787 protein-coding genes, 11 pseudogenes and 1 riboswitch (1 of these 799 running past the window's edge) are annotated in these 889,562 nt (G+C 51.7%); of the genes and pseudogenes, 178 read left to right on the top strand and 620 right to left on the bottom strand.

What is annotated here, in order from left to right:
- The 5 genes from GQY55_RS04305 to GQY55_RS04285 all read right to left on the bottom strand — a co-directional run.
- The coding region (locus GQY55_RS04305) for a hypothetical protein (protein ID WP_236575395.1) at positions 1-320 on the bottom strand (320 nt) is incomplete at its 3' end.
- Between the two features lie 758 nt (positions 321-1,078).
- Positions 1,079-2,572, bottom strand: coding sequence for a Na+/H+ antiporter NhaC (gene nhaC / locus GQY55_RS04300; protein WP_160038399.1), 1,494 nt, complete (start codon positions 2,570-2,572; stop codon positions 1,079-1,081).
- Positions 2,573-2,604: 32 nt separating this feature from the next.
- Positions 2,605-3,780, bottom strand: a complete 1,176-nt coding sequence (locus GQY55_RS04295; protein WP_160038397.1) for a MalY/PatB family protein — start codon at positions 3,778-3,780, stop codon at positions 2,605-2,607.
- A 34-nt stretch (positions 3,781-3,814) separates the two neighbouring features.
- Complete coding sequence (locus GQY55_RS04290; protein ID WP_160038395.1) at positions 3,815-4,489, bottom strand: helix-turn-helix transcriptional regulator; 675 nt, start codon at positions 4,487-4,489, stop codon at positions 3,815-3,817.
- Positions 4,490-4,689: 200 nt separating this feature from the next.
- Positions 4,690-6,081: an MATE family efflux transporter gene (locus GQY55_RS04285; protein WP_160038393.1), complete on the bottom strand. Its 1,392-nt coding sequence runs from the start codon at positions 6,079-6,081 to the stop codon at positions 4,690-4,692.
- A 274-nt stretch (positions 6,082-6,355) separates the two neighbouring features.
- On the opposite strand from GQY55_RS04285, the gene GQY55_RS04280 reads away from it, so the two are divergent.
- A complete protein-coding gene (locus GQY55_RS04280; protein WP_160038391.1) occupies positions 6,356-6,706 on the top strand; it encodes a VOC family protein in 351 nt (116 codons plus the stop codon).
- Between the two features lie 125 nt (positions 6,707-6,831).
- On the opposite strand, the gene GQY55_RS04275 is transcribed toward GQY55_RS04280, so the two are convergent.
- Complete coding sequence (locus GQY55_RS04275; protein ID WP_160038389.1) at positions 6,832-9,423, bottom strand: beta-N-acetylglucosaminidase domain-containing protein; 2,592 nt, start codon at positions 9,421-9,423, stop codon at positions 6,832-6,834.
- A 278-nt stretch (positions 9,424-9,701) separates the two neighbouring features.
- On the opposite strand from GQY55_RS04275, the gene GQY55_RS04270 reads away from it, so the two are divergent.
- The gene (locus tag GQY55_RS04270; RefSeq protein WP_160038387.1) at positions 9,702-10,772 is read left to right on the top strand and encodes an SPFH domain-containing protein; all 1,071 of its coding nucleotides are present in this window, start codon (positions 9,702-9,704) and stop codon (positions 10,770-10,772) included.
- Positions 10,773-10,784: 12 nt separating this feature from the next.
- Positions 10,785-11,885, top strand: coding sequence for a hypothetical protein (locus GQY55_RS04265; protein ID WP_160038385.1), 1,101 nt, complete (start codon positions 10,785-10,787; stop codon positions 11,883-11,885).
- 56 nt (positions 11,886-11,941) lie between these two features.
- Here GQY55_RS04265 and GQY55_RS04260 read toward each other — a convergent pair whose 3' ends face one another.
- From GQY55_RS04260 to GQY55_RS04225, 8 genes are all read right to left on the bottom strand, one after another.
- A complete protein-coding gene (locus GQY55_RS04260) occupies positions 11,942-12,970 on the bottom strand; it encodes an LLM class flavin-dependent oxidoreductase (RefSeq protein WP_160038383.1) in 1,029 nt (342 codons plus the stop codon).
- A 19-nt stretch (positions 12,971-12,989) separates the two neighbouring features.
- Positions 12,990-13,226 (bottom strand): DUF896 domain-containing protein, encoded by a 237-nt coding sequence (locus GQY55_RS04255; protein WP_160038381.1) that lies wholly within the window; start codon positions 13,224-13,226, stop codon positions 12,990-12,992.
- A 74-nt stretch (positions 13,227-13,300) separates the two neighbouring features.
- Positions 13,301-13,783, bottom strand: a complete 483-nt coding sequence (locus GQY55_RS04250; RefSeq protein WP_160038379.1) for an RrF2 family transcriptional regulator — start codon at positions 13,781-13,783, stop codon at positions 13,301-13,303.
- Between the two features lie 150 nt (positions 13,784-13,933).
- Positions 13,934-14,821, bottom strand: coding sequence for a DUF3298 domain-containing protein (locus tag GQY55_RS04245; RefSeq protein WP_160038377.1), 888 nt, complete (start codon positions 14,819-14,821; stop codon positions 13,934-13,936).
- The gene (locus GQY55_RS04240) at positions 14,811-15,329 is read right to left on the bottom strand and encodes an RNA polymerase sigma factor (protein WP_160038375.1); all 519 of its coding nucleotides are present in this window, start codon (positions 15,327-15,329) and stop codon (positions 14,811-14,813) included. The genes GQY55_RS04245 and GQY55_RS04240 overlap by 11 nt, the downstream gene beginning before the upstream one ends.
- A gap of 117 nt (positions 15,330-15,446) precedes the next feature.
- The gene (locus tag GQY55_RS04235) at positions 15,447-17,393 is read right to left on the bottom strand and encodes an acyltransferase family protein (RefSeq protein WP_160038373.1); all 1,947 of its coding nucleotides are present in this window, start codon (positions 17,391-17,393) and stop codon (positions 15,447-15,449) included.
- A 166-nt stretch (positions 17,394-17,559) separates the two neighbouring features.
- Complete coding sequence (locus tag GQY55_RS04230; protein WP_160038371.1) at positions 17,560-18,648, bottom strand: stalk domain-containing protein; 1,089 nt, start codon at positions 18,646-18,648, stop codon at positions 17,560-17,562.
- Positions 18,649-18,774: 126 nt separating this feature from the next.
- Entirely contained in the window at positions 18,775-21,183 is a 2,409-nt protein-coding gene (locus GQY55_RS04225; protein ID WP_236575394.1) for an Ig-like domain-containing protein, read from the bottom strand.
- Positions 21,184-21,267: 84 nt separating this feature from the next.
- Between GQY55_RS04225 and GQY55_RS04220 the strand changes: the two genes are divergently transcribed.
- Positions 21,268-21,507 (top strand): hypothetical protein, encoded by a 240-nt coding sequence (locus tag GQY55_RS04220; RefSeq protein ID WP_160038369.1) that lies wholly within the window; start codon positions 21,268-21,270, stop codon positions 21,505-21,507.
- Here the strand turns inward: GQY55_RS04220 and GQY55_RS04215 are convergent.
- From GQY55_RS04215 to GQY55_RS04200, 4 genes are all read right to left on the bottom strand, one after another.
- On the bottom strand, positions 21,504-22,331 hold the full coding sequence (locus tag GQY55_RS04215; RefSeq protein WP_160038367.1) for a sugar phosphate isomerase/epimerase family protein: 828 nt from the start codon (positions 22,329-22,331) through the stop codon (positions 21,504-21,506). The genes GQY55_RS04220 and GQY55_RS04215 overlap by 4 nt on opposite strands.
- A gap of 41 nt (positions 22,332-22,372) precedes the next feature.
- The gene (locus GQY55_RS04210) at positions 22,373-23,167 is read right to left on the bottom strand and encodes an arylamine N-acetyltransferase family protein (protein WP_160038365.1); all 795 of its coding nucleotides are present in this window, start codon (positions 23,165-23,167) and stop codon (positions 22,373-22,375) included.
- Between the two features lie 221 nt (positions 23,168-23,388).
- Positions 23,389-24,132 (bottom strand): SDR family NAD(P)-dependent oxidoreductase, encoded by a 744-nt coding sequence (locus tag GQY55_RS04205; RefSeq protein WP_160038363.1) that lies wholly within the window; start codon positions 24,130-24,132, stop codon positions 23,389-23,391.
- A gap of 55 nt (positions 24,133-24,187) precedes the next feature.
- Entirely contained in the window at positions 24,188-24,946 is a 759-nt protein-coding gene (locus tag GQY55_RS04200; RefSeq protein ID WP_160038361.1) for an SDR family NAD(P)-dependent oxidoreductase, read from the bottom strand.
- Positions 24,947-25,166: 220 nt separating this feature from the next.
- Here GQY55_RS04200 and GQY55_RS04195 point away from each other — a divergent pair, with 220 nt between their 5' ends.
- On the top strand, positions 25,167-26,072 hold the full coding sequence (locus GQY55_RS04195; protein WP_160038359.1) for a LysR family transcriptional regulator: 906 nt from the start codon (positions 25,167-25,169) through the stop codon (positions 26,070-26,072).
- A 36-nt stretch (positions 26,073-26,108) separates the two neighbouring features.
- Positions 26,109-27,557, top strand: coding sequence for a cardiolipin synthase (gene cls, locus GQY55_RS04190; RefSeq protein WP_160038357.1), 1,449 nt, complete (start codon positions 26,109-26,111; stop codon positions 27,555-27,557).
- A gap of 45 nt (positions 27,558-27,602) precedes the next feature.
- Here the strand turns inward: cls and GQY55_RS04185 are convergent, their stop codons facing one another.
- From GQY55_RS04185 to GQY55_RS04130, 12 genes are all read right to left on the bottom strand, one after another.
- Positions 27,603-28,850: a stalk domain-containing protein gene (locus tag GQY55_RS04185; protein WP_160038355.1), complete on the bottom strand. Its 1,248-nt coding sequence runs from the start codon at positions 28,848-28,850 to the stop codon at positions 27,603-27,605.
- Between the two features lie 172 nt (positions 28,851-29,022).
- Entirely contained in the window at positions 29,023-30,453 is a 1,431-nt protein-coding gene (locus GQY55_RS04180; protein ID WP_160038584.1) for a DHA2 family efflux MFS transporter permease subunit, read from the bottom strand.
- Between the two features lie 44 nt (positions 30,454-30,497).
- Positions 30,498-31,127, bottom strand: a complete 630-nt coding sequence (locus tag GQY55_RS04175; protein ID WP_160038353.1) for a TetR/AcrR family transcriptional regulator — start codon at positions 31,125-31,127, stop codon at positions 30,498-30,500.
- Positions 31,128-31,349: 222 nt separating this feature from the next.
- On the bottom strand, positions 31,350-31,673 hold the full coding sequence (locus GQY55_RS04170; protein ID WP_160038351.1) for a 2Fe-2S iron-sulfur cluster-binding protein: 324 nt from the start codon (positions 31,671-31,673) through the stop codon (positions 31,350-31,352).
- Between the two features lie 370 nt (positions 31,674-32,043).
- Entirely contained in the window at positions 32,044-33,852 is a 1,809-nt protein-coding gene (locus GQY55_RS04165) for an LTA synthase family protein (protein WP_160038349.1), read from the bottom strand.
- A gap of 208 nt (positions 33,853-34,060) precedes the next feature.
- Entirely contained in the window at positions 34,061-34,747 is a 687-nt protein-coding gene (locus GQY55_RS04160) for a DNA alkylation repair protein (protein WP_160038582.1), read from the bottom strand.
- Positions 34,748-34,761: 14 nt separating this feature from the next.
- Positions 34,762-35,379: a DNA-3-methyladenine glycosylase family protein gene (locus tag GQY55_RS04155; RefSeq protein WP_160038347.1), complete on the bottom strand. Its 618-nt coding sequence runs from the start codon at positions 35,377-35,379 to the stop codon at positions 34,762-34,764.
- Between the two features lie 42 nt (positions 35,380-35,421).
- On the bottom strand, positions 35,422-36,240 hold the full coding sequence (locus tag GQY55_RS04150; protein WP_160038345.1) for an SPL family radical SAM protein: 819 nt from the start codon (positions 36,238-36,240) through the stop codon (positions 35,422-35,424).
- 47 nt (positions 36,241-36,287) lie between these two features.
- Positions 36,288-37,001 (bottom strand): 2OG-Fe(II) oxygenase, encoded by a 714-nt coding sequence (locus GQY55_RS04145; RefSeq protein ID WP_160038343.1) that lies wholly within the window; start codon positions 36,999-37,001, stop codon positions 36,288-36,290.
- The gene (locus tag GQY55_RS04140; RefSeq protein ID WP_160038341.1) at positions 36,994-37,548 is read right to left on the bottom strand and encodes a methylated-DNA--[protein]-cysteine S-methyltransferase; all 555 of its coding nucleotides are present in this window, start codon (positions 37,546-37,548) and stop codon (positions 36,994-36,996) included. The genes GQY55_RS04145 and GQY55_RS04140 overlap by 8 nt, the downstream gene beginning before the upstream one ends.
- Complete coding sequence (locus GQY55_RS04135; protein WP_160038339.1) at positions 37,538-38,143, bottom strand: bifunctional transcriptional activator/DNA repair enzyme AdaA; 606 nt, start codon at positions 38,141-38,143, stop codon at positions 37,538-37,540. The genes GQY55_RS04140 and GQY55_RS04135 overlap by 11 nt, the downstream gene beginning before the upstream one ends.
- A 123-nt stretch (positions 38,144-38,266) precedes the next feature.
- Positions 38,267-38,791, bottom strand: a complete 525-nt coding sequence (locus GQY55_RS04130; RefSeq protein WP_160038337.1) for a cysteine hydrolase family protein — start codon at positions 38,789-38,791, stop codon at positions 38,267-38,269.
- Between the two features lie 173 nt (positions 38,792-38,964).
- Here GQY55_RS04130 and GQY55_RS04125 point away from each other — a divergent pair, with 173 nt between their 5' ends.
- From GQY55_RS04125 to GQY55_RS04115, 3 genes are read left to right on the top strand one after another with little or no spacing between them, the layout of a single operon-like run.
- Positions 38,965-40,452, top strand: coding sequence for a spore germination protein (locus GQY55_RS04125; protein WP_160038335.1), 1,488 nt, complete (start codon positions 38,965-38,967; stop codon positions 40,450-40,452).
- 11 nt (positions 40,453-40,463) lie between these two features.
- Positions 40,464-41,561 (top strand): GerAB/ArcD/ProY family transporter, encoded by a 1,098-nt coding sequence (locus GQY55_RS04120; protein WP_160038333.1) that lies wholly within the window; start codon positions 40,464-40,466, stop codon positions 41,559-41,561.
- Positions 41,551-42,663, top strand: coding sequence for a Ger(x)C family spore germination protein (locus GQY55_RS04115; protein ID WP_160038331.1), 1,113 nt, complete (start codon positions 41,551-41,553; stop codon positions 42,661-42,663). The genes GQY55_RS04120 and GQY55_RS04115 overlap by 11 nt, the downstream gene beginning before the upstream one ends.
- A gap of 121 nt (positions 42,664-42,784) precedes the next feature.
- Here GQY55_RS04115 and GQY55_RS04110 read toward each other — a convergent pair whose 3' ends face one another.
- Both GQY55_RS04110 and GQY55_RS04105 read right to left on the bottom strand, forming a co-directional pair.
- On the bottom strand, positions 42,785-43,675 hold the full coding sequence (locus GQY55_RS04110) for a DMT family transporter (protein ID WP_160038329.1): 891 nt from the start codon (positions 43,673-43,675) through the stop codon (positions 42,785-42,787).
- A 124-nt stretch (positions 43,676-43,799) separates the two neighbouring features.
- Positions 43,800-44,642, bottom strand: a complete 843-nt coding sequence (locus GQY55_RS04105; protein WP_160038327.1) for a metallophosphoesterase family protein — start codon at positions 44,640-44,642, stop codon at positions 43,800-43,802.
- Between the two features lie 227 nt (positions 44,643-44,869).
- On the opposite strand from GQY55_RS04105, the gene GQY55_RS04100 reads away from it, so the two are divergent.
- Genes GQY55_RS04100 through GQY55_RS04090 form a run of 3 tightly spaced genes read left to right on the top strand, consistent with a single transcriptional unit; the run spans position 44,870 to position 47,827 of the window.
- A complete protein-coding gene (locus tag GQY55_RS04100) occupies positions 44,870-45,895 on the top strand; it encodes a CobW family GTP-binding protein (RefSeq protein WP_160038325.1) in 1,026 nt (341 codons plus the stop codon).
- 25 nt (positions 45,896-45,920) lie between these two features.
- Positions 45,921-46,913 carry a permease gene (locus GQY55_RS04095; RefSeq protein ID WP_160038324.1) on the top strand — a complete coding sequence of 331 codons (993 nt, stop codon included), beginning with the start codon at positions 45,921-45,923 and terminating at the stop codon, positions 46,911-46,913.
- Between the two features lie 38 nt (positions 46,914-46,951).
- A complete protein-coding gene (locus GQY55_RS04090; protein WP_160038323.1) occupies positions 46,952-47,827 on the top strand; it encodes a TIGR03943 family putative permease subunit in 876 nt (291 codons plus the stop codon).
- 186 nt (positions 47,828-48,013) lie between these two features.
- On the opposite strand, the gene GQY55_RS04085 is transcribed toward GQY55_RS04090, so the two are convergent.
- From GQY55_RS04085 to GQY55_RS04070, 4 genes are all read right to left on the bottom strand, one after another.
- The gene (locus tag GQY55_RS04085; protein WP_160038322.1) at positions 48,014-49,054 is read right to left on the bottom strand and encodes an acyl-CoA dehydrogenase; all 1,041 of its coding nucleotides are present in this window, start codon (positions 49,052-49,054) and stop codon (positions 48,014-48,016) included.
- Between the two features lie 167 nt (positions 49,055-49,221).
- On the bottom strand, positions 49,222-49,461 hold the full coding sequence (locus GQY55_RS04080) for a glutaredoxin family protein (protein ID WP_160038321.1): 240 nt from the start codon (positions 49,459-49,461) through the stop codon (positions 49,222-49,224).
- A gap of 29 nt (positions 49,462-49,490) precedes the next feature.
- Entirely contained in the window at positions 49,491-50,138 is a 648-nt protein-coding gene (locus GQY55_RS04075) for a nitrite reductase (protein WP_236575393.1), read from the bottom strand.
- A 38-nt stretch (positions 50,139-50,176) separates the two neighbouring features.
- Positions 50,177-50,800, bottom strand: a complete 624-nt coding sequence (locus GQY55_RS04070; RefSeq protein WP_160038320.1) for a hypothetical protein — start codon at positions 50,798-50,800, stop codon at positions 50,177-50,179.
- Between the two features lie 108 nt (positions 50,801-50,908).
- On the opposite strand from GQY55_RS04070, the gene GQY55_RS04065 reads away from it, so the two are divergent.
- Positions 50,909-51,052 (top strand): hypothetical protein, encoded by a 144-nt coding sequence (locus GQY55_RS04065; RefSeq protein WP_236575392.1) that lies wholly within the window; start codon positions 50,909-50,911, stop codon positions 51,050-51,052.
- A 158-nt stretch (positions 51,053-51,210) separates the two neighbouring features.
- On the opposite strand, the gene GQY55_RS04060 is transcribed toward GQY55_RS04065, so the two are convergent.
- From GQY55_RS04060 to GQY55_RS04050, 3 genes are all read right to left on the bottom strand, one after another.
- Positions 51,211-53,643, bottom strand: coding sequence for a heavy metal translocating P-type ATPase (locus GQY55_RS04060; RefSeq protein WP_160038318.1), 2,433 nt, complete (start codon positions 53,641-53,643; stop codon positions 51,211-51,213).
- A 185-nt stretch (positions 53,644-53,828) separates the two neighbouring features.
- Entirely contained in the window at positions 53,829-54,158 is a 330-nt protein-coding gene (locus GQY55_RS04055; protein ID WP_160038578.1) for a metal-sensitive transcriptional regulator, read from the bottom strand.
- Positions 54,159-54,301: 143 nt separating this feature from the next.
- Complete coding sequence (locus tag GQY55_RS04050; RefSeq protein WP_160038317.1) at positions 54,302-55,117, bottom strand: VanW family protein; 816 nt, start codon at positions 55,115-55,117, stop codon at positions 54,302-54,304.
- A gap of 441 nt (positions 55,118-55,558) precedes the next feature.
- Between GQY55_RS04050 and GQY55_RS04045 the strand changes: the two genes are divergently transcribed.
- Complete coding sequence (locus GQY55_RS04045; RefSeq protein ID WP_160038316.1) at positions 55,559-55,975, top strand: VOC family protein; 417 nt, start codon at positions 55,559-55,561, stop codon at positions 55,973-55,975.
- Positions 55,976-56,296: 321 nt separating this feature from the next.
- Here GQY55_RS04045 and GQY55_RS04040 read toward each other — a convergent pair whose 3' ends face one another.
- Both GQY55_RS04040 and GQY55_RS04035 read right to left on the bottom strand, forming a co-directional pair.
- Positions 56,297-56,521, bottom strand: a complete 225-nt coding sequence (locus GQY55_RS04040; RefSeq protein WP_160038314.1) for a hypothetical protein — start codon at positions 56,519-56,521, stop codon at positions 56,297-56,299.
- Positions 56,522-56,785: 264 nt separating this feature from the next.
- Entirely contained in the window at positions 56,786-57,217 is a 432-nt protein-coding gene (locus tag GQY55_RS04035; RefSeq protein WP_160038312.1) for a hypothetical protein, read from the bottom strand.
- A 327-nt stretch (positions 57,218-57,544) separates the two neighbouring features.
- On the opposite strand from GQY55_RS04035, the gene GQY55_RS04030 reads away from it, so the two are divergent.
- The 3 genes from GQY55_RS04030 to GQY55_RS04020 all read left to right on the top strand — a co-directional run bounded on the left by GQY55_RS04030 (position 57,545) and on the right by GQY55_RS04020 (position 59,559).
- Positions 57,545-57,769 carry a GNAT family N-acetyltransferase gene (locus tag GQY55_RS04030; RefSeq protein WP_328803723.1) on the top strand — a complete coding sequence of 75 codons (225 nt, stop codon included), beginning with the start codon at positions 57,545-57,547 and terminating at the stop codon, positions 57,767-57,769.
- Positions 57,770-58,225: 456 nt separating this feature from the next.
- Positions 58,226-59,017, top strand: a complete 792-nt coding sequence (locus GQY55_RS04025; protein WP_160038310.1) for a helix-turn-helix transcriptional regulator — start codon at positions 58,226-58,228, stop codon at positions 59,015-59,017.
- A gap of 68 nt (positions 59,018-59,085) precedes the next feature.
- Positions 59,086-59,559: an SRPBCC family protein gene (locus GQY55_RS04020; protein ID WP_160038308.1), complete on the top strand. Its 474-nt coding sequence runs from the start codon at positions 59,086-59,088 to the stop codon at positions 59,557-59,559.
- Between the two features lie 90 nt (positions 59,560-59,649).
- Here GQY55_RS04020 and GQY55_RS04015 read toward each other — a convergent pair whose 3' ends face one another.
- The 13 genes from GQY55_RS04015 to GQY55_RS03955 form a co-directional block, all read right to left on the bottom strand.
- Entirely contained in the window at positions 59,650-60,501 is an 852-nt protein-coding gene (locus GQY55_RS04015; RefSeq protein WP_160038306.1) for a YitT family protein, read from the bottom strand.
- A gap of 54 nt (positions 60,502-60,555) precedes the next feature.
- Positions 60,556-61,776: a cation:proton antiporter gene (locus GQY55_RS04010; RefSeq protein ID WP_160038304.1), complete on the bottom strand. Its 1,221-nt coding sequence runs from the start codon at positions 61,774-61,776 to the stop codon at positions 60,556-60,558.
- Positions 61,777-61,780: 4 nt separating this feature from the next.
- Entirely contained in the window at positions 61,781-62,275 is a 495-nt protein-coding gene (locus GQY55_RS04005) for a cation:proton antiporter regulatory subunit (protein WP_160038567.1), read from the bottom strand.
- Positions 62,276-62,472: 197 nt separating this feature from the next.
- On the bottom strand, positions 62,473-62,826 hold the full coding sequence (locus tag GQY55_RS04000; RefSeq protein WP_160038302.1) for a hypothetical protein: 354 nt from the start codon (positions 62,824-62,826) through the stop codon (positions 62,473-62,475).
- A gap of 185 nt (positions 62,827-63,011) precedes the next feature.
- Entirely contained in the window at positions 63,012-64,751 is a 1,740-nt protein-coding gene (gene cysI / locus GQY55_RS03995) for an assimilatory sulfite reductase (NADPH) hemoprotein subunit (protein ID WP_160038300.1), read from the bottom strand.
- A gap of 59 nt (positions 64,752-64,810) precedes the next feature.
- On the bottom strand, positions 64,811-66,637 hold the full coding sequence (locus GQY55_RS03990) for an assimilatory sulfite reductase (NADPH) flavoprotein subunit (protein WP_160038298.1): 1,827 nt from the start codon (positions 66,635-66,637) through the stop codon (positions 64,811-64,813).
- Between the two features lie 591 nt (positions 66,638-67,228).
- Complete coding sequence (locus GQY55_RS03985; RefSeq protein ID WP_160038296.1) at positions 67,229-67,768, bottom strand: superoxide dismutase family protein; 540 nt, start codon at positions 67,766-67,768, stop codon at positions 67,229-67,231.
- A gap of 113 nt (positions 67,769-67,881) precedes the next feature.
- Entirely contained in the window at positions 67,882-69,147 is a 1,266-nt protein-coding gene (locus GQY55_RS03980) for an MDR family MFS transporter (protein ID WP_160038294.1), read from the bottom strand.
- 182 nt (positions 69,148-69,329) lie between these two features.
- On the bottom strand, positions 69,330-70,418 hold the full coding sequence (locus GQY55_RS03975) for a Gfo/Idh/MocA family protein (RefSeq protein ID WP_160038292.1): 1,089 nt from the start codon (positions 70,416-70,418) through the stop codon (positions 69,330-69,332).
- 13 nt (positions 70,419-70,431) lie between these two features.
- Positions 70,432-71,382, bottom strand: a complete 951-nt coding sequence (locus tag GQY55_RS03970) for a helix-turn-helix transcriptional regulator (protein ID WP_160038290.1) — start codon at positions 71,380-71,382, stop codon at positions 70,432-70,434.
- 46 nt (positions 71,383-71,428) lie between these two features.
- The gene (locus tag GQY55_RS03965; protein ID WP_160038288.1) at positions 71,429-72,430 is read right to left on the bottom strand and encodes a Gfo/Idh/MocA family protein; all 1,002 of its coding nucleotides are present in this window, start codon (positions 72,428-72,430) and stop codon (positions 71,429-71,431) included.
- A 175-nt stretch (positions 72,431-72,605) separates the two neighbouring features.
- A complete protein-coding gene (locus tag GQY55_RS03960; RefSeq protein ID WP_160038286.1) occupies positions 72,606-73,700 on the bottom strand; it encodes a Gfo/Idh/MocA family protein in 1,095 nt (364 codons plus the stop codon).
- 30 nt (positions 73,701-73,730) lie between these two features.
- Positions 73,731-74,477 carry a sugar phosphate isomerase/epimerase family protein gene (locus GQY55_RS03955; RefSeq protein ID WP_160038284.1) on the bottom strand — a complete coding sequence of 249 codons (747 nt, stop codon included), beginning with the start codon at positions 74,475-74,477 and terminating at the stop codon, positions 73,731-73,733.
- A gap of 97 nt (positions 74,478-74,574) precedes the next feature.
- Here GQY55_RS03955 and GQY55_RS03950 point away from each other — a divergent pair, with 97 nt between their 5' ends.
- Complete coding sequence (locus tag GQY55_RS03950; protein WP_236575391.1) at positions 74,575-75,489, top strand: helix-turn-helix transcriptional regulator; 915 nt, start codon at positions 74,575-74,577, stop codon at positions 75,487-75,489.
- A 46-nt stretch (positions 75,490-75,535) separates the two neighbouring features.
- On the opposite strand, the gene pcp is transcribed toward GQY55_RS03950, so the two are convergent.
- From pcp to GQY55_RS03920, 6 genes are all read right to left on the bottom strand, one after another.
- Positions 75,536-76,168: a pyroglutamyl-peptidase I gene (pcp, locus tag GQY55_RS03945; protein ID WP_160038280.1), complete on the bottom strand. Its 633-nt coding sequence runs from the start codon at positions 76,166-76,168 to the stop codon at positions 75,536-75,538.
- A gap of 27 nt (positions 76,169-76,195) precedes the next feature.
- The gene (locus GQY55_RS03940) at positions 76,196-76,951 is read right to left on the bottom strand and encodes a LamB/YcsF family protein (protein WP_160038278.1); all 756 of its coding nucleotides are present in this window, start codon (positions 76,949-76,951) and stop codon (positions 76,196-76,198) included.
- A complete protein-coding gene (locus GQY55_RS03935) occupies positions 76,933-77,958 on the bottom strand; it encodes a biotin-dependent carboxyltransferase family protein (protein ID WP_160038276.1) in 1,026 nt (341 codons plus the stop codon). Before GQY55_RS03935 ends, GQY55_RS03940 begins: the two co-directional genes overlap by 19 nt.
- The gene (pxpB, locus tag GQY55_RS03930; protein ID WP_160038274.1) at positions 77,955-78,689 is read right to left on the bottom strand and encodes a 5-oxoprolinase subunit PxpB; all 735 of its coding nucleotides are present in this window, start codon (positions 78,687-78,689) and stop codon (positions 77,955-77,957) included. Before pxpB ends, GQY55_RS03935 begins: the two co-directional genes overlap by 4 nt.
- A 104-nt stretch (positions 78,690-78,793) precedes the next feature.
- Positions 78,794-79,630 (bottom strand): YitT family protein, encoded by an 837-nt coding sequence (locus tag GQY55_RS03925; protein ID WP_160038272.1) that lies wholly within the window; start codon positions 79,628-79,630, stop codon positions 78,794-78,796.
- A gap of 230 nt (positions 79,631-79,860) precedes the next feature.
- Positions 79,861-80,712: a L,D-transpeptidase family protein gene (locus GQY55_RS03920; protein WP_160038270.1), complete on the bottom strand. Its 852-nt coding sequence runs from the start codon at positions 80,710-80,712 to the stop codon at positions 79,861-79,863.
- 270 nt (positions 80,713-80,982) lie between these two features.
- Between GQY55_RS03920 and GQY55_RS03915 the strand changes: the two genes are divergently transcribed.
- Complete coding sequence (locus GQY55_RS03915) at positions 80,983-82,029, top strand: permease (protein WP_160038268.1); 1,047 nt, start codon at positions 80,983-80,985, stop codon at positions 82,027-82,029.
- A gap of 91 nt (positions 82,030-82,120) precedes the next feature.
- On the opposite strand, the gene GQY55_RS03910 is transcribed toward GQY55_RS03915, so the two are convergent.
- The 3 genes from GQY55_RS03910 to GQY55_RS03900 all read right to left on the bottom strand — a co-directional run bounded on the left by GQY55_RS03910 (position 82,121) and on the right by GQY55_RS03900 (position 85,426).
- On the bottom strand, positions 82,121-83,686 hold the full coding sequence (locus GQY55_RS03910; protein ID WP_160038266.1) for an MDR family MFS transporter: 1,566 nt from the start codon (positions 83,684-83,686) through the stop codon (positions 82,121-82,123).
- An 83-nt stretch (positions 83,687-83,769) separates the two neighbouring features.
- Positions 83,770-84,693 carry a helix-turn-helix transcriptional regulator gene (locus tag GQY55_RS03905; protein WP_160038264.1) on the bottom strand — a complete coding sequence of 308 codons (924 nt, stop codon included), beginning with the start codon at positions 84,691-84,693 and terminating at the stop codon, positions 83,770-83,772.
- A gap of 295 nt (positions 84,694-84,988) precedes the next feature.
- Positions 84,989-85,426, bottom strand: coding sequence for a MarR family winged helix-turn-helix transcriptional regulator (locus GQY55_RS03900; protein WP_160038262.1), 438 nt, complete (start codon positions 85,424-85,426; stop codon positions 84,989-84,991).
- 218 nt (positions 85,427-85,644) lie between these two features.
- Here GQY55_RS03900 and GQY55_RS03895 point away from each other — a divergent pair, with 218 nt between their 5' ends.
- The 3 genes from GQY55_RS03895 to GQY55_RS03885 are packed head-to-tail and all read left to right on the top strand — an operon-like array spanning position 85,645 to position 87,369.
- The gene (locus GQY55_RS03895) at positions 85,645-86,121 is read left to right on the top strand and encodes a MarR family transcriptional regulator (RefSeq protein ID WP_160038260.1); all 477 of its coding nucleotides are present in this window, start codon (positions 85,645-85,647) and stop codon (positions 86,119-86,121) included.
- 19 nt (positions 86,122-86,140) lie between these two features.
- Positions 86,141-86,530, top strand: a complete 390-nt coding sequence (locus GQY55_RS03890; protein ID WP_236575390.1) for a DUF6220 domain-containing protein — start codon at positions 86,141-86,143, stop codon at positions 86,528-86,530.
- A 23-nt stretch (positions 86,531-86,553) separates the two neighbouring features.
- Entirely contained in the window at positions 86,554-87,369 is an 816-nt protein-coding gene (locus GQY55_RS03885) for an alpha/beta fold hydrolase (protein WP_160038258.1), read from the top strand.
- Positions 87,370-87,526: 157 nt separating this feature from the next.
- Here GQY55_RS03885 and GQY55_RS03880 read toward each other — a convergent pair whose 3' ends face one another.
- From GQY55_RS03880 to GQY55_RS03840, 9 genes are all read right to left on the bottom strand, one after another.
- Positions 87,527-87,727 carry a hypothetical protein gene (locus tag GQY55_RS03880; protein ID WP_160038256.1) on the bottom strand — a complete coding sequence of 67 codons (201 nt, stop codon included), beginning with the start codon at positions 87,725-87,727 and terminating at the stop codon, positions 87,527-87,529.
- A gap of 417 nt (positions 87,728-88,144) precedes the next feature.
- On the bottom strand, positions 88,145-89,578 hold the full coding sequence (locus GQY55_RS03875) for an MFS transporter (protein ID WP_160038254.1): 1,434 nt from the start codon (positions 89,576-89,578) through the stop codon (positions 88,145-88,147).
- A gap of 509 nt (positions 89,579-90,087) precedes the next feature.
- On the bottom strand, positions 90,088-91,041 hold the full coding sequence (locus GQY55_RS03870) for a helix-turn-helix domain-containing protein (RefSeq protein WP_201452081.1): 954 nt from the start codon (positions 91,039-91,041) through the stop codon (positions 90,088-90,090).
- A gap of 188 nt (positions 91,042-91,229) precedes the next feature.
- A complete protein-coding gene (locus GQY55_RS03865; RefSeq protein WP_160038252.1) occupies positions 91,230-93,434 on the bottom strand; it encodes a DEAD/DEAH box helicase in 2,205 nt (734 codons plus the stop codon).
- Positions 93,431-94,756: an ATP-binding protein gene (locus tag GQY55_RS03860; protein ID WP_160038250.1), complete on the bottom strand. Its 1,326-nt coding sequence runs from the start codon at positions 94,754-94,756 to the stop codon at positions 93,431-93,433. The genes GQY55_RS03865 and GQY55_RS03860 overlap by 4 nt, the downstream gene beginning before the upstream one ends.
- 84 nt (positions 94,757-94,840) lie before the next feature.
- The gene (locus tag GQY55_RS03855) at positions 94,841-96,448 is read right to left on the bottom strand and encodes a TerB N-terminal domain-containing protein (RefSeq protein WP_160038248.1); all 1,608 of its coding nucleotides are present in this window, start codon (positions 96,446-96,448) and stop codon (positions 94,841-94,843) included.
- A 303-nt stretch (positions 96,449-96,751) separates the two neighbouring features.
- Positions 96,752-97,108 carry a hypothetical protein gene (locus GQY55_RS03850; protein WP_160038246.1) on the bottom strand — a complete coding sequence of 119 codons (357 nt, stop codon included), beginning with the start codon at positions 97,106-97,108 and terminating at the stop codon, positions 96,752-96,754.
- Between the two features lie 554 nt (positions 97,109-97,662).
- Positions 97,663-98,100, bottom strand: a complete 438-nt coding sequence (locus GQY55_RS03845; RefSeq protein WP_160038244.1) for an Hsp20/alpha crystallin family protein — start codon at positions 98,098-98,100, stop codon at positions 97,663-97,665.
- 160 nt (positions 98,101-98,260) lie between these two features.
- Complete coding sequence (locus tag GQY55_RS03840) at positions 98,261-98,887, bottom strand: DUF2306 domain-containing protein (RefSeq protein ID WP_160038242.1); 627 nt, start codon at positions 98,885-98,887, stop codon at positions 98,261-98,263.
- A gap of 360 nt (positions 98,888-99,247) precedes the next feature.
- On the opposite strand from GQY55_RS03840, the gene GQY55_RS03835 reads away from it, so the two are divergent.
- Positions 99,248-99,532 (top strand): hypothetical protein, encoded by a 285-nt coding sequence (locus GQY55_RS03835; RefSeq protein WP_160038240.1) that lies wholly within the window; start codon positions 99,248-99,250, stop codon positions 99,530-99,532.
- 113 nt (positions 99,533-99,645) lie between these two features.
- On the opposite strand, the gene GQY55_RS03830 is transcribed toward GQY55_RS03835, so the two are convergent.
- The 4 genes from GQY55_RS03830 to GQY55_RS03815 form a co-directional block, all read right to left on the bottom strand.
- On the bottom strand, positions 99,646-100,212 hold the full coding sequence (locus GQY55_RS03830) for a dihydrofolate reductase family protein (protein ID WP_160038238.1): 567 nt from the start codon (positions 100,210-100,212) through the stop codon (positions 99,646-99,648).
- A gap of 290 nt (positions 100,213-100,502) precedes the next feature.
- Positions 100,503-101,210, bottom strand: a complete 708-nt coding sequence (locus GQY55_RS03825) for a GNAT family N-acetyltransferase (protein ID WP_160038236.1) — start codon at positions 101,208-101,210, stop codon at positions 100,503-100,505.
- 286 nt (positions 101,211-101,496) lie between these two features.
- Positions 101,497-102,549 carry an ABC transporter permease gene (locus GQY55_RS03820; protein ID WP_160038234.1) on the bottom strand — a complete coding sequence of 351 codons (1,053 nt, stop codon included), beginning with the start codon at positions 102,547-102,549 and terminating at the stop codon, positions 101,497-101,499.
- The gene (locus tag GQY55_RS03815; RefSeq protein ID WP_160038232.1) at positions 102,546-103,271 is read right to left on the bottom strand and encodes an ABC transporter ATP-binding protein; all 726 of its coding nucleotides are present in this window, start codon (positions 103,269-103,271) and stop codon (positions 102,546-102,548) included. Before GQY55_RS03815 ends, GQY55_RS03820 begins: the two co-directional genes overlap by 4 nt.
- 158 nt (positions 103,272-103,429) lie before the next feature.
- Between GQY55_RS03815 and GQY55_RS03810 the strand changes: the two genes are divergently transcribed.
- From GQY55_RS03810 to GQY55_RS03795, 4 genes are all read left to right on the top strand, one after another.
- Complete coding sequence (locus GQY55_RS03810) at positions 103,430-104,062, top strand: TetR/AcrR family transcriptional regulator (protein WP_160038230.1); 633 nt, start codon at positions 103,430-103,432, stop codon at positions 104,060-104,062.
- Positions 104,063-104,068: 6 nt separating this feature from the next.
- On the top strand, positions 104,069-104,689 hold the full coding sequence (locus GQY55_RS03805; protein ID WP_236575389.1) for a class I SAM-dependent methyltransferase: 621 nt from the start codon (positions 104,069-104,071) through the stop codon (positions 104,687-104,689).
- Positions 104,690-104,735: 46 nt separating this feature from the next.
- Positions 104,736-105,164 (top strand): SRPBCC family protein, encoded by a 429-nt coding sequence (locus GQY55_RS03800; protein WP_160038228.1) that lies wholly within the window; start codon positions 104,736-104,738, stop codon positions 105,162-105,164.
- A gap of 201 nt (positions 105,165-105,365) precedes the next feature.
- The gene (locus tag GQY55_RS03795) at positions 105,366-105,968 is read left to right on the top strand and encodes a nucleotidyltransferase domain-containing protein (protein WP_160038226.1); all 603 of its coding nucleotides are present in this window, start codon (positions 105,366-105,368) and stop codon (positions 105,966-105,968) included.
- Between the two features lie 152 nt (positions 105,969-106,120).
- On the opposite strand, the gene GQY55_RS03790 is transcribed toward GQY55_RS03795, so the two are convergent.
- From GQY55_RS03790 to GQY55_RS03760, 7 genes are all read right to left on the bottom strand, one after another.
- The gene (locus GQY55_RS03790) at positions 106,121-107,011 is read right to left on the bottom strand and encodes a nucleoside hydrolase (RefSeq protein WP_160038224.1); all 891 of its coding nucleotides are present in this window, start codon (positions 107,009-107,011) and stop codon (positions 106,121-106,123) included.
- 201 nt (positions 107,012-107,212) lie between these two features.
- On the bottom strand, positions 107,213-108,130 hold the full coding sequence (gene rbsB, locus GQY55_RS03785; protein WP_160038222.1) for a ribose ABC transporter substrate-binding protein RbsB: 918 nt from the start codon (positions 108,128-108,130) through the stop codon (positions 107,213-107,215).
- Between the two features lie 13 nt (positions 108,131-108,143).
- Positions 108,144-109,112, bottom strand: coding sequence for a ribose ABC transporter permease RbsC (rbsC, locus tag GQY55_RS03780; RefSeq protein ID WP_160038220.1), 969 nt, complete (start codon positions 109,110-109,112; stop codon positions 108,144-108,146).
- Between the two features lies 1 nt (position 109,113).
- Positions 109,114-110,595 carry a sugar ABC transporter ATP-binding protein gene (locus tag GQY55_RS03775; RefSeq protein ID WP_160038218.1) on the bottom strand — a complete coding sequence of 494 codons (1,482 nt, stop codon included), beginning with the start codon at positions 110,593-110,595 and terminating at the stop codon, positions 109,114-109,116.
- Between the two features lie 276 nt (positions 110,596-110,871).
- A complete protein-coding gene (gene rbsD / locus GQY55_RS03770) occupies positions 110,872-111,270 on the bottom strand; it encodes a D-ribose pyranase (RefSeq protein ID WP_160038216.1) in 399 nt (132 codons plus the stop codon).
- Between the two features lies 1 nt (position 111,271).
- Positions 111,272-112,150 (bottom strand): ribokinase, encoded by an 879-nt coding sequence (gene rbsK, locus GQY55_RS03765; protein ID WP_160038214.1) that lies wholly within the window; start codon positions 112,148-112,150, stop codon positions 111,272-111,274.
- Positions 112,143-113,132, bottom strand: coding sequence for a LacI family DNA-binding transcriptional regulator (locus GQY55_RS03760; protein WP_160038212.1), 990 nt, complete (start codon positions 113,130-113,132; stop codon positions 112,143-112,145). Before GQY55_RS03760 ends, rbsK begins: the two co-directional genes overlap by 8 nt.
- Before the next feature lie 298 nt (positions 113,133-113,430).
- On the opposite strand from GQY55_RS03760, the gene GQY55_RS03755 reads away from it, so the two are divergent.
- Together GQY55_RS03755 and GQY55_RS03750 are read left to right on the top strand one after the other, a co-directional pair.
- The gene (locus GQY55_RS03755) at positions 113,431-114,282 is read left to right on the top strand and encodes a hypothetical protein (protein ID WP_160038210.1); all 852 of its coding nucleotides are present in this window, start codon (positions 113,431-113,433) and stop codon (positions 114,280-114,282) included.
- A 205-nt stretch (positions 114,283-114,487) separates the two neighbouring features.
- Entirely contained in the window at positions 114,488-114,700 is a 213-nt protein-coding gene (locus tag GQY55_RS03750; RefSeq protein ID WP_160038208.1) for a DUF6366 family protein, read from the top strand.
- A gap of 187 nt (positions 114,701-114,887) precedes the next feature.
- On the opposite strand, the gene GQY55_RS03745 is transcribed toward GQY55_RS03750, so the two are convergent.
- The 4 genes from GQY55_RS03745 to GQY55_RS03730 all read right to left on the bottom strand — a co-directional run bounded on the left by GQY55_RS03745 (position 114,888) and on the right by GQY55_RS03730 (position 119,418).
- Positions 114,888-115,760: an alpha/beta fold hydrolase gene (locus GQY55_RS03745; protein WP_160038206.1), complete on the bottom strand. Its 873-nt coding sequence runs from the start codon at positions 115,758-115,760 to the stop codon at positions 114,888-114,890.
- Between the two features lie 14 nt (positions 115,761-115,774).
- Positions 115,775-116,332, bottom strand: coding sequence for a PadR family transcriptional regulator (locus GQY55_RS03740; RefSeq protein ID WP_160038204.1), 558 nt, complete (start codon positions 116,330-116,332; stop codon positions 115,775-115,777).
- A 133-nt stretch (positions 116,333-116,465) separates the two neighbouring features.
- Positions 116,466-118,655, bottom strand: coding sequence for a hypothetical protein (locus GQY55_RS03735; protein ID WP_160038202.1), 2,190 nt, complete (start codon positions 118,653-118,655; stop codon positions 116,466-116,468).
- A 250-nt stretch (positions 118,656-118,905) separates the two neighbouring features.
- On the bottom strand, positions 118,906-119,418 hold the full coding sequence (locus GQY55_RS03730; protein ID WP_160038200.1) for a PCYCGC motif-containing (lipo)protein: 513 nt from the start codon (positions 119,416-119,418) through the stop codon (positions 118,906-118,908).
- A gap of 239 nt (positions 119,419-119,657) precedes the next feature.
- Between GQY55_RS03730 and GQY55_RS03725 the strand changes: the two genes are divergently transcribed.
- Positions 119,658-120,029 (top strand): ArsR/SmtB family transcription factor, encoded by a 372-nt coding sequence (locus tag GQY55_RS03725; RefSeq protein WP_160038198.1) that lies wholly within the window; start codon positions 119,658-119,660, stop codon positions 120,027-120,029.
- Positions 120,030-120,240: 211 nt separating this feature from the next.
- On the opposite strand, the gene GQY55_RS03720 is transcribed toward GQY55_RS03725, so the two are convergent.
- Entirely contained in the window at positions 120,241-121,941 is a 1,701-nt protein-coding gene (locus GQY55_RS03720; protein ID WP_201452080.1) for a multicopper oxidase family protein, read from the bottom strand.
- Between the two features lie 268 nt (positions 121,942-122,209).
- Between GQY55_RS03720 and GQY55_RS03715 the strand changes: the two genes are divergently transcribed.
- Complete coding sequence (locus GQY55_RS03715) at positions 122,210-122,800, top strand: GNAT family N-acetyltransferase (protein ID WP_236575388.1); 591 nt, start codon at positions 122,210-122,212, stop codon at positions 122,798-122,800.
- Positions 122,801-122,909: 109 nt separating this feature from the next.
- On the opposite strand, the gene GQY55_RS03710 is transcribed toward GQY55_RS03715, so the two are convergent.
- The 4 genes from GQY55_RS03710 to GQY55_RS03695 all read right to left on the bottom strand — a co-directional run bounded on the left by GQY55_RS03710 (position 122,910) and on the right by GQY55_RS03695 (position 126,957).
- The gene (locus GQY55_RS03710; RefSeq protein ID WP_160038196.1) at positions 122,910-123,503 is read right to left on the bottom strand and encodes a nitroreductase family protein; all 594 of its coding nucleotides are present in this window, start codon (positions 123,501-123,503) and stop codon (positions 122,910-122,912) included.
- A gap of 156 nt (positions 123,504-123,659) precedes the next feature.
- Positions 123,660-124,802: a hypothetical protein gene (locus GQY55_RS03705; RefSeq protein ID WP_160038195.1), complete on the bottom strand. Its 1,143-nt coding sequence runs from the start codon at positions 124,800-124,802 to the stop codon at positions 123,660-123,662.
- A gap of 2 nt (positions 124,803-124,804) precedes the next feature.
- A complete protein-coding gene (locus GQY55_RS03700; protein ID WP_236575387.1) occupies positions 124,805-126,211 on the bottom strand; it encodes a sensor histidine kinase in 1,407 nt (468 codons plus the stop codon).
- A gap of 56 nt (positions 126,212-126,267) precedes the next feature.
- Positions 126,268-126,957, bottom strand: coding sequence for a response regulator transcription factor (locus tag GQY55_RS03695; protein ID WP_160038193.1), 690 nt, complete (start codon positions 126,955-126,957; stop codon positions 126,268-126,270).
- 228 nt (positions 126,958-127,185) lie between these two features.
- Between GQY55_RS03695 and GQY55_RS03690 the strand changes: the two genes are divergently transcribed.
- On the top strand, positions 127,186-128,034 hold the full coding sequence (locus GQY55_RS03690; protein WP_160038192.1) for a M15 family metallopeptidase: 849 nt from the start codon (positions 127,186-127,188) through the stop codon (positions 128,032-128,034).
- A gap of 148 nt (positions 128,035-128,182) precedes the next feature.
- Here the strand turns inward: GQY55_RS03690 and GQY55_RS03685 are convergent, their stop codons facing one another.
- From GQY55_RS03685 to GQY55_RS03620, 14 genes are all read right to left on the bottom strand, one after another.
- Positions 128,183-131,176 (bottom strand): family 78 glycoside hydrolase catalytic domain, encoded by a 2,994-nt coding sequence (locus GQY55_RS03685; RefSeq protein ID WP_160038191.1) that lies wholly within the window; start codon positions 131,174-131,176, stop codon positions 128,183-128,185.
- Between the two features lie 312 nt (positions 131,177-131,488).
- A complete protein-coding gene (locus tag GQY55_RS03680; RefSeq protein ID WP_160038190.1) occupies positions 131,489-133,705 on the bottom strand; it encodes a heavy metal translocating P-type ATPase in 2,217 nt (738 codons plus the stop codon).
- A 169-nt stretch (positions 133,706-133,874) separates the two neighbouring features.
- Positions 133,875-134,576: a hypothetical protein gene (locus GQY55_RS03675; RefSeq protein WP_160038189.1), complete on the bottom strand. Its 702-nt coding sequence runs from the start codon at positions 134,574-134,576 to the stop codon at positions 133,875-133,877.
- 135 nt (positions 134,577-134,711) lie between these two features.
- Entirely contained in the window at positions 134,712-135,101 is a 390-nt protein-coding gene (locus GQY55_RS03670) for a rhodanese-like domain-containing protein (RefSeq protein ID WP_160038188.1), read from the bottom strand.
- A gap of 177 nt (positions 135,102-135,278) precedes the next feature.
- Positions 135,279-137,048: an ABC transporter ATP-binding protein gene (locus GQY55_RS03665; protein WP_160038185.1), complete on the bottom strand. Its 1,770-nt coding sequence runs from the start codon at positions 137,046-137,048 to the stop codon at positions 135,279-135,281.
- 150 nt (positions 137,049-137,198) lie between these two features.
- Positions 137,199-138,191 (bottom strand): hypothetical protein, encoded by a 993-nt coding sequence (locus GQY55_RS03660; RefSeq protein ID WP_160038184.1) that lies wholly within the window; start codon positions 138,189-138,191, stop codon positions 137,199-137,201.
- An 84-nt stretch (positions 138,192-138,275) separates the two neighbouring features.
- Positions 138,276-139,388: a PD40 domain-containing protein gene (locus tag GQY55_RS03655; RefSeq protein ID WP_160038182.1), complete on the bottom strand. Its 1,113-nt coding sequence runs from the start codon at positions 139,386-139,388 to the stop codon at positions 138,276-138,278.
- Positions 139,389-139,527: 139 nt separating this feature from the next.
- Positions 139,528-141,027 carry a sensor histidine kinase gene (locus tag GQY55_RS03650; RefSeq protein WP_160038180.1) on the bottom strand — a complete coding sequence of 500 codons (1,500 nt, stop codon included), beginning with the start codon at positions 141,025-141,027 and terminating at the stop codon, positions 139,528-139,530.
- A gap of 127 nt (positions 141,028-141,154) precedes the next feature.
- Positions 141,155-142,132, bottom strand: coding sequence for a DUF418 domain-containing protein (locus GQY55_RS03645; protein WP_236575386.1), 978 nt, complete (start codon positions 142,130-142,132; stop codon positions 141,155-141,157).
- 19 nt (positions 142,133-142,151) lie between these two features.
- Positions 142,152-144,080: an FtsX-like permease family protein gene (locus GQY55_RS03640; RefSeq protein WP_160038176.1), complete on the bottom strand. Its 1,929-nt coding sequence runs from the start codon at positions 144,078-144,080 to the stop codon at positions 142,152-142,154.
- A complete protein-coding gene (locus GQY55_RS03635; protein ID WP_160038174.1) occupies positions 144,055-144,828 on the bottom strand; it encodes an ABC transporter ATP-binding protein in 774 nt (257 codons plus the stop codon). The genes GQY55_RS03640 and GQY55_RS03635 overlap by 26 nt, the downstream gene beginning before the upstream one ends.
- Before the next feature lie 268 nt (positions 144,829-145,096).
- Entirely contained in the window at positions 145,097-146,083 is a 987-nt protein-coding gene (locus GQY55_RS03630; RefSeq protein ID WP_160038172.1) for a sensor histidine kinase, read from the bottom strand.
- A gap of 2 nt (positions 146,084-146,085) precedes the next feature.
- Positions 146,086-146,829, bottom strand: a complete 744-nt coding sequence (locus GQY55_RS03625; RefSeq protein ID WP_160038170.1) for a response regulator transcription factor — start codon at positions 146,827-146,829, stop codon at positions 146,086-146,088.
- Positions 146,830-146,926: 97 nt separating this feature from the next.
- A complete protein-coding gene (locus tag GQY55_RS03620) occupies positions 146,927-147,847 on the bottom strand; it encodes a LysR family transcriptional regulator (protein ID WP_160038168.1) in 921 nt (306 codons plus the stop codon).
- A gap of 195 nt (positions 147,848-148,042) precedes the next feature.
- On the opposite strand from GQY55_RS03620, the gene GQY55_RS03615 reads away from it, so the two are divergent.
- Positions 148,043-148,945: a DMT family transporter gene (locus GQY55_RS03615; RefSeq protein WP_160038166.1), complete on the top strand. Its 903-nt coding sequence runs from the start codon at positions 148,043-148,045 to the stop codon at positions 148,943-148,945.
- A 152-nt stretch (positions 148,946-149,097) separates the two neighbouring features.
- On the opposite strand, the gene nagZ is transcribed toward GQY55_RS03615, so the two are convergent.
- The 13 genes from nagZ to GQY55_RS03550 form a co-directional block, all read right to left on the bottom strand.
- Positions 149,098-150,420 (bottom strand): beta-N-acetylhexosaminidase, encoded by a 1,323-nt coding sequence (nagZ, locus tag GQY55_RS03610; protein ID WP_160038164.1) that lies wholly within the window; start codon positions 150,418-150,420, stop codon positions 149,098-149,100.
- A 31-nt stretch (positions 150,421-150,451) separates the two neighbouring features.
- Positions 150,452-151,759, bottom strand: a complete 1,308-nt coding sequence (locus GQY55_RS03605) for a voltage-gated chloride channel family protein (RefSeq protein ID WP_160038555.1) — start codon at positions 151,757-151,759, stop codon at positions 150,452-150,454.
- A 161-nt stretch (positions 151,760-151,920) separates the two neighbouring features.
- Positions 151,921-151,982: riboswitch (Fluoride riboswitch) on the bottom strand.
- Positions 151,983-152,086: 104 nt separating this feature from the next.
- Positions 152,087-152,887 carry a sulfite exporter TauE/SafE family protein gene (locus tag GQY55_RS03600; RefSeq protein ID WP_373309106.1) on the bottom strand — a complete coding sequence of 267 codons (801 nt, stop codon included), beginning with the start codon at positions 152,885-152,887 and terminating at the stop codon, positions 152,087-152,089.
- A 351-nt stretch (positions 152,888-153,238) separates the two neighbouring features.
- Positions 153,239-153,466: a sulfurtransferase TusA family protein gene (locus tag GQY55_RS03595; protein WP_160038162.1), complete on the bottom strand. Its 228-nt coding sequence runs from the start codon at positions 153,464-153,466 to the stop codon at positions 153,239-153,241.
- Between the two features lie 15 nt (positions 153,467-153,481).
- Positions 153,482-154,603: an MBL fold metallo-hydrolase gene (locus GQY55_RS03590; protein WP_160038551.1), complete on the bottom strand. Its 1,122-nt coding sequence runs from the start codon at positions 154,601-154,603 to the stop codon at positions 153,482-153,484.
- Between the two features lie 72 nt (positions 154,604-154,675).
- The gene (locus tag GQY55_RS03585; RefSeq protein WP_160038160.1) at positions 154,676-155,071 is read right to left on the bottom strand and encodes a DsrE/DsrF/DrsH-like family protein; all 396 of its coding nucleotides are present in this window, start codon (positions 155,069-155,071) and stop codon (positions 154,676-154,678) included.
- Positions 155,072-155,097: 26 nt separating this feature from the next.
- Positions 155,098-155,424 carry a rhodanese-like domain-containing protein gene (locus tag GQY55_RS03580; protein WP_160038549.1) on the bottom strand — a complete coding sequence of 109 codons (327 nt, stop codon included), beginning with the start codon at positions 155,422-155,424 and terminating at the stop codon, positions 155,098-155,100.
- A 248-nt stretch (positions 155,425-155,672) separates the two neighbouring features.
- Positions 155,673-158,063: a helix-turn-helix domain-containing protein gene (locus tag GQY55_RS03575; RefSeq protein WP_236575385.1), complete on the bottom strand. Its 2,391-nt coding sequence runs from the start codon at positions 158,061-158,063 to the stop codon at positions 155,673-155,675.
- A 97-nt stretch (positions 158,064-158,160) separates the two neighbouring features.
- On the bottom strand, positions 158,161-159,039 hold the full coding sequence (locus tag GQY55_RS03570) for a carbohydrate ABC transporter permease (RefSeq protein ID WP_160038158.1): 879 nt from the start codon (positions 159,037-159,039) through the stop codon (positions 158,161-158,163).
- 12 nt (positions 159,040-159,051) lie between these two features.
- On the bottom strand, positions 159,052-159,996 hold the full coding sequence (locus tag GQY55_RS03565) for an ABC transporter permease (protein ID WP_160038545.1): 945 nt from the start codon (positions 159,994-159,996) through the stop codon (positions 159,052-159,054).
- Positions 159,997-160,160: 164 nt separating this feature from the next.
- Positions 160,161-161,783, bottom strand: a complete 1,623-nt coding sequence (locus GQY55_RS03560) for an ABC transporter substrate-binding protein (RefSeq protein ID WP_160038156.1) — start codon at positions 161,781-161,783, stop codon at positions 160,161-160,163.
- Between the two features lie 243 nt (positions 161,784-162,026).
- On the bottom strand, positions 162,027-163,784 hold the full coding sequence (locus GQY55_RS03555; RefSeq protein ID WP_160038154.1) for an alpha-L-fucosidase: 1,758 nt from the start codon (positions 163,782-163,784) through the stop codon (positions 162,027-162,029).
- 16 nt (positions 163,785-163,800) lie between these two features.
- Positions 163,801-164,988: a glycoside hydrolase family 88 protein gene (locus GQY55_RS03550; RefSeq protein ID WP_160038152.1), complete on the bottom strand. Its 1,188-nt coding sequence runs from the start codon at positions 164,986-164,988 to the stop codon at positions 163,801-163,803.
- Positions 164,989-165,433: 445 nt separating this feature from the next.
- Here GQY55_RS03550 and GQY55_RS03545 point away from each other — a divergent pair, with 445 nt between their 5' ends.
- The gene (locus GQY55_RS03545) at positions 165,434-166,270 is read left to right on the top strand and encodes a sulfurtransferase (RefSeq protein WP_160038150.1); all 837 of its coding nucleotides are present in this window, start codon (positions 165,434-165,436) and stop codon (positions 166,268-166,270) included.
- A gap of 313 nt (positions 166,271-166,583) precedes the next feature.
- Here GQY55_RS03545 and GQY55_RS03540 read toward each other — a convergent pair whose 3' ends face one another.
- From GQY55_RS03540 to GQY55_RS03530, 3 genes are all read right to left on the bottom strand, one after another.
- Positions 166,584-167,024, bottom strand: a complete 441-nt coding sequence (locus GQY55_RS03540) for a VOC family protein (RefSeq protein WP_160038148.1) — start codon at positions 167,022-167,024, stop codon at positions 166,584-166,586.
- A 15-nt stretch (positions 167,025-167,039) separates the two neighbouring features.
- The gene (locus GQY55_RS03535) at positions 167,040-168,044 is read right to left on the bottom strand and encodes a sigma-70 family RNA polymerase sigma factor (RefSeq protein ID WP_160038146.1); all 1,005 of its coding nucleotides are present in this window, start codon (positions 168,042-168,044) and stop codon (positions 167,040-167,042) included.
- A 493-nt stretch (positions 168,045-168,537) separates the two neighbouring features.
- A complete protein-coding gene (locus GQY55_RS03530; RefSeq protein WP_160038144.1) occupies positions 168,538-169,281 on the bottom strand; it encodes a Crp/Fnr family transcriptional regulator in 744 nt (247 codons plus the stop codon).
- A 332-nt stretch (positions 169,282-169,613) separates the two neighbouring features.
- On the opposite strand from GQY55_RS03530, the gene GQY55_RS03525 reads away from it, so the two are divergent.
- Both GQY55_RS03525 and GQY55_RS03520 read left to right on the top strand, forming a co-directional pair.
- The gene (locus tag GQY55_RS03525; RefSeq protein WP_212957604.1) at positions 169,614-170,651 is read left to right on the top strand and encodes a hypothetical protein; all 1,038 of its coding nucleotides are present in this window, start codon (positions 169,614-169,616) and stop codon (positions 170,649-170,651) included.
- Positions 170,652-170,704: 53 nt separating this feature from the next.
- Complete coding sequence (locus GQY55_RS03520; protein ID WP_160038140.1) at positions 170,705-171,457, top strand: NPCBM/NEW2 domain-containing protein; 753 nt, start codon at positions 170,705-170,707, stop codon at positions 171,455-171,457.
- A gap of 216 nt (positions 171,458-171,673) precedes the next feature.
- Here the strand turns inward: GQY55_RS03520 and GQY55_RS03515 are convergent, their stop codons facing one another.
- The 8 genes from GQY55_RS03515 to GQY55_RS03480 are packed head-to-tail and all read right to left on the bottom strand — an operon-like array spanning position 171,674 to position 181,702.
- A complete protein-coding gene (locus GQY55_RS03515) occupies positions 171,674-172,114 on the bottom strand; it encodes a GtrA family protein (protein ID WP_160038138.1) in 441 nt (146 codons plus the stop codon).
- 14 nt (positions 172,115-172,128) lie between these two features.
- Positions 172,129-172,983, bottom strand: coding sequence for a diguanylate cyclase domain-containing protein (locus GQY55_RS03510; RefSeq protein WP_160038135.1), 855 nt, complete (start codon positions 172,981-172,983; stop codon positions 172,129-172,131).
- Positions 172,980-175,067, bottom strand: coding sequence for a cellulose biosynthesis cyclic di-GMP-binding regulatory protein BcsB (locus GQY55_RS03505; RefSeq protein ID WP_160038133.1), 2,088 nt, complete (start codon positions 175,065-175,067; stop codon positions 172,980-172,982). Before GQY55_RS03505 ends, GQY55_RS03510 begins: the two co-directional genes overlap by 4 nt.
- A 16-nt stretch (positions 175,068-175,083) precedes the next feature.
- Positions 175,084-176,334 (bottom strand): glycosyltransferase, encoded by a 1,251-nt coding sequence (locus tag GQY55_RS03500; RefSeq protein ID WP_160038131.1) that lies wholly within the window; start codon positions 176,332-176,334, stop codon positions 175,084-175,086.
- A 35-nt stretch (positions 176,335-176,369) separates the two neighbouring features.
- Positions 176,370-177,923 carry a hypothetical protein gene (locus GQY55_RS03495; RefSeq protein ID WP_160038129.1) on the bottom strand — a complete coding sequence of 518 codons (1,554 nt, stop codon included), beginning with the start codon at positions 177,921-177,923 and terminating at the stop codon, positions 176,370-176,372.
- 23 nt (positions 177,924-177,946) lie between these two features.
- Positions 177,947-179,458, bottom strand: coding sequence for a glycan biosynthesis hexose transferase WsfD (gene wsfD, locus GQY55_RS03490; RefSeq protein ID WP_236575384.1), 1,512 nt, complete (start codon positions 179,456-179,458; stop codon positions 177,947-177,949).
- 37 nt (positions 179,459-179,495) lie between these two features.
- Entirely contained in the window at positions 179,496-180,653 is a 1,158-nt protein-coding gene (locus GQY55_RS03485; protein WP_212957606.1) for a hypothetical protein, read from the bottom strand.
- A 35-nt stretch (positions 180,654-180,688) separates the two neighbouring features.
- Positions 180,689-181,702 (bottom strand): glycosyltransferase family 2 protein, encoded by a 1,014-nt coding sequence (locus tag GQY55_RS03480; RefSeq protein ID WP_160038125.1) that lies wholly within the window; start codon positions 181,700-181,702, stop codon positions 180,689-180,691.
- 274 nt (positions 181,703-181,976) lie between these two features.
- On the opposite strand from GQY55_RS03480, the gene GQY55_RS03475 reads away from it, so the two are divergent.
- The 9 genes from GQY55_RS03475 to GQY55_RS03435 all read left to right on the top strand — a co-directional run bounded on the left by GQY55_RS03475 (position 181,977) and on the right by GQY55_RS03435 (position 189,537).
- Positions 181,977-182,573 (top strand): TetR/AcrR family transcriptional regulator, encoded by a 597-nt coding sequence (locus tag GQY55_RS03475; RefSeq protein ID WP_160038123.1) that lies wholly within the window; start codon positions 181,977-181,979, stop codon positions 182,571-182,573.
- A gap of 22 nt (positions 182,574-182,595) precedes the next feature.
- The gene (locus tag GQY55_RS03470; protein WP_160038121.1) at positions 182,596-183,057 is read left to right on the top strand and encodes a DUF2269 family protein; all 462 of its coding nucleotides are present in this window, start codon (positions 182,596-182,598) and stop codon (positions 183,055-183,057) included.
- An 84-nt stretch (positions 183,058-183,141) separates the two neighbouring features.
- Complete coding sequence (locus GQY55_RS03465) at positions 183,142-183,576, top strand: DoxX family protein (protein ID WP_160038119.1); 435 nt, start codon at positions 183,142-183,144, stop codon at positions 183,574-183,576.
- Positions 183,577-183,672: 96 nt separating this feature from the next.
- The gene (locus GQY55_RS03460; RefSeq protein ID WP_160038117.1) at positions 183,673-184,257 is read left to right on the top strand and encodes a TetR/AcrR family transcriptional regulator; all 585 of its coding nucleotides are present in this window, start codon (positions 183,673-183,675) and stop codon (positions 184,255-184,257) included.
- 68 nt (positions 184,258-184,325) lie between these two features.
- Entirely contained in the window at positions 184,326-185,210 is an 885-nt protein-coding gene (locus GQY55_RS03455; RefSeq protein WP_160038115.1) for an alpha/beta fold hydrolase, read from the top strand.
- Positions 185,211-185,307: 97 nt separating this feature from the next.
- Positions 185,308-186,021 (top strand): hypothetical protein, encoded by a 714-nt coding sequence (locus GQY55_RS03450; RefSeq protein ID WP_160038113.1) that lies wholly within the window; start codon positions 185,308-185,310, stop codon positions 186,019-186,021.
- A 645-nt stretch (positions 186,022-186,666) separates the two neighbouring features.
- On the top strand, positions 186,667-187,365 hold the full coding sequence (locus tag GQY55_RS03445) for a response regulator transcription factor (protein ID WP_160038111.1): 699 nt from the start codon (positions 186,667-186,669) through the stop codon (positions 187,363-187,365).
- The gene (locus tag GQY55_RS03440) at positions 187,362-188,768 is read left to right on the top strand and encodes a HAMP domain-containing sensor histidine kinase (RefSeq protein ID WP_236575383.1); all 1,407 of its coding nucleotides are present in this window, start codon (positions 187,362-187,364) and stop codon (positions 188,766-188,768) included. The genes GQY55_RS03445 and GQY55_RS03440 overlap by 4 nt, the downstream gene beginning before the upstream one ends.
- 43 nt (positions 188,769-188,811) lie before the next feature.
- Entirely contained in the window at positions 188,812-189,537 is a 726-nt protein-coding gene (locus tag GQY55_RS03435) for a hypothetical protein (protein ID WP_160038109.1), read from the top strand.
- Positions 189,538-189,658: 121 nt separating this feature from the next.
- Here GQY55_RS03435 and GQY55_RS03430 read toward each other — a convergent pair whose 3' ends face one another.
- The 13 genes from GQY55_RS03430 to GQY55_RS03370 all read right to left on the bottom strand — a co-directional run bounded on the left by GQY55_RS03430 (position 189,659) and on the right by GQY55_RS03370 (position 207,362).
- Positions 189,659-191,014: an ABC transporter substrate-binding protein gene (locus GQY55_RS03430; RefSeq protein ID WP_160038107.1), complete on the bottom strand. Its 1,356-nt coding sequence runs from the start codon at positions 191,012-191,014 to the stop codon at positions 189,659-189,661.
- 51 nt (positions 191,015-191,065) lie between these two features.
- Entirely contained in the window at positions 191,066-192,397 is a 1,332-nt protein-coding gene (locus tag GQY55_RS03425) for an ABC transporter substrate-binding protein (RefSeq protein ID WP_236575382.1), read from the bottom strand.
- A 204-nt stretch (positions 192,398-192,601) separates the two neighbouring features.
- Positions 192,602-193,579: a carbohydrate ABC transporter permease gene (locus GQY55_RS03420; protein ID WP_160038103.1), complete on the bottom strand. Its 978-nt coding sequence runs from the start codon at positions 193,577-193,579 to the stop codon at positions 192,602-192,604.
- A 30-nt stretch (positions 193,580-193,609) separates the two neighbouring features.
- On the bottom strand, positions 193,610-194,473 hold the full coding sequence (locus GQY55_RS03415) for a carbohydrate ABC transporter permease (RefSeq protein ID WP_160038101.1): 864 nt from the start codon (positions 194,471-194,473) through the stop codon (positions 193,610-193,612).
- A complete protein-coding gene (locus GQY55_RS03410) occupies positions 194,470-196,929 on the bottom strand; it encodes a DUF5696 domain-containing protein (protein WP_160038539.1) in 2,460 nt (819 codons plus the stop codon). Before GQY55_RS03410 ends, GQY55_RS03415 begins: the two co-directional genes overlap by 4 nt.
- Positions 196,929-199,082: a YIP1 family protein gene (locus GQY55_RS03405; protein ID WP_160038099.1), complete on the bottom strand. Its 2,154-nt coding sequence runs from the start codon at positions 199,080-199,082 to the stop codon at positions 196,929-196,931. The genes GQY55_RS03410 and GQY55_RS03405 overlap by 1 nt, the downstream gene beginning before the upstream one ends.
- An 18-nt stretch (positions 199,083-199,100) precedes the next feature.
- Positions 199,101-200,009: a carbohydrate ABC transporter permease gene (locus GQY55_RS03400; protein ID WP_160038097.1), complete on the bottom strand. Its 909-nt coding sequence runs from the start codon at positions 200,007-200,009 to the stop codon at positions 199,101-199,103.
- 1 nt (position 200,010) lies between these two features.
- Positions 200,011-200,922, bottom strand: coding sequence for a carbohydrate ABC transporter permease (locus GQY55_RS03395; protein ID WP_373309160.1), 912 nt, complete (start codon positions 200,920-200,922; stop codon positions 200,011-200,013).
- A 67-nt stretch (positions 200,923-200,989) separates the two neighbouring features.
- Complete coding sequence (locus GQY55_RS03390; RefSeq protein WP_236575381.1) at positions 200,990-203,983, bottom strand: extracellular solute-binding protein; 2,994 nt, start codon at positions 203,981-203,983, stop codon at positions 200,990-200,992.
- Positions 203,984-203,995: 12 nt separating this feature from the next.
- Entirely contained in the window at positions 203,996-205,114 is a 1,119-nt protein-coding gene (locus tag GQY55_RS03385) for an ABC transporter ATP-binding protein (protein WP_160038093.1), read from the bottom strand.
- A 123-nt stretch (positions 205,115-205,237) separates the two neighbouring features.
- Positions 205,238-206,062, bottom strand: a complete 825-nt coding sequence (locus GQY55_RS03380; RefSeq protein WP_160038091.1) for a MerR family transcriptional regulator — start codon at positions 206,060-206,062, stop codon at positions 205,238-205,240.
- A gap of 9 nt (positions 206,063-206,071) precedes the next feature.
- Positions 206,072-206,923, bottom strand: coding sequence for an Hsp33 family molecular chaperone HslO (locus GQY55_RS03375; protein ID WP_201452076.1), 852 nt, complete (start codon positions 206,921-206,923; stop codon positions 206,072-206,074).
- 112 nt (positions 206,924-207,035) lie between these two features.
- Entirely contained in the window at positions 207,036-207,362 is a 327-nt protein-coding gene (locus GQY55_RS03370) for a hypothetical protein (RefSeq protein ID WP_201452075.1), read from the bottom strand.
- A 310-nt stretch (positions 207,363-207,672) separates the two neighbouring features.
- On the opposite strand from GQY55_RS03370, the gene GQY55_RS03365 reads away from it, so the two are divergent.
- On the top strand, positions 207,673-208,404 hold the full coding sequence (locus GQY55_RS03365) for a hypothetical protein (RefSeq protein ID WP_160038087.1): 732 nt from the start codon (positions 207,673-207,675) through the stop codon (positions 208,402-208,404).
- Between the two features lie 143 nt (positions 208,405-208,547).
- On the top strand, positions 208,548-208,898 hold the full coding sequence (locus GQY55_RS03360) for a DUF2512 family protein (protein WP_160038085.1): 351 nt from the start codon (positions 208,548-208,550) through the stop codon (positions 208,896-208,898).
- A 149-nt stretch (positions 208,899-209,047) separates the two neighbouring features.
- On the opposite strand, the gene GQY55_RS03355 is transcribed toward GQY55_RS03360, so the two are convergent.
- The 14 genes from GQY55_RS03355 to GQY55_RS03290 form a co-directional block, all read right to left on the bottom strand.
- Positions 209,048-214,033 carry a DUF4132 domain-containing protein gene (locus GQY55_RS03355; protein WP_160038083.1) on the bottom strand — a complete coding sequence of 1,662 codons (4,986 nt, stop codon included), beginning with the start codon at positions 214,031-214,033 and terminating at the stop codon, positions 209,048-209,050.
- 19 nt (positions 214,034-214,052) lie between these two features.
- A complete protein-coding gene (locus GQY55_RS03350; protein ID WP_160038081.1) occupies positions 214,053-214,469 on the bottom strand; it encodes a hypothetical protein in 417 nt (138 codons plus the stop codon).
- A 32-nt stretch (positions 214,470-214,501) separates the two neighbouring features.
- Positions 214,502-214,810, bottom strand: coding sequence for a hypothetical protein (locus GQY55_RS03345; RefSeq protein WP_236575380.1), 309 nt, complete (start codon positions 214,808-214,810; stop codon positions 214,502-214,504).
- Positions 214,783-215,439, bottom strand: coding sequence for a DUF2625 family protein (locus tag GQY55_RS03340; RefSeq protein WP_160038535.1), 657 nt, complete (start codon positions 215,437-215,439; stop codon positions 214,783-214,785). The genes GQY55_RS03345 and GQY55_RS03340 overlap by 28 nt, the downstream gene beginning before the upstream one ends.
- A 56-nt stretch (positions 215,440-215,495) precedes the next feature.
- Complete coding sequence (locus GQY55_RS03335; RefSeq protein WP_160038079.1) at positions 215,496-216,875, bottom strand: HEAT repeat domain-containing protein; 1,380 nt, start codon at positions 216,873-216,875, stop codon at positions 215,496-215,498.
- Between the two features lie 41 nt (positions 216,876-216,916).
- Complete coding sequence (locus GQY55_RS03330; protein WP_160038077.1) at positions 216,917-217,537, bottom strand: hypothetical protein; 621 nt, start codon at positions 217,535-217,537, stop codon at positions 216,917-216,919.
- Entirely contained in the window at positions 217,482-218,039 is a 558-nt protein-coding gene (locus tag GQY55_RS03325; RefSeq protein WP_160038075.1) for an ankyrin repeat domain-containing protein, read from the bottom strand. The genes GQY55_RS03330 and GQY55_RS03325 overlap by 56 nt, the downstream gene beginning before the upstream one ends.
- 90 nt (positions 218,040-218,129) lie before the next feature.
- Positions 218,130-219,794, bottom strand: coding sequence for a DUF6138 family protein (locus GQY55_RS03320; RefSeq protein ID WP_160038073.1), 1,665 nt, complete (start codon positions 219,792-219,794; stop codon positions 218,130-218,132).
- Positions 219,795-219,970: 176 nt separating this feature from the next.
- Positions 219,971-221,035: a suppressor of fused domain protein gene (locus GQY55_RS03315; protein WP_160038071.1), complete on the bottom strand. Its 1,065-nt coding sequence runs from the start codon at positions 221,033-221,035 to the stop codon at positions 219,971-219,973.
- A 60-nt stretch (positions 221,036-221,095) separates the two neighbouring features.
- Positions 221,096-222,343 carry an MFS transporter gene (locus GQY55_RS03310; RefSeq protein WP_160038069.1) on the bottom strand — a complete coding sequence of 416 codons (1,248 nt, stop codon included), beginning with the start codon at positions 222,341-222,343 and terminating at the stop codon, positions 221,096-221,098.
- Between the two features lie 47 nt (positions 222,344-222,390).
- Entirely contained in the window at positions 222,391-223,188 is a 798-nt protein-coding gene (locus GQY55_RS03305) for a hypothetical protein (protein WP_160038067.1), read from the bottom strand.
- Between the two features lie 529 nt (positions 223,189-223,717).
- Positions 223,718-224,356, bottom strand: a complete 639-nt coding sequence (locus GQY55_RS03300; RefSeq protein WP_160038065.1) for an RNA ligase family protein — start codon at positions 224,354-224,356, stop codon at positions 223,718-223,720.
- A gap of 65 nt (positions 224,357-224,421) precedes the next feature.
- Complete coding sequence (locus GQY55_RS03295; RefSeq protein WP_160038063.1) at positions 224,422-225,381, bottom strand: ATP-binding protein; 960 nt, start codon at positions 225,379-225,381, stop codon at positions 224,422-224,424.
- 198 nt (positions 225,382-225,579) lie between these two features.
- Positions 225,580-228,129 (bottom strand): LamG-like jellyroll fold domain-containing protein, encoded by a 2,550-nt coding sequence (locus GQY55_RS03290; RefSeq protein WP_160038061.1) that lies wholly within the window; start codon positions 228,127-228,129, stop codon positions 225,580-225,582.
- 473 nt (positions 228,130-228,602) lie between these two features.
- Here GQY55_RS03290 and GQY55_RS03285 point away from each other — a divergent pair, with 473 nt between their 5' ends.
- Together GQY55_RS03285 and GQY55_RS03280 are read left to right on the top strand one after the other, a co-directional pair.
- Positions 228,603-228,941 (top strand): PadR family transcriptional regulator, encoded by a 339-nt coding sequence (locus GQY55_RS03285; protein ID WP_373309108.1) that lies wholly within the window; start codon positions 228,603-228,605, stop codon positions 228,939-228,941.
- A gap of 6 nt (positions 228,942-228,947) precedes the next feature.
- Positions 228,948-229,493, top strand: coding sequence for a DUF2812 domain-containing protein (locus GQY55_RS03280; protein WP_160038059.1), 546 nt, complete (start codon positions 228,948-228,950; stop codon positions 229,491-229,493).
- Positions 229,494-229,558: 65 nt separating this feature from the next.
- Here the strand turns inward: GQY55_RS03280 and GQY55_RS03275 are convergent, their stop codons facing one another.
- The 4 genes from GQY55_RS03275 to GQY55_RS03260 form a co-directional block, all read right to left on the bottom strand.
- Entirely contained in the window at positions 229,559-230,173 is a 615-nt protein-coding gene (locus GQY55_RS03275) for a TetR/AcrR family transcriptional regulator (RefSeq protein ID WP_160038057.1), read from the bottom strand.
- Positions 230,174-230,192: 19 nt separating this feature from the next.
- On the bottom strand, positions 230,193-230,810 hold the full coding sequence (locus GQY55_RS03270) for a VC0807 family protein (RefSeq protein WP_160038055.1): 618 nt from the start codon (positions 230,808-230,810) through the stop codon (positions 230,193-230,195).
- Between the two features lie 2 nt (positions 230,811-230,812).
- The gene (locus GQY55_RS03265; RefSeq protein WP_160038053.1) at positions 230,813-231,031 is read right to left on the bottom strand and encodes a carotenoid oxygenase family protein; all 219 of its coding nucleotides are present in this window, start codon (positions 231,029-231,031) and stop codon (positions 230,813-230,815) included.
- Between the two features lie 197 nt (positions 231,032-231,228).
- Positions 231,229-232,797: a catalase gene (locus tag GQY55_RS03260; protein WP_280517160.1), complete on the bottom strand. Its 1,569-nt coding sequence runs from the start codon at positions 232,795-232,797 to the stop codon at positions 231,229-231,231.
- Between the two features lie 299 nt (positions 232,798-233,096).
- Here GQY55_RS03260 and GQY55_RS03255 point away from each other — a divergent pair, with 299 nt between their 5' ends.
- The 4 genes from GQY55_RS03255 (at position 233,097) to GQY55_RS31885 (ending at position 239,876) form a co-directional block, all read left to right on the top strand.
- On the top strand, positions 233,097-233,546 hold the full coding sequence (locus tag GQY55_RS03255; RefSeq protein ID WP_373309109.1) for a MarR family winged helix-turn-helix transcriptional regulator: 450 nt from the start codon (positions 233,097-233,099) through the stop codon (positions 233,544-233,546).
- 64 nt (positions 233,547-233,610) lie between these two features.
- Positions 233,611-234,099 (top strand): VOC family protein, encoded by a 489-nt coding sequence (locus GQY55_RS03250; RefSeq protein ID WP_160038047.1) that lies wholly within the window; start codon positions 233,611-233,613, stop codon positions 234,097-234,099.
- A 1-nt stretch (position 234,100) separates the two neighbouring features.
- On the top strand, positions 234,101-234,487 hold the full coding sequence (locus tag GQY55_RS03245; protein WP_160038045.1) for a VOC family protein: 387 nt from the start codon (positions 234,101-234,103) through the stop codon (positions 234,485-234,487).
- 382 nt (positions 234,488-234,869) lie between these two features.
- Positions 234,870-239,876: a rhamnogalacturonan lyase family protein gene (locus GQY55_RS31885; RefSeq protein WP_160038043.1), complete on the top strand. Its 5,007-nt coding sequence runs from the start codon at positions 234,870-234,872 to the stop codon at positions 239,874-239,876.
- Positions 239,877-239,969: 93 nt separating this feature from the next.
- On the opposite strand, the gene GQY55_RS03235 is transcribed toward GQY55_RS31885, so the two are convergent.
- From GQY55_RS03235 to dapA (GQY55_RS03215), 5 genes are all read right to left on the bottom strand, one after another.
- Entirely contained in the window at positions 239,970-240,440 is a 471-nt protein-coding gene (locus tag GQY55_RS03235; protein ID WP_160038041.1) for a DinB family protein, read from the bottom strand.
- A 268-nt stretch (positions 240,441-240,708) separates the two neighbouring features.
- Positions 240,709-241,533 carry a phosphoenolpyruvate hydrolase family protein gene (locus GQY55_RS03230; protein WP_036714086.1) on the bottom strand — a complete coding sequence of 275 codons (825 nt, stop codon included), beginning with the start codon at positions 241,531-241,533 and terminating at the stop codon, positions 240,709-240,711.
- Between the two features lie 47 nt (positions 241,534-241,580).
- Positions 241,581-242,792, bottom strand: coding sequence for a Tm-1-like ATP-binding domain-containing protein (locus GQY55_RS03225; RefSeq protein ID WP_160038039.1), 1,212 nt, complete (start codon positions 242,790-242,792; stop codon positions 241,581-241,583).
- A gap of 134 nt (positions 242,793-242,926) precedes the next feature.
- Complete coding sequence (locus tag GQY55_RS03220; RefSeq protein WP_236575379.1) at positions 242,927-244,084, bottom strand: phosphoenolpyruvate hydrolase family protein; 1,158 nt, start codon at positions 244,082-244,084, stop codon at positions 242,927-242,929.
- Between the two features lie 118 nt (positions 244,085-244,202).
- The gene (gene dapA / locus GQY55_RS03215; protein WP_160038035.1) at positions 244,203-245,087 is read right to left on the bottom strand and encodes a 4-hydroxy-tetrahydrodipicolinate synthase; all 885 of its coding nucleotides are present in this window, start codon (positions 245,085-245,087) and stop codon (positions 244,203-244,205) included.
- A gap of 111 nt (positions 245,088-245,198) precedes the next feature.
- On the opposite strand from dapA (GQY55_RS03215), the gene GQY55_RS03210 reads away from it, so the two are divergent.
- Positions 245,199-246,077: a LysR family transcriptional regulator gene (locus GQY55_RS03210; RefSeq protein ID WP_160038033.1), complete on the top strand. Its 879-nt coding sequence runs from the start codon at positions 245,199-245,201 to the stop codon at positions 246,075-246,077.
- A 56-nt stretch (positions 246,078-246,133) separates the two neighbouring features.
- Here GQY55_RS03210 and GQY55_RS03205 read toward each other — a convergent pair whose 3' ends face one another.
- From GQY55_RS03205 to GQY55_RS03195, 3 genes are all read right to left on the bottom strand, one after another.
- Positions 246,134-247,312: an MFS transporter gene (locus GQY55_RS03205; protein WP_160038031.1), complete on the bottom strand. Its 1,179-nt coding sequence runs from the start codon at positions 247,310-247,312 to the stop codon at positions 246,134-246,136.
- 239 nt (positions 247,313-247,551) lie between these two features.
- Entirely contained in the window at positions 247,552-248,139 is a 588-nt protein-coding gene (locus GQY55_RS03200; RefSeq protein ID WP_160038029.1) for a TetR/AcrR family transcriptional regulator, read from the bottom strand.
- A 162-nt stretch (positions 248,140-248,301) separates the two neighbouring features.
- Positions 248,302-249,060 carry an SDR family NAD(P)-dependent oxidoreductase gene (locus tag GQY55_RS03195; protein ID WP_160038027.1) on the bottom strand — a complete coding sequence of 253 codons (759 nt, stop codon included), beginning with the start codon at positions 249,058-249,060 and terminating at the stop codon, positions 248,302-248,304.
- A gap of 237 nt (positions 249,061-249,297) precedes the next feature.
- Between GQY55_RS03195 and GQY55_RS03190 the strand changes: the two genes are divergently transcribed.
- A complete protein-coding gene (locus tag GQY55_RS03190) occupies positions 249,298-249,951 on the top strand; it encodes a TetR/AcrR family transcriptional regulator (protein ID WP_201452074.1) in 654 nt (217 codons plus the stop codon).
- Between the two features lie 178 nt (positions 249,952-250,129).
- Here GQY55_RS03190 and GQY55_RS03185 read toward each other — a convergent pair whose 3' ends face one another.
- Complete coding sequence (locus GQY55_RS03185) at positions 250,130-250,345, bottom strand: hypothetical protein (protein WP_160038023.1); 216 nt, start codon at positions 250,343-250,345, stop codon at positions 250,130-250,132.
- Between the two features lie 245 nt (positions 250,346-250,590).
- On the opposite strand from GQY55_RS03185, the gene GQY55_RS03180 reads away from it, so the two are divergent.
- Positions 250,591-250,986, top strand: a complete 396-nt coding sequence (locus GQY55_RS03180; protein ID WP_160038021.1) for a VOC family protein — start codon at positions 250,591-250,593, stop codon at positions 250,984-250,986.
- A gap of 86 nt (positions 250,987-251,072) precedes the next feature.
- Here the strand turns inward: GQY55_RS03180 and GQY55_RS03175 are convergent, their stop codons facing one another.
- Positions 251,073-252,422 (bottom strand): amino acid permease, encoded by a 1,350-nt coding sequence (locus GQY55_RS03175; RefSeq protein WP_160038019.1) that lies wholly within the window; start codon positions 252,420-252,422, stop codon positions 251,073-251,075.
- Between the two features lie 223 nt (positions 252,423-252,645).
- Here GQY55_RS03175 and GQY55_RS03170 point away from each other — a divergent pair, with 223 nt between their 5' ends.
- Positions 252,646-253,761: a VanZ family protein gene (locus tag GQY55_RS03170; RefSeq protein WP_160038017.1), complete on the top strand. Its 1,116-nt coding sequence runs from the start codon at positions 252,646-252,648 to the stop codon at positions 253,759-253,761.
- A 22-nt stretch (positions 253,762-253,783) separates the two neighbouring features.
- Here the strand turns inward: GQY55_RS03170 and GQY55_RS03165 are convergent, their stop codons facing one another.
- From GQY55_RS03165 to GQY55_RS03125, 9 genes are all read right to left on the bottom strand, one after another.
- On the bottom strand, positions 253,784-255,001 hold the full coding sequence (locus GQY55_RS03165) for an ABC transporter permease (RefSeq protein WP_160038015.1): 1,218 nt from the start codon (positions 254,999-255,001) through the stop codon (positions 253,784-253,786).
- Positions 254,998-255,690 carry an ABC transporter ATP-binding protein gene (locus tag GQY55_RS03160; protein ID WP_160038013.1) on the bottom strand — a complete coding sequence of 231 codons (693 nt, stop codon included), beginning with the start codon at positions 255,688-255,690 and terminating at the stop codon, positions 254,998-255,000. Before GQY55_RS03160 ends, GQY55_RS03165 begins: the two co-directional genes overlap by 4 nt.
- Positions 255,687-257,243 (bottom strand): HlyD family efflux transporter periplasmic adaptor subunit, encoded by a 1,557-nt coding sequence (locus GQY55_RS03155; RefSeq protein WP_160038011.1) that lies wholly within the window; start codon positions 257,241-257,243, stop codon positions 255,687-255,689. Before GQY55_RS03155 ends, GQY55_RS03160 begins: the two co-directional genes overlap by 4 nt.
- A gap of 234 nt (positions 257,244-257,477) precedes the next feature.
- Entirely contained in the window at positions 257,478-257,846 is a 369-nt protein-coding gene (locus tag GQY55_RS03150; protein ID WP_160038009.1) for a Rieske (2Fe-2S) protein, read from the bottom strand.
- Positions 257,843-258,937, bottom strand: coding sequence for an amidohydrolase family protein (locus GQY55_RS03145; protein ID WP_160038007.1), 1,095 nt, complete (start codon positions 258,935-258,937; stop codon positions 257,843-257,845). The genes GQY55_RS03150 and GQY55_RS03145 overlap by 4 nt, the downstream gene beginning before the upstream one ends.
- A 33-nt stretch (positions 258,938-258,970) precedes the next feature.
- Positions 258,971-260,533 (bottom strand): extracellular solute-binding protein, encoded by a 1,563-nt coding sequence (locus GQY55_RS03140; protein ID WP_160038005.1) that lies wholly within the window; start codon positions 260,531-260,533, stop codon positions 258,971-258,973.
- Positions 260,534-260,594: 61 nt separating this feature from the next.
- Complete coding sequence (locus tag GQY55_RS03135; RefSeq protein WP_160038003.1) at positions 260,595-261,455, bottom strand: carbohydrate ABC transporter permease; 861 nt, start codon at positions 261,453-261,455, stop codon at positions 260,595-260,597.
- A 13-nt stretch (positions 261,456-261,468) separates the two neighbouring features.
- The gene (locus GQY55_RS03130) at positions 261,469-262,314 is read right to left on the bottom strand and encodes an ABC transporter permease (protein WP_236575378.1); all 846 of its coding nucleotides are present in this window, start codon (positions 262,312-262,314) and stop codon (positions 261,469-261,471) included.
- Between the two features lie 311 nt (positions 262,315-262,625).
- Positions 262,626-264,938: a helix-turn-helix domain-containing protein gene (locus tag GQY55_RS03125; protein ID WP_442953594.1), complete on the bottom strand. Its 2,313-nt coding sequence runs from the start codon at positions 264,936-264,938 to the stop codon at positions 262,626-262,628.
- Between the two features lie 262 nt (positions 264,939-265,200).
- On the opposite strand from GQY55_RS03125, the gene GQY55_RS03120 reads away from it, so the two are divergent.
- Both GQY55_RS03120 and GQY55_RS03115 read left to right on the top strand, forming a co-directional pair.
- A complete protein-coding gene (locus GQY55_RS03120) occupies positions 265,201-266,268 on the top strand; it encodes a YeeE/YedE family protein (protein ID WP_160037999.1) in 1,068 nt (355 codons plus the stop codon).
- A 17-nt stretch (positions 266,269-266,285) separates the two neighbouring features.
- Positions 266,286-266,513, top strand: coding sequence for a sulfurtransferase TusA family protein (locus GQY55_RS03115; protein ID WP_136605211.1), 228 nt, complete (start codon positions 266,286-266,288; stop codon positions 266,511-266,513).
- Between the two features lie 177 nt (positions 266,514-266,690).
- Here the strand turns inward: GQY55_RS03115 and GQY55_RS31200 are convergent, their stop codons facing one another.
- From GQY55_RS31200 to GQY55_RS03090, 6 genes and pseudogenes are all read right to left on the bottom strand, one after another.
- Complete coding sequence (locus GQY55_RS31200; protein ID WP_236575418.1) at positions 266,691-267,011, bottom strand: hypothetical protein; 321 nt, start codon at positions 267,009-267,011, stop codon at positions 266,691-266,693.
- Positions 267,012-267,167: 156 nt separating this feature from the next.
- A pseudogene (locus tag GQY55_RS03110) lies at positions 267,168-267,404 on the bottom strand (CD3324 family protein); the annotation flags it as partial.
- Between the two features lie 11 nt (positions 267,405-267,415).
- Positions 267,416-268,120, bottom strand: a complete 705-nt coding sequence (locus tag GQY55_RS03105; RefSeq protein WP_160037997.1) for a hypothetical protein — start codon at positions 268,118-268,120, stop codon at positions 267,416-267,418.
- A 300-nt stretch (positions 268,121-268,420) separates the two neighbouring features.
- Positions 268,421-269,242: a carbohydrate ABC transporter permease gene (locus GQY55_RS03100; protein ID WP_160037995.1), complete on the bottom strand. Its 822-nt coding sequence runs from the start codon at positions 269,240-269,242 to the stop codon at positions 268,421-268,423.
- Between the two features lie 15 nt (positions 269,243-269,257).
- The gene (locus tag GQY55_RS03095) at positions 269,258-270,163 is read right to left on the bottom strand and encodes a carbohydrate ABC transporter permease (protein WP_236575410.1); all 906 of its coding nucleotides are present in this window, start codon (positions 270,161-270,163) and stop codon (positions 269,258-269,260) included.
- 94 nt (positions 270,164-270,257) lie between these two features.
- The gene (locus GQY55_RS03090; RefSeq protein ID WP_236575377.1) at positions 270,258-271,517 is read right to left on the bottom strand and encodes an ABC transporter substrate-binding protein; all 1,260 of its coding nucleotides are present in this window, start codon (positions 271,515-271,517) and stop codon (positions 270,258-270,260) included.
- Positions 271,518-271,812: 295 nt separating this feature from the next.
- Between GQY55_RS03090 and GQY55_RS03085 the strand changes: the two genes are divergently transcribed.
- A complete protein-coding gene (locus GQY55_RS03085) occupies positions 271,813-272,220 on the top strand; it encodes a winged helix-turn-helix transcriptional regulator (protein ID WP_236575376.1) in 408 nt (135 codons plus the stop codon).
- Positions 272,221-272,309: 89 nt separating this feature from the next.
- On the opposite strand, the gene GQY55_RS03080 is transcribed toward GQY55_RS03085, so the two are convergent.
- Positions 272,310-272,735: a hypothetical protein gene (locus GQY55_RS03080; RefSeq protein WP_160037993.1), complete on the bottom strand. Its 426-nt coding sequence runs from the start codon at positions 272,733-272,735 to the stop codon at positions 272,310-272,312.
- 146 nt (positions 272,736-272,881) lie between these two features.
- Positions 272,882-274,321 carry a serine hydrolase domain-containing protein gene (locus GQY55_RS03075; RefSeq protein WP_160037991.1) on the bottom strand — a complete coding sequence of 480 codons (1,440 nt, stop codon included), beginning with the start codon at positions 274,319-274,321 and terminating at the stop codon, positions 272,882-272,884.
- 186 nt (positions 274,322-274,507) lie between these two features.
- On the opposite strand from GQY55_RS03075, the gene GQY55_RS03070 reads away from it, so the two are divergent.
- A complete protein-coding gene (locus GQY55_RS03070; protein WP_160037989.1) occupies positions 274,508-275,740 on the top strand; it encodes an aminopeptidase in 1,233 nt (410 codons plus the stop codon).
- 314 nt (positions 275,741-276,054) lie between these two features.
- Here GQY55_RS03070 and GQY55_RS03065 read toward each other — a convergent pair whose 3' ends face one another.
- The 7 genes from GQY55_RS03065 to GQY55_RS03035 all read right to left on the bottom strand — a co-directional run bounded on the left by GQY55_RS03065 (position 276,055) and on the right by GQY55_RS03035 (position 284,463).
- A complete protein-coding gene (locus GQY55_RS03065) occupies positions 276,055-277,272 on the bottom strand; it encodes an MFS transporter (protein ID WP_160037987.1) in 1,218 nt (405 codons plus the stop codon).
- On the bottom strand, positions 277,272-278,096 hold the full coding sequence (locus tag GQY55_RS03060; RefSeq protein WP_160037985.1) for a MerR family transcriptional regulator: 825 nt from the start codon (positions 278,094-278,096) through the stop codon (positions 277,272-277,274). The genes GQY55_RS03065 and GQY55_RS03060 overlap by 1 nt, the downstream gene beginning before the upstream one ends.
- A 377-nt stretch (positions 278,097-278,473) precedes the next feature.
- The gene (locus GQY55_RS03055) at positions 278,474-279,760 is read right to left on the bottom strand and encodes an MFS transporter (protein ID WP_201452073.1); all 1,287 of its coding nucleotides are present in this window, start codon (positions 279,758-279,760) and stop codon (positions 278,474-278,476) included.
- A gap of 136 nt (positions 279,761-279,896) precedes the next feature.
- Positions 279,897-280,361, bottom strand: a complete 465-nt coding sequence (locus GQY55_RS03050; protein WP_236575375.1) for a MarR family winged helix-turn-helix transcriptional regulator — start codon at positions 280,359-280,361, stop codon at positions 279,897-279,899.
- Positions 280,362-280,543: 182 nt separating this feature from the next.
- Entirely contained in the window at positions 280,544-281,812 is a 1,269-nt protein-coding gene (locus tag GQY55_RS03045; RefSeq protein WP_160037981.1) for an MFS transporter, read from the bottom strand.
- A gap of 398 nt (positions 281,813-282,210) precedes the next feature.
- Entirely contained in the window at positions 282,211-282,996 is a 786-nt protein-coding gene (locus GQY55_RS03040) for an exodeoxyribonuclease III (RefSeq protein WP_160037979.1), read from the bottom strand.
- 159 nt (positions 282,997-283,155) lie between these two features.
- Positions 283,156-284,463 (bottom strand): sulfatase-like hydrolase/transferase, encoded by a 1,308-nt coding sequence (locus tag GQY55_RS03035; RefSeq protein WP_160037977.1) that lies wholly within the window; start codon positions 284,461-284,463, stop codon positions 283,156-283,158.
- Between the two features lie 309 nt (positions 284,464-284,772).
- Here GQY55_RS03035 and GQY55_RS03030 point away from each other — a divergent pair, with 309 nt between their 5' ends.
- A complete protein-coding gene (locus tag GQY55_RS03030) occupies positions 284,773-285,957 on the top strand; it encodes an MFS transporter (RefSeq protein ID WP_236575374.1) in 1,185 nt (394 codons plus the stop codon).
- Positions 285,958-286,104: 147 nt separating this feature from the next.
- Here the strand turns inward: GQY55_RS03030 and GQY55_RS03025 are convergent, their stop codons facing one another.
- Positions 286,105-286,437 (bottom strand): antibiotic biosynthesis monooxygenase, encoded by a 333-nt coding sequence (locus GQY55_RS03025; RefSeq protein WP_160037975.1) that lies wholly within the window; start codon positions 286,435-286,437, stop codon positions 286,105-286,107.
- Positions 286,438-286,699: 262 nt separating this feature from the next.
- Between GQY55_RS03025 and fabV the strand changes: the two genes are divergently transcribed.
- The 5 genes from fabV (at position 286,700) to GQY55_RS03000 (ending at position 293,860) form a co-directional block, all read left to right on the top strand.
- The gene (gene fabV, locus GQY55_RS03020) at positions 286,700-287,890 is read left to right on the top strand and encodes an enoyl-ACP reductase FabV (protein WP_160037973.1); all 1,191 of its coding nucleotides are present in this window, start codon (positions 286,700-286,702) and stop codon (positions 287,888-287,890) included.
- Between the two features lie 370 nt (positions 287,891-288,260).
- Complete coding sequence (gene aspA / locus GQY55_RS03015; protein WP_160037971.1) at positions 288,261-289,670, top strand: aspartate ammonia-lyase; 1,410 nt, start codon at positions 288,261-288,263, stop codon at positions 289,668-289,670.
- A 472-nt stretch (positions 289,671-290,142) separates the two neighbouring features.
- Positions 290,143-291,234, top strand: coding sequence for a GerAB/ArcD/ProY family transporter (locus GQY55_RS03010; protein WP_160037969.1), 1,092 nt, complete (start codon positions 290,143-290,145; stop codon positions 291,232-291,234).
- Positions 291,231-292,718: a spore germination protein gene (locus tag GQY55_RS03005; protein WP_236575372.1), complete on the top strand. Its 1,488-nt coding sequence runs from the start codon at positions 291,231-291,233 to the stop codon at positions 292,716-292,718. The genes GQY55_RS03010 and GQY55_RS03005 overlap by 4 nt, the downstream gene beginning before the upstream one ends.
- Positions 292,715-293,860 (top strand): Ger(x)C family spore germination protein, encoded by a 1,146-nt coding sequence (locus GQY55_RS03000; protein WP_160037967.1) that lies wholly within the window; start codon positions 292,715-292,717, stop codon positions 293,858-293,860. The genes GQY55_RS03005 and GQY55_RS03000 overlap by 4 nt, the downstream gene beginning before the upstream one ends.
- A 71-nt stretch (positions 293,861-293,931) precedes the next feature.
- Here the strand turns inward: GQY55_RS03000 and map are convergent, their stop codons facing one another.
- From map to GQY55_RS02975, 5 genes are all read right to left on the bottom strand, one after another.
- On the bottom strand, positions 293,932-294,678 hold the full coding sequence (gene map / locus GQY55_RS02995) for a type I methionyl aminopeptidase (RefSeq protein ID WP_160037965.1): 747 nt from the start codon (positions 294,676-294,678) through the stop codon (positions 293,932-293,934).
- A 196-nt stretch (positions 294,679-294,874) separates the two neighbouring features.
- Positions 294,875-297,133 (bottom strand): YhgE/Pip domain-containing protein, encoded by a 2,259-nt coding sequence (locus GQY55_RS02990; protein WP_160037963.1) that lies wholly within the window; start codon positions 297,131-297,133, stop codon positions 294,875-294,877.
- A gap of 190 nt (positions 297,134-297,323) precedes the next feature.
- Positions 297,324-297,905 (bottom strand): TetR/AcrR family transcriptional regulator, encoded by a 582-nt coding sequence (locus GQY55_RS02985; protein ID WP_160038517.1) that lies wholly within the window; start codon positions 297,903-297,905, stop codon positions 297,324-297,326.
- 192 nt (positions 297,906-298,097) lie between these two features.
- Positions 298,098-298,436 carry a hypothetical protein gene (locus GQY55_RS02980; protein WP_160037961.1) on the bottom strand — a complete coding sequence of 113 codons (339 nt, stop codon included), beginning with the start codon at positions 298,434-298,436 and terminating at the stop codon, positions 298,098-298,100.
- Between the two features lie 154 nt (positions 298,437-298,590).
- On the bottom strand, positions 298,591-300,132 hold the full coding sequence (locus tag GQY55_RS02975) for an MDR family MFS transporter (protein WP_160037959.1): 1,542 nt from the start codon (positions 300,130-300,132) through the stop codon (positions 298,591-298,593).
- 174 nt (positions 300,133-300,306) lie between these two features.
- On the opposite strand from GQY55_RS02975, the gene GQY55_RS02970 reads away from it, so the two are divergent.
- Positions 300,307-300,741, top strand: a complete 435-nt coding sequence (locus tag GQY55_RS02970) for a MarR family transcriptional regulator (protein ID WP_201452091.1) — start codon at positions 300,307-300,309, stop codon at positions 300,739-300,741.
- 103 nt (positions 300,742-300,844) lie between these two features.
- Here GQY55_RS02970 and GQY55_RS02965 read toward each other — a convergent pair whose 3' ends face one another.
- From GQY55_RS02965 to GQY55_RS02955, 3 genes are all read right to left on the bottom strand, one after another.
- On the bottom strand, positions 300,845-301,444 hold the full coding sequence (locus tag GQY55_RS02965; RefSeq protein ID WP_160037955.1) for a nitroreductase family protein: 600 nt from the start codon (positions 301,442-301,444) through the stop codon (positions 300,845-300,847).
- A gap of 166 nt (positions 301,445-301,610) precedes the next feature.
- Positions 301,611-302,615, bottom strand: a complete 1,005-nt coding sequence (locus GQY55_RS02960) for a UDP-N-acetylmuramate dehydrogenase (RefSeq protein ID WP_236575371.1) — start codon at positions 302,613-302,615, stop codon at positions 301,611-301,613.
- Positions 302,616-303,168: 553 nt separating this feature from the next.
- Positions 303,169-303,546 (bottom strand): nuclear transport factor 2 family protein, encoded by a 378-nt coding sequence (locus tag GQY55_RS02955; RefSeq protein WP_160037951.1) that lies wholly within the window; start codon positions 303,544-303,546, stop codon positions 303,169-303,171.
- 320 nt (positions 303,547-303,866) lie between these two features.
- Between GQY55_RS02955 and GQY55_RS02950 the strand changes: the two genes are divergently transcribed.
- Both GQY55_RS02950 and GQY55_RS02945 read left to right on the top strand, forming a co-directional pair.
- Complete coding sequence (locus GQY55_RS02950; protein ID WP_160038515.1) at positions 303,867-304,553, top strand: futalosine hydrolase; 687 nt, start codon at positions 303,867-303,869, stop codon at positions 304,551-304,553.
- A complete protein-coding gene (locus tag GQY55_RS02945) occupies positions 304,550-305,401 on the top strand; it encodes a 1,4-dihydroxy-6-naphthoate synthase (RefSeq protein WP_160037949.1) in 852 nt (283 codons plus the stop codon). Before GQY55_RS02950 ends, GQY55_RS02945 begins: the two co-directional genes overlap by 4 nt.
- Before the next feature lie 86 nt (positions 305,402-305,487).
- Here GQY55_RS02945 and GQY55_RS02940 read toward each other — a convergent pair whose 3' ends face one another.
- The 3 genes from GQY55_RS02940 to GQY55_RS02930 form a co-directional block, all read right to left on the bottom strand.
- Positions 305,488-306,891, bottom strand: a complete 1,404-nt coding sequence (locus tag GQY55_RS02940; protein ID WP_160037947.1) for an NAD-dependent malic enzyme — start codon at positions 306,889-306,891, stop codon at positions 305,488-305,490.
- 139 nt (positions 306,892-307,030) lie between these two features.
- Positions 307,031-307,534: a hypothetical protein gene (locus GQY55_RS02935; protein ID WP_160037945.1), complete on the bottom strand. Its 504-nt coding sequence runs from the start codon at positions 307,532-307,534 to the stop codon at positions 307,031-307,033.
- 188 nt (positions 307,535-307,722) lie between these two features.
- On the bottom strand, positions 307,723-308,610 hold the full coding sequence (locus tag GQY55_RS02930) for a GNAT family N-acetyltransferase (protein ID WP_160037943.1): 888 nt from the start codon (positions 308,608-308,610) through the stop codon (positions 307,723-307,725).
- A 441-nt stretch (positions 308,611-309,051) separates the two neighbouring features.
- Here GQY55_RS02930 and GQY55_RS02925 point away from each other — a divergent pair, with 441 nt between their 5' ends.
- Positions 309,052-311,172 (top strand): acyltransferase family protein, encoded by a 2,121-nt coding sequence (locus GQY55_RS02925; protein WP_160037941.1) that lies wholly within the window; start codon positions 309,052-309,054, stop codon positions 311,170-311,172.
- 115 nt (positions 311,173-311,287) lie between these two features.
- On the opposite strand, the gene GQY55_RS02920 is transcribed toward GQY55_RS02925, so the two are convergent.
- The 3 genes from GQY55_RS02920 to GQY55_RS02910 all read right to left on the bottom strand — a co-directional run bounded on the left by GQY55_RS02920 (position 311,288) and on the right by GQY55_RS02910 (position 314,431).
- Positions 311,288-312,238, bottom strand: a complete 951-nt coding sequence (locus GQY55_RS02920) for a D-alanine--D-alanine ligase (RefSeq protein ID WP_160037939.1) — start codon at positions 312,236-312,238, stop codon at positions 311,288-311,290.
- Positions 312,235-313,689, bottom strand: coding sequence for an aminotransferase-like domain-containing protein (locus GQY55_RS02915; RefSeq protein WP_160037937.1), 1,455 nt, complete (start codon positions 313,687-313,689; stop codon positions 312,235-312,237). The genes GQY55_RS02920 and GQY55_RS02915 overlap by 4 nt, the downstream gene beginning before the upstream one ends.
- A 298-nt stretch (positions 313,690-313,987) precedes the next feature.
- A complete protein-coding gene (locus GQY55_RS02910) occupies positions 313,988-314,431 on the bottom strand; it encodes an OsmC family protein (protein ID WP_160037935.1) in 444 nt (147 codons plus the stop codon).
- 200 nt (positions 314,432-314,631) lie between these two features.
- On the opposite strand from GQY55_RS02910, the gene GQY55_RS02905 reads away from it, so the two are divergent.
- Entirely contained in the window at positions 314,632-315,009 is a 378-nt protein-coding gene (locus tag GQY55_RS02905) for a beta/gamma crystallin family protein (protein WP_236575370.1), read from the top strand.
- Between the two features lie 46 nt (positions 315,010-315,055).
- On the opposite strand, the gene GQY55_RS02900 is transcribed toward GQY55_RS02905, so the two are convergent.
- The 3 genes from GQY55_RS02900 to GQY55_RS02890 all read right to left on the bottom strand — a co-directional run bounded on the left by GQY55_RS02900 (position 315,056) and on the right by GQY55_RS02890 (position 317,670).
- Positions 315,056-315,193 (bottom strand): sporulation protein YjcZ, encoded by a 138-nt coding sequence (locus GQY55_RS02900; protein ID WP_160037931.1) that lies wholly within the window; start codon positions 315,191-315,193, stop codon positions 315,056-315,058.
- A 167-nt stretch (positions 315,194-315,360) separates the two neighbouring features.
- Positions 315,361-316,641 carry a glycoside hydrolase family 27 protein gene (locus GQY55_RS02895; protein WP_160037929.1) on the bottom strand — a complete coding sequence of 427 codons (1,281 nt, stop codon included), beginning with the start codon at positions 316,639-316,641 and terminating at the stop codon, positions 315,361-315,363.
- 144 nt (positions 316,642-316,785) lie between these two features.
- Positions 316,786-317,670 carry a helix-turn-helix domain-containing protein gene (locus GQY55_RS02890; RefSeq protein WP_160037927.1) on the bottom strand — a complete coding sequence of 295 codons (885 nt, stop codon included), beginning with the start codon at positions 317,668-317,670 and terminating at the stop codon, positions 316,786-316,788.
- A 323-nt stretch (positions 317,671-317,993) separates the two neighbouring features.
- Here GQY55_RS02890 and ybaK point away from each other — a divergent pair, with 323 nt between their 5' ends.
- Positions 317,994-318,470, top strand: a complete 477-nt coding sequence (ybaK, locus tag GQY55_RS02885) for a Cys-tRNA(Pro) deacylase (protein ID WP_160037925.1) — start codon at positions 317,994-317,996, stop codon at positions 318,468-318,470.
- A gap of 75 nt (positions 318,471-318,545) precedes the next feature.
- Here ybaK and GQY55_RS02880 read toward each other — a convergent pair whose 3' ends face one another.
- Together GQY55_RS02880 and GQY55_RS02875 are read right to left on the bottom strand one after the other, a co-directional pair.
- Positions 318,546-318,731: a DUF2524 domain-containing protein gene (locus tag GQY55_RS02880; RefSeq protein WP_160037923.1), complete on the bottom strand. Its 186-nt coding sequence runs from the start codon at positions 318,729-318,731 to the stop codon at positions 318,546-318,548.
- A 162-nt stretch (positions 318,732-318,893) separates the two neighbouring features.
- Entirely contained in the window at positions 318,894-319,346 is a 453-nt protein-coding gene (locus GQY55_RS02875; protein ID WP_160037921.1) for a MarR family winged helix-turn-helix transcriptional regulator, read from the bottom strand.
- Positions 319,347-319,509: 163 nt separating this feature from the next.
- Between GQY55_RS02875 and GQY55_RS02870 the strand changes: the two genes are divergently transcribed.
- Entirely contained in the window at positions 319,510-319,998 is a 489-nt protein-coding gene (locus GQY55_RS02870; protein WP_160037919.1) for a glutathione peroxidase, read from the top strand.
- Between the two features lie 5 nt (positions 319,999-320,003).
- Here the strand turns inward: GQY55_RS02870 and GQY55_RS31195 are convergent, their stop codons facing one another.
- A complete protein-coding gene (locus GQY55_RS31195; protein WP_236575369.1) occupies positions 320,004-320,234 on the bottom strand; it encodes a hypothetical protein in 231 nt (76 codons plus the stop codon).
- 95 nt (positions 320,235-320,329) lie between these two features.
- On the opposite strand from GQY55_RS31195, the gene GQY55_RS02865 reads away from it, so the two are divergent.
- From GQY55_RS02865 to GQY55_RS02850, 4 genes are all read left to right on the top strand, one after another.
- Entirely contained in the window at positions 320,330-320,806 is a 477-nt protein-coding gene (locus GQY55_RS02865; protein WP_160037917.1) for a DUF2975 domain-containing protein, read from the top strand.
- Between the two features lie 9 nt (positions 320,807-320,815).
- Positions 320,816-321,022, top strand: a complete 207-nt coding sequence (locus GQY55_RS02860) for a helix-turn-helix domain-containing protein (RefSeq protein WP_160037915.1) — start codon at positions 320,816-320,818, stop codon at positions 321,020-321,022.
- A gap of 33 nt (positions 321,023-321,055) precedes the next feature.
- Entirely contained in the window at positions 321,056-321,595 is a 540-nt protein-coding gene (locus GQY55_RS02855) for a hypothetical protein (RefSeq protein WP_160037913.1), read from the top strand.
- Between the two features lie 301 nt (positions 321,596-321,896).
- The gene (locus tag GQY55_RS02850; protein WP_160037911.1) at positions 321,897-322,448 is read left to right on the top strand and encodes a GrpB family protein; all 552 of its coding nucleotides are present in this window, start codon (positions 321,897-321,899) and stop codon (positions 322,446-322,448) included.
- A 199-nt stretch (positions 322,449-322,647) separates the two neighbouring features.
- Here GQY55_RS02850 and GQY55_RS02845 read toward each other — a convergent pair whose 3' ends face one another.
- From GQY55_RS02845 to GQY55_RS02825, 5 genes are all read right to left on the bottom strand, one after another.
- Positions 322,648-323,442, bottom strand: a complete 795-nt coding sequence (locus GQY55_RS02845) for an alpha/beta hydrolase (RefSeq protein ID WP_236575368.1) — start codon at positions 323,440-323,442, stop codon at positions 322,648-322,650.
- 54 nt (positions 323,443-323,496) lie between these two features.
- Positions 323,497-325,236, bottom strand: coding sequence for an SGNH/GDSL hydrolase family protein (locus GQY55_RS02840; protein WP_160037907.1), 1,740 nt, complete (start codon positions 325,234-325,236; stop codon positions 323,497-323,499).
- Between the two features lie 27 nt (positions 325,237-325,263).
- On the bottom strand, positions 325,264-326,286 hold the full coding sequence (locus GQY55_RS02835) for an endo-1,4-beta-xylanase (protein WP_160037905.1): 1,023 nt from the start codon (positions 326,284-326,286) through the stop codon (positions 325,264-325,266).
- Between the two features lie 184 nt (positions 326,287-326,470).
- A complete protein-coding gene (locus tag GQY55_RS02830; protein WP_160037903.1) occupies positions 326,471-328,006 on the bottom strand; it encodes a glycoside hydrolase family 43 protein in 1,536 nt (511 codons plus the stop codon).
- A 17-nt stretch (positions 328,007-328,023) separates the two neighbouring features.
- Positions 328,024-329,748 carry a family 43 glycosylhydrolase gene (locus tag GQY55_RS02825; protein ID WP_160037901.1) on the bottom strand — a complete coding sequence of 575 codons (1,725 nt, stop codon included), beginning with the start codon at positions 329,746-329,748 and terminating at the stop codon, positions 328,024-328,026.
- A gap of 283 nt (positions 329,749-330,031) precedes the next feature.
- Here GQY55_RS02825 and GQY55_RS32020 point away from each other — a divergent pair, with 283 nt between their 5' ends.
- Positions 330,032-330,403 (top strand): hypothetical protein, encoded by a 372-nt coding sequence (locus GQY55_RS32020; protein WP_442953593.1) that lies wholly within the window; start codon positions 330,032-330,034, stop codon positions 330,401-330,403.
- Here the strand turns inward: GQY55_RS32020 and GQY55_RS02810 are convergent.
- The 9 genes from GQY55_RS02810 to GQY55_RS02770 form a co-directional block, all read right to left on the bottom strand.
- Positions 330,361-331,308 (bottom strand): carbohydrate ABC transporter permease, encoded by a 948-nt coding sequence (locus tag GQY55_RS02810; protein WP_160037899.1) that lies wholly within the window; start codon positions 331,306-331,308, stop codon positions 330,361-330,363. The two genes, GQY55_RS32020 and GQY55_RS02810, sit on opposite strands and share 43 nt — an antisense overlap.
- 17 nt (positions 331,309-331,325) lie before the next feature.
- On the bottom strand, positions 331,326-332,234 hold the full coding sequence (locus GQY55_RS02805; RefSeq protein ID WP_160037897.1) for a carbohydrate ABC transporter permease: 909 nt from the start codon (positions 332,232-332,234) through the stop codon (positions 331,326-331,328).
- The gene (locus GQY55_RS02800; RefSeq protein WP_160037895.1) at positions 332,231-334,783 is read right to left on the bottom strand and encodes a DUF5696 domain-containing protein; all 2,553 of its coding nucleotides are present in this window, start codon (positions 334,781-334,783) and stop codon (positions 332,231-332,233) included. The genes GQY55_RS02805 and GQY55_RS02800 overlap by 4 nt, the downstream gene beginning before the upstream one ends.
- Positions 334,784-334,800: 17 nt before the next feature.
- Positions 334,801-335,427, bottom strand: coding sequence for a Yip1 family protein (locus GQY55_RS02795; protein ID WP_160037893.1), 627 nt, complete (start codon positions 335,425-335,427; stop codon positions 334,801-334,803).
- Positions 335,417-336,880 carry a hypothetical protein gene (locus GQY55_RS02790; RefSeq protein WP_160037891.1) on the bottom strand — a complete coding sequence of 488 codons (1,464 nt, stop codon included), beginning with the start codon at positions 336,878-336,880 and terminating at the stop codon, positions 335,417-335,419. The genes GQY55_RS02795 and GQY55_RS02790 overlap by 11 nt, the downstream gene beginning before the upstream one ends.
- A gap of 15 nt (positions 336,881-336,895) precedes the next feature.
- Positions 336,896-337,759 carry a carbohydrate ABC transporter permease gene (locus GQY55_RS02785; protein WP_373309162.1) on the bottom strand — a complete coding sequence of 288 codons (864 nt, stop codon included), beginning with the start codon at positions 337,757-337,759 and terminating at the stop codon, positions 336,896-336,898.
- Between the two features lie 13 nt (positions 337,760-337,772).
- Positions 337,773-338,732: a carbohydrate ABC transporter permease gene (locus GQY55_RS02780; RefSeq protein ID WP_160037889.1), complete on the bottom strand. Its 960-nt coding sequence runs from the start codon at positions 338,730-338,732 to the stop codon at positions 337,773-337,775.
- Positions 338,733-338,744: 12 nt separating this feature from the next.
- Positions 338,745-341,627 (bottom strand): extracellular solute-binding protein, encoded by a 2,883-nt coding sequence (locus tag GQY55_RS02775; RefSeq protein WP_160037887.1) that lies wholly within the window; start codon positions 341,625-341,627, stop codon positions 338,745-338,747.
- A gap of 214 nt (positions 341,628-341,841) precedes the next feature.
- Complete coding sequence (locus GQY55_RS02770) at positions 341,842-343,224, bottom strand: ABC transporter substrate-binding protein (RefSeq protein ID WP_160037885.1); 1,383 nt, start codon at positions 343,222-343,224, stop codon at positions 341,842-341,844.
- 285 nt (positions 343,225-343,509) lie between these two features.
- Between GQY55_RS02770 and GQY55_RS02765 the strand changes: the two genes are divergently transcribed.
- Positions 343,510-344,268, top strand: a complete 759-nt coding sequence (locus GQY55_RS02765) for a helix-turn-helix transcriptional regulator (RefSeq protein WP_160038509.1) — start codon at positions 343,510-343,512, stop codon at positions 344,266-344,268.
- Between the two features lie 218 nt (positions 344,269-344,486).
- Here GQY55_RS02765 and GQY55_RS02760 read toward each other — a convergent pair whose 3' ends face one another.
- The 11 genes from GQY55_RS02760 to GQY55_RS02710 form a co-directional block, all read right to left on the bottom strand.
- Positions 344,487-347,222 (bottom strand): endo-1,4-beta-xylanase, encoded by a 2,736-nt coding sequence (locus tag GQY55_RS02760; protein WP_160037883.1) that lies wholly within the window; start codon positions 347,220-347,222, stop codon positions 344,487-344,489.
- Between the two features lie 227 nt (positions 347,223-347,449).
- The gene (locus tag GQY55_RS02755) at positions 347,450-348,340 is read right to left on the bottom strand and encodes an ABC transporter ATP-binding protein (RefSeq protein ID WP_160037881.1); all 891 of its coding nucleotides are present in this window, start codon (positions 348,338-348,340) and stop codon (positions 347,450-347,452) included.
- Between the two features lie 3 nt (positions 348,341-348,343).
- A complete protein-coding gene (locus GQY55_RS02750) occupies positions 348,344-351,226 on the bottom strand; it encodes an ABC transporter permease (RefSeq protein WP_236575367.1) in 2,883 nt (960 codons plus the stop codon).
- Between the two features lie 42 nt (positions 351,227-351,268).
- Entirely contained in the window at positions 351,269-352,336 is a 1,068-nt protein-coding gene (locus GQY55_RS02745) for an efflux RND transporter periplasmic adaptor subunit (RefSeq protein WP_160037879.1), read from the bottom strand.
- On the bottom strand, positions 352,290-353,021 hold the full coding sequence (locus tag GQY55_RS02740) for an ABC transporter ATP-binding protein (protein ID WP_236575365.1): 732 nt from the start codon (positions 353,019-353,021) through the stop codon (positions 352,290-352,292). Before GQY55_RS02740 ends, GQY55_RS02745 begins: the two co-directional genes overlap by 47 nt.
- Before the next feature lie 347 nt (positions 353,022-353,368).
- The gene (locus GQY55_RS02735) at positions 353,369-354,802 is read right to left on the bottom strand and encodes a glycoside hydrolase family 43 protein (RefSeq protein WP_160037877.1); all 1,434 of its coding nucleotides are present in this window, start codon (positions 354,800-354,802) and stop codon (positions 353,369-353,371) included.
- A gap of 132 nt (positions 354,803-354,934) precedes the next feature.
- The gene (locus GQY55_RS02730) at positions 354,935-356,566 is read right to left on the bottom strand and encodes a response regulator transcription factor (RefSeq protein WP_160037875.1); all 1,632 of its coding nucleotides are present in this window, start codon (positions 356,564-356,566) and stop codon (positions 354,935-354,937) included.
- A complete protein-coding gene (locus tag GQY55_RS02725; RefSeq protein WP_160038503.1) occupies positions 356,544-358,250 on the bottom strand; it encodes a sensor histidine kinase in 1,707 nt (568 codons plus the stop codon). The genes GQY55_RS02730 and GQY55_RS02725 overlap by 23 nt, the downstream gene beginning before the upstream one ends.
- A 75-nt stretch (positions 358,251-358,325) precedes the next feature.
- Entirely contained in the window at positions 358,326-359,945 is a 1,620-nt protein-coding gene (locus GQY55_RS02720; protein ID WP_236575409.1) for an extracellular solute-binding protein, read from the bottom strand.
- A 271-nt stretch (positions 359,946-360,216) separates the two neighbouring features.
- A complete protein-coding gene (locus tag GQY55_RS02715) occupies positions 360,217-361,884 on the bottom strand; it encodes a carbohydrate-binding protein (protein ID WP_160037873.1) in 1,668 nt (555 codons plus the stop codon).
- A 130-nt stretch (positions 361,885-362,014) separates the two neighbouring features.
- Positions 362,015-362,839 (bottom strand): sugar phosphate isomerase/epimerase family protein, encoded by an 825-nt coding sequence (locus tag GQY55_RS02710; protein WP_160037871.1) that lies wholly within the window; start codon positions 362,837-362,839, stop codon positions 362,015-362,017.
- A gap of 96 nt (positions 362,840-362,935) precedes the next feature.
- On the opposite strand from GQY55_RS02710, the gene GQY55_RS02705 reads away from it, so the two are divergent.
- On the top strand, positions 362,936-363,742 hold the full coding sequence (locus tag GQY55_RS02705) for a helix-turn-helix transcriptional regulator (RefSeq protein ID WP_201452070.1): 807 nt from the start codon (positions 362,936-362,938) through the stop codon (positions 363,740-363,742).
- A gap of 50 nt (positions 363,743-363,792) precedes the next feature.
- Here the strand turns inward: GQY55_RS02705 and GQY55_RS02700 are convergent, their stop codons facing one another.
- Positions 363,793-365,166, bottom strand: coding sequence for an ABC transporter substrate-binding protein (locus GQY55_RS02700; RefSeq protein ID WP_160037869.1), 1,374 nt, complete (start codon positions 365,164-365,166; stop codon positions 363,793-363,795).
- A gap of 499 nt (positions 365,167-365,665) precedes the next feature.
- Here GQY55_RS02700 and GQY55_RS02695 point away from each other — a divergent pair, with 499 nt between their 5' ends.
- Positions 365,666-366,430, top strand: coding sequence for a helix-turn-helix transcriptional regulator (locus GQY55_RS02695; protein WP_160037867.1), 765 nt, complete (start codon positions 365,666-365,668; stop codon positions 366,428-366,430).
- A gap of 18 nt (positions 366,431-366,448) precedes the next feature.
- Here GQY55_RS02695 and GQY55_RS02690 read toward each other — a convergent pair whose 3' ends face one another.
- From GQY55_RS02690 to GQY55_RS02675, 4 genes are all read right to left on the bottom strand, one after another.
- Complete coding sequence (locus GQY55_RS02690; protein ID WP_160037865.1) at positions 366,449-367,993, bottom strand: carboxylesterase/lipase family protein; 1,545 nt, start codon at positions 367,991-367,993, stop codon at positions 366,449-366,451.
- Between the two features lie 493 nt (positions 367,994-368,486).
- Entirely contained in the window at positions 368,487-370,820 is a 2,334-nt protein-coding gene (locus GQY55_RS02685; protein ID WP_160037863.1) for a glycoside hydrolase family 95 protein, read from the bottom strand.
- A 326-nt stretch (positions 370,821-371,146) separates the two neighbouring features.
- On the bottom strand, positions 371,147-371,707 hold the full coding sequence (locus tag GQY55_RS02680) for a dihydrofolate reductase family protein (RefSeq protein WP_160037861.1): 561 nt from the start codon (positions 371,705-371,707) through the stop codon (positions 371,147-371,149).
- Between the two features lie 133 nt (positions 371,708-371,840).
- Positions 371,841-372,764, bottom strand: a complete 924-nt coding sequence (locus GQY55_RS02675) for a ketopantoate reductase family protein (protein WP_160037859.1) — start codon at positions 372,762-372,764, stop codon at positions 371,841-371,843.
- A 168-nt stretch (positions 372,765-372,932) separates the two neighbouring features.
- Here GQY55_RS02675 and GQY55_RS02670 point away from each other — a divergent pair, with 168 nt between their 5' ends.
- A complete protein-coding gene (locus GQY55_RS02670; RefSeq protein WP_160037857.1) occupies positions 372,933-373,487 on the top strand; it encodes a TetR/AcrR family transcriptional regulator in 555 nt (184 codons plus the stop codon).
- 85 nt (positions 373,488-373,572) lie between these two features.
- On the opposite strand, the gene GQY55_RS02665 is transcribed toward GQY55_RS02670, so the two are convergent.
- From GQY55_RS02665 to GQY55_RS02630, 8 genes are all read right to left on the bottom strand, one after another.
- Positions 373,573-376,035 carry a family 43 glycosylhydrolase gene (locus tag GQY55_RS02665; RefSeq protein WP_160038499.1) on the bottom strand — a complete coding sequence of 821 codons (2,463 nt, stop codon included), beginning with the start codon at positions 376,033-376,035 and terminating at the stop codon, positions 373,573-373,575.
- Positions 376,036-376,247: 212 nt separating this feature from the next.
- Positions 376,248-378,008 carry a glycoside hydrolase family 2 protein gene (locus GQY55_RS02660; RefSeq protein WP_160037855.1) on the bottom strand — a complete coding sequence of 587 codons (1,761 nt, stop codon included), beginning with the start codon at positions 378,006-378,008 and terminating at the stop codon, positions 376,248-376,250.
- Positions 378,005-380,038: an alpha-L-arabinofuranosidase C-terminal domain-containing protein gene (locus tag GQY55_RS02655; protein WP_160037853.1), complete on the bottom strand. Its 2,034-nt coding sequence runs from the start codon at positions 380,036-380,038 to the stop codon at positions 378,005-378,007. The genes GQY55_RS02660 and GQY55_RS02655 overlap by 4 nt, the downstream gene beginning before the upstream one ends.
- A 65-nt stretch (positions 380,039-380,103) precedes the next feature.
- On the bottom strand, positions 380,104-380,997 hold the full coding sequence (locus GQY55_RS02650) for a carbohydrate ABC transporter permease (protein ID WP_160037851.1): 894 nt from the start codon (positions 380,995-380,997) through the stop codon (positions 380,104-380,106).
- A gap of 15 nt (positions 380,998-381,012) precedes the next feature.
- Positions 381,013-381,981: an ABC transporter permease gene (locus GQY55_RS02645; protein ID WP_373309111.1), complete on the bottom strand. Its 969-nt coding sequence runs from the start codon at positions 381,979-381,981 to the stop codon at positions 381,013-381,015.
- Between the two features lie 37 nt (positions 381,982-382,018).
- Positions 382,019-383,608, bottom strand: coding sequence for an extracellular solute-binding protein (locus GQY55_RS02640; protein WP_160037847.1), 1,590 nt, complete (start codon positions 383,606-383,608; stop codon positions 382,019-382,021).
- Between the two features lie 140 nt (positions 383,609-383,748).
- Complete coding sequence (locus GQY55_RS02635; protein WP_160037845.1) at positions 383,749-385,407, bottom strand: response regulator; 1,659 nt, start codon at positions 385,405-385,407, stop codon at positions 383,749-383,751.
- A gap of 2 nt (positions 385,408-385,409) precedes the next feature.
- Positions 385,410-387,209 (bottom strand): cache domain-containing sensor histidine kinase, encoded by a 1,800-nt coding sequence (locus GQY55_RS02630; protein ID WP_160037843.1) that lies wholly within the window; start codon positions 387,207-387,209, stop codon positions 385,410-385,412.
- 48 nt (positions 387,210-387,257) lie between these two features.
- On the opposite strand from GQY55_RS02630, the gene GQY55_RS31185 reads away from it, so the two are divergent.
- Positions 387,258-387,431 (top strand): hypothetical protein, encoded by a 174-nt coding sequence (locus tag GQY55_RS31185; protein WP_236575364.1) that lies wholly within the window; start codon positions 387,258-387,260, stop codon positions 387,429-387,431.
- 145 nt (positions 387,432-387,576) lie between these two features.
- On the opposite strand, the gene GQY55_RS02625 is transcribed toward GQY55_RS31185, so the two are convergent.
- Positions 387,577-388,452, bottom strand: coding sequence for an AraC family transcriptional regulator (locus tag GQY55_RS02625; protein WP_236575363.1), 876 nt, complete (start codon positions 388,450-388,452; stop codon positions 387,577-387,579).
- 118 nt (positions 388,453-388,570) lie between these two features.
- Between GQY55_RS02625 and GQY55_RS02620 the strand changes: the two genes are divergently transcribed.
- The 4 genes and pseudogenes from GQY55_RS02620 (at position 388,571) to GQY55_RS02605 (ending at position 393,029) form a co-directional block, all read left to right on the top strand.
- Entirely contained in the window at positions 388,571-390,106 is a 1,536-nt protein-coding gene (locus GQY55_RS02620; RefSeq protein WP_160037841.1) for a sulfatase family protein, read from the top strand.
- A 324-nt stretch (positions 390,107-390,430) separates the two neighbouring features.
- The gene (locus tag GQY55_RS02615; RefSeq protein WP_160037839.1) at positions 390,431-391,693 is read left to right on the top strand and encodes an FAD-binding protein; all 1,263 of its coding nucleotides are present in this window, start codon (positions 390,431-390,433) and stop codon (positions 391,691-391,693) included.
- 357 nt (positions 391,694-392,050) lie between these two features.
- Positions 392,051-392,346 (top strand): annotated as a pseudogene (locus GQY55_RS02610) (zinc-binding dehydrogenase); the annotation flags it as partial.
- 71 nt (positions 392,347-392,417) lie between these two features.
- Positions 392,418-393,029 (top strand): hypothetical protein, encoded by a 612-nt coding sequence (locus tag GQY55_RS02605; protein ID WP_236575362.1) that lies wholly within the window; start codon positions 392,418-392,420, stop codon positions 393,027-393,029.
- Positions 393,030-393,243: 214 nt separating this feature from the next.
- On the opposite strand, the gene GQY55_RS02600 is transcribed toward GQY55_RS02605, so the two are convergent.
- Positions 393,244-393,741 carry a DinB family protein gene (locus GQY55_RS02600; RefSeq protein WP_160038495.1) on the bottom strand — a complete coding sequence of 166 codons (498 nt, stop codon included), beginning with the start codon at positions 393,739-393,741 and terminating at the stop codon, positions 393,244-393,246.
- A gap of 427 nt (positions 393,742-394,168) precedes the next feature.
- Between GQY55_RS02600 and GQY55_RS02595 the strand changes: the two genes are divergently transcribed.
- The 3 genes from GQY55_RS02595 (at position 394,169) to GQY55_RS02585 (ending at position 397,149) form a co-directional block, all read left to right on the top strand.
- Positions 394,169-394,654 (top strand): RrF2 family transcriptional regulator, encoded by a 486-nt coding sequence (locus GQY55_RS02595; protein WP_160037835.1) that lies wholly within the window; start codon positions 394,169-394,171, stop codon positions 394,652-394,654.
- Between the two features lie 134 nt (positions 394,655-394,788).
- Positions 394,789-396,222 carry an MDR family MFS transporter gene (locus GQY55_RS02590; protein ID WP_160037833.1) on the top strand — a complete coding sequence of 478 codons (1,434 nt, stop codon included), beginning with the start codon at positions 394,789-394,791 and terminating at the stop codon, positions 396,220-396,222.
- Positions 396,223-396,270: 48 nt separating this feature from the next.
- Complete coding sequence (locus GQY55_RS02585; protein WP_160037831.1) at positions 396,271-397,149, top strand: class I SAM-dependent methyltransferase; 879 nt, start codon at positions 396,271-396,273, stop codon at positions 397,147-397,149.
- Between the two features lie 67 nt (positions 397,150-397,216).
- On the opposite strand, the gene GQY55_RS31765 is transcribed toward GQY55_RS02585, so the two are convergent.
- The 4 genes from GQY55_RS31765 to GQY55_RS02565 all read right to left on the bottom strand — a co-directional run bounded on the left by GQY55_RS31765 (position 397,217) and on the right by GQY55_RS02565 (position 401,297).
- Positions 397,217-397,759 carry a transposase gene (locus GQY55_RS31765; protein WP_268894982.1) on the bottom strand — a complete coding sequence of 181 codons (543 nt, stop codon included), beginning with the start codon at positions 397,757-397,759 and terminating at the stop codon, positions 397,217-397,219.
- A 296-nt stretch (positions 397,760-398,055) separates the two neighbouring features.
- Positions 398,056-399,060 carry a proline racemase family protein gene (locus GQY55_RS02575; RefSeq protein WP_160037827.1) on the bottom strand — a complete coding sequence of 335 codons (1,005 nt, stop codon included), beginning with the start codon at positions 399,058-399,060 and terminating at the stop codon, positions 398,056-398,058.
- Between the two features lie 24 nt (positions 399,061-399,084).
- Positions 399,085-400,110 (bottom strand): proline racemase family protein, encoded by a 1,026-nt coding sequence (locus GQY55_RS02570; protein WP_160037825.1) that lies wholly within the window; start codon positions 400,108-400,110, stop codon positions 399,085-399,087.
- Positions 400,107-401,297, bottom strand: a complete 1,191-nt coding sequence (locus GQY55_RS02565; protein WP_160037823.1) for an NAD(P)/FAD-dependent oxidoreductase — start codon at positions 401,295-401,297, stop codon at positions 400,107-400,109. Before GQY55_RS02565 ends, GQY55_RS02570 begins: the two co-directional genes overlap by 4 nt.
- 175 nt (positions 401,298-401,472) lie before the next feature.
- Here GQY55_RS02565 and GQY55_RS02560 point away from each other — a divergent pair, with 175 nt between their 5' ends.
- Positions 401,473-403,221, top strand: a complete 1,749-nt coding sequence (locus tag GQY55_RS02560; protein ID WP_160037821.1) for a sigma-54 interaction domain-containing protein — start codon at positions 401,473-401,475, stop codon at positions 403,219-403,221.
- 19 nt (positions 403,222-403,240) lie between these two features.
- Here the strand turns inward: GQY55_RS02560 and GQY55_RS02555 are convergent, their stop codons facing one another.
- A complete protein-coding gene (locus GQY55_RS02555) occupies positions 403,241-404,239 on the bottom strand; it encodes an ornithine cyclodeaminase family protein (protein ID WP_160037819.1) in 999 nt (332 codons plus the stop codon).
- A 259-nt stretch (positions 404,240-404,498) separates the two neighbouring features.
- Between GQY55_RS02555 and GQY55_RS02550 the strand changes: the two genes are divergently transcribed.
- Together GQY55_RS02550 and GQY55_RS02545 are read left to right on the top strand one after the other, a co-directional pair.
- Positions 404,499-405,566 carry a M24 family metallopeptidase gene (locus tag GQY55_RS02550; RefSeq protein WP_268894981.1) on the top strand — a complete coding sequence of 356 codons (1,068 nt, stop codon included), beginning with the start codon at positions 404,499-404,501 and terminating at the stop codon, positions 405,564-405,566.
- 304 nt (positions 405,567-405,870) lie between these two features.
- A complete protein-coding gene (locus GQY55_RS02545; protein WP_236575361.1) occupies positions 405,871-407,430 on the top strand; it encodes a peptide ABC transporter substrate-binding protein in 1,560 nt (519 codons plus the stop codon).
- Positions 407,431-407,506: 76 nt separating this feature from the next.
- On the opposite strand, the gene GQY55_RS02540 is transcribed toward GQY55_RS02545, so the two are convergent.
- The 7 genes from GQY55_RS02540 to GQY55_RS31760 form a co-directional block, all read right to left on the bottom strand.
- Positions 407,507-410,608, bottom strand: a complete 3,102-nt coding sequence (locus GQY55_RS02540) for a collagenase (RefSeq protein ID WP_236575360.1) — start codon at positions 410,606-410,608, stop codon at positions 407,507-407,509.
- A 347-nt stretch (positions 410,609-410,955) separates the two neighbouring features.
- A complete protein-coding gene (locus GQY55_RS02535) occupies positions 410,956-411,255 on the bottom strand; it encodes a DUF3899 domain-containing protein (protein ID WP_160037811.1) in 300 nt (99 codons plus the stop codon).
- A gap of 30 nt (positions 411,256-411,285) precedes the next feature.
- Positions 411,286-413,274: an ABC transporter ATP-binding protein gene (locus GQY55_RS31880; protein ID WP_160037809.1), complete on the bottom strand. Its 1,989-nt coding sequence runs from the start codon at positions 413,272-413,274 to the stop codon at positions 411,286-411,288.
- A gap of 12 nt (positions 413,275-413,286) precedes the next feature.
- Complete coding sequence (gene opp3C / locus GQY55_RS02525; RefSeq protein ID WP_160038493.1) at positions 413,287-414,303, bottom strand: oligopeptide ABC transporter permease; 1,017 nt, start codon at positions 414,301-414,303, stop codon at positions 413,287-413,289.
- Positions 414,303-415,229 (bottom strand): oligopeptide ABC transporter permease, encoded by a 927-nt coding sequence (gene opp3b / locus GQY55_RS02520; protein WP_160037807.1) that lies wholly within the window; start codon positions 415,227-415,229, stop codon positions 414,303-414,305. The genes opp3C and opp3b overlap by 1 nt, the downstream gene beginning before the upstream one ends.
- A gap of 75 nt (positions 415,230-415,304) precedes the next feature.
- Entirely contained in the window at positions 415,305-416,411 is a 1,107-nt protein-coding gene (locus GQY55_RS02515; RefSeq protein WP_160037805.1) for a M24 family metallopeptidase, read from the bottom strand.
- 55 nt (positions 416,412-416,466) lie between these two features.
- Positions 416,467-416,589 (bottom strand): hypothetical protein, encoded by a 123-nt coding sequence (locus GQY55_RS31760; RefSeq protein ID WP_268894980.1) that lies wholly within the window; start codon positions 416,587-416,589, stop codon positions 416,467-416,469.
- A 182-nt stretch (positions 416,590-416,771) separates the two neighbouring features.
- Here GQY55_RS31760 and GQY55_RS02510 point away from each other — a divergent pair, with 182 nt between their 5' ends.
- The 3 genes from GQY55_RS02510 to GQY55_RS02500 are packed head-to-tail and all read left to right on the top strand — an operon-like array spanning position 416,772 to position 418,605.
- On the top strand, positions 416,772-417,071 hold the full coding sequence (locus GQY55_RS02510; RefSeq protein WP_328803720.1) for a (2Fe-2S)-binding protein: 300 nt from the start codon (positions 416,772-416,774) through the stop codon (positions 417,069-417,071).
- On the top strand, positions 417,068-417,400 hold the full coding sequence (locus GQY55_RS02505) for a (2Fe-2S)-binding protein (protein ID WP_160037801.1): 333 nt from the start codon (positions 417,068-417,070) through the stop codon (positions 417,398-417,400). The genes GQY55_RS02510 and GQY55_RS02505 overlap by 4 nt, the downstream gene beginning before the upstream one ends.
- Before the next feature lie 2 nt (positions 417,401-417,402).
- Positions 417,403-418,605 carry an NAD(P)/FAD-dependent oxidoreductase gene (locus GQY55_RS02500; RefSeq protein WP_160037799.1) on the top strand — a complete coding sequence of 401 codons (1,203 nt, stop codon included), beginning with the start codon at positions 417,403-417,405 and terminating at the stop codon, positions 418,603-418,605.
- 199 nt (positions 418,606-418,804) lie between these two features.
- Here the strand turns inward: GQY55_RS02500 and GQY55_RS02495 are convergent, their stop codons facing one another.
- From GQY55_RS02495 to GQY55_RS02465, 7 genes are all read right to left on the bottom strand, one after another.
- A complete protein-coding gene (locus tag GQY55_RS02495; protein WP_160037797.1) occupies positions 418,805-420,244 on the bottom strand; it encodes an aldehyde dehydrogenase family protein in 1,440 nt (479 codons plus the stop codon).
- 21 nt (positions 420,245-420,265) lie between these two features.
- A complete protein-coding gene (locus GQY55_RS02490; RefSeq protein WP_160037795.1) occupies positions 420,266-421,159 on the bottom strand; it encodes a dihydrodipicolinate synthase family protein in 894 nt (297 codons plus the stop codon).
- A 92-nt stretch (positions 421,160-421,251) separates the two neighbouring features.
- Complete coding sequence (rpoN, locus tag GQY55_RS02485; RefSeq protein ID WP_160037793.1) at positions 421,252-422,571, bottom strand: RNA polymerase factor sigma-54; 1,320 nt, start codon at positions 422,569-422,571, stop codon at positions 421,252-421,254.
- 342 nt (positions 422,572-422,913) lie between these two features.
- On the bottom strand, positions 422,914-423,345 hold the full coding sequence (locus GQY55_RS02480; RefSeq protein WP_236575359.1) for a hypothetical protein: 432 nt from the start codon (positions 423,343-423,345) through the stop codon (positions 422,914-422,916).
- A gap of 223 nt (positions 423,346-423,568) precedes the next feature.
- On the bottom strand, positions 423,569-426,022 hold the full coding sequence (locus tag GQY55_RS02475) for a glycoside hydrolase (protein WP_160037789.1): 2,454 nt from the start codon (positions 426,020-426,022) through the stop codon (positions 423,569-423,571).
- A 14-nt stretch (positions 426,023-426,036) separates the two neighbouring features.
- Positions 426,037-427,806, bottom strand: a complete 1,770-nt coding sequence (locus GQY55_RS02470) for a glycoside hydrolase family 35 protein (RefSeq protein ID WP_160037787.1) — start codon at positions 427,804-427,806, stop codon at positions 426,037-426,039.
- Positions 427,807-428,081: 275 nt separating this feature from the next.
- Complete coding sequence (locus tag GQY55_RS02465) at positions 428,082-431,429, bottom strand: DUF5107 domain-containing protein (protein ID WP_160037785.1); 3,348 nt, start codon at positions 431,427-431,429, stop codon at positions 428,082-428,084.
- A gap of 662 nt (positions 431,430-432,091) precedes the next feature.
- Here GQY55_RS02465 and GQY55_RS02460 point away from each other — a divergent pair.
- Positions 432,092-432,982 carry an AraC family transcriptional regulator gene (locus GQY55_RS02460; protein ID WP_160037783.1) on the top strand — a complete coding sequence of 297 codons (891 nt, stop codon included), beginning with the start codon at positions 432,092-432,094 and terminating at the stop codon, positions 432,980-432,982.
- A gap of 5 nt (positions 432,983-432,987) precedes the next feature.
- On the opposite strand, the gene GQY55_RS02455 is transcribed toward GQY55_RS02460, so the two are convergent.
- The 8 genes and pseudogenes from GQY55_RS02455 to GQY55_RS02420 all read right to left on the bottom strand — a co-directional run bounded on the left by GQY55_RS02455 (position 432,988) and on the right by GQY55_RS02420 (position 443,547).
- Positions 432,988-433,965, bottom strand: a complete 978-nt coding sequence (locus tag GQY55_RS02455; RefSeq protein ID WP_160037781.1) for a hypothetical protein — start codon at positions 433,963-433,965, stop codon at positions 432,988-432,990.
- Positions 433,966-433,969: 4 nt separating this feature from the next.
- Positions 433,970-436,090, bottom strand: coding sequence for an alpha-galactosidase (locus tag GQY55_RS02450; RefSeq protein ID WP_160037779.1), 2,121 nt, complete (start codon positions 436,088-436,090; stop codon positions 433,970-433,972).
- Between the two features lie 198 nt (positions 436,091-436,288).
- Positions 436,289-436,923, bottom strand: a pseudogene (locus GQY55_RS02445) (Gfo/Idh/MocA family protein); the annotation flags it as partial.
- A 105-nt stretch (positions 436,924-437,028) separates the two neighbouring features.
- Positions 437,029-438,435, bottom strand: coding sequence for a discoidin domain-containing protein (locus GQY55_RS02440; RefSeq protein WP_236575358.1), 1,407 nt, complete (start codon positions 438,433-438,435; stop codon positions 437,029-437,031).
- A 141-nt stretch (positions 438,436-438,576) separates the two neighbouring features.
- Positions 438,577-439,752 (bottom strand): putative Ig domain-containing protein, encoded by a 1,176-nt coding sequence (locus GQY55_RS02435; RefSeq protein WP_236575357.1) that lies wholly within the window; start codon positions 439,750-439,752, stop codon positions 438,577-438,579.
- Positions 439,694-440,113, bottom strand: coding sequence for a hypothetical protein (locus GQY55_RS02430; protein WP_160037771.1), 420 nt, complete (start codon positions 440,111-440,113; stop codon positions 439,694-439,696). Before GQY55_RS02430 ends, GQY55_RS02435 begins: the two co-directional genes overlap by 59 nt.
- A gap of 213 nt (positions 440,114-440,326) precedes the next feature.
- On the bottom strand, positions 440,327-440,890 hold the full coding sequence (locus GQY55_RS02425) for a hypothetical protein (RefSeq protein ID WP_160037769.1): 564 nt from the start codon (positions 440,888-440,890) through the stop codon (positions 440,327-440,329).
- A 554-nt stretch (positions 440,891-441,444) separates the two neighbouring features.
- Positions 441,445-443,547, bottom strand: coding sequence for a DUF5054 domain-containing protein (locus GQY55_RS02420; RefSeq protein WP_160037767.1), 2,103 nt, complete (start codon positions 443,545-443,547; stop codon positions 441,445-441,447).
- Positions 443,548-444,069: 522 nt separating this feature from the next.
- Here GQY55_RS02420 and GQY55_RS02415 point away from each other — a divergent pair.
- Positions 444,070-444,735, top strand: a pseudogene (locus GQY55_RS02415) (ABC transporter permease); the annotation flags it as partial.
- 1 nt (position 444,736) lies between these two features.
- Positions 444,737-445,333 (top strand): annotated as a pseudogene (locus GQY55_RS02410) (ABC transporter ATP-binding protein); the annotation flags it as partial.
- Positions 445,334-445,421: 88 nt separating this feature from the next.
- Here the strand turns inward: GQY55_RS02410 and GQY55_RS02405 are convergent.
- The 5 genes and pseudogenes from GQY55_RS02405 to GQY55_RS02385 form a co-directional block, all read right to left on the bottom strand.
- A complete protein-coding gene (locus GQY55_RS02405) occupies positions 445,422-446,078 on the bottom strand; it encodes an anti-sigma factor (RefSeq protein ID WP_236575356.1) in 657 nt (218 codons plus the stop codon).
- A 59-nt stretch (positions 446,079-446,137) separates the two neighbouring features.
- Positions 446,138-446,683, bottom strand: coding sequence for an RNA polymerase sigma factor (locus GQY55_RS02400; protein WP_160037761.1), 546 nt, complete (start codon positions 446,681-446,683; stop codon positions 446,138-446,140).
- 119 nt (positions 446,684-446,802) lie between these two features.
- A pseudogene (locus tag GQY55_RS31750) lies at positions 446,803-447,604 on the bottom strand (substrate-binding domain-containing protein).
- Between the two features lie 199 nt (positions 447,605-447,803).
- Entirely contained in the window at positions 447,804-451,916 is a 4,113-nt protein-coding gene (locus GQY55_RS02390; RefSeq protein ID WP_160037759.1) for an Ig-like domain-containing protein, read from the bottom strand.
- 421 nt (positions 451,917-452,337) lie between these two features.
- Positions 452,338-454,707: a helix-turn-helix domain-containing protein gene (locus tag GQY55_RS02385; protein WP_160037757.1), complete on the bottom strand. Its 2,370-nt coding sequence runs from the start codon at positions 454,705-454,707 to the stop codon at positions 452,338-452,340.
- Positions 454,708-454,935: 228 nt separating this feature from the next.
- Here GQY55_RS02385 and GQY55_RS02380 point away from each other — a divergent pair, with 228 nt between their 5' ends.
- From GQY55_RS02380 to GQY55_RS02360, 5 genes are all read left to right on the top strand, one after another.
- The gene (locus GQY55_RS02380) at positions 454,936-455,901 is read left to right on the top strand and encodes an ABC transporter permease subunit (RefSeq protein ID WP_160037755.1); all 966 of its coding nucleotides are present in this window, start codon (positions 454,936-454,938) and stop codon (positions 455,899-455,901) included.
- Between the two features lie 284 nt (positions 455,902-456,185).
- On the top strand, positions 456,186-457,073 hold the full coding sequence (locus GQY55_RS02375) for a carbohydrate ABC transporter permease (protein ID WP_160037753.1): 888 nt from the start codon (positions 456,186-456,188) through the stop codon (positions 457,071-457,073).
- A 53-nt stretch (positions 457,074-457,126) separates the two neighbouring features.
- Positions 457,127-458,692, top strand: coding sequence for an ABC transporter substrate-binding protein (locus GQY55_RS02370; protein WP_160037751.1), 1,566 nt, complete (start codon positions 457,127-457,129; stop codon positions 458,690-458,692).
- Between the two features lie 90 nt (positions 458,693-458,782).
- Positions 458,783-461,005, top strand: coding sequence for a hypothetical protein (locus GQY55_RS02365; RefSeq protein ID WP_160037749.1), 2,223 nt, complete (start codon positions 458,783-458,785; stop codon positions 461,003-461,005).
- 15 nt (positions 461,006-461,020) lie between these two features.
- A complete protein-coding gene (locus tag GQY55_RS02360; RefSeq protein ID WP_160037747.1) occupies positions 461,021-462,235 on the top strand; it encodes a Gfo/Idh/MocA family protein in 1,215 nt (404 codons plus the stop codon).
- 272 nt (positions 462,236-462,507) lie between these two features.
- Here the strand turns inward: GQY55_RS02360 and GQY55_RS31170 are convergent.
- From GQY55_RS31170 to GQY55_RS02305, 12 genes and pseudogenes are all read right to left on the bottom strand, one after another.
- A pseudogene (locus GQY55_RS31170) lies at positions 462,508-462,845 on the bottom strand (ASCH domain-containing protein).
- A gap of 218 nt (positions 462,846-463,063) precedes the next feature.
- Positions 463,064-464,065 carry a LacI family DNA-binding transcriptional regulator gene (locus tag GQY55_RS02355; RefSeq protein WP_268894986.1) on the bottom strand — a complete coding sequence of 334 codons (1,002 nt, stop codon included), beginning with the start codon at positions 464,063-464,065 and terminating at the stop codon, positions 463,064-463,066.
- A 320-nt stretch (positions 464,066-464,385) separates the two neighbouring features.
- Positions 464,386-465,441 carry a LacI family DNA-binding transcriptional regulator gene (locus GQY55_RS02350; protein ID WP_268894977.1) on the bottom strand — a complete coding sequence of 352 codons (1,056 nt, stop codon included), beginning with the start codon at positions 465,439-465,441 and terminating at the stop codon, positions 464,386-464,388.
- Positions 465,442-465,455: 14 nt separating this feature from the next.
- Positions 465,456-466,820, bottom strand: a complete 1,365-nt coding sequence (locus GQY55_RS02345; RefSeq protein ID WP_160037745.1) for an alpha-L-rhamnosidase-related protein — start codon at positions 466,818-466,820, stop codon at positions 465,456-465,458.
- The gene (locus GQY55_RS02340) at positions 466,821-468,620 is read right to left on the bottom strand and encodes a glycoside hydrolase family 36 protein (RefSeq protein WP_160037743.1); all 1,800 of its coding nucleotides are present in this window, start codon (positions 468,618-468,620) and stop codon (positions 466,821-466,823) included. It abuts the gene before it with no gap.
- 47 nt (positions 468,621-468,667) lie between these two features.
- Positions 468,668-469,564 carry a carbohydrate ABC transporter permease gene (locus GQY55_RS02335; protein WP_160037741.1) on the bottom strand — a complete coding sequence of 299 codons (897 nt, stop codon included), beginning with the start codon at positions 469,562-469,564 and terminating at the stop codon, positions 468,668-468,670.
- 14 nt (positions 469,565-469,578) lie between these two features.
- Entirely contained in the window at positions 469,579-470,427 is an 849-nt protein-coding gene (locus GQY55_RS02330; RefSeq protein WP_236575353.1) for an ABC transporter permease, read from the bottom strand.
- 180 nt (positions 470,428-470,607) lie between these two features.
- Entirely contained in the window at positions 470,608-472,278 is a 1,671-nt protein-coding gene (locus GQY55_RS02325; RefSeq protein ID WP_160037737.1) for a sugar ABC transporter substrate-binding protein, read from the bottom strand.
- 551 nt (positions 472,279-472,829) lie between these two features.
- Entirely contained in the window at positions 472,830-476,060 is a 3,231-nt protein-coding gene (locus GQY55_RS02320; RefSeq protein WP_160037735.1) for an NPCBM/NEW2 domain-containing protein, read from the bottom strand.
- Between the two features lie 516 nt (positions 476,061-476,576).
- A complete protein-coding gene (locus GQY55_RS02315; RefSeq protein WP_160037733.1) occupies positions 476,577-477,401 on the bottom strand; it encodes a carbohydrate ABC transporter permease in 825 nt (274 codons plus the stop codon).
- A complete protein-coding gene (locus GQY55_RS02310) occupies positions 477,398-478,213 on the bottom strand; it encodes a carbohydrate ABC transporter permease (RefSeq protein WP_236575352.1) in 816 nt (271 codons plus the stop codon). Before GQY55_RS02310 ends, GQY55_RS02315 begins: the two co-directional genes overlap by 4 nt.
- Positions 478,214-478,373: 160 nt before the next feature.
- The gene (locus GQY55_RS02305) at positions 478,374-479,702 is read right to left on the bottom strand and encodes an ABC transporter substrate-binding protein (RefSeq protein ID WP_160037729.1); all 1,329 of its coding nucleotides are present in this window, start codon (positions 479,700-479,702) and stop codon (positions 478,374-478,376) included.
- A 152-nt stretch (positions 479,703-479,854) separates the two neighbouring features.
- On the opposite strand from GQY55_RS02305, the gene GQY55_RS02300 reads away from it, so the two are divergent.
- The 6 genes from GQY55_RS02300 (at position 479,855) to GQY55_RS02275 (ending at position 485,314) form a co-directional block, all read left to right on the top strand.
- Complete coding sequence (locus GQY55_RS02300; protein ID WP_160037727.1) at positions 479,855-481,669, top strand: cache domain-containing sensor histidine kinase; 1,815 nt, start codon at positions 479,855-479,857, stop codon at positions 481,667-481,669.
- Position 481,670: 1 nt separating this feature from the next.
- On the top strand, positions 481,671-483,224 hold the full coding sequence (locus GQY55_RS02295) for a response regulator (RefSeq protein WP_160037725.1): 1,554 nt from the start codon (positions 481,671-481,673) through the stop codon (positions 483,222-483,224).
- A gap of 236 nt (positions 483,225-483,460) precedes the next feature.
- Positions 483,461-483,937 carry a DUF2975 domain-containing protein gene (locus tag GQY55_RS02290; RefSeq protein WP_160037724.1) on the top strand — a complete coding sequence of 159 codons (477 nt, stop codon included), beginning with the start codon at positions 483,461-483,463 and terminating at the stop codon, positions 483,935-483,937.
- Positions 483,938-483,946: 9 nt separating this feature from the next.
- Positions 483,947-484,168, top strand: coding sequence for a helix-turn-helix domain-containing protein (locus tag GQY55_RS02285; protein WP_160037723.1), 222 nt, complete (start codon positions 483,947-483,949; stop codon positions 484,166-484,168).
- Between the two features lie 69 nt (positions 484,169-484,237).
- Complete coding sequence (locus GQY55_RS02280; RefSeq protein ID WP_160037722.1) at positions 484,238-484,459, top strand: DUF3955 domain-containing protein; 222 nt, start codon at positions 484,238-484,240, stop codon at positions 484,457-484,459.
- A gap of 27 nt (positions 484,460-484,486) precedes the next feature.
- Positions 484,487-485,314 (top strand): DUF817 domain-containing protein, encoded by an 828-nt coding sequence (locus tag GQY55_RS02275; RefSeq protein ID WP_160037721.1) that lies wholly within the window; start codon positions 484,487-484,489, stop codon positions 485,312-485,314.
- Positions 485,315-485,659: 345 nt separating this feature from the next.
- On the opposite strand, the gene GQY55_RS02270 is transcribed toward GQY55_RS02275, so the two are convergent.
- The 9 genes from GQY55_RS02270 to GQY55_RS02230 form a co-directional block, all read right to left on the bottom strand.
- Positions 485,660-486,610: a sugar phosphate isomerase/epimerase family protein gene (locus GQY55_RS02270; RefSeq protein WP_160037720.1), complete on the bottom strand. Its 951-nt coding sequence runs from the start codon at positions 486,608-486,610 to the stop codon at positions 485,660-485,662.
- 101 nt (positions 486,611-486,711) lie between these two features.
- Positions 486,712-486,873, bottom strand: coding sequence for a hypothetical protein (locus GQY55_RS31165; RefSeq protein ID WP_236575351.1), 162 nt, complete (start codon positions 486,871-486,873; stop codon positions 486,712-486,714).
- Between the two features lie 167 nt (positions 486,874-487,040).
- Positions 487,041-487,916 (bottom strand): DUF3298 and DUF4163 domain-containing protein, encoded by an 876-nt coding sequence (locus GQY55_RS02265; protein ID WP_160037719.1) that lies wholly within the window; start codon positions 487,914-487,916, stop codon positions 487,041-487,043.
- Between the two features lie 2 nt (positions 487,917-487,918).
- Positions 487,919-488,422: an RNA polymerase sigma factor gene (locus GQY55_RS02260; protein WP_160037718.1), complete on the bottom strand. Its 504-nt coding sequence runs from the start codon at positions 488,420-488,422 to the stop codon at positions 487,919-487,921.
- A 340-nt stretch (positions 488,423-488,762) separates the two neighbouring features.
- Positions 488,763-489,737, bottom strand: a complete 975-nt coding sequence (locus GQY55_RS31160; RefSeq protein ID WP_236575350.1) for a hypothetical protein — start codon at positions 489,735-489,737, stop codon at positions 488,763-488,765.
- A gap of 226 nt (positions 489,738-489,963) precedes the next feature.
- Entirely contained in the window at positions 489,964-490,347 is a 384-nt protein-coding gene (locus tag GQY55_RS02245) for a VOC family protein (RefSeq protein ID WP_160037717.1), read from the bottom strand.
- Positions 490,348-490,447: 100 nt separating this feature from the next.
- On the bottom strand, positions 490,448-490,726 hold the full coding sequence (locus GQY55_RS02240; protein ID WP_160037716.1) for an ArsR/SmtB family transcription factor: 279 nt from the start codon (positions 490,724-490,726) through the stop codon (positions 490,448-490,450).
- A gap of 117 nt (positions 490,727-490,843) precedes the next feature.
- Positions 490,844-492,817: an acyltransferase family protein gene (locus tag GQY55_RS02235; protein ID WP_373309114.1), complete on the bottom strand. Its 1,974-nt coding sequence runs from the start codon at positions 492,815-492,817 to the stop codon at positions 490,844-490,846.
- Between the two features lie 364 nt (positions 492,818-493,181).
- A complete protein-coding gene (locus GQY55_RS02230) occupies positions 493,182-494,102 on the bottom strand; it encodes a radical SAM/SPASM domain-containing protein (protein WP_160037714.1) in 921 nt (306 codons plus the stop codon).
- 211 nt (positions 494,103-494,313) lie between these two features.
- Between GQY55_RS02230 and GQY55_RS02225 the strand changes: the two genes are divergently transcribed.
- From GQY55_RS02225 to GQY55_RS02215, 3 genes are all read left to right on the top strand, one after another.
- The gene (locus GQY55_RS02225) at positions 494,314-495,144 is read left to right on the top strand and encodes a protein-glutamine gamma-glutamyltransferase (RefSeq protein WP_236575349.1); all 831 of its coding nucleotides are present in this window, start codon (positions 494,314-494,316) and stop codon (positions 495,142-495,144) included.
- 190 nt (positions 495,145-495,334) lie between these two features.
- The gene (locus GQY55_RS02220; RefSeq protein WP_160037712.1) at positions 495,335-496,585 is read left to right on the top strand and encodes a methyl-accepting chemotaxis protein; all 1,251 of its coding nucleotides are present in this window, start codon (positions 495,335-495,337) and stop codon (positions 496,583-496,585) included.
- A gap of 144 nt (positions 496,586-496,729) precedes the next feature.
- Positions 496,730-497,380 (top strand): TetR/AcrR family transcriptional regulator, encoded by a 651-nt coding sequence (locus GQY55_RS02215; RefSeq protein ID WP_160037710.1) that lies wholly within the window; start codon positions 496,730-496,732, stop codon positions 497,378-497,380.
- A 37-nt stretch (positions 497,381-497,417) separates the two neighbouring features.
- Here GQY55_RS02215 and GQY55_RS02210 read toward each other — a convergent pair whose 3' ends face one another.
- Both GQY55_RS02210 and GQY55_RS02205 read right to left on the bottom strand, forming a co-directional pair.
- Positions 497,418-498,164 (bottom strand): SDR family NAD(P)-dependent oxidoreductase, encoded by a 747-nt coding sequence (locus GQY55_RS02210; RefSeq protein ID WP_160037708.1) that lies wholly within the window; start codon positions 498,162-498,164, stop codon positions 497,418-497,420.
- 224 nt (positions 498,165-498,388) lie between these two features.
- Positions 498,389-500,155 (bottom strand): ABC transporter substrate-binding protein, encoded by a 1,767-nt coding sequence (locus tag GQY55_RS02205; RefSeq protein WP_160037706.1) that lies wholly within the window; start codon positions 500,153-500,155, stop codon positions 498,389-498,391.
- Between the two features lie 126 nt (positions 500,156-500,281).
- On the opposite strand from GQY55_RS02205, the gene GQY55_RS02200 reads away from it, so the two are divergent.
- On the top strand, positions 500,282-500,464 hold the full coding sequence (locus tag GQY55_RS02200) for a hypothetical protein (RefSeq protein ID WP_160037704.1): 183 nt from the start codon (positions 500,282-500,284) through the stop codon (positions 500,462-500,464).
- Between the two features lie 220 nt (positions 500,465-500,684).
- Here GQY55_RS02200 and GQY55_RS02195 read toward each other — a convergent pair whose 3' ends face one another.
- The 5 genes from GQY55_RS02195 to GQY55_RS02175 are packed head-to-tail and all read right to left on the bottom strand — an operon-like array spanning position 500,685 to position 505,218.
- Positions 500,685-502,166 (bottom strand): HAMP domain-containing sensor histidine kinase, encoded by a 1,482-nt coding sequence (locus tag GQY55_RS02195; RefSeq protein ID WP_160037702.1) that lies wholly within the window; start codon positions 502,164-502,166, stop codon positions 500,685-500,687.
- Positions 502,145-502,840: a response regulator transcription factor gene (locus GQY55_RS02190; protein WP_160037700.1), complete on the bottom strand. Its 696-nt coding sequence runs from the start codon at positions 502,838-502,840 to the stop codon at positions 502,145-502,147. Before GQY55_RS02190 ends, GQY55_RS02195 begins: the two co-directional genes overlap by 22 nt.
- Positions 502,841-502,865: 25 nt before the next feature.
- On the bottom strand, positions 502,866-503,636 hold the full coding sequence (locus GQY55_RS02185) for an ABC transporter permease (RefSeq protein WP_160037698.1): 771 nt from the start codon (positions 503,634-503,636) through the stop codon (positions 502,866-502,868).
- A gap of 14 nt (positions 503,637-503,650) precedes the next feature.
- Entirely contained in the window at positions 503,651-504,493 is an 843-nt protein-coding gene (locus GQY55_RS02180; RefSeq protein WP_160037696.1) for an ABC transporter permease, read from the bottom strand.
- Positions 504,490-505,218 (bottom strand): ABC transporter ATP-binding protein, encoded by a 729-nt coding sequence (locus GQY55_RS02175; RefSeq protein ID WP_160037694.1) that lies wholly within the window; start codon positions 505,216-505,218, stop codon positions 504,490-504,492. Before GQY55_RS02175 ends, GQY55_RS02180 begins: the two co-directional genes overlap by 4 nt.
- 174 nt (positions 505,219-505,392) lie before the next feature.
- Between GQY55_RS02175 and GQY55_RS02170 the strand changes: the two genes are divergently transcribed.
- Positions 505,393-506,166, top strand: a complete 774-nt coding sequence (locus GQY55_RS02170) for a class I SAM-dependent methyltransferase (RefSeq protein WP_160037692.1) — start codon at positions 505,393-505,395, stop codon at positions 506,164-506,166.
- A 197-nt stretch (positions 506,167-506,363) separates the two neighbouring features.
- Here GQY55_RS02170 and GQY55_RS02165 read toward each other — a convergent pair whose 3' ends face one another.
- Positions 506,364-507,500, bottom strand: a complete 1,137-nt coding sequence (locus GQY55_RS02165) for a zinc-dependent alcohol dehydrogenase (RefSeq protein ID WP_160037690.1) — start codon at positions 507,498-507,500, stop codon at positions 506,364-506,366.
- Between the two features lie 558 nt (positions 507,501-508,058).
- On the opposite strand from GQY55_RS02165, the gene GQY55_RS02160 reads away from it, so the two are divergent.
- Positions 508,059-508,586 carry a hypothetical protein gene (locus GQY55_RS02160; protein WP_160037688.1) on the top strand — a complete coding sequence of 176 codons (528 nt, stop codon included), beginning with the start codon at positions 508,059-508,061 and terminating at the stop codon, positions 508,584-508,586.
- A gap of 66 nt (positions 508,587-508,652) precedes the next feature.
- Complete coding sequence (locus tag GQY55_RS02155) at positions 508,653-509,342, top strand: hypothetical protein (RefSeq protein WP_160037686.1); 690 nt, start codon at positions 508,653-508,655, stop codon at positions 509,340-509,342.
- A gap of 251 nt (positions 509,343-509,593) precedes the next feature.
- Here the strand turns inward: GQY55_RS02155 and GQY55_RS02150 are convergent, their stop codons facing one another.
- The 4 genes from GQY55_RS02150 to GQY55_RS02135 are packed head-to-tail and all read right to left on the bottom strand — an operon-like array spanning position 509,594 to position 513,407.
- On the bottom strand, positions 509,594-510,784 hold the full coding sequence (locus tag GQY55_RS02150; RefSeq protein ID WP_160037684.1) for a GTP-binding protein: 1,191 nt from the start codon (positions 510,782-510,784) through the stop codon (positions 509,594-509,596).
- A gap of 22 nt (positions 510,785-510,806) precedes the next feature.
- On the bottom strand, positions 510,807-511,868 hold the full coding sequence (locus GQY55_RS02145) for a metal ABC transporter substrate-binding protein (protein ID WP_160037682.1): 1,062 nt from the start codon (positions 511,866-511,868) through the stop codon (positions 510,807-510,809).
- A gap of 5 nt (positions 511,869-511,873) precedes the next feature.
- Positions 511,874-512,764, bottom strand: coding sequence for a metal ABC transporter permease (locus GQY55_RS02140; RefSeq protein ID WP_160037680.1), 891 nt, complete (start codon positions 512,762-512,764; stop codon positions 511,874-511,876).
- Positions 512,751-513,407, bottom strand: a complete 657-nt coding sequence (locus GQY55_RS02135; protein WP_160037678.1) for a metal ABC transporter ATP-binding protein — start codon at positions 513,405-513,407, stop codon at positions 512,751-512,753. The genes GQY55_RS02140 and GQY55_RS02135 overlap by 14 nt, the downstream gene beginning before the upstream one ends.
- A gap of 267 nt (positions 513,408-513,674) precedes the next feature.
- On the opposite strand from GQY55_RS02135, the gene GQY55_RS02130 reads away from it, so the two are divergent.
- The 7 genes from GQY55_RS02130 (at position 513,675) to GQY55_RS02100 (ending at position 519,217) form a co-directional block, all read left to right on the top strand.
- Positions 513,675-514,256 (top strand): TetR/AcrR family transcriptional regulator, encoded by a 582-nt coding sequence (locus GQY55_RS02130; RefSeq protein WP_160037676.1) that lies wholly within the window; start codon positions 513,675-513,677, stop codon positions 514,254-514,256.
- Between the two features lie 24 nt (positions 514,257-514,280).
- A complete protein-coding gene (locus GQY55_RS02125; protein ID WP_160037674.1) occupies positions 514,281-515,486 on the top strand; it encodes an MFS transporter in 1,206 nt (401 codons plus the stop codon).
- 144 nt (positions 515,487-515,630) lie between these two features.
- Entirely contained in the window at positions 515,631-516,206 is a 576-nt protein-coding gene (locus GQY55_RS02120) for a class I SAM-dependent methyltransferase (RefSeq protein ID WP_160038484.1), read from the top strand.
- Positions 516,199-516,834: a phosphatase PAP2 family protein gene (locus GQY55_RS02115; protein WP_160037672.1), complete on the top strand. Its 636-nt coding sequence runs from the start codon at positions 516,199-516,201 to the stop codon at positions 516,832-516,834. Before GQY55_RS02120 ends, GQY55_RS02115 begins: the two co-directional genes overlap by 8 nt.
- On the top strand, positions 516,824-517,441 hold the full coding sequence (locus GQY55_RS02110) for a DedA family protein (protein WP_160037670.1): 618 nt from the start codon (positions 516,824-516,826) through the stop codon (positions 517,439-517,441). The genes GQY55_RS02115 and GQY55_RS02110 overlap by 11 nt, the downstream gene beginning before the upstream one ends.
- Positions 517,438-518,136, top strand: coding sequence for a response regulator transcription factor (locus tag GQY55_RS02105; RefSeq protein WP_160037668.1), 699 nt, complete (start codon positions 517,438-517,440; stop codon positions 518,134-518,136). Before GQY55_RS02110 ends, GQY55_RS02105 begins: the two co-directional genes overlap by 4 nt.
- Positions 518,129-519,217, top strand: a complete 1,089-nt coding sequence (locus GQY55_RS02100) for a sensor histidine kinase (protein WP_236575348.1) — start codon at positions 518,129-518,131, stop codon at positions 519,215-519,217. Before GQY55_RS02105 ends, GQY55_RS02100 begins: the two co-directional genes overlap by 8 nt.
- 58 nt (positions 519,218-519,275) lie before the next feature.
- On the opposite strand, the gene GQY55_RS02095 is transcribed toward GQY55_RS02100, so the two are convergent.
- Entirely contained in the window at positions 519,276-520,196 is a 921-nt protein-coding gene (locus GQY55_RS02095; RefSeq protein WP_160037666.1) for a DMT family transporter, read from the bottom strand.
- Positions 520,197-520,433: 237 nt separating this feature from the next.
- Here GQY55_RS02095 and GQY55_RS02090 point away from each other — a divergent pair, with 237 nt between their 5' ends.
- Positions 520,434-520,838 carry an RrF2 family transcriptional regulator gene (locus GQY55_RS02090; RefSeq protein WP_160037664.1) on the top strand — a complete coding sequence of 135 codons (405 nt, stop codon included), beginning with the start codon at positions 520,434-520,436 and terminating at the stop codon, positions 520,836-520,838.
- 171 nt (positions 520,839-521,009) lie between these two features.
- The gene (locus GQY55_RS02085) at positions 521,010-521,672 is read left to right on the top strand and encodes a nitroreductase family protein (protein WP_160037663.1); all 663 of its coding nucleotides are present in this window, start codon (positions 521,010-521,012) and stop codon (positions 521,670-521,672) included.
- A gap of 180 nt (positions 521,673-521,852) precedes the next feature.
- Here the strand turns inward: GQY55_RS02085 and GQY55_RS31875 are convergent, their stop codons facing one another.
- The 16 genes from GQY55_RS31875 to GQY55_RS02000 all read right to left on the bottom strand — a co-directional run bounded on the left by GQY55_RS31875 (position 521,853) and on the right by GQY55_RS02000 (position 546,171).
- Positions 521,853-521,960, bottom strand: a complete 108-nt coding sequence (locus GQY55_RS31875) for a hypothetical protein (RefSeq protein ID WP_160037661.1) — start codon at positions 521,958-521,960, stop codon at positions 521,853-521,855.
- 29 nt (positions 521,961-521,989) lie between these two features.
- Positions 521,990-523,888 (bottom strand): substrate-binding domain-containing protein, encoded by a 1,899-nt coding sequence (locus tag GQY55_RS02075; RefSeq protein ID WP_160037659.1) that lies wholly within the window; start codon positions 523,886-523,888, stop codon positions 521,990-521,992.
- A complete protein-coding gene (locus GQY55_RS02070; protein ID WP_160037657.1) occupies positions 523,885-525,084 on the bottom strand; it encodes a response regulator transcription factor in 1,200 nt (399 codons plus the stop codon). The genes GQY55_RS02075 and GQY55_RS02070 overlap by 4 nt, the downstream gene beginning before the upstream one ends.
- Before the next feature lie 15 nt (positions 525,085-525,099).
- Positions 525,100-526,860, bottom strand: coding sequence for a cache domain-containing sensor histidine kinase (locus GQY55_RS02065; RefSeq protein WP_160037655.1), 1,761 nt, complete (start codon positions 526,858-526,860; stop codon positions 525,100-525,102).
- A 144-nt stretch (positions 526,861-527,004) separates the two neighbouring features.
- Positions 527,005-528,051: an ABC transporter substrate-binding protein gene (locus GQY55_RS02060; protein ID WP_160037653.1), complete on the bottom strand. Its 1,047-nt coding sequence runs from the start codon at positions 528,049-528,051 to the stop codon at positions 527,005-527,007.
- A 69-nt stretch (positions 528,052-528,120) separates the two neighbouring features.
- Positions 528,121-529,149, bottom strand: a complete 1,029-nt coding sequence (gene yjfF / locus GQY55_RS02055; RefSeq protein WP_236575347.1) for a galactofuranose ABC transporter, permease protein YjfF — start codon at positions 529,147-529,149, stop codon at positions 528,121-528,123.
- Positions 529,146-530,156 (bottom strand): ABC transporter permease, encoded by a 1,011-nt coding sequence (locus GQY55_RS02050; protein WP_236575346.1) that lies wholly within the window; start codon positions 530,154-530,156, stop codon positions 529,146-529,148. Before GQY55_RS02050 ends, yjfF begins: the two co-directional genes overlap by 4 nt.
- Positions 530,128-531,663, bottom strand: a complete 1,536-nt coding sequence (locus GQY55_RS02045; protein WP_160037651.1) for a sugar ABC transporter ATP-binding protein — start codon at positions 531,661-531,663, stop codon at positions 530,128-530,130. The genes GQY55_RS02050 and GQY55_RS02045 overlap by 29 nt, the downstream gene beginning before the upstream one ends.
- Before the next feature lie 254 nt (positions 531,664-531,917).
- Entirely contained in the window at positions 531,918-534,467 is a 2,550-nt protein-coding gene (locus GQY55_RS02040; RefSeq protein ID WP_160037649.1) for a sugar-binding domain-containing protein, read from the bottom strand.
- Between the two features lie 240 nt (positions 534,468-534,707).
- Complete coding sequence (locus GQY55_RS02035; protein WP_160037647.1) at positions 534,708-536,795, bottom strand: WD40/YVTN/BNR-like repeat-containing protein; 2,088 nt, start codon at positions 536,793-536,795, stop codon at positions 534,708-534,710.
- A gap of 93 nt (positions 536,796-536,888) precedes the next feature.
- Positions 536,889-537,365 carry a hypothetical protein gene (locus GQY55_RS02030; RefSeq protein WP_160037645.1) on the bottom strand — a complete coding sequence of 159 codons (477 nt, stop codon included), beginning with the start codon at positions 537,363-537,365 and terminating at the stop codon, positions 536,889-536,891.
- A 109-nt stretch (positions 537,366-537,474) separates the two neighbouring features.
- Complete coding sequence (locus GQY55_RS02025; RefSeq protein ID WP_160037643.1) at positions 537,475-538,353, bottom strand: MBL fold metallo-hydrolase; 879 nt, start codon at positions 538,351-538,353, stop codon at positions 537,475-537,477.
- Between the two features lie 63 nt (positions 538,354-538,416).
- Positions 538,417-539,634: an MFS transporter gene (locus GQY55_RS02020; RefSeq protein ID WP_160037641.1), complete on the bottom strand. Its 1,218-nt coding sequence runs from the start codon at positions 539,632-539,634 to the stop codon at positions 538,417-538,419.
- Between the two features lie 28 nt (positions 539,635-539,662).
- Positions 539,663-540,709, bottom strand: a complete 1,047-nt coding sequence (locus tag GQY55_RS02015; protein WP_160037639.1) for an ArsR/SmtB family transcription factor — start codon at positions 540,707-540,709, stop codon at positions 539,663-539,665.
- Positions 540,710-541,199: 490 nt separating this feature from the next.
- Entirely contained in the window at positions 541,200-544,139 is a 2,940-nt protein-coding gene (locus tag GQY55_RS31150; RefSeq protein WP_236575345.1) for a DUF4855 domain-containing protein, read from the bottom strand.
- 427 nt (positions 544,140-544,566) lie between these two features.
- Positions 544,567-546,171, bottom strand: coding sequence for an S-layer homology domain-containing protein (locus GQY55_RS02000; protein ID WP_236575344.1), 1,605 nt, complete (start codon positions 546,169-546,171; stop codon positions 544,567-544,569).
- A gap of 327 nt (positions 546,172-546,498) precedes the next feature.
- Here GQY55_RS02000 and GQY55_RS01995 point away from each other — a divergent pair, with 327 nt between their 5' ends.
- A complete protein-coding gene (locus GQY55_RS01995; protein ID WP_160038474.1) occupies positions 546,499-547,065 on the top strand; it encodes a GNAT family N-acetyltransferase in 567 nt (188 codons plus the stop codon).
- Positions 547,066-547,101: 36 nt separating this feature from the next.
- Here GQY55_RS01995 and GQY55_RS01990 read toward each other — a convergent pair whose 3' ends face one another.
- The 5 genes from GQY55_RS01990 to GQY55_RS01970 all read right to left on the bottom strand — a co-directional run bounded on the left by GQY55_RS01990 (position 547,102) and on the right by GQY55_RS01970 (position 553,922).
- On the bottom strand, positions 547,102-547,662 hold the full coding sequence (locus GQY55_RS01990) for a GNAT family N-acetyltransferase (protein WP_160037637.1): 561 nt from the start codon (positions 547,660-547,662) through the stop codon (positions 547,102-547,104).
- Positions 547,663-547,705: 43 nt separating this feature from the next.
- The gene (locus GQY55_RS01985; RefSeq protein ID WP_160037635.1) at positions 547,706-549,430 is read right to left on the bottom strand and encodes a proline--tRNA ligase; all 1,725 of its coding nucleotides are present in this window, start codon (positions 549,428-549,430) and stop codon (positions 547,706-547,708) included.
- A gap of 383 nt (positions 549,431-549,813) precedes the next feature.
- Positions 549,814-550,482: a class II aldolase/adducin family protein gene (locus GQY55_RS01980; protein WP_160037633.1), complete on the bottom strand. Its 669-nt coding sequence runs from the start codon at positions 550,480-550,482 to the stop codon at positions 549,814-549,816.
- 62 nt (positions 550,483-550,544) lie between these two features.
- Entirely contained in the window at positions 550,545-552,044 is a 1,500-nt protein-coding gene (locus GQY55_RS01975) for a rhamnulokinase (protein ID WP_236575343.1), read from the bottom strand.
- Positions 552,045-552,134: 90 nt separating this feature from the next.
- A complete protein-coding gene (locus GQY55_RS01970) occupies positions 552,135-553,922 on the bottom strand; it encodes an L-fucose isomerase (protein WP_160037632.1) in 1,788 nt (595 codons plus the stop codon).
- A 305-nt stretch (positions 553,923-554,227) separates the two neighbouring features.
- Here GQY55_RS01970 and GQY55_RS01965 point away from each other — a divergent pair, with 305 nt between their 5' ends.
- Positions 554,228-555,238 carry a LacI family DNA-binding transcriptional regulator gene (locus GQY55_RS01965; RefSeq protein WP_160037631.1) on the top strand — a complete coding sequence of 337 codons (1,011 nt, stop codon included), beginning with the start codon at positions 554,228-554,230 and terminating at the stop codon, positions 555,236-555,238.
- Positions 555,239-555,341: 103 nt separating this feature from the next.
- Positions 555,342-556,655 (top strand): TrkH family potassium uptake protein, encoded by a 1,314-nt coding sequence (locus GQY55_RS01960; protein ID WP_236575342.1) that lies wholly within the window; start codon positions 555,342-555,344, stop codon positions 556,653-556,655.
- 163 nt (positions 556,656-556,818) lie between these two features.
- Here the strand turns inward: GQY55_RS01960 and GQY55_RS01955 are convergent, their stop codons facing one another.
- Both GQY55_RS01955 and GQY55_RS01950 read right to left on the bottom strand, forming a co-directional pair.
- Positions 556,819-557,496, bottom strand: coding sequence for a response regulator (locus GQY55_RS01955; RefSeq protein WP_160037630.1), 678 nt, complete (start codon positions 557,494-557,496; stop codon positions 556,819-556,821).
- A complete protein-coding gene (locus GQY55_RS01950) occupies positions 557,493-558,329 on the bottom strand; it encodes a sensor histidine kinase (RefSeq protein ID WP_160037629.1) in 837 nt (278 codons plus the stop codon). The genes GQY55_RS01955 and GQY55_RS01950 overlap by 4 nt, the downstream gene beginning before the upstream one ends.
- A 160-nt stretch (positions 558,330-558,489) precedes the next feature.
- Between GQY55_RS01950 and GQY55_RS01945 the strand changes: the two genes are divergently transcribed.
- Positions 558,490-559,233 carry a polysaccharide deacetylase family protein gene (locus GQY55_RS01945; RefSeq protein WP_160037628.1) on the top strand — a complete coding sequence of 248 codons (744 nt, stop codon included), beginning with the start codon at positions 558,490-558,492 and terminating at the stop codon, positions 559,231-559,233.
- A 105-nt stretch (positions 559,234-559,338) separates the two neighbouring features.
- On the opposite strand, the gene GQY55_RS01940 is transcribed toward GQY55_RS01945, so the two are convergent.
- Positions 559,339-560,721 carry a DUF4179 domain-containing protein gene (locus tag GQY55_RS01940; protein WP_160037627.1) on the bottom strand — a complete coding sequence of 461 codons (1,383 nt, stop codon included), beginning with the start codon at positions 560,719-560,721 and terminating at the stop codon, positions 559,339-559,341.
- Positions 560,718-561,254 carry an RNA polymerase sigma factor gene (locus GQY55_RS01935; protein ID WP_160037626.1) on the bottom strand — a complete coding sequence of 179 codons (537 nt, stop codon included), beginning with the start codon at positions 561,252-561,254 and terminating at the stop codon, positions 560,718-560,720. The genes GQY55_RS01940 and GQY55_RS01935 overlap by 4 nt, the downstream gene beginning before the upstream one ends.
- A gap of 205 nt (positions 561,255-561,459) precedes the next feature.
- Here GQY55_RS01935 and GQY55_RS01930 point away from each other — a divergent pair, with 205 nt between their 5' ends.
- Both GQY55_RS01930 and GQY55_RS01925 read left to right on the top strand, forming a co-directional pair.
- Positions 561,460-561,987, top strand: coding sequence for a YfiT family bacillithiol transferase (locus GQY55_RS01930; protein ID WP_160037625.1), 528 nt, complete (start codon positions 561,460-561,462; stop codon positions 561,985-561,987).
- 88 nt (positions 561,988-562,075) lie between these two features.
- Positions 562,076-564,220 carry a YhgE/Pip domain-containing protein gene (locus GQY55_RS01925; protein ID WP_160037624.1) on the top strand — a complete coding sequence of 715 codons (2,145 nt, stop codon included), beginning with the start codon at positions 562,076-562,078 and terminating at the stop codon, positions 564,218-564,220.
- 166 nt (positions 564,221-564,386) lie between these two features.
- Here GQY55_RS01925 and GQY55_RS01920 read toward each other — a convergent pair whose 3' ends face one another.
- The 3 genes from GQY55_RS01920 to GQY55_RS01910 all read right to left on the bottom strand — a co-directional run bounded on the left by GQY55_RS01920 (position 564,387) and on the right by GQY55_RS01910 (position 566,814).
- Positions 564,387-564,908, bottom strand: coding sequence for a PadR family transcriptional regulator (locus GQY55_RS01920; RefSeq protein WP_160037623.1), 522 nt, complete (start codon positions 564,906-564,908; stop codon positions 564,387-564,389).
- 145 nt (positions 564,909-565,053) lie between these two features.
- Positions 565,054-565,818: a class I SAM-dependent methyltransferase gene (locus GQY55_RS01915; protein WP_373309116.1), complete on the bottom strand. Its 765-nt coding sequence runs from the start codon at positions 565,816-565,818 to the stop codon at positions 565,054-565,056.
- Between the two features lie 90 nt (positions 565,819-565,908).
- Entirely contained in the window at positions 565,909-566,814 is a 906-nt protein-coding gene (locus GQY55_RS01910; protein WP_160037622.1) for a LysR family transcriptional regulator, read from the bottom strand.
- Positions 566,815-566,960: 146 nt separating this feature from the next.
- On the opposite strand from GQY55_RS01910, the gene GQY55_RS01905 reads away from it, so the two are divergent.
- The 3 genes from GQY55_RS01905 to GQY55_RS01895 all read left to right on the top strand — a co-directional run bounded on the left by GQY55_RS01905 (position 566,961) and on the right by GQY55_RS01895 (position 569,295).
- The gene (locus GQY55_RS01905; RefSeq protein ID WP_160037621.1) at positions 566,961-567,629 is read left to right on the top strand and encodes a DJ-1/PfpI family protein; all 669 of its coding nucleotides are present in this window, start codon (positions 566,961-566,963) and stop codon (positions 567,627-567,629) included.
- A gap of 146 nt (positions 567,630-567,775) precedes the next feature.
- On the top strand, positions 567,776-568,054 hold the full coding sequence (locus GQY55_RS01900; protein ID WP_160037620.1) for an ArsR/SmtB family transcription factor: 279 nt from the start codon (positions 567,776-567,778) through the stop codon (positions 568,052-568,054).
- 68 nt (positions 568,055-568,122) lie between these two features.
- A complete protein-coding gene (locus GQY55_RS01895) occupies positions 568,123-569,295 on the top strand; it encodes an MFS transporter (protein WP_160037619.1) in 1,173 nt (390 codons plus the stop codon).
- Positions 569,296-569,756: 461 nt separating this feature from the next.
- Here the strand turns inward: GQY55_RS01895 and GQY55_RS01890 are convergent, their stop codons facing one another.
- Positions 569,757-570,377, bottom strand: coding sequence for a TetR/AcrR family transcriptional regulator C-terminal domain-containing protein (locus GQY55_RS01890; protein ID WP_160037618.1), 621 nt, complete (start codon positions 570,375-570,377; stop codon positions 569,757-569,759).
- A 153-nt stretch (positions 570,378-570,530) separates the two neighbouring features.
- On the opposite strand from GQY55_RS01890, the gene GQY55_RS01885 reads away from it, so the two are divergent.
- Both GQY55_RS01885 and GQY55_RS01880 read left to right on the top strand, forming a co-directional pair.
- Complete coding sequence (locus GQY55_RS01885; protein WP_160037617.1) at positions 570,531-572,273, top strand: CocE/NonD family hydrolase; 1,743 nt, start codon at positions 570,531-570,533, stop codon at positions 572,271-572,273.
- The gene (locus tag GQY55_RS01880; protein ID WP_160037616.1) at positions 572,273-573,688 is read left to right on the top strand and encodes a DHA2 family efflux MFS transporter permease subunit; all 1,416 of its coding nucleotides are present in this window, start codon (positions 572,273-572,275) and stop codon (positions 573,686-573,688) included. The genes GQY55_RS01885 and GQY55_RS01880 overlap by 1 nt, the downstream gene beginning before the upstream one ends.
- Positions 573,689-573,964: 276 nt before the next feature.
- On the opposite strand, the gene GQY55_RS01875 is transcribed toward GQY55_RS01880, so the two are convergent.
- Positions 573,965-574,561, bottom strand: a complete 597-nt coding sequence (locus GQY55_RS01875) for a hypothetical protein (RefSeq protein WP_160037615.1) — start codon at positions 574,559-574,561, stop codon at positions 573,965-573,967.
- A 308-nt stretch (positions 574,562-574,869) separates the two neighbouring features.
- A complete protein-coding gene (locus GQY55_RS01870) occupies positions 574,870-575,808 on the bottom strand; it encodes a copper amine oxidase N-terminal domain-containing protein (protein ID WP_236575341.1) in 939 nt (312 codons plus the stop codon).
- Positions 575,809-576,435: 627 nt separating this feature from the next.
- On the opposite strand from GQY55_RS01870, the gene GQY55_RS01865 reads away from it, so the two are divergent.
- Entirely contained in the window at positions 576,436-576,900 is a 465-nt protein-coding gene (locus tag GQY55_RS01865; protein WP_160037613.1) for a GNAT family N-acetyltransferase, read from the top strand.
- A 161-nt stretch (positions 576,901-577,061) separates the two neighbouring features.
- On the opposite strand, the gene GQY55_RS31745 is transcribed toward GQY55_RS01865, so the two are convergent.
- Positions 577,062-577,187, bottom strand: a complete 126-nt coding sequence (locus tag GQY55_RS31745; protein WP_268894975.1) for a hypothetical protein — start codon at positions 577,185-577,187, stop codon at positions 577,062-577,064.
- Between the two features lie 411 nt (positions 577,188-577,598).
- On the opposite strand from GQY55_RS31745, the pseudogene GQY55_RS31145 reads away from it, so the two are divergent.
- Positions 577,599-577,697, top strand: a pseudogene (locus tag GQY55_RS31145) (BlaI/MecI/CopY family transcriptional regulator); the annotation flags it as partial.
- Between the two features lie 253 nt (positions 577,698-577,950).
- Here GQY55_RS31145 and GQY55_RS01855 read toward each other — a convergent pair.
- Positions 577,951-578,103, bottom strand: a complete 153-nt coding sequence (locus tag GQY55_RS01855) for a hypothetical protein (RefSeq protein WP_160037612.1) — start codon at positions 578,101-578,103, stop codon at positions 577,951-577,953.
- A 182-nt stretch (positions 578,104-578,285) separates the two neighbouring features.
- Between GQY55_RS01855 and GQY55_RS01850 the strand changes: the two genes are divergently transcribed.
- On the top strand, positions 578,286-578,741 hold the full coding sequence (locus GQY55_RS01850; RefSeq protein ID WP_160037611.1) for an AraC family transcriptional regulator: 456 nt from the start codon (positions 578,286-578,288) through the stop codon (positions 578,739-578,741).
- 188 nt (positions 578,742-578,929) lie between these two features.
- Here GQY55_RS01850 and GQY55_RS01845 read toward each other — a convergent pair whose 3' ends face one another.
- The 9 genes from GQY55_RS01845 to GQY55_RS01805 form a co-directional block, all read right to left on the bottom strand.
- Entirely contained in the window at positions 578,930-579,724 is a 795-nt protein-coding gene (locus tag GQY55_RS01845) for an ABC transporter ATP-binding protein (RefSeq protein ID WP_160037610.1), read from the bottom strand.
- Positions 579,717-580,643 carry an ABC transporter permease gene (locus GQY55_RS01840; RefSeq protein ID WP_160037609.1) on the bottom strand — a complete coding sequence of 309 codons (927 nt, stop codon included), beginning with the start codon at positions 580,641-580,643 and terminating at the stop codon, positions 579,717-579,719. The genes GQY55_RS01845 and GQY55_RS01840 overlap by 8 nt, the downstream gene beginning before the upstream one ends.
- 133 nt (positions 580,644-580,776) lie before the next feature.
- Positions 580,777-581,817: an ABC transporter substrate-binding protein gene (locus GQY55_RS01835; RefSeq protein WP_160037608.1), complete on the bottom strand. Its 1,041-nt coding sequence runs from the start codon at positions 581,815-581,817 to the stop codon at positions 580,777-580,779.
- Positions 581,818-582,022: 205 nt separating this feature from the next.
- Complete coding sequence (locus tag GQY55_RS01830; protein WP_160037607.1) at positions 582,023-582,706, bottom strand: HAD family hydrolase; 684 nt, start codon at positions 582,704-582,706, stop codon at positions 582,023-582,025.
- A 201-nt stretch (positions 582,707-582,907) separates the two neighbouring features.
- Positions 582,908-583,840 carry a 1-phosphofructokinase gene (pfkB, locus tag GQY55_RS01825; protein ID WP_160037606.1) on the bottom strand — a complete coding sequence of 311 codons (933 nt, stop codon included), beginning with the start codon at positions 583,838-583,840 and terminating at the stop codon, positions 582,908-582,910.
- Between the two features lie 269 nt (positions 583,841-584,109).
- On the bottom strand, positions 584,110-584,694 hold the full coding sequence (locus GQY55_RS01820; RefSeq protein WP_160037605.1) for a histidine phosphatase family protein: 585 nt from the start codon (positions 584,692-584,694) through the stop codon (positions 584,110-584,112).
- Positions 584,691-585,131: a metallothiol transferase FosB gene (gene fosB, locus GQY55_RS01815; protein ID WP_160037604.1), complete on the bottom strand. Its 441-nt coding sequence runs from the start codon at positions 585,129-585,131 to the stop codon at positions 584,691-584,693. Before fosB ends, GQY55_RS01820 begins: the two co-directional genes overlap by 4 nt.
- Before the next feature lie 39 nt (positions 585,132-585,170).
- Complete coding sequence (locus GQY55_RS01810; protein WP_160037603.1) at positions 585,171-585,662, bottom strand: tetratricopeptide repeat protein; 492 nt, start codon at positions 585,660-585,662, stop codon at positions 585,171-585,173.
- A gap of 29 nt (positions 585,663-585,691) precedes the next feature.
- On the bottom strand, positions 585,692-586,723 hold the full coding sequence (locus GQY55_RS01805; protein ID WP_160037602.1) for a LacI family DNA-binding transcriptional regulator: 1,032 nt from the start codon (positions 586,721-586,723) through the stop codon (positions 585,692-585,694).
- Positions 586,724-587,018: 295 nt separating this feature from the next.
- Here GQY55_RS01805 and GQY55_RS01800 point away from each other — a divergent pair, with 295 nt between their 5' ends.
- Both GQY55_RS01800 and GQY55_RS01795 read left to right on the top strand, forming a co-directional pair.
- Positions 587,019-588,068 carry a 2,3-butanediol dehydrogenase gene (locus tag GQY55_RS01800; protein ID WP_160037601.1) on the top strand — a complete coding sequence of 350 codons (1,050 nt, stop codon included), beginning with the start codon at positions 587,019-587,021 and terminating at the stop codon, positions 588,066-588,068.
- Positions 588,069-588,330: 262 nt separating this feature from the next.
- On the top strand, positions 588,331-589,098 hold the full coding sequence (locus GQY55_RS01795; protein ID WP_236575340.1) for an MBL fold metallo-hydrolase: 768 nt from the start codon (positions 588,331-588,333) through the stop codon (positions 589,096-589,098).
- A 22-nt stretch (positions 589,099-589,120) separates the two neighbouring features.
- Here GQY55_RS01795 and murI read toward each other — a convergent pair whose 3' ends face one another.
- The 8 genes from murI to GQY55_RS01755 all read right to left on the bottom strand — a co-directional run bounded on the left by murI (position 589,121) and on the right by GQY55_RS01755 (position 600,535).
- The gene (gene murI, locus GQY55_RS01790; protein ID WP_160037600.1) at positions 589,121-589,924 is read right to left on the bottom strand and encodes a glutamate racemase; all 804 of its coding nucleotides are present in this window, start codon (positions 589,922-589,924) and stop codon (positions 589,121-589,123) included.
- Between the two features lie 166 nt (positions 589,925-590,090).
- Positions 590,091-590,579: a GNAT family N-acetyltransferase gene (locus tag GQY55_RS01785; RefSeq protein WP_160037599.1), complete on the bottom strand. Its 489-nt coding sequence runs from the start codon at positions 590,577-590,579 to the stop codon at positions 590,091-590,093.
- A 24-nt stretch (positions 590,580-590,603) separates the two neighbouring features.
- A complete protein-coding gene (locus GQY55_RS01780) occupies positions 590,604-591,104 on the bottom strand; it encodes a DinB family protein (RefSeq protein WP_160037598.1) in 501 nt (166 codons plus the stop codon).
- Between the two features lie 339 nt (positions 591,105-591,443).
- Positions 591,444-597,542, bottom strand: coding sequence for an S-layer homology domain-containing protein (locus tag GQY55_RS01775; RefSeq protein ID WP_160037597.1), 6,099 nt, complete (start codon positions 597,540-597,542; stop codon positions 591,444-591,446).
- A gap of 124 nt (positions 597,543-597,666) precedes the next feature.
- Positions 597,667-598,296 (bottom strand): pyridoxamine 5'-phosphate oxidase family protein, encoded by a 630-nt coding sequence (locus GQY55_RS01770; protein WP_160037596.1) that lies wholly within the window; start codon positions 598,294-598,296, stop codon positions 597,667-597,669.
- 148 nt (positions 598,297-598,444) lie between these two features.
- On the bottom strand, positions 598,445-599,182 hold the full coding sequence (locus GQY55_RS01765) for a MerR family transcriptional regulator (RefSeq protein WP_160037595.1): 738 nt from the start codon (positions 599,180-599,182) through the stop codon (positions 598,445-598,447).
- A 90-nt stretch (positions 599,183-599,272) separates the two neighbouring features.
- Complete coding sequence (locus tag GQY55_RS01760; RefSeq protein WP_160037594.1) at positions 599,273-600,067, bottom strand: phosphotransferase family protein; 795 nt, start codon at positions 600,065-600,067, stop codon at positions 599,273-599,275.
- A 129-nt stretch (positions 600,068-600,196) separates the two neighbouring features.
- Positions 600,197-600,535, bottom strand: a complete 339-nt coding sequence (locus GQY55_RS01755; protein WP_160037593.1) for a hypothetical protein — start codon at positions 600,533-600,535, stop codon at positions 600,197-600,199.
- A 228-nt stretch (positions 600,536-600,763) separates the two neighbouring features.
- Between GQY55_RS01755 and pepT the strand changes: the two genes are divergently transcribed.
- Both pepT and GQY55_RS01745 read left to right on the top strand, forming a co-directional pair.
- On the top strand, positions 600,764-601,999 hold the full coding sequence (gene pepT / locus GQY55_RS01750; RefSeq protein ID WP_160037592.1) for a peptidase T: 1,236 nt from the start codon (positions 600,764-600,766) through the stop codon (positions 601,997-601,999).
- Entirely contained in the window at positions 601,996-602,835 is an 840-nt protein-coding gene (locus tag GQY55_RS01745) for a class I SAM-dependent methyltransferase (protein WP_160037591.1), read from the top strand. Before pepT ends, GQY55_RS01745 begins: the two co-directional genes overlap by 4 nt.
- A 132-nt stretch (positions 602,836-602,967) precedes the next feature.
- Here the strand turns inward: GQY55_RS01745 and GQY55_RS01740 are convergent, their stop codons facing one another.
- The 15 genes from GQY55_RS01740 to GQY55_RS01665 all read right to left on the bottom strand — a co-directional run bounded on the left by GQY55_RS01740 (position 602,968) and on the right by GQY55_RS01665 (position 618,184).
- A complete protein-coding gene (locus tag GQY55_RS01740) occupies positions 602,968-604,113 on the bottom strand; it encodes a glycerate kinase (RefSeq protein WP_160037590.1) in 1,146 nt (381 codons plus the stop codon).
- Positions 604,114-604,181: 68 nt separating this feature from the next.
- Positions 604,182-604,625 carry a threonine/serine exporter family protein gene (locus tag GQY55_RS01735; RefSeq protein WP_160037589.1) on the bottom strand — a complete coding sequence of 148 codons (444 nt, stop codon included), beginning with the start codon at positions 604,623-604,625 and terminating at the stop codon, positions 604,182-604,184.
- Positions 604,626-604,634: 9 nt separating this feature from the next.
- A complete protein-coding gene (locus tag GQY55_RS01730) occupies positions 604,635-605,393 on the bottom strand; it encodes a threonine/serine exporter family protein (RefSeq protein WP_373309119.1) in 759 nt (252 codons plus the stop codon).
- 237 nt (positions 605,394-605,630) lie between these two features.
- A complete protein-coding gene (locus tag GQY55_RS30965; protein ID WP_201452068.1) occupies positions 605,631-608,540 on the bottom strand; it encodes a glycosyl hydrolase family 18 protein in 2,910 nt (969 codons plus the stop codon).
- Positions 608,541-608,579: 39 nt separating this feature from the next.
- Entirely contained in the window at positions 608,580-610,733 is a 2,154-nt protein-coding gene (locus GQY55_RS01715) for a glycosyl hydrolase family 18 protein (RefSeq protein WP_160037588.1), read from the bottom strand.
- Positions 610,734-611,156: 423 nt separating this feature from the next.
- A complete protein-coding gene (locus tag GQY55_RS01710; RefSeq protein ID WP_160037587.1) occupies positions 611,157-611,681 on the bottom strand; it encodes a GNAT family N-acetyltransferase in 525 nt (174 codons plus the stop codon).
- A gap of 305 nt (positions 611,682-611,986) precedes the next feature.
- A complete protein-coding gene (locus tag GQY55_RS01705; RefSeq protein WP_160037586.1) occupies positions 611,987-612,127 on the bottom strand; it encodes a hypothetical protein in 141 nt (46 codons plus the stop codon).
- Between the two features lie 547 nt (positions 612,128-612,674).
- Positions 612,675-614,027: a sensor histidine kinase gene (locus tag GQY55_RS01700; protein WP_236575339.1), complete on the bottom strand. Its 1,353-nt coding sequence runs from the start codon at positions 614,025-614,027 to the stop codon at positions 612,675-612,677.
- Entirely contained in the window at positions 613,991-614,686 is a 696-nt protein-coding gene (locus GQY55_RS01695; protein WP_160037584.1) for a response regulator transcription factor, read from the bottom strand. Before GQY55_RS01695 ends, GQY55_RS01700 begins: the two co-directional genes overlap by 37 nt.
- Before the next feature lie 150 nt (positions 614,687-614,836).
- Positions 614,837-615,304: a histone H1 protein gene (locus GQY55_RS01690; protein ID WP_160037583.1), complete on the bottom strand. Its 468-nt coding sequence runs from the start codon at positions 615,302-615,304 to the stop codon at positions 614,837-614,839.
- Positions 615,305-615,417: 113 nt separating this feature from the next.
- Positions 615,418-615,909, bottom strand: coding sequence for an 8-oxo-dGTP diphosphatase (locus GQY55_RS01685; protein ID WP_160037582.1), 492 nt, complete (start codon positions 615,907-615,909; stop codon positions 615,418-615,420).
- Between the two features lie 89 nt (positions 615,910-615,998).
- The gene (locus tag GQY55_RS01680) at positions 615,999-616,505 is read right to left on the bottom strand and encodes a hypothetical protein (RefSeq protein WP_160037581.1); all 507 of its coding nucleotides are present in this window, start codon (positions 616,503-616,505) and stop codon (positions 615,999-616,001) included.
- Positions 616,506-616,697: 192 nt separating this feature from the next.
- A complete protein-coding gene (locus GQY55_RS01675) occupies positions 616,698-616,868 on the bottom strand; it encodes a hypothetical protein (protein WP_160037580.1) in 171 nt (56 codons plus the stop codon).
- 64 nt (positions 616,869-616,932) lie between these two features.
- Entirely contained in the window at positions 616,933-617,454 is a 522-nt protein-coding gene (locus GQY55_RS01670) for a DUF4241 domain-containing protein (protein WP_160037579.1), read from the bottom strand.
- 181 nt (positions 617,455-617,635) lie between these two features.
- Positions 617,636-618,184, bottom strand: a complete 549-nt coding sequence (locus GQY55_RS01665) for a putative glycolipid-binding domain-containing protein (protein WP_160037578.1) — start codon at positions 618,182-618,184, stop codon at positions 617,636-617,638.
- A 516-nt stretch (positions 618,185-618,700) separates the two neighbouring features.
- Here GQY55_RS01665 and GQY55_RS01660 point away from each other — a divergent pair.
- Positions 618,701-619,972, top strand: a complete 1,272-nt coding sequence (locus tag GQY55_RS01660) for an MFS transporter (protein WP_160037577.1) — start codon at positions 618,701-618,703, stop codon at positions 619,970-619,972.
- 209 nt (positions 619,973-620,181) lie between these two features.
- Here the strand turns inward: GQY55_RS01660 and GQY55_RS01655 are convergent.
- From GQY55_RS01655 to GQY55_RS01640, 4 genes and pseudogenes are all read right to left on the bottom strand, one after another.
- Positions 620,182-620,391: pseudogene (locus tag GQY55_RS01655) on the bottom strand (hypothetical protein); the annotation flags it as partial.
- Between the two features lie 12 nt (positions 620,392-620,403).
- On the bottom strand, positions 620,404-620,721 hold the full coding sequence (locus GQY55_RS01650) for a hypothetical protein (protein WP_160037575.1): 318 nt from the start codon (positions 620,719-620,721) through the stop codon (positions 620,404-620,406).
- A 44-nt stretch (positions 620,722-620,765) separates the two neighbouring features.
- Complete coding sequence (locus GQY55_RS01645) at positions 620,766-620,912, bottom strand: hypothetical protein (RefSeq protein WP_236575338.1); 147 nt, start codon at positions 620,910-620,912, stop codon at positions 620,766-620,768.
- Between the two features lie 68 nt (positions 620,913-620,980).
- A complete protein-coding gene (locus tag GQY55_RS01640; RefSeq protein WP_268894984.1) occupies positions 620,981-621,940 on the bottom strand; it encodes an oxidoreductase in 960 nt (319 codons plus the stop codon).
- A 307-nt stretch (positions 621,941-622,247) separates the two neighbouring features.
- Here GQY55_RS01640 and GQY55_RS01635 point away from each other — a divergent pair, with 307 nt between their 5' ends.
- A complete protein-coding gene (locus GQY55_RS01635; RefSeq protein ID WP_160037574.1) occupies positions 622,248-622,679 on the top strand; it encodes an Lrp/AsnC family transcriptional regulator in 432 nt (143 codons plus the stop codon).
- An 89-nt stretch (positions 622,680-622,768) separates the two neighbouring features.
- On the opposite strand, the gene GQY55_RS01630 is transcribed toward GQY55_RS01635, so the two are convergent.
- Entirely contained in the window at positions 622,769-623,950 is a 1,182-nt protein-coding gene (locus GQY55_RS01630) for a YhgE/Pip domain-containing protein (RefSeq protein ID WP_160037573.1), read from the bottom strand.
- A 154-nt stretch (positions 623,951-624,104) separates the two neighbouring features.
- Entirely contained in the window at positions 624,105-624,884 is a 780-nt protein-coding gene (locus GQY55_RS01625) for a nuclear transport factor 2 family protein (RefSeq protein WP_160037572.1), read from the bottom strand.
- 280 nt (positions 624,885-625,164) lie between these two features.
- On the opposite strand from GQY55_RS01625, the gene GQY55_RS01620 reads away from it, so the two are divergent.
- Positions 625,165-625,770, top strand: a complete 606-nt coding sequence (locus GQY55_RS01620) for a TetR/AcrR family transcriptional regulator (RefSeq protein WP_160037571.1) — start codon at positions 625,165-625,167, stop codon at positions 625,768-625,770.
- A 97-nt stretch (positions 625,771-625,867) separates the two neighbouring features.
- Here the strand turns inward: GQY55_RS01620 and GQY55_RS01615 are convergent, their stop codons facing one another.
- The 12 genes from GQY55_RS01615 to GQY55_RS01565 form a co-directional block, all read right to left on the bottom strand.
- Positions 625,868-626,740, bottom strand: a complete 873-nt coding sequence (locus GQY55_RS01615) for a sugar phosphate isomerase/epimerase family protein (protein WP_160037570.1) — start codon at positions 626,738-626,740, stop codon at positions 625,868-625,870.
- A 56-nt stretch (positions 626,741-626,796) separates the two neighbouring features.
- Positions 626,797-628,080, bottom strand: coding sequence for an alpha-L-fucosidase (locus GQY55_RS01610; protein WP_160037569.1), 1,284 nt, complete (start codon positions 628,078-628,080; stop codon positions 626,797-626,799).
- Positions 628,081-628,186: 106 nt separating this feature from the next.
- Positions 628,187-629,866 (bottom strand): ABC transporter substrate-binding protein, encoded by a 1,680-nt coding sequence (locus tag GQY55_RS01605; protein ID WP_160037568.1) that lies wholly within the window; start codon positions 629,864-629,866, stop codon positions 628,187-628,189.
- Between the two features lie 36 nt (positions 629,867-629,902).
- A complete protein-coding gene (locus GQY55_RS01600) occupies positions 629,903-630,799 on the bottom strand; it encodes a carbohydrate ABC transporter permease (RefSeq protein WP_160037567.1) in 897 nt (298 codons plus the stop codon).
- Positions 630,800-630,814: 15 nt separating this feature from the next.
- Positions 630,815-631,687 (bottom strand): ABC transporter permease, encoded by an 873-nt coding sequence (locus tag GQY55_RS01595; RefSeq protein WP_160038456.1) that lies wholly within the window; start codon positions 631,685-631,687, stop codon positions 630,815-630,817.
- A gap of 220 nt (positions 631,688-631,907) precedes the next feature.
- Positions 631,908-634,223 carry a helix-turn-helix domain-containing protein gene (locus GQY55_RS01590; protein ID WP_160037566.1) on the bottom strand — a complete coding sequence of 772 codons (2,316 nt, stop codon included), beginning with the start codon at positions 634,221-634,223 and terminating at the stop codon, positions 631,908-631,910.
- A gap of 296 nt (positions 634,224-634,519) precedes the next feature.
- A complete protein-coding gene (locus GQY55_RS30960; protein WP_268894983.1) occupies positions 634,520-635,071 on the bottom strand; it encodes a DUF4269 domain-containing protein in 552 nt (183 codons plus the stop codon).
- Positions 635,072-635,096: 25 nt separating this feature from the next.
- Entirely contained in the window at positions 635,097-635,252 is a 156-nt protein-coding gene (locus GQY55_RS30955) for a hypothetical protein (RefSeq protein ID WP_201452066.1), read from the bottom strand.
- 31 nt (positions 635,253-635,283) lie between these two features.
- The gene (locus GQY55_RS01580) at positions 635,284-635,865 is read right to left on the bottom strand and encodes a histidine phosphatase family protein (RefSeq protein ID WP_236575336.1); all 582 of its coding nucleotides are present in this window, start codon (positions 635,863-635,865) and stop codon (positions 635,284-635,286) included.
- A 13-nt stretch (positions 635,866-635,878) separates the two neighbouring features.
- On the bottom strand, positions 635,879-636,370 hold the full coding sequence (locus GQY55_RS01575) for a GNAT family N-acetyltransferase (RefSeq protein ID WP_236575335.1): 492 nt from the start codon (positions 636,368-636,370) through the stop codon (positions 635,879-635,881).
- A complete protein-coding gene (locus GQY55_RS01570) occupies positions 636,367-637,317 on the bottom strand; it encodes an aminoglycoside phosphotransferase family protein (RefSeq protein ID WP_160037564.1) in 951 nt (316 codons plus the stop codon). The genes GQY55_RS01575 and GQY55_RS01570 overlap by 4 nt, the downstream gene beginning before the upstream one ends.
- Positions 637,318-637,401: 84 nt before the next feature.
- A complete protein-coding gene (locus tag GQY55_RS01565; RefSeq protein WP_160037563.1) occupies positions 637,402-637,860 on the bottom strand; it encodes a RidA family protein in 459 nt (152 codons plus the stop codon).
- A 220-nt stretch (positions 637,861-638,080) separates the two neighbouring features.
- Here GQY55_RS01565 and GQY55_RS01560 point away from each other — a divergent pair, with 220 nt between their 5' ends.
- A complete protein-coding gene (locus GQY55_RS01560) occupies positions 638,081-639,580 on the top strand; it encodes an ATP-binding protein (protein WP_160037562.1) in 1,500 nt (499 codons plus the stop codon).
- Between the two features lie 84 nt (positions 639,581-639,664).
- Here GQY55_RS01560 and lepB (GQY55_RS01555) read toward each other — a convergent pair whose 3' ends face one another.
- The 5 genes from lepB (GQY55_RS01555) to GQY55_RS01535 form a co-directional block, all read right to left on the bottom strand.
- Positions 639,665-640,336: a signal peptidase I gene (gene lepB / locus GQY55_RS01555; protein WP_160037561.1), complete on the bottom strand. Its 672-nt coding sequence runs from the start codon at positions 640,334-640,336 to the stop codon at positions 639,665-639,667.
- A gap of 75 nt (positions 640,337-640,411) precedes the next feature.
- Positions 640,412-640,957 carry an NUDIX hydrolase gene (locus GQY55_RS01550; RefSeq protein WP_160037560.1) on the bottom strand — a complete coding sequence of 182 codons (546 nt, stop codon included), beginning with the start codon at positions 640,955-640,957 and terminating at the stop codon, positions 640,412-640,414.
- Positions 640,954-641,475 carry a GNAT family N-acetyltransferase gene (locus tag GQY55_RS01545; RefSeq protein ID WP_036713623.1) on the bottom strand — a complete coding sequence of 174 codons (522 nt, stop codon included), beginning with the start codon at positions 641,473-641,475 and terminating at the stop codon, positions 640,954-640,956. The genes GQY55_RS01550 and GQY55_RS01545 overlap by 4 nt, the downstream gene beginning before the upstream one ends.
- Before the next feature lie 249 nt (positions 641,476-641,724).
- Positions 641,725-642,234 (bottom strand): nucleotidyltransferase domain-containing protein, encoded by a 510-nt coding sequence (locus GQY55_RS01540; protein WP_160037559.1) that lies wholly within the window; start codon positions 642,232-642,234, stop codon positions 641,725-641,727.
- Positions 642,235-642,545: 311 nt separating this feature from the next.
- Complete coding sequence (locus tag GQY55_RS01535) at positions 642,546-644,246, bottom strand: MFS transporter (RefSeq protein ID WP_160037558.1); 1,701 nt, start codon at positions 644,244-644,246, stop codon at positions 642,546-642,548.
- A gap of 159 nt (positions 644,247-644,405) precedes the next feature.
- Between GQY55_RS01535 and GQY55_RS01530 the strand changes: the two genes are divergently transcribed.
- Entirely contained in the window at positions 644,406-645,032 is a 627-nt protein-coding gene (locus GQY55_RS01530) for a TetR/AcrR family transcriptional regulator (RefSeq protein ID WP_236575334.1), read from the top strand.
- A 61-nt stretch (positions 645,033-645,093) separates the two neighbouring features.
- On the opposite strand, the gene GQY55_RS01525 is transcribed toward GQY55_RS01530, so the two are convergent.
- The 5 genes from GQY55_RS01525 to GQY55_RS01505 all read right to left on the bottom strand — a co-directional run bounded on the left by GQY55_RS01525 (position 645,094) and on the right by GQY55_RS01505 (position 648,566).
- Complete coding sequence (locus GQY55_RS01525) at positions 645,094-645,402, bottom strand: YrdB family protein (protein WP_236575333.1); 309 nt, start codon at positions 645,400-645,402, stop codon at positions 645,094-645,096.
- A 75-nt stretch (positions 645,403-645,477) separates the two neighbouring features.
- Positions 645,478-646,326, bottom strand: coding sequence for a phosphotransferase enzyme family protein (locus tag GQY55_RS01520; RefSeq protein ID WP_236575401.1), 849 nt, complete (start codon positions 646,324-646,326; stop codon positions 645,478-645,480).
- 184 nt (positions 646,327-646,510) lie between these two features.
- Positions 646,511-647,512 carry a serine hydrolase domain-containing protein gene (locus tag GQY55_RS01515; protein ID WP_160037557.1) on the bottom strand — a complete coding sequence of 334 codons (1,002 nt, stop codon included), beginning with the start codon at positions 647,510-647,512 and terminating at the stop codon, positions 646,511-646,513.
- A gap of 14 nt (positions 647,513-647,526) precedes the next feature.
- Positions 647,527-647,991 carry an SRPBCC family protein gene (locus GQY55_RS01510; RefSeq protein ID WP_160038446.1) on the bottom strand — a complete coding sequence of 155 codons (465 nt, stop codon included), beginning with the start codon at positions 647,989-647,991 and terminating at the stop codon, positions 647,527-647,529.
- Between the two features lie 23 nt (positions 647,992-648,014).
- Positions 648,015-648,566: a GNAT family N-acetyltransferase gene (locus tag GQY55_RS01505; protein WP_160037556.1), complete on the bottom strand. Its 552-nt coding sequence runs from the start codon at positions 648,564-648,566 to the stop codon at positions 648,015-648,017.
- A 113-nt stretch (positions 648,567-648,679) separates the two neighbouring features.
- Here GQY55_RS01505 and GQY55_RS01500 point away from each other — a divergent pair, with 113 nt between their 5' ends.
- A complete protein-coding gene (locus GQY55_RS01500) occupies positions 648,680-649,711 on the top strand; it encodes an FUSC family protein (protein ID WP_236575332.1) in 1,032 nt (343 codons plus the stop codon).
- Here GQY55_RS01500 and GQY55_RS01495 read toward each other — a convergent pair.
- From GQY55_RS01495 to GQY55_RS01430, 14 genes are all read right to left on the bottom strand, one after another.
- Complete coding sequence (locus GQY55_RS01495; protein ID WP_160037555.1) at positions 649,669-650,304, bottom strand: nucleotidyltransferase family protein; 636 nt, start codon at positions 650,302-650,304, stop codon at positions 649,669-649,671. The two genes, GQY55_RS01500 and GQY55_RS01495, sit on opposite strands and share 43 nt — an antisense overlap.
- The gene (locus tag GQY55_RS01490; RefSeq protein WP_160037554.1) at positions 650,301-651,338 is read right to left on the bottom strand and encodes an XdhC family protein; all 1,038 of its coding nucleotides are present in this window, start codon (positions 651,336-651,338) and stop codon (positions 650,301-650,303) included. The genes GQY55_RS01495 and GQY55_RS01490 overlap by 4 nt, the downstream gene beginning before the upstream one ends.
- Positions 651,304-651,843: a (2Fe-2S)-binding protein gene (locus GQY55_RS01485; RefSeq protein ID WP_160037553.1), complete on the bottom strand. Its 540-nt coding sequence runs from the start codon at positions 651,841-651,843 to the stop codon at positions 651,304-651,306. Before GQY55_RS01485 ends, GQY55_RS01490 begins: the two co-directional genes overlap by 35 nt.
- 8 nt (positions 651,844-651,851) lie before the next feature.
- The gene (locus GQY55_RS01480; RefSeq protein WP_160037552.1) at positions 651,852-652,685 is read right to left on the bottom strand and encodes an FAD binding domain-containing protein; all 834 of its coding nucleotides are present in this window, start codon (positions 652,683-652,685) and stop codon (positions 651,852-651,854) included.
- Positions 652,672-654,999 (bottom strand): xanthine dehydrogenase family protein molybdopterin-binding subunit, encoded by a 2,328-nt coding sequence (locus GQY55_RS01475; RefSeq protein ID WP_160037551.1) that lies wholly within the window; start codon positions 654,997-654,999, stop codon positions 652,672-652,674. Before GQY55_RS01475 ends, GQY55_RS01480 begins: the two co-directional genes overlap by 14 nt.
- A 252-nt stretch (positions 655,000-655,251) precedes the next feature.
- Positions 655,252-655,686, bottom strand: a complete 435-nt coding sequence (locus GQY55_RS01470; RefSeq protein ID WP_160037550.1) for a GNAT family N-acetyltransferase — start codon at positions 655,684-655,686, stop codon at positions 655,252-655,254.
- Between the two features lie 64 nt (positions 655,687-655,750).
- Positions 655,751-656,017, bottom strand: coding sequence for a hypothetical protein (locus tag GQY55_RS01465; RefSeq protein WP_160037549.1), 267 nt, complete (start codon positions 656,015-656,017; stop codon positions 655,751-655,753).
- 31 nt (positions 656,018-656,048) lie between these two features.
- Positions 656,049-656,450, bottom strand: coding sequence for a DUF6508 domain-containing protein (locus GQY55_RS01460; RefSeq protein ID WP_160037548.1), 402 nt, complete (start codon positions 656,448-656,450; stop codon positions 656,049-656,051).
- Between the two features lie 42 nt (positions 656,451-656,492).
- Positions 656,493-656,846, bottom strand: coding sequence for a hypothetical protein (locus GQY55_RS01455; protein WP_160037547.1), 354 nt, complete (start codon positions 656,844-656,846; stop codon positions 656,493-656,495).
- Between the two features lie 42 nt (positions 656,847-656,888).
- Positions 656,889-657,185, bottom strand: coding sequence for a hypothetical protein (locus tag GQY55_RS01450; RefSeq protein WP_160037546.1), 297 nt, complete (start codon positions 657,183-657,185; stop codon positions 656,889-656,891).
- Positions 657,182-657,766, bottom strand: coding sequence for a GNAT family N-acetyltransferase (locus GQY55_RS01445; RefSeq protein WP_160037545.1), 585 nt, complete (start codon positions 657,764-657,766; stop codon positions 657,182-657,184). The genes GQY55_RS01450 and GQY55_RS01445 overlap by 4 nt, the downstream gene beginning before the upstream one ends.
- Before the next feature lie 13 nt (positions 657,767-657,779).
- Positions 657,780-658,463 carry an HAD family hydrolase gene (locus tag GQY55_RS01440; RefSeq protein ID WP_236575330.1) on the bottom strand — a complete coding sequence of 228 codons (684 nt, stop codon included), beginning with the start codon at positions 658,461-658,463 and terminating at the stop codon, positions 657,780-657,782.
- 56 nt (positions 658,464-658,519) lie between these two features.
- Positions 658,520-658,885: a glyoxalase superfamily protein gene (locus GQY55_RS01435; RefSeq protein WP_236575329.1), complete on the bottom strand. Its 366-nt coding sequence runs from the start codon at positions 658,883-658,885 to the stop codon at positions 658,520-658,522.
- A gap of 191 nt (positions 658,886-659,076) precedes the next feature.
- A complete protein-coding gene (locus GQY55_RS01430; protein WP_236575400.1) occupies positions 659,077-660,216 on the bottom strand; it encodes an MFS transporter in 1,140 nt (379 codons plus the stop codon).
- A 369-nt stretch (positions 660,217-660,585) separates the two neighbouring features.
- Between GQY55_RS01430 and GQY55_RS01425 the strand changes: the two genes are divergently transcribed.
- Complete coding sequence (locus GQY55_RS01425) at positions 660,586-661,167, top strand: TetR/AcrR family transcriptional regulator (RefSeq protein WP_160037543.1); 582 nt, start codon at positions 660,586-660,588, stop codon at positions 661,165-661,167.
- 157 nt (positions 661,168-661,324) lie between these two features.
- The gene (locus tag GQY55_RS01420) at positions 661,325-662,242 is read left to right on the top strand and encodes an aldo/keto reductase (protein ID WP_160037542.1); all 918 of its coding nucleotides are present in this window, start codon (positions 661,325-661,327) and stop codon (positions 662,240-662,242) included.
- Between the two features lie 134 nt (positions 662,243-662,376).
- On the opposite strand, the gene GQY55_RS01415 is transcribed toward GQY55_RS01420, so the two are convergent.
- From GQY55_RS01415 to GQY55_RS01385, 7 genes are all read right to left on the bottom strand, one after another.
- Positions 662,377-664,944 (bottom strand): beta-mannosidase, encoded by a 2,568-nt coding sequence (locus GQY55_RS01415; protein ID WP_160037541.1) that lies wholly within the window; start codon positions 664,942-664,944, stop codon positions 662,377-662,379.
- 147 nt (positions 664,945-665,091) lie between these two features.
- On the bottom strand, positions 665,092-666,792 hold the full coding sequence (locus GQY55_RS01410) for an ABC transporter substrate-binding protein (protein ID WP_160037540.1): 1,701 nt from the start codon (positions 666,790-666,792) through the stop codon (positions 665,092-665,094).
- 84 nt (positions 666,793-666,876) lie between these two features.
- Entirely contained in the window at positions 666,877-667,815 is a 939-nt protein-coding gene (locus GQY55_RS01405; RefSeq protein WP_160037539.1) for a carbohydrate ABC transporter permease, read from the bottom strand.
- 10 nt (positions 667,816-667,825) lie between these two features.
- Positions 667,826-668,791 (bottom strand): ABC transporter permease, encoded by a 966-nt coding sequence (locus GQY55_RS01400; protein WP_160037538.1) that lies wholly within the window; start codon positions 668,789-668,791, stop codon positions 667,826-667,828.
- Between the two features lie 86 nt (positions 668,792-668,877).
- Positions 668,878-670,428 (bottom strand): response regulator transcription factor, encoded by a 1,551-nt coding sequence (locus GQY55_RS01395; RefSeq protein WP_160037537.1) that lies wholly within the window; start codon positions 670,426-670,428, stop codon positions 668,878-668,880.
- Entirely contained in the window at positions 670,422-672,206 is a 1,785-nt protein-coding gene (locus tag GQY55_RS01390; protein ID WP_160037536.1) for a cache domain-containing sensor histidine kinase, read from the bottom strand. Before GQY55_RS01390 ends, GQY55_RS01395 begins: the two co-directional genes overlap by 7 nt.
- 115 nt (positions 672,207-672,321) lie before the next feature.
- The gene (locus tag GQY55_RS01385) at positions 672,322-674,505 is read right to left on the bottom strand and encodes an alpha-galactosidase (protein WP_160037535.1); all 2,184 of its coding nucleotides are present in this window, start codon (positions 674,503-674,505) and stop codon (positions 672,322-672,324) included.
- 288 nt (positions 674,506-674,793) lie between these two features.
- On the opposite strand from GQY55_RS01385, the gene GQY55_RS01380 reads away from it, so the two are divergent.
- The gene (locus GQY55_RS01380; protein WP_160037534.1) at positions 674,794-675,660 is read left to right on the top strand and encodes an AraC family transcriptional regulator; all 867 of its coding nucleotides are present in this window, start codon (positions 674,794-674,796) and stop codon (positions 675,658-675,660) included.
- Between the two features lie 221 nt (positions 675,661-675,881).
- On the opposite strand, the gene GQY55_RS01375 is transcribed toward GQY55_RS01380, so the two are convergent.
- A complete protein-coding gene (locus GQY55_RS01375; RefSeq protein ID WP_160037533.1) occupies positions 675,882-676,400 on the bottom strand; it encodes a GNAT family N-acetyltransferase in 519 nt (172 codons plus the stop codon).
- A gap of 253 nt (positions 676,401-676,653) precedes the next feature.
- Complete coding sequence (locus GQY55_RS01370) at positions 676,654-677,403, bottom strand: SDR family oxidoreductase (RefSeq protein WP_160037532.1); 750 nt, start codon at positions 677,401-677,403, stop codon at positions 676,654-676,656.
- 142 nt (positions 677,404-677,545) lie between these two features.
- Here GQY55_RS01370 and GQY55_RS01365 point away from each other — a divergent pair, with 142 nt between their 5' ends.
- Together GQY55_RS01365 and GQY55_RS01360 are read left to right on the top strand one after the other, a co-directional pair.
- Positions 677,546-678,466 (top strand): helix-turn-helix transcriptional regulator, encoded by a 921-nt coding sequence (locus tag GQY55_RS01365; RefSeq protein ID WP_236575328.1) that lies wholly within the window; start codon positions 677,546-677,548, stop codon positions 678,464-678,466.
- A gap of 486 nt (positions 678,467-678,952) precedes the next feature.
- Positions 678,953-679,522, top strand: a complete 570-nt coding sequence (locus GQY55_RS01360; RefSeq protein ID WP_160037531.1) for a DUF4062 domain-containing protein — start codon at positions 678,953-678,955, stop codon at positions 679,520-679,522.
- A gap of 118 nt (positions 679,523-679,640) precedes the next feature.
- On the opposite strand, the pseudogene GQY55_RS01355 reads toward GQY55_RS01360, so the two are convergent.
- The 5 genes and pseudogenes from GQY55_RS01355 to GQY55_RS01335 form a co-directional block, all read right to left on the bottom strand.
- Positions 679,641-679,835: pseudogene (locus tag GQY55_RS01355) on the bottom strand (phage tail protein); the annotation flags it as partial.
- Positions 679,836-680,066: 231 nt separating this feature from the next.
- Entirely contained in the window at positions 680,067-680,225 is a 159-nt protein-coding gene (locus GQY55_RS01350; RefSeq protein ID WP_236575327.1) for a hypothetical protein, read from the bottom strand.
- A 183-nt stretch (positions 680,226-680,408) separates the two neighbouring features.
- On the bottom strand, positions 680,409-681,701 hold the full coding sequence (locus GQY55_RS01345) for a UDP-glucose dehydrogenase family protein (RefSeq protein ID WP_160037530.1): 1,293 nt from the start codon (positions 681,699-681,701) through the stop codon (positions 680,409-680,411).
- The gene (locus GQY55_RS01340; protein WP_160037529.1) at positions 681,698-682,687 is read right to left on the bottom strand and encodes a sugar phosphate nucleotidyltransferase; all 990 of its coding nucleotides are present in this window, start codon (positions 682,685-682,687) and stop codon (positions 681,698-681,700) included. The genes GQY55_RS01345 and GQY55_RS01340 overlap by 4 nt, the downstream gene beginning before the upstream one ends.
- A gap of 121 nt (positions 682,688-682,808) precedes the next feature.
- Positions 682,809-683,504, bottom strand: a complete 696-nt coding sequence (locus GQY55_RS01335; protein WP_268894973.1) for a glycosyltransferase — start codon at positions 683,502-683,504, stop codon at positions 682,809-682,811.
- Positions 683,505-683,821: 317 nt separating this feature from the next.
- Between GQY55_RS01335 and GQY55_RS01330 the strand changes: the two genes are divergently transcribed.
- Positions 683,822-684,694, top strand: a complete 873-nt coding sequence (locus GQY55_RS01330) for a hypothetical protein (protein WP_160037527.1) — start codon at positions 683,822-683,824, stop codon at positions 684,692-684,694.
- 695 nt (positions 684,695-685,389) lie between these two features.
- Here GQY55_RS01330 and GQY55_RS01325 read toward each other — a convergent pair.
- From GQY55_RS01325 to GQY55_RS01310, 5 genes and pseudogenes are all read right to left on the bottom strand, one after another.
- Entirely contained in the window at positions 685,390-686,133 is a 744-nt protein-coding gene (locus tag GQY55_RS01325; protein WP_236575399.1) for a phosphotransferase enzyme family protein, read from the bottom strand.
- 163 nt (positions 686,134-686,296) lie between these two features.
- On the bottom strand, positions 686,297-686,839 hold the full coding sequence (locus tag GQY55_RS01320; RefSeq protein ID WP_160037525.1) for a GNAT family N-acetyltransferase: 543 nt from the start codon (positions 686,837-686,839) through the stop codon (positions 686,297-686,299).
- A 207-nt stretch (positions 686,840-687,046) separates the two neighbouring features.
- Positions 687,047-687,757, bottom strand: a pseudogene (locus GQY55_RS01315) (AraC family transcriptional regulator); the annotation flags it as partial.
- 52 nt (positions 687,758-687,809) lie between these two features.
- Entirely contained in the window at positions 687,810-688,043 is a 234-nt protein-coding gene (locus tag GQY55_RS32015) for a hypothetical protein (RefSeq protein ID WP_442953590.1), read from the bottom strand.
- A 42-nt stretch (positions 688,044-688,085) separates the two neighbouring features.
- Complete coding sequence (locus GQY55_RS01310) at positions 688,086-689,522, bottom strand: aminotransferase-like domain-containing protein (RefSeq protein ID WP_160037524.1); 1,437 nt, start codon at positions 689,520-689,522, stop codon at positions 688,086-688,088.
- Positions 689,523-689,636: 114 nt separating this feature from the next.
- Here GQY55_RS01310 and GQY55_RS01305 point away from each other — a divergent pair, with 114 nt between their 5' ends.
- Entirely contained in the window at positions 689,637-690,572 is a 936-nt protein-coding gene (locus GQY55_RS01305) for a DMT family transporter (protein WP_160037523.1), read from the top strand.
- A gap of 236 nt (positions 690,573-690,808) precedes the next feature.
- On the opposite strand, the gene GQY55_RS01300 is transcribed toward GQY55_RS01305, so the two are convergent.
- Positions 690,809-691,300, bottom strand: a complete 492-nt coding sequence (locus GQY55_RS01300; protein ID WP_160037522.1) for a GNAT family N-acetyltransferase — start codon at positions 691,298-691,300, stop codon at positions 690,809-690,811.
- A gap of 421 nt (positions 691,301-691,721) precedes the next feature.
- Between GQY55_RS01300 and GQY55_RS01295 the strand changes: the two genes are divergently transcribed.
- Positions 691,722-693,407: an RICIN domain-containing protein gene (locus GQY55_RS01295; protein ID WP_236575398.1), complete on the top strand. Its 1,686-nt coding sequence runs from the start codon at positions 691,722-691,724 to the stop codon at positions 693,405-693,407.
- Between the two features lie 445 nt (positions 693,408-693,852).
- On the opposite strand, the gene GQY55_RS01290 is transcribed toward GQY55_RS01295, so the two are convergent.
- The 8 genes from GQY55_RS01290 to GQY55_RS01260 all read right to left on the bottom strand — a co-directional run bounded on the left by GQY55_RS01290 (position 693,853) and on the right by GQY55_RS01260 (position 697,557).
- Positions 693,853-694,443 carry a hypothetical protein gene (locus tag GQY55_RS01290; protein ID WP_160037520.1) on the bottom strand — a complete coding sequence of 197 codons (591 nt, stop codon included), beginning with the start codon at positions 694,441-694,443 and terminating at the stop codon, positions 693,853-693,855.
- Between the two features lie 17 nt (positions 694,444-694,460).
- Positions 694,461-694,844 (bottom strand): VOC family protein, encoded by a 384-nt coding sequence (locus GQY55_RS01285; protein ID WP_160037519.1) that lies wholly within the window; start codon positions 694,842-694,844, stop codon positions 694,461-694,463.
- A gap of 18 nt (positions 694,845-694,862) precedes the next feature.
- Positions 694,863-695,381 (bottom strand): GrpB family protein, encoded by a 519-nt coding sequence (locus GQY55_RS01280; protein ID WP_160037518.1) that lies wholly within the window; start codon positions 695,379-695,381, stop codon positions 694,863-694,865.
- A gap of 38 nt (positions 695,382-695,419) precedes the next feature.
- Positions 695,420-696,016, bottom strand: coding sequence for a class I SAM-dependent methyltransferase (locus GQY55_RS01275; protein WP_160037517.1), 597 nt, complete (start codon positions 696,014-696,016; stop codon positions 695,420-695,422).
- The gene (locus GQY55_RS01270) at positions 696,013-696,474 is read right to left on the bottom strand and encodes an NUDIX hydrolase (RefSeq protein ID WP_160037516.1); all 462 of its coding nucleotides are present in this window, start codon (positions 696,472-696,474) and stop codon (positions 696,013-696,015) included. Before GQY55_RS01270 ends, GQY55_RS01275 begins: the two co-directional genes overlap by 4 nt.
- Positions 696,475-696,489: 15 nt before the next feature.
- Positions 696,490-697,029 (bottom strand): HAD-IIIA family hydrolase, encoded by a 540-nt coding sequence (locus GQY55_RS01265; RefSeq protein ID WP_160037515.1) that lies wholly within the window; start codon positions 697,027-697,029, stop codon positions 696,490-696,492.
- A 12-nt stretch (positions 697,030-697,041) separates the two neighbouring features.
- Positions 697,042-697,185, bottom strand: a complete 144-nt coding sequence (locus GQY55_RS30950; protein WP_201452065.1) for a hypothetical protein — start codon at positions 697,183-697,185, stop codon at positions 697,042-697,044.
- A 135-nt stretch (positions 697,186-697,320) separates the two neighbouring features.
- Positions 697,321-697,557 carry an HAD family hydrolase gene (locus GQY55_RS01260; RefSeq protein ID WP_160037514.1) on the bottom strand — a complete coding sequence of 79 codons (237 nt, stop codon included), beginning with the start codon at positions 697,555-697,557 and terminating at the stop codon, positions 697,321-697,323.
- A 186-nt stretch (positions 697,558-697,743) separates the two neighbouring features.
- Between GQY55_RS01260 and GQY55_RS01255 the strand changes: the two genes are divergently transcribed.
- On the top strand, positions 697,744-698,178 hold the full coding sequence (locus tag GQY55_RS01255) for a GNAT family N-acetyltransferase (protein WP_160037513.1): 435 nt from the start codon (positions 697,744-697,746) through the stop codon (positions 698,176-698,178).
- A gap of 128 nt (positions 698,179-698,306) precedes the next feature.
- Here GQY55_RS01255 and GQY55_RS01250 read toward each other — a convergent pair whose 3' ends face one another.
- From GQY55_RS01250 to GQY55_RS01240, 3 genes are all read right to left on the bottom strand, one after another.
- Positions 698,307-698,969, bottom strand: coding sequence for a metalloregulator ArsR/SmtB family transcription factor (locus GQY55_RS01250; RefSeq protein WP_160037512.1), 663 nt, complete (start codon positions 698,967-698,969; stop codon positions 698,307-698,309).
- A 93-nt stretch (positions 698,970-699,062) separates the two neighbouring features.
- Positions 699,063-700,400, bottom strand: coding sequence for an MFS transporter (locus tag GQY55_RS01245; RefSeq protein ID WP_160037511.1), 1,338 nt, complete (start codon positions 700,398-700,400; stop codon positions 699,063-699,065).
- A gap of 326 nt (positions 700,401-700,726) precedes the next feature.
- Positions 700,727-701,563, bottom strand: coding sequence for a helix-turn-helix domain-containing protein (locus GQY55_RS01240; RefSeq protein WP_160037510.1), 837 nt, complete (start codon positions 701,561-701,563; stop codon positions 700,727-700,729).
- Between the two features lie 137 nt (positions 701,564-701,700).
- On the opposite strand from GQY55_RS01240, the gene GQY55_RS01235 reads away from it, so the two are divergent.
- Both GQY55_RS01235 and GQY55_RS01230 read left to right on the top strand, forming a co-directional pair.
- Positions 701,701-702,984 (top strand): Gfo/Idh/MocA family protein, encoded by a 1,284-nt coding sequence (locus GQY55_RS01235; RefSeq protein ID WP_160037509.1) that lies wholly within the window; start codon positions 701,701-701,703, stop codon positions 702,982-702,984.
- 310 nt (positions 702,985-703,294) lie between these two features.
- Positions 703,295-704,185 (top strand): AraC family transcriptional regulator, encoded by an 891-nt coding sequence (locus GQY55_RS01230; protein ID WP_160037508.1) that lies wholly within the window; start codon positions 703,295-703,297, stop codon positions 704,183-704,185.
- 126 nt (positions 704,186-704,311) lie between these two features.
- Here the strand turns inward: GQY55_RS01230 and GQY55_RS01225 are convergent, their stop codons facing one another.
- From GQY55_RS01225 to GQY55_RS01160, 14 genes are all read right to left on the bottom strand, one after another.
- Positions 704,312-706,285: a glycoside hydrolase family 127 protein gene (locus GQY55_RS01225; protein WP_160037507.1), complete on the bottom strand. Its 1,974-nt coding sequence runs from the start codon at positions 706,283-706,285 to the stop codon at positions 704,312-704,314.
- Positions 706,286-706,312: 27 nt separating this feature from the next.
- Positions 706,313-710,920 (bottom strand): Ig-like domain-containing protein, encoded by a 4,608-nt coding sequence (locus tag GQY55_RS01220; RefSeq protein ID WP_160037506.1) that lies wholly within the window; start codon positions 710,918-710,920, stop codon positions 706,313-706,315.
- A 17-nt stretch (positions 710,921-710,937) separates the two neighbouring features.
- Complete coding sequence (locus GQY55_RS01215; protein WP_160037505.1) at positions 710,938-711,813, bottom strand: carbohydrate ABC transporter permease; 876 nt, start codon at positions 711,811-711,813, stop codon at positions 710,938-710,940.
- A complete protein-coding gene (locus tag GQY55_RS01210; protein ID WP_160037504.1) occupies positions 711,813-712,793 on the bottom strand; it encodes a carbohydrate ABC transporter permease in 981 nt (326 codons plus the stop codon). Before GQY55_RS01210 ends, GQY55_RS01215 begins: the two co-directional genes overlap by 1 nt.
- Positions 712,794-712,834: 41 nt before the next feature.
- Positions 712,835-714,220 carry an extracellular solute-binding protein gene (locus tag GQY55_RS01205; protein WP_160037503.1) on the bottom strand — a complete coding sequence of 462 codons (1,386 nt, stop codon included), beginning with the start codon at positions 714,218-714,220 and terminating at the stop codon, positions 712,835-712,837.
- Between the two features lie 284 nt (positions 714,221-714,504).
- Positions 714,505-715,287, bottom strand: a complete 783-nt coding sequence (locus GQY55_RS01200) for an alpha/beta hydrolase (protein WP_160037502.1) — start codon at positions 715,285-715,287, stop codon at positions 714,505-714,507.
- Between the two features lie 48 nt (positions 715,288-715,335).
- Positions 715,336-715,932: an HAD hydrolase-like protein gene (locus GQY55_RS01195; protein ID WP_160037501.1), complete on the bottom strand. Its 597-nt coding sequence runs from the start codon at positions 715,930-715,932 to the stop codon at positions 715,336-715,338.
- A 29-nt stretch (positions 715,933-715,961) separates the two neighbouring features.
- Complete coding sequence (locus GQY55_RS01190) at positions 715,962-716,420, bottom strand: GNAT family N-acetyltransferase (protein ID WP_201452064.1); 459 nt, start codon at positions 716,418-716,420, stop codon at positions 715,962-715,964.
- 53 nt (positions 716,421-716,473) lie between these two features.
- Positions 716,474-716,845 carry a hypothetical protein gene (locus GQY55_RS01185; RefSeq protein ID WP_160037500.1) on the bottom strand — a complete coding sequence of 124 codons (372 nt, stop codon included), beginning with the start codon at positions 716,843-716,845 and terminating at the stop codon, positions 716,474-716,476.
- A gap of 195 nt (positions 716,846-717,040) precedes the next feature.
- A complete protein-coding gene (locus GQY55_RS01180) occupies positions 717,041-717,418 on the bottom strand; it encodes a DivIVA domain-containing protein (RefSeq protein WP_036707146.1) in 378 nt (125 codons plus the stop codon).
- Positions 717,419-717,735: 317 nt separating this feature from the next.
- A complete protein-coding gene (locus GQY55_RS01175; RefSeq protein ID WP_036707143.1) occupies positions 717,736-718,095 on the bottom strand; it encodes a helix-turn-helix transcriptional regulator in 360 nt (119 codons plus the stop codon).
- Positions 718,096-718,479: 384 nt separating this feature from the next.
- Positions 718,480-719,679, bottom strand: coding sequence for an acyltransferase (locus tag GQY55_RS01170; protein WP_160037499.1), 1,200 nt, complete (start codon positions 719,677-719,679; stop codon positions 718,480-718,482).
- A 124-nt stretch (positions 719,680-719,803) separates the two neighbouring features.
- Positions 719,804-720,574 (bottom strand): pirin family protein, encoded by a 771-nt coding sequence (locus GQY55_RS01165; RefSeq protein ID WP_160037498.1) that lies wholly within the window; start codon positions 720,572-720,574, stop codon positions 719,804-719,806.
- 43 nt (positions 720,575-720,617) lie between these two features.
- Positions 720,618-721,004, bottom strand: a complete 387-nt coding sequence (locus GQY55_RS01160; RefSeq protein WP_201452086.1) for a DoxX family protein — start codon at positions 721,002-721,004, stop codon at positions 720,618-720,620.
- A gap of 197 nt (positions 721,005-721,201) precedes the next feature.
- On the opposite strand from GQY55_RS01160, the gene GQY55_RS01155 reads away from it, so the two are divergent.
- Together GQY55_RS01155 and GQY55_RS01150 are read left to right on the top strand one after the other, a co-directional pair.
- Positions 721,202-721,447, top strand: a complete 246-nt coding sequence (locus GQY55_RS01155; protein ID WP_236575326.1) for a hypothetical protein — start codon at positions 721,202-721,204, stop codon at positions 721,445-721,447.
- Between the two features lie 87 nt (positions 721,448-721,534).
- Positions 721,535-721,801 (top strand): hypothetical protein, encoded by a 267-nt coding sequence (locus tag GQY55_RS01150; protein WP_160037495.1) that lies wholly within the window; start codon positions 721,535-721,537, stop codon positions 721,799-721,801.
- 163 nt (positions 721,802-721,964) lie between these two features.
- Here GQY55_RS01150 and hrpB read toward each other — a convergent pair whose 3' ends face one another.
- Positions 721,965-724,463 (bottom strand): ATP-dependent helicase HrpB, encoded by a 2,499-nt coding sequence (gene hrpB / locus GQY55_RS01145; protein ID WP_160037494.1) that lies wholly within the window; start codon positions 724,461-724,463, stop codon positions 721,965-721,967.
- Positions 724,464-724,588: 125 nt separating this feature from the next.
- Between hrpB and gluQRS the strand changes: the two genes are divergently transcribed.
- Positions 724,589-725,572, top strand: coding sequence for a tRNA glutamyl-Q(34) synthetase GluQRS (gene gluQRS, locus GQY55_RS01140; RefSeq protein ID WP_236575325.1), 984 nt, complete (start codon positions 724,589-724,591; stop codon positions 725,570-725,572).
- 82 nt (positions 725,573-725,654) lie between these two features.
- On the opposite strand, the gene GQY55_RS01135 is transcribed toward gluQRS, so the two are convergent.
- From GQY55_RS01135 to GQY55_RS01080, 12 genes are all read right to left on the bottom strand, one after another.
- A complete protein-coding gene (locus tag GQY55_RS01135) occupies positions 725,655-726,032 on the bottom strand; it encodes a DnaJ family domain-containing protein (protein ID WP_160037492.1) in 378 nt (125 codons plus the stop codon).
- A gap of 215 nt (positions 726,033-726,247) precedes the next feature.
- A complete protein-coding gene (locus GQY55_RS01130) occupies positions 726,248-727,051 on the bottom strand; it encodes an SDR family oxidoreductase (protein WP_160037491.1) in 804 nt (267 codons plus the stop codon).
- Between the two features lie 193 nt (positions 727,052-727,244).
- Positions 727,245-728,045 carry a protein phosphatase 2C domain-containing protein gene (locus tag GQY55_RS01125; RefSeq protein ID WP_160038439.1) on the bottom strand — a complete coding sequence of 267 codons (801 nt, stop codon included), beginning with the start codon at positions 728,043-728,045 and terminating at the stop codon, positions 727,245-727,247.
- Between the two features lie 20 nt (positions 728,046-728,065).
- Entirely contained in the window at positions 728,066-728,821 is a 756-nt protein-coding gene (locus GQY55_RS01120; RefSeq protein ID WP_160037490.1) for a vWA domain-containing protein, read from the bottom strand.
- Between the two features lie 67 nt (positions 728,822-728,888).
- On the bottom strand, positions 728,889-730,943 hold the full coding sequence (locus GQY55_RS01115; protein WP_160037489.1) for a hypothetical protein: 2,055 nt from the start codon (positions 730,941-730,943) through the stop codon (positions 728,889-728,891).
- A 217-nt stretch (positions 730,944-731,160) separates the two neighbouring features.
- Positions 731,161-731,436 carry a WXG100 family type VII secretion target gene (locus GQY55_RS01110; protein WP_160037488.1) on the bottom strand — a complete coding sequence of 92 codons (276 nt, stop codon included), beginning with the start codon at positions 731,434-731,436 and terminating at the stop codon, positions 731,161-731,163.
- 98 nt (positions 731,437-731,534) lie between these two features.
- Positions 731,535-731,816: a DUF4176 domain-containing protein gene (locus GQY55_RS01105; protein ID WP_160037487.1), complete on the bottom strand. Its 282-nt coding sequence runs from the start codon at positions 731,814-731,816 to the stop codon at positions 731,535-731,537.
- A gap of 38 nt (positions 731,817-731,854) precedes the next feature.
- Positions 731,855-732,523, bottom strand: a complete 669-nt coding sequence (locus GQY55_RS01100) for a hypothetical protein (protein ID WP_160037486.1) — start codon at positions 732,521-732,523, stop codon at positions 731,855-731,857.
- A gap of 63 nt (positions 732,524-732,586) precedes the next feature.
- Positions 732,587-733,777, bottom strand: a complete 1,191-nt coding sequence (locus tag GQY55_RS01095) for a WXG100 family type VII secretion target (RefSeq protein ID WP_160037485.1) — start codon at positions 733,775-733,777, stop codon at positions 732,587-732,589.
- A gap of 6 nt (positions 733,778-733,783) precedes the next feature.
- A complete protein-coding gene (locus GQY55_RS01090; protein WP_160037484.1) occupies positions 733,784-734,611 on the bottom strand; it encodes a hypothetical protein in 828 nt (275 codons plus the stop codon).
- 16 nt (positions 734,612-734,627) lie between these two features.
- The gene (essC, locus tag GQY55_RS01085) at positions 734,628-738,614 is read right to left on the bottom strand and encodes a type VII secretion protein EssC (RefSeq protein WP_160037483.1); all 3,987 of its coding nucleotides are present in this window, start codon (positions 738,612-738,614) and stop codon (positions 734,628-734,630) included.
- Between the two features lie 68 nt (positions 738,615-738,682).
- Positions 738,683-739,015: a hypothetical protein gene (locus GQY55_RS01080; protein WP_160037482.1), complete on the bottom strand. Its 333-nt coding sequence runs from the start codon at positions 739,013-739,015 to the stop codon at positions 738,683-738,685.
- Positions 739,016-739,379: 364 nt separating this feature from the next.
- On the opposite strand from GQY55_RS01080, the gene GQY55_RS01075 reads away from it, so the two are divergent.
- On the top strand, positions 739,380-739,619 hold the full coding sequence (locus GQY55_RS01075; RefSeq protein WP_160037481.1) for a hypothetical protein: 240 nt from the start codon (positions 739,380-739,382) through the stop codon (positions 739,617-739,619).
- Positions 739,620-739,718: 99 nt separating this feature from the next.
- On the opposite strand, the gene GQY55_RS01070 is transcribed toward GQY55_RS01075, so the two are convergent.
- The 3 genes from GQY55_RS01070 to GQY55_RS01060 form a co-directional block, all read right to left on the bottom strand.
- Positions 739,719-740,246, bottom strand: coding sequence for a hypothetical protein (locus GQY55_RS01070; protein WP_160037480.1), 528 nt, complete (start codon positions 740,244-740,246; stop codon positions 739,719-739,721).
- A gap of 125 nt (positions 740,247-740,371) precedes the next feature.
- Positions 740,372-741,463 carry a ribosome small subunit-dependent GTPase A gene (rsgA, locus tag GQY55_RS01065; RefSeq protein WP_160037479.1) on the bottom strand — a complete coding sequence of 364 codons (1,092 nt, stop codon included), beginning with the start codon at positions 741,461-741,463 and terminating at the stop codon, positions 740,372-740,374.
- Positions 741,464-741,948: 485 nt separating this feature from the next.
- The gene (locus GQY55_RS01060) at positions 741,949-742,542 is read right to left on the bottom strand and encodes a DUF2087 domain-containing protein (RefSeq protein ID WP_160037478.1); all 594 of its coding nucleotides are present in this window, start codon (positions 742,540-742,542) and stop codon (positions 741,949-741,951) included.
- A 197-nt stretch (positions 742,543-742,739) separates the two neighbouring features.
- Between GQY55_RS01060 and GQY55_RS01055 the strand changes: the two genes are divergently transcribed.
- Together GQY55_RS01055 and GQY55_RS01050 are read left to right on the top strand one after the other, a co-directional pair.
- Positions 742,740-743,720: a YpdA family putative bacillithiol disulfide reductase gene (locus GQY55_RS01055; protein WP_160037477.1), complete on the top strand. Its 981-nt coding sequence runs from the start codon at positions 742,740-742,742 to the stop codon at positions 743,718-743,720.
- A 283-nt stretch (positions 743,721-744,003) separates the two neighbouring features.
- Positions 744,004-744,447 (top strand): DUF441 domain-containing protein, encoded by a 444-nt coding sequence (locus tag GQY55_RS01050; RefSeq protein ID WP_160037476.1) that lies wholly within the window; start codon positions 744,004-744,006, stop codon positions 744,445-744,447.
- 140 nt (positions 744,448-744,587) lie between these two features.
- On the opposite strand, the gene GQY55_RS01045 is transcribed toward GQY55_RS01050, so the two are convergent.
- On the bottom strand, positions 744,588-746,336 hold the full coding sequence (locus tag GQY55_RS01045; protein WP_160037475.1) for an ABC transporter ATP-binding protein: 1,749 nt from the start codon (positions 746,334-746,336) through the stop codon (positions 744,588-744,590).
- 205 nt (positions 746,337-746,541) lie between these two features.
- Between GQY55_RS01045 and GQY55_RS01040 the strand changes: the two genes are divergently transcribed.
- Entirely contained in the window at positions 746,542-747,057 is a 516-nt protein-coding gene (locus GQY55_RS01040) for an ADP-heptose synthase (RefSeq protein WP_160037474.1), read from the top strand.
- A gap of 96 nt (positions 747,058-747,153) precedes the next feature.
- Here GQY55_RS01040 and GQY55_RS01035 read toward each other — a convergent pair whose 3' ends face one another.
- Positions 747,154-747,594, bottom strand: a complete 441-nt coding sequence (locus GQY55_RS01035) for an NUDIX domain-containing protein (RefSeq protein WP_160037473.1) — start codon at positions 747,592-747,594, stop codon at positions 747,154-747,156.
- Positions 747,595-747,630: 36 nt separating this feature from the next.
- The gene (locus GQY55_RS01030) at positions 747,631-747,951 is read right to left on the bottom strand and encodes a HesB/YadR/YfhF family protein (RefSeq protein ID WP_160037472.1); all 321 of its coding nucleotides are present in this window, start codon (positions 747,949-747,951) and stop codon (positions 747,631-747,633) included.
- Between the two features lie 519 nt (positions 747,952-748,470).
- On the opposite strand from GQY55_RS01030, the gene GQY55_RS01025 reads away from it, so the two are divergent.
- The 3 genes from GQY55_RS01025 to GQY55_RS01015 all read left to right on the top strand — a co-directional run bounded on the left by GQY55_RS01025 (position 748,471) and on the right by GQY55_RS01015 (position 753,270).
- On the top strand, positions 748,471-750,240 hold the full coding sequence (locus GQY55_RS01025) for an ABC transporter ATP-binding protein (protein WP_160037471.1): 1,770 nt from the start codon (positions 748,471-748,473) through the stop codon (positions 750,238-750,240).
- Positions 750,230-752,293, top strand: coding sequence for an ABC transporter ATP-binding protein (locus tag GQY55_RS01020; RefSeq protein ID WP_160037470.1), 2,064 nt, complete (start codon positions 750,230-750,232; stop codon positions 752,291-752,293). Before GQY55_RS01025 ends, GQY55_RS01020 begins: the two co-directional genes overlap by 11 nt.
- A 344-nt stretch (positions 752,294-752,637) precedes the next feature.
- Positions 752,638-753,270, top strand: coding sequence for a polysaccharide deacetylase family protein (locus GQY55_RS01015; RefSeq protein WP_160037469.1), 633 nt, complete (start codon positions 752,638-752,640; stop codon positions 753,268-753,270).
- A gap of 108 nt (positions 753,271-753,378) precedes the next feature.
- Here GQY55_RS01015 and GQY55_RS01010 read toward each other — a convergent pair whose 3' ends face one another.
- Positions 753,379-754,221 carry a helix-turn-helix transcriptional regulator gene (locus tag GQY55_RS01010; protein ID WP_160037468.1) on the bottom strand — a complete coding sequence of 281 codons (843 nt, stop codon included), beginning with the start codon at positions 754,219-754,221 and terminating at the stop codon, positions 753,379-753,381.
- 168 nt (positions 754,222-754,389) lie between these two features.
- Between GQY55_RS01010 and GQY55_RS01005 the strand changes: the two genes are divergently transcribed.
- Complete coding sequence (locus tag GQY55_RS01005; protein WP_160037467.1) at positions 754,390-755,379, top strand: Gfo/Idh/MocA family protein; 990 nt, start codon at positions 754,390-754,392, stop codon at positions 755,377-755,379.
- 90 nt (positions 755,380-755,469) lie between these two features.
- Positions 755,470-756,408: an aldo/keto reductase gene (locus GQY55_RS01000; RefSeq protein ID WP_160037466.1), complete on the top strand. Its 939-nt coding sequence runs from the start codon at positions 755,470-755,472 to the stop codon at positions 756,406-756,408.
- Between the two features lie 117 nt (positions 756,409-756,525).
- Here GQY55_RS01000 and GQY55_RS00995 read toward each other — a convergent pair whose 3' ends face one another.
- The 12 genes from GQY55_RS00995 to GQY55_RS00940 all read right to left on the bottom strand — a co-directional run bounded on the left by GQY55_RS00995 (position 756,526) and on the right by GQY55_RS00940 (position 770,442).
- Positions 756,526-758,310 (bottom strand): cache domain-containing sensor histidine kinase, encoded by a 1,785-nt coding sequence (locus GQY55_RS00995; RefSeq protein ID WP_236575324.1) that lies wholly within the window; start codon positions 758,308-758,310, stop codon positions 756,526-756,528.
- A gap of 50 nt (positions 758,311-758,360) precedes the next feature.
- Positions 758,361-759,923, bottom strand: a complete 1,563-nt coding sequence (locus GQY55_RS00990; protein WP_160037464.1) for a response regulator transcription factor — start codon at positions 759,921-759,923, stop codon at positions 758,361-758,363.
- 194 nt (positions 759,924-760,117) lie between these two features.
- Positions 760,118-761,800 (bottom strand): extracellular solute-binding protein, encoded by a 1,683-nt coding sequence (locus tag GQY55_RS00985; protein ID WP_160037463.1) that lies wholly within the window; start codon positions 761,798-761,800, stop codon positions 760,118-760,120.
- 83 nt (positions 761,801-761,883) lie between these two features.
- A complete protein-coding gene (locus tag GQY55_RS00980; protein WP_160037462.1) occupies positions 761,884-762,780 on the bottom strand; it encodes a carbohydrate ABC transporter permease in 897 nt (298 codons plus the stop codon).
- A gap of 48 nt (positions 762,781-762,828) precedes the next feature.
- Complete coding sequence (locus tag GQY55_RS00975) at positions 762,829-763,692, bottom strand: ABC transporter permease (RefSeq protein WP_373309165.1); 864 nt, start codon at positions 763,690-763,692, stop codon at positions 762,829-762,831.
- A 262-nt stretch (positions 763,693-763,954) separates the two neighbouring features.
- Complete coding sequence (locus tag GQY55_RS00970) at positions 763,955-764,896, bottom strand: S-layer homology domain-containing protein (RefSeq protein WP_160037460.1); 942 nt, start codon at positions 764,894-764,896, stop codon at positions 763,955-763,957.
- A gap of 73 nt (positions 764,897-764,969) precedes the next feature.
- Positions 764,970-765,449 carry a hypothetical protein gene (locus GQY55_RS00965; protein ID WP_160038438.1) on the bottom strand — a complete coding sequence of 160 codons (480 nt, stop codon included), beginning with the start codon at positions 765,447-765,449 and terminating at the stop codon, positions 764,970-764,972.
- Between the two features lie 95 nt (positions 765,450-765,544).
- Complete coding sequence (locus GQY55_RS00960; RefSeq protein WP_160037459.1) at positions 765,545-766,255, bottom strand: hypothetical protein; 711 nt, start codon at positions 766,253-766,255, stop codon at positions 765,545-765,547.
- A 16-nt stretch (positions 766,256-766,271) separates the two neighbouring features.
- Positions 766,272-767,186 (bottom strand): ATP-binding cassette domain-containing protein, encoded by a 915-nt coding sequence (locus GQY55_RS00955; RefSeq protein WP_160037458.1) that lies wholly within the window; start codon positions 767,184-767,186, stop codon positions 766,272-766,274.
- A gap of 38 nt (positions 767,187-767,224) precedes the next feature.
- The gene (argS, locus tag GQY55_RS00950) at positions 767,225-768,925 is read right to left on the bottom strand and encodes an arginine--tRNA ligase (RefSeq protein WP_160037457.1); all 1,701 of its coding nucleotides are present in this window, start codon (positions 768,923-768,925) and stop codon (positions 767,225-767,227) included.
- Between the two features lie 167 nt (positions 768,926-769,092).
- The gene (locus GQY55_RS00945; protein ID WP_160037456.1) at positions 769,093-769,281 is read right to left on the bottom strand and encodes a hypothetical protein; all 189 of its coding nucleotides are present in this window, start codon (positions 769,279-769,281) and stop codon (positions 769,093-769,095) included.
- A 153-nt stretch (positions 769,282-769,434) separates the two neighbouring features.
- Positions 769,435-770,442 carry a CobW family GTP-binding protein gene (locus tag GQY55_RS00940; protein ID WP_160037455.1) on the bottom strand — a complete coding sequence of 336 codons (1,008 nt, stop codon included), beginning with the start codon at positions 770,440-770,442 and terminating at the stop codon, positions 769,435-769,437.
- A 179-nt stretch (positions 770,443-770,621) separates the two neighbouring features.
- Between GQY55_RS00940 and GQY55_RS00935 the strand changes: the two genes are divergently transcribed.
- Positions 770,622-771,137 (top strand): MogA/MoaB family molybdenum cofactor biosynthesis protein, encoded by a 516-nt coding sequence (locus GQY55_RS00935; protein WP_373309127.1) that lies wholly within the window; start codon positions 770,622-770,624, stop codon positions 771,135-771,137.
- 111 nt (positions 771,138-771,248) lie between these two features.
- Here GQY55_RS00935 and GQY55_RS00930 read toward each other — a convergent pair whose 3' ends face one another.
- From GQY55_RS00930 to GQY55_RS00800, 27 genes are all read right to left on the bottom strand, one after another.
- Complete coding sequence (locus tag GQY55_RS00930) at positions 771,249-771,758, bottom strand: hypothetical protein (protein WP_160037454.1); 510 nt, start codon at positions 771,756-771,758, stop codon at positions 771,249-771,251.
- Between the two features lie 134 nt (positions 771,759-771,892).
- On the bottom strand, positions 771,893-772,885 hold the full coding sequence (locus GQY55_RS00925; RefSeq protein WP_160037453.1) for an acrylyl-CoA reductase family protein: 993 nt from the start codon (positions 772,883-772,885) through the stop codon (positions 771,893-771,895).
- 96 nt (positions 772,886-772,981) lie between these two features.
- Positions 772,982-774,433 (bottom strand): nicotinate phosphoribosyltransferase, encoded by a 1,452-nt coding sequence (locus GQY55_RS00920; protein WP_160037452.1) that lies wholly within the window; start codon positions 774,431-774,433, stop codon positions 772,982-772,984.
- Between the two features lie 136 nt (positions 774,434-774,569).
- A complete protein-coding gene (locus GQY55_RS00915; RefSeq protein ID WP_160037451.1) occupies positions 774,570-775,364 on the bottom strand; it encodes an NUDIX hydrolase in 795 nt (264 codons plus the stop codon).
- A gap of 103 nt (positions 775,365-775,467) precedes the next feature.
- Complete coding sequence (locus GQY55_RS00910) at positions 775,468-775,869, bottom strand: PaaI family thioesterase (RefSeq protein WP_160037450.1); 402 nt, start codon at positions 775,867-775,869, stop codon at positions 775,468-775,470.
- Between the two features lie 38 nt (positions 775,870-775,907).
- Positions 775,908-776,366, bottom strand: coding sequence for a GNAT family N-acetyltransferase (locus tag GQY55_RS00905; protein ID WP_160037449.1), 459 nt, complete (start codon positions 776,364-776,366; stop codon positions 775,908-775,910).
- A gap of 161 nt (positions 776,367-776,527) precedes the next feature.
- A complete protein-coding gene (locus tag GQY55_RS00900; RefSeq protein WP_160038436.1) occupies positions 776,528-776,941 on the bottom strand; it encodes a RicAFT regulatory complex protein RicA family protein in 414 nt (137 codons plus the stop codon).
- Between the two features lie 65 nt (positions 776,942-777,006).
- Positions 777,007-778,569, bottom strand: a complete 1,563-nt coding sequence (gene miaB / locus GQY55_RS00895; protein WP_160037448.1) for a tRNA (N6-isopentenyl adenosine(37)-C2)-methylthiotransferase MiaB — start codon at positions 778,567-778,569, stop codon at positions 777,007-777,009.
- A 252-nt stretch (positions 778,570-778,821) separates the two neighbouring features.
- Complete coding sequence (pduL, locus tag GQY55_RS00890; protein WP_160037447.1) at positions 778,822-779,394, bottom strand: phosphate propanoyltransferase; 573 nt, start codon at positions 779,392-779,394, stop codon at positions 778,822-778,824.
- Positions 779,395-779,723: 329 nt separating this feature from the next.
- Entirely contained in the window at positions 779,724-780,752 is a 1,029-nt protein-coding gene (locus GQY55_RS00885; RefSeq protein WP_160038435.1) for a dipeptidase, read from the bottom strand.
- 147 nt (positions 780,753-780,899) lie between these two features.
- Entirely contained in the window at positions 780,900-781,160 is a 261-nt protein-coding gene (locus GQY55_RS00880) for a stage V sporulation protein S (RefSeq protein ID WP_006286829.1), read from the bottom strand.
- A 169-nt stretch (positions 781,161-781,329) separates the two neighbouring features.
- Positions 781,330-782,124: a TIGR00282 family metallophosphoesterase gene (locus GQY55_RS00875; protein WP_201452084.1), complete on the bottom strand. Its 795-nt coding sequence runs from the start codon at positions 782,122-782,124 to the stop codon at positions 781,330-781,332.
- Between the two features lie 86 nt (positions 782,125-782,210).
- A complete protein-coding gene (gene rny, locus GQY55_RS00870; RefSeq protein ID WP_160038431.1) occupies positions 782,211-783,755 on the bottom strand; it encodes a ribonuclease Y in 1,545 nt (514 codons plus the stop codon).
- Between the two features lie 277 nt (positions 783,756-784,032).
- On the bottom strand, positions 784,033-784,740 hold the full coding sequence (locus GQY55_RS00865; protein WP_160038429.1) for a regulatory protein RecX: 708 nt from the start codon (positions 784,738-784,740) through the stop codon (positions 784,033-784,035).
- Between the two features lie 104 nt (positions 784,741-784,844).
- The gene (gene recA, locus GQY55_RS00860; protein ID WP_160037446.1) at positions 784,845-785,906 is read right to left on the bottom strand and encodes a recombinase RecA; all 1,062 of its coding nucleotides are present in this window, start codon (positions 785,904-785,906) and stop codon (positions 784,845-784,847) included.
- Positions 785,907-786,149: 243 nt separating this feature from the next.
- Positions 786,150-787,403: a competence/damage-inducible protein A gene (locus GQY55_RS00855; RefSeq protein WP_160037445.1), complete on the bottom strand. Its 1,254-nt coding sequence runs from the start codon at positions 787,401-787,403 to the stop codon at positions 786,150-786,152.
- 176 nt (positions 787,404-787,579) lie between these two features.
- On the bottom strand, positions 787,580-788,167 hold the full coding sequence (gene pgsA / locus GQY55_RS00850) for a CDP-diacylglycerol--glycerol-3-phosphate 3-phosphatidyltransferase (protein ID WP_160037444.1): 588 nt from the start codon (positions 788,165-788,167) through the stop codon (positions 787,580-787,582).
- A gap of 194 nt (positions 788,168-788,361) precedes the next feature.
- The gene (locus tag GQY55_RS00845; protein ID WP_160037443.1) at positions 788,362-788,853 is read right to left on the bottom strand and encodes a YajQ family cyclic di-GMP-binding protein; all 492 of its coding nucleotides are present in this window, start codon (positions 788,851-788,853) and stop codon (positions 788,362-788,364) included.
- 182 nt (positions 788,854-789,035) lie between these two features.
- Complete coding sequence (locus GQY55_RS00840; protein ID WP_236575322.1) at positions 789,036-789,200, bottom strand: hypothetical protein; 165 nt, start codon at positions 789,198-789,200, stop codon at positions 789,036-789,038.
- Between the two features lie 110 nt (positions 789,201-789,310).
- Positions 789,311-790,411 carry a helix-turn-helix domain-containing protein gene (locus GQY55_RS00835; protein WP_160037441.1) on the bottom strand — a complete coding sequence of 367 codons (1,101 nt, stop codon included), beginning with the start codon at positions 790,409-790,411 and terminating at the stop codon, positions 789,311-789,313.
- Between the two features lie 28 nt (positions 790,412-790,439).
- The gene (locus tag GQY55_RS00830) at positions 790,440-791,186 is read right to left on the bottom strand and encodes a DUF3388 domain-containing protein (RefSeq protein ID WP_236575397.1); all 747 of its coding nucleotides are present in this window, start codon (positions 791,184-791,186) and stop codon (positions 790,440-790,442) included.
- 281 nt (positions 791,187-791,467) lie between these two features.
- Positions 791,468-791,719 (bottom strand): DUF3243 domain-containing protein, encoded by a 252-nt coding sequence (locus tag GQY55_RS00825; protein ID WP_160037439.1) that lies wholly within the window; start codon positions 791,717-791,719, stop codon positions 791,468-791,470.
- Between the two features lie 110 nt (positions 791,720-791,829).
- Entirely contained in the window at positions 791,830-792,603 is a 774-nt protein-coding gene (gene ymfI / locus GQY55_RS00820; RefSeq protein ID WP_160037438.1) for an elongation factor P 5-aminopentanone reductase, read from the bottom strand.
- Entirely contained in the window at positions 792,603-793,883 is a 1,281-nt protein-coding gene (yfmH, locus tag GQY55_RS00815; protein WP_160037437.1) for an EF-P 5-aminopentanol modification-associated protein YfmH, read from the bottom strand. Before yfmH ends, ymfI begins: the two co-directional genes overlap by 1 nt.
- Before the next feature lie 2 nt (positions 793,884-793,885).
- Positions 793,886-795,169, bottom strand: a complete 1,284-nt coding sequence (yfmF, locus tag GQY55_RS00810) for an EF-P 5-aminopentanol modification-associated protein YfmF (protein ID WP_160037436.1) — start codon at positions 795,167-795,169, stop codon at positions 793,886-793,888.
- Positions 795,170-795,303: 134 nt separating this feature from the next.
- The gene (sleB, locus tag GQY55_RS00805) at positions 795,304-796,122 is read right to left on the bottom strand and encodes a spore cortex-lytic enzyme (RefSeq protein WP_160037435.1); all 819 of its coding nucleotides are present in this window, start codon (positions 796,120-796,122) and stop codon (positions 795,304-795,306) included.
- A 231-nt stretch (positions 796,123-796,353) separates the two neighbouring features.
- Complete coding sequence (locus tag GQY55_RS00800; RefSeq protein ID WP_160037434.1) at positions 796,354-796,728, bottom strand: winged helix-turn-helix transcriptional regulator; 375 nt, start codon at positions 796,726-796,728, stop codon at positions 796,354-796,356.
- 134 nt (positions 796,729-796,862) lie between these two features.
- On the opposite strand from GQY55_RS00800, the gene GQY55_RS00795 reads away from it, so the two are divergent.
- Positions 796,863-798,128: an MFS transporter gene (locus tag GQY55_RS00795; protein WP_160037433.1), complete on the top strand. Its 1,266-nt coding sequence runs from the start codon at positions 796,863-796,865 to the stop codon at positions 798,126-798,128.
- Positions 798,091-798,933 carry an aldo/keto reductase gene (locus tag GQY55_RS00790; RefSeq protein ID WP_160038427.1) on the top strand — a complete coding sequence of 281 codons (843 nt, stop codon included), beginning with the start codon at positions 798,091-798,093 and terminating at the stop codon, positions 798,931-798,933. The genes GQY55_RS00795 and GQY55_RS00790 overlap by 38 nt, the downstream gene beginning before the upstream one ends.
- 119 nt (positions 798,934-799,052) lie before the next feature.
- Here the strand turns inward: GQY55_RS00790 and GQY55_RS00785 are convergent, their stop codons facing one another.
- The 87 genes from GQY55_RS00785 to rplS all read right to left on the bottom strand — a co-directional run bounded on the left by GQY55_RS00785 (position 799,053) and on the right by rplS (position 888,614).
- The gene (locus tag GQY55_RS00785) at positions 799,053-801,701 is read right to left on the bottom strand and encodes an FtsK/SpoIIIE family DNA translocase (protein ID WP_160037432.1); all 2,649 of its coding nucleotides are present in this window, start codon (positions 801,699-801,701) and stop codon (positions 799,053-799,055) included.
- Positions 801,702-801,774: 73 nt separating this feature from the next.
- Positions 801,775-801,993: a YlzJ-like family protein gene (locus tag GQY55_RS00780; protein ID WP_160037431.1), complete on the bottom strand. Its 219-nt coding sequence runs from the start codon at positions 801,991-801,993 to the stop codon at positions 801,775-801,777.
- The gene (locus GQY55_RS00775; RefSeq protein ID WP_373309129.1) at positions 801,990-802,745 is read right to left on the bottom strand and encodes a ClpP family protease; all 756 of its coding nucleotides are present in this window, start codon (positions 802,743-802,745) and stop codon (positions 801,990-801,992) included. The genes GQY55_RS00780 and GQY55_RS00775 overlap by 4 nt, the downstream gene beginning before the upstream one ends.
- A gap of 144 nt (positions 802,746-802,889) precedes the next feature.
- Entirely contained in the window at positions 802,890-803,315 is a 426-nt protein-coding gene (locus GQY55_RS00770; RefSeq protein WP_160037430.1) for a CBS domain-containing protein, read from the bottom strand.
- Positions 803,316-803,602: 287 nt separating this feature from the next.
- Complete coding sequence (locus GQY55_RS00765; RefSeq protein ID WP_160037429.1) at positions 803,603-805,282, bottom strand: ribonuclease J; 1,680 nt, start codon at positions 805,280-805,282, stop codon at positions 803,603-803,605.
- 236 nt (positions 805,283-805,518) lie between these two features.
- The gene (dapA, locus tag GQY55_RS00760) at positions 805,519-806,406 is read right to left on the bottom strand and encodes a 4-hydroxy-tetrahydrodipicolinate synthase (RefSeq protein WP_160037428.1); all 888 of its coding nucleotides are present in this window, start codon (positions 806,404-806,406) and stop codon (positions 805,519-805,521) included.
- Positions 806,407-806,536: 130 nt separating this feature from the next.
- Entirely contained in the window at positions 806,537-807,754 is a 1,218-nt protein-coding gene (dapG, locus tag GQY55_RS00755) for an aspartate kinase (RefSeq protein WP_160037427.1), read from the bottom strand.
- Between the two features lie 437 nt (positions 807,755-808,191).
- Positions 808,192-808,788: a dipicolinate synthase subunit B gene (locus GQY55_RS00750; protein ID WP_160037426.1), complete on the bottom strand. Its 597-nt coding sequence runs from the start codon at positions 808,786-808,788 to the stop codon at positions 808,192-808,194.
- Complete coding sequence (dpsA, locus tag GQY55_RS00745) at positions 808,785-809,684, bottom strand: dipicolinate synthase subunit DpsA (RefSeq protein ID WP_160037425.1); 900 nt, start codon at positions 809,682-809,684, stop codon at positions 808,785-808,787. Before dpsA ends, GQY55_RS00750 begins: the two co-directional genes overlap by 4 nt.
- Before the next feature lie 181 nt (positions 809,685-809,865).
- The gene (gene dut / locus GQY55_RS00740) at positions 809,866-810,318 is read right to left on the bottom strand and encodes a dUTP diphosphatase (protein ID WP_201452063.1); all 453 of its coding nucleotides are present in this window, start codon (positions 810,316-810,318) and stop codon (positions 809,866-809,868) included.
- Positions 810,287-811,555 carry a M16 family metallopeptidase gene (locus GQY55_RS00735; RefSeq protein ID WP_160037423.1) on the bottom strand — a complete coding sequence of 423 codons (1,269 nt, stop codon included), beginning with the start codon at positions 811,553-811,555 and terminating at the stop codon, positions 810,287-810,289. The genes dut and GQY55_RS00735 overlap by 32 nt, the downstream gene beginning before the upstream one ends.
- A 77-nt stretch (positions 811,556-811,632) precedes the next feature.
- On the bottom strand, positions 811,633-812,619 hold the full coding sequence (locus GQY55_RS00730) for a polysaccharide deacetylase family protein (RefSeq protein WP_160037422.1): 987 nt from the start codon (positions 812,617-812,619) through the stop codon (positions 811,633-811,635).
- Positions 812,620-812,776: 157 nt separating this feature from the next.
- Entirely contained in the window at positions 812,777-814,882 is a 2,106-nt protein-coding gene (gene pnp, locus GQY55_RS00725; RefSeq protein ID WP_160037421.1) for a polyribonucleotide nucleotidyltransferase, read from the bottom strand.
- A 146-nt stretch (positions 814,883-815,028) separates the two neighbouring features.
- Positions 815,029-815,298 carry a 30S ribosomal protein S15 gene (rpsO, locus tag GQY55_RS00720; protein ID WP_160037420.1) on the bottom strand — a complete coding sequence of 90 codons (270 nt, stop codon included), beginning with the start codon at positions 815,296-815,298 and terminating at the stop codon, positions 815,029-815,031.
- Positions 815,299-815,448: 150 nt separating this feature from the next.
- Positions 815,449-816,396, bottom strand: coding sequence for a bifunctional riboflavin kinase/FAD synthetase (locus GQY55_RS00715; protein WP_160037419.1), 948 nt, complete (start codon positions 816,394-816,396; stop codon positions 815,449-815,451).
- Positions 816,397-816,441: 45 nt separating this feature from the next.
- On the bottom strand, positions 816,442-817,359 hold the full coding sequence (gene truB, locus GQY55_RS00710; protein ID WP_160037418.1) for a tRNA pseudouridine(55) synthase TruB: 918 nt from the start codon (positions 817,357-817,359) through the stop codon (positions 816,442-816,444).
- The gene (locus GQY55_RS00705) at positions 817,356-818,333 is read right to left on the bottom strand and encodes a DHH family phosphoesterase (protein WP_160037417.1); all 978 of its coding nucleotides are present in this window, start codon (positions 818,331-818,333) and stop codon (positions 817,356-817,358) included. Before GQY55_RS00705 ends, truB begins: the two co-directional genes overlap by 4 nt.
- Before the next feature lie 23 nt (positions 818,334-818,356).
- Positions 818,357-818,710, bottom strand: a complete 354-nt coding sequence (gene rbfA / locus GQY55_RS00700; RefSeq protein WP_160037416.1) for a 30S ribosome-binding factor RbfA — start codon at positions 818,708-818,710, stop codon at positions 818,357-818,359.
- An 18-nt stretch (positions 818,711-818,728) separates the two neighbouring features.
- Positions 818,729-821,335: a translation initiation factor IF-2 gene (gene infB, locus GQY55_RS00695; protein WP_160037415.1), complete on the bottom strand. Its 2,607-nt coding sequence runs from the start codon at positions 821,333-821,335 to the stop codon at positions 818,729-818,731.
- Positions 821,328-821,651 carry a YlxQ family RNA-binding protein gene (locus GQY55_RS00690; RefSeq protein ID WP_160037414.1) on the bottom strand — a complete coding sequence of 108 codons (324 nt, stop codon included), beginning with the start codon at positions 821,649-821,651 and terminating at the stop codon, positions 821,328-821,330. The genes infB and GQY55_RS00690 overlap by 8 nt, the downstream gene beginning before the upstream one ends.
- The gene (gene rnpM, locus GQY55_RS00685; protein WP_160038423.1) at positions 821,644-821,952 is read right to left on the bottom strand and encodes an RNase P modulator RnpM; all 309 of its coding nucleotides are present in this window, start codon (positions 821,950-821,952) and stop codon (positions 821,644-821,646) included. The genes GQY55_RS00690 and rnpM overlap by 8 nt, the downstream gene beginning before the upstream one ends.
- A 53-nt stretch (positions 821,953-822,005) precedes the next feature.
- Positions 822,006-823,103, bottom strand: a complete 1,098-nt coding sequence (gene nusA, locus GQY55_RS00680) for a transcription termination factor NusA (RefSeq protein WP_036706975.1) — start codon at positions 823,101-823,103, stop codon at positions 822,006-822,008.
- A gap of 137 nt (positions 823,104-823,240) precedes the next feature.
- The gene (rimP, locus tag GQY55_RS00675) at positions 823,241-823,702 is read right to left on the bottom strand and encodes a ribosome maturation factor RimP (RefSeq protein ID WP_160037413.1); all 462 of its coding nucleotides are present in this window, start codon (positions 823,700-823,702) and stop codon (positions 823,241-823,243) included.
- Between the two features lie 229 nt (positions 823,703-823,931).
- Positions 823,932-828,248 carry a PolC-type DNA polymerase III gene (locus GQY55_RS00670; RefSeq protein WP_201452061.1) on the bottom strand — a complete coding sequence of 1,439 codons (4,317 nt, stop codon included), beginning with the start codon at positions 828,246-828,248 and terminating at the stop codon, positions 823,932-823,934.
- 208 nt (positions 828,249-828,456) lie between these two features.
- Positions 828,457-829,905: a proline--tRNA ligase gene (gene proS / locus GQY55_RS00665; protein WP_160037411.1), complete on the bottom strand. Its 1,449-nt coding sequence runs from the start codon at positions 829,903-829,905 to the stop codon at positions 828,457-828,459.
- A 31-nt stretch (positions 829,906-829,936) separates the two neighbouring features.
- The gene (gene rseP, locus GQY55_RS00660; RefSeq protein ID WP_160037410.1) at positions 829,937-831,208 is read right to left on the bottom strand and encodes an RIP metalloprotease RseP; all 1,272 of its coding nucleotides are present in this window, start codon (positions 831,206-831,208) and stop codon (positions 829,937-829,939) included.
- A gap of 264 nt (positions 831,209-831,472) precedes the next feature.
- The gene (locus tag GQY55_RS00655; RefSeq protein WP_160037409.1) at positions 831,473-832,612 is read right to left on the bottom strand and encodes a 1-deoxy-D-xylulose-5-phosphate reductoisomerase; all 1,140 of its coding nucleotides are present in this window, start codon (positions 832,610-832,612) and stop codon (positions 831,473-831,475) included.
- Between the two features lie 19 nt (positions 832,613-832,631).
- Positions 832,632-833,432, bottom strand: a complete 801-nt coding sequence (locus tag GQY55_RS00650) for a phosphatidate cytidylyltransferase (protein WP_160037408.1) — start codon at positions 833,430-833,432, stop codon at positions 832,632-832,634.
- Between the two features lie 23 nt (positions 833,433-833,455).
- A complete protein-coding gene (locus tag GQY55_RS00645) occupies positions 833,456-834,223 on the bottom strand; it encodes an isoprenyl transferase (RefSeq protein WP_160037407.1) in 768 nt (255 codons plus the stop codon).
- Positions 834,224-834,294: 71 nt separating this feature from the next.
- Entirely contained in the window at positions 834,295-834,849 is a 555-nt protein-coding gene (gene frr / locus GQY55_RS00640) for a ribosome recycling factor (RefSeq protein WP_160037406.1), read from the bottom strand.
- Positions 834,849-835,577: a UMP kinase gene (gene pyrH / locus GQY55_RS00635; protein WP_036706960.1), complete on the bottom strand. Its 729-nt coding sequence runs from the start codon at positions 835,575-835,577 to the stop codon at positions 834,849-834,851. Before pyrH ends, frr begins: the two co-directional genes overlap by 1 nt.
- A gap of 296 nt (positions 835,578-835,873) precedes the next feature.
- Complete coding sequence (gene tsf, locus GQY55_RS00630) at positions 835,874-836,524, bottom strand: translation elongation factor Ts (protein ID WP_036706956.1); 651 nt, start codon at positions 836,522-836,524, stop codon at positions 835,874-835,876.
- A 161-nt stretch (positions 836,525-836,685) separates the two neighbouring features.
- Positions 836,686-837,384: a 30S ribosomal protein S2 gene (gene rpsB, locus GQY55_RS00625; protein WP_160037405.1), complete on the bottom strand. Its 699-nt coding sequence runs from the start codon at positions 837,382-837,384 to the stop codon at positions 836,686-836,688.
- A gap of 310 nt (positions 837,385-837,694) precedes the next feature.
- Positions 837,695-838,312 carry an endolytic transglycosylase MltG gene (locus GQY55_RS00620; RefSeq protein WP_160037404.1) on the bottom strand — a complete coding sequence of 206 codons (618 nt, stop codon included), beginning with the start codon at positions 838,310-838,312 and terminating at the stop codon, positions 837,695-837,697.
- Complete coding sequence (locus GQY55_RS00615; RefSeq protein WP_236575321.1) at positions 838,309-838,890, bottom strand: hypothetical protein; 582 nt, start codon at positions 838,888-838,890, stop codon at positions 838,309-838,311. The genes GQY55_RS00620 and GQY55_RS00615 overlap by 4 nt, the downstream gene beginning before the upstream one ends.
- An 86-nt stretch (positions 838,891-838,976) precedes the next feature.
- A complete protein-coding gene (locus GQY55_RS00610; RefSeq protein ID WP_236575396.1) occupies positions 838,977-839,285 on the bottom strand; it encodes a hypothetical protein in 309 nt (102 codons plus the stop codon).
- 66 nt (positions 839,286-839,351) lie between these two features.
- The gene (locus GQY55_RS00605; protein WP_160037402.1) at positions 839,352-840,761 is read right to left on the bottom strand and encodes a DUF342 domain-containing protein; all 1,410 of its coding nucleotides are present in this window, start codon (positions 840,759-840,761) and stop codon (positions 839,352-839,354) included.
- A gap of 30 nt (positions 840,762-840,791) precedes the next feature.
- Positions 840,792-841,580 (bottom strand): FliA/WhiG family RNA polymerase sigma factor, encoded by a 789-nt coding sequence (locus GQY55_RS00600; RefSeq protein ID WP_160037401.1) that lies wholly within the window; start codon positions 841,578-841,580, stop codon positions 840,792-840,794.
- Positions 841,581-841,594: 14 nt separating this feature from the next.
- Positions 841,595-842,005, bottom strand: coding sequence for a hypothetical protein (locus GQY55_RS00595; protein ID WP_160037400.1), 411 nt, complete (start codon positions 842,003-842,005; stop codon positions 841,595-841,597).
- Between the two features lie 2 nt (positions 842,006-842,007).
- Positions 842,008-842,505 (bottom strand): chemotaxis protein CheD, encoded by a 498-nt coding sequence (locus GQY55_RS00590; RefSeq protein ID WP_160037399.1) that lies wholly within the window; start codon positions 842,503-842,505, stop codon positions 842,008-842,010.
- Positions 842,498-843,091, bottom strand: a complete 594-nt coding sequence (locus GQY55_RS00585) for a chemotaxis protein CheC (RefSeq protein ID WP_373309166.1) — start codon at positions 843,089-843,091, stop codon at positions 842,498-842,500. Before GQY55_RS00585 ends, GQY55_RS00590 begins: the two co-directional genes overlap by 8 nt.
- 37 nt (positions 843,092-843,128) lie before the next feature.
- Positions 843,129-843,590, bottom strand: a complete 462-nt coding sequence (locus tag GQY55_RS00580) for a chemotaxis protein CheW (protein ID WP_160037397.1) — start codon at positions 843,588-843,590, stop codon at positions 843,129-843,131.
- A gap of 30 nt (positions 843,591-843,620) precedes the next feature.
- Positions 843,621-845,699: a chemotaxis protein CheA gene (locus GQY55_RS00575; protein WP_160037396.1), complete on the bottom strand. Its 2,079-nt coding sequence runs from the start codon at positions 845,697-845,699 to the stop codon at positions 843,621-843,623.
- 23 nt (positions 845,700-845,722) lie between these two features.
- The gene (locus GQY55_RS00570) at positions 845,723-847,024 is read right to left on the bottom strand and encodes a protein-glutamate methylesterase/protein-glutamine glutaminase (protein WP_160037395.1); all 1,302 of its coding nucleotides are present in this window, start codon (positions 847,022-847,024) and stop codon (positions 845,723-845,725) included.
- A gap of 34 nt (positions 847,025-847,058) precedes the next feature.
- Positions 847,059-847,958 carry a MinD/ParA family protein gene (locus tag GQY55_RS00565; protein WP_160037394.1) on the bottom strand — a complete coding sequence of 300 codons (900 nt, stop codon included), beginning with the start codon at positions 847,956-847,958 and terminating at the stop codon, positions 847,059-847,061.
- Positions 847,955-849,364 carry a flagellar biosynthesis protein FlhF gene (gene flhF / locus GQY55_RS00560; protein ID WP_160037393.1) on the bottom strand — a complete coding sequence of 470 codons (1,410 nt, stop codon included), beginning with the start codon at positions 849,362-849,364 and terminating at the stop codon, positions 847,955-847,957. Before flhF ends, GQY55_RS00565 begins: the two co-directional genes overlap by 4 nt.
- Positions 849,361-851,394 (bottom strand): flagellar biosynthesis protein FlhA, encoded by a 2,034-nt coding sequence (gene flhA, locus GQY55_RS00555; RefSeq protein ID WP_160037392.1) that lies wholly within the window; start codon positions 851,392-851,394, stop codon positions 849,361-849,363. The genes flhF and flhA overlap by 4 nt, the downstream gene beginning before the upstream one ends.
- A 28-nt stretch (positions 851,395-851,422) precedes the next feature.
- Positions 851,423-852,511 (bottom strand): flagellar biosynthesis protein FlhB, encoded by a 1,089-nt coding sequence (flhB, locus tag GQY55_RS00550; protein WP_160037391.1) that lies wholly within the window; start codon positions 852,509-852,511, stop codon positions 851,423-851,425.
- Between the two features lie 24 nt (positions 852,512-852,535).
- The gene (gene fliR / locus GQY55_RS00545; protein WP_160037390.1) at positions 852,536-853,324 is read right to left on the bottom strand and encodes a flagellar biosynthetic protein FliR; all 789 of its coding nucleotides are present in this window, start codon (positions 853,322-853,324) and stop codon (positions 852,536-852,538) included.
- Between the two features lie 13 nt (positions 853,325-853,337).
- On the bottom strand, positions 853,338-853,607 hold the full coding sequence (fliQ, locus tag GQY55_RS00540; protein WP_160037389.1) for a flagellar biosynthesis protein FliQ: 270 nt from the start codon (positions 853,605-853,607) through the stop codon (positions 853,338-853,340).
- Between the two features lie 28 nt (positions 853,608-853,635).
- Entirely contained in the window at positions 853,636-854,388 is a 753-nt protein-coding gene (gene fliP, locus GQY55_RS00535; RefSeq protein ID WP_160037388.1) for a flagellar type III secretion system pore protein FliP, read from the bottom strand.
- Positions 854,385-854,924: a flagellar biosynthetic protein FliO gene (locus tag GQY55_RS00530; protein WP_160037387.1), complete on the bottom strand. Its 540-nt coding sequence runs from the start codon at positions 854,922-854,924 to the stop codon at positions 854,385-854,387. Before GQY55_RS00530 ends, fliP begins: the two co-directional genes overlap by 4 nt.
- A 5-nt stretch (positions 854,925-854,929) precedes the next feature.
- A complete protein-coding gene (locus GQY55_RS00525) occupies positions 854,930-855,295 on the bottom strand; it encodes a response regulator (protein WP_127607528.1) in 366 nt (121 codons plus the stop codon).
- Between the two features lie 27 nt (positions 855,296-855,322).
- A complete protein-coding gene (gene fliY / locus GQY55_RS00520; protein ID WP_160037386.1) occupies positions 855,323-856,597 on the bottom strand; it encodes a flagellar motor switch phosphatase FliY in 1,275 nt (424 codons plus the stop codon).
- The gene (fliM, locus tag GQY55_RS00515) at positions 856,587-857,585 is read right to left on the bottom strand and encodes a flagellar motor switch protein FliM (RefSeq protein ID WP_160037385.1); all 999 of its coding nucleotides are present in this window, start codon (positions 857,583-857,585) and stop codon (positions 856,587-856,589) included. The genes fliY and fliM overlap by 11 nt, the downstream gene beginning before the upstream one ends.
- A 62-nt stretch (positions 857,586-857,647) precedes the next feature.
- Positions 857,648-858,112: a flagellar basal body-associated FliL family protein gene (locus GQY55_RS00510; RefSeq protein WP_160037384.1), complete on the bottom strand. Its 465-nt coding sequence runs from the start codon at positions 858,110-858,112 to the stop codon at positions 857,648-857,650.
- Entirely contained in the window at positions 858,109-858,333 is a 225-nt protein-coding gene (locus tag GQY55_RS00505; protein WP_160037383.1) for a flagellar FlbD family protein, read from the bottom strand. The genes GQY55_RS00510 and GQY55_RS00505 overlap by 4 nt, the downstream gene beginning before the upstream one ends.
- A 58-nt stretch (positions 858,334-858,391) precedes the next feature.
- The gene (locus tag GQY55_RS00500) at positions 858,392-859,213 is read right to left on the bottom strand and encodes a flagellar hook-basal body complex protein (protein WP_160037382.1); all 822 of its coding nucleotides are present in this window, start codon (positions 859,211-859,213) and stop codon (positions 858,392-858,394) included.
- Between the two features lie 79 nt (positions 859,214-859,292).
- Positions 859,293-859,676: a TIGR02530 family flagellar biosynthesis protein gene (locus tag GQY55_RS00495; protein ID WP_160037381.1), complete on the bottom strand. Its 384-nt coding sequence runs from the start codon at positions 859,674-859,676 to the stop codon at positions 859,293-859,295.
- The gene (locus tag GQY55_RS00490; protein ID WP_160037380.1) at positions 859,673-860,251 is read right to left on the bottom strand and encodes a flagellar hook capping FlgD N-terminal domain-containing protein; all 579 of its coding nucleotides are present in this window, start codon (positions 860,249-860,251) and stop codon (positions 859,673-859,675) included. The genes GQY55_RS00495 and GQY55_RS00490 overlap by 4 nt, the downstream gene beginning before the upstream one ends.
- A gap of 20 nt (positions 860,252-860,271) precedes the next feature.
- Positions 860,272-861,579, bottom strand: a complete 1,308-nt coding sequence (locus tag GQY55_RS00485; RefSeq protein ID WP_160037379.1) for a flagellar hook-length control protein FliK — start codon at positions 861,577-861,579, stop codon at positions 860,272-860,274.
- A 40-nt stretch (positions 861,580-861,619) separates the two neighbouring features.
- Positions 861,620-862,546, bottom strand: a complete 927-nt coding sequence (locus GQY55_RS00480) for a MotE family protein (protein ID WP_236575320.1) — start codon at positions 862,544-862,546, stop codon at positions 861,620-861,622.
- A 46-nt stretch (positions 862,547-862,592) separates the two neighbouring features.
- A complete protein-coding gene (gene fliJ / locus GQY55_RS00475; RefSeq protein ID WP_160037378.1) occupies positions 862,593-863,036 on the bottom strand; it encodes a flagellar export protein FliJ in 444 nt (147 codons plus the stop codon).
- Between the two features lie 9 nt (positions 863,037-863,045).
- Positions 863,046-864,365, bottom strand: a complete 1,320-nt coding sequence (gene fliI / locus GQY55_RS00470; RefSeq protein WP_160037377.1) for a flagellar protein export ATPase FliI — start codon at positions 864,363-864,365, stop codon at positions 863,046-863,048.
- Positions 864,352-865,200, bottom strand: coding sequence for a FliH/SctL family protein (locus GQY55_RS00465; RefSeq protein WP_160037376.1), 849 nt, complete (start codon positions 865,198-865,200; stop codon positions 864,352-864,354). The genes fliI and GQY55_RS00465 overlap by 14 nt, the downstream gene beginning before the upstream one ends.
- Positions 865,193-866,209 (bottom strand): flagellar motor switch protein FliG, encoded by a 1,017-nt coding sequence (fliG, locus tag GQY55_RS00460; protein WP_160037375.1) that lies wholly within the window; start codon positions 866,207-866,209, stop codon positions 865,193-865,195. Before fliG ends, GQY55_RS00465 begins: the two co-directional genes overlap by 8 nt.
- A 15-nt stretch (positions 866,210-866,224) precedes the next feature.
- A complete protein-coding gene (gene fliF, locus GQY55_RS00455) occupies positions 866,225-867,805 on the bottom strand; it encodes a flagellar basal-body MS-ring/collar protein FliF (RefSeq protein ID WP_160037374.1) in 1,581 nt (526 codons plus the stop codon).
- Positions 867,806-867,843: 38 nt separating this feature from the next.
- Positions 867,844-868,155 carry a flagellar hook-basal body complex protein FliE gene (fliE, locus tag GQY55_RS00450; protein WP_160037373.1) on the bottom strand — a complete coding sequence of 104 codons (312 nt, stop codon included), beginning with the start codon at positions 868,153-868,155 and terminating at the stop codon, positions 867,844-867,846.
- A gap of 37 nt (positions 868,156-868,192) precedes the next feature.
- Positions 868,193-868,645, bottom strand: a complete 453-nt coding sequence (gene flgC / locus GQY55_RS00445; RefSeq protein WP_160037372.1) for a flagellar basal body rod protein FlgC — start codon at positions 868,643-868,645, stop codon at positions 868,193-868,195.
- A gap of 6 nt (positions 868,646-868,651) precedes the next feature.
- Positions 868,652-869,059 (bottom strand): flagellar basal body rod protein FlgB, encoded by a 408-nt coding sequence (gene flgB / locus GQY55_RS00440; RefSeq protein ID WP_160037371.1) that lies wholly within the window; start codon positions 869,057-869,059, stop codon positions 868,652-868,654.
- A gap of 467 nt (positions 869,060-869,526) precedes the next feature.
- Positions 869,527-870,930 (bottom strand): ATP-dependent protease ATPase subunit HslU, encoded by a 1,404-nt coding sequence (gene hslU / locus GQY55_RS00435; RefSeq protein ID WP_160037370.1) that lies wholly within the window; start codon positions 870,928-870,930, stop codon positions 869,527-869,529.
- Between the two features lie 16 nt (positions 870,931-870,946).
- Positions 870,947-871,489, bottom strand: a complete 543-nt coding sequence (gene hslV / locus GQY55_RS00430; RefSeq protein WP_160037369.1) for an ATP-dependent protease subunit HslV — start codon at positions 871,487-871,489, stop codon at positions 870,947-870,949.
- A 14-nt stretch (positions 871,490-871,503) separates the two neighbouring features.
- Positions 871,504-872,850 carry an FADH(2)-oxidizing methylenetetrahydrofolate--tRNA-(uracil(54)-C(5))-methyltransferase TrmFO gene (gene trmFO, locus GQY55_RS00425; protein WP_160037368.1) on the bottom strand — a complete coding sequence of 449 codons (1,347 nt, stop codon included), beginning with the start codon at positions 872,848-872,850 and terminating at the stop codon, positions 871,504-871,506.
- 35 nt (positions 872,851-872,885) lie between these two features.
- Entirely contained in the window at positions 872,886-874,982 is a 2,097-nt protein-coding gene (gene topA / locus GQY55_RS00420) for a type I DNA topoisomerase (protein WP_160037367.1), read from the bottom strand.
- 68 nt (positions 874,983-875,050) lie between these two features.
- Entirely contained in the window at positions 875,051-876,178 is a 1,128-nt protein-coding gene (gene dprA, locus GQY55_RS00415; RefSeq protein ID WP_160037366.1) for a DNA-processing protein DprA, read from the bottom strand.
- Between the two features lie 109 nt (positions 876,179-876,287).
- Positions 876,288-877,217 (bottom strand): succinate--CoA ligase subunit alpha, encoded by a 930-nt coding sequence (gene sucD, locus GQY55_RS00410; protein WP_160037365.1) that lies wholly within the window; start codon positions 877,215-877,217, stop codon positions 876,288-876,290.
- Positions 877,218-877,253: 36 nt separating this feature from the next.
- Positions 877,254-878,414, bottom strand: coding sequence for an ADP-forming succinate--CoA ligase subunit beta (sucC, locus tag GQY55_RS00405; RefSeq protein ID WP_160037364.1), 1,161 nt, complete (start codon positions 878,412-878,414; stop codon positions 877,254-877,256).
- 617 nt (positions 878,415-879,031) lie between these two features.
- Entirely contained in the window at positions 879,032-879,580 is a 549-nt protein-coding gene (locus GQY55_RS00400; RefSeq protein ID WP_160037363.1) for a hypothetical protein, read from the bottom strand.
- 203 nt (positions 879,581-879,783) lie between these two features.
- On the bottom strand, positions 879,784-881,370 hold the full coding sequence (locus tag GQY55_RS00395; protein WP_160037362.1) for a YifB family Mg chelatase-like AAA ATPase: 1,587 nt from the start codon (positions 881,368-881,370) through the stop codon (positions 879,784-879,786).
- A 165-nt stretch (positions 881,371-881,535) separates the two neighbouring features.
- Positions 881,536-881,919, bottom strand: a complete 384-nt coding sequence (locus GQY55_RS00390) for a YraN family protein (RefSeq protein WP_236575319.1) — start codon at positions 881,917-881,919, stop codon at positions 881,536-881,538.
- A complete protein-coding gene (locus GQY55_RS00385; RefSeq protein WP_160037361.1) occupies positions 881,904-882,218 on the bottom strand; it encodes an EscU/YscU/HrcU family type III secretion system export apparatus switch protein in 315 nt (104 codons plus the stop codon). Before GQY55_RS00385 ends, GQY55_RS00390 begins: the two co-directional genes overlap by 16 nt.
- Positions 882,215-884,170 (bottom strand): hypothetical protein, encoded by a 1,956-nt coding sequence (locus tag GQY55_RS00380; protein WP_160037360.1) that lies wholly within the window; start codon positions 884,168-884,170, stop codon positions 882,215-882,217. The genes GQY55_RS00385 and GQY55_RS00380 overlap by 4 nt, the downstream gene beginning before the upstream one ends.
- A 195-nt stretch (positions 884,171-884,365) precedes the next feature.
- On the bottom strand, positions 884,366-885,037 hold the full coding sequence (locus GQY55_RS00375; RefSeq protein WP_268894971.1) for a ribonuclease HII: 672 nt from the start codon (positions 885,035-885,037) through the stop codon (positions 884,366-884,368).
- Between the two features lie 57 nt (positions 885,038-885,094).
- The gene (locus tag GQY55_RS00370) at positions 885,095-886,267 is read right to left on the bottom strand and encodes a polysaccharide deacetylase family protein (RefSeq protein ID WP_160037358.1); all 1,173 of its coding nucleotides are present in this window, start codon (positions 886,265-886,267) and stop codon (positions 885,095-885,097) included.
- Positions 886,268-886,579: 312 nt separating this feature from the next.
- Positions 886,580-887,446, bottom strand: a complete 867-nt coding sequence (ylqF, locus tag GQY55_RS00365; protein WP_160037357.1) for a ribosome biogenesis GTPase YlqF — start codon at positions 887,444-887,446, stop codon at positions 886,580-886,582.
- 50 nt (positions 887,447-887,496) lie between these two features.
- Complete coding sequence (gene lepB, locus GQY55_RS00360) at positions 887,497-888,117, bottom strand: signal peptidase I (protein ID WP_160037356.1); 621 nt, start codon at positions 888,115-888,117, stop codon at positions 887,497-887,499.
- 152 nt (positions 888,118-888,269) lie between these two features.
- On the bottom strand, positions 888,270-888,614 hold the full coding sequence (gene rplS, locus GQY55_RS00355) for a 50S ribosomal protein L19 (RefSeq protein WP_127599436.1): 345 nt from the start codon (positions 888,612-888,614) through the stop codon (positions 888,270-888,272).
- Positions 888,615-889,018: 404 nt separating this feature from the next.
- Here rplS and GQY55_RS00350 point away from each other — a divergent pair, with 404 nt between their 5' ends.
- Positions 889,019-889,562, top strand: partial view of an MFS transporter gene (locus GQY55_RS00350; protein ID WP_160037355.1) — the start only. The gene runs 737 nt beyond the window's last position; only the first 544 of its 1,281 coding nucleotides appear in the window; the start codon lies at positions 889,019-889,021; its stop codon lies off the right edge, out of view.

Genomic DNA, 889,562 nt, shown 5'->3' with positions numbered 1-889,562 from the left:
CCTGTCGCTCCCGTTTCACCCGTGGCTCCGGTTGCACCAGTTTCACCAGTCGCTCCTGTTGCTCCCGTTACTCCCGTCGCACCTGTTGCTCCGGTTGCACCTGTTGTACCCGTTGCGCCCGTTTCACCTGTGGCTCCCGTAGCTCCTGTTGCTCCCGTTTCACCTGTCTCTCCCGTGGCGCCAGTTGCTCCCGTTTCACCTGTGGCTCCTGTTGCACCCGTTGCTCCGGTTGCCCCTGTCGCACCTGTTGCTCCCGTCGCACCTGTTGCACCTGTGGCGCCTGTCGCTCCTGTTGCACCTGTTGCACCTGTTGCTCCCATGGCGCCTGTCGCACCTGTGACTCCGGTAGCTCCCGTGTCTCCAGGGTCTCCAGGGTCTCCAGGGTCTCCCGCTGCTCGTGTTGCATCTGTCGCCCCCCGCAGTACAACGGTTCCTCCAAGATAGTTAACACATTGTTCCGCCTGCATCAAATAAAAAATAGAATCAATGATTTCCCTCTCCGCCAGCCTTGTTTCATTTGCCCTCACTAATTTTTTTGCCCGGTTTAATGCGGCAATGGCTTCACGGACATTACGCGCACAGCTTTTTCTCGTATATCTCGGCCTGATCATGGAGATCTTCTCTGCCTTCTGCGTCTTAATTTCGGTGAACTGCCGGCATTAATTAGTTTATATAAGCCGCGTAATATAATCAGTGCGTCGGATATCTCCGCCGATGCCCTCTCCATTTTTCCAAGCATGATAAATCGTTCGGCTTTTCTCAGTCTGAAAATGACGGCATCCAACTTGCTTATGCGTTTCCGGCGGCAACTCATCTTCCTTCCCCCCTCTTTTAATCACATGGCCCGGACCTGCAACCCACAATTTGAATCATTCTTTTTACAATATGGGATAGACGTCTAAGACTCCACGGTTAATGCCCAGCAAGAAGGGATCGGACGGTAAATTTTGATGGAATCGTCCACGATTCCAAAAAGAAAAAAAGCCCGGGTTCGGACTTTTTTCTAAAAAGTGATTTATTCGTTCGTCTACATATTGGACCAGAAAACGACAGAAATAGAATTTTGCAAAATCCTGAATTAAGCGTTACGGGCTTCCGCCGCATCCTTTTCTTCAAATTCTTTCATCATTTCTTTTTGCTGTTCCGGAGAGAGCTTCGCGATGCCAAAGCCGGTGAAACCCCAGATCGTCGCGAAAATAATCCCAGTCCAGCACAACATCGCCCAAGGCAAATAGGAAAGCGTTGCGACGCCCAGCGTGCCGGCCATATAAGCCCCGGCTGCCGTCCACGGGAGGATCGGCTCGATGATCGTGGCGGAGTCTTCCACCGTACGCCCGAGATTTTTCGGATGCAGGCCGCGGCGGATATAGGCTTCGCGCAGCATTTCGCCCGGCATCAGAATCGAAACCTGGCCGTTGCTCGTTACTCCGATCATCGTCAAGCCCGTGACGATCGTCGCCACGATGAGGGAACCTGTAGAATGAACGAATTTCAAAATTTTATCGACGATAAGTTCAAGCGATTTCGTAAGCGAAATGGTGCCTGCGAACGTAATGGCGCTGAAACAGATGAGCAGCGTTCCCATCATGGAGTTCATGCCGCCGCGATTCAGCAATTTCGGGATATCCGGAAGGACTTTTTCCGCGTCGAAGCCTTGAACATGAACCATCGAAATATCGAAACCGTTCAAAACGGAGCTGACGACGTCATGCAGCGAGAAACCTTGGAATATGAGCGCGTTCGCCATCGCAAAAGCGGATGACAACAGCATGACGGGCAGCGTCGGCTTTTTGCGGATCGAACCGTACAAAACGATCAAGACCGGGATGACAAGCCAAAAATTCCAATGGTAAATCGTGCTCAGCGTATCCATGATCGTGCCGACTTTTTCGGGAACGGCAACGCCCGCACCATGCGTATTCAGGCCCGTAACGACATAAACAATGCCTGCGACGATAAACGAGGGCAGCGTCGTATAAAGCAGGTGGCCGATATGCTCATACAGGTTCACCCCGGTAGACAAGGACGCGATGTTCGTCGTATCGGACAGCGGCGAAAGCTTGTCCCCGAAATACGCACCCGCAACGACAGCGCCGGCAACGGCGGCCAGGTTGGCATCCAGACCCGCTCCGACACCCATAAACGCTACGCCGATCGTTCCCGCCGAACCCCAGGACGTGCCTGTACAGATGGAAACGACAGAGGTTACGAGAAACGCGGTAATAAGCAGAAACTGAGGATTTATGATTTTCAAGCCGTAATAAATCATCATCGGAATCGTTCCGCCGGCCATCCATGCGCCGATCATCAAACCGACACAGATCAGGATGAGAATGGCCGGCATCGTTTTCGCGATTTTTTGCGAGATCGATTCCAAAATATCGTTATAGCTGTATCCCAGCTTGATGGCGATGATCCCCGCGACGACCGTCGAAGCGATGATCAGCGGCTCGGGCGGCAGCTCGAACATGACATACCCCAGGCAAAGCAGGACAACCATGGTGATAATCGGCAGCAAGGCTAGAAATAATGTCGGTTTCTTGATGGTTTTTACTTTTTTCGGCTCAGCCATTGTGTATTCCCCCTGGATGTGATGAAATCTGTCTATTGTTTGCGTAAAGGGTACGCTGCCGCCATACGTTCCAGCGCTTCGTCAAGAAGCGGTCTCGGAGCCGCAACGTTGATGCGTATAAAGCCCTCCCCGGCTTGTCCGAAAGATGTTCCGAAACTTACGCTAACCCGGCTTTTTTCTTGAATCCATTCGACTAAATCGCTTTCATGCCGGCTGCACGCCGTACAATCGATCCACAATAAATAGGTCCCTTCAGGCTTGATGACTTTCAGTTCAGGCATACGTTCGGCAAAAAAAGCTTCCGTAAATGAAATGTTATCCGTGATATAATCCCGAAGCTCATTCAACCAATCGTCGCAGGCCGTGTAAGCCGTCTCCAAGGCCGGCACCGCAAAAAACGTCGGGTTATGAACTCCCGCTTGCTGCAGTCCGTCTTTAAACCGTTCCCGCAACCGGTCATTCGGAATGACGATGTTGGCGATTTCAAGGCTTGCCAGATTGAAGGTTTTTCCCGGCGAAGTGCAAATGATCGAACGCTCGGCAATGTCCTCCGACAATTTGGCGATGATCGTATGCTCATGACCCGCGTGAATAAAATCGGCATGAATATCGTCCGATACGATCAGCGCATCATGCTTGACGCACAAAGCGGCTATGCGTTCAAGCTCATCTTTCGTCCACACCCGGCCCGTTGGATTATGCGGCGACACCAGGAGAACGATTTTTACGCCTGCTTGCATTTGCCGTTCCATATCCTCAAAATCGATCTCGTACCGGCCATGAACCAAATGAAGCGGACTTTCCACCAGTTCCCTGCCGTTAATCGCAACCGCTTTCGCAATCGGCTGATAAGCAGGCGAATGGATCAAAATCCGGTCGCCTTCTTTCGTAAACTTCTGAATGATGATCGATACGGCCTGAACGATGCGGGGGCTGAATACGATCCATTCCTGCGGCACCCGCCAGCCGTAAGCTTTGTCCAACCACTGCTGCACCGCTTCAAAGTAAGGCGGAAAAGGATCCGTGTATCCGTAAATCCCGCGGCTCGCCATTTCGACAATCTTTTCGACGACCGTAGGCGGCGCCTGCAAGTCCATATCCGCGACGGAGAGGGCGATCATGTCCTCGCCGTGCGCTTGGACCATCCCGTCCCATTTCGCGCTGTTCGTACCCAATCTGTTGATGATGCGGTCAAAATTGTATTTCATGCTGTCACCTTCCTTAACTTCCGTGAGAACATCCCTACTTCAATTTTTGCAAATACCGGTAAACGGTAGGCTCCGAGATCGATAATGACGCCGCGACTTGCGAAACGCCTCCTTTGAGAAGAAATACGCCCTGCTCGTTGAGTTCCCTGACGATGTCGATTTTCTCTTTTGAAGACAAACGGTCGATCGGAATCGTGATCTTGCTTAACACAGTCGAAATCATGTGCTGCAGCAAATCGTCCGCATTTCCCTGCAAATATTCCTTGGACTGCTGCTTATCCTCTTGCGGAGAACCGATGGACAGCGGGGGAACGAGCGAGCCTCCCTGCAATACGTGCTGAATCCACTCTGCAGCGACCTCCATGTGGGTCACGTCGATGTTTAAGCACATCAGACCGACCAGCGTACCGCCGTCGTTTTTAATGTAGTAAGTGGATGACCTGAAGCTCTGACCCTGCTTGCCCGAGGCTTTGTAATTCGCGATGAATTGCTCTTCGTGATATGCCTCGTCTTTCATCAGCTTCAACACAAGGTCTGTGGATGCATCGCCGACTTTCCGGCCGCTGATGTGCCCGTTCTCGATAAAGATAATGGATCGTTCCAGATCGCTGACGTCATGGATGACGACTTCGCATTTCGGACCGACGATCGCGGCGATAAATGATGCGATGGGGAAAAACTTCTCCAGAAACTGCCGGTTTTCGCTCATGGATCGGTTCCCGCTCCTTCCTGTTAGCATGATGCATGTAGATTGCATTTAAATTATCGCTATAATAATTTATTATCTTGATAAGATTATATTATATTTATAAAACGGTTTCAATCCCAAAAAAACGAAAATAAAAAACTCCGCGCGGTTGGCGGAGTTTTTTCGGCAGGCGGCGCCCGAATTCGAAGCACATATTCCGTTTATGTGGCAGCGCTTTTGGTAGAATCCACTGGTGCCGTGTCCGTGCCAAACGTCCGGATCCACCGGAAACGGTTGACTTTTACCAGGGCAACGAAGCATTTGAGTATTTGATCGCATTTCAGGCAGATAAACGTCATCAGCGGGGAAAGCCCGAAGACAAATGCGCACAGCGCCGAAGCGGGAAGCACGATCAGCCACATGAAAATGAAATCGTTGTACAGCACGAACTTCGTATCTCCCCCGCTCCGGACGATGCCGGTTAGCGCAGGCATTTGATAAGCCGTGCCGACGACCGTGATCGATAATACCGTCATGAATTGAACGGCAAGCGTTTTGGCGTCGCTCGAAATGGCATATAAATCCATCACGTAATCTTTCGCTACGAAAAGCACCAATCCCGTCGCCAGGCCGATGAACAGATATAAAAGCTGGAGCGTTTTGCTGTACGTTTTGATTTTCGATATATGCCCTTCGCCGATCGTCTTTCCGATCACGACCGCGGTCGCGCTGGCCGAAGCGTACGTAATGACGGTCACGAGCTGAAACACGGTGGTGGCTACGCTGTTCGCGGCAATCGAAGCTTCTCCCATATGCCCCAAAATGGCGGACTGGGCGCCCATCGCGCAGGCCCACAGCAAATTCGCCATCAAAATCGGGGAGCCGATCCGCAAATACTGCCTGAAAAGTTGCATATCGATACGGTAAAAATCCTTCAACTTAAGCATCAGCCTGCGATCGAAACGCTTGATGAAAACGATGACGATGAAGGTTTCAATGATTCTGGCGGCAAGCGTTGCCGTTGCCGAACCGCTGACGCCCATGCGCGGAAATCCGAAATGCCCGTAGATCAGCACATAATTGAGGCATACGTTGATGATCAGCGTGGATAACGATACGATGAACCCGATCCGCACGATTTCGACGCTGCGAAGCGACGCGAGCAGCACGTTGGTCACGGCGAAAAACAGGTAGGAAAAACAGATGATCCTTAAATAAGCGGCCCCTTCCTCAATCACGCGATCTTCGTTCGTAAACAGCGACATGCAGCCGTGGGGAAACACAAACACGACGACCCACATGACGAGACTGACCAAAAGCGCGATCCTCATGCCGATGCTGGCCGCTTTTTTAACCGCTTCCAGGTTTTTTGCGCCCCAGCTTCTGGCCGATAAAATGACCAGCCCTTCCGCCGCGCCCATGACCAGCATTTGCAATACGAACTGGATTTGGTTCGCAAGCGCGACGCCGGACAATGCCGCCTGGCTGTAACCTCCCAGCAGCAAATTATCGGATAGGTTCACGCCGAGCGTAATGATGTTTTGCAGCGCGATCAGCAGCGTCAGCCTAAAAAAGTTTTTGTAAAATGAAGACTCCCGAACCCATAAGCCCATAACATTCCTTCTTTTCCCGGTGGATTTGACTTGCCCGACTGTCTAAAAGCATACCATAATCAGGCAGATTCGGTGACCCCAAAACCGGATGAAAATCACAAAAAAATTCGGCAAAACTTACAGTCCATCAGCTCCGATCAAGTTCTAATCGAAAGATTCCGGCAAGATAGTAAACTTCCTCCTCCTGTGCTATAATAAGTCCATACTCAAAAGCTGCAGAGGGTACGACGAGATCAAAAATCGACCGCATCAAATCTGATAGGAGGCAACAATCATGAAGGTAAAACGTGTCGTTGCGAATATTGAAACGCGGGAGACGGCCCAAGCCAAACGTTTTTATCGGGACATACTCGGCCTGGACCTGTTGATGGACCACGGCTGGATAGCAACGTACGGTTCGGAGGAAAACATGTCGGTTCAAATCAGCTTTGCCTCCGAAGGCGGCTCCGGTACCCCTGTACCGGATCTGTCGATTGAGGTCGATGATGTGGAGGAAGCCTATCGCCGCATGCTGGCAGGCGGCTTTCGCATCGAATACGGACCGGCGGACGAACCTTGGGGCGTCCGAAGATTTTATGTTCGCGATCCGTTCGGACGGTTGATCAACATATTGGCGCACCTGTAAATATCCATTATGAACAAAAACGTCTGTCGACGAAAAAGCACTCTCCCGGTCACCCTTCAGGTAGACCGAGAAAGTGCTTTTTAAATGTGAAGGCAAATTAACAGGCGAATGCCTGTGTCCCCAAATTAAGCGAGCCCTTTCGACGTTCTGACGCTCGGCAGGAGAAGTTCCCCGGTCCGCTCTACATAAATGCGGTTTCCGGATTCCTGAAGCGGAATTCCTTCGAATACGACGGTTTCCCCGTCCTGCTCTGCCGGTTTCGATACCGCGATCGGGGATTCGGCCTGCAGCGAAGCATACAGCGAAACGACATCCCCTTTTTTCAAATGCCCGATCATGACCTTCCCAGGCGCTTCGAGCCGGATGTTGGCCGTCGGCACCTTCTCCGACAATTCCGGGTAACGTTGATCAAACAACTCGAACCCGTAAATGCGGGTGTGGCCGCTTCCTTCGATGCTCATCTGCGTCGGTTCAACAATGTGCAGCCGGACATAACGGGCCTGAACCTCCTGCGGCAAAATGCGGTTGATTTCGTCCGCCGCGTTATTTACGACTTCGTCGGCCAGCGTGAAATGCTCTCCGTCCAAGCTAACCGAAATTTGCGCATGTCTGGTGTTCCAATACTTCGATTCTCGCGCTTCCGGATGCCCGCAGTTGATGATGCGGTACTGCCGGATCGTCTTCGGTTCTTTCAGGTCGATCGTCAAATGAGGCCGTACCTCGGTCGAACACCATTTGCCGCTTTGGATGCTGCCGTCGATCGTTTTGGCCGCGTTTTCGTTTTCATTCGCGCTGCTGGATGCGCTTGCGGTCACGCCCAAAGAAGATAAAGCGATGTTGTTGCGGTCATAGCCGAGAATTGGCGCCTGCTGTTCCGTCCCCGCTTTGACGGCCGTCTGCACGATCATCTCCGAAATAAACGGCTTAACGGCAAGCGTGCCCACGTCGACGACAAAATCAAAAGGCTTTTCTTCCTTCAAACGGTTGACCTTGCACTCGTCCATAGCCGCCAGACGCGTATACGCCGCTTCGTTATGCGTTTCCATGCCCGTGAGGTCCCCGCGCCGCATGGCGTTCACCGCGTGAATCGCATGCTGCCCCGCTTCCGCCATCAGCTTGAATGAGCGCAGGAACGGATCCAGCTCTTGTACCAGGCTTCGGTTCAGGCATCGTTCCCGGATCCGGTCCGCCGCGAGCTCCATGCGTTCGAATTGGCTCAACAAAGCCGCTGCCGGACCGGATATATCCTGACCGCTTTCGAATCCTTCCCGAAGCGCAGCGATATTCTCCTTCAAATCCCAGGACTCGTCAAAATAAAAATCGCCGCTCGCGCCGCCGTCGTCTTTTAAAAAGCAGCTGTTCGCCGCAAAAATTTCAAGGTCCTCCGCCACTTCAGGGGCAAGGGCTCTAAAGGATGCGGAAAAGCTTTGTTCCGGATGAAACGCGTCCGTATTCCAGTTATGATCGGCAATGCAAAACAGCGCCTGCTTGGAGGCTTGCGCCTGGTTCATGGGATTTGCGAAAAAGCCGTTGACGTTGTCCAGGTCGGAGCTCAGGTTTTCGATTTTGCCCATCAAAATTTTGGAATCGCAGTAATCGTTCACCGGATAGTTCCACCAAACGGAAAGATTTCGGCTTGACCCGATCTGGCGTTTCGGCGCGTCATACTGCTCTTTTGAAATGTTGGACATCGTTGCGGCCCCTGTCCACATGATTTCCACGTCGTCATGCAGCGTTTCGACAAGGGGCTTGAAATATTCCGTCATCGACGGCCCCCACGCTTCGCAATATCGCGTCCCGACGGTAATCAGCGGCCGCACGTCGCCTTTTCGTTTCACGAATTCTCCGTCGATCCGGTTGATGAACTCCGCCTGCCGTTTGCCGTCCGCAGCGCCCACCAAATCGTCGAACAACACGCCGAATTGGCGCACGCCAAGGCTGTACAGCTGTTCGAGCTTGGCTAGTGCGGCACGGAAGTCATCTTCCGAGGATAAATCGATCGAATCCCCCGGATGGATGGTCCAGACGAAATTCAAATTGTTGGCATGGCCGGCAGCGGCCAGTTCAGCGATCTCGCGCGCTTTCTCTTCCGGATAAAGGTCGCGCCAAAACTTCCGATGGTACGGATCATCCTTCGGCGCGTAAATGTACGTGTTCAGCTTCTGCCGGCCGCCGAATTCCATCAGGTCCATCCGGTCGTCATGGCTCCATGGATAGCCGTAAAAACCTTCAATATATCCGCGGTAGAGAATCTCCGGATAATCTTCGATCCGGCAGGTTCGCAGAACGCCGCCCTCGGACTGCTTCAGCATGTGCAGCAGCGTCACCACGCCGTAATGAATGCCGTCGGGATCGCTGCCGATAATCGCGATTTGCGCGATGCCGCCGTTTTCGGCGACGCGCAGGGCGTAAGCTTCTTTTCGCGCGAAAAGCGCTTCGGAAACCGGGCCTAAACCGGCTATGCGGTCCGCCTGTTCTTTTTCAGCCAAAATGATTTGCGCTTGCCCTTCCTTCAGCTCTTCGGATACCGTATAGGTTATGCCTTGGCCGGTTAACGCGGTTTGCAGTTTGGGCAGCGTCGCTTCTTTCAGCCCGGATAATGCGGCAATATGTACTTCCTTCGTTAAAGCCGCCTCTTCTCCAAAGAAAACCGCCGATTGAGGAACGGGATACAGCTCGTAAGGTTGTTCGGAACCGTTGTTCGTATGATGCGTCATGATGTGCTCCCCTAACTTCATTTATATTTATCATATCTATTATAGCAATCCTTTCCCCGCAGCCGCTACCTCCCATTGATAGATTTCCCGTGAAAATGAGCGCCTTCTGCCTCTTGCTTTGACACCCTTCAGAAGAAAAACGAATACCGGCGTACTTCCATTACTTTCTTATGATTTCAGAAATCGGGACAATCCCCCATATTTCTTGGGACGATTCGCCAAATATCACGTATAATATGGAAGAAGATTGTAGAAGCCTGAAATGGAGGACGTTAGGAATGGGATTGTTTTCATTTATTCGCGGCCAGTTTATTGAAGTTATTGAATGGACCGACAACACCAATGAAATTGTTCATCAATTTCCGGTATACGACAAGGCGATCAAGATGGGGGCGCAGCTTACGGTACGGGAGTCCCAAGCCGCCATTTTCCTGAACGAAGGCCAAATCGCCGACGTGTTCGGACCGGGAAGATACATATTAAGCACGGAAAACATGCCTGTCCTGACGGCATTAAAATCGTGGAAATATGCCTTCAACTCGCCGTTTAAAGCAGACGTCTATTTTGTGAACACCCGCAATTTCACCGATCAAAAATGGGGCACCACCAACCCGATCATGATGCGCGACCCGGAATTCGGCGCCATCCGCATGCGGGGTTTCGGGAGTTATGCGTTCCGCGTGCAGGATCCGGCCTTGTTCCTGAAGGAGATCTTTGGCACCCAGTCCTCTTTTACGGCTGACCAGATCGGCGGGTACCTGAAATCGGTCATCGTTTCCGGATTGACCGACCTGATCGGCGAAGCCAAAATCCCGATTATGGATATCGCCCTTCATTACGACGAGCTAAGCTCGGCCGCCCAAGCGAAACTTGAGCCGATATTTAACGGCATGGGGCTGTCTCTCTCCGGATTTTTCATCGAGAATATTTCCCTGCCGGAAGAAGTTGAGAAAATGATCGACCGCAAGTCGTCCATGAACATCGCCGGCAATTTGGACCAATACATGAAATTCCAGGCGGCGGAATCGATCCGGGAAGCCGCTAACAATCCGGACGGCGGGCTTGCCGGAACCGGTGCCGGGCTTGGGGCGGGCATGGCGATGGGGCAAATGTTCAGCCAAGCGATGAACAGCGCGTCCGCTCCCGCTCCGCAAGCTCCATCGTCGCCCGCCGCGCCTGCAGCCGAAGCTTTGACGCCATGCAGCTCGTGCGGACACGGCCTCAAGCCAAACGAGAAGTTTTGTCCGGAATGCGGTACGCCGAGACCGGAAAAGAAATTTTGCTCCGAATGCGGCGGCGCCCTTGAGCCGGGCATGAAATTCTGCCCAAGCTGCGGGACAAAAGCGTAAAGGAGGACGACTATGACGGTTGAAGCCCCGATTCGCTTCCCTTGCCCCGGTTGCGGGGCGCAAATGGTGTTCGACGCCGAAAGCCAGCAGATGAAATGCACGTATTGCGGCCATTTGGCGCCGATCGACATTCCGGAGGATTATGAGGAGCCGGACGAATACGAGCTGGATTTTTCGGATGAAGACGATGAGTCCTTAATGGATTGGGGGACCGAGCAGCAGGTGATCAAATGCGAAAGCTGCGGCGCCGAGACGCTGATTCCGGCCCAGCAGACCGCGCTCACATGCGCCTTTTGCGGATCGCCCAAGGTGCTGCCGCAAGGAAGCGCTGACAGCATCCGGCCCGAATCCATCATCCCATTTCATATTACGAAAGAAAAAGCAAACGAGCTTTTCCTCAGATGGAAAAAGAAAAAATGGTTCGTGCCGAACGCTTTTAAAAAGCAGCGCACCTACACCAACGTGACGGGCATTTACGTTCCGTTCTGGACGTTTGACGCCCAGACCGAATCCGATTATTCGGCGGAGGTCGGGACCCATCATTACCGGACGGAGACGCGCACGCGGACGGTGGACGGCAAAACGGAAACGTACGAGGAGCAGGTCCGCTATACCGTATGGCACTCCACCAGCGGTTCGTACAGCAAATTTTTCAATGATGTGCTCATCCCGGCCTCCGACCGCCATGACAGCAGAATCATCGAACGGTTCGACGATTTCAGCCTTGATGATCTTCTGCCGTATAAACCCGAATTTCTCAGCGGTTATGTTGCCGAGCGTTACAACGTTTCCTTGCGCGACGGATGGTCGCATGCGAAATACCGGATCGACGAAGATCTGGAAAGCCGGATCAAAAGCAAAATCGGCGGAGATGAAATCCGGAACTTGAATATCGATACGGAATATGACGACCGGACGTACAAACATATTTTGCTTCCGTTATGGAATGCGACTTATACGTTCAAGAACAAAATATACCATTTCATGGTAAACGGCGAAACGGGCAGCGTCAGCGGCAAAGTGCCGCGAAGCGGGTGGAAAATTACGTTTTTCGTGCTGTTCTGTATCATCGTCGTCGCAGCCATCATCGGATATTTTTATGAGCCTAATTAAGTTCTTACAGCAAAAAGACCGGCGCGGGATTTCTCCTGCTGACCGGTCTTTCTTATTTATTTCTTCATGCCCGTGATTTCGGCCACGATTTCGTACGAGCGCAGACGGGCCTGATGATCGTAAATCGCCGAGTTGACGATCATTTCGTCCGCCTGGGTTTCGTCCAGGAACGACTGCAGCTGACGTTTCACTTGTTCGGGGTTGCCGATGATCGCGGTGGAAAGCCGGCTCATGACGATATATTTTTCCTGCTCGGTCCAAAGTCCGTCCATGGACTTGACCGGTGGCGGCAGCTGGCCGGGGGTATTCCGGATCATGCCTAAAAACTGCTGCTGGAACGAAGTGGCGATAAACTCCGCTTCCTCCGTCGTGTCGGCCGCAAACACGTTGACGCCGACCATCGCATGCGGCCGTTCGAGATCTTCCGATGGCTGGAAACGCTCGCGGTATTGCTCCAGTGCCGGGATCGTATATTCGGGCGAAAAATGGCTCGCGAACGAAAACGGCAGCCCCAGCTTCGCGGCGAGCGCCGAACTGAAACCGCTGGAGCCCAGCAGCCAAATCGGCACCTTCTGCCCTTCTCCCGGAAACGCGCGTACGCGTTTGTATCTCGAATTCGGGTCGAAATAAGCCCGCAGCTGCTCCAGCTGCTCGGGGAATTCCGAGCCGTCGGCCCGCACGTCGCGGCGCAGCGCCATGGCCGTCACCTGGTCCGTGCCGGGCGCTCTGCCGAGCCCCAAATCGATGCGTCCGGGATACATCGCCTCAAGCGTCCCGAACTGCTCCGCAATGACAAGCGGCGAATGGTTCGGCAGCATGATGCCGCCGGAGCCGACTCGGATGGTATTCGTTCCGCCCGCTACGTATCCGATGACGACCGAGGTTGCGGAGCTGCCGATCCCCGGCATGTTATGGTGTTCGGCCAGCCAGTAACGGTGATATCCCCAGGCTTCGGCGTGCTGGGCGAGACTCATCGTGTTTTTAAACGCCTCCGACGGCGTGCTGCCCACGGTGACCGGGGCCAAATCCAAAACGGAAAATGTAACGTCTTTCAGTTGTTTACCTGTAACTTGCGCTTTTTCCACGTTACCCACCTCGCCTTTCTTAATGAAGAAGCTTGCGCATTTCTTCGACTTGATGCTGTCTTACTTTTTCAGGCGTCACGTCGTTTCCTTCCGGATCGATGATCGTGAGTCCTTCAAAGGATTTCAGCACCTGGCCGCGGATTTCGCGCAAATAATCTTCGCGCAGCACTTGCTGCTCCACACGCTCAGCGTTCGTTAGGCCGACCTCGCGCTCTTTTTTGGCTAACTCGTTAATGCGTGCCAACATTGGAATCATGTTATTCCCTCTTTCATCACATTCGGATCTTTTAGGACCCGTTTGCGTTGTATTTTGTTCCGGCGAAACGTTAGTTAAACGACCATGGTTTTCTGCACCCATGCCTGCAGCGATTTTAGTTTGCCCGCAAAACGCTCGGCCTGCATCTCCCCGGCCAAATCGGCCACCGTTTTTTGCTTCAATACCGATTTCCAGGCGTTTTCGGCCTCTTCCATCAAATCGGACAAAAAGCAGCAGCGATCTTCTTCCCGCAGTTCAAGCATGTCGCACAAAATTCCGCTGGAAGAATATAACGTCTGCTGTCCCTCAATGGCGAGATACACGTCGTAGACGCGAATCTCTTCGATCCGTTTTTTCAGCTTAAAGCCGCCTTTGATTCCCGGCACGGAAGCAATCAGGTCGGCGCTGACGAGCTTGCGCAGCAATTTTTGAAAATAAGTGGCCGAAACGCCAAGCTGCTGGCTGATTGCCTCGCCGGGCAGAACGGCCTTTTCAGGGAGCATATTCAGCAAAATAATCGCATAGACGGATTGTTCAACGCCCGTTTTCATGTGCATGAAAAAAGTCACCTTGCCTCATCATGTATAAAGCGGATATTTCTTATCCACTTTATACATTATAGCCGATCTGCCGCTCAAATCAAGCCCATGCAGGCGGAAGCGGCAAAAAGACCGGAAAAAGGCATCACCCTTTACCGGTCTTTAACGTTATTTGATGTATTGGCCGCTAACAAGATCGTCAGCGATCGCTTCGGTCGGAATGACGAACTCCACGGACCCCATGTACCCCGGAGCCACTTCGTATTTGTCGAATACGATGACGAGTTTGCCGTCGTTGTTGATATAGAAGTTCTGGTCTTTTTTGATCGTCTTGAATTCATCCGTCGGCAGCACGTCCGCGGCGCCATGCACCCAATAAAATGTATCCGGGTTTTCTTTCATTTGCGTTTTCATCTGTTCTTGAATATTGCCGCTGATCAGCCGGATATATTGATCGTCTTTGAACAGCATCGGCAGGGTGATGAGAATCTGCTTCTTTTTGTCGATTGTATCGAGCTTCAACTCTTCGGATGTCGAAGCCATGCTTTTGTCGACATAACGCTCGATGGAAAGGATGTCGTCGTTGTCGGTTTTGATCTCGTAGCCGGCATCCACGCCCAAGTGGCCGCCGCCTTGTTTTTTTAATGCTTCGATTTCCGCTAGGAATTTGTCGTAAAGCGCTTTGTTCTCCTTCATGTATTTTTCGTTTAGTCCCAGTTCCAACGCCTTGTTGTCGAGATTGGCGACGGCCGGCACTTTGATGTTCGCGCTGTAATTCTGTTCGTTCACCACGTACTCCTTCAGCGTCAGCACTTTGATGATCCGGTCTACGCCGGGGATGGACGATAAAGCGTTGGCAACGGACGGACTGGCATTGATGGTCACCAGAAAGAGCAGCGCCGCGGCGCAAGCGCCGGCAATCCATGTATATTTGACGCGTTTTTGTTTACGGCTGCGCAAAGACGTGTCGATGGCTCTGTCCACGATCCCATCCAGCTCCTCCGGAATCGGTATGTCCTGATATTCTCTTCGCAGCTGTTCGATGTTATTGTTCATTTGATTTGATCTCCTTTGAAGATTCGTCGTCCATTTTCGTTCGCATGACCCGAAGCGCCTGATACAGCCTCGTTTTGACGGTGTTCACGTTTTCCCCCAGCACGGCGGCCACTTCGTCGATTTTCATGTCTTCGAAATACCGCAGCACGATCACGCTTCGGTATTTCTCCGGCAGCTCCTCAAGCGTCCGGTTCAAATCGAAATTCGCGTAATCGTCCTCCGCGCCCGATGCATAAATTTCGATCGTCTCATGGTCCATCGTCCGAACCTTTTTGTTCCTGCGGAGAAAGTCGAGCGCGGTATTGACCACGATCCGGTAAAACCAGCTTTTGACGGCTTCCGGATCCTTCAGTCCTTCGATATGGGTCATCGCTTTATAAATCGAGTCCTGGACGATGTCGAGCGCATCCTCTTTATTTTTTACGTAACTGTACGCGAGCCTGTACACATTTTCCTTATGTTCTTTGATGCATCGCGTCAGCAGCTTTTCCATTTTCCTGTTCAGCATGTCGTATTACCCTTCTCTGTTTAGTCACTGGCGGTTTTTAGGGAGGGCAGCGCCTTCCCCGCTCTCTGGAAGCAAGACGTATGAAGGGGCGCAAAAAGTTTGCGCTGCGAAAAAAAATTATTTTCCTGATGCCGTTACCGCCTTTACGAGCATGGAAGCGTAGTATTCGGCGCCGCTGCGTTTCAAATGGACGCCGTCGCGATAGAAATAATCGTCTTTTCCTTCGCTTGCCGAATACCAGTCTACAACCGCTGCGTTGCCGAATTCACTGGAAACTTCTTCAATGTCCCGATTGACGGTATCCTGCCAGTTTCGCGGAACGCGTGTATTCACGAATATGATCTGCTTGTCCTTTCCGAGCGACTGCAGCAGGGATCTTAATTGCTTTTTGTTAAACGGACCGTTGGTGCCGAGTTCGATGATAATCCGGTCTCCGAGATGTCCTTCGGCCTCCAGGCGCTCGATCACGTCCTCCGCCTGGCGCATCTGCCGTCCGACCTTGCCGTCCACGACGATGCCGGGAAGCATTTGTTCCAGAAATGGCGCGGCGTCCAGCATGACGGAGTCGCCGATGGCGGTAATGCCTTGACCCGAAGGCGGCTTCAAACCGGAAGCGGGCTTGCGGGACGGGGCCGTAGCCATCGCCGTCTCTTTATCATCGTTTGCCCGTAAAGTTGTTTCGGATTGCTTTGGAGGCATGTCCTCCTTGTTGTCCGCCATTTCATTCGTCTTGTCGTGGGAGGTTTCGTGCTCATCCGGGTGCGGTGCTGTGAGCATTCCCTCCGCCTGGACGACTTCCGCTGCCGGTTCCGTTTTTTGAAAAAAGGCATGCCCGCACACGGCCGCAATGAAGACGGCGGGGAACACCGCGCCAAGAAAAATAGGACGCAGGCGTCGTTTTCCGGCAAAAGCCGGCTGGTTTCGTTTCATGAATAATCCTCCTCTGCGCAATGGCTCTTCGATATATTTGTAGGAACATGCCGCCAAAATAATGCTCAAGGACAGCTGAAACAAGATGCGGAGCATGCCGGACCCTTCCGTCCGGACCTCCGGGGCAGTGAATATGATGACGGGGTAATGCCAAAGGTACAGGCTGTACGACCGTACCCCGATCCAGCGCAAAAATTTGCAGCCCATCGCTTTGCCGATCCGGCTGGCCGGATGCGCAAGCGCGGCGATCACGGCCGCGGAAAGCAGCGAAATGAGCAGGAACCCGCCACGATAAAGAAAATCGTCATATTCGTTGACACGGTATACGAGCATGATCAGGACGGCCAGCCCGAGAAATCCGGCGATATCCAAAACGCTGCGGGTTCCCGCCGATACCCTGCCGCCAAGCTTCCGGCTTGGCCAAATGACGGCCAGGGCCGCGCCGATCAGGAGCGCAAACGCCCGTGTGTCCGTCCCGTAATAAACCCTGCTCGGGTCCGTGCCCGGGACGTACAGCACCGCCATGGCCAAGGCCGAAACGGCGGCCAATGCCAGCATCGCGAGCGTCAGCTTGCCGCGCCGGGGAATGATGTGCAGTCCGATCATGAAGAGAAGCGGCCAAATCAAGTAAAACTGCTCCTCGATGGAAAGCGACCAGAGATGCCCGATCGGCGAGGGCGGCCCAAAACTCTCGAAATAGGATACTTTATGATAGATAAGCCACCAATTATTCATATAAAATAATGAAGATAGAAAAGCTCCCTTTAAGTCTTGCAATCTGCCCGGATCGACGCATAAAAGCCATAAGGCGACGAAAACGAGCATGGCCAGCATGGCGGGCAGGAGCCTGCGGGCTCTGCGAATCCAGAAGTCCAGAAGGTTCAGCCTTCTCCGCCTCTGCCATTCCTGAATCATTTGGTCCGTGATGAGGTAACCGGAAATGACGAAAAAAATCCCGACCCCGATCAGTCCTCCTTGCGCCCATTTGGCGTTCATGTGGTACGCAATGACGGCCATGACGGAAAACGCCCGCAGACCGTCGAGTCCCGGCATGTACCGTTTGTCTTCCGGCAATTTTTGGGGCAACAGACGCCGCGAATGCCGATTACTGTAAAGTTTCATGTTGTCGCTCATTTTAGACTCATCCTAACCTTTGATTTGTTGTACATGATCAGGACGAAAATACGTATGTAAAAAGTTGTTGTTATTTACTGGTATAGGCATGTAAAGATAAAAAAGGCATTCCGCTTGAACTACCTTCGGAATGCCTTCATTTTTTTCAAACCGTAAACCGGAAAAATTACCGCTGAACCTCTACCTTCAACACGTCGGAAATGAATCGAACCGGAACATACAGCTTGTTCTGCCGCAGCACAGGCGCGGCGCCTAACGCTCTCGGAGCCGTTTTTGCGTAAGAATACGCATCTTTCCCAACGGTTACGCTCGTCCACTGCGCTCCTTTGCGGACCTCGGCCGTTTTGGAAGATGGATTCCACTTCAGTTCGTATCCAAGTTGAAGTGCGGCGTCACGCAAGGCGACCATTTCGGTACCACGCGCGTTCTTATAGGTTGCCGCTTTTTTCAAGTCCAGCTTCAGGCCGGTTTCTTGGTTCGTCTTGCCGGCGGATTGGCCCTTCAATGCGAAGCGGAACTCGGGCGAACCGACATACCCCGGCGCGATGCTGTATTTCGGGAACACGACCGCCAATTCTCCGTTTTCGATATAAAAGGTTTGCTCTTCGGACGTTCCTTTGTAATCTTCCAGAAAGTATTTCTCCGGATTTTTTTTCATCTGCGCGAGGATGTCCGCATCAAGCTTGGCTTTGTAATCGCCCCCAAGCAGGTCGGACAGCGTAACGCGCTCGGCGGCGGCCGCATTTTTCACGTTGTACGTATCAATCCTCGGCATGCTGGTGCCGCCCGTGCTGCCTTCGGTAACGATCTCGAGCGAGATGATTCCGGCCGGAATGCCGGTTCCGTCGGATTTCAGGCTATAGGTAATGGTTAGTTCATACGCGCGGAACTCTTGATGGGCCTTCTTCGCTTTTGCGGCGGCTTCCGCCGCTTCTTTTTCCCAATTGGCCAAATCCTTTTGCGCATGCGACAGCATGATGTCATTCCATTCATCCTGGTAATGCGTATCCAGCATTCCTGCCAGCTGCGGCACTTTGATATGGGCCGTCAGGTATGGGTTTGTCGATTTGAGAACTTTTTCAGATAGCGTTACGCCCTTCGCTGCAGGCGCTGCCGCTTGCATATTGGCCGATGCGATTGCCGGGGCTTGCGCGGAAGCCATCGCATGGACCGGCAAGCCGGCTGCGCTCATTCCCAAAATGACCGCAGCACCCGCCGCGCTTAATGTAATCCGTTTCATCGTTTTCTTTTTCATATCTTGTTCCTCCGTCTCTCTATAAAAGTAAGTGTCTTTTGGCTGCACTCATGGGCTAGGACGCGGGAGAAGGGACAAAAAGTTTTAGAAAAAGAAAAAAAAAAGAAAAACGCCTTTCGACGTTTTTCAATCCCCCCAGCGTACGGACGACCCATCCTTTATGTCATAGGCCTGCGCCCAATAGTAACCGGGAGCCGTAACCTGTCTTGGGGCAAAGCCGATCATGCCCGACGGGGAGAGTACGTTCTCGGAGCTGGCCGTAAAGGATCCGGCGGCATTAGCCGTACCGTTTACGTATTTTCCGGCCATGTAGGTGAATCTTCCCCCCACTTTGGCAGGGACGGCCTTTCCGGTTTTCAAGTCGGCAACCTGCAGGGTGACGGTGGCTTTTGTCCCGTCATATTTGGTTTCCATTTTCGACACGATCATCGGTTTCAATGAAGTATGCAATGTTTTCGCCTTGATGGGATCGCTTGGAGGTCCTTCATTTCCGGAGGTGTCTACCGCCGCGATCTTATACACATATTTCGTGTCGGGGAGCAGCCCGACGTCCCGGAAGACGAGTCTTGTGGAAACTCCCGCCAAATGCGCTTCATCGAGCGGAAAGTTCGGATTGGTCCCCCGGTATATGCGATATTCCTGAACGGCGGCATTATCCTCGGCAGGACCATAGGCAACGTCGATCCGTTGATGGTCGAACGCGGTCGCCCGGAGTTCTCCCGAAACAGCTGTCGGCGGCTCCGCGTCCGGCGGCGCCTGCCAGTAAACCGCACCGGGTCCCCAGACGGAAGGAAGCCTCCGCAACGAGTCGTAGTGATGAACGGCAATGCCTCCAAAGGCCGCATTGCCCTCAAAAGCGGCGTACACTTTATCCAGCTCCGCCTCCATATACAGCCGTCCTTCTTCATTAAAGCTGATCGTTTCGGGATCTCCGCCGTCCGCGATGTCCTTGGTTTCCACGCCGATCACGACGGATTGCGGTTTTCCGATTTTATTCGCATACTCCATTTCGCCCCGCGCTTGATCGATGATTCCGACGGTGCCGTCCGCCTGATCGCGGTAATCCATGATGGAGATATAATCAAGCATATCCTGCACGTGTTCGGAAAGCGGTTTCAAAGAACCGTTCCAGGAAATATCCGTTGCGTCCGCAGAGGTGTCGAACCAGCGGGGAATCGCCGCCCCGACATGCAGGGATAACCCGGAGGCTGCCTTCCGCTCCATCAAAGCTTTCAGCATATCCAGATATTGCAGCTGGACCGAAGGTTTGTCGCTTTTAAAATCGGGAAGGCTGTACGGCTCGGTATCAATATTTACCCCATCGAACCGTTCGCGTTCGGCGGAGGACAAATTATAATTCAATATCATTTCGAACTCGGCAACCGCCTGCTGCCGATATCTTTCATACGCCCCGAAATACGGAGGCGTCGTGCCGCCGGCTATCAAAGCCTGAACCTGATACCCGCGATCATGCGCCCACGCGATGAATTCCCGCAATTCCGCGCGTTTGTCTTCCAGCATCCGAAGCCCGTTATACTTCCCGACCGCCAAATACCAGGTTCGAATCGGGTCTTGACCGAACGTGCTAGTATCCGAGGACATCGCATCCAACACCGTCCTGGCGCCCGGGTTCAGCACAAGCGGGTAAGATTCGTTTTCCCATATCCATAACGCCCGGTCTTGGCTGTAGACGTCCCGGGTTACTTTTGGGGCTGCTCCTTCACCATTTAATACACCGTTCTTTTCATTTCCGAATTCGTTTGCCGATTCGCCATCTCCTGCCTCTGCAGTCCCGACTTCGGCATCGGGGGCGGCGGAATTACGGTTACCCATCTCAACGGAGACACCGCTTTTGACATACACGGTCCGGCTGTACCCGACATTGCCGTGAACGTCTTCGGCCCTCGCCTCCAGGCTGTTGATCCGTCCCGTAACGGCTTGGGTATCCCAGGATAACGAATAACCTGAGTGGGCTGGATTGGCGTCCTTCCACTCCCCTCCGTTGATCCTGACCTGAACGAGCGCGATGCCGTTTTTGCCGGTAGCCTCGACAACGACCGCCACTTCTCCCTGGGCCGTCTCCTGCTCCGTGGGGCTGGTCACCCGTACCTGCGGCTTATTCGTCTTTGGATTATCCACTTCGATCTGCATAAACGAAGACCAGACCACGTAACGCGTTGCCGCGTCTTTGCCTCTCGCCACGATTTCGACCTGACCGTCGTATGGTGATAAATCGACATCCGCATACCAGCTTCCTGCCTCCTCTCCTTCCATATGGGCGCTTTCAACCGAATCGCCGTTTACCGCAACTTCAATGTCGTACACCCCGCCGTAAGTCCCGGTCAATCGGGTGATCCCCGGTCCCAACGGTCCTCCCGGTCCGGCCTGATCGATCGTAATCTGCCCAGCGGCCGATACCGATGCAGGAGGGATGCAGGGGAACAGCAGAAGCACCACCAAAACCAGGCAAATTCCGAGTTTGCTTGAAACTTTTTTCCGGGTCCGGCTCATCACCTGTCCCTGTTTGGCTGCCATAAGTCTCTTCACTTCCTTTGCCCATAATGTGAATGACCTTGACACAGTCGGTAGAATGAAAGGAGGCGGATGCGAGGTAGGTTTTTGCCGCAAAATAAAGCGCTTACTTTTTCTTATTTTGGCAGGCAGCCGGTTAGAACCTGGATCCGACAAAAAAATGAGGTGCAGGACGCCGAAGTCCGCACCTTTTTCATAAATACGCTAATCTTTTTTGGAGAAATAAAAGTTATCAGGCCTGAATCTATCAGCCGGATCAGCATCCCTTATTCCTTCTTTAAGCAAAAAGGATTCATGCGCTCCATCGTAACGGCAATGAGTTTCTAAAGGTAGGGCTCGACTAATGCCTTGACCCGGTTAATCCCTTCCCACATATCGCCCGGCCCATCATACACCAAAGTCATCGGGCCCTCATAACCGCTGCTTCTGACCAGATCCATGCAGCTCTTGAATTCGTCCTCATTCGGATTGCCCTCGGCGTCGGTCAAGGCCTTCGCATGTATGGATTCGCTTCGCGGGATGGTCATCCCCAATTCGGCAAGCTTGCCTTCCCCGGAGAAATTGCCAAAATCCGTCGTTAACCCAAGCCCTTCACCGCACATGTCCAGCAGGGTTATGCAGTTTGCCGCCGTGGAGGTCAAAGCATGAAAGTTCTCGGTAACGATTCGGACATGCTTATCCGAGGCGTATTGGATCAGCCGCTGCAGCTGCGCCGCTGCCAACCGGACCGCGTCCTCGTCGGCAGGATCCGCATTCCCGGCAATGATACGGATCCGTTCTGCGCCGAGAGCGGAGGCGATATCGATCCAATTTTTCATCCAAACCATATCCGCTTCCCTGCGTTCTTCATCCGGGCTCGTGATATCTCCGTAATCGGCAAGCAGCGCGTACAAACGGATTCCCGATCGGGCGATCGAGTCGCGAAGCTTATGGATGTAAGCCGGACTTGTATCCGGCAGGTTGAAATGGCAGAGCTCCATCGCCTGAAAACCGTTCCTGTGCAGCAAAAAAGGCAGGTCAAGCAGCGGGATGGTTTCGGGCTGATCATCGATCGCCGTGTCTTGCTTTTTCGTCTCTTCATCCCAATACGTCCAGCGGAGCGGACCCAAATTCCTGTGCAAGCTCCAAGTATTTAACGATAAAAACGGCATTCGCTATTCCTCCTTGACGGATGATTACTGCAGCCTTCTTCTCAACCGAGCGCAATTCCAAAATGCTTTTGCAGCGCCTCACGGTATTCTTCGGTCGTTTGCGGTATCCATGAATCGACGCCAGTGGACGTGAAAATCCTGAACTCCTCCCCCGCCACCGTGTTTCTTCCCTCCGGCGTGCGGATAAACACCATCGCGGTTTGCGTAAAAATCGACTCGGGCGCATGCTCGCACCAATACGAAGCCATCGCGTAATCCTGCAGCAGCTGGGGTTCCTCGGTAAACGAATACAGCCGGCACCATTCCCCATGCTTCCACTCGCAAAGCATCCAGCCGAAAAATGGATCCCGCTCCAGTCGGTAACTTTCCGTACCGATCTTCTGCTCAACCCCCTCTTCCAGCACCAGCGAACGGACGGGGACGATGCCGCCGACGCCAACGTCGCACAAATACGAGCGGCCTTCCGCTTCCACCTTTAAAATATGATGCCTGCGCATGGGCGGCGGCTCCGGTTCATCACGCCAAAATCTCGCAAAGTAATGCGTGACCCGGAAGCCGAGCTCTTCCAAAAGCCAACTGAACAGCGCGTTCAGCTCGAAGCAATACCCGCCGCGGCGGCGGGCGACGATTTTGTCGAATAGGTTTTCCAGGCTTAGCGATAAAGGAATGCCATTGATAATGTCCAGGTTTTCATAGGGGACATGATAAATATGGCATTCTTGAAGACGCGCGAGTACGGCCGCGGTAGGTTCAACCGCTCCGTCGTATCCGATGCGTTCCAGATAAGCCGCCGCCCGCGCCGTAATGCCGGATGGGTCGGATAGGTTATTATTCATACCGAAATACTACCTCCAACTTCTTAGGATAACGATGCAAAGTAACTTTTCCATATGTATATGTCCATCTCCTCCCGCAACGACAAAAACCTGCCTCGATAGAATCGATGACGGCGAAAACCAAAAAGCCCAAACCCCCGGATTTCGGGGCGTTTGGACTCACATGCTGCATATTTAGTTCGATCCGGCTCTTATTTAGGCAAACCGAATCGCGTAATAGATTAGACGGCAGTATACCCGCCATCCACCAGAAGACTGGTACCCGTAATAAACGAGGCGTCATCGCTTGCCAGGAACAAGACGGCTTTGGCCACTTCTTCCGGTTTGCCGAGGCGTCCCATCGGATGCAGCCCGACCAGATGCTGGGTGATCGCTTCGGTTCTGCCTTTAATCAAGGGCGTATCGATGTAGCCCGGACACACGGCATTGATCCGAATGCCTTTGGCTGCATAATCCGCGCCCAGCGTTTGGGTCAGCAGCTTGACGCCGCCTTTGGCGGAAGCATACGCGGTAACGCCGGCCTTGCCGACATGGCTGTGAATAGAGCCGCAGTTGACGATCGCGCCGCCATGTCCCTGCGCAAGCATTTGTTTGATGGCGTATTTGTCGCAGAGGAAGACGCCGGTCAAGTTAATGTCGATCGTGCGCTGCCAGCTGTCGGAGGACAGCAGATCGGCCGGGCCGTCCTGCGCGATGCCCGCGTTTGCGAACAGGATGTCTAGCTTGCCGTATTTTGCGATCGTTTGCTCCACCATCTGAATGACATCCTGCTCATTCGTTACGTCGGTTTTTACGAATAATGCATCATAACCCGCTTGATTCATTTCATCGGCTACCGCTTGTCCGCGTTCCGAGAAATCGGCGATCACGACTTTGGCTCCTTCGGCGGCGAACATTCTGACGGAAGCTTCCCCGATGCCGCTTGCTCCGCCCGTTACCACGGCTACTTTATTTTCGAATTTCATTGCTCTCTCTCCCATTCATTATTTTAATTTTCACCGGATACGCCGGCGATCCGCCTTACATTGCCGTCGCGCCGCCGTCGATGACAAACTCGGCGCCCGTACAATAGGAAGACTCGTCGGAAGCAAGGAACACAACCATGTTCGATACTTCTTCGACCGTACCGAACCGTCCCATCGGAGCCATTCGTTTGCCCAGCTCGGCTGCGGACATTTGGTTCACCTGCGTTGCATAATCGCCCATCGCCGTATTGATATAAGCCGGATGGATCGAGTTGACCCGCACATTGGCCGAAGCAAATTCGACCGCCGCGTCCTTCGTCATGATCCGCACAGCGCCTTTGCTGGCGCCATACGCCACATGACCCGATGCGCCTGTCAATCCGGCGATGGAGGAGGCGTTGATGACCGAGCCGCCCTTCGGCTGTTTGGCCATGAACGGCATGACATGCTTCATTCCTAGAAATACGCCGGTTACGTTAATCGAAAGCATCCGGTTCCATTCGTCCAAGCCGATATCGGCAATCGGTTTAATGAAATAAATGCCCGCATTGTTGAACAGAATATCGATAGAACCAAACCGTTGAACCGCCGCGGCCGCAATTCGTTTCCAATCGTCCTCGCTGCTGACGTCCTGTTTGAACGCGGCAGCTGCGCCGCCGGCTTGATTGATTTCCGAAGCGGTTTGATTTACGTTGTCCATATCGATATCGGTTACGATCACTTTCGCGCCTTCCTGCGCAAAACGGAGCGCCGTCGTTTTTCCGATGCCTGCTCCCGCTCCGGTAATCAGCGCGACTTTTCCTTCCAATCTCATGCGATGACTCCCTTTCTCTCATGGCATATACGAAGCTTGACCTGCAACGAAACAAAGATAACGGCCTGATTTATGCTGCAGCACGTGTTTAAGGATGTACCTCAGGCTTTATTTCTATGTTATCATTGATATAAATTAAACAAAATTTAAACATATTTAATTTCATTTAAGATCAGCTTAAATTAGTGTTTAAAATAACTATTAAGGACTGGGCAACCCTATGCATATTGAAAAACTGGAGTATTTGGTCGAAGTCGCGAAAACAGGCTCCATTTCAAAGGCCGCGCAAAACCTGCACGTCACGATCTCCGCGGTAAGCCAATCGATATCCAGCCTTGAAGAAGAATGGGGCGTGACCGTTTTGAAACGGAACCGTACCGGAGCCGTCCCCACCGCCGAAGGGGCCATGATCATCAAAAAGGCGGCGGAGCTGCTGCAAAAATACGACGAATTAAAGGAAGCCGCCCAAGGCTACTCCGAGCTGGTTCAGGGGCGTCTGCGAATCGCCACGATTCCCGGGCCCATGCTGCTGCTTGAACAAGCGGTGCTTGATTTCAAAAAGAAATATCCGCAGGTCAAAATCGAAATCGTTGAACAAGGCTCGCAGGACATAATCGACGACGTGCTGAACGAAAAAACCGATCTCGGCTTCATCATTCTCCACAAAAACCGGTTGATTGAGCATTTGGGGCTGGATCACGAATTGTTGCTGCGGGTTAAAATGGTTGCGGCCACCAGCATTCATTCACCGCTCGCTTTTCAAAAAACAATTACGCCGGAAGAGCTTAAACGACAGACGGTTGTACTGTATAATGATGATTATGTGAAATGGTTTATGGACGATTTTCAGGCCAAGTTCGGACCGGCCGAGATCGTATACACCACCAACAATCGGGCACTGATCAGCCGGGCCTGCCAAAACCATTTGGCGGTCACCGTCGGGCTGAACTATTCGTTCATTTACGAACCGATTTCCGACACCGTAATCCTGGATTTTGACTTCCCGCAGCAAAGTCCCGTTTTTCTGGGCGTCATTCAGCGGAAGGAACATCATTCGACCGCAATTTCCCGGCACTTTCTGAATCGCATCAAACATGATATTTCCGGATTGCAACATCAGTTATAAGTTCGATTGGCATGAAGCAGGAGGATAAACGCCGCAATGAATTTCACTTCCATTATTCTAGGATTGATTTTATTTCTGAATTTTATTTTCGCCATGGTCGTCGTTTTTAAGGAACGCCGCGACCCCGGAGCGACTTGGGCTTGGCTGCTCGTGCTTTCGTTTATTCCGATTGCCGGCTTCCTCTTGTACCTGCTGTTTGCGCAAAATTTCAGGCATGTCCGGTTGTTCCATTGGGATGATTTGAAAAAGATCGGCGTGAAAGAAATCATTTTGGAGCAATTGGAGCGGATCCAGACGGGCAGCTTCCGTTTTTATAACGAATCGGCAAGCAAATACCGCGACATGATTTACATGTATCTGAAAAACAATCATTCAATGTTTACCGAGGAAAACGCGGTGGACATCATTACGGACGGTCAGGAGAAATTCGACAAGCTTTTCAAGGACATTGACGGAGCCAAAGATTATATCCACATCCAGTATTACATTATCCAGAACGACGTTCTCGGCAAAAAACTGATCCATCTCCTTACCCAAAAAGCCAGGCAGGGCGTCAAAGTCAGGGTCCTCTACGACCAGTTGGGCTCAAGAAAGCTGACGAAAAGGTTTTTTCGCGAGTTCCGGGCCGCCGGGGGGCTTGCCGAGGCGTTTTTCCCTTCACGGCTGCGTTTGATCAACTTCCGATTGAACTACCGCAACCACCGGAAGCTGGTCATTATAGACGGCGAAATCGGCTATGTCGGCGGTTTTAACGTTGGGGACGAATATTTGGGCCTGAATTCAAAGTTCGGATATTGGCGTGACACTCACTTGCGGATTATCGGTTCGGCCGTGTACGCGCTGCAAATCCGCTTTATTTTGGACTGGAACCAGGCATCGCACCATCATCCGATTACATATTCGCCAAACCTGTTTCCGGAGGTCGCGCCGTGCGGGCGGGTCGGCATGCAGATCGTTACGAGCGGGCCGGATTCGGAGCTTGAACATATCAAAAACGGATACATAAAAATGATTTCCTCCGCGAAAAAAACGATCCATATCCAGACCCCTTACTTCATTCCGGACGCCAGCGTGCTGGATGCATTGCGGATTGCGGTACTTTCGGGCGTCGAGGTGAAAATCATGATCCCGGACAAACCGGATCATATATTCGTCTATTGGGCGACGTATTCGTATATCGGGGAACTGCTGCGGGTCGGCGCTACCGTATACCTGTACAATAACGGGTTTATCCATTCCAAAACGATCGTCATCGACGAGGAAATCGCTTCGGTCGGCACGGCCAATATCGATTTCCGCAGCTTTAAGTTGAATTTCGAGGTCAATGCGTTTTTGTACGATGACCGGATCTCGAAAAAACTAACGGACATGTTCGAAGAGGATTTGCGTGTTTCCCGGCAGCTGACGCTGCAGGAATACCAGCTCCGGCCGAGATGGATTCGGATCAAGGAAGGCATATCGCGGCTGCTGTCGCCGATCCTGTAAAAAAGAGCTCCCCTAGCGGTAGCGGGCAGCTCTTTTTTGGATGCATTATTTCATCTCGATGGATTCGTTGATTTTCGCCCAGGCAGGCTGACCGATCAGGCCCAAACGCCAGAAGGCGACTCCTTTGAGGTCATAACGCTTGGCAAGTCCGATTTTGTCGTTGACCGTACCTGCGTTTTCACTGCCTAGCGAAATCCCCAGGATCAATTTATCCTTCGTCGTTTCCTTCAGCGCTAGACGGATGGCTTCGTCCACTTGCTTTAGCGGTTCCGGGCCTTTTTCCTGTTCAAACGCATAGGCCATGATCACCAGATCATCCGCCAAGCCGGACAATGTTTTGTAGTCGTAACCTGCATAGGAGCTGTTCAGCGGATGAAGGACAAGCGTCAGCTTAATGCCGGCCGCACGGGCTTTGGCGGAAAGATTTTTCACGAATGCGTTGTAATCGGACTTCGCCTTGCTTTTGTCCCCGGTCAAACCGAGCCCTTCCAAGTCCAGGGCGATGCCTTTAAAACCTTTGCCCGACGCCGCTTCGACGATCTGCGAGACCGTTTTTTCCTGCAGCGCCCGGTCTTCCAGGTTTTTCGTCAACTCGCCGCTGGAATCCACGGAATACACCATCAAATACGGCGATGTTCCCTGACGGTCGGCATCCTGAATGATCGATTCCGGCGTAACATCGCCTGCGGCCTGCGGCCACTTATACTCTTTGCCCTCCATCGTGAATTGTCCTGTTGGATCGATCCGGCTCCAGCCGAAGGCTACCGAATCGAACGACGGCACAAATGCCCGTTCATCGAAGGAAGACAGCGCGTAAAATCCCAGCGTGTACATGTCCTTCTGCGGCGACGTGATCGACACGGTTTGCGTCGGCTGATCCCAGGCCACCCCGGCGCCGAACTGTTGGCTAAAAAAGCTGAGCGGTATCATAGTGCTATTGCGGATCGATTGCGGGGCGATTGCGAGAGACACGTTCTTCCCGTCGACAACGGCATTTTTGCTCCCGATCGTCAGCACGACCTGTTTGGAGGAGCCGTCCCCGTTTTGCTTCATTGCGGTAATTTTTTGTTCCTTCTGGTTCCAAACGACCTGAATGCCCAGCGCCTCGGAAATCGCCCGGAAAGGCACCATCGTCGCCCCTTTCAGGACGGTCGGCTCCACCGGAAAAGATAACGGGTAGCCGTCCAGCGTGATGCTTACTTTACCTGCCGCCTTCGCCGCATCCGCAGGAATGGCGGCAAGCGAACCGGCAAGCAGTGCGGAGCTTAACAAAATTTTCGCAATAACCTTCATCTTCGGTTCTCCTATGATCTGAAATATAGTTTGTTTTACTAGATTGCTAGATTTACTATATCACGATCCGGAATACCATTTCCACCCAGTCAAGGCTAATGCAGGGGGCTCCCCATGGCTATGGTTTTTTTACGTTTCATCCAATCACTTTTATTTTTAGGCCGGATCTGAATTACTCGTGTTTTATCGGAACCCGTTTCATAAACAAGCCGATCACGAAACCGACCAGAGCAATGATCATGCCGAACATAAAGGCATGCGATACGCCAGCCGTCAAAGAGTCGACCACGTTGCCGCCCGGATGGGATTCCGCGTAACGCTCCTGACCTGCGGTCATCATGCTTACGGCTACGGCGGTCCCGATCGCGCCCGCCACCTGCTGAAGGGTGTTCATAATCGCGGTTCCGTCCGGATAAAATTGCCGCGGCAGCTGATTCAGCCCGTTGGTCTGCGCAGGCATCATCACCATCGAAATGCCGATCATCAAACAAGAATGCAGCACGATGATGAGGAACGCGGCGGATGCGGCCGTCACGCCCGAGAAAAACCAAAGCGCTGCGGCAGCCACAAGGAATCCGGGGAAGACAAGCCATTTCGGACCGTATTTGTCAAACAGGCGGCCCATGACTGGCGACATGAGACCGTTAACGATTCCTCCGGGCAGCATGATCAGCCCCGCGTAAAACGCCGACTTGCCGAACCCTCCTTGCAGGAACAGCGGCAGCACCAGCATGGACGATAAAATGATCATCATGCAGATAAAGACCATAATGACGCCGACCGTAAACATCGGATATTTGAAGGCCCGCAGGTTGATCATCGGCTTCTTCATTCGCATTTGACGCCAGCCGAACAAGATCAATGCCGCTGCGCCGATGATCAGGGACGCGATAACTTTCGGGCTCGTCCAGCCTCCGCCTTCGCCGGCGCTGCTGAAGCCGAACACGATGCCGCCGAAGCCGATCGTCGATAAAATAATCGACAACAGATCGATTTTCGGTTTGGTGATGGTCGAGACGTTTTGCATGAACAGGATGCCGCAAACTAACGCCAATACAAGAAACGGCAGCGACAACCAGAAAATCCAGTGCCAGCTGAGGTTCTCGATTAACAGTCCCGCGATCGTCGGTCCCACCGCAGGCGCGAACATAATGACCAGGCCGATGATGCCCATGGCGGCGCCCCGTTTTTCAGCGGGGAAAATAACCAAAATCGTGTTGAACATCAGCGGCAGCATGATGCCCGTCCCAATCGCTTGAACGACGCGGGCGAGCAGCAGCAGTTCAAAATTCGGCGCCAGCGCCGCAATCAAACAACCGGCAATCGAAAAAATAAGCGCGGTGATAAAAAGCTGTCGAGTCGAAAACCATTGCAGCAGCAGGCCCGATACCGGCACCAAAATGCCCAGCGTCAGCAGATATCCGGTCGTCAGCCATTGAGCCGTGGACGGAGCGATGTGCAGCACCTGCATCAGATCGTTTAAGGCGACATTCAGCGCCGTTTCGCTGAACATCCCGATAAATCCGCTAATGAGAAGCGCCGCCATAATAGGGATGATTTTAAATCGTTTATTCGAGCTTGCTGTCGTATGTGTATTCTGCATGGCTGCTTCCACAATACCTAACCTCCATATGTCTGTTTTTATCTCTATTTGTTATTATCCTTCTCTATGATCTCTATCTTATTTGTCGCACCGTCTTGCAGCACACGTTCCACCAATATCCCCATGTACTTGGACGCGATACGAATCGGGCCGGTGTCCCGATTCGTCATGGCAATGATGAGCGAGCCTTCCAGCATGGATAACACGACCGTAGCCGTCTCCTCCGCACGAAGGGGATCGAGCCCTGCCGATTGCAGCCGCCGGGTTACGAGCATCCGCCACTCGTCAATCGCAGCCTGACACGCCTCCCGCAGCGATAAGCTGACGGAAGACGTTTCAACCGCATTCCAAAAGCTGAGCGGAGTAAATCCCTCAAAGTTCGAGTGCTCCGCATCCTCGGCCATCATTTCGATGTGGTGCTGTATCGCTTTTGCCGGACTTGCATATCGGTCGAATGCTTCTTCCCATTTGCCGGAAACCTTCCGTTTGATCTGCTCGATACACTCTCGCGCGAGCTCCTCTTTCCCCTCCGGAAAATAGTAGTAGAGCGAGCCTTTGGGACAATGGCTTTCTTTTATGATTTGATTTAATCCCGTTCCATGATATCCTTGCGTCGAAAACAGCCGGGAAGCCGTTCCGACGATAGATTCACGTGAGTTCGTTTTTCCTGCCATGGTGGCGAGGCCCTCCTTTCCGCTAAATTATAACGAACGGTCTACATATTATAGCTGACAGCAGACCTTCATTGTCAACGATTTTTTCTATGAAATATTTCCTTGCGACCGGCTATACTTGTACGAACCGATGATTCAACGGTCTATTCCAGATAAAAAAAACGGCTGCCCGTCTATAAAATAGACAAGCAGCCGTATGGCATTTTCATAGGAGACCGAACCTCATTCCTCCGGACGTTTTCCGGCATCCATTCCGGAACCCGACACGGTCATTACCGGTTTAACGGTCAGATCGCTATGTACGCGGATTTGGCATGACAGCCGGATATTCGGCTCGGCAATGCCTTTGGCCGCAAGGATGGCTGCTTCGGCTTCACCTATGGCGCCGGCATCCCCTTCGATCACTTCCACGCGGCAGGTTGTGCATCTCGCATTGCCGCCGCAGCGATGCAGAATGTCCACGCCGTTATCCTCTAAAGCTAGTACCAGTTTTTGCCCGTCGGCCGCTTCAATGGCTTTTTTTCCTTCAACATGAATCGTTGGCATTTGGAATCACTTCCTTTTCTCTGCATAGATTTTTAGCATCATTCGGACGGAACGATGCATGAATCTTTATTATTGCGTGATGACGAACAATTTTCAATAGCTGCTTTCAACGGAGTTCATGGCGACGATGGCTCATGATACCGGCTTAGGCAGTTTTCGCAATGGAACCCAAGGTTTACCCGGCAATCCTGGAATTGATACTGATGATTTGCCGTAAATGCGGTTTAAGTTGACGGCAGGAAATTGGAGCGCAAGAGCGATGGGAGGAATGATTCGATTCGTGTCCGTAGCGTCTCTCAACAGCAAAACGAGGCCGCCCTCAAGATCTAAGATCTTTGGGACGGCCTCATGTTTTTCTATCATTTCAAAGTTAAAAAAGAAGATCTTTGGCGTATTGCTCCCCTTCGAGCAAATCGTATTCAACCAATCGGTAATCGTTCAGCAGCGACTGCTGCTCAGGCGTTAATTGCGAAACGACGCCCGAAGCTCCCAACAGAACATGCTTGTTCAACCCCGGAATTTCGGATCTGACTTTCTCCAGCAGTCTGTAATACGGAGGAAGCTGCTGCCCGCTCAATTGGAATAACGTCGGTCCGATAAAAGCAGGACTGATCGTGCCAACCGGCTGCTTGCCGATATCGAAATTCGCCATATAAATGAGTTTCGTTTCGTGCTTTAATCTCGGGTTCGTATCCCAGCCCGCCTGCGTATAAATTCCTGCGGACAAGGCCGGCAGATGGTCTCCCCAAAATACGACGATCGTCGGGCGCTTGATTTTTTTTAGTTCCCCGCTTAAATAAGCAAGGGCTTCGTCCGTCAATTTCGTATCATGCACGTACGTTTCCATTTCGTCCTTATATTCCGGTTTCACGCCCCCGACAGTGATGGTATTGGGGCCGTTCAACCCTTTGGTGAACGGGAAGTGGTTTTGCATGGTAACCAAATGCAGGAACGTCGGTTTATCCGATGTCTGCAGCTCGCGTACCGCTTCTTTTACCGCAGCCATGTCCGAAATGTAACCGTTAGGCGTAAAACGTTCCGCGTTTTCCATATCCTTTTCGCTTGTAAATTGATCGAAGCCAAGAATCGGATATACCCGGTTCCGGTTATAAAACGAATCGTCAAACGGATGAAGGGCTTTGGTTTGATAGCCTTTGTCCTTCAATATGCTGACAATCGACGGCAGCGTTGACATTTTGACGATCCGCTGTTGATAAGGGATGGAACCGTCCTTAAGAAAATACATCGACAACCCGGTCAACGCTTCGAATTCGATGTTGGCTGTATTTCCGCCAAACTCAGGAGATAACATAAATCCGGACGGCGTCGCATGCTCCTGCTGATGGATAAACTTCAACGGATCTTCGCTGAATGTATAGGTCGGCAGCCGGGTAGGGTCAAAAAAGGCTTCGTCCATCATATACATGACGTTCGGCTGTTCCGCCGGCGTTTTTCCATCGGCTTGGTCCGGCATATCCCGATATTTTTGCGCAATGGCTTCAATCGCTTCTTTGCTGTAACCTTCAGGTTTTTCCATCAGTTTCTGGTTCAAGTTGCCGGCAAATGCATACACGAAACCGTTCTGCGAATAATTGACCTTCTGATTCCATGGAATGTTTTGATAGTTCATCGATGTTGCGAGCGCGGTTTGACTTCCGACCATTTGGATAAAACCCGCAATCATCAGCACGGACACGACGATCATGGCAAGCCGCAGCGGCAGTTGAACCTTGAGCTTAGGAAGTTTGAACACGAGATACACGAGGGCGGCCACGACAACGATGGTGATGACAATGGCCGTCGGCGAGATCATCCCATGGGTAATCTTCGTCATTTCCTTGGCGTTTTTGACTTGCATCAAATCCCATGGAAACAGCGGTTCGCCCGTTGTGCCCAACTTTTTATAGTTGGCCACCGCAAGAACGCAGCATACCAGAAACGCAAGCAGCGCGCCGGAATACACATTCGGAACGATGGCGGCAAACACGAGCAGCACAAAAAAGAAAAACAAGCTCCCGGAAATATAAAGCCAATAGTAATTCGAAATCCAGGCGAAAACGCTCCCCAAATCCATACCGAGCGACGCCGCCTGCATGATGAAATTCAACACAAAACCGCCAAAGAAAAGGGTAAGCAGGGTTGCCCCCAAACGCTTTGATGGCTTAAACAATTGATGCACGTATATCCTCTCCCATCTATCTAGGCGGATATTATACAATAATTATCTTAAAAGAACATTAAAAAAGGCTGAGCTTCGAATATCGAAGATCCACCCTTTTAAATGTGCTCTTTATCAGACACTTTGATTCGCTTATTAATTTTAATGATGGAGCCGCTAATATACGTTTCCGCATACCAGGCATCGTTCGTCCGATGTTTCGGAAGAGTCATTTTCGCTTCATCGATCGGATCAGCTGCTTCGTTTCGGAGTTCACACGGGTCGATTCGATTATTTTTTGCAGCGCTTTGTTATAGGTAAAATCGTCAACGGTACTGTTTTGCAGATACACCATGGTTGGTTCCGGCAGATGGACATAACACATGGACAACGCCCAGGCTACCGCCATACGGACATAATAAGCCTCATGCCGGATCCGATCCAAAATTCGAAGCACGCGGTCAATGTACGCCTCATCGATATAATAGTTCAACAGCATGACCACGCCGAACCGGATCTCATACTCGTGTTGGGATTGCAAATAGGGTTGAAGGAAATCCCACACCAGCGTTTGGTTGGACTTGGCGAACTTCAGGCCGGCGCAAAACGTATCGCATACCGACCAATTGTCGATTTTGGGGACAAACGAAGCGATAAGCTCCAGCTTTTCGGCTGGATCGGCTTTCTCGTTTGCAATCAGAATCCCCTGCAGCATCACTTCCTCAAAATACTCGGCTGAAGCATGCCGCAAATAAGCGCGCCTGTCTTCCTCGGCCATACGCTTGGCCAATTTACGAAGCTCAGGGATCCGGACGCCCAACAGGTTGGACACGCCCGGAATTAGCGATGACGCAAACCTCTGATATTCCGGCTCGGCCAGTTCCAACAGTTTTTCGCGTATTGCCGCCGTTTCCATCATTCATCTCCTTCCTATTCGTAAGATATTTCCCAAAGATAGATTGATGCGACGGAACCGTACGGTGAATAAAGCTCCCGGTAACGGTCGAACTCCTTCTTCGTCAAACCGTCCAATCCGTATAACTTCATCATTCCGCGCCGGATCGCGACATCTCCCCAACTGACCACGTCGGGTCGCTCCAAGGCGTGCAGCAGCAGCATTTCAGCCGTCCAAACCCCGATACCGTCAAGGGACGTCAGTCTCCGGACAACCTCGGTGTCGGGAAGAAGGGCCAGCTCGTCGAGGTCAAGCTCGCCGCTTTCCATGCGGCAAGCGGTCCGATAAATGCATGCCGCTTTTTTCATGGTCAAACCGCATGCCCGAAGTTCCTCCGGGGACTGCGCCGTAATCGAGGGAGGATCGATTCGGCCGAACCGGGCAACCATCCGTTCCCAGACGGATTGAGCCGCCTTGACGGAAATGAGCTGGCCGACGACTGCTTGGGCCAATGCCTTAAACAAGTCCGGCGTCGTGGGACGTTTGAGGAATCCGATCCTGTCCATGGCTGCGCCAAGAACGGGATCCGCTCCCCGGAGCGCCGTTATTTCGATCTCTCCATATTGAAAAAACGTCGTGCTTTCGCTTAACATGCGGCGCCCGCCTTCCTTTTCCATCCATTCGCTGGACCGTCGTTAGGGCTCAAACCCCTGTTGGCTGATGAACACCTGTTCCGGGGGAAATGTTTCAAGGAACCGGTCATACACGTACCGGTAAGCTTCCGGACCGTACCACTCCTTCAGTCCCATTTCCCCGTACAGCCGTTCGATGCCCAAACTGCGGGTACGCCGTCCTCCGCTTCCATCACCCATAAAATAATCGTCGATGCAGATCCGTTCGACAAGCGGCCGCAATTTGCGGGGGAAACCGTCCGTGCACGGAAGCACGGGCGCAATCGTTGCCTGCGTTGGAACGCCCGCTTCTTTGAGGAGCTTCAGTGTCCGAAGCCGGGCTTCAATGGCCGGGGTGCCCGGCGTAAATTGCCGCCGAACATCCTCCCTGTCCGTTTCCACGGTCATGCTGACCCTTACGCGATTCCCCAGCCGTACCAGCAGATCGATATCCCGCTTAACAAGGGGACTTCGGGTCTGTACGAGCAAAAAGTCAGGGGGATCGTTTGCCATGGCCTCCAGCAAGGAGCGCGTAATGCCTGCCTTCGCTTCCGCCGGTTGGTACGGGTCCGTGCTCGAGGACATAAAAATCGTAACGGGACCGTTGTTTCGGGCTCTCTTAAGCTCTTTGCGGAATACGTCCGCCGCTCCGTCCTTGGCGTCCACCCACGTCCCCCATGCCTGGTCGCGAAAGGTTGCCACAGGCATGCGCCGGACATAGCAATAGGAGCAGCCAAAAGAACATCCTACATAGGGGTTTAGCGAGTGACTGTATCCGGATAAAAACCCCGTTCCTTTGTTCAGCACCGACTTCGGCGTTTTATGTTCCAGAGTATAGGCCATGGCTTCTCCCCTCTTTTTATGATTCCGTATGGCATCAACGTTTTCGTCTAAGTCGCGTCGTGAAAAATAATCCCCAAGCTGAACCTCGTGCCTTCCGATACGGTTCCAACGCCATGGCGCAGCGAAGCCCGGTAGTAACCCCTCGTTCCTTCAACGGGACGAAAGCTTGTCGGAAAAATGACGCCCGTTCCACGCTTGAGCCTGATGACATGCCCCCTGCTTTGCGCGCGCGGCCGCTGTTCAACGAGCAAAAATTCGCCGCCGGAATAATCTTCATCCCCCTCGTTTAAGACAAGGAGGACCTGGAACGGAAAAAATACTTCCCCGTACAAATCCTGGTGAAGGCAATTGTACCCGCCGGCTTCATATTTCAGAATAAGCGGCGTGGGACGGCGTTGGCCGGCTGCATGACACTCTTCCAGAAAATCCGAAAGCGTGCCGGGATACTTGGGCTCCTTGCCCAGCTGCTCGAGCCAGCGGTTAGCCGCAGCAGCCAGCGGGACGTAGAACGCTTCACGAAGCTGCTGCAGCCGAGCGGGCAACGGGAATTGAAAATACTTGTACTCTCCGACCCCAAACCGGTATCTTTTCATGTCGATCGTTTTTCTGTAAAGCTCCTCTGCTTGGTAGGATTCGATAAAATCTCGGCATTCCTGCGGCGTAAGAATCGGTTGAAACGTGGCGAATCCTTGCCGGTCCAACGCATGGTGAATGCCGTCCCATTCCAAGGCAGCAACCCGTTCCGACATTTCTTTATTCATGACAGGCAGCCTCATGCAACCGGGAAGCCGAGACCTCTTTCTCGATGGACAACAGCCGCGACTTCATCTCCAGTCCGCCGCGGAAGCCGGTTAAGGCTCCGTTTTTGCCGATGACGCGATGGCATGGGACCGACATGAGCACCGGATTGGCGCCAATCGCCGAACCCACGGCCCGAACCGCGGCCGGCTTGCCGATCGATTCCGCGATGTCCGAATAGGAGCGCGTCTCCCCATAGGGAATGGAGCGCAGCGCCTCCCACACCGAGCGCTGGAACGGGGTGCCGACCAAGTCGCAGGGAATCGTGAAGCGTATCAGCTTGCCGTCGATATAATCCATCAATTCGCCGATATATGGCGACAGCGCCTCATCGTTCCTGATCAGCTTCGCCGGTCGCATCTGTTTTCCCAACCATTCTTCCATTTCCTCAAACGGTTTGTTCGCCGAACCAACGTAGCAAAGTCCGCTGGATGTCGCTGCGAGGTGCAGCTTCCAGCCTCCATGTTCCAACACCGACCAATAAACAGGCCCTACAACGTCACTTTTCATCGAATGCGCCTCCTTGGGTCCATATCCCCGTTCCCATAATCCGTTTTCGATACTCGTAAGGGGTTATGCCGAATTTTCGTTTGAAGAGCGAGATAAAATAGGACGGATTCGGAAGTCCGACCCGGCTCCCGATCTCGGCTATGGAGATATTGGTTTGAGCGAGCAGCTCGCGCGCCTTATCCAGTCGGATGCCTTGCAAATAGGCCACCGGCGTTGCATTCATGATCTTTTTGAACGTTCGGTGCAAGTGGTACGGGCTCCCATGGAACATCTCTGCCAGCATATTCAGCGTCATCGCGCAGTCGTAATGCCGCTCCATGTATCGGGCGATCGCGTCGACCCACTCGCGGTCCGGCAAACGTTCGCCCGTCGGCTTGCACCGCTTGCACGGTCGGAATTCCTCCCGGATGGCTTCTTCCGCGGTGCGGAAGATCCGGACGTTGGCCCGGTTGGGGACTTTTGACTTGCAGGAAGGTCTGCAAAAAATCCCCGTCGATTTGACAGCGTAAAAAAACACGAAGTCATATGATGCGTCGTTCCCGACGATCGCCTCCCACTTTTCCTCCGTTAGCGCCTCTTCTTTTGCCGTGTTCATATTCGTCACCCCTTCACCCAAAGTATACCCTCTTTTTCGTCCGGACGAAGGAATATCGGAATAGAAAAGCAAGATTGTGATATTAAAGAATCGTTTCGTTTTCCGGGCGCGACTTGACCTGTTTTAGCAAAATTCGATCTCCGAGGCCTTCTTCACGGCGGCGAACCCGCGAAATTGCCGATTATGCCGTTCAATGATTTCTTGCGCTGTTTGCCCTCCTTGTCCCCATGTGCTGTGGACGTCCTCCGCGACGGTGACCTCATATCCCAGCTCGGCTGCCCTCGTGCTTGTCGCATGAACGCAAAAGTCGGTTTGAAGCCCCGCGATAACCAAGCTGCGAATTCCTTTTTCCGTCAGGACCTGCTGCAGATTTGTTTCATGGAATGAATCCGGCGTGAACTTCTGGATGACGGCTTCTCCCTCCTGGGGCGCGACGGAAGGATGGATCTCCCAATCCGAAGCCCCCGTTTCGAGCTGTTCGCCCGGCCCTTCGTTATGCTGAACGTAGATGACGGGTACGCCGCAGCTTCGCGCTTTGTCCAGCAAACCTTGAAGCTTCAACAACAATGCATCTCCGTTATAAACCGGGTCCTTCTCAGGAAACATGCCCTTCTGTACGTCAATCACCAAAAACGCTAGCGAATTCATTCCTGTTTTCCTCCTATGGGATTCAATATTTTTCGTGCTGCGGTTCTAGGTTTTATATCATTCTAACAAGAACGTACGTTCCTTACAATATAAATCTACTGCGGAAAATTACAGGAAAAGTGCGAATGCATATTTACCCCTTCCATGGGGAAAATACCCACGAGGTGTTGATCATGGGCGTTTTTCAAAATTTAAAGAAATTTTTGTTCACGCAGGGGAATAGCACGGAACAAGTGACCGTCAAACCCGAAAAAAACGAAAAACCTACCTTGAATCATATATTGGATCAGTTTAAGGACTGCATCGACTTTCAACAGCGCACGTATCCCAATTGCCATGTACATATCGTTTATCTCCCTTTCCTCGTGGGCCCGGAGCCGCTAAAGCGGGATATCGTTGATCCCCTTTCCGATGCAACCGAGGATGAAGCAACACAAATCTTTAAACGGTCCCAATATAAGCTGACGGGCGACGCCAAAGAATGCGTCAAAGGGATCTTGGACGGGCAAGCCGCCATATTTTTTCGGGACCTGACCTATCTCGTCGATATTTCCGAGCCTGTAGGCAGAAGCATCTCTCAATCCGAAACGGAAACGGTCATCTCCGGTCCCCACGACGGCTTCGTGGAAAATTTGTCGGAGAATCTGGGCGTACTTCGAAAAAAAATTAAAAGCACGCATTTAAAAACCGTCAAGTTTGAGGTCGGGGAAATCGCTAAAACCGACGTTGTATTGGTATATCTCGACCGGATTGCGGATCAAAACATGGTGGAAGACTTGAAGAAACGGATTCAATCGATCGAATTCGACGCCATTATGGATTCGAACATGCTGGTTCAGCTGATCGACGAAAACCCGAACTCCGTTTTCCCGCAGTTCATGACGACGGAGCGCCCGGACGCCATCGCGTCCAAGCTGATCGGCGGCCGAATCGCCGGTTTTGTGGACGGAAGCCCGTCCGCGTTTGTTTCTCCTACCAATTTTTTTGATTTTTTCTCTTCTCCGGACGATTATTATCAACGCTGGCTGCTTGGGACTGCCTTGAGGGTCTTGCGATTCATCGGTTTTCTCATTACGATCAGCTTTACCGCGTTTTACGTTTCCGTAACCACCTATCACTATGAAATGATCCCGCATACGATGCTTCTGAACTTGACGGAGTCGCGGGCAAAGGTTCCTTTCCCGCCCCTTATCGAAGCGCTGCTTATGGAGACGACGATCGAGCTGCTCCGTGAAGCCGGAGCAAGGCTCCCGACGAAAATCGGCCAAACGATCGGTATCGTAGGCGGTATCGTGATCGGACAGGCCGCGGTTCAGGCCGGGTTCACAAGCAACATTCTCATTATCTCGGTCGCCACGTCCGCCATCGCATCGTTCGTCATTCCAAGCTATATTATGAGCGCGTCCATCCGCCTGATCCGGTTCGGACTGATCATCATGGCCGGCATATTGGGAAATTTGGGGCTGATGATGTGTATCGGTCTTGTGGTAATCCACCTGTCGGGAGTGACCAACCTGGGAACGTCCTATTTAACGCCGCTCGCTCCGATGAACTTTTCCGACTTCCTGGACACGTTCGTTCGCGGACCTTTTTGGGGTCTTAGGAAGCGCCCTTCCATTTCGGATTCCAAAAACAAATCAACCAATAAAATGCGGAAATAAGGGTGAACAAAGTGAAAGAAAAATTAAACGTTTTCCATATCACCCTGCTCATTTACATGACGGAAATGAACATCACGCTGTTCAGCCTCCCCCGCTTGATCGCCGAAAATATCGGCACGAACGGATGGATCGGCTATTTGGCGTTAGCCGTCATCGCTTCATTTAATATATTTTTGTATTGGATCGTATACCGGATGGGAAGGGGGGCATCGGTCTTTCAAATCATGGAGCTCGCGCTGCCCAAGGCGGTCATGTATCCGGTCTATTGGGCGCTGGCCATCTTCTGGATTTTCACGGCTTCCTTCTTGGGAAAAAACTTTTTTCTTATATTCCAGATGCTGTCGTTCCAGACGACCAATCCGATGTTTATTTTCCTGCTCTTTTGTGTGATGGTCTTCGCCCTCTTGATCAAGGATATTTACGGCATTGGCAAAGCAGCGACGGTTTTTTTCTTTATGACGCTTTGGACGGTTGGCCTCACCGTGTATCAGTTCCCTGATTGGCAGCTTGTCCGGTTTACGCCCCACCTGTTTCAGGCTGCGTCCCAAGGCCATTCGTTTCGCAACTGGTTGGAAGTGTACACCACCTATATGGGTTACGAGCTCAGCATGTTTCTATTTCCTCATGTCAATAAAAAGAGCAAATTGTTTCTCGGCGTGTTCCTCGGGCACTGGGTGATCACCATTGCTCAGTTGGTCGTTATACTGACTGCATTCGGCTTTTTCAGCTTCCATCAAATCGAGTCGCTTTTATACCCCGTCATCGATTTGCTGGATTTCATCGAGATGCCGTTCATCAACCGGATCGAAAACCTCGTGTTCTCGATGTTCGTGTTCGCCAATTTAATCGTTACGGTCATGTTCTGTTACGCCGCCCTGTCCGCGATTAAACAAACTTGCCCGAAAATCAAGCCGAACCGGCTCGAGTTCGTGGTCGTGACCATGTTATTTTTTATCGGTTACATCCCTAAACATCTGAGGCAATCGGAAGTGCTGTTAAGGAAAGTGCTGTACACTGAAGCTTTCATTGCTTTCATCATACCGGTCGTGCTGATCCTTGTGCTGCAATATCTCAAACTGAAAGGAAAGGTGCCGAACAATGAAAGTTAAGCTCGTTTGCCTTGTCCTTCTCGTTGTGCTGACCGGTTGCACGGACGAGCATATTTTGGAGAAATCCGGCTTCATCCGAACGATTGCCTATGACAAGGAATCCGGTGAGCAAGGAAATTTAATGCGGGTCACGATCAGCATTCCGAAATCAAACCACCAGGATGCCATCGTATATTCCGTCAAAGCCAAGTCCGACAAAGATGCAAAATCGCATTTTGACCGACAAAACAACCGGAAGTTGGTCACCGGACAGCTTAGGCAGGTGTTATTCGGGGAAAAATTGGCCAGGGAAGGGATTTGGAAGCACCTCGATTCCTTGCGCAGGGACCCCATGATCGGTTCCAGGATGCACGTCATTATCGCGGAAGAGGATCCTTACCACATTTTGCTTCGCAATGACTACCCGCAAGGACCGACGGCGGGCGAATACATCGATACGCTCATCCAGACGGAAACCAAGGCTGGCGATATCCCCGATTCCAGCCTATACACTTTTTCAAGGGATTATTATGACGATGGAATCGATCCGGTGACCACCGTCATCAAGGAACAAAAGGAAAGCTTGATCATCGACGGCGTCGCCCTTTTTAAAGACGACAAATACGTCGGGAAGGTGGAGCCGAGCGACCGGATGTTTTTTGGACTTCTTCACCATAACATTCGTGCCGGCGATTTATATTTGAATTTAAAAGAAGATCACGATGACAGCGAACAAGCTTCCCTGCAATTTCTAAGAAGCCGCCGCAAGATACATGTCGTCTCTGCATCCAACCTGTTACAGGGAAAAAGATTGAAAGTAAACATGGACATTAAGGTCGAAGGTTCGCTGCTGGAGTATATCGGGGACCTGGATATGAAAAAGCAAGCGGAGCAGCACAAGCTGGAAGAAGAAATTCGGAAAGCCATCGAGACGAAATGCCGTTCCTTGATCCGCATGCTGCAGGAAAAAGAAACCGATCCATTGGGGATCGGGCAATATGTGCGCAATTCGATTCCCGTAGGCGAATGGCATCGACTGGATTGGAGGAAAGCGTACGCGGATGCGGATATTTCAGTCCGTGTCCATGTCCGGATCAAGGATTACGGAAAGCTGCAGCATTAGGAAGATACATTTTCGCCAAATGCCCTTTGTTACAAAAAAGCAGAGCCCCGGCTCTGCTTTTTGACAATTTGCGAAAGTATAAGTTTCGAAGCGGTTAACACGGCCCAAGTTGTTGAAACGTTTATGCGGCCGTCGTTTTTTCGGCTTTCCTAAACCGGACGTTCACGAGCAGGATGCTGGCCAAGATCAGAAGCAGCCCAAAAACCAAGTTCAGCGACACATGCTCATTCAGGAACAATACGCTTGCGGCAATGGATACCAACGGAATAAGAAAGGTATAGGAGCCGACCTTGCTCGCCTCGCCCTCATGAATAAGTTTGAAGTAAACGAACCAACCGAGGGCGATAACGAAAACGGCGATGAATACCGTATCCGCGATAAACGGAATATTCCATGTGATATCCGACCAGCTTTCCATCTCCGTTCCCCCTGCAAGCAGGAGAATGCCGCCGATCGTGACCTGCATCGCCGTCAGCCACAGCGAATCGACGCGGTGTCCGATTTTTTTGACGTAGACCGTGCCCAGCGCCCAGGTGAGCGCCGTAACGAGCGCAAGCAAGATGCCAACCGGGGCAATGTTTCCGCTCATCCCGCCGATGCTCATCGTGGCTACGCCGACGAAGCCGATGATCAACCCGATCATTTTTTGGTGCGTCATCCGTTCTCCAAGCCACCACCAAGAAAAAAGGCCGAGCAACACCGGCTGCAAAAACACGATGGCCGAAAACAGCCCCGACGGCGTGTACTGCAGCCCGATCGTTTGAACGCCGTAATAAAGCACGATGCTGAGCAGTGCGGATAATAAGTATACATGCCAGTTTCGGCGAAATTGCAGCTGCTTGTACTTGGGCAGAGCTACAATCACCAGCAGCAGTCCGCCGATCAGCGCGCGAAGCCCCGCAAACAACACCGGCGGCGTATATTGAAGTGCGAATTTGGACAATGGCCAATTGATCCCCCAGACCAAAATGAGAAGCGCCAGAAGAAATATGGTTTTGTTATGCCGTCGCATTCTTTTTTTCACTCCCTGTAAAAACATAAGGCATGGAGTGAATTATACTCCTATATGTCTGATACGTCATGGTTTTTTTCTGAAAGCGCTCTTTTCATAGGTTTCAAGTTGCCCGGCCGGCAATTTATGACAGCTTCGTTCCGCTCAACAAAGAAACCGCCAATTCGCGATCTCCGTCCTTTCCGCGGGCATTCGGATTAGGCGAAAAATGCTTCATATGTTGGTGCAGCAGCGTCGCATGTTCAAATACTTCGGGTTCGGCGACGTCCACCGCCCATATCCGGATCGCTTCATTCCCGATCTCCGCAATCCGGAAGCCCGGTTGATCGAGGCAGGCCGACACCTGGACGAAGGACCAATTATCCCGTTGAACGATCGAATCCATATGCGTATGGCCGTTGAAGTAGATCCCGATTCCTTTTTTGCGGTTCAGGATGCTCCACATGTCGATGCCTGGATGGATCGAGCCTTTTTCCCGCTCCGAGCCTGCGGTAGTCCGGTAAACGGGATGATGACCGAACACGAGCAGCGGTTTTTCCCCGGATGCGGCGACCATGTTTTCCAACCACTCCAGCTGTTCGAATTCGAGCCATCCTCCCCAATCCTCATAATCCATCTCTTTTGCCGTATCGAGGAACACCAGCATGGCTTCTCCCGTATCCAGCGCGTGGTATCGCTTCTGCCCCGTCATTTTCAGCACGTCCGCCCTCGATTGACCGTAAAGGTCATGGTTGCCTAGAACATGGATAAACGTTTTGCCCTGACGGGCCAGGATCGCATATACCTCCTCCAGTTCCGACGTAAGTCCGTAGTTGGTAAGGTCTCCAAGCGAAATGTACAAATCCGCGTCCTGATTTAAAAACTCGTCCAGCACATGCTGGTAGAATGCGTTTCGGGCTTCCACCAGCCCATGAACCGACCGGTCGATCTCGTGATAATGCAAGTCCCCAAGCAACGCCAATCTCATTTTGCCCGCTCCTCTCGCTTATCGATAATGTTTCTCCTGTTTTCCATCATAATAGCAAAGTATTATTTGTCCGTTAAACACATGAGCTTTTTTTGTAAAAGGAACCGTCCTTCGGTCAACCTGTCATTAAATCGTAATTGTTACGTATAAATAAAATCGTAAAATGTTTTCGCATACCAAGCCATGGAACCGTCATAATCATATATTCAAAGGAAGGTGGACACCGCATGCACACACCCGTCATCCTGTTAAGCGGTTTTCTCGGAAGCGGCAAAACGACGCTGCTGCTGTCCCTCATAGAAGAAAGCCAACGAAGGGGGCTTCGCCCGGGGATTTTGATGAATGAGCTGGGGGAACGCGACGTGGACGGTCATATTCTGGAGGAGCATTCTGGCGTGCAGGTGCAGAAGCTGCTGGACGGATGCGTATGCTGCAGCCGCAAAAGCGAGCTTCCCGACAGCCTGTTGCTTCTGTTGAAGCAGCGGCCTGACGCCATCTATATCGAGCTTACCGGCGTCGCCGATCCGGACGAAATTCAATCGGCTTTGCTGGAGCCGGCATTCAAGGATCGACTGAGGCTGCATCATACCATAACGCTCGTGGACGCCGAAAACGCCCTGGAATTTGCGAGCCGGTTTTCTGCGGACAAACAGCTCGTGCGCACACTGCGCAAACAGCTGGAAACGGCCGACCTCATCGCGGTCAATAAAAGCGATCTCGTATCTTCCGACACGCTGTCCAAAATCGAAAAAATGGCGCGAAAGCATAACGAAGCCGCCGCGATCCTGTTTACCACGTTCAGCAAAATCGACTTCCCGGATCTTTTTCGGCGAATCGCGCCCCCGGAACCGATGCCGTCCATTTCCGCCGAATCGCATCCGGGAACCAAGGCGATCCGTACTGATCATCCGGTTCAACCCGTTCATGACCACGCGAAGCATGCATCGACGCAAAGCAACGGCTCGTTTTCAAACGTCAGCACCGTCACGTTAACCTTCCCTCCAAAGGAACATTTCCGTCCCCTTTCCAAAGAACGGCTGGAATCGTTTTTTCAAGGCTGGGGCGACACTTTGATGAGGGCCAAGGGCCATGTCGCTCTGGACTTGGACGGTCCAATCCGGCTCGTTCAATACGCGGGAGGCCGCACCGCATGGGAAGAATCCCGATATCCCGGATCCCCCTATCTGGTATGCATCGGCATGAACCTGGACAAAACGCTGCTCAAAGAAAAATGGAACGCATTATTCCAATAAACGGCAGGAAGGAGCTGTTTTTTCAATGAATGCACTCTCTCCGCTAAAAATCATCCCCATGCTTCTTCCCGTCGCCCTGCTCCTGATTCTGGCCGTCATGTGGCTGCCGGAGTACCAAGCTCTGCTGAACAACGATTCTTTGCAAGCGTTCAAAACGAGCTTCATCGGCATATTGCTGGAAGCACTGCCGTTTATTTTGGCCGGGGCGTTGTTATCTTCCCTGCTTCAAGTTTTCGTTCCCGACCACATCATTTCCCGCTGGATTCCGAAAAAGCCGATCCCGGGCATTTTGTTCGCCTGCGTGCTCGGCATCGTCTTTCCGGTTTGCGAATGCGGAATGATTCCGCTGGTGCGGCGGCTGATTCAAAAGGGCATGCCCGCGTATGTCGCGATCGTGTTTATCCTGTCGGGACCGATTTTGAACCCGGTCGTATACGGAGCGACCTTCATGGCGTTCCGCAGCCACCCTGAATTGGCTTACGCCCGAATGGGACTGGCCTTTGCGACAGCTTTTCTGATCGGGCTGATCGTCTTTTTCACCGTAAAAAAATCACCCATGCGCTGGTCGATACAGCGCGAAATGGGTGATACGGCGCATTCCCACACGGTCCGGGGCGGCAAATTGGCGTCGATTTTCGTGCATACGTCGGAAGAGTTTTTCGAAATGGGCAAATACCTTCTGATCGGCTGTTTGCTGACGGCGGCCATCCAAACCTTTATGGTCAGGGACAGCCTTGCCGCCATCGGCGCCCAGCCGCTTGGTTCTTATCTGTTTATGATGGGACTTGCCTTTGCGCTTTCCCTCTGTTCCACGTCGGACGCTTTCGTGGCCTCCACCTTTTTGCATGCGTTCCCGGCCGGATCGCTTGTGGCATTCATGGTGTTCGGCCCGATGCTGGACTTCAAAAATGCCATGATGCTGATGGCGCTTTTCAAAACCAAATTTGCGCTGTATTTGTTTTTCCTTATTTTCGCCGTCGTATTTGCCGGCTCCGTTGTAATTACGGCGTGGCTTTAGTTCAATCCGGAGGACGATCGACGACCGGGAGGTGCAAGATGAACGATTCGAAAACCATTCGGCTGCATTACCTGTTTCGGGCGGCGGTTCTGCTGGCGTTTGCCTGTTATATTTGGCGCTTGGATGAGCGGGATGCGCTGGCGTTTTACGTCGCTCCGGCGCTTGCACGCTGGATTAAACTCTGTCCGGTTCCGCTCGGGCTGATGGCCTTAAGCTTGATCCTCCAAGCGGTTTTGGGCAAAAGCGCCATGCTTTGCAATTGCGACCACAAGCTGCCCGCATCGCGCCTTAAAAGCACCGCGCTGTATGGGCTGTTCGCATTCCCCCTCTTGCTCGGGTTCACGCTGCCGGACCGGGCGCTCGGGACCGCCGCAGCCGCCAAAAAAGGAATGTCCTTTTCGTATTCCGCCGTCGAGCCCGAAAAAGCCGTCCGGTTCGAAACAAATGATCCTTACGCCAAAGAATTTACGGATCTGGCCAAAATTTTGTACGCTCAGCCCGTCATCCCGGTGTATCCCGCCATTTTTTCCGAAACGTTCGGCGCGATCGAAATGTATAAAAAGGAATTCGAAGGGAAGCAAATCGCCGTATCGGGTTTTGTGTACCGCGACCAGGCAGGGGCCGGGACGGAACCGTTTGCCGTGAGCCGTTTTCTAGTCCAGTGCTGCACGGCCGATGCCACGCCTTTCGGCATTTTGGTCGACCCGGTGCGGCCGCAAAATCTACCCGTGGATACGTGGGTCAAAGTTCAGGGCAAACTCCATGTCATCTTGCACGAAGGAAAAGAAGTGATTCAGATCGAAGCTTCCTCCATCACACCGATCGAGCAGCCGGACACCCCTTACATTTACACCAGCGCCGATTCCGTGGAAGCCTGGCATGAACTTCAAAAAGGAGCCAAGCCAAACAAATGACCCGAAAGCGGCATAAAAAAACCCGCAAAGCGGGGCCTTGGCATCAAAGCCGATTCAGGCACTTTGCGGGGAGAAATATAGAATGAACTAAAGAGATGAAGGTTATAGGGCCGCATCGGGCCCTTTTAACAGGAAGTTCGATGCAAACTTTAGTTCAATCGATATAGAAAAGGATAAAGTATTTTTTCAGCCCCTGAGAAGGGCGTGCTGGCACGCAGTCTGCAAATCGCGCCATACCCGGTTAATTTCGGTATCTTCCATGCAGGCCGATAATCCCAACAGCGGGAACAGCCGCAGGCCGCAGCCTAGCGAGGCTTTCGCAACCGTAATGCATTCGATGGAAATCCGCTGCTCCATTTCGGGCGTCAGCTTCCCTTTTTGCCCCAGCTCTTCCCATGACTTGTCCAATACCCTGTAAAAGGCATCCTTCTGATGGGCAAACTCTTCGATCTGCTCCTCCAGCTCGGCAAGAACGCTTTCATTTCCGCGCGCTTGCAAATAGGCTTCCGCCGCCTCCAGAAAATGATCGGCCAGCCCCATCGCAACGCCCGCAAACGAAGTTTGCGCAAACGGCAGGAACGGATATTTGTACAGCAGCTCGTCCTCATGGGAACGCATCTCCGTGAACGAAAACGTCATTTCGTCCGGAACAAAAGCGTCCGTGACGACGATGCTGTGGCTGCCGGTCGCTTTCAGGCCGAACGGATTCCAATCCTTTTCGATCCGCACCTGATCCGGCCGCATAATGATGGTTACGATTTGCGGTTCCTGGCCGGCATCCGACCGCTGCCGTTCCAACAGCGTGTTGGCCGTGAAGGTGGTGGCAAACATGGAGCCGCTGCAATACTTCCATCTACCATTAACAATATAGCCGCCATCCACTCTGCGCGCGGTCCCCGTAACGGCGCCGCTGCCTGCAATGACGGCATCGGGCCGGGCGAACACGCTGCGTGCGGTTTCGTCCGTCATGAACGGAACGAAGTAACCGCCTCCCGAGCCGATCGTCACCAGCCAGCCAAAGCTGCCGTCAATGCGCGCGCACTCCTGGAAAATGCGGATCGCCTGCGGCAGCGGCGTCATATTTCCCTCCAGATCATCGGCGACAAACAAATGAAACAGCTTTTTGTCGTATATGTACTTTAGCGCTTCCGGCGTCAACTCGCCTTTCCGCTCCATCTGGTACGACTGCTCGCGAATGCGGATAATCTCCTGCTGTGTAAATCCCATGCTTCCACCACTTTCGTATGTTATAAATCTTTTGCTTTTCTATTTTAACACGAACGGTCGATGAGAGACTGTTTCAAAAAAAAATGGCTTAAAAACTAAGACGACCCGCCTCCTCCGTTTCCGAAGCCAAGCGGGCCGCCGCATCTATTAGAACGGCACGAGGGCAGTTATCCCAACAAAGCCGTGATTTCTTTAAAATTGTCGGCGAATCCGACAAACACCTGATCGTCGATCACGATCGTCGGGACCGTCTGCATGCCGGTCAGTCTCAGGACTTCCTCGGCGTATTCCGGATTATCTTCGCAGTTGTATTCGATAAAGTCGATTTGGTGCTCCTTAAAATATCGTTTAGCCTGATGGCAGTCGCTGCATGTGGAAATCGTATAGATTTTAACGGATGGTTTCATTTCGATTCACTCCTTAACGGCAGGTTTCGTTAAACCGCTAGTCCGGCAGCCTCGCGGATCTTTTCCAGCGTCATTCGGCGGATGAATTTGCCGAATTTCTCCTTTCCTTTTGCATTGGCCTTGTAGAAGTCGATCATCTTGAGGACCGCCGGGATGATCTGTCCCTCCTCCAAACCTTCCGCCAGCAGCTCGGCAGCGGCAGCCTTGATCCCTTTGGCTTCCCCGCCGACGTATATGCTGAACGTGTCCTTCATTTTGACGATGCCGATGTCTTTCAGCAGCGGTTCGCTCGTGCCAAGCGCGCATCCGGCATAAGCAACCTTAATCGGAACCGGCGTTGCAATCCCGGCGATCGCTTGATGGATCGCTTGAGCCGTCGCGAGACCGGCATCTTCCGCTCCTTTGCAAAACTGGCAGGCGATCAAACCTTTCACGACGGCCCCGGCGGGAAAAACCTCCAGCCCGGCCTGCTGCAATGCTTCCGTCACCCGTTCTTTTTCATCAACCGGCACTTCGACGTAAATCTGTCTAAACGGCGTAATTTCAATATGCGCATCCCGGCCGGCTGCGGATGCAATCGTTGCAAGCTGCTTAGGGGTAATCACGTTTCCCCCGACTTGAATCGGCGTCGATACGGCAATTTTCGTTTTCCCCGGCGTTTCTATGGCCTCCATCATATGGCTGTTCTCCTTCTCCCTTTTCCGACTGGATTTGATTATTTGGCCTCAACTACGAATGGCACGGTCAGTACGTCCCCCCGATGCTGAAATTGCCCCCAGATTTTATAGATTCCTTTTTCCGGGAAAGATGTGGCAAATGCCGCCGTCGGGCCTTTCGAGCTTTCATCGACGGGATGGACGTGAAGATAATGTTTCGTATCGGCCGACAATACGACGACGTGACCGGCTGCACCCAGGTACTGCTCCAAGTCGACGATTTCTTTTTTGGAATGGGCGTCCCTTACCGTATAGGTCAGTACTGTATCGCTTTGCGCCCGGTCCGTGCTGAGCGAGAGCTCAAATTCCCTGCCGTCGACTTCTTTCACCAACTTGCTCTCGGGTTCAAGCTTATGATGACCTGCGAGCGTGCCGCTTACCTCTACCCATTCGCTCAAATTCGAAGCGACATCGTCTTCCGTAACGAAATCGACGAACAATTTATACTTGCCTCCATCCGGGAAGACCGTTTTGACTTTAAAAACCCCATTGCCCTCATATTCGGGATGAATATGGTTAAAAAACGACAGGTCATGGTTGACGATGATCAGATGGATCAGTTTTTCGTGGGTAACTTTGAAACGGCTCACCGGATTGCCGGCCCGATCGGTCGTTACGATCATGATCTCCGTTTCTTCATTGGCGTTCGGTATGCCCTGTGGAAACTCGAAACGTACCTTATAAAGGCCAGGCATGTTTTGATGATGTCCGTGCCCGCCATGATGATGGCCATGATTCCCATGGGTGTCATGACCGTGAAGGTCATGCTGATGAGTGTCATGCTGTTGATGGACGTGCTGTTGATGGTCATGTTGGTGATGGTCATGCTGGTGATGGTCATGCTGGTGATGCTGGTTGCTTCCATGATTCATTGATTGATGTTCGCTCATATTAAATCGCTCCCTTTTTTCGGATCGTTTTTAAAAGCTGAACCGCTCTCGAATCAATACCGCCGACCGGCTGGTTAAATCTGCCCTCCGGCCCTCCGGTCGGCGTTTTTCAATGCCATCTTCCCTCAGATCATCCATACCAATCAGTGGCGGATTTTTACCCGCTGCAGGCGCAGCGCGTTCAATACGACGGATACCGAGCTGAGCGCCATCGCCGCGCCGGCGATCCAAGGCGCCAGCAACCCAAGTGCCGCTACGGGAATGCCCAGCGTGTTGTATCCCAGCGCCCAAAACAGATTTTGCTTGATGTTGCCCATCGTTTTGCGGCTCATATAGATCGCGTCAGGGATGCTCGACAGGTCCCCGCGCATAAGCGTCACGTCCGCCGCTTCCATCGCGACGTCGGTGCCCGTGCCGATCGCCATGCCGATATCGGCCGTCGCAAGCGCCGGGGCGTCGTTGATGCCATCGCCGACCATCGCCACTTTTTTGCCTTGGGCTTGAAGCTTTTTGACCTCTTCAGCTTTTCCTTCCGGAAGCACCTCGGCGCGGACATGATCGATGCCGACTTCCGCCGCGATGGCTTTGGCGGTACGTTCGTTGTCGCCCGTGATCATGATGACTTCGATGCCCATGTCTTTCAGGCGTTGTACCGCTTCTTTGGAAGTTTCTTTAATGGTATCCGCCACCGCGACCATTCCTGCATACTTGTTGTCGATCGCAGCCAGCATGGCGGTTTTGCCGGATTCCTCCAGGCGGGACATCAATTCATAGGCGTGGGCGGCGTCAACGCCGTGTTTATCCATCAATTTTCGCGTGCCGACCAGCAGTTTCTTGCCTTCGACTTCAGCTTCGATGCCGTAGCCCGGAACGGCCGCAAACATTTGCGTGTCCGGTAACCGGATGCCGCGTTCCTGTACGCCGGCGACGATCGCTTCCGCGAGCGGGTGCTCCGAATTTTTCTCGGCGGCGCCGACCAGTCTAAGGAACTCTTGTTCATCGCCTTCCGCGATGACATCGGTCAATTCCGGTTTGCCTTTTGTAACGGTGCCCGTTTTATCCAAAATGATCGCATCGATTTTATGTGTTTGCTCCAAATGCTCTCCGCCCTTGAACAGGATCCCGAGCTCGGCAGCGCGTCCGGAACCGGCCATGATCGATGTCGGCGTAGCCAAACCAAGCGCGCAAGGGCAAGCGATTACCAGAATGGCGATGGCTTTTTCCAACGCTTCGGAGAAATTGCCCGGCGTCACGAAGAAATACCAGACCAGGAATGCCACGATCGCGATGCCGACCACGATCGGTACGAAGATGCCGGAAATAACGTCGGCGACCCGCTGGATCGGCGCTTTGGAGCCTTGTGCCTCCTCAACGACTTTGATGATTTGCGCCAAAGCCGTCTCCTTGCCGACTTTCGTAGCTTGAACGCGCAGAACGCCGTTTTTGTTCAGGGTGGCGCCGATGACAGCGTCCCCGGCTCTTTTCTCGACCGGCAAGCTTTCGCCTGTCAGCATCGATTCGTCCACCGACGATTCGCCTTCCAGCACGTTGCCGTCCACCGGAATTTTTTCGCCCGGACGAACCATGACGATATCGCCTGCGATGACTTCCTCAACCGGAACCGTCAGCTCCTGCCCGTCGCGGATCACCCGCGCCGTTTTCGCCTGAAGTCCCATCAGCGATTTGATCGCTTCCGACGTGCGGCCTTTGGCCAGCGCTTCAAACAACTTGCCCATAATAACCAACGTAATCAGTATTGCGCTCGTTTCGTAATACATGTTCGGACCGTGATGCATGTTTGCGCCTTTCGCATACCAGTCGATCGTCAGGTACAAACTGTAGAAGTAGGCGGCCGAAGTCCCCAGCGATACCAGCACATCCATGTTTGCACTTCCGTTGCGGAGCGCTTTATATGCCCCGACATAAAACGGCCAACCGATATAAAACTGTACCGGAGTCGCCAGAACCAGCTGGAACCACGGGTTCATGAACAGATCGGGCAAATAAATCCATGATGTGAACGAAAAGTGAGCGACCATCGCCCACAGCAGCGGAAGCGACAGGATCGCCGAAACGATCAGCTTGCGTTTTTGCTTCCGGACCGCCTGGTCCCGGTTGTCTGACTGTTCTTCGCTATCGCTTTGGACGATCGCTTTGTAGCCGAGTTGTTTCACTTTTGACTGCATGTCGGAGACCGAAACTTCCGCGGGTGAATATTCTACCGTAGCGGTCTCCAGCGCGAAATTGACGGCAGCGTTCGATACGCCGGGCAATTTGTTCAACCCTTTTTCGATCCGGTTCGCACATGCGGCGCATGTCATGCCTTCAAGCTTGAAACGCGTCACTTCCTTGACGGTCCCGTAACCAAGCTTTTTGATCGTGGCATCGATCGCTTCTTCGTCCACTTTATCCGAATCGTAGGTTACGGTCGCCCGTTCAAGCGCAAAATTCACGTTTGCCGAATCCACGCCTTCCAGTTTGTTCAACCCTTTTTCAATCCGGTTCGCACACGCGGCGCATGTCATCCCGGTAATTTGCAAGGTTTTCTGTTTTTGTTTTTTAAGCGCTGCTTCCAAAACAATCACTCCTTCATGAGCCTTACGTTTATTGTATCCATTTGAAAATTTTGATCGATGTCGTTGCTTGCCTTCCTTGACTTTAGTATACCCCCTCACCCTATATTTAGTCAACACATTTTTACAATACCCCTCTATCCTATTTTTCAAACATGAAAAAAGCCGCCCCGAGGCGGCTTGCCGTTTTATTTGATCAATTTGTTCATTGTCGTCATGAGCTCCGTGAGCACATCCTGATCGCCTTCCTGAATCCGTTGAACGACGCAGCTTTTCATGTGATGCTCAAGCAGCAGTTTTCCCACGCCGTTCAAAGCGGACTGCACGGAGGCAATTTGGTTCAAAACATCATCGCAGTACGTATCCTTTTCGATCAGTCCCTTGATTCCGCGAACCTGGCCTTCGATGCGGTTCAAGCGACTGACCAGGCTGTTTTTCACCTTATCCGAATGATGGCTTTTCCGCTCGGTATGGTCTCCGCAGCAAGCTTCTTCTTTTTGATCGGCGTTCTGATCCATCATTTCCGGTACCGTATTCATGCAACTCGCCTCCTTTTAACCTGATAATAGTATTATACTCGGGATCGTGCCGGATACAAAACGTTTCATGTCAAATATAAAGTCGGTATCGTTCGGAATGGGCTTAAATGGGCTGCGGCGATCTACGTTCCTGATTCGAGAAAAGGCTGATACATCATCAGAGCCCGGTTTTCCGTGATGAATTCGTCTTGCACAAGCTCGCCTTCGCGATTGAACACTTTGCGGTAAATGCTGTTATGCCGCTCGTAACCACCCCAAAGGTTCTGGGTGATCCGATGCTCTTTTTCATAGATTTCGTAGGTGTGAAGCGTCATTTGAGTCGTCCTCCACTCGCCCGTCAAATCCCCGTCTTCCATGCCAAGCACCAGCTGATAAGGTTCGGCCGTATTATTTTTGATTCGAAGATCCAAGTAGTTATAAGCGCACGTCGCCCCGCTTCCAAACGGCTGGGTCCGGTTTGCGTCCGGGAAAACGTCGTAGCTGTGGCGATGCCTTTCGGTCACTTCAAGCGGTGTATGCAGCGTGATCCAGTACAGCAAATTGGAAAGCTGGCACAATCCCCCGCCAACGCCCGGTTTGAATCCCCCGTAAAATAAAACCATGCCTTCGACGTACCCTTTTCGCCGGGTAGGTTTGCCGATCAATCTCCAATACGAAAAGGTTTCACCGGGCATGACCGTAATTCCATTGATACGCTGGATGGCGATTTTCAGATTGGTCACTTTGTTATGCTGAAGCCACATATCCACGTCTTTCAGCTGTCTGAGCATCGGTGTCCGATGAGCTGCAACGCGGAACGGCAACAGATCCCGTCTTTTGGTCTTGGCAAAATGCGCGGAGCCGAAGCACCATTCCAGGTACCTCCTCCCCCTATAATAGGCGGTTCCCAGCCGAATTCTCCATTTAGACCTGTGAATCGGTTTGTGAATAGATTCCATGCTTCTTGCCTCCCGGTCTTCTCCCTGATCTGGTTGATGGCGTTATCTCTCAAAGTAAAGTCATCTCGCACCTACCTTCATTATACAAATATTGGAGGTATCCTGCCCGGCAATTTAATCAATAGGCATTCATTTTAATCCTTAGTAGCCTCATACTGTTAATATGACAACCAATGCCATCCCCGTATCACTAGTCACTGTTATTTTATGGAGAGACCTGGAAAAATAAGAATCAAGACATATCGTGTATCGCCGCATTTCGAAATGGAATTCGGGAGGAAGCAAAAAATGTTAAAACGCTACTGACATACTGTTGTCAGCAGCGTTTTTTTATACTCGGAGTAAATAATCGTAAAGGAGTAGAAGATAAATGCGAAGTATTTTGATCCAAAATGATATGATACCGAATTGTATCATGAATTATATGAAGGAGGGGATCTCATGAATTTTGCTTCTTTACGCATCATTACCGACGACGTGGATCGTCTCGTCCAGTTTTACGAGAAAGTTATGGGTGTGTCGGCGGAACGCCCCGCGCCCGTCTTTGCCGAATTCGTTGTGCCGTCGTGCACCCTGGCGATCGGCCATTCCCAGACGGTGCAACTGTTTGGCGCCGGTTCCGCGGTAGCGGCCGACAATCACTCTGTCATCATCGAGTTCCACGTCCACGATGTCGATGCCGAATACGAGCGCTTGAAGCCGTTTGTCAACGAGTGGGTAAAGGAACCAACCACGATGCCGTGGGGGAACCGTGCTGCGCTGTTTCGCGATCCCGACGGCAACCTGATTAACCTCTTCACCCCGGTGACCGAGGAAGCGATCAAACGATTCAGCGGTAGGTCGTTGACGAACAGTTGAAGTGAGCGAGGCGAATGTCGTAGTTAGTATATTTACTGACCACTTCATAATTAAAGAGACCAGAGACCATAGCAACGAGCTATGGTCTCTTTATTTTATTTCTAATTCATCGACCTCGATTAGTAGCTTTTCTCCTCGTTGCAACTTCACGGAGTATTGAATAATTTTTTTTAGCAAGTTGTTCATTCCTTGGATCTCTTATCGTTCGTCTCCTTCTATAAAGCCAAGTGGTATACCGAACGGAGGTTGTGTGGCTTAAAGATGTCTACATGACGGGGGCTTCCTTCAGCGACAAGCCTAAATGTTATGGATATTGAGCTCTTAATCCCGGGATGGATCCTCACCCATGACGACGGCTGAATCCAATACACTGTCCTGCGGAACGCTCGTTAGATCCAGCTTTTGCTTCAACTGGTAGTTGATATTCCCATACCAGGCCTCAAAGGAGTCATCCAATTGCTCCTCTCGATTACGATCCTCGTTCACATCCGAATCAACTTCGAGCTTTTTTCCTAATACCCCGTAGTTGTCTTTAGAATCGATCATATTTTACTTCAGCTCCTTCTTATACGGATTGAATTAAAATCCCCCGTAAAACCAATTTTATACATGGCATTGCTTTTCCAGCTTCGGTGAATAAATTACTGGTAAATCGTCATTTTTACTGCCAAACCTGCTTTTGTTGTTACGTTATCCTGCCCGTAAGTTAAAGGCAGCCGACGAAACCCGGCTGCCTTTAAATGTCTTCATCGAGCTATCATTCTCCGTTAGCGTAATGAAATCACTTTATCATCAACAGTATTCTAATTTTCATTCTTTCCATTTTAATTCTGTTGTCCCGATGTCTTTTTCAGCGATCACAGGCCATTTTTTTGCGTCACCTAATTTTTCAATCCGTAACTGAAACGGTTTAAGCATTTCCTTCCAATCGTTTGCAGGCGGAGAATTTGAAGCTGCATGACTGAGATAATCAGCAACGATTTGCTTTAATTGTTCATTATTTATTTGACTCTGGTCGTATTCGATTCCAACCTTAAATATTTTCTCATTTTGGTCAGCAGCGAATCCGGATAATATAATGCCGGGATGTTTATCAATTTCTTTTATGCTGTTTGACAGTTTTTGACCAACCTCAGCAAATGTATCCTTGTTGCTATTTCCCTTGCATCCTGAGATGATTGTAACCGACAGGCACACAATCATAACCATGAATAGATATAAATATAAATTACGGCGTGACATTTTATCCTCCCCTTTCTGCACGGTTTAACTATTCAACTAACATTTTTCAGGTTCAGATCAATTTGCCTTTGCCGCGTTTAATTGCCTGTAAGCGTATTGAAGGTTGCCAATCGAGCTACCCCTTCTAATAACCTAACGCAAGAAAGCTGCAATATGTTACGTTGAATTAGGGTGATTTGATTCCGAGAGCAAAATTGAAGCGATATGAAAAAAATGTAAAATATGGTACGATACAATTGGGATTGAGCAACGATTGTCGAATCATTTGTACGAACATTTCTATTTAGAGGGGGTAGGGATGGATATAAAGATACGTGAAGGCCTCCGATCGGTTATCTACATATTCAAGGGCTTGCGGTTAAAAAGGAATTACAGAATAGTGGGATAGGTACAAAACTACTAAAACACACTGAAAACTATGCCAAAGAAATGGGAATATCAAGTATTATTTTATGTAGCGGATTTAAGCGAACCGACGCCCATGCTTTTTATGTGCATAATGGCTATGACAAAGTTTCATATTGCTTTGACAAGGTAATTAAACTTGACTAACTAATGAAACGAGCAGCCAATTTGCATTAAGCTAGCGGTAAACGTTAGTGTAATAAAAGAGTTCTATTTAAGAAACCACTCCCATTGGATCAGGAGTGGTTTTGTCTTTATATTCTAATGTATATCTTACGGTCAAAATGCACATTGTGCATAGATACATTGCGGTGAGCCGTATCAATTTTTGAACCATGAGTCCTTACATCATCGTTTAATCTAGATCCCTCGGATGGATATTTGGCGCCAGCACTACTATTAAGGAATCTCATAGTTGTCCATTCTGCCGGAGTAGTAGAGCCTTAATGGAACGGACTGGTGGTTTTTTCACATCTTTGCTTGCATAATACCCAAGATATCGATGTAACCAAGTCTGGCAAGATGGTGCTATATTTTGATACGATACCAATAAAAGGAATGTGATGTCGTGCAATTCAATGGCCGGATTGGAGAGTGTTTGCGATGAATGAAGAACAGATCGCGGCGGCGGAAGCGGCTATCGGGTATATGAAGGAGCATTTGGAGGAAGATGTTACGTCCGAACGGCTCGCGGCCATTGTCGGATACAGCCCCTTCCATTTTTCCAGGATATTTAAACAAGCGACCGGGATTTCCCCGCGCCATTACTTGTCGGCCCTGCGGATGGAAGCCGGAAAATCGGCCCTGCTGCGGGATCCTTCCTTGCTTATGAAAATTTTGCTGTCGATCGGATTCCGTAGTCCGGGTTCTTTTCACACGCGCTTCAAGCAAAACGTCGGGATGTCTCCCCGCAAGTTTCGCGCTTTTGCCCAGCCCTTGTCCAGTTACGTCAGGCAATATGAACTGCAGGAGCCGATAGCTGAAAAAGGAAAATCGGGCGATCCTTCTTCTACGCAGCAAATCCGCTGCCGCATCGAAGCGCCGCCTTCTTTTCGCGGCATCGTTTTCGTCGGTTTCTTTCCAAGCCCCATTCCGGACCAGAGGCCCGTGGCCGGAACAGCGATGAACCGCAACCGGAACTGCACTTTCACCGACGTCCCGCCCGGAGTGTATCATGCTTTGGCGGCAGGCATTCCTTGGAGCCTTAATCCGAAAGATTATTTCATACTGAACCATGCGTTGCGCGGAAAATATCCTCACCCGATCCAAGTTACGGAGAACAGCAGCCTGCAACTTACGATTTCGCTTCGGGAGCCGCTTGCGGTCGATCCGCCGATCGTCGTAAATTTGCCCCTGCTTCTGTTCGAGAAAAAAGAAAGAAACAAAGCAAAGTAGAAGACTTTTCTACATACGCTTCCCGCTATAATTTCTGCATAAAAAAATTTAAATCGGGGGCTTAGAACATGGGACTAGCGACCATTAGGCAGGAATTACATATCGAAGCATCAAAGGAGATCGTATGGAAGGCATGGACCGATCCGTCCTGGGTTGAGGTTTGGTTTGCCCCTTCAGCCTTTATCGAACCTTTCGAGGGGGGCAGGTACGAGCTCTATTTTGACCCGGCAAACAAGGAACGAATGAGCACCAAGGAATGCAAAATTTTAACCCTTGAGGAACCCCGCAAGCTTGTTTTCGAATGGAAAGGACCGGACCCGTTTGCAAACATCATGAACATGCCCGGAGCTTTGACGGCGGTCGAGGTTCTGCTGGAACCCGCGGCCCGGGATTCCACCTTGGTCAAGCTGTGCCACTCCGGATGGGGAGAAGAGCCTGAATGGCAGCAGGCAAAAGCATGGCACGTCGAGGCGTGGAAACAGGTGCTGGGCAGCTTAAAAACCGCCGTCGAGTCCGGTCAAGGCGATTTATGCTGTATTTAGGCGGCAGATATTCTTTCTTCAAATGACAAAGAACCCTGAAGCATCTTCAGGGTTCTTTGCCGCAAACGGGAGACGGAACCAAGATGGAATTCACGCCCTCCGCTTCAATTCAAAAGGAAGAAGCCATATCATTTCCGCCCCAGGGTCCGATCGATTCACGGCCGCTTTAAAACGAGGAACGTCCAGAATATGCACGGCGTATCTTAAAAAAATCCGCTTTTCCGCGTCTCCTCCTTCATATTCCGTCAGGAGTTCCCCGTCCAGGTTTATTTTTTTCCTTACCTCAATCCTGACCTCATCCGGGCGCGAAACCGCCACCCATACCGTTCTGCGCATGCCCCATAACATGAAAGCCGATGTTTCATAGGCTGCTATGCAGGCAAGCGCCGAATACAAGGTCCTCTCCCAGCCCATGGCCGTGCCGGCCAAAACCAAAACGGCTGCATGGCACAACACAAGCGCGTGTTTCGGACTCAGCTTGGAAGACATAATGATCCGCGGCCGAATCTGGTCGCCAGGTTCCAAACCGAGCGAATCCAAGAGTCCCCCCGATTTGACCGCGAGCCCGGCTCCGATTCCGAGGCAGAACCCGCCCGCCAGCGCCGCAATGACCGGTTCCCCGCTAACCGCCGGCAGAGGCGCAAACAGAAGGGCGGAGCCCGAAAAGGCAAGCAATCCCGGAAGCACGCTACGAAACGCCGTTTTGCGCCCCAGAAACGAATACAAAAGCAGCAGCGGAAGGTTGAACAACAGCAGCAATAAGCCGAATTGTTTTTCCGTATGAAAAGAAACGAGTGCCGAAATACCCGTCATGCCGCCGGCGATCAGCTCGTGGGGATGCAGGAACAGTTCCAGGCCGGCCGAAGCGACAACGCCGCCGACGACGGATTGCAAAGCCGTTTTCCCGCCGAAACGGGCTTGAACGATACCCTTCGAACGCATCGTCTTCCCTCCTTTAAATATGGAAGCGTCACGACTAGATGTCACCGGGGCCGGTTAAAGCGATTCTTCCTTCGGAACCCGCCTGTCTTTGAATTTGAACCAACGGTTTAAAAACGCGAAAACTTGCGGGGATTGTTTGCTCAAAATCGGACCGAGTATCGCCAAAATCAAGACGTAAATCGCCGAAAACGGCTGCAAAATATCCATCAGCCCTCCATCCTTCCCCAAATTGGCCAGAATGATGGAAAACTCCCCTCTCGACAAAATGGTCAGTCCGATGTTCGCGGAGGCTTTCGGGGACAGATCCGCCGTTCGTCCGGCGAGCATCCCTGCGCTGAAATTCCCTGCAAACGTAATGACGACGGCCGCCAGCGCGAGCCAAATTGCGTTTCCTCCAAGCGACATCGGGTCGATGGATAGTCCGAAGCTGAAGAAAAAGACGGCTCCGAAAAAATCCCGGAACGGCATGATCAAATGCTCGATCCGTTTGGCATGCTCCGTTTCTGCAAGCACCAAACCGACCAGCAGCGCCCCGATCGCTTCCGCGACGTGGATCGTCTCGGAAAATCCGGCAATCAGGAACAACGCCCCGAAAATGACCAGGCCAAACAATTCGTTCGACCGGATTCGTAGCCACCTGTTCAGGAGCGGGACCGCTTTTCTTCCCAGAATAATAATCGCCAGCATAAATCCGAGCGATATAAGCGCGGACAACAGCACGCCCCCGAGCGAGTTGGAATCGCTTAAAACGAAACCCGAAAGGATAGAGATATACACGGCAAGGAAAATGTCTTCAAACATGGTGATGCCAAGGATCATTTCCGTTTCCGGATTGGCCGTTCTTTTCAAATCAACCAATACTTTCGCCACGATGGCGCTGGACGAAATCGTCGTGATCCCCGCGATGACAAGCGCCTCCGCCACAGGAAAACCGCCTAAAAATCCAAGCAGCAGTCCCAGCGTAAAATTGATGCCGATGTAAATCGAACCGCCGACCACGATCGATTTTCCCGATTTGACCAATCGTCCGACGGAAAATTCGAGCCCCAAGTAAAACAGCAGGAACAAAACGCCGATCCTTCCCATAAAGTCGATAAACGGCGCGCTGTCGATAAACCGGAAATCAAAATGCCACAGCTCCGTCGCATGGGGACCTACGGCCATGCCGATCAATATATAAAACGGAATGACGGAGAAGCGCAGCTTCGCCGAAATCAGTCCGCCAAGTGCGATAAGTCCGAGCGCCAAGCCGATTTCAAAGATCAAATGCTCCATCGAATCACCCGCTTCCGTTCATAAGAATTTGTTTGAACCGTTTCTGCTGCTCCCTTTCCCCGACCGCCACGACCGTGGCATCCGCCCTGAGCATCGCGTCGGGACCGGGATTGACCTGGTTTCCTTTGTTCTTGTCGATGAGCGCGATAACCGATGCGCCGGAATTTTGCCGGATATGAAGCTCGCCGATCGTTTTTCCGATGCATCCGAAGTGGGGTTCGATTCTGTACCATTCGATCGTAAGGTCGTCAAAAGCCATTTCCACGCTTTCCAGCTGCTTCGGCTTGTAGACCATCCCTCCGACCAGCGCGGCAAACTGCCGGGCTTCCTGGTCCTCAAGCGTCGCCATCAGCCTGCTTTGATCGTAATCCTCCTGCGAAAAATGGTACAGCTCGCGCCTTCCGTCATCATGGATCACGATCACAATCCGGTCGCCGCTGGCCGTGTCCATCTGATATTTCATCCCGATTCCCGGCAAAATAGATTCACGAATTTCCATCATAAAATGGCCTCCTGAACATTCGATATTTAATTTGAGAAATTATTCACATAATCTAAAACTGAGCAAAAAGTCTTGGATGCGTTCTTTTTTTGCGCCGAAAACCGTTGCCCGGTTACAGCCAAAAGAAACGCGCAAAACGTACATCATAAACGAATTGACGGCATGCGGAAATAAACCGTTCCAAGGAAGGCATTTTAAGCCACGTAACTCGAGGTAAATTTGACGGGTAATAGCAGAAGGTATCTTTTGCGGATTAATATGATCGGACTAAAAGGCAGACGGGGTTTAGGAAAACGCAGCAGCAACAGCAGCGGAATCACGAAAAGGACCGGCAGCGCCGATGCAAGCAGGATCAATCTTTGCAACAAGGAAGGATTTTTGCGGACGGCAGGTTTGGTTTGCGGATCGATTCGGCCATGAACCGTCTCGGTTTCGCCGTTATATGTCGGGGATGCTTCCTCTTCAAAGGAAACGGGAAAGGTGAACATCTGAATGCAGCCAAGCAGAACGATCAACAGCATACGAAGTTTTTTTCCGAGTGCCTGCATCCAATCCCTCCCTCTTGTGAAAATTTCATATATATCGATTTTACCATAAAATCTGACGCGGTTTCAAACAACCGGAACAAAAAAGCGCAACAATTTTCAGGCGGCTTGTCCGGACGGAGACGGCAAAAAACCAATGCCCCCGAACACAAGGTCATTGGTTTGCCGAATGGTTTGTTCATATTCAATTAAATCGTGACGCTATTCTGTTCGTGGAATTCCTGTCCGTCCCGAACCTCCTGCACATAACCCGCACGGATCACGAAATCGCCAAAATGCTCGCCGGGTTCCCGTTCCTCCGCGTAACGGGCCAGGATCGGGCGGAGCGAATCGAGGATTTCCTTTTCCCCGATGTTTTCCTTGTACAGCTTGTTTAACCGGTCGCCGGCAAATCCGCCTCCCAAATACATGTTGTATTTGCCGGGCGCTTTGCCGATAAACGCCAGTTCGGCCAAAGCCGGACGGGCGCATCCATTCGGGCAGCCGGTCATGCGGATGACGATCTCTTCTTCCCCAAGTCCCGTCTCCGAAAGGATCTCCTCGATTTTGCCAAGCAGCGTCGGCAGATAACGCTCGGATTCGGCCATGGCCAGCCCGCATGTCGGAAGGGCTACGCATGCCATGGAATTGCGGCGCAGCGCCGAAAAACGGACGCCGTCCATCAAGCGGTACTGCTCGATCAAGGCTTCGATTTTTTTCTTGCTTTGCGTTTTGACGTTTGCAATGATCAGATTTTGGTTCGGCGTAATCCGAAAATCGCCGCTATGCACCTTGGCGATTTCGCGAAGGCCCGTCATCAGCGGGTAGTCCTCCTCGTCTTTAACGCGCCCGTTTTGAATGAACAGCGTGAAATGCCAGCTGCCGCCGCTTCCTTTCACCCAGCCGTAACGGTCGCCGTTGCTGTCGAAGCGGAACGGTCTGGCCTCCTCCAGCTTCCAGCCAAGGCGTGAAGTCAGTTCGTCCGTAAACCAGCCGATACCCCGGTCATCGATCGTATACTTGAACCGGGCATGCTTCCGGACGGAACGGTCGCCGTAATCGCGTTGGATCGTGACCGTTTTTTCGGCCACCTCGATGACCTGCTCCGGCGTGCAGAAGCCGATGACTTTGGAAATTTGCGGGTAGGTTTTCGGATCGCCATGCGTCATCCCCATGCCGCCGCCGACGGCAACGTTAAAACCTGCCAGGCGACCGTTCTCCACGATGGCGATCAGGCCGAGGTCCTGCGAAAAGACGTCCACGTCATTGGACGGCGGAACGGCGATGCCGATTTTGAATTTCCGCGGCAAATACACGCGCCCGTAAATCGGCTCCTGTTCTTCCTCGCTCTGGCTGGACACGACCTTTTCCCCGTCGAGCCAGATTTCGTGATAGGCCGTCGTTTTCGGGTCGAGGTGGCGGCTGATGCGGCAAGCCCACTCATATACCTCGGCATGAAGGTCCGACTGGTGCGGGTTCGGATTGCACATAACGTTGCGGTTGACGTCGCCGCAGGCGGCCAGCGTCGTGAGCAGCGTTTCGTTGACGTCGCGGATCGTGTTTTTTAAATTCCATTTTAATATCCCGTGAAACTGGATCGATTGCCGCGTCGTTAGACGAATCGACCCGCTGGCATACTGCTGGGCGATCCGGTCCAAAACGAGCCATTGCTCCGGCGTGACCACGCCGCCCGATGCCCGCACCCGCAGCATGAACTGGTATGCAGGTTCGAGCTTTTGCTTCTGGCGTTCGTTGCGCAAATCCCGGTCATCCTGCATATAGCTGCCATGATGCTTCATCAGGCGGTTATCGTCCTCGGGAATCGATCCGGTGATCGGATCCTTTAACGTTTCGGTCAGGCTGCCCCGCAAATAGTTGCTGCGGCGTTTAATATCTTCCACGTCGCTGTGCGGGGCGCTGTTCTTCGACAACAGATTGTTTTCAGACATGTATCTCGCATCTCCTCTCGTCTAGAACGCTCGCTTGCAGGAGCCAATACGGCTCCCTTTTAATAAACGTCCCGCTGATAACGCTTCTCCTGCTGCATCCGAAGCAAATAATCCGCCGCTTCTTCCGCGCTCAGGCCGCCTTCCTGCTCCAGAATGGCCGCCAAGGTGGCGTGGACGTCATGTGCCATTTTCTTTTCGTCGCCGCACACGTATACGTATGCCCCTTCTTGAAGCCATTCGTAAAGCTCCTTGCTTTTTTCGAGCATGCGGTGCTGCACATATACTTTTTGATCGGTGTCCCTCGAAAAAGCAACGTCCATCCGGGTAAGCACGCCGTCCTTCAGCCAGCGCTGCCACTCGATTTGGTAAAGGAAGTCCGTTGCGAAATGCTGATCGCCGTAAAAGAGCCAGGATTTCCCCTCGCTCCCGGTTTCCTCGCGCTCGCTCAAAAACGCGCGGAACGGGGCTACGCCCGTGCCGGGTCCGATCATAATGACAGGCGCGTCCGGATTCGCCGGCAGCTTGAAATTCGGGTTATGTTGAATGTACACCGGCAACGTATCACCGGGCTGAAGCCTGTCGGCAAGCTGCGTCGAGCACACGCCGTACCGGTTGCGCCCATGCGCCTCGTATTGAACGGCCCGAACCGTGATATGCACCTCGTCCGGCGTTGCCTTCGGGCTGCTGGAGATGGAATACAGCCGCGCCGGCAGCTTGCGCAAAACGCTCGTGAAGCTAGCGGCAGGAATGCCCTTCAGCTGAAAATCCTGCACGAGATCAAGCAGATCCCTTTCTTCAATATATTCTTTCAGCTTTTGCTCCTGTCCCGGTTCTACAAGTTCCTTCAGCCCCGGACTGGCAGCGATCTCTGCAAATTGTTTGATCAGCGGTTTTGTCAGCACCGTAATTTCGTAGTGGCGCAGAAGCGCTTTCCGCAATGCCAGCAAATCCCCTTGTTTGTTGATCGTGATCGATTCCTCCGGGTTCCAGTCCATGGCAGCGATGAGGTCATCAACCAGCTGAGGATGGTTTTCCGGATAAATGCCGAGGCTGTCGCCCGGTTCATATTGAAGCCCGGATCCTTCCAGCGAAATTTCCATATGCCGGGTTTCGCGGTCTGATCCGCGTCCGTTGAGATTAAGGTTCTCCAGAATTTCGGCATGGAACGGATTCGTTCTCGAGAATTCCGATTCGGTTTCGTTTGAGGCCGTCCCTCCGATGGATGAAACTGCCGCAGCGGCCTGGGCGTTTCCTTCGCCCAATTTGCGCGTGACGTCTTCGATCCACTCGGCTGCCGGTTCGTCGAAGTCCACGTCGCAGTCGACGCGCGGGACGATTCTGGTCGCGCCAAGCTCTTCCAGGCGTTGATCGAAATCTTTCCCCGTCTGGCAAAAAAATTCATACGACGTGTCGCCGAGCGCAAGCACGGAAAACGAGACGCCGTCCAGTTTCGGAGCGCGCTTGCCAAGCAAAAATTCATGGAAGGAAATCGCGTTGTCCGGCGGCTCTCCTTCACCGTGCGTGCTGACCACGATCAGAAGGTTTTGAACCTTTTTCAGGTTCGCCGGCTTGAAATCGCTCATGGATGAGAGCGTGACAACGGCTCCCTGTTCGGTCAGCTTTTTGGATAACTTTTTCGCTAGTCCGCTGCAATTGCCTGTCTGCGAACCAAAAAGGATGGTCACTTCCCTGGCGGTAGACGACACCGCTGCAGCAGGCGTCCCCGCCTGCGGCTGTGCCGCCGTCGCGATGCCTCCCGTGCTCTGCAGCGCCGTCAAATAACCGCTCAGCCAGCTGGCCTGCGCTCCGGTAAGCGTCGGCAGCAGCCGGTTCAATAGATCTGTCTGCTCCTGATTAAAAGGACTGTTTGATACTTGAAGCTCCAACCCTATCCCACCTCGCGTCATTATGCTGAATAATTCCGAGTAAGTCTATCCACTTAATATCATACTTCCTTGAATCTATCACAGCCCGCGCATGAGGTCAACGAAGAATTTTCTGTTTTTTCCCAAAAATGACGGGATCATGACCCGGCCATTTTGTGACCTGATCCCAAACAAAAAAGACAGCCGCAAGATCGGCTGCCAGGTTGTCGCGAACATTCCATTTCCTAAGAAACGGCTTCTTTTGTTGTACAAATGCAAAGAGAATGCCCTTTTAGCCATTTTCATAGCTATTTGAACACCCTCTTTGGCGCTAATGGCGGGAGATAGCCGCTCCTTAAGCGGTTATAGCGGTATGCGGCGGGTTGTGCACGCTAGTGCCGATGACGACAACCTGTTTTCCCTTGAACTATCCAACGACTTCCGGGATTAACTTGCCTTTCACTAGTCTGCGGGTAGTGATGGACGCATTGTCCTTCGTGGCGATATAGATTGCCCAAAGAGGGTGCCCGGCAGCCATGATACGGCGTTTGGGACACCCTCCTCCAAGCATATGACAGTCCAATGATCGGCTGTCTTCTTATTTCCCGTGAATTAACGAATGACCGAACAGGCGATCCGCGCCCCGGAATTACCGGACGGGTCGGTGACGTAATCATCCGCTTTTTCGTGGATCATGAGCGACGTGCCGCCGGATTTCAAAAGCGAGTTCGGCGCGTCCTTTTTCAGCGTCACCGTTTTGCTCTCCAGGTCGGCAACCACGCTTCCGTCTTCCTTGACATGGATGTTAAGCAGGTCGCCGGCGTGGAATCCTTTCGGATTTTTGAAGCCATGCTGTTTGCCTTGCGGATTGAAATGCGCTCCCGCACTCATGAAGTCCGGCGGATCGCATTTGCCGGTTTCATGGAAGTGGATTCCATGCTCGCCCGGGGGCAAATTTTTTGCTTCGATATGAATGTGAACCGCATCCGCTTTTTGCGTGATCACCGCCGTGCCTACTTCTGCCCCTTTGGAATCGATGATTTTTGTGTTGACTTGCATTTCTTCCGATTTCGCCCATGCGGACGGGCTCATCGGCGCAGCCCCGAATACGAGTGCGCTAAGTACGCTCAGGCAGATCGCTTGTTTTTTCATTGTGCCTATTCTTCCTCCTGTAGATGTGTTTCGGTACCTTTTCACAGGTTGTCCTTTTTACAGGAAAAAGATAACACCGAACCGGCAAAAAATGGCGGCGAACGTTTCCGGGATCACAGCCCCGCATTTTCTGTTTGAGCGGGTTTTGTCTCAGGGAGAATGCGGAACAACACGATATACAACACGACGCTTGCCAGCGTACAGAAAAAGATGAATCCGAATACTCCAAGCGGCGGCAGCCAGGTCGAAAGGAAGATGGTTACCGGAGCGATAAACCGGCCCAAGGAATATTGGAGGTTGGAAGCCCCCATGTACTGACCTCTGGCGTTCGCCGGCGCGTATTTGCTGACGAAGCTTTCCGTGACGGGAGAACGGGAAACCTCGCCGATCGTCATGACCGTAATGAAAACGAGAAGCAGCCATACGTTTGTCGTAAAGCCCATGAGAAACATCCCGAGTCCAAACAGCGCCGAGGACAAAATAAACACGTTCCGGTCGTTCCAATGCTCGAACAGTTTCGTAACCGGGAGCGCGCAGAGCACGAAGAGCAACCCGTTAAGCCCGATCATCCATCCGAAAATCCCCGTGCTGTTCAAGGAAAACGACCAGTTCCCGAAGGAAAGCAGCGGCTGCGCCGGCACGTATTCCTTGACGTAAACCGCGAGATACATATCCAGCTGCATAAAGGCGATGGTCACCATAATTCCCGCAATGATATAAACGGCGAAGGGCGGATCCTTGAAAATAAGGCCGTAATTGCGGAACTGCCGTATGATCAGCGACCCCATGCTTCCCTTCTCCTGAGCGGGGCCCGCCGAGGCCGGCAGCGTTTCGCGGATTTTCCAATAGATCGCCAAAAAGTACAAAAACGTAACGAGCGTGCAGGTCCACAACAATTCCGTCCGGTAGTTGATGAAAAAAATCGAACCCAGCGCCGGTCCGAAAACCGCCCCGAGATTACGGCCGGTCACGAACGTCGCAAACACCATTCTCCGGTCCTTCTCCGGCGTAACGTCCGCGACCATCGCCGAACTTGCCGGCGTGAAAATCGAACTTCCGACGCCTACCCCGATATACGCTATATAATCGAGCCAGCGGGAGGGAGACAAGGCAAAAATGGCGAACATCACGGATTGAAGGATCGAACCCAAAAGCATCGCGGGGCGCCGGCCCAGCCGATCGGCCAAAAAACCACCGAACAGCCCGGCGAACAGCCCGACGAGCGGCGGCACCATCATAAGCATGCTCGCGACGGATTTGCCGAAAGCTCCGCTGAAATAAAGCGTCATGAAAGGGAAATACATCCAAAACAGCATATTGAACAGGGAATCCCCGATCAGCCTGATCTTCAGGTTGAGGTCCCATTTGAACCAAAGCATCGAAATTGTCCTCCTGAATCAACGAATTGGAGTGAGATGTTGGGAAAAAAGGAAGGAGTTTAAATATACCACAAATTCTCAGGATGACAAGAAAATTTCGCGAAAATCCGAACGGGCGCAAAAAAACAGTCCGCCAAGCCTGAGACGGTCAGGCTGCGGACTGCAGCTTCGGACACCGGAAATTATCCGATATCCGGAATATGGATTTCGACTTCCCTTTTCGTTTCCGAGGAACGCAAAATTCCGTCCAAAATCGCCTGATTGCGCAAAATTTGCTCGCCCGGAATCGGAGCCGGCCCTCCTTCGCGGAGCGCGCGGACGAAGTCCTTGATTTTTTCTTCGAAAACGCTTAGTTTATGATCGATCAGCGGGATGATGCTTTCCGTATGATGGCCCTGGATATCGTGGAAAATGGAAACCGCGCCGACGTTGCCGTCCCAAACGCCTCCCCATGGTCCCTTGCTGCCGGGGAGCACTTTCATGCCCGCGTCGGTGCCGAGGAACATCGTCGCCCCGAGCGTGTCCATATGCATCGCCCAGGACGTTTTGAAGTTCAGCACAAGATCGTTTTCGAAGCGGACGATCGCGACGCCGAAGTCCTCCACGTCGAAACGGGCCGCTTCCGGATGATATTTCGGGTTTGTGCCGAAATAATTCGAAGTGTATGCCGAAACCGTCAACGGCTTAGGATACCCCAGCGTATTCAAAGCCAGATCCAGCGAATAGCACCCGATGTCGGCCATCGCCCCCGCTCCGGCGATATCTTGGCGGATAAACGTTCCTCCAGGCATGCCGCGGCGGCGTCCTCCGCCGGTTTCTACATAATATACTTTGCCAAGCTGGCCTTTTTGCACCAGATCCTTGATCAGGCTCATATTCGGGTCATAACGCGGCTGAAAACCGATGTTCAGCATTTTGCCGGTCTGCTTCGAGACTTGCACCATTTCGACGGCCTGCTCGAGCGTCACCGACATCGGCTTTTCCAGCATGACATGTTTGCCGGCGCGCAGCGAATCGATCGTCGTCTGATAATGCGCCACGTTCGGCGTGCAGATGCTGACTCCGTCAAGCTCCATCTCCAGCATTTGCCGGTGGTCGTCAAAACCTTTGGCCTGCTGCAAATCCCAGCGTTTGATAAATTCATCCGCCCGTCCCGGCAAAATGTCGGACACGCCGACGATTTCCACATCCTCGATGCGTTTATAAGCGCGGACATGCTCGCCGGCAATGCCGCCGCTTCCGATAATCCCTATCCGAAAAATCTTTCCCACGAAAGCCATCCTCCTATAATTTTGCGTGTGAGACCCGATATTCCGTCGGTGTCATTCCGAACCTTTTTTTGAACACGGTATGCAAATAGCTGCCGCTTGAAAAACCCTCGAGGCCGGCAATGACGTCGATCGGTTCTTTCGTTTCCGCCAGCCTGCGGCATACGGCCTTCAAACGGATGTCCTCCAAAATTTCGCTGAACGAACGCCCGTCGCCGAGGTCCTTAATAATCCGCTGCAGCTGCCTGCTGCTGACATGCAGCTTGTCGGCCACGTCTTCCAAAACGATCTCTCCCGCCGAATTGGCTTCGATATACTCCATGGCGAGCTGGAAGCGGTAAGCCTTCATATCCCTTGCGGGCAGCAGCGCCTCCATCGGTTCCGTTTCATAGGCTCTGGCCGCCCGCAGCAAAATTTGTATGACGCTGTGTTTAATGGTGGTGTAAAGCCCGGCATATTTCATGTGCGCAGCCTGATAGGCTTCCAGAAAATAAGGCATCGCCCGATGGACGTCCATCACGGGTTTCAGCGGCAATGCTTTCAATTTTTCCATGCAGTCCTGGGCTTCGGCAATTTCCCAAGGGTCGGCGGCATGGCGGATCCGTCTGCCCTGACCTTTTTCTTTTTCGGCAAGGTTGACGATATCGACGTGAAGGCAGAGCTCATCCATCGCCTCGTCGGCATCGGCCTCCTGGTAATGCATCACGCCCGGACCGGTCAAATAAAACATGCCTTCCCGCAGGTGGAACGGCTCCTGTTCCAGGATCACCATTCCTTTGCCGCGCGGGATAAAATGAAACTCGTATTCGGCGTGCTTATGAAAGGATACCATTTTCCCTGCGGGAAACGTAATGAGGTGAAAACGCAACACGCGAATCTCATAGTTTCCCCAGTATACTTTCAGGTCAAGCCGCTCCAGAGCGTCCGGTCGCTCCGTCATCATGTCGTACGGAAAGTTGTTCATCATGCAGTACAATCCTTGATTCCATCTGTATTATTTCGGCACCTGGAAATCAAGCCTGGAGATCGGAAATACGGATGCCGCGATGCTCGCGCGCCGATTGATTCGCCGCTTCCATCAGCTTCGTCAGTTCAATGGCGTACATCAAGTTTTCATCGGCTGTCGTATCGTTTTGGATATGGGAAACCCACTGCTGGAACGCGCTTTCACGCGCCCCCGGCACCGGAAGCTCCACCCAGCCGTTTTGGTACTCTTCCTTCCGGGTGGTGCGGATCAGCAGCTTTTCGTCCGGCGTTCCGTACAGCAGCGTGCCGTCCGTGCCGTGGATTTCGATGCAGAACGGCGAGAAGCTGTTCACGAAGCCCGCTTCCACGATCCCGATCGCGCCCGATGGCGTGGAGAGCGACGCAACGGCATTGTCTTCGACTTCTTTGCCCGTAACGTAGCCGTATTCCGCTTTAACTTCAACCGGCTCCTGCTGCAGGAACAGGCGGGTTAAATACATCGGATGGCAACCCAGGTCAATGAGCGCTCCGCCGAAGGTATCTTCCGGCTTATAAAAATGGTCCGGCAACCAGCCTGCAGTAGCCCCGTTGTGGGACAAGCGAACGCGTACCAAAGTTATTTTTCCGAGCAGCTCCTGATCGAGTATGTCGCGGATCGCGAGCGTATACCCGTCGTTCAATCTTGGCAGCGACACGGTCAGCTTCACGTTATGGCGCTTAACCGCCTCCAAAATCTCGTTTGCTTCATGGAGCGTCGGCGCCAGCACTTTCTCCGTAAAAATATGCTTGCCCGCGGCTGCCGCCTTCAGCATCACCTCGCGGTGCATCCGCGTCGGAGCGTCCACGATCACGCCTTCGATATCGTCTCGTGACAGCATTTCATCAAGCGATTCGTAAAACGCCACGCCTTGCTTGTCTGCGGCTTCCCGGCCGCGCTGCGGATTTTCATCCCATACCGCAACGATTTCCGTATCCGGATGTTCCCCGGCTTGTTTCGTATAATCCCATGCATGTACGTGCCAATAGCTAATTTTACCTATTTTAATCATGTTAAGCCACCCCAATGTTTAATTTAAGGACATCTTGCCATTAATCTATCACAGGAAATATGGATAAAACAGTGTAACATTGCGACAATCAGGTTCAATATTGCGACAGCCGCCAAGCGGCGCGAAGACAAAAAGCCCACTCTCTCTTTGAAAAGGGTGAGCTTTTGCTATAGACCTATTTAAAATATACCGTTTTGCCCGTCCGCGCGGATTCGTAGATCGCTTCCAGCACCTCGGTCACGACAAGCGCCTGTTCCGGTTTCACCATCGGCTCGGTATCGTTCAAAATGCTGTCGATCCACAGTCTGCATTCTCTTGCGGCCTGGCTTTCGGATTTGCCGTCGAAATAGGCGACGCCGCCCGTGTTCAGCTCCGGCAGCTTGGTGTACAGATTGCCCAACTCTTCGCCGTTGATCCGCAGCCCGTCGCGCATGTCCGCGCCCGCTTCGGTTCCGCACAGCGTCGCCTTGGCTTCGCCGACGTCCAGCGTGTTCAGCGCCCAGCTCGATTCCAGGATCACGGTCGCCCCGTTCTCCATCGTGATGAATCCAAACGCCGAATCTTCGACGGTGAACTGCTCCGGATCCCATGGTCCGAACGCATTTGCGGCGTCCTTTTTGCCGCCGAGCTTGTGGTACACGTTGCCGACGACGCTTTTCACCTTATAGTTGTCCATCAGCCACAGCGTCAAATCGAGCGCATGCGTCCCGATATCGATCAATGGCCCGCCGCCCTGCTCTTCTTCGTTCAGGAACACGCCCCATGTCGGCACGGCGCGTCTGCGGATGGCATGCGCCTTCGCGAAATAGACGTCGCCCAGATCGCCGCGTTCGGCGATTTTTTTGAGCAGCAGCGAATCCGGACGATAACGGTTGTCATAGCCGATCGTCAGCTTTTTGCCCGTGCGCTTGGCCGTCTCCAACATCGCTCTCGCTTCCTCGGAAGTTTTCGCCATCGGCTTTTCGCACATGACGTGTTTGCCGGCTTCCAAAGCGTCGATCGTAATGAACGAGTGCGACTTGTTCGGCGTGCACACATGGACCACATCGATGCTTTCGTCCTTTAACAGCTCTTTGTAATCCGTATAGATCGCGATATCTTCCCTGCCGATTTTTTTCGCGGATTCGATCGCCCGTTCTTCGATGATGTCGCAAAACGCGACCAGCTCCACGTTTTCGTTTGCGTTCAAATTCGGGATATGTTTGCCGTTTGCGATGCCGCCGCAGCCGATCACGCCGACGCGCAGCGTTTTTTGTTCTTTAGCCGCCATAACCTGTAATCATCTCCTTGGATACATAATTTATAATATTTGTCGAAGATATTCGAGACTCGCCTTGATGCTGTCCAGCTGCGGAATGTCGAACTCCTCTTGCTCCACTGTGTACCATTGCACGCCGTAACGTTTGCCTGCCTCGGCGATCGCCTTAAAATCCATGATGCCGGAGCCGATTTCCGTATTCCGCTTGTCCTGCCCGCTTTTCATATCTTTGATATGCAAAACCGCGCAGCGCTCTTTCAGCGATTCGATCCAATCGACGGAACGGAACCCTGCATATTCCGCCCAATATGTATCGAGTTCAAAAAACAAGTGCTCGGAATCCGTATGCCGGGCGAGCAGCTCGATGCCGGTCAGTCCGTCAAACTTCTCGAATTCGACCGCATGGTTGTGGTAACCGAAACGAAGTCCGTTTTCCTTGCAGCGCTCCCCGATCCGGTTGAACGATTCCGCCGTTCGTTTATAGCTGTCGGCGCTGTTTCGCATCTCTTCCGGAATGCCGGGGCAAATAATGTAAGGGCTGTCAATCGCAAGCGAATATTCGATCATCCGGTCCAGCTCAAGCTGTAGTTCCGAGATGCCGATATGGCTTCCGGCCGCCCGGAGTCCGTGAGCGTCAAGCGTTTTTTTCAGGTCTGCCGCGGACGTTCCGAAATAACCCGCAAATTCGACGCCGTCGTAGCCAATTTCCGCCACTTTGGCAAGCGTTCCCAAAAAGTCGGTGCTCGTCAATTCTTTAATCGAATACAGTTGAAGTGCCACATTTTCCACCGCAATGCCTCCTCCTGTGTTTCAAGTCAAAGTAAGGATACCAAAATCGTCCGATCCGTAATACAATGAACCTATTCAAAAATATAAAATTTTTGTCATGGTAAAAAAGAGGTGCGTTAAACCGATGACCGAGCCGTATTTCGAATCCAACCGCGCCGCCGCGGGGTCCATCCAATATCCATACGAAAGCATGATCCATTCCGGCAACGGCGGACGCGTCGTCGTGGATCCCCATTGGCATCTTTATATCGAAATTTTATATTTCCTCTCCGGCAGGGCCAAAGTGTTTCTGGGCGGGGAAAGCCATCAGCTTGAAACCGGAGATCTGGTTTTGATTCATTCGCATGAAACCCATTCGATCTATTCCATGGACGAAAGGGTTTCGTACATCGTCGTCAAATTCGACCCGGAAATTTTGTATTCGACGTCCCGCACCTTTCTGGAATCGAAGTACATCCTCCCCTTTACCCTTGCGGATGCGGGAGGTCAGCGGGTGTTTACGGCGGCCGAGATCGACGATACGCCGATCCCCGGCCTGATCAGAGAAATCTACGAAGAATTCAATTCCAAAGGTTTCGGCTTTGAGCTGGCGGTCCGTACCTTGATCTGCCGCGTTTTTCTGTGGTTTCTGCGCCGGACGCATCATCAGCAATGGGGTTGGGAGGTTTCCCGTTCACTGAATGACAGCGATTACCGGATGCTTCAGCAGGTTTTCGAATACATCGACTACAACTATATGAACGACATCAACGCGCAAACGGCGGCCAAGCTCTGCAACATGAGCTACAGCTATTTTTCGAGGCGCTTCAAAGCGATCATGGGCAAAACCTTCACCAATTACCTCAGTTATATCCGGATCACCGAAGCGGAAAAGCTGCTGCTCACGACGGATATGAGCATGACGGACATTGCGCTTGAGGTCGGCTTTTCCAGCTCCAGCTATTTTATTCAGCAGTTCCGGCATTACAAGAACATTTCGCCCCACCAGTTCCGCAAAAAAGGAAAAGCCTGACCCATTAGGGGATCAGGCTTTTCCGCGTTTTTAAGCGAAAACGATGTTAATCGCGAAACGATTCCTTCACAATCGTTTCGATCATGATTTTCAAACCATTCAGCATCGTGTCGTGCGACAGCGAAGGCAAGCCCGGCTTGCTTGCGGCCATCTCCGTCGACGCCGGAAAATGGACGAAACCGCCGATCATGGGCAGCCGATTCGTCCGGATATGATCCAGCAGCGCGTACATCGTATTATTGCAGATAAAGGTTCCCGCCGAATACGAAATGGAAGCCGGGATCCCCTGCTCTTTCATGTTGTCCGTCATCGCGCGCACGGGCAGCAGGCTGAACAAGCCGTCCGGGCCTTCCGGGTTCACGCGTTCGTTATAGGGGCGGTTCCCTTGGTTGTCCGCCACGGAGGATTCTTTCGGCACCTCTTTCAAATTGATCGCGATTTGCTCCGGCGTAATGGAGGTCCGGCCGGAAGCCAGGCCGCAGCAAATAACCGCATCCGGCCGGATCTCTGCCACCGTTTCGAGCAGCTTGTCCGCGCATTCGTCAAAAACGACCGGCAGCAGCCGCGTATGGATTTCGGCTCCCTCGATCGGTTCCTTCCCGATGTCCATCAGCAATCTCTCCGTCGGGTTGATCGCATCGCCGCCAAACGGCTCAAACGCCGTAATCAGTATTTTCATTTTCCGGTTCCCCCTGAACTTCATATTTTATAATGGCGAAACGGCGACCCCTGCCTTTTCCAGCGCGGCCCGCAGCATGCTCGCAAAAGACGGCGCATGTTCGCCGTCGCCGTGGATGCATACCGTTTCCGCCTCGATTGGTGCGGTACGGCCGTCCGCCGTCGTCACGCGGCCCTCTTTCACCATTTGCAGCACCTGATTCACGGCCCGATCCGGATCCGTAATCAGCGCCCCCGGCGCGCTTCTTGGGGTAAGCGTTCCGTCCGCCTGATACGTCCTGTCGGCAAACACCTCCGACGCCGTGCGCAGCCCTCTGGCTTTGCCGGCCGCGATCATTTCGCTGCCGGCCAGCCCGTATAAAATGAGGGAAGCATCCGTATCGTAAACCGCCCGGGCGATCGCCTCGGCCAATCCCTTATCGCTTGCCGCCATATTATATAACGCTCCGTGCGCTTTCACATGCTTTAGCGTACCGCCTTCCTGCTTGACGAAAGCAAGCAGCGCCCCGAGCTGGTAAGTCACCATGTCGTAAACCTCCCCGGCCGAAACCTCCATGCGCCGTCTGCCGAAGCCCGCCAAATCCGGCAGTCCCGGATGGGCCCCCACGGCAACGCCTTGCCGGACGGCCATCCGGACGGTATGACGCATGACGGACGGATCGCCGGCATGAAATCCGCAAGCGATGTTCGCGGAAGTAATGTATTTCATCATGTCCTCATCGGAACCGATGGCATATCGTCCGAAGCTTTCCCCCATGTCGCAATTCAGGTCCACCCGCAGCATTCCACAACCTCCTTCAATTCGTCGCCGATTCGTTTTCGAAGCAGCTGAAGCCCGCGTTCCTGCGCCAGGTAGGCCGCTTCCGCTTCGGCAAGGGATACTTCCCGAAAACGGATGGCGTTTCCGGGAGACAGCTGGGCGATCTTGGGCAAATCCGCAGAAATGACCTGCGCGATTTTCGGATAACCGCCAAGCGTCTGCCGATCGGCCATAAGGATGATCGGCTGCCCGTCGGGCGGCACCTGAACCGTGCCGTCGGTCACGCCTTCGGATAGGTACTCCCGGGCCGTCCGCAGCGTAAGTCTTGGACCTGACAAACGGTACCCCATCCGGTCCGACTCCGGCTTCACCCGATAGGAGCCTTCGAAAAAACCGCATAGGTCTTCTGCCCGAAAATCGCCGTACTGCCTGCCTTTGGTCACCCGGATCAAATGATTCGGGCGAATGTAGCCCTGCCGCGGGGCTGCGGACCAGCGCACGGTCCGAAAAGCTTCGTCTCCCCCATTTCCGGGGAAACGATCGTCGTTACTGCCCGAACGGTCTGAGCGCCTGCTATGTATCATATCGCCGGACTGCAGCGCTCTCCCCTCTACGCCGCCTATCCCTGCCCGCAGATAGGTGCTGCGGCTTCCCAAAACCTCCGGCACGTCCCATCCGCCGGAAGCGGCAAGGTAAGCGCGGCAGCCGGAAACGGGCCGTCTGAACGTCAGCTCGCTCCCTTGGCGGAACCATACCGGCCGCCACATCGGCACGGGTTTGCCGCCGGATTCCGGCGACAAATCGGCGCCCGTTATCGAAACGAGCATGTTTTGATGGAACCGTACCGAAAAGCCGGACCAAGTTACTTCCAGCGCGGCTTCTCCGCCGTCATTGCCGACGAGCCAATTGGCAATCCGAAGCGCCGTTTTGTCCATCGCCCCGGATTTGCCGATGCCGAACTTCCCGAAGCCGGTTCTTCCCAGATCCTGTACGGTGACGAGAAGCCCCCGTTTTATTACCTCGATGCTCATCCCCTTCCACCTGCCAATCGGTTGTATTCGGAAGCATCGATAGGACTAAAGCGGATATACTGCCCGCTTCGCAGCAACACCGGCGGATCCTGCCCGGGCCGAAACAACGCAAGCGGCGTTCTGCCGATAATCTGCCAGCCTCCCGGCGTTTCGAGCGGATAAATGCCGGTCTGGGTCCCGGCAATGCCTACCGACCCCGCGGGAATGGAGAGTCTGGGCGTCGCTTTACGCGGCGCCGATATGCTTGCCGGCATGCCGCCCAAATACGGAAAACCCGGGGCAAAGCCGAGGGCATACACCAAATAGTCTTGGCCCGAATGAATTTTGACGACTTCCGCTTCATCCAGCCCGTTTAATTCGGCTACATAAGCCAAATCGGGGCCGAATTCACCGCCGTAACAGACCGGGATATGAATCACTTCGCGTGCCGGCTGCACGTTTTCCTCCATGGAACGAAGCATCTCCGTCACGAGGGTGCTGACGTATCCATGCGCCGTACCGGAGCCGGATGACCGTTGTAGCCTGATCGGATCATAAAAAACCGTCATCGCCGCAAATGAAGGGATACATTCCACGAACCCGGGAAACGGATCGGCTTCCAAACGGGAAACCGCCGCTTGAACCAGACGGTTGATCCCTTCGTCGATCCGGTCGCCGAATTCGATCAGCAAAGCCGAATCGCCCATCGGCTCGATGCCGAATTTTCGCACGCCTTTCCGCCTCCTTTTCATCTATATCCATGTATCTATTGTAGGGGGAACGGTCTGGAAAGCGCAATCCTTGCCAAAAAAACAAAAAGGGCCGCCATCCGCAGCCCCGGGTTTTGCCTTCCGAATTATTTTGCCAAATCGATAAAACCTTCGCCAAACACGTCCCTGACGTCGTGAATCGTAATAAATGCGTCTTTGTCGACGGATTTGACGATCTTTTTCAGCGTTGGCACCTCTTGTTTGTTGATGACCACGTACAGCACTTCCTTCGGCTGCTTCGTATAGTACCCGTATCCCGGAAACACGGTCACGCCGCGTTCCATTACGGAATTGATCTCCTGCGCGATATGGTCGTACTCCTTGGAAATGATCGTAACCGCCTTCCGCGGGTTCAAACCTTCGATGATAAATTCCATCACCTTCGTGCCGACGAACAGCATGACGATGGTGAGCATCAGGCTTTGCGCGCCGATGATAAAATACGACGAAAAGGCTACGATCAGGTCAAAAAAGAGCAGCGCGTAGCTGATGTTCCAGTCCCAATACTTATGGGCGATCCGCGCCAATATGACGCTCCCCGCCGTGGTTCCGCCCGCGCGTACGATCAGGCCGATACCCACGCCCGCAAATACGCCGCCGAAAATGGCGTTCAGAAGCACTTCGTCCGAATGAAGCGTCCACCCTTCCGTCAAATGCAGGAACAAGGAGTTGCACACAATGGCGATAATCGTGTACACCGTCGTCTGCTTGTCCAAAAATTTATAACCGACGATGAGCAGGATCGCGTTCAAGACCAGATTCACGAGGCCCGGCGACCATTGGAACAAATAATACAGGATGATCGTAATCCCCGTGACGCCGCCTTCGGACAAGTCATGCGGAATGACGAACAGATTGATGTCGAGCGCAAAGATGAATGAACCTGCGATAAGCAAAAAGATGTCTGCGAGTTTTCTTTTCATGCACATGCCTTTCCATGATCGATATTCGAGATTTTAGCGGTATGACTTCGTAATCATATTTGTGATGTTGTTCTTGATGTTCATGCGTTCAAAGACGCAACTCTCATATTTTATAAGGGATGCTCGAAATACGTCAACACGAAAAGCGGTAAAATGAAGGAATATGGTCTGCGGCTTGTCCGTTCCTGCAATAAAAAAAATCCGCGAAATCGCGGATGCCGCATATTTCCTTATTTCGGCGATTGAATGGAAACCGTATTCGTCGCGTCGTCCCATAAGACGGAATATCCCGAGATTTCCGAAAAATTTCGCAACGGCAGCATCAAGGAATCCCCGACGTACCTCGAGGCCGTAATTTTGACTCCTTTTCCGTTGACCGTCGCCTGGTCGGACAGAGCCCGGTGCACGATCGTGCGGCTGCCGATTTTGATCGTTGCCGTTTTGGTCTGGTTGTTCCAAAGCACCTCCCCGCCTAACAATTCGATGCAAGCCCTAAGAGGAATATAAATCCGGGAATCGTACATGATCATCTCGTTGCGTAAGTCCACTTCCTTATTGTCGATCAGCAGCCTCCCCTCGAATTTCTGTTCGCCTACATGATAGCCTGAGTTTCTAGCGATCTCCTCAAACGAAAGCTTAGACGATGTTACGATGGCCATGGTATGCAGCTGTATTTTCGGAAAAAGCCAATGAATGTCGTCGTTATACATGCGGATGCATCCGGCACTGACATATTTTCCGATGGAATTTTTGTTGTTGTTCCCATGGATACCGTATGTCGTCCCTTTCGTTCCGTTGACATCCAGCCCGATCCAGCGGTCGCCGAGCGGATTTCTTGGATCTCCTCCCGGAATTTTTTCTTTGTAATACGGACGGTTTTTGATTTTATTCACGATTTCAAAACGCCCTTCCGGCGTCAGGGCAGGTGTTTTGCCGGTGGCTACGCGAAATTCCCTGACCAGGGAACCGTTTTGGAAAAATGCCAGCTTATTCGTTTTTTTGTTGACGATGATCAGATCGCTGCCCGCGCGTTGTGTGTCCGCATGCACCGGCGCAGGGATGATCCAACCTAAAAAAAGCATGATAAGAATGATTGCTGTGAATGGGCGGTGAAAAGTACGCAGAATTCGCAAACCTCCTTTCATCCGATAATCAATAACCAGTATATGGGAGGGGGAGAGTGTCCTATCACTCTTAGATGCATTTTGATGCGAATATGTTGCAGGGCCGCGTAAAAGCTTGTCTTTGAAAACGCAGGTTGAATCATTCATGAAAATCATTAATTTTTCTTGTCATGATTTCATGGAAGGAATAAAATATATAATTGTCCACTTCAGAATGGAGGAAAATAGATGTCACCGATTCGTTCGATTCCGGGAGGCCCTTCAAACAAAAAAACGGTTTGGATGGTCGTCCTGTTCGTATTCATAGTTGTCGCCGGCCTGCTCTATGTCAAGTGGTGGCCGTATTATCACAAGGCGTTTACCGCCGCCTCAAAGCATTCGATCGGCTCTTCGATCCTAAATATGGAAGCGGGCGGCCCGTCTTGGCACTCCGCTCTGCTGTATGCAGAGGCCTACTTTAAATCGGTATGGAAAGCGGCGGTGCTCGGCATTTTGCTCGGTTCCCTGGTGCAGGTGCTGCTGCCTACCAGCTGGCTTTACCGGAAGCTTGGAAAGGCGGGATTCAAAAGCACGTTGATTGGGGGCGTATCTTCCTTGCCCGGCATGATGTGCACCTGCTGCGCCGCCCCAATCGTAAGCGGTCTTCGCAAACGCAACGTTTCCATCGGAGCCGCGCTGGCTTTTTGGCTTGGAAACCCGCTTCTTAATCCGGCAACGCTCATTTTTATGGCTTTCGTCCTGTCCTGGAAGTTTATGCTGATGCGCATCGTGTTCGGGATTCTGCTTACGTTCGGCGTCAGCTATTTTGCCAACCGGTTTGCGGGAGAAACGAAGATCCCGGAATCCGTGGCGGCTTTGCCGGAAGAAAAAGCAGAGTCCGGTCCGTTTCTCGTCCGCTGGCTTAAAAGCCTTGGCATGATGCTCGTCAGCGTCGTTCCCGCCTATCTGATTGCGGTCCTGCTGCTGGGCGCCTTCCAATCGGCGATGTTTCCGGCATGGGTCGGCGGGGGGATCGCGGCCATTGTCGTTTTTGCGATTGCGGGCACATTGTTCGTCATTCCGACGGCGGCGGAAATTCCGATTATCCAATCCTTCCTGGCGCTGGGCATCGGAACCGGACCTGCGTCGGCCCTGCTCGTTACGCTGCCTGCCGTCAGTCTTCCGTCGATACTGATCGCCTGGAAGGCTTTTCCGAAAAAAGTGCTGGCCTTCGTCTCCGTTTCGGTCGTCGTCGCCGGCATTTTGAGCGGCTTAATCGGTGCATGGATATTGTAATTCCGAAAGAAAGAGCCTTTGGCCTGCGCCAAGGGCTCTTCGCTTGTTCTCGAGACTCACTGAAATATACCCGGGAAAGGGTATTGGAGATTTAGGATACGGTCGAATAACCGTAATCTTTGTTCTCTTCCGAGGGTTCCGATTCGGAATCCGCCTGCGCGCCAGCATCAAGCTTCGCCTTGCCCATCAGCATCGAAGCCGCGCAGGCCAGCAGCACCGGAAGCAGCGCCCAAGCAAAGGTAACCGCAATCGAAGAGGAAAGCGCACCCGTCACTTTCTCCAAAACCGCGCCTGGAATGCCCGAACGTGTCTGCTCCGACAAAAGCACGTGCGGGTCGTTGACGGCAAGAACGCCTGGAGCTTGGTCGCCACCGCTAAACATCTCTCCCATTTTCGCGGAAAACGCATGGTTTTGGATCATCCCGAAAATCGTAATGCCCAATGTCATGCCCAGGGAACGGAGAAAATTAAACGTGGAGCTGGCCGTCCCCCGCTGGCGGTACGACAAACCATGAATGGAGGCGTTGCTCAGCACCGAAAACGAAGCGCCGATGCCAAGGCCTACCAAAATCATGTCAACCGTCACTTGCAGCCGCGACGAATCCGGTCCCAGCGTCGCCAGCAGCGCCACGCCGGCCGTTAACACCGCCAGCGAGGATACCATAATCGAACGGTATGAAAACCGGCTCATCAGGTTGCCGCCCAATGTCGCCGTAATGACCGACGATACCATCATCGGAAGCAGCACCATGCCGGAACTGGTGGCCGAACCGCCCAACACGCCCTGAATGAATATCGGAATGTAGACGGATGCGGCAATAAACGACGCGCCGCTAAAAAATCCGGTCAGAATGCTCGTCGAATAAATTCGGTTTTTGAACAGCCGGAACGTGATGATCGGTTCTTTCGCCTTCGTCTCCAGAAACAGGAACAACACCGACAGCAGCGCGAATCCACCGAACAGGCTCAGCATCTCCGGCGACCCCCATGCCAATTGCTTGCCGCCAAGCTCCAGCGCAAACATCAGGCAGACGACAGCGCCTAGAAAAGTGAACGCGCCTGCCCAATCGATCGGCTGCTTGGAATGTTCATGGGACTCCTTGTAGCACAGTACGATCATCAGCAGCGCCGTCAAACCAAGCGGCAAATTAATGTAAAAATTCCACTGCCATGCGATATATTCGGTAATGTACGCTCCGACCAGTGGGCCAAAAATGCTGGAAATGCCGAAGACCGCGCCGAATAGTCCGCCGAGCTTTCCCCTCTTTTCCAGGGGGACGGCATCATACATAATCGTAAAAGCAATCGGCACAAGCGCCCCGCCGCCAATGCCCTGAACCGCCCGGTACAGCGCCAATTGGGTGATGGACTGAGCCGTGCCGCACAAAGCCGATCCGATCATAAACAGGATGATCCCGAACACAAAAAATCTCTTCCTTCCATACATGTCCGACAGCTTGCCGAATATCGGCATCCCGGCCATCTCCGCCACCATGTACGCCGAGGTAACCCAGACGAACTTGTCCATGCCGCCGATTTCGCCAACGATGCTGCCCATCGCCGTCGCTACGATCGAATTGTCCATGGATGCCATCAAAATGCCCAGCAGCAGTGCAGCGATGACGACCGGCAGCTTGCTTTGTGTTTGTTGCTTCATGATTCAGAACCACTCCTTCATTCATTTACGGTTTCTTTGTTGGCCTGAATTGAGCATACAAAAAGAAGTATGACAACGGTTTGTCATACTTCCCGATATTTTTCGAGCATTTTTTGCAATTGTTCCTTCACTGCTTTTCGGATTTCCGGCGGCTCGATGACTTCGGCACCGTCGCCGAAACTCAACACAACCGGAACGAGCCATCGCATGCTGCCGCGATGCTGGTTCGTCAGGAGGATGTTCAGGCTTCCGTCTTCTTCGAAACGCTTTTCCGCCCCCACGAAAAAATCGAGCGCCCTCGCCATGGCGGGCGGAGCGATTCGGATCACGACATCAAATTCGTCCGCTTCGGCCAGCCCGTTGCTTCGCCACCCGGATTCGACCTTCGGTTCATGCCGATGATGCTGAAAATGCTCTCCCGTTACTTTCAAAGACACGATGCGGGGCAATTTGAATTCCCGATAGTCGCTCCGCAGCCGGCAATAACCGTACAAGTACCATGAATCGTATTTGTACAGCAGGTTGACCGGTTCGACAAACCGCTTCATCCGTTCCCCTTTGGTGCTCACATATTCGAATTTCACCACAAGCTGCCGCTGCAGCGCGTCGTGAATCATCCGAAGCGTTTCATTATATGGACGCCAGCTGCCGATATCGAGCGACATGCTTGGTTTTTTGGCTTCCTGGTGGACGGTTTGGAGTTTATGGATCGTTTCCTCGGCTTTCTCATCCTCAAATACGGTGGACATGCTGCGCAAAAGAGTCACAAGCGAATTCACGTCGTAGGATCCGAGGAGGCTTTTGTCCATTTTATATTCTTCCATGATCCCGTAACCGCCGTTCACGCCTTGATAGGAAACCACCGGAATTCCCGCCGCGCAGATGGTCTCGATGTCGCGGTAGATCGTGCGCTGGGAGACGTTGTATTTTTCCGCCAGTGCCGAAGCCGACAAAATTTCGTGATTAAGCAGCATGTAGATCATGGAAATGAGACGCTCGAGCTTCATGAATGACCACCTTTATCGTTATCGATAAACTATTCTCATCATCAGTCTAGCCTCCAGAACCGTTTTTGTATAGGACAGAAGCAAAAAAAGGAGGTGGCCGACTTAAAGTTTCCCCTTGAAAACGGGCGCTCCGGTCAAGAGAAAGCTATTGCAAAATGAAGGTGATTTTTTTAGGATTTGCCTTTGTTCAATCTAGATCCGCAGAAATGATGAACATGGTGGATATGAACCAGGTACGGGTTGATTTACTTTTATGAATTTTTCATATGTTGATTTTTTATTGTGGTTAGCGCCATCATTCGAAGTCCTTTGCGTTCATGTGGTCGATCAATCGGCTAAGGATGTTCACGGTTGTTTCGTATTCCTCTTTCGTGATCGGCGCAAACATCTGCTCGCCGGCTTCCTTCACCTTGGCTGCCACCTCAGGGAACATGTTTTCACCGGCATCCGTAAACAGAAGCTTCGTTTCGTCAAGCTCCGTTTGCTTCACGATACGCACCCATCCCCGACGAACCAAGGAATCGATAACTTCATTCAGCTCCTCCAAGCCAAGATAATTGCGGGCGTAAAGCTTCTCTTTTACGGCAAAGCCGCTCAAGTTTATCCGGTTCATGATCTGCCAATGAAAGCGGGTAAGACCGATTTGTTGCAAGTTTTGATCCATGTAACGCGTCATGGCTTGATCCGTTTCCTTCAGATACCACCCAAAGCCGTAGGATGTTTCGTTTGCCATATACTCTCCTCCTTCTATCTTCATTTTTTGATTATAAGAGGGTTGGCGGCAAACAAACATGACCTTTTTAGACATAAGTAAATAGACCTGAGTATATAAGCCTTCTCTTTATTGTTCAGTGTTGCCTACTCTTGGCTCTTGTCATAATATTGTTGACTCAGGAAACAAAATGATTTATCATTTTATTGTTTCCTAAGTCAACAATATTGAGGTGAACAATGTCCACGAACGAAGAATTAAGCCGTATTTTCAATCGCGTATCGGAAAGACATAACCTGCTCAAAAAAATGGAAGAGAAAAATTACAAGTTCATGCACGAAAACACGTTTATGGAAGTTCATTGCATCGATTTCATCGAAAAAATGCAGGATCCCAACGTGTCCAAATTGGCGAAAACCTTTCAAGTCACCCGGGGGGCGATAAGCAAGGTGACTAAACGACTGCTCGAGATCGGGGCGATCGAAAGCTACCAAAAGCCTGGCAATAAAAAGGAGATTTACTTCAAGCTTACCGACATCGGCAGAGAAATTTATTTGGAACATGAAAAGATGCATGAAACAAGAATCGAAAAAGACAGCGAATTTTTCAGCCCGTTAAGCGAAGCCGAGAAGGATCAAATGATCCGGATGTTGCACAAAATCTACGGTCAAATCGCCGAGGAGCTAAAAAAAATGGGCTTGGACAATTACATCTGATAAAAGGAGCGTGAAGTTGATGGTGGGAGGCAATCAAACAGAGCCTGCACGGCTAAGAATATGCAGGGCGGCTTTCTCCCTTCTCGCCTTGGCGTTGTTCATTTGTATCATTGTGCAAGTATATCTGGCCGGGATGGCGTTGTTCGGCAATCCGGAAGCATGGAAATGGCACCGTACATTCGTTCATATGTTTGAATACATTTCGGTCGTCCTATTTTTCCTTGGTATCATTGGGAAGCTTTCCTGGAAGATGACCTGGGGGAGTCTTGGTTTATTCCTCCTTTTCAATATTCAGTACTATACGGCGCATGGGATCGCCGGCGCCCTTCATCCCGTTCTGGCGCTTGTCTTGTTTTGGGGAGCTGTTGCATTGGTGCGGAGTTCATTTCCATTTTTGAAACGTAAATGACTTAAATACGGAGGGATTCGTGCATGGTAAGATCGGGATTCGTAAAAACGGAAGGCGACGAACTCTATTACGAAGTGCGGGGAGAAGGAGAGCCGCTTCTCATGATTACGGGCGGGGGTGGTGACGCCGGATTTTACACGTATGTAGCGGATATTCTCGCCGACGAATACCAGGTCATCACATACGACCGCCGCGGCAATTCCCGAAGCACCCGGAACGAGCCGCAAAATTTCGAGGTTAGTCAACAGGCTCGAGATGCGGTTGCCGTGTTGGAAGCGGTCGGCCATCCATCGGCTTATGTTTTTGGAAATAGCGGAGGTGCGGTCTTCGCGCTTGAATTGGCGGCAAGGCATCCGCAAGCGGTCAAAGCGATGGTGGTGCACGAACCGCCGGTCGTTAGGCTGCTACCCGATGCTGCGAAGTGGCAAAGGTTTTTTGCGAACGTTTATCGGACCTCGTTCCGATTCGGTGTTCAAGCAGCCAGCTTCAGATTCAATTTGTCCCTGTCCATTCCGTTCAGCGCTTTTAAGACCATACCGAAAGATTATCAACAGCGGGCAACGGAAGCGAACAATGAATACTTCTTAATTCGGCACGAGATGATCCCTAGCATAAATTATATGCCCGATATCGAGAAGATAAAGCAAAACAGGGTGAACATTGTTGTGGCTGCAGGTAAAATGACGTTGGATAAAAGAAAATATTACGGCCGAACCGTCCCCATCTTGGCCGAAAAGCTCGGCTGCGAAATGGCGACTTTTCCGGGTCATCACATTTCCTTTTTCGATATGCCTCGGGAATGGGCGTCTGTTTTGCGGGATCTCCTTCATCGGATCTAAGAGCAATCGCCTTCTGCTGATGCCTCCGGCATCGTTCGCCCGGCAGAAAAACAGCGAGCAGCTGTACGGCCGTCCTAAACGGGCTGCCTCGGTCGGGATAATGGCATCGAGGTCCGAAACCTTATGGCTCACTGCCTGCTCAAAATTTTCCTTTTTTCTATTTCTTTTCTTTGAAGAAATCGTACTTGATCACAAAATCAAAGAGAGCCTGAATTGCAATTGCTCCAAATGGAATCATTAGGAATGCCCATGACGGAGTTTGTGGAACTTTACCAGGGGGTGCTTCAATTAAAATCCCGTAAAGGACAATACTATATATTATGGCCACTACAATACCTGTTACGTTTCTATTTTTCATGGCTATGTTCCACCTCAAATCCTCGAGAAATTCAAAGAATTGTATTTTTTACCTAAAAAAATTATAACACGGCGCAACAACAAATGGAGGAATTCCCTCCCCATGATTCAAAAAATCCAGCCGCGCTGTTCGTATCCGTTACAGTAAACAAGCAAGAACGAACCGACATTTGCTTCTAATTCGCCGCCGTATTCTCATATTTCGTGCTGAACATGTCCGAAACGCTGTTTTCCATCGTCTATGCTCATCTTTTATTTTAGAGAAAAAAATAATATGAGTAAAAACAAGGACAACCGGCAGACCGGATGTCCTTGTTTTCATGCATGCACGTACCGAAACTTGATCATCATCGGTCGATGCGTAGTCAAAGCGCGAAGGTAAAGGAAAGAACGGATTCGCCTATGCGGACAAATCCAATCATTTCATGCGATCGTTTCGCAACCTCCATGCGGCGATCCAGGCCACGGCCACGACGGCAGTCGTGATAAAAAACGAGTCGGAATAAGCGCCCGCCCCTTGCCCGTACCAAGGAATAAAGGGATGCGCCGCGTCCCGCCGCGCCGATAAAACGGCTCCGATCAGCCCCGCTCCCGTTCCGGCGCCAAGGTAAAGCGAACCTTGGAAGATACCGACTCCTGCGCCGACCTGATCTTTCTCCACAGCGCTTACGGCCGCGCTATTGGCCGGGGAATTCAACAGCGCAAACGCCATACCTGCCCCAAAAACGCCCGCCGAAACAAGGACAGGGGAGTTTCCTGCGGCAAAGGTCGACAAAAAGAATGTTGATACGCCCATCATACTTGCACCGGCAATGATCAACCGTTTCGTCCCTACCCGATCCGACATGCGGCCAATGACCGGAGAAAACGCCGCGACGGCCGCTCCTCCCGGCAGCAGCACCAACCCCGCCTGACCGGGAGAAAGCCCGTTCACCTCCACGACCAGCAGCGGAACGAATACAAGCACGGCAAAATAGGCAAACATCGAGCACATTGAAACGATCAGCGCGCAAACATAAAATCGATTCGTAAATAGAACAGGCGGCACAAACGGGTTTTCGGCAGCGTTGATGCGCCAAATAAAGCAGATCAAAGCGGCAATGGATCCTGCAAAACTTCCCAACGACGACAGTGACGCAAACCCGGCTGCTTCCCCTTGAGTCACGCCAAAAAGCAGAAGACCCGCAGTCAGCCCGAACAGCATGCCGCCAAGAACATCAAACGGCCGCCTTGTTCCTTGTTGAGATTCAGGCAGAAGAGACGGCAGCCCATACATCGTGCCGACGATAACAAGCGCCGAAAGCAGCAGCGTGACCCAGAACAATGCCTGCCATCCCCAGAGTTCACCGACGGCGCCTCCGAAAATCGGTCCGCCTGCCGTTCCGATCCCGATGCTGCCCGCAATGATGCCGAAGGCGCCGCCTCGTTTGCCCGGCGGCAGCACCTTTGAAACGGCGACGACCGAAAGGACGGGAATTGCCGCCATTCCTGCTCCCTGAATCATTCGCCCCGCAACAAGGACGATAAAATTCGGGGCGAGGGCGCAAATCAGGCTTCCGGACGACAGTATGCCGACCGCTATTATAAATAGCTTTTTTAGTCCGAAAAAATCCGACATTCTTCCGTACAAAGGAACCCCGATCGCCAAAACAAGCGCAACGCCGCTGACCACCCAGCTGATTTGCGCTTGCGAAGCTCCCAGTTGTTCGCCGATGAGCGGGAGCACGGGATTGACCATATCCACCGTAATCGCCGCCACAAGAACAGATAAGGCGAATGCCATGACGATGAGTGTTATTTTGCCTTGGCTGAGTCGTGGGATATGTGCTTCATTCGAGTTGTTTCTAACCATTGGATTGCCTCCTAAAAAAGAATTGTGTTTTTTAGGAGGCTGCATCCACTGCTTTCTTCGTCAATCTTTCTCACTCCTTCCCCTTGGTTCATAATGCCCCTGTCGTTTCAAACGAAAACTTTCGAGCCTTCATTTTCACGCCAAAAAAAGGACACCGACGTTTCGGTGCCCATTTTACGTTTCCGCTCATCACTGCACATGAACCAGCCGCAGCTTGAATTCACGCATCAAGTTAACACGAGTGAGGCAAAAAAACGTACAGACACCGTATTCGCAGATTCTATTGCAGCGAAGCTTAAAAATGGGCAGACGTATCCCGTCGAATGCAAATCTCCCGATTTTTTTACGGATAAATCGATCCAAGCCGGTGCGAATACAGATCTCATCGCTTTTTGCCTCCTTTCTTCATCATTAGGGCCATTGTATCCGAAAATGGTGCGGTTCACAACCTTATACAATTCCGTTAGGCTATACTCCATTTCCTAGGTGTTGTTGTACGGTCTCTCCTGCTAAGACGTGAATTCCAGCCCTGCTCTGATCCATTTTTCGATGACGCCTTCTTCCAAAAATGGAGCGATCGGCTTCAGAGCCCCCATGCCTTCTTTTTCAAAAGCTTGGCGAGCGCACGCTTCCAGAACTTCATCGCTTATAAACGGGGCAACGGGCAGGAGTGTGCGGATTCCGTAGGCTTCGAACGCCTTATTCGCGCATTCATCGATCGTCTCACTGCTCATAAACGGGGCGATGGACGTCAACGCCCCGATTCCCCCGGTTTCGAATGCTTTTTTCCCCATTTCATCCAATGCCTCATCGCTCATAAACGGCGCAATGGGCATTAATGCCTCGATGCCATCCATCTCGAACGCCTTTTTCGCGCATTCATCAACCGCCTCATCCGTCATGAACGGCGCGATGAACTTCAACGCTTCGATCCCCTCCGTCTCCAACGCTTTTTTGGCAAATCCTTCAATCGCTTCATCGCTCATAAACGGCGCAAGCTCCTTTATCGCTCCGATTCCTTCCGAAACCGCCGCCTTTCTCGCGCATTCATCGATAAATTCCGAGCTGACGAACGGTGCAATCGCGGACAAATCATGAAGTTTAAACTTATGTTTCATATGGCTGAACACTTCATCGGCTTGTTCCGTTTTCAAGAGGGGCATCACGGCAGAGAAGTCTTCGACGGAAACTTCGTTTTCCCGTAAAAATTCGGACGTGTTGTTCCGGGCAATATTTTGGACGATGTCCGCCCCCTTTTGATTGTCCAAAATTTGATCGATGCTGACCTCGAATATGTCCGCCAGCTCCGGCAGTTTCGAAATATCCGGCATCGTTTCGCCGCGTTCCCAATTGCTGACGGCCTGATAGCTGATCCCCATCCGGTCCGCCATCTCCATTTGCGTCATCCCTTTTTCTTTTCTCAGCCGGGCGATGTTCCTGCCGATTTTGACCATGTTGAACATGCGATCACTCCTTCAAGGTTTTTACAACGTTAGTGTACCTGCGAAAAGCGGCCGGATATATAAAGCAGTACTTGAGTGATAAATCGCGGTTTTCCAGCTTCCTTCCGAACGAAGAAAAAAGAAAAACGGGAAAACCCGGCTTGGCGGACTTTCCCATGGATGCATGACCAGACGCTTCTTTTATTATTTCATCGCTCCAACACTTCACTCAAGCCCTGCTTGAGCCCTTCGACGTCAAGCCCGTCGACCGCAAATGCCATGCGCACCAGCTCCGGCGAAACGAATTCGTCGTATTTTCCCAAATAGGGCGCTTCATCAGGCCCGAGCAGCTGCAACGGATCCGCGCAGGACGCGCATTCCTGAAGAATCTGCTCCAATAACGTCCGGCTGTCCGCTTGTCCCGCAACGACGAAATAATAAGGCTCCATCGGCACGATCGAACGCAGAGACAGCCGCTGCGCAAGATTGTTTTTGAGCAGCCGTTCCAACGTTCTGAATTGCTTGCTGCCGATCCACGGCAAAACGAACATGGAATCGCCGCCGGCCGGAATGACGGCCGATTTCAGCAGCCCGCTTTCTTTGGCCAGCCTGCGCGCCCGCTCCAACCGGTTCACGGCCTGCGGCGACAGATACGAATAGATGGCGGTATCCGCAAGAACCTCGCGCATTTTCCGCACGACAAGCGTGTGTATGTCCCCGCCGCCGCCAAGCCACAACGTATCGACCTTGCCCAGCGCCGCTTTGACATAGACGGCTTTATGCTTCGTATCGACTTCGGTTACCTTCCACAATTTCCCCGCCAACGAAAAACAATACCCCGGCGGCGGCACCGTCGTAATCGACCCGATTTCCTCCGTGCCGTTGTATACCGCGTGCTCCTCGTCATCCTTAAAAACGGCGTAAAAACGGAAATTGTTGACGATTTTTTCGCCGGTTAAGCCTATTATCAAACTTTGCTGTTCCGTCCACTGCACATGGTCGGTTTGCAGCAAATAGTTCAAAAACGTTTTATAAACATCCGGAGCCATTTGTTTAAACGAAGGCAGCGACAGCACGTAGGATGCCAGCTCCGCAGGCGTTGCCTCCCCCATGCTTTTCAGAATGCTCATCGTTTGGTGATATAACAGCCCGATCGGCATTTTCCGGATTTCGAGCGGCTCCACAAAGCGGTCACGGACGTACAATTCGATGACCGCGATCGCCCGCAGCAGCGTCCAAGGCATTCGCGCCGGCAGCATCGCGTCTTCGTCTTCTTCCTCCGGGCAAACGAAAAGCATCTCCGACGGCGCGTCATGCCGGCGCCCGGAACGTCCAAGCCGCTGTACGAAGCTCGATGCGCTGTACGGCGCGCCGAGCTGCACCACGCGCTCCAGTTCGCCCAGATCGATGCCCAGCTCCAGCGTTAGCGTGGCGGCGGCCACGGCCGGGCCGGGACCGTTTTTCAGCGCGGCTTCCGCTTCTTCGCGCAACATCGCCGAAATGCTTCCGTGATGCACGTGGAATACGTCCGGCTGATGGCGCTGGGCAGCGACCCTCCGCAGCTCCAGCGTCGTGAGCTCGGCATCCGAACGGCTGTTGGTGAACACGAGCGCTTTTTTCAAATGCGTGCTGTCGTACACAAAGTTATAGTAGGCTTTGCGCGCGTTTTGCAAATGCTCCGCCTGCTCCTCATCCCGCGCGTCCGGAAACGAAAAATGCTCCACGCGCAGCCGAAGCTTGCGTCCGCCGGGCACCGTTACGGCATCCACCGGATGGCTGCTGCCGGCGCCAAGCCATGCCTTCGCCGCCTCGTAATCGCTTAACGTCGCGGACAAGCCGACGCGTCTCGGCGAACAGCCGGTCATTTTTTCAATCCGGGCGATCTGGCTGAGCACCTGAATCCCCCGGTCCGCACCCATAAAGGCATGAACCTCGTCAATGATGACGTATCTGAGATCATGGAACAAGGCGGGGATCGCGTTCGGGCGGTTCATCAGCAACCCTTCCAGCGATTCGGGCGTTATTTGCAGCACGCCGGACGGGTTTTGCATCAGCTTGGTTTTCTCCGATTGCGATACGTCGCCGTGCCAATGCCATACCGGGATGTTCCCGTCCCTGAGCAGCTCCTTGATCCGTTCAAACTGGTCGTTGATCAGCGCCTTGAGCGGCCCTATGTACAAAATCCCTACCGAAGCGGACGGGCGTTCGTGCAGCTCGGTCAAAGCCGGAAAAAACGCGGCTTCCGTTTTTCCCGACGCCGTTCCTGCGGCGATCAGCATGTGGTGGGAGGAGTTCAGGCAAATGTTCAACGCTTCAACTTGAGCCGGACGCAGCGTCTCCCATCGTTTCCGGTATATGAACTCCTGAATGAACGGTGCCAATCGGTAGAATACGTGGTTTGCTCCCCCGCTCATAACTCAAACTCCGCCAAAAAATCATCCAGGTCGTCTTGCTCCCCGCTTGCGGCCGCGGGCTCGGCCATGCGCTCACCCAGCAGCTGGCCGAACGAAACCTCCGGATTTTGATGCAGCGTATGCAGCAAATCCATGAAGTCGCGCACCACTTCGCGCGGAGTCAGCAGCTCGTCGGCACCCAGCCGCCCGACGGCCATCTCCATAAAGCGGACCAACTCGTTATCGGTCAAGGACGGCGTATAACCGAAATGAAGCCCGTGAATTTGGCGCAGCTTTTGCAGCAGAATGAGGATTTCTTCGTGCGACAGCATCTCAAGCTTCAGGATCGGACCGGTATAATTCCGGTAGCCGTTCCCGGCAAACCGCCCATCGACCAGACGCGACCGCAGCGCCTCGTAGCTGAACAATCCGCGGCGTTCGTCTTCGACGAATTGCGGCGTCCCGCCCAAAAAAATGCCCAAATGCTCGGCTTTGCCCTGCATCGTGTCGTTAAACATCGTCAGCAGCTTCTCATAGTTGCTTGTCCGGGAGACGCTGTTCGATATTTTGTACAAATTGACGCCTTCGTCGACAAACAGCAGCAACCCTTTGTAGCCGATTTTCGCCACAAATTCGGACCACAGCTTGATGTAATCGTACCAGCTGTCGTCATCGATGATGACGGCCACATCGAGCTCTTTTCTCGCCTCGGTCTTGTTCGGGTATTCACCGCGAAGCCAGCGCAGCGCCGCCTGCTTTTTCTCGTCCTCCCCCAGCTTGTATCCGTTCCAATAAGCCGCAAGCACCTTGGCGAAATCAAAACCGTGCACCGAATTTTGCATTTCGGTCGCGACAGCGATAATCCGCTGCTCCACTTCGTGGGTCAGGCCCGGATCGCCTGCGCGGAAATCCCCGCGCTGCATTGCCTCCTGCTGGATCCCCGAAATCCATTTTTGCAAAATCGCTTCCAGCGCGCCTCCGTCCGGCCGCGTCCGCGTCGACAGATGGGTCATCAGCTCCCGGTAGGTTGCAAGCCCCTGCCCTTTGGTACCGACAAGCCTGCGTTCCGGAGACAAATCGGCGTCGGCCGTCACAAAATCGCGGTCGAGCGCGTAGTTGCGAATCGTTTGCAGCAGAAAGCTTTTTCCGCTGCCGTAACGCCCGGTAATCAGCTTCATGGCGGCTCCGCCTTCGGCGATATTGTCCATATCCCGCAAAATCGCCTCCACTTCCGGCTTTCTGCCGACCGCGATATGCTCAAGTCCGATCCGTGGCACGACGCCCGCCGTCAAAGAATTGACCAGCGCCGTCGTCAGCCGCTTCGGAATTTTCAATTCCGTCATGATACCCACCTCTTTTGTTATGAGCTTAATTATTGGTAAAACCCTGAAATATATGATTGACCTTGTGCAAGGTAGCCGCTACGGTTACGGATCGTTCTTCCGATCGCTGTTGTTCCCGGAGTTCGTTTTTCTTAAGCCTTCAAAATAATCGATATAATCATCCGCAATGGCTTCTCCTTCGATTACCAGATCGCCGATCGTCTCCATCGCGGCCGCGTTGATTTCATCCAGCAGCAGCGCAGGCATCGTCCCGTATTTTTCGGCCACTTGATCCAGCCCGCTGCCCAGGGATCGAGACTTTATTGCAAGTAAGGCTTCCAAATGAGCTTGTCCCAATTGCTCCGCAAACGAAGACCATTCTTCGTCCAAAGCGGAAGTGTCCCATGCGACACAACGTTCCCCGCAGGCAGGTTCTTCGGAAACCCTTTCGCCGGAGTTCCTCTGTCCATATTCTTCCAGATCCTCGGCGTATGCAGAATATTCATGTTTCCCATGTTCAGCCTGAGGGACGAGGGCACCTTCTTCCTCATTCCGTCCGTATTCGTATGCCGGCCCTTCCCAATCCTCTATCGTCAACATGCTGCGTACGTCCTCGCTGTCTTTTTGCAGCATGGCCAGCTTTTGCGGATCGATCGAAATGGACGGCACGGCCGATTTTTTGGCGGCAAACTCCCTGTCCAAAAACCTTTGGATCAGCGCTTCCGTTTCGCTTTTTAACGTAACTCCCCGCAGCCTTCCTTTGAAGCCGGTCAGCTCCCGCAGCTTGTTTTCGGTGCACCGCAATAACTGCGTGACGTAATAACGGAACGGAGGACACTTCCGAAGTTCGGGAACGCGCAAAGAAAGGGTCCTTCCATACGTTTCAGCGTCGTATATGCTGCTGCGGAACAAATACCGCTCGATCTTTTTTCCCGTCCCCTTATAAAAGGTGTCCACAAGGCCTTTTCCGGTCGTCTTTTGCAAAAAGGAGTGAACCAGCGCGATGACCTGAGGCGCGTATTCTTCCATCCGTTCGCGTCCACCGTCCGCATAAAACTTGCTCCGCCGCACATCGTAATCCGACAGCGTTAAAATTTGCTCCAGCGTCATGGATGCCGCATCTTCGGCCAGCATTCTTCCAAGCTCCAGATCAAACAGCTCCCCCGACCGTGCCGCACCGGACCTTTCGATCAAGCCGATCAACGGGACGCCCAGCCGGTGAACCAGCACGAAATCGCTCACCCACTCGGCCATGTAGTCGTTCAGTTTGGGATACCGGTTTCCGTAAGCATTCCAAAGGTTCATCATTTGCTCGTACCCCTGCCGCGGAGACTCCCATCCGACGCCATGAATCAACTCGTACAGGCAGACAAAAACATAGGACAAGTCCGTGTAAGGAAAACGTCCGTTTCGGACTTCAGTCCTCCAGTAAAAATACCAGCTCCGCTGCGACTCATTCATATGCTCGTAGGTCGGCCAATAGCTCATGAACGGGACAAAAGCCGTCTGCTCCCCTGTCCGCTCCGCCAGCGCTTTCGCCTGCTCTACAAAACGCTTTTCCTTCGATAAAGCCTGCACGAAAGGGAGCTTCTCCTCTTCCGGTTGCGCCGAACGCTCAGGTATTTTCAATTCACGGAAGGATGAATTCTCTTCATCCGCAGGCGCGCTCAAATCGATTTCCGCAAAATCCAAAGGCTTTTGATTTGAATTCATGAAACCATACATCACCATTTCACAGAATATTTGTTCTCTTTTTTTATTATATATGAAATTGGCTTGAGGTGTAATTTTTTATGCCATTCTACGCACGCAGTGCGGAGCTCGACCTCGGAATGGATACATCCTGCAAGCCGGTTCCCCTCTTTCAGGCAAAAGAAAAGACGCCTGCATCGGCGCCTATTTCTTATCATTATTTTCTATGTTAAATTTCTTGTCTCCATCGTTTATCTGCAGCTTTTCAGTTTTTTTCGCATTCACCGTAGTTCCTTTACAGCAGGGATCAACGGAAATCCATCGTTACTCCTGAATGATTCGATCCGCATACACAATGACACTGCTGCTGCCGTACGATATTTTTAATTTGTAGTAATCCGCGGGCAGATTGGAAGCCAATAACACTCTTTCGGTTTTTGTCTCTCCGGGACGTACGATCACGGTTTTGGAGCCTACCGGCACGTCGCCATCGGAAGTCACCTTAAGCAGAGTGAGTGTAACCGAACCCGGCGCATTAAAATTTTGGTTGTAGTAGGTAGCCTCATACGATACGTTACCGGAAAGATAATAAGGCGGCGAAGTGGCATCTTGGGCCGAGGCGAAGGAGGAGAACGAAAAGAGCATGATCATCAGGATGGCAATTACAGACAATTTTCTCATAATTAGATCACCTTCCATAATAAGGTATATTTCTATTTTTTATTTTATTGGACTCTAGCACAAGGATCAATGATAGATTTCAAATATTTGTATAAGAATGCAACTATTTAAATTATTTAAATGTATAGTCCATTGAAAAAAGCTGCTGTACAACAGCGGCCCTAATCTGTCTCGCCTTTTGCTATATTTTCAGCGCAAGCTTGCTCCAATGTTCTTTTTTAGGACCGTTTCTTGCATGGCGTCCGCGCAATCCTCTTTTTTTGACTATGGACCTGGCAATGTTGTACATTCGAAGCTCCAACCTTTTTATTAACGATACAAAAGCTTCCTTCCCCCTTTTGCGCGCGTAGCACCTCGGATTCGTTCACATCTATGTTCAAAAGGGGCGTCCCCCTTTCAAAATTACATTCCGAAGATTAGATGCGGCTATCGAGCAATGGGTCACAGCATGATTCCGATTTTTGGCGCTTCAACAACAAAAAAAAGGCACAACCCTTGACAGGATTGTACCTTTTAACAAGCTCGGATGTCATGCGCTCGCACGTTGTAAACCATTAGTGAAACTCGACGTCGATCCTTTTCCGGGCATCTCCTAGTTTTTTCATGTGGATTTCCAGGACGCCGTTTTTGTAGGAGGCTTTCACGTCGTCGGAGGAAACGTTGGCCGGCAGCGTCACCATGCGGTGAAAACGGCCGACGTATCGTTCTTGGCGATGCATATGCTCTTCCTTGATTTCGTTCGTCCGGTTGATGGTGCCGCTGATCGACAACATGTTGCGTTCGATGTCGAGTTCCACGTCTTCTTTCTTTGCGAGACCCGGGATATCGCATACCGCAACGACCTCGGTATCGGTTTCGTACACGTCCACGCTCAAATTGCCCAGGTTTTGGCGCATGCCCCGGAAGGCCGGAAGGTCCGTATTAAAAAAATGGTCCATTTCCCGTCTTATTTGATCCAAATGGCGTAAAGGCTCGTATGGCACTAAAGGCATTTGCTGCATCCTCCTTCGTCGTATTCAAGCTTATTTTTTCCGGGCAATGGGAAATTATGCTCGAAATAAACGCCGCGTTTTCATTTAAAGGGAACCTCTCAGGTTGCGGTATATCCGTCATAACACAAGAAGCCACTGCCATAAAACGAAATAAAAAATTTCATCTACTTTGTTTGAGTATCCTCCACTCAATGATGATGAAGTTAACAACGATCCCAACCCATATATTAACGTTTAATACCTCTTCGACCATTCGATTCCTGCCACTAGGAAGAGAAAAACCATTCAAAACATAATAGGATAATAACAATAAAGGCACTACCAGCCTTCCACTAACAGCAATTAACGTTACGCCGAAATTTCTGGTCATCCATTTCCGATGCTCGTGAATATCCCTTTGGATTGCAGCACGCAACCCTTTCCAACAAGTAAAAATCCATAAAAGGGACAATACAAGGAATGACATTGCTTTTGAAAAATTATCCATATAGAAAACATATGCCAAGCCAATTCCACCGCTTACAAAGACGCTGCATACATAGATTCTCCCAACAATCCGATGGACCTGGGGCGAGTTTATTTGCATTCGATCGATGAATTGAAAAAATCCCGATAGAAGCGCTGCACATGCAAACATAATATGTGTAACAAGCAGCAGATATTGTATGGTGGAAGTAGTAGCTACGCGGCTATCCGAGGGATTTAACGTAAAATAGGGGGCTACAAAAGGAATCATTACTCCTAATGAAACGATCGCTAGCAGCCACCATTTTTTATTTCTCCTCATCGTTTTCCGCTCCCCTCATGTTTCCGTTATTCCGGCAATAAATTTGACACCTTTTGCCGTACCATTTTTGTTCAATGTTAATGATATACAACATGTCTAAATGAGCTCTAAATAAATCCTAAAAAAAGTGTAAAAATAAGTTCTTGACGTCGAAATCTCCAGATAAAACAAAAAGCTCTGAATAACAATTTTTTGTTATCAGAGCTTTTATGAATTTATTTTATTTTCGGAATAAGTATAATCCAAAGCCCATGGGATCCCGTCCCCATTGCAAGATGCAACTTGTTTTCTTAATGACTCTGTTTCAACCAACAAATGTGATAAAATGTAATTAACAATAACTGTAAGGGAGCTGATGTTATGAATTTATCCTTCTTAGCTCTTATCTTTGTTGCGATCATCTCCGTCTATGCCATTGCATTTACAATGATAATTACGCTGGTTGGCCGGAAATTTAAAGACAAATCCAATATGTATTTTCTATATGCGTCCATTATTTTGGTTATCCAATCTTATCTTATAATTAAGGATTTTTTAGGAAAACAGCCTTTAAGTTCGGTCAACATTTTATTTTTCCTAATGGGGTTTATGCTGATTTTCCAAGGATTACAACGAAAAAAATCAAATAAACAGCAAGGTAAATAAGCCACATGGTAAGGCACCAGGCGGCTTATCTATGTCATATGCCATTCATCAGTCTTCTACACAAACATTGATCTTTCGTTCCACAGCAAATTGTGATTGCATCTTTTGTTCATTTACCGTTGAGGCCGATAGGTCATTACCGTAACGCCCGAACGGAATGTCCTTGTTTCTACATGTTGCAAAATCTTTTGATCATTGCGGTCATTAAAAAGGCGTTTCCCCTTCCCTACCACGATTGGGAATACCATAAGTCGATACTCATCAATAAGATCATGCTGCATCAACGTGTTTACGAATCGGCAGCTGCCGGCGACTAAAATATCCTTACCGGGCAATTGCTTTAACTTCGCTACTTCCTCTACGATATTTCCCTTAATCAACCGGGAGTTATTCCATGAAACTTCCTGCAAGGTCGTGGAAACAACAAATTTGGGGTAATTGTTCATTCGATCGGCAAAATCATCAGGAATAACAACGCCTTTGGCGACCGCATTCTTCACTTTCGGCCAGGACGATGCAAAGCCTTCATAGGTTACCCGCCCCAGCAGAAGCGTATCACAGGCCTTTAGTTCCTCGTATTTAAATTGATTTTGTTCATCCGTATTGAACCGGAACGTCCAATTCGGTTCCTCCATGACACCGTCTAATGACAAGAATTCAGATACAATAATTTTCCTCACCTATTTTACCTCCCAAGTATATTGGTTTGAAAACCGGTAAAGCGGATGTTCTGCGTTTTGCCCGCTTCTATTGATACAACGAACGGGAAAAGGCCGCATCGACATATCCAACATATTTTTTTTACTTGTACCCTCAGTTCACGAATTGCAATGGAACCGCAAACCGTTAAAGAAGATATTCGCCAAAATCATTTTTGGGAATAAAAATGCTCTCGCATGCTGCGCTAACTTGCCCGGTGAAACAAAATATCCCGGCACTCCTTCACATGGAAGGAACCGGGATATTGTTTCTAGCTGAAATTTAAATCCATACCGTATTGTCTCAGTTTCAACTTTCTTGCGACAGCTTGAGAGGCGAGGTTATTCCATGCGGTGCTGTATAAAGCGATCCGCCCCTGATTTTGGACCTCGGCTGCCCAAGCTGCTGCAACCTCCATACCGAAGGCTCTGCCGCGGAAATCCGGAGCGGTGTGCAGGCTCGCTTCAGCAGCAACCGATGAGCTTCTTGCGCTGCTGCACAAGGACACGACGGCTTGATTTTGAACGACTGCGAAAGCAGGCTGTCCAAGGAGAACATCACTGACAAAATCAGAAAAATACGGTTCTAAAAGTTCGATATTCATCTCCGTAATTTTTACCGCTTGCGTTAAACGACCTCTCACGTCGGGGAATACATAGGCTGGTCCCAGATAGACATGGTCAACGGGTCTGTCTTTGCTTAAAATACGTATAATATCAGCCATGTTAACCCGATTTGGAGCATCCAACCAGGGCGCTTTTTCAACAAACCGTTTCAGTTCGTTTTTAACGTCTTCATCCAGTGTTTCATGGTACCTTACAACAAGACCTTGCTTGGTGATCCCCATGAAAAATCGAGGTGCGCTCTTCGCACTAGGTTCGTTTATTGTGGTCATACGCCCATCCTCATTGTGGTTAAAAAGGACGTTGGCTTGGACTTCCATAAGTTCACGGTCAGACTGCAAGTATAAATGTTTCAACTCGGTACCCCTTTTTTTGAGGGGAAAAACGCTGGTTTTTGGGCTAGTAGGCGCGATCCCCTGCGAAAAGTTTTGCCCAAATCGTTGTGTTATTCATCAGACCACCCCCAAAGAAATGTAAACACATTTAACCTTTGAAAATCCTCCCTACGACATGGACGAGGAATTTCCTCAACAGTATATATTTGAACATGCTTTGAGTCAACCGACGATAACGGTGCCCGAGAGTCGCTGTTCCGGCAAGCAGAAAACCCGTCCGCCGGAGTCGGGGTTGCCGGGCCCATCCTCATTTTCTATATAGGAACGCGAGCCGTCTATGGTTTAATCCGATGAACACCGCTGCAAACAGGAGCAGCACCCCAAGATCCACCGCAATATCGCCAAACCCAAGACCTTTGTACATCACGCTCTTGAGCGCGTCGGCCGCGTAATAAAGAGGCATGATTCTGGCAATGACCTGAATCCAAGCAGCCATATGGTCCAGCGGAAAAATGCCGGCAAAAAAGATCTGCGGGATTATGACGATCGGAATGAACTGCACCATCTGGAATTCCGAGGCGGCGAACGCCGACAGCAAAATGCCGAGCGAAAGCGCCACGAACGCCAGCAGCAAATTAATCAGCAGCACGTACCAAATCGAACCTGCCAGATGGATGCCCAGCACCAGCGTGCTGAACAAAACGACGATGACCGTTTGCAGGAAAGCAAAAATGCCGTACCCCGCCAAATAACCGGCGATCACCTCACCCGGGCGTACCGGGGTCGCCATCAGGCGCTCCAAAGTTCCCGTCGTGCGTTCCCGAAGCAGTCCGATTCCTGCGATGAGAAACACAAAAAAGAAAACGAAAAATCCGATCAAGACGGGACTGAGCGTATCAAAATAATTCGTATCCGCGCCGCCATAAACATAGTCCGTCGTCATGGCTACGCGCGGCGCCGCAGCCTTTCCTTGCGGGGGAGCGGCTTCGGCCAGCATGGAGGCTGCCTGACTGATTTTCATCTGAATCGCTTTGGATACCGATGGATCGGTATTTTTCAAAATCAGGTGGATCGCTCCATTCCCCATCTCAATGACGGCGTCCAGTTTATCTTTTACGAGCGTTTCCTTATCGGCATGGTCATATGGGATAGCTTCCATCCCCTGCTGCTTCATTATTTCGACGATTCGCGGATCGAGGTTGACCGTGCCGATTTTGGCGTCGGATGCGTTCCCCGTATGATGAAACAAATAATGCATTAAAGTCAATACGAGCAATGGAGCCAAAAATAACAGCGCGAGCGTTCTTTTGTCCCGCAGCAGCTGCTGGCAAATTCTGCGAACAAGGGCGCGAATTCTCATAGCCGTCTCCCTCCCGCCTGCAAAAATACGTCATCCAAATTCTCAGCGCCGTACTGCAGCTTCAGCTGTTCCGGCGTGCCGACGGTCAAAATTTTACCTTCCCGCACCATGGCCAGCCTATCGCATTTTTCCGCCTCGTCCATGACATGCGTCGTGACGATGATCGTTTTTTGCTCGGAGGATTTCAAACGCGCCAGTTCCTTCCAGATCGACTGTCTCAGCTCCGGGTCGATGCCAACGGTCGGTTCGTCCAAAATAAGGATCGATGGATTATGAATCAAAGCGATCGCCAGCGATAATCTCCGCTTCATGCCGCCGGAATAGGCCGATACCTTTTTTCCCAGCTCATGCGTCAAATTTACGAGATTCGCCGCGTAGCCGATCCGCTGCTTTTGTTCCGCCCTGCCCATTTTAAACATCGAGGCAAAAAATTTCAGGTTCTCTTCTCCCGTCAGTTCGCCGTACAACGCGTCCGACTGGGCCATATATCCGATGTGCTGGAGCATGGCCAGGCTCGGCATTTTCGTTTGCAATATTTCCACGCGGCCTTCGTCCGGCACGTCCATGCCTACCATCATTTTGACGAGGGTCGTTTTTCCGGCGCCCGAAGGACCGATCAGTCCGTAAATCTGCCCCTTTTCCATATGCAGGTTTACATCGGAGAGAACGGTTTTTTTGCCGAAGTTTTTGCTGACTTGCTGTACATTCACGGTTGTTTCCATGGCGAATGAACCTCCCTAAGATAATGAACATCGCGTTGATTATCTTTCACGCCTTTATTATAATCAGGGCATATCAGACCGACAATAAACAGAACTTCGAAATGTGACGATTAATCGACAGGTTCGCCCAATATGTTCATGAGCAAGGAGGGATTCGTTTGAACGAAACTTTGGACCGCCGGGTCGTCCGCACGAAAACGGTCATTCGCGACGCGCTGACAGAGCTGATCGAGGAAAAAGGATTTGAGGCCTTGACGGTCAAAGACATCACCACGCGAGCCAACATTAACCGCGGAACGTTTTATCTTCATTATCGCGACAAATACGACCTGCTGGAACAAAGCGAACAGGAACTGATTGAAGGCATGGTTGCGATCATTCGTACGATCCGCCCGTTTAACCTGGATGAGCTGATGGCAAGGAATGAGCCGGTTCCGCAAATCGTTGAATTGATCGAATACATGAACGGGCAGGCGGAATTTTTAAAGACGATTTTGGGGCCCAAAGGAGACCCGGCCTTTCATTCGCTCGTCAGATCCATGATGTCGAAGTATCTTTTCGAGCAAAACATCGTCCCGCTAATCAAAAAAGAAAACACCCTCGTGCCGACGGAATACCTCATCGCTTACATCAGCTCCGCCCATTTGGGCATCATCCAGGAATGGCTGATGAACGGCCGAAAAGAAACCCCTTGCGAGCTGGCGCTGATCATGACCAAGCTGTCGATGAAGGGTCCGCTTTATGCCGCAGGCATATTCCATGAAATGAAAAATGTTTTGGACGGCAAATAGGAGGCTTTGTTATGGATAAGCAAAAAATTAATCCGGAAGTTCGACAAGCAATCGGCCATGTATGAAGAAAACACGCGGAAACGGATGTGGGGAGCATGGCGGCGACAACTGCTGCAAAACGTTGAGGGGGATGTGCTGGAGATCGCGGTCGGGGCCGGAGCCAATTTCCCTTATTATAATATGGAACGAATGCGCCTGACCGCCGTCGATTTCAGCCCGATGATGCTGCAGCGCGCGCGTAAAATAGCGGCGGAGCTGCGCGTTCAGGCGGAATTCATCGAGAGCGACATCGAGACCCTCGAGTTTCCCCGTCATGCTTTCGATTGCATCGTTTCCACCCTCTCGTTATGCGGCTATGACGATCCGGTTCAAGTATTGCGCAAGCTGGGCCAATGGTGCAAACCCGGCGGTCGGCTTTACCTCCTGGAGCACGGACTCGGAAAAAATCCCGCACTAAAATCGGCGCAGCGGCTGTTGAACCCGGTTGCCCGCCGCATGTCCGGATGCCATTGGAACCGTAATATCGAACAACTGGTTTTGGACGCCGGCCTGCAGATCGAACGAATGGAACGCCATTGGGGCGGCATGATCCATTTGATATGGGCAAGGGCATCTGTTATGATCTAGTCGAAGTTTTGGCAATCATCCATCTTCTACATGAAGGAGCGAAACCATGTCGACGAATATTTCACGGATTCGAATCGATGCGTCCACCGAAAAAGTATGGGCAGCGTTAACCGACCCGGAACAGGTGAAACAGTGGCAATACGGCAGCATGCTGCTTACGGATTGGCAGGAAGGCGGCGAAATCCGGTTCCGCAATGAATGGGAAGGACAAGTTTTTGAGCAGTGGGGAAAAGTTTTGGATATCGTTCCTCACGAATTGATCCGGTACTCCCTTTTTGCGCCGCGGCCCGGCTTGGAGGACAAACCCGAAAATTATTTCATCATGAGTTACATACTCAGCGAAGAAGGCGGTTCTACGCTGCTGCGGATCGAACAGGAAGACAACAGACCCGGCGCCACCCAAGAAGTTCGGGAATCCGAGGAAGACGATCAGTCGGTGTTGGGCATGCTGAAAAAATTGGCGGAGGCCTCATAAACTGCAGCGTTTTTCACGGGGTTTGACGTAGAGCATCGAGCCTGCTTGCCGCGGGCTCTTTTTATTTTGACATGGTTCAAGCCTGAAGTTTCCGGCCTGATCAAAAGAAAACGCTGTTTTCGTAAAGATGGTTGCTATTTGGTTAATGAGGTAAAATAGTGTTACTGTCTAATACCAGAAAAATATATGGGAGGGTTGGATTTGAGGACGGATATAAGCAATTGGATGCCGCTATCTGTGTCGGAAATAAATAAAGTGTTTTCTGGCATTCCGCTTCGGTGGATGATCGCTGGAGGTTGGGCTTTAGATTTGCATCTATGCAAGCAAACAAGGGAACATAGTGATATAGACATTATTATTACACGTGATGAGCAATTAATCGCCTATCAGTATTTAAAACGTGATTGGGTGTTATACAAGGCGGAGAATGGTAAGCTTGAACTTTGGGAAGATGAAGAGTACTTGAATTCGACAAATGACATATGGGTCAGCAAGAGCAACGAGACGCCTTGGGCTTTTCAGATTATGATCATTGATACCGACGAAAATTTTTGGATTTATAAGAGGGATACATCAGTTAGAAGGCCCATTGATGAAATTTTTTTGAGAACTGATGAAGGCATACCTTATTTGAGACCCGAAATCCAGCTTCTTTATAAAGCAGGTGGTTCGCAAGTACGTGAAAAGGATCATTATGATTTCCAAACAATGCTTCCATCACTTCTGCCACAAGAAAAAGCATGGCTGAAATCTTCTTTAAACCGGCAATTTTCAGAAGGTCATACCTGGCTCAAATTTTTGTGAAAACAATTCCATGCTTGTGGTTGCTCTTATCTAAACGGGCACGAGAGCTCAAAACCAATACGAGAGCAACAATAGAAGCGAAAACAGCCAAAGAAAAAAAGGCCGTCCCTGGTCCGGCGGATCCCATGGGACAGCTCCCTCTCTTCTTTAGTTTAGACCATCCGCGACAATGTCTCCGAAAACCAATTCCGGAATGCTTCCTGATCGATCCCGGTCGCCACCCGGACGTTAGGCTCACCGCTTACTTCCATCGTCATGCCGATCGCGGCTCCTTCCGTAACCACGGTCACACGTTTAGGTTCGACTTTAAAAATTTCAGGATTCGTGACGTACGTTACGGCGCACATGTCATGCATCATTACCCCGTGTTCCATATCGCCGTCCCGGTAGTGACCGAAGGTTGCGGTGAACATCTCAGCCGATTTGTTGCGGTGTTTCGCCAGATCGCTGCTTCCGATCAACGCTTTGAGCGTGACGTCCAGACCGATCATGACCAGCTCCAAGCCGGATTCGAACACGATTTTGGCGGCATGCGGATCGGCCCAGATGTTGAACTCGGCCGCGCTGGTGACGTTCCCGCCGGATAACGAACCTCCCATGAGAACAACGCGTTCGATCTTGGATTTGATCTGAGGATACATAAGAAGCAGCATGGCGATATTGGTCAATGGCCCGATCGATATGATCGTTATCTTTTCGTCCGAGGACTCAAGCAAGGACCGCATCGCCTCGACCGCATGTTCAGGGATGACCGTCTGCCCGCTTTCGGGAAAGTCATATCCGTCCATGCCGGATTCCCCGTGCACGTCGGTGCTGACCGGTGCGATCACAAGCGGTGTTTCCATGCCGCGCGCTACCGGAATCTTTTGACCGAAAAAATCAAGGATTTTCAGCGTATTCGCCGTCGTTTTGCCGATATCTACGTTCCCGTGCAGCGTCGTGATGAGCCGGATGTCCAGTTCGTTTCGATAAAAGGCCACCCCGAGCGCAGCCGCGTCGTCGATGCCCGGATCGGTGCTTATGATAACAGGAATTTTTGCCATGCCTAATTTCCTCCTTCAATTGTACGTTTAACCAGATGTTTATCCAAGGCTTCCATACCCCGTGAATCATGTTTTTCAAGGTTAGCTTATATCAATGGAAACGTCAATGGAATGCGCTTACAACTCCGCATGGCTTCCGTGGATGTTGAAAAAGAAGGAAAAACATCCGGGGATGCTTTTCCTTCTTCGTTTATCTCAAACTTATTCCTTCGTCACCAGTTTGAGCGGCGCAGGGATGGATTTTTCCACCGTTTTGCCATGCAGCACGTCAAATGCGGCTTGAACCGCCATCTGTCCGATCAATTCCGGCTGCTGCGCCACCGTCGCGGTCAGCTTTCCGTCCTTGATCGATTTCAGCGCGTCCTCGTTGCCGTCGAAGCCGACGACCGGAATGTTTTTGCCGGAGCTTTGAATCGCTTCGATTGCCCCAAGCGCCATTTCATCGTTGTGGGCGAATACGGCCTGTACTTCAGGGTGAGCCTGCAGCAGGTTTTCCATGACGTTCAAGCCTTTGGTACGGTCGAAATCGGCCGTTTGTTTGGCGATGACGTTCAAGTCTTTGTCGGCAACCTCATGGAAACCTTTGCCGCGTTCGCGGGTCGCCGATGCGCCGGCCACGCCTTCAAGCTCAATTACCTTCGCGCCTTTGCCTACAACTTTTTCGATAAACTCGGCAGCCATCCGGCCGCCCTTCACGTTGTCCGATGCGACAAGCGCCTTGACATCCCCTTTATCCGAGGAACGGTCCAGGGTAATGACCGGGATGCCGAGGTTGTTCGCGGATTGCACGACCGTCGAGATCGCCGCGGAATCGGTCGGGTTGATGAGCAACACATTGACGCCTTTTTGCATCAGGTCGTCCACGTCGTTGCTTTGTTTCGCCGAGTCGTTTTGCGCGTCGACGACGATCGTTTCCATGCCGTGTTTTTTTGCTTCGGCAACGACGCCGTCTTTCAAGGATACGAAAAACGGGTTGTTGAGCGTGGAGACGGACAAGCCGATTTTAATATGCTTCAGGTCTCCGCCGGTGTTGGGCTTGGCCCATCCGGGAGGTTCCAGGGAACAGCCCGTGGTCAACATCAGCAGGAACGCCGCCAGGATTAACGTTAGCTTTTTCATATGATTCTCTCCCTTATGCCGATTTCTTCCGGTCGATGAGCACGGCGATCACGATGACGATCCCTTTGACTACCATCTGATAGAAGGAAGACACGCCGAGCAGGTTCAGACCGTTGTTCAAAGTTCCGATAATGAGCGCGCCGATGAGCGTGCCCACGATGCGGCCGCGTCCGCCGGAAAGGCTTGTACCGCCCAGAACGACCGCCGCGATTGCGTCCAGTTCGTAGGATGTGCCGGCCGTAGGCTGCGCCGAGTTCAGACGGGAGGTCAGAATCGCGCCCGCCAAGGCCGAAAGCAGGCCTGCCAGAGAGTAAATCATGATTTTGACGCGGGATACTTTAATGCCCGATACGATCGCCGCTTTTTCGTTGCCGCCGATGGCATACGTTTTGCGGCCGAACGCGGTTTTATGCAGAACGATCCACAGCACCGCAAAGGTAATGATCATCGTAATGGCCGGAACCGGGATGCCGAATTGATAACCGCGGCCGAACAGCTGGAACGTCATGCTGTCGCCGAGGCCGGTGATCGGGTTGCCGTCCGTGTACACCAGCGTAAGTCCTCTGAAAATCGTCATCGTGGCCAACGTGGCGATAAACGGCGCCATTTTCCCTTTTGTAATCATAATGCCGTTGATCATCCCCATCACGCCGCCAAGCAAGCAACCGATAATGATCGCCAAAATCGGATCAAACCCGGCAACGAGCATGTTGGCGACAAATGCGCTGGACAACGCCAGGATCGAGCCGACGGACAAGTCGATCCCGCCGGTCAAAATAACGAACGTCATGCCGAACGCGATCAACGCGTTGATGGATACCTGCCGCAGCAGATTGAGTATATTAAGCGGTTCCAAAAAGCTTGGATTCAGAATCGAAACGATTACGATGAGTATGATGAGGCCGAGAAGCGGTCCAAGCTTTTGCGTGATTTGCGAAAACTGAAACCCTTTGGCCGTTTTTGCTTCATTGAGTGTTGTCATTTTACTGTCCCCCTGTAGCCAGCGTCATAATTTTTTCCTGCGTCGCTTCGTCTTTGGTCAGCTCTCCCGTAATGCGGCCCTCGTGAACGACGACGATCCGGTCGCTCATTCCGAGCACCTCCGGAAGTTCGGACGACACCATGATGATGGCGACGCCATGTCCTGTCAGCTCGTTCATCAGTTGGTAGATTTCGCGTTTGGCCCCGACGTCGACGCCGCGGGTCGGTTCATCCAGGATCAAAAGTCTCGGCCCGATGCCTACCCATTTGGCGATGACGACCTTCTGCTGGTTCCCGCCGGACAGATTGCCTGCCGCCGTTTCGCGCGAATGGGTTTTGATTTGCAGACGCTTGATCAACGCATCCACAAAGGCGCTCTCTTTTTGCGAGGAAATCAGCCCTTTGGTCGTAAAACCGCTCAAACTTGGCAGTACCATGTTTTCGCGTACCGAAAAGTCCAAGACCAACCCTTCGTCTTTCCGGTCTTCCGTAATAAAGCCGATCCCAAGCTTCACCGCGTCCACCGGCTTCCGGATCACCGCCTTTTTCCCGAACATGCGGATTTCCCCGCTGTCCAAACGGTCCAGTCCGAACAACGCTCTCATCATTTCCGTGCGTCCCGAACCCATGAGCCCGGAGAAACCGACGATTTCGCCTTCGCGGACCTGGAAGCTGACGTCTTTGAATAGACCTTTGCGCGTTGCGTGTTCCACCTGGAGAACGACCTCTCCGGGATTCGGATTCCGTGCCGGGAAACGTTCGGTCAACTCCCTGCCGACCATTTTTTTGACGACTTCGTCGAAGTTCGTGTCCGGGATGTTTTTCGTATCCACGGTTCGTCCATCCCGCATCACGGTAATTCGGTCACAAATGGTGAATATTTCCTCCATCCGATGCGAAATATAAACGATGGAAACACCATCTTTTTTCAGGGATGCGATTACTTCGAACAGCTTTTGGATTTCCCTTTCCGTTAACGCCGATGTCGGTTCGTCCATGATGATGACTTTCGCGTCGGAAAGCAGCGCTTTGGCGATCTCGATCATTTGCTGCTGGCCGACGGAACATTCGCCCGCTTCAAGGCTTAACGGAATGTCGACGGAAAGCTTTTGAAACTGCTCATTGGCAAGCGCCTTCATTTCCTTGTATTTCAGAAATCCGAGCGAAGACGACATTTCCCTTCCGATGAACAGATTGTCCAGCACCGTCATATCCGGCCAGACGTTGAGTTCCTGGTGGATGAATGCAATCCCCTGACGCTCCGCTTCCTTCGGATTGGCGAAATACGTCTCCTTGCCGTCGATGTGGATCGTCCCTTTATCCCTGGCATGCAATCCGGTAAGAATATTCATCAGGGTGGATTTGCCGGCGCCGTTTTCCCCCATCAGGGCGTGAACCTCGCCTTCGCGCAGGTCAAAATCGACGCCGGACAGCACTTGATTGCTGCCGAAGGCTTTGTGGATTCCCTTCATTTGAATCTGCATAACGGCTCCTCCTTAAAGTTTTGCGAAGGAAAACTTGCTTCGTAAGCATTGGCTAAGTTTTACGAAGCAGTGCTCCTAAAATAATTCTTCGCAGTAAAACTTGCTTCGTAGCATAAGCTTAGTTTTGCGAGCAATACTTACTTGAATGTCTTCGAGCAAAAACTTGCTTCGTAAGCGCAAGCTTAGTTTTTGCGAGCAATACGTCTTGATTGTTCTTTCATGGACGCTTCCGCAAGGTGCAGTTTCACGACAAACCTGTTCGGAAGCCCCAGCGTTTTAACCAAAATTGACGCCTGCCTGCAAAATAACGTTCGCAAACGGCTTCGCCTCGCCGGTCCGGATCACGGCTTTCGCTTTCCGGGTCCGCTCTTTGAATTCTTCATGCGGGCAATGCTCGATGGCGCAGCCGGCGAATTTCTTCTCTATAAAATGAAGCGCATCCGGATTATCGCTTTTGATTTCATCCGCGAGAACGATTTTTTCGATTTCCATGTCGGATGCGATTGCATTGACGGTTTCTTCAAAACTCGGCGAACCGATCGTGAGCGCCAGATCGATTTTGGGGACGCCGTCGGGAACGGGCAGCCCCACGTCGGCGATCACGATCGTATCGGTGTGGCCGAGATCGGCCAATATTTTCGATATATGACTGTTCAAGATGCCTTGCTTTTTCATGTTACAATTGCGCCTCCACTTCTTCGCGATACGGCATGCCGCCCTGCGCGCCGAATTTCGTGACCGACAATGACGCGGCCCGGTTGGCGAAACGTACGCTGTCGTATACCGGCTTGCCTTCCGCCAACGCGACGGCGAAGGCGGCGTTAAACGTATCCCCCGCGCCCGTCGTGTCAACCGCTTCCACTTTGTACGAAGGCACGAGCACTTCGTCATTCCCGTCGAAATACCGGACACCGCGGCTGCCTTCCGTAATAAACAGCTTGTTCGGATATTGGCGCAGCGCTTCGGCGACGTTTAAATCCGGAAACAAAATGGCGGCCTCATGTTCGTTCGGCGTAATATAAGCGGCGTTATCGATAACCTCCTGCGGCAGCGGACGGGCAGGCGCGGGATTCAGCAGCAGCGGGATGCCCCGCTCTTTGCACAGCCGGCCGACATGCATCACCGTTTCCTCCGGAATCTCTTGCTGGATCATGACCATATCGGCATCGTCAAAAGCAGCCAACGATTGGTCGATATAAGCGGGCGTCACCTCATGATTCGCCGCTTTCACGACGACGATGCTGTTGTCCCCTTCGGCCAGCACGATGTGGGCGGTTCCGCTTTCCATATGTGTAACCGGTTCCACATAGTCGATAGAAACATGGTTATTTTTAAAGTTGTTTAAAATAATGTCTGCGTAATGATCGTCTCCTACGCGGCCGACCATCGTCACATTCGCCCCAAGCCGCGCCGCGGCTACGGCCTGGTTGGCTCCTTTGCCGCCTGGGACCGTTTTGAAGCTGTCTCCGAGAACCGTTTCACCGGCTCCCGGGCGCTTGGACGATGTGACGACAAGATCGATCGATGCGCTTCCTACCACAATGATTTTAGCCATACTGCTCCACCTTTCTCGTCGTATCCCGCTCCGTAAACGTCACGGGCATTTGAATCGTTTTATTGTCTACGTTTTCATTTTCGATCAATTGAATCAATAGGGAAGCCGCCGCTTTGCCCATGTCGTACGCGGGCTGCCTGATCGTCGTCAGCGCCGGGGTCAACAGCGTGCTCAGCGGAATGTCGTCAAAACCGACGATTTGCACGTCTTCCGGCACGTTTTTGCCAAGCCTGAGCGCTTCATGGAGGACCGCTGTCGCCACAATGTCGTTGCTCGCGATCACGCCGTCGGTGTCCGGATGTTTCTCGAACAGCTCCCTGGCCCAATTTCCCGCTTCCGTAAAGGAATAAGACGAGGTTGGGATGACGTTGAAAGCAATCCGCTCGCTTTTCAGCACATCGACCGCTCCTTGGTAACGGTCCTGTGCCGGCCGGATATGCTTCGGGCCTCTAATTACCGTCACCTTTTTGCTGCCGCGGGCTACGATTTCCTGGGCGGCCATCCGCCCTCCTTCCCGGCCGTCCGAATAAACGGAGGGTCGGTTGTCCGCCGTCCGGTCGAGGAATACCACCGGAATGTTCAGCTTCCGGTATGTATCGTTATCCGGATGATTCGTGGAAGCGATCACGCCGACCACGTTGTTTTGGACGAACGTTTGAATATAATCTTTTTCCTTTTTCATATTTTCATCGCTGTTGCCAAAGATAATCCGAAAATCGTTCGCCTGCATTTCGTCCTCCACCCCGCGCGCAAGCTCTGGAAAAAAGGGGTTGGTGATGTCAGGCAGCAGCAGGCCGATCAGCCTGGACTTTCGCTTATACAAGGATCTGGCGACTTCGTTTGGCGTATAATGCAGTTCCCGGATCGCGGTTTCAACTTTCTTGCGGGTATCTTCATGCACATAACCGGTTTCATTGATTACGCGCGATACCGTCGCTACCGAAACCCCGGCATGTTTGGCCACATCTCTTATCGTTGCCATCTCTATCTATCACCTCGATATGGAACCGGTTACACATTTAAAATAACACAGCCCGATTTTTTTGGCAAGCATGAATTCGCATACAAAATACGGAAATGGTCTTGCCAAGGGATCATTACTGCGCATGTGGCATGATTCATTGATACGCGTAAAAGCAATACGCTGATACATGGATAAGTCGTTTTTCCTCCGGGATTTGAAGTAGAAAACCAATCGATTAATTTTTATTGACCAGATGTCAAATCTCCTTATATAATATATTTTGTTAATATTTGTTATATTAAGGAGGCGCTTCCTTTTGCGCAGCAGAATATCTGCTCTATCACAAATAAAAATTGACACGTTAGTTAATATGATAAAAATGTCTTATTCTTTTGAAGACTGGAATGAAGCAATATCCTTGTCGGAGAGCCTGCTTGAACTTGCTCATTTGACTAAGGAGCCGGAAAAACGGTTTTCTTGTCTGGATTCAATGGAAAAACCGCCAGTTTACTACTTCGGGTACAGCTATTTAATGAAAGGCTTGGCGTTGCAAAAATTAAGATCTTATTCGGAATCAAAAGAATGCGTCAATCGTTATTCTGATCTAAGTTGGGTGGAAGATTCAAGCGAAGAGAGTCAATATTATATCGACAAATTTAAAGTTTTTGCTAAAGTAAATGCTTTAACATTGGATATATTATCGGGGAACAAAGAGAAACTTCCTGAATATCTTCATGCGCTAATGGACAACGGCGATGAAATCATCCCCGGTTTAATTACGATTATCGAATCCGCATTAGCCCATGATTTTAATGTCGACAGCGAAATCGAACAACTCACTCCCTATATTGCAAAATACAAACATCAAAATAGACCCGTTCGAATCTCTTACTATTTAACCGTCCACTATCTGTTGGCGCTGTATTATTATAAGAACCGGCAATACGCTGATGCAATAACTTATACTTTACATAATATTACATTATCTGATAAACTTAGAAATGATAAGTTTTTCAAAAAGTCTATTACACTTTTTGAATTTCTTAAAACATATGCTAATGATTCCCAAACTGCTGAGTATTCACGCATTCTCAATTCTATTTTCAAAGGAGAGATTGAAAATGAAGAAAGCTTTGATTTCAATTGTATTGCTAGGTGTTCTCAGTAGTCTTTCTGTCTTCAGCTTGGGACCGGTTCAACCGCCAATTGCCCCGCAAGACAATCACGGCGCAGACTTTTAATGATCGGAAAGCGGATTATTTCTTTGAAATAATTCGCTTTTTTAATAAATGAGGTATATTTATTTACTTGGTGCATCATCTTCTTTCGGATCTTTTTGCTTGCAAAAAAGGGAAGTAATCAGGAGGTCAAACATGGATTCCCGCAATGAAACGCCTGAAGAAAAAAGAGAACGTCTACGGCAAGAAGAATTAAAAAGCAACCCTTTTGGGGCGTTTGGCGATGGAGTCAATCGAGCTCAACATGGAAATTTAGCCGATTTAGTCGGCGGATTAGGGTGGAAGGGTACTGTAGTAATCCTCCTGGTCTTAGTCATAGGGTATATCATTTACAAATTATTGTTCTAACGCATCCATCGGGCGATCAAGCCTTTTCCAAAAAGTTAAGACCCCCTAAGCAAGATTTGCTTAGAGGGTTTTCTACGTTCAGCCTTAAAATCTGTTAAATACGGAGCGTTTACAATGTGCGTTTGCCCTGCTTCCAAACCCAAACCGACAATCTTTCCATTTTCGGCTTCAAGGAAAACCTCTCCGTTTATTCCCCCCGCAAATGCGAATCCAACCACGGCAGCAAAACCGGCAGCACATGCTTCGCCTGCATCGCTCCCGTATGATCGAGACCGTCCAAAATCCGGACATCCCACCCCGCTTCCGTCAGCTCATCTTTGTATCGGATCAAAGGAGAAACGATATCTACCGTTACATCCCCCCACTTCTCTCCGTATTCAATGCGGTCTTTGCTCCCTGCAAAACAAAGCCGCGGGCATGTCAGGCGGGAAAGGGCCGTCCGATCGTCAAAATCCCGCAAATGCTCATACAACGTCACAAACTGCCGCGTTTGCAGTTCGCTCATGGACACTTCGACGTTGGCCCAGTCATATTCCCCGGAACGCTCCCCCCATTCGGTCGTTTGCGCCGTTTCGCTTGGGTGGTTACCGGAAGCATTGGCGGTCGACATTTCATGTGTCGCCATCGTTACCTTCAGCATTTCTTCGTACGGACCATCGACCGGAGGATAACCACCCATTACGAGCGCGGAAAGCCGACCGGTGCGGAGCGCAAGCTGCAGCCCGCTGAGGGCAAGCCAGGAATAACCGTAATAAGCGAAGCTTTCTGCACCCGCCGCATCGGCGATCCGGAGAAAATCGGCGGCGATATGCTCAGGCGTCAGCGTGTCCGCTTTTGGCACTTGAAGGACATGCCCTTCATAGTCAAAAGCAATGACGCGGTAAGTCCGGCTCAGCCCTTCGATTAGCGTACGTCCAAGCGCCGGATCGGCTCCCCATTTTCTCATTTCATCGGCTTGCGGCCCTTCGATCGGAACCGGATTGACGGGGAGCAAAATAGCCGGCCCCTCCCCTTCGATCACGACATCGATTCCGCTTCCATCAAGCAGTCGTACGTTCATATCTATCCCACTCCTTACCCGTTTTCTCCCGCAAACTTGTATGTTCCCGATTCAAGCTTGCCGATCAGCTTCAGCGTACCCGACAGTTCATTTTCCACATACTGTTCCCATATTCCGACCAGCTCCGGATGTTTGGAAGGTTCGGACGGCGCTTCCTCCGTTGGCAGCGTGCGCAAAAAGGCTGCGGATTCTTTCAAAGCGGACGCCCGGCGTTCAAGCAGCCCCATAACCTCCCGTCTCGGCAGCATGTCCATAAAGGCGATCCCGACGGCAAACGTCTGGATTTCAAAGCTTTGCAGCGCCGCTCTCAGCAAGGTTTCGAATTCGGTTTTCCCCTGCTCGGTGACGCTGTATTCCGTACGGGAAGGTCCGAGCTTGACCTGCGGATCGGAAGTCTCCGTCCGGGTCAGCCCTTGGGCTTCGAGCTTTTCCAGGGCATGGTAAATCGATCCCGGTTTGACGTTTGTCCACGTTTCGGCACGCCAGGAGGTCAGATCGTTGTACACCCCGTAACCGTGGCTGACGCCTCTTCGTAAAATGGAACCTAATACAAGCAATCGTACCGTTGACATCAAAGCGACTCCCTCCGTTGATTTCATATTGATCTTAACGCAAACGATATCACTAGTCAAATTTGAATAGCTGTTTATCACAAAAAAATACCCCCGAAATCAAAAATAATTTGATCTTCAGGGGCGACACGGGCTATGCCCATTCAATTCGAACGGATTTGCCTTGAGGTGAACCTTCAAATTCCAGAAAAACCGTCTGCGTTTCTGCGTCATAATCAAAGACTACGGCATCCTCATCCACATACGCTTTGAGCGGCTGACGCGGGACCCGCGCCCGGACGCTGACCCGGATTCCTTCCGGAGATTCGGCCATCCAACGAAGTTCCCGATCCGAATAAACTTCTTCCCGGATTCTGGAGGAAGCGGCCAATATCCGCGGCTGAAGGCGGTCTCCCGCATCATAATCCAAATCGTAAAGCAGCATGTTTCCGTTTGGCTTTAGTTCCACGCGTTTGGCCAAAGGCAGTTTGGCATCAAACAACCGAATAAACGAACCTTCCAGCACGACTGATGCGTCAGAACCGGTTTCATCCAAAACATGGAGAATCCGATAAGGGCCGCGCTGGATTTCAAGAACGCGGTTTTCCTTAAACTCTTCCTCCGCACCGAGAAATACAAGCGCTTCTTTTAAACGGAACAGAACCCGATCCGCGCCATCGGAAGTTTCGGCAAAATCGGCCGGATGCTTCCGCTCATAGATGACCGCCCCGCTGCCAACTTGGTGCATTCCTTCTTCCGGGTGGCGCCCGAGTCCCAGCGTTTCGAACAAATGCTCCTCCGGACGTCCGTAAGCGCCGCGCCGCGTTTCCCGTTTCCACCATTCCCGAACGTGATGGTAAGGATCGCTTCCATCCCCTGCGTAGACGAGAACGCCGCCCTCCTGAACCCACTGCGCCAGCACCTGATGAATGCCGGGATGCTCCGGCTTCATGAACTCGTAGCTCAAAAGCAATATTCTGTAGTCGTCGAGATACCCTGGAAAATGCAACAAGTTATCGTATTGCAGCGGCCGGACCGGCACTCCGAATTTGAGCAGCGGGAGCGCAAGCCCGTAAAACGGCGACCAATCGAGCAGCTTCCTTTCTTTTGCGGTTAATGCGTCATCCGCTTCGGTACCGTCGTACCGCGAACCGGAGGCATCCTGTTTTTCTTCGGGAATATCCACGTCTCCCCGTTGGAACATCGCCGAATTGGCCAGGCATAAGCCGATGCCTGCCGCCGAGGGTCCATGCGTATCCGCATCGTATTTATGCATTTCGCCGAGCATGTGTATCACCGTCATCAGCTGCGTTGCGTACCGGCCGGGAATCGCTTCCTTGCCGCTACCGTCCTCTTTCGGATAACTTCCCTCGAAAACGCGGTACGGCCAAGGACAAACCTCATATTGGCTGACGCCCGGATGGAGCAGCGACGCGGTCACGGTCGCCAAGTAATTTTGCTCGTAATCCGCCCAAGTATGGCGCGGGTTATCTTCGATCGGGTCATGCAGAAACCACATCTCGCGTCCCGTTCCACGGGTCAGCTCCTGCATCATGCCGTATTCCAGATAGGCGGTCTCGAACGTCCGCTCCCGGCGCACGCCCCGGTAAACATTCGGCGTTCGGCTTGTACCGGTCCAAATCTGGGCGATAAAGCCGTCGCAGGAAGGCATCGATACAAACTGCGCCTCGGGGCTGACGATCCGCCACTGGGTATAGTTGATCAAACTGTGCGTCGGGATGTAAAAGCGTACGGTCCGGCCGTAGGTTGCGAGCGCGTATTCCTTCATTGCGCTGCAAATCCGGTCCATCGCGCGATAATACATCGCCGCCTTCAGCTTGGAAGCACGGTACTGCGCGTCATGGGAAGCATGCGGCGGGATCCATTCTTCTCCGTAAACGTTCAGCCATTCCCTTTTGAACGCTTCGGCATATCCGGCCGCCGCCCAAAATTCGGGCTCTTCCATATGGATCGCTTCCACGCCGGCATCGATCGCCTTTTTGATATGCGTGGACAGGTAATCGGCAAAAGACACGGTCGGGACCATATAAGGAACGTCCACATTATGAAGCAGATGTTTGCCGGTGCGGACCGCTTGCGCCTCATCCCAATGATTCCGGCCGTCGAACCGGCCGTACAAATAATCCTGGTATTCACCCCAAGCCACGCCCGTCATGAGATGGACGGTATATCCGGCCTTTTTCCAGCCTTCGATCCGATCGGGCAAATCATCCGAAATGCCGTATACCATCACAAAATCGGTGCGCAGATCGTATTTCGGCCCGTAGGGCCGCGCTTCCTGAAACCCCGTCCATTCCGGTGCCGCTTTTGCTGATCGTTTCAACGTTTTCCCTCCTTAGTTCGGTACACCAAGCTCGACGACTTCTTTCCCTTTCAATTCCTCGGTTCACGAATTTCATCGCGTCGTCGTACCGTTTCTTTTGATTTGATTCGCTGAGATCGTACCTGCCGTTTTCCTGCAGAATGTTTACAGACTTTGGAATTATAATATAATATATATTTGCTATATTCAATATATATGTTTACGAAAAAAAGCAGGCTTTCGCCTGCATGCACTGTTTTTTTCGGCTCGGTTATAAGACTTCTGGAGTCGGCGTGGGCGGCGCATATTTGCCCGTGGAATAGGTTTGGTCGATGATCGCGCGGATTTCCTTCAGCGATTTTCCTTGCTTGCTCAGTTCCGACACGGTCATGGCGGTCTCGACGCATATGCCGCAGCGTGTGCCATGGTCGTCCCAAACGACGCTGCCGTCATCCGGATTCATTTCTTTGATAAAACAATTCAAATTGCTTTTATGCCCGGCACTTTCGCCGCAGCCGCAGTAACAAGGAATGGACGACAACATGTCCTTCACGCCGGCGGCCGTGCTATAGGCCGTTTTCAGCATCGGGTCGAGCGGATCCAGAAACGTCGGAAGCTTGTCCGTTCCCGCGGTTTTTTCCTGCAAATCCCCGTTTGCGGCAAACGTCTGATGCGCGTCTGCATGTTTATCCGAAGTCTCGGCTTCCTTGGCTCCGCATCCCGCCAGCAGCATGCCGGAAAGGACGACGCTTAGAACGGTAATACGTGTTTTCTTGCCCAACATCAATCTCTCCTTCAACAAGTGATCCTTTGAAAAACGTTTCAATTTTAACTTTGCCCGGCGTATTCCATGGGATCGTACCGCGCAAATCTTCCAATCTTCACCATCGAAATTTTATGCATGATACCGTTTACCACGCGAGCTTTCTTTTTCTTATCTGTAATCATTTCGTTTAAGCGTTACTTTTGCTATAATTGGGAGCATAAGCGTAATTCGCAAGCCGATAGAAAGGTGATTAATCCATGGAACAGTCCATCAATCCGATTGAAGAATGCGATGCAACCTGCATGGGTTCGGAAGCCGAACTAAATCAAATCAAGGAAGGACTGATCAACGATCAGGCCGCCTCGCAGGTTGCGGACTGGTTTAAGGCTTTTAGCGATCCCACCCGCGTGAAGCTGATTGATGCGCTTCTGCAGCGGGAGCTGTGTGTGCATGACCTCACGGTTCTTCTTGGCATGGGACAATCCGCCGTCTCGCACCAGCTGCGGTATTTGCGCAATTTGCGCATCGTTAAACGCCGCAAGGAAGGGAAAACCGTCTTTTATTCGCTTGACGATACACATATCGAACAAATTTTCGTGCAAACGCTGCAGCACACCCAGCACGGGTGAAGGCAAAAGAAACGGCTCTCCCGATCCAGGGAGGGCTTTTTTCTTCGCTGCGGTTTCTTACCCATTATAAGCCAAAATGGCTATCCGGATGGATGGAAATCATGAACTTTTACCGATAATTTTCCTATTGTTAAAAAGAGAAAAAACAGCCCGATCCGAAGGCAGCGGCTCATCAACCGCCCCTGCTTCGGAAAAACGGCTGTTTTTCCGTTTATTCCGGCTTGTTTCCGGCATTCGGATCCGGTTTGAACGTATTGTTAAAATCCGTATATTTCAGCTCCGTCACCATGCCTGCCGCCGCGTGATGCAAATCATGGCAGTGGAACATCCAATCTCCCGGGTTGTTGGCCTCGAAGGCGACGACGTACTCTTCTCCGGGTTTGACGTTTAACGTGTCTTTATATTCGGCGGCTCCGCCGAGCGGTTTTCCGTTTTTGCTCAACACCTGGAAGGTATGCCCGTGCAAATGCATCGGATGGTCTTCATTCGCCGACGAGTTCACGAAACGAACCTTCACCTTATCGCCCGTCTTCACCTTTACCGGATCGGTATCCGGAAAAACTTTGCCGTTGATGGTATACACCATTTCCCCGTTCCGGTGAGCGGTGCCCAAATCCATCGTATATTCGAGATTGTACCGGTCGGTGAGCGAAAATTTGCCTTTTGCCGGCTTCCCGTATTCCGCCATGTTCACCGTCCCGAGGGTTTGGTCCGGGTCATCTTGCACCTGATTTTTCTGTGAATCCGAAGCATTGTCGTATTGAATCGCGATTCTCATGTTTTTGGCGGCTGGATTATCGTTATGCTCGTCAAGCAGCCACATTCCGGGATGATTCGCTTCGAATTCGATGTCGTAACGCTCCCCGGGCGCAATCGCAAGCAGTTTGTTGTCTGCCCATTCGGGGTTTGCGATCCGGTTGCCGTCCGTCGCGACGATCCGGTAGCGGTGCCCCTGCAAATGCAGGGAGTGGCTCATATAGCCCGCGTTAATCAGCCGCAGGCGCACGATTTCACCTTTCTTCACGTTCAACGGCTGGGATGCCGGATACGTTTTGCCGTTGATCGTGTATACATTATACATGCTCATGTCATGCCCCTTCGATGCCTCGCCTTCCTGACCGGTGCCCATGTCGTGGCCGGCAGACGGTTCGTTTTTATGGCCGGTGTCCATGTCCATGCCCTGCATGTCTTGTCCCATATCCATGCCCTTCATATCCATGACGGACATGTGCATATCGTTTCCATCGCGGCCGGACATCCCCTCCTCCTTGCCGTTGGAGGCTTGGCCGTTTTCCATTTCCATACCGCCGCTCATCCATTCATCCAGCATCAGCGTATAATCCCGATCGACGACGTCCTCATCGCTCTCGACGACAAAAGATCCGTAGAGCCCCATATCGACCTGCTTCACGCTGTCCTGGTGCGAATGATACCAATAGGTTCCCGGAACCGTCGCTTTGAAGGTATACGTAAAGCTTTTGCCCGGAGCGATGGCATCTTGGCTGACGCCAGGAATGCCGTCCATTTCAAAAGGTACCGGATATCCGTGCACATGCAAGGAAACTGGAACCTTTAGCGTATTTTTTAATGTAATTTTCACCGTTTCCCCTTGTTTCACTCTGATCTGCGGACCAGGCACCGAATTGTTGAACGTCCAAACCGGCAGCTTTTTGCCTTGTCCGACGTCCAGCGTACTTTCCTGCGCGGTTAGCGTCACATCCCGCCCATCCACCCGGCTTGGCGGATCGGTTTCAAGTGCCGTCTGCGTCAATCCGCTTCCTGAGGCGGCCTTGTCGGAAGCATGGGAACCATGCATGTCCGCTTGCTTGCCTCCGGCGCAGCCTGCCAGGATCAGCGGCAAGGATATCGTTCCGGCAAAAACCGCTTTTTTGACCGTTGAAAATGTGTTCATGCCGAACACCCCTCCTTTTTTTCATTGCTCCTTCCTATTGTAGCCAACAAATATGTAGAAACATGGCGCCGCAGCTTCACATTTCCTTCACTATTTTCAGAAAACGAACGGATATGGGATGGATTTGAGAAAAGAGCGATTTTACGGGGAGATGAATCTAAAGCCCATAGTAACGGCCCACTTCAGCTATAATCATTTTCTCCAACCCATGGGAGCCGCCGGATTGCTATGATAATCAGGGTATCTTTTTTTCGGAAGGAAACATGGGATGAATACCGATTCCCGCCGCATGGAGGAAAAAAGCTTGTTTTCGATTGAATGCAAAGATGTGTTTTTAAGGGAGTGGATCCCCTCGGATCTGGATCGGTTCCATTCGCTGACCTGGCAGCCCGAGATTTACGAATTTTTGCCCGGGTGGAACGTATCCAAAAAACAACGGCAGGATTGGTTAACCCATTACGAAATTCCGGAGAACAAAAAGTTTCTCGGCGCCGTATCGGAAGGCGGAAACGTCGGGGATCTTCGTTTACGGCTTGGAATCGTATGGAAGGAATCCGGGGAATTGATCGGTTGGTGCTGCACGGGAATGAAAGAGGAACTGCCTGCGCCGAACCGGGAAATCGTATATGCGATCTCGAAAGATCACCGGGGAAAGGGATATGCGGCACAAGCCGTTCAAGGATTGGTCACCTATTTATTCGAAGAAACGGACGTCGATGTCCTGAATGCGCTCGCTCTCTTACGCAACATACCGTCTAACAGGGTCCTTGAAAAATGCGGTTTTCGTTTCCAACGCGACATCACGATCGATGGCGAATGTTACCACTGGTATACACGCGAAAAGGAATCCCGGACTTGATGTCCGTCGGGGGCAATGTTGGTGACGTTCGTTTTCGCAAAATAATGAGCAAAAAACGGTAAAAAATCCGCGCAGCTGCGCGGATTTTCGCTTTTGGCACGAGGCGGTGCTATTTCTTCAGCGGGCCGGCCTCGTCGACCCATACCGTGAACTCCCCGAACGGTTTGCGTTTGCCCTGCGGCGCCTGCCCTTCGGCTGGCACGCCCAAATAGATGAAACCTAACACTTTGTCTTTTTCGCCGAGCCCGAAATGTTCGTTCATCTTGGCGTGATAGGCCGGTGCCCCGGTTCTCCAGATCGCGCCAAGACCAAGCCCGTGGGCTTCGAGCAGCATATTTTGAATCGCCGCAAACACGGCGCCGTATTCTTCCAGCTCAATGACTTTATCATGCTCGGAAGGAGTCACGGCTACGGTAATGACAACCGGCGCGCGGAACGGCTTCATTCTGGCCGCTTCGGCTGCCGCTGCGGCTTCCGGCGAGGATGGGTCGGCAGCGCTTGCGAGCGCGACATCAGCCAAAGCTTCCCCAAGCACCTTCCGTCCTTCGCCTCTCAGCACAAAAAACCGCCACGGTTCGGTCATTTTATGATTTGGCGCCCATGTTCCGGCCTCCAGGATTTGCTCGATGTGCGAAACCGGGATGTCCTCTTCGGTCACTTTCCCGATGCTCCGGCGCGTACGAATGGCTTCCGAAATGTTCATGTTTCGTTCCCTCTCTCCAATTAAGAATCTTTCTCAATGAGTTCATTGTACCAAAAAATCCGGCGAATTGCCTGATTATCCGAGATCGATATGCGCAAAATGATCGGCTAACAACAAACCGCCACCCTTGCAAACAAACGGGCGGTTCGTCTGCTCCTACGGTTTCCTGTTTCCGAAGCGAAATTGGTACACGTACGTCCCGCTTATGTTTTCCGCCATGCAAACCAGAACGGGCTCATCCTTTTTCCACTGCAGCATGCGGACATATCCCGGATCGCTGTACACTGTGGTTTCATCCACAAGCCGATCCCCCTTCACTCTGGCGGCCATAAGCTTGAATTGGCCATCTGCAGTACGCATGGAATAAGCCGCCCCATCCCCATTCGTGTTTGCAGCTACATTTTGGAAGCTGCCCTGTTTGACCAGCCGGAGTCCCTGCTGCCCGTCCCACTTAAAAATACCTTCCTGTCCGTTCATTCGGCCGGAAACGAGAAGCGACCCGCTGCCAAGCGTGGAGAAGTCGTACACCTCCCCTTCTGCAAGCTTGCTGACGTCGCCGGAGGCAGGGACGATCGACAGAAGCACGCCCTGATCCGGCTGACCGATCGAAGGCAGCGAAACGTAGATACGGCTTTGGTCCGGGGAGGCGACCCATTTCACCATGCTCAAATCATTTTTGGGGATGTCCGTGCCGGATGAGCTCAGTCTGGCAACGGTACGGGTTTGGCCCGTGTCCAAATCCCGAAGCAAAATGTCCAAACCCAACAGTTCCAAACTGTGCCGGTCATCCGGCATGGCGATGGGGAGCGGCCAATCCTGCCAGGAGCGGATGATCTTTTTCTGAACGATATCGTAATATACGATATACGGTACATCGCCAACCGAATACGTGATGTACACCGCTTTTGTTCCATCCGCTGATGCGATAGCGTTCTGCACAGGCTCGTTGGGTTGATAGACCTCCGATCCGCCTGTCGCCAAATCAATGAAATGGAGGCCCGTGCCGTCGGCGGACCGGATATCTTTTAACCAGTATAGCAGCGCATTGCTTGTTGGCAGCAGCTGAGCTTGTTTAACCTGCTCCGAAATCTGCTGTTTGACCACGCTTTCCACCCGGAATCCGGCCATTGGGGGTTCGGCGAACAAAGCCGGGTCCATAACGACGGTTTTTTCCTTATTCAGCGAATGGGTATACAGCTCGACCATGCCAAGAAAAGCTGCCGTGACAAACCCCATGAAAGCTGCAAGCCAAACGATGCGGAGAAAGGGATAACGCCGCCTGCTTCCTAGCTTCGACATGCTCATCCCTCCCCCATTTCAATGATGACTTGCGTACCGGCACTCCGTGTGCTGGCAAGCTTAACCGACCCGCCATGTTTTTCGGCGATGGCCTTCACAAGGGCGAGACCGAGCCCGGCGCTGCCCCGCTCCCTTTCCTGAGACTCGCCGGATACCCGATAAAAAGGCTCGAAAACATGCTCAATATGCTCCTCCGCGATCCCCTTGCCTTGATCCGATACGAAAATCGTCACCTTGCCCGTATCCGTCTTCTTCAGGGATACCGTCACCGTCGAATCAACGCCCCCGTACTTGACCGCGTTATCAACGACATTAATCAGCATCTCCCGCAGCTTTTCCCGGTCTCCCCGATAATTAAAATCCGCACCGGTTTCGCATCGGATATCGATCTTGTATTTTCTCGCCTTCACAGTCATATCTGTGCACACCTCCCTGACCAATGCAGGCAGATTTACTTGTTCATACCGGTAATCCGATTGTCTGGAGGCCGCGGTGGACATTTCCAGAATTTGAACCACCTTATCATTCAGCCTGCGGCTTTCATCCATAATGTACTTTATCCCTTTATCGAAAAAAGGCTTGTCATGAAATCCGTTCTCCCTCATCGTCTGCGCATATCCGCTAATGATGGTCAGCGGCGTCTTGAGTTCATGGGTGACGTTGTCAAAAAACGTTTTGCTCATTTTCTGCGTTTTCAAAAGCGTATCCCGCTCCCTTTTGATCACGTCCATCTGCTCTTCTATTTTCTCGGCCATCCGGTGAAAAGCCCGCGCCAAATCACCGATTTCATCCGTTCTGCGATTGAATGGCAGCGGTTCATAACGCCCGTTCGAAAAATCCTTCAAGCTCCCCGACAGTCTGCCGATCGGCCCGGTCAGGCGGCTGGATAAAAACACGGCCGTGATGAAGACCAGGGCAAAAATAGCCGCCGCAATCCATTTCACCGCAAAAAGAAACCGGTTTGTAAAATCATGCAAAGCCGCATTGTCTTTAACGACGCGAACCACCCCGATGACTGCCCCATTCGCCAGGACCGGACTGGATAAGCTGATGGTGGAATCAGCCCCCGACTGGCTGACGACATATGAAATCCCCCCCTGCAGCGCGCCCGAAAAATCCGATGTGTCCGGTATCGGACCATTCAAATCGGACAAGCTTTTTCCCTTCGAATCATAGATCGACACGGTGCTGCCTACAGCTGAGCCGAGTTCTTTGACCAGTCCATCCGCTTCTGTATGGAAAGAGCCTGCGCTCAGAACCATGTTTCGGGTCAGGAAATATTGTTTCAAATAAAGATCTACCGTTTTTTTCGTCTGCACCATGTCCCGGTCGATGAGGCGCGAGACGTTCTGTTCGGTAATTTTGACGGACACCAGCAGGAGGGACAAGAGCCCAATAAATATAACCAATGTGAATGAAAGCAGCATTTTGTACCTTATGGTAAGCCTTATGCGTCCGAATAAGTTCATGGCATCCGGTAGCCGACGCCGAAGACGGTATCGATGATGGCTGCATCCAGCTTTTTGCGGAGCCGCTGCACATGAATGTCCACCGTTCTTGTGTCGCCTGCGAATTCGTAACCCCACACCTTATCGAGCAATTGGGATCTTGTAAACACCATGCCCCTATGCTCCGCCAAAAACATCAGCAAATCGAATTCCCTGTTCTTCAGCACGACTTTTTCTCCTTCCTTTTTCACTTCGCGCTGCCTCTTTCCGATCTCGATTGAATCATAAATACGAATCATGCCTTCGCCCTCTGGATGATCCAATTGTCCCATGACCTGCTCAATCCGCCGGAAAACAGCCTTGATCCGCACGATCACTTCCCGGATATCAAACGGTTTGGTGACGTAATCATCCGCCCCCAGCTCCATCCCCAGCAGCTTGTCCACAATATCGGATTTGGCGGTCAGCATGATGATCGGGATATTCCAATTTTCTGTCGACGCAATCCGGCAAATATCGAAGCCGCTCATATCCGGCAGCATCAGATCCAGCAATATCAAATCCGGACGATTCGCACGGATGAGCTCCGCAGCCTCTTCCCCTTTTCCCGTACTGACAACGGCATACCCTTCTTTCTCCAAATTATATGCAAGCAGCTCCGCAATCGGAGCTTCGTCTTCCACAATGAATATTTTCTGCTTCCCCATGATCCATCCTCCGTCACGCAAATGAAGTTTCCTATCTATCTTAGCACGTGTCCCTGTACGGAAATCAATTGATCTGAAGTGTCCGCCGAGATTTTACATTTTGGATACAAGTCGGCAGTATTCCGGATACATCGACAGAAAGCGCGGAAACATCCGTCCTATACACTTCCGTTATGACCAGCGTGGAATCATGATTCCCCGACTTTCCAACAAAGGAGATAGAACACATTGAAAAAAGCAATATTGATCTTTGCCGTTGCGGCATGCCTTCTGAGTGCCTGCGGCAAACCTGCGGACACGGCTGCCGTGAAACAAGACGTACAGAAGGAAAAGCAAAACAGTGCGGGCAGCAGCGAAGCATCCCTTCAGAACAGCGGGGAAATCACCGCCTCCACCCCCACGGTAAGCGGAAGAAGCAACTCGAGTAACGCGGACAAGGGGACAAGCCCTTCAGGGAAAAATGGAGCCGGTGATATCCAAACCGTCGCCAATCCCACCTCCACAGACGTGCTCGTAAACAAGCAGCATAAGCTGCCGGAGAACTATGCGCCGGACGACCTCGTATATCCGAACGTACGCTTTACGTTTAAAGAGAAGATCGAAAAGCGCATGATGCGGAAAGAGGCTGCGCAGGCTCTCGAAAAATTGTTCAAAGCTGCGGACAAGGACGGTCTGCCGCTCGCAGGAGTATCCGCTTACCGTTCCCACAAGAGACAAAAGGCGATTTTTGAAGCCTACGTCCAAAAGGACGGCGAAGAAAAAGCACGAACTTATAGCGCTTATCCAGGCACCAGCGAGCATGAAACCGGTCTCGCCATCGACGTGACCAAATCGGACGGCAGCTGCGCGGCGACGGGTTGCTTTGCCGGCACGCCGGAAGCGAAATGGCTTGCGGAGCATGCGCATGAATTTGGCTTTATCATTCGATACCCGAAAGGAAAAGAAAATATTACGGGCTACAGTTACGAGCCTTGGCATCTCCGTTATGTGGGTCAGCCCGCGGCCGATGACATGTTCAAAAATGATCTTACATTCGAGGAATATGCGGAACAACTCCGGGTCGCCTCCGGTTCCTAGGCTAATCACTGCCGGTTCATGATTACTAGCCGCAATTGAAGCCAAAAAAACACCATCATCTTCTGTTAAAGAGAGATGATGGTGTTTTAGTCGAGCGCTTGTTGTTTTGTACTCCTAAACTGGCAGTTCTCGCCCAAAAACCGCTTTCTTACCGGAACTCAACCATCAAGTCGAAACCCTCGGGGGCTTCCGTTTCGATTTCGACATGCGGCGGTGCAGCGATGGAAAGCAGGAGCCGCTCCTTCCCTTCGACCCGCCAGGAAACGTCGATTCGCCCGCCATCCGGATGCGGCACGGAACCCGCAGCATGTTCCAGGCCGCATGGCTGCGGAGCCACTCTGACCTTGGACCAACCCGGGCTCGCTCCCTGAACGCCAAGGATATAGGCCCCAAGAAAATAGACAGGACCGGCGGACCAGGCATGGCAGTGGCTACGGGTCAGCATTCTCGGATCCTCGAACAATCCGCTCCATGGATACATTTCCCAACACGCCGTAGCGCCGTTTTCGATCATGATGCCGTAGCTCGCACGCATATCGCTGACTAAAACATCCATCCTTCCCATTTTCGCCAGAGCCTCATAATAAAAGAAAGACATAAACGGGCTTCCGATCTTTACGAAGGACTGCGGCGGCGAAAGGATATGGGCTGTGATCTTCTGTAATCGCTCCCCTTCAGCAATATCGCATAAATAAGCCACGACTTGCGTTTGGGCGCTGAGCGTTTCCGAGAAGCCGCCGTCACGGCGGATGCAGTCGGCGTACGCCTGCCTCGTCCCATCCCAAAGATACGCATTGATCAAGGTTTTCAGCTTCGCGGCTTCTTCACGAAAACGCTCGGAGCCCTCCTGATCGCCGGCTATAGCTCCGATTTCGGACGCATGGCACAACGTTCTGCGCAAAAACATGTTCTGCGGGGCGACCACGCCTGCATGCGGCTGCTCGAACGGAGCCCAGTCCAGTAGATTCCAGCCGTCGAACGAGAACAGTCCCTTTTCGTCGATCAGCTTCAAATATTGTTCCATCGTCCGTTTTACGTGAGGCCAAATCCCGGACAGGAACGAATCGCGGCCGGTATAATGGTAATATTCGAGGCATGCCGTCACCCAAAAAAAGGTCCAGTTCGGAATCACGCTGTTCCAGCCGCTTGGAACCTGATCGGCGTATAACGGCGTTTGGCATTCGGAGCCCGGAACAAGCTTCAGGCAGCGCTCAACGATGTCTTTCGACCCAAATGCATAATAGCCGACCAGCGCCTCGTTTCGAGCATCGCCGACCCAATAGGCCTGCTCGTAAGCCGGACAATCGACGAACGTATCTTCCATGCACAGGCGGGTCGTATCTCGGCTGATTCTCCATATTTCATTCAGCAGCGCGTCGCTGCTTTGGAAACTGCCGATGTTCGCTACCGGGAAGTTGCTTTGAATCATCTTCACCTCATACAGGCGCACGGGACGAGCGGCTTCACGGACGGTGAGCGCCAGATAACGGAGCCCGCGGCGGATATAAGAAGTATAAGACTTCCTGCCTTCGCGGCAGCGGTATCGGAGCGTATTGTCCAACTGGTAAGTATGCTGCCTCCAGCCATCCTTCATAAATTCGAAGCCGTACAAGTCGATGACGGTTCCGGCGGCGGCATCCACTTCGAATGCGAGATATCCCGACAGCTCTCTTCCAAAATCAATGACGATTTCGGTGTCCATATCCTCAAGCACGGGCAGGACGGCGGCATCCGGGCTCGCGACAACGGCCTGCTGCAAAGATGCCGGCATCGGCAGCTTCGTTTCGGCTTTTTTCCATACGCACGCAGCGAACACGTCATTCCGGTTAATGAACGGGGTATCAACAGGACGTATCCAGGCTTCGAACGGCTTCAGGTCGGAAACGGAAGCTGCCTGAAGAATCGATAGATAATCCGGATGTTGGCGGTTCAGTTCTCTCGTCGGCTGATGGTCAACGATCGCCACCGCATCAAACGGACCGATGAGGCTGAACTCCGGCGTATGCGGCTTCACTCCCGATTCTCCAGCCACTGCAGCGCGTTTCTCGGCCTTCACGGCAGCCGATACGCCTCCCTCCAATGCTTCGTCCTCCGGCACACCAACGGCTTGCAGCCGGAACGGCACCTCGGAGTCGAAGCCGATATGGAAACCATGCCCGTGGCTCACGCCGGTTACGTCCATCAGAAGAAGATGTTCTCCGCCTTTCAAAGCGACGGTCAAATAGCGTTCAGGATGTTTCCCGGCATAATCCTTGGATTCGTACAGGTGTCCGTCGATTCGAATAAGCGGGTCGATGCGCCCCGAGTCGGGAATGCCGATGGTGAAATCCCCCGCTTCCGCCAAGGTCACCCGCGCCGCCAAATACGCGCAAAAGGCGGTATTGTTTGCATGATAACCGCTGTTTGGCGACATCATGCCGTACAGGTCGATGACCGCTCCCCAAGCAGAAGGCTGAACGCCGGACATGCTTTCGACCCTTGACGGATAAATCGGCTCCTCCGTCAGGAAGGGGATGTCCCTGGGCACGAGCCCCGTCCACGGCTCCACACCCACTGGCCCGATGACCGAAGCTTGCTCCCAGCCGCTGTCGTCATAAGCCGCCGTAACCCAGCGGTCATCCCACTTTCCGGCATCCACGATTTCGGTAAAAGCCATCTGGCAGGAAATGCGCGAGGAATTTGCGTCATGCCCTTGGTGGACCGCGGTTTTCCACGAGGCGTCCGTCACGAGGCTCCATGCCGCCGCATGTTGGCTGGCAGGACCCGGACCTTCATCTGCATTTTGCATATCCAGCTGCAGCAAAAGTCCGCCGCGTCCCCGTATGTATTGAAACGTGGAGATGCCGTAATGCATGACCAGCACGGCAATGACGCATTCTTTTTCCGCCTTCAGCAGATGGCCGATCTCGTATTCGTCATAAGCCCAGGCGGACGGCCACGAACGGACGGGCCCCCGCCCAATCGGTTTGCCATCGACGTAGAGCACATATCGGGAATCGGCGCTAATGCGCAAGCTGGCCGAGCGAACGGGACTCCCCGGCGTGAAGGTGCGGCGGAAGCAGCGCCATTCGTTTCTGGGGCTCGGTTCGCCGCTCCCCCAAATCCAGGCTGCTTGCCATTCCGGCACTATGGATTGGCTCATGAATAACTCCCCTTCCAATTCCTTTGCAGATCTCCAGATCATTGCTTATGGAATATCACTATTATTCATGAAAGCCTTGTATGAAAGAAGGGGGATTCGAAGCAATAAACGGGGGGATTCCGACATATATTCCAAACTGCCCGGACGGTTGCCCGCGCCCGCCATCCCGCAGCAGTCATTCTATCCGGATAAGGCCTGATTAAAGCGCTGCACGAACATCATTTTTCAATAAAAAAGAACGCCTCTTCCCCCAAGGAGATGATGCGCTCTTCTCGTATTCCGATCATACGTTTTCGAACGTGAATCTTTTTATCACTGTTTTACTTTCAAAACCCGCATTGCGTTTAACACCGCCAAAAGCGTGACGCCTACGTCGGAAAATACAGCCTCCCACATCGTGGCGATCCCGAACGCGCCCAAGAGCAGGAAGATGCCTTTCACGCCCAAAGCGAAAATAATGTTCTGCCATACAATCGCGCGCGTACGTCCTGCAATCCGGATCGCCGTCCCCACCTTGGACGGCTCATCTGTCATGATGACGACATCCGCGGCTTCGATCGCCGCATCCGAACCGAGCCCTCCCATCGCGATGCCGACGTCGGCCCGGGCAAGCACCGGCGTGTCGTTGATGCCGTCGCCGACGAAGACGATTTTTTCTTTCGGGGATTTTTTGGCGTCCAGCTTTTCGATCTCTTCGACCTTATGCTGCGGCAGGAGTTCGGCGTGAATTTCGTCCAGGCCTAGCGAGCGCCCCACCGCTTCTCCGACGGCTTTCGCGTCTCCCGTCAGCATGACGGTCGTTTTTCCCATCTGCTTGAGGTTGCGTACCGCCTCCGCGGCGTCCTCTTTTACTTCATCCGATATCGCGATGTATCCGGCATATTCGCCATGAAGGCCAATATGGACGATGGTACCGGCAGCCTCCGGCTTGATATAGGTTATCGATTCCCGTTCCATGAGCTTCGCGTTTCCGGCCAATACTTCCCGGCCGTCCACTTGGACTTGAACGCCATGACCGGAGATTTCGTTATAACCCTCAACACGCGTCTCATCCAATTCTTTTCCATACGCCGCCCGGATGGACTCCGCAATCGGATGGGTCGAATGGGATTCTGTATAAGCGGCGATTTCCAGCAGTCCCTGTTCGTCTAGTCCTTCGAGAACCGGATGAACTTCCGTCACCTTGAATGCGCCTTTCGTAAGGGTTCCGGTTTTATCGAAAACGACATATTTGACGTCGTTCAGCGCTTCGAGATAGTTGCTTCCTTTGATCAAAATGCCCGATTTGGAAGCGGCGCCGATCCCGCCGAAAAATCCGAGCGGAATCGAAACCACCAGGGCGCAAGGACAAGAAATGACGAGAAAGATCAGTGCCCGGTAGATCCAATCCGAAAATGCCGCTCCCTGAATGACCAAAGGAGGCACCAGCGCCAGCAGCACGGCCACGATCACGACCACCGGCGTGTAATACCTTGCGAATTTGGTGATGAACTTCTCGGTAGGCGCTTTTTTGCTGCTTGCGTTTTGCACGAGGTCCAAAATTTTCGCGACCGTCGATTCGCCGAAATCCTTGGTCACTTCAATCGTCAATACGCCGTTTTTATTGATGAATCCGCTCAAAACCTCCTGGCCCGCCGAAATTCCGCGCGGAACCGATTCTCCGGTTAATGCCGACGTATCCACCATCGAGTTTCCCTCGATGACGATCCCGTCCAGCGGCACCTTCTCTCCCGGCTTCACGACGATGTGATCGCCAACCCGCACTTCTTCGGGAGCCACTCGTTTCGTTTCGCCGCCGGCCTGCAAATTCGCGTAGTCCGGACGCAAATCCATCATCGCGCTGATCGATTTTCGGGAGCGGTTTACGGCAATGCCCTGGAACATCTCGCCCAGTTGATAGAACAGCATGACGGCGACGCCTTCAGGATACTGCCCGACGGCAAAAGCGCCGATCGTCGCCAGCGACATGAGGAAATATTCGTCGAAAACCTGTCCGCGGATGATGTTTTTGACCGCTTGAAAGACGATATCTCCTCCGGCAACGAGATAGGCAACCAGAAAAATGGCCAGCTCTGCGTATGCGTTGACTTGCAAAAACATGCCCGCCGCGGTCAGCGCCGCGCCAATGACCAGCCGCGCAGCCATCGTCTTCGTTCCGCCGCTGCCATGATCGTGGCTGTGCGAATGCCCTTTCTCGCGGGTCTCTCCATGTGCATGATCGTGACCATGGCCGTGCCCGTCATGCGTATGCGCATGGCTGTGGCCGGTGGAGGTCCGGTGCCCTCCCATCGGTTGATCCAGAACGTTGATGTGAGGTTCGAGCTTTTTGATTTTATGTTTAACTTTGGAAATCAGCTCGTCGTCTTCCTTGTCGGTTTCGTAGGTGAGCGTTTGTTTGACGAAATTGACGGAGCAGGAGGTGATGCCCTCCATTTTTTTCACGCCGTCTTCAATTTTCATGGCACAGTTCGCGCAATCCAAGCCTTCCAGCACGAGTTCCCGTCTCACTTTTACGGTTGCCTCAGCCATCGTACATGCCTCCGATCCAAACTGCAAATATAATATGAGCATATGTTCATGTATCAATCTTGTTAAGCACATTATATTCACTCTACCGGGGAGATGTCAATGAAATTGAACCTAAAATACGTATCATTGGCAAAAAAAACCGCGTTTATACGCGGTTTTTGCAGTACCGTCAAATGATTGGCGGTTTCGTGTCATTCGATTTTCGTTTGGCGTCTACCGTTACCTTAACGGAAAATGCCAAAATCATGGCAGCGATTAAACACAGTTGCATACCGGTAAAACCCAGCCACCAAGCTTCATCCGGAGCGCCGCCAAGCAGCGAAGCGGCAAACCATCCGATCGAAAGCCAGAGCACCGATACGACAAAATGATACCCGCTGAACATTCGGTCCGTGCGTCGAAGCTGGAATGTGACGACGGCGGCGGATACAACCGCGGATGCGATACTTGAAGCTCCCCCGCCATCGAAGAAAACGCGAAGCAAGTTCCATATTCCATAACCTGCGGCGAGCCAGGCCAATGCCGCGTTGGCGTAGGCCGCCCACGGCTTGCGGTATTTCAAGCATTTATAAACGGGAATCATAGCCCCGATAATCGCACCCAAAATCAGGCCCTCCGTTCCACCCGTAAAATACAGCAACGATCGCGGCGAACGGATGACGCTATGCGGATCGAACACGATAACGCTGAATTTCCAGACCAATATGCCGATCAAAAGGGCCGTCACCAGGTCATCCATCAACGGCTTTCGACGGTCAGGCTCCAATCGTTTTGTCAGAAAAAAAGGAACCGCATACCCTGCCGCAGCGGCTGCCGCCAGCATAAGCAGCGAAAGTTTCAGCATGAACGGTCCGATCATGACGACTTGCACAGGAAAGCTCCCCCCATTCGTATATTCTATATACGTTGAACCCATGTTTTGTGCGGATGAAGGCAGCCGGGTCAGCTCGCGCCTGATTTTACAAAAAAGACCTGGCGGCAGCGCCAGGTCTGATTTCATCACGTCTTATGAACGGCAGCATACGCCGCAGTTCAATGCAGCTTTTCCGTTGCGGGGCGCATAAATTCGCAAAAAGCCGTACCGTTTCAGCATACGCGCCGCCTTTTTGATCTGGCGGTTATTCTCCGCCAGGATGAGCACAGGTTCCTCGGACGTTAAATGCGAATGATGTACATAAGGCAGTCTTCCGATGGAAATATTGATCGATCCGGGAACATGGTGCTTGATGTAGTCGGCAGCGTCTCGGACATCAAGCATTTGCAGATCCTGCCTGTTCTCCCGTTGAGCGTTCAGCTCTTCGGAACTGATGAAGGTCAATCCATTCACCGGCCGCAGCTCCCTTACCGCCCATAATACAACCACTACGGCAAGCGCGGCGAACAACACCCACAGCATCGATACACGCTCCTCCTTCTAGGGAATGTGAAGCTTTTCATTCATGAAAGGTCGGACGCTTTCCCTGTAGTGGTCCGACTTATCTTCACTGACCGCTTGGCGCGGACAATTTCCATTTTTGTTTTCATACCCTTTGGGGTATAGACCGATTATAGGTTCCATCGGCGCAAAAGTCAATCAGGATGAAACCCCGTCCGCCACGGCGTTTTCCGCAATCCGGAGCTGTTGGGTCGCAAATTCCCTGTACATCGGATGGCTTTCGACCAGCTCCTGATGCGTTCCCACGCCCGTAATATGGCCTTTTTCGATAAAAAGAATTTGATCCGCGTCCACGACCGTCGACAGACGGTGGGCAATGACCAGCGTTGTGCGCCCTTTCATCAGGTTTTGCAGCGCTTTTTGCACGAAAACCTCCGATTGGCTGTCCAGGCTCGACGTCGCTTCGTCCAGCATCAAAATTTGCGGGTCGCGCAAAAGCGCCCGGGCAATGGAAATCCGCTGGCGCTGCCCTCCGGACAGCTTGATGCCGCGTTCCCCGACCTCTGTTGCGTATCCTTCCGGCAGCTCATCGATAAAAATGTCGGCGTAAGCCATATGGGCCGCATGCCGAAGTTCCTCGTCGGTCACCTCGCGATCCATGCCGTAACATATGTTGTCGCGGATCGTTCCGGCGACAATCGGGCTTTCCTGAGGAACATAACCGATTTGCCGGCGCCAAGACTCCAGCGAATACCCGCTGACATCTTCCCCGCCGACGAGGATCACGCCGCTGTCCGGGAGATAAAACCGTTCGATGACGGAAAACAGCGTCGTTTTTCCGCCCCCGCTCGGGCCGACGACGGCGGTCACTTTCCCCGGCTCAAGCGTGAAGCTGATATCGTGAAGGACGGTATCGCCCTTTTCGTACGAAAAATAGACGTGTTCTAACCGGATCGTTTGGACCGGGCCGGCCAACGTCTTGCCTTCTTTGACGTTTTCCTGGCGATCCTCAAGAATGCTGACGATCCGTTCCGTTGCCCCGACCGATTTTTGCAATTGGGTAAAAAACATCGTAATCTGGTTCATCGGCATGACGATCTGTACCAAATACAAAATAAACGCGACCAAATCGCCCGCGGAAAGCGCGCCGCTGGATACCCTCATTCCGCCATAACCGATAATAAGCACCATAAGACCCATCATGACGAAAGAAATGATCGGGCCGATAAACGCCTGGATTTTGCCTTCGCGGATCCCGAGCTTGAGCAGGCCCCGAATGGCGTCGTCCCCCATCGCGTTTTCCCGTTCCTCGGCATTGGACGCTTTGACAAGGCGGATTTCGGACAGCACCTGATTCAGGATCGTCGTAAAACCGGCGGTTTCATCCTGCAGACGGCGGGAAATATGAAGCATGATCCGGCCCAGCGGAACAAGCACGGCCGCGGTAACGGGAATCGCCGCCAGGATGATCAGCGTCATTTTCCAATCGAGAAGAAGCAAAATGACGATCGCCCCGACCATCGAAATGACCCCGTTAAAAAATCCCGTGACATGCTCGGAGACAAGCCCTTTCAGCACGGCCGTATCGTTGGTCATCCGGCTGATCGTGTCGCCAGTCCGGTGATTGTCGTAGTATGGAATCGTCAGCTTCAGCAGCTTTCTCCAAAGGCGTTCGCGAAGTTTGGCTACAACTTCCTGACCGAGGCGGTTCAGCAAATAAATCGAAATCCCGCCCGCGACGGCGGAAGCGACGAAGCTGACGATCAGCATGACGATTTGGGCCGGCTTGATGCTGTCCGACGTGAAGCTGTCGACGAGCCCCTTCGTGAAAAGCGGCACCACGAGACTGACCAAGGTCGATATAACGCTTAAAATGACGGCCACGGAAAGCATCCATGCAGACGGTTTCGTTTCGCGGACCAAACGCACGAACGCCTTCCAGTTCCCTTTTTGATAACCTTCTTTCATTCGATGATTGCCCCTATCCAATTGTATTTTTTTATAAGTTCCCAATTCGATTATACATGTATTGGAAGATGAAGTCATACCGCGGCGGACGGCGTCGAACCGGCGGCTTCCCGGGGGCAGCGCAAAAGGCGCGGACCACGTCCGCGCCTTTCAAGATTCGGGAACAAACAAGCTGTTTACTTTCAAATCAATGGAATCCCAGAAGGACTGAATGTCTTTTTTGAGCGGTCCCTGCATGCCGCCGGTGCCCTTTTCGTAGATGACGTCCTTGTTGCGTTCAATCGCCTCTAGATATTTTTTGACGATGATCGCCGTCTTGGATTCCGGGTGCTCGCCGACGAAGGTTCGATAGCTTTTTTTCACGTCCGGCAATAGCTTCCCGGTCCGGTCGTCGATGGCGTCATAACGGTAATCCGTCAAATAGGTATCCAGATAGGCTTTGTACGCCTGCAGCACTTCCTTAAACCGCAGCCCGTCCGGATGCTCGATCATGTAATATTCGGCTTTCATCATCCGGTCGCCGAGCTCTTCTCTCGAAACGGCAAGCGCCCCGTCTTCAATGTAGTTTTTTTCCGCATCCAGCGCCTTCAAAGCCAGGTAGCTCCGGATGTCGGTTGAGACGTAGCGGTTGTATTTTTGCAGCGCCTTATAGTCCACCTTCCAGAAAAACATGCCTTCCGTATTGCCCAAGGCAAGCCCTCCCGCCATCTGGTCCATGAGCCACTGCTTCAGCGTATCGTCGCCTTTGATGTTGTTCACGTCCATCGGATACCCGATTTCGTTCATATTTTGCGCCGTTTCGGGCTTCGCCAGCATCGTGTCGAAATTGTCGTTCAGGCTCGGCAAATACCGGTCATAAAAATGTTCCAGCTCCAAGATCAGCTGATCGGCCTGCTTTGGCGTTGCTCCGGGCATCTTTTCGTCCAAAAAACGGATCACTTCCGCCGCGTCCTTCGCCTGCGCGGTCAGAAGCTTGAACTGGTCCAGCACGTCTTCTTTCGTTTCGGACGGCTGACCGGCAGGAGGCTGTTGTTCATGCTGCCCCGCAGGCGTTTGGACGGTAACCTTTTGGGGATTGCCGCAACCGCTGACGACGATGACCGCGCTCATCGCCAGCAGCATGAAAATAATTTTCCGTTTCAACCCCTTCGCCCCTTTCCAAATCTCTTATTAGCATTCTTCGCCAGTTCGATGCAGCCGCTATCGGTTACGGAAATTAAAATCTACTCATTTAAACCGGTAGATCTCGGTCATCAGCTTCGTTCTCTCTGTCGTCAGGTTCATCTCCGGGTTTTCCTGACTCATCATCAGCTGATTTCCATCCGGACTCCATATGAGCAGGCTTTGCAGATTCGGATACAAAGATACCAAAGTGGTATGGCCGGTTTTCGTATTCATCACATACAGGCCCGAGCCGCCCCTTTCCAGGTTGAACAACGAATAGGCCAGCTTGGAGCCGTCCGGCGACCATGAGATTTGCCTGATCAAACGTCCCTCGATCAACGTGGTCCCCGTTCCGGTTTCGCCCGTCTTGACAAGCTCCAGCCTGTTGGCATTTTCCCCGGTTTCCTTCGCGACGGCAAGCCGGGTGCCGTCCGGCGAAACCGAAAAATCCGCCGCGTTCGTCTCCAACAGCTCGGGACTCCCCTCGGCTTTTGGAAAACGCGAATCCTCAATAACGATCTTAAGACTGTAAACCTTGCGTTCCTCATCGATAAAATACGCCGTAAACCGTTTGGGATCTTTCGGATCAACAGCCGCTTCGACTTTGACCGGTGCCTGCCCGTCTTTGAACTTCAACACGCTGGCGGCATTCCCGTCCAAATCCGCGACGACGAGCCCGTCGGCCGACGCAAACAGATACGCCTTCTCTTCCAGCCAAGCGCCGCGGACGTTGCCGTTTAAGATGGACCCGTTCCCGTTCGATACGTCCAGCGGTATTTTTTTCAAGTCTTCCATACGGAGAAACGACGCTTTCATCTGGTTGCTGACGAACAAAACCTTTCCTTCCGGCGATGGATTTACCGTTAAAGCCTCTTGAACCCCTAGAGTCTTCTCCGGATCCTTCTCCCTGACGAGCGAATGGACGTACAGCGGCGCTTCCATCCACTTCGGCTTTTTCGTGCTAATGATTTCCGAATCCGACAGCCATGCGAAACCGTACGCATCTTCGAGGCGGATGATCTGCTCGAGCTCGATTTTGCCGGATTCCGCGCGGATCGGGGGAGGTTTGACGGTGACTTGATCGCCGCCGCTGCCGGCGCATCCGCCAAGAAGCGCGGACGCGACGGCCATGGCTGCCGCGCATGTTAATAACATCCGGCCCGTCGTCTTTTTCAAATCGCGCCCCCTCCTTTCCGTTTGCGGCTGCCGGGATCCCCGGTTGTTTTCGATCTGTTTTTCGATCTGTTTCGAGTATAAGGGACAATCGTTTCGAAAATATAATGAATTGTTTCCAACTTGTATCCATTTCGCCTTTTCATTTCTGGGGCAAACGTAGCAGGGGTTCGGAGCCATCCTTTCCCGCAAGCGGAAACGTAAGAATAAACTCCGTGCCTGTACCTGTCTCGGGCGTTTCAATCCTGATTTCGCCTCCGTTTTGGAGCGTCAGCTGTTTGACCAGTGCCAGCCCCAGGCCGCTTCCGCCGGATTTGCGGGCACGGTCGTGATTCACGGTGTAAAACGGCTCGAAGACGAGCTCCCTTTGGTCTTCCGGAATGCCGACTCCCGTATCGCGGATGCGCACCACGGCATGGTCGCCATCCTTTGCGCCCGCAATCGCGACCGAACCCCTGGCCACGTTATATTTGATCGCATTATCCAGCAAATTAAGGAAGATATGCATCAGGTTGCTGCGGTCGCCGACGATGACGACCGGTTCGAGCCGCTGCTCCAGCGTGATGCCGAACTGCTCGGCTTTTCCTTTCATCCTGGAACATACGTCCGTGAGCAGCTCCATCAGCTCGACCTCCTCCGGATGGTGGTCAAACGCGTATTTTTCCGAAGCCGCCAGATGGAGAACCCGCTCCACCAGATCATACAGCCTTCCCGTTTCCTTCGTGATCGATGCATGGGCATCCTGAACCAGCGCCGGGTCGTCCGGGTACATCTGCAGGAGATCGGCGTAGGCCCTTATGGAAGTTAGCGGGGTTTTGAACTCATGGCTGATGTTATGGATAAAATCCTTTTGCCTTTTTTCGAGCTGTTGCAATTTATCGAGCGTTTCCAGCAGTTTTTCCCGCTCCTCGCGCAGCGACCGCACGTTTTCCCTAATTGCCAGGTTCATCTCGAAAATGCCATTGCTGAGCTCTCCCAATTCGTCTTTCCGCCGAAGGCTCGGCTCCGCCAAATAATCCCCGCGCCGAATCCGTTCGGTCGCTTTTTTCAAGGCGTGAATGGCATTGGCCTGTTTGTTCATATAGATTAACCCGAAAATAAAAGAAACGATAAGAACCGCCGCTCCCGCTATTAGGAACAATCTCTGAATGCTGCGGTAAAAGAGATGCCGGTCGGCGACCGAGGTTTGAAAATGAACGACTCCCAGCTGTCCCTGATCGCTTTGCACCGGCGACAAATATTCCAGCGTGTCCCCATGAATCTCGTACGCAATTTTATTTTGCAGCGCAAACGGCAGCGTCCCTCGGACATCCGGCTTATCCGCCATCATCAGCGAATCCCCGGCTTCTTTGCCTGTGGCGTCATACAGAATCACCCGCATCCCGCTGACATTCCCGAGTTCGCGCGCCAGGGCCGGTCCCTGTAAACGCATGAACACGTCCGCATCCACCTGCGTTCCGGTCACGTACAGCTGCCGGATCCGGTCCGCGGCCACCGCCGCCTGCTGCTGCATCGATTGTTCCATTTCCCGCCGCTGATTGCTCGACACTCCCTGCAAAATGAGAAAGCTGAGCAAGCCGATCGCAAACAGAAGCAGCAACGCAAGAAAACCCGTAAATTTCCATTTTAAGCTGAAGCGCATGCCAAATCCTCCGCTTTTCTTCAATCGTCCGTGTCCTGGCCGAGGCCAGGCGAGTTGATCTAAGATTAGCGGAGAACCGGTTTATTTTCAACAAGCTGGAATAAAATGAATGATGCCTTCGGATCAATCAATTGTGCTTGGACCTGTAATGCTCCGGGATTTTCCCGTACGTGCCGATCCGCCACAGCCATTCGAGCGGTCCCATGGCAAAACGGTGCAGCCACATCGTGCTGCAAATCGCCTGGATGACCAAAATTTCGGCGGCGATCATCGCCAATATCAAATAGTAAGCATGGCCGCTCAGGTTCAGCACCGCGTCCATCGCCAAAATCAGGACGGTTTGCATGATGTAATTGGTTAACGCCATCCGTCCGAGCCGGTTTAACGGCATAAGCCACAGCTTCATGAACGGAAACTCCAGCAGGATCGTCAGCGTCGTGACATAAAACACGTCTTCGGCCAATCCCCCGGCCACCATCGCGATGTCGACCAGACCCGTTGCATCAACGATCTCGCGCTCCGCCCATAGTCCGAAGGGGATCAGTACGAGGGAAACGGCCTGGGCGATGATCCACCGCTTTTTATGCCGCTTCACTTGCTCAAAAATGCGGCTTTGCCCTGCCCACAAACCGAGGACGAACATCCCAAGGCTAATCCCGATCGGACCGATCCAGCAGCCCGAAGCCAAAAAAAGCATGCCGGCGGCAAGATTTGCCCCGGGTTTCAACCGATAAAGCGGAAGCAGCAGAAAACCTAAAATCGCGTACATCAGCAGCGCTTCGCCCGGCTGGTACTGATGGTGAACGAAGCCGAACACGAGCAAAATCAGCAGCCTGCGCACAAACAGCACATTCGCTTGATCCCCTCTTTCCCGTGCGCGGGAAATAAACAGATAAAACCCGACGCCGAACAAAAAGCTGAAAATGGTATAAAAACGGCCGTATACCGCGTGATAAACAAACGTTAAAATCCCTTGCTCAAGTCTGCTCCAAAACCCGTATTCCGGCGGAATCCGGACATAAGGAACCATCTGCAAAATATTGATAAAAATGATGCCGACGAGCGCAAAACCGCGCAAATAATCCAGCGTGTCGATTCTTTTCACGAACATAAAGCTCCTTTCCCTACACCATCACCCGTTTCAGCTTTTGGATATAACGGGAGCTGACCAACACGAAATACACGGCCTGAACGATGAGGAAAGCCGCCGAAGCCAGCAGCACGGGCTGATTGACGTCATCCAGATCAAACCCTTCGCGCACCCGATTCAGCACGACCAAGGTTTGAATCGCCGAAACGAAGATCGGCGTAAAAAACAGCACCGCAATTTGCACGGTCGAAGATTTGCCCATTTCGCCGGACTGCAGTCCGATTTTGGACATCGCGGTATACATCTGCTGGTCCTGCCTTAGCTCGGAATGAAGCTTGAAATACAGGAAGCTTGCCGAACATACCGACAGCAGCGAAGCGATAAAGATGCCGATAAAACTCATCATGGCCGTTCCTTGCTCATGCATGGCGTACATTCCCCCGCGGGAAGACAGCAAATCCACCGATTCTCCGCTCACATTCCGTTCATGCGCCCACTGGTCAAGCTCCAATCCCACCTTGTATTCCTGGTCGTTTCTTCCCGGAGGCGTTTCGCCGGACCAAGAGGGAACCATATAAATGTATATAGGGTAGATCCAATAGCTGCGGTCGGCAGGAATCCGTTTTATCAATCCATCATAAAGATCGGGACTCACGACAAGAAGGTTGGTGCCGCTCACCGGCGAAACATCTTTTTTCGTGCGGATTTCCTTGACGACCTCCAGCCGGGAAGACGGATTGTTCAGCTCGATCGCCGTTCCTGCGGACCAGCCCGGGTTGTTCCGCGCTTCTTTTTCGGATTGCACCAGCACGGCTTGTTTCCCTTTGAGGGCATCGATCTTTTCCAACCCAAGCGCATCCGCGATACTCTTGTAGCTTTCCTCCGACATGACGGCAACGCCGCCTTTCCTGCCGGAGGCAGTCGCCATATAGGATTCGGTTTTAAACTTCTCGTATGTTATGCCTTTTTCGTTCAATTTTTGCTCGACGGTTTTCAGACCGCTTTCGCCTTGCGCCGCATCGCCGACATAATACCGGAACGGATACGGGTCCTCGTGGTACATGTTTTGGGTACGGACATTGATGGACATGACAAAAGCCACGGCCATGCAGCAAATGGCGGTAACGACGGTCACCATGAACAAAATGACCGCGTTGTCCTTGATTTTATAGGCCATCTCCGAAATCCAGATCAAATTGGTGCCCCGCCAGGTCAGTCGCCGGCTCTTTTTGAGCATGCGGAAGACGAGGACGGTAATTTGCGTGAAAAAGAAGTACGTTCCCGCGATGCCCGTCGCCGCGGCGACGGCAAGGTTTTTGTCGACCGTGACATACCCGGCGGCGAGCAGCAGAACGCCGAACAGGGAGATCCAAATCGAAACCTTCGGTTCTTTTTTGGGCTTGCTTCCGCCTTTCAGCAGTTCGAGTACGCGGCTTTGGTTAATGAACAGCAGCGTAAAAGCCGAAATGACCAAAAACAACAGCAGGAACGCGCCGACGGTCAATAGCAGCGCTTTTGCCGGAAAATAGAGCCCAAGCTCGTCGATCCCGATCATGCGGGCGCTTAACGTCAGAAACAGCTTGGACAGCAGCAGCCCTGCCAAAATTCCGGCGACGATCGCCAATGCTCCGATGATCATGTTTTCGACAAATACCAGTTTGCTGAGCTGCCCTTGGGTCGCCCCCAACATGGTTAGGATGCCGAATTCCTTGTTCCTGGCTTTCAAAAAGGAGCCGATCGAATACAACACGAACAGAAACGCAAAAGTATAAATCACATATTCCATAATGAGCATGACCATTTTGACGTTGGAGCCAAGCTCGGTTTTATCGATATCCGGATGGAAAATGAACAGCGCATACGTAAAAAACACCATCACCATAAAGCAGCTGCTCAGGAAATAGGCGAAATACGCGCGCGCATTCCGTTTGACGTTGTTAAACGCGAACCGACGAAAGCTCATGCGCCTGACCTCCCAAATACGAAAGCATGTCGATGATTTTTTGGAAAAAGGCTTGCCGGCTTTCGCCCCTGCGGATTTCCCCGGAAATCGTGCCGTCTTTGATGAACACGACGCGGTGGCAGTAGCTGGCCGCCTGCGGGTCATGCGTAACCAGCATCATCGTAACGCCGTCATCCTCGTTAAGCTTCTCGAGCGTCTGCATGACGATCCGCGATGAATTCGAATCCAGCGCTCCCGTCGGTTCATCCGCCAAAAGCAGCGAAGGCTCCGGGATGATGGCGCGGGCGATCGCGGCGCGCTGCCTTTGCCCTCCCGATATTTCGTAAACCCTTTTGTTCAAAATCTCTTTGATGCCGAGCCGATCTGCGATCGCTTCAAGCCGGGCTTCCATCGATTTCAGGCTCTGCTTGTCGAGCGTCAGCGGCAGGACGATGTTTTCCGCAACCGTCAGCGTATCGAGCAGATTAAAGTCCTGAAACACGAATCCGAGCTCACGTCTGCGGAACAAGGCCAGCTCCTTTTTCTTTAACGCATGCGGGTTGTTCCCGTTAATGAGCACAGTGCCGGAGCTTGGCGCGTCGATCGTCGACACCATGTTGAGCAGCGTCGTTTTCCCGCTCCCCGAAGGTCCCATGACGCCGACAAACTCCCCCTTTTGTATGCTTAGGCTGATGTCCGTCAGTGCGCGCGTCGTCACTTTGCCCGGATATACCTTGCTGAGTCCCGAAACTTTTAAAATTTCCGTCATGAAAACTCTCTCCTTCCTGGTTCTCTTCTCTCTATGTATTTCACTTTATAGCATTGCCTCGGCCAAAACTATGGATTCTCCTTACCCGAACCTTAAACATTTGTAAGGTTTTGTTCGAAGCGATGGGGTGAAGCGCAAATCAAAGGACGCCGCTTGATGCGGCGCCCTCGAATGCACTACAATTTAAAATAACCCCGCAAAGCGGGCATTGGCTACGAAACCGATTCAGGTACTTTGCGGGGACTTCCGGGCCGGTAATGATCAATTCCTATAGATTAAACGTAAATCTGACGGTCGTTCCTTCGCCCGGCGCCGAGTCGATCCCGACCTGGTGATCAAGCTTGCGGCACACCTCCCGGACGAGAAACAGGCCCATGCCCGTCGATTCGTGATACTGCCTCCCCTGATTGCCGGTAAAATAAGGGTCGAACACCCGGCCCAAGTCCTCTTTGGCGATGCCGATGCCTTCGTCGCGGATTTCGAGAACGGCACGGGGGCCGAGCTTGTAAGCACGGAACGCAACCTTCTTGCCCGCGCCCGCCGAATAGTTTACGGCATTGACGATGACCTGCCCGAGCATGAACGCCAGCCATTTGGCGTCGCTGATCACGGATAGATCAGGGGGAATATCGATGACCGGGTAAACCTCTTTCCGAATGAACCACTGCCTGTTTTCGGCGACGGCGTTTTCGACGGCCATGAGAAGCGGCACGCCTTCCACCTTGAAATCCTGCTCGAACTTGTCCAGCCTGGCCGTGTACAAAGCCATCTCGAGTCCCTTTTTGAGGCGGTCGATCTCCTCTTGCAGCCCATCCTCGACATCGTCGTCCAGGTCCAAATCCTGCAGCGCAAGCTGTATGACGGAAACGGGCGTTTTCATTTGGTGAATCCAGCGATTGATGAAGGCCGTATGGTGTTCCAGCCGCTGCTGCGTGCCGTAAAGCTCGTTTTTGTACAGCTGGAATTGATTGCGGAGCAAATCGCTGACCGCCTCGGCCATCGGCGCTTCGCCGAGCCCGGCAAGCGATTGGTCCATGTCGGCCAGAGGCGTTTCCAGCTTCGCGTACAGCTTGCGATGCGTATAATAACGGTAAGCCAGATAAAGCGCCAGCACCACGATGCCGAGCAATGCCCCGTAAGCCGCCGTCGCCCAGGAATGGTCCTCGACCGCAAGCCAATACCATAAGCCGACGATCAGCATCTGTCCCGCGTAAAAAATAAGTAACGGCAGCTGCTCCCGAACAAACAGTCTCATCGTCAATCCTTTCCTTCCAGCCTCAGTATGTATCCGGCGCCGCGGACGGTTTCCAGCGGGTCATCAAACCCGAGCTCCTTCAGCTTTTTGCGGATTCTCGTAATATATACGTTCAGCGTGTTATCGTCTATAAAATGCCGGTCTTCCCACATGAGATCCAGCAGCCGCCCGCGGCTGACGACGCGGTCCGCCTTTTTCATCAACGCTTCCGCCAGAACCGATTCCTTTTGCGTAAGCTCCACCGACTGTCCCCCGTAAGTCAACATAAACCGCTCGGGATACAGCACCAGTCCCGACGCTTCCACCGTCCGTTCCTCGGATTTGGCGGAATACGACCCGTAGGCCCTCCGCAAATGGCTGCGGATTTTGGCCACGACCACATCGTAGTGGAAGGGCTTCGTAATATAGTCGTCGGCCCCGTTTTCAAGCGCCATCACCTGGTCCATTTCGCTTTCCCTCGCCGAAATGAACAAGATCGGGCACGTGGACACCGTGCGGATTTGTCGGCACCAATAAAAGCCGTCGAACATCGGCAGGTTGACGTCAATCAGGACCAAATGCGGCTGCACCTCGCGGAATGCATCCATGACGCGCGCGAAATCCTCCACCGCGCTGGCCGCGTAGCCGTATTTTTGAATATGCGATTTCAGCAAAGACGCGATTTTTGCATCGTCTTCGATTATCAGGATGTTGACTTGATCCACCTTTTCATCTCCGTTTCTGGCCGCTCCCGCGGATTCTCGCATCTCTCCCACGCCCTATCAACGATTCATATCATATACAAGGCCGGCCGAAAAATCCAACCTCCGCTCTTTATTCGCAATATACAATGGGGAATCACGATCACTCCGCCGTCTCTCCATGCTTCAAAAGCCCGGTTTGCGGCGAAGGCTGCCAGCCCGTCAGCCATTCCTTGGCGCACCGAATCAGCTTTTTGGCGGCCGGCGCGGTGTTTTTGGCCATGTTCAGGGCAATGCCCAAAGATCTGTAGCTTTGATCCTCAAGTTCGAGCGCCACGATCCGGTTCGTTCTTCCCTGCAGGATCATTTCCGGCAAAATGCTGATGCCAAGCCCGTTCTCGACCATCGCGATGATGGCATAATCGTCCGCCGCCTGAAAAGGGACGGGCGGTTTGATCCTTCCCTTCCGAAGCACGCGGCGGACGTCATAATCGCTGCCCTCCTTCGGCATGATGAAAGGCTCCTCCGCGATTTGACCGTAGCGGACAAACGGCTCGTCCGCAAGCGGGTGCTCCGGCGGCATCACGCACAACATCCGGTCCTGGCGGAGCGGGATGATCCGGAAGGAATCCATCGTCGGGAGCGAAACGAAACCGAAGTCGATCTCCCCTTTCAGCAGCCATTCCTCGATTTCATGATAATCGCCTTCATACAGCTTCACTTCGATATTCGGATGCTCGCTTAAAAATTGCCGGATGATCCCGGGCAGCCACTGGACGGAGATGCTCGTAAAGGTGCCGATCCGGATCGTTCCGGTTTCGAGCCCGTTGATCAACGCCACCTCCTGCTTCAGCTGCTCCTGCACCCGAAGCATGTCCCGTATGTGCTTTAATACGCGTTCTCCGTTGTCCGTCAGCTTCACGCCGGATCGGCTCCGGCTTAACAAAGAAAATCCGAATTCCGTTTCCAGGCTCTGGACTGCATGGCTTACGCCGGATTGCGTCAACCCGAGCACCTCCGCGGCTTTCGTCAAGCTGCCCAGTTCCACGACCTGCTTCAAAATCTCGTATTTGATGAGGCTCATGATTCCCCGTCTCCCGTCACTAAACCGATGTTTCATTTACATGAATTTTTCTCATGTGAATGATGATAAACATTCAATTTTCTTATTTTGTTATACCATTTATACTGATTCAGGCACAAGCGGGAGTCGCACGAAGATTGATCCATGTGCCGATTTCTTCGATCCATTTTTGACGTAAAGGCAGAGACAGGGAACATGAAACAGTACAAAGCGGATTTGCTTATTTTGTTGGTGACGTTTTTTTGGGGAACCTCTTATTTGTTTATGAAAATCGGGCTCGATACGCTGGCGCCGTTCAATTTGATCGCCCTGCGCTTCGGCGTCGCCTTCGTGGCGGCGGGCATCCTGTTTCATAAAAAAATCAGGCATGCCGACCGCAAGGCCGTTCAATACGCGCTGCTGCTCGGCACGCTGCTGTTCGGCGTGTTCGTCTGCATCATTTTCGGGCTGCGAAACACGTCGACTTCAAACGCCGGCTTCCTAATGAGCATGACGGTCATTTTCGTGCCCGTGCTCACAGCGCTGTTCCTGAAAATCAAGCCGGACAAGCGGCTGATCGCGGGGATTGCGGTGGCGGTGGCGGGGATTGGCCTGCTAACGCTGAAGCCGCATGCCGCAGTCCAATCCGGAGATGCGTTATGCATACTCGCCGCATTGTTTTTTGCTATACATATTATCGTTACCGGACGGGCCGGCCAACGGGTCGATCCGATTACCGTCGGCGTTCTTCAACTGGGGTTTGCCGCGCTTTTGGGCATCGTTTCCTCATTTCTTTTCGAGCAGCCCACGCTGCCGCAAAACGCTGCCGGTTGGCTTTCGATCCTGGCGCTCGGCATTTTGTGCAGCGCCGTCGGCTTCGTCCTTCAAGCCATGGCACAGAAATATACGTCGCCGACGCATACCGGGCTCATTTTTGCGATGGAACCCGTCGTCACCGCCTTTTTCGGAATTTGCTTCATGAACGAGACGCTGACCGTGCAGGGGTACATCGGCGCAGGCCTTGTTCTTGCCGGCGTCGCCGTCTGCGAGTTGGATTTCCGGAAGCTGCTTGCGAAACGAAAAAGCGCAGGCAAATCCTCTTACCATCGGGCGGCATAAAGCTGCATGCGTTTTTTGCTCACATCAATTCGCCGAATCGCAAAATATTTCGGTTCCACGCGGTTACATGCAAACAAGCCCTGCAGATGCAACCCGCATCGGTCAGGGCTTGTTCCATATTCCGTTCATTCCTTTTTTATCCGTGATTCCTATTAACGCAAGCCGTATTTTTGGAGCAGTTTCGTCAAATCCCGATTGATGTTTTGCACATCCGGGCCTGCCGCCGGGCGGTCCGTTAGCCCGTATGCCTGCTTCAGCTTCAAAATGGCGTACACCCGGTTATCCAGCACATCCGCCGAAATCGTTCCGTTAGCCACCGCCGTTTTCAGCGCCTCGATCGCGGTTTTTTCTTTGGCGTAATCATGCCCGACCAAAACGATGTTGCCTCCCGCCAAAATAGCGTTGACCGACGCTTTGCCGATCTCGTAATTTTTTTCGATCGCGCCCATCGTCATATCGTCGGATATGACAACCCCTTGATAACCAAGCTCTCCCCTCAGAAGATCCGTGATTACTTTTTTGGAAAACGACGCCGGGTGATCGGGATCGAGCTTCGGCATCAGCAGATGGGCGATCATTACAACCTCAGCTTTGTTTTCAATCGCCGCTTTGAATGGAACGAGCTCCAGCTTCCGAAGACGGGTCAAATCATGGTTAACGACCGGCAGACCGATATGGGAATCGACGGAGGTGTCGCCGTGTCCGGGAAAATGTTTGACGACCGGAACGACCCGCTGCTCCCGGATGCCTTCCATCGTCGCGATGCCAAGCCGGCTGACGACGTCCGCCTTGCTTCCGAACGAGCGGTCGCCGATGACCGGGTTTTTCGGGTTGCTGTTCACGTCCAGCACGGGAGCAAAATCCATGTTAAGCCCGAAGCCGGAAAGCTCGCGCCCGAGAATGGCGCCGATGCCTTCGGCCAGCTCTTCGCTGTCCTTCGAGCCGATCTTTTTGCTTGCCGGCACCTTGACGAATTCATTCGGCATGCGCGTCACGCGCCCGCCTTCTTCGTCGACGCTCATCCAAAGCGGAACCGGGTTCGATCGATTGACCGACTTCAAATCATTAAACAATTGAAGCGCCTGCTTGGTGCTTTCGATGTTGTTTTTGTAGAAAATAAAACCGCCGACATGGTATTTTTCGATGAGTTCGCGGGTTGCGTCGCTGCCGGACGTCCCGTCCATGCCCACCAGCACCAACTGGCCGACTTTTTCGTCCGTGTTCATTTTTCCGAGAAGCTCGAGCGCCGGATCGCTTGGCTCCGGATTGACGCCCCCCGGTTCGTTGCCGCCGTTTTGGCCGCCGCCTGCCGATGTTCCTGGTTTTTCCTGGGCGTTGTTGCCCTGCTGCGTTTGCTGTCCGGTTGTCCCTTCTTCCGGATTCGCCGGTTGAACCTCATTCCGATTTCCGCCGCATCCGGCAAGAAGCATACCGACAAGCAGCAGTGTCACACCTGACTTCCATATCCGTCCCATCGTCCTGGCTCCTTTCAAATGTTCTGCAGATTTATTCGTTTTTATCACCTGACAGAGTTGTTTCATTCTGTTGTTTCGAACCGTTTGGCCGAATCAACATTTTTTTCCTCGTGAACAGCGTCGTTCCCTCCGGAACGACGATCCGATCGCTGCCCGAAACAACGATCCGCTGCGATGTATAAATTCCGCTGTACCCTGCAAACAAATAGCTGATGAGGCATGCAAGAAACATATAGACGGCGCCGCCGGAGCCGAACAGCTCGATTCCCATCAAAAAGCAGGCGATCGGCGTATGCGTCGCTCCGCAAAATACCGCGATAAAACCGAGGGCCGCCAAAAACGGACCGTACAGATGGAAAACCTCCGCCAGCGTGTTCCCGAGCGTGGCGCCGATCGCAAACAAAGGGGTCACCTCTCCGCCCTGGAATCCTGCGCCCAGCGTAACCGACGTAAAGACCAGCTTCCATAAAAAAGCAAACGTCGGCACGTCCTTGTCCAGCGCATCGGAAATGAGCGGCAAACTAAGCCCCAAATACGCGCGCGATCCGACGGCATAAACCAGCCCGATGACGATCAGTCCGCCAACCGCGCTTTTCAGCACCGGATTCCGGAATACGGCCGCAAACAGCCTTTTTAACGCATGGGTCAACTCGCTGAATAAGATGCTGGCGAGCGCAAAAAGAACCGACGCGGCCATAACTTTGAATACCACCTGCAGGCTAAACTCGGGTGCGATCATTTGAGGGTAACTGACATGGTGAACGCCCCAAAGACGCGTGGTCACAAGGTGGCCGACAAAGCTTGCGGTAAAGCACGGGACGAGCGCTTCATAACTCATGATCCCGATTGCGGCAACCTCCAGACCGAACATCGCTCCGGCCAGCGGCGTGCCGAACACGGCGCCGAAGCCCCCGCTTACGCTGCATATGAGCAAAATTTTCCGATCCAACGCCCCGGCCTTGATCCATTTGCCGAAGGTTTCGGCTAAGCTTCCTCCCATTTGGACCGCCGTGCCTTCCCGGCCGGCCGAACCCCCGAACAAATGGGTCACTAACGTACCGAACAGAACGAGCACCGACATGCGGAACGGAACGGCTTCGCTGCCGTCATGAATCCGTTCGATAACGAGATTGTTGCCTTTGGAGCTGCTGCTGCCGAATTTCCAATATAACAAGCTGACAAGCGCTCCTCCCAGCGGCAGCAAAAACAGGAGCCAGGGGTGGCTGTTTCGGGCGTCCGTCGCATATTCGAGACCAAGCAGCAGAATGGCCGACGCCGATCCGGTCAACAGGCCGATCACGCCGCCGCGCCAAACCCATTTGATGAAATTCCGGATCATTTCGCCGTACCATAACGTAAAGTGAAGCTTGTTTTTGCCGCGTTTCGCGTTGTTCATATTTCTGTTATGCCCCTTTTTATAAACGATATGTATAAATTTTCCTTGCCGGCCTGGCAGGAACGGCCCCAAAAAAAACAGACTCCTACCAGTGCGCTCTTTCATCACCGGTAGGAGTCATCAGCCCTTGCGGGCGGTTATGGCGAACTCCATCGCCTTTATTACGGTTTCATGCTAGTTCTATTTTAAACGAGCCATTCCGCATTCGTCAACTGTCGTTAACGATAAATCAATCGTTTTTTGATTGGTCTCGTTCTACGGTGCTACGATCTACGAGGCTGCAATACTCCACCATATTTTGACGGCGGTCGCCGCAATCAGCACGGCCAGTCCTCCCCGCAGCCATTTGACGTTCAGATGGCGGCTGACCCGAGTTCCGATCGGAGCTCCCAAAACGCTGCCGATAACGGTGGCAACCGTCGGCAGAAGCGGAACGCTGCCTGCAATCAGCTTGCCGGATACCCCGCCGATCGCCGAGATGAAAACAATCGCCAGTGATGAAGCGATCGTTACCCGGGTAGGTATCTTCATCACGGTCAGCATGATCGGAATGAGGATAAACGAGCCGCCGGCCCCCACGATGCCGGATACGATCCCGACTAAAAACGCCGCAACGGAAGCCATGGCATGATTATAACCTATCGCTTGAGGCTCGACATCTTCCCTGCTTCCCCGGCTTGGCACCAGCATCATGATCACGGCGATAACCGCAAGCACACCGTACACGATATTGATCGTTTCGCTCGGCAAATATTTGGAACTGACGCTGCCCGCCAAACTGCCGATCAGAATGCTAACCCCCATCGTGCCGCTCAGCCCTTTATGCATCAGCGGCTTCTCGTTCCTGCTTTGCCGTTTATATGCTATAACCCCCGCCAAGGAAGAAAAGAAAACCTGAAACATGCTGATGCCGGAGACTTCTTTGGCGGTGAAGCTTCCGGCATGAAGCCATTCGGGCACATACAGCAGCAGAGGGTAGTTTATAATCGCCCCGCCGATCCCAAGCAATCCGGAAAAAAAGGAGCCGATCAGGCCGATTACAAACATCACGATGTATCCTGTCGCATCCAAGTTCTTGCACCTCCTCCGCTGCCGACATTTCGCATAAACCTCCCGCAGAAACACTATACTAATGAAGAAAAAAGCGTTACAATGAATAAAACCAAGTAATTCAATGGGGATAGGATGATGGATTTGTCATGCTTCGCAAGCTCAAATCGTATTTTCAGGAACGCTGTCCGGAATGCTCCGAAAAGCTGCATGCCACAACGGATTCCCTTCGCTGCATCAAAAGCTGCCCCAACCGGCATTATACCGAGGAAACATACAGCCACTTGAATATCCGCATCATTTACCATAATTAATCGGGAGCACCGCAAACACTCCGTTCTTCGGAGTGTTTGCTTTTAGGTTGGGTTTTATTTATTTTTTCTTAATCCAAAACGTGTAGGTGCCGCCTTCGGCTTTGGTGTCCAACAGCTGATGTCCGGTGGCGTTCGCCCAGGCGGTGAGATCGTTTTTCGAGCCTTTGTCCGTCGTTTGAACCTCGAGGATTTGCCCGGACTGCAGCTCTTCGATCGCTTTTTTCGTTTTGACGATCGGCATCGGGCACGCCAGTCCTTTGGCGTCAATTACTTTATCTGCATTCATCGAATTGTCCTCCTTTTATTTATCATGCACGGCGCAGCGGTTGGGTCCGATTTCCATCTCGCGCCGCTCTTCTTCATCGGGCCGGATTTTTCCCATGTTGGTTTGCCGGATTTCCTGGTACGCATTCGGCTGCGGCGGCAGATGCCGGGTTACCGTTTTTCGGAATTCATCTTCGTCCGTCATGTTTAATCCCGGATTCCGCCTGAACAGATCACCGAGCCTCTCCCAAACTTTCCCCTCCTTATCCATCTCACTCATTCGACCGAAATGGGCTGGCAGCACGATCAGTTGTTCCGGCAAACTTCCGTACCGCTCATACAGGGAATGGCGCAGGTCGTCGACCCAATCCTCGGCTTTGCCGGCCAAATCCGGACGTCCGATGGAAGCCACGAACAAAATGTCGCCCGTCAGCAGATACTGCCCGTCCACGAGAAAAGAAGTGCTTCCGATCGTATGTCCCGGCGTGTACATCGGATGAACGGCCGTTTTGCCGTTTCCGATGCGGATTACTTTATTTTCGACAAGCTGACGATACGGATACATTACTTCTTCCGCATCTTTGGGAGGGAGCCAATAAGCCGCTCCGGCTGCTTGTGCCAGCTCGCGTCCACCCGAAATATGATCCGCATGCAGATGGGTGTCCAGCACATGCCTGATCCGTACCCCGCGCGCCTGCGCAAAGTCAAGATAAGGCCGGATCATGCGAACGGCGTCAATGACCGCGGCTTCCCCTTCGGAAACGATCATGTAAGAAAGACAGCCTTTCCCGATCCGGACAAACTGGTAGATCTCGCCCCCGCTTTGCAGGTCACCGATCTTCACGGATTCGAGATGTTCGCTCCAAAGTTTCATGCCGCCTTCAAGGTAAAATACATTTTCCCGGCCGGCCCCGGCCAACCGTTCACCGATAAAGACGGACGAGCCTTCTTTCGCACATACGACCAGGACGCGCTTGTTGTCCGGGATCCGGGTCAAAACGGGGTCTATGCCGTCTAGGAGTTCAAAATAAGGAATATTGATGCCATCGATGTTCTCGCCTTCGATTTTCCAATCGTTAAACTCCGCTTCGTTGCGTACGTCCAATATGAACAATTCCTCGCGCCCGACGATGATTTGCGCCAACTCGCGGGGGGTCATTTTGGACAACACGGGCTGCTTCGTCTTTTCCGACACGATTTCTCCTCCTCCTGATGTTTCTCTCCCGAATGTTTAAAAAGACAGCGTGATGTTCGCATCCTTGGCGTAGTCGATAAACGTCGCCGCTCCGCCTACTTCGATCCCGTCAATGAAGTCTTCTTCTTTCAGGTTCATCACGTCCATCGTCATTTGGCAGGCAATGATTCTGACGCCCAATTCCTGGGCCATCGCGACCAGCTCCGGAACGGAAGGCACGTTTCCCTGTTGAAAACCTTCGGCAACATGTTCCGTTCCCGCCGGCATCGGCAGCTGATGATGCGCCTGTTTATGAATCAGGTTCAGTCCTTCGAACGTGAAAAAAACGCCTACTTCCGCGTCGCTTGCCGCAGCCGCCGTTGCGATGTTGAACACCTTGTACGCGTCGAACAAACCGCCGTTGGCCGCGATGATTGCCACTTTTGTTGCCATTTCCGCATTCCTCCAATGGGATTGATTTATGATGTCGTCGTCGTTTCTCCTTGCCATTCCAGCATGCCGCCGGCCATGTTGCGGAGCTTGCGGTAGCCATGGGCGGATAAAAATTCGCAGGCCTGACGGCTTCGGTTCCCGCTGCGGCAAATGATGACCGCATCCTTGTCGCGGTTAATCTCGTCAAAACGAACCTCCAGCTGGCTAAGTGGAAGCAGTTTAACTCCCTTAATATGTCCTTCCTTGAATTCGGCCAATTCCCGGACATCGATCAACTGGACGTCCTCGCGTCCGTCCCGGATCAATTGTTCAACTTCTTGCGGTTTGATGTCTTTCCATAATCGCTTGAACATCATGTCGCCTCCTCCTTAATACCCCATGGGGTATTTGATAAGCTATAAAAAAACGCAGGAACCAATCCTCGCAAAAGATACCCCAGCGGGTATAAATTTTACCGAGTTGCCACCTTGATGTCAAGCCGATACGATTTTCCAAATTCCGCTAACGGCTGCAACCGGTCGAGTTATTCTCAATTGCAAAAAAAAGAACCCGCGCATGGCGCGGGTATAGAAAAAGCGGCAATAGCCTGCGCGGTTCACCTTCACCCCGCATCATCGGCATACGACGGAAGCATGTTTTCCCGGTATTTGCCGGGCGTGACGCCCTCAAGCTTCTTAAAGGCCCTGATGAAAACGACGTCGCTCGTATATCCGACCATTTGCGCGATTTGGGCGTTCGTGAGGTCCTTGTCGCACATATGCTGCTTGGCGAGCTCGATCCTTTTTCTGACGATGGCGTCGCTGAGGTTTTTCCCGCTTTGTTTTTTATAGAAGGTCGAGACGTATTGAGGCGTCATGCCAAAACGGTCCGCAACCATGCCAAGCCCCATGTTGGGGTCCGTGAAATGCTCATCGACGAACCGCTCCATCTCCTGCAGCAGCTGCGAACTATGGTCGGTCCGCTCCGTAACGAGGGATTCGGTCAGCAGTTCGTAAAGCTTTTTCGTCCGCTTGTGCATTCCTTCCGCCGTTTCGTACGAGAAAATGTCCTTCACCAGATCGATATCCGGCCCCAAAATGTCATGCTGATCCGTTCCCGTCGCGTTGATGATCTTCAGGAACGTGCTCGTAATGTTAAAAAACAAGCAGCGTCCGATTTCCGGCGTAATGCTGCCCGACTCGAAATTCATCATATAAATCGTGTCCAGCAGCTTAAGGACGTTTTCCGTATCTCCGCTCCGGACGAAATTGATGAGCTGAACCTCGATATCGATCGGATAATAATAATGGGCGTGCACTTTTTGGATGTCCTGGAAATGGATGATCGTGCCGCCCCCGCGAATGATGCGGTATTCGAACGCGGCCACCGCCTCCGCATAGCTTTCGCCGATGCTTTTTGCCCCGGAATGGGGAAGGCCTGCGGCCACCGTAATATCCATCTTAAAGCGCTGCTCGATAATCGTTTTGAGGGACACGCACATTTCCCTGATGACCCGGTCTGCGTCCCCGAACAGCTGCGGATCAAAATTGTTCAAAAAAACCACCCGGTCGCGGTCGAGTTCCACGGCGAAGGACTTATGGGGGATTTCGATCATATCCATTCCGATATTCGAAATGATAAATCTGGCCAAGGCCCATTGTTCCTCGCTTTGTTCCTCGTTAAACCTCGCAATGCCGTCAATATGGACGACGATGACCGAAAAGTAATCGCTTACAAATTCAATGTCCATAAACCGCAACGACTGACCGCCCCGCTCCGATGCATCCACGTCCATCTGTCCGCGAATGAGCCGCGATAAATAGTTGGACCTGATCACGGGCGTCTGTTGGGCCAGGAGGCTCCGCAAATTTTTCTCTTCATGCAGGGAACCTTCGATGGTCTGCATAATGAACTCGTATTCGTTGACGGACGGTTTTCCGCTCCAGTTTTTGCCGCGAAGGATCGCATTGACCGCTCTCCGGAGCGGACTGTAGTTGCGGTATGTAATCATGAAAGCGGCGGACATGCCGACAGCCAGGCACAAGGCGAACAGGATGACGGCCCATTGTTTGATCCGAATGACCTGCTGCATGAACACGCTTCGCGGCGTGACCAGGACGTATTTCCATCCTTCTTTTTTGGAGGCGGTATACGACACCATTTTTTCGTCGCCGTTCAAGGACTGATTGAACAACCCCCCGCTGCCTTTGATCCGTGACAAAAGCTCTGAAGGGAGCGGCTCCCGGTCCGTCGCCATGATCGTTCTGCCGTCGCCGTCCACGACATAGATCGAGCTGTCGTTCGCCGATTCGATCTGCGCGAACATTTCTTTGATCTGGCTTTCGTTGATCAAGACGACAAAACTTCCCTTAATGTCTTTCCGGTCGCGTCCGGGAAGGGATTGGGTAAACGTCACGACGTTCAGCGGATTTTTGTCCAGACTTTCCATCGGATCGTATTCCGCCCGGCGGAGCAGCGTCGCGGTAGGAAGATATGCCATCGTATGGAAACTTCCCAGCATCTCTTCCCGCCACTGCTCATAGGACATGCCCTGATAGCTGTAATACATGTCGTAAAATTTTCGCGAATCCGTCATAAGGCCGGACTTTAGAATGAGGTCGCTTTTATCGAAATAGACGTAATAATCCAAAATGAAATTCGTGATGTTCCCGGGCCGGGACATCGTATTTTGCATGAATTCGATAAACTTGTAGCGGTCCGGACTGTCCGGATCCCCGCTGAGCTTGAGCAGATATTCAAGCTTCGGATCAAAAATGATTTGCTGCGCCAATTTTTCCACTTCGTTCAACTTACCGTCAAGGGACAGTTTCAACTGCTCCAGCATCGCCTTATTGGACCGGTTGGCCCCGTTTTCGAGGCTGGCTTCCACCTTGGTGTACAGAAAGGCGCCCATTGAAACGGGTATAAGCAAAAGAACGAGATTCGAGATCAACATCGTCATCCATACGCTTCTCAGATTGGATATCCCTAGCGGACGAAGCAGCCATTTCAACAAGCATCACCCCTACCTTAATTTGCATTATGCTGCTTACGCAAAAATGAACGATTACGTACATTATAATGCAAGCAGGCAGGGCCGGTCACCCGTTTTATTCTTTGATGGCACCAATCAAAACTCCTTTGACGAAATACTTCTGCAGAAACGGATACAGGCAAATGATCGGCAGCGTCGATACGATGATCGTCGCGTATTTGATCGTTTCGCCGATGGCGTACTTATCGTCTGCAGCCACCCCGGTCGACATCGAATCCGTCGAGTTGGCAATCAAAATTTCCCGCAGGACCAGCTGCAGCGGATACATGGTGCGGTCGCGCAAATAAACCAGCGCCGAAAAATACGAATTCCAATGCCCTACCGCATACCATAAAATCATGACCGCAATCACCGGCATGGACAACGGAATGACGATGCGGAACAGGATGGTCATTTCCCCCGCCCCGTCGATTTTGGCGGATTCCTCCAGGGAGACGGGCACGCCTTGGAACGCGGTTCTCATAATGATCAGGTTAAACGTGGAGATCGCTCCGGGAATCAAAAGAGCCCACGGCGTGTTCATCATCCCCAGCTTATTGACCAAAATATAGTTCGGAATCAAACCGCCGCTGAATACCATCGTGATGACGATGCCGAACATCAGGATATTTTTGAAATACAGGTTGCGCCGGGAAAGGACGTACGCTCCGAGCGCCGTCATGAACAAATTGATCGCCGTTCCCGCCGCGACGTAAAATAGCGTGTTCCTGTAGCCGCTCGTGATCATCGGGTTATCAAATACAGCTTTGTATGCATCCAGATTGAACCCAAGCGGCTTCAGCAGCATGCCCCGGTGTTGAATAAAGGTGGACGCCTCGCTGAGAGAGGCAAACAGAACATACAAAAACGGGTACAACGTGACGAAGCAAAGCAGCAGCATCAGAATCGTATTGACGACGCCGAATATTTTTTCACCGGTTGTTTGTGCGCCCATCGTTTGGCCTCCTTACCACAATTTATTTTCGGATACGCGCTTGCTGATGGCGTTCGCCGAAACGATCAGAATCAAACTGATGACCGAGTTGAACAAGCCGACGGCCGTCGTGAAGCTGTAGCTCGCCTCCAGCACCCCTTTGCGGTACACGTAAGTGGAAATGACGTCGGCGGTTTCATAGGTGAGCGGATTGTAGAGAAGCAGCACCTTTTCGCTGCCGACCGAAAGCAGATGGCCCATGTTCAAAATCAGCATGATGACGATCGTCGGCATGATGCCCGGGATCGTAATATGGAAAATCTGCTTCCACCGGCTCGCGCCGTCGATTTTGGCCGCTTCGTACAGCGTCGGGTCGATGTTGGCGATCGCCGCCAAATAAATGATCGAACCCCAGCCCACGCCCTGCCAAATGCCCGAGGATACGAAAATAAACCGGAACCAGCCCGCTTCTTTCAGGAAATCGATCGGCTCGACGCCGATAAAACCGAGAAGCTGATTGATGAGCCCGTCGCGGCTCAAAAAGTCGAACATCATCCCCGCCACCACGACGATCGAAATGAAATGCGGCAGGTAGGAAATGGTCTGCACGAAGCGCTTGAACATCATTTTGCGGATTTCGTTTAATAACAACGCCAAAATGATGCCGGCCGGAAAGCCGAAAATCAGGTCGTAGACGTTCAGGAGCAGCGTATTCCGAATCAGTCTCCAGAAATACACGCCGTTAAAAAAGCTGTCGAAATGTTTAAAACCGACCCAAGGACTGCCCCAAATGCCGCCGGCCGGCGTATAATCCTTAAATGCGATTTGCAGGCCGTACATCGGACCGTAGTGAAAAATGACGTAATATGCGATGACCGGCAGCGCCATCAAATAAATGACCCAGTTCCGTCGCAGATCCTTTCGGATCGTTTGACCGGTGGAGAGATCGTGTTTAAGCTTGGCGGAACGCTTGTTCATCGGCTTGTTTTTGCTTATCTGCCACATGCTTATCCCTGCCTTTCTGTAGGATTCCGGATGAAATAGGAGCCTGATGATACGTGTGAAACTTATACCTCCCCATATTTCTAGAAAAGCCGGGAGATGAACGTTCATCCCCCGACCCTGAATCGGCGTTCATGCCATTAACGTTTGTTGAACCGGTCAAGGGCTGCCTGTTGGATTTTGATCGCGTCTTCAATGCCCATAGCTTCGATTTTCTTCACGTATTTATCGAAATTGTCGAGCGGTTCGGCGCCCATGATAAATTTCAGGAACATTTCGTCCCGGTACGTGTTGATGTCCGTCATGATCGAAGCGTACTGCGAGCTTTCGTCTTTCGTCGGCGTCACGAGCGGCATTTTGCGTTCGCCGGTAGGCTGGGACCAAATTTCAAGCGCTTCGCGCTGGTTCGGCAGCGCCAGGTACTGCATCTGGAAGTCGTCGCTAAGCACGAACGGCGCGCTCCATGTCGAGCGGTTATGCTTCGCGAACGATTGCTGCAAGCTTACGCCGCTTGGCGGGTTAAGCACTTCCGGCAAAAAGACCGGCTTGCCGTTTTCCATTTTGTAAGCTTCGCCTTCCTTGCCGTAGTTAAACAGCAGGCTTCCTTTTTCGCCGTACGCGTAGTCAAGCCACTTGACGGTTTCGATCGGGTTCGGATTGCTGGTCGAAATCGCCGCCCCGATGCCGTTCGTCGCAAAGTCCTTTTGGCCCCAAATCGCTTTGTCGCCTTTGTTCAGCACCGGATAAGGAGCGGCCACCAAATTGAACGTCGGGTCTTTATCCTTCATCAGGTTGGCGTATTTGCCGATGCCGCCTCCGTTGTAGGTCGGCGCCGCGCCAAGCTGGTTGCCCGTCATTTTGGCATCGAACAGCTTGTCGTTCGGCGCCGCGAAGTCTTTGTCGAGCAAACCTTCCTTGTACCATTTGTTCATCGTCGTCAAAAATTCTTTGTATTCCGGCTGAATCGGGCCGTATTTTACCTGGTTGTCGACTTGATAGAATCCGTAGTTGATCCCCCAGGCGCCCAGGAAAGGCGCGTCGATGCCGACATCGTCTTTGGTGAAATACAGCGGGATTTCGTCCGCTTTGCCGTTGCCGTTCGGGTCTTTTTCTTTGAATGCCTTCAGCACCGTGTACCATTCGTCGATCGTCGTCGGCTTTTGCAGCCCGAGCTTATCCAGCCAGTCCTGCCGGATGGCCGGCCCGTAGAATACCCGGACCTTTTCGCCGCCGCGGAAAAACGGGAACATATATAAGCTTCCGTCATCGGTCGTCACCTGCTTTTTCCAATCCGGATGCTCTTCCAGCAATTTCTTCAAATTCGGCGCATATTGATCGATCAAATCGTTTAATTTGATGATTTTGTTGTCCTGGATCGCTTTTTCCGGCCCGCCCGGATAACCGATCCACGACGTCTCGATGACGTCCGGCAGCTTGTCGGATACCATCATCAGGTTGAACTGCTCCGCTGCCTGCGCTGCGTCCGTCGGCGGATGCTGGAAATCGACTTTGACGCCGGTAATGTTTTCAAGCTCTTTGTACATGCCCATCTCGGCGTACGTTTTCATTTGGGCCGCAGCTGCAGAGTGCATGCTTACCCAATACGTCAGATGCGTAAGCTTTGCCGGTTCGCCCGATTTTCCATCCGCGGAAGTTCCCCCTTTCGCTTGATCCCCTCCGGAACTGCTTCCGCATGCCGCAAGCGATAAAGCCAATGTCGTCGCCAAAAGCGCGGTTCCGATTTTTTTGCTTCTTTTTACCATGTAAGCGCCTCCCTTTTGATCGTTTCTAAACTATCCGGAGCTTGGTTCATTTCGCCCAGCCGGTACCCAAAGTATAGGGAACGCCCCCGCCAGCAAGATACTGGAACTTTTTCATAAAGCTTATATTTTCGTAAGATTGATGACTGACGATTCTTATTTTTTCCAGCCTTTTTTTAATGTTAAAATTGTACAAAAACGCGAAAACCCTTGTCGTGACGGCCTTTTCCGGCATGATGAAAAACGTCAGCCACTCACTCGAACCAACCTCAACGCCCGCAGCTTGACCGCATCGGCATGCCAAATTTCCGTGAATCTCGGCGCCGGGTCCTTCAGCTTGGAAGAGAGTAAAGTTAATGTATGGACACCCGCCTGATCCCAAGTAAATTGCCCCATTCGCGACAGCACGGCCGTATACGGATGCTGGCAGGAAGGCGAATCGGAATCGGCCAGATCTTCCCGAGGATCCACGGCGATCACTTGACCTGCCGATTCCAGCAGAATCGGTTCCGGATACAGTCCGTCCCACTCCTGATCGTGGCGTTTGAAGCTGACCAGCAGCAGCTCGTAGGTTCCCGGTGTCACCAGCTTGAACGTCCATTCCGCGCCCCGGATGTCGGGAATGCCGGCTTCCTTGTCCGCTTTCCGGACCAGGCTGACCTTGGCATGAGGCACCTCCAGTTGGAAAACGCCGTCCGGCATCTGCGTAAGCGTGCGATCGAAGTCGTTTTCTCCTTCAAGTTCCAGAGCGACAACCGATACATATTGATCCGCAGGCTGGCTTGGCAAACGGATCCCGAGCGTATGAAGTTCCAATTGTTCATCGTAAGCCTGCTCGAATTCAAGCCCGGTTTGACGCTGGTCCGCCAGACAGTAAGCACGCAGCACCTTATTCCGGATCCCGTTTAACCGCAGTCCGTTTGCCGGCCATTTGTCGTTGTGGATGTGAAGATAAACCCTTCCCGGCCGGGTGGTCAGCGCCCCCCATTCGAGCTCCACGGGAAATGGGCTTCCATCCGTTCCATAGATGGCCTCCGCATTCCGGCGGGTCCACTCCCCAACCTCAAGCAACCTTTCCGCCGAAAGCTCCGGTATGGTTCCTTGCGGCGTCGGGCCGACGTTCAGCAGCAGGTTTCCGCCTTTTCCGATCACGTTCACAAGCTTTTTGATCAATGAATCCGCCGTTTTCCACACCTGATCTTTGGTGGTATACCCCCAGGACTGGTTCAGCGTCATCGGCGTCTCCCAAGGCCTGGCGTCTTCCCCGCTCATGCCGATTTCATTGTCGCCCTTGGAAACGAAGTCGCCCATCCCCATAAAATGGGACACCCTGGAATTGATAAGACAGTCGGGCTGAAGGCTTTGCACGTGGCGGACGATGTCCTTGCTGTCTTCTTCGGACAACCCTCCGGCGGTGTCGAACCAAAGCAGCCCCACCTTGCCGTATTCCGTCAGCAGCTCCTTCAGCTGGGGTTTCGCTTTGCCTTCGAAATATTCCGGAAAACGTTTCTCCTCCAGCTTGTAATCCCAAGTATTGTTATGCTCTTTATGCAGCGCATGCGGGTGATGCCAGTCGATGACATGCGAATAATAAAAACATAAGACGATTCCCGCTTCTTCGCAGGCTTCGGCCAATTCCTTCAATGGGTCGCGGCCGAACGGCGTGGCGTCGATGATATTAAAAGGATCGGCCTTCGAATAGTACATCGCAAAGCCGTCATGATGTTTGGCGGTGATCACGATGTAGCGCATGCCGGCCTCCTTCGCCAGCGTTACCCACGCTTTCGCGTCAAATTCGGTCGGATTGAACCGCTGCGCCAGCTTTTCGTATTCGCGGACAGGCGTTTTCTGCGCGTACATGATCCACTCGCCCTGCGCGGGAAGCGCGTACAGCCCCCAGTGGATGAACATTCCGAATCGGGCCGCCGTCCACCATGCCGTCCGCGGATCGCGCCGCGCCGTTCCGGCGTGGACATCATGTCCGGTGCTGCCTGCTTTGCCCATGGTTTTCACGCTCCTTTTACCAATAAGGTTTCCAATCTTTCGTCACGCGGACAAGTGCTTCATGCATGTAATAGTCGCCCCAGATGCAGCATTCGTCGACGCCGTTGTTCCCCGGCTTGCTGTATACCGCATGCAGCAAAATCCCGTTCGATTCCGGCACGTCCTTCGTCATGTAGTTTTCGATCAAGGATTCGAGAATCGATAACGCCGCATTTTCATATTTCCGCTTCAACGGTTCGGTCAACGGAAAATGCGCCGCGGCTTCCAGCAATCCGCAGACGGCAATGGACGCGGCGGAGCTGTCTCTTTCTTCCGTCCCTTCGGTGAAGATCAAATCCCAATAGCAGACAAAATCCTCCGGCAGCCGGTTCAGGAAATAATTTGCGATTTTCGTCGTCAATTCGAGCAGTTCCGTTTCCCCCGTGTAACGGTAAGACAGCGGGAAACCGTAGATCCCCCAGGCTTGCCCACGCGACCAGCACGAATCGTCGGAGTAACCTTGGGCCGTCTTGCCGTATTTCGGAGCCCCCGTTTCGGCGTCCATATAATACGTGTGATAGCTGGAAGCATCTTCCCGGATGAGATATTTCGCCGACATATGGACATGGGAATGGGCGGCATCGTAAAATTTCCGGTCGCCGGATACTTCGCTCGCCCAATAAAGCAGCGGCAAATTCATCAAGCAGTCGATGATCATCCGGCCGCGCTGCCTCGGATCGTCCAAATTGCCCCAGGCCTGGATGATGCCCGCTTTGTCCAGATAACGGATGTACAGAAGCTCGGCGGCGTCCAGCGCAATTTGTTTCGCATCCTCATTGCCGGTCAGCTTATAAGCCGATACGCAGGAAAGCGTATACAGAAAACCGAGGTCATGCGTATTCGTATAACGCCGTTCTTCGATCCGCTGCTTGTAGCTGGGGAGCTGCTTTTCCGCCGCTTGCCGGTATTTTTCGTTTCCGGTGGTCTCGTAGGCAAGCCACAGCATTCCCGTCCAAAAGGCCGGGGTCCATTCGGTATTGCCGACCTGCCGATACACGTTGCCGGAACTGGCTTCGGACGGAAAGGTGTCGATGAACGTTTCAAGATTGCGGTCGATTTGATCCAAAATAAAAGACAATGCCTCTTCGCACCGTTCTTTCGTCAACTGGGGCGCATGGTCATACCTGCCGGCGGCCAAAATTCCTTCGTCAATGACTTGCTTCATGCGTGCACTCCTCCCGAAAATTCAATTGGTGTTCGGATCAAATTGTAGCCAGTGCGAGCGAAACGGACAATCTTTATCTTTTCGGATCAACTGCCGTTTTTACTCCATGCGGGGGGCGGTTGAAAAAAAGTCGATGCAGCTTAAATATCGTCGGCACGAAAAAAATCCGCAAAGAACCGCTCCTCAACAAGCGTTTGTCTTTACGGATTTTCTTTTATCCTTCCACCGGCTTATGCCATGTGAATTGTGATTTCCTACCCGGTCCGTGCGTTTTTCGCTCCTTTGAAATTGTTCAAGTCCCGGCTCGCCAATATCCATCCTGTTAAACCGGGAATTTGCACCCGTTTTTTGCTGGTGAAAATGGACGGGAACTATATATAATGGGTATATTCACGGAATTGGAGTATTTAAAACGATCACATTTTATAAGGGCGGTGCAAAATTGATGAGTGCAATCGTAAGCAAACCTTGGGTTCTGGCCCGAATGTATGAACCGGATGTCACGATCGTGGACTGCAGGTTCGAACTCGGAAAACCCGAAGCCGGAAAAGAAGCTTATGAACGAGAACATATCCCCGGGGCTATTTACCTCGATTTGGAAAAGGACCTTTCTTCCCCCGTGCGCGAGCATGGCGGCCGCCATCCCCTACCCGACCCGGAACAGCTCAGCCGCACTTTGGCCAAAAACGGGGTCTCGCCCGAAACGCGCATCATCGCGTACGACGACCAAGGCGGCCTGTACGCTTCGCGGCTGTGGTGGCAGCTGAAATATTTGGGGCATGGGCAGGCTTTTGTCATGAACGAAGGTTTCAGCGCCTGGAAAGCTGCGGGTTATCCGGTGACGGCCGATCAGCCGATCCGGGTTCCTGCAAGTTACGGCTATACACTTCATCCCGAACTGCTTGCTAGCATGGAAGACGTGCGCGACGCGTCCGGCCGGGATGACGTTATCGTCATTGATTCCCGTGATCCCCGCCGCTACCGGGGGTTGGACGAAACGATGGACCCCGTCGCCGGACATATTCCGGGGGCCAAAAACAAGTTTTGGAAGCTGCTTTTGGACGACAGCGGAAAATGGATTGCGGCGGACCGGCTGCAGGAACACTATAAAGAGTTCCCCCGCGACAAAGAAATCATTGTTTATTGCGGTTCCGGCGTATCCGCCTGCCCGAACTTCATTGGACTTAAAGAAGCAGGGTATGAAAATGTAAAGCTGTATTCGGGTAGCTGGAGCGATTGGATTTCGTACAGCGAAAATCCGATTGCGACGGGAGAAGAGTAAAAGCTGAGGGGCCGCGTCTGACGAAACTTTTTAGTGTTTCATACATGGCAAAATAAGACGGTATCAGTTCCACGGAAAAGAGTTAGGTCACCACCAACTCGACACGTGGCTACTGAATATATTTTTACGATGATGCACCGAGCATGTGCGTTCTCGTTAAATAAAGGCTAAAGGCCGAAACTCCACACAAAGGAGATTCGGCCTTTTTAATGAATGCGCAGCAACGGGAATTTTTTTAAAATCACATACAGCGAAATAAATACTTGCCTCTGTCTAGGCTGTTCAACATGAAGTCTCCCCCCCCCCGTTAACTTTATTCTGCATCCTGCCAAACATTGAACTTGTTTCCGTCCGGATCTTTGAATTTAAATTGCAAACCACAGCTTCCTTGGTCGCTGATCGGTTCGACGTAGACACCACTTTCGCGAATCCGTTTATGGACCTCTACGATATTCTCAACCTCGAATGTCAGAGAGAACATTTCATATTGTTCGCCTTCCCATTGATCGGTCATGAAATTTGCCGTTCTCTTCTCCTTCGTTTCCAGCAGGAACAGCCATTGCCCGTTACCGAGCACGAGGATGGCTGGGTCGGCAGATCCGCGGGGTCTTGCTGTAAGTCCTAATGTCTCTTTGTACCACTTGGAGGCAAGTTCAACGTTAGATACGGGTAAGTAGTTGTGAGAGACTCTTTTTAACATCGGTGCTTGTGTTGCTTGTTGCTCTTGTGTTTTGATTAATTCTTTTTTGGCCATGAAAGCCCACCTCTCTTAAAAATTCGTATTTCTATATATAGACGACCTAATTTCATCAAATCCGTCATACTCAAGCTGTGTTTTTTCTTTTTTTTCAACCGCATGATATGCATTACCGTCCGGGTCGTAAAAAACGAAGTGTTTGCCGATAAATTTGTTCGTTTTGATCGACTCCGACTTGACTTCGTCATGTTGCAGCTTATGCCAAAGTCCCTCTATATCGGACACCTCAAAGGCCAATAAGGGGACATCGCTTGGCAGATGGGCATGGCATTCCAGCAAATACAATTCATGCCCAGACTCCATTAAAAGATTGCCATGTCTGCTGATTCCCAGTTGAAAATGACGGACGAACCAGTCTAATACCCGCTCTCGATCAAGTACAGGTATATAGAAATGCCCGGCGCTTCTCAATATTGTTTCCATGACTCTCTGTTCGAATTTCCGATCTAGACGCCGCATGCGGAAATAAGGCTCGAAATCGTCGGTGAGATGACGCTTCAGTATTTCTCTGGCCCGACGAATACGGCTTTCTACAGCGGATAAGGAAATATTCAGGAACTGACCGATTTCTTTCATTGTCCACTCGCTTAAATAGTAAAGCATGATGGCTATTTTACTTGTCTGCTCTAAATTTTGCATGGCATTCCAAATCATTTCTTGCGTCATATGATGATCTAACCATCGATCGACATTATTCATGGAGGGGGCAATTGCATCTTCGTAAGGCAATGTTTGTTTTTTCTTTTTTACGAAATCAAGACTTGTTCGATAAGCAATAGCATATAACCAACTGCCCAATTTCGAAGGATCATCTAAGGTATGTAGTCGACGATAACATTTAATAAAAGCTTCTTGCGTTGCATCCTGCGCTTCATGGAAGTCCCCGATCACGCTGAGGGCAACGGATAACATCGCGTTGGAATATTGAAGCACAATCTGACGAAAAGCATTGAAATCGCCATTTCTGGCTTCGGTTATGAATCGATGAATATCGGCCCCCTGCTTCTCTTCATCCATGCCAATCCCCCTTATTATTGAGACATTCACATATCATGTAGACCGTTTTGTTCGATAATATTATGAATTCGGCGAAATCAGGAAGAAAGGCAGTTACAGCGGACTCCTCTCGGCGGATTGCTGGGAACATCCTAGGAGACAAGAAACCAAAGCAGCTAGAACCCATTTAATAAGAAAACAAAATTGCCTCCCTTGCCCCTAATTTTTCTCAGTTCTCCTAACCTGATCTTAGAATGTGTACTTGCTTGTTTTTGCCCTTCAGTTAGGGAGACATGGTGACAACCCGGGGCTATAGATCGTCCCCAATGAAATCAAGAAATAGACCAAGTTCAAATTTCGCGATAGGCATCGGCTTCTTTTTTGAAATCCAGAACTATTAAACTACAGGGAAAAGTTTGTAACAAGATAATCCTTACAAGGTGAAAAACCGGTATCCGAACAAGTGTTTGTGTTCAAAATCACAAAAATAATGTCTACGCGGCCACAGTAAAATCTAGAGAACTGGATTATCATACTTATGGGTGGAATGCCAACGTCGTTCATTGTCAACTGATGGTTCATGCTTTGCGATCTTCTGAATTATATCCAAATTAATAATGATGAACATTCTGTTTTTAATATGTAATAACCCTTCTGCTTGAAACTCATTAATAACCCGTGATGCGGATTCCCTACCTACACCGATCATGCTGGCGAAGTGGTTCTGTGTTATTTTCCAAGAAATAAGAAGCCCGTCTTTCGTTTCAACGCCGAAATTCGAGTAGAGATCAAGCAGCAGATTGGCCACTCGTACACGTGTATCTAGAAATGCTAAATATTCTAATTTACGGTCTGCTTGGGTTAGACGTTCACTCAAAATGTAGATGGTCTTTCGCATAATATCAGGATACATACGCACTAGCTCATCCAAATCTTGACGCTTAATGGCCCAAAGCATTGTACGCTCTATGGCCGCTACAGAAGCTGTTCTTCGATTGTCGTGATGAAACATCTCCAGTTCTCCGATTGCTTCGCCTGGGAACTGATGCCCAAATATGATTTCGCGGCTGTCATCCTGACGATATATCTTTAAAGCACCAGACTTTATAATGTACATTTCGTGGCCTTCCTCCCCATGTAAGTACAATATCTGGCCTTTGGGATAAGTACGGAGCACAAATTTGGATTCCACCAGTCCCCTGTCTTTATCCTGAATTATGTCTTTAAAAAATGAGGTATCTAAAACAGAATCAAACATAATGCGAAGCTCCTTTGCAGGACTAGCGGTTTTTCTACCAGTCCAAAATGGACCGGATCAGTAGTAGAGCAAACTAGCTAATCCATCTGTTTTCGTGGTGTTAAGCGAATTGGCTCGCCTAAATTTTTATGATATTTGGCACGTACATCACCTTATATAGATGATGTCATTTCAGGATATTATAACATCTAATGTTTTGTTTTTATAAGATCATTAGTAGCTTGTTGATATCACCCACTATATATTTTACATACCTGTACAGAGATATTGTATTGGAACCATTTACTTAATGGAACTACTATAGTCAATTCAAAAACGGAGGAGAACATATGATGTTTAAGAGAATTCTGTGTAGTGCTTTAATTGTTATTTTGGGAGTTATAGGTTGTATGTCTTCCTATTCCTCAGCGGCGATGGGCAGCCCTCCTAAGCAACAAATAGTTTATAAGGTACAGACAGATTTCATAAAGGCAAACAAGCTGGCGAAGTCTGATATTAGACAAACATTAACGTACGACATCAATAATGATGGAAGCAATGAAATTATTATTCTTGGCGGAGACTTGCAACATAGTATTGGATCAAAGGGATACATCGGTGTATATTCCAAGGAAGGCAAACATTTAGCAACCAAAAAATATGACGATTCTTTTTTACCGTTTGATTTGAGAAAAGTAAAAAACGCAACATATAAAAACTGCCTGGGGATAGGTGAGTTACCAGGAGCTAGTGGTGGATCAAGAATTCAAATATTGGCTTTTTCAAAGGGTGAATTTATGTCGTTAGTTGTTACTGATTCCAGTGAAAACGGAATAACAATCAAGGATGTTGACAACGACTCTAATGACGAAATTATTGGTTATGAGTGGTACCTTACGGAGGAAACGCGTCATTTAAGCCATGTAGCAGCCATTTATGATAAGTACGTTTATTCCTGGGATAAGAAAAAAGGAAAGTATATCAAACAAGTCTACGGACAAGACGGTAAGCGGGACGACCTCCGGAAACCAGTTAACACACTTACGAAATCAGAGGCGATCCAGTTGCTAAATAAAGCAAGTAAAACTTTATTTAGCGGTAATCCTCTTCCTCGTTTTACTGAGTTTAAGGAGAAAATGCAATTCTTGCTCACGTACAATTTTATATACCGCTACAACTCAACTAATAGTATCGATGTTTACTCAATCCCGTTAAGCGAATTTGATATGAACAAAGCAACTTTTAAAATGTCACCCGATAAACAAACGGCAACAGTCACTCAAAAAATAGAAATAGTTGATGCAGATACAGAAGAACATTCTTTCATCAAAATTACTGCTGTGTTAATCAAAACAAAATATGGTTGGAAAATAGATAATGTTACATTCTAGATAATTATTTTCCAATGGCTTGTTATATTAATTCAAATAATGGAGGTAGTACAATGAGTTACTTAAGTAAAATAAAGTACGCAATCTGCGGGTTTGTGGCAGGTGCGATGTTTTTTGGAAGCATAGGTTTTGCGGCTTCGACTTCTCAAAGCATTCAAGTCTACATGCAGAAAGTTTTTTTTAGAATAAATGGCGTTGATAAAACTACGGCAGACGGAACATTCAACAATAATGGAACAAATGTCCCTGCCTCGTTTATGTATAAAGGGACAAACTATCTCCCGATGAGAATGGTTGCGGAGATGTTAGGCAAAGAAGTTCAATGGGATGGCAAAAACAGTACTGTTATAGTTGGCGGCGATAAAGGCGATGTCGACGTACTTTCAAAATTATCGCCCACTCGTTTATTTGATACTTCAGACCTTTATGAATACAGAAGTATTAATAAAACAATGAAACTTCAAGGGCAAAGTTATAACACAGGACTACAAGTTTGTTATCTTTCAGAAAAACCAACGACCCAAGAATACGACTTGAATGGCCGATACAAGAAGCTTACGTTTAATTTTGGGGCTGATGATGCTCTCTATGATAGCTGGAACGGAACACATGAAGGTGCTTCAAAACTCACTGTTTTAGGAGATGGAAAAGAATTGTGGTCAGGTATTGCCACTACCGGCGTACCCCAGAAGGATGTTTCAATTGAGGTTTCAGGAGTATTGAAGCTATCCCTTGTTATTCAGAAGTTCGGAGATAAATACCCGGCAGTTGTTGATATTGTCAATCCGATTTTATATTATAAATAAAGATCTTATTTGCAAATACGATCCAATAGAATCAGCCTTCCATAGTGAATATATGAAACAAAGATTTAGCATTCATATATCAAAGATTGAATTTACTTTCATGGATTATCCGTATAATAACGCATGTTTACAAATTATTCGTAATTGCCAAAAGGGTCGTTCTTCTGCAGCATTCACGCTGCAAAGGAACGACCCTTTTTTGAATACATGTATCATTTATAATCCGGCGCGCAAACGGTTTGCGGTTTTTTCACCGGCGAGAGCCTTCGGCCGGAACACCCACCAGCGGCTTCCCGCAAAGTTAAGCACGACCCCCAAAAGTGTCGCCGCCCCTTTGCTTACCCAGAACGGGATTCCCATCTGATCATGCAAAAACGCCATACAGCCCGAAGTGATGCCTAGCGTAACCACATTCAGCAAAAGAAAACGCAGCAGCCCTTTCGTTAACGCCCCTTGCTGTTGAAACGTGAACTTGCGGTTCATGAGGAAGCTGTTCAGCACCCCGCAGCCGTAAGCAACGACCTGGGCGTCCAGCCAGGGCAAGCGCCACCAGGTCAGCAGCGTAAAGGCGGCGACGTCTACGCCGGTGTTCAGAATGCCTACCAGGCCAAAAACGATAAACGAACGAAGGGATTCGCGCGTCGCGATCGACTTCATAAGGAGCTCACCTTCTATACATCATATTCCATCTTCTGGCGTGCATTTGCGATAAAGTCAAGCGGCGTCCGGATCTCTTCGGCATGGTACTGAATCGCTCCGACCGTAAGCTTCAAATCAAGCTTGTATTTGTTGGAAAATTCGATCGTATTGAACGACTCCACTTTTTCCTTTAAGCGCTGCACCACCACTTTTGCCCCGTCCTGATCGGTAAACAGCAGCAAACCCCAGGTCGGATGATCCGCATTGAGCATATAGAGAGAATCATTCATGCGGATGCTTGTCTCGCTCATCCTCGAAATGTCGTAAATCATTTCCGTGACCTGGGATTCGCTGATCATCCGGCTCAGTTCATCCCAATGTTTGACCGTCATCACAAGCAGCGTCAAGGGAATGTCATATCGTTTCGAAAGCGCCATGAATATCGTCGCGTCGCTTTGAAACGAGCGGCTGTTTTTCAAATTCGTGCGTTCGTCCAGCGTCGCCAGCGAAGCGTTGCGCTGCTTCAGGCTTTCCGCTTCCAACTGAAGCCGCCGGTTGGAAGAGGTTAGCAGCGAGATAACCACAGTCAAAACAGGCGTCATGATGAGCCAGTAGTAATGGTAGCCTTGCAGCGGCTCGCCGACAACCACGGTTTGATAAATGGCAAAGGTACCATATCCGAAAATGAACGCGATATTCAGGATCAGGCCAGCGGTTATACTTGTAAAATAGGTGATAACGGCAATGAGAAACGATACATTAAGCAGGATCATATTGACTAAATAATGTTGCGGATCCCCTGCCGTAAACACGATATGAATAAAACAGACGACAAACAGCAGCAAAAAAGCGGCATCCGACAACAGACTGTTCTGGTAGCGTTTCATCCTTTCCCACCTGCTCTCTTTCTGTACTTACGAAGGAGAAGGATCAGCGACACGATGACCAGCACGGCGGTCAGCCCCAAGGCCGCGATAAAACCCAGCACATCTTTCCGCTCGGAGATCTGACCGACCAGGGAGTTTCCTTGCTGCGTCTCCGCTTGTTTCTTGAACCGGAAAGCCTTCGTATTGCCGTCCGGATCCGTCACGACGCCATCTCCATAGACCTTCCACTTGGAGCTGTCCGTCGCCAGCAGATTCGATGCCAAATCGTCGTATTTGGAGGTTGGCCCGGTCACGGCGAGCCAGCCGTATCCCCAATTGTAAGGAGACTCCATCAACTGCAGCGTGCCGATCCGCTTGCCGTAGTTTTCTTCGATGCTCATCTTCTCATTGGACATGATCCTTGTCCCGTCCGGGCTGTACCGGAAGAAAAGCTGGTCGTTGTGTTTTTGGAGCCATGGATTGTCCTGATACGAGCCGATGGAGATAAGATTGTACTGCTGCAGCTTCGATTCGTCCGGAAGCTCCTTGCTTCCATAAAAAACGACCTCGCCCGTGTTGGCCTCCGCATATTTGCCCAGCAAATGGAACAGGTTTCCGACCGTTTGATAATCGTAAGCGTCCATCTTTTCCGGCAGCAGCACCGCGATTTTGTTGAAGCTTGCATCCCTCAAAAACGGGTTGGGATAATTGTTGAACAATAAGTCCGTCCGATCTTTGGTGTTTAGCTGCAGCAAGGAGTCTTTCGTAATGAAAGCCCAAGGCATTTGATCCTGCAGCTCGATGCAGCCTGCGCTTTTCAGCTCCAGGTCGAAGGCGGCCGTGACCGTAAAATTGCCCGAAACCTCGATGTTTTTCGGAATCGTCAGCGTAAGCCGGTCCTGATTCGCCATCTCCTTCGTCAGCTTTTTGCTGCCGATCGGGGTGTCGTTAATCAAAATCGTAACGAGGGAGCGGTCGAAATCAAGATTGTCCGAATAACGAAAATCGAGGCTGATTTTGCTGGAGTCGGCTATGAACCGGTTTGCCGGCAGCGTCACGAAGTAGCTCTTTTCTTGATGCATCATGCCGGTCAGCTTGTCTCCGGTTTCCGTCAGCGTGACGTCCCGGCTCACATTCATTTCCGGCGTATCTACCTCCGTGCTCGCGTCCACCCATTTTTCGGGACCGTCGAGCTGGTCGACCAGCATCTGATTACCGATCAGGCGGCCTGCCTTTTTCAGCATGAGCGGGTCTTCGGACGTCACGATCAGGGCGGAATCCGAGCCTTCGTTCACCACCCGGATCAACGCTTTGGTTTGAACGTCGACTTGTCCCAGTCGTTGTTTCCACTTTTCCGGAAGATTTTTGTATAAGGCGACGATGACCAGCTTGCCGCGTTTTTTGAGCGCCTCGTCGTCCAGCGGAAGCAGCGGAATCGCGGTATCGTCGGTGCGGTTGATCTTGGCGAATCCGGAAAGGGCGTACACTGCGGCTTCAAGCTCCGAAGCATCGCTGCCGTTTGGGACCGCAAGCGCGTTTTGCTCGTCTTTTAACGTATCCAATCCGGCGAACCGCCGATTGAAATCCCGGATGCTTTTGGCCGTGTCTTGTTTCGCATAATTGATTTCGGCATAGGAGGTTTTGTACAACTCAAGCCAATTGTCCCGTTTCTCCGTTGGCACGCAGACGCGTTCCGGCAAATTCGTCAAAATGTAACCTTCGACCGTAAGCGTATTGCTTCCTGAAACAAGCAGTTCTTTCGGAACCGAAACGGTTAGGTATTGCTTCTTGTCCCCCACGGGGCGAAACGAATAAAATTTCGTACCGTTCATTTTCAGTGTAACGCTGGACTCTTCCGTTCTCGCGAGCTGGGTCGCCTGATAAGCCAGATACAGCTTTACCTCGCTAACATTCCAGTAATCTTCCAGCCGGATAAATAATGAACGGGAAGCCGTGACCCCGGATAAAGATATATTCGTCGAGGTTAACCTCTCTGTGAACGTAAATGCGTCTCCGTCTTGTTTGGGCTGGGCGAATGCTTGTCCGCAAGCAATCATAAATAACAGCAAGCAAAGAATACCGGAGATCGTAGATTTGGTTTTCACGTTTCTCCTCCTTGTTTTAATAACGTTCGGTTTTATACCATTTGACTTCCCTTTTGAAAATCAAATCCTTGATATAGTTGTACAACCCGTAGGCGGCCACAACCATCCATAATTGACAGTACGATATGTACATCAGCATGATGATCAGCAGATTCGAAAGCCTCATTTCTCCCTTTTCCGTGATCAGCGTAATAAACGTGCCCGTCACGAATAAAATGACGGCGAGCAGCCACAAAAACGAACTCAACCCGGCAATCGTCGTATGCACAAGTCCAAGCGCATAGAAGACGAGCAGCACGTCGGACATGATCAGCGAAGTCAGGAGCAGGAAATAGATCGATAAAAAGTACAAAAGATCGAAATGAATCCGTTTGGCGGACCGGTCGAAAAGCAGCGGGATATTTTTCACGATGACGTAAATGTTGCCCTTGGCCCATCTTGTCCGCTGTTTAAACCATACCTTCAGCGTTTGGGGCTCCTGCTCCCACGTGACGGACTTGGGCTGGAATTTGATGCGGTAGCCCATCCTATAAATGCGAAAGCTGATTTCCGTATCCTCCGCGATCGCCTTGACGTCCCAGCCTCCGATGGCTTCGATGATCTCGCGCCGCATAATGAAATTGGTGCCGGGAATGGTGCACAATTTAAACAATTTCCATCGTCCGGCTTGAGCCATCCATTGGAAGGACAACGTCTCAATATTGATGAACCGGGTCAGCAGGCTCGCAAACCGGTTGCGGGTTCGGAACTTCCCGATGACCGCGCCAAGCGTGGGATCATGCGTAATTTCCCCGACAAGGTAACGGAGAGCCGTCTTCTCCGGCGTGTTGTCGGCATCGTAGATGGCGATAAATTCCCCCCTGCTTTGCTGAAAACCGATGTTGAGGGCGTTCGATTTCCCTTTTCCGCCGATGACGTTGTCCGTGTTAATTACGATCAAATGGCGTTCTTGATGCTTGGCCTGCAGCTTCGCAAGCAATTCGCTGCTGTTATCGCTCGAATTGTCGTTAATGACGATGATCTCATAGCGGTCATGCGGATAATCGAGCGCAAGCAGCGCCTCCACCGTTTGCGTAATGACCTTGCCTTCGTTGTGGGCGGGAACCATCAGCGTGACAAAAGGGACTTCTTCGGGGAGCGGCGGCACCTCCCGGCTTTCGTTTCCGATGTAGTACAGATAGCCGGAGATGATCAGCACGACATTGACGAGAAGCAACGACCATATACTGATGACGGCAATCATCATCAAGATGTCTGCAGCGGTCATGACTGCCTCCTTTGCATGGATTTGGGCAAAATCCTCTACTTGTAAAATTTCCGCTTGTACATGCGGTATCCGATCATCAGGAAGCCGCAAAATACGATTAAAGTGATGAAAATAATGACGATAAAAATTTTGTTTTGAACCGTAAACCAGGTCTCAAAGCTTTTTTTCCCCTGCTGCTTGTATACATGGTCGGAGCTCGTTTCCACATGACTTGCCTGAATGCCCAAGCTTACCCCGTTAAGCACCAGCGAACCTCGATCCGATGCGAGTTCGTTGGTCCCCGTTTTTACGCTGTGGGCTTCGTTTTTGTAATCTTCGAAAGTGATCCAGCTGCTTTTAAGCCCGTCGACCAGACGATCAAGCTCCGACTCATTCTCCGCAAAGTCAAAGGTTATCGCCGTGTCCATCGGCATCGGTTTGATCAAGCGGTCGTCCGAAAGATAGCGCTGCAGAAACGCCGAATTTACGCTGTAGAGCGAGGACGGGAACGCCGTGGACCGGTTCCGTTTCGCTTTATAGATCGGGCGCGCGTCCGGATAGAGAACGACCGAGTCAAAAAACGCCATCCCTTCCGAAACGTAGTGCTCGTCATAAGACCAGTACATCTCGGTCCCCATCCCAAGCGGAACGACGCCCTCCTTCGCCAGCTCATCGATAAAATGCTCCATTTGGCGCTGCATGCTGCGGTCGAGGTCCTGGATGGTGGAAGCCACGACGGGCGATTCGACCAAAACGGTCCCGTTACGTGACTGAACGTATTTCAGGGTGTTGATATAACGCTTCATGGCGGGATAATCGGTATTGCTGAATACAGGGTGCACGCTAACGATAAACGGAATGCCAGCCTCGAACAGCTCGTCCGACATCCGCTCCAGCAAACTTAAGTCCGAAAAAGGGTATATTTCTTTGAAAACGAGAAAATAATGACCTGTTTGGTGATCTTGAAGCCAATCCTTAAGCACGTAAGCCAACGCAATTTCGCTTAACGTGTCCTTCTCCATGAAAGGAACGTACGCGTTTGCCCCATTCAGCACCCCGTAAGGATAGCTTGCGCCCGACGAATGAATCTTTAAGGTTCCGTACCGCTTTGCTTCGTTTTGCGTCGAATCGAAAAGATACGGGACATCGATGGATTTCTCGACGAACGGCCCGATGGCCAGGTCGGCCGTTCTCCGTGCGGCCTGAACCCGCAGCCCCAGTGACCGGGCCAGCTTGTCGCTAGGCTTTTCCCCGATGTAGAGAAGGCCTCCTTGATACGACTGCAAGTCCGCGAGAAATCCGCTCGGTTCCTCCATCCAATCGGAGCGGTTGCGAACCTCGACAAGTTTGGAATAACCGTTAAGCGACCCGGCGGCATAAGAATCGATCGGCTCGGCCGTCACTTGAACCCGGAACGCGGCAAGCAGCCGCTTTAAAGCCTCGACGTTGCCTTCTTGTTTCGTTCCGACTCCGAGGCTGTCATACAAGATCAGAACCGAAGGAAAGGATGTTTGCTCAGCCGCCTGCACCGGTACCGGCACCGAAAAGACAAGGCTCACAACAAGCAGCGCCAGCAGCATCATATATGAGCGATGGTGGTTTCGTCTCAATGAATCGCCCCCTTTCTCCCGATTTAACTCTGCGCCGTTACGGATTGATCATGCGCCGCAGGCTTGCTTTGCCACAAATTCCGGCATATAGCGTCCGACACCGCGGTGAGCGTAACCAAGTCAAACGCGGCCGTAAATAAAAATTCATGCTTTGACAAATCCGCGTCCCCTGCGCCGATAATCGACACGAAGATTCCTGACAATCCCATGAACATCAGCATGAGAATCAGCGGCAGCCGGATCATGCCCCGTACATCCCTGGCCTTGACGGACGCGGCGAAATGAGCGGCATACATGCCCGTAACGACCAGCATCCATATGATGATGAAGCCGAACGTCTTGGGGGCCAGCGCCTTTTTCAGCTCGCTGTATCCGGAAAAAAACGTCGTTTGCGCCCCAAACGGTTTTCCTACGGACTTTTCATAGTTTCCCATGGCCGGCGGGCGGATCGTGAACGCGTTTTTGGCTGCAAGGTCCATCATTTTGCCTGCTTGTCCCGGATGGGTTACGTAATAAGCAAGGATGGATACGAAGCCGTAATGATTGTAGAAGTTATCCTCCAATATTTTGGAGTTCACGTCCACGGTCGTATATGGCTCGTAATAAATGCTTTCGTTCAGAATGGCATATTGCCGGTTGATGCCGAACGATTTCAGGGTGGCTTCCGGGTCTTCGGATTGCATCAGCACGCCGCGCGTCATCGCATGGTATTGGTTGATGTTGACGAATTCCTTCGGAATGAGCACGTAGGTCGCGATGCCGGCAAGCATAAGGAACGCGAGCGCAGACGCCGTCATGACCCGAAAGGTCCGCTGCTTCCGCACGAAAATAAAAACGATTCCCATCACGGCGACGATGATGCCGACGGGCGCATTTTGCTGCTTGCTTGTCGTAAGCAAAAGGCCGCTGACAAAAAAGACTGCCAGCATCGCATAATCGGAGTATCGTTTGCGGAACAGCAATAAGCCGGAGGCAAACAAATAAATAAGCATAATCCAAACCATGCTTTCGCTGAAAAACGAGTTGAAGAAAGCTGTATAAGCGGTGTCACCAAACAAGAACACAGCCAGAATGGCCACCGCGTAGCCGTATTTCGGTTTCATTTTCCAAGTTAGCGCCTCGACGAAAAGATAAACGGCAACCGTATATAAGACCGTCAACAGCGCCCCTTGCACCCGAATGTCGAACACCTGCCGGTCAAACCATTGATTGATCCAAACGGATAAACGTATAAGAAGAGATTGCGAGGACGTTAAGGTAGCACCGTTTTCGTTGAAGTATTGGAATATCCCGAATTGCTTGTTAAAAAAGCCCAAATACAAACTGTCATAGTCCGGGTTGTTGAAATATAGCCCGTTGCTGTACAATACGCGGAAATAGTCTCCGTTGTCGGCCATCCCGATGTAAGGCGGAACGAACAGCGCGATCGCCGTGATGACGAGGACCAGCGACGCGGCCAGCAGGGGCGGGGAAACATAGCGGCCGAGTACGGTCATGCCGAATCCCAATCGGTCGATTAAGCGAGCCTTAGCCAATGCATACACCTGCCTTTATTCCCGCAAACGCCCGGCACTAATGGGCATAAGCGAGCAATGCCATCAAATTGTCGAAAGAAAAAGCTTGTTTTGCTGCCGGATCGCCGAAGCCGCCGTACAACGGGCTTGCCTTATCGGTCACCCGGTATTTCTCCATCTGCCGGATGCTGTCTTCATACAATTCCTCATCCGCCAGCACGGAGCCGATCATGGCCGTTATCGCATAGATCGCGGTGGATTGAATATCGTTCCGGGGGACGCCGTTCCGATCGTATTGGCCGTATAACGTTCCGTTCTTCACATGTTCCTTTAGATAAACGATGCTTTCGGGACGCTCGAGGCCGGCCTCGGATAACGCCAAAATCGTTAACGCCGATTCGACGGTGTTGATCCCCTCCGAACGGTAGGTGTCCGTGCTGTAATCATAGCTTGTTTCGTAAAAGGGAAACGCGTCCGACAAATATCCGTTTTGGAGGATTGCCGCCATGTTTTGGACCAATGCGGATTGCTGCTTAGCAGGAACGGGCAGACGTTTCAATGTGACCAAATCAATGTAGCACAACGTCACGAAATCGTTTGTAACCTTGTAAGCATCGTCGTAAAAATCGTAAAGCTTATCGTCCTTGACGTTAAACGCATAGAACCGCTTCCCGTAGTCGTCGGCCCACCCGTCGTATTCCGCGGAATGAAACCGATCCCCCGCTTCATACAAAGCCCTGATGATCCGCAGGTCGTCGACGGCGGCATTGACCGAATATTTCTTGTCCTGCTTTGGGCTATACCGGTAGCTGAAACCTGAAGGAAGCTCAAAAACCTGCTTTGCGCGCTCCCATTCGGCTTGAAAAGCGTCCTTCCGGTTCGTAAGCGCGTCATAACGCATCAGGAGGCTTGAAGATTCGCTTAATACTTCGTGGCCCGTGGCAGCCGTGTCCGATTCGCCGCTGTCGGCGTAATTGGTATATACGCCATACGGTCCGTACATTCGGTTCATGACAAAACGCTCCGTGTCCTCACGATGCTGCCGCAGGTTCAACCGATCGCCGAAGCTTGATTCCCGTTTCGCATTGGGATCGGCCGGCTTTGCCTGCTGTACCGGATGTTCCGCCTGTCCGTTCCCGTTCGGAGGGCTGCCGCAGGCAGCGAGGGCGTTAAACAAAAGCATGGTGCCCATCCCGCATATCCAAAAATTTTTCAACATCCTACCTCCTGCATCAAGCTTGCGCCCCGTTTTTATGGAGCGTTATTGGTTGCCATCTCGGCCTGGCGGGATTTCGGTTGATACGTTTCCTGAATATGTAGTTCTTCCTGCGGGTAGTGGATCGTCTCTTTTATAATGTACTGCGGTCTGTTTTTGCTCTCGTCATAGATTCGTGCGATATATTCGCCCATAATGCCGAGCGACAGCATTTGAACGCCGCTGAACAACGTAATGGCCGTCATGATGGACGTCCAGCCCCGCTCGACCTCCGGAAGATGGAGCAGCTTGGCGCTTAAGGAATACACAAGCACGCAAAATGCGATCACGACCGTCAGCAAACCCATTCGGGTGATCAGCTTCAGCGGCTTGGACGAAAACGAAAAAATCCCGTCGGAAGCAAAAGCGATCATTTTGCGCAGCGGGTATTTCGTTTGCCCGGCAGCCCGTTCGTTTCGGTCATATTCCACGTAGGTCTGGTTAAATCCGATCCAGCTGATGATCCCCCGGATGAATTTGTTCCGCTCCGTCAACCGGTTGAATACATGCGCGACCTTATGGTCGATTAAACGGAAATCCCCTGTATCGCGCGGAATGTGGGTATCGGACATGCGCTGCAGAAAGCGGTAAAACAAAGAAGCGGAAGCGAGCTTGAACAGCGTTTCGCCTTTGCGTTTTCTCCGTTTTCCGTATACGACCTCATACCCTTCCTCCCACTTCTCCACCATGTCGTGAATCACTTCGGGCGGATCCTGCAAATCCGCGTCGATGATGACGACGCAGTCGCCCCGCGCTTGATTGATGCCCGCCGTGACCGCCGCCTGATGACCAAAGTTTCTTGCAAAGTTTACGATTCGCACATGTGCATCCTGCCTTGCCAGCTCATCCAAAATGCTTATCGTCCGATCCTTGCTCCCGTCGTTTACAAAGAGAAGCTCGTATGTATAGTTTGTGCACTTCATCACGTCCGTCAATGCTTTGTAGCACTGCCGGATGACTTCTTCCTCATTGTAAGCGGGGACAACGACCGATATGCATTTATCGTCCATTCATCCCACTCCTTATGACCTAATCCCTTTCAATATAACATAAGATAATGCAGCAGCCATCGACAAAATGTAGGGTTTTTTTACCGTTAATCCTTTATTTCGCCCTTACCTTGGCTTTTTTCATAGTTTTTCACGTTTTTTCATAGTTTTCATGTTTTGCAGTCATGCGTCAATCGCACTAAAAATTTCTTTAAACATATTTACAAACCGCTGGTCGGTTTTTATAATGATGATAACACGATAAAAAATCGATTACCATTCCGGAGGGATCCGATTGAAACAAGAACAACGCAGGCAGCAAACAACCAGACTTCTGCTGGATACGGTCAAAGAACTGATTCAGGAAAAAGGATGCCACTCGATGACCATGAAGGATATCATGGATCGATCGGGTTTGTCCAAGGGGGCGATTTTCCATTACGTAAAGAGCAAGGACGAAATTTTTGTTTGGGTGCTTCAGGAGCGGCTTGAAGAAACGAATGCCCAATTTATGAACGAGGTGGAGCAAGGCCGACGTTCGTTCGGTGAACCCATGCAGAAAATTGCGGAAAACATCCTGCAATACGAAAACGCCCGGGATGTGACGAACAAGGTGCTTTTGTATTTGCTTGGCAAGGAGGATCAGCCTGTCATCGCGGAAGCCCTTAAACAGTATTATGAGAGATCGGTATATTTATCCAAGGAGTGGATTGAGACCGGCCAGAGGTACGGAGTCATTCCGGAGTCGGTCGATGCGGACAAAACGGCGGATATGTTCGTCCTTCTTACGCTCGGCTTGCGAGTGCGCTCCTCCATCCCGTTGACGGCGACTTCTTTCAAGGGACAGGATTTCACATCCATGATTTCGGATATGTTACAGTCTCGAAAATAAAAAATCGAAAGGTGGAAGCATCATGAATTTATGGTTGACGCTTCATTTGCTCGGAGTCGTATTATTCGTAGGAAATATCGTGACGGCGGCCTTTTGGAAGGTTCGGGCGGATTTGACGAAAAACCCTGCAGCCATTCATCATGCCGTGCAAAATGTCATGCTTGCCGATTATATCTTTACGATTCCGGGTCTTTTCCTCGTGATCCTTTCCGGCGGCATGATGGCTGCGCGTGCCGGAGTTTCGTTCTCGGGTTTCAATTGGCTTGTGCTTTCCCTCATCTTATTTGCCCTTACCGGCATCATTTGGGCGGCGATCCTCATTCCCCTGCAGCGCAAAATGATCCGGTCCAGCGCCCGCTGCATCGAAACCGGCGTGATTTCCCAAGCCTACCGCAACGCCTCCCGTTCCTGGGCCGTGTTCGGCATCGCCGCCACGCTGCTTCCGGTCGTCATTTTATACCTGATGGTCATGAAAGGATTCTAAGCAGCGCGTAACGGCTGTCACAGCAAGATGTTTGGCTTAGCATTGTCGAGCTTTGATTATGACTTCCAATGGAGGGATATCCGGATGCTGCCTTTTTATGCGCTTGTTGCGGTTTTTCTGTTGTTTAAGATTCTTGGCTTGGCCGGGCTTTCCTATTTCGAAGGCTGGCATACTTCGCTGCAGGCGGCTGTGGCCGCCATGCTGCTCCTAACGGCTTCCGCGCATTGGGGAACCCGCAGGCGGGATCTGATCCGCATGGTTCCGCCGTTTTTTCCCAGACCGGATCGGATCGTGACCGCCACCGGGCTGCTGGAACTTGCCGGAGCCGTCGGCATCATGATTCCTGCCGTTTCCAAGGCCGCTTCGATCGGTTTGGCCATGCTGCTTGTCGCCATGTTTCCCGCCAATGTGCGCGCAGCCAAGGAAAAGTTAACGATCGGCGGGCGCCCTGTACCTAAGCTATTTCCCCGAACCGTGCTGCAATTCGTATTTCTTGCGGCCGTCCTGCTGGCAGGTTAAACGTACGACTTCCCCGACCGTTATTGGCCCTGTTTTCAAGCGCTTGATTGCAGCGGCCAATTCGTTTATACTCTAAAAGCGAATGGAGGTTCATTTATGGTTCAGGTTTTGAAGGAGGAATTGCGGCAGGCGATCGTCCAACATGCCCAAGATGAGTTTGCCCAGCATGGTTTTGCGGATGCCTCGATCAAACGGATTGCGGCGAATGCCGGCATCTCGGTCGGCAACTTGTACCGGTATTTCCCGGGGAAGGAAGCGTTATTCGATTCCATCGTGTCTCCCGTCCTCCGCGAGCTGGAGATGCTGATCGGCAATCACGACAACCATCCGGATGAAACAGGGGATATATTTGAGCTTGTCGTCCACGCATTGGCGGGGATCGTTGAAAAATACCGGAGGCCGCTCCTAATCTTAATCGATGGCTCCAAAGGAACCCGGTTCGAAACCGCCGCTGCGAATTTTCACCGGGTAATGGCGGACAACGTTGCGGAGCATTTGGCGATCTATAACGGCAAACAAGGAAGGACAGTGTTCGAGCGGCAAGCGGCTTGGCCGGTTTCGGTCGCTTTTATGCAAGGCTATTTCGAGATCATCCGCCGCCACCAAGATCCGGAAGATTGCAAACGGATGGTTGGCCAGTACGTTTCTTTTTGGTATCAAGGCCTGCGGGCGTTTCTTTAGTAAAGGGCGCACGCGTTTTTTCAAATCTAATAATGAACCATAATTCGCTTTTAGGAGGCGCAAACGTTATGGAAAGATCCATCCATCAATACGTGACCCAAAACGGCTTCAAGCTGGAATACAGCATCGTCGGATCGGGAGAGCCGGTCCTCATTTTGCACGGAGGCCATTCGAGCTGCCGTGAAGAATTAGGTTATGACCTTCTTACGGCACGTGGTTTCCGGATTATTACGCCTTCCCGTCCGGGTTATGGCAACACGTCAGCGGAGCTGGGCCGATCGCTCATGACTGCATGCGAAGCCTATATCGAACTGCTGGATGAGCTCCAAGTGCCCCAAGCGCATATCCTCGCCATGTCCGCCGGAGGCCCAAGCGGGATTTATCTCGCTTCCCGATACCCGAACCGGGTAAAAAGCCTTGTCCTGCAATCCGCAGTCTCCGATCGCTGGCTGTTTCCGGGCAGCAAGACGCATCAATTGGCACGGATCATGTTCAACCCCTCTACTGAAAAATATGTATGGGCGGCGATACGGTTCATGAACAAATTTGCTCCCCGCTTTCTTTTGAACAGCATGATTCCTTCCTTCAGCACGCTGCCGAAAGAAAAGGTACTGCCGGAAATCAGCCGCGAGGATCGGAGACGATTCAAAAATATGGTCAACCGTCAGCGGTCGGGACGAGGCTTTATGATCGATTTGGAGCAAACAGGACATGACCTGACTCCGGAGCTTGTTTCGATCCAGTGCCCTTCCTTGATTATGCATAGCATTCATGACGCTTCCGTCCCTGTGGAACACGCAAGGCACGCCCATCGGGTCATTCCGAACGCCCGGCTTTGCGAGCTTGATTCATGGGGTCACCTGATTTGGCTGGGAGCCGGCATCGATGTCATGGGCGAACAGCTGTTTTCTTTTTTGGATAACGCCATTCATCTCGAGTGCAGCTTACAATGACCATGTTGGGGTCGAAGAAAACTTTGAGCGAGATTGAGCTTATATATATTTTATTAGGAGCAATTTCTTTTACAATGGTTTAGCAAAGGAGGATATGATGAAAAGATACTTGCCAATCATGTTTTTAATAATCTGTTTATCCGTTTCTTGCCAATCCAAGGGAAATCATATACGTGGGGATGAAGGAGAAAAAACGCATGACGCAAAACCCCAAAATATATCTAAAGATAATGGTATTCAAGCAAATCGGGAAAAAGAGCTGTTGCTTCAAATGAAAATTCCTAACCAAAACCCTCTCAACATCTCCGTCGACAAAATTCCGATTATAAATTCGTACTTAGAACCATTTGAGGACAAAAAGAGTGAATTAAATCGAATGCGGATTAATGATTTGTTCACATACAATCAAAAGGACTACATCCTTTTGAATTACAGTTGCGGGACGAAACTTTGCAATCAACTTCTATTGGAACATAAGGATGGAGAATGGCAGTCATTGCAGATTTCAGAGTCAAGTTTTTTTCAAGTCTCTAAGCAAAATGGTGAAATTGCGGCCTTTCTCTTTGGCAGAAATGAAGGTTCAGAGGTTCTTAGAAATCAAGTCGTGATCGTTAATTTGAAAAAGTTTCAGGAAATTCCACCTCCAGAAAATTTGAACATGTTAAGTTCCTTCGAATATCCAATTTCGATGATCGAGTGGAACGATGACACGTTAATAGCCAGGGTTACAAACATCGATGACACCTCATTTACAAATGTGAAAGAATGGAATAAGAAAACTTTTAAACGGTTAGAATGGAAAGTTTATTAACATAATACACGCCAGCAGGTGATTCAATTCAACCATGTTCTCTTTGTCCGATTCGTTTAGTCTCTACGACCGAATTTATCGATCATTTATTTCCTTCCCATCGTCGAGATTTTGCTGCCACATTTTTCAACCCTGACTCCCGAGTTTTGGATTGTTTAGGCGCCGAAAAACAGATCAGGTATGCTTGCTTTTTGAAGTCCTGGCGTCAACGCGTCAAAAGCATTTTTCAACGCAGGATATGGGAATATTCACCTCAAACCGTCTTTTTCTACTTCAATGGCTTCATATATAGGCTTTCAAAGCGCTTTCCATATCAACGATTACTTGAATATCCGCGAACCGAAGCTGGCGCCCTCCCCTCGTATTCTCTACTCGCGCCCCTTCGCAAGTTAATATAACAAATTGCTACCACTTCGTTTGGTTTTATTGTAAAATATAACCACGCCTTCATGAAAGCGTTTACCTTTACATATAAATCGATGATTAGATATATCTTTTAAGGACATGTATTCATCCAAAAGATCGATCCAAACATAGCCGTATGGCGCCCTCTTCGCGATCCGGGTATACCCTTTGATCCGGGTATACCCTTTTTCGAGTTTGTTTATTCCGTTCAAATGAGAAAGAGTTCTAGGAGGTTACAGGATGAACATCTTGATTGTAGAAGACGAAGCTTCCGTAAGGGACATCTTGCAATCGTACTTTATCAATGAAGGCTGGAACGTGCACATTACGGGCGACGGCAGGGAAGCATTGAAGCGAATTCAGCTATTGAAGCTGGACCTGGTCGTGCTGGATCTGATGATTCAAGGGCTCCCCGGGGAGGAGGTTTGCCGCAGCATCCGGCAGGTATCGAATATTCCGCTGATCATGATTACGTCGAAAGCCCGCGAAACGGATATGATAAACGGCCTGAACCTGGGTGCGGACGACTACATCACGAAGCCGTTTCGGATGAAGGAAGTGATTGCAAGAATCTATGCTTTGCAGCGAAGAATCAATCATTTGAACAAAAGCGGGCCCAATGTGCTCTACTTTAACCGCCGCAGGCTGATGGTCAATTTCGAATTCGAGGACGTTTATATCGACGGCAAACCCGCAAACCTGACCGCAACCGAATTTCGCACGTTAAGCATCCTTGTCAAAAAGCCGGGCAAGGTTTTTAGCAGGCATGATTTGTCCTATGAGGTTCAAGGCTACCGTTTCATTGGCGACGGGCGCGTCATGGACGTCCACATCCGGAATATCCGCAGAAAAATCGAAGAGGATCCCAAAAACCCGCAGTATATCGTGACCAAAATCGGCTCCGGATACAAATTTACTTTTCAACCGGACGAAACATGAAAAAGATGTTTTCATTCTTGACGATCTCCACCCGTACATGGCTGTTTTTGGTGATCCTCTGCCTGACGGTGGTTGCTTCCATCGGTTCCTATGTGGCCCTGACGCAAATTTGGAGCAAACAACTCTCCGTGTTTAAGCAAAAATATGCCGCCGAGCAGAGCCAACATCTGCTCTATTCGCTTCGGGAACGGATGCAGCAAAACGGAACGGACCGCAGCGACAGCATCGGAATATTCGAGGAAGCATCGCGCCATTTTGCGATTCCGATTCAATATGTCGACGCGGATCGCGAAACGGTCATTTTGGATTTGCTGGACCCGGTCTGGCTGAAACGGACCGATCTTTTTACCGTTGAAGCGCCGCTCGTATTAAACGGGAAAATCGATGGTTATCTCACCTCCTATTTTGATACGTCGGACGGTACGTATTCGCCCGCCATCCGGCAATTCGAAGAGCAGATTCAGCGCCGGAGCAGGTTTGCGATCACGATGCTCCTGTGTGCCGCTTTCGCGGTATCCGTATTTGCCTCTTGGCGCTGGAGCCGAAGCCTGTCCACGTCATCCGGCATGGCGGAGTCCATCGTCACGAGCAACCAGCTTTCGCCGATTCCGGTCCGAGGCACGACGGAGACCCGGGTTCTGATCACGACGATCAACCATCTGATCGACCGTTTCGAACGCCATGAATCATGGCGCAATCAGCTGATGCAGGATCTGACCCACGAGCTCAGAACGCCGCTGACCGCCGTGTTGTCGCAGCTGGACGCGATCATTGACGGCATTTATCCGCTAACCGCCGATCAAATCCAGCGCATTCTCGTTGACATCGAACGGCTGTACCGACTCGTGGAAGACATGGAAAAACTGTCGGAAGCCGAAGGGGCCCAATTCGAGCTGAATAAGCAGGAAGTCAATTTGTCCCGGGTCGTTCAAGGCATTTATGAAGGATTTTTATTTCTGACCCGGGAAAAAAACATCCGGTTTGAATATGTGCCGTCCAAAACGCCGTGCTACCTGCAAGCCGATCCGGACCGGGTCGCGCAAATCCTGTCCAACGTCATGTACAATGCCATCAAATATACGCCAAGCGGCGGAAAAATCGAGGTCGGCGTCGTCCATGAAGAGGACTCCATGCTCGTATACTGCAAAGATACGGGGATGGGAATACCGGAAGAAGATCTGGGCCGGATTTTTGACCGTTTTTATCGGGCGGATAAATCCAGATCCAGGGACAGCGGCGGCCTTGGCGTAGGTTTAAGCATTGCCAAAGCGCTGGTGGAGGCCCATCAAGGCAAGATATGGGCTGAAAGCAAGCTTGGCAAGGGCTCCGTCTTTTGGATCCGGCTGCCGGTGCAGCAATCGTTTCAAATGGATTCATCCCGACAAGCCTTATCTGCGGGCTGATTTCCCGAATAACGTATGTTTTTCGAACCTAAAGGAGGTCGCTATGCCGTTCCTTGAAGCTTGCCGGACGTTCAAAAGGCAGCCCTATATTGTCCTGCAGCCCTTCCTGATCGACGCCATTCTGCTGGCTGTTCTTTATGGCTCGCACGGGTGGGCGGTTAAATCCCAGTGGAGCTCGAGGGTCATGTTGGGCATCGGAATTCCGTCCGTTTTTCAGCTGTATTCCCTCCCGTTTACGTGGTTTATGCTGGCCGCCGCCGTGCTGTGGTCATTCGCGCAGGGAGGATATATAAGTACGCTCGCTGCCGCGTGCCGGGGTTCGAAACTTCATGCTTCCCAGATTTTGCGCGCGAACCTGCGTTTCGGCCTCCCCTTTCTGCTGCTGCAGGCCGCGATGGTGCTTGCGACGTCAACGGTATCAACCCTGTTGATCTTATTGTTTGGAGCGATTGGCTCCGGAGCCGCCCTTCTATTTTTTATCGCTTTCCGTATCCTGTTTGTATTTTTGGAGTTTACGGTCGTCACGGACCGCGTTCCTTTTGATGCCGCCTTTCGCCGTGCCTTTCGATCCTTAAAGCAGCACTGGCCCGCCTCCGTCGCAATGGCCGCCGTGATTTTGGTTGTTTCGGGCCTGGCAAGCCTGGCAGCCAACTTGTTCGCCGCTCCGGTTCAGCTTGTGCTGATCCTGATCGTTTACGATACGATGATGTCCGTGCTGCTTTTGGCGCTGATGCTTACCTATCAAGAGGCTAGAAGATATGAAGGATAAGCGTCGTCAGCCAACTTGACGGCGACAAATCGAAGAGCCCGCCTCCGATTCGGATGCGGGCTTTTTTACGGTTACCTGTTTACGGCCGATACTTAAACTTTTAAATATTCATGCGGCTTTATCACTTCCCTTTTGAGGATTTTGCTTCCTGAATCGCTTTTTCCGCTTTTTCCGTCTGCGTTCTCAGAAACTTCTGAATGTCCATGTCCGACTGCAAAAACTCCTTGATCGCGTCGTCCAGCTTCACGTAGGAATCCCATGAGCTGCTTTTGGCCGGCGGCGGCGTGAAAGGATATTGGAAAAACGCGTTAATGTTTTTGCCTTCGTACCTCATATTGTCCTGGGCGAATTGCTCGTTGATCGTTTTGTCCCCCGTGATGACGGACGGCGTTCCCGCCCGGGCAAGCGTTGCCTGATATTCGGGCGAAATGCTTTCAAGGATCCATTGGAATGCCGCTTCCTTGTGCTTGCTGAACGCATTGATCGCGAAAATCTGCGTGTTCGGCGTTGGCGCCGTATTTTCCCGGCCCGGAAAGGTGGGTACGGGAACTATATCCATGTCCTGCTGGAATTCCTTCGCTTCTTCGTCGTTCCCCCCGAACCAGGTTAAATAACCATGCCAATCCACATGCATCGCGACGGTTTTATCGCTGAATCCGCTGATGTTTTCATCGTACATGCCCGGTATGCTATATATTTTTTTCAACAATTCCATATATTGCGTGAATTCCGGATTTTTGGATAACAGCACTTCGCCAGTATCGGGATCGGTTAAAGTGACGGACAGCTGCTTCAGGGGGAACGTATAGCTTCCAAGCTCCAATCCCCTGTAATGCACCCCGTTCCGTTCGGCGGTCATTTTTTTCGCCATCTCGATCGCTTCATCCCATGTCATATGATCCGAAGGATATTCGACCCCGAACAGATCAAATATTTCCTTGTTGTAATGAAGGCCGATGACGCCCATCTCCTGCGGAATGCCAACCAAACGCCCCTCCCGGTCCCGCGACCGCACTTGGGCGAGTATGGCCGGGTCCACTTGGCTCAGATCGACTCCGTATTCTTTCACCATGCCATCCAGCGGATAAACCATCTCCAGTTCTTGAAGCGGTTCTTGGCCCGTAAACGCAAGCACGATATCCGGAACGATCTGCGAAGCGTTAAGCTCCTGCATATTCTCCACGGTACCGTTCCAGTCGACATGCGTCACCTTGATATGAGGCAGCTTTTCCTTCATATAATTGCCAATGCGGGAATTAAAGTAATCCTCGCCCCAAGGCGTGGCTACAAGCAGTTCGACCGGATCTTCCGGAAACGTCTTCACGGGAGTCTGCTCCTCAGGCTTCGCTTGTTCTACTTCCGTCTGTGGCTTCGGCTCAGGAACGGCTTCCTGTTTCGTTTCGCCGGCGCAAGCGGAGATCGTAAGCAACAGCAGCAAACCGATCATCCCATACACCCAAGATTGCTTTTTGCCCACTCGTATTCCCCCTCATCCGTAAGGTTATCATGGAAGGGCTTTAACATCGCATCAATTCTGCTGGTTTCTCTCCTTCACGATGGCGGCGTAGTCCTCATCCATTTTCCGCAGGAAGGTTTGAACGTCGTTGCCTGAAGTCAGGAAAGGCTGGACCTGTGAACCGACGTAGTTGGTTCCGTAGAGCAAAATGTCCGGGCCGTATGGACTGTACAACGCCGGTTTGGCCTGCTGCAGCGAATAGATGCCTTTAATGTTGAATTCCCGTCCGTTCAGCGTATCCCCAGCGAACTGCTCCAAGATGCTTTGATCCGAAGAGACGGAAGGAATGCCCGCACGGGTCATGCGGATTTGCTGTTCATCCGTCAGCAGGAATTCCAGCAGATCCATCGCTTCGTCAATATGTTTGCTGTGTTTGTTGACGGCGATCGTCAGCGGCAGCGTGGACGGCCCGACGCCCGGCAGGTCCGGCCAGCTCGGGAAGCTCACCACGTCATAATCGAGTTCTTCCGGATAATAAGGGATCGTGTTTGCAATCAGTCCCAGGCTCATCGCCACGTCGCCTTTTTTAAAGTCGTATTCGATTCCGGGTTCCCAGTTCCCCGGGATGCTTGCGATCCGTTTCGTTAAGCCCAGAAATTTCGCGAATGCCGGATTTTTCGAAAATTGGGGTTCGCCCGTTTGCGGGTCCGTGCCATTGGCGGATAGCTGCGTCATCGCCTGGGACAAAGAGTTGGTCGCCAATCCCCGGTATTTCACGCCATCCCTTTCCCCGGTCACCTTGCCGGCAAGGTCGATCACCTCGTCCCAGGTCATCCCGTCGACCGGATAATCCACGCCGAACTTGTCAAACACGGCTTTGTTGTAATGCAGCGCCACCGTCACGTCCTCGATCGGAACGCCGAGCAGCCTTCCTTTTCCTTCCGGATCCCGCGCCCGAAGCGCATCCATGATTCCCGGCCTGATGGCGTTGAAATCGAAGTTTCGTTCTTTCAGCATGTCATCCAGCGGCAGCAGCATATCCCTTTCCTTCAAAATGTCGAAGCCATCCGTCGTCAGAATCAAATCCGGCATCACATTTTGGGCGAACAATTCGTCAAAGGACGCCGCATCCGCGAATTTGCCCGTAGGTTCGATATCGACATTGGGGAATTTCTCCTTCGTTCCCGCAAGAATGCGGCTTTCCACCTGTTCTTTGCTCCAAGGCGCCATGAAAATCAGCTTGATCGGCTCATTATTTTCTTTTTTCTCCTCAGGCTTCTGCTCCGCCGGTTGACTGGGGGCTTGCTTTGTATCCGCCGGGGGCTGCTCCTTTGCCGCCGTATCGTTTCCCGAACCTCCGGAGCCGCATCCCGTCAACATAAGCGCAAATGCAACGACTATCAAGAAAATAACATTCATCCGCTTTTTCATGACCGATTCATCCCTTCAACATGTATTCATCTTATACCCTTTGGCATTACATGAACTTATGGAAATCGCTTCGGTGCCTTGCAGCATTTTTTGGCCCGCATCCCCCCTTCTTCTGTCCCTGATCCCTGCAATGCCCAACGTTTCCGTGCCGGCCCGATGGCATTTGCAGCATGCACGTTATTCTACAAGTCCCGTACGCTCGACGCTTTCGACGAAATAACGCTGCGCAAAGAAGAAGATGAGAAGCGGCGGCAACAGCGCAAGGAAGCTGGCAGACATTTTGATGGCTTCCACCAATACGAGGGCGGTTTCTTCGTTCCCGAGCATGCTTGTTATGCTTGCATCCACCCGGGACATCTGGGTCGAAAGCGGCACTAAGGGCGATTGCCCGAGAAACATCCGCGGATAATAGGTGTCGTTCCACGTCCATACGAAGGAGAACAGGGAAACGACGAGAATCGCGGGTTTGGCCAGCGGAAACATCACTTTCCAATAAAATTTGAAGCTGCTCGCGCCGTCGATTTTTCCCGCCTCCTCAAGTTCTTTCGGCTGCGTCGTATAAAACTGCCTGAAGATGATGACAAATAACGCGCCTTTGATCCCGAAACCAAACAGGGAAGGCAGAACCAGCGAAAAAAGATGACCTTGCAGCCCCAGTTTTGTGTACATGATGATCATCGGCAGCACGATCACCTGCGGCGGAATGATAAACGTTACCGCAAGCAGCGCCGTCAGCAGCTTTTTGAAAGGGAACTGCATTCGGGCCAAGGCATAACCCATCAATCCGCAGGCGATCACATGAAACAAGGCCACGACCGCGGAAATGCCGACGCTAACCGATAAGGATTGCACGTAATGAAGCGCCTGCCAGGCCGTTTTCAAATGGCCAAAATAGACTTCATGGGGTACCCAAGTCACCGTCGGGTCGTTCAAGTCCTTCTCGTTCATCACCATTTTCACGAGCATTTTCAAAATGGGATTCAAATAAATGTAAGAGGTGACGATCAGAATCCAGTAAATAAACAGTTTGAACAATAATCCCCGGTTCACTTCCCGGCCGAGGATGACGTAACGAATCGTGTTCAAGCCGTCGCGTGCGACCCTTTTTTTCAGCGAAGACGTTTTGGTCTTTATCGCGTTCATTTTCCCAATCACTTCGGCCCCTCCTCTCTTGCGGGATCTGCATCACCGGTATCGGCGGCTGCGGTTCATTCTCAAAAACAGGAGCATGATCAAGCTCAGGAAGCAGGCGATAACGACGAAATAAATCCAGGCCAAAGCGCTGTTGTAGCCGTAGTTCCCGGTATTGATCAGCTCGATGATCGGGTTGTAAGGGAACGTGAACATATCGACCACCGTATAAATCAGGTTCAGCAAAATGAACGGGGACATGGCCGGCAGCGTAATCTTCCAGAACACCTCCCACGGAGAAGCGCCGTCGATCCGCGCGGACTCGTAACTCGATTTCGAGATCGTCTGCCTTCCCGCAAGGAAAATCAGAATCTGTACCCCGGAGTACCATAACACGAGCACGAACCGGTTCAGCACGTCCATCACGGGTTTCGTCCAGGAGCTGTCCCCCAAAAAATCAAGCAGGTATTCCCCGATCGAAAACCGTTCCAAAAAACCAAGCGTCCCTTCGCCCTGATTCACGAATTCCGTCAGCACGTACCCCGAAGTAAAAATGATCGGCAGGAAGAACACGACCCGAAACAAAATCCGCCCCGGAAAATTCTGATTGAGCATGATGGCGATAAATAACGAAAAGACGATGATGACGGGCACCATGATGACGATTTCCTGAAAAAACGGAATGAGATTATCGTAAAAGGCCGAACTCCCGAACAGAATTTCCTTATAATATTTCAAGCCTTGAAAATCGTATTTGAGGCCCGTCGGCAGCACCGTCACCTTGTGCAAGCTCATATACAAAGAGAAAACAAGCGGAAAAGCCATAAACAACAGGAAGCCGAGGATCCAGGGAGCAACAAACGCCAGCGCTTCCAAATGCCGCGAAGTCCGAGCTTTGAGCTTGAATTTGCCCATCATGATCTCCCCCCATGAACGACGGCAAAGTCCTGGGCTTTGACCTCATACCCGTCCCCGTAATATGGCGATTCGTTGTAGTTCACGACGATCCGTTTCCCGTTGTCGTATGTCGTCTCGTAGACGCCCGCGGCCAGGGAGCGGTGGCCTACGATCATCCGGTCCTGCACGTCCCCGAGCGCTTCGTTGAACCGGCTGTACTGCTTTGCGATTTCTTCCGACCAATCTTTGTAATGCGTGCTGTAGTAGTTATAAAGCGAACGCGTCCCGATCAGATCCTGCGAAGCCGCATAAGTCAGCATGAAACTCGGGATGGAGCCGTACTCCATGTTTTTCAGAAGATAGGTCGCATAGTTATCGGCGGTATTGGCAAAGCCGGACGAATAAGGGATCAGTCCATGCAGCGCTATTTGCATAAACGGCACCGTCCCGTCGACGAACAGATCGAAGGAATTTTCGATCGGCACGCCGTCCAAAGCGTCGACGTATTTCCAAGCATACGCGTTGGCGCTTTCCGCCCTGACGGGGCCCAGCGTTTGAACCGCCTGACCCAACAGCTGCTGCTGGATTCCTTTGGCTTCTTCCCGCGTCGCCTTGTGCCGCTCGTTAAAATCGCTGTTCAACAACGATCCCAAACCGCCCCCTAGCGTCAACCCGTCCGTTCCGAGCTGCTTGAACTTGTCAAAGTCCTTCTCCAGCACCTTTTGCATGAAACGGGGGCTCACGAGCGTCGTTGCGGTCTCGTTTCTTCGTCCATATTTGATGACGACCGATCCCAGGTCCTGCAATCCGTCCCGGCTGGAGCGGAATCCGTCCCGCCCCGTGTTGTTGAACGTGTACGAAGAGGCCTCCAGCGTCACGTCGTGGCCTTTGACATGGGCATATTCGATGAACTGCCGCATTCCGTCATTGCCTCCGATGCCTTTGTCGACCGGAAAATGCCCGCCGAAATCGCTGATGCCTCCCTTTTGCCAGCCGGCGTAGGTGATGGACATTTTCTTGACTCCGGTCGCCGTCAGCTCATTGACGATCTCTTCGGCTTCCGATGTCGTAGTCAGAGCCTCGTAAGAGTCCCACAGGAACCCTTTTTTGGAGTCGGCCCCAAGCAAATAGACCGGCAGACGGATGGAATCGCCATCCGGCGTCACCCGCTTCAAACCGTCTTCCTCCATCAGAACCTGGCGATAACGCGCCGCCATCCCGACGTAATCGGGAGAGCCGCCATTCAGGAAATAATAGCGGATCGAACGGTCGCCTTGCGCGCGATCTTTGTTGAAGGTCTGAAATCCGTTTTGCTTGCGCTTATCGGTAGGCTGAAAAAAACGCTGCCGGTACGTAAACTCGGCCGTCGCCCAGTTATACTGGTTCATCGATTTGGACGGCGCCGCAAGCACGTTGGCGTATTCCGCCCCGTCATGAATGACGGCCAGGAGTGCCTGATCACCGGCCTTGATGCCGAAAACGGGCATGCGAACCGGCTGGCGAATCGAAAGGGACGGGTTGTTGTTGCTGAAGGCGTAATCCTCGCCGTATACCGCTTCGAAATAAAAATTGTTGTTTGGCGGCCGGTCCTTCCGGAACTGAATCAGCGTCCCCGGTCCATCGGGTATCAAGAGGTAACCGTCCTCCCGGTCCGAAGTGTGGGCGCCGAGGAACGGATATAAGCGAAGTGCGGCAATGCGCGCGTTTTTATCCTTTTTTTTCGCGCGTGCCTCATATTCGGCCATCTCCTCGCTGCTTTTTCCGTCCTTAAAACCTTCCTCGATAATTTTCGTTTCCACGTAGTCATCCTTCAGACTCACTTCGATCGGAATGGCGAACCCGATGTCGGGCATGTTAAACGTCAGCCGGAAGCCCGAATCCGTCAGCTCGAACCGCTCGATCGCCGCTTTCTGGTCCAGGACGTTCGTTTCCTTGATTTGGTCTTTTCGCACGTTAAATTCGACGTATTTGATAAATACCGGGGACTGCATATGCTTTTTCCAGGTGTTGGTGTTATCCTTGTCGTTCCAGCCGTAAGCATCCGGAAAAGACCTCCACGCTTGGCCGCTGCGTTTATCCTTTACCAGGAAATGTCCGGTTTTCGGGTCGACATACAGCCCGAGATTGGCATTTTCGCTCGCGAGCCGAAAGGAATCGTCGTCCGGAAACAGGGAACGGTAGCTGTTTTTGGCCGTTTGGACGTTCGCGCCCTTCGCGGTTCTGGCGCCGGTCGTTGAACCCTCCTGTGCGTCCTTCGTTTGTTGGGGAGTTCCGGCTTTCGTCCCTGTTTCGGATTCCCGAACGTTTGCGGCATGGTTTTCCTGCTTCGCCCCCTGCTCCCAATCCGTTTTGGCCGCTTCCGCCTGGCCTGGCTTCTTCGTCTCCGCGGCAATGGTATACGTGACGATGCTTGCGCTTGTTATGGCCGCTAAAAGCGTCAGAACGAAAAGCCGTTTCCATTTCGCCGGCAACTGCATCACATCGACACCTCCTGGTATATGGTATAGAAGAAGTTTTGAAGCTCGGAAGACAGCCCCGCGATGATCGATATCAGCACCCAGGCGATCACCATCGCAAACGCCGTCAGAAGGATATTCCCTACCGTTTCGCCGACGCCGTAATTTTGCAGGGACTGGATTTTCCAGAAAAACAAACATCCGCACCAGATCAGCATGCCGGTCTGGAAAAAGCCGTAAATCGACGATTCGCTGAGCGCCATCATATTGGATACGGCCGCCAGCGGCAGCCCGAGGATCACGATCGGGAACAAGGCGTAGGAGCTGCCTACAAACACATCCTTAAAACGCGCCTCCCCTTGCCGGATGCTGCCGATCAAATAATTGCAGACGACCCAAGTCAGCCAGGTGACCGCTCCGGTCAACAGGAAGCCGCTGCTTCGTTCGTTGCTGGGGACGGGCATGAAGGTAAAACTCGTGTAATATTCCTTCGCCAGAAGCACCAGCGTTACAAACAGTAGAAGAATGAATGCGCTCAGGTAGCCGCCTTTTTGCGCATACCTCAGATCCGCGAACCCGTCGATCGGGTGCCTCAAAATGGTGAACGCATGCCGCAGCTGGGCCAAAAGCTTGTTTTTGCCCAAAAACCCCCGTAATTTTTTGCTCCCCTGCGCGAGAAAACGCATCTTCTTCCTGCTGCGGTAAAATATCCAGATCAGGATGGCCGCGATGAACGCCGTATTGGCCAAAACGGAGAAATGGCGCTGGAACCACTGCAGGCGAAGCTGCCAAAACGAGTCGGAATATCCGCTCACATCCCCCGACAGCTTGAACAGGCGAAGCGCTTCTTTATAATCCTCCTTGTAATAAGCCGCTTCCGCGAGTCCTTGATAAGCCGGGGAATACAACGCGTTTAACCTCAGAACCTCCCGCCAGACGGGCTCGCTTTCGGCATATTTTCCTTCCTGGGACAAGGTGGTCGCTTTATGCAGAAGCGTCCCGAATTCGGTCGGCTTCAGCACGTGGATCAGGTTTTGGGAATCGTCCAAAATGAACAGCTCGTTTTTGGAATTGGTATCCACCGCCACCGGGCTTTGGCTGATGCCAAGCTGCGGAGACCCGATCGTCACCGGTCCCGTCCAGAAAAAAAGCAGCTCCCCGTTCGGGCCGTATTGCGTCACCGCATTGGACACTTTATCGATCGCGACCAGATTTCCGTTGCGGTCCACCGTAATATCGGTCAAGCCGGATTTTTGCACTTCCTGCTTCGAATCGGCCGTCTTCGTTTCCGTCGCCTGGCTCCGGCTCCTGAACCGGGGCTCGATCCCGAACTTTTTGTCCTTCCATTGATTTTCGCCGCGGATATTCAGCTTTTTGACCTGTTCCTTATCCGTCGCGGACACCGTATAGATGAACCCCTGTGCGTCGATGTGGATATTGCGGATGGTCGAAGGCAGCGTGCGAACCTGGCGGCTGAGCTGCTCTTCGGTATAAAACAGCTTGCGTACGATGTCCATGAGGGATACTTCGGTCATATTGGTGCCGTAAAAGCCGTAAAAATTGCCTTCGGGATCCAGCTGGATCACCCCTTGATAACTTCCGTTGCTGATGACGTACATGAATCCCCTGGCGTCCACGACGAGATTCGTCGGTTCATAGTGGAAGGATTCATCGATGAAACGCGACTTCGGACGCCCGTACTCCGCAAGCAGCTCGCCGCTTGGAGAGAGCTTCAGAATCCGTTTGTTTCCCGTATCGGCGACATAAATCATTCCATCCGGGGTCACGAACACGCCTTGCGGCGATTTCATGCCCTTCGCGGTAATTTCCCTCACGAATTCCCCGTCCCGGTTCAGGTGAACGATCCGGTTGTTGTCCGTATCCGCGATATAGATTTCGTCTTTGCCGTCGATAAACAGATCCTGCGGACGTTTCAGCGGCGAGTACTCCAGGCGTTCCGCGCCGTTTTGCGACATCGCTTTATAAATGTTGTCTCCCACGACCGCGGAAGGGTAATAGGCCGCCTGACTGGGAATCCTCCGATCGTAACCGTCCTTGCTGAAAGTCATGTAGGGCGGTTCCGCCGCAGCCAAGCCGGGAAACAAGATCGCGGTCAAGATGCAAAAAACCGTTAACAAAAAGACGAACCGTCGTTTGCCCCTTCTCTTTTCCATGTTTGAACCTCCGTTACCCTACTTGATGCCCGAATGGGCCATCGTCTGAATGACTTTCCGCTGCGACAGCAGGAAGATGATCAGATTCGGCATAAAAATGATCAATGATGCCGCGGCTGCGACTCCTTGGCGCGCTACCGTGTTCGCCAGATTGGATGTAAGCGATTCCACATAAAACGGCAGCGTCTTCATCGCGTCGTCCTGCATAAAAAGCGCGGAGGTTTCCGAATTGCTCCATGCGGTTTGAAACGACAAGATCGTAATCGTCGCCATCGCCGGCGTGACGATCGGCAGAATCATCCGGACGAGCAGCTGCCACTCGGTTGCTCCGTCAAGCTTCGCCGCTTCCAGCAGCTCATCCGGCACTTGATCCATAAACTGCTTCAGCAAAAACACGCCGACGGGCAAAGCAAGGATCGGCAGCACATGCCCCCAATAGGTGTTCATGATCCCCAAGGACTTGACGACGATATAACGCGGAATGCCCATCGTTTCCACGGAGATCATGATCGACAGCAGAATGACGCCGAATACGATCTTCCGACCCGGGAACGGATGTTTTGCCAGCGGATAGGCGCACAAGGCGCCCAGGATGACCATGCCGACCGTTGAAAGCAACGTGACCACAATACTGTTGAAAATAAACCGGGTCACCGGGAGAAACGTGTCCTGCGTCGCGTGAAGCAGGTCGGTAAAGTTCTGCGTCGTCGGCTCGCGCACGAAAAACGTCGGCGGAAACAGGAACAGCTCGTGCAGCGGCTTGAACGCATGGTTGAAAATAAAAACGAGGGGCAGAAGCATAAATACGGCAAGAAGCGTCAGCAGAACAAGCAAAAAGATTTGCGTTTTGTCCATGCTGCGGAAATCGCTCCGGTACAAAGACCATGATCTGGCCATGGATTGCCGCATTTTTTTCAGCAGCGCCATGCTATTCATCCTCCTTCGGCCCGAGCAGCATCCACAGGAATCGGCTGAGCAGGACGGTAAGAATGAGCAGAACGATCGAAATGGCGCTCGCGTAGCCCAGCTCAAGCCTCGTAAAGCCGAAATCCTCGATATGATTCATGAATAGCTGCCCCGAATAATCCGGCGTCGGGTTCATCCCGGACAGCTGCGTTCCGATGCCGCCGGATTTTAACGTCCCGACGATCGCCATGACCGCGGCAAACAACATCTGCGGTTTCATCATCGGAACGGTAATGTACCAAATTTCCTGCAATCGGCTGGAAATGCCGTCAATCCTCCCCGCTTCGTACAGCGTGCGGTCGACGTTCAGAATGCCCGCCAGAATGGCGAGGAATCCCAGCCCCATGCTGGACCAGATCGACACGACGATCATGATGCCCAGCAGGTAGTCCTTATCGATCGTTAACAGCACGGGCTGGTCGATAAAACCCCATTTCAGCAGGAAGCTGTTAATATAACCGGTGCGATCCCCCGTAAACATGACCTGCCAAACGACGACCATCGCGATCCCGCCCGTCAGGGAAGGCGCGTACATCGCAAGCGCGTACCAAACGCGAAGGGTGCCCGGAAGCTGGGCGATCAGCCACGCGAGGACAAAAGCCAGAATATATCCGATCGGCCCTACGAATAAGGCAAACTTGAAGGAATTCGGGATGACGTGCTGCAGGAAAATGACGTCCTGCGAAAATAAATTTTGATAATTCATCCACCCGGCCCACTTCGGGAACTCGATCGAGTTGAAATACGTAAAACTGAGGGCGACTCCCGTAATAACCGGAATGATGATAAATAAACTGAACACGATGAGGAAGGGCGCGATAAAGAGATAGGAAAGCCGGAACTTCCATATTTCTCTCATCTTGTCCTGCAGCATCCGGCCGAGCTGACCCTTCAGCTTCGGGTTTCGCGCCGCCGCCGGCTGCCGTACGACCCGGGTCGCTTCATTCGACAAGCTGATCCACTCCTTCCCATGGTTTATCCATATGCGGAAGATCCAGCGACTTCAGCGCTTCGCCGTTCGGCCCCGCGATCCCGAACTCCTGCTGCTTCCGCGCAAGCTCGCGGTTGATTTCCTTGATCGCCTTTTCGAGCGAAATGCGGGGATTTTCCGCGTCCACGACCGTACGGTTCCAGGCGAACCCGATCTCACGGTCGGTCATATACCCGCCCGGGACTTGAGGAACTTCCTTGGTCCACTTCCACTGCTCCAAAATGACGTTCAAGTCCTGCGGCTTCCACGGCATTTGCGCGAAAGCCCGCACATTGGCCGTATTCCAGCGGAACGTCTCCCCGTAATATTGCTCAAGATTGAGCCCAAACTCCGTTTGGACTTCGGCAGACATATACCACTGGAGGAATTTCCAGGCTTCCTGCTGCTTTTCCGGTACGCTGCTCTTGAACAGCATGGCGTTGGTCGGATTGGCACCCCCTGACCAGCGCACCACGCTGCCGTCTTCCCGCTTCGTCCCCGGAATCGGTGCGATCGCCCAATCGTTGGCGATTTCCGGCGCAGCCACGAGCAGCTGGATGTACATATTAAAATCGGAAATGCCGATCGGAATGTCCCCGCGCCGGAATTGGTTGTAGAAGCTCTGCACGACGCGCTCCAGCCCTTGAACGTTGTAGAAATCCGTCCACATTTTGTACGATTTGAACGCATCCGGCGTATCCAGCCCGGTTTTTAACCCGTTCGCCGTATAAAGATTGACGTTGTTCTGGAACAGAATCGGCGTATAATCCACGGGGTCCACGTAGAAGTTGTAATGGTTTTGCAGCAGCGTCGGCAGGGCCGTGTAAACGTCGTCCCACGTATCCGGCACCTTCAAGCCCAACTGATCCAGAATGTCTTTGCGGTAAAACAAAACTTTGAACCGGACCGTTTCCGGCACCCCGTAATAACCGCCGTCATAATACAGCGGCTGCAGCATGCCCGGATTAAACGAAGAGAAAAACTCATCCGCGCCGGGAAGCTTGCTTAAATCAAGCGCCGCATTGCGCAGCGCCATGTCGAACGGAACGTTGGCCGGAACCCCCAAAGCGACGTCGGGCATCATGCCGGACGCATTGGCAAGCGTGAGCATTTGCGGATTTTGGATCATGTTGATATGTACCTTGATCCCCGTCTCCGGCGTGAACCGGTCATTGACCAGGCGCTGCAGTTCGTCCACGTAGTCCCGTCCCCAGACCATCCAAACTTCGAGCACATTTTCATCCTGGGCTTTCGTCGTCGAACCTTTCCCGAACGAATAAAATAACGATTGGAACATACCGCCCGTTTTTTGCCAAAAATTAGACGTCATGCCCGGCAATTGTTCGTCCAGGGGGGCAAGGAACAACTGGTCCAGCTGCAGCGGGCTATCCATCAGAAGGGATCGGTTCGATTCGAGCGATTCCTGCACCGAAGCGATACGCTCCTTCGCATAAGGAATTTGGTTCGGTTTATTTAAGATGCTTTTCAGATCGGCGGCCCCGTTTTTCAGCATTTGCGCTACGTTATCGGTTTTCGGGTTGATGCCCTTCATTTGGTTTTGCAAGGAAACGAATTGTTCGCGGATCCGCTCCAGCCGTTCGATTAACCCCGGAATATCCTTTTCGACGTTCCAAACCCTGTATTTGTCTTCCCGGTTGCCGGTGGCCATCCGAAGCTCCAGCAAAATGGACCGCAGCTCTTTGGAAATATGGTCCATCTCGATCATCATGGGCATATAAGGCTCGTAATGGGCTTCCATGGACAAGGTGTGTTTGCCCTTGGTTAGGTAAAAAGCAAACGGTTTGCCTTCCGAGTCCGCGAGCGTCATTCCCTTCCAATCCGAATCATAAGGGAATTGAACGTTTTTCATTTCCTGGAAAGGAATGCTGCCGTCGATATATAAACTGCGGAAAACCGCCATGTTTTTCATGCCGTTCTGATTGACCCGCATCGCCAGCTTATAAAGCCCGGTCTCCGGCACGTCGATCGTCCAGGCGACCGACTGGCCGCCCTCCATCCACCTTGAGCCTCCCAACGTGTTGTAGGCGATGGACCCGATCGATTTGGGATGCGACGCGGGATCGCGGTCATACACGTTTTGAATGGATGTCGAGTTTTTCTGGTCGTAATGCTCCGCCTCGATGACGACCGGAGTGCCAACGCGAACCGCATCCGCCGGATATGTCGACTTGACCTCCGCATACGCGGGCAATTCTTCGGCAGGTTTGATCGTCATTTCATGCAGCGCGACGGGCTGCTGCAGCACTTGCAGGCGGATCGTGTTTTTCCCCTGTTTCAAATGCCACTGGAGGGGAAGGGCGTACGCTCCGTTCGATTCCCGGAACGCCGTCCTTTTCCAGCCGGGGACTTCTTCGACCTGGGCGCGCAGCTGATTTCCCGATTCGTCGTACCGTTCTCGCTCAACGTCCCGGTAGTAGCGCTCCAGCACGATGGACCTTGCTTCGTTGAACGGGTATTCGCCGTTGACGAACACGGAAAGCAGCACGGGTTGGCGATTGCCTCCGTCGTTCACGGACAGCGGGTAATAATCGGCCCAAATCTCATACAGCCCTTCCCGGGCCACATCGACTTCGTATTCCACCCATCCGCGCTGGCCCGACCAGACAAGCGATTCGGGTTTCCCTTCGAACGTTTCGACTTTAAGGCCGGCATCGTTGGATTTGGCGGTGAACGCCGCCGCACGCAGCGTTTGCTCGGATGTTCCCTTCGATATGCCCGCTGTTTGCCATGCTTGAAGCCGTTCCAAATAATAGGGTTCGATCGCCCCCTCTTGGCCTGCTTGCTCGACGCCTGATGTTTCCTTTTTTTGCTGAGATCCGGTCGGTTCGGCATATGCGGAAGGCTGATGACCGTAAGGTTGCGGCTTGATGAGGCTGATGGCTGCCGCCAGCAGCAAACCGATGATGATGGAGCGTTTTCTCCACTTATGCATGCTGTGTTTCACGTCTGCACCCCCTTATTTCGTCAGGAGCATTTCGGTATCTTTGTGGAAAAACAAAGCCTTATCCATATTGACCGCCGCGGTAACCAAACTCCCGTCATCGCATCGGATGCCCTCGTTTGCGCGGATGACGAGCCGGCGATCCTGCTTGATATCAATATGGTAATAACGGTCGGAGCCGACGAATTCATTGAACTGCAGGACACCTGTAACCAGGGATTTCGAGGAAGCCTCGATCCTGTGCGGTTCAAAGCTGATGTGCTCGGGGCGTATCCCCAGGATAATCTCCCGGTCCACCAAATGGAGCGACCGCAATGTGCCGGCTTGCGCAGGCGGTACGGTCAAGTCAAAGCGGTTCGTATAAAACTGCAATTCCCCGTCCCGCTCCTGGAGCTTGCCTTTGATGAAATTCATCGGCGGATTCCCGATAAAGTTGGCCACGAACATGTTCACGGGTTTGTTATAGATCACTTCCGGCGAATCGACTTGCTGAATAATCCCCCGGTTCATGACAACCACCCGATCCCCCATCGTCATCGCCTCGATCTGGTCATGGGTAACGTATATCGTCGTCACTTCGATTTTGCGGTGCAAATTGATGATCTCAGAGCGCATCTGCACGCGCAGTTTGGCATCCAAATTCGAAAGCGGCTCATCCATGAGAAACACTTGCGGCGTCCGTACGATGGCCCGGCCTAACGCCACCCGCTGACGCTGTCCGCCGGACAGTTCCCTCGGCTTCCGATTCAAAAAATTTTCGATTTCAAGCACGCGGGCCGCCCGTTTGACGGCAAGGTCGATTTCATGTTTGGGCAGCTTCCGCAAGCGAAGGCCGAAGGCGATGTTTTCATACACGCTCATATTCGGATACAGCGCATAGTTTTGGAAAACCATGGAAATATCCCTGTCCTTTGGGGGAATATCGTTGACCAGCTTGTCGCCGATATAAATCTCGCCGTCGGATACGTCTTCCAAACCCGCCAGCATGCGCAGCGTCGTGGACTTCCCGCAGCCGGACGGACCCACCAGGACGATGAATTCCGTATCCTCCACGGTCAAATTGAAATCGCTTACAGCAATTTCTTTGTATTTTCCATATCGCTTGTAAACCTGATTGAATAGAATGTTGGCCACTGGCGATCCCTCCCGATTTATGCCCATTATAAGGGGGTGGCTGTTAATTTGGTGTTAATAAAGGTTTAAGCGATTTTATTTTGGAACATAAAAAGGGAGCCGGTTTCGGCTCCCCAATTCGGCTTATTCATTTGTTAACTGCTGATCGCCGTCTTCATCGTTAGACATGCCGCGGATCACGTCGGCCCTGCCTTCCCCTTTTTCATTCGCGTCAATTGCTTGCATTGCCCGCTGTAAATATTGAAACAACTCCGGGGTTAGCCCGTATTGAAGAACATTTTGTTTGCTTCCGGCATGATCGGCATGGAACGTATATGCGGCATTAATGATATCCGGATCATTGCCGGTTACGGTTTTCACAAAACGTTGCCAGTAGTCCGCCAGCGCTTTTACTTCGGGATCTTCTACCGGCAGCTTGTTGCTTCGGCATTTCTCCAACCGGGATATGAAGCTCCGCCATCCTTCCCTTAAATCCCGTTCCTCTTCGGGCGGAATCGATCGATAAACTTCTTTGATTTGCGCGATTTGTTCATCCGTCAGATAAAACCTCGTGTTCATCTGCATCATGACGACAATTTCGACAAGATCGCTTACGGACGGGGATTGTTGTGCTCGCAGCATGGTTTGGACTTCTTTCAGCGAATCGCAAAGCTTTTGCTGCCATTGCAGCATTTTCGTCGCCTTTTTCAATTGCAAATCAATCAAAAAAAGCGGGTTCACGGAAACCGAATGCATCAGATCCCGAATCTCTTCGAGACTGAATCCGAAATCTTTTAACGCTATAATGTGGTATAACTTCTTGAGGTCTTCTTCGTCGTATAACCGGTGTCCGCCTTCCGTCATATGGCCGGGAATCAGCAACCCGATCTGATGGTAGTGATGCAGCGTTCGGACCGAAACGCCGACCATTTTAGCCAAATCGCCGATTTTCATGTACTCTTGTTCCATGTGCACATCTTATCCTTTCCCCATGAGAGCAAGCAAGTCCCTGCTGTTATATACGTATGTTTTGCCGCAGGTGCTGCATGCGATCTCGATTTCCTGGTTCTTGTCGATCGCCTGATTCAATTCTTCCATGCCCAATCCGAACAGCAAGCCGATCAAAGCATCTTTGGAACATCCGCAAAAAAGCCGCACGGTGCCAAATTCCATGACATCGGCGTCCGGGAACAACGTGTTTAATGTCTGTGGATCCATTGGCAAGGACGCTGTCCTGAATTTCTCCCGGCTTTCATCCATCCGATTTGCCCACTTTTCGAACAACCCGTTTTCCGCAAACGGCAGCAGTTGAAACAGCATGCCGCGGCTAAAAGCGACGTTTCCGTTTTTGTCCGTGCCATAATCATAACGAAAAAAAGTTTCCACTTGTTCGCTTTGCAAGAAAAAATGGGAGAAATCGTCCGTAATGTTGGCGTGCGGCATATCGACGGCACTGGTATACATCGCCCCCATCCCGATATCTTTCGTGATCCGGATCACGCCTTTGTCCCCGATCAGTTCCGGGATCGTCACGGGTTTTTGCTTGATGAATGTATCGCTGGCGTAACCTCTGACATTGCCCTCCGAATCAACATCGCAATGAATATATGCGGAAGGCACCGACGTGTCGATGCGGATGCTTAACCGCTGACCATCCTTCAGTAAACCACAAACCAGACTCGATAGCGTAAAACTCGCAGCCAACGCTTCCGCGCATACGGGATGTATGGGACGCTCGCCGATCAGCTCGCGCATCATGAACGTGTTGTCCAGATACAAAATTCTGGCTTGTTTGTCCGTAGTCATCATTTTTGCAATTGTCGCTTTCATCTCTGGTGCTCCTTTCTTCTTTCGTACCATCATACAACCTAACGTTACGTCAGATTCAAGAGCATGGAATCAAATCGCTAAAAAAGCCCGAAACTCGGGCGGATCTGCACTTTCAGCTAAAATGCTGTCCGGGCGTGATCCAGTATTTTTTAAGCCGCTGCTCAAACACCGTATGATAATAGAATTTTCGCGGATAACGATCCTCCTGCAACACCCGGTACAGCACGGATTGACCTTCCTCGTAACGCACCGGAAATTCGCATTCGTCATACAACTGCCGCGATAATCGCTGAAGTTCCCTGTGATGTCCCTGCGATCTCCAGCCGAACCGGATCATGTCCAGCAACGCCCCTACTTTACTAAATCCATTCCGTCCGTCAAACACGAAATTGCTAGGCAAAACTCCACCATTTCGCGTTACACTGCAAATATTCTTCATTTATCAGGTACTCCCTGCCGGATTCATCTGGTGTGCGGTTTTAATATTCAACTAGAAAACGGCGAATAAAATCCTTCCGGCGTCGGAGATCGACCGCTATATATAAAAGAAGGCGTTGGGTCGTCTCGGGCTTCTTTTGCATTCGCTGAACTTAGGATAAAAAAATCCCCAGAAGGGGCAACTTCTTCCTGTCGAAAATCGTATATAATGGGGATAGTCGACGGACGGGAAACGTTCCATTCAGCCATCGCGCAAAACGTTCCTAGGTGTCTCGACATACATAAATTTCATACTTGAAAGGATGCTTTACATGAAAAAATGGACGGCTTTATCTCTCTCTTTGGCGCTGTGCGCATCATTGACAACCGCTTCCCTCGCTGCAAGTTCCATCCCGGCGAAAGCCGAGGCAGCCAAAGAATGGGTGAAATTACCGAATCAAGCCTCTTATTTCGGCGAGGTCAAAAACGGAATTCCGAACGGGCGCGGAACCATTCAATGGGGCGAAGGAAAACAATATTCCGGCGAATTCGTCAACGGCAAACGCGAAGGCTCGGGAAAATATATTAACGAGTACGTTCAGGACGGCGAAAACCATAAAGTCGTATACTCCGGTACATGGAAACAAGACAAAATGAGCGGTCAAGGAACGTTGACCCACAAAGTAACCCAGGAAGACGGATCAGTCCGCTGGAACGAAATTCAAACCGGCACCTTCAGTGGCGGCGTACTTCAAACCGGCTACAACGTGATCCATGCGCTGGCGGACCCGGATTACAGCTTCACCTACAAAAGTCCGAATGAAACGTTGAATATCCTTGGGTTCAACAGCAACATGAAAGCATCATTCAAAAAAGGACAGGTGTTCAGCGCCGATTACCGCAGCGGCTCCATTCACCACGCCTATAGCATATTCCCTGTGGATACCAAAGCGGAGCAGCGCAAATACGATGCGGCCCTAAAATATTTCCAAAGCCATACCTCCAAATTCAATCCGATTTTGGACGAATTTGAGCGGTTGTCCAAGCAGCTGCCGCTGAAATAAAAGAGAATATAAACTTCAAGTTATGGGAAAATAAGCCGTGCACACATATGCGCGGCTTTTTTTGTTGAAACGCAAATCACACCATAATACGGGTTATATATGCAACGATTGGATAACCTAACTTTCAGAAGGAGTTGATATGAATGGCAAAGCTTGTTGTCAAGCTGCTGGTTCACGGCGCAATGATTACGGCTTTGGTATATATGCTGTCGAACGCTACGCTGATTTCCGCGTTGCTCGCTGCGCTCGGTATAGGCATTGTTGCTTATTTGCTGGGTGATGTGATGATCCTGCCATTTACCGGAAATACCGTTGCGACCATCGCGGATGCAGGGTTGGTTTTTCTCATGTTATGGATCATTGCCGATGTGACCGGTTGGACGCTGAGCTTCTCCGAAATTTTGCTGATTGCGGTTTTGGCAGGGGTTTTTGAGTACGTGTACCATATCTGGCTTCTCCGGGACGATGCCGGAGTCCGTAGACAACGAGCGTGACGGGCGGCTGAAGGCCTTATGAGACAACATTGTGGTCGGATGAAGGGAAAACTGCGGATAATTCATCCTCAGCAAACTAAAAGCTGTGCCCGATCCAGGGCACAGCTTTATCGTTTATCTTATCGATATTCAAAGTCCGCGTCCCGTTTTTACAGCTGCATCAGGATTTGCGGATCCTTGATTTTATGGTCCTCAGCCAGCAGCACCACTTTGGACAACACCTCGGCCGTTCTCGGGTCCTCATCCAAAAACGGCAGGAACAACCGCCCGCGATGCTGGGAATGCACCGGAATAATGTTTAATGCTCCCTTTCCCTGCTTGAACGCAATGCCGCTGCCCAGATGGACCGCATATTCGCCGAGTTTGCCGGCAATGCGGGCATGGTTGCCGTCCAGCTTCACGTTGTCCAGCTTCAGAAGACGCAGCGACTCTTCCACGATGACTTTCCGCAGCTCGATGGTCGTCAGGCTCGCTTCCGGATCGACCCCTCCCACATGGGCCGTGCTGACAACTAAATCGATGTCGCGCATCGTTTCCGAGAATAAAATCGGCGGGATTCGGTCGACGGCGACGGGTTTATACGTCTTCCGGTCCAAAAACTCGACCGTTTCGAGCGTCGGCGCTTCGCTGTCCGCGGGCGAAAACCAGTCTGCCATTGCATAGACCGTCGCAATGATATTTTCCCGGTAATGCACCTTCTGCAGCCCGGACTCGTAGCTGACCGTCCAGCCGCGTCCGCGCAGCAGCGCCACCGTTTTGCTCGGCTGCACTTGGTATCCCGCATATCGCCGCGATCCGGCATGTTCTTTCCGCTCATCTTCATTCACAAGATACAGCTCACGGAACACTTGCATAAACGGCTGACGGATGCCGCGCGCGAACAAGTCGCGCTGATACACACCCCACTGCCCGCCGGCATACAGATCCACCGGATGGGCGATCGTAAGCTCATCGCTTTCCTCAAGCTTGCAGAACTCGCCGCCGGGCTGCTCCAGACGGGATGCGCCATCCTGCCCCGCAGCAAAATATCCTAGCCGATCCCCTGCCTTGAATACCAGGGTTTCAACCAGCGGCCGGATCACAGGATTGTCCGCTAGCGCCGCCAATTCTCCCGCCCGGAAGCGGCTTTCCTCTTCCATCGAACGCTCCAGTTCCCTTTTTGCCCGGCGGTACTGGTCGGTAAGCTCCGTTTTCGCTTCCTTCAACTGTTCTACATAACCGTGTTTTTTGAATTTTGCGGGCACCGATTTCAGTTTCTTGCCTTTGCTCGTAATTTCAAGCTCGGTTTTCCCTGACTCGTCGATGGCAAGCGACACGTACGTATCGGAATCGAGCGGCTGCGGTTCGAACAGGCTTCCCAACGTTTCGACCTTGCGTGCCTCCATATCCCAAGTCAACCGGATCACGTCGGCGTAACCCGCGCTGCGGGCAAGGTTGCCGAGCGCGATTTGGGCCGCGGTGCCTTCGCTGGCCCGCCGCTGCGCGCCGAAATTCCGGCTTTGCTTGAGGAACAGCTGGATGAAGTCATACCTTTCGCGCAAGTCTCCCTCACGGTCGCAGCCCAGCGGAATGAGGCTGTAAGCCAGCAAATGGTCTTTGTTCCGCTTTTCCTCGACGGAGCGTTTCATGTCCTCCAGCCGCAGCCGCCCGAGCACAGCGTCCGAAAACAGCTGGGAACGACGGTGGTTGGCTCCGCCCGAAATGTATTTGGCGCAGTCGTACAGCAGCCGGAACCTTTCCTCGCCGAGCGTTCGATGCGCCTCTTCGAACCATTTCACGTCAAAAGCCCCGTCGTTGAACTCCTGCGGCGTGATCGGCGAATAATGGGCGACGACCGTTTCTTTTTCGGCCGAAAAGCTCTCGTTGATATGCGCATGGAAATACCAAGCGGCGCTGCGCAGCCCTTCCCAGCCCAAATATTTGGCGACGATTTCGATCCATTGAGGCGCGTACATCGCGGCTTCGAGCAGGAGCTTGTCCGTGATGCCCGTCCCGGCAAGGAGCTGCTTCAGCTTGCCTTCGTCTTCTCCTTCGCGCGGATAACAAACCTTTAGCAGATGGCTGAACGATTCTTTTTTCGTCGGGTCACCATAGCTGTAGATGTACCCGCGGACAAACGTTTCCCCGTCCAGGCTCGTCAAAATCCGGACAAAAGGCTCCATGCCGTAAATCCGCTGGAAGGACATCGTATACGCGCTTGCTTCCGTTTTTAGGTCGCCGCGCCCCAGCTCGATCTCCAGCAGTCGCGAAACGATCCGTTCACGCAGCATGGCCAGCTTCTCGTTTCCGTTTACCATCGCATGCTGCGGCGAGGTTATTTCCCGCATATAACCGCGGACGTTTCGGCCAAGCAGCTCCTTGCAAATCTCGTTTTCTCCGATGAGCCCATCGCGATAGGCCCTCAAAAAGTGGTTTGTATGAAGGATCGAATAATCCCCGTTTCCGTTTTCTTTTCTTGCCAGATCAAATTGATATGCCGTCCGGAAGAAAGCCCGGAACGATTCCATGTCATGCACCCGGCTGCGCATGATCGCATACCAAGGATTCGCGGCAACATACAAAACCGGCCGGTCCTGTTCCGGCAGCCGCCTGAAATCGCTCTCCAGCGTTTTGCGCAAGGCAGATTCGGCAAGCCCGTACGTTTCGCTGCGCTCGCTGTCGCCGAAATAAGCGGCCACCAGCGTCTCCACTTGCTCCCTGTAGCGCAATCCCGCCATGATTTCCTGGATTTTCATGATTTGCTCGAGAGGAATGGTTTGTTCCAGATACTCCTTCCGCCGGCCTTCCAGCAGCAGGGTTTTTCTTAATGGATCGTAGTCGAATGCGCCGGAAAAGTAGCCGTAATACGAATACAGCGTCTTCGTGATATCCTTCAGCAAGATACAGTAATAGAGCTCCATCAGCTCGCTTGATGTTAAGCCGTTTTCCTCGAAATAACGCCGCCACGTTTCCGCCAGCGGATACTGCTCCAACCAGCCTAGTCGCGCAAAATCGTCGGCATCCAGCGGTTCTTGGCGCGGGGCATACGTCAATGGGCTTAACGTGACCCCAATGAGTCTCATATCTCGCTGACCACCGTAATATACAACGTCGTATTCGGTATCGCGGTGCTCATGCACAAGATCGTCCAGGCCGCGAAGAAACGCGCCGGCGCGTTCTTCCGAAAGCGAAAAAAGCTGCCCCAGGCTGAAGGATGACGTGTCCGGCCGCTCCAGAAGCCATGCCTCGGTTTCCTGCGGGTTAAACAGTCCAAAACCTTCTTCCTCCGAATATCCCCGCTGCTGCTGCAGCTTGTCCAAAAGCTGCTTCTCTTTGGGCGTCGGGCTCGCAATCAATCCGGCTAAAGGCTGGAGCGACTCGTATGCTTCCGTTCGTTCCCGATCCTCTTTTAACTCCGTCAGCAGTTCCAGTCCGGCGAGGCGCTGGAGTTCGCCTTTGGCCTTCAGCAGCCGCTCGAGGCTTGAAGCAAGCGATCCGTTCCGTTGTTGCAAAAGAATTGCGATGGCGCTTTGGCGCAGCGACCCCGTCTTCAGCTTCAGCAAACCTTCGACTAGAAGCAGCTCTTCCTCGTTCAGCGTCAGCTTTTTCACCTGGCGGAGCGCATTTTCGCGGTTGGTCATGCTTTTATCGGTCAACGATGAAAATATAAATTCACGCTGCATTGCCGATTCCGGATTTCCCGTAAAATAGTTAATGAGATCGCCCCGCAAATCCGGGCCCATTTGCCCGCTAAAGCCGATCAGCTCGGCGATCCATGTTTCGTCCATATCGTAGGCTGCCAAATACATCATTTTATGCAGAACCAAGTCGCTCGAATAATGGAAACCGGTAAAATCAAGCACGCCGGATGCGCCGGACTTTTCTTTCACCGGGACCCGCTTCAGAATGGCTTTGAACCGCTCGTATTCCATCGTCCGCGTTTCTTTGTCTTCCAGAATCGGCGTGCGGTTGACATTCAATATACGGTTCTCGATTCCGCCGACCTGCCACTCATATGCATAATCGTAAGCGTAGTTCCGCAGCACCCAATACAGCAGCTCCGGATCGGTTTCATCCAGGCATTCCCGGACAATGGCGAACTTGACCTCGTCGTTTTGGCTGTTCGCCAACACGTACTGGGCCACGATTTTTTGATACCGTTCTCCGGTAACCATCAAATGCTTGATTCGTTCCTGCAAATCCTCTTCCTCATGGACGGCGGCCGCCCACAAGCTCAAATAAACCTGGTTGGCATTCGGGGAAGTCAACCATTCATCGCGCTGCTTCTCGTCGGTTAGTGCCCTGTATGCCTGTTCGAGAAGTTGGCCCGCCACGCGCTGATTGGCCGTCTCAAGCCCCATGCCTGTCCAGGTGCCGAGCGCGCGGACGATGGAGCTGTACCGGATGAGTCCCTGGTCCAGTATGACCTTCAGCAGATGCAAATTAGCCTCAAGCGTGCCCGCATCCATCTGCTCGGCAACGGCCTGGCGCAATCCTTCCTGCAAGCGGGCGGCGACCAGAAGCTCGCCGATCATGGCGTAAAGTTCCTTGCGGTGGCTCATCAGGATCCCCTTGATCATCTCGGGTTTCAGAAGCGCGGTCTGGTTTTCGCCGAAAACGATCTCTCTCAGCGCCTCTTCCGCCCATCCGTCGCCTTGATCCAGCTCGTATGCGATCAAATCCGGGATCACGCGGTTGATCCAATAGATGCGGTCAAATTTGTAGTCCGGTTTCGTCAAATAATCCCGCAGCGAAAAACGCAGCGCTTCTGCGGCAAACAAATGGTTTAGCTTGAAGATCAGGGTGCGGAAACGCACTTCAAGATTGCTGGTACGATACGGCCTGCGGTAATATCCGACGGCATAAGGATACTCGGCCGTATGCTCGGCTATGTACCGGACGATATCCGCGGTTTTCCCGCCCGCCAATATCGAAACGGCTTCCGGAATCGGAGCAAAAAAAGATGGGCCTCGGGTATCGTTCAGTTTTTTCAGGTGATGAAGCACCGCCGTGTACTCGCTGCTCTCCATATCGAAATGTGGCTCGCGGCAGAGGCGATAGAGATTTACAGCTAGCTCGTTCCCTTCGTTTCCGGCCTGTTCGGCCCTATTTTCCATTTCCCCCCAGAATATTTCATCTGGATTTTTGTTTGGCATCGTTTCTCCTCCCTCTCTTTTACCACATGCCGCCTGCAAGCATGGTGAACCGCATGAATACGATATGGTCGCCTTCTTCCAGCGTCAGCGGGTTGTCCAAGTCTTCTGCTTCCGTTTCGTTCACGAATACCCGGTAAAGCCCGTCTTCAAAAGCGGCCTGCGCAGCCTCGATCGCCCGCTTGTCATTGGGCAGCCGATCGTCGTACATCGCGCCGAAACCAACCTTGCCAAGCTCGGCCCGCTCCCCGATCTCCGCTTCCGTCAAATAGGGAACGAGGCTTTTACCGGACTGCCGGTCCTTAAACGTCTGCAGGCTGTGTTCCACGACGGCGGCAATCAGCTCCCGGAGGGTATGCGGTACGGCAGAAAGCTCGATTTCCTGCATCATGAGCTCTTTGCGTTTTCCCGGCTTTTTAACCTTTGCATAAATCTTCATTTTTTCCCCGCCCCATCCGTTTTGTTATTATGTCAAGGCTCGAAACCCCATTGGCCGATATATTTCGGCGCGTGCATCATTTTAAGAATGTCCACCGGATCGGTCAGGTTCTCGTATAGATTCACCGTTTTGCGATGCTTCTCTATGTAAGCCTGCCGAGCTTTCCGCTGCTGTTCCTGACGGCAAGGCATGCAGTATTCGCCCGTTTTGGCCGCCGTGAAGGCAATATCGTGGCCCTGCAGCCTTTTGGCATGGAATCCGTTCCGTCGTCGCTTGTCTCCCCGATTCTGCCAAACTCGCCATAACGCCAATGTCATTTGCGGCCCGCCGCAGCCTGCCATGCTTCTTCTACGGGAATCGGCGTCTTGCTGCTCGTTTCCCCGCTTCCTTCCCGCGACCACAGCGGCGGATAATAGGCAAACACCCGGCCGGCCCCAAGTTGCCGAACAGCCTCCTGCCAACCCTCCCAACGGAACGTTTCGTAAAACAGACCTAAATCCCCTTCGGCGAGCCAGCTTAAAAATCCGGAATAAGCCAGCTCCGTTGACTCCCATTCCAGCGTATCCGGCGCAAAATAGCAGACATGACCGGTACGCCCGAACCTCCCGGCATCCAGTGCGAAAAAACCGCCTGCAGCATCGTAAGCCACAAGCAGCACGCCTTCAAGAGACTCCGTTACGGCTTCCTCTTGCAATCCGTTCCAAAAGGTCAAGCTGCCGTGGATTCCGGCTCCGCCCGCCCCGAGCAGCTTGATCCAGCCGTGATCGAACAAGATTCCCCCTGTTCGGTAGGCAACGGTCCCCAAATACGATCTCGTGCTGACCTGAAGCCGATACAGTGCTTCCTCGCCGGCAGCCGTTTCGTTTGGCACGATCGCATAGGGATTCCCGCCCTTTTCAAGCATCCTACTCACTTCGGCCCATGCATCGTTTTCGTCGTCGATCAAATCCTTTACGGATAACGCGCGCATCATTCCCCCCCTTTCTTTATCGCTGCTTGCCATCGTCAATCCCCTTGCCCGGCCGTTCAAGACCGGCGGTAAGGGTCCAATATTTTTCTCAGCATCCCTTTGACCTGCGGCAGGGAAAACGAAAGCTCGCGTTCGACTTGTTCCATCGATGTGAACGGAAAATGTTCCAGCAGTCCCTTCACGTTGGAACGGATATCATCTTTGTTCGTCTTATGCTGCTGCAAAAGCTTTTCAAATGCCGGGAGCAGCCTTCGGTCTGTGACCCCCCGGAGCGCCTGCAATGCCGTATGCTGAACCCGGGGTTCGGCATCTTCCAGCGCCGTCAAAAAGGCTTCGAGGTAGTCCGCTTTGGCATCCGATTGGCCTGCCTGATATAAGGCCTGTATCCGAAACTCCTTGTCCGGGTGAGCAAAAAAAGGCAGCAGCAGCGGCAGCATGTCCGCACCAGAGTCGCTCAAAATCGTGGTTATAAACCGAAACGACCGCTCGTCCGACTCGCTCGGCAGCATGGCGGTCAGCTCTTTGGTAAAGCTTGCGTCCCCTTTAGGCATATACCATTTGATCAACTGCAGCGCATTCAGTCTGCATTCCGCGTCGCCGCTTCCAAGCATCTCCCGCAAAAGCGCCTCGGCGCGGCCGAATTTGAATTTAGCCAGGACATGAAGCGCCCATTTCCGCACTTTCCTCGAAGCCCCGCAATGTTCATCAACCAAAAATCCACCCGTTTCATCCGTGATCGCCCGCAGCTTCAGCATGCCTTCGAGCGCTTCGATTTGAACGGCTTCGGATGACTGCGAGCGGTACAGCTCCGTTAATACCCGTTCGTCTCCGGCACGCCGAAAGCCGAACCATGCGCTTTCATATCCGGCGATGACCTCATCGAGCCAGCGTTCGTACCAATCCAGAAAATGGTCCTCATATGTAAAAAAGGGCCTCGGATGGTCCAAATCCATATATATGACCTTTCCCCGGTATTCCCCCGTAACCACCAGCATCGTTTCATACGAACAGCCTTGCTCGCCGATATTCAGCAGCCCATGATAAAATTCATAACCGCACTCGCCTTCTTCGTCCATCCCCGTCGTTTCTTCGTCGATACCCTCATGAGCACCTTCTTCCGAAGCCTCTTCGCGTGATTGCGGCCGCAGCGGCGATGGGAGCCCGATGCCGTCAAGCTCGATCGACTGCCTGGTACCCAGCGGATGTATGCCGTAATACGGGCCCGCCCCGCCGTTACCGATTTCCGTCAAAAAAGCCGCATATTCTTCCGGCAGCCGAATGCCATGCGTTTTTTCAAACCGTTCCAGTTCTTCTCGTCTTAGCGGCTCATGGAGTCGATACTTATGAACGCGTGCTCCAAATACGGTGTTTTCCGCATCGGCCGCGGCCGCTTCCCTCAGTTTTCTGCGTATGCGTTCAAGTTGTTCAGCGAACATACCATTCTCCCCTCAACGGCCGATCTGACGCAGCTGCATTTTTACAATCCTCTTGCCTTCTTCAAAATGCCATATGCCGCTTTAATAGGGACTTGAAGCTTCTCGGCGATGTCTTTGATGCGCATCCCCTGTTCGTTCATCGCTCTCACTTGCCGGACCAGCTCGTCCTCTTGCTCTTGGCCGTAGCTGTAAGCGGGCTCCAGCAGCGTTTTCCATGTATCGCTATCCGCATATTCGTCGGCGTTCGAAATGGCATGAACAACTCCGTCCAATTCATCGCAGGTAACCTGCAAACCCGATTCCCCGCCCGTTTTCAGAGAAAGGAACCGACTGATGCGGTTAACGCCTTCGATAAATTGTGCGGCCGAGCCCGCTATGTAACTCCCGGCACCCCAGTGACCTAAGCCATGCATGAGAACGGCCACCGGCTGCCCCGGTTCATTCGTTTCGATGATGATCGGATCGCCCGTCGTTGCCATATACCCGATGACGAGCCAGCCGTCTTGCCACGCGCCCTCTTCACCGGTGACCAGGGAATTTCCTTCCGGATCCATGGCGTATCCGATTTGCTCGCGATCCAATTGCTCCGGGTCAAATATTTCAAAATCAATAAACTCGCAAATCTTTTCGCTTGCAGCCTTCAATGTCTTTAGCTGTTCCATTTGTAGAGGACTCATGTTCGTCATCGCACATCTCCCAACAATTCAATATGCGGGCGGGGACGCGACTTTTTCCCGCAGATTCCAAGCACAAAATGCCGTCAACGATTTCCCGTTCTTGTTTATCCAAAGTTAGGCGCACCGCCCCTTTCGTATTCAGAAGCAGGTCCGCCATCGTTTCGTCCAACCTCGCCGCATTCCATGCCGTGCCCAAAATGCCGTGCGGAGAATCTAGCTTAGCCCCGAATTCGAGCAGCAGTTTGACGGTCTCCGTTTGCTTAAACTTCACCGCTTTTTTTAGTGCCGTATCGCCCAGCTTGTCTTCCGCTTCCAGATCCGCGCCCTTTTCCAGCAAAAGCCGAATTCCTTCGGCGGGCATCCGGTTGGTGATGCAAAGCATCAGCGGCGTTCTTCCGCGGGCGTCCCGTTCGTTCGGATCGAGCCGCTCCGCTGCCAAGCGGACAGAATCCACATCCTTGGATTTCCCGACCTCATTCCAGTTCATGGGCTTCTTCCTTTCAGCTTCATACCGTCAAAATGCGCAGCGGGCATGCCGTCATCAATAGGCCGATTCCCGCTGCGAATGTCCTCGGCGTTACCGATACCACGCGAGCAGCCGTTCCAGCTTGTCCTTCAGCGGAGGAGACGCTTTTTTGACCGCCTGCGCGAGTTTGCTTGAGCTGCCGAATATCCGGTACAGTACCGTTTCCCGCCGAGCGTCTTCTTTTGCTTCAAGCTCGGCCAAAAGCGCGTCCGCCAATTCCGGGCGGTCGATCGGGATATTTTTGGCGGGTTTCGCCGACTCGCCGCTGCCCAGCAGGATCGACACCAATACCGGCATCCGTTCGGCCGAGAGCCCATGGGCTTCGATAAAAGCATCCGCATAATCGTCCTGCATCGACTGATGCTCGGAATCGACAAGCTCCATATATTTTTCAACTAAAGGGAAATAGGCATCGCTGTATAATCCAAGCCCAAAAACGGCATAGGTTCCCGGCATGACCGACTTCTCGCCCGGCTCCACGTCACCGTACCAAGCAAATTCCTCCATCGCCAGCTCCGCATATGCCGCGAGCCGCGGGTAAAGCGAAGGATAGCGAAGCGCATTGCCGAAAAATTGATGCTGTTGGGATTTCGCCAGTTTTTTCAGAGGCAGGTAATGCTTCTCTTTGCTCTTGAACGCCAGCTTGTACCCTTTCGGAAACCTTTGCTTCAGCAAGTCGATGATGTAGTCCAGCGCCTCGCCGTAGGCCGCTTCTTCTTCGGAAAGAATGCGGACGTCGATGGTCTGCAAAATATCGTTCGCTTTCCCTTGGAACATGCTGCCCTTGCGCAAGCTTTCGAACCGGCCGCTGCCTTCGTTCAAAAACCTTTCCGCCTTTTCCGAACCGAGCCGTGCGGCCAGCTCAAGATATTGCTGCCGGGTATCCGGTTCTTTGATCCCGATTTCCTGCGCCGCATAAATAAAAAACTCCAGTTCGCCGGATCGCGGCTCTTCTCTCTCTCCCGCTTCCTTCAACGCCCAATCCAGTCCAAAGTTTCCGGTTCGATGAAAATAACGGGGCAAAAAGCGCTCCTCCGCCCAGCCTCTAAACGCTGAAGCGCATTCGGATTCCCACCCTTCGGCCCGTTCGCGGTTTGAGCGCAGCTTCTCGCTGAGACGGCGAATGAGCGGATCGACTTTTTCTTGTTTTTGCTCGAAAACATCCGGATTAATAAGGAGGCGCGCAAAGAAAAATTCATCCTCCCGAGCGGGAAGCACCGGAAGATCGGACATGATTTTGGTTTGAATGAAGGTTTCCAACCGCTGCTTGAGCTCAAGCCGTTTCGCTTCATTCCTTAACACCCGGGAGTGCCGCAGCACGGATTCGCCGCGATCAAACTCGAATACCAGTTCCAAGCGGTAGTCAAAAAATCGGGGAGCATAAGGTCCGTCCATAAAAATCCGATTCATCCGCTCCAACAATGCAGGGAAAAATTCGTTTGCAAGAACCTCGTCCGTCAGCTCTTCGACATAAGGCCCTGCCTCAAATTTGTAAGAATCGTCGCTCCAATCGAACGGCTCGTACACATCGATATGGAATTGTCCGTATCCGCCGCCCAGCTTCGGCTTTCGCCACGCGACCCTCAAGTAGTCTTTGATTCCCGCCTGCAGCTTTCTGCCCTTCGGCAGCTCCCCGATTCTTTCATTTTCTTTCTCGTAAATATCCGTTATTTGTTGCCATACATCCTGCAAAAAGGCTTCGGCAGCCTGGGTCAACGTTCCAACCTCCTTTAAAATAGCAGCGTTTCATGCTCTACCCGATATCGGAAAACTTCACCGCTTCCAATGATAAAAGCGCTACGCAAAAACAGATCCGGCGGATCGCTGCAGCGGCGCGTCGTTCAGGCGTTGTCCCCTGGACCAGGGGGAGTCATGCTTGTTCCTTGCTCCCGCTAACCGATCGTCTCCACCACGTTTCCGTCCTGGTCCTTGATGTGGGTTTTCACGATTTGAACCTCGGTGCCTTTTAATGCCGTAATCTTGAACGTGCTTTCTTTCGGGAGCAAATTTCGGCTAAAATCCGTTACGGCTTCTTCATTCAGCGAAATGCGGGCCTCCCCTTCTTCAAACACGCACGCGGCCTGTTCGCCCGGTTCAAGCACAACCCTGACGTCCGGCCCCACCAAGGTTAAGCTTTTCCCTTTCAAAATCCGCCCGCGAAGCAGCTTTCCGACGATACCGGCTTGCTTCGCTCCCAGGGAAAGCACCGAAGGCGTTTTGCTGAACAGTCCCTTTTTGCCCGGGGTCCAAGCCAATTGATCAACAAACAAAAAGCCGGTGTTCGATCCCTCTTCTTCCATTCCTTTCTCCACGGCTTCCGAGACGGCGGGAATCCGGAGAAGCGACTCCCGTTCCAAATCGGTGATGTATTGCGGGATATACGGAAGTCCCGTGGAGAGCACCCCCAGCGTATTCCAGGTTTGCATGGACTCGAGCTCATCCTTCGTAATTCCGACCATCTGAATAAATTCCAAGTTTCCGTTTGGTGTCTCGATAATGGCTGGAAGCTCCGGATCATGGACAAAAGCGAGCGCCGTGAGCTGCGTGTCGGAACCGAGGCAGATCGGGCCGTTTGCGTCCAAATAATCCCCGGACCTGAACACGTTGCCTGTATTAAACACGTATCGGCCCATGTTTTGCAGCAGGTTCAAAGCCCAGGCCGGCGGTTCCTCCTCTTCCGGGCTCCGGGCGAGGCGAAACGTTAATTCGAACCCGTATCCGCTGGTTTCCGCGTCTTCCGATTCCTTTTCATACAGCTCCGAAAAGCCGTAAGTCACCACATGCCAATGCGGAACGGGCGTCTCGCTTTGATAGGCGCTGATTCCCTGCAGAGGGTCCTGCCCTCCGAGCATATAGGGAAGAATCGTTCCGTAATGCTTGGGTTCCTGCTCCCCGTAAATTTTCGTAAATTGCTGTTCGATGGCATCCCAGCCGGGTGCGTTTGTTTCTTCGCTCATTCGTGACATCCTCCCACGTTCTTTCTTTTTATAGCGTTGCAGCTTTTTCTTCGATCCGCTTCATTGTTTAAGCGCCCGGTCTGTGCGGACCCGCTCCCCATGGCGATGCATCAGCATCAGCAGGACGGAAACGGCAAACGCGGCCGAAACGATCCAAATCGGAATGCGCGGATCCAGTTCGTAAGCCCAGCCTCCGATAATGCCTGCAGGCGAAGTCAGCAGCAGGATCAGCACCGACAGCATGGAAAATACTTTGGCCCGTTTCTCGTCGTCGATCGCATTTTGTACGGCCGCTTCCAAATAAGGAGAGCTGATCATCAATCCGACGGCTGCGAATACGGTGCTTAATCCAATCCATGCCAGGTTGGAAGTCGGCAGAATGACCAGCATGACGTTAGATAAGACGGATAACGCAAAACCCGCCATCATGGCCCGGTTTGTGGCATGTTCCGGGATTTTGGGCATAAGAAGCCACAACGTCAGCAGCATGATGACGGATGACACCGCCGGAAAAAGGGAGATCAACCCGCTGTTGACATGCAAATAATCGGCCAGATACAGCGAGAGATACGTCGATTTCATCGTCGCTTGGAAATTGAACAGAATATAAATGCCAAAAATGATCAGAAGCGGTTTGCTGGCAAAAATATCGCGGACGGCCCCGCCGTAATCGATCAGGCTTTCTTTGAGGCCAAGCTCCCGCGTTTCCCGCATTTTTCGCCGGCCGATTTCCGTCTCGCGCGTCGTCAGATGCCGTCCGACGAACTGAAAGGTCATCATGAGGAACGCAAGCACATACATGATCCTGACGCCGGACACGAGGCCAAAACGCTCTACAAGCAAACCGCCAAGCGGCGCAAACAGCCCGCCGATGACGCTAATAATCTGCAGCAGCGTAAAAACGTAGGTTCGGTCGGAAGGTTTCGTATCCTCCACGACCAAGCAATAAAACGCGACATGCGGCACCCGCTGAAAACCGTTCACAATCGCCGCCGCCACAAAAAACCATGCGTTTTGCGATACGGCCCATAACAACGTCGCCAATGTCCAGCTCAATAGATCGAAATACAAAATCGCCGATTTTCGTCCCATCCGGTCGGTTAGGTACCCGCTGATGAAAGAAGAAAACACTTGGACGACGAGACCGATGGTGGTAATCCATCCGATGTTCGTCTCGGAAACGCCAAGGTTATGCATATAAAGCGTTGCATATGTACCAAACATGCTGTAAGGAATAAGAAAAAAGGGCTCGAACGCAAGGCATCCCCTGCTGTTCCCCTGCAAGCGGCTGAACCGTCGGCGCGACATACATTTCCTCCGAATCTGTGATGGTATCCATTCCTTTGATATGCTGATCAGGGCAATTTTCTTCGGGGCTTCTTCGGCTGCGGCGGTCTCCATGCCACCAGAATGCCCGCTTCTCCCAAAATCCTGTTGATTTCTTCGAGCTGCCCGGCTTCCACTTCCCACATCCACAAATCTTCGCGGACCCGGCTTAATATCCCATGTTTCGGATCAGACTGAATCCAGTCCCCAAGCGCGATTCCGCCGAGTTCGATCTTTAAGTGCTCCATATTCAACAGATTGCACGGGTATGCCATCCGCAGCATTTTGTCGACATAACGCGCCTGTCCATTATACAAACCCGGCGTTTCACGGTTGAAAGCAGAGCCGTTTTCGGTTGCAAACATCGTTGTGAAGTTATATCCCGCCGCATAATAAAAGGCATCCGTCATGTTTTCGGCCGTATACAGAATGCCGTACGGAAAACGGACCCGCTCGGCGGTTTGCCTCATCCAACCCGTCAGCCTCCCGTAAATCCGATCGATCCCGATATTGCAATACGCGGCCATATGCGGGAAACTCCCGAATCCGTCCGTTTGGTATTCAAATGCGGCGTTCCAAGGGACCGTCCCCTGTTGGTTGTGCAGCCAGAAGGCGGTTGCTTTCCCGCTTGCAAGCAGTGCTCTCAACTTTTCCAAGGATACTTCCATGATGTCATGGTCTCCTTCATGATCGCCGTTCTCGAGATATTCATAATAACCCGCACTCGTGATCCGAATGCCCGTCGATTCGAAAAAAGCGCATCCGATCTCAAGGGCTTCCAGCGGACCTATATGGCCCGTGTGATAAAAAGCCGCCCCCGTACACATGAGGCCATCTCCTTTCCAAGAGAGTTGCGATTCTTTGAATTTCCTATGTATGTTGCAGCTTCAATCGAAAGAAACGTTTCGATACTTGGTGCTCTTGGGTAAATGTCGCATTTGTTTGGGTACCCCGTAAGGTTATGAAGCTATGAAACTAAAAAATCAGGAAATCGGAATCCCTATTGCCCATTGGAAGATGAATAGAAGGAAGGGGGTTCCATAGCCTGATTATGTATCAGTATATAACCTTTGCGCTGCGGCATCAATTTTCCGGACGTGAAACGGCTTTAAACAATGCTTTTGAACTAGAATGTTTAGTAGATTTCTCCTAACATTCGATTTTCCCTGTGCATGATGACGATAACCGAATAAACGTCTTTAGGCACGGAATTTTAAGGATTGCTCCCATCGTATGTATAGTACTGCCGGGTTTTTCTTCGACTCGGAAAATCTGTCGGACGAATTACATGATCAACACGCCTTTCTTTTCTTGAATTGTGAACCGCTTATCCCGTTGCTTCACCTAGCTGCGATTTTACGGCGATGGAGCTAACCGATTGGGTTCGACCGGCTTGCTTAACCAATGCTCGTCGGTTTGCACGTGGTTTTTGCGGACGAATTTGGCCGCGCTTTGCTGAAAATCCTCGTATCGGAATGCAGACGCCAGCCTTACGACGTACCCTTCCTGCTCTCCGCCGCAGCGGGACAGCTTCGTGTAACAGGCTTTAGCCGCTTCTTCGCTCCATATCCCTCTGTACAATACCGGAACGGTCGACAGCCCAAGACGCGCCGCCCAGCTTTCCGTTTCGTCCCAGGAAAGGCATACGTTGCGTTCGTTCCATACCGAAAACAGCATGAAATACGAAGGCAATGATACATATTCAATCGAATGCTTGGCGTATACGTTTTCCCCGCATAACCGGTAGCCCTCCGGTATCAAATACCGGATTCCTCCATGCAGCGTCTTGACAAAATGCCGGGACGGATGATCCTTGCCGTCAAGGGATCTGGCATGGATGTCGTCGGGGTACATCGTCGTGTTTTCCCCATCCATTTTTTCGGTAATGGCCACTTCGCGGCCCGCAAAATGATCGGTGTTCCGCAAAATTTTGTCATCGTCGGTATAACTTCTCGACCACGGCAGATGCATCGTGCGCGGATATTTTATTTTCATTTCGTTCACCTCCCGTCAACTCGCCCATAATTGAGCTTGTATGCTCCGAAACAGCCGCCAATTTCTTATTTGGCAAACGTGTCCGCTTCGGCGAAAAAATAAAGCTCCGCCAGCACGTCCTCGCCGAGCAGATGGTAAATCTTTGATGCTCCTGCATCCCCGCCATGCAAAATATCCATATGGAAGCTGACCAGATGGATGACATGAAGGGCGAACCCTTTGTCATATCCGAGCTCCTGCAATACATGGGCTGCGACGCTTGCCGATACATGCTCATGCCCGTAATACGAATAATAGCCGCGGGATGCTTTCCATACTTTGCTGAACGGCTTGCCTATGTCATGGAACAATGCGGCCAGCTGCATGGCGAGCAAATGCTCCCCTTCGTAGCAGGCGTTCAAGTATTCCAGCACGGCATACGTGTGCTCCGACAACGTCTTGGAATGATGCGGATTTTCCTGGTCGAAGCCAAGCATCGTCCGAAAGTGCGGATATGCCGATAAATACGCAAAAAGCGTGTCGTGGTCCGCCCCGCTCGCAAGCAGCTGCTCCAGCGTCTCCCGCTCAAGACCCGTTCCCGAAGGGAAATGAACCAAATGCAGTTCCTGAAAACCTTCACCGGCGACGGGGAATTCGAAGCTTTTGGCGTATTTCGTTAAAATCCTTTCACCGACCCGGCGTTTTCTCGAAAGATTGCGCTCCGCAACCACCTCGTACGGCGTCGTCATGACATGGCATTCCACGGGTGCGTCCTTGAATGTTTTCAAAAACTTCAACCTGCGGTCCCGGCTGACGTTCGTGGCGTCAAAAACGACGTTTCGGCCGGATTCCAGAGCCTTCCCGATCTCCAAATAAGCTTCTTCAAAAACCAGGTACGCGTTTTTTTGAATCGATTCGCTGCCGAACAATCTTTCGCGGATGGCGTCCGTCGCGACCAGTGCGGCGCGCTGACGTTTGCATAATTCTTTGGCGTAATGGCTTTTGCCGCTGCCCGGGAGGCCGACCAGCATATGAATCGTGCTCATCGCGATCACCTCCTTCCAGCACCATGTTTTCGGTGCTTTTAAGTTATACGCGTTCGCCGCCCCTTTTGTTTCAGACGGAATCCCAATATCTCCAATCTCCGCCAAAAAGAAATCGGGGCGAAGCAGGTTATTTCCCTGCTTGCGCCCCGGTTTGAAACGATCTGCACTTTTTTATCTCTTATCGCTCGTTCGTTTTCGCTACGACTTCAAATTCGGCAGCTCGGCAGCCTGTGCAGGCGTCAGCGCCCCGTCATAAATGCGAAGGTCGTCGATCAGCCCTTTGAACGGGGCATCCCACCAATTGACCCCAAGGCTGAACGCTGCATCCCCTCCGCTAAATACGTCAGGGAAGTTTGCCCCTTTAAATTTCTGAACCCCGTTTACATAAACCGTTAACGTGCCGCGGTCCACGGAGAATGCCAGATGAGTCCAATCCCCGGCCGGAACCGTCATTCCCGCCGGACCGTCGTACCAGCTTGCGCTGCCCGACCATACCATCGTATTGTCCTTCACCGGACCGCGCGGCACCAGGCTTACCCAATGCTCGCTGTCTTTGGCGCCGAAAAAGGTCGGAGTATACGTCGTTAACTCCTCCGGTTTGACCCAGAGGGATACGGAATACGTATGGCTCGCGATAAGCCCTTTCGGAAGGCGGATCCCGGATTTGCCGTCAAAGCGGGCCGCTTGGCCGTTTTTGCCATCGGCAAAGGTGATGCTGCCGCCGGTCTTGTCGATCCGGTCCCCGGAAACGGTGCCGACTTCGAATCGTCCGGATTCCTCCGCCAAACTTCCGTCAAACCCGTAACGGGCTTGAAGCTTCGCTTTGACATGCGGAAGGACGGTGATGTCAAAGCGCTTCGTTTGCTTTTCCTTTCCTCTCGTGATCGTTGCCGTAAGCACCGCAGTAACCGCAGATCCTTCTTCCGGACGGCGAATCTCTCCTTTGGCGGATACGACGGTCGGATCCGAGCTTTCCCAGGCAATGGCCGTATGACGCGTTCCTTCTGCCGGCAAAACCAAATCGGAAACGACCTTGGTCGTATCCCCGAGGTTCAGATCTTGATAAACGGCCTGTACGATTTGCTTATCGGTTTGTTCTTCCAGCTTGCTTCCCCATACGGCTTCGCCTTCATGCGAAGACGCCGTAAAGGTCATGACGCGGCGTTCGGACACCGGATCCCATTCGCTGACGAACACGCCGGAATAGACTTTGCCGCCAAGGGTAAGCTCGGCTTCGTTATGTGCCGTCTTTTTCCACGTACCGGTCACGTCTCCGGAAATGGCATTATTTTTGTCCAGCCGGATATACCGCGCCTTTTGAATCGCCGGACTCGTCTCTTTGCCGTAATTAATGAATTTGTATTCCCCGATCAGCTCCTGGCGGTCGACCTTCTGCAAGGTTTCCCCTGTATAGCGGTATGGAGCAACAACCGGCCAGCCTTCCCCGTTCATGAAAATCTGGTGCACCCGCAGCTCATGCGCCTCGCCCATGTTCGGGAAGCGGGTATGGAATACCAAAAAGCGTTTGCCCGTCCTCTCATCGATCAGGACGGAATTATGTCCGGAAGATACGTAACCCACGCCAATCCCGGTTCCCGGATCACCCACATCCCGCTGGAACAAGTAATTGCCCATCAGTTTGTTGCCGTAAGGCGCATTGTCGGTATCGGCCGGAAGCACGGCGTTTTGCCCGCCGGCATCCAGGTAAGGCCCGTCCGGATTTTTCGAGCGGAATACGCGCATGTTGTAGCCGCCGTCGGCGCCAAGCCATCCGTAAGTCACATACAGGTAATAATATCCGGTTTCCTTGTCGTAAATGACGTACGGTCCTTCGCCGGATTTGCCGAATCCGCCGGCGATTTTCGTTCCGAAATACCGGTCGATCAGACGTCCGTCCGCCGTTTTGCCGTCTTTGCCCGGATAGATGACCTTGCCGGTCTTATCATCGACCTGGAGCACAAAGATACCGCCCGACCACGAGCCGTAACTCATCCAGAGCTTGCCGTCCTTATCGCGGAACAGGTTCGGATCGATCGCGTTCGGATAGGTGCCGTTGGCGTAAGAGCCGTCCGGGTTAAACCATCGGTCGTTGGCGCCGGACAATGTGCCGCCTTCGATCAGTTTCCGGATGTTCGTATTCGTCCATTTTTTGTTGACCTGGCTGTCTTTATCCTTCGCATCGTCGCGGGTAAATCCGGAGTATACAAGCGTGCCGACGTCCTTGTAAGGGCCCTCGATGTTTTGAGATACCGCGTAACCGATCGCGGACCGGATATACGTCGAGGACGTGCAATAATAAATCATGTACGCCCCTTTGGTTCCGTCGGCATTGACGTAGTCATTGTTCCAGAACACTTCGGGCGCCCATACCGAAAAACCGCCTTTGCTGTCCGAATCGTTCTCGCCCGCCCAAGCAAAGGACTCCGCAAGATTTTTGGACAAATCCCCGTACAGCGTGTTCCCCGGCGTCGTATATCCGTTCGTAAACCGGGTCCAGTTCTGCAAATCCTTCGACTTCGCCGCCTCGATATGCGAACCGAATACGTAATACGTATCGCCGTCCTTCACGATCGAAGGGTCATGTACGGATACGTTCGCAAACACCGGTTTGGTTCCTCCCTGACTTTCCGTTTTACCCTCATTGCCGCGGCTTGAAGCAGCTCCGGCCGCATCCTGTCCAAACCCTTGCCCCGCAACCGATGCAAACAGCATCAACGCGGCGAGCATGGATACGCTTTTTCTTTTCATTTATGTTTCTCCTCCCTTGTCCTTGCGTAGCGGAACATGTCTTCCTGCATCGTATTTTCCTTTATGTAACCGGCCGCATCTCCTTTCTTTCATTCCCGCGAATAATTAAACGCTTTCAAGCCCATTTAATTTGAAAACAATTAAAATGTTTTAGATTATATTATATTAAATCAATTTGAAATTCAATACTGAAGTTCATAGGTTTTAGGGCGCCTTATCGATCCCAAATAAGTTATTGCACTAAAGAGAGCGAAAAACATAATCATAGTTGGCATTTCATTTGTTCACGTTCGAAACGACGTTCGAATTTTATTTGACATGTAGCTAAAATAAAAAATGGATGATAACGCATTATACGCCCTCACGTTTAATGAAGAAAATATGCGGTTTTTATATTGACATTCGATATAACTGATCTTAATATATCGTTATATGATATATCGATACTCATTATATTTCGGAGGAGAACACCGTTGAAACCACCTGAACAGATGCTGCCGCTGACCGAAGCTTTTTATTATATATTGATCGCCTTGTACAAAGAGCCCGCACACGGCTACGGCATCATGCAGGATACGGAAAAAATGAGCGGCGGCAGAGTAAAAATCGGCGCGGGAACGCTGTACACAGCGCTGAATACGTTGCTGAAAAAAGGACTGATCGATCATTTTCCGATGCCTGAAGGCTCGGACCCAAGGCGTAAAATGTATCAAATTACGCCAGACGGAAAAACCGTTGTCGCTGCGGAAATCGTTCGGCTGAAGGAGCTTCTGGCGGCTGGCGAACAGGCAGTAAATGAAACGAAGGAGTGACGATGCATGGGTGAGCATTTGGAGAAAAGATTCCGCTTCACGACAAGCTGGAATTATGAGAAAGAAGAAGAATGGTTAAACGGATTGTCCGCCCAAGGGCTCCACTTTAAGAAAGCGGGCGCATTCAATAGCTTTTTCACGCGCAATCCTTCGGTACGATACACCTACCGTTTGGATTATCAGCCGGGACTTACGAAAGAACGCCTGGAGGAATATAAGGATTTGTATCAAGACGCCGGATGGGAATATGTGTCTTCTTACAAAGGCGCGTGGCATTATTTCCGCACGGAATGGGAATCGGGCGACCTCCCGAAGCTGTATACGGATACCGAATCTTTGACCGAGCATTACAAAAAGATACAGCGCGTCATCGGAATATTGATGCTTACGAATGTCATCATTTTTTCGACCAATATGGTCAATGTATTGAACCATTACAGCGGCGTATGGGGAATCATCCTTCCTGTCGCCTGCATTTACGTGCTTTTATTTGGTTTGTTGGGATACGGTTATGCGAAAACAGGGAAAAAGATCAAAAAAATAACCTCCTAACGACTAACGGCGCCGCGTTTTTGAAAAATTCTTATATAGCAAAAAAACGAATGAAACACTGGGCTTCATCCGTTTTTAGCATCATCATGCGTGAGCGCGCTCATCAAAAACTTGTATACTTCCGCTTCGTCGATATGGTCGTCCGCGCCGATAATGCGCTGAATCTGCAGTCCATTCTTGAACAACGCCAACATGCGTGAAGCCTTTCTCGCATCGATCGTGGCAGGAATGCCTCCATGCTGCTGCCCGACTTCGATCCATTTCGTGGAAGACTCGATGGAAGCTTCGTAATGCCGTTTCAAAATATCCGCCACGGCGGGTTTATCTTTGTTGCTCAGCAAATACATGAAGATCAGGGTGGTTGCGTTGTCGGCCGCCCCGACCCTCCCGATCCGCTGAGACAGCGCGTTCATCGGGCCTTGAAGCCCTTCGTCGCCGCCCGGGGATTTTTCGACGGATTCATAAAAACGTTGGTTCGTTTTTTCCAATCCCGCCTCCAAAATCATGCCGAAAAGCTCATCTTTGCTTTTGACGTAGTGATAGATCGCTCCTTTGGTCAATCCGGCCCGGTCCGCGATATCCTGCAGCGTCGTCGCCCGGCACCCCTTTTCCAATATCATCTCTTCCGCAGTGTCTAGCAGCAGTTTTAAGCTTTCATTCATTGGTTTGTCTTTGGACATGATATGGTTAACCTCCCTATTACTGTGTCACGCCGGTATTGCGCGCAGCCTGCTTTTTTATTTTTCTGACATAGGCGATATTCCACCAAATCGCCAGCGCGATGATGCCATAAGTGAAAAACGGCGAAATCGCAAGGAAAGCCGGCACCGACAAACTGTAAACAAGCACCACTTTGACGCCTGCCTCCAGCAGCAAGCACACCCCCCATACTCCGGTCATCAAACGGAACCTGCGCCGATATGCCGGAGATTGGTTCCACTTCTGCTCCATGTTCGGATCATGCCCCGTAAATCTGTCGGCAAAATAATAAATGAGCGGCCGGGCAAAACAGAGCGAACCTAAAAACAAGATCCCCATAATCCCGGTCACATAGGATTCGCGCAGCAGGATGAAACGTTCGTCGCCGCCAATGAGAACGGCAATGACCCCAAGAATAAGGCCCAAAAAGATAAAGCTGGAGAATGCATCCACTTTGCGCGACTTGATCAGGCTGTAAACGGAATCGAAAAGCGGAACGACGGAAGCGACGGACAAAGCGACAATGCTGCTAGTATGCGGGATAAGCATGGTGTAAATCAAGTAAGGCAGCACGATATTCATAACCAGAGTAACGATGATGGCTCGACGAGTTTTCATAGTTATACCCCTTCCTCTTCATTAAATAATTCATTCGTGTACAAACCGTGAAACCCATACGGAATATGATGCGGGACGACGGCCCTGCCAAGCTCCTCAAACGTAACCGCATCAAGCGCAAGCAGGTAGGAGCTTCCGCCATCGCCGTCCAATACGACGGACAAAATGACGCCATCGTCTTCGCTCGAAGCTTGGGGCGTGGCCACAAACACGGGATCCACAACATACCTTCGGTAGGTATCTCAAATTTTACATACCTACCGAAGGTATGTCAACGAGTTTTGGAAAATTTTTTTGCAATCCGCATTTGGATCGCTTCAAAAAAACAAGCTAACCGGGCGCAGGGATTCCGGGGGAACGTTTGCGCCGGTTAGCTTCAGTTTTGCTGTCGTTCTATTTTTCGTTCACGTCAAATCGCTTAATAGGAATCACTCTCGTGGCCTTTACGCTCCGCTTCTTTCACCGCCTCGTGCGTGCCGGTCGCGCCAAGCGGGCCATGATCCTTGCTAGCCCCATGCTGCTTGAGTCCTTCGGCAACGCGGCGTCCGTAATCCGGGTCGCATTTCGTCAAATGCTCGATCATCTTGTTCTGAATGACCGGTTTGCAGGAAGCCAAACCGTTCACCAGGTTGCTGATCAGCTCGTCTTTTTCGAAGTCGCTGAACGCCCGGTACGTTTCTCCTGCCTGCTTGTAATCATTCGTCCGGTCGATGCTCTCGCGCACCAGCTTTCCTTCGACGTGAGGCGTATAATCGGCGCTCGTTCGGGATGCCTCCTGCAGCCCGTTCAATGAAGACGGCTCGTAATTGACGTGCGGGTTTTGGCCGGGAGCCAGGTCCACATGGTACGTCATCTGCCCGTCGCGCTGGTTGGTCGCCACGCGCTTTTTCGGCGCGTTGATCGGCAGCTGCAAATAGTTCGCGCCGACGCGGTATCGTTGGGTGTCGGAATAGGACAACGTGCGGCCTTGCAGCATTTTGTCATCGGAAAAATCCAGCCCGTCCACGAGAACGCCGGTTCCGAACGCCGCTTGCTCGACCTCCGCGAAATAGTTCTCCGGATTTTTGTTCAGCACCATCCGCCCGACCGGAAGCCACGGAATTTGCTCTTTCGGCCACAGCTTCGTATCGTCCAGCGGGTCAAAATCCAGTTCCGGGTGTTCGTCGTCGCTCAAAATCTGCACGAACAGCTCCCATTCCGGATAGTCGCCGCGTTCGATCGCCTCGTACAAATCCTGCGTCGCATGGTTGAAATTTTTCGCCTGAATCGCCTCGGCTTCCTTCTGGGTCAAATTTTTGATGCCCTGTTTCGGCTCCCAATGGTATTTGACGAGCACCGCTTCCCCTTTGTCGTTCACCCATTTGTAGGTATTCACCCCGGAGCCCTGCATTTGCCGGTAGTTGGCCGGAATTCCCCATGGGGATTGCACGAACGTCACCATGTGCAGCGTTTCCGGCGAGTTGGAGCAAAAATCGAAAAAGCGTTCGTTGTCCTGAATGTTCGTCACCGGATCGGGTTTGAAGGCATGGATCATATCGGGGAATTTGATGGCATCGCGGATAAAGAAGATTTTCAGGTTGTTGCCCACCAAATCCCAGTTGCCGTCTTCCGTATAGAATTTGACGGCAAATCCTCTCGGGTCGCGCAGCGTTTCCGGGGAATGCCCGCCATGTATAACGCTTGAGAAACGGACAAAAACGGGAGTTCTTTTGCCTTCCCCCTGAAACAGCTTGGCCCGGGTATATTTCGAAACCGGCTCGTCGCCCACCTTCCCGTAGGATTCGAAATAGCCGTGCGCGCCCGCGCCGCGGGCATGCACCACCCGCTCCGGCACGCGTTCCCGGTCGAAATGGGTGATTTTTTCGATGAATTGATAGTTTTCAAGAGTCGCCGGTCCGCGGTTCCCTACCGTCCGAATGCTTTGATTATTGGTTACCGGATGCCCCTGCCTTGTGGTCAACGTCATGTCGTCTTCCCCCGTGCCCATCCGCCGGTCCAGCGCGTCGCCCGAACCCGTGACCGAAATTCCGTGTTCCGATGGCTTTTGTTCGTTCGTCATAGGTTGCTGTCTCCTTAAAAGCAAATTTTTGCCCTGCATATTTTCGTCAAAGGTAGATTTGCCCATTGGATTTCTTTTTATACCGATGGAAAGCCGTATCCCCTTTCTCCTCCAAGCTTATGAAGTCTGTGGGTCTTCGGCCGGCCATTGGAATTTGCCTATTGACAAATGAGGATCTGCATCGCTATGATCTAGTTAGAATTCTAACTAGTTTGGGGTGCATGAACGTGACGGAGCGAAACTCCGAGTGGAAATGGCAGGACGGTCCCATCGGGCGGTTGATGAAGATGGGGTACATTACGCTTCGCAAGGATGTCGAGGAAATGTTGAAGCCCTTGGGGCTGACGCATACGCAGTGGAGCGCGCTGCGCATCATCCGGCAATTCCCGGGCATCACTTCCTCCCAAATCGAGCCGATCCTGATGATCGAACGTCCCAGCGTGACGAGCCTGATGAACGGCCTGGAGAAAAAAGGGCTCATCGTGCGCAAGGATCACCCTGAAGACGGCCGGTTCAAGCTGATCTACCTGACCGACGAAGGCGTGCGGACGGCCGATGAAACGGAGCGGTTTGCCGCGGACGTCGAAAACAAGGTCAAGGCTGGCCTAACGCCCGAGGAGTTCGACTCGTTGAAGAAGCTATTGGTCAAAATGGTCGGAATATTCGAGAAGCGGTAAAATCCGCTTTTTTCGCCCAAGTAGTTAGAATTCTAATTAGTTTGTTGAAAGGAGAGCATTTGAAATGGATGTATTGGATCCACATGGGAAACAACCGCGCTTTCATTGGCTCGGCTTCCATCATATCGCCTTGGTAACCCCGGATTTGGATGCAACGATTCGCTTTTATGAGGATGTTCTCGGCATGAAAGCCGGCAACATTTACCCGGCGATGAAACAGCGCGGCAGGCATTGCTTTATCAAGCCGGGCGACACCGATGCATGGGGGCTCCATTTTTTTGAATACCCCGATGCCGAAATAACCTCAAGCGCCGATGCGATCCGCCGGCTGATGGACGATCCGGGTTCTGCGGACTTGTACCGATTCGTGCCGGGAGCGCTGCAGCATATCGCGTTTGCGTTGGCTTCCGAGCAAGAGGCCATGACACTGCGCCAAACATTGCAGCAGCTAGGCATCGTTATGACGGACATTTACGGGCAAGGCGCCATCCGCAATTTTATTTTCGTCGATCAGAACGGCGTACAAATCGAAGCCGCGTGGGAGGTAGAATAACATGCGTTTGAACCATTTGAATCTATGCGTCGGCGACCTGGCCGAAGCCAAAGAGCTATTTCAAAACCTGTTTGATTTCGAATTGGAGCAGCAAAAAGGAGACGCCATGCTGGTCATGAACGACCGCTGCGGCTTCACGCTCGTCTTAAGCAATCCGAAGGCATTCGGGGGCGAAGCTCCTGTCTACCCGGAAGGTTATCACGTAGGGTTTATCGTGGATACGCCGGAAGAAGTCGACCGGTTTTGCGACCGGCTGACCGACGCCCGCATGCATGACGGAACCCGGCCGCGCAATGTTCGAGGCGGATACTCGCTATATTTTACCGCCTTGGGCGGGATCCTGTTCGAGGTGACTTGCTTTGAGCGAAAGCAGGTTACGGCGAAATAGGCTCCCTTCCCGGATGTTCACCAAGGAATTCCTCCGGGTTCGCCCGGGACGAAAAGACCGCAAACGTCGGCACGCTGGCTGAAATGCGGTCTTTTTTGCGCCTTTCTCACGGAACGATGCCGCAAAAATGTTAAACATTGAAATGTCTGATTTTTAATGAAAGAGGACGGATTTTTGCATGGGCATGACGCTCCGAACATCCTATCATTTGATTGAGCATTCGTTTTTTGCCAATTTTTGCATAAGGGGGGGTTAACTTTTAGAAAAATATCCGGATCGGTTTCCTTGTTGAGGCATCATCGATACGCACCGCTTTGCAAGCGCTTTCTGTCGATTGAACGCACCTGAACAGATTCCATTAGAAAGAGGGTTTGACCGTTATATGCGAACTTTTAAACATTTTAAACGTCCTTTCCTCACGCTGGTCAGCGCAGCCTTGCTCCTTGCCCCCCTTCTTCCATCGGGCATTGTTCGGGCTCAGGCGGAGGAATCCGAGCTGTTGGACGGCCCGGGCGCAACCGTCACCGGCTCCGTTTACGGCACCCCTTCCCCGCTTTCCGGCGACGGGGAGTGGCGTTTTGACTTCGGTCCCGGCGCGGTAGCTGAAGGATATACGGCGGTGCCGGCGTCGACCGCGTACTCGCCGGAGCTGAAGTACGGTTTTGCCGATCCGTCCAACGTCTCCGAGGCCGACAGGGGCATCCCGGATCCGGTCCGGACGGACTTTGTCATGCCGCAGGATACCTCGTTTATGGTCGACCTGCCGAACGGAGATTACACGGTGTCGCTGATCGCCGGGGACGAGGTTGAATCGACGGATATTGCAATCAAGGCCGAACTCATGCAAAAAGTGCAGCAGACCACGAAGCCTGCCGGCCAATATTTGGAAATGGATTTCGATATCGCGCTTGTGGACGGCCGGCTGAATTTGGAGTTTTCGGGAACGGCTCCGAAACTCAACGCCCTCGTCATCCGCAAGTTGCCTGAGCGTCTGCCGGGGGCGCTGCCTACGGCGTACATCGCAAGCGATTCCACCGTGCAGACCTATGATCCCTATTGGGAGCCCCAAGCGGGATGGGGTCAAATGATCGACCGCTATTTTACGGAGGACGTGCGTTTCGACAACCGGGCCATCGGAGGCCGCAGCTCCAAAACGTTTATCACCGAAGGTCGGTTGGACGAAATTTTGCGGAGCATTGCGCCAGGAGATTATTTGCTCATCCAATTCGGGCATAACGATGCGACGATCAGCAGGCCGGACCGTTACGCCTCGCCGGAGGATTACAAAACCTATTTGAAAACCTACGTGCTTGGCGCGAGGGAACGCGGCGCCACGCCGATGCTGATCACGCCGGTCGGCCGCAGGGATTTTAATGCGGATACGGGCAAATTTAACGTCAGTTTTCCGGAATACGTACAGGCCATGAAGGAAGTCGCTGCGGAACTGGACGTCAAACTGGTCGACTTGAGCTCGTTAAGCAGAGCCTATTATGACTCCATCGGCCCCGAAGCCGCCAAATCGGTCTTCCTGTTTGCCGATCCCGGCGTGTATCAGGCGTTCCCGAACGGCGTGGAGGACAATACCCATTTTCAAAAATACGGCGCCATTCAGATCGCGCGGCTCGTGGCGGGCGGCATAAAAGGATTGGGGCTGCCTCTCTCCGGGTACGTCAAGGAGACCGGCGAGCCCGAAACCGTGCCCGCCAAGCCGCAAGGGCTTACGGCGGGCAGCATCAGCAACGCCGGCGCGGCGCTGAAATGGAATCCGGTCGACACGGCGGAAATTTACAAGGTTTACCGCAAACTCGAATCCGAGCCTGAATCGTCCTACGCGATGATCGGCACGACGACGGTTCCGTCGATGACGATCGGCGGCATGGCGGAAGGCGCGGTATACACGGTCCGCGTGACGGCCGTCAACGGCCGCGGGGAATCGCAGCCTTCGGACGAGGTGCGGATCGGGACGAAGTCGGCGGCGTACCGGTTTGATTTCGGCCCCGTCGGTTCCCCGGTCGCCGAAGGATATACCGAAGTCAACCGCAATATACTGTATACGCCAGAGCGCGGGTATGGCCTGGCTTCAAGCGCCGGCATGGCCGACCGCGACCGAGGTAACGTCACGGATGCGCTCCGCCGGGATTTCGTCATTTATTTCGGCGGAAGCTACGAATTCAAAGTCGATCTCCCGAACGGGTCCTACGCCGTCAAAACCTACACCGGCGACTGGATCGGCTCGACGAAAACCAATGTGAACATCGAAGGCAAAGACTACGGTACCGTCTCTTCCGGCAAAGAAAACATCGCTGAAAAAGTATTCAACCAGATCGCGGTGACGGACGGCCAGATGAACCTCGTATTCAGCGGCCAAACCGCGCATTTGAACGGCCTGGAGATTACCCCGATCCTGCTCGCGCCCACGTCGCTGAAGGTCGATGAACTGGATCTTGCGGGCGATCCCGTGGTGGCGAAGCTGTCCTGGCAAGCATCGGAAGACGCGGCGAAATACCGTGTGTACCGGAAAACGGAAGGTTCCGCTTCCCCCGTCTTGATCGGGGAAACGACCGAAACGGCCTTTGCCGACGCGACGGCCGATGTCGGGCAGGTTTACGAATATACGGTCACATCCGTTGACGGCGGAGGCGTCGAATCGGTTCCGTCCGACGGACTTCGAATCGCGATGATCGACCCGAACGTTCCGGTCGCCGCTGCGCCGGACGGTTTGAAGGTCGAGGCGATTCATAAAAACGATATCGCGCTCACTTGGAACCAAGTCGACGGAGCCCGGTTGTACAACGTATACCGTGCCGACAAAGCCGACGGCGAATACGCGTTTGTCGGCCAGACCAAAACGAATTCCTATACGGACGCAACCGTGTTGACCACCATTCCTTATTATTATAAGGTGGCGTCGGTCAACGCGGGCGGCATCTCCCCGATGTCCGAACCGCTAAAAACCGAGGCCGTGACGACGTTGTACCGGGACATGGAATATTTGGACCGCGCCCCTGTCGCAGTGCGCACGGAACAAGGGAACTATATCGGCTGGCGGATGCTTGGCCTCGATCCGGACGACATCGCCTTCAACGTCTATCGGGACGGCGTGAAGCTGAACAAACAGCCGATCAAGGACAGCACGAATATGATGGATACCCGCGGCAAGCCGGACTCTGTCTATAAGCTGACGACGGTGGTGCAGGGCAAGGAAAAAGCGGCCGGCCCCGGGTTTGGCGTATGGCAGCGGCAATATCTTTCGGTTCCGCTGCAAAAGCCGGCGGATGCCTATACGAAAGACGGCCAGCCTTATACGTATGTGGCCGGCGACGCAAGCGTCGGCGATTTGGACGGCGACGGCGCATACGAAATCGTGATGCTTTGGTCCCCGTCCAATGCAAAGGACAATTCGCAAAGCGGTTATACGGGCATCGTTTACATGGACGCCTACAAGCTTGACGGCACGCGGCTTTGGAGAATCAACCTCGGCCCGAACATTCGGGCGGGAGCGCATTATTCCCCGTTCCTCGTTTACGATCTGGACGGCGACGGCAAAGCCGAAGTGGTGCTGAAAACCGCCGACGGCACGGTGGACGGCCAAGGCAACGTGATCGGCGACCCGAAAGCGGACCACCGGAACAGCTCGGGGTACGTGCTGCTCGGCGACGAATTCCTCACGGTGTTCGACGGCCCGACGGGCAAAGAGCTCTCTACGGTTCCGTACGATCCTCCGCGCGGGGACGTTGGGTCTTGGGGCGACACGTACGGCAACCGGGTTGACCGATTTTTGGCTGCCGTCGCCTATTTGGACGGCGAACACCCCAGCGTCATTTTCAGCCGCGGCTATTATACGCGCACCGTTTTGGCCGCTTACAGCTTCCAGGACGGCAAGCTGGCGCAGCAGTGGCGATTCGACACGAACGACAAAGGTTACGAAAGCTACGTCGGTCAAGGCAACCATAATTTGTCCATCGGGGACGTGGACGGAGACGGCAAAGACGAAGTGCTGTTCGGGGCCTTGACCATTGACGATAACGGAAAGCCGCTATACAGCACCCGGCTTGGACATGGCGACGCGATGCACTTCGGCGATCTGGATCCGGAGCGTCCGGGTCTAGAAGTGTTCGGCGTGCATGAACATAAGGACGCGACGTACGGGATGGAAATGCATGATGCTTCGACCGGTGAAATTTTATGGGGTGTGTTTACCGGCATGGACACAGGTCGGGGGTTAACGGCGGATATCGATCCGAATTATCCCGGCGAAGAAGCATGGGCATCGACGATTACGAACGAGCAGCACATCCCGATTACGGGACTTTACAGCGCCAAAGGAGAACTTATCAGCAAAACGATTCCTTCTTCCACGAATTTCGCAATCTGGTGGGACGGCGATCTGCTGCGCGAACTGCTGAACCACGATTGGAAAAGCGAGCTTGGCGCCGGTCCGGGAACGATCGACAAATGGGATTACGAAAACAAAAAAACAGTCAACCTCCTAACGGCGGAGGGCACGCTTTCCAACAATTTCACGAAAGGCAATCCGATGATCCAGGCCGACTTGTTCGGCGATTGGCGGGAAGAAGCCGTTTGGCGCTCCGCGGACAGCACCGAGCTGCGGATTTACACGACGGTCGATCCGACGGAACGCCGTCTGCGCACGCTGATGCACGATCCCGTGTACCGGCTGGGCGTCGCCTGGCAAAATGTCGGCTACAACCAGCCGCCCCATCCAAGCTTTTACCTTGGGGAGGGCATGAAAGAACCGGCCGCGCCGCAGATCCGCTACGTCGGCGGACCGGAAGAGCCCGTGAAAGCCGAAGGGGTGCCCGGAAAGCCCGTGCTCTCCGACAACAACGGACAGGATACCGGCCTGTTGGACGGCGACTACACGATCACCATGAACATGTGGTGGGGAAATAACGGTACGGAATATAAGCTGTACGAAAACGGAAAGCTGATCGACACGCAGAAGCCGACGGACGACTCCCCTGCCGCCCAGACGGCGGCAACGCCGATTTCGGGGCGGGCGGACGGCATCTATCAGTATACCTGCGAGCTCACGAACGCCTTCGGAACGACCGCTTGCGAACCGCATACGGTTACCGTCAGGCACGCCGCTCCCGGCAAACCGGTCCTGTCGGATGACAACTGGGATGGCGACGGGAACTACCAGGTCACGATGAATCTGTGGTGGGGCACCAACGGAAACGTTTATCGGCTATACGAAAACGGCGTTCTCATCGACACGCGGACGCTGACTGCCGCAACGCCGCGGGCGCAAACGGCCGCCACCAAGGTGGAAGGCCGAACCCCGGGCGTGTACGAATACCAGGTTGAGCTGGAGAACGGCAGCGGGGTTACCAAAAGCGACATTCTAAAAGTGGCCGTCAAATAGGAAGGTGAAGCGGTTTTTCATAAAACAAGAGACTTCGATCAAAAAACAGGGCTGCAGCCGGATTTCCGGCTGCAGCCTCTCTTTTAAAATCATTTATTGTTTTTTTGGAGGTTGTTTCATCATAAATGGCAGATTTTCAACTCCAACCATTCTTGCATACGTAAACAATTGGCCTTTATGGTGGATTTCGTGGTCCTTTGCTGAAGCCAACCATAATCTGCCCGTACCTATAAAGCCGTTAAACTCAATTTCTTTTTCCAACTGTTCATCGTTGATCGAATTCAAATTTTCACGTGTCTCCTCCGTCAATTGCCGGACGACATTTCCGATTTCCTCCATCGTTTCGCATGGATTTATTTTTGCCGGAGGTGTAAACATGCCGTTTTTTACCGTTTTTACGAACATATCCGTTGATGTGACGATATGGGTTATTAAAGTTCCCATGGGCATTGCATTCTCCCAAGGTTTAAATCCGATGTGTTCATCGGGAATCAATGCAACCAAGTCCTGCAGCACCAATCGATGCCGGAGCCATTCCTGAATATACTCCTCTACCTTTTTCACGATCCATTCGCCTCCTACATTTTAGTTGTTGCATCATGGTCATTGTATTGATCTTATTCGACGTTACGCTCCCATAATCCTGTCCGTCTGCAATGCGGCGACAAACCAAAATCATGCTCGCAAGATCTTTGTGGGCATTTCTTTTTGACGCAGTGTGAAATAAAAAAAGCCTCGGCCATTCCATGCCTCAAGGATCGATTCCTTTTAGCATGGTAACGGCAAGGCTAAATCTGATGTATTTTTCTGTGAGGGATTCAGTCCGAGCGTTCTATTTCAAAATGTTCTTAAACGCTTCGGTTTGCTGCTTGATGCCCACCTCTGTCGCAAAACGTTCGATGCTGGAAGCTCCGAAAAATCCTTCGACGCCTTTCGTTCTGGACAGCACGTATTCCGCGTCTTCCGGTTCGGCAATCGGGCCGCCATGGCACAGAACCATGATGTCCGGATTGACCGCCTTGCCCGCGTCGCAAATCGCCTGGATTTTTTCTACGCAATCGTCCAAAGTAAGCGCCGTTTTCGCGCCGATGGTTCCTTTGGTCGTCAATCCCATATGCGCAACCAAAATATCCGCCCCGGCTTCGGCCATTTTTTTCGCTTGCTCCTCGTCAAATACATATGGCGTGGTCAGCAGATCCAGTTCATGCGCTTTGCGGATCATGTCGACCTCCAGGTCATACCCCATGCCGGTTTCCTCAAGATTCGCCCGGAACACGCCGTCGATCAGGCCTACCGTCGGGAAGTTTTGCACGCCTGCAAAACCTTGCTCCTTCAGCTGTTTCAAGAAAATATCCATGATCCGGAACGGATCGGTCCCGCAGACGCCTGCAAGCACCGGCGTTTCTTTGACGACCGGCAGCACCTCGTTCCCCATGTCCACGACGATTTGGTTCGCATCCCCGTAAGCCATCAGTCCGGCAAGCGACCCCCGTCCCGCCATCCGGTACCGGCCGGAGTTATAAATGATAATGAGATCCACGCCGCCGGCTTCGGCGCTTTTGGCCGAAATGCCCGTTCCCGCTCCTGCGCCCAGCAGCACGTTGCCTGCAGCAACCTCCGCTTTTAATTTTTTCAAAATTTCAGTTCTGGTTTTCATCGTATGTTTCCTCCTCCATATCGCGTTGGTTTGAGATCGTTCTCCGGTTAGCTTTTTTTCATCAGTTCGATCAATTTTTTCGCCGCCGCCACGGCAAAAGCTTTGTCGTTGATGTCGGAGTCGAGCTCGATCAGTTCCACCGTTTGGCGGTCAATCCGTTGTCTTAACGTGTTGAACAGCATTTCGTCTTCTTGCGTTCCGTGGAACGGCTGGCCTTCCACGTCAAGCATGGACACGCCCTTCAGCGGAAGCATGAGCGCCGTCGGCCCCTGCGCCCGGTTTAGTTTATCCGCGATCACTTCGCCAAGCTTCCGGTTTTCCTCTACGGTCGTCCGCATTAACGTGACCGACGGATTATGTTTGTACAAATTGCGGTTTTTGAACGCAGCCGGCACGGTATCGTAAGGCCCGAAATTGACCATGTCGAGCGCGCCCGTCGATACGACCTGAGGCACCTTGCAGCGGCCTGCCGCCTCAAGGCGATGCGGTCCGGCGGCAAGCACCCCGCCGACAAGCTCGTCGCACCATTCGGTCGTGGTCAGATCCAGGACGCCGTCGACGAAGCCGCCTTCGATCAGGCTTTCCATCGTTTTACCGCCGGTGCCTGTCGCGTGGAATACAAGCACCTCGAAGTCCTGCTGCTCCAAATATTCTCTGGCATAGTTAACGCACGGTGTCGTCACCCCGAACATCGTCGCGGCGACCAGCTGCTTCTTATCCCGCGGCGGAGCCGATTCGAACTGCACCATGCCTGCGATGGCATGCGCCGCGTTTGCAAAGATTTGGGTCGAAAAAGAGTTCAGTCCGGATACGTCCACGATCGACGGGAACATAACGATGTCGCTGGTTCCCACGTACGGCTCGGTATGGCCGGAGGCGACGGTCGAAACCATCAGCTTCGGAACGCCGATCGGCAAACCTCGCATGCCTGCGGTAACGATGGACGTGCCGCCGGTGCCGCCGAATGACAGGATGCCGTCGAATTTCCCTTCCGCGTACAGTTTCGGAACGATCCGTTCCATTCCCCTGGCGAGCGCTTCCGTTCCTGCGGACCGGTCCTTCCTTGCGGCAATTTCCCGGATGTCCGCTCCTGCCGCCTGCGCCACTTCGTCGTTCGACACGTCGGGCGTAAACATGGGCTCGAATACGCCGCAGTGGATCGTAAACGTTTTTAAGCCAAGCTTTTCAATGACCGATTTCACGTACAAAAACTCTTCGCCTTTGGAATCGAACGTTCCGGCAATCGCAATCGTTTTCATGAAAACAACCTCCTTCACTTGAGCTTCGTGCGGCCTCCCGGATCGGGCTGCCGTTCATCCCGTTACAAGTTAAGGATACAGCGCTTTCATCAAAAAAGGATCGTATCCATGTACGATCTTTATGTATATTTGTCTTATGTTTGTCGGCGGTAGGCTTGCGGGGTCATGCCCGTATATTTTTTGAACGTTTTGCTGAAATGGACGTAGTCCGGATAACCGACCGTTTCGGCGATTCGCGAAAGCGGCAGCCTGGTGTGCTTGATCACTTCCTGCGCCTTATGAATGCGGTATTTCGCGATGTATTCGGGAAAACTGCAGCCGACCTCTTTGTTGAACAAAGCGCTCAGATGGGTGCGCGATACGTGAATCCGTTCCGCCAGCTCGGTGAGCGAAATATTGTTCATGTAATGCTCCGCCACGAATTCTTTGACAAAAGCGACATAATCGTACGGTTCGTTCGCATGCGACAGCCGGTCCATCAGCTGCTTGTCCTGCTCCAGATGCCCGGTCAGCTTAAAACGGTGCGTCGTTTCCACGATCGCTTCTTCCGTCGGAATCCGCTCGAAGCTGGACCCGCCGACATACCCCATCGCCGACGTATTGTCGTACATATATTGCACATCAATGGGAGCATGCACGGGACCGCCGTAGACGAGCTTGATCGGCCGCTTGCCCGAAGCGTCGCAAACATCGAAAATTTGCCGGGCGAGCTTCGCCCCTTTTTCCAGGGACAACACTTTTTTCGTGCCCATCCATCCGCCTCCGGTAACGCCCAAATGAGCGCAGATGCAATCGGCGCCCGCGTTCAGCATCCACGAGGCTTGTTCCTCGTTAAAAACGAAAGCCATCGTGAAAAGCCCCAGCTCATGCGCCAGCCTGACGGCTTCCACCTCCTGCAGATACGTCATGCCCTCTTCTTCCAGCGCTTCGCGGAACTTCCCGTCGATCAGCCCCACGGTCGGGTAGTTGATGACGCCCGCAAAGCCGCTTTCCCGAATCCGTTTTAAAAAAGCTTCCGGTTCCATCGTCGGATCCGTCGCGCACAGGCCGAAAATGACCGGCGTTTCCCCCACCACGGACAAAATTTCCCTCGACCCGAATTCCATGACCATGTCATTGCTGTTTGCGAATGGCAAAAAACCGGCGACGGAGCCGAGTCCCATCTGTCTGAATCTTCCGGAATTCAGCGCCAAAATGAGATCCGCTCCGCCTTTGACGGCGTATTTGGCCGAGATGCCGGCACCCGCCGCCACGCCGATGAGATGCTCTTTCGCCTGTATTTGTTTGTTCAACCGTTCCACTATCCGTTCTCTTCGCGCCGCCAATTCACAAATCCCCTTCGTTCGAATCGCCCGCCGGCTTTTATTAGGTCCTGCGGTCTTTATCTATTATTATAAGGGAATGTTCGGGTTATTGGTAATGAAGCCACGGCTTAAGTTCGTTTTTCAGCTGCTCGGAAATCGGCATCAGCGGCAGCCGCAGGCGATCCGAGGCGATTCGGCCCAAGCTTGCCAGCATCCATTTGAGCGGAGCGGGGTTCGGTTCCCGGAAAAGGCCTTGGATCAAGGGAAGCATGTCTTCAAAGATTTGTTTGGCCGCAGAGGAATCTCCTTTTTGAACATGGTTAAATATATCGATAAAACGCTGCGTGTTTACGTTCGCGGAAGCCAATATTCCTCCGCTTGCCCCAAGCGCCAGCTTGGCGAAATAATGCGGATCATCCCCGCAAAGGACCGGCCCGGCGTTATGCCTCGTCAGCTCTCCGATCAGCTCCAGGCTGTCGGAACTGTCCTTGATGCCGATGACTCCGTCCAATTCCATGATGGCTCTTGCCGTATCCATGCTTAAGCGGACTCCCGTGCGGGAAGGAATTTCGTAGGCGATCACCGGTATTCCGACCTGAACGACGCTCCGAAAATGCTCCAAGATCCCTTCCTGCGAAGGTTTGCTGTAATACGGGACGACAACAAGGACCGCGTCCGCCCCCATGTTCGCGGCGCTTTCGGTTCGTTCGACGGTCGAAGCCGTATCGTTGGTTCCGGTTCCGATCACGACGGGCAAGGCCCTTTTTTTATTTTTCACAATCGTCCGCGTCGCTTCCGCCAGCTCCCGCACCTCTTCCCAGCGTACCGTCGGCGCTTCCCCCGTCGTACCGTTCACGACCAGTCCGGCAATCCCATGCTCAACCAACTGCCCCGCATAGTTTTGATACGAAACCAAATCCAGCTCCCCATCTTGCGTAAACGGCGTAACGACAGGCACAAAGACGCCTTGCAAATCTTCTCTTTTCAACATCGGGATGACCTCCTATCGGTTTGTGCCTCCAATTTACCATAGGAATTGCCATCGGCGTTATCTATAATAATCGATGAGCATGATCAATATTATTGATGGAGTTGAACAGGGATGGATTTAACATATCTTCATACGTTTCGCGAGGTCGCCCTTCGCCAAAGCTTTACCCGGGCGGCCGAGGAGCTTGGATACGCGCAGTCCAGCGTCACGACGCAAATTCAAAAACTGGAAAAAGCCTATGACGTCCAGCTTTTCGAGCGCTTCGGCAAAGGGTTGCGCCTCACTTCCGCGGGGGAAGAGCTGCTGCGGTTCGCGGTCCAGATGCTGGATCTCTACCAACAGTCCAAAGAAAGGCTGGGCAACCAAAGCGGGGGCACCCTCTCCATCGGCACCATCGATTCGCTGGCCGCCTATTTCCTCCCCCCTTACCTGCAGGAGCTCCGGGAGCGTTACGAGGGGCTGTCCGTCCGGCTGCAGACCGGCCGTGAGGCGCATATCCTCAAGCAAGTCAAAGATGGCGAACTGGATCTCGGCCTGATCCTGGACGACGAACCTTCCGATCCGACATTGGCATGGCAAACGATCCGCGACGAACCGCTGGTCCTGCTGGCGAGCCCGGGACACCCCCTCTGCCGGAAGAAGAAAATCGCTTTGGAGCATTTGGCCGGCGCCGAATGGATCATGCCCGAAGAAAGCTGCAACTACCGGATCATGCTCGAAAAAGCATTAAAGCAAAGCGGGACGCCTTATGTTATCGGCCTTGAACTCGGCAATCCCGAAGCCATCAAACGATGCGTGATGAGCGGTTCGGGCATATCGCTGCTGCCGCGGATGGCCGCCGCCGCCGAAATCGGCAGAGGGGAACTGGTCAGCCTTCCCTTTGCCCATCCCGGTCTCCGGTTAACCTTGCTGCTCGCCATGCATCTCAAAAAGTGGATCTCTAACCCGCTTCGCGAACTGGTCGATCGGATCAGGCATGCTGCCGATTAAAAAAACAAGGCCACGGCATGAAAGCCGGGCCTGCCGATTTTTATTCCATGGATGCGTTATGCGCAGGTTTGCCCGCTCTTTTGAATCCCGGCTTTCGGTTCGCGCTCCTTCACGAGATACGGCAGCAAGGACAAAAGGCCGAGAATCCCCAAAATCGCCCCTACCCACAGCGGGGATGAAAGACCAAGTCCGTGGTCGATGGCAAGTCCGCCGATCGTCGATCCGACCACGATGCCGAAGTTGACGACGGAAACGTGAACCGTGCTGACCAAGGATCCGCTGTTCGACGTCCGCGAGACCCGCGTCACCATGGCGGGATTCATGGGCACGCCGGCGAGGCCGATGACGATTACGGCAGCGATCGCAATGACCGGATTGCCCGCAAACAGACCGAACAGGATCAGCGCCGAGGCGAGCACCGTAAGCCCGATCGTCAGAATCGGCATCATGAAGCGGTCCGCGAGCCTTCCGGTGATCAGGTTGCCGACAACCGTCGCCGCGCCGTAGATACCGAGAAGAAGCGGGACGATCTTCGCGTCAAAACCGGCCACATCGGTTAAAATCGGCGAAAAATAACTGAATGCGGCAAAGGTCGCGCCGATGATCAGCATGCTTGTCGCGAAGGCCGCCCACAGATGACGGTTTTTAAAAGCCGCCAATTCGCCGCGGATGCTTACCGATCCGACCGAAGGCGATGAAGGGATGAGCCGCAGCGCCATGATTCCGGAAAGCAGCACGAGAATCGCGACCGCCCAGAAGCTGGAGCGCCAGCCGAAATACTGATCGAACAACATCGCGACAGGCAGGCCGATCGCCGTGGCAACCATCAAGCCGCCAAGAACGATCGAAGCTGCGCGCCCGCTGGCTTCCGGCCGGACAAGGGTCAAGGCGATTTCGATGGCAACCCCGAAGCAGGCCGAAGAGGCAATGCCCGTTATTATCCTCGCCGCCATCATCAGCTCATAGTTCGGAGCAAGCGCGCCCAAGATTTGACCGGCCAGAAATACAAAGGACAGCGTCAAAAAGGCGGTTTTTCGGGGCAGCCTGAGCAGCCCGATCGTCAGCAGCGGCCCGCCGACGATCATGCCTGCGGCGTAACCGGAAACCAAATAACCGATCGCCGCGATCGATACCCCGAATTCCGCCGCAAGCGAGGGCATGATGCCCGCAACCATAAATTCCGATGTCGTCATGGAAAAAATCATAAGTCCCAACACATAAATCGCCAACGGCATATAATCACTCCCGGATTCAATATTTTGTATAGATCAGTACAAAATTAACACTAAAAAAGCGCCCCTTCGTTCATAAGGGATGGATCGTCAAACTCATTAGATATTTTTGTACAACCCAGTACAAAATTAATCAAAAAAATAGTTCAGCAGCATATAAACCTCTTACCTGACCCATCGCACTCGCCGGCAGCCGCGGGCAGCATTTGCGCTCTCCAGTCCGGAAAGCGCAAATACCGCTTCTAAAAAATGGATGATAACGTTCCTTGGATGATCCGTTCCGCCAACCCCCGGTTCAGCGTCGCCGGATAAATGACGCGGAGCCCGTAGTAACTGCTCAAAAACATGTCCGCAAGCTCGGAAGCTTCGCGGTTTCGCGGGATTTCGCCCGTCTCCTGCCCTGTTTTGATCGTTTTTTCGATCGCATGCTCCAGCAGGTCGACATGCTGCTTGAAGATGCGCTCCACGGCGGGATCGGTTTTGCTGCGCTCGGATGCCGCGTTAATCAATAGGCACCCCCTGTTTTTCGATTTGGAATCCTCATGGATTTCCCACTCGAGCAGCGCTCGCAAACGGTCCCGAATCGGCCCCTCCTTCTCCAGGATGTCCATCTGTTCCCGGATTCCAAGCTCATGGTACCTTTGGAGGGCTTGCTCATACAGCTCGTGTTTGCTTCCGAACGCGTTGTACAAGCTCCCCCGGCCAAGACCGGTCTTACTGCACAATGCCTCGGTCGAGCAAGCTTCGTAGCCGTTGTCCCAAAAAACCTCCACGGCGGCATCGATCACGGCTGTATCTTTAAACTCGCGCGGTCTTCCGCTTTTGCTCATCTCTCGCATCCTCCTTTCCGGAAAATGTTGGTGGAATCATCATACTTATTTTGTACTGATCTGTCAAATATGGTTTCGGTCGCGATTTTTAGAGCGAATTCTTCCGCATAACGCAAAAAAGGCCCATGCGTCACCCGCACGGGCCGAAAAAGCCTTTCGTTGTTACAGCGTCAACCCGCCATCAACCGGGACGATCGAACCGGTCATGTAGCTGTTTTTCGGCGAAGCCAGGAACGTAACGACTTCCGCCAGCTCCTCCGGATTGGCGTAACGTCCGATTCTCATGTTAGGCAGTTCCTCCGGAACGTATCCGGATTCCTGCATCATGGACGGAACGGCTTGCGTCAACGAGGTATCCACGCCGCCAGGGCAAATCGCATTGACGCGGATTCCTTTTTTCACGTATTCAAGCGCGGCCGATTTGGTCAGCGCTACTACGGCGTGTTTGCTTGCCGAATACGCCGCCAGGCTGTGTTCGCTCCGCAGTCCGGCCGTGGAGGCTGTATTGATGATGACCCCTTCGCCCTGTTTTTCCATCACCTTCAGCATATATTTCATTCCAAGGAAAACGCCTTTGACATTGACGGAGAAAATCCGGTCGAACTCGGAGTCCTCGATATCCGCGAACATAGAGAATTTTTGCAGGACGCCCGCGTTGTTGAAGAAGACGTCGATGCGGCCATAGGCCTCAACGGCTTTGTTCACGTAATTTTGGACGTCGTCGCTGTTTGCAACGTTAGCTTGCACGAAGATGCCTTCTCCGCCTTGCTCCTTCACGAGCTTCAGCGTTTCTTCTCCTGTTTGCTGATTAAAGTCTACCAGCACGACCTTGGCGCCGCCTGCGGCGAATTTCAAACTCGTCGCGCGGCCGATGCCGCTTCCCGCACCCGTAATGACAACAACTTGATCGTTTTCCGACATATGGACCGACTCCTTTAAGATTTAGAATAAAAATCGAGGTATGATAGTTGTTGTATCAATGTGATAGCATAACTATCACCACACCGATTATTATACTCCGCTCGCCGGCGGGTGACAACCCTTCCATCCGGGAGTCGGCGCGCAAGCTTTTCCCGCTTCGTTTGGTTGACAGGCTCCCGCCCATTTGATATGATCACGAAACAAAAAAACGAACCGTTTGGAAGGAATGTGAACCAATTGAATTCAAAAACCAGATGGGATCGGGAACGCGAGGAGGCCAAGCAGCAGCGGGTATCCCTGATGCTCGAAGCGGCCCAAAGGGTCTTCAACCGGAAAGGGCTCGATAAAGCGACCATGCAGGATGTCGCGACGGAGGCCCATATGGGGGTAGCCACGGTGTTCCGTCATTTTCCGAAAAAAGACAAGCTCATCGTCGCCGTTGCAACCAAGATTATCGATTCCCAAACCGAGACGTTCGAAGAAATCCTTCATCGTCCCGGCACTTGTTACGAAAGGCTGGAGCAAATGCTGGACGTATTCATCGGTTTTGTCGGCGACCATCACAGCGAAAACACGAAACTGATCGAAGCGTTCGAGAGCTACGCCGCCCAGTCCCGCGAACCCCTCGAGGATCTTCCGGTTTATAGCGCCGCCGTCGGACGGATTCAATCTTCCTTATCCCAAATTTTAAAAGACGGCGTCAACGACGGTTCTCTGCGCTCCGACTTGCCTCTGGAGGAAACGATCGCGACCGTCACAAACGCGTTTGGCCAGTTTGCCAAAAAATTGTCGCTGCAAAACAGCATTCCGATGCTTCAGCCGAACATCGAGCCCGTAAAGCAGCTTGAAATTTTGAAATCCATGATTCTTAGTTATTTAAAAGCGACATAAGTCGAATGGAGGGGCCGTCCCAAAAGCAAGTCATCTTGCAGCAGAGTGGACGGATCTTTGCAAAAAAAGTAAGCAAAGCGCCAATCCAAGGGGGGATCCTTGGGCTGGCGCTTTGCTATTTTGGTATACTATATGCTTTTTCAGAAGATTATGGGCAAGCGAAAGCACCCGACTTCCGTCATGCTTTACGGATTTCGAAAAATTGGCATTCCTTGCGAGGATGATACGTTACGTCGCTGACATCCGACTGGGTAATGACCGTCGTGTCTGTAAAACGGATGATGGTTGTCTTGGAATCAATCAAATGGTCGTCGCGAAAAACGCGAATCGTCAGCTTTTTTTCCTCGGCCTCCCGAAAATCCGCCTCCGTCAACAGCTCGCGGACTGTCGCCATAATACGGCAGCCTCCTTTGCAATAGGTTTCAGACAGGTTCTTTGAACGCTTACGCTTCGTTCCCGGCTTGAGGCTTCCGTTTGCCGGACGCCGCCGCCTTGTAAGATCTGCCTGCAACGGCCGAAGGCTTGTTCGCCCCGGTTCCGTTCCGGTACAATGTAAATGTAGGGATGCCTGCAATTAACGTATATAACAGCACATCGGCTCGTTAGTGATTTTAACATACTTTAAAGGAGCGAAACATAATGGAATCGAAAGTGGCGCCGTTTTTAATGTTCGAGGGGCAAGCCGAGGAGGCGATGAATTTTTACACCTCGGTGTTTGCTCCCGCGGAAATCGTCAGCATCAAGCGTTACGGACCGAATGAAGCGGGACCGGAAGGATCGGTGCTGCAAGCCGCCTTCTCGATCAAAGGACAAAACATCATGTGCATTGACAGCTTCGTTCAGCACGCATTTACGTTTACGCCGGCGATTTCCTTGTTCGTTCATTGCGATTCGGAAGAGGAATTGACGGAAGCCTTCGGCAAGCTTGCCGAAGGTGGCGCCGTCCTGATGCCGCTGGACAAGTACCCGTTTGCCGAAAAATTCGGCTGGGTACAGGATCGGTTCGGCGTTTCCTGGCAGCTGAGCTGGAACTAAAGTTCCTTTTCGCAAAAAAAAGACCGGCCGTTCCCTTTACATGGAACGACCGGTCTTTCATTTGACAAAAACTCCTCTTGTTTGCGTTATCCCCCTGCCCTTTTCCCGCGGAATTTTGCAAAAGCCCAGATGATAAGCAGCAGCAGAACGGCAAGGCATATCCCGATGCTCAGGCGGTTTTGTTGGTCCACCACAAAAAACGCGGCGATGACCGCCAGGCACAACACGGCAAATCCGGTTACGTACGGGTATCCCCACACTTTAAACGTCGGTTTCGCCGGATATGTTTTCCGCAGCTTTATCTGCGATAACGCGATGCAAATCCAAACCAGCAGCACGACGAAACCCGGCACCGCCATCAACACGCGAAAAAGCTGATCCTGCGCAAAAATGCCGAGCATGGCGCCCGCAAGCAGCAAAACGGCGCATAGCAGCAGCGTGTTGACCGGACTGCCTTTCCGGTTCGTTTTCGCCAGCCCTTTCGGCGCTTCTCCGGCCGCAGCCATGGAATAAAGCATCCGGGATGCGCCGTAGATGCCCGAATTGGCCGCCGACAGCACCGCCGTGATCAGAATAAAGTTCATGATATGCGCCGCGCCCGCAAGCCCCGTCGCCGATAATACCTGCACGAACGGGCTGCTCTCGGACCCGACTTCGTTCCACGGAATCAAACCGCAAATGACGAGAATCGGTAGCGTAAAAAACAAAATGATCCGCAATATGAAGTTGCCGACCACTTTGGGCAAAATCCGTTCGGCATTTTCCGTTTCGGTCAGCGTCAAGCCGATCAGCTCGGAACCGCCGTAAGAAAACATGACGACAAGCATCGCCGAAAACACGGAGGACAAGCCCCCCGGAAAAAATCCTCCGGAAACGGTGAAGTTGCGAAAGTATGGCGTATTGCCGCTCGGGATGATGCCGAAGATAAGACAAGTGCCGAGCACGATAAATAGGATGATCATGGCAATCTTGATGCCGGCCAGCCAAAATTCGAATTCTCCGAGCGTGCCTACGCTAAGCAAATTGATCAGAATGATCAAGGCGGCGCAGGCCAGGCTAAGCACCCATAACGGGACTCCCGGCAGCCAATACTGCAAAAAGCTTCCGGCCGCAATGATTTCGATAACGCATACCGAAAGCCACATAAAACAATACATCCAGCCCAGAATAAAGGAAACCTTCTCGCCGAACGCCTCCCTGACGAAATCCTTCATGTTCCGGCCTTTGTATACCGTGGCCATTTCCGCCATCGCCGCCATCACGACCAAAAGCAGCAGACCGGCAAAAACGTAAGTCACGATAACGCCGGGCCCCGCCAGCCCGATCGTTTCCGCGCTGCCTTTAAAAATGCCGGTTCCGATAACGCCGCCCATGGCCATAAAGCTGATATGTCTAGGCTTTAGTTTTTTTTGTAGCGATCCTTCTGGTTGTCCCATCCATATCCTCCCGGTGTACACTCATTGATGAATGACTATAATTTTTAATAAATGTATAGTTCAGTATAAACTATTTTGTGTTTTTGTGAATAATAATGGCCGAATTTAAAGCTGGCTACAGGAAAATTTAAACTTAATTTAATCGTGTACCACACTCGATTATGTTATGATCAATATCGGCTGTCTTGTTCGGCAGCATTGATTAAACATTGGCGGTGATCGTATGCTTCAATCCTATCTGTTTCCCATTTCTTACGCCTTTATGTCTTTTCCGTTTGCGGCGTTATTGTTTACGCTGCCGTTTTTGATCGTGCAATACCGTAAATACGGTTATATCAATAAAGTTCGGGCTTTCGTGCTGTACCTGTTTTTGCTTTATTTGATGAACGCGTTTTTCCTTGTCATTTTACCGCTGCCGTCATCGCGGCATAACGCCGCGCTTGCGTCGGGAGCCATGCAGCTGATGCCGCTGAACTTCATTTTGGACATTTTAAAAGAAACTTCGGTCGTCGGATCGGATCCGTCCACCTACTGGCATTTGCTGAAGGAACGGGCATTTCTGCAGGTCGTGTTCAATATTCTCCTGACGGTGCCTTTCGGCATGATGCTCCGTTATTATTTCCGCAAGGGCTGGGTACGGTCCATCTTGTTTTCGTTCCTGCTGTCCCTCTTTTTTGAGGTCACCCAGCTGACCGGCATCTACGGCTTGTATGACCATGCTTACCGCGTGTTTGACGTTGACGATTTGATCATGAACACGCTGGGCGGCATTTGCGGATATTTGGCGGCCGAATGGTTGTCGGGGCTGCTGCCGAGAATCGAAAAGCTGGACGAAAACGTGGACCTATCGGCCAAAAGAGTCACCTACACCCGCCGGGCCGTTGCATTTTTGATCGATTCGGTCATTTGGCCGATCTTGATGGCGATCTGTTTCTTTCTCCATATCAGAGCCTCGTTTTGGGTCGCTACGGGCATCTACTTTATATTGATCCCATGGCTGACGCACGGCGTCACTCCCGGAAAATGGATGGTCCGCATCAAGCTGACGAAAATGGGAGAACGCGTTACGCTTTCGTCGCTGCTTTTACGGTACGGGCTGCTGTATTGGGTATTTTTTGGCCTGAATCGCCTGCTTGCCGGATCGATCGATAACGTGCCTGACATCGGGAGGCTTGTGCTCGGCGTGATCGTGTTTGCGATGGATGCCTGGTTTTTTATCCATGTCGTCATCCGTCTGTTTCGAAAGGATTCCCAGCTCTTTTACGAGAAATTCAGCAAAACCAAACACGTCATCCTCTGGAACAAACCGGCGGAAAAACAAGAAAAAGAGCCTGTTTAAGCGGGCTCTTTTTCCATTATCTCTATTCGTATCTCAACGCTTCGATCGGGTCCAGCTTCGCCGCTTTTCTTGCCGGGAACACCCCGAAAATCATGCCGATGCACGCCGAAAACAACGTGGCCAGCAGCACGGAGTTCAGCGATACCGCCGTTTGGATGCTCATGAAATGGCCGACCAGCTTCGAGCCGCCAAAACCAAGCATGACGCCGACGATGCCGCCGAAAATGGCCAGCGTAACGGATTCGACGAGAAATTGGGCCAAAATCGTACCTTCCTTCGCCCCGATCGCTTTCCGGGTGCCGATCTCCCGGGTGCGCTCGGTGACGGACACCAGCATGATGTTCATGATGCCGATTCCGCCGACAAGGAGCGAAATGGCCGCAATGCCGCCGAGGAACAGCGTCAGCGTCTTCGTCACGCTTTGCGCCGAGGACAGGACGTCCTCCTGGCTTTGAACTTTGAAGTCATCCTCGGCGCTGCCAAGCTTGTGGCTTTGCCGCATCGTGTATTCGATCAGCGCGATCGTGCTCTGCATCGCCTCCGGCGAGTCCGCTTCCACCAGAATTTGGCGGAGGCCGTTCCTTGAGCTGCCGGACATGAAGCGGGACTGCACGGTCGTAATCGGCGCGATGGCGGTGTCATCCTGATCCATGGAGCCCGAGGAGCCTTTCGATTTGAGCACCCCGACGACGCGAAACGGGATGTCGTTGATTTTGACGATGCTGCCGATCGCATCAAATCCCGCATTTCCGAACAAGTTTTCGGCCGTGGTGGCGCCGAGGACGACCACCTTGGCTTTATCCGTCACTTCATCCTCGGTAAAAAAGCGGCCGATATCCGTTTCCCATGATTTGATGTCCGCATAATTCGGCGAGGTTCCGATTACGCTGGTTGACGTAACATTTTTTCCGTTTCTGAATTGTCCGCTCGCCTGCGTGACCGGCGCGACGTATTTGACGGTATTGATCTTGGAGAGCGGGTCGGCGTCCGTCAGCTTCAGCATGCCGCTGCCGCTTCCCCCGCCAGCCTGTTGCCCCGACGAAGATGCGGTCACCGTGATCAGGTTGGAGCCGAGGCTTTGGATTTGGCTGGTCACCTGGTTGTTTGTCCCCTGACCGATCGAAATCATGGCGATGACTGTCGCGACGCCGATCATGATGCCCAGCATCGTCAAAAACGAGCGGAGCATATTGCTTTGCAAACTCCGAAACGACAGCTTCAGCAGTTCCATCATATTCATAGCGAAACACGCTCCAGGTTCGGCCGGTCCGATTCGATTTTTCCGTCCCGGAACCAAATGATCCGTTTCGTATGCGCCGCGATTTCCGGCTCGTGCGTCACCAAAACGATCGTATTGCCGCTGTCGTTCAGCTGCTTGAAAATCCCCATGATTTCTTCGGATGAAGCCGTATCGAGGTTGCCTGTCGGCTCGTCCGCCAATATAATCGCAGGTTCGTTCGAGAGCGCCCGGGCAATGGCCACGCGCTGTTGCTGCCCGCCGGACAGCTCGTTCGGTTTATGGTGCATCCGGTCCTTTAAGCCGACCAGCTCCAGGCAATATTCCGCCCGTTCGCGCCGCTCCTTTTTGTTTTTTCCGGCGTACAGAAGCGGCAGCTCCACGTTTTCGATCGCCGAGGTCCGCTTCAGCAGGTTGAAGTTTTGAAATACGAAGCCGATTTTTTGGTTGCGGACCGCCGACAGCTGTTTGGCCGACGCGGAACCGATCCGGATTCCGTCCAGGACGTACGTGCCGGAGGTCGGTTTATCCAGGCAGCCGATCACGTTCATCATGGTGGATTTTCCGGAGCCGGACGGGCCCATGATGGACACAAATTCGCGCGGCTCGATGTGCAGCGATACGCCTTTTAACGCATGGACCCTCATCTCGCCGGAGGCGTATATTTTGTCCACATGCTCAAAAGTAATCATTGGCCGCCACCCCCGGCGGCGCCGTTTCCTTGGCGCATGCCGCCTCCGCTGCGGCCCGACTGCTGGAACTGCTGTCTTCCTCCGCCCATTTCGCCGCCGAATCCGCCAAAACCTCCAAAGCCGCCTTGCATCATCGAAGAAGACGTTCTGGACGAGGACGAAGTTGTCATCGTAATGCTGACCTTGTCACCTTCCGCCAAGCCGGAAACGACCTCCGAGCTTACCCCGTCATCCAGGCCGGTCGCAATTTCTTTTTGTTCCGTTTTGCCGCCCGTTTCCACCATGACGATCTTTCGGCCGCCAAACGATTTGATCGCCGCATCCGGCACGGTCAGCACATCCTTTTTCCCGTCGGTGATGATCGCAATCGTTGCGCTAAGGCCCGGAATGAGTTTATCGGCATTGTCCTGGCCCGGAGTGATTTCTACGGTCACCGGAAACGTGACCAGCCCGCTGCTTTGAACCTCGCCGAGAACCGCCTTGCTTGTGACCTTTCCTTTTAACGTCACGCCCGCCAGCGCGTCGAACGTGACACGGACCTCTTGACCGACCTTGACGTCCGTAATATCGGTATCGTCGATGGAGGCGGAAATTTTATAATTGCCCTCGGTGGAAAACATCGAAACCGCGGCGGCCGTATCCCCGGAAGGGTATTCCCCGGCTTTGACGTTGACCGCCGACACGATTCCGTTAAACGGAGCGTAGATTTTGGCTCCCGCCAGGTTGGCCTTCGCATCGCTTAAGCCCGCCTCCGCCTGCGCCACATTGGCTTTGGCCATGGCAAGGTCGCTTTCCTCCGGTCCCTTTTGCAATTTGTTCAGCTGCTGAACCGCCTGATCATATGCCCGCTTGGCGTTTTGGGCTTTGCTTGCCGCCGTCTTGACCGCGGCGTCGGAGGAATTTGCGCCGTTTTGCTGCGCCGCCGCCTGCTTGTACGCATTTTGGGCGTTTTCCAGCGCCACCTGAGCGAATAAGACTTGGGATTGATCCGTGCCTTGCTTGGCTTGATCCAGCTTTGTCTGCGCATTGACAACGGCGGTTTTCGCTTGATCCAGCTGCTGCTGGACATATGACGGATCCGCCTGCTTTTTGGCTTCCGCCAGATCGCTTTGCGCGCTGTCCCAATCCGCTTTCGCCTGGGATACTGCATACTTCTGGTCCGCTATCGTATCCGCATCCGTTCCTTCCTCGAGGCTCCTCAGCTTGGCGGCCGCACTCTCAACATTCGCTTGAGCGGACAAAAGCGAGTTTTGCAGCGCGGTGGTGTCCATTTCGGCGAGCAGCTGGCCTTTTTGTACCTTATCGCCGGGGCTCACGTGAACTTTGGTCACCTTGGATTTTCCGCTAAAGGAAAGGTTGACGGAATCTGAAGCTTCCACGTTCCCCGAAGAGGTAACGGTTTTTGAAAGATCCCCTTTCTTGACCTCGTATGTAATCGTCGCCGTTTCCGCTTTAGGTTTCGCCGCGCTTTTCTGGACAAAATAAGTCCCCCCCGCTCCGATCACGACGACGCAGCCGCAGATGATTAATACGTTCCTAGCCACCTTGTTCATTCATCTTCATACTCCCTTCCCTTGAATGATTATGATCGTAGCACCGCCAGCTTAAAGAAAACTTAACTGCGGTTGCGGAGAAACCAAACCCTGACCGGCCCCTAAGAAAAAAGAAAAAACGGCTTCAGGATTATACCCTCAGCCGTTTTGTTCAATTTGTGTTCATAGATTCGCCGTAAAAAGCTCCCTTCATCCAAACCGCAGGGCTGGATTGCGCCGGGCGCAGCAGCCGTCCTAGCTTCTTTTTCGGTCGCCCAACACAATATACACCCCGGTGTCGTCGATTTCCACCGGATACCCCCGCAGCTTTGCATCGCTGCCGGCAGCCAGGTGGCGGCCGCTCTTCAGGTCGAACTCCCAGCCGTGCCACGGGCAGCGCAGCACTTGATCGTCCATGCCGTATGAATAATCGTACACGCCGGAAGGGAGCCGGGTCCCTCGAATCACTCCCGCGCATACCGGCGCCGCCGCATGCGGGCAAACGTTAAGCCACGCATAGTATTCGTCTTCGATTCGAAACAAACCGATTTCCATCTCTTTTACTTTTACGATACGTTTGCCGCCGCTGCTGAGCTCATCCGGCTCCGCCGCTTTTACCCTCATACAGGATCCTCCCCCTTATGCTCGGAAGGGATCGGGAAGCCGTACAACTCCGCCGCGTTATACCCTAGAATACGCTCTTTCAATCCCTGCGGAAGACCCCTCAGCACAACTTTCGGATTGTCGAAGTCCCAATGAGGGTAGTCGGACGAAAACATGGCGATCCGTTCGGCATGCATCATCTGAAAGATCTGCAGCAAATGCTCCGGTTTCTGCGGTTCTTCGATCGGCTGCGTTGTCACACGAACATGCTCTACAATATACTCCGACGGCAGCCGCTTGAGCCATGGCGCGGAATCGCGCAGCGCTCTGTAGTTTTTGTCCATGCGCCACATCAAATGGGGCAGCCAGCCTATGCCGCCTTCAATCGCTATAAATTTGAGCTTCGGATATTTTTCGAACACCCCTTCGCACACCAGGCTGTTGATATGGGTCATGAAATTCGCCGGCAAAATATTATGCCATTCCATATACCGGGTCGGGTACCCGGAAGGTGTCGGCGCGCCGGCAATCCCCTTCCCTTCGGTGCCCGGATGAATGGCGACCGGCAGACCATTCCGTTCCGCCGCTTCATAGATCGGGTGGTAGAAGCGGTTGCCGTACGGCATTCGCGCTCCGCTTCCCATCACGATCTGCACCATGCCCGGATGCGCTCCCATCCTGTCGATCTCTTTGACGGCTTCGGCCGGATCGGAATGGTTGATCTGAATCGAACCTTTGAATTTCGGACTGACGCCGAGCCAACGGTCCACCAGCCAATCGTTAAAGGCGGAAGCCAAGGCATTCGCATAGTCCGGATCGGCGTGAAGAGAGAGGCCTTGCTCTCCCCCGCCGGTCAGTATGGCATAATCGATGCCGAACGATTCCATATAATGCCGCAGGACAAAATGCGGATCGCTGCCGGCAGCCCCGCCGTTTTCGGGCCTTGCGTCCTGACGCATCACGCCGACGGGCGAATAATACTGCCCATGCACGCCGACCCCGCTTTCGAGCCATTGCTGATGCCATGCTTTCGGCAAATAGGCCAACAAGTCCTCCGGCTTGCCGATGGAATTATGGACGTCGGCATCAACGATAAACGATGCGGATCGCATTCCATGCCCTCCTTTTGATTTGAATCTTATCGCTTACTTCGAACCGTACGTACGGGTATACGCCGTGTTGTACATATTCAACAATTCATCGGCGCCGAGCTTCTTCAATTGATCCAAAAACTGCTGGTAATTCGCGTCGGTAATCGGCGTTTTGCCTGTAACGAATTCCGTAATTTTCTGCTCCAAAAACTTGGTGAGCGGGGTCAGCTTCGATTTTTCCAGGTCGAGCTCTTCCGTCGTCTTCACGATTGCCTTAGGCGCGGGGATGATGAACTTTTCGTAGCTTTTGTTGATCTCCTTGCTTTTGTCGTCGAGGCCTCTCTCCCACGTTTCGCGCGCAAGCGCATTGTTCAGCGAAATGTTGTCGTACCATGCGCCGAAATCGCGGCGCAGCGGCACATAAGGGCTCGCTCCGAACTCTTTCATGAAGACGGGTTTTCCGTCCTCAAGCGTATACGATTTGCCTTCGATGCCCAGCGATAAATATTTGGTGCCTTCTTCGCTCACCAGATAGTCAAGGAATTTGACGGCCCGCTCCTTGTCCTTCACTTTTGCCGAAATGGCCCGCCCCGACGATCCGACGACCGGACGGGAAAACTGGTAGCTCTGAATGCCGTCCGCGGCAATTTCGGGAAGCGCATCCAGATTGTAATCCGCCGTCCCGGACTGCTTCGCTTTGTCGATCATCGGGTTCACTTCCGCCTTCCAGTAGTACGTTACGGTCGACTTCCCTTTTAAGAAGCGCTCTTCCCACTGCTCCGGGGTCAGCAAATAAAATTCGGGGTCGAGCAGCTGCTCCGTGTACAACTTATTCATAAATATAAGCGCATCTTTGTACCCGCTGTTGTACGGCGAGAACTCGTATTTGTCACCTGTCGGGCTTAGATTGAAAAAGCCGGATATACCCGTAAATATTTTTCCGAAAACGGTATACATTCCGGTATCCCCCGTCACCGGGGTATTGAAGCTGAGCGGGAAGCTGTCAGGCTCTTTCGCCTTCAAATCTTTCAGGAATTGATAAAATTCATTCAAATTCGTCGGCGCCTTCAGGTTGTATTTATCCATCAAATCTTTCCTCGCCATCCAAATATAATTGAAGCCTTTCCCCGCGGGGTCGCCTTCGAGCACAGGAACGTCGTAGAGGCCGCCGTCCGCGCCGGTCGCCACGGCTTTTGCTTCGGGATAATTATCGTAGAACTTTTTAAGGTTGGGCGCGATATCCAAATAGTCTTTCAAGTTCAGGAACACTTTCTCCGGCCCGTTCTCCCTGGCCTCTTGATTCGTCGGCTGACTAAAATCGGTGACCGAGTTGGTGGCGATCATAATCTGCCGTTTCTCCGTCAACCCTTCCTGGCTGACGACCTGCCAATCCACCTTGACGCCCGTCTTTGCTTCGATCTGCTTGAAAATCTCCCAGTCGTCCTTTACCTTTCCTTCCGGGCGGTCGTAGACGAGCCAGGAGAACGTAATCGGTTTTTGCGAGCCTGCGCCCCCTTCACCCGCCCCTTCTTGGGTCCCGCCCTTTCCGCTGCAGCCTGCGGTCAAACCGCCCAGCATCACGGCGACAAGCATGATGGCCATCGTTCTTTTTCCCATTTGTTTATACCCTCCTTTTATTGGCATCGGTTATAGAAATAGATTCCGGTGGAATCTACGGCTACCCCTTGATCCCGCCGATCATGGCGCCCTGGACGAAATATTTTTGAATGAACGGATATACGCATAAAATCGGCACCGTAGCGATCGTGATCATGGCGTATTTCAACGTTTCTATATAATCCGTGTTTCCTTCGCCCTGTACATTGGAGCCGGCGATAATAATGTTTCGCAGCATGATCTGCAATGGGTACATGTTCCGATCGTTCAAATACAGCAGCGCATCGAAAAACGAGTTCCATTGATTGACGGCGGTAAACAAACCGATGGAGACGAGTACCGGCAGAGAAAGCGGCAGCACAATCCGCAGAAACACCTGCATCATGCCGCAGCCGTCCATGGTGGCGGCATCTTCAAGCTCTTCCGGCAATGCTTCGAAAAAGGTGCGCATGATAAACAAATACCAGGTGCTGACTAACGACGGCAGCACGATCGCCCAGATCGTATTGAGCAAGCCCAGTTTCTGCACGACAAGGAAGGTCGGAATCATCCCTCCGCCGAACATCAACGTGAAAGCCGCGAGAAGAAGTATCAACCGGCGGCCTGGTAGCCACCTTTTGGCTAGCGGGTAAGCCATGGCGGATGTGACGGCGAGCGATAAAAAGGTTTGAACGGCGGTATAACGAATCGTGTTCCAATAGCTGATCCATAAATCCGGGTTGCCGACGAGCCGTTTGTAAGCAGCCAGGGTGACCGCCTTTGGCCAGAGGACGACCCGCCCGCTCATGACCATAGCGTTGTCGCTGATGGAAGCGGAAAACACATATACGAGCGGATAGACCATGACGATCACGAGGACGATCATGAGGAAGATATTGACGGCGTCAAACAGCCGGGAGCCGAAGCTTTCCTTGATTTTCATTTCCCCGCCCCCTTCACCATAGACTCGTGTCCGAAAATTTCTTGACGACGCGATTCGCCGCCACGACCAGCACGAAGCCGATCACCGACTGAAACAAACCGACAGCCGTAGCGAAGCTGAAGTCGGCCGACAGGATGCCGCGCCGGTAAATGAACGTATTGAGGACGTCCGCGGTCTCGTAAGTCATCGGATTGTACAACAAAATGATTTTTTGAAAGCCGGTTTCCATAAAGTGACCGAGCGTCAGGACAAACAGGACGATCATAACCGGAATCATGCCGACCAAAGTCACATGGCGCATTTGTTGAAACCGATTGGCGCCGTCGATTTTGGCGGCCTCGTACAAGGTCGGATCGACCCCGGCAATGGCAGCCAAGTACAATATCGTGCCCCAGCCGATCGTTTGCCATATTTCCGAGCCGACGTAAATCGTACGGAACCATTCGGGTTGTCCCAGAAACAGGACCCGCTCGAATCCGAGCCAGCTGAGCATATGATTGATGATTCCGGTCTGCTGCGACAAAAAGGTAACCATAATGCCGGCGATCACCACGGTTGATAAAAAATGAGGCATGTAACTGACGCTCTGCACGAACCATTTGAACTTCCGGCTTCGAATTTCATGAAACAGCAGAGCAAGGATGATCGGCGCCGGAAAACGGAACAACAGGTCGTACACGTTCAGCATGACCGTATTCCGGATCAGCTTCCAGGCATCCGGCGTGTTGACGAAAAAATCGATGAAATGCTGAAGGCCGACAAACTTGCTGCCCATGATGCCGCGGCCGATCGAGAAATTCTGAAACGCGATGATCACCCCGTACATCGGCACGTATTTGAAGAGGATGTAATACAACATGCCGGGCAGCATTAACAAATATAAGGTCCGGTACTTCTTCGGAAAGAATCGGAGAGAAGCCCCCTTTCCCCTACGCGGGGCAGGCATTCGTGCGTTCGCAGCATCGCTTCGTTCCAATGACAACGGTTCCACCCCCTTTGGCAGGCGTTTGCACGCCACCCATACTGAATCTTTGCCCTGACTATACGGGTTTGGCGAGTCACGGGTAAAGCATCATGTTTTCGGGACGTCTCCGTTTTTGCATCCCGCACCGCAGCGCTACTCGCATGACAAGCGGGCGAAAAAAATGAGACTTCCCAAAAAAAGAAGTCTCAGGATTGATGCATCATGCGATATTTAGCCGGGGTAATTCCTTCATACCTGCGAAAATTACGGATGAACGAATTCCTTCCCCAATAGCCGATTTGTTCTGCGATATCGTCGATTTTCAGATCCGTTTCCAGCAAAAATTGCTTCGCTTTCGAAATCCGGTATTTGGCAATGTATTCCACATATTTCTCACCCACTTCTTCCTTGAACATGCGGCTGAAATGCCCGGCGGACATGTTCATTTGCTCCGCGAAATATTCAATGGAAAGCTCTTCATTATAGTGGTTCTGAATATAGGCCAAAATTTCGGCAAACTGCTGTTTCCGATCCGACGGTTCGATCGTCCGGAACAATGCGCCGTGGATGTCGCGGAACGTTTGCCTCATTTCTTCCCAGGTCACGCAGCGGTTGATGGCGGCAAAAAACTCGGAATAGACCGAAATGTCAAAATCGTTGCGCTCGCTCTCGACGGCGCGGGTCCAAGTGTTCAGCACATCGATGGCTAAATTTTTCATCTGGTGTGCGTTTGTGTTGCTTCGCATTCCGGCGTCCAGCAAGTCGAACACGGACTGGAGCAAGCTTTTGCAATCCCCGGCTTTATACCAATTTAAGATCCGGTTTACTTCATGGGCAGACAAAAAACTGTCGCCTGATATTCTTCCCTTCCACTCCCTTTGTTCGCTGCAAATTTCCGCGCCGGGCTGCAGACTCTTATATTTGAGCATCGAAAGCGCATGGTTGTAAGACTGATGGAGGGCGGCGATCGCGTGAACCGTTTTCCCAATTCCAATGGAAGCTTTGTAATCAGGCTGCTGCAGAAGCTGTTTGATGGCATTCGCCGTCTCCCCAGGATCGCAAAGCCGATTCTCTTCATGATGCAGCACGCAGGCCAATAGATCGGAACGCGTCTGACATACCCAAATCATGGCCGGAGACAGTTTGCGGATCTTCTCCTTCAGCTCGGCCAGCTTAAAAGATTTGGACGTCTCGGACAGCTGGTCCGCGAATGGCGAGTAGTATTGGATTTCAATACAAAGCACCGTTGCGGCTGCAACCGGGTTGTAGGGGAAGGAAATTTCTTTCGCGTAATATCCGATCGACAGGCTGTCGCGGTATTCACCGAGCAATACTTTGACGATAAACTGCTCCCGGACGATCGGAAACATGCCGTCCACCGTCTGTGCCAGCTCTTTGTTCCTCGAGATCAGCAAACGGGAAAACCGTTTGATCATATCGAACTCGTTGCCGTTATGCAAACCGGGTGCATCGCCCAGATGCTGCGATTCCAGCCCGGATTTGATTTCGCGGATCGGGTTGTACAGCCTCCGGCTCAACACGTAAGAAACCAGGCCGCCCACGATGATAAACATGCAAAGCAGCGCGACCGTCATCATACGGATCGTATGAGCCGGCTTCAACAGGGTTTGCAGGTCGATCATGCTCACATAGTACCATGAATCATCGAACCGGGATTTCGTATATGTAAGCGCTTTCCCGTCATCGTTTAAAAATAAATCATGTTCCGGCTTCGTGCGGATCATCGACGCGAACGAATCCGGCCGGAACCCGGACGATCCGTTTGCGATCAGGACGGAGCCGTCCGAGTTGACCAGCATCGTATCCGTCACCCATTTCTCCTGAATGCCCAGTCGTTCGCGAAGCTTATCCTGATCTAAATTCACAACCAAATAGACGTCGGGGCTGCTGCTGTTGAACGGATAGCTCATCATTACGGCGATGTTCGAATGGGTCGAGACGATGTCCCGGGTGTATGGCGGCCTTTCATAAACGGTATGGGATTTGGCAAAAACCATCGACTTCTTGCCGGTAAAATTGGCGAAATACGAGGGGACATCCGTGTCTTTGATCGGGTATTGCTCCCGGAAATACTCATCTTTGCCGTTGTACGTTTTGCCGTCGATGACAAGGTCCTCGTTCGCAAAATACAGGAACGATTTGTACACCAGATTACCAGAATCCAGTTTGTTCATCTGCTGCATAAGCGAATGGATCGATTCATAGCGTTGCTGAAGTTCGGCCGGATTGCCGGTCGATCTCAGAAAGCTCTTGACGCTTACAGCCGACAGCATGTTCACCATATCCCGCTCAAGCGTACCGAAGGTGTCGTCAATTTGCTCCGAGAAATGCTGCATGATGGTGTTGTTTAATGTTTCCGCATCACGCTCGATCAACCGGACGACAAAGAAGTGGGTCAGTACGCTGGCTACGATGACTGGAATGAGAATCAGCGCAAAATAGTTGGCGAAAAGCCGACAAAACAACACAGTGCGATACGTTTGCCAGACACGGTTCACCATGATGACCTCCTAAGTAAAATGTCATAAAACAAACTGAATGATGAAATATTATTTCACCCTATTCTAAACTATTTCGCTACGTTTGTGTTTAAACTTCCCTTACAATCATTTTTTTGAGGCGCATACTTCCCTTCATTTGAAACAGCCCCGCTAACATTTTTGACCATTGACATCTCCTTTTGATCTGCTAAAATCGGTAATACCGATAATTCAAAGCGTTTTACTAGTATTTGAATTCATAGAAAAAGGGGGTTCCCATATGATGTTAACGGGCTTGTTATGCGGCGCCTTGCTGGGATTTGTGATGCAACGCGGCCGCTTCTGCCTGACGGGCGGGTTCAGAGACATGTATTTAACCAAAGATAATCGCATGTTCTACGCCCTGCTGATCGCCATCACGATTCAAAGCGTCGGCGTTTTTGCCCTCATTCAGGCTGGTCTGATTGAATTTAGCGCAGGCGCGTTTCCTTGGGTCGCAACGATCCTCGGATCTTTTATATTCGGGATCGGGATAATCCTTGCCGGCGGTTGTGCGACGGGTACATGGTACCGTGCCGGGGAAGGTCTGATCGGCAGCTGGATCGCGCTTTTTGGTTACATGGCGATGAGTGCGACGATGAAAACCGGAGCGCTTGCCCCAATCAACAATGGAATCAAAAAATTTGACGCACCGGTGAATTCGATTCCGGAAATGTTCGGCCTTTCCGTCTGGCCGTTTATTGCTATTCTTGCCGTTATCACTGTAATTTTTGTCATTCGGCAGCTGCGCAAACCGAAGGTGGCCATTCCGACCATGAAAGCGAAACGTTCCGGTCTGAACCACCTGTTGTTCGAAAAGCGGTGGCATCCGTTTTTTACGGCGATTTTGGTAGGGTTGATCGCTCTTCTTGCTTGGCCGCTCAGCGAAGCGACCGGCCGGATGTCCGGTCTGGGCATAACCACGCCTTCCGCGAATATTTTGCAGTATTTGGTTACAGGGGACAGCGATAAATTCGTGAATTGGGGCATGTTCCTCGTTCTCGGCATTCTGATCGGATCTTTTATCGCCGCAAAAGGCAGCCGTGAATTCCGTTTCAGAGCTCCGGATGCCAAAACGGCGGTCTCAAGCTTCATCGGCGGGATTCTGATGGGCTTTGGCGCCAGCTGGGCCGGCGGCTGCTCCATCGGTAACGGTCTGGTGATGACCGCGATGATGACCTGGCAGGGCTGGGTTTCCCTTGCCTTTATGATTCTCGGTACCTGGACGGCGTCTTACTTCGTTTATGTACGCCCGCGGACCAAAACCAAAACGAATCCAAGTGCGGCGCTTCGCACATCAACAACTTAAGGGAGGATGATCTTATCATGAAACAACAAAAGCTGGCCGTCGTCGGAATGGTATGCCCGTTTCCGTTAATTGAAGCCAAGCAGGCGATCGAAACGCTCGACAGCGGAGATGAACTGGTGATCGATTTTGATTGCACGCAAGCGACGGAAGCCATTCCGCGCTGGGCTGCCGAAGCCGGTCACGCCGTCACGAACTTCGAACAGATAGACGATGCTTCCTGGACGATTACGGTTCAGAAGAAATAAGTGGTTTTAGGCGATTTTCCCCGATAAAAGACGGGCGAAGATCGCCTTTTTATATGTTCTGGGGCGGGCAGCGATTGGAGGAATGCTTCCTTCCGCAGCGTCCTAATAACAGACCAAAGAGCCGCCCACTGGTCAAGATGACTTTTGGGACGGCCCCAAATTTGAAAATATGCGTACTCATGTCCGGTCGATAAAAAACAACACATTCCCATAATGCTTCATAAACCTTTTATAATCCGCCGTTTCTTTTAAAACAATGACGGTTGGATATGCGTTTACTTTGCGTCGTTTTAATGCGGCTAACATTTCTTTTTGCTCGATGCAATAAAATTTGCCTTCTTCATATTGAATCAGGAGAGGCGGAAGATCCGCCGCGTGATCACCCGTTTCATCCGGTTCATCCGCTCCAATTGCATTTCCCCACACCTCTATTCCATCTAGCTGGACAAGACGCAAGGGAAACTTTACGACGCCAAAATAGACATGCTTTTCTTCCATGAAATCATATAATACGGGGTCCGTTTTTAGCGTCAGTTGCAGAAAACATTGGATCCATTCTTCGAGCATCCCGATATTCGTATATTCGACGGCCGATCGTACGGTTGGAGCATACGTCATATGTCCGTCATTTCTCTTCGAATAAATGATTTTCTTGATCGAATCCAAGGATAAAAAATATTCGTCCGCGAGCTCCGAAACGGTCATTCCACCGGCATATTTATTGCGAATCATCCTATTCCGCTTCTGCAATCGATCCCGGTAACCGGTTGCTTCACCCCAGCCCTTCTTTTCCTTTCCGATTGGAATATATAACAGTTTCCCGGCCGCGTATTTTTGGATTTCTTTCAATAGCTTCTCGGGTATGACTTCGCCGGCGTTTTCATACTTCATACGATCACCCTTTATAAGGCGTAGATTCTGTCCTTCAGCTGACTGATCGATGTCATGATGGACGTGCAAGATTCCGTGTCATCGATCGACGCATGCCAACGCAAGGTATCGACCCCTTTATAATACGCCATGCATAAAAATCTTTCTTTAAAATAGGGAATGAAAATGTCCCTTTTTTTGCAATACTCGAACAGCAATTCAGGGATGTGCAAGTAAGGCTTATTTAAGTCCATAATGGCAAAATCCAAAAGGAAATCGCATATGCCGGATCGGCTCCAATCCGGGAAACCGACCGTTGTTTTTCCATCCGTGATCATAATCTCAAAAAACGTATTATTATTGACCAAATACCGTTGTCCTTCACAATAATCGATTCTGGCGGCCATTTCCTTCAAATACGTTTCGACAAAGCCGCGGTCCAACATCGTCGTATCGTAAAGTTCCTTCCAATGAAACCAATATCCTTCCTTCTCTTCCGCAAAGGTGTCGATCAGATATTCCCTGCAGGTTGGATACTCTGTTTTGCAATCCTCGTTGAACTCGCCGTAGCCCTCTACTCCAGTGATATCCGACGCACTAATTTCCAGGATCTTGTCAAAAAAAAGCTCATAACAATCCGCAAATTGGGCCGGGCTTAAGTGATCTGCGAGAAATCCGTTTGGCGTCATGCTTACTTGATCCGATAACATCGACTTAATGATACTGTCTTTACTCATATCCATATCCCCTTTTTTATATTGAAGATTTTGCAAAATCCTCATATTAACAATGGTTGCGCGCACCTGATATTGGTAATGATACCATCGGCCTTGATGCGGAGATAGGCAATGAATAAGTTTAGTCAACTTTACACTCCCGGGCATCATGATTTCAAAATCCTGCGTGAATTGTTCTCCTCCGGAAAAGCAAAACCGCCCAGGCTGTCGCCGGGACGGCTTTGCAAAGTTATGGCAGCCTCAAGCCTTCGATCATCTTGAAGCGGCGGTGCAGCCGGGCAGTCCGACAGTCTGGGCATTTCAGCTTTTGATTGCGCCGGCGGCAATGTCCGAAATGAACTGTTTGCTGACGAACAGGAACAAAATGATCAGCGGTACCACCGCAAGCAGCGTACCGGCGATGACCATCGAATAGTCCGTGGTGTAAATGCCGTTCAAGGAAGACAGGGCCACCTGCAGCGTAAACTTGCTTTCGTCGTTCAAAATGATGAGCGGCCACAGGTAATCGTTCCACGCGCCGATAAACGTAAACGCGCCCAGGAAGGAAAGGGCCGGCCGCAAAATCGGCAAGGCCACGTTCCAATAGAGCCGGAAAAAGCCGCAGCCGTCGATCCGTCCCGCGTCGAGCAGTTCGGTAGGCACGGATTCCTCGGCATATTGCCGAATCCAGAATATTCCGAACGCGTTCGCCATGCCCGGGATGATCAGTGCTTTGAAGGTGCCGACCCAGCCGAACTTCGCCATAATGACGAAAGACGGGACAAGCGAAAGCTGCGCCGGAGCCATCATCGTCGCTAAGAGCAGGACGAACAGCCATTTTTTGCCCGGAAATTTGAATTTGGCGAACGTATAACCGGCGAGCGAATCGAAGAACAACACCAGCACGGTGCTGCACCCCGCCACGAACAGCGTGTTCAGGAAAGCGCCGAAGAAATCGATGTTTTGCAGGACCCGCGAAATGTTGTCGATCAGGTGGGTCCCGAACCAAAACTTGGGCGGGAAGCTGTAAATCTCCGCCGTCGTGCGCGTAGACATGACCACAAGCCAATAAAACGGAAAGACGGAAATGATGAGTCCAACGATCAAACCGAAATAGAGCAGGATCGATTTTCGGATAGCCATGCGATGCACCCCCGTTTATTCGTCTTTGGCGCCGCCGCCCTGAACGACCCGCCAGTTGAAGATCGAAAACAGGGCGATCAGGATGAACATTCCCCAGCCGACGGCCGAACCGTAACCGAAATAGTTGTTCACGAAAGCTTCGCGGTACAAATACAGCACGATCGTCAGGCCGCCGCCGCTGACGCCGCCGTCATTGCCGACCAGCACCTGGGATTCGGTGAAAATTTGCATGCCGCCGATCGTCGACGTAATGACCGTAAACAAAATGATCGGCCGCAAATTCGGGATCGTGATGCGAAAAAAAGCCTGAACGCCTGTGGCGCCGTCGATTTTGGCCGCTTCGTACAATACGGTCGGAATGCTTTGCAGGCCGGCAAGATAAATGATCGCGTTATAGCCGACCCAGCGCCAGATGACCATCACGGACACCGCCAGCTGAATGCCCCACGTTTTGTTCAGCCATTCCACGGGCGAGATGCCAAAGAGCGAAAGCAAATAGTTCAGCAGACCGTAGTTGTTGGAAAACAGCGTGCTGAACACGATGGCTACGGCGACGAGCGAAGTGACGTTCGGAAGGAAATAGCCGATCCGGAAAAACGTCCGGAATTTGACGAAGGACGCATTCAGCAGAAACGCCACGATCAGCGCGAAAAACAGCATCGGAATCGTGGAATAGATCCAGATCAGCAGCGTGTTGCCGACCGCCTTCCAAAATTCGGGATCGGTGACCATGAACCGATAGTTGTTCAGCCCGTTAAAGGTCATTTCGCCGATGCCGTCCCATTTTTGGAAAGAAAGATACATCGAAAACAAAATCGGAAACAGTCCGAACACCGCAAACAAAATGTAAAACGGAGAAATCGCCAGGTACTCTTTCCGGTGCTTCCATATTTCGGACGCCAATCCCGTCTTCCGCCCCATAGGCTGCATGGAGCTTCCCGGATCGAAATGAGTTTGCTTCTGTAAAGGTTCACCCATAAGACTCAACCTCCATTGTCGATGATGGTATGATCGTTTACCGCAGCAGCTCCTTTTTGACCCTGGAGAGCGCGTCTTCCCATGCCTGATCCGAATTTTTGCCCTGAATCGCGACCGCCGACAGCTCCCGGCTGACGATGCCGTTCAGGTTGGCGTATTTCGTCCCGAAATAGGCCGGTTTCACATGGCGTGCGGACTCCGAAAAGATTTCGCCGGTCACCTGGCCGCCGAAAAAATCTTCTTTTTGTTTCATGACGTCGGAATCCAGCGCTTTCACGGCGGACGGGAACAGGTTGAGTTCTTTCATGGCGGTTACCTGGTTCTCCGGATTTTCGAGCCATTTGATAACGTCAAAAGCTTCCTGCGGATGTTTGCTCGTTTTCATGATGGCCAGAAAGGATCCGCCGTTGTTGCCGTCCCCTCCCGGTGCCCTTGCAACGCGCCACTTCCCTGAAGTGTCCGGAGCCGCCTGCATCAGAATTTCCTTGCACCAGACCGCGCCGACGAACGACGCTATCTTTCCATTGTTCGCCGCGGCGTTCCATTCGGAGGAGAAGGTGCTCGCATTGGCCAGCAGCCCCATTTGGGATGCTTTGACGGCGAGGTCCCATGCTTTTTTCATGGAAGAAGAAGGATTTTCGCCTATGAAGTTTTCGTTTTTATCAAAATAGATTTTGTCCGACTGGGCATTCACCTGGGTATAAATGTTGCCGATGTTGTCCGTAAACTTGACCTTGCCTCCCAGTGCGTCCTGCAGCTTTTTGCCTGCGGCGAAATAATCGTCCCAGGTTCCCATCAGCTTGTGGACCTCTTCCGGATCGCTCGGAAGCCCGGCCTGTTCGAACAGATCGGCCCGGTAAAATAATGCGGTAGGACCGGTATCCATCGGCAACGCGATCATTTTCCCTTCCGGCGTCACGCCCAGTTTCCATTTCCAATCCAGGTAATCCTGCTCGATGTCTTTGGCGCCGAGTTCGTACAAATCGTAAAAACGGTCGGCGCTTGGGAACAGCTCCGTTACCCAGTCGTTAAAGGCTACGATGTCCGGTCCGCCGGTGCCCGCCGCCAGCGTCGTTTTCAATTTGGATTTGAAATCGCCGCCGATCTTTTGGGCGTTGAGGCGAATACCCGGAAACTGCTTCTGGACCGATTTGATGAGGTTGTCATCGATGCTTCGGTTCCAGTACCACAAAGTAAGCGTTTTCACATTTTCGTTAGATGAAGAACCTCCTGAACACCCGCTAACCATGAGAACGACAAGCAATAGACACGTGAACGACATGCATAATTTTTTCAATCGCTTCGGCCTCCCATCGCTGGCTTATGGTAATGCAGTTTTTACATCATCACTCCTTTGGACAAAGCTTTTATGATTAATATGTATGAAACATTATAAGCATTTAACATCGTTTTTGAAACAGGGTGGAAAAAATTTAATCTTCTAAGCGTCGGTAAGGGATCCTCTTATTCATCTTACAAATTTTTCAAGACTTTCGGGTTGGTAGACATAGATTAATACAGTGGGTACAATGTGAAAAGAAGGCACTTTTCGGTTCGTCGCGAACCCGAAGGTGCGTTAGGAGGTGGAATTGATGGAAAACATGAAAGCAGCGGAACCCGCATTTTCGGTAACGTCCTGCACGGCTCGGCGCGTACTGGAAATCGTTTCGAATAAATGGCCCGTCCTCATCATTTTCGTATTGGAAAAAGGCGCTAAGCCTTACGGTCAGCTGCAGCGCAGCATCGCGGACATTTCCCCAAAAATGCTGACCCAGACGCTCCGCCAGCTGGAGCGGGACGGCCTTGTTGAGCGCGGCGTCCTTCCGGAGGTTCCGCCTGTGGCGGAATACGCTCTGACTCCGCTGGGAGCGAGCCTGATCCCCTACCTGCGCCATCTTAACCATTGGATGAACGAGCATTATCCTCAAATCGAACAAGCTCGGAAAGATTACGATGCGAAAGAAAGATTTCGGGAAGACAAAAGCACGCGGACCGTTTAGGTATGCGTGCTTTTTTGGATGCATGGACGATTTTTCATGCCGCATGATGCCAACCGCCCCGCACGGCGGCCTGCTGACGGTCACGCCGGTTATTGCCCGGAGCCCGCTTTCGAGATTTCGGTCAAAACGAGCTGCTTCAAGGAAGCGTCTCCTTCGATCGCCTTTTCCTCGTATTTAAACTCGACCTGCTGGTCGGGTGCGATCGCTTCTACGGCAGATTTCAGCTTTTCGCCGAATTGAAAAGCCATCGGGCTGCCGTCCACGATAATTTCGACGGTATGCGGATCCGCAAGTCCGGTAAAGCTGCCTTGTCCCTGCTTGACGACCGGGGTCTCCTCTCTCGGCGGTTGCTCAGGGTTCGGGGGAGTCGCCGGCTTTTCCGCTTGCTGCTCCGGCTGCTGGGCAGCTGGCCGATCTTGTCCCTCCGGCTCTGGTTTGTCACCGCATGCCGCGATCGCAAAGATCAGCAACGCGGCCAGCGAAACGAGGCTTAACTTCATTGTTTTGTTGTGCATGCGCAGTGCCACCTCCTTCTTCTTCTGACGGGAAACCGCTTGTCCAGGTTTCATGGTCAAGTTTCATAGGTTTTACCCGATATGGCGCCCATCATAACAAAAAGGCCCGCTCGGCAGCCGTGAAGGCCGCAGGCGGGCGTATCATTTTATCGGGCGGCTTTTCCCACGATCGGACGATCCTCATCCGCTTCGAAGGAAACGTTGAACTTGTGGTCGATCTTTATATCCTCTTCACCGAACCTTACCTCCATCGTGATGCAAAACGGGGTTTCCACGCCCCGGATCGAAAGCAGAAGTTGATCCGGCGCTTTCCATGTGAAGCTGGAGGCGGTACGGGTGTCTCTTCCGCCGAACACGGGCGATTGTCCCATAGCCCAGCTCTGGCGCCCTAACGTGATGATTTCGTCGCCCTCTTCTTTTTCAAAAGTCAGGCAGGCGGAGTCTTCGCCAAAATCGATGCGGAAGCTTTGCAGCGAAAACCGATTTTCCTCCAAATCATAGATTTTGCCGCCGATTCGAGCCTCCATGTCGGATCGCGGTTCAAATCCGGGCATGTCCAGGCGCAGCTTCGCGAGACGTTCCTGCAGTTCGGATAACCTTTCATCTTCCTGGACCGGTTCAGGCAAAAATGCATCCAGCAGATGTTCCCATACGCAATTGAGGACGCCTTGAAGATCCCCGGTTCCGGCCGTGATCGCAACTACCGCGTCCTGCTCCGGCAGCACGATGCAAAATTGCCCGAAAGCGCCGTCTCCGCGGTAAACGCCGTGGCGGCAGCGCCAGAATTGATACCCGTACCCTTGCGCCCAGTCGCTGTCTCCACCGTCTCCGTTCGAAATCTGCTTGCCGGTGGCTTCTTCGATCCAATCCTCTTCAATGAGCCGTTTTCCGTGCCATACCCCTTTTTGCAGGTAAAGCTGCCCGAACTTTGCGATATCTTCGGTGGTTACGCTCAAGCCGTACCCCCCGGTATGTATGCCTCGGGGACAAGTTTCCCATGTCGGACCCAAAATGCCCAGCGGCTCGAACAAGCGGCTCTGCAAATAGTCGAGCAAACGCTGTCCCGAAGCCTTCTGCAGAATGGCTGAAAGCATGTATGTCGCTCCGGTGTTGTACAGAAAATGAGTGCCCGGTTCATGCGGAACCGGCAGCGCAAGAAACGCTTTGGCCCAGTTACCGTCCTCGGCATCATGGAGCGCGTCCGTCGTGTCCTTGTCATGGCCTGTCCCCATCATCAACAGATGGCGGATTTTCATGGCCGCAAGATTCTCCGATACTTCCGAAGGCAAGTCTTCCGGGAAATACGAGACGACCGGATCGTCAAGCGTTAACAGCCCCTCATGAACCGCCATGCCGATCGCCGTTGAAGTAAAGCTTTTGCTTAACGAAAAAAGCATGTGCGGAAGCTCGGGCGCATAAGGGTCCCACCAGCCCTCCACCGCCACGTGTCCGTGCCGGAGAAGCATAAAACCGTGAGCTTCTAGCCCTCGTTCCTGAAGCGCATCGAGGAACCCGATTACCTTTTCCGAGGATATCCCCAACTCTTCCGGGCTTTTTCTTGGCAGCGACGTTTCCGTTTTCTGCATACATCCACTCTCCCTTATATTGAAGTGGCATTGCTTTTGGCATTTCACTTCCATTATACACCAATTGCGCAGCGCTTTTTGGCTTAAAATCGAAAGCGATTATATGGATTTCGGGTTATAATAGGGATTGCCTCTTCGGAGCATCATTCCTGTAAGAGATTTTCAACGAAACCGGAGGATAAAGCCATGAAAAATTTCAATCGCATGCTGGAAAAATACGCCGAGCTGGTTGTCAAGGTCGGAGTAAACATTCAACCGGGGCAGGTGCTGCTTGTGCAGGCGCCGCTCGAAACCGCCGACTTTACCCGTCACGTCGTCGCCAAAGCCTACGATGCGGGCGCAAAATACGTGCAGGTCGATTGGGATGACGAAAAAATAACGCGTATCCGCTACGAAAAAGCTCCGGACGATTCGTTCGGCTTTTATCCGAAGTGGACGGCCGACATGATGGAGCAGCTTGCCGAAGGCGGAGGCGCCGTATTACATATCAAAGTGCCGGATCCGGAGCTGTTCCGCGGCATCGATTCTTCCAAAGTGTCCACCGCCGTGAAAGCCGCCGCGGTCGCCCGCGAAAAATACCAGGCTTACGTGCGCAGCAACAAAGTGACCTGGTCGCTGATCAAGGCGCCGACGAAAGCTTGGGCGGACAAAGTGTTCGCCGACCTTCCGGAGGACGAGCGCGTGCCTGCCATGTGGGAGGCCGTGTTCCAAATGAACCGCGTCACCGAAGACAACGATCCGGTCGCCGCCTGGAAGGAGCATATCCGGACGCTGAAGGAAAAGCAGGAGCACATGAACAACAAACGGTACAAGGCGTTTCATTACCGCGCTCCGGGCACGGATTTGCATGTCGACATGCCTGACGGTTATCTCTGGCTCGGCGGGGGCGACTACAACGAAGCAGGGAATTATTTCGTCGCCAACATGCCGACGGAAGAAATCTATACGATGCCGCACCGGACCGGCGTCAACGGCACCGTAACCAGCACGCTTCCGCTGAACCTGAACGGCCGCCTGGTCGAAGGCATCAAACTGACGTTTAAGGACGGCAAGGTTGTGGAATACGACGCGGATTCCGGCCGCGAGCATTTGGCGTCGCTGTTCGAAACGGACGAAGGCGCGTCGTATCTCGGCGAAATGGCGCTCGTGCCGAACGACTCGCCGATTTCGAAAATGAAGCGGGTATTTTTTAACACCGGCATCGACGAAAACGCCTCCTGCCATTTCGCGCTCGGCAGCTCTTACCCCGTGAACATCGAAGGCGGCACGAAGCTGAGCAAGGAAGAGCTCCTCGCCCGCGGCGCCAATGTCAGCCTGACCCACGTCGATTTTATGGTCGGCTCCGCGGCGCTCGAAATCGACGGCATTTTGCCGGACGGTACGATCGAGCCGGTATTCCGGAACGGCGTATGGGTGTAACCGGGATGAATTGAGCTTTGCGATATGTTCCAATAACAAAACCCCCTCTTCAGCCGGGAGCCGATTAGAGCGCATCCCTTAGAATAGACATTGGAAAAACCCCTTGTTCATCCGATGAATTCTAAGGGGTGTATTTTTATGTTGATTAAAGGTCAGAAGTTTAAATCTTATTCGGAAGAATTGAGAATGGAAGCTGTTCGATTGCATGTGGATGAAAGATGGCCATATAGGCAGATTACGGATCATTCAATAATTTTCATTGTTCTTTCCGATTTCAGGTCTTTAGTCCGTCTCTAAGTCTATACCAGCATCTTTTAGCTAAACGAGCCAGCTTTTCTGTATTCCTGTTGATCCAGCGTTATACTCCATATAGCCAACAAAATCCCAATCATTGCAACGAGCGAGGCAACCCATGGTACAGCAGATAACCCCAACGAGCTATCAATCACCAGTCCACCTATGAACGCGCCAATTGCATTACCCATATTAAAAGCAGAGATATTAAGTGCTGAAGCCAATTCTTGAGCGTCACCAGCCTTCTGAAGTACTAGAATGTTAAGAGGGGCAATAATGCTGTAGGATGCAATCCCCCAAACAAAAACACTGATCACGGTAGCGACTTTGTCATGACTCGCCCAAGTAAAGATTGCCATGGATATCGCAAGCAGCAAAATCCCCCCCAACAAGGTTGGCATAAGCTGCTTATCGGCTAGCCTACCTCCTACGATATTACCAATGAATGAACCCACACCGAAGATAAGTAACACAATAGTAATCCAACCTTCGGAAAATCCCGATATTCCCTCTAAAATGGGCGTAATGTAGGTAAACGCTGCAAAGGTTCCACCAGTTCCGAATATAGTTATCAGAAGAACTAGCAGGAAAGATGGACGGCTTACAATTCGCAGCTGCCTTTTAAGTGAGCCCACTTCTACGCGCGGTAGTGGCGGAATCAGTTTCATTATGCCTAACAAAGCCGCAGTTGAAAGACATGTAATAACAAGAAAGGGAAACCGCCAGCCGAACTGATGCCCAAGCAAGGTTCCGAGTGGAGCACCGAGTATAACGGATACGGTCAGTCCCGAACCAACCAATGCGATACTTCTTCCTTCTTTGCCGGGTTGAGCCAATTCCTTGGCAGTGACGATCATCGTGCCGAATAGCGTTCCGTGTGCGAGTGAACTAATGATTCGTCCTACAAGTAATACCCCAAAAGAAGGAGCAACTGTGCTTACGATGCCACCTATCACGAATATGCACAGAAATAAACTTAATATGATTTTTCGCGGTAATCTCCCAGTGATCGCTGATAATACGGGGCCTCCAAATACGACACCAAGCGCATATCCTGTAACAAGCATGCCAGTAATTGAAATCGATACCCCTGTCTCGTTGGCAATAGGCATCAAGAGCCCCATTGGGAGAAGCTCAGCAGTGCCTATGGCGAATACAGTGAGTGTTAAAAGCAATAACGCAGCCGTTCTCTCTCGATTGGTAAGGCTGTTAGTCAGAAGCTTTTGGGAATCTGCCATCAGTTTAATCCCTCCATTCGGTTTGCGATAATAGGCATCTGGCTTTCGGTGACATATCGAGATTCTCTACCTTCTTGCCTTGATAAATAAAGCTCCCTGCTTGGCATATCCGTGCTTATTTGGTAACCATTCTTTTCTATCCAAGAACCAAGTTCGATACTCACCGGCGTATCCGTATCCGGACGGCTGAAATGCTTGACCGACGCAACCGTCATTTCTGGAAGCAATTTTATCTTAAATCGGTCCGTGTCTGGTAACGGCAGCGTGATCGGACAGGCAATCTCTAAGCTGATACTGCTTTCGCATTCCGGACAACTATGCCATACGACCATATGATAAGAAGGCTTCGTCCCCCAGTTTCGCCTTACATATTCGCCAATCTCTTCGAACAAGTACGGAATACTTGCTCGATTCGTAGTTTCTCTAACCGATACGACCATTAACGGATCGACCTTCTTAACTAAGATCTCATGATGAGGCATTCCGCTGCGTTCAATCTGTTCCAGCCTCGCTTCTATGCGCTTCAGACGCTCGGTTTCCGACTGAATCAACGACTGTAACTCTGCTTGCTTGAGTCGAAACATACCACGCATTTCAGCAGGGGAAACGTCATCATGAATGAGTTGTCTAATTTGATCAAGCGTAAAACCAAGATCTTTAAACACCAAAATCCGATGCAAGAGAAGCAATTGATCGCTAGTGTAGTATCGGTAGCCACTTTGCCGATCCGTATAAGCGGGCTTAAGCAATTCAAGTTGGTCATAAAATCGTAATGTTTTGGCGGGAACTTGACTCAACTTGGAGAATTCGCTGATCTTGAACATAATCATGCTCCTTTCATGTATGTTTCGGAATTATGGTAATATTTTAAACCTTCCACACAAGGGGAAAGTCAAGTGCAATACGAAACCCGTTTCGGAACCAAAAATAGGTAAGTATCTTAAGCTGCAGGGCATAGGCTTTCAAAGTACTTGGACTAAATCCCTGATTACGTTTATCAGCTTCGTGAAAATTGTCCGAAATCTGGCGGAGGCACAAAGGATAATTGAGAGATACATACTAACGATTTTACAACCGAAGACGGCCACAGCGAAAATTAAACAAACTGACGCCGGTAGACTACCAGCGCCAGTTTGCAACCTAAGTGTTTTTTTCAATCTATAAATGAGGTCTTGACCAGGTTAAGGGTGGGTTTTCAGATTTAAGCCGACAAACTTGTACTTCTCGTTTGGTTTTTGCGGATTTGCATCGCCATCACCGAGGCGATAAAACAGAGGAAGCCGGCGACGACAAACGCCTGCGAATAGCTGCCGAGCCAGTCGCGCAAGGCGCCTGCGCCGTAAGCGGCCGCCGAAGCGCCGATTTGGTGGGCGACGACGACCCAGCCGAAAATCATGCCGGATCTCTCCTTGCCGAACGCTTCTCCCGCCAGCTTGGCGGTTGGCGGAACGGTTGCGATCCAGTCCAGGCCGTAAAATACGGAGAAAGCGACAAGCATGTACGGAGAGGCGCTGTTTAGCGCATAAGGCAGGAACAGTAAAGACAACCCGCGAAAACCGTAGTACACAAACAGAAGTTTCCGGCTGTCAAAACGGTCGGACAACCAGCCTGAAATCGTCGTGCCGAACAAATCGAACACCCCCATCATGGCAAGCAGCCCGGCGGCCGCAACCTCCAATATGCCATGGTCGCCGCAGGCGGCGATGAGATGGGTGCCGATCAGCCCGTTCGTGGACAAACCGCAAAAGAAAAACGTGCCTGCGAGCAGCCAAAACGTCGCGCTTCCCAAAGCCATTCGCAAATTTTGCAGCGGAGCGAGAAATATGTTCCCTTTGAAAGGCACCGGTTTCGCCATTTCGGTCGAACCGTACGGTGCGGCGCCCACTTCATACGGGTGGTTGCGCATCCATACGGCTACGGCGGCAAGCACGACGACGATGCTGAAGACCGCGGCGTACACGGCGTATCTCCAACCGAGTTCGGACGTCAGTTTGGCAAACAGCGGCAAAAAAAGCAGCTGGCCGGTGGCGGCGCTGGCCGTCAGCAACCCGACGACAAGCCCTTTGCGTTTCACGAACCACTGATTGCTGACCGTTACACCCAGCACGTTGGCCATCATGCCTGTTGCAAGCCCGGACACGATTCCCCAAAGCAGTTCGTACTGCCAAAATGAACGGATCAAAGGCGTCACGGCCAGACTGAGCCCCAATACGGCTAGCGAAGCAACGATCACTTTGCGGAAACCGAATTTCAGCAGCAGCGCCGCCGAAAACGGCCCCACAAGGCCGTAAAGGAAAATGCCGATCGAGATGACGCTCGAAATGCTGCCGCGGCTCCATCCGAACTCGTTTTGGAACGGAACCAGCAAAACGCTGGGCAGCGAACGAATGCCTGCCGATATAAGCAGCGTGGCGAAGGTAAGCAAAACGATAATCCAACCATAATAAAAACGCGATTTCGGCCTGATTTGAACCTGTTCTTCCGTCATGCTCTTCGTTTGATTCTCCCTTATCATTATATCTTGGTTGTACATACAAAATTAAAAAAGAAAACAACCAAGCGCTTATCGGGTATGTGCCGAAAAGAATTGCGCTTTGGTGCTAAATCTGTGTATGCCGCCTCTGTCAGTTCTCCAAAAGTTCGCTTGACGACTCCTGCATCGAGGTCAGCATATCTGCCAGCTCCTTGCCGAGTTTGGCCACGTAAGCGGCTTTCAGCCTTTTGGATGCTTCGCGAAGCGTTTCCTTCATGGCCGTCCCTTTTTCCGTCGGATACACGAGCACGGTTTTCCCCTGCACATGACGCTCCACGAGCTGTTTTCCTTCCAGCTTGTCGATGAAACGGGTCAGCGTTGAAGGAGTGATGTACAGCTTCTCGGACAGCTCCTTTTGAGTGATGCCCGGATTCGCGATGACGAGCCGAACCAGATAACCGTAAGCCGGCGCAAGCCCCGTCACGGCAAACGCATCGTCGGCGAGGCGCGTAATCGCCCGGCTTAAACGGTTGGTGGTGAAGTACATACAGCTGTGCAAAAACGCTCCGTCTTCTTCAGAGGATGGCTTGGTTGCGTTGTTGATTTCGTTGGTCACGGAAATTCCTCCTTCGTCGGATCGGTGACGCGAGTTTATTTTGTATGTACAACAAAAATATAACGATTGGGTGAAATTGTCAAGAGTATGCGAAAAAATTAGGCGAATGAAATCATTCTTAGGCAGTGAGCCCTATTGTACGGGAAGACGCAAAGCGCCTGAATATGCAGGCGGATGCCGCGTTATCCCTTGACGGCTTCGGCGGCGGGAAGTCCTGCGCTTTCTTTCGTCGTCCCCATGATGACGGAGTCCTTTGGCAGCAACAGCGCCAGCAGTCCCAGGAGAGGCAGAAATGCGCACACCCGCGTCATGATTTCAACCCCATGGGTATCCATAAGCCAACCCATCACGACGGAACCCAGGCCGGCCATGCCGAACGACAGGCCAAAAAACAATCCCGCAACCGTCCCCACGTGGCCCGGAAGCAGTTCCTGCGCATAGACGATAATGACCGAAAACCCCGACATCAGAATCAGTCCGATGCAAACGCATACTATGACGGAGCCTGCCGGTCCCGCATACGGGAGAAGCAATGAAAACGGGGCCGTGCCGAGAATCGAAAACCAGATCATTTTTTGGCGGCCGAACCTGTCGGCCAGAGGTCCTCCGATAAAGGTTCCTACCATGCCGGCAAACTGCAGGGCAAAGATCGATATTTGCGCGTCCTTGAAGGGCAAATGGTATTTGTCCATGAAATAGAAGGAATAGTAACCCGTCATGCTGGCCAAATAAACGAACTTGGAAAACAGCATCAGAATCAAAATGCAAAGAACATACATAATGAAACCTTTGCCGAATCGTTTTTCTCCGGCATTTCCCGCTCGACTAACGGCCCGGCCATGCGGTCGGGTCTTGCGTCCGTACCAGCGGCCGACCCCGATTTGCAGTACGAATCCCGCTCCGGCAAGCAAAATAAACCAAAGGAAACCAAGCTGCCCTTGCGGGCTAATGATGAACGCCGCCATGAGCGGGGCGATCGCCTGCCCGGCGTTGCCGCCGACCTGGAACACGGATTGGGCGAAGCCCTTGCGCTTACTCATCGCCAAGTGGGCCACCCGCGATGACTCCGGATGGAGTACGGATGATCCGATGCCGATCAAAGATGCCGACAGCAGAAGCCACCCTAACGACGGCGATAAAGCCAGCCCCACCATTCCCAGCATCGTGAACAGCATGCCGAGCGGAAGCAGCAGCGGTACCGGCCGGCGGTCCGTAAAATAACCGATCATCGGCTGAAGAATGGAAGCCGTGATGTTCAGCGTGAAAGCGACCCATCCGATCTCGGCGTAGCTAAGCCGCATCTGCTGCTGGAAAAGCGGAAACATCGAAGGTACGACCGACTGCATCGCATCGTTCAGCAGATGGGCCGCGCTGACGGCCAGCAAAACGCCGAACGCCGTATTGCCGGCGGCGGCATAGGGTGGCGATAACGCCGGGTTTGGTTTTGACATTTCTCCCACATCCTCTTTTTTTTCCACCCATTATAGCCGCCGGTACGGCGCCTGTCGCTTGTGATTATTGCGGGAAAAACAAGCACTTTATGCTGTAGACTCGAAGGCGGGGCTGAACCGGTGTTCCGAAGAGGAGCCTGCGTGCCTTGGCCGGGTGCTCTCAGGATGCGCCGAACGCTGCTTGGAACGGGCCGGAAGATGATTAGCCCTCAAATCAACGCACAAGGAGTTAGGGGTGGTAGCACCATTCAAGAAATCCAAAACCAGCGGCGATGGGAGCAACGTCCGTTCTCGGTGCCTTTCGAACACAAACCGAACTCCCAAACAAAAAATGAGGGGCCGTCTTTTGGGACGGCCCCCATTAAACATTCACTTGAAATCAATCATTTTCCGACCGATCAGCTTTCGCTCCCGATTTGCGCTAGCCGGGCCTCGTCCAGCTCCAAAATAACCGGACAGTGGTCGCTGCCCATCACCCCGGCATCGATCCGCGCATCGGTCAGCGCAGGAACAAGCCGCTCCGAGACAAGAAAGTAATCGATCCGCCATCCGATATTCCGTTCCCTTACCTTTGGCATAAACGACCACCACGTAAACGCGTCGTCGCGGTCCGGATAAAAATGCCGGAAAGAGTCCACGAACCCGGCTTCGAGCAGCTCGGTCATTTTGCCGCGCTCCTCATCGGTGAATCCGGAATTGCCCATGTTCGACTTCCAGTTCTTCAGGTCGATCTCCCGGTGAGCGACGTTCATGTCTCCGCATATAATTACGGGTTTCTTGGCATCAAGCGACGTGACGTAGCGGCGGAACCGCTCCTCCCATTCCAGGCGCAGCGGCAGCCGGGACAGGTCTCTTCTGGCATTCGGCGTATACACGTTCACAAGATAAAAATGCTCGAATTCCAGCGTAACGAGCCGTCCTTCCGCCTCCGCGTTTTCCTCCATGCCGTAATAGGCGGACAAAGGTTTCAATTTCGAAAACACCGCAGTCCCGGAGTAGCCTTTTTTCTCGGCATAATTCCAATACTGTCCGTATTCCTCCCCGTAATCGAGGCAAATTTGCCCTTCCTGCAGCTTCGTTTCCTGCACGCAAAACAAATCGGCATCGCTTGCCGCAAAATAATCGTTAAAACCTTTATTGACGCAGGCCCGCAGGCCGTTTACGTTCCATGATACAAGCTTCATCCGCGACTCTCCTTATGGCTATCCATCTCGGGATTTTGCAAAATATGAATCTATCCACATTTGATAGTGTACCATAAAAGGTATACGCCGTGGCGCTTCGCCTTCCTGTCCTGCCTGCGGTTGATACGGCCCGAACAGGACGGAACAGGACGGACAGCCTTACGATCCAGCCTGAGCCTTCAGCTGCTCATACCAGGCACGGATTTCACCCTCGAGACGGCTTGCAAGTTCCGGGAATTGATCTTTTAGATTCACCCGTTCCCCCGGATCGGCTTCCAGGTCCGAGAGGTGCACGTCATCCGGCTGCAAACGGTCAAAATCCAGTTTCCCGCCCAATACCAGCTTCCATTTGCCTTCACGGACGGCAAGCTGGCTGCCGTATTCCCAAAAAATTTGTTGATGCGGCGTTTTTTCGCCTTTCGTGATCATGCCCGCCACGCTGAACCCGTCAATTTCCCCGGGCGAAGGCACAGGCAGGCCGGCAAACTCCATCACGGTCGGGAGGATGTCCGCCATCATGCCGACTTCTTCGCAAACCTGATCCGCCGGAACGGCTGCCGGGTAGACGAGGATGGCCGGCTCCCGGATTCCGCCTTCGAACAGGCTTCCTTTATGCCCGCGAAAAATCCCCGCGCTTCCCCCGTAGTAAACGTCTTCCGTGCCGTCCAAGAAATTGCGGGACTCCGAGGATGGACCGTTGTCGCTGGAGAAAAAGATCAGCGTGTTTTCGTCGATGCCGTTGCGCTTCAAGGCAGCCACGATCTCCCCGACTCCGTCATCCACGGCGGAAATCATCGCCGCCATGAGCTGGCGGTCACGCGGCAGATGCTTGTAACGTTTCATGTATTTTTCCGGCGCATGCATCGGATAATGTGGCGCATTATATGCCGCGTACAGGAAAAACGGTTTGTCCGCCGCCCGGTTCCGTTCAATGAAATCGACCGACTTGTCCGTGATCAGATGGGTTAAATATTCGCCGTCGTGCCAAACCTCCTCCCCATTGCTCCACAGGTCATGCACGGGATTCGTGTGAGGCATCCCCCAATAAAAAATATGGGAATAGTAATCCACGCAGCCGGCTTGAAAACCGAAATATTCGTCGAAGCCGCGCGCGTTCGGTTTCGTGGCTTCCGCCGAACCCAGATGCCATTTTCCGTATAACGCCGTACTGTAGCCGAATTCCTTCAAGCGTTCCGGCAGCGTTCTCGCTTCCGGCTTCAGTCCCGCCGTGCCTCGCTTCCCCTCCAAAATATGGCTCACGCCCGTTTTCGCGGGGTATAACCCCGTCAGAAGGGCGGCCCGGGAAGGTGAACATACAGGGGAGTTGGAATACCAGTTGGTGAACCGGACGCCTTGCCGCGCAAGCGCATCCAAATGAGGGGTGCGAATCGCATCCGATCCGTAACATCCCAAATCGCCGTATCCCAAATCATCACAATAAATGACCACGATATTCGGTTTCGTCATTAGAAGTCACACCTTTTTCTTTTATTTCGGTTCGTTCCAGCGGTCATAAGCATTCTGATCGGTTTTCAGCTTACCCGAAGACCATTTTGCCGAAAATGCAAACGCTGTCAACCGAGCCGTAAAAAAGGAATCCATACATTGCGTTTTTCTTCGATACAATATAGGCGTTAAATGCGGGTTAGTCAATATAGGGGTCGAAAGAACGGGTAAAAACATGGCATGGCTCTTGAATAATTTTATCTGCCTTCGGGCTTTCATTTGTGTTAAAATAGCAGAACTGCTGCTTTATTGAAGGATTTTGCAGTAATCTTGAAAATTGAAGAAGGACAGGACAAAATGAGATCTTCGTTTACGGTTAAATCATTTAATTTTCTTTTCTTTGCGCTGCTGTCGATGTTTATTCCTTTTTTGCCCCTTTATTTCAGCGACCAGGGATTAAACGAGACGCAAATCGGCGTCATCGTCGGGACCGGCGGTTTCATTACGCTCATCGCGCAGCCGCTGTGGGGCATGATCAGCGACCGCACGCGGACCATCCGCAAGGTTCTGCTGATTTTGGTGCTCTGCTCGACGGTAACGGGATTCCTGCTTTACAGTACAAGCCAATATGCTTTGATCGTGCTGTTCGTCATGCTGACCTATTTTTTTCTCATGCCGGTCGATCCTTTGACGGAAAGCCTGAATTTCCGCGTGGCGGAACAAGCTGGAATCAGTTACGGCTCCTTGCGGACGTTCGGTGCCCTCGGTTATGCCGTAATGTCCTTGCTGGCCGGTTATTTGATGACTGAATTCGGCTCCCGCAGTCTGGGATATACGTTCGCGGGACTCGGGATCGTCAGCCTGGTCGTTACTTTCTTCATGCCGGACGCACCCGTGTCCGGGAAACCCGTCACGATGAAAAGCCTGAAAAACTTTTTGAGCAACAAGGAAACGCTGCTGTTTCTCATCCTCGTATTTATCAGCTCGGTTCCGGCGAGAATGAACGACACGTTTCTGGGGTTGTACATCAAGGATTTGGGCGGGAAACCGGATTTGCTCGGGCTCGCGTGGTTTTTGGCGGCGGGCAGCGAGATTCTTGTGTTTTCCTTAAGCTTTTGGTGGCTGCGCAAAAACAAGGAACTGGCCATTATATCGTTTTCCGGAGCGTTCTATTTTTTGCGCTTTTTCATTTCGGCCTGGATTCAGGACCCGAATTGGCTTGCCTACATCCAGCTGCTGCAGCTGTTAACGTTTCCGGTCTTTTATACGGCGGCCATCCAATATCTGTACAACATCGTTCCCGTGGAGTGGAGAGCAACCGGCCAAACCGTGCTGGCGCTGCTGTTTTTCGGGGTATCCGGCATTTTGTCCTCCTTTGCGGGCGGCGCCTTATACCAGGCTTTCGGCGGACGGACCATGTATTTGACGATTTCGGGCATGTCGTTTATCGGCATGCTGTTCGGAATTGCGCTCTACCGCGTGTACGGACGGAGAAAATCGGGGGAAACCTCGTAACCTGCGGACAAGTCTTTGGTACATGGAAAAGGAACTAAATACGGTTCGCCCTAATGCAAGAGCCGCTTCCGGATAAATCCGGGAGCGGCTCTTGTCGCCGACTGTCTTGACCAAAGGCCGGTCTTGCTGCTGCAACAGTCCGATCTGTTATAGGCTTTGCGAAGCTTTTCCTTGGGTTACGCTCTGAACCTCGTACATGTTCACTTTTGTGCCAAGGATATACTCTGGGGGCTCCTGCCCTTTCTTCTCGCGGTGTCCCTGCAGATGCGCGTCGCTTTTCTCCCAGTTTTTCCAGTCTTCGCGCGAACGCCAGCGGATCATGACCACAACTTCCTCTTCTTCCTTGCTGAGTTTGGTCGTCATCACCGTTTTATCGATCAAACCTTCCATGCCGTCGATCGGGCTTTCCTTGCTGAACCGGGCCACGACTTGATCGGCGTTACCCGCTTTGACCGTAATTTTTCGAAGCTGAACAAACATATAAGCCGCCTCCTAAGTTTTTGTAATGGTTGATTTCGGCAAAATGACGTTATGCGTTATGTATCATGCAAAAATCATCTGAACCTCCCTTTTATTTTAAGTGATAATGATTATCATCGTCAATTGCTTTGCGCACGGTTCGTTTTTCATTCCTCATCCAGCTTTCAGGTTGGTCCTTTCCCAAAAAATTGATACAATAGGATGGAGTATGTCCATATCTTCTTATGATGCATTACTATTTGGAAGCGAGGAAAAGTCTAATATGATCATTAAACCGAGAACACGCGGATTTATCTGCACCACTTCACATCCGGCCGGCTGCGCGGCCCAGGTTCAAAAGCAAATCGACTACGTGCAGTCCAAACCCGTGATCGAAGGGCCAAAAAACGTGCTGGTCATCGGCGCATCCACAGGTTACGGACTTGCGGCCCGGATTACGACCGCCTTCGGCGCCAAAGCCAACACGGTAGGCGTCTACCGCCCAAGCAGCGGCTCCGAGAAACGTACCGCCTCGGCCGGGTGGTACAATTCGGCTGCCTTCGAGCAGGCCGCTCAGGAGGCGGGCTTGAAATCTTACAGCGTAACCGGCGATGCTTTCGCGAAGGAAACAAAGGATAAAACCATCCAACTGATAAAGGAAAAGCTCGGCAAGGTCGACCTTGTCGTTTACAGCGTGGCTTCCGCCCGCAAAACGGATCCGGAAACCGGAGAAACCTACAACTCCGTGCTGAAGCCGATCGGCAAGCCTTTTACGAATAAAACGGTCAATTTCCATACGGGCGAAGTGACCGACATCACGCTGGAGCCGGCGACGGAACAAGAAATCCGCGAAACGGTTGCCGTCATGGGCGGCGATGACTGGGAGGCATGGATCGAGGCGCTGCGTGCGGCGGAGGTGCTTAGCGAGGACGTTACGACGATCTCTTTCTCTTACATCGGCTCCGAAATTACGAAAGCGGTGTACCGGGAAGGTTCGATCGGACGGGCAAAAGATCACCTGGAAGCTACCGCTCTGAAATTGAACGACGAGCTCCAATCCACCGGCGGCCGCGCCTATGTCGTGGTGAGCAAAGGACTCGTCACGCAGTCCAGCTCCGCGATCCCGATCGTGCCGCTTTACATCTCCTCCCTGTACAAAACCATGAAGGAAAAAGGCATCCACGAAGGTTGCATCGAACAGACCTATCGCCTGTTCACGGATCGCTTGTATGCCGGGGGAGAACCTCCTGTCGACGAAGCCGGTCGCATCCGCATCGACGACTGGGAGCTGCGCGAGGACGTTCAGGCCGAAGTGGTCAAAATTTGGGATCAAGTCACAAGCGATAATATTTATGATCTGACGGATCTTGAAGGATACCGCAAGGAATTTTTCCAACTGTTCGGGTTTGAAACCGAAGGCGTGGATTACGACGCCGACGTCGATCCGGACGTGAAAGTTCCGAATTCAATCTGATAGATGAACATACAAAAACGTCTATCGACGCACTTCAAGAAGACAGACCGCGTTTAAAGGTAGTTTTTCTCTCGCAATATCAGGAAGCAATGGCTCTGTAGTATATGCTTTCTGATATGAAGACCAAAGCCCGCTTTGCGGGCTTTTTCCTTACTCTCCATCCCTGCCCCTCCCCTTTTTCCCCTTCCCTTTCTCACTCGGAAATACACTTGTACGCTCTTGGCGGACATTTCCACCTTTTTTTCATTCCGTAATGACATAGGACTGGCAGTTCCCACGTTTAAAACGTATAATGATAGCGGGTCCGATAAAATAAAGCGTTCTCATCTGACTCTAATTTCCAGTTCACCAAACTCGGAGGAATGTATTCATGAGACTAGAAAAAGACTTTCTCGGCACCAAAGAAGTACCCGAAGAAGCATATTACGGCATTCAAACGATGCGTGCCGCGGAGAACTTTCCGATCACCGGCCAGCGAATTCATCCGGAACTGATCCGGGCGATGGCCATGGTCAAGAAAGCGGCCGCGATCGCAAACATGGAGATTAAACGGCTGCTCCCGTCCAAAGGCGAAGCCATCGTCAAAGCCGCCGATGAGCTCATTGACGGTAAATGGTTCGATCATTTCATCGTCGATCCGATCCAGGGCGGGGCAGGCACGTCTATTAATATGAACACGAACGAAGTCATCGCAAACCGCGCGCTTGAGCTGATCGGCAAAGGGAAAGGCAGCTACGCCGACATCAGCCCGAACAACCACGTCAATATGGCTCAATCGACGAACGACTCCTTCCCGACGGCAGTTCATTTGGCTACGCTCACCATGATCGAAAAGCTGCTGCAGACGATGAAGGATCTGAAGCAAGCCTTCGAACGCAAAGCCGAAGAATTCGACTCCGTGATCAAAATGGGACGCACCCACTTGCAGGATGCGGTACCGATCCGTCTCGGGCAAGAATTCCAGGCATACGCGCGCGTGCTCGGCCGCGATATCGAACGTCTTAGCGCTACGAAGAAAAACCTGCTGCATATCAATATGGGAGCCACCGCCGTCGGCACGGGCCTTAACGCCGATGTCCGCTATATCGAGCATGTCGCCAAGGTTCTCGCCGAGCTGAGCGGATTTCCGATCGAGCCGGCGGATCATCTGGTCGACGCCACGCAAAACACCGACGCGTACACCGAGGTATCGGCCGCGCTCAAAATTTGCATGATGAACATGTCCAAAGTCGCCAACGATATCCGCTTAATGGCATCGGGACCGAGAGCCGGACTCGGCGAGCTTTCGCTCCCTGCAAGACAACCGGGCTCTTCGATCATGCCGGGCAAGGTGAATCCGGTCATGTGCGAAGTCATCAACCAAATCGCGTTCCAGGTCATCGGCAACGACCATACGATTTGCCTTGCTTCCGAGGCCGGACAGCTGGAACTGAACGTCATGGAGCCGGTGCTGGTCTACAACCTGCTGCAATCTCTTGAAATCATGAACAACGGCTTCCGCGTATTCCGCGAGCATTGCGTCGAAGGCATTCAAGCCAACGTGGAACGCTGCCGCGAATACGTCGAAAACAGCGTCGGCATCATCACCGCGCTTAATCCGCATCTCGGTTACGAGGTCGTATCGCGCATCGCGCGCGAAGCCATCATGACCGGAAAGCCTGTTCGCGAATTGTGCCTTCTCTATAACGTGCTCTCCGAGGAAGAATTGAACATCATTCTGGATCCTTATCAAATGACCAATCCGGGAATCGCCGGGGCGGAACTGCTGAACAAGGAATAATACGGCAACGCGGGCGAATCTGCTTGAAACGGCAGGCGCCCGCGTTTTTTTGTTTCTTATCCATCCTTTTTCACTCCCCCTTCACTCCTCCATTGTCTTTATCCGTTCATAGCCTTTATCTGTTTTCCGAAATCTTGGTACGCGGTCGTTGGCAGGTTTCGTCTATCTGTGCAAAGTTCGGATTGTATATCATTTATTGTGAATTTTTCATATGTTGAATTTATAACATGTAACTCCGTTCAACCCCTAGTTCCGATTTTTTGACCAACATCTCATCACTTTTCTCATCACTTTTCCAATCTAGCATGCCTTTTTCCTTCGTTGATACGGTCGATATCACATCGCCAACGATGTTTTCATTCCTGTTGTCCTAATCGCTATAGGCCATCTTTTCAAGATCTTGGAATAATTGCAGGGGATTTCAGCCAAAATACGTTTGAAAAATGATTTCAAGGAGAGGAACGAACCTCCCATGAATAAAACGGCACCCGTGCATGTTTTACAAATATTCATGATGCTTATGTTAATGAACGGCTTGACAAGCCATGTTGTCATCAACCCGATGGTGCTGGATGCCGCCGGGAGGGATGCATGGATTTCGGTTCTATTCGCGACCGTATTGCTTGTCCCTTGGACGATTATGCTCGCCTTATTTATGCGAAGAAGCGGGCAGCAAAAGCTTCAGCCTTGGCTGGCGGAAAAGACGAGTCCCGTCTTGTCTTGGATTCTTGTTGCACCGTTTATCATCTATTTGTATTTAATTGGCGGTTTTACCTTGTATCATACGTCCAGTTGGACGATCAGCAACTATTTGCCCCTTACGCCGAAAGTCGTATTGGTCTCCACTCTTGCGTTTGTCTGTTTCTATACGGCCAAGCTGGGCATCCGGGCCATCGCCGTCGGTGCCGGAATCCTGCTTCCCTTGGTCGTTAGTCTCGGAATTTTCGTATCGCTCTCCAACGCCTCGGAAAAAAACTTTAATCTGCTGGTTCCCATTTTCGAACACGGCATGATGCCTCCATTGCGCGGGATGCTGTACATTGGCGGAGGGTTTGTGGAGATTCTCGTTATTTTATCGCTGCAGCACCGGATCAAAAACAAGGTCAAACCCTGGCAAATGATCGTCTACGGGCTGATCATTTCCTACATTACACTTGGTCCCATCGTCGGCGGAATCTCCGAGTTCGGCCCCGAGGAGTCCGCCAAACAGATGGAATCGCCCTATGAACAATGGAGGCTTGTGAAAATCGGCGATTATTTTGAGCATGTGGACTTTCTGTCGGTATACCAGTGGATTGCCGGCGCTTTTATGCGTATTTCGCTGGCGCAATACATGCTCGTCGAAATGCTTCCTTTCAAAAGCAGGGTCATGGCCAACCGTTTTACTCTCGCGGTGACCTTCAGTTACATCCTGATTGCCATGTTTCCGATAACTCAAAACGCATTCTATCAAATGAGCTTTAAATATTACTTTCCAATCTCGTTATATGTGAACGTTGCGTTATCCCTCATTTGGACAGGCATATCGTTTCTGCCGAACAAAAGAAAGGAGGAAATCCCTTGACGAAATCAGAATCCAAAAGCGAAAAAACGGTATGGACCATGTCCAAAATCCAAAACCTTTTTGCGAAAAGCTTTGATGTGGTCATCAGGTCTTACCGTTTGGATAAGGAATCCGCCTCTTCGGAAGTCGTACTCGTCTACGCCAGCGGTCTTGCCGATTCGGCCCAGATCAGCCAGGTCGTCCTGCCCGAGCTTCAGGATATGCATCGGGAATCCGGCTTCTTCCTTCAGCAAAACGGCGAAATGTACTCCAAGCTGGCGATGGACGAAATGAAGGAACCCGTCTCCGAGCAGGACATTGAGGACACCCTGTTTCAAGGCGGACTCATCATTTTGATCCCCTTGACCAATAAAATGTACACGTTGGATATTTGCAACGCGCCGAAACGGGCGCCGGAAGAATCAAACGTTGAAATCTCGATCAAAGGGCCGAAGGACGGCTTTACCGAAGATTTTATTACGAACATCGCCTTGATCCGCAAACGGATCCGCAGCAATACCTTGTGCTGTGAAGAACTTATTTTAGGGCGGAGATCGAGAACGAGGGTCGCTTTAATGTACATTGACGACATCATCTCGCCGAATATTTTGGAGGAAGCGAGAAAACGGCTGAAAAAGATCGATATCGACGCCATCTATTCGATCAATCAGCTGGAGGAGTTTTTAGCCGACTCCAAATTTTCGCTTTTTCCGCTGATGGACTTTAGCGGTCGTCCGGATTATGTCATCGCCAGCCTGATCAACGGGCGATTCGTCGTTGTCATCGACGGCGTTCCGATGGCGCTGATCGGACCTGCAACGTTGTCGCTGCAGATGAAGTCGCCGGAAGACGTTCAGTTCAACTATATTTACGTATCCTTTGTGAGGTTCATCCGTCTGTTAAGCCTGATTATCACCATCGGCTTGCCTGCTTTTTGGGTTTCCTTGACGGCCTTTCACCAAGACCAGATTCCATTCCGGCTGATGGCCACCATCGCGACATCAAGAATGGGGCTTCCGCTTTCCGCTCAAATGGAACTGTTTGAGATGCTGATCCTCCTGGAGATTTTTCGCGAAGCGGGAATCCGGCTCCCAAGCGCCATCGGTCAAACGCTTACGGTCATCGGAGGTTTAATCATTGGGGATGCCGCCATTCGGGCCGGACTCGTCTCCCCCTCTTCCGTCGTTGTCGGAGCCATCACGGCGGTCGCAAGCGCAACGCTGGTGAACCAAACGTTAAGCTCGGTCGTCAGCTTCATCCGGTTCCTGCTGTTTTTCGTATCTTGCATTCTCGGTATGTACGGCATGATTCTCGGCGGTATCCTGCTTATTGCCTACGTGTCACGGCTCAGAAGTTTCGGCGTCCCCTATCTGTCCCCGGTCTCGCCTGTCATTCCAAAGGATGTGCTGCTGTCCCTTCTCCGCAGCCCGTGGAAGGCGCTTCGCAAAAAGCCGTCCTCGTTGAGCACCGTCGACTCAGACCATCATGGAGAGAGTCCGGCATGAAGAAAACAGGAAAAATATTGATTTCCGTTTTGATTACGGTTCTCCTTGCGGGCTGCTGGAATTCCAAGGACATTCAAAATATGGCTTATGTTACGACCCTGGGGATTGATTATGAGGATGGAAAGTTTAAAAGTTATGCGCAGGTATTGAACTTTGCCAACGTCGCCAAAGCGGAAGGCATTCAAATTGGCAAAGCCGTTCCCGTCTGGGTCGGAACGGGAGAAGGAAAAACGTTGACCGAATCGATGACGACCTTATATTCGACCTCCCAAATGAGAGTGTTTTGGGGGCACATGAAATCGGTCATTTTGTCGGAAAACGTGATGAAACATGGTTTGCTGGAAATTTACGACATGTTGAACCGCTATCGGGAAATTCGCTACAACATTTGGATATACGGCACAGGGGAGCCTATGTCTGACGTTCTTACGCAAAAATCGATCCTGAATCTTTCACCGCTGGAGACGATTATGGATTCGCCGCTCCAAATCTATTCGGAAAGATCGTTTATTCTGCCCGAATACGGCTTCAAAACGATCGCCCAGATAAAAGAACCCAGCGGTCTCGCCATGATTCCCCGTCTTGAGATCGACCGCACGAGCTGGTTTGAGGACGTGGATAAACGTCCCATGTTTCGGATCAATGGGGCCTATTTTTTTCAAAACAAGGAATACCGCGGCCATTTGAGCGAGGATGATCTGAAGGGAACGCGCTGGATTCAGCGGAAGCTGGTCCGTTCCCCGATGAACATCCCGCATACGGGGCGTCCGGTTGCCACGCTGATTCTTGTAAGACCCCATCTCTACGTCAAACCGGTGATCGAAAACAATAAAGCCCGTTACAATATCCGCGTGTCCCTCAACGCGTATATCGACGAGCTTGCCACGGATACGCCGCCAAAAAAAATGGAGGAGATGGCCAGCGAAGCGATCAAAAACGAAATCAAAGTGAGCTTCAAAAAGGGCCTCGAAAAAAAAGCGGACGTATTTTTGCTTGACGAAAAGCTCTACCGCAAGCATCCGAAAAAATGGCATCAATTCCATCGCAACAGCTCCTTTATTCTTGATGAGGATTCCATTAAATCGATCGAGGTTCGGGTCGCCATCGACAGCTCGGGAAAATACAAGCAAAGAGTGGAATAGTTGGATCGCAAATACGCTTCAATGACAAAAGGAGCCGCTTGGGCTCCTTTTTTGGCGTTCTTCTTATGCGCTTACTGCAGCGTCAAAATTTCCGGGCCGTCCGCCGTAATCGCGATCGTGTGCTCGTATTGGGCGGACAATCCTCCGTCGAGCGTTCTTGCCGTCCAGCCGTCGCTGTCGATTTTGCTGCGGTACGTGCCCGTGTTCAGCATCGGCTCGATCGTGATGACCATGCCTTCTTTCAGGCGCGGCCCGACGTTTGGCGGTCCGTAATGCGGCACCTGCGGCTCCTCGTGCATTTCCTTGCCGATTCCGTGGCCGATAAATTCGCGAACGACCGAAAAGCCTTCCGCTTCGGCGTAGACCTGGATCGCATGCGAGATGTCGCCGATCCGGTTCCCGATGACCGCTTTTTCGATCCCTTTGTACAGCGATTCTTTGGTCACGTCAAGCAAACGCCGGGCCTGTTCGGACACGTTGCCGACCGTATAGGACCATGCCGAATCCGCCAGCCAGCCGTTCAAATTCACGACCATGTCCACGGTCACGATGTCCCCGTCCTTTAAAGCATATTTGCCCGGAAAGCCGTGGCAGATGACGTCGTTGACGGACGTGCAGGTCGCGTATGGAAATCCGTTGTATCCTTTTTGCTCCGGTGTCGCACCGGCCGCCCGGATGAATTTTTCGGCGAAACGGTCGATTTCGATCGTCGTAATTCCGGGAGCGATCAGCTTTTTGATCTCCCGGTGGCAGGCCGCCAAAATGGCGCCGGCTTCTTTCATCTGCTCGATTTGTGATCTCGTTTTAATCGTAATCATGTAATCCCTCATTCCTGTCTGATCTCTATATTATACCCTGAACGGATGAAAAACGTCCATCGACGTACCTTCACAGAAGACGGATCGCGTCGTGTTTAGCATAAATTTTTTCACTTTCTTGTTCCCACAAAAAAAGTCCCGATCCTTTACGGATCAGGACTGCTTTCTTGCAGGACTCGTCTTTGAATCCCTTGGTTTAGGCCGCCGCTTCGGCAGGCTGCTGCTTTTTGCTTCCCTTCCACAGGAAATAGATCAGGCTGAAGATCAGGAAGATCACGGCAACGATGCCAAGCACGCCGGCTTGCTTCCACATTAAGTCATAATCGCCGCTGGATATAATCGCTTTATATCCAAGCACGCTGTGCGACATCGGAAGCCATGGATTGATCGGTTTGAGCCAATCCGGAATCAGCTCGAGCGGGAAGGTGCCCGCGCTGGTCGTCAGCTGCAAAATGAGCAGGATGATAATTAGGAACCGTCCCGGCATATCAAACCAAGTGACGACCGCCTGCACGATGAACATAAACGTCAGGCTCGTAATAAAGGTGAAGAGGAAGAAATACGGCACGCTCTGCACCTTCAGCCCCAATCCGTACAAGATAATGACAGCGGCAACGACGGATTGGAACAGGCCCATGCCCGCAAAGGAAAGCGCGCGGCTCACGAACCGGCTGAATCCGGAAGCGCCCTCTACCGTCGTACCTTTCAGCGAAATGACGAGCGTCGAAATGAGCGCTCCGACGAACAAGCCGAGGGACATGAAATAAGGGGTCAAGCCCGTGCCGTAATTCGGTACCTTACGGCTGTCGATTTCCTCGGAGTCGATCGGCTGGGCAAACATTTTGACCAAATCGTCGGTCTTTTTCAGCTCGGAGGTTTTATCCGCCGCGTCGTTCAGCTTGGTCGCCAATTCCTTCGAGCCGTCGTCCAGCTTCGTAATGCCGTTTTCGAGCTCGCCCGCGCCTTCATGGAGCTGCAGCGAACCGTCGGCCAACGTCACCAAGCCGCCCGACAATTTGTCGACGCCGCCTTTCAGCTTGGACGTGCCGTCCACGAGCTGTTTCGAGCCGGCGACAAGCGCTTTGCTTCCGCTCGCCGCTTCGCCGAGCTTCCCGTTAAACGTCGTCAGTCCCGCCGTCAGCGCCGACTGTCCTTCGTTCAGCTTCGCCGCGCCCTGCTCGAGCTGCTCCTGGCCTTGCACGAGCTGGCTGCTGCCTTCCAACAGCTGCTGCTGCCCGCTATGAAGCGCCGTCGCTCCGCTCAGCAGCTGCTGCTGGGCGTCGTGCAGCGAGTCCGCGCCTTGGGAGAGCTGCTCCTGGCCGGCAGCCACCTTCGCGCTGCCTTCGGCCACCGATTGGCTGGCGGCCAGCAGCTTCTGGAACTGCGGATTTTGGGCCAGCTCCGGACTGGAAGAAGCAAGCTGCTTCAGCCCGTCGGCAACGCCTTTCGCGCCTTCGGAAACTTTGGATGCCCCGTCAAGCGAAGACTTGAGTCCTGCAGCCAAATCCGCGCTGCCTTTCTCGGCGGATTGCAATCCCGCCTCAAGTTTGCCCGCACCCTGTTCGGACCCTTGAATGCCGGCGTTCAGCTTTTTCGCGCCATCCAAGGAGCTTTGCAGCCCGGCATGCAGCTGCGCTCCCCCCTGCTGCGCCTGCTTCGCTCCGTTCAGCAGCTGGCCGCCCGCGGCGTTCAACTGACCCAGCCCGCCGGCAAGTTTGCTTGCGCCCTGGTTCAGCTGACCCGCGCCTTGATGAAGGTCGCTCACGCCTTTGGCGAGCGGCGCCATGCCGTCTTTGGCTTCCAGCGTGCCATCCGCCAATTTTTTCAGGTTGTCCTTCAGCTTGACGGCGCCTGCATCCAGATCGGTGCTGCCGTTATGGATTTTATCCGCGCCTTCGCCCGCTTCCGCAAGTCCGTCGGATACCTCCGTAAAATTATCCAGCAGGCTTTCCGTATACGATTCGGTGACTTTCGCGGACACTTTGGCTTTGATGTCCTTGATCGCCGTATTCCCGATTTGGGAGGCGATAAAGTTGTAGTCCCCGTTCGGTTCATATACGATTTTTGCCGGCTGCGGATGATCGTCCATCAGCGTGGTCGCTTGGCTGGAGAAGTTTTCAGGGATGGTAATTTTCATATAATAGCGGTTTTCCTTGATCCCTTTCTCCGCTTCCTCCGGACTGACGAAATGCCAGTCGAAGTCTTTTCCTTTCTTGAGTTCATCCACCAGGTCCGAGCCGATGTGAAGCTCTTTGCCTTTAAATTCCGCGCCTTTGTCCTGGTTGACGACGGCGACGGGCAGTTGGTCCAGATGGCCGTACGGATCCCAAAAGGCTGCCAGATACACGCCGCTGTACATGATCGGAATGAACATGACGGCGATGATCGGGATCAGCACCTTCGGATTTTTTAAGGCTGCACCTAAATCTTTGAAAAATACGGATAATGCTTTCATGTCTGGCGGTAGCCCCTCCTTTTCCAAAAATGATGTACCAAAACATTCTGACTGAATTTTTCAATTGGTCAATCATACGCATGCGAAAACAAGCTCCGATCCTTCGTAGCCGATTCGCATGACGGGACTTTCTGGGACCCCATGTATGAGCTTGGTTTGGCGGTGCTACGTTCATAGCTTCCGGAATGCATTAAGCGTGCGCGGCGAGCCCGTTCTCCAAAAAAAGCCGGATATGCTCCTTGATCTCTTCCTTCGTCAACGGCTTGTGGTTTTTGTTCCATTCCGAGGTCAGTGCGATATACATCTTCACCATCAGAAAAGAAACGATCTTCGGGTCGCATTCCCGCAATTCCCGCTGGGAAACCGCCCGTTGAACTTCTTTTTCGATATAACCCAAAATGACGTTTTCAACCTGGGCCATCGCTTCCTGGGACTGCGGCGTGCCGACGTCCCGAAGCTCCTGGGACAGTTTGATGAGGAGTTCGTGCTCGCTGCGGAATTCCAGAAACGAATCCAAAACGCGGAACAAATTGTCAAAAAACTTTTTGTCATGGTCCACTTCCCGCAAAATGATCGATTTCATTTCGGAAATGACGCCATTGACGATCTCGTCGAAAAGCTGCTCCTTGGTGTCAAAAAAAGTATAGATCGTGCCTTTCCCCACGTTGGCGATTTTGGCCACCTGATCCATCGTCGTCGCTTTGTAGCCAAACAACGCAAAAGACCGGGAAGCCGCTTCCAGCACCTGCTTTTTACGATCCACCGTTCCTATGATGTTCCCCTCCCGTTTAACGCTCTGTTTCGTATGATTGACCAGAAAACATTTTCAGTCATAAGGTCATTTTTTACTTTACCACGTTTTTATGGATATGACAAATGTTTAATACGGATTTTCTGCAAAAAAATTAAAAAAAGGCCGGCGGTTTTTCATGAAAGCTTCCACCCGCCGAATTAAAAATGAACATCAGGAAATAACGGAAATGTGGTATTTGGCGCGTCCGGTCGTCACGCTCAGCCCGTTTCCGTCGCGGCTGCAATCGAACTTCCCGTCTACGTAAATTTGGTATTGGTCTCTGGGCAGCGGCAGATCGCCGTGTCCGCCTAAAATATTTCCCGGCCCGTGCAAGATCAGCGAGCTTCCTTCCGCATACTCGTCGAAGGTCGGCACCGTTTCGTCATATTCCACGCTTTTCAGCCGCACCCTGGTTTCGTCGATGTCGTCCCGCTCCTCTTTGCGGATCAGCAGCGTTTCCCCGGTATTTTGCTCAAGCCATGCCTTTGCGGCATTCAGTTGGTCACTCATTGCTTTTCCCTTCTTCCTGTGATTTGTCGTTTAACCCTTTTTCCTAATATGAGTCTAACCATTCCAAAGGACGGCAAAACATCGGGTGCGAAGAAAAGCGCCCTAAGTCTTGCGCAAAAGAAAAAAACGCCCGACGCATCGGACGTTTTTCTTATTATTTCGCTTCAGCTTCGCGTGGATGCTGCTGCGGTCCCTGCTTCAGTTCGACCCGCGATTTCCCCATCAGAAAAACAAAAATGACGGCGATAACGATCGGAACGAGGGCTATGAGGAACATATGGGTGATTGAGCTCGACATGGCGTCAACGATTTTGGAGAGGATTTGCTCCGGAATTTTGACGCGTACGCTCGGCGAAAAAATCTGCTTCGGATCGCCGAGGTTGGACATGGCCGCATTGGCCCCGCCGCCCATGCCTTTAAAATTCTCCTTCAGCTGGTTCGTAAACATATTGTTCTGAATCGTGCCGAAGATCGTAATCCCCATCGTCATGCCGAGGGAACGGAGAAACTGGTTGGTCGAGTTCGCCGTGCCGCGGTAGCGCGGTTCCAGATTGTGCTGGGAAGCCGTCGGCAGCAGCGAAAAGGAGAAGCCCATGCCGAACCCGACGACGATCATAAACAGCGTCAGCAAATAACGCGCCGATGCCGGATCCAGCGTGCTGAGCAAATACATTCCGGCAAGATAGAAAACGACCGAAACGGCCATCAGGTTGCGGTAGCTTGTTTTCGTCGAGAAAATGCCGCCGATCGAGCTGCCCGCAACGGATCCGAGCATCATCGGCGTCAGGATGAGCCCCGCGTTGGTTGCCGACCCGCCATAGACGGCCTGTACGAAAATCGGAATGTATACGGTCAAAATGATAAACGTGCCGCCGTACAAAAACGCCAACATTTGCGAGGATGCAAACAACCGGCGCTTAAACAGGAAAAACGGCAAAATCGGTTCCTCGGCCCGCAGCTCCACGAAAAAGAACGCAATGAAAAAGACCGCAAAGCTGGCGAACAGCGCAATAATCGGTGCCGAATTCCAATCATACTGCTTGCCGCCGAGCTCCAGTGCGAACATCAGGCTGATGACGGCAATAACGAGCGTAATCGCCCCCCACCAGTCGATCTTTTGCTTTCGATGGGACGGAGACTCGTTGTAGCTTTTCATGATCAACGCAAACGAAACGATGCCGATCGGGACGTTGATGTAAAATACCCATTCCCATCCCATGAAGTCGGTAATATACGCTCCAAGCAGCGGACCAACGACGCTGGCGGCTCCAAAAACCGCCCCAAGAAGACCGGTCATCTTCCCGCGTTTCTCCGGAGGAAAAATGTCAAAAATGATCGTGAACGCGATCGGCATCAGCGCGCCCCCGCCGATTCCCTGAATCGCGCGGTAAATGCTCAGCTGTTCGATCGTCTGCGCCAGGCCGCACAAGGCCGAGCCGATCAGAAATACCGTTAAGCCGAAGATAAAAAATCTTTTTCTGCCGTACATGTCCGACAGTTTGCCGAAAATCGGCATGCCCGCCATCGTGGTGACCATATATGCGGACGTCACCCACACGAACTTGTCCATCCCGCCGAGCTTGGAAACGATCGTTCCCATGGCCGTGGCGACGATGGTATTATCGATAGCCGACATAAAAATGGCAAGCAATAAGCCTGCCACAACCAGCTTTATGTTGCTTTTGCTAGCTTCCATCCGTAAACCCCTTCCTCTTTACAAAGCATGAATAAGTTCGATAAAATACAAATAATATCTCATTTATCGAATATCTCGTCTATCGAGATATGTAAATATTAAGAGGAGGTTAGTCTTTTGTCAAGCGAACAGCAGGATAAAAATACAGACCCGAAAGAACAGCTCGTGCTGCTGATGCGAGGCTTGGGAACCCGAACCGTATTGTACCAACAGTTTGTCGCCGCCTCCCACGGTTTATACAATAATGACCTGAAATCCGTTGATATCCTGCGCGAAACCGGTCCGATTACGGCCGGCGAGCTGTCCAAATTTACGGGACTCGCGACCGGAACGGTTACCGCCCTGATCGACCGCCTCGAAAAATGCGGCTACGTGCGCAGGGAACAGGACCCGACCGACCGGCGCAGAGTCATCATCGTGCCCGAATACGAGCATAACGCAGAGATCAAAAACACGTACTCCCCGCTTCACTCGGCGATGCTTGAACTGGCCTCGTCCTATAACGACGAAGAGCTGCAGCTCATTACGCAGTTTATCGGCAAAGCCAGCAAAATACTCGAGGGACAAATTCAACACCTCAGCGCTTCCCGCGGCAAATCCTCGTCCTGATTTCAAAAAAAACGAAAGGGACGGCTTCCGGTTCAAACGGAGTGCCGTCCCTTCTTGCATGAGCGGGCGAACGCACGCCCGAACAACCTCATCGCTTTATCGCTTATTTAAATACTTTGACGCGTTCTTCAAGCGGCTGGAATTGCTTCTCGCCGGCAGGAGCCACCACGTTGCCGAAAGGCATTTGAGCGATGAGCTTCCAGCTTGCTGGCAGGTTCCATTCGTATGCGACCTTTTGGTCGATCAGCGGATTGTAGTGCTGCAGGCTTGCGCCCAGTCCTTCGGCTTCAAGCGCGGTCCATACGACCAGCTGAAGCATGCCGGAGGATTGGTTGGACCACACAGGGAAGTTGTCTTTGTAGGCCTCGAATTGAGCTTGAAGGCCTTCGATGACGGTATTGTCTTCGAAGAAAAGCACCGTGCCGTATCCGTTGCGGAATGCGGCCATTTTCTCCGCCGTCGGCGCAAAGTTTTCAGCCGGCACAACGCCTTTGAGCGTTGCTTCCGTCAAGTTCCACAGCTTGTCATGCTGTTCGCCAAGCAAAACGACAACGCGGGCGCTTTGGGAGTTAAAAGAAGAAGGCGTATATTTAACGGCTTCATTCACGATTTCGATAATTTTTTCGTCCGAAACGGTTACATCCTTGCTGATGGCATAAATGGAACGTCTGTTTTTGAGCGAGTTCAGAAAATCTGTCGACATAAGTATAGTTACCTCCAATATCTTATTTACTTACTTTTTTATTATATATCCCCATCATGTTTCTTGCAATACTTTGTTTTCAATGGAGCGGGGATCGAGCCCAACAACAAAAAACCTTTCCGAAAGCGGAAAGGTTTATACGCGGCATGAACTTTATTTTTGATTTTCACTTCACGACGACGACTTCGGGCTCGGGCTGGAAACCAAACGCATTGTCGATGCCTTCGATGATGACATTCATCAAATATTTGACGTCTTCGGCCGTCGCATGCCGGTGGTTGATGATCATGTTCCCGTGGTAAGGGGAGATCATCGCTCCGCCGTGTTCCTTCCCCTTCAAATTCAGCCGGTCGACCAGCGCCCCGACGGGTACGCCGAAATCGTAGTTGTTTTTGAACACGGAACCGCAGGACGGGTATTCGAAATGGCGTTTTCCGTTGCGGTAGTCGGCAATGTCGGTCATCTCGGACGGAATGAGCAGCCCCTGCTTCTTCAGCGCCTCGGCTTCGGCGGACATATACGAATAAAACGAGGCCAGCGTGGACATGCCCTCTTTCCCTTTCCAGCGCGCGAGCAGCTCATTGCCGGCGGCGATCTGTTTTTCGTCCGGAACGGCGAGCATATCCGCCCCGAGCACCAGCCAAGGATTCATCTGGAAGATCGACTGCTTGTAGCCGTATCTGCACTGCGAAACGTCAATGGATTGAACCGCCAGGGAAGGATCGGACAAGTCGACGTAATAAACGGTTTTCACGATGTCGCTGATCTGATGCTGGTTGTATTTGGCGTTCATGTAAATGCCGGCGCCGAGTCCCCCGGGCAGCAAATAGGTAAACTCGTAGCCCGGAATGCCGAACATTCTGCCGCTGATCGCCAGCATCGACATCGGCGTCCCGGAGGATATGAACCATTTGGAAGGCTGAATGTCCCAATAGACGAATTTTTTCAATGAGATGTACAGCGTATCCTCTTGCGGACGGTCGGGAAAAAGCAGGTTCGAGCCCATCCCGCAAATAAAATAGTTCAGGCCATGCGTTTTGCAGCCCCGAAGCAGGGTTAAAAGCTCTTCCACGGTTTCGGGCATGGCAAAAAAGTTCGCCTCGCCGCCGATTTGGTAAGAAGAATGGTTCGCCAGCGGTTCGTTCCGCAGACAAAGGCTTTCAAATGTCATCCGGTTATTTAGCATTAGGTTCCTTCTCGCTTTCAACTTCATTATTAAAGATCAAAATTCATGTTGGATCAGTGCTTTATGTCACGGGAAACGTAGACCTATCTATTCTAATATATCGTCCGCCATAACGCCATGTGTCAATTCATATCCCTTTCCAGGGATTGGATGCAAATTTCTTTTCAAAGAAAACGGCACCCTTGCCGGGCAAAGTATTCGGACATCATTTTGGGTCAAAACTGGACGTATGAGCTGTAAATTTTTCCCGGGGACGGTTCTTTACACGGCGCAAACCAAACCTCCCCGCGGCATGATCAGATGGTTATCATCCATCGGCATCATCAACCATGTTAAGATCTTTTCGCTTCATTTGCAAACGGCCGGGAAGGATTCACGGATTCCGTCATCGATCGGCTGTCCCACTAATGTTTATTACAACCATGGGGTTATTATGTTTTCAGGCGGACCCGGGAACAAAACGCCGAACCTGACTGAAATGCAAAAAGGCGGCTGCTGCCGTCTTTTTACCAGGCACTCGTCCGTTTTCCGTTTTGGATTATCTGGTCTCCATGTCGCCTTTTCCCCAATATGCCGTCATGCTTGCGATCCGACCGTCATCGTTGAAACTCATGATTTCTATGACGTGAATGACGATCGTTGCACCTTCCACCTTGGTTTCGATATGCACCGCCATGGCGCCCGAATTGGCATGAGAGCCCCGGATCGGTTCCTCGCGGCAGATGCGGGTGGTTCCGTTCACGACGTTGCGGTAAAATTCGGCGATGGCCGCCTTGCCTCTCACCGGCTCCGAGCCTGCGGGATCCTCTACGACCGCATCCTCCGCGTACAACGAAAGAATCCCTTCCAAATCGTCCCGATTAAAACAATCGATATAACTTTGCATGGCTGTTTTGATATGCTGCTCTGTAGGCATCTAAGCTTCCTCCTTTTATTGACACGATGTCTAATAAATTGATTATAACCGTTTGGAAAGCGTTTGTAAAAACGACGGCGGGCGAGTCCCCTTCCGAAACCAAACCGTTGCTGCGCATTCGGAAGCCGCGGTTTGCATGAGGCGGGCCACATACCGGATCCTCGCATGAAGACCCCCGATCAGTTCCATACGCTTTACATGGCGCCACGCAAGTTATAAGGTTAATATATTGAGGTCTAATTTCTCGGCTACCCAATAATAGATGCTCAAATTGATTTTGTACTGGAGGATTGTGCATGAAGTCAGACTTGGAGACCGTGATGCATGACGATGAAACTTCCCTGCCTGCGCATGCAGGCGGACGGATCCTGATCATGACGGCCGTCGAAGCGGAACAGCAGGCCGTGCTGCGCGGGATAGGCGACGCGGCGGAGCTGTTCAACGTGCAATTGGCGGGATTCGGTCCGGCCTCGGCGGCGGCGCGAACGGCCGCGGAGCTTGCGAAAGGACGATACGGCCTGGTCATCAGCGCCGGGATTGGCGGCGGATTCGCCGGGCGGGCGGACATCGGCTCGACCGTCATCGCCGATCGGATCGTTGCCGCCGACTTGGGCGCCGAATCCCCTGACGGATTTCTCAGCGTGGACGAGCTTGGTTTCGGCCGCTCCGTCATCATGCCGGATTCGGCGCTTGTGCAAACCGTAACGGATGCCATGATATCCGCCGAAATTCCCGCCGTCCGCGGCGCAATCCTGACGGTGACGACGGGCACGGGGACTGCGGAAACCACCGCGTCCCTCCTCTCGCGACACGGCGATGCCGCGGCCGAAGGGATGGAGGGCTTTGGCGTCGCGACGGCGGCCAAGCTGTGGAATTTGCCCGTGCTCGAAATCCGCACGATATCGAACATCGTCGGCCCGAGAGACCGGTCCGCCTGGCGCTTCGGCGAAGCCTTTGCCGCGCTCGAAGCGGCGGGCAACATCTTAAGGAGGGTATTTACCGAATGAAGATTGCATATTCACCATGTCCAAACGATACCTTTGTATTCCATGCCTGGGCGCATGGCCTTATTCCTGGCGCACCCGCGCTGGAAGTGACCTATGCGGACATCGATATTACAAACCATTTGGCCGCGCAGGAAAACAGCGACTACGATGTGCTCAAAATTTCCTACGCCGCATTGCCTTGGGTTTTGGACCGCTATGCGCTGCTGCCTTGCGGCGGCGCGCTTGGCAGAGGCTGCGGGCCGCTTGTGCTGGCGGCCGGGGGGCCTGACGCCCCAAAAAGCCCCGAAGATTTGTCCGGCCGGCGCGTAGCCGTTCCTAGCGAGCGCTCCACCGCGTATTTGTTGTTCCGTTTATGGGCAGCCCAAAACGTTCCGGGCGGCGTCGGAGAAATCGTCGTCATGCCGTTCGACCAGATCATGCCCGCCGTGCGCGACGGCCGAATCGATGCCGGGCTTGTCATCCACGAGGCTAGATTTACGTATCCCGATTACGGCTTGACGCTGATGACGGATCTCGGAAACTGGTGGGAACAGGATACCGGACTTCCGATCCCGCTTGGCGCCATCATTGCCAAACGGAGCCTGGATCTCAAGGCCATTACCGAGTGGGCGCGCGCTTCGGTGGAATACGCTTGGGCGCATCCCGAGGCTTCCCGGGAATATGTCCTCAGCCATGCGCAGGAGATGGATCCGAAAGTGGCCGATGCGCATATCGAATTGTACGTCAACGGCTTTACCGCGAATCTGGGCGAAGACGGGTATGCCGCGATCGCATCGCTCCTTACCCGGGCCGCCGATGAGGGGCTTGTCCCGCACATCGATCCGAAGGCGCTGCTGCTGCCGGAATGATCCGCATCCGGACGCCAATCGTATGAAACGAATGAAAAAACCCGTGTTTCCGATAAGAGAAACACGGGTTTTTGATATATAACAATTTAGCGGAAATCCTTTGGAATTCTGCGGGCCACGCCGGTCAAAATGGCGGCCTGCACCACGGCTTTGCGCACTTCGGCGACAACCTGATCGTTGAATATGCTCGGAATGATATACAGCTCGTTCAATTCCCCGCCGGAAACGACCGACGCGATGGCGCGCGCGGCCGCCAGCTTCATCGGCTCGTTGATGCAGCGCGCTCGGCAGTCAAGCGCCCCGCGGAACAATCCCGGGAACACGAGCACGTTGTTGATCTGGTTCGGATAGTCGCTCCGCCCCGTCGCGTATACCCGCGCATGGGGAAGCGCTTCCTCGGGCGAAACTTCCGGAACCGGGTTGGCCATCGCGAACACGATCGGATCGGGACCCATTCCCCGGATATCCTCGCCGTTAAGCAAATTCCCGCGGGAAACGCCGATAAACACGTCGGCGCCTTTAATGACTTCCTTCAGCGAACCTTCCGTGGCCTCCACCTGAGGCTGATCCGCGAGCCATTGCCACATCGGATGAGAATAAGATCCGCCCCTGACGATCGCGCCGTCCCGGTCCACGGGCACCAGCCTGGTCACGCCTGCGCTCAGCAGCATTTTGCAGATGGAAACCCCTGCCGCGCCGATGCCGTTGACGACGACCCGGATGTTTTCGATCCGTTTGTTCACGACCTTTAACGCGTTCAGCAGTCCCGCGATGACGACAACCGCCGTGCCATGCTGATCGTCGTGGAAAACGGGAATTTCGAGTTCCTCCGATAATCTTTTTTCGATCTCGAAACACCGCGGGGAACTGATGTCCTCAAGGTTGATGCCGCCGAAAATCGGGCTCATCGCCTTGATGGTCCGGATGATCTCTTCGGTGTCGCGGGTATCCAGGCAGATCGGAAACGCATCGACGCCGGCCAGCTGCTTGAAGAGCATCGCTTTCCCTTCCATGACGGGAGCCGCCGCATACGGACCGACGTCCCCGAGGCCAAGCACCGCCGTTCCGTCGCTGACGACGGCAACCGTGTTGCGTTTGATCGTGAGCGAATAAGCTTTGTCCGGGTTTTCATGGATTGCCGTGCATACCTTGGCCACGCCGGGCGTGTATACCCGGGACAGGTCGTCCCGGTTTTTGATCGGCAGCGTCGGCTGAATTTTGATTTTGCCGCCCAAATGTACGAGGAAGGTCCGGTCCGAAACGTTGATGAGCTTGATTCCGTCGTGTTTTCGAAGCGATTCGACCACGTTGTCTTCTTCGGTATCCACTACTTCTACCGTAATGTCCCTGACGGAAGAATCTTTCCCCGGCCGGATCACGTCGATGGACGTGATATCCCCGCCTGATTTGCTGATTGCGGCAGCGACATCCCCAAAGGTGACTTTATCATGATCAAGTTCAACGCGCAGAATGATGCTTGTGTTAGCCATGATGCTTCCTCCTATATGTAATAGTTCTCATGTAATCGATTTCAGCACGCACATATCATAACAGCCGGCGGGCAACAATACAAGCCTTCCGTCATTCATCCAGTCCAATTTTTCCTTCGAACCGAAAGGCACGCGGACGCTAAGGAATGCTGGTGTGGTGCGCGTTCGCCATCCTTTTGTTCGTTTCGTGCACGCCCATGACTACGGCGATCAGTTCATAGCTTCCCAACCGTCCCGATTCGTTCCGCAGGCAATAGGCGCCGGATTCGAACCAGCCGTTCACTTTTTCGAATTGGGCCACGGCGATCCCACTTTCGTCCGTGATCGAATATTCCTTGAAAAACGCAGGCGAAAAAATTTCGTAAATTCCTCTCCCTTCCGTCTCGTAAATGAACTTCTTCGATAAAAAACTGAGCCGGTGCTTCAGTACGCCCAGCAGGCCGCCGTCCGCGCCCGTAACCTCCCATTTGTTCGACATTAAACGGAATTTCCCGCCGCATGCCAAGTTTCCGTCGGCGTCCAGCACATCGAGGGACGAGCCGAAGGCGCTTTTCAGGTCCAGCATTCCGGCGGGTTCCTGATTGGCGCCTACGATTTCCGTACGGCCGGCATTGAAGAAGTTATCTCTAAAATAGAGTTCCAAAAAGGCACCTTCTTTCGAAAGATGAATTCTTCGTCCATGATACGTAGCAAGAAAGCCATGGACCGAATGATACATCCATGGCTTATATTTCTGTACAACGCTGCATTTTTCGTTTTTAAAGGATCCGATCAAGACAGCATGCAACAATACAATTTTAACCTATTTTTAGAATATTTTCTATAAGTTCATTACGGGGTCAATTCGAGTTTCATATGAACCTGATTGACAGTGGTTTTAAATCCGGCATCCTCCATGATGCGCACGAGCGTCGTTTCGGATAACGGGAGATTGATGGCACGGCGCACTACGTTGTGATCAAGCGGCGCATACACATGCGACAACAGCGCTTTCAACAGCCCGGCTGCCTCTTCCCCCGAAGCCTTTACCGTCCGGCATTGGTACAAGATGATGGACTGGAGTTCGCCGTCAGCGCCCATAACCCGTTTGAACAACGCGTAGCCGGCAACGCCCCCATTCGCGTCTGTCGCGATCACCGATTCGCCGTTCACGATGTTTTCCCAATGCGTCTGCCACGGCATGTCCCCTACCGGAAGCTTGAAGCGCTGAATGTCTTGCGGCAACCCGAGACGGAACCGATAAGCTTCCGCCGCATCGCCGGCAAACACGTCCGTCTGCAAGCCTTCCTTCTGCTCATAAAACCTTAAGTCGCCGATCCATCGGTACCCCATTTTGGCATACAGCTTGATGGCAGGCTCATTTTCACTCAGCGCCTCCAGCAAAGCCGCTTCCGCGCCCTTTTCCCTGTATACGTTCAGCGCCCCTGCGATAAGCTGCTTGCCGATCCCTTTGCCCCTGTATTCCGGGATGATGCCCGTCCCCCCGTTCCAGGCCGTCAATCGTCCATCCACCGTTCGGAAGCCGCTCATCACGAAGCCGACGGGTTTGCCTTGATCGCAGATGGCGACCGAAGCATCCAGCGAAAGCTGATTTTCCGGAATCCGCTTGATAAACGCGTCGACGCCCAACGTCATGTCGAATGCATACCCTTTAAAACCTTCGTTCCATAACCTTGTAAGCTCACTTGCCGTAAATTCGCTGAATTTCACAATTTCCATGATTCACCGCTCTCCCCCGCTTAAGAGATGACATTAAAAACATTCGATATGAGAAAATGCTTTCATTTCAGCATCTTCTTCCGAAGTATGACCCCCGTATTCAAAGCAGTGGTCATGGACACATGATACATCCATGGCTTATGTTCTTGCAAATGCGGCGACATGCCGACCGGAAACCGCATGCACGGTTCAACGGAGCTTCAATGCCCCGGATGAAACCGCATAATGAACAAAATGTGAATGGAAAGCAATCTTTTTGTAACTTAAAACAAAAGCCCTTATGATAAAGTAAGTACTTGTGAACTACTTCATTGACATTCATCATCCCGTACGGAGGCATCAAGAACATGAACGTAAGCAAAATGAAACGGACCGCATACATAACCGCCTTATCCTGTCATTGGACGAATGAATCCTGTGTGGAAAGCAGGGTTTGTCTATATGTCTGATCACCTTTCATTACATAAACGCTACATGCCGGGGCTGGACGGTCTACGGGCGCTGGCGCTGTTTTTTGTCGTTTTATATCATTTGAACGTCGCATGGGCCCCGGGAGGGCTGCTCGGCGTAAGCATCTTTTTCGTATTATCCGGCTATTTGATCACGGACTTGTTGACGGCCGAATGGAGCCGCAGCCGGTCGATCGACCTGAAATCGTTCTGGATCAGGCGGTGCCGCAGGCTGCTTCCGGCCATGTTCGTCATGATGGCGGCGGTTGTCGCCTGGGTTACGCTGTTCGACCGCTCGCTGATGCCCGTCTTGCGCGGCGACGTCGTTTCATCGCTTTTTTACATAAACAACTGGTATTCGATCTTCCATCAGGTTTCGTATTTCGAAAAATTCGGGCCGCAGTCCCCGTTCGGACATATGTGGTCGCTTGCGGTCGAGGAGCAGTTTTATCTGATATGGCCCATCCTGCTTCTTATCGGCATGAAACGGATGAAAAAACGCGGGCCGGTCTTTTTGCTGATTTTGGCATTGACCGCCTTATCCGCCCTTGCGATGCTCGTTTTGTATAACCCGGACACGGACCCGAGCCGCGTCTATTACGGCACCGACACGCGCGCCTTCTCCCTGCTCATCGGGGCTGCCCTCAGCATCGTCTGGCCGAGCCGGAAAATGTCCGCAAAGGCCGGCATCAAAACCAGGCTTGCGCTGAATCTGATCGGCATCGCCGGTCTCGTTTCGGTCTTTGCCATGGTATGGAAAACCAACGAATACGATCCGTTTTTGTATCCGTTCGGCTTCCTGCTTCTATCGCTGCTTACCGCCATGATCATCGCATCCGCCGCGCATCCGGCCAGCTTCGTCGGCAAAGTGCTCGGCATGAAACCGTTGCGGTGGCTCGGGGTGCGGACCTACAGCATTTATTTATGGCATTATCCCGTCATCATGCTGTCGGCGGACCCAAGCGGCGAAACGAGCGTGTGGCGGGCCCTGCTGCAATCGTCGTTAAGCGTGGCGTTGGCCTGCCTTTCCTACAAATTGATTGAAGAGCCGATCCGGGGCGGACTCATCGGCCGTACGTGGAAAAAGCTCCGCAAAGGCAGCGTCAACCTCTCCCTCGTACCGTTTAAAGGCTGGGCGACTTTAACTTCCGTGCTGCTGCTTGTCGTCGTGTCATGTGCGGGATTCGCCATCCGTACGCCGGTAAGCGCATCGACGCTTCATCAAGAAACGGCGGCGGAAGTATGGAGCCCCTCCGAAGAAGACGGCGCTCCGGCAGATCCGGGATCCGGTTCGCAGGCGGCGGCCGGCGAAAAACCGACTGCAAGCCAGGAACTCCCGGGAACCGCGGCGGTAGAGCCCGGGAACGGGACCCTGCCGGATGCTCAACCGGATGACTCCGATCCGGCAGAAGGCTCGGAACCGGCACCGGATCAGATCGCGCCGCCCGTTGACGTTGACGCCAATCCGCAGGACGGGAAGCCGCAGCATTCGGGCCAAACGCAGCGGCAGACGGGCAAATCCGGATCCGTAAAGCCGTCCGACCGGGCGGACTCCGGATCCCAAACGAAAAAACCGAAACCCGGCCGGGATTCGACCGGCGGCAAAACGGGAGATCCGCGCGACACGAAAAACACCAAAGGCGCCGTCCCGGTAACGGCGATCGGCGACTCCGTCATGCTGGACGCGGAGCCTTATTTGCAGCAATTGATTCCCGGCGCGGTGATCGACGGCAAAATCGGACGGCAAATGGCCGAAGCGCCGGAGCTTGTCAGCCGTCTGCGGGCCGATGGCAAGCTCGGCGATCAAGTCGTGATCGAGCTTGGCACGAACGGCCCGTTCAGCACCAAGCAGCTGATGTCGCTGCTCGATTCGCTGAAGGACGTCCGCAAGGTGGTGCTGGTGAACGCCAGAGTGCCGCGCAGCTGGGAAAGCGTCGTTAACGCTTCGATCAAAAAAGCGGCCGCCGCTTATCCGAACGCGACGGTGCTCGATTGGCACGCGGCCAGCAAAGGCCAATCGTATTTCGAACCCGACGGCGTCCATTTGAAGCCGCAAGGCGGAAAAACGCTGGCTGAGCTGATCGCGCAATCCGTCGGATTCGGCAAATCGTAATCGCTTCTGCACTTATCCTTGATCTCGCAATGGCATCGGCCGTATTCAACATGCGAAGCGCTCAAAAAAGGACTTCTTCAATTGAAGAGGTCCTTTTCATTTAACCTTATGGGGGTCATCCGGCCTGCTGCCGATGCCGAGAGCTTGCACCGCCGGGATTCATGTCCGGCCGTGCCGACAGCGAGCCTTCGATGATCGCGTCCAAAAGTTCCGGGAAGGAAATGCCGGCGGCAAGGGCGCTTTGCGGCAGCAGGCTGGTTCGGGTCATGCCCGGCAGCGTGTTGACTTCAAGAATATACGGAATGCCGTCCTTCAGCATCATGTCAACCCTTGCATATACCGTGCACTTCATGGCGCGCCAGCTTTTTTCGGCCGCTTCGCGGATGCGTTCCGCGAGCTCCGGTGCAAACGCCGCAATCCGCTCGTCGCTTTGCCCCGGTTCATATTTGGACGTATAGTCGAAAAATTCGCCGTTTGGTTTGATCGTCAATATCGGCAGATGTTTCCCGTTCAGCATCCCGCAGGTGATCTCCTCGCCGTCAATATAGGCCTCGACAAGCACTTCATCGCCGAAGGAAAGGGCGGTTTGGACCGCTTGCCGCAGGCTGTTTTCGTCCCGGACGAGCGTAACGCCGATGCTGGAGCCCCCCGCATTCGGTTTGACCACAAGCGGATATCCGAGCGCAGCCACCCTCGCGCCGTGAATTTCGTCCACTTCGCGCAGCAGCACCCAATCCGGCGTATGCAGACCCTCATAACGAAGAATTTTTTTGCTCAAATCCTTATCCATGCACAACGCGCTCGAGAGAAGCGAGCATCCCGTATAGGGAATTCCCATCGTTTCAAGGGTGCCTTGAACCGTGCCGTCTTCGCCGAAGCTGCCGTGAAGGGCGAGAAGCGCCACGTCGATCCCGGCCGCCCGGATCAGCAGGTCCTCCTTCTTTTTAATATCGATCGGGATGATTTCGTATTTGTTCCGGTCCAGGTGCGTCATCATTTCCTTGCCCGTCGCCAGCGACACTTCCCGTTCGGAAGAAACGCCCCCCATAATTACGCCGACTTTCATCGCAATGCCTCCATTCTTTTGGTTACTTCCCTGCCGATGATCTCCGTTCCCCGGCGCAGCTCGTCGTCGCTGACCCGCGAAAAGCCGAGCCGCAGCGTATTGGCGCCGCCCCCGTCGGTATAAAACAAATCCCCCGCGGTATAAACCACGCCCTGCTTGTAGCAATCGGCGAGAATTTCCCGGGCGTTTAACGCCTCGGGCAATTCGATGAACAGGTGGAGTCCGCCCGAGCCGGTGACGCGTTTACAAGGGATGAATTCGGTGCAGTACCGGACGGCAAGCTCATGTTTGCGTTTATATTCCGATTTTGCCCTTTTCAAATATTTCTCGAAGTTGCCGTTGTGGAAATATTGGAACAACACCGCCTGGTCCAGCGTCGACGTATGGATGTTCCGCGAACGTTTCACGCTGACAAGCGCATCGATCAGCTCCCGGTCTGCCGCGATCCAGCCGATCCGAATTCCGGGAAACAATATTTTCGAAAAGCTGCCGAGGTAGATGATGCCGTTGCCCTCCCCGCCGAACGCCGCAAGCGGCGCCATGTGGGAGCCCGAATAACGCAGTTCCTCGTTGAAGCCGTCCTCGATCAGCGGAATCCGGCGTTCCGCGAGCAGGCGCAGCACTTCGACCCTTTTTTCGGCCGACATGACGATGCCGGTAGGATTATGATACGAAGGCGTCAAGTACGCAAGCCCGAACTCCCGCTCGTTCAGCGCCCGTTCGAGCAAATCCAGCCTTACGCCGTCCTGTTCCATCGGGATCCCGGTCAAGTCGTAGCCGTGCAGGCGGGATATTTTGATCGCGGTATGATGCGTGGGGTTTTCGGTAAGGATGTGTTTGCACGGCACCTGCAGCGAAGACAAAATGATATCGTACGCTTCGGTAAACCCGTTTGTGATCAAAATGTCCTTCCCTTCCATGTCGACGCCTTTCGTCTCCATATACCCCGTCAAGTATTGAATCAGCGGCTTATAACCTTTGGCATACCCGTAATTGAGCAAAATTTCCCCTTCCAACGCCATCCGGTCGAGAAAAGCGCGCTTGACGTTTGCCAGATCGAACAGCTTTTCGTCCGGCGCGATGCTGGCGAAGTTGATCATGCCTTTTTCGCCGCGCAAATCCCGCTTCATCAGATCGTAGTCGATCGCCTTTTGGGCCGTATCGTTCAGCCGCTGCTGCCAATCCAGCGACCAGGACGGAACCGAGGCGATGCCGACGCGGGAAACGAAGCTCCCTTTGGAATGGACCGTATAAATGAACCCTTCCTCCTCCAGCTCCGAATAGACGGTTACCAGCGTATTGCGGCTGATGCCCAGCATCGTGCTGAGCTCCCGGGTCGACGGCAGCTTCTGGTCCACTCTCCCTTTCCCCTTCGTAATCCACTGCTTCAAATATTCTTTAACCTGCACCGTTAACGGCCGGCCTTCAACAATTTTAAAATCGGTGAACATATGGCAATCCCTCCAGGTACTATCTTGGCATAAAGCAAGGTCGGAAGAAAGGGCCACCGGGGCGCGTTTTGCCGCCGGTCGTGGTACGGCATGGAATACGGCAAAAGGGCGCCGGCCGGATCCGAAGTTTCGGACCGCCTGAACGCCCTTTTTTTCATGCATGTTACCGCAAAACGAAACGACTGCTATCCGATTGCGACCCGGCCAAAAACTTCACGGGTAACCCTCGTGCCTTCCATCTTCCGGTTGGATGCCCGTTCAGCAGCCATGATATTCTACCGGCCGGATGCCCTTTGCTTTAAGCTTTTTCGACGCGCGGAACGGTGGACAGCGCCACGTTTCCGGCCACGGCGCGGGAGATCATGCAGGAGCTTTCCGCTTTTTCGGCCAGTCTGAGGGCATGCTCCACATCTTTTTCTCCGGCTTCGGCCTTTAGCACGATATATGGTTTATGCGTAATGCTGACATACGTAAACACGTTGTTCGTGACGTCCACGATGCCTTCCGATTCCAGCGACAGCCGCTCAACGGGCAAACCGCCTCTCTCCATCATCGCGGCCAGCGTAATCAAGTAGCAGGTCGCCGCAGCGCCTAGAAGCATTTCGTCCGGATTGGTGCCGATTCCCGGGCCGCCCATTTCCTTCGGAATCGAAATCGCCGTTTTCAGCTGCCCCGCTTCGATCGTTCCTTGGCTGTTGCGGCCGCCGTCCCACTCCGCCTTCAAAATAAACGAATGATTCATGATGTTCTACCTCCTGCCCGAATGTGCGATAGGCCATTTTGAATCCCGTCGCGCTTTCACCTTATATTTCATCATGTAATCGTACCATATTCGACGGCAAAATGCGCAAAACGGCGGGCCAAAAATACGAAAGCCGTGTAAAAATACAAACCATTCATAGATTCGTTCATATGCTATCAGCAGGAAAGGAGGACGAAGAAATGCCGAGACTTACTATTTTTGAGGAAAAGGATTTTCGGGGCCGCAGCAGGGTCATCGCGGGAAATTTGGGCATAGAGAATATGGATTCGGTCTTTGGCGGAGCCCAAAGCCTTCGATTCCGTTCAGCCTGTTGGAGCCCCACCCTCGTCTTGTTCAGCAGACCCGGATTTAAAGGCAGGTTCCACATTTACCGCGGCAACATGAATTTTTCCGATCTGCAGAACCTGTTTTTCGGCTGCGACGTCGGTTCGTTAATCTCGAGCGGCAAACGGCTTTCCCGCCGGAAAATACGGCAGTTCCGCAAAACGGGACAACTTCCTTCCCATTACCGTTTGATAACGCTGTCAGAAACGTTTTCCGGATCAGGCAATAAATAAGACCCTGCCAGCATCATGCCGGCAAGGTCTTGAACATGCAGCTTTGTTACCAAATGAAGGCTCTGGAGATGATGACCAGAAGGATGAACAATACGAGTATTGCTCCGATGCCTCCGCCCCACAGTCCGCCGTAGCCGTAGCCGTAACCGTAACCTGCGCCAACACCGCCTACTACTTCACTCATCGTATTACCTCCTTGATTTTTGAGTACATTGTATTTTATGGGTCAAGAAGGCTTTGGTAAGGGCGAATAGGAAAAAAATCAACATCGCTTATCCTGTTCATCTTTCTCGAAAGCGAGCTTTATGGATTAAAAAGCCATCCCCGGCATCCCAAAAGTTTCGCAAAGCTTTATTGCGGTGTTAATTTATACAGGGCCGCTCCATGCGGAGCAATCGTCGATGCCAACGTTCCTCTCCGCGGTCCATGTTCCTCTCCGGTCCACAGGTTTTTCGCGGATGCCTCCCTGGCGATCCCTAACTCGGAAAGCGATACAGAGACTTCCGCAGCCGTCTCGCCGGTATTGAACAATGCCGCGTAACGCTCTCCGTCAGGTCCTTCGGCCGCCCAGACGATGCCGCCGCCTGCGCGGCTGACTTGCCGGGCGCCGAAGCCGTGTTGGTGCATATGCAGCACGTCCCGGTTCGTCAGCAGCGACAACGTCCATTCATCGTTGTCGCGCATCTCTCCCCCGAACATGAGCGGTGAGCGAAAGATCGTCCACAACGTCATCATCGTGAGCTGCTCGTTCCGCGTAAAGTTCGTCATCCGGTCGGGATGGCTTGCCCGAACGCCGATCCGCCCGAGCGGCAGCATGTCGCAATCCGGCCAACAGCCGGGTTTTGGCCGGCCTTGCCACGTTTCGCAGCGGTCGAACATGTCCAAAAGAAGCGGCCAACGATCCCAGAAGTCATCGGTCATCCGCCACATATTCGCATTCGCTTCAAAAAAGTCGGCATGCTCCACGGGTGCCGGTCCCGGCGACAGGCTCAGCACCATCGGACGGCCGGCATGGTCGATCGCCTTGCGGATCAGCTCGATTTCCGCAAGATGCGGCCCGCCGTGCAGCCATGAAGCGGCAATGTCGTCGACCTTGATGTAATCGACGCCCCAGCCGGCGTACAATTCGAACAGCGAATTGTAGTATTCCTGTGCGCCTTCCTTGGAAGCATCGACGCCGTACATGTCGGTGTTCCATCCGCAAAAAGAGCAGGTATGGGCGATGTCCCGGGCGGTCGCATCCGTTCCCTTGATCGGTGTATCGTCATGTACCGCCTGCCGCGGAATGCCGCGCATGATATGGATCCCGAACTTCAAACCAAGGCCGTGCACATACTCCGCCAGCGGTTTGAACCCCCGGCCGCCTGCCGCGGACGGAAAACGGTTGACCGCGGGCATAAGCCGCGAATAACCGTCGGTTTCAAGCCGGACGAACGGCCTGTATATGTCCGAGTCGGCCTCCGGTTCATACCATTGAATGTCGACGACGACGTACTCCCATCCATAATCCTTCAAATGCTGCGCCATGTATTCGGCGTTGCCGCGAACCTCTTCCTCCGTTACGGCGGCGCCGTAACAATCCCAGCTGTTCCATCCCATCGGGGGTGTTGGTGCAAAGGCATGATGCTGCATGTCGTTCCTCCTGATTCATACATGGATTGCGCATCCTTCAACGGATGCCGCTTATCGTTCTACGCCCCTATATTACGGGTTGGAGGAATGGCGTTTCTATAGTAATCTTTCAAAGACAATAGCAAAATATTGCGGTCTGGCGGTCTAATCGAAAAACATCCGGCTGAACGTCAGCTGCCCCTCTTCGGACCGGAAGCTTCCGGGCGTTCGGCCGGTCATGTTGCGGAACACTTTGATGAAGTAGCTGCCGCCGGAAAAACCGACCTGTTCGGCAATCCGTTCGACGCTCAGGTCGGTCTGGCGGAGAAGCCGCATCGCCTGATCGATGCGGACGCGGTTCAAATATTTGCTCGGCGTTTCGCCGACCGCCGCGGCGAATGCCCGCAGCAGATGGTATTTGGATAAACCGAGCCGCTCGGACAGCTGGTCCAGGCTGATCATGCGGCTGTAGTTGGCGTCCATGAATTCGGCCGCCCGCCGCACCTTTTCGGGCCAACGTTGGCGATCGCCCTGCGGCGCCGCCGAAAACCGGCACAGCTCCGACACGAATTGGTATACCCAGGAAGAGGCGGTATACGGATCCGTGATCTTTCCGTCGTTTGCCTGATCCCAAATTTCACGCAAGAGGCGGACGGGCCGGCTTCCGGGCGGCAAATAAGGCGCCTCTCCCAGACGCGATTTCGCTTCCTCCCAATTCGGCAAAATGAGCGTTGGCCGCATCAGGATGAACATAAACGACCAACGGGATCCGTCCTCCGGGAAATAATACCGATGATCCCCCGGAATGTCGGCCATAAACGCCCGTCCCGATTCCATCCGGTAGGTTTCCGCGCCCGATTCGAACATCCCTTCGCCTTCGATGGTATATTGAAACAACAGCAGCGGACCGTCCTTCCGCGCGTGCCCGTCCCACCGGTATGCCGGGCTCAGGACCACGTCCCGCCCGACCGCAAACAGGTTGCACATGGCCAAGCGTTCAGGGGGCGCAAAACGAAAGCCGAAGGTCCCTGTATCGATGCCGGATGCCATGCGTGCCCTCCTTTCAGGTTCTTTTTTATGAAAAAACGCCGTCCCGGGTTCATTCCATGCAATTGCGAAAAACAAACCCTGCCGCTAACGTAACGGCTTCCGAACCGTTGGAAATCTCTACATCAGGTTACGATGAACCGCGTTATGCGTCAACCTGGCGAGGCAGCGGCTGTGTCCCGTTTTTCGAGCAGACGACTTCCGCATAAACGCACCAAACCGCGGGCGTCTGCCGAAAACCGCCGTTAAACCGATTGACCTTCCGCTCTTCTTTCCTTAGTCTAATAAGACAAGCTGCTTTACGGTTTAGGAAGGGAGCAAAAGAAATGTCCAAAGCAAAAACGAATGCGATGAGGATTCTGGACCAACATAAGATTCCGTATGAAGTCATCGTATATGAGACCCAAGACAACAAAATCGACGGGGTTTCCGTCGCCGGGAAGATCGGCAGGGACCCGAAAATGGTGTATAAAACGTTGGTCCTGCATGGGGAGAAAGATCGAATCTATGTCTTTGTCATTCCTGTCGAAGCCGAGCTGGATTTGAAAAAAGCAGCCAAAGCGGCCGGAGAGAAAAAGGTCGAGCTGCTGCCCGTCGGCGACATTCAAAAATGGACGGGTTACATTCGCGGCGGATGCTCGCCGGTGGGCATGAAAAAAAGGTATCCGACGTTGATCGACCGCAGCGCGTCCGAGCTTGAACGATTGGTTGTCAGCGGAGGGAAAATAGGCATGCAAATCGAGCTGGGCGTAGAGGCGTTAAAAGAGATAACGGGAGCCCGCTTTGAAGAGGTCATCCATTAGGCTGCGGATGAAGGCAAAAAAAGAACACCCGTTGGTCCTGCGCCAAAGGAGCGCCGGAGAACGGGTGTTTTCGCTTCATTCGTGGTTGATGTCGCATTTGTTCATAATAAACGCGATTTGATTTTCGAGGCGGTTGATTTGTTCCTGCGTTACTTGATCTTCCCTGCCCTGACCGCGGAGCGAGGCGAGTTCCTGCTTGAGCCGATGCAAGTCATCTCCCGCACGCGCGCAATCGTAGCTGCTTTCGAGGTTGTCCAGCATATGCTTTCCCTCCATTCTGACTTGGGTGTACTTCCCTATTATGGAGAATTTGGCCGAGTTTATTCAGCCGGAAGCATGCCTTGGTTAGCGATATGCAATGCCCCGAGGTTCGATTCAAGGCAGAATATTCCCGGAATCGTCGGGGGATTAAGAAACGTCGATCTATTCCTGTTTTTCGGAAAGCTCGCCGATCTTCTGCAGAAAAGATTGAATATGCTCATGCATGGCGGTTATGTCTTCGAGTTGAACGTTAGTCCCGGCGTAAAGCTTTTTCGGCACTTCGGCGGCCTGCTCCCGAAAGGCCCGTCCCTTGTCGGTCAGCTCGATGATCACGTTGCGTTCATCCACCTTGTCGCGGGTACGCGTAATGAGCTCCATCGTTTCCAGCTTTTTCAGCAGCGGGGTCAAGGTACCCGAATCCAGAAACAGCTTGGAGCCGAGCTCCTTGACGGTGACCCCGTCCCGCTCCCATAGGGAGAGCATCGTAATATACTGCGTGTAGGTCAGCCCGAGCGGGGAAAGCAGCGGGCGGTACAGCTTCATGATCTCGCGGGAGCAGGTATAAAAAGCAAAACAAAGCTGGTTTTCGAGCTTCATATATTCGTTAGGCTGCATATTTCTCACCTGCCATTTAATTGTATGCAATTTATTTATGCGGGTAATTATAACATTAGGGATCGGGTACGTCAAAAATTTAAAGAGAAGCTTGCAATCGTCATTTAAGTTGTATACAATTTAATTGTTCAAAATCATTATAAGCTTGGGAGGAGAGTTACCTATGTCACTTTATAATATGGAAGTTAAAACGATTAAGGGAGAACTGCAAACATTGGAGCCTTATCGCGGTCAAGTGCTGCTGATCGTCAATACGGCCACCAAATGCGGGTTCGCGCCGCAGTTCAAAGGGCTGCAAAAGCTGCACGATACTTACAAGGAGCAGGGATTTAGCGTCCTCGGTTTTCCTTGCGGCCAATTTGCCAACCAGGAGCCGGGGACCGACAAAGAGGTCGCTCAAGCATGCGAGCTGAATTTTGGGGTCAACTTCCCTCTGTTCGCCAAAATAGACGTCAACGGCCAAAACGCGCATCCGCTGTTCCGCCATCTGACCAAAGAAGCGCCGGGCCTGTTGGGTTCCAAGGCGATCAAGTGGAACTTTACGAAGTTTCTGGTCGACCGCAGCGGAAAAGTCGTGAAACGGTTCGCGCCGACGGAAGAGCCGGAAAAAATCGAACGGCATATTATCGAGCTGTTGCGTGCGGAAGGCTAATCCATTCATCCGCCGAATGATCCGCCCGGCAAGAAATCATTGCAATTCATCGGGAACATTTTTTGAATAGAGGCATTGGCATAGGGAGCGCTAATAACGCTCTTTTTTGCTTGCCCGAAAAATCGATCAGCGATCCTCGCCGCTCCCCAGCCCGGCATCCGCCTTCCCATCGCGCCGGCACGAAACATCGGATCATCACTTTCATCTCCTGAATCTCCGGAATCTCCAGAATACAAAACAATAAAAACATCATATAAAATGATAAATATTTATTGTAAAACGATAAACAATCCTTATAATAAAACATAAATGATGAACAACGAGGTGCTTTATGGGACTAAGATCAACGCTCTTTTTAAAGGTGGCTGTTTGGATCATTGGAATCACCGTTTTTGCCATGTGCCTATTTTGGTTTCCAAGCCTGGCCAGAGACGCAGCAAAATTCAATCCGGAATTCGCCTACTTGCGATATCCTGTGCTTATAGGTTTGTATATGACAACCATCCCTTTTTATTTTGCTCTATATCAGGCTTTCACGCTTTTGAATAATATCGAAAAAGGAAATGCATTTTCAAAGTTAGCGGTTACATCGTTAGGACATATCAAAAACTGTGCTCTGATCATCATCGTGTTATATGTCATTGGGATGTTTTTGTTGGCCGTGCAAAACGCTTTGCATCCCGGACTAGCCATCATTGGCGGCGTCATCATTTTTGCGGCCACGGTAATTTCACTTTTTGCCGCGGTGCTTCAGGAACTGTTAAGAAGTGCTCTTGATTTAAAAACTGAAAATGAATTGACAATCTGAGGTGCTAAAATGGCAATCATCGTTAATATTGATGTGATGTTGGCAAAAAGGAAAATGAGCGTAACGGAACTTTCGGAGAGGGTCGGAATCACCATGGCCAATCTTTCCATACTCAAAAACGGCAAGGCAAAAGCCGTTAAGTTTTCCACCCTGGAGGCCATTTGCAAAGCTTTGGACTGCCAACCCGGCGATATTTTGGAATATCGGGATACATGACTTTCATTTTATAAACATAGGCGGGAGGTTAATATGACGTTCATCCTTTTAATCGGTCTTCTTGGAATGTTCCTTGTTATTTTATTTAAACGGCCGATAGCTAATCTGCTTGGAGACGGTAATCCGTTGGTACGTAGGCTTAAAAATGCCATTTGGTTTCAAAATCATTGGAAATCCGGATTGTTTTTATTCGTCATGAATGCCGCTTTATTTTTTACAACCTGTTTCGTGTTGTATGTATTTGTGTATTTCTTCATTCCGTTTGTTCATTTTGCTGTCATGTTTTTGGCAGTCACAGGAAGTATCATTTTATGGCTCATCATCAATAAAGCATGGGAAGGCACGACGAAAAACCGCATGAAGATGGGGGCTCTTGGAAGCAGTTTTTATATGATCATGGCCGCCCTGTTCGTCTGTCGGCTCGTGAGATTAAAGCCTTCTTACCCGGGTGACGATCCTTTTATGGCGGCTGTTGGATTAATGTTCGCAATCATTGTCGTTACCGTTGCGTTTATTACGTGTTTTGTAATAACGGGATTTGCCATGAGGAAAAATCAGACAAACAAAGTTTAAAAACCAGCGATCTATACTCCGGATGCGTTTCAACTCCATCGCGATATGGTCCGAAACTTCCTGGTTCACCTCAATCCCCCCATTCGTTTAACTGTTTAATCTGTTTGACCAATCTAGGATATCACAATAACGTTTTGGAATGGCTATCGGCAAAGCAAATAAAGACCCATATCCCTCCTTTTGGCACAAATGATTCGTATCACCTTCCATATTGACAAAACAAACATGAAATGGTATGTTATTCATCATGTCTTTATTAATTAGTAAATCCTGGTATAGGAAAAAGGGAGAGTGAAAGCGAATGTCCGCTCCACAACATTATGCAGTCAAAGTCGTTCCATACCGTTCCGACTGGTCTACGGAATTCGAGAAAGAGAAAGCTCGATTGCTTGAAATCCTGGCTCCGCACGTCGTTACCATTGAACATACCGGCAGTACTTCCATACCCGATCAGGACGCAAAACCCATCATCGATATTTCCGCTGCGGTTCATACGCTGCTTGATGAACAGATCTATGGGGACTTGCTTAGCCATTCAGGCTATCGTTATATTGATACCGGCATGACCGGGCGACACTTTTTTGTAAAAGAACACGAAGGAGCGCGTACGCATCATTTGCACATCTTCCCCCTTGAAGGATTTTACGAAAGAAATGAGCTGCTGTTTCGCGACTACCTTCGGGCCCATCCTGAATTCGTCAAGGAGTATGGAGAACTAAAACGGACGTTGGCTGAACAATATCATTCAGACCCGGACGGTTATACGCGGGCAAAAACCGCCTTTATCCAGCGTGTTGTGGACTTGGCGCGGACAGAACGGGGACTTCCTCTTCAAAACGTATGGGAAGATTAGTTCGTCTTTTTTACGGAGCCGGTTGATTCCATCTCGGCCTGCTTTATATTATCCATAAAAAGGAAGGACAAATGATTGCATCGTCCTTCAGTCAGTCGAGAAACCCTGTCCTTTTTAGAGGAACAGGGTTTCTTTTGATTCCTGGCGGCTTTCGCCAAGCTTGAAGATTATACACTATTTTCGAATCCGTAATTGCAGTTCATTCGTCCCCATTCAAAACGTCATGGAAAAGGAGCCGGCTAAAATGATGCAGATCGTGTTTCCATACCGGCCAATCGTGACCGCCGCCCTGTTTCATGTACCAAACGTGGGGAACGTCGTGCCGCGCCAAATAGTCATGCGTCCGGGTGCTAATCGATAGGAGTCCGTCCTGGTCACCGCATGAAAGCCATAGCAGTTTAAGGTTCGCCGACGTTTCTTTCGGATTCGGGACAAGCAGTTCAGGTGCCTTCGTGTTGGGGGCAGGGGAAAAAGCTCCGATCCATGCGAAGCGGTCAAGATGATTCAGCCCGATATTCAACGACTGACCCCCGCCCATCGATAATCCGGCAAGCGCCCGGTTCTCGCGATCTGTCAACACCGGGTAATTGGATTCAATAAAAGGAATCACATCGTGGAGCAAATCCGATTCGAATGTCTCGAATGCCTTTACCTTTTCGGCGTCGAAAATATCCCCCGTCGCCCGATCATCCGGCATTGCGCGGCCGTTGGGCAAAACGACGATCATGGGCGCCAGCTTGTTGTCCGCATAAAGGTTATCTAAAATGATCTCCGGATGCCCGTGATTATACCACTCCGCTTCATCCCCTCCTATGCCATGCAGAAGATAAAGCACGTTATACCTGCCGCTTTCGGAAAACCCGGGCGGGGTATAAACCATTGCTTTGCGGTGTTTCCCCACCGTCGAGGAATAATATTCGACTGTATTCATGTCCCCGCGGGTTATGTTTTCCCTGTACTGGTCGTATCCGATTGGAGCCGTTTCTATGATCATGGAATCACCCTTTCCGGTAAGTATTTTCATTTGAAACATTGCTTATTTCAGCCGTTACGGCACATATCCGAATCCCAAGATCGTAAACCGCTTATCCTCATTGCCTTCCGCCATCGCGATCTCTATCGTATGTTCCCTTACATCCTCTTCATCGTACAAAAGCACGGCATGGCAATGCGTCCAATTCACCTGATGCGGATCGGCGGTTCTTTTCAGCTGCCCATCCACCCAAATATTCGCGGTTCCGAAATCATGGCTTCCGGAGTCCTTAAAGACCAGAATAAGGCGCCGGCTTCGGATGGTCATTTTGAAGCTGGGATTTCCGGATTCGGCCGTATGCATCCAGTTATGGGGAAATAGCGGAGTGCCGTATGAATGGTCATCCAGCTCCGCCATTTGCAGCTCGGCATCGGTCTCTTGGAAACCACCCGGATGAATCCGCGCAATGCCGTCGGCATTCATGCGATCGAGAAGACGCGTCCCAACGTATCCGTTCCCGATCAGCGGCGGCTTGTCAGTCGGAAGATCCTCCCCGTCAGCTGCGGATCGGTCCGTAACTTCGAACAGCCAGCCCAGACAATCGGACATGATCTTATGTCCCGCATTGGTCGGATGATAAATATCGTAAAAAAATTGCCGTTTGGAGATGACGTTGCCATCGGCTTTAGATAACCGGAACTGTTCTACTACGGCATCCTTCACGCTGACCATCGGCAATTGATAGTGCCAACCGATGGGAGCCAGCCGGTCCTGAAGATTCCAATCGTTCATAAACACGCTGAACAGCAAGATCACCGCGGGTTTATTCCCGCCGGCAAGAGCCTTGAGCACCAGGCTCTCGTAACAGCTTCCTTTTGTCTCGTCGTCGGCGTCGTTAACGGCAAACTCCACGATCACGATATCCGGCTCCACCGTGCCGTCTCTAAGGACATCCCGCTCATAGCGGACGATGCCCAGCTCCGACGGCGTGCCGCCTACTCCCGCTTTAATGAAACGGACCGAATCCCCGCCGGATGGCACGAACCAACGTTTAAAAAGATCGTACGATCTGTAAGCGTAACAATTCGCAGAAAGCGGAACGGCTCCCGCTCCTTGGGTAATGGAACCCCCGATATAGGCGATCGTTACGGGCTCTCCTCTTTTCGCTTTTTCTATGGCCGTCTTCAATCTCTTGTTATTGCCTTTGTTCAGAAGCGACTTTTCGATCATGCGGCGGTAGGATTCGGAACCGAAATCGACCGGAGGTTCGGGGATGGACTCGGGAACCGGATAACCGTCATGCAGGTAGAAAATGATGTTTGCCGTCGCCAGCACGCCCGCCCGTTCGAATTCGAAAGCAAATTTGCCGGGCACTTCGTCATCCGGGGACCAATCGTAATCCTCCAGTGTCAGAAGCGATTCGGAGCCGTCGGCCGGACAAGGGAATCGGAGCCGGGTACCTGATTCGAATCGGCCCGATTTGCCCCGATTGTGAATCGTAAAAAAGACGGTCGATTTCTCGTTGCCATGAGCATGGACCGAAATTCCGATGCGATGGACCATCCGGCGGAATCCGTCGAAGCTTCTCAGATTCTCAAGAATGGCCTCATCCAAGCCCCCTCCGGCATACCGGGCTTTATCGATAAGCCGTTGTCCGTCCAAATATATCTCTTGCGCAAAAGTGCCGTCGGGCCGAGCCGTTGCTTCAATCGCCGCATCATGTAAAATGTACAGCCCGTTTCGCCCGGACGCCGGGTCCTGCGGAGCCATCGGCGCCCGCGTTGCATCCGCGGCCGATGATCGAGGGTCGGTCATCGAAACGTCATCCTTTCCATGAACAGATTACAAAGACGTTTTCCTTCCGGTATTTCCTATCTTTTCTATCGTCCCTAGCACTTCCCAATAAGACGGTTTGGGCTGATGCTTCGCATCAAATAAGAAAGGCCAATTCTTCCGGCCACGTACGGGAAAATGGTCCAGCCAGGTATAATCATCGGCAGCCCCCCAAAAAGTGACGGAGGTGATATATTCGCTGTATTCCTGAAATAACCGGAAAAATTGTCCGTAACGTTCCGCTTGAAGAGCGAGCATCTCTTCGGTCGGAGCCGTGAGGTCGGTCCGCCGGTCATCGAACGCAAACATGGAGACATCCAGCTCGGTCACATGCAGCTTCACGCCCAAACTGGCGTATCTCTCGATCGCCCGGCGGATATCGTCCAACGACGGATGATACAGGCTCCAATGCGCCTGAAGCCCGATGCCATGGATCGGCACTCCCTGTTCGAGCAATGATTTGACGAGCGAGTAGATTTTTTCGCTTTTCACCGGATCGGCCTCGTTGTAATCGTTATAGAACAGCAGCGCCTCCGGGTCGGCCTCATGGGCGTACTCAAACGCCTTGGCGATGAAATCCTCGCCGATGACGTCGAGCCACTTCGAAGGCCGCAGCCGTTCGCTGCCGCTGTCGGACACCGCTTCGTTCACCACGTCCCAAGCATAGAGTTCTCCCCGGTAACGGGATACGACCGTGTTGATATGGGATTTCATGCGGGCCAGCAGCGTCTCCCTGTCAACCTGGCTGCCGTCTTGATGTTCAAACACCCATTTCGGCGTCTGATTGTGCCAGACCAGCGTATGCCCCCTGACCGCCATGCCGTTGGCTTTGGCCAGAGCCACCATACGGTCTGCTGCCTCAAACGTATACCGGTCTTCCTCGGGATGCACCCTTTCGAACTTCATTTCATTTTCGGCAGTCACGCTGTTGAAATGCTCGATGAGCAAATCACGCTGGGTGTCCAACGTCGCCGGATTCACGGCGGCCCCGATCAGGAAATGCTCTTTAAATGCTTCACGCAACTTTATCATACTCATCCCCTTTTCGACGGAATTTCTCAAGCAACCAAATTACGGCACACACGTTCACCCCAAAGTGTAGCTTTCGCCTCGCCGCGAAACAACCTGCCGTTAACCGTATCATCACCCGGCAAATCACGGATCCTTTACGCCATAACTGACAACCTTCGAAATGAAATTAAACAACAGGGACCGGTTAATTGAGCACACGGTATTGGAAGTCGGAAAACTCCGCCGTTCCCCCGATCTCGCGGGTTGAAAACAAAAACAGACCGATGCGGCAGCCCATAAAATGGTCCAGCTTGTATATCATCTTGTGCGCAATCCCGAGCTGCTTCCAATCCGCCCCATCCCGGTAATAAAACATGCACTCGTCCGCGTTATTCACGAAATGGCCGGCCGCCCTGAGCGTGACGACGTCTCCGGAGACGGGAATACGGGCAAATTCGGTGCCTGGCTTCTCGTCTACCAAATTGCCGAATATGGAATGATCCTGCGGCTCTCTGGCCAGCATAACCAGATAGGATCGGCCGGCTTCCTTGGTCAGGGCGATCAAGCCGTACGTACCGATCAAAAAGCATAGGCCTGCATAATCGCCATCCTTCAGCCCGCTGCCGTCCAACGTGACCGTCGCTTCGCATGCCGGCCCCATGGCGCGCTGCGTCAACGTATTGACCGCAAACGTCAAGTTGGGGCTGATCTTTCCGGATTGGATCCGGTAGGCTCCCGGCTTGTCCGTTACGGACCATAATGCATCGTCAGGCGTATGATTCCACTGCCAAACATCCTTCAGGCGCACCTTGCCGTGCTCGTCCGGCGTGTAATGAAAGTCATCGCTTCCCACCAAAGGCTGGTAGGTATAACCCGGCCTTGTGCTTGGCAGCTCGATCATTGTGGGTGCTTTCTTGGCGAATACCGGAAAACCGTTCTCGAAGCGCAGCGGAACGAGCACCGGAATCCGGCCGACGGCGCCGTGATCCTGAAACAGCACGGCCACCCATTCCCCGTCCGGCGTATCCACGATGCCTCCCTGCGCAACGCCCGAATTAAAATACCCCATGTCGTCGTTAAAGACCTCTCCGCCCGTGAACTCTCCTTCCAGGGAATCCGCCGCGAAGCAAGCCTGCGTTCGGCGACCCGCAGCCTTCGAAATATGGATAAAGAAGGCGTAATACCTGCCGTCGATCTTATAAAAATGGGCGCCCTCGTACCCGAGATGATACGGCTCGCGTTCTTTGACGATGATGCGGTTCAGCCCGCCGGGCTTGGGTCCGGATAGATCCTCCTTCAATTCGGTCAGGTGAATTTCGGCATTGCCGTAAATCAGATACGCCCGGCCGTCATCGTCAAACAGCAGGGAGCAGTCGTGATAAAAGCCCTCGATGTATTGCTTCGTCCATGGTCCGGACACGCTATCTGCCGTGTACAAATATGTTCGGCGGGTATCGTTCGCCACGAAGATCACGTAAAATTTCCCCTTGTGGTAACGCAGGGACGGCGCCCACATGCCCTGCCCGTAAATATGTTTGCCGTCTTCGAGCCGCTGCGCCGGCGTATTGTCCAATACGTCGTACACATAAGAAGCCACTTCCCATTGAATCAGGTCGTATGAGCGCAGGATGACGCAGCCCGGCATCATGTGCATCGTCGTGCTGACCATATAGTAGGTGTCCTCTACCCGGATCACGTCAAGATCCGGAAGGTCGGCCCATATTATCGGATTCGGATACATACACTTTCTGCCCCTTCCTAGTCGCGTTTTACAATGACTTCGATCGACACCCCGGCCAAAGCCGGGTTCAAATCCCGCTCTTCCGTTAAATCAAGCACCGGATATCCGTCCACGCCGAAATGAACGCGGCGGATTCCGGTGCCTCTTGGCCCCTCTACTCCCGGTCTGGCGTGGTAGACGTTCCAAGTGACGCCTTCATCATCGGTCACGTAGGAATTATGGCCGGGGCCGTATTCGCCGGGAACGCTTCTCGACGTCAGCAGCGGATAGTTGCCCTTCGTCCAGCTGTCGGGATTCAGCAAATCCGCATTTACATCGGCGGTCAGCAGGCCTACGCAATACGTCGCGTCGATCGCCGCGCTTGAGAAGGTCAGAAAGATCCTGCCCCCCCGGATCAGGGCAAACGGCCCTTCATCGACAAAGGTATGGTTATTGGCCCAGCCAAAGTCCGGCCTGGTCAGCAGCACCGGATCGCTCGTCAGCCTCCACGGTTCTTTCGGATCCAATTTTGCGATATAAACCCAGGCCCCAAGATCTACGGGCACGAACTGCCGCTCCGACCAAGCCGCATAACATTCCCCGTTCACCTGGATGACCGTCATGTCCAGGGAGATCACCTTGCCCGCCTCGCATAAATCGGCGCCGTCTCTCTTGACGACACGCCGGGGCATCGACCAGTCCGCGGCGCAGGTAGGATCCCCTCCCTCGCGGAGCTTCATCACGTGACACTCTTCATAGAAAAACTCGCCGGTCGTTGCCGCATGAAAAATGTACAGCTCGTCCCCGATGATATGGAGCTCGGGGGCCCACAACAGCCCTTTAATGTGATCATAGGTTTGCGTATCCAGAATTAAGGACTCGCCGGCCTGAATCAGACCGGATATCGTCTCCGCTTCCCTGATATATAAGGTTTGATTGCCGTCGGCGTCATTGGTCGCAATGAAATAATACTTGCCGTTCCACTTCGCGATGCACGGGTCCGCCCGGTTCGCCGCGACCGGAAAGGCATAATGCTCCTGACGAACCGTTCCGTTCACCCGATAAGTCCCGGCCTGATCCCAGCGAACCGCCGCCGTGTCCCAATCCACGGACTTGGGAGCCGTGGTGCCGTCGCTATATACCGCGGTCGCTTTAAGCGTCTTCAAATCCTCGGCCGATGCAGCCGTGATGCAATCCGGAACTTCAATGGCGACATTCTCGGGAACCGTAAGCCGGCCTATGAGACGGTCCGCCGTTTCCCGCGGAACGCGGATCACGTTTCGGTGCTGCATGCCTTCGATGTCGGCCGATACGGCTACCAGCGTAAACGGCTCCGCCTTTTCAGGGGCACCAGCACCGGTAAGATCGAAAAGATCCTCGATCCTATTTCGGTAATGCCCCCCGTTTTCGTCGCTCCAGCGGATGACGTAGGCTCGGCTTGACTCATCATATTCGCAAGCGACATCGCGTACGTAAGCATCGCTCTGCAGATCGATCAGCCCGATTTCTTGGTATTGCAGCAAATCGTCGGAAGCAAAGAACAGCACTGCCCCTCGGCTCTCCTCATCCTGCTGGCCATCCGCCTCCGTCCGTACGGCAACGACGCCGAATGTTCCGTCGGCCATGCGGAAGAGATACGGATTTTTCAAGCTTTTGGCTCGGAGCGTCCCGTTCTCATTTTGGGTTGCCTTGGCGAACAAGACGCCTGAATTATGGTTCAAAGCTTGGAAAGGCTTGCCGTCCTCGCTATAGGCAAGATGCATGCTGAAAGCCAGCCTGGGCGCATAGATCCGATCCTCCTGCGGGATGCGCGTATAGCAATAGCACCTCGATAAATTCGCTTTTCTTTTTTGGTATCATGGCACGGACCTCACCTTGAATTGATCATTTCAAATACAAATACGTAAACAGAAGCTTTCGCCATTTCTTGTTATTCTATTGACTCCTTTAAATTGCGTTTACTATGAAATTATAAGATAGGACACCTCATCAAATGAATGATCTATGCTGACAGAAACTTGATCTATTCTAAGATTGGAGATTGCGATGGCCACATCCATTTACGATGTCGGATATGATGCCGCCCATCCTGGCGACTTTATTTACGACATTTCGGATGGGCACGACTTTTGGCTGCTTATTCTGACGCAAACGCCGGCCGAGTTCTGGGTTCAGGGAGCGAGCTGTGCGGATACAAAAACGTCGAGCATTTCTCCAGACAATTCCGGCGGATCGTGGGCTGCACGCCCCGTGAATACCGCAATCGGCTCATTTGCGGCCTTGAGACGCTGCCGGCATGGCCATAACGAAAACGCCTTTCGGATACCAGCCATTTGCAGCTTCATTCCGAAAGGCGCCCTGAATGTATCCCGCGTTTACCCGACGATGCCGGTACGCTCGATGCTTTCCACAAAGTAACGCTGCACGAACAGATAAATAATGATCAGCGGCAGGATCGCCAGCAGGATGCCGGTATCCTGAACCATGCTCATATAGAAAGGATCCTTGTTGGTCGCAACCCCGCCCTCGAGCATGATGGAGAGGTTGTGCGGCAGCGACGACAGCTGGGTGGACATCACTTTGCCCGACGTTAAATACGTTGTCGTAAAGAAGCTGTCATTCCACTGCCATACGAACGAAAACAGCAGCACGGTGACGATGGCCGGAACGGCATTCGGCAGCATGATGCGCAGGAAGGTTTTGCCTACGCCCGCCCCATCGATGTAAGCCGCTTCCTCCACTTCTTTCGGAATGCCCCGGAAGAACTGCCTGAAAATAAAAATGTAGAGACCCGCCTTCAGCGAGTTTGCGGTGACCGAGGTCAGGATGAAAGGCCAGTACGAATCCAGCAGGTTCACCGACTTCCCGGTCAGCAGCGGGATCAGTCCCATGAGGCTGAAATCCTTCAAATTCATGTAGATCGGGATCAAAATGGTCGTTGGCGGAACCAGAATGGTCAGGATGACGCCTCCAAAAAGCAAATTGCTGCCTTTGAATTTAAGCCGTGCAAAGGCGTATCCCGCAAAAGCGCAGGACACGGCCGTCAGGATCGTCGTCATGGCCGATAAGGTAAACGTATTGAACAACGTATGCCAGTAGTCCATGATCGATATGGCTTTTTTGAAATTGTCGAGAGAATAATGCTCCGGGACAAAGACGACGATCGGCGAATACAAGTCGCTTTTATCCTTGATGGCCGTCGAAATCTTTTGAAGAATGGGGTACAGAATAACAAACGACAGTCCTGCCATCAAGACAAGCCGCACGACGGTCCATAACCAGCGTTTCCAGCTTTCGAGCGACAACAAACGGGCGATGATCAACGCTGCTCACGCTCCTTCTATTCTTGATAGAAAATTCTTTTGGAAATAAAAAACGTAATGATCAACAAAATGACCATGATCGCCAGGAAGTAGATCCAGGCCATCGCCGAGCTGAGGCCGAAGTTGAAATTCGTGAACCCCGTTTCCCGGATCAGCGTCGTCATTTCGCTCCGGGAGAACGAGTCGATGATCGTATAAATCACGTTGACCAGGATGAGCGGGCTGACCATGGGCAGCGTGATTTTCCAGAACGCTTCGTAACCGGTCGCCCCTTCGATTTTGGATGCCTCGTAAAGCTGGGGGGATACCGACTGGATCCCCGCCAGGAAGATCAAAATTTGCACGCCAGACTGGCTGACGATCTGGTAGATGCGATCCACGGCGCTGGTCAGGTACGCGACGACGTTTTCGCTGACGCCGGAATTGAGCATGATCCGCGTCAGCTCGCTGGTCCCCAGGCCGCTCACGGCGCCGCCGGCGTTCTGCTCGTTGATGGCTTGAACCAGGCTGGTCGTCTCCAAATTCGCGATGACCCCGGAAGCCAAAATGACCGGAAGGAAAAAGATCGATCTGGCGATGGCTCTGCCAACAAACTTCTGGTTCAGCAACACAGCCAAAAACAGGCTGAAGATCACGATCAGCGGCACGTTGATGACCATGTTTACGATCGAGGTCGTCAACGTGCGGTTAAAGCTCGTGTTGACCGTAAGGGCTTCCACGTAATTGGAGATGCCGATGAAGCTGATATTCATGCCGTTTGCATTGGCTTCGATGGAGCTGAAGCTGTACCTTAACGAAGAGACCAACGGGATCAGGAAAAAAAGAAGGAATCCAAGCAGCCACGGCAGCACGTAGATAAAGCCCCAGAGTGCCTTCTGTTCGGCGTACGTCCGCCGCTTCATGCCGAATTTCAGTATGGACTTCAAGATTGCACACCACCCGTCAAATAGCTCTCGGCTTTCACCGTTCGGCCGTCCGCCGTCGCATCCGTGCGGTTATAGTTGACAATGACGTAAAAGCCGTTCCCGTACACGGTCTTGTACACGCCTTCGCCAAGCTTCTCGTGGCCGGTGATCGGCTCATTCCGGACGTTCTTCAGCACGTCGTTCACCTCGCGGTACATTGCGGCGGCCTGATCGATCCACTGCTTGTAATGGACGGCATACAGGTCGTTGTATTCCGTATCCTTCACTTTGTCGTTCGGTTCATGGATCCATTCGAAGTACACGCCCGCTCCGTATTCGAGGCATTTCAGGATATACTGCCGCTCATCCGTAAAGGTCGACAGGTTAAACGGACTTCCCGTGTAATCGACGTACCCGCGAATGACCATTTGGTAGAACGGGATTTCTTCGTCCTCGATCTTGAAATGGCTGCCGGACATCGGCGCGTTCGTAATATCCGACAAGAATGGAAGCGCATAAACGTTGCCGCCATCCGCCATGACCTTCGGATTCGCCTGCGAGAAGCTGCCCAGCGCCTGAATCGATAGGCTCTCGGATTCGGTCCGATCCAGCTGATTGTGCTTCCGGTAGTCGCTGTTGAGCTGATCGGCGAGATCCCGTAGCGAAATGCCGCCCGGCTGGTACTCTTTCAAGCCCTTCAGCACCGATTCGGCATAGGATAAGGTCAGCCTTGGGGATACAACGTACGATGGCTCCTTATCCCGGTCCCTTCGGTTGAGCGCCTGATCCAGCGGGTAAAGAGCGGCAGGAACGCCTCTCAACGTTCTGGCGGCATTTGCGTTCTCGTTGAATCCCTTTCCCGTATTTGCGGTCAGGACCGCAACGTCTGGATAGAAGGAAACCTCTTGTTCCCGGGTGAAGGTGATGAAGTTTTGCAAACCTTTGCTGCCGCCGACAGCCTTGTCGACCGAAACATGATCCGGAACCTCATGATCCATCCCGCCATTGAACCAGCCTGAAAATTTCAGTTTAATGTTGGATATGCCCCGGTTTTTCATCTGGTTGATGATGTCCTGCGACTGTTCGAACGTCGTGAGCGGTTCGATCGTCCGGTATGGGATGCCGGCGAAATGCTTTTCTTTGGCGATGCCGCCGACGAGCTGCAGGTAAAACGGCATATTTGCCGCTTCCGCAGCCGGCTTCGGCTTGGGCAATCCGCCGTGCTCTTCAAGATAACGCCGGTAGTACCGCGCCAGTCCATGATATGATGCTTCTTCCTTGTTCAAAAAAGCGTACCGGACCGTAAAATCCGATTTCGTCGGACGTTCCTGGAACCTGGGCAGCGTGCGTTCCTGACCGTTCGCCTGCAGCACCACATCGCCCTTGTTGACGACATTGAAACTTGGATACACATAGTTATAGCTGTTCAGCTTTCCGCTGATATCGGCATGGATCGTCGCAGCCGAGGCGCCTTCCTCGATGATGCCGAGGATCGCGCCGCTTTCGCGGATGATCCCGAACACCGGCAGACGAACCGCTTGCTCGGTCTTGGCATCCTCGATCGTCTTCATCGTCAGATCCTCCCCGTACACCGGTTGCTGGTAAGCGGGATACTGCTTCTTCCCGTTGTTGAAACGGATGAGCGCACCGGAGCCGTCCGGCACGAAGATCGCCCCCTGCTCCTTGGAACCGCCGGCTCCAAAAAAGCTGAGGAAGGATATGTTCCCGATCGGATATGCGCTCGGGTATTGAATGCCGGATGCCGGGATTTTGGCGATTAGGCTGCCGCCGTCCAGGGCGTATTCGATCGATGCCAGGAAAATCCGCGGTTCCGGCTTTTCCTGCGTGAATTGCAGCTCCTCCATGTCTTTCTTCAGGTCCTCTTCGGTATATCCCGCGTCTTCGAATGCCTTGAAGGCACGATCGAGCTGCAGCCCGTTTAATGCGCTGTCGTTCCGGACATACACTTTTTTATCCGGATCCTCTTTGTAGGCGATTTTCAACGCCCGCTGGCCCGTTTTGTCCAGCTTGCCCAGCATCGCCTCGATTCGCTCGCTGCTGAGCATCATCGGCAAATCGGCGGCCGATTTCACGGCCGTTCCGAACTGGTACGTGACCCTTACCCCGTGAGGGATCGGCTCGAATTTGATCTGCTTATGCGAAGCGCTGTCGGTGAACGTGTTGATGGAATTCACCTGGCCGAAATTGTTGTAATAATCGATTTTGAGCTGGGACGAAAGGATGCCTTTATTCACCCCGGACGCAAGCGGATCCTTATCGCGTTCCGGCGGGTTGCTATACCATATCTCGCCGGATTGCTTATTCAGAACGGCGATGACGCCCGTTTTCTCATCCACGAACAACCGCAGCCGTTCATTTTCGGCCACGCCTTTCATACCTGCTGCCCGGGCATCGGTGAAGGCGGCTTTCACTGGCTGGCCCCTGGTGAATTCAACTGCAGCCGGTGCATCGTTGGCACCGGTATGGACCGGGTTCGAATCGTTGCAGCCGGCCACCGCAATCCCCGCGAGCAGGACCGGGAGCCACAAGGCTTTACTGGCTTTGCGCATGGTTTCTCCTCCTCTCTTTAGTTTCTCAGCATGAGTTCCTGGTAGATGACATGAACGAACGAAATCATCTGCTGGATCAGTCCGAAAAACAGCAGGCAGATAAAAGCCATGAATCCCATCGCCACGATCGTCAGCAGGATCGTCCCGATGGTCTTCGACGGCGAATATTGATGCACGGTCATGTTGCCGACGAACAAGAGATACGCCGACCAAAGAACGGCAGCGCTGTTGCAGAAGTAATAAAACGCCGTCTCCTGCAGCGATATGACATTGCTGAGCCAAATCCACGGGAAGTTGATGATCATCATCGGGACGAGGGCAAAACACGTCGACGTAAAAATTTCAACGAACTTCCCTTCTCCGTCCATGAGCGTCGTCAGCGACCAGTTGGCCACGCACCAGAACAAGACCGGGACAACGACGTACACCACTTCCATCAGGCTGTTCATATCGTCCGGGTTGGACAGGCGGACCAGAAATCCGCTGTACTGGTTGCCCAGTACATTCGTGATGATCATCAAAAACAAAATGACAAAAGCAGTGATCAAGGTATGCCGCTTGTTCCGTTCATATTTCAGATCCCAATACGCGTTAAAGGGATGAACAATAAGATGCAGGGGGTATTTCACGAGCTCACGATTCAATCGTAACACCTCCTTGTCTCCTCATCCGCTTACGGAGCTTTTTGAAGAGCAGGAGAACTGCGGCGAGCACGATCAACCCCGTCATGACGGCCGGGAAATATTCTCGCATCACCTGCTTGCGGTAAAGCAAGTAAGCCTTTGAATAATTGGCTTGATCGTAGCTTTCCTTGAAATAATGCATCGCCCCTTTGTAGTCTCCTTTCCGAAGGAGGGCCTTGCCCACGCCGGAATAAGCAAATTCCAGGTTGGCATTCATGTTGATCGCCTGTTGATAGAGATCAAACGCCTTTTCCTCATCGCCTCTGTAGTAGCTCCGGACCGCTTCGTTCAACAGCCGGCCGTACGCCGTCGTCCGAAACACCGTAATCTCGCCGAATGCCTTATCGAGGACAAGAAAATCGTCCCCGACCCGTTCAATCGCCGCGGGCGAGTTGAATTGGCCCAATTGGTTGCCCAGGCCGCCGAATATGTACATCAGATGACCATCCCCGCTGTAAGTGAAGATTCTGCCCCGCTTGGAATCGAGGACCGAATACATCTCGCTGTCGGCGACATCGATATCGATGAGCCGCGAAGGTCCGACATCGGTCGAATACCGGGTATCTCCCACCAGGCTGAGATATCCCGTCCGCCGGAGAATATCGTTGCCTTGAGCGTTCAATTTCTTGATCGGGTTGTTCGAGTAGTCTCCGCTCGTTGCGTAAATGAAGCCTTCGTCATCGATATCCAGGTTCGTGAATTCGGTAGGCGTGAACATGACCATCCGGCTCCGCTGCGCCTTTGTGGACATCTTTTTCCAAAACAGCTCCACCGGATCGACCGTCACCCGGTTGGCGCCGATAAACGAGGTGAACGCTCCGTCGGAATTGAACTCCATAAAGCCGTCAAATACGCCGATCGACATGACGTAGATCCGCTGCGCCTTGTCCACGACCACCCGAACCGGCTGGAAATCGAAATTGGCCTGCAGCAGGTCGGACTTCGGCGCTTCGAGCACTCCCGATAGCCTTAGGTTTGAATCCAGATGAACCACCCTTTTATTGCCCGTATCGGCGATAAAAAGCTCTTTCCGGTCGGTCACGAAGATCCCTTGCGGGTTATTGAACGTATCCTTCTTCCCCCCGTGATCAAAGGAATCTACCACCTTCACCGGCTTGAATTGCTCATCGAGGACGACGATGCGGTTGTTGCCGGAATCGAGCACATAGATCCGCTTGTCAGACGTGACATGGATGTCGCTCGGGTTTTTGAAGGGACCGACGCCAAGCTGAACGCCGTTCAGCAAAGACGCGGCCTCATACGCGGCAGGAGCCGGGGTGGTATCATTCCAGAAGGAATAGTTGTAAGAAGCACTGCCTTCCGCGTGGGCTGTACTTAAGACCATACTCGTACCGATCAGGCAGCAGAGGGCAGCCAGGAAGTACATTTTTACTTTGTTTATGCTCAGTCGCATCGTGCTCGTGTCCCCCTATTCTTTCATTCCGGAGGTCGCCATCGTCTGAAGGACGTTGCTCTGCGAAATGATAAAGAGTGTAATCGGCACGATCATCAGGATCAGCGCGACGGCGGCCCCCACGCCGGCACGGGCGATCCCCCCCGCGGTAATTTGGCCCAAAGCGTAGTGAAGCGTTTTGAGGTTCTCGCTGTAAATGAAATTGCCACCGTCCGAGCCCCACAGCATCGGAAACTGCAAAATCATCAGCGTCAACCAAGCAGGTTTCACGTTGGGCATGACGATCGTCCAATAAATCCGGTATTCGTTCGCCCCGTCGATTTTGGCTGCCTCCAGCAGGGCGTCCGGAATTTGTTCCATGAATTGCTTCATCAGGAACAACCCCAACGAGAATGCGAGCGACGGGACGATAATCGATGCGTGCGTATTGATCCAGCCCAGCCACGACATCACCATATAGTTGGGAATCGCCGTAACGTGCCCGGAAAACATCAAGGACATGACGACGATCGAGAACAGAATCCTGGACCCGGGAAAACGGTATTTCGCCAGCGGATAAGCCGCCGCGGACGACAGCAGGATATGCCCGACGGTCCCGATAATCGTAATGAAGAGCGTATTCACGATGTACCGGGACAGCGGCACCCAGGAATTTCCCATTAACGCCACCAGATCGTAAAAGTTGTCCATCGTGGGATTATTCACGAAAAAACGCGGTGGAAACAGGAAAAGTTCGTTCAGCGGTTTAAAGGCATTATTTACGGCATAAACCAACGGCAGCGCCATGAATGCGCCGAATACGGCCAGGAACGCGAACAGCATAAAGCTGACGGTAAAAGAGCGGTTCAGCCTTCGCGGCATGCGAATGGCGCCCATCATTCTCGTAACCAAGTCACTCCCCTACCTTTCTTAGCAGTCGCTGCGTCAATTTGTTGGCACCCAGCATCATGGCGAACAGCACCGTCGCAATCGCGGACGCATAACCCATTTCAAAACGGATCGTTCCGTAATCCATCAAGTGGGTGACGATCGTATGCCCCGCGTAGTTGACGCTCGGAAATCCGGCAAGCGCCACCGAGATATCGGCCACCGCAAACGAGCTCGTAATCTGCATGACCGCGCCGAACATCAGCTGCGGTCTCATGGACGGCAGCGTAATGAACCACAGCTCCTGCCAGCGGTTGCGGATGCCGTCGATCGCCCCGGCTTCAATCAGGGACTTGTCGATCGTCTGCAATCCCGCGATAAAAGCCAGGAAGCTCGTGCCCAAACTGAGCCACAGCTGGACGATCATGATGATCGGCAAAATATACTTCTCGTTCGTCAGCCATTGAACCGGTTCCAGCATAAAGCCGAATTTAATTAAAAAGCCGTTCAAATAGCCGTACCTGTCGCCTGAAAAAATAATGAGCCAAATAAAGAAAACGTTGCCGGAAATCGACGGCGCGTAGAACACAAGCGTCATCAATGCGCGGACCTTCGGGGACAGCTCATTGATAATCCATGCAAACAGAAAGCAGGCCACATAGCTGATCGGTCCGCAAATGACCGCAAACAGCAGCGTATTTTTCAAAGCGATCATAAAAACATCGTCATTCAAAAACAATCTGGAGTAGTTTTGCCACCCGACAAACCGGGGGAATTCCAGCATATTGAAATAAAAGAAGCTGAGAACGATCGAAAAAACGACCGGAACCACCGTAAAGGCAAAAAAGATCAGCATGTACGGACTCATCAAGATGTAATAATGCTTGTTCTTCTTCAGTTCTCTCCATAAGCTAGCCAGCCGCGATTGCTTTTTCGGCTGCACGAGGTTTGAAACGGCGGCCTTGCTGGTTGTTTCGGCTTGCATCCGATTCCCCCCTTACTGTTCAGGTAAATTGAATTCCTTCCGCTTGACCGCGATTTCGTCATTGATGTACAAGAGGTAATCCGACAAAGCCTCGCGGGGATTCTCGCTGGCGTTGACGACCTTGCGGAATGCGTTGTCCAGATGTCGGCCGGTAAAATAACCGCCCGGAACCTGCGGGATTCCCCGGACCCATTTCCACTGATTCTCCAAATTACGATAGTCTTTGACCGGCCAAGGCAGCTCCTCGAGCGCCTCGACGTTGGCTGTCGGATAACGGGCCGCCTCGCCCATCAGCCCTTCCATCTCGCGGCCGTAAGCGATTTGGGTATCCTTATCCGTCCACCATTTCATAAATTCCCAGGCCGCCTCTTGATCCCGCGCGCCCGCAAGCATCATGACGCCGGTCGTGTGGCTGGCCACCTCGTGATGGATCGTGCCGTTTTTCTCCGTGCCGGGAACCATCGTGAATTCCCACAGCCCCTTGATTTCCGGCGCCAAGACGGTCAGCATGTTGTACGTCGTATAGTCTGCGATGCCGATGGGCATTTCGCCGGTCCGGAACCGGTTCGGGAAATCGGCCAGCAGCGGGAACTTGTAGCTCGTATAGAACTGCGTCCATTTTTTGAAGGCATCCATGGCGATCTCGGAGTCCAGCGCGCTTTTCCTGCCGCCGTCCCGATAGAATTCGCCGCCGCCTTGATACAGCAGCATGGAGAACGTCGGGTTAGGCACCAGGCTCGCGTTGGCAGCCTCGATCGGCAGATAAAATTCCATATTATGCTTCTGCAGAACCGAAATCATGTTGTAAATATCCTGCCAGGTTTGGGGCGGCTCAAGGCCGAGCTCCTTCAAAATGTCCTTGCGGTAAAAGAGCATAGGGAACGACTGCTGCTCCGGCAGTGCGTAGACCCCCCCGTCATATTCGTAAGGCACCAATCCGCTCTCGCGAAAGCGGGCTGCCACAGTGTCATAATCGGCAAACTTCGATAAATCGGCGGCGGCCCCCCTCATGGCATAGTTCACGGGCACGTCTTCGCCAATTTGCATGGCCACGTCCGGCCCTTCCCCGGCGAGCGTCGCGGGAAGAAGAATGTTGGCGGGAACGAGCTTCAGATTGACCGAAATGTTCGATTTCGGAGTAAAGGAATCATCGATCAGGTTTTTCAACACCTGCGCCTGATCCCGCCCCGTCGTAATCCAAACCGTCGTCGATCGCTTCTGCTTGCCGGTATTGCCGATGCTGTCGTAATCCTCGGTATAAGAAGCGGTGAGCGCCCCGGCTTCATGCTTCACCACTTGCAGAAACGTCGCATCCGCTTTCGGCAGCTTATGATCCGGCGAGGAAACGACTAAATAATCCAGCGTAAGCGGCTGTTCCCGGACGGTCAGAATCCAGGTACCCAGGCCGCCAACATTGATTTTGAAGGCCTCCAAACGGTTCGCAACCGTATCCGGCCGTTTGGCCATCTCTTGGAGCTGCTTGACCATCGTGTGCAAAATGGCAACTTTGTCGCTCTGTTCACCTGTCGTTTGTTCCAGGTAATCGGCCACGCTTTGGATCGTTTCGGCTTGTTTGCTGAATACCTCCACCATTTCCGGGATCCGCTTCTCCAATTGATAGTCGCGGTACGGATCGGGCGAATTGGACGTGATCATCAAAATTTTGCGGTACATTTCGTTCAGCTGCAGCACGCTGGACTCGATTGTCTGAATCAAAGGAGCCAGCTCGCCAAGGGAAACCGTCATGCGAATGCGGTGCTTCCCTTCGGTCAAGTGGAACAGATACGGCTCATCCCCTCCCAGCACGTACATGTTCCAGTCCCTGCCGAATTCGAATGGAATCCGCTTCATCTCCTTGAACGGAACCTTTCCGTCAATCGTCAGGCTTCGCGTGGCGAAGACGCCGCGCAGCTGATCCTGCTTCTCTTTTAAGGCGATTTGATACAAGCCGTCCTCCGGCGCTTCGAATTCCCACTCGATCCACTGTCCCGGCAGCTTCCAGTTCAGCCCTCCGATCGTGTTGATCCGGATTTTGGACACATCGTACGGAATCACCGTCGGGCTTGATCTGTCAGAAACCGGATACAAGGTCGGAGAGGATTTATACACCGCATCCTCCGCCTGAATCAGGGTGTATTGGTCTTTGACCGGCTGCAGCCCAGCGGCTGAATAATCGCTTTTGATTTCTTCATACGTCTTTAATGCTTCTTCCTGGTACAGCTCGATATAATCGATGGCCATAGGCTCGCGCAATGCCGTCAAGGTTATGCTTTGAACGCCTTTGTCAAAATAGAACAAATAGGGTTCGTCATAATAACCGTTTCGGTCAGTGATGGATTCAATCTGCCATATCGGCTTCTCCACCTGACTCGGACGCAGATCGTTGCCTCTGTCGTCGCGTTTGATCTTGTCATCCCGGTTGCCCCAGACCCGGTCAAACGTAACAAGGTCGGCTCCCTTAAAGGGAATCTGTTGATTGATCGTAAGCTCGCGCTCAATCGCAGAACTTTTTCCTTCGACGGGCAAATATCGGATTCGAATGTTATAGAAACCCGGTTGTTCGATGGGTACGTTCCAGCTGATGGAACCCGATTCCGGCGTAAGGACTGCGTCTTCCCCTGACGGGTGGACAACCTCGAATCCCGGTCCGTCGGTTTTGGAAAAGCTCTCGCCCTCAATCCGAATGACCTGATCCGGACGTTTCCCAGCTGAATGGGCTTTTAAATACGCATCGTAGCCGCCGTCATCATCGCCCGATCCCGTAACAGCCTTAAAATCAGCCATGGCATGAACTCTTCGGACTTCGGATGAGCCGGAAGGGTAGAAGGCCCAAATGGACACTAATATGGCAAGGACGAGCAGGACAGCGACGTAGCTCTTCTTTCGGTTGTTCACTCTTCTCCCTCCTGAAGCAAAGAGACTTATCAATTCAACAACAGTCCCCATTAGAACATTTCTAATCGGGACTGTTGTTTCAACGCGTGGATTTCAGGATTTTGCAAAATTCGATTCCTGCCGCTCCCGGGTACAATATATAGACGAACTAGATCGTTTCGCATTATATATTGCTGATTGAAAGTCGCTTTTTGGATTTTTGCAAAATCCTCATTTATTTCGATCCGTATACTTCGTCAATGGCTGCTTGGAACGGCGCCTTGTACTTCTCCACGACGGTAGACACCGAAGTTCCGCCGATAATTTCACCGAGGAAATCGTAGAACTTCAGATTCGGGAACGTGCCGTGGTCGAGGACAACCAAATTAGCGGCGACTTCCTTCGCATTTTTAATGTCGTTTTCGTCCGTGAACAGGGTTTCATAGGTGGCCTGATCCGGATAGTCGTACATCGAATCGATGTCGTTGATTTTCTCCCAAATGTAGAGCAGCTTATCCGGGTCCTTGGCCGCCTTAGGGATGAACAAAGATTGATAAAGGCCTTCGAATGAATGGTACGTGCTTGCACTCGGGCCTTTAGGGAACGGAACGAATCCGATATCCACATCAGGCATATCCTTCTTGATGCCGCTAAGCTCATGAAGAGCTCCCGTATACATCAGCGTGTTGCCTTGGCGGAAAAATTGGCCCGGCTCTTTCCAGTCCCCGCCTTCCGTCGGTCTGGCCACTTTTTCGGTCACAATCCGGGAAATGAAATTAAGCGCTTCGATCGTTTTGGGATCTTCCAGGTTCTGCTTGTTGTCCTTCGTTAAACTTGTTTCGTTGGAAGCGAGCGCAAATTCAAGCGGCGACGGGTTAGCGAGTCCCCAGGAATCCAGCTTTCCGTCGTTATTCGTATCCTTGTTGGCTTCTTTGGCCACTTGCAGGAACGTATCCCAATTCCAGCCGTCTTCATTGACATAGTCTTGAAGCGGCTTCAAGCCAAGCTTGTTCATGAGCGTCCGGTTGTAAAAAACACCTTGAACCAGGTTGGCTTGGTTTTCTGTGAATCCGTATCCCCTTCCGTTATATTGCATAAATTGATTGGTCACGTTCTGGTTAAAAGCTACCGGATTCTTCGTATACTCATCGACGGGTGTCAGCAGATCCTGTTTCACAAGCGTTGGAATCGTGTAGTTTTTGCCCAGTCTGACGATGTCGCCGAGCGGCTCGCCGGCCAGCAGGGATGCCGTCACTTTTTGCTGGTATTCGCCGTAGTCGATCGCGACGTATTCCATTTTGAAATTATGCTTCTTCTGCAGCTCCTCCAGGTTTTTTTTGCGCTGGATGTTATCCGGGTTATCCTCCGGAATCGTCATATCCCACCACGATACGACCTTGATCGTTCGGCCGCCCATGTCGAAATCCATGTCCGGCGTTTTGTACGTTTGCTCCGATTCTTTCTCCGCGCCCTTATTTTCCGTGTCGGTTGCCGCAGTCTCGGTTTTCGTCTCCGTCGCGCCGGTTGTGCTTGGCCCACCCTTGGAACCGCCGCTGCTGCAAGCTGAAAGCACGAGTGTCAGCGCGCAAAGCAGTGTCATCGTTTTACCAATACGCATTCCTGTAATCCCCCCGTAAAATGATTTGCATCCCAATTACATTCAAAGTGTAGCGCTTACATCGAAAAACCAACAACCCGTGGTATGTTAGTTGTTCTACCCGTCAAAATATAGATTTCTTGCAACCCCTTACATCATAAATGGCTAATAAGTAAACAACGGTTAGCAATATAAAGAAAAGCACATTGTTTACGAGACGTTTTTTTTTTCATAATGAGAAATAAGCAGCTTCACCCGAGTCAATGGTTGAATGAGAAAGAAGTAGGGGGGAATATCGTGTATAAAATGCTGCTTGTTGATTCCGATCATCATGCGAAGGAATGGATGAAGCGTATGTTGGACAGACACCAAGCGGAGTTTGAACTGGAATCCCATGCCGCTGCAGCTGTCGAGGCGATGTCGATGCTCTCCGCCCAGGATCATCAGCTGGTGCTGATTAACATGAGAGCCTCGGAGGAAGAGGGACTACGGCTTTGCGGTTGCATCCGGGAGAAAAGCCGCGTCCCGATCGTTCTGATCGGCGGGCGCAATGAGTTTCAGTTTGCCCGGAAGGCCTTGTTTTATCAGGTGAACGACTATCTGCCCGACCCTGTATCGCCGGAGGAATTCGTGGCGAGCCTCGAGAACGTAAAGCGGGAGCTGGACGCAGCGCTGTTTTCCAGAAATCAACCGGTCCCATGGGCAAAAAACGTTCAACAAGCTGCTGCCGTCTCTTCGGCCGACATTATCGACAAGGTAAAGGCATATGTGGAGGAGGCCCTGCATGAAAACATCACGCTGAAGGAAATCTCCCATATTTTTCACTTCAATTATTCTTACCTCGGCCAGAAATTCAAGGTTCAAGAAAAGATGACGTTCAAGGAATATCTGCTTCAACAGCGCATGGAAAAGGCCAAATTCCTGCTCGAGAATACCGACATGAAGGTGTATGAAATCGCTAATGAGGTCGGATATACCGAGATGGACTGGTTCTACAAGAAGTTCAAAACGTACACCGGTGTAAGCGCTAACAAATATAGGAAGACCCTTATCATAACGGCATAAAAATAATCTATATCGAAGTAAGTCCATGAAGCCAGACCGCGCTTAGCGGAAGTTATTCTTGCGAGATCAGGATGCTTAACCTCGGAAGGTTATACGTTCTTTTCTCTAAAAATGCCTATGGTCTTTGAAGCCAGACCGCCTGATCTCTAAAATCAAAGGCCGCTTCCCGGTTGTTCATCCAGGAAAGCGGCCTTTATTCGTTCCCCCACTCTCTGGGGTTATTCCAATGTTAACAGTCCAATGTTGGAGAGGTTTTGCCAAGTTCTGTCCGACGTATCGTTCCAGATCGCCACGCTGTCGCGTACCCCGTCGTCATTCTCGTCATTATTGACCTGTACGTCAAACCCGATGGTATTGCCCGCCTTGGGCGGTGTTCCGACCCAATCGATAGCGGCCTCAATGATGTAGCCGGTCGGCGTCCGCTTCGCGGCGGACGTCAAATTGGCGCCAAGCGATCCGGGATTGACCGAAGTTTCGTTATCGAAGTTCACGCGATATTGCCCGTCGTCGCCGTCATAAGAATCGGTTCGTGCATTGTTCTGATCGATGAAGATTTCGACCGAATCCTGCTCCCACGCATTGGCGCTCCGCTTGGTCACCAAAGAGTCGGTCACCTCGGCCAACACGTACAGACGGTGATCATCCCAGAGCGTCCGGACCTTGGCCGTTGAGCCGGAAGATCCGCTGACCCAGCGGTCGGTTACGATCTGCTCCGCCTTGTTCCATATTTCATCGATGTTGCCGTCGATGACGACCGATCCCCTCGCCGCTTTGGCCGTACGGGGCCCTTCCACCAGCGTCAACACGCCATAACCGGACGTATCGGTGTCCTGCCTATGATGAATATCGTTCCAAGATGCCAGCTCTTCCGCCGAACCGGATCGGTCGCGAATGCGAACGTCAAAGCCGATTTCCTTTCCGGTTTGCGCACCGTCGATCGGGATCGAAGCTTCGATCCGGTATCCCCTCTCCGTCTTCACCGCCTTATAATCGGCCGGTTTATGCGGGTTCGCGCCGCTGCGCCGAAACGTATACTTTTTGTCGTCCGCTTCATAAGCATTCGTTTTGCCGTTGTTGCCGTCAATGTACACCTCGACGGAGTCATTGCCGTTCACCGTGGCATCATCGACATCGACCCATACGTACAGATGTCCCGCATCCCATAACGTTTTAAAAGTTGCTGCCGTTTTGCCGCCTTTCTGGATCGGTACCGCCTGCGCCACATTCCACGCCGCTTCCGCCTGACCGTCAATCTTCACACTGGCTTCCGGGGCTTTCGTGCGCTTCGTTTCGACCGGAACCTTTGACGGATCGACGAGCGCCCAGTAAGCGTATTTGGCTTGCAGCCGTTCATCGAACAGCAGCGGCCAATTGTTGCGAACGACCGGGAACGTCCGCAGCCAGGTGTTCAGGTCGTCTTTGCCCCAGAATATGACGGCGCTGATCTGATCCGCATGCTTCCTGAATACGTCGAAGATCTCCCTGTAGCGGTTGGCCTGCTTGATTTGCAGCTCCGTCGGGAACGTCTCATAAGCGTCCGTGTCATTCGTATAGACACTCATGTCCAGCTCGGTGATTTGCTGATCGATGCCTAAGTCCCGGAATGCCTCAATCATATCATCTAACTCCTGCACCCGGGGATACTCGATCCCGATATGCGTCTGGTGGCCGACTCCGTCAACCGGAATCCCTTTGGCCTTCAAACGTTTAATCAGATCATGCAGAAACTGCCGTTTTACGGGATCATTCGTGTTGTAATCGTTGATGAACAGCTTCGCGTCCGGATCGGCCTCATGTGCATAAATGAACGCTTTTTCAATGAATTCCTCGCCCGCAATTTGATACCATAAGCTGTTGCGCAGGCCCCCCGGCTTCTTGTCCCCGGGCTCAATGACCTCGTTCACGACGTCCCAGGCGTAGATTTTTCCCTTGTACCGGCCGACGACGGCATCAATATGCTTTTTCATCCGCGCATATAGAAGCTCCTTGCTGGCGAGGTTGCCGTTGCTGTCGTAAAACACCCATTTCGGCGTCTGGGAATGCCAGACTAGCGTATGACCCCGCATGGCGATCCCGTTATCCATAGCAAAGTTTACAATGTTATCGGCTGCCGTAAAATTGAATTGGCCCTCCGCAGGCTCCGTGGCGTCCCATTTCAGCTCGTTGCCGGCCGTCAGACTGTTGAAATGCTTCCGGACCAGCTCTGCATCAGGGCCGTTCGGATTCTTGATTTCATTGACCAGCAGGGCCGTCCCCAGCTTGAATTGGCCGGCGAACACGTCCTTCAGGCTCGGAATGTCCTTCTGAATCTCGATCGGAACCGGATCCGGAGCGCGCTCGATCACGACATCGTCCACGTAAAAGTCCAGCGTCGGATGATCGAAGGATTCGAAATAAACGGCCAAGCTTTCAATCGGCTGCTGCAACATATATTCGCCGCTGAGCTTGACCCATCCGCTGTCGCCGGCCTGAACCGATTTGACGGCTTCATATGTATTGGAGCCGCCCGTCGTGCGTTGGACCATCATCGATACCGGCGAGCTTGGCGTTCCGGCAGGCAGCTTGACCCAAGCCGACAAATGGTACGTTTTTCCCGTTTCCATGATTGGCGTCACGTCGAGCTGCGGACCGTTCCAGCCCTGGGTTCTACCGGTGACCTGCATGCCGTAAGATCCCGTATGGGCTGCTAACGGGGAAACCGTCAGGATTTCGTTGCCTCCCCGCCCGAACCAGCCTTGGAGCGTCCCATCCTCGAAATCCTTGGAGATCCGTCCCGGGCCGCTTGTTGCCCCATTGCTCGTCTCAGATGTTCCCGCGCGGGCTTCAGAAAGCGGTCCTTGCGATTCCTGCTGTGCACTGGCCGAGTTCAGGCGTGTACCGAGCGATAATGGGGCCAGTACGAGAACAAGCGCAATCATCAGCAGGATGGAACGTTTTATTCGATGCTTCTTCATGAATCCACCTCTCCTTATGTCATCTATTCCATGAAAACGCCTCTTAACGGCGTTCTATGGCCATGTAACGGATCGCAATCTATATAGGATGAACTAAGAAAATTGCATTTCTGACTCGGAAGTTACCCGTGGATCAAGAGATGACAAGAAAAAGACTCCGTTCATTCTATTTTGTTAAATGCTCTGCCGTAGGGTAAAAGGACTAGACCCCAAGCACGCTCACGGATTCAGACCGTCTGTCTTTCGTTCGCCGGGTACAGGACGATACGCCCGTCTTCCAGTTCGACGCGCACTTTGTTGCTTTCCTTGAAGCTCCCCGTGTCGAGATAACCGGCAGGAATCTGTAACCGGCCGGCCTTATCGAGGACCGCATACTCTATATGGCTTTCAGCTTCGCGCCGGGCGCTGTCGGCGTCCATCTGCGTCAATACGTCGGAATAAGACCTGCGGATCATCTCGGCGGACGTCTTGCCGTCGCGGATCTGAACAACCCGGTCCACCTTGCGGGCCAGCTCCGGATCATGGGTCACGATCACAATCGTGATGCCGATCGCCCGATTCAACGTCCGGAACAAATCGAGAACCTGATTGGACGTAGCCGTATCGAGCGATCCCGTCGGCTCATCGGCCAGCAGCAGCCGCGGCTCGTTCGCCAGTGCGATGGCGATAGCCACCCGCTGCTGCTCACCGCCGGACAATTCGCTGAGCTTGTTCTTCACCCTGTGGCTCAGGCCGACCGATTCCAGGAGCTCAAGCGCGCGGGCCCGGCGTCTTCGGCCCCGCAGGAGAATCGGGAGCTCAACATTTTCGATCGCGGTCAAATAGGGAATCAGGTTGCGCGCGTTATTTTGCCAGACGAACCCGACCGACTCCCGCTTATATTTCACGAGGTCGCGCTCGCTGAACGCGAGCAGGTCCTTGCCGTCTACGAACAGCTTGCCGGCCGATGGTTTGTCGAGGCCTCCCAGCATGTTGAGCAGCGTCGATTTGCCGCTGCCGGAATTGCCGATGATCGCCATGAACTCACCGTTCTCCACCTGAAGGTCCAGGCCTTGAAGGGCGACGACTTCCAAATCCGCCGATTTATAGATTTTGACGAGCCCTTCGCATTGAATCATGAACTATTCCTCCCCGAGCTTCAGCGCCTGCGCGATGCGGATTCGTGTCAGCCGGTATCCCAAAATGAGCAGCCCGGTCGCCAGCGTGAACCCGATAATGCCGTACAGCTGCAAATAATCGCTGAGCTGATATGTAATCGTGAATGGAGGGACTTGTTCTTTGGACGCAAACGACATTTCGAACAGCGGCACGAATTTCATGCTCGTGACGTTGCCGATGAACACGCCGATGAGGACCGCGGCCCCCGACGTGAGCAGCTGTTCGCTGACGAGCATGCCGATCATTTGCGGGAAAGAGATGCCCATCGCCCGCAAAACCCCGTATTGAAGCGTTCTGCCGGATAGGGTCAGGACCCAGAACAGCAGGAAACCGATGAAGCTGACCAGCATCGAAATGGCAAAACCGAGCGTCATTACGCCGTTCATCGCCAAACGGAACGGATCGTTCCTGGATTGGACCAGCTCCTGGGTCGCGTCCCGGAGGCCCGTCACCTGCAGCTTCTTCTCCTGCAGCTGCACGTAGATTTGTTCGCTGCTTGTGCCGTCCGCCAGCTTCAGCCATACTTCGTACGGCTCGACAGCCAGCCTGTTCTGAATCGTGCCCAGATGTCCGACAACGAGATGCGGCTGCTCCGGTTTTCCGCTTCCTTGACTGGACGGCAGCGGACTCCAGCTCGGCCAATAATCGATGATGCCGTACACGGTGAACGTCGCCCCATCCAGACCGTCCCAGTATACCCGGATCGGATCGCCGGGCTTCAGCTTGGCATCCTCCGCAAGCGAGCGCGAAATGAGCACGGCCTCCGGATTCGGGGCGATCAGATTCAAGTAGCTGTTGATCGGATGCTGCAGCAGTCCCTCCTTCATCCAAGCCGTATTGCCGAAATCCTTCGTGTCGATGCCAAAAAGAGCCGTTTTGCCCGTTTTTTCATTGCCGCCGGCACTGAACCTGGCCTCCTGCTTCTTGAACACCCGTGCTGTCGCCTGCACGCCGTCCAGCTCCTCAAAGGGCTCGAAGGGCGGCTCCGTATACTGAACCCGTTTCTGCACTGTTGTCGTTGCCGGCTCGGACTGAGGCTGCCCTCCCGCCCCCGGGGATACGGGTGGAGGCGCATCGCTTTCCCATTTCGTCGTCAGCGCAATGTCCGTGCCGACGGCATACCGAACCTTGCTGTCCATGTTGTCGTTGATGGTCCTGGCAGCGTTCGCGCTGAACAGGCCCGTCGCCACCGTCATGATCAAAAACACCTGGATGGTCAAATACTGCCCGGACGAGCGGCTGATCTGAACGAGCGTATGATACAGCGCCGGCGGCCACCCGTTTCGGCCCAGCCAATAAACGAGCCGGACGAACCAAGGGTATACCCGCAGAACAAGCAGGCCGCCTCCAAGCGCAAAGAGAGCCGGCGTCAGGAACAGCAGGGGATCGACCTGCAGGTCGGCAGATCCCAGCGCAAGCCTCCGCAAATCCGCCTGGCGCTGGTTGAAATTGTGCAGCAGATAAACTGCCAGGCTGACAAGCACTAGATCGAGACCGGTCCTATGCCAGATCGACAACCGGGTCAAGCGCGCCGACCGCTGCTTATGGCTGACGATGCTGACCCGCGTTGCGAGGAAGGCCGGGATCAGGATCAAAATGATCGCCCCCGCCACGGCGGCCGCAGCCACCTGGTAGGCGCTGCTCGTCATGCTGACCTTCAGCGCGGAGCGCTGCACGAACTCCAGAAAACCATTGGAAGCGCCGAGCAGTTTCGTAAACCATACGCCGAGAAACGGCCCGGCGGCCAGCGCGCTCAAGCCGAGCAGCAGGCTCTCCAGCAGATAGGCCGCCATGATCTGCAGACGGCTTGCTCCCCGGCTGCGGAGCACGGAGATCTCCGTTTTTTGCCGGTCGATGATCAGATTGGCGGTCATATATAAATAGAACGCCAGCATCAGCATAACGGGGGAATACAACGAAAGCGTCACGGTATCGAGCTTCCCCTGTTTGCCCTGGTACGACGCGATGGTCTGGCTCGCCGGGATTTTGATATCCGCAACCCCAAGCTTTCCTTTGAAATAACGCCGGACCTCCCGGTCCGCCTGGGTGAATGCATCAACCTTATCGAGCGACAGCTGTTCGTAATTGAGTGCGAGCCGCCACTCCATGCCGGAAACCCTGGCTTTGCCGCCCTTCGTAAACTCGCGCTCGAACTGCTCGAAAGGGATCAGGAACCCATCCTCGTTCTCCGTGGTCAGAAAGGGCAAATACCGGTCAGCGTCCGGGTTCGTCTCTACGATGCCGACCGGGATGACCCGAAAGCGGGTACCTCCTTCATCCTGCGATTCTACCGTCAACTCCTCGCCAAGCTTCCGCTTGGCCGCCAGCTGAAATTTTTGCGTGACCAGCGCCTCGACGATCCCGTCCGAACGATCCGCCGGCATCCGACCCTCGATCAGCCGGACCCGTTTCTCCAGATCCGACAGCGACATAAAGCCGCCTAACGTCCTCTGCGATTGCTTCTCTTGAGCCGAAGCATCCGCGCCGTATACCTTCATCTTCTCCGTGAACCGCTGCTGATAGAACGACAGCGCCTCCAACCCCGTACGCTCCGGAATCGTCTTTACGAACCGGTCGGCGCTTTCGACGGCTTCCGTCGTCTTTGCGTCCATGGATGATGCCGAGACCGTGGTGCTTATTCGGAGATAGCCCGGATACACCCCGTTTGCGGTCTGCACGGATTGCAGCTCCTTCAGTAACGTCCGCTGCAGGATGGCCTTCGAGTAGAGCGGCATGGAGCTGAACAGGGCCACGCATACGGTAAGGCCGATCCACAAATTCAGCTGCAGCCACTTGTTGTTGGCCATCTTGCGCAGGATCATCGTCCACAAAGCCAATACATACACCCCATCCCTCATGCCCGGTCGGCCCGGGCTATAGCTCTTCGGTTAATTGTTCAGAATGACCTTCTGGCCTTCCTCAAGTCCTTTGACGATCTCGACTTCCGTCGGCGTCGTCAATCCGATCTCGATGTCAACCTCCTTGCGGCGTTCTCCTTCGGCGATCTGAACATAGGAACGTCCCATATAGGAGCGGATGGCGGAGCGGGGCACAATGATGGCGTTATCCCGCTTCTGAAGCTCGATCGTCAGCTCGGCGCTGTCGCCGACCTTGACGTCGCCCGGGGCGTTGTCCATGCTCATGAAAATCGTTACCCCGTTCTTCTCCGCTTTTGTACTGTCGGCGGCAGCCGGCAAATCCGAAGGGGTTTGAAGAACCCTTCCCTTATAGTCCTTGCCTTTATACTTGAGGCTGACAGGCATGCCGGCTTTGACCGGGTTCAGATCCTTGCTGTCCGCCGCAACGTAGGTCAGCTGTACTTTGTTCGGGTCGGAGACAGTGACGATCGCTTGATAAGCATTCACGTTGTCTCCCGCATTCAGCTTCTCGACGAACGTCACCGTTCCCGATATGGGAGCGTATAAGCGCGCTTGCCCCAGCCTTGCTTTCATCTCCTGAAGCGACATCCGCTCGCGCTCCAGGTCGATTTCCTTGAGCCGCAGGTCGACGGCGCCAGCGCCAGCCTTACGCGCCTGATCGTACAGCAGCTGGGCGCGCTCTACATTCAGCTGCTGCAGGCGAACCTGAAAATCCAGATCGCCCGTCTCCAGCTCAGCCAGCAGATCGCCCGCCTTCACTTCCTGGCCCACCGTCACCGGAATCGATTTCAGCCTTCCGCCCATATTCTTGAAGGAAAGCGCTTCGGATTGGGCCGAGACGAAATAAGCCGTCCCCTTCAGGAAGGTCTGAATCTTCCCGCGGCTGGCCTGCACGACATTAAACTGTTCTTTGGCCGGCTCAACCAGAGGCGGCTGCAGCGTTTCCGGTTCGACCGGCAGGAGCGAACAGCCCGAGAGCAGCATCAGCGCTGTCAGCAGCGCGGCTATTCGGCGCAGGCGCCGGTTTATGTTAGATAAGGGGAGATTCGTTCGTTGTCTGCGATACAATAGTTCCATCCTCCAATGCGATAACGTGATCGACAAGCTCCATCATGCCGGGGTCATGCGTCGTGAGAACAACCGTCATCCCCGATTCTTTCACCAGCTCGCGAAAAATGCGGACGACCCGCAGCCCCATCCTGCTGTCCAGCTCGGCGGTCGGCTCATCCGCAATCAGCAGCTCAGGCTGGTGCACGATTGCGCGGGCAATGGCTACGCGCTGCTGCTCGCCGCCCGACAGCTCGGACGGCCGATGCTTCATCCGCTCCCGCATGCCGACGCGGTCGAGCGCATCCTCCACCGCCTCCCGGTTCCCCTTTAGTCCCGCGATACGCAGCCCGAATTCGACGTTCTCGTAAGCCGACATCAGCGGAATCAAACCATAGGACTGGAACACGAGGCCGATTTCCCTGCGCCGGATCTGGCTGCGTTCGGAGCCGGATAATCCGGTGATTTCCCTCCCCTTGAAATACACCTGTCCCTCCGTCGGGTCGTCCAATGTGCTGAGAATGTTCAATAACGTTGTCTTTCCGGAACCCGAGCGCCCCCTCAGAGCCACAATCGTTCCAGCCGGAATGTTCAGATCGATATTCTCCAAAGCGGCAACGGCCGTATCCCCCCTGCCAAAAATCCGTTTGATCCCGCTTGCCCGCAGAATCGGTCCGCTGCCCGAATCATTCATCTCCGTTTCCTTCGTGTTCATTGCACTCGCCTCCTTCGATATGGCCCGATTCGATAATTTTCAGCGTCAAAGCCGCATCCGGATGGATTGTATGCGAACCAATGCAAAGCGCAGGCGCCATCACAACCCCATTTTAGCGCTTTCATTTCGAACGAAATACCCGTTGATTCCCGTTCGTTTACCTGAGAAAACCTAGAATTATGCTGGTCGCAGGTTTGGCGGCTTCCTATTGCAAGGATCGGATATCGGCTCTTGGTGTTTTTCTTCTGCAACGAGGCAGCGGAGGTTCAATAAAAAAGAATGCAGCCCGCTGGATCGGACGGCATTCTTTGAACGGCACTGCTTGACAAACGTTCAATACGGCTTACTTACCTAAATTGCCATTCACCTAGCCGGAACAACTCGATGTCCGGCTTCCCTTTGAAGATCAGGTACAAATCATGCACGCCCTCGGCACCGCTGACGGGCGTCGTCATTTCGCTCCACTGTCCTCCGGTCGAAGGCACCTGAAGCGAACCGATCCTTTGGCCATCAGGACTGTCCAAGCGGAGCTCGATGACTCCCCCGTCATTCGTACACGATACGGATGCGGCAAACGCTGAGGCCCCGGCGCCGAAATCAACGCCGGACACGGCCGTCCAATCGCCATGATGAATATCCGCCAAGGCCACGAGCGGCTCGCCCTGTCCCACTGTGCCCGGCTGGAATTGCTGCACGTTCACCCCCGCGCACCAAGCCATCGTTTCCGCCCCGACGCGGGCATACGGATTCAGCGGCTTGATCTGCTTAACGCCGACCATGTCCGCTTCGATGGGGAGAATCGCCCCCTCTTCGTCCAAAAACACTTGATTCAGATGAGTGGACCGATATCCCTTCGCCACGCCCATGGCCTTCGATAAGGTCTGCGCGTGATAAGCAATATACCAACTTTCATGAAATTGGAAAATGGCATGGTGGTTATTGCCGCTGACACCGAAAAAATGGCCGGGATTTTTAAGGATCGATCCCTGGTACGTCCATGGTCCCATCGGATGGGTGCTGGTCATATAGGCAATCTCCCCTGCCGGGGGGCTTCCCTCCGGCCGCATGCCATCGTAGAAGTTGGAGCAATAAGAAAAGTAATACCTGCTGCCCTTCTTGTGAATGCCGGCATCCTCGAACATAAACGGTGCCGGGATCGGCTCGGCTTCGCCGACCACGCTGATCATATCGTCACCCAGCCGCATCACCCGGGCGGTCCCCGGATTCTCATGCTGTCCTTCCGGCACGCCGCCGCCGAAGTAAATATATCCCTTGCCGTCTTCGTCCACCAGGACGGCCGGGTCGAAGAGCCATACGACGCCTTGAACGCCCGGCGTGTCCCTTGCGATGAGCGGCCTGCCGATCGGATCGACCCACGGCCCGGTCGGACTGTCGCTCGTCAGCACGCCGATGCCGCTGGCGTTGTTGGCAAAGTACAAGAAGAAACGGTCTTTGCCGTCTATTCTTTTGTGGGCCGCAGCCGGCGCCCAGGATTGCGTCGCCCATTTGGCCGCTCCTTCCGGACCTGCGACTTGAATGACGCCGTGGTCCGTCCAGTTCGCCAGATCATCCGAGGAAATCACCGATATGCGGTTTATGGTGCCATAGCTGTTCTCCTTGACCTCTCCTTGCTCGTCATACTCCAATACGTCGTCCGTATTGTAGAGGTACACGCGCCCATTGAACACAAGCACATAGGGGTCGGCCCCGAATTTATGGGCGACAAGCGGATTTCCGTTTCGCGGCAGTTTGCCGATCGGCGCATGAACGACTTCATTCATCTTTGTGTCAACTCCCGTTATTCAGCATTTTTGGTCTTAAACCCAACTCTCTTAAAAGCGTAAGGCTTGCGCTCAGAGGGAACAACCCGTCTAATCCGTCCGGATTACCCGACAAACTCTAGTTTTCGGCTTTCAGTTCAAAGAAAGGGTATCCCGGTATTCCTGCGGCGTAAGTCCCGTCGCCTTTTTGAAGAAGCGGGTGAACGAATGGGCCGCCTCGTAACCGACGGATAACGCCACCTCGCGCACCTTCAAATCGTTGTCCCGCAGCATCTCCTTGGCTTTCTTCACCCGGCATTTGTCGATAAAATCGGATAAATTGATTCCTTTTTCCTGCTTGAAGAACCGTGACAAATACGAAGGGTTGAAATAGTGGATTTCCGCGAGACGCACCAAAGACAAATCTTCGCTCAAGTGTTCTTCGACGTACTCGCAAATCCGGTCGACGATCAGTGAGGCCCTGTCCCTCTCCTGCGTTTGTTTGCTTAGAAAAATAGATTCCGCGACGCGCTTCAAATAACCGAAGGCGTCCTCGATCGAAGGATGATCATTTAGCCGCATCAATTGCCCGGCATCGTCGATTCGTCCGTGCATTCCCATTCGGCCAATGCAGGAATGAAGCATCAACGCGATCGTATAGTATGTTTCAATCGTTAACTGTACATTTCCCTTCATTTTAAGGGCGTTGCCCATCACCTCTTCAAGCTCCTGAAGAAACTCCTCGTTTCTTCCCGATTCAAGATAAGCTCTCAGCACCTCCGCCTTCTGACTGTCCGCAAAGCTCTCTTTGCCGGCCAATCCATCGAGCGGCTCGAAGCCGTCGCGCACAATGATGGCTCCCCCGCTGCCGATCCTTAGCTGCTGCAGCTCCCGCAGCCTCTCGTACTGCCGCGTCAAGCATCCCCACCTGCATGCTTCGCAGCTCAGCGTCCATCCGATGGTCAATCCATGCGAACCGAGACATGATTCCTGAATCATCTCCAGCGTCCCTTCCACGAAACGGATGAAATGGCTGTCAAGCCTGCCTTCGGCCCGCACAGACGGTTGCAGAAACCAAAAAAGGTCGCCATGCTTATCGATGATCCCCATGCTTCGGGCCCTATCCGAAAAATAGGTATCCCAGGCCATTCTGACGGATGACAGAATTTCGGATCTTTCGGTATACGTCCTGCCCTCCGGATACGAGATGCGGCCAAGGACCAGCACGACCGGCTGGGCAGGATCGAGGCCGATGTCCAGCTTGCCGAATTCGCGGACCATCACGTCCGTATCCCTGCACAAAACACGGCTGTTCTGGAGAAGATGCCTCATATAGTCGCCCTGTGCCATGAATCGGTACGCAAGCAGCTGCTCGCGGGACTGTTCCAGCAGCAGGCTGTCATGATGAGCACGGTCCATTTCGTCCATGACAGCCTGCACGGTGTCGATCACCTTGCCGTACCCTTCCGTCTTCAACACATAACGGACATTCGTCATTTGGATGGCACGGTACGCATATTCGAATTCGCTGTGTCCGGTCAAGAACACCACTCTGCATCTTGGCCAATACTTCTGAATTTCTTCGGATAACTCCAGCCCGTTCATGCCGGGCATGGCAATATCGGTCAAAACGATGTCGATTCTCGTGCGCGACATCCAATCCAGCGCTTCCTTGGCGGAATAGGCTTTGCATACATCGAGCCGCTCCGGTTGATGGCGGTTGAATACTTCATATAGTCCGTCCGTAATGATATCTTCATCGTCAACGATTAGCAGTCTGTACATCCCCGTTCCCCTCTCTGATCTTGATTCGAATGGCTGCCTGAAGCCCGCCCAGGCTGCTTCTGGACAAGAACAGCCCGCTGCCTTCTCCGTAAGTAAGCAGGATCCGCCGATGGATGTTCATGATCCCCGTCATTTCATGGGATTCGGCAGGACCTGATACCCGATGCCGGAGGGCCACGAGCCCGGCATCGTCGATGCTGTTCCCGTTATCCTCGACCTTGATGAGACATTCGGAGCCGGTACGCTCAAACGTGACGCGGAGAAACCCTTCGTCCGGCATGCTCTCCAGACTGTGTTCATAGGCGTTTTCGATCATCGGTTGGACGATCAATCTCGGCACCTTGATGCGCTGCATGTCCACCGGCAATTCGTCGAACTGGACACGAATGCGCCGGGAGAAGCGAAGCTGCTGGATTTCCGTATACATTCTCGCATGCTTGATTTCTTCCGACAGCGTGACATGGTCCTCGCCATTGCGGGCGATGAACCGGTAATATTCGCCGAGCATGATCGTGAACTGCTCGATCCGGTCGGTATCCCCCGTCTTCGCCAGCGAATTCAGGATAAAGAAGCTGTTATACAGGAAATGCGGTTTGATTTGAGACTGCAGCTGTTTCAATTCCGCCTTCTGCATCATCAATTTCTGTTTGAAATCTTGGTCGATCAAGGTTTGCAGCTTGACGAGCATCTGATTAAACCGGTCATACAGGTAGCCGAACTCATCCTTTTGCTCATGGCGGATCGGAATATCAAGGGTCCCGCCCTCCATTCTGCGAAAGCTTTGGACGAGCGAGAGCAGCGGGCGATGAACGTAACGGTAAGTGGAAAAGGCATAAACGACGATGGCAAAAACCGAAGTTACGGCAAATACCCATGCCCAAAGATTGAATTTGATCAGCGGCCTCCTCACCGTTCCTTCCGGCAAATACGATACGAGAGAGAGGCTCAGCTTGTCGGAATGGGCGAGGTTGAAATGGTACTCCCTTCCCCCGATATCGAGCAGCATCGTATTGTCATCCAGGTTCTTGACCGCCTTGATCCATTCATCCGGCAGTCCCGGCGGCGTGCCGGTGCTGGACAAAGTGAACCCCGCTTCCTCCGCGATCAGAATCGACCCGCTTTCGGGATACGCGCCTAGCGGTCCCATAGAATCCTTCAGCTTATCGTTATCCAATTCGATTTGAACGAGATACAGCGGATCCTCGTCATTTTTCCCGCCGTACTTGGAAGCGGTAAGCTGAAGCGAATCGCCCTGCCGGACCAGCCGGCTGCCGCTTCGTTCTCCGATGGAGCGTATTTCTTCATATTTTTGCCGGTCCAGGGCACGAACGGCGTTGCTGGCCGAAATCGTTTTGTCGATCGAATGAATATGGACATAAATATCTTTAATATACGGGCTGCTGTTTTTTATGGAGGTCAGGCGATGGAGCAAATAATTTACGCTGGACCTTTTCTCCGCACTGTCCATCATCTCCCACGTGACGGCAATTTTATGGAGCTCGCTTTCCTGCAAAATATCGAACTGCTGAATTTCCAGCCATTCGATTTCCCGATTCAGCCCCTCGAGATAGGACGACAACTGCGCCAGCGCATTTCTTGATATTTCTTCGCTTGCGTTTTTATAGCTCCAATTGTACAGATAAACGCCGAGCAGAATGATCGGGAGGATCACCACCAGATACATCAGGACGAGCCTGGCCAGAATGGTATGACGCAATGAATTCACGGGAATCCTTATCAAATTAACGCCTCCGATGCACTAATCTTTCTGTTTGTCCAAATACCATTCATTGACTTCGGCCGTCATTTTGTCACCGCCCAGACGATTCCACTCCTGGACGAAACGATCAAATTCCTCAATGGGGCGCCCGAGTATAATGTTGGTGAACGTATCCATCGCCAATGAGTCGAGAATCGATTGTTTCTCGATCATCGTATCGGTTGGAGCACCCACAAAGCTCTCATACAATAACTGGTTGTTCCTTTTATAGCGGTCAAGGATGGAAAAAGCTCCCGACGGGCCATAGGTTCGTTCCCAACCCCAACCGGACGGATCGTTCCGGGTAAGGTAGGCCTCGATGTTTTTTTGAATCGCCTTTGCCTCATCCTTAAGAACGGAAGAGTTCCCGGTTCGGCGAGCTTCTTCGATTTGGTAAAAGGCATTCAAATTTTTCAGCGCCGGGTACGGAGTGACAGGAGAAAGCTGCCACGCCGGATAAGGGGTGCTGTAATAGGTTTCGTACTCGGCCGTCGCCCCCCAGTTCTTTTCCAGATGCAAATTGAGCAGCTTTACGACCGCTTCGGGATAAGCCATCCCCTTGCGGACGGCAAGGAATTGATGGGTTGCGAAGCGGAGCGGAACTTTGGCCGCTTTTCCCGTCGCCGATACGATGGGAAATGCCTGCCACCTCGCTTCCGGGTCCCGCTCATGATTTCCTTGCACGACAAACGAACCCCACTGTTCGCCGTACATCATGCCATATTTTCCCGCGATCATCTGTTCTTTTACCTTGATGCCGTCCTTAAACATAAATTCCTCATCGATTTGGCCGTTCCGATACATGTCCTGCAGGACCTTCAGTGCGGTCTTGACCTCCGGCTGAACGGAGCCGAATACGAGCTTGCCGGATGAATCCCGAATCCACATGTTCGGAAAGGCATCGTAACCGGCCATGAATGCCGACAAGCCCATCACGGGATCCCATAAATATTGGGTCACCGGAAGCCCCCATGTATCGTTTTTTCCGTTTCGGTCGGGGTCTCTTTCTGTAAACGCTTTCGAAATGTCCAACACGTCTTTCATCGTTTGCGGCGGCTGCAAACCAAGGCGCTCCAGCCAATCGGTCCGAATCCAAATATATTGGGCTCCCTCAATCGATGAGCTTGTCTCGGGAATGCCCATCAATTTTCCGTCTACCGTAGCGGCTTCGAACGGCCCGGTCCCCTCCTGGCCCAAAATTTCCTTCGTGAACGGCGCCGCATATTTCTCATAGGCTTGGGACAAATCCTGAATCAGGCCCGCATTGCTCAGCTGACGGAGCTGTTCCGCATTGACTCTCACGACATCCGGCAATTCGCCCGCGGCCAGCGCGACGCCGAGCTTCTGATTATAGAGGGTGCCTTTAGCCGTCCAATCATATTTGATTCGGATGCCCAGAACTTGTCCGTACAAGTGAGTCCACCGGTTATCCTCCAGCGTTTCCCCCGGAAACATTTTGATGAGATTGTCCAAATCATCGCTCGTCTCCCGCACGAAGGTCAGCTCGATCGGCGGGTTGTACTTACTTAATCCTGGCTCTGTATAGGTATATTCTCCGTCACTCTTCAACGGTAAGCCGCTCTGATTCGTCAAGCCGTTTCCGTCGCAAGACGCCAGCATAGACAACGGGAACGCTATCGCTAGAAGAAGTGTGACCATGCTTATTCTGGAAATACGCAAGCGTGCAACCCCATTTCGTCTCATAGTGTTAGAAGCGTATCATTTCTATTATTTATGGATTTCGTCGACAAAACAATCCGCATCTCTTTACCTGCATACCGAATATTTACTTTTTTCGTTTTCCGGCATTTTATAAGGGAAGGCTCCCCGCTACTGCGAATGGGCCTTCCCTTATTAATTTATTAAATACTGATACCCGCTGCCTGCTGCGTTACGAACCTGGCGAAACGGTAATGCTGTCCATATTCGGCCCTTCCGTCCCGGTTGTAACGACTTTTAACGTGTTGATTCCGCTGTCCATGGATACTTGAATCGTTTTATTTCCCCAGGCGGACCAGCTGCCGGTCGCTGTAAACTCGGCATTGCCGATCGCTTTTGTCCCATTGACGTAAACATCCAGTTTTCTTGAACCGGTTTCCAGCGCGTAACGAAAATTCACGTTTTTGGTTCCGGCCACCGCGCAATAAATACCGTTCCACTGAACGGCTGCGCCGGATGAAGCATTAAAGTTAACATATCCTGTACCGTTATATCCGGGATAGACGGTTTCAACGACCGCATCGGTCAATGCCGTGCCCGTCTCTGCCTCGTAAGTTGTACCGTTGCTGCCCAAGTCTACAACGAACGTTGTAACACTTTGGGCTGGGAGCTGTGCCGCAAAAGAACTTCCGGACGTATTGATGGATCCGGGGGCCATATTGCGTCCGGCGTCCGTCACCCATGAAGATACCTTGGATGCCGTTCCGTTTTGCAGTACGAAATGTTGGCTTTTGGCCGAAGTTCCCCTGTTGATCGCCACGACCACAACCTTGTTGTCGCCTTTATACGCGGATGTATATACGTCGGTATCCGGATTCTCCGTTGCATCGATCCTCACGTAACCAGGACGAACAAATTTGGAGAAATGAGCCATATTGTAACCTCGCTTGCTTATCGTCCCATCCTCCTTGATCGGACCGTACTGCCTGCGGATATACCACCATACGTAAGCCTGAAAATCCCCCTTCGCCATCGCCTTGTGAATATGATAGGAAACATTCAGCGCCTCAGGCCAACGATCCGCCGATTGATTATCGCTATTGGGGTAATAAACTTCCGTCATCCAGAGATCTTTCCCCGCTCCTTTTTCTTTGAATAGAGGATAAGAAAAGTTGTCGAACGGAGTTCCGTAAAGATGAGCGCCCAGAATATCCATGTTGGCAAGAGCCTGCGGATCATTCAGAATCGGGTCCGACATGTTTTTCAGGTAAGAAAATGACTCGGGAGCGATCACCCAGCATTGGATGGATCCCGCATTTTCTTTCATAAAGCGAAGCATTTCTGCTGGCGTCCACCACGTCCAGGTATGCGCATAGTCAGGTTCGTTTTGGACCGATATCGCATACAAATCCACGCCGTTATTCTTCATATACATAACAAAATCGTTGAGATACTGCGCATACGCAGCGTATTTATCGTATCTGAGCCGTTTGGCCGACGTGTCTCCATTACGATTGAAGGTCTCGGTCATATCGCTCGGGGGATTCCATGGCGAAGCAAAGACGATGGCTCCGCGCGCGATCGCGCTTTTGGCCGTTTCGACTTCCTTGCTCCACTGCGTTCGATCTTCATCCACATGAATTCTTAAAATGGAAAAGCCCAACTGGTTGTCCCCGTTGCCAAATGCGGTTTCTCGTTGATCTGCCGTCAAATCTCCGATCCATACCGGGTGGTTTATACCTCCAAACCCGCGGATCACTTGTTTCTCGGCCGACAAATTGATCGTTACATCGCTCGCCGCCAAAGCTTGATTAGGTACCGACACCGCAACGCTAAATATAAGTGACAACATCGTAAAGCATGCCAGCAATGCACAAACGGGTTTCTTAAATCGTGACATCTTGTTATCATCTCCTTATATATAGTCCTCTTGCTAAGACGAGCACTGCGATAAACATGATTTCATGGGAAGACTGATGACCAACCCGTCCCTTGACGGATACGTTCGTCTATGATATTCATGCGACGTTTTAGTTCCACTTCATTTCTTGTTCAGCCAGCAGCCGTTTGATGGCTTTGGCAGCTACCACGAACAGTTCGGGTTTGCTAAACCCCGCATATCTTCCGGTTGCCTGCAGATGCGGTTCCAAAGACATGAATCCGGAATATCCCGTCCGCTTCAGTTCTTGGAGAAGCAAATGCATCTGACCGTCTCCCTCGCCGGCAGGAACAACCGTACCATTGTCCATAAGTGCATCCTTGATATGAATATACGAGATATATTCGGCGAGCAGCGGGTAGGCCTCGGACACGGGTTTTACCTTGCATTGCACGAAATTCGCGGGATCGAAGGCGGCTCTCAAGCCGGGCGATGAAACCGCCTCCAAGATGTCCCGGCAGCGCTCCCCCGTATCGCCGTAAATATGGCTTTCATTCTCATGGAGCAGAACGATTCCGGCATCATTCGCCAGCTGAACGAGCCGTTTCAAGCGACTGAATACTTCCTCTCGGAATCTATCATGTTCTCCGTCCGGAATATAAAAGGAAAAGATGCGGACAAACTTGGCTTGAAAAAACGCCGCCAACCGTATGGCATGCTCGGCATCGGAAAAATGGGAATCAAAATCGTCGGTGATTTTTATTTTTCCTAAGGGAGAGCCGATCGAGGAAACGCCGAATCCCCGCCGGGTCAGTCGTTCTTTAATCTTTGCCGTTTCCTCTTCGGTTAAGCTCAATACGTTTTTTCCCCAGACCCCTCGCAGCTCCAGATAACGAATATCTTCCGATTCAAGTACGTCCAGCTGTTCTTCCAAATCCGCGGAAATCTCATCCGCGAATCCAGTTAATGTAATCATGACAAAACCCCTTTCATTGATGAACGGAATGAAGTGCTTTTTTCTCTTGAAATTTCTGGAGCAAAATCTATGATTAGCTTATAGGAGGCGGTGTCCTTGGAAATTGAACATCATCCCCATCTTGTTCCGAATATTTTTCTATTCATTGACCGCAGATGTTTTCCCGAGTGGACGATCCAAAAAGCGAAAATCGATTTTCACGATCTAACGTTTGTTGTGGACGGCAAGGCGGATTACTATATTAATGGAGAGAAATTCACTGCCGAAGCAGGCGACCTTGTTTACGTCCCGGAAGGAAGCGTCAGGGAAGCGCATACGTTCAAGGAGTTTCCCATGCATTCGTATCCGTTCAACTTTTTTTGGGCCGAACCGCATAATCATATTCATCTCCCGTTTAAAGGCGTCACGAAAAAAGTGATCACCAAGGAGATTCTGGGGTATATTCGCGAATTCAACCATGTATGGATGAGCAAGCAACCGTTTTACCATATTCAAGCACGCGCCTTGTTCGAACTCATCCTCCACCGTCTGCTCAGCAACTATTACCGAAAAGCTCCCATGCCGATCGACCCGCGGATCAAGAAATTAACCGAATACATTGCAGAGCATTACTCGGAAAATCTCTCGATCGCCGAATTGGCGGAATGGCTGCAACTGCATCCCGTATATTTGGGCAGGTTATTTAAGCAGAGTACCGGTACGACGATTAAGGAGTATGTCAAACGCATTCGCATCAACAATGCCGACATGATGCTGTCATCCGGCGATTTTACGGTGAAAAACGCGGCGGAGATGTGCGGAATTGACGATATTTATTATTTCAGCAAGTTGTTCAAGGAAATGAAGGGTTATCCCCCATCCGCTGCCAGGAAGCAGGCGGGGCTGAAGCACCTCCTCGAATGAGGAGTCCCCGCCTCAGTTATTTTCTTATGTGGAGACGGTATGCTTAACCGCTACTTTTTCCAAACTTCATCAATCGAAGCCTGGAACGGTTCTTTATATTTCCCAATGACCGTGGAAACGGAATTTCCTTCGAGGATCTCTCCGAGAAACTCATAATAAGGCATGGAAGGATACCCGTCTTTGCCGTCGACGACGTTGATGATTTCCCCTGCCATTTTGGCATTATGGATATCGTCTTCGTTTTTGAACAACGTTTCGAGCGTTGACTGTTTCGGGTAGTCGTAGATGGACTCGATATCGTTGATTTTTTCATAGATGTAAACCAATTGCTCGGGATGTTCGACCGCCTTCGGGATTGTCAAGTAATTGGGTATTGTAAGATGGGAGTGATATTCGGTAGCGCTGGGCCCTTTAGGAAAAGGCAGAAAACCTATATCCAAGTCGGGCATATCCTTTTTAAACCCATCCATCTCATAATCGCTTCCGGCATACATCAACGTGTTCCCTTGACGGAAAAATTGGCCGGGTTCGGTCCAATCGCCCCCTTCCGTTGGCCTGGCGATGTGTTCCGTTGCGAGGCGGGATATGAAGCTTAAGGTTTCTTTTGTTTTGGGATCTTCCAGATTTTGTTTACCCTCCGAAACGATATTTGCGTCGTTGGCCGCCAAAGCCTGGACTAAAATCGAAGCGGAAGCGAGCCCCCATATGTCCAGCTTCCCGTCATTGTTGGTATCTTTGTTCGCCTCTTTGGCAACTTGGATGAACGTCTCCCAATTCCAGTTGTCTTCGTTCACGTATTCCTGCAGCGGCTTGAGGCCGAGTTTCCCCATCAAGGTCCGGTTATAAAAAATACCCGACGAAGCGCCGTTGATGCCAGCCCTGAACCCGTAGCCCCTGCCCTCAAACTGCGAATAATCGTTCGTGTACTGCTGAATAAACACGTTCTGATTTTTCGTGTATTCATCCACCGGGGAAAATAAATCCTGCTTCACGAGCGTCGGAATCATCCAAGGTCTTGCCAACCGGATGATATCGCCGATCGGTTCTCCCGCCAACAGGGATGACGTCACTTTATTCACGTACTCCGCATAGTCGATTATGACGTATTCCATTTTAAAATTATGCTTTTTCATGAGTTCGTCCAGGTTCTGCTTCTTCTTGATACTGTCCGGATTATCTTCCTTGATCGATTCGTCGTACCATGACACCCATTTGATCGTCCGGCCGCCCATATCGAAGTCCATTTCCGTCGTACCACCCGCTTCTTTTTCATCCGGCTTCGCGGGTGCATCCGTGCTTCCCTCGGCGGAATTCCCGCCGCTTGAATCCGGGTTGGTTGCGCCTCGTTCTGAACCGCTGCTGCAAGAGGCCATTAGGATCAAAACCAAACACCAAACCAGCACCATCGTCTTACGCTTCCTCATAAATATCCCCCTTTGGATAACGCTGCACTTCAAAGTACAGCGCTTTCAAAAATGAGCTTGCATGCGCATGAATGATAACCGATAGAATCGGTTCCGAAGCCGGTGGTTCCCGATGAAACAGCAAGCACATGGATCATGTTAAATGGATTTCCGGAAAACAACCATGGATAATCTAAATGGCATTTGTAAGTTTTAAACATCATTTGGGGTATCAAAAATACAATTCTATTTCCGATTCCCGCATTTGCGACCTGCCTGAACTTCGCCGACTTTAACAGGAAAATGCTCAAAAAAACCTATCCAAATAGGAAAGGCTCCCTGATCAGATGTGATTCCATCGAAAGATGGCCTGTAAGAAATGATAGCAACATCTCACTGTCAATCTCCCGGCTGATGCTGTTTTCTGTACACCTGGGGTTTTAGAGCCGCCCGCTTCTCTATCGTTCATGTTTCCCTCGCTATGGTATAGTAGAGACATACTTCCAGGGAGGGATAAGGATTGGCCCGTATTCATTTTGTTGAGTGCAACACGACGCACCCGAGCAATTTTGTTATCGATGTTCCCGTGGGCCATCACTGGCTCCTTGTCGTCACCAAAACTCCGGCGCAATTCTGGGTCAATGGAGATCTTAAGGAATACCCTAAGCATAGCGTTGTCCTCTATCGCCCGAAACAGAAAGTTTATTATCGAGCATGCGCCGATCAATTCGTCAATGACTGGATCCGCTTCGAATCCAATGAACCCTACATTACGGAATCGCCGCTGCCGTTCGGAATCCCGTTTTCCTTGGATGATCCGGACTACTGCCGCAAGCTGTTTGAACTGTTAACCATCGAACACAGCTTTAATCGGGATTACAGGGCTTCTTCCATCGACTGTTTGCTCCGGACGCTGTTCAACAAGCTGTTGGAATCTTATTTTCATGAACGCATTACGCCTCAGTACTATAACTTATTGAAACTTCGAACCGCCATTCAGAACGATCCGGGCGATACCTGGACGGTTTCGAAAATGGCGGATGATCTCGGAATCAGTCCGGGCTATCTGCAAAGCATCTACAAAAAAACCTTTGGAGTCTCCTGCATGGAAGACGTCATCAACAGCCGGATCCGGTTGGCCAAAGAATATTTAATACATAGCACCCAAAGCGTTGCTGAAGTCGCTTTCCGCTGCGGATATCAAAATGTGGAGCATTTTTGCAGGCAGTTCAAACAGATGACAGGTTATACGCCAAGAAAATTCCAAGAGCAAACAAAAGGTTGAGATTCGGATACACCTCATCTAAACTTTCGGTTGCAAGGCGGGCCTGTTTTTCTTGAAATATTGGCGTACCAGAAACTTCATGATCTCGCTCGGCTGTTCTCGGGAAAATTCGGCCCGATCGGCAAAAAGCATTCCATACGGAGCTTCGGGGGTATATGGTTCCCATCGCGGCAGCTTCTCTCCGGTTGAATCCAGCCCGTTCGGGTCTCCGGTACGGATGAAGTTGGCCCAATAATTGCACATCTGGCGGGCCAAATCGTAATGTTTGCCGACAAACGGCCTCCAGCATTTAGCCAGCGTTTCAAAGAAAAACCAGAGATCCACCGAGTGGAAGGTACCCGGATGATCCCAGCCAGGGATCTCGGCATCAAAATTGTAATAATACAAAGGGGTTCCGAAGCCGGTATCGGCATTGGCCTGCGCGGCTATGCGGATGGCATATTCGATGCCGCTCACCGAGGCCTTCTTCTTGATCTCATCCATGTCGGCCGACTGGGCATCACATAGCCCCAGGAACACATCTGCATCTTCACCGAACATGTCAACAGCCAGCTTCTTGAAGGCTTCAGGCGTATCGACGTCCGGAACGCTGAAAAACTCGGAGGACGTGTGGCCAAACATGACCGGCACCTTCCAGCGCTTGTTTTCAAGAAACAATTCGAACGGGTTGCCTACGCTGAACACCTGATCTGCGACGGTGCCCCAGAATCCCTTGTACTGCACAGCCTTGTCGCGGAGAGTCACTGCATCCAGCCGCCGGGCTTCCGCAAGCGAAGATACGCCGAGATATTCAAAAAACTTCACGCCGTCCTGTTCTGCTTCGGCCAAACGACTTCGAAGCGGAGGCATGCGAGTTCCCGGGTAAAGCTTCGTATATATCCCGCTTTGAATAATCGCCTTCTGAAAAAGCCCCTCATTCTGGGGCGAAGTCAGCTGGGTCATCACGCTGCCGCCGCCGGCGGACTGACCGCCGATCGTGATGTTGTCCGGGTCGCCGCCGAAAGCCGCGATATTGCGTTTGACCCATCTTGTGGCCGCCTGCTGATCCAGATTGCCGAAGTTAGCCGGCGCTTCGGGCGCTTCCGCCGTAATTTCGGGATGGCATAAAAATCCGAACACATTGAGGCGGTAGTTGATCGTGACGACCACGATCCCTCTCCTGGCGATGCGTTCGCCGTCGAACTCCATTTCAGCCGTATGGCCGACCTGAAGCCCCCCGCCAAAATACCATACATAGACAGGCAATTTTTCATCGGTGTGTTTGGCCGGCGTCCATACGTTCAGGTAGAGGCAATCCTCGTCCATGGCGATATCCGGTTCCACGGCCCACTCCCGGGTATAGATATTGTTTTCGTCGATCTCCTGCCTCACCTGCATCGAGATCGGCGCGAATTCATACGCCTTAAGCACGCCTTCCCAATCCTTGGCGGGCTGCGGGGCACGCCACCGGTTGTCGCCTACCGGTGGAGCGGCGAACGGGATCCCCTTGAAGCTTGTGATGCGGGGGTCGGCTGCCGGCAGCCCTTGGACCAATCCGTTTTCAACTTCTACGATTCGAAGCATGGTTAACGTCTCCCTTCGTGATGCGGATTCCCGGCATTTCGCTCCGTGAATCCCATGCATTTTCGTTTTGATTCAGTGGAACTCCGAACTTGGACAAATCAAAGCAAGCGTTTTCATAGGGATGCAATGGAACCCTGGGCGATCACCCCCGGATATTCAATGACGAAAGTTCATTTCTTCGTCATTCACGAAATTAAAAAAATTGTAAATGACCATTCTGACTTAAACAATGATATATACGAACATCCAATTGATATATTGTGAGACGGGTATTTTCAGTGCAGTCCCCGTAATCAAAGGAAGCCCATCCTTCAAGAGGATCGGCTTCCTTCTCATTGTGCTACGCCCCGTCACAGATCGGTTTCATACATTATGAACGCCTCGGTAGACAAATCCCTTCGTCGGAAAGTTGTCGGTGGCGCAGCATCGTCCTTTCATCACGCTCGAAGAAGTACGGTTGGATGATCGATCTCGGGAATTTCCCTATACTTTGTTACATTGATGGGAGAAAATTCTCCGTTTCGATCCTATAGGCTGCTCCCGATTCCGTGTAAAAACAGATACAGCCATCATCGGTTTCCTCGTGAGGCATCATTTTTCCATCCTTTTTCACCGCAACGGGCCGCCGTGTACGAAGAATACATGGCCCTCCGGCGGTGGATACAACGGTCGCTTGCGTCAGCTCCCCTTCCTTCCACTCCATGTCGACGGTAAAGCCTCCTCTGGCACGGAGCCCCTTAACGATCCCCTCCGACCATGAGGACGGAAGAGCCGGGAGCAAATCAAGCCGGCCTGCATGGCTCTGCAGCAGCATCTCGGCTACCGCAGCCGTCCCGCCGAAGTTTCCGTCAATCTGGAACGGCGGGTGGTTATCCAGGAAGTTTGGCAGGGTGGAGTGCTTCAAAAGCGCCGCGAGATGATTTTCCGCCGCTTCCGCGTCCCTGAGCCTCGCCCAGAAATTAATGATCCACGCCCGGCTCCACCCCGTATGGCCGCCGCCGTTTGCCAGCCGCCGTTCCAGCGTGTTTCTGGCCGCCATGGCCAGTTCCGGCGTTCCTTCCGGCGTGATTTGGCTGCCGGGATACAGGGCAAACAAATGCGAAATATGGCGGTGGCCCGGCTCGGCTTCCTCAACATCCTCGTACCATTCCTGCAGTTGGCCGTACCTTCCGATCTTTGGCTGCGGCAGTTTGGCCATCACCCGCCGCAGCTCCCCTCCGGCGGCTTCATTCCCGGTAATTCCAAGTATCGCCTCCGTTTCAAGAACGGCTGCAAACAATTCGCGGATGATTTGGGTGTCCATGGAAGGTCCCGCGCATAAAACGCCCGATTCTCCGTTTTGAAGAATGTAGGTATTCTCCGGGGATACCGACGGGCAGGTCACCATCTCGCCCCCTGGAGTTTCAGTCACATAATCAACAAGAAACTGCGCTGCTTCGCGCAGCGTGGGATACGCCTGTTTCAGAAACTCCACGTCCATTGTAAAGCGGTAACGCTCCCATAAATGGAGCGAAAGCCACGCGGCGCCCATCGGCCAGTAAGAAGCGGGAAGGTAGGAATCCTGAGGAGCGGTATCCGCCCAGATGTCCGTATTATGATGAGCCGTAAAGCCTCTGCAGCCGTACATGACGCTCGCCGTGTGACGGCCCGTCTCACGCATCCGTTCCAACAAATCGAACAGCGGCTCATGGCACTCGGAAAGGCCGCATAATTCCGCCGGCCAATAATTCATTTGGGCGTTGATGTTGATCGTATATTTGCTGTCCCACGGCGGGAGGAAATGCTCATTCCAAATCCCCTGAAGATTGGCGGGCAGTGACCCGGGACGGCTGCTCGCAATCAGCAGATACCGTCCGTATTGAAAGTACAGCGCAAACATTCCCAGATCCGCTCCGCCGCGGCGCATGCGTTCCATGCGGTCCGGCAGGCTCATGGATTCAAGTTCAGCGTCGAATGGACCTAGCGAAAGCGATACCCGGCTAAACAATGCGCGATAATCGTCTGTATGACGTTGGAGCAAATTGGCATAACCGGCATGTATGGCGGCTTCCGCCCTTTTTAAGGCGTCACCGATCGGATCGGAGGACCTAAACGTGGTTGCGGCCGCCAATACAAGCGTCACGCTGTCTGCGCTCTCCACAAGGAGATGCTCGCCGATGGCTTTAACCGCTCCGCCTTCCGCTGCCGCCTTCAACACCGTGCCGAACAGGCTGCCGCCTTCGCCGCCGCAGCTTCCGCCCATCCAGATCGCGTCGTCTCCACATCTGCCGGTCCTGTCGGCGTAACGCCATTGGCCTCGTTCCAAGCGTGCACTAAAGCCGACTTTACCCGGCCTGTCGGCTGTCATCCGCACGACGATCACCTGATCGGGGTGGCTGGCGAACAGTTCCCGCTTGAACGCAACGCCACCTTGCGTGAAAGAAACGGCGGCGGTGCCGCTGTTCAAATCCAGCGTGCGAGTATACTTCTCCAGCTTCCCGCTTGGAAGTAGAATGTCAAGCATCAAGCGGCCGAGCGGAAGATAGTGCCGCTGCGTTTCGGGCAGGCCGGACAGGGAAAGCCGGGCAAGCCGCTCTGCTTCCGCTAATTTCCCTTCAAATATAAGCCTGCGGATCTCCGGCAGGTTCTCTTTGGCGTCGGGGTTGTTTCGATCCCGCGGTCCGCCGTACCATACGGAGTCCTCGTTCAGCTGCAGCTGCTCCCGGCCCGGCTGACCGTATACCATTGCACCCAGCCGGCCGTTGCCGATCGGCAACGCTTCATCCCATTTATTCGCCGGCTCCTCGAATAACAGGAGCTGGCTCTTTGTTTTTGGTTGTTCCCCCATCGGGATACACTCCCCGTTAATTAAAATAGTGTTCATTCCCCGTCTTTCGCGTCCCGTTTCGGAAAAGTCCATCGCCTTATTCGTCGTCCATCCGCTTTTCCCTCATTATCAGCCCTCTCTCTTTTCGGTACAATAAGCATTTTTTGATTCTATTGCCCGTTTTCGACTTGAATTCTAACAAAAAAGATTCTTGGGGCGAATGATGCCTCAACAACATGATGAGCCAAAGCAACACGAGGCCTTCCACTTCAAACCTTATGGGAAGATTGTTTATTCCATTAAAAAAGAAGGGCGAATGATTCCATCGTCCTTCTTTTTAGGGTCGATTATTTTTTGTAATGCAACCCAACGACACCGTTCGAATAGGTTTTAGCGTCGGCTAATTGGAGGGGTTGCTGTTGTCCGGCCAATGCGAATAAACGTTCACCCGCGGCTGCGATGACGGGATGGACAAGCAACCATAAATCGTCGTAAAGGTCGTGTTCGATAAAGGATTTCCATGTCCTAACCCCGCTTTCAACCGATATCCGTCCCGCCTCTTTTTTCCGGACTTCAAGTTTTTCAGCGAATGCCTGATTGTCATGGACCAGCCATAACTCCGAGTTTCTCCAGTTTAATTCCACATCGGAACGCGAGATCACGACTTTAGGAATGTCATTCATTTTTTGGGCGATAGCCCGTTCCAACGAATTTTTGGAAGAGTTCTCCGCCTGCTGCCAATAATCGGCGAGAGAAGCATATGTGTTTCTACCGACGATGATCGTATCGACCGTCTTGTAATATTCCAGATAATCTTCGAAAATCTCCTCACTCAAAGTCATCCATTTGTGCTCATCCGAGACAATCCCGTCCAACGACACCTGCATGGTTAGAACAATCTCGCCCATATCAAAATCCACCTCCAAGAGTATGATGAATCCATTATATCAACATTGACTGGGGTTCATTTCTCGCAGATTGCTTAACCTCGACGGCCGGCGAATTCGGACCTGCACACCCGATGTCTATCGGCTGGTCCGATCATCTGCTCCCAAGCAGACGTCTTTCAAGATCGTCCAAGCGGGGCGTCGGAATGCCTGATTTCCGCTTCCATTCGCCAAACGCTTCGAATAAAGAGGCAATTTCGTCATAAGAACCGTCGAAGAATCGGGAAAATGGCAGGAGATGATAGATTTTCAGCATGAGATAGGCTGTGCGTTTATTTTTGCGAAAAAGCCTTGCCTGGCTTGCCGGCGTCATCATGTATCCCAATGCTTCCAGCACATCGAAACCTTCGCCAATGGCCGCAATGATCTGTCTGAGCATTTCTTTATCCCTCGCAAGCTCTCTTAGACTCCCCCCTTTGGCAAACAAGGCTGAAGTTAACGCTATAATCGGCACGATGTGGTTTTTCAGCCAGGCGTCCATATCTTCGTGAAAGATCAGTTTATATTTGACCGTGTCAAATGCCTTCTCCAGCAAAGGCCGAAAAGGAATCGGACCGTCAAGCCCGCCCAGCACCATTTGCCCGCCTCCGCGGATGCAAACGATACGTCCGTTTTCCCGGCGGCCGCCGTTAATCTGGAAACCGAAAGCGACCTGTTTTTCCGTACGGCTCATGTTTTGCAGCTCCATTTGCATCCTGCGGGCATCCGCATTATTGCCCACCAAAACGATATGACGGCTCCGATTGGCGGCCAGAATAGGCAGCACGGACGGAAAATCCGAATAGGTCATCACCACAAAGATGATATCGTAGCCCTCATCCTCTTCCAGCGTCCGAATGACACGAACCTGATCGATGGTCGTTCGGCGCTGTAAATAATGACGGATGACGACCCCGTTCCGCTCCAGCTCCTCCGCTCGCTTTCCTCTAGCCAATACGGTAACGTCATGGCCGCCCCGCACCAGAACATGCGCCAAGTAGCTGCCCCACACGCCCGCCCCATACACCAACACTTTCATATGTTTTCCTCCGATTGCTCATTTTTAAACTTATATTGATTTATCAACGTTTGTTGATTAGACTTAGCATAGCAATGCGTCAGCATCGCTTCAATCGGTAATATCCATGCGTTTGTCGATAAATCAACAAATCAACCCCATATGTTTAAAAAACTGAAAGGAGAAACGATGGACAGACGGATCCCGAAAACGAAGGAAGCGATTCTCAAAGCTTTCGTCGAACTACTGAAGGAGAAAAAAATCGAGCAGATCACGATCAATGAAATTGCCGACCGGGCCAATGTAAACCGCGGAACCATCTATTTGCATTACACGGACAAATACGACTTGCTGGATCAGTGCATCGACACGTATTTGAAGCAGTTGTACGAAAGCTGCATGCCAAAGAAAGAGACATCCCTGCTTGCGTCCGAAGGTCCGCTGCTTCAAACCTTTGAATATTTGGAACAAAACGCGCACATTTATGTAACGCTTTTGACCCGAAAAGGAACCCATGCGTTCCGAAGCCAGATCATGGCATACATCATGAAGGGAGCCGAGGAACAAATCAATCTTTACGGCCTTCCTGCAGGGATGAATCGGGAGATCACCGTGCAATTCCTAGCTTCGGCGATTACCGGCCTGGTGGAATGGTGGATCGTGAATTCCATGCCGTATCCTGCGGAGGAGATGGTCATTCAATTGATGATGCTGCTGAAACAGCATCTGCCGACAGTGTCTTGACTTTAAAAAAATCCAAGAGCGAGTGACACGCTCTTGGATTTTTGGAACCGATATCTCTGAAACTATTCCCCCAGAAACTGACTTGTTAAGGATAAACCTTGAAGTTATCGAAATGCGTATGCTTGCCGGCCGTTCTGAGCCCAACTTTGCCATGCGTGAACGGGTTCAAGCTGTTGTCGGTATAATCGATTTTCGGTTGATCCATATCGTCGACGTAGACTTTAATGTTCGTATCTTTCACGACTACCTTCATATGGTACCAAGTGTCCGTCGCGTACTTCTGCGGCGATCCTTTGATGAAATTCCAACTGTAATTCATCTTGCCCAGATTCACGCCGCTTGTCGTCAAGTAGGCGTAATATCCCTGCAATGCGTCAAAGTTGTTCTGCCCCCGCTCCGTGCCATGGGAAGGATTGGACACCCTGACGAGCACCCCCCCGTCGCCTCCCGAGTCGATCATCTTGACGTCGGCTTCGACCGTATAATCCGTCCAATTCGCGTCTCCGATCGTCGTCTTGGCAGGCCCCGTGCTGCTTCCCGAGCTGTACTCGCCGTTCTCCACGGCCCAGCTGCCTTCAAAGCGTGTCCATCCGTCGTCATTGCCGTCGTTGAAATCATCGCTAATGCTGGTAACGCCTGCGTTTTTATGGAACGTCATCCGCGAAAAATCCGCCTCGCCTTTAACGAACTCAACCCTCAGCTCCCGCTGTCCGGCATTCAAATAAACGCCTTTTTTAGATACGGTACGCCAGTTGTCCCAATCTCCCGTATTCGGAACGTCAATGATCCCGGTTAAGTCCGCCGATCCGTCCCACAAGCGGATTTGAACGCCGCTCATCGTGGTGGCCATACGGAAATCGATGTCGTAATAACCGCTGGACTCCACATTCACTTTATACTTATACCATTCTCCGGTTTGATTCCAGCCCAGATTGAACAAGCCTTCGCCGCCCAGACGAATATCGCCGGCATCGTTGCGGTACGCGCCTCCGATATTATTCGCGGTGGTGTCGTGATAGGCGACCCCTTCGCCTCCTTTCATGTAATGCACCGCTTCAATCTTGCCCGGAACCGGTTTATAAGCATCCCATGCGCTGCTTCCGTTCACATCGTTGCTGAAAGCGACAAATCCGAAATCCGCATGCGTGTCTTCCGTCAGGACACCGATTTTGCCTCCGCCCAAATTGGCTGTGCGCGTCCCTTTCATCATGCCGTCTACATAAAACTTAAACGTGGATCCGGATTTCTCAATGCGGATATGATGCCACTTCGAATAATCGAAACCTGCGGGCAGGTCGAACGTTTGCCACGCCTGGTCCACGCCGTTAATCCGGAAAAACGTGGCGAGGCGGTTATTTTTCGAACTGAGCATCGCTACCCCGAAATTATTCTCGTCCTTATATGAAAAGGTGGCGCCGTATCTCGGGCTTGCGGAAGCGCCCCGCTTCATTTCCTTCATATTAAATTCGGCCGTGTAATCGGATGCGCTCGCCGCCGCCGAAATTTGCTTATGCCAGGTGGTATCGCCGACCGAATCCTGCCACATCAGCTCTTGATTGTAAATTCCCCAATGGCCTCCGTTCACATTGGCCCACCCGCTTCCGATCGACGTTCGGTCGAAATAATCGTAAAAAGCAGGCATTTCCGGATCGGGCTGCGGCGTCGCGGTTGGACCGAGTACGATCATCTTGTCGTTGTTCCAAACGATGCGGTCCATGTTCAAATGGCGCAGCGGGCCAATGACGCCGGGGCCCTCAAAATTGTGATAAATCATGTAATGCGTGTCCAGATTGGGACCGATCACCACGGAATTATGGCCGAGACCTACGGTTGGCCCTTCCGTGCTGATCAAAGCCGGGTTCAGGCTGTCGGCCACATAATCGGATCGCGGCCCCGTTGTGCTAACGGCATAATCAACCCGGTAACCTTTGCTGAACACGTGATTGCCGGTATAAGTCATATAATATTTTCCATTGCGTTTGAAGACGGTCGGCCCTTCGGTCCAGCCCCCCATGCCGATTCCCGTTGGCGAGCTTGTTCCAATGGTGGTGGGACTGCTCATCGGCGCCGCATCGATGCGGCCCTGACCGGCATGAAAAAAGCTGAATGAACCGTCATCGTCGATAAACACATTGCCGTCGATCGTTTTCCCAAGATTGCCGGTTACGACTTCGAACGGTCCGGTTGGACTCGAGCTGCTGAGGACGTAATGGCCTTTTCCGGCGGGAGAAGTGTACATATAGAACCTGCCGTTCCAGTAGATGACCTCAGGGGCATACGCGCCATGCGTAATCGAATCCGTTGCCGCCAAACCGCGGTAGGACCAGTTTACCAAGTCCCGGGAGCTCCACACTTTAACGCCGTCGTCCGTGTCTCTCGTACTCACATACAAATAGTAATACCCGTTGAATTTCATGACATAGGGATCGCCGAGCCCGTACTGCTCCCACTCGCCCGGCAGTGATCGCGGATTTTGATAGGCATGCGTTTCCGTTGGCACCGAAGCGACAAGAGAAAATGTAACCGCTAACAAAAATAACCATCGCATCGTTTTCACTTTATAATTTCCTCCCTTTTCTTCTGAAGATGTACCTTCGGTGATGGCTTGACTCTGGCTTCATTTCAAATTCACCTGGGGCGCAGCTTGGTTCTGTATCGCGTCCTGCGCGGGACCGAATTTATCACCCCCTTCCCGCCATATGACAAGAGCCAAAAGAAAAACAGGTTCTCTTTTGGCTCCGGTTGCTTTGCGTCGTGCGGTTATGCCATATTGATTTTTTTAATTTTATCAAGCGGGAGTTTAGGGCTGCGGTCTTCATACAAGAGACCGTTGATCTCCTGCTGAACGTCGGTAAGCTGGGTATAACAATAGCCGACAATCGCATCGACGCTTTTGATCGCCTTGGTCAATCCCTCGAAACGCGCCATGAATTCTTCTTCGGAAGAGACCTGATGGCCGTAGCCCCAACCTTTGTCCGATTGGAACGCAATGCCGCCGTATTCGCTGATGATAATCGGTTGTCCCCGGTAGGCGTATCCTTCCGCGAAGGCATATTTCCATTGGTTGCAGGTCGTTTCGCAAGAGAGGACCGCCTCCAGATTGGAATACCGTTTCATAAATCCGTCGCCGGTCTCCACGTAATCGTGCAGCGTCAAAATGTCGGATACGGTATGCTCCCAGCCGTCGTTTGTGATGACCGGGCGGTACGGATCGATCGATTTGGTCAAATGATAAATGCCCTCGGTAAATTTCTGCTGTCTCGGGTCGCGAAGGATGGACGCAATCCCCCATGATTCGTTGAACGGAATCCAAGTGATGATGCTGGGGTGGTTATACTGCTGCTGAACGATCTCCACCCATTCCTTCGTAAACGCTTCGACCGCCCGATCATGGAACTCGAAGGTTGCGGCCATTTCGGACCATACGAGCAGGCCTTTGACGTCACACCAATAGAGAAAACGGGCATCTTCGATTTTCATATGCTTGCGTACGCCGTTGTAGCCCATCTCCAGCATTCTGTCGATATCTTCGATGAGCGCTTCCTCGCTTGGCGGCGTCAAATGGCTGTCCGTCCAATACCCTTGGTCCAAAATCAATCTTTGGTAGATCGGAACATTGTTCAGCAGCACCTTGCCTTTTTCAATCGAAATCTTTCTCATCCCGAAATAGGAAAACACTCGGTCCACCACTTGATCGTTCAAGGTCAGGACAAACTCGACATCGTACAGATTCGGGTGCTGGGGAGACCACAGACTTTTTTTCCATGGTCCGTTAGCCTCGTGGATGAGATCAACTTCCACCGTCAGGCAAGGTCTATCGATCACCAAACTTACCCGTTTAACAGGTTTGTCTTTCAAGGTCACGATGGCTTCCAGCTTCAAATCGCCTGCCGCCGGCACCCCGTTCACCTCGTAATCGAAGCGTACGATATTACGGTCGATATCCGGCGTGATTTTAACCGACTCCAGCCGCTGTTCCTCCACGTATTCAAGCCATACGGTCTGCCAAATCCCCGTCGTTTGGACGTAAAAGCATTCGAAGTTGTCCTTCGTCCACCGTTGTTTGCCGCGCGGCTGGGTGCAGCTGTCGCTGTCCTCCGCCTTCACCGTAATTTGATTGTCGGATCCGAAAACGAGATATGGGGTGACATCAAAAGAAAATGCCGCATATCCGCCCTGGTGGCTCCCGGCCATTTTGCCGTTGACCCATACTTTGGCCACGTGATCTACCGCTTGAAAATGCAGGATCACCCGTTGGCCCTCGGCTTCTTTTGGAATATGTACCTGTCTGCTGTACCAAACGTTCGGGTGAAATTCTTCCGCTCCGATGCCGCTCATCTTGGTTTCGTACGTAAAAGGGACGTTGATCTTATGCGTTTCCGTGAACTTCTCCTGCCAATTGTCCTGTTCGCCCGCGTTATGGTCGTCGAACCGGAAGCTCCACTCTCCGTTCAGGTTCGTCCAATCCTTGCGTACGAATTGGGGTCTGGGATAATCCTTGATATACGCTTTGGTCGTCATTTCTTTCCTCCTGATTTCTGCGCTGACTTGATTTCGACTGCATAAACGGATGTTTTCCGTAAAGGATACCCGTCCTTCCAGTCGGAAGCGGGAACGGTGCGGGTCGTACAAACGATTCGATCCGGCTCGAATACGGAATTGATGTCTTCAAAGGAATCCCCCGTGATCTCATGCAGGACGGTGTCCCCGGAAAAGTCGAAGGATTGGAGCGCAAGCTTGGCCTTCACCTCATGCAGGCTGCGGTTCACGATAAACAGGGTGATGACGCTTCCGTCGTCATTCGTACAGGCCACAACGTCCAAATCGGGAAGTTCATCCAGCCCCACCGGTGTCTGTTTCGGCGACTGCACGGAAAAGGTGCCGCACACCGTATCCACGGGCAGGATCCGCCGGATTCCCCGATTGGCGTAAAGCTTTAACACTTCATACGTCGGCGTTCCATACACGGTGAGAGGCAGGCCGCTCCAGCCGGAGACCTTGCCGCTGTTTTGATCGGCGTAGTAGTCGCCCACGCGTATACATCCTCCGAGCCAGCCGTTCACCAGATCGGAGAAGCTGCCGATGTGCACCATGTCGCTTGCGCGAAGCATTTCGTTCAGGTTGGCGGCATTCGCGACAGCGGCGCCCAATGTATGTTCGTCCGGCAAACCTTTCCGGTTCGTGTTCGGATAATGCATCGTGTTGTATTCGGTAATGGCGAGTTTCACATGGCTGGTCTTCGGATTTGCGCGAATAAGCTCCACCGCTTGCCCGATATCTTTGCGGGTCCATTCCGGGAATGTCGCGATGGCTTTGTATCGTTCCTCGGCCGGCGTTTCCCGGTTCATCCCGAAGCGTCCAAAGCCGTGGTATAAATGCATCGTCAAATAGTCGATGTGTTCTCCCGCTATATCGAGCACCGGCTTGTTCCATTCCGGATCGGTATGCCCGCAGGCCAAAATGACGATCGAAGGGTCAACGGCTTTCATCGCTTGCGCGAATGCCTTGCAGCGCTCCGCGAACCGGTCGGCGGAGCAAGTGCCCACCTGCCACTGACCCCATACTTCATTGCCGATTTCCCAATACTGAACGTTATACGGCTCCGGATGACCGTTCGCCGCCCGCAGGGCTCCCATCGGCGTGTCAATGCTTCCGTTGCAATATTCCACCCATTTAGCGGCTTCCTCCGGCGTCCCGGATCCGTCATTGACGCAGATTAGCGGCTCAACCTGCAGCTCCCGGCAAAACCCGATAAACTCGTCCGTCCCGAAGTACTTGCTGGTCCATCCTCCCCAAGCTTCGTTGTACATCACGGGCCGCTCAAGAACTGGCCCTACGCCATGTTCCCAGTGGTAGGCGCTGATGTAATTTCCCGCGAGTCTCATCATTCCCGCATTCAGAGGCCGGGTCATGTCCATCACTTCACGTTTCACCATACCGATGCTGTCTTCAGGAAGCAAAGACACGTGATCGAGCCAAAGCAAGCCTGTTGATACGTGATCGATCCAGCGGGGATGATCTTCCGGAACATAGACGCGAATCTCCGCGTCGGAACAGCTTCGTGAAACTGTCAGGCTCGCTTCGGCTTCCTGCCAATTGTGGCTTTTCAGCTCCATGCGCGCACGCCCGAGAAGTTCCTCCGTCCGCCGATCCACCGCGTCCACGATCAAATAGTGCAGCTCAACGGATGCACGGGCGACGATTTTGACCGTGTAAGCCGTCGGTCCCTTTAGCGCGGCTCTTTGCGCAATGCCCGCATAAGCCTCGTCGTCGCTCAAAATCCGGATGCGCTGTGCGCGGCCCGAATGCCTTTGGGCCGGCGCCTCCAGCGCATATTGCGTATTTTTGCCGTTCGTATAAGGAAGCCAGCTTCCGGAGACGGCGATCTCACCGGTCTTGTCGCTTTCGAAATCCATGTCTCTTAAAGGAAAAGCCAGCATCGCTTCCATATGGTCGCGGATATCTTCGACGAAATGCCCGAAAAGATAGGGATGGATCGTATGCTCTTCGGGCCTGTTGCAATCAATAGTAATCGTCGCATTCGTTTGCACAATATACCTCCATGAGTATGACGTTAAGAAAGAATCGCTGTGGATCAAGGTGTCTGCCAGGGTCTTTACCCTTTGATGGAGCCGATCATGACGCCTTTGACGAAATGCCGCTGCACAAATGGATACATGATCAAAATGGGCAGGCTGGAGATCATGATGACCGCATACTTGATGCTCTCGGCGAGCATCACTTTATTTTCCAGCCCAACGTTAGCGTCGACGGCATCGGACTGGCTGATCAACAATATTTCTCTCAAAACCAGTTGAAGCGGATAACGCGCTTCATTACGGATGTAGATCAAAGCGTTAAAATAAGAGTTCCAATGCCCGACGGCGTAAAACAAAACCATAACGGCCAGGATCGGCTTGGACAAAGGCAGGATAATGTTCAGCAGCAGCCGCCAGTTGGAGCAGCCGTCGATATGGGCGGCTTCCTGCAGTTCCCAAGGTATGCTGGTTTGAAAGTACGTCCGCATCACGATCAGATTATACGTTGCGATCGCGCCCGGAATGATCAAAGCCCACATCGTATCGAGCAGCCCCAAATTTTTGACCAGCAGATACGTTGGAATGAGCCCGCCTCCGAAAAACATCGTAAGCGTAATGATCACCATGAGCAGCTTGCGGCCGGGAAGATCCGGTCTAGACAATGGATACGCCGCTAACACGGTCATGATGATATTAACGACCGTACCAATCACCGTATATATGATCGTGTTGGTGTATCCGGTCCATATTTTCCCGTTGTGCAGAATGTTTGTGTAAGCATCCAAGGATATGTTTTTAGGCAGCAGCCATACTTCCCCGCCCAATACTTTCGCCGGATCGCTGAATGAAGCGCTGACCACGAAAATGAGCGGATATAACACAATCACAATGATAAGTGCAGCAATGGTATATATAACGGCATCGAATATCTTTTCATCCGACGATCGGCTTATGGAAGCTTGATTAGACATGCTCATTTTCCCCCTTTACCATAAGCTGGTCTCCGATACTTTGCGTGCGAACCGGTTGACAAGTATCAGCAGTATTAGATTGATAACCGAATTAAACAATCCGATCGCCGCCGTATAGCTGTATTCGCCTTTCAGAATGCCGGTTGTATACACGAACGTGGATATGACGTCGCTTGATTCAATATTCAAGTTATTTTGCATGAGCAGGATTTTCTCGAAACCGATGTCCATGAAATGCCCGATATCCAGAATAAGCATAATAACGATGACGGGCACGATGCCCGGCAAGGAAATATGCCATACGCGCCGCAGTCTGGAAGCGCCGTCCATCTTGGCCGCTTCATACAGCTGCGGATTCACTCCGCTGAGCGCCGCGATATAGATGATGGATTGCCAGCCCATGTTCTGCCATATGTTCGAGCCGATGAAAATGGTCTTAAACCAACCGGCTTCCTCCAGAAAACGGATCGGCGACCCGCCGAGAGCTTCGATCAGCGAATTGACCGGCCCCGTGGTCGGCGAGAGGAAAACGTTCAGAATGCCGACGATGACGACGACGGAAATAAAATGCGGAATAAACGTAATGTTTTGCAGTACTTTGCTGAACGTCTTGCTGCGAATTTCGTTGACGATCAGTGCAAGCAAGATGGAAATAGGGAATGCGATGAGCAGCGAGAACAGGTTTATCGATAACGTGTTCCACAGCAGCCTCCAAAAATAAAACGAATCAAAAAAGCGTAGAATGTGGTCAAAACCGACCCAACTGCTGCCGAAGATCCCCTTGGCCGGATTGAAATTTTTAAAGGCAATTTGCAGTCCGTACATCGGCCCGTAATGAAAAATCAAATACCAGGCGATGGGCAGCAGCAGCATAAGATACAGGTCCAACCGTTTTGCCATCTGTTTCCATACACGGCCCCGCCGTCCCGGAATTTTCCGGGACGGCGCAGCATTGACGTGGACTTGAGCGCTCTTCATAAGCATCTACTCCTAACGAATGCGGGAAATCGTATGATGTCCATTATTTTGCCATCTTGTCGTAGGCTTGCTGATACAGGTCCTGCAGCTTGTCGATTTTCATCTTTTTAAGCGTGGATTGGAATTCATCCCACTTATCGAAGCTGAGTGCTCCGGCGATAAACTTCGCGCTCTGCTCTTCGTAATATTTGTCGATGTCATTACGCAGGACGTTGACTTCCTGAGCCGTTTTCTCATCGAACATCGGCGATGCGTAACGAACCTTCGGCATGAACGGAGTCAGCTTGTCCTGTGCTTCCTGAACCTGCGGAGGATTGATGAAGGAAGCAACCTTATCGCTGATCAGATGCGGCGCTCCGCCGCCTGCATACGGCGTGATTTTGGCTTGGTTGCCCGTCGCGAGGAAAGCTTCCGTATAATAAGGAATGCCGTCTTTCATTTCGTAGTTCTCGCCTTCCCTGCCGAAACGCAGCATCGTCGAGCCTTCGTCGCTGTAGAAGTAATCGATCCAGCGCATCGTGACTTCCGGGTTCTTGTTCGCGGAGGTGATGGCAAAAGCTCCGAAGTCCCGGGCGACAGGCGCGCCCTGGCTTTGCATCTGATCGCCGTGCGGACCTTTGAACGGCGCGATGCCCGTATATTGATCCTTGATCGGCATGAACACATTGTTCGTCTGGTCAAAGAACAAGCCGGTGTTGCCCGAAGACTGCTTCGCAAGGTAGTCGGCTTCCTTCTGCGAGAACATATCGGGATCGAGCAGCTTTTCCGTATAAAGCTTGTTCAGATACTGGAGCATCTCTTTGTTCCGATCGTTGCCCATCCAGATTTCGACCTTGTCGTTGACGAGATTGATGTTATAGCCCAGCTGTTGATCGAGGCCGAACGAACCGCTCATCATGTTGACGATCGGCAGCCCCTGACCCGGCACCGGCGGACGCGCAGTCATCGGCAGCTCGTCTTTTTTGCCGTTCCCGTTCGGATCCTTGTCGCGGAAGGCGACCAATACGTCGTACAGTTCGTCTGTCGTCTCCGGCACGTCCAGGTTCAGCTTCTTAAGCCACGCCTGGTTGATCCATTTTTTGTCCGTGCGGGCAGCATCAAGGGTAACAATGCCCGGGATCGCATAAATATGGCCCTCCGGCGTCGTGATGCCCGAACGGATCTCCGGATATTTCTCCATCAGACCCTTGAGGTTGGGCGCATATTTGTCGATCAAATCTTCCAACGGAATCAATTGGCCGCCCGTTCCGTAGCGGGTTGCTTCCAGCTGCGTAATTCCCGACCGGTAAAAAGCGTCAGGCAGCTCGTTGGACGCAAACAGGAGATTTTTCTTTTCCTGAAATCCGTCCGTCGGCGCTTCGGTGAATTCGACATGGACGTTGCTCATTTTCTCGTAATCCTGGAAAACAGGCATGTCCTTGAACGGGCCGTTGGCGGGAGCAATCCGGGTAAACATTTTCAGCGTAATAGGATCTTTGGTCAGCGGAAACCCGGATGCGTTGACCGTTGTTTCGGATGAACCCTCCGCGTTTTTGGGTTCGGCTCCCTTTTCGCTATTGGAACCGCATCCCGCGAGTAATAATGCCGAGATGAGCGCTGTGCTCAGCGCGCCTCTTCCCCAGTGTTTGGACATGAATGAATGACCTCCGTTTTATGTAGTTCTGAACCGTTGTTGAAAGCGTTTCCCGTGGTGTCTGTCAGTATTATAGTTCATCCGTCATGACCGCAAATTCTAATAATATGACTATTTACTCCACAATTTTTACGGTTTTATCATATGGTCTCCGGCCGGAGGCTGCTCAAATAGGCATGCGGCGTCATGCCTGTGAATTCTTTGAATACTTTGAAAAAATAGTTGTACGTCGTAAAACCTACTTGGCTGCTGATTTGTTTCACCGAATATTGCCCGCTCTCCAGAAGCTTCTTCCCGGCATCGATTCGGACCCGGTTCACATATTCGGAGAAGGTGTACCCGGTCTCCTCTTTGAATAATCGGCTTAAATAGGAAGGATTGAGCCCGATTGCGCCCGCCGCCATCTCCAGGGTGACGTAACCTTGGTACCGCTCCAAAATGAAATGGATCGCCTGCGACACATGCCGGGAATAGCTGCCTGCAGTACGCTGCTGTTTGAGCAAGTTCAGCAAGGCGGCGAAGTAGGACTGCAGCCATTGCTCCAGTTCAGCCATGCTGCCGATCCGCCCCAAATCACCGCGCGGCGGGAGTCCATCCCGGGCGGTTTCGGGCGCAGACGTGGGGATTGATTTTTTTATAGCTTTATCGCCGGTGTGCAGAAGCTCGCTGACGATCAATTGCACCGCAGGGGAATGGAGCGGCTGACGGCGGACCGAACCGCACACCGAGGCGATGAGGCGGCGCAGCCTCTCTTGGTCCAAACTTTCCATGGCAAGAAGCAGCTGCTTCTGTTCTTCGATGGTGAGGGCAACACGCAGCTGCGGTGCGATCGTTCTGCCCCCTGCGGACGGGTTCGTTCGATCAGCATCTGCGGCCATGGCATCCGGCTCGCCGGCAGGAGAAGCATCAAGCGCCTTCTCGGCCGATCTGTAGCTGGCTCCGAGCTGCGACAGGCTTGTGCAAGGATGCCCAAGAGCATAAGCGGATTTCAGGTTCAGCATCAGCTCAAGCGCATGCTGAACCTTCCCCATCCAGCGGTGTGCCTCGCTCGCGCCGGTATGCTCGCTGCGGTCCTTGAACGCAAACACGACAACCACCCTTCCGTTCTCTACATAAGCGGCCGTCCGTTCATGAATATCTCCAAGGCTTTGCTGCATCACATCGACCGCCTGCTGCACCAGCCGGTTCGTTTGCCTATCGCTGAATGACTCCGTCAGCAGCAGGAAGGGAATGATCTGCAGCGCTGCTGCCGTGTAACTGACGGCGTCGGGATACAAATTTTCCATCCCGGAGGCCGCGTCAAACGTTCCGGCATCCTCCTTCCCCCTGACCAGGTCGGCGATGTAGCTTCTTATGAATACCGGCTTCATCGATTCTTCCATTTTGCGGCTTGCCAGCCTGCCTTCCTGCGCCCTGCTCTCCTGCTGCAGGTCCTGAACGGCCTTGTTCAACACGTTTCGCAGCAGCGGTTCATCCAGCCGGTGCTTGAGCAAATAGTCGACGGCCCCGCTTCGCAAGCATTCGCGCACGTAATCGTAGTCGTCGTAGCTGCTGAGCATGATCGTCTTGATGGCCGGATACCGCTCGCGAATGATCCCGTGAAGTTCCACGCCGTTCATCTCCGGCATATTCACGTCGATGATCGCGATGTGCGGCGGCGACTCTTCGAGCATCGTCAAAGCCGCCGTCCCGCTGTATGCTTCGCCGACGAACTCGAACCCATGCTCCTTCCAGTTGAATAACGTCCTTATCACATTGCCGATCAACGGCTCATCGTCGATCAGGAGCACTTTAAACATGGTTAGACCACCTCTTGTTCAGATTGTTCTGCATGTTGTATTTTCGGAAAGCGGATTTCTACCTTCGTATACAATCCCGGCTCGCTGTATAAGCTCAGACCGTACGTTTCGCCGAACATCCGGACGATCCGCTCGTGCGCGTTGCGTACCCCCATGCCGCTGAAGCGGGACGGGGCGTCCTCTTTTCCCATGTCTCCCAGCAGGGCGTCCATCTGTTCCTGCGTCATGCCCCGGCCGTTGTCCGTAACTTCGATCCGCAGATCATGATGCTCCGCATAAACGCGAATCAGGACATATCCCCCTTCCCCGGAAGGACCGATGCCGTGTATGATCGCATTTTCGACGAGAGGCTGCAGCACCAGTTTCAGCACCCGGCACTCCAGCAAAGCGTCGTCTTCAATTTGCGTGTGCACCTCGATCGGCTCCAAATATTTGTATTTCACGATCGAAATATAACTGTACACATAGTCCAGTTCTTCGCGCAGCGTCAGAAATTCGTTGGAATTCCCCAGCAAGCCGCGCATCAGCTCGATGAGCGAACCGGACACCTCTTCGATATTGGGCACTCCGTTCAGCTTGGCCAAATACTTGATGGTGTTGAGAGAATTATAGAGAAAATGGGGGCGAATTTGCGCCTGCAGGGCGGTGAGCTCGGCCTCGCGTTTCTTTTTCTCGCTCGTTCGGATGCCTTCCATGAGACGTTTCAATTCATCTACCATGCTGATAAAAACGCGATACAACTCGCCGACTTCGTCCTTGGAGTTGATCTCCGTTTTGGGAAAAGACAAATTTCCGTCCTTGACCTGCATCATCATCGATTTCAGCCGGCGGATGTTTAAAGTGCTTCGGGAAGAAACCTGATGCGAAGCGATCAGGATGACGATAAAGACGATGATCGACACCTCGGCCATCAAATTCCGGATTCGCGTGGATTCGCTGAGCAGCGAGTCCAGCGGGATCAGTGCCAGTGTGCTCCAGCCCGTATACTCGGAAAGACGGCTGACGACGATGTAGGATCTTCCGTTGATCTTCTGCTCAACCACTGTGTCATGGCCGGCAATTTCCCGTTTGATCTCGACAATCGTATCCAGAGGAGGCGCGTAGGAGGATGGTGAAGATTCCGATTGATAGACATACCCGTTCTGTTCATCCAGTACATACAGCATGCTGTCCGCGGTCGGCTTTACGCCATAGGTTTTTTTTATGAATTCGTAGTCCAAATCGACCATGACAATGCCGACGGTTTCGCTGTTATAGCGAATTTCGCGCCCGACGGTGATCGCATCCGCCGTTCCTTCCGGCTTAAAGTACGCATGGCGCGATCCGTTGAGCAGCATATAGTTCAGCATCGGGGTTCCCAAGACGCTCCGGTCCATCCAAGGACCGCCGGTGAAAAACACCTTCCCGTTCAGACCCACGACCGCCATCCGGGAAATATAGGGCTTATACTTGGTCAGACCCGACAGAAATTCCGTAATCCGCTTCTGCTCCTGAAACCATTCATAACTAGGCTCCTCGTTTGGGCTCAAAATCGTATCGATCACCGTGCTTTTATTGGTCACGACCACGGTATTCAGCCGGTCGATCTCCTCCAGCATGACGTTGAGGGATTCATCCGCCTGCCGGATGCTGTCCGAGACCGAGGTGACCGCGTTGTCTTTGATGGTTTCGCGCATATTGACGTACACGATGCCGGTGACGGAGACGATGGACAAAAAGGTGACCAGGCCGAAGGCCATGAATATTTTCCCCTGAAAACTCGTTTGCGGCCAAAACCACCTTCGAAGCGTCGTAAGTTTCATAGCATATCTCTCCTCAAAACGATGTATTGAACCTGCCTGATTCCTTCGATGGACGAACAATCCGGCATGCAAACGCTTCCCAAAACCGGCGGCGGAGCTCTCTGTTTTTTATGGATCCGGATGGAACAGGTGGAAGGCTTTTGTATTTTCCGCAACAAAATGACAATCAGCCAAATGCTTGGCTCTATTTTCAAGCCAGGAAAACGTATACATATTATATAAAGGCAAAATTAAACTTGTCGAGATAACCTGACAAATTGACAAATGAATATGAACGGAATCCCCATGCGGGAGCCATGCCGAAAAAGCCGGCCGCCGTTTTCCGGCGCATCCAGCTTGAAAGGCAAATAGTTCTTGTTTAGGCCGATTAATCTTGATTTTGCTTCCGGTACTGCGACGGGGACATCGAACAATAGTTTTTGAAGGCCCGGGTAAAAGCAAACAGTGTCGGATAGCCGAGGGAATAAGCGATCTCCGTCACGGCCGCCGACGTTCCGAGCAGCATTTGCTTGGCCTTGTCCATTTTGACCATGGCAATGTATTCGGCCGGCGTCATGCCCACGGACCTTGTAAACTGCGTGGAAAAATAAGTCCGGTTCAGTCCGGCATATTCGGCCACCTGCTGAACGGTGATGCCCTCGGCCGCGTGCCATTCGATATATTCGGTCCAAAGGGAAGCTTTGCTTTTTGGGGTCGCTGCCGGGCTTGGGTGCGCATCCGTCAATCCGGCGCTTGAGATTAAAAGGGATAACACTTGGTACATCAGCCCCTTCAAACATAGGGAGGCGGCAATCCCATCCGTCTTCCCTTTTCTCCACTCCTCAAAAAGCCGTCCGATCACGTGCTCAAGCGCCGGGGTCCATCGGCCTCTGGAGCATGGATCGTCCGGGTCAAAGCCGGCCAGATGCAGCATCTTTTCCAACGCCGGTCCATCCATGGCCAGCCACGTTAACTGCAGGGACGGTTCGTCTTCCGGTTTGTAATAAATATAAGTCCGGTTCGGATACAGACAAAACGCATCCCCCGTCTGAAGCCTGCGCGATTGCCCCTTATATTCAACCATCAGGCTTCCCGCCCTGACAAAATGAATACTGTAGCATTCAATCCTGCGCGGCCCGATCCGATATCCCGGCTTCGCCGTGTTTTGACCCGCTCTCACGAGCCAAAATGGACTGAGGTTATCGTTTTCGGTCGGCGTGTAATAAAAAAACTCCGCAAATTCATGATCATATTCTTGCAGCATTCGTCCGCACCCTCCGTTTTATTTTTTTCGTCAACTGACAAAATGATAAATATATCATACAATACGCCATTCCGTTCGCGCACCCCGTTTAATATAATTTGGTCAAGGAGGATGACGGATGAAAAAACCTAACATTTTGTTAATCACCAGCGACCAGCAGCATTGGAACACGATTGGCGCGTTTAATCCGGAAATACGCACCCCGAATCTGGACCGGATCGTCCGGGAAGGAACGACATTCGATCGGGCGTATTGCCCCAACCCGACGTGTACGCCAAGCCGCGCCTCGATCATTACCGGGATGTACCCGAGCCAGCACGGCGCGTGGACGCTTGGAACCAAATTGCTGGAAGATCGGCATACGGTGGGCGAAGATTTCAAGCAGGCCGGCTATCGAACCGGATTGATCGGCAAAGCCCATTTTCAGCCTCTGGCCTCCACGGAGGAATTCCCGTCGCTCGAAGCCTATCCCATCCTGCAGGATCTGGAATTTTGGAAAAATTACAAGGATGGATTTTACGGATTCGACGATGTGGAACTGGCCCGGAATCACACGAACGAAGCCCATATCGGGCAGCATTATGCGCTGTGGATGGAGGAGAAAGGCTGCCATAATTGGCGGGACTACTTCCTGCCGCCCACCGGTACCATGGACCGGGATCAAACGTATCGTTGGCCGATTCCCGAAGAATACCATTACAACACCTGGATAGCTGAGCGGACAAATGCTTTGCTGGAGCAGTATCACGAAAATGACGAGAGCTTTTTCCTCTGGTCCAGCTTCTTCGACCCGCATCCCGAATACCTCGTACCCGAGCCGTGGGATACGATGTACAACCCTGATGAGCTTACGATTCCGGAAATGGTGCCGGGCGAGCACGACCGCAATCCGCCGCATTTTGCAAAAACGCAGGAAGAACATCCCGACTTTTCCGATCTGCAGGAAACGGGGTTCGGCATCCACGGTTACCGGTCGCATCATTATTATGAATACGGCAGCAGGCCGCGGCTGACGGGCTTTGACAAGAAAAAGCTGGTCGCCGTCTATTACGGCATGATCAGCATGATGGATAAGTACATCGGGCGTATTCTCGATAAGCTGGACGAACTGGGGATCGCCGACAACACGATTGTCGTCTTTACGACGGATCACGGCCATTTTTTCGGGCAGCACGGTTTGCAGGCCAAGGGCGGTTTTCATTACGAGGACCTGATCAAACTGCCGTTTATCGTCCGGTATCCCGGACAAGTGCCCGCCGGCAAACGCAGCGGCGCCATTCAATCTTTGGTGGATTTGGCTCCAACCTTCTTGTCCCTGTGCGATCTTCCCGTTCCTTATGCCATGACGGGCGTCGACCAGAAAAAGGTATGGCTCGGCGAAGCCGCGCAGGCACGCAGCCACGCCATCTGCGAATTCAGGCATGAACCGACCACCATTCATCAGAAGACCTACGTCGATGAGCGTTATAAAATTACGGTCTATTACAATCAAACCTATGGAGAAATCTTCGATCTGCATGAAGACCCCGGTGAACTGAATAACCTATGGGACGACCCGGCGCACGCAACGCTGAAAACCGAACTTTTGCTTAAATATGCATGGGCTGAGCTTGGAAAGGAACCGATGCCGATGCCGCGAATTTCCGGAGCTTAATATGTTACGGATACCCGCGACGCTTATATCTCAGGTTTTTGCAAAATTCGATTCCGTTCGCTCCCGCGTACAATATATAGACGAATTAAACCGTTTCGCTCTCTATATTGCTCATTGAAAGTCGCTCCTTGGATTTTTGCAAAACACTCGTCTAAAAAAATGATGCGCAGCAATCAAAAGGCCCTTTCACAGGCGTGTGAATCGGCCTTTTGTGATGTATGAAAACCGGCTGTCCGCTGTATTGCATGAAATAGGGTTGAGTCCGTCTCAATCCCCCTGCTATCATGGGGTCATGGATATTGAAATCAAGGGGGAGCGAGCATAATGGATCGAAATCGGAACTGGGCAGGCAATTACGAATACAGCGCTTCAAAACTTTATGTCCCTGAAACCATGGAGCAAGTGAGCGAACTCGCGGCCAAAAGCCGCCGCATTAAGGTGCTGGGCACGCGGCATTCATTTAACGGCATCGCGGACAGTCCGGAAGCCCAGCTTTCGCTGGAAAAACTGAACCGGATCATTGCGCTGGACCGCGAGAATCACCGGGTAACGGTGGAAGGCGGCATCCGCTACGGGGATTTGTGCCGCTTTCTGCACGAACAAGGTTATGCGCTTCACAATCTGGCTTCGCTGCCGCATATTACGGTCGCCGGCGCATGCGCAACCGCAACGCACGGCTCCGGCGTGAACAGCGCCAATCTGTCCTCCGCGGTCCATTCGATGGAGATCGTCGGAGCGGACGGAGCCGTCATGCGATTCTCCCGGGACCAGGACGTGGGGGTGAATGCAGCCGCTGTCGGTTTGGGCGCCTTGGGAATCGTCACCAAAATCACGCTTGATGTCATTCCGGCATTTGAAATGAGCCAGTACGTTTACGAAAATCTGCCTTTGGGGAAGCTGGAAGAACACTTCGGCGAAATCGCCTCCGCCGCTTACAGCGTCAGCCTGTTCACGGATTGGAAGGCATCCTCCTTCAACCAAGTCTGGCTGAAGCATCGTACAACGGACGGCACCGCAGATGGAATGGGGCCCGAGTTTTTCGGGGCGGTCAGAGCCTCGGGGAGTGTGCATCCCGTAGCCGGTTTTCCGGCGGAAAACTGCAGCGAACAAATGGGCGTCCCCGGACCTTGGTTCGAGCGGTTACCCCATTTTCGGATGGAATTCACCCCAAGCGCCGGAGAGGAGCTGCAAAGCGAGTATTTCGTGCCTCGTTCGTTTGCTTACGAAGCTTTATGCGCAATCGATCGGCTGCGGGAGCATATATCCCCTCTCCTCTATATTTCCGAGGTGCGCATGATTGCGAGGGACGAATTGTGGATGAGTCCCTGCTACAAGCAGGATTCGGTCGCGATCCATTTTACCTGGAAGCCGGACTGGCAAGCGGTGCGGCAAGTGCTGCCGCTGATCGAAGAGAACCTTTCCCCCTTTGCCGCCCGTCCGCATTGGGCCAAGCTGTTCACCATGCCGCCGGCCGATGTGCAGGCTCGTTACGAGCGGCTGCCTGATTTCCGGAAGCTTCTTCTGCGCTGCGATCCGGAGGGCAAGTTTAGGAACGACTTTTTGAATACGTATCTTATGGCAGACTGAAAACTTATAAGGTAAAAAAGGAGCATCACGAAATTCGCGAGGCTCCTTTTTCTCTTCGTCCGGCCCTCTATATTTTCTTCAAAAAAATTGGATGTTTCAACACGATGACAGGAACAGCTCCGCGCGGCTGCCCTTCACCCCTTCCAATCGGGTTCTCCTCTGTTTATAAGACGGAAGACAGGACAAAACATAGACAGCAAGCGGGGGCCTGTTGCTCTTGTTATATTTTTATCGATGCATTGTTCGATTGAGCTTCGAGAACATCGTATAATGCCAATTTACAATTTGTTTTATCCATATTATAGTAAAGCACTTTTATTTTCCTCTTAATTTCTTTTTTATGATTGAGCATCATTGCATTGGAATGTCGGATCCGGTAAAAAGGTTGCCATTTTGGGGGTTGGAGGGCTCGGCCATCTGGCAATCCAATAGCGCATGCCCTAGGGCGCCGAAGTTACGGCCTTAAGCCGCTCTAAAGATAAAAAAGCGAAGCGCTGAGCTTTGGAGCAAATCATTACTTTGCAACAGGCGATCCTGAAACATTTACAGCGCTGGCCGGTCATTTTGACATCATCCTAAACACTGTGTCTACCAATCTGAACGTTGATGCGTATTTATCGTTGCTTCGCGTAGACGGTACACTCGTCAATGTCGTGAAATCCGGCCGCTTTATTCGCCGCGACATTTCGGATAACATGTTAACTGATACAGTCTATTCTTCTTCATGAAACGGAGCGTGAAAAAAGTGAGCGAAAATGATTTATTGTGGCTTCAGGATCAATTGCAAACCGAAGCCAATGCGGTAGCGGAAGAGCTGGGCGTGAACGACCTGCTGTCTTTGGCGGGAAATCCTGTCCGGGTCGGCAGCGCAGCGCTCGGGTTAATGGCATGGAGGGATTTGGACATTACCGTCGTAAGCCCTAAACTCGATGCGGATCAGGTGGCCGAAATCGCTTCGAAACTGATGGTCAGGCAAGGCGTCAGGGAGCTTCGCTTCCTGAACGATACCGGTGTCTGGAATACGGATATCAACTATCCTGACGGTTTTTACATCGGAGTAAAATACCGGGCCCAAAGCGGGAAGGATTGGAAATTGGATTTGTGGTTCGTGGATGAACCGGACAAGCAGCCCGATCTTGCGCATATCAAAACGATGCCGGATCGGCTCACCCCCGAGCTGCGGGAATCCATCCTGGCGATCAAACATATGTGGGCCTCCCGCGAAGAATACGGAAACGAAGTGAAAAGCTTCGATATTTACACCGCCGTGCTGGACGATCACGTTAGAACGCCGGATCAGTTCGAGGAATGGCTGAAAAAGAAACCCCGTTCCTAATGAAACCGATGATTCTATGAGGAACATTCCGGGGCTGAAAAACCCGTGTGCCCCATCCTTTCGGCCCCAAAAAAGCCCAATGAACCGGCGGTGTTGATGCCGCTGTTCTATTGGGCTTTCTAGGAGGCGGCTCTAAAGCCACCCAATTATGTTAAGTTCTTCGTCTTATCCCCTAACTACATAACACGACAGCCAAGGTTTTTTCAGGCTGCTTTTAAACCGGCGGTTTGACCCCCATTTGCATCCAACCTTCCTTGGACGGGCCATATACCGCAGGGATATTTAATCCTGCTTGCCGCATAAGCACGGTGACCTGGCCTCGATGATGGACGATATGCTTAATCAATCCCATAAAAATGGACGCATTCGATTCCTGTCTTCCAAAAGCATTTCGGATGATCTTCAAATCGTCGTCCGTCCATTGTTCTTCAATCGCTTTGGCCGCATCGCGGCTTATTTTTTTAAAAGTCTGGGCGATTTCTTTTGCAGAGGGTATTACATCCGAATCAGGCACCCGCTCAGTCGCAAGACCAAATTCATTCAGGTAATCCGGGACATTCGTTACAAAATGCCACGCGATCCTTCCTAACGTGCGGCCTTCAGGATACACTTGCTGACGCAAGGATTCATCGGTCAATGCGTCCAAAATGTTTTGGGTTAATGCAGCTTCCTTGTTCCATTCCGCGATCAAATCCGCAACCGTTACATACATCATGGATTCATCCCTTTCTTGAGTAACTTCCCCCGACTGCTTGATGAAAACAATCGGTCGGTTCATCTCAATCATACTCATTAATAGTGACAGGGATTGTCATAATCATGTTTTTTATTTGTAATTACGGGTGAAGTGCATGCCCCTTATAGTACACTCGGGGAGACTGAAGTTCTAATGAATTATGGAATAACTCCTCTATCTAAGTGTCCGCTGTAACACATCACTTTACGGATCAATTATGGAATGTATGGCGGAAAATTCATGGATAACTCATACTATTTTTCATTTTTTCAACCTAAGGAGATGCAGCCGCCGATAGAAGCGAATTTCGGATCAAGAATTTCATTGCAAATTAGAGTTGAATCATTTATTATGGATATCGAAGATCTATATTAATGATAATTCTGTGAAGGGAGGGGGAAACTTGCAGTTCTCCAAAAGTACAGATTATGCCCTACACGCCTTAATTCATCTGGGAAACTCGGAGCGTTGCAACAACATCGGGATCAAGGAATTATCCGGGACACTCGGCGTATCCGAAAGCTATTTATCCAAAATCATGTCCAAGCTGAGGCAGGATGGAATCGTGCGTGCTGTCCCAGGGGTGAACGGTGGTTACGAGCTCGCACGGCCGGCGGATCAGATTACGTTCCTTGACGTGATTCAAGTGATCGAAGGAAGACAGAAGTTATTCGAATGTTCCAATTCGAGTTCGCGGCAGCATCGGTTGTTAGCGGAAGAGAGGGCTGCACAGCGGGAACTGAAACATCCGGAAAAAAAAGTATGCTTGGTTGAGAAAGTTATGTACGGCGCGGAACAGCATCTGTACCAATATTTGCGGGAACACACGATCCAGTCGGTACTGGATGAAGCTTTCAAGCGTTGTACCCATAGGGAAAACAAGAAGTGATACGCTTCTTGCGCTTTAATTATGGATATTATAGGTCGTTCATGGGGTCGTTTGAAGGATGGAAAAGCAACTTTTGGATGTAACCATTGCGGTCATCCACAATGAGCTGAATACAGGGAGTTGGAGGAGAAAAAATGAGCACGATAACGAATATTAAGCGCGGACCGATCATGTTTGCCCTGATTATCGGCATGTTCGTCGCCGCTTTGAATGAGACGCTAATGGGCAACGCCCTTCCCGAATTGATGAAATCGTTTGGCGTATCTGCGGCAACGGTCCAGTGGCTTTCCACCGCCTACATGCTCGTCGTTGGTGTGCTTGTACCTGTAACTGCAATCCTGCAGCAATGGTTCACGACACGGCAAATATTTCTGTCGGCGATGGGTCTGTTCTTCGCGGGAACGGTCACCTCGGCGGTTTCGCCGGAATTCGGGGTGCTGCTTGTCGGGCGGATTATCCAAGCGATCGGAACCGGCATGCTACTGCCGCTTGTCATGAACGTCATCATGACCATTTATCCGCCGGAAAAGCGTGGAGGCGCAATGGGGATGTTAGGGCTTGTCGTCATGTTCGCACCGGCGATCGGTCCGACTATATCGGGTTTAATCGTTGACGGGCTTTCATGGCGCTGGCTGTTTTACCTTGTCCTGCCGTTTGCGCTGCTCTCCATTATTATAGGAGCCGTTGTCTTGAAAAATGTGTGGGAAGTTACGAAGCCGCGAGTGGACTTCTTATCCATAGTATTGTCGACAATCGGCTTTGGCGGAATCGTCTATGGGTTCAGCAGTGCCGGGGATCACGGCTGGTCGCAGCCGGAAGTCATCTGGACGATCGTAGCGGGCGGTGCGGCGCTGTTGCTGTTCATCTGGAGGCAGCTCATATTGAAGCAGCCTGTCATGGATTTACGCGCATTTCAATATCCGACCTTTGCGCTTGTCGCGGTGCTGCTGCTTGTGCTTATGATGACCTTCTTCTCATCGGCCATCATGCTTCCGATGTTTATGCAAGGCGTACTTCTGGTAACGGCATTCAAGTCCGGTTTGATCCTTCTTCCTGGCGGGATTATCAATGGGTTCATGGCCCCGGTCTCCGGCAAGCTGTTTGACAAGTTTGGGCCGCGCGTTCTGATCATCCCGGGATTGGCCATCTCCGTCATCTCATTATGGCAATTTACCCGCTTCGACGAAACGACGAGCACCGGCTTCCTCGTGGCCGTTCACATTGCGCTGATGATTGGCATCGCGCTAGTCATGATGCCTGCACAGACGGCTGGACTTAACCAGTTGCCAAGCCATCTGCACCCGCATGGGACAGCGATCTTAAATACATTGCAGCAGGTGTCCGGCGCAATCGGCACGGCCCTGTACATCAGTATTATGTCGAGCGGGCAGAAGCAGTATTTGAGCAATTCAAGCGATCCGCAGGCTCCGGCGGAAATCGCCAAAGGGCTTGCAGCCGGCATCAACAACGCATTCTGGTTCGGCGTCATCATCGCGCTCGTCGCGCTCGTGCTCGGTCTCTTTATCCGTAAAGGGAAGTCGTCGGAGCAAGAACAGGCGGCTGGATGAACCAGTTTGGGGAATTCATAAACCATAAGGAAAGCGTGGGGAATACTCATGGACGATTTTTTTAATGCAGCCCTATGGGAAAAAGCGTGGAAAGACGAGTCCGATTTGAAAATCGACAGGATGAAAAGGAATGGAATCGATCCTACCCGATCTTTTGATCATAAGGCCGCGACCTTCAACGAACAATCGTTTAGCGAAGAGGGAAAAAAACGAACCAAACGAATCATGAACTGGCTTGAAGGACAAGGCGTTCAATTCGAAAACAGCTCCATTTTGGATATCGGCGCCGCATCGGGCGTGTTCACGGTTCCGTTCGCGGAGCGAGGGGCCCGCGTAACCGCTGTAGAAACTTCTCCGCCGCTGATCGAATTGCTGGAAGAAAACATCTCGAATTTCGCCGAAGATCAGGTGAAGATCGTACCCGTACCGTTTGAAGATATTGACGTAGCGGCCAAGGGCTGGAACCAGGCCTTCGATCTCGTCTTTGTCTCGATGAGCCCGGTCGTGCACAATTGGGAGAGCGTGGAGAAGGTGCTCCAGTGCGCTCGAAAGTTCTGTTATATCAGCATGCCGGTACTTCATACGGAGCACAGCCTGGTGAAGGAGGTTTGGCCGCTCGTCACCGGTCAACCCTACCAATCCAAACTTACAGAAATGGGATATTTATTGCATCTGCTGTATCTTAAAGGTTATGCATACGAATCGTTGATCACGCGCGAAGGGAAAACGACGGAAGTCTCCAAAGAAGCGGCGTTGCAGGAAGCAATGACTTGGCTTGGCCATCACCGTCTGCCTGTTGACGAGCGGAATCGGAATATCATTGCCGACTATCTAGAGCAAGCCTATCCGTCCGGCAAAATCGTCATTCGGGAGGAAGGACGTTTTGGCAAAGTGCTGATTCGATTGCAGGATCAGAACATGTATTAGAGAGAGATTTGAGTCTGACAAGGCGGGTTACGTATTCATTCCAGAAAAATCGGCTTCCCAGTTCAACTTAGTCTTGTTCCCGCAGTGAAAAAATGATAAGGGTCGTGAGAATGGTATAACCGACGGCAACCGCCGCGCGATCGGCCCCGCTCCGAGCGGCAATCCGATGATACTGTGCGGAAAGGTGCGTGTTTGGGGTTCTCACGACCGATCGTGCTGCCTCGACAAGAGCATAACGCCGTTTTTTGTTGCCTTTTCGTGTTCGGCCGGACTTTCGTTTTCCGGCACATTCATGGTTACCTGGAGACATCCCTGCCCATGAACACAGATGGGAATCGATTCTTCGCGTCGGTGCCGATTTCCGCCAAGATTTGCTCAGCATTTCACGGCCGATACCGGGAATCGTATCCAAGCGCCCTTTATGCTCCAGAATGTGTCCGCTGTAATTAATTTTGTCATCAAAATCAGCATAATAACAACCTTTTAATATGCCTGGGTAAATTTTACACGTTATGGCAACCCCAACACCCCTTCCCTGCCCCAGTGGCCAGCATGTACTCTGGGAGATGAGGCAATCATGATTTTTGACCGCAGCTGTACAGTAAGGCATAATTTTGATAACACGTTGATGGAAACCTTACTGAAAACGAAACCGAGACTGCCTTTCCTGCCAAGTGCTAAGAAAGAAGAGGAAGGTTTTATACTGCATTAATACATCTTATAAATAATAGAAAGAGCGTCTTTGCCGGCAGGCGGAGGCGCTCTTTCTGTTGGTATGTTGTTTCAGTTCCCCGTCCTTGTACCGGTTTAGTCGCAATGTAGAGTAATTCGTTTGAGTACAGGGGGATTATGACCGAAATCTTTTAGGTCTCAATCAAAAATGCCCTGCATCTACTATTATGCTTTTCACCCTAAAAGAAATCCTTCTCCGAGCGGATCAGCAGGATCCACAATAAATTGGTGTGTGCCCGTGATGAAAGCTCTTCCTTTAATTTCGGGAATAACGGCTTCCTTATCGGCCACATACGTCTTCTCTAGGATTCGTCCGGTGAATTGGCTATTCACGATGCTTTCATGGACAAAATCATCGCCGATGTCGAGCTCCCCACGGGCATACAATGCCGCCATTCGTGCGCAGGTACCCGTTCCGCAGGGGGACCGGTCGATTTGTGCATCCGCAAAAATCGTCACATTACGCAAATGCGAACCATCCTTACGTGGCGAATCGGAGACGATGACGCCGTAAATGCCCTGCAGTTCCGGTTCCAATGGATGCCTTACTGTAAGCGTGCTTTCAATGTATGCTTTAATCACAGAGCCCCAATGTTGAAGGTTCGGAAGTTCGGCAATATCGACCGATGTCCCAATGTCTTCCGCTTTGACAATCGCATAGAAGGCGCCTCCAAAGGCAATATCAACCGTAAAGGATTTGCCCGCAATTATAATTGGATAATTCTGAGCGAACACGAAAGAAGGAACGTTTTGGAACGATACCGACTTCACTTCCGTTCCTTCGTGATCTGCATGCGCAATCACTTTGCCGGCAGGGCTGTCGATGACAATTTGAGAGCGTTCTGCGGTTTCCGGGAGAAGCCCCAATTCGAGAGCTGCCGTCACAACGGCAATAATGCCATGGCCGCACATCGTGCTGAAGCCTTCGTTATGCATGAACAATACGCCAAAATCGGCGTCATGACTCACCGGCGGAGTAACGACGCAACCATACATTCCATGATGTCCTCTCGGTTCATACATGAGCACTTTGCGAATGTAATCGTAATGTTCCCGGAAATACGCTCTTCTGGCAAGAATAGTATCGCCTTTTAATGGTGGAATGCCTCCCGTAATAATGCGCAGTGGTTCTCCGCCAGTATGCGCGTCAATCGTTGTATAGTACTGTTTCAGTTCCATTTTCGATGACCTCCTATGATTTGATTACCCATGGTCTTCCGCTGGCGGAATTAATAAAAATCCTTCCGGATGTTCGTCGTCCTCATGCACAAAAAATGTGTGCATTCCCATCAGCCAGGCGGAGCCTTCAATCTTCGTCGTCACTGCAGGAAAAGGGCCGACTTGCGTTGTGCTCACGATACGAGCCCGGAAGAGCGAGCCGACGATGCTTTCATGAACGAACTCTTCATTGATGCCTATTTCCCCGTTCGCAAACAAAACGGCAAGTTTCGCTGAAGTTCCCGTACCGCAGGGAGATCTATCAATGCCGCCAGGCGGGACAATGACGGTATTTTTTACGTCCGCTTCCGGGTGCGACGGGTCTGAATAAAATTCAACATGCGTTACTCCTTTCATGTACTGCGCTTCGGGATGCATGACCTCGATCGATTGATTGATTGCTTTGCGTATGCTCACCGCTTTGGCCACGATAGCGTCCGCATTGGATGGAACCAACTCGATGCCCAATTTTCTGGCATCCGTTATCGCATAAAAATTGCCACCGTAGGCGATATCGCAATCAACGCCCCCTACTCCTTCCACTTCCACATTCAGTCGTTTGTATAAAAAAGCAGGGACATTCTGAAAAGCCACTTTCAGCACTTTTCCATCCTGCACCGAAAGTTCCGCTTCTACCAGTCCGGCTGGGGTGTCGAGTTTCACATACGTTATTGGTTCAGTAACGGTAATCATGCCGGTTTCAACCATCGCCGTGCATACACCAATGGTGTCGTGTCCGCACATCGGCAAATAGCCGCCAGTTTCGATATAGATGACCCCTATATCCGCATCCGGCCGACAAGGCTCCACGAGTACTGCGCCCGACATTACGCCGTGTCCTCTTGGCTCGTACATCAATATTTTTCGAATCCAATCGTGTTCGGTTTTCATATGAAGCATTTTTTCCGACATCGTTGCTCCAGACAGCTTGGGAATGCCGCTGATAATGGTTCTTGTCGGATTTCCTCCGGTATGCGAATCTACGGTCATAAACACTTTCCTGCTTTTCATGCGTGATTCACCTTCTTCCGAAATCTCTCGAATCTTAATGGCTCGGTTGGAATAACCGTATTCGACTGTTCCGTTAAAATTTGGGTCATCAATTTGCCCGTTACCGCAGCTAAACTGATGCCGTCTCCTTCATGACCTGCAGCAATATAAAATCCGGGAACCTCATCGACTGCCGACACGATCGGTAAATGATCCTGCGTCCATGGCCTGAGCCCTGTATAGGTACGGATGATCTGGAAATCGCCGATTTTTGGATAAAAGCGGAGCGCTCTTCTCGCCATCGTACGAATCGCTTCCATATTGACCGTCGTGTCAAAACCGACAAACTCCCTGCTGCTGCCGATCAGGAAATTTTGGCTCTCCGTGGGCTCAAATACGAGAGCTACGCCGTATTTCTCCGTTAATGGATCGACTTTACGCTCACCACCGAACTTAGAGATCAAATAGCCGAACTCCATCACTTTGCGCATACCGACGGGCACTTGGCGGGAAGCTACAATCAAATGTCCTTTACGGGGTACGATCGGGATGTCCAAGCCAACCATTCGGCCGATAACTGGTGCCCACACCCCCGCTGCGTTCACGATTTTTCGGGCCGAAAAATCACCCTGCGTTGTGCAAATCTTGAATTCTGCCGTCAATGGATTTCTCAAGATCGACTTAACCTCGGTATTTAAACAGACACGAACCCCATATTTCTTTTGCGCATCGTCAAATAGGGCAAAGGTAAGCAGGTACGGGTTAACGGTGGAGTCCGTTCCACACTCTAATCCTCCAGGAAGGTCGTCCGCAAGGTACGGCGATTCCTGCCGTATATCCCCACGATCCAGCATCCGGAATGAAAGCCCCAGCGCCTTCTGCCTGTTTACCCATAACTGAGCCGCCTCCATTTCCTCATCCGATTCACAGACGAGGATGCTGCCGGGCAATCTGTACTCGAACGGACTGCTGAGCTCCCGGCTTAGTTCATCGATAATGCGTTGGCTGGTAAGCGACATTTGGCTGTCAAATCCAGGGTCTTTGTCAATAGCGAGTATATTGCCGTCGCATCGCGATGAGGTTCCGCTGGCGAGTTCTCCTTTTTCAAGCACAATGACGTTCACCCCCTCCCTGCCCAAAAAGTATGCAATAGCTGCACCGATAATCCCGCCACCTATGATGACGACCTCGGTATGGTTCACACCCATAGCCACGTTCCTTTCATGTAGGATGATCAACTTCAAACTCATGTTGAAATAGCAATTTTAATGCCAAACCCGAGGCCTGGCCTGATGTTTAAAGAAGGATCGCAAATTTACAAGTTATAGGACGGCGTGTATAATTTAACCAACATGTTAACCCATATAAAGCGAGGTAAGCCCAATGAAGCACAAAACTCCTGCCGTCACCGAACTTATCCGAACCAATTATTGTTTCATTGAAAATAATGACGATACCAGTCAGCATTTGGAGCGATATTTATCTTCCGTGCAATCGGACCGGGACATGATTCTATTTTTTAGGGATGGAAATCAGCTTTATGTTGATCCAGAAAGTGATGGGTCGAACGGAATGGACCTCGATAGCATCCCTTGGCAAACTGCAAGATCGGTGAGCAAAGAAGCGACGATGAATGACATCATTCCGCTCTTTCAAGAAAGCGATTACATCATGGTGACCGAATTGACAGGCCAACCTGTCGGTTATGTTACCGCCGCGGACGCGCTTGCCGCTTGTTATCAGTCACACCAATACTTGGAAGCTTATTTCGAAGCCATGATCGAAACGATGGATGCCTCTGTTTCCATGATCGATGATCAGGAAAATACAGTCGTATGGACACCAGGAGCCGAACGGATTTTTTCAATTAAGGCGAAGGATATCTTAGGTAAACCGATGCCTGAATTTTTCCCCGTCGATATGCTGCAAATCTTAAAGACGCACAAGACCGGAGAAGGCGTCTACCAAAAACTGCACCAGCCGCGGCCAGACATATATGTTCTGATCAATTCGAATCCGATTCGGCTCAATGGGAAAATTATCGGTTCCGTCGTTGCGGAAACCAACATCACCAGCGAGGTCAGATTGAATCAAGAATTGTTTAACGCAACATCCAAGGTTCATCAGCTTCAGCAGCAAATGGCTCACTTGAATCCCTCGTCCGATCCGTTCAGCAGGATCAAAGGAACAAGCAAAGCCATTAAGCGCACAGTCGATATGTGCAAAAAAATCGGATCAACCAAGGCGACCGTGCTTATTCTCGGTGAAAGCGGAGTAGGCAAAGAACTTTTTGCTAAGGCCATTCACGATATTCGGGAAAAACCTGACGCTCCTTTCATAGCCATCAATTGCGGCGCTATTCCGCCATCTCTGTTTGAAAGCGAACTTTTCGGTTATGAAAAGGGAGCATTTTCCGGGGCTGATCTTAATGGCAAAAAGGGAAAAATCCAGCTTGCCGCAGGCGGTACCTTATTTTTGGACGAAATCGGTGAAATGCCTCTGGAGATGCAAGTCAAGCTTCTGCGTGTGCTTCAGGAAAAAAAGTTTTATGCGGTAGGCGGAACCAAGCAATTAGATGCCGACTTCCGGATTATGGCAGCTACCAACCGCGATTTGGAAGAGCAGGTCAAGAAAGGGGTCTTCCGTGAAGACTTGTATTATCGGTTGAATGTGGTTACATTAGTTGTCCCTCCCCTTCGGGAAAGAAGAGAGGACATTATCGAACTGACCCATTTTTTCCTTAACGAGTTTGCCTTAAGCTATAACCGATTGATCCAAGACATTCCGCAGGAAGTTCTCCTGGATTTGCTCCATTATCACTGGCCGGGCAATATCCGCGAGTTGCGGAATACGATTGAGCGATTAGTCGTGTTTTCATCTGATGGCACGATAGAAAGGGGTTATTTACCATTATCGATCCTGTCGAACAGAAACGGCAAGGATCTGCCGCGGGCTGAACCAACTGCGGGTGCGTTTCACTCATTGCAGGAAGAGCTCGTAGCGCATGAAAAGCAACTCATCCTGTATGCACTGAAAATGGAAAACGGAAACAAGCAGGCTGCCGCCAAACGACTTGGCCTTTCGCGGGCAACGCTGTACAACAAAATGAAAAAGCTCGGTATATTCGATTAAGTTCAAACCAAACAAATCCTTATGTCATGGAGATCTGCGTGCCAACGCCAGCCATCAACGCTCGATCATAAATTGCTTTGGCAACGACGATATCCATAGCAGCCAGTCCCACTGATTTAAATACCGTTGTTTCGTCATGCCGCTCGCGGCCAGGCTTCAATCCGCAGACGATCTCCCCTAATTCTGCGTAAATAGAGGCCGGATCAAAGAGTCCCTGCTTTTCGGGGATAATGAAATCGCCCGACTCCTCTAATGCCATTTCCCTGGATTCAACGACGATTTTGTCGGCATGGGCGATCAGATGAGTCGGCAGTTCTTGCATATCCGGACGGAAGGAACCGACCGCATTCACATGGACGCCCGATGGGACCGCTTCTTTGCTAAAAACAGGATGTATGGAGTTCGTAGCGGTGACGATAATATCGGCTTCCCTTATGGCCTGGTCTGCATTACTGGCAACCGTTATCTCCAGCATCCTTTGCTCCGCTTCGGCGGATTCCATCAGTTCGTGTGCCAATTCATAGGCTTTGTGCTCATGCCGATTATACAATCGTATTTCCTCGATGGGACGTACTTCTCTTATTGCTTGAATGATTCCTCTGGATTGCGCCCCGGTTCCAATGACGCTCAGCACTTTCGCATTTTCCTTCGCCATGAGTTTGCTGGCCAGCCCTGATGCGGCACCGGTCCGGATTACCGTCAAATAAGACGCCTCCAGGATGGCTAGCGGCTCCCCCGTTTCTGTGTCTGCAAGTACCATCAAACCGTTAATCGTCTTTTTTCCCATGGCTGTATTGTTCGGAAACACCGAAACGAACTTCACGCCCAAACTGTTTGCCGCTTCAACAAATGACGGCATAAATAACGACGTTCCCTCCGATTTTTTCAAATAGAGTGCTGTTCGGATGGGTGTGATAGCGCGCTGCCCCGAATACTCGGACAAAGCAACGCTGACCGCGTCAATGACTTCCCCCATTTTGATCACTTTGCGTTGATCATGCGAAGATAAAAATAGCATGGACATCTCCTTCCTCTCTGTTTATGAGTAGAGGGCTTTCCCCCCCTTTCCTTTCCTAATGCAAAGTACATTCCAACTCGTTTCGCGCTAATAAACGACATATCATGTCTAATTCTCTATACAAAACACGGCTGTCATTTCAAATTTTAGACACTGACATTCACAAACAATATTGTTTTGCGTTGACATAAAGCTGGCATTTTTTTTGCAAGGAAAATAAATGTAGAAATCAATTTGAAGCAGATTGGGAGGAATTGATGTGCAAACTAGGATTGAAAAGCTTAGGGAGGTTATGGAAACCCTCGAGCTGGACGGCATGCTGATCGAGAGCGCAAGCAATCGCCGTTATATCACCGGATTTACCGGTACCGCAGGCACTGTGCTGATCTCTAAAAATCAAGCGAAGCTGATCACTGATTTTCGTTACGTCGAGCAGGCCGGTGCTCAAGCAGCCGGATTTGAAATCGTTAGGGGGTCTAAAGCTTCGATGATCCAGCAAATTGCCGATGAAGCATCGAAGATGAACATGACCAAGTTGGGCTTCGAAAAAGAACATCTCACTTTTGGTAATTATCAGAAATTTCAAAATGAGATCGCTGCCGAGTTGGTCCCTGTTGCCGGAGTCTTAGAAAACCTGCGTATGGTTAAATCCGAAACTGAAATCGGCTTCCTGCGCACTGCCGCGCAAATCGCTGACACTTCTTTCGCCGAAATTCTTGAATATATCCGCCCCGGACTTACCGAAAAAGAAATAGCCAATACCTTGGAATCAACTTTGCGCAAGCATGGGGCTGACAGCTCCGCATTCAATTTAATCGTCGTTTCCGGCCACCGCTCCGCCCTTCCCCACGGCTTGGCCAGTGAGAAAATCATTGAAAACGGCGATATGCTTACGCTTGACTTCGGCGCATATTACAAAGGCTACCGCTCCGATATAACGAGAACGATCGCCATCGGTGAGCCCGATGCACAATTGCAAGATATTTATCAGATTGTGCTGGAAGCAGAGATGAAGTGTATCGCCCTTCTGAAACCGGGGACATTATGCAGCGAAATAGACATCTTTACGCATCATTACATCGAATCGCTAGGATATGGCGATTACTTTGGTCACGGCACGGGTCATGGAATCGGATTGGATATTCATGAAGAACCATTCTTTTCGACAACTTCAGAAAAAATTCTGGCTCCGGGTATGATCGTAACAGTCGAACCCGGGATTTACATCCCTAACCTCGGAGGCGTCAGAATCGAGGACGATGTATTGATCACCGACTCGGGACATGAAATAATTACAACCGCTTCAAGAGAACTTATTGTTTTGTAAATCAGGATTTTGCAAAATTCGATTCCGGCCGCTCCCGGGTACAATATATAGACGAACTAAACCGTTTCGCTCTATATATTGCTGATTGAAAGTCGCTCCTTGGATTTTCGCAAAAATCCTCAGTCAAAAATTGAAACCGCTGTCATCTTCACGGTCAGGCCCAATATTCATTCACAATGAGAAGGGTGATCGATTCATGAAAATAAAAAAATCATTATTGCTGGCTTTATGCCTTGCGGTCTTAATGACAACAGCGTGTACCTACAAGTCTGCTCCAACGACGGAGTCAAAAACAAATCCGCCAGTGAAAGCAACGGAAGATGCCCAAAAGGAGGGACAGATCCTTAATCTGGCGGCGGGACAAGAAATTACGACGCTCAACAGCCTCGGACTCATCGACAATCCTACGATCGCGATTCAGAACAACCTGTTTGAAGGCCTTTATCGGCTGGATAAGACAAGCAAGCCGACCCCGGGTATGGCCGAATCTTACGAAGTAAGTGAAGACGGGAAAGTGTATACCTTTCATCTGCGCGATGCCAAATGGAGCAACGGAACACCGGTCACGGCCAAAGATTTTGACTACGCCTGGAGAAAAGCCCTCGATCCGGCAAATCTATCCCCCTATGCCTCCTTCTTTGACGATATCGTCAACGGCTTGGATATCCATAACAAAAAGAAGGGAATCGAAGAGCTTGGCGTAAAAGCTATTGACGATCATACGTTTCAAGTCACGCTTTCCAAGAACGTCCCCTATTTTCTGGATTTGATAACAGCTCCTGTTTTCTTGCCGCAAAACAAAGCGTATGTGGAGGGCCAAGGAAAAAACTACGGACAGGAAGCGAATAAAGCGATTTATAACGGACCGTTCGTGCTGGATTCCTGGAAGCACGAAGAAGGCTACGTTCTCAAGAAAAACCCCGACTATTGGGATGCGCAGACGGTGAAATTGGAAACGATCAATTTTAAAATCGTCAAAGACAACAGCACTAGAATGAACCTTTATGAAGCTGGCCAACTGGATATGACCGGCTTAACATCCGAATATACCGAGCAGTACAAAGGGTCTCCCGAATACGTTGCCTATCCTGATCCTGGCATGCGCTTCTTGCGAATGAGCCAAAAAAATAAATATTTGAAAAACATCAATATACGCAAAGCATTGACGATGGGGTGGAACCGACAGGATATGACCGACGTCATCCTGAACAACGGCTCCACTCCGGCCAACTATCTTGTTCCGAAAAGTTTTGTTATGGGACCGGACGGCAAGGACTTCAGGGCCAAACATGAAGAGGGGTTCAACACAGGCGGAATCGATGAAGCGAAGAAATATTGGGAGCAGGGTCTCAAAGAACTTGGCGAAACCAGCATCAAACTTGAATTGTTGAACTATGAGGGAGATGTATCCAAGACCATCGGCCAATACCTGAAAAATCAATGGGAGAAAAACCTTCCCGGTCTTACCGTTACGATCAACCAGCAGCCGCAAAAACAAAAACTCGCACTGGAAAAAAAGGCAGATTATGATGTAAGCTCCTCCGGCTGGGGACCGGATTACCCGGATCCGATGACATTCCTGGAGAACTTTACGTCAAACTCGCCCTATAACGAATCGGAGTACAAAAGCACCAAATACGATCAACTTATCGATGAGGTAAGGAATGCCACAGACCCTGCCGTACGATGGACAACGCTGCAAGAAGCAGAGCGCGTTCTCCTTGAAGAAGATGCGGCAATCATCCCGATGTATCAAGAAGCAATCGCCCGCTTGTCCAAACCTTATGTGAAAGATTATGTAACGCATCCCTTTGGTGTGTACTCCAGCTACAAATGGACCTATATCGAAGGCAAAAATAAATAATACGCCGACAAAAAACAGCCGTTTCCCTAAACTGATATCAATTGGGGAAATGGCTGTTTTAGTTTTATGGGACTATTCAGTTGTTTTGCATCTCAACTGGACTCGCTTCGTCAACGGAAACCTTAATATTATATGCTCCGACATTGCTTGGCGTATTCGAATTTTTGTATACAAGCAGATAATATTTGCCGGCAGGTGCATCGAATGTATTCTCTTGAAGATTTCCATTCCTGCGCGAATCTTGCCAATAGTTTTGAAGATCGCTCTCTTTATACAGAACCCAGGTTAAATCCATGCCGTTCGGTTGGGTGACAACGAGGTGGACCTTTCCAGCGTTCTCCAACTCGAAGTAAAAATAGCTTGCCGTATCGGATTGGTCCATAGTCGCAGGAAAATCGACGTCAAATGGCAGCGGACCGTTTGCCAATTCAATTCTGTTGTTGGGCTTTATTTCCTTGTCAAGCGAATGAATCACAGCTGTCGTTGTTTGCTCTTCCGTTACTCCATTGCTGTCCGTTACTTTCAAGCTAATGTTGTAGGTGCCCATTTTTTTATAGACATGCGTGGGATTAGGCAGCGAGCTTGTTGTGCCATCGCCGAAATTCCATTCGTAATTGGTGATCGTCCCGTTATGCGAAAACGTCCCTTCGCTATTAAATTGTAAAGCGTAACCGGCAGTTCCCTCATAGGGTCCATGGATATCAACCACTGGCGGGAGTGTGGGATTACTTGCGTCATCCGGCAATACACCATGAAATACGACATCGAAAACAAAATGATTATTTTGATCCAATCGGTGGTTTACGAAGTATCCCGTGAAGGTTTTATAGCCGCTCCATGGCAAATGATCAAGCGCTTTCAAAGAATGATCGACGATTTCATCCATGGCTTTTCGATCTTCAATGATTCCCTTGCTTATCCCTCCGGTATAAGTTCCCCGGACCACAAATGTATTAAGCAGTTCCGAAGAATGCTCCTCCGTCCGGATATCGGTTAAGTTCACGGCCTGATGGATATCATTCAAAACGGTTGAACGCGGTCGAACGGGATGGCGCAGTAAATAGTCCTCTGCGACAAGCGGTATCGTTAATTGCCCCGCATCTGCCCTTTGGTGCAAATCGATAGCCGAATCGATATAATTCTTATTTAGCTGTTCATCATGCCCCAAAACGTTCATGTAGGCATCATAACCCGTTCCGTCATTGCCGCGGACCAAGTTTGCAATGTTTTCTAATACATCCGGCCGTTTTTCATAAAGATAATATTGAAGCTGATATGCAAAAGTATAGAATCGAAATCCATTGAATTTTGCGTGCACGATTTCATTCGCATTCATCCATGAAGCGACTGGATCATTTAAATACCCCTGGGACATGGACCTGCGAGGCAGAATACCGTTTTCCCTTGATGAACCGGCTAGCAGTTCCGCACCTCCTTCTTCCATCCATGTAACTCGGTCATTCCGATAAATTTCACTTTCTCCCCAAAAACCCGGAATCAGGTATCGGCTTTGCAGGAAATGGGTAAATTCATGCCGAAACAGTTCCTCTAAAGTGTAAACGCTTTCGGAAGAGGTTCTTTCCCACGTATAAAAAGTGCCCTGGGATTCAATATAAATCCCGCCATTTTGAGTTTCAAGACCGTTCAAGAGCAGATTAATCTTATATTCTTCCATGTTGTTGTAAATATAGATGCTGAGAATATCATCAGGATGGCCTTGCTCTAATGGAACGTCACTGCCGGATATTCGGTAAAACTGCGCTCTAACTTCTTTTGACGCCCAATACAGGCGCTCTATTTTGTCGTCCGTTACGTCTTTCCCAGTGTACATAATCATTTGGCCGTCATCGAAGGTATAACGCTTTGGAAAATAAAAATGTTTTGCTTCGTTCACAAGCTGGTCATAGTGAATCGCGATTCCTTTTGAATTCATACCGTTAAAAATTTGATTGATGGAGCTTGCCGATTGCATATAAGCGTAGCTGTACTGGGGGAAAATCTCCATATCTCGCGTCAAGATTTCATTCACTGAGGAAGGGTTACTGCTGAATTTACTGAACAGTCCGGAGTAATAAATAGCGTTATAGAGAAACCATTGGTGGTTTGGCGAGTAATTTGTGTGAAGGGAGAGTTTGCCGATTGCTTTAATAAAGGGGTCAAATGTACCGATATAATCCGGTTGCTTTGGAACATTTTGTTCGTCCAAAACATTGTTTAGAATAAAATTTATTCCTTTTAAAAGTTCATATACAGCGGAGAATTCTCCTCCGTTTGCATGATTGTAAGCATCAAACTGTTGCTCCGCCTGCAATAAAATTTTCGTGGCACCATTGATCACTTCCGCATTGACAGCGGTATTCCCAATCATTCTGCCAAATGCAGCAATGACGTTATTTTGCTCTGCCGTACCGATTTCGAAATTAGGGTTATCCTCAATGGCGATTAAAGCTGGGATGATCTTCTTCCGGTATTCCCACTCATTGATGTAACCCAAGGTATCCCGATTGTAGTAACCAAGATAATAAGCGGATCGGAGCACTTCCACGAGAGTATCGATTCCTTTGCTGTCGTCTTTCGTATAATCTCTTCCGGCATTTTTCAAAGCGGCGATAAGCGCCTCCATCCGGTTTCTGTCGCCATAAAACTCCGCAGTATCGTTATTATACGCGAATAATTCGGGAACATTGGTCCATCGCAGCTTTGGAAGAAGGGCAGTTAAGTCCGCGTAGCTCATTTTATTTAATTCCGCCATTGTATAATTTCTTATCTCGACGGCCTTTAGCTGACTTTGGTTCCCTTGCACGTCTGTATCACGAAACGGCGCGATTTGGCTTTGATGCGGCGATTGTACTTGTGGCGGAGCTCCTTCAGGAACAATGCTTGCAGTGTCTTTTGGAGAGCGGTCTCCTCCGAGGTCGCAAAGAGGCTCGTCCGTTCCCTTTGGCTCCGTCAATTTACCGGGAGGATTTAAACCCTTTGGTGCATGAATTTCCACCTCCTGATCTCTATTCTGACTTGGCGCCTTACTTGCAGCCTTGCTTTCTGTCCGGTCTGCTTTCAGACTTACTGCCTGCAACGATACATCTGGCGATTGTGCCAGAATTGTCGTTCCCAAACCATTCATTGCCATAGCTGTAATCAAGCTTGTGACAATACAGATTCCAATTTTACGCCCCATGAACCCCATACTGCACACACTTCCTTTCAAAATTGGTAGCAGATCATCTCCAAACGTCTTACAGTCGGATCCTGATCGTTTGAGCGAACTCCAAGCGTTATAGCTCACTTTTTAATTTACATGACGGTTCTCCCTCCTCTTTTTACCGGATACCTTTCCCAACATGCAAAATCCATTCCAAACTTTACACCGGATTAGCGGCTAAAATCTGTCCATTTTTTGAACAAAGCGCACCATGCATCCAACAATTTAGACAGTTCAATGACGCCATATGATCAAAACAATTTGAGAAAAAAACAACAGCCATTCCTTCGCATGCAGCGCAGATAAATGGCCGTGAAATGAATTCAATGCATCAAGATAGAACACACATACGTGAAGATAAACAAAATTCCTCCCGACAGCAATAAAGGATAAGTCAACCTGAACTTGCCCCATTCCTTCCATCGCTTTTCTTCCCGGTGAAAGCGGGACGCATACTCACCCTGCTTGGTCGAATGTTCGAAAAACCGCCTGCAGCTATGCAAAAACCCGTTGAACAACCCGCCTTGCAGCACCAACATACCGGCCCCCGCCATCAGCAGCAGCAAAGAGATAATCGATAAAAGATTGACAAGTTCCATGAACAAAGAACCTTGTGCTTCCATTGCCTCCCTCCTCTAAGTTCGAGCCTTATATTAGACGTGGTGCTGCCGCAGCGCAGGCTCTACACCTTCATCCGTACAAGCAACCCAGTGACCCCGCCCCACTTCCCGGAAGACGCGGCTGGCATCATCTTTGGCGTACATAGCATGATCAAATACGATTCGTTTGCGTTTACGTTCCAGGACAGGATCGGGAACGGGGATAGCCGAAAGTAAAGATCGCGTATAGGGATGCAACGGATTTTCATACAGCTCGGCACTGTCTGCCAATTCCACAATGCGTCCTCGATACATAACGGCTATCCTGTCGCTAATATGCCTCACCATGGACAAGTCGTGCGCGATAAACAAATACGTGAGCCTTTTTTCCTTCTGTAAATGCTTAAGCAGGTTCACGACCTGCGCCTGCACGGATACATCCAGCGCGGAGATGGGCTCGTCAGCGATGATGAATTCCGGACTCACGGCCAATGCGCGGGCGATGCCAATTCGCTGACGCTGGCCACCGCTGAACTCGTGAGGATACCTGTTCGCATGATCGCGGTTCAACCCCACCGCCTCCAGCAACTGATACACAAATTCCCGCCGCTGCCCGGCATCTTTGGCAAACCCGTGAATGTCCACACCTTCGGCAATGATATCCGCTACAGTCATCCGCGGATTTAATGTTGAGTAAGGATCCTGAAAAATCATCTGCATACGGCGGCTCATTTGCTGGCGTTTTTCCAGGGAATTCAGCCCGGGCATGTTTTCGCCTCCATACAGAACTTTGCCTGACGTGGCTTTGTACAAACCGATGAGGGTTCTTCCGGTCGTTGATTTGCCGCATCCGGATTCCCCCACAAGCCCAAGTGTCTCGCCTTTGTAGATATCAAAAGTAAGTCCGTCGACGGCTTTATGAATTTGACCTTTGCCTAGTGGAAAGTATTTCTTCAGATTCTCCACGGCCACCAATTTCTCCCGGGCAGCCTGCAACGTTTTCGCTTTGTCGGGATCATGAAGATGCAGCTCCCGTTGGCTTGGGGACACATGAGGACGGCTAACCTTTGGTGCATACTCATGCAGCAACCAGGTGGCAGCGTAATGCGTGGGGGTGATTTGAAACATTGGCGGTTCTTCCATAAAATCAATCTTGAGCGAATACTTGTTGCGCGGCGCAAAAGCATCCCCTTTCGGCAGCGACATCATATTGGGAGGCGTTCCCGGGATGGAATATAATGTCCCCTCTTCTGCATGGAGTCCCGGCATGGAACCGAGCAGTCCCCAAGTATACGGATGTCTGGGGTCATAAAAAATTTCGTCGACCGTCCCTACCTCCACCGCTTTGCCCGCGTACATGACGATGACACGATCGGCCAGGCCAGCCACGACACCAAGATCATGTGTGATGAAAATGATCGACATGCCAAGTTTGCTCTGCAAATTTTTCAGCAGCTCCAGAATTTGCGCTTGAACCGTCACATCCAGCGCTGTTGTAGGTTCGTCGGCGATTAATATTTTCGGTTTGCACGCAAGGGCGATCGCTATGGACACCCGCTGGCGCATGCCGCCGGAAAATTGATGCGGATACTGCTTGATTCTAAGTTCCGGATTCGGAATCCCGACCATATCCAGCAGCTCTATCGCTTCCCTTTTGGCTTTGCTCCTGCTGACACGCTGATGCTTTCGGATGCACTCCATGATCTGATTGCCGACCGTCATCGTCGGATTTAATGAAGTCATCGGGTCTTGCGTAATGATCGAAATGTATGAGCCTCGAATGCCCTGCATCTGCTTCTCGGTTTTTTGGAGCAGGTCCTCTCCCTCAAACCATACTTCTCCCTGTTTAATGCTGCCGACGGATTTATCGATAAGTCTCATGATGCTTTTCACCATGACAGATTTACCCGATCCAGACTCGCCTACAATAGCGAGCGTTTCCCCTTTTTGCAATTGAAACGAGACGCCCCGAACTGCTTGAACCTCTCCCGCATACGTGTTAAAAGTGACGGCCAAATCTTTTATAACCAAATTTTCCACCATTCAGGCTTCCTCCTATCTGCGCATTTTGGGATCCAGCGCGTCTCTAAGACCGTCACCCAGCAAATTAAAGCTGATCATAATCAAACTAATAATGACGGATGATGAGATCATCATATGCGGATTAATCCGCATCATCTTAAATCCATCATTAACGAGTGTGCCTAGCGATGCGACCGGCGGTTGAAGGCCAAGCCCGATGAAGCTGAGAAAGGCTTCCGTAAAGATGGCGCCGGGAACGGTAAACATGGACGTGACGATGATAGGTCCCAGCGTATTCGGTATAAGATGTTTCCATAAAAGCCGGAAGTCTTTAGCGCCAAGCGTTCTGGCTGCCAGAACATATTCCTGATCCTTCAGCTTGAGAATTTGACCGCGCACGATCCGCGCCATGCCGATCCAGCCGGTTAAAACCATCGCGAGCGTGAGCGTCATAATGCCTGGTTTTAACACCAGAATCAACAGAATAGTGACAATCAGGTTGGGGATTCCCACCAATACTTCGACAATCCGCTGCATTACATTGTCGACCTTTCCGCCGTAAAATGCGGATATGCCGCCGTAGGCCACCCCGATAATCAGATCGATGGCCGCTGCGAGAAGGGCAATATAAAGGGATACCCGGGTGCCTTGCCAAACGCGTGTCCACAAGTCCCTGCCGAGCTCATCCGTGCCGAACCAGAAATAGTCGGTAACGCCTTTTCTGGCATATTGGTCGATTCCGTTCATATCCTTGCCGTTAAAGCCAAGCCAGCTTATATTCTCTAGAACCGGCACTTTAGGGGGCAGCTTGGAGCGTACCAGATCCTGATCATCAAATCCGAATTTGCTCATCGAAGGGCCAATAACCGACATAATAACAAGAATGATAATAATTACTAATCCAATTAAAGCGGCTTTATTTCTAAGAAAACGCTTGCAAGTATCTTGCCAATACGTTAACGTTCGGCCTGCAGCTGCCTCCTGCCCTACCATCGAGTTTTCAGCCGCTTCAAACAAATCCTTTGTATACGTTTTGATTTGAGTGTTCATCATTGCTTTCCTCCCGTCAGGCGAATTCTCGGATCAATGACGCCATACAACAGATCGACGACGAACACGATTCCGATAAACAATGCGGCGTAAAATAAGGTTGTTCCCATGATCATCGGATAGTCGTTTGTCATGATGGATCTGGTAAACTGCTCACCAAGGCCGGGAATGCTGAATATTTGCTCGATAATCAGCGTTCCCGTCATTAAATTAATGGTCATCGGTCCGAGCAAAGTGACGATTGGAATCAGGGCGTTCCTCAGTCCATGCCTGAACAAAACGGCAGTACCGCTTAATCCTCTTGCTTTGGCCATCACGATGTAGTCCTGGCTAAGAATCTCGATCATCTCCGTGCGCATGAACCGGGCCATCGTTGCAATGACGCCGACAGCCATTGAGATCGTCGGCAAAATGCTGCTCGCAAACCCGTCCCAAAACGCGATTGGCAGCCATTGAAGTCTGACGCCGACCCAGTACTGAAGCAGACCGGCAAATACGAAAGAAGGAATAGATACGCCAAGTACGGATATGATCATCGAAGAATAATCCAGAGCGCTGTTTTGCTTTAAGGCGGCGAACATCCCAAGGAGCAGTCCCACTACGGTCCCCAGAATGATAGCCTGACCGCCAAGTACTGCAGATGCCCCGATTCTTTCACTTATGACTTTGGTGACGGGCCGACCTTCAAATTGAAACGATTCTCCCAAGTCTCCCTTCAATATATTTGCCATGTATTTGACGTAGCGAAGGGCAACAGGTTTATCCAGCCCATACTTTTCATACAAGGCTTCCTTTTGGGTCTCGGACAGCTTCTCGTCGTTAAACGGCGATCCTGGCAGCGTTTGCATGAGCAAGAAAGTAAACGTGGCGATTACAAGAAAGGTGATGATCATATATCCAATTCTTCCTGCAATGTATTTCCCCATAAACCTACCTCCATAAGTTTTCCAAACCGGGAACGCAGGCATTTTGCCCATGATGCCGTTTTGGCGAGAATGACCCTATAATCTGCGTAATTGCTTTGGATATGTTGTCAGAATCTCAACCTTGCCGCCCGAATGTACGCAAATATCGTCCTCGATTCGTACTCCGCCAATGGCAGGCAAATAGATGCCCGGTTCAATCGTGAAAACATGGCCCGGCTGCACGACCTGAGTATTTCCCCCGTGAATCGAAGGGATTTCATGGAAGTCCAGACCTAAGCCGTGACCGATCCGGTTGTTGAAATAAGCTCCATACCCCCGCGCAGCGATGACCTCTCTTCCCGCCCGGTCGATATGTCCGTAAGGGGTGCCGATCTTTACTTTTTCAATTGCCGCCAGATTAGACTCAAGCACGATCTCATAAATTTCCTCCTGTTTTTTGGTCCCTTCCCCAATGACAAAGGTGCGGGTGATATCCGAGCAAAATCCGCCCGCATAAACGCCAAAATCAACAAGCAAAAAGTCGTTTTCCATTATCGGATAAGGGCCCGGTTTGCCGTGGGGCAAACATGACCTTTTGCCGGTTAATATGATCGTTTCGAACGCCGGCTTATCGCCGCCGAGTTTCCTGATCCTGTACTCCAGCTCAGCGGTCAGATCGAGCTCCGTCATGCCGACGCGTACCTGCCGTAATGCAGTCTCAAGCGCTTCTTCCGTGATTGCTATCGCGCGGCGGATTTGCACGAGATCATGATCGGACTTGACCAACCGCTCTAAAGCGATGAATTCTTCAATGTCGTTGGTATTGACGCCGGTAAAAAGCTCTTGCAGACGCTCCAGCCTATGAACGCTGAACGTTTTCTTTTCCAAACCGATCGTGCCGATCCGTTTTCTGCCAATTTTGGCATTCAGCAGAATAAACGGATTATCGGTATCCGAGCAAGGAATCATGTCGCGAACGACAGAATGCTGTGCCGCCGCTTCCAAATCCAGACTTGGAACGATCATGAAGGTTTGCTCGCGTTCGGCATCGACGACCAGCGCCATGAACCGTTCATGCGGATCGGAATAGAAGCCGCTAAAGTAATAAATATTCGTTGGATTCGTAATGAGGGCAATGTCAATCTGCTCACGCTTCAAATAATCCCGCAATCTCTTTAATCTTTGTTCATACATAGAGTTCATTTTTTCTTAACCTCCTTTTTAACTGAGGATTTTGCAAAAATCCAAGGAGCGACTTTCAATCGGCAATATAAAGAGCGAAACGGTTTAGTTCGTCTATATATTGTACCCGGGAACGGCTGGAATCGAATTTTGCAAAATCCTGAACGATTTTCTCATCCTGCCATTCAGCAAAAATCATGCCAGTTAAACGGTATGATGCATCTGCAATGAAAAAGGCTTCTGTCCAGCTTTCTTAACACAGCGAATGCTGTATGTGTATAAATTAGAGTTCGAATGACGCAAAAAATCGGACTCTTGTTTATTTTTGACCCGGTTATCGTTGGCGAGATATTTGCTAGAGAAGTATTAAATCTTGACTGAATGAAGAACAGGAAAGGATGGAATCTAATGGAAACGCAATCAGTAATCGTTTGTCGATGTGAAGAAGTGGACTTGAAGCAATTGCTTGAAACGGCCGAACGGTACTCCTGCTCTTCACGCGAATTGAAACTTCGTTCACGGGCAGGCATGGGGTACTGCGGCGGTCGGACCTGTCGTTTGCTTGTCGATTCGATTGTACAGCAGCTTACAGATACGCAGGCATCCAATGAAATACCGCTCAAACATCAGCCGCCTGTTCGACCTGTCACATTTCAAAACTTGGGAGGAGGTCTTTCATGAAAAATGGTCGCGTCACGAATCATCCCGTTTTGGGGACCTTAGACGAACGAGTAACCCTCCGCTTTTTGTTTGATGATCAAGAATTCGAAGCTTTCGAGGGGGAAACCATCGCGGCAGCCTTGCTTGCCAATGGTGTGCGCACACTTCGCCGTCATGAAGAAACCGGCACGCCCCGCGGCATTTATTGCAATATCGGACACTGTTTCGAATGCCGCGTGACAATCGATGGGATAACCGGACAACGAGCTTGCCTTACTGTGCTGAAGGATGGTATGAATATCCGTTCAGGTAAGACGCTCCCTGCCCCGTTAAAGAAAGGAGTCCATTAAGAATGACAGATGTGCTTATCGTCGGCGCTGGTCCTGCTGGCCTATCTGCTGCTATTTCCTGTGCGGAAAGGGGGCTGCAGGTTCAAGTCATCGACGAATTCATGAGACCGGGAGGCAGATTGCTTGGTCAGTTGTATCAGGAACCGGACGGCTCTTGGTGGAACGGGATCGAAGAAGCGGCCAAACTTCAAGATAAGGCTGCATCACTAGGCGTCGAGCTTCAACTTGGCATATCCGTTATCGACTTAAATCATTCGGACGACGGCTGGATGGTTTATACATCGACCGGTATCCTTAAAGCGCCGGCCCTCTTACTTGCGACAGGCGCGGCAGAAACGGCTTGTCCTATTCCGGGTTGGACACTGCCCGGTGTCATGTCCATCGGCGCCGCTCAAGTGATGACGAATGTACACAGAGTCCGCGTAGGTATGCGTGGAGTCATTGTAGGGATCAATGTGCTGTCGATGGCAATTGCGCAAGAACTTGAGCTCGCGGGCATCAAGATCGCCGCCATGGTGCTTCCCGCTAAAAATATGATCAATCATGATGCGGGGGATCCTAGAAAAGTGATGCAGTCCATCGTCCGCCTCGGTCATCTTGCGCCATCTCCCCTACTTCGCCTTGGCAGCGGCTTAATGCGCTATACTCCTCTGCAATCCTTGGGACTTCACTTATATCCCAAAGGAGGTTTTAAGGTTTGGGGGATTCCTGTCCAGCTGCGCAAAGCTGCAGTAGAAATTGAAGGCATTGAGAAAGTGGAGAGCGTACGTGTGGCGAATTTGTCGCCGGACGGCAATATTGTCCCGGGCACTTCTAGAAGCTTGCCGGTCGATTTCGTGTGCATGGCTGGAGGCCTTTATCCTTTAGCCGAACTGGCGGCAGTCGCCGGCTGCCCCTTCCGGTATATCCCTGAATTGGGGGGACATATTCCGCTTCACAATGCTCGAATGCAGACGCCGCTCGCAGGGTTGTTCGTAGCCGGCAATATTACCGGCATTGAAAGCGCCAAGATCGCTGCTGCTCAAGGTACCGTTGCCGGCTTATCGATCGCGGCTTTCCATCAAGTCAGCGGAACTGAAGAAGATCTGCGGGAATCCATTCAAAATCTTCGCATAACTCGCGCGAAGGCTTCGATCCAGTTTCACCCTCAAGTCGCCGAAGGACGGCAGCGCTTGGAGTCGATGTACAGCGAAAACTTCAGTTAAAAATGCGGCCGGGAATAACTCATTCCCGGCCGCATTTTTTTAGATAATTTATGTGTTTCGGGGTCCCCGCAAAGTATTTGGAATAAGCATCGAAGCATAGGCTCCACTTTGTGGGGTATTGTGTTTCGGGGTCCCCACAAAGTATTTGGATTAGGCATCGAAGCATAGGCTCCACTTTGTGGGGTTATTTTGTTATGAACTACGTATAACTTATTCCGCAAGTTTTCACATCGCTATAGAAATCCAGCGCCGCTTGCCCTTGCTCTCGCGAGTGCGAACTTGACATTTTCATTCCGCCAAAAGGCGACTGATATTCCACGCCTGCCGTCTCTTGATTGACTCGAACCATACCGGCTTGCGCATCGTCGAGAAAGCGCAGGCCGTTCGATAAATCCCTTGTAAACACTGATGCGCTTAATCCGAATATCGATTGATTGCATAAATCAACCGCATGTTCGTAATTGTCGGCCTCCAGCATGACGGCAAGTGGACCGAAAATTTCCTCTTGAACAAGTGCATGATTGCTCTCGATGCCCCTAACAAGCAGTGGATAAACGTAATGTCCTTGGCTTTCGGTCACTTTTTGGCGGCATTCGGCGATCACTTGTGCTTCTTCGCGGGCCATTTGCACGTATGACATGACGCTTTGAAATTGTGAAGATGAAGCGACAGGCCCTAGATATGCAGCGGGATCTAGCGCCGGCCTAATGTTTAGCGACTGGACCGCTTTCTGCATCGCTTCGGTAAACGCGGGAGCGATTTCACGTTCCACGATAATGCGGCTGGTTGCCGTACACTTTTGCCCTGCCGAACGGAATGCCCCGCTCAGGATCGCCGGGACCGTTTTGTCCAAATCCGCGTCTTTCAGCACAACGGCTGCATTTTTCCCGCCCATTTCCGTCTGGTATTTGATATTGCGTTTCGCGCACGCGGATGCAACACGCAGACCTGTGCCGGTTGATCCGGTAAAGCTGACGGCATTCAGATCGCATTCCTCCAGCAGCGTGTCGCCAATTCGGCTCCCTTTACCGATGACGAGATTCAACACGCCGTCTGGCAGTCCGGCGAAATGGAATATCTCCGCCATTTTGGTTGCCGTTAGAGACGCATATTCCGCCGGCTTCCATACGACCGTGTTTCCGCAAATCAGGGCGGGGGCTAATTTCCAGATCGGTATTGCCACGGGAAAATTCCATGGCGTAATCAGACCGACAACGCCTAACGGAACACGCTTCGTATATTGCAGAATGTTCGTATCATAGGCCGGAATCACGCTTCCGAACGAACGCACACCTTCCGCTGCATAATACTTTAGCAAATTTACGCCCCGTATGACTTCACCTTTCATCTCCGTAATCGGCTTTCCCATTTCACGGCTGGCCAGGGTAGCCAATTCTTCGAGATTAGCTTCGAGCGCCACCGCAAGCCGTAAAATATGCTCCCCGCGTTTGGGAGCAGGTAGTCCCGCCCAACCTGAAAATGCCATGCGTGCGGCCTGTGCGGCTTGAAGCACATCGGACTTGCCAGAAAGATGAAGAACGCCTACTTGTTCCTGTAGATCTGACGGATTCATGACGATAAGATTTCCTTCCGTCGGTGTATTCCACTCCCCGCCAATCCAGTTTCTGCTTTCTAACATAAAAAGATCTCCCTATCTTATTTATTCTTGAACGATTCTAATGGGACGGTTTACAGCATATTTGTACGCTTCCTGTACTGCAAGCCGGTCTTCTTCCGGAAGCGGCAGTCTAGGAGGACGACTCGGCCCAGCCGGTTGACCGACAAAATCCATTACGTATTTGATCGCCTGGACCAGGCGCGGATTGGCATCAAAATGGAATAAAGGCAATAAATAACGGTAAAGTTCAAGCGCTTCGTCCACACGGCCCGTTCTTGTCATGTTAAAGACCGTGATGCTTTCTCTCGGAAATGCATTTGCGAATCCGGCAATCCAACCGGTAGCCCCTGCCAAGGCACCTTCAAGCGCAAGATCGTCAACGCCGATCATCACTTCCAAATCGGTCTCTCGAAGAATATCGTAAACCCGGCGCACGTCACCGGAAAATTCTTTGACAGCAACGATGTTTTCGAATTTAGACAGCTTCTGAAGGATGCGAGGCGTCAAATCAACCGGGTAATCATAAGGATTGTTATATACGATAACCGGCAATCCCGCATTGGAAACCGCCTCATAGTGGGCCACGACCTCATCTTCAGTAGGTTTATAATTGATCGGCGGCAGCGCCATAACTCCTTCTGCGCCTTTCTCTTTGGAAAACTGGATCAGTTCGACCACTTGTTTGGTGGAAGGTGCTGCTCCGCCGATAACTACCGGCACACGTCCCGCGGCTGCGTCGATGGTTGCCGTGATCACCTGAGCCCTTTCTTCGCTTGTTAGAGTGGCATACTCGCCCAGCGATCCCGTCGGAATAATGCCGTCGACGCCCTTCTGAATCAACCAGTCAACATGCTCCTTCAAACGATTGAAATCAACCTCATATGAAGCTGTAAAAGGTGTTACAGTTGCAACATAAATTCCAGGAAATTTGCTCATTTTTCGTCTTCTCCTCTCAATTTTTATGCTGTTTCTTGCACAAGTCGCAAGTATGATCGAGTAAGCATCCCTCCTTACCGTAATTCAGAGTCTCAACCGTTTGTCTTCCGCAGGGAGGAGCATAAGATATGTTCCTCTTCACGGTATTTGGCAACGGTTCTGCGCGATAAACAGATTCCTTTCTCAATGAGCATATTCGTAATCTCTTGGTCGGACAGCGGTTTTCTCTTGTTTTCCCCGTGAATCATTTCCTTGATCATGCATTTGATATTTTGAGCCGAGATGTCTTCACCTCCGTTGGTTTGAATGGCGATTGAGAAAAAAAACTTCAGCTCAAATATGCCTCTTGGCGTACGAATGTATTTATTTTTAACTGCACGGCTGACAGTGGACTCGTGCAAATCAAGCTTTTGCGCGATGTTTCTCAAAGTCATCGGTCTAATTCCCTGCGCCGTTCCATTTATAAAATCAGCCTGTTCCTCCACAATGGCCGTAATTACTTTTAACAGCGTTTGATTACGTTGGTTCAAGCTGCGCAGCAGCCAATGAGCCTCCTTTATTTTTTCATCATAAAAGCGAGAAACCGCTATATCGTTAAGACCATCAACCATGTGAAGATACTCTTTGTTAACACTGATTTTTACGTGATCTTGATGATTCAGCTCGATGACAAACTGGTTGCTGTTCATGTAGACATGGGCATCGACGATGATGTTCTGCTCCTCATCCGTTACAAAAGCTAGACCAGGACGTGGATTGAGTGTGCGAATGTATGTTAGGATTTTAGACACTTGCAACGGTTCGATGTTTAACTCTTTGGAAATTTTGTCGGTTCTTCCTTTGGAAAGGTCTTGCAAATAACCTGAAACCATCTCCAATGCCCCTTTTATGGCAAACGGATCTCGTTCGATTTGAATCGTTAGACATTCCTGCAAAGTTCTCCCTCCAACACCCGGGGGATCAAATGATTGAAGCGTCCTGAGCGCGGTTTCCATGACATCGCTTGTCAAATTCAGCTCTTGTGCGGCTTCCTCCAGACTTACTGTCAAATAACCGGCCTCGTTCAGGTTACCGGCCAAATAGGAAAACGCCTTAAATTGTTCCAAGGAGTAGCTCGTCATTCGAAATTGGTTCATCATCCAGTTTTCAAGCGTACCCCTTGTTGCAGTTTTCGTACCGTAAGCCTCAACTGCGTTGAAATTAGATTTTTCCATATTTTTGACGCCGGAGCCGGAATAGAATGACTCGGATAACCATTCAATCTCTATAAAAGGATTTTCTATTGCCTGCTCTTGAAGGTACGGAGCAAGATCCGTTCCAGCTAGCTGTAGAATGTGAAGGGACTGCTTCAGTTCAGGGGTAATGAACAGTTTTACGCGCTGTTCCTGATTCAGTCGATATGTCATCTGCATATGGTACATCCCTCCCGTGATCCAGATACTTTTCTTGGTGAATTTAAAGCAAACTTCATGCCATGGTAAAAAAATAAAAAACTCGATGTCCCATAATTATAGGAAATCGAGTTTTTTTAAATTGTATAAATATTGGGGGAATTGTGCTTCGTTCAATGGTATTTCTATTGGGTTTGCATAAATTAACCAGCCTACATGTTAATACACTATTAAATGAGCATAAAACACCTCCGAGGTATTCTCCAGATCATTCGATATGGCCCAATTTCCTTGAAGGTGTTTCATTTTGCCTTACACTATGATATCAGTCCCATTGCAGCTTAAAAGGTAAACTGGCGTTTCCTATTTTTCCATACTTGTGTACGTTGTTCCAAATGGAACTTCTACTGGCTCAGACATTTTGCCACTGAAGTCTTCAAGAACGACTTTAATAACGCCGGAGCCTCCCTCAACTGTAAGTGATGTTAAATCATCAACACCGCGAATGGCAAATTGTCTTCCATTTTTGAATGTAATCTGTTTGCCGTCCTGCCATGCATATAAATGCCACCAATCATTGGATGTTGGCCCAGACAGTTTAACTTTAGATCCATTCAAAGTTGCAGTGCCTTCATAAACATCTGCATGATTATCATTTAGTACGCCTATATGATCTGCATAACTAATTACACTGCCCTTAGCGTCCAATAATAAAATTCTAACGGTATATGTGCTTCCGTCTGTAATAGGAATTTCAATTCTCGCTTTATTTGTCCCTTTAACAGGTTTACCCACTGCAATATTTATTTCGACTAACAGTTCGGGGACGTCCTCGATTCTAGACGCCAGTGCTTTAGTTTCATTTGCGGACATTCCTGGAGCGCATCGGCCGCCGCCATATCTCCTTCCGGCGTGAACAAGCCGATAATGAAGTTGCTTGAGACCCGCTGTTTTATAATCGCCTTAAAAATGAAAGCCGTATGGAGAACACATCTTCTCTCCTCTTCATAGAATGTCCCTATTTGGAAGACGTTCGGAATGCGACTATTCCATTATTCATTTGATGGCAACGGCCAATTGCCGCATTTGCATCTGCCAGATCATTCCCCCACTGTAACAAGTATCTGAATTCGTAAAAACCGCCGACCGTGGCCTGAAAATTAGTCTCCCAGAAATTGTTCAGCACCCATGCATACAAGTGGCCTGGCTCTTTTCCTTTAGCAGATTGTTGATGCAAATGTCTTGCCTGATGCTCGATCGAACCTAATTGAATCAATGGAGCATCCGGAGTTGCAAGCGCTAATCCAGCTTGTGGTGACACAAATGCCAATCCTTCCTGTATACAGTAAAAATCAATACATGTCCCTGGCAGCTGATCTTCCCCCGGACGAATCATGCAACCCGCTTTTTCAAGCCATAATTGTTCATCTTCATCCTCACTTGCACGGAATGGTAATGACACGTACACATTTTCCGGACTCCATACACTATCCTTATGCAGGCGGACGGCAACATCGACACGCGGCATATTGGCATATGCAGTAACAAACACGGAATAATAGGACATTCCGGCGACTTCATATTGCAGTTCAATCGTTCCGTACATCTCGCCTTGCTCACCCGTTTTAATACGAACGAGCCGTCCGACACTGCGCTGGACGTTAAATCCTTTGCGATTTCGGCCCATCCCCCTGCGCACGGACATGATCTCTGCTTCATTCTGCACGGGAGTTACTTCGTAAACCGGCGTGAATGGAGCATGCTCGCTTTCTTGCAGTAAATCTATACCCGTTGTCAGATCAATCCAAGAGGTAATCCCTTCGCCTGCCTTCCAGGAAATATGGACATAAGGGGTGCTAATTTTATGCTCCGAAATACGAATCTTCTCCGGATTGTCTATCGGATGGAAAGGGACAACATCCCGCACGCCATCACTTCCGATTAAATCAGCGTTTATCGTTGTGATATGACTTTCGATGACAGCAGGTCGAAGCATATAGCTTTGTTCTTCTCCTGCATTCAACTTGACCTGAATAATAATCTGCCAACCTCTGCTTATCGCCTTTATTTGATGGGGAACGACAGAGCCTGTCTCGATTTCCACCACTTCCATGCCATGCTTAAAGACAGGACACTCCCAATAATCGATATGCAAAAAAGCCACATCTTCAACAGGTTCTGCGGTTGGATTGATCACTTTATAAGTGAAAGGCCGATCCGGATACAGCTCCGCCTCCCCGCGATGCCTGAGGATCCTATCGAGCGCTACACTAGTAAGACGGCTTGCATTCGCTGCATATGCGTCCTTTCTTACTCTTAACGACTGAACGTGAGGATTCCATGGTTCACTTACGGAATGAGAATGCCCCCACGTATGCTCGGCATATTGTATTAATTGATACTCGATTTCTTCTATCTTATCTGGCGAATTGACTTGGTGCTCGGGGTCCAACTGTTTAACCAGCCGCAATGTGCGTTTCGCTTGCCGAAACACCTGAGTTGATATGGCCGTAGAAGCAACGCCATCCGACCACCAGTCAGGCCAATCCCCCTTATAGACCGGGATCGAATCCGCATGCGGCTTGAATATGGTGAAAAATTCGCTTAACGTCACCATCTTCAGTTCAACAAGATCGCCATGTTTCTCATTCCATTCTTGAAGCAGCGGGATGATCCCGGCATTGGGCGGCGCATTATCTGTCATTAATCCCGAAACCGCTACGGGAACGAAAGAGTATGGGAATTTTTCAGCTTCCAATTGAGACAAGTAGCGGAAAACACGCTTTTCCAGCACCTCCCAATGGTTTTCCCGGTTCGTCTCATTCGGAAATTCATCGAGAATGACATAGCTGTGTGTCGCCTTTGGCGCAAAACCGAAATCATTCCCCAAATTATAATGGTCTCCGTTCCATACGAGGAGGCGGTTGCCTTTCGGAGTCTCCCACCAAAATGGAGTTTGTTTCTTCCAAAGCGGGAACATCCCGTGATGCGGATGGACGCACGATAATAGATGCTCTACTCCCGCATCGGCAAGTTCTTGAGCGAAACCCCAGCTGTAGCCGTTGATGTCGGCGGTCATGGCCGAATCCACCTTGATGTCGTGCGATTCTGCAAAACGAATGGATTTCGCTATCATATTCCGCAATAAGGATCCGTCGATCAATTCCGTCATATTCAAGTAGTTGGCCGAAAGTCCGATCGCTCCGGATTGAACGGCGCGGACAAATTGTTCCCTGGTTTCTTCCGAGGCTTGCTCCCAAAACCGTTCGACGGCCCAGAATGTTTCGCATGTCCACTTAAACCCTGCCCAATCTTTACGTTCGCCGGATTCAATGGATGCAAGGATTGATAAGGCTTGGTGAATAAAATCAATATGAAATTGTTCGATTTTTTCTTGTCGCTCTGTATACCCGATATCGGTATGCGAATGGTGAATCACATAGATCGTCCATTTCCGTTCAGGATATTTCATGAATCTCGCCCTCCTTAGCCCAACTCGGCAAAGTCTTGGAATATGACAACCGGTTCCTGCATTCCGTGCAGTTCAAATACGATCAGCTCATTTTCTCCTTCGCGAAGAAGAGGACCTGGAACGTACAACGCCTTTTGCGGTCCTATATCCCAGTAGCGCCCTAGATTGAAGCCGTTGATGAAGGCGACTCCTTTCGTCCAGCCTTCCAATTTGAGGAAGGTGTCGCCTGCCTCTTCAATGTGGAACACGGCTTTATAAAAAGTAGGCGTATATGCCTCATCCGGTTGCAAATCCTGAAATGAAAGACCGGACAAATCGTCCAGCGGAAGCGTATGAATCGTCCAATCATGCAGGAACATTCGCTCGAAGCGGACGCCTTCGGTAATCCCCTTCGGGTCTTTCATTCCGAAACCGTAATTGATCCGGCCCATATTTTCAACGAGAATGCTCAAGGTCGCACCTTCCGGCGGAATGTCCGCCACGATGTCATTTTCTTTGATCTCCAGCGTTTGATCGTGAGTGTTGCGCTCTACGCACCCCTGATACACACCGTCCAGATAGAGCAGCGCCCGGTCGCGAACTTCCTGAATCGTGATCTTGTTTTTCGCTCTTGGACCGGAAATACGGGTTGTATATAGGATAAAACCATAATTCTGCCCCATATGCTCCATCGTTTCCGGACAAGGCCGCCGCACCGGCTCAGACAACCGATCGAGCGAATCGAACAAACGCGCCTGCTCGGTTAGTCGGACTTTGCCGTAGTTTTTCTTAGGGACAGTTGGCGGCAATTCCACCTCTGGCAGTTCTACATATTTAGAAATGACTTCGCGAATCGCTTCATATTTATCCGTGATATCTCCAGATTCATTCAATGCCGCATGATAGTCGTAGCTGGTCACAGTCGGTTCATACTTACCTAGATAATTGGCGCCGTTGTAAAAACCGAAATTCGTCCCGCCATGGAACATATAAAAGTTGATAGATGCGCCGGATTGTAACATCCTGTCCATTACATCCACCACATCATCATGTTCTCTCACATGATGCTCGTCTCCCCAATGATCAAACCAACCGTTCCAGTATTCCATACACATCTTCGGCCAGTCGGGCTGATATTCTTCAAGCTTAGAAAAGGCTTCCTCCGGTCGCGATCCGAAATTGACGGTAGCCAGCACCCCTGGAAGGAGTCCCCCTTGGAGATTGGAATCGTCGTATCCATCCGATGTGAAGAGAAGTACATCCATTCCGCGCTTAATCATGGCTTGTTTCAGGTACGCTAGATACTGTTTGTCGTTCCCGTAGCTGCCATATTCATTTTCGATTTGCATCGCAATAATCGGTCCGCCGTTCGTACATAAAAGCGGCTTTAACCTGGGCATTAACTCATCGTAATAAGCATCGATTTTGTCCAGATAAGGCTTATAGCAGCTACGTAGACGCATGGAAGGATCGCGCAGCAGCCAAGCCGGCAAGCCGCCAAACTCCCATTCCGCACAAATATACGGGCTTGGCCTGATGATGACATGCAGACCTAGTTCCACCGCCAACCGGATAAAACGCTCCACATCGGCAATACCTTGAAAGTTGAATTGTCCTTCCTGCGGCTCATGCACATTCCACGCCACATACGTTTCAACCGTATTAAAGCCGCAAGCTTTCAATTTCAGCAACCGATCCCGCCAATATTCCGGTACGATGCGGAAATAATGAATGGCGCCGGATAAAATTCGTATGGGCTCACCATTGTACAAAAACTGTTTCCCCTCGACTATAAAAGTTGCCATTCCTGAAGTCTCCTCAATTCTTTAATTTAAGGCTTGAGGAAAACGTAACATGTAACGCTGATTTCAAAAACAATGAAAAATGCTATTACCTTCAAAAAATGCGACTGTCGTTCTCTTCTTTTATTGTAATTCTCAAAATCTTAACATCTCCGTTGCTTTTCTGCGAGATGGATCGTTCGTCACTGGGCCAGACTTTAATGGCCTTCTCATCTCTAATCGACAGCGCGACGCTAATTTTTACGTTTATAACAATGAGCGAGCAATTTACCAATCGGTTATATAGTACTTACGCCTTCACACATTTGCCGGTGAATTCGTGCTCCCTGGTGGTTCGGATCCAATTGAAGGACTCTATCGAATTTCTCTTTAGCCTGCGCCGAATGGCCGAGTCCAAGCAGCCCTAGTCCCATCAAAAAAAAGCAATGAATCGTATTCCGCTTCTTCAAATCGTCTTCAAATAGGAGAAACTCAGGCAAAGAGACGGCAAAATAGTCCATTCTGACATCGTCAAACAGATGTTTTTCGGCAAAATCGATTAATTTGTTAAAACGCCGTTTCGCTTCTTTTTCATTATTCAGCATTAGCCATGCCCTGCCCTGGTAAAATATCATCTCCGGCGGCTGATCGTTGTAATACATCGCGTTCGTTGGTTCAGCTAATCCCAAGGATGCATTCGTGAAGCACTCTAACGCCTCTTTTCCCTTTTTCAAGTTTTGGTATGCGATTCCCATATAGTAATAGATATGGTTTTCCTGTGCTCCGAACAATTTCCCTTCTCCGAGGTTTTCAGGATAAACAAGCGCTTCGTTCAACAGTCGGATCGCTTCTTCGTTCTCATTGTTCTTCAAAGCGCATTTGGCCATCTCGACCCGTGTCAAAACATATTGTCCCGTTACTTTCCCTTCGCCTCCCTCCCAAGGATGGAATGTTCTATTGTCCAATACCTCTGCCGCTTGCTCATAACGGCCTAAAGCGTTAAGCAATGATGCATACTCCAGATAAAGATCGTCCCGTTTGAGGACGAGCGATTTCTTATCCTCGAGTATTGCCAACCGTTTTGCAGGCTCGTAACCCAATTTTTTATAGAATTGATCCAGTTCGAACAACACCCTGGGGTCATTCGGCTGGACCTCAAATGCTTTCTCCAAGGAGACAAGCGCCGCTTGAGGATCCTTCCGTTTGTTGTAATATGCAAGCGCCAGGTTCCGGTGAACGGTTGGATAATCCCCCTGCAATGTACGGGATGCTTCCCAATGGTGTATAGCTTCATCGTACCGCTTTTTATCATACATCCAATTCCCTAAATAATAGTGTGCTTTATCGTCTTCGGGCCGTACCATGACGGCGTTTTCCAGAACAAGGAATTCAAAAAGGCTGTTAGGAAAGCAGTACTCCGGCGGGGCTGCATTCCCTCCCTGAAGATAAAGAAGCGCTTCTGCCGGTTGACCGTTTTTTTGATGTGCATAGCCTAACGTATAATGCAGCATGGGATATGCGTTCGACCTATGGTCTTTGACGATGCGGTTCAATACCTCGATCGCCTCATCGAATAGCCCGCAGGCAGCATAATCGGAGGAGAGTTGCACATAGTTATGCGCATCGCCGCGCATGAGACAGACAAGTTCTTTGAGAACATCATCCGCTTTATCGATTTCTCCTTGAGCGCGAAGCGTCAAGTAGCTTTCGTTATAAGCGCCGAAATCAGCGATATCCAGAGTCAACGTCTCCCGGGTGAAGGTCAATGCTTCGTTGAAACGCCCCAGCTTGCGCAAAAGGGCACCTTTCAAAAGACGTGCTGTATAATGATGACCGTTCCGCACGAGGGAACGATCCACGAGTTCGAGCGCATCCGCATATTCTTTGCGTTCACAGGCGATTTGTGCGAGAGCAAAATAGCCGCTGTCCTGCCAGGCCGCCGACCATACCGCCTTGTAAAAAGCGGCAAAAGCTTCATCCAGACGACCTTGAAACTTCAGCGATAAGCCAAGCTGATAGTAAGCTTCGCAGTCATAAGGATTCGGATTGCGCCAGGTTAGCGATTTCACGGCGGATCGGAAATGCCCTTCGGCCTCCCTGAATAAACCGCGGCGAAGAAGCAGCGTACCGTAAGCAACGTTAATCCGGATGTCTCCCGGGTCCCTTTTCAATCCCTCCAAGTAATACATGTCCGGCTCAAATGTAGCGTGGCGGTATTGCTCAAGGTGCAGACCTGCCAAATACAGCTGCTCATTTGTTTTTAAATCTTCCGGCTCCGGAAGCGGGCTTGCCGCATCCGGAACCTCTTCAATCGAAGTTTCGGCCGGGCGATAAGATACCAGCAGCTTACCGTCTGCGTTTCGAACGGACACGATCAGATCATGCGGTTGATCTTCCTCATCCATAAGAATGGACGACTTAAACGTTGTCTCCGGTGACAGTTCAACTTCTTCCCGTATATAGATGCCCTTACGGCCTTTAAGCTCAACAACAGCACCCTTAAATAAAGAGGTCGCATACGCCATGACGACAGCCTCGCGGCTTCTTTCGTCGATTTCAAGATTGACAGCGGCGTCAATCGAAGCGTTTTTGACCACTCCAATATTTTTATACGGCATAAAATACTGCTTGAATGATTTTTCCTCATAGGGCTGCAGCCATGAAAAGTCCGGCTGGTTATCGGTATACACACCCGTCATCAGTTCAATGTAAGGCCCATCTTCATCCGTCAGGTTCCGATCCCATGCCTGGCCGAATTCCCCGTTACCCCAAGTCCACTGTTTTTTTCCCGGAGAAACGTAATGATTGGCAACATGCAGCAATCCCGCCTGAACACTGTGATCATAACCTCCTACGAAATCATAATCGGACTTGTACGCCATATAAGAGGTTGGTACGGGAATGTTTTTATACCTCGAAATGTCGACGCCATGAGAGTAGTCCATTTTGTAATACGTACCCGTTGCGATCGGAAATCTGGAAACGTCTCGTTTGCCATGATCGAAGACGGCCGTTACGTCAGGCGGAAACACAGATTGCGTATGATCATTAACGGCAACGGCAGGATTCGCCCACCAGAGAAACGTTTGCGGTTCAGGCGTTCGATTGTAGAGCTGCGCCGATATTTCCAGATACGCTTTTCCCGGATACAGCGTGAAACCTGCGGTTGCTTTGGTTCCGTACATTCGGTCGATCTCGCTGACCCAAACCGTAGCGCTGCCATCATCATTTTGAGCAAAACGGTATTCCACGGGGCCATAAGTATTCGGGCGATGGTGCTGTGGCCAATTGAATTCGATCCCCCCCGATATCCAAGGTCCGGCAAGACCGACAAGTGCCGGTTTAATCACTCTGTTATAGTAGACAAAGTCGTAATTGTTCGTCTTGTCCAAGGCGCGGTAAATCCGGCCGCCCAGCTCCGGCATGATCTCGATACGAACATATTCGTTCTCGAGTATGACAATCCGGTAGTTTTTGAGCGTTTTCCGATCATTTATTTTATCGATGACCGGGTAGGGATAGACTCGTCCCGAACTACCTTGGTATACGCGCTTTTCCAAAAACATCGGGTTTTTGTCCGGCTCGCCTGTTTCATAAGTGGGGATTCCCGTAACTTGCTCCCAGACCCTGACATGTTGATTATCCATACGAACTCCTCCTTCATGGGTTATAGAGGTAGTTCAAAAAGTCCGCTTTTGATCACGAAGTGAATCAAGAAGTAACTCGGCATCGAATCTTGAATTCACCCGGGACTTCCGGTGCTCACGTACCTATAACGTACGCTCCGCTCCTCAGTCCCTAGCTTCATTCAACCTTCTCGGTGCTGAAAACCGTCCTTTTTGAACACGCACTTATAGCTATACTGTATCGCCCAAAATGCAATCGGCCAATTGACGAAATACGGATATTGATGGATGATATTCTTATTTTTTTATCACTTTTTTGTTGATATAATCAATATCATAATAGATTCATGAATTATTTTCTTAATGTACATGCTCAATAAGGTCGGTTTTCAGCACCGAGGCTTATGCTTCCGATGTGCGTTTTTTCAAAACGCTTGAGCTGAATGAAGCTAGGGACGTAAGGAGCGGAGCTACACGTTTTCGTAGAAAACGCCTTCGACCGCTTTTTTAGGTACGTGAGCACCTGAAATGTTTCCCTAGGAAACATGCTTCGGAAGCATAGGATTGTCGCGGGTGAATTCAAGATTCGATGCCGTGTTACTTCTTGATTCACTTCGTGATCAAAAGCCGACTTTTTGAACTACCTCTTAATGATCAAAGCTTTTTGCAGGGAGAGGAACTTCATGGATGACTTAAAGAAAATGGACGGCTTTAATGAGCAGAAGTTATATGTTATGCCCGATTACAGGCAAAGAGAGCTGGCCCTGTCCGAATTGGCGCGCCATTTCTATGTCAGTGACATCGGCGTTTTTCCCCACGCAAAGTTTCATTATCGTGAACGGCCCGAGGGCTGCGACGCTCATATCTTGATTTATTGCACCGAAGGGAGCGGATGGATCGAGCTGGAACATCATACGACGATGCAATTGACCGCACGGCATTTCGCCGTCATTCCGGCAGGAATTCCGCACCGCTACGGCGCTTCTGCCCATTCCCCCTGGAGCATCCATTGGTTGCACCTCCATGGCGGGGAAGCAGCCTCCATGGTCAAAATGTACGGGCTGGATGGAGCTCCAATTCATTTGGATACGAATGCGCATTCAATTTTTTCGGAAGGCTTTGATCAATGTTACGCCTTGCTCTCTAGTAAAACCTACTCGCTGCCGGTACAAATTCATGCATTCAACGTGATCCGGAAACTTTTAAGCCATATCGGAACCTACAGCGCAGCCTCTGCTAAGGACCAAAAAAAAGAGAGTTATCTGGAAAACGCCATCCATTACATGAACGGACGATTGGACGATTCCATCAAACTCTCTGAATTAGCGAAACATGCCGGTTTATCCAAGCAGCATCTGATTTACCTATTCAACAAGGAAACCGGGTGCCCTCCTATTGATTTCTTCTTGCGGATGAAGATGCAAAAAGCCGCTCAAATGCTAAGCTTAACCGAGCTTACGATCAAGGAAATCGCTTGCTCGGTTGGTATACTCGATCCCTACTATTTCTCCAGGCTGTTCAAAAAAATCATGGGTATTTCTCCGACGCAATACCGCAACATTCCAAAAGGTTGAACGGCCTATATCACGGAATGCTCCTGTGAAAGGATAGCAGGCAGCGAATCCTCCCAGTTCCCGCGGCCAAGCCAAAGCTTCATTTGCCATGCAAAAGAATCGTTGGGGGGAACATATTGCGCCGTGCCGTTTCTTACTGCGGTTTCAAGCGAATCGTAATAACCGATACCAGGTTCGAGCGCACATGTCACCCGATCGTTAAACATGCCCTCATCAATCCATACGCCTAGAAATGGAACTTCATCAGGGGAAACGGAAAGAATAAGGTAGCAATCGCTAACTTGTCCGTGCAGTCCCGACCATCCGGCAGTAGAATAACCAGGATAATAAAATTTACTTCCCGCCCCTGTCTTTTCAGGGGAGACAAGAGACATCCGCTGCGCGGCATACGACTCCCCCGCTTTGAATTTGTCGAATCCAAAAACGCACAGCATCTTGTCGACCTCGGGAGGCAGCAGAATGCGAGTCGGTTCCGAGACGGCAAATTGCGGATGCGGGACCCACAAAAAGTGAAGCATAAAGGCGCTTAGATTCTGGACGCTATACTCAAGATTAACGCAATCAGGCGCCGAAAAAGAGATTCGTCGTTTCAATCTGTACGGCATGTTCGGGCTGACGACAGAGCATTCGATTGCATTATCCATACATTTAATTGACCACGGCAGCGACCATAACTCACCATGATCGGGAAGCTGAATCCTGTCATTGTCCAGTTCTGCCACGCATGGGTTAATCGTTGGGAAACATTCATCCCATCCGCTCATGTCCCAATCCGTGAAGGCCGATCCGTATACCGGCTGTTTCAATGGCCGATCACCGGAATCGAGCAACCACTCCTTCCCGGATGGCTTGTGAATGAGTGAAACCCATTTACCTCCGAGAGCAGGGACGAGCTCGATTCTTACTATCTCACTTTCTGCGATGACGGATTCCTGCTGCTTATAAACCCCTGAATAACAGCAAAAGCCATTAGATTTTTTCAACGAATTAAACTCCCTTATCTTCACCTTCTACCTGAATCAGCCTGATTATGGCGCTGTCATAGTCTCCCTTTAGCTCCAATTGAATGCCCCGGGACATCCAGCCCTGCCCGCTGTGGACTTCGCCGGTTTCTTCGTTGCAATACCACGTTAACGGATCCAAACCGCGCGGTCTGACAGGTAACGCGGGGTGACCGAATTGCTGCGCATGCCTGAACACGAACACGACCGCTTCCTGCCCGTCTCTCCCTATATACTGCATAGAGGTAAGGTCCGATTGCTCAGGCGGGGACAAACGATAGCAAAGCCCTTCCTGAACCACCGGCCGTATTTGTTTATACTGGGCAATATAACCTGCAGCTTCCTCCATTTCCTGCGGGGTCAAATGATTCAGGTTCATGCCGATCCCCAGCGTTCCCATCATCGCAGAGTGGAAACGGAATTTTAGAGGTATGCGGCGGCCGTTCATGTAGTTGACCGTTTCAGTCACCCAACATACCATTGATTTGCTGTTATAGGCATGCGAGTACCCCCATTGTATGCGTAGACGATCCAACGCGTCGGTATTGTCGCTGGTCCAGAATTGGTCCGCGAACCGCATGATCCCCATATCCACCCGGCCGCCGCCCCCGGCGCATGACTCGAACTGTACTTGAGGATGCTTTTCCTGAAGCCGCCGCCAAATGTCATAGAGCGCGTTCACGTGCCTAACCCATATCTCGCGTTCGCGGCCGGCTTCCGCACCGGGCCAACCCGGCTCACTAAAGTAGCGGTTCATATCCCACTTGATAAATGAAATAGAGTGGGCAGACAGCAACTCATCTACTGCATGATATACAAAGGCCTGAACGTCATCCCTAGCCAAATTCAGAACAAGCTGATTTCTCCCCTCCGAGCGTGGACGGTCCGGGAAATGATAGACCCAGTCCGGATGCTTCCTATATAACTCGCTGTCCGGATTCACCATCTCAGGCTCGACCCAGATACCGAAATCCATGCCAAGAGTTGTTACGTAGTCAATAAGTGGCTTTAGCCCGTTGGGAAACTTGGTCCGGTTTACATACCAATCGCCTAAACCGGCCTTATCGCCATTGCGCTTTCCGAACCAGCCGTCATCCACAACGAAGCGTTCGACGCCAAGTCGCGCGGCTTTTTCCGCAAGCCGCTTCTGGTTTTCTTCGTTTACATCGAAATAGGTCGCTTCCCAGGAGTTGTATAAAATTTTTCTGAGCTGCCCGCCGTTACGCAGCACGTGTTTTTGTTGATAATTGTGCAGCTTCCGGCTCGCATCGCCAAATCCGCGGGCGGTAAATCCGCCCACGCATACGGGCGAAACGAATGTTTCACCCGCTTCAAGCAGCCAGCGAAAATCAAAATCGTGAATGCCCGCCGCTATTTGCAGCGTTTGATACGGCGTCCGCTCGGCGACGATCTTCCAATGTCCGCTAAAGGCAAGCCCTCCGAAGTACACAAGACCGCATTCTTCCGTCGTTTCGCCAAAATCTACGGCAAAGAAAGGATTGTTGTTATGTCCCGTAATGCCTCTGCGGGCTTCAATCACTTTCTTTCCCTCCTGAAGCATTTCCCGGCGAAGCTGCGTTTCCGCCCCCCAATGCCCAGTCAGATAAGTAAGGCGATAAGACGGGTACACGGGAAGATGCCAAATCGCGCTCATTACCTGCTCGATATGCACCGCACCCTCACCTGTGTTTTTTACTTCAAGGGAACGCTCGATCAGATCGAACTCGTCATATAGACGGTAATTAACCGTTACTTGCAGCGATTTCAATACATCCAGCAGCTCTATTCGAAGCGTGTCGTTTTCGATATGCGCCCCCGCAAAATGAAGGACAAGATCCCGCGTCCGGTCCGCGAATTCCACCTTCAACCCCGGTTCCGTGAAGTTTCGTTTGCCCCACGGCATCGTTTCTTCCCTGCTGTTGCCATCTTCCGACTCCCAAATCCAGGCTTGCCGGCAGTCCCCTCCCGGGTAATCGTCAGGCAAGCTTAGCCTCTCGCCCCAATACAAATGCTGCAGCGCACCGCTTTCGTCGACGCCGATGGCGTAATCGGCATGGTGGGTACGCAAAACCCAGGTTTTTCGCTCGGGTATGCTGATGATCGGCATTTTCCTTGTCCTCCCTTTTAAATAGAATCAGCCTTTTGAACACGCACTTATAGCTTTACTGTACCGCACAAAATACGATCGGCCAATTGACGAAATACGGATATTGATGGATGATATTCTTATACTCTAATCACTTTTTTTCTTGATATAATCAAAATCATAATAGGTTCATGAATTATTTTCTTAATGATCAAAGCCTGGAGCAACGACTTCCGCGTAAGTGCACCAATGCCATCCCAAATCGCCGTCCCTTTCTCCCCCGTAATCCGCCAATCCGATTCCCACGAGGTAGACGCACCTTCGGCGCACCAGGAGCCTCGATAGCAGAAGACGGAGCCATCCGACATTTCGTAAATACAGATCGCCGCAGCGTTGCCCTGGTACCAGGACCCCGTGGGATTAAACTCGTGGCAGTATACCGATACCGGATCTGCTCCCAGAATAAATCTTGCCTGATCGAAGGTGTGAATCGCCATATCAACGATTAACGGACTGTCCATAAGTTCCCTGAACCCGCCGAAATGGGGTCCAATAAAGAAATCGGCGTTAACCATCCCAGGCTTGCCAATGGTACCGAATTGGATCATCTCTCGAAGTGCGCGAATATTGGCATCGTAGCGCCGATTCTGCATGACGGATAACGTTCTTCCCGTCGCTTCGGACACTTGGATAATTTCCTTCGCTTGCTCCAGATTAGCCGACATCGGTTTCTCCCCAAATACATTACAGCCATTTCGCATCGAAGTCGTACTAATATCAAAATGACTATCCGGAATCGTCACATCCATCACAAAATTCGCATTCGTGTCCTTAATTGCTGGTTCCAATTCCGTGTTTCTGCAACTGTCACATTACAGGTTGCAGTCTTTCCGGTTTGCTCCCCTTCATCTTCAACAATTTAATAGGTCTTAGAAACACCCGTTCAGCTGTCGGTTTCGTTAATATATTCCGTTTATCGCCACTTCAAGTAAATCCATCGTCGACCCGTTTGAACCGCTATCAAATATGAGTTTTACGTATTGAGCCTCCTTATTTATTGGATATTGGTTATAGAATCCGAAATAAGCATCCCCAGTTGGGCCATTAACTGTGCTCACATCTTTCCATTCCATGCCATCATCACTGGTTTGAATTTTAATCGTTTTCGGCGTATTGATATATTTTTGGTCTAACGAATTAAAGTTAATATTGACATTAGCTATCTGGGATTGCGTCGGCAGCTTAAACTGAACCCATGCCTTTTCATCTGCCGCCAACGACCATTTGGATCGATCAAAATGAATGCCGTCAATCGCTTTGCCATCAACCAGATGATTAACAGCTTCTTGATTATGACTAGCTGTAATTTCAGCAGTCCTTGCAAGATTTTGGTACGGCAGCAGGTCCATGAATACTTTATTGGTTGTAAATGTCTTGCCGTCCAACGTTACATCGGCCCATACAACTCCCCTTGCAGGCTGTTCTACATTCGGCGTTATGATTTCATTTTTTTTGAAAGTAAACGTGTTGACTTCTTTGATCACGACGGGCTTATATTTATCTCCCGCTTTCAGATCGACGATACCGCCATGCCATTTAATCTTCGCTGCGCCAAGCCCGATCGCTCCGCCCTTCGATGATCTGCCTTCGATTTGATACCCAAGCTTTTCTAATGTGCCAAACTCGCCATAAGTTTCTTTTCCGTTAACGAATAAAGTAGCGCCAATCATATTCTCGCCAACATAGATTTTGCCGTCTTTAGCCGTTACTTTCAAAGTATCCTGTTTCGTTACTCCTTCATAACTGCCGCTAACGGTGATGCTTGTTGTTCCGTTTGATTTCGGGGTGACAATTCCGTTGGCATTAACCGCTGCTATTTTAGGATTCGTACTACTATAAGTTAGACCCGAAAGCTTAGCTTTAAGCGCCGGATATGTCATATACCCCTCAGCGTTGATTTTGAGTGATGCAGGCGATAACTGCTCACCCGTTGCTATGACATTCGTAAGCGTATATTTGCGTGCAGCATTGTCTGTTGCAATCTTAATGATCGAATCAATCGGATCCTCCTGAACATTGGCGAGCTTGATGGTCAGACTATCACCATTTTGCACGAACGAGGTTACAGGAATATTCTTGTTTAACCAGGTGACAGACGTCACTTTGTCCTTAATCGGACGAATGGTTAAAGACTTTCCGGCTATGGCGTCAAACCCTTTTTTGCCGTCAGGCCCTTTCATAATATGGAGATAAATATTGTTATCTCTGGACGTTGCATATCCCCATTGTGGGCCTGTCGTACTATTAGGGAAGGCGAACTTTCCATAGTTGCCTTTACCATCGTCTTCGTTGCCGTAGCCCGACAAGAAAAAGGGCGTCGTACCCGTGGTAGACTCATGCTTTTCCGGCATGCCTTCAGGCGCAAACCAGCTCGCAAGCCCTTCGCGAACATCGATAAACTCTTGAATGGATTTGGGCTATCTTGTTGCGACATCTTCCGGAGAATCCTAGTTGGTTCCACGGCTCATCAGCGGCATTTGGTCATTGTTGTCCACATAACCTCTGTTGGCATTCATGATCATTTCTTTGGCAACCTGACGGTAATCATCGCGTTTCGCATAGTATGGCGTGTAGTTGTTCTTGGTGTGAACAGACTTCCATGGTTCCATTGTGGTGCGTTTAACAAGATGATTTGCTCCTGCGTTCGCGTAAATATGACTGGCTTCGGATGTTCTTAAATCCGGGTCACCGTACTCCGCACCCCATGCATTGGAGTTGACGATGATCTCATCACTATGGTTCCGAATGCTGCTGAACATCACATCAAAATTGGCATTAGGCATTGCCTGTGGACCGTCAAAATAGAGGTATGCCGGATCATAACGCATAATGAGATCCTCTACATTTTGCACTAAAACATCTGTAGAAAAATGCTGCAAACCTCCACCCTCGGTTGCGTAGTACAAGCCGAATTTCATACCATAACGTTTGACCGCCTCTTCAAACTGCTTAATACCATCCACAACATTCCCATCTTCACCCTTAGGGTAATACAACTGCCGCTCATGCTTAGGATCGCTAAACTTTGAAGGCCAATAATAATTTTGTTGCAACGATTCAACTGAAACTAGCGAATGTCCCTGACGCTTTGCTCTTTCTGCCCATAAATCAGCAGAGAAATTAGGATCATTAAAATAGCCGTAAGTTACGATCGTATGGCTTAACGCGCCGACCCTGCCCTCCTCAAACCATTTGTTGGGGCGTTCTTTCACTGTAATTGTAAAATTCTTTGAAGCCTTGTTCCCACTGCTGTCCGTTACTTGTACAGTAAAGCTATAGTCTCCCGGCTCACTGTTGTTACTGATGATGCCTTTGCTGCTGTTGAGATCAACTTTTCCATTCACTAATCCGTCTGCAATGGTGCCATCTGCTTTTAATTCCAAGCCGTCAGGCAATTTGCCCTCTATAATTTTCCAGGTATAACCAGGCTCACCTCCGCCAGCCATAAATTGAAAGGCCGATGCTGCGACGCCATATTTATTCGTCGTTATCGATTTATTCCATACATAAGGCCATTCCTTGTAACCAAGGGGCAAATTATTGGCAGGAAGCGGAGATTTAATGTCATCTTCGGTCGATAAATCCTTGCGAGACAATTTTAAGAGTTTCAGTATCGCCTTCAACGGAATGAATAAGCCCGTCGATTTTATTGCCATTTTGATCCGCGACTCTTCCGTAAAACCCTAGGTACGCGACGTTCTGATCCTGAGCGATTGGAACGCCGTTTTCATTCACATCTTCTGTAAACGTATGTTCGATTTGAATCATCATTTTATTCCAACCCTGCTTCAGTTGGATCGCTTGTTTGGTCAAATCCTTTTGCACTTCAACCGGTACGGACGGTGCGGTTACACACTTGTCATTTACGTAAAGTCGATACGAGCCGCTTGCTCCTACATTGAAATAAGCCTGTTGTTCGACCGGACTATATACGTATGTGTGAGCGTATATATATTTGTTTCGCGTATCCGTTCCTTTCTTCACCTGATAGTAACCATACAAATCTTGATAATCATCATAGTTTCTGTTATAGATACGATCATCGAAATATTCCCATTTGCGATTTTCGTCGCCATAGCTTAACGGCTCGCCAATTTTGGGCGTGATCGCAGAAGCGTCAGGATTAGGCTCAACTGCCTGTTTATGATATACCTCGATTTCGGAAATTCCGGTAATCGGTGGATAAGGTGTGCGCTCTTAATCGATTTCCACCTTCATTTCCACTACATTTTTCAACACGGATGTCGTCGAATATACGGTTGGTTCAGAAGGGCTGGAAGAGGTGCTGTTAATTTTACCGGATTCTACTTTGCTGCCGTCTTGAAGCGTAAAGGTAAGATGATACCAATTGTTGACGTGGCGTGAATCACCCCATTGCGCGATTTTGACTTCATTGATGTCAATGGGTTCGTTCCATTTCAAGTTTACCCAAGGACTAGGGTCATTCTCGGTCACCCATTGTTTTATGGTACTTCCATCCACGAGATAGGACACGGGATTTACGGCAAGCGTTGAGGATGATGCCGTGATTTCTGATGCCAATGGCGCGTAATTAACGATTTTCCCCACTTCGCATTCATAAATTTTGTCCACTACAGGCGATTCGAAAGGACCAGAAACTAGCCATGAGTTAATATAAGGGGCATTCCCCGTCGTTTGCTGCGCATAAACATTCGTGCCTGGCATGTCCAATATGAATGATGTAGCGATCATAGCAGTTGCCAATATGGCAGAAGTAATTACCTTGTATATTTTTTTCATTCGTTTCTTTCCTCCTCATTGGAATGATGACGCTTTCAAATTTTGATATTGATATGGGAACGTTCCGAAGGTATTACCAACTCTATCCCCCTCTTTAAGTTTCTATAAAAATTTAGGCAACTAAATAATTTTCAGACTGCGGGACTAGAAAACTCCAAAATTAGTTCTAACGCTAATGGGGTTGCCTCTACCGATTGTTTCTCACTATAGAAAAGCAATCGATTGGAGTAAACAAATAAAAATAAATATTTCTTCAATCAACCGCCGTCATACTCTCCAAAAAATAAACATTTCTTTGAAATTCTACGAATTTCACCTTCTAACGACAAAGGCTTCCTCCCTGGATGGGAAGAAGCCTTTGTCGACTATTGATTTTGAAAGCCGGCCACCTGAAACCAAGGCCTTACAGGTACTCCTCCAAACTGATCATGCGGCACGGTTACGGTTATTGAAGCAAGCGGATTGATTGCCTTATAGGCAAAAGGCCGCCGCGCCCGCATCCTGCGAGTAATAGAAGGCTATAAGTGCAACAATGATTGCGGTTACCGTCTTTGTTAATCCAGGCTGATGACGAATCTGAATATGGCATTTTCTTCGTACCACATCGGAAAGTTCGTCCCCCAAACGTTATTGTATAGAAGAAAGTGCATGCCGCCGTCCAACGAAACGAAGGTATGATCGAATTGCAGAAGTCTCTTCTCGCCTGGCGCTACTAAAGGCGCATCCAGCGTTTCGATCATAGCCTCACCATCGCTGCCACGGTAATTAACTCCTGCATTTACCGCATGCAAGTTCCGGTTGCCGTTCTTGACGACCTCCAACGGAGAGATCCTCATCCCCATCTTATCCATCTTCCATAGATTCGGATTATCCACCTTCAGCGCGAACGTAAACCAACAGGCTTCCGGGAGACGATTCGCCTGCTTATTGAACCAACTGATATCGATATCAATCTTCTGCTGATACCTATGGAACCTGTAATCGATACGTATTTCTCGGGGAGCTCCATGTACCTGAACACATTCCGAAGGCATGGCAAGCCGAACATGCACCAAGTCATATATCTCTCTCGAGCAAGACGTTATGCAGATTAGATTCGGTGAAATCTGTCTGTATTCCGGCCTTGGTTCGGCAAATTCCATGCCGGGCTTGCCGAAGTCGGCGTCCGCCCAATGGTACGTCTTGCTCCACTGCTCCACATAATGCTCGAACCAATGGTGGTAATTTTCGAGACCGAAAGTCTCGTATACAAAGCGGCCCAAGCGGTGAGATTCGTCTGCCCATACTTTCCCGCGCCGGTCGACGAGTTTGCAGATTGATCCGTCCGTATCGAATTCAACCTTAAACAACCCAAGAGAATGGGGCCTTCCCGGGTTCAGGCTGTGGCCATCCTTGCATTCTTCCGGTACAGCCGCCAAAGCCTGAATGGCCGCTGCCGCTTCAAGCCGTTTATCTTCAGACAGGCACTGAATAGCCTGGCGAATGTACCCTCGTTGCTCCTGCCACGAGCTTTCGAAGAGCCGGAAGCTTCTTCTGCCTGACAAGGCAAACAATTCCGAGGAAAGACGGTCATGCTCATTCATGGCGAACGATCCCATATAGCGGTACTTATCAGGAATGGCATCTTTCGATACCGTGTCGGCCTGCCGCGCCGCCTGGAAATCACGTAGAGAATAATGCTTGAAATCGGGTAAAAATTTCTTCTCATCCAATCCCCACGTATGTTCCGGGATGAGTAAGAGTTTGTCGCAAAAGTCGGCGTATTCCTTGCTTGCAGGATCGAACCGTCCCTCCGCCGTCCACCTGTCCCGAAGTTTGAGCATCTCCCGATACTGCTGTAATTTTCCCGGATCTGACGCCGCCCCGTGAATCCAGGTGTCGCCGATCTCTTCCTCCACAACCGGAAAACGGTCTTTCAAGGTGACTAATTTGGAAGCAAAGGCCTCCATCGTGGAGGCTCGAATCAATGCGCCGGGGAACTTTTCGGACAACTGGTCAAACTCTGCCTGGATGTCTTCCTTGGTAGGCGGCCCGCAATTGTCTCCCGTATGAGCGAACACCATAGCCTCGTCGAATCCGTCAATCTGCACCGTATCGCCATAGTTGTTCGCATAATTGACGACTACTTCCGAGCCGTCCGGCGCTCTCCATACGAAGATTTCTGGCACGTTTGGCACTTTGGACGCCGGATTGACGCCAAGGTGTAAGTAGCGAATACCGTATTTCGCCAAGAGAGGAACCATCGCAATCGTATGTCCGGGGACATCGGTCATTTTCGCCGTCATCGTACTTTCGCCATACTGTGCATTCAGTTTCTGAGCGATCGACAAGCCGTATTCGAATAGCGCGGGGTCCATCAGCTCGGTATGAGTGGTAAATGGTAATCCGTGCCAGACGATGCTCCCGGCAGCGATCGCGTTCTCCATGTTTCTTCTCTGCTGTTCGCCGGCTTGTTTCAAATATTCGTGAATCAACCAGGAACCGGTCGTCCATACGAATTGGGCCGGACCGCCTTCAAGCCGCAATTGCTCGGCCAGCCGGATCGCGTTTGGGATATAGGACTTGAAATATTGGTCTATTACGTTCTGCGCCATGTCCGTAAACCCGATGTCGAGATGGGTCTTGAATACGACGTGAACGGTTTGGATGCCGCTCATATACTATACCTCCAGTTCATTTATTCCCCTTTAATAACAAAATCGTTCGCGCAAATCCGGGAGCAAGATGCGGAGAGGACGATTTCTCCTTTCACTCCCTTTGTTTTACCCATGCCGCGATACAACCTACCAAACTGACTTCGTTCGGTCCGATCAGATCCCCATCGCCGGTCACGTGCATTTTAATGATTTTGTTGCAATAAATGGTCGCACATGTTGTTCATGATCTGCTTCTCCTTCATCTTTTTGTGATATCATGACATGATTTATAATTTCACTATCCAAAATATACACAAGCAAATGGAGATTGAGTTCAATAAAAAGTAATACTTTATTCAATAAATCGTTATTTCGCTTACCAAAAAATAAACTTTTCATTGAAATCCGACCTAGATTTCTTCATTCTTAATCACGATTCGCCATAATTGTAATGTTCCGTTCATGTTCCGTTCATGTTCCGTTCATGCTCCGTTCATAGTACAAACATATACTGATGTGTACCCATGAAATGGAGGAAATATCATGAATATGGCATGGAAAGAAATGAAGAAAAGCAAAGCGAAGTTTATTATCTTAGGGTCGATTATTTTTCTGGTTAGTTTTCTAACATTTATCATCTCGGGATTGGCATACGGTTTGTCCCAAGAGAATGCTGCCCTAATCAAAGATTTGCCCAAGGGACATTTTTATATGAATACCGAAGCGAAACAAACGTATAATCTCTCCAAAATAGATCCAAGCTTACAGGATCAAATAATGAAGGAAAACAAGGACGCCGAGGCATTTTCCATTCAGATGGGCTTTGTGAACGATGCGGATGACAAGCAGCATACCGTAGCTTTCGTGACTTCGACGGATTCCCCGTTCTTTGAGAAAGTCGGCCCGGGGGAAATTGTGTTAGACCGTTCCCTAGAGAAAAATGGCATTAAAGTCGGAGATGTATTAACGAATAATCAGTTCAGCGGTGAATTTAAAGTCGTTAAATTCGTGGATCAAAAAAAATACAGCCACGCCCCTGTCGCCTTTATTAACATGGATAACTATAAAGAGTTTTACCGTGCGAAGGGAATGCAACTGATGTTCATCCCGGGAGAAGATAAAGCAACTTCGATTACGGGATTAGAATCCTTTTCAAAGAATGAGTTTCTTAACACCATCTCAAGCTATAAGGCAGAAAACATGTCCCTCAAACCTCTCCCTGCAGGAAGGGGAACTCACAGCCCTCGTGGGTGCATCCGGTTACGGAAAAAGCACGCTGCTTACCATCGCTGCCGGCCTTCAGCGCGCTTCCGGTGGGAAGGTGCAGTTTGACGGGAACAACTTGACGGAGATGACTCAGGAAGAGATTCGCAAGATTCGCGCACGCAGGTTTGGCTTTGTTTTTCAATCCACTCACCTGGTACCGTTCCTTACCGTTGAAGACCAGCTTATGCTCATGCTTGATGTGGCGGAGTCCAAAATGAACAAACGCGAGCAAAAGGAAGAAGTCGCCAAAGTTCTCAAGTTGGTCGAAATGGATCATCGGAAACATGCTTATCCTTCATCGTTATCCGGTGGAGAAAAACAGCGCGTTGCTATCGCCCGCGCCATCATCCACAAACCTAAAATCCTGTTCGCGGATGAACCGACGGCAAGTCTTGACTCGAAGCGTTCCAGAGACGTGATGACACTCATCCGTGATCTGACCAAAACACTGCACATTACAACCCTGATGGTCACCCATGATGAGGAAATGCTTCCTTATGCGGATCGTAGCATTACGATGAAGGATGGATTGATTGTATAGTCCCCTCCAAAGTTATGGAATAATGAGTTCTATCCACCGTACACGAAAAACAGATGAAACAAAATTATCTGTCCTTTTCACTTAATATCTATGACCCCGCTATTTTTTCTCCCCTTGGCTGGCTGCTGTTGGCGTCCGGTTCAACGGTGATGCCGATTTGGTCAAAAGTCTGCCCTTCGGCGAGCTGGTAGGTCAGTATCCCGGATCCGTGTTCGTCGGGCTTGAATATGCCGCCATTTTTCCTCGTGCCGTTTTTCAGCAGCCAAACCTGGTACACCTGTGAACCTACGACGCCTGGCAATTCGTGAACCTGCACCACCAAATTTTTCTTTGATCCCTGCTGGACAATATAGGCGATGCCGTTGGTTCCCGGATGGCTTTGATTGGCTGCTTTTAAGGGAATGGCCGTTAAAATTTCAATGGGTATATCTTCGGCATGGCGATTTATTTCCTGTATATTTGTTATTCCAAGGCCAATAATCGCAAGCAACAAGACGGCCACGATACCGGCTGAAACCGGGGTGAACTGGCTTTTGAGCATCATGGCAAGCTTGCTCATCTTCGCCATGAATGTTTCCGTACCACTTTTCCTTTTGTGAAAAACAAACCCCAGCACCTCGCCTTTTAGCGACTCGGGCACCTCCATTTCGGTATAATCAAACGGCAAAGCATGCCAGACCTGGGACAATTCCTGATATTCTTTCTTGCAATCCGTACAATTCTTTAAATGTTCAACAAAGGCCATGTGTTCGCTCTCCTTGAGCTCATTTGTTATATATGGAATTAAATGATCACAATCTCTTCTCATGTTATATCCTCCAGTTCCAGATGCTTCCTCAATCCTTTAAGAGCCTGGTGAAGCCTGTTTTTAATCGTGCCGAGCGGCTCTTGTTCCAGCTTGGCAATCTCTGAAAGAGAGTACCCTTTCCAATAAAGCATATCGATTAATTTTCTTTGCGCCGTCGGCAATTTGTTTTTCGCCATCGCAATATTATTCATATTTACTCGTTGCTCGATTTCATTGGCAGGGTCGGCGATCTCTTCATGTTCCTCTTGATGGTGCTCAGTATGCTTCTTCTCTTTGCGGATATAGTCAATACAAATATTGCGGGTAATCGTGAGGAGCCAATTGACAAAGCTGCCTTGAGCGGGATCGTATTGGCTGTTTGTTGTCCATAACCTCAAAAAGACCAACTGAATAATCTCTTTCGTCTTATCCTCATTCCCATTGCAAAACTTCATAACAAAGCTGTAAACAAGCTTTATATATCGATCATAAAGCTCCTCTAATGCGTGACGGTGTTTTTCGTTTACCAATCTCATTAATTCCGCATCGTGTTTTTCTTTCATATGGCACTCCCTGCTATTGGATAAAAATATATTGCCATTTTACTATTTTAAAAGAAAGAATAGGAACGACCGCGACTGATCGTTCCCTAGGCAGGCTTATTCAAATTCTGTTTCGCTGCTTACTTCCAGCCCCATTTTTGAAAGATTTGATGAGATTCTTCCGTTCTTAAATAATCAATAAATTGCCGTGCCTCTTTTTTCTGATCGGTGATATTCGTCAGGGCGATCGGCGTTCCACGATAGAGCTTTTCTTCTTCGGGCAGTTTGACCAGGTCGGTCACATGCTGGAGCCGGTAATGCCACGATTCATAGGTAATCCAGGCGTCCAGGCTGGAATTCGATTTCCATCGTTCAATGGCTTCAGCACTCGACTTTACAGAGAGGTTAATATTTTGGGAGGCCTTCGATCAGCCCTTTTCTGCCTGCCAGGTCTTCCCACAGGCCAAGCTGGCCAGCCCCATTCACATCGATTATTTTTACTCCCTTTTTCGTTAAATCCTCCAGGCTTTCAATCTTCTTAGGATTTCCTTTCCTCACCAATATTCCTGCAGCACGCGGGTAAAGCTCCATTCGTGATTTCGTGTCGATCATTCCCGGGTGGTTAAAGATGAAGTCCTGCAGCATGTACTCGGAGCCACCGAAGATAATATCTGCATTTTGCTTTGCCTGGTCGATCCAATTGCCCTCTGGTCCGGCTGTTACTTCCACCTTGATTCCCGTTTTAACTGAAAAATGTTCAGCAGCTTCCTTGATCGGTCCAAGTGGTCCGCCCGGCCCGTACACCCGGATGACATGATCACTTTGGCTGGAATTTGGTGTCGCTTGGGTCGCCGGCTTATTGTCCATTTTTGCATAGGCTGACCATCCGGCAGCCGTAAAGACAAAGAGCAGTAGGGCTGACAGGAACACGGTTTTCTTCATGATTCTTCCTCCATTTCATACATGATTTTTATCGGTACTATTAAAGGAAACGAAAGGAGGCTGTAAACGGTTTGATTTTACAAATAAAAAGAATCCATTTTGAAAAAATGATTGATCAAAATGGATTCTCATTCTCTTGTGTTCCGATCATCACCACAGATACCTAAGCCTTAACCTCAACCTGCCGTTAATATAGGAGCTAGGAACCTTTTTTAGCCCTTACCTCTACGACTTGCAAAATATCTCCATTATATCCTTCGGCAGTACCAACCACTATTATGGTTCCTTTTCGTTCATATAAGGAGGGGTCCAATTCCGCAAAAGTCAGTGGCAGCTCTCTGGTATCATTTAGATACAGCGCTTTAACTGTTGTTGCCAATTTTGGTACGGCACCAGATAAAGTAGTCACACTGCCCAGCTTATCTATGGATCGTATGCCGTCTACGGTTACATTGACGCTAAATGTGCTTAATGCGCCTTTTAGATCGGCAAGCTGACCTTTTACGGAAAATGTACCCGGGTTCTTATACAATGATGGATTTACTGAACCCCAGTTCACTTTAGCAGCCTGAGAACCACCATTCTTAAAAGTAACAGTAACCTTTTGGGGTAAATTTGGAGCATGATCAACAGTAGTTGATAGATTATCTTCTATACCTTCTATGGAAATGATCTCATAATTTTTATCCATATAAACGGTATAATCTTTACTTCCCGCTGAAGTGATTTCGGTCAAGACTAAAATATTCTTTCCATTCACCAATTGATCTGGTGAAATCGATGCAAGATCACCTTCAATTTGAATTTCTTTGCCATTCATCTGCAGTTTAATCTCTGCTCCACCAAGTACGATAATCGGTTTCTTGAATGTAATAGGCTTCCCGGCGTCCGTTATAGAAGCATAATAAGTATAATAATCCGGATTAAATTTACCATTTAACACCGCATTTCCCAGTCCGAGATCATCCCCATAATCTACGTATTTCGGATTGGATATGATCTCAATATCATCCAGGTAAACGTTGGCGTTAATTCCTCCAAAGCCTACCCCGCCTGATTTATACTGACCGTCATCAACAGATATCAATTTTTGTCCATCCAATACGAAACCAATCTTCCCGTCAAAGGTTTGAATCTGCAAATCATGCCATTCATTCGCATTAAATCCATCCGGTACGCCTACTTTACCTAATGATTTATCTGAGCTGGCCGTATGTTTCGATATTTCAAAATACGGAGTACCCGCCGGAAAACCATCGGTTCCATTTTTATTTCTTCGATAAACGACTTGATAGGATAACGGTGCTTTACCAGGGGCTAAACCTTCATTAGATGCCATTACATAAATCGTAAAGTTATCGTATGCACCCCCAAGAACATCCGTTTCACCCCATCCTTCAAGTTTCCATTTCATATTAACCAGATAATTATTCCAAGGGGCATTCATTTCATAGAAATCGCTGCCGTCTCTAATCTCATCCTTTAAAACTTGATTTCCGGCATCATATACAACACTTGTTACAGTTGGCATACCACCTATTTTGTCAAAAGCAGGAACTTCTCCATCTTCAAAATCCAGTTTAAGCTGTTGCTTATTATCTTCTGATCCATCATATACTGGAGGTGCCGGGATATTTGATGGAGGGATTGGCATTGTCGCTGGATCCCCGCCAAACACATAAAGCTCATCATAGAAGGCTTGCCCTCTGCCATGATCAGAACCAAGCGAGATATAATCAAATCCGGAAGCAGGTAAGGTTTTCACGAATTGATTATCAATATAAAGCTTGACATCGGTACCTGATGTATAGTCAAACTTTAGCTCATGCCATCCAAAGGTTCTAACGATGTCGGTAGCTTCCTTTTGATCTCCAATCTGGATAATATATCGATCTGCCGTATCATAATCCAAACCCATACCGACCATATTCTTACCATCATCAACTCGTGCAATGGATGTAACCTTAGCCGAATTCTGATGCCCTGAATCGTACGAAGCCAGATTATTATTTTGTCTGTCAAACATCTTGATCGTAACGACTTTGTTCAGCATTTCAGGAAAATTCTTGAATACTTGAGTTTTATCCAGCAATTCCAGGCTTTGTTTTCCGTTTATAGGTCCTTCAGACATAAATTCTGTTGAAATTTGTGCCTGACCGTTTTGAGTTGACCAAACTGTGTCATCCAGTCCATTTTCAAAGTTTTCTTTAAAATAAATATCTTCCGGTTCTGCAAGGAGGTCTCTGCCTGTTAAATATTCCTTAGGATAATCTGACGATACTCCAATTTTGTCATACTCCATCTTGGAGTCGTCAAATTCCTTAATATGATTCGTATGTGTTCCATAATTAACATTCGTATTATCAAACTTGATTACATCCCCATATTGGGTAATCGTATTCACTTCTATGTTAAAGTTCATTGGATTCGTGGCTTTAACATTGCTTAACTCCATGCCTGAGGCTCCCATATCCAGGTTTATGTCATTCGGACCCAAATCAGCCATGGTAGGATTCGGGCCAGTGTTATCAATAATAGCCTGGTTTAAGTAGTTAGGCTTGTAATTTTGTGATCCCTTGTATAAATAACATGCAAAGAAAGCTCCATCATCTCCACCGTCTTGTTGAGCATCATGCAAATATACATATTCAAACTTATTATGGTGAGTATACATATCCGTCATCATATTGAAATCTTTATCGCCATTGGGGAAAGCAACATTTGGGTTGCGACTATATCCGGCTGTTAAAAAAATTCCTCTTCTTGGTGAATTATAGACCTCTACATGAGATACCGTATTATAGCTTGACTGCTGAATCGTGATCCCTGAAGCCTGACCAATGAGCTCGCCAATATCATGGACAATCGTATTCGCTATCGTATTATTTCTGCTATAGCCATCTCCGTTTTTATCTCCAGCCACACCAGGGTAACCGCCATCGATGGTTATACCTCCATGACCTGTATATTCAATAAGGCTGTCCTTGATCACTGTGTTTTGGTTAGCCAAATAGAGATTAATTCCAAACATGCCTGAATTTTTGATATGTGCTTTGGAAATCGTAATGTTTTTAGTATTCGTTAGCGTTATCACACCGTATTGGAACTCTATTCTTTCGGATTGCTCGGCATAGGATGGTTGCGTGCTTCCTTTTGCTTCCGGAGGATAAAAACCTAAACCGGCTCCTGCATCTCCCCAGTTCCAACCATAGGCGTACCAATCCGTCGTATTGGTGTCCTTGAATTGCAAGCCGCTGAATTCAATATTTGAAACCATATGTTCCCGATCGGAGCCTTCGACACGGATCACTTCTTTGACAGTAGGAATGATAATTTCATTATCCTTTATCTTTCCTTCGGGATAATAATACAAATCTCCAGTCGTTTTATTAAAATAGTATTCACCGGGAACGTCCAAGAAACCTAAATTTCCTTGAACAAAATACCTTGCATTTGTACCTGTTTTATATTTAGGTCTGTACATTTCCGGTTTTCCCGGGACCGTCTTGTATGCAAGTTTACGGCTTGCGGTATCAATCGCCGAAATTGGAATCGTATCCGTCATCCAATCCCAATAACCACCGTCCCACATATATACGGAGGCATCCAAGTCTCCACGTTTTTGGGCGTTTACCATACCGTTTATCGACTCTTGATCAAGGTCACCATCTCTATAGATCAGGTCACCAATTCCGCCTGCCGCACTTTTCATGTATGGAGTTAAAGCTGATGGAAAGCGTTTATACTTATCTAAATTATGAGTACGTGCTAGTGTTGCACGTTTATCGTTTACATAAAGAGTATCAAAAATCACATCTGTGCCAACGTGCGTTTTGTATACCTTACCCTCTGCAACAGCCGGTAAGTCAGCGTCAGCACCTGTTCTTTTAACTATTTTCCATGGTGTGTCAACAACTTTACCGCCGATGATCTCGGCACTAGCCAATCCATCTAAATTTCGATAGATGATATGATAACCATTCGTACCGGAGTCTCTTTCGTCGAAAGTAATCGTTTCATCAAGATAGTATTTACCTTGTGCAATAAATACGTAAATATCACCTGTCATATTCTGATTGATCTTTCGAACCGCGTCTCTTGCGGCTTGCAGAGTTGCAAATGGCTTGTCGTACGAGCCATCGTTTTTATCATTTCCATTCGGTGAAACAAAGATTTCGGCTTGTATTCGATTTTGATTTTGAGAAATTTCTGCTCCTCCTTCTTCTGCCCGAACATTTTGTGTAGAGCCAAATAATGAAGTGCATACCATACACATTACAAGCATGTAACTGAAGAATTTCTTCTTAGCCATGATCATACCTCTTCCTTTCTAGTTGTATTTGTTCTCACTATGTGCCAACTTTACTAAATACGCCTGGTGATTCTTCTACCGAAAGTACAGCGCTTACATTTTTTTCGGGATTGAGTTTTATAAATTCATACCGGCGATGCTGGCTTTAAACCTATTCATAAATCCCCCCCCTAGCTAAGGCTGCATACTTTTGATGAATTCAAGTCCAAGATTTGTAAAAATATGCAGCAAAGTTACCTGCATTGTAGTCGAGGTAATCTCAAATCAGCAATCTCAAAAACTGTAGTTATTCATGTTTTTCTACAATATAAATGAACACTTGAACTCATAATTTTAATAATTTCTCTAATTTCTTCTAGCTAACAAAAAAATAGCCCAGTTCCCATAAGGAAAAAGGCTGTTTTTAATACAACATAACTGGTTAATTGACATCGATTTCTTGTCCAAGCTGCAGCTTATACTCACTGAGGGACATGCCAAAATGCTTTTTAAACCGCGTGTAAAAATAATTGTTCTTTTCAAGACCAACCTTTTCAACGATGGACGACAAAGGCAGTTGGGTGTTGCGCATATATTCGTCCAGCTTTTGCATGCGGCAGTCAAAAATGTATTGCGCAATCGACTGTCCGTGTGCTGCTTTGAACAAATGGCCTACATAATTCGGAGATAGGCGCAACTTTTCGGCAATGGAGCTGAGGCACAGTTCGGTGTTGGAATATTCCTGTTCCACGATTCCGATAATGCGCTGCACCAAAAGATCGTTGCTATTGGATGTGTTTTTGATCCCCGTTACCTTATGGCTGAGCTTTTGTAAAAACGCATTCATTAAAATATCGATATCTGCCCCCACTTCTGCATGTTGTACATCTTGCAAAAACTCCTGCAAAGTCAGATCCTGATTGTCCTTTATGGCTGGCACTTTACTGAATACGCCCGAATAGATTCTGTAAATCAAATGTACAATGCAGAACAAAATCTCATTATAGGTATATTGATACAGCTGTTGACTAATCGATTGATAGATTCTACTAGCTTCTTCACAATCACCTTCCAGCACTTCCTCGATCAGCTGTTCCTCCTTTTTGGCTGAAATATGGAATTCATCGGTATTGATTTCATCCATCATGTAGGGAGTGATGATGCAGCCGTGCCCATAGCGCATTTTCAAAAGAATCGAACCCTTCATATTGTTATACATGCTGGGCAAATGTTCCAGCCCCTGGAACATCGTGCTGTACGCCATAGACAGCGAAATATGAATATACTCTTGCGTATTCCGTTGTATTTCGCTTAATAAACGTTCAACTTTATCCTGTAGCACCTTATATTGCGATACCGTTTCGCAATCCATAAGCATCACGAATTTATCGGAGTCACAGCTGAAAATTTCGCAATTGCCGTAATTCTCAGCAATTTCTGTTGCGATATTTACAATCGCATAGCGCAATGCCCAACGCTCCTTCTGACTATTTACAGCCATAAACTTATTGTAGTTGTCAATTTTAAAAAGGCACATACACAGTTGATTCGAGGCGACATAATCCAGATGCAAGTCATGAAGTTTTCCCCTTACGGTTTTCATTGAATACGTTGTACTTTCGCTTAGCAGAGCATTTAGAAAATCTTGTTTGGCAGCATACCCTGTTTCGCGCATGATTTTATCGAGCTGCAGATTCTGCTCCTTCATGGAGTCAAATACAGACAGAATAACTTGAAACTCTTCCGTTCCAGACACAAGTGAATTACTTTTTTCCGGAGATTCTCCGTTTATAATTTTCGTCATGGCTTGAATAGGATTGTTCAGCCTGCGTGCCAAAAACAGACAAATGACCGCACAAAAAATGAATACGGTTACAACTATACCTGCAGATATGATCGACGCCGTAATTACATCTTTAAAGATTTTTTTAACGGGCGTAACGCCCATGATGTACCAGTTGTTTGCATTACTTTTGCTGCTCGAAACAAGGTAACCGATTCCGCCGATTTTTTGCACCTGATTGCTGCTGCCGTCCAGTACCTGTGCTTTCTGGCTTAATGCCCGCACCTCACTCATGTCATGACCGAACTCCGGTGAAAGTGCCATACTTAAAATAGAACCTTTGGCGTCAACTACTAAAAAAGACGTTTCCGGTACAGGATCACTACTATTAATGGCTTGGATGGAGTCCGTAAGCGCTTTCGTTCGAATATTGACAACGACGGCATTCTTCAAACCGGATGCGGTGGCGCCAGGTTCAAACAGTATATAAGAGCATACATTTGCCGATTGTGTTGCTTCATTTACAGATCCAGCAATGGGGCGACCGCGATACTCAGCTACAAAATTTTTGTCGGTTAACAACTTGGCAATCGCCTGATCTGAAAATGCGGATGCTGATCGACGTTCACCGCTCCGTGAGGAATAGAACAAGTCCAATCCCGCATTGTAAAGATAAACACTGTCAATATCTTTCAGTGTCAGAAAGTGCTTATCAATGACCTTGCTTGCTAATAGCGCTACGCGCTCATCGCTTTCCTTCATATTTAAAAATTGGATAATGTCTTTGTCGCTGTACAGCGCATTGCCTAATTTTTTTGCGGTTTCGTCAAGATAGGTAATGCTATAATTCGACTGTGCAATCAGTTTGTCGTTATAGCGGCTAATCAATGCATTCGTAGTGCGTAAATAAGTAAATGTCAAGAAAGTCGTAAGTAAAACAGTGATGATCATCGTGATCATCAAAAAAGAAAAAAAAGCTTTGCGGAGAAAGCTAGTGCTGCGGTTTTTGGTCTTATATGAGAGCTTCATTGCGACCTCCTAATCATGCGGCTATCTGGTATGATTTCAATTGTTATTATAGTGTCAATTAAATTGCGCCTCAACAATTTATAACACTTTGTAGAAATCGTTGGTTTTTAGAGATGCGATGTGTTGAAAAACAAAAAGATCAACATATTTGTTTGTTGAGCAAGAAATTTCCCCTTACTACAATGATGGCAGATGTACATATTGTTGCAAAGAAAAGGGGTGAAATAAATGAAGACGATTACAAGTCCGTCTCACAAGGGCAAATCCTACAGAGCATTACGGAGCGCGCGCCGTCAGGTACCTTTCTATTTCATGATGGGACCGGGATTAATTTTTATCACAATCTTATTTTATATCCCGATGGCCGGCGTTCTCATTGCCTTCAAAGATTACAAAGCACGTGATGGTATCCTCGGAAGTCCATGGATGGATCCGTTGTTCAAAAACTTTGAGTTTTACTTTAAATCCGACGCAGCGAAAACCGTTACCTTCAATACGCTTTTTTACAATCTCATAGAAGCCGTTGCCGTTACACTTTGCGCATTGGCACTGGCGATTCTATTAAGTGAAGTAAAAAACAAATTTGTTTCTGCTACCTATAAAGGTTCCATTTTGCTGCCTACCTTCCTCTCATGGATTGTCATCCAGTACATTTTTTTCAGCCTGCTCAGTGTTGATCGCGGCATTGTCAACAGCACGATTACCTCGAACGGAGGAGAAGCCATTTACTGGTACAGTGAGCCGTCTTACTGGCGGATCATTATGCCAATCGCCTATCTGTGGAAGAATGTAGGTTATTATTCCGTGCTTTATGTGGCGGCGATTGCCGGGATTAACACCGACTATTACGAAGCTGCGCAGTTGGACGGCGCTTCGAAGTGGCAGCGAATTCGATACATTACACTCCCACTTTTGAGTCCAACCATCATTGTACTTTCACTGCTGTGGGTTGGTAAATTATTCAATGGCGGACTGGGCGATTGGAACGGATTCTACACACTTCCAAATGATGCAGGTGCTCTTTACCCAGCAACAGACGTGATCGACACACTTGTATTCCGCTCGCTGAAAAAGATCAATGATTACGGCATGGCGTCGGCCATTGGTTTATATCAAGCGGTCGTTGGTTTCTTCCTTGTGTTGATCTCTAACTACATTATTAAAAAGAAAGATCCCGACAGCGCACTATTTTAAGAGGTTGTTCAAAAAGTCCGCTTTTGATCACGAAGTGAACCCAAGAAGTAACTCGACATCGAATCTTGAATTCACCCGGGACTTCCGGTGCTCACGTACCTAAAACGTACGCTCCGCTCCTCAGTCCCTAGCTTTATTCAACCTTCTCGGTGCTGAAAACCGGCCTTTTTGAACACGCATTTTAATCGATCCGTAAGGATAGAATTTGTCCTTGCTGACCGTCAGCAGAAACGGATACTGTCTTTGAAAAAAACATAAACCGTTTCTACTTGGGAGGGAAATACATGCTTCTAAGAAAGCTACATTTTTCAAAAATGGTGATTCATCTTATTTTCATTGCAATGAGCCTTGCCTGCATCCTTCCGCTGCTTTTGGTTGTTTCCATATCGCTTACGGGCGAGCAATCGCTGATGCTTGACGGATATCGCTTCTGGCCCAAGGAGTTCAGCACGTCAGCTTACCAGTATGTATTCAACGGAGCAGGCTCTATTTTAAATGCATACGGAGTTACGATTTTTGTGACCGTTGTTGGTACAGTTTTGCATCTGCTGATTACTTCTATGCTGTCGTATTCGCTGACACGACCCGAAGTAACTCATCGTAAAGCTCTCACTTTCTTTGTATATCTTCCGGTTTTGTTTAACGGCGGTCTCGTTCCTCAATACATTTTGCTGACGCAAATTCTGCATCTGAAGGATACCATTTGGGTACTGATCATCGTCTATCTGGTGTCGACGGTTAACGTGCTGATTATGAAAAACTTCTTCCGCACGATTCCGGATTCATTAATTGAGTCAGCGCGTATCGATGGATCGGGTGAAATCCGTACCTTTTTCCGGATTGCGCTTCCGCTTTCCAAACCATCGCTGGCGACCATCGGTTTATTTGTAGCTATTGCATACTGGAATGATTGGATGACCGCCTCATTGTACATCGAATCGCCAAAACTGCGGCCCCTGCAATATCTGCTACAATCTTTAATGAACAATATCGGATATTTGCAGTCGAACGCACAAGCTTCGCAGTCGATGGAGTCAGCTATTGGCATGCTGCCAAGTGAAGGCGCGCGCATGGCAACCTGCGTACTCGCCATCGGTCCGATTATTTTGCTGTATCCGTTATTGCAGAAGTACTTTGAAAAGGGCCTGACCATAGGCGCTGTTAAAGAGTAATTTTACCGGAAAGCAACCCGGAAAATTTCAAATAAATGATAGGGGGAACGACAATGAAAAGATTTTCCGCGATTTTGTTGTCTGTAACAATGCTATTTACTGTGATGCTGGCCGGCTGCGGACAGAAAGACGCAAGCTCTACCGGTGATCCTGCTACGGGTGATGATAAGCTGACCCAGCTCAACTTCTATATGATGAATAGCCCTGTCAATGATTTTGACCGTGTCATGAAGAAAGCTAACGAAATCATTGCCAAAGAAATCCACGCGAAACTGAATCTGATTCTGGTAGACAGCAGTACTTATGCTGACAAAATGAATCTGATGATCAATTCCGGCGACGACTGGGATCTCGCATTCACTGCAAGCTGGGGTGGCATGAACTTCTTTGAAAATGCCGCCAAAGGTGCTTATGCTGATCTGACCGACCTCCTTCCTAAATATGCGCCTAAAACGTATTCCCGAATTCCTGAAAGCCAGTGGGAAGGCGTGAAAGTAAAAGACCGCATCTATGCAGTTGTTAACTACCAGCAGTGGGGCTCCGCGAAGCGAAACGGTTTTGAGTTCCGTAAAGACATTGCGGAAGAAACCGGCTTCGACTGGAAGGCTGTAAAAGGCAAGCCAACCGTTGAAGCGCTCGAAATGATTGGACCTTTCCTTGGTAAAGCGCTCGAAAAGCATCCTGAAATGATCGGTTTTGAAACCAGCTCTACTCACAGCTTGTTTGCAAACGAGCCGCTCTACTGGAATATGGAAGCTGTTGGCGATCTGACCATCCCTGGATGGATTAACCTCGATCATCCGGACAAAGTCATCAATCAGTATGAGACTGAAGATTTTAAAAAGTTTACTGAAATTATGCGTGACTGGTACGTCAAAGGGTATGTTCGCAAGGATGGCGCAACGGTAAAAGATACTTCTCCTGACCGTAAAGCCGGCAAATTTGTCGCTGAAAAAACCTACGGCTTCCCTGACTCCGTTGACGTGCCTGACCAAAACCTTGCCATGTCCATGACTCAAAAGAATGGAAAAACTCCTGCTGTATCCGTATCCACCACTCGTACGATGATTCCTGCAGGAGCCGGTTCCAACGCAGCTATTGCCATCAATGCCGATTCCAAAAAGGTTGAAAAAGCTCTGGAACTGATTGAGCTGCTAAATACAAACGATGATCTGTACAAGCTGATTACGCTCGGTGAAGAAGGCGTTGATTACAAATACGACGAAAAAGGCACGTATACGCCAATTGAAGGCAAATACAATTTCAACTTTAACGAATGGCAAATCGGTCAATCCTACAGCCCAACCTTTAACCGTGCTCAATATGACAAGAACAAAGATGGTGAGACTTCGAAGGAAGTCCAAAAATTTGTCTATGAAACGGACAAAACGGCAGAGATCTCGCCAGTAACTGGCTTCGTATTCGACCCTTCTCCAGTAAAGACTCAGGTTGCAAACTGCGCTGCAGTTACCACGGAGATGATTCCGGCACTAAGTTCCGGTTCCATAGATCCAACTAAAGCATTGCCTGAATTCTTAAAGCGCCTGAAAACTGCCGGCGTGGACGACATCATCAAAGAAAAACAGGCTCAATATGACGCCTGGAAAGCCAAGAAATAGTCTCGCGCTCATTTGTGATAACCGGTGTATTGAATTATATCGTACACCGGATTTCTATTTTAATTAGTTTAATATAGAGAGGAACCCGATATGCGCTATTCTCTTATGTGTAAATCTTTTGCTGGCAGTGAAGTATTGGACTATGAGAAAGTCCCGGTGAATCCGGAAAACAATCAATATACTTTTTCACAGTACCCTTGCAGTGCTTCGATCACAACGCAACTACTTCCGCATGGACAACGATTGGATATTACCTTGTCTTTTCATGAAGATACAACCTATCCGATGAATTTTTCATTTTCGATGGAAACGGAGCAATGGAAAAAAGACAACTATGTGTTGATGCCCGGCGCAGTTTATAACGGCAATCGCTTTACAAGCGTACCTCTACAATATCCGCCTTACTATCAACCTGCGGAAAATTGCTCTTATGCGGATGCCGAAGTCATTACGAGTATTCCCCATCTGGATTTTGAGAAGACGCAATCACAAATTTCTTTACTTTCTGGTGATATGGCATCACCTTTATGCGGATTTTATGATTTTAATGGCCAATCCGGTTCTGTTCTATTGGGCGAACACCAATGCGGCAGTTATTATACAGGTTTTACCGTGGATGAAAATCAAACCGATCGTGAGGCCTTTTTTGTGCTTTCTGCTCCGGGGGTACGTGAAGCCACACAATATTTTTTTGGGGATCAAAACGACGGACAAGGCTTTCGTCCAGATAACTTAGCTCCTTCACAAGATACCGGCGCTTTGTTTAAACAGGGGCAATCACTAACGCTGACTGTCTGTGTCTTTCAATGGCAGCAAATATCTTTGCAAGATTTTTTCAAGCTGGTAAACGGCGCAAAAACCACTTTGGAAAACCCAAACATTTTTTATAACGTGCCGTTCTATAAGGCGTATACAAGCATCAAAGAAAAGTACCAACAGGAGAACTTTACAAAAGAAGGATATTACTCTGTAGGAACCGACTGGAATATCCCTCAACAGTGTTGGCAAGCGGGCTGGATTGGCGGAGGCATTAACTGCTATCCGTTTTTGCTGGAAGATTCGTCGGAAGCACGGCAGCGGGCGCTGTCTACGCTCCGCTTTATTTTTTCGCGCTTGCAGCATCCTAGCGGATGGGTATATGGCATGTATGGAGACGGAAAATTTTATGGTGATGGCGGTAACAGTAACCCTGACACCATTTTGTTGGTTCGAAAAAATGCCGATTTGCTATATTTCGTGGTAAAACAACTATTCTGGCTATCGGATAACGGCCATTCCACGTTAGAGCTTGAGCAGCCTGTAAAGGCTTTTTGCGATGCATTTGTGAGACTTTTCCGAAAATATGGGCAGCTCGGACAGTTTATTGATATGGCTGCAGAAGAAATGGTGATAGGTAATTCTGCCGGAGCATGTATGGCTGTGGGCGCATTGGCACTGGCAAGCGAGTATTTTCAGTGTACGGAATACCGCGATGTTGCAGTACAGCTCGGGGAGTATTATTACATCAACTATGTAAAAAAAGGGATGCTGAACGGCTGTCCCGGCGAAATCTGTCAGGCACCGGACAGCGAGGCGGCGTTCGCGATGCTGGAAAGCTATTTGCAGCTGTTTGAAACGACGAAAGAGAGCATTTGGCTTGCTTATGCGGAAGAAACCTGCGAAATTGCCATGACATGGGTTATGAGCTATGACTTTGTGTTCCCTGCGCACAGTACCGCAGCTAGACGTAGCGTGCACAGCAGCGGCACGGTATTTGCCAACGCACAGAACAAACACTCTGCGCCGGGGATCTGCACGCTTTCAGGCAATAGTCTTCTTAAACTGTACCGCTTTACGGGCAGCGTGAACTATCTCCATCATCTTTACGCCATTGCACATAGTTTGCCGCAGTATGTATCTCTGGCAGAAAATCCGGAATTCACCCTTGAAAAGAAATATTTGCCCTCAGGCTATATGAACGAACGTGTGCAAACAAGCGACTGGGAAGGCAAAGAAACGGTTGGGGAATTCCTATATGGTTCCAACTGGCCTGAAGTATCCATGCTGCTTACCTTTGTGGAAGTACCAGGGGTCTATGTGGATTTTACAAGCCACATATTGCAGGTGTTTGACCATGTCGAATGTTATGTTACAGCGTGGAATTCGGATTCTGTTTTGCTCGAAATGTATAACCCCACGGCATACGCCACAACGGTCACATTGCTTGCTGACGAACGTACAAACACAATGCATGTGATGCGCAATTACTTTGAAAAGATGAAAACCGTTCCACTTTCAGCAGGACAACGGATACAATTTGAACTGAAAAAATAGCAGGAGGATTTTCTTATGTTGAATATTGGTATTATCGGATATGGCGTGCGGATCGACATGCTGATGGATGATTTGTTCGCGCTGCCTTATGAAATCTGCATCAAGGCAGTAGCGGATACCAACCACGAACGTGTGCGGGCTCTGATGAAAAAAGACGGCTCACAAGAAACGATGCATCATATGGAAATCGATAAAATCGACGGACTTATGCGTAGGTGTGAGATGAATCCAGAATCCATTACTTTTTATTCGGACGCTGACGAAATGCTGAACAAAGAAAAACTGGACGGCGTCATCGTAGGTACGAACTGCAGCACGCATACTTACTTCGCCAAAAAGGTGCTTGAACGCAATTTGCCGCTGTTTCTGGAAAAACCGGTGGCTACTTCGATGGAGGATCTAAGAACGCTAGCCGAGTGCGAAGCGAAAGCGGCAGCTCCCACGGTTGTTTCTTTCCCGCTCCGCGTGACACCGCTGGTTCAGGAAGTAAAGCGTATTCTGGATGCCGGCACGATCGGCAAAGTAGACCATGTGCAGGCATTCAACGATGTAACCTATGGTTTTGTATATTTCCATGATTGGTACCGCGATGAGTCTGTTTCGAAGGGACTTTTTCTGCAAAAGGCAACGCATGATATCGACGTCATCAACTATCTATTAGGGGAAGAGCCTGTAAAAGTCTGCGCCATGAAGTCCAAGCAGATTTACAAAGGCGACATGCCGGCCGGCCTGCGCTGCAGCGAATGCGACAAATGGGAAACCTGTATGGACAGCACTTACAATATCATTCATCTACGCAATGACACTCCACGCAGCGATTATTGCGGTTTTGCAGTAGACACCGGAAACGAAGACTCCGGCAGCATGATTGTGAAATACGAAAGCGGCATGCACGTCACGTATTCGCAGAACTTCTTTGCCCGCAAAAAGGCTGGGCGCCGCGGTGCAAGGCTGTACGGCTACAAAGGTACCGTGGAATTCGATTTTTACACGAATGAAATCAAAGTATTTGACCATATGAGTGACAAAGTAACCACCGTGCGTCTAGATGATCAAAGTTCGCGTCATGGCGGCGGTGATATTGTACTCATGCGCAATTTTGTGCAACTGATGCAAGGCAAGACTGCCGAATCTGTAGCCCCGCTGAAGGACGGCATCCGCAGTGCTCTTGTGTGTCTGCAAGCCAAAGCGTCTTCCGAAAGCGATCAATTTTATCCTGTTACTTTATAAAGCTAATGGAAAAAGGAAGATATTTTGAAGTGAATAATATATAAGCTCTAAAGACAATCGAGAACCAATTTCGCTTACTGCGTTTGGTTGATCACCGCGGCCCGGTTGGCTTGTAAGTTCCATGCGACCCGTTAATAGCCGAATATGAATAAAAGCTTGGGTTCCCCCAAGCTTTCGTGTTTTATACTTGCTTTCGACGATCAATTAGCCGACATCGACATCATGTTCGGGAAGTCCTGTATGAATCGCTACAGCCATAACGCTTACTTTATTCAGTTCCCTTCTACTTCGCGGAATTCATGTACCCACACTTTGGCTTGTGGCAACCATGGCATACCTTGATGCAGGGATAGAATATACTTTTTGTACGATTCCAAGTCGGGGAATGCCTCTTTTCTTGCGTCGTCATCCGACATTTCCCCTAACCTCTGCTGATACACGCTATACACTTCTAGTTTTTTTCGCCAAAGTCCATAATTTCCCCAAGATCGGCGTACCGACCGTTTCTACGAGTAGCTGTTTTCGCTCCGCTCAACAACTTTGCGACATCTTCTTTTCGTGTGATTAGACGATCAATGGAACATGTTTTAGGCGGCAATACTTCAGCCATATAAATTGCCCCTTTCAAATCAACATAAAATTCAGGACATGTAAAGACAAAATCCAAAGGGTTATGGCTGCGTTCCTTCACAAACCGCTGTGGCGAACTTCAAACCTTCCAAATCCGCAGCCAGGGCTCGATAATCCCTTTTCGATGATGTTAGAGCATCAATGTGGACGGAACATGAACGGAGTATTACAAGACAGGGAGTACGCCCATTCCGACAATCACGAATTAGCTCCGCAACTTTTGCGAATCACAAGCTTTGTTGGGATGGTTACATGAAGCGCTACTTCCCTGCCGTTTTCAATCCTGTCTGCCAAGAGCCTTACCGCAGTCGTCCCCATCTCTTCAGACAGGACTTTCACTGTCGTTAAAGGAGGATTGACATATTGCGCTATATCTATGTCGTCGATACTCACGATCGCGATATCCTCAGGGACCTTTAAACCGAACTCATCCAAAGCCCGAAGCGCACCGATCGCCATCGGGTCGCTGGCAATCAGAAAAGCCGAAGGAAGATCGCCTTGTTCGATGGCATGTTTCATTAGCTGATATCCCGCGTCCGTCCCCCATCCCCCTGTATGGAGATCCCTTTCCCTAAACAAACCTCTCTCCTTCATCAGAAGAAGATACGTTCGTTGCCGTTCATCGGTATAATACTGCCTATTGTCTTTAGAGAATACGTAGCTTGTACCCCCGATATAGCCAATTTTTTCATGACCCAGTTCAAAAAGATGCTCCATCGCCTGTTTGGCCGCCTTTTCCAAATCAAAAACGACAGCGTCGCATTGATCGGAGCTAATATAATCCACGGAAACCACATGCAGATTCGGGTCCTTGGAACTCGTTATAAACGAAGTGTTTACTTTTCCAATCGCGATAACGCCGTTCAAATCCGATAAATCCATATCCTGACTTGAACCTTCGACCCAGCGAAAAACTTTGTGAATTTCTATTCCGCGTCTTAGACATTCCCGCTCCACGCCAAGGCGGATAGACAAATAATATGGATCGGAATACTCCAACTGCTCCGAACACCAAATAAGAAGGCCCAGTTTAATATCGGACTGCTCTTTAGACTTACGCTTGCGCTCTGTTTTACGGTAATTCAGTTTCTTGGCAACCTCAATAACTTTATTTTTGGTCTCTTCCGGCACATGAAAAGAAAGGTCGTTATTGAGCACTCTGGAAACGGTTGCGCTTGATACCTGCGCTAATTCCGCAATATCTTTAATGGTAGCTATCTAAATCACACGCTTTCTTCACTAAACTCAAGCTGTCCCCCGAAATTATCATTCCAGGGCAAGAATTCCTACATATATATTCAATTATACCCTTTTGATTTCCAAGTTGCGAACGCGAATTTCCTAAATTTTCATATAAGGAAAACGTCTATATGATATGCTTTCTAAGAAACGATGGCCATTTAGCTGTAGTTTCTCTGCGATCATAGGATGCATCCACTCCGTTGAAAAATGTTAGCTTCAAATCTAAAAAACCTGTATAATCTAGTATCTACTAGATCAACAGGTTTTAAACTTGCAGATTAGCAGCGCTCCAATCCATTCACAAAATTTAGATTCCCGCAGCTTTCCCGAATCATCAACTCTGTTGCTACATTCACGTGTATTGCGTAGTCCCTGCCGGTCAGGCGGTCAATGATCAGCTTCACGGCCGAGCATCCCATCTCTTCCGTGTAAACTCTGACCGTTGTAAGTGGTGGATTGACGTATTTGGATACATCAATTCCGTCAATGCTGGTTAACCCTACTTGATCCGGAATTTTAATGTCCGATTCATGCAGTGCCCGCAAAGCGCCGATTGCCATGAGATCACTGGCCACAAAAAAAGCCCTTGGAAGATTGCTTTTTTCTATGGCTTCCTTCATTAACCTGTACCCTTCTTCTGCTCCCCAACTGCCTATGAACATGCTCTGTTCCTTGAACAGCCCGCGTTCTTTCAACATGATTTCATATGTCTTCTGCCGTTCGTCTTGGTAAAACTCAATCCCGTCCGGTGTTCTGATGTAACTTGTTCCCCCAATATACCCGATCTCCGTGTACCCTAACTTCAGCAGATGCTCCATTGCCTTACGAGCTGCCTCGGAAACATCAAACCGAACGGAATCATGCTCTTCGGAGAACTTGTAATCTACGAATACGATCGGAAAATTTAAGCGAAGGCGTTTCGGCTCCAGGCTGATCTCGACTTTTCCGACAACGATCAACCCGTCTATATCCGAAAATTCGATTTCAGGGCTGCTATCATCAACCCAACGGTATATTCGATGGATCGTCACGCCTTGTTTGGTGCATTCCTTTTCGATCCCTTGCCGGATGGACATGTAGAAAGGATCGGAAAATTCAAACTGCTCGGAGCACCAGAATAACAATCCGATTTTCCAGTTCTTTTTTACGTCAAGTTCGTTTTGTTTTTTCCTTGATCTTTGGCGATAGTTTAATGACGTGGCAACCTCGAGGATGTTCCTCCTCGTTTCCTCGGATACGTTGAAGGAATAATCCTTGTTTAACACCCGTGAAACAGTAGAACTCGATACCTTTGCTATTTTGGCAATTTCTTTTATGGTTGCGATATGAATCACACACTTTCCTTGGGTTACTTCACTACCCCTACGACTATTTTCCGGCCCGGTTCCACGCAGAGACGTATTGAACTTACGGTTTCAGAGCCGCAAACTTGGTGAACTTCCGCTTGACATTCCGTGCCGTCCACGGATATTACATCCCATTCCCCTGGAAAACGGGCTTCCCATACGAATTCCTGACCGGATGCGTTTACTAAGATGCTTTCCTGGTTGTTTCTATGCGTCAGGTGAATTTCATTTTCCCATAAAGGAACATTCATCGCCGTCGCCCATTCTACGGGATTTATACGCGGCAAAGTCACCAATACCCGATCAGCTGCATTCGGAACCATGCCCATCATTCCGGTGATTATAGAAGAGATGACGCTGTAGGATACTTCAGGATATGACCGTCTCGACGTATGCGGTGAAGAGAGATCAAGCAGCATGGAATATGCGATTTCATGCAGTCCATAGTTGTAATAGATCTCCGATAAATACGATCGTTCCTCAACGTTATTTCCTCCATGCTTGACTACATCCAGCAGCGCGGAATTCATCCGAACGCCGTGCTCCACCAAACCGAAATATAAAGGCAAATAATGGGCTGAAGCGTAATAGGCCGTAAAAGGCGAACCATCCTGCATAATTGCTCCGTTAAAGCGTCCTGCTTCCTCATTCCACCAATCTTGATTATAAATTTCGCCGATACGTGCAGCCATTTCGGCATATTTATGTGAAAGATCATGATGACCGCGAAGCGCCTGGATTTGAGAATACGCGCGGTATCCGGCATAAAGCGAGGCCACGAGATCGCCGCCCACAAGCGGATGAAGGCCGTCTTCCACGTAAGAAGCAATGCCTCTGCGGCCGTAGTTAGTATAATGTTCAGGCAGCCCGTCGCCATCTTTATCCCAACGTCTAACGTAGTCGGTTACCGAACGGTCATAAAAGTGGAGCATTTCGTTTTTTTCAATATAGTCCTTATCTCCAGTCCACTGATATTGCCGTAAACAACAATCGATCAAATCGAAATTCGCAGGCAAATTATACCAAAAGTCAGCGTCATTTTCATAATCCACAGGTGCAGGCACTCCGTCTTTCGTAATTTCCCAATAGGTGCACCAATCTCTGTCTGCGCTAATATGCCTGGCGAATTGGTACAGCATGTTCTTGTTATGTTCCCACAAACCCAGTAAATGGGCTCCGGTGCTTTGATGGGCTATGTCGCGCATACAAAATGCGTCCCGCCCGGGCAAAGCGGCCTCATACCATGGACCGACCGGATCATCGGCATGAGCATAAAACAGGGCTTGCTTTTTGGCCCATTCAAAGGTTTCATTTAACTTGGAACTGGAGGAATCGAAAGTGATATTACCGATAGGCAGCGTATTCATTCATTTCACCTCTCTTTTGATCAAGGCAAGACCGGCACCCGGAATCTGAAGACTGTGAATGCCTGCGCTGAAGTTCATCTCGTAGGATTCGACCACGTCGCCACGGACGTTGCGAACTTCTACTTGGGCCGCTCCCATATCTTCGGCGATCTCCAGAACCAGCCGCGCATGAAACGTGCCGTTCACGACAATAAGCCTTTCAGGGATTGGATCGCCCACGCGGATAACCATATCATCATATGCGCATATAATCCGTTTCTCCGCCGTTTCCGCACAGACGGTAGCATACAGCGCATCCGGTTTGCCCGGTTTAAAATCGCCTTCGATCAAGGCATCGCGATGCTCGCGCCAGAAAGACAGCCAGAAGGATACCACTTCCAAATGCTCTGTCGGGATTTGGTCCAGCTTTACGGAAATTTGCGGTACGGAAAACAATACGTTGATCAGTTGCAGCGCGGCGCTTTCCAAAGGCTCATCGGGATTCCACATGATCATATCTGAATGGACTGCGGTTTCGCCGCTGAGAAGTCTGACATCAATCGTCCGAATCCGGTTCTCGACCGCATCGTTGGGGCAATCGGTGGCCCGAAGCATATTGCCGTATTTTTTCATCAGTGGTCCGATATAGTTCTGCCTGAATTCAATCAGGATGTCCGGTTTGATTGCCTTTAGTCTTGTAATTACGTCGCTCATCAACCGGTCAACGGCTTCCGGTACGGAAGTAAAGTCCATCTCGGGATCCCTTTTGTCTTTGGTCTCTTCCGTCGCATAAAAGCTGTCCACGAAATCCAGCTTGAATCCATCCAGATCCCAATCGCGAACGGCCTGTTCGTAAAGCCCGATCGTATATTCGCGAACTTCGGGGTATCTTGGATCAAGCACGCCCGCACCAAGATTTTCAAATACGGTCAACAGTTTATGTTCGAATCGATGCCAGGCATCGCTTTTCATTCCAACAAACGGTACGGAGTACCATAACATATATTTCAAGCCGATCGCATGCACGCGTTCGACATGGGCTCGCATATCGGCAATTTTCTCTTCGCATACTAGCCAATCCCCGCAATACGAATACCCTCTGGCGTTATCGGCGGTTTGCCATCCGTCGTCGACAATGACCATCCCGCATCCGAGATCTTGCGCAAGACGGCACTGCCTTTCGATGTCCTCGGGGTTCAGATTTTGATGAAAACTGTACCAAGTGGAGTATACGGGCAGCTTTGCCGCTTCCGGAACAGGAGCCGGTTCAAATCCAGGCAGGGATGCCCACCAGCGCTGCACTTCATTGAGACTCTCATAATAAGGCATATCTCTCGCATCCAGGCGAAGAACGGCTTCATACGTCCGGATCGGAGCCATCGGCTCCGTGAACAGCTTCACCGAACACTTGAAGACCGACGTTTCCTCATGGACGCCTGCTAACATTCCAACCGCGTTTAATGCATCGGAATAGGCGAAAGTCAACCGATTCCGGCCCATCGTATTGAACAGACAGCCCACGGGAGCGGAATAGGTTGCTTTTGAGATCAGCTCCCGCTCCCAATCCACATGCAGGCGCCGATTCCGGTATGCGGCAGGATGCCAATAACCATGAATGTCAACGGCAGGAATATGCCATACAATTTCAACGGGCGACGGCTGCACCGGAGCATCCGCTTCCATCCGAATATGCAGCAGTTCGATACCTTCACTTCCTTTTTGAGATGACAATATAATGCGAAACGGATGATCCTCGCCAAGAACCGAAAATTGATATGTTCCGGTATTTAACCCGCCTTGTTCTATCTTTATTAAATTCACAGTAGTCCCCTCCATTTTTGCTCGTCGTCTTGCTTATTCCATGTTTCCTAGCCTTTCACGGCACCCAGCGTGATACCGCCGACAAAATATTTTTGCATGAATGGATATACGCATACGATCGGCAGCGTAACGACCATGGTTACGGCAGCGCGCAGCGTATTGCTGGATATATTGCGATATTTCGAATAAGCGGCCTGCGCGTCCTGAATCTGCTGCAGCGCCTCAACCTCAAGCAGAAGTTTGCGAAGATACGTTTGCAGAGTATCCCATTTTCCGTTCGAATTGTACAAAATAACGTCAAACCATGAATTCCAGTGGCCTACCGAGCTGAACACGGCAATAGCCGCGAATACAGGCATGGAAATGGGGATCACGACACTGGCATAAATGCGCAGTTCGGAAGCGCCGTCGATACGTGCGGACTCGAACAGCGACTCTGGCAAGCCTTGCATGTATGATGCCATTAGGAGCATGTAATACGCATTGAGAAGCCCTGGTATCCAATATACGTTAAATGTATTGGTCAGTCCGAGCTTGACCATCAGCAAATAGGTAGGAATCAAGCCGCCGCCGAAATACATCGTGATCAGAAACAACATACGCATAAATTTTCTTCCGGAAAAGTTGCGGATCGTTACGACATAAGCTAGAAGTCCGGTCATGAATACACAGGTGACGGTTCCGACAACCACACGTAAGACGGAAACCCATAAGCCTGAAAACAGCTTTTCGTTATTCAGCAAAAACATATAGGAATCCAGCGAAAAAACCCGGGGAATAAAGTAGATACCGCCTCGAGCGGCATCCACTCCGTCATTCAGGGAGATCGCAAGCAAATTTACAAACGGATACAACATCAGAAACATAAACACAATCATAAATACAATGTTAAACGCATCGAAAATACGACTGCCGATGCCGGGCTTTACTGCTGTCGAATTCACGGTTGTCCGCCTCCCTATAAAATCGAAGTATCCAGCGCTTTTTTACTGATCCGGTTCGCAGCGAGCACAAGCACAAGCGAAATGACGCCTTTCAATAATGACATTGCTGCGCCGTACGAATAATTGCCTAACTGAATTCCGTACTTATAGGCATACGTATCGATAACTTCGTGGTATTCTCTCGTTTGCGAGTTGCCGATCAGCAACTGCTGCTCGAAACCCGCATTCAAAATGCCGCCGATCCCAAGAATAAACAACAATACGATGGTCGGACGAATGCTTGGCAATATGATATGCCACACCATACCGAACCTGCCTAGACCGTCCACTTTACCCGCATCAAACAGTTCGGAATCCACACCGGCGATCGCGGATAAATATATAATCGTGGACCAGCCGACATCCTTCCATATATTCGTTGTGGTCAGCACGCCCCAAAAGTATTTACCTTCGCCAAGGAAGGCGATCGGCTTGTCGATCAAACCGAGACGCATCAGCATGTCATTCATGAATCCTTCGTTGCCCAGCGTGGCAAATAAAATGCTGGCTACGACAACCCACGAAATAAAGTGCGGCAAATACGATACGGTCTGAACAAAGCGCTTGAAGATTCTTCCCCGCAGTTCATTGAGCAGCAGGGCCAATACGATGGGCGCCGTAAAGCCGAATACGATGCCGAGCCCGCTGATTGCCAGCGTATTGCGCAGCACATGCCAAAAATCCGGGGAGTGGAAAAATGTTTTAAAATGCAAAAATCCGACCCATTCACTGCCGAGTATCGGCTTGCCGGGAAAGTAGTTCATAAAAGCGATGATGATTCCATACATCGGCAAATAACAAAAGATAACCACCCATGCGATCATGGGGATGCTAATCAACCACAACTGGCGCTCCTTATATATGGTCCGCTTGATCAGATCGAATCGCGATTTTCGTTGTGTTGGTGTATGTACGACTCCGGCGTTCATCCTGGCCACCCTCTTTCTAAAGTCAAAAATTTTCCGAAACGGGAGGAAGGCTTCCTTCCCCCCGGCTCATTTGCGTTATTTCCAGTTCTTCATGCGATCTTTATACACGTCGGATCTGTATTTCTCGATGTCATGCAGTCCAGCGCTATTCAGTTTTTCCTTCATATCATTAAAGTTTTTCGTCATCTCATCCTCCGTTTTGCTCATGACGGCTTTTGCCCACAGCGTTTCTAACTGGTCGTCGATTTGCTGCTTCGTGATGAGAAGCGGATCATTCGCCGGGATCGTAATCGAGCCCATCGAGTTATCGTAGATCGTATCCTTCAAGTTATCGTTCATGATTTTCTTCCACTTGGCTTCATTATTGAAGTTCTGGTCGAACCAGAGGGTACTCTTGCCGTCGTCCTTCATGGTCCCTTGGCCTTCAACCAACATCAAATACACCTGACCCAGCATATCGGTTTTCTCGTAATTCCATGTTGCATTTATAATCGCTTGCTTGGCTTCCTCTACCCAACTCCATTTGCCATTTTCGAACTTCCAGACCGAATCAGGCTGATTCGGGGCACCCCAACCAATCAGGCGAGTCCCCATATCCGTAATCGAAAAGTTCATCCATTTGACGATATCCTCCGGATGTTTCGCCTTGTCCGTAATAATCGTGAACGTGCCGCCGCGTGCATTTTTCGGGGACAAGAAAGCTTTTTCTACACCATCAGCTTTCAAGGCCACCTGCACGTATCGCTGGTCTTCTTTCCAATCCTTATTCGTTTTCTGCCATACTTCATGCCCCGCGTTCCACGACTGCCACCACCATCCGATGTGTCCCATGATACGTTCAGAAGAGAATTTCGCCTTCCATTCATCGAATTTGTTAACGAACGTATCTGGATCAAGCAATCCGTCACGGTAAATTTGATTCATGAATTTCGTAAGCTCGAGGCCTTCCTGCGTATTTACCCAATGAGTCATATCTCCTTCCGGACTGACTTTATAACCGTTCTGAAGTCCCCACATACCGGCAAGCGTCGGTACCATATTCGTTGTAACGGGCGCTATTCCTGAAAGCGCATACGTTTTTTCGCCTTTTGCGTTCTTCGGATGCGCAGCCTGCATTTGCTTCAAAATGTCATAATATTGCTCGGGCGTTTCAAATTTCGGCGATCCCATGGCCGTATACCAATCATTCCGAATATGTGCCGAAAAATCCGGGATCGGCAGCATTCCCCAAAACTTAGGCAGCATGTAAAGCTTGCCGTCTTGACTAAAATACGATTTGAACCATGGCTCCAGCTGAGACTTGATGTTGCCGCCGTACTGGTCCATATATTGTCCGATTTCCACTGCCTTGCCTTGGTTGACCCACTGCTGCGCCTGAGACTCGCTCAAACCCGTAATCACCTCGGGGTAATCGCCGCTTGCAAGCATGAGGTTCAATTTTTCTTTTTGATCCACATCGTATACGATATTGTTCAGTTTTACGTTGAACTTCTCGAGAATGTACTTCTGAAGCCCCGCCTGGTATTTGTTGACTTTATCCGGATTATCCTGTCCGGAATAGAAATTGATCTCGATCGTTTTTTCGGGAACCTCCCAACCGAACTCATTGACTTTTTTTTCAGTCTTCTGGCCCGTGTCGGTCTGCTTGTTTCCATCGGCTTCCTGTTCCGGCTTTGATCCGCCGCATCCGGCAAGCGCTGACAATGAAAAAATAACGGTAAATAACAGCATCAAGGATTTCTTCACAGGTTGACCCCCCTCAATTTGAATCCGCTTACAAAACTATTGTTAGAGTAAATACTGCAACGCAATTCATATGTACTGTGCGGACATCACCCCATCTTACGAATGTATTACACTTCAATAAATTTACTAAACACAAGATAATAAATTCAATATTTTTAGTAAATTTACTTAGGTTATTTTACCATCACCATTTCGCATAATCAATAGGAATTATGGATTAATAAAATAAAATATCGTTGCCTAAACTAGCATTGTTTTCGAATGATGATCGAACATAGCGACAACCTTTCTAGTAAGTTCAGTTTACGCTTATAAATTCCAACAGCTCCACTCCAAATTATTTACTAAATTAATTATTATATTTTACTAAATATTATCACATCAATATTTATTGCAATAGACTTTTATCAGGTACAACGGGTTCTGCTTACGGCCTTTCTCGTTCATTCAAACAAAAAAACCAACAACTCGGAGTTGTTGGTTTTTTTTGCTTGTTTACCTATAAGTGGAACACCATGTCTTTTGAAATATCAAACCCGTCTTTTGCTTCCTTATTGCAGCCTGGCATCGGCCCAATCCGCATGGTCGCTGTTGATGCCGTCGCCTGCGTCGGTTACCGTCAGCACCAGTTCGTTCACACCGTTTACGCTTACGTCTATCGCTTGAGGGCCGCTGGCATTATTCATGATGCCGCTGTCGAATATTTTGCTGCCGTCTGCCCATACCTGAAACACGATGCTTGAATTCGCTCCAACTTCATCGTCCACCCCGACATCCGACCGGAATCTCGTATATTTCCCGTTCAGATTGTACGTTATATTGCTTAAAGCATGCGTTCCGATTCCTTTGGTATATGTTTTTCCCTTTAGGCTAATCGTATTCCCGCCCACGCTTTTATCCTTTTGTACCGTTTCCCAGCCTGTTGTCGCTGACTTCCAGGCAAGGTCGCTCACATAAACGGGTGTCTGCTGCTGCGGGTCGCGGGTAGTGACATTTACCACATTGCTTGGCAATGATACGTTACCGGCTGCATCCTTTGCTTTGACGGTGAAGCTATAGGGTGTAGCTGGGGCCAGCCCTTCAACATGAAAGCTTGTCGTTTCGGAAGTGCCTGCTAAAGTCGTTCCATTGTATATCAGATAATCCGTTATCCCTACATTGTCGTCAGATGCCGACCAATTTAAGTCCACGCTGTTTTCGGTTACATTGCTCGCAGCCAGATTGGCTGGTGCCGTCGGAGCTTGTGTATCGGCGCTGCTCCGTAAAAGCCTGGCATCGGCCCAATCCGCATGGTCGCTGTTGATGCCGTCGCCTGCATCGGTTACGGTCAACATCAATTCGTTCACACCGGCTACGCTGACGTCTATGGATTGGGGAACGCTGGCATTGTTCATGATGCCGCTGTCGAATATTTTGCTGCCGTCCGCCCATACCTGAAACACGACGGTTGAATTCGTACCAACCTCATCGTCCACCCCGACATCCGATTGGAATCTCGCATAACGCCCGTTGAGATTATAGACTATGGTGCTTGCCGCATGCGTTCCAATGCCTTTGGCATAGGTTTTTCCCTTAAGGCTGATCGTATTCTCGCCCACGCTTTTGTCCTTTTGCACCGTTCCCCAACCCGCATTCGCGGATACCCATTTCAGGTCGCTCACATATATTTCCGGCGTGATCGGCGTCGTTACATTCACCGCATTGCTGGCGACGGACTCGTTGCCTGCCACATCCTTGGCTTTAACGGTGAAAGTATAGGTCTCTCCACCTGCAACCAGACCTGTAACGGTGTAACTAGTAGAAGTTGAGCTTCCAATGAGCGTTGACCCATTATAGACATTATAACCGATGACTCCGACGTTATCTTCGGATGCCGTCCAACTTAGCTTGACGGATGTTGCGGTTAAATCGCTTGCCGTTAAGTTGGTTGGGGCTGTCGGAGCGGTATTATCAACGGTTTCGGGACCCGCATTGCATGTTTCTCCGCTGTTTACCTGTACATCGACATAAGAAATGGGCTGGCCGTACAACGTTTTTGTTTTCGGAACGACCGTTTTCCCGTTTACGTTCAGCAACGAATATGTCCCATAAAACTGGGCTTCCCACGTCATCGTGCCTCCTGAATTATTGGTTAGCGTAGAGTTTGTTAGCCCGTTATGTTTTAATTTCAAGTCATTTGACCCGACCTTGATATGATTGATCTCCACCCACGGCACATCATCGGTCAGACGCGATATGGTGGACACTTTGTTTGCAGGGGCATCCGGCTGTACGCCCATCATGCCGATAATCGTATTGCTTAACGCGGTAAAGGAAACCTCAGGATAAGTATCCTTTTCTTTCATGATTTTGCTTAGCCAGTACCAGCCTTCCGAAGACCGGTTATAGTTGTAATACATTTCGGGCAAATAGGTCGTGGCTTCGACATTCAGGTCGCCATCTTTTGCGCTGATGTAATCCAAAAAGGCAGTGGTTCTCGGTCCGAAATCGCCCAGACCTTTCAATGGAACGAACATGCTGGCCTCATGCCCCCAGTCGCTTTTAAAGCCTCCCTTCGCATCGAAACCGCGGATATAATGTCCGGTGGATGGATCATACCAATGCGCCTCATAATAGTCTTTTAAACGCTGCGCCCTGTTTTTCCAAAGTGTGCTGCCTCCCGAATCGCCCTTGGCCTTCAATATTTCAGAATAAGCCAATAAGGATTGGTATTCGAGTGCAAGCGAATCGCCGGCAGACACAAAATTGTCCGTAATGAATTCGTAATACGTAGGCGTATATTCCCCTGGTTTCATTTTGACTACGGGCTGTTCTTGCGACGGATCGGCATCATTCCAAACGACGCCATGATCGGAAAGGAATGGACCTACAGTTGAATCGTAATACGCTGACAAGATTGGATCGTTTATCCATCGGGAATCTCCCGTCCAAAGATATTGCTGATATGACTTGTGCATGACGTCAAAAGGTGAAGGCAATTCCCTAAAACCTGTACCGTCCATATAGTACATAAGTCCATACGAGCTATGTGCCCACAACGGCCAACCATCCTGTCCAGGGCGGGTGGACGATGCGGCGAAAGTTTTCATCATGTTAAAGGTTTCATCATCCAGGCCTAATAGATGTCCCCCGTCGGACTGATGGGATATATCCCGGTTGTAGAAGCTTTCGCGGTTCAAATAGGCACCCCAATATCCGGGAACGATCGAGGCATGCGTGGAATCGGAAAGGCGCCACCACTCCGACTCGTGACCGAGCATCGGGTTGCCTGGGTAGAACGTGAGTCCAAGGGCTCTGTTTTTGGCCCAGTTAAAACCATCGTTCAGCACTGCATTCGGGGAGTCGATTGTCAGAGTACTTGCAGGAGGTCCTTGGTAAGTTTGAACGGTCAAGCGGTCAACACGCGCGATTTCTTTAGTAGAGACGGCCGTTAGCTTCATGACGTCTCCTGGCTTTAGCGTCAACTTACTGGTCGTATGATTATCAATGTCTCTTGGATCCGTATAATCCGTGCCGTTTCTTTGCGAAGAGCCCCATTGATCGGCAGTGATGCCGTTGACGGTGATGGAATAGCTGACTCCATTCTGAACCTGGCCGATGTATCGGGTAAGGATATCATAAGTACCGGGCGTTCCGTTAAATACGAAACTTGCGGTACTTGTTTTGCCCAGAGCACCTTGAATAAATGTCATCTTTTCGATGGGTTGATGATTGACATAATTCATGTAAGTCCAGGTATCAGTCGTGAAGTTTGTTAAGGTCATGTCTTCAGCTTCATACACATACTGTCCTCCTGATGCTTCAGACACTGCCGCATTAAAATTATAGCTTCCAACGATAATCGTCATGATTAACAATAATAATGAAATCCGACGCAAGATCCTCAGCTCCTTTTTAGGTTAAACCGCTAATCACATCAACCATTCCTGCTATTCCTTGGCTCCCCTCCAATCGTCTGAAATCGGAAATCCGCTCCAAACGAAACTTCGCATACCCTCCCTTCGACTTGGGTTTAATCGCGGATAATGCAGCATTTAGACAAGTTTTAAAGCGCTTACAATAGTGATTGTAAGGGAAGCTTTTTTCCAATTAAATGCACAAAATTGACCTTCGAAGGTGGATAATACTGACAGTCGGCCTTAGGCAACCATGCAAATAGACAGGGCCCCTACTAGCCCTGCCTAAAGCCAAAACCTTGGATGAAAGCCCGCCGTAACCGGATTCTTCCGCAGTTTCGCCGAAGTCCACAACGAAAAACGGATTGCTGGTATCACCTGTAATGCACGTGTTCGGGCTTATCAGCCTTTTACGGCTCCTGCCGTCATTCCCGAAATGATATATTTCTGTCCTAGCACATAAACTGCCAGAATCGGCACCAGGTTGATCAACATGGCGGCCGATACCAGATTCCATGAGCTGATGTATTGGCTGAAGTAATTATACATGGTCATGATCATTCCCCATTTGGCCGATGAATTCAAAAAATAGAGGGGAAGCACGAAGTCGTTCCAGCAGTTAAGAAAGTTGATGATCAGCGCCGTAACCGTAACAGGTTTCATCAGCGGGAAGATGATTCTAAAAAACAGCCCTCCTCCCCCGCTGCCGTCCATGACCGCCGATTCATCCAGTTCTTTCGGGATTCCGCTGACAAAACCGTAAAAGAGGAAGACCGTAAAGGGAATAAACGTTGCCGAATACAGCAGGATAATCCCGGTGAACGTATTGATGATATGAAGGATTTGCAGCACTTTCATCGTCGTGATATAGTTCATCGGAACAATAAGACCGATCAGAAACAAATAATATAAATAGCGGTTGATTCTCGTACGGTTTCTGGTCATGACGAAAGCCGCCATCGACGAGGTGACGATGGTAATCAAGGAGGTCAATGTCGATATGAGCAGGCTGTTCCAGAACGAACGCAGTATATTTCCATCCTTGAACACGGTTGCAAAGTTCTCAAAGTGAAACGAGGTCGGCAGTTTTAAACTCATCGCGGCCGATTCGGTCACGTTTTTAACGGAATTCAACAGCAGCATCGCAACTGGAATTAAGATGACCAGGCTTAAAATCCACATGCAGAGTTCTTTGATGGCGTTGCTCATCGCCTGTTTTCTTGTCATCCCTCTTTCACCTCGGAACTCGTGAATATCCTCACCATACCAATCGAAATGAAGATCAAGAACAAAAAGAGTACAACGCTCAGTGCCGTGCCATATCCGTAGGTTCCAAGCCCGAATTGGTTGAATATCGTTAAGTTGACAACCTCTGACGCCCTGCCCGGACCGCCGTTGGTTAATGCAAAAATGACATCGAATACTTTCAATCCGGAGATCACATTCAGCAGCATATTGATGGTTATGGAAGGAAGAAGGAAAGGAATCGTGATCTTGAACAATTTATTCCAATAATTTGCCCCGTCGATCGCTGCCGCTTCATGCATGTCCTTAGGTACCATCTGCAAACCTGCCAGAAAAATGACCATATTAAAGCCGGATGCTTTCCAGATTTCAACGCCCATGCCGGACCAGATCGCAAGTTGCGGATCGGCGATCCATGATTGGCTAAGGAAACCCAAACCGACGGCATGCAAAAATCCATTAAGGATACCCGTGTCGGGGTTATAAATTTGCTGGAAAATAAGCCCCACGATCAAATTGGATATGATGACAGGCATAAAAAAAATGGTTCTTAAATAGTTTTTCGATTTGACGCCCTCATTCAGCATAAGCGCCAACCCTAAGCCGATAACCGCTTTAAAGATCGATGTCACAAGGGCAAACATCAACGTGTTGTATATCGTCGTAAAATTGGACTTATCCGTGAACACTTCTTTAAAATTGTCGAGCCCGATCCATTTCACCTGATCGCTCATGGCATTCCAATTCGTGAGCGAATAGTAGAATCCCATCAGATTCGGGACAAGAAATAACACAAAAAACAATACAAAGGCAGGTAAAACAAACTTCCATGAATAGAGTTTTGAAGCATACACGCTGGATCCCTCCGATACAATTACCTTCCAACCGTACAAGTGGTCGATGCCCGGTTGTTATGGCCGAGCATCGACCACTTTTGTCTTTAGAGATTATCGATTATTTTCCTGTCGCATTAAACAATTTTTCTCTGTCCTTATCGATCGACTCCAGGACCTGCTTTGGCGTCAAACTTCCAAGCATCATATCCTGAATATATTTGCCGACAACCGTATTGTCCCAATAGAGCACACCATATTCCATGTCCATGCCATCTCCGCCCGGCGCATTTTCAACGAGCGATTTGCCGCCTTGCGTCGGTTTCGGTTCCACATCCGTGAAGGATGGCGCCGTTTGGATGTCAGGGCGAGCTTCATAGTACTTCTTCAAATTTTCAGGCCGGGCCAAAAAATCGAAAAATGCCTTTACGCTATCCAGGTTTTTTGAATCCTTATAAGCAACGCGCATATTTCCGCCGGCCGAATGAGAGAATACATTGTTTCCGGCGAGAGGTATAGGGTACATTTTCCAATCATTCGCATTCGAATCCGGGAATTTGCCGGCAACCTCGTTTTGATAAGATGTATATCCCAAGAAGGTAGCCGCTTGCTCTTTTCCCATAGCCTCATATCCGGAATCCCATGTATTCGAGATCGGGTTTTTGCCGAAATATCCTTTGTCATACATCTCTTTGAATTGGCTCAGAAAGGTTTCGAACTCCTTGACATCGGCGAATTTGATCTTGTTCGAGTTCAATTTGTCGTATAAGCCGGGACTGTTTTTTTCGGCGAGAGCCCCCATTTGCGATAACCAAACACCCCAATGCCAAGCTTCCTTCCCCACTTCATATATTGGGGTTATGTTGTTAGCTTTCAAAGTGTCCATAGCTTTGGTGAACTCGTCGTATGTTTTAGGGACCGTCAGATGGTATTTTTCGAACATTTTCGTGTTGTACAGCATCCCCCACCCGTCTACGGACCAGGTCATGAAGCCCATGACTTTGCCGTTTATCGTACTGCCGGCTTTGGCATAGGGCACATAACGGGATACCCACTTCTCGTTCGACAAATCGGCGAAATATTTTTCCGGAAGAAACTTTTGCGCGCCCACGCCTGCGCTGACCATGAAAATATCCGGTGCTTCCCCCGATGCAAGTTTGGTCTTTAAAACATTCGCATACTGGTCATCCGGGATGACCTGCATATCCACCTTGATACCCGTTTCTTGTGTAAAGGCTTCGTTCAGTTCGGAATCGATTTTGGAACCTTTGTTCAGCCAGTTTTGCGAACCCACGAAAGTAATCGTAATATCTTTTTTCTGAACTGCTTGTTCTTTGTTTTCTCCTCCGGTTTGCTCATCCTTTGCCGTAGAGCATCCTGCCAATCCGGAAATGCCAAGGATTGCAATGAGGGCTATGCTTAGTGATTTAAGCGGTTTCAATTGATGCATTTACAAACCTCCCTTTTTTCATTATTGTGTTTTTTGTACGGTGCAACTCTATTATTCATCATGGATCAAACGAAGGAAATGAAGGAAAGTGACTTGATGATGTGGATAATCTTGACCACATGCGAAAGCGCTGCCATTGGAGGATTGGAATAATGAAAAGCTTCAGAACGGTGCAAGCCAAGCTGTTTATGGTGTATGCCTGCCTCATTATGCTTATCATCATTATTTTCGTAACATCTTTTTATCTGTACGTTTCCCGGGCATTGGAACAAAAAGCTTCCGAATCTATTCATCAGCTCTCTCTTAATATTTCCGATAAGTTTGATGCGGAGCTTCGAAACATGGATGCGATTGCGGAGCGGATCATTACGTCGGACAGTTTGCGGACCTATTTTTTTGAGAATGCGGACAACCCGGCAAAAGAGCTGTATAACAGAAGGAATATCTCCAACACCTTGTTTTCCATTACCGGCTATCCGTTTCAGTTCTATCAGATTCACATCTATGGACTAAATGGAAAGTATATTGAATTTGGAAAAAACTTCGATGTATCCCGACTGTCCCCCGATACGATTCAGAACAAAGACTGGATACACGCGACCTTGGTTCAAGACGGACGGCGAACGGTCATTCCTCCCCGCAAGGACGATTGGGATCCGAATACGACCATCCTTTCCGTCGGCCGGGCGTTTACGGAGGTGCTCGGCGAACCAATGGACAATATCGTTGAAATCCAGCAAGATTACAGTGTCTTTGAAAATATCATCAACCGTTCGATTGCCATTCCCGGGGAGAAGTCCCCTTTTTCAACCAAGGTATACGTTTATGATAGGAACGGTAATTTGATCTACCCATTATCGCAAGGGTTGCCGCGGGTCGTGACTCCTTGGAATGAGATTAGCAAGCTAACGAATTCAAGCGGGATCCTAGCGCCTGCTTACCTACCCACGTTTCAAGACGCATCAAAACAACCTGCTGAAATGGCGGCCTACTCTCGCTCCGACTTCAGCGGGCTAACGGTTTTGCTTGTTGAATCTGAGGCAGCTTTGCTGCAACCGGTACAAATATTTCGAAATCAAATTATTTTGGTCGGTGTCGCCGCACTGCTTTTGACGATGATTTTGACCTATTATGTGTCCAAAGGGCTGACGACGCCCCTTAAAGCCATTCGCAAGTCGATTAACGGCTTAAGTTTGCAAACGCTTCATCCGAAGAAAATGATGGATGCTCCCTCGCATTTGAACGAGCTCGAAGAGCTCAAATCGGCTTTTGTCCAAATGTGCGAAAGGCTTGAAGAATCATTGCATGAGACCGTCGAAGCGAGATCCCAGGAAATCAAGGCGCGCATGCTCGCCCTTCAGGCTCAGATGAATCCTCATTTTCTTTATAATACGCTGACCATCATCAGCATTAAGGCAGATAACAACAATCAACAGGAAATCGTCAAAATGTGCTCGGACCTGTCCGGCATGATGAGATATATCGCCGTTGAAGAATCGGCTCCTGTAACGATAGCCCAGGAAATGGATTACACCGGCAAATATCTGGATTTGATGAAATCGCGCCATTCCGATCAATTCACGTGCAGCATCGATATTCCTGTGAACATGAATCATGTGCGCGTCCCCAGGCTCATCATTCAACCTATCGTGGAAAACTGTTTTAAGCATGCTTTCAACCAAAGGCCTCCATGGCACATTCATATTGATGGCAAAATCAACGATAACAAGTGGGAATTGATCATTTCGGATAACGGCATCGGTTTTGATGAAGAGGTACTCGCAAATATTCACGCAAAAATCGATCATCCTGATCGGACCATTGCCGACGATGATCCCCACATCGGGCTGCTAAACATTTTCCACCGATTAAAACTGCTTTATAACGACTTGGCTGTCTTTCAATTATCGAACACGGAGAAGGGCGCAAAGGTGCGAATTGGCGGACCTTGGCCGAAGGAGAATTAGTATGCATAGAGACCATTCTTTCAAAATACTGATCGCAGAAGACGAAAAGATTATTCTGGAGCATATCGTCGAAAAAATAGAACAAACGGCGCCCTTCTTCGAGGTCGTTGCCACGGCAATGAACGGAGAGGACGCACTGGAGCTTGTAAAATGCCATAGGCCCGATGTCCTTTTTACGGACGTAAAAATGCCTTTGATGGATGGGATCGAATTAACGCGCCAAGTCAAAATGCTTTATCCCGATATCCATATCGTGATTTTAAGCGGCTATGACAATTTTGCTTATGCGCAGCAGGCTCTAAGGCTTGGCGTATCCGATTATCTTCTTAAGCCGATGACCCGGGAAAGCCTGCAGGACACGCTTGACGAAATCAGGCTCAAACTGGAACAGCGCAACAGGATTCATGAAAGGAACATTATTACGCAAGATTTGAACGGACTTCAGCCGAGCATTTCTCCGCCTCTTTCCTTGCAGAGCAACAGATTCATGTTGTATCTCATTTGTCTCGGCAATTTGTGCCGTTACGTCATGGATGATATCGACGCCCAAAACACAAACAAAATATGGAGCATGGTCCAATGGGATCAAATGATGGACCGTCTGGAATCCACCGCCAAATGGTGGGTCATCGATGATAAAAACTATAATGTTAAATTTTTGATCATGACAACGAAAGAAAAAGATATGAATTCCCCTAAAAATATTGCGAATGAAATCCAAAGCGAAATCAGATGCTTTATTCAGCAGTCGTGTTCCGTCACTTTGAGTACGCACATGGACTCCGTCTCTTTAAACGATTTATGGGAGACCGCCCAAACACTCAGAAAATCACTGGATAAGGGCCTTATCCCCTGCCAGTCCACGATCATACGACAAGAAGAGAAAAAGCTGAAGCAAGAACACTTCAGCCCTTTGGATCCTGTTACCGCTAGTTCCATTGAGAAATTTGTTAAACAGGGAAAATTTGAACCGCTTACTTCGGAGATTGCTCGCCTTCTCGAAGAATGGTCGCTTGAAAACTATACGCAGCATGAATTGGAGAGATCACTTATTGAACTGGCGCGCCTTCTATTCGATCGCCTGGATGTTTCCAAACCGAATTCGGCCGAAATCGAATCGGGAATTTATCGCATCGTGGCAACTGCCCGTCATGCAGATGATTTGAACCAAAATATGTTAAGTCTGCTCACCAGCTGCTTGCCCGCACCCAAAAAGCCGGATTCGTCTGAAGAGCTCTACATCAAGCTTAAGGAATACATCCGTCTCAATTTTACCAAAGCCATTAACGTGGATCATTTGGCCCATACATTCCAATTTAACGCATCCTATATTATCCGCGTGTTCAAAAAATATCATGGCATGCCGCCACTGCAGTATCTCATTTCGCTGCGGATTCAGGAAGCGAAGCGAATGATCGAAGAAAAGCCCGAAATGGATTTCAAAGACATATCGGAAATCATCGGCTATACGGATCAGCATTATTTCAGTCGCGTATTCCGGAACTGGACGGGAATGAATCCCTCGGAATACAGAGATTTTGTCCATAAAAAATAGGCTGTTACCTGTACTGAAGGATGAGGTTCAGTGCAGAACAGGTAACCCAGAAGTAGGCCCTCAGCAAGAAGAGAACCAGAACCTCTATCATGTGCCCCTATGAGTCCTGAATATAAGGATTTATGGGGGTTATCTGCTCTTTTTCAATATATTTTTCGATAAATACAATAAATATTTATTGAATTACGATAAATTCCGTGATAATCTGTTACCAACATTCAATTGTGAGGTGTTCTATGATACGAAGCAAAACTGCGTTCCTGAAGTTGGCTGTTGTGACTCTTGGCATTATTGCTCTTCTGTCCTGTATATTCTGGTTGCCGGAGTATTCCAGAAATTCAGTAGAGACGAATCCTGATTACACCTATTTGAGATATCCTTTGCTTATTTTCGTGTATATTACAGCGGTACCGTTTTATATGGCTTTATATCAGGCTTTAAAACTATTACATTATATCGAAAGCAAAAATGCTTTCTCTGAATTGGCGGTAGAGTCTTTGAAACACATAAGATACTGTGCCATTGCGATCATCACGCTATATGTAATAGGTTTAATATTCCTGTGGTTCCAGAACGGTTTGCATTCTTCAATCGCAATGATGGGAGCGATCGTCATCTTCGCAACTTCGGCAGTCGCGGTTTTTGCAGCTGTTCTACAGGAACTATTAAAAAATGCACTTGAAATCAAATCAGAAAATGATTTGACGATCTGAGGTGTTTATATGGCGATCATAATCAATATCGATGTCATGTTGGCTAAAAGGAAAATGAGCGTTACGGAGCTTTCGGAGAAAGTGGGACTGACCATGGCGAATATCTCCATACTGAAAAACGGAAAAGCGAAAGCGATTCGCCTGACTACATTGGATAAAATATGCGAAGTGCTGGATTGCCAACCCGGGGATATACTGGAGTATTCAAAAGATTCAACAACAAATGAATAACAAAGTAGAGCCAAAGAATTGAAGGTAAAGAAATATTTTCTAAACACTTATATGGAGGTTGTGATCAATATGAAATTAAAATATCTTCCAGCATTAATGTTATTAATTGTAGGAATCGGTTGTCTAATTGCCCATAGTATTATCGGTGCCAAAGTCGGTTCTGACGGTATTCTTATTGAACCCTTTTATCTTCTCCCGGTAGGATACTTACTTGCGGCTCTCGGTATAATAATCGGACTTACAGTCGGTATTGTGTCGTTTTCCCGTAAGACTAAAAAGACTTTCAAATGATTAAGGACTTTAACTTGGGAGGCGCGAATGCAAATAGAACAACCAAAGAGGATTGGATCAAGCAAGCGGCGCCGAATTCTTTGCGGGGAATCACTATTGCAATTACTTCATTTCGGGTGCCAGCAGGCGATGAGCTGCATATTCCCAGTGGCGATATTCGGAACGTTGGCTATCTCCAAATGGCTTAACGTCCCGTTTATCTACAGGTACGATCTCATATTGCTGGTGCTGATTGCCGTGCAGTACTTGATGTACCGCAGCGGATTGGAGACGCTTGACGAAATCAAGGTCATTTGCGTGTTTCATATCATCGGTCTGGCTCTGGAACTTTATAAAGTGCAAATGGGCTCTTGGTCATACCCTGAACAGGGGTATAGCAAATTGTTCGGGGTTCCTTTATACAGCGGTTTTATGTACGCAAGTGTGGCGAGTTACATGTGCCAAGTGTGGAGGCGGCTCAAGATGGATATGACCGGCTGGCCGGGAATGGTTCCTGCCTCCGCGCTTGGAGCTGCGATATACTTAAACTTTTTCACTCACCATTATATCCCTGATTTTCGCTGGTGGCTATTGGCGCTCGTGGCTATTGTTTTTTGGAAAACTTGGATTCATTACACTGTTCGTACAAAGACTTACCGGATGCCGCTAACGATTGCCTTCTTGCTCGTTGGCTTTTTCATATGGTTGGCAGAAAACATCGCAACATTTTTCGGCGCCTGGAAATATCCCAACCAACAAGAAATATGGCAGCCCGTCGGCTTTGGTAAAATCAGCTCATGGTTCCTGCTCGTCATCATCAGCGTCATTATCGTGGCGCAATTGAAGTTCGTGAAAGCGGGTAAACACAAGACATAGGAATTCGGTTTATGGAACACGAAAACAGTCGTTACGCTTAAAAAACATATGTTACCGAAGCGTACATGAGAGCAGTTATCTGCTACACGTACTGAGCTCGTATGCGCTGGAATATTCGCTTCTTGTAACGATTATCATGGCAATCAAACAAAGTTCCTTAGAAGATTTGAAGTATTGCACTTTAAAACTTGGAACGCACTTAATAGCTTTCTTAGTGTTGGTGGCGGGCACACATGATTTGGAAATCACCACGTGTATCCGCCACCTTTATTACGACAAATGATTCCCCTTGCCAAGAGAAAACATTTGTCGTTTGAACGATGTACGGGTAGCTCTGTGCGAAGGTTACCTACAAAACTTATCTCTTAGAGCCAGCGTATATTTGACAGATTGCTCGACACCCTTTGCCTGATCTTCAATCATCTCCTCCAAAAGCTCCTGCGGCGGATCATAATAATCAAGCGGCTTGATGACAGACAAGTCGTACGGAGGTGATTCGACTTTGAACGCACCTTCGCCAACAGCGAACACGCCGCCGGCTCCTGAGTCCCTTTTGAAGGAAGTCGCATAAGGAAAGCACATTTCTACATTAATACGTGTCAACGTCGATTGCTCAACAAGAATTTGAAAGATTTGCTCCAAGTCGATGTTGCCAGTCCCTACAGGAACGCCGCATACCCGATAATCGTCCCCGTCATGAACGATAATATGGTCTTTGAAATGGGTTGTGAATGCATAAGGCGCCAATCTTTTGACAGCTTCAACCGGGTCTTCCCATGCCATCATGCTGTTTCCGATATCGCAATGCGCACTTACCCAAGGGCTATCGACTTCCTCAATGATACGAATGACCTCGCTCGTCAGCTCTTCCTCATGATTTTCTACAGCAAGTTTTATTCTGTATTTTTGCAGTAAAGGAATAATTCGCCGGATGTTATCGGGAGCTTGCTTCAGTCTTTCTGGATCATATGTGCCAAGGCAAGTATAGGTTCGGATAACATCGGCAACGATTTGGTGGGCAACCTCAATGACTTGCTTCAAATGCGCCGGATCCGTGCCATTCGTGTCAATTTCAGCGAAGAATCCGTATTTCTGAATTTCCGCCTTCACCTTTTCTAAATATTCTGGTTCAAACGATGCAAGCGTACCCCACCCGGGCAAATCCGGCCATTTCACGATATTGATCATGACTCCGTCCAAGCCCAGCTCTGCCGTTTTTTTGATAAATTGAAAAATATCCATTCTACCTGTCATAAACTGCAGATGATAGCTCTCAGTCTCCAAACCAATCTTCATGTTATTCTCTCCTTCAAGAATCCAATGACATATAGTCTGGCTGCCGTCTTAATAGCAAACTCCTGCTCGTACATACGTTCCAACTGTACTTTCACTTTCCGCTAGTCATTTTGCCAGATGAATCGTCCGTCTGCCTGAACGATGTCGGCAACCGTGGGGATCACAAAATCGGCATCCTGCAATTCAGACATGCCGCTCGCGCCTGATAGCACGCCAATCGCAAGACCGGCTGCACTATTTCTGGCAAACCGGATATCCGTCACGGTTTGGAGAACAAGCAAATAAGCTAATTCAATGAAGACTGAGTAGAGGATAGTTGTTGCTTAGGAGACATTAGTTGTCGATCCCGATTCCGAACGCCATTGCCAGAACTGGGGAAATACAAAAAGGATGCAGCACTTCCAGGCTGCATCCTTATATTTCTGAATTTTTATTTTATATACGCATTACTTACTAATGCATCGGCAATCACATGGGTCGGTATGATAAATTCAACTACGCCCATGTACCCTGGAGCGACTTCGTATTTATCAAAGGAAATGACAAGTTTACCTTCATTGTTTATATAAAAGCTTTGATCTTTTTTGATAGGGTCAATGTCCAACTCACTCTTCCCATCTATATCTGTCGTCCAATATGTCTTGTCTGGGTCCGTCTTCATCTGCTGTCTCATTTGCTCTTTAATATTTTCACTGATCAGTTTGATGTAGCTGTCGTCTTTAAATAAGCTTGGCAAGGTAATTAAAATTTGATTTTTTTTGTCGATCGTATCGTATTTAAATGTTGTCGAGGATGAACCAACCGTATTTACAACATATCTGCCTATGGCAAGAATCTGATCATTGTCGGTTTTGACTTCATAGCCGCTATCCACGCCTGTATGACCTCCGCCATTTTTCTTTAATTCCTTCATTTCAGTCGTAAAATCGCTGTACAGCTTTTTGCTCTCTTCCAGGTATTTGTTATTTAGAGCGGCTTCTAACGTTTTATTTTCCATATTCGTGATGGCAGGTACTTTGATATCGGCTTTCGCAGTTTCCTCATCCACTTTAAATTCCGTGAACGTCAGCACCTTGACGAGTGAACCAACATATGGCACATCTGATAAGGCCTTTGCGAAGGTCGGGCTGGCATTAATCCCTGTTACGAATATCATTGCCGCTGCCCCGACACCGACGAGACTCTTCACCCAACCGCCACTTCTTTTTTTGCTTTGTTTAATGGCTCTCTTCACAACGAAGTCCAATTCATCAGGGATTGGTGTACTTTTATATTTGCTTTTTAACTGTTCCAGTTGTTCGTTCATTCCTATTTTACCTCCTCAAAAATTTCATCGCTCATTTTAATTCGGAGTTTGCGGAGCCCTTGATACAATCGTGTTTTGACAGTACTGAGGTTTTCATTCATGACTTCCGCAATTTCGTCGATTTTTAAATCTTCAAAATATCTAAGGACAATCACCGTACGAAAGGCATGGGGCAATTCCTCCAAAGCTTTCTCCAAATCCATGTCAGGGTAGACATCTTCACCCGTTGGGCTGTGTAATTCCAATGTCTTGTCATCTACAAATTGAATCCGCTTATGTTTTCTTAGGAAATCGATCGATGTATTCACCAATATCTTGTATAACCAGCTTTTCATCGAACCTTCGGATTTTAAGGTCTCTGATGATGTCAGAGCTTTATGAATCGTATCCTGAACAATATCGAGTGCATTTTCATCATTTTTTACATAACTGAAGGCTAGGCGATACATATTTTCTTTATTTTCCGTAATAAAATGAATGAATAACTTTTCAAACTTTTTATTCATTTAAAGACTCTCCCTTTGATATGCGCATATCATTTCCTTGCTATACAAATAAGACGTGGATGATATCTAAAAAAGTTTGTTTTCATTTCATGAGTATGAGATGTAAATATTTCAAGTTCATTTCCTAGTTCGTAAAGTTAGGCTCTCCCGGTGTTATAAAGATTTAAAACGACTAAGAGTTCCGAAAGAAAAAAACTCGATGTTCCTTATCTTAAGGAAATCGAGTTTTTTATTCCATTCCAATTATCTCCATTTTTCGTTTTATATCTATATAGATCCTTATTCATATCTTTTCTATATATAAGTATTAAACAACCGGATAACTAGATTCTGCAAAAACCTATTTTAGCAGTTCGAAAGAATTTTTAATGTTCAAATCACCATAGAGTTGATCAAAAAGCTTGCCGTCATTCGACTGTGGATCAAACGGATTGGACTGCGGAGTTGTATACACATAAACCATTCCGTTAGCTTCAGTAATTACGCTTCCTACAGGCGGGCCTTGTTCACTGGAGAGGCGATTCCAATCATTTTTGGAAAATACGGAGATCATCAACAGCATTTCAGTATCTTTTCCATCTTTTGTCGTATAATCGAACTGCACTACATGCTTAGCCGACGGCATGATTTTATTTGTGCTTGCGCCTGCATATTGGCTTGCCTTGTAATGTCCCTTCCATGAAGCAGGCAGTTTTAAACGGAAGTTTGCCTGAGAATTCGTGTATAGTTCTTGGTTGTCCGCCACAACATCTTTTGCCAAAACATCTTTAAGCGTATTTCTTTCCCAAGTTAAGATCAGATGGTCCACGAATCCGCCATTTCCTCCTTGAGGGGCAGTGACGATAATATCGTTTACTTTGTTACCTGTGTAGTCACCGATAATCAAATTCGGTTCTCTTCCCAGTTCTCCGTACAATTTACCGTCCGTACCTTTGTTCACCCAATCATATTTTACGTATTTTTTGGTTTTTCCATCTTGCACAATGACGGATAAATTACTTGCATACGCATCCAGCTTCCCATCAATTTTTTCTTTTGTCCCGACCAAAATCACTTGGTCTTTAACGGAATCGCCGTTGATATCGGCCGGTTTGTAATCAAGTACATACGTATTTTCCTTCAGATTAAGTTCGGGCACCCTAAGTTTTTGACCGATTTCTATTTTTGGCTGAGCTTTTTGGGATTGTTGATTCACCACTTTTGATGCTGCGTTTGCCTGTTTTGCTGATGAAATTTGTGGCGCCCCGATTCCAACCGCACAAATAAAACCCGCCAGCGCTAAATAAGGAATTTTTTTTGTAAACTGTTTTTTCATCTTTCAAACCTCCGATTAATCCTTGTTTGTCTCTTACATAAGTAAGACGTATGAGTTCCTCTAAAAAGTTTGTTCTGGGTATGTAAAATAAATTTATAAATTGTATAACCCCATCCTAAAATCAGGACAGGGTTATCATAAATTTTTTTAATGTTTGATAAAAACACTTCACCGCACTTAAAACTTGCCAATAAAATCGTTTAGTACTAAGATACCCGTCGTGAAGTTACTTCTGTAAAATCTGAATAAGGTTGCCGCATGTATCGTCGAAGACAGCTATTGTGAGTTCGCCCATTTTTGTCGGCTCCATAGTAAAATTCACGCCGTTTTCCAATAATCGTTTATACTCTTGATTTATATCTGCAACGCCAAACATGGTTGCTGGAATGCCATCGGCAAATATCTTCTCTTGATACTCTTTGGCGGCAGGATGGTCATTCGGTTCGAGCAATAGCTCGGTACCGTCTTGATCATCGGGAGCAACAAGTGTTATCCACCTAAATTCTCCAACGGGAACGTCCTCCTTTTTTACAAACCCCAGCTTTTCCGAATAAAACTCCAATGCCTTATCTTGATCTTGCACGAATATACTGGTAACGACGATTTTCATGCTGTTTTGCCTCCTTTGATATTTGCGACATCGGTGCTTTGCGAACAATCCGGCTCCCATCAGAACAAACCATGTTTCGTCAGAAGTTTTTACATTAAAACTACTCTACCCATCCTTTCAGCAAATTTTTAAGTGGTTCGTTGTTGAATACAATCACTCGATATTTTCCCTTTTTTTCTGATTTTACGAGCCCTGCATCTTCCAATGCAGAAAGATGTTTAGCAATCGCCTGTCGCGAAATGGAAAGATCGTGTTTCATAATGAGACGTGCCGTAAGTTCATACAACGTCAGCTCGTTGCGCTCGGATAGTTCGTCTAACATAAGCCGCCGTGTCGAGTCGCCAAGAGCTTTGAATATAGCGTCTTTATCCCAATGCATATATCAAGTATATGCAACCCTGTGGTTGCCTGTCAAGCATAAGTAACTCTACGGTTGCTTGTCGAGCAAAAGCAAAATCCAATTCTTTAATCGGGAATGCGAATCAACATTCCCATATCATAGCTTGCTGATGGCATTGACAAGAATTGAGGCGTAATATTCTGCACCATCCCGCTTTAAATGAACGCCGTCTCGGTAGAAGTAGTCATTCTTTCCTTCACTGGCGGAATACCAGTCTACTACCGTCGTGTTACTGAAATCCTTGGAGACTTTTTCAATCGCTGCATTAACGGTATCCTGCCAGTTTCTCGGAACGCGAGTGTTGACCAATATAATCTGCTTGTCATCGCCAAGGGATTGGAGCAGTTCTCTTAATTGCTTGGTATTAAAAGCCCCGTTGGTACCGAGCTCAATAACGATACGGTCCCCCAGCTTACCGCGGGCTTTCAGCTCATTAACAACTTCCTGGGCCTGCCACATTTGGCGTCCAACCTTACCGTCCACGATTATCCCAGGTAGCATTTTCTTCAAAAACGGCTTCGCGTCCAATATAACGGAATCCCCGATCGCTGTGATCCCCTCCCCCGATTGAATCTTGGTTGTGATGGACTCTTTGTTTTCAGACCGGTTTAAGTTGTCTGATGTAGAAGGTACGGACGTTTCCTCCTTTTTTTCGGCTCCATTCATCTCTCGGGTGGCTTTTGATGGATCGGAATGTTCCGCTTTGCTTTGACTTTCCTTTTGCTGCTGCATAGTTTCGCTTTCATTTGACCTCAAAATCTGCTGCGTTCCACCAGCCTCAACCGTTTCTAACGGTGTCTTGGAATTGGACAAATTCGCAGTGCAAGCCAGTGGAATAAAAATAACCAGCAATACCGCCGCGAGAATAACCGGACGGATTCGGAGGCGGTGACGGTAACCGCGACGGCGAACCGGGAACCCATTGGACCGGACTTCTCTGAATTTCCCACGTCTTAGGGGCACTTCGATATATTTAAAGGATAAAGCCGAAAGGATAAGACTGAATGTGAGCTGCAGTATGATCCGCCCCACGCTGATACCGTCCGTATTAACGGCAGGGTTCGTTAGAATAATAACGGGATAATGCCAGATATACAGGCTGTAAGATCGCATTCCGATCCAGCGCAGCGGCTTACATCCCATGATTCTGCCTACGAAGCTGGAGGGATGCGCCAGGACGGCTATAACCGCCGCAGCAATAAAGGATATGATTACAAACCCTCCGTGGTATAGGAAGTCATCGTATTCATTGATACGATGCATCAGGATCAGAAGAACGACAATCCCAAGCAATCCGGTAATATCCAGGACGCCGCGGGCTACTCGGGATACATGTTCACGGAGTTTTCGGCTTGGCCATACGATGGCCAGCGCTGCGCCGATCAGAAGGGCGAATGCGCGGGTATCCGTTCCGTAATAAACCCTGCTTGGATCCGTACCAGGTACATAGATCATGGCCATGGCCAAAGCGGATACAGCCGCCAAACCCAAAATCATTAGGACCAGTTTTCTGCGACGGCGTGTGATCTTGAGTCCAAGCACAAGCAACAGCGGCCAAACCACATAAAATTGTTCTTCAATAGATAGCGACCATAGATGGCCGATCGGCGAAGCCGGCCCAAAGCTTTCAAAATAAGACACTTCATGAAAAATGAGATACCAGTTATTGACGTACAACAGAGATGATAGAAAATCGCCTTTCAATGCTTCTAGGCGGGAAGAATCTACGAAGAGCAAACACACTGCCACAAACATCAGCATGGCGATCATCGCCGGCAGCAGTCTGCGGGCTCTGCGAATCCAGAAGTTCATCAGGTCCAGACTATTGTGCTTCTTCCATTCGCTCACGATTTGGTCTGTAATGAGATAACCCGAGATGACAAAAAAGATCCCGACGCCAAGTAGCCCTCCCTGCGCCCACTTCAAATTCAGATGGTACGCAATGACGGCGAGCACGGACAAAGCTCTGAGGCCATCGATTCCCGGCATATAACGTTTACCGTTTGACCCCTGAAGAGGTGACATTCTTTGAAAGTTTTGTTGTCTAAACAGCCTCGTGTTGTTATTCATTGTAATTCCGTCCTTACCCTAATATTTGTTGTATATAGGTAGGACGAATCAGTGGATACAAAAAGTTTTTAAGTACTTTCAGGTTTATGTTACCAGCAGTTAAAACTTCTAATTATTCCGAAGAAATTGAACGTTTTTATAATACGAGCAATTCACAAGAAATCTGATATGAAAAAGCACATTTTACTATGTTAATCAGGTCATGGTAAAATGTGCTTCTATTTAAAAATTGAATGGATATCACTTATACAATGGATCCATCAAACGGCTCGATCGGCAGAGCGGCATTTCTTTGTCACTTCATGCTGAAGAACATATACAGACGGCCAAAGTCAAAAACATGAATATACGATCAGCACTAGCTTCAGCAAGATGATCGTTCCACCGACTCCGCAAACCCATTCGCCTTATAGTTAAACCGCTTGCGGTACCCGCATTTCCGGCATAGCTCCTCCACCACTTCGCGGCGGGAAAAGCCGTCGACGATGTTCGTTGCGCGTTCGCCTTCGATGATGTCTTTAAAAGGCGTTTTGTAGATATTGCCCAGATTGATGACCCCTTCCCCGTCCAAACAACACGGGATGACGGTGCCGTCGGCGAGCACGCCCGCCTGGTTCCGCAATCCGTGGCAGAATCCCGGGCCAAAATCCTCTTCCGCGTTCAAATCCGGCCATTCGAATTCATGGTCCATGTTGATGTAAATCCGGTCGGCGATTTTGACGCCTTTGCCCGGCTCGACCTTTTCCTCGATTTTATAATCCAAGCCAAATTCGTTTTCGATATATTCCAGCATTTCGCGGTTGCGCTGCTTCTCCAGGTTCGTGGCGTTGTCCATATCCAGGTTCCACAATCGAAGCGACACGATCAGGTTCGAGCTTGCCGTCGCTTCCTTCACGAAATTCAGCACTTTGGCGATGTACGCGTCTTTGTCCTTGGAACCGATATGCCCGTCGAAGCTGTGCAGCGAAAAGTTGATCTGGCGCAGCGCCGGTTTGTTCATCAGCTTGTGCCCCGCCTTATGCAGCAGCGTTCCGTTCGACGTGATGTTCACCTTGAACCCTTTTTCGTGGGCGGCATCGAGCAGCTGGTCGATGTGGGGATGAAGCAGCGGCTCCCCTTTGACGTGAAAATAAATATAATCCGTATACGGCTTGATTTCATCCAGCGTATGCTGAAATTGTTCAAGCGTAATATATTGAGTGGCTCGGTGCGTTGGCGGGCAAAACGTGCAGGCCAAATTGCAGCGGCTCGTCAGCTCGACGTAAAACTTTTTGAATTTCTTCATCTCGGTTACTCCAGTCCTCTGTTTCCATGTCAGATATTTTCGTAGAATCCATGCGATGACTCTCCCAAAAGTGTATATGAGAACCCGTAGGATCGCAATACGAACCCGAAGATCCGGCGTTTTTCCGTCTAAAAATCCGTTCATTTGACATTTCCTGGCTTGTATGCGTCATATGCTCTACTTAGGATAACGAAAGGAGCGGGATAAGGCAGTGATTCGAATCGGCAACGAAGAAGCGGTGCTGGAAACCGGGAGTTGGCCCCCGTTATGGCAAAAAATCGTAAACGCGAAACGCAGCAGTCCTACGGTATTCCGTTACGTTTCGCTTGGTCATTTGCGGTTTGAGCTGCGGCTCAGAACGGCCATCGTCGAAGCGGCCAAAGCGCTGAAGCGCAGCGGCGTGCAGTTCGAAGATTTTGAGCACTCCCATTGCAACGAGCGGTATTGGAATCTGAACCGTCAAGGAGGGTTTGAGCTAAGACCCGACGTCACGCCGGCCGAGGGCATCCGGGACATTTTCGTCAACGGTCCGCGGTACGGGTTCGAATGTGCGACCGCCATCGTGATCGTCCTGTATAAAGGACTGCTGGATTGTATTCACGAAAGGGATTTTAATCGGATGTTCGCGGACCTGCTGCTGTACGACTGGCATTACGACAGCGATCTGCGCCTTATCGAAAAACAGGGAGTATCCCAGTCGTTTCCGGGCGACGTGCTGTACTTCAAAAACCCGGACGTCAATCCGCGGCAAATCGAATGGCAGGGCGAAAACACCGTCAAACTCGAAGAGGATCTTTATTACGGCCATGGCATCGGGATCGCTTCATCCCAGGCCATCATCGCGAAGCTTAACAGACACCGGAAACCGGGAAGCACCGTGTCCGCCTATCTGACCGACCAAGTGATTTCCCCCGATTTTCTTTACCTGTCCCAATACGAGGCAGGGGGCTCGGAAGTAAACCCCGAGGCGCTTGAGCAAAACTGGATGCAGGAAAGCGGCATCGTCTCGCGAATCGGGCGGCGGCGTTATTGGATCGCATAAACGAAAATGGCGGAAAAAGCTGGCGCGCTTGCGGCAGCTTTGTTTTTTTGCTCTCTTCGCTGCGAAAATATCGAATTATGTCAAAATAATCATCGGTTTTGGCTCATTTTGTAAACATTTATAGACCATAGAACCGGGTCGGTGCTATAATATGGTAGAATTAGTACATACTAAGGGGGTCTATTTTCCTATGTCGTGGTTAAAAAATCTGCCGCTTTCCCAGCGGGTTATTGCCGGGTGCTACATGGTCGCCGCTCTGTTCGCCCTGCCGGCGCTCGTCATCTTCATTCTGATCGGCAAGCTGATCATCGGGGTCGTATTCGTCGTCGTTTTGGCTGCGCTTACATATCCCCTTGCCCGTTATGTGGAGAAAACGCTCACCTCCTCGTTCGAAAACATCGCCAACGTAACGGCCGCGATCGCCAAAGGCGACTTTACGAACCGCGTCGACGAAACCGGCTCCATGGGGGATGTCAGCCGTTCGTTCAACAGCATGATCGACAAGCTGAAGAAAATTTTGAACGAAGTATCCGGCATTACCCGCCGGGTCATCGATGCCAGCCGCGGCATCGCCGACAAAAACCAGGAGCTGAAAAACGTGATGGCCTCCGTCGCATCGGCTTCCAACGAGCTGGCGATCGGGGCAAACGAAATATCGGCCGATGTCGCCGGCATGACCGAATCGATCCAGGACATTGAATTGAAGGTCGGCAACTACGCCAAATCCACCAAAGAGATGAAAAAGCAGTCCGACCTGACGTTCGGCTTCGTGGAAAAAGGACGCCAGTCGGTCGAAAAGCAGGCGGAAGGCATGCGCAAAAACATCGAAGCGACCGAAAACGTCGCCAAAACGATCGACGCGCTTTCCAAAAACGCGTACGGCATTCATAAAATCACCAAAACCATCTCCGAATTGGCCGAGCAAACGAATCTGCTATCCTTGAACGCATCGATCGAAGCCGCCAGAGCCGGCGAGCATGGACGCGGTTTTGCCGTCGTTGCGCATGAGGTCCGCAAGCTTGCCGAGGAATCCACGTCATCGACCCAGGAAGTGTTCGGGCTCGTCAGAAGCATCGAGCAAGGCATCCGCGAAGCGATCGAGAACATTCAAGTGAACGAGGAAGTCGTCCGGATGCAAAATGAAATGATCCGCGAAGCGGAGCAAATTTTTACCAACATCGTGGAAAGCGTCCAATACATAAACGAGCAGATCAACGCATTCTCCAGGGAAAGCGATGTCATGCTCGAAAGCGCGCAGAAAATTTCCGCCGCGATCCAGAACATTTCGGCCATTACCGAGCAATCTTCGGCGGGAACCGAGCAGGTGTCCGCTTCGATGAACGAACAGATGAAATCCATCGAAGCTGTCGTGGAGGAAACCGAAGCGATGAGACAAGCCGTGTTCCAGCTGCAGAAAACGATCCAGATTTTCAAGTTTTAGCGCCAGTGCCGCTTATCTTCAGTCCTTTGCCCGATTGAATCCTTCTCCTTTCTGTTATATGATGGATAGAATTACAACGTAAAATGGACTTGCCGTCTTTATGGGGTCCATTTTATTCAGCAGGATTTTTGGAGGAATGAAGGCATGGCTTCAGTACAACCGCAACGACTCGACCCGAGGGTCATACGGACGCAAAGGCTGCTCAAAAACGCGCTGTTCGACCTTCTGGAGGAACATAATTATGAACAAGTCACCGTGCAGGATATTGCCGACCGGGCGACCGTCAAACGCGCAACGTTTTATCTGCATTATAACGATAAACAGGATCTCGCGAACCAATGCATTGCCGATCTGCTCGCCGAGTTAAGCGAATCGATCCGCAGTTCGACCGAGGATCCGATGCAATTCGATTTTCACAGCGGCAAACCCCACCCGATTTTCATCCGGATGTTCAAGCATGTCAGCCAAAATTTTCGCCAGTACCAAGCTTTGCTTGTCCAAAACCGGATTGCGGCGTTTACTGCCGGTCTGCTGGACGTTCTTCACAACTTTATTTCAGCGGGCATCAATATGACCGAACCGGACGATTCCAACTTGTCTGCGCGCAGGGAGGTCGTCATCAAATATGTCGAATCGGCTTTCCTGGAACTCATTATATGGTGGGTCGAAAATCAAATGCCTTACAGCGAAGAGGAAATGGCCGAAATGTTAATGAATCTTTCCATTTTAGGCCCTTACCGCGTCCGCCCTTTTGAAAAATTGAATCAAATAAAAAATAACCCCGACGGACCGTAATCCGTCAGGGTTATTTTTTTGGGCCGCTGCCTGCCGTTTACAGGGCCGTCCAACCGCCGTCAATGACAAGCTCCGCCCCGGTCATGAAACGGGATTCGTCCGATGCCAGGAAAAGCACGCCGTAAGCGACGTCTTCCGGGTTGCCGAAGTAAGGGAGCTGCGTAAACGTTTTGTAGTACGGCTCCGCCTCCCCGAACGTGCCTGCCGTCATCGGCGTCACGATGATCCCCGGATGGACCGAGTTGACCCGGATGCTCTCTTTCGCATATTCGACGGCCGCGGCTTTCGAAATCGAACGCAGAGCGCCTTTCGCCGCCGTGTATGCGCTGGAGCCGGCCATGCCGACAAGGCCGCCGATCGAGGAAATGTTGATGACGGAGCCGGAGCCGTTCTTTTTCATTTCAGGGATGGCGTATTTCATGCCCAGCATGCAGCCGTTCAGGTTGATATCCATCACTTTGTTCCACTTGTCCATTTCCAGGTTGGCGATGGTCATCGTGGAAGATACGCCGGCGTTGTTGACAAGCACGTCGACTTTGCCGAATTGTTTTACGGTTTCTTCGATGATGTGTTTCCATTCTTCTTCCGAAGCAACGTTATGTTTGAAGCCGAGCACTTCCCCGCCGCCGCTCTTGATTTCGTTTACAATTTCATTCAATGCCGTTTCGTTGATGTCGGTAGCGACCACTTTGGCGCCCTCCCGGGCAAACAATTTCGCTTCGGCTGCGCCCATTCCGTTGCCTGCTCCTGTAATCACCGCTACTTTGCCTGCCAAACGTCCCATGTCCATCTTCCTCTCTATATGATGCCTCGTTATGTTGTGTAATCGATTACGATCAAATTATACACCCGTTCGTCTAATTTGTGAAGTATTTTACACTATGTCATTTAACAAGGATCGAAATAGGGAGCATTGAAATCGTCATCTGAAATATAGGAGCATGGTTAAGACTAGATCTCGAAAAAATAAGGGAACTCCCGTATCGACAGGAGCTCCCTTATATATTGCTAATCATGTTTTTCCAGCCAAATATCCTTGAAATCCACCCATCCAAGCGGATTGAGGCTCATCCCGCGCACGAACGGATGCAGGAAGGCGTCAAGCTGCCGGTGATGGAGAAAAATGACCGAGGCTTCGTCGCGCAAATATTCCTCGATTTCCCGGAACGTCATTCGTCTCGCTTCTCCGCTCTCCGCCTCCAAGGCGTCGTCGATCCGCGATTTGATCCAGTTCATGCGCTCTTCATCCAGGTACAGCCGCAATCCGTTGATCCCGTTCTCATACGTCTCGATTTCGCATACCTCGTCTTCGGCCAGCACGATGCTGGATAGGGTGCAGTCGGCTTCCTTCCAATTTTTGTGGTTCTCGATTTCGACCCGGATCCCCCACTCCGACAAACGTTTCCGAATCCATGCCGCGTCATCCTTGTATTTGTCGTAAACCGCGAGCCGGACCGGCCTTCCTTCATAACACGATTCCTTCAAAGCTGCCTTAACGCGTTCGGGCCGGATCGGGTCGATGACGCGGCCCCGGCTCTCACACGGGCGGAATCCGAAAGCGGGAAGGATACGGGGGCCTCCCAGCTCCGCGATCATCTCGCCGGGATGCAATATCATCTTTGCGGCCCTGCGGAAGGCTTCCGACTGCTGCGGGCCTTCCCGCTTCACGTTCCAGCACAACATCGTGCAGCCTTGTCGAAGGTCGGGAACCGCTCCCCCCCGATCTTCCTGTCTATACCGGTCCATCATATGTAATACCGAGGTAAAACCGACCGATTCCGGGTTGCAGTCCGCAGGCATGATGACGATATCGACGCCGTCCAAATACGGGCGGCCCTGATAATAATGGGAATGCGCGGCGAGCTCGACGCGATGTTTGGAAAAGGAGACGACGCGAAACGGACCGGAGCCGAGCGGCAAGTTCCAGAAGTTTTCTTCCTCCTGACCGGCGAAATCGGCAGGCAGGATCGACACCCCGACCGAGCACATGAACCGGTCGAAGATGCGGTTCGGTTTGCGGAGCCGAATCCGCACAACGCGCGGCCCCAGCGCATCGATCCGCTCGACTCCGCGAAGCAGCCATTCGTTTTCCGTGTTGCGGCGCAAGCGGTTCAGGGAAAACAACACGTCGGCGGATGTCATCTCCTGGCCGTGATGGAAACGAATGCCTTTGCGCAAATAAAACGTCCATTCGGTCGCCGCCTCGTTATGGCTCCAGTGGTGGGCGACGCCGGGCACGATTCGGCAGAGCCGCTCATCGTAGGTCAGAAGCCTGTCGAAAATTTGTCTTTGCAGATGCGAATCGAACGCAAAGCTTGCGGTCGCGGGATCGAGCGTCCGCGGCGGATACAAGACGGGAAAAATCAAATTATCCGTCGCAGGGGAGCCTTCGGCGCCTTCTTCTTTTTTATAGCCGAAATGACCGTTCAGCCAATCGAGGAATCTCTCCTTGGCTTGCGTTCCGCTACTATAGGAACCGATTTTTTCGAAAGCGTGCCGGTAATCGCCATCTTGGGCGAGTTCGATCGCCAGATTCAACAAAAAATCTTCTTTTTCCTCTTGAAACGTGATACGCGAATAATTGCCCCGGCCCCGGCCCGGGAGCCAGTCGACCCACCCCTCGTCGACAAGCTTTCGCAAAATCAGCTTTGCGTTCCTCACGGTGCAATACAACGCTTCGGACAAATCCTCAAGCGTCACTTCGATCGGGACACCGCTTTCTTTTCCGTTCGAAAACCGGCTGTGGAGCATTAAATATTGTTCTTTGATCAGCATGGAACCTACCCTCCCAAACGCAATGCCATCATAAAAGGGGAAAATCATTTCGGTAAGTATACACTTTTTTGCCCCTTTTGAACAGCGCATAATGAAAGCAGATCAAATGAAGTGGAGGAATCAACCATGCTGGAATATTACACGTATCAAAAGCTTCTCGAATATGATCAGGCCGACCGCAAAAATCCCGTAAAGATCCGAAGAGAGCAGGAAAGACAAATGGCTTATACGGCTAATCGGGACCAAGGAACCTTTAGCCAATGGTTTGGATCTGCGCTGGGATTGTTCCATAAGCCGGAGCGGCGCTAAAAATACCGACTTGAGGCGTTAAGGCATAGAAAAAGGGTATCCTGCGCGGCGTTTGGCCCGTCTGAGATACCCTCCGTTTTTGATTCGTTGTTTTCCCCTTTTCATGTTTCCCTTTTTTGGAGCCATTTTTTCGCCGTTCGTCAGGCCGGGATCGCCCGGATCCTTCAAATCAAGGTCCGGGATCGCCTATCCTCGGATCCCGCCCACGCCAAAATTCGGTTTAATGTTCCTCATCATTTGCCGGCGGGGCGGCCGTCAGGATCGTAAAGGCTACGCAAGCTCCGCCCTCCTGACGGTTTAATGCGCGAATGCTGCCTCCGTGCTTCTCGACGATGGCTTTGGCGCTATAAAGCCCCAGGCCGGATTGCCCTTTGTCCCCCCGGTAAAACTTTTTGAATACATGAGGGATGTCCTTATCGTTGAAGCCGGGGCCGTTGTCGCATATTTCGAATTGCAGCGCGGATGCGATCCTCACGATCCGAACGCCAAGCCAGCCTTCTTCTGCCGGCAAATATCGAAAGCTGTTGGCGATCAGGTTGTCCAGCACTTGACTGATCCGCTGCACGTCCATAAATACGGCCTCTTCGGCATTCGGCACGAGATCCTCGTATTCAAAGCTGAACCGCACCCGACGGGAACTGCACATGAAACCGATCTCACGCTCCTTGTCCTGCACGAATTGCCGTAAAGAGACATGCGCGCCCCGAAGCGGAAAATATTCCAAATCTTTTTCGGAAGCGATCTGTACGTCCTGAATCAAGCGGTTCACCTTGCGGATGTTGTCTTCGATCACTTTCAGATGGCCTTCGGCTTGGCTCCGGGGCATATCGGGCGTATCCGCGAGCAGCTCTACGTTGCCTTGGATGACCGTCATCGGCGTGCGGAAATCGTGGGCGATCGCGTCCATCATGTCCCTGCGTTCCTGCTCCAGCTTCCACTCCCTCAGCAAGGCGTCCTTGAGGGCGCTGCGCATGTTTTCAAACGATTCGGTCAGCTTGCCCAGCTCATTGTCCGCCTTATAACTAATCGTAAAATCAAGGTCCTGATCGCGGATGCGTTTGGAGGCTTCAATGAGATTATGTACGGGTCTGGCAATCCGTTTTCCGAACCTCGCAGCAAACAGAGACGTGAACAAAGCGACGTATAAAAACGGCGAGACGACGAAATAAAGGACGATGCCGAGATTGATCCAGTTGGAACCCGACGCGGCGGTGGTCGCTTCCAGCTTATAGCGGAACAGCATAGCCCCTTTTAAATCCCCTGTCGCCGACATGACGGGCACGCTCCGGATAAACATTCCGCCAAAAGATTTCGTCGTTCCGGCCGATTTGGTCGTATTCAGGTTCTCGATCAACGCTTGCTTCGTCGGAAACTTGCGTTCCTGCATCGTTCCATAGAGCGGTTTCCCGGAAAGATCGACCGCCTGGTATTGAATTCCGTCGCCCGGAATCCGTTTTTCCAGCTCCGGTCGGCTTATCGGATCGAGGATCGCGTCTCCTTGCGATTTGACGTATGCAACGAGAGAAGGGATTTTGTTTTCATAACTGTTCGCAGGACGTATCCATTTGTTCGAAACGATCCAGCCCACGCCGAAAACAAGCGTAATGACCGTGCACGCCACGCTGAAAACCATGATCCATACGAAGGTGAGAATCAGCTGCCGCTTGATGGGCATACGTTCTACGAATCCGATCTTTCCCATTTGTAGCCGACCCCCCAAAGCGTGGAAATATAGCTGTTCAAAGGATCCCTTGCGCCCAGCTTGGCGCGGATCTTTTTGATGTGCTCCGTCACGGTGCTCGCGTCTCCGCTCGCTTCGAGCCCCCAGATCCGGTCATAAATTTGTTCCTTGGAAAAGACCTGTCCGGGATGCAGCGCCAGCAGCTCGACGATGTCGAACTCTTTGGCGGTCATCGGCACGACGGATTCGTTGACATGCACTTCCCGGCCTTTCAAATCGATGCGCAGCCGTCCATACCGGAGCAGGGACCGTTCCGCGGAGCTTTCCCGCATTCTCCTGCTTCCGCGCAGATGGGCGGCCACTCTCGCTTTAAGCTCCCGCAGGCTGAACGGCTTCGTAATATAATCGTCCCCGCCGATGGACAACCCTTGAATCCGGTCCGCTTCCGTCTGCTTCGCGCTGACGAACAGGATCGGGCAATCCACCTCGTCGCGGATCATCTGGCAAAGCTCAAAACCGTTTATGCCCGGCATCATCACGTCAAGAATGATCAGATCCGGCGCCTCGCCGAGCCGACTCATCGCTTCGGTTCCGTTTGAGGCGGTCAGCACCCGATATCCCTCCGCCGTCATGGCCTGCTCCATCAGCGACACGATTTGGGCCTCGTCGTCGACGATCAGTATTTTGTCCTGCATGTAAAATAATCTCCCTGCTTCCGGGCTATTTCACCCAGTTTCTTCGATTCCACCACAACATTGTAACGGCAAAACCTAGAAATATACAACCGAATACCGGCAAAAGAAAGGCATGAACGTACCGGCCGGCCATCCATTGGAAGACGGTGCTCATTCCCATCAGCAAAAATCCGAGCGTGTCCGAAACGTACAGGCCGCCGACAGCCACTCCGATCCAGCCGAGATAACAAATGATCGGGCTCGGAAGCAGGGTGCAAAGGGCCGCGGTCACGCTTAATTGCGCGAGCAGAATCAGCAGAAACAATCCGTAGGATTCCAGGTTGTATATGAATGCGCCGGCAGGGCCGTAAGCCTGTTCCGGATTCAGGTATACGACGGAGTCGACGCTTGGTTTGAGCAGATGCCCGAAACCTTCCCCAACGGCAAAGGTTACGGCCACAAACAGCAGCATGATGACGGCCAGATTGATCCATTTTGCCGCAAACAGCCGCAGGATCGATATCGGGCGGATCAGCACCAGACGCAGCTGCCCTCCGTGATATTCGCCGTTAAAGCTGTCGATCATCAGGATCGGGCCGATAATCAGCACCAGAAAAAATGAGACTTCCTTGAGCAAAAAAAGCGAAAAATTTTGTGCGGTCAAAGGCACCGACGATACGTTATCGAACGCCCCGAACGACTGCACGCCCAAAAACAGGCAGTCGAGCAGCACGATCGCAACAAAAATCAACAGACTGGCAAAAGTTTTTTTCCGTTTCCATATCCGCTGCCAGTCGCTTTGCAAAAGCTGCATCATGATCCATTTCCTCCTTATATGAAGCGATCCGATTTGGTGAAGATGAGACGGGCGGCTGCCGTAAACACCGCGATATATCCCGCAAGTATAAGCACCATCCACAGTCCGGCATGCCATCCCCTTACCGCCGCGCTGTCTGATAGCATGACCGCGATCCCGCTAAATTGGATTTCCGTCAGCGAGACGTATTTCAGCATGGCCGGCCAGCCGAACCCCGTGACGCGGTTGAACATGTCATAGACGAGCGGATACCCGAGGGAACAAAGCAAAAATCCCATGCCGAGGCCAATGGCCGCGGTCGACGAACGGGAGACGACGCCGATCGCGATAAAGACGGCCGCCGTTCCGACGACCGAGGCATAAGCCATCCCGTAATAGCCGAGCGTATAACCGATCATGTATTGGCTTGAAACGGCATGATCGTAATAAAACAACGCCTGCTGCGGCGAAGATTCGAAAAAAACGTAACCGGCGATGGCCGCCGCAACCAAATAAACGATAAAAAACAAAGCCATCATGGACGCAAACGCCAGCCATTTGGCCCAGAAAATTTGCGAGCTGCCGTATGCCCGCAGCATGACGAGCCGCAGCTGGCCCGAACGGTATTCCTCCGTAAAGGAAACGGTCAAAAGCACAAGCGCCACGAAGTTAAACACGACGATCAGCTGCTCGATCATGGCCATGACCGGAAAGTTTTCCGCCGTCGTATGCTCGGGACTTCCAAGCGGAACGGACGCGTTATGGCCGATGTAATATTTAGCCGTCAGGACAATGATCAGCGGAATGGCGATCAGGAACAGCCAGGCGATTTTACGTTTCCACAAACGTTCCCATTCGCTGTGAAATAAAGCCCTCATGTGGTCATCATCTCCACGAAATGGTCTTCCAGGCTGCTCGTTCCGGCCATCTGCAGCCACGCTTCCTGCGTGCCCTGCCATACGAGCCGTCCTTCCTTGATGATGACGAAGCGGTTGCAGATCCGCTGCAGTTCGTCAAGCAGATGGCTCGATACGAAAAAGGTGATGCCGTACGTCTGGTTCAGCTTTAGAATCAGGTTGCGCAGCTCGCGAATCCCCATCGGGTCCAGCCCGTTGGCCGGTTCGTCCAAGATGATGAGCTTCGGGTTTCCAAGCAGCGCTTGGGCAATGCCGAGGCGCTGCTTCATGCCCAGGGAATAGGTTTTGACTTTATCGCGTCCGCGCCCGTCCAGCCCGACGGTAGCCAGAACCTCGTCGACGCGTGCGGCGCGGTTTTCTTTTGGGATGCTTGCATGCAGTTTCACGAGATTCAGCAAGTTGTCCCTGCCGGACATATATGGGAAAAAGATCGGCGATTCCACGATGGCTCCGACCCGGCCAAGCGCCTTCATCCGGTCCCGCTGCACGTCGAAACCTTCGATGCGGATGGTGCCTTCACCCGGCCTGACCAGCCCCGTAATCATGCGGATGAGCGTTGTTTTGCCGGCGCCGTTCGGGCCGACGAAACCGCAAACATCCCCCTGCATAATTTCAAAGGACATGTCGCTTATAAGCGTCCGCCGTCCTGCTTTTTTGGTTACATGTTCAATTTCCAGTACTCTCATATTCAATTCCCCTCCTGGGATCTATCGTAGAGGGCAATTCTAAAGAATTTATAACGTCCGCTAATTTCTTCGAAAATGTAGCCATTCCATTTGGAATGTTATATAATACACGTAAATCATCCCATTTAATAAAACTAAGTTTCATTAGACGAAACAAAAGGAGGGCTTTTCTTTATGCCAATGGACTTTCATGATCCACGAAACCAAACTTCTTATACGACCCGCGTCGCGGATGCCTCTTGGCTTGAGCTGATTTCCAAGCAAGTGGAGCTAAAAGGAAAACGGGCGGCGGATATTGGCTGCGGCGGAGGAATCTATACGAAAGCGTTGCTTGCCCTTGGAGCCGAGCATGTCATCGGCGTCGATTTTTCGGCGGAAATGCTGCGGGGGGCGAAACAAAATGTAGGAGAAACGCATGAAGTGGAGTGGATTCAAGGCACTGCAACCGAGTCGACGCTGCCTTCGGAGCATGTCGATGTCGTGCTGGAACGGGCGCTGATCCATCACTTGAACGATTTGCCTGCATGTTTTCGCGAAGCCCGAAGAATGTTGAAAACCGGCGGCACGCTGATCGTGCAGGACCGGACGCCGGAGGACAGCGTATTGCCCGGATCGGATACGCATATCCGCGGATACATTTTCGAAAAATTCCCAAGGCTTATGGAAACGGAGATGTCTCGGAGGCATGATTCCGCAAAAGTGACTGAAGCGCTTCGCGAGAGCGGTTTTCGCGACATTCGCGAGCTGAAATGGTGGGAGCCAAGGGCGGTCCATCCTGACCCCGAGGCATTGTTCGAGGATTTGCGGCGGCGCACCGGACGTTCGATTTTGCATGAACTTTCGGATGCAGAGCTGGAAGAGCTGATAACGTATATTGATGGAAAAATAAAAGGATCCGGCCCGATTGTCGAGAAGGATCCTTGGACGTTATGGTTCGCTAAGGTTTGATCGGGGGCCGCCCGGGTTCGGGCAGCCCGTCTTCGAATGGAAACAAAAGCTTTTGGTTTTCGCTCATGTACATATTATATTTCGTAATGATCTTGGACCCGGTATCAGTTACTTTGATGGAACCCGGAATGGATATATAAGAAGAAAAACGGATCCGCCGTGTTTTCACGGGAATCCGTTTATTCTTCTCAACCTCGCTAAGGTTTCAGCACCACTTTAATGCAGTTGTCTTCTTTGTTATCGAAAATGCGGTATGCATGCTCCGCTTCCGACATGGGAAGCCGGTGCGTAATGATGTCGGTGGCGTCCACTTCCCCGGATTTGATCATTTCAAAAAGATCCGGCATATAGTGGATGACGGGGGCTTGCCCCATTTTGACCGTAATGTTCCTTTCGAACAAATGGCCAAACGGGAACAGGTTGTATTTTAATCCGTATACGCCGACGACCGAAATCGTGCCGAACTTGCGGACGATGTTGGCCGCCATGTCGAACGCCCCCAGCGAACCGCCCTGAAGCTTCAAGGCTGTCTCGACCTTTTCCATCGGCGTGCGCTTCGCATCAAGCCCTACGCAGTCGATGACGACGTCGGCGCCGCCTTTAGTCAGTTCGATCAGCTGCTTGTCCAAGTCGTCGACCGCTCCGAAATTGTACGTTTCGACGTTGTTATGTTTTTTTGCGTGTTCCAGCCGGTAGTCGACCTGGTCGACGGCGATGACGCGTTTCGCCCCTTTTTTCCAGGCGAATCTTTGGGCAAGCAGCCCGACCGGGCCGCAACCGAGCACGATGACCGTGTCCCCCGGCTTCACGCCGGCATGATCGACGCCCCAAAAGGCCGTCGGCAAAATGTCGGACAGGAAAAGAATTTGCTCATCCTCCAGCTCGGCGTCCTTCGGCACGACGAACGGAATGAAATTCCCGAATGGAACCCGCATCAGTTCGGCCTGTCCGCCGGCATAACCGCCATAAGTCTCCGAATAACCGAAATACCCGCCCGTATCCTTTGCGTCGTTGGCGTTGTCGCATTGGCTTTCCATCTGGTTTTGGCAGTAGTAGCATCGTCCGCATGCGACGTTAAACGGAATGATCACCCGGTCGCCTTTTTTGACTCGCGTCACGTCCGGGCCGACTTCTTCCACGATGCCCATCGGCTCATGGCCGATGACATAGTTGTCGTACATGCCGGGGATTAAACCGTGGTACACGTGAAGATCCGAGCCGCATATCGCGGTCGTCGTTACCCGGACAAGAATGTCGTCCTTTTTTTCAAGTCCGGGATCGCGGACCTCCTTTACCTCCACCTTTTTTCTTCCTTGGTACGTTACGGCCTTCATGCTCCAACCTCCATGGCTGTTTTCCCCTAGTCTGCCCTGTTTGTGGAAAGTCCATCACATGATATCGCGTTCGGGAAAAGTGATATTGAATATGGTAAAGCATTAGATGACAAAGCTATGATAAGCCAATTGGAAACGTTCAGTAATTTTTTTTAAGCTTTTGGCTTGTCGGTTCTTGGGATCAAAAAAAACTCTAAAGCAGTCACAACTTCAAAGAATGATCTTGTAATAAGAATGACAATTGGAATATTGAAAGCGATTATTAAACGAGCAGAGCCTAATCCAATATCCTTTTTTAGATGAAACAGAAAATTATCTTTATGTTAATACACATGTTGTTGCTGAATCTATTGGAGTTACTGGTTGAATGGAAATCCTTTTAAAAATTCACTCTATAAATACATAGTTTAGGTATTATGTCGATCTATTTTCGTTTTATCTAATAAAATCATAACAATAGTAATATTGATTTTCATATAAGGCAGTACTTGTTGATCATTTCCCCATGGAAATATTTACAATTTAGATTGTTAAAATTTAACATAGATGGTTGATAAAATGAAAAAACTGTTATTCTCTCTTTTTATTGTATTTATGCTACTTTCATTACCTATCGCGTCGTTTGCTGATTCTGCAAATCCAGAAGAATCCCAGCAAACAAGTTTCAGTTCTCGATTTTTTCTAGTGGAGGAAGGAATAGAGAATAACGCTGCCGACTTGAAAAATTTAACAACTGATGAAATAAATACTCATGCAGCAGGTGTGGGAGGGTTTGGAACAATAAATTGTGAAGCAATCGGCAGCGGCAAAATGTTGTGTAATTGGACAGTAACATTAACAAGATCAGGTGAAGCAATTCAACAAGGAGTTCTAATTTTTGATGTAAAAAATGATAGTGGCAAAATCGTGGGTCAAAAAGATCATTATATTAATCCAAAAGGTGGGAATAAACCAACTGAGAAAGGTCAGATAGAATTCACACCGGGTAAGGGGACGTTTTCCGTAGAAAAATATGGGTCAATTGAAGGGCGATATGCAGTTTATGACATTATTGCTGTAACTCCTAGTACTATTAGAGTATACTAATATTAATGATTTAATAGAAACTGCCCAGTTATATACTTGGGCAGTTTCCTATTAGGAGAGATGCTGATGTGGTATAAGAGAGTTGAACACATTGAAAGAAAAAACTTGTCACACGAAATATATAATGCTGACTTTGCTATCAATCAATTATCTGTAAATACCTCAGCGCCATATCACTTAGAAGAAAATAGTTTGCTCCAATGGATTGTTGCGCCATTCTTACAGGAAAAGCGCGGTACTTCTTTTGAGGTACCTTTGTATTCACTTGAAATCTATCGTTTTATTATTGATCTGGTTGCACCACATTTTAATTCGATAGAAGGCATACATGAGAATAATGAGCTAACATCTATTAGATTAAGTGAGATGAAAAATGAATCGAGAATGGCATTTCAACAAGTTGTCACGGAGAATGATATCTTAAGTCCGGTAGTAAAAGACTTTTATCTACGTTCAGAATTAGATATTAGAAATCAAGTACTTGATTGCGAGGATATTGAAATAATTATTGATAACTTTCAAGCTATGAACAACGTAGAAAATAGGGAACTTGAAACTTCTATTTGGGAATATTTGGATAATATTATGTTACTCAACGGCGGAAATATTATTCTAGCTCCACAAAATTGGCTGTTTAATGAAAATTTGCTTGAATCACCCGCTTTGGAATATTTTTCTAGATATGCTAAAAGGCTCTACCTTACAGTCAATAAATTTAATATGCATGTTAGAGCAATAGAAATATTTATTGAATAGGGGATGATAAGACGAGACGCACGATCAAAGGCATGAACTTTTTGGGCAAAATGCGGCACACGAATTATAACGATGAAGGATACGAGGATTCTCCCCTCAATAAATAGGGTGTGACAATTCCTTAATCCAAACAGCCCGTTCAGAAAGAACGGGCTGTTTGATGTTCTGAAATGTCACGAGGGAAAGCAGTCGGACCTGCCGTAATCCCAAATACACACAAAGCTCAAAAACGCATATGGTTTCAGCATGGCTTAAATGGCCGCCCATGGCAGCGGATTGCGGAACCGCGACCAGTCGAAGCTCATTTCCTCCGGCGTGAGCAGGCAGGCATCCAGCTGCCGTTCAATTGCTTCGCGATCCAGGTCGATCCCGATCAGAACGATTTCGTTCATTCGGTCGCCCCAGGTCGGATCCCATTTGCTTTTGAGGTCCGGCTCGGCCGCCAAAATGTCGCGCTGCTCGGCTTCAGGCATCGCCGCCAGCCAATACCCCGCAGGGCCGAACTGGATCGACGGTCCCGCCTGGCTAAAGGATGCGGCGACATCGTCCTTGACCGCCAGCCAGACCAGTCCTTTGGCCCGGACCACCTCGGCAGGCCAGTCCGCCATCATAGCCGCCAGCCGTTCCGGGTGGAACGGGGCGCGTTTGCGGTAAACGAACGAGCCGATGCCGTATTCCTCCGTTTCCGGGGTATGATGATCCTTTTCAAGCTCCTGGATCCATCCGGCGGACATGCTCGCTTTTTCGAAATCGAACAATCCTGTATTCATAATTTCGGACGGGCTTACCCGGCCGTTTACGGTCCGGATCAGTTTGGCCGAAGGCTGCAGCTTGCGGAGCAATCCTTCCAGCCGGCCGAGCTCCTCTTCGCCCACCAAATCGCATTTGTTCAGCAGCAGCACGTCGCAGGTTTCGATTTGGTCGATCAGCAGGTCGACGACATCCCGGTCGTCGGTTTCACCCGAAGCCTCCGCCCGGTCAAGCAGGGACTCGCCTGACGCAAAATCCTTCCAGAATCGGTACGCGTCCACCACCGTTACCAAGCAGTCCAGGCGGGCATGCTCGGCCAGGTTGATGCCGGAGGTTTCGTCCGCATAGCTGAAGGTTTGGGCAACGGGAATCGGTTCGGAAATGCCCGTCGATTCGATCAAAATATAATCGAACCGCCCTTCCTCCGCCAGCTTTTTCACTTCCTGCAGCAAATCGTCGCGCAAGGTGCAGCAGATGCAGCCGTTTGTCATCTCGACCAGCTTCTCTTCCGTGCGGGACAAGCTGGATCCGGATTGCACGAGCGCTGCGTCCACGTTGATTTCGCTCATGTCGTTTACGATGACGGCTACTTTCAATCCTTCACGGTTGTTCAGGACATGGTTCAGCACCGTCGTTTTGCCTGAACCGAGATACCCGCTTAATACGGTAACCGGCACGATGTTTCGAGTCATTTGGCGTTTCCCCTTTCGTCTCCTATTCGTTCAGCGCTTTTTTCAGCGCCTCCAAATTCGCGCGCATGACGGAAATATAGTCCATGTGCTGCGCTTGCTCGTCCGCGGTCAAACCTTCGAGCGGGTTCAAAACGGCCGTTTGGGCGCCAAGCTCCTTGGCGATCGTATCGGCGACCTGGGAAGAAACAAGCGTCTCGAAGAAAATCGTTTTGACCTGATGCTCCTTTGCGAATTTCACGACTTCCGCCATCCCGGAGGCCGACGGTTCCTGCTCAGGCGACAGCCCGGCAATCGGCACCTGCGTTAGACCGTAAGTCTTGGCCAAATATCCGAAAGCGGCGTGCTGGGTAATGAAATCTTTCCGTTTTGCGTTTTGCAGCTCCTTCTTGTAATCCGCATCCAGCTGTTCCAGCTTGGCGACGTAGGCGTCCGCGTTTTTCGTGAATTGCTCTTGATGTTCCGGAGCTTTTGCGATCAAGGCAGCTTCGATATTCCGGACTTCCTTGACGGCCAGCTGCGGCGAAAGCCATACATGCGGATCCATTCCTCCGTGGTCGTGATTGTGATCATGAACGTGCTCATGGGAATGATCGGCTTCCGCAGCATGATCTTCCGTCGTAACCTGATCTTTGCCGTCCGCATGCTCCGAATGCGCGTCATCTCCATGCCCGTGTTCTTCCTTGCCTTCGATCAATTCCAGTCCCTTGCTTGCTTCGATGACGCTGAGGTTTTTATTGTCCGAGCTGCCCAAAATTTGATCGACCCAGCCTTCCAGCCCGGCGCCGTTATAGACAAGCACATCCGCCTTCTCGATGTTTTCGATGTCCTTCGGAGTCGGTTCCCAATCGTGGGGCTCCGTATCCGCCGGGATCAGCAGATGAACGTCCGCCAGATCGCCGGCAACCCGGCTGGCGAATTCGTACATCGGATAAAAGCTCGCTTCGATTTTCAGCTTTTGAGTTTGCGTTGCCGGTTCCGCTCCGGCCGGCGTCGAAACCTCCTCCTTTTGGCCGCAGCCGGAAATTAGAAAGGCCAACGCCGCGATCGTACATGCGGATACAATCGGAATCCATTGTTTCTTCATTATTTTTAAAGCTCCTTCCGTAACGTTTGGTGGGTTTGATTCGCATGGCGGGTTTGCTGCTGTGCGCCGATTCCCGTTTTGGCGAAACGCCGTTTGACCCCCAGCTTGACGATGCGCTTGACCGCGATGCCGACCAACAGGATGGCAACCAGAATCAGCGCGATGGTTCCCCCGGGCGGGGTATCCGTGTAATACGAAACGGACAAGCCGCTGAACACGCCGATCATGCCGGTGGCGACCGCAAGAATCGCAGCCGACGTGAAACCTCCTGCAAAACGGAGGGCAAACGCCGAGGGCAAAACGATCATGGATGACACGAGCAGCACGCCGACAATCGGCATCGCCGCCGCGACGATCATGCCCGTGACGACCGCGAAAGCGAATGAAAGCAGCTTGACCCGAACCCCGCTGACTGCAGCCGTATCTTCCTCGAACGTTAGGCTGTAAAGCGGTCTGCGCAGCAAAACAAAAAACAGGAGTCCGGCCAGCGTCACGGCCGCGATGATGATCAGCTGCGTCCGGCTTACCGCCACGATGGAACCGAACAGATATGAGGTTATGCTTTTGTTCAGGCTGGTCTTCAGGCTCATCAGCACCATCGCGAGCGCAAGCCCCGAGGTCATGATGATCGCCACGGGCAATTCGCTGTAGGAGCGGTACGTCCGCCGCAGCTGCTCGATGACGATGCCGCCCAACACGGCAAACAGAAATCCGCATAATACCGGGCTCAGATGAAGGACGGTGCCAAGCGCAACCCCCGCCATCGAAACATGCGAAAGCGTATCGGACATGAGGGACTGCCTTCTGAGCACGAGATACACGCCTAGCACCGGCGCGATGAGCGAAATGAATCCTGCCGCCAAAAACGCGCGTTGCATAAATTCATATTGAAACATCGCTTTCTTCCTTCCCTTCCAGATAAATCACGCGATCCAAGTAATTTTGGGCTTCGTCCAAGCCGTGAGTTACCATGATGACGGTCATGCCTTCTCCGCTGGACAACCCCCGCATCCACTCGTAAAAACGAATCCGGCTCGCGGCATCCATTCCGGTTACGGGCTCATCCAAAACGAGCAGATCCGGCTGCTGAACGATCGCTCTGGCAATACAGGCCTTTTGCTTCTGCCCTCCGGACAATTCTCCGATTTTCCGGTTTCTCAGCTCCCACAGGCCCGCCGCTTTCAGCGTCTCTTCGACGCGTTCATGCTGCTCCTTCCGGAAACGGCGGAACAATCCCAGCTCCGGAAAACTCCCCGATCGGACCAGTTCGATGACCTTGCTGGGAAAACCGGCATTAAAGGACGCGGCCTGCTGCGGAACGTACGCCACCCGGCTTTGGCCAAGTTCGGCCGAAAATTGCACCGTGCCGCTCCATGGCTTCAACAGCCCGAGCATCAACTTTAACAGCGTGGTTTTGGCCGCCCCGTTCGGACCGCTGACGGCAATGAATTCTCCGGCATGAATATCCAAGGATACATTCCGGATCACAGGTTCATGTTCGTATCCAAACACGATATCGCGTAATGAGCAAAGGATCATATGTATCCTCCTTATTTGAATTTAATAGTAACAATTACGATTTAAAAACAGGCAAAAAAAATATCTTTGCTGCTTACGCACATGTTTGTACGGACGAACCGGCTCATTGCACTTATTCGTAATTATTACGTTTAACATTAAAACACACATTTTTCGCCCTGGCAAGTTATTCGTAATAATTACTATTAAAAAAATTACACCCTTGCTTCTCATGGCATTATCTGTTAAGATAACTGACGATCGTTCGTTAGTCGGAGGTGCTATGATGTGAAAGTCGATGAAATCAAAGAAGCGGCTTTGAAGTATTTTACGATTCATGGCTTTGAAGGAGCCTCCCTTTCCCAAATCGCCGAAGAGGTCGGCATGAAAAAGCAGTCCCTTTACGCCCACTTTAAAGGAAAGGACGATCTTTTTCTGCACGTGCTGCGGGATGCAAAAGAAGCGGAGCTGACGTCGAAGCTGGAATATATGGAGCGAATCGACGCGTACCATCCGGAACGGGATTTGTACGGATTTTTACGGCTTGTCATCGATATGTTCCAAAAAAACGAGCAGCTGAAGTTTTGGCTGCGCATGTCCTTCTTCCCGCCCGCGCATCTTACGAAAGCCATCGAAAAGGAAGTCGTCGACATTGAAACTGAAATTCAGGAAAAACTAGAAAAAAAATTCGAGGATTGGATCGAAGCAAAGACCATTTACGGAGAAACGGCCAAAACGCCCACGCTTGCCTTCCTCGGAATCGTCGATTCCATGTTGATCAGCCTGGTCTACGATAACGACGAAGGGCGGCTGGAAGATAAATTGCAAGCCTGCTGGAGCGTATTTTGGAGAGGCATTTCGCATCCTTGATTTTTACGGAAAGAGTGTTGAATGATGAAAAAACCAATCAAAGAGCAAAAAGCGGTCCTGCTCATTCTGCTGAGCAATGTTTTCATTGCGTTTCTGGGGGTTGGCCTGATCATCCCCGTTATGCCGTCTTTTATGGACATGATGCATTTATCGGGAAAAACGATGGGTGCCCTTGTCGCCGTCTTCGCCGTGTCCCAGCTTGTGATGTCCCCGCTTGCAGGGCGCTGGGTCGACCGCTACGGCCGAAAAAAAATCATCGTCATAGGGCTGTTCCTATTCGGAGTATCCGAATTGATTTTCGGGCTGGGCACAAACGTCTGGGTGCTGTATCTCGCGAGGGTTCTGGGCGGATTCAGCGCCGCCTTCATCATGCCAAGCGCGACCGCATACGTGGCGGACATTACGACCGTCGAGGAACGGCCGAAGGCGATGGGTTACATTTCCGCAGCCATTAGCACCGGCTTTATCATCGGCCCGGGCATCGGCGGATTTATCGCCGCGTACGGCATTCGCGTGCCTTTCTTTTTTGCGGCGGTCATCGCCTTTTTAGCGTGCGTTATCTCGATCTTTATTTTGAAAGAACCGCTGACCAAAGCAGAGCTTGCCGAAATGGCATCGAACTCCAAGCAAACCAGCTTTATGGGCGATTTGAAAAAATCGCTTCATCCGCTCTACTTTATCGCGTTTATTATCGTATTTGTGCTTGCGTTCGGCCTTTCGGCTTACGAAACGGTATTCAGCCTGTTTTCCGATCATAAATTCGGCTTCACGCCGAAAGACATCGCGGCCATCATTACGATCAGCTCCATCTTCGGAGTCGTGGTGCAGGTATTTATGTTTGGAAAAATGGTGGACGTTCTCGGCGAAAAAAGACTCATCCAATGGTGTTTGATCGTTGGCGCCGTTTTGGCGGTGGTCTCGACCTTCATCTCCGGATTTTTGACGGTTTTGGTGGTCACGAGCTTCATTTTCCTCGCCTTCGACCTGCTGCGCCCGGCCTTGACGACGTTTTTGTCCAAAGCCGCCGGGAAAGAACAGGGATTCGTCGCAGGCATGAACTCGACGTATACGAGCCTGGGCAATATCGCCGGACCGGCCGTCGGGGGCATTTTGTTTGACGTAAACATCCACTACCCCTACCTGTTTGCCGCCGTCGTCATGGTCATCGGCCTGGTCATTACCGTCATGTGGAAAGAGAAACAATGGGGAGAAAACGAACCAAACGCTTAATCTGTACGCCGATGCCGGTTCTTCCGGTACGGCGTATTTTTTTTCGGGCTGATCTTCAGAAATAATTCAGATTTTCCTTTGCTTGTTCCCAAGAAATTTTTTTTAGCATGGGGATATGTAAAAGCAAGGGAGAGAAATCGTATGATGAAAACCATCCAGGAAAAAATGCTGTTCCTGTATAAATTTTCGCAGGCGCCGAAACAAGTCGGCAGCATTACGCCAAGCTCGGCTTTTTTGGCAAAAAAAATGCTTGAGGCGATCGATTGGCGGGAGGTCCGGCACGTCGCCGAGCTCGGCGCAGGCACAGGCGCAATTACCAAATATATCGCCGAATACAACGCAAACCGTGCCGATGTGATATTATTCGAAAAAGATACGCTTCTGCGCGACCGTTTAACAAACGATTACCCCGGGTACGCCTGTTACGCCGATGCGTGCAACCTTCGGGAAACGCTGCGGGCCGAGGGCGTCGACCAATTGGACTGCATTTTGAGCGGGCTGCCTTTTTTCAATTTCCCGCAAGGACTGCGCGACCGTCTGATGGACGAAATCGTCGCCTCGCTGAAGCCCGGCGGCTTGTTTATCGCCTTCCAATATTCGCAGCAGATGAAAAAACAGCTGTCCCGTCTGTTCGAGATCGAACACGTTCATTATGTCCCTTTAAACATCCCTCCGGCATTTGTGTACGTTTGCCGCAAGCGATATGATACGTATGAATAGAAAATTCGCCGCCTATTTGCCGCTCTGCTGGCTGCTGGCCATTCCCGTCCTGAACGTGTTTTACGGTTTGCTGAATCACGGCGGTGCCGATACCGCAAGGTTGGTCACCGAATGGGACCGGCTGATACCTTTCATGCCCGTGTTTATCATTCCGTACCTGATCTGGTACCCTTACGTCTTCTACATGTTCGTCGTCTTTTTCAAGAAGGACCGGCAGGTGTATTACCGCTCCTTGACGTTGACCTGCATCGGCCTCGCGGTTTGTTATGGCATCTTTTATTTGTTCCAAACGACGCTGCCGCGGCCGGACCTCGGCGAAGGAGGCATTTTAAACTCGCTTGTCGGCTTCGTGTATGCGACGGACGCGCCGTATAATTGCTTTCCGAGCATCCATGTCCTGACCAGCCATATCGTCCTGAAGGCAGCCTTTCAATGCAAACTAAGCAGACGGGCGACGACGGCGGCAGGGCTGATCTCCTGGTCGATCATCGTCTCCACCCTGTTCGTTAAGCAGCACGTAATCATGGACGTTTTAGGAGGCATCCTCCTGTCGGAAGTGCTTTTTTTCTTGATCGGGCGGAGATTGTTCAGAGAAAGCGGGAAGGAGCGTGCGGCCCATGAATGCTGATACACTGCTGTCGTTTATCCAGCATTTCGGTTATGCCGCGCTGTTTTTCGCTTTGTGGCTCGGCATCGTCGGCATGCCGGTTCCCGACGAAGTCGTTGTGATGACCGGAGGCGCCGTGACGGCAAACGGTTTTCTTCACGTGCTGCCCGCCTTTGCGCTAACGTATTTGGGGGTCGTCTCCGGGTTGTCGTTAGGTTACGCGCTCGGCCGCTTTTTCGGAAACGCAGTGCTCGACCGGCTGCGACGGAAGAAAAACATGCAAAAATATATCGATGTTTCAGACAGGCTTGTCCGAAAGTATGGCAGGTTTGCATTATGCATAAGCTATTTTTTTCCGGTCGTGCGCCATGTCATGCCCTACGTCGTCGGGCTTCATCATATGAAGTTCAGGCAATACGCCTTGTTCTCGTTTACGACGGGGCTCGTATGGACGGCGATTTTTTTCACGATCGGACGCCTGGTCGGGGACCATGCGCAGACGATCGGGGAGCTTGCTTACCGCTATGGTCTGAGACTGGTCTGGATCCCGTTTGCCGCGGGTGCCGCCGTTTTAGCCATTCGTTATATGTTCAAACAGCACAAATCGAAAGGAGAGCGTTCGTCTTGACACATACCGTGCTGGTCGTCGATGACGACCCGGAAATTCGCGACGTCGTGCATATCTTTTTGCGAAACGAAGGCCTTCGCGTTTTCGAAGCCGAAGACGGCCTCGAAGCTTTGGAGCTGCTAAAGCGCGAAGGCGTGGATTTGATTATTTTGGACGTGATGATGCCCAACCTGGACGGGATCAAGGCATGCTTCAAAATCCGCGAAACGATGAACATCCCGATCATCATGCTTTCCGCCAAAGGCGAGGATATCGATAAAATTACGGGGCTTACGACGGGTGCCGACGATTACGTCGCAAAGCCGTTCAACCCGCTCGAGCTGATGGCCCGGGTGAAGGCGCAGCTGCGCCGAATCAAGCTGGCGGGCGATGGCCTCGGCCAATCCCAGACAGGCGAAAGCGTCATTGAGATTGGTGACCTGATTATCGATAAAAGCCGGCATATCGTGACGGTTCGCGGCAAGGAAGTATCGCTGACCCCCATCGAATTTTCGATCCTCGAGCTGATGGCCACCCACCGCGGCCATGTGTTTAACGTAGAAAAAATATATCAAAGCGTATGGAAAGAGGAAAAATTTTTAACCGATAACACGATCATGGTCCATATCCGGAATATCCGCGAAAAAATCGAGGACAATCCGCGGGAACCCCGGTACATTAAAACGGTCTGGGGAGTGGGATATAAAGTTGAGTAAAGAGTTTTTTTCTTTCCTGGCATCCTTTCTGACCGGGAAAAAGAATATCCGGGTCCGGATGTTTTGGGCGGCATTGTTCAGCTTTTTACTGATGGTTGCTTTGTCGTATATCCTTGCCTATCTATCGGTCAATTTGATATCGCTCGGGCCGGTCGGGAGTTTTGCGTTTTTGGTAGTCACGTTTTTGTTTTTCTTTTTTATGCTGACAAGGCCGATCGTGCGGTATTTGCGGAGGCTGGCCGACGGCCTCATGACGATCGCAAGCGGAAATCTCGATTACCGGCTGCCGGATTCCGGCGAAGATGAGCTGGGAGAGGTCGCCAAAAGCATCAATTTCATGGCGGAGCAGCTGCAGGAAAAAATCAACCTCGAACGCCGGATCGAACAATCGAAAATGGAGCTGATCACGGGCGTTTCCCATGATTTGCGCACCCCGCTGACCAGCCTCATCGGTTATTTGAATCTTTTAAAGCATGACGATTACGCGAATTTGGATTTGGAGGAGCATAAACGCTATGTCGACAACGCGTACAACAAATCGCAGCAGCTGAAGCAGCTGATCGACGACTTGTTCGAATACACGCGGTTAACGAGCGGTACGGCGAACCTGTCGCTAAAAAAAATCGATTTGGGCGGTTTGCTTGAACAGATCATAAACGAATTCGAACCCATCGCGCAGGAAAATGCGCTTTCCGTGCGTTTGATCCGGGACCCGGGGCCGATGTACGCGTCCATCGATACGGAAAAAATGGTCCGCGCCATCGACAACCTGTTAATGAACGCGCTGAAGTTTTCGTTTAAACCCGGCAAAATCACGGTGCGGCTTTTGGATAACTACGGGCAGATTTATTTCGCCGTCGAAAACTTCGGCAAGCCGATCGCAAAAGAACAGGAAAAACTGCTGTTCGAGCGGTTTTACAAGGCGGACCCGTCGCGCAGCGAATATCGCGCCTCCCCCGGCGCCGGCCTCGGGCTGTCCATCGCCAAAAACATCGCCGAACTGCACGGCGGGCGCATCGGCCTTAAACACGAAAACGGGCACTTCACTTTTTTCATCGAGCTTCCCCGATGGTCCGAGTAAAAGTGCCCGCTTGCAGGCTTTAGGCTTAAGTTGATCACAATCACAGCCGGTCAATACCCTATGCCGATTTTAACGGTTCGGCCGCCTGTTTTCCCTTCGGTTTCCATTTGAAACGGTCCGCGTTCAAAAAGACGATCAAGCCGAAAATGGCCAGCATGCCCCCGACGATCTGGAACCATGTCATTTGTTCGCCGAGCAGAATGAACGCAAGCAGGCTCGACCCGACCGGCTCCCCCAAAATGCTCATGGAAATCGTCGTGGCCGAAACATACTGCAGCAGCCAGTTGAACAGCAGATGCCCGAAGACGGTCGGCACGACCGCCAGCAGCGCAAACATCGCCCAGTCTTTGCCGGGATAGGCTGTAAAGGAAATGCCGCACACGGCGTTATATACCGCAAATACGGCTGTTGCCGACAGGAATACGGTAAAACTGTACACATACGAGGACACCTGCTGCACCACTTTCTGGCCGATCAGCATATGCACGGACACCGCAAGCGTGCCGAAAACCGACAGCAAATCGCCGATCAGATTGGCCCGGGATACGCCGATATCCCCCCAGCCGATCAGGACCGCCCCTATGATCGCCACGCCCATGCCGGCCATGGCCACACGCGACGTACGTTCTTTATAGATGAAAAATGCGCCGATGACGATAAAAACCGGCTCCAGCGCCAAAATAATCGTCGAGCTGGATACGGTCGTAAGCTTCAGCGATCCCATCCACAGCAAAAAATGCAGCGCCAGAAAAAATCCCGAAGCAAACAACATCAGGATCTTTTTTCGGGTTAATGACTTGAGCTCCGCCAGATGCGGACGGATAAACGGGAGCATCAGCAGGGCCGTTATGAGCAGCCGGTACATGCCCTGGATCGACGCGGGGGCCGAAGACCATTTGACGAAAATCGATGAAAACGAAACGGCGATAATGCCGATGATTAAAGGGATTGCGGTTGGGATCGGTGCGTTTTTTTTCATGGTATTTCCTTTCCGGTGACGATGATAACAACAATTCATTGTATCACGGTCCGCCGAGAGCGGCTATCCTGATTGTTTTGAAACGAATCAACATAACGGGTATAATAAAACTCATTAACTGGGTGTACGCGACAGCTCAATGCAATCCAAAAGATGCAATCTCCCTGCTTTGCGAGGGTCGAAGAGATTGCTTTTTTCACTTTTTATGACGCAACACTGTAAACAGGAGGGATTTTTATGATATCTACCCGGAGCGTCCAGATCGGGCCGCCGCGTTTCGGCATCGCCGTGCATGCCCTGATCTTGCTTGCCAAATGCGAAGGAACGCTTTCCAGCGCGGCAATTGCCTGCGATGTCCAATCGCATGCCACGTTCCTCCGCAGGGTATTGGCCCAGCTCATGCACACCGGTATTGTCGAAGCGAGAGAAGGACGAAACGGGGGCTACTATCTGAAACGCCGTCCGGATCAAATTACGCTGGCGGATATCTTTTTGGCTGTACAATCGGATTGCTGCGAACCAGAGGTTCAAGAGAAATGCGCCTCGGGCAAGCAAAAGCTCGAAGCGATTATGGCAGAAGTGCAAAAGCAGACTGTCGAACTGCTCAAGCAGCATACGTTAGCCGATTTGATGCAAGAATAATTACGGGATTGCATTGTGCGTCGGAACGTTATATACTGTACTCGGATAGGTTGCAGTTGATGGTTCGACTGCATTTTATTTTAAAACATACTGTGCTTATTGCAAGCACAGTAATTATTTTAAAATATACTGTGCTTGTATTAAGCACAGTAATAATAAGGAGGAAGAAACATGTCCGTTACACAATTGTCCCAAACGGTGGAGCAGCAGCAATTTTTCAGAGTTATTCAGGATCGGCGGTCCGTCCGCTACTATGATCCCGAAGCCAAGATTTCGCGGGAGGAAATGAACGAAATTTTGCAGCAAGCTACGCTGGCCCCTTCAGGCGCCAATCTCCAGCCGTGGCGGTTTCTCGTCATCGACTCGCAGGAGCTGAAGCAAAAACTGTTTCCGATCGCCAACGATCAGCAGCAAGTGATCGAGGCTTCGGCCGTCATCGCGGTACTCGGAGATTTGAAGGGTTATACATTGGCCGAAAAAATTTACGGAATGGCGGTCGATGCGGGTTATATGCCTCAAGAGACGGCTAAATCGTTCGTGGGACGCTATCAAGGGTTGTTTGCGAGCATGCCTTTAGAGACTGTTCGCCAAAAAGTATCTATTGACGGTGGATTGGTATCCATGCAGCTTATGCTTGTCGCCCGCGCCAAAGGCTATGATACGGTTCCGATGGGCGGCTTTGACCATGCTAAATTTGTAAAAGCGTTCAATATTCCGGAGAGATATGCTCCTATTATGCTTATCGCCATCGGTAAGGCGGCGAAGCCCGGGCACCCGACGACAAGATTGCCGATTGAGGATGTCGCTTTTTTCAACGAAATGCCTAAGGCATGATATAACCATTTAGCAATATAAAAGACACCCAAGGATATGAACTTTACTCCAATGATTAGACCCAACGGGCAATTGGAGCGAACGTCAAAAAGCCCCCGCCTAACGGTTAGACGGGAGCGTTCGATCACGCTGTAGAGAGCTGCGCTGGCCGCAGCTCCTCTTTCGCGTGTTGGCGAATCATCAGTTTTTCACGTTCGATAACAAGGGTTTGATCGAACCCTCACTGCGGTTGTTGATTTTCAGCCGTCCATCCCTCAGGAAGGTCGCGAGCTTCTCCCTTTGGTTCAAGCTGTAGGCAATCGCCTGGCCGATCAGGCTTAAAATTCCCGATTTTGCAGCTCCCGCTTGGCCGTTTCCTGAGTAAACACACCTTCAGAAGTGATGATCTTCATCGGCAGTTCCTTGCCGTCCATTAGATCCCGGACTGCTTTCATAAGCTGGGGGCCGAGCAGCGGGTTGCATTCGACGGCCATATTCAATTTGCCCGTAACCATCGCTTGGAACGCCGGGCGTGTCGCATCGATTGAAATGATGACCATGTCCTTCCCCGGATGAAGCCCGTATTCTTCGATCGCTTGTATGGCTCCGAGCGCCATGTCGTCATTGTGAGCGTACACGACATCAATCAGCTTGCCGTGTTGCCGCAATGCGGTCTCCATCATCTTCTTGCCGTCCTCGTAGGTGTAATCTCCGCTGTACGACCCCAGAATTTCGAAATTGCCGTGCTGACGGATGACCTCCTCGAACCCTTTTTTTCGGCCGACCGCGGGTGCAGACTTCTCCGTGCCCTCCAGCTCAACGATGCGATATCGCTTCTGCCCCGTCAGTTCGCCGGCCAGCCAATGCGCCGCTCTTCGTCCCTCATCCATCATGTCCGAACCGATATATGCCGTCCAAAGCGTATCGTCGCTTACGTTCACTTCCCTGTCGGACAATATGACCGGAATACCGGCCTCCTTCGCTTCCTGCAGCACTTCCTCCCAGCCCGTCTCCGTCTTCGGCGAAAAAGCGATGACATCTACTTTTTGTTTAATGAACCGCCGAATAATCTCAATCTGCCTCTCTTGCGATTGCTCCGCATTATCGTAAAGAAGATCGATCCCCGCCTCCTTGGCTGCGGCAATCACCGATTTCGTGTTCGCCAGCCTCCAGCTGCTTTCGGTACCGACCTGGGCAAAGCCAAGCACGATAGACTTCCCTTCATCCTGTTTCGTCGTTTCACGCTTTTCCGGGTCGCTTCGATCTTTAGCCGGGTCCGATCTTTTTACCGACATGTCCGTCCGGGCGGTAATTTTTTGACTCCGTAAAATGACTTTCTTCGGAATGCCTTTCTCTTTGTTCAAAATGTCAATGCCATAATGGACCGCTTCTTTACCGCCGGTAGGGCTTGTGAATGTACCCGTCAACCGGTTTTCCGAGATTAGCTTGAAGCTGCCGTTTTCCGAATTGACCCCGTCAATCCCGATGATATCCAAATGGTCCAGGCCTGCATGATGTGCGGCGCGATAAGCGCCGAGCGCCATCGCTTCATTATGCGCAAACACCATATCGACCCCGCGATGTGCAGCGAACCACCCTGTCAACAGGTCCTCGGCCATGTCGCGCTGCCAATCCGCATTAAATGTTGCGGTGATTTCAATGTTCGGACTTTCCGTCAGAGCTTCGCGAAAGCCTTTGCTGCGCTCTTCAACGCTTGGCGATCCTTTCAGCCCCTGCACCTCGATGATTTTCCCGCCGGCCGGACCTAATGTTTCAAGGGCGAATTCGCCCGCTTTTTTACCGATCATCTCGTTATCCGTTCCGATATAAAGCGTATAATCGTAACCGGTTACGCCCCGTCCCATGACAATGACGGGAATTTTGCGGTATACATCGCTAATCGTCGGCGTCAACGCCACCGGATCGTCAAGCGAAACGATGAGCAGATCGATACCGTACTCGAGCAGATTCTTCACATCTTCCGCCTGTTGGCTGCTGCTCTGGGCCGCATCCGTAAAGATCACGCGAACATCGCCCCGCTGCTCCACCTCCTTGCGGATTTCATCGTTCATAACCACCCGCCAAGGCTCGGACAGATTCGGTTGGGAAACGCCGATTAAATATCGAACGTCGTTGCCGGCTTCCCTGCCGTTAACCTGTATGCAATGCCAAATGAAAATACACAGCAAGGCGGCCGTCATCAATATGCCGCAGCTCCACAAAGAACGTCTCATCATCTTTGGCCTTTCCGGTAGATCAACGGAGTGGTGCCGGTCACTTTTTTAAAGGTGTTGCTGAAATAATGCTGACTGCTGTAACCGACCATTTCGGCGATCTCGTATACTTTTGCCGCAGGATCGTTCATGAACTGAATGGCCTTTTGAATCCGGACTTTGGTCAAATAATCGATAAAGGACAACCCCAGCTCCCGCTTCAACTGTTTGCTTAAATACGCGGGACTCACCTGCACCCCGTCCGCCACTTCGCTTAAGGAAAGGTCCGGCTGATGATAATTGCGGTCAATGAACTTTTTTGCCAGCACAACGACCGGAGATAAACTTCCCTTTGTCGTCAGCTCGTCTGCCAGTTTCCGGTATGCCGCGGGTACTCCGGCAATTTCGTCTACAGTACATTGATCCAGCAAAACCACCTTTTCGAGGATCGTTTCAAGCCGTTGTTGAATTTTTTCCCCCAGCGCCGGCCAATCCGCTGCTTCAGCCATCGTAACGAGTACGATGATGTGGCCTTTCGTATCGTTGAAGACTATTGCGGATTCATACCGGACAACGTCTTCAGCCACGTTTCTTGCGGCGAATTCCAGCAGTTCCCGGTCCCAAGCGCGGTGCGTGCCGCCGGTATCCAGATGGCTCATCACCTTCAACAGCACGATGCCGATGTTTGGTCCGATCTGCAGCCCGAAAAAATCAAGGTTCTTGCGCACCTCATCTTCATCCATCAAATGATCGATCCATTTCACCAGAAACTTATCGCGTATCAGGATGGAATTGGATTTCAGCTGATGATCCACCCATTTGTGACGCTCCTCATATTGCCTTGTTTTCTCTAAGGTTTCAACCGCCTTGATCGCTACCGATTCCAGCTGGTTCCTTACGACCGGCTTTAAAATATAGTCGAAAACTTTCAGCTTTAAAGCTTGCTGGGCGTAAGCAAACTCGTCATGGCCGGTAATCACGATCACTACGCAGCGCTCCAGCGTCTGCTTCATTTTCTCCAACAAATCCAGTCCGTTCAAAAAGGGCATATTGATATCGACAAACAAAATATCCGGTTTCAGCTGATGGATCAAATCGAGTGCTTGCCGGCCGTCCTCGGCTTCTCCGACGACCTGGATGTTCAGGTCCTCCCAAGGCAGAACTTTCTTTAAACCTCTGCGAATTTTCGGTTCATCATCGGCGATTATCAGCTTCCACACGACCCTATCCCCCATCTAAATATTCACTACTGGCAGCCTTGCTTCAACGACCGTTCCTTGGCCGGGAACGCTGTGTATGGATATTCCGTATTCGGGACCATGCGCCAGTTTGATTCTTTCGTTCACATTAAATAGTCCATACCCCCGCTCCCTGCCGGTTTGCCGCGTAACTCGCATATCTTCCCTCAACTGGATCAGCTTCTCTTCCGGCAAGCCTACCCCGTCATCTTCAACAATCAATCGCAAAGCATTGCCATCCCTAAAGCCGCGGATCACGATGTTCCCCTTGCCTGATTTCGTCTTGATGCCGTGGTAGATCGCGTTCTCCACAAGAGGCTGCAAAATGATTTTCAACACACGGTATCGTTTGATTTCATCGGAAACCAGCATCTCATAATCCAGTTTATCTTCATACCTCGCCATCTGGATCACCAAATAGCTTTCGACATGCTGAAGCTCATCCGTTAGCGGAATAATCTCATTTCCTTTGCTAAGGCCAATCCGAAAAAGATTCGTTAGCGCAACGACCAATTCGACGATATCCTGGGCGTCCCGATCCAGCGCCATCCATTGAATGGTATCCAGAGTATTGTAGAGAAAATGGGGTTTAATTTGGGCTTGAAGCGCTTTCAATTCTGCTTCACGCTTTTCCTTTTGTTCCGTATACACCATATGGATCAAATTTTCGATTTCTTCCACCATTTTGTTGAAACTGTTGCCGAGCTGTCCAATTTCATCATTCGTCCTACTAGGAAACCTTAAATTCAATTCCCCTTCTTCAACTTTTCGCATCAAGCTGCGCAGCTTGCCGACAGGCCGCACAATCGAGTTGGTAAAAAACCATGAGGCGATAAAAGCAAAAAACAAAGTCACCATCGCAATGACCACGGTAACGGTTTGTAAATCAGACACGACTTTAAGCGATTCGTTGAGCGGAATGACCCCGACGATTCTCCAGCCGATATCCGGGAACATGTTATAGATGATTTGGTAATTGCGGCCAAAAATCGGCTTGACCAGACTGCCTGTCGTACCACCTGACCACTCGCCCGTAATTCGATAGACGATCCGGTTGACCGGTGAATAGACGACCCCGTTCTTTTCATCCATAATAAAAATAAATCCGCTTTTTCCAAGAGACACCGATTCGACGATACTCCGAATGAATTCAAGCTTCATATCGATCATCACGACTCCGATGATTTCGTCCGTTACCGGGTCTTTCACCGCCTTCGCAACGGACAGTACTTGATCCGCGCTTATATTTTGCCTCAGTTTGATATTCCGTCCGATCGGATGGCTGAATAAGTGAAGGGTGTCCGGATTGCCGACCGCGGCCTGGTACCAACGCTCTTCCGTCAGCGGATCGCGCCGGATCCGCTCCAACGCATTGCTGGCTGAAGCACTATGCCGGTTGACGGTCAGAATGCCTGCAATTTCGGGACGTTGTCTTTCGAAAATGGCTTCCCTCCGCTGCACTTCGGCGCCGGTTTCAGCCAATGTTGCCCAATCTTGTTCGCCTGCCCGCATAAATTCAATCACGGCTTTTTCGGCTGCCAAATATTCGATGATGTGATCCATCTCTTTCAAATAGACTTCGATGTGATTTTTGACTTGATTCATCATCTGGATCGTATGGGAGTTCATCTCTTCTTCAATCGATTTCTTATAGAGATAACTGCCCAAAAAACCTAGGGTTAAGATGGATAATGAAATAATGAAGATGAAGTATAGGAGCAGTTTGAATCGTATGCTTCGATTGGCAATGAACCCCATACGCAAAAAGCATCAGCCCATTCTATCGAAAGATATCAAGAGGTTTGATCCTTATCATAATGCAAAATGTGAAAATGCAAAAGAGTCCATCACTCTTTTGCAGCTTCACATGGCTATTATTCGTGGACGGTCATGAAAAAAACGCTAGTATTTGCGGTTTGGCAGGGCATCGATCGCTTTCTGCCCGAAATAGACGTCTTCTTCAGACTTAATCCATCGCGGAAGTTCTTTGCCTTCTTTATAATCCAGTATCGCTTGCTTTAATTGCGGTCCGAGCAGCGGATTGCACTCGATCGTAACGTTCATTTTTCCCTGGGAAATCGCTTCGAAAGCTCCTTTAATGCCGTCGACGCCGATGATTTTGATGTCGGTACCCGGCTTTAGGCCGGCTTCTTCGATGGCTTGAACCGCGCCAAGCGCCATGTCGTCGTTGTGTGCATATACGACTTGAATATTCTTATCTTTTTTCAGATATGCTTCCATCACTTCCTTGCCCTTGGCTCTCGTAAAATCGCCGGTTTGAGAGTAAACGATTTTGTATCCCGCATGGCCTGCAATCGCCTCTTCAAAGCCTTTTTTGCGATCGTTCGCCGCACTCGCGCCGACGGTGCCTTCTAGCTGTACAATATTCACTTTCGCGTCTGCGCCCAACTCTTCGAGCATCCATTTGGCCGCGTTTTGGCCTTCAAGCACAAAGTCGGAGCCTATAAAGGAGGTGTACAGGTCTTCATGGCCAGCCGTGATGCTCCGGTCCAGCAGGAACACCGGAATGCCGGCGTCTTTGGCTTCCTTTAACACCGTTTCCCAGCCGGATTCAACAACCGGTGCAAGCCCGATGGCATCTACTTTTTGAGCGATGAAGGAACGGATCGCCTTGATTTGATTTTCCTGTTTTTGCTGCGCATCGGAAAATTTCAATTCAAAGTTCGAATCGTTTTCAAACGTTTCCTTGATGGATGCCGTCTCGGCGTCACGCCAGCCGCTCTCCGCACCGATTTGCGCGAAACCCACGACGATCTTTTTTCCCGTAGGTTTATCCGCCGGCGCTGCATTCGTTGGCTCGTTCGCAGGAGCGGTGTTCCCCCCGTTGGCGTCTTTACTCGGATTGTTGCTGCTGCAGCCCGCGAAGATGGCAACAACCATCACCGCCATAAGCAAGGTAAGCAGAAAACTTCTTCTGTTTGTTTTCATATTTCTAGCCCCTCCCCTAAGATTAGTTCCGATGCAACTTCACTATAACGATTTGAATATGGGGTGTATTTACATTTTCACGTCATTCTTTGCAATTTTCCGATCTATCTTGATCTTGCCGCCGGCTGCCTTTTCCTTCTGCATCACAATCAGTCTTTGCAAGGCCATGAAGAGGAACAGGAGGAACCCGACGGCAATTTTCGTCCACCATGAGCTGAGCGTTCCCTGAAAAATGATCATCGTCTGAATGATGCCGGTACAGAGCACGCCCAGCGTCGGACCGACCAAATAACCGAATCCGCCGGTCAGCAAAATGCCGCCGATGACGCAGGCTGCTATGGCATCCATCTCCATTCCCATCAAATGCAGGGAGTTGCCTGACAGCATATAAAAAGTGAAGACGATGCCGCCAAGCGCGGAGCAAAAGCCGCTTAACGTGTAGACGGCAATCGTGGTACCGGCAGCCGGCAGGCCCATCAGTACGGCCGAGCGTTCACTGCCGCCAAGCGCGTAAACAGCCCTTCCAAAACCGGTGTAACGGCCGACGAATATCGCTGTAAGAACGAATAACAGCGCGATCACGACACTGATCGAAATAAAACCGTCCCCAAACAAGCGAATTTTATAGCTGGAAATTTGCGTATAAATTTCATTGGAGATGACGATGCTATCCGTCCCGATCAAATAAGCGAGCCCACGGCCCAAAAACATCCCGGCAAGCGTAACGATCCACGGATGAAGGCCAAATTTGTTGATGAGATATCCTTGACCAGCGCCGAACGCTAGCCCAACCAAAAGCGAAACCGCCATGACCAGATACGCGTTCATGCCTTGATTCAGCAGCGTTGCGGATATCATGCTGACCAAAGCGACGACCGAAGCTACCGACAGATCGATGCCGCCGGTAATAATGACGAAGGCCATACCTGTGGCTATGATGATTAAGTACGCGTTATCAATAAACAAGTTTAGAAATACTTGCAAGGAGAAAAAACCGTTATACATCAGCGATCCCGTTCCATACAGCATGACCAGAAGGAGCAGCGTCGCCAATATGATGATATGGTTGCTGCCGATTCGAAACCGGAACGAATTCACGACGCAGTCACCTTCCTTTTAATCGAAATAAGCTTCCGTCTGAACACGTCGGATTGGATCAAGCATACAAAAATGACGACGATCGCCTTGACAAGCAGGATCGATTCCGGCGGAACGCCAAGGGAATAGATCGTCGTCGTCAGGCTTTGGATGAAAATGGCGCCGACCACGGTACCGCCGAGATAAAACCGCCCGCCGCGCATCGAAGTACCTCCGATGACTACCGCCAGAATGGCGTCAAGCTCGTACCATAAGCCGGCGTTGTTCGCATCCGCACTGCTCAGATTGGAGCTGTAGATAATGCCGGCTGCCGCCGCCAGCAATCCGCTGATGGCGTAAGCCGTCATAAAGATCATCCGCGGCTTGACACCGGCAAACTCGCTGGATTTCCGATTGGCCCCGGTGGATTCCAGAAACAACCCGAACGCGGTTTTGGTCTTGAGCAGATACACCAAAACGAACACAGCGGCGGCCATATAAACCGCAAAGGGAATGCCAAGCAGATACCCTTTGCCGATATATTCAAAACGTTCGTTCGTCGTTGATAGAATTTGTCCATTGGTAATCAGCTGCGCGATTCCGCGACCGACCGTAAGCAAAATGAGGGTCGCCACCATCGGCTGGATACCCAGAATCGATACTAAGATTCCGTTCCATAAACCGCACAGCAATCCAATCCCGAGCGCAGTCAAAATTGCCACCCATAGCGGACTGTCTTCCAGCATGAAAATGGCCATGGAGCCGGCGATAGCCAGCACCGAACCAACGGAGATATCGATCCCCTCCGTTGCAATCACAAGCGTCATTCCGATCGCCATCATAATAAGCGGCGTACCGCGGTTAAGTATGTCCACGAGATTGCCGTACAGGTGGCCGTCGATGATATCGACTTTGAAAAAGCCGGGCATGACGATCAAATTGAACAAGTACAACATCGCAAGAGCTAAAAGCGGCCACATGATTTTGTGGCGTGCCGCCTTACGCGCCGGCGCTTCCGAATTTCGCAAACACTTCAGCCCCTTCCGCGATCATTTGCATAATTCGGTTGGCCTTCATCCCTGTGCCGGTAACTTCGCCGATTTGAATGCGGTCGCGCAGGACCATAACCCTGTCGCAGCAACTGACCAATTCCTCCAGTTCAGCGGAAATGATTAAGATAGAAATGCCGGAAGCGGCCAGTCGGAAGATCAGTTTGCGAATTTCCGCTTTCGAGCCCACATCGATGCCCCGGGTCGGCTCATCAAGAATAAGCAGCTTGGGCTTCGTCGCCAGCCATCGTGCGAGAATTACCTTTTGCTGATTGCCGCCGCTCAAGTTTTCGATCCTTTGCTCCGTGCCGGGCGTTTTGATGTTCAGCATGTCGATATACTCCTGAGCGATCTCTTTTTGCTTTTTGACCGGAATGAAAGAGAGCAATCCTTTTTTCGCTTGCATGGCCAAGGCGATATTTTCACGGATGGTGAGCTCGCCGACGATCCCCTCCACCTTGCGGTCCTCCGGCAAGAACCCGAGTCCGCGTTGAATCGCTTTCCGGGGATACATCAAGGCGATTTCCTCTCCTTCAAGCTCCAGCACCCCGGTGTCGCTTTTGTCGATCCCGAATATTAAACGCGCCACCTCCGTCCGGCCTGATCCAAGCAGTCCCGCGAGACCAAGCACCTCACCTTTATGAATGGTCAGGTCAAACGGCTGGATCGAGCCTTTTTTGCTAAGTCCCCTCGCCTGAAGGAATACGTGAGTCTGATTTGGTTTACCGGCTTTTTCACCGGACAGCTCCTCGGGATCCCATACCCGGCCGATCATATGGGAAACGAGCTGTGTTTTGGGCAGCGCCTCCGTCTCAAATTCGCCGACCAACGTTCCGTTTCGGAGTACCGTGATGCGATCCGTTACTTCGTAGACCTGGTCGAGGAAGTGGGTGACGAACAGGATGCCCATTCCTTCCTCTTTCAGCCTGCGCATCGCGGCAAACAACTGCTTCACTTCGTTCGCATCCAAGCTTGAGGTCGGTTCGTCCAATATCAAAATGTCGCTGGAGATATCCACTGCGCGGGCAATGGCCACCATTTGCTGCACGGCAACCGAATACGCGGACAACGGCTGTCTGACATCCATATGCAAATCAAACCTTGCGAGCAGTTCTTCGCTAAGCCGGTTCATCGTGTTCCAATCAATCATGCCCCATTTGCGGGGCTGTCGGCCGACAAATATATTTTCCGCAACGGACAAGTTCGGGCACAGATTAATCTCTTGATAAACCGTACTGATTCCGAGCTGTTGAGCTTCCAATGGGGATTTGGGATGAATCTCCCGTTCCCGAAGTTTGATCGAACCGGCGTCCTTTTTATGAACCCCTGTCAGCACTTTGATTAAGGTGGATTTACCCGCGCCGTTTTCTCCCATCAGCGCGTGAATCTCCCCTTTCCGCAAGTAAAAGTCTACATCCGATAAAGCCGCCACACCGGGAAATTCCTTCTTGATGCCTTCCATCGCTAAAAGAATATCCGAACCCATATGCTCACCCTCTTTCTATTCTCACGATCTCATTTTAGAAAGTCGGAGGTCTGATTGTATTTAGAATAATAAGTCTTTTTTTAAGCATTTCGGTCTTTCGCATATCGGGTATCGGGAAGAAGTAAGGGCGCCTCTCGAAGGGGGCGCTTTTGCGGAGCAAAAGTACTGAGTGAAGCCCCTGTCTCCCAAGTTGACAAAAAAAAGGAACCATGCATAAAAAGCCATGATTCCATCGCGTCGCATTATGGATTTTTTCACTTTTGCGTACCGATTAATTTTTTATGAGCTTGCGCAAGACGTTTGAAATCCGCTTTCTCCACCTTACGGTCATAAGAAAGCAAGCCGTTGATCTCCATTTCAACGTCGGTGATTTGAGTATACACCGCAGCGCTAAGACCCGATGGCTTCAGGTCTTCCAGCTGCTTTATGAAGCTGATATAACGATTGGTCAGTTTCGATACGCTCTCTTGCTCTTCATAGTTGAATACACTGGAATTCCATTCATGTCCAGGCACCTGCAGCCCCAGTCCCCCGTATTCTCCAAGCACCGCCGCACGTGTATCCGTTGGCTGCGGCATCATCGGCGACGGATAATTATGCGCATCGATGAAATGACCTACGTTTTTATCCGTCCAACCGCTCGCATTATTGATGAGACGTGTCGGATCGTAGCTCATCGCCCAATTGGTTAACCGCTCCGTGTCATACTGCCCCCAACCCTCATTAAACACCGTCCAGACGACGATCGAAGGGTGATTGCGGAACTGGTCGATCATTTCTTTGAATTCCTTCTCCAAGTGGGCGCGGTTGTCCGCCGAGTCGCCAAATTTGCTCACCTGGTCCTGCCATACGACGACACCCAGCTTATCGGCCCAATAATACCAGCGATCCGGCTCCACTTTCATATGCTTCCGGATCATATTCATGCCGAGACGTTTTACCGCTTCAATATCGAATTTCATGGCCTCATCGGTTGGCGCCGTATATAACCCGTCCGGCCAATAACCTTGATCCAGCGGCCCGATTTGGAAAATAAACTTGCCGTTAATGAGCGGACGAGTGATGCCGTCAACTTTGCCCAGCTTCACTTCCCGCATACCGAAATAGCTGGACACTTCGTCGACTTTTGCAGTCCCTTTCACCAGGTTCACCTTCAGGTCATACAGAAACGGATCATCGGGCCACCACAGTTTCGGATTCGGAATCGGGATGGACAATTCCTTTCCGACGGCCCCGGTCGCACGGGCCACTTCCTTTCCATTTTCCATGACGATGGCTTCAACCGCTTCATCGGTAACCCCGGCGCTTCCCGTTACCTTTAATTTAAGCGAATTGCTCGCAAGATCCGGCGTCATATCCAATCTATCAATGGACGCAGGAGCCACCGGTTCCAGCCACACCGTTTGCCAAATGCCGGACACCGAAGTGTACCAGATCCCGCCTGGGCGGTTTCGTTGTTTGCCAATCGTATATCCGCCGTCATCCGTCGGATCGCTGACATAGACGATTAATTCATTCTCACCGGCCACAAGCTGCTTCGTAATATCGAAGCTGAACCCGGTGTACCCGCCGCGGTGTTTTCCAACCTCCTGTCCATTCACATAGACAGTCGCTTCAAAATCTACCGCGCCGAAGTGAAGCTGGACCTGCTTGCCATCCCAATCGGACGGCAGGGTAAATTGGCGTTTGTACCACATCTTGTCTTCATGCCGCTCAAGACCCGATAGTTGCGATTCGACGGCGAACGGCACAAGGATTTTCTCGCTTAACGTCTTACCCGTTGGAAGCGTCGTTTGCTTGCTGCCGCTCTCGAACTCCCATTCACCGTTCAGATTGAGCCACTGGTCGCGAACCAGCTGCGGACGCGGATATTCAGGCAGAACATTGTTTTTGTCCACGTTGTCCGCCCAAGGGGATCGAATTAAAAACTCGGAATGATTCGCCACCTTCGTTCCCACGAATGCGGATAAGGACTGGCCGTCCTCTTTCTTAATTTTGCCTTGTCCGTCATAGGTCACGATGATCGACTGATCCGGTTTATAAATGGGAACATCCCACTTCAATCGAAGAACAGACGGATCATCCGGTTTTAAGGTGACGCTTGTCGGAATATGAGTGCGACGACCTGCTGTCAATGTGAAATGCTTCGCTGCCGCCTTAGGAACTGTTTGCAGCTTGCTGCTGAACTGCAGCTCGGCTTGCAGGCCGTCTTGCAGAATGATGCTTTGTTTCGGACTGTGGTTTACATACCCCACCGGCAATGAAAATGCCTCCTCAGGCACCGCTTGCTTTTGCAATGTGGAATTGGACCATTTCAATTGAATGTATGCCCCGCCATAGTCCTGAAAAAACTCTAATTTAAAGCTGACTTTCTTGCCGGCTTCCAAACGAATGGGGGCGCTCGTCTGCTCGATGTCCCAATCATTCACCCAATGGTCGATCGCCAGCTGATCATCCACCCATAGGCGGAACCCATTGTCTGCTTTAATATAGAACTTGTAATCATCCGTCATCGGCGCCGTCAGCTGCCCCGTCCAACGGACCGCATTGTATTCATCCTGTCCTGTAAGCGCTTTTAGAACCGGTTTAATATCATCAAAATCAATATTGGCATCAACCGTCGTATTCTTCAGCTCTTTGAAATCGAATTGTCCTTTTCCCGAGGTTGTGTAATACTCCGCTTTTAAACCTTGGCTTTCTAAACGATCGCCTGATTGATTGTTCTCTGCAAAAACCGTGGACACGCCGAAAACCTGCAAGATCATGATCAAGGACATCATTAGTGAAACAGTACGCATTTTCATATGTTTCAGCTTCCTTTCCTGAATCTTGATTTGACGTGCAATGGTAGAAACATGACGCTCATCCGTTGGCTACATTTATTCCCCCCTTCCTGTAAGAAGTATTTTACAAGGAAACCTGTGGAATGTATTTGTAAAATTAGGTTAATAGTTGCAATTTTCCGCAGTGTTTCCCATTCGCTTGCAAAAGTTTAGATCATGCCCCCTATCGACCCAGGGTGGTATATTTACAGAAGCCAAAACTTATTGAAGAACCGACCAGCTAAGCCCGCCGTCCCCTGTGGCCGCCGTCCCTCCGTAGAACCGCAGCCAGCCGTGTTTCGCATCGGCGAAGTAGAGTCCGCTTGCGTCGCTAACGCCGGACGTCTTGGGAATCGGATGATCCGTCCACACTTTCCCTCCGTCGGCCGTAGCAAGCAGGTGAGCCATGCTTCCCGATGCATTCGTCTCTCCGAAAACGATGTATCCATGACGTGAATCCGCGAAGGCGATCGCTTCCGGAAACCAGCTCTTGGGCAGCGTAAGCGTTTTCCGCACCGATTGTTCACCGTTCAGCCGAAACAAAACCGGACCATGCTCCCGATCTCCCATCGGTGCCATCCATCCCTCCTTCGTAGAAATAAAAAATGCCTTCGTTCCCGAACCGTTACCTTCCAATGGTTTTGTTTGCTTCCAGGTCACCCCGCCGTCCGAAGTGCGCCAGACGTTTTTTTCCTGGCTGCTGGCAACAAGCACGCCTTGTTTTCGGTCATAAAAACGGAAAAATGAAATATCCGAAATCCCGCTTAGTTCATGAAGCGATTGTCCTGCAACAGGCGTCCAGCTTTTCCCCTCGTCCGATGTCTTCAGCAGAACATGATGCGGCTCATGTTCGCGAAATGCGGCAACGTAACCTTCCTTTTTATTGATGAAGCTGACGTTTTCCAACCGCAGGTAACCGTCGACTCGGGCTAATATGTTCCAGCTTGTTCCGCCGTCAACGGTTTGCAGCACCACGTTGTTGTCCAGCAGCGTTCCTACGGCATACCCAAAAGACGAGTCGATCATGGAGACGTCCCCGATCGGCCGCACCGCCGGATAAGCCTGTTTCCATGTTTTCCCTCCGTCCGCGGAATGAAGCAGGAAACCTGATTCATTGATGCCGTCCGCGGCAGCCCATATGTCCTTGACGCTTAACATTTGCACCTGATTGACGGCAACGGCGTGATTTGGTGCCACGCTCGCAAAGCTTTTGCCCCCGTCATGAGTAATCCAAATTCCGCCTTCGATCGGACCGGCGCCGGGATGAAGCGACATCACTCCCGTATTGGCGTCCGCAAGCCGGATATCGGTTGGCGTCGGGCGCCCCGTGCGCTGCGCGCTCATTTTCGCCCAATGCTCGCCGCCGTCCGTCGTTCGGTACAGCTCTCCGCTTAACATGCCTTCTTCGTTCGTCAGCAGCCAGCCGGTGCGTTCGTTCTTAAAATCGATGCCCAAGCTCGACAGCGGCGAATTTTCCCCCGTAAGCTCCAGCTGTTTCCGCCAGGTTCGGGCGCCGTCCGTCGTTTTCAAAACGGCCAGCTTGCCCGCATCCGCACCGACAGTGCCCACGACGTAGCCGATCCGTTCACTTGGAAAGCTTACATAAAGCGGAATGAAATGTTTGACGCCGAACGAAACCTGATCAAAATGAACGCCGCCGTCGCGAGTAACGAATAAGCGGCCGTTGGCCAGCATCACCCCGTTTTTCGGGCTGTCAAAAGACAATCTGCGCGTATTCAAAAAAACATGGCTGTTGTCTTCCTGCGAAGCGGCTTGCCATAATGCCGTCCAGGTTTTCCCTCCGTCTTTCGTGCGGATCAGCCGGATGGTTTTGCACACGGTCGTTCCTTTGACGCTGCACTCGTCTTGAACCAGCGCCCAGCCGGTTTGCCGATCGAGGAAATCGAGTCCCAAGACAAGCTCTCCCGGCATTTTTGTCTCTTCCCACTGGGCGCCGCCGTCCGTCGTGGAAATGAGCGACAGCGATTTGCCATACACCTGCTTCACGGCAAAACCCGTGTCGGCGTTCACAAAATCCATGACCGGAATTTCATACAGGTTTGAACCTGGTTCAATTTTAACGGGAGCGCCCTTTTTCAATACCGATTTGGGGCTGGCCTCGACGGGGACGCCTTGCGTTCCGGATGTTATTGCAACGTTCCCGGTCGCTGTCGCCGCAGATTGCAAAGCGGGAGGGTTGTCCCCTGAAGCGGCCGTTTGCCCGGAGCCGCCGAATGCGCATCCCGGCAACATAAACGCGAATATAAGCAGGGCGAAGGCCGCCCGCATGGATCGTTTCGTTTTTTTCATATGTACCTCCTTAACGTCCCGATGGATGAATTTTTCTTTCATTATAAATTCCATTCCCACGGCAAGATGTTAAGGATTCGTTGCAAACCGGAGTCAATTTGGTCTTTTTTGGACGACCCACCATCCCCCCAAGACGGCAAAAGAAAGCCAAAACAACACGATGTACGCGTTAAAATAAAGCGAGTTTGTGTACATGTTGACAAGCCCGAGCGACCGGATGGCAGGCTCGTCGTCGCCGCGAAGGGAAATCAGCGCGTGCTTGACTTTGCGCAGCTGGAGAAAAAGGGCCAGCAGCAATGCCGCAACCGACAAACCGGGGACCAGAAGGTGATAAGACGGTTTGGCGATGTAGTCCTGCAGCATATCGAAATAACGCACCGCGACCACGAACGTCATCAGCATCAGCAGCAATAAGGAAACGAAACCCGGAACAAGCAGCACCCCGCCCGGATTGGCGTTCCCCGAAGAAGCGGAACCGCTGCCGACCGCCGTAAAAAATTCGACCAGAAAAACCAGCAGGACGTTGACGGCAAGCAGCAAAGCACAGGTCATCCATGTTTTGGCGGACATGGGCGTCCTCCTTCCTTTTTCTCAAATGATAAATGGTCTGCACAAAAAAAGAAGCCTGTCGGGATTGTATGCTGGCGCAGCCTCCCTTGGGCTTCTTATGATGATTCGTCTAATGCATCGCACGGTCTTGTCCATCAACATATTTCCCGTAGTCGGGAACGGCGACTTCGTCAAAGCGGACGACAAGCTCATGCAGGCCTTCCGCCAGTTCTTGGCCGGAAACCGGCTTTCCGTGCCCTGTCAGCGCATCGTGCGGCTTCAGCGCTTCCAGCTTTTGAACCGACGTTTTGGCTGCCGCCCAATCCGTCGTGAAATAGCGGGGCGGTCCGCTGATCTCCATCTTTTGCGTGAGCACGCTGTACAACTGATCCTGCCGGACCGTCACAAATGCGTCGCCCGCGATCAGCATCCGGTCCCGCTCCCTGAAAAACGAAACATGTCCCGGCGAATGCCCCGGCGTGTGCAGCCAGCGGAATTCCTCCAGCCCGGGAACCGTACCGTCATCCGGCAGAGGCCGGACCCAGGAGCCAAGGCTAAGCGGTTCATTCGGGAAAACGAAGGACAGCTTGGCCAACAGCCCGCCTTCCACCGACGGATCGGGGTTCGGGTAGCTTTTTTCTCCCGTTAAGTACGGAATCTCCTCCGGATGGGCGTAAACGGGAACCTGCCACTCCCGAATCAAATCCACGAGGCCGCCGACATGGTCAAAATGCGCGTGGGTCAAAAGGATCGCTTCCGGACGGGAATGCCGTCCGAAACGCTGCCGCGTCATCTCCAAAATGTCGTCCGCCGATTCCGGCATGCCCGCATCGATCAGCACAAACGACGATTGGCCCGGCACGCCGACGGCCGCGAGATTGACGATCTGCGTCGTAAATGCGTACACGTCGTCTTTGATCTGAACGCCCTGGCCGCTGGCGACGGAAAAAGCGGGTATGTAACGATAATCTTCGCCGTCATGAATGTGCTCTTGGTTTTTCGTATCCATATTCAGACCTCTTTTCAGCAAATTGCCAATCTCTTATGAATATGATGTCATGAACGTCAAAGTTTATTCTTTGGAGCCCGGTATGCCGGTTCTTTTTCGGATCCTCGCTCTCAAGTGCCAAATCGTCGCCGCGCCGGAAACGGCGCAAATCAAAACGCCCACGGAAAGAAAAAGCTCCGGAAGTCCGAAGGCGGACGCCCAATAAGCTCCGTACATGACGCCGAAAGGAGTTACGGCCTTGGTCAAGAGCGACTTGGTGGAGAGCACCTGCCCCAGGAGCGATGCTGGAACCATCCTGTAATAAATCATGCTGCTGTACACGTTCCAAAACGGCATGGCCGCTCCTGCCGCCGCTTCGATGAGGACCGCCGCCGTCAGGTTTGTCGTCACGCCGAGCAGAATGTACGTAACTCCGCCGGCGAAAAGCGCCGCGCTCATCACGGCGCCCAATTGTGCGCCAGGCTCGCGCAGCCGCCCGACGAGCATGCTGCCGCAAACGTATCCGAGCGGGAAAGCGGCGGTAAACACCCCGTATTCCAGCGAGCCGCCGCTCAGTATCTCCGTGACATAAGGCAAATACATGGCTTGCGTGGCACAAACGCCAAAGCTTGTGATCGAAACGAGAAACGCCAGTTCATACAGCACCTTATTCGATCGATAGACCCCGATCCCCTGCAAAAAGCTGTTTTTCCACGTCCGTTTTTCCCCATCGGTATGGGGTAGTTCTGCAATGAATCCCGCGGGAAGCCATGACGCAAAAAACAAGAGCGCCAGCAAGGACAGCAGCATTTCCGGCGCCAACACGCGGGTAAGAAGCCCGGCTGCCGGCAGCGCGACAACCCGAATCAGCTGCACCATGCCCGAGACGGACGCATTGACGCGCACCAGCTTGTCCGGAGCGGCGAGCTTCGGCATGATCGCTCCCGCCGCCGCGTCGTAAACCTGCAAGGAGCTGAGGAACGACCCGATCAATAATACATATGCTTCCCGCTGGTCCGCTATCCACATCGCGCACACAAATGCATAAGCCGAGCCGCGGATCGTTTCGGACGCCCGCATCACGACCGTACGTTTCCAGCGGTCGATCCAAGGACCGGCGAGCCACTGCACGAACCATTGGCCCGATAAGCTGAGCAGCCACAGCCCGCCCATCGCGGCTTTCGAGCCGGTCAAATCGTACAACATCCAGGATAATACAAACGTGCCCGCTGCAGCCGCAAAAGCCGAGCGCATTTGATCGAAACATAACCAGCCGAGGCTGCGGTTCCACGTATCGCCCACCGATTCAGCTCTCCTTTTTACGCAAATGTCATTCCTCCAATCCCAAAAAGCCGCGCAGCTCCTTCGCGTGATGGTCCAGCGAGCCCGGATTCCATGCGTAGCTGCCGCCCTGAACGCGCACCAATCCCGCGCTGCGCAAAATCGCCAAATGATGGTGCGCGTTGGTTTTGCCCATGTTGAGCAATTCGGTAAGCTCCTTCAGGGACCGGCTCTGTTCGGAAATGAGCTTTAATGCCCGCAGCCGCTTGTCGTCGCCCAAAGCCTTGTATAGTTGAACCAGCCTGCCGGGCGGTTCGTACGGATCCGTGTCACCGTTCAGGTTGGAGTCGCTGACGGGGTAATAATAAATTTGCGTGTCTTCCATGTTGGCCTCGATCGTCCACGGACGATAAATGACATGCGGAATGAGCATGACCTTGCTCACGCCCGCTTCCGGTTTGTATTCGACGCCCGCGGCCCGCAGCACCACCTCTTCCGGCGAGCCCTTTTGCAGCCAAGCCTTTTTTTCGGCCAAATCCCGTTCCAAAATCCGTTTGTTCTCCGCAGCGTCCTTTTCCCCGATTTCTTTCTCCCATAACCGAAGCAAATCGGCGAGATGATGTTTCAAACGGCTAGCCCCATATCGGCTGACCGCCCGGATCATGTCCGGAAAGAAAGCATGCTCCCGGCATGCTTCGATCAACGCATCGACCGCTTTCTTGTCGCCTTGGGCCGCTTGCATCCGCAGCGCTTCCTCGCCGCGTCCCAAATACGGAAGGACCATATAATTGAAATCTTCATCCCGCATGGGAAACACCCGATCGGCAACATCCCCGGGCGATGCAAATGAATCGGCATGCAGCAGTTGAAGCAGCATCTTCCACGTTTGATGTTTTTGGCAAAAGTCCAGCTCCCGAATCAGATCGGCGGACGCCTCCTCCCGAAGCTGCCGCCAATACGACGCCGGCTTGTCCATCGCTTCGTGAAGCTTGGGGTAGGTCATCGCTGCGATGCTAAGCGCGTATTCGAAAAGCAGCGAAGCATTCAGCTCGACTTGATAGGTATTCCGTTTAAACGACGCGTCAAAAACATGCATGAGTATCCTCTCTTTCGCCTTTGTTCCAATTCGTGTTTGTTTTATTTATTTTTCGTTTCGGTTTTATTTCATTCTATATTTTTAGAATTTAATATTCAATATATTTTTAACTAATAAATCTAAATATTTTTTACGAACGGACCCAAAAAATCACTACCCGATGACATCCTTAGACGTTTCCTGCAAACAATCCCGAACAAAACCAAAAGCCATGGAATCACAGCGTGGAAATAACGCGTGCGTCCATGGCTTTTTGGTTTGGAGTGAAGCCCATAAAGGCTGCCGGCCTGACAAAGTTTGTCATGCGGCGCCCTTATCCCAAGTCGAAATCGCTGAAATCCGGCCGCTTGCCATCGAATTTTGCGCTCGCCCGGGAAATGAACCCCGGGTCACCTTGGGTTGTATTCAAATGCAATCTTCACGGGTGTCGACATTCCATCCATCGAGAGATAAGCTTCGTTAGTTCCCTTTAAATTACCAACGAGCTTGATTATAAATTGGAAACGTCCTGTTTCCGTGCTTGTCGTCTGGCCTTGATAAGGACCTTCCCTTTGGAATCGACGATTTTTAAATTCACTTTGGATGGGCCGCCATTCATCACCAGACCGTCGATCGTCAATTTCCCCGCAGCGACATCTGCCACAGCTCTTGTGCCGTCGATCGCAGTTACCGCATTTCCTCCCGAAAGATGATATACGCCAAATTCATAGAAGGAATATCCGTATTCCGTATTTCTTTGAACGCCTTGGAATTTGACGTATCTGGCTTTAACCGGATCAAAATGAACGGTTTCCTTCCCCGCTTGTGCCGTAATGATTCCGTCATTATCCTTGATCACGTTGGTCCAATGCTGATTGTCGTCGGAAACAAGGAGTTTGTACGTTTTAGCCCGCGCATTCTCCCAGTCGATTCTGACCGTATCGAATTCTTTGGATTCGCCAAGATCGACCTGGAACCAGGTGTCATCAACATAGCCGCTCGACCATCTTGTCGAAGAGAATCCGTCTACCGCTTTTTCCGGCGCCAATCTCTCTAGGGAGCCTTCTACGGATGAAGCCGTTGCCGGTTTACTTTCCGCCAGATTGCCGATAAGGCTATAAACCTCTTCTTTCAGCGCTGCGTATGCCGTATCCGAAATGGTATGATCTGCAGACAATTGATCCAGCTTCACGTTGAAGCCTTTTAAGTACTTGTCAAACTGCGCTGCATCCGATCCTTCATAACGTTTCATCAGTTCCAGATAATTGTTAAGCGACCGAGGGCCTTCGGCTGTCGTAAACTGATTCTGTTCGACGAATCGGTTCACATTAGCTTTCATCGTGTCGGCGTTCGACACCGCTCTGATGATGTAAGTCGTCGTCTTGGATTTGGCAGCAGCCACGGTGACGACCAATTGATGTTTACCCGGTTTTCCCGCCAGATTAATCGGTGTTCCCTGGGTGTAAGGATTGCCGTCGAGCATGGCCGTTACCTTCGCCAATCCGCTGCCGTCGTCGTCTTTGATTTTCCACGTAATCTGCAGGGTTTCCGTATCCGGTATTTCCATATCGCCATTTAACGTTTGTCCGTTGATGACGATGTCCGCTTCCGGCGCCGGGCTATCGTGGACGACGTATGTTCCGTTCAAATATTGATACAGCCAGTCATACATTAAACGCAAACTTGGATCCTTGCTCACCCCTAAGTTGTAAACGGCATTATTTCCTTGGTAATAAGCCCTGAAGCCATTTTGCATCAAACCGGTTGTGGCGCCGCTGTTCAAGTAGTCGATAAAACGCTCGCGGAATACGTTGTCCGTCAGCATCCGATCATCAAATTCGACTTCGTTACCCATCCCGTACCGTTTGGCATTATTCGCGGCATCTTCCAGACGGTCAACATCCATTCCACCAAAGAAGTAGTTTGGCTGGTAAGCAGCGGCATCCATGCCGACGTCTTTCCACATATACATTTTGTAAGCTAAAGAATGAGGAATCCAGAACACCTTCAAGTTCATGGCATGCACTTTTTCCGTCATCATGCGAGCATCGTCTGGTCCCGATTCACCTACATCGATTTGCTCCGGCAGCCAGTACATCCCGACAAGTTCAAGATTAGAGTAGTTCGCCGCCTGCCATCTTTGCTGGACCTGATCCAGCCACCACTGTATCGCTTTTCCCCTGTTTTCAAGCGCTTTAGCTTTGCCGACGACGGATTCGTTAAAGTTCAAGGAACCGGTACCGTCAACGTCGCCAAAATCGGTTAAAGATCCCCCTGGATTCGGAATCATTAACACAACCTTCTCTTTATGATCGGGCTGGTTCAGCTTGGCTCCGACTTCCTTGGTAGCCTCATTCAAATTCTGCATATCCCCAGAGGGCGCGAATGTTTTATCCAAATACCATTTCCATTCCCCAAGATTCGTCTGCCCAAGGCCGAAATCACGGCCGGCAGGTGAAGCAAGCCCGAGATATAGAACGCCGTCAAAAAGCCAATCGGTAGGCTCGCCATCCTTATTGACATAACTGATGTTAGGAATAATCCGCTCCTTACTCCAATCACCCAAACCATTTGCATACTGTCCGTTATACAGCAGATTCAGGTTCCGGATACCGGCTGTCGCTTCCCCTGGCTCCAAAAAATGAGGCTGCTCGGCTGGAACGGTTACTGCACCGTCGACCTTGCCGTCCGTCCCCATAATTTCGATTTCGTCAATGTACTCCCACAGCTCTTGATGCATCGTAAAGATGACTTTGACGTAACGGGCATAAGCCAGCTTGCCATCCGTATTTCCGCCTTTGATTCCGTCCCGGCTGCCGTCCCATGTGAAGGTCTCCTGTCTAGGAGGTCCTCCCCCCCAGAGGAGCTGCGTGGCGTTATGGGAAAGCAATCCCCAATTCTCCTTATCGTCGGAGACATACATCGATACCTCTAGCGGCACGAGGATCGAGTTTGTAGGATAGTCCTGAAAAAAGTGGGCCGAAATTTTGGCGATCGACTTTTCGTCACCCAAATCAAACACAACTTCGCGCGCTTTTCCGCGCACATGTCCCACCCATGCCGGGTCGTTCATATCCAACTTGCCGTATTTGCCGTCCGTAAGTTTGTGTCCGTCATCGGGGTGCGACGCATCCGGCGCTTCGGACCATTCATACGAAAGCCCTGCCGCGAGATTGCGTAGATTCGTCTGCTCCGCGTCCGTTGCCGCCGTCGACGGGTTGGCGTCGGGTGCTTGATCGGCCTGATCCACAGGCGGCTGTCCGGCATCGGCCGGCTCACCCGGTTCGGCTTGCAGGCTTCCCGGATCATTCCCTGCCTGCTGCCCGGCATCTCCCGCCTCCACGGCGTTTTTGTCCGGAACGCCCGGATCAGCCTGTGCCGCGGACACCGGGGCCGTCAACAAAGCTGCGGCGATCAGGACGGAACCCCATTTTTTACAATTCAAATTCATCAAGGCCAGCTCCTTTTTCGATTTTTCGAGTACAGAAATACTTGCATCTGATAGTCTTTTTTTCCTGTTTCGGGTGACGCTCGCCGGATCCCCCCTTTCGCAAACTCAGGCGGAAAGCTGCCTTTGAAAGCACTTTCATTGTCTCTACTGTAGGGAAATTCAGTCCCGCATCAAAGAGATAAATGTTGACAATTCATATACATTTGTTTACTTCCGTGCAATTTAACGGCAATAGCAGGTTTTTTTCTTTGTTTGGAATGTCCATCCGTTTTCGGAACGCAGAAGGCACGCGCGCTGAAAACTCTGAAACCATATATTCCAATTCGTAGCCAATTTTAGGGAGGCACCCGAAATTCATACAGGGATATACAGCAAAAAGGCCCTGCCCGAAAGGACAAGACCTAAAAAGAAAGACAGCAATTATTTTTTAATACGAAGCATAACGGATTGCATTGCTCAGACTGGTCCAGATTTCGTCTGTTTCCGCGCCCACATACCAATAGGCATAACCTGCGACTCCCCGTTTGGCGGCCATCATCGTTTTAAGCCCGAGCGAACGGCCGTCTTCCACCCAAATCTTGTGCTGGCTCCCTTGGCGCATGTAGCTGACCACATACTGCCCAAGATCCGAATCCCATGAACGGTTGTAGGCGACCGAGCGGATACGGTAACCCTGCTGGATCAACGTCAGCTCTTCGGACGATGCCCCACCGGACTGGAGCGTCCAATCCCTAGTATAGAACGGAAGCGCCAGTATGGTTTTCTTCGCCGGAACGACGGAAAGCATCCGGTTCAAGGCCGATTGAACCCACGGGAGCGAGGATACCGAACCCGCCACGGGATCGCCGTCCCAGTGTTCGTCATAACCCATGAGCACGACGTAATCCGCATATCTTCCGAGCGCTTCGTAATCGAAGGCCTCGGTCCAATCGGTGCCCAGGTCCGGGGAAACGTCGATGGACAGCACGGCCCCGGCCGCCCGCAGGCTCGTTCCGAACTCGGAAATGAACGCCGTAAGCGAAAGCCGATCCTCGGGGTTTACGTTTTCGAAATCCACGTTGATTCCGGATAATCCGTACGTCTTTGCATAACCCGCGAGCTTCTGAATGACGGCGGCGCGCGCGTGTCCATCCGACAGGATTTGATGCGTCAAAGCCGAATCCGAATGGTTTCCGAGCATGGCCCACACCTTCTTGTTGTTTTGCTTGGCCCAACTGGAAAGACTTGGGTCCGCATGGTTGGAAACCGGCGTCGATCCGTACTCAAGAAAAAACCATCGCGGAACCAACGTATTCACGGCGCTGTTTTTGACCTGCTCTTTAAACTGGGCCGTCGTTAGGCCGTTTTGCCAGCCAAGCTGGAGGCCCATATTCGGCGTTTGACGGATCGCTTTGGACCAAACGTTGTCGTGCAAAATCCGGTCCAATACGGCGGCCGTTTCCTCGCGGGTCATCGCGTCGACCGGACGGAACTTCCCGTCGGCTCCGCCCATCAGGCCAAGCGTATGCGCCGCCTGCACGTAAGGGGCCGCCCAAGGGGCGATCTGACTTTTGTCTTTATAATCCAAACCGCTGCCGGTATCGCTGCCGGGGTCGACCTTCAGCGCCCGGACGATCAGAACGGCGGCTTCCTGCCTCGTAATTCGGGCCGACGGCTCGAACGAGCTTTTGCTTTTCCCTTCCGCGATCCCGAGCTGAACGGCCGCCTCGATCCAGCCGTAATACCAGCTTTTGGCCGGAACGTCGGCAAACGACGGCATGTCGGCATCCACCGGCGCCAGCTTCAGCAGCCGGTCGGCCATGGCGACGAATTCGGCGCGCGTCACGTTTTTTTTCGGTTCGAATTTCCGGTTGCCCGTGCCGTTGACGACCCCTTCCTCCACCAGCTCCACAATCTCGTTTTTGGCAAAACTTCCGGCAATGTCGTCAAACGGCAAAGAAGCGGAGGAGGCCGCCGCCCACGCGTTTGCGCAACCGCCCAGCGCCAAGGCTCCCGCCATCCATCCAGCTATAATGATCTTTCGTGTCTTCAAAAGAAAATGCCTCGCTTTTTTGGTTTTCATAGAATAGATTCATGACCTATCTCAGGATTTTGCAAAATTGATTCCGCCGTTCCCGGGTGCAATATATAGATGAAATAAACCGTTTCGCTCTATCGATTGCTGATTGAAAGTCGCTCTTTGGATTTTTGCAAAATCCCTATCTACTATCCTATCAAAAAAGGGTATGAAAGGTGGATAACCAAATATTGGTATAAGCGCCCCATCTTCAAGTTTTCAGCCACAGCATGATTGAAATTTGTCTGCGGGAAGCATATAATCTTTCTTCAGCCTGCATGAAAAGAACGGAGGAATTTGATGATGTTAACGGGAATCAACGGAAAGCTCGCTTTGCGGCGATTAACGCCGGAGCATGCGCAGGAGATGCTTGATCTCCGGCTCCGAAACCACGAGTATTTGCAGCCGTTCGAGCCGATCCGGGACGCGTCTTTTTTTACGGTCGAAGGCCAGGAAAAAGACATTTTAACCGGAATGGGCGACCGGGATCAGGCAACGTCCGCACTGTTCGGCATGTTCGTAACCGGAAATGAAAAGGACGAGCTGGCAGGGCGCATCGCGCTCACCGGGATCGCGCGCGGCCCGTTTCAAAACGCGAATCTGGGGTATTTCATCGGCCGGGAGCATCAAGGAAAGGGCTATATGACCGAAGCCGTGCGTCTATGTGTCCGGTACGCTTTCGAGGAGTTGGGCCTTCACCGCGTACAAGCCGGCGTGATGCCGAGAAACGTTCCTTCGCTGCGGGTCCTGGAAAAGGCGGGCTTCCGGCGCGAAGGGCTTGCTCTAAAGTATTTGCTCATCAACGGCGTCTGGGAGGATCATGTATTGTTTGCGAAAACGCGGGAGGATTGGGAAGCCGAAAAAAAATAACCCGGCTCCGTAAAGCCCGGGTTATGAACGGATACGTCACAGCCGTTTGACCATGTGATAATACACATGACCGTTGATCGTAATTTCCTTGTCCACTTCGTATCCCAGATGAAGGTACAGGGAATACGCTCTTGCGTTGTCCGTAACGACGGCCATGGCGATTTTACCGTAGCCGAGCGCGGACGCTTGTTCTTCGGAGGCGCGGATCAGCTTCGTGCCGATCCCCTGCCCGCCGAATGCCGGGGAAACGGACAGCGTGTCGATGTAATATTCGTCTTCGTCCGATTCCTTGTCGAGACGGAAGTGAGGGTCATTTTTCAGCTTCCGCAGCCGGTCCAGAATCGGCCGGTCCAGCTCGGCGATTTGATCCCCGCCGTAAGCGACGACGACGCCGGCGACCACGCCGTCTATTTCTTTCACGAGCGCCTGCTTATGGGAAAGCCTTCCTTCGTCGGCAGCGAAATACCGTTCCAGCATCTCCACAACATCCTGCTCCTTCTCTTCCCCCGTCAGCTGGTGCGCCACATCGTGAAGGGCGTCATACAGCAGTCTGGCAGCTTGCCTTGCATCTTCGGGTACCGCTTGTCGAATTGTCATGTTGTTTATTTCCTCCAATAATAACTATTCCCCTTTATTATAGTTAACCGTTACCTGAGGAACAAATTTCCGCGACCCGCAAGGCCGCCTCTTCAGCGGCAATCAGCTCTTTTTCATCCCCGTCCCGCCGGTTCTGCCATTCGACGAGTCCTTCGGCGGCCGCCTTCCCGACGACGATCCGAAGCGGGGCGCCGATCAGGTCGGCGTCCTTGAATTTCACGCCCGGACGCTCGTCGCGGTCATCCAGGAGCACGTCGATTCCGGAGCTGCGAAGCTTTTCGTACAACGCCGTCCCCAATTCGGTCTGCGCCGCATCTTTGGCCGATACCGGGATGACGTGCACCTGGAACGGAGCGAGCGAAAGCGGCCAAACGATGCCCGACTCGCCGCCATGCTGCTCCGCCGCAGCCGAAATGAGGCGGGATACGCCGATGCCGTAGCAGCCCATGATCATCCAGTCTTCTTGACCGTCCTTATTTGTAAACGTCGCGCCGAGCGCCTTGCTGTATTTGGTACCCAGCTTAAATACATGGCCCACTTCGATGCCGCGGCTGAAAACAAGCTCCTCCCCGCAACGGCTGCAGCGGTCGCCGGTCTGGGCGTTGCGGTAATCTCCGATCCGTTCGGCCTGAAAATCCCGGCCGGGAACAAGATGGCGGACATGGTAATCTTTCCGATTTGCACCCGCGGTGCTCCCTTTAACGGCAGCGGCCGCGGCCGCTGAATCCAAATAAATCGGAATGTGAAGGCCTTTCGGTCCGGCAAACCCGTGCGGCGCGCCGGTCACCCGCTCTACCGTTTCCAAATCGGCCAATTCCAGCCGGTCTGCGCCGAGCTCGTTTTTCAGCTTGAACTCGTTAACCTCATGATCGCCGCGGACCACGACCGCGATCGGCTGACCGTCAGCCGTATAAATCATCGTTTTCAGGCATGTTTCCGTCCTTTCTCCCAAAAAAGCGCTTAGCTCGCCGATCGTTTTGATCCCCGGCGTATGCACCTCTTCGGGCTCCGAAACAGAATCGCCGTCACCGGATCCACGCTCCTCTTGAAGGAAAACCGCCTTTTCCAGATTCGCCGCATAATCGCAGGACGGACACGTCACGACCGTATCTTCCCCGATGTCCGCAAGCGCCATAAATTCAAGCGTTTCGCCTTCGCCGCCGATCGCTCCCGCCTCGGCTTCCACCGCCCGAAAACGCAAACCGCATCTTTCGAATATCCGGTGATAAGCGCGCACCACCGCCTGATAATTTTCGTCCAGCCCCTGCCAATCCGTATCGAACGAATAGGCGTCCTTCATCAAAAATTCCCTGCCCCGCAGGAGGCCGTGACGCGGTCGCCGCTCATCCCTGAATTTCGTTTGGATTTGATATAAACGAAGCGGCAGCTGCCGGTAGCTGCTTACCTCCGCCGCCGCCAACGAGGTGACGACTTCCTCATGCGTCGGCCCCAGCACAACCCCGCGTTGATGCCGGTCCTGAAGCCGGATCAGCTCCGGTCCGTATTCCGTATGCCTGCCCGATTGCTCCCACAGCTCGGACGGCTGCATGGCCGGCATCAGCAATTCGTCAAAGCCGGCCGCCTGCATCTCCTCGCGGATGATCCGTTCCAGTTTGCGCAGCACGCGAAAGCCAAGCGGCAAAAAGCTGTATATGCCCGCAGCCGTCTGCCGGACGTAACCTCCCCGGAGCAGCAGCCGGTGGCTTGCCGCCTCCGCTTCGGCCGGCGCTTCCCTTAACGTGGAAAGCAGCATTTGTCGTTGTCTCATACGCTCATCTCCCTTGCGTCATCGTATACAAAAAAACACATCCGTCCTTGCAAGGGACGAATGTGTTCGTGGTACCACCCTGTGTTTAACAGCCGCCTGCGGCATGCCTTCCGCAAAAAGCTGTCCTCCATGGTCAACATAACGGGGTTCTCCCGGCCGGGAATGTTTCGGAACCTGCAGATTCCGTTCCATCCGGCAGCTCGCAAGATAGGGAAGCCCATGCCGCATGCGAAACCTTTCAACCGCGGGTTTCTTCTCTGAAGCAGGCGGGTGTTCATGAGCCGTTGGTCTTGGTCACAGCTTTTGAATATGTTTACAAACGCGCGTTTGTTTTTCCATACATTACAAGATGAAGCAAGGTGATGTCAAGCAGGATCCGACCCTTATTGCAGTTTTTGCAAAAGCTGCACGCGGTACGCTTCGCTCTCCAGCGATTGGATTTCCTTGTATTCCGCGTCCGTCAGCACTTTCGGCGTTCCGGCGGCTTTGGCCGCAAGGTAAATTTTCGCGCTTTCCTCCACCACTTCTGTGCGGTAATAGGCTTCGCGCAAATTTTTCCCCGTGGTGACCAGGCCATGGTTTTCGAGCAAAATGGAATTGTATTGCCCGACCTTCGCCGCAACCGCGTCGGCCAGCAAGTCCGTCGTCGGCAGCACGTACGGGACAAACGTGACTTCCCCGACAAGCGCAGCCTGATCCGGGAACAGCATCGGCAGCTCCCGGGAAACCAGCGTCAGCGCGATGCAGTATGCGGGATGCGTGTGCACGATTGCCTGAATGTCCGGGTTTTCGCGGTAAGCATACAAATGCATCAGCACCTCCGACGATGGACGGAACTCCGTGTCGAGCACTTTGCCGGACCCGATTTCCACGCGGATCCACTGATGAGGTTCAATATCTTCCAGGGCAAAGCCGCTTGGCGACAGCAGCATCAGATCGCCGGCTTTGGCGCTGATGTTGCCCCCGGGGCCGACGACAAGTCCTTTGGCGACGATTTTGCGTGCGTAGAGCGTCAGCTCCTCGCGTACTTGTTGTTCCAGTGATTGCGTCATCTCTCCATGCACTCTCCTATCCGATTTCTTCCGGTCCTAAGACCGGAACGCTTCCTTATGCCTTACTCTTCCGTCTTCTGAAGCACAAGCAGCCGTTCGTACGTCCGGTACCGTTCTTCCCATTCGCTTGCGTTTTCCGGCACGTACATTTCGGGCGGGAAGGACCGGCGTACAACCTCGCGGATGTCCTCCAAACCGCCAACTTCCCCATGGGCTTTGGCCTGCATCATGAGGTTTCCGATCGAAGTCGCTTCGACCGGCCCCGCGATGACGGTTTTGCCGGTGACGTTCGCCGTCAGCTGGCAAAGAAGCCTGTTCTGGATGCCTCCTCCGACCATGTGGATCCGCTCCAGGCGCTCCCCGGTCAATTCCTCGATTTCATCGAGCGTCTGCCTGTATTTAAAGGCCAAGCTCTCCAAAATGCAGCGAACGATTTCGGGTCTGGACTGCGGTACGGCCTGGCCGGTAGCCCGGCAGTATTCCCGAATCCGCTCAGGCATGTTCCCCGGCGGCAAAAATACGGCGTCCCCCGCATCGACATAGCTGGCATTCGCCGGCGCATGCTGCGCCATTTCCGTCAATTCGGCGAAGCTGAGCTCCGTCCCTTCCATCGCCCAGGTGCGGCGGCATTCCTGAAGAAGCCATAACCCCATGATGTTTTTGAGCATCCGGATTTTGCCTTCGGTACCGCCTTCGTTGCTGAACAGCAGCCGTCTGCTCCGCTCGGTCAAAATCGGCTCGTTAAGTTCGATGCCCATAAGCGACCATGTTCCGCTGCTGATGAACGCATACCGCGAGTCGGTCGCCGGTATGGAGGTGACCGCGGCGGCCGTGTCATGGCCCGCGGCCGCAATGACCGGCATCGCATCCAGCGAAAGCTCGGCGCAAATATCCGCCCGAACCGTGCCAAGACGCGTTCCCGGCATGATGATCGGATTCAATAGCGATGACGGGATCGAAAGGGCATCCAGCACCTGCCTGCTCCAATCCCTTCCGGCCGCATCCAGCATGCCGCTTGTGCTGGCAATGGTGTATTCGCTCGCCATGGTGCCGGACAAATAGTAATGGAACAAATCAGGCATAAACAGCATGCGCAAGCCGCCCTCGTTTTGACCCAAACGCAGCTCCTCGTCGGCAAACAGTTGGTACACCGTATTGATGCTGGAGGATTGGATCCCGGTCCGGGCGTAGAGCTCGGTTTCCGGAATGCGTTGTACAGCCTCCTTCATCGCCAGCTCGGTCCGAAGGTCGCGGTAATGGTACGGGTTGCTTGCCAGTCGTCCCTTCGGATCGACCAGACCGTAGTCGACGCCCCACGTATCCACGGCGATGGACGCGGGCGTGCGGCCAAGCTGCTGCTTTGCCTTCATCATCCCCCGCTTCAATTCATGGAACAGCCGCAGAAAATCCCAATGGAGCCTTTCGCCGAGCTGGACGGGCTCGTTTTCAAACCGGTGGACCTCCTGAATGGAAATCCTCGAGCCGTCAAAATGCCCGACGACCGCCCTGCCGCTGCTGGCGCCAAAATCGACCGCCATCATCTGCAATGATTTTGTGCTCACTTCTTCACCCCTTCGATTCTCAGAGCGGAAAAACCCGCCGACTCCGGTTTTCGCGATGTATGTCGGCGGGCATCCTCGTTTGAAGCGGAATTATTTATACAACGGCCCGAAGTTTTGGCAAGCCCTGTAATCCGCGCCTTCCGGATCCTTGGTTCCGAACAGGCCCCATGCCCTCGGCCGGAAGATCTGGTCTTCGCTGACGTTGTGCATGCTGACGGGAATGCGGAGAATGGAAGCGAGCGTAATCAGATCGGCGCCAATGTGCCCGTAGCTGATCGCCCCATGGTTCGCTCCCCAGTTGTCCATGACGGAGTACACGTCCGTGAAGGCGCCTTCGCCCGTCAAGTTCGGCGCAAACCATGTCGTAGGCCAGGTCGGGTCCGTACGTCGATCCAGCTTGTCATGCACTTCTTCCGGCAGGTCGACCGTGTAGCCTTCCGCGATCTGCAGAACCGGTCCCAGCCCTTTCACCAGATTGAGGCGGGACATCGTGACAGGCATGCCGCCGCGCGTCAGGAAATCGGAGGAGAATCCGCCGCCGCGGAAGTATTCCACCGCCGCCGGACGCCACGAAGTTGCTTTAAGGCACTTGTTTGCCTCTTCTTCGGTAATTTCCCAGAACGGTTTCATGACGGGTTTGCCGTCCCTCGTTTGTTCGCCCGTGCCGTCGAGCGCGGCCGGACCGGAGTTGATCAGATGCAGCAGACCGTTTTGCCCAAGCCCCGTCAGTTCGTGGCCGGTAACGCGTTTCACCGCGTCCGGGCTCCAATATGTACGGACGTCGGCAAAAATTTGCGCGGTGTTGGTCAGCAGGTAACCGAACAGCATCGATACGCCGTTCAAGCTGTCGTTTTCCGTTGCCACCAGGTAAGGGGCGCGGATTCCGTTCCAATCGAAGGAGGAATTCAAAATCGCTTCGTGGAAGTCGCCGTTCGGGAAATGGTCGGTCCATTGGCGCTGTCCCTGGAAGCCGGAGACGATCGCGTTATGGCCCATCGCTTCTTCGGCGAAGCCGAGCTCTTCGAGCCGTTGGTTGCCTACCATCAAATCGCGTACGATTTGCGTCATTTTGACGACCGTTTCCCAATCCTTGTCTTTCTTTTCGCGGGAGGTTTGAATGTCGGCCGGGTTGTTGTCCGGGCCCTCCTTGCAGTTTTCCTTCACCCAAGCCAGCGCCGTTTTATATTCTTCCGGATCATAGATTTCTTCCTCGATCCGGCGGGTAATTTCGGACATATCGACGTATTCGTTGCGCATGCCCAAATATTCCTGGAAGAAGTCCGGATCGATCATCGAACCCGCGATCCCCATCGATACCGAGCCGATCGCCAGATACGATTTGCCTTTCATGAGCGCAACCGCCAAGCCCGCCTTCGCAAAACGGAGCAGCTTCTCCTGCACATCCGCCGGAATGGAAGGATCGTTCAAATCCTGCACGTCCCTGCCGTAGATCCCGAAAGCCGGAAGGCCTTTTTGCGCATGGGCGGACAAGACGGCGGCCAAATAAACCGCACCCGGTCTTTCCGTGCCGTTAAAGCCCCATACCGCCTTGGGAATGGCCGGATCCATGTCCATCGTTTCGGTGCCGTAACACCAGCAAGGCGTGACGGTAATCGAAACGCCGACGCCGGCTTTGGCGAATTTGTCCGCGCATGCGGCCGCTTCGGCCACGCCGCCGATGCAGGTATCGGCAATCACGCATTCCACCGGCGAACCGTCCGGGTACCGAAGGGTTTCGCTGAGCAAAGAGGACACGGCTTTCGCCAGATTCATCGTCATGCCTTCAAGCGACTCGCGTACTCCCTTTCTTCTGCCGTCAATGGTCGGACGAATGCCGATCTTGGGAAAATCCTGCTTCCATCTTGCATCCTTCGTCATAACTGTTTCTTCCTCCTCATAGGAAAATAGGATGGGACATGCCGCTTTTACAACATAGGGTTACCGATAACCCTAATACCAAAATGAACGCAGCTTTCGCTTTGCTTAAAAAAAAATGATCTCAAGGAAATAAATCTTGACGGACCTTCACAAAAAGAGAGCTGCGTATAAGTTATAGCCAATGTTATCCTAGCAAGTGTATAATGGGGTTATCGATAACTTTAAAATAGCAATGAAAACGGTTGCTGTCAATCGAAATTTTCTTCTGACGCACTCTTAAATACACATCCAAAAAGGGGTCTACCATGGTTACGATTTACGATATCGCCCAAAAAGCCAACGTCTCCGCGATGACGGTGTCGAAGGTGATCAACAATACCGGAAGGATCAGCGAGCAGACGCGCAAGCGGGTTAAAAAGGTGATGGAGGAGCTGAACTACGTCCCGAATTCCAATGCGCGCAGCCTCGTGCTGCAGCAAACGCAAATTTTGTCCCTGCTCATCACCGACATTACCAACCCGTTTTACACCAGCCTCGCCCGCGGGGCCGAAGACAGCGCGAAAAAGTTCGGGTATCGGCTGCTGTTCGGCAACAGCGACGAGGACTACGACAAGGAACGGGATTACGTCGACATGATTCTTTCGACCCGCGTGGACGGCGTCTTGTTTGCGCCTGCGGGAGACCACTCCCTCAAGCATCTCGAAAAGCTGCGCGCACACAACATTCCGTTCGTAATTTTGGACCGGGCGGTCCCCGGTATCGACTCGGATATCGTGCTGGGGGACAGCAAACAAGGCGCCCGCAATCTAGTCGATTACCTGATCGGGCTTGGACATCGCCGCATCGCGCTCGTCAACGGTTCGCTGGACGTTTCCACCGCACGGCTGCGCTACGAGGGATACGCCGAGGCGCTCCGGCTGCACGGCATCGGTCTGGATGACCAACTCGTCATCCATAAAAGCTACCGCGAATATCAAGACGAAGACCAGCTCGAACAGCTGCTGGATCAATCCTCGCCGCCGACCGCCATTTTCGCGGCGAACAATTTTTTGGCCGTAGGCGTCATCAACGCCCTGCGGAAAAAGGGGCTCCGCGTGCCGGAGGATATGTCGGTGGTATGCTTCGACGACCTGGATCTTTCTTCGGCGCTAGACCCCTTCCTGACCGTCGCTTCCCAGCCGGCCTATCAGTTCGGCGCCATAGGCATCCAGCTGCTGGTCGAGCGGATTCAGGGCAGCGCCGTGCCGGAGCCGAGGAAGCTCATTTTGCCTTCCGAGCTTATTATTCGCTCTTCCGCCAAGACTTTCGGCAAATAATAGGGTACAATAGAAGGAACGTTTTGCTTGAAGAAGGTGACGTATCATTCCATCCATTCGCTCGAAAAAAATAACGAAAAACCTGCTGACGCCTCCCAAAATATTGGTGATCGGCTTCCTGCTCATCATTACGATCGGGACGTTCCTGCTGTCTTTGCCTTTTTCTTCGGCAACCGGCGAACGGATCCCGTTCCTGAACGCCTTATTCACGGCGACCTCCGCCACATGCGTAACCGGGCTTACCGTCGTGGATTCCGGGACGGCCTTTTCCTTATTCGGCCAAATCGTCATGATCGTTTTGGTCCAGGTCGGCGGGATCGGCTTCATGACGATGGCGACGATCATCGCGTTGGCGCTGAACAAGCGGATCTCCCTGCGCGAACGGCTCATTTTGCAGGAAGCGCTGAACCACGGAACGATCGACGGCGTCGTTCGTCTCGTCAAAAAGGTCATCATGTATTCCGTGCTCGTGGAATTGGCCGGAGCGCTGCTGCTCGGAATTCATTTTTTCTTTTCGCTGCATCTCCCTTTGGGAAAAGCGGCTTATTTCGGTGTATTCCACAGCGTCTCCATGTTCAACAACGCCGGATTCGACTTGATGGGCACGGTCAACGGACCGTTTAGCGGCATGGCCCCGTTCGTCAACGATCCTTTTATCAACATCGTGATGATGGTCCTTATTTTCCTCGGGGGCATCGGTTTTATCGTGCTTTCGGACCTGATCGAATTTCCGTCGGCGCGCAAAATTTCGCTGCACAGCAAAGTCGTCCTGACCGCGACGGCCTGCCTGATCGTCATCGGCACCGTGGTCATTTTCGTGATGGAGTTCAGCAACCCGAACACCCTTAAACCGCTGCATGCCGGGGGCAAATTTCTCGCTTCGCTGTTCCAGTCGGTGACGACCCGATCCGGCGGCGTCGCCACGCTCGATGTCGGCTCGCTTCGTCAATCGACGCAGTTCATGCTGATCCTGCTTATGTTTGCGGGGGCCGCGCCGGGCTCCACGGGCGGGGGGATCAAAATCACGACCTTCGTGCTGCTGCTCGGAGCGGTGCACGCCATGATGCGGGGACGCCCGGACGTCATTTTGTTCCGGAAACGGATCGCCAAGGACGTCGTATACAAAGCGATTACGCTGACGCTGCTGTCGCTGCTCCTGATCATTTTGTTTTCCATGCTGCTGTCCGTTACGGAGCATCAGGATTTCCTGACCATCCTGTTCGAATCCACCTCCGCCTTCGGGACGACCGGGTTGTCCATGGGGATGACGACACATCTGTCCCCGCTCGGCAAAGTATGGATCGTCTGTCTGATGTTCTTCGGGCGGATCGGACCGTTAACGCTGATCTATGCGTTATCGCGCGAGCGCAAAAAAGATTTGTACAATTATCCCGAAGGACAGATCATCATCGGCTGACGAAAGAGACAACCGTTTATTTCATAAAAAATCCGGCAGACCGCTTTTCGGCTGCCGGATTTTTTGCTGCGGCTCCCCTTGTTGATCCGCGCCGGGTCGTAAAAAAGATGGAAGGCAAACGCCCTCCATCTTTTTTGCTCCCGGACCTCCCGGCCCTTTGCGTTTATTCCTTCCACAGTTTGTTGAAAAGCCCCGGCTTGCGGCCGACGAGCCCCTTTTCGATCGCATAACGCGTCAGCTGAACGCGGTTTTCCAAATGCAGCTTCTGCAATATGTTTTTCAAATGGTTTTTTACCGTCTGGTCCGATATATGCAGCTCCGCCGCGATCTCCTTGTTCGTCAGCCCCGAGGCGACCCAGTTCAAAATTTCGCGTTCCCTGTTGGTCAGCGTCTCATGGTACTCCGGGTTTCTTGCCGTCAAAGGAAATTCCCGCAAAATTTGCGTCGCCAGCTCGCGGCTGAGCGGGGCCTCATCGCTCATGATCGCATGCAAATATTCGATCCAGGTGGATGGCGATAAATTTTTGAGCAGATAGCCTTGCGCCCCCTGCTTCAGCGCCTCGAACAGATGCGAAGCGTCGTCGGAGACGGTAATGATGACGATTTTGACGTACGGAAACTGCAGCTTGATCTGCCGCGTCGCTTCCAGCCCGCCGATGCCCTGCATTTGAATGTCCATCAGAATGAGATCCGGCATCAGGGTTTCGGTCATCAAAACCGCCTCTTCCCCGCTTGTCGCCAGCCCTACCACTTCAAACGAATCGTCCGCGGACAAAATTTCGTTCACCGCCTCGCGCGCGTGGGCGGAATCGTCCGCGATCAAAACGCGATACGAGCTCATGGTTTCTCAGCCCCTTTTCTAATTTCGACCCGGCTTCCCTTGGAAAGCGGAATAAAATCGACCTGCCATTCCAGCTCCTGCGCCCGTTCCTTCATGATCCGCAGCCCGTACCTGTCTTTCATTTGAAGCGGGTCGAGGATCATTCCTTTTCCGTTATCGTCGATCCGCACCACCCAAGCCAACGCGTCTCCGCTGCCGGTCACCGTCACCAAATCCGCATGGGCGTGCTTTCGGACGTTCAGCAGCGCTTCGCGGATGCAGGCGAGCAGCTCCACTTTTTCCTTGGCGGTAAACGCCTGGTCCGGAATGTCCCACCGGATCGAAGGATGAATGAACGTTTCTTTTGCCGTATGTTCGATCCGCGATCTCATGGAATCCTCGATTTCCTTCTCGTCCGCATTCGCTTGAAAACGCAGATTGGCGATGGCTTGTCTCACGTAGCGGTTCACCTCGTGCACCAGCTTGCGCATCTCTTTGAATTCGGCCTGAGCGGCCAACCCTTGCTGCCGGGCCTCCGCCCGGTCCATTTTGACCGACAACAGAAACAGCGACTGCGCGATGCCGTCATGCAGCTCCCGGGCCAGCAGATCGCGGGCGGCCAAGGCGGCATTTTCCGCGCGTTCCTTGTTCAGCTCTTCCTGCACCTGCTCAAGCCGGTGAAAAAGCTGGCTGAGCAGCGTCACGCTGATCAAAAATATGATGACCGGGGTCATAAAATTCCCCGCTTCCATCGACAAATACGGCATTAACAGCGTATGGCGCACATATTCCCACAACCCGACCGTCAGCGTCGGAACGATCAGGATCATCCATTTGATTTGCGTATAAGACATAACGCCCTCCCAAACAGGCTTTTTCAGAACATTGTAGCATGAAGCCGGGAAAAATGCCTGACCCCGATGGGCCATGTATGTTTACTTATCCCCTGTCGCATACTAGCTACGGACTTTACGGACGGGTCATGAAAGCCAATATAATGGAGGGGTTGAAACCATGCAAATTTACATACGGCGGGTTTTGCTGACCGCATGCGCCGCGGTGTTCGCGACGGGCATCCTGACTCCCGCTGCCGCAGCCCCTTCCGGAAGCAAAGGGCGGGAATATTACGAGCAGCGCGGGGACGTCATTTGGGAAATTCCGAACAGGGAGAAGGTCATCGCCCTCACCTTCGACGATGGCCCGGATCCGGAGGAAACGACGCATATTTTGGATTTGCTCAAGCAATACGATGCCAAAGCGACCTTTTTCGTCGTCGGCAAGCAGGTGGAAAAACACCCCGAACTGGCGCGGAGAGAGGTGGCCGAAGGGCATGAGCTTGGAAACCATACCTACGACCATGCCTATTTTAACCGCGGCAGCTCCGTGGAAACGATCGCCAGCCAGCTTCGCCGAACCCAGGAGGCGATTTTCAAAGCAACCGGAAAACGGTCTTATCTGTTTCGCCCGCCGGGGGGCTACTACAGCGAGCGCTTGGTCGATACCTGCAAAAAAGAAGGTTATTTGGTCGTCATGTGGTCCTGGCATCAGGATACTTGGGACTGGCATCGCCCGGGCGTGCGCAAAATCGTGAACAAGGTGCTGGGCAATGCCCGCAACGGAGATATCGTGCTTATGCATGACCATGTCGAAGGAAAATCGCAGACGATTGACGCGCTGAAGGAAATTTTGCCCGAGCTGAAAAAAAGAGGCTACCGTTTCGTTACCGTGTCCGAGCTGGCGCAATACAACATCCCCTAAATTAACGTCGCCAGCCACACGGAATATGTACTTCGCCATTCAAAAAAGGACATGGTATTTCCGTTTCGCGGAATAGTACCATGCCTTTTTTCAATTAAAACGTACTTATGGCTTGGACCAGTCCAGCGGGACTCTAATGACAGTCGGCGGTTTGGGTTTATACCCGGGTTTGTTGTCGTACGTTATCATCTTGATTTGCTGAAAGGATCCTCCATCCGGTTTAGGGAACTTGATTTGAAATATGAACCGCTCTTTTGATATTCTTACCGGCCGTCCACTGCCTCTCTGTTCTTTCCCTTTAGAATCGACAAGAAGCATGGCAGGATTTTGATTCTCGGCATCGCTCGCTTCGTAAGTCAGCACCGTTTCGTCGTCGCCGGCTTCCATTTGGGTGATCGTTACCGTCCCGCCGTTCATGCCTTTCAGAACGATCGGAAATGAGCGAGCTAAAGATGCCGTTTCCTCCCGTTGAACGAACTGCTCCGCATTGCTCGGTTGATCGTTGATCAATACTTCAACGTATTTTGGATGCGGATTGATGGCAGAGGGCGGTCCGAAATTGTAGATAATATCATATTCTCCCCCCTTGCCTCCGGCCATTGCAAAATCGGTTTGGAGATCGTCCCGCAGCCTGTACGAAACCTTATGTTCTCTATATTCGCTGGTGCGAATGGCAAGCTGCGTCGATACCGGCGTAAACGTGATGCGTTCGATCGTTCTTTTCTTGCCGTTTGCCTCGATGGTTTTGTTCGGAAAAAAGGTTTTCGTATCGGGACTTGTTTTCGCCACCGATAAAGGCACGATAACGGACCAGTCGCCTTGAACCTGGCCAATCCGGGAGATGTTCATTCGCAATTTGTACCCGTCCAAATACTGGTACGCATCGATGAGCGTGCTTCCGATAAATGCGTGGTCGTTCAGCTTCGTAAATTTATGGGTGCTCATCATCGTCGGCTCGGCTCCGGCAATTTCCAGGCTGTAGTACACCGCCACGTCTTTGTCTCCGATTTTTTTCTTGTCGTCCAAATATTCCACGTCGTAATTCAGGACGATTTGAACCCCGTCGTAAAAAACTTCATCCATCGTAAACCGGATATCGCGGTCGGTCACGGACGTATTGACCTGTACCCCAAGTCCCTCTTTTTCGATTTTTGATAAGCCTTGTTCCTCGAACCCGCCGTCTGCCAGCAGCATTTTCATAAAAGGAAACCGGGACAATGCCGCCCGGACATCCGGGGAAGCGGTAAAAGCAGCACCCCCTAGCAGAATCACCACAAGCATGGCCGAAGCAGCCGTCTTCCACCGGTTTCTGCTTTTTGCTTTCCTCCGGATACGCTCTGCGGACGACACGTGCCGTTCCCACACCTCTTCAAAAGATACGGCGGGTTGCTTATGCCTCCAGCTGTTATGTATTGCCTCCGCATGTTTTCGCAAAGCTTTGTCTTGTTCGGTACGTCCAAAATCCTGCGGGCTTGTATTCGGGCTCATTCCATTTCCTCCTTGCATCGGACTCCGGGCCAACCCGGACCGTGGCTTCGCCTTAGCTGCTTTAGCGCTTCATGCAGCCTTGACTTGCATGTTCCTTCCGGAATATTGAGCGCTTCGGCCACCTCGGGCAGCGACAGCTCCGCATAATAATGCAAAATGATCACTTCTTTTCTTTTGGCCGAAAGCTTGTTGACGGATTCCCAAAGTTCCCGCTCGCTTTCGCTTTTCATCATCGATTCCTCCACCAGAAACTCGTCACCGATGTCGGGCGGATCCGCCTGAAAGAAAAGCCATTTCTGCCGGCGCATGGCGCTTTTGGCAAAGTTGACGGCAATCCGGTACAACCACGGTTTTAACGGTCTGGATGGATCGTACTGGTCGTATTTCTGAAACGCCCGCAAAAACGTCTCCTGCATGATGTCGTCAGCCATCGGGGCGGACCGGGTCAACATCAACGCGATGCCGTACACATAAGGCGAATAGCTGTTGTAGATCAGCCTGGCCTGCTCTTCGGATATGTTCTGGAGTCCCAATTTCGCTTCCCCCTTGTCTCTTGCTTACTATACGCTTTAAAAAGACGAACCGTTCGGTCAAGCTTTCAAAAAAATGCTGCGATCGGCCCCGTGTTATGTTAAAGTTGTGAAAAATATCGTTTTACGCCAAAAGCAACATATAGTAATTATAGAGGGGCTTTAGGTTGAAAAAGGATCAGACATTCCATTTGGGGAGGTACATGTTATGAATTCGGATTTACGTTATCCTATCGGAGAATTTGCGCCGTCCGACGCGATCAGTCCTGCCGAACGCAGTTATTGGATCGATCAGCTTCGCGCGCTGCCGGGCCAGGTCAGGGATGCCGTGGCCGGGCTTACGGATGAGCAGCTGGATACGCCTTATCGTCCGGGCGGGTGGAGCGTTCGTCAGGTGGTGCATCATTTGGCCGACAGCCACATGAACGCGCTGCTGCGCATCAAGCTCGCGCTTACCGAAGATGAACCGACGATCAAACCCTACGAAGAAAATCTTTGGGCCGAGCTTGTGGATTCCACCGCTCCGGCTCCCGAGCATTCGCTTAAAATTTTGGACGGCGTTCACGCGCGCATGGCGCTTATTTTCAAGCACATGAAAGAGGACGATTGGCATCGGTCCTTCGTACATCCGGTCAATGGAAAAACGACGCTGGACCGTCATCTCGGCTTATACGCTTGGCATGGACGCCATCATCTGGCGCATATTACCTCGCTGATCCGCAGGATGGACTGGTAAACTTTTCATTGCCGCTATAAACGGTTAATATATCGCAACAAAGCAAATAATAACAAAAACCGTTTCATAGACGAGGTATAAAAGCGACATGAAAAACATCGGACTTATTTACGGCAGGGATATCCGCAATATCGTCACCAATTGGGCAGCGCTGGTCATCATTCTTGGATTGGCCATGCTGCCGTCTTTGTATGCGTGGTTTAACATCAAGGCCTCTTGGGATCCTTACGGCAACACCGGCGACATCGCGATCGCGGTTGCCAACAACGACAAAGGGACGACGCTAAGGGGCCAGCCGATCAACCTCGGCAACGAAATCATCAACTCTTTGAAAGACAATCACAAGCTGGGCTGGCGCTTCGTGAGCGAAGCGGATGCCATGAAAGGCGTCAAGCACGGGGATTATTATGCGAGCATCGTCATCCCGGACAACTTTTCGGCGACGATCGCCACCGTGCTCTCCAACCAGCCGATTAAAGCCGAAATTTTATATTACGTAAACGAAAAGATAAACGCCGTTTCCCCCAAAATCGCGTCGTCGGGCGCGAGCGGCATCATTCAGGAAGTCAGCAAAAACTTTGTCCAGACCGCCAACGGCACGATTTTCAAAATCTTCAACGAGCTGGGCATCGAGCTGCAGGAGCAACTGCCCACCATTGAAAGAGTAAGGACGCTGATCTTCAAGCTGGAAAAGGATTTCCCCGAAATCAACCGCGTCGTCAACACCGCTGCCGATGACGTTCAAAAAACCGACCAGCTCGTCAAAAAGGCGCAAAGCAATCTTCCGGTCGTCGTCGACATCGCGGAAAAAGGGCAACGTTTCGCTTCCGGTCTGGATACTTTTTTGACCCAGGCTTCGGGAGCGGCCAAAAATATCGCCCCAAACGTCAAACAAGACCTGCTGCTCCTGCAGCAGACCGCCATTGCGACGCAGCAGCTTGCTTCCGCCTTGAAAGACCCGAACGTAGACCCGGCCGTCGTCACCGACATGCTCGATCATGTGGCTTCGAGGCTGGATATCGGGCTCAAGGTCCAATCCCAGCTCATCGCCTGGTTCGACCAGCTGAACAAAGTGACGGGCAACAAGCTTGGATTCGTCAGCTCGCGGCTGAGACAGGTGCAGGATAAAATGAAGGAACAGCAGACGCTTGTCAGCACGATCAGCAGCGCCGTAAAAAAAGGCGAAAAACCCGCTTCCGATCTGGTCGACCGGCTGAGTCAAGTATCCGGGGACGCCTCGCAGCTGCTTGGCAATATCCTTGGCAGATACGACAGCGAAATCGAACCGGCCATCCTCAGCGGGCTGAACCAAGCGCGTCAAACGGCGGAAAAGGCACGGAATACGCTAAACGACGCGCTGAAAAGCGTGCCGGACGTGAAGAAAATTTTGAGCGATGCATCCAAAGGATTGGCGGTCGGAACCCAAGGGCTGGCCGTCATCAAAAAGGAACTGCCCGCCGTCGAGAAAAAGATTACCGAGCTTGCCGATAAAATGAGGGATTTCGAAAGCAAAGGCAACCTGCAGGAGGTGATCGGGCTCCTGAAAAATAATTTCCAGCTGGAAAGCCAATTTTTTGCCGAACCGGTCGTCCTGAAGGAAAACAAGCTGTATCCGATTCCGAATTACGGATCGGCGATGTCGCCGTTTTTTTCCACCCTTTCGTTATGGGTCGGAGCGACGCTGCTCGTGTCCTTGATCACGACGGAGGTTCACGGGGATCATCCGTACAAAAACTATGAGGTCTATTTCGGCCGGTTTTTCACTTTTCTGACAATCGCGCTGCTGCAATCCGTTCTGGTTACGTCCGGCGATATGTTCATCCTGGGAACGTATGTGGTGGATAAGCCGTGGTTCATTTTGTTTGGCCTGGTGAACAGCGCCGTCTTCATGCTTATGGTGTATACGCTGGTGTCGGTATTCGGCAACGTCGGCAAAGCGCTGGCGATCGTGCTGCTCGTGCTGCAGCTGGCCGGCTCCGGCGGCACTTTCCCGATTCAGACGACGCCGCCCTTTTTCCGGGCGATCCATCCGTTCCTGCCGTTTACGTACGGCATCAGCATGATGCGCGAAGCCGTCGGCGGCATCATCTGGCCGATCGTTCGCAACGACCTTCTGATCATGTGCATCTACGCGGCGGTCACGCTGGTGGTCGGTTTGGCGCTCAAAGGCGCCATTAACCAGCTTTCGGCCGGACTTGTCAAAAAGGCCAAAGAGAGCAAGCTGATCCATTGATGCCATGACGATACAAAAAGCCCTGTCCGAAGCGGCATGACCGCTTACTGGACAGGGCTTTGACGTTAGAACGGCAAAAACGGTTTTTGTGGCTTCGGTTCGCGGACGATGAAAGAGATAAAAATAAAAGCTGTTTATTCCGATATTTTCTGCAATGCGGCGGATCTTATATCGTTTCATCCTCCAGTTCCTGAAGCGTCTGGATCAAAAAATTTTGGTTGCATTCGAGCAGCGCCAAGCGGTGCCGGAAGGACAAATTCACACCGATGCCTTCGTCATGCGGCGGAATTTTGGAGATGGCCCCGATGAGCCCCTGTACCTTGTCCAGCTTGATCCGCAGCAGCTCTTTCGCATCCCGCCGGGAGAGATGATCGATAAACATCAGCCCGATGTTCCCGTCCGGCGTCGTATTTTCGGCATGGATTAGGGAAGCGCGCAGCAATTCGTAAAACAGCTGTTTTCCCTCTTCCGTAATCGAGTAGATTTGGCGGGGCGGCCGGTTGCCTTCCTGCTCGACCGTCACGTTGACGCAGCCCTGCTTATCCAAGCGTTTTAAGATGGCATAAGCCGTCGCTTTTTTCATATCGGAAACTTGCCCTAAATTGCGCTCAATAAAATCGTTAATCTGGTATCCGTGCTGGCTTTGAGTCATCAGCAGCCCCAAAACGAGCAGTTCGCGTTCATCCATGTCAAGACTCCTTCAATGCTGTTGCTACTTCTAGTATAGTCATCCTTGACTACGAGGTCAAAATAAACCGGGACGGGCAGCGAAAAGACGAACACTGCCGTTCCCTTTTCGGCGCCTCTCCCGGTTTCCGTGTCATGTCAAAACGTTACCCTTTCTTTCGGGCCGCAATAACAAACCGGTGGCAGCTCGTGTCCAAATACCCCTGCTGCTCCAATTGGCCATGGAGGACGCGAAGCTGCTTTTCATACCGTTCTACCGAAAAATCCGGAATTTGCCAGGGGATGACGCTCAAATAATAAACGATGGCGCCAAGGTCGAAAAAACGGGATCGCGTTATCTCTTCGTCGCGCCCTTCGATGTCAAAATAGGGCTGCAGCTCCTGAACGGCGTATTCCAGATTCCAATGGGCGAACTCGTCGTTTGGCGCCCCCAGCCACTCGTTGAATTCCTGGTCGTTAACCCCGCCAACCTGCTGGGTAATAAAACGGCCGCCCGGCTTCAGGATCCGATGAACCTCCTTCGGGCTGTAAGACTCATGGCGGTTAATCACCAGGTCGAACTCGCCGTCGGCGTATGGAAGCTTTTCATCCTCCGTAATGTGCGAAACCCGGACCCCTAACGGTTCAAGCCTTTGCCGGGCCACCTCCACATTCGGCTCATATCCTTCCGTGGCGCAGGTATGCGCAGGAAGCTTGGTCAGCCTCGACAGAAACTCACCGCCGCCCGTCCCCATATCCAGCATGCTCCCGGAATGGCGGAGAGCTTGTTCCACCAGTTGATAATAATTCCAGCGCAGCGGAAATTCCTGCAGCCTGCCCGTATTCCCAAGGTATGAAAAATCCCAGCCGCTAAAGGTCATATCCGTGGATTGCAGCACTTCCTCATAGGACAGATTGGTCATCAGCTTCATGTCGTACACCTCTCGTTTCTCTTTTACACCTAGATATTATATTTTCTATGAATATTGCTAAAAACCTTCCCGCAAAGGTCCGTTGCATCGTTAACGGCCATCATTGAACATAGCCGCCCCCTCCGTTAACTTCGCTTGAAGCAATCTCGCCGGATAACTTAATTCCCGGTTTTTATGAACGATCAACCCGTGCATGGAATCGTTTGCCGAACTGATGGGAAGCAATTTAAGATCGCCATCCTCAAGCTCTTTTTTCACCGCAATTTCCGGAACCAATCCAAACCCAATCCCACATTGGACGGATTGCTTGATCATCTCCAGACTCGGGAGTTCTATCGCTTCCATGACGTCGATTCCCGCATCCTGAAGCGCCATGCCGGCCTGTGTGTGATATAAGCAATCGGTCCCGAAGCTGATCATGGCTTCTTGGTTTAATCGCTCTAGTCCCTCGCGTCCAACCTCCCGCGCCAAAGCAGCCGATGCGACAAAAATCAATTTTTCTTCAACCAAAGGATAAAACAGAATGTCATTTCGCTTCGGATCGCGCGGCACGATGCCAAAATCAATCGCATGGTTCAGCACTTGATCCAGAATATCTTGATGGAACCCGGACTCAATCCGAAGTTTCACTTTGGGGAATTCCTTCACGAAATGCTGCATAAACAAAGAGAACCGCGTCAGAAAAAAGGATTCCTGCATACGGAGATAAACCGTGCCTTGGGCTTGCTCGATCTCATTCATCGCTTCTTCGATCGAAGTCCCCAAGTGGATAAATTGATAAGCATATTTCAAAAGCTTCTCACCCGCTGCCGTCGGCTTGACTCCGCGAGATAAACGATGGAACAATTTTTGCCCGCATGCTTGCTCCAAAAGCTGAATATGCGTTGTCACGGTGGATTGAACATATCCCAGTTTATCCGCTGCGCGGCTAAAACTCTGTTCTTCCATCACGACGATAAAGGTTTTGAAAAATCTTCCTTCCAGCAACTCTATCACAATGAACTCCTCCTGATATCGAAAAACAAAATACACTATATCGATGACTATCATGACTGTGATATCTGATTCCATGATATCATGAACTTCGTAAGAAAATAAGGAATGGATTCGAAAACTCGATAGGAAGGCGAAAGGAGTAAGTGATGAGTAAAAAACAAGGTTTTAGACTCGGGGTTTATGTTTTCAAAGATGCTGAAGTCGTTGATTATGCAGCGCCTTACGGCGTATTTTCCGTCGCAAGAAGGCTCGATCCGGAACTTGACGTCTTTCTTGTGGCGGATTCTTTAAGACCCGTTCAAACGCAAGCCGGCCTTACCGTACATCCCAATTACAGTTTCAATGAAATGCCCGATATGGATGCCTTTCTCATTCCGGGAGGTTTCGGAACAAGACAGGAAACTTACAATAAACGGCTGCACCGATTCATCTTTTCGCTTCCCGATACCACGCTGCTGACAAGCGTCTGCACAGGTTCATGGATTTATGGAAAAATGGGGCTGCTGGACGGCCTCCCTGCTACAAGCAGGAAAGAACCGGATCGGCAGGAAGCATCCGAAATGGGCAAAGTGCCGATCGACCGTCTTGCCGAAATTGCGCCGGCCTGCACGATCAGCAGGGCTCGAATTGTGGATGCGGGCAGAATCATTACGGGAGCCGGCATCGCATCGGGGATGGAAATGGGGTTTCATTTGCTAAGACGCGCCGGATACGGCGAGGACTTCATCTCGGACGTAGCCAGGGTAATGGAGTATGCCGAAGCATACGATCTTTACAAACATGACATCGAGTATTTCACTCCCTCCCGCATGTAAACGAAAGGAGCCATCCGGCATGGATCGGCTCCTTTTCTATATTTTTTTTACAAAAATAAACTTGAGGGCTTTACGTCACCACATTTTTATGTTACATTATTTCTACAAATATCGAAATATAAATCGAATTTAGGAGGCCGGGCGGCATGAAAGAAACGAAAGATCAGCAGCAGGCAGTTAAAATTTATAAGGCGCTCGGAGAACCTACCCGGCTCAAAATCGCCTTGCTTCTCAAAGAAGAAAGCGACCAATGTTGTTCCGTTCTGGGAGACAAACTGCAGACGGTGGCCATCTCTACGTTGTCCCATCATTTGAAGCAAATGGCGGAGTCCGGATTGCTGACCTCGCGTAAAGAGGGAACCTTTATCTATTACACCTTAGACAAGGAAGTGGCTGCCAGATACGCTCCATACCTGCTTGAATAATTTTTTTTGGTTTATATTTCGATATTTTTAAAAATATAGTTATTAATCAGATTGGGAGAGTGAATCTTTTGCAAAGCACATGGAAAGTATACGTTCTAGCCTTGATCAGCTTTTTGGTCGGAACATCCGAATACATCATTTCCGGGATATTGGACCGGATCGCAGAGACGTTGGGAACAAGCGTTGCGGCAGCAGGCCAGCTCATTACCGTCTTTTCCCTGGCCTATGCGGTCGGTACCCCTATTTTAATGGCGCTGACAGCCAAAATGGACCGGCGGAAACTTCTCCTTTATTCGCTTGGCCTCTTTATTGCGGCCAATTTGCTGACGTTTATTTTGCCTGGTTTCGGCCTCTTTATTGCCGCGAGAATTATTATGGCATTAGGTGCAGGCATGGTCATCGTTACCGCGCTTAGCATCGCCGCCAAAATTGCGCCGCAAGGCAAACAGGCCAGCTCCATCGCCACGGTGACGATGGGCTTTACCGCATCGCTCATTATCGGGGTTCCGCTTGGCAGAATGGTAGCTTCGGCATTTGGCTGGAAGGCGGTGTTTCTGGCCATCGCCATTCTCGGGATCATCGCCATGCTCGTCATTGCTGCGGTTATTCCACGTATGCAGGGCGACAAGCCGGTCCCTTTGGTCAAACAATTGGCTTTGTTAAAAAAACCGCAGGTTTTGGTTGCTTTGGGGATTACGTTTTTCTGGCTGGGAGGATATTCGCTCGCCTATACCTACATCTCCCCTTTTCTGCTGGAGGTAACGCATTTAAATGAATCACTGATTAGCGCAGCCCTGCTCGTGTTCGGCATTGCCAGCTTGATTGGCTCGAAAGTCGGCGGCTACAGCGCGGATAAACGCGGCATTATCTTTACGCTCGTTTCAGGGATGATTCTTCACGTCATTTCGTTGATTTTGCTATCCTTCGCCGGACAGTCGGTCATTGCGATATTCGCCGTCCTGATCCTTTGGTCTTTTGCCGCATGGTCATCCGGCCCGACGCAGCAATTTAACCTCGTTTCGCTTGTTCCCGAATCCTCGGGCGTCATGTTGAGCTTGAACCAATCCACGATGCAGCTTTCCATGGCTGTCGGCGCGGCAGTCGGCGGACTGATCGTTAACCGTATTTCCTTGGCATCCATTACCTGGTTCGGGGCATTCGGCGTACTCATCGCCATCCTTGCCACGTTTGTATTGTCCAGCTTGGCATCACGCCGTTCGGCGGTGCAGGCTGCGGATTAAGGTTCGTAAAGAAACTGCACACCCCATGGTAGACACAGCCATGGGGTGTGCAATTTTTTTGGGTCTGCATGCAATAAAACACTCAAATGAAATCCAGGCGCGGCGATGCGATCGAACCCTTCGCTCCGTGCGGGGAGAAGAAGCGAGGGATTGGAACGTAGAGTGCCTTATTTTAGATCATTCAACAATAATATCAACCGATCAAGGGTTGCTTATTTTAAATTAAGGACCAAATAACTCACGAAGATAATCCCTTCGCCCGAATAAAATCCGGAGAGAATCACCGCATAATTGTCCTGCGAAATGATTCTGACTTTCTTATATCATTAAAATAAACATAATAAACACCTTTAATGGGAAATGTGCTAAGTCCGGTTAAATTTCTATTGCGAAATTTTCATGTAATGGTTTTTTAACCTATACAGAAGATCACAAACGCTACTTCCCTACAAGCATCTGCTCTATTTTTTCAATCCCTTAACAATAAGTTGTATTCCAAATTCAAAAGCACTTTCTGCCTCGTTCTCAATCGTATTCATTACATCGGAAGTTAATTTATCCATATCTGCATCACGTTGAGACTCATTAACCTTTTCCAAAGGAGATGATGTTAATATTCTCCTTTTATTCCGTGTTTGTTCTTCCATTACAGATCCCAAGGTAAATTGGCCCATGGTCAGCATGGCCATTTTAGCTTCTCTTTCCGAAAAACCTGCCCGTACTAGATATTCAACTTTAGGCGCTAATTTAGCAAGCTCATTATAAGTGGGAATTGAGCCGGCATGAAGCATCGCTCCATCTGGATAAGCTAATAAAGCATTTCTAAGGCTGCATGCATGATCCATAAACCACTTCTCCCATTGCTCCGTGTCATGAGGCGTCTCAATGGTGTGGTATCTGTCGATTATAGCAGAGGCCATCTCCCCAAGCAGCGTTGCCTTATCTTTTACATGCCAATATAGCGATGCTGATTCAACTCCTAATCTCTGTGCCAAACGCCTGGTTGTAATCGCCTCTAATCCACCCTCTTTAAGAAGTGCAAGCGCCTCCTCTATAACATCTTCACGTTTTATCTTTGCCATATTTAAAAATTCTCCTTATCCCCGTATTAAAACCTTTCAGTGATTTATTATATCATATTGACAAATCTATCACTGATAGATTATGATCAAATCACTCCAAATCTATCAGTGATAGATTATTTGGAGAACTTATATCCGAGAGGAGCTAACCTAATGAAATTAGAATCTGTTGAATCCATGCAAATTGATTGGGATGTACCTATAGAAATGGACGATGGCGCAATCGTATATGCCGATGTATTTCGCCCGGCCATGCCTGGCAAATACCCTGTCATTTTAAGTCACGGTGTATATGGTAAAGGACTCCCCATTCAAAGGTTTAGACACCGGCTATTTCAACTGGTAAACACTACGCCTAACAAGTCGGTTGGCGATGTTTTTGGTGCTGATCTTGCGGATGCCGTTGTACCTAATACAAGCATGGAAATCGATGAAGACGATTATCGCGTATGGGAGGTTGTTAATCCAACAGATTGGGTTCCACATGGATACGTCGTTGTGCGTGTCGATTCCCGAGGTTCTGGTAGCTCTCCAGGCAGATTAGACCCATTATGCCCCAGAGAAATTGAAGATTATGCAGCATGTATTGAATGGAGCGGAGTTCAAAGCTGGTCAAACGGACGTGTCGGTTTATGTGGAAAATCGTATTATGCCATGTCGCAATGGCTCGTAGCCGCAAAAAAGCCTTCCCACTTGGCGGCAATTTGTGTATGGCACGGCTGGAGCGACTGGTATAGGGATGCAACTCGCCATGGGGGAATCATGTATCAGTTTTGGGAGAATTTTTGGTACCCTCAGCTTGCGCTTCCGGTACAACACGGCATAGGTCCTGAAGCTGGATTTAATCCTCACAGCAGCAGACCTATTGCTGGAAATACAGCACTTGACTCTGATACATTAGCTAGAAATCGCGCGGATATCGTAAATGACATTCGTACTCATCCATTCGAGGATGAACACTATTACAAGGTACGTACCCCTCAATTGGATCAAATCACCGTTCCGGTTCTGGCCAGCGCTGACTGGTCCGATCATGATCTGCATCTTCGCGGTACAATCCGTGGATTTGAGAAGATTAGCAGTAAAAATAAGTGGTTGGAAATTCATGCTGGAGGGCAATTTGACGATGAGGCTTCAGTTGACTTGCAGCGGCGTTTCTTTGATTATCATTTAAAAGAAACTCAAAATAACTGGGATGATCAATCGCCTGTTCAACTAGCCCTAAGAAAAGCGGATGGCAGCTCAGCTACAGTTGAAGCTTCGGCTTGGCCAATCCCTGGTACCGAGTGGAGGCCTTACTATTTTGACTTTAGCACCCATTCTCTTGAAATAAATGAGCCTGCAGCTGCATCTCAGGTAAGTTACAAGGCGGATGGCGATGGGGTTACTGTTTATAGTCAAGCCATGACAGAGGATACGACCATTGTTGGTCCTGTTTCGGCTGCATTGTGGATGTCCTCTACTACAGCCGATGCAGATCTTTTCCTTGTACTAAATGCAGTTGGTCCTGATGGAGAACTTGTGGAACTTCGTGATCACAGAGCAGGACTGACTCCCATGACAGTGGGCTGGTTACGCGCCTCACATCGTGCCCTTGATCCGGAACGCAGTACTCCTTGGCAGCCTTATCATACGCACACAAGCTCGGAGCCTCTGGTACCCGGTCAAATTTACAAGGTCGATGTTGAATTACGCCCAACAAGTCTCCTTCTTCCGGCTGGTTATAGACTGTGCTTAACGATCAAAGGAAATGGTCCAGCGCATAATGATCCTGTAGACCGTCCGGCACAAATTTTTAACAACACGGTTACTGTATATAATGCACCAGACATGAAATCTCAGCTTCTTATTCCAGTCGTTCCTATGCACAATGATCATTTGGGGGAAAACTTATAATGATAGGCTCTGGTAAACAATCTGCTGCTAAACTTGCCCCTATACCCTTTGTATTATGGGGGCAAGCTATCATTATAGTTATTGGTGCATTTACATCTATGTTGTCTTCTACGATGCTTAACACAGCTCTACCCTCAATCGCAGTCAGTCTGCATACTTCAAGCTCCATTGCGCAATGGACATCTACAGGATACTTTTTATCTCTGGCTGCAGGTGTTCCCCTTAGTGCCTGGTTATCCCGAAAACTTGGACCAACTAAGCTTTGGCTAATTAGCCTGGTCTTGTTCCTGGGGTTTTCAGTATTGTGTGCAGAATCAAAAGGGATTTATATGCTTATCATCTGTAGAGTTCTGCAAGGCTTATCAGGGGGGTTGCTTGTACCTGCCGGGCAAACCATCATAAGCATAGCAGCAGGTCAGAAGCGTCTTGGTAGAGTGATGAGCATCGTTGGCATAGCCGTTGTGGTTGCTCCAACGTTAGGCACAACGTTAAGCAGTGCTATCCTCAGCAGCTTAAGCTGGCCTTGGCTATTCTGGATTAACATCCCTCTTAGTATGGCAGCGTTTTTTGCTGGTTTGAAGTGGCTTCCAAAAATTGAAGTTACTGAAGCTGGTAAATTTGATTGGATCGGCTTTTTACTCGTATTAAGCGGCGTACCCCTGCTCATTTATGGTGTAACCTCCATTGGAAACACCGCAAACGCAGGTTCGAATAACACTTCTATTATTATCGGAACCGTTCTTATCATTGGCTTTGTTATAAGGTCATTAAGACTTGACAAACCCATACTGCAGCTAAGACTTTTTGGTAACGGGGTATTCACAGTAGCTGCTGTCGTTATGTTCTTGGGTGGTGCAATAAACTTCGGAGCACAACTGCTTCTTCCCCATTACTTAACCGATGTCCGCCACTTGAGCCTGCTGGCTGCAAGTCTGCTAATCTTGCCCCAAGTTATAGGAACAGCAGTTGGTTTTCCGATTGCGGGTCGATTAACAGACCGGTATGGAGCTGGAAGACTTATACTTACAGGTTGCATCATTATGACGATATCCATGCTTTTGCTAAGTTTTATCGGAGTTAATACAGACACTACTTGGGTGGGCCTCATTTTTTTCATCTGGGGACTAGGTACAGCACTGGCCACTGTTCCAGCCATGACTGCCGGTTTAACCACAGTTGCTCCCGATCAAATACCTGATTCTGCGCCGATCCTTAACATGCTGCAACGAATTGGAGCATCTTTAGGCACAGCTTTAATCACCTTGCTATATACTAAAAATTTAACTAGTGGCCTAGACCAAGTCCATACTTTAGTTGCTTTTAAAAATGTCGTTTGGTTGTTATTGGGAAGTATACTAATACTCCTGATATCATCCCTAATTTTGGTACTAAGAGAAAATAAAAACTCACGCTAATACTAAGCGTCGGCTCATCGGATGAATGACAGCCTATAATAGATTTGTTAGCACAAGCAGGGCATATTGGTGAAGAAAAATAACACCGATAGGTGCAAAAGGGACGGAGCAGAGGTTTATCTTGCTTCGTCCATTTGCGTCTTTCCATCATTGCCGCTTTTTGAGCAAATTGTGGGCAAGGCAAAGCTACCCGACTTCCAGGCTTACTTTTTGCGAGCCGCGAAGCAGGAATCTTCGAAAACCCCGGGTTGGTTTTGATTTTGCCTAACACATTTTTTAATTTCCATCCATTGTTGCAATTAGCCATTGCCCACTCACCTTATCCTTTAATAATGAATAGGTCATGGTACCTTGCTCAACTTCTTTATCTTTTATATTCCTTAAAAATGTAACGATGATTTGGATACGTTTCACATCTTCGTCATAAGTAATTTCATTGACGTCCTTGAATTCAAATTTAACCCCATCTTCATACTTATAGCCAAACCAATCCATGTTAAATTCTATGGAACCATCATCCAGCATGTTTTCTTTAAACTTTTTTTCATTATGCTGAACAATGGCTTCCATATTATTTACAATTTTGTCTGCAATATCTTGCATGAAAAAATCTTTAGCATAATCCGATAAGTCGAAAGAAATTCCCTTTTTGAAATTTGAAAGTTCGGGTTTTTCCGTACTAAATTCTTTTTTATACAGAATAGTTGTACTTCCTATCTTGTCTTTAGTTGAACCTTTGGTTTCTTGATTGTCTTCTAGATTATTTGTATCCGCTTCTTGTTTTATATTCACACTTTTTAGCTCTTGACCGCATCCTGAGACAATAACGATCGATAAAAGAGCAATAATTCCCATTACTTTTTTAAACTTCATTTTAATCATCTCCAAAAGCAAATTTAAATTGCGTAACGATAAAGACAGTGATTGAGGATATCAGAATGTCCTCACAATTAGATTGAACAGAGCGCGAATAGTAGCTGCGATCCTGCTGGTCAGGTTTCTATTCACATCCAGGCTTTCTCTCCTACCGGCATTCAAATATTTTGAAAATTTAACCGTCGATACGTATGAATTTATAATAAAAAAGAACCAAAAACATAAAATCGTTCTTGGCTCATAGCTGCTATTCGTATAATCAGATTTGTTAAACGTATGTGCTGAAATAGGAATGTTCACTGCCTTTACTGAGGAATACTTTGAATGATATCTCCATAATTATTTCCTTTATATTTGAAAGTTTTTAAAGTTCCATCACTAAGTCTGTAATATCCAATATAGCTACCATTATTATAATTAAAGGAATCGTTGTACATATCTGAAATATAATCTGGTTTTGTACCGCCTAATGTCTTTGTATTATAGCCAGGTATATCCGCATCGATAAATTGCCAGACAGCTTCTGCAATTTCGTTTTTAATTTCTACTACTGTTGTTACATTGCCATTACTATAGGTATAGCGAGTTGCGTCATTAGATGCAAAAGTGTAGGTATAATATTGAGATTTATCGCTCTCGGCTTTCGGATCTGGTTTAAATGAATAATTAATCGGTAACGAAATAGCAGCCAGACGTGCCAGCTTTAAGTCGGATGAATTCAGTACATTATCATCTGGGGTGAAATTCTTCGACTGAATGAATAAAATCCCCCTAGTCTTCTCATAGTTCACATTATATCCAAATGCTTCGCTAACAAATTTCGCAGGAACCATCATACGATCGTTATAATTATTTGCTTCACTATCCATCAGCACCGGCTTCCCGTTTTTATATGCAGTACGCTCACCTTGAATCATTCTGAATGTCTCATTAGCGGAATTAGTAATTATTGCGGTATGCTTTTTAGCGTCCCACGTATAATTGAGCCCTAGAGACGCAAGTGTTCTAACTGGTACCATCACTCTACCGGCTTGTATAAAAGGATTGGCGTCAGTTGAGATAAACGCCCCGTTAATGTTAACGGTTATAGGTCTTGGTGTTGGCTTATCAGTTGTAACAGTAGAAGCAGCTGAACTTACACTCGGTAACATTAAGAGAACGGCAAAGCAGATGGGAGCAAGTTTCTTAAGCAAAGACATAAAATAAATCCTTCCTGATATTTGTTTATTATCATAAACATCCAAGACGTAAAAATGTTACAATTTAACTGAAACATAAATACCAAACTTATCACTTATGTGCTTCCAGCAAGTTCTTTTATCTATGCCTCACAAAGGTGTAGTATTATAAATGCTTTTTGTTATCATTCGATCGTACGTAACATATTGTGTTATTGGGGGTGCAGCCGAGGAGGCTCGGCATAGGAATAGACTGTTCCAAGTAACTCTATCGTCGGCGGAATCATTGAATTTTCGCTCAGCAACACTGTATCCAATACTGCTATGAATTATCGAATTCATATAGTTGCTGCCAATAATACAACCGCAGACCTGACAAAGAATCAAAATCCCGTCGTTAATTACTATTCAGAGGACGGGGCACAGGTACCTAAGCTTGAATCATATACTAAAAGTCTCTGGAAATGAACAACCAGCGGTTGAGGTCGCCACTGTAAAGCTTGCGCCGGGAGCCTGCCTCAAATGAATTACCCGAAACACGTAAAGCTATGGTCGAGCGTGACATGCGCCGCGCCACCTACCGCATCGCGATCGGTTCCCCGGAGCCTTAAGCCGGTGAGGGTTCGAGAATACAAGAACGTTATCTGAAATTCTGTTAAATGCTAATTAAGCAATCTAGGATGGTGATTTCAATTGAAAGAAGTATATCAAAGTCTTGTATTCGAAGAAGTAAGTAAAGAAACTCAAGAACATGCAAAACAGGTTGTTTTAGCTGGACTGAAAGAAAGATTTGGAACACTGGATGAATCATTAAATCAAGATCTCAATGAAATTGTCCTTAATTATAATCGTATAGGGAATCTCTTTTTGGTGGGCAAAATAAATACCAAAGTTGTTTGTACTGGTGCATTAACTCGTGAAGAGGTTGATACAGGAAGAATTGTTAGAATGTCAGTACAAAAAGAATATCGAAGACAAGGAATAGCTCAGAAAATGTTAAAAGAGCTTGAAAGAAGAGCACAAGCTAAAGGATACAAGAAAATTGTGTTAGAAACGACAAATTCCTGGCATGATGCAATTTCTTTTTATAAGAAACATGAGTATATAGAATATGATAGAAATAAATATGAAGTGCATATGGTAAAGGATTTATTTTAGTTATGCATGCTTCAGGCCATGCGCCCCTCGGTCCAGGTCAAAATCTAGCAAATGGGATAAGGATCTCCTGTGTTCATTGTCATTTTGATAAATTTGAACACGGATATGCACTATGAAATACAGCTTTCTTAACTTTCCTAAACCTCGATTTTGCCAATCGGTCAACGTATATAATTTTTCGCAACCGTATGTCCCTGGGTTGTAAATAATGCCCTGTTCATCAGCAAGAATGCCACTGCCACAATAACCGCGCTGGCGAGCAAATAAATCAGCGGCTTTTTAGTCATTCAAATCTCCTCGCTTTATGCGTGACTTTCCCAAAAATTCTACCAAAATACGGAGAGTTCAAAACCTATGCAGATAGATATCTTTTCTAAATTCTTCATCTATTAAATGAATTTCCTCTTTAGTAATCCACTGGTACTTAAATTTGCTCCCTTGATCCCCTCCATCTCCTGTGCCAATATATTCCCACTTTTCTGGAAGTTTTCATTCTGGTACAACAAGAAAATCATGTCGTTCCACATTTGAATCTATAAATTCCTTGTGCTATAACTTCATTGTATACTACAACATGTAATAATTGCCTGGGTAAGCCAGCTTGACATTCACTACATAGTGTAGTAAATTCTAATCACTACGTAGTGTAGTAATTAAATTGTTATGGACGCATAACAATGGGTAAAGAGGTGTGCACCGTGAAACATGTTCAAAAATTATCCGACACGGAAATGGAACTCATGGAGGTAATATGGGATTGTGAGCATCCAGTAACATCAACCGAATTATTGGGTATTTCCCTATGAGATTAAAACTAACGATCCTGTAATTGTACCCCATGATACTAAAACTAAGCGATGATATCTCCAGTACATGGGAAGTAACCGTTAAGCTGTCACCAAGGGCAAAGAGGATGTAATTAAATTGGAAATACATTCGAACGGCGTCAGCTTGTTCAGTTTTCTTTGGATTTATCTTTGAGGTAAGCTGCAGCAGGTACAGAACCCTTTCGCTTCCGGCAACGAAGTGGAAGGGTATATTTTTGCGATGTTAAACGTCAAAAAACTGTAAGAACTCCAGCAGCGCCCATTGTTTCGGAAATTCAATTTGCCCGTTCGGCGCTTCGAAGACTGATTTGTCAGATTCGCCCTTGATCTTCTCGCGCATAAGTACCATCTTCACCGCATTGCTAACCTTAGCCAACACGTCCGCCAGGCGTGGGTTAGTCCAGTCTATCTGGAACTCTTTCTACCACTTTGCGAATCAAGCTGGCAATGAAGCCGAACAAGAATATCCAAAATTTTAAAAAAAAGGTGATGAATATATTTTTATATCATGATAGCATCCGAGATGGATTCGTAATTATTGGAAAAGGAGAATAAAACATGAAGATGAACATCGAAACTATCCCGAATTACCGCATTGCCTATGTAAGGCAGATGGGTCCATACGGTCCCGCCAACGCGCAAACGATGGAAAAGCTGAAAAAATGGGCCGCGGAAAAACATCTGCTGACCGAATCGGCCATCCTGTTCGGAATCCCTCAGGACAACCCCGATACGACGCTTCCCGAAAACTGCAGATATGATGCATGCATCGTTATTTCGGCGGACGAACCGACGGATGATTCCATTGACGAGGGCGAATTTTCCGGCGGAGAATACGCGGTTTGTACGGTCAAACACACCCCGGAAGACGTGCAAAAAGCATGGGCGGAGATTTTTCCCGCATTGCAGCAAAGCGGATATCGGATGGATCACAAGCCGGTTGTGGAAAGGTACACCGGAAAAATGGTTGCCGAAGGTTTTTGCGAACTATGCATTCCGGTCATTAAAAATTAACTAGCTTGATTCGTTCGTTTTGGCTTGCTTAAGGCTTTTCGGCGTCATGAAAGATGGATGATGCAAAAAGAAGAACAAGCGGCTGTCGCCTGCGACAGCTCTTGTTCTTCTTTCACGGATATCAAAGTCTCTTTATGGATGCTTTCCCTGACCTATTTCAGTCATCGGTTTTACTGATCCGTCCGGTATCAGCCTAACACAACCCGGTCATCGGAAAGCTTGTGGCCGCTGATTCGCTCAAATTCGCCCAGCAGCTCCTCAACGGTCAAATGTTTTTTCCGCTGTTCGTCGATATCGAGTATGATCCGCCCTTTATCCATCATGATGAGCCGGTTCCCAAGCCGGATCGCCTGCTCCATGTTGTGGGTTACCATCAGCGTCGTCAGCTGCATTTCCCGGACGATGTTCTCCGTCAGCTTCGTAATAAGCTCCGCCCGGGCCGGGTCAAGCGCGGCGGTATGCTCGTCAAGAAGCAGGATTTGCGGTTTCGTGAACGTGGCCATCAGGAGGCTGAGCGCCTGCCGTTCCCCGCCGGACAACAGCCCGACTTTGGCGCGAAGGCGATTTTCGAGACCGATGCCCAAACGTTTGAGCGATTCGCGGAACATGCTGCGACGTCCGGCGTTGATGCTGATCGAAAGCCCGCGACGCGCCCCTCTGCGATAAGCCATGATCAAGTTTTCCTCAATGGTCATATGCGGGGCCGTCCCCGCCATCGGATCCTGGAATACGCGGCCGATCCATTTGCTGCGCCGATATTCGGGAAGAGCGCCAATCGCCTGGCCTTCTATGATTACGTTCCCTGCATCCGGCTTCATGACGCCGGAAATAATGTTCATCAAGGTCGATTTGCCTGCCCCGTTGCTTCCGATGATCGTAACAAAATCGCCGGGATTGAGTTTCAAATGGATGTGATGCAGCGCGATTTTTTCATCCGGCGTCCCCGGATTAAAAAGCTTCGATACCTGCGAAATCTCAAGCATGGAGATCACCTCCCGAAGCACCTTGCCGTGCGGAGCCCGTCAATTCGAGCGTCCGTCTCTTCGCAAGCTGTTTCTGCTTGATCGCCCGGCTTGCCGTCGGGAAAACAAGCGCTATAATGACGATCACCGCGGTGATCACCTTTATATCCGACGCATCCAGCCATTCGACGCGAAGCGCGAGCGCGACCACGATCCGATAGACAATCGAGCCCAGCACGACGGCAATCGTGGCATGAATGACGTTTCTTGCCCCGAATATGGCTTCGCCGATAATGACCGAAGCGAGCCCAATAACGATCATCCCGATCCCCATTGAAATGTCCGCAAAACCGGATTGCTGTGCGATCAGGGCTCCGGACAAAGCAACCAAACCGTTGGAAAGGCTAACCCCGATGATTTTGGTCGTGTCCGTGTTTGCGCCGAAGCTGCGGATCATCCGGTCGTTGTCCCCCGTCGCGCGAAGCGCGAGGCCAAGATCCGTATGCAGAAACCAGTTCATCAGCAACAATACGATAATGACGATCACCGGAAGCAGAATCCACGGATTGGCTGTTGTGAACACGGTGCCGGCATCGATAATGGCGATATTCGGTTTGCCCATGATCCGCATATTTATGGAATAAAGAGCAATCATCATCAATATCCCCGACAATAGTCCGTTAATTTTCCCTTTCGTATGCAGGAGTCCAGTAATTGTCCCTGCGATGAGGCCGCCCATAAAGGCCACGATACAGGTCAGCCAGGCATTATAACCGTGGGAGATCATGACGGCCGCGATGCCGCCGCCCGTCGTAAAGCTGCCGTCAACGGTCAAATCCGGAAAATCGAGAATCCGGAACGTAATATAGACTCCAAGCGCCATCAGGGAGTATAGAAGACCAAGCTCGACTGCACCCAATAATGAACTCAAACTCATCATGATGACTTTCCTCCTTCAGTACGATTTCAGCACTCGTCTTCGTCGCCTTTTTCTAAAAAGCGTGACATCTTCCCTTATGTATTGAAGGGAGTGGACGAAGGATATCGCCACTCCCTATCACCAATCCATACTATTACTTATTGAGAATATAGTTATCCTTGTCCTGAACTTCGTTTTTCATTTCGTCCGTCACCGTAACGCCCTGCGCTTCAGCAGCCTTAAGGTTCAGCACGACGTCAAGCTTTTCCTGCATACTTACCGGGATGTCGCCGGGGTTTTTGCCGTTTTTCAGGATATCCACGGCGATTTTGCCGGCTTCATAGCCATGATCGAAATATTTGAATCCGACCGTCGCAAACGCGCCTTTTTCTACGGTGTCATAGTCGCTGGAGAAAAACGGGATATGATTTTCGTTCGCCACCTGGATGATCGAATCGACGCCGCTGACCACGGTATTATCCAACGTCGTGAAAAACGCGTCGGAACGGCCGACCAAAGACTGAGCAGCCTGCTTCACTTCGGACGTATTTGTCACGGCCGCTCTTACCAGCTTGATATTATGTTTGCCGAACATTTCTTCTGCGTTTTTTGCCATAACTTCCGCGTTGGGTTCTCCTTCGTTGATGACAAGCCCCACCGTTTTGATGTTCGGGAAATATTTGGCGATAAAATCCGTCAGTCGCTGAACCGCAGCCGGGTTCGTATCCGATACGCCGGTTACGTTGCCTCCCGGTTTTTCCAGGTTCGATACGATTTTTGCATCAACCGGATCCGTGACGGACGCGAATACAATCGGCTTGTCTTTCACTTGCTTTACCACAGCTTGAGTCGAACCTGTAGCGATCGTGAATACGAGATCTTCCTTGTTCGAAGCGATCGTTTGAGCGATCGATAGATTCGTCGCCGCATCCCCTTGTGCATTTTTGTAATCAACCTTCAGATTGTCGCCTTCGGATATCCCTGCATCTTTAAGGGCAGCGAGGAATCCTTCCCGTGTCGCATCCAGAGACGGATGTTCCATGATTTGGGAAATGGCGATTTTATACGTTTTCTTATCCGTCTGGGTTTCGGACCCGCCCGCTTCCGTTTTTTTGCCGTCACTGCTGCCGCAGCCCGCTAGCGCCGCTCCCAGAATCACCGACATAACGACTGGCAACCATTTTTTCTTCAACATAAAGACCCCTCCAACATTTTCCTCTACATCGCTTTCGCGTTCGAAAGCATTAAAGCAATTGGGTAAAAAAAAGAAGTGCCGATCGTATAAAATTTTCCATTCCATACAATCCATTGATTATTCATAATCATAAAGGGGCACTCCGTCATCCGTCAATCGGAAACATGTAAAAAAATGAATTTTTTTATCGAATGTCAAAGGATGATTATTCCGATTCCTCAACCCGTTTTTGTCGCTCTAGCCGCCGGATCAGCTCGTTTAACGGCATCGCTTCCATGTCGGGAATGATCAGGTCGTATCCTTCGAACTTAAAGGTCGCCGTCATTTCGTTCGGCACGATCACCGTGCGCACTCCGGCCGACTTCGCTGCGTTAAAACCGTTCAAGGAATCCTCGAAGGAAACGGCTTCCTCCGGTCGCACCTCCAGCTTTTGCAGGGACAGCAGATAGAGCTCGGGGTCCGGTTTTACCTTTTTGACCAAATCCGCCGTGTTGATAAAGTCGAAATATCCGTGGAGGTTAAATCGGTCCAAATACGGCTCAATCCAGTTGTAGTAAGAACTCGAAGCGATGCAAACCCGAAGCCCCAGCTTCTTCGCTTCCTGCAAGTACGATATGACGCCGGGCCTTGGCTGCACGTCCTTCAGCAGATCGCGGTAGCATACGTCGACCTGCTGGCGGATCCGCTCGGGATCCCCTTCTTGCCCCAACAATCCGGCGAGATGGGTATACGGGTTAAAAGCATCGAAGGAAGTGCCGACGCATCGGGCGTACAGCTCGAGCGGCAGCTCTCTGCCGTATTCCCCGTATATTTTGCAAAAGGCGTGGTAGGCCGGCGATTCCGTATCCACGATCAGTCCGTCGAAATCAAAAATAAGCGCTTTAATCATGCAGTTCTCCTTTTAATCCTCGTTTGATGGTAACATTCTTCCCCTGCGCCGCCGATTCCTTCTTTTTCGGAAATATAAAGGGTTTTCAGGAACGGGTCATGCGGAGCATCCCGTCCGCTCGCAAAATGAAGGCGGAAACGGCAAAAAGCCCGGCGCTTCAAGCGCCAGGCTCATATCCGAAATGAACTCTCGGCCAGGATCCTAAACTTTGGCGATCTGCACCTGCTGGCGCAGCCGCTCCACCGTTTCCGGCTCGATGAGACCCGCTTCGTCCGTCATGGCGTTCGAGGTGCCCGCTGCCGAAGCCAGAGCCAGTCCTTCCTCAAAGGACAACCCATTGGCCAGCGAAACCGCCATCCCGGCGACGTAGGAATCCCCGCAGCCGACCGTGTTCACGACATCGACTTTTGGCGTCTCGACCCGGAAACAGCCGTCCGATGATGCGACCATGGAGCCCGCGCCGCCGAGCGACACGCTGATCCGTTCCATGCCGTAGGTTTGCAGCAGCGTTTCCACCGCTTTTTGCAGCGCCGCCTCATCCTTGACCTCGATCCCGAGAAGCCCTTCGACTTCCTCCTCGTTCGGTTTGATCATATCCGGCCCTGCCTCCAGGCCCAGCCTCAGCGCGTCCCCGCTCGCATCCAAAATCACGTAAGCCCCGGCTTCCTTGGCGATGCCCACCAGCTTCACGTAAAAATCCTTCGGAACGCCGGCAGGCAGACTGCCGCTGAAGCAAACGATACGGGACTTGGCCGCATGCTCGCGGATTTTATCCTCCATCTGCGCCAAAGCTTCCGGGCCCACGATTGGTCCCGGCTCCAACAGCTCGGTGGACACGCCGTTTTCCTCATCCAAAATGTTCAGGCAAACCCGCGATTCCCCTTCGACGGATACGAAATCATGTTTGATCCCCATCCGGTCCAGAAGCTGCTTGATCATTTCGCCGTTGAATCCCCCTACGAAACCGGTTGCGGTCACCGGCACGCCAAGCTGGGCCACGACTTTTGCCACGTTGATTCCTTTGCCGCCCGGCGCGGCCCGAAACCGCTGCACCCGTGAAACCTTGCCCAGCGGAAACGACGGAAGATAATACGTCTTATCGATGGCTGCATTCAATGTTACGGTCGTAATCATAGATATCCTGTCATCCCATCCTAGCCGTGAACGTGAGCGTCCCTTTCCGTATGTACCCGGCCCGGGGAAGGCCGCCGATGCCGCCGCCTGCTCACCGTCTGCTATCGTCTCGATGCCCCCTGTCGCCCGCTTCTCCCGGTCTTCGGCAACCCGCGCCGGATACCGGCGGACACATCGGCAATATCCAAAGTATACCTGTACGCCCACCATTGCACAATGCTTCATTTCGCAGGCGATCCAAATTATACTTCCCCCGCGGTCCGGTTCGGTTACAGATTCACCGCGTCCAAATGGCGGCGGCAATTGTACAAATCGCACACCCACAGTTCATCCAGCTTGCGGATGAGCGTGACCGAAGTATTGTGAAGATGCTCGCGCGTTTCCATGTTCGCAACGAGGGCCGGAAGCATCGTTGAAATCAGGGCCCCGTGGCTCACGAGGAGCACGCGCTGCCCCGGATGCCGTTCGCAAACCTGCCGCACGAGTTCGGTTCCGCGGGAAATCATCGATTCCTCGGTCTCGATGCCCAGCTCCATTTCTCTCCAATCCTCGCCCCACATCCGGATTCTGTCGTCCTCCGTCGTGCCTTCGATTTTGCCGCAGCCCTTCTCTCGCAATCGCTCATCCACATATAGCGGAATGCCCAGCGCTTTTGCGATCGTTTCGGCCGTCTCCCTGGCCCGCGACAGATCGCTGGTATACACCGCGTCCCATGTTTCGTGCCGGAAACGTTCCGCCAGCGCCCGTGCTTGAGCCCGCCCCGTGTCGTTTAAAGGAATATCCGTTTGGCCCTGCGCTTTTTTCTCCACGTTCCAATCCGTGATGCCGTGTCTGACCCAACCTATCGTTGTCATGATCGTTCCCCCTGCCATTCGTCGTAAAATGTCATGTGTCCTTTTTCTTCCCGGTAATAATCAAGCCGGTCACGAAGCGTCCCCGTATGCAGCTCGAAGCGGTGACCGTCCGGGTCCAGGAAGTACACCGATCGTTTGTCCCTTTCGTCGCGCTCCCTTCCGGGAAGCACCCGCACATGAAGCTCGCTTAAACGGCGGAGCCAAAGTTCAAACTCCTCTTCCTTCACCGAAAAGGCGATATGAGTATACGTCCGTGGCATCGTTTCCCGCTCGACGTCTTCTTCGTTCAGCGCAATCCACAGCCCGTCCAGGTCGAAATAGGCAAGCTTTTTCCCTTGGACAAGCCGTTTGGCGCCAAGCACATGTTCATAAAAAGAAACCGAAGCGTCCAGGTTCGAAACCGAAAAGCATAGATGGTTGATGCCTTGCAACTTCATCCGCTCGCCCCTCCCCTTGAGACCCTCTGAGCGTTACGCTCACTCCCATACTTCATCCAGCTTATCCGCATAAAAGCGGATCGCCTTGGCGTAGCCGCGAATCCCGTCATCCCCGGACGTATCGGCGATTTCGGCAAGCAGCAGCTCCATCGCCTGCGCGTGTCTGCCTAGATTATACAACACCATCGCATAAAAGACGCGGAATTCTCTTCGCTCCGGAAACGTTCTGAGCCCCTGTTCAAGCACCTCCGATGCCCGGCCGTATTCCCCGAGCGTTCTAAGCGTGCTTCCGAGACCAAGCAGCGCGCCGGCCAGCGATTCTTCGCCAAGCCCTAACCGGATGGCCTCCTCATAATACGGCACCGCCTCCCTTTCGAGCCCGAGAGCATCATGGGTCCATGCCGTTTGGTACCAAATTTCCGCATTGCCCGGCTCCTCCTCCAGCAGCGACAGCCAACATTCCCTGGCTTGTTCCGCGTCGCCCGATGCCCGCAGCGATATGGCCTGACGAATCTTTTGTTCAATATTCATCTTTCCACCTTATTCCCTTCCGAGTCCGATTACTCCAAGTAAACCGTGCTCCGCTTCATTTTCACGCTAGACTCGCGCACGATCAGCCTCGGCTCGAACTGCACCCTTTCGTATACGCCTTTGGATTGATCGCGGATTCGTTTCAGCAGCAGCTCCGTCGCCAAACGGGACACCTCCGCTCCCATGATGGATACCGAGCTGATTTGCGGCGATGTGAGCGTCGTCCATATGTTGTTGTCGATGCCTACCACCGCCACATCCTCCGGCACCCTGACCCCAAGCTCCTTGAAGCGGTTGATCAGGCCGATCGCCACCATGTCGTTTCCGGCGTAAACCGCGTCCGGCATGTTCTTCAAACTTTTGAAGTAATCGGCCGCCTTCGCCCCCGTGCTTAACGAAAAGTCCTCGCCGAAATAAACAAGCGACAAATCCACATGAGTCAACGAATTGACGTACGCATTGTAACGCTCTTCGATGATATCCCTCGGCGCCCCGGCGTACCCGATCCGCGTGCGGCCGATGCCGATCAGATGCTCCATCGCAAGGCGCCCTTCCTGCTGCGACATGCAGACGACGTCCGCTTTAATGTCGGGATCGAGCTTTTTGCCGTAATTGATGATCGATATTGGCAGCGGAGTTTTGTTCACGAGCTCCACGAAGTTTTTCGGATAAGCCAGCGGCAAAATGATCAGGCCGTCCACATGCAGTTTTTTGACGTCCCGGATCGTTTCCAGCTCGACCTGCCCGATGCCGGACGTGTTGATGTTGACCACCCGATAGCCGTGGTGTTTGGCGGCCTGCTCCACGGACCAGGCGATTTCCGGCATAAACGCGTTGCGTATATCGGGCACAGCCAGCGCGATCTGGTACGTGTTCCGCACCTTAAGGCTTTGCGCCGCAATGCTCGGAATGAATCCAAGCTCCTCGATCGCCTCCAGCACTTTCGCTTTCGTTTTTTCGCTGATGCCCCCCGAATTGTTGATGGCTCTGGATACCGTCGCAATTCCCACACCGGCTTTTTGGGCCACGTCTTCGATGGTTACCTTTGAATTTTTCGACAAACCGATTTGGCCCTCCTTAGTTCGGAATCGTTTCCTATCTGTTTACACATTTTCAACCCTTATTTCTATTATACCATCAATGGTTTATCCAGATAAATCATGCCGGACGATTTCCGTGATACGATGCGAAAAAAGCTTTTGGATTCAGTATCCTATCCGCCTGTTCCCTTCCAAAACGCATTTGACAATCCCGACAAGTTGTGACATATTAGTTTCCGGAAACGTTTCCGTATGATGAGCAAACGATGCTCTTCTGATCATATTCAGACCTTATTACCGAATGGAGATGTCAAGCATGAAAGCATTAAGATGGCATGGCCAAAGAGACCTGCGTCTCGACAACATCGAAGAACCTGCCGCAGGAAAAGGCAAAGTGAAAATCAGAGTGGAGTGGTGCGGCATCTGCGGCAGCGACTTGCACGAATACACGGCGGGACCGATTTTCATTCCGAATACCGCCCCTCATCCGCTGACCGGCGAAAAAGCGCCGATCGTGATGGGACATGAATTTTCCGGGCAAATCGTCGAAATCGGCGAAGGCGTCACGAAATTCGGCGTAGGCGACCGCGTCGTCGTCGAACCGATTTATGCCTGCGGCGAATGCGAAGCATGCAAGCAGGGCAAATACAATCTGTGCTCCAAAATGGGCTTTCTCGGCCTTGCCGGCGGTGGCGGCGGATTTTCCGGTTACGTGGCCGCGGACGAACGCATGGTGCATAAAATCCCGGACTCCGTGTCCTACGAACAAGGCGCGCTTGTCGAACCGTCGGCCGTCGCCCTTCATGCGGTCCGTTCCAGCAAGCTGAAAGTCGGCGATAAAGCGGCCGTATTCGGCACCGGACCGATCGGACTGCTGGTGATCGAGGCATTAAAAGCTTCCGGCGCGTCCGAAATTTATGCGGTCGAGCTGTCGCCGGAACGGAAGCAAAAAGCGGCGGAGCTTGGCGCGATCGTCATCGATCCGAAGGAATTCGACGCCGTGAAGGAAATCCACGAACGCACGCACGGCGGCGTCGACGTCGCTTATGAAGTCACCGGCGTTCCTCCCGTTCTGACGCAGGCGCTGGCGTCCACCAAAATGGGCGGCGAGCTGATGATCGTCAGCATTTTCGAAAGAGAAGCGCCGATCCATCCGAATAACGTCGTGATGATGGAGCGCACCGTCAAAGGCATCATCGGCTACCGCGACGTATTTCCGGCGGTCATCAGCCTGATGGAGCAGGGATATTTCCCTGCCGAGAAGCTCGTAACCAAACGCATTTCGCTCCATGACGTACTTTCCGAAGGCTTCGAAACGCTGCTCAAGGAAAAAAACCAGGTTAAAATTCTCGTTAAACCGGAATAATTTGTCCCTGGAACGTTTTTTTCATTTTTCTTTTTTTTCGTTTTTATCTATCCAACTTCCACCCAATTCTTTAAAAGCCGGATTCTCGAAAGGAGAAATCCGGCTCTTTTTTTAAGATTCGGCAGCGCAGAATATCTATATTTTATATCTTGACAAATTATTATTTTCATGTTATGATATAATATTTTGCTTTGACTTCTTGTTTTTAACCCGCTATGATAGTACCTGCAATGGAACGTTATCCAATCCTTGGAGGTGCGTTATGAACATAAACCCGTCAAATCATGAAAGCCGGATTCATATGCTGGAGATCGCCTCGTTCGTCATGGGAAAAACCGAAGTGATTCATCCCGTCTTGATCCATGACCGTGAGCGCGCCGTTTTGGTCGATGCCGGATATCCCGGCCAAATCGCGAAATTTGCCGAGGCTTTAAGCCTGTACGGGCTTGGCCTTCAGGACGTGACCCAGGTCATAATAACGCATCAGGATCTCGACCATATCGGAAACCTTCCCGCAATGCTCGAACAATCCAAGCGCGGCATCGAAGTGATGGCAAGTGCGGAAGAGAAGCCTTATATCGAAGGGGAGAAGATGATTTTGAAAATCACGCCCGAAGCGCTTGCCGCAGCGGAAGCGATGATTCCTCCCGGCGTGTCCGACGCGTGGAAGCAGGCTTTTCTCTCCATGTTAAAAAATCCGCCCAAATCCCCCGTACACCGGGTGATCCATGACGGACAAATTTTGCCGTTATGCGGCGGCATCGAAGTGATTGCCACCTCCGGGCACACGCCCGGACATATCAGCCTGTACCATATTCCAAGCAAAACGCTGATCGCCGCCGACGCGCTCCGCGTCGCGGACGGGCGTTTATGCGGTCCGGATCCGGACCAGACGCTTGATATGGAGCGGGCGAAGGCCTCGGTCAAAAAGCTTGCGGACTACGACATCGAAACCGTCATCTGCTATCACGGCGGCATGTATCAAGACGGCAACATTTCGCAAACGCTGCGGAAACTGGCGGCCGGCTGAAGACTTAAGGAAACACACCGCTTCAGCCCGTCACCTTTTCTCCTTCGTTTACGGTTTCGCGGCTGCGGTACAACTCGAAAGCTTGCTGCATTTTGCGCAAATATTCCGGTTCCCGGCTGGAGCACGCGAAACGGATGTCTCCGTTGCCTTTGGAGCCTAAGAGCTTCCGTTCCGCCAAAACCTGGCGGAGCCTGCGGACCGTGCCGCGGCTGCCGTCGATGATGTCCATATGCGCAGGCAGAATCCGGCGCAAAAGCGGTTTGTAAAAAGGAAAATGAGTGCATCCCAATACCAACGTCCCGTAATCGTTCAAATCGTACGAGGCGAACTTTTCGCGAAAATAAGCCTCGATCACGTCCGGATCGAACTGCATCGCCTCGCAATACGCAACCAGTTCGGGCAGCGGAAGCGAGTCGACGATGCTGTGGTCGTCAACGCGGGAGACAAGCTGGGTATATTTGGATTGATGAAGTGTCAGCGGCGTAGCGGCGACCAGGACTCTTTTTCCGGTATCGCGGTTCATTTCGACGGCCGGCTTTACCGCAGGCTCCATCCCGATGATCGGAAAATTGTACTCCCGCCGCAGCTCCGCAGCCGCCGCGCCGGTTGCCGTATTGCAGGCGATGACCAGCGCCTTGATGTCTTCCTGCAAAATTTGATTCAGCGATTCACGCACAAAGTCCTGCACCTGCTCCTTGGTTTTCGTGCCATAGGGTACATGAAGGGTATCGGCAAAAAATAAAAAATCCTCTTCGGGCAGCTGCTTCACGGCTTCAGAAAGTACGGTCAAACCGCCTAACCCTGAATCAAAAAGCGCAATTCGCATGTTGTTCACCTGATTTTTCATAGATTCGATTCACAATGACTCTTTTTGTTCCCTATATGATAAAACCAAATTATTGCCAAAAGTCAAGGAGAACCGCCGTGGAAAAATAATACATCGCCGCTGAAATCGCGGTTTTTCGAACGGTTCCGGACCGGCTGCGGCCATGTCATCCATCCCTTCTGACCATGCAAACAAACCTGGTTTTTTCGCCGTGCACCGGCGAATCGAAAACGCAGGTTCGTTCGAACCCCGCCTTTTCGTAAGCCCGGATGGCCCGCTCGTTAAACGAGGCGACAACCAGCCGGACTCCTTTTCCCGGAAATGTCCGTCTGACGTAATCGACTCCGGCGCCGACAAAGCGGCTTCCTTGGCCCTGCCCGGTCAATTCGGGCTTCATCCCCAGCCCAAAGTCGACCAGCGTTTCGTCCTCATAAATTCCCGCTGCGTAACCGCCGGGGACGCGGGCGGAAATTCCCGTGCAAAAAAATCCGATGACGCGTCCTTCCGCGTCCTTCACGGACACATAATCCCCGTTCAACAATTCGGCCGCGTCCTCTTCGCTTCCGTCCATGCTGTAAAGTTCATAAGGATGAGGGTACCGCCATGCGGCAATTGCCGCCGCATCCTCCTCGTTCATGCTGCTTACCGAAATCATACAAAAACACACCTTTTCCTGGTCTTAGAATAGGGTCCGGATCGATTTTTCCTGAAGCAGGACTTCGCCAAGCCCACGGTCGATCACATTCGCCGATACCCGCCGGATGCCAAGCTCCTTGGCCCAAACCGAAAGCTGGCCGACGTGATGGATTTCATGGGCAATGACGTGCCGCAGCACCTCCCCGTACAAAAGCGGCCCCTTGTGCCACGGGACTTGGACGGCTGTTTGCTCCTTTTCGGCATCCGCTGTCGATAACATATCCCGGATTTGTTTGCGGCCCGCATCGGACAATTCCTTGATTCTCTCCAGCGATTGGTATTCCTCAAAGCGGGGCTCCCAATCCTCCATGCCTTCGATAGCCCGGATCCAGCTGAGCTCCACGTCGACGATATGGAACAGCGTCTTCAGGATCGAGCCGACGCCCCCCGTCCGTTCCTTTGCAAGTTCGTCCACAGGCAGCACGGAAAACGCCTCAAACCACTCGTCGCGAACCTGCCAGTTATAGGCAAACCAAGTTTTCAAATCGCCGCTCCTTTCTGTCTCCTGGCCATATACGGTTTATCCTATGCTGCAAAGCCGATGAATTCCCTCCGCGATGATTCTATTTTTTATATGGCTGCTTCGGGAACCATTTCCAAAGTTTCATATACAGTATACCATGGATGCGTGACAGCCGCGGCAAAAAGACTCCGCACGGGACCGATCGATCATCGTTCAAAACGAGGCCGTCCCAAAAGATTTTGGATCTTGAGGGCGGCCCCATTAAAAACAGAACAAAAAAGAAACCGCCCTTTAGTTAGAATGGATGTACCACCCACCATCTACTGAAAGGAACGGTTTCTCTGTACACTCAATATAGATTTATTCTTTGTTCATCAGCATATACACCATCTTAGCCATTTCCGCCCGGGTGACGTTCCCTTTCGGATCAAAGCGGAGATTGCCTTTGCCCGTCATCAGACCAAACCCGTTGACGCGTTCGACGGCTTCCTTCGCCCAGGAGGAGACCCGGTTCATGTCCGTAAACCCGGCATTGGCTGAACCGGACGGTTTCGTCCCGTACCGCGCATCGCTTGCTTTCATCAATATGACGGCGGCTTCCTCGCGGCTGACCGGATCCTGCGGCCGGAACTTGCCGCCGCTGCCTTGAACGATGCCAAGCTTCGACGCTTGCGCGACCGCTGCCGCATAATAAGCATCGGCAGGCACATCCGTAAACGTATTGGCGGTTTCGGACAAGTCTACCCCTGCTCCCCGCATAACGAGGGTAATGAAATCGGCCCGGGTAACCTGCCGGCTTGGGCCGTAATGTGCCTCATCCACGCCTTGAATCAGATGTTTGGCCGTCAGCTTCGAAATAAATTCCTCGGCCCATGAACCCTTCACGTCAACGAACTGCTTGCGATATTCGAGGACCGCGTACGAGCCCGGCTCCCCGGCCGCAAACGTCACGGCGCTTCCCCGGAAGCTGCCGCCCTTGTACACCGGCTTCCGGTCAAGAAGATATACGCCTGCATAATCGCTTTGAAGCTGTTTTTGCTGCTCGGCCGACAAACTTCTTTCGATCGTGACCGGACTGCCGAAAGCGGTAACCTCCGATTCGGTTTGCCCTTTCAACTTGATCATCCGCAGCGAATAAACGAGACCCGCATACGAATAGTCCTTTGCGGCGTTTAAATTGTCGCTCAATTTTTGCTTCATGACGCTAGTCATGGACGTGTCGATGCGAAGCAGCAGCTGATCGATCGCGTCGAGCTGATCCGGCATCGAAGCCGCAGGCAGCGTAACCGTGATACCCGGCGCGGAAATGATGACCGAAAGTCCGCTGTCTTTCGCCTTTTTTAACGCTCCCGCAGGAAGATACACGGCCGATTCGCCGTCCTGCTTGCCGTCGCCTGCCAGTTCGACGACGACTTTGCCGCCGCCGGCCGTCGTAACGGCTTGTTCCAACGCCTGCGCATCCGCATGGTACGCCCCGTCGGAGGACGGCTTTATCGTGATCTGCCCATTGCCTGCTTCCGTCACTGGCGGTTTCGGCACGTTTGGCACGCCGGGATTCGTACCCTGGCTGCCGCCACCGCCGCTTCCTCCGCCTCCGGGAGGCTGCGCTTCGCCGGTTTTGGCCCCGGTATAAAAGCCCCAAATATCCGACAGCGCGCTGCCGCTATGCTCATCTTCCGCTTTGACATACCATTGCTCATAGCTGTTGGCCGGGAGGCCTTTCCACGCCACGGAGGTTTCCGTGCCGCTTGGAACGCCCGACTTGGCGCCGATTTGCTGGTCGGTATAAACCTTTACGCCGATATAATCGGTGGCCACCCGTTTGGTTGCCGGTTCAAGGCCCAAATCGAGGCTGAATTCGTCCTTGCCTTTTTCCGTCTCCGGATCATAGTAATTGTAATCGTCCAAATACGGCGAATACGTCTTGATGTGGAGCTTGTTGTTTTTCATGTCGAATTGCATGAGTCGGATGTAACCCAGTCCGCCTTCGGGAGCACCCTGATAATCGGCCAGCATTTGATACACGCTGCGGTCGGGGATGCCGTCCCCGTTATCGTCCAATTGATCCACTTTCAGCTCCGCGTCGTGATAATGCCCGGACAACGCCGCGATGACGTTTTTGTTCGGCTTTACGACCTTTTCGAAAATTTGATCGGCAATCGGCGCCCGGTTGTTGGATACGAGCAAATATTCATGCAGGCACAAAATCGCCTTGCGTTCCGGATATTTGGAAACGACCTCGTTCATCCATTCGATTTCCTTGTCGCCGAGTCCCCATCCCATGTACACGATGATGAAGTCGTTCCCGTTCGACGATACCAAGTCGTAATGGCCGCGGTTATTGTCGTACGACCCGCCGAACACCTGGTTGTTTTTGAAGCGGTTTTCGCCGAAATATTCCTTGAACTTCGTATAATCGTTGTTCTGGTGATCGACGTCATGGTTGCCTGCCAGCACGCCGTACGGAATGTTGGCGTCTTCCAGCACCTTCATGTCCTTGTCGGCTTCGATCCATTGGTATTCCTGATAGGATTTATCGACGACGTCGCCGGTATGGATCACGTATTTGATGTTCATTTTATCTTTTTGCTCGACGACCCAGTTCACGATTTTTTGATAAATCTGCGGATAGCTTTGGGAGTAATATTGGGTGTCGGACATCCAGACGAACGAAAAATCGTAAGGGTCCTGCGATTCCGGCGTCGGCTTGCTGCCGCTGTTGGCCGCTTGGACCGCAATTTCGTCCTGCACCATGACCTCGATGACTTGGCCGCTCGCATAATCTCCTGCTTTGACCACCGCATTCAAGCCGAAATCATCCGTACCGGCGATGACTTGATCGAGCTGCACCCACTTTCCTTGCGACGGGCTCCAGGCATACAAGCTTACTTTCCGTCCTTCCAGCGATTTCCCCTTCCATTCGATGTCCACCCGGTCGGTGCTTTTTACCGAAGGATCAAGCTTCACTTCAAAGCGCTGGTAAGGGAATTGTTCCACGGAATCGTTGACGAGATATTTCCCGTCCACCGCGCTGATTTTTTCGTAATCCGCCGCGCCCATGGCCTTTTCTCCCGCTGGAGCCATCTCTTTCGGCGGTTCGGTTACGGACGTATTCATGTAGCCCGAAAATCCTTCCGCGCGGCTGCCGTCATATTTGTAGCCCTTGTAAAACGTCACGTTTAACGGATCCTGGTTCGGGTCCTGGACTTTGACGGTCAGATCCGCATCGGTCCCGGCATGAGTCTGGCCCTGCTTAGGGCTGACCAGCTCCGGAGGCAGCGGATTCTCGTCGGGCACTTTGAAGCTCACGGTCGTTTCGGAAATGTTTCCAATCTTATCGGCCGCCTGGATATACAGCTTATGGGTTCCGCCTTTCATTTCCCCGGAAGAGGTTTTGAAAGGAAGCTCAACCGGCTTGTCGTCCAGCTTTACGGACACCTTGTCCACGCCTGCCAGGGCGTCCTTGATCTCGGCATCGATGACGAATTCCCCGCGGTATTCCTTGCCTTCTTCTACCGTCGGCTTGATGGTCGGGGCGGTATTGTCCACGATCACGTTTGCGGTCACTTGCTCCGTGCCGTCGGAAACGGCCACTTGATGGGCGCCGTCCGGCACGGCAGTCGTATCCCAGTCGTACGCTTTCGCTTTCAGGTGTTCCGGCTTCAGATCAAAATGAAATCCGATCGACTCGCTTTTGCCTGCCGAATCGCCCATCTTGATCTGCTTTTCTTTTTCGGCGTAGGCAGGATCCCAAATTTCGGTGCCGTCGGCCAGCAGCAATCGGACGTTTTTCACTTCGAAATCGTCTTTGTTCTCTTCCGGACGTTTATCGAAAGGAGAAGTTTTGGAGCCCGCCCGGATATAGATGACATTGTCTCCCGCCTTTAAGCGCTCTGCGCCGATCGGAAAGGACAACGTCGTATACGTGGTGATCGGATCCATAAAGGTATACAGAATCGTTTTGTCCTCCAGTTCCGGAGGTCCCATCGTCACCGCGTTTTTGAAGTAATAATCGACGTTGACGGCGTCGAATACGAAATAAGCGTCATGTTCAAGTCCGGCATACGTGCCTGGGTCCGGCAGCTTTTTCCCGTCGATGCTTAAAGTTACGCCCGCGGTTCCGGCCGCTTCCGAAGTCCCTTTGACCGTATGGATCCCCTTCACGATCTCCTGATCCTTTACGTTCAGGCGAAGCGGCGCATCGCTCACCCCTCCGGTGACAGCCACTCTGGTCGTGTCGGATTTCGTTTCATTCACTCCGTCGGAAACGACGAAATAATATTCGATGAACTTGCGTCCGATCAAATCGGCAGGGCTCAGCTTGTAATGGTACAGCATGTCGTTAAAATCTTCCGTCAGGCGGTGCCCGCTAAATGCGGCCTGCTTGTCCGAACGGACGAATACTTCGACCGAAGTCACCTCGCGATCATCCTTGGCATCGGCCTTAAGCTCCAGCCCTTTGGACTGGTCCGCTTCCTTGACTCCCGTTGCGTCCTGTACCGTCGGCGAAACGGTGTCCGCGACGACATGGACCGGTTCTGCGGGAACCTGCGAAGGCGTGACGGATCCCGGCGTCGGCGAGTCCGTACCCGATCCGGCTTTGATCATCACCGTGCCGCCGTTCATCGGGTAGCCGAAAACGATCGCCTTGTCCTCTTTCGTTTCATCGCCTTTCGTTCCGCCCTCATACGTCAGATCGGCGTCGTAATACGCGGAGGAAATTTCCCTGCCGGTATTCGTTTTGATCACGACCGCCCGTCTGCCGGAATTGGCCATGCCGTCGCTTTGAATCGACTGCAGCGTCTGCCCCGGAATCAGGTTCGTTTTGTAAAATTGGTTGAAGTCGTTTTCCGTGTAGGTCGTGTTGGCGCTGTTTTTAATCCAGAACACGACGGATTGTTTCGGCGCAATAACAAAGTCAGGGTTCACGGACGGCCACTCTACGTCGGCTGCCGGGCCTTTATCCGGATAGCGGTAATAGATTTTGTAGTTTTTGAAATTTACCGGCTGGTCGGAGTTGTTGTACACCTCGATGTATTCGTACGCATCCGTCGACGTGCCCGGCACGTTGGCCGTGTTGGGCACAAGCTCCGTCACGAGCAGCACCGGCGCCTTGGACGGATCGAACGGATCCATGTTGACCCGGGTGGTATATGGCTTGTCGAGCTGGCCCGCCAGAATGCGGTATTGCAGCGTAGGTTCCGCAAGCGCGGCTGCAGGAATCGTCGCCGTATAATCGCCCGTGTTGCCCGAATCCGTCATCGTCGCTACGGTGTATCTGGCTTGGGACGGCGTTTTGTAAAGCAGCTTGACAGGGGCTTTGGAGCCGTCCGCGTTTGTGCCCGGGTTTTTCACATGGGCTTTGATTTCATAATCATTGGCATTGACGACGTCCGCCGGCGTATGGGTGATTTCGGTTTGTTTTCCTTCTTCGATGACCGGCGGAACGGCTTGCGAAGGATCGATTTCCCCCGGCGTGGCCGCCGTTTTCCCGGATTCCGCCATGACGGTCATCAGCGTGCTTCCCGCCACCGGATGCTTGAAAAAGATGCCCATATTGGGTTTGACATGTTCCGGCCCATAAGCGGCCGACACGATCGTTTCTCCGCTTTTGCCTTTGATGGCAAGCGTTCTGGCGCTGCCGTTCGCCATCCCGCCGCCTCCGGAAATCCGGAACAGATGGACGCCTTCAACCAGATTCGTGCCGAAATTGGCGTTGAACTGATCCGCCGTTAACGGGTCGTTTTTTCCGTTCATGATCCAAAACACGACCGGCTGGCGGGCCGGAATGATGATATCGGTTCCCGGATCGGGTGTCCACGGATTGCTGTTATTGTAAAAGAAAGAATAGTCCTTAAAGTTCACATCCTGATCCGTGTTGTTGTAAACCTCCACGAATTCGTAGGCGTCCGTGCTCGATCCCGGCAAATCGGCCGTGTCCGGCACCATTTCCGTAATGAGCAGCGCCGGCGCGTCAACCTGTGCCGCAAGTGCTTCCGCCTGCAAAGACCGGATGGCAGCGGCGTAAGCGCCGGTCCGAATGACGTTCCCTCCGGAGTCCAACACATCGATCGAATACTTCAACTCCCGCCCGATCAGCGTTTCGCCCGGAATGTCTCCCGTGTATGTATCCGGCTGTTGTCCCGATGGCTTCAACTCGACCGGGCCGAAATCTTTCCCGTCCACCGAAAAACGGATTTGCCCGCTCCATGGTTGATCCGCGCCGTACACGACAGCCGTAACCGTATAATTTTGCTTTTCCGGAATCCATGCCGGCGGCGTATGATCCAATCGGATGCCGCTAGGCTGGTTAAGCTGGGTTTGCTGCGCGCTGTCCATCACCGATAACGGCTCGGCATGGGCCGCGTTCATCAAAACGGCGGGCGTTCCGGTCGTCAGCATCACGCCGCTCAGCATGGCGATCGAAACGCTCCGTCTAAGTTTCCTCGTCCTGTTCAATGCAGCTTACATCTCCTTCACAAAGGTATTTGACCATGCAAATCCATTGTATGAAGGTTGTGTTAGCTGGATATTATTGCAGGGTAAAGCGATAGTTAATCTCATTAAATAGCGTTAACATCGATTAATAAAGCCGTTTTTCATAGCTTTCGGCGAGCGACGCCCGCACTTCGTCCACAGTCAGGCGCAATTTCCCCGCATGCGTGGCGATGATCGCCGCCGGATCGGGAAGGGACGCTGCCTCGGGCCAATGTTCAGGCTGCCACAGCCTAGATCTTTTGAACGCTTTCGCGCAGTGGATGTAGCACTCCTCCACCTCGACCGCGATGCCAACGGCGGGAATTTTTCCTTGCACGGCCATGCGCTCCATCAAATCCGGGTCGCGGATGATGCTGGCTTTGCCGTTGATGCGCAGCGTTTCCTCCAATCCCGGAATGACGAAAATGAGGCCGATGCGCGGATTTTCCAAAAGGTTGCGGAGCGAGTCGTATCTCCGGTTGCCGGGGCGTTCCGGCAGGATCAAATGATGATCGTCGAGTATGTATGCAAAACCTGGGGCATCGCCGCGCGGAGAACAGTCGCATGTGCCGTCCGCGCCGCTGGTGGCGACAAAAACGAGCGGAGACAACGATATGAAATGCCGGCAGTGATGATCAAGCGAGGGGATGACTTTTTGGTTGACGAGTTCCCGGGGTTTGCCCGCAAGCTGCTCAAGCTCCTCTACGGAGCAAAGGATATGCTGAAATTTCTCCATTATAAACACCTCCGGATTTATTATAAAGCAGCGCGACCGTTTGATGTCAAAAGAAGGAAGAAGCAGCGGACGTTTACCTGGTGCACAATGGGTTTTAGCAAGCAAAAAACCGGAGCAGGCTCCGGTTTTTTGCTTTTTTTGGGTAACGCTAGTTTCGGCGATCCGCATATTCGGCCATGGCATCCCTCATAAAAACGGCAAGCCCCTCGCCAAACTTGTCGATGTTCCGCGTAAATCGTTCATCGTCCACGTACATTTGGCCGAGTCCTTTGAACGCCTCCAGCGAATAGCTGCCCAACCGGTTCAGGAACCGGTACCATTCGCCGATCGCCTCCTGGGCCTCATCCGATTCCGGGGACAATTGCCGCAAAGCCGCCAGCTTCCGGTAGATGGCGTTCATTTCTTCTTCCAGCTTCGTTTGCTCGCTTTTGGACAAGCTGCCGAGTTTGGCGTTGGATTCGTCCACCGCTTGATCGCCCCAGCGCTCTCGCGCTTCCTGCTCATACGGATTGCTGCTGAAATCAAAGCCCGCAAATTTTTCCTGATTCGACATGTTGATCTCTCCTTTTTCGTGTTTCATCGTTTTCTCCAAGGTTTCGATCATCCGCTCCAGCCTTATTCGCTTTTCCAGCAGAAGCTTGTGGTGAAGCTCCATCGCCTCCATCCGGTCGAAATCCGTGCTGCTTACGATCTGGCGGATTTGCTTCAACGGGAACCCGAGCTCCCGGAAATACAAAATTTGCTGAAGCTTCGCCAAATCTTCATCGGTATATATCCGGTAACCGGCTTCCGTGGTTTGGCTCGGATGCAGCAGGCCGATTTCGTCATAGTGATGAAGGGTGCGCACGCTGATCCCCGCCAGCTCGGCGACTTCTTTCACCATCATGGATGTTCTCCCCTTTCCTTTTTCACTATAAAGAATCACGTAACGTGAGAGTCAACAGGCATTTTCATTTTTTTGCGGACTCAAAGGATTTTACTGCTTTCGGATCAGCTCCAGCAGCTTCTCTTTTTCAGAATCCGGAATCCATTCGGTTAAGCGCGCCGAAGCGACCGGAACCATCCACTTTACGATCTCTTCGCGGGGAATCCGGGTCAGCCTAGTATATTCGTTCATATACGCCGCGGCTAACTCCTGCCGGATGCCGGTAAAGAACTCGATGGCCGAAGGAGGCAATTCATCCGGCAGCGCGCCGTGCTCCAGCATCAGCAGCGTTCTTGCGACATCCGCGGCGGGACTGCCGGCCGTAGCCGTCATCCAATCGATGACCCATTCCTTTTGCCCGAGAATGACATTGTCCGGATGAAAATCTCCATGACATAACGAGCCCCCGTCTTCCAGCTCTTCCAGCTTTAGGACGATCCCGGCCTTCTCCTCGGCCGACAGGAGCGGGGCATCCGAAATCCGGCGTTCCAAAGCCGCTTTCAATCGCGGCAGTCCCTCCGCCTTCCGCCCATGTATTTCCGCGTGGATGCGAGCCATCCGCCGGGCTTCGGTTTCGACGATTCCGGGATTTTGAAAAATCGCCGCAAGCATCGTGTGTCCCTCCGCCTTTTCGTAGACGACGCCCACGCGTCCTTCCCTTTCAAGAAACTCGAACGGCTCCGGTACATGCAGCCCTGACCGGAACACGTTCTGCGCGATCCGAAACTCTTCTTCCGCCATCGTTCTCGGCAATCCATTGCGAAAAAGCTTCAGCACCCTGCCCGATTCCAAAGCATAAAGCTCGGCAGTTCGCTCGGCGGCCACCATCCGCTCCTTTTCTTTCATCCGACTCTTCCTCTCCGTTTGCGCCAAATGTGATCCCATGCCACACCTTTTTTTGAAACGATACATGCATTGTAATTCAAACCCGAAACATTGAGAAGCGCGAATCGGCGGGCGAACGCCGACCTCGGGCTATGTCGAAGGTTTTTCGTCCTGATCCGAATCGGAATTCAGGCTCTCATCCCATACCCTGTTCGCTTCTTGGCGCTCCGCCCAGTTCTCTTTTGCTTTTTCCTTATAACGCTGAACCGCGGCCGGGAAATCCCCGAGAATGAAATAAACCACCCCCAATATAAAAAAGAGGATGCTTAACAGCAGCAAAAAAACACCCGACTCATAAAGCGCCATGCGAAAATCGTATGATCCCATACCTCCGTTTTGCGTCAACAACATCGCGTCCGTCACATATCTTACCGCAAACAAAAATGCGCCGATCGCAAGGAATGCGACGCCTGCTCCTCGTCTGTTCATCCGAACTCCCTCCTGTCGCGTTCTTAAAAAGCACCCATATCCTTAACGCGTTCCGCACTGCCGTAGTTACCTTTAACTTTTACATCCGAATCTTTCCGAGCATTTCCGCTCCCTGTGATTTTATAGCCCGTCCGTGATATCATAGAAAGGAGACACAAATACATACCGAGCTTTTATCGACGGGGGAGCCTCCGGGCGTCCTCTACAATAGAAAAGGAGCTGACAATTGTGAAACAGGAAATCATGGAACGCTTTATTTCCTACGCCAAAGTTGAAACGCAATCGAACGAGGACAGCCCGACCTGCCCTTCCACGCCGGGTCAGCTGAACCTTGCCCGCATGCTCGTCGACGAACTGAAAAACATCGGCATGCAGGAGGTGACCATGGACGACAACGGCTATGTCATGGCTACGCTGCCTTCCAACAGCGACCGCGACGTGCCGACGATCGGATTTTTGGCCCATGTGGATACCGCTACCGATTTCACGGGAGCCGGCGTGAACCCGCAAACGATCGAAAACTACGACGGCGGCGACATCGTCCTGAATTCCGGGCTGAACGTCGTGCTCTCTCCAAAACAGTTTCCGGAGCTGTCCGGCTATAAAGGCCATACGTTGATCACGACGGACGGAACCACCTTGCTCGGGGCGGACGACAAAGCAGGCATCGCCGAAATTATGACCGCCATGGCCTATCTGATCCAGCATCCCGAAATCAAGCACGGAAAAATCCGGGTGGCGTTTACGCCTGACGAGGAAATCGGCAGAGGCCCGCAAAAATTCGACGTCAAAGCGTTTAACGCGGACTTCGCGTATACGATGGACGGCGGACCGCTCGGGGAGCTCGAATACGAAAGCTTCAACGCGGCCAAAGCGAGCATCACGATCAACGGCACCAACGTGCATCCCGGCACGGCCAAAAACAAAATGGTCAACTCGATCAAAATCGCCATGGAGCTGAACGGCAAACTTCCGGCCGAACAAGCCCCGGAACATACGGAGGGGTATGAGGGCTTCTACCACCTGCTGAGCCAAAACGGGGATACCGAACGCACGAAAATGGAGTACATCATCCGCGACTTCGACCGGACGGAATTCGAAAACAAAAAGGAAAACCTGAAGCGGATCGTCAAAGAACTGCAGGCCAAATACGGGGAAGAACGGATCGTGCTCGACATGCGCGACCAGTACTATAACATGAAGGAAAAAATCGAACCCGTCAAAGAAATCGTGGACATCGCGTATGATGCGATGGAAAGCCTGGGCATCAAACCGATCGTCAAACCGATCCGCGGCGGCACCGACGGTTCCCAGCTCTCCTACATGGGACTGCCGACGCCAAACATCTTTACGGGCGGCGAAAACTACCACGGCAAATTCGAATATATTTCGGTGGACAACATGCTGAAGGCGGTTCAAGTGATCGTGGAAATCGTTCAACGATTTGAGCGGCGCGGCGCATGAGCCACATTCCCGAAGGCAACCGCCAAAGCAACGTCGACCGTTTCTCCGGTTACAAGGATTTGTATGACCGATATCGGCCCGGCGCCCCCAGCGAAGTCATCCGGATATTAACGGGATATTTGCAGCGCAAGCCCCGGCTCGTTCTGGACGTTGGCTGCGGCACCGGACTGTCCACTTTCGTTTGGAAAAGCGACGCGGTAACGGTCGTCGGGATCGAACCGAACGACGACATGCGCAGCAAAGCCGAAGAAAAGCTGCGCTTGCTGCAGGCCGAAGACCCTGCCGCAGGCAGCATCCGGTTTATGAGCGGCTACTCGAACAAACTGGAGTTTCCGGACGGCGCAGCGGATCTGATCACCTGCTCCCAATCCTTTCATTGGATGGACCCTGTCAGCACGCTTGCCGAAGCTGCAAGGGTTTTGAAGCCGGGCGGCATCTTTGCGGCATACGACTGCGACTGGCCGCAGACCGCTTCCTGGGAGGCGGAAAAAGCGTACGTCGATCTTCTGGATCATGCCGACCAGCTGCTGAAGGAACGTCAAAGCGAAAAGGATCAAGCCGTCAAAGGGGACAAGGAATCGCATCTGGCCCGCATCAAGGAAAGCGGCCACTTCCGATACGCGCGGGAAATCGTATTCCACAACGAAGAAACCTGCGACAGCGAACGGTACATCGGTCTAGCGCTTTCCCAGGGGGGCCTTCAAACCTGTCTCAAGCTTGGATTCACCGATCTGGAAGAGGAAATAAAGCGTTTCAAGGCGTTGGTGAAGGAGTATTTTCTGGAGCGCACGCTTGAGGTGCTGTTCAGCTACAGAATGAGAATCGGCGTCAAATAACGGTTCGGTCACCCTTTTGTTTCGTTCACCCGATAACTGCAAAAGGCGGAAGCAAGTTCGTTACATCTTGCCTCCGCCTTTTTATGTACCCGCACCAAAACGCGCGCCGTGATCAATCCGTCCAAGCAACCGTCATCTCCGGAGCATCAACAGCCGCATCGCATTTTCCGCGGCACGCTCCATGTTGGCCTCCCCCTGCCGAAGCGCATCCTGCAGGTCGCAGGCGCCGGGCAGAATGCCGAATACCGCGTCGATTCCTTGTTCGTAAAGCTCGTCAATGCCGTCGCCGATCCTTCCGGCAAACGCAATGACGGGCTTTCGATGTTTCTTGGCCGCCCGGGCTACGCCGTAGGGCGTTTTGCCGAACCGGGTTTGGGCGTCGATGCTCCCCTCGCCCGTCCAGACCATGTCCGCCCGTTTTATTTTTTCCTCCAGTCCCGTCATTCGTGCGACAAGTTCCATCCCCTTGTGTAACGTCCCGTTCAAAAACACCATGATCCCGGCGCCCAAACCGCCGGCAGCTCCCGCTCCGGGAACGTCGGCGATGTCGATGCCAAGCTGGCGGCGGATGACATCGGCAAAATGCCGCAAATTCGCATCCAGAACGGCCGCCATATCCGGGGTGGCTCCTTTTTGCGGCCCAAAGACATGCGATGCCCCTTCCGGCCCGCACAGCGGATTTGTCACATCGCAAGCCGCTTCGACCTTGACCTGCCGGATTCTCGGATCAAGTCCGCCAAAGTCGATTCGGCTCAATTTGTGCAGCGCGCCTCCGCCGGGCCCCAGCTCATGCCCGCTTTCGTCCAGCAGCTTGCCGCCCAGCGCCTGAAGCATCCCTGCGCCGCCGTCATTCGTAGCGCTGCCGCCGATTCCGATCAGCAGGCGATGTATCCCATGATCCAAAGCGGCTTTAATGAGCTGTCCCGTGCCGTAGGTCGTCGTCAGCAGCGGATTCCGCTCCGTTTCGGGAACGAGGCCGATGCCGCTGGCGCTCGCCATTTCCAGCACGGCCGTCTTTCCGTCGCCGGTAATTCCGTAACAAGCCTGCACCTCGCTTCCTAGCGGTCCCTTCACCCGAAGGGGGTACAACCTGCCGCCGGTCGCGTCGACGATCGATTGCGCCGTTCCTTCCCCGCCGTCGGCCATGGGCGCATGCAGGCAGCGAATTTCCGGGTTGGCGCGCCGGATGCCCCGCTCCATCGCTTCGCACACCTGTTTGGCCGTCATGCTTTCCTTGAACGAGTCCGGGGCCAGCACAATCGTCTTTACATCGATCATTTGCAAGTCCTCCCCTCCAGAACTACGATGGTCCGGCTTCAATGCAGCCATGAACCCGGCATCTCGGCTCAAGGCGTCTTGGCAGCGCGAATTTTCCGGATCAATTGGTTGGTTACCTCGGACAGCAGCAGTCCCAGCGCGATTGCTCCGGACATCATAAACGCCACCGCGCCGGATTGCACCGCCTGGTCGTAATGGTTTTCCACCGCGTTGCGCATCGCGTCATAAGCCAAACCGCCCGGAACGAGCGGAATGATCCCGGACACGCTGAACACGATGATCGGTTTGCGGTACATTTTGGCGAAAAAATAGCTGATCATCGTAACGCAGTATGCGGCAACGACCGTAGCCGCAAGCTTTTGGACGCCGATATCCTGCAGCCATATGTATAGCACCCAGCCCACCATGCCCGCGAGCCCGCACTGCCAGAGCGTTTTTTTCGGGGCGTTGAAGATCATGCCGAATGCGGCGGATGCGATGAAGCTCGTAACGATTTGTTCGATATAATACATCTTGACCTCCTACTGCAAAGACAGCATAAACGCGATTCCCGCCCCGATAGCGAAGGACGTAATGAAGGCTTCCGCTCCTTTGGACAAGCCTGAAACGAGGTGGCCCGCCATCAAATCCCGAATCGCGTTCGTGATCAAAAGGCCGGGAACGAGCGGCATCACGGAGCTGATGATGATCGTGTCGCGGGCTTGCCCGAACCCGTATTTCACGAACAGAATCGCGCATAACCCGATCATGAGCGCCCCCGAAAACTCCGCAAAAAACTTGACCGGGATAAACCGGTGCAGCAGAACCGAGCAGTAGTAGCCGATCCCGCCCGCAAGCATCGCCGGAATGAAGTCCAGCCAGGTGCCGCGGAACATGATCAGGAAACATCCGCTGGCCACGGCCGCCATGAGCACGTTCAGCCATACCGGGTAAATGGCGCGCGTCCGGTCGATTTCCTGCAATTCACGGTAGGCATCGGCGATGGACATGCCCCCTTGGCTGATTTTGCGGGAGAGGGTGTTCACCCGGTCGATTTTATACAAGTTGGTCGTCCGCTCCGTGATCCGGTTCAGCCGGGTCATCGGCTGCGGATCCTCCAGCGAGAAAATGATGCCGGTCGGCGTCATATAGCTGTGCGTATGGTCGATCCCGTAAGACGAGGCGATCCGCATCATCGTATCCTCCACCCGGTACGTTTCCGCCCCGCTTTCCAGCATAATCTGCCCGGCCAGCAGGCAAACCTTCATAATTTCGCGTTCTTCGCGCAATGATTCCTCCAAAGCCAAAGCTTGCTCCTTTCGCGACTTTCAATCAAAATACGGAATTTACATACAGTATAATGCCTTTTTCGAATAAAAGCATTGGTGTTCCGGCGTTTTTTGGCTTGCATCTTTTCCCACGAGCCATGGAATGCCGGAAAGCCGGTCCGACGGAAAAGATCCCGATCGGACCGGCTGTTCGCTTTTTTGCCAAGTCAAACCTTTCTAACGGAAAAAACGTCGGCAGTCGGCCTTGCTCTAACCTTGCAAAGCCCATAAAGCCGGCACGTTCGGCGGCTCCCAGCCTGCCAAAGAGGTGTGGGGCTGCAGGCATTTATATGTTTTTCCATTGTAAGTCACCAGATCGTCCTTGACGTACGCTTTGCCGGCAGCCCAGGCTGCCGGAGCCGAAGCATCGGGGTCCGTCGTGACCGTCAGTGCATTGCTGGCTGCCGACACGTTGCCTGCGGCATCTTTGGCTTTCACCGTAAAGGTATAAGCGGTATTCGGCGTTAGAGCGTTTATGACGGCCGTTAGCGTGGAGCCGTCAACCGACGCCGCCGGCGCATTCCCCTGGTAAACATCATAGCCCGCAACGCCTACATTATCCATCGAAGCCGTCCAGGTCAAGGTGACCGAAGTGGATGTTTTCGCCGTTACGGACAGGTTTCCCGGAGCGGTGGGCGGCACCGTATCGGCAGCGCCAAGCTTGACCGTAACGGCATTGCTTGCGTCCGAAACGTTGCCTGCCGCATCCTTCGCTTTGACGGTAAACGTATAAGACGTCGAAGGAGACAATCCCGATACCGTATACGTCGTAGACGTCGCGCTTCCCGCAAGCGAATTTCCTTGGTACACATCGTATCCGGTTACCCCGATGTTATCCGTGGAGGCCGTCCAGGTCAAGGTGACCGAATTGGATGTTTGACCCGATATTTTCAGATTGGATGGAGCCGTCGGCGCCTGGGTGTCCTGGGGAGGAGCGGACTGCAGCTGCCACAATGTCGGAGCGGAAGGCGGTTCCCAGCCAACGATCGAGGTATGGGCATACGTGCATTTATACAGGTTGCCGTTATACGTTACGAAGCTGCCCACAGAATAGGCCGTATTCGCCTGCCAAGCCGGGTAGTTCGGGTCCGTTGGCGTTGTGACGCTGATGGTGTTGCTCGCCGCGGATTCATTCCCCGATAGATCCCTCGCTTTGACGAAGAAGCTGTAGGTTGTGCCTGCCGTCAAGCCCGACAGCGTTTCCGTCAAGTTGGCGGTCTGTTTGGAAAGCGTGCCGTTTTGATAGATGTCGTACCCCGCAATATCGTCATTGTCCGTCGCAGCGTCCCACTTCAGCGTGACGCTTGTTTTGGTCTTGGCTGCGGCGACCAGATTGGCCGGAGCCGTCGGCGGCTCATGATCGATGACCGGCGGCGCGGTCGTCACGGTTAGCGGACTGCTCGCGGGAGAAGCGTTGCCCGCGGCATCCCTCGCTTTGACCGTAAAGGTATAGGCCGTGCTTCCGGCCAGCCCTTTGATCACGGCCGACGTCGTTGCGCCGTCGACGGTTTGCGCCAGCTTGCCGTCTTGATAAATATCGTAAAACATGACGCCCACGTTATCCGTGGAGGCCGTCCAGCTAAGCGTAACCTTTTTGTCGCCAACAGCCGAGGACGCCAGATTGGATGGAGCCGTCGGTGCGATGTTGTCTACCGGAGACGTTCCCGTATTCAGGTCGTTATACACTTTATCCAGCAGCTTTGGACCGGTGCACCGGTATTTCGGGCTGGTCCGGCAGTCGGAGCTGAACTCCCAGAACATTGCCCCGCCCAAATATTTGCTTTTGATATAGTCGGTTTTGTATCCCAACGATTCGGTGTCATCGTAAGAGATGAAGATTTTGGTGCTCGGATTGTACAGATAAGGCACTTTGGCCGCGTTGTTCCAAAAGCGGGTGTATCCGTTTTTGTTCACATAGTTGGCCGCGATGTCCCCGTAATCGAAAACGCCGGTGTTGCCTGAAGTGGAATCGTCCCACGTTCCGACCGGAGACCATTTGTAAACTGCGCCTTGATCCGGCGTGCAGGTTTGGAACTGGCCGTCGTTATTGGGTCCCGGGGGGCAGTTTTTCCAGCTGCGCGCCATGAATTCGAGGCCAAGCACCAGCTTGTTCATGGGGACTCCGGCTTTTTGATACGCTTGGATGGCCCCATCGACAAAAAAGTTGCTTGCCAGGTAGGGGTCGTTCGGATCGCCGTACAGTCCGGTGTTATGGCTTGTCGTGCCTTCCCATGAACCGCCGTGTAGATCGTACGTCATGATGTTGATCCAATCGACGATTTGCGCGATTTTGGCCAGCTCCGTATTGTCGACGAACGTCTGGCTCGCGCCGGAGGCGATGGTCAGCAGATAACGCTTGCCGTCCTGCGCTCCTGCCGCGTCCAGCTGATTGCGGACCTCCTGCAGCAGCAGGGTGTAGTTTTGCTTGTCTTCGGGACGATGGCTGTTCCCGGGAATCGCTTCCACGTTCGGATATTCCCAGTCGAGATCGACGCCGTCAAAGCCGTAGGCCCGAAGCGCATCGACCGCGGATTTGGCGAAGTTTTTGCGCGTCGTATCCGACGCCGCCGTATCCGAAAACCGATTCGACCAGGTCCAGCCGCCGACGGATAATATCGTTTTCAGGTGCGGATTGGCCGCTTTCAAATTGCGAAGGGCGCCAAAATTGCCGCAAGCGGCGTCGGCCCAGCATCCGGTCGTCGGTCCGCCCGGCGTCGGCCGGAGGGCATCCGCATCCGGGTCTCCTAGCACGATGCTGCCGTTAGGCACATTGCCCTGCTGAAGGGGAATTCCGGTGACCTGGCAGGGCCAGGTTTGCTTATTCGGATTGCCGGGGTCGGTGGAAGGATTGCCGTGTTTTCCATCCCAGCAAATGTCCGCGAACGCGTAATTGATATGCGTAACCTTCGATGCGTCGATGTCGGTGACGTTGTAGCTTCTTCCGTAAATTCCCCATGAAGGAAAATACCCTACGATTTTGTATCCGCTGCCCGCCGCCGCGGCGCCGGCATCGCTGCCTGCGGCCGCAGCGACAGCCTGGCCCGGAGCCAAAGGCAGCAGCCAAATAAGCAGGCTCAGCAGCACAAGCAGCACCCCGCGGAATTCCTTCTTCTTGTTCATGGCGACGCCTCTCTTTCATCACATCAAAATGGTTTGGCGTTATTTTTTCAACCATAAAGCAGGCACGTTCGGCGGCTCCCATCCCGGAAGCGAGGTATGCGCAAGCCGGCATTGATAGACCGCTCCGCCGTAGCTGACCTCGGCGCCGACGGCATAAGCCGTATTTGGGGCCCATGCCGGAGTGGTTGCCGGCCCGGAAGCATCGGTCGTTACGGTGACCGCATTGCTCGCGGGAGAAACGTTCCCGGCGGCATCTTTTGCTTTCACTGAAAAAGTATAAGCCGTTTGCGGCTTAAGCCCGGTAACCGTATAGCCGGTCGTTGTCCCGTCCACTGTACCGGCAAGCGCGTCCCCTTGGAAAATGTCATATCCGGTGACGGCAACGTTATCCGTCGACGGATTCCACTTCAGCGTCACGGTGGTGTCCGTATGTGCCGTTACCGATAGATTGGCGGGGGCTGTAGGGGCTTCGGTATCCGTTCCCAAGGCAAGCGTGGATACGGTAAGCGGAGCGCTGGGATCCGACACGTTCCCGGCGGCATCGACGGCTTTTACCGTAAATGTATAGGAGGTTTGCGGCTTGAGGCCCGCAACGGTATAAGTCGTGCCGGGTACGCGGGTTAACAGGGTTTGGTCCCGGTATACGTCATAACCGGCAACGCCGACCTGGTCGTAGGATGGATCCCATGTCAGCGTGACGGTGTTGGCCGTTTGCGATGGAGAAGTCAAATGCGTTGGAGCGGTTGGCGCGGTTGTATCCGGCGGAGCCGGGTCCGATTGCAGGTCCGAGGCGAGTTGATTCAGAAGTTTCGTGCCTGTGCAGGCGAATTTGGGGCTGGTCCGGCAGTCTTCGCTGAGATCCCAAATCATCGCGCCGCCCAGAGAACGGTTTTTGATATAGGCCGCTTTTGCGGTGATTGACTGCGGGTCTTCGTAGCTGATAAAAATCTTGGAGGAAGGATTGTACAGATAAGGTACTTGGCCGGTCTGGCTCCAATAACGGGCAAAGCCGTTTTTGTTCACGTAATTCGCTGCCAGATCGCCGTAATCAAACATTCCCGTAGGTCCGGACTCGTAGTTGTCCCACGTTCCGTTTGGAACGACGCTGCCGTTAAAATCCGGAGTGCAGGCTTGATAAAGTCCGTCGCCGCGGGGTCCGGGCGCGCAGTTTTTCCATCCCCGGCCGTAAAACGGAATGCCCATCACGATTTTGGAAGCAGGCACTCCCGCATTCAAATAAGCGTTTATGGCCGAATCTGCGCTGAATTTATTGACGGTATCCGGATCGTTCGGGTCGGAAAAGAGGTTTGCGTTGTGGTTCGTGGTTTGTTCCCAGTCGCCGTGGAAGTCGTAGGTCATGATGTTGATCCAATCCAGAATGCCCGCGATGGCGCCAAGCTCGGTCGTCGTCGCGTAAGAAGGATTGGCCCGCCCTGCGATCGTCAGCAAATAGCTGCGCCCGTCCTGCGCTCCCGCGGCGTTCAGCTTATTGCGCGTTTCCTGCAGCAGCAGCGTGAAGTTATGCTTGTCCTCCGGTCGCTGGCTGTTATCCGGCAATCCGTCCTCTACGGGATATTCCCAGTCGATGTCGATCCCGTCGAAACCGTAAGTCCGGATCACATTGACCGCCGAATTCGCGAAATTGGTGCGGGCAGCAGGATCGGCCGCCACATCCGAAAAATGATTGGACCAGGTCCATCCGCCGACAGATAACAGCGTTTTCAAGTTCGGGTTCGACTGTTTCAGCTTGTTGAGCTTGTAAAAGTTGCCGCATTTCCCTTTTTCGCAGTCTTCCCATTCCAAAGGCACGCCGTCGTTGTTGTTGACGTCCGCCCACGGATCGCCAAGCACGATGGCTCCGTTCGGGACGTTTCCCGTTTGGGTCGGAACGCCGGCATCCTTGCAGTTCCAGGTCGCTTTGTTCGGATTTCCGGGATCATTTGACGGGTTGCCGTGTTTGCCGTTCCAGCAAAGGTCCGCAAATGCGTAATTCAGGTGGGTGAGTTTCGTCGCGTCGATCTGTTCTACCTGATAGTTGGCGTCGTAAATGCCCCAGTTCGTGAAATACCCGACAACCTTGTAAGAGGGGGCGGCGGCATCCGCTTGTCCCGCACCCGGTCCCCACCAGCCAATCGCAAGCAACAGGCTGAACAAAACGGCAAACATGCCTTTTACCCATGTTTTTTTTGCCATCACTCATCCTTCTTTCGGTTCAATTTCCGCTCCCCAAGCCATGAAAATTTGGACATGCAGCCGGAATTGACGCGCTCGCCTGAAGCCGAAACGCTGGTTCACCTCCTTTCGCGGATGAGCTTTTGGCACTGCGTTAGGATGAGAAACGAAAGTTAATGCGCTTTCATTTTTATGCCTGCAAAAAGGACAGCCGTAAAGTTGTCCTTTTCTCCTGTAACCAGATCGATTACCGATGTGCTTTTATTCTAATCCCATTTTGTGCCATCTTCAACCATTATTTTAGTATTTAAAGTAAAATTTTTTATAAAATTCCATATTTCACGTGGTAAATCTTTGATGGCCATGCTCGACCGCTATTTGTTTTTCAGTAGTTTATGGCCTTGCGCCTTCTTACTTATGTAAAGAGTCATAGCGCGATTTATATTATCCAATAGAATCCAGATCTTTCCATTGAAAGCATAGATTCTGCACCTCTTCACCGCCGATTTGCAAACGATCCCTCATCAGAAACTCGCCGCCCATTTTTTTGTAAAACCCGACGGCCGGATTTTCTTCCAGCACCCAAACCAGCATGGAACGATACCCTTGTTCACGAAAATACCCGATCAAACGATTCATCAGCTCGCGGCCGGATCCCCGTCCTTGCGCTTCCTGCAGCAGATACAGCGAATAAACCTCTGCTTCAATGTTCAGTTCCTTTTCCCGGCTGCTTCCCCCGTTAATGAATCCGGCCACTTCGCCGGTCGGGGCTTCCAGAACGAAAGTAACCGACTCATTGGCCGGGTCTAACACCCGCGTCCACAGTTCCATTCGCGTTTCAAGCTTCAGGCTGTCCAGATAGCTATCGGACACGATCCCGCGGTAAGTCGTGAGCCAGCTGTTCAAGTGAACCTTTGCCAGCCCGGGAATGTCCTTGGGCTCAGCCTCCCGGATGATCCATGATTTCATGTTTCCGCCTTCCTTTCCATAGGGATTTGAAAGATATTATGTTCGAATATAGTTTGCGGGGGACGGAAAATCAAGGGTTTTCGCTTGCTTTGTTAAAAGAGGATTTGGCAAAAACCCAAAAAGCGACTTCCAAATCAGCAATATATATATCGAAACGGTTTGATTCGTCTATATTTTGTACCCTGGAGCGGCAGGAATCGAATTTTGCAAAATCCTGAAAAAGAAAACTGCCGATTCGGAATGATTCGGCAGTTCATGCAACGCTTTCGTTATCAAAAATCCGGGGATCTGCTTGAACCCCGAGTCTATGGAAACGGCGGCGCTGCTTTCATTTTAACGACCACGGGAGCCGCCGGTACGGCCACGAGATCCGCCGGTACGGCCGCTACGGGCCCCACCTGTACGACCTCCGCGAGCACCGCCGGTACGGCCGCCGCGCGATCCACCCGTACGGCCGCCTCGAGCGCCAGGCGTACGGTCGCCGCGCGATCCACCGGTACGGCCGCCTCGAGCGCCAGGTGTACGGTCGCCGCGCGATCCACCGGTACGGCCGCCTCGAGCGCCGGGCGTACGGTCGCCGCGCGATCCGCCGGTACGGTCGCCGCGAGTGCCATGCGTACGGTCGCCGCGAGTGCCGCCGGTACGGTGGCCGCGAGTGCCATGCGTACGGTCGCCGCGAGAGCCGCCGGTACGGTTACCATGCGATCCGCCGGTACGGTCGCCGCGAGTAAGGTCTCCTCTTGAGCCTTCGCCCGGAGTGCAGTCATCTCGGGTTAAATCTCCTAAAAGATCTTCAAACATATTTTCAACTCCTCCACGTAGAATTGATATATGTTATGAAGTGAATCTAGCATTTGTTATAGCCATCTGCGCATTTCATGCTAGAGAGGCAGATTTGAGAAAACCGCCGCGTGTACCGATTCACCGTGATTCAAGGCGAGGCTTTTCTACGTAGAATCATAGGGAAAAACATCCGAAGACTCGTCCAAAAAATTATGGCCTTTCCTGCCTGTATTCAAACCAAAATCGGGCCCCGCCCAAATCCGATCCCTCGCAGCCGATCGTCGCCCCGAGCCTGTCCGCCGTCTGCTTGCAAATAGCCAGCCCGATGCCTGTAACACCCGCCTTTCCCGTATAAAACCTGTCAAATACCGACATTCGTTCATGTTCGGAGACGCCAGGGCCGTCATCGTCCACGCGGATCCTGAATCCTCCCGCAATCGCCGTAAGCTCTAATCTCACTTCGTTTGAAGCATACCGCACCGCATTTTGTGTGAAATTCATGGCGACCTGAAAAATTTGCTCCGCAGGAATAGCCATTTCAAGCGGGACCGTCTTGACGAGAACAGCTACGCCCCGGTCCGCCGCTGCGGGAGCGATCAGCTGATGAACTTGCTCCATCATCTCCTGTAAGTCAACCTCCGTCAGTTTCCATTCCTCCTGTACCGTTTCCATTCTCGTCAGCTGCAGCAGCCGGTCCACCATCCGAATGAGGCGCTCCGACTCGGCCGTCACTACGCTTAAGCCATGCTCAACGGACACGACTTGATCCTTCACGGCGGACGCGTATCCCTGGATGGACATTAACGGGGTCCGAAGCTCATGGGATACGTTTTGCAAAAATTCGATTTGCTGCTGATGATGCCATTGAATGCGCCCGGACATATTGGAAAATGTATCCATAAGCTGCCCGATCTCCGACGTGTCCCCTTGAGGAATGCCTAGGCCCCGGTAGCTCGGATGATATTTGCTGACCGCTTCCTTAAGTTGCTGCAAGGGCCGCGTCGTTTTCCAGACAAACCACAGGCCGACGATGAAAATGACGCCGAAGCTGATGCAGATCGCCAAAAGCGAAACGCGCAGCACCCGCCCCGAAATCTGCTTAAGAATGTCCATGGGGGTGTACACGACGATGCGGAGGCCTTTCTCCAGCTTTTGGTGGGTATACATCATTTTTTGTCCATGAAGCGTGAAAAAATGATCTCGCGGACTCATCGAAATATGAATGAACTGACCTTCCATGCCGCCGTCCCCGGCGGCGATGATTTGGTCCGAAGGATTCAAGACGAAAAAATCGGCGTAAAACATCCGGTCCCGGAATCGAAGCTCCAAATCCTCCGTGCTCAGGTCCCCCACGTCGCCGCCTTCAATGATGTCGATCGCTTTGGTCATCTGCAGCCGCAATTGGTTCCGCGCTTGGTCCATCAGCATCCCGTCGATCAGGCGGTTAAACAGAAAAACGGTCGTCAGGACCGAAAACACCATGACAATGATGAGGGAAGTGAAAATTCTGCCCCGAATCGTCTGCATCATCCCCGGACCGCCGCTTTGTATCCAAATCCCCACAACGTTTCGATCTGCAGGGATGCGCCGGCTTCGTTCAACTTTTTACGGAGTCTTTTCACCAGATCGTCTACGACCCGGGGCTCGCCCATAAAATCGTATTTCCATACCTGCTGGATCAGCTGCTCTCTACTGAAGGGCCGCTCCACATGTTTGGCTAAAAAAACAAGCAGCTCATACTCCCGGGAAGTGAAAGACACCTCCTGATCTCCGACGGTAACCAGCCTGAATTCCTCGTTCAGCGTCATGTTGCCGATCACAATCCCTTTTCCCGATTCGGTTTCCCCCGTCAAGCGGTAAGTCTGAACAAGACGCAGCATACCTTTCACGCGGGCGATCAGTTCCCTCGGATGGAACGGCTTACGCAAAAAATCGTTGCAGCCGAGCTCCAAACCGATGATCCGGTCCATTTCCTCGCCGCGGGCCGAAATCATGATGATGGGCATTTCCGTAAAAGTTCGGATCGATGTCAGCAAGGCAAGCCCATTGACGCCGGGCATCATAATATCCAAGATGAGGCAATCCGGTTTTTCAGACCGTACGTTTTCCACCAGACTGCTCCCGTCGGGAAAAGCCGAAACGGTAAACCCGTCCTTCCGCAAATATTCCGTAATCAATTGCAGGATATTGGCATCGTCATCGACGACAAATATATGCGCCATCCCGTTTCCCTCCCGTCTGATGCTACTATTGTACTCTCCTTGATCGGAAATCGTCTATCGGCCTGTTTTTCCGAAAAAGGCAACCCGCGTCAACAGATTTTCACAAAAAAAGACGGGTAGACTGTCGTCTCCCGCCTTTCCCAGTGCCGTTTATTTGCTCTTTTTGGCTGCCGGTTTTTTAACGACCTTTTTTGCGGCCGTCGTATGTGTTTTAGCATGATGCGCTTTTACATGATGCGTTTTGGCATGATGTTTTTTCGCAGTATGTTTGCTATGGACGGCTTTAACGGCTTTTTTCGTTGTTTTCGCGTGTTTTGCCGTTTTGGCCTTTTTTACGGATTTGCTTGCGGCGGGAGCTTTTTTGGTTTTTGGCGCCGTTTTTGCTGCAGTAGCCGAAGCGGACGTTTGTTTGCCGGTTTTGGCAGACGCTTGTTCAGTCGTTTTGGACGCAGGTTTTACCGTTTTAGTCTCTGCTTTCTTCTCCGCTGCGGCAGTCGTTTTCGCACTCGCGGCGGCAGGCTTGGCGGCATCGGCAAACGCCGCTGTACCCGCGCCGGCAAGCAGCAGGACGGAAGTCATTCCGGAAATCAGCAATTTTTTGGACCATGTGTTGTTCATGTCGTTTAACTCCTCTCGATTGGGTATGTCTTTATACTACTTACCAATCATGTGAGAGTAGCCGTAAAATCGTGTAAAAAGTATATGAAAACAAACACAAAGTTGTCACTTTTTTAGAGCTTTTTCACGCTTTCCTTCAAGGTTTTTTTGTTATCCATGTCATAGACTTCATAAATTTCGAACGTGCCTTCCTCGAAAAAAAGCGGAAAACGCCGCTTAAACCAGTCCTGCATCGGCAGGGAGGTCGCCTCTTGAATCGGAACCCACAGCAATTCGCCTTCCGGCGGATTTTCCAGCAGTTCCCCTTCGAACGAAGTCGCCAAATAGTTGAAAACCATATATCGGTAGTTCGTGGAAGGATCGACGAATTCGTCCAGTCCTTTATAGACCAGGTCCTTGACGATCAGTCCCGTCTCCTCCCTCACTTCGCGGATGGCGCCTTCCGTCAGGCTTTCGGGAAATTCCACTTTGCCTCCGGGGCCGATGTAGCCCGGAAAGCCGCGTTTGCTGGGGCGGTTCAGCAGCAATACTTTGTCTCCGTCCTGGACGAGGCACATCGTGTATAAAGCCACCTCGACCGCGGGCGCGGATGTCGTCTGTGTCATCTTTGTTTCCTCCGGTTCGTTTGCATGATCGAATGTATCTCCTATTCTAGCACATTCTTCATCCGGCCAGCGGAGAAAACGGCATTCGATCACGGCTTCGATACGACGACGTTCGCGCCGTCTTCGCCGGATGTGAGCAGAAGCTCCTTGTCGCCCCGAATCTCTTTGAAAGCGGTGAAATCGGCCATGGAACGGTTTAGCGTCACATCCAAGACGACCTTTCCGTCATCCATGAACACGAGCTTGTTCAGCGAATCGTCATCCAGCGGATAAGCCCCAAGGAACGTGTTGTCGAGCAAATACCCGACGTAAGAGCGGCTTGTGGTCCACGAAGTTCCGATGATCCGTTCCATCTCGCTTTTCGTCGTATAGGGATGAAAAATGTATACGTGATCCCATGCCACCGGGGTCAACTCCGATAGTTTAAAAGCCGTGCGGCCGTCCATAGCTGCCTGCAGCTTGCGGACAAACTCCTCCGCTCCCTGATTGTCGACATGCTTGGACTGGAACGAAACGTAACTGAACCCGAAAGGCACCAGCAAAATGATCAGCAGCAAAAGCGGAATGACCAGCTTCTTTATGTTCTTCTTGTTCATCGCAAGAGTCTCCATCAACATAATTCACAGTATATTCATAGGATATATAAGAATTTCCTATATCATACCTTTAAGAAGCGGACGTTTCCAGCTTTTTTTGCTTTTTTCTTGAAAATAAAACGGTTTGTCTCCCCGTTTCATTTCATGATCTACGCGTTGTTATTGCATTTCTTGGCCGCGCTTTATTCGAATTCAACATGCCGGACATGGCTGCCGACCACGATGTTGGTAGCTGATCTTTTCCTTCGCGGCCGGCGCAGCCTCTCTAACGACCCGTCTGATCGTTTGCAGCTTTTCCTGAATTTCGGGCGTAAATGTCGAAATGTACTCATCGACGGAGCTATAGGTACTTTTTTCATTCATGGGAACCGGTTCTCCTTTCGCAGGCCTGAGATGAGGACGCCCCCGGCGAAATGGCCCGTTTCCCCTACAGGTCGGCTTCTTTAATAAATACGATTTTCACTCCTATAATACGCCCTTCGCCATCGGCGGCTGCGTACGCCGCGTATCCCCCGTCTCCAAAGCCGGAATGCGAGACTACGCCTCCGTCCAGCACGCCGGCCTCTGTTTCGCTTTCCGTTATATCGCAGCAGGCAAGATACCATTCGCTGTCGGTCGTATCCTGCTCCGGCGCTTCCGGATCGGGAATGCGGTATTTGCTTGCATCAAATATGCCCGCCTGTCCACTGTCTACGCCGACGATGAAATTACATTTCACCCATTCGAGCCGATCCTGCTTGTCCGTAAACGCACTGTGGCAGGCGACCAGCTTGGCGCAGGCCTCTCCCCAATCCCTCACCTCGGCTTTATGGACGAAGGCGTCCCAGGTGCCGTTTAATGCACGGTCCAACACCCCCATAATAATCGTGTCCGGGTTCAGGTCGTAACAAGGATCGGACACGACCATGCTGCCGGATGTCACCTCGAATTGTCCCAATGGAATCATCATGTTTGGTTTCCCCTCTCTGTTCTTTAAATCGACTGTGCTGCACTGGCATGCATAAAATAGCCTTTTTATTGAGATTAGCATTCGCACTGCGGAAAATTCAATCCAATTACGCGATTCCCTTCCGTTTCAGGTACATCCCCTTAAGGCGTGAAGCGAAAAAATTCGGGCTTCCCGTCCGGATCTACCCGCTTTTCTCGATCCATTCCCCTTCGTATTCGCGGATGATGCCTTCCTGATCGGTCCGCAGCCGTGCGGTGTAGCCGCTCATGGAGCGGTATTCGTATTCGCATTCTCCCAAGCGGGTATACATTTGCTTCAGCGGCATCACGTCAAACTCCGGAAACCGGACCCAAACCGCCGTCATTTCGCGCGATTCTCCGATTTCAAGCCGCGTTCTGCGGATCGGAAGCAAATTGGTCGAAGGCGTTGCGCCGATATCGATATCTGTGAATCCGTCGAATTCGGGCAAATGGATGCCGTCCTGCGTCCAACGATTGGCCTCATCTTTTTGCAGCCGCATCGTTTGAACGTTCTCCTGGCGGACGTACCGTATGACGGCTTCCCGGGTGTTTCCCAAAACATCGCACACGACATGATAATCCACGAAAGAACGTTCTCCCGGCTCCGAGCGAATCACCTTCCCGTCAATCTCCGTCCGTTCTCCCAGCGTATGGGTGCAATATTCCATGCCCGTATCGTCCAAGCGTTTCCAAACGATTGATTTTTCCATGTTGCGCTCTCCTTTTGATCTTGATGGTTTACATGGAGACCGACCCTTGCGAAACAGGCGTTTCTACCGTTCCCGTTGGGGATCTCGTATTTGACTTCCGAGTAGTTATGTACCAGCAATTCCTCTTTGATCGTCCGCCCCGTCTTTTTGTCCACGACCCGCCGCCGGATTTCGTTTTCCCTGAAATGTTTCCCGTTCTTGGGATGGAACCATTAAGACGACGCAAAACTGCGGTTTGTTTCATTTGATCATAGCCGATCCGGGCCGGGGACGGTAGTTAAAAAATCGATATCATTGAAACTTTGCATCGCTTGGGCACTCTGGCAATAGGCCGATCCGGATATTTCGAATCCTGAGTATCGGAAGTTCTATTATTAACTCTCTGTTTACATTCCCCCTCTTCCCCCCCCTGTCTCTTCCCCACGGACATCTTCCATTTTCTGCTTCCCTCGGGGAGAACCTCCTGCTACAATGGGGATGACCATACAACGATGACAGTGACGGGGGATCAGCAAAATGCATGTATTGCATGCGGTTACATCAGGATGGAAACAGCTTGGCCGCAATATCCGGCTTTTTTTTCTGGCCAATATGCTGTACCAAATCGGGACGGGCATGTTTTCGGTGCTTTACAACTTGTATATTCAAGCATTAGGGTATGAAGACACGATGAACGGGACGATCGTCAGCGTGCAGTCTTTGGCGACGGCGCTCGTATTTATACCGATCGGGCTGATCGCCGACAGGGCCAGCCATAAGCTGCTGCTTTCGCTTGGCGCCATGCTTACGGGGCTAAGCTTTATGGGAAGGGCTTTTGCAAGCGGGGAATCGGGACTGGTCCTGCTGGCGGTGGCCGCCGGCTTGTTTGCCGCCTTTTTTCAGGTGATCGCCGTTCCTTTTCTGGCGGAAAATACGGATAAACAGCAGCGGCTGAAAATATTCAGCTATCACTTCTCCCTCGTGCTTGCGGCGCAGGTGCTCGGCAGCAGCGGGGGCGGCGTTTTGGCGGATCTGCTGCAGCAGGCGGGGATGGAAAAAATCCACAGTCTGCAAACGGTGCTGTTCATCGGAGGCGCGGCAAGCTTGCTGGCGTTTATTCCGCTATTGTTCGTCCAAAAAACGGCGAAGGAAAAAGTGCTGGTCGAAACCGTCGTGCCCGAGGCGGCAACCAAACCAATGGTTCCGGCCAAGGATGACTGGAAAGCCATCTGCAAATTCACGCTCGCCCAACTGATCGTCGGAACGGGCTCCGGGCTTGTCGTGCCTTATTTGAATCTTTATTTTACGAACCGTTTTGCCGTGTCGCTATCGGCCGTCGGGATTTTGATTTCGCTCGGCCAGGTGATGACGATCGTGTCGATGCTGATCGGCCCGACGCTGGCGAACCGGGTTGGCCCCGTAAAAGCGGTCGTGCTGTTTCAAATGATGTCCCTGCCTTTCCTGCTGCTGACGGGGTTCACGAACTTGTTCGTCATCGCTTCGATCACGTTCCTGTTCCGGCAGGCGCTTATGAATGCAGCCAATCCGATTCAGTCCTCGATTATGGTGGACCGGGTATCCGACGCGCGCCGAGGCATCGCCAATTCCATGACGCAAACCGCATTTATGCTCGGCTGGGCGACGATGGGGCCGGTGCAGTCGTTCCTGCTGACCGCTTACGGAACTTATTGGGGATATGCGATTACCTTCAGCATGACCGGCGTTTTGTACATCAGTGCATCGGCAATGTATTATTTTATGTTCAAAGAACGAAAAACCGCAGCTTCCAAAGCTGCGGCCGCGATGTAACTTCTTGTTCATTTCTTCTTATTTACAAAGTTGTTTCTGTCAGGCGGAAGGCGATGCCTTCCGCCATTACTATAGAAGAAAAGAAGAGCTAATGACAAATTTTTTGACCGTTGGCTCTTCAAATTAAAATTTAGATAGTTGTAACAATATATTGTCGTTATCTCATCATATAGTTTAGAAGATCAAACTCTGCTAGGAGCATCGACCCTTTATAAAACTTCAACCACTGTAGCAGCAGTCAGATCTTCCGTAGATAAGCTGCTATTTTCGGAATCGATGCTAATCAACATAACAACCTTTATTGTATAACGTCCTTTGGAAACATGACGGCCCTTTATATCTTTAAAATCCCATGTTTCTTTGTAACTTAGTACCTCCTCATTCTTAAATTCCCGTTGTATTAATTTCATGGGAAATACTCTATTTGTAGATCACCTGTAAACTTCTTCATTTTCCTCATTCATTATAAATATCTCATATTTTTGAGATCCGTAGTGAATTAGTTGGTCTTTCCCTGAAATGTTTCGAAGATTAAAAAGAATGGTTATGTGGTCTTCCTCCTTGATGGTATCTATGGAAGTTTTCATTACCTTACTTGTAGGCTCCATTCTTTTCTTGGTTTGAGTTTCTAAATGCCCTTCATTTTTGCCAGAATTCATGCTTTGAAGGTCCCTTGTTTTCAAGGTATCACAGGAGTTGCATAACGTTATTAATAATAGACAGAAGACCAATATTGTAAGTTTTTTCATGCAATTCACCTCAAGTAACTAATGAGGTAAATATAGGGAATGTTTCAAAAAAAACTCCAGATACCCTCCAAAAAAGCAATCAACTCCTCCACGGTTTGCACATGATACGCCGGCCGAATCGCCGTCCGTTCTTCCTCGCTTCCGTACCCGTAACCGGCCGCAATCGAATCGATGCCGAAATGCTTCAGCACGCCGATCAGGAACCCACTTCTCTAACTCTAACTATATAAAGATTTTTCAAAAATGAATAGAGAAGCTTTTAATGCTGCGACGCCATCTCCGGCACCAAAAAGGTATTCCGGATATAATCCGGGTCCTGAAGCAGCGGTCTGCCGACCGCGATAAAATCGGCCAGGTTTTCCGACACGATGAATTCCGCAAACGACGGATCATAGATTTTTCCGACGGCGATCACCGGAATGCCCACGTATTGTTTTATAATGGAAGCATACGGAACCTGGTATCCATCGGGGGTCGCGAGCGGATTGACCGGCAGCAGACCGCCGGAGGACACGTCCACCGCATCGATGTGGGCTTCCAGCTGATGAAGCATCTTCCCGACCTCGACGGGAGTCAGCCCTCCTTCGGCAAAATCGGATGCGGATACCCGGACGATGACGGGATAATCTTCCCCTACCTCGGAACGGACGGCTTCCAGGATTTCTTTTAAGAAACGGCTGCGTTTTTCGGGCGATCCGCCATATTCGTCAGTCCGCCGGTTGGATAGCGGGGACAGGAACTGATGCACCAGATGCCCGTGCGCCGCATGCACCTCGATGCCGTCGAACCCGGCCTGCAGGCTTCTTCTTGCCGCCAGGCGGAAATTTTCGACTTCGGCGCGGATGTCCGAGACGCTCATTTGCTCCGGTACGCCGTATTCATCATCATAAGCGATGGCACTTGGGGCAAGCAGCCGCGATGAACCGCTTTTCCATGATTTTCTGCCGCCATGCGTCAGCTGAATAAACACCGGCGTATCCTTGGCGTGAACGGCATCGACGACCAGTTTCAAAAAAGCGGTATGGTCGTCGGTAAAAATTCCGATGTCATTGTGAAAGAGCCGCCCATTTGGGGAAACGCCGGTCGATTCGATGATCAACAGCCCTGCCCCGCTTGCTAATTTACCGTAATGCCGTACATGGTAGTCGGTTGCAAAAGCTTCCGGCGTTCCCTGCCACTGCTGCATGGGGGATACGATCAGACGATTTTTCAAGGTCAGCTTTCCTAAATTTTTTTTCGCTTAAAATGGTTGTGATCATTCGTTAAGCCCTCCTGATGTTGAACTCGTGTACTGCTTCTTTTTTAATTACAGTTTATCGGACGGAGGGCTGGCGTGCCATGCCAATATCAAGTTTTCCTTCCCGTTTTACTATGGATTTGAAGGACTATTTCCCCTTATACTTAAAAAATGAAAGCAGCCGTTACATGGCGGTGCGATGCCGATAATCGCGCATGCCTTGAAGGCGCCGGGATAAAACGTATTTCGTAAGATCTTATGTTATTTTCCGCCAAAGGAGGATGCCTCTATGGATCAAACCGATTTAAAAATTTTAAATATACTGCAGGACAACGCCCGAATCTCCATTAGCGAACTGGGCCGGATGATCAATATGACCGGTCCGGCCGTGACGGAACGGATACGGAAGCTGGAAGAAAAAGAAGTGATTCGTTCCTATCGCGCCGTCCTGTCTCCCGAAAAGCTGGGCAAAGCCATTACGGCGTTTGTGATCATACAAGTGAACCGCTGCGACCTGTTCACGGATTTTTGCAGACGGTCGCCGGATGTCGCGGAGATCCACCAAATTAGCGGCCAATTCAACTTCCTGATCAAGGTTGTCACCGAATCGATGCAGTCGCTTGAACGATTCCGGCGGGAATGCAGCGAATTCGGATTTACGCAGACGATGACCGTGCTTTCGACCCCGTTTGATCCCAAAGGCGTGCCGCTTGACGACTAAAAGGCCGGTTAACCGTACTTTTTCCCAAGGTGGAGAGTTCTTCTCCACCCGAACATCGGCAACGAAACATTGATAAGCTTCCTTCATTTTTAACTGTCCGTCGCAGAAGCCGGCACCGCATCTGCCGCTCGACCGGCTTTAAATCCCGAAGCGAGCAGCAGCACTAAAAATCCCCCGGCGACGCCCCACAAGACGGTAGCGTTCGAAGAGGCCGCATCCAGCCCGCCGAAGTACATCGCTTCCCGCAGCCCTCCTGCCGCGAACCGCAACGGCGTCCACGAATAGATCCAATCCCGCGTCGCCTGCGACAAAAACTCCGGAGCCATGTTCAGCAGCGGTAAAGAGAAAAACATCAGCAGTACGAGCAGCGGCATCGCCGGGAATCCGATCCAATTCAGCAAGGAAGATTGCAGCAAAAAAAACGCCGATCCGGCCAACCATAGGAACAACCAAATTTCACCCGCGTTCACCAGCTCCATGCCGTACCACGACGAAGCCATCCATAGGGTGAAACCCGACGTTATGCCGGCGATCACAAGTCCCGCGATCGCTTGCAGCGCGCTGACCGTCCATCTTCCGGAACCCGCCGCGACCGCTTTCCGGCTGGCCAGGAACATGACGACTCCTGTCACCAGGCTGCCGATCCACATGATCTGAATCAATAACCCCGGCGCGTTCCCCGACGCATGGTTCGCCCCCGGCGGATGCACGACTTCCTCCTGAACGCTCACCGGCGCTATAAAAGCTTTAGCCGTCTCCACCGGAATTTGTACCGTTTGCTGCCCGATCTGACCAAGCAGCTGCTGCGCCAGCTCCCCGCTAATCATCTCCATCGCTTGCCCCAAAACCTGTCTTACGACCGTCGAGGCTTGAGCGTTCATCCCCTCGTTGGCGATGATCTTCACCTTAGGGTGAATCGGCGAGGGCGTGGCTAACGAGAGCATTCCGCTGCTCAGATCCGCCGGAAGCACCAATGCTCCGTAATATTCGCGTTTATCCAGTCCTTCCCGGGCTTTTTCCTCGGAATCCACGACATGCCAGGCGAAAGGCAGCGCCTGGTTCGACAACATTTGTTCCCGGATCGTTTCCCCGACCGCCAACGTTCCTCCATTCGGCAGCCCCGCAGGCCGGTCAAGCACAACAAGGGCTACCGGGAGCTCCTTGGGCTTCGATCCAAGCACCGATCCCATCATTGCCGCCCCGAATACGACCAATACGACCAGGACGATCGCCACTCCCAGCCACGTCATCTTTTGTTTTAGCATGTTCATGATCCTCTACTCCCCGTCTCTATACAATGAACAAAAATAGCGTTGCTGCGGCAACGCGACCGTATCCATTGGATACCCCGATTTATTCGTAATGCGAAAGACATCACCCGTAGAAATCGGCGATGTCTTTCTTGTTATTCAGCTGGGCCAAATTTTAAAATCTGCTGTTCGAATTTTTGCGTTTTTCCGCCGGTAGGATCGCCTCGACGACGTCCCAATGCTCGGCAATCTTTCCATCCTCTATGCGGAACAAATCGTAGAAAGCCGTAGGTCGGCCGTCGAAGAGCCCTTCGCTCACGGTAAGAACAAAATCGCCTTGTCCGATCACCTGATGAAGATGAGTATATTGGAATGTAATATTTTTTTCCGCCAGTGCCTGCAATGCGGCATGAAGACCCGAAAGTCCGTCCGCAATATGCGGACTATGCTGAATGTAGCGATCCCCGTCAAAATAAGAGGTAAGCAGGTCCGGGTTCTTCCCGAACAATATGTTCTCGACATAACTTTTGACAAGTGTTTTGTTCGCGTCCGTCTTATCGATATCCCCAATCGTGACCGGTCCGTCAATCATCGTATGGTTGCTTGGGGTTTTCTCCACCATCTCTTGCAAATTATCCCAATGTTCGACGATCAGTCCATTTTCAAAACGGAAAATATCAATAGCGACTTTGGCGCCGAAAAAATCATATACGGAATGAAGCACCACATAATCACCGTCGACAAAAGCGCGCTTTACGCTTACCTTTGTACCGGCTTCCTTTAAATGATCCAGCGCTCCAAGCATAGCTTCACGACCATCGAGTAAAGCCTGGTTGTGCTGGATGTATTTTTCCGGATGAACGTAAGCCGTAATCGCTTCGGGGTTGCCGCTCTGCAAACTTTCCAGCACGGCGATAGCCTTTTGGACAAGCTCATTTTGATTGTTTAACGTCATTTGAATATCCTCCTGATATGAATGAAAGTTAAAATTTCCGTTGGCGATGAACAGGTCTAATCTTTGAACAACCTTACCGAATTTTTATTCCCCCTTTCCCTCCGAGTTTATAAACATCAAGATAAATAATGAACTTCATGTTGTTTATTTATCTTTTGCTCATTATAATAAAGGTGAATATGACGCTCAATATTCAATATTTTTGTTTATGAAGGATAAAATACAAATTCATATCGCTTTGTCGCTTAACGCTTGAAATTTTTTTAGGAGAGCGAAAACAATGAACAAAAAAACCGATTTAAGAGTATTGCGCACGAGACAATCGATTCGAAAAGCGTTTTTTGAGCTTATTAAGGAAAAAGGATATGATGCGATCACGATCCAGGATATTGCCGATCGGGCCATGATCAATCGAAACACGTTTTATCTTCACCACCAAAATAAACCCGATTTATTGGATACTTGCATGGATGAGTTGCTCAGCGAATTAAGGAAGGCCGTTGTTTTATGTCCGATCCACATGAATCCCTTCAGCATTTCCAGGCTCGAAGCCGTGATGCAAGCGATATTGGATCATATTTCAGGCAATATCTCTTTTTATTACGCCATGCTGATTGATGAGAACAGAATCTACCCGTTTCGGGCGAAAATGGAGCATATTATTAGAGATAAACTTAATGAGGGGTGGAATCCCGATCAGGGAAATTCCCCTTTAGCGATATCGAAGGAGCTGCTGCTCGAATACCTCGTATCGTCTTTTATGGGGATTGTCATTTGGTGGGTTAAAAACGATCGGCCGCTTCCGGCGGGCGAAGTTTCCTCGCAGTTTAGCAGCATCGTTACGCACGGGCATTTGAAAGCCGCCGGCATTGCCGTCGAGGAATAAATTAGCGTGGATTGAAGAAACGCGCGTATTTCTTATATTTAAAAAAACGCTGCCGGCGGAATCAACCGCCGGCAGCGTTTTCAACATTAGTTATGGATTATACCTCATCCCAAATGCGTCTTAAATTTTCAAGGCCCAGCTTCGTGCCTTCGCGGCACTCCTCCATGCCTTCGAATTCCAGCGTGACGTATCCGTCGTAACCGGACTCCTTGATCATCCGCAGCACCCGCCGCACGTCGACGTCTCCTTGCCCGAAGATCGATCCCCGCAGGTAATTCCCATGGGACGTCCGGAACCAGGCGCCGCCTCCCGGGTTTTCATCCGCCGGACGGATGTAGAAATCCTTGACGTGAATCAGCGAAGCAAACGGCAGGTTCCGTTTGACGCCGACCAGCGGCTGCTCATCGACGCAGAGGAAATTGCCGATGTCGAGCGTCGTTTTGAAATTTGGACGGTCCACGGCACGAAGCACCCGCTGCACCCGGTCGCTGGCCTGCACGCTGACGCCATGGTTTTCGATCGTCGTCGTGATGCCGTATTGCGCCGCATAATCGGCGATGCGCCGGCAGCCCTCCACGATTTGAGCCAGGTTATCCTCCAGGTAATCGATGCCCCATTTTTCCGGTGGAAGCGTGAAGGCCGTTACGTCGTGGCGCATATGTTTCATGCCGAGACGATGCACCGTATCGACATGCCGCTTTATTCTATCGATCTCGGCTTCGAACTCTTCCGGGGTTTCCTGCACGAAATTCGCGGGCATCGAATAATTGGACAAGGCAATGCCTTTTTCGGCCGCCCGCTCGCGGACGGCATCCGCAAGATCCGGCTGGTCCTCGAGGGTGAATCCGTAAGGAACGATTTCCATATGTTCCCCGCCGTGTTCCGCGATCCAGTCGATCACGTCCAGCACGGTCATTTCTCCCGCTTTGATCGCTTGAAGCAGGCTATAGGTGCTTACTCCAGGTTTCATTCCGTTCATCCACCCTTTCGGTAAAGGTATCAACAGCTCAGAAGACGTTCAACGGTTTATATTTCCTCCGTCAGTTCAAGCTCAATGACGGTATCGAGCTCATCCGGCAAATCTCCTCCGGTAATGTGGATGAACGCGCCGCTTTCCGTATCCGAATATTGGTCGGCCATCCATGGCGTTTGCACATGCAGCTCGCTGCCGTCCGCAAGCAGGCGGGCTTTTTTGATCTTTCCTTTTAAGCCCTGGAAATAGATCGGCCCGATGCCCCGGTCAAACACATGCGCATACAGCTTGTTGCCGCGCTGGGTGTAGCGGCCCCACTCCGGTTTCGGCAGCTTGGCGATGCCGCAGCCGTAAATGCTGTCGCCGTTGCGGCGCAGCCATTCGCCGACCGTATCCAAAATTTCAAGCGATTCCTTCGGGATTTCGCCTTTGGCATCCGGGCCGACGTTCAGAAGCAGGTTGCCGTTTTTGCTGACGCATTCGACGAGCGCACGGATAACCTGGCGCGGGGATTTGTAATTCCGGTCGGTCGCATGGTATCCCCAATGATCGTTCAGCGTGATGCACGCTTCCCACGGAATCGGCTCGCCGGCCGAATTGACGATGCCCTGCGGCGGAATGATCTGCTCCGGCGAGAAGAAATCCCCGGCGTACACTTCAGGCTCCGCCGCCATGATGTTGCCGCCGAGCCGGTTATCGATCACGATATCCGGCTGCAAGGAACGGATCATCTGGATAAGCTCGGTCGCGCGCCATTTTTCTCCCGTCATGTCGTCATAAGAAAAGTCGAACCACATGATATCGATTTTGCCGTAGTTGGTCAGCAGCTCCCGCACCTGGCCGTGCATATAGTCGAGATAACGGTCGAAATCGATCTTTTTGTCCTTGTAAGCCTCGTTGTCGCGCATCGGGTGCTGACGGTCGCCATAAGCCGGATAATCGTCATGATACCAATCGATCAAGGAATAATAGAAACCGACCTTCAGCCCCTCTTCACGGAATGCGTCCACATATTCGCGTACGAGGTCCCGCCCCGCCGGCGTATTCGTCGCCTTGTAATCGGTCAGCTGACTGTCGAACAGGCAAAAACCGTCATGATGTTTCGTGGTCAGCACCGCATATCGCTGCCCGGCGGCTTTGGCCGCTTTGGCCCAGCTCTTCGGATCGTAAAGCACCGGGTTAAACTCTTCGAAATACGGCTGGTACTGCTCGTTGGTGATCCGCTCCTGGCTTCGCACCCATTCCCCTCTGGCTGGAATCGCATACAACCCCCAGTGGATGAAAAGGCCGAAACGGTCGTTCATCAGCGGAAGCGTTCGTTCGAAACGCGGATTCATGTCGTATTACCTCCGTTTGTTATATAAGTTGAACCCATATTTTGTACGGATGAAGGCCCCTCTTGCCTATTCCTTGTCACGTATCTTTAGTCCAACTTATATAGGTTTATTTTTTGTTCTTTTCGTCGTAAGCCGTCTGGTATATTTCCAGATATCGCTTCAGGTTCATCGCGTCAAGCTGGCTGACATAGCTGTCCCAATCCGCATCCAGGCTGGCATCGCCGATGACGAAGCGGGCGATCATTTCATCCACGTAGTCATTGATCGTTTTCGCCAAATCGGCAACCTCGGACGCCTGTTCGTTCGTCAGGAACAGCGGCGGCACCGTGCTGACATCCTTCGGCTGATACGGCTCATATTTATTCTTCGTCTCGTTGTATAGAATTACCTCTAAATCGTCGTCACCTTTTGCGACGGCCGACAAACGAAAATCGTTCGTACGCAGCGCCGGGCCGGTTTGCGCCCAGTTTACGTTTTGAACCGTGCCGTAGGACTTGAGCTCCGACCATACCGCCGGCTTGCCGTTGATGCCGATTTCGCCTTCCTTGGCGTCGCGCCATTCCTGATCCGGACGTCCGTACACGCTGCGCAGCGTCATCTCTTTCTCGTACAGCCCGTCGGCCCAACGAAGCGCCAGCTCCGGATTTTTGGCCTTTTTGGTGATGATGAATGCGCCCGGCGTCAAAGCCGTCGTGTCGACGGCGGCATACTGCACGCCTCCCGGTCCTTTTAACGGCGGAACCGCTTTGTATTCCTTCCAGCGTCCGCTGTCTCCCATCAGCTGCGTGAATACGCCTTCATGTCCGCCCGTGGATGCCCCCAAGATGACCGTACCCGGATTCTCCCCTTGTTGAATCAGCTGGTTTTCGTCCTGGGTGAAGGATTCCGGAGCAATGAGCCCTTCCTTGTACAGCTTGTTCAGGTACCGCAAACCCTCGCGCCATTCCGGCTTGTTGAAGGCCACGTCCAGTTTGCCGTCCTTTATGAACATATGCTTGCTGCTTGATCCATACACCGGATTATAAATAAAAGAGTTCATCAGGAACGCGTCGATGGTCGAACGCCATGATTTTTGCGTAATGGACAGCGGGATTTCGTCCTTTTTCCCGTTGCCGTTCGGGTCTTTTTCCTTGAACGCCTTCAGCACGTTATAGAGGTCGTCGGTCGTTTTTGGCATTTCAAGCCCCAGTTTTTTCAGCCACGGCTCGTAAATCCACATTTTTTGGCTCATGGAGCAGTGGTAGCAGTCATTGACTTCAGGCAGTGCGTATATGTTGCCGTCGGTCGCCGTAATCGTCTCTTTGATTTCCGGGTTATCCGCGAACATTTTTTTCGTTTGGACGCCCTGCTTCTCGATCAAGTCGTTTAATGAAACAAAAGCGCCTTGGGAGCCGTAGATCATCTGCTGGGTCGGCGAGACGTTCAGGCCCATGATCACGTCGGGGTAATCCTCGCTTGCCAGCACCAGGTTAAGTTTCTCTTGCATGCTTTGCTCCGGAACGACCTCCCATTCGATATGGACGTTCGTCTTTTCCTCATACCATTTGGTGAACTCGTTGGTCTCGAAATTTTCCACCAGCGGGTTGCCGCGCACCATAATTTTCAGCGTCGTTTTTTCTTTGACGAGCGGGTAAGTCCCCGGCGGCGTCAGCTCCACAGTACCCGCAGCGGGCTGGTTGCTTCCCTTCGTATCCGCGCTCCCCTCTTTCGCGCCTCCGGAGCAGCCTGCGAGCAGCATGCCGGCGGCGATCACGAGCCCCATGATTTTGTTCAGCTTTTTATACATAACACCCCTCCATCGATTTCAAATTTGGCTTTGCGACTATCCTTTTAATGAACCGATCATGACGCCTTTGACGAAAAACTTCTGCACGAACGGGTACACCACCAGAAGCGGCACGGATGTGACGACGATCAGCGAATATTTGAGCAGCTCCCGCAAACCTTGGCGCGCAGCGGCCGTTTTGGCGTCGCCGAGCATGTCGATGTTGATCTCGTTTTGGACGAGAATGTCGCGAAGGATCAACTGCAGCGGATACAATTCCGCCCTTTTCAAGAAAATCATCGCGTTAAAATACTGATTCCAATGCCCCACGGCATAAAACAACGCGATCACCGCCAGAATCGGCCCCGATAGCGGCAGCACGATCCGGAGCAAAAAACGAAAGTCCGAACAGCCGTCCAGCTGGGAGGCCTCCAGCAATTCGCCGGGAATCGTCGTCTGGAAATAGGTGCGCATGATGATGACGTTCCATACGGACAGCGCCCCCGGAATCAACATGGACCAGACGGTGTCGATCATGCCCAAATCTTTGACGAGCAGGTATGTCGGGATCAGGCCCCCGCTGAACATCATCGTAAACACGAACAGCAGCATGAACAGATTCCGCCCGCGAAAATCGCCCCTGGACAGCGGATAGGCCGCCAAAACCGTGAATAACAAATTGATGCCCGTTCCCGCCAGCGTATAAAAAATCGTGTTCATGAAGCCGCGCACGACCATCGTGTTTTTGAACACGGCCCGGTACCCGTCCAGCGTCGGTTCGACCGGCCACAGCCACACGCGCCCCGACAAAACGGCGCTGCTCGAGCTGAATGAAGCGCTTACAACATACACAAGCGGATACAGCACGATCAGCATGATCAGCGTCAACACGCAATAATTCACGATCGTAAACAGACGGTCAGCCCCGGCTTCTTTTATTTTCATTGCATGCATAGTTCCGCCGCCTTTCTACCATAAGCTTTCCTGCTTCAATTGCTTCGCCGTCTGATTGACGATGATCAGCAGGATGAATCCGATCACCGCTTTGAACAGGCCGATGGCCGTCGCATAAGAGAAATTCATCGCCTGCGAGACAAGCCCGACCTTATAGACGTATGTGTCGATCACTTCCGAGGTGCGCAGATTGAGCGGGTTTTGCATCAGCAAAATTTTCTCGAAGCCGGTCTCCAGCATTTGCCCCGTGTTCAAGATGAGCAAAATGACGGCGATCGGAAGAATGCCGGGCAAATCGATATGACGCATCCGCTGAACCTTGGTCGCGCCGTCCATGACGGCCGCTTCATGCAGCGCCGGGTCGATGCCGGACAGCGCCGCCAAATAAATGATGCAGGCAAACCCCGTGTTTTGCCATACATGCGACCAGACGTAAATCGATTTGAACCACGACGCCTGCGCCATAAAATGGTACGGACCAAGCCCGAACCAACCGAGCAGCGTATTGATGAGTCCCGTCCGCGGATCGAGGAACTGCAGCAGAAGGCCCACCAGAACGACCAGCGAAATAAAATACGGCGCGTACGTGATCATTTGGACCGACTTTTTGAAGCGTTCGTTTTTGACGTAATTGAGACCGAGCGCCAGTATAATCGGGAACGGAAAACTTGCGATCAGCGCGTAAAAGCTGACCACGAGCGTGTTCCGCAGCAGCCTCCAAAATTCATGCGAGTGGAAAAAACGCTCAAACTGCGCGAATCCGACCCACGGGCTGCCGGCGATGCCTTTGGTCACGTTAAAATCCTTAAATGCGATTTGCGCTCCGTACATCGGCACGTATTTAAATACGATGATGTAAATGAGCGGCAAGGCGAACAAAGCGTACAGCTGCCATTTGCGTGCGATGTCTTTCCAAAGATTCAGCTTGGTCACCCCCTTCGTTTTTGGATGGAAAATCCGGCCGGTGACCACAGCTTAATTGAAAGCGCTTAAGTCCGTAAATCTGCATGTTTTGGCGGTTATGCCGTGCTTTAGAAAAGGCATTATTCCGTTTTTCGGGAGTATTCGTTTATTAAGAAAAGGCCGCTTCCGGCCGCCGTTTCTTCAATTATGCCTCGCGCGGCTGATGTACCTTCCGGTATTCGGTCGCGCTGACGCCGTTCGCCCGTTTAAAGGCCCGGCTGAACGAATTGAGCGACAAATATCCGGTCCGGACCGCGATATCGCTGACGGGAAGGGCGCTGCCGACGAGCAGCCGTTTGGCCTCTTCCATGCGGACATGCTCCAAATAATCGGAAAAATTCATTCCGGTTTGCTCCTTGAAAAAATAAGAAACGTACGCTTCCGAATTCCGGGCTTCCTTGGCGAGAATGGCCAAGCTTAAGTCCGGGTCCGAAAAATGGTTGTCGATATACGACATCAGCTTGCCGGCCAGCGAATCGTTATGGCTTCGTTTCCGCTCCTCATGCTTGCGGCACAGCTGCATTAAGGCTTGAAAAAGCTTGTGCACCGCTTCGTCCGGCGGCAATTCGGAATCGGACACCTCCAGCACCACCTTCATCTCTTCGGACATCATATCCTCGTTTGCCGGGGAAAGCTCGCAGCATTTCATCAGCGTTCCGCACAGCTCCTGGGCCAGCAGCTTTTGGGCGACGACCGGAAGCGGACGCCCGCCGTCGTTTTCCTCCCGGATTTGCGCGATCAGCCGGGCCGTTTCCGGCTTGTTGCCCGACCTGACGAGCTGGATCAGCCGCTGTTCCACGTCGGACGGATAAAAATAGACCGGCGGCGGCACCTCGGCTTCGTCGTAAAACAACACCGGCTGGCGTTCGCTCCAGGCCGCATGCACGAGCAGAAACTCCGCTTCGCCGTAGGAACGGTACACCTCCGTCAATCTCGTTTGGCAGGTACCGACGGCGATCCAAAGCCCCGAATGGCTGGCCTGCTTCCAATGATCGCCTAATTGCGAGATCTGCCGCTGAAGGCCATTCATAAAAGCCTCCGGCGAAGTCCCTTCCCCGTGAAAAAGCAAAGCCAGCTTGTTTTCGCCCAAATCATGAACCTGTGCGAGCGCCTGCCGCTCCGCTCCGATCGTTCCGATCCTATCGCGGACGTTCAGCTTCACGATGTCCAGCTCCGTTAGCATCTCCTCGTTGTACGGGGCATGGTATCCCCGAATTTGAATGGCCGCCGCCGCAAAATAATGCCCCTTCAGCTCCACCCGGGCATGCTCCATAGCCGCTTCAACCTCATCCATCGACGTAAAGCCGCCTTGCAGCAGCCGGTCGAAAAACACGTTGCGCAGCATCGGCACCTGCGCCTCCAGCCTGCTGCTCAGTTCGCCATGGCTTTCCACCAGCGCGGAAACGGAGCTGCGGATGTCGTCCATCAGGTTGCCAAGCGGGCGTTTTTTGCTGCCCGCGGGTTTCAGCGGCAGCAGCTGGAGCATTTTAAACACGGGCCTGCTGCTCCGGTATGCCAGCAATGCGGCAAATACGAGCCCTGCGCCCATCGCCAGCATGAACACGGTCAACGTCAGCTCTTTGATATAATTGGCCTTTGCCAGCACGACCTCCTCCGGCTGCGCGGATACATAGGTCCAGCCGTTATACCGGGAAGTGGTTTGGGTAATCAGCATCTTTTTCCCGTTCCAGCGAAATTGCGAAAAACCCTCCTTGACAGGAAGCGCTTTCATATTTGCGGTTGTCGGATCCATGCCCACGTAACTGATCAGGTTTCCGTTTTGGTCCGCGACATAAGCAAAACCTCCCTGCTCGGAATCGATATGGCGCAGCATCTCTTGGATTTGCTTGTTGTCGATCAACACCGAAATGACGCCTCCGCCGTCTTTGGCCCCGAAGGACTGCATGTAACTGACGACCGAATACGGTTTTCCTTCATATAGAACCGGCATGCCGGGCTGATAGGTTTTATAATAATAGCGGCTGAACAGCTCTTTGTACCACTGCTCATAGGACTTGCCCTCGTACCGAAGCTGCAGGCCGTAAAACTGACTGCCGTTATACACTTTGCGGGGCGAAATGAACATGCCGCTGTTTTTATAAGCGATAAAATAATCGACGATAAAATGGTTGGTCATCCGGTAGTCGAACAAACTTTTTTCGAGGTCCCATAATCGAAACGGATTCGTTTGCTCGAACGGGGCTTTGACGAATTGAAAGGATTGGATTTTGGATTCGCTCGCCATCTGCTGCGCGATCGTCTCCACTTCGGCAAAACGCCCGTCCAGCGCTTCGCGGATTTGTCCGAGCGCCGCCGTATTGCTTTTCATCGTTTCCGATTCCAAGAGCGACGACGTTTTATGATAGGCAAACCACCCGGATAGCAAAGCCCCGAGCAATATGAGCACATACGGCACGAAAAACCGAAGCACCAACGTCGCGCGTTCACTTGAAGCATTCACACATCATCCCACCTTTGTCTCTGTTTATCATGTCGTTCCGGCCGCAAGCGGGGCCATTGTACTTAACGATTATAAGATGCCGCAGGCGATTTGAAAACGTATACAATGGAGGATTTGAAAAAAATCAAAGGAGCGACAATCAAACAGCAATATATAGAGGGAAACGGTTTATTTTGTCTCTATTTAGTTCGTCTATATATTGTACCCGGGAGCGGCCGGAATCGAATTTTGCAAAATGCTGAACGAAAACAAAAAAAGAAGCCGACCGGGCTGAAAGTTTCCCGGCACAGCTTCCCCTATGCGTTCTCAAATCCTTTATGTACAAGAAACCGCTCTAACTTTGCTTCGCTCCAATCATGCATGTCAAGCAGCGCCGCATACGGATCCCCCGTAAGACCAAGCAGCCCGGCAAACGCCGGCTCCGTTTTGACGCCGCTCCGTTTTAATGACCTGACGTGTTCCCGGAATTCCGGACCAAGCCGCTTCAGAATCCGCTGTTCAACGACCATGTGCTTGTAGGCGTTTTGCTGCGTTACCGGGCGGTTTTGGGCAAATATCTCGACGGGCCAAGATTCGAACCTAAAATTGCACACGACGACGATGCTCCCATGCAGCCGCTCCCGTTCTAACGTAAACCGTTCCAGCGTGCCGTATGCCGTGATCAACGTCCGCTCCAGCGGTTCCGGTTCCCGCATCTCGCAGATAATATCCAAATCGCTGCCTTCGACATCGATATCGATCGGAAACGTTCCGGCGAGTACCGGGCCGTAGGCGGCCAGCTTTTCGAAAATGCCGAGCCGGCCGAGCGCCTCGAAGGCTTCCCGCTGCTTGGCATTCCCTGTTTTCAGGTATGAAACGTCCGTAAAAGATTGACTATTCCGGGTATCGATGTTGATCCTCCTTTTCCGCCTTCCGCTGCCGATCCCGATCCAGCGCTTCCCGGGCGTAATCCCGCTTAGGGAGCTTATGATTGATATTCAGCAAAACCGCCAGATTGCAGATCAGCAGCAAAACGATCAAGATGCTCATTAGAAGTCCTCCTTATGCCGGACGCGCGCGGTCAATCCGCCCAGCATCTTGTCACTTCCGTCAGTTTAAGATCTTCAAACACCAGTTTATACACATCCGGCATCGATGTCGATCTCCAAAAGTCAAAGCCGTATTTGGAATCAAAAAAGTTCAAAACCAGCGTCATGATATCCCCATGCGTACCGATTGCGAGTTTCTTGCCCGGATACCGCCGAAGAAGCTGGATAAAAGCTTCCGCCCCTCTGCGCTGCGCTTCTTCGTTGGATTCCCCTCCGGGGTAGGCATGCCGGAAATCGTCGTACAGCCGCTTTTTGAAATCGACGAATCGCTCGCCGGGAATGTGGATCTCATCCGACGCAAGCGCGCGTTCCCTTAGCCCATCGATGACGGCGATTTCTTTTCCTGCCGCCCGGGCGGCAGGCTCCAGCGTTTGGATCGCGCGCACGTAGGGGCTCGAAAAAAACGCATCGATTTCTTCCCGCTGCAGCAGCTCTTTTACTTTTAACGCATCCGACCTGCCTTTTTCGGAAATCCCTCTTGTTTTTTCCTCGCCCGGCACGTATTGCGACTCCGCATGCCTGACCATATAAATAATCGTTTGAATGGATCTCACCCCCCGGAAAATATTATGACCTGCCCGAATCGAACACTTGGGTCGGACCGTCCCAGCCGTCTTCCCTGATTTCATCGTACCGTCCGCCGGTATACCTTTCGATAACTTTCCGCCAGAATCGCTGCGCAGGCACGTTTGTCTCCATTTCGGCAACCTTCCATTTCCCGGGCAAGCGGTCGAACACGTCGAACGCCCCCTTTTGCCCCGCGCATGAACGGCGGTATTTTTTCAAAACAAAAAATTCGGCCATTTCGTACACGGGAACGCCCTCCTGCATGCCGGTCCGCCGCACCAGCGCAAATCCCGCCAGCTTGCCGCCAACCCGGAACAAATACGGAAACCTCCCTTCTTCGGTCCAGTAATGGTCCAGATACTTATACTCATATAAGCCGTTTTCGTTCAGATCGTCCTCCGGGTCGAATTCGCTGAAATCGTATTTGTACAGCTCCAGCAAGTTCCGGAGCGTCGATTTGTCGGCATACGCCGCTTCATGAACCGTAATCACGTGGATGCCTTCTTTCTTGTGTGGTTTGTGTACCAAGCGGGAATCAACGTTTCAAAATTGCGATGTTCCTCCAAGACGCGGCCGATTCTGGCCAACATATCATTTAATCCATCCGGGTGGACCTTCAGCGTCCAGGCAACCGAACCCACCAGGTTCATCGCCAAATACAGGGAATAAAGCCGCCAAAATTCGGCGTCCGGCTCCCGGCCCTGATGGTACCCATGGATTTGGCCGACGGCAAACGCAGTGCTGATGTCCGCGGAGAAAAAACCGATTTTCAAAAAATCATGGATCGGATCTCCCCAATCGCAGCGGTTAAAATCAATGACGCCCGATAAATGCCCATCCTTGACGACCAGGTTTGCCAAATGAAAATCGTCGTGCTGAAACCGGTTCGGCCGGTCCGTCATCGCGTCCAGATGTTCTTCGATAAAAGCCAGCAATCGGGCGTCTCCCGAAAACCGTATTCCGCAGCCCCGATATTGCTCCTTATTCCGTTCGTGTTTTTTCCTTTCCCGCTCATGCCACGATCCAACCGAATCCGGCGCCTCATATCGGTGGATTTTGAGCAGTTCCGCTCCGGCCTCCAAGCCGATTTCATATTGGGTTTCCTCCGGATAGGAGCAAACGACGTCCGCCCCTTCATCCCCGTCAATATACGTAAATACGATGTATCCCAAATTTGCTTCTTCCCAGCGCCCCAGCTCCAAAGCCCTTGAACAAAGAACGTTCTCCTGCCGCATTCGCTCCAGCGCCTTGTATTCCATTTCCTTGCGCGGATATTGACGAAGATCGAAAACCCGCAGCAGGAAACGCTCATTTCCTTTCGTCACGACATATTTTCGATCTTCGGAAAAACCTTTGGCAATGAGTCTCGGCTCGCCGCTGCCCGCAAGCAGCGGAATCCGTTCGACTCGCGCACGAAGCTCTACCGTCTCGTCTACCAAGTTGACCCCCCTTTTTTTCGATCATTTTAAAACAAGACTTTCGGTCTTCCGGCTGCCGTTTGATTCGATAACCCTTTTTCGTCCCTACTCCTCGACTTCAAAGATCGAGTCGATAATGATCGGCAATTGATCCCTTACCGACACCGCTCCGAAGACGGAGCGCGCATGTTTCCCTATATCGCCAAACACGTCGATCATCAGGTCCGAACAGCCGTTCAGCACGAGATGATGCTCCGCGAAATGAGCCTCCGCGTTGACGAAACCTTGTATTTTCACTACCCGCTTCACCTTATCCAGCGTTCCAAGCGCCGTTTGGACGACGGCCAGAATTTCCAGCCCCGTGCTCCGGGCGAACCGGTAACCTTCCTCGGTGGAAAAATCGCTCCCCAGCTTTCCTTTCGGATTCCCGGACGGGCCTTTTCCCGAAACGAACAAAAGCCCGTTCAGCAGGACAAAATTGACGTATTTGGCCGCCGGCTGGCCGGCCTCTGGCAGAACAATGCCAAGCGAAGCAAGCCTCGACTCCACGCTTTCAAAAGCCATCCTTTTCCACTCCGTTTCAAGAAAGATAGATGTCTTGATGAATTCGACAATTAGCGAGAAAACCCTTTGATATACAGGTTAAAATGGATCTCCACCCTGCTTTTTGCGTATGATTCGCTGCGATAAAGGAACTAATTTAACCCGTTATTTTCAGCATTTTTTTCAATTCCGAACAAGTTTTGAATCTTCCATTGAAGACCGTCCCGGTCATGCTTATAATATGGATACAATCCGACAAAAAATTGGAAAAAAAGAGAGGAGTTTTGTAGTGCTACGTGATCATGTCCGGAATTATGATCCCATCTTTCAGCACGCTGCGCTTGGAATGGCTCTCATATCGCTCCATGGAACTTTCATCATGATTAATCCCGCATTATGCGTCCTTTTGGGACATCCACAGCACGAAATCGATTCCACCGCTCCCCTGGACCATATATACAAGGATCTTTTGTCAGATATTCAACGGTTCGGCGAATCGCTTCCAAACGAACGAATGACTTCAGGCAAATTCGAAAGCAGGCTCAATCACCTCTCCGGCCGGGAGCTTGCGGTCATCGTCCATGTATCGCTCATCCGTAACGAACCTTTGCCCCACTACCTGGTCCAGTTCGAAAACCGCACCTCGCTGCTGGAAATCGAAACAAAACTACATTCCACGGAACTCGCACTGATTGATATACAAAACTCTTACCACGAACTGCTGGAGAAAATGCCGCTTGCCGTTTTGATTACCAAAAAAGGGGTCATCCAATACGCCAATCCCGCCGCGCTTCAACTGGTCCATGCCAAAGATCGAAGCGAAGCTGTCGGCTTATCGACCAATACGATCGTTGATGCGTCTTATCACATGGCGCTCGAAGAACGCCGGAGAGTATATGATGTAAGGAAAGCGCTGAATCCCATTATTTATATGATCAACTGCATGGATGGACGTCAAAAATATGTCGAAGGTTTTACCCTTATTATCACCTACGAAGGAGAACATGCCGCCGTCGGCGTATTTAAGGATATTACGGATCAAAAACAACGGGAAGAGCATATGATGCAGTCCGAAAAATTGACGATGGCCGGTCAGCTGGCCGCGGGAATCGCGCATGAAATCCGGAATCCGCTGACGTCGATCAACGGCTTCATGAAGCTGATGAGATCCTCCAAACGCAGCTCCGAAACCTATTTTGAGATCATCGAGTCGGAGCTGAAGCGGATCGAACTGATCGTGAATGAACTGCTCGTTTTATCCAAACCTCAGGAAAAGCATGTCAGCAAAGCAATCAACGTCCTGCCTGTTTTGGATCAGGTCATCACGCTCATGAATGTTCAAGCGGCATTAAAAAATATCGAAATTACGTTTGAAAGTTCCGATGTTTCGCAGTGGATCGTCGGGGAAACCAATCAGCTCAAACAGGTGTTCATCAACTTGCTCAAAAACGGCATGGACGCCATGGACGCCAGCGGAACCATTCGCGTGTCCGTCGATTCCACGGAGCAAGAAGTGCTCATCCGCGTGCAGGACGAAGGCAGCGGCATGACGCCGGAGCAGGTTCAGAAGCTTGGACAGCCTTTTTTTACGACAAAGGAAACGGGAACGGGACTTGGCTTTATGATCACGCAGAACATTATACATAACCACGGCGGCGCCATTCAGATCGAAAGCGAACCCGGACAAGGAACGGCCTTTACGGTCAAGCTGCCAAAAACGATGAAACCGGAACATACATAGCTTCGAACCGATGTGGATAAGCAGCCCTTGTTTTATAAGGACTGCTTATTCGCCTTATCGAAGGGCATGCGAAGGACAAGACCGTTATTTTGCCGGCGGGGGAGCCGGATATCCCAGTACCTTCCCTTGGATCGAATCGATCGGTAAAGGGCCGAAATGCCGGCTGTCGAAGCTTCGGAACCAATCGTCGCCAATCACGAATACATGCCCATCCGGAACGCGCAAGGCGTCCAGCTGATTCGATTCCAGATCCTTGATCGCATGTTCGAGATTTTGCCTCGTTCGACCATCCGGATTCTGTTCCAGCCCCTTTTTCAACCCTTCAATATCGGATCCGATCCGGTGGGCCTTCCCGTAAAACGAATCGAGCTTGCGGCGATCGACGTAAATTTGCCCTTTTTTAATTTCTATCGTTTCTCCCGGCAAGGCCACAATCCTTGAAATGCTCATTTTCTCAAGCGTAATCCTCGGGTATTTTTTATGGTCGAAGTCCGGATTTTGAAAGTATACGATTTCTCCCCTCTTGAAAGGGTGACGTTCGTAATAATTCGGATCGATGACGGCCCGTCCCTCGAAATCATGGTCGCCGCGGTCCATGTTATCATGACGATGTGGATAGATGAAATATCCGTCCTTCATATCAACGACGGGAATATCGGGCACGGTTGTCTCGTCTTTAAGGGCCGGGCCTTCCCCGTCTTTGCATCCTGCAAGGAGCAGCACGAACAGCACCGTATATCGTATCGTTTTCTTCATGGAATCACCCCGCTCGAAAATTCCGGTCAACCACCTCTCAAAGAGGTACTAGGTCGCATTTTCTTTGGTAAATGACTAGGAAAGCTCCTTTTTCCTGTTCAATAAAAGCGCCGCAAGCTCTGCCGGGTCGGTGACCCATTCGATGTCCGGCGCGATCGGAACGGACTCATGTTGCAGCAGTTCGCCGTTTTGATACACGCAGATATGCTCGAAGCAGCGGTCATCATACAATATTTTTTCGATGCTTTTTGGAATATTGTAAGCGACGCCGCGGTTTTTCGGATGCAATATCCATGCGAGCTCCTTCCAGTCCAAAATCCCTTCTTCCGTGCCGATCGGGGTCGGGTAGCTCGTCTCCTCGGACAATTCTGCAGCATAGACGTACATGCCGCCTACCTTTTTATCATCCACGACCCATGTTACCAAACCTTTGAAATCGAGCCCCCCGGGCACAAGTCCAGTCTCTTCCCGCATTTCCCTCATCATCGACTCCCTCGGGGTTTCCCCCGGCTCTAACTTGCCTCCGATGCCGTTCCATGCCCCCATCCAGCTCGGCTTGTTGCGGTTCAGCAGCAGGACCCGGTCTCCCTGCCTAATGAAGCAGATATTGTACGCGATCATAAAAACACCTCGGGGTACATGAGTACTCCCTTGATCCGGCCGAGAGCGCCGTCCTGCAGCTCACAAACCATAAAGACGTCATCGGAAACGTCGAATTGCTTTAATTCGAGGCCGTAGGGGCGAGCCGGCTTAAACCCGAATTTCGGATAATACGCCGGATGGCCGATTAACAGCACAAGCTCATACCCCAGCTTCCGGCAGCGTTCCACGCCTTCCTGGATCAAAAGCCCGCCGATTCCTTGTTTCTGATGTTTCGGGTCGACGGCGAGCGGGGCCAGCGCAATCACGCCGGTCTGTTGGTCCCCGTTAACAACCTTCGCCTTGCTTAACAAAATATGGCCGACGATCTCACCGTTTTGCTCGGCCACGAGCGACAGTTCGGGGATAAACCCTTCGGACTGCCTGATTCTTTTCACTAATTCGGACTCGTCCTCCCGGTTGCCGAAAGCTTGAAACAACACCTTTTCGACTTGCTTGGCATCCGCTTGCGTTTCCGTTCGAACAGTTACGGTTGGCATCGCTGTGTTTCTCCTTCTCTTTTTGCGCGCAATAGTTTCAGAAAATGGGTGGTATTCTTGTATTCATCCGTTTGCCGAAAACCTAAGGAGCGGTAAAAACGCGCGGCTTCCTCTGTATCGGTATGATTCGGATTGGAGAAACTGCCATGCGGCACCCCTTTCTTGAATGCTTCCGCTTGCAGCGGTCATCGATGTCAGAAAATAAAACGGCCCGGCCTGGAGCCATCTCCCTCCGACCGGGTCTCGTTGTCACTCCATGCTGCCGATCAACCCGCGCAACACCGTTTTGCTTTCCTCGTCTTTCGGACGCGGCATTCTGCCGATTTCCCGATACACTTCTTTTTCTTCGAGAAGCTGACGAGGGTTAAGGACGCATGCCGAAATACCATATAGGCTGAACGTCTCGGTCTGCAGGGCATCCTTCCTCCATACCCATTCGGGGAGTCCGTTCAAGATGATTTGGCCGTCCTCCGTATAGGTCACGTAACAAACCTGGATATCGGTTCCATTTTTTCGAAAATCCGTCTGTCTCCCGCTGATCGGAAACCTTTCATAACCGGCATCGGCAAGCTTCTGCTCCAGCAGATCCCGGCATTCGACGAAAGCCACAAGATCAAGATCCTCATGGGGACGTGTGACGCTGCCGAGCAAAAAGTCGATGGCCCAACCTCCGCGAAGCCAAAACGGCCGGTCCAAAGCACAAAATATGGCGGCGATTTCGCCCAAAATTTCCAGCTGAGCTTTCGATTTTTCGTCCATCTTCCGATTCGGGTCAACATCCGAACCGTTATGTTCATGTTTTATCGGCAGGAGGACCGCCCCCTTTCTTGTATCAGCATTTTGCAAAATTCGATTCCGTCAGCTGCCGGGGCCAATATATAGACGAATAAAACCGTTTCGTTCCATACTATTGCTGATTGAAAGTCGCTCCTTGGATTTTTGCAGAATCCTTACATTACATTATACTTGGATTACACGGGGCGATAAAGACGCTTTCACAAGATGCTTCCATGCGGGTCGCTGTTCAAGTATGCTACCTGAACATCCAAGACGGGAACGAGGTTATGAAATTAAGCCAAATCCATTGTTCGATAACCGGCGGATTCGTTCGAATTTTTTCTCTTCCTGCGCTTATCGCTCATCCAAGCAAAAATAATCCCCGGCAGAGTCATGAAACTCGCGTAAATGAATGTTTGACCGAACCCTTTGACGGAAGCATTTTTCAGCTCCTCATCGACACCTGAGAGCAGCACCTTGATTTCCTCCGTTTGACTTTCGCGCTCAGAGACAAATGCCTTTTGCTGCTCCGGCCCCAGTGTGGCTGCAGCCGTCTCCAAATCTTTTATGATCTTAGCGGCCAGCATTTCCTCTTGAATCCCGCTACCGGATCCATTTCTCATTTGGCTCCCTTGTTCGTTGATCACGCCTACAAGAACCTCTTTGACAAATGGCATCAGCAGCGCATCACCCTTCACCTGCTCCAGAACACGGGTCTGGGCGGTCTGCATTTCCCCGCTGAGATTTTGCTGCAGCAAGGTCACGATAATGGCCACTCCCAATACGCTGCCGATCGACTTCGCCATATTGATGATTCCCGACGCAATGCCGACCTTCTCCTCAGGCACATGGCGTATACCGGCCGACATGACAGGCGCCATCGTCATACCGACGCCGATCCCGGCTATGAATAAGCGTAGGATGATATCGGCAAGCGGGGAATCCGCATGCAGAAAACTCATGGAATAAAGGGAACCGCTTATCGTCACGGCCCCAACCGCTCCAAACCAGCGGCTGCCGTATTTATTGGACAATCCCCCCGAAACCGCCGAACTGACGATGGACCCTGCAGCTACGGTGGATAACACCAGCCCTGCCCTAAGCTCCGTCATCCCCATGACCCGGGTTAAGAAAAAAGAAGTCAGTAATGCCAGATTGGATAATGCCGCTCCAACGATAAACAACGCCAGCGAAGTTCCGTTAAACGCTTTGATCTTCAGGAGCGCCAAGGGGAGCATCGGCTCTTTCCCTCGCTGCTGCATAAAAAAGAATAACGCGATACCTAACAATCCCGCGCCGATCAGGGCGAAAAATTCACCAGAATTCCAACCTAAATCATTGGCCTTGATAAATGCATAGGTAATCAAAATCATCCCTGAGGTAATCGACAACATGCCGCCGTAATCCACCGATTTTCCTGCGGATTCATCCCGTGATTCTTGAATGAACAGCAGGATCAACACCATGCTGAGCACCCCGAGCGGAACATTCACATAAAAAATCCACTGCCAATTCAGTTTCTCCGTAATCACTCCCCCGAGCGAAGGCCCGCTGGCAGCGGCAAGCCCGGCGATCGCTCCCCATAAACCGATGAGGATGCCGTGCTTTTCCTTCGGGAAGGACGTCGTGGTTAACGGAATGGTGACCGGTACAATAATCGCGCCTGCCAATCCTTGAATGGTTCTGAACAAGATCAGCATGCCAAGCGATGTTGATAATCCGGCAAACAGGGAGGACAACGTAAACAATGCAACTCCCAATAAAAAAACTCTCTTCCTCCCAAATTGATCGGCAAGCCGCGATGCCGTAAGAATCAACGCCGCAAATGCCAGATTGTATCCATTCATGATCCAAGAGATTTCCGAAACCGTGCCGGCAAAATGCCGCATCATTTCCGGAAGGGCGATGTTCACGATGGTCGTATCCAGCAATGCCATAAAATAACCCAGCAAAATGGCCGTAAAGACCATCATTCCTTTTACTCGTCCGTTCATCTTTCACGCTCCTCAACAAAATGTGAACTTAAGTTCATGTTTTGAGTATATGAACTCTAGTTCACATTTGTCAACACGAAACGTGAAACAAAGTTCAACTTTCGTTGACAGCCCATTTGTTCTCCTCTACAATCGTTATTACGAAGGGGGCAAAATGAATTGACCGGGACCGAAAATGAGACGACCAAAATCCGAATACCCCGGCAGGAGCGGGGCATCAAAACGAAGGAAGCCATTTTGCAAGCGGCCATGAAGCTCTTTTCCGAAAAAGGCTACCATGGAACCAACACCAAAGAAATTGCCGCCGCGGCAGGCGTATCCACCGGGAGCTTTTATTCGTATTACAAGGATAAACGCGCAGTATTCCTGGATTCACTCTCCATCTACTTCAGCACGCTCCTGGAACGGATCGAAACCTACCTTGCCGGAATCAATTTCAGTACCATGGACAAGCACGAAATGATTCGGGAAGTGATCGACAGCCTGATTTACTCCCATCAAGTCTTTACCGGGTTTCACAAAGAGCTGCAGGTAATGTATCATTCCGATCCGGAAGTCCAGTTAATTATGGACGAGCAGTTCGACCTGGGTCGCCGTAAAACGCTGGAGTACCTTCTGATGAACTCCGAGGAATTAAAGGTGGATCATGCCGAGGCGGCTTCCATCGTTATGTTCGAAGCCATAAATAGCGTTGTCGACATGCTCGTGTTCTCACAGCAAAAAGTCGACGACAATCTCATCAAAAACGAACTTGCGAAAATGATCGTAAGCTATTTATATCATTGAAGATACCCCCAAATAGAAAACGCAGCCTAGTCAGGCCGCGTTTTCTTTCAGCATTTTAGATTCAAACCCCCTGCATATCCCATTTCAAAATAATAAAACGGTTGATGACCGCAAATGCGGCAAAAATGACCGCAAATACGGTAAAACCCGATTGGATGAGACAAAATACCGCTGCCGCAAACAAAACCGCTTCAATGATAAGCACCGCAAACAGAGGAACCCGAACCGAGGCCTTAGGTGAAACGAACAATCCCCAAAGGAAGGCCGCCGCAACCGGCAGGCCGAGACCGGCCGCAAACCGCAGAAACAAGTTCACATCCAAATGGAAACCCCAATAACCTAAAGAAAAAAGGAGGATAAGCTCTAACACAAACCGTACGATGAGATTGACCGCTTTGAATATGGATACCGCCTCTTTTCGATTGAAAATATAAATGAGAAAGCGTCAAAAAAGGTCGCTAACGATCGGGATACTTTCCTCCAGACGTCTTCGGCTTTCACGCAAATATGCGGTCGTCCAGTCATCCAATTTCGTCATGTCGAAGCTGCGGTGCATGCCGACGTATACGATAAACTCGCGCAGCCGTAGAAACCGTTCCATTTGCATTAGCGATGCGGAATCCAGCAAACGGTGCTTTTCATAACCTTGCAAAAAGAACCTCATAAATCTTCGTGCCTGTTCATGACGTTCAGGGATAGAATCGTCCAGCACTACGTAGACCATATAAAACAGTTGAATTGCGATGTCCTCTACAAACCAGCTGTATTGGCACTCATCAAAATCGAACAGCGTAATCCTGCCGTCATCCACGAAAAAGTTCCCGACGTTGATGTCGCCGTGAATCAGGCCATAATGCTCTCCCTGCCTCAAATCTTGCATTTCTTTCATTAATTTTTCAATGCTTGCCCAAACTTTGTGTTGGTTCGCCGGTATGTATTTTCGCGCATGCTTGATATAGTAGTTTTCATTCCAATGATGCCGTCTCGCAAGCTTGTCTGCCGGTTCATACGTTTGGGATAAAACATGGATCCGTCCCGTCAATTCGCCGCATGCTTCAGAGAGAAGATCGTTGTTCATGCACTCGGGATAAAATATCTTTTTTCCCGGCGCTTTTTCGAAAGAAGAAACAATTAAACAGGAATCCTCCAGTTGGAGCACCTCAAGCATGCGGCCATGCACGGAAACGATCGGTTTGCTTACAGAGACGCCGCTGCGGGAAAGATCATCAATCCTGTCCAATTCGGCCTGAACTTGATGAATCTCCCGATGGGAGCTGTGCGTGAACCTGAGAATATATGAAGTTCCGCTTCGCTCATATTCATATATAAAATTATGAAATCCGCCGACATCGTTTACATCCTGCGAAAGATGCGCCGAAAAACGCCGCCCCTTCCATGAGCAGTTGATCGTTCATCAGCGCCTTGAGTTCCTTTTCCACTCTTTTCAGCTCCTGTCGGTTGCCCTGGCCAGCTTTTCGTTATCTTACAATCGACAACGCCGCCTCATGCAAAATCGGCCGTAAATGCCTCAACTCGTTATGTTCCCTTCCCAAGTGCACCGCGTTCGTCAAAAATACGACGGTCATCTCGTCCACCGGATCCACCCACATGCTGGTTCCCGTAAAGCCGGTATGCCCAAAGCTGCCTTCCGGCCAATTCGGGCCGCATGACAGCCCTTCATCCGAGGCTCCCTGTACCTGCCATCCCAGCCCGCGTCCCTGAAAAACAGACTTCAAACACGCATCCACCGTCTCCCTGGACAGCAGCGAATAACGTTCGGGGTAAAGCCATATTTTCGCATACCGGGCCAAATCCTCCGCCGTCGAAAACAAACCCGCGCTGCCTGCGACGCCTCCGAGGCGATAGCATGTTTCGTCATGGACTTCCCCGTGGATGTATTGTTGACCGTCCCACTCGGTTGGGGCGATTCGTCCCTTTAAGGTTTGCGGCGGGTTAAAATAACTGTCTTTCATGCCAAGCGGCTCAAAAACATGCTCCCTGGCCCATTCATCCAGCGGCTGCTGCGTCAACCGGGAAACGATCCAGCCGATCAAAATGAGGCCGATATCGCTGTAATTCACGCGCTCGCCGGGGCGGGATTCAAGCTCCAGCTCAAAAATTCGCCGAATGTCCAACGTTTTGAAACGTTCTTTGAAATCCGGAACGCCGGAAGGCAAACCGGAAACGTGTTTTAAACAGTGCTCGATGGTCACGTCCGGATGGCGAAACTCCGGGATATAGGTTTGGATCGGGTCCTGAAGCGAAACCCGCTCCGACTGAACCAACGTCATGATCGCCGGCAGCGTCGCCACGACTTTCGTTAGCGAAGCGACGTCAAAAATCGTATCCCGCGAGGCAGTTCCGTAAGCGGCTTGCCATTGTAGCTTGTCTTTGACCTGAATGTCAATGACCGCGCCGGGTATTTTTTTCTCCGCCACCCAGCCTTCGATTAACCGATGCACTTTCTCGATTCCTTTCATATCGCCACCGTCTTTCATTCGATATTCGAATCTTCGATCATGGCCTTAAGCCGCGCATTGCGGTATTCCAGAAACCTTGTCATATATCTTTTTAAAACAAGCCGTTCCGCCGCCCAGCCGGCGATGCCGAAAGGTGCCGCAAAAACGAGCCGGTCTCTCATGAGCGTCTTCCCTTCCGCCATCTCGAACCAATGCTCATGCCGCATTGATTTGAAAGCGCCTTTGACCATTTCATCCACAAAAACATGAGGTCTCTCGTACGCCGCAATTCGCGAGGTCAATTTTTGCCTGACCAGAAAATGGGTTGCTTGGAACGTTACCGTTTCCCCGGCGCCAATCATGCCTGTCGTCCTGCCGTGAACCGCTCTCTCGCGGGTATGCGGCCACACCGTTTGCGTATGTACGGTAATGTTCCGTGCCATGTCAAAACAAACCTCCGGGGGCGCATCGATCATGAGCTCCGTCTCTACCGTGATCAATCTTCTCACCTCGCCTCTCGCCGTTAGGAACGCGCCCGAAACTCTTCTTCCAAAAGCGCCATCAAAATCATGTCATGAAACCGGCCTTCAAGAAACAGCGCGTCCCGCTTCACGCCTTCCCGGCAAAAACCAAGCTTCTCATACACGTGGACGGCTCTGGGGTTAAACGCATAAACTCCGAGCTCGATCCGGTGCAGCTTCAAATCCTCGAAACCGTGCCTTAGCATCAAACGCATCGCTTCCGAACCGTACCCTTGATCGTTGTGCCGCGCGGAAATCATAATGCGAATGTTGGCGCAGCGATTTGCCCGATCGATTTCGTTCAGAACGACCTCGCCGATCAATTCATCCGTTTCGTTTAAGGCGATCATCAAATCGACGCGATCCTCATGAACGCGGCTGATCTTTTGCAGCCATGCCGCGGCGTTTTCTTTGGTGAACCGTTCCTGTGTTCCGGTCAGCCTCATCGCCTCCGGCTCCTCCAAAAGGCCGAAATATGCATCCAATTCGTTTTCCCGCACGGGGCGAAGCAGGATCCGATCCCCTGGCAATCGCGTTTCAAGCATACCTTCCATCCCTTCCACCCTCCAGCTTGAAAAAATTTCTTCAAAATAACGATGCCGGCGAATGAACAGCTTCCATCTGCGGCAACAATAACGTAAACAATTATAAAACGGAGTCCGACCCAGTGAATAGTAAATTAACAGATTTCATCAAAAATAATGGCACGGTATGGAAAATGCCGTTAGCTGCAGCGCTGTCATGGGAAGCCGCCAAATGGGCCGGGTCCAACCATCCTTACTTGGCCCCGCTGACGGCCATCTTATGTTTTCAAATTACGGTCAGCCAATCCCTGCTTTTTGCCTGGCAGCGTATCATCGGAACGATTGTCGGGGTTGCGGCGACCGCATGCATAGCGCCTTATATCGGCGTAAGCGGATGGAGCATCGGGCTTCTAGTGCTGCTTGGCGCCGTCATCGTCAAGAGGCTGAACTTGGATCATGCCCTGGCGGTTCAGGTTGCTCTCAGCATTTTGCTGGTATTGTATTTTCAAAGCAAAATGCCGAGCTATCCGCTAGACCGCGTGCGCGATACCGTAGTAGGTGCCGTCGTTGCGGTTCTTATTCACGTGCTGTTGTTTCCTCCCGATTCCATCCAAACGGCCCAACGAAAAATGGCGCGTTTTGCGGATCGTTTAACCCGGCATTTTTATCAAACGGCCGAATGGGTACGACATGGCTGCCCGGCAAGCCAAGTAAAAATAGTCGAAGACGAACTGCAAACCATGTTTCAGGAACTGCATCAAGCGACCGTCGAAACGGACAAGGCGAACCAAAGCTTGCGTTACAACCCGCTTGCCTCCAAAAAACGCACCGCCATGGACGAATTGACCCGGCAAATGGCCCAGCTCCGATCAAGTTTTGCCAATCTGTCGGACATGGTCCGCATTTTCAAAAAATGGGCCGAAAGCGGCCATTTTACGGAAGAAGACCGGCGGATTTGGGCGGATCACCTGAATACGTTAGGCTCGCTCGTCAAAAGTTGGAATACTATGCTAAACGATCCCAAGCAAACGACGTTCGAACCGACTGCGGCCTCTTTGGCCGTCAAAGCGCCTTCTCATTTGGCGAACGATCAGTATCCGCTTGCTTTGTACATGAACGCGGAACAAGTCGTTCAAGATTTCCAAAAAAACGTTTTTTTCAATAAAGACGCGTAATCCGTTCCGGTATCGACGTCCAAAAACAAGTCGGGGTCGTCGAATTCGACGCAAATTCCCGGCCGATCCTCGCGGATCAGGCGCCTGGCTCCGACGTCTCCTTGCAGCGCAAGCAGATCCGGAAACATGCGATGGTTAAAAATGACCGGCGGTCTTGCCAGCCCATGGAGCCCTGCGGCTGCGTAAAGAATGCCGTCGTGACGCTGGCGTTGATAACGATCCAGCAGTTCGTCGATCATCCCCGCCGTGATGAAAGGCTGGTCGGCCAGAAGAACCATCGCCGCTTCCGCTCCCGCCGACGCGGCGGCACGTATGCCGCATCGCAAAGAGTTGGATTGCCCTAGACGGGCATCCGGGCAGCTGATCAAAGACCATCTGCGGCGGTTCCGGTCCTCGTAGAAAGAGCGATCGATCCAATCGGCCTGCGTATCGCCGGAAACGACCCATACATGGTTCAAACCGGAAGCAAGTGCCGCAGCCAGCCCGTAATTTCCAAGACACACAGGCCCCAGCGGCAAACGAAGCTTATCGGAACCCATTCGCTCGCTGCGACCTGCTGCCAAATATACACCGATTATACGGTTTTGCCTCATAAGCCGCCGCGACGCTTTCTTTTGGCGTTATGAACCTGAATGACTTCCGCAAGCACGCTTACGGCAATTTCCTCCGGGCCTTCCGCCCCGATCGGGATGCCTACGGGAGAGCGCACGTACGGAGGGATCGGGACGCCGTCAAACAAAAGTTCCGTTCTGCGCTTCGGACCCAAAATGCCGAGATACCCAAGCCGAAGCCGGGAAAGGATGCGGATCAGCTCCATGTCCCTTCCAAAATGATGGGTCATCACCACGACATAATCATTGGATGTGATGCGAAGCATGTCTGCCGTTTCCTCCGGAAATCCAACCAGAAGCTCTTCCGCATCCGGGAAAAAACTTCGGTCGCAGAAAGCCGGCCTCCAATCGGCAACGGTCACGGAAAACCCGGCGGCTGCCGCAAACGATGCGAGCGGTCTGGCATCCCGCCCGGCTCCGAAAATGATCAATCTCGGTTTGGGCGAATAGATATGGACGAATATTTCCTCATTCAGAGTGGATAACGCCTTCATTCCGCTCTTCCCGATGCTGCCGGAACTCGCCATGCTGAACAGCTCCTCGGGAAAAGTGCCCTTCCATTCACCAAACAGCTGCCGATCGGCGGCAAAAAAGCCATACCCGGAAACCGAACGGTCCGGGTTGAATGTTTTGATGTGGACAACCTCGCAAGCCTGATCCAAATATCCCTTCACCGTGCGCAGATGACCGGCGAAAACATCGTTGACGGGTTCCATCGCTACGTGAACGATTCCGCCGCATCCCGATGTTTCGCCCCAGGAAAAGGGATCGAAAGACTGCATGTCGAATGTATAGACGCGGGATTCCCCCGTCTCCAACATTTCCGGCACGCGCGCCGCCAGATCGGCTTCGATACAGCCCGCGCTCAGCATTCCGGTTTGCGTTCCGTCTTCGAAAAACAGCATGGACGCCCCTTCTTTTCGGTAGGCGCTTCCTTCCACATGGACAACGGTGGCCAATACGCTTCGCAGGCCGCTTCTTTCAACGGATTCCAGAATGCGATGAATCTCCTCCAAACCCATCCTCCTTCCCCATGCCGGTTGGCGGTTTCTCCGCGTTTTCGGAGGTAAAAGCAGCTCTGACCGCTTCATGGATTTCTTCATATGAGGTGCATCTGCAAATATTCGATTCAAGCCATAGCCGGATGGTTTCTTCATCCGCTTCCGGATGGGCATCCAACAGTCCCTGGCCGTTCATGATAAATCCGGGAGTGCAATAACCGCATTGGAACGCTTGCTTATGAACAAACGCTTGCTGCACAGGGGAACCGGACAAGCCTTCGATGGTGGTGATCTGTTGTCCCTCCGCTTCCACCGCAAGCATAATGCAGGATTTGAACGGCAGGCCCCCCATGATGATCGTGCAGGCCCCGCAATCCCCATTCTCGCAGCCGGGTTTGCAGCCGGTTAATCCGAGGTGATCCCGAAGGGCATTCAGTAAGGTTTCCGCCGCCCGGACCCTTACCGTCCTCTGTTCGCCGTTAACCTGCAGCTCGATCGGATAAAGTTTCGGAACGTTCATTTGCATGCTCACCCTCCTTCCAAAGAACCCAAGGCTTCTTCGATCGTTTGTTTCAGCACGAACTGCCGGTACGCAGCGGATCCTTCCGCATTCGACAGAAGTGGAGCCGGCAGCTTTTGGATGGCCCGGTTCGCCTTTTCCTCGGGACGCAGCAACGGATCGTTCAACACCTGCTCGATTGCGGAAGATCGAAAAGGGAAAGCGCAAACGCCGCTGTACGCAGTACGAATTAGACCGTCTTTCTTTAGGGCAGCCAATGTGACGAGAGGGTAAGCGACGTTCCCGATCAGACGTTTTTTGACATGATAATACGGCAAGGATACGTATTTGCGATCTGTAATGATCTGCATAAGGAACTCTCCGGGCTTTAATCTGATCCGTTCCGCGAACACTTCATGGATTGAAACCTCCCGCTTCCCCTCCGGTCCTCCGATGACCATGCGGCTGTCTGCCAGCAACAAGGGAAGCACGGCCTCACGGTAATGGATTTTTCCGCAGATGTTTCCTCCGAGCGTGATTTTGTTTCGCGATGTTTGATCGGCGACGCCTTGCGACGCCGCGCTGAGCAGCGGAAACGGATTTGCCGCGGACAATGCCGATAACGTGATGCAGGAACCGATAACCAATCGGTCCTTATCGAATTCGAGTATGCCGCATTCCGGAATGGACTTGATGTCCACCACCGCTTGAGGTTGAATGGAATTTCTTCGGGCCATCGTAATGATTTCCGTCCCGCCCGAATAATACATCGGTTTTTTCCCTTGCGAATGCAGCTTCATGTATAACTCCGCCGCCTCCGTGGCGGAAGCCGGCCGGTAATAATCGAAATCAAACGGAATCATGGACCGCCCTCCAGATTCTCTCCGGCGTTAAGGGCAGCCGGTTTAGTTCGACGCCGGCAGCGGCCGACAAGGCGCTCGCCAAGGCGGCAGGCATGCCGATCACGCCATGCTCGCCGATTCCGCGCAGTCCGTAAGGAGCTTCCAGATGCGGCGTTTCGACGAAATCAACGAAATACGACGGCTGCTCCCCGTACCGAATCAGTTTATAGGTTCGAAACTGCGTATCTAATACAACGCCGCGATCGTTGAACAGAAATGTTTCCCTGCTGGCCAAACTAAGGCCCATGCTCATGCCCCCCGTAAGTTGACCGCGCGCGAACACCGGATTGATCACCTTGCCGGCATCGATGACCGTAGCCGCTTTGACGATCCGGTAGGTAAAGTCCCTCGTGTCGAATTCCACTTCGACCGCCTGGGCGCCGACGGTCCATTCCGGCCCGGGATTCCCCCTTCCCGTCTCCGGATCGAGCTCCGTAATTCCGCGCATCGTGTAGCTTCCGCGGCCGATGACCTGGCTGCCGACGATCCGTCCGTCCGGAAGTTTGTAGCCGTGGGCAATCGCATCGATGCCGATCCCGTCGGCCGGGTTATCCTTGCAGTAGACCCTTCCCCCGCCCGCTTCCAAGCTGTCCGCCGGGCATTTCAAAACAAAGGAAGCCGTGCGTTTCAGCTGGGCAATCGCATCGTCGGCCGCCGTCATGAGCGCGTTCCCGACCAGAAAGGTGCTTCGGCTTGCGACGGTTTTCCACAGCTCGGGATCGGATTCGGTACGGACATCGGTTGCGATATGAATCCTGCGCCCATCTATTTTTAGCCGTTCGGCCAACATTTGCGTGAGCGCCGTGCGGGTGCCTTGACCGATCTCTACGGCCCCGCACAGCACGTTTACGCTGCCATCCGCATTAAAAATGACGACGGCTCCCGCCCCCGCGTCTGCCGGCGTATTCGAATTTTTCCAGAAACAGGACACCCCTGTCGCCTTCACGAGATGGCTGCTCGATTTCACGCGGCTCCTCTGATCCCACGGGATGATGTCGTGCAGCTTGGCAATGCATTTGGGCAAATCGCCCACATTGCTTCGATTTAACAACACCTGCGTCGGCGTCGTATCGCCCGGCCCGATCGCGTTATGGAAACGAAACTCGAGCGGGTCCATTTGCGCTTTTTCGGCCAAGGCATCCATGGCCCTTTCCATCGCGAAGGTCAGCTCCAAGTGCCCGAATCCCCGAAACGATGTTGAATAAGGATGATTGGTGTACATGCATAACGAGTCGCAATGAAGGTTGTCGATGCGGTACGGGCCCGAGCAATCGGTGGCTCCGGCCCGGCTCATGATCACTCCCCGGTCCGAATAGGCGCCACCGTCGAACAAATGCAAAATTTCGGCGGCGGCGATTTTGCCGTCCCGGGTACAGCCCAGCCGAACTCTGGATTCGAGGCCTATATGAACCGGAGACGAAACCATATCCGTTTCCCTGGCATTCACAAGTTTTACGGGTCTTCCTCCCACGGCTCTGGACGCCAAAAAGGCGAGAAACTCCAATTGAACGGCAGCTTTTCCGCCGTATGCGCCCCCGACCAACGGGGTATGGACCTGAACTTTTTGAAGGGGGACGTGAAAATAATGGCTGATCTGCTTTCGGATGATGTAGGGAGATTGCGAAGCGGAATGAATGATGACGTTGCCGTCCGGCCGGATTTCGGCGATGCTGCACCTCGTTTCCATGGCGGCATGGTCGGACTGCGGCAAACGGACATAAACCTCGACGGTGTGGGCGCATTGCTTCCAGCCTTCAACCATATTGCCTTTGCGGATTCGGGTTCGGTTGGCGACGTTCGTTCCAGGTTCGGGATAAACCTCTTCATCTCCATGGTAAGTTGCGAGACGTTCGTGGATAAGCGGGGCATCTTTTTGGTAAGCTTGGCTCGGGGAATGTACGATGGGCAGAGGTTCATATTCGGCTTTAATCCGTAAAGCGGCCATTTGGGCAATATATTCCGAATCGGCGACGACCAAAGCCACCGGCTCGCCGTAATATCTGACTTTATCGATGGCGATCGGCGGCCGGTCTTCCAGCGGAGACCCGGTCAACACCGGAAAATGTTGCCCTGTCACTACCGCCCGTACGCCGGGAATGCTTAAGGCCTGCGAGGAATCGATCGATATGATTTTGGCATGGGCATGGGGACTGACCGCGAGTTTGGCATGCAACATCCCCGGTTTTGCGATATCGTCCACATAGCGGGCCGTTCCGGTCGCTTTTTGCCAGGATTCCTTTCTCGGAACGCTTTTTCCGACGGCTGAACCGCTCATGTCTCCCCTCCTTGAACCTTGAATGGGCGTAAAATTCATTTCTCCACAGCTATGTATATGGGAAACGAATGGTCGATATATCTGAGGATTTTGCAAAAATCCAAGGAGCGACTTTCAATCGGCAATATATAGAGCGAAGCGGTTTCGTTCCCCTCATAATGTACCCGGGAGCGGCGGAATCGAATTTGGCAAAATCCCGATCTAAATTATGAGGGGCTTGTTCCTTCCCGGATGCCGGCTCCGGTACGTGTTCTACAGCAGCTTCCTGAATCCTTCGACCTGTTCGTCGCGGTAACCGAGCTTCTCGTAGAATTGGTGCGCTTCCTTGCGCTGTTCTCCGGACACGAAAATGATATAGCCGCAATTATGCTCCCTCGCGATTTGCTCGATGGCTTCCATCAGCTTCTTTCCGATGCCTTGCCTGCGAATGCGGCTTGAAACGATGACGTTTTCGATGACCATAAACGGTTTGCAGCTTCCGACAAAATCAAGGCATATAATCCCCATCAACGATCCGGCGAGCTCCCCTTCATGGAACGCGCCCAAAATATGATAGTTTCCGCTGCTTTCGGCCTTTCGGAAAACCTGAAGCATCCTGTCCCCGTTCGTCGGGATTCCCATGAGCTCTTCGTACAGCCGGGCAAGCGCCGGAAGATCCGATTCGGCAATGTGTTTGATTTCGGTCATAACCATCCTGCTTTCTGTCTTTTGTTTTCGTAAAATCTTGTTTGTCTTCTTTCTGCATTAAGAATCATATCAACGGCTTCGTCAACATGGCGGAGCAATCCGTGCAGCGGTTATTTTGGTATTTCAGTTTGATCAGGGACGCTTCCCGAATCTCGGAGCGAAATGATGTTTGGATGCTGCCCGTGCAATATTGCAAAGCTTCCGGCAGTTTCCGTTCATCAAGCCTGCTAGCGATCGTGCAATGCGGCACCCATGCGTTAGGAGCGTAGAGCGGATTGGCTTTGTTCGCATACCGGCTAAAATATTGATGATGTTCGGCATGAAGTTCCAACAGCTCGGCCGCCGGATTGGGGGCCAGAAGCTTACTCCTGCATCTCTTCCCGAAGCATTTTCAGCCTTTTTAGAATTTGCGTCATTTTACCGTTTTCGAGAACCCGGATCCATACCCCTTCCGTAAACCGGTCCCCGCGCACGTAACTTGTGACAAGTTTTCTTAGCGTCTCCAAATCCGCCTGCATCAAATGGTCTTCGATGTCCCGGTCGATATCTCGATAGATTTCATGCTCCGCGACCCACGAACTCCAATCGAATACCATCATGAAACCCGTGTCGGACAGCTCTTGCACAAAATTCCGGACAACCTCCGTTTCAAAGCGGTAACCGCAGGACGCAGCAGACAACGGCTGGTTCGGATCTTGAAGAACATTCAAAAAAGGAAGCAGCCGATCCAGCTCCGCGGACGTGATTTTCGCATCATAGGGCATAACATTTCCTCCAGTCTTAGTCATCGCTTGGAAGCACTACTTTTACTGGTTCCATACGGCGTACATCAACCAGGCCACAAGCAGGTACACAGGTACCGACAGCATAACCGCAAGCCATCTTCGCTTCCTTTGGATCAGAATGGCCGAACCTGCGAATAAAAGCGGAAAAACGAGTCCCCAGAACAGAAACCGCGGCGTTGCCGACAAATATAACGCTAATGGAAGCAGCAGCACCGCGGATAGGTAAAGCAAAACACTTTTCCGGAAAATAAGGCCGATCACCGAAAGGATAACCGCAGCGAAAATGATCATCCAAAAAATGTTGAAAAAGACCAATGGATTGCGCTCCATTCTTAACGGAATTTTGCCTTTCTGCTCAGCTTGCTTGTCGTTCATCCAATGTGCATCCGCGTTTCCATCGTTATAAGGCTTTGCGGCTTAATCCCTGTTTGATTTTTTTCTCCGGAAAATGGAAATGCTTCCGAATCCGCTAATCACCGCAATATAGAAACCCACATCATACCACCAACCGGAATTATACATTTCATACACCCTGATGTGGGGTTTAAACAATCCTATAATTAATGAAATAGGTGCGATCCAGCCATGCCATATGCCCCAGAAAAAACCTGCGGCATGCTGAGGCGTGTTCGTACCGTCTCCGGGAACGCATCCTGTTAGAAGCGAAATCGCGGCAAAAATCAGCAAAAGCGCGAATACGGTTTTCTTTTTCATTTCCATCCCCCTTCGTGAGCTGTGGCGTTCTCTTCATGAATAACGGCATACAGCTTCAAATCCTGGAATTTGCCTTTGACAAATATATGTTTTCGCAAAACGCCTTCGAATTGCATCCCGCATTTTTCCATGACCCGGCTGGAGCCCACGTTAAGCAGGTGGCAGCGGGCTTCAATCCGCACCAATTGCATCGCTTCGAATCCGAACCGGACCACTTTTCGCGCAGCTTCGCTCATCAGTCCCTTATTCCAATATGCTCTGGAAAGCGCATAAGCCAATTCGGCCCTTGCCTGTTTGGGATGCCAATAGACAAAACCGACCGTGCCGATAACGGCACCGGTTTCCTTGTGTTCGATTCCCCATGGCGCTAGATTGTTTTGTTCGTACAAACCGAGGACATGATCAACGAACTGTCTGGAATCCTCGATCGTTGGATGCGAATGCCAGGTGGTATATTTCGAAATTTCCTCGTCGGAGCAGTATTTGAACACGTCGCCGACATCGTTTGCCGTCAATTTCCTTAAAACGAGCCGTTCCGTCTCCAATAATGGATTGCCGGGGCTTAGGGATGGTTGTTGCATGCTCATCACCTTTCTATGTATTGTCGATCAATGCGATGATTTCATCCAAGCTGCCGATTCGATGCTTAGGTTCATCCAGATCGCTATGCCATTCCATAAAGCCCTGCAGCCAAACGGCGTTTAATCCGGCGCTTGCTGCGCCGAAAATATCGTTCCGAGGATGGTCGCCGACATACCAGCTATTCTCCGGTTTGGCTTCCAGTCGGCTTAAGGCCAGCTCAAATATGCGTTTATCCGGTTTATGGAACCCCGCTTCGCCCGATACGATGACCGTGTCAAAATAATCCCTGATTTGCGCCTTATCGATTTTGGAATTTTGGGCATGCGGCGAACCGTTCGTAATCAGGCCGAGTTTGATATGCTTCTGTTTCAGGCGGTCCAAAACGTCCAAAGTTCCGTCCATCAGAACGGTATAGCCATAAAATTCGGCGAACCAGTGGTTGAGCAGTTCCTCGACAGTCATGTCCGGATTTTTCATCGGCAAAGCGGCCAGGCATTCCTGAACCATTTCCCGTTTGTCGCGGTATCCGTCCCGATCCGACACCCGCATGAATTCGATGAATTCTTCTTTTTGCCGGGCATCCCGGGCGGTTACGAATCGATCGATAAAATGCTCCGAATAAGCGCGAAAGGCAAGCTTCCGGTTAATCAACGTGTTGTCGAGGTCGAAAATAACGGCTTCCGTTTTCATCGGCATGTTCCTTTCCATATTCATTGGGCAGCGTACAGACATTTACAACTTGCGCTGCAATCCTATTCCGCGTTCTCGTAAAACGCGATTTTATTGCCGAACGGATCGATCACGCAGCATTCCTTGGTGTGCCACGGCGTCATCTCCAATCCGGGTCTGGAATAGTTATACTGCTTGCCGATCAGCTGCCGGTGGAACTCTTCGACGCCTTTCATTTCGACGCGGATGGCGGCTCCCGGGCTGCAATCCCCGTAATGTTCGCTGAGATGGATCGTGACGTCATGCAGGGAAATTTGCGCGTATAACGGCAGATCCGGTTCGAAACGATGCTCCCAATCCAGCTTGAAACCGAGGTAATCGATATAAAATTCTTTTGCTTTCCTTTCGTCGAACATGCGAAATATCGGAATGATTCCCTGGGCTTGCACGCCAACCGCCTCCTAAAATCTTTCGATTTGCATATCACTCTATGTCATCATAGGTTGAATTTATTCTACCAATAAACCACGTTTTTCTAAATATCTCAATTTAAATCAGTGGTTCGATGTTCATTTTTCTTTAATGAAAAAATCCCCGCCGGTCCAAATGAACCATTTCATGGCGGGGACTGCATCCGCGCTCAGCCCCGACGGGTGCAAGCCCAAAACAACAGAGCCAGCGCGCTTACGGACGCACCCAACGTGCAAACCCCGGTCCATCCAAAATAGGAGTATACGGTCGTGGATGCAATCGATCCGGCGGCGCTGCCGATCGAATAAAAAATCATATATCCGGCGGTCAGCCGGCTTCTTGCTTCGGGGCGCACGTTAAAAATCAAGCTTTGATTCGTGACGTGCACCGCCTGAACGGCCATGTCCAGGAGAAGGATGCCAAACACCAACAAAAGCAGGGAATGATGGAGCAAACCGATCGGCAGCCATGATAACAGCAAAAGGGCAAGCGCGATGCCGGTCGTTTTTTGGCCAAACCCGAGGTCGGCCCAGCGGCCCGCCCTTGCCGCCGCAAGCGCCCCTGCGGCCCCCGCGAGACCGAACGAACCGATCGCCGAGTGGGAAAGGGAAAGCGGCGGACGGCTAAGCGGCAGGACAAGCGAAGTCCACAATATGCTGAACGAAGCAAAAATAAGCAGCGCCAAAATCGCGCGAATGCGCAAAATCCTCTCCTGCATGAACAAGGCGAGCACCGATTGCAGCAGCTGCAAATAGTTTAACCGGGGTTGATCCCGATGTTCGCGGGGCAGCGAGCGCAGCAGGATGCAGGCCACGAAGAACAGCAGCACGGCCGAAGACAGGTAAACGGAGCGCCAACCGGCAATGTCGGTTAACACCCCGGCGAAGGTACGGGCGAGCAAAATGCCGATGACGACGCCGCTCGTCACCCAACCGACGATTTGTCCGCGTTCGGAAGGTGCCGCCAAGCTTGAAGCATACGCGACCAGCGATTGCGTCACGACGGCAAGCAGCCCGACCACCGCCAACCCCGCGAACAAAACGGCGGTGCTGCTTGCCGTACCGGCCACGATCAAAGCGATCACGGATAACAGCATCATGCCCGGGATCAGTTTTCGCCGATTCAGCAGATCACCCAGCGGGACAAGCAGGAACAATCCGAGCGCGTAACCAATCTGGGTTACCGTAATGACGATGCCGACGGAGGAATGCGGGAGTCCGAATTCGCGGGCCAAAGCATCCAGCAGCGGCTGCGCGTAGTAAATGTTGGCTACGGATAACCCGCAAGCCACCGCAAACAGCAGGGCCATCCGGCGCGAGATCGAAAATGCGGCCCCCTTTCCTCCCGCGCCTTCCCCGCCATGTTCACGGGATTGCGCGGTTGCGGTTTCTTTTTGTTTTTCGATAACCTCCGTGTTCATCAAATACCTCCTTTTATTTCGTACCGAAAAGTATATTATACCGATCGATATGTTATGATGAGCATAACGATAACCTTCCTTAAAGCAAACTGTCAAGAGAAGGAGGACCAAAAATGCGCGGATGAAATCGGTTAGGCAGTTTGATTCACTGTAAAAAACAGCTTTTCGGCTCAGCCCGTCGCATAACTTTTTTTGACATTGCAGCATGACATCGGCTAAAATCGTATCATACTGATCGATATGAAAAGAGGTGCCATCATGGTTCGGCAGCGGGAATTTGATGTTGAAAAAGCGTTGGACGCGGCCATGCAGCTTTTTTGGGAAAAGGGGTACGAAGCGACGTCGTTAAGCGATTTGACCTCGGCCATGGGAATCCAGCGGCCAAGCATATACTCTACGTTCGGGGATAAAAAGGAGCTTTTTGAAGCGGCTTTGCGGAGGTATACTTCAGTCCACGCCGCCGGCATCCGCGCGAAGCTGCAGCATCATCCGTCGGTGAAAGAAGCGTTTCGCCGTTTCTTTGAAGGATGGGTGGAAGAAGAATATGCGGGGAAAGGCAACCGGGGTTGCTTCTGCATCAATACGATGGTTGAGCTGGCGCCGCATGACGCCAAGTTCGAAATCCTTACCAGGGAGCATGAAATGTATCTGGCGGCGATTTTTCAGGAGATGCTTGAAAAGGGGATGCGTTCAGGCGAACTTCAAACCGGAGTGGATGCCAAAGCTTTGGCGCAAACGCTTGTCGTTTCGTTGATCGGACTCACCGTTATGATGAAAGCCCGTCCGGAGCGTTCTTTTGTCGATCATACCGTGGAAGTGATGCTTTCGCTGATAAAATAAACTTGAATCCTTTCCGGGTACGTGCAAAAATGAATTGGAGACTGTCTGCTTTGCTTATTCATCAAGCGTAAACGCACACAAGACCGCAAACTCCCGGGGGCAATACCGCCGCGGAGCAGAAACATCATCCTATTATGAGTCTGGGAGGACAGCATTCATGAAAACGATCAAGCTGGGAAGCAGCACACTGGAAGTCCCTGTCGTAGCCGTAGGCTGCATGCGCATCAACTCGCTCGACAAAAACGGCGCGGAGCGTTTCGTGCAAACATCCCTCGAATTGGGCGCGAATTTCTTCGACCATGCCGACATTTACGGCGGCGGCGCCTGCGAGGAAATTTTTGCGGACGCGATACATATGAACAGCGACATCCGCGAAAACATCATTCTGCAATCCAAATGCGGCATCCGCCAAGGGATGTTCGATTTTTCCAAAGAGCATATTTTGAATTCGGTCGACGGCATATTGAAAAGACTGAAAACCGACTATTTGGACGTCCTGCTGCTGCACCGTCCGGATGCGCTCGTCGAACCGGAAGAGGTGGCGGAAGCGTTCGATCAACTCGAAAGCTCCGGCAAAGTGCGCCATTTCGGCGTGTCCAACCAAAATCCGATGCAAATCCAACTGCTGAAAAAAGCGGTGAAACAGCCGATCGTCGCCAATCAGCTGCAGCTCAGCATCACGAATGCGACGATGATTTCCAGCGGCATCAACGTGAACATGGAAAACGCGTCCGCCGTGAACCGCGACGGCAGCGTGCTTGACTTCTGCCGTTTGAACGATATTACGATCCAGCCGTGGTCCCCTTTCCAATACGGATTTTTCGAAGGGGTATTCCTCGGCAATGACAAATTCCCGGAATTGAACCAAAAAATCGATGAAATCGCCGCCAAATACGGCGTCAGCAATACCACGATCGCCATCGCGTGGCTGCTGCGCCATCCGGCCAACATGCAGCCGGTCATCGGCACGATGAACATCGAACGTCTGAAAGACTGCGTGAAAGCAAGCGAAATTACGCTGACCCGCGAAGAATGGTACGAAATTTACCGCGCGGCAGGCAACATTCTTCCATAAACGACCGAACGCTCGTAGCGTTCTAAATAAAAGGGATGCCCCAAGCAGCTTATGCGTTAGGGGCATCCCTTTTAATAGATTGACGATAATTTAAAATTATCATTTATGAACCAACGGGAGAAGGCCGGGTTGTTTTAGTTACTGTTCAATTTCGGTTTTTTGTTCAGGATAAAATCAACCATCGAGCGCACCTGAATACTACCCGGCACGGCAGGTTTGCTCGTCACTGTCCCTGGCTCGCGGCGGCGGTATTCAACCGTCCTCGTTACTCCCGGAATAAGGTCGAAAAAGTTATCGGAAAAGACGCCCGGCTGTTCGGAAGTCAACCATACCTGCTTAGCCAGCGAGTCGGTCGTGAGGGAGAATTTCGTCCCCCCGCTTCCTTCCACCTCCGCGATCCGAATCGTGCAAGCCTTCAATCTCAGCTCTTTTGACTTTACAAAATAATATGCCTTGCCATCGACCCGATGCCCATCCGACCAAAGTTCCGCATTCAGTACCACGCTTCCGGGATGATGGCCGCCCAACCAATCTTTCTCGTCGAACGCGAACACCACCGCGGAACTATTGCTGTCGACTGCTGAAGGCCTGCTCGACCGTTTAAGGATCCTACCGTTAAAATCATATAATGTAACGATTACATCGCCCGACAATGCCGTCAAACCGTCATGCACCACATACACCTGCACCATTCCGCCATCCGTACGGTCGAACGAGACCATCGTGTCGGCGAAGCTGTTTTTCGCGTAGTATTGCATCGCCTTCCATTTGCCGAAATAATCCATCCCCGACCACGATGCGACCGGCCAACAATCGTTCATCTGCCAGTAGAGCGTGCCCATGCAGTACGGCTTTTTCCTGCGGTGCGCTTCGATCGCCATTTTCATCGCTTCGGCTTGCAGGACTTGGCTCATGTAAAGGAAGGCCTGAAAATCCTTCGGCTCGCTCATGTAAAGGTCCATATACTCCTTAATTAACCGGTTGCCGTCCCCGTTCTTCTGATGAGCACGCATAACCTTCGAATCAAGCGCTAAATCCGTCTCCGCAGCAAACGTCATGACGGTCCCGTATTCCGGAAACGACTGGAATCCGTATTCGCTCATGAAACGGCCAATCTTCGTATTATAATTCTCGAAAGGCTCTACGGCATGCCACACGCCCCAGTAATGAATATCGCCTTCCGAGGAAAGCGGATGGGCATGCTGGCGAATGTCCCCGGTCAGCGAGATCAGAGGGGACGACGGCCAATAGGCCGTTCCCGGCGCGTATTCACGCACCACATCCGGAAGCAATTGATGGAACAGAACCTCGTAATCGGACCAGATCTTCTTCCGCTGCTCCATGGTGTAATGCTGTTTCCAGCCCCAGCCGCCATGTTCGTCATATTCGGCCCATGCGGAGTCGATCTCGTTATTCCCGCACCATAACACGATACAAGGATGATTGCGCAATCGCTTGACGTTTTCTTCAGCTTCGGCTCGGACATTGTCCAAAAACGATTGATCCCCCGGATACATACTGCACGCAAACATGAAATCCTGCCAAACGAGGATGCCGTGCTCGTCGCAAAGCTCGTAAAATGCCGGTTGCTCGTAGATCCCGCCGCCCCATACGCGAAGCATGTTCATATTCGATTCTACCGCGGTCGCAATCTCATGCCTGTACCGCTCCTCCGTGACGTCCGTAACGAAGCTGTCGTTGGGAATATGATTGGCCCCTTTGGCGAACACCGGCACGCCGTTCAGTTCGAAATAAAAGCTTGCTCCCGCTTCATCTTTGTCGCGGACAAGCCTTACGGCGCGAAGCCCCGTTCTCGCCGAACCGGCGGCGACCAACCCATGTTCGAATAACAGCTCCGCCTTGAAGGTATGCAAATAAGCTTCGCCTAAACCTCTGCTCCACCACAATCTTGGCTTCGATATCGTGACCGGAATTTGAACAAGATTCGTCCCGCGCTTCAATTCAGCCTCATATTCCCATGAACGCCCCTCCGTGCTCAGACGGATCAAGCCGTTAGCCTCCCGATCCGATTCGATCGTAACGCCGACGGTTAACGCCGCTTCCTCCACGGTCACCCTGTCCTGCTTCACATGGATATCGCTGATCTTCGCATCGGTCCAGCCTTCCAGCCTCGCTTCGCGCCAAATTCCGCTCGTGACGAACCGCGGTCCCCAATCCCAGCCGTAATGATAAGGAGCCTTGCGGGCGAATACGCTTATTTTGTCTTCTCCGAGTCCGCCAAGCTCCGATTGATCGTTCGTAGCCGGCAAATTGTATCCTAGCTCTTTGATCTTAGGCAGATCCTCTTTAACGGGCGAACGGAAACGAATCTTCAGAACGTTGTCCTTCTCCTTGGCGATCCCCTTGACATCCGCTTTCCAAGATCTGAACATATTGTTCGCGGATAACACGTGAATCCCATTAAAAAGGACATCCGCGTATGTATCGAGGCCGTCGAATACAAGCTGCAGATTTGATGAACCCAGCAAGCCGGCATTGATATCAAAACAGGTTTCATACTCCCAATCGACTTTGTCGATCCATTGCAAATCATGCTCGTTCGTGCCGTAGAACGGATCGGCGATCGCTCCCGCGCGAAGCAGATCCGTGTGGACGCAGCCGGGAACGACCGCATCCATCCATTTGTCGTCCTTGCAAGCCTTAAACTTCCAGTTTCCTAAAATTTGTTTGCTTTCTCCCATGGTTTCCTCCTGTCGGAACCGCCCCGAGTCGACGGAAAACCAAAAACGTCCCCATCGCTTCCGCCAACCGAACACGGTGCCCGTAACGTCAAGGGACCGCTTCCCTTTCCGGCGAAAACGGATAACGGCCCCTTTTTTCAAAACGTATTATCGGGTAGACCAGAGCTCAATCCGGTCCTTGATATGCTTGGCATAGGCTTCTTCCATTTCCTTGACTCCGGCCTTCTCCAGTTCCGCCATGTAGGCGTCCCAGATTTTGTCGAAGTCTTCGGGCTTGGACATGACCGCTTCCGGGATGCGTTTCCAGGTGATATCCTTCATTTTGGCTCCCAGGATCACGGCAGGGTCGTCGTTAGGCAGCGACATCGTATATGCCGCTCCATAGTCTCTCGGTTTGAATTCTTCTTCCTTCGGGAAAAGGTCTTTCCAATGCTCCGCGTTATAAGCTTTCAAAGTCTCTTTTTCCGCCTCGCTGTAATTCGCCGTCAGCAGTTCCGGGTAGTTACGGGTGAAGTAGTTGCCGGTCGAATCCTTGATGCCGTCGCCGTAGTGGACCATCAGGTTCCAGTACAGCCCCAGACCGGATTCTTTTTGGAACGCCGCGCCGTCATTGTTCGCCCGTTCCTGCACCTCCGGAATAAGCGTGCGTTTGCCGTTTTCAACCGTGTAATGTTTGCCTTCGATGCCCCAGTTGTTCAGGATCTGCCCTTCTTCCGATGCCAAAAAGTCGAGGAACTTGATCGCACGCACCGGATCCTTGCATTTGCTGGAGATCGAGATGCCGTATCCTCCGTCAAAGCCGGCGGGCCAGAAGTTCGTATCCTTGTATTCCTTGCTCATCGTGACCGGATAATGACCGTACGTCTGGTCGAATTTGCCCGCCGCTTTGAGCGCATTTTGTCCGTCGCCGTAGTCCCATTCCGGATCGGCAAGGCCAAGCACCCGCCCCGAAGCCACTTTCGCTTTAAACTGGTCGGTCTTCTGAACGAAACTTTCCGGATCAAGCAGTCCAATGGCATTCATATGATTCAACCAGCGGAAAAACTCCTTTTCTTCCGGCCGGCGGAAATGGTAGGTGGCTTGATGCGTTTCTTGATCGATGTAATATTCGCCGTCGTCCGGCCCGCCGGTCGTCTGGAATCCCAAGTTGGTCACCTGGTACATATGCCAGTCGTCCGCATTCAGGGACAAGCCGATATTTTTGTTGCCGTTTTCGTCGGTCGGATGCTTCGTAATATAGTCCTGAATGACCTTCTCAAAATCCTTCACCGTGCGAATTTCCGGATATCCCGCTTCCTTGACGACGCGATGCTGAAGTTCAAAACCTCCGTCGGCTTTAATCTTCTTCTCATCGACGGCGGACCAGGTCGGGATCGCATAGATCGCTTGGTCGTCCAAACTGTACTTCGTTCGAACAAGCTTGTCTCCTAGCATTTTTTTGATGTTCGGCGCGTGCTTGTCGATCAAATCCGTCAAATCGATGACGGCGCCCGCGTCGACGAGTTTGCCGACGTCCGCTTTGGCTGCGATCAAGTCGGGATAGTTGCCGGTGGCCGCAATCAATGAAATTTTTTGTACCGGATCGCCGACAGCGAACTCCGCATCCAGCGTAACCCCGGTTTTTTCCGTGATCACCTTGCCGACTTCGTCTTTCATGTTATTCCAGTTGGTGCTGGAGTCTTCCGAAAAATACGTGAACGTGATGGGCTTTAGGCCGTCACCCTTCGTTCCAGCATCTCCCTCTGTCCCGGCAGCCGGCGAGCCGCCGTTTCCGCCGCACGCTGCGAGCGTTGCCGTCAAAGTCAGCGCCAGCAAAGACGCCGCCCATCCTTTTTTACCTGACTTCATGAAGCTTTCCCCCCAAAAAACGTAATGATTAACGACAGTGTCGTATGAAACAGGCGATAAGCCTGGACACACCTGGATCTGTTTTTAACTTTTGACCGCCCCGAGCGTCATGCCTTTCACGAAATATTTTTGCAAGAAAGGATAGACGATCAGAATCGGTACCGTCACGATGATGGTGATCGCCATTTTGACCGATTCCGGCGACACCTGCGCCATACGCTGGGCCATGTTGGCGGCATCCTGGGAGTTGGTTGCGCTTGTCGTCGTGCTCTGCAAAATTTTCATCAACTCGTATTGCAGGGTTGTCAACGATTCGTTGGACCCGTTAAACAGATACGTATCGAACCAGGAGTTCCATTGCCCTACCGCCAAGAAAAGCGCCACGGTCGCCAATGCCGGTTTGCATAAAGGCAGGATCACGCGCCAGTAGATCGTAAAATCGTTGGCCCCATCCAGTTTGGCCGATTCTTGCAGCGCATAAGGCAGACCGTCGATGAAGGAACGAATCACGAAGACGTTAAACGCGCTTACGAGGCCCGGCAAAATGTAAACGGCAAACGTATTGATCAAATGCAAATCCTTCATCAGGATAAACCCCGGAATCAGCCCCCCTGATACGTACATGGTTACAGCGAGAAAGGTGGAAATGAATTTTCTGGCTTGGAAGTCGCTGCGCGCAAGCGTGTAAGCCAGCATGGAACCGCTGATCAAACCCGCTACGGTACCAATGGCCGTCCTCAAAACCGAGATTTTGAACCCGGTGATCAAGCCGCTGTAAGTAAAGATCAAATCGTAATTTTTTAGCGTGAATTGCCTTGGCCAAATCGTAATCCCTCCTCTGACGGTATCCACCGAATCGTTAAGGGAGATCGCCAGCACGTTTAAGAACGGATAAATCGTCAATACGGTGACCACGATCATGGACAGATAAACGACCACTTCCAAAATCCGGTCTTGCGGCGATTTCGACTTCAGTTTGCTTGATGCCCGACCGACCGGTGCAGTACGATTGACAGTCCCCATGTCTTCCTCCTTACATAATGCTTTCGTTGGTAAAGCGCTTAAAAATTCCGTTAGCCGCAAACAACAGGATCAGGCTGATGACCGAATTGAAAATATTAATTGCCGTCCCGAAGGAATAACGTCCCATGGCCAGACCGTAATTAAGCGCATACAAGTCAAGCACTTCGGAGTAATCGATGACCAGGTGATTGCCTAACAGAAACTGCTTCTCGAAGCCCGTACCGAGCAAATGGCCGATGGACATGATCAGGAGCACGATGATCGTCGGCCGTATCCCGGGAAGCGTAATATGCCACATTTGCCGCAGCCGGCTTGCGCCGTCTACCCGCGCCGCTTCGTACAACTCGGGACCAATGCCGGAGATGGCCGCCAGGTAGATTATCGCGTTCCAGCCGGTTTCCTTCCAAATGTCCGCGCCCGTTACGATCCCCCAAAACCAGTGCCCCTGGGCCATAAACTGGATCGGCTGATCGATGATATGAAGGCTTATGAGCAAGCTGTTCACGACGCCGCCGTCCGTCGAGAGCATTTTGGTGACGATGCCTGCAGCAACCACCCACGAAACAAAATGCGGCAGGTAAGATACGGTTTGCACAAAACGTTTCATCACTTGTAATCGAACCTCGTTGAGCATCAGGGCAAAAACGACCGGTACGACGAAACCCGCGATCAGGCCCATCAAGCTCATGGCCAGCGTATTCCGAAGAACTTGGTAGAAATGGTCATCCTGGAACAAGGTCCGGAAATGCTCCAAGCCCACCCACTTCTGTTCAAAAAAACCGACGCCGGGCCTATATTTTTGGAAGGCCATCGTCCAGCCCCACAGAGGCAGGTACTGGAAGACAAAGACCCAAAGAACGAACGGGATGGACATGTAGTAAAGATACTTCTGGTTTTTCAACACCTTCCAGGCACTTTTCTTTGTCTGCTTCGCCGGTTCGTAAACGTTTTCTGCTTTGGATGATATCGTTTTCATGTTTCCTCCCCTCTCCTTGCCTTCCATCATAAATCAGGGGAGAGAAACGGCCCACACAACGGATTTCGGTAAAAATCATCCACGAATTATGGATTTTTAAAATCGGACGGCGAACGGCCTTCGTATTTTTTGAACTTGCTGTAAAAGTAATTGACGTTTGTGTAGCCGACGCGCTCGGCCGCTTCGTAAACCTTCATTCCCTGCTCCAGCAGCTCCTTTGCTTTTTGGATCCGGACCTTGTCGAGGTATGTGTTAAAATACTCTCCCGTCTTGTTTTTGAAAAGCTGTCCCAAATAGGCCGTGCTGTAGTTCAGCATGCCGGCCAATGTTTCCAGTTTCAAATGGTCGGCGTAATGCCTGTGGATGATGTTGATCATGATCTTCAATTCCTTTTCCTTCCCCTCCGGTTCGGATTCCTCCGCCAAAGCGAGAAGAAAACGGTGAGTCTCTTCCAGCAGATCGCCCAGATACTCATATTCGAAAATCCCCTTCAAAAATCTCGAAACCTCCTCCGTTTTTTTCCATTCCTTGCGGGAACCCGCGGCCAGCTTATGAATGACGGCGTTGGATAGAAAAAAGAACGATTCTTTGACGGAATGTTCATCCTGTTCCTGCATAAGAAAATATTCTGCCGCTTCTTGCAACAACGGGAGGATCATCGTTTCATTTCCGGCATCCAAACTGTAATATAGACGGAGTATGAACTCCTCCATCATCTCTTCGGCGTTTTCGTTGAATCGTCGGGGGGCCCCCGAAACAGGGCTATATGGAGCGCTCGGCCCCAGCAGCCTCCCCTTCTCGCTAAAAAAAGCCTGCTTGATCCATTTCCGGGCTTTTACATAGGAGCGGCTAATCTCTTCGGGCACGAAGACGGCTCCCCCGGTTGCAGCGACGAAACGTAAATCGCACAAGGCGTTCCGGATTTCCTGATGCAAATGCTCCCGCTGCCGAATGCCGCGCAGCGGCTTACGGAGGAGCAAAACCACGTTTGGGGCATTCACGGTCACCAGCCCCATGCCCTTGCCTTCAATCAAGGGTTTTAATGCATCCGCGCACCGCTGCGGCACATCGGGACGGCCCGCTTCAAAGCCCCGCGGACGCACGCAAACGACTTCATAGCTGCTCCATAACAGGCCGGCTTCGGTTGCGACGTTTCTCAATTGGGCAGGGGCTTCGTTATGATCCTGCGGAATGAGAAGGCGATGCAGGAACCACTCGCGGTTCTCGACCCCGAACTGCCGTTGCGCCCGTTTCATCCGCTCCGCTTCGATGCGCTCGCGCACCCGCTTTAATGTATTCGTCATTTCTTTGATATCCACCGGTTTGAGAAGATACCCGGCAACCCCGTATTTGATGGCTTGCTTGGCATATTCGAAATCGGCATACCCGCTAAGTATGATGCATTGCACTTGATGACCGTTCGTTGCCAGCTGCCGGATCAATTGCAACCCATCCATAAGCGGCATGCGGATATCGACGAGCGCAATGTCCGGAGGTTCATTTTCCATCATTTCCAACGCTTCTTTTCCATTGGCTGCCGCGGCCGTCACGGTTAGATCCAGGCTTTCCCACGGAATCAACGTTTGAAGGCCTTGGCGAAGCTTCGGTTCGTCGTCCACGATCATAACCTTCAACAACGCGAATCACCTCCCGGTATAAAAAACGCGATGCAAGTTCCGGCTTCAGGTTCGCTTTCGATTTGCAAGGCGCTTGACACCCCGTAAAGCAAGACAAGCCGATCGTTTACGTTTCGCAAACCGATCCGCTGTTCCTCCTCATCCATCATGTCCGAAGCAAGCTTTTCCCGTACCAGGGCGAGACGATCAGGCGTAAAGCCCGCGCCGTTGTCGCTCACCTTGACCCGAACTCCCCTTGGAACGGCTTTTGCTTCCACCTCGATAAAAACGGCTTCCGCCCGGCTATCCAAGCCATGAACGACGGCATTTTCGACCAAGGGTTGGATGATCAGCGGCGGTACCTGCATTTCCTCCAAGCCCGCATCCACCGTCAATTGGTACCTCAAACGGTCTTCATACCTGAACTTTTGAATATCAAGATAGCAGCGTACCCGCTCCAGCTCTTGGCCGAGCGAAATTTTTCCGTTCCCGGTCTCGAGACTGCTGCGCAGCAGCGTGCTGAGCAGCCACACCGCCTCCGCGATATCGTCTTGCTTCCGGATATGGGCCTCCATCCGGATCGACTCCAGCGAGTTGAACAGGAAATGGGGATGAATCTGGCTGGCCAGCATCTTGAACTTCATCTCGTTTTGCCTTTGCTCTACCAGGTATTTCTGGCGATTCGTTTCTTGGACTTCATGGACCAAATCGTTCACTTCCCTCACTAACGCATTAAACTGCCTGGACAGCAAACCAATTTCGTCTTTTCCGTCGATATCCAGGAAGGTTTCCCAAGATCCTGACCGGACCTTGGACATATGCTTGCTCAAGCGGAGGAGCCTTCCGGATAACAACGAAGCGGAAGCATAGATAAGCGCAGCGGCAAAAATCAGGCTGGCCGTCATCACGACCACGCCGAGTCGGATCACTTGGTTGGCGTCATGGGTAATCTCGGCAACGGAAAAAATGCAAATGACCCGAAGCCCGTTCCAACTGTCCTGCGGACGTATGCTGGCGATAACCACTTTGGACGATTTGTCGTTCACGGACAGGTCATAACTTCCCGCTTGAAGGGATCGTATATCTTCGTCGGCATGGATAGCCGAGAGGTCCTTTCCTGTGACTCCCGCTTCATTGGACGCGACGATCCGGTTCCGGTCATCCACGATCAACGTAGGAAACGACTCTTGATCCAAAATGGAGCTTAATCGCTGCTTGTCCACATTGATGACCAGGACCCCTTTTCGCCCTGAAGAGTCCAACGGAAACGAACGAATCAGACTCAGGTCATCAGCATCTTTCCGTTCGTCTTTCATGAAGTTCCAGCCTGCCATTCCTTTCTGGTCTATGGCCTCCCTGTACCAATCCTGGGCCATGACGCTTGCGTCCGGCTGGATAAACTCCCAATTGTTGAGCGCTCCGGGATTGACGGCATAGACGCGGATGCCCGATATCTCTTTATACAGCTGGAGGTAGTCGCGAATATCCGTATACTCCCGGTAAGTCTGTATGACATCAACGTAACTATCGTACTTTTGGCCGGCTGCCTTCTTCATCCGGTTGTCATTCATTAGCCGGTTCGAAATGTCCAGCGGCACCTTAATCAGCTCTTCCGTGCGCTTCCGGACCCGTTCAACGTTGTTGGACGCTTGGGCAAAGGCGTTGGTGACGGCGGTTTCCCGAAGCTTCCCGGTCAGAAACAGGCCGCACAGCAGCAAGGGAAGAACGGCTGCCGAAATGAACGTAATCGCCAGCTTCTTCTTCATTTTCATGTCGTTCATGAATCGGATAAAAAACATGGTTTCAACCTCCCGAGCCAATTCGGCTGCTGCGCGCAAAATGCCCCTTTTCTCTCAAAAAGGGGCATCGCTCTCCATCGATTGTGTTCCTTCGGGCGTTGGCTGATCCTTTACGTCAGTCCTTCCCGGGCTTTAAAGCTTGAAGCCTGAACCATCTGCTTTCGTAGTCTTTTTGTTCGTAAGCGAGAGGCAGTCCCATGTTCATGAGTCTGTCCCCTCCGATGATAGACCTTTCTCCGCGGTGTCCCGACTGCACCTCGTATTCCAGTTCCGGGTCCAGTCCGGCAAGCCGCAAGGTGCGCCGAGGCGCGTTCGGAACGGCCATCACTTGGAAACAGAAGACGAGCGCCTCCCCTTTGTCTTCCGAAACGAACATCCAGGCCGACTCGTTTCCTTCAAACGGACTCTTCAGCCGGTACAGGTCGCCTTTTTGCACTAACCCGCGAATCTGTTTGTAGAATGCGACTTGGTGCTTAACGGTCTCTTTTTCCTCATCGGTGAATTTCGTAAGATCCAGTTCGTATCCGAAATTGCCCGACATCGCGACATCGCCACGAAAATCGAGGGGCGTCATCCGTCCGACTTGATGGTTCGGAACGGCCGATACATGCGCTCCGATGGCGCTTACGGGATAAACAAGGCTGGTGCCGTATTGAATCTTCAGACGTTCCACCGCGTCGGTGTTGTCGCTTGTCCAGGTTTGGGGCATGTAATACAGCATGCCGGGATCGAAACGTCCGCCGCCGCTGGAGCAGCTTTCGAACAAAATATGCGGAAAATCGGTGGTAATTCGCTCAAGCAGCTCGTACAACCCAAGCACGTAACGGTGAGCCGTTTCCGCCTGGCGCTCCGGCGGCAGATCGGCGGAGCCGATTTCCGTCAGGCCGCGGTTCATGTCCCATTTGACGTAAGCGACCGGCACGCTGGAGAATATCGCGGACAACGAGTCATAGATATAATCGCGTACTTCTTGACGGGTATAATCCAGCACTAACTGCCATCTGGCTTCGGTCCGCCGCCGACCTGGAACATGCAGGCACCAATCCGGATGCTTCCGGTACAGCTCGCTGTCCGGCGAGATCATTTCGGGCTCGAACCATAGTCCGAATTTCAGGCCCGACCGATTGATGCGTTCCGCGACGTCCGCAAGCCCGCCCGGCAGCTTCCGGCGATCCTCATACCAATCGCCCAAGGATGAATTGTCGGCATCCCGTTTCCCGAACCAGCCGTCATCCAAGACGAACAATTCGATGCCTAGCTTAGATCCTTCCTCAGCGATCGCTACCAGTTTATCCGCATCGAAGTTAAAATAGGTCGCTTCCCAGTTATTGACCAGTATAGGCCGTTCTTCGTCCCGATACTTCCCTCGGCAAAGCCGGGTTCGATATAAACGATGGTAGGTCCGCGACATGTCGCCCAGCCCTTGTCCCGAGTAAACCATAACGGCCTCCGGCGTTTGGAAGCTCTCCCCCGGACTTAGCAGCCATGCAAAGTCAAAGGAATTGATGCCGATCCCAAACCGCGTGGAACCGAACGAATCCACTTCGGCCTCCGCTTCAAAGCTGCCGCTATACACAAGGCTGAAGCCGAAGGCCTCGCCATGGCATTCCGTCGTTTCCTTCGCGACCAACGCAGCGAAAGGGTTGAACTGATGGCTGCTCATGCCCCTTTTGCTGTCGATGCGGGTTTCGCCCTGAATAAGCGGCCTGCGGGTTATATTGCCTTCCCGAGCCCAAGCTCCGGAAAGGTACACCATCTCCATATCTTGTTTACCAGTAACATCGACGCTTGCGCTTAGAGCGCGACGAATGCGAAGCCCTCCTTTCCCCTCGTTCGCCAAACGAGCCGAGCGCACGATCACGTTTCGATCCGCGAAGACCGTGTAGAGGAGAACAACCTTTAGTCCCGAGTAGGCATCTTTCAATATCAGCTCGAGCGTATCCGCCTCGGATGCGTCCTCGGCATAAACCGCCGGCAGTCCGGTCAATGGCGGCTTTCCCTTGAGAATCCGGTAACCGTCGTATTTTAGCTCCGTAATCCGCGTTCCATCTTCAAGCTCGACTTGGTACGCCGGGTTACGAAAGTCTCCGCTGCCATACTGCGGATATTCTTGGGGCAGCCGGTCCAATCCCGCCCCCGCAGGGGTGTGAATCAGCAGATCAGCCATCGATTCCCGGTGCTTCAGCCTGCCTCCCCAATATACATGCGCAGGATATCCATCCACGATTTGGATAAGATAGCTCATGTCGGACGACTGCAAATGAAACAGCCCCGTTTGCTCTTGAACAATTACGCCCATTAAAAAATAACTCCCTTCCAGATCATACTCCTCGGAAACCCATACCAAAAAGAGGCGCTATAGAAGAATCACCTTTGTCACGCATATTTGATCTTTCATTTCGCCTTGCCCATTAGAGTATTTTGATCGATGATATAAAGAATCCGACATGGTTTAAAGCTTGATTAACTCAAATTTAAACTGACCGCCGGATACAGAAATAATATATTAAATTCAAAGATCAAGTACATGGCATTGTACTCATAAAATATGTTATAATGCTAGAAATTTTGTGTAAGGAGATTTATCGTGATTGAATATTTGCCACGCAGCAAACATCACGCAGAGTTGCATCTTACCCAATTTGGCGTAGAGGATTGCATACCCGGTCATTATTTTGGGCCCGCTGTAAGAAATCACTTTCTGCTTCACTATATTTTGAGCGGAGAAGGAATTTTCGAGGTAGAAGGCAAAAGGTACAGTTTGGGTAAGGGACAAGGGTTTCTCATTAGCCCCGATGTCATCACTTATTATCAAGCCGATGCGGTAAACCCTTGGTCTTATTGCTGGTTTGGCTTTAACGGAACGTTGGCGGAATTACTCCTTAAGCAGGCCGGCCTAACGATGGCTTCCCCAATTCTTTACTATGATCGGAACGATATGATCTACCAGTATCTGCAGCTGATGATCGAGTCGGGAAAATGCCGTAAAGCCCGGGAAACGCGGCTAACCGGGCTGCTGTATTTGTTGTTATCGGACCTTGTGGAGTCTGGTCCTTTAACGCTGCCCAATCCAAAAGAAAGCCTGGCGGAAATTTATGTTGAAAAGGTGAAGGATTTTATCGAGATCAATTATGCCCAGAAAATGACCGTCGAGGACATCGCACAATTTATCGGACTCAACCGAAGCTATTTGTGCTCGTTATTCAAACAACGGACGAATACGAGCATCCAGAATTATTTGATTCGCTACCGGATCAACAAAGCTTGCGAAATGATGGAAAACGCGGAGCTTTCGATCGGCGATATCTCCCGCTCTGTCGGCTATAACGACCCTTTGCTTTTCTCCAAAGTTTTTAAAAAGGTAAAGGGGGTCTCCCCAAAACATTACCGGACTACCGAAGCCGCAGCACCGATTGCCTTTTCCGGACCAGGACAAAAAAGCAGCCGGATTTAAGTCCGGCTGCCTAGTAAAAACAAACCCTCAGCCCTTATCCTAACTATACCCGTATTACCTGTCGATAGGATCTTGGCATCTCCATATGCAAATCAAAACATAACCCTCTACGTTGAGACAAACTTATGAGTTCCCCGGTAGCCGCATGGTGGTCCTGCGTCAATCCACAATTGGAGAGATGCAAATGAGCATAAAGCTACCTGCTATGCTTGCATGCTATTCTATAATTTTTCATAAAGATCTATGCGCCATTCGTTGCATCGCATCATGTTCCCTGGCGGGTACTCGAACGCGCACTCTGCGATACACGAGAAGCCGAGCTTCCGGCAAATGGCGTTTGACGCCGGATTATCGGCCGACGGGAATGCATGAATGTACCTATGTTTCCGTTCCGCTTTGGCACTTGCGAGCGCAGCCGCAGCGGCAGCAGCAGCTATGCCTCTGCCCTGAAAAGGCGGCAAGACGCCCCAGCCGATTTCGCAAATGGTTTCCTCCTGCCAGATGCGTTCCCAATACCCGATGTTGCCGACCGTTTCGAATTCCGGGAGCAGGACGATGCTGAACATACGTCCAGTTCCCTTCATGCCAACCTCAAGGTACCGCTTGTGTCGTGCAAGGATCTGTTCCTCGGTCTCCGGGCCGCCCAAATGTTCCAGCATTTCCGGTGCATTCAGGCGATAGAGCAAAGCAAGGTCGGCATCTGACCAAGGCTCGATTCGTACGTTCATTCGACTTCGCATTTTTTCACTCCTCTAAATAGCATGGCGAAATTTCTTGTCCATCACAAAGAGGAACGCATGTTCCTTTTTTGGGATTGTATCACCATTCGCTAAATATGTCATTACATAAATGTTCGTGGATTACAAAAACAGTTATGAGTTCTCGTAAACAAATGAATCGGAGGAATATAAATGCATGTATGCTTTTGCCTTCATCGGGATCCGCGTACTTAAAAAAAAGGATGCATCGCAAACATAACCGGCGGTAAGAAAATTAAACCAAAGTAGAACCGCCATCCACGACAACGATCTGCCCGGTGGAGTATTTCTGACGCATTAAGTAGAGAAAAGCCTCGGCACCGTCCTCCGGTTCGCCGATTCGCCCAACCGGCAACGATTTCCCGGCATTTTCATACATCGCGTTCCGGTGTTCCTCAGGAATGCCGTCCCACAGCTCGGTACGCATAAGGCCGAAGCTAACGGCATTGACGCGAAGTGGACTCAGCTCGACGGCCAACGCCCGGGTGAGCGACTCGACAGCGCCGCATATGCTGGCTGCGACAGTAAACCCCTTCTGCGGGCGAACTCCGGCAACGCCGGAAGTCAATGTGATCGAACCACCCTGTCTGATGTTTCGGCTACCGTATTTGGCCGCCATAAACGCTCCCCAATATCGAACGTTAAACAATCGGTGCGCTGCATCGATGTCGGTGGCGTCAAGACTTTCGACCATCAGTGGGTCGCCGGCGGTAAAGACCAAGTGATCGAATTCCCCGATTTCGCTGAAAAATTGACGAACCTGTTCCTCATTCGTCAGATCAACCGCATACCCCTCGGTACCTTCGATCAAACGCGAAACGGCAAGGTCAACTTTTTCTTTTCGACTGGACACGACGACCAGGGATGCACCTTCCCGTGCAGCCGCTTCGGCTGCCGCAAACCCGATTCCGGACGTACCTCCAAGAAAAACAACACGTTTGCCCTTGAAACTATACTCACGTTCGATCTGTTTTGTTTTCACCATATCATTCTCCTTCGTATTCGGTTACTGGATTGACCTTGCAATTCGATTCTCATCGGCCGCAAACGGCTAATCCATGCGAGAATTTCGGTACAGCTTGTTTCATCCCCGACTCTCCTTCACGACGGACGATAATCCGATTATAATGAGTCATGAAAAGAACAAACAGGTCAGCATTTACAGTATTATCATGGATACTGCTATAAATTCTATCACCGTAGGAAGAGGTAACTTCATGATGATTGATAAAAGAAGACGCAAACAATTGGCTGACTTTCTCCGGTCACGCCGCTTGCGGCTCTCCCCGAGAGAGGCGGGTTTGCCGGTTGGAACATCGCGCCGTCGCACAACGGGGTTAAGACGAGAGGAAGTGGCAAGTTTATCAGGCATTTCTTTGCCGTGGTATACCGCACTGGAGCAAGGCCGGGACATTCGTGTGTCTGAACAAGTCTTGGAGAGCTTGGCACGAACATTGCGGCTTAGCAGCGACGAACGCAACCATCTTCTCGTTTTGGCCAATCCGTCATCGCTTCCTCAGACCAAAGAGAATGATTCCGCCCCCGCTTCCCTGCAGCAGATTCTGGACAGGTTGGGAACCTATCCGGCCTACATGATCGACAAACGCTGGAACGTTCTCGCATGGAACCAAATATCGGGTACGTTGTGCGGTGAATTAAGCCGAGCCCCGGAGCTCGAAAGAAACATGCTTTGGCGCGTCTTCGAGGTGGAGGACAACAAGTCTCGCATCGTGAACTGGGAGAATGTCGCTTCTACGATGGTGGCTCATTTCAGAAGCCGGTTTGCCCGGAACATGCACGATTTGTGGTATCAAGAGCTATTCGACAAGTTATATGACAGGAACGAGGAGTTTAGGACGTTATGGGCTCGACAAGACGTTTCCGATACTTTGGAGGGGGATCAAATCATTCGTCTACCGCAAGCTGGCCTGCTGACTTTCCATTACCATACGCTTACAATCTCTGAAAGCAGCGCTTTTGCCATAAGGGTGTTTACGCCGCTCGAAAACTCGGGGACCGACGAACAGTTGGAAGAGTTGCTAAAGTAAGTTCATGCTCCCAAACAATATTTTTTCGTTACCACAACTTTTTGCATCAAGGTCCTTGTCCTATAAAAGGCCACTTATCACGGAAGAAGAAATGCCGAAAAAAAACGCCCGAATCCTGACCGCGCTTTGCGCGGTTCGGACTCGGGCGGTTTCCATTTTACGGTACAGCACAAATCCACTCTATTTCCACCGCTCACCACCATCTCCCTCGATCCCCAACTTTTTTATCGCCATCACTTGTGGTAGGGCGTGCTGACTGTATAGGCAAATACGGTTCAGCTTAACGGAGCTACTTGCAAAAAAACCGTCACGGTGCTTGGCCGTCAACCTTCTTAGCCCATTTACCGGAACCGCTGTAGCCTGATGCTGCCACTCAGAATGAGACTCCCGGGGGCAAACTAACATGAAACTGCCAGTAAATTTTGACAAATGAAGCGGGAAAGTAGTAGATTCTATCTATACTAATTCTTTCATACGGGTGGGCTTATGAGAAAAAAATTACAAATTTATATATCGGCTACTTACTACGATCTTATTGAGGATAGGCATGCCGCTGTTGAATCCATTCTTCAAGCCGGTCATATCCCTGCTGGAGTCGAGCAATTTTTCAAGGAAAGTCCAATGAACATCAGGAAGAGATGGATCGACGAGTCCGACGTATATATCCTGATTCTCGGTGGATTCTATGGTTTAACGCTCCCTGATGATGAATCCAAAAGCTATACGCAATGGGAATATGAGTATGCCGGAGAAACGGGAAAACCTAGATTTGCTTTTGTTCTCACAGATGAAAGGTTAAGACAACTGCCATACGATTTCACAGCCATTGAACACTATCAGGAGTTTCAAGCGTTTAAGCAAACGGTCATGGAACAAATCCCTATCTATTATGTCGATGATGTACGGCACATTAAAATGGTGCTTCGTGATCAATTGCCGAAGTATGCAGCAAGAGACGATTTGCACGGCTGGGTTTCCGGCAAGGATATCCCGGACGTTCAAAAGCTCTTGGAAGAGAATGCAAGATTAAAGGCGGAGTTGGAAAAAAAGGAATAAGGAAAACGTCTATCGATGTACTTTCGCAGAAGACAGACCGCGCTTAGCGGATGTTTTTCTTGCGATGATCATGAAAGAGGGGGTGGAACAACCAGCCCCTTTCTTCCGTCTCCCTTTCTCAATCTCCTTTAATGACAAAAAATGAGCCCCGAATAGTCCCAGCCAGCTTAAACTTCCGCCTTGCAAACTTAAACTTCCCTAACTCCGCAGGTACCTCCAACCTCCATCCCTTAGAAAACTAAAACCCAACGGCCCGTTTCTTAGGGTCATAAACCGTAAACAAGACATTAAACCCCAGTCCGTCCTCAAAGAAGGGACTAAGGAAAATGGGGATTTTTCCCGCAACTTATACGGTTCAGCTTAACGGGTTGATCGGCGAAAATTGCGAAAGGAGCAGCCGTGGCGTATAGTTTCCAACCTTTATCAAGCCTACATAACATGCACAGATGGCCACCGAAGTAATCGGCGGCCTTATCCTTGGTGCCATCGTATCCCGTTGGCCTTAATCAATTGTCGTAGTCACTATTGAGCTTTTAATCTCCGCTTATTTGGACAATATTACATGGCCAGCGACCGTCTGGGTAGATTTGATCAGCATTTCCTTCAAGGTTCGCTTCTCCTCTGCGGTAAGAGCTTGAACGATTTCGTCCTCCACGCTTTGGAAGGAGTCGAAATCCTCGATCAACGTAACGGCTTTGGGCAAAACATATATATTATTTTGCCGCTTAGCAGGGATCTTACGCTCGATAAATCCTCTTTTCACAAAGCCTGCTGACCACTGCTACAGGCCGATTCGGTACCGTCTGCTTAATGGCCACGCGCCGCTCTGCAAGCCCTTCCTCTTCAATCTTAGGCGAGGTCATGAGGAGAAATTCGCTTGCAGAGGCTAACTATAGCCAATTCCTTGATAATAGAAGCCGATGTCCTTCATTTGACCGGCATCCAACAAGTTTCTTCCGTCAAACAAGTTAGGCGCATTCATGCTGTCTTTGACTTGAACCCAGTCTATTTTAAGAAACATTGGCCACTCCGTGCATATGATGGCCGCATCTGCCCCCTTCATCGTTTCTTCCGGACTACTGCCGAATTTAACACGCTCATCCATAAGCTCGGGAGGCAGCGCGGCTATCGGATCATATACTTGGACGTATGCCTTTTCGTTACGCAATTTTTGGATCATACGAATGGCAGGCGCTTCCCGAATATCGTCGGTATCCGGCTTAAAAGCAAGACCTAATAGGGCAATTCTCTTGCCCGCCAAGTTTCCGATCTGCTCCCGAACTTTTTGAAGCATATACAAGTGTTGTCTCTGATTGACATGAACGACTTTCTTCAGCAACTTCAGTTCCACGTCATTGTGTTCGGCCATATTCAGCAATGCAGCTACATCTTTTGGGAAACAGGAGCCGCCATATCCGATGCCCGCTTGGAGAAAGCTTGGCCCAATTCGGTTGTCAAGTCCGATACCGTACGCCACTTCTTTTACATTGACGCCCAGCCGGTCCGATAGTCTGGCCAACTCATTGATGAACGAAATTTTTGTTGCCAAAAAAGCGTTCGCCGCATACTTTGTGAACTCGGCAGTTCTTGGCGTAGTGACAATGATGGGGCATTGCATCGACTCGTATAGCTTTCCGATTCGTTTTGCTACGTTATCGCTGTTCGTTCCGATAATAATCCGGTCCGGCTGCAGCGCATCCATCAACGCTTTACCTTCCCGTAAAAATTCAGGGTTGGATGCGACTTCAAACGGATAAGGAACCGTCCGCGCATCTCTTGTCCATCCAGTGACCAGTTCTTGCGTGCCAACAGGAACCGTGCTTTTATTGATAATCAATTTATCACCATTCATATGTCTGCCTATATCTTCCGCCGCCTGTTTCACATATCGCAAATCGGCGCGGCCGTCAGGGAGGGAAGGCGTTCCGACACAAATGAAAATAATTGCGTTGTTTTCTATCGCCTCCTTCTTGTCCGTTGTAAATCGAATTCGTTTCGTCCCCAGATGTTTTTTCAATAGACCTTCCAATCCAGGTTCATAAAAATGAAGCTTCCCTTGTCGGAGGTGCTCGATTTTTTGCGGATCTACATCCAAACCCGTCACATTCCAGCCAATTTCTGCAAATACGAGAGCAGTGGTAGTGCCGACATATCCCGTACCTATCACTAAAATATTCACCCGTCTCCCACCTTCCTTGGCGAATGAAGGCCAACCATCATGGATCGAAAACCGATCACGCTGTTTTTTATCGGATTTACCGCTTGTTTCAAGTGTGCGCCATTCAAAATAACGCTGTTCTCGATCCGGCATCCTTCAATGTTACTGCCGGCGCTAATAGAAACATAGGGGCCGATTACGCAATCCTTGAGTACACAATTTTGACCGATCCGTACGGGAGCGATGATCTTGCAATTGTCCAAAACCACTGTCCCGTCAATTTCTCCGGGTTCCTTCCCGTTATCCAGCATCATGCGATTAGCTTCCAGCCATCTTTCCAACGTACCTACATCCATATTAGGCTTTGTCGAAAGATAATAGGATACCGAACAGCCTTGGTCCAACATCCATTGAATGGCATCGGTTATTTCGTATTCTCCTCTAGCAGAAGGTTCGATCGCTGCGGAGGCACTGAATATGGTGTTAGTAAATGCGAATGCACCGATTATTGCCAGATTGGACTTTGGGACGCTTGGCTTTTCCTCCAGTCGGACAATGCGGTCATTGATTACTTCCACGATCCCGTAGTCTTGAGGATTTTTCACTTCAGACACCATCAACGCCGCATGGCAACCATTCATCATTAGGTTTTTTAATTCGGTCAAATCATCCAAAATCAAATTATCCCCTAACAGCAGTATAAAACTATCGTCGCCGATAAAATGTTCGGCCTGCCTGATCGCATGCGAAATACCTTTAGGTTCTGTTTGATAAATATAAGTGATGTTCGCCCCCCATCGCTCTCCTGTACCCGCCTGTTCCTTGATTACAGATTCATGCGAAGGATGAATGACGATCCCGATCTCCGTAATGCCCTGCTTCTTTAATTTCTCAATACATAGCTGCAGTAAAGGTCTATTGGCCACAGGTATAAGTGTTTTTGGATACGCGAGAGTAAAAGGGTATAGTCTTGTCCCTTTGCCAGCGCCTAGTATAAGGCCTTTCATCGTGCTTTCCTCCTATTCACTTAAATATTGTCAGCTACTAATTTATGATAGAGCCGCAATATTGGCATGGACAATCTGATAAAAAAATTGGCCCAGATTGACTGGACCGTGGCACATGCCGCTACAAAACTTTTTTAGTTACATATGGAATATAGCGTGTTGTATACCTGACTAATTTGCACCTGCGCATGTATTCTTCCGTGGATGTTTTTTGAGTATGGGAATTTACATCTTTTCTTCTGATACAAACATAATTATATTTCGACACGGAATAAATTTTATATCCTCTTTTTTTGCATCCGCGCAAAAAGGCAACATCGCTTCCATGCAGTTTTTTTTCATTAAACTTTACATTACTCCACACGGATTTCTTAAACATCAACGTACCGCCCTTAATGAAGCCCTGATATTGGTTTTGCCTGTTTCCTCTAAATAACATAAGTGCATTTTTGGGTTCAAAATATATAAAACAGGCACCTTTCCCAATGACGGGAACGTTTTGTCTACGCATTTTATTGACGGACTCTTCCAAGTAGTAGCGGCCATAATAATCATCATCATCGAATTTTGCTATAATGCTATGTTTTGCCCTCTGAATGCCAAAATTTAAACATTTGCCCAGCTGATATCTCTGAGGGACTCGATAAACAGACACGTTCTTGTATTGACTCGCTTTTTTTCTCCACTTGTTAATGTCCATGTCATCCCGGTTTAAAACAATGATCAATTCTTTATTTTTATAACTTTGCCGTTCATAATTCGCGAAAACATTGTTCATAAATGAAGGCCGCTCCGTACAAGCAATAATGGAAACCAACGTTTACCAACCCTTTCTCCCATGGATGAAATTGAACCGATTGTATTTTTTAACATTAATATACGAAATCATTTTTACAGAGTAACGGCGGTTGTACTGTCACCGCTCACTTCCGCTGATGGAAGGTGGGGGGGCGATTTCTTATGTACGGTGACGGTGAACTGCAGTTCACCGACAATCAAAGGAGAAACGGCGTGCTGACACTGTACCCGATTAAAACCCAATCCTTATAACGGTTTCGGCATAAGCTAAAGGAGCAACGGAATGTAAAAGGAACGTACAGCAAAGACAAATGGATGGATAAAGGAGGGTACTCATTGAGTCGCCATATAACTGGAACAAGCTCGATTTATTCGACCAAAAAACAATTAAAGCTGGTGGAAACATACTTTTTAAACAAACACGTCAACAAGAACAAGGCAGAAGTGGCATTTGCAATATCTTTGAAAAGTAAAATCGTTTCTCGAAATTGGAATCAGGTTCAATCCAACTTGGCAAAAACATTGCGTTCGATTCTAAACAATACAGACCCCCATTTTCGTGTGATTGTTGCAGGTCATGAAAGGCCTGACATTAAGGAAATGCGGCATAAACGTGTAACATGGTTGCCTGTAAACTTTCCACCCCCATCGAATCCAAAAGGATTCAGCCAAGACAAAATCCGTAAACGCAAAGTGATTGGAGCGTATTTAAGAAAAATAGGATTTTCCGGCTATTTTATGCCTTTCGATTCCGATGACTGGGCACATCATAGGCTCGTACATTATATTCGATCGCAGCCCTCGGGGAAGAATTTTGTGATGGACACGGGAATGATGGTGAATTTAGTAAAAAAAGAGGTGTGGCTGAGGAAGAAACGTTTTTATATAGGATGCGGCAGCAGTGCGGTCTTTTATTTTGCCAATAAAGATTTTCCGCTGACCCCAAAGACGAACAGTGCCATAAAAGAGCCGTTTCACCTCGTTCTCAAAGCCCATCCCAAAGTAATCCGAAACTTGAGAACGTTGCGCAGACCTTGTAAAATCGTCAAATTCCCTTTGGTCACTTGGGTACTTGGACATGGCGACAACAACAGCATGCTTAAAGGCAAAAAAAATAATACGGTATCTGCTGAAAACTATGGATCAAAGGGAGAAAAGTTAGAAAGTACATTTTTTCATTATTTTAAAGCCAAGAAAAATCACCCATGACGCATGACGTTCACCCAATACTCAAGCTCACACGAAATCCCAATGCATTATCAAAAATGATCCTTGTGATACGGTTCAGCTTAACGGATCGATCGGCGGAAAAATCTGACACAGCACTTAACCGCCAAACCTTTCCTTGACCTATGCCTGGGCTATAATCCGCTGCATAATTTATAAAACCTTGATTGAGCTCTCTCTATATACTAGATGAACCGAAAAGCCATCGGTTTTCCAAGATCCGGTGGCTTTATGTCTTCCCTGCTTTCAAGCATTATCCCAATATTTTCGCTCCTATATTTCCGTATCTTGAATGATAGGGCTGAATACCATGAGATAAGGCAACGATATCAACCGGACTGCCATCGATTCGAATTTCATAATGCAAATGGGCCCTTTGCGTGCTCCCGTATTTCCAATATTCCAGATATGCCACCCAACCGATACCCTTGTTCCGGTAGATCATGTTTGCTATATCCGAAACTCGCAGCCGTCAAAAGATCGGCCGTTTTCGATGAAACGTACAGCTTGATCGATAGCATTTTTCTGGGCGTCGCTTAACTTGTTTTCATCCCCGTTCCAAGGATGGAGCCACCAAAAAAACGAGCATATATTCCTAAAGTCCATAAACATCGGAATCCGCTCAATCCATTCATGATCAAGATGATGATGCTTGAAATATCCTTCAAGAAAATCGTTCAGAAACTTTTGAGCGAATTCGTTTTTGGACTTCCGATCCTCTTTCGGGGATCCCCCCAAACGGCATGCGCTGCCGCGATGGCAATATCCAGCGAAAACCATCCGTAAAGGCAGTCATCAAAATCAAATACCGTCATCAAATCCCCGTCGACATGAAAATTATAGGGGTGAAAATCATTATGGATCAGTCCGTATGCTTCTCCTTCACGGGGAAGGGAATCCATAATATTTTCGAGCTTTCTTAATTTTTCGAGCAGAACAGCATACTTGCCATGCCGCAAATACGGGTTATCTATTTTCGACCTGCTCCAGTCCTCCCGCTTTTCAGCATCATTAGAAGGTATAAAGCGTCTAGAGAGCCGATGCATCTTCCCCATGGTCTCTCCCCATTGCTTAAAGACGGCTCCCCCCCACAAAAGCGGATCATTTTTGTCAAAAAACGTACCGGGCGCCATTTCAAAAACCGTTGCGATAAAACACGTTTCATCGTCGGCAAAAACAGCCATGATGTCATGATCGATCGTTTTTACCGGCAGCGATACGCGTACCCCGTTTTGCGCCAAAAATTGCAGCCAATCGAGTTCTCCCCTTATTTTTTCTGCATAGGCAAGGGGTTTTTCGGATAACCGCAAGATGAAGCTTTCATTATTTTTGGTAAAACGATACACCTCATTCGTTGATCTGCTGATCAACCGAAGTGTACGAACATCAAACGCAAACGATTTTGCAGCTTTGGACAACATTTCTGGGGTTACCATCCTTGAACCTCCGCGTTCACAAACTCCCGGCCGGGTATAACCACTTTACATGATATCCCCCAAAAGTTATAGACTCCTCTTTTTCTCTGATTTATACTACTAAATAGAGCTCAAGCGTATTTTCCCTTCGCTTATTGAACGCCTCCCCTTAACGATGCCATTCATCTTTAATAAGACCGTAAACCACCCGGTCAAGGTATTGATCATGCAGCCGCTCATAGTTTCTCATGATCCCCTCTTGCGTAAATCCCAGACGTTCCGGAATTGCCCTGCTCTTGATATTGTTCGTGGCTGCCCCGATCTCGATTTTTCGCAAATGCAGCTCATTGAAGGCGTGAGCAATAAAAGCATGGCAAGCTTTCGTCATCAGGCCGTTTCCTTCGAATTCCGATCCCAACCAATAACCTATTTCTGTCCTTTTAGCATCCCAATCGATCCACAAAAAACCGATCGATCCGGCAATTTGCCCGTGATGCCAAATCCCTGCCCAGTATCCGTTATTGTTGGCAAATCTGCTTAAAGACCGGCGAATAAAAGCCTTTGTATCGTCGACGGCAATTGTTTTATCGGGAAAATCAAGCCATTTTCTTATTGAGTCACGACTTTCGTTAATTAAATCAAATAATTCCTGGGCATGCCTCTCCTCGAGAATAGCCAGGTATGTATGTTCATCCATTTCGGCTCTAAACATGGGGCTTTACTTTCCTTTCAATATGATTCGGGTTCCATTTCTTTATTAACGCGTAAATAAGTCGCTATAATTCCTCAGTTTTTCTCGTTATGATACCTCTATCGACACGAGGAGCTGAAATGAATTCAATAATACAGATGCGGGCGAAACAGAAGAAAAAACGTGGGTTTAGCAATTGCTTGACTTGTCACCTCCCCAAAGGATTTTTCATCTTAATTTATCAATGAGCTCCATATATTGTAAATCCCCGTAACCTACCGTTGGGAAACGTTCAAACAACCTCTTGATTAATTCTTTTGTTGGCAGATTTCTGTTTTTATTTATATATTTTACCACTTCATTATCTTCGTTTAGCATATCTAAATATATGTTTATTGCTTGATACATAACCGGAATTAGTTCATTCGATGGTTTCGTATGATTGACCAACACCTCTTTATATACTGAATCATAATGACCTAATTTAAGTTCGGTTTGATGAACTTTAAATTCATCCTCCCTGAAACGATTTAAAAACACTTTCCCCTTATAACCTGACTGCTCAAGATAGGAAAGCAGGGTAAGCTGGTTCATTTGACAAAACATGTCTTCACCAAACCATAATACGATACATTTATACTCTTTATTAAAGAGATTGGCTAAAGGAGCGATTACCTTTTCAATATATCCCTCTACCGATTCATGATGACCCGCAGCCCGAACATTTATAAATTCTTCATCAAATATTCGGTCCGTAGTCGCATTCACGCACATCGCTTCATTAAATGGAGCATAATCGGAATCGCCCATCAATCTGTTCTTTTTAAATTCCTCATACATAACCTGACCATTTAAAATATGTAATACATCTTTATCAAACAATTCACTTCTATTACGGCGCAGTTTATCGACTTCGATTTTTTTAGAAATATTCATTTTATACCGCTCCCCATTTATAATTTGATAGTTCATCTAATGAAAACTTATTTTTTTAATTTGCTTCGATCCAATCCATCATAAGCTGTATTTGTTCATTCATTTGTCTCGCTCTATCTTTAATAATAAGAGGAATTGGTTTATTTTTCTTGATATTTCTTGTGAAGCCTTGTTGCATACACAACCAGCGCCTGCATGATTCTTCGCGGAGATAAAGCTGCGGGAAGATAAAACGGGAGCAAGGAAACGAAGGCGCAACATGGATAAAAACAGCCTCTTTCAAGTTCATGAACCTGAAAGGGGCTTTCTTTTCACTCCTGAGAAAAATTATTCAACCTTCGTTACTTCCTGTAGTCAGCTCCCGATAAATCCCGGCAAATCGCCGTAATCCCTCCCGCAATTGCTGCTCGTTCAAAAAGGAATAACTCAATCGGATCCAAGTCTTCAACTCCCTGAGCGGGTCGCAGATCGAGCCCGGGACGAAGCTGATGGATTGCTCCCTGCTTGTCACGAGAAGGCGCTCCATCGGGGTTGATTCCGGCAATTTGATCCACAAATTAAAGCCGCCTTCGGGACTCTTCCACTCCCAGCCCGTTCCGGCCAGCTCTTCCTCCATAACGTCCTTGCGGATCGCAAGCGCCGTCCGAAGTTTTTCCAAATGCCGCTGCATCCGCTCCGAAAAAAAATAATGCAAAAAGATCTTCTGATTCAAAAGCGGCGTTCCGCTGTCCGACAGCGATTTTGCCTTCACCAAATAGCTCATCAGACCGGGGCGGCAGGCTACCATGGCAATGCTTAAGCCCGGGGCGACATATTTGCTGAAGCTGCGGATATATATCGTCATCCCGGCCGTATCGTATGCGAAAAACGGAAGCGGTGGTTCGTGTCCGAAATAGATATCCGGGCAGGGGTCGTCCTCGATCAGCAAGCACCGATACTCGGCCGCGAGATCCGCCAGCCGCTTCCGCTGCTCCGCAGGCACGGTGTACCCCGTCGGGTTCTGAAAGGTGGGGTTGAGATAAAAAAGGCGCGGTTTATGCTTCTTCATCAGCTCTTCCACCTGATCCAGCCGGTATCCGTCCGGACCAATCCCGATCGGCACCAAATGGGCTCCTTGCCTCCGAAACACGTCGATCGCCGGACTGTAGGTCGGCCTGTCAATCAATACGGAATCCCGCGGCCTGACCAACACTCTTGCGATAAGATCGATCGCTTCCTGCGAACCGGAAGTAATCAGCACTTCGTCATGGGTCAGATCGAAGCGATACCGTTTCGTAAAATAGCGCGTTAGCGCCTCCCTCAGCTCCAAGTCGCCCTGCGTGGTCGAGTAGGTGCCCAGCACTTTGGGATACAGATCAAACACGTTTTTCACATATTCGGAAAAATAACGGTTCGGCAGCAGATTCGGGTCGAGCAGCGCTTTGGAAAATTGATAAGCCGCCTCCACCTGATGAATTTCGGAAAGATGGCTTTCATGAACGTAAGCGGAGACGATCGGATCCTGCTGCGCAGCAGGGGACAGCAGGCTGCCCGGCTGAACATAATAACCGGACTTGTCCCTGACATACACCTTATTCTCTTGTTTCAGCAATTGGTAGGCTTTGAACACGGTCAACCGGTGCACGCCGAATTCCGCCGCCAGCATGCGGATCGAAGGGAGTTTCTCATGCTCCTTCCATTCCCCCCGGCGGATTCGTTCCAAAATATAGTCATACACTTGTTCAAACCGCTTTTCCGGATGGACATTCTTAAGCAACCCGCTCTTCAAAAGACTCCCTCCCTTTAGCTATATCTTATCAAATACGTCCTTTATCTGTTCTGTTAAATATCATCTGTTCTATTCCGTTTCTTTTATGATAAAGCAATACAAGGAGGAATGGACATGATATTTATGAATTATGCGCTGATGTGTCTCGTGTTCGGGACGACGTTTTTGGCTATTAAAGTAGGGATCGACGCAGGGGCCCCGCCTTTTTTCTCTGCGGGTCTCCGTTTTCTTTTGGCAGGGAGCATCCTTTTGACATACATGGTCATTAAACGAAAAGCAAAGTTGTCCCTGCTGTTTCGCAAGGAAATGTTTTTGACGGGAACGGCGCTGACCTTCGGCACGTTCGCCACCCTATATTGGGCGGAACAGCATATAAGCTCAGGCATTGCCGCCATTTTGTCGGCAACCGCCCCCCTGATGATTTTGGGGCTTCAAACCGCCATGGCGCGGCAGCGGCTTTCCATCCACGCTCTCGCCGGCTGTCTCATAGGCACGGTTGGCGTCGTTTTGCTGCTTCTGCCCGGCCTGACGGTCAACTTCAGCAAACTGTGGGTGTTCGGATGTATCTCGGTGTTGGTGGGCCAAGTGTTTTACTCGGCCGGTACCGTCTATTCGCGCCGTGTCGTAAAACGGTTTGAGGATACGTCCCCCATCGCTTTGAACGCGGCCCAAATGATGTATGGCGGAGCAATGCTTCTGGTGTTGTCCTTGTTCGCCGAACCGGTCGATATCGGTCCCATGCTTGCGCCGAAAGCCGTGTTGTCGCTGCTCTATTTGATCTTTGCCGGCTCCATGACGGGCCATACGATTTTTTACTGGCTCATCGCCAAAACGAACCCCGTATTCCCGTCCACCTGGCTTTACGTGTCGCCGCTCATCGCCCTTTGCCTTGGCGCCGTTTTGTACGGCGAGCCGATTTCCGTTTTGTCCGTGATCGGCGGCATCACGATTATCGTCGGCATTGTCGCCGTCAACCTGGATTCGTTGAAAGCGCTCATGTTCAAAGGCAGGCCGCAGCGCAGCAAAACCGGCGAAACCAAAGCAGTATAACGAAAAACGCGGAAAAATGTTGAAGAGAGTTTCGAACAAGGCATGCGTAGTGGAGAATATACGCTTCAATGGAGTGGTGGCGGTACTCCCGTTAATGGACGAAATGGAATTTGATAAAAGGATGAGGACTTCATTTTCGATAATTTTATTGCAATTAGTGTGTTGGGACTGGGAATTAAACTCCCAGTCCTCTTTTGTCGTAAGCCATTCTCTCAAGCCTTGTTCCACCGTTCTCCCTATGATATCCCGAGTATTAGAATGTGCTGCGGGCCCGCCGGCCCGATTCGGGTGCGTCCCTCATCACGGAATCCCGCTTTGAGATAGACATGACGCGCGGCGGCGTTTCTCCTATTGACCGCAAGAACCACTTCATCGGCCGTCCGGAAATGCTGTTTGACAAACTCCTTCAGTCCAAGCAAGGACTGCGTCGCGTACCCTTGTCCCTGATGCCTGTGATCGATGGAGAACGCCCGCAGCAGCAGGGCATTGGGGTTGTCCGAGTACTGACTCCTGTCTTCCCCTGCATCCAGAATGAAAAAGCCAACCGGCTCGTCATCCCCCAAAATGACAATCGGATGTTGCTTCTTCCCCTCCAGCGCGTTCTGCATGACTTCAAACGGCAGTGCGGTAAATTCATGCTGTTCCTCAGGCAGCGTAAAAGCTTCAAGTCCGGCCTCATGATCCCGGTGATATAAGGCGAGCCGGACGTTATTCATCGTGTTTTTCATTTGAGTCTCCTTTGACCATGTTTTAATAATGGCCGATTTTGCGGTTCAGCATAGCCTCATATTTTTGGATCGATATCGCCGAGTCTCAAGACGTAACCAGATATTTTGGTGAAGAAGCCCGGGAGATGTATTTGTAAGGCAATTGCTTTTTCCATGAGCATGAATGAGGAGCTGCCAGGCTTTCAGGCAGTGGACTTGTTCATGCTGTTTTCTTTTGTTGCTGTACGCCTCCCACTATCGCTCGCTTCAGTCGTACACTACCCTATAAATCACTAAAACACCCTATATTTTGACAGGTTGTCTTCTTTCTTCCTCTGGAATACACTCTTTTTTGAAAACGCATTCATAAAATGTGCCCAGTGATTTCGTACCGTCATTGATTTTACAAAAAACAAAAAAGGAGATGGATCGTGTGAAGAAAATGAGATGGACCATCAAGCTTCTGCTGGCTCTGGTCATGGTGGTACCCACGCTAATGGCCAGCCAGCGCGCAGATGCGTGGAACGGAATGCCTATGTCCAAGCTCCATGTGAGCGGCAACCAACTGGTGAACAGCAGCGGACAGCCCGTCCTGCTAAGCGGTTGGCATCAGCCTTCGGGCTCCTATTGGACCTACCAGTCCAGCAAGTACTATCTCGACCGGAACGGAGGAAACCGGCATGCGGCCATTTTGGACTATTTGAAGGATATCACCGATACCTTTACCGATACGTCTGCCAAATACGGCAGCAGCCACGGCTGGTACATGAATCAGGTCCGGCTGTTTATTGACCGGGAAGACATGGGCGATGTAGCCGCCGGCACCTATAATTTTGCCGGTTTGCAAAGTGTTACGCAAAACGTCATCATTCCGTATATTGCCTATGCCAAGACAAAGGGCCTGTATGTTACGCTGGGTCTCGATACCCTTTCGAACAACCAGGCAACCACCCCATCCAATCTGAACAAATTCAACGAAATCTGGGGTTACCTTGCCTCCCAACCGTCGATCAAGAGCGCGGACAACGTGATGTTCGAACTGATCAATGAACCGGTCCTGTCCGATGTCAACGGGCAATGGGGCGGAAATCCCTCTCAACCCAATTTCGCCGATTACTGGAACTCCCTTAAAAATTTCCAAAATTCCATCATATCCACTATACGCAGTAAAGGCGCCGACAACGTGATATGGGCCGCGGGGCTTGGCTGGGATCAATACTACCAGCTGTGCGCGTCCAGTCCGCTGACGGATCCCTTGAACAATATCGGGTATTCCGTCCACTGGTATCCAGGGTACGGTGCCCATGACGATTATGCGACTTTGCAGCAGCAGGGGGATACGAATATTAAGCCTTGCGCCGATCACTATCCCATCAACATTACGGAGACCACCTGGTTCAAGACACAGCCCGGGGATTCCTCCTACTGGGAGCTGTTCAACGGGTCCAATGAAGGTTTCGGCAAAAATACGAAGGCCATTTTTACAGCGGCTGGCAATGTTAGCATGACTGCTCATATGAACGGATTTTTGCTGGAGCCCGGCCCAAAAAGTTCTTTCGCCGATCCGACCGCAGGCCTCAAGTATGACGGCAATACTGCACGGGACGGCATGGCCCGTTTCCTCTTCGAATGGTATTATGAACGGGCGCAGCTGAACCCTTGGAACGGGATCTGGAACGGAGTCTTGTCCGGCTCGACGTATAAGATCGTGAACCGCGCATCAGGTAAAGTGATAGATGTTCCGGGCGGTCAGAATACCAACGGGCTGCAGCTTCAGCAGTGGTCGGACAATCAAGCGACAGCCCAGCAATGGGTTGCCAGTGATATGGGGACTTACAACAATGTGTATAGGCTGCGAAGCGTCAGCTCGGCCGACCAAAAAGTCATGGATATCCGAAACGGAACGAAGAACAACGGCGAAGCGGTCCAACTCATGGAAGACTTGGGAAATACTGCGCAGAAGTTCAGATTGATCAAACTGAGCAACGGTTACTGGAGCATCCTGAATGTGAACAGCAACAAGGCCGTCGAGGTTGCAGGAGCCTCCTCCGCGGATGGGGCGAAGCTTCAGCAAAATCTATATCGGGGCGATCTGAACCAGCAATGGCAATTGGTGAAGATCCGCTAGCTGCCCATCCTGTTAATGTCAGCCACGTCGCTGCCCCCAAAACAAACCCTGATACCGAGATCCTGATGATGATTCAGTGAAAAAACGAGCGCAAGGGTGATTTTACAGATTGCGATCGAGAACAGAGGCAGCAGTATTCAGCCTTTTCCGGTCATTAGCCGGAAGGGGCTTTCTTTTCGCTCCTGAGAAAAATTATTCAACCTTCGTTACTTCCCTGTAGACAGCTCCCGATAAATCCCAGCAAATCGCCCTCCCGCAAAAACGCTCGATGGCTTCCACTACGCCGTCTTTGGACATACGTGTTTCCAGCCCTCCGACCACCAAGTGGGTGCCTTCAAGAGGATAATGGCAATAACCAGTTAAGGTCCCGTGCCGGATCCAAGCCGTTCCCCGAAATACAGTATCAATGCCAGGACCGGATATGGCTCGAGGATCATGCTTAAAGTCATTTGGTCTCGCCAAGGCATGCTTTCACCGAGCTCTCCAGCACCTCAATCACCTCGTCAAAATCCAAAATTTCCAACGCCTGCTCTTTGGCTTCATCCTTCATCGCAAAATCGGATTGCAGATCCCGGATCAATTCCGGAAGATACGTATAGTCAATTTCGTCTATTCGGACGGCTTCCGCATCAAGCGGCTTCAAGGTCAAGGCATAATGGTCGATGAGCTTTCCGTTCAACCGCCAAAAGTCCCTGTAATATTTACCCTGCGCTTCTTTTTTTTCCGGCTGGGGCAGCCATTTGATTTTTTTGTAATAGATCTCTTTCACCCAAATGTCGTCCGAGATCAAATGATAAAAATAACCGAGAAAAAAAGGATCTTTCATGTGGTGCTCATATTTTTGGCAAAAACCGCGGTAATCGCAGGCAAATTCCGAATCCGTTTGGAGAATGATGAAATGGGAATCCTTTTTCGGCGCATTCATGTATTTATGGACGTCCGGCGCGATGCCGCCCAGCAAAAACTGATCGTCATCGATGCCCAGTTCCCGGGCCAGCAGCGTTGAAATGCAGTAATGCATCACTCTCGATCCCATCAGCATTTCCCCCATTCCTAGTTATTCGGTTGAATGACGCCCCACATGTTTCCGCTGGGATCGATAAATTTAAGCACCCATCCGAAACCTTCATTTTGGTAAAACGTAATTTCGACGCCGAGTTCATGCAGATGATCATGCAAAACGTGGATTTGGTCCGTGTTATACAGCAATACGGGCATCGTTTGGCCGTTCACCGAAAAATTCGCGCCGGTTTCGTCAGTTGTTTCCCATAACATGAGCATGGGCCCTTCCTGGAGCTTCAGAAACGCATGGCGATGTTCCTCGGAGACGCCCAGCACTTGAAAGCCGAGATGGGAAACGTACCATTCAGCGGCTTCGGATACATGTTTGACCGGAATTTGCATATGCTCCAATTTTTTAAGGACGGCTTTACTCATATCGAACACCTCGATGATTTAATTTTCATTTTCAGCCCGTGCCAACTCGATGATTTTGCGGATAAACGAACCCTTCGCTTCGGTATATTTCGCCCGGTCATGCGGGTACAGCTGCGCGAGATTCTGTTTCAATCGAAAATAATCCTTTAAAGCCTCCGGATGGCGGATCAAATAATTACGAAACAAGAGCTGCATGTTCCAATGTTCGCCCTCGTGCCGATAGACATGCAAATGATGCGTTCCCGCACGCCACTCGCCCCGGCGGAAAAACCTTCTTTCCGGAAAATGCGGATGATCGACGAAATGATACCCGATCCGTTCCAATCGGACCCGGTGCACAGGAGTTATTTCGTCCAGAGCAGAAACGCCGGCCATGATGTCGATGATCGGCTTCGCCCCCAAGCCCGGAACGGAAGTGCTTCCGATATGCTCGATCCCAAGCACGATACCTTCCAGCGCCTCGGCGATTTTCAACTTTTCCTGCTCGAATTCCCAAGCCCAATGCGGGTTATATTCGGAAATATTGACTTGTTCCATCTGTCTGCTCCATTCTGCCTTTATACATACAGGATCATCTATATGGGTTTTCGTATTTTTATGATAAAAAATTTGATGCTCGAAAAACGGTCGTACGTTTCCACCTTCTCTGTCTCCATGTGCAAATGGGGAAGCAACTCCAGCAGGTTGTCTTTGCGGTCATCCTGATCAAAATCCATATACATCAAAACGCCGCCGGGTTTCAATATTTGGCCGATCTTCTCGAATGTTCCGCCGAAAACTCCGATTTCGTTCAAGGTGGAGCCAATCATCGTCACGAGGTCATACTCACCAGCCGGCAAATCGCAGGTTAAAAAGTCGCCGCAAAGCACCGTCGAAGGATTCGGATGCCCTTCCCGCTCCTGCCTGTAGCCAAACAGCCCGCAAATGTCCGGATCGATGTCAATGCTTGTCAGTTTGCCGAACCCATGCAACCGGTAACCTAAAAAATCGTCCCATTCTCCCGTGCCAATACCGATGTTGCATGCTTCGATTCCTTCATGCGCATGGAAATGCCTTTCAAAAAAGTCGCGCGTCTCCAGCTCAAGATACAGGCTTTTCGCAGACAAATTCCATTGGTATGCTTCCGGCTCCCGCATGTTCAAATAATGCTGCAAAAGTTTCGCATCATTCATCGCACTAGTTCGCGCCTCATTTCCAGAAACCTCTGGATGATCGGCCGATCCGGCGGGCTGATCGAGTCCGGAAGGCTGTCCAATCCAAAAAATCTTAACTCTTTGACTTCCTGTCCGTCTTCGGCAATTTCTCCGGAATAACGGCTGCAAACGTAAGCTGCAACGACATTGTAAACCTCGTCCCCATGCGGATATTTGTAATAAAGTTCCTGCCCCGAAAATACGCCGAGCAGTTCAAGCCCCTCAGCCAGTAGCCCCGTTTCCTCGTACAATTCCCTTTTGGCCACTTCTTCCATCGATTCGCCGGGCTCGAGGGAACCTCCGGGCAACCCCCAGCATCCGTTATCCTCCCGAAGCTCCAGCAGCAGACGGTGATCTTGAAGCAACAACACGCATGCTCCCGCCATGATGAGCGGGCGGCTTCCGACCGTTTTTCTGAGGTCCATGATATATCCCATATTTGCGCCTCCTGTTTAGTCCTTCGTCCGTCCTACGATCCATTGAACGGCCTCCAAAATATCCGCGGCCACAAAATCCGGCTCCGTTTCTTTCCAGCGGTCGCGGAAAGCGCCCAATGAGCCTTCGCCCCAGCCTGTTCGCACCAATATTTTTTGGGCTCCCACTTGATGCGCGGCAAGCAGATCCGTGTCCCCCACATCCCCGATGACGACGCATTTCGATAAATCAAGGCCATGCTCTGTCGAGGCCCGATGCAGCATCCCCGGTTTCGGCTTCTTGCATTCGCATTCTTCCGACATCCCGTGCGGGCATATATAAGCGCCGTCAAACCCGTACGCTTTAAACTGGTTTTCAAATTGTTCGATCGTGGCTTCTCCCCGGGAAATCCGGTGTTGATTCGTAAAAGCAAACACCTTGATGCGGTTTGCCTTCAATAGATCAATCGCCGATTGCGCATTCGGATATAGCGTAAAGTCGTCCGGGTGAACAAAATGGCCCGTCCCGCCGATGGTTCCATCACGGTCGATAAACACCGCTTCGATTTTGCTTTCCATAGATCCGACCCCCTAACCCTTTTTCAATTCTTTTAAAGTTTGGTTGATCTGATCCAATGATTTTTGCATCTCTTCCATTCGTCGAAGTCCGGAATACTGGTTTCCGATCACTCCGGCGAAAGCGATGATCAACACGACGACGAGCAATAAGATCACCGAAGATCCCTCCTTTCCGATCATGAAACGGCAAAAACGTAAAACCCGGCCTTGAATCTATCATTCTGCAGGTCGGGTTGCCGGTGTGTTTGTATTTTTATTCATTCGTTTTTTTACTCATCGTTTATAAGTATTTTACTGGCTGCTCGGTACACTATCGCCGACGAAAATCGCCTCATGGGGACGCCCCCCTAAACGCTGCAATGCCTTTTGGAATATTTCGGTATCGGACTTTCGAATCCCTTCCGTTTCGGAAATCAAAATTCCGTCAAAATAATGCCCGATCCCCAAACCATGGACATTATTCATCTGAAAGCGGCCGAATCCGTTGCTGATGATGCCATCCAAATCAAACAATACGGCTTGGATCATTTGTTTTATTCCCTCTCCCCACCGTTACTGATATAATGGCTGTTAAAGTCTGCTCGCTTACGGACACCGACATGGAAATGAGTGGTGGATATGAACATTTATGCGGATTGGAGATATACCATTACCATCTTTGATATGCAATCGAAAGGAGCGTGATTATCAATCTAAAAAAAGGAGCATACCAAAATGCAAAACCGAAAAGCAACCGCCAATGACGTTAGCCTGATTATCGATATTTGGGAAAGATCCGTCATGGCGACCCATCATTTTTTGAGCGTCGAAGACCGGCAGGAAATAAGAAAAGAAATCCCTTTGTATTTGCCTCATGTGGATGTCCGTCTGTGGTACGCCAAAGGCGCCTGCATCGGATTTTCCGGCATCAACAACAACCACTTAGAAATGCTGTTCCTGGATCCTGGCAAAATCGGCCAAGGGTACGGACGGCAAATTTTGCATTCCCTGATCCGCGATTTTCATATCCAAACCATTGACGTCAATAAACAAAACGGGAATGCGGTAAGATTTTACTTGAAAAGCGGCTTTAAGGTGATCCGCGAGGATGCGACCGACAGCGCAGGTCGCCCTTATCCTATATTACATTTGAAATACGCAGATCATTAGAAATCATCTTACCCGGGCTGTCGGGAACTCGACAGCCTTTAAAGTTAATTGCCGGGTGCTTTCGTCCGAATGAGGTCAACGAACCTGAAACGAAAATGGGACTCCGCTTTGCGAAGCCCCTTGTAACCTTATTTCACCATGCTTGCGCCGTTCCGGTACGCCTCTGCAAGACGGTATGCGGTAAATCCCTTTTCCTGCAGCTTTTTGACGACCTCCGCCGAATATACGCAATAAGGTCCCCTGCAATATGCGGCTACTTCGACATCCGGGGCAAGATTTTGGATATAGGCATCAATTTCATCGATGGGAACCGAAATCGCTCCCGGAATATGTCCTTCCTCGTATTCTCCCGCAGGACGCACATCCAGCAAAATAATCGTTCCGGCTTCCAACTTTGCCATCACTTCATCCAGCGACAATGTCTGCATATCATCGGAATGCTGCAAAAAGTTTTCTTTGATTCGGGTTATATCCGCCAACTGGCTCTCGGAAACACGCCATAGGGCAAGCAGAAAATCCGCAATCTCCGGGGAACTCAGCGAATAGATGACGTAAGTTCCCTGTTTGTGAAACTTGACTAACCGGGCATCCAGCAGGATTTGCAGATGACGGGACACGTTCGCTACGCTCATTTCCGACTGCTGCGCCAGTCCTTCCACCGATTTGGGCCCTTGGGAAAGCAAACTTAAAATTTCCAGCCGCTTGTCGCTGGACAAACATTTTCCGATCCGCGCATATTGCCGGTATAGTTCGTCTTTGAATTCTCTCGCTGAAGGTAAACTTTCCACCATTCCTCCGCCCTTTCAAGTTCGTTAAATCAATTATACAAAGGGACTGGACACGAAACAATTTTCCTATCCATACGTTGAGTAGATCTGCATGGCTTAAGCTTCCCGATCCAATGATTGGCGCGGCCCAAGTGGCAGAGTGTCTTTCCGCTCTACGGAGCGCCGGCGAGACCAGATGACCACCGGGATCAGCAGCAGGGACAACAGCCCTCCCGCTAAAGCGAGCGTCGCGTAGTTCGAATTCGCGACGACCATTCCGGACATAGCGCCTCCGGAAGCCCCCGTCAAAGCGACCAACACGTCGATGGTTCCTTGGGTTTTGGCGCGGACCGCCGCTGGCGTCGAATCCACGATGATCGCCGTTCCGCTGATCAAACCAAAGTTCCAACCGAGCCCCAGCAATGCCAACGCAAGGATGAGGAGCGCCAAGGAACCGGCCGGCGCCCAAGCAGCCAAAAGGCCTGCCGCGAGCAAGGTAACGCCTGATGCATAGGCCATAACCGTTCTTCCCCACTTATCGACCAACGCGCCGGTAATTAAGGATGGCAGATACATGGCCGCAACATGGATGCCGATGACCAAACCGACTTCCGTCAAACCATGCCCGTGATGCTGCATATGAACGGGTGTCATGGTCATGATGGCCACCATCACGACATGGGTTAAAATCATGACCGTCGCCCCGACAACCGTCTTCCGGTAGTTTATGGCCTGCGGTTGATCTTTTTCAATGCCGGCCTGTTGATTCGTTTGCGGCGTTTTTGCCATCGCTATGGTGATCAGGAATGGATCCGGCCGCAGAAATATCAGGAGCACCAAACCCGCGACAATAAACGCGGATCCCGCAAGCAGGAAGGGACCCGCCAGCGCGGGAACGCCGATCCGGGCCGCAACACGTCCCATGGCATCAACGAGGTTTGGACCGGCAACGGCTCCGAAGGTCGTCGAAGTCAAAATGATGCTGATCGCTTTGGCCCGCTCGCCCGGTTTGGCCAAGTCTGTGCCCGCGTAGCGCGCCTGCAAGTTGGAAGCCGAACCCGCGCCGTAAATAAACAACGAAACAAACAATAATGGAATATTCGACGCTACGGCCGAAACGACGACGCCTGCAGCGCCGAGCCCTCCTGTCAGAAAACCCGCCGCCAGTCCCGCGCGGCGGCCAAAACGTTGCGAAAGCCTGCCGATGATTAGAGCCGCGGCGGCCGAGCCAAGCGTCAAGAGAGCGGAGGGTACGCCGGCAAAACGGTCCGTTCCGAGCATATCCTGAGCCAGCAGCGCCCCGATCGTGATGCCTGCCGCCAGCCCCGCGCCGGCAAAAATTTGCGCAATCACGACGATAAGCAGCGTCCGTCTTTGAAGCTGCCGCAAAGTTTCCGGCGAATGTTCCGGCGGATTGGTGGAGCCGGCCAGGTTTCTTCCCAAGTTCTTCGGCATAAGTCTTGATCACGTCCTTAGTATAATATTCAATTAATTAATTGAATTATAGAATACAAAAATTCGTTTTTCAAGATCATATTTACAGCATGTGCGCCTACTTTATTCCACGTTTTACGGGATGTCGGAACCCTAATGTCCGCAAACAAACACTAAAGGCCGATGGATCGGAAAAATCCATCGGCCTTTGCCGGCGTCGTTTAGAGCGATAAACGACGATTTAATCATATCCGCTGCCGTATCGACAGCCCTTTTACACGGTTAACCTGAGCCCGATCATCGTTCCGACAATGCCCGCTATGCTATAGGATGTCTCGGCGTACCCGTCATATCGACGATTCCTTGGCGCTCGCCGGCAAGGTCCGCTGAAGCTTGCGGTATTGCAGCGGGGAACAGCCGTTCATTTTCCTGAACAGCTTATGGAAGTTCGCGATCGTCCCGATGCCGGTACGTTCCGCCACCTCGATCATTTTGAGATTGGTCTCCCTGAGCAGCCGCTGCGCCTCCCGAATGCGCACAAGCTGAACGTATTCCGCAAATCCGAATCCCGTGCACTGCTTAAACTTGCGGCTCAGGTAATACGGACTCACGAAAAACCGCTCCGCCACATCCTTTAGGTGCAGCTCCTCCCGGTAATGAGATCCGACGTATTCGGCCACCTCGGACATCGTCCGATGCAGGGCCGACGGCTGGGCTTCCGGTTCCAGCTGCTCTGTTTGCGCGCGAAATACGTGCACCAGCAGCTGCTTCAGCAGCGATTCCAGCATCATGTCACGCCCCGGCGCATCCCCTTTCGCTTCCGCGATCAATTCCCGTACGAGCGCTTCTCCCTTGTACTGATCCTGCGGAGCAAGGGTGACGACCCCGCTGCGTCCGTTTAACCCCGATCCTTCGAGCAGCGGCGCGGCGAAATTGATCACGACCCGTTCATGTTTCGGCGCCCCCGCGTCGATCGTCCGATGAAGCTCCTCCTTTTCGATAAACACGAAGCTTCCCCGTTTCACCCGGAACGTCCGGTCCCGAATGAAATAATCCCGCTCCCCGCTAAACAAATAGTAAAGCTCGTATCCTTGATGCATGTGCTCGTTGATCATGCTGTAAAAGCCGGTTCGTTCCACATGGTCGACCTGAATCGTTCCTGCGGAGTTATGGAAAATGTTCATGCGTGCGCCTCCGTTGTTGTGCAAGAATTGCGACTTTTGATGCGAAATGAGCAATGTTTATAGACGATTATACTCTATTTGCTGCGTTACAGTAGAAGAAACAGGCGTAACTCAATCCGAAAAAAAGGAGGCTTCCCATGAAAAAAAAGTACGCGCTCATCGGCACCGGCGGCCGGGCGATTTTCTTTTACGGCGCACTCGCCAAAGATTTCAGCGAGACGTCCCGTCTCGTCGCCTTCTGCGACACGAACCAAACGCGGATGGATTACGCAAACAAGCTGCTGCGAGACCGGTTCAAACATCCTGAGGTCCCGACTTATAAAGCCCATGAATTCGAGAAAATGATTCTGCGCGAGCAGCCGGACACCGTTATCGTGACGACGATCGACCGGACGCATCATACCTACATCGTAAAAGCGATGGAGCTCGGCTGCGACGTCATTTCGGAAAAACCGATGACCGTGGACCAAGAGAAATGCCAGGAAATATTGGATGCGGTCAAACGGACCGGCAAGCAGCTTCGCGTCACGTTCAACTACCGCTACGCCCCGCACAACACCAAGATCCGCGAGCTCATCATGAACGGCGCAATCGGCGACGTGCATTCCGTTCATTTCGAATGGCTGCTTAATACGGAGCACGGCGCGGATTATTTTCGCCGCTGGCATCGCGACAAACGCAACAGCGGCGGCTTGCTCGTCCATAAATCGACGCACCACTTCGATCTCGTCAACTTCTGGCTCGGTTCCCGGCCCCATACGGTTTACGCGCAAGGCTCCTTGATGTTCTATGGCAAGGAAAACGCGGAAAAACGCGGGGTCACCGAGTTTTACAGCCGGGCCCGCGGCAGCGGAATCGCCACAAACGACCCGTTTGCGCTCGATCTGGAAAAAAGCCCGCAGCTCATAGGGTTGTATGCGGACGCGGAACATGAAGACGGCTACTACCGCGACCAAAGCGTGTTTGGCGACGGCATCAGCATCGAAGATACGATGGGCGTCCTCGTGCGCTACAAAAACAAAGCGATCATGACCTACTCGCTGAACTGCTACATGCCTTGGGAAGGATTCCAGGTCAACATCAACGGCTCCAAAGGGCGCATCGAAATGAAAATCGTGGAGAAATCGTACGTCAACTCCGGCGGCAAAAAGGAAGACGAAGGGGCGCTCCAAACCAAAAGCATTAAAGTCATCCCGATGTTCGGAGAAGCGTACGAAGCGGACATCGTCGAAGGCGCAGGAGGCCACGGCGGCGGCGATCCGGTCATGCTGAACGACATTTTCGGGGTGCCGGCGGAGGATCCGTACAAACGCGCCGCATCCCACATCGACGGAGCGATGTCGATCCTGACCGGCATTGCGGGCAACGTTTCGATGAGCACCGGCCTCCCGGTGAACGTCGACGACTTGGTCAAGTTTTAACAAGTGCACATAATATGCGATTTTGCCGTTTTCGGCAAGCTTGGGCCTAAGTAAAACCACGGCTATAAGATTAACCCCGGGGATGATATCTCAGGGGTTTTTCAGGATGAACCGGGAACGTTGACATTATACCGTTTTCGAACGGCCGCGCCGCAACAGCAACTTTGGCCAGCTTGGCTTTTATTTTCGGTATTCCTGTCCCTTCTTCTTCCCTTCCATTGCCTACTTATTATAATATAATGGCAATGATATGAATTGCAGCGCTTACATTATGTTGCGCCCACCTCTAACAACGATAGAAGGAGCTCATATGGAAACGCCAATCTTTCATTTTATAGCCCCGCCGATCCCCTATTTCATCGATTGCGGCAAAGCTGTATTTGCCTGCGGCGAAAAACATATCAGCCGCAGCCACATCGGCGTGTTCGACCTGATCGTCGGCATGAAGGGTACCTTATCCGTCGGCGAAGACGGGAAAGAATGGGTCGTGCGGAAAGGAGACATTCTCGTGCTGAGGCCGGACGGCCATCATTATGGGCTGGCGCCGTGCTCGGAAGACACGGAAATTACATGGATTCATTTTCAAACCTTCGGCAGCTGGCAGGAGGGAAGCAGCATGGGCGACTGTCTGGCGGGACAATCGGGACTCATCGAAAATCATAAGAAAAACGCCTACTTAAACCATTGCGACGTCAACTCGATCTTCATCCCGAAATATTCCAAAGTATCGGATAAAGCGCTGGAAGACATCGAGCAGTTTTTCCGGCTGGACCAGGAACCCAAGTCGCTGCGCAACTGGAAGCGCCAATCGACCTTTCAATTGCTGCTGCAGCATTTGGACCGCGACCTGACATCGTTGTCCGACGCGACCGCGATCCAAATCGCCGACAACATCGAATGGTACATCCGCCAGCATTACAAAGAGCAGGTCAGCAATTCGTCCTTGCGCGAAGCGTTTAATTACCATCCCAATTACTTGGCCAAAAACATGCTGAAGGTATACGGCATGACGCCGATGGAATATTTGCAGCATTACCGGATCGAGCAATCGAAAAAGCTGCTGCTGCAAACCTCCTGGACGATTGCCAAAATCGCCGAAGAAGCCGGTTATCAGTCGGTTTCGTATTTTTCCTCCGCCTTTGCCCGAAGAGAAGGAATCCCTCCTTCCGAATTCCGGCGAAAATTCATTGCGCATGTTTGAAGCCCCTAAAAGAAGAGGCTGGCATCGACCCTTACCCTGGTTGCCTTTGCAAGATCTCGATGTCATATCACGATTGAAAAAAAGCGGCATGGCCGGCTTCTTCGCCTGCCATACCGCTTGCATCCGTTATTGTTCCCTGACCCACACCCTCATTTCGCCTTCGCCGCGATTGGCCCAAGCATAATACGGAATGAATTTGGCCTTTGCGGGACGATAATCCGGTAATTCCCGTTCGCTGTAAAGCGCTCCGTCCCAAGTCTCCTCGTTCAAGCGAAGGGCATCGGCCTCAATCGCGATCATACCGCCCAGAATGCCTTCTTCCAGCAGGCTGAGGCCGCCCTTTTTCGGGAGAACCAGCTGGTGCAAATGGTTTCCGTTATCCGCCTCCTCCAGGCAATAAACCAAAGGTCCCCGCTGGATGGCGACTTTGCCTGCGTTCGCTTGAACCGCAGGGTGGCTGTGTACCCTCATGATCGGCATTTCCAAAGACAACGCGATGACGTCCGAAGGGCTCCACTCGCGTTGGATGACGGCGTATCCGTTCACGACTTTCAGCTGTTCCGCAGGGATCGCGCGGCCGTTCACGCATATCGAAGCATTCCCGCCGCTCCAGCGCGGGACGCGGAGCGCCACCGCAAAGTCCTGCTTTTTCTCTGGAACCACTTCGATTTTGATGTCGCCTTGCCAAGGATACCGGGATTCTTGCTTCAGCACCACGTTTGTGCCGTTCACCTTTAGGTTGGCTTCGCCTCCGATATACAAATGATGATAAATCGTATCTTCATGAACCGAATAAATGTAGCTGCCCAAGGAAGAAAGCAGCCGGGCGATATTCGGCGGACAGCAGGCGCAGCCGAACCATTCCTGACGGACGGGTTTCACGTGATCGTAATTTTTGTTGTTGCCGCCGCAGGATTTCGGGTTGACTTCAAGCGGATTGACGTAGAAAAAATGTTTTCCGTCCCGCGACATCCCTGCGATTACCGTGTTATAAAGCGCACGTTCCATGACGTCGGCAAACTGCGCGTCTTTTGTCGTCTGCAGCATGCGGTGAGCGAAAAAGATCAGGCCGATCGAAGCGCAGGTTTCCGCATAGACGGTATCGTTCGGCAGATCGTAGTCATACGAAAACGCTTCGCCGTGAACCATCGATCCGATGCCGCCGGTGATGTACATTTGACGGGAGACGATGTTGTCCCACAGCCGCATGCATGCGTCCAGCATCTCTTGATCGTGTTTTCTTGCCGCCACGTCGGCCATGCCTGCCAGCATATAAACAAGCCGCACCGCGTGCCCTACCGCCTTATCCTGCTCGCGGACGGGGAGATGGCTTTGATTATATTCCAGGTCCGTCGCCATGTTCAGCCCCGGAAAATGCGTTTGTCCCCCGCGTTCATGCAGCTGCTGTTCGAAAAAGCTCGGCTTTTGCCCGCGTTCATTCAGGAAATACGCGCTTAAGTTCAAATAACGTTCGTTTCCGGTTACTTCGTAAAGCTTGACGAGCGCAAGCTCGATTTCCTGATGTCCGTCATAACCGCGAAGCTTGCCCGGCTTCGTCCCGAACACGCTGTCGATATAATCCGCGAACCGGACCACGACGTCCAGCAGCTTCCGTTTTCCCGTTGCCCGGTAATAAGCCACGCCCGCTTCGATCAAATGACCCGCGCAATACAGTTCGTGGCATTCCGCAAGATTCGTCCACCGGGCTCCAGGTTCTTTCAGCATAAAATAGGTGTTCACATACCCGTCATCCTGCTGGGCAAGCTCAATAATGTCGATCATGCCGTCCGCAATTCCTTCTAAATCCGGGTCCGGACGCGTCTCCAACAAATAGGCAACGGCCTCCAGCCATTTCGCCACATCGCTGTCCTGAAAGACCATGCCGTAGAATTCTCCAACCATCATGCCAGCCGCGATTTTGAAGTTGGCCACCGCCCCGCTTGGTTCGGCGCTGTTGACCCTGTCATTGAGCGCTTCCCACTGATAGGGTACGACCACGTTGCGGACCAGATCGAGGTAATAGCTCCAAAACGGATCGTCGATGTTGACATCGGAGAGATGCGCTTGCCGCATCGTTTCCGTCGCTTTTGAGTGATGCATATGATGTTCCTCCTAAGTCGTATCAAACTATTTTTGAATTTGAACGTTTTCCAATGCCGTTTTTAGGCGCTCTGCAGCCGCCTTTATATCTCCTTCGGTCGCCGATTTGTCGTCGGCCACGGTCAGTGCGGAAGCGAAAGCGTCCTTTAATGCTTTCCACTGCTCCGGCGAACCCCCATATTGCTCCTGATGATCCAAAACCTCGCGCGCCTGGCCGATCAAAGCTTTCAACTCCGACTTGTCGTACGTGACGAGGATCCGGCAGTTGGCCGATTGTTCGGTGCCTTCCACGCGTCCGAGCACGACAAAGGAGTGTGCCGTCGTCAGCTCGTTATACGGAACCTCGTTCCAAGTAACGGGTTTGGCGCCTTTCGTTTGGTCCGCAAACGTGACGTTGACGGTGGCCGGGAGCTTCGGCGCGACGCCGACGACCGTTTCGACTTCAACCGGTTCGACGCTCAAGACAGGCTTGTTTGCGGCATTTCCCGGATTTCCGGCAACGGCCTCCGGTCCGAGCACGCGCCATTCCTTGACGCCGGTCCAAGCACCCGGCTGCCGGATCAGATGAAGGCGAAGCTGGGTCGTCGTAATTTCGTCGAAAGTTACGTCATTAAAGCGGTCCTTTTTCATCGTTTTGTCGGACATGCCGGTTACCGGTTTGAAGGCTTTCGCCGTTTCATCCCAATATTCCAAGGCATAGTCGGCCGGAACCTGGACGCCGCCGCCGTCGTCGTAGAAGTAGATCGAGCTTTCCGACAGCTTCACGGGCCGATCCCAGGTGTATAGCAACCAATGGGATTCGGCCGGGTCGGCCCAGTTGCCATACTGCACCTCGGCGTCCGGTTTGCCGATGCTTGCGGATGTGTAAGGAATGTATCCGTCATTGACGCCGGCAATGGATTCCCACGGCGATACGTAGGAAGTCGTCGCCTTGGCAAGCAGCCCGACGTTTTTAACCTTTAGCTCCTCAGCCGCCTGCCGTAATTTCGCCCGAACCGCCTCTACCTGCTCCCTTGTAAAATCCTTGCCCGCAAGCAATTCCTTCGCTTCGGTCAAAGCGGTTTGCAGCGCATCCCAGGATTCCGGCGTGAAATCGTCCTTGTTCCGGACAATTTTCCCGTTGTCCCTTGGTGCATAAGCGGCAATCATATCGGCGATGTCCTGGGTCGGAACCGAAACGGTAATATGCACGTCAATTGCCGTTTCCTTTTCGCCATCGCTTACAGTTAACGTATACACATATGCGCCGACATCATGGAAAACAGCCTTCAATTCGGCCCGATCCGTCTGCATTTCTTCCACGCTGCCGCTTCCTGACGTTTTGCTCCAACGATAGGTCAGCTCCTTGCCCGACAATCCGTCATCGTATACGGCGGGCAAGATCGATACGGTTTCATCCTGCGCGGCCGGCCGTTCGGTCTGACCAATGTACACCTTAGGCGCCTGGTTGACCGCCGGGGCCACGTTTTTAAGCTTGTTGTCATAGATTTGCACTTCCTTGATGCCTGTTTGGGCATCGAGCGCATGCGTCACCTTTAGGCGAATGGCCTGCGTTTTCACCGTTTCGAACTCGACGTTGTTATAGTTGGAGGCGATCGTTTCGGGATAGCGGGTTTGACCCTGAATCGGTCTCCACGTTTTGCCGTCCGAGTCCAAATATTCGAGCAGGAACTGCTGAGGCGTGCCGTAGCCCCCCTCGAGCCGGTCGTTATAGAAATACACTTTGACGTTGTTTACCGGCTTCTTTTTCCCGAAATTGAACGTTACGGCATCGGTTGCATTCGGACTTCCTCCAAGCAAAGCCGTATTGGCGGTATGGTCGGTCGAGGCGATCGTCGATCCGTCGGCCAACCGCTTGATATCCGATTCGGAGCTGACGTAAGTCGACGTAATCGTCGTTCCGGAAGCCATGGCCAGGTTTTCGCCTTGATGCTGAAGATCGATTCCCGCTTTGTTGAACAGGTCCACCACCCGCGGCTCGTCGGCAAGCGACGTGTCTTTCGCCGAGGCGACGCGTTCTTTTTTACCCTTTTTCTCGTACCAGATCTGCGTGCTCGCGTTATTGCCCGCCGCGCCTTCGATGTCCGATTTCGGCAGCTCCGCTTTTCCCGTTTTCGTATCGTAAACGACGTGGGACATTTCGCTTGTCGTCAACACGCGCTCCCCGTTGATAAAGAGCGAAAAACCCGCCGGAATGCCTTTGTAATACGGATTGTTTTGGTATTTGGCCGGGTCCTGCCATACGATGGACAGGTTGGCGTCATGGTAACGCACGTTGTCCACCGCAAAATGGTCGTAATCGATGCCGATCGGCCACAGCTCGATTTTGTCGTCGGTTCTTGGCTGAATTCCCGCAATATCCTCCATGACCGTGTAATTCATCATGCCGAGCGTGTCGTGGTGAATCCACGATCTGACCATGTCCCCGCTCGGGTTCGGCGGATTGTCCTTGGTCCACTGCGTGCCGAAGAAGTAGTTTTCCAGCCAAAAGAACTCGTTGGAGTCCAGGTGGTCGGTATTCCCCGGTTCTACCGTATGCAGCCATGCGCCCCAGTCGAACAGCTTTTTGTAAGTGTCTGCGTTGATGTTGTCCACAGGGTAATGCCTCAATGACGCCCTAATCGTATTGATGTAGTTGCCGAAGTTGCACCAGGCGAATTGATCCGTGCCGTAAGCGTCCGTTTTCCCGTCCACGAAAGCCTGCACCCTTTTCATGATGCTGTGCTGATCCGCCGTGAAAAACGGAAAAATCGGATAATATTGCGGATCGCCGTAATCGGCCAGCTGGGTCAAATATTTGGACTGATAACCATTTTCCTTTGCCGTCGGCACGACCCCGAAATTAAACACGAACATGTTGTTGTCCCGCCAAGGGACGAAGGCATCGGCGCCGTTTACGATTTTTTTGTGGAGGAAGCTGCCTTCTCCCTTCGTATCCGCTTTCCCGTCGCCGTCAAAATCCGCGCCGTCGTACCACATCTCGCCCAAAATGCTGCTGCGGATGTTGTCCGCAAGATCGCGTTCCTTGTTGGCCGCGCTTTGGTCCCCAAGCTCGTCGTACATCTCCGCCGCTGCAACCGCATTGGCATACGTCGTCGAGGTGCCGTCCAAACGGGCGTAATTGCCGCCGCCGTTCCAATGCATCGATACCGTATCCCCGTCGTTGCCCGTAATCGGGGCGTGGTTGTAGTAAACAAGGTATGGATTGGTGCCCTTGAAGTGCTCCAGCGTTCCGGTCACGTCATTCGCGGAAATATCGGCAAACTTCTTCAGCAGCTTGTTCCCGCCGCCGTAGATTTTATAAGCTTCCCACCCCACTTGGGAGGTGTTTTGCATCATGTCCCAGGTCCAAACGTTCGGACGGCCCGGGTTGTTTTTGTAGTTTTTGTTTTCCGAATATTCCCCTTGCGCGAGCCAGGTGCCGTAGGCATACGCCGGGTTGCGCAGCCATTTGAGGTCCTGCATCGCCCATGGGACGCTGACGGTAATCCCGTTGTTGTATCCCAGCACCCCTTCCATGTTCATCGGGAACTGCCAGTCGTTCCCCGGGATGTTGGCTTCCAGCAGGTTAAACCGGTTGCACCACCAGCGGTAATAAAGCACCTTTTTCACGTTGTCGTCGGGAATGTCGATGTACGGAATGTTGTCGGCCCACCACTGGTTGTATTCCTTCACTTGACGTTCGAAGGCTTCGCCGTTGTCGGTGATCTTTTTGTATTCTTCGTATTGCGTCTTGGATTTCGGTATCTCGTCGGCCAGCCAGCCCATCGTAATCTTTTGCGAGGCGGAGCCGCCGGCCGGGACGACGATTTCCTTCGTCAGACCTTGATCGCCAGGCTTCATGCCGTCCCCGCTGAGGCGGACGTCGACATAGGACATCGCCTTCACGAACTTGCTGCCGTCGGTGCCGATCATGAGCGGCGCGGCCACCCGTTTGCCGACCATTTCGTCCCCTTCCGCGACTGCGGCAAACGGCGATTGCACCTTGATCGTCAGCTTGACGTCTTCCGAAGTCGGATTATGAAAGTCCAGCAGCGTCACCGCCGAGTTGTAATAGGTGATGAATTTTTTCTGCTGCACCTGCAGCGGTCCGCTCATATACGTCTGATCTTCATGGCTCGGGTAATTTTTCCTCGCGTTTTTGTCTTCGCGGACGTCGCCGGTGGACAGGCTGACCGAATACATCACGTCCCGGTTGAGCGTATCCGCGTAATACACCTGTCCGGCAAATCCCAGCTTCGCATTGTCCTGGGTTTTCATGAACAAGGCGCTCCCGCGGCTGAACAGCGTGTTGGCGCCGCCCTCATCGTCGATGTCGTCCGGGATGACGCCCTTATTAACGAGCAGGGAATCGAGCCAAGGCAAATCCTGATGATCCTTTTTGAACGCTTCAAAATCGAAGTTTTCGATCACCTTCATCATTTGTCCGACGGTTTGGCTGCTGAAATCGACGCCTTCGCTTGCAAATTTGTTGCCGCCGTTCCATTTGGCCGATCCAAAATCATAGCCGACGCCCGGCACCTCGAACCCCGTCGAATAATTCGCCAAAGCCGTCGATGCCGCGCCGCCGGATGCAAGCGCCACGCTAATGAGGGCCGCCGCCCCTTTTCCAAGCCATGTTTTTCCTGTCTTCACTTTAATCCATGCCTCCTTTATCCTTTGATCCCCGTTAGCGTAATCCCCTCAACAAAATACTTGTTGCCGATGAAAAAGAACGCAAGGCAAGGCGCGGTGACGATGAGCGCAAGCGCCATCACCTGCTCGTAGTTCGGAATCCGCATGCCGTTGACGATATAGAGCCCCATCGGCAGCGTATAATCGGCCTCTTTTTTCAAATAAATCATCGTGTAGAAAAAGTCGTTCCAATTGTTGATGAAGCTGAACAGCGCCACCACGATCAATGCCGGGCGGATCAAAGGCAGCATGATTTTCAAATAAATGCGGAAATATCCGGCCCCGTCGATTTTGGCCGCCTCCAGCAGCTCATCCGGTATGGTCATGAAAAATTGCCGCAGCAAAAAGACGAAATAGGCATTCCCCCCTGCACAGAATATGGCCGGAATGATCAAAGCCGGTTTGCCGGCGAGTCCGAGGCTCGTAAACAAGGAATATTGCGGAACCAGCGTCACCGCGCTGGGCAGCATCATCGTGCTGATGACGAGCCCAAACCACATGCCGCGGAGCGGGAACCGCAGTTTGGCGAAAGCATAACCCGCAAAACTGGTCGTGATCACGTTAAACACCACGTAAGGGACGACGATCGAAACCGAATTCCACAGCTGCCGGGAAAAATCGATCCGGTCGATGGCCTTGCTGAAATTTTCGATGCTGAATGCCGACGGAAAAAACACCGGCGGACGCGCCAAAATTTCCGCATGGCTGACAAACGAACCGCGCAGCAGCCAGTACAAAGGGAATGCCATCGCAAGCCCGAGAACAATCGAGAGGACAATCAACAAACGGTGAATCGTCTTTTTCCGCGCTTTGGTTCGGCGGATGCCCGCTCCATGAATCGCTGTCGCTGCCATTATGCTCTCCCCCTTCGGTTTCGCACCGTTGATTTATCCCTTTTTAGCGCTCCTTGAAAATAAAACAGGATGCCGGTAATAACCATCGTAATAAGGAAGACGAGCCAGGCTTCGGCCGACGCGAGCCCGCGCATGCCCGTCTGCACGAAGGAATGGTCGTAGATCATAACGTTGATGAAATAGGTCATCCGGTCGGGCGCGCCGTTCCGCGACAGCACCACGCTTTGGGTGTAAATCTGGATCGACGTCATCATGCACATGATAAGCTGGAAGAACACCACCGGTTTGATCGTCGGATACGTGACCTTGGCAAATTTATGCCAGGCATTGCCCCCGTCCATTTCGACCGCTTCGAGCAGCTCGCCCGGCACGTCCTGCAGCGTCGCCAGAAACACGACGATCGTTCCGCCGCAGGTCCATAAGCTCATCAGAAACAACGTGCCGAAGATGTTGGTCGCGTCGTTCAAAAAATCTAACGGCGTCGCCCCGAGCTTTAGCAGCAGCCAGTTGACGAGCCCGCCCTTGGCCTGATTTTGCAGCAGCATTTGCCAGACGATGGTCGTGGCCAGCATCGGGATGACCGAGGGCAGAAAAAATACGGCGCGCAGCAAATTTCGGCCTACGAATTTCCGGTTTAGCAGCAGCGCCACCGCCAGGCAAAACACGATCACCAAAAACACGTTGATGAACGAATAGATCAGAGTAACGGAGATGGACTTGCCGAATTCGGAGCCGGGACCGTAAAAAATCGTTTTGAAATTGTCCAGCCCGATCCATTTCAAAACTTGATGGCCGCCCACGATCGTGATTTTGTGGAAGCTGTACACTAGGCTCGCCAGCATCGGGTACAAGGTAAGGATGAGAAATCCCAGTATCGCGGGAGCGGCAAACAAATAACCGGCGACGGCCTCTTTGGCGCTCCCTTTGAGACGCGAATGCTTCGGAACGATGTTTTGGCTGGTGTTGCGTTTGATCTCCATATCCAATAGCCCTTTCCTTACTGAATGTGAATGACTCTCGGCTACTCCGAAACCTTGCCACTTTCCCACAGCTTTTTAATCGTCGGCATGACGGACGCGTACACTTCCTTGACCGTTTTTTGGCCGGATAACGCCTGGTCGATTGCCTTTTCGTATTCCGTGTTCATCCGCAGATAAGCGGGCACGTAATAAGCAGGCCATTGCACGATGGCGTCTTTGGCGTTGGAATAGCTCAAAATCGTTTCCTTGGCGCTGACTGGCAAATCGGCCGTCCACTTATCGACCAACGCGGCATCGGTGTACCAATCCGCCTGGTTCGGAAGCCATGCCCCGGATTTCAACAGATCCAGGCTGTTTTCCGGATTCACCATATAAGCGTAAAACTTCTTCGCTTCTTCGATATGCTTGGAAGATTTATAGACGACAAGCGGCGCGCCGCAGTTCATCGTGACGGCCTGCTTCATTTTCGGCAATACGCCTACCCCGATGTCTTCGTTTCCGTTGATGTTCGCCAGATCCCAGGAGCCGCTGATGGCCATCGCGTAACCGCCGCTCAAAGCGTCCACCGCCGAACCGATGCCCGAATTCCATGTGTAGGTGAAGCTTGAAGCCACCTTGTCCTTGTTGACCAGGTCCGCCAGCTTCTGAATGCCGTCGATGGATGCCTGCGAATCCCATAAAAACTGCTTGCCGTCCGCCGAGACGACGCCTCCGCCGTTTGCGTTCGCCGCCCAGAAATGGTGGAACTCGCGGCCCGCCGTGAACCCAATCCCGTAATTTTCCGTTTTGGCCGCTTCAAAGCCGGTATCGGCCGCCGTTTTGCCGCTCGTGTCCGTCGTCAAGGCTTTCGCGTATTTCACGAAGGTGTCCCAATCCCAGGCGTCTTCGACCTTGGTCGGAGGATAAGGAATCCCTGCCGCGTCGAATTTGGATTTGCTGTAGAAAAGCAGCTCCATTTGGTTGGACAACCCGACGCCGATCACCTTTTGGTCCGGGGAATGGATCGTGATGGCATCCAGCTTTTTCGGAATGGTTCCGTTATCCATCAGATCGCCGATATCCGCCAAAATGCCCATTTCGTAATATTTTTGGATGTCGCCTTCGCCCATGTAGCTGATGTCCGGCAGTTCGCCGGATTCAAGCCGCGTCTGAATGAACGTATCGAACGTGCCGTCCGCAGGCAGCACCTGGGCATGGACCTTGACCCCCGTTTCCGCGGTATATTTCTCGATCGTCTTTTCCACCAGCTGTTTTTGCGCATCGTCTCCCCAATACAACAGCTCCAGGGTTATGTCTCCGCCTTTGGCTTCGGCACCTCCCGCCGCCCCGGTTGCCGCCGGTTCATCCTTCCCTGCGCCGCCACAGGCCGCCAAAGCCAGCATCATTGCCGCCAGCGTTAAAGATAACCATCGTTTGCGAAATTTCATGTCCTACTCCCCCGTTTTGTTTGGATTTTGGATGTTCATTCTGCAAATCTCTCAATCGCTTGGTAAGCGCTTTATTTATTAACTATACCGGTTTTTGCCGGATATAAAATCTTTGATTCCAACCACAATTTTAGAAATTTCAACCTGTTGTCCGGCACTATAAACGCTGGTCGTCATCCATAGATTCAGAGGATCGAACGGGAGGCGGGCGTTTTCGGACGACAAAAAAACCTGTTGCTGCCAACAGGTTTTTGATGCTGAACTTCTAAAGTTATCATGCCATCCTACAAAAAGTGTATCTCTCTTAGATATCCTTCTATTTCCCGCTTCGTCTTTTCATAATAAACGTTTTCATGCCGCCCGTAATTAAAAAAGCCATGCTCCATGCCTTCATAGGTAAGAAAGCGAATTTCATTCCCGGCTTCGTTCATCCGCGCCGCGAATGCCTGGTCTTGTTCGCAGTCTTCGTCCGCTGTCCCGCACATCCAAAGCGTCGGGGGCAGACACGGTTTTATATGATGGAGCGGCGACAAGCTTTCCGCAATGTCCAGCAGCTCGGGATAACGGCGGGTCATGATGTCCACCCCATCCATCACGGCGGAAAACACGATCAACGCGTTGGCGCGATGATCCGTATCGTTATCTTCATCGTCGATCTGCGGAAACATGTGGGAGGAAACGGTGATATATCCACCCGCCGAAGCGCCGCAAACGGCGATTTTATTCGGATGAACGCCTAATTCCGCATGATGGTCCCTCACCCAACGGACGGCGGATTTGACGTCGCAGATGGCCTGGATCGGGGTAAACCCCTCGTCATGCCCGTTGCGGTAATCGACGCAAATCGCGACCAGCCCGATAGACGAAAAGTATTTCGCCTGATGCTGGAACTGCGCCGGCGTCAATGGACCTTTCCCAAAGCTTCCCCCGTTAAAAAACAAAATCGCCGGCTTCTCCGATTCCGCGCTGTGTTCCTCGGGATAAAAAATATACAGCGACAGATCGCGATGTCCTGCGGACTTGTACGTTTTTTGCATCAACGGATAATCGAATTCGATCGTTCTCATGCCCGGTTCCTCCTTGAAGCCGTTTTACGAAAACATCAACATGCATATCTAGGATTTTGCCTTTGATTTCTCCCCGCTGGATCCACAACCTTTTATAACCTCGAAAAAATCCTCATACCGCTCCAAATAGAAGTCCGCTCCCGGCGTCCGATTTTGGAACAAGCAGGTACTGATGCCGATCGCTTTTGCTGGCAAAATGTCGATCTCGCGGTCGCCGATGGCCAGGTCGAGCCGATATGTTTCATGCAAAAACCGATACGATGCCGGGTCCGGCTTGCGCGGGAAACCGTCGTCCCCGGCGACGATATGCCGGAAATAGCGCTCCCATCGATAATATTCAAGGATTTCGAGCACTTCTTTCCGCGGTTTATGCGTCATGATGACGTTGAGATCCGCAAACCGCAGAACCTCTTCCACGCCCGAAAAAGGCGGCGTCCCGCCCGGATGAACGGTTTCCCTGTTTCTCCAATCGCGAATCTGCTGTTCCGTAAATCCAAAATGCCGTGCCGCATGGGTCATCGAGATTTTGAGATGGGAGTAGATCTCCTCTTTCGAAATGTCCCCGCCCAATATGTCATAAAAAATATCCGTAAAAGCCGGATATGTATCAAACAACGTCCCGTCGAAATCCCACAAAATGTTCATCCCGCGGTTTCCTTTCTTCTCCCGAAAATTTATACCTTTAGGAAATAATGAAAAAATTCGTCGTCGCGCTTGTATCCCAGCCCCTCGTAACATTTTTGGGCCGCGGCATTGTCGGTTGCGGTGCTTAGCTCGAGGCCCTTGGCTTTGGTTAATGCGGCAAATTCCTTGGCTTGATTCAACAATTTCGTGGCAACGCCCTGTTTCCGATAGTCGGCGCATACGAACAAGTCGTTTAAAATCCAAGTCCGCTGCAAGGAAATCGACGAAAAGGAAGGGTACAACTGCGTGAACCCGACGATTTGGTCCGACGGCCGATGCTTCGCCAAAAAGATGACCGACTCCCGGTGCTCGAATTTATCGAACAGGAATTGCTTCGCGGCCTCCAGGTCCGATGCTTGTTTGTAAAACACGCGGTATTGGTCGAATACGGGAGCCAGTTTCTCCAAGTCTTTTACGGTTGCTTGCACGATAAAAATTGGGTCATTCATCAATCTCCGTCTCCTTCTGGGCGAAAATAACGATTGGTTGATTGAGCGCGCTTTTAATGTCCCTGCTTATATAAAAAATCGTTGACGCTGGATGAAAAGACAAATACGACGGATGTCGCGATTTGAAGCAAAAAAGCTGCCGTCGCAAAAATCCAAAGATTCATCGGTAAAGGGGAGATGACCACTTTTCCCGCCCATGCCGCGATTAGCATAGCGATATTCCATACCGTGAAGATGACGAACGCCCATTTGGCTTTTTTAACGCCGCAATAGATTAAAATCATCGTCACAATCCAAACGGCGGTTCCAAGAAGATTTGAGAAAATGCCTTGGGCCAGCCTCAAAATTTCCACGAGCAAAACAAGCAGCAGATTGGAACCAATCAGCGTCAGCGCTATTTTCTTGCCTTTGTTCACCTGCTGCACGAGAAAATCTTCGGTCGGTTTAATCGCAATCCTTCCTTTCCTTCATTTCGCCTGCGCTTCAAGCAGAATACCTGCCCTTATTTTACCATCATGTAACAGCCCTTCCCACTTCTTTTGTGGGCTGCAAAACAAAACCCCCAAAAAGCTTCCGCTTCTTAGGGGGCATGATTACACACGTATGTAGGGCTTTAAGGATTAATCTACAAAAAAGTCGGGTTCCGGACGGATCTTCGTTTTCAGCTGTCTGAGATTGTACTCCATTTTGAGCACGATCTCCTCGATTTGCTTCGGATCGATCGCGAACCGGTCGGGTTCGGGGCGGGAGCTCGACTTCATTTCGCGCAGCGCAACCTGCTGCTCCTGCCATTTGTCCATCAGGTCGGAAATCGTTGCGTAAAATCGTTCATAATCGCTAATAATTTCATCCAGGTAGGAATCCACTTCTTCGGGATCGTATCCTCTAAGCTTGGTGCTGAACACTTTTTCGTGAATCGAAAGTGCATCTAAATGTATACCCAGCTGCTTAAACAGCTTTCTCTGTTTGTCCAGTCGGCGCTGCATATGTTCATCCATTGCCTATACCTCCAAATCGGTTGCGACTCAAAAAAGGGGCGTCGTTGTTCCATTATATACTTCCCCATTCATTTTTATATCACAACCTGGGCCAAGATGAAAATGGTTGGACGCTTTTTTGGAAGAAATTCCAACGCTGCAAGCGTTTTTTCGGCTGGATCCGGCCCTATTCATACCGAACCCCCGTTAACCGCACCTCTTGTCGCGGGCAAGTCCGGCAGCAATGACGGCAATTCTGTGCAGGCGGTACATGAACTCCACGAACGGTATGGTCGAGCATCCGGCGCCGCAGATCGAAAACGGCCTTGTCGAGCGGATCAATAATTATCTTTTACCGCTTTGTTCAGCATGCCAAGGCAGCGGTCCAGGTCCGCTTTCACCTGTTTTTTGTACAGCTTCGCTTTTTCATGGCCGTCTTCGGTAAAATGGTACAACACGATCTCCTGAAAATCCACCCGGGGGTCGTTGCCTTTCAGCTGCTTCGTCCGGTAAAAAACGCCCTCCTGCACCAGCTCATGCAGCGCGCGGTATATTTCGCTTTGCGGCGGCGAGTAGCCGAATGACTTGAATTCCTGCCTCATCTCTTCGAGCATCTGATAGCCGTATCCCCGATGCTGCTCCACCATCGTGATCAAATACGTTTTAATAAAAGCGCGCTGGGCAATCATAAAAGCCATCGCCGCTTCCCCCCTTACTCCTGTTCCCTCAAATCTTGCATTGATACCATTATAAACAACTATTTTCAAAATTGCATGACATGAAACATTCGACGAAAAACTGCCTCCCTTTTGGCGCAAACGCTTGACTTGACGACTTCACGGAAAACGGCGGCATAAAACGTAAACGCCTACAGCTTGCAAACCGGCCATATTCCCGTTAGAACCAACCTGGAAGCATGGCGAATACCGGGTAAGCAGGCAATGTGCATCGAAGCTTGGGTTTTCTATTGTTAATTTTTCACATAATGAAATTATATAACGCCTGCGCATAAAAATGCCCCTGCTTGTACCGGTTCCCGTTTGGGGAGCTTCCAACAAAGCAGAGGCAAAAACGGATTTTTGTCAGTTCCCGTCGAAATGGCGTACCGTTTGCTGTGCTTGCGCCGGAACGGACATTCGTTTTTTTCCGGGAAGCGAAGAGATTCCGGCCGTCCATTTTCCGAAAGGCAAGTAGGAAAGCGCGATGGTCACACCGTAAGACAAAACGGCGCAGATCAGGAAAGACATCAGCATCCGCAGCGTGACGTTCCATCCGGCAAAAACCCACGCGTCGACCTTGTAGCTTTGCCGAAGCATCAGCGCATGGGCCAAATAAGCGCCGTACGAATACCGGCCAAGCCCATTCATCACTTTACGGCTGATCGGGCCCGCCGCTTCCGTCCAAGTTTTGGACCAGGCATAAAACACGAAAATCGAGCAGATCAAAAACAGCGTCATCAGCGGCCGCAGCAGGCTGAGACCGTTAAAGGAAATATGCAGCCCATCCGGGGACGAAAAGCTGCGCACCGTGACATACGTATAATATCCGAACAAAACGGCGAAAACGGCCAAATACGCCGCCTTCCCCCGGTTTAGCCAATAAGTCCACCGTTCCGGGGCCATTCCGGCCGCCGCGCCGAGAATGAAATAAAAAGCGAAATACAAAAAATTACGGTCGGCATACGCCGTAAAAAACGGGGTCAGGAACGGGATATCGGCATCCGCCATCATCCCCGAAATCCGGAACAAATTGTATACAAGCAGCAGGCATAACAGGCCGGCTCCCGCCAAAGCCGCGGCACGCCACTTAAACGGCACCCGTTTGGCGCATTCGCGCATCAACAACCGCAGCACCGGGAACAGCAAATAAAATTGGAAAATCATAACGATATACCATAAATGATAGCTGTTTTTGCCCGTCACAAGGTTTGCCGCCCAGGTTCCGGCCCGCTGCCCGACATCTCCTCCCCAGCCTGTACCGACCGTAAAATAAACCGCCGACCACAATATATAAGGGACCAGGATATCGCTGAAACGCTTGCGCAAAAACGAGCCGAACCGAAGCTGCCCGTCGTAGTTGTAAAACAAAACCATGCCCGTAATAAAAATGAACACCGGCACGGCGAATTTGGCCGCGAGCAGCAGGATGGTCATCAGCACGCCGTCTTCCATCCGGGCTTCCTTCAGGCCGCCGTAGTGGGCGATCGCATGCTGAAGCGCAACGGCCAGAAAGGCCAAGCCGCGCAGCAGTTCGATTTCATTGATTCTGGCTTTTTTCGGCATGTGCGCCCTCCTTTGGCATGGAAATAGTTTTTTATATAAACCCTTGAATTGCATTCGAAGCAAAAGCGCAAAAAAAGAGCGCCAGCCAGACTATAGCATCCGGCGCGCTCTTTGACAAACGTTTTTAATATTTTTTGGGAAGAAGACCATAGCTTACCCGCTCCGGAACCTCGATCAGCATCATTCTGACGGGTTCGTCCCCGGCATGCAGCGAAATTTGCTCCTCGTGTTCCGATGTCAGCAGCATGAAATCGCGTTCGTGAAACGCCTCCTCATGCGCCTCACCCTCCTGCCAGCTGCCCGCTCCCCTTACCGCGAGTGCCGCAAGCGTTCTGCCTTTGGACAGGACGTGATCGTAACGATGCCCCGGCTGAAGCTGCACGTCCCACATCCGCGCTTCCGCCGTCAGATTGATCGGCGATCCTTCGCCCAGAATCTGTTTGACGAGGCTGCCGTTTTGGGCTTGCACCGGAAATTCGTCAGCCTCATACTGCTCGTAAGCGGGCTGTTTTTTCGCCTCCAGCTTCAGATCCGGCTCGAACCAAATTTGGAAGCCTTCCATATCCGGTCCCAAAAAGCGCTCCTCGTGGCTGACGCCGCTGCCTGCTTTGATTACCTGCACTCCGCCTTCGCCGATTGTGCTGCGTGTGCCGAGGGAGTCGCCATGTTCCGAGGTCCCTTGAAGCACATACGTCAGAATTTCAAAGCCGTAGTGAGGATGAGGCGGGATGTAACCTTCTTCCGGCGTCGAGGCCCATGCCCAGTAATACAAAGGGCCGATGCGGTGGATCACGGAACCTTCCCCCGGAAAACCGATGGGCTTCTGCTCCGTGATGCGGCCCCCGTCAAAATGTCCCTTCCCTTGCATAACGGGCGTATACAAGCGAATTCTCATAGCAATTCCCTCCTTATGGAAATGGATTGTCAGCGGTGTTTCATCAGAACAGATGATAAGCCCCTGGACCGGTCAAAGCAACGCCCGCAACGACGGCAAGCAGGATCAAGTTCAGCTCGATGCCGCCCGACGTGCTCCAAAAGCCGTTTTTTATATGCACCGTAAAGATGGCGCCAAGCATCGTCACTGCGATCATCGCGGCCCCGACCGGCGTCAGGAAACCAGCCGCAAACAGCAGTCCGCCCACAAATTCGAACAAACCGACCAAAACGGCCATCGGCAGCGCCGGTTTCACGTTGATGGAAGCGAACCATCCTGCGGTGCCTTTGATGCCGGGTCCCCCGAACCAACCAAATAATTTCTGGGCCCCGTGCCCCATAAAGATCAAACCGACGACCAAACGTATAATCAACAAACCCCAAGCAATCATCATTTTTATTCCTCCATTTTTATTATTCTCAGTTTAATTTAACTTTATATTAAGACATATATCCAAAAAAATAATCGCTATGCTTTTGATAACCGTAACATGTTTTCACTCCTACGCGTTTAATTATCTTGATTTAAAGATACACAAAATATAAGTTTTAGTCAACCCTCATAATTCATTTCTTTTTCGCCCATAATATGCCGAAAGAGGAATGGAGTGCTTTTATGGAAAAAACGACGCCGCAAGTTTCACTCCCTTACCAAGATGAAGCGGGCCGTATAACATGGCAGGCACTGCTGCGGCATGAAACGCTGAGGATTGTCAAATCCGGCACGTTCCTTCAACTGATCTCCTGCCCGGAGCTCGCGGAAATGACGACAGAATATGCGGGTATGAACCGACACCTGCTCGAGCTGCTGAACGGCGGAGCCGAAAACTCCTGACTCATTGGCTGAAGGTTTCCTATCTTTATGGAAGCGAATAAAGCGAGGTGTTGACGCTTGAATCCCGTGATGGAAACCCTCTTGGGCATGAAAGCATTTAACGACCGCTTCATTGCGCAGGATTTGCTGCAGGATAACCGTTTGCGCATGAACATGCTGGCGGATTGCCTGAACCTGGCCGGAAACGGGAAGCTGTGCGACGAATTGCTGCTCCATTTGACCTATTCCGTTCAATTGGAAGAACGGCTGCTCAAGCTCTGCCTGGAGAAAGGTTGGGTGATCGCCGACGCTTCGGAGCAGTGGAAAGAGGACATCAAATGGGCGCGCAAGGCACGGCAGATGATAAAGCCGTAAGCGAAGAAAACGTCTAACGACGTACTCCCCAAGCAGACAGACCGCGTCTATAGGTAGTTTTTCTCTTGCAATATCGGGACGCAATGGCTCTGCATTTACTTTCTGATACGATCAAAAAAAGCAAGGCCCCTGCCGTAAAGCGGGAGCCTTGCCTTTTAAGGTTTTATTGCGGCCGGGTGCGTCTCGTCGGTATGGCTTCGAGCGGATCATCAGGCCAATAATGCTTCGGGTATCGGCCTTTCAAATCTTTTTTCACCTCGAAATACCCGTGCTTCCAAAAGCTCGCCAGATCGGAGGTGATCTGTACCGGCCGCTGCGCAGGCGATAACAGATGAAGCGTAAGCGGAATCCTGCCCATGCCGATTTTCGGCGTTTCGTGAAGCCCGAACATTTCCTGCAATTTCACGGCCAGCACCGGCTGTTTCGGATCGCTGTAATCCACGGCAATTCTCGAGCCGCTTGGAACGGCGATATGCGTAGGGACTTCTTTGTCGAGCCGGGTCTTTTTATCCCATCCGACCATTTGCTCCAGGATCGGGACAAGCTGCAGCTTCTGCAGGTCGGAGCGGTTCTTCAAGCCGTCGAGGTACGGCAGCAGCCACTCTTCCAACCGGCTTAAGAGCGCATCATCCCTCATGTCGGGCCAATCCGGGTCCGCCTCATGCATGAGCTGAAGGCGCTGGCGCAGCTGTGCGGCTTGCTTGGTCCAGGGCAGGAGGCCAAGCCCTTCGGCCCGAATCCCGTCAAGCAATGCCTGCGCGACCGCTTCCGCCGGCGGCTGACCGGCGGGGGATTCGCGAAGGACAATCGCCCCGAGGCATACTTGACGGCGGGCTTTTACCCCGCCGAGCGACGGATCCCAATCGACCGTCGTTTCCTCCACGATGTCTTCCCGATGATGCTGCTGCAGGTCTTCCAGGCTTAACGGAGCGGCAAGCAGAATCTTCCCTTCCGCGCCTTTTTTGTCGTCGACCGCAGCGACCGTCACGTAAGCCGCGCGGCTTAACGGCTGCTCCCGCGGCAGCTCCACGCCCCGTCCGGAGGTCAGCAGAAATTTGCCGCCGCCGCGGCTTTGGCCGATCCGGTCCGGATAAGCAAACGAAAGCAGCAACCCGCTTTTTTCAATATCGCCCGGGCCGCTTAATTCCGCTTCAAGCTGTTTTTGCATATAGCGGCTTTCCTGGACGATCCGTCTCAATCCTGCCTCATCCGCGTTCGGGCCGGCGAAGCCTTTCTGCTCCCACAAGCGGACCGCCTGCACCCGGCTCCGGATATCCGAGTCCGGCGGGGCGCCGGCACCGGAGCGGAAAATATCCCGCTCCTGCAAAATGGCCGCCAGCACAGCCGCGAGCCCGCTTTGTCCGAGCTTCTCCGCTTGAAGCATCATCGCGGAGAGGCGGGGATGCAAACCAATCTCCGCCATGCGTTTGCCTTTATCCGTAACGGAACCGTCCCGGCGAACCGCTCCGAGACGCTGCAGCAGCTCCCGGCCCCGTTCGTAAGCGGCTTCCGGCGGCGGATCGAGCCAAGCCATGCCGGCGGGGTTCTGAACGCCCCAAGCGGCCAATTCCAGCGCAAGCGGCGCCAGGTCGGTTTGCAATATTTCCGGTGCGTTCCGCGAACGCAGATGGTTTTGCGTTTCATGGCTCCACAGCCTGTACGCGATGCCGGGAGCCGTGCGGCCGGCGCGCCCCCTGCGCTGGTCCGCGGATGCCCGCGACACCCGGTCCGTTGCCAAATAAGGCATGCCGGTCCGGGCCGAAAACAGCTGCGTACGCATATAACCGCTGTCGACGACGATGCGGACGCCGTCGATCGTCAAGCTCGTCTCGGCGATCGATGTCGCCAATATCCATTTGCGCCGCCCTTCCGGATCGGGCTGCACGGCCGCATCCTGCTCTTTTTGCGGCAGCTGGCCATATAGCGGCCGAATGACGAACCCGGCGGGAACCCCTCCGCTCTCCAGCTCGGCCTGCACCTTTCGGATTTCCCCCTTGCCCGGCAGAAAGGCAAGCACGTCGCCGGGATGGCCGGCCGAAGCCTCCCGGATGACGGCCGCCATATGCTTCTCCAGCGCCGACCCTGCGGCCGGCGGCCGGTAAACCGTTTCGACCGGGAACTGCCTCCCGGGACAGTTCACGACCGGCGCATCGCCCAGCAGAGCCGCCACGGGTTCGGCTTCAAGCGTCGCGGACATGACCAGGATGCGGAGATCTTCCCGCAGCACGGCCTTCGATTCCAAAGCGAGCGCCAGGCCGAGATCTCCCTGCAGATTCCGCTCGTGGAATTCGTCGAAAATGACCATGCCGACGTCTTCCAGACCGGCATCGCTTTGCAGCATTCGGGTCAAAATGCCTTCGGTGACGACTTCGATTTTGGTCCTGCGGCTTGTCCGGCTATCCATTCTGACGCGGTAGCCGACCGTTTCCCCAGGCTGCTCGCCAAGCATCCGGGACATGTATTCGGCCGCCGAGCGGGCGGCGAGGCGGCGCGGCTCCAGCATGACGATTTTTCGCCCGGACAGCCATGCCTCATTTAGAAACGCAAGCGGAACTTGCGTCGTCTTGCCCGCTCCAGGCTCGGCGACAAGAACGGCGGACGTGCCCGAACGCATTCGCTCCAACAGCTCCGGCAGCACCCGCCGTATCGGTAATTCGTTCATTTTTTCCCTCACCATGTCTTTCGTCATAAGTTGTTGTCTACTTCCATTATAGAGTCTCGGAGCACTGGATATCCACGCCCGATTGGATTAAAATGTACAAAGCGCGTATAAAGGAGACGATGACTTTGAGCCAGAACCCACGTCCGGTACGAGGCAGATTCGCGCCTACGCCTTCAGGCGAGCTGCACATCGGCAACGCCTGGACGGCGCTGCTTTCCTGGCTGCAAATCCGAAGCGCAAACGGGACCTTCATATTGCGGATGGAAGACATCGATGCCCAGCGCTCCAGACCCCATCTCGCCAAACAAATCCTCGACGATTTATATTGGCTTGGGCTTGATTGGGACGAAGGCCCGGATGTCGGCGGCCCGTTCGGCCCGTATACGCAAAGCGAACGCACGGAGTATTACGAACACGCGCTCAGTCAGCTTGATGAAAAAGGATATTTGTACCGCTGCTTTTGCAGCCGGGCGGACCTGCTTGCGGCGGCGCGCGCTCCCCACGGCTTATCCTCGGAAGGCCCGGCCTATCCGGGCACATGCCGGAATTTAAGCAGCGAGGAAGCCGCCCGCAAAGCTTTGGAGAAAGAGCCCTCCCTGCGGTTTCGGGTCGGCCGTGAACGGCTTGTTTTTCGCGACGGCATCGCCGGCACGCAAACCTTCGATGCCGCCGCGGGCGGCGATTTTATCGTCCGGCGGGCGGACCGGATGATTTCCTATCAGCTGGCCGTCGTCGTTGACGATCATATGATGCATATCACGGACGTGCTTCGCGGAGCCGACCTGCTTGATTCCGTTCCCCGCCAGCTTTTGCTCTACAAAGCGCTGGGCATGGAGTCGCCGTCGTTCGCCCATGTTCCCTTGTTTATGGGCCCGGACGGCAAACGGCTTGCCAAACGGCATGGCGGAACCAGCCTGGCGGCGCTGCGGGAAAGCCGGACGGCGCCCGAACGGGTGATCGGCTGGCTGATGTGGCTGGCGGGGCTCCTCCCGGAACCCGAGCCGTTGAGCGCCCGCGAGTGCGTTCCGCTTTTCCGCTTGGACAAGCTGCCTTCCGAGCCGATCGTCATGACCGCAGATATGCTTTCCCGTTTGCAAGGAGCCTCGTAACAAGCAAAAACCTCCATTTCTCGCCTTTTCTAAGGCAAAAATGGAGGTTTTCGCTAATTTTATAAGCCGGCGGACGAGCCGTCTATGAATCTTGAAAACGGTCGCGCACTTTTTGTTCATATTCCAAAAACGCGGCGCTGTCGCTTATCCCTCTTTGCTCCATAAGCATCTGGAAGCGCAGCTTTTTTTCGGTCAGCGATCTTTTCAGCTTTTCTTTTTCGCCGGCGTTTTCGCAGGCATGAATCAGGTCCCGCAGCTTCAGGAGCTCGCCCTGCAGCTGCATTTCCTCGGGAATCACTCCCGCGTTTTTCATGACTTTGTATGACATCCGAAGGTCCTCGGGAATATGCGACAAATCTTCCAGCTGCAGCGGTTTTCCTTTGCCCGCCAAATCCTTGAATTCGCCCCGTTCCATGGCTTTATGGATTCGTTCTTCGGCAAGCCAAGACATGATTCCCATGATTGGGCCGCCTCCCTTTCGTTAAAGATACGCTCATTTTATGAAAGCATGAACTTCGAGCCGCTGTCAAATAAGAATATCGCCCGTCGCCGCACCTTCACAAAAGACGGACCGCGCTTAGCGGAAATTTCCCAGATTTAAGGATGTGCTCGCTTCGAAATCTTATGTCTTCATAAAAAAACCGCCTCCGCTGCCGCGGAAACGGTTTCTGACCTTTAACGTAGGAGCGACTCCGCCCCGTCGATATACACCTGGGTGCCGGTAATATGGACCGACTCGTCCGACGCCAAAAATGCCACGAGATCGGCGACGTTTTCCGGCGTTCCCGGCCCATCGGACAGCGGCTGGCTGCCCTGCGGGTATTGAACCGGTATGACGATTTCCTTCAGCTCTTCGGTTTTTTCCGTGCTTTGGTCGATGTTCGTGGAAATGGCCCCCGGGCAGATGACGTTGACGCGGATTTTGAACTTCGCCAGCTCAAGCGCCGCCATCTTCGCAAAAGCGACCTGCCCCGCCTTCGAAGTGCTGTACGCCGACATCCCGAAATTGGAAAACGTGCGGTTGCCGTTGATCGAGCTGGTAATGATGATGCTGCCTCCCTGCTTTTTCAGGTGGGGAACGGCATATTTGACCGTCAGAAACGTGCCGTTCAAATTGACGCTCAGCGTATGCTGCCAATCTTCGAATTTCATATCCTCGATCGGCGACAAAACGCCGTTGATGCCCGCGTTGGCAAACACGATGTCGACCTTTTTGAACAGCTCCGCGGTTTCCAGGACGGCTTTTTCGACCCGGGCGGGATCCGAGGTGTCCACGTCAAAAGCGCGAGCGCTGCCCGGGCGGATGGCGTTGATTTCGGCTTCGGCCTGCGCGGTACGGTCGTCCAGCAGGTCGAACAAAGCGACGTTAGCCCCTTCCGTCGCCAATTTGATGGCGGCCGCTTTCCCGATCCCGGAACCTGCGCCGGTCACGATGGCCGTTTTGCCGGTAAAACGCAATTTGTTGATGTGCTGGTTCATGTGTGTATCTCTCCTTTTGGCTCCTGATTCTATTATGTTGCATTTGTCTCAAGATTACCCAAAAAAAGGTTCCGCCTAATCACCTTCGCAAAAACATTCTTCCCGGTCGCCCGGCTCCCGTCCAAACCAAAAAAACCGGCCTCTCAACCGCGGTTGAATGGTCCGGCTTCATTTGTATCTTTTTCTTCTCTTATCACCATTGCAGTTCCAAAAAAGCGGCATCATCCTGCAGACCGCCGGTGTGCGGCGCTTCCAGCAAAATTTGAATCTGCTCGTCGGGGAGCAGCTCGCGAATCGGATCCAAATCGTCCAATCCGTCCGTATACAGCTGAAGCCGCATCGGCATGCCGTATTCCAGCCGGGTCTGGTATACATGCGGCTGGCCGCCGACCGGTCCCGTCAGCGTCGACCAGCGCTCATTCGTTTGCATCGACGCCTGGAAATGTTCGCTGATCTCCATGTTTTGCTTCCAGAAACGGACGCGCGAGTCCCCTTGCCATGCCATCCATATTCTGCCCTGTTTTCTTTTCGACGACGGCAGCTCGATGCGACCGCAGATGTACATCGATTGGCTGCCCATCCGCTGCTTGTCCTCAAGCACCTCGCGGAGCAGCGAAGGCGTTTCGTTCGGAGGAATCAGCTGCTTTAGCTGCAACGATGCGGCTGTCGTAATTTCCCGCATGAAGCCGGCAAAACCCGCCGAAGACCATTCCCGGGTTTTCCCCAGCCATTCGAGCAGCGTATGACCGAGAAAGCGCGCCGCAAAATCTCCCCGATAGCTCATCCCGACCCCGTCGCATAACACGAAATTGCACACGTCGCCGTCGATTTCCACCCCGACAAAATCCTGGCCCTTTTCTCCCTGCACCAAACTCTCCATCGCGCGTCCGTAGGCATATCTGCAAACAAAACGACCGCGGTATGTGGACAGCCGCTGTTCGGAAGATTGGGAACTGACAAACGTAAACGCGTCTTTCGCTGCAGCCGAATTCATGATCACAGGTTTCCTCCCTCCTAAGCTCGTACCGGCGTGGCCGCCGACATTTGAAATCCGATGGACACCAGCTCCGCGCAGCTGCCGGGAAGCATCATCAGCGCACCCGGCGCAAGCTGGTAATCCGCCTCCGCCAGCATCTCCCTGTAGCTTTCGGGCAGCGGCGAAGACATGTTGCGCAGCTTCACCGCATGCTCGTCCTGCAGGACGGTTTCCGGATGGATGCCTTTCCAGCGCCGCGGCTGAAGGATCGGCTGATCCAGCATATGATCGGAAATAAAAATGTTCTCGACCAGGACGTTGCCGTCGGGCACGCTCATGTTCATGATGCGCTTTGCAATCGGCTCCGGATCGTCTCCGGTCGCTACGCCGTCCGTCATATGGCAGATGAGCGGAGCCGGGCAATCCTGAATCAATGGAAGCTCCGATTGCAAAATCCGTTCGGCCTGAAGGAAAGCCTTGGCGGAATCCGAAAACCGTTTCGGCGTCAAATCCGGCAAAGAACCGGCGGCGGCGATTTCATCGATTCCCTTGATGCCGTTCAGCAGGTCATATACGTCGTCACTGTAGGCCAAAATGGCGATCCGGTACCGCGGCGTCAGCCGGTTGCCTTTCGTCGACCGGAACACCATTTGCCGGATGGCCAGAGACAACGCGTCGTAAACGACATCGATGCGCCGTTTGTCGTCCATGAGCATGTTCATGGAGGCGCTGATGTCGATCAGGTAAATAATGAGCGCAGGTGTGCGCTGGGAAGCCTGAATGGTGTAATTCATCTTCGATTTCAACTCCCCTTTTTGAAAATAAAAAAATTTATGTCTTAGGATGTCGTATAATCCCTATCTAAATATTAGGCAGTATGTAACCCGTATTGGCCAAAAACTTATAGATCGCATTGGCGCGCGAGCTGACTTTGCCTACCGTCTTGAAATATGCGGAATCCTTTTCGTAAAGGTTGATGAAACTCAAGGCGTATAGCCGCGCTTTGGACGTATTTCCGCCCTTTTGGGCATTGTACGCCTGGTTGTATGAGGCGATCAGCTGCACCACCTGATTGGAACGCCGTTTTTGCAGCTCCCTGGCTTCCTGCTGTTTTCGCGCAGCTTCTTCCTTTGCCTTCTGGATTCTCTGCTCCTCAAGCTTTTGTTTAAGAATTTTCTGCTGCTTCAAATAGGCTTCGTATTTCGCCTGTTTGTCGTACAGCTCTTGCAGCCGCTTCTTTTCGGCAGCCTTTTGCTTCTCTTCGGCAAGCTTTTTCTGGGCAAGATAGGCTTCGTATTTCGCCTGCTGCTCGTATTTTTCCTGAAGCTTTTGCTTCTCTGCTTTTTGCCGGGCCAGCGCTTTGTCTTCCTCCTGCTTCCGTTTCCCTTCTGCCTCGGCCTGCCTCCGTTTCTCCTCCGCTTCGGCCTGCTTTCGTTTTTCTTCTTCCTGCAGCTCGGCTTTTCGCGCTTCCTCCTGCTGTTTGGACAGCTTTTCCGCGGCTTCGGCTTCCCTTTTTTCGGCCTGGTCGGCCAAAATCTGGTTTACCGCAAAACCGGAACCGCCAATGAGCACCAACGCGGCGGCTGCTGCCGCCAGCCATTTGCGCGATCGGTAAAAAGGAACTTTTCCCGCCGCCTGCTCTTCCGGCTTCGGATTCAGCGTTTCTTCCAACCCGGCGATGGCCGCTTCCAGCTCGATTTGCATCGGGGACCCGGCCGGAACAAAATGATGGGCGGACCGGTACACCTCAAGCGCCCCCTTGAGATCTCCCTTCCGCTCCATTTCCCGTGCCTGGTGGAAGAGACGGTCGACGACCCCGTGATCCTTGCCGGCTTGCGCCGCGCCCTTTTCCCCGACAGGCGGCAGCGGCGGCTCCTCGGGCAGTACAGCGGCGGCCGCGGACTCGAGGGCTCCCGGGGAACGGGCGGGCGCCCCCCCTTTTCCGCCATCCAGCTCCGGTTCCGCTTCGCCGATCGGCGGTTCCCCGTTCATGGCGGACAAAACGACAAGCCATTCCCCGAACGTCGGGCAGCTGCTGATATCCTGGCTTTCCCAGGCCCGGGCGAACAATTCCGCGACTTTGTTCCCCCAGTTCCGCTCAAGCGATTTCTTCAGCACGAAATACCGCTCGCACGGGTTTTGCATTTCATGCTGGTCGAAATAACTTTCGCCCCACGCTTTTTCCACAACATGCGAATCGCACCAGCCCAACATTTCCGCCATGATGATGGCTCCCGCAAAGCGGTCCGCGTATGCGCTCCATAGGCCGCTCTGTACCGTGCGGTGCGCCGCATAACCGGGAGACCCCGACAGCAGCACGTCAGGCCGGTCCATTTTCGGACTGTACATCTGCTCCACGTCCACCAGCTCGACGACCGATTTGTTGCCCGGCATATCGACTTCTGAAAAAAACGGAAGCATCACGTTCGGCGCAGACAAGTCGCAATGCGCGAGGCCACGCTGCTCCATGCCCGAACCGATGGCGGCCAGCGCTTTGGCAAGCGCCAGGCTTTCCGTCCGCGCAAGCCGCTTTTGTTCCGCAATGACGTCAAACCACGTCACCCCATAAACCCAAGGCATCAAAACGGCATACAACAAGTCGGGATGTTCGGTTATCAGTTCTCCGTTTCTTTCGGGAGTGAGCACGTCTCGTTTGCAGACCTGCAAGCCCGGGCTTTCGCTATAAATCTCCATCGTTTCCGATTGATAAACCATGGCGGGAATCCGAAATTTCGGAAAAAACACTTTTAACGCTTTCGCCTCTTCAGGTCCGCCGTCCTGCGGTACGAGCTGGTAGACGATCCCCTGCCTGCCGGCCTGGGCGTACGCCAAACCCGGCGCGGCCGGATGCTGGCCTACCTTGTAGCTTTTGCCGTTAATCAGAATGGAATCTCCCGGATTGGGCTGAAAAGACATAGATATCCCCTCTCTTATACCAACAACAGATATAGACTGCAAAATAACCCCGGTGCCGGAGCTATCGCATGAACGCTTTTTCGGATGCTATTCGCGGGGACCCAAACATAAACATGCCTTACGTTGAAGAAAACCGGGAGTTCATGAACACCCGGTCTCTAAGGCTTATATGAAAATAGGCTCAATCCCGATCCCCATAGTTCTATTAAACCATAACTTAGCGGGATTCGTCGACCGTGCGGAATTTCTGTGCAATGGCAGTCAATTCTTGGCTGATGTTGTTCAAAATTTGAACGAATGATTGCATTTGTTTGTTGGCTTCCTGGAATTCCTGGAAAAACCGCTGTTTGGTCATACCTTCCCATTGTCCTTCCATGCCGTGGATGGCTTGGGTCAAGCCGTTAACGATCTGCTGGCTTTGCTCCCCGCCTTGCTTAAATTGGTTAGCCACCGCGTCTACCTGTTCGGGAGTAATTAAAATACGTCCTGCCATAATGATCCTCCTTCAATTTGAAGATTTTCGTAATCGACTATACTATAGTCGGCGGGCTTCATCAAAAGTCCCTGGTCCTGAGTCTTTTTACCCGCATCCTACTCCGCCGAAACTTCTTTAAGGATCTTTTGGAACCTTTTTTCTTCATCATTGGAAAATCCGGTAAACTCAATTTTGTCGATATCCTCATGATTGAACAAAAAAGTATAATTCGGGTCGATATATCCTTCCGGATACACGACGCCGAGATAGTCATACAGCGTATTGCTTTCCATCTGAATCTGCTTGCGTCCGTAGATCATCAGTTTCTTTTGGGCACCTTTGAGCAGAACGATCGACCCGAGCGGAAGCAATAATTTCGCGTGTTCCCGTTCCTCCATCGTTTGTTCAACCTTCCTCTCTGTTGACAATATGTACGCTATCGTCTTTTTTTGAGCAGCCAATACTTATGAAGATTGCCGGCAAGCATCATGTATGCGAGGGCGAACAAAAACAGCAGCGCGATGATCAGCATCACTTTCATGCTGTAGCCCCCGAACGTTTTGATCAGCACGCATGAAAGAAGCACTCCCAAGCCGGAGCAGGCGAGGATGATCCCCTGGGCTTTTTTTGCCCCGCGCGTCTCGGTTTCCTGATTGTCCGATGCTTCCCGGCTGTAACGTCCGCCGTACAGTAATTTGATATGTATCCCGTAAAGTGTCGCAAATACGAGTATGTACCCGGCTGCGGAGACGATCAGAAACCATGGCGACGATATGCCCAGCGTGGCATACGCAAGTTTGTTCGCCGCTGCGGCAAAAGCAGCCGATCCCAATACGCCGACGGCCCCCAATACAAAAAGATGAAACTCCTGCATCCGTCCGGGAGAAACGACAACGGCCAATCCCAGCATATCCATCATAACAAGCGGAACCAGCAGCAGCCAAGCCCAAACCGGCACGTACGGGTCCGCAAAGGCTAAGATCAGCAGCAGCACGTTGGGAAGAAGGAGCAGACTGATCGTCTGGGATCTAATGATCCGCAACGGATACACTCCCGCATAATCGTCTATGAATGATTGCTTTTGCCCAGGTGTGTTGTCGTTCACCGTTCCCCCTCCTTTGTCCGGCCGGGCTTTGCGAAAACGGTTTTGATGGAACGCCGCATTGATTTACCCGAACCATTTCCCCAGCTTGCCCAATTTGTTTTTTACTTGATCCGCCATCTGGCTTGCGCCATGGGACAAAGCCTTGACCGAATCCGATACCGTGTGGAAGGTTTCTTCGGCCGCGTGCCCAATGCCTTTCGTCGCCCACTTCACCCCTTCGACCGTCCCGTCAATCGCCATGTCTACCGCGTCCACCGCATAGGTTTTCAGCGATTTTCCGTTAATCTCGATGTCGGTGACCGCTGAAATGACGACGCCCGATGCGAGTCCCACGACCGCCCCGACGGCCGTTCCCGCTACGGGTACGGCCGAACCGACCGCCGCTCCGATCGCCGCGCTGCTTGCCAAGGTGCCGAGCCCCAAGCCGCCGTTAACCATGACGCTCGCAGCCGCCCGGCTTGCGCCGCCGCGTTTGTAATCCTGGAAGCCGGACACGCCGGTATCGAACAGCAATCCGGCATACCCCAGCTTGCCGCCGAAACCTTTGATCGAAAGGGCCTCTTTCGCGGCGATTTTGGGATCGACGAATTTCCATACCTGCGGGTTTTTCGCCGCATTGTTCAGCGTATACCGCGTTCCCCGAATGCCTTCGTTAAGCGCAAAAGGAGAACGGGCTCCTTTGATCGTGGCAACCGAACCGTTGTTCCTCATATTGACGTTAAAGCCGCTCTTCACCATCGTGCCGACCATCAGCGCCCCGTATCCGAGCGAAGCCCAGCCTGCCGGCGTCGGTCCTTGATACCCCCAGCCGACGTCCACGCCGCTCTCATCGCCGTTTTGGGCCTGCACGGCCATCACCGCCGATGACGGGTTGGAAATCGGAATGGCGCGTCCGCCGTATCCCGGCAGGATGGATCCGTCCCCTTGCACGGCTGCTGCGCGGAACATCGCCACCGGAGAGTTGTAAAATGCGGAGCCTGCCATAATGGAATGATGTTGCTCGTCCGCCGCCTGGAATTGGCCCGCTTTTTTTTGGACGTTTCGCCCCATTTCGCTCAGCATGGACGAAATCTGTTCTCCCTGCTGATTCGCGGCCTGCCACTGATTCAAGAGAGACTCCCGGATCGAAGTTTCCCAAATCAACGATCCCAAAGCCTGATTCAATAATGCCGTTAACTGGCGGATTTGCTCGCCGCTTTGCTCCAGCTGCCGACTTAATGCCCGGAGTGCTTCCGGTTCAACAGAAATACGCACGGACCATCACCTTCCATCTGATTCTGCAGACTGCTTCAACCAGAGAAGCAGCATCTCTTGAAATTGTTGTTTGCTGGCAGGACTGGCGGTAAGCCAATCTTGATCCCCGCTTAAGCTCATGCGGACAAGCCAGTTCATCGTATCGTTCACCACGAAAGCCGCGCTTTGCGTCTCCCACCGGCTTCCCGTCCATGTGGAAAAATGAAGCTCTCCCTCTCCCGTCCGGAATTTCAAGCAGCGGGCCAGGGCAATCGCCCCTTCCGCGTCGCTCGTGGCCGCCGCGAGTTCGTCTCCCAGTTCGTCCACCGTGAGGGCCGGGACGCGGCTGTATATTTCCCCGAATTTCTTTTTGGACAGAAGCAGCGCCGGCGTTTCCGCGGGGGCATAATCCTTCAAATCCATTTTCTCCACCAGTTGGCCGCAGGCCGCCTCCACATCCCCGAGCTCATCGAGCTCATACAGGTTGCCGGTATCGGATTTTTGCACCTGCACGACCTTTTCGTTCGTTGCGTGCAAATACCCTTCAAAGGACTCCTCCTGCCGTTTGTATCTCAGCCAGCATGAACGCTCCGCCAAACTTGCGATCGCCACGCGCGAGAATACTTTCGGCGGCATGGCCAGCATGGCGCCGTCATCTTCCTCGATCAGGTAGCCTTTTTCCAGAAGCGAACGTTTGACTTCATCCCATTCATCGGCGATTTCCTGCGCCAAATATCCCTGGAACGGGTCCTCCACGCCCAGCAGGCGGTCGGAGCCCAGAATTCCGGCAAGGAAAAAGAACTCTCTATTATCAAGCGTAATCGTATCCTGTTTGGAAGCATGAATCGTCAACATTATGAGCCACCTCCCCTCAAACAACAACATGCCATCGGTCGCGAATTTTCTGAGCCCATCGGCTGGCTTCCCACTGGTCATCGAACGGAATCGCAGCCTTCACCCTCGTAAATTTCCGTTTAATGTAGTACCCCTGTCCCGGAGGCAATATTTTCAAGCCGCCAGGGGCATTACTCGATTCCGAAAATGGTATTCGGAAGAACGACAAATCATTAGGGTCTAAAGTCCCGAACAAAAATCCGCTTTGGCAGGATTTTACGTCGTTGAACCAATCCGCCCCAAACGTAGGGAAATCGGCCGGGACGCCCGAAAGCAATACGTGCACATTCCGGTCGCGTCCAAGACGTACAATGGCTCCCAGCTGATCTTTTATCGTAAAGTCGTTTAATTGTTTCGCCAAAATGTCCGCGTCGTCGATCGCCAGCAGGATCGCGGGACCTTCTTCTCCGCCGCTGCGGCGCTGCACCTGCTCGAATACTTGCCCGATCAGCGACGAAAGCTCTTCCTCCCTGGATGCGCATCCCTGCACATGCGGCAGTGCGCCGATTTGGGAAAGCCCTCTGCTGCCGTACCTGGCATCGACCGTATAGATCTGCAGCTGTTCCGGTGAATAATGGTACGCAAGCGACAGCATCCATGTCAACATGAAGGCCGTTTTTCCGCCCTCCATCGGGCTGGCGACGATGAAATGGGGCCCTTCCTGCAGATCCGCCTCGAAAGGCTCCAAATCATCGGTCAGCAAACCGACGGGCACCTTAAACGAGGCATTCACCGCATGCCCGGGTTTGTAACTTGCAGCGTGCGGCATCAGCTCATGCAGCAGGATCCGCTCCGGCAGCTTTTCGATTTTCCGGACGTCCGCGTGCGGATACCGGTCGGCGATGCTTTGGATCTGCCGGCGCAGGACGGCCGAACGCCCGGCTTCGTCGTCGCCGCGTGCCGGCAGCGCGGTCTGGAACTCGAGCGGCGGGGTATTCCCCTTCGCAAGCCCTCTGCCCGGCGGCATGGAGCCCGGATTTCTCGCCGGCCTGCCGACGGCATAATAATAATCGGACGCATCCGCGAGCTCGAAAGTGACCGCGTTCGCTATATTGCTCCGCACCTTTTCGAAAATGTCCGAAATGCGGTTCGATGTCATTAGAAACGTGATGCCGAGATTTCCGCCTTCCCGCAAAATGAACTCCAGCATCTCGTTTTCATCCGGGTAGGAATTCCGGAAATTTAAATAGCCGTCGATGACGACGATCACCTGCGGAAGGGACGGGTTCTGCGAACGGCGGTAAGCGGCAGCCGTTTTTACGCCGGCTTCGGCGAACAGCTCCTTGCGCTCGGACACCGTTTTGACCAGGAAGCGGAACAGCCGCTTGATCCGGTCGTCCTCTTCGGCCATCATGACGCCGCCGATTTGCGGCAGCTTGCCGAAGTCCCGCAACATTCGTCCCATGTCCACGATATAACCGTGCCATAAGTCAGGCGAATAGTTTTGGGCAAGGGACATCAGCAGCGTCTGTACGAACGTCGTTTTGCCCAGGCCCGGCATGCCGTATACCGCCCAATGCCCCTGCTGCATCGGAATATGCAGCGGGCGCTGGTTCTGATTCGGCAGATCGTCGATCATGCCGACGACCCCTTCCAGTTCATCGCCTGCGGGCGGTTCCGCCATCGCCGCCAGTTCCTCGAGTTCGAGCCTTTCGGGAAGCGGCGGAAGCCAAGGCCCTTGAAGGCGCTCGATCCCTTCATCCCTTGCCGTTTCGGCCAGCTTGTCGATAAATACTTGCAGCTGCTTCGGAGGCTGCTCCATTTGCAAATTCGCCGCAGACATGCTCGCCGTCAGCAGGTTCTCGCGTTTTCCGTTCAGCGCGATTTCGGTCGGGATTGTGCGTCCCGGCGAATCGGTTTGCTCCACGTACGGCGCGCCGCTCCAGGCGAACTGCATCTCCTCGAACACCTCGTCGCTGCCTACCTGGAAATAACCTCTGCCGGGTTTATTGATCCAGGCGGCGTTCGGGATTTTGAGCATGTCGCGGCTGTCGCCTTCGTCCTGCACACGCAGGCAGATCCGGAATCGCGCGTTGCTCCATATTTTATCGTCAACGACGCCCGCCGGTTTTTGCGTCGCAAGAATCAAATGGACGCCGAGCGTCCGGCCGATGGCCGCGATGCTGATCAGTTCGTCCATAAACTCCGGCTGATCCTTTTTCAGCTGGGCGAATTCGTCGATGATGATCACCAAATGCGGGAGCGGCTTGCCGCCCTCATGTTTGAGCAGCTTGTAATATTCGTCGATATGCTGCAGGTTCCCGGCGTCGTTTAATATCTTTTGCCGTCTGACAAGCTCCGCTTTCAGCGAAACCTTCGCTCTTTCCATTAAACTGCTGCTCAGGTTGGTGATCGTTCCAACGACATGGGGCAAATCGATGAACGTGTTGGACATGCCCCCGCCCTTGTAGTCGATCAGCATAAAGGCCAGGTCATGCGGATGGAACTCCGCGGCAAGCGAAGCGACGATCGACTGGATGACCTCGCTTTTGCCCGAACCCGTCGTTCCGGCGATCAGGCCGTGGGGCCCATGGCCCTGCCGTTCTATTTTATCATGAATATTCAAATTGATCTTTTTGCCGCCTGCACGAACGCCAAACGGGACGGGCAGGCTTTCCGGATAACGGTTGTTTCTCCAGCGCTGCTTCACGTCCAGCTCGGCCGCTTTCTTGATGCCCAGCATTTCAAATAACGTCAGCACGTCCGGGATGTCCGACGCAAGCGAGCGTTTAAGCCGGATCGGGGCCATGTAACGCGCTAAAGCATCCGCCCTTTCCAGCGTAAAAACGTCAGGGGCGAAGCTTACCTGATCAAACGCCCCGTCCTCGCGTTTCAACGAATATTGGCCTTCACGGCCGCCGACGTCCACGATCAGATGGCACTGCATCGGCAGCGCTTCTTTGCGGTCGGACAAAATGATGGTGCAGGCATCGATTTCGCCGGCATCCTCCAAAAGCAGCGGCAGCAGCGGCTCCTCTTCGATCAGCTGCCCGCTGGACAGCAAAACGACCTGAACCGGAAGCTGAGCGGTCTTTTTTTTCTGCTCATGCCGGGAGGTTTTGCGCCGGCCGAGCCGTTGAAACAGCTCATCGGCAAGCTGATGGGCGGTACTGCGCCGGTCCGACATGTACCGGTGGCTCCGGTTTTCGTCCCAGGTATGGGGCAGCCATCTCATCCAGTCCCAATCTTCGGCGTCTTTTTCCTCGTAAAACGCGGCCAGCTTCACCTCATCCGGGGAATGGCGCACCGTCATTTGCGCAACGATTACCCGCAGCGCGTTCATGACCGCTTCCCGTTCGCCGACGATGCCGATGACTTTCGCCTGAAAGAGCGGCAGCGCGATCGGGGCGTCCGGCACCGTTTCAAATTCGCCGGCGAGTTCCTGCGCCGCTTCGATCAGCGGATCCTTGACGTACCCCTCGGCACGCGGCGCTTTGATGTTTATATAAAACGGAACGCTTCCGGTTCCAATCCGCGTATGCAGAAAGTCATCGTCGCCGAAGGAACGCTCCCAAAGCACGCTGCTCCGGTTTTTGACAATGTGAAAACAGACATCCGGATCCCCGTGCACTTCAAAAAGCACATCCACCTGCTCCTTATGTCCTGCGGCCAGTTCTTCTTTATGTTTATCAAGCTCGGCATGATAAAGCCGGACCCGCTCCTTAAGCTGCTCCTTATACTTTTTCTTGTTGCCCAGGTAGACGAAAAACGGGATCGTGTAAGACGTCAGCATCATCGTCACCGACACCATTTGGAACATCATATAATTGCTGCTGCCCATTTTCCCGGTCATGCTCATGTATATATAAAACCCGATGCTGAAGACGGTCATGACGGCGGGCAGCAGAATCGAGATGAGCGAAAACGAAGGTTTGCTCGGTTCGTTCTGCGGCCTCGGAATCTCGATCGTCTCCTCCTTCAGCGTCGGTTTGATTCGCGGCGAGCGTTGATACAACACATTCACGATGCGTCAGCTCCTCCTCTGCTTTCCAAAGCATGTCTATGTATTTTGATGTTTGCGGATTTCAACCCTTAATCCTCCATTACCCCGATCGAATCATGTTGAAACAGGCTTCTTTTCCCGAATACCGGAGCCTCTTCATCGGTCGTGGAAAATGCGCGCTGCAGGCGGATGCAGCATCCTTCCCTCAGCCCTGCGCCGGCAACGTCCTGCGCGTCGCGGATCGTAAACCACAGCCCGTCGGGAAATTTTCCTTCCAATATATATTGCTGTCCTGTACGGGGCGGTTCGCCGTATACCCGCATGCCCAGCATTTCCTTCAATTGAATGACGGGATAGTCGTCCGGAACGTCGATATCGAACCAGTCCCGGTCCTGACGGCTTTTCATGACGGTTAGAATCATTATTTTACACCTCTTATTCCCTACAAATCTATGATTCGCAAGAAGCAATAACTTCTATGATAATGTATCACTCGCGCAAAAACATGTCAATTTGTGACAAATTAACTATTTTAAATCATTGAGTTCCGGAATTATATAGGTTGAAGGGATTATTTTCGTGATTCCGAGGTTTCGTTATAATGAAAATCCATGCCTCTGCATGCCGGCTTGGATCCATTATCTCATACTTTTCCCGTTCTATAAATCTTTGAAAAATGTTTGAAAATGAAATGCAATTTAAGTATTTATAAGCTTTCTTTAAGGTTTTTTTAATAATCGGGGTTTACAATGCAATTGTGGAATAACACGAATGAGGTGATTTTCTATGAGAATGTTAATCAGTTTTCAAAACAAACTTATCCCTGTATATTTTACCACTGAAAACAAACAATCCGTCCAAAAAGTACTTAAGCTGCTCAGCGGCACCTTGGAAAATAAAATTCAAACCGGCAAAAGAGCGCTCAAAAAATGCTTGAATTCCTTGATCAGCATCGAAATCGAAGGCTCTGAAGCGATTCTTCACAGCAAAAGCGAAAACGACACGCTCGCATTGTCCCTCTATTAAGAGGGGCTCTTTTTTTTGCGCAAAAAAAGAACCCCGGCAAAAAACTCTTTGCAAAGGGTCTCAGCGTATATCGGACGAGCCTGCACGGCATGCCCGCTTTTATCGGCGCAGCACATGCTCCGCCTCCTGGACAAGCAGCATCATCATCACGTGGGCGAAAAGGGAAGCGACCATCAGGACGATCGCCAAAAGGACGGCCAGCGGCGGAACGAGCGGGGCGATCAGCAGCACGATAAAGGTGGCGGCTACGACGCCGAAGTACCAGCCCCAGCGCTGCACGGCCTTGTTTTGGAACGCACGGTGCCCCCTTCGTCCGGCCCATTCGCTGATGCCGTAGCAGGTGTGGAATACCATGTACAGCTTCAGAACGACCAGGACGGCATTAAACAGGAAGATAAACAGCCATGAACGGGGCGGCGACAACGAAAGGATCAATGTGACCACGGACAGGATCAGGAGGACGACGGACACGTTTTTGGCGCTCCGAAAATGACCCGACCTGTGTTCCAGCTTGACGAAACCGAGAAAGAAGAGCAAATACCCGATCACGTCCGGCAAAATGTCGAAATCGTTGATGCGGATATCAATCAGAAACAAAAATCCCCAAAACAAGTGCAAAAAGCCCACACTCTCCACCCCCCTGCAGCTTCCTTCATCTTTTATATATGGATCGGGCAAGCCTGATTATTACCGGTTCACAGCCCCTTTCGCGCAAAAAAATGCCGCGCCTGCCAACGCTGCGGGACCTATCGTCATTCGTCCGTTAAACGTTGGTTCCAGTAGGAAGATTTTCGGCGTACCGGCTCCTTCGCGGAGCGGTCCATCCGGTTCAATTTGCGCTGGCCGCGGGCTTCCTTTTTCATCTGAAATTCGAGCTCGCGCTGGGTTTTCCGGTAATTTTGCAGCCGTTTGGCATCGATTTCCCCGGCTTCCACCGCCGCGCGCACCGCACAGCCCGCTTCCCGCTCATGCCTGCAATCGGCAAACCGGCACGCCTTGCCGATCGATTCGATGTCGGCGAACGCCTGCTCGAAACCTCCGCCGTTATCGTCGTACAGCTGCAGCTCCCGCATTCCGGGCGTATCTACCATTAAACCGCCCTGCGGCAAAAGAAACAGCTGCCGGTGCGTCGTCGTATGCCGTCCCCGGCTGTCGTCCTCGCGGATTCCTTGCGTCCGTTGGGTGCTTGTTTCGGCCAGCCAGTTGACGATCGTCGACTTGCCGCAGCCGGAGGAACCCGTGAGCGCAACCGTCACCCCTTCTTTCAAATAGCCGGTGACCGCTTCTTTCCCCCTGTTTTCAAGGGCGCTGACGACATGCACCGGCACGCCCGGCGCGATCATTTCCATTTCCGCGGCCTTGATGTCCGCATCATCGCATAAGTCTGCCTTACTCAGCAAAATGACCGGATTTACCCCGCTGTTCCAGGCCATAATGAGATACCGCTCCATTCTTCGCGGATTGTAATCGTCATTCAGCGAGGTTACGAGAAAAAGGATGTCGACGTTGGCGGCGATCAGCTGTTCCTGCGCCGATTTGGCTCCGGCCTTTTGCCGCGAAATGTTCGTTTTGCGGTCAAGAACGCCGAGGATCACACCCCGCTCTTCCCCCTCGAGCATTTGAAGCTCCACCCAGTCGCCGACGGCCGGAACCGGCCCACCGTGCTGAAGCTCGTGTTTCATTTTTCCGGACATTTCGCCCCATATTTCGCCTTCTTCCGTGTACACCTTGTACATTTGTCCGAAGTCGGCCGTGATCCGGCCCGGCTGATGGATTCCCCGGTCTTCTTTGCTCCATTCCATGTTCCAATAGGCACTCCAACCGTATTGCGTTAATTTGGTCAAATCAAATCCCCCTAAAATGGTTTGTCGTTTGGGCCTTGGCTCATTCCGAGCCCGGACCTGTATATTCCGGGATACCGCATCATTTGGCCCGCCCCTTCCGGTTTTCACGCTGGAATCGGCGGCGGCGTTATGATAAAGGGCATCCCGCAGAAAAACGCCCTGTGGACGTGTTTTCGTCTGCAGTTATCTCCGCGTTTGACGGCAAAAAAGGACACAAAAAACCCCGGAACACAATGCTCCGGGGTTTTTGCGCGCATGACAGCAAAAAAACGCGGAGACGCAAGGTCTCCGCGGCATATGAAAATCAATCCCTTATGTCATATCAGAACATGGGAACCTTCTTAGGCCGATGAAAGGAGACCGATATGCGATTCGAATGGATGGCGTTTGCCGCAATGTACGTTTTGTTTTTCATGATTTATCGTCTCCTTTCCTGTCATATGCTGCCATCATAACCATTTTATCGATTCATTGTCAAGCCCTTTTTATTTGACGTTCTCCCAGCGAGTCCACAGCTCGCGCGGATTCAGCTCGTACACGCCGTCTTCGCGGTACATGAACTGATGCATAATAAATTCCCTGCGGATGGTTGCGTAATCCTCGTGGAATTGTTTTATGAACTCGTTGATTTCCTTTTCGGCATACTTTCGCCCCGGTTCAAGCCGCTCTACCAGATGCTCCAAAGCGATCAGCTTTTTTTTGTATTGGGCCGGAATGGAACGCAGGCGCCCGTCCTTGGCGAAGAAATTGCGGATCACCGCTTCTTTCATTTGTTCGTTGGCGGTTGTCGTCATGTCTTTTCCTCCTTCCTTGAAAATGAATTGGAGCGACGCCTCGGCATGCTGCTGGATAAAATACCGGTTTTGGGCAAAATAGACCGTGTTCTTGTCGCGTCGTTCCGTAATCAGCGCGGCTTCCCTCAGCTTCGCGGCATGGTGGGTGACCGTCGGCTGGGAAATGTTCAGCTTTTCCGCCAGCGCCTGGCCGTTCATCTCGCCTTCGGACAGCAGCAGCAAAATCCGCAAGCGCGTCGGATCGGCCAGCGCCTTGTGATAGTTCACGATTTTTTCGAGCTGCATTTCCTCACCCTTTCCTAAACACAAAATTATCAAATTAGATAAATATCTAATTTGACGTTTGACTAATTATATGATTATCAAATGGCGAATGTCAATCTATTTTCGCCATTTAATCCCGGGTATGCTGCTGGTTTTTGTCAGTCGATTACGTTACGATAAGTAGTGAATTGTTCATTGCCAGAGGAGGAACTTACGTCATGCAAGATGTCATTATTATCGGAGCCGGCCCCTGCGGACTATCGGCGGCTATTGAATGTCAACGAAAAGGGCTGTCCACGCGGATCATTGAAAAGCACTGCATAGTGCATTCCATATTTTTATATCCGACCCATATGCAATTTTTCAGTACGGCCGAGCTGCTGGAGATCGGCGACATCCCGTTCCCATCTTCCAACGAGAAGCCGTTCCGTTACGAAGCCCTTGCATACTACCGCAAAGTAGCTTCCCATTACGGACTGGAAATTTCGCAATATGAAGAAGCCCTCACCGTCGAGAAAAAGGCCGATCAGTCCTTTATCGTCAAAACGGTGGACCGTTCGGGCAAGCCGCATCAATACGAAGCGCGGAACGTCGTCATTTCGACCGGTTACTTCGACCATCCCAACTACATCGGCATTCCGGGCGAAGATCTCGACAAAGTTACGCATTATTTCCGCGAGGCTCATCCTTACAGCGGAATGAAAGTCGCCATCATCGGAGGCAGCAATTCCGCGGTTGATGCGGCAATGGAACTGATCCGCGTCGGCGCCGAAATCGACATGATCTACCGCGGCGAAACGGTGTCCGAGAATATCAAACCTTGGGTGCGCCCGGTATTCGAAGCGATGGTGCAAAAGGGCAAAATTACCGTCCACGTGGAATCGCATGTCTCCGAAATCACCGAAGATTCGGTGACCATCACCGGCAAAAACGGCGAAACGAGCAGGATCGACAACGATTTCGTTCTCGCCCTGACGGGCTTCCGCCCGGACCGGAAGCTGCTGACGTCCTGCGGCGTGGAGCTTGACGACGACATGGAAAAGCCGCGGTATAACACCGAAACGATGGAAAGCAACGTGCCCGGACTATACGTGGCCGGTGTCATCGCATCGGGACGAAACGCGAACGAAGTGTTTATCGAAACCGGCCGGAAACACGGCGCCCTGATCGCGGAACATATCATCCGGACAAGAGCATAAGAAAAACATCTATCGTCGTATCTTGGCAGAAGACGGACCGCGCTTAGCGGTAATTTTTCTTGAGATATAAGGAAGCTTTCGCTTCGAAACTTATACTTTCTCATATCCTAATAAAACATCCGTTTTTGGCGCCCGCCTGATCAAGCGTTCGCCGAAAACGGATATTTTTTGCCAGCGGTAAGAATACTGCTGTATAGTAAGCGCCTTTTTCCTGATTGGATGAGTTTGACATTTTAGTGATGGAATTAGCTTCGTGAATCTATGCTACAACGGAGGGAAGCGGATGGACTTTACGTCATTGATTTTACTGCTCCTGGCGGCTTTGGGCATCATCAGCAGCAACACGCCGATCACGATCGCGGTGATCGTGCTGCTGCTGATCCGGGTGCTGCATTTGCAGCAGCTGTTTCCTTGGCTTGAAAAATACGGCCTGACGGTCGGAATCGTTATATTGACCATCGGGGTGATGACGCCTTTGGCCAGCGGAAAAATAGGCCTGCAGGCGATAGGCGAATCGTTCCTGAACTGGAAATCGCTGCTCGCGATTGCCGTCGGGATGCTCGTCGCGTACCTCGGGGGCCGAGGCGCAACCTTGATGTCGATGAACCCAACGATCGTGGCCGGGCTGCTTGTCGGAACGGTGCTTGGCGTGGCTTTGCTGCGCGGCGTGCCGGTCGGTCCGCTGATCGCGGCCGGGATTTTATCCCTGCTGATCGGCAAGTCATAGCCCGTAAGCTCGCAAAACAACCCCCTGGGGCCTTCGGCTGCGAAACCGATTCCGGCATTTTTGCGGGGCCCCCGGCATTGGCAAACTCATATAGACCAGAAAAGCCTCGGCCGATACCCGGCCGAGGCTTTTCTTTCGGATCAAACTTCGAGATGCTGAACGTTAAACAGTCTGGCGTAGCTGCCGTCCAAAGCCATCAGCTCTTCATGCGTCCCCTGCTCGGTGATCATGCCATGCTCCATGACCACGATCTGGTCCGCATGGGTGATCGTCGATAGGCGGTGCGCGACGATGAGCGTCGTCCGGTTTGCGGACAGCGACTGCAGCGCCTGCTGGATAAGATGCTCGGACTCCAAATCAAGCGCCGACGTCGCCTCGTCCAGCACGAGGATGTCCGGATCTTTCAGGAAGACGCGGGCGATGGCGATCCGCTGCTTTTGGCCCCCCGACAGCTTGACGCCCCTTTCCCCGACCTCCGTATCGTAGCCTTCCGGCAGGTCCATGATGAAATCATGGGCGTTGGCGCGGATGGCCGCTTCGCGGACTTGATCATCCGTGGCGTCCGGATTGCCGATCAGGATATTGTCTTTGACCGAGCCGCTGAACAAAAAGTTATCCTGAAGCACCATGCCGATCGAACCGCGGACGCTTTCCATCGTCAGGTTCCGCACGTCCGATCCGTTGATCGACACGCTGCCCTTCTGAATGTCATAAAAACGCGGAATCAGCGAGATCAGGCTCGATTTGCCTCCGCCGCTCATGCCGACAAAAGCCACGGTTTGGCCGTGCCCGATTTCCAGGTTGACGTCTTTCAGCACCCAATCGGCCTGCTCGTTGTATTTGAACCACACCCCGTCAAACGTAATGGTGCGCGCCGGCGCATCCAGCTTTCTCGCGTCAGGGGCGTCGACGATGTCGTACGGCTCGTTCATCAGCTCCATCACCCGCTCCAGCGAAGCCGAAGCTTGCGTGAGCACGGTGGATGAATTGATCAGCCGTTTGAGCGGCGAATACAGCCTGTCCAAATAGCCGAAAAAGGCGACGAACGTGCCGATCGTCAAGCTGTGGTGGATGACGCGGTAACCGCCGTACCCGATGACAAGCAGCGGCGCGATGTCGGTCAGCGTATTGATGATCGAAAACGTCAGCGCGTTCCATCGGGTTTGGGCCATCGCCTTGTTCAGGAAATTTTGGTTGATCCCGGTAAACTGGCGATGGTCGTGGCGCTCGAGCGTAAAGCTGCGGATGACCGAGATTCCCTGAACCCGTTCATGCAAGTAGGCCTGGATGCCGGCGAGCGCTTGCGAGCGGTCTTTGGTCAGCTTTTTCAGCCGTTTGTAAAGGATGTTGACCGCAATGCCGTATAAAGGCAAAATCGCGATCGCTACCAGCGTTAGGACCGGGTTCAGGTAGAACATGGCCCCCAGGACAAACAGCAGCGTGAACATATCCAGCCATATATTCATCATGCCGACTTCGACGATGTTTTTCGTCTGTTCGACGTCGTTGATGAAACGCGAGATCGCTTCGCCGACCTTCGTGTTCTGGTAATATCTTAAAGACAGCCGTTGAAGGTGGGCGTACAGCTTGTTCCGCATGTCGAACAAAATCCGGCTCGTAATGAGCTGGGCGAAATACTGCCGCAAATATTCGACGGGACCGCGGATGACGATAAACAAAATCAGCGCGCCGCCCAAAATGAGAAACAGGCGGGATACCTTCTCCTGAAGTGCCATGGCGGAATTCGTAAGCAAGTCGTCGACGACGTATTTCAAAATCATCGGCAGGGTAAGCGGGATCCCGAATTTGACCATCCCGATGATCAACGTTATCAAAATCCATTTCGTATAAGGTTTAACGAACCGAAAATAGGCTTTCCAGTGATTCAATTGGATTTCTCCTCCCCTTTCAGGCTATGATGTTATGTCTTTTTGGCGAAATCTCTTGGAAACCTGCGAGGCGGGCGGTTCACCGGTTGACATTTCCCCTTTACAATGATTAGATATCCTTAAGTTGCAAGAGCTATCTTGAACCGAATCTACCGAATAATCACAGACCTTGCCGCTAGGGGCATGGACCTTCAGGAGGACCCAAATGTCAAGACAATTCGTTACGGAAGCTGTCATGCTGGCGATATACGGAGAACTGCTGCTGACTCCCGTGCCGGTTGAATATATGGTACCGTATACCAGTCTGCTCGAGCTGTACGAATTCATTTCCAGCGACGAGCCGCTCATGAGCAATAGCGACGACGACAAACATGTGAAAGAAAAAATCAAAGAACTGGTCGCTTATCTGGAAGAGCCTTTAAACAAGAAAAAAATCCAAAAAGGGCTGAACATGCCTTGGGCCAAAAGCTCATCCATCCTGATCGGCGAAACGGCGCGCATTACCGTCATCAACGCCATGGATACCGCGCCTTACGGGGAATTTTTCGATCCGGTCGAAACCGAGCTGCTGCTCGTTTCCCAGCGGGAGCAAGTACCGCTCCTGACCGATCAGCCCGAGTTGATTCACCGCATCATCGATGCCTCGGTGCCCGTGACGGTATACGACATTGACGATTTTCAGTTCGCGCTGGAATCGGACCCTTTTTCGCATCATCTGTAAACCTCGTTCAAGCTCCCCGCAAGCAGCAAGAAACTCCTTTCCCGCAGGAAAGGAGTTTTTCGCGTGCGGCGGCCCTGTCCGCCAAGCCCGGTCGCGTTACTCGCGGCAGTGCTCGAGGAGGGTCCTCGTGATCGGATCCAACGCCGGCAGCGGCCCCCCGAAAAAACGAAGAGCCTCGTTCACTTCCGGCTTGAAATCCAGCTCGCTCTGCAGTCCCGAAGCTTCGTACAACGCGATGACCAAAAACTCTTCATCCCCGCTTTTCGCTACTTTTTTGAATTCCGGGCCCGAAAACATGCGCGCGAGGTTCACTTCCTTGGCCGTCAAGGACGTCTCCTCCCACAGCTCGCGTCGGGCCGCATCCTCCAGCGACTCTCCAGGCGTCATGGATCCGAGGGGAAGCCCCCATTCCTCAGCCCCCGCCCGCTGCTGCAGCAGCACTTCACCGGCTTTGTTTTTGACGAGGATCGCTACCTGTACGGTAATTTTGGACGTTTTTTTGATGTACTGGCGGAAATCACGGTCCAAATGAGACAAGCTTCTCCCTCCTTCCTTCCTGACTTTGTTTGCGGCTTATCCTGCGCTAGTCGTCGGCCGATCCGGATCCGCTTCGTAGATATATTCGATATCGTCCAGGGATTCCAGGTACCGAACGACCAGATCATACCCTTCCAAATACCATCCGTCCTGCTCTTCTATAAAAAAGGTGATCCCTTCAAGTTCTTGCTTGAGCAGCGGACGCTCGGGCGGTTCGACCGAAATGCCCAGCGAAAAGCCGGGATGAAGCCCCCCTCCCGAACTGTAACGGGGAAAGAAGCGAAGCGCGCTGCCGGGCTGCAGCTCCAGTTCCTTGACGTACCATTTTGCCGCGTCATTGCTGATTCGAAGTTCCATCTGCTTCATTCCCTTCTTTGTTGTGGCCAGGCGATTGAGACTTCGCCTATCTCCAATATATCATAACTTAAATATGGCGACGTAGGAAAATATAAATTGACAGACGCTTGAAGACGGTGATAAAATTCTCTGCATACGAGGTTGGAAATTCAATTTATTACCAGAAGGGATGGCAGCCGTCCGGGGACCTCGCCTTGAAGCTGCCGAATCCTGACCGAAGAAAGGATGGGCGAACGTGTTCAATTTGACGGATCATCAACGGATTCAAGCAACAATTGAATATCGGTGCAGCCCAGCTGGTGGAACTGACTTTTGAGATTTGGAGACAGGTTTCAAGGAGCCAATGAATATTAGCCATTCCTTCATGTACGGCTGCGTCTACCGTCGACCGTACGCATGATGCATGTTTGGATTGCAAGGCATATCGTCCGTTTACGGGCGGTATGCCTTTTTTAATGTCTTTGCACTCCGCAGTTTGCTTACCGGCAATAAGACAAAAGCAAGAGAGGAAGTGAAAGTTTGTTCTCCGTACTAAAAAATTTGGGCTGGTTTTTCCGCCAAGAAAAGAAACGCTATTTGATCGGTCTGTTCATGCTGATCATTTGCGGCATCGGCGAGCTGTTCCCGCCGCGGCTGCTGGGAAGCGCCATCGACGAAATCGTTCGCGGCTCCATCACCTGGGCTTCGCTTGCGAAATACATCGTCCTTATGATCGTGACCTTGATCCTGATCTACATCTTCACCTACATTTGGATGCACAAGCTGTTTGGGGGCGCCAATCTGGTCGAACGCATTCTTCGCTCCCGTTACATGAACCAGCTGCTGCGCATGACGCCGCCCTTTTTCGAGCGGAACCGCACAGGCGACCTGATGGCCCGGGCGACCAATGACCTGCGCGCCGTCGCCAATACGGCCGGCTTCGGCATGCTCGTCATGACCGATTCGACGGCCTACCTCACCGTCATCCTGTTCGCGATGGGCTTTCTGATCAGCTGGAAGCTGACGCTTGCCGCCATTCTGCCGCTGCCGTTCATCGCCATTGCCATGAAAATATACGGCAAAGTCATCCATGAGCGCTACACGGACGCCCAGGACGCATTCGGCGACATGAACGACCAGGTGCTGGAATCGGTCGCCGGCGTGCGCGTCATTCGCGCCTATGTCCAGGAAAGATCGGATGAGCGCAGGTTTCAGGCCATCGCCGATGACGTGTACCGCAAAAATATGCGCGTCGCGAAGCTGGACGCCTTGTTCGAGCCGACCATCCGGCTTTGCGTCGGCCTCAGCTACGTCATCGGTCTCGCCTTCGGCATTTATCTCGTATTCAAAAACCAGATCACCCTGGGCGACCTCGTATCGTTTAATATGTACCTGGGGATGATGATTTGGCCGATGTTCGCCATCGGCGAGCTGATCAATATTATGCAGCGGGGCAGCGCGTCGCTCGACCGCGTGGAAGAAACGCTGTCGGTCGTTCCGGACGTGCAGGATGTTTCCCGCCCGACGCCCGTCGAGTCTCCGGATACGATTGTGCTTAAGGGCGTGACGTTCCGTTATCCGACCTCTACGGTGGACAATTTGAAGGATATCAGCCTTTCGATCCGCCGCGGGCAGACGCTTGGCGTCGTCGGGCGCACGGGAAGCGGCAAATCGACGCTGCTTAAGCAGCTGCTTCACGAATACCCGACCGGAACCGGCGAGATTCTGATCTCGGATACGCCGATCGAGCAGATCGCCAAGGACCGGCTTCACGGCTGGATCGGGTATGTGCCGCAGGAGCAGATTCTCTTTTCCAAATCGGTGCGCGAAAACATCCAGTTCGGCAAACATCAGGCGGATGACGGCACCATCATGAACGCCATCGCAACGGCGGCATTCGATAAAGATCTGCATACGCTCTCCGACGGTCTCGACACCTTGGTCGGCGAAAAAGGCGTGTCGTTGTCCGGCGGGCAAAAGCAGCGCGTGTCGCTGGCCCGGGCTTTCATTTCCGATCCGGAAATCCTGATTCTCGACGATGCCCTCTCGGCCGTCGACGCCCGGACCGAAGCGCGGATCGTGGAAAACATCCGCGAGCAGCGCGCCGGCAAAACGACGCTGATCTCGACCCACCGCCTCTCTGCGATCGAGCATGCGGACTGGATCATCGTCCTGGACGAAGGACGCATCATCGAAGAAGGCACCCACGCCGAGCTGCTGAGCCAAGGCGGATGGTACCGCGAGCAATTCGAACGCCAGCAGGTCGAAAACAATCTGACAAACGAGGAGGAAGCGTCATATGACTCCTAAACCCGCGACGGGGAGGCGCTTGTTTCAATACGCGCTGACCGCCAAAGGCATTTTCATCGCGGCCTTCATCGCCCTCGCCATCGGCGTCGGGGCCGAGCTGGCCGGGCCTTTTATCGCCAAAACGATGATCGACGATCATATGCTTGGCATTGAACGCCCCTATTACGAAACAACGTCGGCCGATCAAGCCGCCGAATATAAAGGGCATTATTACAAGCGCGGCGACCGCTTCGCGCCGGACGAGCAAAAAGGCGCCGAGGTTCGTCTGCTGCAATCCGGGCACAGCTTCTATTTTATCGGCCAGCCCGTGGCATCACCGGAAGGTACACGAACCTATGCCGACGGTCAAATGACCATCAAATACGGCGACAAGGTGGCGCAGTATCCGGCGGAAAAGCTGTCCGCCGCCGAGCTGTATTCTTTTTACAAACCGGAGATTCCCGGCATTATAAAGCTGGTCGGCTTGTACTGCGTTTTTCTCGTCGTCAGCATCTTTACGGAATTCGGCAAAACGTACTGGCTGCAATCCTCGGCCAACAAAGTGATCCAAAAGCTTAGAAACGACGTGTATGCGCATATGCAGCGTTTGCCGGTCTATTTTTTCGACACGCTGCCTGCCGGCAAAGTCGTCTCGCGGATCACGAACGACACCGAGGCCGTCAAGGACCTGTTCGTGGCCGTGCTTGCCAATTTCAGCTCAGGGGTGATTTACATCACCGGCGTCTATATCGCCCTCTTCCTGCTGGACGTGCGGCTCGGCCTGGTCTGCCTGTTCATCATCCCGCTCCTGATCGCCTGGATCGTGCTGTACCGCAAGCTTGCGACCAAATACAACACGATCATCCGGTCGCGCCTGAGCGAAATCAACGCCATCATCAACGAATCGATTCAAGGGATGTCCATCATCCGCGTGTTCCGCAGGCAGAAGCAAACCCGCGAAGAATTTGAAACGTTGAACGACGACTACATGAAGCACCAGAACAAGATGCTGAACCTGAACGCTTTTACGTCCCACAACCTGGTCAACGTGCTTCGGAGCTTTTCCTTCGCCGTCATCCTCGCCTACTTCGGATTCGGTTCCTTGTCGGGCGGTACGGCCGTTTCCCTCGGCGTGCTTTACGCCTTCGTGGACGTGCTCGGGCGCCTGTTCCAGCCGATTACCGGCATGGTGAACCAATTGGCCGCGCTCGACTCCTCGATGGTCTCGGCCGGGCGCGTTTTTGAGCTGATGGATGAACCGGGGGAAGACGTGACGGACGGCACAATGCCGCGCTACAAAGGAAACGTCGAGTTCAAAAACGTGTCCTTTGCCTATAAAAAGGAAAACTACGTGCTGAAGAACATCAACTTCGAAGCGAAGCAGGGCCAGACGGTCGCGCTCGTGGGCCATACCGGCTCCGGCAAAAGCTCGATCATCAACCTGCTGTTCCGCTTTTACGACCCGCAAAAAGGAACGATCACGATCGACGGGCAGGACGTTAAGGCTTTGCCGAAGCAGTGGATCCGTCACCATATGGGGATCGTGCTTCAAGATCCGTACCTGTTTACGGGAACCATCGCTTCGAACGTCAGCCTCGGCGACGAAAAAATATCGCGCGAGCAGGTCGAAAAAGCGCTGCGCGACGTCGGCGCCGAGCGGATTCTCGCCCACCTGCCGCATGGCTTCGACGAGCCGGTCATCGAAAAAGGCAGCACCTTGTCCGCAGGGCAGCGGCAGCTGATTTCCTTCGCCCGCGCGCTTGCCTACGACCCGGCGATTCTGATTTTGGACGAAGCGACGGCCAACATCGATACCGAAACCGAAAGCCTGATCCAGTCGGCGCTTGAGGTGCTGAAAAAAGGCCGGACGACGTTTATCATCGCGCACCGCCTCTCGACGATCCGCAGCGCCGACCTCATTCTCGTGCTGCACCGCGGGGAAATCGTTGAACGCGGCACGCATGACGAGCTTATGCAGCTTGGCGGCCGGTATTATCAAATGTACCAGCTGCAGCAGGGCGCTTCCGGCAGCGGCAGCCTCGAGGCCCAGCCGGCCGCCGTGTCTCCGGCGTAACGATCGGTTGAAAGCTTTTGTGCAAAATTAGTTTTTGGCTCTCATAAAATAAATTGCAACCGCAAAAACCGGCCTTTGGATTCAAGGAGCCGGTTTTTGCGGTTTAACAGAGCGGAAATCATCTTGATATCATTCCCAGTTTTTTTGTCCTGAAATGACGAATGATATTAACGGAGGCTGATTTCATTGCATAAGATGCACATATTCCTGCTGCTGCTTGTGATATTAACGGGCGGAACCGAAAAAAAGCCGATTATGCTTTCCACGCTCAAATCGAGAAGAAACTATCTGCGCCAAAAACGAATTTGTCCCTACGAGCCAACGCGGAGGCGATTCCTATTTTAATGTACCATTCCATTAGCCAAAACCGGCATGGAAAGCTTTTCGTGTCTCCGGAAGTATTTTATCAGCAAATGGAGCACTTAAATCATGCCGGATACCATACCATAACGTTCAAAGATTTATTGCATTGGAAAACGGGGGAAGCACTCCCGGATAAACCGGTTTTGATTACTTTTGACGACGGTTATTTGGATAACTACAAGGTCGCCTACCCCATTTTAAAAGCTTTTCAAATGAAAGCTACGATATTCGTCACCAGCGATTTTATCGGCTCTCCCAATCATCTGAATTGGAGTCAAATCAGGGAAATGGAACAATCGGGTTTTATTGAAATCGGCGCGCATACCCGGCATCATGTAGAATTGACAAAAAGCAAAAAGTTACAACGTGTGGACGAGGTTTTAGGAGGCAAACGAAGGTTGGAAAAGGGGTTGGGGCACCCCGTCATCGCATTCGCTTATCCTTCGGGAAAATACAATCAGAACGTGGTTCAGGTGGTCAAGCGTGCCGGCTTTGAGTTTGCCGTAACGACAAAACCCGGTTACGCCGCGAAAAGGCAAGGATATTTAACCCTCCATCGCGTCCGGATCGGCGGCGAGCAGTCCGTGGCTGAGTTTATCCGAAAAATTCCATGATCAATCCACTCCCCCGAATCCGTATGGTTTCGAGGGGAGTTTTTTTGTTTACCCATCGGCCTACCGATTATATTGATGATGTTTTGCAAAATGACTACGCCATTATTTTCAAGACTGCACGCCATATAATCGGCGGTATGCCGTCGGGGTCATCCCCTCATGCTCCATAAACCGTTTGTTGAAGTAGCTGACGCTCGGGTAACCGGCGTCTTTGGCAATTTGCCCGATGGTCGTCTCCTTCCTTTCCAGCAGCCACTGTTTGGCCATCTGCAGCCGGCATCTCGTGACGAATTCCATCGGGGTCATCTCCGTAACGCTGCGGAACAGCTTGCAGAAATAATAACTGCTGATCCCGAGCCTCCCCGCCCATTCTTCCAGAATAAACGGCTGCGCCGCTTCCTGCTGCATGACGGGCAGCAGCTCCAGAATCCGCTTGCCCGACGTTTTCGAATTGCCCCGGGATAACGCGACCGCATGCTCGATAAATTCGGCCAAAAGCGCATACGTCAGCGTGGACAGATGGGAAGAGTGCAGCATCCGGTACGTTTCGGCTTCGCTTAAAAGCGCTTCATGCGCCTGTTCGAACGCAACGCGGTTGCGAATCGTCCAAAGCGGGCTTTCATGGAATCCCCTGCCGATCAAAAAATCCTGCAGCCCCGTCCCGTAAAAGTGGAACCAGCGAACATCCCAAGGTTCCTCTTTGCTGCTGTAATACCGCTGCCGCTGCATCGGAAAATACAGCACGGCTTCGCCCGGTCCCAGTTCATGGATTTCCCCTTCGAATTCGACGTAACCTTTCCCTGCCGCAACGTAATGGATGTTAAAATTGTTCATCGCCCCGGCTTCCCGGAAAACGCTGTGTTCCGGTTCCTGCCGGTAAACGCCGACCGACTCGGGAAAACAAAAAAACGGCATGTCGGGAAGCGTCAGCAGGTGAATTTGCCTTCGCACGGCTTCACCCCCTTCAATGACAATATAATTATAATGAATCGCAAAATCGTATTATATTAATTTTAAATACGTTAAATTATAATGGCAATATAATCTTATAACACACCCCCAAATGCAAGGTTGTTCATCTCATTTGCGGGGTAAACGAGCCAAAGGAGTTGATTTCCCATGAGTCCGAAAAAATTGAAATGGGGCATTCTCGGCTGCGCCGGCATCGCCAAACGTTCCGTCATTCCGGGCGTGCAAAATTCCGGCCTGAACGAAGTGCACGCCATTGCGAGCCGCGATCTCGATAAAGCCAAGAAAACGGCGGAAGAACTGAATATCCCGGTCGCTTACGGCAGCTATGAGGAGCTTCTCCAAGATCCTTCCATCGATGTCGTTTACATACCGCTGCCCAATCACCTTCATAAAGAATGGACCATCCGCGCGGCGCAAGCAGGCAAACATATTTTATGCGAAAAGCCGCTTGCCCTGAACGAAGCGGAAGCGACGGAAATGGCGGAAGCCGCTGCGGAAGCGGGCGTGTACTTGTCCGAAGCGTTTATGTACCGCTACCACCCCCGCTACGATATGATCCGGGAGTTGATCTCGTCGGGAGCCATCGGCGAAATCAGGGGGATCCGCGGAGCGTTTACGTTCAATAACGCGGGCGATATAAACAATGTCCGTTACAAAAAAGAATGGGGCGGCGGCTCGATTTATGACGTCGGCTGCTACCCGATCCATGCGGCCCGGATGCTGCTTGGCAAAGAGCCGGTTGCGGCGACGGTCAACGCCTTTTTCTCCGCGGAGCATGACGACGTGGACATGATGGCTTCGGGACTCGTCGAATTTGAAGGTTCGGTCGCTTTGACCTTCGATTGCGGCATGTGGGCCGCCTTCCGTAATCCGCTCGAGATTCTCGGAACCGACGGCATCATCGAACTCCCATCCGCTTTTGTCGGAAGCGATAACTTCTATTTGATCGCAAGCGGGGAACGCAAAGAAATCGAAGTTCCGAATGTAAACGCATACTCGCTGCAGGCGGATCATTTGGCGCATGCCATTATCCATCGCAGCCCGCTCCGCTTTGAACCTGCGGACGCCATTCATAATATGCGGGTCATCGATGCCTGCCTGCGGTCGGCAAGGGAACATATCCGGGTAGAACTATAACGGTTCGAAGTCTTCAACGGACTGCTAATCATTGGATTTTCAAGAGAAAAGGACCAGCAAAAACCAATCCTACGGGGAGGTAAACACGCCATGGAATACATTTCGTTGCAAGGTTTGGAAAAAAAGGTTTCGCGGCTCATGAAAGGCTCCGACTATTTTTATCATCAAAATTATGAAAAAGCGGCGGCCAACATGGACGCTTTCTTTGCGGCAGGCGGCAATTCCATAGACTCTGCGCATATTTATTGCGGGGGACAAAGCGAAGAAGTGATCGGACGGTATTTGAAGGAAAGAAATAACCGGGACGAGTGGGTCATTTTGACGAAAGGAGCGCATCACGACCAGCATGGACCGCGCGTCAGCAAAGAGGCGATCAAACATGATATCACGGCCAGCCTGTCGCGCCTGCAAACGGATTATATCGACATGTACGCCCTGCATCGGGACGACCCCAACGTACCGGCGGGCGAGGTCATCGAAATATTAAACGAATACGTCAAAAACGGAACCGTCCGCACGATCGGCGTGTCCAACTGGACATGGGAACGGATCCGCGACGCCAACGCTTATGCTGAGGAAAAAGGGTTGACAGGCTTCTCCTTTAGCAGCCCGAATCTGAGCCTTGCCAAAGCAAACGAACCGTTCTGGCCCGGCTGCGTTTCGGCGGATGAAGAAACCTGCAAATGGCATGAAGCCGAGCAATTCCCTTTATTCTCCTGGTCTTCCCAAGCCAGAGGTTTTTTTACCGGCAGATTTACTCCCGAAAACCGCGACAATGCCGATTTGGTCCGGGTGTTCTACAGCGACGCCAATTGGGAACGGCTTGAGCGCGCCAAACAGCTTGCCGCGGAGCGCAACGTCACCCCGATTCAAATTGCGCTCGCTTATGTGCTGAACCAGCCGTTTCCGACCTGCGCGCTGATCGGCGCCCAATCCGAAGAAGAGCTCCGTTCTTGCGACGAAGGCTCCCGCATTAAGCTGACCCGTGAGGAATTGGCCTGGCTGGATCTGTCTTCGGACGAAAGATAATCCGTACAGGAAAAGCCCTGCGTATGCCGTGAACCGAAGGCCTTGACGTCAGGGGCACCTTAACTCCATGCCCTAAAAACCCCGCCTGCCGAGATGGTCCGGCAGTGCGGGGTCTTTTTATCCCGTCCATTTCGAATCCAGCGATTCGGGCGCCTGGGAGGCCGCGCGCTCCATCGGAATGCGGATAAGCACGGTCGTGCCGACGCCCGGCGTGCTGTACAGCTGCACCCCGTAATCGTTGCCGAAATACAGCTTGATCCGTTCGTTTACGTTGCGGATGCCGTAACCTCTTCCCCTCCCGCGGTTCGCCGGAGAATGTGGCGCATGCATCGCCGAAACGACCTGCTTTAGCCGTTCCCTTCCGATGCCGATGCCGTCGTCCATAATCTCGAACAAAATCGAGTTCGTTTCCTGCTCCACCCGTCCGCTGACGCGGATGTAAATATGGTCCCCGCGCCAGGCATGCTGCAGCGCGTTTTCCAAAAACGGCTGCAAAATGAGCTTGACCGTCACGTAATTAACGATCCTTGGTTCAATGTTAAACTCTGCGTCCATGCGGTCGCCGTATTTCACTTTCTGGATATCCAGGTAAGCTTGCGTTTGTTCCAATTCCTTATGGATGGCGATAATCGTCTGTCCGTCGTTTAACGACAACCGGTAAAATTTCGCCAAATTCATTACCATCTGATGCTGCTTGTCCACCTGGCCGAATTTGGCCAACCGGCTGATCGAGGAAAGCGTATTATACAAAAAATGCGGATTGATTTGCGCCTGCAGCGTTTCAAGCTCCGCTTGCTTTTTCTTCAGGTTCGTGAGGTAAACCTCCTCGATCAACCGCTCGGTTTGTTCGCCCAGCTTGTTCAGCGAAGCGGCAATCATGGCGAACTCATCATTGCCTTTGTAATGGAACCGTTTATGAAAATCCCCCTGCTGGAATAGGTTTAATATCGAGACGACTTTGGACACCCTTCTGGAAAAAAATCGCGAGACGCCCAAAGCGAAGATCAGCACCACGATAAAGCTTGCCAGGCAGATCACGACCGTCAGCAAATTGATTTTTCGGGTTTCGTGCTGGATGATCGTATCCGGAACAAGTGCGGTCATTTTCCAGTTCAGCTTGGGCAGGTTTTCGCTCAGCGCCGTAAAACGCGACACGTCCATAAGCTTGTAGTCGGAATGCAGGTCGGGTACGTTTTCGCCCGAGCCGTAAATGATGCGGTCATTTTCATCGAGAACAAGCAGCATGCTGCCGCTGCCGAATTTGTCGACGTTGACGCTCTGGAAAATTTCAGACAGATACACGCTGATCCGCATGAAACCGATCGTCTCCAGATCAAGCGGATTACGAGTATCCACCAGCCGCCGCAGCAGACTGATCCTGCCGAATCTGCCGTCGTCCTCGACCTGCCGCCACACGACGGTTTTGCCGTAATCCTCCTTCGGAAAATCCGCGTACCAAGGTTTGTCCATAATCCGCCGCAAATGAAACAGCTCCCAATGTTTTCCCTTGGCAAGCGGGTCGGAGGCAGGAGGGTCATTGTTGTAGATTTCCGGCAGCGTTTCGTTTTTTAGGTATACGCTCATCCATATTTTGCGGTTGGTCGAATCCACGGTTTGCCGGAATTTCGGGATCAGCAGCTTGGTTGTCGTCTGGTAGCTGACCCAGCCCTCCTCGTACCGCATGATTTCCAGCGGCATGCTTTCGTCGAAATACAGCGTATCGGACAGGCGCTGCGTATCCTCCAGCTTGTAATTAATGTTGTCGCGGATTTGCGCCATCGTTCCGGTCAGATTGGTGTTCATCTGCTTGCCGTAAAGATCGACCAGGATCGTGTTGGCGATGTACCCGAAAATAAAAATAGGGACGATGATTAAAAACAGATAGGAAATAAACAGCTTCATGCCGAAAGGCAACAACATGCGCCTCTTGGAATTCATTTCCCCTCTCATACCTACACCTTTCTCCTGAACTCGCCCGGCGTCATACCAAACACTTCCTTGAACTGACGGCTGAAATACGGTATGTACCGGTATCCGACCCGGTCTGCAACCTCATATATTTTGATCCGCGGGTCCTTAAGCAGCTCACCGGCTTTTTCCATCCGCATCATAATGACGTATTCGCTGAAATTGGTGCCGGTAACCTCCTTGAACAGCGAACCCAAATAATTCGGCGAAAAGGACAAATAGTCCGCCACTTCTTTAAGCGTGACGTTGTCATGAAGATGTTCCCTCACGTAACGGATGATTTCTTCGACCAGCTTGGCGCTTTTTTTCTGCCTTTTGTTCTGGATGAACTCGGCGGCGCTGAACAACCTGTACCTTAACCAGGAACGAATGTCATCCAACGTTTCGTATTTCAGCATCATGTCGGGACTGGGCAGCCCGTCGTGCCGAAGGCTTTGGAACATGTTGTCGCTGAGCGATTTCAGCTGGCTTTCGAGCCTCATCCAAACGTTCATCACAAAATATTGGAGCTGCACTTTCGAGCGCATCCCCGCCGCCGCCGCAAACAACCGGTCCACCTCGTCGCTGATGTTGACCAGGTCGAAATGCAGCACCGCGTTCAGCAGCGTTTCAAGCGGCATGTCCGCAGCCTGGATATCCGCTTCACGTTCGGCTTCCAGCTTGTCATGACGGATCACTTTCCCTTTGCCGAGCAGCAGTTTGTAATCCAGCGCGGCAAGCGCCTCCCCGTACGACGTCCGGATTCGGGTGAGCCCATCCGCCAAACACCCTAACCCGATCGTGACGGAATGCGGCTGCAGCTCATGAAGCTGCCGAATGATCTGCTCCAGATCCGGCTCCTGTTTCCCGTATTCGATCAGCAAAAAAATCCGCTGCTTGGAGGTTCGGCCGATATGGCGTATGCCTCCCGCTTCAAAGATCGGCAGCGCCGATTCGTAAAACTTGTTGAACCATTCCTGCTTCAAATGCTCCGACAGCCCTTCCAGCTTCCAGCCGAGGTCGTCGATTTCGAGCGCGGCGGCCCGCGCGGGCCAGTTCGCGTGTTTTAAGCCGTATTGCTCAAGCAGCATCGACTCGGTCTCCGCCGTGACGCTTCCTTCAAGCAGCTGCAAAAGATATTCGTTTTTGGCCGTTTGCCGGTACGCCTGCTCCGTTTTTTCGCGCTGCCTCTCGGCGTCGAGCTCCTGCACGATTTTTTTGAGCGCTTCCGTCAATTCCATATCGTCCATGGGTTTCAGAACATAGTTATACGCATGCAGCGAAATCGCCTGCTTGACATAGTTAAAATCTTGGTATCCGCTTACAAAAATGACCTTGATGCGGCCGTAGCGCTCCTTCGCTTTTCTCACAAGGTCAAGGCCCGACATGCCGGGCATATGTACGTCCGTGACGAGGACATCGATGTTTTCCTTCTCGATCACGCTCATGGCTTCAAAACCGTTATGGACGGCATCCACGACTTCCAAACCCAGCTCAGTCCAAGGTATGAAGGTCCTCATCCCTTCCAAATCGAGGATTTCATCATCGACGATTAAAGCTTTATACATGAAATCATCTCCTGACCGAAATGTTCGCCGCCGCTTGCGGCTGTACATGGAATTCGCCTCATAAACGCATGAGCCGCCCCGAGGGACGGCCTAGCGCATACGAACTTAGAGTCGTTAATATTGATGATTCTATAGATGATTCTATGGGTGTTTCTAAGCATGATTCTATATGACAACTATACCATTTTTTGCGATTATCCGCCGATTTTTTTCAAGTTTTCCTGCCATTTTTGCGTTTTGAACGCGAGCAGCTTGTCGTAACCTACGGCCATCGCGTCTTTTTCGGCTTTGTCCAAAATGGCCAAAACCTCTTCGTCGCTTTTCGCATACAGCGCTTTGGCTCTCGATTCGGAGAAAATTTCATCCACGCTTTGTTGAATGATGCCCTCCTCCGTGTCCGGCATTGGATTCAGGTTGACGAAGGCCGTAGCGTTGTATTGCGTTTTCCAAGTAATCGACGACTGATAGCGGCTTTCCCAGTTTTGTTTTTCAGGCGGCAGCGTTTTTTCGAATTTCATTTTGGATTTGTCGATGTACACCGTATTGCCGTTCCACTGCAGATTGACGGTCGCATCCATAATTTTGCTGCGTTTCTCGACGTCGTTGAGGTACGTGTCGGTAAAGATCGGATATCCTTCCTCGTCCGTTCCTTTCCACAGGATGCCCTCAGGTCCCCACATGATGACGCGGCTTCCTTCTTCGCCTGTCAGCCAGTCGAGGAATGCGAAAATTTTCTCCGGATCTTTGGCTGATTTGGTGATCAACGCCACGTTCCATCCCAGCTGGTTGTAGCTTCCCGTAAAAATTTTGTTTTTGTCGAGGCCTTCCTTATGAATCGGCCAAATCATCTCGTAACCGGCGGACGGATCTTTTTTCTTCAGCTCCACGTCGCCTTTGCTGCCGTATTCCGTCGGGCTGGCGCCGGCGGCGATGGCAAAACGTCCCGTGTATGCTTTTTCAAGCACCTGGTCTTTCGTTTGCGTCAAGGCATCCTGAGCCATCAGTTTTTCGCGGAACAGCTTCGAGGCGAATTGCATCGATTCGCGGTATACCGGGTCCTGGAAAATCGACGTCAGCTTGTCGCCGTTTGGCACCGCTCTTTCTCTCAGGTACACCGGGGAATGGTCTTCGCCGAAGGCGCTGTACAGAATGTCCAGTCCTTGCCCGTCTTTTGCGAGATCCGGCTCGAACGGCACGACGTTCGGATACTTCTCTTTCACGGCTTTCAAATAATTGTAGAAGTCGTCGGTCGTTTCGAGTTTAGGCGAACCGAGATCCTTGTAAATTTTGCTGTTCATCAAATATCCCGCGTTCCCCGCCGGCTGGGAGGTATACCAGTTCGGGAACTGGTACAGCTTGCCGTCGCTTGAGCGAAGCATGTTGAGCGTGGAATCGCCGGCCCATTTTTTAAGATTCGGATATTTGTCCAGATATTCGTCATAGGATACGAGCATTCCTGCCGCCCGCAAACGTTCCACGTCGGTTCCGCGGTCCGTCCAGATAACGTCCGGGAGCTCTTTGGAGGCAATCATCGTATTCAGTTTTTGAGCCGCGTTGCCGCCGGAATTGATCGCCGTCACCGTCACCTTTTTGTTGTCCTGGATCCATTTGCTGGCTTCGTCGGCGCCCCACGCCGGCATCGTATACCAGTCGTAATGTCCGTAGAAGCTGAATTCTAAAGGTTCGCTGCCAAGCTCGAATTTCCCGGATCCGGAGCCTTCCTTGTTTTCCGTCTTCTCTTCGGCTTTCGCATTATTGTTGCTTGTACCCTCGGCCTTCTTGCCGTCGTTGCTGCCGCCTCCGCATCCCGCAAGGGCCGTCGCTGTCGTGCACAAAAAGACAAGCGTCACGATCAGCGATCTTTTCCAACTTTTCATACCCCATAACCCCTTTTCCAAAAGTTCGATTTATGCCAGGATTTATGCCAAACCCTGATGGTCAAAGCGAAATGCTCTAAACCCTACTCTTTCAGCGATCCGACCAGCACGCCTTTGACGAAATATTTTTGGACGAACGGGTAGACCGCGATAATCGGCAGCGTCGCCACCATCATCGTCGCCATCGAGAGCGATTTGGTCGTCACGCTTTTCATCGCCGACATGCGGCTTTGGGCCGCCGAATCCAGCTTGGACATTTGCTCGGTCATGATGTTGGTGCTGAGAATTTGCTGCAGCATGGACTGGATCGGAAGCAGCTTTTCTTTCGTGATATAAATGCTGGGCAGAAACCACTCGTTCCAATGCGCAACCGCCGTAAACAGCCCCAATGTCGCGATGACCGGGCCGGACAAAGGCAGCACGATCCGGAAAAACGTGGACCAATTGCCGCAGCCGTCGATTTTGGCCGATTCCTGCAGCCCTTCGGGCAGCCCCATAAAGAAGGTGCGGAAAATGATCATGTTCCACACGCTGATCAAACTCGGGATGATAAACACCCAGAAGGAATCCATCAATCCGAGACCCCGCACCACCAGGAACGTCGGGATCAGTCCGCCGCCGAAATACATCGTGACGATGCACATCATCATGTAAAATTTGCGGCCGATCAGCTCCTTTTTGGTCATGCCGTAGGCGAAAACCGCGGTGCACAGGACGGAAAGGATGGTGCCCAGCACCGTCCTCATGACGCTGATCATAAAGGCGTTCAAAATCCGGTCATCCCGGAAAACGACGTAATAATTTTCGAGCGACCATTTGCGCGGCCAGAACGTCACGCCTCCGAGCGCCGTATCCATGCCGTCGTTCAGCGATATGACAAGCCCGTTCCAGAACGGATAAAAGGTGCTGAAGCCCAGCAGGATCAAAAAAACGTATACGAAACTAACGAATATCCTGTCGCCGATGCTTTTTTTGTACATTCGATTGCAGCCTCCCTGTCTTCTCCCAAGTCTATCAAACGACGCGTCTTACCACAGGCTGTTGCCGGATCTGCGCGCGAAGCCGTTGGCGAAAGCCAGCAGCCCGACGCTGATGGCGGCTTTGAACAGGCCGACCGCGGTCGCGTAGGAGAAGCGTTGATTCGTTATGCCCACCCTGTAAACGTACGTGTCGATGACGTTGGCCACATCCCGCAGCACCGGATTCGATCCGAGCAGGAGGATGTCTTCAAAACCGGCGCTGAGCAGATTGCCGATCGCCAAAATCATGAAGATGGAGATGACGGGCATGATGGAAGGAAGGGTAATCATAAACAGCTGCTTGATTCGTCCCGCTCCGTCCATGGCAGCCGCCTCGTACAAACTCGGATTGATACCCGCGATGGCCGCCAAATAAACGATGGACCCGAAACCGATTTCCTTCCAGACGTTGGTTGTCACGAGAATGCTCCAAAAATACTCGGCTTTACCGAGGAATCCGACCGGCTCCTTGATCAAATGCAGCTTTTGCAGCAAAATGTTCAAACTGCCGTTGTCCGTGGACAAGATCGACATGGCAAATCCGGCAACAATGACCCAGGACAAAAAATGGGGCAGGTAGCTGACCGTTTGCACCACCCGTTTGAACACCATGTGCCTCACTTCATTCAGCATAAGCGCCAGAAAAATCGGCGCCGGAAAACCGATGCAAAATTTCAGCAGGCTGATGATGATCGTGTTGCGGATAATCGGCCAAAACTCGGGGGAGTGAAAAAACATGTTAAAATGCTTGAACCCTACCCAGGGACTTGCCCAAAAACCGTCAAAAATGCTGTAATCCTGAAAAGCCATCAATACGCCGTACATCGGTATGTAGGAAAAGATGAAAATCAATATAAGCGCCGGCACGACCATCAGCTGGATGTCCCACTGCTTGGCCAGCCGGTAAGCGACTCCCCGCTTTTTCTTGACGTTCTCCACTTTTCTTAAGCTTGCGAGCTGCGCCATACGTTTCCCCCCTTGAAGTTATTGTAATCGCTTGCAGTAGGGGATTTCTATTTGCCTCGTCAACGAAATCTTATACATTTTACGGTTGATTCGACATTTTTTTGAGGGCGGGCCGCCGCGAACAAAAAAAGACCCTTTACACCGGGCCCGGCGAAAGGGTCTTGCCGATTTATTTTATCGTTTTGCCCGTACCGGGAGCGGAAATCGGTCCCCCGTCGTACCCGGGCGTTTTTTTGACGCTGATTTCGAATTTGCTGTCCAAATAAAACGATGCCGTGGCGGTGGATATGACCTGCGGATACATCTTTCCGGGCGCGGGCGTCGTAATATGATAGTACGCTACGGCCTTCTGCCCCGAAAGAAATTCGATCCGGTCGACCGCGAGTCCGTACCCCGGATTCGGCATGTCCGGTTTGGATAAAACGATTTTGTTCACCTGGTCATTGACTTTCTCGATGCGGATCGACACATCGTCTTCGGCTTGACCGGGATCCTGGCTTTTATGGCTCTGAATGAACTGCAGCGCATTGTAAATCATTTCGGCTGCCTCCATGCGTGTAATATGTTGCTTCGGATGGAACCGGTTCTGTGCATCAAGTTCGGTGATGCCGGTCAACAGCAAAAATTGCAGTCCGGCCCGGTATGCCGGAGCCGTTTCGTCCTCATCCTTGACCAGCATGTACATTTCGGTCGTCGGATATTCTCCCGTCGCTTTTACCGCTTGGGTTAACATGCCGGCAAACTGCTCTCTTGTCAGGTTCATGTTCCAGTCGCGGATGTTGCCAACCGAGATGCCGTTGTCCGCTGCTATCGCGGCGGCTTGGGCATACCAGGCTTTGGCCGGAACGTTCGCGGGCGGGGGCGGGCCGTCCACCTTCGCCTGCAGCTTCATCGCTTTGACGAGGAGCTGGACGCCTTGGGCTGCCGTCAAGGGCTGGGCCGGCGCAAACCGATCCGCGGACACGCCATGGATGATGCCTTGCGATTGCAGGGATGCTGCGATCTTTTCCTGTTTGGCGTCCTTAATATCCGAAAAAGCGTATGCGGATGATGCGGCTGCAAGGCAGCTGAATGCAATCAAGGCCGCAGCCGTTTTTTTAAATCTTTTCATCAAAGATCACCTCCACCCTTTCAGACGGGATGCCTGCCGCAAATGTTTCAAAATGTTGGCAATCCGCGGTTCGTCACGGATTCGCCCCGGATTTTTCCGATTCCTGGTCCAGTCCCAGCTTCGCATACAGCTCACCCGTATATTTTTGCAGCTTGCGTTCCAGCTCCTGGGCCTGGTCCTTGAACGCGGTCAATTCGCGAATCATTCTCGACCGTCCTGCCGGACTGAACGTTTCCTGGATGCGTTCTTTGAAATAATCGTGGACGATGTAATTCCGCTGTTTCCATACCTCTTTCAGCTGAGCCGTCTCTTCCGCCGAAAACGGAAAATGATGCTGGATTTCGTGAACCAGCTGGCCCAGCGAATTGCTCAGCTTCTGGTGGTATAAATCGGCAAGATCCTCTTCGGTCGGCACCTTCCCTTGCGATACTTTCATCAGCATTAACAGGTTGACAAGCTGCTGCTCGAGCGCCTGCGAATAATAGACCGCGAGACCGAAGTAAGCAAATAATTCTTTGGAATGTTCGCTGTCCAAGAGCCGTGTTTGCTTCATCATACCCTCCCACCCATCAATACATGATGATTTCGTCATACCTCCATGTTAATGGATGTACCCTCATTCATCAACCGGCAAAGCAAGTGATCGGCTCAGGTACGGGCATCTCGCCGGACGGAAAGGAGCATGTAGACCAGTCCCAGCAGCAGCGTATAAGCCAAACCGTATCCCAATGTCAGCCATACCTTATGGGGCGGCACCGCGCCGCCGTTCAGAAGGGCGTCCATCATCGGCGATACGGGCGGAAAAATCCAGCGCAGCCACCGAAGCTGCTCCGGCAGCAGACCCGCGATCGATTTGGCCCCGATTGAGGCGATGACCAGAGCAAGCAGCAGCGCCACGGCCCTGGAGCCGTTCGGCATCCACGCCGACTGGAAAAACAACGCCAGCGAAGCGCCAAGCCCCCCCATAACCAGATGCCCGCAAACCGCGAGCAAAAATTCTCCGATCCGCACGGGCCTGTCGAACATTTGCGCCGCGATCGGATACAGCATAAAAATCGCCGTGCACATCGCCACCGGAACAAGCAAAGCCAGGATTTGGCTGAACAGATACCTTTTCATGCCGCCGATATGCGTGATATGCAGCTGCTCCTGCTGCGGGCTTCCGTGGTTCAGGAAGGTCAAAGCGAGCCAGGCCGAACCGACGAACAGAAACACGGAAGTGACGGCATAGCTGTCCATGACCGGATTAGGCTTGTAGGTATAAAGCAAAAACATGGCGATCAAGGTTGCCGCCAGCGGCGCGAAATAAGCATGTTTCCTCGTATAGCTTCTCAGCAAAAAACGGGATAACGCGAGCATCTTCCTCTCCCCCTCATCAGCGTGCCGCGGCTTGCAGCCGCTCTCCCATGCGGGCATCGATCCCTTCGGCCGGAATGACCGCCAGGACCGAACCGCCGCGATCCAGTATGATGCGCAAAACCTGGTCAATCGAATCTTCCTCTACTTGAAGCAGGTAAACATCCGAATCCGGCGTACAGTTGGCAACGCCGGGAAGTGCGGCAATCTCCGCAAGCGCGTCGTTGCCTGGAATGCGGGCGGAAACCTGCGCAACCGCTCCCGGCTGCCGGCGTACCTCCCGGGTTTCCTTTACGATCCGCCCTTCCTGGATGAGCAGCACCCGATCCGCCGCCCGTTCGATCAGCTTCGATTCATGAACCGACATGACGATGGCGGTGCCGCTCCTTTTTTGGGCGAGCAGCACGTGAAGCAGATTTTCCTGCGCCTTGACGTCCAGTCCCGACAGCGGCTCGTCCAACAGCAGCAAATCCGGTTTGCCGGCAATCGCCTGGATCAAACTGATTTTTTGCAGCATCCCTTTGGAAAATTGATTCATTTTGACATGCATGGCATGTTCCATATCCAGCTGCCGCAGCAGAACGCTTAACTCTTCCTCCGCCGCACGTTTATCCAATCCCCGGACGGCAGCCGCGCTCGACAGAAATTCCCATGGCGTAAAGACAATCGGGGGAAACCGCTCCGGCACGTAGCCGATGCGGAGTGATCCCCCGGGTACCGTCCGCGTTCCCGACGTCGGACGGGAAAGTCCTGCCAGCAGCCGCAGCAGCGTGCTTTTGCCGGATCCGTTTTTGCCGATAAGCGCGATGCATTCCCCTTGCCTTACTTTCAGCGATATATTGTGCAGCACGTTGCGTCCGTTATACGTTTTGACGGTGTCCCGAAGGATCACCAAACCGTCGTCCCGACCTTCCGCTTCTCTTTTATCGGCCACAGCCGAAGCCACCTTCTTCCGGTTCATTTATTCGGAGGTCACATCCGTTCCGGCGTCTGGATGCCCAAAAGCCCCATCGTCCGCGCGATCGTGCGTCCGGCCAGCTGTGTCAGCCGCAGTCTCGCTTTCCGAACCGACGTTTCATCCGTGACAATTCTTTCCTTATTATAAAATTGATTGAAGGATTGCGCCACATCGAGAGCATAACGCGCCAAAACGGACGGCTCCCCGCTGCGCACGCCCCGCTCCAATTGCTCCGGAAAACGGGTCAATAGCTTCAGGAGTTCCCAGCCGGAATCGCCGAGATGGGCTGCGGCTGCGGTATATTCGCCTGTTCCGGCATCATCCGCCGCCCCGTCTTTTCCGGCCGCCCCCTTCGCCAGTACGCTTTGTGTTCTCGCATAGGTGTACTGCACGTACGGCCCCGTTTCCCCGTCGAAATTCAACGCGTCTTCCAGCGAAAAGTCCACTTCGTTCAGGCGATGGTTTTTCAGGTCGCCGAAAATGATCGCGCCGATGCCGACCGCCTCCGCAACCCGTTCCTTTTGCTCCAGTCCGGGATTTTTTTCGTTGATGATCGCCAGCGCCCGTTCGACCGCCTCATCCATCACGTCCTCCAGCTTGACGATTTTGCCGCGGCGGGTGGACATTTTTTTGCCCTCGAATTTCATGAGCCCGAACGGCAGGTGGGTGCAGCGATCCGCCCAATCCATGCCCATTTTGCCGAGGACGGCAAACACCTGCTGAAAATGCAGCCTTTGTTCGTTTCCGACGACGTACAAAATCCGGTCCGCTTTCATGACGTCATGCCTGTAGATGGCGGTCGCCAAATCCCTCGTCGGGTAGATGGTCGTGCCGTCTTTTTTCAAAATGAGGCATGGCGGCATGCCTTCGTCATCCAGCCGGACCACCAGCGCCCCGTCGCTTTCGACGAGCAGCCCTTTTTCCTTCAAGGCTTTGACGACGGCAGGCATTTTATCGTTGTAGAAGCTTTCCCCGAGCGTGTAATCAAACCGGACGTTCAACCGTCCATACATCCTGTCGAATTCCTTCATGCTTACGTTGACGAAATAGGTCCATAACGCGCGGGCTTCCTCGTCGCCTTCCTCCAGCTTCCGGAACCATTCCCTTGCCTCCGGCTCAAGGGTATCGTCATGCTCCGCTTCTTCATGAAAACGGACATATAATTTCAGCGATTCGCCGATCGGGTCCGCGGCCAGCAGATCATCGTTCCCCCATCTTTTATAGGCGGCGATCTGTTTGCCGAACTGCGTTCCCCAGTCGCCCAGGTGATTGACGCTGACGACGTCGTAGCCCGCAAGCTTGTGCATGTTGTATAAAGCCGCCCCGATCATGGTCGAACGAAGATGGCCGATGCCGAAAGGTTTCGCGATGTTGGGGGAAGACATGTCGATGACCGCTTTGATGCCCTTCCCGGTTTGCGGCACCTTCTCCTGCGCCAGTTCATCCATCATCATGCCGCCGTAATGCTCCCGGTCGAACGTCAAATTGACGTACGGCCCTGCGGCGGCAGCCGTCATATGCGGGTGGCTGAACGCTTCGGCGATCGATCGGGCGATTTCCTGCGGCGCCTTTCGGAATGATTTGGCAAGCACGAAGCAAGGCAGCGCCATATCCCCCATCTCCGGGGAAGGCGGTATTTCAAGCAGCCCCGATATGTCGTCCGCTTCCAGCGGCACGTAGTTGTTCAGCGCATTTGCAGCCCATTGGTATAACATCAACAATCAACCTTTCTCACTTTTTGATAAAACAAAAAGCCCCCGTCTCCATAATAGAGACGAGAGCTGTATATCCCGCGGTACCACTCTAAGTAAACGAAAGTTCGGCCGTACCGCCGGAAGATTCGTTTCCCTTCATAACCTGTAACGGAGTAACCCGGACGGATCTACTTGCCTAAAATAACCCTGCATAGGTGCAACGGCATGGAAGCCGATTCAGGTACTTTATCAGGGGCTCCGGAAAATAAAAATTCATTTAGCCGTTTCCGGAAATCAGGCTTTGGAACCGCCGTCTCACGGGTGCGCTTCACGAAGGGGCATGTGCCGGCTTTCACCAATTCCGGTTCGCTGTCCATGCTTGCGGCCTTCCTTACTCTCCCGATCCCAGACGTTCGATTTCAAACTATTATACATACGGTAAAACGCAGAATCAAGCCCAATATCTTTATCCGTGCTTTCTCCCAAAGGAATCGCAATCCCTCGTCGTAACCCTGCAGGGGGTATCCCGGCTAACGTTCCAACGCCCGCATGCCTTCTTCGATCGCGGATTTGGAAAAATGCTCGCCGATAAACACGACCACGTCCGGCACTTCGCCTTGCGGCGTAATCCGCAAAAAATCAGGCTCCCGGAAAGCGTATTGGAACAGGAACCGGCTCGCCGTATCGCTGAACGTCAATACGCCTTTGGCACGGTACACCTCGCGCGGCAGCCCGGCGACAAACCGCTCGAATTCCCCGCTGTCGACCGGGCCGCGCAGATAGTGGGTATACACCATGACATGGTCATGATGCGTATGGCTATGAGCCCGGCTATGCGCCCCTCCCCCATCGTGTTCCCGCTCCCCCGCTGTTTCCGTTTCGCCGGTGCGATGCCCGGGCATTTCCGGCCGGCGGATCTTGCCCCCAAGCGAGGCGAGCATATCGCCAATGTTTACCTCGCAGCGCACGGCCGGGAGCACGGGTGCAAAGCTATTCCATCTCGCAATGATGCTCCTAAGTTCCTCCTGCCCGTCCGCGTCGATCCGGTCCGTTTTGTTCAAAACGAGACAGGACGCCGCCCGGATTTGCTCCTGCATGAGCCTGAAGGTTTTCCCTTTTTGCTCCCGGTGCAGCTCCAGCAAATAAGCCGAATCGACGACGGTGATGACCCCTTTCAGGTCGATTTTCATATATAAAGCCGCTTCGGTTACACCGTCCAAAATTTCCATCGGGTTCGCGATGCCGGTCGCTTCGACGACGATCACGTCCGGATGTTCCCTTTCGATCAGGCCGGCCATCTCCATGCTCAGGTCGCCGCGGATCGAGCAGCAGATGCAGCCGCTGAGCAACTCGGTCATCGGTACCCGCTTTTCTACCAGCAGTCCGTCCAAATTTACGTCGCCGATTTCGTTCATGATGACCGCCGGACGCAGGCCTTGCTCCTGCCAATCGTTCACAAGCCGCTGCAGCAAGGTCGTTTTTCCGCTTCCCAAGAAGCCTGACAATATGTAAATGGGTGTCGCCAATTGCTTTTCCATGATCGTTCTCCTCTTGATCCCTCGAATTTTCTTTGTACGGAAAGTGTACTACACGGCCGGACAAGCCGCAACCGCCTGCAAATTCCATGGGCATCCTCTGAACCGAGGCTGGACATTTGCATGTTCGCGCCCAACGAGCTATCCTATAAAGACACATCAAAGGGAGAGGAGACATAAAGATGAGATCAGTGGATGAACATCGCAGCCAGGCGCCCGATACGGTATCATGCATGATCGTGACCGTATCGGATACCCGAACGCCGGAAACGGATGCCGGAGGTCGTTTGATGAAATCCCTTTTGGAAGGCGCGGGTTACCAAGTGGTGCGATATGAGATCGTCAAAGACGACTATGAAGGGATTCGGGAGCTGATTCACGAAGCGGCGGTAAACCCGGAGGTAGAGGCGGTCCTATTGACGGGAGGCACGGGCATTTCCCCGCGGGATACGACGTATGAAGCCGTTTCCTCGCTTCTTGACAAGCAGCTTCCCGGATTCGGGGAAATATTCAGGTATCTCAGCTTCACGGAAGATATCGGACCCGCCGCGATTTTAAGCCGCGCGATCGCCGGAACCGTTGGCGGTACCGCGGTGTTCTCCGTCCCGGGTTCGACGGGAGCCGTCAAATTGGCTTTGGAACGGATCATCGTGCCGGAGCTGCGGCATGTCATGCGCGAAATTTACAAGAAAAATTAAGCCTCCAACCGGAATGGGCGTCTTGGTGTGGTACAAAGCTGGACCCTGCGGTTGCGAATGATGTCAGAATCAAAAACAAGCCGGATGCTGCTAGCATGCCGGCTTGTTCGGTTAGAAATGCATCCGATGAATCAGCGAATTGAATATTTCATGAACCTCGGTTTCGTATTTTCCTTTGTTTTTTCCGGAAGAGGTATAAATCAAAGCGACCTTGTCATGACCGTAAATCAGCGTTCTGGAGGTCGGGGTTTCAACCCGTTTTTGGTCTCCGTACCAGTTTTCGATCCGTTTGATTCGTTCCTTCTCGTCGGTAAAGACATGAAGCTTGATATACTGCTGCGGGTTTCCCCCGATATAATACATGTAGCTGATGTTGCCGCGTCCGTCCTCTGCATACGTGTGATGGGTCAATGGAATATTCTTTTCGCCGAAAGCCAGCTGCAGGTTGTTCAACAGTTGGCCGTTTAAGCCGCTGCCCTGCGTTTGCGCCCGTATGTTTCCCTCGGAATAGGAATCGAAATTATACAGTTTGACTTCCTTTTTGATGACGGTATGCTTGTCGCAGCCGACCGTTGCAGCCAGCAGCACGCAAGCGAGCAGCCATGCTAACCGTTTGTTCATGTTGATTCATCCCTTCCCCTGATACCGCTTCAAGCGGAAGACAGCCTAATATGGGCTTAGAATGCCAACATTCCATTCGGTTTATGCAGCGCGCCTTTTGCAAAATCTTAACATGGCAAGCCGCCGCTCATTCCTCAGGCGAGCCGGATGATCGTCCTTCCCACCGCTTTTCCCTGCAAAATCGACTGCAAAATTTCGGGCAATTCATGGAGCGTTGCTTCCTGGAGTCCTTGGCTTAAAGCCGCATCCGGCTTCCATTCCCGCCCAAGCTTCTCCCAAACGCCGGTTCTCCATTCCTTCGGGCAAAATACCGAATCGATGCCAAGCAGCTGCACTCCCCGCAAAATAAACGGATAGACGGTCCCGTTAAATGCCGTTCCGCCCGTCAAACCGGACAGCGCCACCGCGCCGCCGTAATGGATGGATTTTAATATCTCTTCCAGCTGCGCTCCTCCTACCGGATCTACGGCGCCGGCCCAGCGCTGCTTGCCGAGAGGTCCCGCGCCGGACACGACGCCCTCCCGTCCTATGACATCGGTTGCTCCCAGACGCCTCAACCATTCCTGCTGCTCCCCGGCTTTGCCCGTGCTGGCCGTGACTTGAAATCCCGCCGTCGATAAAATGTCGACCGCAAAGCTGCCGACGCCCCCCGTCGCGCCCGTTACCAGCACCGGCCCCGCTTCCGGCGTCACGCCGCAATGGATCAGACGGTCTACCGATAATGCGGCGGTCAAACCCGCCGTCCCGATCCCCATTGCTTCGCGCAGGCTTAAGCCGGTTGGGAGCGGAAGCAGCCAGTCCGCAGGAATGCGGGCATATTCGCTGAATCCGCCGTAATGGGCGGTTCCGAGCCCGTATCCGGTGCATAGGACCGGGTCCCCTTCGCGAAAATCGGGGTGGCTTGAGCTGGCGACAACCCCGGCAAGGTCGATTCCCGGCACCATCGGGTAGTCTTTGACGACTTTTCCTTCGGGCACGCTGGCCAGTCCATCCTTGTAGTTCACACCCGAGTAATGCACTTTGACGAGCACATCGCCGTCCGGAAGCTGTTCCAAACGCATGTCCTCGATTCGTCCCTTCAACCCCTTGCCGTTCCGGCGGACCACGTAAGCTTTAAACGTTTCCATCGCTGCTGCCTCCTTATCAATTTCGCTTCGTTTAAAAAAAGATTCGGCGCGGAACGGATACATTCCTTTGCCGAATCTTTGATTATCGATTTGCCGTCATTCTTCCGTCTGCATAAATTCGGCCATCAGCTTTTGCTTCAGATCCCATACTTTTTCGCTCAAATTGACGCGGTAAATTTCCGGATTCAGCTTGCGCAAATATTCCGGCCAAAACAGATCCATTTGCTCGCGGTGATAGAGGCGGATTTCCTTTAGGGAAGGCAGATCGTAGACCAGCTTCCCGTTTTCGAAAATTTGCTGCAGCATCGGAATGGCATCGTAATTTTTGACGTATTTTTGCAAATAAGGATGCTGCGGGTTAAACAGCTTCAGCCGCACGCTGTCCCGCGGTTTTTCCTCGTCGGGAAACACGATGTAATCCGCCGTCGCTTTCGCGGTGACCCGGTCCACGATGCGGTAGACGTCCTTTTTGCCCGGCGTGGACACCTTCTCGGGGTTCCCGGAAATTTTGATCGTCGGAACCATTTCCCCGTTCACTTCATGCTCCACCAGTTTGTAGACGCCGCCAAGCGCGGGCTGGTCCGCGGCGGTGATGAGCTGCGTGCCGACTCCCCATGTATCGATGCGCGCTCCCTGCGCCTTCAAGTTCAAAATCGTATTTTCGTCCAAATCATTGGATGCGACGATCTTGACATAGGACAATCCGGCGTCGTCCAGCATTTTGCGGGCTTTGATGGACAAATAGGCGAGGTCGCCGCTGTCGAGGCGGATCGCGGACATTTTTTTGCCGGCGGACTCCAGCTTTTTGGCCGTCTCGATGGCATGCGGCACGCCGCTTTTTAACGTGTCGAACGTATCGACGAGCAGCGTCACCCCATCCGGCATCACCTTCGCATACGTGTCAAACGCTTCCTGCTCGGAAGAAAAGCTCTGCACCCAAGAGTGGGCATGGGTCCCTTTGGTCGGAATGCCGAATTTTTGCCCGGCCAGCATATTGGAGGTGGCATCGAATCCGGCGATATAGGCGGCCCGTGCTCCCCACACCGCGGCATCCGCTTCCTGCGCGCGCCGCGTCCCGAATTCGAGGAGAATGTCGTCTCCCGCGACCTGCTTCACACGCGACGCCTTGGTGGCGATCAGCGTCTGGAAGTTCATGAAGTTGAGCAAGGCCGTTTCCACAAGCTGGGCTTCCATAATGGTTCCTTCAACCCGAATCAGCGGTTCGTTCGGAAATACGAGCGCCCCTTCTTTCATGGAATAAATATTTCCGCAAAAACGGAACTGCTTCAGCTCCTCCAAAAACGCCGAGTCGTAATTTTCTTCCTGCTCGGACAAATATTTGAGGTCCTCATCCGAAAAACGCAAATTCGCGATATAATGAACGATCCGCTCCAGTCCGGCGAACACGGCATAACCGTTGCCAAACGGCAGCTTGCGGAAATAGGCTTCAAACACCGCCTTCTGCTGATGCGACCGGTTTACCCAATGCGCGTACATCATATTGATTTGATACTTGTCTGTATGTAATGCCAGTCCTGCTGTTTGCATGCAGGCTTCCTCCTTTGTATTCCAGCCCTGCGGGGTCCGTTCACTCGTTGAAGCCGTCCGTTCGTTTGCGGATCGAACCGCGGCTTATTCACGCCCTTAGGCGCAGCTGTATTGTATTCGACGCTCCTGCGGCCGCTTATGTGTAAATGGACAGCAACGGCGCGTAATCCGTAAACCGGTACAGCTGGGCGGGACGCTGCGAGTATTGGTTCGAGCTGAGCGGTTTGCCGTTTTCGTCGCGCACCTCTTCCAATATGCCCTGCCTGCTGCGGGTTGAGGTGATTTTCCGGATGAAATTCGGTTCGCTGAATTCCGGCACGACGGTCTGTATAACCTGATACAGCTCGCTCAGCGTAAACTGCTCGGGCAGAAACTGGCGGGCGATCGTCGAATGCAGCATTTGCTTTTGGATGCGCATATATGCGTCGCGGATAATGTCCCGGTGGTCAAAAGCAAGCTCCAGATCGTTCAGCGCTTCTTCGATGCCGAACAACCCCACCTCGCCGGCGTCATCCGCTGCTTGTCTGCTTTCAAGCATCCATTCCTCCACCAGGGCAAAAAAAGCATGGCTGATGATCCAGCCGCGCGGATCCCGGCCTGGCGTGCTGTATACCCCGAGGTATTCCAAATGGCCTCCGTCCACCCCGGTTTCTTCTTTCAGCTCACGTTTGGCCGCGTCGTAAATCGATTCGCTTTCACGGCAAAATCCGCCCGGCAAAGCCCACATGCCCGCACAAGGCCACGATTTGCGCCGGATTAACATCACCTTCAGCTCACGGATCGGCAGCGTTTTGGTCACCGTTTTCCGTTCCTTTTTTGTGAGCGTGAACATGACGATATCCGCCGGAACGCCGTCGGGCGTCCGGTATTTCTTCGCCTTATAGGCCTTTGCTTCAGGTGAAGTGTCTACTTCTTTCCGATGTTCGTTCATATCATCACCATTTATAGAGTATCTTTTTGATACTTTCATTATGATTTATATATAATAAATGTCAAGTACTTTTGCATTAAATCCAAATATAACCTCAAGCCGATTACTTGCGATGAACGATTCTGAAGGTTGCCGTGGCCAAACATCCAAGCGTGCCTTCGCCGTTATGAATACGGGCCTCTGTTGTCAGCGACCTTCCCGCCTTGTGAATCACTTTTGCCGTTACGATCAGCCTTCCCGTCGTCATGGCGGACATAAAATGCACGTTGATATTGGTCGTTACGCAGCTGTCCTGTTCGGCCGCCGCCGTTGCCGCCATGCCCATCGCCTGATCCATCAGCGATGTCAACACGCCGCCATGAACGATCCCCATCGAATTGGTATGATGCTCTTTGGCATCGAGGGCGATGACGATGTTCCCTTCGTCGGCCGATACGAATTCGCAGCCCAGAAAACCCCAAAACGTATTTTCGCCGCGGGCGATCATTTCTTCCAATGCGTTCATTTGCCGTTTCCCCCCATGCTGTTTGCAAAGATGTTGAATTATTCCTTCATTGCCATTTCCAAAACAATTTGGTCCCGGCATGGAATGCCGTTTTCATAAATCGGCTCAGGATAGTTGTTCACAAAATAGTCGCGCTCTATCCGAACCATCCGGAATCCGCATTTTTGATACAACCCCAGCTGGTTCAAACTGGAATTGCCTGTCCGTACGATTACCTTATCATAACCCTGGCTTCGAGCTTCATGTAAAGCGAATTGAATCAACTGTTTGCCAAGCCCTTTTCCCTGCCATGCCGGATCAACCGCCACGTTCATGATTTCCGCCGACGCGCGGTCAAGCGTCATCAGCCCGCATACGCCGACGATCTCTCCGCTCTCTTCCGCCACCGTCCAGCTGGATGCGTCCAAATATTTCTTCACTTGCGCCCAATCCGGGTCCGCCAGCAGCAGCAGCGACGCCGGCAGTTCCTCCTGCGGCAGCCTTGGTCTGATGGTCAACTGTCGTTCACTCCCATTTTTATCAAAGGTTAGAATACCGTGTTATCCCCCCCGACTTGGGGAAGTTTGCTGTGGTGCTTATTCAAAAACATTCCGCCGACCGGAATCTTGGCTGCAAAAAAAGGCGCGGATACGCGATCCGCCGCCTTTCTGATCTCCTCTTATCCGCAGCTTGCAGGAGGTTCGTCCGCTCCCGCTTCCACATTGATTTTCTCCGAGACGGTATCCCGGATGACCGACATCACCAGCTGCAGCAAATAGTTGATGTCGCTCTGGCTTTGCTGAAATTCGGCTACGAGCGGAATAGCGTCGATCTCATCCTGAAGCTCTTCCATTTCCTTTTCGATTTTCGCTACCATTTGCGGGTTTTGGAACGATTCGAACGCCACGATTTCCTTCTGCCGTTTTTTGAGCGTTGCAATCAGCTGTTGGACATGCTCATGATTGCGGATTTTTTCCTCCGCTTTCTGGTACTGCTTTACTTCTTCGCTGCCCGAGATCAGCTCCGCGAGTTCCTTGGCTTTGGCCATAATATCGTCGCGGATGATCAAATCTCTGGTATCATATGACATCATGCCCAAACTATTGATATGACCCTTTTCTCTCACCTTTCATTACCCCTATTCCGTTAATTTGGCTCTTAATGAGTTAATGCAGGAGCTTCGCTTGATTCGTTTACGATCTCGCCCTTGATGTACCAGGTCATCGCATCGGTGATTTTGACATGGACGAAGCTGCCGATGAGCGCCTGATCGCCTTCAAAATGGACCAGCTTGTTGGTGCGCGTCCGTCCCGACAATACGGAGGCGTTATTTTTGCTTTCGCCTTCGACGAGAACCTCCACGATTTGTCCGCGCAGACTTTCATGGCTCTTCCGGCTGAACTCCTCGACCGCGCGGTTCAGGCGCTGCAGACGCTCTCTTTTAACCTCCATCGGAATGCTGTCTTCCATGACGGCGGCCGGCGTTCCCTCGCGCGGCGAATATATAAAGGTATAAGCGGAATCGAAACCAACCTCTCTTACGAGCGACAGCGTCTCCTCAAACTGCTCTTCCGTTTCGCCCGGGAAACCTACGATGATGTCCGTGGTCAACACGACGTTCGGAACGGCTTCTTTAATTTTGCGGACCAGCTCCAGGTAAATTTCCCGGGTGTACTTCCGTCCCATGATTTTCAAAATTTCACTGCTGCCCGATTGAACCGGCAGATGGATATGCTCCACCAAATTGCCGCCTTTGCCGAGAACCTCGACGAGGTGGTCGTCAAAATCGCGCGGATGGGACGTCGTAAAGCGGATCCGCGGAATGTCGATCTTCCGCATATCGTCCATCAGATCGGCAAAGGTGTATGTGATGTCGGTAAAATCCTTGCCGTATGCGTTTACGTTTTGGCCGAGCAGCGTAATTTCCTTGAAGCCTTGGCGGGCCAAATCGCGAACCTCGGCGATGACGTCCTCCGGACGGCGGCTGCGTTCCTTGCCGCGGGTCATCGGAACGATGCAGTACGTGCAAAACTTGTCGCAGCCGTACATGATGTTTACCCAAGCGCGGAGGCCTTCCCGTTTTTTCGGCAGATTTTCGATGATGTCGCCTTCCTTGGACCATACCTCGACGACCATTTCTTTGCTGAACAGCGCTTCCTTCACCAAGTGGGGCAGTCTGTGCAGGTTGTGCGTGCCGAAGATGATATCGACGAACCCGTGCTTTTGCATGATGCGGTTGACGACGTTTTCCTCCTGGGACATACAGCCGCATACGCCAAGCAGCAGCTCGGGGTTTTCTTTTTTCAAATGCTTCAGATGGCCGAGCTCGCCGAAAACTTTGTCCTCCGCATTTTCGCGGATTGCGCAAGTGTTCAGCAAAATGATGGAGGCTTCCTTCCGGTCCTCGGTCGGCGTATACCCCATCTCCTCGAGCATGCCTTTGATCGTTTCCGAATCATGTTCGTTCATCTGGCAGCCGTACGTATACACGATGTAATGCTTGCCGTTTCCGATCCCGCGAAGCTCTTCCGGCACGGCGGTATCGTACAATACCTGAACATCCTCACGGCGGCGCTTCTTGCTTTGTCTATGGTTAGGCTCCGAAATAATATGAATTTCCCGACCTTTGATGCGGATGGTTTTGCCGTTTTCATCCTCTGACAGAACTTTGGCGTCGGAAAAATCAAAATATTTGGAGTAATCCTTCGTTTCCTTGGCCATGCTTTGATCACTCCTTCAATTCCCTTGGGGACAAACCTTGTCGCCTAAAAAGGCATTCCAATAAATTATAGCATGAACGTCCATCGTTAGCCACTTTCCTTGCGGCTTAAAATTGCTATGAAACAAAGCATTGCCCGATGAATGACGATTCCTCCGCACCTTCCTTAGCCTATGTTTAACCTATGTAAAGTTAAAATAAAAAACGGGAGATTTCTCTCCCGTTTCATGTCATCTTGCCGATCCGAAGCCGAATTAGTCAATGATTTCAGCGGTATCCCCGGTTTTGACGCCGGCCGCGTTTCCTTCATCGGTATCGATGTGCATGTCCAGCGCAAAGGAATCGGATACGCGGGCAATGACGTTTTCGAAAACGAGGCCGCGTTCGCCGCCGACACGAACTTTCAGCATCTGCTTGTCCGCGATTCCCCATTTTTCCGCGTCGGATGTATGGAAATGGATGTGGCGCGCTGCGACGATGACGCCCCGATCCAGCTCGATTTCGCCTTTAGGGCCTTTGACTTTAATTCCGGGCGTTCCTTCGATGTTGCCGGATTCGCGCACCGGCGCCTTCACGCCGATCGCAAACGAATCGGTGCGGGAAATTTCGAGCTGGCTTGCTTTGCGCGCAGGGCCCAAAATTCTCACTTTCTCGAAGCCGCCCTTCGGTCCCATCACGGCAACCGTTTCATTGGCCGCGAATTGGCCCGGTTGGGACAACGGTTTAAATTCGGTCAATTGGTAGCCTTCCCCGAACAACACCTCGATGTGTTCTTGGGTCAGGTGAATATGTCTGGCGGATACGCCTACAGGTACAGTTTTACTCACGTGGATCACTCCTTATTTTTTCTCTATGATCTGTACGCCAAACCATTATACCTCCAATTACCCAAAAATAAAAAGGCGCTACCGCTTAAGCAGGCGCCTTCATTCCAGTTTATTGCCGTTTCGCTACAAGATTGTCAATATTGCCGGGCGCTTGCCGCCTAACATTTGGCAGAAAAAGCGAGCATTGGAGGTATACCGTTTATACATCTACAGGATTTTGCAAAATTTGATTCCAGCCGCTCCCGGGCACAATATATAGGCGAATTAATCCGTTCCGCTTTATATATTGCTGATCGAAAGTCGTTCCTTGGATTTTGCAAAATCCTCATCTAAAGCGCTTTTTTCGGCAGATACGCCGTCAAATACGAGAGGGCGTTGCCCGAAAACCATTTGCGGACCGTGCCTTCCGGATAATGCCGGCACAGCAGCTCGGCGAAATCCGGGTATTTACCGGAATGTTCGAGACCTTCGATCCAGGAATCGATGCCGTCAAAGTCGGATCCGATCATCAGGCTGTTTTCGCCCCCAAGCGAGCAAATATGCTCGATGTGGGGAAGCAGCTCCTCGGGCCGCACGGGTACGGCTCCTTCTCCCTTTGCGCGCACGAACCACGGCACAAAGGTCATGCCGATCCGCCCGTTCATGGCGACAATCGCCCGAATCTGGTCATCGGTCAAATTCCGCGGGTGGTTGCAGACCGCTTTGGCATTGGAATGGGAAGCGATAAACGGACGCACGGTCCGTTCGGTCAGCTCCCAAAACCCGGCTTCGGACAAATGCGACACGTCCAGCAGCAGCCCCGTTTCGTTGGCCAATTCAATCAGCTTTTTGCCTTTTTCGGTAAATCCGCCGTTTCTTTGCTCAAGCACCCCGTCGGCTGCCCAATTGGCGTAATTCCACGTGATGCCAAGAAAGCGGACCCCCAGTTCATAACACATCCGCACGTAATATAAGTTGCCTTCGAACCCATCCGCGCCTTCCACCGACAACATTCCCCACGGAAGGTGGAGCGGGCCGTTCGGGGCTTTTGACGCCTTTTCGAGCTCCTCCGCGTCTTCCTTCCATTTCAGCCAACGCATCCCTTCTCCGGCAGGCATGACTCTCGTTTTAAAGGCGTCGATCTGGTCCAAAACGAATTCATAGCGGGGAATCCCCCAGCTCTCGGGCAAATACATCGCAAAACATTGCAGCATCACGTTCCCTTGCCGCATCCGTTCATAGGTCACATCAAGCTCGGCTCCGTCTTCAAACGCGATATTCGAATCCTCGCGCATTTTGCTCAGCACGTCGCAATGAAAATCAATCACAGGAAAACTCACGTCTATATACTCCTTTCCTCTGTCATCATCGAGGCTCATTTTATATATGGATTGCGCAAGATGCAAAAAAACCTGTCTATCCCATATAAACTGAATGCGAGTCACAGGACGCGTGTCCCGAATATCCGACTTGATTCAGCTTATATCAATAAACAGGTTTCAGCTGCGGATTGGCGATCGATCATCTTATCTAGGTTCCACGATCAGCTTAATCGCCGTCCGGTCTTCCCCATCTATAACGATATCCGTAAAAGCAGGAATGCAGATCAAATCAACTCCGCTGGGCGCCACAAATCCCCGGGCGATGGCAACCGCCTTAATGGCTTGGTTTAGCGCCCCCGCTCCGATTGCCTGCAGTTCAGCAGCACCACGTTCACGAAGCACGCCAGCTAATGCACCGGCAACAGAATTTGGATTGGACTTTGCTGAAACTTTTAATACTTCCATGGTAAGTACCTCCCCTGGGATTGTTGATGGTTAGCTTCCACATAATAGATGTTATTCGGGAGTGGTAAAATAATTCCTTCTTTTTGTCAATTTTACCGCTAAAATCACATCGATAGTCTTAGGCTTCCCACAACTCATTTCCTAGAGGTCGTTGCAAGGTCGTTGCATCTTAGCTCATGATCCAATCGTCTTCCAGCAGACGGATTTTTTCCATTTTTTTCGCTTTTCCAGTCGACTCGTCCAGTTGAACAAACAAGCCGTGGAACTGCCATTTCCCTTTATCCACCTGAAAACGGACCGGCAGCTGGGTCTTGAACTTGCGCAGCACGTCTTCCCGTTCCATGCCAAGAATTCCATCCTTGGGGCCTACCATGCCCGCATCGGTCAAATAAGCCGTTCCTCCGGGCAAAATCGTATCGTCATTGCTTTGCACATGCGTATGCGTGCCGACGACAATCGAAGCGCGTCCGTCCAAATGCCAGCCCATCGCGATTTTTTCCGAGGTCGCTTCGGCATGAAAATCAACCAGGATGCACTTATGCTTTTTCCGAAGCTGATCGATGATTTCGTCGCTTTTGCGGAACGGGCAATCGATCGCCGGCAAAAACGTTCGTCCCTGCAGGTTGACGATCGCCAGCTCTTTCCCGTTCGCCTTGATGATCGCAGCCCCGCGTCCCGGCGTTCCCGGCGGAAAATTCGCGGGACGGACCATCCGCGGCTCATCATCGATAAAGTCGAAAATTTCTTTGTTGTCCCAAGTGTGGTTGCCCATCGTAATGCCGTGTACGCCCCATTCGAAAAAGTCCTTGGCGATCGATTCGGTAATTCCGCGTCCTGACGCGGCGTTTTCCCCATTCACGATAATGATATGCGGATTATATTTCGCTTTCAGCGAAGGCAGCGTATCCTTCAACGCTTTTCGGCCCACGCTTCCGACGATGTCCCCAATAAACAAAACGTTAATAACGTTCTCCTCCTTTAACGGATCGATTTTAAGATACTTCTGAAAAGATGAAAAAGTGGCCCTGACGCGGCCACTTTTCATAAACATTATTTTGCGTATTCAACCGCCCGGGTCTCGCGAATAACGGTAACTTTAATATGCCCCGGATAGTCCAGTTCATTTTCGATCGTTTTCGTGATATCCCGTGCCAGACGGAATGCTTCCGCATCGTCGATCTTCTCAGGCTGCACCATGACGCGAACCTCGCGTCCGGCTTGAATCGCAAACGATTTTTCGACGCCTTCGAAGGATTCGGAGATCTCCTCCAGCTTTTCCAGACGTTTGATATACGTTTCAAGCGTTTCGCGACGCGCTCCAGGTCTCGCTGCGGAAAGTGCGTCCGCCGCTCCGACCAGCATCGCGATAACCGAAGTCGCTTCCACATCTCCGTGATGGGAGGCGATGCTGTTGATAACCACCGGATGTTCCTTGTACTTCTTCGCCAGCTCCACGCCGATTTCAACGTGTGATCCTTCCACTTCATGATCCAGCGCTTTTCCGATGTCATGCAACAATCCGGCGCGTTTGGCAAGAACGATGTCTTCCCCAAGCTCTCCGGCCATCAGCCCCGTGAGATAAGCAACCTCCATGGAATGCTTCAGCACATTTTGACCATAGCTGGTACGGAATTTCAGACGGCCCAAAATCTTGATCAGGTCCGGATGCAATCCGTGAACTCCCACCTCGAAGGTCGCCTGTTCGCCGTACTCGCGAATCCGTTCGTCGACCTCTTTGCGTGATTTTTCCACCATTTCTTCAATCCGAGCCGGATGAATTCGGCCATCCGACACGAGTTTTTCCAAGGCAGTGCGCGCAATTTCCCTGCGGATCGGATCGAATCCGGAAAGAATGACGGCTTCGGGCGTATCATCAATAATGAGATCAATACCAGTAAGGGTTTCAAGTGCGCGGATATTCCGGCCCTCGCGGCCGATAATCCGACCTTTCATTTCCTCGTTCGGCAATGTCACGACAGACACCGTCGTTTCGGCGACATGGTCGGCAGCGCAGCGCTGGATGGCAAGAGTCACGATTTCGCGCGCTTTCTTGTCCGCTTCTTCCTTCGCCTGCTGCTCGATGTCTTTGATCATTTGTGCGGTTTCATGCCTTACTTCCTGTTCCACATTGTTCAGAATGATGCTTCTGGCATCTTCCATCGTAAGGTTGGAGATCCGCTCGAGCTCAGCGACCTGGGTTTTATAAATCAAATCGATCTGCTGCTGAGTTTCTTCGATGCGCTTCTCTTTGTTAGCCACTTGTTCTTCTTTGCGTTCCAGCGATTCAATCTTTTTATCCAGCGACTCTTCTTTCTGCAACAATCGTCTTTCTTGCCGTTGAATTTCATTTCGACGCTCACGAGTGTCTTTTTCAGCTTCGGTACGGATTTTGTGGACTTCGTCCTTGGCCTCCAATACCTTTTCTTTTTTCAGTGCTTCAGCTTCCTTCTTCGCATTATCAACAATTTGCAATGCAGCATGCTCAGCACTGGAAATTTTAGCTTCTGCAAGAGATTTGCGAATAAAATATCCAATCACGAACCCCAAGAACAATCCGGCAACAACGAGAATGATCCAAAGCAATGGATTAGGCATAATTTCACCCCCTCGTTGGTTCCTCCAAGGTATTCCTTGGGATTTTCTGCAGTTGTCCATTCAACACGTTTCATCATTACACTAATCGCAAATCAACGATTCTAATTTCCCGTGAAAACGGGCATTATCCATATGAAATAGCGTTGCTGAATCTTACAGAAACGAGCCTTTTTTGGAAGGAAAAAGGGCTCTTTTCGGTACAAGATTCATATTCATTTTAGTATTTGTGAAAAGATATTGTCAAGAGAGAGGCTTTCATAATATGTTAACATTTGCCTTAATCGAACGCAAAAGGCTCCTCGTTCTCCCCGGCTTCGCCGTCTTCGCGAACCAACCGGTTAATCACTCTTCGAACCAGCTCCCCGGAATAACCTCTTCGCATTAAAAAAGCGCCCGTTTTCCGTTTTCGGTCCATGCAGTCGCCGCGGGTCTGTCTCCATTTTTTCCTTCCGATGACCAAGCAGCTTTCAAATTCCTGCTCTTCGCTCACTTCCGCCAACGCTTCGGTGATTAGAAGGCTGTCGATCCCCTTCTGGCGCAGTTCCTGCTTGACCCAGGCTCTCCCCTTCCGCTGGCTGGAAATCCGCTGCTCGGCCCACTGCTTCGCGTACAGCTCGTCATTGATCAATCCTTCACGCTCCAGCCTCTCGAGCGCTTGCTCCGTAACAGCTTGCCCGAATTCCTTCTGCCGCAACCGTTCCTCCAATTCCTTTTTCGTCCGCTGCTTGCGCTCCAAAAATTTCAGCGCCTGAACGTATGCCCGCTGCTTCTCGTTGGCCAGCACGATCTCTTCAAGCTCCTGCTTTGTAAAAACGCTGCCCTTCAGCATCCGGAATTTGATCATCGTATCTTCATGGATAAGCAGCATGTATTCACCGAAAAAGATTTGGTATTGTCCCCTTTGCTTCGGATGCCGCTCTACAGCAGTGATGACTAAATCCTCGCCTTCCGGAAACCGGCTGATATCCGTTATTTCCGGCTGCATCCGCAACTCCTGTTCCTGCACGTTCGCATCCCTCCACCGTATCCAAAATGAAAGAAAAGGCGCTCTGACGGTTCGCCAGGGCACCTTGGATTAAGGCTTCACTTTTATTCGAGCTCCAGCAATTCCTGTTCTTCCTGCTGCTCCGCTTCCAGCTCGCTGGCCGTCGGAGACGGAACAACAGTCGTAAGATTGCTTGCTTCGCGAATTTTCATCTCGATCGTATCGCAAATTTGCGTATTTTCTTTCAAAAACTGTTTCGCATTTTCGCGGCCTTGGCCCAAACGTTCGCCATCAAAGGAATACCAGGCACCGCTCTTGTTGACGATATCCAGCTCCGTACCGATATCGATAATGCTGCCTTCCTTGGAAATGCCTTCTCCGTACATAATGTCGATCTCCGCCTGTTTAAACGGAGGCGCAACCTTGTTTTTGACGACTTTGATCCGGGTCCGGTTGCCGACAACGTCATTGCCCATTTTGATGCTCTCGACGCGGCGCACATCGAGGCGCACCGAGGAGTAGAATTTCAAAGCGCGGCCGCCCGGAGTTGTTTCCGGGTTGCCGAACATAACGCCCACTTTCTCGCGCAGCTGGTTAATAAAGATGGCAATGGTCTTCGATTTGGCGATTGCGCCGGACAGCTTGCGCAGCGCCTGCGACATGAGGCGTGCCTGCAAACCGACGTGGGAGTCGCCCATTTCGCCTTCGATTTCGGCCTTGGGAACAAGCGCCGCAACCGAGTCGACGACAATAATGTCGACCGCTCCGCTGCGAACGAGCGCTTCCGCGATTTCCAGCGCCTGCTCGCCCGTGTCCGGCTGGGATAACAGAAGTTCGTCAATATTAACGCCCAGCTTGCTCGCGTAAAGCGGATCCAAAGCGTGCTCCGCATCGATGAAAGCGGCTTGTCCGCCAACCTTCTGAACTTCCGCAATGGCATGGAGCGCCACTGTCGTTTTACCGGAGGATTCCGGTCCGTATATCTCAATGACACGGCCTCTAGGCAGGCCGCCAATGCCTAATGCTATATCCAAAGCAAGGGAACCGCTGGGAACGACTTCCACCTGCATATGTGTCGATTCACCCAGCTTCATAATAGAACCTTTACCGAATTGTTTCTCTATCTGACGAAGCGCGACTTCAAGCGCAGCACGACGATCTGACAATAAACTCACATCCTTCACCGTTTATATTGATATCATACCTTGTTTTGGAACGTTTGCCAAGCATTTTTTCGAACATACATTCGTTTTTTTTATTCCGGTGCATTCTCCTTTCAGTAAGGGAGCTTGCGGTCCGGAAACGAAAAGAACCGCAGCAAATTCAATATTTGCACGGTTCTTCCGCATACCACTATTATACCTCTTTACCAGGTTCGAACACAACTTCCCATCACGCCGAAAGCCGTTCTATTTGGAAATTAATTTCAGCCACAGTTGGTAAAAAAGCGCTTTGACCGAACGGACCCGGACCGATTCCCGGTTGCCGCTGAACCGCAGCTCGAACACCTCGGCCTTCCGTCCCCGCTCCGCAAGCCCGACATAAACCAGGCCGGCCGGCTTGCCTTCGGAATCGCCCGGACCGGCAACGCCCGTTACCGAGAGCCCGAAATCGCTGTCCGCGACGGCTCTTACCTGCTCGGCAAGCACCTCCGCCACCTCGGGGCTGACCGCCCCCGGGGCCCCGTCGCCCTCGAGCAGCGAATGGGGCACATGAAGAAGCTTTTCCTTCATTTGGTTGGAATAACATACGATCCCGCCGAGAAACATCGCCGAGCTGCCGGGAATCGCCGTGATGCTCTCCATCAGCAGTCCGCCCGTGCAGCTTTCGGCCGCGCTCAGCGTCAGTCCGCGCTCGGTCATCAGCTCCACGATCGTCTGCTCGATCGGCACGTCCGTGTTGGCATACAAATGCTCCGGAAGACGTTCCCGGATTTTGGCTTCCATCGCCTCCAGCTTCTTCATCGCCTCCGCCTCGGTGGAGGCTTTCGTCGAGATCCGCACCGAAACCTCGCCTTCCTTGGCATAAGGCGCAATGGTCGGATCGCTTTGAGCCTGGATCAGGTCGAGCAGCTTATCCTCAAGCAGCGATTCGCCGATACCCGCAAACTTCAGCATGGTGGAATAAATCGGCATTTCGTCCGTCAAAGCATGCTGAAGGAGCCAAGGTTTCGCCTGACGGTCGAACATCGGCTTCATTTCCTTCGGCGGTCCCGGAAGAACGATATAAAATTTGCCTTTCTGTTCGATGGCGACCCCGACCGCCAACCCCGTTTCATTCGGAAGCGGGGTGCTGCCGTCGATGACCAGCGCTTGGCGGCGGTTGTTTTCCGTCATTTCCCTGCCGCGGCTGGTAAAAAAGCGCTCCACCTGCTCCATTGCCGGCGGATCGATATGCAGCGAACGGCCCAATGCGGCCGCAAGCGCATCTTTGGTAAGGTCATCCTGGGTAGGCCCGATCCCGCCCGTCAGAAGCAATATATCCGCCCGTTCCGCCGCAAGCTCGATCGCATGCCGAAGCCGGCCCATGTTGTCGCCGACAACCGTTTGAAAATAGACGTCGATGCCCATGGACGCAAGCTCACGGGATAAATACTGCGCGTTCGTATTCAAAATTTGTCCAAGCAGCAATTCGGTTCCAACCGCGATAATTTCCGCTTTCATGCTGTCACTCCTCCTAAAACGGCGCTTTTCTTAAGCTCCCGTCCGGTTTAGAACAAGCCGGCGGGATCAGCCCCTTGCGCCCCCAATAAAAATAAACATCCCTATAACATCTTGAAACCGCGACATTCTTTTCAAGGACGGAAAGAAAAAGCAATAGGAATGGACCTATTGCCTGTTTACGCATTGGTTAGCCGAAGCAGATGTTTGTTTTTGATGAAATAATCGATTCCTGAATAAATCGTGATCAATGCAGCCGCCCATGTTGCGATCGTATCGAGCGGAATACCGATCAACTCAAATGGGAAGTTGTTGATGAGCATCAGGATGATGGCAACGATTTGAACAACCGTTTTCGCTTTTCCCCACTTGCTTGCGGCCACGACCGACCCGTCCAAAAGGGCGATCTGGCGCAGTCCCGTCACGGCAAACTCGCGGCTGATAATAACGACGGCGATCCATGAATCGCATTTTCCCATTTCGACGAGGGAGATCAGCACCGCCGCCACCAGAAGTTTATCCGCCAAAGGGTCAAGCAGCTTACCCAGATTCGTAACCATGTTGTTCTTGCGCGCCAAATAACCGTCTATACCGTCTGTGCTGGCTGCCAATACAAAAATCAATGCCGCAATCAGCTGATTCAAAGGCAGCTCGTAAGAATTCCAGACCAAGGGTTCCGGATAGAAGCTGAAGTCCACCAAAAGGAAAACCATCATGATCGGAATCAAGCAAATTCTTGCAATGGTAATACGGTTGGGCAAATTCAATGTGCACCCTCCCCGGATCAAGCAAACTTGAAGTTAAAAATTTAAATGATCGGTACCCGTCGGCCGGAAATACCTATGTAAAAACATCCACATTCACTTCTCCACAAGTATAATATAACGTTTTATTCCCTGTCAAAAACCATCAGAACGCGGTTTCCGGGGGCTGACTCCCCGGAACTTGCCTGCTTTGCGGGTTACTTGAGGTTCGTGAACTGCAGATCGAGCGGAAGGTCGGCCTTGCGCAAAAGCTGCATGACCGCCTGCAGGTCATCCTTGCTTTTGCCGGTTACGCGGATTTGGTCGCCTTGGATTTGGCTTTTAACCTTCAGCTTGGAATCGCGGATGAGCACGTTGATCTTTTTGGCGTTTTCCTGGTCGATCCCCTGCTTCAAGCCGATACGCTGGCGCACCGTTCCCATCGAAGCCGGCTCAATTTTGCCGTAATCGACGTTTTTCAGGGAAAGCCCCCGCTTGATCATTTTAGACTGCAAAATGTCGATGACCGACTTCAGCTTGTATTCATCGTCCGAAACGATGATCAGCGCGTCTTTTTCCAGTTTCAGGCTGCTTTTGCTGCCCTTAAAGTCAAAGCGGGTTTCGATTTCCCGTTCCGCTTGGTTGATGGCGTTGTTCATTTCCTGCATGTCCAGCTTGGAAACGATATCGAATGAATTTTCAGAAGCCATTGCCACACGTCCTTTCTTAAAACTTCATGACATATTATATGAAAATGTTGCGTACAAGTCTAATTTATTTATTGAAATATTGCCTCGCGGCGTCTAACCCCGCGCCAACAAATGCCAAAGAGACATTCCTAAGGGGAATATCCCCCGAATGGAATGTCTCTTTTAAGCTTGGCTTGACTTTTTTAGCGACGGTCCGGGACCGGTTGTCTGAACATGTTAAGAATCCCAAGCACGATCCACGCGAGCCCGAAGCCCAATATGCCGTACCCCCAAGCATTGGGTGTCAAATAGTACCCCAGGAGGCTGACAATAACGCCGATGCCGGTTACGATCCAGCTGATTGCCATCATCCATACACCTCGCTTCACTGTGAGAGATAAGAACCGGATGGAAAATTTGAGTCTAGTTCTATTCTCCCCCTGCAAGCGCGCGTTTATTCGTTCATAAAGCCCACCGATCAATCGTTGCCGGACGTGGAATTAGAATCGCTGCCGCCCGTCGAATTGCCGTCTCCGGCATTGCTGTTGGAAGACTGGTCGCCGTTGGCGTTCAAACTGCCGGCATCTACCAGGTTCAGCAATATGCGGGATACCGATTTGCCATCGGTGACCGTCTGGCCGCCCACCGTGATCGTCGTTGCCGGCGAGTAACCGGATTTGATGTACAAGCCTGCGGAATCCAGGGTAAACGTTTTGGTATCGCCGCTTTGGGTTTTGCCGAAAGCCAGCTTCTCGCCATGGATATTTTGGCCTTTGTAAACCTCCAGCCAGCTTTCCCCCGTCGCTTTGATTTCAACGGTCACCGGCGTTCCTGCAGGAGCGGCGACTTTGAAAATGGTGTCCTTGCCTTTTTTCCGGTCTTTTTGTACGGTAACCGACGACTGATCTCCCGAAGGCGTGGTTGTCCCGTTATCCGTAGCGGCATTGCCGTTATCGGTCGTTGTGCTGCCGTTATCGGTCGTCGTGTTTGTAGCGTTATCCGGTGGCGTCGCGGTTTGGTTGCCGCCTGCCGTTCCCCCGCCATTGTCGGTTTGCCCCTGCGCCGTGTTGTCCTTGTTGTCGGCTGCTTTGCCTTGGTCGGCCGGAGGCGTCGTCGTCGTATTGGCTTCGTTTTGCGAAGGATCCTGCTGATTTTGGGTTACCTTCGACGGGTCGACGCTGTTGGACTTCGGATGCGACACGCTGCTGGCATACCACCAAATCACGACGATGATCAGAATCGGGAAAATCCACATCAGTGTCGTGGAAAGCCATTTGACGTTGCGCTCCGAAGAACGGGTGCTGCTTCGTTTCTGAATGACCGGCTCCATAACCGGTTCGGGATCGGCCGGCGCCTCCTGCTTATGTCCTTCAAGCAGAAGATCCGGGTCGAGGCCCACCGTTTCAGCATATGTTTTAATGAAAGCCCTCACGTAAAAGCTCCCGGGCAATACCTTATAATCCCCTGCTTCGATGGCTTCCAGATATCTTTTTCTAATTTTCGTCATTTCCTGCACGTCGTCCAGACTCATGCCTTTCTGCAGTCTGGCTTCTCTCAATTGCTGTCCCAGTTCGGACATGCCATCACCTCCTCATCCATAATTATGTTTATATGTCGTCATTATAGGAACTGGTAAAAGTATCATATATGATTTCTTCGTTCGGATTGTTGCGCAGTTCGACGATGATGTCGAAATCGTCGTACGTATATTCGGATTCCTGGACAAATACGTCCGGATGCTCGATCACTTTGGTGCTCGGCATCCGCATAATGTTTTGCAGCAAATTGTAGTGGCGCTCGTTCGAACGGATCGTGCTGACGATGCCGTCGATGATAAACACGTTGGCCGGATTCATCTCGTCTTCGGAAAGCTGGCTTCTGACCGTCTGACGAAGGAGCGTGGAAGACACGAATGTCCAGCGTTTCATGGCGCATACGCTTCCCGCGATGATCGATTCGGTTTTGCCTACCCGCGGCATCCCGCGAAGCCCGATAACTTGGTTGCCGCTTCTTTTAAATAATTCACCCAAAAAATCGACGAGTAATCCGAGCTCGTCCCGGGTAAACCGGAACGTTTTCCGGTCGTCCGAGTCCCGGTCGATGTACCGTCCGTGCCGAACGGCCAAAATATCCACAAGTTTCGGTTCGCGCAGGGCGCAAACCGTAATATTGTCCACTTTTTTCAGCATCGCGCCCATTAGGCGGATCTTTTCGTCATCGTCGGTTTCAAGCAGCATGCCGCGCGTTTTGCCTTCCACCCCGTTGATCGTCAATATGTTAACCTCCAGCATGCCCAGCAGGGACGCGATATCCCCGAGCAGGCCCGGACGGTTTTTATGTATACGATACTCCATATACCACTGTTTCGGTTGTTTCGGTTGTTTCGTTTGATTTGCTTCCACCATGACACCCCATCTGAGCTTTTCCCGCACATTTCGACAAATTCAGCCCAAGGCTGTTCGGAAGAAACTCCATAGAAACGCCGTAATGTCGGGTCACGTTAATGATATATAAAATGCTAGTGAAAAACAAGTTCAATACTGTAACCATTAGAGAAAAGCCCCCTGACGGGGGCTTTTCTCTAATGGTATGGAATCGGATAAGCGATGGTTTGTCGTGAAGGGCCCCAAACAAATCAAACGTTTTTCTTCGCCAGTTTAACCATTAAGCGCGCGATCGTGCGGCGCTCCTCTTTGTTGCCGACTTCCCATAACTCTTTCAAAGCGCGGTTCGAGGAGTTTTGGGGATCGACCTTCGCATCCAGGAAATCGCCGATTTCATACGCGAGATTGGCAATCGTTTCTTCGCTCATTCCCATCTTTTCGGCTTGGACGACGCGTTCCCCCAGAAATTTTTTCCAGGTATCAAAATTTTTGATTACGGTCATTGATAAGTCCTCCCTTGGCTGTAGCGCATGAGATTTAAAATCAACAATTGTAATATAACCTCAACAACGCTCGCCTATGCAGACAGACAGTCGCATGACCGTTAGCAGCTTCAGGTAATCCAGCCTCCGTTGGGACTGATCACCTGGCCGTTGATATAGCCGGATTCCGGCAGCGCCAGAAAATAGACCAGCGAAGAAATCTCGTCCGGGGTAGCCAGCCTGCCCGCCGGAATTTCATCCTCCAGCATCCGTTTTTCCTCCGCATCCAAATGTCCAAGCATCTCCGTATCCACCGCGCCCGGAGCGACGGCATTGACCGTTACTCCCGACGGCGCAAGCTCTTTCGCCAGCGCTTTGGTAAAAGCGTTGATGCCTCCTTTGGTCGTGGAATACAGCACTTCGCAGGAGGCGCCGGACATTCCCCACACCGAAGACATGTTGATGATGCGGCCGTACCGCTGCGTGACCATATGCGGCATAAAAGCCTGCGTGCACAAAAACAATCCTTTCAAATTGACGGACATGACTTCGTCCCACTGCTCTTCCGTCACGTCCGCCAGCATGCCGTAATGCGAAATGCCGGCGTTGTTAATTAAAATGTCCGGCATCAGCCCATGGCTTTCAAGCTTATCCTTCATGCGGGAAATCTGCTGCTTATCCCTCAGATCCGCGGAAACCGTCAATACCTTGGCCCCGTGCTGCATGCAGCGGCGGGCCACGTCGTTGGCCGCTTCATGTGAAACGCCGTAATGGATGACGACGTTCATCCCGACCTGCGCGAAACGTTCAGCGATGGCAGCGCCTATGCCTCTGCTGGCCCCCGTCACGAGCACGGTGGTATCGCCGATCGCTTTCGCTAGGTTCTCCTCTCCCGTAAACGCCATTATGGATTCACCACGATCGATACCGCCATCTGATTCCAATCCACATGTTCCTTAAGGCGGTCGTTGACTTCCTGCAGCGTAATGGATTCATATACCTGAACGACGGAGAAGAAATCGCTGCCGCGGAACTGGTAACGGGTGAATTCGTGGGCGATATTTTCCGGTGAATTGAGCATGCGGAGATACCCGCCGATTTTCTTTTTGCGCGCCCGCTCGAAATCGGATTCTTTGAAGCCGTTTTTCAAAACGCGGTCGACTTCCTCGCGGACTCTTGCAAGCAATTTGTCCGGATCCGGCGTGTCGCCGCCGATTGCCGAAAAGGCATACTGCGGGGAACTGCTGTATTCATGGGAAAAGCTGTCCGAAATAAGCTCTTCGTCATACAGCTTCTGATAAAGCTCGGTACTTGAACCAAACAGCAAATCGAGCATCAGCTTCGTCGTCAAGTCGCGGCGGAGCAATTCGCCGCCGGTATATCCGACTTTCTTTTCCTTGAATCCGAACAGGCATTTCGGCATCGAAACGGTCAATTTGGCGACGCGGCGTTTCTCGGCCACTTCCACCGTTTCCGGCTCGAATAGGCGTTCGATCGCGCCTTGCGGCTTATAATCTTTCGCCGCCTGGTTGGCGCGGACCAGCTCGAACACTTCCTCGGGATCGACCCCGCCCACCACAAACAGCAGCATGTTGCTCGGATGGTAAAAAGCGTTATAGCACGTATACAGCGTCTCCTTTGTAATCGTGCCGATCGACTCCACCGTGCCGGCGATGTCGATATGGACCGGATGGATTTTGTACATGGCTTCGATGAGGCCGAAGTAGACCCGCCAATCGGCATTATCGAGGTACATGTTGATTTCTTGCCCGATGATTCCTTTTTCCTTCTCGACGTTTTGGTCCGTAAAATAAGGATGCTGAACGAAATTGATCAGCGTCTCGAGGTTTTTCTTAATGTTCTCCGTTGCCGAAAACAGGTATACGGTTTGGTCGAAGCTCGTAAACGCGTTGGCGGAGGCTCCGTTGGAAGCGAACGTGGCGAAAATGTCCCCTTCCGGCTCCTCGAACATTTTATGCTCCAGGAAATGGGCGATGCCGTCAGGAACGGAAACCTCTTCCTGTCCTTCGACGCGAAAATGGTTATCGACGGATCCGTATTTGGTCGCGAACGTGGCGTATGTCTTTTGGAAGCCCGGCTTAGGCAAAACGTATACATGCAGCCCGTTGTCCATCACTTCCTTGTACAGCGTTTCCTGCAAGTTGTCGAACTGAAGTTTTTCCACCGTTATTCCTCCTTCTGGCCCTTCAGGAAATAGATCGTATCCAGCTCAAAGGTATCTGCAGCCGCTTTTACGTCCTCGATCCGGATCGCTTCCACCTGCTGCAGCAGTTCGGCGCGCTGCCGGTCTTTGCCGGAAAACTGGCGGTTGAAATCGTAAGCGATCATTTCGAAGGCGGAATCGTCGATTTCCAGCAGAAGGTTGCGGATCATCGCCTTGGTTTGGGACATTTCCAAATCGGTGATGTTGCCTGCGCGCATCTCTTCCAGCTGTTTTTTTATGATTTCCAGCGCCTTTTCGTAGTTTTGGATTTCGATGCCGGATTGGATGGTGCCGATTCCTTTATGCCCGTCGTAGCGCGAAGACGCGTAATAGGCGAGGCTCGCTTTTTCACGGACGTTCATAAACAGCTTGGAATGCGGGTATCCGCCCAAAATCCCGTTGTACATAAGCGCAGCGGCATATCGCTCGTCGGCGTATGTAATGGAAGTGCGAAGCCCCATGTTGAGCTTGCCTTGGCTTACGTTCATTTTTTCGACGACCGTGCGGACCTCGTCGGGCTTGCGGATGTCGGATTCATGCCTATAAGCCGCTTCCGCCGCATGATCGCTCAAATCAAAATGTTTGCCGACCAGCTTTTCGACTTCTTCAAGCGACGTGTCTCCTACCACGTACAAATCGAGGCTCGCATGATCCAGCCAATGGCGGTACGCTTCGTAAAGGCTTTGCGGGGTAATGCCCTCCAAATCTTTGCGCTGTCCGAGCGGATGAAGGCGGTACGGCTCGTTCCGGCACATTTCCTCGATGCACCGTTCCGACGCATACCGGATTTTATCGTTGACGATGGCTTCCATTTTTTTGCGGACGTTTTCTTTTTCCGCCTGCACGTAGCTGCTTCGGAAATGCCCCCCCTCCAGCGCGGGTCGCGTCACCACTTCGCCGAGAAAAGCGAAAGACGATTCCAACAGGCTCTCCTTGCTTTTCACAAACGAATCGTTGATCGTGTCCATGCGGAACTGAACGATCTGGTAATTACCTCTTTTATATACGTCAAAACCGAAACCCGCTCCGTACATCTGCTCGAGCGCTTCGCGAAATTGTCTCGTTTCCGGGTAGGAAGCGGTTCCGCGTCTTAAGACAAACGGAGTCAAGGCCGTACCCGTTACCGTATCCTCCGCAAGCGGGATGCCCGCATAAAGGGAAATGGCGAACGTTTTAAAGCGTTTCGATGGCAAAACGTGAATCCGCATTTTTCTTGCGTTTCCATGTTGAAATGCTGTTTTATTCAAGGTCCAAAACTCCTTTAGCCATGAATTTGTCTGACGTTGCGAAGATGAATATGTTCCATTCTATACCATTCCAAAGTGAAGAAGCAACCGAAGACAAACCCTCCGGTTGCTGTTTTCTGTGGCGGCAGAACGGCCTACATGCAGAAGATATGCTGTCCGATGGTTTTTACCTGCGGACGGGACCAGATCCACTTCGAGGTCGCTGTCTTCGGGTTGAAATAATACAGGCATCCTCCGGTAGGATCCCATCCGTTTAACGCCTGCTGGACGGCTTTGCGCGCCACTTCGTTCGGCGTGAGCCAAATTTGGCCGTCGGCCACCGCCGTGAACGCGCCCGGTTGGAAGATGACGCCATGTACTGTATTCGGGAAGCTTGGGGACTTGACCCGGTTCAAAATGACCGCCGCGACGGCTACTTGCCCTTCGAACGGTTCGCCGCGGGATTCCCCGTACACGGCATTGGCCATAATTTTCAGGTCGTTTTCGGACAAGCCCATCGTGTTGGCCGAAGCGAGAGGTTCGCTTTTGTTGCCGCCGGCGTTGGTGTTGGCCGGCGCCTGCTGGTTGCCCGCAGCCGTTTCGGACGGCTGCCAGTCTTTCGTCGCGTTGTACAGCTTCAGCTTCGTTTTTGCGCCGACCGTGCCGTCGACCTTCATCCCGAATTCGGACTGGAACCATTTGACGGATTTTAACGTCGTCCAGCCGAATTGGCCGTCGATGTTGCCGTTATAGAAACCGAGAAATTTCAAGCGTCCCTGCAGCTCATAGATGTCCTGACCGGAGGAACCGTATTTCAGCACGGTCGTTCCGAAAGTCGGAACCGCTTCTTTGGAAACCGGGCTCTGTTGATCGGACGCGGCCCGGTCCTGAATGAGGGGCTGCGCCCCTGCTATGACCGCCGCTGACAAAAGGAACAGGAGTCCTGACATGATCCACAATTTCTTTTTTCTCATTTGACAGCTCTACCTTTCTCTTGTGAGTTTGGCTAGGATGGCTACGGTTATTATGACAAGACCCACCATGAACTATGCACATCGCAAAAGAAAGGTCGAAACCCGAACAGGATGCATGGAAAAGACATCCGAGCCCAAAAATAACGGCCCGCGGTACAATCGCTTGTACGGCAGGCCGATGCTGGTTTTTTCTTCCGTTATTGGTATGTTCTTAATGATATAAACCGCTTGTTACGTGACCGGCTCCCCCGGCCGGTTCAACACATTGTCCTCAAGCACCAAAAATTTATCGCCGTATTCGCGGATAATATGCTGCTCTCCCCAATTGCATAAAGCGTCCAATATCGATTGAAGGCTCCATCCGTATTCCGTCAGCTCATATTCGACTTTCGGCGGAACTTGGTTATAAACGATGCGGTTCACGATCCCGTCTTCCTCCAGCTCCCTGAGCTGCTGCGTCAGCATTTTCTGGGTTATGCCGGGCATCAGCCGGCGCAAATCGCTCGTTCGTTTTTTGCCGTGGGTCAAATGGCACAAAATGACGCATTTCCATTTCCCCCCGATCACTTCAAGCGTTGCTTCAACGGATATATTGTATTTTTTCATGAGGTTTCCCCCTCCATTTCGTCTAAGGAACTTTTTAGTGCCTATAGCACTTTAAAGTACGTACTATTCAAATTGTTTCTTCGGATTCATAATAGCATATACCGGCCGGGATGACTAGAACAGGAGTGAAAAGAATGCCTCAAGAAAACAAAAAAAGCATATTTGCGCTTCTGGCTTTAGCCATCAGCGCATTTGCCATCGGAACGACCGAATTTATCAGCGTAGGCTTGCTGCCCCTGATTGCGGAGGATCTGCATATTTCGCTTACGCTGACTGGTTTGACCGTAACCTTGTATGCCCTCGGAGTCACCTTCGGCGCGCCGGTGCTGACTTCGATGACGATAAAGATGTCGCGTAAAAAGCTTCTGATCGGAATCATGCTCGTGTTTATCGCGGGCAACAGCACGGCCGCATTGGCAAACGGAATCGTCATGCTGCTGGTGGGACGGATCATCTCCGCGCTTGCCCATGGCGTGTTCATGTCCATCGGTACGACGATCGCCGCCGACATCGTTCCGGAAAATCGCCGCGCCAGCGCGATTGCCATCCTTTTTTCGGGCTTGACCATCGCCACCGTCACCGGCGTGCCGATCGGAACGTTTCTCGGACAGCAGCTGGGATGGCGGGCCGCATTCATCTCCATCGCCGCAGTCGGCTTGGTGGCTTTGTTCGCTAACCTTGCGCTGGTCCCTTCCCATCTTCGGAAAGGCGTCAAAACGCCGGTTCGCGAGCAGCTTAAGCTTTTTGCCAACGGAAGATTGCTGCTGGCTTTTCTGATTACGGCACTGGGATATGGGGGGACTTTTGCGGTCTTCACTTATTTATCCCCACTGCTTCACCAAATAACAGGGTTCGCCGAATCCACGACGGCGCTCATTCTGCTGCTGTACGGGATCGCCATCGCCATCGGCAACATGATCGGCGGCAAAGCGGCCAACCGCAAGCCGTTATCGGCGCTGCTCGTCATGTTTATCCTGCAGGCGGCGGTTCTGCTGCTGCTTACGTTTACGGCGTCGTTCAAAATCGCGGCTTTGATCACCGTCTTCCTGATGGGTTTGCTTGCATTCATGAACGTACCCGGCTTGCAGTCGTATGTTTTGACGCTTGCCGAACGGTATGTGCCGAAAGCGGTGGATGTCGCCTCGGCGATCAACATCGCCGCGTTTAACGCCGGAATCGCCCTTGGCGCTTATTTGGGCGGACGGGTGACGGATTCGCTCGGTCTTGTCCATACGGGCTGGGTCGGTGCCGTGATGGTTGCGGCTGCCGTTATTCTTACCGGATGGAGTTATATTTTGCAAAGAAAAGAAACAAACATTTCAACAAACAATAAAGAAAGACTAACTCGAGGAGGAACACATGATGAAATTGCATCTGCAAAGCACAACGAAGCTTGCTAACGGAGTAGAAATGCCTTGGTTCGGACTGGGCGTATTCAAGGTAGAGGAAGGCGAGGATCTTTCCGCGGCCATAAAGGCTGCCATCAAACATGGGTACCGCAGCATCGATACGGCGGCGATTTATGGAAACGAAAGCGGCGTGGGTCAAGCCATCCGCGAAGCGCTGGAAGAAAACGGCCTTGCCAGAGAAGAACTGTTCGTAACCTCCAAAGTATGGAACCAGGACCAAGGGTACGAGGAAACGTTGGCAGCCTTTGACACGAGCTTGTCCAAACTCGGTCTGGACGTACTTGACCTGTATCTTATTCACTGGCCGGTAGCAGGCAAATATAAAGACACGTGGAGAGCCTTGGAAAAGCTGTATAAGGACGGGCGCGTCCGGGCGATCGGCGTCAGCAACTTCCATGTTCACCACTTGCAGGATCTGCTGGCAACGGCTGAAATCAAGCCGATGGTAGACCAGGTGGAGTTCCATCCCTACCTTGCCCAAAACGATCTTCTTGCTTTTACGAAAGAGCATGGCATTCAGCTTGAAGCCTGGTCCCCTTTGATGCAGGGCGAGCTGTTGAACCAGCCCGTGCTTCAGGAAATCGCCGCAAGCCACGGCAAATCGGTGGCCCAAGTGATTTTGAGATGGGACCTTCAAAAGGGAGTCGTCACCATTCCAAAATCGATCAAGGAGCATCGCATCATCGAAAACGCGTCGATTTTCGACTTCGAGCTTTCACGCGAGGATATGGAGCGCATCGATGCGCTGAACCAAGACCGCCGCGTCGGTCCCGATCCCGACAACTTCGATTTCTAAGCTTGAGGGCGAGTGAACAAATCCGTAAACGATTTTCAAAAAGCAAAAAACGTGCAGCGCGGTTTCGCAAACCGCGGCTGCACGTTTTTTTGTTATACGGGTCGTTCCTTACCGTTTGATTATGAGCTGATCCGGTTCTGCTGCTGGTATTGCTCAAGGGATACCAGAACCTCCCGGGGTTTGCTTCCTTCATAAGGACCGATGATGCCCCGGGCTTCCATGGAGTCGATCAAACGCGCCGCGCGCGTATAACCGACCCTCATTCTCCGCTGCAGCAGCGATACGGATGCCTGCTTGGCTTCAAGCACGATTTGCACCGCCTGATCGTACAGTTCATCCAGTTCTTCATCGCCTTCCGGCTGCGATTCATCCACTTCGGGAACGATCGACTCATCATATTGGGCTTCGCCCTGTTCACGCACGTAATTGACGATCGTTTCCACTTCCTGGTCGGTCATAAATGCGCCCTGAACGCGAATCGGCTTCGAAGAGCCCATCGGCATAAAGAGCATGTCGCCGCGTCCAAGCAGCTTTTCCGCCCCGGCCATGTCCAGAATCGTCCTCGAGTCCACCTGGGACGACACGCCGAAGGCGATCCGTGAAGGAATGTTGGCCTTGATAACCCCCGTAATGACGTCCACCGAAGGACGCTGGGTCGCGATGATCAAATGGATGCCGGCGGCACGCGCCATTTGCGCCAGCCTTGTGATGGCTTCCTCGACGTCATGCGCCGCTACCATCATCAGGTCGGCAAGCTCGTCGACGATGACGACGATGTAAGGCAGCACGGCCGGCAAATTGTCCTTCATCAGGTTGTTGTAGCCCTCGATGTTCCGGGTGCCCGACTTGGAAAACAGCTCGTACCGTTTTTCCATCTCGACGACGATTTTCTTCAAGGCAAGCGACGCCCGTTTCGGGTCCGTTACCACCGGAGCCATCAAATGCGGAATGCCGTTGTATACGTTCAGCTCGACCATCTTCGGATCGACCATCAAAAATTTGACTTCGTCCGGTTTCGCTTTATACAAAATGCTCGTAATGATGCCGTTGATGCAGACGGATTTCCCCGAACCCGTTGCCCCGGCGACCAGCAAGTGAGGCATTTTTGCCAGGTTGCCGACGATCGTTTGGCCCGAAATGTCCCTGCCGAACGCAATGGACAATTTCGACTGGGCGTCCTGGAACACCGGCGTTTCCATAACCTCGCGCATCGTGACCAACGACACCTCGTTGTTCGGGACTTCGATGCCGATCGCCGATTTGCCCGGAATCGGCGCTTCCATCCGGATGTCTTTTGCAGCCAGCGCCAGCGCGATGTCGTCGGTAAGGCTTACGATCCGGCTGACCTTCACCCCGATATCCGGCTGGATTTCATAACGCGTAACCGCCGGGCCGCGCACGACCTCCAGCACCTTGGCCCGCACGCCGAAGCTCTCGAGCGTGGCCTCCAGCTTGCGCGCCGTTTGCATGTAGTCGTTCTGATCCCCGGCTTTGCCGCCGTTTTGCGGTTTGGCCAGCAGGCGGAACGGCGGCAGCTTGTACGGTTTGGGAGGCGGAGCGGGAGGTTTCGTTTCGGGCGCACCGGCAGCTTCTTCCCCGGCTTCTGCCGTTTCCTCCGCGGATAAGCCGTTTGCCGCCTGTTCCTGCTCGATAGGAAGCGGGTCGTGCCCGTCTTGTCCGGTTTCACGCATAACCGAAGAAGGCGCGGCCGCGGCGGGTTCTTGATCGTCCCACTCCTCTTCCTCCAAGCCGTTTTCGGATTTCACCTGCTCGAAGAAATCGCGAATGATCGGCGACGAAGGTTCCGGCTCCACGCGATCCCATGGGCTTTCATGATCCGCCGTTTCATCCGGCTGCGGTTCGTAGCTGTAAACCGGCTTTGACCCGGTATCCGCATGCTTGCCGACAGGCTCCAAAATGTCGCTTCCGTCCAGATCCTCCTCGGCATCCGCGGCCGGATCCGGTGCCGGCTTGGCGATCTTGTTGCCAAACAGCTGAAAAAACACCGGCGCGGCGCGTTTCTCCTTCGGCGGCACAAAGTCGTCGAGCTCGTCCTCCTCATCCTCATCCGGCAGCAGCGCATGCCCCCGCTTGCGCGGCGTTTTTGCGGAGGAAGCGACGGTTTGCGGTTTTTGGGCCGCGATCCGTTTTTGCATATTGGTTCCGGCCTGAACCATCCGTTTGCGCACAATCCGCATCAAATCGACGTAAGAAAGGTTCGTGATCAGCATAAAGCTGATGATAAACATGACGATGAGCATCAGCTTCGTTCCCGTGTTGCCGAACAGCCAAAACAAAACGGCGTATTGCAGCGCCCCGGCATATCCGCCGCTGATGTCCTTGTTCATCATGGAATGGTCTTTGGCGGCCGCGGAAGACAGCAGCGAACCTTCCAAATCGTTATGTATTTGGGTGATGATATGCCCGGCGCTCACGCCGGGAACGTGGGACAGCTTTCTTTCCAGCGATGCGACGCTGCTCATGAGCGTAAGCGCCAGCACGAGCAAAACGATCCCGCTTTTGCGGGTGCTCCACCGGTTGGGCCACTTGCGCTGAATCATGACGCTTAATCCCAAATAAATGCCGATTAACGGAATGACAAAATAAAACCGTCCAAGCACAAGCCCAAACATTTTAGATAACGACCACCCCACCGCCGCTTCGCCCGATAGGGCGATGACGGACAGGGTGATCAGGATGATCCCGTATATTTCGTATTTCAGAACATTGGTCAGCAAAGCCTTTTTCCTTTTTTTCCGTTTAGCCAAGAAATGTCACCCCCGGAACCTCATTATACCATATAATACCGTGGGCACCTATGTTCTGTTTTTCGAAATCGCTTTACGATACAGGAGCATATTGAATGATGCTGCCGGGAGCATACGACGGGTCCAGGTAGGAGTCGAGAGGACCGTCCAGCAACCGGACAACTTGAACACGGTTATAATCCATCGGCTTCACTTCCATCAATATGCCCCGAATCCGCACCTCCGTCGTCGGCGCATCCTCGCCTTGTTTTTCCCAAACCGCCTCCAGAGGCATGACCGTATGCAGCGTCATTGCTTGATCCCCTCCGTTTCCCCGGTTCGTTTGCGTTCGTCGATCAGCTGATTGAGCTTGGTGATGGCCTGCCCGATGCCGCCGACTTCATCCATCAAACCGTATTTCACGGCGTCGATTCCGCCGACCGGCGTTCCGACGTCCCGGTTGAGTTCCCCCGTTCGGAACATCAACTCCTTGAATTGGGATTCCGTGATTCGTGAATGGGACGTAACGAAACGGACGACGCGTTCCTGCATTTTTTCCATGTATTCAAAGGTTTGCGGAACGCCGATGACCAGCCCGTTCAGCCGGATCGGATGAATCGTCATCGTCGCGCTTTCCGCAATGATCGAATACGTGGACGATACGGCGATCGGAACGCCGATGCTGTGTCCCCCGCCGACAACGACCGTCACCGTCGGTTTGGTCAGCGAGGCGATCATTTCGGCGATGGCCAGTCCCGCCTCCACGTCGCCGCCGACGGTGTTCAAAATAATGAGCAGCCCGTCGATATTTTTGTTTTGTTCGGCTGCAACGAGCGTCGGGATGATATGTTCGTATTTCGTCGTTTTATTTTGCGGCGGCAAAACGATATGACCTTCAATTTGCCCGACGATGGTCAAGCAAAAGATGTTCGTCTCGTTCGCGGCCGGAACATTCATTTGACCGAGCTGCTGAATCGCCTCTACCGCGGCCTTCGTTTGATTTTCCGGCTGCTGGTCCGGCGGCGCCGGTTCCTCCATCCGGAAATGCCCTGTTTCGTTTGCCATGTTTGTCTTCCCCATCCTTTCAAATCAAAGGTTGTTCATTCTGTTTAGTATGGGGGTCATCGGCGTGGTATTATTCCTTGTCGAACCATTGAAATTGCATGGACGAAAAAAAAGCACCCGCTTCGGGTGCTTTTGTGATGAAGCCTAATGGAGCTGCTGTTCGGAAATTTCGCTGAGCGCTTCCCCTGCTTCATTGATATGGATGTTGATCGTCGCAAGGTCGCCGATGGCGCAAATGCCGACGATTTCTCCGTTTTCTACAACCGGAATGCGGCGGATTTGATGGTCGGCCATCAAACGGGCGCATTCATGGGCATCGGTGTCGGGCGAGCAGGTGATAACGTCTTTTGTCATGCAATCATGGCAGTGCACGCTGTCCGGATCTTTGCCGGCGGCCACGCATTTCAACACGATATCGCGGTCGGTGATCATGCCCATAATTTTTTTGCCTTCGCAAACCGGAAGCGATCCGCAGTTGATGTCGCGCATCATTTTTGCGGCCGACGTTGCCGTGTCGTGCGGTGCGCATACCTGAACGTCTTTTGTCATGCAGTCGCGAACTAAAGTCATGTTTGATTGATCCTCCTCATGGGAAATTCCCCCGTATTGTTCCCCATATGGATTCCCGGTTATTCAGAAGGCGGCAAAAAAGCGCAGCCCCGAAAACAATCGGAATGCTGCGCTCTGTCATTTTTTTGATTTGTTTTCCCATCGGGATGCAGGAAAGCCTCGTCCATAACTTTGACCTGCACGGAAGGGAGAGTAGATGAGTGAATGTGGCCAAATCCGGTCAAGTGACGAACACGGTAAAAGAAAGTGCTGGTATATAAAGCATTTGCCACTTCATGTCAACAACGTTACACTTCCATGATGATCGGTAAAATCATAGGTCTGCGGCGGGTTTGCTCATAGAGGAAACGTCCTAGCGCATCCTTGACTCCCGTTTTGAGGGAAGCCCATTCGTTCACATTCTCGCTCATCAGCTTCTGCAGCGTGCTCGAAACGATGCGGTTCGCTTCGTCAAGCAAACCTTCGGATTCGCGCACATATACGAAACCTCTCGAAATAATGTCCGGACCGGACATAATCGTGCCGTCCTGTTTGCTCAGGGTGACAACGACAACCAAAATGCCGTCCTGGGACAAAAGCTTGCGGTCGCGCAGCACGATATTGCCTACATCGCCCACGCCCAGGCCGTCGATAAGCACGTTCCCGGCCGTAACTTTACCGGCTTTCCGCGCCATGCCGTTCTGGATCTCGACCACTTCGCCGATATCGGTGATAAAAATGTTGTCCGGGTCGACTCCCACCGATTCCGCCAGGAGCGCATGCTTGCGCTGCATTCTGTACTCCCCGTGGATCGGAAGGAAAAATTTCGGTTTCATCAGGTTCAACATGAGCTTCAGTTCTTCCTGGCTGCCGTGACCGGAAACGTGAACGCCGGAGTTTGAGCCGCTGTAAATAACTTCGGCACCCAAACGGAACAGCTCGTCGATCGTCCGGCCGACGTATTTCTCGTTACCCGGTACCGGGGTTGCCGCGATGATAACGGTATCACCAGGCAAAATATCGACCTTGCGATGGGTAGAGCGGGCCATGCGGGTCAGCGCCGACATCGGTTCGCCTTGGCTTCCCGTGCACAACACGACGACCCGGTCGGCAGCCATCTTGTTCACTTCTTCCGGCTCGATCAGCATGCCGTCCGGCACATGCAGATAGCCGAGCTCGGCGGCGATGGACACGACATTGACCATGCTTCGGCCGATGACCGTAATTTTGCGTCCGGTCGATTCCGCAGCGTTGACGACCTGCTGAATCCGATGAACGTTGGAAGCAAACGTGGCGATTACGACGCGCTGCGACGCTTTACGGAAAATATCCTCGAGGACGATACCCACGTTTTTCTCCGATGGGGTGAATCCAGGTTTCTCCGCGTTGGTGCTGTCGGATAACAGCGCTAAAACGCCTTCTTCGCCGATGGCAGCCATCCGCTGCAGGTTCGCGTATTGCCCGTTCACCGGCGTATGATCGAACTTGAAGTCGCCCGTATGAACGACATTGCCTTCCGGCGTCGCGATGCAAATGCCGACCGAATCCGGAATGCTGTGGTTCGTTCTGAAGAACGTCGCCTTGAGCGTCGCGCCCAGTTGAACCACCGAGTCCTCGTGAATCAGGATCCGCTTCGTTTCGCCAAGCAGATTCGCTTCCTTCAGCTTGTTCTCGACGAGTCCCAGCGTCAGCTTCGTTCCGTATACGGGAACGTTCAGATGTTTCAGGACGTAAGGCAATCCGCCGATGTGATCCTCGTGTCCGTGTGTCAGCAAGATGCCTCTCACTTTGTCGCGGTTCTCCGTCAAGTAGCTGATGTCGGGGATGACAATGTCGATGCCCAGCATGTCCTCTTCGGGGAACTTCAAGCCGGCATCCACGACAACGATATCATTCGCGTATTGAATGACATACATGTTTTTTCCGATTTCACCGACGCCGCCCAATGCAAATATCGTCAATTTATCGTTATTATTTTTTTTAGACAAATGAATCTAAACCTCCTATGGTGTTGGACGTCGTACCATTTTATAGTATTTGAATTTCAAAAATATACCGCACCCAGTCACTTGACCCCATTATACATGATCAAAAACGTAAAACACAAGTCACCCTTCACGTAAGTGTTAACGTTCCCCGAAAGCGCAGGCTCTATTTGCACAAAAAACAGCGCCCTGACGGGCGCTGTCATCCATTTTTTTCGGTTACGGTTATCAATAAAACACTATGCTTTCAGGGAAGCGACAAGATCTCGGATAAACGCCGCTTCGGATTCGTTCGGATCGATCAGCGGCAAACGCACGCCGCCTACGAAGCGGCCCCGCAGATTCAGCGCGTATTTCAAAGCAGAAGGATTCGGCAAAGGATGAGGGCATTCGAACAATCCCTTGAATACCGGGAACAGCTTCTGATGCAGCTTCGCCGCTTCGGCAACCTCTCCGTTCAAATACGCTTGAATCATGTCCTTCATGGAAGAACCGATCAAATGGCTGGCCACGCTGACAATACCGTATGCCCCGACGGCAATGGCCGGCAGCGTGACGGAATCGTCCCCTGAGTAAACCTTGAAATGTTCGGGTGCTCCGGAAGCGATTAGCGTCACTTGTTCCAAGGACGCGCATTCCTTCGTCGCGACGACGTTCGGAATCCGGGCCAGGCGAAGCGTCGTTTCGGCCGAAAGGCCTGCAGCGGTGCGTCCCGGCACGTTGTAAAGAATGACCGGCAGGCTCGTGCTGCGCGCGATCGCCTCAAAATGGCGGTACATCCCTTCCTGGCTCGGCTTGTTGTAATAAGGCACAACGAGCAAAACGCCATCGACGCCCCGCTTTTCGGCTTCCCGGGTCAGATGGATGGAATGCTCCGTATTGTTGCTGCCGGTACCCGCAATGATTTTGCAGCGGCCTTTCGCATGCTCCACCGCAAACGAAAACAGCTCCAGTTTCTCTTCATCGCTTAACGTCGGGGACTCGCCCGTCGTTCCGCAAACGACAAGAGAATCCGATTTTTGCTCTTCGATTAAATCATCGATCAGATTCGACGTTTCCTGCCAGTTGATTTTTCCCTGTTCGTCGAATGGCGTGACCATGGCCGTTATCAATCTTCCGAAATCCACTTGTATTACCTCCTCAAAACGATGGGACGTGCTCTTGCAAGCAGCGGTTTTTATATCATTGCCCGGGCATGCCTTCGGCGCCGGAAAAAGCGGAGCCTTTTCCCGCCCGGCCGCTCGGCGTTTTTCGTTTTTATCTATGAAGTTCGAATTTGGTATGAAGAGCACGCAGAGCCTGCACCATATCTTCTTTTTTCACGAGCACCCAGATCGTCGTGTTCGAATCCGCGGATTGCAAAATTTGTATGTTCTGCTCGCTGAGCGATTCGACGATTTTGGCCATGATTCCCGGCACCCCGTTGATGCCTCCGCCGATCACCGAAACCTTGGCGCAGCCCGACAGGGCCTTGGGCTCAAAGCCGAGTTCCCGCAGGACCGTTAACGCCCGGTCCGAATCGAAGTCAAATACCGTATAGACCGCCCCGGTTGGGGTAACATTAATAAAGTCGACGCTTATGGAATTTTCGGCCATCGCTTTAAATACTTGGAGTTGAAGATTATGGCTTCCATCTTCGCAGTCGACCGTAATTTGCGTAACGTTGCTTACGTAAGCGATACCCGTCACGTAGCGGTCCATGATGCCAAGCTGAACATCCTTAAAGCCTTCCGGCTGAGTCACCAGCGTCCCCTCATCCTCGGAAAACGTTGAACGCACCCGCACGGGGATTTGGGCCTGCATGGCGATTTCGACGGCACGCGGGTGGATCACTTTGGCTCCGTACTGCGCCATGTTGCATATTTCCGCATAACTGACGACAGGCAAAGGTTTGGCGTCCTCGACAATTCTTGGATCGGCGGTCAAAATGCCGTTGACGTCCGTATAGATATCAACCATTTCCGCATGAAGCGCCGCGCCGAGCGCCGTAGCGGAGGTGTCGCTTCCTCCCCTTCCCAGCGTCGTGAAGTCGCCCGATTCCGCCTGGCCTTGAAAGCCCGTTACGATGACGACTTGATGGGTTTCCAGCTCGGTACGCACCCGCTCCGGACGAACATCCTTGATGCGGGCGTTGCCGAAGTGGTCGTCGGTCACGAAACCGGCCTGCGCTCCCGTCAACACGGTTGAACGGATCCCTTCGCGCTCAAGCAGGCTGCACAAGGTAGCTGCGGATATGATTTCACCGCAGCACAGCAATAAATCCCTTTCGCGTGCAGGGAGAGCATCGCCGTTTTGGGCCGCCCAGTCCAAGAGCGTGTCTGTAGCATACGGTTCGCCTTTGCGCCCCATTGCCGACACAACGACGACCAGCTGATATCCGGCGGACAGTTCGCGTTTGATGTGGCCTATAACAAACTCTCTTGCCTCCGGCGTTGACAACGATGTACCACCGAATTTTTGTACTAAAATACTCATTTCCATTCCTCCATACGACTAAGAACGCGCGGAACGTTTGGCTGCAGTTCTCGGCTACCCCGGACAGCATTGAAGCGCCTGCACCCTGCTACGGAAATATCGATAAACATAGGATATTTCGGGCTGGTTGTCGCCGGGATTACGGCGCAATCGCCCTACGTACAACGTCCGGTTTCCTGCGGCATCTGTCGCAAGCGGATAGGTGCGGGAAGCGGGGCAGCCGAGCGGGCAAACTCCGGCGCTTCCTCCAACAATTTCACGTCTTCAAGTTCATAGTCTTTCTCTAGTTCGTCAAAAACAGTTTCAAAGTGACCGCAAACGACAGGGTTACGGCCGCATGCTGCCGTCGCATGGACGGTACGCACCGAAATGACCGGCCGCGGACCGTTCATGCGGCTGCCTTCAGGATGGTGAAGCAGCGGAGGGATATGGGCCGCTTAAGCCGAAAACACCCGTTGCAGGATCATGGGCTGAAGCTGTCTTCCTTCCAGTGCTGCGTAGCAGGCCTCAGGGATCAAATCCATTTGGGCCACAAGCGAATTCGGCTTCTGATAAGGGTTATCTTGACCGAACGGAACAAAATAAATATTTTTCGTAATTAAAAGCCTAGCGATGTTGGATGCATTGAGCCCAAGCCCGTCATTCGTGGAAATCGCCAGCACAAGCGGGCGCTGGTTCCTCATTTGGGCTTTGGCGGCCATAAGAACCGGGCTGTCGGTCATCGCGTTGGCCAGCTTGCTTGTCGTATTTCCGGTGCATGGGGCAATGACCAGCACATCGAGCAATTTGGACGGTCCCAGCGGCTCCGCTTCGACAATTGAGGAAATAAGGTCGTTTCCCGTCATTTCTTTAAGCTGCTGAAGCCAATTCTGAGCCGTACCAAAACGCGTATCCGTCGTTTGCACCGAGCCGGATACGATCGGCACCACGTTGGCGCCGCCGTCCACAAACCGCTTCACCTGCGGCATGATTTCTTCAAGCGTGCAGTGCGATCCTGTAACTGCATAACCTACCGTTTTACCCTGCCAATTCATACTCCATCCCCCCGAGTTTTGGACTCATCCGAAATCAACTGTACCAACGTGTTCGCGATGATCGAACCAGCCGTTTTGGGAGCCACGATTCCGGGAAGGCCTGGGGCAAGCAGCGCCTTGATTCCCCGCTTCTCCGCATACCGGAAATCGCATCCCCCGGGAGCGGAAGCGAGGTCAATAATGACGGCGCTTTGAGGCATTCTAGACAGGATTTGTGCTGTGACTATCATAGTCGGAATCGTATTAAAAATCAAGTCGATATTGCGCACATGATCCGCCAAATCCCTTGTCAGGAAAGGCTCCCAGCCCATCACCTCCGCTCGGGCGACGTCCTTTTCGCTGCGGACTCCCACTTTGACATTCGCTCCCAGACCCTGCAGGCTTTTGGCCATCGTGAATCCCGTCCTGCCCAGTCCCAGCACCATGCAACTGGATCCATGTATCGTAAAATCCGTATTCTGAATCGCCATCACCAGAGCGCCTTCGGACGTCGGAATGGAGTTGCTGATCGCCACCTCATCCCGGTCCAGCAGCTCGACCAACTTGATCTCGTGATGCGCGCACAAACTTCGCAAATAAGGCTTTGCCATGCCGGTATATATTTTGCACCCTCTGCGCAGCGCAGCCATATGCTCATCCTGCAGTTTGAGCGACTCATTCGAGAATTGCGTATGGATGATGCCGTTATCATCACAGCCCACGACAGGAAGGACCAGTACATCCGCGCCAGCGAGCAGCTCAGCCGTCAGATGATCCCTGGTCACTCCCTGGAGTTTTTCCTTCAGATTGTCAAAACCGACGACGCTGACGGTGGCATCCATCTCCGAACATTTGCGGATCACCTCGATCTGCCGCGCATCCCCGCCTAGGAATACGATTTGGACTCCTGTCAGCATAAGGATGTCACTCCTTTCAAAAAACACGGTTATGGAGCATCTTATGCGGCAGCCTACCATTCGGTGAAAACGCGGATAAAATAACCTTCGACAGCGGTCTTGGCTTGGATGTTTTTCCGTTAAAAATAAAAGATCCGCCGTCACTTTCGCGGCAGGCGAAAATGCGGCGGACCTTGGTCCGTTATTTGCCGGTATGTCCGAATCCTCCGGCTCCGCGGACGGTTTCGGACAAAGTTTCCACTTGTTCGATCCGGATTTGCGGAACCTCCTGGAACACCATTTGGGCAATCCGTTCATTCCGGGCGATCGCAAAAGGCTCCTGTCCCAAATTAATGAGCAGCACCTTCACTTCTCCGCGGTAATCCGCGTCGATCGTTCCCGGCGTATTGAGGCATGTAATGCCATGCTTCAAAGCAAGCCCGCTGCGCGGACGAACCTGCGCTTCAAGGCCTTCCGGCATCGCCAGGGCGAACCCCGTCGGAATCAGCTTGCGTTCCCCCGGTTGAAGCACGACGGGCTCCTCGACGGCGGCGTACAGGTCGTAACCCGATGCGCCCGCGGACATTTTTTCCGGAAGTTTCACGTCGTCATGACCCGGAAGCTTATGAATTTGAACGTAATGCAACGAAATCATCCCTTCTTAATCCAGCAATTGCTTTGTCCGATGCTCCGACCATCGCCAGCGCAAAAGGTTCGCCGAACATTCTGTCCAAAACGTCGTCGATGTCCTTCATGCCGACATGCTCTATTTTATCAATCATTTCGTCCAAGGAATAGTGTTTTCCGAGCATCAGCTCGTTTTTCCCGAGCCGGTTCATCCGGCTGCCCGTGCCCTCAAGGCTCAAGATCAAACTTCCCTTCAGCTGTTCCTTCCCTTTGCGGAGCTCGTCTTCCGTGATGCCGTTACGGGCGATGTCCGCAAGCACCTCTTTGGTCAGGTCGAGCACGTCCTTGGTCTGTTTGGGCGCGGTGCCTGCATAAACCGTGAACAATCCGCTGTCCTCGTTGGAGCTGTGGTACGAATAAACGGAATAAGCCAGGCCCCGCTTTTCGCGGATTTCCTGGAACAGTCTCGAACTCATCCCGCCGCCGATCGTGTTGTTCAACAAAATCATGGCGTACTGCACCGGATCATGAATGGAGCAGCCCGGCAGGGACAAGCAAATATGGTTTTGCTCCGTTTTCTTTTTATGGAACAAAATATCGCTGTGGAACCCCGGCGCGGCAATGTCCTTCACGTCGCGGTGGTTGCCGAAATGGCCGAAATGGCGCTCCAGCAGCTCCACGACGCCGTCATCGATGTTGCCGGCCACGCTGATCACCGTATTTTCGACGGTGTAATGCTCCTTCATGTAAGCCCGGAGCTCCGCCGGCCCCATCGGGTCCAGCTGCTGCTTCGTGCCCAAAATCGGATAAGCGAGCGGGTGTCCCCCGTATACGGCTTTCGCCATCAAATCATGCACGAGATCGTCCGGCGTATCTTCGTACATGGCGATTTCCTCGAGGATGACGTTTTTCTCTTTGGCGAGTTCCCCTTCATCCAGAACGGACCGGAAAAACATATCCGACAACACGTCCACGGCGATCGGCAGATGCTCATCCAGCACCTTGGCGTAATAACAGGTATACTCCTTCGACGTAAACGCGTTGACGTTGCCGCCGATGGCGTCGAATTGTTCGGCGATGTCTTTGGCGTCGAAACGCTCGGTGCCTTTAAACAGCATATGCTCGATAAAATGCGAAACGCCGTTATTATCGGGTGTTTCATGACGCGAGCCCGTTTTCACCCAGATCCCAAAAGAAACCGACCGGCAAGTCGGAATTTTCTCCATGACCACCCTAAGGCCGTTCGTAAGCTTTATTTTTTTCACAAGGCTAGGCCCTCCTAAAATAATATCAATCACTGCCTTTAACGCATCCCCTATCCTACCAAAAAACGGAGTCCCGCTCAACCGCTTCGCGGAAGAACGCGTTCGGGCGAAAGCGTCTGGCTCACCGTTCCCGGCATCAGCCCTTTGTTTTTGATCACCCGGATCATGCCCCGGAGCGATTGGGACGACGAGGACGTCGGATGCATCAAAATGAGGGAGCCCGCCTCCACTTTCCTCGATATTTTGTTCACGACCGATTCGGGGGAAGGGTTCATCCAGTCTACCGTATCGACCGTCCACAGCACCGTTTTCAGGCCGAGGCTGGCGGCAATCCGGACCGTTTGCTGGTTAAAATCCCCTGACGGCGGCGCAAACCATTTGTTGTCGACGCCAAGGCTTTCTTTTAGCAGCTTTTGCGTTTTGCTGATCTCCATCGTGGCCCGGTATTCGCTGAGCTGGCTCATGTTGGGATGGGTGTAAGCATGGTTTTCCAGCTCATGGCCCCGTTTTTGGATTTCCTTTGCGAGCTCGGGATTTTTTTTCAGCCAGCTTCCATCAAAAAAGAAGGTAGCCTTTACCTTCTCCTCATCCAAAATATCCAGCATCGGCACGATGAATTCGTTGCCCCAAGCCACGTTGATCATCAGCCCCACCATCGGCTTGTTCGGGTTTCCCCGGTAGATCGGCTGCGCGCCCAGGTCGTCCAGGCTGACCTTCGGAGGGATTTGGCGGTACACGTATGTAATCGGCGCGGACGAACCGGCCGCTTTGGCTTGCTTATAGGTTGCGTCCACATCTATTTCCAATCCATTATACCCTGGAATCGCCTTCCATACACGGTCCACGACCGCGTCGACCGGCTGAATCCTCGTCTGCTCCCGTTTTTCCACGAGCTGTTTGTAAAGGGGATCCTGCGCCGGATCGTCTGTCCTGGCCTCTGCCGTCCTGGCCTCCGCCGCCTGATGCCTGGTTTCCCGGATGTATTCGCCGACGGCTCCGGTCTGGGCAATCCCCACGACGATCGCAAAACAGGCCATCAATACCGCGCCTCTTCTTCCATTCATAGCTCCGCTCATCTCCCTTACCCGCTTTGTCCCATTTTATGAGCAAGTCCACAGGAATATGAATGGAGGTAAAGGGAAGGCAAATTGAAAAAAAAGAGCCAGAAGTGGTTACGTTCTGCCTCTTTCGCAAGACCTTTTCAAGGTCTTTTCGATTGTATTAAGCTTTTTGCGTTTTGGCTTCCGCCGTCAAAACCGCCTTGCGGGACAGGTTAATCCGGCCCTGCTGGTCGATCTCCGTTACTTTTACGGTAATGGAATCGCCGATGGCCACGACGTCTTCAACCTTCGCTACCCGTTCGGTGGACAGCTGGGAAATATGGACAAGCCCTTCCTTGTTCGGCAAAATTTCCACGAATGCCCCGAATTTCTCGATCCGTTTGACGGTGCCGACGTAAATTTCGCCGACCTGCACCTCGCGGACGATGCCTTCGATAATGGAGCGGGCTTTTTGGTTCATTTCGTCGTTCGAGGAAGCGATATATACACGTCCATCCTGCTCGATGTCGATTTTTACGCCGGTTTCCTCGATGATTTTGTTGATGATTTTGCCGCCTGCGCCGATGACATCACGGATTTTGTCCGGATTGATGTTCATGACGATAATTTTAGGCGCATAAGGAGACAACGTTTCCCGCGGCTTTTGGATGGCTTCCATCATCTTGCTTAGGATGAACATCCGTCCTTCTCTCGCCTGTTTTAATGCGTCCTGCAAAATCTGGCGGTCGATGCCGTCGATTTTGATGTCCATCTGAATGGCGGTTACGCCTTCCGAGGTGCCGGCCACTTTGAAGTCCATATCGCCGAGATGGTCTTCCATCCCTTGAATATCGGTCAAAATGGAGACATGCTCCCCGTCTTTGATCAGACCCATGGCTACCCCTGCAACCGGAGCCTTAATAGGCACGCCTGCGTCCATCATGGCCAGGGTACTTGCGCAAATGCTCGCCTGGGACGTGGAACCGTTGGATTCCAGCACCTCCGAAACGAGACGGATCGTGTACGGGAATTCCGTTTCCGAAGGAATAACCTTCGACAACGCTCTTTCGCCCAAGGCGCCATGGCCGATTTCGCGGCGTCCAGGAGCGCGGAGCGGACGTGCTTCGCCTACGCTGAACGGCGGGAAGTTGTAATGGTGCATGAAGCGTTTCGATTCCTGCAGGTCGATGCCGTCCAAAATTTGCACGTCGCCGAGTGCTCCAAGCGTACATACGCTGAGCGCCTGCGTTTGGCCCCGGGTAAACAGGCCCGTTCCGTGCGTGCGCGGCAAAATGCCGGTATCGCATTCGATCGGACGGATTTCATCCAGCTTGCGGCCGTCAGGGCGAACCTTATCATGCGTAATCAAACGTCTGACTTCTTCCTTAACGATATCATGCAGCACTTCTTTGACGTCGCTCAAGAGCTCTGGCGTCTCTATGTATTGCTGTTCAAAGTGAGCTACCGTTTCGTCGTTAATGGCGTCAATCGCATCTTGGCGGGCATGCTTTTCGGCAATGCGCACCGCTTCGACCAATCGGGCTGCGGCATACTCGCGCACCTGCTTGTTGACTTCCTCGTCCACCGCATGCAGCTTGACTTCCATTTTCGGCTTGCCGGCTTTGGCTACAAGCTCCTCGATGACTGCGACGATTTTTTTGATCTCTTCGTGACCGTACATGATCGCTTCAAGCATGATTTCTTCAGGCACTTCGTTGGCTTCGGCCTCCACCATCATGATGGCGTCCTTCGTGCCCGACACGACAACGTAAATGTCGCTGATTTCCTGCTGCGCGATCGTAGGGTTGATGATAAACTGTCCGTCTACGCGTCCGACGACGACTCCGCCGATCGGTCCGTTAAACGGCACGTCGGAAATGCTCAGCGAAGCCGAGGTTCCGATCATCGCGGCGATTTCCGGAGAACAGTCTTGATCCACGCTCATGACAAGATTAAGGACTTGTACATCATTGCGGAATCCTTCAGGGAAAAGCGGGCGGATCGGACGGTCCGTCAGGCGGCTGGCGAGAATCGCTTTTTCGCTTGGACGTCCTTCGCGTTTAATGAAGCCTCCCGGAATTTTGCCGACCGCATACAATCTTTCTTCATAGTTGACGGTCAGCGGAAAAAAATCCAAATCTTTAGGTTCACTGGAAGCAGTCACAGTACAAAGTACGGCGGTTTCCCCATAACGGACCATTACTGCGGCGTTGGCCTGTTTGGCGAGTCGTCCGGTTTCAAGGATCAGGGGTCTTCCGCCCAACTGCATTTCGACACGACTTTCCATGAAATCCCTCCTTTTAATACACATTATTCCCAGCTTTGGGTCAATTCATATAAGGCCTGCATAAAAAGCAACCCGGTTGCTCCGCTGTCACTCCGAAAAGGACAAACGGCGAACAACCAGGCTGCTTTAAGTAGACCATACGGATATTAACGGCGCAATCCGAGTTTTTCAATCAGAGCGCTGTAGCGGTTAACATCTTTGTTTTTCAAGTATGCCAACAGCTTACGGCGTTGACCGACCATTTTCAGCAATCCGCGGCGGGAATGATGGTCTTTCTTGTGCGTACGCAAGTGATCAGTCAGGTTCGTAATGTTCTCCGTAAGGATAGCAATTTGCACCTCTGGGGATCCTGTGTCGGATTCATGAGTTTTGTGCTCTTCGATCAGTTGTTGTTTGCGTTCTTGAGTCAATGCCATCCTGTTCACCTCCTTAAGTAGATAATCGCCATTAGCCTCGTTACCGTCGGTGAGATCGTGTAACCAAGCCAAGGTTACCGCCGCTGTTTCCAGCGACGCTTATCAGTATAGCATACTTGGGCAGCAAAAGTAAATGTTCGCCAAGTCCGATTATGGGGACGGGCTCAAAATCTTTTCCGCCGTTTCGGTATCGGCCTGAATTTGAGTGATCAGCTCCTGGATGGAAGGGAATTTCCGTTCCGCCCGGATGTAGGATATCAGATCCACGGTCATCTGTTTGCCATAGATGTCCCGGTCAAAATCCAGGAGATGAACCTCAAAGCTTGGAGCGGCGACGTTCTCCTGGAAGGTCGGCTTGACTCCCAAATTCATCACGCCGGGCACCCACTCGCCTTCAATAAACGAGTGGACCGCGTACACGCCTTTGGCGGGCACGACGTAACGGTCGAGCAAGCGCAGGTTAGCCGTCGGAAATCCGATCGATTTTCCCCGCTTGTCGCCGTCGACCACCACCCCCCGCAGCCGGTACGGCCTGCCGAGCAGCCGGTTCGCTTCATCCAGTTCCCCGCTCTGCAGCGCTTTGCGGATCGAAGAGCTGCTCACTTTTTCGCCTTCCCGCTCGAAAGGCGGGATGATTTCGACGTTCATGTTTCCGCCTCCCAGCTGGCGGAGCATGTTTGCATCCCCAGCCCCCTTATGGCCAAAGCGGAAGTCGAAACCGACGATCGCGGTCCGTACGCCAAGCTGCAGCAGCATGCCTTCGACGAAAGCCTGCGGGCTCAGCTTGGAAAAAGCCTCGCTGAACTCCACCACATACAAAATATCCACGCCCAGCTCGGCCAAAAGCTCCTGCTTTTCCAATAGCGGCGTTAAGTTTCCTTCGTAGTTGCCTTTTTTCATGACGTCCTTCGGATGAGGGTGAAAGGTCATGACTGCGCTCGGAACGCCCTGCTCCCCGGCTAGCCGGACGGCGGAACCGATCACGCTTGCATGCCCCTGATGCACGCCGTCGAATTGTCCGATCGCGGCGATTTGCGGACCCGCGTTTTCCCTGATGATGCCGGCGGACAAAGGATAGGTTAAATGTACAGTCTTCACAGCGTTCTCACCTGCATTTCGATTGAAATATCCGTTCGCGGCCGCTTATGTCCCCGGCAAAAATACTTTTACCGGCGAAATGGCCCCAGACTCTTCCTGTTTTTCAAAGATCCCGAGAAACGCGCCTGCGCCGTCATACAGGCGGATGCAGCCAGGGGAGCGCACCTCCGGCGTTACCGCCCTTCCGGAGAGCCTCTGTCCCTGCAGCGCGGCCGCGGCTTTTTCGTCCGATACGGTATGCGCTGGCAAATGCCTGATGGCATGGTCAACCTTGATCAGATGCTCCTGCAGCCTGCCTTCGTCCATCAAACGTTCGATTTCCGCAAGCGTCAGGCATTCCGAGTCGGAAATCCCCGCGGACATCGTTCGCTTCAATTGGACCATCGTCGCCGGCAAGCCAAGCGCCTTGCCGATGTCGACGCAAAGCGTACGGATGTAGGTGCCTTTGGAGCAAAGCGCCCTGAAGGAAATATCGAGAAACGGCCCATGCCATTCATGGCCTTTCATCTCAATTTCGTAAATGGTCACTTCGCGGCTCTTGCGCTCGACGGTTTTGCCTTCGCGCGCCAGCTCATAAAGCCGTTTTCCGTCGACTTTTACCGCCGAGTACATCGGCGGAACCTGGGAAATGGTGCCCAGGAATGTCTTCAGCGCCTTTTCCGCTTCCTCCGGGGTAACGTTCACCCGGTCGACCTGTGCGGTCACGTTGCCTGTCAAATCTTCGGTGTCGGTTGCCATCCCAAGCCTCAGCGTCGCTTCGTATTCTTTCGGCAGTTCCTGCATATATTCGACGACCCGCGTCGCCCTGCCCAGGCAAAGCGGAAGCACGCCCGTCACTTCAGGATCCAGCGTGCCGGTGTGCCCGATCCGCTTCATCTTTAAAATGCGGCGCGTTTTCGCCACGACATCATGCGAGGTCATCCCTGCCGGCTTATGAACGGCCAAAATTCCTTCCAGACTCATAACAGCGACTTCACCCGCTCTACTACCTGCTCGATGGAGCTTTCGAGGTTGGCTTCGAGTCTACAGCCCGCGGCCCGGACATGCCCTCCGCCTCCAAAGCTTTGGGCCAGCGCTGCAACGTCGACGTTGCCCGCCGAACGAAGACTGACCTTCACGGCATGATCATGGATGACTTTAAATAAAACGCCGACCTCGACGCCTTGAATGTTCCGGGGATAATTCACGATCCCTTCCAGATCTTCGTTCGAAGCTCCCGCTTCCTGCATATGTTCCGGGGTGACGTAAACCCAGCAAATTTTGCCGTCAGGCGTCATCTCCATCGTGCTGAGCGCCTTTACGAGCACTTTCATTTGCGGCAACGACATCGATTCCAGCAGAGTCTCACATAATTCGGGCCCGTTTACGCCGTATCCAAGAAGCTCCGAAGCAATGCTCATCACCTTCGGCGACGTGTTCGAATAGCGGAACCCCCCGGTATCCGTCAAAAGCCCGGTATAGATCGCTGTCGCGATATCCGTCGTCCACTCGAGCCCGCAAGCGTCGATCAAGTCATGCAAAATTTCAGCCGTGGCGGCGGCATCCGGCTTGATCAGGGCGACGCTGCCGTAGCCGTTGTTGGTTGGATGATGATCGATATTCAGAATCATCGCATCTTCGGCAAAATACCGGGCGGTTTGTCCGACCCGGGCAAAATCGGCGCAATCCACGCAGATGACATGTCCGAACATGCGGTCAAGAGGCTGCTGTTCCATGTTCACGATCCGGTCCGCCATGAGCAGAAAACGCATCCTTTCCGGGATCGGCCCCTCATTGATCAGAGTGAATTTTTTGCCCAGACATGAGAGAAGCCAGCCCACGGCTACGGTGGAACTGACTGCATCTCCATCTGGCTGAATATGCGACACTACTAAATAATCATCATGCTTCAGCAGAAACTGCTTGGCCTGCTCAAGCGACTGTTCATAGGTCTGCATCGCCTTCTCCTTTAAACTGTAAATTAGTTCGAATCGTTTTTGCTGATTTCGCCCAGAAGCTTTTCGATTTTGCTGCCGTAAGCAATGGATTCATCGAACTTGAAAATCAGCTCGGGTATGTGACGAAGGCGAATCCGCTTGCCAAGCTCGGAGCGGAGAAAACCGTTGGCTTTCTCCAGAGCTTTCAGCGAGTTCTCTTTCTGCTCTTCGTCTCCCAGCACGCTGAGGTAAACCTTCGCTTGGGATAAATCGTTAGTTACATCCACGCCGGTTACGGTCAGGAAACCGATGCGCGGGTCTTTTAATTCACTTTGGATGAGCTGGCTCAGTTCTTTTTTAATCTGTTCGCCGACCCGCCCAACACGTATTTTGGCCATGCATGTTCACCTCTTTAGTTACTTGCGCTCGACAGCCTCCATGATGAACGCCTCGATGACGTCGCCTTCCTTAAGGTCATTATATCCTTCTATGGTAATGCCGCATTCATAACCTTGGGCAACTTCTTTAGCATCATCCTTGAAGCGCTTGAGTGTATCGATTTTTCCTTCGTGAACAACAATGCCGCCGCGAATCAAACGGACTTCAGCGTTGCGCGTGATTTTGCCCTGAGTAACCATGCAGCCGGCAATGGTGCCCACTTTGCTGATTTTAAACAGGTTGCGGACTTCGGCATGGCCGATGACCACTTCTTTATATTCTGGATCCAGCATACCTTTCATCGCCTGCTCGATTTCTTCGATGACATTGTAAATGACGCGGTGCAGACGGATATCGACTTTCTCTTGTTCTGCCGTCGCGCCGGCTTGCGGATCCGGACGAACGTTAAAGCCGATGACGATCGCGTTCGATGCGGCAGCCAAAATGATGTCGGATTCCGTGATAGCACCGACACCGCTGTGGATGATTTTCACACGTACGCCTTCCACTTCGATTTTGGCCAAAGAACCTTTCAAAGCTTCGACCGAACCTTGCACGTCGCCTTTGATGATCACGTTCAGGTCTTTGATCTCGCCGTCTTTAATATGCTGGAACAAGTCGTCGAGAGTTACGCGCACGTTGCTGCCAAGATCGGATTGGCGCTGGGTGATCGCGCGTTTTTCGGCGATGGAGCGGGCTTTGCGCTCGTCTTCGAAAACCATGAACGGATCGCCGGCTTGCGGCACTTCCGTCAGACCGGTAATTTCAACCGGCGTGGATGGACCGGCTTCCTTCAGACGGCGGCCTTTGTCGTTCACCATGGCGCGAACGCGTCCGAAACAGTTGCCCGCAACGAAGGCGTCCCCGATTTTCAGCGTACCATGCTGCACCAGTACGCGTGCCACCGGGCCGCGGCCTTTGTCCAGCTCCGCCTCGATGACGGCGCCGCGCGCGCGTTTGTCCGGGTTCGCTTTATATTCGTTCACTTCGGCAACAAGCAGGATCATCTCAAGAAGTTCTTCGAGACCCATTTTTTGCTTCGCCGAAACATTGACGAAAATGGTGTCTCCGCCCCACTCTTCCGGCACAAGACCGTATTCGGTCAGTTCTTGTTTTACTTTGTCCGGATTTGCCGACGGCTTGTCGATTTTGTTTACGGCCACGATGATCGGCAGCTCGGCCGCTTTGGCGTGGTTGATGGCTTCCACGGTTTGCGGCATGACGCCGTCATCGGCCGCTACGACGATAATCGTAATATCCGTGATTTGCGCTCCGCGTGCACGCATCGCCGTGAAGGCTTCATGGCCCGGCGTATCCAGGAACGTAATTTTTTTGTTGTTGATTTCGACTTGGTAAGCGCCGATATGCTGCGTGATGCCGCCTGCTTCGCCGCCGGTAACGTTCGTAGAACGGATGGCGTCGAGCAAGGTCGTTTTACCATGGTCAACGTGCCCCATGATGGTAACGACCGGCGGACGGGCTTTCAGATCCGCTGGATCATCGTTCTCCTCAAGGGTCTCGAAGCGGTCGTCCTCAACAACAATCTTCACTTCGACCTCAACGCCGAACTCTCCGGCAAGAAGAAGAATGGTATCGATATCAAGCTCCTGGTTAATCGTAGCCATAACGCCCATCAGGATCAGCTTTTTGATAACCTCGGAAGCGTCTTTATGAAGCAATTTGGCTGTTTCGCCAACCGTCATATTACCGCGCACGATGATTTTCTTCGGCGTGTTATCGATTTTCTCGCGCGGCGGCTGGTTGTACTGCTGTCTGCCTTTGTTGTTCTTGCCTCCACGATTATTCCGGTTGAACGAACCGGATTTGTTGTTCCCGTCTTCAAACCGTCTGGAATTTCCGTTTTTGCCACGGTTTTGGTTATTGCCTTGATTGCGATTGCCACCGCGGTTATCGTTTGGTCTGGAGAAGTTATCGCTCGAACCGCCTTCTTGGGAAGGACGGGATCCGGACTGCTGCGGACGGCCTCCGGATTGCTGTGGACGGCTGTTGTTCGACCGCTGCCCACCGGATTGCTGTCCGCCGGGACCGCGGTTTGCGCCTCCCTGATTCGAACCTTGAGGCCGATTTCCTTGGGAAGATCCTTGATTGCGGTTGCCTGCGCCTGCGCCCTGGCTGCGGTTGCCTGCACCGTTATTTTGGCCTCCCTGGTTCGAGTGGCCTCTGCGGGAATCCTGCCCGCCCTGGGTTCGCTGGGAACCGTTTGCTGTGTTTTGATTCGATTTATTATTCATACTTACCTGCTTTTCCTGTTGTTTTTGGGATTGGCTTTGGCCTGCCGGCCGGCTGCCCTGGTTTCGATCTGTCCGGTTGTTGTCATTTTTTATGGAAGAAGTATTAGCTGTCGTAAGAGTTTCCCCGCTTTCTCTTTTCGCAGCGGCATTCGATTTGATATCTCGAAAAAATTGTTCCACTTTTGCGACCGAATCATTCTCCATCACGCTCATATGATTGTTGACGGGAATATTCAGCCGTTTCAAGATGGTAATAATTTCTTTGCTGCTCATATTTAATGATTTGGCATATTCGTATACACGCAGTTTATCTTTACTGTCTTGTTTACTCAATATACTCCACCTCCGACATTATCTCCAAGCTTTTGGAGATCATTTCTGCGAATCCTTGATCCGTAATTGCGAGCACAACTCTTTCGGGTTTACCGATGCTTGCGCCCAAACTTTCGCGGTCAAATCCGATCACCAGAGGGATGTTGTACGTTCCGCATTTGTCGCGGAACTTTTTCTGTGTATTTGCTGAGGCGTCTCCCGCAAGGATGACTAGCTTGGCTTCCGAAGACCGTATCGATTTCAGCACAATCTCGTCGCCGGTCAGCAGCTTTCCCGCGCGCATGGCAAGACCGAGGCGGGAGAAAAATTTATTCATCGGCCGCGCTTTCCTTTACCGCCAAAAATTCATCCTCCACCGATATGAAGTCCTCGGCAAGCTGCTCGTAAATTTCCGGCTTGACGTGATGTTTCAGGGCACGGTCCAGCGACTTGTTTTTTTGCGCGAGCTTAAAACAGGAGACTTTCCCGCAAAGGTAAGCTCCTCGCCCCGACTTCTTGCCGGTCAGATCGATGAGCACCTCGTCTTCGGGCGTCTTCACGATGCGGATCAGTTCTTTTTTCGGCATCATTTCCTGGCACGCCACACATTTGCGCAGCGGCACTTTTTTTTGCTTGATCATGGCGCAGCCCTCCCGTCCTTGTTAAGGTTCAGGATGTCCGAATCCTGCTGTCAATCGACGGAGACGGAATCCTGATGCATTTCGACCGAGGATGTTTTCGGTCTGCCGAATTCCTGTTCCGCCTGACTTTCGCTCTTGATGTCGATTTTCCAGCCGGTCAGCTTCGCTGCCAGCCGGGCGTTTTGGCCCTTGATCCCGATTGCGAGGGAAAGCTGGTAGTCAGGCACGATGACGCGGGCCATTTTCTCCTCTTCGAACACGATCACTTCCAGCACTTTCGACGGGCTGAGGGCGTTGGCGACGTATTCCTCCACCTGTTCCGAATAGCGAACGATGTCGATTTTTTCTCCGCGCAGCTCATTGACAATGGTCTGCACGCGGAGGCCTTTCGGCCCGACGCAGGATCCGACCGGATCCACTTCCGGATTGCGGGAGTAAACCGCGATTTTGGAACGGAAGCCCGCTTCCCGGGCTACGGAACGGATTTCGACCACGCCGTCGAAAATCTCGGGCACTTCAAGCTCGAACAACCGCTTGAGGAGACCCGGATGCGTGCGGGACAACATGATTTGCGGTCCCTTCGTCGTGTTTTCAACCTTGGTGATATAAGCCTTGATCCGGTCGCCGTGCTTGAATTTTTCATTCGGCATCAGCTCGCTGAGCGGAAGCACGGCTTCGATTTTACCGAGATCCACGTAAAAGTTGCGCAGATCCTGGCGCTGCACCGTGCCGGTCACGATATCCTCTTCCTTATCCACAAACGCGTTGTAGATCAAGCCGCGCTCCGCTTCGCGGATGCGCTGGGTGACGACCTGCTTCGCCGTCTGGGCGGCGATGCGGCCGAAGTCGCGAGGCGTAACCTCGATTTCGGCGATATCGTCGATTTGGAAATGCGGGTTGATCTCCCTTGCCGCGGGCAGGGAAATTTCGGTGCGAGGATCAAGCACCTCTTCCACAACCAGCTTGCGGGCATACACCTTGATGACGCCCGAGTTGCGGTTCATGTCGACGCGCACGTTCTGCGCCGTGTTAAAGTTGCGTTTGTAGCTGGAGATCAGCGCGGCTTCAATCGCTTCAAACAGAATATCCTTGCTGATTCCCTTTTCTCTTTCCAGTTCATTCATCGCTTCAATAAAATCCATACTCATTGGAAATCAGTTCCCCCTTTCATTACATGCACCCAAGCGTAAACGCCTTCGCCGTCTTTGACAGGTGAAGCTTGCGTTTCGCGACGTAAAATCCGGGAATTGCAATCGGCGCTTCGTCCTAACAAATCCCTGAATTTTTAAAAAATAATGGCCAGTCTGGCACTGGCAACTTTAGCGTACGGGATGGTGTGCTGCTTCTTTCCTACGGAGATGACAAGTTCGTCGTTCTCGAACGAAAGAAGCCGGCCTTCGAATTCTTTCTGGCCGTCAACCGCCTCGTACACGGTCACAAACACATCTTTGCCGACGGCTTTGGCCACGTCTTCGCTTTTCTTCAGCGGACGCTCGGCGCCAGGGGAGGATACCTCCAGAAAATATGCGGTGGGAATCGGATCGTTCTCATCCAGCTTCTGGCTCAGATATTCGCTGATCATGCCGCAATCATCGATGTCAATGCCGCCTTCCTTGTCGACATAGACGCGCAGAAAGTAGTTGCTGCCTTCTTTGACGTATTCGACGTCGACAAGCTCAAAGTTATGCTCATCCAGATAAGGCTGGACCATTTCCTCTACAATTCCTTTGATCTTCGGTGTGCTCAAAGATTATTACCTCCAAGACTTTCAATATCCTATATACCAAAGAGTAAAGAGTGGGTCGCCCCACTCTTTAAACAACGGTTTTATCTCCATGATTGCCAAAAAAATTATAACATAGTCTGGCAGCACTGACAAGTATCACTCCTTGACTGCCGCCAGTCGCAGCAAGGGCTGCACGGCATCGCCCCATTGTCAAGAGGGGATATAAATGGATATCGATCCGTCCGTAGTATTAAAACAACGAGAGCTGGTTGCTTTCCGGCAGGCCGCGGAAGCAGCCCATTTGCGTCAGCAGCTCGATGATCGACTTACTTGCTTTCGACTTTTGCTGGAAGTCTTCGATCGACAGGAACTCGCCTTGTTCGCGCGCGGCCGCGATGTTGCGCGCCGCGTTTTCGCCGATGCCCTGCATGGCCGAAAACGGCGGGATCAGGGATTCACCGTCCACGATGAAGCGCGTCGCTTCCGAACGGTACAAATCCAGGCTCTTGAAGGTGAAGCCGCGTGCGGTCATCTCAAGCGCCATTTCAAGCACCGGAAGCATGCTTTTTTCTTTCGTGGTGGCCTGGAAGCCTTTCTGCTCGATTTCCTCGATCTGGCGGTAAATCGCGTCGTAGCCTTGGCAGCAAAGCTCGATGTCGAAATCTTCGGCACGGACCGAGAAGTAGGTCGCGTAATATTCGATCGGATAGTAGAGCTTGAAATATGCCGTTCTCACCGCTGAAATAACATATGCCGCGGCGTGCGCTTTCGGGAACATGTACTGGATTTTCAGGCATGAATCGATGTACCACTGCGGCACTTTGCATCGTTTCATTTCCTCGATCCATTCCGGCGTCAGCCCCTTGCCTTTACGGACGCTTTCCGTAATTTTAAAAGCGAGGCTGGCATCCATGCCGGCTTTATAAATCAAGTAGAGCATGATATCGTCACGGCAACCGATCACCGTTTTGATGTTGCAGGTGCCGTTTTTGATCAGTTCCTGGGCGTTTCCGAGCCAAACTCCCGTTCCGTGGGACAGGCCAGAAATTTGCAGCAAGTCCGCAAAGGACGAAGGCTTCGATTCGATCAGCATCTGGCGGACGAACTTCGTTCCCATTTCCGGCACGCCGTACGTGGCGACCGGAGTCCGGATTTGCTCGGGCGTGACGCCAAGCGCCTCGGTCGAGTTGAACATGCTCATAACCTTCGGATCGTTCATCGGAATGGTGGTCGGATCGACCCCCGTCAAATCCTGCAGCATCCGCATCATCGTCGGATCATCGTGCCCCAGAATATCGAGCTTCAGCAAGTTCGCGTCAAAGGCGTGGTAATCGAAATGGGTCGTCTTCCATTCCGCGCTTGTGTCGTCCGCCGGATATTGGACCGGAGTGATGTCTTCCACTTCCATGTAATCCGGCACGACGACGATCCCGCCGGGATGCTGGCCGGTGCTGCGTTTAACGCCGGTACAGCCGGCCGCAAGGCGGCTCAGCTCGGCGCCGCGCCAGCTTTTATGATGGTCTTCCTCGTATTTTTTCGCGTAGCCGAACGCCGTTTTCTCCGCGACGGTACCGATCGTTCCCGCCCGGAACACGCATTTTTCCCCGAAAATTTCCTTCGTGTAGTTATGCGCATGCGGCTGGTATTCGCCGGAAAAGTTCAAGTCGATATCGGGAACCTTGTCGCCTTTGAAGCCAAGGAAGGTTTCGAACGGAATGTCCTGCCCTTCGCCCTTCAGCATCTGGCCGCATTTCGGGCATTCCTTGTCCGGAAGGTCGAATCCGCTCGGCACGCTGCCGTCGAGGAACCACTCGCTGTATTTGCAGGCTTCGTTCCGGCAAATGTAATGCGCAGGGAGCGGGTTAACCTCCGAAATGCCCAGGAACGTGGCGACGACGGAAGAACCGACGGAACCCCGGGAGCCGACAAGATAACCGTCCCGATTGGATTTTTTAACGAGCCTTTCGGAGATCAGGTAGTTGGCGGAAAAGCCGTATTTAATGATCGGCTCCAGCTCTTTCTCCAGCCGGGCGACGACGACTTCCGGCAGGTCTTCCCCATAAATCGACCTTGCCGTTTCATAGCAGGTGTTCCGGATCTCCTCGTCCGCGCCTTCGATGATCGGCGTAAAGAGTTTATCCGGAAACAGTTCGAGCTCTTCGAAACGGTCCGCCAATTCGTTGGTGTTTTTCACGACAACCTCAAAGGCCTTGTCCTTGCCCAAAAATTCGAATTCTTCCAGCATTTCGTCCGTCGTGCGCAGATGCGCGTCCGGCTTGCGGATATCCTTCAGCGGGCTGAAACCGGTGATGCCGTGGATCGTAATGTCGCGGAACAGCTTGTCGCGCGGATCGAGATAATGGACGTTGCCTGTGGCGATAACCGGTTTGTTCAGTTTTTCGCCGATATCGCAAATCGTCTTGATCGCCGCCTTCAGCTCGGCCGGGCTTCCGACCAGCCCTTTGTCGACCAGGTGCATGTACATCGTCAGCGGCTGAATTTCCAGCACGTCGTAAAATTCCGCCACTTCCATCGCTTCTTCGACCGTCTTGTTCAGCACCGTCTCGAAAAATTCGCCTTTTTCGCAGCCGGAGATGACAAGCAGCCCTTCCCGCAGCTCGACAAGCTTGGATCTCGGTATGCATGGAACCCGCATGAAATATTCGGTATGCGACAACGAAATCAGCTTGAACAGATTTTTTTTGCCTATCGGGTTCAGCGCATAAATGCCGCAGTGGAACGGACGGGTATTGGACAGATCCTTGCCGACGTAATCGTTCAGCCGGTCGAGCATCGTCAGTCCCTTGATTTTTTCCGCATCGGCCAACAATCCGTTCAAAATGCCGGCCAGCGCCACCGTATCGTCGATCGCCCGGTGATGGCTTTCAAGCAGCACCTTGTATTTATCCGCCAGCGTGTTCAGCCGGTGGTTTTTCATCCCCGGATGCAGCAAGCGGGCTAGCTCAAGCGTATCGAGTGCCGGGTTGTCCAGCTGCGGCATGCCGTATTGTTTCAAGGAAGCCTGGATGAAACCCACGTCGAATCTTGCGTTGTGGGCCACGAGCACGCCGTCGCCGATAAATTCGACGAATTCCTTCAGAACGGGCTCCAGGTCCGGCGCATCTTTCACCATTTCATCCGTAATGTTCGTGAGCTGCTGAATATGGTAAGGGATTTTTTCGTGCGGGTTGACGAACGTTGCGTACCGTCCGATCTCTTTGCCCTCGTGCATTTTGACCGCGGCAAGCTCGGTAATTTTGCTGTTCGTGATCGACAGGCCGGTGGTCTCGATATCGAATACGACGTATGTCGCCGATTTCAGCTCGATCGGTTGCGGCTGCATGACGACCGGAACCGAGTCGTTGACCACGTTGGCCTCCACGCCATAGATCATTTTAATGCCGTTTTTCTTCGCCGCCTTGGCCGCGTCCGGAAAGCTCTGCACGCCGCCATGGTCGGTAATCGCGATCGCCTTATGGCCCCATTTGGCCGCCGTTTTGATATATTGGTCGACGGGCGTCACCGCATCCATCGTGCTCATGGTCGAATGCAGGTGAAACTCCACGCGTTTCTCGGGAGCGGCATCCTTTCGGGCGGGAGGGGATTGAACCTCGACCAAATCGGATGGAATCATCACCAGCTCGGGAACCTGCATGAACCGGTCGTACTCCACCCGTCCGCGCGCTCTCACCCATTTGCCGTTGGCCAGCAAGCCTAAAATCTTCAAATCCTCTTTCGTCTTCGCAAACATTTTCATCTGCAGCGAATCGGTGAAGTCCGTCAGGTTGAACATAAACAGCGTGCTGCCGTTGCGGAGCTCCTTGCTGTCCAGGCCAAAGATGGTTCCCTGAACCGTAATCTTTTTCTCCTCGTCCTGAATCTCCTGGATCGGCACCGGCTGCTCCTTGATGTCGTAACCGACCTGCAGCCGTACCTCTTCCCCGTCATCCTCGGCCTCGCGCGCTTCGGCTTCCATGCTCGTCATCATCTGCTGGATCACTTCAAGCTCTTCCGCGCGTTTTTTCTGTTCGAATTCTTCGTAGGCTTCCCGGTTGATTTCCCCGACTTGAACTTTTACCCTGAGCGGAAGCGCAAAATATTGCTGATAAAAACGGATGATCGCCTGATCGATCTGCTTTTTGCGCGCAAGCTCGAGCGAGGTGGGATCCGTCATGTTTACAAGCAGCAAGTCCCCGTCCAGCTCATGTCCCGCTCTGGCCATCCAGCCGTTGACCGACGGAATTTCCCTGTGAACCCATTCCAAGAACAAATTCCAGTACGTATTGACGATTTCGCCAGCATCTACCGCAGAACCGTATTTGAAAATAAACGTGATTTTAGCGATATGCTGCATTTTCTCCCTAAGCTTCAGGCAAAAATTCCGGTATACCTCCGCAGGCACGAGCGTCTCTTTGCCGATCGTAATGATCCACTCTTTATTGCTCCGGCTCGTCTCCACCTGCTCGATGTAACCGTCCAAAAAATACGGGTCGACCAATCCGGGGGGGATTTCGCCCTGCTTCATCAGAAGCTCAAACCGTTTTCTATTCTCGCCAGCCTTGTCCAATGCTCTCTTCCCCCTTGCTCCCACTGCTAAAAATGAAAAGCTTCTGAATCCAGTCATATATACCGGGTTCACAGCACACCGGGCCTACTTCTGGCAGAAGCTCCTCATTGGTTTATTGTTGAATCGGTACAAAACCTATCCCATACAACAGTTCAAAATAAAGTTCCTGATATTTTGCAAATTGGTCCCGGCGGATACGGATTGCTTCTTAATAAGCTCTAGCAAACACGACCGTATGTTTGGCCGGTTGTCCGCAAACGAGGCAAGTATGCTTTTTCTCGGCAGGGTTGAACGGAATGTTGCGGCTTGTTGCGCCGGTCTCTTCCTTGACCTTGCTTTCGCAGGCTTCCGACCCGCACCAGCCGGCCAGCGTAAACCCGCGTTTTTCCTCCATGCTCGCCTTCATTTCTTCCAGCGTATCCACGGAGTAGAAATGGTCGTTCATGAACTGCTTCGCGCGGTCGAACATTTCCCGCTGCACCTGGTCCAGCATCGCTTGAACCTCTTCCACGAGGTTGGCCTGCTGAACGACCTTTTTCTCGCCGCTAATCCGCGATACCAGCACGCAAACGCCGTTTTCCATATCGCGCGGACCGATTTCGAGACGTACAGGCACCCCGCGCATCTCGTATTCGTTGAACTTCCAGCCAGGACGCAGGTCGTTCCGGTCATCGACGCGAACGCGGATGCCCGCCTTTTTCAGTTCGGCGAACAGCTCGTCCGTGCGTCCCACGACCGCGTCCCACGTTTTCGGCGGACCGATCGGAATCATGATGACTTGGGTCGGCGCCACTTTCGGCGGCAGCGCAAGCCCGCGGTCATCCCCGTGCACCATGATCATCGAACCGATCAGACGCGTGCTTGTCCCCCAAGAAGTGGTATGCACGTATTCCTGCTTGTTTTCGCGGCTCAAATATTGAATGTCAAACGCAACCGCGAAATTCGTTCCGAGGTAATGCGACGTTCCCGCCTGCACGGCACGTCCGTCCTTCATCATCGCTTCGATGGAGAACGTGTCGACCGCACCCGCAAATTTCTCGGACGGCGTTTTTTGGCCGGTAATGACCGGGATCGCCAAATATTCTTCCACGAAGCTGCGGTAAACTTCAAGCATTTTCATCGTTTCTTCGCGCGCTTCCTCTTCCGTCTCGTGGGCGGTATGGCCTTCCTGCCACAAAAACTCGCTCGTGCGAAGGAAAGGCAGCGTCCGTTTTTCCCATCTCACGACGTTGGCCCACTGGTTGATCAGGACGGGCAGGTCGCGATAGGATTGAATCCATTTCGAATACATGTGGCCAAACATCGTTTCGGAGGTCGGACGGATCGCCAGACGCTCCTCGAGCTTGTCGCCGCCCGCCTCGGTTACCCAAGGCAGCTCCGGATTAAATCCTTCGACATGCTCTTTTTCCTTTTGGAAAAAGCTCTCCGGAATGAAAAGCGGGAAGTAGGCGTTGCGGTGGCCCGTTTCTTTGAAACGGCGGTCCATCTCTTGCTGGATATGCTCCCAAATTTCATAGCCGTCCGGGCGGAAAACGATGCATCCGCGCACAGGCGAATAATCCATAAGATCCGCTTTTTTAATCACGTCGATGTACCAGCGCGAGAAGTCTTCCCCCTGCGGCGTTATCTCGGTCACAAATTGTTTATCGTTTGACATAAAAATGGACTTCCTCCCAATGTATCGTCAATTATCCGTTGATTAAACGCAATATGTCGTTATAAGTTACTACAATCATTAACAGGAACAGCATCGCAAACCCGACGAAATGCACCATGCCTTCCCGGCTCGGATCGATCGGCTTCCCGCGGACGGCTTCAACGCCAAGAAACACGAGCCGGCTTCCGTCCATGGCCGGAATCGGCAGCAGGTTGAAAATGCCCAGATACAAACTCAATATCGCAGCCCATTGCGTGAGCTGGGCAATTCCTTGCTTGGCAATCTGGCCCGTAATCTCAAAGGTCCCTACCGGTCCGCTGATATCGTTCATATTGAACTGCTTGATCAACTTGCCGAAACCCTGGAAAATGATTTTGGTCCAATCAACCATGGCGGTACCTGCCCCGGTAAAGGTCTCTCCAATGCCGGCCTTGCGCGTAGGGAATGCGGGCGAGATGCCGATTTTCCCTCCCTCTTGCCCTTCCATCGACCGAGGGGTCAGCGTCACGTTGAACACCTCGTCGCCGCGGCGGATTGTCCACTTCATCGGCTTGCCTTCGGACTTGGCCGTCATATCGATCATCTTCTCATAATCCGTGCCGATGCTGACGCCGTCGATCGTTTCGACGATGTCGCCTTTTTTCAAATGGGCTTCATCCGCCGGCATTCCTTTCGAAACGTCCCCGATCACGATGTACGTCGGATTTTCGACCGGAATGCCGGCCATTTGAAGATGGATTCCGAACAAGACAAAAGCCAGGATAAAGTTCATCAGCGGGCCGGCAAAAATCGACATCGCCCGCTGCCCGACCGTCTTGCTGGCGAACTGCCGGTCCCTCGGCGCGATTTGCGTCTCCTGGGACTTGGCGACCAGCATCGCCTGCGGATGGATCGGGAACTGCTGAACTTCGCCGTCCACATCCAGACGGATTTTCAAGCTGTCGGTCAAATCGATGAATTCGACCTCGCCGCGGATGACGTTTTTACGGTTGTCCAACTGGTCCAAATAAATCTTTTTTACTTCGCCGTCTTTGACCCGGACGGCCACCGTTTGCCCGGGATGGATTTCCACCAGCTCCGGATCTTCGCCCGCCATGCGGGCATAACCGCCAAACGGCAGCAAACGAAGCGTAAATTGGGTTTCCCCCCGTTTATAAGAAAACAGTTTCGGACCGAAACCGATCGCAAACTCCCGAACCAGTATGCCTGCGCGTTTGGCGAAATAATAATGTCCCCATTCATGCACGGTTACGATGACGAAAAACATGAGCACCGTCAAAAAAACTACCTGCACCATTTCCAATTCGACGCATCCCCCTTTATTGTCTGAGGCCGAAGCTTCATAATCCACGATCGGCGGCCGCCGATCCCATAGAATGAATTATTCTCCGTTATGGGCTGTTTCAGCCTTGCCGTGCGGGCTGACGCCCGTATAAGGCTCGTCTCTCGATTCAGTCTATATAGATTATCATTATTCTCCGGACCCGCACAAGAGAATCACTTTTGAGTCATTTTTTAGATAAGGGAGAAGAGTGGATGTTTGCGGTGTTTTGCGCCGTTCGAAAGGTCAAAGCTTGGCTGCGGCCTCCCGGGTGCGCTTGTCGCAATCTTCAATTTCCGCAAGTTCCGGTTCTGGAATGTTGTGATGCCGTTCGAGCACTCTTTCGATGATATCCTCAATTTGCAAAAATGAAATCTCTTTGCGCAGAAACCGCGCAACCGCCACCTCGTTGGCGGCATTAAATGCGGTCGTGGCTGTACCACCCATTTTACCACATTCATAGGCCAGTCTTAAACAAGGGAAGCGTTCGAAATCCATTTCGCGGAATTGAAGCTTGCCTGCCTCGGCCAGCGAAAGCCGCTGCGCCGGCGAATCCCATCGTTCCGGATACGTCAGGGCGTATTGGATCGGAACCCGCATGTCCGGATTGCCCAGCTGGGCGATGATGCTCGTATCCCGGAACTCCACGAAAGAATGGATGATGCTTTCGGGATGCAGCAGCACGTTGATTTGCTCATAGGGCAGGTCGAACAGCCAGTGCGCTTCGATCACTTCCAGCCCTTTGTTCACCATCGTCGCCGAATCGATCGTAATTTTCGCCCCCATGGACCAATTCGGATGCTTGAGCGCATCCTCCACCGTCACGTGCTTCAATTCCTCACGCGTCCGGTCGCGGAAGGAGCCGCCGGATGCCGTCAGCGTAATGGAGGCCAAGTCCTTGCGATTTTCTCCGTTCAGGCACTGAAAAATCGCCGAATGCTCGCTGTCGATCGGGAGCAGCTTGACGCCTTTTTCCCGCGCGAGCGCCGTCACGATATGGCCGGCCGTCACAAGCGTTTCCTTGTTGGCCAGGCCGATGGTTTTTCCTGCTTCGATCGCGGCCAGCGTCGAAGGGAGCCCGAGGCTCCCCATGACGGCCGTGACGACCATGTCGGCGTCCGTTCCGGCCGCGATTTCGATTAAGCCTTGATCCCCGTAGAACACTTCCGTGCCTGCCGGAACCTCGGATTGGATCCGTTCGGCCAGCTCGCGCGTGGCCACCGAGACTTTGCGCGGTTTGAACCGCCTTACCTGTTCAAGCAGCAAGTCCGTGTTGCCGCCCGCAGCAAGTCCTTCGATTTGAAAATGTTCAGAATGCTTCGCCGCCACATCCAGTGTCTGCGTTCCAATCGAGCCCGTGGAGCCGAGCACGCTAATTTTCTTCATATCGAAACCTTCTCTCGTTTTAATAAGGCATCAGCATCACGATATGTACGAACGGAAAGACGATGATCCAGCTGTCGCAGCGGTCCAAAATGCCTCCGTGCCCCGGCAGCAGCGTGCCGGAATCCTTGATGCCGTATACGCGCTTATAGGCGGATTGGATCAAATCCCCGAGCTGTCCCGCCACGGCGCAGGCCAATCCGATCGCAAGGGCCCGTCCGAACGGCAGGATCCCTCCGGACAGGAGGGAAAACACGACGGCGGCCACCATTGCAATAACGACGCCCCCCAGGGCGCCTTCGATGGTTTTGTTCGGGCTGATGGCGGGCCACAGCTTGTTTTTGCCGATCCATTTTCCTACAAAATAAGCTCCCGCATCGCTGGACCAAATCGACACGAGCAAAAGGAACGTCCAGAACAGCCCGTGCCCGTCCGGCGCATTCCGGGTACCGGCGATATAGGCAAAGCCGACCCCGATGTAAACCGCGCCCAAAAACAGCATGGCCGCCTGCTGTATTCCGATTTTATTTTTCGTCACAACCGTTACCAGCATGAACAGGAACATCAGCAGCCAGATGGCATGATCCCATGTCAGCGGAAAAGCGATGCCCAGCAGCTTCCATGGAAACACGAACATAAGCACGCCCAAATATCCCAGCCATGCCGTACCGCTAAAAGGAGAAACCTTCGTCATGCGCACGAATTCGTAATAGCCGATCAGCGCCATCGCCAGCACGATCAGATGGTACGGCAGCCTTCCAAGCAGGCATAATCCCAAAAAAACAACTCCAGCAATGATACCGGTAATCAGTCGTTGTTTCAACGATAATCCATCCTCCATATGGCTTAAGTCAAGCCGCCGTATCTCCGCGTTCTGCGCGAATATTCGGCAACCGCTTCGTATAAATAATGTTCATTGAAATCAGGCCAATAGATATCGGTGAACCACATTTCGCTATATGCCATCTGCCAGAGCATAAAGTTGCTGACCCGCATCTCTCCGCTGGTACGTATGATTAAATCCGGATCGGGGAGCCCGCCGGAAAGCATATGGCGATCCAGCATTTCAGGCGTAATGTCTTCCGGGTTCAGCGCGCCCGCTTCGATTTTCCGCCCCAATTCGCGCATGCAGTCGGTAATTTCCTTCCTGCTGCCGTAGTTGAGGGCAAAATTCAGGACCAATCCGTCATTGGTTTCGGTACGGCGGACGGCTTCTTCCATGGCTTTGACCGTATGGGAAGGCAGCCCTTCCCGATCGCCCATCATCCGAACCTGTACGTTTTTCTCTACCAGCTCATCCAATTCGATGGCGAGAAATTCCTGCGGCAGACGCATCAAAAAATCGACCTCGTCCTTCGGACGTTTCCAATTTTCCGTCGAAAAGGCATACAGCGTCAAATATTTGATTCCCAGCTTATCCGCTGCAATCGTCGTCCGCTTGACGGCTTTCATTCCGTTCTGATGCCCGATGATGCGCGGAAGCCCTTGGCGTTTCGCCCAGCGTCCGTTACCGTCCATAATGATGGCGACATGCTCAGGAACATTGTCTATTGATCGCTCCGGCGGCTCTATTTTCTCTTCCCGTTTCCACCACGATCGAACTCGTTTGATCATTCTAGTTCCTCCATGCGGGTTTCTGCAAAAAAGACATAAACCCCACCATAAAAGGAGGGGCCGCAAGTCTCTTATACTTCCATGATCTCTTTTTCTTTGGCTGCGAGCACTTTGTCGACTTCCGCGATGAATCTATCCGTCGTTTTCTGAATGTCGTCCTGATGGCGACGGGATTCATCTTCAGATATATCGGTTTTTTCCATTTTTTTAATGTCGTCATTCGCATCGCGGCGGATGTTGCGGATGGCCACTTTGGCTTCCTCGCCGAATTTCTTGGTCATTTTCACCAGTTCCATGCGGCGTTCTTCGGTCAGCGGCGGAATGACAAGGCGGATGGTGTTTCCGTCATTCGCAGGCGTCAATCCGAGATCGGATTTCAAAATGGCTTTTTCGATGTCCGACAACGAGGATTTATCCCAAGGCTGGATCATCAGCGTCCGGGAATCCGGCGTGTTGATGTTGGCCAACTGGTTCAGCGGAGTCATCGCACCGTAATATTCGACCTGTACCCGATCCAAAAGGGCTGGGGTAGCGCGGCCCGCGCGCAAAGTTGCCAAATCTCTTTTCAAAGCGGAGATCGCCTTTTCCATGCGCTCTTCCGCGTTCTTTTTCACTGTTTGAGGCATTAATCTACACTCCCTTTAACGATCGTTCCGATTTTTTCGCCTTGAACGACCCGTTTAATGTTTCCTTGCTCGGTAATCGCAAATACGATAAGCGGAATGTTGTTATCCATGCAGAGGGAAGATGCCGTGGAATCCATCACGCCCAGGTTTTTGTTCAGTACGTCCAGATACGTCAGCTGCTCATACTTTTCTGCCGTGCTGTCTTTGAAAGGATCGGCGGAATATACGCCATCCACTTTGTTTTTGGCCATCAGGATGACTTCGGCTTCAATTTCGGCTGCACGCAGCGCGGCCGTTGTATCCGTCGAGAAGAACGGGTTGCCTGTTCCTGCGGCAAAAATGACGACGCGCCCTTTTTCCAGGTGGCGGATCGCTCTGCGACGGATGTATGGCTCGGCGATTTGCTGCATCGCAATCGAGGTTTGCACGCGCGTCGGTACGTCGATCTGCTCCAATGCGTCCTGCAGCGCCAGCGAGTTCATCACCGTGGCCAGCATGCCCATATAGTCCGCCGTCGCGCGGTCGATGCCGCTGGAGCTTCCGGCGATTCCGCGCCAGATGTTCCCGCCGCCGCAAACGATCGCGACTTGAACGCCCAGCTCCACAACTTCCTTCACTTGTTCAGCGATGGATGCGATCGTCGCCGCATCGATGCCGTATCCGTTTTGGCCCGCGAGGGATTCCCCGCTGACTTTCAAGACAACTCGTTTAAAAATTGGCTCTTTCAAAATGTTTACCCTCCACTTTAAGACAGCACCTGTCTGGTGCCCGTTTAGAAAACGTCTTTGCTTCCCGCTCCGCGGGGCGGAGCTACCAGAACTGATGTCATGCTCATACTCAAAAGAAAAACTTCCGATGCCGGCTGTAGCGGCCTTGCAGCGGATGTTTTTCTTACGAGATCAGGCGGCATTCCACGCAAAGCTGTTATTTTACTGATCTCTGAAAAAAGAGGGAACACTGGCGTGTTCCGCTCTTCATCATCCCATATTCATCCGAGGGCGCATAAAACGCGCATGCTTCCCGCTTAGTTTTTAACTTGCGCCATAACTTCTTCAACGAAGTTATCCACTTTTTTCTCCATGCCTTCGCCCAGTTCGTAACGAACGAAGCGGCGGATCGAGATGTTTTCGCCGATCGTGCTGATTTTTTCTTTCAGCAACGTAGCGACGGTTTTGTCCGGATCTTTAATGAACGGCTGCTCCAGCAAGCAGAACTCTTCGAAGTATTTGCCGATGCGGCCTTCAACCATTTTTTCAACGATTTTTTCAGGCTTGCCTTCGTTCAAAGCTTGAGCCTTCAAAATTTCTTTTTCTTTTTCGATTTCTTCCGCAGGCACCTCTTCACGCGCTACGTAGCGAGGGCTGGAAGCGGCGATGTGCATTGCGATGTCGCGCGCAAACTCTTTGAATTGATCCGTTTTGCCCACGAAGTCGGTTTCGCAGTTGATTTCGACGAGGACGCCGATGCGGCCGCCGCCGTGGATGTAAGATTCGACAACACCTTCGGTCGCTACGCGTCCGGCTTTGTTTGCTGCCGCAGCGAGACCTTTTTCGCGAAGAAGTTCGACCGCTTTCGTGATGTCACCGTTTGCTTCTTCCAGCGCTTTTTTGCAATCCAGCATACCTGCGCCTGTTTTTTCACGAAGCTCTTTTACCGCACTAGCACTTACTGCCATAGGATTTTCCCTCCAAAAGTTAATTCATTGATTTTTGGCGATATAAGGAGAGTATTCTCCGAAGCCTTCTCCCTTATATCTTAAAAAAAGGGCAGTGAGAGGTTATGCACCTACCAACCACCCTTTTCATTTAATTCATGTCTATAGCTTGCCTGCTGATCTTAGGCAGTGGTTTCTTCGCCTTGATGAGCTTCCACCACAGCGTCGGCCATTTTGCCGGTCAACAGTTTAACGGCACGAATCGCGTCGTCGTTACCAGGGATAACGTAGTCGATTTCGTCCGGATCGCAGTTCGTGTCGACGATGCCCACGATTGGGATACCCAATTTGCGAGCTTCGGCAACCGCAATGCGCTCTTTGCGAGGATCGATGATGAACAGGGCGCTAGGAAGACCCTTCATGTTTTTGATCCCGCCCAGGAATTTTTCAAGACGATCTTTCTCTTTGCGGAGAATGATGACTTCTTTTTTAGGCAGAACGGAGAATGTGCCGTCTTCTTCCCACTTCTCGAGTTCTTTCAAACGGTTGATACGTTTTTGGATCGTTTCGAAGTTGGTCAAAGTTCCGCCGAGCCAACGTTGGTTGATGTAGTACATGCCGCAACGTTCAGCTTCTTCTTTCACGGAGTCTTGAGCTTGTTTTTTCGTGCCGACGAACAGGATCGTTCCGTTCTCTTCAGCTACGCTCTTAACGAAGTTAAAAGCTTCCTCGACCTTTTTCACTGTTTTTTGCAGGTCGATAATGTAAATACCGTTTCTTTCGGTGAAGATATATTTATCCATTTTCGGGTTCCAACGACGAGTTTGGTGACCGAAGTGAACGCCAGCTTCAAGAAGCTGTTTCATGGAAATAACTGCCATCTTCACACACCTCCTAAATTTGGTTTTTTTGTGTCCTCCGCTGTTTTCATTTCCCGTCAAGACTTTCCATCAGGAAAGCACCCTTTACGAAATCCGACAGCGTGTGTTTTAACACCGTCAATTAATATACCATAAGTGAATGCCCGATGCAACGCCTATTCACGGGATTTTCGCCGCCGCCCGGAACGCCTTCCAAAACGACCATTTTCGCAAGTCGCAAACCCGGGCGGCCGCTATAATCCCGACGGGTTATCTATCCCCTTCAACGCCTGCCGGGACGCACCAAAAAACCGCAACGGCTGCGTTCGCGTCAGCGCGGCGGTTTTGTCGTGATTTTGGCAATGATGCTGGTGAAATCTTCGCCTGGAGCAAATTCGTAAGTTCCGGAGCGGATTTTCGTGCTCATTTTTTGCCCTCTCCCTTTTTCCACGAAAGCGGCTGCGTCGGAGATGACCCCGGATTTTTTCAGCTTGTCGGCGACATCGGTCAGGTTGCTGCCGCTTGCGATCTTAACCGTGATCGGCGGAGCCTCCGGCGCTTTCGGCTTGTTAACGCCTGAACCGGTTTCTTTCCCCGCGGTCTGGCCGGCGGCCTTGGAATCCGGGACAGCGGGTTTTTCGGGCGTTTTCGGCGCTTCGGCCTTTTGCCCCGCTGCCGGCGCCTTGACGCCGCTTCCTTGCGGTTTCGCGCTTTTGTCGATCATCCGCTGCTTCCATTCCTCTTCGGTCATCCGATCGTCATCGGCGTCGATGATTTGCAGGCCCAAGGCCTCGGCCTGTTCCTGCAGCTGGTCTTTCGTCAGCTTCACGGCCTCCGGGGGCCGGGACGAAACCTGCTGCTCCGCTCCCGCGTTCATCAGCTGCAAAAGGAGCGCTCCGGCGAGCAGCCCGCTGCCGAGGCCGATCATAAAGGAACGATTTTTGATCACAGCGATCCCTCCCGTTTCGCCAGCTGCAGGATCAGCTGCACTTCTCCCTTTTGCAGCCCCGTGAATTTTGCGATGGCTTCCATCGATTTCCCTTGGGCGTGAAGCTCGAACAGCTCCGGATACCGGTCCCGGATGGATGGCTGTTTCGCCTCCTCTTGACCCGTTTCGGTATCGTTAGCCGCCGATTGGCCGGATTCCTGAGCCGCTGCGGCCGTTTCCTGCTGCGTACCAAGGGCGGAAGCGGAAGCCGCAAGCCGGTTTCCTTGTTCTACCTCGGAAAGGCGCGTTTCAGCCTGCGTATGCTGCTGCTCAAGCTGAACCAGCCGCTGCCTCATCTCGGCAAGCTGCTCCTGCTGGGCAAGCTGCCTGGAGGTCATGTCCTGCTTCATTTGGCCGATCAGCTCGACCAGCTCTTCGTTTTCTCTTTCGATATCCGCCATGTACTGCTCCAGCGTCGCTTCCACTTCCCGGACCATTTGCTCCTTGTCCGCCGTTTTGTTGACTTGCCGTTTAGGCAGCATGAGGGCGTACACAATGGCGGCGGCGCCTAAAATAACGACAATCATCCACGGTTCCAAAACTTTTGTTCTCCTTTAAATGCGAATAAATACGAATAGATGCGAATAGATGCGAATTTCTAAACATGCCGACAACATGACGAGACTCAGAGAGACACATCGAGACGGCGCCCTTTATAAGGATGCTCCGCATCCTGATGTTCTCCCGGCTCCTGCTTGGACGGCTGGCGGGAAGAACCCTTCTTCGGCGAAGATTGCTGTTTGCCTTCGTCCCGCACCGCGGCATTGGCCGTTTCGTCGACCCCCGTGCTCCGCTGGCGGAGCTCCCGGCTTTCCTTAAGCTGCTGCCCCGCCAAAAATTGCTGCTCCTGCGAGGTTCGATGATGAATATCGTTTTGTATTTTGCTTGCTTCCGTCGTACGGGGAATGGCGATTTGCATCTCTACCGGTTTCATACTCACGAACATTCACCTGCCTGCAAAAAAAATGACTTACGACGTCATACACCCCGCATGTCTGAATTAAATGTAAGGAATCATCGTGATGTCGCCTTCGTGAAAATAAAAGGACACCCTTTCCGCCGGATCCTTGATGAACCTCGTGTACCTGCCGATCACGATTTTGGAGCCGCCATAAATCTTTTTGATAATGTCGACCCGGGCTTTGACGGTTTCCTCCAGCGTTTTTTCGATCTCGAAAATTCGCTCCCTGACCTCGTCCTGCTCGCGCTGCGTGGATTTTTTAGTCGCATTCAGCTTCAGCCGGAGCGCGATTTTGTCCGAGGACAGCTGCCCCGTCGATGCCAGCTGGTTTAGCAGGTTCAACGCCTTGTCCGCTTTGTCAAGCGCTTCCATCAACTGTTTCGAGCGAAGGCGAAGTTCCGTTAGTTCGTTTCGGAGCTCGGGCTGGACGCCCACTTCGATGGAGGTCGTCGTTGACATGGTGTTGCCGATCGTACGGGCCGTTACCCTTTCCCCCGCCTGGATGCTGCCTCCGACGATCAAACCTTTCGTTCCGTTGCAGATGATGTTTTTGCCCGCGCGGATATTCGAATGCATGATGCTTTGCGATACGATGACGTCTTCGCCCGCTACGACGTTTCCGTCCTGGATGAACGAGCTTCTGACGTTTTTCCCTGCCCGCACGCTGCCTTTGTTATAGCCGATGATGCCGCTTGTAATTTCGATCGAACCTTCGGCTTCCAGCTCGGCGCCTTCGACGCCGCCCACGACGCGGATATCCCCCGCGGCTTTCACCCGGAAGCCCGTCAACACGTTGCCGCGAATCACGACCGTGCCCACGAAATCGATGTTTCCTACGCTGTAATCCACGTCGCCGTTGACTTCATAAACCGGGAACACGTTGATTTTGCCTTTTTCCGTCGTCGTCACAAGCCCGTCGATGGCCGCGTACATGGCCGTTTGCTCCGGATCGAGAACCACATTTTTTCCTACCTTGAAATAGGCCTCTTTTCCGGGTTTGAACGGGATCGGCTCACCGGTGACCGCGGTGCCGGGTTTGCCGGGTTCGGGCGGGATCCTCTTCGCGATCAGCTGCCCTTTGATGACGTTGTTCAGGCTCAGCAGCTCCTTGAAATTCACTTTGCCGTCTTCGGTCTCCTGGGGGCGGTGATCATGCTCGTCCCGAAGCTTGAACGCATATTCGATGTATCCGTCCTTGCCGCTGACGGGTTGTTCCCCTATGGCCACCGGCGTCCGGCTGAACATGTACTCTTCGGGATGGCTTGCGATCCGGCTGATCACCCCTTTTTCGATCCCGTGCTGAATCTGGTGGCTGCGCAAAAATAGCATCAGCTCGTCTTCGGTGCATTTGAAGCTTTCATCACGTTTCGAGAATTGAATATAAGCGACGCTTTTGTCATCCGAAAACGTGACGTTTAAATAGCTGTCCAACCCTAATTGAGCTGTCAATCCTTTTCCTCCCTTCCATTTCTACAGCGGTCAATCGTTTTGCATTAGCAATTCCCGGTGTTTTTCCAGCGTTCCGCGCAGCCTCAAAATGGCTTTGGAATGCAGTTGAGAAATTCTTGAAGGCGAAAGTGACATCACTTCGGCAATCTCGCTAAGGGATAAATCCTCGTAATATAATAATGATACAACAGTTCGCTCTTTTTCGGTAAGCTTTTCCAACCCTTTCACAAGCGCTTCCTTCAAAAAAAACTCATTAACCTTGTAATCAGGGTTTTTGGCTTTGTCGTCGACCATGACGGATAATCGGGTTTCGGATTCTTCCTCCCTGATCGGATCCTCAAGTGAGCAAAGTGACATGACCGCCACTTCCTGAAGCATATGCTGGAATTCCTTTTCCGAAACGTTCAGATATTCGCTCATTTCAGCATCCGTTACCGACCGAAGATGCTTTTGTTCCAGCTGCTGGTAGGCATCTTCGATTTTTTTCGCTTTCTCGCGAACGGAACGCGGCACCCAGTCGCCCTGGCGGAGCGAATCCAGAATGGCCCCCCGCACCCGGAAGGAAGCGTACGTCTCGAACTGAAGACCGCGCTTGTAATCGAACTTGTCCACGGCGTCGATCAGGCCCATCACGCCGTTGCTGGCCAAATCGTCCTTTGAGACGTTTTTCGGAAGTCCGATCGCGAGCCGGCTCGACACGTAGTCCACGATGTGCAGATAGTTTTCGATCAACCTCTTTTTGGCTTCAAGGTTCCCTCTTTCTTTCCACTCTTCCCAAAGTCCGGCATGGTTCAGATGTGAAATTTTTCGCTCGCCCACTACCCTCACCCTCCTTAATTTTCTGTCAGGTGACGAACTGCTTTGGCCAATTCTTCAGGATCCTTCTTCGAGACCAGTTTTGGCGGATTGAGCGGAGTAAAACCAGCATCCTTTTCAAGAGGCAGGTCAGATTTCGGCTTCAACAGCTCATTTAGCTCGTCACTCTCGTCGGGAGTCGTCAAGTCCAAACGGGTACCGGTCTCTTGATCCCCCCGTTGTCCGTCGTGAAGCTCCGCTTCGGCGGGCGGAGTGCTGACGACCGTCCATGCCCACCGGAGCAGAAAAGCAAGCGCAAACCAGATCGCAAACGACACCAGACCGCGGATTACGCTCGTCATGAACAGATTGTTCGTCAAGGAAAACAGCAGGGTCAAAACAAATCCAAAAACGCCGAATACCAGATTAAATCGCAGATTTCCTTTCATGGCTACATTTCCTTTACACCTGTTTGTACACTGCGGATATACAATTTGCCCGTGCCCGCGTCCAATTCGATGGTACGGCCGTAATTCCCCCCAGTGTCTTCTGCAATAAGCGGAATTTGAAGCTCTTCCAGCTTGGCTTTGCAGGACTCCACGTTCCTAGGCCCGATCCGCATCGTATCCCCGGTGCCGGCAAAAGCGAACATTTGCGCTCCCCCCGCCATTTTGGCGACGATGCGGGAAGGGGAAGCGCCCAGCTGCAGCAGTTTGTCCAAAAGAGCCGGTAGCGCCGTGTCCGCATATTTCGCAACATTCAGCTGCCCCTCGCGGGCAATGTCCGAGGATGGCAGCATCACATGCGCCATACCGGCGATTTTGAGCTGGGGATCATACATCGTAAGGCCGATGCACGACCCCAGACCGACCGTCCTGATGATTCCCGATTGTTGTACCACGTTCAGGTCGGCCATGCCTACTTTCACAACGCTTTGCTCTTCAATCATGGTCTATCGGTACTCCCAGGGATTTAAATATCTTGGCGAATGAGTCCGGATCGGGAATCAGGAAAAACTGGCCTTCCACCTCGTGGTCGCCTTCAAGAAACGTCGTATCGATCAGCAGGGCATCGTCGCCCATTTGTCCGAACTGCAGCAAGCCGTAGCTGAGTATGGCGCCCGCCATATCCATCGCCAGCGCCGGAACGGTGGGGGACATGCCGAGTTTCGTGAAGTCGGCCAGCGACGACAAATAGGAGCCTGCCAAAATGTTGCCGATTTCGCAAAGCGCGGACTGCTCCAATTCATTAAACATGCCGTCCGTATCGCGCCGGATGCCCACCAGTCTATTCAGCAGGCTTTTGGCCGCTTCCGGGCTCATGATAAAAAACAAATTCCCCGGGGCTTCGCCTTCGACGCGGAGGAACACGGCGATGACGACCTGTTCGGCCCCGCCGACCTTTTCCGAAATTTCTTCGAACGGCAGCAGCTGCACTTTGGGCACGGCCATGTCCACAGGTTTGTTCAGAAGGCGGGACAATGCGGTGGCGGCGTTGCCGGCGCCGATGTTCCCGACCTCCCGCAGAACGTCCATTTTAAATTCCTTGAAATGTTTAAAGACCTCCACGGGGCTATTCCTCTAAACTTTCCAATTGGATAATTTCGTTTTTGTTGAGCACTTCGGACAGATTCAGCATGATGAGCAGTCGGTCGTCGCCGATTTTCGCCACGCCGTCCAAATATTTCGCCTTGATGCCTCCGACGACTTCCGGCGGAGTTTCGATCCGGTCCGTGTGCAGGTCGATGACGTCGTTTGCGGAATCGACGATAAAGCCGACTTCCATGTCATTCACCGCTACGATGATGATCCGGGTCTGATCGGTATATTCGGTTTCTTCCAATCCGAACCGGCCGCGAAGATCGATAACCGGGATCACCACGCCGCGAAGATTGATCACGCCTCTGACGAACGCATAGGTTTTCGGAACTCTGGTAATGGGAAGCATGCGCTCGATGGTTTGCACCTTGTCCACTTCGATGCCGTATTCTTCGCTGCCCAGTTTAAAAACGATGACTTTGATTTCTTCTCCCATGAATATAACCTCCTTTAATGAATGCCGGGATTACTTGATGAATACGTTCGGATCGAGAATAAGCGCTACCTGGCCGTCGCCAAGGATGGTGGCCCCCGAAATGCCCTTGATTTGCGGCAAATATTTGCCGAGGCTCTTCAGGACGATTTCGTTCTGCCCGATAAATTGGTCGATGGCCAATGCGGCGAGCCGTTCGCCTTTATGGATGACGATAATTTCCGTTTCGGCTTCTTCGTTTTCGTCGAAATCCTTGATGTTAAAAATGCTGCTGAGCGAAATCAAAGGAATGAGCGATCCGCGGAATTCCACCATTTTGTTGCCGTGAACGGTGCGGATTTGCCCTTTTTTGACGATGCCGGTCTCCACGATGGACGACAACGGAATCGCATATTTCTCCGAACCCATTTTGACCAGCATCGCCGCGATGATCGACAGGGTCAGCGGGAGTTGAACCGAAAAGTTCGTTCCTTTGCCGGGCGTGGAGTAGATGGTCACTTGTCCGCCGAGCGACGTGATTTTTGCTTTGACGACGTCCAGCCCGACCCCGCGTCCGGAAACGTCGGAAATTTTCTCCGCCGTGCTGAAGCCCGGGGCGAACAGAAGCTGATGAACCTCTTCGTCCGACATGGCCGAGGCCTGCTCCTCCGTCACGACGCCTTTTTTCAGGGCCGTCTTCAAAACCTTGTCGCGGTAAATGCCGCGTCCGTCTTCTTCGATTTCGATAAATACATGGTTGCCGCTGTGAAAAGCGCGCAGGTTAACGGTGCCCGTCTCCGGTTTGCCTGCGCGGATCCGTTCGTCCACCGACTCAACGCCGTGGTCGACCGCATTGCGCAGCAAATGCACCAGCGGATCGCCGATTTCATCGATCACGGTCCGGTCCAGCTCCGTGTCGGCGCCGGTAATGATCAGATCGACTTTTTTGTCCAACGATTTGGCCAAATCGCGAACCATGCGCGGGAAGCGGTTAAAGACCGTGTCGACAGGAACCATGCGAAGTTTCATGACGATATCCTGAAGGTCGGAGCTGACGCGGGTCATGTGTTCTACCGTCTCGGTCAGCGCATGATTCTGAACCTCGCTGGCAAGCTGTTCCAGACGAACGCGGTCTATCAATAATTCACTGAATAAGTTCATGAGCACGTCCAGCCGCTCGATGTCGACGCGGATGGTGCGGGTCGGAACGGCGCCGCCGGTTTTTGCCGGCGTTTTGGCTGCAGGGGCCTGCTTCTCGGATGCCTGCTCCTGTTTCGCCGGTGCGTCTTCGGCCTTGGCTTCGGCCACAGGCGCGGCAACGGCTGCGGCTGCCTCTTGCGACGCGGCGCCGATTTCGCCCATTTGTTTCAACGTTTCCTCGTCAAGCTCCGTAACGTCGGCTTTTTCGATCTCCGACACGTTCATGATTTGCCGCTGCAGTTCGGCAGGATCTTTTGTCGTTATGTAATAAAGGGAGAAGCTGCGTTCAAACTTTTCCTGTTCGATGTCCTGAACCGGCGGGAAGGATTTAACGACCTCGCCCGATCGCTCCAGCAGCTCGAACACCATATAGGCCCGCACCGCTTTCAACTGGCAGCTCTCGCGAATATGGACGTCGACGTACAGTACATGATGCCCGCTTTCGATCGATTGCTTCAGGACGGAGTACTGGAACTCGTCCAGCTGAATGGCCGTACTTGAGCTGGCGGCAGCCGCTGCTTGCGAATCATTCCCGGACGGCGCGGACGGGTTTTCCCCCCTGACGATCGCCTGCAGCGAGGACACGATCGCGGAGACGTCCGCCTTTCCTTCCCCGCCTTCGGTAATATCCTGGACCATCGATTCGAGCGCATCCAAACCTTTAAACAACGTATCGAAAATAAAATCCTGCATGGCGAGCTTTTCGTTGCGGACCAAGTCCAACACGTTTTCCATCTGGTGGGTAAGCGAGGCGAGATCCTCGAATCCCATTGTCGCAGCCATCCCTTTCAAGGTGTGCGCCGAACGGAAAATCACTTGTACAATCGAGAGATCACTCGGGCTGCTTTCGAGAAGCAGCATATTTTCGTTCAGTGATTGCAGATGATCATTGGACTCATCAATAAACATGGATAGGTATTGGTTCATGTCCATTGCGAGACACCTCCTTTATAAGTTCACTTTCCGTTGCTCACAGCGCGGACTACGCCGGCTGCGATTTGATGAAGGGGCAATAGATGGCTGACGCAATCGAGCTCCACCGCCGAACGCGGCATGCCATACACGACGCAGGTCTCTTCGCTTTCGGCGAAGGTGCTTTTTACGCCGCTGTCATATAAGCGCTTCATCATTTTCGCCCCATCGCTGCCCATTCCGGTCATCAGCACCGCGTGGCGGCGCAAGGAGGCAAGCGGCAGCAGCGATTCAAAAAGCGTGTCCACCGACGGCCTGTGGCCGTTGACCGGCTGGTCTTCCGACAAGGACAACGCAAGGCCTCCGTCCGCTTCCTTGACCACCCTCATATGCTTTCCTCCGGGAGCGACGTACGCGCAGCCTGCCCGCAGTTTCATCCCGTCCTCGGCCTCCATGACCTCCAATGGACTGAAAGAGTTTAACCGCTGGGCAAGCGACCGGGTAAAATTCGGCGGCATATGCTGCACGATCACGACCGGAGCGGGAAGGTCGGCCGGAAGTTTTTCCAGCACCGCTTTCAGCGCCCGCGGGCCGCCGGTGGAACATCCGATGGCGACGAGATCGTCAAACGCAAGGCGCTTCTCCGGTTGTTTGTCCGTCTCGTCTGTCCGGGCTTGCGCCGCAGCATATTCCCGGGCTGCCGCGGTTTCCTCGACCGTGACGGCCGGAGGCAAGGAAGGATTGGTTTTTTTCGCTTTCATCCGCCGCTCGGGTTTTTCAAGCGGAACCTCCGGTTTGGGTGAAAACAGCTCCGGACGTTTAATGGGCTCATACTTGTTTTTTTTCGGTTCGGGAATGGCCGTTGCCGGAGAAACGAAAGGCCGGTCCGATCCCGCCTGCCGCTTTCTCTTTTTTTCTTCGGCCTGAAACGCCGCCCTTCTTTCCCTTGCCGCCATGGCAGCCTTAAGCTGCTCCAGCAGCGCATCCCTTACCTGATCGATATGCTGCGAATACGTCAAGGAAGGTTTGCGGATAAAATCAAACGCTCCGGATTCAAGCGCCATAATCGTTTCTTTCATGCCTTCCTCGTTGATCCCCGACAACATGATCACGGGCATCGGATGCTTGGCCATGATCAGCTTTAAAGCCTCGAGGCCGTTCATTTCAGGCATTTCCACATCCATCGTGACGATGTCAGGCTTCAAGCCGAGGGCTTTTTCGACGGCTTCCCGCCCGTTTACGGCCGTGTCCACCACCTGGAACGAAGGATCCTTTTCGATCAGATCCGAAAAAATTTTACGCATAAATGCCGAGTCATCCACAACTAGGACCTTATAAGGCGCCATGCCATTTCCACCCCTGTTCCTTACTACAAAAGAATCATTTTGTACGACGAAGCCACTTCTGCATGAATCCTTTGATTCCCGTCAAGGCACCTGGTTCCGGGGAAGCCGGGACTAGCATGTACCGCCGCGCTATACGCCGTATTTCATGCGATGCCGCGCAGTTCGGAAAAGCCGTGGAAAAAGGAACTTGTTTTTTTACGGCCTGCACCACATGGCGGTCATCGGATATGTATCCAAGCAGCGGAATATCCACGTTCAAAAATTTCTGCGCGGCTACCCTGATTTTGTCCGCCGTCAGCATGGCTTCTTTTTCGTCGCCCGCCCGGTTGACGATCAGCTTGAACACAGAGCCGCTTTCCCTGGCCCTGACGACCTTGATCAGCGCATAGGCATCGGTGATCGACGTCGGTTCCGGCGTCGTCACGACAAGACATTCGTCCGCCGATTGAATGAAATTGAAGTTTTCCTGGGACAAACCGGCGCCGGTATCAAAAATGATGTAATCCATTTGAGCCGCGACCGTTTCGATTTCCTCCATAAAATAGTTCAGATCGTTTTGCGACAAGGAAAACAGATCGCTCATTCCCGAACCGCCGGCAATCAGCGACAGGGATCCGGGACCGCGTTCGATGATTTCGTCGATCCGTTTTTCGCGCCGCAGCAGGTGGTACAGATTGTATTTGGCCGAAATCCCCATCAGCACGTCGATGTTGGCCATTCCGATATCGGCGTCGAACACCAGCACCCGCTTCCCCATGGATTGCAGCGCAAGTGCGAAGTTGAGCGTGAAGTTGGATTTCCCCACACCGCCTTTGCCGCTTGTCACCGTAATGAGCCTGGCGCTCCGGGGCGGCGTCTGACCGCTTGTCCGGGCAGCGCGTTCGCGTTCGCGCATCATCACCAAATCCCTGAGCGTTTGCGCCTGATCGGTCATATGCCTTCTTCTCCCAGCAGCAGGCCTAGAAGCGTTTCTTCTCCGGGCAGAAGCAAATCGTCCGGAACGTTCTGGCCGTTCGTCATGTACGATAGGCGAAGCGGATACTCGCGAAGCAGGTTCAGGATCGGGCCGTAACTTCCCGTTTCATCCAATTTGGTGAAAATCACTTTGTCCAAACCGTATTTGCTGAAATGCTCCGCGATTTTTTTCATGTCCTGGCTTTTGGACGTCAAGCTGAGGACTAAATAGGTTTCGCTGTTTTCGACCGGGGCGAACAGGCTCTGCAATTCGGAAACGAGCAGCTCGTTGCGATAGTTGCGTCCGGCCGTGTCCATCAGAATAAGGTCGCAATAATCGAGGCGCTGCATTGCCCGCTGCATGTCTCCGGGAGACTGGACCACCTCGAGCGGAACGTTCAAGATCGATGCGTAGGTCCTCAGTTGTTCCACCGCGGAAATCCGGTACGTATCGGACGTAATGAACCCGACCTTCCGCTGGTGTTTGAACAGCTGCTCCGCGGCCAATTTAGCGATCGTCGTCGTTTTGCCGACGCCTGTCGGACCGGCGACGTACACCATTTTGGTACGGGGGTCGATTCCCCCGCCGAAACGGCCCGCCAAAAACGATTGGATCCGGCCGCGGATCATCGTTTCCAGCTCCTCATCGCTTAACCCGCGTCCGTTTTCGTCCCAATGCTCGTAAGCGGCGCCGATCCATTCCTGAATCAATTCGGAATCGATGTCCTGCCGGAACAATTGGTCCTGGACCGTTTGCAGCGCGTCCGGAAGCGTGCGCTGCATAGTGGACTGCCGGGATATTTTCGCCATCCAGGCCTTCATCTCGCGCAGTTCCGCAAGCAGCTTGTCTTCCGCGACGGACCTGCTCTTTTCTCCCGCGGGAAGGTCCGTGCCTCCGGTCGGCTGCTTGCGGGTCGGCACAGCGGTCTGCGCCTCCATGGGCATCTGAGGCGGAGCGGCCTCCTCCGCCTCGGCCGATGCTCCTTGTGCTGCGGCTGCCGCCGTATGCAATGCTTCAGCGGAGGCGGCGGCGGCGGCGAACGCCTCCGCAAAGACCGGAACGGCTTCCCGTCCGGAATCCGGCTGCTCCTGAGGCGACCCTGCGCCCGATGTGATCTCAACCGTTTTTTTGTAAGCTTGCGGCACCGCTTTTTTCGGCACCGCCATGGCGGGTTTCGGCTGGGGAGCCCGGACTGCCGAAGGCTTTTCCTGCGTTTCCTCTTCCACCGCCGCAACCACTTCGATTTTCTTTTGTTTGAACATGCCGAGAAAACCGCCGATTTTCGTTTCCTTTGTGCTCAGGATCACGGCGTTTGCGCCGAGGTCTTTGCGAATCTGGAGCATCGCTTCGGGCATCGTATCGACCAGATAACGCTTCACTCTCATAAATTCACCACTCCGACACTTTGAATTTCAACATTTGGCTCAAGCTCGCTGTAAGATAGTACCGGAATATCCTGCATCGTCCGTTCGATTACTTGCCGCAAATACATGCGGATCGTGGGCGACGTCAGGAGAATGGGCTGCTGCCCCGACTGAAGCAGGCGGTTTACCTGCTCGCTGAGCTTTTGGAATACCGTCTGGGTCGATACCGGATCCAAGGCCAGGTAGCTGCCTTGATCCGACTGCTGCACGCTTTCCGCGATTTTTTTCTCCAGCGTCGGACCGACCGTAATAACCTTCATCGTTTCCCCTTCCTGGGAAAACTGCTGGGTAATCTGCCTGGAGAGGGATTGCCTTACGTACTCCGTAAGCACGTCCGGATCTTTCGTATATTGTCCGTAATCCGCCAACGTTTCGAAAATGGTGACGAGGTCGCGGATGGATATTTTTTCGCGAAGCAGCTTCGCCAGCACTTTCTGCACGTCCCCGACCGCCAGCACGTTCGGAATCAGCTCGTCGACAAGCACCGGATAATTTTCGCGCAAATTGTCGACCAGCATTTTTGTTTCCTGGCGCCCGAGCAGCTCATGCGCATGTTTCTTGATCAGTTCGGTCAAATGCGTGGCCACGACGGACGGCGGATCCACCACGGTATATCCGGACAATTCCGCCCTTTCCTTGGTCGCCTCGTCGATCCAGAGGGCCGGAAGTCCGAAGGCCGGTTCCTGCGTCTCAATACCCGATATGCTTTCGTCATCATACCCGGGACTCATCGCCAAATAGTGATTAAGTAATAATTCACCGCCGCCGACGCTATTCCCTTTAATTTTAATGACGTATTCATTCGGTTTTAGTTGAATATTGTCGCGAATGCGAATGACGGGAACGACGAGTCCCAGCTCCAGCGCGCACTGCCTGCGGATCATGATGATCCGGTCCAGCAGGTCGCCGCCCTGCTGAACGTCCGCCAGCGGGATCAAGCCGTAGCCGAATTCGAATTCGATCGGGTCAACCTGCAGCAAATTGATGACACTTTCGGGGCTTCGAACCTCTTCGATTTGCTGCTCCTCCTCCTGCTGCTCCACTTCGATCTGTTTGCGTTCCATGTTTTTCTGCATCCGGTATGCCGCGTATAACAAAATAGCGGCAAACGGCAAAGTCGTTATGATATGTATTGGCGTAAAAAATCCCAACAGCGCGACCGTGCCGCCGACGATGTACAGCAGCTTCGGATAAGACATCAGCTGCTGCGTCAAATCGCTGGCGAGATTGCCCTCCGAAGAGGAACGCGTCACGATCAGACCGGATGCCGTCGAAATGAGCAGTGCCGGAATTTGGGAGACCAGGCCGTCGCCGATAGTCAATACCGAATATGTAGATAAAGCGTCCTGAAAATTCATTCCGTTCATCGACATCCCGATGATGAAACCGCCGACCAGGTTGATGATGAGGATGATGATGCTGGCGATCGCATCGCCTTTGACGAATTTGGTCGCACCGTCCATCGCTCCGTAGTAATCGGCTTCGCGCTCCACCTTTTGACGGCGCTCGCGCGCCTGCTGCTCGTTGATGAGGCCGGCGTTCAAGTCGGCGTCGATGCTCATCTGTTTACCCGGCATCGCATCGAGTGTAAACCGTGCGGCTACTTCCGCAACCCGTTCCGAACCTTTGGTGATTACGATGAATTGTACGACGACAAGAATAAGGAAGACGATGAAACCAACGGCGATTTGCCCATTGGCGATCCAGCTGCCGAAGGTGGATACCACGGTTCCGGCGAAACCTTTGGACAAAATCAGCTTCGTCGTCGAGATGTTCAGCGCCAGCCTGAACAACGTCGTAATCAGCAACAGCGAAGGGAAAATCGAAAACTGCAGCGCTTCCTTCGTGTTCATCGCTACCAGCAAAATGAGCAGAGCAAGCGAGATGTTGATGACGAGCAGAACGTCCAAAAGCCATGTCGGGATCGGAAGAATCATCATGAGAACGATGCCGATGACACCTAGTAATACCGTAATTTCTTTTGCTTTCAATGGCTTCACTGCCTCCGATCCCAAGGGGTTATTTAACCTTGCCTTTTAATTTGTATACATATGCCAAAACTTCAGCCACGGCCTGAAACAAATCGGCGGGAATGGAGTCCCCGATCTCCGCTCTGTGGTACAGGGCCCGGGCGAGAGGTTTGTTTTCCATAGTTATGACGCCGTGTTCTTTGGCCACTTCCTTCATGCGCAGTGCCACGAAATCCTGGCCTTTGGCGATGATTTGCGGAGCTTCCATTTTGGAGCCCTCGTATTTCAAGGCGACGGCGAAGTGCGTCGGGTTCGTAATGACGACATCCGCTTTGGGCACTTCCTGCATCATGCGCTGCATCGCCATTCTGCGCTGGCGCTCCCGGATCTTCCCTTTGACCAGCGGGTCGCCCTCCATTTTTTTGTATTCGTCCTTGATGTCCTGCTTGGACATCCGGATGCTTTTTTCGAATTCATAACGTTGATATAAATAATCCAGTATCGCCATCGCAAACAAGGCGGCGCCGATCTTCAGCCCCAGGTTCATCGTCAAGTTCGCCGCGAAATGAAAGGTCTTTTCGAGATTCATCTCCGACAGCTTGCCGATTTTCGGCAAGGCGCCCGACAACGTCTGGTAGACCAGCAGCCCGATAACGGTCACTTTAAAGATGGATTTCAAGCATTCCACCAGCGACCTGACCGAAAAAATGTTTTTAAATCCTTTGATCGGATTCAGTTTGCTGAATTTCGGCTTAAGCATTTCGCCGGTCAGCATGAATCCAACCTGCGCCACGTTGGCCACAAGCGCTAAGACGATCGTCGTGATAAACAGCGGCGCCATTAAGATTAAAATTTGGATCACGTACTCCATCGCCATATTCATCACGTTTCCGATCGAAACGCCGGAATTCAGACGGTTCAGAAACACGTCCTTAAACAGTCCCACCAACCGTTCCTTGATCAACCCGCCGAACATCAGCAGGCTTAAAAAGGAGGCCAGCAGCACCACGGAGCCGGAAAGCTCCTGGCTTTTGGCGACCTGACCCTTTTTGCGGGTATCCTGCCGTTTTTTCGGCGTCGCTTTTTCCGTTTTCTCGCCGGCAAACAACTGCAAATCGAGCCGATATCTGTAGGACACTCCAGTTTGCTCCTTTATTCCGGCTTAAGTCGGCCTATGCCCCAACAACCCCAGCAGATTTTGCATCGATTCGAACATGATGTGAAACAAATCGCCGAACAAGTACGAAAAGCTGGGTACGAGCAGCAGCAGCACAACCAAGCCGACAATCACTTTAAGCTGCATCCCGATCACGAAGACGTTAAACTGCGGAGCCGTACGGGCCAAGAAACCAAGTCCTACGTCCGTCAGGAATAACGCGGTAACGATCGGCGCCGCCATCTGAAAGGCCAGCACAAACGATTGGCCGAAGGTTTTGACCAAAAAATCGGAGATGCTTCCGTTGTACAGCTTTATAAAAAAATCGTTGGATAACGGCACCCAGTCGTAGCTGCGTATGATGCCGTCGATCAAATAATGATGCCCGTTCATGGTAAGAAACAGCAACAGGGCAAACATATATTTGAAGTTTCCGAGAACCGGGGACGACGCGCCGGTCATCGGATCGATGACGTTGGCGATGCCGAATCCGATCTGTATATCGATCAAAGCGCCTGCAGTCTGAATGACCATAAGCAGCAGATACGCGACAAACCCCAGCACCAAGCCGATAAGAACCTCGCGGATAATCAGCAGGATGTAAGTCAGGTCGGCCGGCAGCTCATGATGAACGCCGTACGTCAGAAATACGAGAACGGACAGAAAAAAGGACATGCCGATTTTAAAAATGTTAGGGACTCCTCTTGAGGACAGCACGGGCGCGACAACAAAAAAGGAGGTAATTCGACAAAAAATAAGCATAAACACCGGCAAGCTATCCAGCAGCATATTCATCGATCGCTACCGCCTACCCGATATATTTATATAGGTTATCTAATATGTTGTAGGTGAAATCCACGAGCGTCGTCAAAATCCACGGCCCGAACAGCAGGAGCGCCAGCAGCACCGCAACGATTTTCGGTATGAACGCGAGGGTCTGCTCCTGAATCTGGGTCGTCGCCTGGAAAATGCTCACGATCAAGCCGACGATCAAACCAAGCAGCAGCATCGGCGCGCTCACCTTCAGCACGGTATACACCGCCTGTCCCGCTAGGCCGATAATAAAATCAGAGTTCATGGCCGGCCTCCTTCGCCTTTCTCATCCATCATGTGTTAAAACTCATCAGCAGCGATTTGACGACCAAATACCATCCGTCCACAAGCACGAACAGCAAAATTTTGAACGGCAGCGATATCATGACCGGCGGAAGCATCATCATCCCCATCGCCATCAAGGTGCTTGAAACGACGATATCGATAATCAAAAAAGGAATAAATATCATGAAGCCCATCTGAAACGCCGTTTTCAGCTCGCTGATCGCAAATGCCGGAACCATGACGGTGAGCGGGATATCCTTGTACGTTTTGGGCTTTTCCGTCTTGGTGTATTTCATGAACAGCAGCAGATCTTTTTCCCTCGTTTGCGAGAACATAAACTTTTTCATCGGCTCCGCCGCTTTGTCCAGCGCCTGCGTCTGGGTGATTTCGCCTTTCAGATACGGCTGCAGGGCAACGTCGTTGATCGATGAAAACGTTGGTGTCATCACAAACAGCGTCAAAAACAGCGCCAGACCGACCAGCACCTGGTTGGGCGGCGTTTGCTGCGTGCCAAGCGACGTACGCACGAACCCCAGCACGACCACGATCCGGGTGAAGCTTGTCATCAGCACCAGCAGCGCCGGCGCGATGCTGATGACAGTAACCAGGAGAAGGATGGACAACGAGCTTGTGCTCGGTTTCCCCCCTGAATCGCCCACCTGTATATCGATGTTCGGTATGGGATCGGCGAATGCCGCCGTCAAGGCGAGCAAACTGATAACCGATAAAACGATGAAAGCAAGAAAAACCTTCTTTTTCATGGATCCCTCAACCGATCTGTAGTATTGTCTTCGCGAAGAAGCTCCTCCATTTTTTCCTTTCGGTTTGACATTTTTCGCAGCTTTTCGTCAAAGACTTCGTGAAACGAGGACGAATCCTCGAGCGTAATGTCTTCCGACAACGTTCCTTGCTTGCGGATTCTGGAGGCCAGCTTTTCCAGCATGGGGGAAATGGCGCCCGGACGGGCGCTTGCCTCCTGCTCGAAAGCCTCCATGATCAGCTTCACTTCCTCCGGATCCGTAATCTTGTCGACCAGGCGGATATCCTCGCCGACGCCGACCAGATACAGGCTGCTGCCGATTTCGATGATCTGAAGGGATTTGTTCGGACCGAGCCCGACTGCGCCCAAGGTCCGAACGGCACGACTGGTAAACCACGTTTTGTTTTTCCTGCCCAGGAAACGAATCAAAAGTATAATAAGTACGACGATGACCGCCAAAACAAAAATGACGTACATCAGATTCAGCGCATAATTTCCCGGGCTTTGGGGCGTATCTATATCAGCTGCGATCAGCATGGAGCTTATACGCCCAGCGTTTTGTTGATCGCTTCGATGACGCGGTCCGTTTGGAACGGCTTCACGATGAAGTCCTTGGCGCCGGCCTGGATCGCGTCGATAACCATCGCTTGTTGGCCCATGGCCGAGCACATGATGACCTTCGCGCTTGGATCCAGCTTCTTGATTTCCTTCAAAGCGGCGATGCCGTCCATTTCAGGCATGGTGATATCCATTGTGATCAGGTCCGGACGAAGTTCTTTAAATTTTTCGATCGCCTGCGCTCCATCCTGCGCTTCGCCTACGACCTCGAAACCATTTTTAGACAAAATATCACGGATCATCATTCTCATAAATGCTGCATCATCCACGATAAGAATACGGTTTGCCATTGATTAAAAATCCTCCCTAAATTTTGCTTATTGTAATTTTTGTATTCGGTCCCATTGGCTGAGAATGTCCGTCACGCGCACTCCAAAGTTCTCATCGATGACAACGACTTCGCCTTTGGCGATCAGTTTGTTGTTCACGAGAATATCCACCGGTTCGCCTGCAAGCTTGTCCAGTTCGATGATGGAACCTTGAGACATTTCCAAGATATCCTTAATTTGCTTCTGGGTCCTTCCTAATTCTACGGTGACTTTAAGAGGAATGTCCATCAATAAGTTCAAATTATTTTGATCGACCGACCCGTAGGCGGCGGATTGCAAATTCGAAAACTGAACCGGCTGCACGTTGACGTTGCGGTTATATGGCGTGCCGTAATGCTGCGGCATGCCATACGGCGGCATCTGCGGGTTTTGCTCGTATCCCGGCATCGGCGAAGGAACGCCTTGCCCTCCCGGTGCATACCCTTCCGGATAAGCCGGAGGCTGCTGGCCGGGCGCAGGTTGCTGCGGCGGCATCGTCTGCTGCGGCGGCTCTGCCGACGCAGCCTGCGGGCTTGCAGCCGGCTTTTCGGGAGCCTGGGCCGCGGCGGCCGTTTCCTCGACCAGCTGCTCGACAGAATCGGTCCCGTGAATCAAAATGTTGACCATATCCTTGGCGAATTGTACCGGCAGAAGCTGCATGATGGTCGAATCGATCAGGTCCCCGATCGTCAGCCGGAACGAAATTTTGATGAGCGTTTCGTCTGCCGGAAGGCTGCTGACGCCGTCTCCGCTCGCCACGTCCAATATATCGATGCCCGGCGGGGAGATGTTCACGAATCGATTGAAAATCGTGGACATCGAGGTGGCGGACGAGCCCATCATCTGGTTCATCGCTTCCTGAACCGCGCTGATATGTATTTCGTTTAACTCTTGATTCTCCGGATTTCCTTCCCCGCCAAGCATCAGATCGGCAATGACCTGGGCATCGCGCGTTTTGATGACAAGCGAGTTGATCCCTTCGAATCCGTCCACATAGGTGACATGGACGGCGACATGCGGTTTGGGGAATTCCGATTCAAACTGCCCGCGCGTAATAATGGATACTTTCGGCGTCGTGATGTCCACTTTTTTGCCCAGCAGCGTGGAGAGTGCCGTCGCGGCGCTGCCGAACGTAATGTTGCCGATCTCGCCGAGCGCGTCCTGCTCCAGCGGCGTCAAATAATCGTCAACCGTCATCATGCCCGTGCCTTTGGAATAATCCGATTCGGATTGCTTCAGCAAGGCGTCTATTTCTTCTTGCGACAAATATTCGTTACTCGTCAAATTCCTCAACTCCTTCGCTGACAATTTCGTCGATTTGAACGGCTACCCGGTCCTTCAGCGTTCCCGGGCTTCCGATGAATTTGAGACGGTCACCCACCCTGATCGAAAGGCCGGTGCCCACCGATTTGTTGAGGCTGATAACGTCCCCTACGCTGAGGCCTAAAAACTCGGAAACCGATATGTGGCTCGAGCCGAGCTCGGCGACGATGTTCAGCTTCGCTTGGCTGATCCGGTATTTCAGCGATTCCGCTTCCTCCGGCAAACTGGACTTCTTCTCCGATATAAACCATTCATGCGCCGAAAGCTTGGACATGATCGGCTCCAGCACGACATGCGGTATGCAAAGGTTGATCATCCCCGTCGTATCCCCGATTTTCGTGCTCAGCGAAATGAGCGCAATCGTTTCGTTCGGGGACACGATTTGCATAAACTGCGGATTCGTCTCCATCGCTTCCATCCGCGGGGAAATATCCAACACCGTTTTCCAAGCCTCCGCGAGGCTGTCGAAGGCGCGGCTGAAAATCCTCTCCATGATGGTCGTTTCGATTTCCGTCAGGGTATTGATCTTCGTGGGCGCATTGCCTACGCCGCCAAGCAGGCGATCCAGCATCGCGTACGCGACGTTGGGGTGAACCTCAAGCACCATTCTTCCTTTTAAAGGCTCGGCTTCGAAAATGTTCAAAATCGTCATCTTAGGAATCGAGCGAATGAATTCGTCATAAGGAAGCTGCTCCACCTGGACTACGCTAATTTGCACGAAAGTACGCAGCTGCGCCGAGAAATACGTTGTCAGGAAGCGGGCAAAGTTTTCATGGATGCGGGTGAGGCTTCGGATATGGTCCTTCGAAAAGCGGACTGCCCGTTTAAAGTCATAGGAACGGACTTTTTTCTGCGTATCCTCTTTTTTCAGCTCCTCCGCATCCATTTCGCCGGACGAAAGCGCGGCAAGCAGGGCGTCGATCTCGTTTTGCGATAATACGTCAACCAATCATCTCACCCCCTTAAAGGATTGTCTTGGGTTCTCTTCGGCATGTTAGGAAGAATCCTTTCTTAGATCGGCGTTACCAGATATTCGGTGATTTCGATCTGGTTCAGCTTCCCATCAGTCAGAGTCTTATTGATCAGATTGATCAATTTTGCGCTTAATTGGTCCTTGCCGTTCGAGCCACTCAATTCTTCCGGCTTGGTATCGGCTAGGGTTTTGATAATAATCGGCTTGATTTTGAACTCTTTGATCTTGTCGAATGCTTCCTTGGATTTCTTATCGTTCAATTGGAACGCAAAATTCATCAATACGATATAATCCTGATCTGCAAGATTGGTCTTGATATCTTTGATTTCAGACGTCATTTCCACAAGTTCATCCGCTGATAATTTTTTCCCCTCGACCGCCTGAGCCCCAGTTTTCGAATTGTTGCCTTCTCCGAGCAGCTGTGGCTTGAGCAGAACTGCAGCAATCACGATCAGTGTAATAGCCAGAAGTATAGTAATCAGCCAGGGCAGCATTTTTTTCATGAGTTTTCCTCCGTTTGTTGCACTTTTATAGTGGCATTGTGAACGCCGATTTCCTGATTGTATTGTTTCACCAAGGAAATGACCTCAGCTGCTTTTTCTAAAACAATCATGCGTTTGCCTGTGACCAATGTAATATATGTGTCTGGCGTTTCTTCCACTGTTTCGATAAGCAAAGCGTTCAGCCATATTGGTGAGCCGTTTAACCGGGTAACAGAAATCATAGCAGCGCCTCCTATGGAAATTCGGGAGAGGCGGAGCCTCTCCCGCTACTCGCATCTACTAACGTTTCAGATTCACGACCTCTTGAAGCACCTCGTCGGACGTCGTAATGATCCGCGAGTTGGCTTGGAAGCCGCGCTGAGCCACGATCATTTCCGTGAACTCGCTCGTCAGGTCCACGTTGGACATCTCAAGCTGTCCGGCGATGATCGCGCCCGTGCCCTTCGTGGCGTCGTTGGCGTCGGCCGGGAAGTCGACCAGTCCGTCCTCTTTGGCGTTGAGCGTCATCCGGAACAGGTTCCCGCCGATTTTCTCCAGGCCTTCCGGGTTTGGCACTTTGCCCACGCCGATCTTCGTTCCGTTATCCGTCGTTCCGTCATCGAGCTTCTGGATGATCGTTCCGTCCTGCGATATCGAAAAAGAGACCGTAGAATCCTGCAATTTGATCGGCGCCCCGTCCGTATCGCATACGAACAAACCGTCCGAAGTTACGAGCTGCTTCAAAGCATCGATATGAAAATCCCCTGCTCGGGACAGGAACGGAGGATCCTGTGCGGGATCCAGCTTTACAAGAAAAAATCCGTCTCCGTCGATGCGCAGGTCGGTTGGATTATTCGTCATCATCGCGCTGCCGCCCAGATGCATCGTATCGATGGAACCGATGGATACGCCAAGGCCGATCTGCTTGGCGTTCACGCCGCCTTGTACGGAATCCTCCGGGGCCGTAACGCCTGCCACGGTCTGGCTTATGACATCCTTGAACATCACCCGGCCGGATTTGAAACCGATCGTATTCACGTTTGCGATGTTGTTGCCGATGACGTCAAGCTTGGTTTGGAAACCGCGCATGCCTGAAACGCCCGAATACATGGATCTCATCATAGTCTTTTTCCTCCCTTGTTATGGATGGACCGCTTCTGTCGGTCAGCGGCCCACTGGCTTTCCTGTCGGGCCAGCCAGGTCAAGATATCACTACTGCGCTGTCAATTTGGGTAAAAACATTATCCTTCATCGAATTGCCGTCCATCGCCGTTACGACCGTACGGTTCGCCACGTTGACGATCAGCGCCATGTCTTTCATCAGGATCAGCGATTCCTTGCTTCCTTTGGCTGCCGCTTTGTCGACGGCATTTTGGATTTTGGCCAGCTGATCCCCTTTCAGTTCGATGCCTCTTTGTTCCAGGCGTTTGGCCGCATGGTTGCTGAATTTGAGCAGCTCATGCTGGAATATCTCGCCAAAAGAGGTGCGTGAAGCTTCCTGCTGCGAACTCCGCTGGGCCGCGTTCTGGGCTGCGGGATAAATCTTGGATGGATACAGCTGCCCGATCGTTATGCGTTCGCTCATAAGGATTCACCGCTTGCGGGACCGGTTGGATTCGACGCCCCGTTCGAAGCGCCTTCAGCCGGATCCGCTTGTTTCGAACCGTCGGATGCGGGCGTTTGTTCCGGAGCCGGATTCGCTTCCCCGTTGGATTGCGGGTCCTTGATCTCGACGACTTTGTCTAACGGAATCGCCAGCGAACCAACGGAAGCGTATTGAACGCCGTCTTTGACGATAATGGAGTCCACGACGCCGGATTTCAGCTCGCTTTTGCTATCGCTCCCTTGATCCGAATTCGAATCGTCGATCCAACTGATCTCTTTGCCGATCAGGCCGGACACGCTGCCCAGCGATTGGCTCATCGTTTTCAGCTGGTTGGATATGTTGATGAGCTGCTCCACCGAAGAAAACTGGGCCATCTGCGCGATAAACTCCTTGTCCTCCATCGGCTGCATCGGATCCTGGTTTTGCAGCTGTTTGATCAAAATGCTCAAGAACTGGTCTTTGCCAAGCTCCTGTTTTTTGCTGCTTGCCCTTGCGACGTTCGAAGCCGAGTAGTTAGGCCATATATTCGGCGTGGAAATGATATCCGAAGCCATTTTTTTCACCTCCGCCTAAGCTAAGCTTTTGCTGTAAACATGTTGCCGCCGTTTGCCTCTTCCTGGGCAGCCAGCCATTCGTTAAGCTCCTCGCCCATTTCCGCGATTTTCAGCGCGTCATCGGTCGGGGCTTCCTTTTCCTTGGAGCGGCGGTTGGACTGCTGCTGCCCCGCTCCCGGTTGGCGGCCGCCGTCCTGGTACATTTGCGATTGCGGCGATTGGTTTTGGGTGACGACCAGCTTTTCGACCTGCACGCCTTGCGTCTGGAGCGAAGAACGAAGCTGGCTCATCTGCTGCTCGAGCAAATCCTTCGTCGCCGCATGTTCGGTCGAAAACTGCGCGATCAGCTGGCCGTTCTGCATCGTCAGCTTAACGTCGACCTGGCCCAAACGTTCCGGATAAAGCGTGATTCGGGCTTCCGTCATCCCTTGCTGTTTTACGAATTCCAGGTTTTTAACGACAAAGCCGCTCATTTCTTCCGAAAATTTCTCTACCGGTACCGGTGCCGCTGCCTTCGCCGAAGCGTTGATGCCGTGCCTTAATGCGAGCTGGCCTGCGGTAACCGTATGCTGGGCGGCAAATAGATCGTGAGGCTGCTCCTGATCCCCGGAACGCGTTGGCTCGTCGCCCGCAGATTGTCCGCTTTTAAGCCATGCACCGATGTTTGTTTCAGCGGTTGCATTTTTATGCAACTGCGTTAACGCCACTGCATCGGTCGGCTTCGGTTGTGCAGACGTCGCGTCTTTTACCAGCTCCTGGAACGATTGGAGAAGCTGAAGCGCTTGATGCTGCACCTTTCCGACGTTTCCATCCGGCTTTTGGAGCAAAACCGCAAGCTGCGCCATGCCTTCTTGAACGACGAAGCGGATCGTGGCCGGGCTTTCGGACAACGGTCCGGTCAATACGTCCGCCTGATCGGGCGTAGCCGCATTCCCTGCCGGGTTTGCCTGGTTCAGCAGATTTTGGACTTGCTGCAGCCAGCCTTGAAGCGCCGCCAAAAGCTCGGGATCGGCGGCAACCGCCTCGTCCAGCTTGTCCGCATCGCCGATCAGGCTTTGCAGAAGATCCGCGGCGTTTTGCCCGCCGATGCCCGATTCGTCGGAAGCGGCGCTTAAGCCGGCCAGCTTCAACAACCCTTCGAGCAGCGTGCCCGCATTCATGATGGCGGCGGCGTTTTGCTGCGCTCCTTCGCCCGTCATCATTTGCGCAAGCGATTGGTCGAACATGCCCGCGACGGCACCCGCTCCCGCCGCTTGCTTTCCGCCGGCCGCGGCCGTTTTCCCGCTTGCGGCGTTTCCGCCCGCAATATTTTGAAAAATGAGACTCATATTGTTTTCACCTCCTTTCATAAAAGGAATAAGGCTATAACTATTTGGTCATCAATTTGTTCAAAATGACGGCTGCCGTTTTCGGATCTTTTTCGTTCATCTTGTCGAGAATTCCGGACCGTGTCGAATCGGCGACCTCGTTCAAAATTTTCAGCACTTTTTCCGGCGAAATTTTGTAGGTCGCAAGCAGCAGGTCCGCCGCGCTTTTGGCCGGCATGCTCGCAAACGTTTGGCTGATTTGCGTCTTGTCGAGACCGGCTGCCGCATTGGTTTTGTCCGCCGCCGTATCCTTGCCCATTCTGGACTGCAGCGCAGCGATCGCCAAATCGCTCGAAGACACGGCGTCCTTCAGCTTCATCGACACGTCCGCCGCAACTTTCGGATCCATCTTGGCCAAAATGGCCGTCCGGCTGTCGGACTTCATATTGCTGAGCAGCTGCACCATTTCTTCGGTTGTCATGTTCTGCATGATCGGAGCCGCTTTGCTTGGGCTCATGTCGGCGTACATTTTGGCCAGATCCTTGATTTGCTTTTCGTAGGGATCGGCATCTGCAGCTTCCGCGCCCTGCGTCCCCGCAGCCGATTGCTGGGCGGAATCCAGCTGGTCCTGCAAGCTTTTTACCTTTTCGTCCTGCTGCGTCTTCTCTTCCTTCGCCTTCTGCAGGTCCGCCTCTTTCGCCGCCAGCTTGTTTTTAAGCTCGTTTATCGTCGCGTTTGCGCTTTTGACCTGTTCCTTCGCGTCTTGCAGCTTCGTTTTTTCAGGATCCTTTACAGGGTCCGGCACCCAATTTTTGACGACGGGAATTTTGTTCGCAATGCCAAGCACGTTATTGCGGACATCCACGTTAAAGAGGGTCAACAGCACGCCGATCAGCACGACCGTAAAAATGATCGGAATCATGAAAAACAGAAATTTTTCGAATCCTCCCGCAGACTCTTTCTCTAAATCAAAATCTTTATCTGCCACAATCAATCCACCCCCGAGGCAACAGCTTCGTTTCGATTCGTTCCGTCTATCTCGCTTTCATGGCGAACCTGACTGTTGCCATTTCATCCAGTTCATTCTGTTCCCTCAGGAGCATGTTTTGCTGGAAGGAACTTTTCGCTTTATCCCTAGCTTTGAGCCAGACCTTTTCGTCCAGCATCTTATGGGACAGCTGCTTTTTCTTCATCTGCACATTGCTGTCCGCCTGCGCTACGTCGGAATATTTCCTTTCGATGCATTGCTGCAAATGATCGGCGTACATTTGGAATTCGCGGATTTTCGATACCGGCGCCCGCCGCTCGGCGGCCTCCTGGAGCTGTTTCGCCATCCGTTCCCTGCTTTCAAGCAGCTCTTCAAGAGACTTTTTTTCTTCCTGCAACCTTCCGATTGCGCTGGAAAGCATCCATTCCGCCTGTGTTTTCTCATTGGTTTTCAAATCCACGATTTTTTGGAACGCATACTGAAATTTCATCCCTTAAGGTCAACTCCTCGAAAATTCGGAAATCAAACGCTCCTGCACCTGCTCGAGCGTTACTTTTTCGTCCACCTTTTGTTTCGTAAAATCCCAAATCTGCTGAATGTAGTCGATCGACTCGTCAATTTGTTCGTTGGAGCCCCTTTGGTAGGCGCCGATGTTGATCAAATCCTCGGAGTCCTTGTACACGGCCATCAGCCGTTTCAAATTGTCCGCCGCTTCGATCTGCTCCTTTGGCGCGATGTCCTTCATCACCCGGCTGATGCTCGCTAGCACGTCGATCGCCGGAAAATGCCCTTTGTTGGCGATGTTTCGGTTCAACACGATGTGCCCGTCCAAAATCCCCCGCACCGCATCGGCAATCGGTTCGTTCATGTCGTCACCGTCGACCAAAACGGTGTAAAACGCGGTAATCGAACCGACCGGGCCGGTCCCGGCACGCTCCAGCAGTTTCGGCAAGCTGGCGAATACGGACGGCGTATAACCCCTCATGGCCGGCGGTTCGCCGACGGCAAGCCCTACCTCGCGCTGCGCCATCGCGTAGCGGGTCACCGAGTCCATCATGAGCATGACGTTCATGCCCCGGTCGCGGAAATATTCCGCAATCGTCGTGGCGATCAACGCTCCTTTGATTCGTACCAGCGCCGGCTGATCCGACGTAGCCACCACGACGACCGAACGTTGAAGCCCTTCAGGCCCCAGGTCCCTCTCGATAAAGTCCAGCACCTCGCGTCCCCGTTCGCCGATCAATGCGATCACGTTGACGTCGGCCGACGTGTTGCGGGCGATCATGCCCATCAAGGTACTTTTGCCGACGCCTGAACCCGCGAAAATGCCGACCCTTTGTCCTTTGCCGATCGTCAGCAGGCCGTCGATGGCCCGGACGCCGATGCTGATCGGATCTTTGACCCTGGGACGGTTTAACGGATTCGACGGTTCATTGTAGGTGGAACTATACGGCATCCGCGTCGGGATCAACGATCCATCGAGAGGCTGGCCAAGTCCGTCCAGCACTTTGCCAAGCAGCTCGGAGCCGACTTGAACGCTAAGCGGTTTGCCTGTCCCCACAACGTCGCAGCCCGGTCCGATGGAATGGAGCTCCCCGAGCGGCATCAGCAGCACCTTGTTGTCCCGGAAGCCGACGACTTCAGCCTGCAGCGGCTTGGCGCTTTTCGTCGGGTATATGTAGCAGACGTCCCCGACGCTTGCGTCCGGCCCTTCGGACTCTACCATCAGCCCGATCACTTGGGTGACTTTGCCGTTGATTCGCACGGGGTCGACGTTTCGCAGATGTTCCATGTATCGTTCGCTGTTAAGCATCTTCATCCCGGTTACCCCGCTCCTCATCATCCAACGCGATCCGGATCAGTTCTTTTTTGATTTCGGTAAGCTGCGTGTCGATTCTGGCGTCGATGCTGCCGAACGAAGAACGAATGACGCAGCCTTGGTCCCGGACCGTTGAATCCGGCAAAATTTGCAGCTCGGCCTGGGAGTCGATCGCGGCCGCCAGCTCTTCCCTAGCCGCCTGCACGAACGCAAAATGTTTCGGCGCCACGCAAAGCGTGATGATCCCTTGTTCCCGCTTGCGGGACAAGCTATTTTTGATCAGGTCGAGCACGTAATCCGGTTCAACCGTCAGCTGCTTGTCGATCACCTTCTCGGCAATGGCGCAGCTCAGTTCGACCAGAAACGGCTCGGCTTCCTGGATAATCTGCTCCTTCATTAAATAAGCCTGCTTTAATACCGTCTGGGCCTCCTCCATCATTCGGGCGATTTGGTCCCGCAAATCGGCAAGCGCCTTCTCCGAGCCTTCACGGTAACCCGTGTCATAACCTTCGGATTTCAACGCTTCGACCAAATGCTCGTCCTGAAGCCTCCGCTCCTGCCACCAGCCGTCGATTTGCTCGCCTGCTTCCGCCAGCATGCGTTCAGCCTCTTCGGAAGCTTCGCGCAGCTGCCGTTCCGCGAACTCGCGCGCATCCTCGAGCATCTCCTTGCTGAGGCGTTTCGCTTCTTCGTCCGCCTCGATTTTCCGGATTTCTTCCTGCGGCCTTTCTTCGGAGGCGGCGGCTTCCGCTTGCGGCACGTAGCGGTGGCCCAAATCCAATCTTTTCAGCTGCTCGACCGGCACGTATTGGGAAGATTTAATCAGATTAGACAATAATGTCATCCCCTCCGCCGCGAGCGATGATGATCTCTCCGGCCTCTTCCAGTCTGCGGATCGTGCCTACGATGCGCGTCTGCGCTTCTTCGACGTCACGCAGCCGCACCGGGCCCATGTATTCCATTTCTTCCTTGAAGGTCTCCGCCATCCGTTTGGACATGTTGCGGAAAATGACGTCCCGCACTTCTTCGCTCGCCACTTTGAGGGCCAGCTGCAGGTCGGAATTTTCGACGTCGCGGATGATCCGCTGAATGGAGCGGTTGTCCACGTTGACGATATCCTCGAACACGAACATCCGTTTTTTGATTTCTTCGGCCAGCTCCGGATCCTGGATTTCGAGCGAATCGAGGATCGTCCGTTCCGTGCCGCGGTCGACGCCGTTCAGGATTTGAACGATCGACTCGATGCCGCCGGCATTCGTGTAATCCTGCGTGACCGTAGCGGAGAGCTTCTGCTCGAGAACCCGTTCGACCTGGGAAATGACTTCCGGCGACGTGCTGTCCATGACCGCGATCCGTCTCGCCACATCGGCCTGCTTTTCCTGCGGCAGCGAAGACAAGATGGAAGCCGCTTGCTCAAACTGCAAATACGACAGGACAAGGGCGATGGTTTGCGCGTTTTCGTTTTGAATGAAGTTCAAAATCTGGTTTGGATCCGCTTTGCGCGCAAAGTCGAAAGGTCTGACCTGCAGCGTCGCCGTCAGGCGGTTGATGACCTCGATCGCTTTTTGCGGTCCAAGCGCCTTCTCCAAAATTTCCTTGGCGTAGTTGATGCCGCCTTGGGATATATATTCCTGAGCGAGACAGATTTGGTGGAACTCCGACAGGATCATGTCTTTTTCCACGCTGTCCACTTTACGTACGTTCGCAATCTCTAAGGTTAACTGCTCGATTTCTTCATCCCGCAAATGCTTGAAGATTTGAGCGGAAACTTCCGGTCCCAGGGTGATGAGCAGGATCGCCGCTTTTTGCCTCCCGCTCAGCCCCTGGCTGTTTGGTTTTACCAATGGATTCACCTACCTCTATTCGTCAGCGAGCCATGTGCGCAGCAGATTGACAAATTCCTCCGGCTTTTTCTTGGCCAGCGTTTCAAGCTGCTTCCGCACTTGGCTTTCGTTCGTCACGCTCTCCAAACTGATGGACGGAAACTCTGTCGGAGCCGGCAGCGGAAGATCCTCTTCCAGTTCTTCGTTTTGTTTGCGGCGGCGGTAAATGAGGAACGCGCCTCCCGCAAGCAAAGCAAGCGCGGCGAGACCGATGCCCCACAGAACTCCTTTGGAAAGCTGCAGCCCTTTCGTTTGGGTTTGTTCTTCTCCAAAAGGTTGCGAATAAACCGAAACTTTTTTGGCCAGATCTGCGTCTGTATATGTAGAGCCCGAATCCGCAAGGGATGCCCTTACGATGTTTACCAAAATGTTTTGAATGGCATCTTTCGTTTGCTGATCCACCGTTTTTTGTCCCGTAGGCGGTTCAACGGCCACATTAATGGTTAAATCTTTAACGGTATATGGGCTGGATACGATATCCTTCGTTATACGGTTCACTTCGTAGTTGATCGTTTTGGACAGATCTTCCGAAGTAACGTCGCCTGACGTCGAACCTCCCGGATAGGTCGGTACTTGCGTTTGTCCGGTACCTGCTACGCCACCTTCGGGATTGCTTTTGCCCGTATAGTTTTTCGATATTTCCTGCACGCTGATTTCAATGCCTTTCATGTTTTCGGCATCGACCGGCGTTACCAGGTTCTCTTTGCTCTGAACTTTGTCGAAGTTCAATTTCGACACAACCAGCACGTCGACTTTGTTAGGACCCATGAATTGGCCCAGGAATTGCTTGACGTTTTGGCGCACTTCGTTTTCGAATTTCTTTTGCAGCGCGAAGTTTTCTTCCACCGAACTGCTCAGCGTTCCTTGTCCGCCACGGGAGGACGGGAGGAGCTCCGCGTTGCCTTCGCCTTCCATCATCGTGATGTTTTCGATCGGAAGGTTCGGCACCGCGGTTTTGACGAGATTGAAGTATCCGTCGATCGTCGCCTGATTCGGATGGTATCCCGGCTTGAAGGTTAGTACGACGGATGCATTACCTTTTTCCTGTTCGTCCATTCCTGCAAAGACGCTTTCCTTCGGCAGAGTGACGAGCACCTTTGCCTGGGCGATTCCGTTCATTTGCTTGAGAAGCTGCTCAACCTCGCCGTTTAAGGCATTGTTGTACTTCACGTTAAATTCGCTGTCCGTCGTTCCGATCGAGGAAGAATTGTCGAATGCGCGGAATCCGATGGACCCGTTTTGGATAATTCCTTGGGACCCGACGTCCACTTTGATGCGGGCGGCTTGCGCGCTTGGGACCGAGATCGTTTTTCCGTCCGGACCGAGCTTGTACGGAATGTTGTTCGTGTCCAGATAATTCATGATGCCCGCGGAGTCGCTTGCGTTCAAATCCTTGAAGGCGACCTCGTATTCCGTTTTGGAAAGCTGAACGGTCAGCACCGCGATCGCAATGATGATTAATGCGAGCGTTGAAATAAAAATGGTTTTCTGTTTCTTGCTGAACTGATTCCAATATTGGACGATTTTGTCCTTATATTGGGCGATTCTTTCATTCACAACGTCACCCACCCTACCCGAATCTTAGCAATTTACGATTAGATTTGCGTACGCATGATTTCCTGATAGGCCTCGATGACCTTGTTGCGGACTTGGGAAGCAAGCTGAAGGCTCAGCAGCGCTTTTTCCGAGGAAATCATGACTTGGTCCACATCCACTTGCCCGAGCATGAACTTCGTGCTCATTTCCTTGGACGTCTTTTCCTGGTCTGCGATTTGGCTTAAGGCATCCTCCAGGTATGTACCGAACTTGCTAAGAGATTCCGCTGGCGTATCCTTGCTGCTGGAACTGCTTTCCTGCAGTTTAAGCGGTTGTACGTTGAGTGCGTTAAACATGGTGTTCTGAATCATCAATGTCCCTCCCTTATGAATTTAGATCCGAATGAAACTATCGACCTATTTCCAAAGCCTTCATAACCATCGCTTTCGAGGCGTTTAACGCCGTCACGTTCGCATTGTACGCGTGCGATGCCGAAATCAGGTCCACCATTTCTTTGGTGAGGTCAACGTTAGGCATATAGACATACCCTTGCGCATCCGCATCCGGATGACTCGGGTTGTAGACAGGCTTAAAAGGGGTCTGGTCCTCTTGAATCGCGGCAACCTTCACGCCGCGCCCCGAACCCTCATCCCCATTCATTTGCGCTTGAAGCATATTCGCGAAATTCGACTCGTTCGGCGATAGAACGACCATTTTCCGGCGATAAGGCACGGCCTTGCCGTTGACCACGGATGCCCGGGTCGTCTCCGCATTGGCAATGTTGGAAGAAATGACATCCATCCTGAGGCGCTGGGCCGTCAGACCTGATGCGCTGATGCCAAAGCCGCTGTTCAAATTCATTTATTCCTATCTCCCTTCTACCGCTACGCGCATCATTTTGATTTGTTCATTGATTTGCTGGATGTAAGAATTGTACTGAATTTGGTTGGCTGCCATGTTCGCCATTTCGCTGTCGACATCGACGTTGTTCTGGTTGTTGTTCATCACGGTGGACTGGTCCATGGTGACGACCGGTTCGGGAATCGAATTTGCAGGTCCTATGACAAAATGCCGGGGATCCGTTACCCTTCCGCGCAACCGGGGCATCGCTTCGTTCATTTCCTGCTGCAGCAGATTTTCGAACGAGACGTCCGACCGCTTGAAATACGGCGTTTCTTGGTTCGCGATGTTGTTGGAAATAACGCCCTGCCTTAGGTTGGCCGCACGCAAGCCGGCCTCCATCAGCCGGAAGCTGCTGCTATTCAACAAATCCATTTTCTGTCCCCCTTTTTTACAAATCTTGTATAACCATTTTCCACTTCGTCCTCCCTAAATTTTGTCTTTTTCGACAAAACCAATCAAAATAAAGAACATTTTTAGGACTTAAGTAGAAAAAATTACTAACTTGTCGTATATCCTAAGTTTCTTAGAGATTGGGATTTATTACAATAAGAAAAAAGCCCTATCTTTGGGACGAAAGAGGGGCTTTTTTCTTATTTTGCATCAAAATATTTCTAATTCTGCACCAGATAAGGGATTAGAGGTTCAGGACACCGTTGCGTATCGCCAGTTTTCGCCAAAACCACAGCGAAATAGTCCCGATTTTTCCGATTTGCGAAAGTTTTAATTTTCGAAAAGTTTTCATTTTTTCGGATCTGCTACCAATAGACCTGTAAAACGCCAAATAACCCGATCAGAATATATGCCCTTTAGGCTTCCGATCGGGTTATTTAAGTCCAGAATCACAAAATATATTGGCTCAGATCGCGGTCCTGTGCAATTCCTGCGAGTTTCTCGCGCACATATTCCGGCGTGATCGTCATTTTCTCCAGCGTCAGCTCGGGCGCTTCAAAAGAGAGGTCCTCAAGCAGCTTCTCCAAAATGGTATGGAGTCTGCGCGCGCCGATGTTTTCCATGTTTTCGTTGACCGTCGCCGCAATCTTCGCGATCTCGCGGATCGCTTCGGGCGAGAAGTCGATTTCGAGGTTTTCCGTTTTCAGCAAATCCTTGTACTGTTTCGTGATCGCGTTTTTCGGCTCCGTCAAAATCGACACGAAATCGTCCAGCGACAAACTGTTCAATTCGACACGAATCGGGAAACGTCCCTGCAGTTCCGGGATCAAATCGGACGGCTTGGCGATGTGAAAAGCGCCGGCCGCGATAAACAGAATAAAATCGGTCTTTACGGGGCCGTATTTGGTCATGACGGTAGAACCTTCGACAATAGGAAGAATATCCCTCTGTACCCCTTCCCTGGACACGTCAGGGCCCGATCCTTTGCCTTGGCTGGCCACCTTGTCGATCTCGTCGATAAAAATGATGCCGGATTGCTCTGCGCGGTATACCGACTCGGAGATGACGTCGTCCATGTCGATCAGCTTGGTCGCCTCTTCCTGAATCAGCACCTTGCGCGCTTCCTTAATCGTAAGCTTGCGTTTTTTGGTCCGCTTCGGCAGCAAACTGCCGAACATTTCCTGAAGGTTCATTCCCATCTGGTCATTGCCCTGGCCTGCCAGCATATCCATCATCGTCGGCGTCGTGTCTTCCACGTCGATTTCGATCAGGTCGTCCTCCATGCTGCCGGAAAGCAGCTTGAATTTGACCTGGCGCCGGCGCTCCGCGATGGAGCCGTCCAGTTCCTTGTCTTCCTCCTGCTCCTGCGGATCCTGGCTTCCGTTTCCGAACAGCATTTCGAACGGATTGCGCTGGCTTTTGTTTTTGTTGATCCGTGGCACGAGAATTTTAACGATACGCTCGTTCGCAAGCTCTTCCGCGCGGTCCTTTACCTTTTCCGTCCGCTCGGCCTTCACCATCCGGATCGACGTTTCGATTAAATCGCGGACCATCGACTCCACGTCGCGGCCGACGTAACCGACCTCCGTAAACTTCGTCGCTTCGATTTTGACGAACGGCGCGTTGACCAGTTTGGCCAAACGTCTGGCGATTTCCGTTTTGCCTACGCCCGTAGGCCCGATCATCAAAATGTTCTTCGGCACGATCTCATCGCGGTCCTCATCGGGAAGAAGACTGCGGCGATACCGGTTGCGAAGGGCGACGGCTACGGATTTTTTGGCCTGTTTCTGGCCGACGATATATTTATCCAATTCGGCGACAATCTGTCTTGGCGTCATGTTCTGATTAACCATATTCATCCCCCTGTCCTTACAGCTCTTCCACGATGATATTTCCATTCGTATATACGCAAATTTCCGAAGCGATTTTCAGCGCCTCGCGCGCGATGTCCTTGGCTTCGAGATTCTCGGCATGGCGTTTCAGCGCCCGGGCGGCCGACAAGGCAAAGCTGCCTCCCGACCCGATCGCGATCACGTCGTCGTCGGGCTCAATGATTTCGCCGCCGCCGGAGATCAGCAGCATGCTGCTTTTGTCCATGACGATCATAAGCGCTTCGAGCTTGCGGAGCACGCGGTCCGATCTCCAGTCTTTGGCAAGTTCTACCGCTGCACGCTGCAGATTTCCGTGGTGCTCTTCGAGTTTGCTTTCGAACTTTTCAAACAACGTAATTGCGTCCGCCACGGAACCGGCGAAGCCGGCTACGACCTGCCCTCTGTAGAGCCGACGTACCTTTTTGGCCGTTTGCTTCATGATCATGTTTTCGCCGAACGTCACTTGGCCGTCGCCCGCGATGGCGGCATTCCCGTTGTGGCGCACGGCGCAAATCGTCGTTGCGTGAAATGACATCTCCATATCCGTCAAGCCTCCTACTCTATACTTCCTGCCTCTGCTTTCGAAACGCCGTATTCTTTAACGAATTCGTCGATGCTGGCGAGCGCCCGATTGGCAAGCGCCTCGTTTTTCTCTTTTTTGTTGCGGATTTTTTTGTCCAGGGCGGGCAGCAAGCCGAAGTTCGCATTCATCGGCTGGAAATGTTTCGGATCGGCATTCGTGACATAATGGGCCATGCTGCCGATCGTACTGGTCTCGGGAAGGACGACGAGCTCTTCGCCTTTTGCCTTTCTCGCGGCGTTAATGCCCGCTATAAGCCCGGAAGCGGCCGATTCGACATATCCTTCCACCCCTGTCATTTGCCCGGCGAAAAACAGGTTTTCGTTCGTCTTAAGCTGATATGTAGGCTTAAGCAGGCGCGGGGAATTGATGAACGTGTTGCGGTGCATGACGCCGTACCGGACGAATTCGGCATTTTCGAGTCCCGGAATCATGGAAAACACGCGCTTCTGCTCGCCCCATTTCAAATGCGTCTGGAAGCCTACCAGGTTATAAAGCGTCCCTGCCGCATTATCCTGGCGCAGCTGCACCACCGCATACGGAAGTTCTCCCGTATGAGGGTTCACGAGGCCAACCGGCTTCATCGGGCCGAACAGCGCCGTCTGTTTGCCGCGTTTCATCATCACTTCGATCGGCATGCAGCCCTCGAAATAGATCTCTTTTTCGAATTCCTTCAGCTGCGCGACCTCGGCCGAAACCAGCGCGTCATAAAACGCGTTGAATTCCTCTTCGGTCATCGGGCAGTTCAAATAAGCGGCTTCGCCTTTGTCGTAACGGGAAGCCAGGTACACTTTGCTCATATCGATGGAATCTTTTTCGACGATTGGAGCTGCGGCATCGTAAAAATAAAAATACTCCTCGCCCATGAGCGCTTTGATCTCGGCTGAGAGAGAAGGCGACGTCAGAGGGCCTGTCGCAATGACAACGATCCCCTCTTCAGGTATATGCTGGATTTCTTCGTTTACGACCTCAATCAGCGGATGGTTGTGCAGAATGTCGGTAATGTCGCCGGAAAAACCGTCCCGGTCGACCGCTAAGGCGCCTCCGGCCGGAACCGCGTTTTTGTCCGCCGACTTCAAAATGATCGAGTCCAGCATCCGCATTTCTTCCTTAAGGACGCCGACCGCGTTGGTTAAGCCGTTTGCTCTCAAGGAGTTGGTGCATACCAGTTCGGCAAACTTGTCCGTATGGTGGGCAGGCGTTTTTACGACCGGACGCATTTCGTATAATTTCACGGGAACGCCGCGGCTTGCGATCTGCCAGGCAGCTTCGCTGCCTGCCAGACCCGCGCCGATGACGGTTACCTGTTTGATTTCATTCAACTTCATTACCTCCTACAGTTGCATACAACATGCTGTCAGACTGTTTCTTCTTCGTTTTCTTCGATCTCCTGGGTGTAATCGCAGGAGGTGCACTGCAGCTTGGCTCCCTGCTTGTTCCGTTTCTCCACCATCCACGAGCCGCATTTCGGGCACGGAACGCTGGATGGGCGGTCCCAGGATACGAAATCGCATTCCGGATAACGGTCGCATCCGTAAAAGATGCGTCCCTTTTTGCTTCGGCGTTCCACGACGTGTCCTTCCTTGCATTTGGGACAGGTCACGCCGATATCCTTGACGATCGGTTTCGTGTTCCGGCATTCCGGAAATCCCGAGCAGGCCAGAAACTTGCCGAACCGTCCCAGCTTGTATACCATCGGCCGGCCGCACTTGTCGCAAATTTCGTCGGAAACCTCGTCTTCGATTTCGATTTCCTTCATTTCTTCTTCGGCGACCTCGAGGCGTTTTTCGAAAGATTCGTAAAATTCCTTGAGCACCTTTACCCAATCCTCGGAACCTTCCTCCACATGGTCAAGATCTTCCTCCATATGGGCGGTGAACTCGGCATCCAAAATTTCGGGGAAAAACTGCTCCATCTGTTCGATGACCAGCTCGCCAAGTTCGGTCGGAACGAATTTCTTGTCTTCGATCGCCACGTACCCGCGTTTCTGGATTGTTTCAAGCGTCGGCGCATACGTGCTCGGACGTCCGATTCCAAGCTCCTCCATCGTGCGCACGAGACGCGCTTCGGTGTACCGCGGCGGAGGCTGGGTAAAATGCTGCTTCGGCTCGATTTCTTCCTTCTTCAGCTTATCGCCCGGCGCAAGCTCGGGCAAAAACTTCTCTTCCTCCGTGGTGCCGTCATCGTTTCCTTCGACATACACCTTCATGAAACCCGGAAAACGCACCTTGGAACCGGAAGCGCGGAATACCGCGGTACCGGCCGCAATGTCCACCGACAGCGTATCGAGCAGCGCGGAAGCCATCTGGCTGGCCACGAACCGCTCCCAGATCAGCTTGTAGAGGCGGAGTTGATCGCGGCTCATGTAAGCCTTGACGGACTCCGGATCGCGCAGCACCGACGTCGGGCGGATCGCTTCGTGCGCATCCTGCGCATTCGCCGCTTTTTTCGAATATTCGCGCGGGGATTCCGGAACGAAATCGCCGCCGAATTTTTCCTCGATGAAGGCTTTTGCTTCCTCCTGCGCGGATGCGGCGATTCTTGTCGAGTCGGTACGCATGTAGGTGATCAGACCGACGGTGCCTTCCTTGCCGAGTTCGACACCTTCATACAGCTGCTGGGCGACGGACATCGTCTTGGCTGCGCGGAAGTTCAGCTTGCGGGCAGCCTCCTGCTGAAGGGAGCTTGTCGTAAACGGCGGCGACGGATGCCGCTGGCGCTCCTTCTCCTTGACTTCCGCCACCTTGAAGGTGGCCCCTTTAATCGCCTTCAGAACTTCCTGAACGTCCTCTTCCTTCGAAAGCTCCTTCTTTTGCCCTTCAAGCTGATGAAACTTCGCTTCGAACACGGAGCTGCCCTTGGCAAGCTTGGCGGTGATGGACCAGTATTCTTCAGGGACGAAAGCGTTGATTTCGTTTTCGCGGTCGATGATGATTTTGACGGCAACCGATTGCACCCGTCCCGCCGACAAGCCCTTTTTGACTTTCTTCCATAATAATGGGCTGATCTTGTAACCAACCAATCGGTCCAAAATCCGCCTTGCCTGCTGGGCGTTCACCAGATCCATGTTGATTTTGCGCGGCGTTTTGAACGCGTCCTTGACGGCTTGCTTCGTAATTTCGTTGAATACGACCCGGCAGCTTTCCTTGCCGTCCAGCTCAAGCGCATGCGCCAAGTGCCAGGCAATCGCTTCCCCTTCGCGATCGGGGTCGGCTGCGAGATAAACCTTTTTAACCTTTTTGCTGGCGTCTTTCAGCTCTTTGAGCACGGAACCTTTTCCGCGGATCGTAATATATTTCGGATTGAACTCGTTTTCTATTTCAACCCCGATTTGGCTCTTTGGCAAATCGCGAACATGGCCCATGGAAGCCTTTACGATAAATTTGTTGCCCAAGTATTTGCCGATCGTTTTCGCCTTGGCGGGCGACTCCACGATCACCAGTGAATCAGCCATCGGTTCATCCTCCTCTCCTACATTCAAAAGATTCGTTCGCTTTGACGCGATCCAAAATTTAAAAGTTGTCAGATCATCTTATATATAGCACCAGGCAATTGGGTAATCTGCTTTTTTATGATTAAAGATAACAGAACTGAATGCAAATGTCCAAAATCCCACCGGCTATGCTGCAGCAGTTCGTCCAGCGTGAACGGCCCCTGCTCCAGTATATGGTATAGTTCCAGCTCATCCGTTGTCAAATGACCCGCTGCGCTTTCAGCCGCCTCTTTTACCTGGCGTTCCCTATTGTATGTATTCTTATGCCCGTTTGGCAACCATGAATCGTATTCCTCCAAAACGTCGGCCGCGGAACAGGCCATTTTGGCTCCCTGGCGTATCAGATTGAGCGTTCCCCGGCTTTTCGGCGAATTCGCCTGGCCGGGCACGGCAAACACGTCCCGTCCGGCATCCAGCGCCAGATCCGCCGTAATGAGCGACCCGCTCCATTCATCGGCTTCCACCACGATCGTGCCCAGCGACAATCCCGCGATGATCCGGTTCCGCTGCGGAAACAATCCGGGATGGGGCCTTGTCCCCGGAGGATATTCCGTGACGACCAGGCCGTTTTCGGCAATTTTGGCAAAAAGCGATTTGTTTTCCGGGGGATATATGATATCCGCCCCTGTCGCCATGACGGCTATCGTTCCTCCTCCGCATAATAACGCAGCGTCGTGGCAAATGCTGTCGATTCCTCTGGCAAGCCCGCTTACGATCGCCAGCCCGCCGGCACATAACCCCTGCGCCAGATCCGCTCCCATTTTCCGCCCGTACGCGGTCGGCACCCTTGTCCCAACCATCGCCACCGACGGAACGTGCAGCAGACTGGCGTCCCCCATCGCATACAGCACCTGCGGAGGATCGGGGCTTTCCTTCAGCAGCGCCGGAAAATGGTCGTCCAAAATGGTGATGATGCGGGTCCCCGATCGTTGTTCCTGTTGTTCCTGTTCCTCCTGTTTCCGCCGAACATAATCGACCGTTAATTCGTTCGCCAGCCGCTCCGACAATTCGACGGAAAAGCCGAAGTTTTCCCAAGCCTTACTATTAAAATGGAACATCTCTTCCGTCAGCATGCCTTCCTTCATCAAACGGGCGATGCTCCTTCTGCCAAGCCCCTTAAATTCGTGCAAACCGATCAGCAGCCATCGCATATCCATCACGGATCACCCCAAACATCAAAATTTATAAACAAAAAAGCAACCTTTTATTCCCCTGGAGGAAATAAAAGGTTGCTTACCTTTGAATCTATAATAACCCGATGCCGGATTAGTGTGTCAAGCATTTGTCCAGCAGGCCGCGTTCCTTCAAAACGTCGACCAGCGTGGAGCCCATTTCGGATGGCGTTGGAGCGACCTTGATGCCGCACTCTTCCATCTTGGCGATTTTTTCTTTCGCCGTGCCTTTCCCGCCGGAAATGATGGCGCCTGCATGGCCCATGCGTTTTCCCGGAGGAGCGGTAACGCCGCCGATGAAGCCGACGACAGGTTTCGTCATGTTGTCGCGGATCCATTCCGCGGCCTCTTCTTCGGCCGTGCCGCCGATTTCGCCGATCATGATCACCGCGTAAGTATTCGGATCCTCGTTGAAGCGTTTCAGCACGTCGATGAATTCCGTCCCTTTGACAGGGTCGCCGCCGATGCCTACGGCCGTGGACTGCCCGATGCCGCGGGTCGTCAGCTGGTGAACGGCCTCGTACGTCAGCGTTCCGCTGCGGGATACGACGCCTACATGGCCAGGCGTATGGATATATCCCGGCATGATGCCGATTTTGCATTCGCCGGGCGTAATGACGCCAGGGCAGTTCGGTCCGATCAGGACGGTCTTTTTGCCTTCCATGTAACGGGAGACTTTAACCATGTCCAGCACCGGAATGCCTTCCGTAATGCAGATCACGAGATCCATTTCGGCTTCAACCGCTTCCATGATGGAGTCGGCGGCAAATGCCGGCGGTACGTAAATAACGCTCGCCGTTGCGCCCGTAGCCGCTTTGGCTTCGGCAACCGTATTAAACACGGGCAGGCTGACGGACGTTCCGTTTTCCAGCTCGATGTCGACCGTTGTGCCGCCTTTGCCCGGCGAAGTGCCTCCAACCATTTGCGTTCCGTAATCAAGGGCTCCTTTTGCATGGAAAAGGGCGGTTTTCCCGGTGATGCCCTGGGTAATCACTTTTGTATTTTTATCGACCAAAATACTCACGATTCGTTCACATCCCCTAATCTTATTTAAAGGTCCTTATTTTACGAGCGAGACGATTTTTTGCGCGCCGTCGGCCATGGAATCGGCAGGAACGATGTTCAAGCCGGATTCGGCCAAAATTTTCTTGCCGAGATCCACGTTGGTGCCTTCCAGGCGCACAACCAGCGGACGGGTCAAGCCAAGCTGCTTCGCCGCTTCGACCACGCCTTCGGCGATGACGTCACAGCGCATGATGCCGCCGAAAATGTTGACGAAAATGCCTTTGACCTGCTCGTCGGAGAGAATGATTTTGAACGCTTCCGTTACCTTCTCCGTCGTCGCGCCGCCCCCAACGTCGAGGAAGTTGGCAGGGTCGCCGCCGTAGTATTTGATGATGTCCATCGTTGCCATGGCAAGCCCCGCGCCGTTAACCATGCAGCCGATGTTGCCGTCTAGGGCGATGTAGCTTAGGTCGTATTTGGACGCTTCGATTTCTTTTTCGTTTTCTTCATCCAGATCGCGAAGTTCTTGAATGTCCTTATGGCGGAACAATGCGTTGGAGTCAAAGTTAAGTTTGGCATCCAGCGCCATGACGTTGCCGTCGCCCGTTACCACCAGCGGGTTGATCTCTGCGATCGAGCAGTCTTTATCCACGAAAGCCGTATAAAGGGCCATCATAAATTGAACGGCTTTGTTTACCAGTTCTTTAGGGATGTTGATGGCATAGGCGAGTCTGCGCGCTTGGAATACCTGCAGTCCTACGGCCGGATCAACCACTTCTTTGAAAATTTTCTCCGGAGTTTTCGCAGCCACTTCTTCGATCTCCGTACCGCCTTCTTCCGAACCCATCATAACGACGCGGCCAGTCGCACGGTCAACGACGACGCCCACGTAATATTCCTTCCGGATATCGCAGCCTTCTTCGATCAAAAGGCGTTTCACTTCCTTGCCTTCCGGGCCTGTCTGATGCGTAACGAGAACCTTGCCGAGAATTTCCTCGGCATAAGCGCGGACTTCGTCAAGGTTTTTCGCAACTTTGACGCCGCCTGCCTTACCGCGTCCGCCGGCATGGATTTGAGCTTTGACGACCGTGACCTGGCTGCCCAGCTCTTTTGCCGCTTCGACGGCTTCTTCCACCGTATAAGCGACCTTTCCGTTCGGAACGGCAACCCCATACTGCTTCAATACCTGTTTTCCTTGATATTCATGGATATTCATTTACGGAATCCTCCTATCAACATGACTGCTACAAGGCGGGTTTTTCTCTTGGAAAATAATATAAACCCAAGCTATTGTACCATGTTTTTAAAACGCTTACCTTAATAAACTGAATGAATATCGACAGCTTTTTGATATCGGTTTAATCCGTTTCAGAGAATGTTTGGAATTTATTTACATTTACTTCGGTTTTGAATTCCTTTCTTCTGCCATTCCGCCCTGATCGGATAAATGAAAAACGCTTTCTGCCGCTTTGCTTCTGAAACCTCTGATGTCCCCGCCTGCCGCTTTCCTAGTATTGTTAACATCATCCCATGGATTCAGTATGAACCCATTTCAAGGGAACGCAAAATGGGCGCTGCATCCAAGAAAACATGACCACTGAAGCAAACGTTTGTCGAATGACTCTCATGGTTTTCGACAAACGTTATGTTATTAAAATGTGATCTTGAATCATTTCTTGAACTGCAACGGCCTCTACCGTTTACCTGTTAAAATGGTTCATAATCCAACCATGAATCCCCCAAACCTTCTTTCGGAAGAGGTTGTATCAATGAAAGCATAATGCAAGCCATTCTTAAAATGTCAAATTCAGAAGGCGTCCTAAAATCGCCGTCTTAATTCAAGTAGATCGCGTATTTAGCATCCATCAGAAAAATCCGTTCCGAATACCCGTTATCATCAAACGTAGCTGAAATAACGTATGTATTATGTGCCTCGTCTTCATTCTTAGGTAGATCATTGATCAGGAATTTTTCATCTTTCGCATTATAAACATAATCCAAATTCCTTCCCGATTCGCTCTTTGTATGTTGATCCCCATACAATTTCTCAATTTTCTCCTTAGGCATTCCGGTTTCGGCGCCGCGCTCCGTCTTGTAAACGCCTTTCGAATCAGAAGTAAGTATGATTCCAGCTACCGTATCATTTCTGTAAAATAGGCTGACCCCCTGAGGATAATCAACCGTATATAACATTTCGGATTTTGAACCGCTCCCCAATACTTCCTCGGCTTCCGCCCTGCTCATTCCGTATTTCACCTTTTTACCACTGCCAACTTTAACGATTGCCATATCATCTAGAGAGAACTTATCCGAAGCCTTTCCGGCGCTGCAGGCGCTAGTTATGATCATGAAAACCGCAAACAATATTGCAAGCTTTTTCATTCGCATCCTCCTCGTGCGTTGCCATTTTCCTAAGTTTACCATAGGTGTTATGGACAGCCAATTACAAGTAGGAGAGAGCGCCGATAGAAGCCTGCCCATTCATGACGATTTATTCCGCTTGATCATTTCCTTCACAGAGCACCGAAATAAATTATACGGGCGCCCTTCAACGATGACGAGAAAATGGTTGCTCCTTTGAGTTTCTAGACCACCGTTTCGTTCTGAGGGCGGTCCAAATTCCGGTATTGGATGGCTTCGGCGACGTGGGAGGACGATATGCGGTCCTTTCCGTCCAGGTCGGCGATGGTTCGGGAAAGCTTTAGTATCCGGTCGTAAGCCCGCATGCTCAAGCCCAATGCCTCGATCGTTTGATGAAGCATGTCGGCGGTATCCGGATCCAGCTTCGTAAACCGCCGCAGCGCGGTCGCGGCCAGCTCGCTGTTCCAGCTGATCTGAAGCCTTTCGTAACGTTTTATTTGTCTTTCATGCGCTTCCAGAACCTGGGCGCGCATTTCCGCCGAGGAAAGGCTGAACTTCTCCCTCGTCCACTCCCTCGGCCTTGGCACATCGACCTGAAGATCGATCCGATCCAGCAGCGGTCCGGAAATCTTCGAACGGTACTGCGCGATTCTGGACGGGCTGCATATGCAAGGATGACCGGGATGTTCGCTGCCCAGGTAACCGCACGGACAAGGATTCATCGAAGCCGCCAGCATGAATCTCGCAGGGAAGGTATGTACCGCCCTCGCCCGGCTGATCGTTACGTATTTGTCTTCCAGCGGTTGGCGCAGCACCTCCAGCACTTGGCGGTTAAACTCCGGCAGCTCGTCGAGAAACAGGATTCCGCGGTGGGCAAGGCTGACTTCCCCCGGCTTCGGAATCGTTCCCCCTCCGATCAAACCGCCGCTTGAAATGGTATGGTGCGGGGAGCGGAACGGCCGGATTCGAAGCAGACCCGCCGCCGGTTCCTTCAGCTTCCCTGCCGCACTGAAAATTTTTGTCGTCTCCAGCGCCTCCTGCTCCGTCATGGGCGGCAGAATGGTCGGAAGGCGTTTGATCAGCATCGTTTTCCCGGTTCCCGGCGGACCGATCAGCATAATGTTATGCATGCCGGCGGCGGCGATCGTCAGCGCCCTCTTTACGTGATGCTGTCCGAGCACATCGGCATAATCTTCCGCCTGGTGCACTGGTTGGTCGGGGTGAAGGCCCCTTTTAAATCGCAAACCTTCCAAAGATAAAATACGAAGCGGGCTGTTTTTATCCGAGGCTGCCAGACCGGCTTCCTTTTGCCCCAGAGCCAGCAGCTCATTCAAATGCCCAATTGCATAAATATTCATGTTCTCGATTAGAGCGGCTTCCGCCGCATTGTCCTTCGGAAGCAGGACGGCGGAAAAACCCTCCCTTTTGGCGCGGTCGACCATCGACAACACGCCCGTTACCGGCCGCAGGCTCCCGTCCAGCGCCATTTCCCCGATCAGCAGCAGCTTTTCCTTCTGGGGCAGGATAAGCTGTCCGCTCGTGCACAGTATGCCGAGGGCGATGGCCAGATCAAAGGCGGAACCTTCTTTGCGCAAATCGGCAGGAGCCAGGTTGATCGTCGTCCGCTGCAGAGGGAAGGTGAAACCGCAGTTTTTGATTCCTGCCCGGACGCGTTCCACCGCTTCCCTGATCGCCGAATCAGGCAAACCGATGATCGACGTTTGGGGCAGACCGTTCGAGATATCGACCTCCACCTGTATAAGAACCCCGTCGATTCCGTATAAACATGCACTGTACATTTTTCCGTACATACGACAAAAGCACCCTTTCTAACAGATCGTTTCGCTGCAATCGTATAGCAGCAACGTTCCTGTCGAAAAAAGGTGCTTCCTTATTTTCGAATATCGATATGATCAAATTGTAAAATTGCGGCAGAAAAAAGTCAAGACATCGGATTCGCCTCGCAGAACCCGTATTCAAAAGGCCCCTTCGATATGCTGAAGCGACACGGCGTTCCACGCCGCATCCAGTTCAATCGCGATCACGTCAAACCGAAGCTCCCGCTCCTCCAGCTGTTTATAATGCAAATAGGTTGACGCGATGCCGCGAACCCGGCGGATTTTGCGGTAATCGACCGATTCGGCCGCCGTGCCGTAGCGGCTGCCGCTCCGGCTCCGGACTTCGACGATGACCAGCAGGCGGCCGAGCTCGGCGACAATATCCAGCTCCCCGCCGCGGCAGCGCCAATTCCGGTCTTTAATGGCATAACCCTGCCCAACCAAATAGTCGCAAGCAGCCTGTTCGGCCGCAGCTCCTTTATCCCGCCGGTTATCCTTTTCCCTCGTCATTCCTTCAGCCATTCCCTCTCCCTTTCCCGTGCCAAGCGGTCTGTCCGGTAAATATAGCTTAGCACCTCCGCAACAAGCTGATAAAGCTCGGGAGGAATTTGCTGGTCCAAATCCAGCTTGGACAGCACCTCCACCAGCGCCGCGTCCTCCTGAACGGGGACGCCGTGCTCTTTGGCTTTTTCCAGGATCGCCTCGGCGACCTTCCCCCGGCCTTTGGCGGCCACCACGGGCGCCGCGGCTTCACCCGGGCTATATTTCAAGGCTACCGCCTTTTTCATCGAATAGGGCGGCTCCTGTCCATTTTCGTTCATACCCGAAAATCCACCCCTCTATAGCGTTGGGGAACATAATCGCTGACCGCTGCATTGGCCGCGGAACCGGACTCCGAATCGGTTTCTTTCATCGGCATCGGCTCCGCCTTTAGGGTCAGCAGCTGGTATCCGATCGACTCGATCGCTCCGGAGATGTCTTCCCTGTAGTTTTCCAGCAGCTCCCCGGCCCAATCGTGGGCATTGTGCACTTTTAAGCTGACGATCCGGTCGACGACCTGCACATCCACAAGCGTCTGGCCCAGATGTTTCATTTGCAGGTCAAACCATAACCGGCAGTTGGAGGCATCCAGCTCGCCTTTGGCGCCCCGGCGGGACTGGATTTGAACCGACGCCGTTTCTTGCCCGTCCGGACCGTTCAGCGGCAGCATCAGCGTCACCTGGGCAAAAGGCGCGGTCCGGTCCGTGTTCAGCAGCAGCTGCTGCCCGGTCAAATGGGAAACCAGCTGCTGCGCCGCTTCTTTCAGCTGCGGCGGCGTATCGTCATGGCTTAGCAGCTGCAGCAAAACGCCCTTCAGCGTGTCCTGCTGCGTGCCTGCGCCCTGCAAGGCATGCTCGGCGCGGGTCCCGGCCGCCTCGAGGGCCGGGACCTGCGCGGCTGCCGGAGGATGTACACCGGCAGCCGCCGGGCGGGCCTGCTGTCCTTGCACGGCCGGAGCCGAAGCGTCGGCCGCCGGCGGCTGCAGGCCCGCCCCGCCCGCGCTAGCGGACGCGGGCGGCTTCACGGCGGCGGCACCTGCCGCGCCGCCGCCCGTTGCGGGCCCCGGCCCAGCCGGGCCCGCCTCCGGCGCCGCACCCTGGCCGATGGCCGGTGCGGCGGCTCCCGGCCGCGCGCCTTGCGCCGCGGCCGCCGTTTGCGCGGGCGGCATCGCCCCGCGCACGCCCTGCTGCTCGTGCTCCGCACCGAGCAGCTTCAAAATCCGCCCGACCCACGGCTCCGCGCCGTGGGTCTTGGGCTGCTCCGGCGCCGCTTGGCTGCCGGAGCCCATCGGCGCCGCCGACTCTTGCGGCGGCGCCATTTCCGTGGCCGGCGCTCCAGCGGAGCCGGCCGCGCCGCCCTGGAGCGAAGCCAGGGCGGGCGCCGCGCGCAGCTGCCCAAGCACCTGCTGCAGCTTGGCCAGCAGCGGGGGCAGGCCCGGATCGCCTTCGGCCGCTCCCGCCTTCACCGCAGCCGTTCCGCCGTTCTCGAGGCCGGCCGCCGTGCCTTTTGCCTGAGAAGCAGGGTTTGTCCCTTCCTTTGCCTCCGCAGGCGCAAAAATGCCGTCAGATGCGGCAGCCGAAGCGGCCTGATGACCGTCACCCGCCGCCGGTCCCGCCGCGGGTTTGGCTTGCCCTGATGCGGCCAACGCCTCTTCCAGCCGCGTTTCGAGCGCGGCCAGCAGCTCGTGAACCGGGGGGCCAAACACCGCCTGCTGCAGCCCGCGGACGCTTTCCCCCGTCACGGGCAAACCCCGCTGCAGCGCAATCGCGGCGGCTTGCACCCATTCCGCGACCGGAACGGAGGCCGGCTTTTGCTGCAGCATCCGGCTGAACAGCTCGGCATTTTCCTTTGTCAGCGGCACGCCGCTTGCCTGCATCGCCTGAATCATGGCCCGGTTGTCGTCCGTATCGGCCAGCCCGAGCGCATTCAGCACGTCGGCAACCGATTTTGACGGCAGCGACGAATAAGGCGAATCGGACAACGGCTTCAACACCGTCATTCCGCCGGCCGTAGGCGGCTGCACCTGCAAAAGCGTCGCCTGGCCCGCCTGCAGCGGCGTTTCGAGCACCGCCCTTACCTTGACTCCCTGAATCTGTACGACGGCTTCCTGGCCGTCTTCCGAGACGCTGAGCACCATGCCTCTGACCACCTGGCCGGTTTTCATCTCCAGCTGCCTGGCTTCCCCCGGTTTGGCGTCGCCAAGCAGGCCGCGAATCAACGAACCGATATTCACGCCTCTTCCTCCTTCAATCATGCGAACCCTTTTTTCAGGATTTTGCAAAATTCGATTCCGGCCGCTCCCGGGTACAATATATAGACGAATGAAACCGTTTCGCTCTATCTATTGCTGATTGAATGTCGCTCCTTGGATTTTTGCAAAATCCTCTTCTATATATCGGCGCCGGCCTCCCGGCTGTGAAGCATCGCCTTAAAACAAGGTTTCCTGCACGACCTCCAGATTTTTCAAAAAGCTGCGCCGGTGCATCGGCGTCGGACCCAAGGCAAGAATCTGCTCGCGGTGAAATTTGGTGGCGTAACCTTTATGTATCGCGATTCCGTATTCGGGATACCTTGCTTCCCAGTCCCCTTTGCAAAGCCGGTCCCGCGTCACCTTGGCGATAATCGATGCCGCCGCGATGGACTGGCTGGTCGCGTCTCCTTTGATGATCGAAAGCTGCGGCAGGTCCACATCGACTTTTTCCGCATCGATGAACAGCATGTCCGGGGCCACGGCCAGCCCGAGAACCGCCCTTTTCATCGCCAGCCTGGCCGCCTGCTTGATGTTGATCCGGTCGATCGTCTCCGCGTCCGCATAACCGACCGATACGTCCACCGCCTGTTCCATAATTTGTTCAAACAGCGCTTCGCGTTTTTTCTCGCTCAATTTTTTCGAATCGTCTACGCCTTCCAGTACCAGACCGGCGGGAAGGATGACGGCTGCGGCGACCACATCCCCGAACAAGCAGCCGCGCCCGACTTCGTCGATGCCCGCGATATTTTGATAGGATTGTTCCCAATGCTCTTTTTCATGCTTCAACAAGTCCGTCATGTTGTTCCTCCTTGCTCCCACGGACGGTTTTCCCGTCTCCCAAGCTTCCATTCTAAAACATTATACTTGATCCGCAGCCAGGGCGCATGGCTTTTGCGGCATTTTCCATTATTCTGCTGCGATTCGCATGCCTCCGGTTTTGGGCTTGGCTGTTACCGGCGGCTTTGCCGGGGGCTTCGCCCCGGATCGTCCCGGGCCCGGTTTCGTTTGATTCGAAGCGGGTACCGCTCCCCTTTTCATCAGCGCGATCAAGCTTTCGGGATCGTTGTCCGCGCCGCCGGCATTAAGGCGATATCCGTTTAATCCGCCCGGCCGGTTGATGCCCGGCATGACCGTGAAGGTCACCTGCATATCGAGTTCCTTGCATATGCGCAGCAGCGAAGGCGAAAACACCCCGTAAGGGAAAGCGATCACTTGCATCGCGTTGCCTATCTTTTCGCGCAAAACGGCATTGGCTTGTTCCAAATCCCGCCGCACGCGCGCGGCGTATTCCCCTTGCGTTTCCTTGCGGCCAAGCTGCGCGTTCCAGACCGGTCCCCTTAATGCCGCCTTCGAACGCTTTCCGCCGGCATCCAAAGGCGCATACCTGTGCGAATCGAAGGAATGGCTGTAAAAATCGACGCCGTTGGCATGCATCTCCCGCACCTGCTCCCAGTCCAGCTTCGGAATGCCGGCATGTTTCGGATTGCCGACCGTATTGACGATCAGAAAACTTGTCGCAGGCACATGGTACTTCAGAAGCAGCGGGTACGCGTATTCGTAAAACGACTCGTAGCCGTCGTCGAAGGTCATCAGCACCGCGTTGGGAGGCACCGGACTGCCATGCAACACAAACGCCGCGTATTGCTTCATCGTAATCCATTGAAATCCGCTTTCTTTCATCAAGCTCAGCTGCCGCTCAAACTTGACGACATCGAGGCTCTGCCTGTCTTTCTGGCCGGGCGTCACCTCATGATACATCAGCGCGATGACCTTATCGCGGTAATAAATCCGGGCCGGGTGTTCCTGTTGAAATGACGTGTCCTGAAGCGTCATCGCGCTTTTTCCAGCCGCGGATTCCGTTCGGGCCGCCGCCGGCCCGGTTCCCGTTTGCCCTTCCGTCCCGTTCGTCGCCCCGCGGGGTTGCGGCGGCAGGCCGGCCGCAGTCGCTGCCCTTCCATGCGGCGCGGATGCATGATCTCCGGCTCCGAAGCTCCAGACCAGCATTCCGCTTGCTACCGCGAACATCACTGCCGCAACTGCGGCACCCGCACCTGCATAGATCCGCCGTTTCCGCTCCAAACGCCTCTCCCCTTATGCTTCAGACTCGCAATCCAGACGGCTATATCGCCAAATCTCCGCCATTCACCCTTCCTCCGGTTACCCCTGATGGAATCGCCTTTGATTTTATATATTAAGAAAACCGTCTATCGATGCCCCCCTAAAAAACAGACCGCATTTGCAATAACCCCCACAACTCCCATGCCTGCTTCGAAACCGATTCAGCTATTATGCAAAGCTCCCGGAGCTTGGATGTCAAAAAAAGAGCCAACCGTTTGGTTGGCTCGCTTCAACGCAAAAAGCCGCCTTCCGGCGGCCTGTGTTATTGCCGTATCAATATGGCGATTCGAGGGAAAAACGGCCCATTTTGCCTGCCCGCAGCTCCCGCAGCAGCGTCCTCGAAGCCTTTTCCAGATCGACCCGTCCCCCGCTGACCAGGCAGCCGCGCTTGCGGCCGACCGCTTCCATGATGGCTACGATTTCATCGCTGTCATCCGGGTTATGCGGGGTGTTCTCGTCAAGCTCAAAGCGTTCCCGGAACGCATCCCAATAATAGCCGACCAAATATTTCACGGCGAAAAAAGCAATGTCCTCGGCGTTCAGGATCTCCTCTTTGATCGCCCCCGTGACCGCCAGCTTGTAGCCGACGTTCTGGTCTTCGAATTTCGGCCATAAAATGCCCGGCGTATCCAAAAGCTCGATTTCGCCGCCGACCTTGATCCACTGCTGGCCTTTGGTCACCCCCGGACGATCGCCCGTCGCGGCGATGCTGCGTCCGGCCAGCCGGTTGATGAGCGTCGATTTGCCGACGTTCGGAATGCCGACGATCAGCGCCCGGATCGCCCGCGGATTCATGCCTTTGGCGATTTGCTTGTCGATCTTTTCCTTCAGCAGCAGCTTCAGCTGGCCCGGGATATCCTTCACGCCGGTTCCGGTCGAGGCGTCGACCGGGAATGCTGTATGCCCCTGCTCCTTGAAATAATTTTGCCATTCCCTGGTGACCGCGGCATCCGCAAGATCCGCTTTGTTCATGATGATCAGCCGCGGTTTGCCCTGCAGTATTTCGTCAATCATCGGATTGCGGCTGGACAGCGGAAGACGCGCATCGATCAGCTCGATGACCACGTCGATCAGCTTCAGCTTTTCCTGTATTTGGCGGCGCGCTCGTGTCATATGACCTGGAAACCATTGAATCGTCACCGTCATCACCTCATTTTTGCCTACAACCAGCCGCTAGACCGGTGGATGGTTTAATGTTTGATCAATTGAACGTCTTTGATCGGCCAGAAAATCAAATCCGCGCGCCCGACGATATCGCTCAGCGGCACATATCCGATCATCCGGCTGTCCGTACTGTCGGAACGGTTGTCGCCCATCACGAAGACATGGCCCTCCGGCACCTTCCCGTCCGGGAACGCGCTGTTCGGAAAGTCCTTGTCATTATACAGTTTGCCCTCTTTATGGCTCTCGTCAATCGCACCCTGTATGTAGGTTTCATTGACCGGTTTCCCGTTGACCGTCACCGTATCGCCTTCGACCTTGACGGTGTCGCCCGCGACGGCGATGACCCGCTTGATGAAATCCTTGCCTTCGGAAGGAACATGGAACACGATGACTTCTCCGCGTTGCGGCTTCCGGATGTCGTATAGAATTTCGTTTACGATCAGCCGTTCACCCGTATGGAAGTTCGGCTGCATCGACGGCCCGTCCACGATAAACGGTTTAAAGAGAAGCCAGCGGATGAGAGCCACCAGAATAAGAGCAATCACGATTGCTTTTAGCCATTCCACAACTTCATTTTTCGCTTTTTTGGGCGGTTTCTGATCCTGCTCCTGCAACTCCGCCCCGTCATTCTGAATGTCCTGCTGCATACGTCACCGTCCTCTCCTCGCATCATCTTTTTCATGAGCTTGCGCGCATTTTCATTTTTTGCCGAAAAGAAAAGCTCCTATACGGAGCCGTAACATTTCTTATCCTAAAACGAAAAGGGCTTGAAATCAAGCCCTTTACGCTGCACCGCATATTAACGGCGAATTTCTTTAATTCTTGCTGCTTTACCGCGAAGTTCACGAAGATAATAAAGCTTCGCACGACGCACTTTACCACGGCGAGCCACTTCGATTTTCTCAATTTTTGGCGAGTTGATCGGGAACGTTCTTTCCACGCCAACACCGTAAGAAATTTTACGAACCGTAAAAGTCTCACTGATTCCGCCACCGCGACGTTTAATAACAACACCTTCGAACAACTGGATACGTTCGCGAGATCCCTCGATTACCTTAACGTGCACTTTCAAAGTGTCGCCAGGACGAAAACTTGGGATATCTTTACGAAGCTGTTCTTGAGTGATCGCTTGTAGGATATTCATCTAGGACTCCCTCCTTCCGTACAGGTGTTCTTGCCTCTTCCGGAAAACCCTTTGTTCTCCTTCATCATCCGCAGCGGACCACCGTATTCCACACAACAGCGTTAATTGTATCATATCGGCATCGCCGTTTGCAACAATAAATTGAACAAGCCTTCCGGCGAAGTTTCGGCTCTTCATTGCGAATCAAAAAGCCGCGGTTTCCGCTTCGCTTCATCTAATGCCTAAAATTGTTCCGCCCAGCGAGTGAGACTGCCGCCAGAGCCGTTGTTCATCCAAGCTTCATCGTCGTCATAAAAATTTTAACGTTTTGCCAAAAACCTCTTGAAATTTGCCGAATAATTCATAAAATAAATCTAACGTTAAAAATATTTTATTGTTAATAAAAGTTGAATGGAGTTGTGAACATGGGGGAAACGGTTCTGGTTCAATCACAGCCGAGGCAGGGCATCCGCGCATTGCGCGCACACCCGTCTTATCTGATCATGATCGCCGCAAAAATCATTTCGCGTTTTGGGGATTCCGTCGATTCGATCGCGTACAGCTGGATGGTTTACATGCTCACCGGCTCGGAAGTGCTGATGGGGACGTTGTTTGCGGTCAATTTCATCCCGGGCATTGCCCTCAGCCCTTTTACCGGCGTACTGGTGGACCGTTGGTCCAAGAAAAAAGTCGTCATCGTCGCCGGGACCGGGAGAGGCGCCACCGTTACGTTAACCGCGCTGCTTTATTTTACGGGCCATCTTGAGGCTTGGCATTTGTTCGTGTTTACTGTGCTGAACTCCACCTTTGAATGTTTTTCGACTCCGGCCGAGATGTCGCTGGTTCCCAGGCTGCTGCCCAAGGAGCTGCTGCTGACGGGCAATTCGTTGACCTCCTCCGTCTCCCGGACCGCGGAGCTTGGCGGAATGGCCGCCGCAGGCGGACTCATCGCTTTTGTCGGCATTTCCG

It is taken from the genome of Paenibacillus sp. USDA918EY (assembly GCF_009870825.1).
Classification (GTDB): domain Bacteria; phylum Bacillota; class Bacilli; order Paenibacillales; family Paenibacillaceae; genus Paenibacillus_AQ; species Paenibacillus_AQ albilobatus.
This window is presented reverse-complemented; position numbering and strand designations above follow the sequence as displayed.

Excerpts from the sequence above, each read along its gene's own strand:
- GQY55_RS00940 (WP_160037455.1), bottom strand. The coding sequence starts at position 770,442 with ATGGAAAAGCAATTGGCGACACCCATTTACATATTGTCAGGCTTCTTG.
- GQY55_RS01925 (WP_160037624.1), top strand. The coding sequence starts at position 562,076 with ATGAAAAACATCGGACTTATTTACGGCAGGGATATCCGCAATATCGTC.
- GQY55_RS02180 (WP_160037696.1), bottom strand. The coding sequence starts at position 504,493 with ATGAGGGCTTTATTTCACAGCGAATGGGAACGTTTGTGGAAACGTAAA.
- GQY55_RS02150 (WP_160037684.1), bottom strand. The coding sequence starts at position 510,784 with ATGACTCGAAACATCGTGCCGGTTACCGTATTAAGCGGGTATCTCGGT.
- GQY55_RS01920 (WP_160037623.1), bottom strand. The coding sequence starts at position 564,908 with ATGGATGAACGCGAACTGCTCGTTTTGGGGCTGCTGATGACTCAAAGC.
- fliJ (WP_160037378.1), bottom strand. The coding sequence starts at position 863,036 with ATGAAATTTCAGTATGCGTTCCAAAAAATCGTGGATTTGAAAACCAAT.
- dpsA (WP_160037425.1), bottom strand. The coding sequence starts at position 809,684 with ATGCTGACAGGAGTCCAAATCGTATTCCTAGGCGGGGATGCGCGGCAG.
- GQY55_RS01515 (WP_160037557.1), bottom strand. The coding sequence starts at position 647,512 with ATGAAAGGAATCGAGAAAGTGCATCGGTTAATCGAAGGCTGGGTGGCG.
- GQY55_RS00800 (WP_160037434.1), bottom strand. The coding sequence starts at position 796,728 with ATGAAAAAATACAATATATCCGTTGAAGCAACGCTTGAAGTGATCGGG.
- GQY55_RS03530 (WP_160038144.1), bottom strand. The coding sequence starts at position 169,281 with ATGTTTGATTCTGTTTTAGATACCTCATTTTTTAAAGACATAATTCAG.
- GQY55_RS03685 (WP_160038191.1), bottom strand. The coding sequence starts at position 131,176 with ATGAGCCAATCCATAGTGCCGGAATGGCAAGCAGCCTGGATTTGGGGG.
- GQY55_RS03860 (WP_160038250.1), bottom strand. The coding sequence starts at position 94,756 with ATGACGGAATTGAAAATTCCGAAGCGGCTGACGACGGCGCTGGTCAAT.
- GQY55_RS04075 (WP_236575393.1), bottom strand. The coding sequence starts at position 50,138 with ATGATGGAGGCCATAGAAACGCCGGGGAAAACGAAAATTGCCGTATCG.
- GQY55_RS02760 (WP_160037883.1), bottom strand. The coding sequence starts at position 347,222 with ATGAAGAAGCATCGAATAAAACGTTCCATCCTGCTGATGATTGCGCTT.
- GQY55_RS02895 (WP_160037929.1), bottom strand. The coding sequence starts at position 316,641 with ATGCAGCATCATGCCTTTGCACCAACACCCCCGATGGGATGGAACAGC.
- GQY55_RS03470 (WP_160038121.1), top strand. The coding sequence starts at position 182,596 with ATGAATTTATGGTTGACGCTTCATTTGCTCGGAGTCGTATTATTCGTA.
- GQY55_RS02540 (WP_236575360.1), bottom strand. The coding sequence starts at position 410,608 with ATGGGGCGTAAAATTGGAATCTGTATTGTCACAAGCTTGATTACAGCT.
- GQY55_RS02770 (WP_160037885.1), bottom strand. The coding sequence starts at position 343,224 with ATGCGTATTGGTAAAACGATGACACTGCTTTGCGCGCTGACACTCGTG.
- GQY55_RS02925 (WP_160037941.1), top strand. The coding sequence starts at position 309,052 with ATGTCTGATCACCTTTCATTACATAAACGCTACATGCCGGGGCTGGAC.
- GQY55_RS01005 (WP_160037467.1), top strand. The coding sequence starts at position 754,390 with ATGAGTCCGAAAAAATTGAAATGGGGCATTCTCGGCTGCGCCGGCATC.
- GQY55_RS00945 (WP_160037456.1), bottom strand. The coding sequence starts at position 769,281 with ATGGACAGCGAACCGGAATTGGTGAAAGCCGGCACATGCCCCTTCGTG.
- GQY55_RS02625 (WP_236575363.1), bottom strand. The coding sequence starts at position 388,452 with ATGCTGCAAGAATATGATCATGAATTTGCGGAGTTTTTTTATTACACG.
- GQY55_RS02920 (WP_160037939.1), bottom strand. The coding sequence starts at position 312,238 with ATGAAAGTCGGCGTAATTATGGGGGGCGTTTCTTCCGAACGGGAAGTG.
- GQY55_RS03580 (WP_160038549.1), bottom strand. The coding sequence starts at position 155,424 with ATGTTCAAGCGATTATGGAAAGACATCAAACCGCAAGAAGTTGAACAA.
- GQY55_RS01970 (WP_160037632.1), bottom strand. The coding sequence starts at position 553,922 with ATGACGAAGGATGCAAGATGGAAGCAGGATTTTCCCAAGATCGGCATT.
- GQY55_RS03890 (WP_236575390.1), top strand. The coding sequence starts at position 86,141 with ATGGTGGGAGGCAATCAAACAGAGCCTGCACGGCTAAGAATATGCAGG.
- GQY55_RS02875 (WP_160037921.1), bottom strand. The coding sequence starts at position 319,346 with ATGCAGCCTAACGAATATATGAAGCTCGAAAACCAGCTTTGTTTTGCT.
- GQY55_RS02850 (WP_160037911.1), top strand. The coding sequence starts at position 321,897 with ATGTCCGCTCCACAACATTATGCAGTCAAAGTCGTTCCATACCGTTCC.
- GQY55_RS01995 (WP_160038474.1), top strand. The coding sequence starts at position 546,499 with ATGTTAACGGGAATCAACGGAAAGCTCGCTTTGCGGCGATTAACGCCG.
- GQY55_RS00960 (WP_160037459.1), bottom strand. The coding sequence starts at position 766,255 with ATGCTCGCGTTATCCCGTTTTTTGCTGAGAAGCTATACGAGGAAACAT.
- GQY55_RS02840 (WP_160037907.1), bottom strand. The coding sequence starts at position 325,236 with ATGACCGACCCTCGATCATCGGCCGCGGATGCAACGCGGGCGCCGATG.
- GQY55_RS04055 (WP_160038578.1), bottom strand. The coding sequence starts at position 54,158 with ATGGATCAGAACGCCGATCAAAAAGAAGAAGCTTGCTGCGGAGACCAT.
- GQY55_RS03280 (WP_160038059.1), top strand. The coding sequence starts at position 228,948 with ATGGGTGAGCATTTGGAGAAAAGATTCCGCTTCACGACAAGCTGGAAT.
- GQY55_RS03080 (WP_160037993.1), bottom strand. The coding sequence starts at position 272,735 with ATGCACAACAAAACAATGAAGTTAAGCCTCGTTTCGCTGGCCGCGTTG.
- GQY55_RS02730 (WP_160037875.1), bottom strand. The coding sequence starts at position 356,566 with ATGTACAGACTGCTAATCGTTGACGATGAAGATATCATTACGGACGGA.
- GQY55_RS03665 (WP_160038185.1), bottom strand. The coding sequence starts at position 137,048 with ATGAAAGAAGGTTATCAAAAAGGGAACTGGAAGGCGTTCGTGCGTTTG.
- GQY55_RS03040 (WP_160037979.1), bottom strand. The coding sequence starts at position 282,996 with ATGAAGCTTGTATCATGGAACGTAAACGGCCTGCGGGCCTGCGTCAAT.
- GQY55_RS01420 (WP_160037542.1), top strand. The coding sequence starts at position 661,325 with ATGAAAACGATCAAGCTGGGAAGCAGCACACTGGAAGTCCCTGTCGTA.
- GQY55_RS01650 (WP_160037575.1), bottom strand. The coding sequence starts at position 620,721 with ATGAAAAAACTTACAATATTGGTCTTCTGTCTATTATTAATAACGTTA.
- GQY55_RS04185 (WP_160038355.1), bottom strand. The coding sequence starts at position 28,850 with ATGAAGGTTATTGCGAAAATTTTGTTAAGCTCCGCACTGCTTGCCGGT.
- GQY55_RS02735 (WP_160037877.1), bottom strand. The coding sequence starts at position 354,802 with ATGAATGAAGTCGTTCATGCGCCGATCGGCAAACTGCCGCGAAACGGA.
- GQY55_RS01385 (WP_160037535.1), bottom strand. The coding sequence starts at position 674,505 with ATGGGCGTAATTGTTCAAGAGCAAACGGGGCTGTTTCATTTGCAGTCG.
- GQY55_RS03480 (WP_160038125.1), bottom strand. The coding sequence starts at position 181,702 with ATGGACGATAAATGCATATCGGTCGTTGTCCCCGCTTACAATGAGGAA.
- GQY55_RS03895 (WP_160038260.1), top strand. The coding sequence starts at position 85,645 with ATGTCCACGAACGAAGAATTAAGCCGTATTTTCAATCGCGTATCGGAA.
- GQY55_RS02565 (WP_160037823.1), bottom strand. The coding sequence starts at position 401,297 with ATGGGTGTGAACCATACCGAGGTCGTCATCATAGGTGGCGGGATTATC.
- GQY55_RS02425 (WP_160037769.1), bottom strand. The coding sequence starts at position 440,890 with ATGAAAAAAATATACAAGGTAATTACTTCTGCCATATTGGCAACTGCT.
- GQY55_RS02940 (WP_160037947.1), bottom strand. The coding sequence starts at position 306,891 with ATGGCTAACACAAGCATCATTCTGCGCGTTGAACTTGATCATGATAAA.
- GQY55_RS02780 (WP_160037889.1), bottom strand. The coding sequence starts at position 338,732 with ATGCAAGCCGAAACAACCAGCAAGGCCGCCGTTTCAAACCTCGTGCAG.
- GQY55_RS02615 (WP_160037839.1), top strand. The coding sequence starts at position 390,431 with ATGGATCGAAATCGGAACTGGGCAGGCAATTACGAATACAGCGCTTCA.
- GQY55_RS03925 (WP_160038272.1), bottom strand. The coding sequence starts at position 79,630 with ATGAAAAGAAAACTCGCAGACATCTTTTTGCTTATCGCAGGTTCATTC.
- GQY55_RS04130 (WP_160038337.1), bottom strand. The coding sequence starts at position 38,791 with ATGAATTCGCTAGCGTTTTTGGTGATTGACGTACAGAAGGGCATGTTT.
- GQY55_RS01735 (WP_160037589.1), bottom strand. The coding sequence starts at position 604,625 with ATGTATTATATCGAACAAATCGTTACGAGCTTCATCGCATCCGCCGCA.
- GQY55_RS01475 (WP_160037551.1), bottom strand. The coding sequence starts at position 654,999 with ATGAGCGGTTCAGCCGTCGGAAAAAGCGTTCCGAGAAAGGAATCCTGG.
- GQY55_RS04105 (WP_160038327.1), bottom strand. The coding sequence starts at position 44,642 with ATGAGATTGGCGTTGCTTGGGGACTTGCATTATCACGAGATCGACCGG.
- GQY55_RS02600 (WP_160038495.1), bottom strand. The coding sequence starts at position 393,741 with ATGTATGTAACGGTTGCGGATTTGATCGCGGAATGGAACAAGGAAGCT.
- GQY55_RS04010 (WP_160038304.1), bottom strand. The coding sequence starts at position 61,776 with ATGGAGCATTTGATCTTTGAAATCGGCTTGGCGCTCGGACTTATCGCA.
- GQY55_RS00595 (WP_160037400.1), bottom strand. The coding sequence starts at position 842,005 with ATGAAAGGAAATCTGCGATTTAATCTGGTATTCGGCGTTTTTGGATTT.
- GQY55_RS02590 (WP_160037833.1), top strand. The coding sequence starts at position 394,789 with ATGAGCACGATAACGAATATTAAGCGCGGACCGATCATGTTTGCCCTG.
- GQY55_RS01305 (WP_160037523.1), top strand. The coding sequence starts at position 689,637 with ATGATATTTATGAATTATGCGCTGATGTGTCTCGTGTTCGGGACGACG.
- GQY55_RS03365 (WP_160038087.1), top strand. The coding sequence starts at position 207,673 with ATGAAAAAATGGACGGCTTTATCTCTCTCTTTGGCGCTGTGCGCATCA.
- GQY55_RS00400 (WP_160037363.1), bottom strand. The coding sequence starts at position 879,580 with ATGAAAAAGCTTGCAATATTGTTTGCGGTTTTCATGATCATAACTAGC.
- GQY55_RS03510 (WP_160038135.1), bottom strand. The coding sequence starts at position 172,983 with ATGAAACGCTACCAGAACAGTCTGTTGTCGGATGCCGCTTTTTTGCTG.
- pfkB (WP_160037606.1), bottom strand. The coding sequence starts at position 583,840 with ATGATTACGACCGTAACATTGAATGCAGCCATCGATAAGACGTATTAT.
- GQY55_RS03155 (WP_160038011.1), bottom strand. The coding sequence starts at position 257,243 with ATGAACAAGGTGGCTAGGAACGTATTAATCATCTGCGGCTGCGTCGTC.
- GQY55_RS01930 (WP_160037625.1), top strand. The coding sequence starts at position 561,460 with ATGAATTCGGATTTACGTTATCCTATCGGAGAATTTGCGCCGTCCGAC.
- GQY55_RS03060 (WP_160037985.1), bottom strand. The coding sequence starts at position 278,096 with ATGTTCAAGATCAGCGAATTCTCCAAGTTGAGTCAAGTTCCCGCCAAA.
- opp3C (WP_160038493.1), bottom strand. The coding sequence starts at position 414,303 with ATGAACACTCAAATCAAAACGTATACAAAGGATTTGTTTGAAGCGGCT.
- GQY55_RS01240 (WP_160037510.1), bottom strand. The coding sequence starts at position 701,563 with ATGAACATTTTCCATAACTCCGCAGGAACGATTCAGGTCGACCATGTG.
- GQY55_RS01695 (WP_160037584.1), bottom strand. The coding sequence starts at position 614,686 with ATGGCGCATATATTTGTCGTCGATGACGATGCCAATATCCTGCAATTG.
- GQY55_RS03710 (WP_160038196.1), bottom strand. The coding sequence starts at position 123,503 with ATGAACATTTCGGAAGCCATTCGTACGCGCCGGAGCATCGGGAAAGTG.
- GQY55_RS01135 (WP_160037492.1), bottom strand. The coding sequence starts at position 726,032 with ATGGGAATCATGTCTTGGCTTGCCGAAGAACGAATCCATAAAGCCATG.
- GQY55_RS03555 (WP_160038154.1), bottom strand. The coding sequence starts at position 163,784 with ATGGGCAAAGCAGGCAGCACCGGACATGATGTCCACGCCGGAACGGCG.
- GQY55_RS00385 (WP_160037361.1), bottom strand. The coding sequence starts at position 882,218 with ATGAACGAAAATGGACAGGAGCCGCCCTATTCGATGAAAAAGGCGGTA.
- GQY55_RS01540 (WP_160037559.1), bottom strand. The coding sequence starts at position 642,234 with ATGGACGAAAAATCGAAAGCTCAGCTGGAAATTTTGGGCGAAATCGCC.
- opp3b (WP_160037807.1), bottom strand. The coding sequence starts at position 415,229 with ATGGGGAAATACATTGCAGGAAGAATTGGATATATGATCATCACCTTT.
- GQY55_RS03465 (WP_160038119.1), top strand. The coding sequence starts at position 183,142 with ATGCTGCCTTTTTATGCGCTTGTTGCGGTTTTTCTGTTGTTTAAGATT.
- GQY55_RS02265 (WP_160037719.1), bottom strand. The coding sequence starts at position 487,916 with ATGAACGAACAACTGGAACAGTTAAAAAGCAAATATAAAAGTACACCA.
- GQY55_RS00845 (WP_160037443.1), bottom strand. The coding sequence starts at position 788,853 with ATGGCTTCTGAAAATTCATTCGATATCGTTTCCAAGCTGGACATGCAG.
- GQY55_RS01830 (WP_160037607.1), bottom strand. The coding sequence starts at position 582,706 with ATGATTAAAGCGCTTATTTTTGATTTCGACGGACTGATCGTGGATACG.
- GQY55_RS03870 (WP_201452081.1), bottom strand. The coding sequence starts at position 91,041 with ATGTTCAACATGGTCAAAATCGGCAGGAACATCGCCCGGCTGAGAAAA.
- hrpB (WP_160037494.1), bottom strand. The coding sequence starts at position 724,463 with ATGAACGAATTACCGATACGGCGGGTGCTGCCGGAGCTGTTGGAGCGA.
- GQY55_RS04175 (WP_160038353.1), bottom strand. The coding sequence starts at position 31,127 with ATGGCAGGAAAAACGAACTCACGTGAATCTATCGTCGGAACGGCTTCC.
- GQY55_RS02650 (WP_160037851.1), bottom strand. The coding sequence starts at position 380,997 with ATGTCTAATCAAGCTTCCATAAGCCGATCGTCGGATGAAAAGATATTC.
- GQY55_RS00985 (WP_160037463.1), bottom strand. The coding sequence starts at position 761,800 with ATGAAAAGTTGGAAAAGATCGCTGATCGTGACGCTTGTCTTTTTGTGC.
- GQY55_RS01675 (WP_160037580.1), bottom strand. The coding sequence starts at position 616,868 with ATGAATGAAAAAAGTACCTATAGCTCCGTCGATGAGTACATTTCGACA.
- GQY55_RS02660 (WP_160037855.1), bottom strand. The coding sequence starts at position 378,008 with ATGACGACCAAAGCGTATATCAAGGATTATCCCAGACCCCAATTCGTA.
- GQY55_RS00780 (WP_160037431.1), bottom strand. The coding sequence starts at position 801,993 with ATGACGCTGCATACGGTCATGCCTCTGGAGGCGGTTTGGGAAAAACAA.
- GQY55_RS00485 (WP_160037379.1), bottom strand. The coding sequence starts at position 861,579 with ATGAGTCTCATTTTTCAAAATATTGCGGGCGGAAACGCCGCAAGCGGG.
- GQY55_RS04215 (WP_160038367.1), bottom strand. The coding sequence starts at position 22,331 with ATGCCGTTTTTATCGTTAAATACTTGGAGCTTGCACAGGAATTTGGGT.
- GQY55_RS01040 (WP_160037474.1), top strand. The coding sequence starts at position 746,542 with ATGTCAAGACAATTCGTTACGGAAGCTGTCATGCTGGCGATATACGGA.
- GQY55_RS04125 (WP_160038335.1), top strand. The coding sequence starts at position 38,965 with ATGGGCGTTTTTCAAAATTTAAAGAAATTTTTGTTCACGCAGGGGAAT.
- GQY55_RS02200 (WP_160037704.1), top strand. The coding sequence starts at position 500,282 with ATGCTGGAATATTACACGTATCAAAAGCTTCTCGAATATGATCAGGCC.
- GQY55_RS02930 (WP_160037943.1), bottom strand. The coding sequence starts at position 308,610 with ATGGAAATTGTGAAATTCAGCGAATTTACGGCAAGTGAGCTTACAAGG.
- GQY55_RS00585 (WP_373309166.1), bottom strand. The coding sequence starts at position 843,091 with ATGGACGTTCTGCGGGAGGTCGGGAACATCGGCGCCGGCAACGCCGCC.
- GQY55_RS04285 (WP_160038393.1), bottom strand. The coding sequence starts at position 6,081 with ATGGGCTTATGGGTTCGGGAGTCTTCATTTTACAAAAACTTTTTTAGG.
- GQY55_RS03405 (WP_160038099.1), bottom strand. The coding sequence starts at position 199,082 with ATGGAAAAGAGAAGGGGCAAACGACGGTTCGTCTTTTTGTTAACGGTT.
- GQY55_RS03540 (WP_160038148.1), bottom strand. The coding sequence starts at position 167,024 with ATGGCCAAAAAAGAATTAATCAAAACACAAGAGCAACAAGCAACACAA.
- GQY55_RS04200 (WP_160038361.1), bottom strand. The coding sequence starts at position 24,946 with ATGAGATTGGAAGGAAAAGTCGCGCTGATTACCGGAGCGGGAGCAGGC.
- GQY55_RS01120 (WP_160037490.1), bottom strand. The coding sequence starts at position 728,821 with ATGAATTACACCATTCAGGCTTCCCAGCGCACACCTGCGCTCATTATT.
- GQY55_RS01990 (WP_160037637.1), bottom strand. The coding sequence starts at position 547,662 with ATGACAATTCGACAAGCGGTACCCGAAGATGCAAGGCAAGCTGCCAGA.
- GQY55_RS02585 (WP_160037831.1), top strand. The coding sequence starts at position 396,271 with ATGGACGATTTTTTTAATGCAGCCCTATGGGAAAAAGCGTGGAAAGAC.
- GQY55_RS03970 (WP_160038290.1), bottom strand. The coding sequence starts at position 71,382 with ATGATGAACAACTTTCCGTACGACATGATGACGGAGCGACCGGACGCT.
- GQY55_RS01795 (WP_236575340.1), top strand. The coding sequence starts at position 588,331 with ATGAACATAAACCCGTCAAATCATGAAAGCCGGATTCATATGCTGGAG.
- GQY55_RS02635 (WP_160037845.1), bottom strand. The coding sequence starts at position 385,407 with ATGTTTAAAGTGCTCCTGATCGACGATGAGCCGTTGATCGGCAATGTG.
- GQY55_RS01800 (WP_160037601.1), top strand. The coding sequence starts at position 587,019 with ATGAAAGCATTAAGATGGCATGGCCAAAGAGACCTGCGTCTCGACAAC.
- sucC (WP_160037364.1), bottom strand. The coding sequence starts at position 878,414 with ATGAATATCCATGAATATCAAGGAAAACAGGTATTGAAGCAGTATGGG.
- GQY55_RS01110 (WP_160037488.1), bottom strand. The coding sequence starts at position 731,436 with ATGGCAGGACGTATTTTAATTACTCCCGAACAGGTAGACGCGGTGGCT.
- GQY55_RS01885 (WP_160037617.1), top strand. The coding sequence starts at position 570,531 with ATGAAATTAGAATCTGTTGAATCCATGCAAATTGATTGGGATGTACCT.
- cysI (WP_160038300.1), bottom strand. The coding sequence starts at position 64,751 with ATGTCTGAAAACAATCTGTTGTCGAAGAACAGCGCCCCGCACAGCGAC.
- fliQ (WP_160037389.1), bottom strand. The coding sequence starts at position 853,607 with ATGAACTCTGATTTTATTATCGGCCTAGCGGGACAGGCGGTGTATACC.
- GQY55_RS02370 (WP_160037751.1), top strand. The coding sequence starts at position 457,127 with ATGAAAAGATTTTCCGCGATTTTGTTGTCTGTAACAATGCTATTTACT.
- GQY55_RS03640 (WP_160038176.1), bottom strand. The coding sequence starts at position 144,080 with ATGAGCTTTCGTCGGTTCGCGTTTAACAACGTCAAACGGAATGCGCGC.
- GQY55_RS02915 (WP_160037937.1), bottom strand. The coding sequence starts at position 313,689 with ATGTTCACCGATTTTAAAATTGTTGAAGGCCGGCCGTTAACGGTGCAG.
- GQY55_RS02945 (WP_160037949.1), top strand. The coding sequence starts at position 304,550 with ATGAAGATTGCATATTCACCATGTCCAAACGATACCTTTGTATTCCAT.
- GQY55_RS02505 (WP_160037801.1), top strand. The coding sequence starts at position 417,068 with ATGAAAAATGGTCGCGTCACGAATCATCCCGTTTTGGGGACCTTAGAC.
- GQY55_RS03910 (WP_160038266.1), bottom strand. The coding sequence starts at position 83,686 with ATGAAGCAACAAACACAAAGCAAGCTGCCGGTCGTCATCGCTGCACTG.
- GQY55_RS02620 (WP_160037841.1), top strand. The coding sequence starts at position 388,571 with ATGAAAAAACCTAACATTTTGTTAATCACCAGCGACCAGCAGCATTGG.
- GQY55_RS01485 (WP_160037553.1), bottom strand. The coding sequence starts at position 651,843 with ATGAACGTTCCGAAACTTTATCCGATCGAGCTGCAGGTTAACGGCGAA.
- GQY55_RS01835 (WP_160037608.1), bottom strand. The coding sequence starts at position 581,817 with ATGTTGAAGAAAAAATGGTTGCCAGTCGTTATGTCGGTGATTCTGGGA.
- GQY55_RS03330 (WP_160038077.1), bottom strand. The coding sequence starts at position 217,537 with ATGGAACAGCTAAAGACATTGAAGGCTGCAAGCGAAAAGATTTGCGAG.
- GQY55_RS01660 (WP_160037577.1), top strand. The coding sequence starts at position 618,701 with ATGCATGTATTGCATGCGGTTACATCAGGATGGAAACAGCTTGGCCGC.
- GQY55_RS01875 (WP_160037615.1), bottom strand. The coding sequence starts at position 574,561 with ATGAAGTTTAAAAAAGTAATGGGAATTATTGCTCTTTTATCGATCGTT.
- GQY55_RS03395 (WP_373309160.1), bottom strand. The coding sequence starts at position 200,922 with ATGCTGCAGGACAAGATGAGAGAAATATGGAAGTTCCGGCTTTCCTAT.
- GQY55_RS01275 (WP_160037517.1), bottom strand. The coding sequence starts at position 696,016 with ATGAATGATGCGAAACTTTTGCAGCATTATTTGAACATGCGGGAGCCG.
- GQY55_RS02420 (WP_160037767.1), bottom strand. The coding sequence starts at position 443,547 with ATGAGCGGCATCCAAACCGTTCACGTCGTATTCAAGACCCATCTCGAC.
- GQY55_RS01495 (WP_160037555.1), bottom strand. The coding sequence starts at position 650,304 with ATGAGGCAAAACCGTATAATCGGTGTATATTTGGCAGCAGGTCGCAGC.
- GQY55_RS01625 (WP_160037572.1), bottom strand. The coding sequence starts at position 624,884 with ATGACGTTAAACAATCAAAATGAGCTTGTCCAAAAGGCTATCGCCGTG.
- GQY55_RS01245 (WP_160037511.1), bottom strand. The coding sequence starts at position 700,400 with ATGCCGAAGAACTTGGGAAGAAACCTGGCCGGCTCCACCAATCCGCCG.
- GQY55_RS01740 (WP_160037590.1), bottom strand. The coding sequence starts at position 604,113 with ATGATCGATGTAAAGACGATTGTGCTGGCCCCGGACTCGTTCAAGGAA.
- GQY55_RS02270 (WP_160037720.1), bottom strand. The coding sequence starts at position 486,610 with ATGAAGATTGGTTTGGAGACTGAGAGCTATCATCTGCAGTTTATGACA.
- GQY55_RS01265 (WP_160037515.1), bottom strand. The coding sequence starts at position 697,029 with ATGGAAAGCAAAATCGAAGCGGTGTTTATCGACCGTGATGGAACCATC.
- GQY55_RS31765 (WP_268894982.1), bottom strand. The coding sequence starts at position 397,759 with ATGCCTTACTGTACAGCTGCGGTCAAAAATCATGATTGCCTCATCTCC.
- GQY55_RS01020 (WP_160037470.1), top strand. The coding sequence starts at position 750,230 with ATGACTCCTAAACCCGCGACGGGGAGGCGCTTGTTTCAATACGCGCTG.
- GQY55_RS03595 (WP_160038162.1), bottom strand. The coding sequence starts at position 153,466 with ATGAATGCAGATAAAGTAATTGACGCCAAAGGACTGGCGTGCCCGATG.
- GQY55_RS03100 (WP_160037995.1), bottom strand. The coding sequence starts at position 269,242 with ATGGCTATCCGAAAATCGATCCTGCTCTATTTCGGTTTGATCGTTGGA.
- GQY55_RS02300 (WP_160037727.1), top strand. The coding sequence starts at position 479,855 with ATGAAAAGCTTCAGAACGGTGCAAGCCAAGCTGTTTATGGTGTATGCC.
- cls (WP_160038357.1), top strand. The coding sequence starts at position 26,109 with ATGAATTTCACTTCCATTATTCTAGGATTGATTTTATTTCTGAATTTT.
- GQY55_RS01210 (WP_160037504.1), bottom strand. The coding sequence starts at position 712,793 with ATGGAGATCAAACGCAACACCAGCCAAAACATCGTTCCGAAGCATTCG.
- GQY55_RS03900 (WP_160038262.1), bottom strand. The coding sequence starts at position 85,426 with ATGGCAAACGAAACATCCTACGGCTTTGGGTGGTATCTGAAGGAAACG.
- GQY55_RS04035 (WP_160038312.1), bottom strand. The coding sequence starts at position 57,217 with ATGTCACGCCGTAATTTATATTTATATCTATTCATGGTTATGATTGTG.
- rplS (WP_127599436.1), bottom strand. The coding sequence starts at position 888,614 with ATGAATATCCTACAAGCGATCACTCAAGAACAGCTTCGTAAAGATATC.
- GQY55_RS04170 (WP_160038351.1), bottom strand. The coding sequence starts at position 31,673 with ATGCCAACGATTCATGTTGAAGGAAAAAAAGCCATTGAAGCGGCCGAC.
- GQY55_RS04290 (WP_160038395.1), bottom strand. The coding sequence starts at position 4,489 with ATGAGCGAAAACCGGCAGTTTCTGGAGAAGTTTTTCCCCATCGCATCA.
- flhF (WP_160037393.1), bottom strand. The coding sequence starts at position 849,364 with ATGAGAGTGAAGCGTTATCTGGTCGATACGATGCCCGAAGCGATGCTC.
- GQY55_RS02560 (WP_160037821.1), top strand. The coding sequence starts at position 401,473 with ATGAAGCACAAAACTCCTGCCGTCACCGAACTTATCCGAACCAATTAT.
- argS (WP_160037457.1), bottom strand. The coding sequence starts at position 768,925 with ATGTTATACCAATGGGCTGCAAATGCGCTGAACAACTACGTGCCGCTG.
- GQY55_RS01195 (WP_160037501.1), bottom strand. The coding sequence starts at position 715,932 with ATGAACATTTTGTGGGATTTCGACGGGACGTTGTTTGATACATATCCG.
- GQY55_RS03650 (WP_160038180.1), bottom strand. The coding sequence starts at position 141,027 with ATGCGCTTCAGCTTAAAATGGAAATTTACGGGTTTTCTTGCGTTGCTG.
- GQY55_RS03855 (WP_160038248.1), bottom strand. The coding sequence starts at position 96,448 with ATGAATTCAAATCAAAAGCCTTTGGATTTTGCGGAAATCGATTTGAGC.
- GQY55_RS03905 (WP_160038264.1), bottom strand. The coding sequence starts at position 84,693 with ATGAAGCTCGAGCGTCTCATTTCCATGATCTACATGCTGCTTAATCAC.
- GQY55_RS02360 (WP_160037747.1), top strand. The coding sequence starts at position 461,021 with ATGTTGAATATTGGTATTATCGGATATGGCGTGCGGATCGACATGCTG.
- GQY55_RS02160 (WP_160037688.1), top strand. The coding sequence starts at position 508,059 with ATGAAAAAACTGTTATTCTCTCTTTTTATTGTATTTATGCTACTTTCA.
- GQY55_RS01450 (WP_160037546.1), bottom strand. The coding sequence starts at position 657,185 with ATGAAAAAGAAAACCGTATTCGCGCTTTTGCTGATTTTTGCCGCGATT.
- GQY55_RS02205 (WP_160037706.1), bottom strand. The coding sequence starts at position 500,155 with ATGCTGATCAAAGAACAATATTTAATGCTCCACAGCCGGTTTTCGAAC.
- GQY55_RS03200 (WP_160038029.1), bottom strand. The coding sequence starts at position 248,139 with ATGAGCAAAAGCGGAAGACCGCGCGAGTTTAAAGATACAGCCGTGATC.
- GQY55_RS03115 (WP_136605211.1), top strand. The coding sequence starts at position 266,286 with ATGAAACAACAAAAGCTGGCCGTCGTCGGAATGGTATGCCCGTTTCCG.
- GQY55_RS00510 (WP_160037384.1), bottom strand. The coding sequence starts at position 858,112 with ATGAAAAAAATGCTGCCCTGGCTGATTACTATACTTCTGGCTATTACA.
- GQY55_RS01605 (WP_160037568.1), bottom strand. The coding sequence starts at position 629,866 with ATGTATAAAAAGCTGAACAAAATCATGGGGCTCGTGATCGCCGCCGGC.
- sleB (WP_160037435.1), bottom strand. The coding sequence starts at position 796,122 with ATGAGAAAAAAGAAATTGTGGATCATGTCAGGACTCCTGTTCCTTTTG.
- GQY55_RS03355 (WP_160038083.1), bottom strand. The coding sequence starts at position 214,033 with ATGCCAAACAAAAATCCAGATGAAATATTCTGGGGGGAAATGGAAAAT.
- GQY55_RS02025 (WP_160037643.1), bottom strand. The coding sequence starts at position 538,353 with ATGGATACGAAAAACCAAGAGCACATTCATGACGGCGAAGATTATCGT.
- GQY55_RS00570 (WP_160037395.1), bottom strand. The coding sequence starts at position 847,024 with ATGGCGCCTTATAAGGTCCTAGTTGTGGATGACTCGGCATTTATGCGT.
- GQY55_RS00920 (WP_160037452.1), bottom strand. The coding sequence starts at position 774,433 with ATGCAAACAGCAGGACTGGCATTACATACAGACAAGTATCAAATCAAT.
- GQY55_RS02345 (WP_160037745.1), bottom strand. The coding sequence starts at position 466,820 with ATGAATACGCTGCCTATCGGTAATATCACTTTCGATTCCTCCAGTTCC.
- GQY55_RS03150 (WP_160038009.1), bottom strand. The coding sequence starts at position 257,846 with ATGAGGGTAAAAGCGGCGGAGCCGGATGAGCTCAGCAGCGGCGGCAAA.
- GQY55_RS02075 (WP_160037659.1), bottom strand. The coding sequence starts at position 523,888 with ATGATGAGACGTTCTTTGTGGAGCTGCGGCATATTGATGACGGCCGCC.
- GQY55_RS01205 (WP_160037503.1), bottom strand. The coding sequence starts at position 714,220 with ATGAAATTTCGCAAACGATGGTTATCTTTAACGCTGGCGGCAATGATG.
- GQY55_RS02960 (WP_236575371.1), bottom strand. The coding sequence starts at position 302,615 with ATGACATTTGAAAGCCTTTGTCTGCGGAACGAACCGCTGGCGAACCAT.
- GQY55_RS03880 (WP_160038256.1), bottom strand. The coding sequence starts at position 87,727 with ATGAAAAATAGAAACGTAACAGGTATTGTAGTGGCCATAATATATAGT.
- GQY55_RS03550 (WP_160038152.1), bottom strand. The coding sequence starts at position 164,988 with ATGAAGCAAGTCATTGACGAAGGAATTTTGGCCGCCGGCAGGTATGAC.
- GQY55_RS02110 (WP_160037670.1), top strand. The coding sequence starts at position 516,824 with ATGAATGCTGATACACTGCTGTCGTTTATCCAGCATTTCGGTTATGCC.
- GQY55_RS01950 (WP_160037629.1), bottom strand. The coding sequence starts at position 558,329 with ATGTCTTATACGCAAATCAAATGGATGATCCTGATCGTTCCGACGCTG.
- GQY55_RS02910 (WP_160037935.1), bottom strand. The coding sequence starts at position 314,431 with ATGAATCATTCGTTTATTTTGAAGGCGGAGTGGGACGGCGGCCGCAAC.
- GQY55_RS04050 (WP_160038317.1), bottom strand. The coding sequence starts at position 55,117 with ATGGAATCTATTCACAAACCGATTCACAGGTCTAAATGGAGAATTCGG.
- GQY55_RS03290 (WP_160038061.1), bottom strand. The coding sequence starts at position 228,129 with ATGAAAAGAAAAAGCGTATCCATGCTCGCCGCGTTGATGCTGTTTGCA.
- GQY55_RS03750 (WP_160038208.1), top strand. The coding sequence starts at position 114,488 with ATGGATTCCCGCAATGAAACGCCTGAAGAAAAAAGAGAACGTCTACGG.
- GQY55_RS03815 (WP_160038232.1), bottom strand. The coding sequence starts at position 103,271 with ATGGAAACAACCGTGAATGTACAGCAAGTCAGCAAAAACTTCGGCAAA.
- GQY55_RS02745 (WP_160037879.1), bottom strand. The coding sequence starts at position 352,336 with ATGGAACTATTGTATCGCAGACAACGAACGAATCTCCCCTTATCTAAC.
- rbsC (WP_160038220.1), bottom strand. The coding sequence starts at position 109,112 with ATGACAACACTCAATGAAGCAAAAACGGCCAAAGGGTTTCAGTTTTCG.
- GQY55_RS03135 (WP_160038003.1), bottom strand. The coding sequence starts at position 261,455 with ATGAAAATCAAGGAAAGCTTCGGCTCCCGGCTGTTTGACGCCGTCAAT.
- GQY55_RS01430 (WP_236575400.1), bottom strand. The coding sequence starts at position 660,216 with ATGGCCCTGCTGTTTGCGGTGGCTTGCGGGTTATCCGTAGCCAACATT.
- lepB (WP_160037561.1), bottom strand. The coding sequence starts at position 640,336 with ATGAAGAAAACGATACGATATACGGTGCTGTTCGTGCTGCTCCTTGCA.
- GQY55_RS04135 (WP_160038339.1), bottom strand. The coding sequence starts at position 38,143 with ATGAACACGGCAAAAGAAGAGGCGCTAACGGAGGAAAAGTGGGAGGCG.
- GQY55_RS01980 (WP_160037633.1), bottom strand. The coding sequence starts at position 550,482 with ATGACGCAATCACTGGAACAACAAGTACGCGAGGAGCTGACGCTCTAC.
- GQY55_RS02295 (WP_160037725.1), top strand. The coding sequence starts at position 481,671 with ATGCATAGAGACCATTCTTTCAAAATACTGATCGCAGAAGACGAAAAG.
- GQY55_RS01840 (WP_160037609.1), bottom strand. The coding sequence starts at position 580,643 with ATGATGAGTTTGAGTTCATTATTGGGTGCAGTCGAGCTTGGTCTTCTA.
- GQY55_RS00880 (WP_006286829.1), bottom strand. The coding sequence starts at position 781,160 with ATGGAAGTATTAAAAGTTTCAGCAAAGTCCAATCCAAATTCTGTTGCC.
- GQY55_RS02385 (WP_160037757.1), bottom strand. The coding sequence starts at position 454,707 with ATGAAGCTCTCATATAAGACCAAAAACCGCAGCACTAGCTTTCTCCGC.
- dapA (WP_160038035.1), bottom strand. The coding sequence starts at position 245,087 with ATGTTGAAAAGAGAAGATTTGCAAGGCGTCTTTGTGCCTGTCGTTACG.
- GQY55_RS03400 (WP_160038097.1), bottom strand. The coding sequence starts at position 200,009 with ATGGCGCTGCTGAAAAAAATGCGGCAATCCATGGCCAGATCATGGTCT.
- GQY55_RS04080 (WP_160038321.1), bottom strand. The coding sequence starts at position 49,461 with ATGAAACCATCCGTTAAAATCTATACGATTTCCACATGCAGCGACTGC.
- GQY55_RS02710 (WP_160037871.1), bottom strand. The coding sequence starts at position 362,839 with ATGATTACATTAACTGGATTCGCGGATGAGATTTCCGCGGATTTGGAA.
- GQY55_RS04250 (WP_160038379.1), bottom strand. The coding sequence starts at position 13,783 with ATGCACATGAAAACGGGCGTTGAACAATCCGTCTATGCGATTATTTTG.
- GQY55_RS02500 (WP_160037799.1), top strand. The coding sequence starts at position 417,403 with ATGACAGATGTGCTTATCGTCGGCGCTGGTCCTGCTGGCCTATCTGCT.
- GQY55_RS03300 (WP_160038065.1), bottom strand. The coding sequence starts at position 224,356 with ATGAAAATAAAATATCCGCGCACGATGCATCTGCCGTGGTCGAGAAGT.
- GQY55_RS04145 (WP_160038343.1), bottom strand. The coding sequence starts at position 37,001 with ATGAATAAAGAAATGTCGGAACGGGTTGCTGCCTTGGAATGGGACGGC.
- GQY55_RS01160 (WP_201452086.1), bottom strand. The coding sequence starts at position 721,004 with ATGATTGCTTGGGGTTTGTTGATTATACGTTTGGTCGTCGGTTTGATC.
- GQY55_RS31745 (WP_268894975.1), bottom strand. The coding sequence starts at position 577,187 with ATGACTAAAAAGCCGCTGATTTATTTGCTCGCCAGCGCGGTTATTGTG.
- GQY55_RS00525 (WP_127607528.1), bottom strand. The coding sequence starts at position 855,295 with ATGGCAAACCGTATTCTTATCGTGGATGATGCAGCATTTATGAGAATG.
- GQY55_RS00690 (WP_160037414.1), bottom strand. The coding sequence starts at position 821,651 with ATGAATAAATTTTTCTCCCGCCTCGGTCTTGCCATGCGCGCGGGAAAG.
- GQY55_RS02990 (WP_160037963.1), bottom strand. The coding sequence starts at position 297,133 with ATGAAAGCATTATCCGTATTTTTCAAAGATTTAGGTGCAGCCTTAAAA.
- GQY55_RS00795 (WP_160037433.1), top strand. The coding sequence starts at position 796,863 with ATGCCTCAAGAAAACAAAAAAAGCATATTTGCGCTTCTGGCTTTAGCC.
- GQY55_RS01745 (WP_160037591.1), top strand. The coding sequence starts at position 601,996 with ATGAGCCACATTCCCGAAGGCAACCGCCAAAGCAACGTCGACCGTTTC.
- GQY55_RS03920 (WP_160038270.1), bottom strand. The coding sequence starts at position 80,712 with ATGCTTTTTTTAGGTTGGATCATCCCTGCGCCGGTGCATGCGGACACA.
- GQY55_RS02290 (WP_160037724.1), top strand. The coding sequence starts at position 483,461 with ATGATACGAAGCAAAACTGCGTTCCTGAAGTTGGCTGTTGTGACTCTT.
- GQY55_RS04070 (WP_160038320.1), bottom strand. The coding sequence starts at position 50,800 with ATGATCGTAACGACCGATCGGGCCGGCAATCCGGTGAGCCGTTTCAAA.
- GQY55_RS02210 (WP_160037708.1), bottom strand. The coding sequence starts at position 498,164 with ATGGGACGTTTGGCAGGCAAAGTAGCGGTGATTACAGGAGCAGGCAAC.
- GQY55_RS02460 (WP_160037783.1), top strand. The coding sequence starts at position 432,092 with ATGGATGACTTAAAGAAAATGGACGGCTTTAATGAGCAGAAGTTATAT.
- GQY55_RS01880 (WP_160037616.1), top strand. The coding sequence starts at position 572,273 with ATGATAGGCTCTGGTAAACAATCTGCTGCTAAACTTGCCCCTATACCC.
- GQY55_RS01280 (WP_160037518.1), bottom strand. The coding sequence starts at position 695,381 with ATGGAACAAGTCAATATTTCCGAATATAACCCGCATTGGGCTTGGGAA.
- GQY55_RS02830 (WP_160037903.1), bottom strand. The coding sequence starts at position 328,006 with ATGTATCCGAATCCGATAATATGGGCCGACCTTCCGGATCTTGACGTG.
- GQY55_RS02675 (WP_160037859.1), bottom strand. The coding sequence starts at position 372,764 with ATGAAAGTGTTGGTGTATGGGGCGGGCGTGTGGGGCAGCTACTTGGCG.
- hslU (WP_160037370.1), bottom strand. The coding sequence starts at position 870,930 with ATGGTTAATCAGAACATGACGCCAAGACAGATTGTCGCCGAATTGGAT.
- GQY55_RS04225 (WP_236575394.1), bottom strand. The coding sequence starts at position 21,183 with ATGGCAGCCAAACAGGGACAGGTGATGAGCCGGACCCGGAAAAAAGTT.
- GQY55_RS01415 (WP_160037541.1), bottom strand. The coding sequence starts at position 664,944 with ATGGGAGAAAGCAAACAAATTTTAGGAAACTGGAAGTTTAAGGCTTGC.
- GQY55_RS31160 (WP_236575350.1), bottom strand. The coding sequence starts at position 489,737 with ATGAAAAAACAGTTTACAAAAAAAATTCCTTATTTAGCGCTGGCGGGT.
- GQY55_RS03230 (WP_036714086.1), bottom strand. The coding sequence starts at position 241,533 with ATGAAAACCAGAACTGAAATTTTGAAAAAATTAAAAGCGGAGGTTGCT.
- GQY55_RS01130 (WP_160037491.1), bottom strand. The coding sequence starts at position 727,051 with ATGAACCAGCACATCAACAAATTGCGTTTTACCGGCAAAACGGCCATC.
- GQY55_RS02175 (WP_160037694.1), bottom strand. The coding sequence starts at position 505,218 with ATGAGAGTACTGGAAATTGAACATGTAACCAAAAAAGCAGGACGGCGG.
- GQY55_RS02700 (WP_160037869.1), bottom strand. The coding sequence starts at position 365,166 with ATGAGGAAGCGTAAGACGATGGTGCTGGTTTGGTGTTTGGTTTTGATC.
- GQY55_RS31760 (WP_268894980.1), bottom strand. The coding sequence starts at position 416,589 with ATGATTTTTGCTGAATGGCAGGATGAGAAAATCGTTCAGGATTTTGCA.
- GQY55_RS01565 (WP_160037563.1), bottom strand. The coding sequence starts at position 637,860 with ATGGCTTTTGAAAGCGTGGAGTCGAGGCTTGCTTCGCTTGGCATTGTT.
- GQY55_RS31150 (WP_236575345.1), bottom strand. The coding sequence starts at position 544,139 with ATGAATTTGAATTGTAAAAAATGGGGTTCCGTCCTGATCGCCGCAGCT.
- GQY55_RS01620 (WP_160037571.1), top strand. The coding sequence starts at position 625,165 with ATGAACAAAAAAACCGATTTAAGAGTATTGCGCACGAGACAATCGATT.
- GQY55_RS00980 (WP_160037462.1), bottom strand. The coding sequence starts at position 762,780 with ATGTACAAAAAAAGCATCGGCGACAGGATATTCGTTAGTTTCGTATAC.
- miaB (WP_160037448.1), bottom strand. The coding sequence starts at position 778,569 with ATGGCCAAGGAAACGAAGGATTACTCCAAATATTTTGATTTTTCCGAC.
- GQY55_RS01060 (WP_160037478.1), bottom strand. The coding sequence starts at position 742,542 with ATGCAGCTCGAAAAAATCGTGAACTATCACAAGGCGCTGGCCGATCCG.
- GQY55_RS01665 (WP_160037578.1), bottom strand. The coding sequence starts at position 618,184 with ATGGAAAAATCAATCGTTTGGAAACGCTTGGACGATACGGGCATGGAA.
- GQY55_RS02065 (WP_160037655.1), bottom strand. The coding sequence starts at position 526,860 with ATGGGGTTCATTGCCAATCGAAGCATACGATTCAAACTGCTCCTATAC.
- GQY55_RS03695 (WP_160038193.1), bottom strand. The coding sequence starts at position 126,957 with ATGGGGAAGCAGAAAATATTCATTGTGGAAGACGAAGCTCCGATTGCG.
- GQY55_RS00830 (WP_236575397.1), bottom strand. The coding sequence starts at position 791,186 with ATGGAGTATCGTATACATAAAAACCGTCCGGGCCTGCTCGGGGATATC.
- GQY55_RS03790 (WP_160038224.1), bottom strand. The coding sequence starts at position 107,011 with ATGGCAAAAATTCCTGTTATCATAAGCACCGATCCGGGCATCGACGAC.
- GQY55_RS02195 (WP_160037702.1), bottom strand. The coding sequence starts at position 502,166 with ATGGGAAAGATCGGATTCGTAGAACGTATGCCCATCAAGCGGCAGCTG.
- GQY55_RS01890 (WP_160037618.1), bottom strand. The coding sequence starts at position 570,377 with ATGGCAAAGATAAAACGTGAAGATGTTATAGAGGAGGCGCTTGCACTT.
- GQY55_RS01480 (WP_160037552.1), bottom strand. The coding sequence starts at position 652,685 with ATGATTCCGTTTGATTTCGATTATTACCGGCCGGCTTCCGCCACGGAG.
- GQY55_RS01230 (WP_160037508.1), top strand. The coding sequence starts at position 703,295 with ATGGAAACGCCAATCTTTCATTTTATAGCCCCGCCGATCCCCTATTTC.
- hslV (WP_160037369.1), bottom strand. The coding sequence starts at position 871,489 with ATGGAGATGTCATTTCACGCAACGACGATTTGCGCCGTGCGCCACAAC.
- GQY55_RS04235 (WP_160038373.1), bottom strand. The coding sequence starts at position 17,393 with ATGAGCGACAACATGAAACTTTACAGTAATCGGCATTCGCGGCGTCTG.
- GQY55_RS01455 (WP_160037547.1), bottom strand. The coding sequence starts at position 656,846 with ATGAACGACAAGCAAGCTGAGCAGAAAGGCAAAATTCCGTTAAGAATG.
- pcp (WP_160038280.1), bottom strand. The coding sequence starts at position 76,168 with ATGAAAATACTGATTACGGCGTTTGAGCCGTTTGGCGGCGATGCGATC.
- GQY55_RS02665 (WP_160038499.1), bottom strand. The coding sequence starts at position 376,035 with ATGCGATGGTTATTTTTGTTAGCGGTTACATTTTCTCTTGTCGCTTCG.
- GQY55_RS03435 (WP_160038109.1), top strand. The coding sequence starts at position 188,812 with ATGCCGTTCCTTGAAGCTTGCCGGACGTTCAAAAGGCAGCCCTATATT.
- GQY55_RS03345 (WP_236575380.1), bottom strand. The coding sequence starts at position 214,810 with ATGGCAGGCTGCGGCGGGCCGCAAATGACATTGGCGTTATGGCGAGTT.
- GQY55_RS01905 (WP_160037621.1), top strand. The coding sequence starts at position 566,961 with ATGAGTAAAAAACAAGGTTTTAGACTCGGGGTTTATGTTTTCAAAGAT.
- GQY55_RS01000 (WP_160037466.1), top strand. The coding sequence starts at position 755,470 with ATGGAATACATTTCGTTGCAAGGTTTGGAAAAAAAGGTTTCGCGGCTC.
- GQY55_RS01755 (WP_160037593.1), bottom strand. The coding sequence starts at position 600,535 with ATGAACAGACGAGGAGCAGGCGTCGCATTCCTTGCGATCGGCGCATTT.
- rpoN (WP_160037793.1), bottom strand. The coding sequence starts at position 422,571 with ATGCAGATGACATATCGACTGAATCAGGAACAGCGCGTAAAACTGTTC.
- GQY55_RS03915 (WP_160038268.1), top strand. The coding sequence starts at position 80,983 with ATGTCACCGATTCGTTCGATTCCGGGAGGCCCTTCAAACAAAAAAACG.
- GQY55_RS02245 (WP_160037717.1), bottom strand. The coding sequence starts at position 490,347 with ATGAAAATCGTCGTTACCAGTATATTCGTGCAAGATCAAGATAAGGCA.
- nusA (WP_036706975.1), bottom strand. The coding sequence starts at position 823,103 with ATGAGTATGGATTTTATTGAAGCGATGAATGAACTGGAAAGAGAAAAG.
- GQY55_RS01560 (WP_160037562.1), top strand. The coding sequence starts at position 638,081 with ATGGATACAATCCGACAAAAAATTGGAAAAAAAGAGAGGAGTTTTGTA.
- GQY55_RS03935 (WP_160038276.1), bottom strand. The coding sequence starts at position 77,958 with ATGAGCATCGAGGTAATAAAACGGGGGCTTCTCGTCACCGTACAGGAT.
- GQY55_RS02475 (WP_160037789.1), bottom strand. The coding sequence starts at position 426,022 with ATGAAATATCCTGAACGGAAATGGACGATCTATGTGATTCACCATTCG.
- fliE (WP_160037373.1), bottom strand. The coding sequence starts at position 868,155 with ATGATTCAGAACACCATGTTTAACGCACTCAACGTACAACCGCTTAAA.
- GQY55_RS03670 (WP_160038188.1), bottom strand. The coding sequence starts at position 135,101 with ATGCTGTGGGTGTTGTTCGCCGCGCTTGCCGTAGTGGTTGTATTATGG.
- GQY55_RS01030 (WP_160037472.1), bottom strand. The coding sequence starts at position 747,951 with ATGGAACTTCGAATCAGCAATGACGCGGCAAAATGGTACGTCAAGGAA.
- GQY55_RS02155 (WP_160037686.1), top strand. The coding sequence starts at position 508,653 with ATGTGGTATAAGAGAGTTGAACACATTGAAAGAAAAAACTTGTCACAC.
- GQY55_RS02510 (WP_328803720.1), top strand. The coding sequence starts at position 416,772 with ATGAAGAACAGGAAAGGATGGAATCTAATGGAAACGCAATCAGTAATC.
- GQY55_RS01635 (WP_160037574.1), top strand. The coding sequence starts at position 622,248 with ATGGATCAAACCGATTTAAAAATTTTAAATATACTGCAGGACAACGCC.
- GQY55_RS03205 (WP_160038031.1), bottom strand. The coding sequence starts at position 247,312 with ATGCCGTTGGCGATTTATGTGTTGGGACTTATGATTTTTTCCATGACG.
- GQY55_RS01325 (WP_236575399.1), bottom strand. The coding sequence starts at position 686,133 with ATGTTGTCCAAAGCTGCAAAATCGTTTGCGTTTGATGTTCGTACACTT.
- GQY55_RS01685 (WP_160037582.1), bottom strand. The coding sequence starts at position 615,909 with ATGACACAGACGACATCCGCGCCCGCGGTCGAGGTGGCTTTATACACG.
- pnp (WP_160037421.1), bottom strand. The coding sequence starts at position 814,882 with ATGGAAAGTCGTGTCGAAATGCAGTTGGGCGGAAGACCCCTGATCCTT.
- GQY55_RS04205 (WP_160038363.1), bottom strand. The coding sequence starts at position 24,132 with ATGAAATTCGAAAATAAAGTAGCCGTGGTAACGGGCGGAGCAAGCGGC.
- rpsO (WP_160037420.1), bottom strand. The coding sequence starts at position 815,298 with ATGGCATTGACTCAAGAACGCAAACAACAACTGATCGAAGAGCACAAA.
- GQY55_RS03185 (WP_160038023.1), bottom strand. The coding sequence starts at position 250,345 with ATGGCGACAGTCCGCGAGCTGTTGACGGAGGCGGATTTTCGGGAGGCC.
- GQY55_RS04155 (WP_160038347.1), bottom strand. The coding sequence starts at position 35,379 with ATGTTAAGCGAAAGCACGACGTTTTTTCAATATGGAGAGATCGAAATA.
- GQY55_RS01985 (WP_160037635.1), bottom strand. The coding sequence starts at position 549,430 with ATGAGACAACGACAAATGCTGCTTTCCACGTTAAGGGAAGCGCCGGCC.
- GQY55_RS00865 (WP_160038429.1), bottom strand. The coding sequence starts at position 784,740 with ATGCAGCCGGAAATAACGGATATCAGCCGGTTTCCGGAAGGCGAGGAT.
- GQY55_RS03585 (WP_160038160.1), bottom strand. The coding sequence starts at position 155,071 with ATGGCAACAAAAGTGGCAATCATCGCGGCCAACGGCGGTTTGTTCGAC.
- GQY55_RS03195 (WP_160038027.1), bottom strand. The coding sequence starts at position 249,060 with ATGTCGGAAAACGATCAAGTTGTTGTCATTACGGGTGCGGGAAGCGGC.
- GQY55_RS03715 (WP_236575388.1), top strand. The coding sequence starts at position 122,210 with ATGAATACCGATTCCCGCCGCATGGAGGAAAAAAGCTTGTTTTCGATT.
- GQY55_RS00835 (WP_160037441.1), bottom strand. The coding sequence starts at position 790,411 with ATGTCCGAACTGGGACAGCAATTGAGAGAAGCCAGACTGCAGAAAGGC.
- GQY55_RS02670 (WP_160037857.1), top strand. The coding sequence starts at position 372,933 with ATGGACAGACGGATCCCGAAAACGAAGGAAGCGATTCTCAAAGCTTTC.
- GQY55_RS01360 (WP_160037531.1), top strand. The coding sequence starts at position 678,953 with ATGAGAAAAAAATTACAAATTTATATATCGGCTACTTACTACGATCTT.
- GQY55_RS02755 (WP_160037881.1), bottom strand. The coding sequence starts at position 348,340 with ATGATTCAATGCGAAGGGCTCGTCAAAATCTATAAATCGGCGGATTTG.
- GQY55_RS01080 (WP_160037482.1), bottom strand. The coding sequence starts at position 739,015 with ATGATTCTAACCGTCATGAAAAGCCGTCAGGACCGGGACTGGTTCGAT.
- GQY55_RS03180 (WP_160038021.1), top strand. The coding sequence starts at position 250,591 with ATGGAATCGAAAGTGGCGCCGTTTTTAATGTTCGAGGGGCAAGCCGAG.
- GQY55_RS02035 (WP_160037647.1), bottom strand. The coding sequence starts at position 536,795 with ATGAAAAAAACGAAACGATCCATGCGGGCGGCCTTCGCCCTGCTTATA.
- GQY55_RS03985 (WP_160038296.1), bottom strand. The coding sequence starts at position 67,768 with ATGAAAAAACAAGCGATCTGCCTGAGCGTACTTAGCGCACTCGTATTC.
- GQY55_RS02880 (WP_160037923.1), bottom strand. The coding sequence starts at position 318,731 with ATGCTGGACAACCTCGAAAGCAGCTACGATTGCGCGCGTGCGGGAGAT.
- GQY55_RS01055 (WP_160037477.1), top strand. The coding sequence starts at position 742,740 with ATGCAAGATGTCATTATTATCGGAGCCGGCCCCTGCGGACTATCGGCG.
- GQY55_RS31185 (WP_236575364.1), top strand. The coding sequence starts at position 387,258 with ATGGACGAACAATCCGGCATGCAAACGCTTCCCAAAACCGGCGGCGGA.
- GQY55_RS02975 (WP_160037959.1), bottom strand. The coding sequence starts at position 300,132 with ATGGAAGCTAGCAAAAGCAACATAAAGCTGGTTGTGGCAGGCTTATTG.
- GQY55_RS01215 (WP_160037505.1), bottom strand. The coding sequence starts at position 711,813 with ATGGCAGCGACAGCGATTCATGGAGCGGGCATCCGCCGAACCAAAGCG.
- GQY55_RS01680 (WP_160037581.1), bottom strand. The coding sequence starts at position 616,505 with ATGAACAAGAAGAACATAAAGAAGCTGGTCATTCCGCTTTTGCTGCTG.
- GQY55_RS01850 (WP_160037611.1), top strand. The coding sequence starts at position 578,286 with ATGAAGATGAACATCGAAACTATCCCGAATTACCGCATTGCCTATGTA.
- GQY55_RS01600 (WP_160037567.1), bottom strand. The coding sequence starts at position 630,799 with ATGCATGCAATGAAAATAAAAGAAGCCGGGGCTGACCGTCTGTTTACG.
- ymfI (WP_160037438.1), bottom strand. The coding sequence starts at position 792,603 with ATGGCGTTTACGGGAGAGGAGAACCTAGCGAAAGCGATCGGCGATACC.
- GQY55_RS00645 (WP_160037407.1), bottom strand. The coding sequence starts at position 834,223 with ATGATCAAACGAGTTCGATCGTGGTGGAAACGGGAAGAGAAAATAGAG.
- GQY55_RS04150 (WP_160038345.1), bottom strand. The coding sequence starts at position 36,240 with ATGGCCTATACTCTGGAACATAAAACGCCGAAGTCGGTGCTGAACAAA.
- GQY55_RS01670 (WP_160037579.1), bottom strand. The coding sequence starts at position 617,454 with ATGATGATTCCATTGGGACAATTCGAGGTGACATCCGGCAGCATGGTC.
- GQY55_RS02640 (WP_160037847.1), bottom strand. The coding sequence starts at position 383,608 with ATGTCCAAACACTGGGGAAGAGGCGCGCTGAGCACAGCGCTCATCTCG.
- GQY55_RS00575 (WP_160037396.1), bottom strand. The coding sequence starts at position 845,699 with ATGGACATGAACCAATACCTATCCATGTTTATTGATGAGTCCAATGAT.
- GQY55_RS30955 (WP_201452066.1), bottom strand. The coding sequence starts at position 635,252 with ATGAGCATCTTGATCGTTTTGCTGCTGATCTGCAATCTGGCGGTTTTG.
- GQY55_RS01155 (WP_236575326.1), top strand. The coding sequence starts at position 721,202 with ATGCCGAAAGAGGAATGGAGTGCTTTTATGGAAAAAACGACGCCGCAA.
- GQY55_RS31200 (WP_236575418.1), bottom strand. The coding sequence starts at position 267,011 with ATGGAAGAAAAGCATGTCTATTTTGGCGTCGTAAAGTTTCCCTTGCGT.
- GQY55_RS02330 (WP_236575353.1), bottom strand. The coding sequence starts at position 470,427 with ATGATCGCATGGGTGGTTATCTTTTGTTATTTGCCGATGTATGGAATC.
- GQY55_RS02115 (WP_160037672.1), top strand. The coding sequence starts at position 516,199 with ATGAATAGAAAATTCGCCGCCTATTTGCCGCTCTGCTGGCTGCTGGCC.
- GQY55_RS03445 (WP_160038111.1), top strand. The coding sequence starts at position 186,667 with ATGAACATCTTGATTGTAGAAGACGAAGCTTCCGTAAGGGACATCTTG.
- GQY55_RS00975 (WP_373309165.1), bottom strand. The coding sequence starts at position 763,692 with ATGGTCGTGCCGGCGCTTATATTGATTTTCATCTTTTCCTACATACCG.
- GQY55_RS01900 (WP_160037620.1), top strand. The coding sequence starts at position 567,776 with ATGAAAGAAACGAAAGATCAGCAGCAGGCAGTTAAAATTTATAAGGCG.
- dut (WP_201452063.1), bottom strand. The coding sequence starts at position 810,318 with ATGATTTCGTTGCATTACGTTCAAATTCATAAGCTTCCGGGTCATGAC.
- GQY55_RS03720 (WP_201452080.1), bottom strand. The coding sequence starts at position 121,941 with ATGAACACATTTTCAACGGTCAAAAAAGCGGTTTTTGCCGGAACGATA.
- GQY55_RS04160 (WP_160038582.1), bottom strand. The coding sequence starts at position 34,747 with ATGGAAACGGCGGCAATACGCGAAAAACTGTTGGAACTGGCCGAGCCG.
- GQY55_RS02185 (WP_160037698.1), bottom strand. The coding sequence starts at position 503,636 with ATGATGCAGCTTTTGCAAAGCGACTGGCAGCGGATATGGAAACGGAAA.
- GQY55_RS02315 (WP_160037733.1), bottom strand. The coding sequence starts at position 477,401 with ATGACAAGAAAACAGGCGATGAGCAACGCCATCAAAGAACTCTGCATG.
- GQY55_RS03620 (WP_160038168.1), bottom strand. The coding sequence starts at position 147,847 with ATGAGCCTCATCAAATACGAGATTTTGAAGCAGGTCGTGGAACTGGGC.
- GQY55_RS02680 (WP_160037861.1), bottom strand. The coding sequence starts at position 371,707 with ATGGGCGAGATTGTTCTAACCATGCAGGTGTCGTTGGACGGGATTGTC.
- GQY55_RS02605 (WP_236575362.1), top strand. The coding sequence starts at position 392,418 with ATGAAACGGAGCGTGAAAAAAGTGAGCGAAAATGATTTATTGTGGCTT.
- GQY55_RS04210 (WP_160038365.1), bottom strand. The coding sequence starts at position 23,167 with ATGAATAATAACCTATCCGACCCATCCGGCATTACGGCGCGGGCGGCG.
- GQY55_RS02165 (WP_160037690.1), bottom strand. The coding sequence starts at position 507,500 with ATGAAGGCCGTAACGTACCAAGGAAGAAAAAAGGTGGAGGTAAAGGAG.
- GQY55_RS04110 (WP_160038329.1), bottom strand. The coding sequence starts at position 43,675 with ATGCGACGGCATAACAAAACCATATTTCTTCTGGCGCTTCTCATTTTG.
- GQY55_RS02380 (WP_160037755.1), top strand. The coding sequence starts at position 454,936 with ATGAAGACGATTACAAGTCCGTCTCACAAGGGCAAATCCTACAGAGCA.
- GQY55_RS01300 (WP_160037522.1), bottom strand. The coding sequence starts at position 691,300 with ATGAAAAACACGATGAATAACGTCCGGCTCGCCTTATATCACCGGGAT.
- GQY55_RS00970 (WP_160037460.1), bottom strand. The coding sequence starts at position 764,896 with ATGAAAAGATTTAAAAAAACGGCTGCGGCCTTGATTGCATTCAGCTGC.
- GQY55_RS01845 (WP_160037610.1), bottom strand. The coding sequence starts at position 579,724 with ATGCTTGAGATTTCGCAGGTATCGAAGCTTTTTAATCCGGGGACGCCG.
- GQY55_RS01535 (WP_160037558.1), bottom strand. The coding sequence starts at position 644,246 with ATGAACGGACGAGTAAAAGGAATGATGGTCTTTACGGCCATTTTGCTG.
- GQY55_RS03630 (WP_160038172.1), bottom strand. The coding sequence starts at position 146,083 with ATGAGACTGTTTGTTCGGGAGCAGCTGCCGTTACTTATTTTTTACGCG.
- GQY55_RS01320 (WP_160037525.1), bottom strand. The coding sequence starts at position 686,839 with ATGTTTAGAGCCGAAATGGATGAACATACATACCTGGCTATTCTCGAG.
- GQY55_RS31885 (WP_160038043.1), top strand. The coding sequence starts at position 234,870 with ATGCGAACTTTTAAACATTTTAAACGTCCTTTCCTCACGCTGGTCAGC.
- GQY55_RS03590 (WP_160038551.1), bottom strand. The coding sequence starts at position 154,603 with ATGACCCCCCGCGAGTTGGCGCAAATCATCGTCGGGCGCGAGGAATTG.
- GQY55_RS01715 (WP_160037588.1), bottom strand. The coding sequence starts at position 610,733 with ATGGCAAAAAAAACATGGGTAAAAGGCATGTTTGCCGTTTTGTTCAGC.
- GQY55_RS00995 (WP_236575324.1), bottom strand. The coding sequence starts at position 758,310 with ATGAAGCTGTTTATTTCCTATCTGTTTTTAATCATCGTCCCTATTTTT.
- GQY55_RS03325 (WP_160038075.1), bottom strand. The coding sequence starts at position 218,039 with ATGAACTGGAATGAGGTCGGGAAATCCAAGGATGTGGATTCTGTCCGC.
- GQY55_RS03950 (WP_236575391.1), top strand. The coding sequence starts at position 74,575 with ATGGTAAAAAAGAGGTGCGTTAAACCGATGACCGAGCCGTATTTCGAA.
- GQY55_RS02170 (WP_160037692.1), top strand. The coding sequence starts at position 505,393 with ATGCCAATGGACTTTCATGATCCACGAAACCAAACTTCTTATACGACC.
- GQY55_RS01770 (WP_160037596.1), bottom strand. The coding sequence starts at position 598,296 with ATGGAGAAATTTCAGCATATCCTTTGCTCCGTAGAGGAGCTTGAGCAG.
- GQY55_RS02230 (WP_160037714.1), bottom strand. The coding sequence starts at position 494,102 with ATGAAGAAATTCAAAAAGTTTTACGTCGAGCTGACGAGCCGCTGCAAT.
- fabV (WP_160037973.1), top strand. The coding sequence starts at position 286,700 with ATGATCATTAAACCGAGAACACGCGGATTTATCTGCACCACTTCACAT.
- GQY55_RS00790 (WP_160038427.1), top strand. The coding sequence starts at position 798,091 with ATGAAATTGCATCTGCAAAGCACAACGAAGCTTGCTAACGGAGTAGAA.
- GQY55_RS02905 (WP_236575370.1), top strand. The coding sequence starts at position 314,632 with ATGCCGAGACTTACTATTTTTGAGGAAAAGGATTTTCGGGGCCGCAGC.
- GQY55_RS04295 (WP_160038397.1), bottom strand. The coding sequence starts at position 3,780 with ATGAAATACAATTTTGACCGCATCATCAACAGATTGGGTACGAACAGC.
- fliI (WP_160037377.1), bottom strand. The coding sequence starts at position 864,365 with ATGAAGATGCTTAACAGCGAACGATACATGGAACATCTGCGAAACGTC.
- GQY55_RS03210 (WP_160038033.1), top strand. The coding sequence starts at position 245,199 with ATGGATTTAACATATCTTCATACGTTTCGCGAGGTCGCCCTTCGCCAA.
- GQY55_RS02790 (WP_160037891.1), bottom strand. The coding sequence starts at position 336,880 with ATGCGACTGAGCATAAACAAAGTAAAAATGTACTTCCTGGCTGCCCTC.
- GQY55_RS01915 (WP_373309116.1), bottom strand. The coding sequence starts at position 565,818 with ATGAAGCTGATGACCAATCTGTCCTATGAGGAAGTGCTGCAATCCACG.
- GQY55_RS01115 (WP_160037489.1), bottom strand. The coding sequence starts at position 730,943 with ATGTCTTTTCAGCCCAATCCGGGAGATTCCATTCTGATTAACGGCAAA.
- GQY55_RS02725 (WP_160038503.1), bottom strand. The coding sequence starts at position 358,250 with ATGTATCTGGTGGTGATCCTCCCGATCATTCTGCTCGGCGTTTATCTG.
- GQY55_RS01015 (WP_160037469.1), top strand. The coding sequence starts at position 752,638 with ATGTACCATTCCATTAGCCAAAACCGGCATGGAAAGCTTTTCGTGTCT.
- GQY55_RS01090 (WP_160037484.1), bottom strand. The coding sequence starts at position 734,611 with ATGTTGACGATTCATGCTTCCAAACAGGATACGATTACGCTTGATAAT.
- GQY55_RS03440 (WP_236575383.1), top strand. The coding sequence starts at position 187,362 with ATGAAAAAGATGTTTTCATTCTTGACGATCTCCACCCGTACATGGCTG.
- GQY55_RS02855 (WP_160037913.1), top strand. The coding sequence starts at position 321,056 with ATGACGTTCATCCTTTTAATCGGTCTTCTTGGAATGTTCCTTGTTATT.
- GQY55_RS02870 (WP_160037919.1), top strand. The coding sequence starts at position 319,510 with ATGTCACTTTATAATATGGAAGTTAAAACGATTAAGGGAGAACTGCAA.
- GQY55_RS01260 (WP_160037514.1), bottom strand. The coding sequence starts at position 697,557 with ATGATCCAAGCCGTATTGTTTGATTTGGATGGCATCATCAGCAACGGA.
- GQY55_RS03450 (WP_160038113.1), top strand. The coding sequence starts at position 185,308 with ATGAAAAGATACTTGCCAATCATGTTTTTAATAATCTGTTTATCCGTT.
- GQY55_RS04025 (WP_160038310.1), top strand. The coding sequence starts at position 58,226 with ATGAATGAAGAACAGATCGCGGCGGCGGAAGCGGCTATCGGGTATATG.
- GQY55_RS03885 (WP_160038258.1), top strand. The coding sequence starts at position 86,554 with ATGGTAAGATCGGGATTCGTAAAAACGGAAGGCGACGAACTCTATTAC.
- GQY55_RS03375 (WP_201452076.1), bottom strand. The coding sequence starts at position 206,923 with ATGAAAGCGACAATTGCAAAAATGATGACTACGGACAAACAAGCCAGA.
- GQY55_RS01250 (WP_160037512.1), bottom strand. The coding sequence starts at position 698,969 with ATGGTGGAAAGTTTACCTTCAGCGAGAGAATTCAAAGACGAACTATAC.
- GQY55_RS03635 (WP_160038174.1), bottom strand. The coding sequence starts at position 144,828 with ATGACGGAAATTTTAAAAGTTTCGGGACTCAGCAAGGTATATCCGGGC.
- GQY55_RS03760 (WP_160038212.1), bottom strand. The coding sequence starts at position 113,132 with ATGGCAACGATAAGAGATGTGGCCAAACATGCCGGGGTTTCGGTAGCG.
- GQY55_RS32015 (WP_442953590.1), bottom strand. The coding sequence starts at position 688,043 with ATGAACTTGAAAGAGGCTGTTTTTATCCATGTTGCGCCTTCGTTTCCT.
- proS (WP_160037411.1), bottom strand. The coding sequence starts at position 829,905 with ATGTCAAACGATAAACAATTTGTGACCGAGATAACGCCGCAGGGGGAA.
- GQY55_RS02120 (WP_160038484.1), top strand. The coding sequence starts at position 515,631 with ATGAAAACCATCCAGGAAAAAATGCTGTTCCTGTATAAATTTTCGCAG.
- GQY55_RS01945 (WP_160037628.1), top strand. The coding sequence starts at position 558,490 with ATGCAAATTTACATACGGCGGGTTTTGCTGACCGCATGCGCCGCGGTG.
- GQY55_RS02865 (WP_160037917.1), top strand. The coding sequence starts at position 320,330 with ATGGGACTAAGATCAACGCTCTTTTTAAAGGTGGCTGTTTGGATCATT.
- GQY55_RS03310 (WP_160038069.1), bottom strand. The coding sequence starts at position 222,343 with ATGTCGCGCCGACGGTTCAGCCGCTTGCAGGGGAACAGCAGGGGATGC.
- fliR (WP_160037390.1), bottom strand. The coding sequence starts at position 853,324 with ATGAATATGCTGCTGGATAGCTTGCCGGTGTTTATGCTTATTTTTTGT.
- GQY55_RS00900 (WP_160038436.1), bottom strand. The coding sequence starts at position 776,941 with ATGATGTCATATGATACCAGAGATTTGATCATCCGCGACGATATTATG.
- GQY55_RS02515 (WP_160037805.1), bottom strand. The coding sequence starts at position 416,411 with ATGAACTCTATGTATGAACAAAGATTAAAGAGATTGCGGGATTATTTG.
- GQY55_RS02235 (WP_373309114.1), bottom strand. The coding sequence starts at position 492,817 with ATGAATAACAACACGAGGCTGTTTAGACAACAAAACTTTCAAAGAATG.
- GQY55_RS02715 (WP_160037873.1), bottom strand. The coding sequence starts at position 361,884 with ATGTCACGATTTAAGAAACCCGTTTGTGCATTGCTGGCATGCTTTACG.
- GQY55_RS01105 (WP_160037487.1), bottom strand. The coding sequence starts at position 731,816 with ATGGAGGAACGGGAACACGCGAAATTATTGCTTCCGCTCGGGTCGATC.
- GQY55_RS00495 (WP_160037381.1), bottom strand. The coding sequence starts at position 859,676 with ATGAGCGAACGCATAACGATCGGGCAGCTGTATCCATCCAAGATTTAT.
- GQY55_RS03340 (WP_160038535.1), bottom strand. The coding sequence starts at position 215,439 with ATGCGCGCGTTATCCGTAAAGGATTTGATCGACGACGAAAACGATGCA.
- GQY55_RS01760 (WP_160037594.1), bottom strand. The coding sequence starts at position 600,067 with ATGAAAGAAAAGGAGCGGATGGTGGCCGCCGAGCGAACTGCCGAGCTT.
- GQY55_RS00730 (WP_160037422.1), bottom strand. The coding sequence starts at position 812,619 with ATGAATGGAAGAAGAGGCGCGGTATTGATGGCCTGTTTTGCGATCGTC.
- GQY55_RS03680 (WP_160038190.1), bottom strand. The coding sequence starts at position 133,705 with ATGGCTGAGGCAACCGTAAAAGTGAGACGGGAACTCGTGCTGGAAGGC.
- GQY55_RS03000 (WP_160037967.1), top strand. The coding sequence starts at position 292,715 with ATGAAGAAAACAGGAAAAATATTGATTTCCGTTTTGATTACGGTTCTC.
- GQY55_RS00990 (WP_160037464.1), bottom strand. The coding sequence starts at position 759,923 with ATGTATAAAGCTTTAATCGTCGATGATGAAATCCTCGATTTGGAAGGG.
- GQY55_RS01550 (WP_160037560.1), bottom strand. The coding sequence starts at position 640,957 with ATGATCGCGTACAATATCTGCTTCATTAGGCAGGGAGACCGGGTCCTG.
- GQY55_RS03095 (WP_236575410.1), bottom strand. The coding sequence starts at position 270,163 with ATGGGGCGGAAGACGGGATTGGCGTCCGAAATATGGAAGCACCGGAAA.
- GQY55_RS01365 (WP_236575328.1), top strand. The coding sequence starts at position 677,546 with ATGAGTCATGAAAAGAACAAACAGGTCAGCATTTACAGTATTATCATG.
- GQY55_RS03705 (WP_160038195.1), bottom strand. The coding sequence starts at position 124,802 with ATGTCGAAGCTAGGAAGCAGGCGGCGTTATCCCTTTCTCCGCATCGTT.
- GQY55_RS03960 (WP_160038286.1), bottom strand. The coding sequence starts at position 73,700 with ATGGCGGCTAAAGAACAAAAAACGCTGCGCGTCGGCGTGATCGGCTGC.
- GQY55_RS03845 (WP_160038244.1), bottom strand. The coding sequence starts at position 98,100 with ATGCCTTTAGTGCCATACGAGCCTTTACGCCATTTGGATCAAATAAGA.
- GQY55_RS02860 (WP_160037915.1), top strand. The coding sequence starts at position 320,816 with ATGGCAATCATCGTTAATATTGATGTGATGTTGGCAAAAAGGAAAATG.
- GQY55_RS03245 (WP_160038045.1), top strand. The coding sequence starts at position 234,101 with ATGCGTTTGAACCATTTGAATCTATGCGTCGGCGACCTGGCCGAAGCC.
- nhaC (WP_160038399.1), bottom strand. The coding sequence starts at position 2,572 with ATGGCTGAGCCGAAAAAAGTAAAAACCATCAAGAAACCGACATTATTT.
- lepB (WP_160037356.1), bottom strand. The coding sequence starts at position 888,117 with ATGCAGCAGGACATTCAGAATGACGGGGCGGAGTTGCAGGAGCAGGAT.
- GQY55_RS03460 (WP_160038117.1), top strand. The coding sequence starts at position 183,673 with ATGGTTCAGGTTTTGAAGGAGGAATTGCGGCAGGCGATCGTCCAACAT.
- GQY55_RS01125 (WP_160038439.1), bottom strand. The coding sequence starts at position 728,045 with ATGAATTCGGCTGCAGCGAAAGACGCGTTTACGTTTGTCAGTTCCCAA.
- GQY55_RS03865 (WP_160038252.1), bottom strand. The coding sequence starts at position 93,434 with ATGAGCGGGGGAGCAAACCACGTATTCTACCGATTGGCACCGTTCATT.
- GQY55_RS00580 (WP_160037397.1), bottom strand. The coding sequence starts at position 843,590 with ATGGGAGAAGAAATCAAAGTCATCGTTTTTAAACTGGGCAGCGAAGAA.
- fliP (WP_160037388.1), bottom strand. The coding sequence starts at position 854,388 with ATGAAAAAGAAGGTTTTTCTTGCTTTCATCGTTTTATCGGTTATCAGT.
- GQY55_RS02825 (WP_160037901.1), bottom strand. The coding sequence starts at position 329,748 with ATGCATCTTGCCTATAGCGAGGACGGCAAGCCTTTCCAAGCTTTGAAC.
- GQY55_RS02145 (WP_160037682.1), bottom strand. The coding sequence starts at position 511,868 with ATGAAGAAACAATGGATTCCGATTGTATCCGCATGTACGATCGCGGCG.
- GQY55_RS01390 (WP_160037536.1), bottom strand. The coding sequence starts at position 672,206 with ATGTTTTTTATCCGATTCATGAACGACATGAAAATGAAGAAGAAGCTG.
- GQY55_RS01425 (WP_160037543.1), top strand. The coding sequence starts at position 660,586 with ATGGTTCGGCAGCGGGAATTTGATGTTGAAAAAGCGTTGGACGCGGCC.
- GQY55_RS01405 (WP_160037539.1), bottom strand. The coding sequence starts at position 667,815 with ATGGGGACTGTCAATCGTACTGCACCGGTCGGTCGGGCATCAAGCAAA.
- murI (WP_160037600.1), bottom strand. The coding sequence starts at position 589,924 with ATGCGAATTGCGCTTTTTGATTCAGGGTTAGGCGGTTTGACCGTACTT.
- truB (WP_160037418.1), bottom strand. The coding sequence starts at position 817,359 with ATGAGTCTGGAAGGAATTTTGGCCGTTCATAAGCCGGCAGGGATGACC.
- GQY55_RS03500 (WP_160038131.1), bottom strand. The coding sequence starts at position 176,334 with ATGACCGCTGCAGACATCTTGATGATGATTGCCGTCATCAGTATATGG.
- GQY55_RS04240 (WP_160038375.1), bottom strand. The coding sequence starts at position 15,329 with ATGCTGAACAGGAAAATGGAAAAGCTGCTGACGCGATGCATCAAAGAA.
- rbfA (WP_160037416.1), bottom strand. The coding sequence starts at position 818,710 with ATGGCCAAAATACGTGTTGGGCGGGTCGGCGAACAGATTAAAAAAGAA.
- GQY55_RS01955 (WP_160037630.1), bottom strand. The coding sequence starts at position 557,496 with ATGAGCTCGTATCGCGTTTTGATCGCGGACGATTCCGCCCACGCGCGC.
- GQY55_RS03565 (WP_160038545.1), bottom strand. The coding sequence starts at position 159,996 with ATGAACAAGCGTTCCGCCAAGCTTAAACACGATCTCTCCACCGGTCAA.
- GQY55_RS02570 (WP_160037825.1), bottom strand. The coding sequence starts at position 400,110 with ATGAAAAGCAGGAAAGTGTTTATGACCGTAGATTCGCATACCGGAGGA.
- GQY55_RS01940 (WP_160037627.1), bottom strand. The coding sequence starts at position 560,721 with ATGAGCCCGAATACAAGCCCGCAGGATTTTGGACGTACCGAACAAGAC.
- rpsB (WP_160037405.1), bottom strand. The coding sequence starts at position 837,384 with ATGGCAGTTATTTCCATGAAACAGCTTCTTGAAGCTGGCGTTCACTTC.
- GQY55_RS03160 (WP_160038013.1), bottom strand. The coding sequence starts at position 255,690 with ATGATTACTTTTGAGCATGTGGACAAAATATACGCCTCCGGCGAGATG.
- GQY55_RS02490 (WP_160037795.1), bottom strand. The coding sequence starts at position 421,159 with ATGAGCAAATTTCCTGGAATTTATGTTGCAACTGTAACACCTTTTACA.
- GQY55_RS01765 (WP_160037595.1), bottom strand. The coding sequence starts at position 599,182 with ATGATGGTGAAAGAAGTCGCCGAGCTGGCGGGGATCAGCGTGCGCACC.
- GQY55_RS03130 (WP_236575378.1), bottom strand. The coding sequence starts at position 262,314 with ATGTTGTATTACATCCTCTTCAAATACGTGCCGATGTACGGGGTGATC.
- GQY55_RS04270 (WP_160038387.1), top strand. The coding sequence starts at position 9,702 with ATGGGATTGTTTTCATTTATTCGCGGCCAGTTTATTGAAGTTATTGAA.
- GQY55_RS02535 (WP_160037811.1), bottom strand. The coding sequence starts at position 411,255 with ATGGAAGCACAAGGTTCTTTGTTCATGGAACTTGTCAATCTTTTATCG.
- GQY55_RS01410 (WP_160037540.1), bottom strand. The coding sequence starts at position 666,792 with ATGAAGTCAGGTAAAAAAGGATGGGCGGCGTCTTTGCTGGCGCTGACT.
- flgB (WP_160037371.1), bottom strand. The coding sequence starts at position 869,059 with ATGGATTTGTTGAATAGCAGCAGCTTCCGGCTGATGGAGGCCGGCTTG.
- GQY55_RS03615 (WP_160038166.1), top strand. The coding sequence starts at position 148,043 with ATGAAACAGTACAAAGCGGATTTGCTTATTTTGTTGGTGACGTTTTTT.
- GQY55_RS02125 (WP_160037674.1), top strand. The coding sequence starts at position 514,281 with ATGAAAAAACCAATCAAAGAGCAAAAAGCGGTCCTGCTCATTCTGCTG.
- GQY55_RS01440 (WP_236575330.1), bottom strand. The coding sequence starts at position 658,463 with ATGCCGATGAAAACGGAAGCCGTTATTTTCGACCTCGACAACACGTTG.
- GQY55_RS03820 (WP_160038234.1), bottom strand. The coding sequence starts at position 102,549 with ATGAGAATTCGCGCCCTTGTTCGCAGAATTTGCCAGCAGCTGCTGCGG.
- flgC (WP_160037372.1), bottom strand. The coding sequence starts at position 868,645 with ATGAATTTGAACAGCGGCTTTGGCATCAGCGCATCAGGTCTGACGGCC.
- GQY55_RS03980 (WP_160038294.1), bottom strand. The coding sequence starts at position 69,147 with ATGCTTTGGTTCAAATGGGACCTCAACCTGAAGATCAGGCTGATCGGG.
- GQY55_RS01235 (WP_160037509.1), top strand. The coding sequence starts at position 701,701 with ATGAAAAAAAAGTACGCGCTCATCGGCACCGGCGGCCGGGCGATTTTC.
- GQY55_RS03045 (WP_160037981.1), bottom strand. The coding sequence starts at position 281,812 with ATGTCAAAACCAAACCCGGCGTTATCGCCACCCTATGCCGCCGCCGGC.
- GQY55_RS00590 (WP_160037399.1), bottom strand. The coding sequence starts at position 842,505 with ATGATTGAAGAGCAAAGCGTTGTGAAAGTAGGCATGGCCGACCTGAAC.
- GQY55_RS03730 (WP_160038200.1), bottom strand. The coding sequence starts at position 119,418 with ATGTTGGGCAAGAAAACACGTATTACCGTTCTAAGCGTCGTCCTTTCC.
- GQY55_RS01545 (WP_036713623.1), bottom strand. The coding sequence starts at position 641,475 with ATGCCAACCGTAACTGTTCGAACGGAAACGCAAGCGGATGCCAAGCAA.
- GQY55_RS00840 (WP_236575322.1), bottom strand. The coding sequence starts at position 789,200 with ATGGCAATCAGCTGGATCGTAACCGGCATCGGCGTTATTGTCAGCCTC.
- GQY55_RS04265 (WP_160038385.1), top strand. The coding sequence starts at position 10,785 with ATGACGGTTGAAGCCCCGATTCGCTTCCCTTGCCCCGGTTGCGGGGCG.
- pxpB (WP_160038274.1), bottom strand. The coding sequence starts at position 78,689 with ATGAAAAGGAGGCGGAAAGGCGTGCGAAAATTCGGCATCGAGCCGATG.
- GQY55_RS00505 (WP_160037383.1), bottom strand. The coding sequence starts at position 858,333 with ATGATTTCTGTTACCCGGTTAAACGGCTCACCAATATGGCTGAACGCT.
- GQY55_RS04065 (WP_236575392.1), top strand. The coding sequence starts at position 50,909 with ATGATTCCCATGGGTGTCATGACCGTGAAGGTCATGCTGATGAGTGTC.
- GQY55_RS01400 (WP_160037538.1), bottom strand. The coding sequence starts at position 668,791 with ATGAAAACGATATCATCCAAAGCAGAAAACGTTTACGAACCGGCGAAG.
- GQY55_RS02030 (WP_160037645.1), bottom strand. The coding sequence starts at position 537,365 with ATGTCCGCCAAAACATGGATGACCTGTGCTTTGCTGCTTGCCGTCAAC.
- GQY55_RS00750 (WP_160037426.1), bottom strand. The coding sequence starts at position 808,788 with ATGAATTGGCAGGGTAAAACGGTAGGTTATGCAGTTACAGGATCGCAC.
- GQY55_RS01810 (WP_160037603.1), bottom strand. The coding sequence starts at position 585,662 with ATGAATATTGAACAAAAGATTCGTCAGGCCATATCGCTGCGGGCATCG.
- rbsK (WP_160038214.1), bottom strand. The coding sequence starts at position 112,150 with ATGGCTAAAATCATTGTGGTAGGAAGCGCATCGATCGATCTTGTCGTC.
- GQY55_RS02690 (WP_160037865.1), bottom strand. The coding sequence starts at position 367,993 with ATGCTTCGAATCGTAGAAGTTGAAAACGGATTGGTCCAAGGGCTGCCG.
- GQY55_RS04140 (WP_160038341.1), bottom strand. The coding sequence starts at position 37,548 with ATGAAAAGTGACGTTGTAGGGCCTGTTTATTGGTCGGTGTTGGAACAT.
- GQY55_RS00935 (WP_373309127.1), top strand. The coding sequence starts at position 770,622 with ATGAGATCAGTGGATGAACATCGCAGCCAGGCGCCCGATACGGTATCA.
- GQY55_RS00925 (WP_160037453.1), bottom strand. The coding sequence starts at position 772,885 with ATGGAAACGTTTAAAGCTTACGTGGTCCGCCGGAACGGCAAGGGGTTG.
- GQY55_RS03940 (WP_160038278.1), bottom strand. The coding sequence starts at position 76,951 with ATGCTGCGGGTGGACCTGAATTGCGACATGGGGGAAAGCTTCGGACGA.
- GQY55_RS03305 (WP_160038067.1), bottom strand. The coding sequence starts at position 223,188 with ATGTGTACGGGGGCGGCTTTTTATCACACGGGCCATATAGGTCCGCTG.
- GQY55_RS02955 (WP_160037951.1), bottom strand. The coding sequence starts at position 303,546 with ATGCCTACAGAGCAGCATATCAAAACAGCCATGCAAAGTTATATCGAT.
- GQY55_RS04280 (WP_160038391.1), top strand. The coding sequence starts at position 6,356 with ATGAAGGTAAAACGTGTCGTTGCGAATATTGAAACGCGGGAGACGGCC.
- GQY55_RS02240 (WP_160037716.1), bottom strand. The coding sequence starts at position 490,726 with ATGCATTGGGATAAAGACGCTATATTCAAAGCTCTTGGCGACTCGACA.
- GQY55_RS04255 (WP_160038381.1), bottom strand. The coding sequence starts at position 13,226 with ATGATTCCAATGTTGGCACGCATTAACGAGTTAGCCAAAAAAGAGCGC.
- GQY55_RS02220 (WP_160037712.1), top strand. The coding sequence starts at position 495,335 with ATGTCGTGGTTAAAAAATCTGCCGCTTTCCCAGCGGGTTATTGCCGGG.
- GQY55_RS02835 (WP_160037905.1), bottom strand. The coding sequence starts at position 326,286 with ATGATAAAGTTGCGTGAAGCATTTAAAGAGCATTTCCTGATCGGGGCC.
- GQY55_RS01170 (WP_160037499.1), bottom strand. The coding sequence starts at position 719,679 with ATGCCGAAAAAAGCCAGAATCAATGAAATCGAACTGCTGCGCGGCTTG.
- GQY55_RS01255 (WP_160037513.1), top strand. The coding sequence starts at position 697,744 with ATGCAAAACCGAAAAGCAACCGCCAATGACGTTAGCCTGATTATCGAT.
- GQY55_RS03120 (WP_160037999.1), top strand. The coding sequence starts at position 265,201 with ATGATGTTAACGGGCTTGTTATGCGGCGCCTTGCTGGGATTTGTGATG.
- GQY55_RS03840 (WP_160038242.1), bottom strand. The coding sequence starts at position 98,887 with ATGAGGAGAAATAAAAAATGGTGGCTGCTAGCGATCGTTTCATTAGGA.
- rny (WP_160038431.1), bottom strand. The coding sequence starts at position 783,755 with ATGCCTAATCCATTGCTTTGGATCATTCTCGTTGTTGCCGGATTGTTC.
- GQY55_RS03370 (WP_201452075.1), bottom strand. The coding sequence starts at position 207,362 with ATGAAGAATATTTGCAGTGTAACGCGAAATGGTGGAGTTTTGCCTAGC.
- GQY55_RS03065 (WP_160037987.1), bottom strand. The coding sequence starts at position 277,272 with ATGGCAGATTCCCAAAAGCTTCTGACTAACAGCCTTACCAATCGAGAG.
- GQY55_RS00655 (WP_160037409.1), bottom strand. The coding sequence starts at position 832,612 with ATGAAGAAAATTAGCGTGCTCGGCTCCACGGGCTCGATTGGAACGCAG.
- GQY55_RS00705 (WP_160037417.1), bottom strand. The coding sequence starts at position 818,333 with ATGCAGACCTATGAACAGTCGCTTGAGCAGGCCAAGCAGTTTCTGCTG.
- GQY55_RS01505 (WP_160037556.1), bottom strand. The coding sequence starts at position 648,566 with ATGGAAGGTATGCTTGAAACGCGATTGCCAGGGGATCGGATCCTGCTT.
- GQY55_RS01200 (WP_160037502.1), bottom strand. The coding sequence starts at position 715,287 with ATGAGAACGATCGAATTCGATTATCCGTTGATGCAAAAAACGTACAAG.
- GQY55_RS01290 (WP_160037520.1), bottom strand. The coding sequence starts at position 694,443 with ATGGGATCGAGAGTGATGCATTACTGCATTTCAACGCTGCTGGCCCGG.
- GQY55_RS02720 (WP_236575409.1), bottom strand. The coding sequence starts at position 359,945 with ATGCTGGCGTCTTGCGACGGAAACGGCTTGACGAATCAGAGCGGCTTA.
- GQY55_RS01050 (WP_160037476.1), top strand. The coding sequence starts at position 744,004 with ATGGACTTTACGTCATTGATTTTACTGCTCCTGGCGGCTTTGGGCATC.
- GQY55_RS31880 (WP_160037809.1), bottom strand. The coding sequence starts at position 413,274 with ATGGTGGAAAATTTGGTTATAAAAGATTTGGCCGTCACTTTTAACACG.
- ybaK (WP_160037925.1), top strand. The coding sequence starts at position 317,994 with ATGTCCAAAGCAAAAACGAATGCGATGAGGATTCTGGACCAACATAAG.
- GQY55_RS02965 (WP_160037955.1), bottom strand. The coding sequence starts at position 301,444 with ATGTCGACAGATTTTCTGAACTCGCTCAAAAACAGACGTTCCATTTAT.
- GQY55_RS03145 (WP_160038007.1), bottom strand. The coding sequence starts at position 258,937 with ATGCGATCCGCATCGTTTATCGTTGATGCCGACGTCCATAATTCCATC.
- GQY55_RS00965 (WP_160038438.1), bottom strand. The coding sequence starts at position 765,449 with ATGAAGCAAACACGGCTCTTGGACAGCGAACATTCCAAAGAATTATTT.
- GQY55_RS03415 (WP_160038101.1), bottom strand. The coding sequence starts at position 194,473 with ATGATGGGCAAATTCAAGCTCAAAGCTCGGACTTCGCGGCATTTGGAA.
- GQY55_RS32020 (WP_442953593.1), top strand. The coding sequence starts at position 330,032 with ATGGCCACATCCATTTACGATGTCGGATATGATGCCGCCCATCCTGGC.
- fosB (WP_160037604.1), bottom strand. The coding sequence starts at position 585,131 with ATGAAGTTGCAAGGCATCAACCATCTATGCTTTTCGGTTTCGAACCTG.
- GQY55_RS03350 (WP_160038081.1), bottom strand. The coding sequence starts at position 214,469 with ATGAAGATTTATGCAAAGGTTAAAAAGCCGGGAAAACGCAAAGAGCTC.
- GQY55_RS03225 (WP_160038039.1), bottom strand. The coding sequence starts at position 242,792 with ATGAAAACGATTGCGATTGCCGGAACGTTCGATTCCAAAGGCGAAGAG.
- GQY55_RS00930 (WP_160037454.1), bottom strand. The coding sequence starts at position 771,758 with ATGAACAAACGGTTAGCATGGCTGCTCGCTTGCGTGCTGCTGGCTGCA.
- GQY55_RS02015 (WP_160037639.1), bottom strand. The coding sequence starts at position 540,709 with ATGCATGTTTTTGACGCGTCGTTTAAACGGAATACCTATCAAGTCGAG.
- GQY55_RS02040 (WP_160037649.1), bottom strand. The coding sequence starts at position 534,467 with ATGAAAATGCGTACTGTTTCACTAATGATGTCCTTGATCATGATCTTG.
- GQY55_RS01785 (WP_160037599.1), bottom strand. The coding sequence starts at position 590,579 with ATGATTTCGGTAAGCAGCATGAACGAGGAGGATGCGGCGGCAATTGCC.
- GQY55_RS02400 (WP_160037761.1), bottom strand. The coding sequence starts at position 446,683 with ATGAAAGAAAAACACGATGCGGAATTAATGAGATTGGTAAACGAAAAA.
- GQY55_RS00825 (WP_160037439.1), bottom strand. The coding sequence starts at position 791,719 with ATGACCGTAATCAAAAATTTTGATACCTGGAAAAAATTTCTGGGGGAA.
- GQY55_RS04245 (WP_160038377.1), bottom strand. The coding sequence starts at position 14,821 with ATGAACAATAACATCGAACAGCTGCGAAGAGAATATCAGGACATACCG.
- GQY55_RS03250 (WP_160038047.1), top strand. The coding sequence starts at position 233,611 with ATGGATGTATTGGATCCACATGGGAAACAACCGCGCTTTCATTGGCTC.
- GQY55_RS02085 (WP_160037663.1), top strand. The coding sequence starts at position 521,010 with ATGTCCGTTACACAATTGTCCCAAACGGTGGAGCAGCAGCAATTTTTC.
- GQY55_RS02215 (WP_160037710.1), top strand. The coding sequence starts at position 496,730 with ATGGCTTCAGTACAACCGCAACGACTCGACCCGAGGGTCATACGGACG.
- GQY55_RS02280 (WP_160037722.1), top strand. The coding sequence starts at position 484,238 with ATGAAATTAAAATATCTTCCAGCATTAATGTTATTAATTGTAGGAATC.
- GQY55_RS01190 (WP_201452064.1), bottom strand. The coding sequence starts at position 716,420 with ATGAATGACCCAATTTTTATCGTGCAAGCAACCGTAAAAGACTTGGAG.
- GQY55_RS02060 (WP_160037653.1), bottom strand. The coding sequence starts at position 528,051 with ATGAAAACAAACAGAAGAAGTTTTCTGCTTACCTTGCTTATGGCGGTG.
- GQY55_RS01965 (WP_160037631.1), top strand. The coding sequence starts at position 554,228 with ATGGTTACGATTTACGATATCGCCCAAAAAGCCAACGTCTCCGCGATG.
- GQY55_RS03535 (WP_160038146.1), bottom strand. The coding sequence starts at position 168,044 with ATGGATGAAGAGAAGCAGGGGGCCGATATTCATCGATTCATAACCGAA.
- GQY55_RS03295 (WP_160038063.1), bottom strand. The coding sequence starts at position 225,381 with ATGAGCACGATTCATATGCTGGTCGGCCTCCCGGGCAGCGGCAAAAGC.
- GQY55_RS03725 (WP_160038198.1), top strand. The coding sequence starts at position 119,658 with ATGGAACAGTCCATCAATCCGATTGAAGAATGCGATGCAACCTGCATG.
- GQY55_RS01690 (WP_160037583.1), bottom strand. The coding sequence starts at position 615,304 with ATGAACAACACATGGTCCAAAAAATTGCTGATTTCCGGAATGACTTCC.
- GQY55_RS04115 (WP_160038331.1), top strand. The coding sequence starts at position 41,551 with ATGAAAGTTAAGCTCGTTTGCCTTGTCCTTCTCGTTGTGCTGACCGGT.
- GQY55_RS02555 (WP_160037819.1), bottom strand. The coding sequence starts at position 404,239 with ATGCTATTTTTATCTTCGCATGATCAACGCAAAGTGATCAAAATGGGG.
- GQY55_RS02890 (WP_160037927.1), bottom strand. The coding sequence starts at position 317,670 with ATGGCATCCGGCATCGATACAGGGACCTTCGGCTTTCGTTTTGCGCCC.
- GQY55_RS02465 (WP_160037785.1), bottom strand. The coding sequence starts at position 431,429 with ATGGATAATCAACATGTCAGGGTCTGGGAGCAAGTTACGGGAATCCCC.
- GQY55_RS03275 (WP_160038057.1), bottom strand. The coding sequence starts at position 230,173 with ATGTCCAAAGACAAACCAATGAATGAAAGCTTAAAACTGCTGCTAGAC.
- GQY55_RS03165 (WP_160038015.1), bottom strand. The coding sequence starts at position 255,001 with ATGAATATGATGGAACTGCTGAAGCTGTCGTTTCGGAGTTTGCAAAGC.
- GQY55_RS00855 (WP_160037445.1), bottom strand. The coding sequence starts at position 787,403 with ATGAAAGCGGAAATTATCGCGGTTGGAACCGAATTGCTGCTTGGACAA.
- GQY55_RS00770 (WP_160037430.1), bottom strand. The coding sequence starts at position 803,315 with ATGACTTTAGTTCGCGACTGCATGACAAAAGACGTTCAGGTATGCGCA.
- GQY55_RS01175 (WP_036707143.1), bottom strand. The coding sequence starts at position 718,095 with ATGGCTTTTATGATTGCCCAGCGCGCTTTTATTAAAACGTATTTGATC.
- GQY55_RS00500 (WP_160037382.1), bottom strand. The coding sequence starts at position 859,213 with ATGATGAGATCCATGTATTCGGGCGTTTCAGGCATGCGCGGTTTCCAA.
- GQY55_RS02630 (WP_160037843.1), bottom strand. The coding sequence starts at position 387,209 with ATGAAACTTACGACGCTTCGAAGGTGGTTTTGGCCGCAAACGAGTTTT.
- GQY55_RS01375 (WP_160037533.1), bottom strand. The coding sequence starts at position 676,400 with ATGCGAAGTCGAATGAACGTACGAATCGAGCCTTGGTCAGATGCCGAC.
- GQY55_RS02405 (WP_236575356.1), bottom strand. The coding sequence starts at position 446,078 with ATGGCCTTTGTTGAACATTTAAAGAATTGTACGGATTGCAAGAAAGAA.
- GQY55_RS01150 (WP_160037495.1), top strand. The coding sequence starts at position 721,535 with ATGAAAGCATTTAACGACCGCTTCATTGCGCAGGATTTGCTGCAGGAT.
- GQY55_RS01710 (WP_160037587.1), bottom strand. The coding sequence starts at position 611,681 with ATGAAATCATGGATCATCCGGGAGGCTGAGCCCAAGGACATTCCCGGG.
- GQY55_RS01270 (WP_160037516.1), bottom strand. The coding sequence starts at position 696,474 with ATGGGATATATCATGGACCTCAGAAAAACGGTCGGAAGCCGCCCGCTC.
- GQY55_RS02575 (WP_160037827.1), bottom strand. The coding sequence starts at position 399,060 with ATGGAACTGAAACAGTACTATACAACGATTGACGCGCATACTGGCGGA.
- GQY55_RS01460 (WP_160037548.1), bottom strand. The coding sequence starts at position 656,450 with ATGCCCTATGATGCGAAAATCACGTCCGCGGAGCTGGATCGGCTGCTT.
- GQY55_RS04085 (WP_160038322.1), bottom strand. The coding sequence starts at position 49,054 with ATGGGATTTACACAGCAGGAGATTATCCGCATTCGCGAGCAGTCGTAC.
- GQY55_RS03010 (WP_160037969.1), top strand. The coding sequence starts at position 290,143 with ATGAATAAAACGGCACCCGTGCATGTTTTACAAATATTCATGATGCTT.
- GQY55_RS00565 (WP_160037394.1), bottom strand. The coding sequence starts at position 847,958 with ATGACCGATCAGGCGCAAACGCTCAGGGATTTGGTGATGATGCGCGAA.
- GQY55_RS03035 (WP_160037977.1), bottom strand. The coding sequence starts at position 284,463 with ATGACGAAACCGAATATCGTGGTCATTTATTGTGATGATTTGGGATAC.
- GQY55_RS03070 (WP_160037989.1), top strand. The coding sequence starts at position 274,508 with ATGAAAAATTTCAATCGCATGCTGGAAAAATACGCCGAGCTGGTTGTC.
- GQY55_RS04180 (WP_160038584.1), bottom strand. The coding sequence starts at position 30,453 with ATGCAGAATACACATACGACAGCAAGCTCGAATAAACGATTTAAAATC.
- GQY55_RS02470 (WP_160037787.1), bottom strand. The coding sequence starts at position 427,806 with ATGGCAACTTTTATAGTCGAGGGGAAACAGTTTTTGTACAATGGTGAG.
- GQY55_RS02980 (WP_160037961.1), bottom strand. The coding sequence starts at position 298,436 with ATGAGTGACCAACTGAATGCCGCAAAGGCATGGCTTGAGCAAAATACC.
- GQY55_RS02375 (WP_160037753.1), top strand. The coding sequence starts at position 456,186 with ATGCTTCTAAGAAAGCTACATTTTTCAAAAATGGTGATTCATCTTATT.
- GQY55_RS03525 (WP_212957604.1), top strand. The coding sequence starts at position 169,614 with ATGTTTAAGAGAATTCTGTGTAGTGCTTTAATTGTTATTTTGGGAGTT.
- GQY55_RS02305 (WP_160037729.1), bottom strand. The coding sequence starts at position 479,702 with ATGCATCAATTGAAACCGCTTAAATCACTAAGCATAGCCCTCATTGCA.
- GQY55_RS02275 (WP_160037721.1), top strand. The coding sequence starts at position 484,487 with ATGCAAATAGAACAACCAAAGAGGATTGGATCAAGCAAGCGGCGCCGA.
- GQY55_RS01075 (WP_160037481.1), top strand. The coding sequence starts at position 739,380 with ATGAGAATGTTAATCAGTTTTCAAAACAAACTTATCCCTGTATATTTT.
- GQY55_RS01370 (WP_160037532.1), bottom strand. The coding sequence starts at position 677,403 with ATGGTGAAAACAAAACAGATCGAACGTGAGTATAGTTTCAAGGGCAAA.
- GQY55_RS03745 (WP_160038206.1), bottom strand. The coding sequence starts at position 115,760 with ATGAACGTACGACTGCTTGATGGAAGCGGAATCGATGTCGTGATCGAA.
- GQY55_RS04195 (WP_160038359.1), top strand. The coding sequence starts at position 25,167 with ATGCATATTGAAAAACTGGAGTATTTGGTCGAAGTCGCGAAAACAGGC.
- GQY55_RS03105 (WP_160037997.1), bottom strand. The coding sequence starts at position 268,120 with ATGAGTAAAGACAGTATCATTAAGTCGATGTTATCGGATCAAGTAAGC.
- GQY55_RS00885 (WP_160038435.1), bottom strand. The coding sequence starts at position 780,752 with ATGAGCCTCGATGATGACAGAGGAAAGGAGTATATAGACGTGAGTTTT.
- aspA (WP_160037971.1), top strand. The coding sequence starts at position 288,261 with ATGAGACTAGAAAAAGACTTTCTCGGCACCAAAGAAGTACCCGAAGAA.
- GQY55_RS01225 (WP_160037507.1), bottom strand. The coding sequence starts at position 706,285 with ATGCATCACTCAAAAGCGACGGAAACGATGCGGCAAGCGCATCTCTCC.
- GQY55_RS04100 (WP_160038325.1), top strand. The coding sequence starts at position 44,870 with ATGCACACACCCGTCATCCTGTTAAGCGGTTTTCTCGGAAGCGGCAAA.
- GQY55_RS02285 (WP_160037723.1), top strand. The coding sequence starts at position 483,947 with ATGGCGATCATAATCAATATCGATGTCATGTTGGCTAAAAGGAAAATG.
- GQY55_RS03545 (WP_160038150.1), top strand. The coding sequence starts at position 165,434 with ATGAGTGCAATCGTAAGCAAACCTTGGGTTCTGGCCCGAATGTATGAA.
- GQY55_RS03380 (WP_160038091.1), bottom strand. The coding sequence starts at position 206,062 with ATGGAACAAGAGTACATGAAAATCGGCGATTTGGCTAAAATGGTCGGC.
- GQY55_RS02685 (WP_160037863.1), bottom strand. The coding sequence starts at position 370,820 with ATGGGGGAACAACCAAAAACAAAGAGCCAGCTCCTGTTATTCGAGGAG.
- GQY55_RS03625 (WP_160038170.1), bottom strand. The coding sequence starts at position 146,829 with ATGCGAGAATCCGCGGGAGCGGCCAGAAACGGAGATGAAAAGGTGGAT.
- GQY55_RS02740 (WP_236575365.1), bottom strand. The coding sequence starts at position 353,021 with ATGAACACGAAGGAAACGGAGATGAATGATTCGGGCAGCGGACCGATT.
- GQY55_RS03075 (WP_160037991.1), bottom strand. The coding sequence starts at position 274,321 with ATGCAGAAAACGGAAACGTCGCTGCCAAGAAAAAGCCCGGAAGAGTTG.
- GQY55_RS01165 (WP_160037498.1), bottom strand. The coding sequence starts at position 720,574 with ATGAGAATTCGCTTGTATACGCCCGTTATGCAAGGGAAGGGACATTTT.
- GQY55_RS03965 (WP_160038288.1), bottom strand. The coding sequence starts at position 72,430 with ATGATTAAAATAGGTAAAATTAGCTATTGGCACGTACATGCATGGGAT.
- rbsD (WP_160038216.1), bottom strand. The coding sequence starts at position 111,270 with ATGAAAAAGCAAGGCATCTTGAACAGTCATATATCGAAAATATTGGCC.
- GQY55_RS02390 (WP_160037759.1), bottom strand. The coding sequence starts at position 451,916 with ATGGCTAAGAAGAAATTCTTCAGTTACATGCTTGTAATGTGTATGGTA.
- GQY55_RS02900 (WP_160037931.1), bottom strand. The coding sequence starts at position 315,193 with ATGAGTGAAGTAGTAGGCGGTGTTGGCGCAGGTTACGGTTACGGCTAC.
- GQY55_RS03775 (WP_160038218.1), bottom strand. The coding sequence starts at position 110,595 with ATGCAGATTCAAATGAAGGGAATCCACAAAGCCTTCGGCAGCAATCAA.
- GQY55_RS03455 (WP_160038115.1), top strand. The coding sequence starts at position 184,326 with ATGGAAAGATCCATCCATCAATACGTGACCCAAAACGGCTTCAAGCTG.
- GQY55_RS00375 (WP_268894971.1), bottom strand. The coding sequence starts at position 885,037 with ATGGAAGCTTGGGAGACGGGAAAACCGTCCGTGGGAGCAAGGAGGAAC.
- GQY55_RS02090 (WP_160037664.1), top strand. The coding sequence starts at position 520,434 with ATGATATCTACCCGGAGCGTCCAGATCGGGCCGCCGCGTTTCGGCATC.
- GQY55_RS02800 (WP_160037895.1), bottom strand. The coding sequence starts at position 334,783 with ATGCGCAAAGCCAGTAAAGCCTTGTGGCTCCCGGTCCTGCTCGCGGGG.
- GQY55_RS01180 (WP_036707146.1), bottom strand. The coding sequence starts at position 717,418 with ATGGATGAACATATGCAGCGCCGACTGGACAAACAGAGAAAGCTGTTT.
- frr (WP_160037406.1), bottom strand. The coding sequence starts at position 834,849 with ATGCCTCAAACAGTGAAAAAGAACGCGGAAGAGCGCATGGAAAAGGCG.
- GQY55_RS04040 (WP_160038314.1), bottom strand. The coding sequence starts at position 56,521 with ATGATCGATTCTAAAGACAACTACGGGGTATTAGGAAAAAAGCTCGAA.
- GQY55_RS02845 (WP_236575368.1), bottom strand. The coding sequence starts at position 323,442 with ATGATCATAGAAACGGCTCCAATCGGATACGACCAGTACAGGGAAAAC.
- GQY55_RS00395 (WP_160037362.1), bottom strand. The coding sequence starts at position 881,370 with ATGTACGGAAAAATGTACAGTGCATGTTTATACGGAATCGACGGGGTT.
- GQY55_RS01630 (WP_160037573.1), bottom strand. The coding sequence starts at position 623,950 with ATGAACATGCTAAAACAAAAGATGACGTGGCTGGGAGTGGCGATCGTC.
- GQY55_RS02645 (WP_373309111.1), bottom strand. The coding sequence starts at position 381,981 with ATGCTTATGAAGAGCGCTCAAGTCCACGTCAATGCTGCGCCGTCCCGG.
- map (WP_160037965.1), bottom strand. The coding sequence starts at position 294,678 with ATGATTACGATTAAAACGAGATCACAAATCGAGCAGATGAAAGAAGCC.
- GQY55_RS02970 (WP_201452091.1), top strand. The coding sequence starts at position 300,307 with ATGCGAGGCTTGGGAACCCGAACCGTATTGTACCAACAGTTTGTCGCC.
- nagZ (WP_160038164.1), bottom strand. The coding sequence starts at position 150,420 with ATGGGACGGATATGGAAGTCAGGTGTGACACTGCTGCTTGTCGGTATG.
- GQY55_RS04045 (WP_160038316.1), top strand. The coding sequence starts at position 55,559 with ATGAATTTTGCTTCTTTACGCATCATTACCGACGACGTGGATCGTCTC.
- GQY55_RS00530 (WP_160037387.1), bottom strand. The coding sequence starts at position 854,924 with ATGCTGATCGCAGCTGATATAGATACGCCCCAAAGCCCGGGAAATTAT.
- GQY55_RS01610 (WP_160037569.1), bottom strand. The coding sequence starts at position 628,080 with ATGAATCCGCGTTTCGAACGAACGCTTCCGCTGATGAACGACCGTTTC.
- GQY55_RS03140 (WP_160038005.1), bottom strand. The coding sequence starts at position 260,533 with ATGGGAAAAAGAACGATGGCCATCATGCTTGTCGCCGTGATGCTGGGC.
- GQY55_RS03835 (WP_160038240.1), top strand. The coding sequence starts at position 99,248 with ATGAATTTATCCTTCTTAGCTCTTATCTTTGTTGCGATCATCTCCGTC.
- GQY55_RS03170 (WP_160038017.1), top strand. The coding sequence starts at position 252,646 with ATGCTTCAATCCTATCTGTTTCCCATTTCTTACGCCTTTATGTCTTTT.
- GQY55_RS02190 (WP_160037700.1), bottom strand. The coding sequence starts at position 502,840 with ATGCAGGACAAAATACTGATCGTCGACGACGAGGCCCAAATCGTGTCG.
- topA (WP_160037367.1), bottom strand. The coding sequence starts at position 874,982 with ATGGCTGATTCACTGGTGATCGTGGAGTCGCCCGCCAAGGCGAAAACG.
- GQY55_RS03410 (WP_160038539.1), bottom strand. The coding sequence starts at position 196,929 with ATGCAGTTGCCGGCGAAATGGAAACGGCTTTTCGTTCTGACGCTTTTA.
- GQY55_RS01615 (WP_160037570.1), bottom strand. The coding sequence starts at position 626,740 with ATGAAACCTGGAGTAAGCACCTATAGCCTGCTTCAAGCGATCAAAGCG.
- GQY55_RS03270 (WP_160038055.1), bottom strand. The coding sequence starts at position 230,810 with ATGAAAACTCGTCGAGCCATCATCGTTACTCTGGTTATGAATATCGTG.
- GQY55_RS01285 (WP_160037519.1), bottom strand. The coding sequence starts at position 694,844 with ATGAGTAAAGCCGTCCTTAAAAAATTGGAGCATATGCAAATTCCGGTC.
- GQY55_RS02765 (WP_160038509.1), top strand. The coding sequence starts at position 343,510 with ATGCTGCTTGTTGATTCCGATCATCATGCGAAGGAATGGATGAAGCGT.
- GQY55_RS03740 (WP_160038204.1), bottom strand. The coding sequence starts at position 116,332 with ATGTCAACGGTACGATTGCTTGTATTAGGTTCCATTTTACGAAGAGGC.
- GQY55_RS02135 (WP_160037678.1), bottom strand. The coding sequence starts at position 513,407 with ATGATCCTTTGCTCATTACGCGATATCGTGTTTGGATACGAACATGAA.
- GQY55_RS03560 (WP_160038156.1), bottom strand. The coding sequence starts at position 161,783 with ATGGTAAAAAGAAGCAAAAAAATCGGAACCGCGCTTTTGGCGACGACA.
- GQY55_RS01470 (WP_160037550.1), bottom strand. The coding sequence starts at position 655,686 with ATGACCGAAATCAAACACATTGCCGAATCGGATCTTCCGGCGCTTGCC.
- GQY55_RS02260 (WP_160037718.1), bottom strand. The coding sequence starts at position 488,422 with ATGAATAAAAAGTTTGAAAAGTTATTCATTCATTTTATTACGGAAAAT.
- GQY55_RS04090 (WP_160038323.1), top strand. The coding sequence starts at position 46,952 with ATGAACGATTCGAAAACCATTCGGCTGCATTACCTGTTTCGGGCGGCG.
- GQY55_RS03520 (WP_160038140.1), top strand. The coding sequence starts at position 170,705 with ATGAGTTACTTAAGTAAAATAAAGTACGCAATCTGCGGGTTTGTGGCA.
- dprA (WP_160037366.1), bottom strand. The coding sequence starts at position 876,178 with ATGGATATGCGATGGCTGCTGATCGGTTTGCACGAATTTAAGGGGCTT.
- GQY55_RS04015 (WP_160038306.1), bottom strand. The coding sequence starts at position 60,501 with ATGCGTTCGAAGGGTATCGTTCAAGCCCGTTTCGGCGGGAAAACGGCT.
- GQY55_RS02365 (WP_160037749.1), top strand. The coding sequence starts at position 458,783 with ATGCGCTATTCTCTTATGTGTAAATCTTTTGCTGGCAGTGAAGTATTG.
- GQY55_RS03085 (WP_236575376.1), top strand. The coding sequence starts at position 271,813 with ATGGAAAACATGAAAGCAGCGGAACCCGCATTTTCGGTAACGTCCTGC.
- GQY55_RS03850 (WP_160038246.1), bottom strand. The coding sequence starts at position 97,108 with ATGAGAAAATTGTCTGTAATTGCCATCCTGATGATCATGCTCTTTTCG.
- GQY55_RS01820 (WP_160037605.1), bottom strand. The coding sequence starts at position 584,694 with ATGACAACGATAGGTTGGGTCAGACACGGCATCACGGATTGGAACGTG.
- GQY55_RS03360 (WP_160038085.1), top strand. The coding sequence starts at position 208,548 with ATGGCAAAGCTTGTTGTCAAGCTGCTGGTTCACGGCGCAATGATTACG.
- GQY55_RS01340 (WP_160037529.1), bottom strand. The coding sequence starts at position 682,687 with ATGAAAGGCCTTATACTAGGCGCTGGCAAAGGGACAAGACTATACCCT.
- GQY55_RS03315 (WP_160038071.1), bottom strand. The coding sequence starts at position 221,035 with ATGAGCGAAGAAACAAACGCACCCGGCTGGGATGCCATCGAACAGCAA.
- GQY55_RS00610 (WP_236575396.1), bottom strand. The coding sequence starts at position 839,285 with ATGAAACCGGTAGAGATGCAAATCGCCATTCCCCGTACGACGGAAGCA.
- GQY55_RS02095 (WP_160037666.1), bottom strand. The coding sequence starts at position 520,196 with ATGAAAAAAAACGCACCGATCCCAACCGCAATCCCTTTAATCATCGGC.
- GQY55_RS03055 (WP_201452073.1), bottom strand. The coding sequence starts at position 279,760 with ATGACGGAAGAACAGGTTCAAATCAGGCCGAAATCGCGTTTTTATTAT.
- GQY55_RS03875 (WP_160038254.1), bottom strand. The coding sequence starts at position 89,578 with ATGGTTAGAAACAACTCGAATGAAGCACATATCCCACGACTCAGCCAA.
- GQY55_RS03570 (WP_160038158.1), bottom strand. The coding sequence starts at position 159,039 with ATGGGCGCACAAACAACCGGTGAAAAAATATTCGGCGTCGTCAATACG.
- GQY55_RS02450 (WP_160037779.1), bottom strand. The coding sequence starts at position 436,090 with ATGCCGATCATCAGCATACCCGAGCGAAAAACCTGGGTTTTGCGTACC.
- GQY55_RS03025 (WP_160037975.1), bottom strand. The coding sequence starts at position 286,437 with ATGTTTGTTCAGCTTCGAAAAATTACGGTCAAAGCGGGTAACGCCGAT.
- GQY55_RS00490 (WP_160037380.1), bottom strand. The coding sequence starts at position 860,251 with ATGGCTTCGGATATCATTTCCACGCCGAATATATGGCCTAACTACTCG.
- GQY55_RS00910 (WP_160037450.1), bottom strand. The coding sequence starts at position 775,869 with ATGAACGCATTGGAAGAAATGATCGCCCGCGGCGAAAATACGTTTTGG.
- GQY55_RS00915 (WP_160037451.1), bottom strand. The coding sequence starts at position 775,364 with ATGAACGAACATCGGAAAGAAGTAGACACTTCACCTGAAGCAAAGGCC.
- GQY55_RS03605 (WP_160038555.1), bottom strand. The coding sequence starts at position 151,759 with ATGATCCGGAATTTCATCAAATGGGTTTGGCGCGGCGGCGTGATCGGC.
- GQY55_RS30965 (WP_201452068.1), bottom strand. The coding sequence starts at position 608,540 with ATGAACAAGAAGAAGGAATTCCGCGGGGTGCTGCTTGTGCTGCTGAGC.
- GQY55_RS02785 (WP_373309162.1), bottom strand. The coding sequence starts at position 337,759 with ATGATGGGCGCCATTCGCATGCCGCGAAGGCTGAACCGCTCTTTTACC.
- GQY55_RS02950 (WP_160038515.1), top strand. The coding sequence starts at position 303,867 with ATGCATGACGATGAAACTTCCCTGCCTGCGCATGCAGGCGGACGGATC.
- dapG (WP_160037427.1), bottom strand. The coding sequence starts at position 807,754 with ATGAGTATTTTAGTACAAAAATTCGGTGGTACATCGTTGTCAACGCCG.
- GQY55_RS02140 (WP_160037680.1), bottom strand. The coding sequence starts at position 512,764 with ATGTTTCAATATGAATTTATGCAACGCGCGTTTTTGGCGGCAGGATTC.
- GQY55_RS03800 (WP_160038228.1), top strand. The coding sequence starts at position 104,736 with ATGTCGACGAATATTTCACGGATTCGAATCGATGCGTCCACCGAAAAA.
- GQY55_RS04020 (WP_160038308.1), top strand. The coding sequence starts at position 59,086 with ATGGGACTAGCGACCATTAGGCAGGAATTACATATCGAAGCATCAAAG.
- rbsB (WP_160038222.1), bottom strand. The coding sequence starts at position 108,130 with ATGAAAAAGCTAACGTTAATCCTGGCGGCGTTCCTGCTGATGTTGACC.
- GQY55_RS04095 (WP_160038324.1), top strand. The coding sequence starts at position 45,921 with ATGAATGCACTCTCTCCGCTAAAAATCATCCCCATGCTTCTTCCCGTC.
- GQY55_RS02495 (WP_160037797.1), bottom strand. The coding sequence starts at position 420,244 with ATGTTAGAAAGCAGAAACTGGATTGGCGGGGAGTGGAATACACCGACG.
- GQY55_RS01295 (WP_236575398.1), top strand. The coding sequence starts at position 691,722 with ATGAGATGGACCATCAAGCTTCTGCTGGCTCTGGTCATGGTGGTACCC.
- GQY55_RS04005 (WP_160038567.1), bottom strand. The coding sequence starts at position 62,275 with ATGGAAATTCGTGAATCTATTTTGCCGGGAATCGGGATGAAATATCAG.
- GQY55_RS01445 (WP_160037545.1), bottom strand. The coding sequence starts at position 657,766 with ATGCAACAACCATCCCTAAGCCCCGGCAATCCATTATTGGAGACGGAA.
- GQY55_RS02045 (WP_160037651.1), bottom strand. The coding sequence starts at position 531,663 with ATGGGTTCGGATATTCTTTTAGCGATGGAAGGCATCAAGAAGGAATTT.
- GQY55_RS04230 (WP_160038371.1), bottom strand. The coding sequence starts at position 18,648 with ATGAAAAAGAAAACGATGAAACGGATTACATTAAGCGCGGCGGGTGCT.
- tsf (WP_036706956.1), bottom strand. The coding sequence starts at position 836,524 with ATGGCAGTAAGTGCTAGTGCGGTAAAAGAGCTTCGTGAAAAAACAGGC.
- GQY55_RS00775 (WP_373309129.1), bottom strand. The coding sequence starts at position 802,745 with ATGGCAAACGAAACAGGGCATTTCCGGATGGAGGAACCGGCGCCGCCG.
- GQY55_RS04275 (WP_160038389.1), bottom strand. The coding sequence starts at position 9,423 with ATGACGCATCATACGAACAACGGTTCCGAACAACCTTACGAGCTGTAT.
- GQY55_RS00390 (WP_236575319.1), bottom strand. The coding sequence starts at position 881,919 with ATGGCTGAAGGAATGACGAGGGAAAAGGATAACCGGCGGGATAAAGGA.
- GQY55_RS03515 (WP_160038138.1), bottom strand. The coding sequence starts at position 172,114 with ATGAAGTCGATCGCGACGCGCGAATCCCTTCGTTCGTTTATCGTTTTT.
- GQY55_RS03260 (WP_280517160.1), bottom strand. The coding sequence starts at position 232,797 with ATGGGCACGGGGGAAGACGACATGACGTTGACCACAAGGCAGGGGCAT.
- GQY55_RS03335 (WP_160038079.1), bottom strand. The coding sequence starts at position 216,875 with ATGTTCGCTGAACAACTTGAACGCATACGCAGAAAACTGAGGGAAGCG.
- GQY55_RS03175 (WP_160038019.1), bottom strand. The coding sequence starts at position 252,422 with ATGGGACAACCAGAAGGATCGCTACAAAAAAAACTAAAGCCTAGACAT.
- GQY55_RS04000 (WP_160038302.1), bottom strand. The coding sequence starts at position 62,826 with ATGCAGGCACTCGGAAAAAAACTTCGTATGCTGTTGATCGTTCTGCTT.